The following is a 905,222-nucleotide window of genomic DNA, read 5'->3' as shown; positions in this document are numbered from 1 at the left end:
GTGCAGCTCTGGTGCTCGTGGCCGTCGGCGCGGTGATCGCGGTCGTGACGACACTGGTCCTCCTCCTGCTCTCGCCTCCCGGAGGAGGCCGGCAGCCCGTCGAGACGGTGAGGCCCGTCGTCGTCATGACGTCAGCGACGGTCGCCGCCCTCGCCGTCGGTGCGGCTCCCTACTCCGTGCTCCGCGGGCGGGCACCGTGGCCAGCCCTGTGGCTCGCGTCCGTCGTGTGCGTGCTCGCTCTGGCGCTCGCGGTCGTCGTCGTGGTCGACTGGTGGGGCGCGGGCGACGGGACCACGGCCCTCTGCGCGATGGTCGTCATGGTCCCGGTCTGCTGCTACTGCGCCGTCGCGGTCGTCGTGACGGAGGCGCTCCTCCGGCGACGCGAGCGCACGGGCCGCTAGCGTCGGGATCGGGCGGCTGCGTGTCTTCCAGGAGCGGTCGCGTGACCGCGGCGACTCGGGTAGACCGGAAGGACCGAGTGGACAGGGGAACCACCGTGACAACCACCACGACCACCGTGCGGACCACGACCAAGGGCGCGATCGCGGCGCTCGGGATGCTGATGGCGTTCGCGCTGGGCGGGTGCACTCCGAGCGAGGACGCGCCGGGCGCGACGAACGGGGCGACGACTGCTCGGACCCCGACGGCGACACCGACTGCGAAGCCCCTCGGGGCCGTGACGCTGCCTGACGGTGCCTCGGCCGCCGTCCGCTGGACCGATCGGATCGGAGCGGTGCCGCCGCAGTCCGTGCACCTCAGCGGCGAGCCCGTGCACATCACGGTGTCGGTCGACTGCGACACCGAGGACGCCGAGGTGACGATCGAGGTGGTCGGAGTGATGACCGGCGGCTCATCGTGCTTCTTCAGTCCGAGCACGACCCGCACGAGGACCGGAGGCGGCAACACGGCCACCATGGATGTCGCGGTCGAGCAGAACGCCGAGATCAGGGTGACCACGGAGCCGGCCGACGCGCACTGGTCGGGCGCTGTCTCGACCGGCGCGCGCACGGCTCAGTGAGTGGTCGGCGGCGCGTCAGCCGATCGGCACGCCCAGCTCGGCCATGAACGGCTCGGCGTCGACGGCCTCGCCGTCGACCCGGGTCTCGAAGTGCAGGTGGCAGCCGGTGGAGGCGCCGGTCGACCCGCGCAGAGCGATGACCTGACCCACGGTGACGGTGTCGCCGACCGAGACCATCAGCTCGCTGTTGTGCGCGTAGCCGGTCTCGATGCCTCCGCCGTTGTCGAGCAGGATCCAGTTGCCGTAGCTGCCCTGGAAGGACGCCTCCTCGACGGTGCCGCTGGCCGCCGCGAGGACGGGGGTGCCGCACGCGCCGGCGAGGTCGGTGCCCTTGTGGAACAGGTTCACGCCCGCGACGGGTGCGTCAGGGCGCGGGCCGTAGCCGCTCGAGACACGGCCGGCGATCGGGACGACCCAGGCGCCCGAGACCCCCTCCGCGGCGGCGGTCGATTCTCCGGCCGTGGCGGTGATCGCCTCGAGCGAGGCGGTGGGCACGAGGACCTCGGGCTTCGCCTCGGCGGCGAACGAGTCGCGCGTGACGCTCTTCTGCACGACTCCGGCGGCGACGAAGCTCTGCGGGCGGGCCGCAGCGACGGCGCTCGCCGAGTCGCGGGCCATCTCGGAGTCGGCGGTGCCGCCGACGGCGAACGCGGGCATCGTGGTCGTGATCGCGATGCCGGCCACGAGGGTCATCGCGGCGACGGCGGAGGCACGGGGCCGCGAGGGGCCGCGGGGCGTGCGACGCCGGGACTCCTGCTCACGCAGGGAGCGGCGGGTCGGGAGGGCGGACGGGGTGCCGGTCTCGGCTCCTGCGGGGGAGGGGGTCGAGGCGCGATCGGATCGGTGCATGCAGAGGGGGGTTCCAGGTCTGCCGACGCTCGAGGGGGAGGCGGGAGCGGCGGGTGGGGCGCGGGGGATCTCGCGCGGCCAGGCCGACGCGACCCTCTAAGCTACCCGCGTTCCTCCGGACTGCGGCTGAGAGAAGGCTCCGGAGTCGAGCGGGCGCAGAAGAGATCGGCGGGCGCGGAAGAGATCGACGGCCGCGGCGAAGGGGTGGGCGCTCAGCGCGGCGCGGTGAAGACGAGGAGCGCGATCAGGCCGGCGGCGGTCGCGGCGGCTCCGGAGCCGAGGCGCCACCACATCCACCTGTCGCGCTTGGGGCCGCGCACCGGCCGACGCCGAGGCGTGTGTCCGAGGAGATCGCCGGGGTTCTGCTGGAAGACCATGCCCCCAGCTTGCCGAACGCGGGCGTCGCGCGGGCGCACTCTGCTGCGACTCCCAGGCCGTCGCGCACTACCGCGGGCGGAGGCTCCTCGCCAGCCGGTCCCCTCCGGCGCGTCGGTCGCTAGCGTGGAGGGGACGGCCGAGCGGCCGACGAGCGGAGGAGCGGGACATGGCCGGGACTGGCAAGGGTTCGCAGGACAGGGCGGCGCAGGACAGGGCGGCGCAGAAGCGCGCGAAGAAGGCGCTGAAGAAGGCCGAGAAGTCGGTGCGTGCGGCGCACGAGGCGGTCCGCGACTCCAGCAAGAAGCTGCGCGTGAAGGCCCGCAGGTTGGCGGAGCAGACGGAGAAGCTCCGGCGCACGCAGGAGAAGGCGCTGGCGAAGGCCGCGGCGGCCGAGCGTCCGTCGGCAGCGAAGCACGCGGCGGCGCCGACTGCTCCCGAGGCTGCGGTGGACCTGACGCCCCCTCTGCCGAGTCCTGCGGCGGACGAGGCACCCGGCGATGCGACCGCGGACAGCGCTCCAGGCGCCGCTCGTGCCGCCTCCGAGGCCGCGACCCCCGACTCCGACCCCGCGCACACCCCCGACCTCACGCCTCCGCTGCCGCGCGCGGAGCGCTGACGCCCCGCGCCTGAGAAAGCGCACAGGATACCCGGGCGCGCGGCTCCGGCGAGGTGAACACTCGGTGAAGCATCGCCGGCAGGCCGCTCGAGCGCTCTGCGCGGGAGCATCATGTCTGCGTGGATCCCTTCATCCTGCTCGCTCTCGTCGTCGTCACGGCCCTGGCCTTCGACTTCACCAACGGCTTCCATGACACGGCGAACGCGATGGCCACGTCCATCGCGACCGGCGCGCTCAAGCCCCGCACCGCCGTCGCGCTCTCCGCCTCACTCAATCTGGTCGGCGCCTTCCTCAGCATCGAGGTGGCCCTCACGGTCACCAACGCGGTGGTCAAGATCCAGGACTCGACCGGCGCACCGGACCCCGCTCTGCTTGAGGGCGGCGGATCCGCGCTGCTGCTGATCGTGCTCGCGGGGCTGATCGGCGGGATCGTCTGGAACCTGCTGACCTGGCTGCTGGGTCTGCCGTCGAGTTCGTCGCACGCCCTCTTCGGCGGGCTGATCGGCTCAGCGCTCGCCGGTCTCGGCGTCAACGGCGTCAACTGGGCGGGAGACGGCACCAAGCTCGACGGCGTCGTCGGCAAGGTGATCCTGCCGGCGCTGATGTCGCCTCTGCTTGCCGGAGCCGTCGCGGCCATCGGCACGTGGCTCGTGTTCCGCGTGATCGGCAACCTCGCCGAGAAGAGCCTGCACCGCGGGTTCCGCATCGGCCAGATCGGCAGCGCCTCCCTCGTCTCGCTCGCGCACGGCACCAACGACGCGCAGAAGACGATGGGAGTGATCACGCTGGCGCTGATCGCGGCCGGTGGCTGGAGCGACACCGCGTCGGTCCCCTTCTGGGTGAAACTCAGCTGCGCGCTGGCCATCTCGCTCGGAACGTACATCGGCGGCTGGCGCATCATCCGCACCGTCGGCAAGGGCCTGGTCGAGATCGACACTCCGCAGGGCATGGCGGCGGAGAGCTCGTCGGCCGCGGTGATCCTCGCCTCGAGCCACCTCGGCTTCGCCCTCTCGACCACGCATGTGGCCACCGGCTCGATCCTCGGCTCCGGAGTGGGCCGACCCGGCGCCCAGGTGCGCTGGCGGGTCGCACTGCGCATGGTCGTCGCCTGGGTCATCACCCTCCCGGCGGCCGCCCTGGTCGGCGCCGTGATGTGGTGGATCGGCCACCTCGTGCAGGGTGCGGCCGGCGGTCTGTTGATGGCCGCGGTACTCGTCGTGGTCGCCACCGCCATCTACGTCCGCTCGCGCCGCGACAGCATCGGCGCACACAACGTCAACGACGAGTGGCAGGACGCGGGCCGTCCCGCGCCCGAGACCGCCGACGTCTGAGCGAAAGGAACCGCACCGTGCTCTCCCTCTTCCTCTCCGCCGCCGGCCAGGTGGCCCTCGTCGCCGTGCTCCTCGGAGCGGGCCTGCCGGTGCTCTTCGCACTCGGAGTCCGCTCGTTCGCCGTCGCGGGTGCTCCCGACGGGGCCGGCGGGCTGCCCGCCCCGATTCTCCGCGGGGTCGGCGTGCTGTGCTTCGCGCTCGTCCTCGCCGCCGTGGCCATCGGCCTCAGCATCATCATCGCCACGGGCCTCGGCCAGTCGGTGAGCTTCGAGCACCTCCTCCCGACCTTCACGCCCAAGGGCTGAGCATGGACTCGACCGATCCGATCGCGGCGCGCGAGGGGATCGTCTCGCGCGTCGTCGCCTGGCTCCGCGCCGGCTACCCCTCGGGAGTGCCCGAGCAGGACTACCTTCCGCTGTTGGGCCTGCTGCGCCGGAGCCTGACGACCGATGAGGTCGAGCAGGTCGTCGCGCGGCTCCTCTCGGAGTCGGAGCGGGCCGAGACCGTCGTCTCGCCGACCGTCGTGCGCGAGACCATCGAGCAGTTGCTGCTCGGGCCCGCCCTGCCCGAGGACATCGCGCGCGTCTCAGCGCGTCTCGCCAGCGCGGGCTGGCCGCTCGCCGGTCCGGAGTCGCTCGCCGAGCCGGACACACGGGCGGGCCTGGTCACCCGCATCGTCCGCTGGCTGCGCGCGGGGTACCCCTCCGGGCTGCCGGAGCAGGACTTCGTGCCGCTGCTCGCGCTGCTGCGCCGTCGGCTCAGCGACGAGGAGGTGGCGGAGGTGGCCGCAGGGCTCGCCGCCGACGCCTCCGCGAGCCGAGCCGATGTGGGCACCGCCATCGCCGGAGTCACCTCCGAGCTGCCCTCGGACGAGGACATTGAGCGCGTGCGCCGCTCGCTGGCCGAGCTCGGCTGGCCGGAGGAGTTCGCGAGCTGAGGCCGTCAGCGCCAGAGGTTCGCGGAGGCGATCTCGGCGCCGCGGGCGAGAGAATCGAGCTTCGCCCACGCGATCTGCGGATGGATGCGCCCGCCGAGCCCGCAGTCGGTCGCGGCGACGACGCGCTCGCGGCCGACGACCGAGGCGAAGCGCTCGATGCGCTGGGCGACCAGCTCGGGATGCTCGACCACGTTCGTCGCGTGGCCGACCACTCCGGGGACGATGACCTTTCCCTCGGGCAGGGCGACGTCCTCCCAGACCGTCCACTCGTGCTCGTGCCGGGCGTTCGCGGCCTCGAAGGAGTAGGAACCGGCATCGATCTCGAGCATGAGGTCGACGATGTGCCGGAATTCGATGTCGGTGGTGTGCGGTCCGTGCCAGCTGCCCCAGCAGAGGTGGAAGCGGATGCGGTCCTGCGGGAGGCCGCGCAGCGCGTGGTTGAGCGCCTCGACGCGGATGCGGGTGAAGGTGCGGTAGTCCTCGAGGGAGGGCTCCGGGTTGATCTGGTCCCAGTTCTCGGCGATCGAGGGGTCGTCGATCTGGAGGATCAGCCCGGCGTCGATGACGGCGCGGTATTCCTCCCGCAGCACGTCGGCCCAGGCCCAGATGTGCTCCTCCTCGCTGGCGTAGTGCGCGTTGTGGATGCGCGCACCGCTGCCCGGGGAGAGGGAGGTGAGGAAGCCGTCCGCGATGCCGGCGGCGTCGAGGGCCGAGCGGAGGTTCCGCGCGTCGGCAGCGACCGCCTCCTGACCGATGTATGAGAGGGGGCCGGTGGTCGACGGGAACGCGGTGGCGTTCTTGCCCGTCGAGATGCCGCTGTCGGGGTCGGTGTAGGCGTCGCGGAAGATCGTCCAGTCGCGCCGGTCCGGGAACGAGGTGAGCCGCACCCGGCCGGGCTCGGAGCGCACCGGCTGCGAGCTGAAGATCGACTCCTCGGTGACCGAGAGGCCGGCGACCCGCTGGAACGAGTAGGACCACCATGCTCCGTAGTCGACCGCGCTCGACATCGCCTTGCCGAACTCGCCGTCGCCCGGGATCGTGATGCCGGTCTCGACCTGGCGGCGGACGAGCCCGTCGACAGCCTCGGCCAGCAGGCCGTCGAACTCGGGCGTGCGCTCAAGGGTGAAGCCGTCGGCCGCGATGCGGCGCGACTCGTTCGCCGCGATCAGCTCCGGCGTGCGGGGAAGGCTCCCGGCGTGCGACGTGGGGATGCGGTCGGGACGAGAAGTCATGGTGCCTCACGGGAGTCGGGGTGCGCGATCGCACTCGTGTCGGATCGTTCTCACCGTAGCGGCGGTGCGGAGGCGGGCTCCGGCGTGTGAAGGCTCGTGACGTCCGGGCCGCGGCGTCCGCAGACGGGGTGGCGGGGCCTACGCCTCCCGGGCGAGCGCACCGACGAAGCGGGCGATGCTCCGCGGCCCCGACACCGGGGCCACCGCCTCCACCGCGGGGTTGTAGTTCGTGTTGGTGTTGACGTCGTAGACCACCGTGCGGCCGTCGGTCGTCTCGATGAACTCCACTCCCGCCACATCGATGCCGAGGGCGGGCAGGAGCGGCGCGAGGCGCGCGATCAGCGGGTGCTCGGCGGTGATCTCCGGCCGTAGTTCGAATGGTTCGTGAGCGGAGCCGGATCCGACCTCGCACGCGTCGGCGGGGCACAGCTCGAAGCCGCCGGCCGAGGTGTCAACCCGGACGGCGTAGACGAAGCGGCCGCCGACGAACTCGGCACGGGTGACGAACGACTCGACGGGCAGGAGCCGCTCCTGCACCAGGGTGATGCCGTCGACGGAGTCGTCGAGGTCGGCGTCCACGGCGTCGGCGGGAGTCTCGTAGGCGCGCACGCCGAGGCCCTTGCCGCCCTGGTTGTGCTTCAGGATCAGCGGACCGCCGACGCGCTCGGCCGCTGCAGCGAGCTGCTCGCGGCCCAGGACGGCGATCGTGCGGGGCACGTCGATGCCGGCGGCCTTCAGCGCCGCGTGCTGCGCGCTCTTGCTCACTTCGAGCTCGAGAGCACGGCGTCCGTTGACGACGCGGTGCCCCGAGGCCTCGGCCCACGCGAGGAGGCCCCGACCCGTCTCCTTCGCCCGCGGCCGGCCGCGGGTGTGCGCCGACGCGCTGAGCCGAGACCAGAAGACTCCGGCCGGAGGCTCCTCCGAGAGCTCGATCGTCGCGGAGTCGTCGAGGAGCCACTCGCGCAGCTCGACCCCCTCCTGCTCGAACGCGCGGCGGAACGGCGGCAGCCACTCCGGGTTGTCGTGCAGAACATGAACGGTCATGGTGCCCTCTCGATCGTTCCTCCATCGTGGCGGGTGACGGGCGCGGGCGGAGCGCGGAGCCGTCATCCAGCGCAGTCTCCCAGCGCAGTCCTCCGCGCTGCCTCTCCACGCGGCGGCTGTCCGCCCGGAGGTTCGTCACGCAGCGACGTCTGCGGCAACGGCTCGTCACAGTCGAGCGCGGGTCGCGCCGGCCGAGCAGGCTGGGACCGAGGCCACACGGCAGACAGACAGCCACACGGCAGACAGACAGGGGGGATCATGGCGGCGATCATCCGACGGGGCGGTGGGGAGGCGCTCCTCGCGCGTCTCCGAGCCGTCCGGCTCCTCGGCGGGGCCCGCACCGCCTCGGGCGATCGAGCACGGTTCCGCCTCGAGGTGTTGCAGATGGCGCACGCGGTCGAGAACGGTCCGCCGCTGAGCGCTGCGGCGAGCGGCCGCACCGCGTTCCCGGGCGCCACTCTCGACGGCACCGCGGAGCCTCCCGCCCCGCACCCCGGCGCCCCGTAGGCGCCGACGGGACCGCACCGGTCCCCTCCGCGGCGTGCCCGAGAGGCCAGGGAGCGGTCTGCAACACCGCTGACGCGGGTTCGAATCCCGCCGCCGCGTCCACGAGGCACCGCCCGCCTGCGGCAGCGAGTCCCGCGGCATCGCGAGGACTCGCCGCACGTGATCCGTCTCGGCGACCCGAGCGCTGACCGTCCCTGGGCGGCATCTCCACGCGCCGCTGCCGGGCCGGTCGTCAGTGAGCGAGTCCGACCGGCCACGCCGTTCCGCGGCGTCGGAACGGGGCGCCCCAGCCGGAGCGCCCCGCGGTGTGCCGCCGGCTCAGCTGTTGTCGAGCGGGAGTCCCGGCGGGTTCACCAGAGCGTCGTCGACGGCCTCGTCCTGCAGGCCGTAGGCCGACAGCCAGCTCCCGTACTGTCCGTTCTCTCTCAGAGAGTCGATCGCCTGCGCGATCGGCTCGGCGAGACCCGAGTCCTTCTTCACCGTCGCGGCGATCAGGCCGTCGAGGGTCTCGCCGGCGCCCGAGAAGGTTCCGGCGCTGCGGGTCGGGTTCGCCCCGGTCTCCGAGATCCGGTTCTGGTAGACGGTGGTCGGGTTGGGGCCGAAGTACGCGTCGATCTGACCGGAGCCGAGGGCGAGCGTGACCGAGTTGGCGTCGGGCAGGCGGGTGATCTCGAGCGACTTGCCCTCGGCCTGGAGCCGCGCCTGCCACTCGAGCAGGATCTTCTCCTGATTCGTGCCGCTGCTCACGGCGACGGTGAGGCCGTCGAGGTTCTCGTAGTCCCCGTCGAACTCCCACTCGTTGGAGGCGAGCACCTGGAACGCCAGCTCGTCGGCGCGGTAGGAGGCGAAGTCGTACTTCTCCTTGCGCTTCTCGGTGACGGTGATGTTCGAGAAGCCGACATCGGTGCCTCCGGTGTCGATGCCGACGAAGAGGTTGTCCCACGTGGAGTTCTTCACCTCGGGCCGGAGGCCGAGGACGGCGGCGACGAGGCGGCCGAGGTCGGGCTCCGACCCGGTGAGGGTCTCGGTGTCGGTCCCGGTGAAGGCGAGCGGCGGGAAACCCGCCGGCAGGGCGCCGACACCGATCGTGAGCGTTCCGCGGTCGAGGATCTCCTGCGGGAGCGTGTCGCGGATCGTGTCGACGACCGGCACGTCGAGAGCGGTCTCGGTCGCGGCGCCGTTCGAGAGCGCTCCGACGGTGACGGTCGTCGTTCCGGAGGCGGCTCCGGGCGACCCGGGGGCGGAGGCGGCAGGGCCGGAGCAGGCCGCGAGGCCCGCCGTCAGCGCGGCGGCAGCGAGGGCCGCCCCGGCTCGGGTCCAACGGGTGCTGTGCGGTCTGGTCATGGTCCTGATCCTGTGTCTGTCGTGCCGGTGGTGAGGGAGTCAGCCGAGTACGCGGCCGAGGAAGTCGCGGGTGCGCGGATGCTGCGGCCGGTCGAGGACCTCGGCCGGCGTGCCCTGCTCGATCCCCCGGCCGTCGTCGACGAACACGACCTGGTCGGCCACCTCGCGGGCGAAGCCGATCTCGTGGGTGACGACGAGGAGGGTCCGCCCGCTCTCGGCGAGGGAGCGGATGACCTGGAGCACCTCGCCGACGAGCTCCGGATCGAGCGCCGAGGTCGGCTCGTCGAAGAGGATCACCTCGGGGTCGAGCGCGAGCGCCCGCGCGATGGCGACGCGCTGCTGCTGGCCGCCCGAGATCTGGCGCGGGTACGCCGCCTCCTTGTCGGCGAGGCCGACCCGGTCGAGCAGCTCGCGCGCACGCTCGCGGGCCTCGGCGGGCGGGCGGCCCTGCGAGATCGGAGCCTCGCTGACGTTCTCGAGGATCGTCAGGTGTGGGAACAGGTTGAAGTTCTGGAAGACGAAGCCGATCCTCGCCCGCTGCCGCAGGATCTCCTTCTCGGGAAGCTCCTTGAGCCGGTCGCCGCGCAGACGCACGCCGATCAGCTCGCCGTTCAGCGCGACGACGCCCTCGTCGAGCTTCTCGAGGTGGTTGATCGCCCTCAGCAACGTCGACTTGCCGGAGCCGCTGGGGCCGAGGATCACGGTGACGGTGCCCGCCTCGACGCGCAGGTCGACTCCGCGGAGCACCGCCCTGCCTCCGTACGACTTGGTCGCGTTGTGGATCTCGATGGCAGCGGTCACCGGGGGCTCCTCAGCCCGGCGAGCGCGCGCCGCACCCGCTCGAACGGGGTCGGCGGCATCTCCCGGTGCGCACCCCGGGCGTAGAAGCGCTCTATGGAGAACTGCACGACCGAGATCGCCGAGGTCAGCACCAGGTACCAGATCGTCGCGACGACGAGCAGGGGGATGATGTCCGTCGGATGCGTGCTGCCGAGGTTCTGAGCGACCCCGAACAGGTCGAGCAGCGAGACGTAGAAGAGCAGCGAGCTGGCCTTCAGCAGGCCGATGATCTGGTTGACGTACGCCGGCACGATCGACCGCAGCGCCTGCGGCAGCACGATGCGGGTGAACTGCCGGCGCTGCGGGATGCCCAGCGCCTTGGCCGCCTCGTGCTGCCCCTGATCGACGGCCAGCACACCCGATCGGACGACCTCGGCGCTGTACGCGATCTCGGACAGGCTCAGGCCGATGACGCCGAGGGCGAGCGGAGGCAGCAGCGAGACGGTGGGCACCGACCACTGCGGTCCGAACGGGATGCCGATGCCGATGGTCGGGTAGAGGTTGCCGAGGTTGAACAGGAAGATCAGCACCAGGATCAGCGGCACCGAGCGGAACAGCCAGATGTAGCCCCAGCTGAGGGTGCTCAGCACCGGATTGCCCGAGAGCCGCGCGATCGCGACGAGGACGCCTCCGACGAAGCTCACCACGGCGCTGATCGCCGTCGCGAGCAGGGTGAGCTGGAGGCCCTTGAGGATCGCGGGGCTGAAGAGCCAGGTGCCCACCTTCGCCCACTCCCACGAGGGGTTGGTGACGAGCGTCTGGGCGGCGTTGAGCAGCAGCACAACGACCAGCGCCGTGACCACCCAGCGCACGGGATGCCGGAGCGGGATCACCGGCCGTTCGCCCAGCCGTGCCAGGTCGCCGACCGGGAGCGGCTGCGCGGCGCCCTTCGGCGGCGCGATCGTGCCGGTCACGAGGCTCGTCCGAGGATGCCGGCCCGCAGGCCCGCTCCGCCGTCGGGCAGCGAGGCGGCGAGCTCGGCGAAGGAGGCGTCGTGGGCGACCTGGATCCGCGCGACGTCGAGCGGCTGCTCGGTCAGCGTCTTCGCGAAGCCGTGCAGCAGCACCACCTCCGGAGGCTGGGTCACGTCGTAGAGCGGGGTGTAGCCCGCGGTGAGGTAGAGGCGGACCGCCTCCGGCTGGAGGGGGCCGGTCGTGAGGTAGACGGTCGAATAGCCGAGCCGGCCGGCCTCCTCCTCGAGCTCGGTGACGACGCGGAGGGCGAGACCCTGGCGCCGGTGCGCCGACGAGGTCCAGATGCGCTTGAGCTCGGCGGTCGTGGCGTCGAAGGCTTTCAGCGCGCCTCCCGCGATCGTCGTGCCGTCGCGCAGCAGCAGCACGAACGCGCCGGTCGGAGGCGCGAAGGCCTCGACCGGGTAGCGCGCCAGCTCGGCCGACGCCGGCTCGCCGAGGGCCGTGCCGTAGCGCGTGTCGTATTCGCGCTCGAGCTCGTCAAGGAGAGGCCGCGCGCGCGGATCGTCGGCGCGGACGCGGACGAACTCGTCGCGCGGACCGTCAGACGCCGGCATGCGCGGCCTCAGCGGAGACGGAGGCAGCGGCGGCGTCGCGGCGCGCGACCTCCTCGCGCACCAGCGGGATCACGTGCCGCCCGAAGTCGAGGGTGTCGTCGATGTAGTCGTAGCCGCGCGCCGAGATGATGTCGACGCCGAGATCGACGTAGTCGAGCAGGGCGGCCGCCACGGTCTCGGGAGTGCCGACGAGGGCGTTCGAGTTGCCGCGGGCGCCCGCCGCGGCTCCGGCCTTCGTCCAGAGGGCGCGGTCGAACCGGTCGCCCTCGGCCGCGATCGACAGCAGACGCTGCGATCCCGTGTTCTCGGGAGCGGTGAGCCCCGCCGGTGCCAGCTCGCGGGTGCGCGCCTGGATGCGGCCGAGGATCGACTCCGCCTTCTCCCACGCCTGCTCCTCGGTCGCGCCGAGGATGGGGCGGAAGGCGACCTGGATGCGCGGCCGGTCGGCGCGGCCGGCCGCGGCGGACGCCTCCGTGACGCTGCGGATCTGCTCGGCCGTGTTGCGCAGCGGCTCGCCCCAGAGTGCGTAGATGTCGCTCTCGGCGGCGCCCACGGCGAGGGCGGCGGGGGAGGAGCCGCCGAACGAGATCTGCGGCCGCGGCTGCTGCGCGGGCGGGATGTCGCTGACGAATCCTGTGAAGCGGTAGTGGTCGCCCTCGTGGTCGAAGGGCTCGGGCGAGCTCCAGACCTTCTTGACGATGCGGATGTACTCGGCGGTGCGCGCGTAGCGTTCGTCCTTCGTGAGGAAGTCGCCCTCCGCCGCCTGGTCCGCGTCGGAGCCTCCCGTGATGAAGTGGACGCTCAGGCGCCCTCCGCTGAGCTGGTCGAGGGTCGCGAACGCCTTCGCCGCGACCGTCGGATAGGAGACGTTGGGCCGGTGCGCGAGGAGAAGCTGGATGCGCTCGAGCCGCGATGCGATGAAGGCGGCGGTGATCGCCGGGTCGGGAGCGCCCGAGTGGTAGGCGAAGAGGATGCGGTCCCACCCGCTGTCCTCGTGGGCGGCGGCCAGACGCAGCGTGTACTCCGGATCGAAGCTCGCTCCGCTGCGCGCTCGCGTCTCGCTGCCGTCGTTGAGCGCGGCGATGCCGAGGAATACGATGGGCACTGGGTCTCCCTGCCGTCGGGGCGGGCGTCGTCCGGCCTGCCGTGGGCCTCGACGCTAGGCGACGGTCCGACGGCGGTCCAGCAGGGCCGGACGCACTTCGTCACCGGCCGTCACAGAGCGACCCACTCGGGGTCGTTCCGCGCCGCGGGCGGGCGCTCTCGCGCAGAGTGGAGTCATGACAGCAGCGGAGGAGGTCCGATCCCTCGTGATCGTCGGCGGTGGACCGCGGGCGGTGGGCGTGCTCGAACGGCTCGCCGCGAACGCTCCCGAGCTCGGCACCGGGCGGCTCATCGTCCACCTCGTCGATCCGTTCCCGATCGGCCCCGGCCGCATCTGGCGCTACGAGCAGTCGCCGCTGCTGAAGCTCAACTCGCTCGCCGCCGACGTCACGATGTTCACCGACGCGAGCTCGACGATCGAGGGCCCCGTACGCCCCGGCCCGTCGTTGATCGAGTGGGCGGAGGCCGTGCGCTCCGGCGAGGTGGTCCTCGACGCCGGAGACGCCGCCGTCCGCCGCGAGATCGACGGGCTCCGAGGCGACAGCTTCCCCACTCGCCGGCTGCAGAGCCTCTACCTCCGCTGGTTCTACCGGGAGGCGGTCGCCGCGCTCGGACCGGACATCGAGGTCAGAGAGCACCGGGCGCGCGCCACCGAGGTCGTCGGCGACCACGACGGCCGGCAGCTGGTCGTCCTCGACTCCGGCGACACGCTCGCCGCCGATCTCGTGCTGTTCTCGCTCGGTCACAGCGGCGCGCTGCCGACGGAGGAGGAGGCGGGCCTGGCCGCTTTCGCCGCGCGGCACGGCCTCGACTACCTCCCTCCGTCGTTTACCGCCGACGCGGACCTCAGCGCTCTGGCCCCGGGCCGGGATGTGATCGTGCGCGGCTTCGGACTCGTGGCCGTCGACCTGGTGGTGCTGCTCACCGAGGGCAGGGGCGGCCGTTTCGAGCGCGATGAGGCCGGTGCCCTGCGGTACCTGCCGTCGGGCCGAGAGCCGCGGATCGTGATCAGCAGCCGCCGCGGCGTGCCGTACCACTCCAAGATCGGTTCGACCCTGCAGGGGGCGGCGCCCGAGCTCCGCTGGTTCACCGCCTCCGTCGCCGATCGGCTGCGCTCGCGCGGCCGAGCCCTCGACTTCGCCGAGGACGTCTGGCCGCCGATCGCCCAGGAGCTGCTCTGGGGCTACTACCGCGAGCTGTTCACCGGCCACCCCGAGCGGGTGAGCGCCGACTGGTCGCGGTTCGCGGAGGCGTTCTCGCGGCTCGATCCGCGCGCATCGGTGCTCGCCGCCTCCGGCGGGCCCCGTCTCGAGGCCGCGCAGGGCTACGCCGTCCCGGCACTCGGGGCCGACGCCCCGCGGGTCCTCGACGATGCGCGGGCGCTCGCGGCGCTGGTCGCCGAGACCGTGCCCGACGAGACCGACCGGCTCTTCCTCCCCGACCTCGACCGTCCGCTGGCCGGCACCCGGTTCGAGGACGCGGCCGCGGTGCAGGAGGCGGTGCGCGCCTACGTCCGGGGCGACCTCGCCCTGCGCACCCGTCAGGAGCACAGCGCCACAATGGGCCTGTTCCTCGCGGTGCTGCGCAGCCACCTCCTCCTCGCCGACCTCACCGCCTCGGCCGAGTGGACGCCTCGGTCGCGCATCGAAGATCTGCACGGCTGGTGGCTCGGCTGGTTCAGCTTCCTCGCGAGCGGCCCGCCCGCGCACCGCCTCGACGAGCTGCTCGCACTGTCGGAGGCGGGCGTCGTCGACTTCCTCGGCCCCGGTATCCGCGTCGTCGCCTCCGAGGAGGAGGGCCGCTTCGTCGCGAGCAGCGCCTCGGCCGATCGCGTGGTCGCTGCGGGCGCGCTCGTCGACGCCCGCCTCCCGCAGGCGGGGGTCGCGACGAGCGACGACGCCCTGCTCCGCGCCCTCGTCGCCTCGGGCGAGGCGGTCGAGGACCTCGTCGACCTGGGCGACGCGCTCGTCTCGACCGGCCGGCTGCGCGTGCACCAGGGCGACGCTCTGCTGCGTTCGGCGAGCGGTGACCGCTTCGGTAGGAGGTACGCGATCGGGCCCTACACCGATGCGCCGTTCGTCGGTGCGTTCTCTCGGCCGGGGACGAACGCGGTGTCGTTCCGCGAGAACGACCGGGTGGCGCGCGCGCTGCTGCGACGGCTCCGCGGGCTGGGGCACGCGCAGCGCTCGGACGAGGGGGCGCCGCGTGTCACCTCGGGAGCGCCGTCCCGCGCCGACTCCCGGGAGGAGCCCCGCGTGGGTTCAGCAGGTGCGTCCCGGATCGGCCGGAGCGCACCTGCGAACCGCGCTACTCCCGGATGAAGGCGAGCAGGTCGGGGTTGATGACGTCGGCGTGGACCGTCAGCATGCCGTGCGGGTAGCCCTCGTAGACCTTGAGGGTCGAGTTCTGCAGCAGCTCGTGCTGCTTGAGCGCGGCGTCCTTGTAGGGCACGACCTGGTCGTCGTCGCCCTGGGTGACGAGGACCGGGACGGTGATGGCCTTCAGGTCGTCGGTCTGGTCCGTCTCCGAGAAGGCCTTGATGCCCTCGTAGTGCGCCAGCGCGGATCCGGTCATGCCCTGGCGCCACCAGTTGTCGATCACGGGCTGCGAGACGTCGGCGCCGGCCCGGTTGAAGCCGTAGAACGGGCCGGAGGCGACGGCCTGGAAGAACTCGGCGCGATTGGCCGCGAGCGCGTCGCGGAATCCGTCGAAGACCGAGATCGGCGTGCCCTCCGGGTTCGCCTCGGTCTGCACCATGAGCGGCGGCACCGCCGACACGAGGATCGCCTTGGCGACGCGGCCCTGCGGCTCGCCGTACTTCGCGACGTAGCGAGCGACCTGTCCGCCACCGGTCGAGTGGCCGATGTGGATCGCGTTGCGCAGGTCGAGGTGCTCGATCACGGCGTTGACGTCGCTCGCGTAGTGGTCCATGTCGTGGCCGGTGCCCACCTGGCTGGAGCGTCCGTGGCCGCGCCGGTCGCTGGCGATCACGCGATAGCCCTGCGCGTGGAAGAACAGCATCTGCGCGTCCCAGTCGTCGGAGGACAGCGGCCAGCCGTGGTGGAACACGATGGGCTGCGCGTCGGTGCTGCCCCAGTCCTTGTAGTAGATCTCTACGCCATCGTCCGTGGTCACAAACGGCATCTTCGAACCTCCGTGCTCGCGTCGATCCCGAGCCCCGCCCGGGTCGAATTCAAGGTGGTGACTCCCCGAGTGAGTGGGGAACGGCTCCACGATAGGGGCGTGGGAGCGCTCCCAGGGGCAAAACCGTGTTTCCACGATCGTCCAGATCCTCTCGGTCGAGCCCGGTCGATCGCGGGCGGCCGGAGCGGAGCCGGGTCGGACGATTCGTGACGGGCTCGCCGCGATCTCGGCGCCCGTCTCTCGTGCCTGATCCTCGATCGTCGCCGGTCGGTCGAGAGCTCCGGCGAGGTCGTCGGCGAGGTCCTGCAGAGTCATCGGCGGGAATCGGCGTGGTGGGCCGTGTCGCGATCCTCCTGGAGGGGGCGCTTGCGAAGGGTGGCCCTTCCCGGCCCACCCTCCCCGTTGCGCCCGCTCTGTCCCGCCCGGTCTCGCGGCATCCTCCTGCGCAACGAAGGCTGAGAGCGGCCGGGGAGCGGTTCTCGGCCGGGATCGGGCGCCCAGCCTTCGTTGTGCAGGCCCGCCGCCTCCGAACAGGCCGCGAGGAGGAGGCCGAGGGCGGCGCTGCGGAAGACGCTCGGCGAGGACGTCCGCGACCCCGTACCCGTTCACCGGGTCGGGTGCCGGAGCTGAGCGTGGCCGCGCCCCGCGTCACTTCTCCGGACGGACCACCAGTCCGACGCCGCCGCCGCGCCGCACCGGTTCGGCGACCGCCGTCATCCGGCCCGAGGGGTTGACCTCGATGGCCGCCACCGCGCCGATCTGCGCGGCCGAGGTGAAGGTGTCTCCCGAGGGGGTCAGCTGCTGTCCGTAGGGGGCGAGGTCGTCGGCGTACGCCTCGATGAACTCGGGCTCGGCCGAGGTCGCTGCGGCGTTGCGCTGGGAGGCGCGGGGCGCCGCCACCGCCTCCGGGAGCGTCATCCCGAGGTCGATGCGGTTGACGAGCGTCTGGAGGACCGTCGTGATGATCGTCGATCCTCCCGGCGAGCCGACGACGAACCGGACGTCTCCGTCGTCGAGGACGATCGTCGGCGACATCGACGAGCGTGGGCGCTTGCCCGGCTCGATCCGGTTCGGGTCGCCGTCGACGAACGTCGTGGAGAAGTCGGTGAGCTCGTTGTTGAGGAGGAAGCCGCGCCCGGGGACGGTCATCGCCGAGCCGCCGGTCTGCTCGATCGTCAGCGTGTAGGAGGCGGCGTTGCCCCACTTGTCGACGACGGAGAGGTGGGTGGTCGAGATGTTCTCGGTGTCCGACTCGGTCGTGGCGGGTGCGGTCGAGCATCCGGAGCCGTCGAGAGCGCCGGGCGCGACCGGACGCACGGAGGCGGTGGTCGGGTCGATCGTGCAGTCCCGCGAGTCCGCGAACTCCTGGCTGAGCAGCGTCTCGGTGGGCACGTCGGTGAACGCCGGGTCGCCCACGGAGGCGCCGCGGTCGGCGAAGGCGCGGGCGGACGCCTCGAGGTAGAGGTGCAGGGCGCTGCCGGTGTCCGCGGCGGAGAGGTCGTGGTTCTCGAGGATGTTCAGCGCCTCGCCGACCGCGATCCCGCCGGAGGAGGAGGGCGCCATGCCGTAGACGTCGAGCCCGCGGTAGGAGACGTGCGTGGGCGCCTGCTCCGCCACCGAGTAGGCGGCGAGGTCGGCGGCCGTCAGCGAGCCGGCCGGGGCGGGCAGGTCGGAGCCGGGCGCGACCCGCGGATTCTGGACCGTGTCGGCGATCTCCGCGGCGAGCGCGCCTTCGTAGAACGCGTCCGGCCCGTGGACGGCGATCGAGGTCAGCGTTTTCGCGAGGTCGAGGTTGCGGAACGTGCTGCCCACCTTCGGCGCGTCGCCGCCGGGGAGGAACAGCGCGGCCGTGTCCGGGAACGCTTCGAACCGCTCGCGGTTGTCGAGCGTCTGGCTGCGGAACGTCTCGTCGACCCGGAAGCCCTTCGCCGCGAGCGCGATCGAGGGCGCCAGCACGACCGGGAGCGGCAGCGTGCCGAAGCGGTCGACGGCGGTGTCCCAGGTCGCCACCGTGCCCGGAACGCCGACCGCGACTCCGGAGGACACGAGGTCCGGACTGAACGGGTACGGCGTTCCGGTCGCCGGGTCGAGGAAGGCGTCCGAGGTGATCCCGGCCGGAGCGGTCTCACGCCCGTCGATGGTGCTGACCTCGCCGGACGCCTTGTCGAAGTAGACGAAGTACCCGCCGCCGCCGATGCCGGCGCTGTAGGGCTCGCTCACCCCGAGAGCGGCCGCCGTGGCGACCGCCGCGTCGGCCGCGTTGCCGCCGCGCTTGAGCACCTCCATGCCCACCCGGCTCGCGTTCGCGTCGACGCTCGAGACCGCCCCTCCGTAGCCGACCTGTGTCGACGGCGAGATGAGCGGCCCGCCGAGGACGTTGCGGATCTTCTCGGGCCCGGCATCCTTGAGATACCCGGAGATCGGCTTGTCGAGCGCGGTCGCGGGCGCGGCACCCGCCGCCCCGAGTGAGACGACCGCGACGAGAGCGATCGCGAGCCTGCGGAGCACGGGTGTCGTGGCCATGGGGTTCCTCCAGCCTCAGTGGTGCGCGGTCGGCGATGCGGATTCCACCAAACCTACGGGTGGGGCGGGGTGCGGGGTAGGGGGCGGAGGGTCGCCGCTGCCCGTTCGGGCCTGGTAGCCGCTCAGCCGTCGCTCGGTGGTGAACCCCTGCCTGGAGGCGTCGGCAGTGGGTCGGCTTCGGGGATTCCGACCCACATGATCCCGTCGGCGAGCCGCGCATGCCCAGCGAGTGCGCCGAGAGGCTCGGCCATGTCCTGCGCTGCGTCGGCCCCCGTCGATGCCGGGTCATCATCTCTGGCGTGGGGAGGGAAGCGCACTCGCCGACCGATCACCTGGTGCCCGCCGGCCGCACGTCGATAGAGGACGCACACGCTCCCGGTGTTCTCGATCCAGATGTGGACCACTTCTACGTCTGAGGCGAAGCTCTCCCGGACCTCCTTCACGAGCGCGTCCCGAACGAGCTCTGCATCGGTCGTCTCGGTCATCGACGGTCGCCACCAGCGTCGGCTACTCCGCGGAGATCGTCTCCGCGAGGGGCTGGGCTTCCTGTCGTTGAGACTCACGTCGTGCGTGCTTCGAGCGTGCGGCCCAGCCGTACGGCAGGTCCTGAGGAGGTCGATCGCCGGCGATGGCCGCGAGTCCACGGAGGTAGTGGTCGCCGATCCGGACGAGGGCGATGGTCCGGGGTCGGTAGCCGAGCGGCCGTTCGTGCCAGACCGCTGTCGCGTCCACCTCCCACAGTGAGAGCCAGTGGCGAGTGAGCGCGTACGGGACGCCCACCCACAGCGCGCTGTACTTCTTGCGACGTTCCATCCCGACCAGGGCGTCCGGGTCGAGGAGGGTGGCCAGCATCCCCGAGGTGGTGTCTAGATCGATCGCCGGACGATCGGCGGGCGGGCGAGGGGGCCACTCCGGCCGGGTTCGCGAGAATCGCGCTTCCCACGACCGATTCGGCCGCGCTCGCTCGATCTCCTTGAGACGGACGGCGACGTACCCGTCGAAGAAGCCGCCGGTCATCGTCGCCGCGAGGAGTGCCCACTTCCGGCCTGTACCGATGATGAACCCGTCGACCGTCTCGCGGTTCCCGAAGGCGAGACGGAGCTTGATGTTTGTCTCCTCACGTTGGGCCCTGGTCAGCAGTGCTCGGATCTTCGTCATGGAGGACACCAGCACAGTCTGTCAACCGAGAGGCACCCTCGCTCGGATCATCGTGCTCGGGCACAGCGTCTCGAAGAAGGACGGCTCATCGAGTCCATCGGTGCGGAGAGCCGGGCGCCGCAGGTCCCGACAGCGCTCCTCGATCTCACTTTTCGCGCAGATCCGGGTGCGGGTGAGTGTGATGGGTCGGTTCGTACAGTGCAGGTATGAGTGCGCTGAGGAGACCGGGACCGCACGACAGGCGGGCCGCGGATGGACGCGAGGTTCATTGAGGCTGGGCGTTCTCGCCGTAGCGCTACCTCCTCGCGTCGGGAGACGCACTCGTCTCCTCACGTGAGCGAGCCTGTCTCCTCGCGGACGACTCGCCCGTCGAAGACCCGCCTGGTAGCGGCCGTTGGGAACTGTACGACCCGTGAGACGACGGGATCCGCCTCCACGTCGTTGCCGGCTTCGACATTGACGTACACCGCGCCGTCGTCGCCGACGCGCCGTGGCCAGATGTGCTCGACGGCGGGTCGCAGTCCCTTAGGAAGCACGTCTCTTGGATCCCGAGCGTCAGTATCGGAGCCGATGTCAACGACGCTCCAGCCACGCACGTCGAGAGATCGACCCGCATGCAAGCGCTGCACCCGCAGCACTTCTCTTGCGAGGGCCTCATCCGCCGATGCCTGCCGGGAGGGAGTCATTCACCCATGGAGGCTTATGCAAAAATCGATTGACCCAGTATAAATTAGTGCGTGTCGGTCACGAAAAACACCGGCTGATCCGCTTTGCTTGAAGAGCAACTTCCAACAGAAACTCTTCGCAAAGGAACCAGCCGGTGCACAAGCAGACTACTACAGGGATGACGACCGAGCAATATGCGATTCTCGCCGAACGGATCGAAAACGAATTCCTGTGGCAGCGGCGGCGAGGACGGCCACGCAGACTGTCGCTCGCCGGGGCACTACAGGTCACTCTTCTCTACTATCGCCACAACGTCACCGAACAGTTGATCGCCGATGTGGTCGGTGTCAGTCAGTCGACCGTGTCGCGAACAATCGCGCTAGTGGAAGCGATGCTCACTGTCGTGACCGACGACGAGCAGCCGGACGTCGAGGCTGCGGTCGGCGAGACGACGGCCGTCATCGACGGGACCCTCCTCCCGTGCTGGTCCTGAGCAGACGCGCCCGAGCTGTACTCCGGCAAACACAAGACCACGGGGCACACCTGCCAGGTCCTCGCCGATCTCTCCGGTCGGCTGATCCACATTTCGGATCCGATTCCGGGCAAACACCATGATGCTCACGCATTCCGAGAATCACACTTGGCCGACATCATCAACCTCTCGAATACTTTGGCCGACAAAGGCTACCAAGGCGCCGGAATGATCACACCAATAAAAAGGAGACCCGGCGAAGAACATTTGCCAGAGCACGCGAAACAGCACAACCGTTTCGTGAACACTCACCGCTACGTGATCGAGAGAACAATCGCTAACATTAAAACCTGGCGAATCTTCCACACCGACTACAGACGACCACTGCACACTTTCCCAGACGCCTTCAACGCCGTCCGCGGACTAATCTTCTTCACCCAGAACGAAACCAATTTTGCATAAGCCTCATTGAGGGCACGCCTCTTCGGGGTCTTGAGTGCCAGGGCCCTTGCAGTAGGAGGTGACGACGCCCAACTCGAATGAGTCAGGGCTCGCAGAGGAGGGCTGCCGGTCATGAATCGTCTCGAACCGGATCTGAGGCTCGCCGTCTTTCAAGAAGACCGCCCCGTAGAGGTAACGGCCGTTCGCCTGGAGCTGCCCTGCCGCACTGCCGGTCACGACCGCATCGATCGTCTGTTCCTCCACACCGTGGTCGATCAGCCCGTGAAGGTAGCCGAAAGCCGACTCGCCCGACTGCCCCTGGCGCAACACGACCTTCTCGCCGCTCTGATCCTGGAACACGGCGAGACACTCGTAAGCGGGCGCCTGCGGGTAGGGCGTCGTTCCTGCCGCGTACCCGACGTCCGCTCGCGCTTGAGCGACACGATCCCGGCTTCCGGGGCTGTCGAGAACCCACGTCCCGTCGGCCGGCTGGAGTGCGGTGACCGAACTCCGCGAGGAAGCCTCGTCGGCCGCCGTGGCCGAGGCCGCCCCGCCCGAGAGCCCAGCGGTGATGATTGCCGCCACCGTGATTGTGAGAATCTTTTTCATCCTGCATCCCCCGATGTCCGTAATGATGACTGGCAATGTAGGATGTGTCGCTAATTTAGGACGTGTCGCTTCTGATCGAGAACCTCTCTCCGGGCCTTTCGCAGGCTTCTTGTCATGAGTCGGGTGGAGCGCTACGGTACGCCGGATGACGTCCTTTCGAGCTCTAGACTCCGAGTTCCTCGTCAGCAGGGTGGACGACGAGGCGCTTCTCCTTCGGCCCCGCAGGGATGGCCGCGCGATGATCCTCATCCTCAACGAGGCCACTCGCCGCTACATCTCGCAGAGTTCCGACGACTCCGCACTGCTCGCCGCCGTGAAGGAGGCAATCAACCGCGCTCGCGGAACAGAGCGCTACCTCTTCGCATCGAGAGATGCTCTTGTCTCCTCCCGTGAGCGAGCCGTCCTCGTCGCTGACGATGCGCCGGTCGAAGGCCCGGCAGAGGGCGGGAGCTGGAGGTTGTACGAAATGTGATCGACTGACACGACCCGGCAGCCTCCTTCACGCCCGGCTACGACCTCGTCGGCCGACCCCTGGCGGTCGGCTCCGGCGGTGATGCGTCGCTCGAGGGCCGCAGTGTCGCCGCCCTCACCAAGACCGGAGGCTGGACCGCGCACGCCGGTGTCACCGGCGGCGATCGACTACCCGCAAAGGCTTGTTTGGTGGTATGTATGACAAGGCCCTCGGAGTACGTGGAGCTGTCGACAAGTAGCCACAGAAGAGCGAGCACGCGCATGGACGCAGAGACTCACGTGAACTACCTCACTGTCCTGCGCTTGCCGCACGTTGTGCGCGTGCTCGCCCCGACGATCGTGGGCAAACTTTCGTTCGCGATGGTGTCGTTGGGGCTGTTGCTGCTCCTCCAGGCCGGGTCGAACGGGTTCGCGATCTCAGGCGCTGTCGCGGGCGTGTTCGGCGTTGGCAACGTCGTCGTCGCTCCGCTTCGTGCTCGGCTGGTTGATCGTTTCGGGGCTCGTCGGGTGCTTCCACTTCTGGCGCTGGGATACGCGGCAGGTCTGGTCAGCATCGTCTGCGTTGCGCAGAGTCCAGTGCCGGTCTGGGTCCTCGTACTCCTGGGCGCACTGAGCGGCGTGTGCACACCTCCGTTGGGTGCCGTTGTCCGAGGAATCTGGGCGCTGCTGTCACCGACGGACGAACACCGGAGGAGGGCATACAGTCTGGACGCGGTGATCGAGGAGCTCGTCTTCATCATCGGCCCCCTGCTGGTGGGGGTGTTCATGCTGCTGCCGAACGGGCCAGTGATCGCCGTACTGACTGCTGCCGCTACTGGGCTCCTGGGCACGCTCTGGGTCGCGTTGGGTCCGACGCCGACGCCGGTGGAACGCCTTGGTCGCGGCCTAGACTGGCGCAGTTGGATTGGCCCTCTGCGTCACCTTCGGTTCTGGCCGGTGCTCCTCGTTCTCGCCGCTGTCGGCTTAGTCCTTGGAGCGGCGGAGCTGCTTGCCACAGCCTACGGGCAAGCCATCGGAGACGCTGGTTCGGGTATTTTGCTGGCCTGCTTCGCGATTGGCAGCGCGATCGGAGGCCTTGTCTACGGCGCTCGAAACTGGAGGTGGCCCGCTGTGCCCAGGATGGTGGCGCTCGGGCTGGCGGGCTTAGCGACGCTTCTGGCGATGGCATGGATCACCCATGTCGGTGCTCAGCTGGCAGTATTCGTGGTGATGGGCCTGTTTGTGGCTCCCTCACTGATCGCCGGGTATGTCGCCTCGGACGACCTCGCTCCCGCTGAGGAGCGCACGGAGGCTTCCGCTCTCATCAACACGGCCGTGAACGCCGGAGCTGCCCTTGCCCTTGCCCTGGGAGGTGCGCTGCTAGACGGCATCACGTTCGGCGCTGCGGCAGCATACCTTTCGGCCGTGGGTGCGGTCCTGATCGCTGCCGCTATCGTCGTGCACGTCTGGCGTCCAGGTGCAGCCGCAGCAGCCGTGAAGGGTTGACCTCGCATACAGCTGTGATGCCGGCGTTTACAGTTGAGGCTCGGTAGGGCGTGCGGCGTCGCAGCGATATCGGAGGAATTCACGGATGAACGACCAAGACAGCGCTGATGTGAAGGGACTGCGGTTGGTGGCGCACCCGCTCCGGCTCCGACTGCTCTCACTCCTGACCGGGCGCACGATGAGCGCGGCAGCGGCGGCACGTGAGCTCGGGGAGACCCAGGCCAACGTCAGCTACCACATACGGCGTCTTGCCGAAGGCGGACTGCTCGAGCTCGTCGACGAAGTTGCGATCCGAGGTGGGATCGCAAAGCGATACACTCATAACTCCGACAGCGGCGAGGCGCTCACCGACTCGGATCGCGAGAGCTTCCTGGGCTTGATGCAGGCGCTTGCCTATCAGCTCACGGCACGCGCGCCCCTCTACCGCGAGAACACCACCTTCGCCTTCACCGACGCCCACGTGTCTATCCCCGCCGAGGAATGGCCCAGGGTTCAAGGGCTCGCTCGCGAACTCGGACGAGTGATCCACGAGCTGGCCGAGCGCCCTGCAGGTGACAGGGCTGTGAGCGCATCGCTAACTGTCGCCGCTTTCGAAACGGCGTAGATTCCGTCGAACCGTCGAAGCGAGACTCCGGACTCGGCGCTGGGATGAGCCGAGTAGGTGTGGATCTGTGTTGCAGCCGCCGGGAGTGCAACTTTAGCGGTGCAATCCGCACCCGCTTCCTCAGACGCGACGGACCACGTGCGAACGCTCAGGTCCACGCCATCGGAGGCGAGGGTGCTCGCGAGCCAACCGAGAGGCCGCCCCACTCGCGGTCCCTCGACCGTTCAAGAGGGAGTCCCGGGCCACCGCACTCCCTCCGCCGGCCGGTTCCACCCCCCCCACCAGGACGCTCCGAGCCGCCGGGATTCAACGGCGTTCCCGCCGCAGCGCGTGCCTCGTGTCAGCTCGTCGCGCTGAAGTTCTGAGCGAGGGCCTGGAGTTCCGGGACGTCCTCGGCTTCTCGGAGGGCGCGCCGGAGCGCTGTGTCGTGGTGGGGTCGAGCGTGGTCGAGCAGGGCGTGACCGGCTGGGGTGAGCTCTGTGTAGATGCCGCGGCGGTCGTCGACGCAGAGGTAACGGGTGAGGAGGCCTCGCGCTTCGAGGCGGGCGACGAGGCGCGTGGTGGCGCTGGGGGAGAGCGCGGTGGCGCGGGCGACCTGGTTCATGCGCAGGTGGTGTTCCCCGACCTGGCGGCTGAGGACGTCGAGGAGCGTGTACTCGACGACCGAGAGATCGGCGTGCTCGTGGAGCGCCCCTCCGAGCTCTGCTGCGATGAGGTCGTGGAACAGGGCCAGCGTGCGCCAGCCCTGGGCGCGGACCTCGGTCGCGTCGTCGGGGAATGCCATGGGTCGACCGTACCGGCGCCCTAGCGGCCGAACGCCGGGTAGTCGATGTATCCGACGGCGGGATCGGTGTCGGGCTGCGGGTAGAAGGTGGCGGGGTTCTGCTCGTTCCACGGCTGCCCGGCGCGGATGCGCTCGGCGAGGTCGGGGGTGGCGATGTAGTCGCGACCGAAGGCGATCGCGTCGGCGGTCCCCGCGTCGATCAGCCTGCGCCCATCGCTGTGATCCATCTCCTCGTTGGCGATGACGGGGCCGGCGAATCGGTCTCGCAGGTGGCCGAGCAGGCTGTCCTCGCCCTCGATCTCGCGGACGAACAGGAATGCGATGCCGCGCCGCCCGAGCTCGGCCGCGACGTGTCCGAAGATCGCGCGGGGGTCGCTGTCGCCCATGTCGTGCTCCTCGCCTCGCGGGCGCAGGTGCACGCCGACACGGTCGGCGCCCCAGACGTCAGCGACCGCATCGGCGATCTCGAGGAGGAACCGGGCGCGGTTCTCGACCGAGCCGCCGTAGCGGTCGGTGCGGTGGTTCGTGCTGTCCTGGAGGAACTGATCGATCAGGTAGCCGTTCGCCGCGTGGATCTCCACGCCGTCGAAGCCGGCGGCCTGCGCGTTGACGGCGCCGCGACGGAAGTCCTCCACGATGCCGGGGATCTCGTCTGTCTCGAGTGCACGCGGCGGCGTGTAAGCCCGCTTCGGGCGCAGGACGCTCACTCGTCCCGCTGGGGCGATCGCGCTCGGTGCGACCGGCAGCCGCCCCTCGAGCAGTTCCGGATCGGAGACGCGACCCACGTGCCACAGCTGCAGCATGATCCGGCCACCCGCCGCGTGCACCGCGTCGGTGACGAGCGTCCACCCCTCGACCTGCTCACGTGACCAGATGCCGGGCGTGTCCGGGTAGCCCACGCCCTGGGGGCTCACCGATGTCGCCTCACTCACGATGAGGCCCGCGCCGCTGCGTTGGGCGTAGTACTCCGCCATCAGCGCGTTCGGCACTCGACCCCGGCTCGCGCGCCGCCGAGTCAGCGGCGCCATGATGACGCGGTTCGGCACCTGCAGGGCGCCGAGGGCGACGGGCTTGAACAGCGGGGAGGCGGACATGTCGGCAAATATAGTTGCAGACGCGCACTATTGCAAACAGTCATCGTTTCGTGGAGCCGCCCTGTCGTTCTCGAGGGATGGCCGCCGCAGTCGACGCGACCCATGCACGCGATCCCGACCGCCACCGCACGGCCGCACCTTCCGTTTGCGGCTCTGCCCTCCTGTAGGGATACTAAAACCACACGGTGCGTGGTTTTCGACTCCGATCATCCACGGCATCGGCACTCAACGGTGAGAGGAAACGACAATGACGATGTCGAGCGGATCTGCGGCGGGGATGCCTTCGGGCATGACCACGTCGACGGCGACAGTGCGGAAGAACAGCGGGTTCCCTGAACCGATGGAGCCCGCGACGCGGGGCTACGTCTTCTGGCTGCTCGCCGCGCAGCTGATCTTCTTCATCGCGCTGCTCGGGCCCGCGATCGTCGGCATCGGCCTGAAGATCGAGTCGCTCGTCGTCGCGGGCGAGATCGCGCAGAACGGCGCGACCGGAGCGGCCGCGATCCTCGGCGGTTTCGGCGCGCTGTTCGCGACCGTCGCGAACGTCGTCTTCGGCAGGCTCTCCGACCGCTCGACGAGCCGATTCGGGCGTCGCCGCGTCTGGATCGTCTCCGGCACGGTCATCATGACCGTCGCCTTCGCGATCATGGCCCTCGCTCCGACGCTCCTCATCGCCACCATCGGCTGGTCGCTCGCCCAGCTCGGCGCGAACATGACGCTCGCACCCTTCATCGCCACGCTCGCCGATCAGGTGCCGAAGTTCCAGCGCGGCAAGATCAGCGCCGCCCTCGGGATCGCGCAGAACGTCGGCATCCTCGGCGGCACCTACGTCGCCCAGGCCTTCGTCGACCAGCTCGTCATCATGTTCGTGGCGCCGTCGATCCTGGCGATCATCGTCATGGTCGTCTTCGCCGTCGTGCTGCCCGACAAGCGGCTTCCCGTCGCCCCGCCGAAGGCCACCCTGCGTGACTGGGCCGAGACGTTCTGGGTCAGCCCGGTGAAGAACCCCGACTACGCGCTGGCGTGGTGGTCGCGCTTCCTGATCACGTTCGCGAGCTTCGGCTTCACGACCTTCCGCTTCTTCTACCTCCTGAACCACATCGGGGTCGAGACGGAGAACATCCCCGGCGTCATCAGCACCAGCGTGCTGATCTACACGGTGGCGCTGATCGGCGCGAGCTACTTCGCCGGCTGGTTGTCCGACAGGATCGGACGCCGCAAGGTGTTCGTCTGGAGCTCGACCGCGCTGTTCGCGGTCGGCACGTTCGCCCTGATCTTCGTGCAGGACGTCGGCGCCTTCTACGTCCTCGAGGCGATCCTGGGCATCGCCTACGGCATCTACGTCGGCGTCGACCTGGCGCTCGTCGTCGACGTGCTGCCGAACCCGGACGACTCCGGCAAAGACCTCGGCGTCTTCAACATCGCCAACGCACTGCCCCAGACGCTCGCCCCGCTGATCGGTGGCATCCTCGTCTACGTGAGCGACCCGACCGGCAACAACTACGGATTGTGGTTCACCGTCTGCGCGGTGGCCGCGGTCGTCGGCGCCCTCGTCATCTTCCCCATCAAGAAAGTCCGATAGACCCGGCCGCTCCGACCCCCTCCGGAAGCGGCGCGCGACGTCCGCCGCCCCGGACGAACGGCACTCCCGCTCCAGCCTGTCCTCCCTTCGAACGAAAGCGACACCGACCATGACCCTCCCCCTGGCTTCCGTCCAGCTGTACACGCTGGCCAAGGAGTTCTCCGACGACCCTTACGGGTCGCTCGACAAGCTCGCGGCCATCGGCCTGAAGAACGTCGAGGCGTTCGACTTCGTGAGCCGCCCCGCCGAGATCCGCGCGGCCCTCGACGCGAGCGGCCTCGCCTCGCCGACCGGTCACGCTCCGCTGCTCTCCGACGAGCTCTGGACCCCGGACGGCTCCATCCCGACGCCCGCTCCCGAGGTGGTCTTCGCGGCCGCCGCTGAGATCGGCATCACGACCGTGATCGATCCCTTCGTCCCGGTCGAGCGCTGGCTGACCGAGGACGGCGTCGCCGACATCGCCGACCGCCTCAACAGGGCTGCCGAGATCGCCGCGACCTTCGGCCTCAAGGTCGGTTACCACAACCACGCGCAGGAGTTCATCGCCTCCTTCGACGGGCAGACTGCGTACGAGCGCTTCGTCGCGACGACCGACGAGCGCGTCGAGATCGAACTCGACCTGTTCTGGGCGCTGACCGGCGGGCAGGACGGTGCCGCGCTCGTGTCGAAGCTGGGCTCGCGCCTGGTCGCCGTGCACGTCAAGGACGGCGTCGCGCCGGCCGAGAACCCGTTCGCTCCTGGCGCCGCGGCGTTCGGCTCGGACACCCTCGATCAGCGCCGTCCGGGCGAGGGCCACGTTCCTCTCGTCGAGGCGCTCGCGGCCGGCGAGGGTGCGATCACGTACGCCGTCATCGAGTACGACAACGCCCCGGGAGACGTCTTCGAGGACATCCAGGCGAGCTACGACTTCCTCGTGAAGGGCGGGTACGCGGCATGAGCGGTCCCATCGGAGTCGGCGTCATCGGAGTCGGCGTCATCAGCGACACCTACCTCGAGAACCTGAAGTCGTTCCCGGATGTCGAGGTCGTCATCGTCGGCGATCTGCTGCTCGACCGGGCGAAGAGCCAGGCCGAGAAGCACGGAGTCCCCGCCTGGGGCTCCGCCGAGGACGTCCTCGCGCACCCCGACGTGCAAGTCGTCGTCAACCTGACCATCCCCGCCGCGCACATCGAGGTCTCGGCCGCGGCGATCGCCGCGGGCAAGCACGTCTGGAGCGAGAAGCCGCTCGGCCTCGACCGCGCCGGAGCGGCCCGGCTCCTCGAGGACGCCGCCGCGAAGGGGCTCCGCGTGGGTTCGGCGCCCGACACCGTCCTGGGCCCGGGCTTCCAGACGGCCAAGCGCGCGATCGCGGAGGGCGTCATCGGCGAGCCGATGTTCGCGTCCACCACCTTCCAGACCGTCGGCCCCGACCTGTGGCACCCGAGCCCGGCGTTCCTCTTCGCCCAGGGCGCCGGACCGCTGCTCGACATGGGTCCGTACTACTTCACCGGCCTCGTCAGCCTCTTCGGTCAGGTCGAGCGGGTCGCCGCCCTCGGGCGCAAGAAGCTCGAGGAGCGGGTCATCCGCTCCGGACCCGACGCCGGCACCACGTTCCCCGTCGAGGTCCCCACCTCGCTGCAGGTCCTCACCTCGTTCGCCGCGGGCCAGCAGGCATCGAGCCTGCTGAGCTTCGACTCCGCGCTCGAGCGCCACGGCGTCTTCGAGGTCCACGGCACGGAGGGATCCCTCGTGATCCCCGACCCGAACCAGTTCGAGGGTCGCACCGCGTTCGTGAAAGCCGCGACGTCGATCGCCGACGGCGATTGGGGCGAGCAGGAGTGGACCGAGATCGAGCAGAAGGGCACGGTCGTCGGCCGAGGCCTCGGTCTTCTCGACATGGTCCGGGCGATCGCCGAGGACCGCCCGCACGTCGCCACTGGTGAGCTCGGATTCCATGTGCTCGACGTCATGCTCTCGGCACAGGAGTCAGCCGAGACCGGCGAGTTCGTCGCGATCGGCAGCACCCTGTCGACGCCGGTGCCCGCTGTCCCTGTCGATTTCGACCCCTTCTCACCGACCCTCTGAAGCAGCGACGGCTCCCGGCGTCCTCCCCTCAGTTTCCGCGCTCGGGGTCCGAGTGCCAGGGCTCGTGGGAGCGACCGGTTCCTCTGATCGGCCCGTGACACTCGTTGCAGGAGTCACGGGCCGTCGACCGGGATCTGGTCGAGGCGCATCCGATGCTGGCGGAGATCGCGGGCGAGGAGGCGGCGGCCCGCTCCGGGGGTCGGCGACGCCGGATCGGTGAAGAACGACGGAAGGATCGCTCCGGAGGTCCGTGGATCCGCGGATCCCGGCGTCCGGACAGCGATCCGTCCTTCGTTCTTCACGCACACTGCCCGTGCGGAACGCTCTCCGCGGGCGCCGGCTCTGCTGATCCCGGTCCGCGTGCGGAGGCACCCTGCCGCGCGACGGGCGCTGGCGCGACCACGCGGGGCGCGGCAGGCTGGGGGGATGAGCGACGACGCGAAGCAGACCCTCCTCCGGTACCTGCAGGAGGGGCGTGACGCCCTGCTGCAGAAGCTCGACGGGCTCGACGAGTACGACGTGCGTCGGCCGCTGGTCGCGACGGGGACGAACCTGCTCGGCCTGGTGAAGCACGTGGCGGGCACGGAGGCGGGCTACCTCGGGGCGGTGTTCGGTCGGCCGTTCCCCGAGCCGATGCCGTGGATGGAAGAGGAGTCGGAGCCGAACTCGGACATGTGGGCGACGGCCGACGAGTCGCTCGCCGATGTGGTCGCGCTGTACCGCCGCGTGTGGGCCCACTCCGACGCGACGGTCGCGGCCCTGCCGCTCGACGCGCCCGGCGTCGTGCCCTGGTGGACCACGCGGGAGGTCACGCTGCACCGGATCCTCGTCCACATCACCGCCGAGACCCACCGGCACGCGGGCCACGCCGATATCGCCCGTGAGCTGATCGACGGGCGCGTCGGACTCCGAGCGCCCGGCGACAACCTGCCGTCCGTGCCGGAGATGTGGTGGCCGGAGTACCGGGCGCGCCTCGAGTCGCTGGCGCGCGCCGTTCTCGACCGGAGCTGACCTGCCGGTACCCGTCGACCTCGGACATCGGGGCGCAGAAGAGCTCCCGACTGGATCCCCGCTAACGGCACGGCACGGGGCCTGTGCGACAGCGCCTCGGCGCGGGGCGGACCCTCACCCCTCGGCCCCACCCCCGTCAAGGGGTGGGGCGCCCGTTCGGCGCGGTCCTAGCGTCGGAGGACAGGTCGACCGGGAGGGACGGCTCGGGGGTCCGGGAGGGGCGAGATGCAGAAGCTGTACTACGCGAGCGGATACGTGCTGCTGGGGGACGAGGTCTGCGGAGCGGTCGTCGAGTACGCGCAGGCACTCGCGAACGTGAGCAAGTCGGACTTCGTCGTGGTGCCGTCGCTCTCGGACGAAGGTCTGCGCGGCGAGACGCGTTTGTTGATCGGACCCGCGAGCCAGCTCTTCAGCGGTCCGGTCCTCGACCGCGGCGTCGACCTCGACGACCCGGCGGTCGTCGAGTCGATGCGCGAGAAGACGCGGCGCCTCCAGCCGGCACGGCCGACGATCCAGGCGCGGTCCGAGGACGACGACGACGAGACGGACTACTTCTGATCCACGCCCGCTCGCCCGCCCTCACGAATCCAGCGTGGTGCTCGGCCGTTCCCCGAAGCGGTGGGCGTAGGAGGCCGAGAACCGCCCCAGGTGCGCGAAGCCCCAGCGCCGTGCCACCTCGCTCACGCTGACGACTCCGGAGTCGCCGGCGCGCAGCTCCTTCTGCACCCCGTCGAGCCGGATGCGGCGCAAGTAGTCGACGGCGGTGAAGCCGAACTCGCGGCGGAACTCGCTCTGCAGCGTGCGCAGGCCGATGCCGGCCGCCTCCGCGATCGCCTCGGTGCGCAGCGGTTCGTGCGCGTGCTCGTACATGAACTCGATCGCCAGGCGCAGGCGGCCCGAGCGGGGGACGGCGAGATCGCCGGGGGTGTCGAGTGCGGCGTGCGGGAAGGTCTCGAGCAGGGCCACGGCCACGGCGCGGTCGGCCTCACTGCGAAGCAGCGGCGAGCTCTCGGCGTCGTAGATCACCCGCGCGACGGTCGCGACGGTCGCCGACCAGCGCCGCAGCGCCTCCCCCTCGGGCCGCGCCGTGGTGTCGAAGAGGAGGGGGCCGCCGCCGGTGCCCTCGACCTCCTCCGCGATGCGCTCGAGGTAGGAGCCGTCGAAGTGGATGAGATTCTGCCGGTAGTCGTGGAACTCGAAGCGGCTGGGCCGACCGTTGACGAACACGGCGGGTTGCCCGAATCCGAGCTCCACCGTGTCGCCGTCGAGGTCCGTCACACCCTCGCCGGCCGTCAGCCACGAGACGACGTACTCGCCCTGGGTCTGGATCGAGCCCTGCACCGAGCCGGCGAACTGGCTCCCGCGCAGGGTGACGTCGCCGTCGCCGACGGCCGTGTAGCGGTAGGAGAAGTCCGCGCTCGGCTCCACGACGAAGCGGTGTCCGTTGTAGGAGCGCTCGAGGAGCGCCCGCGCCTGCTCGATGTCCCGCCCGCCGATGTCGGAGCGGACGACTCCGCCGTTCTGTTCCATCCTCCACAGACTCGCACGCGGAGCGCCGACAGGCCTGTCACCCGTCCGGGGAATTCGCTCAGCGGACAGGACTGGACGCAGGTCCGGCCGCGCGGGTCATGGCCTGCACGGTGGCTGCCTGGAACTGTGCGAGCAGCACCACGGTGTGCCGGGCTCGGGCCTCGACGGCGAGCGAGAAGGTCGCACCGGTCGGGGTGGCCTGCCACGAGCGGATGTCGCGGGTGCCGACCCTGGTCGAGGCGCCGCCGCCCCTCAGCACCAGCGCGTCCTCGGTGAGGCAGAGGCCGCCGCTGACGCCGCCGACGGTCGACGAGCACTCGAAGCCCGCGCCGTCCACGGACCCGGCGAGCTGCACGAAGTCGACGACGTCGGTCGCCCCGGTCGCACCCGGAGGAGCGCTCGGCAGTCCTGCGTGGCGCGTCATCAGCTGCTCAGGCCGCGTGCGTGAGCCCGGACGACTCCTGCTGCTGGGCCGGCTCAGCGACGATCCGCAGGCCGCGGCCGCTGTTCGCCTCCTCCATGAGCGCGCGCACCCAGCCGGCGTTGATAGCCGGCATGCGGCTGCCGTGGAACGAGAACTGCAGAGGGATGGTCGGGTGCAGCCAGAGCGTCTGCCGGCCGGTGCCGTGCGCGCTGGAGGCGTCGAGCTGGAACGCGAACGCCTCGTCGCGCCGGAACTTGTTGATCATGACGATCTGGAGGTGCGCGAGCGCCCGGTCGTCGATCTCGTGCGAAGTGGGAGGAGTGCCGTAGAGGAGTGCGCCCATGGTCGGTGCCGCCGTTCTGTGCTGACGTCGCGGTGCCGGCCGCGACTCGGGGAGGATCCCCGACGGGTGTCGTCGGGGTGAAGAGATGGCGGGGGACTGCGCCGTACGGACCGCGCTGGAGGCGGTGCAGCCGGTGGCCGTCCCTCGTGCTGTTCTGCGACCGTACGCGCCTCGACCGGCGCGCGCGTGCGGGTATCCGCAATGCGAAACGCGTGGTGCGGACTCCCAGGAGGGCGGTGTCGGAGGTGGGGATTCCTCGGTGCCGAGGGGCTCGGACGTGGGTGATGCTCGGTGATCGCGGCGAGGGCGGAGGGATTCGTCGGCGGACGCGGAATCGGGCGCTGCGCCTCCTCCCGCAGGATGGAGGCATGACCTCCACCGCCGAGCGCTACCGTCGCGCCGCCGTCGAACTCGCGCAGACCTCGCAGCGGCAGGTGGAGTGGGCGCTCGCCGTGGCCGGAGACGCCCGCCTCCTCGACCTGATCGACGGCCTCCCGGTGCAGCACCGGCAGCCGTCGCTTCTGTTCTCGGTGGCGCGGCTGCTCGGAGTGCCGGACGTCGACGGTGCCGGTTTCGCGGAGTGGCTCCGGGTGGAGTGGGCGCGAGTGGCGCCGGTCGCCTCCGAGCGGAGGACACAGACGAACGAGGCCCTGCGCTGCACCGCGCTCGTGGCGGCACTGGAGCGGATCACCGAGCCGAGCGAGCCGGTCGCGCTCGTCGAGATCGGCGCCTCGGCAGGGTTGTGCCTGGTGCCGGAGCGGTACTCCTATGCCTTCGAGGCGGCGGGCGGGGAGGTGCGGCTGGGGGCCGGCGCGCCCCTCCTGCGCTGCACGGTGACGGGAGGTTCGGCCCCCTCACGGCTTCCGGTCGTGGCCTGGCGGCGGGGCCTCGACCTGCGTCCGCTCGACGTGCGCGCGGCCGGTGACCGTGCCTGGCTGGAGGCGCTGCTGCCACCCGACCGGCCGGAGCGCACCGCGCGGCTGCGCGAGGCGCTGGCGGTGCTGCGGGAGGATCCACCCGTGATCGCCGCGGGCGATGCCGCGGCCGGGCTGCCGGCCCTGCTCGACGCGGTGCCCCGCGGGGTGCGCACGGTGGTCGTCTCGCTCGGCACGCTGGTCTACCTGCCGTGGGACGCGCGCGAGAGCGTGCTGGCGACGGTGGCCGACCGTGGCGTGAGCCTGGTGACCCTCGAGGCGGAGGCGCTGCTCCCGCACCTGGTCGAGGCGCGCGGTGGTCGCGTCGCTCCCGACCCGACCCCGTTCCTCCTCGCCGCCGACGGTGTCCCCCTGGCGAGCGCCGCCGCCCACGGCGGCACCCTCTCGTGGCTGGCCTGAGGCGGACTCTCGCGGGCGTCGGGGACGGCAGCGTCGGGGTGAACGGGCGCAGCGTCGAGACCCTGCTCGTCGTGTCGGATCCCGCGCAGCCCGAGAGGGCGAGCAGCACCTCGCCCACCAGGGCGCCTGACGCCGGCAGAGCGCCGGCGGCGCGGCGGTGCCTGCATAACGAAGGCCAGGCGGCCGGATCGACGCCGATTGGCGTCCCTCGACGCTCCCAGCCTTCGTTCTGCAGGTCAGACCTCGGTGTGCCCCAGCTCCGCGCGGGCCAGCAGCCGGATCTCCGGCTCCGCGACCCCCTCGAGCTCCAGCATCACCACGCGGTTGCGTCCGGCGCGGGTGACCGGTGAGGGCACGATCAGCGTCCGCTGCGGTCCGCGCCGCCAGTAGCGGCCGAGCAGGAACCCGTTCACCCAGACGAGCCCCTTGCCCCAGTGCAGCGTGTCGAGGTACAGGTCGGCGGGCTCGTCGAGCTCGACGACACCGGAGGCGAGCTGCGGCCCCGCGGCGAACGCCGTCCCCGCCGCGCCGGCCTCCACCAGCTCCGGCACGCAGTCCGGTACGAGCGCCCGTGCCGTCCAGCCCTCGAGCTCCACCTCGTCGAGCCGCACGCCGCCGACCAGGCCCTTGTGCTCGCCGATCCGCGCTCCGTAGTTCACCCGGCCCTGGTTCTCGACCAGGATCGCCAGCTCGCCCCTCCCCCTCGGGAGCATCAGCGCCCGCTCGTGGTGGTCGCGTGCGAGCACGCCGACCGGCGCGCCGTCGAGCAGCACCCAGGCGCGGTCGCGCACCTCCTCGCCCACCACGAGGCGGGCGGGTGCGGAGGAGCCGTCGAGAACGGTCGTGAACAGAACGAACCCGTCGTCGTGGCCCAGATCGTCGAAGGTCGCCATCGCGTCGAGGCGGGCGGGCGGCCCGAACGCCGAGTCGAGGCCGAGCAGCGCGGGCCCCGGGACCAGCGGAGCCGTGAGGGCGGGGGCGGGACCGCTCACGGCGGGCACCTCCGCGGGGACCGGTGCGTAGCGCGCGATCACCTCGCGGAACGCCCAGAACTTGGCTGTCGGGTCGCCCGCCTCGTCCAGCGGAGCGTCGTAGTCGTAGCTGGTCGTGATCGCTGCGTAGCGGCCCTTGTCGTTGGCTCCGCTGGTGAGCCCGAAGTTGGTGCCGCCGTGGAACATGTAGACGTTGACCGACCCGCCGGCCGCCAGCAGGGTCTCGAGCTCCCGCGCGGAGGCGTCCGGATCCGTCGTGTGGTGCTGCGTTCCCCAGTCGTCGAACCAGCCGCACCAGAACTCCATGCACATCAGCGGCCCGGTCGGCTGGAACTCGCGCAGAGTCGCGAGGCGTTCGGCGGCGCGCGAGCCGAACGATCCGGTCAGGTGCAGGCCGGGGAGGCTGCCGTCGGCGAGCATCTGCGGCGTCGGCTGGTCGATGGTGGTCAGCGGGACCGTGATCCCGGCGTCGCGGGTGACGCGCACCAGCTCGGCCAGGTACTCCTTGTCCGAGCCGTAGGCGCCGTACTCGTTCTCGATCTGCACGAGGACGACCGGCCCGCCGAGGTCGATCTGGCGCGGCGCGACGATCGCGTAGACCCGGCGGAGGTACTCGCTCACGGCAGCGAGGTAGCGCGGCTCCGACCGGCGCACGCCCACCTCGGGGTCGCGGAACAGCCAGGCGGGGAGGGCGCCGTTGTCCCACTCCGCGCAGATGTAGGGGCCGGGCCGCACGATCGCGTGCAGGCCCTCGGCGGCGACGAGGTCGAGGAAGCGGCCGAGGTCGAGCCCTGCGTCCTCGCGCCAATCGCCGCGGTGGGGCTCGTGCGCGTTCCAGGCGACGTAGGTCTCGATGGTGTTCAGGCCCATCAGCCTGGCCTTGCGGATCCGATCGGCCCACAGGTCGGGGTGGACGCGGAAGTAGTGCAGCGCCCCCGACAGGATGCGGTGCGGGCGGCCGTCGAGCTCGAAGTCGTCGGCGCCGATGGCGAAGCGGCTCTCGGGAACGGTGGTCATCTGGATCCCCCTCGGGGTCGTCGGGCTCGGGCTCATCGGGCTCGGGATGCGTCGAGCGCGAGGTCGTCGAGCCCGGGGTGGGACGAGGCGGGGCCGACCGGAGCGATCCGGCCGGCCCCGCCTCGGGCAGTGGGTGCTACTCCGAGACCGTGAAGCCCTGCGCGTTGCCGTACTGGACCAGCGTGCTCTGCCAGTCCGCGAGGCCCTTCTCGAGGCTGGTGCCGTTGGCGTAGGACTGGCCGACGGTGTCACCGAAGACGCTGTTCGCGTAGACCTGGTAGGGCAGGTACGACCAGCCGGAGCGGACGTCCTTCGAGGCCTGTGTCAGCACCTCGTTGATCTTCTGACCGCCGAAGTACTCCGACTCCTGGCCGGTGAAGTCGGGGTTGTCGAGGTCGGCCGTGGTCGCCGGGAAGCCGCCGCTCTCGAGGAACACCTCGACCGAGGCCTGGTCGCTGTTCAGCCAGCGCAGGAACGCGGCGGCCAGCGCCGGGTTCTCGCTCTGCTTGGTGACGGACTGGCCGCCTCCGCCGTTCTCGGCGCTCACCGCGGTGCCGTCGTAGGTGGGGATGGGCGCGACGGCCCAGTCACCGGAGGCGTCGGGGACGCTGGACTCGAGCACGCCGGGCATCCAGGCGCCGGTCACCAGCGAGGCGATCGAGCCGTCGGCCAGGCCCTTGTACCACTCGTCGCCCCAGGAGGGGGTGTCCGAGAGCAGCTTGCCCTCGACGAGCTTGTCCCAGACTCCGGTCCACTTCGCGGTGCCCTCGTCGGCGAGGTCGATCGTGACGTCGGTGCCGTCGGTGGTGAAGGGAGTGCCGCCCGCCTGCCAGATCATGCTGGTCGCGAAGCCCGCGTCGCCGGTGTCGGCGGTGATGTACTTCGAGGGGTCGGCGGCGTGCAGCTTCTCGGCGGCCGCGACGTACTCGTCCCACGTGGCGGGGACCGCGATGCCGTACTGGTCGAAGACCTTCTTGTTGTAGAACAGCGCCATGGGGCCTGAGTCCTGCGGGAGGCCGACGAGCTTGCCGTCGATGTTCACGCTGCCCCAGGTGGAGGCGGAGTACGTGTCCTCGAGGTCGCCCATGCCGTACTGCGACAGGTCGAGGAGCGAGTCCGAGAGGGCGAACTGCGGCATGGCGTAGTACTCGATCTGCACGACGTCGGGAGCACCGGAGCCGGCCTTGATCGCGTTCTCGAGCTTGGTGTACTCGTCCTTGTTGGTGCCGGCGTTGACGAGCTCGACGTCGACCTCGGGGTAGGCCTTCTCGAAGGCGGCGACCTGCGCCTCGGCGCTGGGGGTCCAGCTCCAGTAGGTGATCTTTCCGCCGGCCTCGAGGGCCGCGTCGAGGTCGGCGGCGGAGCCGGCGCTGGTCGTGCCGCCGCCGGAGGTGGACGAGCAGGCGGCGAGGGAGCCGGCGGCCAGGGCCGCGACGGCCGCGACGGTCAGGGTCCGCCTGAGGGCGGAGCGGGCGGTCTTCACGGTGCCATTTTTCACAGTGTCATTTTTCACTGGGGTGTTTCCCTTCACTTCTTCGTGCTGCGGGTGCTGCAGGTGGTGCGGGGCAGGACGCTCCGACCGGGGTAGGGGGGGGCTCAGCCCTTGACGCTGCCGGCGCTCAGGCCGGACTGCCAGAAGCGCTGGAGTCCGAGGAAGGCGACGACGATGGGGATGATCGTGAGCAGCGAGCCCGTGATCACGAGGTTGTAGATCGGCTGGGCGCTGACGCCGGTGGCCTGCGCGTTCCACTGGTTGAGGCCGACGGTGAGCGGGTACCAGGTGGGGTCGCTCAGCATGATCAGCGGCAGGAAGTAGTTGTTCCAGGTCGCGACGACCGAGAACAGCAGTACGGTCACGATGCCGGGGGCGAGGAGCCTGATCGAGATGGTGAAGAAGGTGCGGAACTCGCCGGCCCCGTCCATCCGCGCCGCTTCGAGCAGCTCGGTGGGAACCGACTCCACCGCGTAGACCCAGACCAGGTAGAGGCCGAACGGGCTGATCAGCGAGGGGATGATGATCGCCCACGGGGTGTTGGTGAGGCCGAGCTGGCTGAACAGGAGGAACGTCGGGACGGCGAGGGCCGTGCCGGGCACCGCGATCGCTCCGAGGACCACGGCGAAGACCGCCTTGCGGCCCGTGAAGCGGAACTTCGCGAGGCCGTAGCCGGCGAGCGTGGCGAGCAGCGTCGCGCCTCCGGCACCGACCACGACGTAGAGGAGGGTGTTGCCCAGCCAGCGGAGGAAGATGCCGTCGCGGTAGCTCAGGGTGTCGGCGATGTTCTGGAAGAAGACGACGTCGCCGTCGAACCAGAGGCCGAAGCTCGAGAGCAGGCCCGCCTGGGTCTTCGTCGCGTTGATGACCAGCCAGGCCAGCGGCACGAGGCTGTAGAGGATGAAGACCGACATCAGCAGGGTGAAGGCGATCGACTTCTTCGGCTGCACGGAGGAGCCGCGGCGGGGCCTGGGGGAGGCGCCTCCGGCTCGGGGAGCGGTCGCGAGGGCCATCAGTTCTCCTTCCGTGCGCCGCGGAGCTGCACGACGTAGGCGATCACCGCGGTGATCACTCCCATGACGATCGCGACCGTGGCCGACGCGTTGTACTGCTGACCGGCGAAGGACAGGTTGTAGGCGTACATGTTCGGGGTGAAGTAGGTGGTGATGATGTTCGGCGCGAGCGTCCGGAGGATGTTGGGCTCGTTGAACAGCTGGAAGCTGCCGATGATCGAGAAGATCGTCGCGATGACGATCGCGCCGCGCAGAGCCGGCAGCTTGATCGAGCGGATGACGCGCATCGGGCCGGCGCCGTCGATCTCGGCGGCCTCGTAGAGCTCACCGGGGATCGTCTTGAGCGCGGAGTAGAAGATGAGCATGTTGTAGCCCACGAACTCCCACGTGACGATGTTGCCGATGGAGGCGAGGATCCAGTCGCGCGAGAACGGCTGCACCACGTCGGAGCCGAGCAGGTCGTTGACGTTCGCGGCGAGGCCGAACGTGTCTCCGTAGATGAAGCCCCACATCAGCACCGCGACGACCGCGGGGACGGCGTAGGGGAGGAAGACCACGATGCGGAAGAAACCGGTGCCGTGCAGGCGTCCGCTGTCGATCGCGAGGGCCGCGACGAGGGCGAGCACGAGCATCACCGGCACCTGCACGACCAGGAACAGCAGGACGCGGCCGAAGCCCTCCCAGAAGTTCGGGTCGCTGAAGATCGCGGCGTAGTTCTGGAATCCGACGAAGGAGTTGCCGCCGACGAGTTGCTCGCGGAACAGGCTGAGGTAGATCGAGTAGACGACCGGGGCGATGAAGACGAGGAGGAACACGACGAGGAAGGGGGCGACGAACGCCAGGCCCTTCCACTCGCTCTTCGCGCGCGAGCGGGGAGTCGCGAGCGGCGGCGCTGGAGGTGCCACCTCGCTCAGCGGGACGGGGGGAGACGTCGTCGTCATGGGTGTCCGTTCGGGAGTCGTGCCGGTTGGTCATGTTCACGTCAACATGGCAGAGCGCCACCGTAGCATGTCCACGTCACCACCCGCGACTGCTCGCGTGGCACGGTCGCTCGACGTTGCACCACTGGCGAGGGAGAGCGCGGGAGAGAAGGAACCCCATGGCACTCGAAACCAACCGCACTCCCGCCTCCGCGAGGCCGCGCCGCGGAGTGTCGATGGCCGATGTCGCCCGGCGCGCCAACGTCTCGGGGCAGACCGTGTCGCGGGTCTCGAACGGCAAGCAGAACGTCGACGGCGAGACGCGGGAGCGCGTGCTCGAGGCCATGCGCGCGCTCGGCTACCGGCCCAACAGCGCCGCCCGGGCCCTGCGCACCGGCCGCTTCCACAGCATCGGCGTGATCATGTTCACGCTGTCCTCGTTCGGCAACATGCGCACCCTCGACGCGATCGCGATCGCCGCAGCGGATGCCGGCTACTCCATCACCCTCATCCCGGTCTCGCACCCCACCCAGGGCGAGGTCACGGTCGCGTTCCACCGGCTGAGCGAGGAGGCGGTCGACGGCGTCATCATCATCGTCGAGGCGCACCTGCTCGACGAGGCCGACATCGTCCTCCCGCCCGAGCTGCCTGTGGTGGTCGTCGACTCGGCCGGAGGCGACAAGTACCCGGTCGTCGACACCGACCAGGTCTCGGGGGCGCGCCAAGCGGTCGAGCACCTGCTCGGACTCGGCCACCGCACCGTGCACCACATCGCCGGCCCCGGTCGCTCCTACTCGGCCGAGCGCCGCCACGAGGCGTGGGAGTCGACGCTGCGCGCCCACGGCGCTCCGGTGCCCGAGATGCTCGTCGGCGACTGGTCCTCCGACTCCGGATACCGCCTCGGCGGGCGACTGGCCGCCGACCCGGAGGTGACCGCGATCTTCGCCGCCAACGACCAGATGGCGTTGGGCGTGCTGCGGGCGCTGCACGAGGCGGGCCGCGCGGTGCCGGGCGAGATCAGCGTCGTCGGCTTCGACGACATGCAGGAGTCGGCGAGCTTCTGGCCGCCGCTGACCACCGTGCGGCAGTTCTTCGGCGACACGGGCCGCCGCTCGGTCGACATCCTGCTGCGCGAGCTCGAGTCGGGCGAGCGTTCGGGTGTGACGCTCGTGCCGACCGAGTTGATCGTGCGCGAGAGCACGGGGCCGGCGCCGACCTGAGTCGCGCTGACGTGCGAGCTGCGGGGCTTCCGCGGTCCTCTCGGACGGGTCGGCCGGGCAGAGTGCTCTCGCGCTCCGCTGCCGCAGGTCGCTCGGAGCTCCGCAGGTCGCACGCGCGGAGCCGTCGTCGGAGGAGTCCCGGCGCGCGATACTGTGAGCCTCCTCACCCCGGAAGCACAAGGAGACGCACATGTCGGTCGGCCTGCTCGCGGTTGTCGATGACATCCTCACCGCCGCACTGAAGGCGAGCGCCAAGACGGCGGGCGTCGTGATCGACGACGCGGCCGTCACCCCGCAGTACGTCCAGGGGCTGACGCCGGCCCGCGAGCTGCCGGTCGTCTGGCGGATCGCGCTCGGCAGCCTCTTCAACAAGTTCGTCATCATCATCCCCCTGGCCCTGCTGCTCTCGGCGTTCGCGCCGTGGGTGCTGCCCTACCTGCTGATCCTCGGCGGCACCTTCCTCTGCTTCGAGGGCGCCGAGAAGGTGCTCGAGTGGTTCGGCGTGGAGCACGGCGGCCACGAACCGGAGGCGCGCGACGAGAAGAAGCTCGTGTTCGGCGCCATCCGCACCGACCTCATCCTGAGCACCGAGATCATGCTGATCGCGCTCGACGGGCTCGACACCGACGGGGGTATCGGCCCGACGCTCGGTGCCCTGGCGATCGTCGGCCTCGGGATGACGCTGCTCGTCTACGGCGCCGTCGCGCTGCTGGTGAAGATCGACGACATCGGCCTGCGGCTGATGAAGAACGCCGCGCGGGGTGTGCGCCGGGCCGGAGCCAGAGTCGTCGCGTCGATGCCCGTCGTGTTCCGCGCGATCAGCATCGTCGGAACGCTCGCCATGCTCTGGGTCGGCGGCCACCTGGTCATCTCGAACCTCGCCGAGACGTTCTGGCACGGGCCCGAGGACGTCGTACACGTCGTGACGCACGCGGTGGAGGGCGCCGGACCGGTCGTGGTGTGGCTCGCCGACACCGCCGTCTCGATGGTGTTCGGGCTGGTGCTCGGCCTGATCGTCGTCGCCGTGATCACGGGCGTCTCGCGCCTGCTCAAGCGCGGTCAGCCGGCCGAGGCGCACTGACTCCACAGCTGAGTACGCACAATGAAGGCTGGAGGGTCGAATCCCCTCGAATTCTCGAGGATTCGGGCGATCCAGCCTTCGTTACGAGGCCGTGGACGATGTGACCGCCCCCGGCCCGAGGGGCGGAGGCGGTCACGAGGAGTCGCGCGTCAGCTGCATCTGCGCGCGGCGTACGCGGCGGGGATCACCGTGGTCACGGTCGTGCCGCCGGCGGTCCCGGTCGCGGTGACGGTCGCCTCGCCGGCGGGCACCGAGGCGGCACGCGTCGAGAAGGCGGCGCTGGCGTTCTTGCCGGGGGCGACTCCGGTGAACTCCTTCGAGCCGTAGGCCGAGGCCACGGTCATCGACACCGGGACGCCGGCGTTGTTCAGCGCCGTGACCGTGAGCGTCACCGTGCCGGTGATGCAGCGGGTCGTCGCGGTCACCGCGACGGCGAGGGCGGCGGGCTGCTTGAGCGTCACCGTCACCGTCGTCGTGGTGGTCGACGTCCCGTCGGCCGAGGTCACGGCGACGGAGGCGACTCCGCCGTTCGCCGTGGTCGGCTGCGTGACGCGCACCCGGGCCGCCGAGTCGGTGGCCGCCGCGGTGATCACCGGCATCGTCGTGCCCTTGACGGTCACCGCGTAGGAGGTGCGGGCCGGGTCGAAGGCGGCGACGCCGACTCCGTTCACGCGCAGCGCCCCGAGGGCGCTGACCGCGGCGGGCGACGCGACCGACTCGAACAGCTTCACCTCGGACACGATCATGTGTGTGTTCGCGTTGGCGTTCATCACGATGCGGAACGCGGTCGCTGTGACCGGCGCGAAGCTCGCGACGAGCGTGGGCGCGGTGCCGTCGGCGGGGGAGGCGACGGGCTGCGCCGTCTCCCAGCCGGGGACCGAGGTCCACGTGCCGTCCGCGGCGCGGTACTGGAGCTGCGCGCTCTGCGCCCAGCTGTTCGTGCCGTCGCGGAAGAACTGCACCGACGCCCGCTGCACCTGGCGGGCTCCGGGGAAGGTGTAGGTCAGCGTGCTCTGCGCGGCCTTGGTGCCGCTGACCCAGTTCGACCAGCCCTTGTCACCGTCGACTCCGTTGCGGGTGCGCTCCGGTCCGTAGCCCGACTCGGCCGACGTCGCGCTGGCGACGATGCCCGCATCGGGGTTGACGTTGCGGAGCGTGCCCGCGGTGACGAGCACCGTGAGGGTGGCCGGAAGCGTGGCGCCGTCGGCGGTCGCGGTTCCCGTGATCGGCACGGAACCGGGCTGGGCGAGGGAGGCCGTGGTGAGCGGCGTCCAGTCCCAGGTGACCGGCACCGCGAAGGTGCTGGTCGAGGCTCCGACGCGAGCCGGCACGGTGGTGGGTGCGGCGGCCTTCACCCCGGCGACGCTCGCTCCGGAGGCGACGGTCACCGAGACCGGGTCGGTCGCGGTGAGTCCGCCCACGTCGACGAGCGCGGTGACGGGGATCGACTGGCCGAACAGGTCGGTCGCGGTGCCCTTCACCTCGACGCGGCCGGCGGTGCCGTAGGCCGCGTCGGCCGGGCGCTGCCAGGTGACGGCGACCGGCGAGCCGGCGCCCCACGAGTACTGCGGGGTGATCGAGGCGGGCAAGGTCGGAGCGACGCCCACGGTGGTGCGGACGGCGACCGTCTGCGTCGCGGCCGGGGCGAGGTCGCGGAGGGTCCACGACTGGTTCGCTCCGCCGTTCGAGCCGTAGACGCCCACCGCGGTGTTCTCGGCGCTCGACTGCCCGTTGACGTCGAGCGACTGGGCGATCGACTCGTTGACGAGGGTGACGTTCACTCCGTCGGTCGAGTTCACGATCCAGCGCGTCGCCGCGGTGGCCTTGGCGGAGTCGACCGATACGGAGCGCAGGTCGGTCCCGGCGGTCGTCGCGCCGAGGACGCGTCCGTCGGTCGTCTGGAGGACGACGCGGCGGGTGGCCTCGCGCTCGCCGGCCGGAACTTCGTGCACCGTCCAGTTCTGCTTCGCGGCGGCGGCGGAGTCGGTGGCGAGCGTCGTGATCGTCGTCGCGGCTCCGGTCGTCGTTGCGGTCAGAGCCTTGCCGCTCTGCGTGCCGACCAGCTGGTAGTGGTAGCCGTCGCGCAGGGCGGGGGCGGAGTCGGCGACTCCCGACACTCCGTCGATCGCGAAGGTGGTGACCGACTTGGCGGGCACGGTGACCGTCGCGGTGCGCGACTCCCGATCGATGACGACCGCGGTCTTCTGCACGAGCGCGTTGCCGGTGGGTGCGGCGGCCGAGGAGGCCTGGGTCGTGACGGAGGGCGTGACCGTCGCGCCGTCGGCGATCGTGCCGAAGCGCGAGAGGTCGAGCGTGATGGTCTGCGAGGCCGTGGCCGTGTTGCTGTGCACGATGGTCGCGCCCGTGCCGTCGGCGCGGATCGCGGCGGTGCTGGCGGTGTCGTTCACCGACATCAGGCGGTCGCCCTCAGAGATGAACGTTGTGAAGTTGCGGATCGTGTTGAACTTCGAGTTGGTCTCGACTCCGCAGACGGGGGCCTTGGTGGAGTCGCCTCCGGCGTCGGCGACGCGGCGGGCCGACTTCCAGAGCTCGCCGCCCGCCTCCTGGTACGGCTGGCAGTCGAGGTCGATGAAGATCGAGCCCCAGTTAAGGTTCTCGCCCTTCGGGCTCATGTTGTAGAGGTCCTCGACCGGCTGCCAGAGCACCCAGGCCTTCGGCTCGAGCTCGCGCAGGTCGTCGTGGATGCGGCCCGCGATGCCGAGGCCGTTCTCGATGTTGGCGGGGTCGTAGCCCTGGACCCAGTTGCCCTCGATCTCGCTCATCCACAGGTCGGTGTCGGCCTGCTTCGAGAGGTCGCGCACGGCGAGGCGGTCGGAAGTGCCGTAGGTGTGCACGTTCATCCGGTCGACCTCGGCGCGGATCGCCGGGGAGTAGGCGGCCCAGTTGGTCGTGAAGATGCTGGGGTTGGTCTCGTCCATCGCGGCGAGGCCTGCGTCGGTGGTCGAAGCCTCGAGCGCGGCGGCGACGTCCGGGATCAGATCGGCCTGTCGGGCAGGGCCCATGTGCATGCCCTCCTGCCGTCCGCCGGTGGGGACGCCGTTGGTGAGCTGCGTGCCCCAGTAGTTCGTGTTGGGCTCGTTGAAGGGGTCGAGGGTGTCGAACTCGATGCCGTACTCGTCCTCCACGTGCTCGGTGACGTTGACGAGGTACTTGGCGAACTGCTGCTCCGCGGCCGGTTTGAGCTGCTCGCTCGTGGCGGTGAAGCCTCCCGAGACGTAGCCGCTCTCGGTCATGAAGTACGGGGCGGAGTTGGCGAACGCCTCCCAGTGCGAGATCTGCTGCTCCGCGGCGAGCTTCTCGACCCACCAGCGCTGCGTCTCGTCGGCGGTCCAGTCGTAGGAGGCGGGGTCGTCGGCGTTCCACTTGGCGAGCAGGGCCGCGCGGTCGGCGTAGTTCGTCGTGGTGCCGCCGTACGCGGCTCCCGTGGTGTCGGGCTTCCACCAGCCCTCGACGGCACCGCCGGGGCGGAGGTAGTCCTGCACGTCGGAGGCGTTGCCGCCGCCGATGTTGTAGCGGGCGATGTTCAGGTCGAGGCCGTCCTCGCCGAACACCTTCTGGTAGAGGTCCTCGCGGAGGGCCTCGGGGTAGTTCCCGGTTGCGTTCGCGAACCAGACGAGGCTGGTGCCCCAGCCCTCGAACGCTTCACCGGCGAAGGCGGGGTTCGGCGTGATGCGGAACGTGTCCGCGGCCTGCGCGGGTGCCGCTGCCGCGGGGATCGCGAGCAGGGCTCCTGTGGCCAGGGCGGCGCTCGTGGCGAGCGCGGCGACCCTTCTGAAGGACATCGACATTGATGCGTTCTCTCTTTCGCCATCGAAATAGGAGGGTGTTCACGTGAACACGCTCTGCTGGCCGACCCTACATGTCCACGTCAACAAGCGGAAGGCGCGGGCTCCGCTCGAGCGGGACCCTTGCTGCCGCGACGATCCAGCAGTCGTCGCACGCGGCCCTCGAGCGCGACGACTGCTGGATCGTGGGGCGCCGCTCAGAGGCGGTGCGTCGTCTCGGGGAAGGACTCCGGCTCGCACTGGATGGTGGCGTGCTCGATGCCGTGGCGCTCGCGGAGGACGGCGAGCACCCGACCGAGAGCGGTGCGGTAGTCGGCGTCCGGGGCGACCACGATGTGGCCACTGGCGGTCTCCATCCCAGAGGTGATGGTCCAGACGTGCAGATCATGCAGCGCCAGAACGCCGGGTACCGCGCAGACGTCGCGCTCCAGCGCCTCCAGGTCGATGTGCGCGGGAGCCGACTCCATCAGGATCCCGAGCGCCTGCCGTGTCAGAGACCAGGTGCGCGGCAGGATCATCAGGCCGATCAGCACGCCGACGATCGGGTCGACCCATGCCCAGCCGGTGGTCAGCAGCACGATGGCCGCGACGATCACGCCGACCGAGCCGAGCGCGTCCCCGAGCACCTCGAGCGAGGCTCCGCGGAGGGTGATGCTCGTGCGGGCGCCGGCCGCGAGCAGGCGCAGGCTCACCAGGTTCACCAGCAGGCCCACGATCGCGGTGATCAGGAGGGGCCCGCCGGGCACTGCGGGTGGCTCGGCGAAGCGACGCACCGCCTCGACGATCACGAAGCCGGCCACGGCGAACAGCAGGAGGCCGTTGGCGAGGGCGGCGAGCACTTCGAGGCGGTAGGAGCCGTAGGTGCGTCCCTTCGCGGCCGGGCGTGCGGCGAGTGTGATCGCAGCGAGCGACATCCCGAGCGCGAGGACGTCGGTGCCCATGTGTGCGGCGTCCGAGAGCAGCGCGAGCGAGCCGGTCGAGACTCCGACCGCGAACTCGACGACCATGAACGCCGCGGTGAGGACGAAGGCGGCCACGAGAGGGCGCCGGTGCTGTGCGGCAGCGGAGCCGGCGGGCGTGCCGTGTGCATGGGCCATCAGATCCTCGAATCCCTGTTCATATGCGTAGTCTTGCATATGTCGAGCGGGAGTGCCTCCCCTCCGGGCGACCTGTCGAGAAGTGCGGGCGCTGAGCCGCGCGCAGCGCGGGCGGGTGCCTGCGGCGCGATGCCTGGTTGATCCACGTGCCCCGGGGTGACCCCGGAGAGGACGGAGCAGCGCGTGCCCCGTCCGCCTCGCCCGGAGGGGCGACGCCTCCAGCCTAGGCATCGCGGGCCGATCTCGGCTCGGTGCCGATCTAGGCTGGGCGCAGTGCGGAGGGGGCGCGGTGCAGGGACGCGAGGTGCTGGTCGAGACGCTCGTGCACGCCTTCCTCGGCGCGGAGTGGACCGCCGATGCGCTCTCGGCGGCCGCGGTCGACGCGCTCGGCGCCCGGCGGCGCTGGCGCGGCAGGGTGGTCGCCGGGGTGCTCGTCGCGTTCCCGCATCCTCCCCTCGACGCCCCCCGTGAACTCGCACGCTGCCTCGACGCTCTGCTCCCCGACCGCGCCCAGCCCGGAGTCGCGCACCTCGCTCCTGTCGCCGCCCGGGCGAGCGCCTCCTCCTCCCCCGTGCCGCGGATCGACGGCTGGGGCGACCTCGCGCGGCTGCTCGCCCTGACACCCGGCGAGCTGGAGGCCTTCGCCGACGTGCAGCACTGGAACCGCCGCGCCCCCGAGGGTCCGGTGCAGCACTACGACCACGTCTGGCGCGAGCGGCCCGGCCGTGCCCCGCGGCTGCTCGAGGTGCCGCGGCCACGGCTGCGCGCGGTCCAGCGGAGCGTCCTCGACCAGCTGGTCGGACTCGCCCCCGTGCATCCCGCCGTGCACGGCTTCGTGCCCGGCCGCAGCGCGATCAGCGGTGCCGCGGTGCACGCCGGTGCCGCGATGGTCGTGACGCTCGACCTCCAGCGCTTCTTCGCGCAGGTAACGGCGCCGCGGGTCTTCGGCGTGCTGCGCGCCGAGGGGCTGCCCGAGGGCGTCGCGCACGCGCTGACCGGGCTCTGCACCCACGAGGTCCCCGTCGCGGTGCTGCGTCGGATGCCCTCCGGCGGAACCCCGGAGGAGCGGGCCGCACTGCGCCGCTCCCTCTCGCTCGCCCACCTGCCGCAGGGCGCCCCCACGTCTCCCGCGCTGGCGAACGTCGCGCTACGCCGACTCGTCGCGCGCCTGGCGGGGTACGCCGAGGCGGCGGGCGCACGCTACACGCGCTACGCCGACGACCTGGCCTTCAGCGGTGGGCCCGCGTTCGCGCGCCGGGCGGACGCGTTCGCCCGCGGAGCCGCCCGCCTCGCCGCCGAGAGCGGCTGGGCAGTCAACCCGCGCAAGACCCGGCTGCGCCCGGCCTCGACGCGGCAGACCGTGACCGGAGTCGTGGTGAACGCGCACCCGAACGTGCGGCGCGCCGACGTCGACCGGCTGCATGCGATCCTGCACAACTGCGCCGTGCACGGCTCCGCGGGGCAGAACCGTGCGGGTGTCCCCGACTTCCGCGCGCACCTCCTCGGCCGTGTCGCGTGGGTCGCGGCGGTCAACCCCCGGCGGGGAGCGGCGCTGCGGGCGCTGTTCGACAGCATCACCTGGACCTGAGCGCTCAGTCCAGCAGCGGATCCAGTGCCCGGCCGAGAGCGGGTGCGAGCGTGCGCGCGTACGACTCGGTCAGATGCCCGAGATCGCGGTACACCTTCACTCCGCCGATCACGAGCGGGCAGCCCTCGGCGTCGCAGAACCAGCGGGTGAGGTCGACGGAGGCGGCGCCGGGCCAGCCGTCCGCGGCGGCGGCCATCAGCTCCCTGTCGGCGAACGCCTCCGCGAGCGGAACCCGGCACTTCTCGGCGCTCCCCGGGCGCTCGGCGCACGCGAGCAGCGAGAGCGAGGGGAGGACCGGGTTGTCGCGGATCGCGACGACCGTGGATCCGCGCGCGATCAGCGGAGCCCACGACTCGCGGAAGCCGTCGATCCCGGCCTGCTCGTCGGGTTCGCCGGCGGCATCGACGAACACCGACTTCTTCGCGGAGTAGGCGGTGACCACCAGATCGTAGGGATCCTGCGCGGCCAGCTCCTCCTGGAGCTCGGCGACCCACTCGGTGCACGACTGGCGTGAGGCGGCGGAGTCGTCGCGGCGCTCCGCGGTCGAGAAGACGCAACCCGTCTTGTAAAAGGTGTGCAGGTCCCAGCCGCGCTCCTCCGCGACACCGCGCAGCGCGGGGAAGAAGGAGGCGGCGTGCGAGTTGCCGATGAGCAGCACGCGGCGGCCGGTCGGGTCGCCGAAGCGGCACTCCTTGAGCTCGGTTCCGGAGTTGCCTGTGCTGCACTCGTCGGTGTTGAGCACCGAGCCGTCCTCGGAGGCGTCGAGAGCGGGGAGGCTCGTGGTCCACGACGCCGGGCAGGCGTTGTCGAGGGCGGCGGCTCCGACGCAGCCCTCGGTCGAGACAGGGAGCGCGTGGGCGCGGGAGAGGTCGGCGGCGATCGCGGCGTTCGTGCCGGTGAGGCCGGCGACTCCGGCCAGCGCGGCGACGCTCAGCAGGGCGGCCGGGGCTAGCGAGCGGAGGCGTCGGGGCCGCTCGGCGGGCGCCCGACGGTGCAGCGGATCCTCGAGGAACCGTTTCGAGGCGGCGGCCAACAGCACGGCGGCGGCGATGATGCCCAGTCCGGCGAGCGCGCCCGGATCCTCCCCGGTCCGCTCGCGCCAGAGCACGAGGAGCGGCCAATGCCAGAGGTAGAGGCCGTAGCTGATGCCGCCCAGCCAGACGAGCGGGCGCAGGGCGAGCAGACGGGCGACTCCGTACCGGGGGGCGGGGCCGGTGCCCGCGACGAGCACGAGCACGGCCGAGAGCGTTGGCCAGAGTGCCGCCGCGCCGGGGAACGCGGTCGAGACCTGGAGCAGGAGGCCGCAGGAGACGACTCCGATCAGCCCCAGCCAGCCGGCGACCGCCCTGAGCGCGGCCGGCAGTGTGCGGCCCGGCAGGAGAAGGGCGGCGAGCGAGCCCAGGCCGAACTCCCACGAGCGGGCGAGGGTGCTGTAGTAGGCGGTCGGCTGGTCGATGCCGACCAGGACGACTGAGAACGCGAACGAGAGCACGGTGAGCGCGGCGACGAGGAGCAGCAGGATGCGCGGCAGCAGCGCGCGCGTGCGCAGCAGCACGGCGACCAGGGTCGCGACGAGCACCAGGGCGAGCCAGATCAGGTAGAACTGCCCCTGCACCGACATCGCCCAGAAGTTCTGCACGGGCGAGTGGAAGTCGTCCTGCGCGAGGTAGTCGACCCCGGCGCGAGCGAGCGCGATGTTCTCGACGTAGAAGGTCGAGGCGAGCACCTCGGTGAAGGTCTGCAGCAGTTGCGACGGGCGCAGCAGGAGCGGCGCGAGCGCGGCCACGGCGACCAGGACCACCGCCGCCGCGGGGAACAGCCGCGAGGCGAGCCGGGTGAGGAAGGAGACCGGACGCACCCGCCCGTAGCGGCGGACCTGCCCGACGAGGGTGAGCGTGGTGAGGAAGCCGGCGACGACGAAGAAGACGTCGACGCCTCCCGAGACGCGGCCGAGCCAGATGTGGAACGAGGCGACCAGCAGCGAGGCGACGGCCCGCAGGCCCTCGATCTCGGGGCGGTAGCCGGAGGCGTCGGCCTTGCGCACGAGGGCGGGCCGGCCGGTGGGGGGAGGCGAGGGGAGGGGCACGAGGGGTCCTTCCGGAGGCGGTCGGCGGAGGTGCGATCGCCGTCGACCGTCGCAGTCAAGGATCGTCCGCTCCGGCGCCGAGGGGAACCCTGCGCGAGATGCTCGCAGGGGCGCGAGCACGCAGACGTCGCGTTCGAGCACGGCGACCTGCGGGGCTCGGCAGCTCGGCGGGTGAGCCTGGGAGGCGCGCGGGCGGCGGCTCCCGACGCCCTTGTCAGACGACCGTTGATCAGTCAACGTCCTCGTCCCCGGCGCGGAGCCCGTTCTACGGTCTGTCGAACCGGCTTCAGACCTCACAGGTCATATCCCTTTCGTGACGCACGAGGGTCTCTCCTGCGGAGGGTCTGCGACTCGCCGGTAGGACGAGGGGAGTCGAGATGTCCACAGACGACGTGTCACCGGGACGGTTCGCGCGGTTCGTGAGGTGGGTCAAGAAGGACGACGGCTGGGAGCCGCAGTACCTGCGCGGACGGGTCGTCGCGAAGGAGGGCGGCGACTGGATCGTCGCGGTCGACGGCGAGGAGCGCCGCATCGTCAAGAAGGAGTGGAGCGTCTACCGCTGAGCTCCGGGGGAGGACGCCCGATGCCGCCGAGCCGGCGCCTCCCCCGGGGATGGTCCTCGACGCGCCGCAACGGAGGAGCCTCTCGCGCACGACAGCGCATCGGGGCAGCGGGCTCACCGCCCTACAGGTGGCGGCCCGGGCCCTGCACGCCGAGGACGGTGACGGTGAGCGTCGTCGAGGTTCCCTGTGCGTCGGAGGGCGCCGACTCCGGCAGGCGCAGCGTCAGGCGGAGGTGGTCGGTCGCGCCGACCGTGAGCGCCGGGGAGCCGGGCAGATCGACGCGGGCGGACGCGGGTCGGTCGGCGGCGACGGTGCTCACTGTGCCGCCGCAGGTCGCGGCGTCGGCCGACCAGGGCTGCGAGCAGCGCTCGAGAGCGAACTGCACGCCGTCGGAGGCGCTGGCACCCGCGGTCGTCGTCAGCTGGAGGGCAGACATCGGCACGGTGCCGGCATGGGTGAGGTCGAGGAGGCGGCGGGCGGTGCCGCCGGGGAGCAGACCGGTGACCGCGACGGGCACGGTCGTCGCTCCGGTGGCGTCGAACTCGGCGATCACGGTGCCGGACGCGACGCGCGCCCCGGCCGCGGCGCGGTCGAGGAACACGGCGGAGGCCGCGGCCGCTGCCCCGAGCACGAGCGCCCCAGCGAGGATCGCGGCCAGGCCGGCCCGCGAGACGCCGCGGCGGCCGGACTCGGGCGCGTGCTTGGGCGCAGGCCGTTCGCCGCGCGTGCGCCGCGTGCGCCGGCCGTGCTCCTCAGCGGGTGGTTCCTGCTCCGGTGCGCCGTCGGGCGGGCAGTGCGCGCCGCTCACGGGGTCACCTCGGCGGGGCGGCGCCAGATCGCGAGGAGCAGCGAGCCGACGACCGCGGCGCCTCCGGCCGCGAAAAGCGCGAACCGGGCCTCGGGATGCGCGAGCGCGATGCTCGGCCAGCCCAGGAGCGGGACAACCGACTGCTCACGCCAGATCCGCTCGTCGGCGATCGTGACGATCCACGGATCGGCGGACTGGTTGTTATCGCCCTTGGTGGTGAGCGCCAGCTCGCCGGGCTCACGGCCGCGGAGGGTCGCCGCCTCCGCCTCGGGGTAGACGAACGTCACGCGGTGGATGACGCGCAGGCTCGGATCGTCGGGATCGGTGAAGACGATCACGTCGCCCGCCCGCACGTCGGCCTGCGCGACGGGGAGGGTGACGGCGAGAGAGCCGACGGGCATCACGGGCGCCATCGAGTTCGAGAGCACGGGCACGAGCCGCACCATGCCGAGGGCAGAGAGCACGAAGACGGCGACTCCGGCGACGGCGACGAGGCCCACCAGGGTGCCGAGGAGGATGCGGAGGAGTCTCATGCCCGCGCCTTCCGACGGCGGCGGGCCGCTGCGGCGAGCAGGGCGCCGGCTCCGAGCGCGAGCACTCCGCCGAGCAGGGCGGCGCCGAGGTCGCGGCCGGTCACGGCGAGCCCGCCGGAGGGAGGGGCGGCGGCCGGCGGAGCCGCCGCCCCGGTGTCGCCGACGACCACGCGCAGCGAGGCCGTCGAGTTCTCGAGCTCGGTGCCGGCCGATTCGGGGAAGAGCACCCGCACGCGGAGCCCGGCCGTCGCTCCGCGCTCGACGGGGCGCACGCCGTCCAGGCGTCCGAGCGCCGCGGCCGGGCCGGCGCCCAGGGGCGTCGCGCCGCCGGGGCACAGGTAGCGCTCCACGCTCCGGCCGCCGCCGACGGCGACCTCCGAGACCGTGAAGGCGGAGTCGCAGAGCTCGACCACGAGCTGCAAGCCGTCGCGAGGGTCTGCGGCCAGCGCGCCCGGCGCGTCGACCGCGAAGCCCACCGACACGCCGCGAGGAGAGGCTCCGGAGTTGGTGACCTCGACGGCCCACTCGGCGCTGTCGCCCGGCGCGAGATCGGTGAGGGAGCCCGGCGCCGAGAGCTCGCGCACGTCGAGAGCGGGTCCGGCGCTCGCCGCGGGCGCGAGAAGCACCGCCGCGAGGACGGCGCCGTACGCGCGGGCGTGGGGCATGGGGTGACTCCGGGGGAAGAGGGGAGCCTCCGCCCCGCGCCGAGGGATCGGCGGGAGCGGAGGCGGAGGGGTTACTGCTGGATGCCGGCGCGCTGGATGGCGGCGGCGGTGAAGGTGACGGTCGCGGACGCGTTCTCGTAGGCGTTGTCGGCCGCGGTCGGCAGGACGAGCTCGATCAGCGTGTTCAGCGCGACATCGCCGCCGTCCGAGGGGAAGGTCCCGGTGTCCGTGGGGGTGATGCCGAAGTCCGCCGGGGTGAAGTCGGCCGCGTTGGCGACTCCGCCGATCGTCGAGAGCTTGCCGGTGCCGGTCACCGTCTCGGCGCCACCGCAGGTGTAGGGGCCTGCCTCTGCGGGAGCGGCGGCGGGGACCCAGGCGACGGAGCAGGTCAGCAGGCGGTAGTCGAGCCCGTTCGCACCGGTGACGAGCGAGGCTCCGACGCGGCCCGGGTCGGTGGTGTCCGAGCCGACGACGTCGTTGGTGACGTCCTGGTAGAAGCGGACGCTCGAGACGAGGTCGCCGTCGTTGGTCGCGTCCGGCAGCACCAGGCTGATCGGGCGCTGGACGGTGTCGCCGGGAGCGATGTCCGCAACGGTGAAGGCTCCGGTGACCGAGATGTCGGTCTGGCCGGCGTCCACGTTGCCGACGGCGGTTCCCGAGTCGGTGAACACGGCGAAGGCGCCGGCGCCGGCGAGAGCGCCCGCGGCCAGGAGGACACCTCCGGTGAGTGCGATCTTCTTCCAGGGGGTGCGGCGGGTGGGTGCTGTGGTGGTCATGGCGACCGTTCCTTTCAGGTGGGTGGTGCCCGAGGCGGGCGGGGTCTCCCTCACGAGGACAGGTGCAGGACGAGAGGGGAGGTTCTGGGGGTGGGGGCGCATCAGCAGCCCCTCGCCGAGGTGGCGGCCGGCTGGGCGACCGCGGTCGAGGCGGCGGAGGAGACTCCGAGCCAGCGCTGGAGATCGGGGCGGACCCGCCACTGGTAGCTGAGGCCCTCGCCGACCCGGTCGTCGGTGATGCTCGTGGCGGAGGCGGCGGGCGTCGCCACGACGGTCCACGGGCCGGGCGTGGTCCCCGCGAGGCGGCGCTCCACGGTCCAGGCCGTCGCTCCGACGACCGGCGCCCAGCTCACCAGCGTGCTCGGCCGCCCGACCGTGCAGCTCGCGACCGGGGTCGCCACGACCGAGGAGCGCGTCCAGGCGCCGAGCCCGATCGCTCCGCTCGTCGTGTCGGTGCCGGTGAAGCCGCGCCGGGTGAGCGGGGCCGGGTCGACCCAGACCGTGATCGTGCCGCCGGCCGTGAGTGCGCCGTCGCTCACGGTGTAGGTGATCGGGATGCTGCCGGTCCAGCCGTCGGCGGCGGGCGTGTAGGTGCACGTCGAGCCGGAGCAGGAGAAGGTTCCGCGCACGCCGGTCGGGGTGCTGGTGCCCGCGAGTGTGAGAGTCGTGCCGGCGTCGTGGTCGGTGTCGTTCGCCAGCGGCGCGACGGCGACGGCCGCGCCCCCGGCGGTCGCGACCACGCGGTCGGGGCGGGCGACCGGGGCGTGGCCCACCGCAGTGACGCTCACGCTCACCCGCACGTTCCAGGTGCCGGCGGGGCCGGAGAGCGCGTAGTCGAACACATCGGTGCCGACGAAGGCGATGATCGGCCGGTAGGTGCACTGACCACGCGTGCTGCCGCTGTCGATGCAGGCGACCGATCCCTGAGTAGGCGCGGCGGGTGCGGGCGACGCGGCGCCTCCGACGACCTTCGGCGTGGCCGAGAGCTGCGCGCGCGACAAGGTCGCACCCGAGGCGGCGGGACCGTCGTTGGCCAGCACGTCGATGACGACCGAGCCGCCCTGCACGACCGTCGCGGTGTCGGCCACCGGATCCGGGATCACCGAGATGGTCACCGAGGCGGTGCGGGTGAAGGCTCCACCGACCGGGCCCGTCGCGGTGGCCGTCGCGGTGTTGGCGATGGAGCCCGCGCTGACGTCGGCGGCGGTCGTCGTGTAGGTGGCGGTCGCGGTGACGACCTGGCCGGGGAGGAGCCTCCCCGGTGTGCCCGGCCAGCTCGAGCTCAGTGCCGACAGGCCGCTCTTGGGGTCGCTGATCGCGACGGCCGTGAGGGTGGTGGTGCCGGTGTTGGTGGCGCGGAAGGTGTAGGTGACGACGGAGCCGGCGGTGCTGATGAAGGCGGGGTTCGCGGTCTTGGTGAGGGCGAGATCCGTGGTGCGGGCGACGGTCACGGTCGCGGAGGCGGTGGCCGTCACGGCCGCGCCGGTGGGCGGGGTGCCGGTGGCGGTCGCCGTGTTCAGCACCGAGCCCGCGTCGATGTCGGCCTGGGTGAGCGTGTAGGTCGCGGAGGCGGTGACCGACTCGCCGAGGCCGAGCCGCCCGGTGGTGCCCGGCCATGCGCCGTAGGCGATGGTGACGCGCGGGTCGCTGAGGGCGACTCCGGTCAGCGCCACGTTGCCGGTGTTGGTGACCGTGAAGCTGTAGGCGACGGTGCCGCCCACCGTCGAGCCCGCGGTGAGGGCGCCGCTCTTGGCGAGGGCGATCGACGGGGCGTAGCGGATCGGTGTGGACGCGGTGGAGGTGGCGCTGACGGTGGCGGGCGTGGCGGCGAGGGTCCGCCCGCTCACGGTCGCCGTGTTGGTGACGGGAGTGCCTCTGTCGATGTCGGCCTGGGTCACCGTGTAGGCGGCGGAGGTGAAGGTCGTCGAGGCGCCGGGCGCCAGTTGCGCCGTCGCGGGGGTGATGCCGCTGACCATCGGGTCGGTCACGGCGACTCCCTGCAGGCTCACGGTGCCCGTGTTGCGGGCGGTGAACGTGTAGGTGATCCGCTCGCCGGCATCCGCTCTCGTGTTGCCGTTGGTGTCGGTGAGGGCGCCGGCCTTGCTGAGCGAGAGGGAGGGGGCGGGAGTCGCGATCGCTGCGGTCACCGACGAGACCTTGCTGGTGACGGTGACGGTGGGTTGGCCGGGAGTCGTCTTCGTCGCCGAGGCCGTCGCCGTGTTGACCAGGGGCCCCGAGACGGCGTCCTGCGCGGTCACGGTCCGGGTGCCGGTGCAGATGACGGAGGCGAGGGGAGCGAGCGTGGTCGTCGGACACGAGACGTTCGAGACCTTCGGGTCGGACACGGCGACGCCGCTGAGGGTGCCGGCGACCGATCCGTTCGTCACGACGAACTGGTACGGGACGACCGAGCCCTCGGAGTAGGTCGCGGGCTGCGTCGTGCTGCGGTCGATCTGCTTGACGAGCGAGACGTCGTCGAGGTCGTTGATCGACGAGACCTTCACGTTGCGGACGAGGTGGGTGTCGGTCGATCCGCCGGTCGACGCGGTGAAGCCGAGCTTGTAGGTAGCGGGGGCCGCGGTGGTCATCGTGAACTGCATCAGCTGCGTGAGCGAGGAGGCGGGCAGGCCGGCGGAGGTGCCCCAGTAGACGGTGACCACCGGGAGAGCGGCGTCCGAGACCGTGACCCGCACCGTGCGGCCGTAGCTCGCGGGAGGGTTGGTGGCCGAGAGCGAGATCGCCGTGCGGACCGAGGTCAGCAGGGGCGGAGCGGCCGACCTGATGAAGCAGTAGCCGGACTTGCCCTGCCCGGGGCCGCGGGCGACGATCTGGTTCCCGGTCCGCCCGGGGGCCGCGGGCGTCGCCGGGCAGCCGGTGCCCAGGCCGACGTTGGGGGTGTCGGTGGCGGCGGGCGGAGCGGCCGAGAAGTTGCCGAAGGCGTCGATCCCGATGCCGAGGTAGCCGCCCGTGACGCCGTCGACCGTGGCCGACTGCCCGTAGCCGAGGGAGCCGCCCGGTGCTCCCGCCGCGGTCAGCGTCCTGGAGCCGTCGGTGAGGAAGAAGCCGATGCCGTCGGCACCGAGGAGCCCGAGCGCCGAGCTGTACTGGTACTGGTCGAACTGCACGTCGAGGCCGCCGGTCGCCGGGATCGGGCGGTTGAAGATCGCGCCGCCCTTGGCGTTGGCGCTGTTGTCGGTGAGCTGGAGGAAGCCGCTCGTCGTCGATCCGCTCGTCGGGGCGTTCGCGGACTTCGTGCAGGCGCCGAGCCGTGACGCGCCGGTCGGCGGCGCCGTGCTCGCCCGGGTCAGGCAGGCGTCGTCGAGGGGCTGCCAGGCGGAGTCGGTGACGCTGGTGCCCGTGAAGGCCTCCTGGACGAGGACCGTCGCGGCCTGTGCCTTCGAGGCGGGGAGGACGACCAGGATGCTCACGATCAGGAGCAGCACGAGGCCGAGCGCGAGAGGTCGCCCCGGGTGTTCGAGCACGTCGGCGTTCGCCATCGATCGACCTCCCCCCGGAGCGCCTCGCCGGGCTTTCCGGGTGGAGCGGAGTTCACGATAGGTCGGGGTCGGCGCGTGCTCTGCCCCCCTCATGCGGCACGTCGGAGCCGGCCGGCGGCCGGAGCTCCCTGCCGGCGCGCAGTCGCGGGTCGGGTCACTGGGGACGGACGCACAGATGCCATCCAGGAAGGGGACGCGGGGGAGGGACGTCGACGCGGGTGTTGACGTCCGCATCCCTCCTCTTGTGCGGATCGGGAGCTGCGCGCCCGGCCGCGTCGGCTCCTGCCGTTCCACGCGCCTCTGCTCCTGCGGCCGTCCGCACAGTGGCGGGGAAGCGCCGCCCAGTGACGCGAGATCGCGCTCTCAGCGCACGCCACGGCGCGATTCGTTGGCGCGTTCGCCGCTTCGAGTGGGAGTGGCGCGATCCGTGTCCCCAGAAAGGGTCTGGTGCCGGACACGGAGCAGAAGGGATGATTCTGGTGCGCCTGACCGAACCACGCTCGATCCGATGGCCTCTCCGCTCAGCCGTTCCGACCGGATCACCGCGTCCCCGCTCTCCCGATCCGGCATCCGCCCGGCTCGGCCGCCCTCCTCTCCGACAGGTCCCCACCCCATGCCTGGAGCATCGCGGCACAGCCGTCGCCTCGTCCTCACCGGAGCCGCCCTCGGCCTCGGGTCCGCCCTCGTCCACGCGGTCTCCGCCTCCGCCGCCCCCGACTACAGCGCGATCCCGCCGCTGCCCGACGAGCTCGGCCGCGGCGCCACCGTGCTCTCGCGTGTGGGCCGGAAGCCTTACCAGATCATCGACGTCTCGATCAGGGGCGATCGCACCCGCCTGTTCGTGCCGCACTCCGCGGCTCCGTCGCTGCACATCGGAGCCGTTCTGCACTGGTACTTCCACGCCAACGGCAGCTCGTACGCGGCGCTCTCCGGCGCCTTCCAGTACGCCGCCGACCAGGCCGTCGACGAGGGCGTCATCAGCATCTGCCCGCAGTACGGAGGCAGTGTCTGGGTCAGCCGCGCCGCCGTCACCGCGCACACGAACGCGGCCGCCTGGGTGCAGAAGAGCTGGCGGATCGGCGCGAGCTTCCTCCGCTCCAACTCCGGCGGTGGCGCGCTGCTGTGCTGGGTCTACGGCAACCGTCTCCTCCCCGAGATCCGCGGGGCCTACCACGCCAGCGGCGTGTACGACATGAGCGAGGCCGCCCGACGCGACCCGCTCCGCGTGCTGCCGGCGTACGACGACGACTCCGCGGCCGTCGCCGCGACCGATCCCGCACGCCTGCCCCAGTCGGCGTGGGCGGGCACGCGGCTGCGCATCACCGGCTCGTCCGAGGACCTCCTGGTGCCGCTCGCCGTGCACGGCGCGCGCCTCCACGCCCTCGCGCGGCCGGTGGCGAAGGAGGCGGTGCTGCTGGACCACTCCTCCGAGGGCGCCCCTTCCGGCCACATCGTGCCGACCGCCACCCAGAAGGACATGCTCGACACCTTCCGGCGCTGGCTGGTGGAGCAGCCGGTGGTCGCTCTGCCCGCCCCCGTGGTCCCGGGAGCCGGCACCTACCAGAACGACTCCGCGTTCGTGACGACCCAGGGCACCTGGTCGACGCTGTCGTCTGCGGCCGACAGCGGCGGGAGCGTCGGCTACTCGAACTCGGTCGGCGCCGCGGCGTTCCTGCGCTTCTCGGGCACGGGGGTCAGCTGGGTGAGCCGACTGTCGCCCTCCTCCGGGATCAACGAGGTCGTGGTCGACGGCGCCGTGGTCGCCACGGTCGATCGCTACAGCCCCACGACCCGCGCGGGAGTCACCGTGTGGACGAGCGGGCCGCTGCGGGCCGGCGAGCACACCGTGACCATCCGGCGCGGAACAGCGAAGAACCCGGCGGCGACGGGATCCACGCTCGTGCTCGACGCCTTCGTCGTGACGAGCGGGCCGCCGCCCGCGCTCCCCGGAGCCGGCACCTACGAGAACGGATCCGCCGCGATCACGACCGTCGGCACCTGGGCGACCCTCTCGAGCACGGCCGACAGCGGCGGCAGCATCTCGTACTCGAGCACGGCGGGCGCCTCGGCGACCCTCCGCTTCCGGGGAACGCGCGTGCGCTGGGTGGGCCGCCTCACTCCGTCCTCAGGGATCAACGAGGTGCTGCTGGACGGCGTGCAGGTGGCGACCGTCGACTGCTACAGCGACGTGACCCGCTCCGCCCGCCCGGTGTGGACGAGCGCTGCGTTGCCCGCCGGCGACCACACCGTGACGATTCGCCGCGGCTCGACCCGCAACCCCGCGGCCACCGGAGCGACGCTGATCCTGGACGCGTTCGTGGTGGTGTGAGGCGGGGGTGAGGCGGTCGCCCGTCCGCCGTGGCGGGCGGTCCCGTGGCAGCATGTGGGCGTGCGATTCCTCCTCCTCGGCGGCACCGCCTGGCTCGGCGGCCACCTCGCGTCGGAGGCGCTGCGGCGCGGCCACGAGGTGACGTGCGTCGCCCGCGGCTCGGCCGTGCCCGCGGGGGCCCGGTTCGTGCGGGCCGACCGCGATCGCGACGAGGCGCTCGCTCCGGTGGCCGGGACCCGGTGGGACGCGGTCATCGACGTGGCGCGCCGGCCCGACCATGTGCGCCGTGCCGTTCGCGACCTCACGGCCGGCCGGTATCTGTTCGTCTCGACCACGAGCGTGTACGCCTCGCACGCCGATCCCGGAGCCGATGAGGACGCGGAGCTGCTGCCTCCGCTCGAGGACCCGGACGAGTACGGCTCGGCGAAGGCCGCCTGCGAGCAGGCCGTGCTCGCCGGATCCGCGCCTGCGCTGATCGCCCGCGCGGGTCTGCTGGGCGGCCCGGGCGACCCGACCGGCCGCTCCTCCTACTGGCCGTGGCGTTTCGCCGTCGGAGGCGCTGTGCTCGTCCCCGACGCTCCGGAGCTGCCGACCGCCGTCCTCGACGTCCGCGACCTCGCGGCGTGGCTGGTGCACTGCGCGGAGGAGGGCGCGGGCGGAGTGATGAACGTCGCCGGGCGCAGCATGCCGCTCGTCGAGCACCTGGCCCTCGCGCGCGGCGACTCGCCCGCCGAGCCCGTCGCGGTGGCCGAGGAGTGGCTGCTCGCGCGCGGCGTGCAGCAGTGGGCGGGCCCGGATTCGCTGCCGCTCTGGATCGCCGACCCCGCGTGGCGGGGCATGAACGCCCGGTCGACGGCCCGTGCCGAGGCGGCGGGCCTGGTGCGGCGCGAGCCGGCCGAGACGCTCCGGGAGGCGGCCGCGGCGCGCGGGGCCGGCGGCGCGGGGCTGGGCGAGGATCGGGAGCGGGAGCGGACGCGCTGAGCGGTCGCCCCGGATCCGGCTGCTCACCCCAGCCGCTTCACCATCCGGTAGTTCGTCAGCTCCACGCCCGCGCGCACCGGATGCTGCTCCGCGACGACGCCGAAGCCGCGGCTCTCGAAGAACGGGCGGGCGGTGAGGCTCACGTCTGCCGAGAGTTTTGGAGTGCCGGCTGCCGCGGCCCTCGCCTCCGCGTGTCGCAGCAGGAGGGTCGCCACGCCGCGCCGCAGGAACCGCGGCGAGACGAACATCATGTCGATCCAGCCGGTCGCGCTCACGTCGGAGAAGCCGGCGAGCGCGCCGGGAGCGACGGCTACGAACGCGTCGCGCGCCTGCATCGCCACGTGCCACGTCGGGAGTTCGCGCTCGCCGGCCCACGCTCGGACCTGCTCCGGGGAGTAGTCGGCGGAGGCGGTCTCGGTCACCGCCGCGAGGAACACAGCGAGCGTGTCGGCGGCGTCGGCGGCGGTGTAGGGACGGATCGTGAGCGCTTCCACCGGAGGAGTCTGGCAGAGGGAGGAGTCTGGCCCAGGGGTGAGCCTGGCCCAGGGGCGCGTCTGGCCCAGGGAGGAGCCTGGCCCAGGGGCGCGCGTCGCCGCCTATTCGAGCACGAACGCCCGCCCGTCGATGAGCAGGGTGTCGGCGTCTGCGGTCCAGAGCCCGCCGGTCGAGCGCGCGGAGCCGTCGGCGGCGTCCGAGGTCGCGGCGACAGCGGGAGTGGCTGCGGCGGCGGAGAGCAGGAGCCCGCAGACGAGTGCGGTGATCACGGTGGTGCGGTTCATCGGCGTCGTCCCTGGCGTCGGGGCGGGCCACTTCTCGTGGCGGCGGCGGGAACTGGTGTCGAGCCTCGGCGGCGGAGCCCGTCAGCGCCCTGGGTCGTTCCTCTGGCTCCGCTCGTGAAGTACCGTGCAGCCATGACCTGGGGACGCCTGTACTTCGCCGTGCAGGCGCTCGGTGGTGCGACGTGGTGGGTCGCTGTCGCGCTCGTCCCCGCGGTGCGGACGGCGACGCTCGGCAGCCTCGATCCCGCTCCTGTCGCGGTTCTCGACCTCCCGCTGTTCGTCGGCGCCTCCGCGCTCGCGGCGGCGGGGGTGCGCTGGGCGGCCGTCACGGCGACGGTCTGGACGATGCTCGTCGCACTCGCGTTGGCCGGGTGGGCCACCCTGACGGGGGAGGCGGGCTGGGGCGTCGTCGTGATGCTCGCGGCGGCCGGCGCCTCCGTCGTCGCAGCCTGCCTGCTCCTGCTCGACCGCGTGCCCACGCGCTGGATCGCCTCCGGTCCCTTCGCCTTCCGTGTCGCGACCGCTGGGCGCCGTCCGGGCTCGCACCTCGCGGCGACCCTCGGCCAGATCGCGGTGTTCTGGGGAGGCGCACTGCTGGTGATCCCCGTGGGGATCGCTGCGCTGGAGTCGCGCTGGGGCGTGGGGCTCCCCGCGGTGCCGCCCGTGGTCGTCGGCGCGGGCGCGCTCCTGCTCGTCGCGGCGAGCATGCTCGGGATCTGGTCGGCGCTGACGATGTCGCTGCTCGGGGACGGCACGCCGCTGCCGATCGCGATGACCAACCGGCTGGTGATCGCCGGCCCCTACCGCTGGGTCCGCAACCCGATGGCGGTCGCCGGGATCGCGCAGGGGGTGGCGGTTGGGATGCTGCTCTCGTCGTGGCTGGTCGTGCTCTACGCCCTGCTCGGCGCGGTCGTCTGGAACCAGGCCGTCCGTCCGCTGGAGGAGGCGGACCTCGTCGCCCGCTTCGGCTCCGACTTCGAGCGCTACCGCTCCCGGGTGCGCTGCTGGGTGCCGCGCCGCCCGGAGCGGCACCCGCCCGCCTCCTCGCTGCTGCCGTCCCGGTGAGAAGCCAGAAGTCGTCGCACTCGACGTCGAGTGCGACAACTCCTGGACACTCGCGTCCGCCCGGGCGGACGCCCACCAGGGGCCGGGCCGCGCCGGGGCAGGGCCCGCGCACGAGGCCCGCCTACGATGGTCGCGATGACGACCGATCGCGCGCTCGCCGCCCCGACCGGCGCGTCCCCTCCCGCAGGGACGCCGCCCCGGACGGGACTCCGGGTGACCCTCGGCCTGGGCCTCGTCGCCGTCCTCGTCGCGACCCGTCTCCTCGCCCCCGATGCCACCGGCGACGCGCTCTCGGACGCGGTGCGAGACTTCCTCACCCTCTCGATCAGCGTCGTCATCGAGTCGCTGCCGTTCGTGTTCCTCGGCATCGTGCTCTCGATCGCCGTGCAGCTGTGGGTGCCCGAGGCCGTGCTGCTGCGGATCCTGCCGAAGCGCGCTCTGCCGCGGCGCCTGGTGATCTCGCTGCTCGGCGTGCTCCTCCCGGTCTGCGAGTGCGGCAACGTGCCGCTCGCCCGCGGGCTGATCGTGAAGGGCCTCTCGGTCTCGGAGTCGATGACGTTCCTGCTCGCGGCGCCGATCGTGAATCCGATCACGATCGTCACCACCTACCAGGCGTTCGGCTGGTCCGACGGGATCCTCGTCTGGCGCATCGTCGGCGGCTTCGTGATCGCGAACCTCGTCGGCTGGATCTTCAGCCGCCACTCCGAGCCGATGGCGCTGCTGACCGACCGTTTCCGCGCGGCCTGCGAGGCGGGCGAGCGGCCGTCGCGCTCCCTCCGCGACCGCTCGCGCCGCAGCGTGCTGCTCTTCGCCGAGGAGACCGGAGCGATGATGCCGGCCCTTTTCGTCGGCTCGGCGATCGCGGGGCTCATCCAGGTCGGAGTCTCGCGCGACGTGCTCACGACGCTCGGCGGCGATCCGCTCTGGTCGGTCCTGGCGCTGATGGTGCTCGCCTTCGTGATCTCGATCTGCTCGAACGTCGACGCCTTCTTCGTCCTCTCCTTCGGCTCCACGTTCCTGCCGGGAGGCATCATCGCGTTCCTCGTCTTCGGTCCGATGATCGACGTCAAGATGCTCGCCCTGCTCCGCACCACCTTCTCGGCGCAGACGCTCGTGCGGGTCACCGTGCTCGTCGCGCTCGCCTCGGCCGTGCTCGGACTGGCGGTGAACTATGCGCTCTGAGCGCCTCCTCACCCGTTGGAAGGGCGTGGTCCTCAGCCTGATCGGCGTGGTCTCGACGCTCTGGCTCGCGGCGACGGGACAGCTCGGCCTCTACATCCACCCGCGCTACTTCGAGTTCTCGGTGGTGCTCGCGGTGATGGCCGGCGTGCTGCTCGTGCTCGCCTTCGCGATCGTGCCGGGCTCCGACGAGGATCCGCACGGCGGCGTCGAGGATGCGCACGGCGGCGTCGAGGAGGCGGACGCGCACGGCCACCTGCACGATCACGCCCCCGGCGGGCCGTGGCGCCGGTGGTCGGCGGTCGTGGCGGGAGTCGCGGTGATCGCCTCCGCGGCCGTCGCCCTGCTGGTGCTGCCGCCGGCGGCGCTGACTCCCTCGACCGCGACCCAGCGCGAGGTGAACACGAGCGCGGTCGACGCCTCCGTCACCGCCGCTGCACCGACCGGGGACACCGCCTCGTTCAGCGTGCGCGACTGGGCGACCCTGCTCCGCCAGGGCGCGAGCGAGCAGTTCCTCGCCGGGCGCACGGCGACGGTCAGCGGATTCGTCACGCCCGACGCCTCCGACCCCGAGAACGTCTTCTACGTGGCGCGCTTCGTGGTGACCTGCTGCGCCGTCGACGCGCAGCCGGTCGGCGTGCCGATCTACCAGGAGGACTGGGCCTCGACGTACACCGAGGGGCAGTGGCTGGAGGTGTCCGGCGGCTTCGAGGCGAACCCGAGCGTGACGAGCGCCGAGGCGGTCGTGCTGGAGCCGGCGATGGTCACCCCGATCGACGAGCCGGCGATGCCGTATGTCTACTAAGCCCTTCATAACCAAGGCTGAGAGCGGCCGAGCGGCCGGAAACGGCGCTCGGCGGGCTCCTGGCCTTCGTTCTGCAGGCGCCGGCGGATTCCCGCGCCTCTTCTGGGCCGTCGTGCTCGTGCTCGTGCTCGCGGTCGGCGGGCTGACCGCCGCGACCGTCGCGAAGGGCCCGCGCGTCGCCTCCCTCGAGGTGAGCACCGACGGCATCGTCGAGCGCGACGGCGGCCGTGTGCGCCTGCACCTCGACCAGGCGGTCGAGCCGGACGCTCTCGACCGCCTCACCGTCACTCCCGCGGCGCCGCACACCGCCGCGCTCGACGGTGGTGTGCTCACGCTGACCTTCGCCGAGACCCTGCGCTACGCCACCACCTACGAGATCGGGATCGACGACGCGCGCAGCGCCGCGACCGGTTCCGCCGCCGACCTGCGCGCCTCCTTCACCACGAAGGACCCCGACCTCTTCACGCTCGACCGCACCGCCGATGACCCGTCCCAGCCCGACGCCGTCCGCGTCCGGCCGCTGTCCGGAGGCGAGACCCGCGTCCTCTTCACCGCCGACCGGATCCAGGACTACGTCGTCGTGGGCCCCGTGCTGGTCGTCGTCACCCTCGAACCCGACGGCACGAACCTCGTGCGCACCCTCACGCTGGACACCGGGTCGGAGGGGATCATCCCGCTCCCCGGGCGCGGCACCGTGCGCGAGCTGCACGCCTCGCCCGAGAAGGGCGTGCTCGGCTGGACCTTCAGCGGTGAGTCGCCGACAGGGCCGCTGGACCGCGCTCTTTACTCGTACGACCTGACCGACCAGAAGGGTGAGGCGGTGCCGGTGCTCGGCTTCGACGGCGGGCCGCTGCGGGCGCGCGACTGGCTGTTCGTGCCGGGCACCACCTCCGTCGTCACCCACTCGCTCGACGACACGGTGCTGCTGGTCGACCTGCTGACGCCGGGCTCGATCAGCCCGCTCGGACAGCATGCCGAGCTGCGCGGCTTCGTGCCCGGCGCGAACCGCCTGGTGGTCGCCGACCCCGACTCCGGGTCGCTGATCGACCTGGCCGACGGCTCGGTCGAGACGCTCGCGCTGCCGCCGGCGCAGGTGAGCGCCACCGCCTCGCCGGTGCAGATCCTGCTCCTCGACTCCGGCAGCTACGTCGAGCTCGAAGCGGAGTACTCGGCCGAGACCGGCGCGACGCAGTACTCGGTGGTGCGGGTCGACGCCTCCGGTACCTCCGAGGTGTTCCGCACCTCCCCGACGGGACGGATCCGCAGCATCTGCCTCTCGCCCAACGGGCAGTACCTCGCGGTGGAGGCGGTGTCGGTCGAGGGTGAGCCGGACGACTACCCGGACGTGCCGGGGTTCAGCGCGACGTCGACGGTGCTCGTCGACCTGGGCGCGGGCGACACCTCGCGGAGCGTGAACGGGGTCTCGCGCGACTGGTGCGCGTAGCGCGGCTCGGTCGGACCGCGCCCTCGACGGCAGCGACCCGGACCGGCGGGAGCACGGTGCCGGCGATCGGCGCGGCGAACCGCGGGCCGCTGCCGTTCACGTCGTGCGGCCTCCGCCGGATCAGCGAGGGCGCCAGGGTGGCTGGGCCGCGTTCGGTGAACAACGCAGGAGGGATGTCAGGAGCCGAGCCTGTTCTCGCGGGCCCGGAGGGCTCCGGAGCAGATCCTTCCTTCGTTCTTCACCGGACGGCCCTCAGCGGACGCCGCCCGCCTCCGCCCGCCCCGCCGCGGCCGCCCGCGCGTCGACGAACAGGCTGACGACCAGCCCGAGCGCCACGATCACGATCGCGACCCACGGCAGCACTTCGAGCCCGTTCGCGTCGATCGCCAGACCGCCGACGATCGCTCCGCCACCGATGCCGATGTTGAACGCCGTGGTCTGCAGGGCCGCCGCGAGGTTCCGCAGCCGGAAGGAGGAGGTGCGCAGCATCCGGGTCTGCAGCATCGCCGGGATGCCGCCGAACGCGATGTTCCAGACCACGGCGGCCAGCACGATCGCCGCTGTGGCCTCGCTGCCGGCCGCGACGGCCAGGCCCGCCAGCGCGAGCACGACCGCGATCGCTGCGACGACGAAGCCGGAGCGGGGGAACCGGTCGCTCGCGAAGCCGGCGAGCACGAGCCCGACGGCCCCCGCTCCTCCGAAGGCGAAGAGCACCAGCGGCACGGAGTCGGGGGCGAAGGAGGCGTTCTCAAGCCACGGCGTGATGTACGTCGAGAGGGTGTTCTGGCCGATCAGCACGAGCAGGATCACCACGCAGACGCCGATGATGCGCGGCAGAGTGCGGTCCTTGCGGGCGGGGAGGCGGATCTCTCCGGTGCGCAGGGGGATGTGGTGGTCGACGGCGGGGAGGAATCTGACCACGAGCAGGGCGAGCACCAGGACGATGCCGCCGAGGATCGCGAAGGTCGGACGCCAGCCGAACGCATGCCCGAGCGCGGTGCCCAGAGGGACTCCGAGGACGAAGGCCGCCGAGCCGCCGCCGGCCGTGATCGCGGTGGCGCGGCCGAGGTACTCGGGGGCGACGAGGTGCGCGGAGTAGGCGGAGACGACCGCCCAGAAGAGGCCGTGCGCGAGCCCGCCGAGGATCCGCGCGCCGACGAGGAGCCCGAACGTCGGCGCGAGGGCCGCCAGGACGTTCGCGAGCGCGATCGTGCAGAGCGCCACCAGCACCAGGCTCTTGCGCGAGACGCGCTGCGTGACGAGGGTCAGCGGAGTCGTCGCGACGACGACGGTCGCGGCGAAGATCGTGACGAGCTGGCCGGTCAGCGAGATGCTCACGCCGAGGTCCCGTGACATGTCCGGGATGAGGCCGGTCGGCAGGAATTCGCTCGTGACCGAGACGAAGACGGCTCCGGCGAGCGTGAGCAGGCCGATCCAGGGGAAGGAGGGGGCTTTCGAGGTGTCCTGAGGGTTCACGGTGTCCTGAGTGGGAGGGGCGGGAGGCGACCATCAAGCCTCGCACGCCGGCGTGGCCGCGGACGAACGCAGGCCCAGGCCCCGGCCTGGTCTTAACGTCCACATCGACTGCGTGCCCGCGGCGGAACCGCTGTGTGAGTGCATCACCGAAGCAGCGAAACCCGAACATAGAGTCGGTTTAGCTGGCATCCGTGCTGACCAATCGTGTTCAAGCCCTCTCCGCCGTTTCGCTGCACCCCGAGCAGCGTAAGACCGCCACTCCGCATTATCCGGCCATCCAAAGCGACTAGGTGCTCCGCGTTCGGGTAATTACCCTCATCGACCTGACCGCCGATCGCGCCCAACGTGCTGTCCTCGTGCGCCGATCCGAAACTAACCTCAGGGCGCCCGAGCGAGCAAAAGTACGAAGGCGTAAAAATTCAGTCGTCAATCGAGCGTCCGAATCGAGCATGAATGAAGCCCGATGGAGGGGCGCCTCATTGAGGCGGCCCCTCCATCTTTTTTGGAGTGCTAATTCGGCCGATAGATGGTCGCGGACGAACTAGTCAACTGTGCGGCCCGCGGTGAGTCAGTGCACTCTCCCACGCGGCAGATATAAGCATCATCCCCAAGACCACGCAGAATAGATTGCGTTCGGATTATTTGTCAGAATTGCAACCAGCGACTTATTGCGATTATCGAAGGTGTGGTACGAATAGAGCGGAACCCCACTAGGGGCAATCGCGGTAACGATGGAAGCATGATCGAATGTATATTTGACACCAGGCTCGTCAGCCCAAATCCAGAAGGTTAGATCGCCTGCTGAGGGTCTCGAACTGTTCTGGACCAAGCGCAAGCGGCCGGTGGTGTGGTAGCCGTAATCAAAAAGCTCCTGCGCTTTTCCCCAACTGTCTGACACAACCAGGGGGCCTCCAAACCACGCATTCTCATTATCTTCGTTGCCAGAGTGCATTGGCCAACCGCCAGCGAAGAGAGCTTGAGAGACAAAATTTGCGCAATCATTCGGCATGTTCTTGTAAGCTAGCCAGCTGGCCCGATTCCTTGCATGGTCGAGCGCGTATTGAATAGCGGCCGCACGATTAGGGGCGTACCCGGTGTTGTCTACGCTTCGGGACGTGGCTTCTTTCCCTGTCGCAGAGTCCAATGAACTATTTTTCTGCACTGACCCCGCTTCCTCAGATTTCTGGGTTTGTAGAGATTCAGCGACATCTGCGTTCTTGAGGGCGTCGGGCGAGTAGGAGAGATGCTGTTGAAGCTGATTCAGTTTTGCAGAAACCTCGCCACTGGCTTGTTTAGCCTGCGCGGAACTACTTGGAAGAATTGTCACGGGTATGACGTCGTCTGAAATCGACTCGTGCCCTAGGCTGTCGAGTTTCCACAGGCCGTCTGAGAATTGAAAGGCGCCTTTCTGCTCGAGGGTGTAGAGGTTCGTTGAGCGAACATCCGCCGCGGCATAGCCCGACCGATTCACAGTTGTGGCCTCCTCGATAGTTGCAGTAGCGGAAGACGCGGTAATTACGATGTCACTGAGGGTGATCGTAGTTGAGAAGCTCGTAAAAATCTCTCCACCCTGGACGTAGAGGTCACGCTGAAGATTGAGCTTCGGATCTTCGTTGTCCACGACGCTTCTGCGATTGTTCGTTATAAGTCCTGTCGGCACAGGGTTGGAACTAATCTGCGGAGATGCCCGCTGAAGCGACTGGGCGTTTCGATGATTGAGATCCGCAGTTGCTGATTTACTCATGAGATCCTGTGCGACGAGTCCGAGTCTCGATGACCATACGACCACAGTCGATGACGCCAGAATTACGAGTTCACCATCATCCCTGAGGCGCAGCGTTGGACTCGACGTCGTGCCTTGGGTTGATGTCGTCCATAGAACTGCGTTATTCCCTCCGTAAATTACTAGGTTGGCATCGCCCTGAATCGCGAGTCGAGGAGCCCCGTTCGAGTTACTGCTCTTCGTAGAGAAGACGGGCGTCGACCCGTCTGAGACGACAAGGCTGCCGCTCGCCTGAAGTTGAGCCTTGTAGCGATTGTTGTACGAAGACAGATACTGACCTGATTTTAGCTCTCGCCCGGGCACAAGCAGATCCTGGTGGGCGCCAGTCCGTCCGCCTCGAGATGACCAGATAGCCACATTGCCTTCGGAATAAAGAACGAGATTGCCGTCATTTTGCATTGTGAGCACTGACTTCGATGCGGTAGCATCTGTTCCAGATGACCAAGTCGGGGCGTTGGTGCTCTTGTAGACGACTAGGTTGCCGTCGGTCTGCACTGCAAATTTCGCCCCTGGATTGCCATTTGTCCCGGAATTCCAAGTCGGTGTCGATCCTTGGTAGACGACGAAATTTCCGTCCGACTGCATTTTGGCACTGTATGCCCCGTCGGGCGAGGCTATTTCTTGGCCCGCAACGAGGTTGCTACCGGATTGAGCTGTATTCTTGTTGGCTGCGTAGCTAGGCGTCGAAATTATGCCGAGGAGCGATGCTGCGACTACAGCGATCGCCAAGATCGTTGGCTTTTTTGACGTGAATTGATGCTGTGGTGCATTTTCCCCCGTAATAGTTCGGCTAGAAATTCGGAGCATATCGTGATGTGTATTTTCTGTCGCGGGTTCTGGCGCAAAACATCGAATTGTGGCACGCTGGCGATAGATTCTTACGGGTCGACTTGAAGAGCGCACCCTTTGGGGTTACATGGATGATGAACGTATTCACAGACAACCGCGTTGGTGTCCCGAAGATGCTCGGAGGCAAACCGGCTCATCGCAATTGAGGGTGTAGTTGGGGTCTGAAGCCGCCGGTTTTGAGGAGGTTGCGGGTGATGTAGTTGGTGAGGTTGCGGAAGCCCGGGGCGGAGCCGCGGAGGTGTTCGAGGCGGCCGTTGATTGCTTCGGTGGGACCGTTCGAGGTGCCGGGTTGGTCGAAGTAGGCGAGGATGTTTGCGGCTCGTTTCTTCATCGTGCGGCCCAAGGTGATGAGCTCGGCGAGTGTTGTCGGGACGCCGCTGCTGATCGTTGTGATCAGGGCCTGCATCGCGGTCTTTCCCGCGGCGCGGTCGGGGTCGCGGTAGGCGGCGATCATGCGCTGATAGATCCCCTAGGTCATCTCGACCGCGACGTGTTCCTCGGCGGCGAAGAGGGCTTCCAGGCGGGCGCGTTGCTTTTCAGTGAGCAGCTTCAGCCCGGTGTGCAGGGTGCGCCGGACCGAGTAGAGCGGGTCGCCGGAACGACTACGGTGACCCATGGTCGCGTGTTGGATGCGTTGGCGGCAGCGATCCAGAGCGTCGCCTTTGCGCGGATCGGGGTGAGGTCGATGATCACGGTGACGGACGTGTCACCGTGGCGTGTGTGTCGCCAGACGTACTCGTCGACCCCGATCGTGGTGACCCGTCGAACCGGGTCGGGTCATCGATCAACACCCGTCGCCCTTCGGCGAGGACGGCGTCGTTCGCGGTATGCCAGGACACCCCCAGACCAGCTGCGACGCGGGCGACGGTGAGGTGTCCCACGACCAGGCCCTCCACCGCCCACCGCAGGCCGCGGCGGGAGATCTTCGCTCGCGGTTCGGCCGCCGCCGCCGTGTCGTGCCGCCAGACCTTCCCGCAGCCGGCGCAACTATAGCGGCGAATCCGGATCAGCAGGATCGTGGGCCGCCAGCCGAACGGTTCGTCCGCGAGGCCCCGCGTGACAGTGTCCCGAACGACGCCCTGCGCGCCACATTTCCGGGACCACGGGTCCGGTTCGGCGACGCGGCATTCCAGGACCACCCGGTCCAGTTCCAGGCATTCGCCGACGGCGCGTAGGCCGAGCTCGCCCAAGCAGCAGAAGATCATGAAGTCAGGGCCGCCGAAGGGAGCGTGGAGCACGTCCAGGTCTTTCGGATGGGTGTGTAGGAACTTCCATCTTCGGGAGACCTCGACCTCGTCCCCGGCCCCGACGCGCCAACCTCACACCCGCACCGCTACACCCTCAATTGCGAAGAGCCACCAAACCATCCGGATCGATATTTTGGCGCCAAGATAGTCGAGTGCACCCGGGTGCGATCATTGAGGCCTATTCAAAATGCTTCCCGGTAGAATTCTGCGCCGATGATTGCTGCGATGGTTTCGGCGAAGGGTCTGTAGGGGCGGCGGTAGTCGGTGTGGAGAATTATCCAGGTCTTCAGGTTCGCTGTCGCCTGCTCGATTTGGTAGCGGATGCGGTTGATGTGGGTGTTGACGTGTTTCTCTTCTTCGGAGAGTTAGCCGCCAGCAAGGTTCTTCTTCGGGGAGAAAATCCCGAGTCTGTTCTAGCCGCGGTCTCCGAAGTGGCGGGGTTCCTCGGCCGGGTCATCGAGGAAACCGGATTCTCGGAGCGCTTTTACGTCGCGGACACCGCCGGGAAGCTGGGTCGGAAACCCAGACACGGTGGCCATCGAGGGTGCCGGCGACGTGTAATTCATGCCCGTGCACTTGTTCTTCCCGGAGTACAGCTCGGGCCGGTCTCGCCGGGCCCAGCAAGGGAACAGCCTGCCATCGACGATGTACTGGCCGTTCGGGTCGAGGTCATCGACCGTCGGCATGCAGTCGACCAATGTGGCCGTCACAAGGGGCACGAACGCCGCGATGGTCCGCGAGATCGTCGGCTGCGACACGCCGACCATCTCCGCCAACTGAGGCTGGACGCTATTGCATCGCAGACAGGCCAGAGTGACGGCAACGGAACGGAAGAGAGCCACCGTCGGCTTCTTCCCCACTATCCGTTCCGCCCTCGACATCAATAGCGCTACCCTCGCGCAGAGATTCTATATTTCCGCCACAGTGAAACCTGTCCCGTGATACATCCGTGATGGTTCTTGCCGAAGATCGATTGTGTTAAATCAATTCTCTTAGGAGAATCGTCACTTTCAGTTATGCCACGTGTGCCCGAATCGACTCAATACAGGTGTTTTGAACGAATCTCATGAAAGGGTAAAGCGGTCTTTTATCCGCGGCAACGGAAACGGTTCAGGAATTCGGTGGCGGTAAAGGTGGAATTCGCTGTCAGGAATTGCAGATCCGGACACATGTCTTCTCGTAGCGATGCTGGCTGAGGTACGCATCCGAAATCCTCGGATCCGTTTTCGCGAATGCGAATTTGGCCGGTCTCTCCTGGGGAAAGCGTGAGGTGCGACCATGAGCATGCCCAATCGACAGGGCTCGCCGTGTCGTTGACGATGTTCACGTCGTGGGACGGGGCCTCGAGCAGCGTTCCGTGGATCCAGAATCCGACGAGGATAATGGAGGTCACGACTGACAGCGCAACGGCCGGCCATCGGCGGCGGCGAGATCCCTGGCGGCTCCTTCCGACAGCCTCCGTCTCGAAGATCCGAAAAAGGTTTCGACTAGTCATGGGGTGTCAGATCCCTCGCGTCACGATCGCGGCATCCGATGGAGGTGGGGCGATGAGATCTCGTTTGGTCACACTGGGACAATACGGGTGGAGGGTTCGGTGAGCGAGTACCTGAGCGAAATTTGTCGTACAGGACGGTCCTGAACCTCGATCGAAGCGCCCCGCAGCGTCGAGCCGCGGTCGCTGCGAGCCTCCGGGATGCCTCAGCCGGGATGCGCTGACGCCCCGCCGTGAGGAACCGCGCAGCGGCGGTACGATCACGGCGGGGCGCCTCAGCGCGACGCCACCGCGATCTCGATCGGTGCGCCCGGCAGCGTCGTCGAGGCGAGCACCGAGCCCGTCGCGATGTCGACGGCGTGCACCGCGGAGGAGGCCGGCTCGGTCACGTACGCGACGTCGCCCAGGACCGTCAGCGCGGGGTGCGCGTCCTGCCACTCGATCGGGCCCGTCCACGGGTCGATCACGGGGGCGGAGGCCGTGATCGCCCCGGTCTCGACGTCCATCGTGTGCAGGGCTCCGTCGGTGCCCAGGATCACGGCGTTGTCGTCGGCCGTGCGCGCGATGTCGCGCCAGGTGTAGCCGAAGTCGAGGTCGATCACGCGCGAGGTCTTCGCGACGGTGTCCGTCAGCACGACCTTCGAGAGTTCGACCCCCTCCTTGTCGGGATCGTCGTTGTAGTCGCCGACCGTGATCGGCGAGGTCTCGCTCACGTACTGGTTGCCGGTGCGGCCGTAGGGGTCCGGGGCCGTGATCTTCGTGAAGGCTCCGTCGTCGTAGACGAGCACGCCGTTGCTGCAGCCGAACACGGCGATCTCGTCGGCCGCCGCTCCCTCCCCGTGCACCGAGGGGCAGTCCTCGCTGCGGGCGGTCTCGGTGCGCGAGGCGTCCAGGGCGCGGACGCCGGTGCGCGACTCGCTGTCGCCGATGGTGGTCAGCAGGGTGCCGTCCTCGAGCTCGATCGAGACGCCGTGGTGCGCGGCGGGAGCCGGCACCGTCTCGGTCTCGGGCAGTCCGCCCGCGAGCAGGTCGTCCGAGGTGTAGATCGTGGTGTCGCCTGTACCGTCCGAGAAGAGGATGGTCTTTCCGCCGTGCCGGACGACGTGCCCAGGCGTCGGCGCGTCGAAGACCAGGTCGGTGAGCTCGGGCTCGCCGCCCGTGTCGAGCACCTGGAAGCCGGTGTCGGTCGAGACGAGCACGTGCCGCCCGTCGCCGGCCGAGTTGAGGCGCACGAAGCCGGAGTGGGCGATGTCGCCCTCGGTCTCGAGCGTGGCGGCGTCGAGCACGACGAGACCTCCGTCGTAGCTGAGGGCCACGCGGGGGCCGGTGTCGGCGGAGGCGGCGGGCAACGCGGGCGCCGCGCCTCCCGGGCCCGAGCAGGCGGTGAGCGCGAGGGCCGCGGAGGCGGCGAGTGCGGTGCCGACGAGGGCGCGGCGGTGGCGGTGGTTCATGGGTTCCTTCCGAGGTGGTGGTCGTCGATCAGGGGGACAGCCCCGAGACGAGGAGACGCTCGTTGGCGCGCATCATCTCGAGGTAGGTGGGGGCGCCTCCGTCGGCGGGGGTGAGCGACTCGGTGTAGAGGGCGATCACCTCGACGTCGACGTCGGCCTCGTCGGCGAGCACCTGCACGAGGCGGTCGGGCTGGGAGGCGTCGGCGAAGATCGCGGGAACCCCCGCCTCCTCGATCGCCTGCGTCAACTCCTCCAGGTCCGAGGCGCTCGGCGCGGCGAGCGTGGTCCCGCTCGGCAGCACGGCGCCGATCACGCGGAAGCCGTACCGCTCGGCGAGGTAGCCGAACACGTGGTGGTTGGTGACGAGGACGCGGCGCTCGGCGGGGATCGCGGCGAACGCCTCCGCCAGCTCGCCGTCGAGGGCGACCAGCTCGGCGCGGTAGGCGGTCGCTCGCTCGCCCGGCGCGGCTCCCGCGGCGGTGAGGGCAGGGCCGAGCCCGTCGACCACGTCGATCATCCGCTGCGGGTCGGTCCAGAAGTGCGGGTCGGTGGCGCCGTCGGAGTAGGCGAGCGGCTCGATGAGCTCGCCCGCGGCGATCACGGGCACGCCCGCCTCCGCCGCCGCGTCGACCTGCTGCTGCAGCCCCTCCTCCAGCCCGAAGCCGTTCGACACGATCAGGTCGGCGTCGAGGATGCGCGCCGCCTCCTGCGCCGAGATCTCGAACGAGTGCGGGTCGGCGCCGGGCGGCATCAGGGTCATCACCTCCGCCTCGTCGCCCACCAGCTCCTCGACGACATCGCCGAGGATGTTCGTGGTCACCACGATCAGCGGCCCGTCGGCCGAGGCGGTGCCCGAGCAGCCGGCGGTCAGTGCGCCGAGCGCGAGCGCGGCGGAGACGGCGACGGCGCGCACGACGCGGCGGGCGGCGGCGGGCGCCCCTGCCCGCCTCCCGGCCCTCATCGGCCCGTCTCCACGAGGTGCCGCGCGCCGAGCTCGAGACTCCGCGCCACGCGGGCGGAGTCGCCGTAGTCGATCTCGTGCACCAGCCCGGTCGACGGCGAGTTCACGGAGGCGCGGGCCGCGTCGATCTCGATCGTCACGCCGTCGGGGAGGCGGCCGTCGACCAGGTCGGCAGCCAGCAGCGGCTCCGTGGCGGCCACTCCGTCGGGCCCGAGCACGACCACGCGGCCGCTGCGGTCGACCCCGACGACGGTGCCGTCCGCGTCCGAGACGGCGCTCGCCGCGAGCAGCGGCTCGGGCGAGGGGAGCAGGGCCCAGCTGCGCTCGCGGGTGTCGAGCAGCCAGGCGCCCCGCTCGCCGGCGACGGCGGCGACCTCTGGCCGGCCGGGCCGCCCCGAGAAGGCGGTCGCGATGTCGGCGGCGGGCGTCCCCTCCGGGTAGGCGATGCGCTCGAAGGCGATGCCCTCGCCGGACTCGGTCGCGAGCACCGCTCCGTCGGAGCAGCCGAAGACCGCGCCGACGCGGGTGAGGGCCGAGCCGTGCAGACCCATGCACGGGGCGGTCGGACCGCTCGGCTCGCCCTCGTCCTCGCCCTCGCCCGAGGACGCGGTCAGCGTGGCGCCGTCGATGCTCCCTACGACCTGGTCGCCCAGCGGCAGCAGTGCGCCGTCGTGGGGGGTGCCCTCGAAGCGCCCGAGCTCCGAGATCTCGCCGCGGCTCAGCGCCTCGGCGTCGAGCACCACTCCGGTGCCGGAGCCGGGGAAGTACAGCGCCGTGAGCGACGCGGACGACGCGACCCGCGCCTCTCCGCCGCCGCCGTCGAGCTCGCCGACCACGCGCGGCTCGGCGACGTAGTAGTGCGAGTGGTCGCCGTGCGGGACCGTCCAGGCTCCGCCGTCGACGATCGTCAGGGCGCCCTCGGTCGAGGCGAAGACGTAGCGGCCGTCGGTGCTGAGGCCGGTCGCGTCGAGTGTGGCGAGCGTCGAGGACTCGCCGGTCGCCGGGTCGAGCGCGGTGAGCGCGCCGTCGTCGGCGAGTCCGACGAGCCGCAGCGGCGCCTCCTTTACCTCGCTGGCGCCCTCGGTCCGGCCGAAGGTGTCGCCGGCGGGCGTGCCGGGGGTGGCGGGCGCGGCGGTCGAGGAGCAGGCGGTCAGCGCGGCGAGTGCGGCGGCGCTCACGAGCAGGGTGAGGCGGGAGGGGTACGTCACGGCAGGGAGGGCTCTTCCTTCAGGAGGCGGGCGGGGGCGGAGGCGCGCAGCCGGTCGACGCCGACGCGCACGCCGGACGAGACGACGACGAGCGCGACGGAGGCGGCGGCGATGCTGGCGCCGGCCGCGGTGGAGGCGTGCCACGAGACGAGCAGGCCCAGGAGCACGGCGACGGCGCCGACGCCGGCCGCGAGGGCCATGGTCGACGGAATGCTGCGCGCCCAGTGGCCGGCCGCCGCGGCGGGGGCCAGCAGCAGCCCGACCACGAGCAGGCTGCCGACGGCCTGGTACGAGGCCACGACCGCGAGGGTCACCAGCCCCACCAGCACGACGTGCGCCCGGCGCGGATGCAGGCCCAGAGTCGTCGCGACCCGCTCGTCGAACGCGAGCGCCACGAAGGCGCGGTGGAACACTGCGACCACGACGAGCACCGTGGCGAGCGCGGCGGCGAGCAGGAGCAGATCGCTCTCGCCGATCGCGAGCACGTCGCCGAAGAGGATGGCCGTGAGGTCGGTGGCGAAGGAGCGTGAGCGCGAGACGATGATCACTCCCAGCGCCAGCATCCCCACGTAGAACAACCCGATCGTGGTGTCGGGGGAGGAGCGCCGGCGCCGCCCGAGCACGCCGACTCCCGCGGTCATCACGCTCGCGCTGACGGCTGCGCCGATCACGGGAGGCAGGCCCAGGAGGGTCGCGATCGCCACGCCGGGCAGAAGTCCGTGGCCCATCGCCTCGCCGAGGAACGCCATACCGCGCTGGACCACCCAGGTGCCGACCACGCCGCAGAGCGCGGCGACCAGCACGCCTCCGAGGAGCGCGCGCAGCAGGAACCCGGAGGCGAACGGATCGAGGAGGAACGGCACAGGAGGAGACCCTACATGAGAACGATTATCGTTATAGTTACAGCATGACGACCGTGACGCCCCCTCCACTCCGGCACGTCGGTGTGCACGGCGTCTCGGCCGCCCACGCCGGGATCCCCGCGCTCACCGGCGTCGATCTGGACCCGTCCCCCGGCCGCCTGACCCTCCTGATCGGCGCGAACGGATCCGGTAAGTCGACGCTCCTCTCCGTCCTCGCCGGCGCGCATCCGGTGACCGCCGGGCGTGTCGAGAGGGCTCCTGGAACAACGATCGGCTTCGTCGCCCAGAGCAGCACGGTGCCCGATCGGCTGCCCCTGAATGTGCGCGAGACGGTGACGATGGGCCGCTGGGGGACGGGGCGCCTGCTGCGCGCCTCCGACCGCGCGATCGTCGACGAGTGCCTGGAGTCGCTCGCGATCGCCGACCTCGCCCGCCGCCCCCTCGCAGGCCTCTCCGGCGGCCAGCGCCAGCGCGCACTCGTCGCCCAGGGACTCGCCCGCCGTGCCGATCTGCTACTGCTCGACGAGCCCTCCGCGGGCGTCGACTCCGCCGCGCACGCCCTGATCCGGGCGGCCGTCGCCGCCGAGGTCGCCCGCGGTGCGACAGTCGTGGAGGCGACCCACGATCCGACCCTGCGCGGGCCCGCCGTCGACGTGGTGCACCTCGCCGACGGTCGCCGCGTGCTCTGACGCCGCCCGCGCCGCCCCGCCGGAGGCCGGGCTCAGCGCGCGAGCGCCGCCAGCTCGGCCCGGGTGCGCGCGCCCGCCTTCCGGAGCAGGTTCGACACGTGGAACTTCGCCGTGTTCTCGCTGATCCCCAACTCCGAGGCGATCCCGTGGTTGGAGGCGCCGAGCGTGATCAGGTGCAGCACCTCGCGCTCCCGCCCGCTCAGCGCCGCGAGCTCGAGCCCGTCCGGCTGCGCCGGCGGATCGAGCGGCAGGCGGATCGACAGCGTCGATCCCCAGCCCGCCGTCGAGGCGATCTCGAGGTCGCCGTCGAGCCCCCGCACCCGCTCCGCGATCGGGCTGAGCGCCTCATCGTGGGCGGTCAGTTCGCCCCGGCCGTCGTCGCGGATCTCAATCAGCAGGTTCACGCCGTCGCAGTCCCACTGGATCCGCACCCGCCGCGTCTCCTCCGCCTCGACGAACGCGAGCACCGCGCGCCGCACGATCGCGCGCGCCGCGTGCGCGACCTCGCCCGGGAGTGCTCGCCCGTTCGCGGGCGGCTCCACGAACTGCACGTCGAGGTCGGCGAACCGCACCAGTGGGCGCAGGTCGCCGCGGAGGCGCGCAAAGGCGCCGATCACCGGTTCCAGCATCGCGCTGCGCTGCTCGTCGGTCGTGGTGCGCAGGTCGACCAGCGCGTTCGTCGCGATCTCGGTCGCCTCGGCGCGCGCGGCCCGATCGTCGAGCCGTGGCGACCGCAGCGCGGCCAGCATCGACTCGAGCGTCACGGCGTGCCGGTCGGCCTGGTCGGCCACGAGGCGGGCGTGCTCGAGCAGCACCGAGCGGGAGGCGGGGGAGTCCATGCCTTCGAACCTACCCGGCACGCCTACCCGTAGTGGTCCGACCCACCCGACCGGGTAGGTCCTCCTGGCCCATCAGGGGGCGGCCCCGTGGCGCCGCTCGGCGCACGCTGGAGGCATGAGCGACACCTCCGATCCGACCGCCGACCCCGCCGCGGCCCTCACGGCGATCACGGCCGAGGTCTCGGCCGCCGCCGAGGCGCTCGCCCGCGACGTCGAACCGCTTGAGCGGGTCGCCTCGCTCCTCGCCGGCGCCGAGCGCGTCTTCGTGCACGGGGCCGGCCGCTCCGGCCTCGCCCTGCGGATGACCGCGATGCGCCTGATGCACCTGGGCCTGCGCGTCCACGTCGTCGGCGACGCGACCACGCCCGCGATCGCCGCCGGAGACGTCCTGCTCACCGCCAGCGGATCCGGCGCCACCGCCGGCATCGTCCGCGCCGCACAGAGCGCGGTCGACGCCGGAGCCCGAGTCGCCGCGCTGACGACCGACGCCTCCTCGCCGCTCGCCGAGCTCGCCTCGGCGGTCGTCGTCGTGCCCGCCGCCGACAAGCTCGACCGCTCCGGCCGTGCGTCCGCGCAGTACTCCGGCGGCCTGTTCGAGCAGGTCGTCGTCGTCACCGGAGACGCTCTCTTCCACGCCCTGTGGAAGCGCAGCGGGGCCGACGCCGACGAGCTCTGGCCGCGCCACGCGAACCTCGAGTGACGCGCCCACCCCTTTCGGGACCGCACCCGCGCTCCCGCCCCACCGATCAGGAAGAAGCACCCATGAAGCTCCAGTTCGCCATGGACACTCTCAGCACCGAGGCCGCCCTCGAGCTCGCCGCCGCAGCCGCGCCGCACGTCGACATCCTCGAGCTCGGCACTCCGCTCGTTAAGAGCGCCGGAGTCTCGGCCATCACCGCGATCAAGCAGGCGCACCCCGACAAGATCGTCTTCGCCGATCTCAAGACCATGGACGCCGGCGAGCTCGAGGCCGACCTGGCCTTCTCGGCCGGAGCCGATCTCGTCACCGTCCTCGGCGTCGCCGGCGACAGCACCATCGCGGGAGCCGTCACCGCCGCGAAGAAGCACGGCAAGGGCGTCGTCGTCGACCTCATCGGAGTTCCGGACAAGGCCGAGCGGGCGAAGCAGGTCGTCGCGCTCGGCGCCGTGTTCGTCGAGATGCACGCAGGCCTCGACGAGCAGGCCGAGGACGGCTACACCCTCGACTCGCTCCTCACGGACGGAACGTCCTCCGGCGTCCCGTTCTCGGTCGCCGGAGGCGTCAGCACCGACACGATCGAGGCGGTCCAGCGCTCGGGCGCCCAGGTCGCCGTCGCCGGCAGCGCCATCTACAGCGCTCCCGACGTCGGAGCCGCCGCCGCAGCCCTCCGCGCCGCGATCTCCTGACCTCGCTGGGCGCCCGCCCAGGGCGATCCGGCAGACTGGAGCTAGCCGACGACTGCGACCGGACGAGGGAGCAGTACCCGGAACGCGACAAGACTGACTCGAAGGAGCTGTCATGTCCTGGACCGTCCTCATTCTCTCCGGTGTCCTCGAGGCCGTGTGGGCCACCGCTCTCGGCAGGTCGGAGGGGCTCACCCGGCTCGGCCCGTCGGTCGTCTTCGGAGTCGGCGTCGTCGCGAGCATGGCCGGCCTCGCCTTTGCGATGCGCGAGCTGCCGACCGGCACCGCCTACGCCGTCTGGGTGGGGATCGGCGCCTCGCTGACGGTGCTCTACGGCATGTTCTTCGGAGGCGAGGGCTTCTCGCTCGTGCGGACGCTGCTGGTGCTCGGGATCGTCGGGTGCGTCGTCGGCCTCAAGCTCGTGCACTGAGCGCGCCGGTTGCACGAGAACGGGCGTTCCCCGTAGGCTCGGACCATCGGGGGAGAACGATCGTTCTACGGTTCTCCCCGCCCGCCAAGGAGGACTCATGCCCACTCGTACCGCCCGCACCGCCTGGAACGGCTCCCTCGAGACCGGCGAGGGCCAGGTCGAGCTCTCGAGCTCGAAGCTCGGCACCTACGACGTCTCGTTCCCCAAGCGCGCCGCCGACGATGCCAACGGCTCCACCAGCCCGGAGGAGCTCCTCGCCGCCGCGCACTCCGCCTGCTACGCCATGCAGTTCTCGGCCGTCCTCGGCCAGGCCGGCGGCACCGTCGAGGCGCTCGACGTCCGCGCCGATGTCTCGCTCGGCCCCGACTCGGCCGGCGGATTCACGCTGACCGGCATCGCGCTGATCGTCAGCGGCGAGGTCAGCGGCATCGACGAGGCCGCCTTCCTCAAGGCCGCCGACGAGGCCAAGGCCACCTGCCCCGTCAGCAAGGCCCTCACCGGAGTCGAGATCACCCTCGACGCCACCTTCGAGGGCTGAGCCCCTCCGGTCTCACGCAGAAGTACCCCGTCGCTCACCGCGGCGGGGTACTTCTGCGTCCGAGCCTGCGTCGCCGGCCGGCTCCGGTCGCCGGTCGGGTCCGTCCTGTCAACAACGAAGGATGGATGTCCCAAGACGGGCTCGGATCCGCGGATCCACGGTGAGTGCCGGACGTTCGTCCTTCGTTGTTGACGGCACGACGCACGCGGACTCCGACGTCAGGCCTCCGCGCGCGCCCGGTAGCGGAAACCGGCGCCCAGGTGCTCCTCCGGCAGCCGGTCGCCGCGCCCGTGCAGCTTGTGGCGGAGGCTCCCCTCGACGTACTCCTCGGGGTACGCGCCGCGGCGCCGCAGCTCCGGCACGATGAACTCCACCACGTCCTCGAAGGTGCCGGGCGTGATCGCGTAGGCGAGGTTGAACCCGTCGACGTCGGTGTCCTCGACCCACTCCTGCAGGTAGTCGGCCACCTCCGTGGGCGAGCCGACGACGAACGGTCCGAGCCCGCCGATCACGCTGAGCTTGGCGATGTCGCGGACCTTCCACTCGCTGCCGTCCTCGTTCGCCTCCTGGAAGTTGGCGACGGCCGACTGGATCGCGTTGCTCTTCACGTTGCCGATCGGCTCGTCGAGGTCGTACTGCGACAGGTCGATGCCCATCCAGCCCGACATGAAGACGAGCGCCCCCTCCTCGCTGCCGTAGGAGAGGTAGTCGCGGTGCTTCGCGTGCGCCGCCTCGCTCGTCTCTGCGGTGATGATGGTCAGCAGGGTGTAGATCTTCGCGGAGTAGCGGTCTCGGCCCGCCGCCTCCAGGGCGTCGCGGATGCGCGAGACGGTCGCCTTCAGTCCGGCCTTCGTCGAGGAGGCGACGAAGATCGCCTCCGCGTTGCCCGCCGCGAAGCGGATGCCGCGCGGTGACGCGCCCGCCTGGTAGATGACGGGGGTGCGCTGCACCGACGGCTCCGAGAGGTGGATGCCGGGGACGGTGAAGTTCGGGCCGCGGTGACCGATCTCGTGCACCTTCGCCGGGTCGGTGAAGACTCCGGAGTCGCGGTCGCGGATCACGGCGTCGTCCTCCCACGATCCCTCCCACAGCTTGTAGAGCACCTCGAGGTACTCGTCGGCCACGTCGTAGCGGTCGTCGTGCTCGAGCTGGTCCTCGTGGCCCATGTTGCGGGCGGCGCTGGGGAGGTATCCGGTGACGACGTTCCAGCCCACGCGGCCCTTGGTCAGATGGTCGAGCGTCGACATCCGTCGCGCGAAGGGGTACGGGTGCTCGTAGGCGGTGCCGGCGGTGATGCCGAAGCCGAGGTGCTCGGTCGCCGCGGCCATCGCCGACACGAGGAGGATCGGGTCGTTGACCGGGACCTGTGCGCCGTGTCGGATCGCGGCCTCGTTGGAGCCTCCGTAGACGTCGTAGGTGCCGAGCACGTCGGCGATGAAGATGCCGTCGAACGTGCCGCGCTCCAGCAGCTTCGCGAGGTCGGTCCAGTACGAGAGGTCCTTGTACCGCCACGACTGGTCCTGCGGGTGGCGCCACATGCCCGAGGACTGGTGGGCGACGCAGTTCATGTCGAAGGCGTTGAAGCGGATCTGGCGAGTCATGCAGTCGATAGTGCCGAGCGGATCCGGGAACTGGCGCCCCCGTCGACTCGCGGCGTCACAAAGCGACGCCCGTCGGGACGCCCCGCACCCCGAATCAGTGCGCACGCTGATTCGGGGTGCGGCCCTCACCCGAAAGAGCGCGCCGGATGCCGGGCAGGGCAGTCGGCTCGCAGCCCTCCGGGGGACTGCTCATCCGGACCGAGGCGGTCTCCTCCTCGACGATCGAGGACGTGTCCGCGCGCCTGGAGGACTCCGCCCCGGCGCTTCGTCTCCGGTGATCGGAGTTGTCCTGCACGGCGCGTGATCTCGCGCCGACCGAACGCGCGGTGCTACCCGACGAGTACTGTTCCAGAGGATTACTCAGGGATGGTGAGCATGGAGACGATCCGCTTCGACGACGAGACCGCTCGGCGGTTCGCACAGACGCTGATGACGGCGGCGGACGTGCTGCGGGGGCAGTCGGTGGTGCGCGGGGCTGCCGCAGAGCAGGCGATGCAGGATTTCGAGGGGCCCTCTGCGCAGGTGTTCTGGCTCGCCCACCTCACTCAGGTGTCCAATCGATCGCGTCTGGACTCGGTGCTCTTCACCCTGTCGGAGGTGGTGCTGGTGGCGATCGCCGCAGCCGGAGCGGAGCGGGAGCGGTTGGCGCAGGTGGCGGCGTGGGAGGCGCGTCAGGAGGAGCGGCGTCTGGATCCGATGGGCGTCGCCGGTTCGGATCTCTCGGACATCTTCCGGAGGCCTCCGTCCGAGGACCGGATTCTTCCTCCGACGATCGCGGCCTCCTACTGGCCGCAGGAGCCGGAACGCACGACGGCGGGGGTGGGTGTCGCCCCGGGCGGCACATCTGCCGACCCGGAGCGTCTGGACGTGTTCGTGTCGGACGCGCGTCAGGCGGATGAGGCGCTGCGGGTGGAGCTGGACAGTGTGTCGAAGGCCTTCGCCGCGTTCAGCGACCTGTGCTCGTGGGTGCCGCTGGAGTCCACCACGGTCTTCGCCGGGTTCCAGCAGCTGCAGGAACTCAGCCGGTCGCTCGTGGACTGGGTCGATCAGGTCTCCCGCGCGTTCGAGGCGGCGGGCGGGGGCCGGCTGTCGAGCGCGACCCTCGAGATGGCGGTGACGGCGGGGACGTCGAGGACGGACCGGAGCGCGCTCGATCTGCTGTCGACGGTGCCCGCCGACCAGCTCGCCGTCCTGCTCGTGATCACGCCGGAACTGGGCGCACAGCTCAAGCGGATCCCGCCGACCGACGCGCACACATGGTGGACGCAGCTCGCGCCCGCCGACGGCGGAGCCGGGTTCTCTGCGCGTCAGGAGGCGTTGATCGGGGCGCTGCCCGGGGTGGTCGGAAATCTCGAGGGGGTGCCGTACGGGGCGAGGGCGCAGGCGAACAAGAAAGCGCTGACCGAACGGATCACGGCCCTGTCGGAGGAGCTCGCGCAAGAATCCGCCGACGGCGATCCTGCGAGGCTCCGGACCATCGAGACGGACTTTCAGGCGCTGGAGAACATTCGGAACTCGCTCGACACTCGGGCCGGCCAGGATCCGCGCTTCCTCGTCTCCCTGACCGAGGATCATCCGCCTCTGGCTGCCGTGTCCATCGGCGACCTCGACACCGCGACGAGTGTGACCTACGCCGTCCCCGGGATGGGCCAGACGACGGAGACCGCGGACTCGTGGGTGAAGGCCTCGCAGAATGTGCGATCGGTGCTGCCCGACGGGAGTGCCGTCATCGCGTGGATCGGCTACGAGACGCCTCCGCCGGCCGTCGAGAACGTCGACGCGTCGGTCCTCGACATCGATGACGCTGTCGCGGGGGCGGCGGCTCTCGCCGCCTCCCTGCACGGTCTCTCCGCCGTTCGGGGGGATTCGATTCCGAAGCCCGGTGCGGTCGGGCACTCTTACGGAACGACCGTCGTGGCCATCACCGCTGCCCGGTCCGACGTCGAGCTGGGGACGTTCGTCTCTCTCGGGTCGGCCGGGTTGCCCGACAGCGTCGATGCGGTCAGCGATCTGCACGTCGAGGACATGTATGCCGGGCAGGCGCGTGACAAGCTGCCGTTCGAGACGGAGAGCGGGGATGAGGCGGCGTGGATCGGGCGCCGGTTCAGCCGTGACCACCACGTGAATCCCGCCGATCCGGGCTTCGGCGCGCACGTGTTCGGTGTGGAGACCGGCGGAGACGAGGGGCGGATCGTCACGAACCACGATGCTACGAAGAGCGATGACGGCCCCCTGGCCGGCTATCTGGATCAGGGCACGGAGTCGCTCGCGAACGTCGGTCGTGCTTTTCGGGGCGAAGTCGATGCTCTGACAGAGGACGCGCCGCTTGGCCCGACCGATTTCCAGAAGTTCATGAAGGGGATGATCGCCGGTGAGACGGGAATTCTGCCGTAGGTGCCGCGCCGGTCTGTGTGCGCTGATGCTGGTGGTGATGGTGATGATGTCCGCGTGTTCGGAGGAAGGAGCGGCTTCGGTGACGGAGATGAGTGCTCGAGAGGGACGGGACGAGGTCGTTCGGCTGGTGATCGAGACGACGAAGCAGTTGGATCTGGAGGGGTGGTGGCCGCGGAACGGAGAGGCGGCGCCGGATGTCTGTTCTCGGGCTGATGGGCAGGAGGGGGCGAGTTACAGCTATGAGCGGTGGGCTCCGAGGGGAACGGACTTCGCGGGTGACGCGCGCAAGGTCGCGGCGTATTGGGAGTCGTTGGGGATGAGCGTGAGGATCGCGGATTCGACCCCGTGGCCGAGTGTCTACGCCGAGGGTGGTCCTGTGCTGCGGGCTGCTTTCGATACGAGCGCGGCTGACGATTCCTACCAGATCGTGGCCGTCGCGCCCTGTGCTGAGGGCGACTACTACGACCTGCTCCTGGAGGACAATGCTCAGCGCGCTGCGGGCGAGGTCCTCCCCGGCGACGAAGGAGTGAGGGTGAAGCCGGACCCCGACGAGATGCCCCCGCCGGCCGAGCTTCAGCCCTCGGATTTCTAGATGGTCATCGAGGAGGTGGCCGCCGGTGAGACGGGAATTCTGCCGTAGGTGCCGCGCCGGTCTGTGTGCGCTGATGCTGGTGATGACGGGGACGATGTCCGCGTGTGCGGAGAAAGGAGGGGATTCGGTGGCGGAGATGAGTGCTCGAGAGGGACGGGATGAGGTCGTCCGGTTGGTGATCGAGACGACGAAGCAGCTGGATCTGGAGGGCTGGTGGCCGCGCAACGGAGTCGCAGGGCCGGATGGCTGTACTCGTAACGGAGGGAAGAAGGGGGCGAGTTACAGCTACGAGCAGTGGGCTCCGAGGGGAACGGACTTTGCGGGTGACGCGCGCAAGGTCGCGGCGTATTGGGAGTCGTTGGGGATGAGTGTGAGGATCGCGGATTCGACCCCGTGGCCGAGTGTCTACGCCGAGGGTGGTCCGGTGTTGCGGGCTGCTTTCGATACGAGCGCGGCCGACGACTCGTATCAGATCGTGGCCGTCGCGCCCTGCGCGGAGGGCGACTACCACGATCTGCTCCTGGAGGACAATGCTCAGCGCGCTGCGGGCGAGGTGCTCCCCGGCGACGAAGGGGTGAGGGTGAAGCCGGACCCCCGCGAGACTCCCCCGCAGGCCGGGCCGACGCCCTCGGAATGATCCCTCCGCCCCGACCGAGCGTGCCCACCCGCCGACCGGCGGCGTCCCCTAGGCGAGCTCGCGCGCCAAGAAGTGCACGTGCTCGCCGATCTGGAACTCCTCGCCGCCCTCGTGCCCGTTGAAGGGGTAGACGCGGATCTCGCGGGGGCCGGCGTAGCGGTTGTAGGACGCGTAGACGGTGGACGGCGGGCAGATGTCGTCGCGGAGCGCCACGGAGAACATCGCCGGGGTCTGCGCGTGCGGGGCGAAGGAGGTGCCGTCGAAGTAGGAGAGCGTGTCGAACACGCGGGCTTCGGCGCCGCGATGGGTGTGCAGGTACTCCACGATCTCGCCGTACGGCATCGAGTCGACGAGCCGCACGGCGTGCGGGATGTGGCTGAGGAACGGCACATCCACGATGGCGGCGCGCGCCGACTCCGACTCGCCGAGCAGGCCCAGGATCCCGGTGACGGCGAGCGCGATCCCGCCGCCCTGGCTGCGGCCTGAGACGGCCACGCGGGAGGGGTCGACGGCGGGGTGCGCGCGCAGCACGTCGAGAGCGCGGACCGCGTCGGTGAAGACGCGGCGGTAGAAGTGCTCGGCCGGGGACTCGATGCCCTGCGTCAGGAAACCGGCGGCGTGCGGACCGCTGCCGACCGGGTCGGGCGTGACTCCTGAGCGGTGCCCCGACCCCTGCCCGCGGGTGTCCATCACGAGGTGCGCGTAGCCGGCCGCCGACATCGCTGTCCACTCTGCGAGCTGCCCGCGGCCTCCGCCGTAGCCGATGAAGGTCATAAGGCCGGGGAGGGGGCCCTCGATGCCGCGGGGGAGGACCAGCCAGCCGCGGATCGGGTGGCCGCCGAAGCCCGAGAAGGTGACGTCGTAGGTGTCGAGCAGTCGGTAGCCGGCGTCGACCGGGTCGAAGCGGGGCTCGGTGGCGACGGCGCGCGCCTCGGCGACGGTCTCGCGCCAGAACTCGGCGAAGCCGGTGGGCTCCGGCAGATCGGGGGCGTACTGCTCGAGGAGCTCGAGCGGGAGGTCGAACTGCGGCATCAGGCTCTCCTTCGTCGGGGGCGTTCGCGCCCGAAGACCGAAACTACTGCAGCGGGACTGAGACCTGGATGATGGGTGGGAGTCCGCCGAGCTGCGGAATGTGGCCTGGCGGAGAGTGTTGGGCCCAGTATGACGACGTACGGAATCATCGGAGCAGGCAACATCGGCAGCCAGGTCGCGCGGGCGGTCATCGCCCTCGGGGACGAGGTGGTCATCGCGAACTCGCGCGGACCCGAGACCCTCGCCGACCTGATCGCGGAGCTCGGCCCGAAGGCCCGCGCCGCCACGGCCCAGGAGGCGGCGGAGGCGGCCGAGATCGCAGTGGTGACCGTGCCGCTGAAGAATCTCGCCGAGGTGCCGGTCGAGCCTCTGAAGGGCAAGATCGTTCTCGACACGAACAACTACTACTTCGAGCGCGACGGCCGCATCGAGGCCCTCGACAGGGGCGAGACCACGACGAGCGAGATGCTGCAGCAGCACCTCCCCGAGTCGAAGGTCGTCAAGGCCTTCAACCACATCATGGCCGCCGACATCAGCACCGGAGGGGCACCGGCGGGCACCCCCGATCGGCGTGCGCTCGCGACGTCGAGCGACTACCCGGAGGCGATCCACTTCGTCACCGACCTCTACGACCGGCTCGGCTTCGACACCGTCGCGATCACGCCGCTGAGCGAGTCGTGGCGGGTCGAGCGGGACCGCCCGGCCTATGTCGTGCGCCAGAACCGCGACGAGCTCGAGGCGAACCTCGCGAAGGCTCCCCGCACGGTCTGAGCCGGAGCGGTGGGAGGGGGAGCGGCGCTGCGGCGCGGCTCCCCCTCTCTGCGTGCGCGATCGGTGCTCCGCCCCGCACCGCGGAGGCTGCTCGCCGGGTCCGTCCCCGCGGGGCGGGTCTGCGCGCGCGAGGCCCCAGGCCTGGGATAGTCGAAGGGAGCAGCCACGCACGAGCGAGCCCTCCGGGGCTCCGAGAGGAGAGGTCCGCCATGCCCTCGTCGTCCCGCCCCGTCCCGCAGAGGCGGGGGCTCTCCCGCCGCAGCGTCGTCGTCGGCGGGCTCGCGGTGATCCCGCTGCTCAGTGCCTGCACACCCGATGCGTCCGGGCCCGACGGCTTGCGGCAGGAGGCGCCCCGCACCCGTACCGCGGCTCCGGACGGACCGGTGGCGCTCGCCGCCGACGCCCTCGCTGCGAGCGCCGCGCTGTTCACGTCGGCTCCGCTCGTCGTGCTGGTCGAGGACGTGGCCCTCTCGAGGCTCCGCGCCGCGCAGGTGAGCATCGCGTGGGGCGTCCCGCTGCTGGTCGGCTCGGCGGACGACAGCGCGGCGACGGGAACGACCGGCAGCCCGACTCCCGGCAGCCCGGATCCCGGCAGCGCGACGCCCTCGGCGGCGCCGACCGCCTCCGCTCTCGCGGCGGAGTTCGCCCGCCTCGGCGTCACCCGTGTCGTCGCCATCGGCGATGTCACCGCACCCGAGGGCGTCGACGTCGTCGTCTCGGCGCCCGACACCGCCTCCCTCAGCACCGCGACCGGCGTCGGCGTCGCCGACCTGGCGCTCGCCGATCTCGCCGCCTACGCTCCGGTCGTCCCCTCCGAGACCCCCTTCGGAGCGCTTCCTCCGCGTGCCGATCCGCTCAGCGGCCTGCACGGCCTCGCCCGCGCCGCCGACGATGACGTCGCCGCCCTCGCGACGGCGCGGGCCGCCGGGGTCCCCGTCACCGTGGTCGACGGCGACGACCTGCTCGCCTCGCCGGGCGCCGTCACCGCGATCGCCGACGCGGACGCCTCCTGCACGGTGCTGCTCGGGCCGGCCCTCGCCGCCCAGCCCGAGCCCGAGTGGGCCGTGCGCGCCGCCGCGAGCGGCTGGCAGTTGCCCGGCGGCGGCCAGCGGCTCTTCGGCGGCCATCTCTTCGTCGCGATCTACGGAACGCCGGGGGCGCCGGTGCTCGGTGTGCTCGGCGAGCAGAGCCTCGAGCCCACGATCGCGCGGGCGGAGACGGTAGCCGAACCGTACCGCGCCCTCACCGACAAGAGGGTGGTGCCGAGCCTCGAGATCATCACGACGGTCGCGGCCGGCGACCCCGGCTCCGACGGCGACTACTCGAACGAGCTCGACGCCGCCGACCTCCGCCCCTACATCGACGCCGCGCAGGAGGCCGGGATGTACGTGGTGCTCGACCTGCAGTCGGGGCTCACCGACTTCCTCACCCAGGCGAAGCGGTACGCGGATCTGCTGCGCCTGCCCAACGTGGGGCTCGCCCTCGACCCGGAGTGGCGCCTGATGCCGGGGCAGAAGCCGCTCGAGCAGATCGGCCGCGTCTCAGCGGCCGAGGTCGACAGCGTCTCGGAGTGGCTCGCCGACCTCGTGCGGAGCGAGGGCCTGCCGCCCAAGATGTTCGTGCTGCACCAGTTCCGGCTCTCGATGCTCCAGGACCGCGATCGGATCCGCCTCGACCGCCCGGAGCTGGAGTTCCTGATCCATGTCGACGGCCAGGGCTCGCAGCCCGACAAACAGGCCACCTGGGAGGCACTGCACCAGGGCGCCCCCGAGGGCCTCGCCTGGGGGTGGAAGAACTTCTACGACGAGGACCGGCCGATGCTGACCCCTGCCGAGACCATGGACGAGGTCCGCCCCCTCCCCGACCTCGTCACCTACCAGTAGCCCGCCCCGTTCCCGCCCATGAGGGCTGGAGCGGTACGGCGAGGACGGCGGTCAGGAGTGGTGGCGCGCCTGGAGGATCGTGGTGTGCGTCAGCGGCGATGGACACGAGCCGGCATCGTCGATGCGGCGCGACCACGCTCCGGCCAGCGCGTGCGGTCTCGTCGTGCCTCTCCCGTCGTGATCGCCGTGCTGCTCTCGACTCGTACCGGGTAGGGAACCCGTCGAGGCCTCCGCCGTGTGCACCGTGGCCCCTCAAGGCGGGCATGCGGTCTCCGGCGAGGGATCGGCCGGGGTGCACGGCACCGTCGCACCGCGGGGGCTCAGGCGCCGGAGCGGGCGCCCTCGCGCAGGCCCTCCTCCTTGGCCTGCTGCACCAGAGTGGCGATGCGGCGTCGGGAGCGGGCGCGTCCGGCGAGCAGGGCGGCGAGGACCAGACCGACCCCCAGGAGCGCGAGCAGCTGCGGGAGCGGCACGGCCGTCACAGTGACCGATTCCGTCACCGGCGACACAGTGGCCTCGGCCTGGTCGGGCGCGACGACGGTCGGCGCGACGGTCAGGTCGGCGCCGACTCCGAACAGCGGCCAGACGCCGTCGAGCTGCACCGAGACGCTGCGACGGTCGCCCGGCAGCAGCTCCTGCTGCACGCCCTCGGCAGCGACGAGCGGAGCGGAGGTGCCCTGCGCGCTCGCCGTGCCGTCGAGCAGCAGGCGCACGTTGCCGGTGTTGACCACGTCGGTCACGAGCGAGAGGGAGCCGGGCTGGAACGGGTTCCACGAGAGCCGGTAGTCGCCGGCGACGTTCTCGACCGAGAGGGCTGGAGCGACCTCGCCGGTCACCCGCGTCATCACCCGGAAGCCGATGCGGCTCTCGACTCCGATGCTCGAGCCGCCGGTCTCTGCCCCCTGCGAGACGACGGACGCGGCGATCCCGGCCGCGTGGTCGCCGGGAGTCGCAGTGTCGGGCACCGTGACCGTGAACGGCACGACCCCGCTGCCGCCCGGGTCGACGGTGACCGTCTCGGGAGCCGAGATCCAGGTGCCCGCGTCGACCGACTCCTGGTCGGAGTTCAGCATGGTGAAGCGGCCCTTGTCGGTGAAGTAGCCGTCGGCCGCGCTGATCCTGAAGGTCACGGGCTGGTCGCTGAGGTTGCGCACGACGGCCTCGTCCGAGGCCCCGGTCCCCGGTGCGAGGTCGAGCTCGACCCACGAGCGCTTGTCGGGTACGCCGTCGGTCGACGGGCTGACCGCCCAGGTGATGGCCCCCTCCTCGGCCGCGGACTGCGGGGCGACGCCGATCGCGAGCAGGGCGACGACCAGCGCCAGCAGCGCGGGCAGGACGGGGCGGCGGGGAGTGGCGGAGCGGCGCGGAGCAGTCATCAGAACCTCATGGTGGCACGGGGAAGCAGGACGCGGCCGGGCCGGCGAGCCCGGCCGCGACGGCCGTGGAAGCCGGGCGCGGGGAGGGCCCCCGGTGCCCGGCCGCGGGTCATTCGAAGAGCGACAGGGTGACGGTGGAGCTGTAGGCGCCCGCGTCCACGTTCACCGGCGTGCGCAGGAACAGGTCGGCGTCGGCGCTCCAGGTGCCTTCAGCGTTGATGTCCTGCGAGTCGATGGCGAGGGCGAGGAGCTCCTCGCCCTGCAGGCCGACTCCGTTGACTCCGCCGTCGATGGCGGTGTCGACCTGATCGCCCGCGGCGACGAGTCCGGACTCGCCGCCCTCGACCAGGGCGGGGGTCCAGCCGAGGTTCTCCGGGCCGATGACACTGGTGCTGTCGGGCGAGGTGAACGGGCTGGCTGTTCCCAGGACGTACCAGCCGGCGTCGTCGGGAATGTCGGCGGCGTCGCGCGTGTCGGTGACGGTCACGGTGGGGAGCTTGCCCGTGAACTGGCGCCGCACGTTGTCCGACCCGGACTCGGTGAGCACGGTGGAGGTGCCGGCGACGGTCATCGAGAGGGCGCCGGTCCCGGGGAGCTCGGCGATGTCGACGTTCACGTCGACGTCATCGCTGCCGTAGGAGGTGGGGTCCTCGGCGGCGACGGCCGTTCCGGCGACTCCGAGCAGGAGGACGCCTCCGGCCAGGCCTGCGGCGCCGCGGATCAGAAGGGATCGGGTGTTCATATCGGGTGTTCTCCGTTCTCCGGCCGGCGTCGTCGCCGGCTCGATCTCAGTGGGTGTCGGGTGGAGCGCAGTCAGCCGCAGTGGGCTGCTGAGTAGGGGGCTGTCGTGGAGGCGGTGGCCGGCGCGCCGCCGACGAAGGCGGTCGCCGTCGTGGTCACTGCGTCGCCGGTCACGCTGGTCGTCCGGGTGCTGAACGCCGCCGAGACGGTGGCGCCGGGGGCGACGTCGGCGACGCTCTTCGAGCCCCAGGGGGAGCGGACCACGATCCTCGCGGCGAACGCGTTGGTGTTCGTCGCGACGGCAGTGACGACGATCTTCCCCGCGATGCAGCGCGTGCCCGCGGTGGCGGTGACCGCGATCGGCGCAGTCGGGACGACCTGCGGCGCGACGCTCTCGAGGGTGGGCGTCACCTTCTGCATCAGGCCGGTCGCCGGATCGAAGCCGACTCTGTCGATCGTCGTCTCGCGATGGGTGCCGTCGCCGCCGGGGATCGCGAAGCGGTGGTAGGCGATGTACCAGTCGTCGGTGCCGGGGACGTTCACGATCGAGCTGTGGCCGGTGGCGAGGATCCCGAGCGAAGGGTTCTTCTCGAGGATCACCCCGCGGGAGGTCCATGGTCCGCCGATGCTGGTGGACGTCGCGTAGCCGACCCGGTAGTTCTCGGAGCCGGTGTCGTCGATGGAGTAGGTGAGGTGGTACATCCCGTTCCGATAGTTGACGAAGGTCCCCTCGCGGAAACCGGTCAGACCGCTGATCCTCTCGGTGGTGCCTGCCCTGATCGAGAGCATGTCGTCGGACAGCTCGGCGTAGACCGGGGTGCCGTTTCCCCAGAAGAGGTAGCTCTTCCCCGTCTTCGGGTCGGTGAACGCGGCCGGGTCGATGGCCTGGCCGGAGTTCACGGATTCGCCGTTGGTGATCATCGCGGTGGGCTGCGCGGTGAACGGGCCGAGCGGGTTGTCCGCGACCGCGACTCCGATCGTCTTGCGGTTCAGCGACGCGTTGTGGCCCGAGAAGTAGAAGTAGTACTTCCCGCCCTTCTCGATGATCGTCGGCGCCCACGCGTTGCCGGTCGCCCACGGCACGTTCCCATTCGCGCCGTCGAGGGTGAGGATCGGCGTCGCCGAGCGGGTCCAGTCGACCAGGTTCTTCGACGACCAGACGAAGAAGTCCTTGCCGCCCCAGCCGGGGGTGCCGTCGGTCGTCGCGTAGACGTAGTAGGTGTCTCCGAAGACCGCGATGTTCGGGTCGGCGTACAGGCCCGGGATGATCGGCGACCCCATGGTGACGGCCTTCAGGGTCCAGGTGGTCGCTGTGCCTCCGCCGGCGGGCGTGAGCACGACGGTCTTCGGGCTGGAGAGGTCGCGGACAGTGCCGGAGGCGGGACTCGCCGTGACTCCGCCGGCGGTGACGAAGGCTGGGGCGAGCCTCGTCAGGTCGGTGCCCGGCTTCACCGGGAAGGTGACGGTGCGGGAGGCCGGGTCGACGATCGGAGCGGTCTTCAGCACGTCTCCGCTGAGCGTCACGTCGACCAGAGCCGTCGTGTTGCCGGAGGCGGCGAGTACCTCCGACGCACTGAGCGCCCGGTTGTAGATCGCGAACTCTCGGATCTGGCCGCGGAAGCGGTTGTCGGCGGTGTAGTTCGAGCGGCCGATGGCGTTGGCGGTGGTGGTGCCGCCTCCGATGTCCTTCGGGTCGGTCGTGACGGTGCCCGAGCCGACAGTGACGCCGTCGAGGTAGATCGTGGCCGTCGTGCCCGAGAGCGTGTAGGTGAGCTGCGCCCACCTCCCTCGGGGCAGGGCCGAGCCCGACGTGACGGTCTGCTCGGTGGTCCAGTTGCCGGTCGCGAGGCTCGTGCGGTAGTTGTTCCCCGAGGTGAAGAGGTAGCCGTCCCCCGCACCCGAGGTCGTGTTGCCGAGGCCGTAGATGAAGTACGCGCCGCTCTGCGCGGAGTCGATCCAGACGTCGGCCTGGACGCTGACGTCGGTGACCCCGGCGAGGAGGTCGTTCGGGAGCGCGATGTAGTCGTCGGTGCCGTCGAGCTTCACCGAGCCGTTCTGCCAGGTGCCGCCAGAGACGATCGTGCCGTTCTGCCCATTGCCCGAGACGTCCTGCACGGTCGTCCCCGATCCTCCGTCGAAGGAGTAGCGGAGGATCTCGCCCTTCGTGTTCGCCGGTGTGGGTGTCGGTCCCGTCGAGGTGCCGTACGCCGCGAGCAGCCGCGTCTCCTCCGCGCTCGAGAGCCGCAGCACGGAGCCGTGCCGGAAGGGCTTCGAGAAGGAGTACGTGTTCGCACCCGTGGCGCCGGTGGGCAGCGCCGTGAAGCGCAGGCTCGCGAGCGAGTCGGTCACGGAGGCGCGGTAGCCGCCGGAGTCGCCCATCACGACCCAGCGGCCGTCGGGCAGCTGGTAGACGGTCAGTCCTTCGATGTGGTCCGACAGGCCGTGGGCGGTGTCCTCGCCGCGGGCGATGACGCGCGTCCACGGGCCGGCGAGGCCCGAGGCCGTGTCGACGACGGTGCGCCAGTCCGAGGTGGAGAAGCGGTAGTAGGTGTCCCCCTCCTTCGCGAGGGTGGTGTCGATGATGTTCGGGCCGTCGGCGTCGTTGGTCGACGAGTTCTCGTCGAGCCAGACGGTCGGAGTCGAGAAGTGCACGAAGTCGCGCGTCGTGCTGACGTAGACGCGCAGCGCCCAGTCGTCGGTGCCGACCTGCGTCTTGTCGCGACCGGACCAGTAGACGTAGTACTGGCCGGTCGTCTCGTCCCACGTCGCCTCGGGGGCCCAAACGTTGCCCGCGTTCGGGGAGCCGGCGAAGACGAGGCTCTGGTCGCTCCAGGTCACGAGGTCGGTGGAGCGCCAGACGACGAGCTTCTGGCTGGCGTTCACCTGGTCCCACGAGCCTCCGCCCGCGGTTCCCTCGGCGTGCAGGTCGGTGCCGAGGATCCAGTACTCGTCGCCGGTGGCGGAGCGCACGAGGTGCGGGTCGCGGACGCCGAGCGTGCCGGCGAGGTTGGCGAGCACCGCCTTGTCGCCGTTGAGCTTCGACCAGTGCAGGCCGTCGGTGCTCGAGCCGAGGTAGATCTTCTCGTAGTCGGTCGAGGCGAAGTGGGTCCAGAGGTAGCCCGCGTCGTACGCCGTGTCGAGTCCGGCGGGAGCGGCGGTGACGGTGACGGGCAGCTGCCGGGTCGCTGTGGTGCCGGCGATCGTCGCGGTCAGCGTGACGGCGGTCGAGGCGGCTTGGCGTGTCACGACACCGGTGGTGCTGAGCACGGCCGCGTTCGAGGAGGACCAGGCGACGTCGTAGGCGCCCGCCGTGGCGGGCAGCGTGACGTTGCCGCGGATGTCGTCGGCGTGGACGATCGAGAGGGCGTCGAGCGCCTCCTGCGGGGCAGTGTTCACCGCGGCGGCGGCGGTGCTCGTCTGGCCGATGGTGGGGCTCGCGGTCGCGCTCGCGGGCTGGGCGGTGAGGAGGGGGACCGTGAGCGCGACGGTCGTCGCGAGGACGAGTGGTCGCAGGAAGGGCTTCATCGCGCTTGCTCCTAGGTCGGCACCATTGCAGAGGGAGGGGAGGCCGACGTCCGAGCCAGCGATGTTCACGGTAACACGATGGTGAGGTCGCCGTGAAGGGCCTCGCCGGCGGTCTTTCCGCACGGCGGCATCGACGACGGCTGTTCGCTCGCTCGGCCGGATCCTCGGTTCAGCGGGTGAAGACCTCGGGCAGCGGGCCGGTGTCGCCAGAGGTGCCGACGATGGATCCCGTCGCTCCGTCGATCATCACGACGAGCCAGTCGAGGTCGATCGGCTGTGCGCCGAACGTCGGCCGCCGGAGCGACCGACCCGGGGACCGTGCTGATCACCGCGGTCGCCACCGCCGTGGTGCTCCTGGTCGGATGGGCAGCGCTGAATCTCCGGCCTCGGCGTGGCGGTGACCGCGACTGACGGCGGCGCGACGGCGTCGGCTCGGAGGCGTCGGCGCTGAGGCGGCCGCGCAGCCCTCAGCGGTCCGCGAAGCCTCCCGAGCGGGCCGACACCTCCCAGCCCTGATCCGCCAGCCAGCGCAGACCGAGCGTGCACACCGCGCGCGAGCCGTCTCGTCGCGAGTGCCCGCGGACCTCGGCGCCCACCCGTGTCGGCACCAGGTCGTCGTGGACGTCGATGGACCGCCCGTCCGGCGCGATGTCTCCGCAGCTGCGCACCACCTGCTCGCGGAGCTCGGTCGAGGTCGCCGGGACGACTCGACGGAGGGCATCGGGGTCGGACGCGTCCAGCGCGCCGAGGATGTCGGTGACCGTGCTCCGGTCGGCGCCGACCGGAGGCACCGTGCCGGCCGTCGGGTCGTCCCCGATCATGACGGCCGCGCCCACGATCGCGACCAGCAGAAGCAGCAGCAGGCCGAGTCCGACGACCCGCCGGGCGAGGCGACCACCCCGGGTCCCCGGCCGGTGGAACTCGGCGTCGGGAGAGAAGAACCACTCCGAGCTCATGGCAGTCGCTCCGATCGGGGAGGCGGCGCCTGGCTCCCGGGCGGGACCGGCTCCTTCGAGCATCTCTCGATGCTGCCCACCGTAGGGGAGCCGGTGCCCTCTGAGCACAACCTCAGCAACAACGACCGGTGCCCCCTCGTCCGTGGGGACGAGGGGGCACCGGTCGGGGCGGTGGGCCCGGTCAGGTCTTGCTGCGGGCCATGACGGCGCGCTGCAGGAGCACGAAGACCAGGAGGATGCCTCCGGTGATGATCGTGGTCGCCTCCGGCGGGATGCCGCCGTCGCGGGTAATGAGGACGTTCATCAGGCCGAGGACCAGGGCGCCGACCACAGAGCCGAGGACGAAGCCGACGCCGCCCGTAAGTAGCGTGCCGCCGATGACCGTCGCCGCGATCGCGTCGAGCTCCCAACCGGTGCCGGTGATGTTCTGCGCGCTGCCGAGGCGGGCCGTGTAGACCACTCCGGCGAGACCGGCGAGGGTTCCGCTGACGGTGTAGATGAACAGCTTGGTCCGCACGACCGGCAGTCCCATCAGGGCCGCCGACTGCTCGGAGCCGCCCATCGCGTAGACCGTGCGGCCGAGGCGCGTGCGGTGCAGCACGAAGAACGCGCCGGCCACCACGAGGATCGCGATGATCACGCCCGGGCTGATCACGAAGTCGTTCACCTTCGGACCGTCGATCAGCTTGATCGGGGCGGCGAGGCTCAGCACGGCCGAGTCCTCGGGGAGCCGCTCCGGCACGGTGCTCAGCATCGAGGCGAGACCGCGGGCGAGGAACATCATCGCCAGCGTCGCGATGAACGGCTGGACGGCGAAGTACTGGATCAGCACGCCCGAGATCACGCCGAAGAGCGCACCGATCAGGACCATCACGACCATCACGAGCCACGGGTTCCAGCCGGCGTTGATCAGGAGCACCCCGCTCACGCTGCTGAACGCGATCACCGCGCCGACCGAGAGGTCGATGCCGCCGGTGAGGATCACGAAGGTGAGTCCGACGGCGAGGATGATCAGGTGGGCGTTGTTGACCAGCAGGTTCGAGAGGGTGCTGGCCTGCAGGATCCGCCCGTAGGCGGACTCTCCGTAGACGATCATCCCGAAGAAGATGATCAGCGCCGCCAGCGTGGGCAGCTTGTCGAGGTGCTGGCTCAGCCAGCCGCGCGCCCCGGAGGCGCGCTTCGTGCTCGCCGGAGGGGCGGAGCGGGTCATCACGGCACTCATGCGGGGATCGCCTCTTTCTGCGGGACACTGCGACGTGCCTCGCGACGGGACGTGAAGGCGGAACGGACGCGCTCCGACTGGAGCAGGCAGAGCGCGACGATGACGATCGCCTTGAAGGCGGGCGTCGCGGAGGACGAGACTCCGAGGAACACGACGGTCTTGTCGAGGGTGGCGATCAGGATCGCGCCCACGGCCGCTCCGGTGATGGTGAACTTTCCGCCGGCGAGCGAGGTGCCGCCGATGACGACCGCGAGGATCGCGTCGAGTTCGAGCTGGTAGCCGGTGCGCGAGACGTCGACCGTCATCACGCTCGCGGTGGCGAAGACGCCCGCGACACCGGCGAGGATGCCGCTGCCGATGTACGCGGTCATCAGGAGGCCGCGGCGGTTGATGCCCGCGAGGCGGGCCGCCTTCGGGTCCATGCCGATGGCCTCGATCATCAGGCCCAGCGCGCTGCGGCGCACCAGGACTCCGACGACGACGACGATCGCGATGGCGAGGAGGAACACGACGGGGAGCCCGAAGACGTACCCGTTCGCGAGCCAGCGGAACGGCTCGTTGGTGGCGGCGGTGTTCTGCCCGCCGGTGATGACCTTCGCCAGGCCGCGGCCGGCGAGCATCACGACCAGGGTGCTGATGAAGGGCTGGAGGCCCACCACCGAGACGAGGACGCCGTTCACGGCTCCGAGCACGGCGGCCACCAGCAGGGCGACCGCGAAGGCCCCCGCCGCGGCGCCCAGCGAGTCCGGCGCACCGGCGGAGTTGAGGAACTCCATCGAGACCGCGCCGGCGACCACCATGATCGAGCCGACCGAGAGGTCGATGCCCCCGGTCGCGACGACGAGGCACATGCCCACGGCGATCATCAGGATCGGAGCGGCGGCGCGGGCGATGTCGATGACGTTGCCGACGAGGTAGCCGGTGGTCGGGCTGACCGAGACGGCGAGGTAGCCCGGGTCCTTCACGACGTTGACGAGGAGGAGCAGGGCGATCGCCACGACTCCCCAGAAGTATTGGCGGCGGATGATCCCGCCGAGGACGGATCCCCGGGCGGGTCGGGTGTCGCTGCTCATGATGCGGCCTCCTGCGTGGCGCTCTCGAGGACGACGACGTCCTCGTCGACGACTCCCTCTGCGGCGATGGTAGTGACGATCGACTCCGCAGTGACAGCGGGACCGTTGAGGATCTCCGCGATCACGCGGTGGTCCTTCAGCACGATGATGCGATCACTGAGGCGGACCACCTCGTCGAGCTCGGACGAGATGAACACCACGGCGACGCCCTCGCCGGCGAGGGCGACGACCTTCTCTTGGATCTCGGCCTTCGCTCCGACGTCGATGCCGCGGGTCGGCTCGTCGAGGATGAGGATCTCGGGGGCGGTGGCGAGCCAGCGGCCGAGGAGGACCTTCTGCTGGTTGCCTCCGGAGAGCTTGCTGATCGGGCGGTCGGGGTCGGCCGGGCGCACGTTGAGCTCGACGAGGTACTTGCCGACGATCTCGTCCTTCTCCTTCTTGGAGAGGGGGCGCGCCCAGCCGCGCTTGGCCTGCACGCCGAGGATGAGGTTCTCGCGGACCGAGAGGTCGCGGATGATGCCCTCGTCGCGGCGGTTCTCGCTCGAGAACGCGATCTTGTGCGCGAGGCCGGCGGTGGGCGTCGGCACGTCGATCTTCGTGCCGTGCATCGTGATCTCGCCCGTGTCGGGCTTGTCCACGCCGTAGATCAGGCGGGCGAGCTCGGTGCGCCCGGAGCCGAGGAGCCCGGCGAAGCCGACGACCTCGCCGCGGTGCAGCGTCAGGTCGGTGCTCTCGATCGAGCCCTTCTTGCCGATGCCCTTCGCCGTGTAGAGCGGAGCGTCGCGGTAGAGGTGGTCCTGGCTCTCGCGCTCGGAGTCGAGGGAGCGCAGCGCCGCGATGTCCTTGCCGATCATCTTCGAGATCAGCGAGGTGCGGTCGAGGTCGTGGGTCAGGTACTCGCCGACGAAGGTGCCGTTGCGCAGCACCGTCAGACGGTCGCTGATCGCGTAGACCTGGTCGAGGAAGTGCGAGACGAAGAGGATCGCGACGCCCTCCTCGCGGAGGCGCCGGATGACGACGAAGAGGTTCTCGACCTCGTTCGCGTCCAGGCTCGAGGTGGGCTCATCGAGGATGAGCACCCTCGAGTCGCTCACCGTCGAGCGGCTGATCGCGACGAGCTGCTGCATCGCGATCGAGAGCGACGCGAGCGACTGGCGGGTGTTGAGGTGGCCGAGGCCGAGCTTCTCGAGCGCGACCTTCGCCGCCTGGTGGGTGGCCCTCCAGTTGATGCCGAAGGGTCCGCGGATCTCGTAGCCGAGCATCACGTTCTCGCCGATGGAGAGGTTCGTGACGAGGTTGACCTCCTGGTACACGGTGGAGATCCCCGCGGCCTGCGAGTCGGCCGTGCCGGTGAGGCGACGGGTCTCCCCGTCGACCACGATGTCTCCGCTGTCGATGCGGTAGACGCCGGTGAGGGCCTTGATGAGCGTGGACTTGCCGGCGCCGTTCTCACCCATGAGGGTGTGGACCTCGCCCGGGAACAGGCGGAAGTCGACGCCGTCGAGGGCTTTCACGCCGGGGAAGCTGATCGAGATGTTCTTCATCTCGACGATCGGAGGCGAACCTGTCATGTCGCGTCGTTTCCGTTCTCGAGCGGGGCGCAGCCGAGCGGGTGCGCCGGGGGGCGGAGCGACCGGGGCCGGCGGGAGCGCCGACCCCGGTCGCTCCGGGGGAGTGGTGCCGCGTCGGTGACGACGCCGGGCGACCAGTGGAGCGGAGCGGCTAGAACGTGCGGTCGGGCAGCACCGTGGCCGCGGCCTCAGGCGAGTCGAAGGTCTCGCTCGGGACGACGATCGAGGACTCGACCGTCTCGCCGGCGAGGGTCTTCTCGACAGCGTCGAGCGCAGTGTCGCCGAACAGCGGGTTGTACTCGGCGACGAAGCTCAGCTCGCCGTCGGCCAGCGCCTGGAGGGCGTTCTTGGTGCCGTCGATCGTGGCGATCTTGACGTCGGTGCCGGGGGTGAGGCCGGCCTCCTGGACGGCCTGGACCGCGCCGAGGCCCATCTCGTCGTTCTGGGCGAAGACGAGCTGGACGTCGTTGTTGTTCGACTTCAGGACGGTCTCGAAGACGCTCTTGGCCTCCTCGGTCGACCAGTTCGCGGTCTGCGCGCCGACCTTGGTGAACGTCGAGTCGGCGCCGATGACCTCGTCCCAGCCCTCGTTGCGCTCGTTGACGACCGAGACTCCCGCGGGGCCCTCGAGCGTGAAGTACTTCGCGCCGCTCGGGAAGGTGGTCTTGGCCCAGTCGGCGACCGAGGTGCTGACTGCGATGTTGTCGGGCGCGATGCGGGTGACGTAGAGGTCGCTGTTGTCCGGCTCGATGCCGCGGTCGATCAGGATGACCGGGATCTCGGCCTCCTGGGCGCGCTCGAGCGAGTCCTCCCAGCCGGAGCCCTCGGTGGCCGAGAGCAGGATGATGTCGACGCCCTCGTCCACGAAGGAGGTGAAGGAGTCGATCTGCGACTTCTGGTCTCCGTTGGTGGCGGGGGCGTACTTGAGGTCGAAGCCGGCGTCCTTGGTGAACGTGTCCTCGATGTTGGTCTCGTTCGCCTGGCGCCATGCGCCCTCGGGGCCGACGGCGACGAAGCCGATCGTGGTGAGGTCACCGCCCGAGCCGGAGCCCGAGTCGGAGCCGCCGGAGCAGCCGGCGAGGCCGAACGCGAGTGCGCCGACTGCTGCGAAACCCAGGAACTGGCCGATACGTCTCGTCGTGGACATAGATCTCCTCCTTGAGATCGCGGGCGCGGTAGAGCGCCCGAGATGGTGGACCGCGTCGGGCCCTGAACACGGGCCTGGCGGCCCGAGGTGCGGTGAGTGCAGGATGTGCAGTGGGCGCCGGCCGAAGCAGCGCCGCCCCCGAATGTTACCGTGAACAAAATGCGACCCGCAACAGCGTGCCCGTCGGTCTCGGTAACGATCCGGTCGCGGAGGCCGGCTCTCCCCACCTCGGCTCCGAGTGCGCGACCCCTCGTGGGCGAAGAGGAACGTCAGTCGTCGGAGTCGTCGTCGCGGTCGGCCGCGATCATCTCGACGATCGTGTCGACCGTCAGCCACGGGCCGTTGCTGACCTCGCCGATCTTCTCGCGGTCCTTGAACACCACGATGCGGTCGCTCAGGCGCACCACCTCCTCCAGCTCGGAGGAGATGTAGACGACCGAGACGCCCTCCTTCGCGAGCTGCGAGACGTGCGCCTGGATCTCGACCTTCGAGGCGACGTCGATGCCGCGCGCCGGTTCGTCCAGGACCAGCAGCCGCGGCCGGGTCGCGAGCCAGCGCGCGAGGACCACCTTCTGCTGGTTGCCTCCCGAGAGGTACTTCACCGGCAGGTCCGAGTCGCCCGGGGCGATGTTCAGGGCCTCCACGTAGGTGCGCACGAGAGTCTCGGTCTCGGCCGCCGACAGCGGATGAGCCCAGCCGCGCAGCGCCTGCAGGCCCAGCACGATGTTCTCGCGGACCGAGAGGTCGCCGATGATGCCGTCCTCGCGGCGGTTCTCGCTCGAGTGGGCGATGCGGTGGCGGAGGCCGGAGACCGGGTCGACGATGTGCGCGGGCTCGCCGTCGATGAGAACCTCGCCCGTGTCCGGCTTCTCGACTCCGCTCACGAGCGAGGCGAGTTCGGTGCGGCCCGAGCCGCGCAGGCCCGCGAAGCCGACGATCTCGCCGCGGTGCAGTTCGAGATCGGTCGGGCCGACGGCTCCGCGGCGGCCGATGCCGCGAGCCCGGTAGATCGCGGGGCCGACGGGCTGGCGCCGGTGCTCGCGCCGGTCGGAGCCGATCTGCCGCAGCGCGTCGATGTCCTTGCCGATCATCTTCGCGATCAGCTCGGCCCGGTCCATGGTGTGCGCCGGGTACTCGCCCACGGTCCCTCCGTCGCGCAGCACCGTCAACCGATCGCTCAGGGTGAGGACCTGCTCGAGGAAGTGCGAGACGAACAGGATCGCGACGCCCTGGTCGCGGAGCCTCCGCAGCACGGCGAAGAGGCGGGCGACGTCGCCGAGGTCGAGGCTCGAGGTGGGCTCGTCGAGCACCAGCACGCGCGGCCGGTCGACCATCGCCCGCCCGATGGCCACCAGCTGGCGGATCGCGGGCGAGAGCGAGCGCAGCGGGAGGTGCGGATCCAGGTCCTCCAGGCCGAGCTCGGCGAGCATCTCGGCGGCCCTCCGGTGGGTACGGGACCACGAGATGCCGAAGCGGCCGCGGATCTCGTGGCCGAGCATCACGTTCTCGCCGATGCTGAGGTTGTCGGTCAGGCGCTCGTCCTGGAACACCGCGGTGATGCCCGCGGCCTTCGCTTCAGCGGGACCGCTGAACCGGCGCGTGACGCCGTCGACCACGATCTCGCCCGCGTCCGGCTGGTGGATGCCGGTGAGCGTCTTGATCAGCGTCGACTTGCCGGCGCCGTTCTCCCCCATCAGGCCGTGAATCTCGCCGGGTACCAGGCGCAGATGCGCCTCGCGAAGAGCCGGTCCGGAGGCGAAGGACACGCGGATCCCGATCATCTCGACGACGGGGGCCGCGGGACTCCGGGTCGTCCTCGATGCGATCGCCACGTGCCGTCCTCGGTTCGTGTGCGGCACGCCGTCAGGGTCGACGCGCCAGGGGCTGCCGCCGATGATACGCGAGCGCGGGCCGCGGGATCACTGCGGGCGGATCACGATCGAGGCGGGGCGGTGGAGGCGCGCACCACCAGCTCGGTCGGGATGCGGGTGCGCTGCGGGATCTCCTGCCCGCGGATCCGGGCGTGGATGACCTCGGCGACGGTCGTGCCCAGCTTGTCGAAGTCCTGCCGCACGGTCGTCAGCGGCGGGAGGAAGTGCCGGGCCGTGGGCAGGTCGTCGAAGCCGATGACGCTGACGTCCTCCGGCACGCGGATACCGCGTTCGACGAGGCCGTGGATCACTCCGAGCGCCATCTCGTCGTTCGCGACGACCATCGCGGTGAAGTCGGGCACCGACTGCAGGCTCGCCGCGAAGTCGTAGCCGGAGTCGGGTGTCCAGTCGCCGATGACGATCGGGCGCTCGTGCATCCCCCACGACTTCGCCCGGCTGTGGAACGCGCGCTCGCGAGCGCGCGCATCGAGCCAGTCCAGCGGGCCCGAGAGGTGCAGGACGTCGCGGTGGCCGAGGCCGCCGAGGTGGTCGACGGCCTGCGACATCCCTGCCTGCTGGTCGACCGAGACGGTGAGGAAGGTGGGGTCCTTGTCGCTTTTGACCACCAGGGTCGGCACGCCGATCTCGACGCTGCGCAGTGTCGCGACGGAGGAGGAGCGCGGCGCGATCACGCAGAGCGCGTCGATCCCGAGCCCCATCAGGTGCTCGATCGCATCTCCCGGCGTCATCTCGAGGTCGGGCCGCAGCGCGACGGAGGTGATCGAGTAGCCCTTCTCGCGGGCGGCGCGCTCGATCGCGCGGAGCGTGCTCGACGGGCCGTACTCGGAGCCGCTCTCGATCATGACGCCGATGCGGTCGGTGCGCTGCGTGACGAGAGAGCGGGCGGCGATGTTCGGGCGGTAGTTGAGCTCGTCGACAGCCTCGAGGACCTTCTGGCGGGTCGACTCCTTGATGTTCGGGTGCCCGCTGAGCACACGCGACACGGTCATGTGCGAGACGCCCGCCACCGCCGCCACATGGCGGAGGTTCGGCCGATCGGCCATGGTGAGGACCTCCTCCGCTCCCCGGGCGGGTGAGCCGCGCCACCCCGGCACGGACGAGGCGGAGAAGGCTCGGCTGCCGAGGGTGGGACCAGCATAGCCAGGCAGTCCCGACCGGCCGGTGGGGGACTCCTGAGTGAGCTGCCACGCTCCTCCCGCGCCGTCAGGACCGGTTCCCGATCCGAACGGTGCGCCCGACCTCCTCCACTCTGACGACCGACGACCCCCCCGACACTCTCAGCGGTCGTGGCGCGTCACTTTCTCGAATCCCCCGAGTGATAGCCCTTCATGCATCGACGATGCGCGCATGCAGTCTGATTGTCGATGCGCTGACAACCAGTTACCTCGGGTCTTACGGCGAAGGATGCACCCGCTCGGCGAGGGTCTTCTGCTCGTGATGGGACTCGGACATGAGGTTCACTGGCATCCTGCCCTCCATTACGGCTCGCTAGTAGGTTGCTTGCCCGTGATCGCGTGAATTCTGGGGTGCAACGAGTCCGCGCCAGAATCCCTTATGCTGAGAATGCTCAGCGACTATCCCCGGCAGGATCGGCGCGGCATCCATTCCTCGAGAGAGAATGTCGTCTAGCGAAGCGATGACGTCCAGCGCCGAGCGTGGACTGAATTGACCCGCGAGACGTTTTGCTTTCGCGCGAACATTATTGGGTGTGGGGCCGGCGTCGATGATGGAGTGGTTCCAAAGCCGACTGTGGTGGGCGCACCTATTTCGCAGATATACGAGGGCGCGCACCCGGTAGGCGAAACCGGCCTGAGCGACTCCGAGGCTGGATGCCACTGCACCAGCCAGAGAGCCTGTGCCGCCGCGCTCGATGCATTTGGACAACGTTCCGAACGACCAGACCTCGACCGCGGACCATACCGGCAGTTCTCCGAACCTCGCCGCTCCCGTCGCACCCTCGGTCTCTGTGAAGCGCAGGATATGTCGCTCCTTGCTGCGCTCGATGTCCCGCAGACACGAATTGACTGTGGGCTCGGCGCTCGGTGCGTCTGAGTAGAAGCTCTCTGCGAGGTAGGTCTCGTAGGGTCCGTGTTCTCGGGCTATGACGTGAGCGGTGTGGCTACGCAGAAGGAGCTCTGCGCGCCCAAGCTGTTCCCCAAGAGTGTGCCTGAGCGCTTCGTCTGCATCGTAGATTGCTTGGATTTCTTCGAACCAGGTTCCCTGCATGAAGGTATCGTCGCCGTGATGCGGGGCGCGCTGGAAGTATCTGACATATCCGGAGAATCGGTAATAGTTCTGTGCTGCCAAGAATCTTTTGCACGCTTCTTGGTCGACAATGCAGAGGCCGCGGTCGAGAAGCAGCTGAATCTGCCGCGTCCATGACAGGGTCGGCTTCTGTGCCATCGTGATCCCCGGATACCCAGAAAAGAGGAAGGCCCCTCCCATGTGAGCATCGTGGAGAGGCTTGGGAGGGGGTCAATCGATCCCAACATACCAGACGTTCGCCGCGGCCACCGTGCCCGCTTCCGCGCGTCCGTCGTGGTCGTTCCGTCCTCGCCGCGGTCGGAGGGGTCCGGTGCGGGTGCGGCTCGCGGTGCGGCGGAGACTGCGGTCGGGCGATGCAGGCGGGTACTGTCGGGATCCACATGGCACGCGACAACGAACCGACCGTCATCCTCACCGACCCGCTCGAGGAGCGCCTCCGAGCGCAGGTAGCCCGCGAGGGGGAGCGCGCCGTCGCTCTGCGCTCCGCGGCTCTGCTCAGCGGCGGCTACGAGGGCGAGGCCTTCCTGCTCACCGTCGGCGGTGAGCACGCAGCGGGTGTCCTCCAGGGCGCCCCCTCCCTCTACTGGCCCGAGCTCTGGGGCGCCCGTGCCCTGCTCTACGTCTGGGACGAGGCGGCGGCCGACGCCGTGACCGCCGGACTCGCGAATCCGTCGTGGCGCGTGCGCGAGATGTGCGCGCGCGTGTGCACGGAGCGCGTGCTCGGCGGGCAGAAGAAGCTCGCGCGACTCACCACCGACGAGCATCCGCGGGTGCGTGCCGCCGGGGCCAGGGCGCTGGTCGCCGCTGCTCTCGCGGGGATCTCCTCCGGCCGGGACGCGAAGGGCGAGTTCGCGTCGAGCGTCGAGGGCACGCTGACGGCGATGCTCCGCGACCCGGACCGCGACGTTCGCCGCGCCGTGCAGCAGGCGGCCGACGCTCTACGGGCGGCGCGCTCGGCGTGAGTCCTCGGCGCCGTCGGCCCAGCCCACGCCGCCCGACACCGCTGCACCCCGGTTCATCCGCCGTGAACGATCCTGCCGGCGCGGTGGTGTCGAGCCCTCCGTGGGCGCCGTGCGCGATGAACCGGAGGCGGAGCCCGGGTCTCAGCCGCCGACGTGGGAGCCGAAGCCGGACTTGCCCGTGCCCCCGAAGCCGCCGGAGAGGGTCGCGCGGGAACCGACCGTCGATCCGGCGGGCGCCTTCTGGACGACGTCGGGCTGCGTCGCTCCGCGGGCCGCGAAGCCGCCGGAGGGGACGGTCGCCCAGCTCGTCGCACGCGTCGAGCTCCAGCGCGACCCCGGGAAGATGATCGGGCCGAGCCAGAAGCCGCCCGCGTAGTGGCCGCGGTACTCGTCTGTCGACTCGCACAGCTGCTCCGGGTCGTCGCCCACGGGCTCGCCCTGCGCCTGGAGCTCGGCGACCTGCTCGCGGACGTCGGCGAGACAGTCCTCACGGCTCGCGTAGACCGGGCGCTCGGCGTTCTCGGGGATCACGTAGTCCTGGCCGTCGGCGCCGGTGGCCACGATGCCGTCGGAGGACGGGCTCGCCGAGTTCAACGCGACGGCCAGGCCGATCGCTCCGACCGCGACCGCGCCTCCGATCAGGAGGCCGCGGCGCTGAGAAGCGATGCCGCTGACGCCGACGTCGCGCGACCGGCGCCGAGCGGTGCCGGTCCCTCTCTCGTCGCCGGTGTCGTCGTGCGCGGAGTGTTCGGGCCCGGTCATCGGATCTCCTCGTCCTGGGGGCGGTGCTCGCGGACGTCCTGCGGCCGGAACCGCTCGGGGCTCCCGAAGACCGGAGCGGCATCCTTGACCCGACCGCCCTCGATGAAGTGAGGGACGAACTCGGCCAGGTCGCCGGTGATCGGGCCGCTGGTCTCGCGGACGTCGATGCCGGCCGGGGTCTCGCCGACGATCCAGCTGCCGATGACCACGGTCTTCCCGTCGATGCGGGCCAGCTCGGCGCGCGCCTGGTGCACGAATCCCTCCGCGCCGTAACCGCCGCCGTTCTCGGCGACGACCGTGCCGTCCGCGTCGAGGACCGTCACGTTCGCTCCCTCGCGGCCCAGGCGCGGCTTGCGCACCTGCGCGGTGCCCACGAGCGGCCGGGCGGAGGCGGGCAGCAGGTTCGGGTGACCGGGGAACATCTCCCACAGCATCACCAGGAGCTGCTTGTTGCTCAGCAGGAGCTTCCAGGCCGGCTCGACCCAGCGCGTGCGCTCGCGCCGATCGAGCAGGAGGCCGCCGAACTGCTCGCCCAGCATCCACTCCCACGGGTAGAGCTTGAACACGTGCCGGATCGGCTCGCCCTCGGCGTCGAGGAAGCCGGCGCCGTCGAGCTCGTAGCGGATGTCCTCGACGAAGATCAGCTTGGGGTCGAAGCCGGCCTGCGCCGCCGTCTCGGCCATGTAGGCCACGGTGTCGGCGTCCTCGACGATCAGCTCGCCGTCTCCGGAGTCGTGCAGCGACGCGAGGTGCAGGCGCGCACCCTCGTCGAGCTGCCAGCGCTCGAGGCGGAGGTGGCGCCACTGCTCGACCAGCTGCTCGTGCAGGCTGTTGAACTGGTCGGCGTCCGGCCCGCGCGTCTCGATCAGCCACTGCCACTGGGCGGCGGCCGTCTCGACCAGCGAGGTCGGGGTGTCGGCGTTGAACTCGAGCAGCTTCACCGTGCCCGCGTCGTCGTAGGCGAGGTCGAAGCGGCCGTAGACGGTCGGGTCGTCCTCGTCCCACGAGGTGCGCACCAACTCGTGGAAGCGGGGCGGGACGCCGAACTCGGCGAAGCGGCCCTGCCGCACCACGCGCTCGCACGCCTCCATGCAGAGGTCGAAGAGCTCCGACGTCGCGCGCTCGAGCAGGTCGATCTCGGCCGGCGCGAACGAGTAGGCCGCGGACTCGTTCCAGTAGGGGCGGCCGCTTTCGGAGGGGAGGTCGTAGAAGCTGAAGCCGATCTCGTCGCAGCGGGCTCGCCAGTCCGGTCGCGGAGTGAGGGTGTGTCTGCGCATGGTGTCCGGTCAGTGTAGGTCGGGGGTGCGCGCGAGGTCAGGGGGTGGCGCCGCGCGCCGCGCTAGCCTCGACGGGAGCGAAAGGCCGTGCCATGACCGCACCCCTCCCGCTCGCGGGCGTGCGCGTCCTCGAGCTCGGCACCTTCATCGCGGCGCCCACCGCGGGCCGACTGCTGGCCGACTTCGGTGCCGAGGTGATCAAGGTGGAGCGGCCGGGCACGGGGGACGAGCTGCGCCGCTGGCGGCTGCACGAGGGGTCCGAGACCTCGCTCCTGTTCCATACGATCAACCGCAACAAGCGCTCGATCGCCCTCGACCTGCGCACGGACGACGGGCGCGACACCGTCCGCCGCCTGGTCGCCGAGTGCGACGTGGTGCTCGAGAACTTCCGCCCCGGCACGCTCGAGCGCTGGGGCATCGGGCCGGACGTGCTCGACGAGGCCCGCCCGGGCATCGTGATCGGGCGCATCTCGGCGTTCGGGCAGACGGGCCCGCTCTCGGCCCGCCCGGGCTTCGCAGCGGTGGCGGAGGCGATGGGCGGATTCCGTGAGCTGGTCGGCGACCCCGATCGGCCGCCCGTGCGCGTCGGGGTCTCGATCGGCGACTCCGTCGCCGGCCTCTACGCCGGCTACGGAGTGATGATGGCGCTGTTCCAGCGCGAGACGCGCCTCTCCGCCGGGCTCGGGCCGGCTCCGCTGAGCGAGCGCGTGATCGACGTGGCGCTGCACGAGGCGATGTTCTCGATGACCGAGTCGCTGATCCCCGACTACCAGGCTCACGGCATCGTCCGCGAGCGCGTCGGCGGGCGGATGGAGGGCATCGCCCCGACCAACGCCTACACCTGCGCCGACGGGTCGAGCATCGTGATCGCCGGCAACGCGGACGCGATCTTCCAGCGGCTGATGGCGGTGATCGGCCGGAGCGACCTGGGCGAGGATCCGGCGCTCGCCTCGAACGAGCAGCGCTGGCTCCGGCGCGACGAGCTCGACGCCGCGATCGGCGCGTGGACGGCGGGCCGCACCTCCGCCGAGGCGCTCGCGGTCCTCGACGACGAGGGCGTCCCCTCCGGCCCGATCTACACGGCCGCCGACATCAGCGCGAGCGAGCAGTACGCGGCGCGCGACATGATCCAGCCGTTCGACGTGGAGGACGCCGGCCGCACGCTGCACGGCGTGGGCTTCCCCGGGATCGTGCCGGTGCTCGGCGGGCGCTCCCTCCCGATCCGCTCGCTCGCGCCGACGCTGGGCGGCGACACGGAGGAGGTGCTGGCGACGCTGCGGGACGGGGCCGCGGCGCGCGCGGACGCTGCTCCTCCTGCTCCGGCCGCGGCCGGCGGAGGCGACCGGTGACCGCGCTCTCGGCCGCGCGCCTGCGCGACGTGACCCTGCGCGACGGTCTGCAGCTGACCGGCAGGCTCCTGCCGACCGAGCGCAAAGTCGACCTCGTCCGCGCTCTGCTCGCCGCGGGCGTGCCCGAGCTCGAGGTCGGCTCGATGGCGCGCGGCGACCTCGTGCCGCCGATGGCCGACACCCTCGAGGTGATCGCTGCGCTCACCCCCGAGGAGCTGGAGCGGTGCTGGGTGTGGGTCGCGACTCCGCGGCACGTGGAGAGGGCTGCCGCCGCAGGGGCGCGCCGCTTCCAGTACTGCTTCTCGGCGTCCGACTCGCACAACCTCGCCAACGTCGGCCGGCCGACGGAGGCGAGCCTGGCGGCGATGCCGGGGGCGGTGGCGCTCGCCGAGGGCGTCGGCGGCCGGATCCAGCTGTGCATCGCCACCTCGTTCACCTGCCCCTTCGAGGGGCCCGTCGATCCGGAACGGGTGCTCGCGATCGCACGCGACCCGCGGGCGGAGGGAGCGGCCGACGTGGTCGTCTGCGACACGCTCGGCCAGGCGCACGCCGACCAGGTGGCATCGCTCGTCGCGCGCGTCGTCGCCGAGACTCCGCCCCGCGAGATCGTGTTCCATGGACACGACACCTGGGGCTCGGGAGTCGCGAACGCGATCGCGTCCGTGCAGGCCGGCGCCGCGGTGGTCGACGGCGCGCTCGGCGGCCTGGGCGGCTGCCCGTTCGCGCCCGGGGCCAGCGGCAACACGGCGACCGAGGACCTCCTCTTCGCCCTGCGCCCGGACTGGTTCACGCCGGCCGTGTTCGCAGGCCTCGTCCATGAGTCGGAGGCGCTGCTCGGCGAACTCGGCGAACCGAACCGCTCGAAGGCCCGGGAGGGTGCCCGCTCGAACGCGCCCGCGTTCCCCTGGGCCGTGGGCGGCTGAGCGGCTCTCTGCGGGTCGTGTGCTGCTCCGGGAGGATGCGCGGCGGCCCGCCGAGTCGGTAGCGTGTCGTGCTCCGTCACCGATGCAGGGGAGCCCAGCCGTGATCCGACGTACCGCCGTGGGAGCCGCCGCGCTCCTACTCCTCGCCCTGACCGGCTGCACGGCGGAGTCGCCGGCGCCGACACCGTCCGCTTCCACCGGTGGCAGCCTGGAGCTGGCGGTCTCCACCGTCTGCGCGCCGGGCGTCGACCCGCAGTGCGTGGCGGTCGGCGGGCAGAACGTCGTCGTCGATCCTGCGGCCTTCACGAGAGCCGGGATCGCCTCGGCCGGGGTGGTGGACACCGGCGGCGTCGAGGTCGTCGATGTGCGCTTCGACGACGAGGGCGCCGCGGTCTTCCAACGATCGACGCGGGAGGCCGCTGACGCAGGCGCCGAGGCACGCCTCCTGATGCGGGCCGGCGACGAGCTCGTGGCGGCGACGACCGTGATGCAGGCGATGGAGGGTGACTCGGTGCAGATCGCGCCCGGTGACGCCGACGCGCAGGAGATCGTCGATCTGATCCGCGCCGGCTGACGGCGCTCGCCTCCGCCTCCCCGCTCAGCGGCGACGCGCGGATGGGGCGGCCACGTCCGGCCGCCCCGTCGTGTCACGGAGTGACGAGCACCTTCAGGGCACTGCGCTCGTCCATAGCGGCGTAGCCGGAGGGCGTGTCCTCCAGGTCGATCGTCCGGTCGAACACCCGACCGGGGTGCACGCTGCCGTCGAGCACGGCGGGCAGCTGCTGCTCGATGTACGCGCGGACGGGGCGGGGCCGCCGGCCAGTCGGATGTTCCTCACGCCCTCGAGAGCGACGCGCTGGACGCCTCGACCGGCTCTCCGACTGCGGAGCAGCGCCGATGACGGTGGACGTGGGAGGCGTCACGAAGGACATCGTCTTCACCCGCGACGACACGCTCGACGTCCGCATCGACGACGCCTACCGCGCGACGTCCGGCATCGGATCGGGCGTGCGGGCGATCACCAGCGGACTCGTCACGGGCACCACGCTCCGCGTCGACCCGGACCGACGCCCGCCTCGCTCTCTCGGCAGAATCCCGTGGCCGTGCGGAATCGTGGCGCGGATCGGCGGGCGGTGTGCGATCCGCCTGTGGTGCCAAGAGCGGTCAAGGTCTACGCTGGCGCGCAGCTCGCCGGACGGCGTGCTGCCCTGAGCGATGATCGTGTGGAGATGGCCCGATGGCCCCTGACGCTCCGCTGCCTCCGAGAACGGATCTCGGACCCGACACCCGAGCCGAGAGCATCGGCGCCCTCGTTGACCTTCTCGAGGCTCTTCGCGATCCTCGCGCGATCAACTCCGGGCTCGCCGAGTTGGTCTCGGCCCACGCCCTCGTGCTGCTCCATCCGTCCGGAACTGTTCACGGCTCGGCGTTGGACGGTCGGGTGACGGCGATCGACGGCCCCTCGGTCGGGCCCGTCCTCTCGCGTCGTCTCGGACCGCTGTAGCGAGGCCGATCCGCGATGGCGAAGGCGACGTTGAGCTGGCTCAGGGGAATCGGTCATTCTGCCTATTCCCTTCTCCGCTGGTCTCGCTCTACCCTCGGCTCTGCCGCGCAGTCGCACCCGAATGACGACATCGCGGCACGCCCCGACCCTGGCGGAGAAGAGAGACCTGCGATGACGAACGACCCGACCCTCGACGATCCCGGAACCCGGCTCCGTACCCTCGGATGGACCGCGACCGCCGGCGGAGCAGCGCTCCGGATCCGGTCGGCCGGCACCTCCGAGACGAGATTCGGCCGAGCGTGGACTCGGGGAGGCGAGTGGGAGTCGCTGCCCGGCGAGGGCGCCGTCTACGGCCTCTACGCGGTCGAGGGAACGGGCACGATCGAGGCGAACGGCTCCGAGAGCCCCTATGCGCCCCACCGGCTCGTGCTCCTCGACGGCGGCGAGCCGGCGATCGTACGGATCCAGCGGCCGACGGCCCTCTACCTCTGGCGCTTCGAGTCCGGCATGCTCTCGGCCGCGCCGGTGCGCGGACGCCGGGGCGGCCGCGAGTTCCCGGAGACAGCGACCGCGCCGTTCCGAGCCCTCACCAACAGCCTCCTCGAGGCTGACCCGGCGGTCGCCGAGTCGATCTACGCCGCCCGCGCGAGCGAGTACCTCCTCGCCGCGGCCTTCGCCGGTCTCGACGAGCGTCGCCCGCGCGGCTCGGCGGCCTAGGGGCTCAGACCAGTCCGAGCACGAGGCTCGCGCGCACGGCCTGCACCCGGTTCGACACGCGCAGCTTGGTCAAGATGTGCTCGACGTGCGTGTTCACGGTGTGCCGAGAGAGGTGGAACGCGTCGCCGATCTCGGCGTTCGTCGCTCCGTCGGCCATCAGGCGCAGCACCTCGCGCTCGCGGCTGGTGAGACCCACATCCCCGGCGAGCACGTAAGCGCTGATCTGGACGCCCATCGACCGGCGGGCGGTGTCGAGCGCTACGTACTGGGCGTCGTCGAACTCGTGGATGCCCGCGAAGTTGAAGTGCAGACTCCCCACCACGCGTTCGCCGTGCAGGAGCACGAACGACATGCCCTGGGTGATGCCGGCCGCGACGAGGTGGTCGCGAGCCATCGCGGTCTCGCGGAATCCGGTCTCGCGGGTCCAGTCGAGGATCTCCTCGGGCGAGTCGAGGACCGAGCCGAAGTACTCGCTGTGGGGGATGAAGTCGTCGAGGCCGTCCTGGACGTGGGCGGCGGTCATCCCGTAACTGCGCAGCACCTCGTCGCGGGCGGTCGGTGTGCGGCGGATCGTTGCGGCGGCGAGCATGAAGGGCGCCGTGCGCTGCAGATCGAGCAGCGACGAGGTGAGGTGATCGTCCGCGCTGAGGAACCTCGGTGGCAGGAGGAGCGCAGGTGGAGCCGGCACCAGCTGCGTCACCGTCTCCGTCGACATGCAGACACTCTAGGTGGGCCCTCGGGCCGCGGAGGGGCCTGCGCACCTCTGCGGTGCCACGAGTGCGCAATATGTACACGCGCGCGCTCGTGTCGGGGCATCGTGGCCGAGAAGGCGGACTCGGAGGCCCGCACCGTTACCCTCGAAAGGTGCCCCTGTTCCTCCCTCTGCGCTCGCGCGACGCTGCCGCCGTCCCGAAGCGGCTCCTGCTGACCACGCGGGCCACGGGGACGAACGGCTGGATGAGCCTGTGGGGGACGAATGCGCACGGCGAGATCGCCGGCTGCCCGCCGCCGCGCGCGTGATCCGCGACCGCCCCTCCTCCTGAGACAGCGGCCGCGCCCTCGCGCTCGCTCACCTCTCCGGACGGAACCCCCTCATGCCGCACGCTCCCCTGCCCGCCGACCAGGCCCCGCACTCGATCTGGCGAGGACTGCGCCAGACGCTCCAGAAGGACACGGTCGGAGGCGCTTTCCTCCTCACCGCCACCCTCCTCGCGCTGATCGTCGCGAACAGTCCTGCTGCCGGGCTCTACGAGGCGGTGCGCGACGTCCGCTTCGGGCCCGAGGCGCTACACCTCGAGCTCAGCCTCGGAGCGTGGGCCGCCGACGGGTTGCTCGCGATCTTCTTCTTCGTGGTCGGCCTGGAGCTGAAGGAGGAGTTCGTCGCCGGTAAGCTGCGCGATCCCCGGACGGCGCTCGTGCCGATCGTCGCGGCGGTCGGTGGAGTCGCCGTGCCGGCCCTGATCTTCACCCTCGTCAACCTTCCCCGCGGCGGGGCGGCGCTCGACGGCTGGGCGATCCCCGCGGCGACCGACATCGCGTTCGCGGTCGCCGTGATCGCGGTGGTCGGAAGGTTCCTGCCGCCGGCTCTCCGCACGTTCCTGCTGACGCTCGCGGTGGTCGACGACCTCATCGCGATCACGATCATCGCCGTCTTCTACACGGCCGGCATCGACGTGCTGATGCTCGCGCTGGCGCTGATCCCGCTCGCGGTCTTCGCTGCGTGCGTGCAGCGCGGCGTGCGCGCCTGGTGGGTCCTGATCCCGCTCGGAGTCGCCACCTGGGCTCTGGTGCACGCGTCCGGGATCCACGCGACGGTCGCCGGCGTGCTGCTGGGCTTCACGGTGCCGGTGCTCGCCACGCCGCGCGCGCGGGTGCGAGTCGGCGCCGACGCCGACGGGCATCCGCTCTACGACGGCCTGGCCGCGCACTTCGCCGACCGCTGGAGTGTGCTGTCCACGACGGTCGCCGTCCCCGTGTTCGCCTTCTTCTCGGCGGGAGTCGCCCTCGGCGGCCTCTCGGGTCTCGCGGAGTCGTTCCAGGACTCGATCGCCCTCGGCATCATCGCGGGACTCGTGCTCGGCAAGCCGTTGGGCATCGCCGGCAGCACGTTCCTCCTGACCCGGTTGCGCGGGATCGCCCTCGATCCCTCGCTCCGCTGGGCCGACGTGATCGGCATGACCTTCGTCGCGGGCATCGGCTTCACCGTCTCGCTGCTGGTCGGCGAGCTCTCGTATGGCGCAGGCACCGGGTCGGACGACCACGTGAAGGTCGGCGTACTGACAGGCTCCTTCGTCGCCGCACTGATCGGGGGCACGATCCTCGCGCTCCGTGACCGGCACTACCGCCGCGTGCGCGGCGAGGCGCAGCACTAGCACGCCGTCGTCGGGGGAGGAGACGAGAGTCGTCGCCCGGCTCCCCTCAGGGCGGCGGACGCGTCGTCGCCAGTCGCCGCTACCTCTCACCGCCGAGGACCACGCACTCGCACACAACTCGAAAGGCTCCAGGCCGTTTATGGCCAGGCCGAGTACCTCCAGAAAGTGGGACCCGGATTCAACGAATCCGGGTCCCACTGTGCTCACTCCTCGGTCATCCGAACGTCAGAGTTCGGCTCCGACTGACTGTGCTTCAGTCGACTGCCGCGGCAGCCGGGCGACTGCTCTGTAGTAGAGCAACCACAGGATCGATCCGACCACGGGGAGGAGCACAACGACAACAAGCCAGCCCACCCTCGTTGCGGTGCTGAGACGCTGTGCCCTGATGATCGTCACGAGCGCGGACACCAGCAGAATCGCTGCCGCGATGGGGATCGCATACCAGAAGAACGCGTAGGCGTCCGGGATGATCACGTGTTCTGGCGTCATGAGAAGCTCCTGCGGAGGTGACCAGGCTAGCGGAGTCGTTCTGGACCTGACGTCCGATCCAGAGGTTCAGCGCCGAATCGGGCTCTGCGATGCTGTGGAGACCGAGACGGTTGACGAGGACGCGGCCGGAACCGGGGTAGGCGAGTGGTCGTCGCCGGTGCCGGCAGAGCAGGCGCGACGATCGAGGGATCGCCTGAGGGGATACGGACGAAGACCAAGCCTTTATCGTACTCGCGTCGATCACTATGCCTTCGGCATGCGGTCACCCTTCCACGCCACCCTCCCGAGCAACCCAGATCAGATATCACCTCACTGTGCAGCGGACCCGCCCTTCCGGCGCACGGGTCGATGTGCCCTGGCCTGCCATGGTGGCCGTCGTCTCCGCGTGCACGGCTACCGCCGCGCGCACGGCGAGTAGCCTCGGCGGTGCCTCCCTCGGCTCGTGTCGGAGGGGCGCCGACCGATCACCCGTCAGGAGCCCGATGGCCGCCCCCACCGTCCTCGTCGTCTGCATCCACAACGCCGGCCGCTCGCAGATGGCCGCAGGCTACCTCCGTGCGCTCTCCGGAGGCGCCGTGCAGGTGCGCTCCGGCGGCTCCGAGCCCGGCGACCGGATCAATCCGGTCGCGATCCGGGCCATGGCGGAGGAGGGCATCGACATCTCGCAGGCGGTTCCGCAGCTGATGACCACCGAGCAGGTGCAGGCGTCCGACGTCGTGGTCACGATGGGCTGCGGCGACGTCTGCCCGGTCTTCCCCGGCAAGCGCTACGAGGACTGGGACCTGGCCGACCCGCACGGCAAGGAGCTCGACGAGGTTCGGGCGATCCGCGACGACATCCGGCGCCGCGTGCAGGCGCTCCTCGCTGAGCTGCTGCCCGCCTGAGCGTGCCGACCGACGCCGTCGCGTCGCTCGGCTCGAGCACCGCCAGAGTGCGCTCTACCTCGCTGCGATGGTCGTCGGCGGAGGCGCGGGGCTGCTCGTTCCCGCGGCGCACCACCTCGACGGTGCGATCGAGTCCGTGCTCGGGCTGCTGCTGTTCGCGACGGTCCTCGGCGTCCCCTTCGCCGCCGTCGGGCGTGCGCTGCGGGACGGGTCCTTCCTGGCGGTGGTCGGAGTGGTGAACGTCGTGCTCGTTCCGCTGGTCGTCGTCGGGCTGTCGAGGTTCGTCGCCGAGAGTCCCGCGTTGCTGTTCGGGGTGCTGCTGGTGCGGTCGACGCCGTGCATCGACGACGTGATCGTTCGCGGGTCTGGCGGGAGGCGCCTCCGACCGGCTCCCCACCGCTGTTGATGGTCGCGGTCGGCCTCGGGGGGCCCAGGTGGGAGCAGGCGTCGCCGCGCTTCCGGGCACCGGCCCGGCGGGCGCTCCTCTCGGTCCGCTCGAGCCGGGGCGGCGTGCGTCGAGGAGGCGCGACTCCAGTAGGTTGCGTGCATGAGGCGAGCGGGAACGGTGGCGGTCCTCGTGCTCGCTCTCGCGGGGTGCACGCCGCAGCCCGCTCCCTCGGCAGCGCGGTCCGAGGTGCCGGTCGAGTCGTCGGAGCCTCGCGCTGACGAGCCGGACGCCTCCCAGATCGTCGGCGGCTACGGCGAGCTGCACGTCGCTCCCGACGGCGCGATGCTGTTCTGCGCCTCCGACGACGATCCCGGCTTCACCGGCAGCTGGCGCGACTGCGCCGACGGGATCCGCACGGCAGGCGTCGACACCGCCGCGATCGACGCCTCCCTCGGCTCCGCCCCGGCCGACCCGGGCGGACACCGCTGGTCGGGAGCGGCGGCGGGGCGCCGCTCGCTCGAGGACGGGACGCTCGTCTACTCGGTGTTCCTCGCCGGCACGCGCACCGACGACTCCTTCACCGTCTCGTCGGTGGGCACCGCGGAGTACCGGATCCCGTCCGAGTACCAGGAGCTGCGCCCGGGAGTACCGGGAGGGTTCCTCGTCCGGCTCGTGCCTGAGGACTGAGCGGCCCTGCGGCACGTCGTAGCATCGTGCGGTGCCCGACGACTCCCGACTGATCGAGACCACGGCCGGCGACCCGGCCGCGACCGCGCTCTTCGCCGCGCAGGAGGCCGACCTGCTGGCCCGCTACGGCGGCGACGACACCGGCCAGCGGCCACCCGACGACGCCCCGACGCTCCTGCTGGTGGTCGGCGGCGAGCCGGTCGGCTGTGTGGCGCTCGCCGTCGAGGACGGCATCGGCGAGATCAAGCGGATGTTCGTGGCCGAGGAGGCGCGCGGGCGCGGGCTCAGCCGGGTCCTCCTCTCTGGAGTCGAGCGCGTAGCGGTCCGCGAGGGAGTCGACCTGCTGCGGCTGGTCACCGGTGTCGAGCAGCCGGAGGCGATGGCGCTGTACGCGAGCTCGGGTTACGAGCCCATCGCCGGGTACGGCTACTGGGGCGACGAGCCGAGCGCCCGCTGCTACGCCAAGCGCCTCTCGCGCTGAGCGTCGGCCGCGTCACGCCGGCAGCAGTGCCTCCACCTGCACCCGGATCTCGGCGACGAGCTCGTCGACCGAGGCGGAGGCGTTGGCGGTGATCGCGAGCGTCGCGAAGACGATCGCCGACACGATGTGCGCGCTGATCGCGGCCGCGGCGGCGGGGACGCCGGCGGTGCGCTCCAGGACCGAGGCGACCGCTGCCTCCGTCTCGAGGGTGTGGCGGAGGGCCTCGCGGTGGTGCGGCTCCTCCGGATCGCCGAAGACGATCTCGCGGAGGTAGGCGCGGCCGTTGTCGACCCGGGCGCGGTTGCACACGATCACGGGCCGCAGCACGGCGAGGACCGCGTCGGCCGGCTCGTCGAGCGCCGCTGACGCCTCGACGCCCTCGACGAGAGCCGCGCCATAGGCCGAGTTCTGCACGAGGAGCAGCAGCTCGGCCTTCGTCCGCGCATACAGGAACAGCGTGCCCGCGCCGATATCGGCACGGTCGGCGATCTGCTGCGTCGTCACCTCGTCGATCCCGTGCTCGTCGAAGAGGGCTCGGGCTGCATCGGTGATGCGGTCGAGCTTGTCCTGCTTGTTGCGTTCGCGGCGGCTGAGCTCGGGGCTGATGGTGGCGATGGCTCCTCCTCGGGAGGCGTGTGGTCGGGATTGAGCCTAATCGCGCTGCGGCGGTGGAGGAGGGTACGAGGGTCGCCCGCGCGGCTCTCGTCGACGTCCCCGAGCGACGCGGGCGGAGCGCCTCGCCGCTCACCTCGGCGAGCCTTCCCGGGGCGCTCGATCAGGTGCGGACCGAGGCCGTCCAGCGGGTGAGCTCGGCCGAGGGGGCGACGGGGGCGTCGAGCTGGACCATGTGCCCCGCGTCGTCGATCAGGGCAAGGGAGGTGTGCGGGATCGCAGCGCGGAGTCGCTCGGCACGGTCGCGGGGGATCCAGGCGTCCTCGGCGCCCCAGATGGGGTGCACGGGCTCGGTGATGCTGCCGTAGCCGGGCTCGATCTCGGCGGTGAAGCGCTCGTCCGCCTCGGCGAACGGGCGCCACTGCTCCGACGACCACGGAGTGCCGTGCAGGAGCACCAGGTCCGGTCCCGATCCGCAGCGGTCCCCGCGGACCGTCCGCCCGCGCCAGTCGAACTCGTGTGCCAGCTCGTGCGTCGTCGTCCCTCGAGGTGCCAGCCACGCCTCCGACTCGGTTCTGGTGCGCCGCGGGCCCGCCGCCGCCTGAGCCCCGCGGAGGGGGTGGTTGAACTGGCGCAGACACCCTGTTACCGTGAACAAAATCGCCGGGAAGACGGTGTCGGAGACCTCGAGGACGAGGTCGCACCGCATCCCGTAGTGCGCGGAACTCTGCCCCGCCACCACTCGCACGCCCGTGATGGGCGTCGCGGCGGCGACCCCGCGACTCCCCGGGGGTGCGCCGCTCGCCGACGCATCTCCGGGCTCCCTGCCGCCCACCCCTCTGACGATGGAGTCACGATGACGCCCGCACCGACGCCCGCCGCCGAGCGAGACCGAGTCCCGAGGGGCTCGCTCCGCCGCCGCCTCACCGCAGGGCTGCTGATCCTGCTCGCCGCGGTCGTGGCGCTGCCCTTCACCGCCGCAGCCCCGGCGCACGCGCTGGGCGAACCGACCTTCACCAACCCGATCGAGCCGGACACCGCCGATCCGACGATCGAGTTCCACGACGGCAACTACTACCTGGTCGCCACGACCTGGGACAACCGCGTCGTGATGCGCAAGGCGCCGACGCTCGCGGCGCTGGGCACCGCGACTCCGACGACCGTCTACACCGACACGAACCCGGGCCGGAACGCCAACATGTGGGCGCCCGAGCTGCAGCGGATGGAGGGGCCGAACGGCTGGCGCTGGTACCTGATGTACACGATGGGAACCGCTGGGAACTTCGACCGCCAGCACCTCCAGGTGATCGAGAGCGCGGGCGACGACCCGATGGGGCCCTACAGCTACAAGGGTCGGCCGATCCCCACCGACGACTGGAACATCGACGGCGCGTACCTCGAGCTGAACGGCGAGCTCTTCATCACCTGGTCGGCGTTCTCAGCCGGGCCGAACCGGCTGCAGAACAACTACATCGCCAGGATGTCCGACCCGTGGACCGCCACCGGGCCGATGAACGTGCTCTCGTCGCCCACCGAGCCGTGGGAGACCATCGGCGCGCCCGTCAACGAGGGCCCGATCCCGCTGCAGAAGGACGGCCGCACCTGGATCGTCTACTCGGCGAGCTTCTGCGGCACCGAGGACTACCAGCTCGGCACCCTCGAGTACGACGGCACCGGTGACCCGGTCGTGGCCTCCTCCTGGACCAAGAGCGACGGACCGGTCTTCTCGAAGGCGAACGGCGAGTTCGGCACCGGTCACAACGACTTCTTCGATTCGCCCGACGGCACCGAGACCTGGAACCTGTACCACGCGAACCCCGGACCGGACGACGGCTGCGGCCGCCAGCGCTCGGCCCGCGCGCACCTCATGGACTGGACAGCCGGCGGCGAGCCCGATTTCGGCACTCCTCTGGGCACCACCGCGCAGATCCCCGTGCCCAGCGGGGAGAACGCGCCGATCACGGCTCGCGTCGAGGGAGCGCCGTGGCAGCTCGTCAGCCGCAGCACCGGTCTCTGCGCCACCGTCTCCTCCGCCCAGAGCGGCGACGGTGCAGGCATCGTCCAGGGTCCGTGCTCGACGCCCCGGGCGAACTGGATGCTCGACGCCACCGGCGAGGACAGTCTCCGCCTGATGAACGCCAGCAGCGGCAAGGCCCTCGGGCCCGTCGACTGCGCGCGCGCCGATGTCGGCCTCCAGCAGTCCGCGTGGCTGACCACCGGCTGCCAGCAGTGGAGGGTGGCCCCGGGAACCGGCGGCTATTCGACGCTCACCCACCGCGCCAGCGGCACGGTGCTGGAGGCGTCCGGCGGCTCCGTCCGCCAGGCCGCGGCCACCGCCTCCGCCGCTCAGGAGTGGGCGCTGCGCCCCGCGGGCGCTGTGGCGATCACCTCGTTCGTCACCGGCAAGGCCTTCGATCTGCCGAACTGCTCGACCGCCAACAGTGCCGTGCTCCAGCAACAGGAGTGGCTCGGTTCGCCGTGCCAGCGCGTCACCGTCACCGGTGCTGCCGACGGCGCTGTCGAGATGCACCCGGTCTCGGCCGCCGCCTCGTGCCTCGCGGTCACCGGAGGCTCTACCGCCGACGGTGCGACCGTCACCCAGGGCGCGTGCGGCGTCACGGGAAGCGCGTGGCGCCTCCGCCCGGGCAACGACGGCACCGTCGAGCTGCGCGCCGCGCACAGCGGCAAGGCGCTCGACCTGTCGAACTGTTCGGCGGCGAACGGCACCCGGATCGGCCAGTGGAGCGTGCTGAACAACGACTGCCAGCGCTTCCGCGTCTCGCTCGGCGCTCCCGCCTCGACCGTGCCGCTGCAGCCGGTCGTCACTGCCGGCGCCCGCTGCGTCGCCGGCCGGGTCGTGCTGACCACGGTGGTCCGCAACGCGGACGATCTGCCGATCGACGTGACCGTCGGCTCCGGCACCGCGGCGAAGAGCGTGACCGCTCTCGCCGGCGGGACGAGCACCTCCACCGCCGTGACCACCCGTCTGACCAGCGTTCCCGCCGGGTCGACGGCGGTCGTGGTCGCCGGCTCCGACGACGCCGCCCGGAGCGCGACCGTGGCGGCGCAGCACCCGGCGCTCAGCTGCGGCTGATCGCTCCCCCGGGCCGAGCGGTGACCAGCCGCTCGGCCCCGCTCGCGGCCCCGCCGCCCCCGACCGTCCGTGCGAAGGAGCACCATGCCACTGTCGACCCCCGCCCACTCCCAGGCCGACCCCGCCCGCCGGGCGCCGCTCCGGGCGGCACTCGCCGCGGTCGGCCTCGGCGCGATGCTGCTCTCGGGCCTTGTCGCGCCGACCTCCGCCGCCCAGGCCGCCGAGGCGGCGATCCCGCAGCAGGGTCTGCTCGCCGACTACCGCTTCACGCAGACCAGCGGCAACACCGTGGCTAACACGGCGGGCGGAGGCGTGGGAGCCGCGACCGTCCGCAACGGCACCGACTCCCTGTGGACCGGCACGTCGCTGCGCCTCACCGGCGGGCCGAAGAGCAGCACCACCGCACCCTGGGTGCAGCTGCCCGCGAACCTGCTGTCCGGCCGCACCTCGGCGACGGTCACGATCGAGACCCGCGCCGACGCGTCGATGCTCTCGAACTTCCACTTCCTCTGGACCATCGGCAGCGACAGCACGAACCAGTACTGGTTCGCGTCGGTGCGCGACCGGGTGCGCACGGCGATCACCACGGGCGGAGGCGGCGGCGAGATCAACGCGCGCAGCGCCTCCGCGCTCGCAGCCGACCGCTGGTACAGCCTCACTTCGGTGATCGACGGCAGCGCAGGCACTCTCTCGTTCTTCGTCGACGGCGTCCGGGTCGCCTCGGCGCCCACAGCGCTGCGGCCCTCGTCCGTGGCCGACCAGTCGCTGAACACGATCGGCCGCGCGCCCTACCCCGACCCGTTCTACGCGGGCGAGGTGTCGGCGTTCCGCGTCTACGACCGCGCCCTGACCGGGCAGGAGGTGGCGGCCGTGTCGAGCGTGGATGCGACGCCGCACGCCTCCTCCTTCGCGCCGCTCGCCGCTGCGGTGCTGGCCGCGGTCGCTCCGCTCACCGTCGACGACTCGACCGCGAACCTTCCCGACTACGGGGGAGCGGTGACCTGGACCTCCGGTGACCCGGCTCTGCGCGTCTCGGCGGACGGCCGCACCCTCAGCGCCGACCGCCCGGCCGCGGGCCAAGCCGCGCGCACCGCGTCGCTCACCGCGACGGCGTCGATCCGCGGAGTCGCGCAGACCCGCTCGATCGTCGTGACCGTCGCGCCGCAGGTCGGCGTCGACACCCCCTACGGCTACCTGATGGTGCATTTCGTCGAGGACGCGCAGGGCTACGCCGAGAAGATCTACCTCGACGTCTCGCGCGGCGACGACCCCGAGAAGTGGGATCCGCTGAACGGCGGGAAGCCGATCCTCGCCTCCGACCTGGGCACCACCGGTGTCCGCGACCCGTACCTGACCTACAACCCCGAGACGAAGAAGTACTTCATCATCGCCACCGACCTCCGCGTCTTCGGCGGTGACTCCGGCACCGGCTCCTGCACCACCTGGTGCCACTGGACCACGCAGGGCAGCACGAGGATGAACGTCTGGGAGTCGAGCGACCTCGTGTCGTGGAGCGACCTGCGCCAGTTCGACGTCGCGCTCGACGCGACCGGGGCGAAGGCTCTCGAGGCCGGCATGATGTGGGCCCCGGAGGCCACCTGGGTTCCGGACTACGACGGGCCGGGCCGGGGCTCGTTCGTCGTCTACTGGTCCTCCACGGTCTACCCGACTGCCGCGCACACGCCGGGAACCGGCTCCTCGCGCGTGCTCTGGGGAGCGACCTCGGACTTCACCCAGGGCACCTACTCGTACGGCGGCACCTTCGTCGACACCGGCGCCGACACGATCGACACCACGCTGATCCAGGACGGCGGCACGACCTACCGGATCTCGAAGGACAACGGCACCGGCAGGGGCATCTACATGGAGTCGACCACGGCCGCGACGTGGTGGCTGCCGTCGACCGCGTGGACGCCGATCCAGGACCGCATCGGCGCGGTGTGGGCCGGCGGGAACGCGGGAGGGGTCGAGGGCCCCGCGGTGTTCACGGACCACGGAGAGGACACCTGGTACCTCTACGTCGACGTGATCCCCTCGACCGGCTACCGGCCGATGGTCACGAAGGATCTCGACGCGGGCTGGACCCAGCTCACCGATCCCGGCTTTTCGCTCGCGCCCTCGACCAAGCACGGCGGGGTCGTCTCGCTGACCGCCGGGCAGTACGCCGAGGTCCGCTCGGCCGACGCGGCCTCCGCGGTCCGCTCCGATCTCGGCGAGGTGACGGTCGCTTCGGGAGCCGCCGCCGCGGCGGTCCTGCCCGCCCGCGCCGACGTCGTGCTCGCCTACGGCCGCGGCACCGCCTCGCAGCCCGTCACCTGGGACACCTCCGCGGTGAAGACCGCGCCCGGCCGCTACTCGGTCACCGGGGTCGTCCGCACGATCGGCGCGAACGACAACCAGTGGGTGGGCGCCGGCGGATCCACGGCCTGGAACGCCGCCGACCGCCGGCTGTCGAGCTCCACGGCCGTCACGGTCACCGCCACCGTGGTGGTGACGGCGCCGAGCGCGACGCTCACCGCCTCCACCCGCTGCATCGCAGGCAAGGCCGTCATCACGGGAGTGGTACGGAACACGGGCACGACGCCCCTCGCGGTCGTCATCCGCTCGCCGTTCGGCGCCTCGCCGACGCTGATCGCCGCCCCCGGCGGCAGCGCCTCCGCGGCGTTCACCACCCGTCGGGCGTCGATCCCGGCCGACTCGCTCACCGCGGGCGCGCTGACCGCGGCGTACTCGGCGCGCAGCTGCTGAGCCGCTGACGCGCGTCCGCGCCCCGAGACGGCTCGCCCTCGCCGAGACACCGCCCCGCCGCGGTGCCTCGGCGGGTGCGGGCCGTCCCCTCGCCTTCTCCACGGGACGGCCCGCATCTCTCCTCCGTTCGGACGAAATGCACCGCCGACCCGCGCCGGGGAGCACCGTGCCTCGGTACGGTCGCGGCATGATCCGAGTCCTGCGCCGCCTTCCCCCGATCGTCCTCGACATCGCCACCGCGCTGGTGTTCCTCGCGCTGTGGATCTGGGGCGAGGTCGGGCGTCTGCCCTGGTCGCACGGGCCCTCTCGCGTTCGGGCCGCAGTACGTCGTCTGCGCGCTGATCGCCTTCGGGCCGCTGCTGCCCTGGCCGGCCGTCGCCGTCGCGAGCGCGGCCTCGGTGACGCCGTTCCTCCTGCCGGACGCGGTCCCCGCCGATCCCTTCCTCATCGCGGGGCTCGCGGTCGCCGCTGCTCGGGTGTCGGAGCGGCGGATGACGGTCGGTCGGATCCTCCTCCTCGTCGCCCTCGTCGGTGCGGGCAGCACGCTCGCCCTGCACGGTATGGCGACGACGAACGGGATCGAGGCCGCCGCCACCGGCGCGATCGTCGTCGGCGTCGGCTGGCTCGTGGGCCGGCTCCTGCGGGTCACCCGCGCCCGCGCGACCCTCCTCCTCGAGCGGCGCGCCCTCGCGGACGGGCTCGCGGAGGCGGACCGTGAGCTCGCCCTCACCTCCGAACGGGCGCGCATCGCCCGCGACGTGCACGACGTGATGGCTCAGTCGCTCTCGATCGTCCTCGTGCAGGCGACCGGCGCCGAGCGCCTCGTCCGCACCGAACCCGACCGCGCGGAGGCGTCGCTGCGGGCGGTCGCCGACGTCGCCCGCGCCTCGCTCATCGAGGTGCGCCTGGTGATCGAGTCGCTCGGAGCCGATCCCGACGCGCTCGACCAGCCGGACCTCGACTCCCTCCCGCACCTCGTCGACCGCTTCCGCTCGGCCGGCCTCTCGGTGGTGCTCGAGGAGCAGGGCGATCGCGCCGTCCTGTCGCCGGGGCAGCAGCTCGCGGTGTACCGGATCGTGCAGGAGTCGCTCACCAACGCGCTCCGTCACAGCGGCGGCACGCCGAACGCCGAGGTGCGTCTGGTCTGGGAGGAGTCCGCGCTGCTGCTCGAGGTCGCGTCGCGCGGCTGCTCCGGAGCGGAGTCGAGCGGCTCGGACCATGGGGTCAACGGCATGCGGGAGCGGGCCGAGCTCGCCGGCGGCTGGTTGACGGCGGAGGAGGACGACGGCGGGTTCCGCGTCACCGCGTCGATCCCGGCGCACGTGCTCGAGGCCGCAGCGTGATCCGCATCGCCGTCGCCGATGACCACGTGCTGTTCTGCTCGGGCCTACAGATGCTCCTCGACGCGGAGCCGGGGCTGGAGTTCGCCGGCGCCGCGCACGACGGCGAGGCGGCCGTCGAGCTCGTCCGGCGCGAGGCCCCCGACGTGCTCCTGCTCGACGTGCGCATGCCGCTGCTCGACGGCATCTCGGCGACGCGGAGGATCGCCCGCGATCCCGACGTCGCCACGCGGGTGGTCATCCTGACCACGCACCAGCACGACAGTGTCGTCGCCGAGTCGCTGGCGGCCGGAGCGGCGGGGTTCCTGATGAAGGACGCGACGACCGAGCTGCTGCTGGGCACCGTGCGCGCCGTCGCCGCCGGGCGGACCGTGGTGGCCGGCGGCGGACAGCACGCCCCGCTCCGCGACTACGCGCCGCCCGCCGTGGCCGCTCGCCCCGAGGTGCTCTCGGCCCGAGGTGCTCTCGGCCCGAGAGAAGGGGGTGTTCGCCTCGGCCGCGCAGGGCCGGAGCATCGCCGAGATCGCGGCGGCGGCGCACCTGAGCGAGTCCACCATCAAAAGCCACGTCTCGAGCATCCTCGCCAAGCTCGGCCTCGCCTCCCGCCTCCAGCTCGTCGCCTTCGCGCACCGCCACGGTCTCGGCTGACACGCGGCGCCGCCTCCGTCTGCTCGGCCGATGCCTGTTCCGTGACGCCGGGTCTTCCCCATCGACGGTGCACCACGGCAGCCGGAGGTGACGCCCCGCAGCCTCCGGTCGGCGATGTCGCCGCTGTCATGAATGTTCTTGAAGAGAATGAGAAGGATGTCGGTAAGGCGGATGAGTACCGTCCGACTCAAGCCCCGACGGACCAGGCATCTGGGCTGGGGGAGGAGAAAGATCCTTTCCCGACTCTCGTCGATTGCGGGGACGCACGGAGGCGCTTGGCTTCGAGCGGCACTGAGGAGGGTCGATGTGAAGAAGAATTCCGGCACCGGTTTCGTCGTCGCCGTGGCTGCGCTGACAGCAGTCGCGATGGCGCACCCCCCCCGTCGGCGGTGGCCGCGGAAGGTCATCGGCCGTCAGCGCTCGTGACACCCGTGTCGATCGAGCAGACCGACTCGAGCTACCAGGAGCTGGCGGATCAGATCACTGAGTTGGTCTCCGCCTACGATCGTCCGGCGAACAGGTTCGATCCCGGCAAGGTCTCCGCGGAGACACTGCACAGTGCAGTGGGGAGAGCGTTCGTCAGTGCCGTTTCCGGGCAACCGGAAGCAGCCGACGCGCCACGAGTTCTCAGTCGCGGAGTACCGTTCAGCGTTCTGATCTCGGGTGGCGCGGATCCGTGGCCGTACATTCAACTCACCGAAGCGGAGCAGCAGGCGATGGTGACAGGAGCGTCAGCGTCTCTCATCGCGTCCGTCTGCGCTCTCCTCGGTCCCGAAACAGGAGGGGTCGGCTGTGGGGCGGGTGCCGCAGTGATCGCGATGATCGTCGGTATCGTCGTCGCCAACGGGGTCTGCCCGGATGGGCGCGAGATGCGGATCTACCCCCTCGCGGGGCCGACCGGATTCAGCTGCCAATGACTGCCGACGGACGGATGTCCCCGGCCCTCTTCGCCACTCTCGTGCTGGCTCCCGTCGTCGTGGTTCACGTCGTGGTGCAGATCGTGACTGCCCGAGGGTTGTCGTGGGAGCTTCTTCCCGTCCTGATGATCTACGCGGTGTTCTGGCTCATCGTCTTCGCTGTGTGGCGCAGAACCGGCCGTCGGCGTCCCTGAGCGAGGCGAGGGAGATGTCCTCATCCCCTTCCTCCTCGTTCTCCGGGTAATGGGGTGAGGCGCCCGGCTCGTCCGCCGGTGCTCGGGCGAACGGCCGAGCCGCCGCCGCCTCGCTGAGGCCCCGCCGCCTCGACGCCGGCTCGGCGCACACCGGGCCGTCTCGACCAGCCGCGCCGGAGCGCGCCCGGGCCGCCCCACATCCCGCACACGGCAGGCTAGAGGGATGAGCGAGCACGGAACCCCCGCCCACCTCGACCGCGTCCGCGTGCGCGGAGCCCGCGAGAACAACCTCAGGAGCATCGACGTCGACATCCCGCGCGACGCCCTCGTCGCCTTCACGGGCGTCTCCGGATCGGGCAAGAGCTCGCTTGCGTTCGGCACCCTCTACGCGGAGGCGCAGCGGCGCTACTTCGAGTCGGTCGCCCCCTACGCCCGCCGGCTGATCGACCAGGTCGGCGTGCCGGAGGTCGACTCCATCGACGGGCTCCCGCCCGCTGTGGCCCTCCCGCAGCGCCGCTCCGCGGGCTCGGCCCGCTCGACGCTCGGCAGCGCGACCACCCTCTCGAGCGTCGTGCGCATGGTCTTCTCGCGGGTCGGCACGTATCCGGAGGGGGCGCCGATGCTCCTCGCCGAGGACTTCTCTGCCAACACCGTGCAGGGCGCGTGCCCGACCTGTCACGGCATCGGCCGGGTCTACGACGTGCCCGACGAGCTGATGGTGCCGGACGACTCGCTCTCGATCCGCGACGGCGCCCTTGCCGCCTGGCCGACCGCCTGGCACGGCAAGCAGCTGCGCGACAGCCTGATCTCGCTGGGCCACGACATCGACGTGCCGTGGCGGACGCTCCCCGAGGAGGCGCGCGACTGGATCCTGCACACCGACGAGTCGCCGCAGGTGCCGATCTTCACCGACCGCTCGCCGGCCGACGTGCGGGCCGCCGTCGCCGCAGGCGTCGAACCGCGCTACATGAGCACGTTCCTCGGGGTGCGCCGCTATGTCCTCGACACCTTCGCCGGCTCGAAGAGCGCCCGGATGCGCGAGCGCGCTGGATCGTTCCTGGTGAGCGTCGTGTGCGGCACCTGCCGCGGCAGGCGGTTGAAGCCGGAGGCGCTCGCCGTCACCTTCGAGGGCCGCGACATCACCGAGCTCTCCGCCCTCCCGCTCCACGATCTCCGCGCCCTCCTCGAGCGGGTGCTCGAGCCGGGCTGGACCGCGACGGGCGCGCCCGCCCTCGCCCCCGAGACCCGGCTGGCCGCGCAGCGCCTCGTCGCCGACCTGATCGCGCGCATGTCGCCGATCGTCGACCTGGGTCTCGGCTACCTCTCGCTCGACCGGCCGACGCCGACCCTCTCGACGGGCGAGCTCCAGCGGATGCGCCTCGCCACCCAGGTCCTCTCGCGCCTGTTCGGAGTCGTGTTCGTCCTCGATGAGCCGTCGGCCGGGCTGCATCCGGCCGACACGGAGGCGCTGCTCGGCATCCTCCGCACGCTCCGCGCGACGGGCAACACGGTCTTCTTCGTCGAGCACTCGCTCGAGGTGATCCGCGAGGCCGACTGGATCGTCGACATCGGCCCCGGAGCCGGTACTGGAGGCGGCACCGTCGTCTACTCGGGTGGTCTCGACGGCATCCGGAGCGCCTCCGACTCGGTCACCCGGCGCTACCTGTTCCCCGAGTCCGGCAGCATCCCGCCGGTGCGCGAGCGCCGCACGGCGGAGCTGCGGATCGATCTCTCTGGAGTCTCCCGGAACACGCTCCGCGACCTCGCGGTCTCGTTCCCGGTCGGCGTTCTCATCGCGGTGACGGGCGTCTCCGGCTCGGGGAAGTCGACGCTGGTCAACCAGGCCCTCCCCGATCTGCTGCGGGCGAGCCTGCGCGCCGACCTCGCCGAGAACGAGTCCGCGGACGAGGAGCGCGAGTCCGAGGATCCGCTGCTCGACACTGCGGCCGCTGTCACGCTCGGCCGCGCCTCCGGACCCGCGGAGCGCCTGCGCCGCGTCGTGCAGGTGAGCCAGACCCCCATCGGCCGCACCTCGCGCTCGAACGTCGCGACCTACACGGGTCTGTTCGACCGGGTGCGGGCGCTCTTCGCGGCGACTCCGGAGGCGAAGCGCCGCCGCTACGGCGCCGGTCGCTTCTCGTTCAACCAGCCCAGCGGGCGCTGCCCGGTCTGCAAAGGCGAGGGCACCATGGAGGTCGAGCTGCTGTTCCTGCCGACGGTGCAGGCGCCCTGCGTGACGTGCGGCGGCACCCGGTACAACCCCGAGACGCTCGAGGTGACGCTCGACGGCCGGACGATCGCCGACGTCCTCGCTCTGAGCGTCACCGCGGCGAGGGAGGCGTTCGCGACCGAGCCGGAGGTGGTGCGGCACCTCGACGCCCTCCTGGACGTCGGGCTCGGCTACGTCGCCCTCGGCCAGCCGGCCCCCGAGCTCTCGGGCGGCGAGGCCCAGCGGGTGAAGCTGGCCTCGGAGCTGCGGCGCGCGCAGCGCGGCGACACCCTCTACCTGCTCGACGAACCGACCTCTGGCCTGCACCCCGCCGACGCCGACCGCCTCGTCGCGCACCTCCAGCACCTCGTCGAGGCGGGTAACACCGTGATCGTCGTCGAGCACGACATGCGCATCGTCTCGGACGCCGACTGGGTCATCGACCTGGGTCCGGGGGCGGGGGAGGCGGGCGGCACTGTCGTCGCGACGGGCACGCCCGAGCAGGTCTCCCTCGCCGAGGGGAGCCGCACGGCGCCGTACCTCCGGGCGGCGCTCGAGAGGCGGCCCGTACGGCACTGAGTGCGCCTCCGTGTCCGCTCGGTCCGCGCTCCAAGGGCATTCCGAAAACCGAGTGTTAACGGTAACATTCCGCTGACGACAGCTCGTGGCACGATTTGACGCCGTCGCTCTTCTCAACGACGAGAGGCTCCAGGATGACGACACGACGGACAGCGATCGCAGCGGCGGCGGTGATGGCGCTGACGGCGGGACTGCTCGCGGTCGGCCCGACCGCTCAGGCGGCACCCACCACCTCCCTCGACAGCACGAAGGTGCTCGAGCTGCCCTTCGACGGCAGCCTCGCCGACACCAGCGGCCGCGGCACCGCCGTGGGGATGCAGAAGGGCACCGCCTCCTACGGCACCGGCCTCAGCGGCCAGGCCTTCGCGTTCACCGGCTCGAACGCCGTGAGCCTCGGCACCGCGGCCGCCCTCCAGCCCGCCGACCTCACGGTCTCGTTCTGGTACCGGCCGAGCGCCGCGATGACAGGCGAGCAGGTCTTCACCTGGAACAAGACCACCTACAACTCGGACGGCTGGTACCTCAGCTCCGAGGGCGACGGCACTCCGCTCGCGCTCTCGGTCGGCCCGTCGACCGGGCAGCCGTACAAGGTCGCGGTCGAGACCGCCCGCGCCGACTTCTTCCCTGCCGGGCAGTGGACCCATGTGGTCGCCACCTACGACAGGAGCACCAAGGACGTCGCGTTCTACCGCAACGGCGTCCAGCAGCCCAGCGCGGTGAAGTACGCCGCCTCGGGCTCCGCGACCGGCGTCCTCGGCGCCGAGAGCACCTCCACCAAGACCCTCGGCTTCAACGGCCCTGGCTACAACGGCAGCCATCTGCGCGGCCTGCTCGACGACTACGCCCTCTACAGCGGAGTCGCCACGACGGCCGACGTCGTCGCTCTGACGAAGGCCCACGATCCCTCCTTCGACCCGGCCGCCGTGGCCCGCGCCGACCTCGACGCCGTCTCGCCACCGACCGCCACCAGCACCGGTTTCTCGCTGCCCACCCGCGGAGCGAAGGGTTCCGAGCTCAGCTGGTCCTCCTCGGACCCGGCCGCCCTCGCCTTCAGTGGCGGCACCGCGACCGTCACCCCGCCCACCGGTGCCGCAACGCCGGTCACCGTCACCGGGTCGGCGGTCTACGGAGGCAGCGCCGCCGTCACCAGGACCGTCACCGTCGAGGTGCAGCCCCGCGGCACCACGACCTCGGGCTACCTCCTCGAGGCCGGTCTCACCGATGTCTCGGTGCAGGACCCGTACCTCGAGAACGGCGAGCAGCAGACCGTCGAGTACCTGCTGAGCCTGGACCCCGAAATGTTCCTCTACTCCTTCTACCGTCAGGCCGGGCTCGCCCCGACGACGACCGGAGGCTACGGCGGCTGGGAGCGCGAGAGCGGCACCCGGTTCCAGGGCCACTTCTTCGGCCACTACGTCTCGGCGCTCTCGCAGGCGTACGCCACCGCGGAGGATCCGGCCACGAAGGCCGCGCTGCTCGCCACGCTCACCGCCTCGGTCGACGGCCTGAAGAAGGTGCAGGACGCCTACGCGGCGAAGGACCCGGCGAACGCGGGCTACGTCTCGCCGTTCCCGGTGAGCTACCTGCCGAGCGGATCCGACGGCCTGCTCGTGCCCTTCTACAACCTGCACAAGGTGCTCGCTGGCCTCCTCGACGCCCACCAGTACGCGCCCGACGCGCTCTCGCAGAAGGCGCTCGTCGTCGCCGACGGCTTCGGCTCGTGGATCACGAACTGGGCCGGCCGTCAGGCGAACCCCTCGCAGCTGCTCAGCACCGAGTACGGCGGAATGAACGAGGCGCTCTACCGCCTCTACGAGATCACCGAGAAGCCGGCGCACAAGCGAGCTGCCGAGTACTTCGACGAGACGGCGCTGTTCCGGAAGCTCGCGAACAACGAGGACGTGCTGAACGGCCTGCACGCGAACACGACGATCCCCAAGCTGATCGGCGCGCTCAAGCGCTACACCGTCTTCAGCGACAACCCCTCGCTCCTCGCGACCCTGACCACGGCCGAGAAGGCCGACCTCGACATGTACCGGCGCGCCGCCGAGAACTTCTGGCGGATGGTCGACGAATCGCACACCTACGCCAACGGGGGCAACAGCCAGTCCGAGCACTTCCATGCGCCGGGCACCCTGTACGAGTACGCGACGAACGGCCAGACCACCGGATACGGCGAGAACTCCACCTCCGAGGGCTGCAACATCTACAACATGCTCAAGCTCACCCGGGCCCTGTTCCAGGTGACGGAGGACGTGAGGTACGCCGACTTCTACGAGGAGGCGTTCATCAACGGCGTCCTCTCGGTGCAGAACCCCGAGACCGGCATGGTCACCTACTTCCAGCCGCAGACCGCGGGCTACGCGAAGGTCTTCGGGCACGAGCACGACGAGTTCTGGTGCGATCACGGCACCGGGATCGAGAGCTTCACCAAGCTCGGCGACTCGATCTACTTCGAGAAGCCCCGGACGGTGATCGTGAACCAGTTCCGCTCCTCCGTGCTCCGCTCCTCCGCGAACAATCTGACGCTGACCCAGACGGCGGACATCCCGAGCACCGACACGGCGACCCTGCGGGTCGAGGCGCTCGACGGGGGAGCCGTGGCCGCGGGCACGGCCCTGAAGCTGCGCGTCCCCTCCTGGATCGACGGGGCTCCGACGCTCACCGTGAACGGCGTTGCGCGCGCGGTCACGGCCGAGGCGGGCTACGTCTCCGTCCCCGTCTCGGCGGGCGATGTGCTCACCTGGACGCTGCCCGCCGCGGTCTCGGTCGTCGCCGACACCGAGAACCCCGACTGGGCCGCGTTCCGCTACGGACCGGTGCTGCTGGCGACAGAGCTGAACCGCTCGAACGTCGAGGCGTCGTACGTGGCCGGCGTCCTGGTGCGGATGGGCACGGCCGACAAGTCGGTGAACTCGACCATCGTCGTCGCGGACTCCGCGACCTGGACGTCGGCGATCCGCGACAACCTGGTCCGCCTGCCCGACGGCGCGGACGGCAACGGCCGCACCACGATGCGCTTCGGCATGAAGAACGTCGACGCTGCCTCCGCGGCCCGGGTGCTCACCCCGTACTACAGCCTCTACAACGCCCGCTACGCGACCTACCTGACCCTGATCGAGCCGGACTCGGCCGCGGCCCAGGCGCTCATCCGCACGCAGAAGGAGCAGCTGCGCGTCGACGAGACGACCATCGACTCCCTCACCTCGTTCGACAACAACAACAGCGAGGCCGACAAGAACCACCGGTTCGCGAAGTCGTCGGTCGGCACCTGGCGCGGCGAGAGCTACCGCGACGGCCAGCGCTCGGCGGACGCGTTCTTCCAGTACGACATGATCGTCGACCCGAGCCTGTCCGAGAACCACCTCGGTGTCCGCTACTACGGCGGCGACGCGGGACGCACCTTCGACGTCTACCTCAACAACGTGAAGCTCAAGACCGAAGTGGTCTCGGGCGCCGCGGGCGCGACCGAGTGGTACGTCCAGTACGACGAGATCCCCCGGGCCGTGCTCGACGGCATCGCCGCGAAGGACAGCTACAAGCGCGACCAGAGCGGCGCCTACGTCCTCGATGCGCAGGGGCAGCGGATTCCCGTGGTCACCGTCCGCTTCCAGGGCACAGGGGCGAGCTACGTCGGCGGGGTGTTCGGCGTGTACACGACCGAGGCGACCGGGTACTCGACCGCCGCCGAGCTGACGACCCTGGCCTCCGACGTGGGGACGCTGTCTCCGGCGCTCGCCGCGGGCGTCCGCGACCTGACTCTGACGGTGCCGACCGCGACGACGAGCGTCTCGCTCGACCTCGACCCGGCAGTCGGGAGTGGTCTGGTGACGGTCGACGGCGTGCTGATCGACGACACGGTGCGCCGCACGGTTCCGCTCGCGACGACAGGGACGACGAGCGTGGTGATCGAGTCGTCGGCGCAGGACCACAGCACCAGCGTGACCTACCGGCTCTCGATCGTCCGCGCCTCCGCGGTGACGGTCGAGGCGGCGGCGGCGACACGCTGCGTGGCGGGCAAGGTGGTGCTGACGGTGACCGCGCGCAACACGTCGACGGCTCCGGCCGCGATCACCCTCGCCTCCGGCTGGGGCTCGACGCCGTTCAGCGGTGTCGCGCCGGGCGGGAGCGCCTCGCACGCGTTCACCACCCGCGCCGCCTCGGTACCGGCCGGTTCGGCGACGGTGACCGCCGGCGGCACTCCCGTGGCGACCGCCTACCCCGCCTTCACCTGCCGCTGACACCCGTCCGCCCCTTCCTCCGCGAGACACCGGAGGGAGGGCGGCTGGGCGTTACCTGTTCGTTATGAAGAAAAACGCTTACACGACCAAACCAGGGGCACCCTGGGAATCGGCAGGTGGGAGGCGAACACTCACCTTCATGAACCAGACAGCGGCACCCGTGCGCCAGGGCAGTGCGCACCGAGCGCGATTCCTCCTGCTCGCCGCCCTCGCCGGCATCGTGACGGGCGGAGTCCTCCTCGCCGTCGCCGAACTCGTCGCCCTCGCCGTCGCCCGCACGGCCAGTCCCGTGCTCGCGCTCGGCGCCTTCATCGTCGACATCGTGCCGCGACCCCTCAAGGAGTTCGCGATCGAGGCGTTCGGCGAGAACGACAAGATCTTCCTGCTCGCGAGCGTCGGCGCGGCCGTTGTCGTTGCCGCCGCGATCGCCGGAGTCCTGCAACTGCTCCGCCCCCCGCTCGGGCAGGTGCTGCTGATCATCGCCGGCGGGCTCTCGATCGCCGCGATCGTCACGCGCGCCGGAGCCGCTCCGCTCGCCGCGGTGCCTACCCTGGTCGGCCTGGTCGTCGCCGTCGTCGTGATGCACCTGCTCTTCTCCCGACTGCGCGGCTGGCGCGCGGCACGCACCTCGGAGGCGAGGGGAACCGCCTCCGAGGCCCGCCCGGGCGCGCTCGAGCGCCGCGGCTTCTTCCGCGTGGCCCTGATCGCGGCCGTCGGCGCGGCGGTCGTCGGCACCGGCGCCCGACTCGTCAACGCGGCGACCTCGTCGCTCGCGAGCGTGCGGGAGGCGCTGCGCCTGCCGACTCCGCGCACCACCCTCGCCGTGCCGGCCGGGGCCGAGCTCGACATCGAGGGTCTGACCCCGCTCTACACGCCCAACGCCGACTTCTACCGCGTCGACACCGCGCTGACCGTGCCCAACATCGATCCGTCGACCTGGACGCTGAGGATCATCGGCATGGTCGATCAGGAGGTGATGCTGACCCTCCAGCAGCTCCTCGACATGGGCGTCGATGAGTACGGCGTGACCCTCACCTGCGTCTCGAACCAGGTGGGCGGCGATCTGGTCGGCAACGCGAAGTGGCTCGGCGTCCCCATCCGCGACGTCCTGGCGATGGCCGGAGTGCAGGGCGACGCCGACATGGTGCTCTCGACCAGCGCTGACGGCTACACCGCCTCCACTCCGCTGAGCGCGCTGACCGACGACGGGCGCGACGCGATCCTCGCGGTCGGCATGAACGGCGAGCCGCTGCCCTTCGAGCACGGCTTCCCGGTGCGGATGGTCGTCCCGGGCCTCTACGGCTACGTCTCGGCCACCAAGTGGCTCACCGAGCTGAAGGTGACCACGTTCGCGGCCGACGAGGCGTACTGGACGCCGCGCGGCTACTCCGCCGAAGCGCCGATCAAGATGTCCTCGCGGATCGACACCCCGCGCATCGGTGCCGCGATCCCGTCCGGTGCCACGAAGATCGCCGGAGTCGCGTGGGCGCAGACGGTCGGCATCGACCGGGTCGAGGTGAGCATCGACGACGGCGACTGGCAGGAGGCGACGCTCTCGACTCCCGTCAACCTCGACACCTGGGTGCAGTGGTTCGTCGACTGGGAAGCCGAGACCGGCTCGCACTACGTGGCGGTCCGGGCGGTCGACCGCACCGGCGCCGTGCAGATCGAGGAGCGCGCGCCGATCGCGCCGAACGGCTCCTCCGGCTGGCAGCGCACGCTCGTCAACGTGACCTGACGGTCGGGCTGTCGGGGCTCGGCGGGCGGGACGTCGCGCACTGGGCCGGGCCTGACGCCTCGGCCGTCGGCATCGGCCCTCAGGCGTGCGGGAACTCGTGCGCCAGTACCGACATCAGGATCTCGTCGTGGAAGCGTCCGGCGTGGAACAGCGCGTCGCGCCGGCGCCCCTCCTCGATGAAGCCTGAGCGCCGGTACGCGGCCCGTGCCCTCTTGTTGAAGGCCCAGGCCCGCAGCTCGATGCGGTGCAGGCCCAGCTCGGCGAAGCCGTAGCGGACGAGGGTGCGCACCGCATCCGTCCCGAGCCCCCGGCCGCGCGCATACGGGCCGAGGACGACGGCGAGGGTCCCGCAGCGCTGCGGCGCGGCGCCTCCCCACAGCGCCACGTGGCCGGCCAGCGAGCCGTCGGCCTCCTCCTCGACGGCGAAGCCGACCGACCCCGGTGAGGCGTTGGCGCTCCAGGAGCGGAGCAGGTCGTTCACTGCGCCGCCCGGACGGGGGAGGATCGACGCCTGCTGGAGCACAGCGGTCTCGGGATCGTTCCACCACCGCTCGACCTCGGCGAGATCCTCGTCGGTGGCGGCGCGGAGGCGGATCCGCTCGCCCCGCAGCAGCCCGCGTGCGTATTCGGCGGCGGCGTCCTGATCGCGGAAGGTGTCCATGCCGACATGCTGCCAGCCCGGTCCCCTCGGGCGTCGCCCGCCGGCGCGCTCTGCACCGGCCGCCGGGAGGGCGCGGCCGGGCGTTTATCGAGCACTCGAATCAATTCGACTAGTCTCGGAGGATGACAGAGAACACGTCCGAGCTCCGTGTCGGCGTCGTCGGCCTCGGCTTCGCCGGCACCACCCACCTCGACGCCTTCCAGTCCCTTCCCGGCGCCCGCGTCGTCGCGCTCGCAGGCCAGGAGGAGGCGCGCCTCCACGAGCTCGGCGCGACCCGCGGTGTCCCCGACCTCTCCGCCGACTGGGAGGACCTGGTCGCCCGCGACGACCTCGACATCGTCTCCATCGGCGTTCCCAACCACCTCCACCACCCCATCGCCGTCGCCGCGCTCGCGAGCGGCAAGCACGTCTTCTGCGAGAAGCCGCTCGCGACGACCGCGGAGCTGGCGGCCGAGATGGTCGAGGCGGCGCGCGCCCACGACCGCGTGCTCGAGATCGCCTACAACCACCGCCGCCGCGCCGACGTCGCCTTCCTCCGCGACTACCTCGACGACGCTCCGCTCGGCGACGTCTACCACGCCCGGGCGAGCTGGCAGCGGCGCACCGGCATCCCCGGAATCGGCTCCTGGTTCACCAGCAAGGAGCTCGCCGGTGGCGGTCCGCTGATCGACCTCGGTTCGCACGTGCTCGACATCGCGCTGCACCTGCTCGACGAGCCGCGCGTCACCAGCGTCTCGGCCGTCGCCTACGGCGAGATCGGCCGCTCCGGCCGCGGCGGACGCCCGTACGGCGTCGCCGCCACCGGCACGCACGCCTTCGAGGTGGAGGACTTCTCGAGCGCCCTGCTGCGCCTCGACAATGGCCGCTCCCTCCAGCTCGACGCCTCCTGGGCCAGCTACTCGAAAGTGCACGAGGACATCGAGGTCGAGCTGCTCGGCTCGGCCGGCGGGGCGCGCCTGCACATCGCCGACTACGCCACGGAGGGGACGCTCACGCTCTACTCCGAGGTCGCCGGAGCGCCGACCGTCTCCCACCCCGACGTGACGGTCCCGGCCGGGCACCACCGCTCCGTCATCGCCGAGTTCCTGGCGGCGATCGCCTCGGGAGCCGAGGCTCCCGCGGGCGAGCCCCGCTACTGCGGCCACTACGGCGAGTACGCGCTGCACCGCAGCCGGGTGATCGACGCGATCTACCGCTCCGCCGCCGAGAAGAAGGAGGTGGCGGTCGCATGAGCGCCCCGATCCGGGTCCTCGTCTGGAACGAGTTCCGCCACGAGACCCGCGGCGACGAGACCGTGCTGCGCCACTACCCCGACGGCATCCACCGTGTGATCGCCGACGGGCTCGCCCGGTCACTGGGTTCCGCGGTCTCGGTGCGCACCGCGACCCTCCCCGAACCCGAGCACGGGCTCACCGAGGAGGCGCTGGCGCAGACGGACGTGCTGCTCTGGTGGGGGCACATCGCGCACGAGGAGGTGTCGGACGAGGTCGTGCGGCGGGTGCTGCGGCACGTGCACGAGGGGATGGGGATCCTGATCCTGCACTCAGGCCACTACTCGTCGATCTTCACGGCCCTGATGGGCACCACCTGCTCGCTGAAGTGGCGCAACGACCGCGACCGCGAGCTGGTCTGGACGATCGCGCCGACGCATCCGATCGCCGAGGGCGTGCCGAGCCCGCTGATCATCCCCGAGCAGGAGATGTACGGCGAGTACTTCGACATCCCGGTACCGGAGGAGACCGTGTTCCTCTCGACGTTCACCGGCGGCGAGGTGTTCCGCTCGGGAGTCACGTATACGCGCGGTCTCGGCAAGGTCTTCTACTTCTCGCCCGGAGACCAGGACTACCCCGTCTACCACCACCCGGACATCCAGCGTGTGCTGGCGAACGCCGTCCGCTGGGCCGTCCCGACGCGCCCCCGCACGTCCCTCACCGCCGACCACCACCCCCGCGGCTGGTTCGAGTCCTGACCCGCCGTCCGCTGTCCCCTTGTTCCCCTCCGCGAGATGCCACTTGAGTACGCGACACGCCGCGCGGGGCGTACCGAAGTGGCATCTCGCGGGAGGTACTGGAGGCGTGGGGGAAGCGCGCGAGCCGGACGAGGTGCGGCGGTACGGGCGCGCGCCGGAGCAGATCGCGGAGGTGTTCCGCGCGGCACCGGGCGGGGCGCGGGGCGTGGTCCTCCTCGTGCACGGCGGGTTCTGGCGAGCGCGGTGGGACCGGCTGCACGCCCGCCCGCTCGCGGCCGCCCTGGCCGACCTCGGGCACGACGTGCTCCTCCCCGAGTACCGGCGTGTTGGCGATCCCGGCGGAGGCTGGCCGGGCACGGGCGAGGACGTCCTGACCGCGATCGCCGCGCTGCCGACCCTTCTCCCCGGCGCGGGGCCGGCGGCACTGGTCGGTCACTCCGCGGGCGGGCACCTCGCCGTCTGGTCGCAGGCCGCGCATCCGTCGCCGCACGTCGCCGCGGTCGTGGCCCTCGCGGGCGTGCTCGACCTCGGAGCCGCCTCTGCCGACCGCCTCAGTGACGACGCGGTGGGGGAGCTGCTCGGCGGCGACCTCGCGCTGCTCGCCGGCGCCGATCCCGCGCAGCTGCCTGCGCCGTTGCAGCCGACCACGCTGATCCACGGCGCCCTCGATGAGGATGTGCCCGTCGCGTACAGCCGCCGCTACTCCGCTCGCCACCCCGCGGTGCACCTGCACGAGCTCGCCGGCATCGGCCACCTCGACCTCGTCGACCCGGCGTCGCCCGCCTTCGCCGCGCTCGTGGCCGCGCTCGTTCGCTGAGGCGCGGGCGCTACAGGCAGGGCGGGCGCTACAGGGCGGGCGGGTACAGGAACAGCGGCACCTGGGCCGCGGGGAACGTGCGGGTCACGTAGCTGTGCTTGCCGCCGTAGTTGTACTCCTCGAGGAGCACGGTGCCGTCGTCGTTCACCTTCTGCACGTACGAGACGTGGTTGTAGGTCCACCACGCGACGCAGCCGACGATCGGGACGCTGCTGGTGGCCCAGCCCTTGGCGGCCCAGTTATCCGGCCACTCGTAGGCGCTGCCGCCGAGCGGCGTGATGTTCCCCCAGGTGTACTTCCACGGTGCGGAGGTGCGGCCGGCGTCGCGGTTGAGGCGCCAAGCCACGAAGTCGACGCACTCGCGGTAGTAGTAGCCGAGGGGCGAGAGGCCGCCTCCGTCGTCGTCGATGGTCTCGTAGGGCCAGGGGTAGTCGTCGCCGACCGCGCGCGTCTGCACGGTCGAGAACTCGCCGCTGTTCGACCCGGAGAGCACGGCCGCCTGGCGGCTCGCCTCGTCGAGCTGCGCCTGCGTCGGAGCCGCGAACGCGTCGCGGACCGCGGTCTGGCCGGAGGCCTCCGACGAGACGGTGAGGTTCTGGAGGCCCGCCCTGCTCGCTGCGGCGCGGCCGGTCGCGGTGGCGGAGGTGCTGCGAGCGCCGTACGCGGGGATCGCGGCGGTGGCGAACAGGCCGCCGACGACCGAGAAGGTGGCGAAGCCCAGCGCGCGGCGGCTCAGGCCCCTCGAGCGGGTCGGCTCGGCCGACGTGCGGGCCGCGGAGGTGCTCGGAGCGGCGGAGCGACGGGGCGCGGCGAGGCTCGACAGCGAGGAGGGGGAGGCGCCGGCCGGGACCTCGACGGAGACGGTCGACCCGGCGGCAGGGAGCGCGGAGGCGGCGGATCCCGGAGCCACGCCGCCCCCGGCAACGGCGGCTCGGGGGACGCCGGCCCGGGGAACGGCGGCCTCGGGAGCCCCGACGGCCTTCTCGGCCGCCGCGGTCTCCTCCGGCGCAGCGACGGACGGGTTCTCGGCATCGGCACCGGACGCGGCGGCGAGCCTTTCGGCCGCGCGCGCCTCCCTCCGAGTCAGGGGGACGGTGCTCGAGGTGCCGGGACACTCCTCAGTGCGGGGAATGTCTGGCTTCGACACGCGTGCGGTCTCCTCGTGCTGGTCGTTCGGGGATAGGGGGCCAGCGGGGTGTCCGGCGAGCATCGAGTCTAACGCGGCCCTGCCGGATAACGGAACGGTCACGGTGGATGTGGACGGATGTTCTCCACACGCTCTCGACCCGCGGTGCCAGGATGGGGCGCAACCGGGAAGGAGCTCCTCATGACCGCATCCACCGCCCCCACCGGGCCCGTCCTCGTCGGTGTCGTCGACGGCCAGCGGCCCGAGGTCCTGCGGACCGCCGCGCGCGTCGCCGCCGATGCGGGAGCCTCTCTGCTGCTCGTCTCGGTGTCAGCCGATCCCTACCTGGTCGGCGAGTACGTCGATCCGATGACCGGAGGCATCCCCCTGGGCTTCGTCGGCGCCTCTCCGGATCGCGGCCAGGGTCCGAGCATCCCGCCGGTGCTGCGCGAGACGGCCGAGCACGAGCTCGCCGACAGTGGCGTGCAGTGGTCGCTGCGCGCGGCCCAGGGCGAGCCCGCTCTCGCGCTCGCTCAGGTCGCCGAGGAGGTGGACGCGCGGATGATCGTCGTCGGCACGCGCGACGCCGGCGTGCTCGCGAGCATCGCCGAGTTCCTCAGCGGGAGCGTCGCAGCGCACCTCGCGCATCACCAGCACCGCCCCGTCCTCGTCGTCCCGCGCGCCGACCGCGATCCGTCGCGCCCCGCGCCGTGGGACCTCGCGGAGTGACGCGACCCCTCCACCTCCGGCCCGCGGCGATCCTCCTGGTCGCCGCGGGCGGCGCGGTCGGCACGGCGGGCCGCGCCGCGGTCGCCGTCTGGCTGCCTCCACTCGGGGCGCTGCCGATCGCGACGGTCCTCGTCAACCTGCTCGGGGCGTTCCTCCTGGGCCTGCTGCTCGAGGGGCTCGCGCGCCGCGGACCCGACGAGGGCGGTCGGCAGACGCTGCGCCTCCTGCTCGGCACGGGCGTGCTCGGCGGCTTCACCACCTACAGCACTTTCTCTCTCGACACGGTGACCCTGCTCGAGGGCGGGCACCTCGCCGAGTCGCTCCTCTACACCGGAGGCACGCTGGTTCTCGGCGGCGCTGCCGCCGCGCTGGGCATCGCAGTCGCGGGTTGCCGACGGGTGGCCGCGTGACTCCGGGGCTGCTCATCGCGGTCGCGCTGGCGGGCGGGCTCGGCTCGGCGGCTCGGCTCGTGCTCGACGGAGTCGCCCGGCAGCTGGTCCCGGTGCGCTGGCCGGTCGGCACAGCGCTGATCAACGTCGTGGGCTCACTGCTGCTCGGAGTCGTCACCGGGCTGGCGCTGACCGGCTCCGTGGACGCGTCGTGGCGGCTCGTGCTGGGCACCGGACTGATCGGCGGCTTCACGACCTTCAGCACTGCGAGCGTCGAGGCGGTGCGGATGCTGCTCGCCGGCCGCTGGACTGCGGGGCTGGGCTACGGGCTCGGAGTGGGAGCACTCGCGTTCGCCGGAGTCGCCGTCGGGCTCGCTCTGACCGGAGTCCGTCCCGGTTGAGCCGCCCCAGCTCGCGGGCCACGGTGGAGCGACTTCCGCGTTCTGACGCGGAAAGCCTCCGCCCCTGACCGTCATCGGGCGCCCGGATCCGCGCCGGATGCGTGAAGATGGGCCAATGACATCCGTGGGGGGCGTTCAGGATCTGCGGTTGGCCGTCGTCGACGACCAGCCGCTCTACCGTCACATGCTCACCTCAATGCTGCGTTCGGTGGCGGGCGTACGGAGCGTCGCCGAGGCGGGATCGGCCGCGGAGGCGCGCTCGACGCTGCGGCCCGCCAAGCTGGACGTCGCGATCCTCGACATCGAGCTCGGAGACGGCGACGGGATCGAGCTCGGCCGGCGATTGCGCAGCACGGCGCCCGAGCTGGGCATCGTCCTGCTCTCAGCGGTCGACGCGATGCACCGCTTCCTCCGGCTTGATCGGAGCGAGGCGCGCGGCTGGAGCTATCTCTCCAAGTCCTCCTCCCTCTCGGCGCCGGCCCTGCTCGCCGCGGTCAGGGCGACCGCCGCCGGCCGCACCGTGCTCGACCCGGCGCTGGTCGCCGCACGGACCGCCCGGCGCGACTCGCCGGTCGCCGGCCTGAGCCCGCGCCAGTACGAGGTGCTGGCGGGTCTCGCCTCCGGGCTGACCAACGCAGCGATCGGCGAGCGGCTGGGCATCGCCGTCCGCTCGGTCGACAACCACGTCAACGCGGTCTACGCGGCGCTCGGAGTGCGCTCGGACGGGCAGCGCAACCCGCGGGTCGATGCGACCCTCCACTTCCTCGAGCACACGGGATGAGCGCGACGTCAGCCGACGAGCGCCAGGACAACCGGATCGTGCTCGGTGCGATGGCCCTGCTCGGCGGGGTCCTCTCGCTACTGGCCGCCCTGCAGTCGGTCTTCGCGCTCGGGATCCTGTCGCAGACCCTCCGCGGCGTCGTCGCCGGCCCGATGCTCGACGTCACCGTGCGGGTGCTCGTCAACGTCACGTCGATCGGCGTCGCGATCGCCGTGGTCGCGGTGCTGCGGCCGGAGCGGCTGTCCGGCCGGCCCCGCGCCATCCGGACCGTGCTGATCGCCGCGGCGGTGGGAGTCGTGCGGTGCAGCCTCCAGGTGCTCGGGGGCGTCTATCCGCCCGGAGCCCTCGACGCCCTGGTGGTCGAGCTGGCCGTGGGCGCGATGGTGGTCGTGCTGATCTGCTCCTACGGTTACCTGCTCGTGCGTGCTGCTCGGCGCGTCCGCGACACGGAGCGGCAGCGCGCTCGCGCCTCCGTGCAGGCGGTCGAGGCGGTGCAGGCACTCCAGCAGGAGGAGCTGCGGGTGCGGCGCGAGGTGGCTCAGAACCTGCACGGGCGCCTCCAGAACACTCTCGTGGTGCTCGCCGCGGAGCTCGCCGCGGTGGCCGACGCCTCCGCTCCCGGCACCGCCGACCGGCTCGCGAGCATCGTCGCGCGCCTCGACCGGCTGCGCGAGGAGGAGGTGCGGGCCGCCGGCCACGCGCTCTACCCCGTCGACATCGAGCACGGACTCGTCGCGGCCGTCCGCGACCTCGTCGCGCGCCTGCCTCCCGAGATCGCCGTCGACCTCGACCTCGGTGGTGTCCGTGCGCTCGAGGCCGAGGGCTGCGAACCGCCGCTCGAGCAGCGGGTGCTGCTCGCGCGGCTGATGGAGGAGGGGGTCACCAACGCGCTCAAGCACGGCGCAGCCCGTTCGCTGCGGCTGCACGGCGCGATCGACGTCGGCACGGTGGTGCTGACGCTCGACGACGACGGCAGCGGCCTCGGCGGCCCGCCGACGCGATCGGGCCTGGAGCGCCTGCATCGGCAGCTCTCGGTCTACGGAGGATCGTTGGAGCTCTCGGCCTCGCCCGCGCTCTCTGGCGCTCGGCTGCTCGTGCGCCTGCCGCTCTGCGACGGGGCGCGGGAGGCGGTCGGCCGGCTGCGCCTGCGCGTCCCGCCTCAGGCGGGGTAGACGAGCAGCGCCTCCGGATCGACGGCGAAGCCGATCTCGCTGCCGGGGGACAGGTCGAGCCGTGCCGCCCGCGCCGGGTCGATGTCGGCTCCCAGCAGTGCGCTGCGCACCCGCACGACGTCGCCCCGCGGCTCCACGTCGGTGATCTCCGCGCGCAGTCCGCCCTCGCCCAGCGCGACCGCCGAGGGCCGCACGGCGGCCAGTACCGCGGTGCCCGGCGCGATCGGTTCGGCGGCGACTCCGGCGAGCGCGTGCCCCTCCGCCGTGCGCAGCCCCGACCCGGTGCGCACCCCGGAGAGCAGGTTCAGTCCCGCCAGCTCGGCGGTGAACGCGGTGCGCGGCCGGGTGAGGACCCGGTCGGCCGGTCCCTCCTCGACCACCGTGCCGCCGTGCAGCACGACCACCCGGTCGGCGAGCGTCCACGCGTCGAGCACGTCGTGGGTGACCACGACGGCCGAGCGCTCGGCGAGCACCTCGCGCAGCATCCGCCGCAGCACCGGTGCCACGCGCGCATCGACGGCGGCCAGCGGCTCGTCGAGCAGCAGGAGGCGCGGCTCGGTCGCCAGCGCGCGCGCGAGCGCCACCCGCTGCGCCTGACCGCCCGAGAGGCTTGTCGGCCGCCTGTCGGCGAGGTCGAGCACACCGACGGCGGCCAGCTCGCGCTCGGCCCTCGCCCGCGCGGCCGCGCGGCCCAGGCCTGCGCTGCGGGGGCCGAACGCGGCGTTCTCTCGCACGGTCAGGTGCGGGAAGAGCAGCGGGTCCTGCGCGAGCAGGGCCACGGGGCGGCGGTGCGGAGGCGTCCAGCGACGCTCGTCGAAGAGTGTCGCCTCGCCGAGGTGCGCGCTGCCCGTGTCGGCGCGGGCGAGTCCGGCGATCAGCTCGAGCAGGGTCGACTTGCCCGCCCCGTTCGGCCCGAGGACGGCGATCGTCTCGCCGTCCTCGACCTCGAGCGCCGCATCGAAGCCGCGCTCGGCGAGCCGCGCGGCGAAGCGCAGGCTCACCGGCGCACCTCCCGGGACGAGCGGCCGTAGGCCAGACCGATCACGAGCACCGCGACCGCGACCAGCACCAGAGCGAGCGCCACCGCCGCGTCGGGGTCGGTCTCGCGCTGGAGGTAGATCTCGAGCGGGAGGGTCCGCGTCGTGCCCTCGAGGCTCCCTGCGAAAGTCAGCGTCGCTCCGAACTCGCCCAGTGCCCGCGCGAACGAGAGGATCGCTCCCGAGGCCAGCCCGGGCAGGATCAGCGGCAGAGTGATCCGCCGCAGCACCGTGCCGGGCGAGGCGCCCAGGGTCGCGGCGACCGCCTCGTAGCGGGAGCCGGCGCTGCGCAGGGCCCCCTCCAGAGTGAACACCAGGAATGGCAGAGCCACGAAGGTCTGCGCGAGCACGACGGCCGTGGTCGAGAACGCGATGCGGATCCCCAGCGCCTCCAGCGCCCCGCCGAGCAGGCCGAGCCGCCCGAAGGTGGCGAGCAGCGCGAGACCGCCGACGACGGGCGGCAGCACGAGCGGGAGGAGGACGAGCGAGCGGAGCAGGCGCTGCCCGGGGAACGCGGTGCGCGCGAGCACCAGCGCCATCGGAGTGCCGAGCAGCAGGCAGAGCAGGGTGGCGGCGGCGGCGGTGCGCAGGCTGAGCAGGAGGGCAGCGACCGAGGAGTCGGAGGTGATCAACGGCACGAGCTGCGGCCAGTCGACCCTGGTGAGGATCGCGGCGAGGGGCAGCAGCACCAGCAGGGCGCCGGCTGCGGCGGCCGCGACGACCCAGCCCGGCAGGCCGGAGCCGGTGCGGGGCGGGCCGATGCGAGTCCGGCCGGTGCGAGTCCGGCCGGTGCTGGGCGGGCCGGAGCGCTGCGGGCCGGTGCGGGGCGGGCCGGTGCGCATCCGTCCGGTGTGCATCAGTGGCGGGGGAGCGGCGTCTCGACGATGACCGTCGTCGCCTTGACCACCGCGACCGCGGGCGAGCCGGGCGCGAGCCCCAGCTCGCGGACCGCCTCGCTGCTCATCAGCGAGACCACCCGGTGCGGCCCGCACTGCAGCTCGACCTGCGCCATCACCGTGTCCATGACGATGTCGGTGACGATCCCGACGAAGCGGTTGCGGGCGGAGCGGCCGACGGGAGAGGGATCGTCCGGGAGGACGGCGTTCGCCCGCGCGAGCTGCGCGACCTCGAGGCCGTCGACGACGCGCCGCCCCGAGGCGTCCTTCGCGCTCGCCAGCGTCCCGTTGTCGATCCACCTCCGCAGCGTGTCGTCGCTGACCCCCAGCGCGGCGGCGGCCTCCCGGATCCTGATCTGCGGCATGCCGTCGATCCTACGTCCGCACCTGCGTTTCTGCGGGGTCGGCGTGCTCGCGGCAGTCTTGCCGCGCCGGTCGGCCGGCGACCGCGAAAGCCCTCGGGAGGCGGTCAGCGGCTGCGCGGCGCCCCGCCGCCGGCAGCCGCACCCGCGGTCGGAGTGGTGCGGGTGTCGACGCTCGCCGTGAGCGCGACCGTGTAGCCGCTGGTCGCGTCGCCCGTCATCGTCGCGAGCTGGAGTGCTGCGCCGTCGTCGCTGAAGACCATGTCGTCGTCGAGGCTCACCTGCGCCAGGTTCCGCGCGGACCCCGGGTAGTCGTCGAGCGCGTAGACCGCGTCGCACGCCTCCTCCCGCAGGGCCACCTGCGAGGTGGCGATCGCGTTCGTCGCGTCGGTGATCGACTCGACGTCGGGGTACACCTCGAAGTGGATGTGCGGCCAGCGGCCGGAGTAGCAGCCGGGGATGATCGAGGTGAACGAGACGGTGCCGGCGCTGTCGGCGACCTGCACACCGCGGAGGTAGGTCTCGTCCTCGACTCCGCTGGAGTACATCGAGTAGTTCCCCGCCGCATCGCAGTGCCACACATAGACCGCGGCCCCGGCGAAGGGCGCGCCGCCGTTCGCCGCGTCGAGGATCGTGAGGTTCAGCGCCATCGACACGCCCTCGGCCGTGGCGCCACCGTCGATGCTCGTGCGCAGATCGCTCCGGACGATGCCCGATCGCTCGAGCACGTCGACGCCGTTCGAGCCGTCGCCGGGGTAGGGGCCCGCGGTCTCGTCGGGGATCTCGGCGAGAGCGGCGGGTGCGGTGGGAGTGGCGCTCGCGGTGGCGGTGGCCGTCGCTGCGCCCGCCGCTCCTGTTCCGGATGCTGGTGACGTGCACGCCGCGAGTCCGAGCGTCGCCGCGCCTGCGCCGACGAGCGTCAGCACGCCGCGCCGCGAGAGCAGCGTGCGCACGTCGAACGGGAGGCCCTGGTCGACCACCTCCTCCTCGGGGCGGTCGAGCGGGCGGCCCTCGTAGGCCGGTCCGTCGGGCGTGTTCCGGGGCTCCGGGATGCGGGTCATAGTCGTGCTCCTCGTCGATCGGGGTGTCCGTCCCGAGCAACCCTGATCGGGTCCGCTATGCGCACCCTGTGGCCCTCCTCTGACCCCGTCGCGACTCTCCTGGTGCTCCGAACCCGACCCCGAATCGGTTCTGGCGGAATAAACTTTCCCCAAAAGGCCGTCGGGCTGGCAGAGTCGTTCGGCGGCCGACTACTCGATAGCTCCGCCGTCGAAATTTGTCTTGCGGTACGATGTACCGGCCCGGTCGCCGAGTCCGAGCGGAGTCTCTCATGCGAAGGTAGGCAGGCTGATTCGAATTTCAATTCCTCGACGCAAAATACCGTGGAATAAGAAATCCGCGCTTCAAGTGGTCTCGGCGGCGGCAGTCGTTGTGGTGATGAGATTTATCGGCCGTTTCTCCAGCGTCGTGTACTTCGCGGTACCGGCGGTGGCCGCGGTGGTGACGTGGCTTGCGACCTACGTGATCTACCGCGATTCCTGGGGAAAGCTGTCCCGGCCGATGTTCCTCCGGTCTGCGTTGGCGGCGATCGCGCTCTTCTTCCCGGCAGGCCTCGTATACTATCCCGCCGGGCCTTATCTCCTTACCGCGGCAATCACCGTGTATGTCGGCTTCTTGTCTCGGCGTCGAACAGTGATCGCTGCTGGAGTCGTAGTCGCGGTGCTCTCTGTAGCGCAAGGCAGCCAGGTTCTTCAGTTCTTTCTTGTGCCAGCCGCCGCCGAAGGGGCTGCTGCTCTCGGCGAGATTGTGGCGCTTGAGCGCACGTCAGCCCTCCTCAGCGGAGGCATCCTCCTGGTAGCCGGCGTGATACTCATGTGGCTCGAACGCCGGGCGAAAATCCCCGTTTAGAGCAGGTGACCCCTCCTTACCGAAGTGCTCCACAACGTCCTCAACGAGTTGTCTCTCCAAGGTGGTGTGCGATGGCTGCGATCCAACGGGCGGACGCGCGCACAGCCGCCTTGGTCGACGTCGCTCTCGCCCTGCCTGCCGACGAGGCGTCATGACCGACCTGGACAGGTGGGGCGTGCTGACCGAGGGGGTCGTGCAAAAGTTCCCCTCCCGGGGCGCTGCCCGGCGATTCCAGGACGCTCACGCCGAGTTCTGGGGGCGGCGATCGCCACCGATGATCGTCGACGGTGAGCGGTGGGTCGAGGCCGACCAGAAGGCGGCTGATCCATCGGAGTGGAGCGGGCGTCGGCTGCGGTGAGCGTTCGCCGTGAGGTGGATTCCGACGTTCTGGATCATCTCGAGCGGCTGGACGCGCAGCTGCCAGCGCTCTCGTGTCTGGGCCTGTGTGAGCAGTCCTGTCACGAGCACATCGACGCCTCCGCGGCGGAACGGGCGAGGCCCCTCAAGCGGGGTGTCGACCTCGACTTTCCGACAACGGATGGGGCGTGCCCTGCGCTGTCGAGGACCTTCGGAGTCGGCCGCTGCACAGTCCACGAGGTGCGGCCGATGATCTGTCGGCTGTGGGGGTCGTCGGGCGCGATGCCATGCCCGCACGGGTGTGTGCCCGAGGGTGGTCGGGTCAGTGACGGGCAGGCCATGCGGTGGATGCTGTCGAGTCTCGACGTCGGCGGACATGCCGGCACTCCGCCGGAAGTGAACGCGCTACTCGAGCAGTGCCTGGCCGACGAGTACGCCGCGCTCGCGCGGCAGGCGTGGACCGGATGACGGTGCGGAAGGCACTCGGGAAGTAGTCCTTGAACTGCGCCCGCAACAACGGACCACGCCCGCGCGAGCCGCTCCCCTCCGCGCCGCCACGTTCGCACCTCGCTCCAGTAGTGCAAGCACTCGCGACAGAGCGGTGCTGCGCCCGTCAGGTGACGTCGACTGCGTCCCAGAACGCGGCACGCAGCCGGAAGCGGACGGCGTCACTCAACGAGTACTCGCCGATAGCGGCCGAGAGGTCCAAGAGGAGCGCACGGTCGAGATCTCTCGGCACGAACGGGCGATTGTCCCGAAGCTCAACACGTTGCTCAGACGTAGCTGCCCCGGCCCACGCCGTATAGGTCTTCTGCGCGACCTCGTCGATCACCTCCTCTGAGGCCGCGGTCGGACTCTCGATTGAAGATCGAGGGTCCGCCGATGAGTAGACCAACGTTGCATCGCTCGCGGCCGGCCGCGAGACGGGTCGCGGAGTCGGTGCTGAGGTCGCAATCCGCGCGATATCGGCGGGCGTCGGAGAGGAGGTCGAAGGTGTCGCGGACGGCACCTCAGCCTCGATCCCGGTGGCGGCCATCGGGCGGATGGACGTATCGAGGAGCTGCGCGTCGAGGATCTCAAGACCGTCGGCGGCGACCGAGAGATGACGGCTGACTCCGTGTGCCGGCCGGGTCCGGGACGGGACCGCGAGAACGATGACCTGCACACCCTGAGCTTGCGCCTCATCGACGGCCTCGGTGAGGTCGTCGTCGCCGGAGAGAAGATACATCGTGTCGACGGCGCCGGTTCGAGAATGACCGACCATATCAAGACCAATCCGAAGGTCCACGCCCTTCTGCTCGCCATCGACACCGATCCTGCCCAACCGCAACTTCACCCGAGGCAAGAGGGAAATCTCCTCCTGAGCGGACGTCGCTTTCCCATCACGGGCAGCGTCATACCAGTACACACGCAGCAGAGGCAGCCCGCTGCGCTGCTCGACCAGAGCGATCAGGTCCGCGAGCAGGACCGTGTAGTCGACACTGATACCCCGACGGATCGAGGAGCCGGTCACACGAGTCGCCGCGGCCGCAATCAGATAACCGGCATCAACATAGAGAGCGGAACGGGATCGCACGATCCTCCTCGAAATAAGCATGGCCTCGAGCATCAATCCTGACGACAACCCGAGATCGCGATTCTAGATGCGGGACCTGTAACACTCGAACCTGAGGGTTATTCAGAGCACACGATCCACGGCCTGGGAACTGGCGTTGATCAGCCATTTTGCAGCGATCCAGCAGGGCCCTGAATAGCCCTTCCTGACTCTTTCAGAGTTGAACGGACCGAGCGCACACCCGTCACCGGTCAGCCGGTCTACGTGCCCGCTACCGATCGACTTCCCAGGAGGTGCACCGGCCCCTAGGCAAGTCGTCCGTCGCCCTCGCGAAAGAGCCGGCGCCGACGTCGCCTGAAGGGCACGAACCAGAAGGCGCACCGCGATGACCGCGACCACCGCAGACGGCCGCTGGGTGCCGCGGGTCGATAGAGCGAAGCGAGCCTGGATCGACTTCCAGGCCATCTCCGACGCTGCAGGTGTCTCCTCACGGAGGTGAGCGGCGCCTTCTGCGCGTCGTCGCGGTCGCTCATGCCTCCGGCTTCGACACCCCGAGCCGCACCAGTGAGATGGCGGAGGACACGCCGCGCTTCGGCAACACGACGCCCCTGTGCACCTGGCCGGAACAGAAGAACGACTGACCTGGGCAGCAGGAATGAGGAACTGCAGCGCGAGATCACCCGTGCCGCGCTCGAAGCGCTCGAGGGCACCGGATTCGCTCCCGCCGGTTCCGGTGCGATCCGCGAGCACAGCGTCATCAACCGACTGACGGAGGACGTCGACGTGTTCACCTCGGACACTGACGTCGCCCACTTCCGCCGCGCGGTCGACCAGGTGCGCGCGGGCCTCGGGGTGTCCGTCGTGAGCAGGGCCGGCTACGTCTCTGCCCGACCCCGCTCGGAAGCCGTCACGACTCTCCCGGCGCTCCGAATCCGGCCGCGGCGAGAACGGCCTGCCCGGCGTCGGAGGCGGCGTACGCGACGAAGGCCGCTGCCGTGGCGGGATCGCCCGCTCCCGTCAGCGCGGCGATCGGGTAGGTGTTCACCGCCGCCGAGGCCTCGGCGAAAGGGATGCCCGTGACCGAGCCGCCGGAGCCGAGGACATCGGTCGCATAGACGAGTCCCGCGTCCGCCTCGCCGGACGAGACCTTGCCGAGCACGTCGGTGACCGACGACTCCTCGCTGACCGGCGCGATGTCCACGCCGGCCGCCTGCTCGACCGCGGCGGCCGCTGCTCCGCACGGCACCTGCGGAGCACAGAGCACCGTGGCCGTCCCCGGCCGGGCGAGGTCGGCGAGCGAGCCCACCTGCGCGGGGTTGCCCGGAGGAACGGCGATCTCGAGCGTGTTGGTCGCGATGTCGACGGGGTCGCCTGCGACGAGGCCGGCGTCCGTGAGAGTGGCCATCGTGCGCTCGTCGGCCGACGCGATGACGTCGGCAGGGGCGCCGTTCACGATCTGCGAGACGAGGTCGGCAGAGCCGGCGAACGAGAGCTCGACGTGGGCGCCGGGCTCGGCGGCCTCGAAGTCCGTCGCGAGCTGCGTGAAGGCGCCCTTCAACGAGGCCGCGGCGAAGACGGTGATCGAGCCGCCCTGACCGGCCGCGTCGTCCGACGTTCCCGAGGAGGAGCCTCCTGCGCCGGCGCACCCGGTGAGCAGCAGCAGGGCGGCGGTGGGCAGCGCGAGGGTGGACGGATGAAAGCGCACGGCGGCCTCCTCAACAGTTCCGCACCTGCGGAGCTGGAGCCAGCCTAACCACTCGCCTGCGGAGACTCAGGCCACTCCGTACCGCTCTCGAGGATCGATCAGCGGGTACCCCGGAGCCACCGGCACCGCGATACCGAGGTCGTGGATCTCTTGCCGCCGCAACCGGCCCGCAGCCGGCTCGTGCTGCTGGAGCAGCTCGATCACGTTGCCGTCCGGGTCGGCGAGGTACACCTGCTCGACGAAGTCGTCGCGCACCCGGTAGCCGCCGCAGCGCTCGAGCCCGCGGGCGGCGAGCGCCTCGAGGAACGGCGCGAACGACTCGACCATGATCGCGAAGTGGTGCACGAGCCCCGTCTGCAGCTCGTCCTCCTCCCACCGCGGCGGATTCGCGACCAACCGGCCCGGCGTCTTCTCCTGGACCACGTGGATCTCGGCCGTGCCGAGGCGGAAGTACGCCCCGTGGAACACGAAGTCGCTGGGGCGGGTGAACTCGGAGCACCCCAGCACGCCGACGTAGAAGTCGCGCGTCGCGTCGAGGTCCGAGACCACGAGGGCCACGTGGTGCAGGTGAGCGGTCGGGGTCATGGGGAGTCGTCCTTCTCATCGTCGAGTGAGCGGTGCGGTCGGCGCCGCGGGTCGCCCCAGATTCGCCCGACCTGCGCGCCGTGATCGACCGCGTCGTCGCCGCGGCGGCCAGAACGGACGGATGTCCGCTCTCGCCGCTCTCGCGACACGATCCGTCGCCGAGCTCCCGGTCGTCCTCTTCACTGGCGGCAGTCGCCACTGCAAAGGAGCATCACCGTGACCTTCCCCCTCGCCGTCCTGTCCATCGTGCTCAGCGTCGCCGCACTGCTCGTGCTCATCGTGCGGCTCCGGATCCACCCCTACATCGCGATGACGGCGGTCGCGGTCGTCCTCGGGCTGGTCTTCGGCCTGCCCCTGATCGACAAGGAGCGCGGCGTCCTGGCCGTGCTCGAGGGCGTTCTCGGACCCGCGCTGGCGCACATCCTGCCGCTGGTGGGGCTGGGCTGCATCATCGGCGAGATCATCTCGCGCTCCGGCGGCGGCGAGCTGCTCGGCCGCGTCCTGCTGCAGAAGGTGGGGCCGCAGCGCGGGGTGCTCGCCGTCGTCCTCGCCGGCCTGCTGGTGGGCAGCACGATCTTCTTCGACACCGCCGTGATCCTCCTCGCCCCCATCGCCCTCTCGATCGCCCGGCAGGCCGGTCGTCACGCGGCCTTCTTCGCGGTGCCGATGGCGATCGCCGTGCTCGCCGTCCACGCGATCCTCCCTCCGCACCCCGGAGCGGTCGCGGTCGCCTCGGCGCTCGGCGTCGACTACGGGCTGCTGGCGGTGCTGGGCCTGTCCACGATGCTGCCGGGCGCGGCGGTCGGCTGCCTCTGGGCCTCCCGCCGCCTCGCCCGGATCGACGCCCGCGGGGGTCTGCCCGCTCCGGAGGCCGGCACTCCCGTCGAGCGCACCGTCGCCCAGCCCGACACGCGGGCGGTCTCGACCCTCGCCCGAGGCAGGGCCGCGGCGACTGCCCCGTCCGCGACCGTCACGCACCTGCTGACCAAGCTCCTGATCGTGCTCACCCTGCCGGTGCTGCTGATCCTCCTCGCGACCGTCACCGCCCTCGTCGCACCGCAGCCGACTCCGGTGGGCGACGTCGTCCGGTTCCTCGGCACCCCTGTCATCGCGCTGATGATCACGACGGTCGTCGCCTACCTGCTGCTGCTGCCCCGGTCGGCCCGGAGCGGCGGGGGTCTGACCGAGGTCGGCCGGGTGGGTCTGCGCCCGGTCGGCGAGATCGTGCTCTCGACGGGCGGAGGCGTCGCGTTCGGCGGCGTGATCGCCGCCTCCGGCATCGGCGGGCAGCTCGTCGAGCGGCTCCAGGAGGCGCACCTGCCGCTGGTCGTGTTCGGCTTCGTCCTGGCGGCTGCTCTGCGGGCGACTCTCGGCACGACCACGGCGGCGGTCACCACCGTCGCGACGCTCCTGGCCACGACCATCGACACCACCACCGTCGATCCGACGCACGTCGCGCTGCTCGCCGTCGGCATCTCGGCCGGAGGCGTCTGCCTGTCACACGTGAACGACGCCGGCTTCTGGGTCCTCTCGCGCTACTTCACCATCCCGGAGCGGACGATGCTCTCGACCTGGACCGTCGGCGTCACGATCATGGGCGTCGTCTGCGCGACCCTGACGACTGTGCTCTGGTACGTGCTGCCGGGGGCGCCGGCCTGAGCGGTCCTCCGAGGGCTGCTTCCTCGAGTGAATCGCGCGCCTTCCTGGCCTGACGAGCTGTTCGGCATCGGGCCCGGCGCGGGGGCGGGGAGCCGCGCCCGATACCGAGCCGGTCGCCGTCTCCCTGATCGTGAGCGTCGCGGTACCGCTCGACGTGTCCGTCACCCTGCCGGAGACCGGAGACCGGAGACCGGACCGGCCGTCGGGCCGTCTCGGAGCGATCCGGCTCGCGCTCACGGCCGAGAGGGCTTCACCACTCGGGAGAGCCCGAGAGTTCGATCACCGCGACCGATCCGTGACGGACGACGAGCTCGTCACCCGCCGTGACCAGGACCGCGTCCAGGGGTGCGAGGGTGACCGCGTCCGCAGCGACGTCGTCCGAGAGCGCCACGATGAGAAGACTCTGCCCCCGGCCCGGCCCGAATCGCGACTCCGGCGCCGTGACGATTCTCAGGTCGGCTGCGGAGAGGTCGCGGGACACGATGATGGTGAGGTCGGTGGTCGGCTGCGCGACGTCGACGGCTCGCACGTCGTCCTCGCCGCGGAAGCGCAGGACGCCGTGTCTCGGCACATCCGTCGGCGTCCCGTCGATGTCGAGGCGTAGCGCGCCGTCGAGGGGCACGATGATCCGGTCGCAGCCGGGGAAGGGCGAGAACGCCCCGTCCTGCGCGATCGTCGCGATGCTCGCACGCCACCACCAGTCCTCCTCCGCGCTTGAGGGGTGACGAGCGATCTCGGAGGTCTCGCCGCCTCCGTTGCGCCAGCGGCTCACCGGGCGCGAGGCGGCACGGAGAATCTGCACGCTCACGAGCGGCGTCCGTCCTTCCAGACGGCGTAGGTCAACGGCATCCCCGGACGGTAGGCCAGGTGCGTCGCCGAGGGCGCGTCGAGCGCGTGGAGGTCGGCGCGATGCCCGACCGCGATCGAGCCGATGGCTCCGGGGCCGGCGTCGCGGTGCAGCGCGAGGGCTCCTCCGTGGGTCGCGGCCCGGACCGCCTCGTGGATGCTCAACCCCATCTGCAGCACGGCGGTGGCGACGCAGAAGGCCATGGAGCTCGTGTAGGAGGTGCCGGGGTTGCAGTTGGAGGCGATGGCGACGGGGACGCCCGCGTCGAGGAGGCGCCGCGCAGGCGCCAGTGGCGCTCGCGTCGAGAGATCGCAGGCGGGCAGGACCGTCGCGACCGTGCCCCTGCCCGAGGTCCAGCTACTGGCGAGTGCGTCGAGGTCGTCGTCGGAGACGAAGTTGCAGTGGTCGACGCTGGCGGCCCCGACCTCGACAGCGAGTCGGATCCCTCCGCTGTGCCCGAGCTGGTTGCCGTGGACGCGGAGCCCGAGCCCCGTTGCGCGCGCAGCGGTCAGCACCCGCCTCGACTGCTCGACGGTGAAGGCGCCCTGCTCGCAGAAGACGTCGGCCCACCGGACATGGGGGGCGACGCCCGCGAGCATCGGACCGCAGACGAGATCGACGTAGTCGTCGGGGTCGAGGCCGTCGGGGACGAGATGGGCGCCCAGGAAGGTCGCGTCGCCGACCTCGGACGCGGCGATCACGGCTCCGCGGACCTCGTCGTCGACGGTGAGGCCGTACCCCGTCTTCGTCTCGAGCCAGGTGGTGCCCTGGCCGAGGGCCTCCCGCACCCGGCCGGCGACGAGCCGCGCCAGCCGTTCGTCGCCGGCCGCACGCGTCACAGCGGTCGTGACGGCGATGCCGCCGGCGGAGTAGCTCTCGCCGGCCATCCGCGCCTCGAACTCGGCGCTGCGGTCGCCGTCGAAGACGAGGTGGCTGTGCGAGTCGACCCAGCCGGGGAGGAGCGCCCGGCCGCCGAGATCGGTGCGGTGATCGGCCGCGGGCGCGGCGGAGGCGCTGCCCACCCAGGCGACCAGCCCCTCCTCGATCACGAGTGCGGCGTCGTGCAGGACGGTGTGGTCGCCGTCCTGCGTCATCAGCTCGCCGATGCCGGTGATCACGTCGCTCATCGTCGCTCCCTCTGTCCTGACTGCTCCGACGGATTCGTTTCCGCCCGGCCTGTCGCCGCGGCCAGGAGTGCACCGACCTCGCCGAGGGCGGCGTGCACACCTCCGCGCGCGATGACCTGTCCGGCGACGACGACCGTGGCGACATCGCCTGCTGTGGCCGAGAGCACCAGCTGGCCGGCCTCGCTCCCCGCGGTGCGGGCGGTGGCGGGATCGATCTCGAGTAGATCGCAGGGCAGTCCCTCCTCGATCCGGCCGGCGCGCCGGCCGGTGCTCGCCGACCCGCCCTCGCCGAGGGCGCGGAGGAGCTCGGCCGGGCTGAAGCGCCCTCGCCGCCCGGAGCCGAGCCGCTCGCCGTGCTCGAGCGCTCGCGCCTCGAGGAGCGGGTCGACGACGGCGTGCTGGTCGGTGCCCAGCGCGATCACCGCGCCGGCGTCACTGAGTGCTCTCGCCGACCCGATGCCGTCTCCGAGATCGGCCTCGGTCGTCGGGCACATCACGACGGTCGATCCGGCGGCGCCGAGCAGCTCGATGTCCTCGGGGGAGAGATGGGTGGCGTGCACCGCGGAGAACCTCGTCGAGAGCAGGCCTCTCGCCTCCAGCAGACCGATCGGCGTGAGTCCGGTGGCCCGCAGGCACTGCTCGTTCTCGGCGGGCTGCTCCGACACGTGCATGTGCAGGGGGATGCTCGGGTCGAGCTCGGCCGACACCACGGAGAGCGCTGCGGCGGGAACGGCTCTGACCGAATGCAGGGCGGCGCCGACGGTGATCCGCGCCGGGTCGAACTCGGAGGCGATCGTGCGGCGCAGGTCGCCGAGCCGCCCGAGCCAGCCGTCGATCGAACCGTCGCCGAAGCGGGTCTGCTCGGCGCTCAGGGGCTCGCCGATGCCGCCGGTGAGGTAGCACGTGTCGAGCAGAGTCAGCCGGATCCCCGCGGTCGTCGCGGCGCGGGCGAGCGCCCGCTCCATCGCGTGCGGTTCGCTGTACGGCGTGCCGTCCGGTCGGTGGTGCACGTAGTGGAACTCGGCGACCGAGGTCCACCCCGCGGCGACCATCTCGGCGTACACGGCGGTCGCCACCTCCTCGTACCGAGGAGGGTCGAGGCGGAGCGCCTCGCGGTACATCAGGTCCCGCCAGGTCCAGAAGCTGCCCCCGTCGCCGTGGGTCCTGCCGCGCAGCAGGCGGTGGAAGGCGTGGGAGTGCGCGTTCACCGCGCCGGGGTGCACCACTCCGCTCAGGACAGTGTCGACGGCGGTGGCGTCGACCCCCGCTGCGACCGAGCTGATCGTCCCATCGGCGGCCGCGGTGATCCGCACCCGGCTCTCGATCCGGTCGCCGAGGAGGGCCTGCGCGGCCCAGTACGAGGTGGCGCCGCTCACAGGAGTCCCTGCAGCACGTCGGCGAGGACCGCGGCCGAGTCGTCGGCGTCGGCCTGTTCGACGAACTCCTCCGGTGAGTGCGAGATGCCCGAGGGGTTGCGGACGAAGAGCATCGCGGTGGGCACGGCCGAGGCGAGGATGCCGGCGTCGTGTCCGGCGCCGCTCCTCAGCACCGGAGCGCCGGGCACGAGTCGGGCGACAGCGCGGCCGAGTGCGGGATCGAAGCCGACCGTCGGACTCCACGACTCCTCCGTGACGACGGCCGAGCAGCCGTGGCGCGCCGCCGTCGAGGCAGCCTCACTCGCGATGCGGGCGACGAGGTCGCGGGTGACGGCGTCGTCCTGGTGCCGGACATCGAGCCAGAAGTCGACACGGGAGGCGATGACGTTCGTGCCTCCGGGGTGCGGCTCGAAGCGGCCGACGGTCGCGCGGGCGTCGTCGGTCGCCGTGGCGAGCTCGGAGACGAGCCCGACGAGGGCGGCGGCAGCGACCACCGGATCGGAGCGGTCGGTCATCGGGGTGGTGCCCGCGTGGTTGCCCTGGCCGCTCACCGTCACCTTCCACCGTCCATGCCCGAGGATCGACGAGCCCACGGCGATCGGAGCGCCGAGGTCGATGAGACCGCGGCCCTGCTCCACGTGCAGCTCGACGAACGAACCGATGCGGGCGAGTCCCTCAGGATCGGCTCCGAGGTGAGCCGCATCGATGCCGGCCTGCGAGTAGGCCTCAGCGAGCGTCGTCCCTTCGCGGTCGGTGAGCCGCCGCGCGGCGTCGGGGTCCAGCAGCCCGGTGAGCAGGCGTGAGCCCAGGCACGCCACGCCGAAGCGCGAGCCCTCCTCCTCGGGGAAGACCACGACCGCGAGCGAGCGGCCGGGTTCGACGCCCCGCTCGCGCATCCGGTCGATCGCGACCAGAGCGGCCGCGACGCCGAGCGGGCCGTCGAAGGCGCCGCCTCCCGGGACCGAGTCGAGATGGCTGCCGGTCACGAGCGCGCCCCGCATGGGTGGGCCCCACCACGCCCAGAGGATGCCGTTGCGGTCGGTCTCGACGGACAGCCCACGGCGCTCGGCCTCGTGCACGAACCACTCGCGCAGCTGGCGTTCCGCGGAGGAGAAGACGGGACGCCGGTAGCCGCCGGTGGCGCCGTCGCGTCCGATGGCGCTCACGGAGTCGAGGAGATCGCTGACCGATGCGGTCGCGTCGTTCACGGAGTCACCGTCCTTCGAAGTCAGGCGTGTCGCGGGCGCGGAAGGCTCTCAGGCCTTCGTCACGGTCGGCGCTGGCGGCGATGAGGGCGGAGAGGGCGCGCTCGTGGGCGACGCCGACGGTGAGGGGAGCGTCGAACGCCGTCAGCACGGCGTGCTTGGCCATCCGGGTCGCCAGAGGCGCTCCGGCCGCGATGCGCTCCGCGATCGCACGGCTCTCTCCGACCAGATCCGTCAGAGGCACGATCCGGCTCACGAGGCCGGAGGCGAGGGCTTCGGTCGCCGTCAGGCGCCGGCCGGTGAGCAGCAGGTCCATCGCCATCGGCTTGCCGACCGCGCGCACGATGCGCTGCGTGCCGCCGGCGCCCGGCACGATGCCGATCGACGTCTCCGGAAAGCCGAACACGGCGTTGTCGGCCGCGACGATCACGTCGCAGATCAGCGCGAGTTCGAGTCCGCCGCCGAGGGCATAGCCGGCGACCGAGGCGACGAGCGGCAGCCGGACGGCGGCCACGTCGTCCCACAGCTCGCTGAACCCGCTGGTGTACAGCTCGATCGCCCTGGCGTCGCCGAGAGAGCCCAGATCCGCGCCGGCGGCGAAGGCGCGCTCGCCGCCCTGGAGGACCACAGCCCTGGTCGTCTCGTCGCGGTCCAGCGTGCGCAGGGTGTCGACGAGCTGCACGAGCAGGTCGCGGCTGAGCGCGTTGCGCTTCTCCGGCCGGTTCAGGGTGATGACAGCGACGGCGCCGTCTTGCTCAAGGGTGATCACCTCGGTCATCGCGCGGTCCTCCGCTCGGTCAAAGCCCGGACCGTGTCGTCGCGCTCGGCGACGGCGGCGGCGAGGGTCTCGGGTGTCCACTCGTAGAATCCGCGGCCGGCCTTGGCGCCGAGGGCGCCCTCGGCGACGAGCGCGCTGACGATCTCCGGTACTCCGGCGGTGGTGTCGAGCTCGGGCATGATCACGGCCGACACCTTCTCGACGGTATCGAGTCCGGCGAGGTCCATCAGACGCAGCGGCCCGGACGCCGACCACCGCGGTGCCAGCGTCGTCTCGACGGCGCGGTCGACATCGGCGACGGTGGCGGCCCCCGATTCGACCAGGGCGATCGCCTCGCGCAGCAGCGCGTACTGCAGGCGGTTGATCACGAAGCCGGGCATCTCGCGCCGCACCTCGATCACCTCCTTGCCGATGGCGGCGCACAGGGCCATCACCCGCTCGACGGTGAGGTCGTCGCTCGCTGAGCCGCGGACGACCTCGACCAGCGGCATCACGGCGGGCGGATTGAACCAGTGCAGTCCGACCAGGCGTCCGGGTGTCTCGAGCCCGGACGCGATCTCGGTGATCGGGACGCTGGAGGTGTTGGTGGTCAGGATGCAGTCCGCGGGGACCAGCCGTTCCAGCTCGGCGAACACCTCCCGCTTGAGGTCGAGCTGCTCGACGACGTTCTCGCTGACGAACCCGGCCTCCTCGGCGCAGGCGGCGAGGTCCGTCGTGACGGTGACGCGATCGACCTCGTCGCCGATGCGCGCCTCGATCGCGGCGAGGGCGGAGGCGAGCGTCGTCTCGCTGCGGGAGTAGAGCGAGACGGGGTGGCCGTGGGCGGCGAAGACCCCGGCGACTCCCGCGCCCATGGTGCCGGCGCCGATGACGGCGATGCGGATCGGTTCGGGGGAGGTCATCGTCAGACCACCCCGCCCGCGTGCAGATCGGCGATCTCCCGGGCCGTGAGCCCCAGGTCGTGAGCGAGGATCTCGTCCGTGTGCTGACCCAGGGTCGGCGCAGCGAGGTCGGTGGTCCGCGCGGCTCCGCTGAAGTGGACGGGTTGCGGCACGACGTCGACCATGCCGGCGACCGGGTGGCGCACCGACTGCACGAGACCTCGGTGCGCGGCGTGCTCGCTGGCGGCGACCTGGGCGATGTCCCAGATGGGAGCAGCGGGGACGCCGGCGTGCTCGAGCTCCGCGACGACGGTGTCGACCGGTCGCGTGGAGGCCCAGGACTCGATCACCGCGCGGAGGTCGTCCTGGTGAGCCATCCGGGCCGGGTCGCTCGCGAAGCGCGGATCCGTCACCAGCTCGGGTTGCCCGAGGACGCTGGTGAGTCGGGCGAAGAGCGGATCGTTCGCCACGGCGATCACGACGTGCCCGTCTGCGGCGGCGTAGCCGTCCATCGGCGCGCTGATCGGGTGGCTGTTGCCGATGCGTCCAGGGAGCGGGCCGCCGCCGAGCAGCTGCGACAGCGACACCATCTGCAGCGAGAAGATGGAGTCGAGCATGGCCACGTCGACGTGCTGACCGGCTCCGGTGCTCGCCCGCTGCAGGAGCGCGGCGAGGGCGCCCCAGGAGCCGTAGATCCCGGCGACGACATCGCCGACGGCGTCCCCGATGCGCGTCGGCGGGCCGTCGGCCCATCCGGTGACGCTCATGATGCCGCCCATGGCCTGCACGATGTGGTCGTACGCGGCGCGCTTCGAGAGCGGTCCGGTCTGCCCGAAGCCGGAGATGCTGACGTAGACGAGCCGGGGATTGATGGCCTTGACCGTCTCCCAGTCGATGCCGAGGCGGGCGGTGACTCCGGGGCGGAAGTTCTCGACCAGCACGTCGGCCTGCTCGATCAGCGTGAGGAGCAGAGCGTGCCCCTGCTCCGACTTCAGGTCGATGGTGATGCTGCGCTTGCCACGATTCAGCAGCATGAAGTACGTGCTCTCACCGTTCTGGTGCGGCGTGAAGTGCCGGGAGTCGTCGCCGTGCCCCGGGAGCTCGACCTTCGTGACCGTCGCGCCGAGGTCGCCGAGCATGGCGGCGCAGAGCGGACCGGCGAGCACCCGCGCCAGGTCGAGCACCTTCACCCCGTCCAGTGGTGCGGTGGGAGGAGTCGTGTCAGGCATGGGGGTCGTCCTTCACAGTGGTGGTGATGATGCCGTGCAGCGTCCCGTCGGCGACGAGACTGCGCACTGCTTCGATGTCGGGGGCGATCTCGGTGTCGCTCGTCCGGTGGCCGACCCGAGATCGGACGGCGTCGTACACCGCACCGGTTCCGGCCCCGGGTCGTAGCGGCGCATGGAACTCGACGGCCTGCGCAGCGCAGAGGAGCTCGATGGCCACGATGGTCTGCGCGTTCGCCGTCGCCCGCCTCGCCTTCAGCGCCGCCGTCGTCCCCATGCTCACGTGGTCCTCCTGCCCGGCCGAGGTCGAGACGGTGTGCACGGTCGCCGGTGCGGCCAGCCCCCGGTTCTCGCCGGCGAGGGCCGCGGCCGCATAGGGAGGGATCATGAATCCGGACGCCGCCGACGTGCCAGCCATGAGGAAGGCCGGCAGCTCGCTGTAGTGGTGGTTCGTGAGGCGGTCGGAGCGCGCCTGCGACATCGTGCTCAGCTCGGCCACGGCGATCGCCAGGTAGTCGAGGGCGAGCGCCGTCGGAGCTCCGTGGCCGTTCCCGCCGGGCAGGGCGACGAGCTCCTCGTCCTCGACGACGAAGACGGGGTTGTCGGTGACCGAGTCGATCTCGACTCCGATGACCCGTTCCACCTCGGTGAGCGCGTCCCGCACAGCGCCGTGGACCTGGGGGATGCAGCGCAGGCTGAGAGCGTCCTGCAGCCGGTGGGTGCGGTGGGCGGCGAGGATCTCGCTCGAGGCGAGGAGCGCGCGGAGGCGATGGGCCGTCTCGACCTGGCCGGGATGCGGCCTCAGCGCCTGCAGCCGGGGGTCGTACCCGCGGCTGTTGCCGCGCAGCACCTCGAGCGACAGCGCGCCGGCCGCATCGGCGACGTCGACGAGTCTCCGGGCGGCGTGCACGGCGAGCGCGCCGACGCCGGTGATCTCGTACGTGCCGCTGATGAGGGCGTGACCTTCGCGGGGTCCCGGCTCGATCCGTTCGATCCCGGCACGCCGGAGCGCTTCGGCGCCGGGGAGCAGCTCGCCGTCGAACCAGGCGCGCCCCTCTCCGAAGACCGCCAGTCCGATGTGCGCGGTGGCCGTGAGGTATCCGACCGAGCCCTGCGCGGGCGCCCACGGCGTCACGCCCCTGTTCAGCATGTCGACCATCGTCTGCAGCAGGCGCACTCCCACGCCGCTGAAGCCCCGCGCGAGGGCCGTGATCATGACGGTCATGACGGCGCGCACGGCCGTCTCGTCGTGCGCTTCGCCCACGCCGCTGGCGTGACTGCGCAGCATGCCCAGCTGCACATCGGCGACCCGCTGGGTCTCCACCCCGACGGTGTAGAGGTCGCCCACTCCTGTGGTGAGCCCGTAGACGGGCCGTCCCGAGGCGAGGACGTTCGCGATCATCGCCTGGGTGCGCGCCACACGCTCCAGCGCGTCGGGGTCGAGTTCGACGTGCGCGCCCTGGGCCACCGCCACCACCGCCTCGAGAGAGGTGGTGGCGGTGCCGAGAGTCACCGTGGTCCCGGAGTGCACGATCAGATGCTCGGGGCCGAGACGGCCAGGGCCTCCGGCGTGCCGGTGGACTCCGCCGCGGCGCGGGCCGCCTCGAGCATCGGGATGCGGACTCCGCGCTGCTCGGCCACGTCGACGGCCCGCTCGTAGCCGGCGTCGACGTGCCGGATGACGCCCATGCCCGGGTCGTTCGTGAGTAGGCGCTCGAGCTTCTCCGCGGCGAGCGGGGTGCCGTCGGCGACCGAGACCTGGCCGGCGTGGATGGATCGGCCGATGCCGACGCCGCCACCGTGGTGCAGGGACACCCAGGTGGCTCCGGAGGCGGTGTTCAGCAGGGCGTTCAGGATGGGCCAGTCGGCGATTGCGTCCGAGCCGTCCGCCATCGCCTCCGTCTCGCGGTAGGGAGACGCGACCGACCCGGAGTCGAGGTGGTCGCGGCCGATCACGATCGGCGCCTTCAGCTTCCCCTCGGCGACCAGCTCGTTGAACCGCAGACCGGCCTTGGCGCGGTCGCCGTAGCCGAGCCAGCAGATGCGGGCGGGAAGGCCCTCGAACTCCACGTGCTTCTGCGCGGCTGCGATCCAGCGGTGCAGGCCCTCGTTGTCGGGGAAGAGCTCGAGGATCGCCTCGTCGGTCACCCGGATGTCCTCGGGGTCGCCGGACAGCGCGACCCAGCGGAACGGGCCGAGCCCCTCCGCGAACAGCGGCCGGATGTAGGCGGGGACGAAGCCGGGGAACTCGTTCGCGCGGGAGTAGCCGCCCTGTCGGGCCTCGTCGCGGATGGAGTTGCCGTAGTCGAAGACCTCGGCGCCCGCGTCCTGGAAGCCGACCATCGCCTCGACGTGCCGGGCCATCGACTCCTGGGCCCTGCGCGTGAAGTCCTCGGGATCGCGGGCGGCCTCGACCTCGCGGTCGGCGACCGAGACTCCGACCGGGAGGTAGGAGAGCGGGTCGTGCGCCGACGTCTGGTCCGTCACGATGTCCACCGGCACGCCGCGCTCGAGCAGGAGCGGCAGCACCTCTGCGGAGTTGCCGACCAGCCCGACCGAGAGAGCGCGTCCCTCGGCCTTCGCGGCGAGCACCGTGGCGAGCGCGACCTCGAGGTCGGTCTCGACCTCGTCGAGGTAGCGCTTGGAGGCGCGGCGGCGCAAACGGGTCTCGTCCACATCGACGATCAGGACGGCACCTCCGTTGAGGGTGACCGCGAGGGGCTGGGCGCCGCCCATCCCGCCGCAACCGCCCGTCACCGTGAGCGTTCCGGCGAGTGTCCCGCCGAACCTCTTCTTCGCGACCGCGGCGAACGTCTCGTAGGTGCCCTGGAGGATCCCCTGGGTGCCGATGTAGATCCACGATCCGGCGGTCATCTGCCCGTACATCGTCAGGCCCTCCGCCTCGAGACGGCGGAACTCGGGCCAGGTCGCCCAGTCGCCGACGAGGTTGGAGTTGGCCAGCAGCACTCGCGGTGCCCACCGGTTGGTGCGGAACACGCCGACGGGCTTGCCGGACTGCACGAGGAGCGTCTCGTCCTCCTCGAGCTCGGTGAGGGAGCGCACGATGGCGTCGTACGCCGCCCAGCTGCGGGCGGCTCTGCCGGTGCCGCCGTAGACGACGAGGTCGTCGGGGCGTTCGGCCACCTCGGGGTCGAGGTTGTTCATCAGCATGCGGAGGGGGGCTTCGGTCTGCCAGCTCTTGGCCGTCAGCTCGACTCCGCGGGAGGCGCGCACTGCGCGGCTTCCGATCATGGTGGTTCCCTTCTCAGTGGTGCAGGAGCTCAGTGGTGCAGTGGCAGGAGACGGGGCGTCAGCCGAGGTCGTGCTCGTTCAGCCAGTCGGCTGCGACGTCGTCGATGCTCTCCTGATCGGCCAGACGGCCGTTCATCTCGATCAGGTCCTCGGTGGTGAGCGCCGCCGAGATGGCGTCGAGGACCGTCGTCACCTCGTCGGAGGACTGGTCCTCGGCGATGATCGGCACGATGTTCTGCGCGCGGAAGAGGTTCTTGTTGTCGACGAGGGAGACGAAGTCGTTCTCTTCGATCGCCGGACTGGTCGAGTAGAGGTCGGCCGCGTCGATCTGGCCGTTGGAGAGGGCGCTGATGGTGAGCGGTCCGCCGACGTCGAGGGCCCGGAACTCCTTGAAGGTGAGGCCGTAGACCTCCTCGAGACCGGCGACGCCCTCGTGCCGGGTCTTCCACTCCGGCGGCCCGCCCAGCACGAGATCGGCGGCGTGGGGGACGAGGTCCTCGATGGTCTCGAGGTCGTACTTCTCTGCTGTGGCGCGGGTGACGGCGAGGACGTCGGAGTCCTGTGCACCGGAGGGGGTGAGCATCGCGACGCCGTCGGGCAGAGCGTCCGCCAGCTCGGTGGCGACCTCCTCCGGCGCCGTGCCGGTGGCGTCGCTGTTCAGGTAGCTGAGCGTGGCTCCGGTGTACTCCGGCAGCAGGTTGATGGAGCCGTCGAGCAGGGCCGGCATGTACACCTCACGGCTGCCGATGTTCAGCTTCGTGGTGGCCTCGACACCGGCCGCGGTGAGCGCCTGGGCGTAGATCGTGGCGAGCAGTTGGCTCTCGGGGAAGTCGGCGGACCCGACGATGATGCCGTCGGTCGACGCAGCGGGCGCGTCGGCGGCGAGCGGGTCTCCGCCCGAGCTCGACGAGCACGCCGTGAGGGTGAGGGCGGTCGTGGCGGCGAGGGCGGCCAGGGCGAGGGCGGAGCGAGTTCTCATTGCTGTCCTTTGGTCGGGTGTGCAGGAGTGGAGCGAGGGAACCGAGGGAGGGGAGGAACGGGGTCACGCGGTCGCGGTCGCCGCGAGGACCGGCTGAGCGGCAGTGGCGCGGCGTCGGCGCCGGGTGAGGCCGGGGGACACCGCGAAGCGTCCGATCAGGCCGATGGCGAGGTCGACCAGCAGTGCGAGCGCGGCGACGAGGACGGCTCCGGCGAGCATCTGGTCGTAGTCGTTCTGCGCACGGCCGTCGATGATCAGCCGTCCGAGGCCGCCCAGGGAGACGTAGGCGGCGATCGTGGCCGTCGAGATGACCTGCAGTGTCGCTCCGCGGAAGCCGGAGAGGATGAGGGGGAGCGCGCAGGGCACCTGCACCGCGAACAGCACCTTCACGGGCCGGTAGCCCATCCCGACGGCCGCGTCGACCGCGGCGGCGTCCACGGCGCGGATGCCCGCGTAGGTGTTCGTCATGATCGGGGGGATGGCCAGCAGGACCAGGACGATGAGACTGGGGATCACGAAGGCCAGGTCCGAGGCGAAGACCGGGGCGATGACGATGACCAGCAGGATGATCAGGCCGAGCGTCGGCAGGGCACGGAGAGCGTTGGCGACTCCGGCCACGAGGAACGTGCCCTTGCCGGTGTGGCCGACGTAGAACCCGATCGGCACTCCGATGACGGCGGCCACGAGCAGCGAGACACCGGTGTAGATCAGGTGCTGCACGAGGAGCGTGCCGATGCTGTCGCTGCCGGTCCAGTGCGCGGGGTCGAGGAGGTAGTCGATCATGCGCGCACCGCCTTCGGCATCCACGGCGTGAGTCTGCGGTTCAGCAGCACCACGAGCCCGTCGAGCACGATCGCGAGCACCAGGCAGAGCACAATGCCCACGATGATCGGTGTGAGGAACCTCAGCTGCGCGCCCTGGGTGAACAGGAGTCCGAGCTGCTGGGTGCCGATCAGCGCGGCGATGGACACCACGCTCACGTTCGAGACGACGGCGACGCGCAGTCCTGCTGCAATCACCGGTACGGCGACCGGGAGTTCCACGGACACGAGCCGTTGGAGGGTCCGGTACCCCATCGCCTGGGCGGCCTGCACGGTCTCGACGGGTACCGAGTCGAGGCCGTCCGACACGGTGCGTACGAGGAGCGCCACCGTGTAGACGGTGAGAGCGACGACCACGTTGAGGGGGTCGAGGATCCGGGTGCCGAGGATCGGAGGCAGCAGGACGAACAGGGCGAGCGACGGGACGGTGTAGAGCAGGCCGGTCGTCCCGAGGATGACCGATGTGAACATGCCGCTGCGGTGCGCGATCCAGCCGAGCGGCAGCGCGATCGCCAGGCCGATCACGACGGGTACGACGGACAACCCGACGTGCCACATCAGCAGCACGAGGATGGAGTCCGATTCGCGGGCGATCCACTCGACGTTCATCGGGCGACGCTCCCTGACGAGGAACCGGCGGCGTGCATCTCGGCGAGGGATCCGACGACCTCGGCGGCCGTGACCGAACCCACCAGGGCGCCGTCCTCGTCCACCAGGACCCCGCGTCGGCTCGGCGCGCTCAGGCTGGCGTCGAGAACCTGGCGCATGGTCCCCGTGCGAGGCGCCACGGTCCCGCTCAGGTTGAGGTCCGTGAAGGAGAGGGGTCCGCGCAGTGCTCTCGGCTCGACCCATCCCAGCGGATGCGAGCGCTCATCGACGACGAGCAGCCAGTCGTCGTCGGTCGCGGCCCGCGCGATCTCCGCGCTGCTGCCGATCGGTACGGACGGTTCGGCACGCACCACGAGACCGGCGGTGGCGGCGACGAAGCCGAGCGATCGATACCCGCGGTCGCGTCCGACGAAGTCGGCGACGAAGGCGTCGGCGGGAGCGGTCAGGAGTTCCTCGGGCGTGGCGAGTTGGGCGAGCTCGCCGCCGGTGCGGAGGACGGCGACCTGGTCGCCGAGCTTGAGCGCCTCGTCGATGTCGTGCGTGACCATGATGATGGTCTTGCCGATCTCGCGCTGCAGCCGCAGGAACTCGTCCTGCAGCTGTCCTCTGACCACCGGGTCGACAGCGCTGAACGGCTCGTCCATCAGCATGAAGTCCGGATCGGAGGCGAGCGCGCGAGCGACGCCGACGCGCTGCTGCTGACCGCCGGACAGCTGCCACGGGTAGCGCGAGGCGAAGGCGGCTGGCAGCCCGACGCGTTCGAGGAGCTCACCGGCGATCAGCCGCGCTTCGCGCTTGGAGGCGCCCGAGAGGCGCGGGGTCGCGGCGACGTTGTCGAGGACGGTGCGGTGCGGGAAGAGGCCCGCATGCTGGATCACGTAGCCGATGCGACGCCGGAGCAGAGCCTCGTCCATGCCGTTCGTCGAGTGGCCGTCGAGCAGGATGTCGCCGGAGGTGGGACGGATGAGCCGGTTCACCATGCGCAGCGACGTGGTCTTCCCGCAGCCGGAAGGACCGACCAGCACGGTCAGCTTCCCGGTCGGCGCGACGAGTGTGAGGTCATCGACGGCTGTCGTCCCGTCCGGATAGGTCTTGGTGATGTTCTCGAACGCGATCACGAGGCGTGCTCCTTCGTCGTGCGCTCCGCCGTCGGCGGGGCGAGGAGTGATGCGGCTTCAGCCCGGAGCAGCGCGCTGATGCGCGACGCCTGCTCCTCGCTCAGCCGGTAGCTGGGGACGACGCTCGAGAGGGCGGCGACCACCCGATCTCCGGTCATCACCGGTACCGCGATGGCTGTGACGTCGTCCTCGACGCCCTGACGGACCAGCACGAAGCCTTCAGCCCCGGTCTGCCCCGAGAGCACGGCGCCGGCGGCCGAGCCGTCGAGGGGGATGGAGCGACCGACCCAGCTGGCGTGCCGCACCGAATGGGTGCCCTCGGCGATCGCGATGTAGAGAGCGGTGTCGCCGGCTCCGCGGATGGAGAGGTAGCACGACTCTCCGGTCGCCTCGACCATCCGCGCCATGGCGTCCCTCGCCAGGGACACCAGCGACTCGTTCGCCAAGGCGAGCGCTCCGATCTGCACGAGACGCGCGCCGGGAGCGTACCGGCCGTCGGGATCCCGTCGGACGAACTGCTGAGCCTCCATCGTGCGCAGAAGCCGCAGGGCGGTACTCGCCGAGAGCTCAGCGTCACGGGCCGCATCCGCCAGCGAGACGTACCCGCGGTCGCACACGCTTCCCAGCAGTACCAGCGCCCGATCAACCGTGCGCGTTGATGATTCAGCCATAGTCGCCTCCTGTTGCGGACGACGCTAGCCAGGCTGTGTTTCGAGCCCGACCTCCTGATGTTTCTGCCGTGTAAAAGACTTGTGTCACCCAGTGAAAGACCGACGGAGGCGACGCTGCGCGCGAGCTCGCGTTCGGATGGCGCCCCCGGTCCTCCTGCGGCCGAGTGTCGTTCCGACTCGGGTGCGGTGGGAAATGAGTGTCGCCGTGGACCCGGTCACCCAGGTCGAGTGGATCGTGCCCTCCTTCGCGACCGCGGAGAGCACTCTCGTTCGCGCCGAGCGTGCTCGGCGGGACGCCTGTCGCGGCTGCTCCTCGGCCCCGAGCCCGGCCTGCGCTACCCTCTCTGGCTCGGCGATTCCCCGGTCGAGGACCCCCGAGAGCTGGGTCTACCGCCCGAGCTCAGCGATGCGCTCGAGGCCTGGCAGCTGACGTGGAGTCGTCACCACCGTCCGGGCGACGGGTGGACCGACTCCGCCCTGGCGGAGAGCTGGAGGGCCGAAGGCGTGCGCTTGCACCGGCGTGCTGCTGTCGCGCTGTCCGATCGGCTCATCGTCTGCCCCTCGCTCATCGTCATCGATACCCGGCATCTCGGAGGATTCTGACGGCGGCGGCGGCTCGAGAGGAGGACGCTTCAGCGGACACATCGTGCATCCCCGCGGTCAGCCCCGACGAGACCTGACGACACATCATGGAGACGCGACCACCTGGAGGACGTGCGGAGCCTCACCCTCACCGGCGCAGCAGCTCCTCCGCCGTGGCCTCGTCGGTGACCAGCGCGGACGCGATGCCGCCCGTTGCCGCTGCTGCGATCGCCTCCGCCTTCGTGGAGCCGTGCGCGACGAGGATCCGCAGCGGGATCGCCCGCAGCTCGTCCAGGGCGAGGCCCACGCGCAGCTCGTCCAGCGCGGAGGCGACCGGCCGGCCCGCGCGGTCGAAGAACTGCCCCAGCGCATGGCCGGCTGCGCCGGCGGCGCGGGCCTGCTCGAGCAGCGCCTCCGAGACCGGGGCGACGGCGCCGGTGCCGTCGAAGTGCGCCGTGGAGCCGAGCCCGAGCAGTGCGGCGTCGCTGCGGCGGGCGAGCGCGAGCGCGTCGCGGACCGCGGGCCGGCGGCGCGCCTCCTCGGCCCGCGCCGCCGAGCGCGACACGAACGGAGCCGGCAGCGGCGTGAACGCGGCGCCGGCGGCGAGCACGGCGGCCGCCGAGTGCTCGGGAGCGGCACGCGAGTGGTACCCGAGAGCCTCGACCACCCGGACGCCCGTGGCGAGCCCGCCCACGGCCTGCGCGGTCGGCAGCACCGAGCGGCTGGAGGCGACGGCGAGGGTCGCGCCCGGAGGCAGCCGCTCCGTCAGGAGGCGCGCCGCGACCCGCCCCAGGCGCGCCTCGTCGGCCGCCGCGCCGCGGGGCAGCGAGACCGCGACCCTTACGTCCGAGAGGGCGAAGCGGCGCGCGAGCTCGCGTTCGAGCGGGGCCACGCGGTCCTCCGGCGGGCCGACGCTGATCCGCACCACGCCCCGCGAGCGCGCCTCGTCGAGCATCCTCGAGACCGAAACGCGGCCGAACGAGAGCCGCTCGCCGATCTCGGACTGGGTCAGGCCCTCGACCCAGTAGAGCGTCGCGATGCGGTGCAGGAGGAGGTCGCGCTCCTCGGCGACCGGGCCGGGCCGACGGACGGCCGGGAGGGGGAGAGAGGGCATGCGCGTATGGTGCGGGATCGTGGGGGCCCTGCGCGACAGATGGCACGGAGGCGGCGCGGCCCTGATCGTGCGGGAGGATGGGCGTCGGGGCGTTTTCTGAACGCTGTTCGGGATATCGAACCGGGTTCTTGTGTTGAGGAGGCCGGTGGGCTTTCCTGTCATCGACCGATGGAGGTGCACGTGGACGGCGATGAGGCTGAGGCACGGATGCTCGACGAACTGCTGGCCCCCGGGGCTCGGCTCGAGAGGGTCGCCACCGGAGCCACATGGAGCGAGGGCCCGGTCTGGCTGCCCCGCGAGCGCGTGGTGCGCTGGAGCGACATCCCGGGCGACCGCATTCTCGAGTGGGACGCCCGGACGGGCGGCACCCGGGTGCACCGCGAGCAGGTCGAGTTCACCAACGGCCGCACGCTCGACCGCGAGGGCCGCGTCGTGCAGTGCTCGCACGGCCGACGCGCCGTGGAGCGCGAGGTAGACGGCGTCGTCGAGGTGCTGGTCGACCGGCACGGGGACGCGCGGCTGAACTCGCCGAACGACGTGGTCGTCGCCTCCGACGGTGCCGTCTGGTTCACCGACCCGCCCTACGGGATCCTCCAGGCGCACGAGGGCCACCTCGGCGAACCCGAGTACGGCGGCTGCCACGTGTTCCGCTTCGTCGAGTCGACGGGCGAGCTGACCGTCGCGGCGACGACAGTGGAGGAGCCGAACGGCCTGGCCTTCTCGCCCGACGAGCGCCTCCTCTACGTCTCGGACACCTCCGTCGCCCTGCGCACCGACGGAACCGGCGAGCACTGCATCCGCGCCTTCTCGGTCGACGAGCAGTGGCGGCTCGATCCGCTCGGCGTGCTCGCTGTGATCGAGCCGGGCGTTCCGGACGGCTTCCGCGTCGACGTCGACGGCCGGATCTGGACCTCCAGCGCCGATGCCGTGCAGATCCTCGCCCCCGACGGCGCAGTGCTCGCCCGCATCCCCATGCCCGAGGTGGTCGGCAACCTCTGCTTCGGCGGCGACGACGGCACCGAGCTGTTCATCGCCGCGAGCACGTCGCTCTACCGGATCCGCACGACGACCCGCGACTCCGCCTCCCGCTCCGCCGCGGCCCGCCCGTGAGCTCGATCACCTCGCCCGTCTCCCTCGGCGCTCCCACCGCGGCCGAGACCGCCGCGCCCGCCGCCTTCCGGGCGATCCAGGTCCTGGAGGTGATGAGCCGGTCCCGCGGACCGCTCTCGCTGACCGACATCGCGGCCAGGGCCCCGCTCGCGAAGTCGTCCGTGCACAACCTGCTGACCACGCTCGAGGCGGCGGGCATGGTCCGCCGCTCGGGTGGGGGCTGGGTCCTCGCCTACAAGGCCCTCGAGATCGGGCAGTCGGTGCTCACCTCGACCGACCTCGTCGGCGAGTTCCGGCGCACCGCCGCGCAGTACGGGGTCCTCGGCCGCGAGACCGTGCTGCTCGCGGTGCTCGACGGGCTCGACGTCCTCTACCTCGCCCGGCACGACGGCCACCAGCCGGTCCGGCTCGCGAGCGACATCGGCCGCAAGCTCCCGGCCGTGGTGACCGCGCTCGGCAAGGCGATGCTGGCCGGCCTCCCCGACGCCGACCTCGACGAGCGGCTCTCGACGATCACCGAGCTGCCCCGTCCGACCCGTGCCTCCCATCGCACCGTCTCCGAGCTGCTCGGCGACCTCATGCGGGTGCGTCAGCAGGGCTACGCCGTCGACGCCGAGGAGAACACGATCGGAGTCACCTGCTTCAGCGTGCCGATCCCGGGCGCCGCCCAGCCCACCGCCATCTCGACCACCCTGCTCACCCAGCGGCTCACCCCCGAGCTGCGCGATGCGCTGGTGCGCGAGCTCACCGCGCTCGCCCACTCCCTCCGGCTCTTCGCCCGCACCTAGACCCCTGCCCGCCGCACCCGCGGCACTCTCTCGGCCCGCCCACCCGGGCGCCGCCGCTCTCCTCGGCGCGCCCGCCGACCGACCGAACGGAACCCCATGCGCACTGCACCTCCTCCTCGGAGCGGGCGATGACGCCCTCGCCGAACCTCCCCCTCCTGCGCGTCACCGATCTCGACAAGCGCTTCTTCGCGACCCACGCGGTCGATCGAGTGTCGTTCGACGTCGAGCAGGGCGAGATCGTGGCGCTGCTCGGCGAGAACGGCGCGGGCAAGTCGACGGTGATCCGGATGCTCGCGGGCGTCGAGAGGGCCGACTCGGGGCGGATGGAGCTCTCGGGCGCCGATCTGACCAGCGCGTCCGTGCGCCGCAAGGTCGCCTTCATCCACCAGAATCTGGGCCTGGTCGAGTGGATGACCGTCGCCGAGAACATCGCCCAGTCGCTCGGCTACCCGCGACGGCTCGGGCTGATCGACCACCGCGAGGTGCGGCGCCAGGCCGAGCGGGTGCTCGACCTGATCGGCGGGGGAGTGGATCCGGACGCCCGGATCTTCGACCTGCCGCGCACCGAGCGCAGCCTCCTCGCCATCGCCCGCGGTCTGGTGACCGAGCCGAAGCTGCTGATCCTCGACGAGCCCACCGCCTCGCTCCCACAGGCGGACGTCGAGCGCCTGTTCACGGTGCTGCGGCGGCTGCGCGACTCCGGGGTCGGCATGATCTACGTCTCGCACCGGCTCGACGAGATCTACGAGATCGCCGGCCGCGCCGTGGTGATGCGCAACGGCCGCGTCGTCGCCGACCGCAGCGTCGCGGGCCTCGGCCCGCAGGAGCTGATCGAGCTGATCGTCGGCCGCGGCACGGAGTCGGCGGTCTTCGATCCGCCGCAGGAGGCCGTGCGGCTCGAGCTCGACGAGGTCGAGGTGCCGGGCGCCGGGCCGGTCAGCCTCTCGGTCAGGCGCGGCGAAGTGGTCGCGCTCTGCGGCCTGCGCGGCTCGGGCCAGGAGACGATCGGGCGCGCGATCGCTGGAGCGGTGCGCCGCACGGGCGGCCGCCTCCTGCTCGACGGCGAGCAGTACCTTCCCGCCGGCCCCGCCGAGGCGGTGGAGCGCGGAGTCGGCTTCGCCACCTCCAACCGCGAGACGGAATCCGTCGCGGCCGGGCTGACCGTGCGCGAGAACCTGTTCCTCAACCCGAAGGTGTGGGGGCGGGGCCCGTGGCGCCCGCGCTCGCAGCGTTCGGAGCGCGCCGAGGCCGCCGAGGTGCTCGCCCGCTTCGATGTGCGGCCGAGCGATCCGGAGCTGGTGCTCGACACGTTCTCGGGCGGCAACCAGCAGAAAGTCGTCCTCGCCCGCTGGTTCGGCGTCGGCCGCTCCGTCGTCGTCCTCGAGGAGCCCACGATGGGCGTCGATGTCGGCGCGAAGGCCGAGATCTACGCGCTCCTGCGCGACTCCGTCCGCGAGGGCACCGCCGCGGTCGTGGTCTCCACCGACATGGAGGAGGTCGCCAAGATCGCGCATCGGGCGATCGTCTTCGGCCGCGGACGCATCGTCGCCGAGCTGAGCGGCGCCGACGTCACCATCGCCAACCTCGTCGCGGCCGCCTCCGACCTTGACCGCGGATCCGCACCCACCCCGTCCCCCCTCCTCGAAACGCAGGCGCCCTCATGAGCATGAACACCTCGGTCCGCTCGACCGCTCTCGAACCCGGTCCCGGCGCGAGCTGGCACCGCAAGCTCACCTCCAACTACGGGATGGTGATCCTCACCGTCGTGCTCTTCGCGATCTTCGCGATCGCCGAGCCCGACACGTTCGCCTCGCTGACGAACTTCCAGCTGCTCGCCTCGAGCAAGTCGGTGCTGCTGATCCTCGCCCTGGCGGTCACCATTCCGATGATCGCCGGCAAGATCGACCTCTCGATCGGCTACAGCGTCGGCCTCTGGCAGGTGATGTCGCTGAGCTGGCAGCTCGGCGGACTCGACTACCGCATCGTGATCGTGCTGGTGATCGTGGGCGGAGGAGTGATCGGGCTGCTCAACGCGCTCCTTGTCGAGCTCGCGCAGGTCGACGCCTTCATCGCGACGCTCGCGACGGGCCAGGTCATCTACTCGATCACCTACTGGTACACCGGCGGCCGCCAGGTCACGGACGACCTCGGCGCCCGCGCCATCGCCTTCGACGACCTCTCGCGCTGGTCGCTGGGGCCGATCCCCGGCCCCTTCGTCATCGCACTGGCGATCGGAGTCGTGATGTGGCTGGTTCTCGAGTACCTGCCCGTCGGCCGCTACCTCTACGCCGTCGGGGCGAACCCTGCCGCGGCCCGCCTGGTGGGTATCCCGCGCCGTCGCTACGTGGTCGGCGCGATGGTCGCCTCGGGCATGCTCACGGCGCTCGCCGGGATCCTCCTCGCCTCGCGTCAGGCCGGCGTCGCCCAGGCGAACATCGGTCCCGAGTACCTGCTGCCGGCGCTCGCCGCCGCGTTCCTCGGCTCGACCACGATCCGTCCCGGTCGCGTGAACGCGCTGGGCACCGTGCTCGGCGTGGCGATCGCCACCATCGGGATCTCGGGCCTGCAGCAGCTGCTGCCCGGCCGGTTCTTCCTCGAGCCGCTGTTCAACGGGCTCACGCTCGTGGCGGCGATCACGATCGCCTCCATCGCGAGCCGGAGGCGCGTGGCCCGCGCCGACGCGACGCCCGCCGCGGCGCCCGACACTTCTGCGCCCGCCACCCCCTCCCACCCCGTCAGCGTCGGCACCGCCGCCGAGCGCACCACCGAGAAGGACTCCTGATGACCCGGACATCCCCCCGTCTGCTCCCGATCGCCGTCGCAGCGATCGCCGTCCTGGGCCTCTCGGCCTGCTCCAGCGCCTCCGTCGGCAGCGCGGCGGGGGGAGGCGCCGCGGCCAGCGCTGCTGCGGCCGACTACTCCTCGATCGTCCCCACGGGTGACGTCCTCGCCGCCTCGAAGGAACTCGTCGCCGCCAGCATCGGCGCGACGGAGGGCTTCACCCCGCCGTCGACTGGCCCGACCGCGCAGAAGGCGGGCGCGAAGATCGCGTTCGTCGGCTCCGACCTCACCAACGGCGGCGTCAACGCCGTCTCGTCCGGAGTGATGGAGGCGGCCGGCGTCATCGGCTGGACCGTCGACGTCTACGACGGCAAGGCGACAGCGCAGGGGCGCACCGACGCGATGAACCAGGCGATCGCCTCCGCCCCGGCCGCGATCGTGGTCGGCGGCTTCGACCCCACCGAGCAGGCGTCGAGCATCGCGCAGGCGAAGGACGCCGGCATCCCCGTGCTGGGCTGGCACTCGGGAGCTGCGACCGGCCCGGGCAACGGGCTGTTCACCAACGTGTCGACGGATCCGCTCGCCGTCTCGCAGCTGGCCGCCGCCTTCGCGGTCGCCGACTCCGACGGGACCGCCGGCGTGGCGATCTTCACTGACGGCCAGTACGACATCGCGGTCGAGAAGGCCGACGCGATGAAGGCCTACATCGAGGCCTGCTCGGGGTGCTCTGTGGTCAGCTACGAGGACTCGCCCATCGCCGAGGCCGACCAGCGGATGCCCGGCCTGATCGCGAACCTCCTCCAGGCGCATTCCGACGACCTGACCTACCTCCTGGCGATCAACGGCAACTACTTCGGAGGCGCGCAGCAGGCGCTCCGCGCGGCGGGCACCGATCCCGCCGGCACTCCGAAGTCGGTCGCCGCGGGCGACGGAGACGCGGCCGAGTTCCAGCGGATCCGCAACGAGGACTACCAGGCGGCGACCGTCGCCGAGCCGCTCGAGCTGCAGGGCTGGCAGCTGGTCGACGAGATCAACCGCGCGCTCGCGGGCGAGGAGGCGTCCGACTTCGTCGCGGCGCCCGGCCTCATCACCAAGCAGAACGTGCCCAGCGGAGACCTCTTCGATCCGGCGAGCGGCTACCGCGACGACTACCGCACCCTCTGGGGCAAGTAGTCGCGGACACTCCCGTCGCGGACCCTCGGGGCCCGGTCGCTGCTCACGCGGCGGCCGGGCCCTCGTCGTGCGTGCGCCTCAGGGCAGGCTCGGGACGGGCGCCTCCAGCAGCGCCCGCGCCGACGCGGCCAGCTCGCGCACGGGAGTGTCGCCGAGCACCGGCCCGGCGACCAGCCGCGAGTTCAGCCCGATCAGCACTGCCCCGGGGGTGCGCTGAACGTTGAGCTTCTCGCGGGCCGAGGCGACGCCGTAGACGGCCCGGTCGAGCAGCTCGGGATGCGCGTCCTCGAAGACCGAGCGCGCACTGCTCACCGCGAAGACGAGCACCGGCCCGTCGGGGCCGAGCGTCTCGATCAGCTCGGCGCTGTCGGACAGCAGACCCTCGCACGAGCCGCAGCCCGTCTTCACGAACACCAGCAGGACCGGCCGGTGCGCCACCAGCATCAGCGACTCGACGACCTCGCCGTCCGGGCCCACGACCTCGAAGGAGGGTGCCGTCCGGTAGCCGCCCGGCTCGATGACGTGCTCCTGACTCGGCAGCTCGACCGTCTGCCCGGGCGTAGCGGCTGTCGCTGCGCGAACGCGGTCGTCGGCGGTCAGCCGGGTCACCAGCAGCCCGGCGATCGCGGTCACGGCGGCCACGGCAAGCCAGAGGCGGCCCTCAGTGTCGCCCAGCACGTCGAGCGGAGTCGGAGCTCCGAGCACCCCGCCGATCACGGCTCCGACGGCCGCGGCCAGCAGTGCGGTGTTGCGGGCGACCAGCCCGGGCCCGACGCGGGTGCTGCCGCCCGCTCCGAAGCAGCCGCAGTCGAAGTCGTCGCCGCGTCGCCAGGCCCGCCCGGTCAGCGCGACGAAGCCGGCGAGAACGAGGGCCGCGGCGGAGGCGGCGGCCACCGACCAGGGCGACGGAGCGACGAGGACGGCCACTCCCAGCGCGAGCTCCATCGCGGTGAACAGCCCGGCGGTGACCGGAGTGGCGAGGGCGCGCGGGATGCCGAAACGCTGCGCCGCCTCGGCGAGCGCGGTCGCTCCTCGGATCTTCGCGGCGCCGGAGGCGAGGAACGCGGCTCCGACGATCACGGGGAGGAGTGCGAGCGCGGACATGGGACCTCCGGGGGCGGGAGCGGGCGCCGCGGATCCCGGCGCTGTGCCCGTCGATCCTCCCCGCCCCGGAGGCTCGACCGGTCGCGCTGGCGCGCAACGCGAAGTGGCGGGCGGGCCGCAGCCCTCCGGCTCCGACCCGCCCGCCTCCGCCCCGGCCGCCTCGACGGCGACCGGACCGCTCAGCTCTGCGGCGGCGAGTAGAACTGGAGGTCGTTGCCCTCCGAGTCCTTGAACGGGAGGATTCGGCCCCACTCGTGGTCGCTGATCTCCCCCTCGATCGAGGCGCCGCGCGCCTTCAGGCGCTCCAGCTCGTCCTCGATCGAGCCCTCGGGCTGGAACGAGATCACGGCGCCGCCCTGCTCGGCGACCGTGGCGGACTCCCGGGCGTTCAGGCCGATCATCAGCCCGCCCGCGTCCAGCTCCGACCAGTCGGCGGAAGTGTCCTTCACCTCAAGGCCGAGCGTGTCGCGGTAGAACGCGACCGCCCGCTCCATGTCGGTGACCGGAACCCAGACCGTTGCGACTCCTGATGCCATGTCGTGCTCCTTCGCTCGATGATGTGACTCTCGACGCTAGGTCGGGTGTGGGCTCAGCGGGGGCCCTTGCGCCGGCGGGTGGAGGCTGCTCTCGCGCGGGCGCCCACGTGTCAGAACGCAGCGGGATGACGGACGGCGTCGAGGGTGCGGAGGACCAGGGTCGGCGTGGTGAGGCCGGTGACGCGGAGCTGCGCAGGAGTCCGGTTTCGGCGAACCGGTCATCGGTCGGAACCGGTCGTGGTCGGCGCTCGGCGTGTCAGCGAGTCCTCCGGTCGAGCGAAGAGTCGATCTCCTGTCCTCGCGTCTGGTCTCGACTCGTCGGGACGACGTCGGTGCGCGCCTCGGCGCGGTCGGCATCGCGAGCGTCCGCCTTCCCGCCAGTGGCGCGAACTCCGGGCGGTGCTCCCGCCACGGACGCGCGGAACGTGCGGTAGCTGGGGAAGCCCGAGCGGCGGGCCACCGCTTCGAGCTCGGCGCGCCCCGGCCGGTCGAGGGCGGTGAGGAGGCGACGGGCCGTCCGCACGCGCGCCTCGCGCAGGGCGAGGGCCGGTGGGACGCCGAGCGCCGCGGCGAAGACGGCTTGCAGGCGGCGCTCCGAGAGGCCCGTCTCGCGGGCGAGCGCGCTCACGGTGAACGAAGCGTCGCTGCTGCGGCGGCGGATCGTCTCGAGCGCGCGCCGGACGAGGCGTTTCTCGGCGGGTGTGCCGCGGAGCCGGGTTGCCGCGGCGTCGAGGAGGAGCGTCGCGGCGAGGTTCTCGATGGAGGCGACCAGCAGCGGCCACTCCTCGCGCGGATCCTCCAGACCGGTGAGCACCGAGTTGACCAGGGAGGCGAGCATCGGCGCGTAGCGTCCGACCGGATCGACCGGGAGTCCGGGCGGCGAACCGACCGCGAACCGCTCGGTGAAGGCATCGGAGAGGACCACCTCGACGGTCGCGGCCGGCGCATCGAGGGTCAGGGTCAGCCCGTCGTCCCCGCTGAGGAACGCGCGACCGCGATCGAGCGTCAGCGGCCCGGCAGGGCTGCTCAAGCGCATGCTGCCATCGGTGACGACGGTGACCTGCAGCTCGTCGGCCGCCCCATGTGTTCGAGAGGAGTAGGTGCCCGCCGTTTTCCAGACGCGCGCGAAAGAGATCTCCGGAGCCGAGTAGGCGTCGGCGAAGATGCGGAGCTCGTTCGCCCGGCCCAAAAAGCGCAGTCCCCTTCCTTCGAGCCAGTCCAGGGCGGTCTCTCCGGAGAGAGCCAGGCCTCGTGCATGTCTGTGCATCCTTTGATGATTCCCACGGGTGGGAAAGATCGGGGGCGTCGTGGACTGATCGGCATCCGTCGTGCAGAGACCCGCCGAGTCGGGACGTGGACCCGCCGGATGCTCACAGGATCGGCCGGTGCGTCAGGGCGGCTGTCTGAATAGGCGACGCACCCGCACCCCCTCCCCGCCACACCGGCGGGCCGATCTCTCTGGAGAGACATGAGCAACGACCGCGACCGATCCGACACCCGCTCCATCCCGTTCGGAGGCGAGTGGACTGTCCCCGACGAGGCCGGCGTCAAGCGCCGCACCATCGTCCAGGGCGCCGCCTGGACGGTCCCCGTCGTGGCCGCCGCAGTGGCGTCGCCGCTGGCCGCCGCCTCGACCACGCCCACCTACACGCTGGCCTTCGACCAGGACGAGTACCCCGTCGGCAGCGACTGCACGCTCAAGGGCGTGACCCTCACCCTGCGGGACAACGCCGGCGCTCCCGCTGCCGGTCAGACCGTCACCACGACCCTGCCCGCGGGCTGGACCTTCGCCGGCGGCGGACGCACCTACTCGACGACGACCGACGCGAACGGCCTGGTCACTCTGCCGACCATCACCGCCACGAAGGGCGCCGGCACCTTCACGCTGAACTCCTCCGCTCCCGCCGTCAACGCCTCCGACACGGCGACGGCCGACATCGACAGCCAGCCGAACCTCTGGGAGTACAACTCCGAGAACGGCAAGCGCTACAAGCTGACCCGCCTCCCGGCCGGCACGGCGACCGCCCTCGGTGGCGGCTACTTCCAGCTCGAGAACGGCGACATCTACGACTACCGCTCGTCGACCCCGGTGGTCCGCGGCGCGGGCAAGGCGGTCGGTTACAGCGGCCAGAACGGTAACTACTACGTCGACTACATCTCGAGCACCGGAGTCGCGTCGACCCGCAACCTCAACACCGGCACGACGAGGACCTACCCCTGGGTGCCCTCGAGCGCCAACCCGGTCGGCGGCGGTTTCTTCCTCGGAACCGGCGGCGCGCTCTGGGGCTACAACCAGCAGACGCGGATCGCGAGCGGCGTCACCTCGGCGTCGGGCTACATTTCGGCCGATGACACCAACTACTGGGTGGACTTCGTCAACGCGAGCGGAACGCAGACCTACAACGCCAACACCGGTCTGACGACGGTCTACAACTCGAGCCTCACCGCTGCGACGGCCGTCGGATCGGGATACTTCCTCCAGTCGAACGGCGTCCTGCGCTACCGCAACGAGGTCAAGGCGACGAACGTGAAGTCGGCCGTCGGCTACCCGAGCGCGACGACCGCGAACGCCGTGTACTTCGCCGACTACGTCACCAACGACGGCCGTGCGTTCTTCGCCAGTAGCGCCACGTCGAGCACCAGCCTGCCGAACGTGCCGCTCAACTCGAGCCCGCGCGGCGGCGGCTACTTCCTCGCCGGCGACCAGCTCTGGTCCTACCAGGGCGGCGGCAGGCTCATCGCCAGCAACGTGGACAACGCCGTCGGCTACCCCGGCGCCGCAGGCACCAACCGCCGCTACTGGTCGGACTACGTCATCAAGCCCTCCAGCTGCATCTGATGCCGCGGGAACGCCCCCTCGATCTGCGGGTCGAGGGGGCGTTCCTCTGTTAACGAGATACGTCTTACGAGGCGGACGTCTTCACGGGGAGCCCTGCACGGTGCAGGATGCTCCTGGCCGGCGACCGGCGGCTCCCTCCGGACGCTCGGCTGGGGATCGCATCAGCGCTCCGCGACGAAGCGATGTACCACGGAGAGGTCCTCGTCGCCGAGGCCGGCCTCGGTCAGTTCGCGGAACACGGTGCGGAGTGTGGCGAGCAGCGGCGCCGAGGTCGAGGTCGCCTCCGCCTCGTCGGCCGCGGCCCGCAGATCCTTGTTCATGAAGGAGGCGACACCGGTCGGCGTGTAGTCGCGGGCCACCAGCGCCGCACGCTTCGTCTCGAGCACGCGGCTCCCCGCATAGCCGCCCTGAAGCAAGGTGAGCAGCGTGTCGAGGTCGAGGCCCGAGCGCTCGGCGATCACCGCGGCCTCCGCGATTGCGGTCATCGTCGCGGCGACGATCAGCTGGTTGCAGGCCTTGGCCACGTCGCCCGAGCCGAGGGGGCCGAGGTGCACCGCGGTGCCGCAGGCGGACAAGATGGGCAGCGCGCGGGCGACATCCTCCTCCGCCCCGCCGACCATGATCGAGAGGGTGCCCGCCTCGGCGCCCTCGGTGCCGCCGCTGACGGGGGCGTCCACGAGGCGGACACCGGGGTGGCGCTGAGCGAGCTCACGCAGTCCGGAGGCGGAGACGCTGGAGCAGACCGCGAGCACGACGTCCGACTCCGCCGCGAGCACTCCGTCCTCTCCCGCCAGCAGCTCCTCCAGCTGGGGCAGGTCCGGCACCATCACGATCAGCAGATCCGAGACGGCGGCGAGAGAGCGGGCGGAGTCGTGCCACTGCGCCTCGGGCACGGCCAGGCGCGCGCGATCGGCGGAGGCGGGGCGTGCGGTGATCCCGAGCGGGACCCCGGCGGCGGTGAGGCGGCGGGCCATCGGGGCGCCCATGCTCCCGAGACCGATGAATCCCGTGCGCGCGGGCGGGAGGACCTCTGAGATCGAATCGGGCATGCGACCAGCATATCGAACACGGTTCACAGGGGTGAAGTACACTGGCCGCGGGTCGATCCGGGAGAGAGCCTCCAGCACCGCCCCGCGAAGGGACACCTGTGACCGATCGCCTCCGCGTCGTCGTTGCCTCGCCGCTCAGCCCCGAGCTGATCGCCCGCATCGTCGAGCTCGAACCGCGCCTGGACGTCGTCGCCGACCAGAGCCTCCTCCCTCCGATGCGCCACGCGGGCGACCACGGAGGCGACCCCGCGTTCCGGCGCACGCCCGAGCAGCAGCGCGCTTTCGACGAGCTCGTCGACTCCGCCGACGTTCTCTACGGAGTGCCCGACGAGACCCCGGCCGCCCTCGCGCGCACGGCCGCCGCGAATCCGCGACTCCGCTGGGTGCAGACGATGCCCGCCGGCGGCGGCGCGCAGGTGAGGGCCGCGGGCCTCGACGACGAGCAGCTGGCGCGCATCGCGTTCTCGACCTCGGCGGGGGTCCATTCCGAGCCGCTCGCCGAGTTCGGGATCTTCGGGCTGCTGGCCGGGGCGAAGTCGCTCCCGCGCCTCCAGTCGCTCCAGCGCGAGCGGGTCTGGGGCGAGCGGTGGACGATGGGACTGATCTCGGAACAGACGATTCTGATCGTCGGACTCGGCACGATCGGCCGCGCGACCGCCCGCAAGCTCCAGCAGCTCGGCGCCCGGGTGATCGGCACGAGCCGACACGAGAGCGCGGTCGAGCACGTCGACGAGATCATCGCCCCGGACGCGATCGCCCAGGTGGCGGGCCGGATCGACGGCGTCGTCGTCACGCTCCCCGGCACCGCCGCCACCGAGAGGCTGGTCGGGCCCGAATTCTTCGCGGCGCTGCGCCCCGGAGCGTCGTTTGTCAGCGTTGGCCGCGGGACGGTCGTCGATGAGGAGGCGCTGCTCGCCGCGCTCGACGAGGGACGCGTCGGCTTCGCCGCGCTCGACGTCGTCGCGCAGGAGCCGCTCGAGCAGGGCAGCCCGCTCTGGAGCCATCCGAGCGTCCTGATCAGCCCGCACACCGCGGCGCTGAACCTCGCCGAGGACCGCCTGATCGCCGAGCTGTTCGCGCGCAACGCCACCCGCTTCCTCGACGGGGAGCCGCTGATCAACCGAGTCGATACGGTGGAGTTCTACTGACACCACCGCCGCGAGAGGACGACATGGCCCGCCCCGAAGCGCCTCCGACGTCGGTCGACTCCGAGAAGGGGTCGGGCGCTCCGGCCGTGTCCCGCGCGATGCGGATCCTCGACCTCCTCGCCGACGCCGGCGGGCCGCGCACGCTGACGGACATCGCCCGCGAGCTCGGCATCGCCAAGTCGTCGACGTCGAACCTCTGCGCCGCGCTGGAGGAGGGGCGGCTGATCCGTCGCGTCGGCTCAGGCTTCCTCCTCGGTCGGCGCACCGTCGAGCTCGGCAGCCACTACCTCGCGGGTTTCGACCCGGTGCGCGAGTTCTACAGGCTCTGTGAGGAGTCGCCGGTGCTCTCGCGGCAACTGGTGCAGATCGCGCTGCTGGACGGCACCCGCGTCCTCTACCTCGCGGTGCACGAGGGCCGCGAGCGGTTCACGCTCTCGGCGAGCGTCGGCGACCGGTACCCCGCCTCCGCCACGGCCGTCGGCACCGCGCTGCTGGCCGAGCTCGACGACGCCGAGATCGCCGAGCGCTTCGCCGACGACCGCGACATCGTCGTCTTCACCGACCGGTCGACGTCCTCCTCGCGCGAGCTGCTCCGGAAGGTCCGGACGGCGCGCGAGCGCGGCTACGCGATCGACGACGGCGAGCTGCACCCCAGCGTCCTGGGCGTCGCCGTCGCCGTGCCCGCGGCCACCCGATCCGATCTCTCCGTCGCGGTGGGCGTCTCGCTGGTGCGCCCGATGGACGAGGATCAGGAGGAGGTCGTCGCGGCTCTCCGCGAGGCTGCGGCGGCACTGGGCCGTCCGCCGCTCGTCGCCGGCGCCCCCGCCTGACGGGTTTTGCGCCGCGGGCGTCCACTCTGTTGAATGCCGTTCACTGGGCTGTTACGCTCGCCTCATCCCGCCGGCGCGGGCCGGAGTGAGCGAGGCACCGTGGCGATCAGCACCAGCGACGAGCCCGGGGGAGACCGCTGATGCGGATCGCCCGGATCCAGGCGGATGACGGCGCCGCGATCGTCGCTCTCGTCGCGGGGGAGTGGCGCGAGATCGAGGACGCCTTCGTCGCGCAGCCGATCGAGACCGGTCGCCGGTGGCCGGTCGAGGGTGCGCGCCTGCTGGCCCCAGTGGAGCCCCGTGTGATCCTCGGGATGGCGCACAACGGCTCCGCGGCCGACCGCTTGCTGCCCCCGCAGGCCTTCCACAAGACCGCGCACACGCTGGCCGGGCCCGGCGATCCGATCACCCTCGACGCCGGCATCGGTCCCGTGAACGTCGAGGGGGAGCTCGCCCTCGTCATCGGGCGCACCGCCCGCCACCTCACTCCCGCGGATGCGCTCGAGCACGTCCTCGGCGTGACCGTCGCGAACGACGTCACCGCGCCCGCGATGATCACCGCAGACAGCCTCTTCCTCCAGGGCAAGAACGGTGACGGCTGGACGCCTCTCGGCCCGTGGATCGAGACCGGGATCGACCCCGACGCGGTGGCGATCACCGTGAGCGTCGACGGCGAGGTGCGCGCCGCCTCCTCCACGGCCCGTCTGGGCTGGAACGCGCGCGAGATCCTCGTGCACCTCACAGCCCACCTGACCCTGCATCCCGGCGACATCGTCCTCACCGGTTCGCCCGGCACAGCCGTCGCCGTCGAGCCCGGCCAGGAGGTGCTGATCGCCCTCGACGGCGTCGGCGAGCTCGTGAACCGCACCGTCGCGGGGCCGCCGCGCGCGGCGCCCCTGCAGCCCTGATCCCCCTCTCCGACCCTGCGCTCCGACCGCCCTCGCCTCGACCCCCCCTGGAGACCCCATGCTCTTCGATCTCACCGACCGCGTCGCCCTCGTGACCGGTTCGAGCCGCGGCATCGGCCGCGCCGTCGCCACCGGTCTCGCCGAAGCGGGCGCCACGGTCGTGCTCAACGGCCTCGATCCGGATCGCCTCGAGGCCGCTCGCATCGAGCTGGCAGAGCGTTTCGTCGACACAGAGGGTCGGACGCGCATCCACGCCCGCGCCTTCGACGTCACCGACGATGCCCAGGCCGAGGCCGGCGTGGCCTGGATCGAGGAACACGTGGGGCCGTTGCGCGTCCTGGTCAACAACGCCGGCGTGCAGCACCGGGTACCCCTCCTCGAGCTCGAGGTCGCCGATTGGGAGCGTGTGCTGCGCACCAACCTCACCAGCGCGTTCGTCGTGGGGCGCGCGGCGGCGCGGCGGATGATCCAGCGAGGCGCCGGCAAGATCATCAACGTCGCCTCGGTCCAGGCCGATCTCGCGCGGCCGACGATCGCGCCCTACACGGCGTCCAAGGGCGGGATCCGCAACCTCACCCGGTCGATGACGGCGGAGTGGGCGCGGCACGGGATCCAGGTCAACGCGATCGCGCCCGGGTACATCCACACCGAGATGACCCAGAACCTCGTCGACGACGAGGCCTTCAACTCGTGGATCCTCGGCCGCACCCCGGCCGCGCGGTGGGGCCGGGTCGAGGACCTCATCGGCCCGGCCGTCTGGCTCGCCTCCGACGGCTCCGACTACGTCAACGGCCAGGTCGTCTTCATCGACGGCGGCATGACCGTCGTCGTCTGAGCATCGCCCCTCCTCCACCCGCAGCGAACGAGAGCAGCATGAGCGCACCGAGCACCTCCCTCCCCGCCACGACCACCCGCGTCGTCGTGCACGCCGCCGGCGACCTCCGGGTCGAGGAGGCGCCGCTGCCCGCGCGCGCCGCCTCCGAGGCCCTCGTCGCGATCGCCTACGGAGGGATCTGCGGCTCCGATCTGCACTACTGGACACACGGCGCGGCGGGAGAGTCGATCCTCCGCGAGCCCCTCACGCTCGGGCACGAGGTGGTCGGCACAGTCGTCGAGGCCGCGGCCGACGGCTCCGGGCCGAGCGTCGGAGCCGAGGTCGCTGTGCACCCCGCCACGGCGCACGGCGAGTGGCCGCCCGGCCGGCCGAACCTCGCCTCCGAGGGCACCTATCTCGGCAGTGCGGCCCGATTCCCGCACGAGCAGGGCGCGTTCGCCCGGCACGCGGTGCTGCCGGCGCGCATGCTGCGCGAGCTGCCCGCCGGTCTGGGGCTGCGGGAGGCGGCGCTGGCCGAGCCTGCGAGCGTCGCCTGGCATGCCGTCTCGCGAGCGGGCGAGATCGCAGGCCGCCGTGCCCTGGTCATCGGCAGCGGTCCGATCGGAGCCCTGATCGTCGCTGTGCTCCAGCGAGCGGGGGCATCCGAGATCATCGCCGTCGACCTCGCGGAGGAGCCGCTCGCGGTGGCCCGCGCCGTCGGCGCGACCCGGACGATCGCCGCGACCGACGCCGAGGCGATCGCCGCCGTCGGCGCCGACGTCGTCTTCGAGTCGTCGGGCAGCGCTCGCGGGCTGATGTCGGCGGTTCGCGGAGCGGGGCGCGGCGCGACCGTCGTCATGGTCGGCCTGCTGCCCTCCGGCGAGCAGCCCGCGCTGATCTCTCTCGCGATCACGCGCGAGCTGCGTCTCATCGGCTCGTTCCGCTTCGTCGACGAGATCGACGAGGTGCTCGCGGCGCTCGCCGACGGCACCCTCGCGGTCGAGCCCGTCGTCACCCAGGTGCTTCCGCTCGACCGGGCTCTCGAGGCCTTCGAGCTCGCCCGCGACGCGACACGCTCGAGCAAGGTCCTGCTCGACTTCACCGGCTGACGCCTCCCGCGAGCGCCCTGTGGGCGGCCTCACCGTGAGCGGGATCGTGGCTGCGGAGCTGACGTCGGCTGTGGTCGCCGGCGCACTGCTCGCCGGGGTCGGAATCGTCCTGACGCGGACGGAGCGTGCGAGAGGCACGCTCCTCCTCCTCGGCTGCGCCGTGGACGCGACCCGGGGCGGACCGCCGGCGCTTCAGAGCCGCCTCCACAGGGTCCGGATCGGCGACGATCCGGCCGTCTGCGGGCGATGCGGCCACCGTGGAGGCGCTCGACGGCCTACCGTTGCAGCATGGCGTCCACCGATACATCCGATTCCGTCCCCGAGACTCACGCCGGCGAGCAGACCGCTCCTGTCGCGGCCTCCGCCCCCGCGGACGAGTCTCCCTCCCTCACGTTCTCCGGTCTTGGCCTCAGCGAGCCCGTCCTCAAGGCGCTCAAGGAGGTCGGCTACGAGACGCCCTCGGCCATCCAGGCCGCGACGATCCCCTCGCTCCTCTCCGGCCGTGACGTCCTCGGCGTCGCCCAGACCGGCACCGGCAAGACGGCGGCGTTCGCGCTGCCGATCCTCTCGCGCCTCGACGTCTCGCAGAAGACGCCACAGGCGCTCGTGCTGGCGCCGACCCGTGAGCTGGCGCTCCAGGTCTGCGAGGCGTTCGAGCGCTACGCGTCGAACCTGCGCGGCGTCCACGTGCTCCCCGTCTACGGCGGCCAGGGCTACGGCACGCAGCTCTCCGCGCTGCGCCGCGGCGTGCACGTCGTCGTCGGCACCCCGGGCCGCATCATGGACCACCTCGAGAAGGGCACGCTCGACCTCTCGGCGCTCAAGTACCTGGTGCTGGACGAGGCCGACGAGATGCTCAAGATGGGCTTCGCCGAAGACGTCGAGACGATCCTCGCCGACACTCCGGTCGAGAAGCAGATCGCGCTCTTCTCGGCGACGATGCCCTCGCAGATCCGCCGCATCTCGGGCAAGTACCTGAAGGAGCCGGAGGAGATCACGGTCAAGAACAAGACCACGACCTCCGTCAACACCACGCAGCGCTACCTCATGGTCTCCTACCCCCAGAAGGTCGACGCGCTCACGCGCATCCTCGAGGTCGAGAACTTCGAGGGCATGATCGTCTTCGTCCGCACCAAGAGCGAGACCGAGACGCTCGCCGAGAAGCTGCGCGCCCGTGGCTACACGGCGGCAGCGATCAGCGGAGACGTCGCCCAGGCCCAGCGCGAGCGCACCGTCGAGCAGCTCAAGTCGGGCAAGCTCGACATCCTCGTCGCCACCGACGTCGCCGCGCGCGGCCTCGATGTCGAGCGGATCAGCCACGTCGTCAACTACGACATCCCGATCGACACCGAGTCGTATGTGCACCGCATCGGTCGCACCGGTCGCGCGGGGCGCAGCGGAGCAGCGATCAGCTTCGTCACGCCGCGCGAGCGCCGCCTCCTCGCCGCGATCGAGAAGGCCACCCGCCAGCCTCTCACCGAGATGCGGATGCCCAGCGTCGAGGACGTCAATGTCACCCGGCTCTCACGCTTCGACGACGCCATCACCGCGGCGCTCGCCGACACCGAGCGCCTGCAGCGCTTCCGCGACATCATCGGCCACTACGTCGAGCATCACGACGTGGTCGAGTCCGACGTCGCGGCGGCGCTGGCGATCGTCGCCCAGGGCGACGAGCCGCTCCTCCTCTCGCCGGACGACCCCCGTTTCGCCCGCCGCGAGCGCGACGACCGCGACTCCCGTCCCGAACGCGGTGACCGGGGCGACCGCTTCGATCGCGACCGCAGTGAGCGCCCCGAGCGTCGGCAGCGCACGGCGAACGGCGCTCTCGCCTCCTACCGGATCGAGGTCGGCCGCCGCCAGCGCGTCGAGCCCCGGCAGATCGTGGGCGCCCTCGCGAACGAGGGCGGTCTCAACCGCGGCGACTTCGGGCACATCGACATCCGCCCGGACTTCTCGATCGTCGAGCTCCCCGCCGACCTGCCGCAGGAGGTGCTCGACCGCCTCGCCGACACGCGGATCAGCGGTCAGCTGATCGAGCTCAAGCCCGACCGCCGCCCCAGCCGCGCCGGCGCCGACCGCGGTGGCCGCCCCGGCGGCCCGAGCCGCTCCTCCGAGCGCCCGGAGCGCAAGCCGCGCTACTGAGCCCCGCTGCACTCCGCCCGTCCGGCACGCGAGGGCGGAGTACGCGGGCCGCCGTCGGGGACGCCGCGGGCACGACGTGCGCGGCGTCCCCGTGTGGGCGCACGACGTGTCCGGACTCGACGTGTCCGGACTCGACGTGTCCGGGCAGATGCTCGCGGAATCGACGCGCGCGGGCTCGACGTGAGCGCGGACAGTGCGCAGGCTCGCGTCAGGCCAGTGCCGCGTGCTTCGGTTCAGGGGGACAGGCAGGCACGAGGCGGCTCGTCACGAGCCGGAGGGCGTCCTGCATCCGCTCGGAGCGGCCGGCGGCCGCGATGCCTGCACAGGGGCACCCGGCCGCACGGCATCGTCCGGCCAGCACCCGCAGGCAGGACCCGGTCCACCGGAGACGCCGGAGCGCAGCGTCGCCCTCGGCACGGCTCCCATCGGGCCGCCCGAGCGGGCGCGTTCAGGGATCGACGGCCTGCACCCGATCCGCGCCCACTCCCGCCAGGTTGACGACCGGGCGCGTCACGTTCTGACGGGTGCAGCCCTCGAATGGGCTCCTCCGTGGGCCCGCCCGGCCGGTAGCGCCCGTGTCGACGCCACCCGTGAACGGCAGGCAGGCGATCGGTGCGCGAGGGAGATCGAGAGCGAGGCGTCGTCGCTCAGCGCCGCAGGACGCGGCGCGCCAGGACGTTCCCGAGCAGCTGTACGAGCTGCACGATCACGATGATCACGAGCACCGCGGCCCAGGTCACCACCGGCTCGAACTGCCGGTAGCCGTACTGGATCGCGAAGTTGCCGAGCCCGCCCGCGCCGATCGCGCCGGCCACCGCCGACATGTCGATGACGGACACGACCACGAACGTGTAGCCGAGGATCAGCGGCCCGAGCGCCTCGGGCAGCAGGACGGTCCGCACGATGCGGAAGCGGCTCGCTCCGACAGAGCGGGCGGCTTCGATCACTCCGGGCTGCACGGTCAGCAGGTTCTGCTCGACGATCCGGCCGATGCCGAACGCCGCGCCGAGCGAGAGGGTGAAGACGATCGCGTCGGTGCCGATCCCGGAGCCGACCACGAGCCGGGCCAGCGGCTGCGCGGCGGCGATGAAGATGATGAACGGGATCGGCCGGAAGATGTTCACGATCACGTTGAGCAGCCCGTAGACCACGCGGTTCGCGTAGAGCGCCCCGCCGCGGGTCAGCGCGAGGCCCAGCCCGATCAGCAGGCCGCCGAGGCCGCCGAACAGGAGGCTGAGCGCCACGATGTAGAGGGTCTCGCCCGTGGCTTCGGCGAGCTTGGGCAGGAGCGGGATCAGCTCGTTCACCGGGGGACCTCCGTGAGGGCGACGCGGGCGCCGAGGCGGGCGAGGAGAGGGTCGACGACGTCGTCGGAGGCGTCGAGGGCGACCGTGAGATGCCCGAAGGCGCGCCCGCGGACGTCCGTGATGCCTCCGTAGACGAGTTCGAGCGGCACGCCGGCCGCCGCGATCTCGGTGAAGACGTCGCCCTGCGAGGCGGAGCCGTCCGAGAACGAGAGCGTGACCAGCCGGCCCCGGTGGCGCGCGCGCAGCACCGACGCCTCCGCAGGCGAGGGCACCGAGCGGACCACCGTCGACACGAAGCGGCGGGTGACCGGCTCGCGCGGCGCCGAGAACACGTCGAAGACCGGGCCGCGCTCGACGATGCGTCCCGACTCCATCACCGCGACCTTCGTCGCGAGCTGCTGCACCACGTCCATCTCGTGCGTGATCACGACGATGGTGACGCCCAGCTCCTCGTTGATCCGTCGGAGCAGGGCCAGCACCTCGCCCGTGGTGTCGGGGTCGAGGGCGCTGGTGGCCTCGTCGGCGAGGAGGATGCGCGGGGAGGCCGCGAGGGCGCGGGCGATGCCGACGCGCTGCTTCTGCCCACCGGAGAGCTGCTCCGGGTGACTGTGCGCCTTGTCCGAGAGGCCCACGAAGCGCAGCATCTCGTCGACCCGAGTGCGCTGCTCGGTGCGCGGGACTCCGGCGACCTGGAGCGGATAGGCCACGTTCTGCTGCACCGTCTTGGATCCGAACAGGTTGAACTGCTGGAAGATCATCCCGATGCCCAGGCGGAGGCGGCGCAACTCCCGCTCGGGGAGCCCGACGGTCTCGCGGCCGTCGATCTCGATGCTGCCGCTCGTGGCCGGTTCGAGGGCGTTGATCAGGCGCGCGAGGGTGCTCTTGCCCGCTCCGGAGTATCCGATCACGCCGTAGACGTCGCCCGCTTCGATCTCGAGGCTGACGCCGTCGACCGCGGCCGCCGGCTCCGCTGCGCGGGTGGGAGCCGGGTACACCTTGCGCACGTCGGTGAGTCGGATGAGCGGCACGGGGCGCCCTTTCTGTCGGTGTCACGGGAGGCGCCGATCCGGCCGGGCACCCGGTGAGGGGTCACGGCCGGACCGGCGCCTCCGGGCTGCGGCGGGAGGGGGAGGCAGTTCAGGAGCCCGCGCCGAGGTCCTTCTCCGCGGCCTCGAGCGAGGTCGTGAGCTCGGAGGCCGGGGTCTTCAGGAACACGGCGGTGCCGCCGGACTGCTCCGAGACTCCGTCGAGCACGTCCTGGCTGTCCTGGTAGATCGAGACGAGCTTCGCGTAGGTCTCGTTGTCGGCGTCGGCCGACCGCGCCGCGAAGATGTTCGCGTAGAGCAGGGCGGACGGATCGTTGGGGTCGTCCTGCGCGATCGCGTCCTCGGCCTTCAGGCCCGCGTTCTCGATGAAGTCGTTGTTGATGATCGCCGCCGCGACGTCGGGGAGCGAGGTCGGGGTGAGCGAGGCCTCCAGAGCGGTGACCTTGACCTTCGAGGTGGACTCGACGTCGTCCACGTCCGAGAGCACGCCTCCGCCGTCCTTCAGCTCGACGAGACCGGCCGACTGGAGCACCAGCAGGGCGCGCGCCTGGTTGGTCTGATCGTTCGGGATCGCGATGGTCGAGCCGTCCGGGATGTCGGCGACGTCGTCGTACTTCTCGGAGTACAGGCCGAGCGGGTAGATCGCGGTCGTGCCGATCGGCACGAGGTCGGCGTCGGCCGAGGTGTTGTACTGCGCCAGGTAGGCGATGTGCTGGAACTGGTTGAGGTCGATCTCCCCCTCGGTCAGCGCGGGGTTGGGCTGGTTGTAGTCGGTGAAGTCGACGATCTCGACGTCGATACCGGCGTCGGCGGCGGCCTTCTCGTAGGTGGCCCAGTAGGGGTCGCTGGCGCCGACCACGCCGATGCGGACGGTGTCGTCGCCTCCGCCCGCTCCGGCGCAGCCGGCGAGGAGGAGGGCCGCTGAGGCGGCGATCGCGGAGGTCGCGAGGAGTCGAGTGCGCAGGGACATGCTGGTGGGGATCCTTCCGTGGGGAGGATCCGAGCGGTGCCGCGTCCGCCGCGGTGCTTGGTCACCGCCGGCGCTGCGACCGGCCTCCGATCGCGTGACGCCGCGACAGCGCGGATCCCGGATCCCACCGTACGAAGGTGGTGGGAGGCGCGCGAAACGCGCGCGTAACACGGCGACTCGGAAGGCCGCTGGGTGGTCAGCTCGCGAGCGGTCCGTCGTCGCCGGAGGCGGCCTCGTGCCCCGCGATCCGAGTGGCGATGGCGTCGCGTTCGGCCCGGAGCGACGCGATCGTCGGCTTGTCGAGGCGCGGGTCGGCGATGTCGGCGAAGGGGCTCGCTGTGCCGGTGCGGGCCGAGACGAGCGCGGCGTACGCCTTCGTCGCCGCGCGCAGCTCGGCTCCCGCACGTTCGACCTTGCGCGGCTTGGACGACTTGTCCGAGACGAGTCGGGCGTGCTTGTCGAGGGCCTCTGTCAGCGCGCGATGCGCAGCGTCGATCTTCTTGCTCATAGGCGAATTATGTCGCAGGATCTGCGCCGGGCACCGGCGGAGTCGATCCGCTGCTCCCCGGTGCGGCCTTTCTCCGCGGGTGCACCGGCGGATTCTGAACGTCCATGGGGTCTCCTCCCACCTCTGTCATCGTTTCGGGACCTATCGTCTGTGACATCCGCGCTCCACGCATGTCCTGGACGAGGAGGCGGAGCAACCCGAGAGGGCCCGTCCCCTGATGCTGTTCAGCCGACGACAACTCCTCATCACGGCCATCGGCAGTGCGCCGGTGATCCTGGCGGGGACCGCTCCTGATCCGGCCTCCGCCTCGGCTCCGCCCGCTCTCGCGGCGACGATCGAGCCCGGCGAGGTCACGACCCTCCAGTTCCCGAGCGCGGACTTCTCGGTCCGCAGGTCCGTCGCGTACTCGCTGTCCGAGCACGTGCGGCTCAGTCGGCCGGGAGCGATCCGTGTCGTCGTCCGCTACGACAGCAGGCTCTTCGCGGCCGCAGACGGGGCCGTCGTCGCGCACGGCGACCACTACGAGTTCTGCCCCACCGACGTCTCGGAGCAGCGGCCGCCCGCGCAGTCGACCGTCTCGTACGCGGTGCCCGACCTCTCCGACGGTGACTCCGCGCCCCTGCTGTGCGTGGGAGTGCCGCTCACGGTCCGGGTCGCGTACCCGGCCGAGAACATCGATGCTCCGCTGCCGATCCAGGTGACGATCCTCGACGAGGCGGGTGCAGAGCTCGCGAGCGTCGAGTGGGCGGCCGCGGAGTCGCCGGCGGGCGCCCCGGCCTGGGGCGTCGAGCTGGCCGCTACCTGGGCCTCCATCGGAGACACCGCGATCCCGGGGAGTTCCTACCGCTACCCGCGCTCGATCCGCTGCACGAGTGTCGGCCCCGCCGCCATCCCCGCCGGCTCCGTCCTCACCCTCGATCTCGACGCGCGGATGGTCGCCGCGTGCAGCGTGACGGGCGTCACCCCGGTCCCGGCGCAGCTGCAGGTCGACGCGGCCAGCGGGCGGCCCGCCGTCCGCGTTCCGTGGGACTCCTCCGCCCTCGATGTCGCCGAGGCGGCGACCGATCAGCGCCGGACGCTCAGCGTCACGCTCAACCGGGCCGTCGAGGCGGGGGCGTCGATCGACGTGGCCGTCTCGGCGTCGTCGCCGGATCCCGTGCCCGCTGTGTCCAGCATCGTCTACGCCTCGGCCTCCTTCTCGGGGCCGGACGGGGCGCGGGCGACGGGAATGTCCGACCTGACCGATCTCACGGGCTCCGGCTCGCCACAGGTCGGCGGCGTCACTGCGGGAACGGTCTGAGAGGGAGAGCAATGGCGGACGAATGGGTCCTGAAGTCGCAGCAGTGGGTCAATTCGACCTATAAGGGGGTCGCCGGCTATTCCCCGGCGCCCGAGACCGGCACGAGCGGCTGGAGCACGATGTTCGCGCTCACCCGAGCGCTGCAGATCGAGCTCGGCCTGTCCGAGCACTCGGACAGCTTCGGTCCCGGGACACTGTCGGCGCTCACCGCCGCGTACCCCTCGATCACGAATGCGACGCCGAACAAGAACGTCGTCGCGCTCCTCCAGTGCGCCCTGTGGTGCAAGGGCTACTGGGGTGGGACGACCTGGAAGACGCTCGACCAGAAGACCTCGTCGGCGATAGCGCGGTTGCGCACCGACATGGGGTTCGCGGCGGCCGCGGACGTCACTCCCAAGATGATGAAGAGCCTGCTCACGATGGACTCCTACGTCCTGGGCTCCGGCGGCACGGCACTGATCCGCACGATCCAGCAGTCGCTGAACAAGCGCTACATCGATCGCGCTGACTTCTTCGTCCTCCCCTCCGACGGTCTGTTCTCGCGGGGCGTCCAGCAGGGACTCGTCTTCGCCCTCCAGTTCGAGCTGGGGATCGCCGACGGAGTGGCCACGGGCGATGTCGGGCCGATGACCCGGTCGAAGCTGAAGGACGCCGCGCCCACCACGACGCCGGGCACCGTCGACTCCACCGGATACCTCATCCACCTCCTCCAGGCGGGGCTGGTCGCCAACGGCTACTACACCGACGGCCCCTACGACGGTTCGTACAGCCCCGCCGTGGTCGCCGCAGTCCGGTCGTTCCAGGGGTTCGCGGCGCTGCCCGCCTCGGGGAACGCCGACTACGCGACGTGGTGCTCGCTCCTGGTGAGCTCGGGCGACCCCGAGCGGAGCGCGGAGCAGGGCGCGACCGCAGCCGACTGCAGCACCGATCACGTCACCCCGGCCCGCGCCCGGCTCCTCACGGACAACGGCTACAGGGTGATCGGGCGCTACCTCACGAACACTCCGGTCGCGGACTACAACGACAAGAAGATCCAGCCGGGCGAGTTGGCGGCCATCACCGGAGCCGGACTACGCGTCTTCCCGATCTTCCAGGAGGGGGGCGACGCCGTCGACGGCTTCTCGTACGCCCGCGGATTCGCGGCCGCGCAGAAAGCGCACGCCGCAGCCCGCGGCTACGGCTTCCGGGCCGGGGCGACGATCTACTTCGCGGTCGATTTCGACGCTCTCGAGACAGAGGTGAACAGCGCCGTCGTGCCGCACTTCCAGGGAGTGAAGGACGGCCTCGCGAGTGTCGGCAGCCGCTATGCGGTGGGGATCTACGCCGCGCGCAACACCTGTCGGATCGTGCGAGAGAAGGGGCTCGCGAGCCTGTGCTTCGTGAGCGGGATGTCGACCGGTTACAGCGGCAATCTGGGCTTCCCGCTGCCGCAGGGATGGGCGTTCGATCAGGTGAAAGAATACGTGATCGGCTCGGGCACCGATGCGATGAACATCGACAAGAACATCGCGTCCGGCCGCGACTCGGGAGCTGACGCGTTCGATCCGGCGCAGACGTTCCCCGACTACGCGGACTGGCTCTCCGGCAGAGCCGCGGCCTTCGCGCCGTCCGCCGGTGGAGTCGGCCCCGACGATCTGATGCTCCAGTTCCTCCGCTCGCCCCGCTACGCGGACGGGGTCTGGGAGCGGGCCGCGGGCCCCGTGAACCGGGAATTCCTCTCGGCGGTCGAGGGCGAGAAGCACGAGCGCGTGTTCCACACCATCGGCCCCGAGGTGTCCACGCTGATGCCCGTCGACCGCCTCGCCGCCGCGATGACCGGTGCCCGATGCTCCGGAGTGCCGACGGATCCGGGCACCTCGACCGTCGGCGACTTCCTGGGCTGGGCGGGCGATCTCACCCGGACACTCGTGGAGTACACGCGTGCACGGAACTCGGGCGAGCGCCCTGATCCGTACGACTTCGGCCGGGCGGCGATCGGCCGACGCGGGAGCTTCGACGCCGGTGCCCATCAGGCCGACGTCGACGGCTGCGTGCTCGGTCTGCTGACGGCCGGGGGCGCGACTCCGGTCGCGTCAGCGCTGCGCAGCTACTACGCCGACGGGTACCGCACGAGGTACCGGCGGTTCCTCGACGCCCGCTTCGGCGGCAGCGCCGAGAAGGCCTCGGCCGCCGCGGCGCACTGGTTCACGACCACGGACCCCGCCGTCGCCGACGTCCGCACCGCCTTCCTCGCCCTCGACGAGAGCCGGATCGAGGGATCGACGTCGCACACCGACGACGAGTTCCGCGCCCTCGCGAAGGCCTGGGCCGACGACCTCACCGCCCGCGTCAGCGGAACGTGACCGCCCCGGGCGCGCTGTGCGCCCGCCGCCGAGTGCGGAGGCGGTGGCCGCCCGCCGTGTCCAGACGTCCTGCGGAGCTGGGCCGGGTCGTGTTCGAGACGGTGACGGAGTTCGCCGCGGGGAGCCCCTCGTCGGACGATTCCACCCTCGTGGTGCTCGCCGGTGCGGAGGGGCGCTCGTGAACGTGCTCGTCCGCTCGCGGCTGCAGCTGGAGCCCCGCGTCCTCGCCGTCCGGTCGGTGGGCGACTGGCTGCGCGAGGCGGCCCAGCGGCTGGATCCGGCGGTCGCCGCGTCGCTCCTGGCGCGCGCCGAACTGGCCGTCCACGAGGCGTGCATCAACGTCATCGACCACGCCGGTCTGCCTTCCGGCGCGGTGATCGACCTCGACCTCGTGCTCGAGGACGACCGGCTGACGGTACGCGTCACCGACGCGGGCGCCGACTTCGATCTCGCACGCGTGCCGCTCCCCGCCCTGGGTGCCCTGCAGGAGCGCGGCTTCGGCGTGAAGATCATCCGCTCGCTCGTGGACGGGCTCTCTCACCGCCGCACCGCGGCGGGCAACGAGCTGACCCTGACCTTCGACCTGGGACGCGATCGTGCCTGACGGACTGGGCATCACGATCGAGACCGCACCGGGCGCACCGGTCAGGGTCACCCTCGCCGGCCGCTTCGACGTCGCGGAGGCGCCGCGAGTCCGCGAGGCGGTGCTGCAGGGCCCTGCGGCTGCGGCGCCGCACCTGGTGATCGATCTCAACGCCGTCACGTTCCTCGACAGTGCAGGGCTCGCGGTCCTGGCCCGCGCTCGACGCGATCGCGCGCTGACCGGGGCCTCGCTCGTTCTGGTCCGGCCCGTCGCGGAGGACGCGCTGCGCATCTTCCGGCTGACACGGTTCGAGGACCTGTTCACGATGGTCGACCGGGAGGAGGCGCCGTGACCCCGGGACGCGCTCTCGTCGTCGACGACGACATCGTCTCGCGACTCGTCCTGAGCCGTCTGCTGCGGCGCTCGGAGTGGGTCGTGGAGGAGGTGGAGGACGTCCCGGAGGCGCTCGCGGCGCTCGCGGGCGGAGTGTTCGACCTGATCGTGTCCGACTACCGGCTCTCCTCGGGGACCGGCATCGACATCCTCGCTTCCCTCGACGGGCTCGCGGATCCTCCGCCGTTCGTCCTCGTGACGGGGATCCTCGAGCGGGTCGGCGTGCCGTCGGGCGTCGAGACGGAGGTTGCTGCGCGTCTCACGAAGCCGGTCAGCTCGGAGGCGCTCCGGCGCGCGATCGTCAGCATCGAGCGCGAGCGCCGGCTCTGACGGCGGAGAACTCTCGACTCCCGCGTTCTGGCGCGCGTGTCGCTCTCCACCGCGTCCATCGGCCCCGACGGCACACCGGTTCGACTTCTGCGTGAACGCTCCTGCCCGCCGAGCCCTGCCGCGTGGTCGGGACTCCCTGATGCGCACCGATGTCATCGCCGCGGACCGAGAGTTCCGCAGAAGCCTGGGAGAGGAGGAGCGGCTCGAGAGAGTCGCGGCCGGCGGTGATGGACCCGTTCTGCTTCAGTTGTCGGGGAGGTAGTTCCAGTTGCCGGCGAGGAAGTCGTTGTGGGTGTCGGTGTCGGGGCCTTCGAGGTCGACGGTGTCGCCGATGCTCCAGTGCCAGGGGTCGTTGTCTTTCCCGCCGAGGATTTCGAGGGTGGAGCCGTCGTCGAGGGTAAGGATGGGGTCGTAGGCGTCGGCTTCGCAGTCGATGCGGACGATGGTCCGTCCCGTGAGGCTCGCGAACGCTGTCGTGAACGCGTCGCGGGGGTGTTCGCCGGTGACGCGTCCCGCGGGAGTGGTGAGGGCCCAGTCGCAGTCGAGATCCAGGCGCCAGTCGGGGCCGGTGAGGGTGGCGGTGGGGTAGTGCGGGGACGCTTCGGTGATGGCCAGGGGGAGGGTGGCGTGGAGAAGGTCGCGGTCGGTGACGCCCTCGTCCTCCGGAGGCCGCGGTGTGGTGTCTGTCATGGTGTGCTCTCTTCCTGGTCGTTGCCGCGGGGGACGATGCCTAAGCGGGCTTGCGCTTGCGCGAACGTCTCGGGTTCGGCTATCTGCTTCGCCTTGTGTACTTGTTCGAGGATGTAGGAGGGGCCTGGGAAGAAGTCGTCATCGAAAGGATGTAGGCCGTAGGTGGCGCAGTAGTCGGCGAGCATCTCGGGAGTGAAGCGGTCCGCGATACGACGGTTCGTATAGGCGGAGACCTCCTCGAACGGCAGCGGGTCCCCGTAGGTGTGGAAAGTCCAGCGACTATCCTGCGTCAACTCGATCACCCTGATCGTCTCCGCGAGACCCGCAGACCGGTCCGGGTCTGGACGGTGCACGACAAATTGGCGAGCGCCGAATCGGGCGCGTTCGCCGGTCGTGGCTTTCTGGGTTGCGACGGAGATGCCGCCGGCCAGGAAGGCTCCGGACGCGGCTCCGACGAGAGCCATTCCGGCGAGGGTGCCGACTCCGGTGAACATCAAGGCGACGCCCGCGACGACCATGGCGCCGGCGGCGACGTATTCCCAGGTGTTCGACCACCAGTGGCCTGCGGCGGCGAATGCGCCGTTGTTCCCGTCGCGGTAGGCGCGCAGGTCCGCGTCTGTGACTGGCCGGAGGCCGGTCGGGTCGAGGGCGTGGAGGGGATCATTCCCGGCGCAGGAGTACGGGTTCCCGGACCAGCCTGCACCGGTGACCGCGTCGAGGGGGCCCACGGTCAGGAAGCCCCGGGTGGCGGGGTCGTAGGCGCGGTGTCCGAGCCATTGCAGGCCCGCGACCGAGATGCCGCCGCTCCCGGTCAGGCCGACGCCTGTGGGCAGGGTGATGCCGGGTGGGAGCGTGTCGGGTGCGGCTGCGCCCCACGGGTCTTCGGCGCTCGTCGCGCGCTCGGCCCGCCACCCGGCGCCGACCCAGGTGTCGCCGATGCCGGTGACTCCGCCGGGGGTGGCGAGGATCGGTGTGTCGCCCACGGCGAGCAGTGCGGGCGCGTACGAGGCCGTGTCCCACCACGTCGCAGCACCATTGATGCTCGCGAGTTCGCCGAGGGTGTCGACGTGCAGGGTCGTGGTGAGGTGTCCGTCGGTGACGGATTCGAGCCAGCCCGCGGCGCTTCTATGTAACGGCGGACATTGTTGTCATCTTTGTACTGTAGGTCTCGCCGATTAATGCCGACGCGCTCACTGGCTGCATAGATTTGCTGCTGATCAACTCGAATATCCCTGACTCCCCTTGTGTTCTGGAGCTGGTACACGAGCTCCCAGACTTCGGCGTTCTGGTTCGCGTTCTTCCCCGCGGTCCGTCCTAAAAAGAGGCTTATGCAAAAATCGATTGACCCAGTATAAATTAGTGCGTGTCGGTCACGAAAAACACCGGCTGATCCGTTTTGCTTGAAGAGCAACTTCCAACAGAAACTCTTCGCAAAGGAACCAGCCGGTGCACAAGCAGACTACTACAGGGATGACGACCGAGCAATATGCGATTCTCGCCGAACGGATCGAAAACGAATTCCTGTGGCAGCGGCGGCGAGGACGGCCACGCAGACTGTCGCTCGCCGGGGCACTACAGGTCACTCTTCTCTACTATCGCCACAACGTCACCGAACAGTTGATCGCCGATGTGGTCGGTGTCAGTCAGTCGACCGTGTCGCGAACAATCGCGCTAGTGGAAGCGATGCTCACTGTCGTGACCGACGACGAGCAGCCGGACGTCGAGGCTGCGGTCGGCGAGACGACGGCCGTCATCGACGGGACCCTCCTCCCGTGCTGGTCCTGAGCAGACGCGCCCGAGCTGTACTCCGGCAAACACAAGACCACGGGGCACACCTGCCAGGTCCTCGCCGATCTCTCCGGTCGGCTGATCCACATTTCGGATCCGATTCCGGGCAAACACCATGATGCTCACGCATTCCGAGAATCACACTTGGCCGACATCATCAACCTCTCGAATACTTTGGCCGACAAAGGCTACCAAGGCGCCGGAATGATCACACCAATAAAAAGGAGACCCAGCGAAGAACATTTGCCAGAGCACGCGAAACAGCACAACCGTTTCGTGAACACTCACCGCTACGTGATCGAGAGAACAATCGCTAACCTTAAAACCTGGCGAATCTTCCACACCGACTACAGACGACCACTGCGCACTTTCCCAGACGCCTTCAACGCCGTCCGCGGACTAATCTTCTTCACCCAGAACGAAACCAATTTTGCATAAGCCTCACTCTCCGGCATCAACATGATACCGAACGCGCGCGTTGCACAGGAAAGGCTGGCTGTTTCGATTCTTGTGCATGATGGCGAGCAAGCGGCACGGGCGCACATTGAAGCAGAGCTCGCAAAGCTTGCAGGCAGATCCCAATCACGCCTCCCACTACGATCGGATTTTTGCCGAACAGTTCCTTGCTTATCTCGACCGGATGCCCAGTTGACACAGGCTGCTCGCGTAAAGGGAAGAGAGTCCGTCGATTGGGGCCCTTCGGGGCGGGCCGGCAACTAGTGCCTTCTCTTCGCGGGGAAGGAGACGAAAATACAGGTGATCGAGGGGAGCAAGGTTGTGAAAAGGTCCACGCGTATTTGGATCTGCGGCGCGGTGAGTTCCAGCCGTGTGAGGAGAAAGTACCGCCCAAGACGGGGCCCTCCGACGGGCGGCCGGACCGGGACTCGACGTCTGTAGGTGGCGGGACAGAGTACTGATGCGCGCGGCAGGGTGACCGTAGTCACCCAAACGACGACGCGGAGCCAGCTCCCTCTACGACGGCCTCGGCCGCCGCACCCGCGTCACGGACAGTGACGGCGGCCAGCGCTCCTACGCCTGGAGCGCCGCGGGCTGGCTCGAATCCGTCACCGACGGACACCTCACCACGACCCTGCACGTCGACACCCTCGGCGAACTCGCGAGCATCAATGGTGCTGCGACGTGGTGGGACACGGCCTCGTACGCGCCCGCACTGCTCTCCGTGGGCGACACCCCGATCCGCGCCACCCCCGGAGGCGTCACCGGCATCGGCGACACCTGGGTCGGCGCCGGCTGGTGCACCGAGCGCGCAACGACCTCGGAGGACCCGTGGGGCGCGGCCCCCGGCTCCGACGCGGACCTCCCGCCCGGCCTCGACCTGCCCACCGGGATCAGCCGCCGCCTCGGCGGAGACATCCCCACCACCCGTCTGGATGATCGTCCCCTCACCCCTGTCCGACCGCGCCTCACCGGAGCCGCCCTCGTCGCGAAAGGCCAACGAGGCGTCCAAGCCTCCATCGAAGCCCTCGAAGCACGCGGCGATACCCTCGTCGGAACCGAGATCACGCTCATCGTTGGCGGAGTCCGAACACGCATCGACATCCTGGCTATGACACCATCTGGGGAGCTGTACTTCATCGAAGCCAAGAACGGCCGCCACGCGAAACTCACAAAGAACCAAGAATTCGCCTACCCTCTCATTAGAGCCGGTGGAAGCGCAATACCGGCCGGCCGGAAAGCAGAGGGGGCCGGCCTAGAGCTCGGGAAGCCCCTAGATGCGATGGTAGTGCGAGTAGATCCGTGGGATATCGGTTAGGAGAATAAGTTGTCATTTCACACAGAAGTTGAAACGGTTTGCGTTCGCAAGCTGAACGAAGCGGGGTTTAGAAAAAAGAGAAACATCCTTGTGCTGCCCTTATCTGAGGGATGGCAGGGGTGGGTCGGGCTGAGTAGTAGCGGCTGGAGTCCACGGGAAGGAGAAATTCATCCAGTGATCGGTGTGGTGTGTGACGAGATCCAACGAATTTACTACGAAGTGGAGCCCGACCTCCCAGGAAGGAAATATCCCACCCCGACCATTACAACGCCCATCGGCTATGCGGCCGAGAACCCAAGGTTCATGAAGTGGATCTTCACAAACGATGACACTGTCGAGGAGCGGGCGGCAGAAATGACTCAGGCTGTCGTCGACATCGGTATCCCCTATATGCGCAAGCACGCCTCACTCGACGCTGTCCGCACCACGCTTTCCGGTATCAACATGATTCCTCACGCGCGTGTTGCTCGCGAACGGCTTGCGGTCACGATTCTCGTGCAGGACGGTCGTGATGCCGCGCGTGCGCATATCGAAGCGGAACTCGCAAAGATCGCAGGCAAGGACGATCCCTCGACGCGCGTTGACCGAGACTTCGCGAATAAATTTCTTGCGTACATCGACCGGATCGCTCCCTGACCTGGTTTCGCTCATACAACCCGAGGTCCGTCAAGCCTAAACGGGATTATCGAGTCGCAGATAGCGAGCGGTATTGCCGCCCATGACAATAGCGAAAGCATCTACTACGAGATACAGCCGGAACTTCCGGGGGAAAACTTCCTTACGCCAACAATCTCGCTCCCCCTCGACCAAGCCGCTGACGACCGAAAACGGAGAGAGTGGCACTTCAAAAACGATGGCACTGTTGAAGAGCAGGCGGCGGATTTCACGCAGGCGGTGGTCGAGATCGGAATTCCCTACATGCGTAAGCACGCCTCACTCGACGCCATTCACTCTATACTGAGGCTTATGCAAAAATCGATTGACCCAGTATAAATTAGTGCGTGTCGGTCACGAAAAACACCGGCTGATCCGCTTTGCTTGAAGAGCAACTTCCAACAGAAACTCTTCGCAAAGGAACCAGCCGGTGCACAAGCAGACTACTACAGGGATGACGACCGAGCAATATGCGATTCTCGCCGAACGGATCGAAAACGAATTCCTGTGGCAGCGGCGGCGAGGACGGCCACGCAGACTGTCGCTCGCCGGGGCACTACAGGTCACTCTTCTCTACTATCGCCACAACGTCACCGAACAGTTGATCGCCGATGTGGTCGGTGTCAGTCAGTCGACCGTGTCGCGAACAATCGCGCTAGTGGAAGCGATGCTCACTGTCGTGACCGACGACGAGCAGCCGGACGTCGAGGCTGCGGTCGGCGAGACGACGGCCGTCATCGACGGGACCCTCCTCCCGTGCTGGTCCTGAGCAGACGCGCCCGAGCTGTACTCCGGCAAACACAAGACCACGGGGCACACCTGCCAGGTCCTCGCCGATCTCTCCGGTCGGCTGATCCACATTTCGGATCCGATTCCGGGCAAACACCATGATGCTCACGCATTCCGAGAATCACACTTGGCCGACATCATCAACCTCTCGAATACTTTGGCCGACAAAGGCTACCAAGGCGCCGGAATGATCACACCAATAAAAAGGAGACCCAGCGAAAAACATTTGCCAGAGCACGCGAAACAGCACAACCGTTTCGTGAACACTCACCGCTACGTGATCGAGAGAACAATCGCTAACATCAAAACCTGGCGAATCTTCCACACCGACTACAGACGACCACTGCACACTTTCCCAGACGCCTTCAACGCCGTCCGCGGACTAATCTTCTTCACCCAGAACGAAACCAATTTTGCATAAGCCTCAAGGTATCGGGGTTTGGACGATGAACGACAAACTGGCGAGCGCCGAGTCGTGCGCGTTGGTCTCCAGCCGGGCGGGGCGGTATGCAGCTGATGTAAAGGGAATCGATGTTCAATCGCTGCCCAAGAAATTTCGTCCGGCTGACCGGATCCTTTCCCTGCACCCCATTCTTCACACATACGCTCCATCCCGCGTGGGCTGTGCCAACCACAAGGAATTTGCTTATTGCCTTTAATCGGAGGGCTGCATCTGGGGGGCCGCATGAGCCAGGCGGCCGGGCACTTCGTTGACCGTGCGCGGTCTACCGCATTCACGAGCTCATTCGCTGTAGGTGCGAGCGACAGCAGCGGTGGGGGCGCGTACAAATCCCGTCCGTGAGGTGATAGGTGCGAACCGGTCACTGGGCACTCGGGCATCAACCGTCGTCGAATCGTCCACTCATTCATGTTCATTCATTGTGAATCCGCTTGGTTCTCGAGGTCGTCTCGCGGCATAATGCCCAGGCGCGCTTGCGCTTGAGCGAACGTCTCCGACGGGGACACTCGGGTGAAGATCGAATCTGTTTGTTCTCGTTCGACGATGTAGGAAGGTCCAGGAAAGAAGTCGTCATCGAACGGGCGCAAGCCATAGGCGGCACAGTAGTCGGCGAGCATCTCGGGAGTGAACCGATCGGCGACACGGCGGTTCGTGTAGGCGGAGATGTCCTCGAATGGCAGTGGTTCACCGTAGGTGTGGAATGTCCAGCGGCTATCCTGGGTCAACTCGATGACCCTTACAGTCTCCGCGAGGCCCGCAGAGGTGTCGGGGTTCGGACGATGAACGACAAACTGGCGAGCGCCGAGTCGTGCGCGTTGGTTTCCAGCCGAGCGGGGCGGTATGCAGCTAATGTAAAGGGATTCAGTGTTCAACCGTTGACCCAGCACTTTCGTGGGTCCGACCGGGTCAGTCCCCTGCGCCCCGTTCTCAACAAAAGCGCTCCAATCTGGGTTGGCGGTGCCTATCACGAGAAACTTATGCGGTGATCCAAATTCCAACGGTTCCAGTGAAGGTGCCGCCTCGGACAGCCCTCCCGTTATCTCAATGAGAGTGTCGCCTGAGTCCTCATCGTGGTCCCATTCGTAATAGGTTCGGGCGACGGCGGCGGCAGGGGCACGCAGGAAACCCATCCGTGACGTGATGGGCGCAAATCTATCCCCGAGCACTCGAGCATCAATCATTAGGTTTCCCGTCCCTTAATCCACTGTTCGAAGTTCGATGACCCCGTTCGGGTCATTAGCTCTCAATCTTGCCGCATGATCCGGACCCCGACCGGAGGATTGAGTGTCCCATTCAATGTAGCGACGAACTCTGTTGGCATCGGTATATTGTAGGTCGGGTCTGTTGATTCCGACGCGCTCACCGTCCGCATTGATCTGTTGCTGGTTCACTCGAATGTCGGAGACTCCCCTCGTGCGCTGAAGCTGGTCGACGAGGTTCCAGACTTCCTCGTTTTGATTTGTGTTCTTACCTACCGGCCGCCCTAAGGGCTCTTTCGCTAGCGGTGGCGTCGGGCTGACATTGATGTCCTGCGGAAGTCGTGGTACTGCTGATATGTCGTCGAGTAGTTTGTCTGCTGGTGTGCCGAGGCGGCGGGTGGCGGCGCCGCCGAGCCCTCCGGTGACGGCTCCGCCCGCGCCTCCTCCTGCGGTGGCGCCGAGGAGCCCGCCCGGGTTGTGCGGGCCCGGGCCGGTGAGGTACTGGGCCGCTCCGGACACACCACCGTCCGCGGTGTTGGCGATCACTTCGGCCTTGAAGGCGCTCGCCCCAGCGCGGTAGGCGAGGGCCTCGGCGGCTCCTCCGGCGGCGCCGCCGAGCGCGCCGACCGCGGAGTCGATCCCGACCTGCCCCCAGTCGACACCACCGGTGGTCGCCTTTTGGGTCGCGATCGACACTCCGCCGGAAATCAGCGCCCCGGACGCTGCTCCGATGAGGACCATCCCGACAGGACCACCCACCCCGGTGAACATCAGCGCGACACCCGCCACGACCATGGCCCCCGCGGCGACGTACTCCCAGTTGTCGGCCCACCAGTCGCCCGCCGCAGCGAACGCCCCGTTGTTCCCGTCCCGATACGCCCGCAGATCCGCGTCTGTGACTGGCCGCAGACCTGTCGGATCCACCGCGTGCAGTGGGTCGTTCCCGGCGTAGGAGTATGGGTTCCCGGACCAGCCCGCGCCGATCACCGGATCGAGGGGATCCGCCGACAGGAAGCCTCGCGTGGCGGGGTCGTAGGCGCGGTGGCCGAGCCATTCCAGGCCCGCGATGGAGATGCCGCCGCTCCCGGTCAGGCCGACGCCTGTGGGCAGGTTGATGTCGGGCGGGAGCGTCCCGGGTGCGGCTGTGCCCCAGGGGTCGTCGGCGCTGGTTGCGCGCTCGGTGCGCCAGCCGGCGCCGACCCAGGTGTCGCCGATGCCGGTGACTCCGCCGGGGGTGGCGAGGATCGGTGTGTCGCCCACGGCGAGCAGTGCGGGCGCGTACGAGGCCGTGTCCCACCACGTCGCAGCACCATTGATGCTCGCGAGTTCGCCGAGGGTGTCGACGTGCAGGGTCGTGGTGAGGTGTCCGTCGGTGACGGATTCGAGCCAGCCCGCGGCGCTCCAGGCGTAGGAGCGCTGGCCGCCGTCACTGTCCGTGACGCGGGTGCGGCGGCCGAGGCCGTCGTAGACGTACTCGACGCGGGTGCCGTCGTCGCGGGTGGTCGAGAGCAGTTGGCCGGCGGCGTCGTAGTCGTGGACGCTCGTGCGGCCGTCGGAGTCGGTCTCGCGGGTGGGGCGTCCGCCGGCGTCGTACTCGAATCGGGTCGTGCCCGCCTCTGCGCGGGTTTCGAGGAGTTGTTGGGCGTCGTCGTAGCGGTAGTCGACGCCGCCGGTGGGTGCGTCGAGGCGGGTGATGCGGCCGTCCTCGTCCCGGGTCATGCGGGTCAGCGACGACCCGGTGCCCGCTCCCGTCCCGGTGCTGTGCTCCGTGACGAAGCCGTCGTGGTGCCGCCAGGTCTGAGCGATCCCTCCGGCGGTGGAGGCGATGAGGTGTCCGGCGGCGTCGTACTCGAACGTGGCACGGCCCAGCCGGGGGTGTTCGATCGCGGTGACCCGTCCGGTGCTGTCGCGTTCGTAGCGGGTGCGGGCACCGTCGGGGCCGATGACGGCGGTGCGGTTGCCGTCGGCGTCGTACTCCCAGGCGAGGCCGCGGTCGTTGCGGGTGCGGCGGATGAGCTGGTCGCGGCGGTTCCAGGTGAGGGTGTGCTCGAGGGGTCCGTCGGGGCCGGTGTGGTCGATGATCACCGCTTGCCGGGCGCGGAGGTCGCGGCGGGTTTCGGAGAGCAGGCGTCCGTCGGCGGTGAGGCTGGTTTCGCGGCCGGCGGCGTCGTAGGTCCAGGAGAGGCGGTGCCCCTCGGGGTCCTGCTGCCACAGCTGGCGGCCGGCGGGGTCGTAGCCGGCGGTCGTGGTGCGGCCGAGGGGATCGGTGGCGGCGACGGCGTGATCGGTGGCGTCGAAGGTGCGCCGGGTGATGCCGCCGAGGGGGTCGATGATGACGGTGTTGCGGCCGCGGTCGTCGTACTCGTACCGGGTGACGCCGCCGATGCCGTTGACGGCTTCGACGAGCCGCCCGGCCGCGTCGTACCGGAACCGGCGGGTGCCGTGCCAGGAGTCGTGGGACCAGACGACGCGGCCGAGCGGGTCGTAGCGGTAGCGGGCGGTGCCGCGGCCGGGGGTGTGCCGGGCGGTGGCGCGGCCAGCGGCGTCGTACTCGCTCCAGCCGGTCTCGCCGGTGGGTCCTCTCCAGCGGATCTGGCGCCCGTCGGCGTCGTACTCGAGCGTCGTCGAGGCGCCGGCCGGATCGGTGAGGGACGCGAGGCGCCCGCACCGGTCGTACTCGAACCGCGTGGTGGCGCCGGAGGGGGCGATCTGTTCGGTGATGCGGCCGGCGGCGTCGCGGATCAGGTGGGTGAGGCCGCCTTCCTCGTCGACGAGTTCCACGGGGCGGCCGCACCTGTCGTAGACGGTGAGGGCCGTGGATCCGTCGTGCGCCTCGGTCGCGACGGGCCGGCCGAGGGGGTCGAAGCGGGTGCGCGAGGAGGCGGCGGAGTCCGAGACGGCGGTGGTGTGCGGGTCGGTGAAGACGGTGGCGCGCGAGCCGGTCGGGTCGATCAGGGCGCTCAGCGCGCCGTCGGCGTCGTACTCGCGGCGCCAGAGGTGCCCGGCGGGGTCGGTGGTCTCTGTCAGTCGCGAGAGCGCGTCGTACGCGAACCGCCACGAGCTCCCGTCCGGCAGCAGCGCGGCCGAGACGTTCCCGAGGTCGTCGAACTCCCGCGTGATCGCCCGGCCGAGCGGGTCGATCGTGCGGGACACCGCGCCGTGCTCGCCGTGCTCCATCACGGTGCGGGCCCCGAGCGGATCGACGAGAGCGGTGAGGCGTCCGCCGCTGTCGTACTCGTACCGCCAGGTCGCGCCGAGCGGGTCGCGGCGGGAAGCGAGAAGACCGGCCGGTGTGTAGCGGTACTCGGTGCGCGCTCCGGAGGGGGTCACGGCGGCGACCACGCGGCCCGCCTGGTCGCGCAGCAGACGCGCGGTGTTCCCGTCCGCGTCGGTCGTGCTGATCAGATCCCCGAACGGGTCGTAGCCGAGGCGGACGCTCACCCCCTCCGGGTCGGTGACCTCGGTCAGCTGGCCGTCGACCCAGGTCAGACGGGTGCGTCCACCCTCCGGGTCGATCACGACACTCGGGGAGCGGTCCTCGTCGTCCGCGTACTCGTAGCTCGTGACTCCGCCCTGCTCGGCGACGACCGTGGTCACCCGGTCGGACTCGTCGTAGCCGCGGGTGATGTCCGCGCCGGAGGGGGTCTTCGTGCGGACGAGCCGGCCGCGATGGTCGTAGGCGTGCGCGGTGACCGTCCCGTCGCGGCCGGTCGCGGTGAGGAGGTTCCCGGCGGCGTCGTAGCTCATCGACTGCCGGCGCCCCGCCGGATCGATGATCCCCACGAGCCGGCCCCGGGTGTCCGAGATCCAGGTGTTCGAGCGGGACCCGTCCGTGTCCGACACGACCGTCGCCCGGCCGGGCAGGTAGGCGTACCGGGTGGTGCGCCCGAACGGTGAGGTCTGCGACACCACTCGTCGCTTCGCGTCGTAGCGGTTGCGGACCTCGACGACTCCGCCCGCGTCCGTCACCGACTCGATCAGACCCTGGGCGTTCCAGCCATACCGGCGCGTCCCGCCCGGCCCGGCCGCCGCGACGAGCCGGCCGGCGTCGTACTCGTACTCCACCCGGCGGCCGTCGGAGGCGTGCGCGACGACGATCCGCCCGCCCGACCACTCCACAGCCACCCATCGGCCGCGCTCGTGCCGCAGCCGCGTCAGCGCGCCGTGCTCGTCGTACTCGACGTCGACCCGTGTCCCCGGGCCGCTGCCCGCCGACAGCCACCGCCCGCCCGCCGTGAACAGCCACCGGGAGCCGTCGTTCCCCGAGACCACGAGCCGCTCACCCGTGCCCTCCGGGTCGCTCTCGCGGGCGAGCCATCGGCTCTCGCCGACCGCCCGGTCCCAGCCCTCGCCCTGGCGGGGGAACAGCAGCTCCCGCCCGTCGGGGAGCACAAGGGTCGCGCCGTCGTCCTCCACCCGCAGCCGCACCTCGGCCACCGAGGACCAGCCCGCACCGAACGCCCCGGCACGCTCATCGAGGGAGTTGTAGGTGCGCTCCCACCGCAGCGAGCCCGTTCCGCCGGTGAACCCCAGATCGACCTCGGTCTCGAGGAAGTTCCCGGTGGTCGTGTTCACCGGGTCGTCCGCGTAGCCGGACGTCGGCGGCGCCCCGTACACCTGAGCGGGCGTGATCGCGATGTCCTCCCGGGACAGCGCCACCCCCGCCGACCCCAGCGCGAGGGCCAGCGCACTGTCCGCGACCGTGGACACCGTTCCGTCCCCGCCCGCCGCCGCGAACGCGTCCGCGATGCTGCGCGCCCACTGCACGTCCTGGTCGTTCGCGGCCAGCCACGAGACGACCCCCGACACCACGCTGTCCGCGTCCAGATGCCCCCACCGGCACTGCTCAGCGAAATCCGTCAGCAGGCCCCGCAACCGCCCCGGACGCTCCCGCAGCTCGTCGTTCGCGGACGACGACGCATCGGCGAACGCCCGCAGATCCTCCGGCCGCGCGGACGAGGTCCCCCCGCCCATCCCGCCGCCGCCCGGGGCCGGGGTCTGACGCGCCCCGACCGCACCCTGCTCGACGGGGATCGACACCTGCTCGGCAGCAGGCCCGACCGGCGGGTCCTCCTCGCCGAACAGCGTCGCTCCGAGCTGCTCGACCAGGTTCCGGGAGTCCTGCTCCCGCTTCCACTCCCGCGCCAGGACCCGGCGCCGCTGCTCCTTCGCGGCCTCGTCCCGCAACCGGCCGGCCGCCGTCGCGACCTCGCGCAGCCGCGCCACCAGCTCGGCCGCGTCTGTCGCGCCGGTCTGCGCGTTCTGGCGGAACACCTCCGAGAACCGGCCACGGAACTCCGCCAGCGCCGTCACCGCGGACCCCGCCCGCGAACCGGACTGCCCCTCGACCACAGCCGCCGCGTCGGTGAACGCCGACACCACCGCCTCCGCCACCCCCGCAGCGAACGGAACGTCCTCCTCGATCGCACCCAGATCCGCCACCGCTACCGCCCCTTCTCCAGACCTCGTCGTCACGAGACCGCGGACGGGATCGTGAGATTCGCTCGGAATACTAGACCACGAAGGGTGCGCGATTCCCTCTCGGTGACGGCCGTGCGCGATCTGGTGCTCGCCGGCCGTGGCCCGGCACTCGTGCGGCACACGGAGTCGCTCGCGCGCTGAGCCGCGGCGGATCGGCGGCGGAGAGGGGCCGCCGCCGGTCCGTCAGCGGCCGGGCACCAGGCGGGTGAGCCGGCCGATCAGCCACTCGATCGGCCCGAGGCCGACGAACCGCCACCACAGCACGCCCACCGCCCAGACGCCGAACACGAGCACGAGGAACGCGAGCGGAGTGTCGGCGGAGTAGCCGAGCCCCGCCTTCGCGAACGCCGCGACCAGCGCGACCTGGAGCACGTACACCGAGAGCGCGACGGTGCCCACCGCCCGCATCGGCAGGAGCACCCGGTCGACGACGGGCGCGCGAGCCGTCGCGAGCAGCACCACGACGACGTAGGTCGCGAGCACGAGCCCCAGGTCGTGCAGGGTGTCGGGGAGGCTTCCCGAGACCGAGTCCGTCCCGGCGATCCGGTCGACCACCACACGCACCGGGTAGGCGACGACGGCCACCACCGCGAGCACGGGCAGCAGCCGATCGCGGCGGAAACCGTGCCGGAGCAGCAGCGCGCCGAGGAGGAAGAAGGGGAGCAGGTTGGTGACCCGGTAGCTCGGCCCGGTGAACAACCACACGGTGAGCAGGTCGAGGGGGCCGGGGGGATACGGCGTCACCGGTCCGACCGCCGCGAGCACGGCGGCGTTCAGCGGCCCGGCGACCAGCGCGAGCACGCCCGCGATCGCGCCGATCAGCCACGGCCGCAGCAGCAGGAGCGGTGTGCCGATCGCGAGCGTGACGCCGAGGAACTGGAGCACGATCGCGATCCAGCTGCCCCACCCGCCGAGCCACAGACCGAGCGCGATGAGCACGGCCCCTCGGATCAGGTTCTGCAGCACGGTACGACGGGCGGAGGCGCCGGGCCGCGCGAGCACCAGGGCGGCCGACATCCCCATCACCAGAGCGAACAGCGGAGAGGCGAGGTCGTTGATGTTCCACGCGATCAGGCCGCTGGCTCCCGTCCGCGCCGTCGGCACGAGGGGCATCGCGTGCGCGATCAGCATGGCGACGACGGCGACTCCCCGCAGCACATCGGGGACGACCAGGCGGTCGGAGCGGAGTCGCGGAGCCGTCGCAGTCATGCCGAGAGGCTAGGGGCGCCGCGGCCCCCGCGCCCGCCGCTCCTCCGCCTCGCGCCAGCTCGGCGGGAACGGCCGCCCGTGCACACCCGCAGCATCCGTTCTCTTCGAGAAGATCGCGGGTGTGCTCGGCGCATCCGGAGCCGAGCTGGGCATGCTGAAGGGATGACAGACGCTGCTCCGCACCCCGCCCGCCCACGACGCGCCCGCAATCAGCACGTGCTCACCGTGCTGCGGACCGAGCGCCTCACCGCGCACCTCGTGCGCGTGCACCTGGGAGGCGAGGGGTTCGGAGCGTTCCTGGCGGACGCCGATCCGGGCCGGCTCGCCGCGACCGACCGCTACGTGAAGCTCCTCCTCGCACCGCGCGGATCCACGCTCGAGCCGCCCTTCGACCTCGACGCCCTGCGCTCGAGCGTCCCCGCCGAGCAGCTGCCCGTCCGCCGCACCTACACCGTCCGCTCGCTCGATCACGAGGAGCAGTCGGCCGCCATCGACTTCGTCGTGCACGGCGACGAGGGAGTCGCTGGTCCGTGGGCGCTCGCGGCCCGCCCGGGCGACAGGGTCGCGCTCTCGGCCCCCGGCGGCGCGTGGTCCCCGCGGGTGGAGGCCGCGCACCTGCTCCTCGGCGACGACTCCGCTCTGCCGGCGATCGCCTCCGCCCTTGAGGCGATGCCTGAGCAGGCGCGCGGACTCGCGCTGATCGAGGTGCACGGCGCCGAGGACGAGCTCGTGCTCGCGGCTCCGGACGGAGTGGAGGTGCGCTGGCTGCACCGCGGCGGCCTCGAGGCCGGGCACGCCCTGGTCGCAGCGGTGCGCGCCGAGCCGCGGCCCGAGGGTGAGCTCGAGGTGTTCGCGCACGGCGAGCGCACGGCCATGAAGCAGCTGCGCGCCCTGCTGCAGGACGAGTGGGGCGTGGAGCGGCGCGCTCTCTCGCTCTCCGCCTACTGGGCGCTCGGCCGGGCCGAGGACCGCTTCCAGGCGGAGAAGCGCGAGCCCGTCGGCGCGATCTTCGCGGACTGAGCGCGGCGGATCGGGGAGGCAGCTCGGCTCCCCGGCTGCCGAGCACCGGGCTCTGCGCGACTCCGGGGCGGCCGCAGACCCCCGCCGGTTCGGCGATCGAGGAGTCGTGCTGAACCGACGTCGCGGGGTCGCGGCAGGATCGCCCCGCGGCCCCGGTCCTGACCGCAGAGCGCTCCTTGGCAGGGGACCGGACCGCTGGGCCGACGATGAGCGTCACCCGAGCCCCGATCTCCGCCAGGCGGCGCGCACCCTGACGGTCCGCGCAGCCCTCAGACCTGGGCGGTCCCGCTGTCCTCGACCGGGCCTGAACCGGCCTCGGGCTCCTCGGCGATGTCGGTGCCGGTCTCGTCGGCGCGCTCGCGCAGCGCCTCCGCCATCGCCCCCGCACCCTCGGCACCGTGGTCGTGCTCGACCTGGTCGATCAGCCCGCTCAGCTTCTCGTCGTTGCCTGCGTCGTCGCTGCCGGCCATGACGGGCCCGTCCTGCTCGGGCCGGCTCTGCTCGCTGTCGCTCATCGCGCTCCTCCTCCATCGACCGGCGTCGGTGCCGGAGGCTCCGACGATACGAGCGGAATCGTCGATCCGCAGGCCATTGACGTCGGCGGCCTTTCGCAATAAGGGATCGAAAGCGAGATCCGCTCCTTTTCTCACCTGAGCGCCTATCGATTTCGGTGCGGACGGTAATTCCCCGTGGTTGAAGGTGAACTGTTCTCCTCCGGTACCGCTCTCGACTACTCGTCCTGCTAGGCTCGGCCTACTTCTGCTCCAGGATCGGTGGTCGTCCTCAGTGGACGATGATCATCCACACGCCTGTTATCGATCATCACCAGTGAAGGCGCGTATGGCTTCGTATCTGTTCGTCAGTTCCGGGGGAGGACATCTCAAGGAGATGTTCGCTCTCTCGGGTCTGCTCGGCGTCGACCCGTCCGAGCAGCACTGGGCCACCGTGGACAGCGCGCTCAGCCGTACCCTCCTGAGCGACCGACGGGTGACGCACCTGGCCGACGCTCCGCCCCGCGCCGTCGTGCCGATGCTGCGGAACGCGGCGATCGCCCGCTCGGTCCTGGCCCGCGGCTCCTACGACGCGGTGTTCAGCACCGGCGCGAGTCCAGCCCTCTCCTTCCTCCCGCTCGCCGCGTCCCGGGGCATCCCGGCCCACTACATCGAGAGCGCCGCGCGCGTGCTCGGTCCCTCGGTCACCGGCCGCATCCTCGCGCGGATCCCCGCCGTTTCGACGTACACGCAGTACCGCTCGTGGGCCGACGACCGCTGGCGGTTCGGCGGCTCGATCTTCGACACGTACCGGGTCGAGGCTGTCGCTCCGCGGCCGATCCGCCGCGCCGTCGTCTCGGTCGGGACGCAGGACGGCTACCCGTTCCCTCGCTTCTTCGCCGCGCTGGCACCGCTGCTGGAGGGAGTGGAGGTGCTGTGGCAGACGGGAGCGAACGACGTCTCGCAGCTGGGCATCGAGGGCCGCCACTCCGTGCCGCACGACGAGCTCAACGAGGCGATGGCGGCGGCCGACATCGTCCTCGCGCACGGCGGCGTGGGCACGGCGCTCAGCGCCATCCAGCAGGGCCGGGTGCCGATCCTGGTGCCCCGGCGGGCCGCCGCCGGCGAGCACGTCGACGACCACCAGGTGCAGATCACGACGCGGCTCGCCGAGTCCGGTCTCGCCGTCACCGTCGGGATCGAGGGCCTCACTCGCGAGACTCTCGATCTCGCCGCCTCCGCGAGAGTCGTCTCAGCCGAAAGCGCTGTGCCTTTCGTCCTCCAGCGCGCTGTCGAGAAGTCCGCCGGTCGATCCCGGCGCCTCTTCAGCGCAGCCCGGTGATTGCCGAAAGGCGATCAGATGTGATCCGCACGTCATCTGAATGTCATCTGCGGCCCGTACACTCACCAGTGGGTCGGGGGGTCGATCGAGACTTCTCGTGCGTCGATATCGGCTACGTCGATATCAGAAGGGCCGGCGGGATCGACGCAGCCGGCGACAGCTCCGAAGGAACCTCGATATGACTGACACCTCGCGCGGAATCCCGCGCCGCATTCTTCTCGCCGGAGCAGCCGGAGTCGCCGGCGCTGCCCTCGTCGCCCCTCCCGCCGCCGCCGCCGCGAACTACTCGGTGATCCCCCGCCTGCCCGGAGAGATCTCGCGCACCGACACCGCGACCTCCCGCGTCGGCCGGAAGCCCTACGAGATCGTCGACGTCGTGATCGGCACCGACCGGGCCCGCCTCTTCGTCCCGCACACCGCCGTCCCGAACAGGGGCGTCCCGGTGCCCGTCGTCTGGTACTACCACGCGAGCGGGAGCAGCTACGAGGCGCTCTCGGGCGCCTACCAGTACTCCGCGGACCAGCTCATCGACCAGGGCATGGTCAGCATCTGCCCCAATTACGGAGGCAGCACCGCCTACACGAACTCGACCGCGCTCGCCGCGCAGGCCGCCGCCGTGCGGTACGTGACCGGGCTGTGGAGCGTGCGGGCCAGCTTCCTCCGCTCGAACTCCGGCGGCGGCGCCCTGCTGTGCTGGGCCTACGCCAACCGCCTGATCCCGAACATCTACGGCGCGTACCACGCGAGCAGCGTCTACGACCTCGAGGACACCGAGTCGCGCGACCCGGGACGCGTCCTCGCCGTCTACGGCGGCGACCGCAACGCCCTGCGCGACGGCAACCCCTCGCGTCTCCCGCAGTCGGCCTGGGCGCGCACGCGTCTGCGCATCTCGGCGGGCTCGGCCGACACCCTCGTCCCCGCCGAGATCCACGGCGGGCGCCTGCGCCGCCTGGCCCTCCCCGTCGCCCGGGAGGCGACCATCGTCTACCACAGCGGCGCCGGCGGCCAGTTCGGCCACGTCGTCCCCGGCCTGACCAACAGCGACACGGTGCTGACCTTCCAGCGCTGGCTGCAGGAAGGTGCGGCCTGACCGACGGCAGGACCGACGCTGCTTCTCCGCTCCGGAGGCAGGCGTCGCGGTCCCGCGGTCGAGGAGGAGGGAACGGCGCAGAGGGCGTCCCGACCGCCGAGAGGCGGCGCGCGGAGCCACCGCGCACCTCCGCACGCCCCGACGGCCGCCCGGCCGTGGGGTGCGCCCCTGCCCACTCGCCTCCCCTCCCGACGCCAGAAGGACACCCCGACGTGATCGATCTCCTCCCGCGGCGGCTCGTCGTCGGCACGCTCCTCGCGGCCGCCGTGGTGATCGTCGTCGGCATGGCCTACGTCTTCACCAGCCGCACCCCCGGAACGGGCGTCCAGGTGATCGTGCTCGGCATCGGCGGGATCGTCGGCGCCGTCGTCCTGCTTCGCGTTCCTGCGCACTGGCTGCCGGCGATGGCGCTCGCGTTCTTCGCGGTCGTCCCCACTCCGATCACGCCGTCGAGCTTCACCTTCCGGATGACGCTCTGGGCGGTCGTCTTGATCGTCTGGGTGGTGCGCCGGGCCCTCGCTCCGCAGCTCTGGCGGGCTCCGATCCGCGACTGGATGCGCGAGCTGGTGCTCACGCCGTGGCGGGCCATCGCGATCCTCGCGTTCGCGGCGTTCCTGGTGTGGTCGGCCGTCGCGACGGTCCGCGGCTCCTTCGCCTCGGCGGGGATCTCGTGGATGGTCAGCATCGCCGTCTGCGTGGGTCTGCCGATGCTGGTGTTCGACGCGCAGCGCGAGGCCGTGCTGCTGCGCAAGACCTGGGTCGCCCTCTCGGGGCTCCTCGCCCTCTACGCCTGCCTCGAGCTGGTGGCGCAGAGCTCGCCGATCATCGGTCCGCTCTACGCGGCGCTGGGCACCGAGCAGGATCAGCACTGGTCGCTCTACCGCGCCGAGATCACCTTCGGCCACCCGCTGCTCGCCGGCACGTTCCTCACCGTGGGAGCCGCGCTCGCCTTCGGGGCCTGGCTCCAGGGCTCGCGCCGCAGCGATCTGCTGCTCGGGATCCTCGCCTCGGCCGGAGTCGTGGCGACCGTCTCGCGCGGCCCGATGGCGGCCGTCGCCATCACGGTGGTCGTCGCGCTCGTCGCGGTGAGCGTCATGAACCCGGACCGCTCCCTGCTGCGACCGGGGTCGATCCTGATCGCGGGTCTCATCGCGGGCGTCGGCGTGCTCAACTTCGAGCCGGTCACGGCGCGCAACAACAACCTCGACGCCTCGATCTCGGCCGGAGCGCGCGATCTCGCGGTGACCGTCGCATTCAAGGCGGCCGAACTCTCCAACTGGCTGGGCTCGGGAGCCGCGACCTCGGGTATCAGCGGTCGCACCTTCTCGGACGTGGTCATCGAGAACTCGTTCCTCCAGCTGCTGATCAGCGTCGGTGTGCCGGGTCTGCTGTTCTTCGTCGTCCTCGCGATCGCTCTTCTCGGCAGCGCCCTCAGCCGCCGCGACATCGCCCCCGCCGCGGGACTGCTGGGCTTCCTGGTCTGCCTCGCCGGCTACAACGCGATCGACGCGGTCCGCCCGAGCCACCTGCTCCTGGGCTTCCTCGTCATCATCTGCCTCAACCCGGTGCACGTCCCCGAGTTCTCCCGGGGCATCCGGATGCGCCAGCCGGTCGGCGCGCGGATCTTCGATGCGCCGATGGCCGTCGGGATGCGGGGCGAGCGATGAGCCGCCGCTCCCGCCGGTCGGACTCGTCTCCCGCCGCGCTGGTCGTGCAGCAGTCGCTCGCGCAGCCCGACGCGACCACGCAGTACGTGGACTCGATCGTCGACGGCGTGGCGCCGGGCGTCGAGCTGCTGTTCTTCTCGTGGCGCAGCGCCCTGCTCGCCGACTACGACGTGCTGCACGTGCACTGGCCGGAGCTGATGATCCGCGGTCGGAGCCGGCGGCACCGGTTCCTGCGCCGCCGCGCTCTCGACGTGCTGCTCGTGCGCCTGGCCCTTCAGCGCATCCCGCTCGTGCGCACGGTGCACAATCTGCATCCGCACGAGCTCGGGCCCGCCGCCGAGCGTCGCTCGCTCGCCCGGATCGACCGTGCGACCGACCTCTTCATCCGTCTGAATCCCACGACCGTCACCCCGGGGTCGGCGCCTGCCGTGACCGTGCTGCACGGTCACTACCGCGACCAGTTCGCGCGGCACCCGCTGCCCGGGAGCGAGCACGGCCGCGTGCTCTACTTCGGCATCATCCGCCCCTACAAGGGAGTCGTCGAGCTGATGGACGTGTTCCACGGCGTGGAGGACGACTCGCTCTCGCTGCACGTGGTCGGCAGCCCCAGCATCGGCCAGCGCGAGCTGGTGGAGGAGCGGGCCGCCCGCGACGCGCGCGTGCACATCACGCTCCGCCGCGTCGACGACGCCGAGATGGTCGACGAGATTGGCCGGGCCGAGCTGGTCGTGCTGCCCTACCGCGAGATGCACAACTCCGGCTCGATCCTGGTCGCCCTCTCGCTGGGCCGGCCGGTGCTCGTGCCGCGCACTCCGGCCAACTCGGCGCTCGCCGAGGAGGTCGGCGGCGACTGGGTGCTCGAGTATGACGGCGACCTCGCGCCCGAGCACCTCGCCTCCGCTCTCGAGCGCACGCGTACTCGCCCGCCCGAGGGGCTGCCGGCTCTCTCCGGGCGGGACTGGGACGTGCTCGGACGCGAGCTCAAGAAGGCCTACGAGGGCGCGATCGCCACCAAGAAGGGCTCGCGATGACCGCGGCGACTCCCGCACCGACCCCGACCCCGACCCCGCCCCCGAGCCTGGGCCGTTCCGCGAGCCGCGGCGCCGCCGTGACCATCGGCGGCCAGGCGATCCGCATCGCCGTGCAGCTCGGCAGCATCGTGATCCTGGCGCGTCTGCTCGCCCCGGCCGACTACGGCCTGCTCGCGATGGTCACCGCCATCATCGGCATCGGCGAGATCTTCCGCGACTTCGGCCTCTCCTCCGCCGCGATCCAGGCGAAGGAGGTCACCCGCGGCCAGAAGAGCAACCTGTTCTGGATCAACGCGGGCATCGGCCTCGTGCTGACCCTCCTCGTGATCGGCGCCTCCTGGCCGATCGCCGCGCTCTACGGGGACCCGCGTCTCCAACTGTTGACCGTCGCGCTCTCGTCGACGTTCCTGCTCAACGGCGTCGCGACCCAGTTCAGGGCCGACCTCGCCCGGCACCTGCGCTTCGTGAAGCTCACTGTGGTCGACATCGCCGGCCAGGTCCTCGGCCTCGCCGTCGGCGTGCTGATGGCGCTCGGCGGCGCCGGCTACTGGGCGCTGGCCGCGAGCCAGGTCGTCCAGCCGCTCATCGGCGTGGTGATGCTGCTCGTGATCACCGGCTGGATGCCCGGCCGGCCGCGCCGCGGCGAGGAGATGGGGCACTTCCTCCGCTACGGGGGCGGCGTCTTCGCCACTCAGGCCCTCACCTATGTGAGCAAGAACGTCGACTCCGTCGTCATCGGCGCCCGCTTCGGGCCGGTCGACCTCGGCCTCTACAACCGGGCGTTCCAGCTGATGATGCTGCCGCTGCAGCAATTGAACGCGCCCGCCCAGCGCGTGGCCCTGCCCGTGCTCTCCAGACTCCAGGACGAGCGGGAGCGCTTCCGCACCTTCGTCCTCTTCGGCCAGTCGGCGATGCTGACGGTGATGGGCCTCGTGCTGGCCGTACTCGGCTCGCAGTCGGACGCGGTCATCCGGGTCCTGCTGGGGGAGCGCTGGCTCGCCTCCGTGCCGATCTTCCAGATCCTGCTCGTGGCCGGCTTCTTCCAGGCGACCGCCTACTGCTCGTGGTGGGTCTTCCTCGCCAAGGGCCTGGTCCGCCAGAGCGTCTGGTACAGCCTGGCGACGCGTCCGCTGATGGTCGTGCTCATCCTGGTCGGCTCGAACGGGGGAGTGACGGGCGTCGCGGTCGCCTATGCCGCCTCTCTCGCGCTCACCTGGCCGATCGGGCTGATCTGGATCGGCCGCTCCTCCGACGCCCCGGTGCGCGAGATGTTCACCAACGGGCTGCGCAGCCTGATTGTCTTCGGCTCGATCACGGTCGGATCGTACTTCTCCACGGTCGCCCTGCCCGCCGGGCAGCCGTTCCTCCGCCTGCTGGTCGGCGGCGCCGCGGTGCTCGCGGGCGTCGGTGTGTGGATGCTGATCCTGCCCGCCTTCCGCCGCCAGATCGTCGGCCTGGCCGACCTCCGGCGCCACTTCCGCCGTTCCCGCCCCGCCGCGGCTCCCGCTCCTGCCCCGGTCGACGCCACCAGCCCTGCCGGTGACAGTGCTCTGGTCGACGGAGCGGTCACGGCCGGCACCCCCGACTCCGAGCGGCAGAACGCCGCCGTTCCCCCCACTGGAAGAGATCTATGAGACTCAAGCTCGGCGTCGTCAAGTCCTGGAAGAAGGACTTCGTCACGACGACCCGCCTGCCCGCCCGTCGCGACGCGGCGGTGCTCCGCGAGGCTCTCGCGAGCCTCCGCCCCGAGCCGGAGGCGCACCTCGTGCTCGCCGCGCCCGGCAGTGGCAACATCGGCGACCAGGCGATGCTGGAGGCGTTCCTCGAGAACACCACCGGCCCCGTCATCGTCGTTCAGCGCTACGCCGGCGACGCGGTGATCCCCGAGGAGCAGACCGAGCGGGTCGAGCTCGTCGAGCTCCCGCACCTGGTCTACGGAGTCGGCGACGCCCACGCGGACGACCTGCGCCGCTACGCCGCTCTCGTCCGCCGCTCCCGCTCGGTGTCCGTCGTCGGCGCCGACATGATGGACGGCAAGTACAGCCTCCGCGGCTCGGTGCGCCGCTCGCTGCTCGCGCAGGCCGCCGCCGAGGCGGGGGTGCCCACCCGGATCCTCGGCTTCAGCTGGAACGCCTCGGCGCGTCTCGCCGCCCGCCACTCGCTGGTCGCCGCCTCCCGCGCCGGAGCCGTGCCGCTGCTGCGCGACCCGCTTTCGGCCGAGCGCGCCCGCCGCAACGGCGTCGCCCGGGTCGAGGAGGTCACCGACATCGTCTTCTCGGCCCGCACCCGCGACCCTCGCTTCCGCGACGCGCTCGACCTGCCGGCAGGCGTCCCCTTCGCGCTGGTGAACGCGAGCGCCCTGGTCGCCGGCATGGTCGACCAGGTGCCCGAGTACGCGCAGATCGTCGACCGCCTGCGTGCGGCCGGAGTCCACGTCGTGCTCCTCCCGCACGTCTCCCGGCCCGTCGGCGACGACAAGGTCGCGGTGCGCGCGGTCGCCGAGCGCGTGGGGACCGAGGGCGTCACCGTCGTCGACCGCGTGCTGATGCCCGCCGAGATCCGCAGCCTCGCCGAGGACGCTCTGCTCACCGTCACCGGGCGGATGCACCTCGCGATCATGTCGCTCTCGCTCGGTGTCCCGGCGATCACCCTCGCCACCCAGGGGAAGGTCGAGGGCATCATGCGCCTGATCGGCCTGCCGCAGCTCTGCGTCGAACCGGTCCCCGGCTTCGCCGACCGCGTCCTCCCGGTGATCGACCGCATCCTCGCCGAGCGGGGCGACGGAGGCGTGCGCGCCACCATCGAGGCCGCACTGCCCGAGGTCCGCCGGCTCTCGGCGCTCAACACCCGCGGCCTCGGCGCGGAGGTCGTGCGATGAGCGCGACCCAGGAGAAGGGACCGCTCATGCGGATCATGTTCGTCGTCACGTCGCTGCACGGAGGCGGGGCCGAATTCGTCGCGCGCACCTGGATGGGCTGGCTCCTCGAGCAGGGCCACCATGTGGATGTGGTCACCACGTCGGTGAAGAGCACCGACGAGTACCTGCCGGAGGGCGCGACACTGCACCGCATCGCCGAGGGCAGGGGGCACCTCGGCAAGGCCGCGCTGCTCAAGGAGCTGTTCCGCCGCCGCACGCCGGACGTCGCGGTCGCGCTCCAGGGCTACCCGAACATCGTGCTGCTGGCGTCGGCCGAGATGACGGCCCGCTCCGATCGGCCCAAGACCATCGTGAGCGAGCGCAACCTCGTCTCCCTCGGCATCCCGGGCTTCTCGCCCACGCAGAAGCTCCAGCTCGCGCTCGCCAAGGGGCTCTACCGCCGCGCCGACCACGTCATCGCGATCTCCCACCCCGTCGCGGGCGAGCTGGTCGCCGGTTTCGGAGTCGCCGGCGAGCGCTGCACGGTCGTGCCCAACCCGGCGACCGCGAAGGTCGACCGCTCCCGTCAGGTCGCGCGAACTCCCGGCACCGCCGCGGGCCTGCAGATCGTGCTGCCCTGCCGCCTCGTCGTGCAGAAGCGGCCGGAGCTGGCGATCCTCGCGGCCGAGGAGCTGGAGCGCCGCGGCATCCCCGCGAAGGTCGTCTCGTTCGGTGGCGGCCCGCTGCTCGACACGCTCCGTTCCGAGGCGACGGCCCGCGGCGTCGACTTCGACGACAAGGGCTGGGTCGAGGACTGGTTCCACCACTTCGACGAGAACGCCGTCGTGCTGCTCCCGTCGCTGCGCGAGGGCTTCGGCAACGTGCTCGTCGAGGCCGCAGCGGCCGGTGTCCCCTCGGTCGCGGTCTCCGGGGCTCTGGGAGTCGCGGACGCGATCGTCCCCGGCCTCACCGGCGAGCTCGCGTTGACCCCCTCCGCCTCCGACCTCGCCGACGCGCTGATCCGCGCCAGCGAGCTGGAGGTCACCGGCATCGACCGCTGGCTCGACCGCTTCTCGCTCGAGTCCAGCGGCCGCGACCTCGAGACGGTGCTCCGCCGCGTCGTGGGCGAGAAGTGACCCTCGTCTCGGTGGTCCTCCCCGCCCATCAGGAGGAGGCGCACCTCGCCGGCACGCTGGAGCGGCTGCTGCGGCAGACCCACGCCGAGCTGGAGATCCTCGTGGTCGACGACGCCTCCACCGACCGCACGGCGGCCATCGGCCGGGCGTTCGCCGACGAGCACGAGCGGATCCACTACCTCCGTCAGGAGGAGAACCAGGGAGTCGCCGCCGCTCGCGAGCGAGCGGTCGGCGCGGCGACCGGCGAGTGGGTGTGGCTCGTCGACGCGGACGACGAGTGGCCGGAGACCGCGATCGAGGTCATGCTCGCCGCGGGTGAGCACGGACGCGCCGACGTGGTTGTGGCTCAGGCCCGCACCGTCGAGGCCACCGGCTCCACGCCCGTCGGCTCGCTCCGCGGACCGCTCGCCCTCTCGGGCCGCGGCGCGTTCACCGCGCTGCTCGTCGGGGAGTTGACCGGCCACCTGTGGAACAAGCTGTTCCGCCGCGAGCTCTTCGCCGGCATCGACTTCACCCGGATCCGCCAGCACTCGGATCAGGCGCAGGTCGCGCAGCTGCTCGCCGCGGCCGACGAGGTCGTGGTGATCCCCGACTCCGTCTACGAGTACCACCTGCGCTCCGGATCGATCATCCGCTCGGGAGCGAAGCGGGCCGACTCCCTCGCCGCCCTCGCCGAGGTGATCGAGCGCACGGCCCGCGGGCTCGACCCGCGCGTGCTCGGCTCCCGCGACTACGCCTACTACCGGGCACGGTTCAGCCTGCTCTCGCGGTTCAAGGACGCCACCTCGGGGGCGCACACGCCCGCCGACTCCCGCCGACTCTGGCGTGCCGCCCACGACGAGGCCCGGCTGCGGCACCTGCTCGCGCTCGCCGGCCGTCGCGACGTCGTCCGCTCGGTGCTCTTCGGCCTCGCCGTTGCGGCGCCTCCCCTCTACCGCATCGCGCTGCGGGCGGGGAACGGACGCCGGTGACCGCGGCTCCGACGGGATTCGAGAAGAGAGAGGAATTCTCCTTCCCGGCCGAGTCGTCTTCGTTATCGAGCGGAATGTGCGGCGCGGACGATACGCCTTTAGTCTTACTCCGTGGTCGCATTCTGCGGTCGCGCCCGTGCACTTCTCTGAGTCTTGTTCACCTCGAGCCGGATTCACGAGCGGTGCGTCTCGGCGCAAGGGGGAGAACATGAAGCTGTTGAGACCGGCCGGCGGCGCTCGGCGTGAATGGGTCGATTTCGCCAAGGGCGCGGCAATCCTGATGGTGGTCTACTACCACACGTCGCTCTACCTCGGCGATATCGGAGTCGAGAACACTCTCGGCCGCATCAAGATCGTCTTCGAGCTGTTCCCGATGCCGCTGTTCTTCCTGGTGTCCGGGCTCTTCGGCTCGCGGATCACCACCTGGAGCTTCCGCGACCTCTGGCGTCGGCGGCTGTACCCGCTGCTCTGGCTCTACGTCGTCTGGTCCGTCCTGCGCATGGCGTTCTACCTGATCGTGCCGCTCGCGAACGGAGGACTCGGTGAGCTGCCCGCGACCGACCCGCTGAATCTCCTCCTGCTGTTCTTCTGGCCCAGCAGCAGCTACTGGTTCATCTACGGACTCTTCCTCTTCACTCTCGGCGCCTGGCTTCTGCGCCGCGTCGACCACCGAGTGCAGGTGGCTCTCGCCGCGATCGTCGGAACGCTGTTCACCACCGGCCTGGTCAACACCACCAATGTCGGCTGGAACCGCATCGGCGCCCTGTTCGTCTTCTTCCTGGTCGGCACGCTCTACTCCAAGAAGATCATCCAGTTCGTCGAGCAGAAGGGGACCCGTGCTTTCCTCTTTGTGACTCCGGTCTTCGTGCTCCTGAGCGCCGTGCTCTTCCTCTTCCCGGTGCGCTGGGTGCCGTTCCTCGCGCTGGCCGGGCAGATGTCGGCGGTCGCGATGGGGATCCTCGTCTCCCGGCTCCTCTCGCGGGTCCGGTTCCTCGGCTTCTTCACCGTCTGCGGTGAGCGGAGCCTGCACATCTACCTGCTGCACCTCTACGTGATCGTCGCGTGTATCACCGTTCTGCGGGTGATCCTCCCGGAGGACCGCTCCGTCATCGGCGGGTTCGAGATCCCGCTCCTCCTGGTGGTGATGGCACTGGCAGTCGTCGTATCGCTGGTGGTCACGCGGTACCTCTCCAAGATCCGCTGGATCTACGTGCCTCCGGCCGCCCTCGGCGGCCCCGGAGCCAAGCGGCGCAAGCCCGTGGCCGTCCCTGCGCGCGGCGCGGGCGTGACCGCGGATCCCGCTGCTGTCCCGGCCGACGAGCCGGGCACCTCCCCCCGTTACGACGAGAAGAAAGCAGAGCCCCACGAGTGACGTCGATACGAGCACGCGGAGTCGGAGCCCTGGCGGTCCTGGTGGCCGTCGCCCTCGGCCTCGCCGGCTGCAGCCCCGATCCGGAGCCCGTCCGCACGCCGGACGGCTTCACCACCGAGAAGGCGATCGAGTACCGCTCGGTCGACGGCGTCTCGCTGAAGGCCGACGCCTGCCTCCCCACCGAGGGAGCCGGCGACCGGCCTGCGCTGCTGATGCTGCACGGCGGAGGCTTCATCGACGGCGGTCGTGACGAGGGCGGCATGTCGGAGTTGTGCGCCTACTACGCGCAGCGCGGCTACGTGTCGGTCACGGTCGACTACCGGCTGCTCCAGCAGAGCCGGTACCCCGGTCAGGTCGAGGATGCGCAGGCTGCCGTCGAATGGCTCCGCCAGCCCGCGCAGGTCGAGCGCTTCGGCCTCGACCCCGCGCGGATCGGCGTGATGGGCAGCTCTGCGGGCGCCATCATCGGAGCCACGCTGGGCACTCTCGGCGAGGGGCCCCTCACCGAGGGCTCGCGGGTCAAGGCGGTCGTCGCGTTCTCGGCGGTGGCCGACATGTCCTCGACCGGCATGTCGCTCGGCGACCCGCTGCCCGAGGCGAAGGAGCAGATCCTCGCCTACCTGGGCTGCGACGAGATCGACCCGCAGTCCTGCCCGCAGAGCGTGCAGGCCTCGCCGATCAGCTCGGTCGACGCCACTGACGCCCCGCAGATCTGGCTCACCTCCGAGGACGAGCTCGTCCCGGTCGAGCAGGCCGACGCGATGCAGGTCGCCCTGCAGGACGCTGGTGTGGAGTCCGAAGTCGGCGTGGACGGCTCGGGGCACCACGGCCTCCAGAACAACACCCCGAACAACAAGAAGGCGATCCTCGCCTTCCTCGAGGCCACCCTCTGATCCACCGGCCCCCGGACCGGTTCCGCGGGAGCGGACGACACCTCACGACGCTCAGCCAGACCCCCTGCACCCCGGTGCAGTCGACGAAAGGGACACTGAAACCATGACCTTGAACGGACTGTTCGCCGGGATCGGCCGGAGGTGGGTCGTCATCGTCGCCTTCGCTCTGCTCGGGGCCGTGGCGGCTCTGGTACTCAATTCCGTGCTGCTGCCGCAGTACAAGGCGGATGCACGCGTCTACGTCGCGGTCTCCTCGACCGGCGTCCTCTCCACCGCCGACCGGGTGGCCGCGAATAGTGCCGCCGCGCAGGCGACGGTCACCTTCGTCGCCCTCGGCACCTCCGACACGGTGCTCCAGGGAGTCATCGACGGCCTCGGCCTCGACGAGACCATCGAGGACTTCTCTAAGAGGGTGCAGGTCCTCTCCGAGCCGGAGTCCGTCGTGATCACCATCTCGGCGACCGACCCGTCGCCGGAGCAGGCCGCCGCCATCGCGAACGCTCTCGCGGCGCAGCTCGACGCGGCGGTGCAGGGCACTGACCCGACCACCACCGCCACCGGTGTCGCCGTGCCGCAGATCCAGCTCGAGGTCCTCAGCCAGGCGACCCCGCCGAAGCTCCCCGTCACCGGTGGCGCTCTGGTGCTGCTCGCGCTCGGGATCCTCGGCGGCGCGGTGGTCGGTACCGGCGTGGCCATCGTTCTCACCGCACTGGACCGTCGTATCCGCACGGGCGACGACGTCCGCTCCTCCCTGGACCGCCCGCTCCTGGGCATCGTCCCCGCCAAGGCCGCGAAGCTCGACGAACTGCTGAACACGACCGAGATCCCGGCACGCTACTCGGCCGTGGCGTTCGAGCTCGTCGCCCTCGCGCGGGACCGCTCGTTCTCGTCGTTCGCCGTCGCCCCCGCCTCCGCGAGCACCCCGCACGTCGCGGGCGCGGTGCTGCTCGCGAAGGCGCTCGCGCTGCTGGGCTCGTCGGTCGTCCTGGTCGACGGCACCGCGGAGGGCTCGGCCCTCGAGTCGGCCTCGGCCGGTCGGCCGGGTCTGCGGGAGGTGCTCGCGGGAGCCGCCTCGCTCGACGACGCGATCCTCCGGCGCCCCGCCGACCGCGTCGACCTGCTTCCCGCGGGCGCCGCGCAGGCCGGGACGCCGATGGCGATCGAGCCGCTGCGCTCGCTGGTCGAGGAACTCGAGAAGGTCTACGACGTCGTTCTCGTCGTCACGGGCACCCTCGGCGCGACCGAGCAGTCGATCACGTTCCGCGGAGTCGCCGACGCCGCCGTCCTCGTCCTGGTCGAGGGCCGGGTCGACGCCCCGCAGGCCGCCGCCGACCTGCACTGGATCGAGACCGCGGGCACGCCCGTCGTCGGGGCTGTCCTGCTGACGCGCCGCCGGCTCCAGAAGGCACCCGCGATCGTCTGACTCCGCGCGCCGCATCGCACGAGCGCACGCCCCGCTGAGAAGCCGGGCGTGCGCTCGTCCGTCCAGTGGCGAGGGAACAGGCTGATCGGCCCGGAGGCGTCCGCCACGGCCTCTGACGTCGCCGGCCTGCCACGGGCAGAGTCGCCGATTCTGCACCCGGGCGCGTGGTCGAGCGCCAGGCTGACGGATGACCGTCGCTTCATCGCACGCAGGCGACGACGTCGGCGACGCGGGAGAGAGTGAGCAACGACGTGATCCCGCAGGAAGCCGTGAGCCCCCTGATGCGTCGTCCATGATCGGATCGCTGAGGGGCATCGCGACCGCGACCCTCGCTTCCGCCGACGGAGGCGCCACCGTCGACGGCGGGGCCGCCCCTGGCCGCTCGGGCTGGACGCCGAGGGAACGCGGAACCGCCGCCGTCGAGGTGACGACGGCGGCGGTCCGAGCGGCGGTGCGGATGGGTCAGGGCGTGCAGGACACGTTGCCCACGACGTCCTTCCCGGAGTTCGAGCAGCGCAGCGTGTTGCCGCTCGTCGCCCATGTGGACGGCTGGTGCAGGTACACCGGTGCGTCCGTCGTCTTCAGGGCGAGGTTGCCGCTGATGGTGTTGTCGTTGCCCGAGCCGTCGGCCCGGGTGATGACCTGGTAGCCGTAGGTGGTCGTGCCCGAGGCGGAGTTGCCGGCGGCCAGCCAGCCGTTGCCCGAGACCAGGATCAGCGAGACGACGTCGCTGGCCAGTCGCGTGCCTCCGACGACCGTGTTGCCGAGGATGTTGCCGTCGAGCGTCCCCTCCTTCGCCTCGATCGGCTCGGCCCCGGTGTCGGTGATGCTGTTGTCGACCACCGCGATGCGGGCCGTGCGGTCCGGGTTGCAGCCGTTGTACTCGCACCAGTTGCGGTCCGAGGTGCCCACGTAGACGCCCTCGCCGTACTTGGCGGCGACAAGGCCGGTGCGGCGGATCGTGCTGCCGACGATCAGCGAGTCGGTGGTCTGGCTGCGGAAGTGGACTGCCTCGTAGCCGATGTCGGTCACGGTGAGACCGGCCATCCGCACTCCGCTGCTCGCGAGCACCTGGATGCCCTGGAACGAGCTGCGGACGGCGAAGCCGACGAGGTGCACGTCGCTCACTCCATTGAGCAGCAGGGCGGTGCCGCTGGATGTCGAGCCCGAGGACAGGACCGCGTTCGGGGAGCCGCAGATCCAGATCGAGCCGGACTGGGCCGCCGTGCCGCGCAGGGCGAACTTGCCGGTGTACCAGCCGTCGTCGAGGTGGATCACCTCGTTCGGGGAGGGCGAGGCGAGAGCTGCGGCCAGCTGGGCCGAGTTCGACACGGTCGTGGTCGCGGCCGGGCAGTCGAAAGCCGCGAGCAGAGAGGTGCGGGTGTCGATCAGCTCGGAGGCGGTGGTCGTCGGCTCCGTGAGACGGGAGTGGCGTCCGGCGTCATCGGTGGCCGACACCCAGTAGGTGTAGGCCCGTCCGGCCGCGGCGGTCTCGTCGCGGTACTGCCGCACCGGATCGGTGATCGTGGCGAGCACGGTCGAGCCCGAGCCGTCCTGAGCAGAGCGGTGCACCTCGTACGAGGTGATCCGCGAGCTGAACGGAGCGTCCCACGACACCGCGTAGCCGTCGGTCAGGGGCGAGAGCTCCACGCGGTCCGTCGCGAGCCCGTCCTCGGCGAGGACGAACGCGTCGATGATCAGGTTCTTGTCGGTCGAATTCGCGTTCTTGGTCCCCGTGTACGAGATCTTGACGGTGTGCGTGCCCTCGGACAGGCTCGTCGTCTCGTAGACCGGCACCTGGTACTGCGCGCTCGCGCTGTACCGGTCGACCTTGGTGACCGGGCCGCCGTCGACCGAGACCGCGGCGATTCCGGACGAGGAGGTCTTCCGGCTGATCCAGCGCCACGAGGTGCCGACGAACGTGAAGGACACCGAGCCCGCGGAAGTCAGGTACTTGATCGCTCCGCCGCTGTCGCCGCCGCTCATCGACTTCCACGAGCCGCTGTAGACGAGGGCCGGGTCGGTCTCCTCCACGGTGAGGCTGCTCGTTCCGGACGGATCGAGGACCCGCGCGGTGCTGCCTCCGCCGGTCTCGCCCTGCTCGACCTGCCCGGAGGAGCGGGTGACGTCGACAGCATCGATGACGAGGTTCTTGTCGGTCGCGGAGGCGTTCGCCCTGCCGCTCCAGGTGATCTTCAGTGTGTGGACGGTGTCGGCCAGGTCCTTCTTGGTGAAGACCGGCACCTGGTAGGCGGTGGTTTTCGTGTAGCGGTCGACCGAGGTGCTCGCGCCGTCGAGGGTCACCGTCGCGATGCCTGCCGAGGGGGTGGTGCGGCTCAGCCAGGTGACGCCGGTGCCGCGGAAGCTGAGCGAGACGGAGCCCGTGCTGTTCAGGAACCTGATCCCGCCGCCGCTGTCCCCGCCGGTCATGGTGCGCCACGAGCCGCTGTAGCTGAGCGAGGCGCTGCCCTCCTCGACTCGGACCGTCTTGCCCAGCCCGGGGTCGAGGGTCGCCGCCGAGGCGGCCGGCACGGTCAGCGGGGCGAGCAGGATGCCGAGGGCCGCGACCAGCGCGGTGGTCAGGGTGAGGCGCGCACGCCGTCGGCGGGCACGTGGCGGGTGGGACGCGTTCAGCGGGTTCACGATCGGCTCCGGGGTCATCGAGGGTGCGGCGACAAAGTTACGAGCAGGAATTCTCAAGGGGTGGCACTCGTCTTTCCGACGCTATAGAGGGGCTTCTTCGCTTTCGCTGCGATGAGAGGGATTCAGGTCGCGATCCCCCCGTTCGGGTGGGGCTCGCCGTTCGTCGGTGATTGTTCTCCCGGTGGAAGAGGGAATCGCCCGCCGCGCGTGTCGGCGCCGTGGTCACGTCATGGTGATCGATGGTGCTGAGAAGTCGTCGGAGCGGTGACCCACTCGGTGTCGATCCGTTGTTCTGCTCGAATTCCACCAGAAGTGGTCCTCTGTCCGCGGAACAGTGATCCTCTCCGCCCCGGACTGGGTGGATCCCGCCCTGGTCGGGCCGACCCGTGAGAATTGACCCCCCGTTCACCGGGCCGACTCCGCGGCGAAACACGGGAATGATGGGGTGTTCACTGGTGAGCACCGGTGCGCCCGCTCACGGAGGATCCGCCGCGGGAGAGCGGTGGTGCCGACGAGAGGGAGGACGAGATGGACGCTGCGACGACCACCCCTCAGCAGGCCGTCCCCGCCGCCGGACGCGGACGCCGCGTCCGGTCGGTGCTCGCGCGCCTCCTGCTCGTCCCGCTGGTCGTCCTCGCCCTGTTCGGCTCGGGGATCCCGCTCTATGTTGCTCCTCCGATCGACCCGATCCCCGAGCAGGCCGACGCCGTGTTCGTCCTCGGCCCCTCGACCAGGGCGCGGGTCGAGTTCGCACGCCGCATCATCACCTCCGGGGCCACCGACACGATGGTGCTCTCGGTGGGCCCTCAGGAGATGGCGGCGCCCTATGACGAGAAGAAGTACAAAAAGTGTAACGAGCCGGGCGGAGACGTCCTCTGCTATTCCGCGGATCCTCTCACCACCCAGGGAGAGGCGAGGAAGTTGCGCGACATGGCGGCCGAAAACGGCTGGGACCATGTCATCGTCATCACGAACTCACCCCACATCGCTCGGGCGCGAATGATCCTCGAGAGGTGCTATTCGGGCGAGATCTCGATGGTTCCCTCGGGGGAGCCGATGGGGCTCGACTATCTGATCGGCCAATATTTCTATCAGACCGGTGGATTCCTCAAGGCCTTCTTCGTGACCGCGAGCTGCTGACATCCGAGTGCGGGCAGTGCCTGCGCTAGTCTGCCCAGAGAACCGACGGCACTGTCATGCAGTCTCGGTGGATCCGATACTTTCACTGCCCGGCCACCCCCACGCGAACCCTCCGAAAGGCCCGCCCGTGACACCTGCCCGATCGATCTTCGCCGTGGGTCGCGGCCAGTACGAGAACATCGGCGACATCATCCTGCGCCGGCAGCTGCTCGACTGGCTTCGCGACTGCGGCCCACTGCACGTCTACGTCGGGCATTCGCCCTGGGGTTACGACGACGGGCTGCGCCTCGGGCCCGACGACGTGGTCTACCGCTCCCTCGTGCGCTGGTACGCGGCTCTCGCCCGCGAGGCGATCGCCGGTCGGGCGCACTCGGTGTTCAAGCCCGGCGAGATCCAGCTGACCCTGATCGGCATGAAGGAGCACCTCGTCATGCTCCCGGGCATCGCACTCGTGCGCCTCGGCGGTGGCCGGGTCGTCCGGGCCGGAGTCGGCGCCCGCAACTTCGCTCCGCTGCCCCGCGCAATCATGTGGCCGTCGATGGCGCTCTCGAACTACACCCGCTGGCGCGACGACAGGACCGCCGCCTACATGCGGGTCGGTGCGGCCATGCCCGACCTCGGCTACGGCGAGGGCGCGAGCGACGACGAGCTCCGCGCGTTCGCCGCGCAGCCGGACGAGGAGCGGCGCGTGCTCGTCCTCTCCCTCCGCGAGGACCACGAGGTGGACGCCCGGCCCTACCCCGAGGAGGAGTGGCTCGCCGCGGTCAAGGGCTACGCCGAGCGCGAGGCGCTGGACATCGTCGTGGTGACCCAGGTCGCCGTCGACGCCGAGCGCTCACGCCGCCTCGCGGCCGATCTCGACGCGGACATCCTCGACTGGGACCCGGCGCACACCCACGACCAGCACGAGATCCTGCTGCGCGAGCTCTACCGCCGCACGCGTCTCGCTCTGAGCGACCGCCTGCACGTGATCATCATGGCGTTCACCGAGGGCGCGGCTCCGGTGAGCCTTCAGATGGACGCGTCCACCAAGTCCTCCCGTCACTTCGAGACCATCGGGATCCACGGCGTCACCGTCGACATGTCGCGCACCGAACCGGAGCGCGGGATCGAGACCATCACCGCCGTCGCGGCGCGCCGGAGCGACCTGCTCGAGAAGCTGCTCGTCGCCAGGGGACGCCTCCGCGGCGTCCGCGACGACATCCAGGCGCTGCTCGCCGTCCCGGCGCGCTCGACTCCCACCGGCACGACCACGCGGGTGCATCACGTGGGCCGTAGCGGCGAAGTGCCGGGAGGCATGACCCAGGTGGTCAACGGCTACCTGCGCTGGCCGTTCGACCGCTCCGATGTGCGGGTCATCCCCTCCAGGTCCGCTCCGGGAGAGCACGTCACCGCCGCGCGGCTCGCCGCCGCCGCCGCCGCGCGCATCGTCGCGCTCTCGCGGCGCGACCCCGGCAGCGTCATCGTCGTGCACCTCTCCGAGCGCGGCTCGTTCCTCCGCGAGGGCTCGCTGCTGCGCCTCGCGCACCGCCTCGGTCTGCGGACCGTCGCGCACCTGCACGGCAGCGAGTTCGCTGCCTTCACCGCCGCGCATCCGCGCCTGGTCGCGGGCGTCCTGCGCAGCGCCGACGAGATCATCACTCTCTCGGAGCAGACCTCGGTGATCTGCCGCCGCATCGTCCCGGCCGAGCGCGTGCACCTCGTGCCCAACGCTCTCGAGCGGGGTACCCCGCGCGAGAAGACCCGCACCGTGGTCTTCGGAGGCGTCGTCAGCCACCGCAAGGGCGTCGACGTGCTGCAGAAGGCCTGGGCGAAAGTCGAGGGAGCCGAGGGCTGGAGGCTGCTGATCGCCGGCCCGATCCGCGAGCCCGAGGTCGTCGACCGCAGCGTGCCGGGGATCGAGTTCCTCGGCTCGCTCGAGAACGCCCGGCTCCTCCAGCTGCTCGACGAGGCGGCGGTCGCCGTCCTGCCCTCGCGCGACGAGGCGATGCCGATCTTCATCCTCGAGGCCCTCGCCCGCGACGCCGCCGTCGTCTCGACCGCGGTCGGCGGCATCCCCGAGGTGCTCGGCGAGGGCTGCGGGAGGGTCGTCGCGCCGGGCGACGTCGACGCTCTCGCGGCGGCGCTCACCGAGCTCATCACCGATGAGGACGCGCGCGCGGCGGTGGTCGCGAAGGCGGGGGCGCGGTTCCGCGAGCGCTTCTCCGCCGACGCCGTCTTCCCCCGCATCGAGGAGGTCTGGCTGGGCACGCCGGCCGCCTGAGTCGCCTGCGACTTCACCTCGGATCCCGTCCGCCTCCCCTCCGGGGCCGTGGGCGGCGCGCGGGGAGCGTAAAATCGCTGGAGTCCGCGGCGCCGTGCCGTCGCGAGTCCTCGCCCGCCGGCCGTCCCGAGCGTGAGCACCGACCGCACCCCCAGAGAGGCTCGACCGTGGCCAACGCCAACGCCGCCGACTCCGACCGCCGCCTGTGGACCCTGCCCCTCGCGCGCGCGGTGATCGCGGCCGTCGCCGGCTGCGTCGTCACCTTCTCGCCCGACCACGGTCCCGCCTTCGGTCTCGCCGTGTTCGGCGGCTTCGCCCTCGCGAGCGGAGCGGTCTCGCTCGCGCTCGGCCTGCCCGTCTGGTCGGGGCGCGCCCGCCCGCTCGCGCTCGGCTCCGCTGCGCTCACCCTCGCCGCCGGTGTCGCCGCGCTGATCGCGCTCCCCGTCGCCCACCTGCTCTCCTTCGTCGCGCTCGTCGCCGGCTGGGCTCTGCTCTCGGGCTTCCTCGAGTTCTCGAGCGGACGCCGCGGCCACGGTCTCGCCGCCCGGGACTCCGTGGTCGTCGGGATCGGCACGATGCTGCTCGGAGCGGCCTTCGGCCTCCTCCCGCCGCACCCCGTCGTCACGGTCGGCCTGCTCGGCGCCTATGCCGTGATGCTCGCCGTCTACCTCGCCATCGCGGCGTTCTCGCTCAAATGGGCCGTCGGCGCCGACGCTGCCACCGGACACGATCCCGTCGCCCCCACGACACCGACCTCCGGAGGAGACCGATGACCGCCGAAGGCCAGACCCCCGAGCCCTCGCCCGAGCCTCCGGAGGTCGCCGCGAGCACCTTCCAGCCGACCCGCAAAGACCGCCTGCGCCCGCTCGAACTGATCGGCTTCTCCGCCGTGATGGCTGTTTTCGTCGGCGTCGTGGTTCTGCTCTCCACTCGCGAGCCCGTCGTCGCTCTGCTCTCCTTCGGGATCACCTTCATCATCGTGCTCGTCGCCATCGCGATGTTCTCGCTCACCTTCAAGCCGGACGACGCCGAGATCGCCGACATCGACGAGCAGGACGCGCGGCACTGAGCCTCCCGGGCTGAGGGGTGGCCGCTGCCTCCCCACGGTCGGCGGAGCGGGGAGGCGGGCGTGGCGCCGCGCGGAACCGCTCGGCGCGGGCGGTGCGCCGCGAGCGGGTGGGGCCGGCGGGTGGCCGTGGGCGCTCGCGGCGGCGCGTGCTCGCCGCAGCAGCAGTGTCAGCCCAGGCGGTCGACCAGGGCGGAGGCGAGCCCCGTGTACCCCGCGGGCGTCAGCGCGAGGAGGCGCGCCTTCGCGGCCTCGCCGATGTCGAGGGCCTGCACGAACACCGCGAGGTCCTCGGCGCTGAGGCGCTTGCCGCGCGTGAGGTCCTTCAGCAGCGCGTACGGGTCCGTGATCGACGAACGGCCCGCCGCCACCTCCGCGCGGATCACCGTCTGGATCGCCTCGGCGAGAACCTCCCAGTTGCCGTCGAGATCGGCGGCGAGTGCGGCCGGGTCGAGGTCGATCTCGAGCAGGCCGCGGGCGATGTTGTCGAGGGCGAGGAGCGAGTGCCCGAACGCGACCCCGATGTTGCGCTGCGTGGTGGAGTCGGTGAGGTCGCGCTGCAGGCGCGAGGTCACGAGCGTCTGCGCGAGGGAGTCGAGCAGTGCGCTGGAGAGCTCGAGGTTCGCCTCGGCGTTCTCGAAGCGGATCGGATTGATCTTGTGCGGCATCGTCGACGAGCCCGTCGCTCCGGCCTGCGGGATCTGCCGGAAATAGCCGAGCGAGATGTAGGTCCAGACGTCGGTGCAGACGTTGTGCAGGATCCGGTTGGCGTGAGCCGCCCTGCCGTACAGCTCCGCCTGCCAGTCGTGCGACTCGATCTGCGTCGTGAGCGGGTTGAAGGCGAGCCCGAGCGAGGCGACGAACTCCTCGGCGACGGTCGGCCAGTCGGTGCCGGGGTCTGCCGCGAGGTGCGCGGCGAACGTGCCCGTCGCTCCGCTGAACTTGCCGAGGTACTCGGTGGCCTCGACCTGGGCGATCACGCGCTCGAGTCGATACGCGTAGACCGCGAACTCCTTGCCCATCGTGGTCGGAGTCGCCGGCTGGCCGTGGGTGCGGCTCAGCATCGCCTCGTCGCGGTAGCGGACCGCCAGCTGCCGCAGCGAGCCGGCGACCGAGCGCAGCTTCGGCAGCCAGATCTCGTCGACCGCTCGGCGGACGACGAGCGCGTACGAGAGGTTGTTGATGTCCTCGCTCGTCGCGGCGAAGTGGGTCAGTTCGGCGATCCTCCCGAGCCCGAGTTCCTCGAGCCACTGGCGGACCAGGTACTCCACGGCCTTCACGTCGTGGCGGGTGCGGGCCTCGAGCGCGGCCAGCTCGTCGATCTCGGGCTGTCCGAACTCGCGGGCGCGGCGCCGCAGCTCCTCGGCGGTCGCGGCGTCGACCGGCTCCGAGCCGAAGAGGCGGCGATCGGTCAGGGCGAGCAGCCACTCGACCTCGACGTGCACGCGCGCGCGGTTCAACCCCGCCTCCGAGAGGTGCTCGCCGAGGGAGGAGACGGCGCCGCTGTAGCGCCCGTCGAGGGGGCTCAGCGGCTGGGGGGGGAGCGAGGTCATGCGGTGGTGCCTTCCGGTTCTCGGTGGTCCTGCGCGAGGGCGGCGCCTGAGAGCGCCTCGGCGGGGGCGGACCGGACCGAGCGATTGCCGCGCAGTCCGGGTTCGATCTGGGCGAAGAGTGCCCGGCAGGCGTGTTCGATGAGCCGGAGGACCGAGTCGAACGCCGCCGCATCGGAATAGTAGGGGTCGGGGACGTCGCCCTGCGGAGAGAGGCTCGGTTCGAACGCCAGCAGACGGCGGATCTTCTGGCGGTCGACGTCGGTGCGCGCCCAGGAGCGCAGCGCCCGCTCGTGGCCGTGGTCGAGCGCGACCACGAGGTCGAACTCGGCGAACCGGGACGGGTCGAACAGCTGGGCGCGGTGGCGGCCTCCATCGAAGCCGTGCCGTTCCAGCGCGTCGAGGGCGCGGTGGTCGGCGTGCTCGCCGAGGTGCCACTCCCCGGTGCCTGCCGAGCTGATCTCGATGGCGGAGCCGAGGCCCGCCCGCTCTGCGAGCGAGCGCAACACGACCTCGGCCATCGGCGACCGGCAGATGTTGCCGGTGCAGACGAAGCACACGGCGAAGGCCGAGGGTGCGGGGGTGTCGGGGGTCACCCGCCCATCATGGCGCACCGCGGCTCCTGCACAGCGGGCCGATTCCGGCCGTTCTCCACGGATCGACGGGCCGCTGCCGCGACAGGGAACGCCGCCGCCCAGGCTGGGTCCCGGGGGCGCCGCCTCAGTCCTGACGGCGGCGGAGGAAGGGGCGAAGGAGGAGACCGATGAACCAGTTCACGAGGGCCAGCACGAGGGCGCCCAGCACTCCCCACCAGAACCCGTCGACCACGAGCCCGAATCCGAAAAGGCCGCTGATCCATGCGGTCAGCAGCAGGAGGAGTCCGTTGACGATGAACGAGATCAGTCCCAGCGTGAGCAGATACAGGGGGAAGGCGAGCACTCGCACGGTGCCGCCCACCACCGCGTTGACGAGTCCGAAGATCACCGCGACGAGGAGGTACGTCAGGATCGCCGCGGTCGTCCCCTCCTCGTACGGATCGACGCGCACGCCCGCGACGACGAGGGTCGTCAACCAGATCGCGACTGCGTTGGTCAGGAGGCCGAAGAGGAGTCTGCGCATGCCTCAACTATCCCCGTCGGCGCTGTGCATCGCGAGTCGGCGCCCCGAGCGGGGTGGCCGCCCCGAGCGTGGCCGGAGTCGGCGAGGCGCTGCGGAGCAGGGTGCGCGGGCGTGCGGTGTGACGGCTGTGTCGATCCCTCCGCCTAGCATGGAGCGGGTGACCGACCAGCAGGAGCCTCCCGTCCGCCTCCGCCCCGAGATCCTGGCGCTGCCCGCCTACAAGCAGGGTCGAGCGGGCGATGCCGATGCCGTCAAGCTCTCCTCCAACGAGAACCCGTTCGACCCGCTGCCCTCGGTGCTCGAGCGGGTCCGCGAGGTCGACGACTTCAACCGGTATCCCGATGCGGCCGCCACCGTTCTGCGCACGGCGCTCGCCGCCCAGTACGGCGTCGGGATCGACGAGGTCATCGTCGGAGCCGGGTCCGTCGCGGTCATCGCCCAGCTCGTCAGCGCGGCTGCCGGTCCCGGCGACGAGGTGGTCTACGCCTGGCGGTCGTTCGAGGCCTACCCGTCCCTCGTCACCACGGCCGGAGCGACGAGCATCCGCGTTCCGCTGCGCCCCGACGACACACACGATCTCGACGCGATGGCCCAGGCCGTCACCGAGCGCACGCGCTTGATCATCGTGTGCAGCCCCAATAACCCCACCGGCACGATCGCCACGGCGGACGACGTCGAGGCCTTCCTCCAGCGGGTCCCGAGCGATGTGCTCGTTCTCCTCGATGAGGCGTACGCCGAGTTCGTCGGCGACGACAGGGCGGTCGACGGCGCCCTTCTGCTCGGGCGGTACCCCAACCTCGTCCTCGCGCGCACGTTCTCGAAGGCCTACGGTCTCGCCGGGCTCCGGGTCGGCTACGCGATCGGCCACTCGCGCGTCCTCGACGCCGCACGCTCGACCGCGATCCCGCTCTCGGTGACCAGGTTCGCCGAGACCGCGGCCGTCGCCTCCCTCGAGCACCGCGAGGAGCTCCTCGAGCGGGTGCACCGCATCACCCGCCTCCGCGACGACCTCTGGCGCGCGCTGCTCGACCAGGGCTGGAGCATCCCCGAATCGCAGGCGAACTTCCTCTGGCTCGACACCCGCGACGAGACCGCCGCGGCAGCAGCGGTGTTCGAGCGCGCCGGCGTCATCGTGCGCGCCTTCCCCCCGGAGGGCATCCGCGTCTCCATCGGCGAGGCGAGCTCTGTCGACAAGCTCCTCAGCGCGGCGGGCGAGATTGTGGATTCCCTCCCTGAGGGCCATCGGGCCAGGCGGATAGGTTAGTCGGGTGGTAGCCACCAGTACGGAGTCGCCGACGGTCCAGTTCCTCTCCGCGGACGGGCGGTTCTCACCGACCCCCGCCGCCGAGCAGTACGCGTCCTACCTCGACGGGGTCGACGAGCAGCTGCACCGCTCCTTCTACCGCGAGATGGCGGTGGTCCGCCGCTTCGACATCGAGGCCGCGAACCTCCAGCGCCAGGGTCAGCTCGGCCTGTGGGTCCCGAGCCACGGGCAGGAGGCGGCGCAGGTCGGCTCCGCATTCGCCATGCGCCCGCAGGACCACGTGTTCCCCTCGTACCGCGAGCACGTCGTCGGCAAGATCCGCGGCGTCGACCTGTTGGGCGTGCTCGCCCTGCTGCGCGGCACGACCCACGGAGGCTGGAACCCGAGTGACCCGGCGAACGGCAACTTCCACCTCTACACCCTGGTGCTCGGCTCACAGGCCCTGCACGCCACCGGCTACGCGATGGGACTGACCCTCGATGGAGCCACCGGCACGGGCGACCCCGAGAAGGATGCGGCGGTGGTGGTCTACTTCGGAGATGGCGCCTCCAGCCAGGGCGACGTCAGTGAGGCCATGGTCTTTGCCGCGAGCTACCGGACGCCCGAGGTCTTCTTCCTCCAGAACAACCACTACGCGATCTCGGTGCCCGTGGCCACGCAGTCGCGCAGCCCGCTCTACCTCCGCTCCTCCGGCTTCGGTATCCCCGGAGTCCAGATCGACGGGAACGACGTGCTTGCCAGCTTTGCCGTCACGGCCAAGCACCTCGGCGACGCTCGCTCGGGCGGTGGGCCCCAGTTCATCGAGGCGCTCACCTACCGGATCGGGGCGCACACCTCGAGCGACGACCCCACGAAGTACCGCACCGACGACGAGCTCGCCTCCTGGGTCGCCAGAGACCCGATCACCCGCTTCGCCGCCTACCTGCGCGGCGAGGGTGCGTCGCAGTCCTTCTTCGACGAGGTCGACGAGGAGGCTGCCGACTTCGCGGCCGACATCCGCCGCCGTCTCCTCACGCTCGAGCCACCGCCCTCCGAGGTGATCTTCGACCACGTCTACTCGGAGCCCCACGCGCTCGTCGAGGAGCAGAAGGCGTGGCTCCAGCGCTACGAAGAATCGTTCGGAGGCGAGTGATGACGATCGACACCACGACGGCGGCTGCGCAGACCGCGCTCACCGGGACTCAGCTCGAGTCGATGTCCATGGCCAAGGCGCTCAACGCCGGTCTCCGCCGGGCGATGACGCACGACGACCGCGTCCTGCTGATGGGTGAGGACATCGGCCCGCTGGGCGGTGTGTTCCGCATCACCGAGGGGCTGCACGCCGAGTTCGGAGCAAAGCGCGTGCTCGACACGCCGCTCGCCGAGTCCGGCATCGTCGGCACAGCGATCGGCCTCGCGATGCGCGGGTTCCGGCCGGTCTGCGAGATCCAGTTCGACGGCTTCATCTACCCGGCGTTCGACCAGATCACCTCGCAGCTCGCCAAGATGACCAACCGGCACGAGGGCTCGGTCACGATGCCCGTCGTCATCCGCGTGCCCTACGGCGGGCACATCGGAGCGGTCGAGCACCACCAGGAGAGCAACGAGGCGTACTTCGCGCACACGGCAGGTCTCCGCTCGGTCAGCCCCTCCACTCCGAACGACGCCTACTGGATGATCCAGGAGGCCATCGCCTCCGACGACCCGGTCATGTTCTTCGAGCCCAAGAGCCGCTACTGGCCCAAGGGCGAGGTCGACCTGGGCGGATCCGCGGTGCCGCTGCACGCCTCCCGCATCGTCCGCCAGGGCAGCGAGGTCACGCTGGTCGGCTGGGGGCCGATGGTCTCCGTCCTGCTCCAGGCCGCCGAACTCGCCGGTGAGGAGGGCACGAGCGTCGAGGTCGTCGACCTGCGCTCGATCTCCCCGATCGACTGGGAGCCGCTGCTCGCGTCGGTCCGCAAGACCGGCCGGCTCGTCGTCGCGCAGGAGGCGTCAGCCCACGTGAGCCTCGGCTCCGAGATCGCCGCGACGGTCACCGAGCGCGCCTTCTACTCGCTCGAGGCCCCCGTGCTACGCGTCGCAGGCTTCGACACCCCCTTCCCGCCCGCCAAGGTCGAGAAGCTCTTCCTCCCCGACGTCGACCGCGTGCTCGAAGCCGTCGACCGCTCGCTCGCGTACTGACGCGCGCGATATCCCCGCACGAGCCCACAGGAGTCCCGCCGATGACCGAACAGTTCCTCCTCCCCGACGTGGGAGAGGGCCTCACCGAGGCCGAGATCGTGGCCTGGAGGGTCAAGGTCGGCGATGAGGTCGCCGTCAACCAGGTGCTCGTCGAGATCGAGACCGCGAAGTCCCTCGTCGAACTGCCGTCGCCGTTCAGCGGCACAGTGGTCGATGTGCTCGTCGAGGAAGGCCAGACGGTCGACGTCGGCACGGCGATCATCACCGTGCAGGCCGGAGCCGGCACCGTCGGCTCCGAGGTGCCGGCCATCCCGGCGCACCCGGCGCAGGCGGCCACGCCTCCCGCGCCGTCCACGACCGAGCCGGGCGAGGGCTCCGGAGCCGCGCTCGTCGGCTACGGCACCGCCGGCGCCCACGTCGCGACCCGCCGCCGCCGCCCGAGCGCGAGTGCTCCCGCCGCCGCACCCGCCCGGCCTGCGGCACCGCCGCGCCCCTCCTCCGTGCCGGCCGCCGCCGCGCTGCCCGTGATCGCGAAGCCGCCCATCCGCAAGCTCGCCAAAGACCTCGACGTCGACCTCCTGGAGGTGCAGGCCACCGGTCTCGCCGGCGAGGTCACCCGCGACGACGTCATCCGCCACGCCTCCCAGGCCAGCGTCTTCCGCAACATCCAGACCCCCGCGTGGGGTGACGACCGCGAAGAGCGGATCCCCGTCCGCGGCGTCCGCAAGGCCATCGCCGCCGCGATGTCGGCCAGCGCCTTCACCGCTCCGCACGTCAGCGTCTTCGTCGATGTGGACGCCACCCGCACCATGGAGTTCGTGAAACGGCTCAAGAACTCGCCCGACTTCGCCGGAGTCAAGGTCTCGCCGCTGCTCATCATGGCGAAGGCCATCATCTGGGCCGTCCGCCGCAACCCCACGGTGAACTCCGCCTGGACCGACACCGAGATCGTCGTCCGCCACTACGTCAATCTCGGCATCGCCGCTGCGACTCCGCGCGGCCTGCTCGTCCCCAATGTCAAGGACGCGCAGTCGATGAGCCTCCTCGAACTCGCCCAGGCACTCGAGAAGCTCACCCTCGACGCCCGCGACGGCAAGACCACAGCGGCCGACATGCAGAACGGCACCATCACCATCACGAACATCGGTGTCTTCGGCATGGACACGGGCACGCCGATCCTGAACCCCGGCGAGGTCGCGATCATCGCCCTCGGCACGATCAAGCAGAAGCCGTGGGTCGTCGACGGCGAGGTCCGCCCCCGCTTCGTCACCACGGTCGGCGGCTCCTTCGACCACCGCGTCGTCGACGGCGACGTCGTCAGCCGTTTCGTCGCCGACGTGGCCAGCGTGCTGGAGGAGCCGGCGCTGCTGCTGGACTAGATGTCCTGCCCGGGGACGTTGCTGAGTCTGCTGATGGGTGGTCCCGCGATGGCGGTGTGGTGTCGGTGGTGATTGTCGAAGTGCAGCCAGTGGGGGGAGCGTTGCTGCGTTGGGAGTCTGACGTGTAGTGGCGGGCGTAGGCCCAGCCGCCGGCGAGGGTGCGCCGGAAGCGTTCGATCATGCCGTTGGTCTGTGGCCGGTAGGGGGCGCCCGTCGAGTTGTGTGTGAGTGCGTGGTCCTCGGGGGTGCAGAGGTCGCGGTCGATTCGTGCGGGAATGCGAAGGAGAGCTGTTCGAGTGCTTCTCTCCCGTTCACCCTCGCCCCGGAGGCGTCAGCCCTGCGTGCGCGGCGGCGCCGAGCTCTCTCGCAGGACGAGTTCCGGGCGCTCGGAGGAGAAGATCGCGCCGGTCTCTCCGTCCATCGCGCGCAGCAGGAGGCGGAAGCCGCGTCGGCCGAGGCCCGCGAAGTCCTGGCGCACGGTGGTGAGGCTCGGGGTCCACATGCGGGCGAGCGGGTGGTCGTCGAAGCCGACGACGCTGATGTCCTCGGGGACCCGCTTGCCCGCCTCCGTGATGCCCTTGATGACGCCCATCGCGATCTCGTCGTTGCCGCAGAAGACCGCGGTGACGCTCGGATCCTCGACCAGCAGGTGCGCGAGGCGGCGTCCCGACTCCGGCTCCCAGGACGCCTCGAGCGGAGTAGGGGCGGTGGCCACGCCTGCGGCCTTGAGCGCGCGGCGCCAGCCGGTCGTCCGTCCGTCCTCGCGGCGCGACGGAGGGACGCGCACGTGGTGCACGGTCGCGTGGCCGAGCGACAGCAGGTGCTTGGTGAGGGCCTCGGCGGCGTGCAGCTCGTCGAGCACGGCCTGCGGCACGGTGCGGCCGCGGACCCCCGAGAGCGCCACGACGGGCAGATCGGGCGGGAGCGCGGCGAGCATCGCGACGCCGGGCGGGTCGAACTTCAGGACGGCGATGCCGTCGGGGCTCTGGTTGAGCACCAGCGAGAGTGCGCGCTCGACGTGCTCGGGGTCGGTGGTCTCGACCACCGTGATGGTGACGGTGTAGCCGCCGGCGCGCGCCTCCTCCTCGATGCCCCTGATCGCCTCGGCGTAGCCGTACTGCGAGGTGTTGCCCGCGACCACCGCGATGGTGCGCGAGCGGCGGGTGACGAGGGTGCGCGCGGCGGCGCTCGGGCGATAGTTCAGCTCGGCGATGGCGGCGAGGACGCGCTCGCGCTTCTCGGGGGCGACCCGGGCGGCGCCGGTCAGGACGCGCGAGACCGTCGGCACCGAGACTCCGGCGAGCCTCGCGACATCGGCGATGACCGGGGTCTTCGTCGTCCTCTCGCGTGCCACGCCGTCCCGCTTCCGTCCTCGGCCGTCTTGGAGGTGGACGGCGAGCCACGGCGGAGCGGGTGCCGCCGGAGCTTCGTCGCGCGCCCCGGACGACGTCACTTCACCGCGCCGCTCGTGATGCCCGAGATGATCTTGCGCTGCGCGAAGACGAACACCAGCAGGAGGGGCAGGCTCATCAGGATGATATAGGAGAAGATCAGATGCCAGTTCTGCAGGTACAGCCCCGCGCTGGCCACCTGATAGAGGTTCAGCGGCAGCGTGTCGAGCCGCCCGCCGACCACGAAGAGCGCGTAGAACACGTCGTTCCAGATGTAGAGGCAGATCAGGATCGTCGCGGTCGCGAGCACGGGCATCAGCAGCGGCAGGATGATCGTGAAGAACACCCGGATGGGGCGCGCGCCGTCGACGCGGGCCGCCTCCTCGAGCTCGGCCGGGATGGTGCGGACGAAACCGGTGACGAAGAAGATCACCGTCGAGAGGTACATCCCCATGTACACGCCGACCATGCCCACGGCGGTGCCGGCGAGGCCGAGCTGACGTAGCAGGAGCACGACCGTCACCACGGCGGGCGGGAGGACGATGCCGCTGATCGCGAGCGCGTAGACGAGAGCCATCCCGCGGCCGGTGCGGCGGCCGAGGATCCAGGCCGCCATCGAGCCGAGCACCAGCACGCCGAGCACCGAGGGCACCATCACGAGGACGCTGCCGAGGAACGCCGGCACCATCCGGCCGTCGGTGAAGACGGTCGCGACGTTCTCGAAGAGCTGCCACTGCGAGGGGGCGGCGAGGTTGGGGTTCAGCGCCTCCGCCTGGGTCTTGCCCGCGGTGCTGACGATAAGCCAGAACGGCACGCCCAGCAGCAGGACGACGGAGGCGAGCGCGGCGGCGGGCTGCGCGAAGCGGCCGAGACGGCGGGCCGGCCGGGATGGTGCGGACGGCCGGGATGGTGCGGACGGGCGGGACACGGTGGTGGCGCTCACAGGACGTCCTCTCGACGGCGCAGGATGCGGATGACGGGGAAGGCGAGCACGGCGACGGTCACGAAGAGGAGGAGGCTCATCGTGGTCGCCTGCGCGAACAGGCCCTGCCCGAAGGTGCGGAAGATGAAGATGTTGAGCAGCTCGGTGGTGCCGCCCGGGCCGCCCTCGGTGGTGGCCTGCACGATGTCGAAGCCGTTCATCGAGCCGAGCAGCGCGGTCGCGACGTTGAAGGTGAGAGCCGGGGCAATCAGCGGGAAGCGGATGTCGCGGAAGGTCTGCCACCACGAGGATCCGTCGAGGCGCGCGGCCTCGAGCACGTCGCCCGAGATGGTCTTGAGGCCCGCCAGGTAGATCAGCATCGAGAGGCCCATCCACTTCCAGGAGTGGATCAGCGCGACGACCACAATCGTCCAGGTGGTGTCCCCGAGCCACGCGATCGAGACGCTCTGGCCGGTGACGAACGAGAGGATGTCGTTCAGCGCGCCGTCGGGCTTGAGCAGTGCTTGGAACACATAGCCGACGGCGAGGGCCGACATGATCACGGGGATGAAGAACATCACGCGGGCGAAGCGGTTGACCCGGGTGTCCTTCTCGAGGAGCAGCGCCAGGATCAGCCCGAACAGGTTCTGGAAGACCGCGACCAGCACGGCGTAGACCAGGGTCACCCGCAGCGCCTGCAGCAGCGTGCCGCTCTGGAACAGGTCGACGAAGTTCGAGGTTCCGACGAACCCGATCGCCGACTTGAAGCTCGACCAGTCGGTGAACGCGTAGACGAAATTGAACAGGGTCGGCACAAAGAAGAAGACGACCAGCACCACGAGCGCCGGCACGAGGAAGACCAGCGGGTGGTCGGAGCGGCGGACTCGGGGCCGCGGGGCCCCGGCGCGGACGCTCGTCAGGATCCGCGGTGTCGCGGTGGCTCGGGTGGTGGACAACGCACTGCCTTTCGAGAGAGGGAATGGGGGCCCCGCCGCGTGACGGGACCCCGCGATCGGCGGCTAGAAGCCGGTGGCTCCCTGAGCCTTGGCGAGCTGGGCGAACTGGTCCTGCGTGGCCTGCGCGACCTCCTCCGGGGTCTTGGTGCCCTGGATCATGTCGGCGAGGTAGATGTACAGGTCGGGGTTCGCGATGGCCAGGGCCTGCATCGAGCCGACCGAGTCGCCGATGGAGTCGCTGACCGAGACGAGCGCGGTGGGCACGCTGTCGGGAGTGGTGACCGAGGGCATGAGCGAGATGGTGTCCTCGGCCGTCACGAAGTCGGAGTAGCCGTCGCCGAGCCAGTAGGAGAGGAACTGGCGCGAGGCCGCCTCCTTCTTCTCGTCCCCTGTCGCGAAGGCTACGAGCGCGTTCGACTGGTCGGGGATGACGGTGCCGACGTTTCCCGAGGGTGAGATCGGGAAGAAGCCGATCGTGTCGTTCAGGGTCTCGGTGTCCGACAGCGACTGCAGCTGGCCGAAGAACGAGTTGACCTGCACGACCATCGCCGCGTCTCCCGCGAGCAGGGCCGCGCCCTGGTCCTCGAAGGTCGCGGTCGTGATGTCGTCGTTGAAGAGGCCCTCGTCGATCAGGCCCTTGTAGGAGTCGATCGCGCCCTGGATGGTCGGGTCGGTGAAGGTCTCCTCGCCCGAGTTGACGCGATCCCAGAGTCCGTCCTTGGCGGCGTCGGCGAGCTGCACCTGCACCCACCACTGGGTGGCCCAGCGGTCGCCGCCCATCTCGTAGAAGGGGGTGACTCCCTTGTCCTTCAGCTGGCGGCCGAGCTCGACGAACGAGTCCCAGTCGGTCGGGACGTCGGTGATGCCGTTCGCCTCGAAGACCTTCTTGTTGTAGTAGACGCCCTCGACCGCGGGGGTCGAGACGAGCGCGGCGTAGCGGGTGTCGTCGAGCAGGCCGGTGATGTCCTTCAGCGACGGATCGACGTCCTCGAGCCAGGGAGCGCCGTCGAGGTTCTGTAGGTTCGACGAGGCGTTGAGCGCGGTGAGCTGCGAGGCGGTCGGCTGCCAGAAGGCGAGGTCGGGCTTGTCGCCGGTGGCGACCTTGGTCTGCACGCCCTGCTCGTAGGGGTCGGGGATGGTCTCGATGTCGACCGTGGCGCCGGTGAGCTTCTCGAAACCGGCCACGACCGACTCCGGGACCTTGTTCGAGTTCTGCGCTGCCCAGATTGTCAGGTCGGTGCCGGAGAGGTCGGTGTCCTGAGCGGGCCAGTCGGCGGGAGCGGCCGAGCCGCCTCCGCCGCCGGCGCCGGGGTCGCTGCATCCGGCGAGGAGCAGGGCGGATGCCGCGGTGAGGACGACGGCGCTGAGGAGTGACTTCTTCATCGAAATACTCGAGCTTTCTCTCGTGGCGAGGGGACGCCGGGTCGGAGTCGACCCGGCGGCGGGTGGGGGTTCAGGAGGGACGGAGGGACAGTCGGAAGGTGCGCGCGGAGGGTCCGGTGCCGGCGGGCCGGACGCGGAGCCGTCCGGTGCCGGGGTCCCACTCGGTGGCCCACGCGGTGAGGGTCGCGGGGAAGACGACCGAGACGTCGAGGTCCTGCCCGATCCGCTCGGGGAGGTGCAGCACGACGTCGTCGGCACCGCTGCGGCGCCAGACCGACACGAGGTGCTCGGCGTCGGTCCGCAGTGCCAGGGCGACCGCGCCATCGGTCCAGCCGGGCAGGCCGAGCGGCCAGCGGGGAGTGGACGAGGCGATCGTCCCGCGGAGCGTCTTCGCCGCGGTCACGGCGTCGTGCACCAGGGCGAGCTGGGGGTCGGTCATCTGGTTGAGGTAGCCCGAGAGGTAGAAGCGGCCGAGCAGGCCGGTGACGAGGCAGAAGGCGATCTCCTCGTCGTCCATGTCGGCCTGCGGGTAGGCCCAGCTGGCCGCCTGCTCTGGCAGGAGCATCATCGGCGCGGCGGCCGCGATCGGCGGATACAGGCGGAAGTCCTGCTGGTCCGAGGTCGACTGCATCTGCAGTCGCGACATCACGGCCCAGTCCTGCCGCATCGCCCCGGAGGAGCAGCTCTCGATCACGAGGGTCGGGTGCCGGTCGAGCAGGGCGTCGAGCCAGGCCAGGTAGGCGCGGTTGTGGCCGAGCAGACCGTCACCGACGGAGTCGGAGGCGACGTCGGTACCGGGGCCGGCGTCGATGTTGTAGTCGAACTTGAAGAAGCCGACGCCGAAGTCGGCGACCAGACGGTCCACCGTCGCGTCGAGGTGGGCGACGGCCGCCGGGTGGCGCAGGTCGAGGTGATAGCGCTCGTGCTCCTCGACGCGGACTCCGGAACGCTGGAGGAACGCGTCGTCGGGGAGGCGGCCGGCCATCGGGCTGTCGACGCCGATCACCTCCGGCTCGAGCCAGAGACCCGGCACGAGGCCGTGACCGTGGATCCGCTCGACGACCTCGCCGAGGCCGCCCGGGAAGCGCTTCGCGGACGGCTGCCACTCGCCCACGCTGCTCCACCAGCCGCTGGGCACGCCGCTCTCGTCGTACCACCCGGCGTCGATGCAGAAGATCTCGGCACCCGCGGCGGCCGCGGCGTCGATCAGCGGCAGCAGCTTCTCGGTGGTCGGATCGCCGTTCAGGGTGTTCATGTAGTCGTTGAAGACGACCGGCATGGCGGCGTTGTCGGGGTGCGCGCGGCGACTCGCGCGGCGGCTGCGGGTGAGGGCGTCGATGGCCGCATCGGCGTCGCGGCCGAGAGCGAGCGTGACGGGGACGGAGCGGAACTCCTCTCCCTGGGCGAGGGGCCGGATCCAGCCGTGATCGCGGTCGGTCGGGCCCGAGAGCGCGAGCGTGCCGCCGTCGATGTCCTCGCCGACCTCCCAGCGCCAGGCACCGTTGTGCTCGATCTGCCAGACGAGCGCTGCGTCGGGCGCGGCCAGGCCGCCGACGGGGAGGTCGGAGCCCGTCGACCAGCTGCCCGCCGAGACCGCACCGACCGCGCCGCGCGGGTCGTGGCCGGTGATGTCCTCGCGGAGGATGACGAAGCCGGAGTCGCGGACAGGCCCGCTGCGCCAGCGCCCCTCTCCCAGCCAGTCGTTCTCGCCGCGCAGCAGCGACCAGCGGGTGAAGGCGTCCTTGCCGGATGCTCCGGGCTGCGCGCCGAGGTCGGCGCTCCACGAGGCGACCGAGCGGACGACCTGCGGCGTGAGGGCGCGGACGACGACCTCGGAGGTGACGGCCGCGACCCCGGGGACCTGCCGCAGGATCGCTGTGGCCGCGACGCCGAACGAGGTGGCCTCGGTGTCGATCTCGAGGATCTCCACCCCGCCGACCGAGCTCTCGCGGTGAGCGGTGTAGCGCAGGGCGGCGCCGATCCGGGTGTGGGTGAGGCGCGAGGTGGCGGGATCGTGCCCGGCGGCCGCGGTCGTGATCTCGAGGAACGGGGCGACGTGCGTCGCCTCCAGGCGGACGTCCGCGGCCTCGAGGGCGACGAGGGCGACCGGGGATCCGGGCGAGCAGTCGAAAGTCAGTCGGAGTCCCTCGCGGGTCCCCCAGGTCAGCTGCTCGGGCACAGGAGCTCCTCGTCGTCGCGGAGTGGGAAGGGCGTCGCCCCGGATCCGGGGCTGGGACGATACTGATACCGATTTCACGAAAGCGCAAGCGGGTGGTGAAAGCGTTATCTGACAGCGATCACGCCGACCGTCTCGTCTTCGCTGCACACCTGGTGCCCGGCTCGTGATATCGCTATCGTGCACGCATCGCCTCCTGTCACCTCTGGGCGATAGCGATTTCATCTTCCTTCTCAGCGTTGAGGACACCATGCACGCACCCCACCCCTTCTCGAGGCGGATCACCGCCTCGATCGCCGCTCTCGTCGCACTGCCCGTCCTGGCAGCCTCGACCCTGGTCGGCGGCGGCCCCGCGGCAGCCGCGGATCCTCCTCCCGCCCCCGCCGTCCTCTACACGTTCGATCGGAACCCCTCGGGATCCACCATTGCGAACGAGGGCTCGCTCGGCTCGGCCTTCGACGCCCGGGTCCGCAACGCCCCGTCGCTCGCCCGCGGCACCGGACCCGTGGCCGGCTCGGGAGCCTCCGGAGTCTTCCCCGGCGGCGCGCAGGGCTCATCGCAGGCCGCCGCCCCCTTTCTCGACATCCCGGCCGGACTCTTCGCCGACACCTCGGCGATGACCGTCTCGACCTGGGTGAAGTGGGACGGTGCGAACGCCGGACAGCTCCCCTGGTCGTACATCATCGGCAGCGACGCCCTCCCCCGCGACAACTGGGGGCTGTACCACGTGCCGAACGAGGGCGGGCAGTCGAAGGCGGCCGCCAACACCGGCACCGAGGTGAAGGCGGTGTCGTCGACTCCGCTGCCCACGAACACCTGGGCGCAGATCACCACGGTCGCCACGACCGACTCGGTGTTGTACTACATCAACGGCTCGCTCGTGCGGACGGAGGCGGTCGCACTCGACTTCGCGAAGCTCGCCTCGCCCTCCAGCACCCGCTCGGGCCTGATCGGCCGCGTGCCGTGGGCGGGGCCGTACGCCGCCTTCTTCGGCGGCCAGTTCGACGACTTCGCGATCTACCGCACCGCCCTGACCGCCGAGCAGGTCTCGGCCGCCTACCTCGAGGACGCCGGCGCGATCGTCTCGGTCGAGCGTCAGAGCTTCACCGCGTCCACCGCGGCGCAGGTCGCACCGACGCTGCCCGCGACCGTGAACGTCACCCGCGAGTCGGGACCGGCCACCGCGGCGATCTCGTGGGACGCCGTCCCCGCCTCCGCCTACGCCACCGCGGGCTCGACGTTCACCGTGAGGGGCACCGTCGCCGGCTGGTCGACGCCGTTCACCACGACCGTGACCGTCACGGCTCGGCCGCCCGAGCCGATCGCCGTCGACTTCTCGCAGGACACGGGCGAGTTCCGCGGAGGCGCCTCGGGCACTCTCTACGGCCTCGGCGACGAGGGATCGCCCACCCAGGCGCTCGTCAACGGCGCTGCCATGACCAACGTGTCGCAGAAGCCGCCGTTCGGCACGCAGCACCCGGGCGGCGACGCCTTCACCGTCGAGAAGACCTTCTTCGACAAGTACGGCGAGGACCTTTACCTCTACACGCAGGACTACTACCCCGACTGGCCCTACAACGGCGGGAGGCGGCCCGGTGACGACCGCAGCTACGTCCGCGACGCGAGCGGACGCCTGACCGACGACTTCACCACCGCCCCGAACGGCGTCTGGGACTACCTCGAGGTGCTCGAGATCGTGGTCGACGAGGTCGCCCGCGAGGCGGAGAACCCCGAGAAGTACGTCTTCATCCCGTTCAACGAGGTCGACCTCCAGTGGCTGAACTCGGACGACCTCTACAACCGCTTCATGCACGTCGGCAACCAGCCGGGCAGCTTCACCCCCGGCGGAGCGACGGACTGGGCGGCCGCCTGGAAGGTCATCACCGACACCTATGCGAAGCACGGCCTCGAGCGTCCACAGATCGCGGGGCCCGGAGACGCGGCGTGGCGCGGAGAGGGCAACATCACGACGTTCCTGAACATGGCTCGCGCGACCAGCACGGTGCCCGACATCTACGTCTGGCACGAGCTCCGCGGCTACCAGTGGCTGCCCGACCGCGCGTCCGACTTCCGCCGTTACGCCGCCGAGGTCGGCATCGCCGCCGCTGACATCCCCTCGATCAACATCACCGAGTGGGGTGCCAGCACCGACATGAGCTCGCCCGCCAATCTGCTGCGCTGGTTCGCCGGCTTCGAGGCGGCCAAGATCGACGCTCAGACCGCGTACTGGACGGCGTCGGGCACGCTCTCGGACAACCAGGCGAAGGTCAACGCCGCGAACGGCGGCTGGTGGCTCTTCAAGTGGTACGGCGACATGACCGGGTCGCGCACGGTCGCGGTCACCGCGAACCGCGAGAAGGCGATCGCCGCCGTCGATCGCGAGGCCGACCGCGCCCAGGTGATCGTCGCGGGGATCCCCGACGGTCGCGACGGCGCCCTGACCCTGAACGGACTGGACGCCGCGACCTTCGGTTCCTCCGTCGACGTCGAGGTCCGCGAGGCCGTCGTCAGCGGCACCGACGGCATCGCCGGGACCCCCCGGGTCGTCCTCGCCGACGACGCCGTCGCGGTGGCGAACGGCCGCATCGAGCTCCGGATCCCCTCCGCGAACTCCTCCAGCGCGTACCAGGTCGTCATCACCCCTGCTTCGACGCGCGATGTCGAGGCGGCGGCGGCCGAGCAGGGCGAGCGCCACGTGATCGAGGCGGAGGCCACTCGCCTCACCGCCGCGGCCGTGCGCACTCCCGACGGCTACCGGGCCTCCGCCGATCGCGACGTCTCGGGCTTCGCCTCCGCGGGCTCGCGCGCCGACTGGTCGGTGACCGTGCAGGAGGCGGGCCTCTACCGCCTGCAGATCGTCGGAGCGACTCCCGGCACGGCCGCGCAGCACGCGGTCTTCGTCGACGACGCCTTCTCGACCCTCGTGCAGTACGGGGCGAACGCGATCAAGCCGGGCAACGTCCGCACCGTCGCCCGGGGCAGTGCGGAGGTGTACGTCGCCCTGAGCGCCGGCACCCACACGGTCGGGCTCCGCACCAGCCAGGACGGCACCACCCTCTTGCCCGGAGCCGGCGTCGGTGGCGGCGTGACGCTCGATCGCCTCGAGCTCCTGCGCGTCGGCGACACCACGAGCACCGAGTCCGTCGAGTACCCGGCGACGACCTTCCGTCTGATCGACGGAGCGACGCTCTCTGGCGGGCGGCTCTCGCTCGAGGCCGGCGAGCGCGCCGATCTCTACCCGTCGACGTTCGAGTCGGGCTACTACGACCTCGTCGTCGACTGGGACGGCGCCGCAGGAGCGCAGCTGACCGTCGACGTGAACGGTCGCCGTGCGGCGGCGTTCACCCCGCAGGCCGGCGCCTCCACTGTCCGCGTCCACCTGCCCGAGGGCATCTCGGAGGTCGAGCTCGCCGGCACCGGTGCCCGCGTCGGTTCGGTCGCGACGACGCGCGCCGTCGAGGGCGATGCCAGCATCGTCCGCGTCCAGGCCGAGGATCTCGCCACCACCGACCTCGACGGCACCGCGGAAGTCTCGGGCTTCGGCGGTGCGCTCACCAACGGCTCCGGGACCGGGTACGTGACGGGTCTCGGCATCACCGACGCGGACCCGGCGAACGAGGGCACGCTCACCGTCCCCCGGCTCCCCGGCTTCGACGAGGCCGGCGCCTACGACGCGATCGTGCACTACTCGAACGACGACATCGAGGGCACCCACGACTACAACCCGCAGGTCGTCGATCTCGGGCTGCAGGCCGAGGAGGAGGGGACCGCGGGTCTGGTGGGTCGCACGACCTTCCGGTACACCTACTCCTCCACCAACTTCTGGGAGGCCGTCCTGCCCCTGGACCTCGCGACCGACTCCGGTCCGGTGACCTTCGGCAACACCCGATCGACGCTGTTCATCGACGAGGGGCCCACGGGCAGCACGAGCGACGACACGGTCCTGCCGGGCTACGCGATCGCGCCGGACGTCGACTGGATCGACTTCGCACCGTTCGTCCTCGACGAGCAGGAGGCCGCGCTGAAGGTGGTCAGCACCGCCACCGCGCGCTGCATCGCCGGCAAGCCGGTCGTGACCGTCACCTCCGTGAACCAGGACTCTGTGCCCGTGAGCGTGGCCATGACCCTGGGGACGACCACGAAGTCGTTCGCCTCCGTCGCGTCGGGCAAGGCCGCGACGCACGCGTTCACCACTCGCCAGCCGGTGCTGCCGGCCGGCGAGGTGTTGATCGCGGTGGCCCGAGCGGGAGGCGGCGCCGGAGCGCACATCCAGACGGTGGTGCCCCCCGGCATCACCTGCCGGTAGGCACGGGAGCGCCCTCTCCTGACGACGAGGACCTCCCGGTTGAGCGGTTGCTCGATCTGACGCAGTGGTCCGCCGGCGTGGACAACTTTGTCGCCCCGTACATCCAGGGCACGTTGCCGGAGTGGCAGGCCGCGATCGACGCCGGCTCCGCCCCCGCAACGGTCGCGTGTGCATTCCAGTCGGTGCCGCCGCATGCGCGGCCGCCATCCAGAAGGTGAACGAAGACATCCAGGACCACGACCTGAGCGGCGCCGAAGGGACATGCTTCCGCTCCTACGTCATCACCAATCAGGCGGTGCCCGTCGTCTGCTGAGTCCACCGTTCAGTGGCGCTGGTCACCTCGGCGGCTACCCGCGAAACCGTATGCTCGAGGGGATGAATCATGACGAACCACGCTGGGCACCCTGAAGTCGGTACCGTCATTCATCAGAGAGTCGCGCTCATCGGGCTCGGCGTGATGGGGATCATCACCATGGTCTCGGTCGTCGTCGGACTCATCGATTCGACCCCTTCACGACCCTGGCTGTCGTTCGTGCTGACGATCGTCGTCGCCGCTCTCGCGCTTGGCCTTCTGCCGCGAATGCGCGCATGGCGCACGATTCCGTGGGTGTCGCTCGCCATGGTGGCCGTCATCGCCGGGGGCTTCATCACCTCCTCCTCCGCCCTCATCGGGCTCGGTGCGCTCCTGTTCGTCATCACGGCCAGCGTCCACGAAGCACGCACCCGGCGATCGACCGACACCGGCCGCTGACACCATCGCCGCGATGGCGAGTGCCTCGCCGGCACCCGCCATCAGGCGCGGGATCGCGTGCAACTTGCTCTCGACGAGGTGCACGACGCTCGGGAGGTGAGCTGCTCGTCGCCATGACGGGAGCCGGGCGACCCCCGCCGCCGCCGTCCTCCACGCCATCACCCGTGGGACCTGGACAGTGTCAGCCGAGCCGGAGGCGGCCGCCGGTCACGCCGTCAGCGCGACCGCCGTCCACGACACGGCCGGGAGCGTCAGCGTCAGCACGCCGTCTGCGAGCGCTGCCGGCATCTCTCGCAGCCGCACGCGGTCCTGGTCGTCGCGGGTGTTCTTCGCGTAGGGGTCCTCGTCGAAGAGGGCCACCGCCTCCGCGACGGTGCCGACTCCGAGCCCGCTGACGTCGACCGTCACCTCGAGTGCGTCGGTGGTCGAGCGGTTCACGAGGAACACCGCCGCCCGGCCCTCGTCGACGGTGGCGACGGAGTCGACCAGCGGCGCGTCGCCGTGGCGGGCCGTCGCGTAGGTGCCCACCTCGATCCGCGGCTTCAGCACCGAGCCGGAGGCGAGGCGCGCAGTGGTCGAGAACGGGAAGAAGGTGGTCTGGCGCCACGCGGCGCCTCCCGGCTCCGTCATGATCGGCGCGATCACGTTGACGAGCTGCGCGAGGGAGGCGGAGGTGACCCGGTCCGAGTTCTTCAGCAGCGTGATCATCAGGTTGCCCAGCACGACGGCGTCGGCGACCGAGTAGACGTCCTCGAGCAGGCGCGGGGCGTAAGCCCATTCGCGCGTGCTCTGGTCACCCTCGGCGTCGGCCTTCTCCTGTGCGTTCCACTCGCTGAGGTACCAGACGTTCCACTCGTCGAACGAGAGCTTGATGTCCTTCGTCTTCTTGAGCTTGAACTTCACGTGGTCGACGGTCGCCGCGACCGTCGCGATGAAGTACTCCATGTCGAGCGAGGAGGCGAGGAACGAGCCGAGATCGCCGTCGTGCTCCTCGTAGTAGGCGTGGCACGACACGTACTCGACGTCGTCGTAGGTGTGCTCGAGTACCACGCGCTCCCACTCCCCGAAGGTCGGCATCGACGAGCCGGACGAGCCGCAGACGACCAGCTCGAGCGACGGGTCGGCGATCTTGAGGGCCTTGGCGGTGCGGGACGCGAGCTTCCCGTAGTCGTCGGCGCTCATGTGGCCGACCTGCCAGGGCCCGTCCATTTCGTTACCGAGGCACCACATGCGGATGCCGTACGGTTCGGTCCCGCCGTTGGCGATGCGCTGGTCGGCGAGAGCGGTGCCGGCGGGTCCGTTGGCGTACTCGAGCACGTCGAGCGCCTCGAGCACCCCGCGGGTGCCGAGGTTGACGGCGTACATGATCTCGCTGCCGGTCAGTGCCGCCCACTTCGCGAAGTCGTCGAGGCCCACCTCGTTGGTCTCGAGCGAGTGCCAGGCGAGGTCGCGGCGGCGGGGGCGCTCGGATCGCGGTCCGACTCCGTCCTCCCAGCGGTAGCCCGAGACGAAGTTGCCGCCGGGGTAGCGGATCGTGGTGGCGCCGAGCTCCTTGACCAGCTCGACCACGTCGAGGCGGAAGCCGTCCTCGTTCGCGGTGGCGTGGCCGGGCTCGTAGATCCCGTCGTAGACGCAGCGGCCGAGGTGCTCGACGAACGAGCCGAAGATCCGCGGGTTGACGGGGGCGACGATCGCGGAGGGATCGAGCGTGATCCGGGCCGAGGTGGTGGAGGGGACGGCGCGGGGAGCGTCGGTCATGACTGGGCCTTTCTGAGGCGGTGACGGGCCCCTCCTGTTCTGGAGGGGAGGGGTGCTCTGGTGGGTGCGGTGGTCATTTGACTGAGCCGATGGAGAGTCCGCCCTGCCAGTACTTCTGCAGGGTGAGGAAGGAGACGATCAGCGGGATGACCGAGATCAGGGCGCCGACGATCACGAGGTTCCAGAGCGACTGGCCGCCGGTGTTGACGGAGGCCTGCGTCTGCCAGGTACCCAGTCCCACCGTGACGGGGAACAGCTGGGAGTTGGAGAGCATCACCAGCGGCAGGAAGTAGTTGTTCCAGGTCCCCACGACCGAGAGCAGCAGTACCGTGACCAGCGCCGGGCGCAGCAGCGGGAGGGCGACGCGGAAGAAGACCGTGATCTCGCCCGCCCCGTCCATCCGCGCCGCGTCGAGCATCTCCTCGGGCACCGCGTCCTGCGTGTAGACGCGCATCAGGTAGACCGCGAACGGGTTCAGCATCGAGGGCAGGATGACGGCCCACATCGTGTTGGTGAGCTGGGCGGCGCTGAACATCACGAACAGCGGGATGACCAGCGCGGTCGCGGGGACCATCACGGACCCGAGCACCAGCGAGAAGAAGGCGTTGCGGCCCTTGAAGGCGTAGGCCGCGAAGCCGTAGCCCGCGAGCACCGACAGCACCGTAGCCCCGAGACCCCCGGCGAAGGCGTAGAGGAAGGAGTTGCCGAGCCACTTCCAGTAGAGCCCGTTGGAGTAGGTGAACAGCGAGCCGATGTTCGTGAAGAACTCGAACGAGTCGCCGAACCACAGTGGGCTGACGGTGCCCGAGAAGAGGCCGACCTGGTCCTTCGTGGAGGCCACGACGAGCCACCAGAAGGGCAGCGCGAAGTAGACGACGAAGGCCAGCAGGATCACGTGCGGGAGCAGCTGGCGGCCGCCGCGGCGGCTGCGGGCGCGGAGGGCGTCCTCGCGTCGCTGGACCCGGCCGGCCCTTTTCGGGGCGAGTTCGAGAGTGCTCATGAGAGTCCGTTCCTCCTCTTGGTGGCCATCAGGAACAGGTACGAGCCGATGAACACCACGAGGCCCAGCGCGAACGAGATCGCGGAGGCGTAGTTGAACTGGTTGTAGGAGAAGGCGAGCGTGTACGCGTAGATGTTCGGCGTGTAGGACGCGTCGATCGAGCCGGACGCCAGCGAGCGCAGGATCTGCGGCTCGGTGAAGAACTGGAGGGTGCCGATCAGGGCGAAGACGAGGATCAGCACCATCGAGGAGGAGATCATCGGGATCTTGATCCGCAGCGCCGTCTGGATCGCACTCGCGCCGTCGAGACGGGCGGCTTCGTAGACGGCGGGGTCGATGCCCTGGAGGGCCGCGTAGATGATGATCATGTAGTAGCCCGCCCACTGCCAGGTGACCACGTTGACGAGGCTGCCGAAGATCGAGTCCTTGCCGAGCAGGTTGGGGGCGTCGAGGCCGAACCAGCCGAACACCTCCGAGGCGGGGCCGAACGACGGGCTGTAGAGGAAGCCCCACATCAGCGCGCCGATCACGGCGGGCACTGCGTACGGCACGAAGATCATCAGTCGGGCGAAGCGCGAGAACCGTGAGGTCAGCGCATCCAGCACCAGCGCTGCGATCAGCGAGACCAGCATCTGGATGGGGATCAGGATCAGCGCGAACCGGACCACCAGCCCGACGCCCTCGAGGAAGAGCGGATCCGAGAAGGCCTTCGCGTAGTTCGCGAACCAGACCCATTCATTGCCGGTCGCGACGGTCTTGTTCTGCAGGCTCAGGATGAACGAGTAGATCAGCGGAGTGATCAGGAAGACGACGAGGAAGACGCCGAACGGCGCGACGAAGACCCAGCCCCAGCGGGCGCGGCGCGCGGCGACGACTCCGGTGCGGGGCTTCTTCGAGGGGCGTTCTGCGGTGGCGGCGGGTGCGGGGACGACGAGGTTCGACATGGGTGCTCCTTCGAGACGGGGCGGCCGCCGCCCGGGTGGACGGCGGCCGCCGGTCGTCAACCGACCGTGTAGCCCTGGCCGGCGGCGTAGTCGCTGACCGCGGTCTGGTAGGTCGCGAGCGCGTCCTCCACGCTCGACTCTCCGCTGTTGACCGCATTCACGGCCTCGGTCAGCTTGTCGTAGGCGAAGTTCTGGAACGGCGAGACCTGGAAGCCCTGGTACTCCGTCGCGGCGGTGAGGAAGACGTCCTTGTTGATCTGCTGACCGCCGAAGAAGTCGTACTCGAGGTTCGCGAAGTAGTCCGACTCGAGGATCGGCTTCCAGAGCGGGAACAGCGCGCCCTTCTCGATGCCGATCTTCCAGGCCTCCTCGGTGCCGAAGATCTCCTTGGCGACGGTCGCAGCCGCTTCCTTGTCGGCGGCCTGCGCGGTGACGGCGAACGCGGATCCGCCGATGTTGATCTGGGTCGGCTCCTCGCCCTCCCACTGGGGGACGGGGGCGGCGCGCCAGACGGCGTCGGGGTCGGCGCCCTCGAAGCCCTGGAGGTAGCCGGGCAGCCAGGCCGCGGCGATGACCGAGGCGTAGGTGCCGTCGACGAGGTGGGTGTTGTAGTCGGTGGTCGAGCTGTCCTCGGTGCCGACGAGGCCCTCGCTGACCAGGTCGTTCCAGTAGGTCATGACCTTCGCGCTGGCGTCGTCGTCGAGATCGATCGTGACGTCGGTGCCGTCGACGGTGTACGGCACCGAACCGGCCTGCGCGAAGAGCGCCTGCTGGTAGGCGCGGCCGTTGCCTGCGTAGTCGGTCATGAGGGTGGTGGAGCCGGCGTCCTTGAGCGCCTGCGCGGCGGCGGCGTACTCCTCCCAGGTGGTGGGCACGGGGATGCCGTACTGGTCGAGGATGTCCTGGCGGTAGAGCATGCCGACCGGGCCGCCGTCGACCGGGATCGCGTAGGTGGCGTCTCCGCTGGAGACGTCGGCCCAGGCTCCCTCGGAGTAGTTCTGCTGCACGTCACCCGCGCCGTACTCGGTGAGGTCGACCAGCGCGTCCTGCGGGATGTAGCTCTGCACGACCTCGCTCTCGAGCATGACGACGTCGGGGGCCCCCGAGCCGGCCTGCACGGCGGTGGTGAGCTTGGTGTACTCGTCGTTGCCGGCGCCGGCGTTGCTCCAGCAGATCTGGACGTCGTCGTGGCTGTTGTTGAACAGGTCGACCACGCCCTCGAACTCGGGGTACCAGGCCCACATTGTGACGACCTTCGCGTCCGGATTCACGACCGTGTTCTCGCAGCTCGCGGCCTCGCTCCCGGCGGAGCAGCCGGTGAGAGCAGCGGCGGAGGCGCAGACGGCCACCCCCGCGGCCAGCAGTCTCGTCGAATGACGCGTCATTGCGTTTCCTTTCGGATGCGGCCGTCGTCGGCCGGAGGAGGAGTCCCACGCGGGGAGCGGGGAGGTTCAGCAGCGCGTCTCCACCATTTCTACAACGATGGAGACAACGTTGTAGAGACGATGATGCGCAGTCGCCGCGGCGCTGTCAAGAGCTGCTCGCGAGCTGTGGGAGGCGTCCACTCAGCCGGTCGTGCTCCAGTGGCGGGGTGGGAAAGATCGACGCGTGCCGCCTCCTCGCCGACCGGGTGGAGGCGCTCGCCGCCTCAGAACCCGCACCCCGTGCACTGATCCGCGATCTGGCGCGCGATGTCGCGGGGATCCGCGGCGGGCTGCTCGGCCCCCTCGATCTGCTCGGCGGCGGGCGCAATCGGATCCGCGGCCGCGGCTTCGCCGAGTCCTACGACGACGACACTCGAGGCCAGTCGAGGCACTTCGCGGGTGTGGCCGGGGCGACGCTCTACCTCGGCGGCACGCTGGCCCACCTGCTGCTGCGCACGGCGGGCGGCGACCGCGCGGGCAGCGCCGACGACCGGCTCACGCGGCGGGCCGTCGAGTGGAGCCGGCTGCTGCGGCGCGGGCGGCTCCCGGTGAGCGAGGCGGGGGAGTGGATCCGCCGCGAGATCTGCGCCTGACCGCAGCCGGTCAGCCGGCCCGACGGGCGGCGCTCGACTCGCGGGGCACCACCGTGAAGGCGGCGGTGCGCAGGCCGTGTGGAGTCGTGTCGGTGCCGTCGATGCGCGCCTTCAGCACATCGACGGCCGCCTGCGCGATCTCCTCCCGTCCGGGATCGATCGAGGACAGGCTCGGCACGGAGTAGCGCGACTCGTCGATGTCGTCGAAACCGATGACGGCGACGTCGCCCGGGACGTCGAGCCCGGCGTCCTGGAGCGTCCTGACGGCGCCGAGAGCGAGGGTGTCGTTGAAGGCGAAGACCGCGTCGAAGTCGACTCGCGACTCGATGATGCCCCGCATGGCGACTGCTCCGTTGAGGCGGTGCCAGGGTCCGGAGTGGCCGATCAGCCGCTCGTCGTAGGGAACGCCCGCCGCCTCCAGCGCCTCGCGGTAGCCCTGTGTGCGCAGCACGGCCGAGCCGATCTCCTCGCCCGCGTGGGCTCCGAGCGCGACGATGCGCCGGCGTCCGCTCTCGAGCAGGTGCGCGGTCGCGGCGCGCGCGGCCTCGACGTTCTGCATCGTGACGTGATCGACGCGCTCGGTGAAGATGCGCTCACCGAGCAGGACGAGCGGGTAGTCGACCGCGAGGGCCGGTTCGTCGGTCATGTCGATGCCGAGCGGGCTGAACAGCAGCCCGTCGGTGAGCTGCCGGCGCGGTGAGCTGAGGACGCTGCGCTCGCGGGCGGGGTCGCCCCCCGTCTGCTCGATCAGCACCGTCAGTCCGCGCCGGTCGGCTGCGCGCATCACGCTGTCGGCGAGCTCGGCGAAGTAGGCGAGACTCAGCTCGGGCAGGGCCAGGCCGATCACCCCGGTGCGGCCGCGGCGCAGGCTCCGGGCCGAGAGGTTGGGGCTGTAGCCGAGCTCGGCGATCGCGGCCTCGACCCGCTCGCGCGTGGCAGGGCGGATGTGCGGGTAGTCGTTGATGACGTTCGAGACCGTCTTGATCGACACTCCGGACGCGCGCGCGACGTCGTGCAACGTGACCGCCATCGGTCCTCCTCCGCTCGGGGTCAACCTACAACGTTGTACCACTGCCCGCACGGCACGTCGGACATCTGGCGGAACGCGATGTCGCGACCGGTTCGACGGCCGGTGGTCGACCGGGGCCCGCCGAGACGCGCCGTCGTCGCCCGGCGTTCCCGACCCGGAGTGCAGCTCTCTCCTCCGTCGGTCCTCCCCGGCAGGGGACACTGCTCGCCACCCGCTAGTCCTGAGGACCTCCTGGCGAGAATCGGAGAAGCGCTTCCGTCGGTCCAGAATGCCGAGCACGAGGCGCGGCCGATCGGCTTTCGCGCGGCTTCTCGGGTCTTCTTCTGTGCTTCTCGTCCGTCATGGCGTCCTCTCGTTCTCTCTCTGTCGTCATCTCGTTCCGAGTAGGGAAACTGACGAAGACTCAGCCTGACTGGGGTGAGAGGCGAGTGGAGGGGAATATCCATATGGTCGAACGCGACCGTTCTGCACGGCACGACCGTTCTGCACGAGGCGACAGTTCTGCTCAGCGCGATGAGGACATTCCCGGATGGATGACCCGGACGGGCTGGCGACTCGTCCAACCGGCGGGCTCGAAAGCGAATGTCGAGACGCTGAGATTCCCCGAGGTCGAAGTGACTCGGCTCTGGTAGACCCGCGGTGGTCTTCGTCGCCCGCCGCTCACCGGGGACCGCTCCCGCGATTGCGTGGTCGTCGTCTGCGTCGATGGGGAGCTGCGTCTCTCGGCGGGAGGAACGGTCTCCACGCTCGGCCGCGGCGACGTGTTCACAGGCCGTCGCGAGCAGCTGACCGAGGTGATGACGGAGTCGGTGATGGGCGCGCACGTTGAGTTTCGCTTCGCGCCTGCTGATGCGATGCTGACGCGCGGTGCGCGCCCGTTCCTCCGGTCTCGGGTGGGTGGGCACCGTGCGTCTCCTGACCGCCGCCGCCCTCCGACCGCGCAGCCCGAACAGGCGCGGCCGCAGGGCGGCGGTGCGGCACTCAGGTGTACCAGCTGGGCTCCGGAACGGTGTCGAGCAGTGCGAAGACGCCGACCTCGCGGCGCTTGTACGGCAGCGGGTCGTGGAGGGAGTGGGTGCGCAGGTTGCGCCAGTAGAGGTCGAGTCCCACCGTGGAGGCGGTGGCGCGGGCTCCCGTCAGCTCGAAGACGCGGGTCGCGGTCGCCAGGCCGTCCTCGACGATGCGGGCCTTGGCTGCGGCGATGCGCACCGCGATCTCGCCGCGGCGCCGCGGTGTCAGCTCCTCGCGCGGAGCGTGCAGCACCGCCGAGAGCTCGGCTCCCGTCGCGTCGATGAGGGCCTCATCGGCCCAGAGCCGCGACTGCAGATCGCCGTAGCCCTCGAGCACGTACCACTCCTCGCTCGCGCTCTGCTTGTCGTCGCCGCCGTAGGGCCAGGGTCGTGTCCGCTCCCGCGTGTACTGCGCGGCGCGCTCGAGCGCGCCCTGCGCGATGCCGAGGTAGAACTCGGCGAAGATCTGCTGGATCGTCGGCACGTTGAGGGTGTTGTAGACGAGCGGCTGGTACACACGGTCGACGAACCCTGCCGCCGCCGCCCACGGCACGCGCACACCGCGGATCTCGACCGAGCCGGACTCGGTGAGCCGCTGGCCGAGGCTGTCCCAGTCGTGGCCGAAGACGATGCCCGCCTGGTCGGTCGGCACGATCGCGAAGACGTGGGTGTCCGTGCCCTCGAGGACGCCTTCGAGAACGGTGAGGTCGCTGACGACACCGCCGGTCGAGAATGATTTGCGGCCGGTGAACACCAGCTCGTCGCCCTCCTCCCGCACCGTCAGGTCGGAGTCCCGCGGATTCACGGCGCCGCCGTAGAGGAGGTTCCCCTCGGTGGCGAGCTGCTCGACCGCGGCGATCTGCTCGGCGGTCCCGACCAGCCGCGCCGCCCAGGCCCAGAGGTAGTGGTAGCCGAGCAGCTGGCCTATCGAGCCGTCGGCGCGGGCGATGGTGCGGATGACGCGGAGGGCGGTCGTCCACTCCTGCGCGCCTCCGCCGTGCTCGGCCGGGCCGAGCAGGGTGACGAGGCCCGCGGCTTTGAGCAGGGCGACCTCTGCGGTGGGGGCGGCACCTGCGCGATCGCGCTCGAGTGCGTCGCCAGCCAGCGCGGCGGCGACCTCCTCGGCGCGGGTCAGCCACTCCTGGGGTGTGGCCGGTCGGGGAGCTGCCGACCAGCGGTCGATCGGCGCGGCTGTCGTGGGGGCCGGTGCGGTGATGGTCACGGTGTCCTCGTCTCTCTCGGGCGGGTCTGCAGAGACTGTGCCAGCCGCCGCAGGCGGGAGTGAGGACCGTGTCGCAGCGTGACCCTGTGCGTCTCCGGATGACTCCCGATCCCGTTCGGCGACTCGATTTTGACAATCGTTATCAATAGTCGCTACCGTGATGCCACCTCGACCGTCCTGCCCCGGACTCAGATTGGCTCCCCGTGAAGACCCGCACCCTCTCCGCCGCCGCCCTGCTCGGCGCCGCATCCCTCCTCCTGAGCGCCTGCTCCGGCACCTCCTCCGGCGCTCTCGCCTCCGACGCCGCCACGACCGGAGGCGCCGTCGAGGTCGTCGCGTCGACCAATGTCTACGGCGACCTCGTCAGCGCGATCGGCGGTGACCTCGTCGACGTGACGAGCATCATCGACAGCCCCGACAAGGACCCGCACGAGTACGAGGCGACCGCCCGCGACCAGCTCGCCGTCTCGAACGCCGCGCTCGTCGTCGAGAACGGCGGAGGCTACGACTCGTTCATCGACACGATGCTCGACGCGGCCTCGTCCGAGGCGCCCGTCGTCACCGCGACCGTGGTCGCAGGCCTCGAGGAGGAGCACGACCAGGCCGCGGCCTCCAGCGACGAGAGCCACGAGCACGCCGAGTTCAACGAGCACGTCTGGTACGACCTCTCGGCCGTCCGCACGATCGCCGGGACGATCGGCGACGAGCTGTCGAGCATCGACCCCGGCAACGCGTCCACCTACTCCTCCAACGTCGCCGCACTCGACAGCAGCCTCGACGCGCTCATCGCGCGCGAGGGTGAACTGAAGGGCACGCTCTCCGGCCGCTCCATCGCGATCACCGAGCCCGTCCCCCTCTATATGACCACCGCACTCGGACTCACCAATGCGACTCCGGAGGCGTTCAGCGAGGCGGTCGAGGAGGGCACCGACGTCCCCGCGACCACGCTGCAGGAGACGCTCGCCCTCTTCTCGGACAAGACCGTCGACGCGCTCGTCTACAACGAGCAGACCGAGGGCGCTCAGACGGACGCCGTGCTCGACGCGGCGAAGGCGGCAGGCATCCCGGCGGTCGGCGTCACCGAGACGCTGCCCGACGGCGACGACTACGTCGGCTGGATGACCGCCAACCTCGACGCCATCGAGGGAGCCCTCGCCCCGTGACCGGCGACTCCCCGATCGGCGCCGGCTCGATCGGCGCCGACCCGATCGGACCCGTCTCCTCGGAGGCGGGCCCTTCGGCGTCGGTGCTGCGGCTCCGCGGCGCCGGGCTCCGCTTCGGCGGCCGCGAGCTCTGGAGCGGCGTCGACCTGGATGTCCGCGCCGGCGAGTTCGTCGCAGTGCTGGGGGCGAACGGCTCCGGCAAGACCAGTCTTCTGCGTGCGGTGCTCGGCCAGCAGCCGCTCAGCACGGGCGAGCTGCACGTGCTCGGTGCTCCGGTGCACCGCGGCAACCGGCGCATCGGCTACATCCCGCAGCAGAAGCTCGCCGACGAGGGGACTCCGCTGCGCGCCCGCGACCTGCTCGGGCTCGGGATCGACGGCCACCGCTTCGGCCTCCCGCTGCCCTCCCGCTCGCGCCGGGCGGCCGTCGACGCCCTGCTCGAGGCCGTCGGCGCCACCTCGTTCGCCGACGCCCCGATCGGCAGCCTGTCCGGAGGCGAGCAGCAGCGCGTCCGCGTCGGCCAGGCGCTCGCGGGCGATCCGGCGCTCCTGCTCTGCGACGAGCCGCTGATCGCGCTCGACCTCGCGCATCAGCGGGCGGTCAGCGAGCTGATCGATCGGCACCGCCGCGAGCGGAACCTCGGCGTCCTCTTCGTCACGCACGACGTGAATCCGGTGCTCGGCATGGTGGACCGGGTGCTCTACCTCGCGGGAGGCCGGTTCCGCATCGGCACGCCCGACGAGGTGCTGCGCTCGGAGGTGCTCAGCGAGCTCTACGACGCGCCGGTCGACGTGATCCGCGCCAGAGGCCGGGTCATCGTGGTCGGCGCCCCCGACCACTCGCACGTGCACGAGGAGGTGCCGTCGTGACCGATGTCTGGTCGCAGATCTTCGACTTCTCGGACTACGGGGCGCTGCTCTCGCTGCTGATCAACTCGGTGATCGCCGGAGCGGTGCTCGGCGTGGTCGGCGGCTTGATCGGGGTCTTCGTGATGTCGCGCGACATGGCCTTCGCGGTGCACGGCATCAGCGAGCTCTCGTTCGCGGGCGCCTCCGCGGGGCTGCTGCTCGGCGTCGGCGTCGTGGAGGGATCGGTCATCGGCTCGCTGATCGCCGCCGTGCTGATCGGGCTGCTCGGCTCGCGGGCCCGCGACCGCAACTCGATCATCGCCGTGCTGATGCCGTTCGGGCTCGGCATCGGCATCCTCTGCCTGGCGCTGTACCCGGGGCGCAGCGCGAACAAATTCGGCCTGCTCACTGGGCAGATCGTCGCGGTCGACGACCCGCAGCTCGGCTGGCTGGTCGCGATCTCGGTGGTGGTCGTGATCGGTCTCGCGCTGATCTGGCGCCCGCTCACCTTCGCGAGCGTCGACGCCGATGTGGCCGCCGCGCGCGGCATCCCGACCCGCGCACTCTCGATCGCGTTCATGCTGCTGCTGGGTCTCGCGGTCGCCGTCTCGGTGCAGATCGTCGGCTCGCTCCTGGTGCTGGCGATCCTGGTGACGCCGGCGGCGGCGGCGCTGCGCCTCTCGGCCTCACCGGTGGTCGTGCCGCTGCTGAGCGTGCTCTTCGCGGTGGGCGCGCTGGTGGGCGGCATCCTGCTCGCGCTCGGCGGCTCCATCCCCATCAGCCCGTACGTGACGACGATCTCGTTCGCGATCTACGCGGTGTGCCGGACCATCGGGCGCCAGGGCGTCCGGAGCCGTTCCCGGCTCGCCGTCGACGGGGCGCGGTAGCGTGGCCCGGGTCGTCCGGAGTGGAGGTGGTCCTGTGGTCAAGCGCAACACGTGGCAGCGCGAGGCGGTGCGCGAGGCGCTCGGGCGCCGCGAGGACTTCGTCAGCGCCCAGGGTCTGCACAGCGCGCTGCACGCCTCCGGCTCGCCGATCGGGCTCGCGACCGTCTACCGCGCCCTCTCCGACCTGGCCGTCGAAGGCGAGGCCGACTCGCTCCAGTCGCCCGAGGGCGAGAGCCTCTACCGCGCGTGCACGCCGGGTACGCACCACCACCACCTGATCTGCCGGCGCTGCGGGCTGACGGTCGAGATCGCCGCCGACGAGGTCGAGACCTGGGCGCGCTCGGTCGCGGCGCAGAACGGCTTCACGGACGCGCACCACGTCGTGGACGTGTTCGGACTCTGCATGAGCTGCACCGCGGAGCTCGCTGAGGCGTGAACGCCGAGAGGCCGAGCGAGGCCTCCTGCGACCGGGCGGTCAGGCGGGCAGGAACACGCCGATCGAGCGGTCCTTGACGACCGATCCTGCCGGCAGTACCCGCCCGCTCATCGCGAGGTAGGCGCCAGGGGGCAGCAGCTGCACGGCGGCCACGGCCGTCCCGAGGTTGAAGGCCGCGTCGCTGTCGAGCATCCGGGCGGGCTGCATGGCTCCGGTGAACACGACGACCCGGTCGTGCACGGCCCCGAGGGCCTCGGCGGTCGTCGTCATCGTGTCGGTGCCGTGGGTGACGACGATGCGGTCTTCCTCGGCCGAGAGCACCCGCTCCCGGATCAGCGCGCGGTCGTGGTCGTCGAGGTCGAGGCTGTCCTTGGTCAGGATCGACTCGACGCGGAACTCGAGGGACGTCAGCACCGGAGCGAGCAGCCGCGGCACGGTGGTCGCCCCGATCTCGAGCTCGCCCGCGAGCGAGTACTGCTTGTCGACGGTGCCGCCCGTGGTGAGGACGAGGATGCGGTCAGTCACCCGTTCAGACTAGGCGGGCCGCTCGGCACATTCGTGCGCTCTCGACGCTCGACCCGGCGACGTCGGCCAGGATCGGGAACGATGGAGGTCATGCGAAACTCTTCCCCGTCCCTCTTCCGCACCGGCGCCAAGGTGCTCCTCGGCTCCGCTCTCGTCTTCGCCGGGGTGAGCCACCTCACCCGCAAGAGGGAGGAGTTCCAGGCGCAGGTGCCGGAGTGGGTGCCGCTCGACAAGGACGCGGTCGTGCTGGCCTCGGGTGTGGTCGAGATCGGGCTCGGCGCCTCCCTTGTGCTGGCGCGCCGACGGGCGCCGCTGGTCGGAGCCGCGGCCGCCGCCTTCTTCACCGCGGTCTTCCCCGGCAACATCTCGCAGTGGCTGACCCGCACGAGCGCCTTCGGCCTCGACACCGACCGCAAGCGCGCCGTCCGCCTGGCCTTCCAGCCGCTTCTGGTGGCGTGGGCGCTCTGGTCGACGCGGCGTCCGCAGAGCTGATCCCTGCTCGGAGGGGCGTGGAACGTCGGTTGAGAGCTCGTGTCGACCACCATGCTGGGTCGCAGCCGGTTCCCTTCACCGACGAGCCGGATCAAGCGCTCGCCTCGCTGCGGCGCCTGCTGCCCACCGGCGCACCCTGGGCGATCCCGGGCCACGGCGCGCCCTGGAGCGGTGGTATCCCAGCGTCGGTCGAGCGCGTCCGATCAGGAGGCGGGCACCAGGCCCCAGCGTGCGGAGAGGATCTCGAGCCCTGTGTCGAACGTCGTCGCCCAAGCGGTGACGTCGTGCGCGCTGTCGGGCACTTCGAGGTACGTGGTGTCCATCCCCGCCGCCTTCGCCGCGGCCGCCACGGTCTTCGCGCCCGGCAGGAACGTCTCGTCGTTCGCGCCGACTCCGAAGATCGCGACCGTCCCCGTGAAGGGTGCGTTCTTCGCGAGCAGGTTCACCGGCTTGGCGGCCTCGTAGGCCGCCGCGTCCCCGCCGAAGCCCCGAGCGATGGTGTCCGCATCGCTGCCGAGGGTCGGCGCCAGCTCCCCCGAGGCGTCGATGATGTTGCCGAAGAGCGTCGGGAAGCCGGCACCCAGCTGGATTGCGCAGGTGCCCCCCTCCGACAAGCCTCCGATCGCCCAGTGCTGCGCGTCGCCGAGCACCGGGAGGTTGGCGCGGATCCAGTTCGGCACGTCGACCGTGAGGTAGGTGGCGGACCTCCCCAGCGACGAATCGACGCACATCGGGTTCTTGTCCGGGTCGCCGAGTTGATCAGGTGACACGACGATCGGCGAGAGGCCCGCATGCGCGGCGGCGTAGGCGTCGAGCGTCTGCTGAAGCCTCTCGGTCGAGAGCGGGTCGGAGGGGGAGCCCGGCTGCCCAGACAGCATCACCATCACCGGCAGGAGGGGAGGCGCGGCGGTCAGAGCGGCCGGCGGGAGATAGACCACGGCGTCCCGCGCGGCGAAGCCGGAGGCGGTCGGAGGAATGGTCACGGTCGACACGGTGCCGACGGCGGGCATTCCTTCGGGAGCTGTCCACGTGGCCAGGTCGGAGTGCGGACCGCTCGCTGCGGCCACTGGGTCGGCCGAATCGGAGTAGGCGCTGATGCCGAGCGCGCTGCGCACCGTGGGGTACTGGCCGAAGTCGATGTTGACGGTCATGGCTGCGACTGCGATCACGAGCACCGCGACTCCGAGCGAGGCGAGGGCTCTGCGCAACCGCTTCCGTCCCGCCGCGTCGACGAGCACGACCGCCGCGACGCCGAGCCCGCCGAGTCCGAGCCCGATCCAGAGTCGCGTGATCGGGGTGAAGTCGACGCCGAAGGGTCCATCAGGGCCGTCGACGAGCGCGCCGAGCGCGACTCCGCCGAGAAGACCCAGAATCAGGACGGCGAGCGCGACGGCGAGCGCGGCGCGGCGCGGTCGTCCGGGCGGGTGGGCGCGGAGGTGGGTCGCGACGAGGACGAGCAGGGCCGAAGCCGACAACAGATACACGACGACGACGAGCGGGCCGGAGACGAGGCTCAAGTCGAGGAGAGGGGTCATGCATCTATCCGGTCGGCGTACGTCGGGCGAGCGTCAGTCTGGCTCCGATCTCTGGGGGAAGACTGGGGAGCCGGTGGTGATCCTCCTCCCCAAGAACCTGATGCTCGAGCACTCCACAGATCGCGCGCAACCCCGCGCGGTTCGGCGGTCCACGCACCTAGCGTGGGAGTCCGACGCATCCCGCGCCCCCACGAAGGAGCCCGCCCCATGACGCAGAACCGCCGCACCACCGCCCCCGAGGTCCGCGCATGAGCCGCGGGGTCGCCGTCGTCACCGGAGGCACGGCCGGGCTCGGGCGCGCGACGGTGCGCGAGCTGGCCGCCCGCGGCTGGGACATCGCGGTGCTGGCGCGCGGCGAGGATGCGCTCGCCGCCACCGTCGCCGAGATCGAGCAGTCGGGGCGCCGCGGTCTGGGCATCCCAACCGACGTCGCCGATCGCGAGGCCGTCGAGTCGGCGGCCGACCGGGTCGAGACCGAGCTGGGTCCGATCGAGCTGTGGGTCAACGACGCGATGGTGGGTGTCTTCGGCGAGTTCCTCTCGACCGAGCCGGCAGACTTCGAGCGCGCCGTGGCCGTCAACTTCTTCGGCTTCGTCAACGGCACCCGCGCGGCGCTCTCACGGATGACCCCGCGCGACCGCGGGCACGTCATCCAGGTGGGCTCCGCGCTGGCGCACCGGGGCATCCCGCTGCAGGCGGCCTACTGCGCCTCCAAGTTCGGCGCTCGCGGCTTCACCGAGGCCGTCACCGCCGAGCTGCTGCACGCGAAGAGCCGCGTGCATCTCTCCGAGGTCGATATGCCGGCGCTCAACACTATCCAGTTCAACTGGGTGAAGTCGCAGCTGCCGCACCACCCGCAGCCGGTTCCGCCGATCTACGAGCCCGAGGTGGGCGCGATCGCGATCGCCGACGTGGCCGACAAGCCGCGCCGGCGCACCTGGGTCGGCGAGCCGACCGCGGGGACGATCCTCGGCGACCGCTTCGCCGGGCGCTTCATGGACTGGTACCTCGCCCGGAGCGCCTTCGACGGCCAGCAGGCGCCGGACAAGACCGAGCCGATGCTCCCGAACAACGTCTACGGGCCCGTCCCCGGCGATCACGGCGCCCGCGGCCTCTTCAGCGACCGCGCGCACACGATGACGCCGCAGATCTGGATGATCCGGCACCGCGCCCTGAGCTACGCGGGAGCAGCTGCCGCCGTCGCGGCCGGAGCCGTCGGCGTCGTGTCGGCCCTGCGGAGGAAGTGACCGTGGTCGACGCGGTCGTCGTCGGAGCGGGCCCCAACGGGCTCGCCGCTGCCGTCACGCTCGCCAGGGCCGGGCTGTCGGTCACGGTCCTCGAGCGCAACAGCACCATCGGCGGCGGCGCGCGAACGGCCGAGCTGACGCTCCCGGGGTTTCACCACGATGTCTGCTCGGCGGTGCACCCGATGGCGCTCGCCTCCGGGTTCTTCCGTGCCTTCGGGCTCGACCGGCGCATCGAGCTGGTCGTCCCCGAGATCTCCTACGCGCATCCGCTCGACGGCGGACGCGCCGGTATCGCCTACCGCGACCTCGATCGGACGGCCGAGGCACTGGGCCGCGACGGAGCCGCATGGCGCGCGCTGATGGGGCCGCTCGCCGAGCGGGCCGACCGCGTCTCGGGCTTCACCAACGATGCTCTGCTGCGGATCCCGACGGATCCGAGCGTGCTGCTCCGCTTCGGCCTGCGGGTGCTCGAGCAGGGCACTCCGGTCTGGAACCTGCGCTTCCGCGAGGACGTCGCCCCAGCGATGTTCTCGGGGGTCGCGGCCCACTCGATCCGCCCGATGCCCAGCCCGTCGACGGCCGCCGCTGCTCTGGCGCTCGGCGCCTACGCCCACGCGCGCGGCTGGCCGGTGCCGATCGGCGGCAGCCAGGCGATCGTCGACGCGCTCGCCGACGACCTCCGCGCGCACGGCGGCACCATCGAGACCGGCGTCGAGGTCACCTCGCTCGCTCAGCTGCCTCCCGCGCGAGCGGTCCTCGTCGACGGCACTCCCACCGCTCTCCTCGCCCTGGCGGGGGAACGCCTGCCCGCGGCCTACGCCGCCGTGCTGCAGCGGTTCCGCTACGGCAACGGCGTCGCGAAGGTCGACTTCGCCCTCGACGGGCCGGTGCCGTGGACCAACCCCGAACTCGCCCGGGCAGGAACCCTGCACGTCGGAGGCAGCCGCGCCGAGATCGCGGCGGCCGAGCGCGACGTGGTCAGGGGCCGGCACAGCCGCAGCCCCTACGTCCTGGTCGCGCAACCCTCGATCGCCGATCCGACCAGGGCGCCCGAGGGCAAGCACGTGCTCTGGGCCTACACGCACGTCCCGCGCCACTCGCCCGCCGACCAGCAGGAGGCGATCACCGCGCAGATCGAGCGCTTCGCGCCGGGGTTCCGCGACCGCGTGCTCGCCGCCTCCTCGATGACGGCCCGCGACATGCAGGCCTACAACCCCAACTACCTCGGCGGCGACATCGCGGCCGGATCGGCGAGCGTCGTGCAGCTTCTCGCGCGGCCCGTACCCGCACCCGACCCGTGGCGGACCCCGGCGAAGGGCCTCTACCTCTGCTCCTCGTCCACTCCGCCCGGTCCCGGCGTGCACGGGATGGCCGGCTGGCACGCCGCCCGGAGCGCCCTACGGCACGAGTTCGGGGTGCGCGAGGCCCCCGACCTCTCGCCCGAGGCGCGCGGAGGCTGAGACTCCGCCGTCCTCCGCCCGTCCTCTTCTCGCGCAGCCCGGAGACGGGAGCACCGCTCGACCACGGCTGCCACCACCGTCACGACACGAAGGAGCCCGCGATGTCCCGCAACACCCGCGTCTTCCACTGCCCGCCCGAGTCCGTCTTCGCGGTTCTCGCCTCCGGATGGCTCTTTCCCAGCTGGGTCGTCGGGGCGTCGCGGATGAGGCGGGTCGACGCCGACTTCCCGCACGTGGGCAGTCGGCTGCACCACTCCTTCGGGCTGTGGCCACTCGTGATCGACGACCGCACCACGGTGCTCGAGTGGGATCCGCCTCGCCGGATGATCATCCAGGCCGCCGGCTGGCCGATGGGAGAGGCGCGGGTGCGCCTCGAGGTGGAGCCGCACCCCCGCGGTGCGAAGGTGCGCATCCACGAGGCGGCCGTGAAGGGGCCGGGCACGCTCGTCCCCCGCCCGCTGCTGCACGCCGGGCTGTGGCTCCGCAACATCGAGACGCTGCGCCGGCTGGCGCACATGGCCGAGGCGGGAGCCGCCGGCCGCACGCTCGCGCCGGCCGCGCTGCCCACACCGAAGGACCGGGCCGGGCTCGGCACTCCGAAGCACGTCGCAGCGCGGCTACTCGGCACCCTGGCCTCGGTGGCCGTGGGATCGCTCGCGATCCGGGGAGCACTCGCGGCCGTGCGCCGTGCCCGGAGCTGACCGGCCCCGCCCCGCCGCTGCCGTCCGCCGCGAGGCTCAGACGATGCGCCCGACCAGCCGCACGTGCTGCACTGCTCTGCGCTGGGGCTGGCCGGCGTAGGCGGCGTCACGCTCGGGCGAGGCCAGAGACGACGTCTCGACCGCCGCGAAAGCGGCGGCGTCCCCCGCCGTGTTGACGGCCCAGACGAACTCGTTCGCCCCGCGGTCGGCGTAGGCGAACTCGATCCGGAAGCCGTGGGCCTCGCGCGCCGGCACGATCCACTCGGGAAACCACGCGAGGAAGTCGTCCATCACACCATCCGCCAGCTCCCTGCGTCGGAGCTGGATCGTCCTGGTGTCTGCTGCATCACTCATCCTCCGACGGGAGCGGCCCGGCGGACACGGCGCCGGGGCGCTACGCTCGCCGCCGACCGCCCTACACCGAGGAGGACCCCACGGACCCCCGTCACCGCTCTCTCGCCCTTCTGGTCGCCGGCTGCTTCTTCATGGAGAACCTCGATGCCACGATCGTGACCACGGCGGCCCCCGCGATCGCCGCCGACCTCGGCGTCGACTCCGCCGCGGTGTCGGTCACCGTGACCGCGTTCCTCCTGACCGTCGCGGTGCTCATCCCCGCCTCCGGCTGGCTCAGCGAGCGCTTCGGGGTGCGCCGCGTCTTCACGACCGCTATCGCCGTCTTCACCCTCGCCTCGCTCCTCTGCGCGCTCAGCACCACGCTCCCTCTGCTCGTCGGAGCCCGCGTGCTCCAGGGAGTCGGTGGCGCGCTGATGGTTCCCGTCGGTCGGCTCGCAGTGCTGCGGGCGACGCCGCGGCAGGGGATCATCCAGGCCATCGCGATCCTGGTCTGGCCGGGGTTGGTCGCCCCCGTGATCGCGCCGTTCCTCGGCGGCCTGCTCACCACGGTCGCCTCCTGGCACTGGATCTTCTCGATCAACCTGCCGCTGGGCGCGGTCGCGTTCGTCATCGCGCGCCGGATCGTCCCCGAAACCGCCGAGTCGGCACCGCCTCCGTTGGACGTCACCGGGCTGGTGCTGGTCGCGGTCGGGCTCGGGTCGCTGGTCGGAGCGGCGGGGCTCCTGACCGGCGCCGACCTGGACGGGCGTGCCGCGGCGCCGGCAGCGATCGGCCTGGTCGTGACGGCGCTCGCCGTGCGGCATCTACGCCGCGCCGCGCATCCGCTGGTGCGCCTGGACGCGTTCCGGTTCCGCACCTTCAGGGTCGCGAACGCGAGCGGATCGCTCTACCGGGCGACCGTGAACGCGGTGCCCTTCCTGCTGCCGCTGATGTTCCAGGACGCCTTCGGCTGGAGCCCGGTGCAGGCCGGCTCCGTGGTGCTGGCGCTCTTCGCCGGAAATCTGGCGATCAAGCCCGCGACGACGGGCCTGCTGCGTCGGCTCGGCTTCCGCTGGGTGCTCGTCGCCGCGAGCGCGATCGGTGCGGCGTGCATGGCGACGATGGCCTTCCTGACTCCGGCGACTCCGGTGCCGCTCGTGGTGGCGCTGCTGGTGCTGAGCGGAGTCGCCCGCTCGGCAGGCTTCACGGCGTACAACACCGTGACGTTCGCCGAGGTGCCGCAGGAGGGGATGTCGGGTGCGAACACCCTCAACGCCACCACGCAGCAGATCGCGGCGGGATTCGGAGTCGCGGTGGGAGCCGTCGCGCTCGCTGTCGGAACCGCGCTCGGCCCGGGCCTCGTCCCGTACCGCGTCGCCTTCCTCGTCCTCACGGCGCTGACCCTCGTCCCCCTCGCCGCCGCCGCACGCCTCCCGCGCGACTCGGGGAGCGCCCTCACCGCCTGACGAAGGGACTCAGGCGAGGCCCAGGGCGATGCCGTCGAGGATGTCGTGCGCGGTGGAGCGGACGTCGACGACCCCGGGCGAGGCCTCCTGCACGGCGCGCAGGACCTCGCCCCAGATCAGCGCGCCGGCGGCGAGCACGTCCTCGCGACCGGCGCGGACCCAGGGCAGGGCGGCCGTCTCGGCGGGGGAGAGCGCGGCGAGCTCGTCGCAGGCGGCGAGCACGTCGGCCAGGGGGAGGGCGGCCTCGAGCACCGCGCGGTCGGTGCTGCGGAGGACGTGCGCGGTGATCGTCAGCACGGTCGCGGCGACGCCGACGACGCTGCGGGCCTGCGCGAGGTCGACGGAGGAGGCGGCCAGAGCGGCGCGGACGTCGGCGCGGATCGACGCGCGCTCGCCGTCGCTCGGGCCCGCCGCGCGGCGGTGGCGCTCGGTGAGGCGCACGCTGCCGACGTCCATCGAGTGCGCCTGCTCCGGCTCCGCGCCGCCGAGCACGAGCTCGGTCGAGCCGCCGCCGAGATCGACGACCAGCACGGGGCGGGCCGAGTCGACGGCGGAGACCGCACCCCGGAACGACAGGCGTGCCTCCTCGTCGCCGGTGACCGTCTCGGGGGTGACCCCGAGGATCCGCTCGACGGCGGCGAGGAAGTCGGCGCGGTCGTCGGCATCACGGGTGGCCGAGGTGGCGACGAAGCGCAGGCGCGCGGCTCCGGCCTCGCGCGCGGCGGCCGCGTACTCGCGGGTGACGGCGAGGGTGCGTTCGAGCGCCGCGGGGTCGAAGCGGCCCGTGCGGTCCACCCCGTGCCCGAGGCGCACCAGCTCGGTGCGGCGTTGCACGTCCACCAGGCGCCCGTCGTCGACGTCGGCGATGAGCAGGCGGAGGGAGTTGGTGCCGCAGTCAAACGCCGCGACGCGCGTGGGGGAGGACATCCCGCCATTCTGCCCGCCGCTCCCGTCGGCGATCGACGTTCCGAGAGCGCTGTTCCGCCTCAGCACGCCGCACCTCAGCACGCCGCACCGCGGCGATAGCCTGGACGGGAGCCGAAGGAGCCGCCCGTGCACGAACACCACGTCCGCGTCCACCGCAGCGAGGAGGAGCTCCCGCGCCACGGACAGCTCGCCCACGCCCTCGCCGAGATCGCCGCCGACCCCGTCGCAGTCGACGACGACGTGACCGAGATGGTCGTCAACCGCGTGATCGACAACGCCGCCGTCGCCACCGCGTCGCTCCTGCGCCGCCCCGTCGTCGCCGCCCGCTCGCAGGCGCTCGCGCACCCCGCTTCCATCGGCGGCCAGGGCTCGGTCGTGCTCGGTGTCGATCCGGCCCGTCGCGTCTCCCCGGAGTGGGCGGCCTGGGCCAACGGGGTCGCCGTGCGCGAGCTCGACTACCACGACACCTTCCTCGCGGCCGAGTACTCGCACCCGGGCGACAACATCCCTCCGCTGATCGCCGTCGCCCAGCACGCCGGCATCGGCGGTGCGCAGCTCGTGCGCGGCATCGTCACCGGCTACGAGGTGCAGGTCGACCTGGTGCGCGCGATCAGCCTGCACCGGCACAAGATCGACCACGTCGCGCACCTCGGCCCCTCGGCCGCCGCCGGGATCGGCACGCTGCTCGACCTCGACGTCGCGACGACGGAGCAGGCGATCGCTCAGGCGCTGCACACCACGACCGCCACGCGGCAGTCGCGCAAGGGCGAGATCTCGAGCTGGAAGGCCTACGCCCCGGCGTTCGCCGGCAAGGCGGCGATCGAGGCCGTCGACCGGGCGATGCGCGGTGAGACCAGTCCCTCACCGATCTACGAGGGCGAGGACGGTGTGATCGCGTGGCTGCTCGACGGGCCCGACGCGAGCTACGACGTGCCTCTCCCCGACCGGGGCGAGGCCAAGCGCGCGATCCTCGACACGTACACGAAGGAGCACTCGGCCGAGTACCAGGCCCAGGCCGTGATCGACCTGGCCCGCCGCCTGCACCGCACCCACCCCGAAGCCGCCGATCCGGAGCGCGTCGAGCGGATCGTGCTGCACACCTCGCACCACACCCACGTCGTGATCGGCTCGGGAGCGAACGACCCGCAGAAGTACGAGCCGACCGCCTCCCGCGAGACGCTCGACCACTCGGTGCCCTACATCTTCACGGTGGCGCTGCAGGACGGCGCCTGGCACCACGTGCACAGCTACGCCCCCGAGCGGGCCGCCCGCGCCGACACGGTCGCGCTCTGGCGCCGGGTGAGCACCGAGGAGGACGCTGAGTGGACGCGCCGCTACCACTCCACCGATCCCGCCGAGAAGGCGTTCGGCGCCCGCGTCGAGATCCTGCTGACCGACGGCACCACGATCGTCGACGAGATCGCGGTGGCGGATGCGCATCCGCTCGGCGCGCACCCGTTCAGCCGCGAGCAGTACATCGCCAAGTTCCGCACCCTCGCGGCCGACGTGCTCGAGGAGTCCGAGGTCGAGCGCTTCCTCGACCTCGCCCAGCGGTTGCCGGAGCTGACCCCGGAGGAGGTCGGCCGCCTCAGCGTGATCGCGGCGCCCGGCGTCCTCGCCTCGGTCGCCTCCCCGCTCGGCCTGTTCTAGCCCCTTCTCTCAGCCGCGAGATGCCACTTGGGTACGCCCCGCACGGCGTGTCGCGTACGCAAGTGGCATCTCGCGACGGGGGTCAGAGGAGGGCGTCCGTGAGGTGGTCGGGGGTGCCGAAGCGGTGGGCCGTGATAGAGACGGCCTGCTCGCGGAGGAACGGCAGCAGCTCCAGGCGGCCCGCCTCGGTCGCCTCGCCGGCGTAGACCGCGAGGTCGGGGCGGCCGCCGGTCGCGGCGGTGACCGTCGTGGCGGAGGCGCCCAGCAGCCGCACGCGTCCGGCGCCGTGGGCGCGCACCCGCCCCTCCCACGCCGCGTCGTCCTCGATCACCACGGCGCCGGCCGCCGCGTCCAGTCCGGCGGCGAGCCGCGGAGGCAGTGCCACCGCGCTCGAGACGACCACGCGCGCCCGCGCGGTCGCCGCCGCGACGACCACGCGCACCAGCGAGCCCAGCGGCTCCCCGGCGGCCAGTCGCACCAGCACCGCGGAGTCGTAGGGGAGGTGCCGGAACACGTTCCGCTCCGCCTCCAGTCCCGTCACATCGCGGGGGGCGCCCGCGGCCCACGCCGCCGCGCAGCTGCGGGCCGTCCGCTCGACACCGGCGTACTCCTCCTCCGAGAGCTCGCCGCGAGCCGCCGCCAGCAGCCGGGCGGCCGGCCCGACGACCGGAGCCGTCGCCTCCGCCGGCGCCGGGCTCCACGAGCCCAGCCCAAGCAGGTAATCGGGCCCGCCCGCCTTCGTGCCGGGCCCGACCGCCGACTTCTTCCAGCCGCCGAACGGCTGGCGCTGCACGATCGCGCCGGTGATCCCGCGGTTCACATACAGGTTCCCGGCCTCGATCCCGTCGAGCCAGGTGCCGATCTCGTCCGGGTCGAGCGCGTGCAGGCCCGAGGTGAGCCCGTAGTCGACCTCGTTCACCAGCGCGATCGCCTCGTCGAGGGTCGCCGCCGTCATGATCCCCAGGATCGGCCCGAAGTACTCGGTGCGGTGGAACTCGGAGCCGCGGCGCACGCCGTCGCGCACGCCCGGGCTCCACAGCCGGCCGGAGTCGTCGAGCCGGTGTGGCTCGAGCAGCCAGCTCTCGCCCGCGCCGAGCGTCGTCAGGCCGCGGAGCAGCTTGCCCCCGGCGGGCTCGATCACCGGGCCCATCCGCGTGGCCGGGTCGGTCGGGTAGCCGACCGTGAGGGAGGAGACCGCGTCGAGCAGCTGCGCGCGGAACCGCGTCGAGCGGGCGACGGAGCCGACCAGCACCACGAGCGAGGCGGCCGAGCACTTCTGTCCGGCGTGCCCGAAGGCGCTCGCCACCACGTCCTTCACCGCGAGGTCGAGATCGGCCGAGGGCGTGACGACGATCGCGTTCTTGCCGCTGGTCTCGGCGAGCAGCGGCAGGTCGTGGCGGAACGAGCGGAACAGCTCTGCTGTCTCGTAGGCGCCGGTGAGGATCACGCGGTCCACCGTGGGGGAGGCGATCAGGTCCCGTCCCAGCTCCTCCTCCGGCAGACGGAGCAGTCGCAGCGCCTCGCGGGGCACTCCCGCCGCCCACAGCGCCTCGGCCACCACGGCACCGCAGCGCGCGGTGGGACCTGCGGGCTTGAGCACCACAGCGGAGCCGGCGGCCAGCGCGGCGAGTACGCCGCCGGCCGGTATCGCCACCGGGAAGTTCCACGGCGGAGCGACCAGCGTCAGCGCAGACGGGTGGAAGCGGGCGCCGTCGACCGCGTCGAGCTCGCGGGCGCGCTCGGCGTAGTAGTGCGCGAAGTCCACGGCCTCCGAGACCTCGGGGTCGCCCTGGTCGATCGTCTTGCCGCCCTCGGCCGCCATCACCTCCAGCAGTTCGGCTCGGCGCGCCTCCAGCTCGTCGCCGGCGCGGTGCAGGACGCGGGCGCGCTCGTCGGCCGGCACGCCGCTCCAGCCGCTCGCGCGAGCTCCGGCGAGCACCGACTCCAGCTCGCCGCGGGTGGTGATCGTGGCGGCCTCGATCGCCTCGACGCCTGCGCGCGAGGAGGGGACGCGCGCGAGGATCCCCTGCGCCCACTCGCGGTTCGCCGCGACGGACGGGTCGGTGTCGGGTGTGCTGCGGAAGTCGCCGAGCCCCGGGCGGCCGCTCGCGGCGAACCGGTCGGGCACGCGATGCGCGGGCGGCACCGCTGTGTCGAGGCCGGCGACGGAGGCGCGGAACCGCTCCTCCTCCCGCGCGAAGAGCGCCGGGTCGGCCTCGAGCTCGAAGACGGCCGACATGAAGTTCTGGCTCGACGCCCCCTCCTCCAGCCGGCGGATCAGGTAGGCGATCGCCACATCGAACTCGGCCGGCGCGACGACGGGCGTGTAGAGCAGGAGCGACCCGACCGTGCGGCGCACGGCCTCCGCCTGGCCCTGCGCCATGCCGAGGAGCATCTCGTAGTCGATGCCGTCGCGGACCCCGCGCTCGCCGGCGAGCAGCCACGAGTAGGCGATGTCGAAGAGGTTGTGCCCGGCGACGCCGACCCGGACGGCGCGGATCCGCTCGGGCTGCAACGCGTAGTCGAGCACACGCTTGTAGTTCGTGTCCGAGTCCTGCTTGCTGCTCCAGGTGGCGAGCGGCCAGCCGTGCACCGAGGCCTCGACCTGCTCCATCGGCAGGTTCGCGCCCTTGACCAGGCGCACCTTGATGCCGGCGCCGCCGCGCGCGCGACGGGCGGTGCTCCACTCTTGCAGGCGGATCATCGCCGACAGCGCGTCAGGAAGGTAGGCCTGCAGCACGATGCCGGCCTCGAGGCCCGCGAACTCGGGCCGGTCGAGGATCCGCGTGAAGACCGCGATGGTGAGGTCGAGGTCCTTGTACTCCTCCATGTCGAGGTTGATGAACTTCTGCGGCGAGGCGGCGGCGGCCCGCGCGAACAGCGGCGCCAGCTCGGCGACGATGTCGTCCACCGCGGCGTCGAACGCCCACGGGGTGTGCGGAGCGGTGCTCGAGGAGACCTTGATCGAGACGTAGTCGACGTCGTCGCGCGCGAGCAGGCGGTGCGTGCCCTCGAGGCGGCGCTGCGCCTCCGCGCGGCCGAGCACGGCCTCGCCGAGCAGGTTCATGTTCAGCCGCACGCCGTCGCGGCGGATCGCGGCGATCGCCGGGCCGAGCCGTGAGTCGGTCGCGTCGATGATCAGGTGGCCGACCATCCGCCGCAGCACGCGGCGCGCGATCGGCACTACGACGTCCGGGAGAAGCGGCGCCATCACGCCGCCGAGGGCGACCGCGGCGCGCATCGGAGCCGGGAGGAAGCCCGGCACGCCGCCCGCGATCGCCTTCAGCGCCGCCGCGGCGACCCTGGTGTCCTCGGGGCGGACGACTCCGTCGACGAAGCCGACCGTGAAGTCCAGGCCCGACGGGTCCTTCAGCACGCCGGCCAGCCGCGCACCGGAGGCGTCCACGGGGATCGCCGCGGCCTCGCGCAGCCAGCGCCGCACCAGGGCGATGCTCTCGTCGACGAGCCGCGGAGCGACGGAGTCGGGCGAGGGGCCGGTGCTGCCGGGGCCGGTGCCGAGTGCGGGGCTGGCGAGATCCGTCATGGTGCGGTCCTTCTGCTGCGAGGGAAGCGGTTCCTCCAGTATTCGACCGGGTACCGTTGAGCAGAAGCGACCGTTCCTTACCGGTACCGGTCAGTTCTGCTGAACGATGGGAGCGGTGCCGTGCTCGATGTCCGCCGCCTGGTCCTGCTGCGCGAGGTCGCCATCCGCGGCACCCTCGCCGCCGCCGCGGAGGCTCTGGCCTACAGTCCCTCCGCCGTCTCGCAGCAGCTCTCGGTGCTCGAGCGCGAGACCGGAGTGGAACTGCTGCGCAAGGCGGGCCGGCGCGTGCAGCTGACGCCGCAGGCCGAGATCCTCGTGGCGGCGGCCGGTGAGGTACTGGCCCTGCTCGAGCGGGCGGAGGCGGCGCTCGCGGCCTCGGGGGAGTCGGTCACCGGGCGGGTGCGGGTCGCAGTCTTCCAGTCCGCGGCGCTCGCGCTGATGCCGGGCGCTCTCCGGGCCGTCGCCGAGCGCTTCCCGGAGGTGCGGGTCGAGATGGTGCAGCGCGAGCCGGAGGGAGCGCTGCACGAGACCTCGTGGGCGCGCGAGTTCGACCTCGTCGTCGCCGAGCAGTACCCCGGGCACTCGACCTCGTGGCTGCCGGGCCTGGTGCGCAGCGATCTGACGACCGACGCGATCCGGCTCGCGGTGAGCCGGGACTCCGCCGTCGTGGACCTCGCCGCGGCCCGCGACTGCGCCTGGGTGATGGAGCCGCGCGGCACCGCGAGCCGCCACTTCGCCGAGCAGACCTGCCGCGTGGCCGGCTTCGAGCCCGACGTCCGCTTCGAGACCGCCGACCTCCAGGCGCAGATCCGTCTCGCCGCGTCCGGCAACGCGGTCGCGCTGATGCCCGACCTGGTCTGGGCGGGCGCCGAGCCGGACTGCCGTCTGCTGGAGCTGCCGGGCGCTCCCCGCCGCACGATCTTCACGGCGCAGCGGGAGGCGCAGCTGGCGTCACCGGCGGTGCGGGTCTTCCGCGAGTGCCTCGCGGAGGTGGCGGGGCGGTACATGTGAGCCGTCCACCCCTGTCGGCCGATCGCTCGGGAGCACTGGAATGCTGGACGGGCAGGATCCCACCTCACAGGAAGAAGGAACCATGACCATCTGGCTCATCACCGGCTGCTCGACCGGCCTCGGCCGCGCCCTCGCGACCGCCGTCCTCGCCCATGGCGACCGGGCCGTCGTCACCGCACGCGACGTCGACTCCGTGCGCGACATCACCGGGCCGTTCGCGGAGACCGCCCTGGCCCTGCCGCTCGACGTCACCGACGACGCGCAGGTCGCCGCCGCGGTCGCCGCCGCCGAGGAGCGCTTCGGCGGGATCGACGTCCTCGTCAACAACGCCGGCTACGGCTACCGCGCCGCTGTGGAGGAGGGCGAGGAGCCGGCCGTTCGGCAGCTCTTCGACACCCAGCTCTTCGGCACGGTCCGCACCATCAAGGCCGTCCTGCCGGGGATGCGCGAGCGCCGCTCCGGCACGATCGTGAACCTGTCCTCGATCGGCGCGCGCCTCTCGCCGGAGGGCTCGGGCTACTACTCCGCCGTCAAGGCCGCGATCGAGGCACTGACGGAGTCGCTGCGCAAGGAGGTCGCGCCGCTGGGCATCCGGGCCTTCTCGGTCGAGCCGGGCGGGTTCCGCACCGACTTCGCGGGCCGCTCCCTCACTCAGTCTGCGACTCCGATCGCCGACTACGCCGAGACCGCGGGCCGGCGCCGGAAGGAGAACGACACGGTGCACGGGACGCAGAAGGGCGACCCTGCGCGAGCCGCGGAGGCGCTGATCCGGGTGGTCGAGTCCGAATCGACGCCGTCCCTGCTCCTACTCGGCTCCGACGCCTCCGACGCGTTCCGCTCGGCGCTCGACGCCCTCCGCGCCGACGCCGACGCCTGGGAGTCGCTGAGCCGCGGAACGGACTACCCGGAGGGAGAGTAGGGGCGGCGCAGGCGCGCTGCTGAGCCTCGGCGCGGGCTGCTGCGCCGAGGCTTCGGCGGGTGAACGTCCCTCCACAGGGCTCCCCCGGTCGCGGATCGCCGGGATCGGGTGGCTCCGCCCCCTTCATGTCGGGGTCCCTGGTTCACGACGTGTAGGGGACGGACGCGACGCGCCCTGGCGCGGCTCCGCGAGGAGCTGCCTGAGCAGCGTCGCCACGCCCACCACCGCCGGGCCCGCGAGGACCGCGCCGTGTGGCTGAGCTCCGAGGAGGAACGGGATGGTGATGCTCTGCGCTCTTCCCCGGCGCCGGTCGCGCTGGGGGCGTACGGGCGGCTCGCCCGGATCGCGCGGATACTCCGCGACGGCGATGTCCTCGGCACGATCCCATCCGAGGCCGCTGTTTCGGCGGAACCATAGCGGAGACCGTTACGCCAGGAAGCGGTCCGCCGTCCGCAGCGAGAGCGCCATCGTCGTCAGCGCCGGGTTCGCGATCAGCGCGCTCGGGAACACCGAGTTGTCGCACACCCACAGGTTCGGTACGTCGAAGCTGCGCCCGTCCGCGTCGACCACCGCGTCGTCCCGGTCGGCGCCCATCCGCACCGTGCCGAGGGTGTGCGCCGTCCGGGCGAGCACTCGCGTGCTGGTCGCGCCTGCCGCCTCCACGATCGCGGTCATCGTCCGGATCGCGTGCCGCTCGATCGCCTCCTCGTTCGAGCCCGCCGAGAACGTGATGCGCGCCTTCGGCACCCCGTGCTCATCCCGCTCGTCGCTCAGCTCCAGCCGGTTGCCCTCGGCCGGGAGGCACTCGGCGTTGATCCCGACTCCCGCTGCGAAGCGGTAGCCGTCGAGCGCCGCCATCAGCTCGCGGCCCCAGAGCCCGCCGCCGCGCGCGAGCGAGGTCGCGTAGGTCAGAGGCATCACTCCGAGGCTCTGGATCAGGTAGCCGCCCGCGAAGTCCGCGTCGGTCGGGCGCACGGTGTCCTCGGTGATCGCGGAGGAGGGGTACCCGCGGTATCCGCGCATCTCACTCTCGAAGGCTCCCCACACCTGCGTCGCCCCGTGCGCCAGGAAGTTCCGCCCCACCTGCCCGCTGCCGTTCGCGAGACCGGTGTGCAGCAGGAGGCGCGGCGTCTCGACTCCGCCCGCGCAGAGGAAGAGAGCGGAGCAGCGCTGCCGACGCTCGACGCCCTCCGTCGTGTAGAGCACGGCGCTGACGCGCCCGGCTGCGTCGAGCTCGATGCCGTGCACGAACGAGTCGGCTCGGATCTCGGCGCCCGCGCGCACTGCCTCCGGAAGGTAGGTCGTGTCCATGCTCGCCTTGGCACCGGTGCGGCAGCCCTGGTGGCACTGGCCGCAGTTGACGCAGGCGGGGCGGCCGCCGCGCGCCGCGCTCAGCACGGCCGTGGGGGCATCGGTCGCGCGCATCCCGATCGCCGCGCAGCCGCGGAGCATCATGTCGGCCGAGGCGTTCCGCGCGAGCGGTCCCTGCTGGTAGCGGCGGGAGCGGTCCCACGGGTACTCCGTCGGCCCCGCCACGCCGATGTCCGCCTCCACTCGTTCGAGGTACGGAGTGAGCTCCGCCGACGTGATCGGCCAGTCTCGTCCGACGCCCGCCTCGCTCTGCAACCGCAGGTCGCGAGGGTCGGGCCGCGGCGTGAACGCTCCCCAGTGCAGAGTCGAGCCGCCGACGCCGCGTCCGCTGTTGTTCGGTCCGAACGCGGTGGGGGTCGTGCCTGCGCTGAGGCGCTCCTCCATCCAGTTGATCTCGGTCGCGGCGGTCTCGTCCGCGGTGTGGTGGAGCGGATCGAGGTGGGCACCGGCCTCGAGGGCGACCACGCGCAGCCCCCGCGCCGCGAGCACTGAGAGCAGAGGCGCTCCGCCGGCTCCGGTGCCGATCACGACGGCGTCGACCGTCTCGTCGAGGGCGAAGCGGCGCATGCCGGTGGTGGTCGTCATCGCGCGCTCCCCGGCTCCCACGCCTCGTGGTCGTCGGCCGCGAGCATCCGGAACCCGGTGATCAGGGGGAGCGTGTCACCGCCCGTCGCGTAGCCGTCGTAGCCGATCCGCGCCATCGAGGCGGGATGCGCCAGCCAGTGCCGGACGAGGTCGACGCGGCAGTCCTCGAACCAGGCGGTCAGCTGGTCGGCCGTGAGCGCGCCGACCGCGACCGCGCCGTCGGCGAGGGCCCGCAATCGCGCGTCCTGCTCGTCGGTCGAGAGCGCGTCGAAGCCGGCGAGCGCGTCGAGTGCCAGCCCGTAGGCCACTGGGTCGGCGGGGAGGCCCGCGTTGCGCCAGCCGTCGCCCTCGCCGTCGGCGAGCTGTGCGTCCACCCGCGCGGCCAAGTCGATCCGTCCCTCCTCCGGCGCGACGCGCTCCTGCGGCACGGCGGGCTCCTGCGGCACCACGCGGTCGGCGATCGCGCGCAGCTCGGCGAGCTGCGGCGTGCTCAGCACCCGAGGCCGGTACTGCGGATCGTCGGCGAGGGCGCGCTCGGCCAGCAGCGCGCGCACGCGGGTGCTGGTGCGCGACGAGGCGATCACGGCGGAGACGTCGGCCGGCACGACCGGCGCTGCTCCCGCCTCCTCCCGCCAGAAGCTGCGGACGGCCGCGGCCACCTCGGCGGGGCGCTCGAAGGGCAGCAGGTGCCCGGCGCCCTCGAGCGTGTGCAGGCGGGCGCGGGCGTAGTGGGCTCCGTTCAGACGGCGCTGCGCGTCGGCACCGAGGTCGCCGTCCGCACCACCCGCGATCAGGAGGGCCGGCACGGCACTGAGCGCCGCCTCGCCGGTGCGGTCCTCGCGGCTGCCGTGCTCGAGCCAGTCGCGCCACCCGTCAGGGGAGGAACGGCGCAGCTCGGCCCGCACTTCTGCGTCGACCTCGGCCGGGAGCGGAGCCCCGACGTTCTGCTCGACGAACGTGCCCGCCTGCTCCTCGTCGAGCGGACCGTCGGCGACCCACGCGAGCATCTGCTCGCGCCGCTCCTGTGCCATGGGCTCTGGCGAGAGCGGCGAGCCGGCCAGCAGGACGACGCCGGCCAGGCCGAACAGTCCTGAGCGGCCGGTCATCGTGCGGGAGGCGACCAGCGACGCGATCTTGCCGCCGCGGCTGTGGCCCAGAAGTAGCCAGCGGGAGGCGCCGTGCTCGCGGATCCGGCGCACGACAGAGGTCGTCATCGCTTCGAGCGAGGTCCCGGTCGCATCGGGGAGGTCGAGCGCCACCACATCGGCGACATCGGCGAGTGCGGCCGCCAGCGCATCGAAGGCGCGGCCGTCCAGGCCCAGTCCGGGCAGGGCGAAGAGCGTGGGGCGGACGGACACAGGCGTCCTCTCGGATCGGCCGCGCCACGGCGGTGGGGAGCGGGAGGCGTGCGGCGGCGGGGGCCCGCCACCCTCATCCGATCACACCCCGGCCGCGCCCCCGGCCCCTTGCGTCCGCCCGTCCCGCGTGCACCATCCCGAGCCCCTCCCGCTCGCGGTGCGACCGGCGGCGGGCTCACGCAGGAGAGGCGAACACCACGAGGTTGTCCTCGTAGCGGCCCACGGTCCTGTCGTACTCGCCCGAGCAGGTGACCAGCACCAGCTCCTCCTCCAGCGTCGCCCCGAACACCCGGGCGGTGGGGAAGTCGGCTTTCGGATGCGCCTCGGCGGCGGTCACCCGGTAGCGGTGCTCGGAGCCGTCGACGCCGGTGACCACGACGTCGTCGCCCGGAGCCAGTTCGTCGAGGCGGAAGAACACGGCCGGGCCGGAGCGCGAGTCGACGTGCCCGGCGATCACCGTGCGGCCGCTGCCTCCGGGGCGCCCGCCGCCCGAGAACCAGCCGACGTCGTCGTAGTCGACCGGCACCTCCATCGCCCCGTCGGCCTGGATGCCCAGGCCGATCAGCGGCTCGTCGAGCCCCATCGCGGGCGCGGCGATGCGGGCCGGCTCGACACCCAGGGTGCGCTGCACGGCCGGGGCGGCGACAGGGGGTGCGGTTGCGAGGGGCGCGGTTGCAGGAGGCGTCGGCTCGGGAGGCGTCGACGCCGCGGGCCGGCGGGCCTCCGCCGAGCCCCCCGCGCTTGCGCACCCGCCGAGGAGCAGCACCCCGCAGAGCGCCGCCGCGACGGTGCCGCTCCTCGAGCGAGTGCCCACGGTCAGGAGGCGGTGCGCCGACGGGCGACGACGACGACGCCGGCTGCTCCGAGCGCCGCGGTCGCGCCGAGGCCGGCCAAGCTCCACGCTCCGGCGTCGTTGCCGGCCGCCGCGGCGCCTCCGCCGGTCTGCAGACCCCCGACGGGGACCTGCGAGAGCTGGCCGCGCACGACTCCTGCCGCGAACGATGCGGTGTGCGAGTCGCCGGCGAAGCCCGCGGGGTCGGCTTCGATCGCCGTGAGCGAGAAACCCGCTCCGGTGTCGGCGCCGTTCGCCTGGATGCCGGTGGTGAACGGACCCTGGAGGCAGCCGGAGCTGGTGCGCGGCCCGTCGCCCACGGGAGCGGGGTTCGGGAACGCGATCCGCGGCGGGCCGGCCTTGCCGACGGCGGCCTGGTGGATGTGGGTGGCGGTCTTGGCCGGGCTCTGGTACTCGCCGGTCACCCCGGTGAGCGTGATGTCGTAGCAAATGATCTCGAGGTCGCTGTTGATGCGGAACGTCATCTCGCCCGTGGCCCCGGGCTGGCCCGGAGTCGCGACGGAGTCGTTGTTCACGACCTGGTCGGGCGTCGCCATCACGGTGAACGCGCTCGTGAAGCTCGACGGCTCGGCGACCTCGGTCTCGGCGTGGGCCGGCGCGGCGGCGAAGAAGGAGGCGGCGGCGACGGCGGTGATGCCGCCGAGGGCGAGGGTCCGGCGGGCGCTCGTGCGGTTCCGGGTGGGGGACGTCTTCGTCATGGTGGAGCCTTTCGTTCGCGGGCGACCGGGTGGGCCCGATGCAGGGGGTACGGCGCGGGCGGGCTCGGCGTTCATCCGATCTGAGAAGATCTTCATGGAGGCGGCTCGCGCCTCCCGATGAACGCCGCACCCGCCGCGGCCGTACCCCTCGTCGACGGACCTTCGGTCCTCGAGAGGAGGCGATGTGGCGCAGACGGCGACGGCACCACGACGGGAGGGGCCCGCGATGACCAGGCCCGCCCGCGAGCAGCCGCGCGCCGCTGCTGCGCCCGTGCCCCTGCACGCTCCGGCGCCCGTGCTCGATCTCTCGGCCGCCTTCGACGAGCACGCTCCCGCCCTGCTCGGGTTCGCCATGAACGCCCTCCACGATCGCGGCCTCGCTGAGGACTGCGTGCAGGAGACGTTCCTGCGCGCGTGGCGGTCGCGTGAGAGCTACTCCGCCGAGCGGGCGAGCGCCCGCACCTGGCTGTTCGCGATCGCCCGCAACGTCGTCATCGACGTGCACCGCTCGCTCCAGCGCCTCCCGCGCCTGGTCGCCACCGAGGTCCTGGAGGAGGTGCCGGGCGACGAGCGCGACCCCCTCGAGCCGCTCGCGATGGCGGAGGCGCTCGCGCGGCTCTCGGAGCAGCACCGGCAGGTGGTGGTCGCGATCCACCTCCGCGGCGAGAGCTACGCCGACCTCTCCTCGGCGACGGGCGTGCCGGTCGCGACCCTGCGCACCCGCGCCTTCTACGCTCTGCGAGCGCTCCGCGATCACCTCGCGAGCGCCGACCCCACCGATGAGGAGCGATCGTGACGGACGTCGAGCAGCCCGGGGGCCGCCGCGAGGAACTCCTCGCCGCAGCCCTCGCCGGCGACCTCTCTTCCGAGGAGGCGATCGAGTTCGACCGCTTGCGCGCCGCGGACCCGACGCTCGACCGCGAGCTGGCTTCGTTCGGTGTGGTCCTCGACCGGCTCGGCGGCCTCGTCCGCTGGGACGAGGCCGAGCCCTCGGCGCAGCTGCGCTCGCGGGTGCTGGGCCTCGCTGCTGCGGAGGAGGCGGCCCCGCCCTCCCGACGCGGTCGCCTCGCCCTCGCGGTCGGCGCCGCTGCGGCCTGCCTCGTGCTGGGTGTCGTCGCGGGCTCGGCGTTCCAGGCCGCCGGCGAGCGCCCCGTCACCGGGCCGCCCGGCACCCTCGGCGCGGTCGAGGCGATCGCGTTCGACGAGCGTGCGTCCGGGGTCCGGCTCGACGGTTCGCTGGTCGCGCACACCTGGGGCACCGAGACGATCCTCCGCGGCACCGGCTTCGAGCTCGGTGCGAGCTACGACCTGGTCCTGGTGACGGGCGAGGGGGAGCGCCTGGCGTCGGGCTCGTTCCTGGGCAGCTCCGCCGAGCTCGACTGCGAGATGAACGCGGCCGTGCTGCGCGATGCTGTCGCCGCCGTCGAGATCACCGACGCCGCCGGCACCGTCGTCGCGTCCGCGGCCCTGCCCGCGGTCACCGGCTGAGGCCGGGAGAGCCGCGAAGGCGTGGAGACCGGCTGACGTGTGGAGAGCCGCGAAGGCGTGGACACCGGCCGAAGCGTGGAGACCGGCTGAGGCTCGACCGGCTGAGGCGTCACGAGAGCGCCAGCGACACCGCCAGCACCACCATCACCACCGCGACGCCCGCGTCGAGCACCCGCCACGCCGTCCGACTGCGGAACAGCGGCCGCAGCACCCGGGCGCCGAAGCCCAGGGCCGTGAACCACAGCACGCTCCCGAGCGCGGCTCCGGCCCCGAACCACCAGCGCTCGTCGCCGTGGCTGGCGGCCACCGAGCCCAGCAGCACCACCGTGTCGAGGTACACATGCGGGTTGAGCAGCGTGAGCGCCAGGCAGGTGCCGATCGCCGTGCGGAGCGACGTGGAGGCGCCGGCCGGGTCGCCCTCGAGGGTCCCCGGCCGCAGGGCGCGCCGCGCCGCCAATCCTGCGTAGGCCAGGAGGAAGAGGACGCCGCCCCAGCGGATCACCGCGAGCAGCCAGAGCGCCGACTCGAGGAGGGCGCCGATCCCGGCGATGCCGAGCACGATCAGCGCGGCGTCGGCCACAGCGCAGATCGCGACGACGGCCGGCACATGCTCGCGGCGGAGGCCCTGGCGCAGCACGAACGCATTCTGCGCGCCGATGGCGATGATGAGCGAGAAGCCGAAACCGAGTCCGGAGAGGGCGGCGAGGAGGGGCGGCATGCTCTGACGCTACGAGCGGGGAGAACTGTAGACCAGCTCATGCTCCTTCAGTACCGTAAGCCGTACTGATGTTGACCGACGACCTCGATCTCTCTCGGCTGCGTGCGCTGGCCGCCTCCGTCCGACACGGCTCCTTCGACGCCGCCGCGCGTGCGCTGCACATCACCCCCTCCGCGCTCAGTCAGCGGATCAAGGCGCTCGAGACCGCGGCCGGGCGCGTGCTGCTGGTGCGCTCCCGGCCGGTCGTCGCAACGGAGGCCGGCGCCGGCCTGCTCCGCCTCGCCCGGCAGATCGAGCTGCTCGCCGAGGACGCCGTGCGGGCCCTCGGTGGCGAGGACGCCCAGGGCGCCGGTCCGGTCGTCCTCCCGCTCGCCGTCAACGCCGACTCGCTCGCCACCTGGGTACTGCCGGCGCTCGCCTCCGTCCCCGATGTCGTGGTGGAGCTGCACCGGGAGGACCAGGAGCACACCGCCGCGTTCCTGCGCAACGGCACCGTGCTGGCCGCCGTCACCGGCGAGGCGGAGGCGGTGCTCGGCTGCACCGTCGCGCCTCTCGGAGTGATGAGGTACCGCGCGATGGCCGCGCCGGCCTTCGCCGAGCGCTGGTTCCCCTCCGGCGACCTCTCGGCCCTCGGTTCCGCTCCGCTCGTCGTCTTCGACGAGAAGGACCGGTTGCAGGAGCGCTTCCTCCGCTCCGCAGGCGTCGAGGGCGGCCCTCCGCAGCATCGCGTGCCGGGCTCCACCGACTTCGCCCAAGCGGTCCGCCTCGGCCTCGGCTGGGGGATGCTCCCCGAACTCCAGGCGCCCGTCGGCAGCGAGGGGCTGGTGGCACTCGGCGGCGCTCCCGTCGACGTGCCCCTCTACTGGCAGCAGTGGGCGCTGCGCACCCCGGCCCTCGACGCGGTCGCCGTCGCCGTCGCCTCCGCCGCCCGCGCCCGCCTCCGCCGACCTCTCACGGGGGATGCCGACGAGCGGCGCTGAATGCGCGTCAGGGGAGCCGCGAGCCGGAGCGCCCTCGGCTCCCGTGACGTCCGCTCAACGCCGTCGGCTCCGCGCCCACACGAAGCAGAAAGCAGCCGTCCGTCGCCCCCGGCGGGTGAGGACGACGACGATCCAGAGCAGCGGGTAGGGCAGCACGACCCGCAGTCGCCGCCACGACAGGGGAGCACCGTCGGTCAGCAGCACCCAGTCGAGGAGGGAGAGGGCGGGACGTGCGCCGTGCAGCACGGCGCTGACCCAGGGCAGAGCGGTTCCCGTTCCGGGGACGAGGGCGGGGATCGACACCGGAAGGCTCATGGGGCAAGCCCAGGGGTACCGGTCTCCCCGCTCCCCGAGTACCGGTCTCCCCGCTCCCGGAGCGTGTGTTGCGGTCGCCTCGTCCGCTCGCGTACCCTAGTGAAGTTGCGTGCATCTGCACGCGCTTGCGCGCTGCCCGCCGGGCCGGAGCCCCGGCTCCCATCGAACGGCCGGGCGGTGCGCCGACAAGTGACCTTGGGTGGGTCGGGCGGGGCCTCGTGCCGCGCGTGATCCACGGTAACCACACATGGAGGAACCCATGGCAGCAGTCTGCCAGGTGACCGGAGCCGTCCCCGGCTTCGGGCACGCCATCTCGCACTCGCACCGGCGCACCAAGCGCCGCTTCGACCCCAACGTGCAGAAGAAGACGTACTACGTGCCGTCGCTTCGCCGTAACGTCACCCTGACCCTCTCGGCCAAGGGCATCAAGGTCATCGACGCCCGTGGCATCGAGTCCGTCGTCAAGGACATTCTCGCTCGTGGGGTGAAGATCTAATGGCAAAGCAGCAGGACGTCCGTCCCATCATCAAGCTCCGTTCGACGGCCGGCACCGGGTACACCTACGTGACCAAGAAGAACCGCCGCAACGACCCCGACCGTCTCGTGCTCAAGAAGTACGACCCCGTAGTGCGCAAGCACGTCGACTTCCGCGAGGAGCGCTAAGAATGGCCAAGAAGAGCAAGATCGCCCGCAACGAGCAGCGCAAGGTGGTCGTCGACCGCTACGCCGCCAAGCGCCTCGAGCTGAAGAAGGCCCTCGTCGACCCGGCCGGGACCGACGAGTCCCGCGAGGCCGCCCGCACCGGCCTCCAGAAGCTCCCCCGCAACGCCTCGCCCGTCCGCGTGCGTTCGCGCGACGCCGTCGACGGCCGCCCCCGCGGCAACCTCACGAAGTTCGGCATCTCCCGTGTCCGCTTCCGTGACATGGCGCACCGCGGCGAGCTGCCCGGCATCACCAAGTCGAGCTGGTAGCACTCGCGCAGCGACGCTACCCCGTCGGCTGCGCTCACGAGTGAGGGCCTGCGATCCGATGGATCGCGGGCCCTCGCCCGTTCACCGGAGGGCGCGTCCCAGCTGCGCTGCGTCGGTGGCGAATCCGGCGATAAAATGGCCGGATGACCGAGTCCAGCCTGCCCAGTGTCGCCGAGGTCGCGGCCCTCATCGACCACGCGATCCTCAAGCCCGAGTTCACCCGCGCCGAGGTCGACGCCCAGCTCGACGAGGCGCGCGCGGCCGGCGTCTTCAGCGTGTGCGTCCGCCCCTCCGACATCGCCCACTCTGTCGCGCGGCTCGAGGGCTCAGGTGTCCTGGTCGGCACGGTGATCGGCTTCCCCCACGGCACCACCTCGACCCCCGCGAAGGTGGCGGAGGCGCGCCAGGCGCTCGCCGACGGCGCCTCCGAGCTCGACATGGTCGTCAACATCGGCCGCCTGCGCAGCGGTCTGCTCGAGGACGTCGAGGACGACATCCGCGCGGTCGTCGAGGCGGCCGAGGGTCGCATCGTCAAGGTGATCCTTGAGACCGGCCTCCTCGACGACGAGCAAATCGTCGAGGGCAGCCGGGCGTCCGAGCGCGCAGGAGCCGACTTCGTCAAGACCGCGACCGGGTTCGCCGGCAGCGGTGCCAACGAGCACGATCTGCGCCTCATGCGCGGCGCGGTCTCCGACGCCGTCCAGGTGAAGGCCTCGGGAGGCGTCCGCGACCTCGACACGCTCCTCGCCTACCGCGCTCTCGGCGTCACCCGCTTCGGCACCAGCGGCTCCGCCACGATCCTCGGCGACCTGTCGGCGCGCCTGGCGGGCGACTCCTCCGCCGCCCGTGTCGACTCCGCCTCCTACTGAGCCGGCGATGACTCCCGACCAGCCCGCGGCAGCCGATCACTCGCCGACACGGCCCGGTCCCGTGAGCCGCTGGGTCGCCCGCACGCGGCGTCCGCTCGACGAGACAGCCCGCGCCCTCAAGGAGCGGATCTACGCGACGTTCACCGGTCTCGCCGTGGTGATGATCTACGTGGTCGGCGATCATCCCGACGCGGCGCAGGCACTGCGGAGCCTGGCGATCTCGATCGTCGGGATCTCGGCCGCCGGATTCGTGGCCGAGGTGGTCTCGCACCAGGTCGTGCACGCGGCGACGCCCTCGGGTGCCGAGGTGCGGATCATGCTGCGGATCGCCGCGGGAGCCCTCGCCTCGGCATCCCTCCCCCTCCTCGCCCTCGCGGGGGCGGCGCTGGGCCTGATCGACGCGACCGCCGCCCTGCGGATCGGCGCTGGCGTCTACGTCGCGACCCTCGCCGCGATCGCGCTGATCGCCGTGGCACGAGCGGGGCTCCCCCTGCGGCAGAGCCTGGTCTCGCTGCTCGGGATCGTCGGCCTCGGCGCCCTGGTCGTCGGTGTCCTCGCGCTCGCGCACTGAGGCCGGCCCGCGGAGGGCCCCGCGCGTAGTCTCGGAGCGATGACGTCACGCACAAGAGTCGAGCTCGGCCGCCGAGCGGATCTCGGCGCCGACTGCGCGAACTGCTTCGGCCTCTGCTGCGTGGCCCTGGCCTTCTCCCGCTCGGCCGACTTCCCGGTCGACAAGCCCGCGGGCGATCCGTGCGTCCATCTCGACGGCGAGGACGCGTGCACGATCCATCGCCGGCTTCGGCCGGAGGGCTTCGCCGGGTGCACCGTTTTCGACTGTTTCGGTGCGGGTCAGAAGGTTTCGGCCCAGACCTTCGGGGGCGTCTCCTGGCGAGCGGATCCGGTCGTGCGCGAGCGGATGTTCGCCGTGTTCCCCCTGATGCGCCGCCTGCACGAGCTGCTCTGGTACCTCGATGTGGCGCTCGCGCTCCCCGGCGGCGACGCGGCGCTGCGTCGAGCGCTCGACGAGCGCTTCGCCGCGGTGCACGAGCGGACGCTCGGCGATGCCGAGGCGGTGCTGGCCGTCGACGTGGACGCCGAGTACGGCGCCTCCCGACCGCTGCTGATCACCGCGAGCGCCGCCGCGCGGGCGGGAGTCGGGCCTGCCGGCCGCCGCCGCGGTCGGCGCGTGCAGCCGGGTGCCGACCTGGTCGGTGCACCACTCGCCGGCGCCGACCTGAGGGGGGCCGACCTGCGGGGAGCGCTGCTGATCGCGGCCGATCTTCGACGAGCCGACCTCGGCCGCTGCGACGTGTTGGGCGTCGACCTGCGCGACGCAGACGTGAGCGGAGCTGAGCTCGCCGAGGCCATCTACCTCACTCAGGCGCAGGTGAACAGCGCACGCGGCGATGACACGACCACGCTGCCGCCGCACTTCGAATACCCCTCGCACTGGGGGAGTGCATTGGCGCGCTGACGCGGCAGCTCCGTCATACCGTCAGATCTGCTGGGGTCCGTCCAGCGATTCGTCTCCGTCGCCCTCGCCGTCGAGGCCGACTCCTTCGATGATCTCGCGGCCGAGCAGGTGCGCGCCGCTCCAGCCCTCGATCACGCATCGTGGAAACGACTCCCGATCAGGGGATCTCAGCCAGGTGGAGGCGGCCTCCCTGGCCCACGACTCGGAGGCGTAGACGCCGACGATCTCAGTGCGGTCGTCCCAGGGGGTGGCCGTCGAGAGCACGAAGTGATCACCGTTCACGGTCGCGCCTCCTCCTACTCACGGGCTGACCACGGCCTGACGAGGTCCGCGGGATCGACCGGACGATACCCGACGGGACAGGGTGTGTCGGGGTGGTCGACAGGACGATCCGAGCAGGCTACGGCCAGTCCGTCAGTCGTCGATCACTCGATGGTCCCACGCAGACGGGCGTTCAGCCCAGCCAGCGCGCGCGCGATCTCGTTCTCGTCACTTCCGGGGAGGAGCGCGCCGCCCTGCTCGAGACCGTGCCGGAGCCCCTCGAGGTCGGGGCGTGCTCTTCCGCCGCGGCCGATCATGGCCTGCAGGGCGGCGAGGACGCCGATGAGGGCGACGGTGTCGTCCACATCGAGCGGACGGGTGCTCGACTGCTTCACGTCAGGTCTCCTGTTCGGCCTGGTCGGGGTTCGGGCCAGTGGTGGTCGTGCTGGTCGGGGTTCGGTGCAGGAGGGACCGGCGTGGTCGGGCCGGTCGCTGAGGGTCGCGACATGGCGACGCCCCGGTGCCGTCCGGCCCGGGGCGTCGTGAGGTCTCGGCGTCAGGCGACGCGAGGGTCGGACTCCTGGGTGTCCTCCTCGGGGATGTGCACGTCCTGCACGGTCACGTTGATCTCGGCGACCTCCATGCCGGCGATCTGCTGGATCGCCTCAGCAACGGCGGAGCGCACGTTCTCGGCGACCTCCTGGAGGGGCGCGGGGTACTCGGCGACGATCGTGACGTCGGCGGCGACCTGGCGCTCGCCGACCTCGACCTTGACGCCCTGGCCGCGGTCGTCGTTGCCGATCGCGCTGCGGATCGCACCGATCGCGCGCGCCGCTCCGCCGCCGAGGGCGTGGACGCCGCGGACCTCGCGGGCCGCGATGCCGGCGACCTTGGCGATGACGCTGTCCTCGATGACGGTGCGTCCGGCGGCGGTGCCGCTGGTGCTGCGCGTGGTGGTGGCGGTGGTGCTCTCGGCCATGGTCGTCTCTTTCGCTCGGGCCCGATCGGTCGATCAGGCGATGTCTGCCAGTAGGACGCACGGACCGCTCGGATCGTCACGGTCGACCCTGCCGCGTCCAGCGAACTGCCAGAGAGTCGAGCGATCGTCCGGAATGGCGGTGGCCCTGTTCTCGAACGGACCGCGCCCTCCCACGTGGCACGATCGAGGGTGATGTCGATCCTCTTCACCGCATGAGCGCGGTCAGCTACCAGGCCGCGTCGATCCCCCTCCGCCTCGCCGGCGCGGGGATGATCGTCGCCCTCCCGCTCCTCGCCGTCGAGCGCCTGGGCGATGTCGCCCTGGGCGGAGCGCTGACCGGCGCTGCCCTGTTCCCGAGCGTGATCGCGGCCCCGCTGGTCGGCACAGTGCTCGACCGCCTCCGCCACCCGCGCCGCCTCCTGGTCGCCTCCGCCCTCGCGACCGCCGTGGCCTTCGCGGTCGCCGCCTTCCTCGGCGACGTGCCGACCCCGTTGATCGTGGTGCTGCTGCTGATCGCAGGACTCGCCACCCCCGTCTACATGGGCGGGATGTCGAGCTTCGTCACGAGCGCCATCCCGGAGCCGCGCCGCGCCTACGCGCAGGACTCGCTCTCGTACACGGTCGCCTCGATCAGCGGACCCGCGATCGTGGGTCTCGCCGCCGGTCTCGGCGGTGCGCGGGTGGCGATGCTCGCGATGGCCGCGCTCGCGCTGATCGGGGTCGTCGGCTCGCTCGGCCTGGCGATGCAGGCACGGCCCGCACCCACGGTCGGCGTGCTGCGGACGGTCGTGGCGGGCGTCTCCCACCTGCTGAGGCACCGCCCGATCGCGGTGGTCACCTCGGCGGGCACGCTCAGCCAGGTCGCGGGAGGCGCGGCGGGCGTCGCGGCGATCAGCCTCTCAGTCGAGCGCCTCGGCACACCCGCCGCGGCCGCGTGGATCCTGACCGCCTTCGCCGTCGGCGGCCTCGCGGGAGCCGTCGCGGTCGCGGCCCGGCGCTGGACCCAGCGTCCGCCCGCCTGGACGATGGGCGCGGCCTACGTCGCGACCGGCGCCGTGCTGCTCGTGGCGGTGCCCGACCTCGGCATCGTCGTCGCGGTCGCCGCCTTCGCGGTCGCCGGCGTCTTCACAGCACCCTCGAACGCGGCGATGCTGCTGCTGCGCGATCAGGAGAGCCCCGCCGCTGTCCGCTCGCAGGTGTTCACGATCGGCGCGGGTCTGCGCTCGGCCGCCGCGGCCGTCGGCGCGGCACTGGCGGGTGCCGCCTCCGGGTTCGGAGCCTCGTGGCTCGTCGCGGGGATCGCCGCCGTCTGGATCGGCTCCGGCCTGCTGCTACGGCTGTTCCCTGCCCGCGAGCGAGGCTGAGTCGCGGCACTCGCGCTCGGCGCCGGCTCAGCGCGCCTCTCGGCCTCGATCGCGCACGTGGAGCGCCCGTTGACGCACGCAGCCCGATGACGCAGCCCTATAACGGCACACAGCACGGGCCGCTGAGGCCGCGGGGGAGCGGCGGACGTCCAGCATGGTCCGATCGAATGGAGGCATGGCTCAGAAGACGGTCGCGGACCAGCTCATCGCCCAGCTCATCGACGCAGGTGTCTCCCGGATCTACGGGATCGTCGGAGACTCGCTGAATCCGATCGTCGATGCGGTGCGGCGCAGCGGCGGCTCCGAGAAGGGGGGCATCGACTGGATCCACGTGCGCAACGAGGAGGCGGCCGCCTTCGCCGCGGGTGCAGAGGCGCAACTCACCGGCCGGCTCGCCGTGTGCGCGGGGAGTTGCGGCCCGGGCAACCTGCACCTGATCAACGGCCTCTACGACGCGCACCGCTCCGGCGCTCCCGTGCTCGCCATCGCCAGCCACATCCCGAGCGGCGAGATCGGCTCCTCCTACTTCCAGGAGACCCACCCCGACCGCCTCTTCGTCGAGTGCTCGAACTACCGCGAGCTGGTCTCGACCGCCGCGCAGGCGCCCCGCGTGGTGAACGCGGCGATGCGCAGCGCAGTGGCCCTGAGCGGAGTGGCCGTGGTCACTCTCCCGGGCGACGTCGCCGAGTTCGACGCGGTCGGTGAGTTCCCCGCGTTCGTGCTGCCGTCGCCTCCCGTGCTCGTCCCGGACGAGGGCGATGTGCGGGCGCTCGCCGCCGCGATCGACGAGGCGAGGACGGTCGCGGTCTTCGCCGGCGCCGGCGTGCGGAACGCCCATGACGAGGTCGTCGCCTTCGCCGAGTTGGTCGGCGCCCCCGTGGGTCACAGCCTGCGCGGCAAGGAGTGGATCCAGCACGACAACCCGTACGACGTCGGCATGACCGGGCTGTTGGGCTACGGCGCGGCGCACGCCGGCATCCACGACGCCGACCTGCTGGTGCTGCTCGGCACCGACTTCCCCTATGAGCAGTTCCTGCCCGACGCCTCCGAGGTCGTGATCGCGCAGGTCGACACCGACGCGTCCAAGCTCGGCCGCCGGGTGAGCGTCGCGCATCCGGTGCACGGAGACGTCGCCGCGACGCTCCGGGCGCTGATGCCGCTCGTGCACCGCAAGGACCACCGCTTCCTCGACAAGACACTGAAGAAGCACGAGAAGCTGGTGACGGGAGTGGTCGGCGCCTACACCGAGGTCGAGAAGCGCCGCCCGATCCACCCCGAGCTCGTCGCCTCCACCCTCGATGGGCTGCTCGCGGACGACGCGATCGTCACCGCCGACACCGGGATGGGCAATGTCTGGCAGGCCCGGTACATCACTCCGAACGGCCGCCGCCGCCTGATCGGCTCGTACCTGCACGGATCGATGGCCAACGCTCTGCCGCAAGCGGTCGGCGCGCAGCTCTCGCACCCCGGTCGGCAGGTCGTGTCGCTCAGCGGCGACGGTGGGCTCGCGATGCTGATGGGCGAGCTCGTGACGGTGGCGGCGTACCGCCTCCCGGTCACCATCGTGGTGTTCAACAACTCCACGCTCGGCCTGGTCAAGGTCGAGATGCTGGTCGACGGGTTCCCCGACTTCGGAGTGGATGTGCCGATGGTCGATTACGCGAAAGTCGCCGAGGCGGTCGGGATCCGCGGGATCCGCGTCGAGGACCCGCGCGAGGTCGAGGGCGCGCTGCGCGAGGCGCTCGCCGAGGACGGCCCGGTCCTCGTCGACGTGGTGACCGATCCGCTCGCCCTGTCGCTGCCGCCGACCGTGACCGGCGCGCAGGTGAAGGGCTTCGCGCTCGCCATGTCGAAGATCGTGATGAACGGTGGAGCGGGCGAGGCGATCGCCCTCGCGCGATCGAACGTCAAGCACCTCCTGCCGTGAGGGTGGTCGCGGCGGGCGCCCCGTGCGACCGCCGCGCGAGCCCTGCCGGGATCGTCGTGATCGCAGGCGCGGCGGCGGCCGGTGCTCGATCGGGCGCAGCGGGCGGTCAGCGTGCCAGGGAGCGCCACAGCGCTTCGAGGTCCGCCGCCATGTCGAGGGAGCGGTCGAGCGCCCACTGGATCTGGATGCCGTCGGCGGCCGCGATCAGCAGCCGCGCGGCCTGCTCCGGGTCGAGGTCGGCGCGGGCCGACCCGTCGGCGATGCGCGCGCGGATCGCCTCCGCCAGCTGTCCGCGGATGACCTCGATCCGGCCGGTGAAGTGTGGGTGCGCCGGGTGCTCCGGATCCTCCGCCGCGGCCGCGAGGGTGAGGTGCAGCTGCACGAGCCCCGGGACGTCGCGGTTGTGGCGCATGACCGCCACCAGCCCGTCGATCGCATCGGTCGCGGTGGCGAGCTCGGTGGAGTCGATCTCGTCGCGCTTCTCGAGGATCGCGGTGAGCAGGTGCTCCTTCGAGTCGAAGTAGTGCATCAGCCCGGGCAGGCTCACCCCGTTCAGCCGCGCCACCTCGCGGAGGGAGGTGCCGCGGTAGCCCTCGCGCGCGAACACGTCGAGCGCCACTCTCAGGATCTCCTGGCGTCGCGCGATCCCCCGGGCATACGGTCCGCGCTGAGGCATGCCTCTGATGGTAGGGCAGGCAGAGGGCCGACTCTGGCGCCACTTAACCCGTTCGATGTACGGTTTTCGGAGCCGTGGCACCGGAGCACGGATGATCGGAGCGCAGCATGACCCACGCCGACCACCTTGACGACCTCACCCTCGAGGAGCGGGCCGCCCTCACCAGCGGCCACAGCTTCTGGACGACCCCGGCCGTCGAGCGCCTGGGCATCCCCTCGATCACCCTCACGGACGGCCCGCACGGCGTGCGTCTGCAGCGCACAGGAGGCGACCACCTCGGCCTGGACGACAGCGAGCCCGCGACCTGCTTCCCGCCCGCCGTCGCGCTCGGCTCCACCTGGGACGTCGACCTCGCCCGCCGGGTCGGCGTCGCGCTCGGCGACGAGGCCAGTGCCCTCGGCGTCGGCGTCCTCCTCGGGCCGGGCATCAACATCAAGCGTTCACCGCTGTGCGGGCGCAACTTCGAGTACTTCTCCGAGGATCCGCTCGTCAGCGGCGTGCTGGGCTCCGCTCTCGTCGGGGGCGTGCAGAGCCGCGGAGTCGGCGCCTCGCTCAAGCACTTCGCCGCGAACAATCAGGAGACCGACCGCCTCCGTGTCAGCGCCGATGTCGACGAGCGGCCCCTGCGCGAGATCTACTTGCGCGCGTTCCAGCGCGTGGTCACCGAGCAGCAGCCGTGGACCGTGATGTGCTCGTACAACCGGATCAACGGCGTGCTCGCCTCCGAGAACCCCTGGCTGCTGACGAGCGTGCTGCGCGAGGAGTGGGGCTTCGAGGGCCTCGTCGTGTCGGACTGGGGTGCCGTCGACGACCGGGTCGCGGGAGTCGCCGCAGGGCTCGACCTCGAGATGCCCTCGAGCGGAGGCCGCAACCCCGCGCGTCTCGTCGCGGCCGTGCGCTCCGGCGAGCTGGACGAGGCGCACGTGACCACCGCCGCCCGCCGCACCCTCGAGCTGCTCGACCGCGTCGCCGCGGGCGCGGGCCTGGCCGGGGCGGTCGATCAGGAGGCGCACCACGAGCTCGCCCGCGAGGTCGCGTCGCGCGCGGTGGTGCTCCTCAAGAACGACGACGCCGTGCTGCCCCTCGCACCGCGGGGGAGTGTCGCCGTGATCGGCGAGTTCGCGCGGACGCCGCGATACCAGGGAGCGGGCAGCTCGCAGATCGTGCCGACCCGCCTCGACTCCGCCCTCGACGCCCTGCGCGGGACTCTCGGCGAGCGGATGGTGTTCGCCCCCGGCTTCACGACCGACGGCTCCGGCGATGCCGCCGCGCTGCGGGAGGAGGCGGTGGCGGCGGCCGCCGACGCCGACACGGTCGTGCTGTTCCTCGGGCTGCCCGCCCAGGAGGAGTCCGAGGGCTTCGACCGCACTCACTTGGAGCTCCCCGCCGAGCAGATCCTGCTGCTCGACGCCGTGCTGGAGCGCACTCCGCGCGCGGTGGTCGTGCTCTCCAACGGCGGAGTCGTCCGCACCTCCGGTTGGCACGACCGGGTGCCGGCGATCGTCGAGGGCTGGCTGCTCGGCCAGGCGGGTGGAGGCGCGATAGCCGACGTCCTGACCGGCGCGGTGAACCCCTCCGGTCGGCTCACCGAGACGATCCCGCTGCGGCTCGAGGACAGCCCTGCACACCTCGGATTCCCCGGCGCCTTCGGGCACGTGCGCTACGGCGAGGACGTGTTCGTCGGCTACCGCGGCTACGACGCGCGTGCCGCCGAGGTCGCGTTCCCGTTCGGCCACGGACTCTCGTACACCCGCTTCGAGTACCACGGGCTGGTGGTCGAGCAGCGCGAGGGCGGGCTCCGGGTGCGGCTCGAGGTCTCGAACGAGGGCGGGCGGGACGGGCGCGAGGTGGTGCAGGTCTACACGGGGCTCCCGGGCTCCGCGATCCCGCGGGCGGTCAGGGCGCTCGCCGCGTTCACCGTCGTCGACATCCCGGCCGGAGGCGCGGCCGAGGTCGTCCTCGACGTCCCGCGCGAGGAGCTCGCGTACTTCCACCCCGGCGCCGGCCGCTGGGTGGTCGAGGGCGGCGAGTACACGATCGAGGTCGGCGCCTCCAGCCGCGACCTCCGACAGAGCGTGCGGGCCGAGGTGGAGGGCGACGCGCTCGCCCTTCCGCTGACGGCGTCCTCGACCGTCGCCGAATGGCTGGCGCATCCGCTGGCCGGCGCGCGGCTCCGGCAGGTTCTCAGCTCCGGAGACGGAGCGCTCGGCGCGGCCGTCACCGACCCCGGCATGGCCGCGCTGCTCGGCTCGATGCCGCTCGGGCGCCTCGCGGTGTTCCCGGGCAGCCCGCTCACTGAGGAGGCGCTGGACTGGCTGGTCGAGGAGGCGCGCGCCTGACGCCGCTGTCCCGGACGGCCGCTCCCGGGGTGCCGCTCCCGGGACGCCGCTCAGGGGGCGAGCGAGACCGAGTCGGCGTCCATCCGCTCGCCGCACTCGGCACAGTGCAGCTGCGGATCCAGGCGGGCCCCGCAGCGGTGCTCGTAGGGCTGCCGGGCCGAGGGGGCGCACGCCCAGCGCTCGCCCCAGGCAGCGAGAGCGATCAGCACCGGCACGGCGTCGCGGCCCGCCTCGGTGAAGCGGTACTCGAAGCGCGGCGGGCGGTCGGAGTAGGCCACGCGTTCGATCACGCCGTGCTCTTCGAGGCTGCGCAGCCTCGCCGTCAGCACGTCGCGGGGTGCGCCGGTGAAGGCCTGGATGCGGTCGAATCGACGCTCGCCGAACGCGATCTCTCGCAGCACCAGCAGACTCCACCGCTCGCCGAGCACCTCGAGTCCCGACGCGATGGGACAGTCCCGGGGAGTGATGGCGGGGGTCGTCACGGGGTCTCCACTCCGGCGCGTCCTGCGCCTGATCGGGTCAGTTGGGAATTCCTACTCACCAGGATGGTGTTGCCCGATGGAGAGGCCGCGATCGCCGCGGCCCGCAGAACGGGAGTCCCCACCATGACATCACTCCACGGAGCCGTCGTCCTCGTCACCGGAGCGAACGGAGGCCTCGGGTCCGAGTTCGTCGCCCAGGCGCTCGCGCGCGGTGCGTCGAAGGTCTACGCCGCCGCTCGTCGCCCGAAGGAGTGGGGCGACGAGCGCATCGTTCCGCTCGTGCTCGACGTGAACGACGCGGAGTCGATCGCCGCGGCCGTCGAGGCTGCGCAGGACGTCACCGTGCTGATCAACAACGCGGGTGTCTCGGGAGCGAGCCACAGCCTGCTCGAGCTCTCGGCCCAGGAGTTGCGCGACGTGATGGAGACGAACTTCTTCGGTCCCGTGCTGCTCGCGACGGCGTTCGCGCCGCGCCTGTCGGCGGCCGAGGGCGCTGCGATCATCGACGTCCACTCGGCCCTCAGCTGGTACGCGGTCGCCGGCGGTTACAGCGCGTCGAAGGCGGCCCTGTGGTCGGCGACGAACTCGCTCCGCCTGGAGCTCGCTCCGCAGGGGGTCCACGTGCTCGGCCTCCACGTCGGCTACATCGACACTCCGATGGCCGCGGGCGCCGAGGGCCCGAAGGCGAGCCCGGTCGACGTCGTCGGCCAGGCCTACGACGGTCTCGAGGCGGGCGCCTTCGAGGTGCTGGCGGACGAGACGAGCCGCCAGGTGAAGTCCGGGCTGACCGCGCCCTTCGAGGCGGTCTACCCGCAGCTGGCGGGCGTCTGACTCCTGCACGACGGCAGCCGGGAGCGGCCCTCGCGCACGATGGTGGCTGAGGGCCGCTCCCGGCCGACGTGCTGAACGGCTACTCGCCCAGCGTGATGGCCTGCGCCTCGACGAGCTCCGGCTCGGCCTCGTGGGCGTCGGCGCGTGCCAGGGTGCGTCGGCCGAGCAGAACGATCAGCGCGGCGACCGCCACTGCTCCGGCCGCGGCGTACATCGGGAAGGCCGGCGAGATCGCGGCGGCCAGGGCGGAGGCGGCGGGCGGGGCGATCGCGCCGCCGAGGAAGCGGACGCCCGAGTAGGCGGAGGAGGCGACGGAGCGAGGCAGGTCGGTCGCCTCCATGACGCACTCGGTCAGCACCGTGTTGACCACACCGAGCAACAGCCCGCCGACGATGATGCAGGCGATCAGTCCGACCCGCGACGAGATCGCGAGCCCACCGGCCACAAGGTCGAGCGCGAGCAGTACCAGCACCGAGCGCAGCACCACGGTCCGCGGCAGGCGAGAGGTGAGCAGCGGAGCGACGAACACCGAGGTGATCGCGACGCCCAGGCCCCAGCCGAAGAAGGTGAAGCCCAGGCCCATCTCATCCAGGCCCAGCGGGTAGGGCGTGTAGGCCAGCAGGACGAAGAAGCCGATGTTGTAGAAGAGGGCTGCTGCGGCCAGCGTGCGGATCGCCGGCACCTTCAGGGCGGCGAACGGCGCCGACAGCGGGGTGGGGGTCGGCTTCGGACCGTCCTCGTGCAGCAGCGTCGCGATGGCGATGAAGCCGACGGCCATCAGCACGGCGGTGCCGAAGAACGGACCGCGCCACGAGACGCTGCCGAGGAGCCCGCCGAGCAGCGGGCCGACGGCGATGCCGATGCCCAGCGCGGCCTCGTAGAGCACGATCGCCGCGGAGGAGCCTCCGCTCGCCGCACCGACGATGGTCGAGAGCGCGGTCGAGATGAAGAGCGCATTGCCGAAGCCCCAGCCGGCGCGGAAGCCGATGACGCCCTCGACGCTGCCCGCCGTGCCGGCGAGCGCGGCGAACACCACGATCAGCACCAGGCCGATCATCAGCGTCTTCTTGGCTCCGATGCGGCTCGAGAGCCAGCTGGTGAAGAACATCACGACGCCGGTGATGACGAGGTAGCTCGTGAACAGCAGCGAGGTCTCGGTCGGTGTCGCGTGCAGGCTCTCGGCGATGGCCGGGAGGATCGGGTCGACGAGCCCGATGCCCATGAAGGCGATGACCGCGGCGAACGCGACGGCCCACACAGCGAGCGGCTGCTTCAGGATCGAGCCCTGCGCGGGCGGGTGGGGGGAGGTGGTCACGGCGTGCTGCCTTTCTCGGGGGAGGAGGGGAAGGGGGCGCCTGCGATCCGCGCGACGCGGGCCTCGACGATCGCCGCGGCCCGCTCAAGGGCGCGGCGATCGTCGGCGTCGAGGTCGTCGAACAGCGGTGCGAGGGCGGCCTCGAGGCGGAGGCGGTGCTCGCGGAGGGCGTCGAAGCCGGCGGTGGTGCCCTCGATCAGCCAGGCCCTGCCGTCGCTCGTGTCGTGCACTCGACGGATCCAGTCGGCCTCGTCGAGTCGGGCGATGATGCCGGTCATCGTGGGCTGGGTGACGCGGACCCGCTCGGCGAGCTCGCCGAGGCGGACGGGGGAGGCGGTGCGCAGTTCGGCGAGTGTCGACCAGACGGCGCCGGACTGCGCACCGAGGCCGGTCGCGCCGCTCGAGCGGCCGGCGAACCGCGTGAGAGCGGTGGCGGCGGAGGCGAGTCGCACGGGGGCGCTGGAATCGGGCACGGCTATTAATATAGCATGCCTATGTAGTTTTGACAGCGAGGCGTCGCGATCGGGGCACTGTCTATCTCGACACTGTCTGTGACAAAATGACTCGCAATCCCTCGTTCAACGCGGCGATCACCGATGGAAAGAGTTGTCATGTCCCGAATCGAGACGCACCGGACAGAGCACGAGTACGACGTCGTCGTGATCGGAGCGGGCGCCACCGGGCTCACCGCGGCCGTGCGCCTCCACGAGCAGGGCCGCAGCGTCCTCGTCCTCGAGGCCCGCGAACGCGTCGGCGGCCGTCTCGAGACCCGCGTTATCGACGGGCAGATGCTCGAGCTCGGCGGGCAGTGGGTCTCGCCCGACCAGACCGCGCTGCTCGAGACGCTCGACGAGCTGGGCCTCGCGACCTACTCCCGGTACCGCGACGGCGAGAGCGTCTACATCGGCTCCGACGGCCGCGCCCGCCGCTTCACCGGCGACATCTTCCCCGGCACCGAGACGACCGAGTCCGAGATCTCGCGCCTGATCGAGCTGCTCGACCGCCTCGTGGTCGAGACCGATCCGGCCGCCCCGTGGGCGCATCCGCTCGCCCACGACTACGACCGCATCAGCTTCAGCGCGTGGCTCGAGCAGCAGACCGACGACGCGGAGGCGCGCGCCAACATCGCGCTGTTCGTCGCCGACGCCATGCTCACCAAGCCCGCGCACTCGTTCTCGCTGCTGCAGGCGCTGCTGATGGCGGCCAGCGCCGGCGGCTTCAGCCACCTCGTCGACGCCGACTTCATCCTCGACAAGCGCGTGCTCGGCGGCCTGCAGCGGGTGCCGGAGCTCCTGGCTCAGCGGCTCGGCGTCGAGCGGGTCGTGCTCGACGCGCCGGTCCGCTCCGTGCACTACGGGGAGGACGGCGTCGAGGTGCGCACCGACGACCGCACGGTGCGCGCCCGCCGCGCGATCGTCGCCGTGCCGCCCAACCTCGTCAACCGCATCGCGTTCGAGCCGCCGCTGCCGCGCCTGCGGCAGCAGTCGCTGCAGCACCAGTCGCTCGGCCTCGTGATCAAGGTGCACGCCAGCTACGCGACGCCGTTCTGGCGCGCCGACGGCCTCTCGGGCACGGCCTTCAGCCCGCACGCACTCGTGCACGAGGCCTACGACAACTCCAACGCGGGGGAGGAGCGCGGCACCCTGGTCGGCTTCGTCTCGGACGAGAAGGCCGACAGGCTGCTCGCCCTGCCGGAAGCCGAGCGCAAGGCCGCGATCCTCGACTCGCTCGCCGCCTATTTCGGGCCGGCCGCACTCGATCCGGTCGTCTACTACGAGAGCGACTGGGCCGCCGAGGAGTGGACCCAGGGCGCCTACGCCGCCAGCTTCGACCTGGGCGGGCTCACCCGCTACGGCGCGCTGCAGCTCGAGCCGGTCGGCCCCCTCCGCTTCGGCTCGAGCGACCTCGCGGCCGAGGGCTACCAGCACGTCGACGGCGCGATCCGCGTCGGCCGGCGGCTGGCGCAGGAGATCATCGACGAGGACGGCGCGAGAATCGCTCCGGCCCACCACCGCGAAGGAGCACTGCCCGCATGAGCACCCACTACGCCGTGATCGACCCGGCCTCCGGCGCGACCCTCAGCGAGTACCCGACCGTCACCGACGGCGAGCTCACCGACGCGATCGGAGCCGCCCACGACGCGTACTCGACGTGGTCGCGCACCGTGCCCGTCGCGACCCGCACCGCCCTGATCGCGCGGGTCGCCGACCTGCACGTCGAGCGCGCCGACGCCCTCGCCGAGATCATCGTGCGCGAGATGGGCAAGCCGCTCAAGCAGGCCGCGGGCGAGGTCGGCTTCGCGGCCGACATCTACCGCTACTACGCCGACAACGGCGAGACGTTCCTCGCCGACGAGCCCATCGAGCTGTCGGACGGCACCGGCTCCGCGTTCGTCCGTCGCGCCGGCCTCGGCGTGCTGCTGGGCATCATGCCGTGGAACTTCCCCTACTACCAGGTCGCCCGCTTCGCCGGCCCGAACATCGTCGCGGGCAATACGATCCTGCTCAAGCACGCGCCGCAGTGCCCGGAGTCGGCGGCCGCGATCGCGGACATCTTCCGCACCGCGGCCGAGGAGCTGGGCGCTCCCTCCGGCGTCTACGTGAACCTCTACGCGACCAACGACCAGGCCGCGACCGTGATCGCCGACCCGCGGGTGCAGGGCGTCTCGGTCACCGGCTCCGAGCGCGCCGGCGCGGCCGTCGCCGAGATCGCCGGGCGGCACCTCAAGAAGGTCGTGCTCGAGCTCGGCGGCTCCGACCCGTTCATCCTGCTGTCGACCGACGACCTCGACAAGGCGGTCGAGGACGCGGTCGCCGCCCGCCTCGACAACAACGGCCAGTCCTGCAACGCCGCCAAGCGCTTCATCGTCATCGACGACCTGTACGAGGCCTTCGCCGCCAAGTTCACGGAGGCGTTCACCGCGGCCCAGCCGGCCGACCCGTTCGCCGAGGGCACGCTGCTCGGCCCGCTCTCCTCCTCCGCCGCCACCTCGCGCCTCGAGCAGCAGCTCACGACCGCGCGCGAGCAGGGCGCGACCGTGCGTGCCAGCGGCGAGGTGACGGGCAACTTCTTCCCGCCCGCCGTCCTCGAGGACGTCACTCCCGAGATGAACGCCTACCGCGAGGAGTTCTTCGGCCCGGTCGCCGCGCTCTACCGGGTGCGCGACGAGGACGAGGCGATCGCCCTCGCGAACGACACCCCGTTCGGTCTCGGCTCGTACCTCTACACGACCGACTCCGAGCAGGCGCTGCGTCTCGCCGACCGGATCGACGCGGGCATGGTCTGGATCAACCTCGTCCTCGGCGACGCCGTCGAGCTGCCCTTCGGCGGCGTGAAGCGCTCGGGTACCGGCCGCGAGATGGGCCGCAGCGCCCTCGAGGAGTTCGTCAACAAGAAGCTCATCCGCATCGCGTGAGGGGCGGGAGTGCGCGCGGCAACCCCGCGCGCACCCGCCGAGGGCTGACTAGTGTCGAAGGGCGGCGCCCGCCGCCGCCTCGTCATCCCGGAAGGCCCCCTCCGCTGCGCGTGTTCGGCTGCCCCCACTGTGAGGCCCGCGTCGAGTTCGAGGACGCGGTGTGCCTCCGCTGCCGCACCGCGCTCGCCTACGACCTCGACCGCGACGAGCTCGCCGAGGCCTCGGGCCGGCAATCGTGCCGCTACCGCGACACCATCGGCTGCACCTGGCTGGCGGAGGAGGGGACCGGCGGCGCCTGCGCCTCCTGCGCCCTCACCGGCGTGCGCCCCGCGGTCTACGACGCGGCGACACTGAGCCAGCTGACCGTCGCCGAGTTCGCCAAGCGCCGCCTCGTGCGCCAGCTGCACCACCTCGACCTGCCCGTCGAGCGCCGCAGCGGCTCCACCGGGCTCACCTTCGAGCTGCTGTCGTCGGCGCAGGGACAGCACGTGACGACGGGTCACGCCGACGGAGTCGTCACCGTCGACCTCTCGGAGGGCAACGACGCGCACCGCGAGGCCCTCAAGGCGCGCCTCGGCGAGCCGTACCGGACGATGCTCGGCCACTTCCGCCACGAGATCGGCCACTACTACTGGCAGCTGCTGGTCGAGGGCACCGACCTGATCCCGGCGTTCCGGTCGCTGTTCGGCGACGAGCGCGCCGACTACGCGGCGGCGCTCGATACGCACTACTCCGGAGCCTCGGGGAGCGAGGACTGGGCGCGCGAGCACATCTCGCAGTACGCGACGACCCACCCGTGGGAGGACTTCGCGGAGACGTTCGCCCACTATCTGCACATCGCCGACGCGCTCGAGACGACCGCCTCGGTCGGCATGACCATCGCCGGTCCGTGGGGACGACTCCCCGATTCGCTGGTCGGCAGCGTGCACGCCGTCGGTGCCGACCGGGTCTCGACGCTCGAGATGCCCGAGATCCTCGGTCGCTGGCACGGCTTCTCGCTCGCGCTCAACAGCGTGAACCGCTCGATGGGCAAGGACGACCTCTACCCGTTCGTCATCACTCCGGTGATCGCCGAGAAGCTGGCCTGGGTGCACGAGCTGGTGCGCCGCTCGGCCTGACGCCCCCGGGCCGACCTCCGGCTCGCATGACCCTGTTCGGCTCGCGGGACTTCGGCGACCGCACCGCGCTCCTCAAGCGGCTGAGCGAGGTCAGCATGGCCGAGCTGCTCGCGGCGCTGACCAGGGCGCAGGAGCAGGCGGCCGGGCGCTCGGCGGAGTCGAGCGCGGTGCTGATCGGAGGCGCCTACGTCGGCTACGCGGCCCGGTACCCCGAGCGCTTCCGCGTCATCTACGACCCCGAGGTCTGCGTCCCTGGGTCGCCGAGCGCCGCGATGGCCCCGCTGATCGACGGGGTCGAGGCGGTCCTCGCCACCGCGACCGCGTCCCTCCTGCCGGCCGACTCCTCCTCCGCGGCGGTCGCCGCCCTGACCACCGCCGTCTGGGGTGCGGTGCACGGTCTGGCCGAGCTCGTCGTCGCGGGCCACATCACCGAGGCGGAGGTCGAACCGGCGCTGCTCGCGCTCCTCGACCGCCGCTGATCCGTCCGCGCGACCTCAGTGGCGAAGCGGGGGCGTCCGACGCTCTGCCGCCGTCACTGCCCGACGCGGCCGTCGACGCACTCGCGGAGCAGGTCGGCGTGCCCGCAGTGCCGCGCGTACTCCTCGATGCGGTGCACCAGCAACTCGCGGATCGCGATGCCGTCGCGCCCGACCCGCTCGCCGAGGTCGGGGTGCTGGGCGATCGCGGCGTCGGTGTCCCGCTGCTCCCGCTGCAGCGACGCGAGCGCCTCGTCCACGACCTCCTGCTCGCCGACCGCACCGTCGAAGTCGGCGTCGCGACCTCCGTAGAGCTTCGAGGGAGGCGCGTCCGTGCTCAGCCAGCCGCGCCAGTCCCGCTCGACCTCCGCCAGATGGCGGAGGAGTCCGAGCAGCGACATCGTCGACGGCGGGACCGAGCGGCGGGCCAGCTGCTCCGGAGTGAGTCCGTCGCACTTCATGATCAGCGTGTGGCGGTAGGCCGAGAGGTAGTCCTCGAGGGTCGCCGGCTCGCCGTCGGGGCTCGTCCCCTCGCGAGGGTCGTCCTCCGGGTCGGTCCACATGTCGGGCTGCGTCGTCGCGCGGGTCCACCGCTCGGGCTGGTCGCTCATGCGTCCATCCTGCGCCTCTGGACGAGCGCTGAGACGGCCCAGCGCTCGGTGGGCGCCCACTCGCGGCACGGGTCCGACACGACTGGACGCCCACCGGGCGCGGCGGGCCGTCGGAGACCCGTCCGGCGTCCACTCGGGCACCGAACCGGCCGGGCCGCCCACGACGCTCAGCCCACCGTCGACAGCACTCCGCTGATGATCACGGCGATGATCGTCGTCCACGCGACGATCGCGATGCCCTGCCAGACCAGGATCCGCCCACGGCCGACTCCCGCCGCCGCGAGCATCGAGGCGGTGAACTGCGTCGGCAGCAGCAGCGGCCCGAGCAGGCTCACCCCGGGGACCCCGTAGCGCTCGAACGCCCGCTGGAACTTGGCCTTGCGCGGCGAGACCGCCGGCCGCTCCGGTGCCCCGCCCGCCATGGCCGCCACCCGCGTGCGGTTGACGACCGCCTGCCGTGCTCCCGAGCTCAGCAGCACCACGAGGGCGACGCAGGCGAAGTTGCCGACGATCGCCGCGAGGACCGCGATGACCGGGTTCACCCCGCCGATGATGCCGATGGTCGCGGCGCCCTCGCCCTCGACGAACGGGACGGCTCCGGCCGCCGCGACGATGAGGGGCTGCACGATGTCGGGCACCTCGGCGACGAGGTCCTGGAAGGTGGTGATGACGCTCATGACGTTCTCCTGCTGGTCGGGGACCGGGTGGTCCGTCTCGTGACTGACTCCAGCCCACCGGGGTCGCGGATCCGCGGGAAGTGCCCGTCCGTCACCGCCTCCCGGGCGCTTCGCACCTCGGACCCGTGACTTCTGTCACGCCCGTAGGGTGGCCTCGTGATCACCCGGACCGAGCCCGTGAGCGATGCCGAGCGGACGGCGCGCGGCACCCTGCAGCTGACCCGCAGCATCACCGCGACCTGGTGGTACACCGCCGGCGGCATCCTCTTCTTCGGCCTGATCCTGGTGCTCGTCTGGGTGCCGGCGCTCATCCTCTCGAGCCGGGGGACGGCCGCGGTGCTCGTGGTGGGCATCGGAGGCGTCGTCTGGACCCTCGCGCAGGTCCCGCTGCTGCTCGACTACCGCAACCGGCGCGGAGAGCCGCTCTCGATGCGCCGTCGTACCGCGTGGGCGCCGCTCGCCGTCGCCGTCGCCTACGGAGTCCTCGCCGGGGTCGCCTCGGGGATGTGGACCATCGCGGTCCTCCCGGTCGTGCAGATGCTCGTGCTGCTGCCCTGGGCCCCCGGCCTCCGTCGCCGGATCGTGCTCGCCGGGACGGTGCTGCTCGCCGCCCTCTGGTTCATCGATCTGCATGTCGCGCCGCTGACGGACGAGGGCGTGAGCAGCGCTCTCGTCGGCTTCTACTCGATCGCGTTGCCCTGGATGTCGGTGCTCTCGCTGTGGTGGTGGGACGTGCTGGTCTCGCTCGATCAGGCCCGAGCCTCCGAGGCGCGGCTCGGCGCCACGCAGGAGCGGCTGAGGGTCGCGACCGACGTGCACGACCTGCAGGGGCACCACCTGCAGGTGATCGCCCTGCAGCTCGAGCTCGCCGAGCGCCTGATGGCGCACGATCAGGAGGCGGCGCTCGCCCAGCTGCGCGCCGCCCGCACCAGCGTCGACGAGGCGCGGCAGGGCACGCGCGACCTGGCCACCCGGTTCCGCTCCGTCCCGCTCGGCGACGAGCTGGCCAATGCGGTCGATCTGCTGCGCGCGGCCGGAGTCGCGGCGGAGGCGGCCGTCGACCCCTCCGCCGATCTCGCCCCGGCCGACGTCCTCGGGCCGGTGGTGCGCGAGACGACCACCAACGTCCTCCGCCACGGCGGCGGCAAGTGGGCGCGGCTGTCGCTGCGACCGGAGGCGGGGGCCTGGCGGTTCACGATCGAGAACGACGCCGAGGCGGCCCCCGTCGAGGCCGACCACGGCGGTGGGGCGGGCCTCGAGGGCATCGGCCGCCGGGTCGCCGAGGCTGACGGCTCGCTCGACGTGCAGCACGGGGCCCGATCGTTCACCGTCGTCGTGACGGTGCCGGTGACGGGGGTCGCACGATGATCCGCGTGCTGATCGCCGACGACGAGGCGATGATCCGCTCGGCGCTGGCGTCGCTCCTGGGGCTCGAGGACGACATCGAGGTCGTCGCGCAGTGCGCCGACGGCGAGGAGGCGCTCGTCGAGGCCGCCCGCCTCGCCCCCGACATCTGCCTGCTCGACCTCGAGATGCCGGGGCTCGACGGCGTCGACGTCGCCGAGCGCCTGGTGCGGACGGTCGCGACGCGCTGCATCGTGGTCACCCGCCACGCGCGGCCGGGAGTGCTGCGGCGGGCGCTGGCCTCGGGTGTCTCGGGGTTCCTGCCCAAGTCGCGAGATGCGCACGAGGTCGCGGAGGTGATCCGCCGGGTCGCGGCGGGCGGCCGCTACGTCGATCCCGAGGTCGCGGCCGACGCGCTCAGCGACCAGCGCTGCCCGCTCACCGATCGCGAGCTCGACGTGCTCCGCGCGGGCCGCCGCGGCGAGACCACCGGCCAGATCGCGCGCGCCCTGTCGCTCGCCCCCGGCACGGTGCGCAACCACGTCTCGGCCGTGCTGGCGAAGCTCGCCGTCCGCACCCGCCAGCAGGCCGTCCTGCTCGCGGAGGAGCGCGGCTGGCTCTGACCGCGGCCTCCCGTCCGCGCTCTCCGCGCGAGGGAACCCCGAAGCGTCGAGGCGGCCACGGAGTACTGGCCCCCTCGACGGTCCGGGGTTCCCCCGGTGGAGCCGCCGCCCTACTTCTTCGTCAGCGACGACTCCTTGTGCGCGGCCTTCGCGTCGGTCTTGTCGCTCTGGACGATCCAGTACGGCTCGTCGTCCGAGGCCTTGAACGTCTGTCCCTCGAACTGGAACTCCTTCGTCCTCTTCTCGACGAGCTTCCCGTGGGTCTCGCCCTGGGAGGTGTTCCAGCTGATCTTGTCGCCCTTCTTCATGAGGAGCGTCCCTTCTCTTCGGTGTCGGTTCTTCTTCGTGTCGGTTCTTCTTCGTGTCGGGTCTTCGTCAGTGCCGGTTCTTCAGTGGCGCGGATGCGCCGTCTTCGCGTCGCGCGGGAGCGCGATCGTGGTGGTCACGTCGACGATCGCCGGAGTCGCGGGCGCCGAGGAGAAGCCGAAGCGCACGGGAGGCGACAGCGGCCGGAGCGATCCGAGGCCCGCTCCGTCGAGCGAGGCGTCGACCCCGAGGACGCCGCGGATCGCGCGCACCCCGTAGTACTCGCGGCGGCCGTTCCCGGCCGACCCCGCGGTGCTGACCCCGCGCACGAGCACGGAGGCGACCGGTGAGATCGCCGTCAGCCACCCGGGGTGCTCGGCGACGGGCCGCGGGACGACGCGCAGCAGCCGCCCGAGCGGTGTCAGGCCGCCGAGCCGCAGCGACACCTCGAGCGGCCCCGCCGAGACGGACAGCCCGCCGTGCACCCGCCGCCACGACACCGCCTCGATCCGCACGTCGTCGAACGAGTACGTCGAGGCGATGAACTCCGCGACCTCGTTTGACGGCGCGATCAGCATCCGGTGCCCGTCGCCGCGCTCGATCATCGCGTCCGCGAACGCGCCGTACGGAGTCGACTCCCAGAGCCCGAGCACCACGCGGGTGCCCGAGGCCGTGCCGAACCCCGCGATGCGCCCGCTGAAGCGCAGCCGCCGCGGGGCTCGGCCGGGCATCAGGCGGCCGAGCGCAGCAGCGTGAACGAGCCGTCGCGCACGATCAGCGTGGTGACCTCGCCCTCGACGACCTGCTCCGGGTCGCTGGAGGCGGCGAGCGTCCACTCGGCGCCCGGAGCCTCCGGGACAGTGAACTCGACGCCGTTCTCGGCCGCGTTCAGCAGCAGGGCGAAGCTCGCGCTGCCCTCGTGCGCGAACACGAAGGTGATCGAGCGGGCATCCGGGTTGTCCCAGTCCTCGTCGGCGAAGCCCTGCGCGTCCGAGCGGAGGATGTCGACCGTGTCGGGGCCGCCGTCGCCGGGGGCGCGGCGGAACCACCTCGGCTTCAGCGCCGGCTCGGCGGCGCGGAGCGCGATCAGCCCGCGGGTGAAGGCGAACAGCTCGCGGTCCGCGTTCTCCCAGTCGAACCACGAGATCTCATCGTCCTGGCAGTAGGCGTTGTTGTTGCCGCCCTGGGATCGGGCGATCTCGTCGCCCCCCAGGATCATCGGCACGCCGGCCGAGAGCAGCAGCGTCGCGAGGAAGTTGCGGCGCATGCGGGCGCGACGCTCGTTCACCGCCTCGTTGTCGGTCGGGCCCTCTGCACCGTTGTTGGAGGAGCGGTTGTCGCTCTCGCCGTCGTTGTTGTCCTCGCCGTTGGCCGCATTGTGCTTGCGCGAGTAGGAGGTGAGGTCGGCGAGGGTGAAGCCGTCGTGCGCCGTGACGAAGTTGACGCTCGAGAGCGGCGAGCGGCGGTCGGCCTCGTAGACGTCGGGCGAGCCGAGCACACGCTGCGCAGTCGTGCCGAGCACCGAGTCCGCGCCGTGCCAGAAATCGCGCACGTCGTCGCGGAACTTCCCGTTCCACTCCGACCAGTCCGCGGGGAACCCGCCGACCTGGTAGCCGGCGGTGTCCCACGGCTCCGCGATCATCTTCACCGGCGCGAGCACCGGGTCCTGCGCGATCAGGTCGAGGAACGCGCTGTGCACCTCGGCCTCGCCGGTCTGGCGGGTCAGCGTGGTAGCGAGGTCGAAGCGGAACCCGTCGACGTGCATCTCGGTCACCCAGTAGCGCAACGAGTCCATGATCAGGCCGAGCGCGGCCGGGTGGGCGACGTTGAGGCTGTTGCCGGTGCCCGTGGTGTCGAAGTAGTGGGCTCGGTCCCCCTCCACCAGGCGGTAGTAGGAGCCGTTGTCGATGCCCTTGAACGAGAGCGTCGGGCCCTTGTCGTTGCCCTCGGCGGTGTGGTTGTACACCACGTCGAGGATGACCTCGAGCCCGGCCTCGTGGAACGCCTTCACCATGGCCTTGAACTCGTCCACCTGCGAGCCGTCGTCGCCCGAGTGCGAGTACTCGTTGTGCGGGGCGAAGAAGCCGAGGGAGTTGTAGCCCCAGTAGTTGCGCAGGCCCTTCTCCTCGAGGTGCGAGTCCTGCACGAACTGGTGCACGGGCAGCAGCTCGACCGAGGTCACGCCGAGGTCGGTGAAGTGCTTGATCGCGGCGGGGTGCGCGAGGCCGCGGTAGGTGCCGCGGATGTCCTCCGGCACGTCCGGGTGCAGCTTCGTGAAGCCCTTCACGTGCACTTCGTAGACGACGGTGTCCTCGAGCGGGATCCGTGGTGCGGTGTCTCCGGCCCAGTCGAAGGAGTGCGGGTCGGTGACCACGCAGCGGGGGACGGCGGGGGCGGAGTCGGCGTCGTTGCGCCTGTCGGCGTCCTCGTAGAACTGACCGAACACATCCTCGGACCAGGTGTAGGAGCCCTCGATCGCCGTCGCATGCGGGTCGAGCAGCAGCTTGGCAGCATTGTGCCGGAGCCCGTTGGCCGGGTCCCACGGGCCGTCGACGCGCAGCCCGTACCGGGTGCCGACGCGCAGACCGGGGACGATGCCGTGGAAGACGTGCCCCGTGCGCTCGGTCAGGGCGACGCGGGTCTCTGCTCCGGTCTCGTCGAAGAGGCAGATCTCGACGCTGTCCGCGGTCTCGGAGTAGACGGCGGCGTTCGCCTCGGCGTCGCCGCGGAGGAAGACGCCGAGGGGGTACGGGAAGGAGCAGGGGGATGCGGGCATGCGACCATCCTGTCCGGGCGGGTCGGGGCGCTTCTCGCCCTTGTCCGGGCGGGCGGCTGCCGCTAACCTCCCCTGCCCGCCTCAGCTCAGCTCAGCCGAGTCGTCCGCGGTGAACACGATCTTGCCCAGGGTGCGCTGGGATCCGGCCGCTCGGCGCGAGAGCACGTCGACGATCTCCTCGAGCGGATGCACGGCACCCGGCTCCGGCCGCAGCTCGCCCGAGCCGGCCAGCGAGATCGCCCGCCCGATCCGCTCGGCCGTCGCCTCCACGATCAGATTGCGCACTCGCGGCCGGCCGCGCCGGAGCACGCCGACGGCCTGGGCGACGAGTGCGGGGCCGCTGGGCACGAGGGTCGCGATGCGGCCGCCGTCGGCGAGCAGGATCGCTGCGTCGTCGGCGGGCAGGTGCCCCGAGACGTCGACCACGGCGTCGAAGCGGCCGGCCAGCACACTCAGGTCGAGCGCGCGGTAGTCGTGCGGTTCTGCGCCGAGGCCGCGCAGGGTCTCGGCGGAGGCGGCCGAGCCGGTCGCAGAGACGACACAGCCCGCGCGCAGCAGCAGCTGGATGGTGATGGTCCCGATGGCTCCGGAGCCGCCGCCCACCAGGATCCGTTCGCCGGCACGCGCGCGCAGCGCGTCCACCAGACCGATCGCGGTGCCTCCCGACATCGCCAGGGTCACCGCCTGCACGAAGTCGAGGGAGTCGGGGATCGGCACGAGCGCGCTGCTGCGCGCGAGGGAGGCGTCGGCGAAGGCGTCGCCCTCGCGGGTCATCCCGACGACCCGGTCGCCGATCGCGACGGAGTGCGCGCCCGGGCCGAGCGCCTCCACGGTGCCCGCGACGTCGAGCCCGAAGCCGTAGGGGCGGGAGCGGCCGATGGTCATGATCCGAGCGGAGCCGGCCAGGATCTTCTCGTCGGTCGCGTTGATGCTCGCCGCGCGGGTCCGGACGAGGACCTCGCCGCGGCCCGGCATGGGCACCGGGGCCTCGCGCCACGAGAGCAGGTCGGGCCCGCCGAACCTGTCGTACCCGAGTCGTCGCATGTCACTCCCGTCGTCCGTGATCGCCCTCCGAGCCTAGGGCGTGGCGGCTGGACGGCCGGCTCACGGCCGCCGGGGAACCCCCTCCGCGGCCCGGACGCCCGGTGCTACCGTGGCGGCCATGAGCGCTGACCAGAGCCCCGAGTTTGCCGGCTTCGAGGGCACGCCCTCGGTCGAGGTCGAGGAGGTCGGTGACGTCCGCCCCGCCGACTCCGAGGTGGAGGAGAACACGACGCCCGACGAGAGCCGCGACCCCGATCACGGATACGACCCCCGGAGCGAGAGCGGTTCCGAGAGTGCACCCGAGGACGAGGTGGGCCCGAACGAGGACGAGGAGGGCCTCCTCGCGCCCGGCAGCACGGCCGAGGGTGCGGGCACCTCGCTCGGCGCGGTGCCCGCGGAGGCGCGGAGGGGCGCCGAGCCCCTCGGCGAGGAGTCGAGCCCCGGTACTCCGGGCCAACTCGCGGACGAGCGCTGGCGCACCAACGGGGTCGACCCGCTAGCCTGACGGGCCCGCCGGCATCGGCGGGCGTCCAGGAAGTACTCCGGTCGCTCGGAGGAGGCGTCGGGGCGGGCGCCGTAGCGTGCCGGGAGCGCGGCATGACGGCCGCGCGGACGGGAAGTCCCATGTCGTTGTTCCTGAACCGCACTCGTGAGGTCCGCTGGACCGAGGATGAGCGACGGGCGCTGGCCGAGGCCGTCGCCGAGGACCGGGCCGCGACCTGGCGGGCCGTCGGCGCCCTGGACCGCACGGTGGTCGTGTCGACCGAGGATCCCGGTACCCGCGGCGGCGCGCGCTGGCCGACCGACCACCGAGCCTTCCTCCGCATCGACCGCGGCCCGTCCGTCGTGCTCGCGACCGACGGCCTCAGCGACCCCTTCGACCGGCTCGCGAGCCCGGGCACCGGGCTCGGTCTCGAGCTCTGCCTCGAGACCTCCGCGGTCCGCGGTGTCCCCACCGCCGATCTCTGGGACCACTGGCACTTCCGCGTGCTCTACGAGGCGGCTCGCCGCGCAGCACTCCAGGGAGTCTGCTGCCGCTCCGGCGTCGACACCGCCCGCCTCTCCGGCGTGGAGGCGCCCGCGTCGTGGACCGACGCGCAGGGTGCCGTCGGCGTGCTGCTCGGCCTCCGCAGCCCGGAGCTGCCCGAGCGCCTCGAGCTGGCGACCGGCGACGCCGATCTGGTGACCGTCACTCCGCTGCACCCGCAGGAGTACGCGTGGGCCGAGGTCGACGCGACCGCCCGCGCCGAGATCGCCACCCGCCTCCGCGCTCTGCCGCACGAGGAGCTCGTGCACACCGCCCGGCCGCTCGTGGTCTGAGCCCGCCGCCGGGACTCCGGCAGCAGCAGGACGTCGCGGGTGCCCCGCGCCACCTCCGCCGGAAACGACGGACGCCCCGCCGACCGGATCCGGGGATCCTGGTCGACGGGGCGTCGGAAGTCGGAGATTACTCGCCGACGCCGCGGATGTTCGCGGCCTGCGGGCCCTTGCGGCCCTGCTCGACGTCGTACTCGACGTGCTGGTTCTCGACGAGCTCGCGGTAGCCCTGCTTCGCGATGGCGGAGAAGTGCGCGAACACGTCGGCGCCTCCGTCGTCGGGAGCGATGAAGCCGAAGCCCTTTTCGGAGTTGAACCACTTAACGGTGCCAGTAGGCATGTCTTTTCCTTACGTGATGGTGACGACGGCCGGAGCCGACGTCGTCAGATTCCGCACGACTGTGCGGTACCCGCTCGACTCCTCCTCCGCGCGGATGAACACACGCGTCGGATGGGAACCGCTCGGGTCGTCTAGGGTGCTGAGCGCTGGCCTCCACGGGGGAGGACGACTCTGCGGGGGAGAACGTCCCGTCCGCCGACGGAGTCGGTGGGACGGGGGTCGAACGAGGAACGGCGCGGCTTCCGCGGCGTCCTGTGAAAGGCGGTACCCGCGTGCGAGACGGGCGTTCGAACCGGGGGATCGAGGAGGATGCTCTCGATCGATGCGGTCTCTATCAGGGGCTGAGTCTCTTCGTCTTGCGACTTCTCAGCCGTGGAATTCGGGCGATCGCCCAGGAGATGACTCGACTCTACGGGATCATCGACCCCGAGCGCGACCGCCGCGCGTCACACAGCGTCGTTTTCGCGGCCGATCGGCGCTCGGTTCATCCCCCGGGCGGCTCAGACGGTCTCTGCGCGTTTCTGCCGGGCCGGCTCCGCGGGCGAGTCCTGACCGTTCCAGATCGAGACGATGCCCCAGACGACCGCGGCGATCGGCACGGCCAGCACGGCTCCCACGATGCCCGCCAGCACGGTCCCGACGGTCAGCGCGATGAGCACGATCAGGGGGTGCAGCTTGAGCGAGCGCGCCATCACCACCGGCTGGAGGAAGTTCCCCTCAAGCTGGTTGACGCCGATCACGACGAGGATCACGATCAGCGCGGCCACCGGGCCGTTCGCGACCAGGGCGACCAGGGCCGCCAGGACGCCCGCCGCCGTCGCTCCGACGATCGGGATGAACGCCGTGAGGAAGACGATGACCGCCAGCGGGATCGCCAGCGGCACCTGGATGATCGCCAGCGCGACTCCGATGCCCCCGGCGTCGACCGCGGCCACGGTCGCCGTGCCGCGGACGTAGCCGCCCAGCACGTCGACGGTCTTCGCGCCGACCCGCTTCGCGCGCTCGTAGCCCGAGCCGGTGAAGGGGCGCAGGAGGAACTCCCAGATCTTCGGCCCGTCCTTCATGAAGAAGAAGAGCACGACGATCATCAGCACCAGACCGGTGAGGAAATTGGCGGCCGCCGAGACTCCGGCCAGTGCGCCGCTGCCGAAGGAACTCGAGGTCAGGAAGTCGACGACCGTCTGCCGAGCGTCCTCGATCTGCTCGTCCGTGATCTGGAACGGCAGGTGCTGCACATAGTCCTGGAGCGAGGTGATGCCGTCGGAGGCGCTGCTCACCAGCTCGTCCCACTGATTGCGGACCGCGACGGTGATCAGCCAGGCGACCGCGCCCAGGACCGCCAGCAGCCCGATCAGGGCGAGCCACGTCGCGAGGATCGAGGGAACGCCCTTCCGTCGCATCCAGGCCAGGACGGGGTGGATCGCCGACGCGAGGATCAGCGCGATCATCACGGGGATGAGCACGAGCGTCAGCTGCGTCATGGCGTAGACGATCCCGACGGCCAGGACGAGCACGATGATCAGCTGGAGGCAGCGGAACGCGAATCGGCCGAGGCCGTCGCTCCACACCTTCTGCCGTTGATCGGGTGCGACGGTCGAGGGGTCGTTGCGGTCGAAGAAGCCCATAGGGGGACGGTATCGGCTCACCCGCTGCTCGCGTGCCTCCTTGACGCCGTGGGCGCACCCGCGCGTGTCGGCATCTGGGCGTGGCGCCCGCGGGGGTGCGGTGGGTGCGGATCCCGTTGCGCGGGACGCCTACAGGAGAGCGGAACTACCTAGGCGCGCCGTCGATAGAGCGAGGACCGTTGCGGGTGCGACGGATCCCGCACTACAGTCACCCTGTTCATGCACACGCATGGGGTGCGGCACCCGAAGCCGCGCTGCAGCGTCGTGCTCGGAGCAGACGCCGCCGCCGGGATGGATGACGCCTCTCCCTCCCGGCGGGAGGCGGACCGTGCGGTCGTCCCGCCGGTCAGGCGGGGACGCGCACCGTGAGCCCGCCCGGCTCGATCCAGGTGCGGAACGCCGAGGTCGAGCCGAAGGAATCGCCGTCGAGTTCGATCTCCTGCTCGTGATCGAGGCGCACCGTGAGGTCGCGACCCTTCACGTAGCGCAGGGCGGCCACCTCCTTGGTCAACCCCATCAGCTTCGCTCCCACCACGCCGCTGCGGCGCAGGATCCCGTTCTCCCAGACGACCTTGACGATGATCTGCACCCAGCCGAAGAACCCCTCCGGCCGCAACAGCACGATGTCGAACTCCCCGTCGTCGACGGCGGCGTCCGGCAGCAGGAGGATGTTCGCGGGCAGCGCTCCGCAGTTGCCCACGATGATCGTGTGGGCGCGCACCCGGCGGGTCTTCGAGTCGTCGAGGCGGTAGCGGAACTCGAGCTGGTTCTTGTCGAGCAGCGCCTTGCGCAGGGCGTCCACGTACGCGAGCCAGCCGGCGCGCTTCTTGAGGTCGTCGTCGGTGTTCGCGAGCATCTTCGCGTCGAGCCCGAGGCCCGCCATCACGACGTAGGCGCGGTGGTCGCGGCCCTTCGCCGTCTCGATGTCGATCAGGCCGATGTCGATCGCGCGGTCCTTCCCCGAGAACGCGACGGCGAGGGAGTTGTCGATGTCGTCGAGCGTGAGGTTAAGGTTGCGGGCGAGCAGGTTGCCGGTGCCAGAGGGCAGCAGGGCGAGAGAGGCGTCGGAGCCGCGCAGCGCCTCCGCGACCACGCGCACCGTCCCGTCGCCGCCGGCCGCGATGACCACGTCGACCCCAGCCGCCAGCGCCTCCCTGGTCTGCCCGGCTCCGGGATCCTCGACGGACGTCTCGAACCAGAGCGTCTCGGCCCAGCCGGCGTCGGCCTCGGCGCGCGAGACAGCGGCCTTGACCCGCTCGAGGTCGACCTTGACCGGGTTGTAGACGAGGGCGGCGCGACGTGGCTCGGGCGTTCCGTGCTCGGAGGCCGTTGCGGGTTCGGGAGTCGGCGCGGACGCCGGGGCCGCCTCAGGCACCGGAGTCGTCCTGGGCCTCGTCGCCGTTCTCCTCCACGCGGCCGGGGCGCACGGCCGCGTCCTCGCGGATGTCGATGCGAGTGTCGCCCGCCGCGGTCGTCGAGACGTCGATGCGGGGTGCCGCGTCGGCCTCCGTGGCCTTCGGGGCGCTGGTCAGCTGGTCGTGGCGGTCGTCCGCGCTCTGGTCGCTCATGCCAGGACGGTAGCAGCGGGCGATCCGCGCCCGCGCGGGCTTGCGGCCGTGCGCGGCGTCGGTGGGGACTCCGCCTCCCGAGGGCTTCGCCCGGCCGCGCCCGGCGTCAGCGCGTGCGGGCCGCCTCGAGCCCCCACAGTACGAGCGGGATCTGCAGCGGCAGACGCAGCAGCGTGATCACGCGCGACCGCGGGCGCCGTGCGTCCCTCGCCATCTGCACGTTGCCCGGGAAAACGGCCGCCATGAGCGCGGCAGAGGCGACCCCGCCGATCGCACGCGTGCTCGGGTGTACGGTCGCCGCGGCGCAGGCCAGCTCGGCCGCTCCGGAGACGAGCACCCAGCCGCGCGCCGAACCGGGCATCCCGCGTGGCACGACGGTGTCGAACACGCGCGGCCGCACCAGGTGCACCACCCCCGAGACGGCCATCGCCGCGACGAGCACACGCGGGCCGGCGCCCAGCGCGGGGCGCGTCATCGGTCCTCCGCCCCGCGCTCGAGCGGAGCGACGTGGTCGAGGATCCGCCGCCACTCCCGCACCAGCGCCAACCGCCCCGCACCGTCGACGGTGGCCGTGCGGGCGTGCGCGAGCCGCCCGCGGTACCAGCGGCCGTCCTCGGCGCTCGCCACCGGGTCGGAGTCGCCGTGCACCAGCAGAGTGTCGGCGCTCACCCGGTCGAGGTCGTCGGCCCAGGAGCCGTCGCGGAGCGCGGCCAGGTCGGTCGCTGCGCCGCCCGGCCCCTGCCGCCAGCCCTCGCCGAGCATCCGCTCGAGCCGGTTGCGGAGCCCGCCGTGGCCGGCGAGCACCGGGTCGTCGGGCTCGATGCCGAGCGCATCGAGTCCCGGTTCGGCGGTGGGGAGGGAGGCGGCGATCGTCGCGGCGTCCTCGTCCGGGAGAGTCTCGCGCCGCTCCCACGCGCCCGTCGGGTGCACCAGGACGCCGGCCTGGGGCGGCGCCGGGGTGCCGACGAGGGCGAGGCGGTCGATGAGGTCGGGGTGCCGGGCCGCGAGCGAGAGGGCGAAGACTCCTCCCGAGCCCCAGCCGACGACTCCGACGCTGCCGAATCGCGCGCCCTCGACCATGCGCGCCGTGCGCTCGGAGCGGCGCAGGTACTCGGCGAGGTCGTCGGCGCGGTCCTGGACCCGCCCGTGCGCGGCGTCGACCGGGTCGGAGGCGCCGTAGCCGGGGCGGTCGAGGATCAGCAGGTGCAGGCCCCAGGGTCCGGTGACGGTGGGGTCGGGATCGAAGCCGCCCGCTCCGGGGGTGGGGTGGCAGAACACCACCAGCCGGTCGGCGACGGGATCCCCCGCGGCCGAGACGCCGATCCCGCGGCCGGACCGCAGCTCGAAACGATGATTCGCCATGTCGCCTCCCGAACGCGCCGACCATCGGCGCATCCCCCTAGTCAAGCGGACGGGGCGCCCGGCTCGCTGGGCCTTGTGCCGCGGGGCGAGGAGCAGGATGGGCGCATGCCCGTCACGATCGAGTGCGTCACCCGCTCCCACCGCCCGGCCCTCGAGCTGTTCGATCGCGCGCGGGACATCGGCCTGCACGAGGCGACCCAGGCCCGGGCCCGCGAGCGGGCGATCGGTGGAGTCGTCTCCGGCCTGATCGGACCGGGCGAGGACGTGACGTGGCGGGCCGTGCACGTCGGGGTGCCGCTGACGCTGACCAGCCGCGTCACGGTGTTCGATCGGCCTCGGCGCTTCGTCGACGAGCAGACGCGCGGCCCGTTCCGCGCGTTCCGGCACGAGCACCTCTTCGCGGACGCGGGACCCTGCGCCGGCTCGGTGATGACCGACCGGCTGACCTTCGCTGCTCCGCTCGGGCTGCTGGGCCGGATCGCGGAGGAGCTCGTGCTCGCGCGCCATCTGCGCCGGCTGCTCGAGGAGCGCGGGCGCCTGCTCGCGGACTAGCCCCGTCGCCCGCGGAAGCGTCGCTCCCCGTCAGAGCGAGTCGACGGCGATCACCATCTCCTCGAAGGACACTCCGGCGCCGCGGGCGTCGCGGTCGTCTTCCGCCACGTCCTCCTGATCGATCAGAAGGAGCGTGCCCGCCGAGATCAGCACCGACACCGCGCGGTTGCCGACGACCACCAGCTCGACGAAGCCGCCGCCGCTGCGGAGGGTGGTCTCGATCGACGTCTTGACGCCGGCGACGTCGACCCCCTCCTCGAGCCCGAGAGCCCGGTCGTGCAGAGTCATAATGGTACGGATCATGGCTGGTCGCCCTCGGATCGTCCGTGCATCGACGCCGCTCGGTCAAGCTCGCCCCGTAGTGCGACTGTACGCCCGGAAGAGGCCCGTCAGCCCCCCGCACCCAGATTGCCCGCGAGCCGGCGGTGCATCCGGGTGGACGCCTCGTTCATGCCCTCGATGACAGCCTCCGTGCCGTGGCGCCGGTACTTCGTGGTCACCGCGTCGAGAGCCGCAACGGTCGAGGCGTCCCAGATGTGCGAGGCGGAGAGGTCGATGACGACGCGCGACGGGTCCTCGGCATAGGAGAACTGCGTGGTGAGGTCGTTGCTGGAGGCGAAGAACAGCTCGCCTGTGACCGTGTAGTGCGCGGTCGTGCCATCGGCCGAGAGGGTGCGATCGACGGTGGCGACACGCGCGACGCGGCGGGTGAAGACGACCATCGCGGCGATCACGCCGACGATGACTCCGATCGCGAGGTTGTGGGTCGCGACGACGACCGCGACGGTCGCCACCATCACCACGGTCTCGCCGATCGGCATCCGCCGCAGCGTCGAGGGGCGGACGCTGTGCCAGTCGAAGGTGCCGACGGACACCATGATCATGACGGCGACGAGGGCCGCCATCGGGATGAGGGCCACGATGTCGCCGAGGACGACGACGAGGACCAGCAGGAACACGCCGGCGAGGAAGGTCGAGATCCGGGTGCGCGCCCCTGACGCCTTCACGTTGATCATCGTCTGCCCGATCATCGCGCAGCCGCCCATGCCGCCGAACAGGCCGGAGAGGACGTTCGAGGCGCCCTGACCCAGCGACTCCCGGGTCTTCTGCGAGCGGGTGTCGGTGATGTCGTCGACGAGCTTGGCGGTCATCAGCGATTCCAGCAGCCCGACGAGGGCCATGGCGAGCGCGAAGGGAGCGATGGTCGTGAAGGTCTCGACGGTGAGCGGCACGCTCGGCACGAGCAGCTCCGGGAGGCTGCGCGGCAGCTCGCCCTGGTCGCCCACGGTCGGGACGGCGACGGCGGTGACGACGACCGCCGCGGTGATCAGGACGATGGCGACCAGCGGCGCCGGCGCGGCCCTGGTCAGACGCGGCATCAGGACCATGATGCCGATGCCGATCGCGACCAGCGGGTAGACGAGCCAGGGGACCCCGATCAGGTGCGGGATCTGTGCAGAGAAGATCAGCACGGCCAGCGCGTTGACGAAGCCGACCATGACGCTGCGCGGGATGAACCGCATCAGCTTCGCGACTCCCATCAGCCCGAGCAGGATCTGGAACAGACCGGCCAGGACGACGGTCGCGAGGAGGTAGTCCATCCCGTACTCCCGTGCGACGGGCGCGATCACCAGGGCGACCGCGCCGGTCGCGGCGCTGATCATCGCGGGCCGTCCGCCGAGGAACGCGATCGAGACGGCCATCACGAAGGAGGAGAAAAGCCCCATCCGCGGGTCCACGCCCGCGATGATCGAGAACGAGATGGCCTCCGGGATGAGGGCCAGCGCGACGACGAGGCCGGCGAGCACCTCGCGGGTCAGGATGCGCGGGGTGCGCAGGGCCGTCAGCACGGACGGCTCGGCTCGATAGCGGGCGGGGGACGTCGTGGCGGGGGCCATCGCGGCGGCTCCAGAGGGGAGGGGTGCTCGACGGGGAGCAGGAGGGTGGACGGTCTGCGGTGGCGGGTCGGCAACGGCGAGCGATGATGCCAGGCTTGCAGGGGCGCATCAGCGGCGAGTGAGACTCTACCCTCACGTAAGGGTCGATCCGAGAGGGGGAGCATGACCGAGACCATGCACATCGGCGAACTCGCCGAGCGGACGGGCCTCTCCCTCCGCACGCTGCGCCACTACGACGAGATCGGCCTGGTCACGGCCTCGGGCCGCACTGAGGGCGGCTTCCGCCTCTACACGTCGACCGACTACGACCGCCTCCTCCTCATCCGCCGGATGAAGCCTCTGGGCTTCGCCCTCGACGAGATGGCCGCTCTGCTGCGCGTGATCGACACGCTCGACGAGCAGGGCGAGGACGCGTCGACGGAGCTGCGCGCTCAGCTCGAGCTCTTCATCGGCCAGGCGCGCGAGCGGCGGGAGGCGCTCCGCGTCCAGCTGGCGATGGCCGACGAGTTCGTCGAGCTGCTCTCGAGCCGCTGATCCTCGACGGCGCCCGCCCGGAGTGGGCGTCCGCACCCTCCAGGGGATGACCCCCGATGATCCGAGCGGGCGATGCGGCCGGCAGTGCGCCCGGCCAGGCTGAAGGCATGCAGAATCCACTCCTCCACGCCTCGTCGCTCGTCCTGCGGTACGGCTCGACCGCCGCCCTCGACGGAGTCGACCTGACGATCCACCGGGGGGAGTCGGTCGCCGTCATGGGCGCGTCGGGATCCGGCAAGTCCAGCCTTCTTCACTGCCTCTCCGCGATCCAGCGTCCCGACTCCGGGACGGTGCGCTTCGAGAGCCCGAGCGGCCCGGTCGATCTGACGGCGCTGTCCGACGGCGAGCGCTCGCGCCTGCGCCGGGAGGCCTTCGGCTTCGTCTTCCAGCAGGGGCTCCTCGTCCCCGAGCTCACCGCTGTCGAGAACGTGGCCCTTCCGCTCCTGCTCGCCGGCGCTCGGCGCTCGGACGCCGAGGTCCGGGCCGCCGAGTGGCTCGCGGTGCTCGGCCTCGAGGGAATGGAGAAGCGGCGGATCGGCGAGCTCTCCGGAGGCCAGGCGCAGCGTGTCGCGATCGCCCGTGCGCAGGTCGGCGGCGTCTCGGTGATCTTCGCCGACGAGCCGACAGGCGCCCTCGACTCCGCCACCGGTGCCAGCGTGATGGAGGCGCTCCTGGGCTCGACCGTGGGCCAGGGACGCACGCTCGTGGTGGTCACCCACGACGAGAGGGTCGCCGCCCGCTGCTCCCGCATCGTGCAGGTCTCGGACGGCCGCATCGTCGGCGACTCCGCTGCACCGGGAGCGCAGGCCGCCTCCGGTTCCGGCGCCGGCGCGGCGGCTCAGGAGGACGGACGATGAGCACGCTCGCCCCCGAGACCTCGCGACCCTCGCACGGACGCGCCCCCGTTTTCCTGATCACGTGGATGCTCGCGCGCCCGAGCGCTGCCACTCCCGCCACCGTCGTCCTGCCGATCGTCGCCTTCGCCGTCACGTCGGCGCTGATGATGACGACCGTGGGCGCGCTCCGGTACTTCTGGGGCTCGGACGACGAGTACTGGGTGATGTTCCAGGACTTCACCCTGATCATGCTCGCGCTCCTCCTGGTCCCCCTCACGACCCTCGGTGGAGCGGCGGCCCGGCTCTCTGCGCGGCGCCGCGACGACCGCCTCGCGACGTTGCGGCTGCTCGGAGCGACGGCGAGGACCGTCGCCCTCATCACCGTGATCGAGTCGACGGCGCTCGCCGTGGTCGGGGCGCTCGGGGGCATCGTGCTCCACGCCGTCACCACGCCGCTCCTCGGCCTCATCCACTTCCACGGTGCTCCGTTCGGACCGACCGCGCTCTGGGCCGGGCCGCTCGGGATCCTCGGAGTCCTCGGTGGTGTGGCGCTCCTGGCGGCCGTGAGTGCGGCGATCGGGCTGCGGTCCGTCGTCGTCTCGCCCCTGGGCGTCCGGCAGAGGCAGCAGGCAGCGCGTGTCTCGTGGATCCGCCCGGTCCTCGGCGTCGTCCTGATCGTCGTCGCCTTCCTCGCGGCCGTGGCCGGCGGCGCCGGTGCCGGCATCGCCGTGATCGTCGTCGCCTTCGGGCTGGCGGTCGGCGTGCTCGGGATCATCGGCCCGTGGGCGATCGCACTGTTCGCCCGCCGTCGCCTCCGGGTGGCGAAGACCGCCGAGTCGCTCCTCGCGGCCCGCAGCATCCTCGAGTCGCCGAAGGCTGCGTGGCGCCTGGTCGGCGGCATCGCGATGACGAGCTTCATCGCGGTCGTCGGAGGCGGCGGCCTCGCTCTGATGGACTCGATCGGGTCGTCGTCGTGGGAGCCGACGTTCGTTGACGACTTCCGCACCGGCATCTTCAGCACGCTTCTCGCGTCCTTCCTCATGGTGGCCTGCTCGGTGGGAGTGGGTCAGGCGGCCGCCGTGCTCGACCGGCGCGACCTCTACGTGAGCCTCGACCGGATGGGGGCGCCCGTCGCGACGATGGACGCCGCCAGGGTCCGCGCCGTGATGTCTCCGCTCGTGTTCGTGACGGTCGGCTCGTCGCTGCTCGGCGCGATCATCGTGCTGCCCCTCCTGGGACTAGCGACCGTCATCGCTCCCCTGTCGGTCGTCGTCATCATCGCCTGCCTGGTCGCCGGCGTGGCTCTCGTGCGACTCTCCCTCCTCGCCACGCGCCCGGTCCTGACCGGTGTGCTCGCCCAGGCGGAGCGCCCGCTCGGCTGAGATCGGGCGCCAACCTGAGAGACAACCCGGCATGTTGTTTCCAAATGGAAACAGCATGCTACGGTGAAACCATGAACGCATCGACAGATCGAGCCGCGGCACTGACCGTCGCCGCCACCCTCACCAGGCAGGCCGAGAACCACCGGGGCATCCCGCGCTGGTACGCGGTCTTCAGCACGCTCCTGTTCCTCCTCGGTGTCGGGGTGGTGACGGTCGGCGTCGTCGTCGGCTGGTTCGTCCCCTTCGTCGGAGTCGTGGTGCTCACGCTGAACGCGGCCTCCTTCCCGTTCCTCCTGGCGTCCTGGCGGGTCAACGGAGTGATCCCACGCGACGGCCGGCTCGCGCGGATCCGCTACTGGGCGGTGACGCCGCTCGTGCTGGTCGTCATGCTCGCGCTGTGGCTGGTGGCCCTGACGCTCGGCCCGGCCTCTGCGGTCGGGGTGTGGCTGGCCATCGTCGTCCCCTTCGCGCTCGAGCACGCCAACCGCCTCCACCTCTGGTGGAAGCGATGAGCGGCGCCCTCGGCCAGGCCGAGGCGGTCGTCGACGAGGTGTTCAGCAGCCTTCCCCGGCTGAAGGTCGCCGCGTTCCTCGCCGGGTGCGACGAAGCGGAGTTCGCGATCATCGCCCAGGCGACCGGCACAGCGCCCTCCGCCCTCTCGAAGGCCGCGACCCACCTCGAAGAGGTCGGCTACGCCCGCATCCGCAAGGGCCACATCGGCCGCCGGTCGCGCACCTGGCTCAGCCTCACCCCGGCCGGGCGGTCGGCGTTCGCGCGGCATCTCGAAGCGCTCGACGATCTCACGAACCGCGCCCGCACGACGGCCTCCTCGGAGGCCGATCCGGCTGACTGACGCTCCGGGATCCCCGCGCACGCCTCGTCAGGACAGAGCGAGCGCGACCGGGGGGAGTCGGGGGAGGGCGGGTTCCCGCTCTCCCCTTTCCGTGCGCCGAGGGCTCTCTCCGCGGACGGCGGGCCCTCTCCGTGCGCCGAGGGTGTCGTCGACGCGGAGGCGCTCTTCAGCGCGGAGGGTGCGCTGCGCACGCGCGATCCAGGGAACTGCTGGCATGCTGTACAGGACGGTCGGTGCGCACGTGCGCGCCGAACGGACGGCTCCTCCCGCGTGAGAGCGGCCGACCGGTCCCGTCCCGCACACCTCCACCCGCTCCCGGACGCGCATGATCACGCCGGAGCGACACATCACCGCGGCCCACCCGGGCGCGCGGTCGGACCCCTGCGCCCGAGCGCGCGCGTCCAGCCACTCCCTCCGGAAAGCACCGCATGAGAACCACGAGATCCCAGAAGCCCGCCCGCCACCACCTCGAGCTCCCCCAGCCGAAGCCCCTCGAGAAGGGTGCCCTGCGGATCACTCCGCTCGGCGGCCTCGGCGAGATCGGCCGCAACATGACCGTCTTCGAGCACAAGGGCAAGCTGCTCATCGTCGACTGCGGCGTGCTCTTCCCCGAGGAGAACCAGCCCGGGATCGACGTGATCCTCCCCGACTTCGCCGCAATCCGCTCGCGCCTGAAGGACATCGAGGCGATCGTTCTGACGCACGGCCATGAGGACCACATCGGGGGCGTGCCGTATCTGCTGAAGGAGCGGGCCGACATCCCGATCATCGCCTCGACCTTCACCCTCGCACTGATCACCGCGAAGCTCACCGAGCACCGGATCACTCCGCGCACCCGCCCGGTCAAGGAGGGCGACCGCGTCGACGCCGGCGTCTTCGACCTCGAGTTCCTCGCCGTGAACCACTCGATCCCGGACGGGCTCGCCGTCGCGATCCGCACCGAGGCCGGCCTCGTGCTGCACACGGGCGACTTCAAGATGGACCAGTTCCCGCTCGACGGGCGCACCACCGATCTCCCCGGCTTCGCCCGGCTCGGCGACGAGGGCGTCGACCTCTTCCTCGTCGACTCCACCAACGCCGACGTGCCCGGCTTCGCGATCTCGGAGGGCGACCTCGCCCCCGCGATCGACCAGGTGTTCCGCACCGCGCCGCGCCGCATCGTCGTCTCGAGCTTCGCGAGCCACGTGCACCGCATCCAGCAGGTCCTCGACGCCGCGCACCGCCACGGCCGCAAGGTCGCTTTCGTCGGCCGCTCGATGGTGCGCAACATGGGAATCGCCGCCGACCTCGGCTACCTCAAGATCCCGGCCGGCCTCGTCGTCGACATGAAGGTGCTCGAGAAGCTGCCCGCCACCGAGATCGTGATGATCTGCACCGGCTCGCAGGGGGAGCCGATGGCGGCCCTCTCGCGCATGGCCAACAAGGACCACATCATCGACATCGGCCCCGGCGACACCGTGCTGCTGGCCAGCTCGCTGATCCCCGGCAACGAGAACGCGATCTACCGGATCATCAACGCGTTCACCCGCTGGGGTGCGACCGTCGTGCACAAGGGCAACGCCAAGGTGCACGTCTCGGGTCACGCCAGCGCAGGCGAGCTCGCCTACTGCTACAACATCCTGCGCCCCACCGCGGTGCTGCCTGTGCATGGCGAATGGCGCCACCTCACCGCGAACGCGGCCATCGCGACCCGCACCGGGATCGACGAGAAGGATGTCTTCGTGATCGAGGACGGCGTCTCGATCGACCTGGTCAAGGGGCGTGCCCGCATGAGCGGCCGCATCGAGGCCGACCACATCCTGGTCGACGGCACCACGATGGGAGTCGCCACCGAGGACGCGATGCTCGACCGCCGCGTCCTCGCCGAGGAGGGGGCGATCACCGTCCTCGCCATCGTCGACGTCGACCGTGGCACTCTCGGCGAGCCCGTCGAGTTCTTCACCCGCGGCTTCGTCGAGGAGCCGGGCTGGAAGGCGAACGCGAGCAAGGCGATCGACGAGGCGGTTCTGCAGGCCGCCGGTTCGCCGACCGACCGCGAGGCGATGGAGAAGCTGATCACCCGCACTCTGGGCCGCTGGCTGACCCGCCGTCACCGCCGCAATCCGGTCATCACCACGATCGTCGTCGAGGAGTAGGCGGCGATCCGTCACGGCGGAGCCGCCTCCGCCACCCCCTGCCCAGCCGGACGTTCGCGGTGCAGAGTGGGAGGGTCGGCAGAGCGCCGACGGGAAGGGAGAGCGCCATGAGCAGCGACCGCACCACGGGTGAGGACACCGAGAAGACCGAGGAACTCCCCGACGGCACCGGGACGGACACCTCGTCCGGTGGTGGCGACACCGACACCGTGTCCGGCGGAGAGCCGGAGGAGCCCTCGGAGTAGGGCATCGAACGACGGAGGGCGGGACCAGCCGGTCCCGCCCTCCGTCGTTCCGCCGATCGGATCGGCGGGCCGTCGCTCCCGCTCGAGCGGTGCGTGACCTGCTTGCCGGATCGTCGCCGAGCGGGTGCTCGAGCCGGCCCGGCGGCGGCGCGTCACCGGGACGGGCCCGATGAGCGGCCGCACGGCGCGCAGGAGCACCGTCGTTCGCCGCGCGGCGAGGGGGCTCAGTGGTCCGTCACGCGCAGCATCACGCGGGTGCGGTCGCCCCGGGTGACGAGGCGCTCGATCAGCAGGAACACGCGGTACTCGAGCCGGTACTTCGCCAGGAACACGCGGCCGAGGCGCTCGACCTCGCGTGGGTCGGCGTCGATCCGGGCGCTCGCCTCCACGACGGCCGCACCCTCGGCGACCCGACCACGCCGGTCGCACGGCGCCAGCGTCACTCGAGGGTCGTTGCGGAGGCGCTTCACCTTGCCACTCCGGCGCGGTGTGGTCACGATCAACCCGTCGCCGTCGCGCGCGATCCAGACGGGGGTCGAGACGCCGGCGCCAGTCTTCCGGAAGGTCGTCAGCGAGACGAAGGAGGCGTCGGCGAGCGCAGCGAGTGCGGGTGAGAGGGGCATGCTCGAACACTAGGGCCGTCGAGAGCCGTCAGCGCACATCTCCGGATCACGCCGAGCCGCCCCGTAGGCTGGTCGCATGATCGTCCCGACGCCTCTGATCGGCCCGACCGAGGCGCCCGACCTGCACGTGATGACGTACAACATCCGTCGGAGGATGCCGCGCCTCACCTCTCGCGCCGTCGATCAGTGGGAGCGCCGCAGGCCGCTCGTACAGAGAGTCCTCGAGCAGGAGCGCCCCTCGATCCTCGCCGTGCAAGAGGCGCTGCCCGACCAATCGGCCGTCGTACACGAGACCCTCGGCTCCTCCTTCGAGGCGATGGGCTTCGGCCGCGATCCCGACCGGAGCGGTGAGCGCGTGATGCTCTTCATCGACCGCAGTCGCTTCGCCGTGCGGCACTGGACGCAGATCGCCCTCTCCGAGACTCCCGATGTCGCCGGCTCGCGCAGCTGGGGCAACCGAATACCCCGGACCGCGGTGATCGCCGAGCTCACCGACCACGCGACCAGCCGCGAACTGACGGTCGTGGCCACCCACTTCGACCACCTCTCGCGGCAGTCCCGGCTGCGCTCGGCCGAGTTGCTCGCGGAGCGGGTGCTGGCGCTCGGCCGTCCGGCGATCGTCATGGGCGATACGAACACCGATGTCGACACCGCGCCCTACCGCGCGCTCGTCGAGGAGGGCCGGCTCGCCGACTCCTGGGTCGCCGCCGAGCGCCGCCTCACCCCGTCGTGGGGCACCTACTCCAACTATCGGGCGCCGGCGGAGGGGCGTCGGATCGACTGGCTGATGGTCACCGAGGGCGCCTTCGAGGTCGTCTCGGCGGGGATCAACGCGGTCCGGTACGACGAGGCGGCCCCCTCCGACCACGAGCCGGTCCAGGCTGTGCTGCGCTTCACGAATCCGTGAGCGGCTCCGTCCTCGTCGCCACCTTCCTCCAGCCTCCGCGCACGCGCGGCGAATGGCTGGCGGACGCGGTGCGCTGCGCTGGAGCGGCGAGCATCGTGGCGGCCTGGATCGGCTGGGGTCTGGTCGACGTCGCCGTTCTGGCGCTGGCCGCGATCGGGCTGGTGCTCCCGCGGTTCCTCGGAATCCGCCCGGCGCTCGATACGGCGTTCGGCGCTGCACTGCTCGTCGCCTCGTGGAGCAGCGTCCTCGGTCTCTACGAGGCCTGGGCAGGCTGGGACCTGGTGGTGCACTTCGTGCTGAACGGGCTGGTCGCGGCCGTCGCCTTCCTCGTGGCGGCGCGGGCGGGAGTCGTGCCGGCCGTCTCGGGTGAGCGCGGGCCGCTCGCCCCGGCGATCGTCCTGTGCGCCTGCTTCGGCACGACGGCCGGCGTGCTGTGGGAGTGGGGGGAGTGGGCGGGGCACCGCTTCATCGACTCCGCCATCTTCGTGGGCTACGAGGACACCCTCGGCGATCTCGCCGCGGGAACGCTGGGCTCGCTCCTCGCCGGCGCCCTGATGCGGTTCTGGTCGGCGAAGGAGCGCGTCGCACCCTGAGCGGAGTCCGCGCCCTCGAAGAGGGCGGCCACCGGCGCTGCGGCGTAGCGTGTCCCGCATGTGCGGCCGATTCGCGATGGACTCCGAGACCGACGAGCTGATCCAGGAGTTCGTCGCCGCGGGCGGGCGCGCCGAGGACTGGGCTCCGGACTTCAGCGTCGCCCCGACCGACCGTGCCCCGATCGTGCGCGAGCGCCTGCACGACGGTGCGGTCGAGCGTGAGCTCGAGCTCGCCTCCTGGGGCTTCACCCCCTCGTGGTCGAAGGGAAGGGGTCCGTCGCCGATCAACGCACGCCTCGAGTCGGTCGCCGCAAACGGACTCTTCCGCGGTGCCTTCGCGAAGCAGCGCGCTATCGTCCCGATGCGCGGCTACTACGAGTGGGAGGCGCGGGCCGACGGCAAGCAGCCGTGGTTCGTGCACGGCGATGCGCCGATCCTCGCCGCCGCGGGTCTCTACGCCGCCCGCAGGGAGGGCGACGACTGGCGGCTCTCGTTCACGATCATCACGCGCGAGGCCCGCGACGCCTCCGGCGAGGTGCACGAGCGGATGCCCGTGTTCCTCACTCCGGACGTCCGCGAGGAGTGGCTGGATCCGGCTCCGCTCGCGTCGACGGAGGAGATGCTCGCGGCTCTCGACCGGGTTTCGGTCGCTGTGGCGGCGACCCTCACGGCACATCGGGTCGACCGTCGCGTCAACGACTCCCGCACGGTCGACCGCCGCGACCCGGGGCTGCTCACGCCGGTCGGCTGAGGCGTCCTGCCTCCTCGCTGCTCGAGGGGATCCGATGGCTCCCCTCGGTCCTGATCCGGCGATCGGGAGGTGGTGTTCGACGCCAGCGTCGGCAGCGCGGTGCGGCGTCGACCTATCCTCAGCGGTGCGTGACGGTGAGGGGAAGGTCGCGAGTGATGGATGCCGTGTCGATCGTGATGTTCGACGCAGAGACAGCCGAGACGCTCTGCGCTCGGTTGCGAGCGGGGGCGGACGTGCTCGACGCTCAGTTCGCGTCGAGGAGCGCGATGGTCGAGGAGGCGATGATCGATTTCTCGGGAGCGTACTCGCGGATGTTCCACGACAACGTCGAGGCCGAGGTGGGCGATCGGCACCGGCTCGTCGACGAGCTGCGCGAGCTGGCGGCGCAGGTGACTCTGGTCGCGGGTCAGGCCGACCGCGAGAGTCGGCGCCGACGTGAGCTCGCCGAGTGGCAGGAGCGCGAGGCCCAGCGGCGGCGCGACGCGGCCGATCCGCTCCTGGCGTCGATGCGGAACCTGGAGCAGCTCGTCGACCCGCGCCCGAGTACCGAACCGATCATCCCTACGCCGATCGTGGCCAGCTTCGCCCCTCGGCCGCGGTTCCGGTACTGCGGCGGTTCGCCGACCCGCGCGCGCAGCTCGGCCGACCCCGACCGTCTCCGGCTCTTCGCCGGAGGAGTCCGCGCGCTCGTCGACGAGGCGGCCGACCCGCTCGTCCTGCTGACGTCGTCCTGGCACCATTTCCTTGAGGACTGCTGGTGGGCGCAGATCGAGCAGGCCGACGTCCTGGCCGGCTTCGAGGCCTTCCTCGTCGCGCTCGCCGAGGACGCGAACTGGGCCGAGCGGATCGCTGACGCGTTCGAGCTGGCGGGCGGTGCAGGTCTGACCGACACCGCGCTCGATGCGCGCGCCTCCTCCCACACGCCACCCGTTCTGCTGCGGCTGCTGGAGCCGAGCCTGGATTCGGCCGCGGTGGCGGCGGAGTGGGCCCGGCTGGATCTCGCGCCGGAGGACATCGCTGCGCTGCTTCTGGCGACACGTGTCGGTCTTGCGGGCCTCGACGGGCTGCCGGCCGTCGCCCGAGACGTCGCCTCTCGTTCGCTGCTCGCCGATGCGGTCGCCGACCCGGCGGGGTGCGGAGCGCGATGGGACTGGCGTCTCCCGACGGGCCGTCGCTGGAGGAGTTCGAGCGGCAGGTGGACGCTCTAGTGGCGGGGTTGGCCAGGGCCGATGGACAGGCACGGCTCGGAGGCACCGTCGCCCAGCTGATCGGGTTCGGATCCGATGACAGCATGTTGACCGCCGCCGTCTCGATCGGCGACCTCGACACCGCGTCGACGGTGCTCGCCAATGTGCCCGGTGCGGGGACGACGCTCGACGGAATCGAAGGGAATCTGAACGCGGCGACTGATCTGCGATCGGCGACGATGTACCAAGGCGGCGGACCCACAGCCGTCGTCGCCTGGCTCGGCTATCGGGCGCCGTCGTTCCCCGAGGTGCCCAACATGGACCGGGCGGCCTCCGGTGCTGACCGTTTCGCCACCTTTCTGGATGGGGTCTACGACTCTCGGCGCGACAGCCCGCCCGATCGGGTGACGGTCATCGCCCACTCCTACGGGTCGACCCTCGTCGCCAGCGCACTGCAGCTCACCGAGCATCGGATCGACGATGTCGTCGCGTACGGCTCGCCAGGCTTCCTCAGGGGGATCGAGGTCGCGAGCCTGAATGTCGACGAGGTGCACGCCACGGAGGCAAGGGCGGACGGCACCGCCTTCTGGGGTCGATTCTTCGCCGGCCCCACGCGAACGGATCCCCGCGACGTCTCCGGCGTGCAGGTCTTCTCGTCCGAAGCAGGCCAGGGCACGCGCGCGGTGACGACCCACGACATGGCTCCCGATCAATCGGGCGGGGCCGTCGGATACCTCTCGCCCGATTCCACCACGATGGGGTCGATTGCCCGTATCGCGGTCGGAGGAAAGCCATGACGGGGTGGGGGCGACGATGGTGGGCCATTGGGCTCGCGGTGGTGGTGCTGGTGATGGTTGTCGGGTGTGGTGTGGGAGTGGAGCGGGATGTGAGGGATGCGGGCGGTCTGACGCGGGCGGAGGTCGCGCGTCTCAGTCAGGAGCAGGAGTTCGCTCTGGTCGCGGAGCGGTATGCGCGTGTGGAGGAGTTGTTGCGGGAGGCGCAGCTGCGGATCAGTGACGGGGAGTGGACCTGGCTCGGGGGTGACCGGGTTCCGTGGTCGGGTGCTTCCGGAGGCGTCGGCGGGCCACTCCCCGGGGCGACCGGCGCGAACAGCTATTACCTGTTGGCAAGCCGACTTCAGGATGTGCCGGGTGGGTCGGGTGATGAGGTGGGTGTGGAGCCGATGCGTCGGTATTTCGAGGAGAAGGGTTGGGACTACTATGTCCGGGACTTGTCGGGTGATCACGATATCTGGGGCATTACCGGTGACGGATATCGGGTGGCGTGGACGGTGCGGGAGAATGGTCGGTATTCGCTGAGGATTTTCAGCGAGTTGTTCTGGTCGAACGATGCGCCCGACTTGATTCTCGCAATCGGCGGTCGAAGTGCGACGATTGCGCTGGCTGCCTCGCCACCTGGGACGGTCGTCCCGTTCCCGAAGTGGGAGGACCAGTTCACGCGACCGCCGATCATGCGGCCGCCGTCGGACGCCACGCCGACCGTCCCGCCCGTGCAGGGCTGAGAACGGGGCGCGGCGCGGCCCCGCGCCTCCCGACCGCCCTACGTCGTGCCGGCGTGGCCCGGGAACGGCTTGCCGTTCAGCGAGACCTCGTCGGGGTCGACCTCGACGTCGCCCACGTCGTCCGGTCCGCCGGTGCCGGGGACGGCGTTCACCTCAGCAGAGCCGGACACCTCGGTCCGGCTCGCGGCCGGGTCCTCGTTCTGCTTGGCCTCTGTCTCGCGCTCGCTGCCGGGCGACTCCGAGATGTCCTTCTCGATCGTCTCGCTCTCGGAGGAGGTGGCCGGAGCCGCTCCGTCCGGCGCGCCGATGGTGGCGCCCTGGTCGTTGTGCTCCGCGCGGTCCTGGTCGATGTCCTGATCCATGTCGTCGCCTCTCGTCGGGCCTCCGACGCTACGTCGGCGCCGCGACGGAGGCACCCGCTTGACAGCCGCCCGGTGCGCCCCCGGGTGCGACCGGGCGCATGCAGAGTGGACGTACTACCCTGGAACGACGGTCGCACCGGGGGGCGCGGCATGCACGCCGCTGCACCGCGAGGAGGACCCGTGGCATCCCACCGGACAGGCGAGACCCGCGTCGTCGGAACGACGGTCGGTCGGCGCTACACGATCGAGGAGCTGATCGGCCGCGGCGGCATGGCCACGGTGTACCGCGCTCGCGACGAGATCCTCGGCCGCTCGGTCGCGCTCAAGATGTTCTCCCCCGGCATCGACGAGGCGCAGGACCTGCAGCGCAAGGCGTCCGAGATCCGCCTGCTCGCGGCCCTCAACCATCCCGCTCTGGTGACCCTGTACGACGCGCACGACGGCGGCGACGACACCAACGGCCAGGCCTACATGGTGATGGAGCTCGCCGAGGGCCCGAGTCTCTCGGAGCGACTCGCCACCGGCCCCGTCGCGCCGAACGATGTGGCCTCGATGGCGGGCGATCTCGGCGAGGCCCTGCACACGGTGCACGCTGCGGGAGTCGTGCACCGCGACGTCAAGCCCTCGAACGTCCTCCTCGTGCCCAGCCCGCTGACCAGCCGCGAGTTCCGGCCCAAGCTCGCCGACTTCGGCATCGCCTCGCTCATCGACTCGACCCGCATCACAGAGCCCGGCACCCTCCTCGGCACGGCCGCCTACCTCAGTCCCGAGCAGGCGCACGGCGACCAGCTCACCCCCGCGAGCGACATCTACTCGCTGGGGCTGGTGCTCCTGGAGTCGTTGACGGGTCGCCGGCCGTTCACCGGGTCGGCGATCGAGGTCACGCTCGCCCGGGTGCTGCGCGACCCGGAGGTCTCGGAGTCGCTCGGCGCGGGGTGGTCCTCCCTCCTCACCGCGATGACCCGGCGCGAGCCCGAGGCGAGGCCGACCGCGCTCCAGGTGGCGGAATCGGCACGCCGGCTGATCGACCCGCGCCGAGACGGCCCGCCGACGGGGATCGTCGTACCGGATCTGCCTGCACCGGCCACCCAGCTGCTGCCGGCCGAGGCTTCCGACCGGACCGAGCTGCTGACGCCGACGGCTCCGCTCGACTCGACGACGAGAATCGACGCGGGTGAAGCGGACCCCGCCACCCGGGTCCTCGCCACGACAGCGCTGCCCGTGGATCCCGCGCCGCCGGCCTCCTCTGCCCCTCGACGCCGAGGCCCGAATCCGTGGCTCCTCGTCCTGGTGCTCGCGCTCATCGCGGTGGCGGTCGGGCTCGCAGTGATCCTCGTCGACGGTCCGCAGTCTCCGCTGCCCGCGGTGGACGGCGAGCTCGGCGACCACCTCCGGCAGCTGCGCGAGAGCATCCGCTCATGAGGCGGCTGCGTCTGCGGGCCGCCGGTGCCGTGCTCGCCTCCGCCCTGCTGCTGAGCGGATGCTCCGCCGCGCCGCAGGGGATCGACGAGGGTACGGCGCAGACCCTCGACGACGCGGTCGTGGCCGTGGCCGAGAGGGCGTCGGCCGAGGACTACCCGGGCGCGCTGGCCGAGCTCGCTGGACTGCAGAGCGCCCTCGACTCCGCGCTCGCGGGCGGATCGGTGTCGGCCGAGCGCGCGGCCACGGTGCAGGCGCGGGTCGATGCGGTTCGCGCCGACCTCGACGCGCTCGTCGGAGGAGCCGACGATCCGACTCCGGTCCGGACTCCGAGCAGTGCCCCCGGGCAGACGACCCCGGAGGAGACGGGGCCTGTCGAGGAGGATCCGGAGCCCGCTCCGGCCGCAACGGAGGAGGCGCCCGCCCCCGAGCCCACGCCGGAGGAGCCCGTCGAGACGCCGGAGGAGCCCGTCGAGACGCCGGAGGAGCCCGTCGAGCCCGCCGAGCCGACCGAGGAGGCGCCCGGAGCTCCGGGGAACAGCGGTGACGCTCCCGGCAGAAGCGGCGATTCCTCCGGGAGCAACGGTGATGCCCCCGCGACCGGCGGCGACTCCTCCGGCAACGGCGGCAGCGCTCCGGGCGCGGGCGGCGACTCCTCCGGACCCGGCCGCGGCTGACCGCGCCGCACGCTACTCCCGCGTCGACAGCACGGCGAAGGACGCGTCGAGCTCGACGTCCACGTCGGTCCCGTCTGCTCGGGTGACCTCCACCTCGAAGGCGTGGTCGGCGTCATCGCTGCGCTCCGCGCCGGTGACGGTTCCCGCGCCGACCGCCGCGAGGGCGGCATCGCTCGCGCGGGTGAGGTCCTCGCCCGTGAGGTCGTCCGGATCCACGGTGCCGGCGGCCGGGGAGGCGTCGCTCCGGGCACGGTCGTCGTCGGGGTCGACGGCGACGACGACGAAGGAGTCATCGAGGCGCACGTCGTACTCGAGGCCGTCCTCGTCGCGCAGCTCGAGCTCGTAGCCGGTCGCTCCATCGTCGTCGCGCTCCGCCGCGGTCACGGTGCCGCCGCCGATCTCGGCGAGGGCCGCCTCGCTCGCGCGGTCGAGGTCGCTGCCGGTCAGGGACTCCCGGCCGTCGAAGCCGTCGGTCGCGGCGTAGGCGATGCCCGTTCCCGCTCCGATCAGCACGACCGCTCCGGCGATCCCCGCGATGATCCTGGTCTTCTTCTGCACGATGCGCTCCGTTCCGGCGCCGCTCGTCGACGCCTCCTGCACTCTCGCCGGTGGCCACTGAAGCCACCCTGAAGCGCCCGAGCCGATCGTGCGTGCGCGCTGACCGGATCTCAGCCCCGGGCCAGCGGCACCCGCACCTCGACACGCGCCCCGCCCAGCGCCGATCCGCCGACGATCACCCGACCGCCGTGCGCCGCCGCGATCCCGGCCACGATCGCCAGCCCCAGGCCCGATCCGCCGGCGTCGCGCGCCCGCCCCTCGTCCAGTCGCACGAAGCGCTCGAGCACCCGCTCGCGCTCGGCGTCCGGGATCCCCGGGCCGTCGTCGTCCACCGCGAGCACCGCCTCTGCCCCGTCGGACCGGCAGGTGAGCGCCAGGCGGGAGACACGGTGCCGCACCGCGTTGTCGACCAGGTTGCGCAGCGCCCGTGAGAGCAGGGCCTCGTCGGCCACGACCTGCACGGGCGAGACTCCGCTCGCGTCGACGAGCACGCCGGAGTCGCGCAGTCGGCGCACCTCAAGCAGGGCCAGATCGTCGAGGTCGACGGGCGCCGCCGTCACCACGAGGCGCGCCTCGTCGGCCCGGGCGAGCAGCAGCAGCCCCTCGATCAGGCCGCCCAGGCGCACCGACTCCTGCGCCACGGTCGTGGCGAGCCGAACGGAGTCGAGGCGGTCAGGGTGCGCGAGCGCCACCTCGGCGGTCTGGCGCAGAGCCGCGACGGGGGAGCGCAGCTCGTGCGAGGCGTCGGAGACGAAGCGGCGCTGACGTTCCTGCCCGCTCTGCAGCCGGTCGAGCATCCGGTTGAGCGTCTGCGCCAGGCGGTCGATCTCGTCGCCCGAGCCCGGCGCCTCGATGCGGCGGTCCAGGGCGGAGGAGGTGACCGCCTCGGCCTCGGCGCGCATCCGCTCCACCGGCCGCAGCGCCCTCCCGACCACCACCCAGCAGACCACCGCCACGAAGACGACGAGCAGCGGCACCGCGACGGCGAGCAGCGCGACGGTCGTCGCCACCGCCTCCGCCCGCGCCTCGTCGGGAACGCCGACGACCACCAGCGAACCGTCGTCGAGCTCTTGCGTCGCCACGACCACCGGTCCGTCCTCGGCGAGGTCGACGGTGACCGGGCCGTCGTGCTCGGAGACGGCCAGCGGCGGCAGGTCGTCGGCGTCATCGCCGGCGGCCACGACGCGCCCATCGGTCACGAGCTGCACGAGACCCTCGGAGCCGCGCACAGCCTCCGCCCCGCCCCGCTCGACCAGGGCCGCGACCCGCTCCGCCTCGCCCTCGGCCGCCGTGGCGGCACTCGACGCGAGGACCGACGAGAGCACGACGACGAACGCCGCGCTCCCGAGCAGTGCCGCGGCGGCGACCACCGCACTGGCAGCAGCGGTGATCCGAGTCCGCAGCGTCCGCCTGCTCACTCTGCTCACTCGGCCACCAGCGAATAGCCCGCGCCGCGCTGCGTCCTGATGGAGTCGCGGCCGAAGGGGCGGTCGATCTTGTTGCGCAGGGTCCGGATGTAGACCTCGACGATGTTGGGGTCGCCGTCGTAGTCGAAGTCCCAGACCGCGCCGAGGACCTCGCGCTTCGAGACGACCTCGCCGGCGCGCGAGACCAGGTACTCGAGCACGCTGAACTCCCGCGCCGTCAGCGGCACGGCGACTCCCGCGCGCTCGACGTGCTTGGAGGCGGGATCGAGCGCCAGGTCGCCGACGACGCGGACCGCGGGACGCTCGGTGGCGCCGCGCCGGATCAGCGCCCGCAGCCGAGCCACCAGCACGGGGAACGAGAAGGGCTTGGTGAGGTAGTCGTCCGCGCCGGTGTCGAGCGCCTCGACCTGGTCGAGGTCGCCGTCCTTGGCGGTGAGCATCAGGATCGGCGTCCAGTCGCCGGAGGCGCGCAGCCGCTCGCAGACCCGGAACCCGCTCACATCGGGGAGCATCAGGTCGAGCACGATGGCGGCGTAGTCGGCCTCTTGCGCGAACCAGAGCGCGTCGGTGCCGGTCGCCGCGGTGTCGACGGCGAAGCCCTCGGCCTCCAGCCCGGTCTCGAGGGCCCGCAGCAGGGTGATCTCGTCGTCGACGATCAGAATGCGGATGGCGTCCTCCCGGTGGCTCGGCAGTCTGCGCCCAGGCTAGCCGCGCGCCCGCTGAAGCCTGGCTGAAGCGACGCCCTGCTGCCGAGGGGCCGCGGCCGGCGCGGATGCCGACTCCGACCGGGCCCTCAGCGCCCGGGTCATTCGTCCCTGTCGGTGTACTCGCCTTCGCCCTCACCCTCGGTGCCGGCCGCGCCGGTGTCGACGTAGCTGCCCTTCACCGAGGTGTCCTCGTCGTTCTCGGAGGTGTCGATGTAGCTGCCCTCCTCCTCGCTGACGGTGTGCGAGACGCCGTCGGTCGAGGTGTACTCGCCCTCGGTCTCCGAGGCATCGGCGAGATGGCGCCCGTGGCCTGCCTCGTTCGTCTCGTGGTTCTCGTGGTTCTCTTCGTGGTGGGCCATGTCGGCCTCCTCGCCTCATCGCGTCGGTGCGCGGTCCGATCGACCGCGCTCGGTCCGACACTTCTGCATCGTGGGCGGGCGTGCAAGACGTGGCGCCTGCACATCCGTGCCGCGCAACTCCTGGCCGCGACCGAGCGGCCGGCCTAGCGTGACGAGCATGAGCAGTCCCCCTCGCACCCGCTGGAGCGTCATCGGCCAGCTCGGTCCGGCGTTCGACGACGGCGGCCCGATGCTCCTCGTCGAGGCCCGCGCCGCCTTCGGCCGTCGCCCGATACACCGGGCCAAAGCGCAGCTGCTCCTCTCGTCGCTCCGGCATCGGGGCCGCGAGCTCGGCGATCGCGTCGAGTACGTCCGCGCCGAGACCTTCGCCGAGGCTCTCGACGGCCGCGACGACCTCGAGGTGGTCGATCCGCCCACCAGGGGAGCCCGGCGCCTCGCCAGAAGACGGGGGATGAGCATCCTGCCCAGCCGCGGCTTCGTCACGGCGGAGGCGGATTTCCGCGAGTGGGCGCTCGCGCGCGGCGGCAAGCGCCTGCTGCTCGAGGACTTCTACCGCTGGAGCCGCGAGCGCACCGGTGTGCTGATGCGCGGTGACCAGCCGGAGGGCGGACGCTGGAACTTCGATCACGACAACCGTCAGCCGCCGCCGAAGGGCGCCTCCCGCCTCGGTCTGCCCGACCCGTGGTGGCCCGAGGAGGACGACATCGATGAGGAAGTGCGCGCCGACCTGGCCCGGTGGGAGGCCGAGGGCGCTGTGCGCCTGGTCGGCGCTGACGGCCCGCGCCGGTTCGCCGCGACGCCCGCGGAGGCGGAGGCGGCGCTCGCCGACTTCGTCTCGTCGCGCCTGGGCGACTTCGGCACCTACGAGGACGCGATGCTGTCGGGCGACTGGACGATGGCGCACTCGCTGCTGAGCGCGCCGATGAACCTGGGCGTGCTCGATCCGCGTGCCGTCATCGACGCCGCCGAGGCGGAGTACGCCGCGGGAGGTGCGCCGATCGCCGCCACCGAGGGTTTCGTCCGCCAGATCCTCGGCTGGCGCGACTACGTCTGGAACCTGTTCTGGCACCTGGGCCCGGAGTACCGCAGCCGGAGCCGGGCGCTCGGCGCCTCGGCCCCGCTGCCCGAGGAGCTGCTCGCGCTCGACGCAAGCGGCATTGAGGCGAACTGCCTGCACGAGACGCTCGACGACGTCCGGCGCCACGGCTGGGCGCACCACATCCAGCGACTGATGGTTCTGGGGAACTGGGGCCTCCAGCGGGGCTGGGATCCGGCTGCGCTCAGCGACTGGTTCGTCGATGTCTTCGTCGACGGCACCGAATGGGTGATGCCGGCCAACGTGATCGGTATGTCGCAGTACGCCGACGGCGGAGTCGTCGCGACGAAGCCCTACGCCTCGGGCGGCGCCTACATCGACCGGATGTCGGACTACTGCGGAGGCTGCCGCTTCGACCCGAAGGTGCGCCTGGGCGAGAACGCTTGCCCGGTGACCGCGGGGTACTGGGCGTTCCTCGACCGTGTCGAGCCGGTGCTCCGCGGCAACCACCGGATGGCGCAGCCCCTCGCGGGACTCCGCCGCCTCGCCGACCGTGCGGCCGTCGTCGACCAGGAGCGCCTCCGCGAGAGTCTCTGACCGAGCGTCAGAGCGCCGATCGATGAGGGAGCGACTCGATCCGCTCCTCCGCGTCGACGGCTCGCCTCGCTGCCACGAGCGCCCGTCGCGAGGAGAAGCCGACGAGCCTCGCCGCCTCCTCCTCGTCCTCCCGGCGCACCTCGGAGCGCCGACCGAGGATCCGGAGGGCGGCGTCGACCCGCACGCGCCGCAGCTCGCGCATCGGCGTGGTGCCGATCATCGAGAAGGCTGCGTGGAGGCTGCTCGTCGACACCGCCAGAATCTCGGCCAGGGCTCCCACCCCGAAACTCTCGTCGGCGTAGTGCGTGCGCAGCACCGCGTCGGCCCTGGCCAGGAGGCGGCCGACCACCGTGGGAGTACCCTGCGCGAGCGACGGCCCGCACTCGCTGACGACCGCGGCTGCAGCGCTCTCGATGCACCCGGCCAGATGACCCCAGCTCGACGCGGTGAGCGTGGAGGCTGCGTTGAGGGTGCTGATCACCGTGGCGAGAAGGATGCGCAGACTGCCGCTGTCCTGCTCGATCCTCGTCACTCTCGCGGGGATCGGCACTCCGAACCGACTGCTGAACAGTGCGCTGACTTCGACCTCCACGACTCCGTAGGAGGACTCGCTGATCACGGTGTGGTCCTCTTTCTCTACCGAGAGGTATCCCTCGCCTTTCATCAGCGACATCTCTTCGTCGCGAGACGCGAGACCGATCTCTCCATCGACGAGCATGCAGAGCAGGAGTCCGCTCTCGGTCGGCTGTCTGATCACTCGGCGCCCACTGTGGTAAAGCCGCCGGACGGTGACATCGCCGATCTGGAGACGGTCTCCGAGAACCCGGAGCTCCTTGCCCGGAGACACCACCCGCATCCCCTGCCCGACCAGCCAGTCCGCCGCCTCGTCGCCCACGAGAGCGACGCCGAGATCGCCGCTCGCCCGTGCTTCCGGAACCCGCATCGCAGCCGCCAGTCAGGGAGGAGTCCACCACTGTGGTGGCCGGGAGGGGCGGTCCCATCCCCTCTGCATGATGCAGTACCCCGATGGAGGGTGGGTTGCCGCCGACCTGAGACTCCGACGACCTCGACCGGAAAATCCAGACATCGTCCGCCGACGTCTCGTGCCGGTCACGGACCGCTGAGCATATGAGCTGTCCCTGCACCGATCCCCTTATGGAGAAGACATGAAGAAGAACTATGACGACGGCAAGCACGACATCAGCCTGGACGACGGGTGGTCCGTTCCGTCCGAGGGCGGAGTAGGTCGTCGTTCCATTGTGCGAGGAGCGGTCTGGACTGTTCCTGTCGTGGCCGGAGTGGCGGCAGCGCCTCTTGCGGCAGCGTCTACGACCCCCTGCACTCCGTCCATCACCTCGACCGGTGCCGCCTACATCCGCGACAGCAGCGACGGTTGGTTCGGAGAACTGCTCTCCAATTCCTCCGGTGATCGTCTGGGCATTGGCGTCGCTCTTCCGGGGTCGCGGATGAAGGCAAACTACGCGTTCAAGAACGCCACGAATTGCACCTGGACGGGCACGATCCAGGTCCAGATCGACCTCCCCGCGCGAACCGTCGCGAACCCGCCGGAGTCCAACGAGGGCTGGACCCGGACCACCGCGGGCAACTACACGCGCGACAACCTGACCTATACCCGCTACGTCTTCACCGCGACCGCCAGTGTGGCGGCGAACTCGACCCGGCAGTTCGGGCTGGGCTGGACCCTCGCGGATCAGGCGACCCTGCGCACCTACCTCGGTGCGCCGGGCGGACCCCAGCGATGGACGAAGGTTGCGGCAGACAGCGGCAGCACGGGCTGGAGGCTGCCGAACCCTCCGGGAGCCATCCGCATCAACGGCGCAACCGTGCACTCGGGCTTCTCGAACACGCTCACACAGAATGCCGGCTACTGGATCCACTTCGGCACAGAGGCTTTCTAGAGCCGGTCGCTCGCGCGACGGACGCCGCATGAGCGCGGCGCCGCCGGGCGACGAGCCTCCGGGCGCTGGATCCAGGTCCTGTGCCCGGGGGCTCGTCCCGTCGCGCGGGAATCAGGCCCTGACGAACCTCGAGACGGTCACCGCGACGGTCACCGTCGTCGTCCCGTCCTGCTGAGCCAGTGCCGCGTCCAGCGCCCGAGGATCCAGATGGTGCGCGCTCGGCCCCATCAGAACCTCGGCGCGCAGCTCGGGCACTGTCATCTCGACAGGGTGATCGATCTCGTCCCGCCGGGCGAGCATGAACCCCGTGAGCTGCTCCTCGAGCCGCTCGGCCTTGCCCGCGTCGATGCCGAGCATCCCGAACCGTTCACGGATCTCAGCGAGGTGCCGCTCGCGTGGAGTCACCACCACGGCGATGCCGCCCGATCGCAGCACCCGCCGCATCTCCGGCGCGTTCCGGGGCGCGAAGACCGTCAGTAGCGCGTCGGCCGAGGCGTCGGCCAGTGGGAGCGGCTGCCAGAGATCGGCTGTCGCGACGGCCGCCCGCGGATGCGCGCGAGCGGCGCGGCGGGCGGCGGGCGCCGACAGGTCGAGGCCGAGGCCGTCCGCCTCCGGATGCGCGTCGAGCACCGCCGCCAGGTACGCCCCCGTGCCGCAGCCCAGATCGACCACGAGCCGCGCGCCGTCCGGGACCGCCGCGGCCACCGCCTCCTGGATCGCACGGTAGTGGCCGGAGCCGAGCAGCTCCTCCCGCGCCTGGACCATCGCCGGGGTGTCGCCCGACGTGGCGTGCCGGCCGCGCAGCAGGGACGCGTAGCCCTGGCGGGCCACATCGGCGCTGTGCCCGACCGGGCAGCGGAGCGACCCGGGTCGCGGCAGAGCGTCGGGCGCGAGGGAGCCGCCGCAGACCGGGCACGCGAGAGCCGGGAGCACCGTCGACCCCGGCCGCGCGCCAGGATCGAACGCGCTCACCCCGTCCCCGCGGGGCGCGTGCGCAGAGCGGTGATCGCCGCGTTCAGCGTCGCGATCGTCGGCACCGCGAACAGTGCGCCCGCGAGCCCCGCGACCTCGAGCCCGGTCGCCACGCCGAGGACGACGGCGAGCGGATGCACCTTCACGGCGGTTCCGAGGATCAGCGGCTGCAGCACGTGCCCCTCGAGCAGGTGCACGACGATCACGACTCCGATCATGACCAGTGCGGCCACCGGCCCGCTGAACAGCAGCGCCACCACCGCGGCGAGCGCTCCCGTGGCGATCGCGCCGAGGATCGGCACGAACGAGCCGAGGAACACCACGATCGCGATCGGCACCACCAGCGGCAGCTGCAGGGCCAGCGCTCCGATCCCGATGCCGACGGCGTTGATCGCGGCGACACCCAGCTGCGCGAGAACGAACTGGCTCAGAGTGCGCCAGCCCGCCGCACCGGCATGCTCCATCGCCGGGCGAGCACGCTGCGGCAGCAGCCGGAGGATCCACCGCCAGATCCGGCGCCCGTCGAGCAGCAAAAAGATGAGCGAGAAGAGGGTGAGCAGCGTCCCCGCGAAGACCTCGGCGACCTGCGAGCCGACGGCGAGCGCTCCGGAGGCGATGGTCGCGGCCTGCGCGTCGGCCCAGGAGACCGCGCGCTGCGCCCAGTCGCCGAGCTGCACGTCCGAGAGCGAGAGGGGCGGGCTCCGCAGCCACGCCTCGACACCGTCCACCGCGTCGAGCGCGCGCGCGCCGACTCCGTTGAAGCCGGTACGCGACTGCACGATCACGAGCCCGACGAGCCCGGTGAGCGCCATCAGCATCGCGAGGATCGAGACGAGCACGGCGAGCGGCCGGGGGAGGTGCAGCCGCTCGAGCCGGTCGCGGAGCGGGGTGAGCAGGGCGGTGAGCAGCAGGGCGATGAGCACCGGAACGACGATGACGGGCAGCATCGAGACGAGCCGCACGACGAGATAGAGAACTGCCGCGACCGCGAGGAAGCGCCACGACCAGGCGGCGGCGATGCGCATCCCCGGGGCGACATCGTCGGCCGAGTCGAGCACGGAGTCGGAGGACGGGGTCGTCGTGGTGCCGAGAGGGGTCGTGGTGCCGGCAGGGGTCACGTCGCCGGGGCTCCGCCCCGTCCGCCGTCCTCGCATGGCCCCTCCGATCCTCTCGCAGTGTACGGCGAGGCGAGCGCGCGCAGCCGGGAGGGTGCCGGGCGGGAGCGCTCGGGTTGCGCGATCGACGGATTCGGTTGTCTAAGCCGCCGTGAGTGGTCGTCATGGACGCGTCGCGCAGCGCTGGACCACCGGTTCCGCACGTTCTGCACTGCCCGCCTTCGCGGGCCCTGATCGCGCCGCCACCGCCCCGTTCCCTGCCCCGGACGCCGGCGACGCGCGAGCGCCGGTAGCGTCCTGTTCACAAGTGCCGAGGGGGAGGACGACGGATGCTGGATGCGCTTCTCGCGGTCGCCGCGTGGTGCGCGGGCACCGTACTCGTCGTCAGTGGCGCGTTGAAGCTCGGGCGCGTCGAGGCCTTCCGGGCGAGCCTCGCAGCGCTCGGGGTTCCGCGCATCCTCCGAGACCGACGGCGGTTCGCCGGCGCCTTCCCCGTTGTCGAGATCGCCCTCGGAGCGGCGGTGGTGCTGGCGCCTGCCCCGCTGCATCGAGCGGCGCTCGTGCCGGTCGCTCTGCTTGACGTGGTCTTCCTGGTGGTGGCGATCCGTGCTGCCCGGGCTCCGGAGGAGGTCGACTGCGAGTGCTTCGGCGGGCTCGGCTCCGCGCGGATGACCGGCCGGACGGTCGCGCGCAACGGCGCCCTGCTCGCCCTCGCCCTGGCGGGGCTCGCGGGCGCCGTCGCTCCTGCCGCCCTGCTCGCCTCTGAAGAAGGCGGCTCGCCCGCTGCGACCGTCGCCTCCGGCCTGGCCGCCGCCCTCGCGGCGGTCACCCTCGTGCTCGTGCGCGATCGTCGGGCGGCGCGCGACTCGCCTCCCTCCGGCGCCGACCAGGAGGAGCTCGAGCTGGTCACGGCCGCCGGCGAGCGGCTGACCCTCACCGAGCTCTCGCGCCCCGCCACCCACCTCGTCTTCTTCTCGCCGTCGTGCTCGTCTTGTCACCAGCTGGTCGAGCGCTTCCGCTGGTGGCCCAACGGGCTGCGCGAGGGTGAGGAGCTGCTGCCCGTGCTCCTCGGCGAGCGCGAGCAGTTCGCGGAGTACGCCGTCTACGCTCCGCTGATCGACCACGCGCTCTACGATCCGAGCGGACGCGTCGCCGCGGCGCTCGGCCGCTCGGGAACGCCCGGCCACGTGCTGCTCGACCCCGAGCATCCGCGCGGTACCGGCTGGACCGCAGGCGCGGTCGGCATCGAGGACCGGGTTCTTCGGCCGGACTTCCTCGCCGACGTCGCTGCCGGAGTCGTCGGTCCGGATCCGACGGTCGCCCCGCAGTGACGACGGAGCGCCGGGCTGCCCGGCTGAGCGGGTGACCGCCCTTCTCGTCGCGATCGTGACCTCGCTGGTCGTGATCGCCGCCGCCACCGTCGTCGGCCCGCGCCTGGGCATCGCCTCCCCTCTCGTGCTCGTGGCGATCGGGGTGGGCGCGAGCCTGCTCCCGATGCTCGGCCCGGTGGCGATCGAGCCCGAGTGGGTGCTGCAGGGGATCCTGCCTCCGCTGCTGTACTCGAGCGCCGTCTCGATGCCGGCGATGAACTTCCGCCGCGAGTTCGGCGCGATCAGTGGGCTCTCGGTGCTCCTCGTGGTGGGGACGTCGCTCGTGCTCGGTCTCTTCTTCCTCCTGGCCATGCCCGATCTGGGCTTCGCCTGGGGCGTCGCTCTGGGGGCCATCGTCAGCCCGACGGATGCAGTGGCCACCTCGATCCTCAAGGGAACCTCTGTCTCGCGGCGGGTCATCGCGATGCTCGACGGCGAGAGCCTGCTCAACGACGCGACCGCCCTCGTGCTGCTGCGCACAGCGATCGTCGCGGCGGCGGCGGGCTTCTCGTTCTGGGGCGCCGTCGGCTCGTTCGCCTACTCGGTGGCGGTCGCCGTCGCTCTCGGAGTCGCGGTCGGAGCGGCGAATCTCGCCGTGCGCCGGCGCGTCGGCGATCCGACGGTCAACACGATCCTGTCGTTCACGGTGCCCTTCCTCGCCTCCGTGCCCGCCGAGGCGCTCGGCGCCTCCGGCCTGGTGGCCGCCGTCGTCGCGGGCATCGTGACCGGCACCCGCGCTCCGCGCGAGCTCTCGCCGCAGAACCGGCTCTCCGACACGCAGAACTGGCGGACGGTCGAGCTGGTGCTGCAGGGCGCCGTGTTCCTGACGATGGGCCTCCAGATGCGCTCGATCGTCACCAGTGTCGAGGAGGATCACGCGGGAGTGTGGTCGGCGGTGCTCGTCGCCGCGGGGGCGCTGCTGATCACGGTGCTGGTGCGGGCGGCCTACGTGGCTCCGCTGCTCGCCGTGCTCGCCCGCCGTGGTCGCCGCCGCGAGCGGTTGCGGCCACGGGTCGAGGGTCTGCACGAGCGGATGGCGAGCCCTGAGGGGCGTCGAGAGAAGATCGAGTCGATGAGCGGGCGGCGTCGGCCGTCGCAGCGGGAGCTCGACCGCATCTCGGTGCGGCTGCGGCGCTGGCTCGCCGACATGGAGTACTTCGTCCGCGAGCCGCTGGGCTGGCGTGACGGCGCGGTCGTGGTGTGGGCGGGGATGCGCGGGGCCGTGACCGTCGCGGCCGCCCAGACGCTGCCGGAGGACACCCCGCAGCGCTCAGTGCTCGTGCTGATCGCGTTCGCGGTCGCCGGTCTCTCGCTCCTGCTTCAGGGCGGCACGATCGGGCCCCTGCTGTTGCGGATCTCGCCCGACATCGACGAGGAGGCCCGGGCCGCGGCGGCGGACGCGGAGCAGCTGCGGGTCTACGAGTTGCTGCGCACGAGCGCAGAGGCGGTGGCGGCTCCGGTCGAGGGTCCGGAGGCTCGGGGTCGGTCCGCCTTCGAGGCCGCCCGCCCGCGCCGGCTCGCCGTGATCGCGGCGCAGCGTTCAGCGCTGCTCGATGCACGGGACGACGGGACCTTCGACGCCGAGGTGCTGGCCTCGGTCCTGGCCGCCCTCGATGCGACCGAGATCGGCATCGAGCTGCGGGCCAGAGCCCAGGGGTGACTCCGCGGCGGCGTCCGCGGTCGGGTCCACGCGGGGCGGCGCTCAGCGGCGCTCGAACTCGCCGGACATCGAGCCGTGGATCGGATCGTCGGGGTCGTCGCCGACCGAGCGGGCGGGGTCGTCGACCTCGACGGGACGCGCGGGAGGAGGGTCGCCGGCGGAGTCGAGACCGAAGCCGTCCTCGAGCAGTTCCTGGGCGATGCGGCTCGACAGCCCGCTGCGCTCGCCCGGTCCGGGGTCGGTCTCCGGGTCGACGGGGGCGGCCAGCGCCTCCTCGAGCCCGGTTCTGGGCTGGGGTGCGGACTCGCGCTCGCGCCTCTCGGTCTCGTTCGGCATCGCCGCTCCTCGTCCGCCGCCGGATTCCCGCGGCGCTCTCAGCATGAGCCCGAGCGTAGAGGACCCCGGCTCCGACGGCCACGCCCCCGGCTCCGACCGCCACACCGGATCGTGCGCCGACGGCTCATTCGTGCAGCGACCACGAGTGCGGAGCGACCAGGACGCCGCCCACGGTCACCGACTCGTCGCCGAGGTTGAGGGCGAGCCGCGCAGTCCGGCCCTCGCTCCCCGCGGCGACCAGGAGCACCGCCGTGTTGCTGAGGTCGACGGTGCTGGTCGTCGCTCCGACCAGCCAGGGGTTCCGGCGACGGAACGCGATCACCTCCTGGTAGGCGCGGTACGCCTCGCCGCCCGGCCACTCGGCCGGATCGCGGGGGAACTCGGGGCGGATCGCGTCGTCCCCGCCGATCCGGTCCTCCTTCAGCCCGCGCAGGCCCCTCTCATCGCCCGCGTAGATGCTCGGGACGCCGGCCACGAAGCCGAGGACCGCGGTGGCGTGGCCGTGATGGCGCTCGTCGCGGATGGCGCTCGCGACGCGGGTCACATCGTGGTTGCCGACGAAGGTGAGCGGGAGGAATTCCTCGACGAAGCCGTCGTGGCGCTCCAGCGACCAGGCGAGCTCGAACAGGTTCGCCTCCTCGATGGAGTTGCGTACCGCCTTCCAGAGCTCGTACTGCGTGACGGAGTCCAAACCCGACTCGCGCACGTAGCCCGCGTAGTCGCCGTGGATGACCTCGCCGACGAACCACGCCTCGGGGAAGCGCTCGCGGACCGGCTCGATCGCGGCGCGCCAGGCAGCGGGTGGGACGGCGTACGCCGCGTCGAGGCGCCAGCCGTCGATCCCGCGTTCGAGCCAGTGCGCGAGTACGGACGAGATGTACCCCGCAACCTCGGGGTTGCCCGTATCGAGTTCGACGAGCGCGTCGTGGCCCTCGAAGACGTCGACGCGGAGGCCGTCGACCTCGTGCGAGCGGTCGCTGCGCGAGAAGCGCGCCGCCTCCACGGACCCCTCGCCCGCCGCGACGGCCGCCCGCCACCACGGGTGCTCGCGTCCGACATGGTTGAACACTCCGTCGAGGAGCACGCGGATCCCGCGTTCGCGGCAGGCGGTGATCAGCGCGTCGAGGTCGCCCTCGTCGCCGAGACGCGGGTCGACCGTCAGGTGGTCGACCGTGTCGTAGCCGTGCGTGCTCGAGGCGAAGACCGGGCCGAGCTGGAGCCCGTTGCAGCCCAGGGCGAGGAGGTCGTCGAGCCAGGGCAGCAGGGCACGGAGGCGGTGCCGCGGCTCGTCGCCCGGCCCCGGTCCCTCCGCCGCGGTGGGCTCGGCGCCCGTGAAGCCGAGCGGATACACGTGCCACCAGATCGCCGTCGAGATCCAGCCGTCCCTCTGCGTCATCGTCGTCGCCTCTCCGGTGCTCTCTGGCGCGTGCCGCCGCCACTGTAGCGAGCGCGGCTGGGCCGTCGCCGCTCCCGCTCACGGCCCGGGCCGCAGCGCCGCGAGCCAGACCAGGAGTGCCAGGGCCGCCCGCAGAGCAGCCGGCGCGGTCACCGAGCAGACCAGCAGGGCGAGCGCTGCGCATGCGAGACCGAGCGCGGCCCGCCTCCGCTCGCCCACCCGCGCCAGCGCCGGTGCCGCGGTCGCGACCGCGAGCACGGCGACGGCGACGGCGGGCACCGCCCAGATCGGATGCACCGACGAGACCAGCGCGAGCATCCCGAGTGCGAGGGCGGCGAGACCCGGCTCGCGCGGCCGGTCGCCCCAGGGGCGCCGCCGAGCGCGCCAAGAGGGTGAGTGGGCGGCGAGCGCCGTGCCGGAGGAAGGGAGGAGTGTGCCAGTCGTCATGCGCCGATCCTCCCCGGGGCCCGTGCCGCGCGAGGAGTCGGCCGCCCGATCGGGGGAGGGATCCGCCTCCTACTCGCCTGTGGAGGACGCAGCGCACGGCGCGAGTGGCCCCGACCGGCGTCGTTCCGGGCCTCAGAAGGCCGGAATCGCGGGGATCACGGGCTCGGGCTGGTAGGTTACCGACGGTCCGACCGGTCGAGGGCATTCGTCTCCGGCCGAGGACGATCCATCACAACCAGCTGTTCCTGACAGCGTGAACGTCCTGGGAGGACACTCCATGGCTGACAAGTCGCTCAACCGCACCGAGCTCGTCGCGAAGATCGCCGCCGACTCCGGCCAGAGCCAGGCCGCCGTCAACGGCGTCCTCGACTCGCTCTTCACCACCCTCGCCGACTCCGTCTCGAACGACGTGAAGGTCACCATCCCCGGCTGGATCGCCGTCGAGCGCACCTCCCGCGCCGCGCGCACCGGCCGCAACCCGCAGACCGGTGAGACCATCCAGATCGCTGCCGGCCACTCGGTCAAGGTCTCGGCCGGCACCAAGCTCAAGGCCGCCGCAAAGTAGTCGCGGTCTTCGACGACGATGACGACGGCCCCGGCGCAGTGCCGGGGCCGTCGTCATCTGGCGCGGCTCCCGATCAGCCGTGGAACGTAGGCTGTCCTGGTGAATCGAACCGCCCGGATCGTCGGCCCCGCGCTCGCGCTCGTCGTCGCCGCGCTCGTCGCCCTCGTGGCGGCGCTCGCCTTCGGCGGTGGTGCCGCCGCCCCGCTGCTGAACGACCCGGGCCCGGTCGTGCGGTACGGGCTCCCGATCGCCAAGCTCGCCGTCAACCTGGGCGCTGCCGGCATGATCGGCTCCCTCGTGCTGACGCTCTTCGCCCTCAGCCCGCGGCCAGCCGTCTCGACCTCGCGAGGGGCCCGCGCCGAGGCCGCCGGCGTCTCGGCCCGCGGCGGATCGACGCGCTCCGCGGTGGCTCCCGCGCGCACCTCCGCCGCCCCTGCTCCCGAGCCGCGCACCGAGTACTCGATCGCGCTCGACGTGGCCGCCGCGAGCGCCGCCTTCTTCGCCGCCGCGAGCGCCGTGACCGGCTTCTTCACCTTCCTCAACGTCACGCAGACGCCCCTGAGCCTCGACCGCGACTTCGGCACCAAGCTCAGCTACTTCATCGGCAGCATCCCCGTCGGCCAGTCCTGGCTCATCACGACCCTCCTGGCCGCGGTCGTCACCGTCCTCTGCTTCGCCGTCCGCAATCAGACGGCCCTGGTCTTCGTCACCGTCCTGGCCCTGCTCACCCTGCTGCCGATGGCCCAGCAGGGTCACGCGGCCGGAGCGAGCGGGCACGACGCCGCAGTCACCGCGCTCGGCCTGCACCTCGTCTTCGCTGCCGTCTGGCTCGGTGGCCTGCTCACGGTCGTCGCCCTGCGGCCGATGCTCGAGGGCTCGCGGCTGCTGCCGGTGATCGAGCGCTACTCCAGCCTCGCTCTGGTGAGCTTCGTCGTGGTCGCCGCCTCCGGCTACATCAGTGCCGAGCTGCGCCTGGCGACGCTCGACAATCTGCTCACCGGCTACGGGATCCTGGTGCTCGTCAAGGTCGCGGCGCTCGTCGCCCTCGGCCTGTTCGGCGTCGTGCAGCGGCGCTTCCTCCTTGAGCGGATGCGTTCCGCCGGCGGAGCGGGCGGCCGCAGCTTCTGGTGGCTGGTCGGCGCCGAGATCGCGTTCATGGGCATCGCCTCCGGAGTCGCCGCCGCGCTCGCGCGCACGGCCACCCCGGTCGACCAGATCGCGGCCAGCCAGCTGACCGACCCGACTCCCGCGCAGCTGCTGACCGGCGAGCCCCTGCCGCCTCCCCCCAGCGCTCTGCACTTCGTCACGCTGTGGAACGTCGACCTCGTCTGGCTGCTGGTGTGTTCGTTCGGCATCGCCTTCTACGTCGCCGGCGTGGTGCGCCTGCACCGGCGCGGCGACCGCTGGCCTCTGCACCGCACGATCCTCTGGATCGCCGGGATGCTCCTCCTGGCCTACATCACCAACGGTGGAGTGAACGCCTACGAGAAGTACCTGTTCAGCGCGCACATGCTCGCGCACATGGTCCTCACCATGGCTGTGCCGGTGCTGCTCGTGCCCGCCGCACCGGTGACCCTGATCGCGCGCGCGGCGATTCGGCGGACCGACGGCTCCCGCGGACCGCGCGAGTGGGTGCTGCTCGCCGTGCACTCGCGGTTCGCCACCGCGATCTCGCATCCCATCGTCGCCGCGCTGCTGTTCGTCGGATCGCTCTGGGGCTTCTACTATTCCCCGCTGTTCCGCTGGGCCACGACCGACCACATCGGTCACGAGTGGATGATCGTGCATTTCCTGATCACGGGCTACCTCTTCGTGAGCGTCCTGATCGGAGTGGACCCGAGCGTGCACCGTGTGCCCTACGCGATGCGCCTGCTGTTGCTGCTGGGCACGATGGCGTTCCACGCCTTCTTCGGCCTCGCGCTGATGACGGGGGAGGGCCTTCTGCTCGCGGACTGGTACGGAGCGATGGGCTGGGGCACCTCCGCCCTCGCCGACCAGCAGGCGGCGGGCGGCATCGCCTGGAGCATCGGCGAGATACCGACACTCGCGCTCGCCATCATCGTCGCGATGATGTGGAGCCGCTCCGACGCCCGTGAGACGAAGCGCCGCGATCGCCAGGCCGACCGCACCGGCGAGGCGGAGCTCACCGCCTACAACGACCGCTTGGCGGCGCTCGAGAAGCGCCGCTGACGATCGATCGGGGTCTTCCCCCTTTCTCTCTCGGGGGTGCGCCCCTGATTCTGCGCCGCGCCTGACCTCGGCCCGTGGCGTCTTCCTAGACTGGCCGCGCCGTTCGCCCGGACCGTCCTCCGATGGTTCCGGTGGAGCGGCCGGACGAGAGGGGAGGCCTCATGATCGAGGCACGGGGACTGACGAAGAGGTTCCGCGCGAAGACCGCGGTCGACGGGATCGACTTCACCGTCGAGCCGGGGCGGGTGACCGGATTCCTCGGACCCAACGGTGCGGGCAAGTCGACGACCATGCGGATGATCATGGGGCTGGACCGTCCCACGGCGGGCTCCGTGCGGGTCAACGGCCGGCACTACGCCGAGCACGCGGCGCCGCTGCACGAGGTGGGCGCGCTCCTCGACGCCAAGGCTGCGCATCGCGGCCGGTCTCTGCGCGACCACCTGCGGGTGATCGCGGCGACGCACCGCATCCCGCGCTCCCGCGTCGAGGAGGTGATCGAGCTCGTCGGCCTGCAGAGCGTCGCCCGCAAGCGCGTGGGCGGGTTCTCCCTCGGAATGGGCCAGCGCGTCGGCATCGCCACCGCCCTGCTGGGCGACCCCCAGACCCTCCTGCTCGACGAGCCGGTGAACGGCCTCGATCCGGAGGGGGTGCGCTGGGTCCGCGACTTCGTCCGCGGCCAGGCTGCGGAGGGTCGCTGCGTGCTGCTGTCGTCGCACCTGATGAGCGAGATGGCGCAGACCGCCGACCACATCATCGTGCTCGGCCGCGGTCGGATCCTCGCCGACGCTCCGCTGAACGACTTCCTCGCCGAGGCCAGGCCCCGCGTGCGGGTCTCGAGCCCCGAGGCCGACCGGCTCGCCGGACTGCTGGCCGATCGCGGTGCGCGCGTCGGCCGAACCGCGGGCTCTCTCGACGTCGAGGGCCTGGACGCCCCCACGATCGGGGAGCTGGCCTTGCACGGCGGTATCGCCCTGCACGCCCTCACGCCACTGACCCGCTCCCTCGAGGAGGCCTACACCGCGATGACCGAGGGAGCCCTCGAATACAGCACCGCCACCTCCTCGGAAGGAGCCGCCCGATGACCGATCGGAGCACCGCCACCGCCCCCCGACGCTCCGCGCTCGACGGAGTCCGACTCCGCCCCGGGGGAGTCGTCGCCTCCGAAGTGCTCAAGCTGGTGACCGTCCGCTCGACCTGGTGGTCGATCGGCGTCGCGGTCGTTCTCTCTCTCGGCCTCGCAGCGATCCTCGCGTCCGACATCGCCGGTGAGCCGATCGCCGAGCTGGCGACCGCCCGCGCCGTCAGGGCGTCGAGCGTGCATCTGCAGGTGATCGGGCTCGTCATCGCCGTCCTCGGCGCCCTGTCGATCGGCGGCGAGTACGCGACCGGCATGATCCGCTCGACCTACACCGCCGTCCCGCGACGGCTGCCGTCCCTGCTCGCGCGCGCTGGTGTGGTCGCCGGTGCGGCGTTCCTCGTCGGAACGGTGACCACGGCCGGGTCGTTCACTCTCATCTCCTCGGGGCTCGCGAGCCGAGGAGCAGCCCCTGTACTCGACGGTGAGGTGTTCGGGGCGCTCCTCGGCGGGGCGTTCTATCTCGCGGTCGTCGGCGCCTTCTCCGTGGGCATCGGGGCACTGCTGCGCAGTTCGGCGGCGGCGATCGGGATCTCGGTCGGCGTGCTCTTCGTCCTGCCGGTCGTGGCCGCCCTGGCCGGGGCCCTGCTGCGGGCGCAGTGGGTCGCCGACGCGAGCCCCTACCTGCTCTCGCGCCTGGGCGGAACGCTCTCCGACCTCCCGGACGACTCCGGGATCGGCCTCGCGGCCGCTGTCGCCGGGGCTCTCGGCTGGGCGCTCGTCGCACTCGTGCCCGCCCTCGTGGCGACCCGCGTGCGCGACGTGTGAGCCGGCCGTCCCGCCTCCTCCACAGGCCGTCGCAGACGGCCGTCGTGCCCGCCGCGACCTCGGAGGAGGCGGGGCGCGGGGCTCCGCTGGGTACAGTGGTCCGGTGACCCAGCCGACCCTCTCCGACGAGCAGCAGCGGGTGTTCGACCTCATCGAGAACACGCGCGAGCACCTCTTCGTCACCGGCCGAGCAGGCACCGGCAAGTCCACCCTGCTCAACCACCTGAGCTGGAACACCGAGAAGCAGATCGTGATCTGCGCGCCCACCGGAGTCGCCGCCCTCAACGTGGGCGGCCAGACCATCCACTCGCTCTTCCGCCTGCCGATCGGCGTCATCGCCGACTCCGACCTCGACCAGCCTCCTGAGCTGCGCAAGCTCCTGAACACCATCGACACCCTCGTGATCGACGAGATCTCGATGGTCAACGCCGATCTCCTCGACGGCATCGACCGCAGCCTCCGCCAGGCGCGGCAGCGTCGCTCCGAGCCGTTCGGAGGCGTCCAGGTCGTCCTGTTCGGCGACCCCTTCCAGCTCGCCCCCGTTCCCGGCGATCCGGAGGAACGCGCCTACTTCGCCGACCGCTACCGCTCGCTGTGGTTCTTCGATGCCCTGGTCTGGCGGGAGGCGCCGCTGCGGATCGTCGAGCTCGGCACGATCCACCGCCAGAGCGACGAGCGGTTCAAGTGGATGCTCAACGCCGTCCGATTCGGAATGGTGACGAAGGAGATCGCCGACGTGCTCAACGCGGCGGGGGCGCGCACGCCTCCCGCCGACGACGCCATCACGTTGGCGACCCGCAACGACACCGTCAACCGGATCAACCAGGCCGCGCTCGCCCAGCTCAAGGGCCCGCTGAAGACGGCCTCCGCCGAGATCAGCGGCGACTTCGGTGGCCGCGCCTACCCGGCCGACCAGAACCTCGAGCTCAAGATCGGCGCGCACGTGATGTTCCTGCGCAACGACTCCGATCAGCGCTGGGTGAACGGCACGATCGGCCGGGTGACGAAGGTCGCGGGTACGGTCTGGGTCGAGGTGGACGGCGAGGTGCACGAGGTGGAGCCGGCGACCTGGGAGCGCTACCGCTACTCCTACTCCGCGGCCACCAAGAAGCTGACCCGCGAGATCGTCGCCGAGTTCGCGCAGTTCCCGCTCCGCCTCGCCTGGGCGGTCACGATCCACAAGTCGCAGGGCAAGACCTACGACTCGGCCGTGGTCGACCTCGGGCAGCGCGCCTTCGCGCCGGGCCAGACCTACGTGGCGCTCAGCCGCATCACGAGTCTCGAGGGCCTCTACCTCACCCGTCCCCTGCGCCCGAGCGACATCATCGTCGACAAGGATGTGCTGCGCTTCATGTCCGAGCAGCGCGCGGAGCCGGCCGTCGTCGCCGAGGTGCGTCCCTAGGCCGCGGCGCAGGTGCGCGCCAGGTCGCGGAAGAGCTCGGTGGTCAGGCGGTACGCCTCCGCCACCTCCGCGATGACGCGCTCGCGCTCGTCCTCGTCCCAGCCCGCGCAGTCGAGCTGCTCGCGGTAGGTGGCGCGGAACGCCGACGGCGCCGCTATCTCGGCGTAGAGGAAGAAGCCGACGCCGTTGGTCTCGAAACCGAAGCGGCGCTGCAGCAGGGTGCGCACGATCACGCAGCCCGAGAGGTCGCCGAGGTAGCGCGTGTAGTGGTGGGCGACGAAGCCGCCGCTCCACCCCGCCGCCACCGTCCGGATCCGCTCGACGTACGCGCTCGTCGAGGGGAGCGGGCGGATGCGCTCGCGCCAGTCCTCACCGACGAGGAACCGCAGGTCCTCGGTGATGGCGGGCAGGCGGGTCAACTGGGGAGAGAGGAACGGGGCGGCGACGGGATCGCCGGACATGGCGTCGGCGACGGCCTCGAGCGCCTCGTAGACGAAGTAGTGCTGCGAGATGAGCGCGATGTAGTCGTCGCGGCTCCCGGAGCCGGTCATCAGCGACGTCATGAAGGCGGCGCCCTCGTCGTCGGCGCCCGATTGCCCGATGCGTCGGCGCAGCGCCTCCGAGAACGGGATGACGTTCGACACGGCGACCTCCCTCCACGACTTAGGTTGTCCTTACCTTAGCCGAGTGGGGCCGCCAGGGCCAGGGTCAGTGCCGGTGACCGCCGTCGACGACCGGCATCGTCATGCCGCCCATCCCACTCGATCCGCCCGACGTGGCGGCGAGAGCGGGAGTCGCGAGCGCGGAGACCATCAGCGCGCCGGCCAGCAGACCGATGACGGCGCGGGAGGCGGACACGGGCCGCTCCTCCTGTACCGGCGACCGGAGCGAGACGGCGACCACGGCCGCGGCGATGAGCTGGAGCGCTCCCGCCGCCAGCGCCGGCAGCGGCTCGCCGAGGACGCCCGTCGCCAGTGCGACCGCGATGGCGCCGAGGGAGGCGAGCGCTGCGGCGAGCGCGGTCCGCGGCAGCACGATCCGTCCTCGGGCGAGGACCAGCACGGCCCAGAGCAGCTCCGCGGCGCCGAGCGCGCCGAGTAAAGGGGCTTGGACGCCCTCGCCGCCTGCCGCGAGCGAGAGGTGGACGAGCCCCGCGCCGAGGCCGGCGAAGGCGGCGTTGCAGCGGGTCACGGTCGTCATGGCTGCTCCGATCGCGCGAGAGGAAAAAGGAGGCCCCGGATCGACACACCGCATCGTGTCGTCCGGGGCCGTTCAGTCCGTCCGCCGTGGAAAACGGCGGGCCCACGGCGGACGGAGTCTCAGGGGGGGGGGGGCGAGGCCGCCCGGGTCAGGCAGTCGCGGCGGTCCGCGCCCGCGCCACCTTCTCGGTGCCGAGTCCGACTCCCAGGAGCACCAGCGCGCTGGCCAGGTGGAGGAAGTGGTCGGCGGTGTTCAGTGCCAGCACATTCAGGGCGGTGTCGACGAGGAAGAATCCGACGACGCCCAGTGCGAGGTACACCGCGCCGACGGTGATGTTCACCGTCTTCGCCGCGGACACGGTCGACAGGCCCGCGATGAGCAGTGCGCCTCCGATCAGCAGGTGGGCGATGTTGTGTAGCGGGTTCACCTCGAAGACGCCGAGCAGAAGCCCGCCCTCGGTGGCGAGGAACTGCACGCCGCCCGTGACGACGAAGCCGAGAAGACCGACGACGACGTACACAGCTCCGAAGAGAGTCGCCAGCAGCCGGTTCGGTGATCTGCTCATGGTCGTCGACCTCCTTCGAGCAGCGCCTCTGCTCTGTACTGCCTCTTCGTAACCCGGCGCCTGCCGGTTTGGAAACAGTGCGGACTCTGCCGGTCACGGTCAGGACACGAAAGCCCCCGGGGCCCGGATCCTCCGTCTCGGCGCGGCAGACGCCCCCGTACAGTGGGTGCCATTCGCAGGCGACAGAGGAGTCGAACGGCATGGTGGGGATCCGTACTCTGACGCGGACGGGGCTGCTGATCGTCCCCGTCCTGGTCCTCGCGCTCGCCGGTTGTACCGGCTCCTCGTCCTCGAGCGTCCCCGACGCCCCCGGCGGGCCGGTGCCCGAGGAGCTTTCGGCGGCCCTCACCGCAGTCCTCGACGAGGCGATCGGCGTCGCGGGCGCCACGGGAGCGGTCGCGGGCGTCTGGTCGCCGTGGGCGGGCGGCTGGGAAGCGGCGATCGGCTCGGAGTCGGACGAGCGCACCACCCCGCTCACCACGCAGGCGCACGTGCGTCTCGGGACGGGCGGCACCGAAGCGATGACCTGCGACGTCGTGGCCGGCCTCGCCGACGAGGGGCGGCTCGACCTCGACGCCGACATCGGGCTGGCGCTCCGCTCGCTCCCCGGAGTCGACGGGCTCACGCTCCGCCAGCTCTGCTCGCACACCTCCGGTCTGGCCGACTTCCGCTCGGCGCTGTGGCCCGCCGTGGTGCAGAACCCCACCCGTCGGTGGCCGACGCTCGAGCTGCTCTCGGCCGCGCAGGTGCGTGCCGAGTCGGCTGACCCCGGAGAGGCATGGTCCGACTCGTCGACCGGCCCGCTGCTCGCCGGCCTCGTCGCCACCCAGGCGACCGGTCGCAGCATGAGCTCGCTCTACGGCGAGTACGTCGTCCCGCGCTACGGACTGCGCAGCACGACGCTGCCCTCCGCCTCCCAGATCGACCTACCCGCGCCCGCCCCGCGCGGCTACGCGGCAGGCCTCGATCCGCTGACCGGAGCGCTGCGCTGCGACGTCCGCCGCGACGTCGGCACCGCCTCCCCGTCGTCCCTGGGTGCGGCCGGGGGAGTCGTGACCGACCTGGAGGACCTGCGGCGGCTCGCGGTCGGACTCGCCGTCGATCCGGCGGGCGACGCGATGTGGCTGGACCCGGTCCCGCAGGGCCAGGGGCGTCCGGAGTGGCTCCTCGCCGGGCTCGGCGGGCACCAGGCCGGTCCGCTGCGGGGTTTCGCCGGCATCGCTCCGGGCTTCCTCACGGCCGCCTACTCCGATCCTGACTCCGGGCTGACCGTTGCAGTCTCGTTCAACAGCTCCATCCCGGGTCCCGATCTCGTGGCGACCGTCGCGCGCGGGCTCGCGGCGGTCGCCGTCGAGCAGGGTGCCGCCGCCGGTGCAGCAGGACTGCCGCAGCTGCCCTGGACCGCGGAGGGTGAGCGCAGCGCCGTCCAGGCGACGCAACCGCGCTGCTGATCCCGCGGTCCTACGCTGGTGCCATGGCGATCACTCCCGACACCAAGGACTGGACCTGGGTGCTCGAGCGCCCCTGCCTCGAGTGTGGCTTCGACGCCTCGCTCCTCGACGCGGACGAGATCTCGGAGCTCCTCCGCGAGAACGCCGCGGCCTGGCCGTACGTCCTCGAGCGCGAGGATGCGGGCGGCCGCCCTGACGACGAGACCTGGTCGCCGCTCGAGTACGCGGCGCACGTGCGCGATGTGCACCGCATCTACCTCACCCGCCTCCGGCTGATGCTCGAGGGTGACGACCCGCTGTACCCCAACTGGGATCAGGACGTCACCGCCGTGGAGGAACGCTACGACCAGCAGGACCCGGCGACCGTCGGCCGTGAGCTGGTCGAGGCGGCCGAGAGCATCGCCGCTCTCTTCGACAGAGTCTCCGGGGCGCAGTGGCAGCGCCGCGGACGCCGGAGTGACGGCGCCTCCTTCACGGTCGACACGATGGCGCGCTACTACCTGCACGACGTGCAGCACCACCTGCACGACGTGCAGGGCTGAGCGCTCACGTGTCGATGAGCTGCGGATTGAGGAAGGAGAGCGTCCGCGCGTAGGCGAGCGCCGCGGAGGCGGGGCTCACCGCCTGGCGCAGGTTCCCGTTCGCGAAGTGCCGCCGAGTGTCGGGGTAAGTGTGCGCAGTGACGGGCGTGCCCGCCTCCTTCAGTCGGCCGACGAACGACTCCGGGTCCTCGTCCTCCGCCCACTCGTCGCGCTGCGCGTAGTGCAGAAGGGTCGGGCACGGCACCAGCACGTGCTCCTCGGTGCCGAGCACGGCGTAGTAGGCGACCACCGCGTCCACGAGGCCGGTGCCCGCGGCGAGCAGCCCGAGTCGCCCGCCGAAGCCGAAGCCGATGATCGCGCTGCGCTGCGCTCCCGCCGCAGTGCCTGCGCGCACCGCCTCGGCGACGGAAGCGAGGGTGCGGTCCTGCGGCGCCATTGCGGCGAGGTCGCGTGCGTCGTCCGGGGCGAGCGTCGCCCATCCGTCGTACAGGTCGGGGACCAGCACGTGGTACCCGTGCTTCGCCACCGCCTCGGCGAACGGCTCGAGCCACGGCAGCCGCCCGAACACGTCGTGCAGCACGACCACCACGGGGCGGCCGGGCTGCCCGTACTCGAGGGCGACGCCGGGCGACGGGATCTGCACGAGCTCGCTCACCACTCCACCCTGCCCTGCGGAGGAGCGGATGCGGCGCGCTGCCGCGGGTCCACTCGGCGTGTCGCGGCCGATCGGGGTCAGTGACGGTCTCTCCGGGCGGGCACGGTGCCGGTGACGTCGGGCAGCGCCCCCGCGGTTGAGAAAAAAGAAGGCGGCTCCGGAGCGGCGCTCGGTCTCGCTCCGGCACGCGGGCCTCCTCGACGGTGTCAACGCATCCGTCGATGATCGTCTCGACGACCGCTCTGCCCTCCGTGCGATCACGGTGGAGCAGGAGCCGTCGCCTTAGCGGTCCACGGATGAACGCTTTTTGGCCGGCGCCCCCGACCGCGCCTAGCGTCGTGCGTGCCGTCCACCGCTGATTCACGGACACCGACGAGCGGGCGTCCTGTCCACCCGAGGTCCACGAGCGGTACGGCCGTTTCTTCGCCGCGCGCTTGCGGATGGCGGCAGGTGCGGGGAGCGACCCGGCCAGAGCGGCACGACTCGCTTCCGCTCTCGCGGAGCGCAGCACCGAGTTCCTGCGACTGGGGGAGCTGCACGAGGTGGCCCTGCGCTACGACGATTGCAGGACGCTCGTGCATCCGGAGGTCGGCCGGATCGACGTGGACGCGCAGGTGCTCTTCACGGACAACCGCGCGCAGCCCCCGTCGTGCTCGCGGCTGGCCGAGGGGGGCGACAACCGCGCGAGGCTGGACCTTCTGAAGGTGATCGAGCGCCAGCGGCCCACAGCCTGAGGCGGAGCGTCGGCGGCGGGACCGTCGAGAGCGCATCGCCGCCGAGCGGCATCCGGGCGCAGGGCGATCCCGGCGCGGACAGGACGCGGCCGACAGGGAGGGATCGGTCGAAGGTGGCGTGGAGAGCGAGTGACGGGAATCGAACCCGCGCCATCTGCTTGGGAAGCAGAAGTTCTACCATTGAACTACACTCGCGCGGCGCCGCTCAGGCGCACCCGGATATCGTAGCAAGGCCCGCGCCGCCCCCACGCACCGGGGTCGCCCCACGCCCTAGGATCGCCTGGTGCTCCTCTCCGATCGCGACATCTCGCTCGAACTCGCCTCCGGCCGCGTCGGGCTCGCCCCGCACGATCCGTCGATGCTCCAGCCGTCGTCCGTCGATGTGCGACTCGATCGCTTCTTCCGACTCTTCGACAACCACCGCTACCCCTACATCGATCCGGCCGAGGACCAGCCCGAGCTGACCCGCCTGGTCGAGACTCCGAAGGGCGAGCCGTTCATCCTGCACCCCGGCGAGTTCGTGCTCGGCTCGACCTACGAGCAGGTCTCGCTTCCCGACGACATCGCGGCGCGCCTCGAGGGCAAGAGCTCGCTCGGGAGGCTCGGGCTGCTCACGCACTCGACCGCCGGCTTCATCGATCCGGGCTTCACCGGCCACGTCACCCTCGAGCTGAGCAATGTGGCGACGCTGCCGATCACACTGTGGCCCGGGATGAAGATCGGCCAGATGTGCTTCTTCCGCCTCAGCTCGCCGGCTGAGAAGCCCTACGGCTCCAGCGAGTACAGCTCGCGCTACCAGGGCCAGCGCGGCCCGACCGCCTCGCGTTCGTCGCTCCGCTTCCATCGCACGGACGTGTACGCCGACTGACCTCGCGGACGGCGGTGGAGGCGCGGTCAGCCCAGCAGGCGGGGGAGCTGCAACACGAGCCAGGGCGAGAACGCCCACGGTGTCGCGCGCACGGCGGCGAGCATCGCCTCCGGATCGACCCACTCGTGGTCCATCACTTCGTCCGCCCGCGGGTCGAGCGCGTCACGGCTCGACAGGACAGCCGTGTAGACGGGGCAGATCTCGTTCTCGACGATCCCGGAGGCGTCGACCGCGCGATAGCGGAAGTCCGGCAGAGCGACTTCGAGGGCGTCGAGCCGTGCCCCGAGCTCGCGCTCGGCGCGGCGCACCACGGCGTCCTCGACCCGCTCGCCCGGGGCGGGGTGGCCGCAGAACGAATTCGTCCACACTCCCGGCCAGGTGCGCTTCTCGAGCGCGCGGCGGGTGACCAGGAGCGCCCCGTCGGGAGCGAAGACGTGGCAGGAGAACGCCAGGTGCAGGGGGGTGGCCGTGTCGTGCACGGTCAGCTTGTCGGCGACGCCGACGGCGCTCCCCATCTCGTCCAGGAGGACCACCTGCTCGATCCGGTCCGTCTGCACGGCGATGCCTGGCGAAGTCATACCTGCAAGTGAAGCACGCCGCAAGACATCAGCCGGCTTATCGTTCTCGAACGGTGCTTTGTTAGCCTTCCCCCGTGGATACGCGCGACCCCGTGGTTCTGTCCCGGTTGAGACAGGAGCACGTCGATGCCGTCCTGGACCGTTTCTTCTCCTTAGCGAGGTCACGGGCATCGCGTCTCGGACCCCGCTATCTCACTCTCTGGCAGACCCTGGAGGCCAATACCCGGGGAGGCAAGCGCTTCCGCCCGCTGATGGCGATCTCGGCGTACGAGGCCCACGGTGGTCAGGATCCTGAGGCGGCCGCCCACCTCGGTGCCGCGTTCGAGCTGCTGCACACCGCGCTGATCGTGCACGACGATGTGATCGACCGCGACTTCGTGCGGCGGGGCGGCCCGAACGTCTCGGGCAGCTACCGCGACGAGGCCACCACCGCAGGCCTCTCCATCCCGATCGCCGAGCACCGCGGCACCTCGGTCGCCGTGATCGCGGGCGACCTCGCTCTCACCGGTGCCCACCGCCTGGTCGAGGGAGTCGGCGCCTCCGACGGCGTGCGCGCGCGCCTGCTGACCCTGCTCGACGAGGCCGTCTTCGCCTCCGCCGCCGGCGAGCTGGCCGACGTCGACTTCTCGCTGATGCCGGGGATGCCCTCGGTGGAGGAGGTACTCGAGATGGAGCGCCTGAAGACCGCCGTCTACTCGTTCGAGGCGCCGCTGCAGGCCGGCGCGATCCTCGCCGGCGCCTCCGATGCCGCGGTGGAGGCGCTGGGAGAGTTCGGGCGCTGCATCGGCATCGCGTACCAGATCGTCGACGACCTGCTCGGCGTCTTCGGCTCGGAGGGACAGACCGGCAAGACCACCCTGGGCGATCTCCGCGAGGGCAAGCGCACCGTCCTGATCGCCCATGCCGCCGGCACCGACTGCTGGCCCGAGATCGAGCAGCTGATCGGCGACGAGCACCTCGATCCGTCCACCGCCGAGAGGGTCCGCGCGATCCTCGAGGAGTGCGGGGCCCGCGGTTTCGCCGAGGCGCTCGCGGACGAGTTCGCCGACAGGGCGTGGGCCGCCCTCGAGTCGCCCGCGGTGACGGAGGCGTTCCGCACCGAGGTCCGCCCGCTCGTCGCGAGCGTGGTCGGTCGCACGCGATGAGCGCCGCGATGTCCGCGAGCGCCCCCCGCTCCCTCCGTTCGACAGCGCTCGCGTCGTGCATCCAGCCGCAGCCCCGTACGGTGGCACGATGAGCCGCCAGAGCGAACTGTACGACCGCGTCGCACACGAGTCGTCCGCGCAGGTGATCCGGCGCTACTCCACCTCCTTCGGGTTGGCGACCCGCCTCCTCGGCGCGGGCGTGCGCGAGCGGGTCGAGGACGTTTACGCCCTGGTCCGCGTCGCCGATGAGATCGTCGACGGGGTGGCCGAGGAGGCGCGGCTCGACCGCGCCGCCGTCGAGGAGTCGCTCGACGCCTTCGAGGCCGAGACCGAACGCGCTCTCACCACCGGCTACAGCTCGAATCTCGTGATCCACGCCTTCGCACGCACCGCCCGCGCGACCGGCTTCGGCAGCGAGCTAACCCGCCCGTTCTTCGCGTCGATGCGCGCCGACCTGCGCGAGAGCGAGCACACCGCCGAGTCGTTCGAGGCCTACGTCTACGGCTCGGCCGAGGTCGTCGGCCTGATGTGCCTGCACGTGTTCCTCGCCGCTCCCGACGCAGGCCTCGTCTCGGAGGCGGACCGGGACCGCTTGGTCGCGGGTGCGCGTCGTCTGGGTGCGGCGTTCCAGAAGGTCAACTTCCTCCGCGACCTCGCCGCCGACGTCGACGGCCTCGGCCGCAGTTACTTCCCGGGAGTCGACCCGCGCGCCTTCTCGGAGCGCGACAAGGCCGCCCTGCTTGCCGATCTCGACGCCGATCTCGAGGCCGCCGGTGCGATCGTGCCGGAGCTGCCGCGCTCGAGCCGCCGAGCGGTGCTGCTCGCCCACTCGCTCTTCGCCGCCCTCGCCGACCGGATCCGCGCGACACCGGCCGAGGAGCTCCTCCGCGCCCGCGTCAGTGTGCCGACCGCCACGAAGGCGGCGCTCGCGGCGAGGGCGGCCGTCTCTACCCTTGCGCCGAGGCTGGGCCCCGGACCGGCCAGGGCGACCCGTTCGAAGGCCGGGCCGCACCGCGCCGTCGTCGTCGGCGGCGGGATCGGAGGCCTCGCCTCCGCCGCGCTCCTCGCTCGCGACGGCTACGACGTGACGCTCCTCGAGGCCCGCGAGGTCGTCGGAGGCCGGGCCGGCTCGTGGGAGCACGAGGGCTTCCGCTTCGACACCGGCCCCTCGTGGTACCTCATGCCCGAGGTGTTCGACCACTTCTTCCGCCTGATGGGCACGAGCGCCGAAGAGCGCCTCGACCTGGTGAAGCTCGACCCCGGCTACCGCGTCTACAGCGAGGGCGTGGACGAGCCGATCGACGTGCTCGCCGACCTCGAGTCGAACCTGGCCCTGTTCGAGAGCATCGAGCCGGGTGCGGGCGAGCGGATGCGCCGCTACCTGGAGTCCGCGCGCGACACCTACGAGGTCGCCAAGCGCCGCTTCCTCTACACCAGCTTCTCCTCTCTCCTCCCGCTGCTGCGCCGCGACGTGCTCAGCCGCACCGGGAAGCTCGGCCGGCTGCTGCTCACCCCACTCGACACCTTCGCCGCGACCGCTGTCACCGACAACCGCCTCCGCCAGATCCTCGGCTACCCCGCCGTGTTCCTGGGGTCGTCGCCGTTCAGCGCGCCGAGCATGTACCACCTGATGAGCCACCTCGACCTGGCCGACGGCGTGCTCTACCCGATGGGCGGATTCACGACGCTGATCGAGGCCGTCGCCGACGTCGCCGAGGAGGCGGGCGTGCGCATCCGCACCTCCTCGCCGGCGACCCGCATCCTCACCGCCCGATCGCCGCGCGGCGGCCGCCACGGCGCCGAGGTCGTCGGAGTCGAGTTCGCCGGCCCCGAGGGCAGTGAGCGGATCCCGGCCGACCTCGTCGTCAACGCCTCCGACCTCTTCACCACCGAGCAGTCGCTCCTGCCCGAGGAGCTGCGCACCTACCCGCCGGCGTACTGGGAGAACCGGGAGCCGGGCCCGAGTGCCGTCCTGGTGCTGCTCGGCGTCCGCGGCGAGCTGCCGCAGCTCGAGCACCACACGCTGCTGTTCACCGAGGACTGGCGCGAGAACTTCGGGAAGATCTTCGGCGAGCAGCCGAGCGTCCCGGATCCCGCCTCGATCTACGTCTGCCGGCCGAGTGCGACTGACCCGAGCGTGGCTCCGGAGGGGCACGAGAACCTGTTCGTGCTCGTCCCCATCCCGGCCGACACCTCGATCGGCCGCGGCGGAGTGGACGGCGCCGGTGATGCGCGCGTCGAGGCCATCGCCGATTCCGTCATCGAGCAGATCGCGACCTGGACCGGCGCGGTCGACCTCGCCGAGCGCATCGTCGTACGCCGCACCATCGGCCCGGCCGATTTCGAGAACGATCTCGGCGCCTGGCGCGGCTCGATGCTGGGCCCCTCGCACGTGCTCTCACAGAGCGCCTTCTTCCGCGCCGGCAACGTGAGCCGGCACGTCGACGGTCTATTCTTCGCGGGCAGCTCGACGATCCCGGGCATCGGACTGCCGATGTGCGTCATCAGCGCCGAGGTGATGCTCAAGCGCGTGCGCGGCGACGTCTCGACCGAGCCCCTGCCGGTGCGCGAGGCGCCGAGTGCCCCCGTCGCGCCGAGCGTCGTGGAGGGGTCTGCGTCCGTCCTCGCTGCGGCGGGGGAGTAGGCGTGGGGATCCTCTACCTGCTCGCGCTCGTTGTCTCGATCACCGGGATGGTCGTGCTCGACCGGCGCTTCGGCCTGTTCTTCTGGGCGGATGCGCGGCGGGCCGCGATCGTGCTGCCGGCCGGTGTGGCGTTCTTCCTGGTCTGGGATCTCGTGGGCATCGGCCTCGGCGTCTTCTTCCGCGGCGAGACCCCCTACATGACCGGCGTTCAGCTCGCGCCCGAGCTGCCCATCGAGGAGGTCCTCTTCCTCACCCTCCTCTGCTACCTGACGATGGACGTGCACGGCTTCCTCTCGCGGCGCGGCGCGCAGCGGAGGGTGGGGGAGCGCGCATGACCTATCTCCTGCTCAACACCGTGTTCCTCGCGGTGGTGCTCGTGCTCCTCCTCGTCGCCCTGCGCCGACGCACCCTGCGCGCCTCCGCTCTGCTCGGCACGCTCGCCGTGCTGCTGCTGATGACGGCCGTGTTCGACAACGTGATGATCGGCGTGGGCCTGCTGGTCGCCTACGACGACGAGCTGATCTCGGGCATCCGCATCGGCGTCGCTCCGATCGAGGACTTCGCCTACGCCATCGCCGCGGCTCTCGCCCTCCCCGCCCTGTGGACCCTCCTCCCCGCTCGACGACGGAGCGAGGCGTGAACCGGCTGCGCGCGCTCTTCGTCTCGAGCCGCCCGCTGAGCTGGGTGAACACCGCCTACCCGTTCGCGGCGGCCTACCTGCTGACCACGCGCGAGGTCGACGTCGCCTTCGTGCTTGGCACCCTCTACTTCCTCATCCCGTACAACCTCGCGATGTACGGCATCAACGACGTCTTCGACTACGAGTCCGACCTCCGGAACCCCCGCAAGGGAGGCGTCGAGGGCGCCGTCCTCGACCGCAGTGAGCACAGAGCGACGCTGATCGCCGCTGTCGCCACGAACGTGCCGTTCCTCGCCGCTCTGGTCCTGCTCGGCTCGCCGGTGTCGTGGCTGGTCCTCGCGATCAGCGTGTTCGCCGTGATCGCCTATAGCGCGCCGGGGCTCAGGTTCAAGGAGCGGCCCTTCGTCGACTCGCTGACCTCGGCGACCCATTTCGTCAGCCCCGCCGTCTATGGGATCGCGCTCGCTGGCACGACCGTGACCGGCCCGCTCGTGGCGCTGCTCGTCGCCTTCTTCCTCTGGGGCATCGCCAGCCACGCCTTCGGGGCGGTGCAGGACATCCTCGCGGACCGTGCGGGCGGCATCGGCTCGATCGCGACCGTGATCGGAGCGAGGGCGACCACCCGCTTCGCGATCGCAGCGTACGTGGCGAGCGGGCTCCTGCTGCTGCTCCTGCCGTGGCCGGGGACGCTCGCTGCGCTGCTCGCGCTGCCCTACGCGATGAGCATCTGGCCGTATCGATCGCTGTCGGACGCGGAGGCGGAACGCGCGAACGCGGGCTGGAAGCGCTTCCTTGCGCTCAACTTCCTGACCGGGTTCCTGGTCACGCTTCTGCTGATCGTGTTCTGGCTCGCGACCTGATCGCGCAGCTCGCTCGTCGTTCCTCGGAACGGCCGGCCCGAGCGGCGCGGCCGGAACGGCGGGCCAAGAGCCCGGAGGACCTGAAACGCAGGCTTCGAGCCCGCAGGCCCTGACATGCAGGCGCCGAGGCGCAGGCTCCGAGGCGCAGCCTCAGAACAGGTCGTGCGGAGCGACGATGAGGACGATCACGACCGCGAGCGCGGCGAGCAGACCGATGGCGAGCGCGACGAATCCGATCCGTCGCACGATGCGCCGGGCGCGGGTGCTCCGCGACTCGCGGCGCTTCTTGCGGACCCGGACCGACGTGGGCTGCGCGGGTGCGGCGCTCTCGTCGCCGGTGGCGTCTGCGGCCGCCGCGGGGACGGCGGTCCCGGCCGTCGGCCACTCCGACGCGGGTGTCGTGGAGGGGCGCTCCACCGCGGGAACGTTCTCCTGCGTGTGCCGCTCGGGGCCGGGCAGCCGCTGGTCCACGGGACGTGTCGTCATTCCCGATCCTCCTTCACGCCGCGTCGGCGCGACCCGGTCACTCTAGGCGAGCGGGAGGCGTCTGCTGCGGCTCTGGCGCGTTCTGCGGGTCCTGCGCGAGCGGTGCGCCCGACGGCGGGCGCCGCACCGGCAGCAGCAGCGCCAGGCCGACGGCGAGCACGACCACCAGCCCGAGAATGCCCCAGTACTGCACGTTCGCCTCGCCGTTGCCCGACACGGCGGCGGCGATAGACACGGCGGCGGAGAAGGCCGCCGGGGCGAGGAAGGAGGCGGCGCGGCCCGTCGTGGCGTAGAGGCCGAAGATCTCGCCCTCGCGCCCCTCCGGGATGAGCCGGGCGAGGTAGCTGCGGCTGGCTGATTGCGCGGGGCCGACGAACAGGCACAGTAGCAGCCCGAAGATCCAGAAGACCGTCGTGCCGCCGTCGTGCAGCGCGAACACCGCGGTGCCGGTGACGAGCAGCCCGACCAGGGAGGTGACGATGACGGCTTTGGGGCCGATCCGGTCGTCGAGCGCGCCGACCGAGATGGTTGCGACCCCGGCGACCACGTTCGCGGCGATCGCGAACAGGATGACCTCGCCGGCGGTGAAGCCGAACGTGCCCTGCGCCAGGACTCCGCCGAAGGTGAAGACGCCCGTCAGCCCGTCGCGGAACACCGCGCTCGCGATCAGGAAGGTGACCGTGCTGCGGCTCTCGCGCCAGAGCGTCGCGATCTGAGCGAAGAGTGCGCGGTAGGAGGCGAGCAGGCCGATCCGCTCCGCCCGTCCGACCCGTGCGGGCGTCTCGGGCACCGCGAACAGCACCGGGAGGGCGAAGATCGCGAACCAGAGGCCTGCGAGCAGGATCGAGACGCGCACGTCGAGCCCGTCCTCGCCGCTGACGCCGAAGAGGCCCACCTCCGGAGAGATGAAGCCGAAGTACACGACGAGCAGCAGGACGATGCCGCCCACATAACCCATTCCCCAGCCGAATCCCGAGACGCGGCCGATGCTTGCGCGCGTCGAGACCTGGGTGAGCATCGCGTTGTAGTTGACGCTCGCGAACTCGAAGAAGACGGTGCCCACGGCGAGCAGCCCCAGCCCCAGCCAGAGGAAGGCGGGATCGGGGCGGACGAAGAACATCAGCAGGATGCACAGCACCACGACGGCGGAGTGGATCCCGAGCCAGAAGCGTCTGCGCCCGCCCGCGTCCGCCCGTCGGCCCGAGATCGGGGCGATGACCGCGACGACCATGCCTGCGGCCGCGAGGGACCAGCCCAGGGCGGCCGAGACTCCGCTCGGTGTGCCGAAAAGACCGTCGCTCGTCAGGTAGACGGTGAAGACGAACGTCGTCACCACCGCATTGAAGGCCGAGCCGCCCCAGTCCCACAGGCCCCAGGCCAGGACGGGCCAGCGTCCGGTGCGCGTCGTCATGGGCTCACCGTAGGGGGAGGAGGTGAACGGTCGGAAGTGCCGCGGCGCGAGGCTGAGAGTTGAGCCGACTCGGCTCACCTTTTAGCTTCTCGACTTGACGTCGAGAGGGTGGCCGTTAAACTTGAGCCTGTGGAACTCAAGTCCTGCAGAGGATTCCGCACCACCCGTCAACTGACCGGCCCGCCGCCCGCGCGAGGGCCGATCGCGAAGGAGAACAACGCATATGTCCCGTGCCGTAGGCATCGACCTGGGAACCACCAACTCTGTCGTGGCCGTCCTCGAGGGGGGCGAGCCCACTGTCATCGCCAACGCCGAGGGCTTCCGCACCACTCCGTCGGTCGTCGCGTTCACCAAGGACGGCGAGGTGCTCGTCGGCGAGACCGCGAAGCGCCAGGCCGTCACCAACGTCGACCGCACCATCGCCTCCGTCAAGCGCCACATGGGCACCGACTGGACTTTCGGCGTGGAGGACAAGAAGTACACCCCGCAGGAGATTTCGGCCCGCATTCTGGGCAAGCTCAAGCGCGACGCCGAGCAGTACCTGGGCGACAAGGTGACCGACGCGGTCATCACCGTCCCCGCCTACTTCAACGACGCCGAGCGCCAGGCCACGAAGGACGCCGGAGAGATCGCCGGCCTCAACGTCCTGCGCATCATCAACGAGCCGACCGCAGCCGCCCTCGCCTACGGCCTCGACAAGGGCAAGGAGGACGAGCTCATCCTCGTCTTCGACCTCGGCGGCGGAACCTTCGACGTCTCCCTCCTCGAGGTGGGTAAGGACGACGACTTCTCGACCATCCAGGTCCGCGCGACCTCCGGCGACAACCGCCTCGGCGGCGACGACTGGGACCAGCGCGTCGTCGACCACCTGGTCAAGCGTTTCAAGGAGTCCACGGGCGTCGACGTCTCGAAGGACAAGATCGCGCGTCAGCGCCTCAAGGAAGCCGCGGAGCAGGCGAAGAAGGAGCTCTCCTCCAGCACGTCGACCAGCATCCAGCTGCCCTACCTCTCGCTCACCGAGAACGGCCCGGCGAACCTCGACGAGACGCTGACGCGCGCCAAGTTCGAGGAGCTCACCAGCGACCTGATCGAGCGCACCCGCAAGCCGTTCACCGACGTGATCGCGGAGGCGGGCGTCAAGGTCGAGGACATCGCCCACGTCGTCCTCGTCGGCGGCTCGACCCGTATGCCGGCCGTGGCCGAACTCGTGAAGAAGCTCACCGGCGGCAAGGAGCCGAACAAGGGCGTCAACCCGGATGAGGTCGTCGCGGTCGGCGCTGCGCTGCAGGCCGGTGTCCTCAAGGGCGAACGCAAGGACGTCCTCCTGATCGACGTGACCCCCCTCTCGCTGGGCATCGAGACCAAGGGTGGGATCATGACCAAGCTCATCGAGCGCAACACGGCCATCCCGACCAAGCGCTCCGAGACCTTCACCACGGCCGACGACAACCAGCCGTCCGTCGCGATCCAGGTCTTCCAGGGCGAGCGCGAGTTCACTCGCGACAACAAGAACCTGGGCACCTTCGAGCTGACCGGCATCGCTCCGGCCCCCCGCGGCATCCCGCAGGTCGAGGTCACCTTCGACATCGACGCCAACGGCATCGTGCACGTCTCGGCGAAGGACAAGGGCACCGGCAAGGAGCAGTCGATGACGATCACCGGCGGCTCGTCCCTGCCCAAGGACGACATCGACCGCATGGTCCGCGAGGCCGAGGAGCACGCCGCCGAGGACAAGGCCCGCCGTGAGGCGGCCGAGATCCGCAACAACGCCGAGACCCTCGCCTACTCGATCGACAAGCTGATCAAGGACAACGAGGACAAACTGCCCGAGGATGTCACGTCCGAGGTCCAGGGCGATGTCGACGCGCTGAAGACCGCGCTGGCCGGAGACGACGAGGCGGCCGTCAAGACCGCGTTCGACGCTCTCAACGCCTCCCAGACCAAGATCGGCCAGGCCATCTACTCGCAGGAGCAGGCCGCCCAGAGCGCCCCCTCGGACGCTCCGGCCGATGGCGAGAAGAAGGACGACGAGGACATCGTCGACGCCGAGGTCGTCGACGAGGACGAGCCGAAGGACACCAAGTAGTCATGGCAGCCGAGAACGAGCCCCAGGATCTCCCCGAGGAGCAGCCGGCCACCGGCGACGAGGCGGGAGCCGAGGCGGCGAAGGACGCACAGGACCCGGAGGGCCTCATCGAGGCCGAGGGTCCGGACGTCGAGACGACGCTCTCGGACGCCGACCTCTCCTTCCTCTCGGGGCAGTCCAGCGCCGAGACCCTCGCGGCCGAGCACCTCGCCGACCTCCAGCGGGTGACCGCAGAGTATGCGAACTACCGCAAGCGCACCGAGTCGAACCGTCAGGTCGACAAGGAGCGGGCGATCGGTGAGGCGGTCAAGGTCATCCTCCCCGTGCTCGACGACCTCGACCGTGCCGAGAAGCACGGCGACCTCGCCGAGGGCGGACCCTTCACGGCCATCGCGCAGAAGTTGCGCGCCGGAGTGGAGAAGCTCGGCCTTGTGAAGACCGGCGCGGTCGGCGACCTGTTCGACCCCACCCTCCACGAGGCGATCTTCCAGCAGCCGACTCCCGGCACCGAGACCTCCACGGTCGCGGACGTCGTCGAGTCGGGCTACTACCTCGGAGGCTCGCTGCTGCGGGCCGCCAAGGTGGTCGTGGCGGTCCCCGCCGACTGACCTCGGTACCAGCACCACTCGCGGAGGGCCCCGCCCGCTCGGCAGCGCACTGCCGGCTCCGGGCGGGGCCCCTCGCCGCATACGACACAGGAAGAGGCACATGGCCAGCCAGGATTGGTTCGACAAGGACTTCTACAAGGTCCTCGGCGTGTCCAAGGACGTCTCCGCGGCGGACCTCAAGAAGACCTACCGCAAGCTCGCCCGTCAGTTCCACCCCGACTCCAACCCCGGGGATGCGAAGGCCGAAGCGCGCTTCAAGGAGATCAGCGAGGCGTACACCGTCCTCTCCGACCCGGACCAGCGCAAAGAGTACGACCAGATCCGCGCGATGGGCGGCGGCGCCCGGTTCACGGCGGGAGGCCAGGCCGGCGGTTTCGACGACGTCTTCGGCGGCATGTTCGGGCAGGGCGGACGCACGACCTACAGCACCCAGCAGGGGCCTCCGCCCGGCTTCGAGGACATCCTCGGCGGCATGTTCGGGGGTGGTGGCAACGCCCGCTTCGGCCAGCCGAGTGGCGGCTACCGAGGCTTCGGCGGCCCGCAGAAGGGCGCCGACGTCACGGCCAGCACCACCATCGACTTCCGCACCGCAACGCGGGGCGACACCGTCCAGCTGCAGACCGGAGACGGGCGCACGCTCTCCGTACGCATCCCGGCGGGAGTGTCCGACGATCAGAAGATCCGCGTCCGCGGCAAGGGACGCCCGAGCCCAGACGGCGGCGAGCCGGGCGACCTGGTGCTCACGGTCTCGGTGCGCAAGCATCCGGTCTTCGAGCGCGACGGCCAGAACCTCCGCGTCACCGTCCCCGTCACCTTCGTCGAGGCCGTCTTCGGTGCCACGATCGAGGTGCCGACGCTCGGCGGCGAACCGGTCAAGCTGCGGGTCGCTCCCGGCACCCCCAGCGGCCGCGTCCTGCGGGTGAAGGGCCGCGGCGTCTCGACATCCAAGGGAACCGGCGATCTGCTGGCCGTGCTCCACGTGGCCGTCCCGAGCCACCTCTCGTCGGGCGCCCGTGAGGCGCTCGAGGCCTATGCGGCAGCCGAACCCGACGAAGACCCGCGCGAGGACATCCTGGAGAAGGCCCGCTACTAGGCGGGAACGGATCGGCGCGGCCAATCGGAGAGGAGGGGACATGGACGAGAACACGCCCGTCTTCGCGATCGCCGTCGCCGCCGACCTCGCCGGGATGCATCCGCAGACGCTGCGGCAGTACGACCGCCTCGGGCTGGTCAGTCCCACCCGCACAGCGGGCAAGTCACGCCGCTATTCCATGCGCGATGTCGTGCAATTGCGCGAGGTGGCACGGCTGTCCTCCGAGGGAGTCTCGCTCGAGGGCATCGCCCGGATACTCCAGCTCGAGAACCAGGTGCAATCGCTCACACAGCGCGTGCGGGAGCTCGAGACGGCGCTGGCCGACGAGCTGCTCAACCGGCCGGGGCGGAGGGTGTTCGCCGCAGGACTCGAGGGCGACGTCGTCACCCTGCGCCACGGCACACGCACGCAGCGCCGCACCGAGCTCGTCGTCTGGCGCCCTGTGCCGCGATCGGGCGCCACCGGATCCGAGCTCCCCTGATCACGGGGTAGCCTGGCTGAGCGACGAGGCGCGACAGCCACGGCGTCCGCTCCGTCCGCTCGGTGCGGAGACAGGAGGGCCGCCCCGTGGATCAGGATCACCGCGCCGACGAGCGCATCGACAGCAGCGTCACCGAGGCCGGACAGGCGTGGGTCGACGGGAACGACGAGTCGCCGGAGACTCCCGACGCCGAGATCGCCGTGAGTAACGAGACTCCGGAGCCCGAGGGCGTCGAGGAGTTGAACGACCAGACCGCCGACGATTCCGTCGTGGACGAGGGACGAGATGCGCCCCCGTTGGACGACGCTGAGCTGGACGTCCCTGCGGTGGACGCCCCCGAGCTGGACGCCCCTGAGCTGGACGCCCCTGAGTCGGACGCCCCCGAGCTGGAGGCCCCTGCGTTGGACGCCCCCGAGCCTGACACCTCCCCGCTTGAGACGGTCGAGCGTGACGACTCCGCACCCGTCGAGGCCGCACAGGCCGACGGAGGCGTGCTCGACGCCGAAGACGGCCCCGAGCACGCCGCAGAGCCCTCCTCCGAGCCGGATCGCCGCGCGCCCGTCGTGCCCGACAACGGCTACAGCCGCGAGTCCTACGCGATCCACGCGACCCGAAGCGAGCTTCCGCTCTTCAACGTTGCGCTCACGGGCCGCCGTGACGACTCAGGATGGCTTTCGTCTCTCTCCCGCGTCCTCGGCGGCCCGGATGGACCGGTCGGCTCGCCGGACGCCGCTGCCGCCACCGCGCATGCTGCGATCGATCGTCGCACGCGCACACAGCCGGGCCGGGACGAGGAGCCCTCCGCCTCCTGAGCGATCCGCCGGGGCGGCGCGCTACTCGGTGATGCGTGAGGGGCGCGCGAACTGCGGCCCGCCGAGGCGGCCACCGCTGATGCGGCTCAGCGTTTCGGACCCGAACGGCACCGCATGCACGAGCGAGCCGGTGTCGACGCGTTCCTCATCGGTGTAGCCCAGCAGGACGTACATCCCGATGACCGCGATTGCCGCGATCGTCGCCACACGAGCGGGGATCTGGTCGAGCGTCCCTCCGCCCCCGTCGACCGGTTCGGCCAGGGTCACGCACATCAGGAAGATCGAGGCGTACACGGCGAGGTGCACGTGGGCGCTCCGCCAGGGACGCGAGAGCGCTGCGATCGGGAGGATCCAGAGCGCGTACCAGGGGTGGATGGCCGTCGACGCCGTCACGAACGCCAGGAGTGCGCCGGACAGGCGCGCGAGAGGATCGATCGCCCGCTTCGACAGCATCAGACCCGCGGCGATCGCGCCGGCGACGGCGAGGGCCAGGATCTTCACGGCGGCGATCGCCGCGGCGGGATCGTGCCCGGTCATCTCAACGGCGGTCGAGGTGACCACCGAGACGAACGACATCGGTGCGTACCAGTGCAGGATCGAGCCGGGGACGACCATCGCGCCGATCCAGCCCATGCCGACGCCGGCGAGGAGGCCGATCGCCGCGACCAGGCCGAGCGCGCCGAGGCCGGACCACGCCCAGGCACGGATCCGCTCCCGCAGCGTCGCGTCGTGGCGCAGCCACAGCAGAGCCAGCACAGGAAGCGCGATGATCGCGACCGGCTTGATCGCGATGGCTCCCGCCATCAGTACCACCGCGGTGATGCGGCGATCGGTCTGGGCGTAGTAGAGAGAGGCCAGGATCAGGGCGAGCATGACGCCGTCGTTGTGGCCGGCGACGATGAACAGCACGAGCGTGAGCGGATTCGCCACGACCGTCCATGCCGTGAGCGAGGTCGAGAGGCCTCGGAGCCGCGCCAGACGGATCGCGTAGACGCTCACGACCGCCACTCCCGCGACCGAGACCGCCCGGAGCATGGCGATCGAGAGCTCGGGTGAGCCGTAGCCGGCGAACTGGACAGCGGCGCGTTCGATAAGGAGGTAGAGAGGGCCGTACGGCGTCGGCGTGTCCGCCCACAACGGGTCGACGCCCAGGGCGAACCACCCCGGAAGCGTGGCGACTCCGTTCGTGTACGGATCGATCCCCTGCGTCATCAGGCGCCCCTGCGCGACGTACGAGAACATGTCGTGGCTGAACAGCGGCACCGTCAGGAGGAGCGGCGCTGCCCAGACGAGAGCGGCGACCACGATCGCCCGCAGTGCGGCAGGGCCCCCGGCCAGGGCGGTCGTGCGTAGTCGGAGCCAAGCAACCAGCAGGAGGAGACCGCCGCCGACCACGAGGACGCCGCTCATCTCGGTCAGCCAGCCCGTGGCACGGATCGACGCGATGAGCGGCCAGTCGCGGATCGGCGAGTCGTGGGGCAGGTAGCCGACTCCGAGCGAGCCGAGCAGGATCGCGATCGAACCGAGGAGGCCACTGGCCAGAGGCGCGACCGGGGAGACGCGGAGCCGCGCTCTGCGCACGCGCTCCGACGTCCCGGTCGTCCCCGACCGCTCGATCGTCCCCCGTGAAGCCATTCCTCCCACGGTAGGGGATCGGCACCCGAACTGCATGGACAGGCGGTGAACGGTTGATCAGATGTCGCTCAGGCGGGCGAGCCGCCCGCGGTCACGGCGCGGACGGCTCCGGGGCCGGCTCGGCGAAGCGCAGCTGGTTGCCGAAGGGGTCGATGACGTCCAGGGCGAAGCCGAACGGCGTGCGGGTGATCCGCGGATTCAGGTAGGGGTAGGCCTTCGCATCGAGCTCGGCGTGCAATTCTCTGACCCCGCGCACGGCGACGTGCACGGCGGCGCCCGGACTCCCGTCGCGGTGGTGCTCACTCAGGTGCAGGCGCAGGCCCGAGCGCGAGACCTGCAAGTAGAGCGGTGCGTCGACCTCAGCGCGGTGCTCCCAGTCGACCTCGAAGCCGAGATAGTCGACGTAGAACTCGCCCGCCTTCGCGACCGAGAAGATGCGGAGTATGGGCACCGCCGCCTCCAGCCGCACCGGTTCGAGCCGACCCGTCCCGTCCAGCGTCGACCGGTCCCGGGCGCGTCGTCTCGTCTCCACGCCACGAGGCTAGCTGCCCTGGAGCGGGCGCGACGCCGCGGGCGTCAGTCGACGAGATCGAGGGCGCGGAGCCGCTCCAGGGTCTCGACGCCGGCGGGCGGGCACCGAGACGCATCCTCGCCGGTGACCCAGTGCAGGGAGTCGATCTCGCCGCTCGGGCGCGGCTCCCGATCGAGCGCGGCGGCGAACACCGTCATGTGCACCTCCCGCCCCTCAGGCTCGCCGTGGGCCTGCCTGCGGACGGTGAAGAGGGCCGACAGGACCTCCGCCTCCGCCCCGAGCTCCTCCCGGGCTTCGCGGGCCGCCGCCGCCTCTGCGCTCTCGCCCGGATCAACCTTGCCGCCCGGGAGGTAGAGCACGTCGCGTCCCCGCGCGGTGACCATCAGGACTCGACGATCGCGGAGGACGGCGACCGCCGAGACGACGATCGGAGGCAGAGCGCTCATCCGCTCATCATGCCCGTCGCGGTGCGTCGAGCGCCGTTCTCGCCGGTGCGCCCGCGGTTACCATGGGGGCACACCAGAAGGACGCGCGCAGCCGGCGCGCGCCGGGGCCCCGTGCGCCCGAACAGCTGAGGAGCATCCCGTGGCAGAACCCACCACCCTCGACACCGTCATCACCCTCGCGCAGCACAGGGGGTTCGTCTTCCCCTCGGGTGAGATCTACGGGGGCACTCGCTCCGCCTGGGACTACGGGCCCCTCGGCGTGGAGCTCAAGGAGAACATCAAGCGCCAGTGGTGGAAGGCGTTCGTGCAGGGCCGCGGAGACGTGGTCGGCCTCGACTCGGCCGTGATCCTGCCGACCGCGATCTGGAACGCCTCCGGTCATGTCGGCGTCTTCTCGGACCCTCTGACCGAGTCGCTGATCACGCACAAGCGCTACCGTGCCGACCACCTCTTCGAGACCTACGAGGAGGTCAACGGCCACCCGCCGGTCAACGGCCTCGCCGACATCCCGGACCCGGAGCACCCCGACAAGGTCGGCCAGTGGACCGAGATCAAGCAGTTCTCCGGCCTGATGAAGACCTACCTGGGTGTCGTCGACGACGAGTCCGGTCTGCACTACCTGCGACCGGAGACCGCGCAGGGCATCTTCACCAACTTCGCGAACGTGCTGCAGAGCGCCCGGAAGAAGCCGCCGTTCGGCATCGGCCAGATCGGCAAAGCGTTCCGCAACGAGATCACGCCCGGCAACTTCATCTTCCGCACCCGCGAGTTCGAGCAGATGGAGCTCGAGTTCTTCGTCGAGCCCGGCACGGACGAGGAGTGGCAGGAAACCTGGATGAAGCTGGCGTGGGACTGGTTCGTCGACCTCGGGATCAGCCCGGAGAACATCCGCCAGTTCGAGCACCCGAAGGACAAGCTCTCGCACTACTCCAAGCGCACCGTCGACATCGAGTACCGCTTCAGCTTCGCCTCGGGCGAGTGGGGTGAGCTGATGGGAGTCGCGAACCGCACCGACTACGACCTCAAGACGCACATCGAGCACTCCGGCAAGGACCTCTCGTTCTTCGACCAGAACAAGAACGAGCGCTACGTGCCTTTCGTGATCGAGCCGTCCTTCGGCCTCACCCGGGCTCTGATGGCGTTCCTCGTCGACGCGTACGAGGAGCAGGAGTTGCCGCCGAACGCCAAGGGCAAGGTCGAGACGCGCACGGTGCTGCACCTCGACCCGCGCTTGGCGCCGGTGAAGGTGGCGGTGCTGCCGCTCTCGCGCAACGAGGCCCTCTCTCCGCTCGCCCGCCGGGTCGCCGATCGGCTCCGCCAGCTGTGGAACGTCGACTTCGACGACTCCGGAGCGATCGGCCGCCGCTACCGCCGCCAGGATGAGATCGGCACGCCGTACTGCGTGACGGTCGACTTCGACTCGCTCGAGGACGACGCGGTGACGGTGCGCGATCGCGACACGATGAAGCAGGAGCGGATCGCGCTCGACCAGCTCGAGTCGTACCTCTCGGCCGGGCTGCGCGGGGCCTGAGGCCCTTTGTGATGGTGCCTCCAACGCGCTAAAACGGGCGCCGCGCGTGAGCGGCACCTGGCGAAGGCGTCAGCGCTCGCGGGCGAGCAGGGCGTCGACGAGGGTCGACGTCCACTCGCCCTTGCAGAACTCCTCGTCGAGGTGGCGCGTTTCGAGGCGCATCCCGAGCCGCTCGCAGAGCCGGGCGGAGGCGGTGTTGCGCGCGTCGAGCTGCGCCACGACGCGGTGGGCCCCGAGCAGGTCGACTGCCAGATCGAGCAGGGCCGCGGAGGCCTCAGCGGCATAGCCGCGCCCCTGCGCCTCCGGATGCAGCACCCAGCCGATCTCGATCGTGGCCTGTTCGACGGAGGCGACGACGAGGGTCAGGTCGCCGATCATCCGGCCGGCGAGCTCCCCCTCGCGCGGACGATCGCCAGCACCGCCGCGTCGCCGTCAGCGGCCAACCGCGTCGAGGGGAGCCGGCGCAGCAGGTGCTCGCGCGACTCCTCGGGAGTGCGCACCGGCCAGCGGAGAGAGCGGACCGCCTCCGGATCGCCCTGATAGTGGGCGTGGTCATCGGCATCGTCGAGGCCCAGGGGGCGCAGCAGGAGGCGCTGGGTGAGCAGGGGAGCGGTGCGCAGCGGCTCCGCGTCGAACGGCAGCCGCAGGCTCACGCGGTGGCCGCGCCGGAGTCCGGACGGACGGTGGAGGCCGGCTCGGCGGGGACGGTGATACCGAAGAGTGCCTCGAGTCCGGTCACGTACGCCTCCTGCGCGCCGGCACGCGCATAGTCGCGGGCGCGGACGCTCGGGGTGTGCAACAGGACGCCCGCGAGGTGGCGGAGCGCCTGCTCGGTGCGGCCGTCGTCGTCGCCGCGGGAGCGGGCCCGCTCGATCTCGGCGTCGAGCGCGTCGAAGACGTAGGCCCGCAGCGCCACCACCGCGGGCGTGAGGCTTTTCTCATCGGCGACATCCGAGAACTTGCGGACCGCCCTGTCGACGAGGGCCCGCGCCTTCTCGGAGGCGTCGAGCACCTCGAGCGGCGCGTGCAGGCTGATGGTCTCGAGATCGAGCAGCTCGACTCCGGTGACGCTCGTGACGTCGGCCGCGACGTTGCGGGGGAGGCCGAGGTCGATCACGAGCTGGCGCTCGCGCGAGAAGCCCTGGAGGCGGCCCGCGGTGATCAGGGCCGCGTCGAGCACGGGCTCCTGCGTGGTGGTGCAGGTGATCACGACATCGGCCGATACGGCCTCGAGCGCCAGATCGGCGCCCTCGATCGGTCGCAGCGAGCGTCGCGCGGCGAAGCCCTCGGCCCGGCCGGAGGGGGAGTGCACGGCGATGTCGGCGACTCCGCGGTCGCGCAGGGCGGCGACAGTGGCGCGTGCGTAGCTGCCGGTGCCGATGAGAAGGACGCGAGCGGCACGCCAGTCGGTCACGCGGCTCGCGGCGAGATCGAGAGCGAGCCGCACGATCGAACGGCCGGCGCTGCCGAGGCCCGTGCGGTTCTTGATCCCTCGGGACGTCTGAGAGGCGCGCTGGAACAGCCGCTCGAGCTCGGACGAGGTGGTGCCCAGGCGCCGCGCCTCCTCAAGGGAGCGGCGGACCTGACCGGCGATCTCGCCCTCGCCGACGACGACCGACTCGAGTCCGCTCGACACAGCGAAGAGGTGCTCGGCCACGCGGTCTCCGGAGACGACGTGGACGCTACCGCGCAGCTCCTCCTGCTCGATGCCGGTCGCGGCGCTCACGGCGGCGGTCGCCGCCTCGACCGCGACGGCCTGCGCGGCCGTCAGCGGCTCGTCGATGTCGAGGTAGGCCTCGAAACGGTTGCACGTCGCGACGACGACGGCCCCCGAGACGAAGTCGATCCCGTCGGACAGGGCGGAGGCCACGGCGGAGGAGTCGACGGAGAGCTTCTCGAGGAGATCGAAGCTGGCGTTCTTGTGCGACGCCGTCAGACACAGAAGCACTGCGTCAGTCTACCCGCGGAGGTCGGGGCCTGGGGCCGTAGCGCGGGAGGACTGCACGGATGCGCCAGGAATCACGGATGCTCCTGGAATAATGCCGCGGTGACCTCCCCCACCGCCGGCCTACTCGATCCGCTGCACCCCCTCTCCTCCGGGCGCACCGCCGACTCTGCGCTGCTGCGCGCGTACCGGTCGGAGCGGCCGGACACGACTCCCGTCTGGTTCATGCGCCAGGCCGGCCGCAGCCTCCCCGAGTACCGCGCCCTGCGCACCGACACGAAGATGCTCGACGCCTGCCTCGACCCGGCGCTCGCGAGCGAGATCACGCTCCAGCCGGTCCGTCGGCACGGAGTGGACGCCGGCATCTTCTTCAGCGACATCGTCATCCCGCTGCGGCTGGCGGGTGTGGCCGTCGAGATCGTCCCGGGCCGTGGCCCCGTGCTCGACACGCCTGTGCGCACCGCGGCCGACGTCGCCGCACTGGCCGCGACCGATCCGGCCGTGCTCGACGAGACCCTCGAGCCCATTCGCGAGGGCGTGCGCCGCACCGTCGAGGGTCTCGGCGCCACTCCGCTGATCGGCTTCGCCGGAGCCCCGTTCACCCTGGCCGCCTACCTGGTCGAGGGCGGACCCTCGAAGGACCATCTGCGGGCCCGGACGATGATGCACGCCGATCCGGGCGCCTGGGCGCAGCTGATGGAGTGGACCGCCGAGGTCACCGGCCGCTTCCTCCGCGCTCAGGTGCTCGCCGGAGCGAGCGCCGCGCAGCTCTTCGACTCCTGGGCGGGCTCGCTCTCGCTCGCCGACTACACGGCCCACGTGGCCCCCGCCTCCGCCCGAGCGCTCGAGCACGTGCGCGACCTGGCCTTCGAGCACGGCGGCACTCGCAGCAACGTGCCCATCGTGCACTTCGGCGTGGGCACGGGCGAGCTGCTCGGCGCCATGCACGCCATCGGCGCGGACGTCGTCGGCATCGACCACCGGATCCCGCTCGACGAGGCCAACCACCGCCTGGGCGGCTTCGTCCCTGTGCAGGGCAACGTCGATCCCGCGCTGCTCAGCGCGCCATGGGAGGTGCTCTCTGCCCACGTCGACGACGTCCTCCGCCGCGGCCTCAGCGCCCCCGCGCACGTGCTCAACCTCGGCCACGGCGTGCCGCCCGAGACCGACCCGGACGTGCTGACGCGCCTGGTCGCGTTCGTGCACGACTGGCGGCCGTGAGCGTCGACAGGCGGCTCGACGCCGCGCAGTACGACGTCGCCGTGGTCGGCGGCGGAGTGGCGGGTCTCGCCGCCGCCGCCGAGTGCCTCCGCATCGGGCTCCGCGTCGTCGTGCTCGAGGCTGCGGAGCAGGTCGGCGGCTCCGTGTCGCCGCTGGAGCTCGCGGGGGTCGCGTTCGACGCGGGCGCCGAGAGCTTCGCCACCCGCGGAGGCGCCGTCGAGAGGGCGCTCGCTGCTCTGACGCTCGACGGCCGCCCGCTGGTCGAGTCGGTCGTCGAGCCGCGGACCCACGGCTCCTGGCTGCACCTCTCAGGAGGCCGCTCCGTCCCGTCCCCGGGCGCAGGCGTCCTCGGCATCCCCGGCACGCCGCTCGCGCCCGACGTCGTCCGGGCGATCGGGCGCCGCGGCGCGTGGCGCGCCTGGCTCGACACTCTGATGCCGGTCCTGCGCATCGGGCGCGCCCACTCGCTCGCCGAGCTCGTGCGCACCCGGATGGGCCGCCGCGTGCTCGAGGATCTGGTCGCGCCGGTCGTCTCCGGCGTCTACTCGAGTCGTCCCGAGGACATCGATGTCGACCTCGCGGCTCCCGGGCTGAACGGGGCGATCACCCGCGCGGGCTCGCTCGCGGGAGGCGTCGCCGCCCTGCGCGCCAACCTGCCGGCAGGCGTGGCTGTCCGCGGTATAGAGGGCGGGATGCACCGCCTCGTCGCCGCGCTTGTCGAGCGGATCGACTACCTCTCGGGCGAGATCCGCACCGGTGTGCCGGTCGCGCGGCTCGAGGGCTCGGACGGGCACTTCGTCCTCACGCTGGACCATGGCGCTCTGACGGCCCGCTCGGTGATCGTCGCGACTCCCGAGAACGACGCGCGCGCCCTCCTGAGCGGTGTGGTGCCCTCGGTCGGCGAGAGCCCCGACTCGGCCCTGCACGACTCCGTCGAGCTGGTGACGCTCGTCGTCGACGACCCCCGCCTCGATGCCGCGCCGCGCGGCTCCGGGGTGCTCGTGGCACCGACGGCGCGAGAGGTGACCGCCAAGGCGCTCACCCACGCGACGGCGAAGTGGGAGTGGCTGGCCGCCTCCCTCCCGCCCGGCCGTCACGTGCTGCGGCTCTCGTACGGGCGCCCGGGCGAGAGCCCGCCGCTGGAGGGCCGTGGCGACGACGAGGTGGCTGAGATCGCTCTGCGCGACGCGTCCCTCCTCCTCGGGACCGCCCTCGACGCGGCCTCCCTCGTCGGATCCGCCCGGGTGCGCTGGGCGAACGTCCGTCCGGCCGCGGCGCTCGGCCGCCGCGCGAACCTGGAGGCGTTCCGCGAGGCGCTCGCCCCGGTGGAGGGAGTCGTCGTCACCGGCACCTGGATGGCGGGCACGGGGTTGGCGTCTGTGCTGCCCCACGCCGCAGAGGCCGCCGCTCTTATCCGGCGCCGCCTAGTGCGTCAAGGAGTGGGACTCCCGCGCGAAGACTCGGACGGCGACGGCTACTCTTAGGCCCAGGCATCCGCGTGAGCGCGGTGTGCTCCGGCACGAGTGGTCACCGACCGCGTGGACGATCGCGAGAGCGACCCAGGACGAGGAGTAGGCGTGAAGGGCAAGATTCTTTTCGTGGCAGGAGCCGCAGCCGGGTACGTGCTGGGAGCACGCGCCGGCCGCAAGCGGTACGAGCAGATCGCCTCGGCGGCGAACAAGGTCTGGAAGACGCAGCCGGTGCAGGACGTCGCGGGTGCCGTCGGCGGCGCGGCGAAGGCCCAGCTGAGCACCGCCTCCGACAAGGCGTACGAGGTCGTGCGCTCGGTGGTCGTCAAGGCCGTCTCCGGCGGGAAGAAGGCGCAGGGCGCGAGCGATGCGCAGGCCGCGGCGGCCGCGCGGGAGGCCGCGGCGAAGGTCGACGAGGCTGCGGCATCGGCCGGCTCAGGAGGATCGACCTCGTCGTCCTCCACCAGCAAGGCGTAGTGCCCATCCCTCCGGCCCCGACCGTCGCACGCCGGCCGACACGTCCCACCCTCGAGGAGCTCCCGTGGTGAACGAACGCAATCCCAAGAACGCCCGATCACTGGGGGAGCTGGTCGGCGACCTGCCCGGTCTCGTGATCGAACTCGTCAAGGCCGAGGTCGCCTCGCTCAAGAACGAGCTCGCGGGCAAGGCCAAGAGCGCCGGCTTGGCCGTCGGCCTGTTCGCCGTCGCGGCCTTCTTCCTCATCACGGGGTGGGCGACACTGGTCGCGTTCGCGATCATCGGCATCGCCTCCTGGCTGCCGGCGTGGCTCTCGGCGCTCATCGTCACGGTGTTCTTCCTGCTGGTGGCGGTCGTCCTGGCCCTGATCGGCGTCCGGACCATCAAGAAGGCCGTTCCGCCGGTACCGCAAGAGTCGATCGAGAGCATCAAGAAGGACATCCAGGCCTTCAAGGGAGTGGGCAGCTATGACAACTGAGCGCGCGGTGAGCAGCAGTACGCCCCGTTTCGTCGACCCCGCGGAGCTCCAGCCCGGCCAGTTGAAGGCCGACATCGAGCGGGCCCGCTCGGAGCTAGCGGCGACCCTCGACGCGATCGAGGACAGGATCAACGTCCCCCGCAAGGTGCGTGCGGCCCAGCGCGCTCTCCAGCGCAAGCTCCAGGTCGTCCGACGACGGAACCCGTCGGCGCTGATCGCCGGTGCCGTCGGCGCGGCGGCCGCGGTCGGTCTCGTCGCCTGGGGCATCGCGAAGCAGATCACCGAGGACTGAGCGGCCCGAGGCTCCGGATCGTTAGCGCTCCGGGGCCTCCGGCGCCAGAGCCGTGTCTGCTTTTGTGCATCGGCACGAGCGGAGGGATGATGGGTCAATGACCGATCAGACCGCCGGTACGGCGGGTCCCGTTCAGTCCGCCCCCGAGACGAGCGCCGTCGCTCCGGCGCCGCAGCCCCCCGCCGATCAGGATCACTCCGATCAGGCCCTGGGATACACGCTCTGGGCGGTTCTCCGCAGGGATCCCGCGCGTCCGTTCACCCTGTCCAGCGACGCCGTCGAGCCGGCCGTGAAGCAGTACGAGCACCTCGTCACCCAGTTGGCGGATGGGGGCGTCACCGTCCGCGGCACCTACGACGTCTCCGCCTTGCGCGCGGACGCCGACATCATGCTGTGGCTCACGGGCCCCGCGCCCGAGGAACTGCAGCGCGGCTACCGCGAGCTGCGCCGCACGGAGCTGCTGGTCGGACTCCTCCCCACCTGGAACGCGATGGGCGTCCACCGCGACGCCGAGTTCAGTGCCAACCACTTGCCGGCCTACATGCGCGGCAAGGCGCCGGCTCGATGGCTGACCGTCTACCCCTTCGTCCGCTCCTACGAGTGGTACATCCTCCCCGACGAGGAGCGCCGCGCGATGCTCGCCCAGCACGGGCGCCAGGGCTCCCGGTTCCGCTCTGTGCTGACGAACACCGTCGCCTCGTTCTCGCTCGGCGACTACGAGTGGATCCTCGCCCTCGAGGACGAGGAGCTCGTCACCCTCGTCGATCTCATGCGCGACCTGCGGGCCACCGAGGCCCGCCGCCACGTGCGCGAGGAAGTCCCCTTCTACACCGGCCGGCGCATCGAGGCCGACCAGATCGCCGAGGTACTCCGATGAGCGACACGACCAGCGACCCGCAGATCCTCGTCCGGGGCGCGACCCCCGCGGCGGCTTCCGGTCCCGAGCACGTCGAGGTCCCCGTGGCCTACGACGCGATCCTCCTCGCCGGCTTCGGCGGGCCCGAGGGCCAGGACGACGTGATCCCGTTCCTGCGCAACGTCACCCGCGGCCGCGGCATCCCCGAGGAGCGCCTCGAGGAGGTCGCCCACCACTACCGCCACTTCGGCGGCGTCAGCCCGATCAATGCGCAGAACCGCGCGCTCAAGGCGGCGATGGAGGCCGAGCTCGCTCGGCGCGGCATCGACCTGCCGGTGCTCTGGGGCAATCGCAACTGGGCGCCCTACCTGACCGAGGCGGTGACGGAGGCGCAGGAGCGCGGCTTCTCGAACCTGATCGCGATCGCGACCAGCGCCTACTCCTCTTTCTCGTCCTGCCGCCAGTATCGCGAGGACTTCGCCGCGGCACTCGACGCCACCGGACTCGAGGGCCGGCTGCGGATCGACAAGGTGCGCCAGTTCTTCGACCACCCCGGCTTCGTGATGCCGTTCGTCAAGGCCGTGCACGACGGGCTCGACCAGCTGCGTGAGCGGATGCCGGACCTCGACGTCACCACCGAGGTCGAGGTGCTCTTCGCGACGCACTCGATCCCCACCTCCGACGCCGAGCGCAGCGGACCGCACGAGCGCCACGACGACGGCACCGTCGTCGACGTGAACGGCTTCGGCGCGGGCGGCGCCTACGAGGCGCAGCACCTCGCGGTCGCCGAGGTCGTCATGGCCGCCGCCACCCCCGAGGACGTCCCGTGGCAGCTCGTCTACCAGTCCCGCTCCGGACCGCCCACCCAGCCGTGGCTCGAGCCCGACATCAACGACGCGATCGCCGAGTTGCCCGCGAAGGGCAGGCGCGCGTTGCTCATCGTGCCGCTGGGCTTCGTGTCCGACCACATGGAGGTCATGTGGGACCTCGATAACGAGGCCCTCGAGACGTCGGAGGAGCACGGCCTTGTCGCGCTCCGGGTCGCGACTCCCGGCACCGACCCGGTCTACGTCTCCGGGCTGGTCGACCTCGTGCTCGAGCGAGTGAACGGCACGCCGACCGAGGAGCGCCCGTCGATGACGGAGCTCGGCCCGTGGTACGACGTCTGCCGTCCCGGCTGCTGCGAGAACGTGCGAGCGGGGTTCAAGCCCGCGCTCGCAGGAGTGGCGCCGTGATCGCGAGTCCGCGGCTGTGAGCATCCGAGTCGGCACCCGCGCGAGCGCGCTCGCGGTGGCGCAGACCCGGATGACGGCCGATCTGATGTCGACCGCCGCGGGCGTCCCCGTGGAACTCGTGCGGATCGAGTCGGACGGCGACCGCATGCGCGGATCGCTCGCCTCGCTCGGCGGCACCGGCGTCTTCGTCAGTGCCCTGCGTGATGCCCTGCTCGCCGGGCAGTGCGATGCGATCGTGCACTCGCTGAAAGATCTGCCGACCGCCGCCGTGGAGGGGATCCTGCTGGGCGCCGTGCCCGAGCGGGAAGACCCGCGCGACGCCCTCTGCGCGCGCGACGGCCTGACTCTGGCGACCCTGCCCGCAGGCGCCCGCGTCGGCACCGGCTCCCCGCGCCGGCGTGCGGCCCTGCTCGCCGCGCGCCCCGACCTCGAGATCGTCGACATCCGCGGCAACATCGACACGCGGCTGCGGCGGGTGCTGCCCGCCAGTGAGTCGCCGCTGGATGCGATCGTGCTCGCCCTCTCCGGACTGCGACGACTCGGCCGCGTGGACGCGATCACCGAGCTGCTCGACTTCGACGTCTCTCCGCACGCACCCGGCCAGGGCGCCCTCGCGATCGAGGTCCGCGACGAGGAGCCGACGCTTGAGCTGCGTGCGGCCCTGGAGGCGGTCGAGCACCTGCGCACGCGAGCGGCGATCACGGCGGAGCGCTCCCTCCTCGCCTCCCTCGAAGCCGGGTGCGCCGCGCCGATCGGAGCGACCGCCGTCGTCGAGGGCGACCGGGTCGTCTTGCGCGGAGTCGTCTTCGCGATCGACGGCACTGCGTCCCTCGCACGGGAGGTGGCGGAGCCGGTCGATAACGGTTCGGTCAGCGAGGGTCGACACCGCGCCGATCCGCAGTATGGTGGTCGCGAACTGCCCGTCGTCGAAGCCGCGTTCCGCTGCGGCTCCCTGCTCGCTGACGCGCTTCTCGGTGCGGGTGCCGCCGAACTCGCACCACTGGGAGCCCCGTCGTGATCGTCCCCGCCGCCTACTCCCAGTGGGAGAAGCCGTTGCAGGGGTGGCGTGTCCTCGTCCCCCGCGGAGGCCCGTGGGGAGACGGTGTCGCCGCCGCTCTCCGGGCCAAGGGCGCCTCGCCCGTCGTCGCGCCGATGATCAACTTCGCGCCGACGGACGACTTCCCCGCCCTCGAGCAGGCCCTCGCCGATCTGGAGTCGGGCGCCTTCGACTGGATGACGGTCACGAGCGCGACGACGGTCGATGTGCTGTCCCTCCTGCGCACGACCGTTCCGCCGACCACGAAGGTCGCGGCCGTCGGCGAGACCACCGCCGCCGCGCTCGTTGCGGCCGGCTACACCGTCGATCTCGTCCCCTCCGAGGACAACTCGGCCCGCGGCCTGCTCGCGGAGTGGGAGCAGGCGACGGGCGGCAGGCATCCGCTGCGGGTCCTGACGTTGCGCTCCGAGATCGCGAAGCCGCTGCTCACCGAGGGACTGACCCGCATCGGGCACGACGTGCGCTCGGTGGTCGCCTACCGCACGGTGGGCGTGCCGGTGGAGGAGCGCGTGATCGCGGACGTCGCCAGCGGTGCCGTCCACGCGATCCTGGTGACCTCGGGCAGCGTGGCCGAGCAGGTGCAGAAGCAGCTGGGCCCGGTGCCGGAGTCGACCCTCGTCGCAGCGATCGGTCCGCAGACGGCGAAGGACGCGCGTGCCTCCGGTCTGCGTGTCGACGTGGTCGCCGACGAGCGGTCCGCCTCCTCCCTGATCTCCGCGGTCGCCGCCGTCGCCTCCGAGCGCGCCCCCCGCTGATCTGCGCCGTTGCGCCGTCGGCCGTGAGTGCGTGTCCTCCGCGATGGCGGGGGAGACGGCGGCTCGGCCGACGCTGCGTCGTCGCCCCTGCGCCGGCGTCCAGAGACACCCTCGACGCAGGCAAGGACCCGACCGGTCGCCAGGGCGTGGTCGAAGGCGGTGTGCGTGCGCCCGGCGGCCCGATCGGGAGAGAACGTGTGTCGCCGAGCGGTGCGGAGGTGCGCTCCCGGGAGGCGCCCGGCGCGGCGGGATTACGCTGGAGAGCATGACCGTCCACCGCCCACGGCGCCTCCGCACCACCCCCGCCCTCCGCCGACTCGTGCAGGAGACGCGCATCCACCCTGCCCAGTTGATCCTCCCCCTCTTCGTCGCCGAGGGGATCACCGAGGCCCGCCCGATCGCCTCGATGCCGGGCGTGCTGCACCACTCGCTCGACAGCGTGCGCGGCGCGGTGACGGAGGCGGCGGAGGCGGGCCTGGGCGGCGTGATGCTGTTCGGAGTCCCGACCACCCGCGACGCGGACGGGTCCGGGGCGACGGATCCCGACGGGGTGCTCAACGCGGCGACCCGCGTCGTCGTCGAGGAGGTCGGCGACGCGCTCGTCGTGCAGACCGACCTGTGCCTCGACGAGTTCACCGACCACGGCCACTGCGGGGTCCTCGACGCGAGAGGCCGCGTCGACAACGACGCCACTCTGCTCCGCTACGAGGAGATGGCACTCGCGCAGGCGGAGGCGGGCTCGCACCTGCTGGGCCTCTCGGGGATGATGGACGGGCAGGTCGGCGCCCTGCGGGCCGCGCTCGACGGAGCCGGGCATCTCGACACGGCGATCCTCGCCTACTCGGCGAAGTACGCCTCCAGCTTCTACGGTCCCTTCCGCGAGGCCGTCCAGTCGACGCTCGAGGGCGATAGGCGCACGTACCAGCAGGATCCGGCGAACCGCCGTGAGGGCCTGCGCGAGGCCACCCTCGATCTCGCCGAGGGCGCCGACGTGGTGATGGTGAAGCCCGCGATGAGCTACCTCGACGTGCTCTCGGACGTCGCCTCCGTCTCGGACGTCCCGGTCTGGGCCTACCAGGTGTCGGGCGAGTACGCCATGATCGAGGCCGCCGCCGCGAACGGCTGGATCTCGCGCGAGCCCGCGATCCTCGAGTCGGTGACCGGGATCCTCCGGGCCGGCGCGGACGCCGTTCTGACGTACTGGGCGGTCGAGATCGCGCGGGACCTGCTGAGGTAGGCCACGTATCGTGGGAGGGTGACTCCCTCGGCGAACGACACCCTGTACGAGCGTGCCCGGCACGCGATCCCCGGAGGCGTCAACTCGCCGGTCAGGGCGTTCCGCTCGGTCGGCGGGACCCCGCGTTTCATGGTCTCGGCCACCGGTCCCTTCATCACCGATGCCGACGGGCGCGAGTACGTCGACCTCGTCTGCTCCTGGGGGCCGGCGGTGCTCGGGCACGCGCATCCCGAGGTCGTCCGGGCCGTGCAGGAGGCGGCGGCCCGCGGGCTCTCGTTCGGGGCGTCGACGCCGGCCGAGACCGAGCTGGCCGAACTCGTCGAAGCGCGGATCACCGCCGGGGGAGTGTCGCCGATCGAGAAGTTGCGACTCGTCTCGACCGGGACCGAGGCGACGATGACGGCGATCCGCCTCGCCCGCGGCGTCACCGGTCGCGACCTGCTGATCAAGTTCTCCGGCCACTACCACGGCCACTCCGACGGACTCCTCGCCGACGCCGGCTCCGGCCTCGCGACGCTCTCGCTGCCGGCGTCGGCCGGTGTGACCGAGGCGACGGCGGCGCAGACGATCGTCCTGCCCTACAACGACCTCGACGCCGTCCGCGCGGTGCTCGCCGAACGCGGCCAGGAGATCGCTGCGGTGATCACCGAGGCGGCGGCGGCCAACATGGGAGTGGTGCCGCCGACCTCCGGCTTCAACGCGGCCCTCGCCGAGCTGGTGCACGCGAACGGCTCGCTGCTGATCATGGACGAGGTGCTGACCGGTTTCCGGGTCAGCGCAGGGGGATGGTGGGCGCTCGAGAACCGCGGGTCCGCGGCTCCGTACCGGGCCGACCTGTACACCTTCGGCAAGGTCATCGGCGGAGGGATGCCCGTGGCGGCCCTCGGCGGCCGCGCGGACGTGATGGACCACCTGGCTCCGCTCGGGCCCGTGTACCAGGCGGGGACGCTCTCGGGAAACCCGGTCGCGGTGGCAGCGGGCATCCGCACGCTGCAGCTCGCGGACGACGCGGTCTACGCCTCCCTCGACGCGACGGCGCTGACGCTGCAGCGCGAGGTCTCGGCGGCGCTCTCGGCGGAGGGGGTCGCGCACACGGTGCAGACGGCGGGCAGCCTGTTCAGCTTCGTGTTCACCGATCTCGGCCGGCCCGTGCGCGACTACGCCGAGGTGCAGGCGCAGGAGGCGTTCCGCTATCCGGCGTTCTTCCACGCGATGCTCGACGCGGGAGTCTCGCTGCCGCCGTCGGTGTTCGAGGCGTGGTTCGTGTCGGCCGCCCACGACGACGCGGCGATCGGGCGGATCGTCGACGCGCTGCCCTCGGCGGCAAGGGCAGCGGCGGCGGCAGCGTAGCGGGCGGACCGCCCTGCAGGGGGCGGCCCGCACTCGGGGCTCAGCCCTGCCGGGAGACCGACCTCGGCAGCACGAACACCAGGGCGAACGCGGCGACCGCCATCAGCGCGCTGAGCAGCATCGCCGGCGCCGCGGCGTCGAGGAATCCCGAGGCGACGGTGTCCGGTCCGGTGATCACGAGGTTCCCGAACAGCACGCTGCCGATGACCGCGATGCCGACGGCTGAGCCGATCCGCTGGATCGCCGAGATCACTCCGCTCGCGGCGCCCGCGTCCTGCGGATCGACGGTCGAGACGATGAACTGCACGTTCGGCGCGACGAAGAAGCCGTTACCCAGGCCCGCGATCAGCAGCGGCACCAGGAGCTGCCAGCTCGTGATCGAGTCCGGCGTCGCAGTGAGCAGCACCAGCCACACCCAGCCGAGCCCGACGGCCAGGAGGGCGCTGCCCATCACCAGGACGGTGCGGCCGAGCCGCACGGTCATCCGGTTGCTCTGCGACGAGCTGATGATGCTGCCGATCGCGAAGGGGATCGAGACCAGGCCGGACTCGAGGGCGGTGCGGCCGAGTCCCGACTGCCAGAGCAGCGAGATGGTGAAGAAGATGCTCGTGAAGGCGGCGAAGTAGACCAGCGCCAGGATCACGCCTCCGGTGAAGGCGGGGTGGCGGAACAACGACGGTGGCACCAGCGGTGCGCGCCCGCGGCGGACGTAGAGCACCTCCCACGCGCCGAACGCCGCCAGGAGGACGACTCCGCCGGCGATCGAGAGGAAGGTCCAGAGGGGCCAGCCCTCGTCCTCGCCCTGGATGAGCGGCACGAGCAGGGCGACCAGCCCGCCGGAGACCAGGATCAGGCCCAGCCAGTCGACGCCTCCGCTCGGTGCGCGGTCGCCGGGCTCGAGGTCGCGGCGCGAGGGGAGCAGGAGTGCCGCGGCGGCGAGGGTCGCCACGCCGATGGGCAGGTTCACCCAGAAGACCAGTCGCCAGCCGTTCTCGTCGCCGAAGGCCTGGATGATCAGACCGCCGATGATCGGTCCGAGTGCCGACGAGACTCCGAGCACCGCCCCCATCACGGCGAACGCCTTGCCGCGCGACGGGCCGCGGAACAGCAGCTGGATGTAGGCGTTGACCGCGGGCACGAACACGCCGCCGGCGAGTCCCTGGACGACACGCGCGATCACGAGCTGCGCGTCGTCGGCCGCAAGACCGCAGGCGAAGCTGGCCACCGTGAACAGGGCGACTCCGCTGACGAAGACCCATTTGTGGCCGAAGCGGTCGCCGAGGCGGCCTGCCGGGATCAGTGCGAGACCGAAGGCGAGCGCATAGCCCGAGATGATCCACGAGAGCGTCGACTCCGAGGCGTCGAGGGTCGTGCGGATCGTCGGCAGTGCGACGTTGACGATCGTGGTGTCGAGCAAGGCGATGAACATTCCCGCGAGAAGGACGATCAGTGAGCGCCAGGCCCGTGGGTCGGGGGCGGGAGGGGTGCCGGGCGATCGGGCGGTCGACGTTTCGGTCATCGCAGGGGTGCCTTTCGAGCGGAGGGGGAGGAGGGCCGGCGAGCAGCACCCTCCTTTCGAGGGTGGTGGGCCGAATGTGAATGCTCGCAGGAGAACGTGGGTTTCCGTATGCCGAGATCTGTGGGGGCCTTCAGAAGGGCGGGTCAGCGGCGGCGGGACTCCGCTCGGCGCGCGCAGTCGATGCAGAGCTCGGCGGTGGGCCGAGCGGTCAGACGTGCGGCCCCGATGGGGCGGCCGCACCGGGCGCAGTCGCCGTAGCCGCCGGCGCCGAGACGTTCGCGGGCGGCCTCGAGCTCGTGGAGGGAGCGGGTCAGCGCCTCGCGGACGCCGGCCATCCGCGACCATTCGGCCGAGAGCGGGGTGCCCTCCGGATCGTGCTCGTCGTCGGCGGTGCCGTCGGCGCGGTCGCGCAGGAGCTCGGCCAGGGACTCGTCGAGCCGGGCCGCCTCGAGGCGGGTGTCGGCCAGGCGCTCGGCGAGCTGCGTGTCGAGCAGGCGTGCCTCCTGCGGGTCCATCGGCATGCTCCCATGCTGTCACCGACTGGCGTGGGAGCGAGGAGTTGTGCGATCCAGCGCTGACCCGGCGGCGGGCGGCGGGGCAGACTAGAGGGCATGCCCGTCGTGACCGTGCTCCCCGACCGCCTCGAACTCCGTCTGACCGCAGTCGAGCGCCTGCTCGCGTTCCACCGCGGCGACGTCGTCGTCGATCGGGCGAGCATCCGCTCGGCGACGGTCACCGAGGACCCGTGGATCTGGGTGCGCGGAGTGAGTGCACCCGGCACGGCTGTTCCGCTCACCATCGCGACCGGCACCTGGAAGTTCCACGGCGGGAGGGACTTCCTGCTGATCAAGCGCACCGCGTCGGCGGTCGTGATCGACCTGATCGACGAGGACTACGCGCGCCTGATCGTGAGCACGAAGCACGCCCCCGAGCTGATCGCAGCGCTGCAGCTCGGAACGACGACCGCGGCGATCCCCGTCATCGAGACCGACGATCTGGTGGTCGTGCCCGAGGTGGCCGAGCAGGCCCGGGCGGCTACCGAGCGCGACGCGGCAGAGGCGGAGCCCGCGCCCGCGATCGCCGAGCCCCGGACGGTCGAGGAGCCGCGCAGGCCCGAACCGACGCGGCGCACTCCTGCCGCGCCGCGCACCTCGGCGAAGCCGCGCACTGCGCGCCCCGACTCCTCCGTCGGGCACGCCTCGGCCGAGCCGAGCGGAGCGACGGAGGCCGCGGAGTAGCATCCGGCGGAGGCTACGCCCGCACGTCGACCAGGGTCCGTCCGTGCGCGCGACCCGCGAGCACCGCACCGGCGGAGTCGACGGCTCCAGCGAGCGGCACGGTCGTCGTCAGCTCGTCGAGCAGCGCCAGGTCGAGGTCGTGCGCGAGGCGGCGCCACGCCTCTTCGCGGAGCGTCCGCGGAGCCTCCACCGAGTTGATGCCGACGAGCGTCACCCCGCGGAGGATGAACGGCATCACGCTGACGGGCAGATCGGGCCCCTGGGCGAGCCCGCAGGCGGCGACGGTGCCGCCCCAGCGGGTCTGCGCGAGGGCGTTGGCGAGGGTGTGCGAACCCGCCGAGTCGACGGCTCCGGCCCAGTGCTCGGACTGCAGCGGCCGGCCGCCCTCCTGGAGCTCCGCACGGTCGAGCACGTCCGAGGCTCCGAGGCGCAGGAGCAGCGCTCCGTGCTCGTCGATGCGGCCGGTCGAGGCGACCACCTCGTGTCCCAGCCGGGCGAGGAGCGCGACGGCGAGGGAGCCGACGCCGCCCGAGGCTCCGGTCACCAGCACCGGTCCGGCGCCGGGGCGCACGCCGTGCCGCTCCAGCGCGAGCACGGCGAGCATCGCCGTGAAGCCGGCTGTGCCGATCGCTCCCGCGCGAGCCGACGAGATCGCCCCCGGCAGCCGTAGCAGCGCGGAGGAGTCGACCCGGGCGCGCTCGGCGAGCCCGCCATCGTGCCGCTCGCCGAGGCCGGCGCCGTTCAGCACCACGCGGTCGCCGGAGTCGAAGCGCTCGGCCGCCTCGCCGTCCGCGTACTCGACGGTGCCGACCAGGTCGATCCCCGCCACCAGCGGCGTCCGCCGCACGATGCCGGGCCTGCCCGCGAGGGCGAGGGCGTCCTTGTAGTTGACGCTCGAGTACTCGACGGCGATCGACACGTCGCCGTGGGAGCGGTCGGGGTCGTCGCGCTCGAGGAGGCGGGCTCGGTTCGGGGTCTCGGAGTCGGAGTCGGAGTGCCGCTCGACGACGATGGCTCGGTACATGGGCCCACGCTACGCCCGCCGGGCCGCGGGCGGGCAGTCAGTTCAGCGCGCGCGTGCCCTCGGGCAGTGCACCTCCGGAGTAGAGGGCGGAGGCTGCGTCCTGCAGCGCGGTCAGCGCGACCCGCTGGGTCCACGGCCCATACGAGACGCGCGCGATGCCGAGCTCCTCCAAGCGCGCCGGTGCCTGCGAGCCGGGGACTCCGATGACGCTGACGCGCTGCCGGCCGACAGCGCCGACGAGCGACTCCAGCTCGGCGTCCGTCAGCAGACCCGGCACGAAGAAGCAGGTGGCGCCGGCATCGAGAAAGGCGCGGCCCCGCTCGATCGCGTCCGCGAGCACCTCGCCGCGGTCGCGGTCGCCGGCCCGCAGGAACACGTCGGTGCGCGCGTTCAGGGCGAAGGGGACCGCCTCCTCCTCGGCCGCGGCGACGGCCTTCTCGACCGCGCGCAGCGCCTGCGGAAGCGGCTTCGCCTGGTCCTCGAGGTTCGCGCCGACGACGCCGATGCCGATCGCGCGGCGCACCGCCTCGCCCGCATCGCCGTATCCCGCCTCCAGATCGGCCGAGACCGGCACCTCGACGGCTGCGACGATGCGCTCGATCATCCCCAGGTGCAGTTCCAGCGGGATCCGCTCGCCGTCCTCGTAGCCGAAGGTCGCCGCGATCGAGTGGCTGGCCGTCGCGACGGCCCGCGTCCCCGGCAGTGCGGCGACCGTGGTGGCGCTGATCGCATCCCAGACGTTCACCACCTGCAGCAACTCAGGGGCGGTGTGGAGGTCGACGAGGGTGCGTCCGTGCGCTTCGATGCTCATGCGACGAGCGTAGGGCCCGAGTGGGAGGCGCACGACACTGCGTCGCAGCCGGCGCACACGACGAGCTGGGCGCGGCAGGCCGGATCGAGGCAGTTGCGCATCCGGCTGGTCGGCGCCGCACACCCTGCGCAGCGCCCCAGCACCTCGGCGTCCGGTGAGAAGGTGACGGAGCCGCGGCCGTCGAAGACGTAGAGCGCGCCGCGCCAGAGACCACGGTCGCGGCGTGCCTCTGCGTAGCGGATGACGCCTCCATCGAGCTGGTATACCTCGCTGAACCCGCGCGCCGTCATCAGGCTCGAGAGGACTTCGCAGCGGATGCCTCCGGTGCAGTAGGTGACCACGGGCCGATCCTTGAGATGGTCGTAGACCCCGGAGTCGAGCTGCTCGACGAACTCGCGGGTGCTGGCGACTCCGGGCACCACCGCCCTGTCGAAGCGGCCGATCTGGGCCTCGAACGCGTTGCGGCCGTCGAAGAGCACCACGTCCTCGCGCTCGGCGACGAGCGCGTCGAGCTCATCGGGCGCGAGACGGGGAGCGGTACCGACGACGCCGCTCGCCTCCACCCGCAGCTCCTCCGGCGCGCCGAACGAGACGATCTCGTCGCGCACCTTGACCGAGAGCCCGGGGAAGTCGAGGCTGCGGCCGTCGTTGTCGAGGCCGGAGCCGTCGCTCCACTTCACCTCGAGCCCGTGGAACGCCGAGTACTCGCGGGTGCGTCGGACGTAGCGCTTCAGCGCCTCCATCTCGCCGCCCAGGGTGCCGTTCACGCCGTGCGACGAGAGCAGGAGGCGTCCCCGCAGCCCCAGCGACTCGCAGAGTTCACGCTGCCACAGCCGCACGGACTCGGGGTCGGCCAACGGCACGAAGCGGTAGAACAGCAGGATCTTCGGCAGCACCGGCACATCCTACGAGGACGTCCTGTCGAGGGCGCGGTGTGTGGCAGCATCGTCGGGTGCCCGACCCCTCCACCACCGTGCCGCACTCGCGGTTCGAAGATGTCTTCGGGCTCGCCACCGGTGCGTTCGTCGTCTCGCTCGGTCTGTACTTGCTGCGTTCGAGTCAGGCGGTCACCGGCGGCACGGCCGGCCTCGCGCTGCTGCTGGGCTACCCGGTCGACCTCCCGTTCGGTGTGATCCTCGTGGCGGTGAACGTCCCGTTCCTCGCGCTCTCGCTGTGGAAGAAGGGCTGGCGCTTCACGCTCCGGACGATGTGCTCCATCCTCCTCGTCTCGCTGCTGGCAGGCCTGCATCCGCTCGCCGTCGGCGACCTGCGCATCGAGCCGATCTACGGCGTGCTGACCGGCGATGTGCTCGCGGGCATCGGGCTGCTCATCCTGTTCCGCCACGGGTCGAGCCTGGGCGGGTTCAGCATCCTCGCCCTTCTCGCCCAGGAGCGGATGGGCTGGCGGGCCGGTTACGTGATGATGGCGCTGGACGCCGGCGTCGTCGTGGCGGCGCTCCTGGTGGTCCCGCCCGTCAACGTGCTCCTCTCGGCGGCGGGCGTCGTGGTGCTCAACCTGGTCCTCGCGTTCAATCACCGGCCGGGGCGGTATCTCGGCTCGTGATCGCCGGCAACCCCTGCGCGCGGAGCGAGTGGTTCCTAGGCTGGAGGAGGTGGGCGCCCGCCCGCCCTTCCCGAACGGAGACCCCGGATGTCCGACTGGACCTACGACCCCTACGCCCGCCTCGGCGAGGTGCCGACCTTCGCGCTCGAGAGCGACGACATCGCCGACGGCCGGCCACTCGCCGCCCGCCACTACGGCGAGGGCTCAGGTGGCGAGGACGTCTCGCCGCACCTGCGCTGGTCGGGAGCGCCGGAAGGGACGAAGAGCTTCGCCGTGACGGTGTTCGACCCCGACGCGCCGACCGGCTCAGGCTTCTGGCACTGGGCCGTGTACAACCTCCCCGCCGACACCACCGAGCTGCCCACCGGCGCCGGCGCGGCCGGGTTCGAGCTGCTGCCGGCGGGTGCGCAGACCCTCCCCAACGAGATGCGGCTGCGCCAGTTCGTCGGAGCGGCGCCGCCGGACCGCGAGCACCGCTACTTCTTCGTGGTGCACGCCCTCGACGTCGAGTCCCTCGACCTCGACCCGGAGTCGACTCCCGCGATCCTCGGCTTCACCGCACACTTCCACACGCTCGCGCGCGCGCAGATCATCGCCACTGCGACCCCGGACGGTGCGACGGGCTGAGCCCGGCGGCGCTCGCCCAGGGAGGGCGGACACCCGGCGGGGTCGCGGTCCTGCTCCGAGCCCGGCCGATCCCGCCGTCGAGTGCGCGTCGGAGGCGGCCGGGCTAACCGAAGAGAGTGCGCGCCTCCTCGTAGCGCGAGTCGGGCACGGTCTTGAGGGTGCCGAGCGCCTCGGCGAAGTCGACGTGGTAGATGTCGGTGCCGCGCAGGGCGACCATGCGGCCCCAGTGCTCGGCGACGACGGAGTCGATCGCGGCCATGCCCAGGCGGGTCGCGAGCACGCGGTCGAACGCGGTGGGAGTGCCTCCACGCTGGATGTGGCCGAGGGTCGTGGCGCGGGTCTCGATGCCCGTCCGCTCCTCGATCATCGGGGCGAGCATCTCGCCGATGCCGCCCAGGCGTGGCCGGCCGAAGGCGTCGAGGCCGCGCTCGGAGTGGGCGTCGTCCATCGTGTCGAGCGAAAAGCCCTCGGCGACGACGACGAGCGGGGCGCGACCGCGGTCCTGTGCGCTCTGCACCCACTCGACGATCTGGTCGATCGAGGTGCGCTTCTCGGGGATGAGGATCACGTGCGCGCCGGCGGCCATCCCCGAGTGCAGGGCGATCCAGCCGACGTGGCGTCCCATCACCTCGGCGACCATGCAGCGTCCGTGGGAGTCGCCGGTGGTGCGGAGGCGGTCCATCGCGTCGGTCGCGATGCCGACGGCCGTGTCGAAGCCGAACGTGTAGTCGGTGGCTCCGAGATCGTTGTCGATGGTCTTGGGCACCCCGACGATCTTGAGGCCCGCATCGGTGAGGCGCTTGGCCGCCGCGAGCGTGCCCTCGCCTCCGATCGCGATGATCGAGTCGATGCCGTTGCGCTCCATCATCTCGGCGATGCGCTCGGGACCGCCGTTGTCGCCCTCGAACGGGTTCGTCCGGCTGGTGCCGATGATCGTGCCGCCCTGCTTGGCGATGCCCTGGATCTCGGGCCGACCCAGCGGCACGAGATCGCCGTCGACCACACCGCGCCAGCCGTTGCGGAAGCCGACGAACTCCTGGTCGTACACCTTGATGCCCTTGTAGACGGCCCCGCGGATGACAGCGTTCAGCCCTGGGCAGTCGCCGCCGGAGGTCAGGATCCCGATCTTCACCCGCTCAGGTTAGAGGACACGGTGAACGGATGTGCACGCGGACGACGACGGGCCCCTCCTCGCCGCCTCGAGGAAGGGCCCGTCATCATGCGTCGCGCTAGTTGGCCTGGCTGGTGTTGAGTTCGCCGTTCACGCCGCGGGGGAAGAATCCGCCGGTGCGCGAGGCCTTGGGGGTGAGGTAGACGACGTTGAGCACCTGGCCGGGGTTCCGGCTGAAGGCGATCGAGCTGGCGTCGGCCGGGACGATGTTCGCCTGGCCGCCGACCTTCACGCCCTGGTCGACGTCGGTCTTCCCGTCGAGGCTGTCCCGAGCATCCGAGAGCCTGCCCGCCGAGTCCGACAGGTCGGCCGCGTAGAGCGCCGAGCGGATGGCTCCCGCGTGGTACGCCTCCACCGCCAGGATGCCCGCTGCAGCATCGAGGTACGTCTTCGACTGGATGAGGGGAGCGGCACCCTTGTATGCGGTGACTCCCACGTCCTCGAAGACGAAGGCGCCGAGCAGGAAGTTGGCCTCGCTCGCGAACGGGTCGAAGCTTCCTCCCGGCTTGATCAGCCCGGCCGCCGTGGCGGCCGCGGTGAAGCTGGCCTTGAGGTCGATCGCCGGGCGCGCGACGGCGGCGGTGCCGAGGGCCCCGCGGAGGAACTTGACGTGCGCCTTCTCGTCGTTCGCGACCTCGGTGGCGAAGCTCTTGAGCCACGGGGTCGTGAAGGTGACGGGTCGGCCGCCGATGACGCCGCCGGGCGTGCCCCTGCCGGTCACGTCCGAGCCACCGAGTCCGCTGCCGTAGACGGCGCGGAGGTAGAACTCGGCCTCGAGGTACTCGAGGTTGAGGGCGAAGTTGAGGATCGAGGCGTCGCTGGGGCCGCTGGCAGCGACCTCCTCGGCGGAGGCGGTGGGTGCGGCGAGGGCCGCGGCACCGATGCCGAGACCGGCGACTCCCGTGGCCTCGAAGAAACGGCGACGGTCGAGAGCTGTCTCGGAGCTCCGGGCGATCGCTGTGCGGATGAAGGTCGTGTCGAACATGTGCGCATCTCCAGTGATAGGCGGGTGCCGGGCGGCTTCAGCGCCGCCTCGACAGCGCGAAGCTACGCCCGGGATCTCGCTCCTGACCAGTGCAATCCGTGGATCGGACGTGCGCATGTGTTCTGGCCGTCTGGACCAATCCGCCGGGCGTGTCGCTCCGAACACGTGGTGCATGGGGGCTCTGCGCAGACCGCCTCCAGCCCATGTCGGACCCTGCGGTTAGCATCGCTGCGTGCCGACCACTGCTCCCGCGTCCTCTCCCTCCTGGGCGACGGTCTACGCGCCGGTCGAGCCCGTGGATCTCGCGCTCACGATCCGCACCCTGCTGCGCGGCTCGGGTGATCCGACGATGCTGATCGACGCCTCCGGCTTCTGGCGGGCGTTCCGCACTCCGCTCGGTCCCGGCACGCTCCATCTGCGGCAGGCCGTCGACGGCTCGGTGCACGCTCGCACCTGGGGCGAGGGTGCCGAGTGGCTGATCGATCACGTCCCCGAGCTGCTGGGCCACGGTGACGACTGGAGCGGCCTCGACCTCTCGGCGCACACGCCGCTCGCGGAGGTGCTCCGCCGCTCCTCCGGTCTGCGGCTCACCCGCGCGAACTTGGTGTTCGAGATGCTGGCGCCCTCGATCCTCGAGCAGAAGGTCACCAGCACGGAGGCGTGGCGTGCGTACCGCATGCTTGTGCGGCTGCACGGCGAGCCGGCCCCCGGCCCGGTCGCGCTGCACGTGGCTCCGAGTGCGGAGCAGTGGCGGCGTGTCCCCTCGTGGGATTGGCACCGCGCGGGCGTCGATCCCCGGCGCTCCCGCACCCTTCTGACGGCGGCGCTGGTCGCCTCCGGCCTCGAGCGCACCCTCGCACTCGGCAGGGGAGGGGCGGAGGTGGCCCGCCGGCTGCAATCGGTGCCGGGGATCGGGCCGTGGACCGCCTCCGAGGTGATGATGCGCGCGCACGGCGACCCGGATGCGGTCAGCGTCGGCGACTACCACCTCGCCTCCTCCGTCGGCTTCGCGCTGAGCGGGCGCCTGGGTGTCGACGACGACGGGATGCTCGAGCTGCTCGAGCCGTGGCGCGGGCACCGGCAGCGGGTCATCCGGCTGATCGGCTGCAGCGGGGCCAGGAAGCCCCGGCACGGCCCTCGACTGACGATCCAGGATCATCGGTGGCACTGAGACGCTCCTCCACAGCCCGGGATCGGCCGGGAGTCGGCCGGAGCACCGCGTCACGCCCGGCCTGCGCGCCGAGTCGGGCCTAGCCTCGAAGGATGGAGCAGTCGACGACCTCAGGTGTGCCCGGCAGCGACCCGGAGCGCGAGCCCGACGACGCCGTGGTGCAGCCCGAGGGCGCCGACGACGGCGTTGAGGAGGCGTCTGAGCAGAGCGCGACGAGGGCCGACGGCGAGGGGGATGCCACGGTCGATGACGAACCGGTCGTCGAGGACGAGCCGGTGGGGGAGGTCGAGGCTCGTGGGGCGGCAGACCCGGCAGAGGTCGGCGGCGAGGAGGAGCCCGTCGCGGAGGAGGAGCCCGTCGCGAGCGCGGAGCCGGTGTCCGACGGAGAGCCTGCTGCTCCGACTCCGCTCGACTCCGTCGACCTGCCGATGACCGAGCGGGTCGAGGCGCTGGTGCGCCGCTGGCTGGCGCGCAGCCGCGAGTTCCCGGTCGAGCCGGCCGCCCAGCGCCTGGCCGGGGTCCTCGAGGATCCGAACGGTCTCGACTTCACCGTGGGCTTCGTCGACGGCGTCGCCCGCCCCGAAGACCTGACGGTCGCCGCCGAGAACCTGGCGGCGCTCACCGCGAAGACCCCCGCCTTCCTCCCCTCCTACCTGCGCGCCGCCATCACCGCGGGCGGCGCCGTCGGCCCGGTGCTGCCGTGGGTCGTCGTGCCCGCCGCCCGCCGCGTGCTGCGGCGCCTCATCGGGCACCTCGTGGTCGACGCGTCGGAGGCGCGCCTCGGCGCCGCCCTCGCGGCGCTCCGCGAGGACGGCGACCGCCTCAACCTGAACCTCCTCGGCGAGGCGGTGCTCGGCGAGCGCGAGGCGCGGCGCCGCCTCGAGGGCACCCGGAGCCTGCTGGAGCGCCCCGACGTCGACTACGTGAGCATCAAGGTCTCGAGCGTCGTGAGCCAGCTCTCGATGTGGGCGTTCGAGGAGGAGGTCGACCGCGTCGTCGAGCGCCTCACTCCGCTCTACCAGACCGCCGCGTCGAGTCCCGAGCCCACCTTCATCAACCTCGACATGGAGGAGTACCGCGATCTCGATCTCACGGTCACGGTGTTCCGACGTCTCCTCGAACAGCCGGGCATGCTCCAGCTCGAGGCGGGCATCGTCCTGCAGGCGTACCTGCCCGACTCCCTCCGCGTGCTCCACGAGCTGACCGAGTGGGCGACCGAGCGGCGAGCCCGCGGAGGAGCGCCGATCAAAGTGCGCGTGGTCAAGGGAGCCAACCTGGCGATGGAGCGCGTCGACGCGGCCCTGCACGACTGGCCGCTCGCGACCGTGGGCAGCAAGGCGGAGACCGATACGAACTACAAGCGGCTCCTCGACCGTGCGCTGCGGCCCGAGCACACCGACGCGGTGCGAATCGGTGTCGCCGGTCACAACCTCTTCGACCTCGCCTGGGCGTGGCTGACCGCGAACGACCGCGGCGTGGCCGAGGCGGTCGACATCGAGATGCTGCTCGGCATGGCGACGGGTCAGGCCCGCGCGGTCCGCGAGGACGTCGGACGCCTTCTTCTCTACACGCCCGTCGTGCATCCCCACGAGTTCGACGTCGCCATCTCCTACCTCATCCGCCGGCTGGAGGAGAACGCCAGTCCCGAGAACTTCCTCTCGGCGGTGTTCGAGCTCGACGACGAGGAGGTGCTGCAGCGGGAGCTCGGCCGGTTCCGCTCCTCCCTCGACGCCCTCGACGACGAGGCGCCCGGCTCCCGTCGCACGCAGGACCGACTCCGCGAGTGGTCCTCGGGCTCGGGTCGCCAACTGGTGCAGGAGCACGCCCGCGCGGGCGAGCGCGCGCAGGACCCGGCGGCGGCGGGACTGACCCAGGCGGTCCTCGGTCTCAGCCGCGGTTCCGGTGCGGCAGCGGCCACGACCGGCTTCCGCAACGAGCCCGACACCGATCCGGCACTCCCCGGCAACCGCCGCTGGGCGCGACTGATCATCGAGCGCATCGCCGGCTCCACCATCGGCACGAGCACGGCCGACGCGGCGCGAGTGAGCACCGAGGCCCAGCTGCAGGAGGTGCTGCGCACCGTCTCCGACCGCGCAGAGCGGTGGGGCGAGCGGCTCGGATACGACCGCGCGGCCGTGCTCGACCGCGCCGGGCTCGCGCTGGCCGCCAACCGCGACCGCCTGATCGAGGTGATGGCCTCCGAGACCGGCAAGACGATCGCCGAGGCCGATCCCGAGGTCTCCGAGGCGATCGACTTCGCGCACTACTACGCCACCCGTGCCCGTGAGCTCGACGTCGTCGGCGGCGCGACCTTCGTGCCCGAGCGGCTCACGGTCGTCGCGCCGCCGTGGAACTTCCCCGTCGCGATCCCCGCCGGCTCGATCCTCGCGGCGCTCGCCGCCGGCTCCGGAGTCGTGGTGAAGCCCGCCCCGCAGGCGCGCCGCTGCGCCGCCGTGCTCGTCGAGGCGCTCTGGGACGCGGGCGTACCGCAGGAGCTGCTCGCGCTGGTCGACCTCGATGAAGACGAGCTCGGCCGCGCGCTCATCAGCGACCCCCTCGTCGACCGGGTGCTGCTCACCGGGTCCTTCGAGACCGCGAGTCTGTTCCGCTCGTGGCGGCCCGACCTCGCTCTCCAGGCCGAGACCAGCGGCAAGAACGCGATCGTCGTCACTCCGCACGCCGATTACGACCTCGCGGTGGCCGACATCGTGCGCAGCGCCTTCGGCCACGCGGGGCAGAAGTGCTCCGCCGCCTCGCTGGTCATCCTCGTCGGATCGGTCGCACGATCCAAGCGCTTCCGGGCCCAGCTCGTCGATGCAGTCACCTCGCTCCGCGTCGGCTACCCCGACGACCCGACATCGGTGATGGGCCCGCTCATCGAGGAGCCGACCGGCAAGCTCCTGCACGCGCTGACCGCGCTCGGCGGCGGCGAGTCGTGGCTGGTCGAGCCGCGGCGCCTCGACGAGAGCGGTCGGCTCTGGTCGCCGGGCGTGCGCGACGGCGTCACCGAAGACAGCTACGTCCATCTCACCGAGTTCTTCGGGCCGGTGCTCGGGATCATGCACGCCGCGACTCTCGAGGACGCGATCCGCATGCAGAACGGCACCGACTACGGCCTCACCGCCGGCCTGCACTCGCTGCACCCCGATGAGCTCGCGCTGTGGATCGACTCCGTCGAAGCAGGCAACCTCTACATCAACCGCGGCATCACCGGCGCGATCGTGCGGCGCCAGCCGTTCGGCGGGTGGAAGCGCTCCTCCGTCGGCGGCGGAGCGAAAGCCGGCGGGCCGAACCACCTGATCGGCCTCGGCTCGTGGAAGCCATCGCCGGCCCGCAGTTCCTCGACGCTGCACCTGCGGGGCCTCGACGACCGCGCCCGCCAGTTCATCGAGGCGGCTCAGTCCTCGCTCCGGTTCGAGCAGTTCGACCTCCTGCGCCGCTCCGCGCTCTCGGACCAGCTCGCCTGGGCGACCGAGTTCGGCGTGGTCACCGACATCTCGAAGGTCGGAGTCGAGCGCAACCTGTTCCGCTATCTCCGGGTGCCGGTCGCTCTGCGCCTGGCCGACGGTGGCGACCTCGGCGAACTCCTCCGGGTGATCGCCGCGGGCCTGCTCACACGCTCGCGGATGGACATCTCGACATCCGTGCCGCTGCCTCCGCAGGTGCGGCAGATGCTCTCGGGCGACGAGCTCGCCGAGATGGCCGGCCTCGTCCCGCGCATCGTCGTCGAGACCGACGCCCACTGGCTCGAGCGGGCCGCGGCCGGCCGCATCACGGCCAACCGCATCCGGATCATCGGCGACATCGTCTCGGACCGCGTCGACGGTTACACCGGCGCCGAACCCTCATCCCAGCCCACTGAGCAACAGGCTGTCGTGCGGCGCTCCGCCGATACCGCCGGCTCCTTCACCGATGTGGTCGCCGGAGTGACACGAGGCAGCACGGGCGCTCCGGTGCCGCTGCAACGCGCCGACGGCTCCCGGGTGCCGCTCGCCACCGCGCTCGCCGAGGCGATCGGAGGCGCGCTCGACACGGTGATCTACGCCGACCCGGTCACGCCCGCCGGACGAGTGGAATTGCTGCCGTTCCTCCGCGAACAGGCGATCTCGATCACCAACCACCGCTTCGGCACCCCGATCGACCTGAGCGACGACGTGGTGTGACGCTCTGCTCGGGTCCCCGCCCCGCTCGCGCTGTCCTCGTGGCGGGGTGGCGGGTTCGAGGGGGCGGGGTGCGGTCGGCTACGGCGATCCACGGGAACCCGAATCGGCGGGTCGCCGTGGTGTCGAGTCGGGTGAGGGCCGGTTCCGGATCGCCCGGCACGGCGGACTGCGGTGAGCGGGGACTTACTTGTCGCGGCAACCACTGACTACACTCGGGGGATGAGCAGGCCCGAGACCCGCTGGCTGACGCCGGATCAGCTCGACGCGTGGCTGCGCTTCATCGCTGTCGTCGAGCTTCTCCCGGGTGCCCTCGACACGCAGCTCCAGCGCGACGCGGGGCTCACCCACTTCGAGTACCTCACCCTGGCGATGCTCTCGGAGGCTCCGGAGCGCGCTCTGCGGATGACGACGCTCGCCGCGCGCACCAACGCGACCCTCCCGCGGCTCTCGCACGTGGTGACGCGACTCGTGGCCCGCGGCTACCTGGAGCGGCGACCGTGCGCCTCCGACGGCCGCGCGACGAACGCCGTGCTCACCGAGGCGGGCCTGCAGAAGATCGTCGAGACGGCGCCCGGTCACGTCGCGACGGTTCTCGCCGACGTCATCGATCCCCTCGACGTCGAGCAGATCCCACAGCTGGCCGAGATCATGGCCCGCATGCTGACCCGCCTCGACCCGGAGGGCCGGATGACGGTCGACGCGGTGCGCTCCTCGCTCGGCGATCCCGACACCCGGGACTGCTGAGGGCTCAGGCGGTGGCCGGCGCCGGTACGACCATCGGCCGCGCGCCGCGTGAGAGTCCGTGCCATCCTCGTGCTGTGCAGTTCACAACGACCCTCTTCGCGATCGGCAGCAACACCGGCATCGAGGTGCCGCCCGAGGTCCTGGAGGCTCTCGGCGGAGGCAAGCGGCCGGCCGTCGCCGTCACGGTCAACGGCTACCGCTTCACCAGCACGGTCGGCGCGAGGGAGGGGCGGGCCCTGATCCCCTTCTCGGCCGACAAGCGCCGCGAGACCGGGCTCGCCGGGGGCGACGCGATCGAGGTCGAGCTCGAGCTCGACGCCACTCCCCGCCTCGTCGTCGTGCCCGATGATCTGGCATCGGCACTGGCGGAGGCGGGCGCGGTGGAGCGATTCGCGGCGCTCTCGCCGAGTGCGCGCAAGGCCCACGTCGGAGCGGTCGAGGGAGCGAAGGCGGCCGAGACCCGGGCGCGCCGGGTCGCCTCCGTGGTCGCCGCGCTCTCGACCTGACCCGCGCCGGCCGGCCCGGCCGCGCCCCCGGTGAAGGCTAGGCTGCCCTTCGGCGCATCACGGCGGCGCGCCGAGAGCATGGAGTCGGGGGACGATGTGGGTGCTGTTCGACGGTGGGTGTTCCCGATCGTGTGGATGGTGATCATCGGGGCGGCGAGCGTCGCCCTGCTGAAGATCGCCTTCTTCCCCGATCGGGCGGCCGAGGGCGATCCGACGCAGCCGACGGGCGAGATCACCGAGCCTCTCGTGACGGTCGGCTGGGGCACCGTCACGAACGACCTCACTCTGCAGGGAACCGTCGCCGCCGACCCCGCCGTGCCCCTCAAGGCCACGGCCGCAGGGACCGTCGACGACGTGTACGTGCAGCAGGGCGCGGCCGTCGCCTCGGGCGACCTGATCTACGACATCCGTGTCGAGACTCCGCAGGACCCGGTGCAGACCACGGGCGCGGACGGCGCCGTGAGCGTCAGCCAGCCCCCGCCCGCCGTGCGCTTCGAGCGCGTCTACGCCGCGACCGGCGGCACGCTCAGCGCTCTCGGCGTCATCCACGATCAGGCGGTCACAGTGGGGGAGGTGACCGGCCAGGTCGCGCCTCCGAGCTATGCCGTCACCGGCTCGATCGACGCGCAGCAGCTCTATCGCATCCAGAACCGGCCGACGGAGGCGCAGGTCGCGATCACCGGCGGCCCGGCCGGCTTCACCTGCACAGACCTGACCATCACCACTCCGCTCGCGGGCGCGGGCCAGAGCGCGGCCGCTCCCAGCGACCCGGAGGCGGCGCCGGGCGCCGGCCCGTCCTCCGGCTCCGGCACCAGCTTCACCTGCCAGGTGCCCGCCGAGATCACGGTGTTCCCGGGGCTTGCCGCGTCGGTGACGCTGGCCGGCGGTCGGGCCGACGGCGTCCTGGTCGTGCCGACGACCGCGGTCGAGGGCACGGCCCAGTCGGGAGTCGTCTTCCGCCGCACCGCCGACGGCGGTACCGAGGAGGTGCCCGTCACCCTCGGGCTCACCGACGGCACCTCCGTCGAGATCACCGGCGGCATCGACGAGGGCACCGAACTCCTGCAGTTCGTGCCCGGCGCGGGTGCGGAGGAGGACGGCGTGCAGTTCGGCGCGAACTGCGTCGCGCAGCCGGACGGCTCGGTCGTCTGCTCGTGACGATCCTCCGCCTCGAGGGCATCCGGAAGGTCGTGCCCCTGCCCGACGCGCCGCCGCTGACGATCCTCGACGGCGTCGATCTGGAGGTCGGCGAGGGCGACCACGTGTCTGTCGTCGGCCGCAGCGGCTCCGGCAAGTCGACTCTGCTCAACATCCTCGGACTCATCGACGAGCCCACCGAGGGACGGATGCTGCTCGAGGACAGCCCGACCGAGACCCTCTCCTCGCGGGCCAGGGCGAGGATCCGCGGCGGGAGCATCGGCTTCATCTTCCAGCAGTTCAACCTGCTCGAGGGCCGCACCGCCCGCGAGAACGTGATGACTCCGCTGCTCTACGCGACCGGCTCCGAGTTCTGGCGCCGCTCGGCCCTTGCCGCCGAGATGCTCGAGCGGGTGGGCCTGGGGCACCGGGTCGACTCGATGCCCGGGCGCATGTCCGGAGGCGAGCAGCAGCGCATCGCGATCGCCCGCGCTCTCGTGCGCCGCCCCCGCCTGATCCTCGCCGACGAGCCCACGGGCGCTCTCGACACCGACACGGGCGAGAGCGTGATGGGCCTGCTCGACGAGATCGCGCGCGAGTCCGGCTCGGCCCTGGTCACCATCACGCACGATCCCGCGATCGCCGCGAGGGCGGAGCGCCACTACCGGCTCGACCACGGCCGCCTCGGCGTGACGGCGGAGGCCCGCTGATGCGCGGCATCGTCGGGATCGCCGGCGCGATCGTCGAGGCGTGGACCGAGCTGCGGATCCACCGCGGCCGGGTGCTGCTCTCTCTGATCGGAGTGGCGGTGGCGGTGGCCGCGCTGACCGCGGTGGTCGCTGCCGGCGGCATCGCTCGCCAGGCCAACATCGAGCAGGCCGAGCGCTCCAGCGGTCGTCCGGCCAGCCTCCACGTCTCCGTCTACTCGTCCGGCACCGGCACCGGCACCGGGGTCGACCTCGACGCGCTGCAGACGGCCTGGCAGGGCGTGCTCGAGCGCTACTCCATCGACTACGCGAGCCGGTCCACCTCCGGCAGCGCCCGCGTGCAGTTCGCCGATGGCGCCGTCGAGGTGCCGGTGCAGGCGGTCGACCAGCCGTACGCCGTGATGCACCGCCTGACGATCGTGCACGGCGGCTGGTTCACCGACGGGGACGCACAGCGCCTGGCTCCCGCACTCGTCGTGAACGAGCGCTTCTGGGAGCGGCTCGGCAGCCCGGATCTGCGCACCCACCCGGTCGTGAGCCTGCTCGGCTCCGAGCGGAACACGACCGGAGTCGTGGTCGGCGTCACTCCGTCGACGCAGTGGGAGACGACACCCTCGATGATGATGCTCGTCGACGCCTCTCCGGCGGTCGCCGAGAACGCCGACCCGGCGAACGGTGGTTCGTCGACTCCCGGCTACGAGATGTGGGTGCCGCTCGAGCTCGCCGAGCCGCTCGCAGCGGCTGTGCAGCGCGACATCGCGGGGGCGCTCGGCGAGGGCGTCACCGTGTCGGTGGACCGGCGGGACTACCTCGTGTACGACTCCGACCCCTTCGGCGTGCTGACCGCGGTGATCGGCGGCGTGGCGGGCCTGGTGCTCGCGCTGGGCGCGCTCGGGCTGCTGAACATCGCCCTGGTCACCGTGCGCCAGCGGATCCGCGAGATCGGGATCCGGCGCAGCTTCGGCGCCTCCTCGGGCCGGATCTTCTTCTCGATCATGATGGAGAGCGTGGTGGCGACCGTGGTCGCCGGCGTGATCGGAGTCACGATCGCCGTCGTCCTGATCACCAACCCGTGGACGGTCGCCTTCGTGAAGGAGAACGGGATCGCAGACATCCCGGCATTCCCGGTGGACGCGGCGCTGCTCGGGCTCGGGGCGGCGACGCTGGTCGGCGCTCTTGCGGGCCTCGTGCCGGCGATCGTGGCGGTCCGCGTGAAGGTGATCGACGCGATCCGCTACTGATGCCTGTTCAGCCGAGCGTGAGCACCAGCTCGTCGCCGTCGACCTCGGCCCGGGCGCCGGAGTAGTCCCGGATCCGTGGGAGTCCGCGTGTGCTCGCGCTCTCGTGGCTCCCGACCACCACGACGCGCATTCCGGCGTCGAGTCCCGAGCGGATCCCCGCCTCCGCGTCCTCGAAGACCAGCGCGTCGTCCGGAGCGACGCCGAGCCGCGCCGCGGCGGCCAGGTAGCCGTCGGGGGCTGGCTTGCCGTTCGCGACGTCGTGCGCGGTGACGATCGTGCCGGGCGAGGGGACCCCCGCCGCCCGGAGACGTCCGGCGGCCAGGCCGGGGCTCGCAGAGGTGACCAGCGCGACCCGCTCACCCGGGAGCGAGGCGAGGAACGCTGCGGCACCGGGGATCTCGACCGTGCTCTCGGTGTGCTCGAGCTCGAAGGCGTCGAGCTCGGCGACGATGACCTCGACGTCGGACCCCTCAGGGGCGAAGCGTCGGACGCTGTCGGCGGCCCGCACGCCGTGGACGGCCGCGAGAACCGTGGCGCGGTCGAGACCGAAGCGCTCGGCGAACGCGCTCCAGATCCTCTCCACGACGGCCGTCGAGTCGACGAGCGTCCCGTCCATGTCGAAGAGGGCGGCGCGGGCGCGGAGGAGGTGGGCCATGCCTCCATCCTCCCCGATGCGGCCTGGACGCCGTTGTCGCGGACCGGCGGCACCGGACAGCGCGCGGACAGCGCGCGGTCAGCTGGCCTCCAGGTGGAGCCTCGGGTGGCAGCACTACGGTGGGTCCTGAAGACGGGCAGAACGCCCGGAGGCGAGCGGAGGACGCGATGACGGACGACAACGGAACCGGTTCGGACCAGGGCGCGAGCAGCGGCGATGCCTCCGGGCCCCGCGCCGGCTGGTACCCGGACCCCGCGGGCTCGCCCCGCCAGCGCTGGTGGGACGGCTCCGGTTGGACCGAATCGCTGCGCGATGCTCCCGTGGCGGCTCCGCCCGCGCCGCCGGTGGCGACGCCCGCGGAGCGTGTGGCTGCGCCTCCGACCCCGCCCGCGCCCCCCGTCGAGCGCCCCGCCTACGGAGAGACCTCGAGCGGAGCGGCGACCGGCTACGGCCAGACCGCCTCGGGGCAGTACCCCCAGCAGCCGGCCGCCGCGGAGCCGCAGCAGAGCTACGGACAGCACGCGCAGCAGCCCTCCGCGCAGCAGCCGTACGGCGAGCAGGTTCCGCAGCAGCCGTACCAGCAGCCCGCCTACCCGCAGCCCTCGCCTTCGGCCGGCGCCGCGCCGCAGCAGCGCGATACGAGCATCGTCACCGCCACTCCGTGGATCTGGGTCGTCGTGCTCCTGCCCCTGCTCTCGGCGCTCTCGATCTTCCTGCTCCCGCCGAGCGCGATCGTGGACTCGTCGATGTCCTCGACCTACGGGCCGCGCGCCTCCATGGGGATGTCCACCGCCTACTTCGTCGGCCTCGGGGTGCTCCAGGTGGTCGGTTTCCTGATCTACGCCGCCGAGGTCGTGTTCGCCTTCCTCGACTGGCGCCAGCTCAAGAGGGCCGGCCTCCAGCGTCCGTTCCACTGGGCGTGGGCCTTCCTCGCTGCTCCGTACGTCTATGTGATCGGCCGGAGTGTCATCGTCAAGCGCGTGACCGGCGGTGGTCTGCTGCCGCTCTGGGTCTTCCTCGGAGTCGTGGTCGTCTCGTTCGTCATCGCGATCGGCTGGGCCGCCGCTCTCTTCACGGAGTTCTCGCAGACGTTCTCGCCCACGGGCTTCTGATCCGTTCAGCGCCGACCACTCGGACGGGGGCCGGTCCGCGGACCGAGGTCACGGCAGGGAACCGGGTGCACAGCCCGGCGCCGGTGATCGTCCGGATCTCGCGAGAGCAGCGTGCCCGGCACCGGATCGACGGCGGGCGCGTCCCCGCCGCGGCGGACGCGCCCGCCTGATCGGGCGCCGCTCAGCAGGTGAGCGCGCCGCCGATGATCCCGGAGAGCATTCCGCCGGTCGCGGTGACGATCGCTCCCGCGCCGGTGATCGCGCCCATCACCCCGCCGGTCGCCGCTCCGCTCACGCCGCTCCCGGCGACGCACTGGCCCCACTCGTCCGACGCCCAGTCGCTGTCGAGGTGTTGGCCGCCCTTGGTCGTGCCGGACGAGTCGTCCGCGGCGAAGTGGAAGGTGACGGTGTCGGAGTCGTCGATCGACCAGTGACCCGAGACGGTGCGGTCGCGGCCCACCTCGATCCGCTCGGGGAGCGCCTCGGAGGTCTCGGATCCGTTCGTGAATCCGACTCCGCCGCCCGTCAGCTCGACGATCCGCGTGCCGTCGGTGACGTCGAACGTCACCGTGGACGCGGATCCGCCCCTCGCCTCGAGATGCACACTCCTGCTCGCCCCGTCGTTCCCCGGCTCCGCCTGCGCGGTCTGAGCCGTGAGCAGTGGCACCGCCAGCAGAATCGCCATGGCGGCGATCAGCGCCGTGCTCGTCGTCGTTCGTTCCCTCATCGTTCCCTCCATCGGGTTCCGATCCAGGAGGAGGGGTCAGCGCGGACGGTCGAGGAGAACGAGGGCGGCGGCCGCCACCACTGCAGAGACGGCAGCGTTGACGACCACGTTCCACGGATCCTCGGCGCCCACTGCGATCGCGACTCCGCGGCCGGCGAGCACACCGACGAACATGATCGGCAGCATCAGCCAGATGCGCCGCCTCCGCCGTGCCGCCGTCTCCGCCTGCTCGCGATCACTCATGCTCCGCCCTCCCGGAATGACCATACACGTATGGAATACCCTTTCGGTGAGTAAATGTCGAGGGCGTGGCACGATCCATCAGGGCTCGCTGCGCTGGATGAGGCGCGAGAGCACGATCGCCGAGCGGGTGTGGTCGACGTTCGGCGCGATCCGCACCTTCTCCAGGGCGAGCTCGAGGCTCGGGATGTCGCGCGAGCGGATGTGCACGATCGCGTCGGCCGAGCCGGTCACCGTGCCGGCGTCGACGACCTCTGGGACGGCCGACAGGATGCGACGGAGCTCGTCCGGAGCGACGGTGCCCCGGCAAAACAGCTCGACGTACGCCTCCGTCGCCATGCCGTCGACCGCGGGGTCGACCTTGATCGTGAAACCGCGGATCACGCCGTCGGCGACGAGGCGGTCGACGCGGCGCTTCACGGCGGAGGCGGAGAGGCCCACGACTCCGCCGATGTCGCCATAGCCCGCTCGGGCGTTCTGGCGCAGCAGATCGAGGATCTTCCGATCGATGTTGTCCATCCCCCGAGGATACGGGCGGGCGGGCGCGCTGCCCGCCGGTGTCGGTGGCCCGCTGGAAATTAACCTCGCTCGGCTATATAGTTGCAGTCGGTCAATAGTTGATCCGGGTCAACTAGAACCGCCGTCGTGCCGAAGAGGAGCCCATGTCACACCCCGAACACCGCGCCGCAGCGCGCGGAACAGCCGAACGCCACGCCCCCGCCGGGCCGGACGGCGCCATGTCCCACCGCCAGGTGCTCGAATCGCTCAGCGGACTCCTGTTGGGCATGTTCGTCTCGATCCTCGCGGGCACGGTCGTCTCGACCTCGCTGCCCCGGATCATCTCCGACCTCGAGGGCGACCAGAACGCCTACACCTGGGTCGTGACCGCGACCCTGCTCGCGACCACGGTGTCGACTCCGCTCTGGGGCAAGTTCGCCGACCTCTTCGACCGCAAGCTGCTGATCCAGCTCGCGCTCGGTCTGTTCGTCGTTGGATCGGCGTTGGCCGGCTTCTCGCAGGACACGAACACGCTCATCGTCTTCCGCGTGTTCCAGGGCCTGGGCGCAGGCGGCCTCGCCGCGCTGAGCCAGATCATCATGGCCGACATCATCAGCCCCCGAGAGCGCGGCAAGTACGCCGGCCTCTTCGGCGGAGTGATGGCGATCGGCACCGTCGGCGGCCCGCTCCTCGGGGGCGTCGTGACCGACGCCTTCGGCTGGCGCTGGAACTTCTTCATCGCGATGCCGGTCGCGATCGTCGCCATCGTCCTGCTCCAGATGACCCTCCGCCTGCCCGCGCAGCCGAAGCGGAAGGTGAAGATCGACTACCTCGGCGCCGTCCTGATCGCGGGTGGAGTCTCGCTCCTGCTGATCTGGGTGTCGCTCGCCGGCAAGAACTTCGAGTGGGCGTCCTGGGAGACCGTGCTCATGGTCGGCGGAGCCGTCGTCCTGCTCGTCGCCGCGGTGATCACCGAGCTGACCGTGGCCGAGCCGATCATCCCCCTCGGGATGTTCGCGAACCGCACCTTCAGCCTCGCCGTCGTCGCGAGCATCTCGGTCGGCGTCTCGATGTTCGGCGTCGCGGTGTTCCTCGCGCAGTACATGCAGCTCGCCCGCGGAGCCACGCCGACCCAGTCGGGACTGCTCACCATCCCGATGATGGCCGGCCTGCTGATCTCCTCCACGATCTTCGGAGGCGTCATCTCGCGCACCGGCAAGTGGAAGGCGATCATGATCAGCGGCGGCGTGCTCGCGGTCGTCGGCACCTTCCTCCTGAGCACGCTGCGCTACGACACCGATCTCGTGCTCGTGGGTGTCTACATGGCCGTGCTCGGTGCCGGGCTGGGCATGCTGATGCAGAACCTGGTGCTCGTCGTGCAGAACTCGATCGAGGTGAAGAACCTCGGAGTCGCGACCAGCGCGGTCACGTTCTTCCGCAGCCTCGGCGGCACCGTGGGCGTCTCGGTCCTGGGGTCGATGCTCGGCACCGTGATCGCCGACCACATCACGACCGGGATCGCCGGCCTCGCGCCGGCCGATCAGGCCCTCGCCGCGCAGGCGCTCGGCAGCGGCACGATCCCGCAGCCGGCTACCCTTCCCGACGCCGTGCGCATCGTGGTCGAGAGTGCCTACGGGATCGGAGTGGGCGACGTGTTCCTGTACAGCATCCCGCTGGCCCTCGTCACGCTGATCGCCGTGATCCTGCTGCCCAATGTCGACCTCGGCTCCAAGAATGCCGTCCAGCTGAAGGCGGAGCCCGCCCGCACGATCCAGGACGCGGAGGACGCGCTGATCGCCGCCTCCGACGGGCAGGCCGGGCTGCGTCCTGTCGGCCAATCGCGTCCGACCGGCTCGGTCGACGTGATCGAGCGGCGCTGATGCCGGCTGTCGCGGCCTCGGTCGGGGCGCTGCTCGAGGTCGAGGAGCGGATCACCGCGCTCGCCCTCCAGGTGCGCGTCGCCGTCCGGGACGCGGCGGCGTCGATCGACCCGACGCTGCCGCCCTTCGGCCTGCGGCTGCTGCGGATGCTCGAGCGCTGCGGTCCCGTCCACTCCGGCGCTGCGGCCGAGCGTCTCGGCGTCGATCGCAGCGCGATCAGCAGGCAGGCGCGCCAGCTCGCAGGACTCGGCCTGATCGAGATGGCGGCGGATCCCTCCGACGGTCGCGCTCGATTCCTCTCGCTCAGCACCGCGGGGTCCGCCCGGATCCGCGACCTCGGCGGGCGTCAGAGGCAGCGGATGCAGGAGGCGCTGAGCACCTGGCCCGAGGAGGATCTGCGCGCCTTCGCGGGATACCTGGAGCGGCTGACCGCGTCGAGCTGAACGGCCGACTCGTACTGAGGTGCGATTCTGCGCCAGACGTCGGCGGCGGGATCCGATCGCCTACTGTTCCTGAGTAGTGCTCGCTCCGGGGGTGGACATGTCGACGATTCCGTTCGTCGAAGCGGCAGCGACGACGTTCGCGCGGGCGCTCGTCACAGCCGCGCTGCCCGAGGTGATCGGGAACCTGGAGGGCGTGCCCTACGGGGCGCGTGCCCGGGCGAACGAGAGCGTGCTCCGGGCGAGGATCGCGGTGCTTGAGGAGGAGCAGCACGCGCTGCTCCGGGGTGTGGCGGGGCCTGGCGAGAAGGACTTCCGGGAGGTATCGGTGCAGCTCAGGGCGCTGCAGAACATCGCGGACTCGTTGGAGGAGATTCTCGGAGGGGCGAGCGCTTCCTGATCTCCCTCACGGACGATCATCCCCCTCTCGCCGCGGTCTCGATCGGCGATCTGGACACCGCGACGAGCGTGACCTATGCGGTGCCGGGGATGGGGCAGACGACGGACAGCATTTCGATACGGGTGCGGCTGCGGGGACGTATCGGATCGGTGCGGTCGCGCGGTGTGCTCCGGGTTATGCGGCGGGGATGTCGCGGGAGGACAATGCGCAGCGTGAGGCGGGTGTTGTTTTTCCCGGTGATGAGTGGGTTCGAGAGAAGCCGAATCCGCGGAAGCAGCCGCCGACGCCGTCTGCCGCCGCAGGGTGACCTCTGGTCGTGTCGAGGGTGTCGAGTCGCGGTGGCGGCGGGTCGACGGACGGTCTCCGAGGCCGAAACGCGGATCCACGTATCGGCGCGGCGCGCCAGCTCGCGTCGACGATGGCCGGGTGCTGCCACTCGAGGACCCGCGCCTCCCGGGCGGGCACGCCTCCGAGGCGCTCGCCGACCTCGTCCCCGACGCCGGCGCCCTCCAGCCGACCAGGCGCCGTAGTAGGCCTACAGCTACTCCGGTGTCGCGGCGGAGCGGCCCGAGTGGGAGCTGCGCGCATTCGCGGGGTACCTGGAGCGGCTGACCGCGGGCAATGGGCGGGCGGCGCGGACTGGTGCGGTCCGCATCACATCTGCGTCTGCGTCGCGGAGTGGCGGCTCCCCGTGGCGCGGAATGCGCGGCGTCCCGCGCCAGCCGCGCGCTCTGCCGCGGCCGCCGGTTTACTGTTCCGAGATATTCTCACTCGAAAGGCGATGATGGAGTTCCCCTTTGACGATGCAGCGGCGGTGGCCCTCGTCGACGCCGCTGAGCGGGCGGCCGTCTCGCTCTCGACCCAGGGCCTGCTGCGGTCCGCCGCCATCGAGTACGCGCTCCGGGAGTTCCGGGGCGCCTACTCGGAGCTGTTCCGGCAGGTCTGCCGCTGCGAGGCAGACAATCGCAACCGGCTGAGCGGCGAGCTGTACGGACTCGCCGACACGGTGCGGCTCGTCGCAAGGCTCGCCGCGGAGGAGCGTCGACGCCGCGAGGAGTACGCCGCCTGGGAGCAGCGAGCGGCCGAGCGCGAGGAGCAGCGTCGTGCCGATCCGGTGGCGGCCCTCGCGGCCGGGGTCGATGAAATCTTCGATCGGCCGCCCTCCGACCAGCCGATCGTGCCGCCGCCGATCTGCGCGCTGTTCTCCCCGGACTCGGCGAGCCGCACCTCTGTCGGCGGGGCTGCCGTGGGAGGCGCGACTTCAGCCGACCCCGAGCACCTGGACGTCTTCGTCTCCGAGACCCGGCAGGCCAATGAGTCGATGCGGTCGCGGCTCGAGGAGCTGATGACAGCCTGGGGAGCGTTCCGCAATCACTGCCCGTGGGCGCCGGTCGAGTCCTTCTCGGTGCTCCGGGGCTTCCGCGAGCTGCTGTCGATCGGCGCGGCCGATGTGAGCTGGGTCGAGCAGATCTCCCTTGCTTTCGCCGCCGCCGGGGGAGGAGCGCTCTCGACTCCTGTTCTCGACGTCGTCGGCACCATCGCGCGGCCCCTCGGTGGCCGGAGCCTGCTCGACTCCCTCGCGACGCTCTCGGCCGACGACCTCGCGACGCTCCTCGCCTCATCGCCCGACCTCCCGGCGCGGCTCGGACGGCTCGCGCCGGCTCTCGTGAACGAGTGGTGGCGGAGCCTCGACCCGACCGACGGTGCGCCGTTCTCGCCGCAGCAGGAGGCGCTGGTCGCCGGTCTGCCGGAGGTGATCGGGAATCTCGAGGGGGTGGCCTACGGCGCGCGGGCGGAGGCGAACGAGAGTGTGCTCGTGGCGCGGATCGCGGCGCTGGAGGGCGAGGCCGCGGGACTGCGCGGGGAGGCGAGCGACGGTGCGGCGGAGCGGCTGACGGCGGTGCGGTCGCAGCTGGCGGCGCTGACGAACATCCGGGCGTCACTGTGGGCCAAGTCCGGCCGGGCGCCTCGTTTCCTCATCTCCCTCACCGATGACGAACCTCCGCTCGCCGCCGTCTCGATCGGCGATCTCGACACCGCGACGAACGTCACCTACGCCGTCCCCGGGATGGGGCAGACGACGGAGGGCATGACCCAGTGGACGAAGGCGTCGCAGAACCTGCAGTCGCTGCTCCCGCCCGGCAGCGCTGTCGTCGCCTGGATCGGCTACGAGACTCCGCCGATGCCGGAGGACGGCTTGGAGGTCCTCTCCTCGACGGACGCCGTCGCGGGCGGCGCCGCTCTGGCCTCGGCCGTGCAGGGGCTCTCAGCGGTGCGTGGCGACGACATCCCGAAGCCGAACGTCGTCGCGCACTCCTACGGCAGCACCGTCATGGCGGCCGCCGCCTCGCGCTCCGACGTCGACCTCGGGGTCGTCGTGACGCTGGGCTCGGCCGGTCTGCCGGACAGCGTCGACGAGGCGAGCGACCTGCATGCCGAGGCCGTCTACGCGGGCCAGGCGCGATCGAAGCTCGTAGGCGAGACCGAGAGCGGCGACGAGGCCGCCTGGATGGGCAGGGAATTCAGCACGGATCACCACACGAATCCTGCCGACGAGGACTTCGGAGCGCAGGTCTTCGGAGTCGAAACGGGGGGCGAGGCGGGCCGCGTCGTCACGAACCATGATGTTCTGAAAAGCGATGTCGGTGATCTCGCGGGATACCTCGACGAGCAGACCGAGTCCTTGAGGAACGTCGCGCGGGCCGTCTCCGGGCGGGCGGATCTGCTGACTGAGAATCGCCCACTCGGTCCTACCGATTTCCAGAAGAAACTGAGGCAGGCCACTGATGGCGCATACACGCTGTAACCGGCGGAGAGGTGTCGCACTGATCCCCGCTGTTCTGTTGGTGGTGACGGTGTCCGCGTGTGCGGGAGAGAGTGAGGGGGCGGGTCCGGTGAGCACGATGAGTCCTCGGGAAGGGCGGGATCGGGTGGTGGAGTTCGTGCGGGACTCCGCTGGGCGGCTGGATGTCGAGGGGTGGTGGCCGCGCACTGGAGAAGCGCGGCCGGATGAGTGCGGCCTCGGTGGTGGGGTGAAGGGGGCGAGTTATAGCTATGACTGGTGGGCTCCGGCGGGGGCGGATGTCGAGGGTGATGCTCGGAAGGTGGCCGATTATTGGGAGTCGTTGGGGATGAGTGTGAGGGTGACGGATTCGACTCCGCGGCCGACGGTGTATGGGGAGGGTGGTCCGGTGTTGCGGGCGAGTTTCGACACGGGTGCTGTGGAGGATCAGTACAACATCGGCGCGGTGATGCCGTGTGCTCCGGGTGACTTCGAATCGCTCCTGCTTGATGACAATGCGCAGCGTGCGGCGGGCGCGGTTCTCCCGGGTGATGAAGGCGTTGTTCCCAAGCCGGATCCGAGGGACCGGCCGACCACTCCGCCGAGTTCCGGGTCGCAGGGATGAGCCGCGTCGTAGGCCGCGTCGTTCCGGCGGTTGTTGCTGTTCTGTTGGCGGTGACAGTGTCCGCGTGTGCGGAGGAGGAGGGGGCGCGTCCGGTGAGCACGATGAGTCCTCGGGAGGGGCGGGATCGGGTGGTGGAGTTTGTGCGTGAGTCGGCGGCACGGCTCGATGTCACGGGGTGGTGGCCGCGCAGCGGTGCCGCTGGGCCGGATGAGTGCGGCCTCGGTGGTGGGGTGAAGGGGGCGAGTTATAGCTATGACTGGTGGGCTCCGGCGGGGGCGGATGTCGAGGGTGATGCTCGGAAGGTGGCCGATTATTGGGAGTCGTTGGGGATGAGTGTGAGGGTGACGGATTCGACTCCGCGGCCGACGGTGTATGGGGAGGGTGGTCCGGTGTTGCGGGCGAGTTTCGACACGGGTGCTGTGGAGGATCAGTACAACATCGGCGCGGTCATGCCCTGTGCTCCCGGCGATGCGGAAGCGCTTCTCCTCGAGGATGAGGCGCAGCGTGCGGCAGGCGTGGTTCTCCCGGGCGACGAGGGGATCGTGTTGCAGCCGCGACCGGGTCAGTTGATGCCGACGTCGATCCCGACATCGGAGCCGACCGCGGAGCAGGGAGCTTCGGGATGAGGGGTGCGGGGAGCTGCGTCGTAGGCCGCGTCATCCCAGCGGTTGTTGCTGTTCTGTTGGTAATGACGGTGTCCGCATGTGCGGCGGAGAAGGAGGCGGGTCCGGTGAGCACGATGAGTCCTCGGGAGGGGCGGGATCGGGTGGTGGAGTTCGTGCGGGACTCCGCTGGGCGGCTGGATGTCGAGGGGTGGTGGCCGCGCACTGGAGAAGCGCGGCCGGATGAGTGCGGCCTGGGTGGTGGGGTGAAGGGGGCGAGTTATAGCTATGACTGGTGGGCTCCGGCGGGGGCGGATGTTGAGGGTGATGCTCGGAAGGTGGCGGAGTATTGGGAGTCGTTGGGGATGACGGTGCGGTTGGTGGACACGACTCCGCGGCCGAGTGTCTATGGGGAGGGTGGTCCGGTGTTGCGGGCGAGTTTCCATACCGGCGGTGCCGAGGAGCTGTACCTGATCGGGGCGGTGATGCCGTGTGCTCCGGGTGACTTCGAATCGCTCCTGCTTGATGACAATGCGCAGCGCGAGGCGGGCGTAATTCTGCCCGGTGATGAAGGGGCCGGGCTGGAGCCGGATCCGAGGGACCGGCCGGCGGGGACCACTCCGCCGAGTTCCGGGACGCAGGGATGAGTCGCGTCGAGCGCAGCCTCGTCCCGGCAGCGGTTGCTGTTCTGTTGGCGGTGACAGTGTCCGCGTGTGCGGAGGAGGAGGGGGCGCGTCCGGTGAGCACGATGAGTCCTCGGGAGGGGCGGGATCGGGTGGTGGAGTTTGTGCGTGAGTCGGCGGCACGGCTCGATGTCACGGGGTGGTGGCCGCGCAGCGGTGCCGCTGGGCCGGATGAGTGCGGCCTCGGTGGTGGGGTGAAGGGGGCGAGTTATAGCTATGACTGGTGGGCTCCGGCGGGGGCGGATGTCGAGGGTGATGCTCGGAAGGTGGCCGATTATTGGGAGTCGTTGGGGATGAGTGTGAGGGTGACGGATTCGACTCCGCGGCCGACGGTGTATGGGGAGGGTGGTCCGGTGTTGCGGGCGAGTTTCGACACGGGTGCTGTGGAGGATCAGTACAACATCGGCGCGGTCATGCCCTGTGCTCCCGGCGATGCGGAAGCGCTTCTCCTCGAGGATGAGGCGCAGCGTGCGGCAGGCGTGGTTCTCCCGGGCGACGAGGGGATCGTGTTGCAGCCGCGACCGGGTCAGTTGATGCCGACGTCGATCCCGACATCGGAGCCGACCGGCGGCTGACCCGCCTTCAGTGCGGCGTGCCCACGAGCTGCGCGACGTGCACGACGAACGCGCGACGGCGGTCCCGCGTCTCCTCGCCGCCGCGGGAGGCGAAGGGGGTGAGATGCCAGATCTCGCAGAGGCCGAGGAGGGCGATGAAGAGATCGTCGGCCGACCAGCTCGCGTCGACGACTCCCGCGCGCTGCCACTCGAGGACTCGCGCTTCGGGGGCGGGGATCCCGCCGAAGCGTTCGCCGGCCTCCTCCCAGACGCCGGCACCCTCGAGGCGAGCCCAGGTGAGCAGGCGCAGGAACTCGGGGTGCTCCCAGACGTGGTCGAACATGCGACCGGCGAGGTCCGGGAGGTCGGAGGCCTCGGCGAGCAGCGTCGCGTCGAGAGCGGTGATCGCCTCGACGACGGTCGCGACGAACAGACCGCGCTTGCCGCCGAAGTAAGCGTAGAGCCGCTCCTTGTTAAGCCCGGCGGCAGCGGCCACACGATCGACCCGGGCACCGGCGAAGCCGTGCGCGGCGAACTCGGCGGAGGCGGCGCGCAGGATGCGCTCGCGGGCAGGGAGCGCCGGGTCGGACGTCGGATCCATGGTTCACCTCCGGGCGCTCGAACGATACACTCTTCTCCGCCCAACCAACTGGTTGGGGTGGTTCGGCCCCGACGACGCGGCTCGGATCCGGACCCACCGGTCCCGCTCCGCTCCCGTGCGAAAGGCCGCCATGCCCTCCCCCTCCGCTCCCTCGTCCGCCCGCCGCTGGTGGGTGCTCGTGATCCTCGCGCTCACGCAGCTCGTCGTCGTCCTCGACGGCACGATCGTCACCATCGCCCTGCCTGCCGCGCAGGCCGACCTCGGGCTCACCGACGTCGAGCGCCAGTGGGTTGTCACCGCCTACGCGCTCGCCTTCGGCGCCCTGCTCCTTCTCGGCGGCCGCATCGCCGACTACACCGGTCGCAAGCGCACCTACCTGATCGGCATGGTCGGCTTCGGCGTCGCGTCCGCGTGGGGCGGACTCGCCTCCTCCGGCACCGAGCTGATCGCGGCCCGCGGCCTCCAGGGAGCGTTCGCTGCGCTCCTCGCCCCCGCCGCGCTGGCGCTGCTCACCGTGTCGTTCCCCTCCGGTCGCGAGCGCGGCACGGCCTTCGCTGTCTTCGGCGCGGTCGCAGGAGCGGGCGCGGCCGTCGGGCTCGTGCTCGGTGGCCTGCTCACCGAGTTCGCAGACTGGCGCTGGTGCCTCCTGGTCAACGTGCCGGTCGTCGTCGGCGGCGCGATCGCCGGCCAGCTGCTGGTCACCGAGAGCCGTGCGGAGGGGCGCAACCGCTTCGACGTCGCGGGGACGATCACCGTCGCGCTCGGCCTCGCGAGCGTGGTCTACGGCTTCACGCTGGCCGAGCAGGGCTGGCTCCGCGTCGACACTCTCGGATTCCTGCTCGCCGGCGTGCTGCTGCTCGCCCTCTTCGTGCGCATCCAGGCCAGGTCCGACCACCCGTCGCTGCCGCTGCGCATCGTCGCCGATCGGGTGCGCGGAGGCGCCTTCCTGGTGCAGGCGATCGTCGGCAGCGTCATGATCGGCTCCACCCTCTACCTCACCCTGCACCTCCAGCTGGTCCTCGGGCTCCCGCCGCTCGAGGCGGGCCTGGCGAACCTGCCGATGACGGTGACGATCATGATCGTCGCCGGAGTCGCCGCACGCCTGCTCCCGCGCACCGGCCCACGCATCCTCATGATCGCGGGACCGCTGATCGCGGCCGCGGGCCTGCTCTACCTCAGCCGCGTCACCCCGGACGGCGGCTACCTCGTCGAGGTGCTGCCCGCGCTGATCCTGCTCGGCATCGGCATGGCGATGGTCTTCGTGCCGCTGCAGAACCTCGCGCTCACCGGAGTCGCGGCTCACGACGCCGGCGCCGCGGGGGCGACCGCGAACGCCGCCATGCAGATCGGCGGCTCGATCGGGCTCTCGATCTTCACCACCGTCTACGCCGGCGTCGCGGGCGAGCAGCAGTCGCCCGCCGCGTTCGTAGACGGCTACTCCGCTGTGTTCGTCGCGGCCGCGATCGGCCTGGTCGTCGCCTCCGGCGTCGCGGTCGCGATGATCCGGGTGAAGAAAGAGGAGTTCCTCGCGCAGGCGCCGAAGGAAGCCGTCGCCCACCTGGGCTGATCCCGGCCTAGGCTCGGAAGAGCCATGCAACCACTGACCGAGAACGAGATCCGAGCCTGCTTCGTCAACGCTTCGCGCAAGGAGGTCGCCGACCTCGCTCTGCCGAAGGCCATCGACTCCTTCGACTGGGAGGGGGTCGACCACCTCGGCTGGCGCGACCGGAGGATGGGACGCCGCGCCTACGTCGTGGTCCCGCTGGAGGAGCGTGTCGTCGGGGTGCTGCTCACGCAGGCCGACGCGCTGCCCCGCTCGCGGGCCCAGTGCTCGTGGTGCCGCGACATCCGTCTCCCGAACGACGTCGTGTTCTTCGGGGCACGCAAGGCGGGGGCAGCCGGGCGGGCGGGCGACACTCTCGGCACGCTGGTCTGCTCGGAGTTCCAGTGCTCGGTGAACGTGCGGCAGCGACCACCGGTCGCCTACGTCGGGTTCGACGTGGAGGCGGCGCGGTCGGAGCGGATCGCGACTCTGCGGGCGCGCACCACAGGCTTCGTCCGTGAGGTACTCGGCGAGGTGTGACCGCGCTCAACGGCGGGTGGAGGCACGCACGTGCATCCGCTCGCCCTGACGGCCGAACAGGCTGAGGAACTCGACCTGCTGCTCGTCGGCGCGGCCGAACCAGTGCGGCACGCGGGTGTCGAACTCCGCGGCCTCTCCGGCGGGCAGGACGAGATCGTGCTCGCCGAGGAGCAGGCGCAGGCGTCCGCTGAGCACGTAGAGCCACTCGAACCCCTCGTGTTCGCCCTGCTGTCCGGGCTCCGGTACCGGTCCGGGCGGGATCGTGTGCTTGAACGCCTGGAGCGCGCCTGCGTCGCGGCTGAGCGGCTGGATGAGCATGCCGTTCCGGCGCATCGGCCGGCCGTGCACCCGTGGGTCCTCGGGTGCGGCTCCCACGAGCTCGTCGAGCGGCGCCTCGAGGGCGCGGGCGATCGGGAGGAGCAGCTCGAGCGTCGCGCGCCGGCCGCCGCTCTCGAGGCGCGAGAGGGTGCTCGCCGAGATTCCCGTCTCGGCAGCGAGCGAGGCGAGCGTGCGGTCGCGGCGGGTTCGGAGGCGTCGCAGGCGCGGACCGACGGCCGCGACGATCTCGTTGTCGGAGGGGGCGGTCCGGTCGTCGTGCACGAGGTCAGCCTGGCACGCGGGATGCCTCCGCGTGCCGGAACGGCACGGATCCTCGCTGGCGCGGCCGGATCGGCGGAGCATCGTCGGCATGACCTCCACCAACGCCTCCACCGGCCCGTCCACCGATGCCCCCGCTCCCGCCGACGCCCTGATCCTCGGTGCGTCCTTCGCGGGCCTCGCCGCCGCTACCGCGCTCGGCCGCAGTCTCCGCGACGTCCTCGTCGTCGACGGCGGGCCTGCGCGCAACGCCCCCTCGCCCGGCGCGCACAACGTGATGACCCGCGACGGCATGCCACCGATCGAGCTGGTGCGCCTGGCGCGCGTCGAGGCCGAGGGCTACGGCGCGCGGTTCGTCGGGGGCGAGGCGGTGCGCGCCTCCGCGGGGCCGGATGGGGTGACGGCCTCACTCGCCGACGGCACGGTGCTGCGGGCCCGCCGCCTTCTCCTCGCCACCGGGCTCCGCGACCTCCTGCCCTCGATCCCCGGCCTCGCCGAGCGCTGGGGCCGAGACGTGCTGCACTGCCCGTACTGCCACGGCTTCGAGGTGCGCGGGCAGCGCATCGGCGTGCTCGGCAGTTCTTTCGCCCCGCACCAGGCGCAGATGTTCCGACAGCTGAGCGAGCGGACGTCGGTCCTCCTGAACGGGACGCCCGCGCCGACAGGAGACGAGGCCGCGGCGCTCGCCGCGCGTGGGATATCCCTCGTGCCGGGCACCGTCGAGGAGATCGTTGTCGATGGCGACCGCCTCACGGGCGTCCTGATCGAGGGGCGGCTGCATGAGCTCGACGCGGTCGTCGTCGGCCCGCGGGTCGAGGGACGGCTTCCGGAGGGGCTCGGGCTGGAGCTCGCGGATCACCCGTCGGGGGTCGCGCAGCACCTCGCCGTCGATCCGATGGGCAGGACGAGCGTGGCCGGAGTCTTCGCCGCCGGCTCGCTGGTCGAGCCGATGGCGCAGGTGGTCGCCTCGGCCGCCGACGGTCTGCGGGTGGGAGCAGCGATCAACTACGACCTGATCGAGGAGGAGATCGCCCAGGCGGTGCGCGCGGCGTGATCGACGAGCCCGCTCAGCGCCGGCGGTACTCCAGCTCGGGGCGCCCGGGGGAGCCGTAGCGGGGCGCGCGGTCGGCGACTCCGGTGTCAGCGAGGTGCTCGAGGTAGCGGCGGGCGGTCACCCGCGAGATGTCGAGGCGGGTCGCGAGCTCACCTGCCGAGAGGCCGACCGGGCCCAGCAGGGCGGTCACCGCCTCGAGGGTCTCAACCGAGAGCCCCTTGGCCAGGCCGGGCGCGTTCGAGGTGCGGAGGGCCGCGAACGCGCCGTCGACCTCGTGCTGGCTGGCGACAGCGGTGCCGTGCATCCGCTCCCGGAAGGCCCGGTAGCTGGAGAGTTTGGCGGCGAAGACGCCGAAGACGAACGGCTTGATCAGGTACTGCACGATGCCGGCGGCGACGGAGGCGCGCACGACGGCCGCGTCGCGCACGGCGGTGATCGCGATCACGTCGACCTCCAGGCCGGCCGCCCGCACCGCCCGGCAGAGGTCGAGCCCGCCCATGTCCGGCAGATTCATGTCGAGCAGGATGAGGGCGATCCCCGGATCTGCGCGGAGCGCTCGGATCGCCTCGGCCCCGCTGCCCGCGACCGCCGCCACCTCGAATCCCTCCACCCGGCGCACGTAGTCGGCGTGCGCGTTCGCGGTCAGCGGCTCGTCCTCCACGACGAGCACGCGGATCACGACGCCACCCGCGACGGGAGCGGCAGCTGCACCGTGAACACCGCGCCCACGTGGCGCGAGACCTCGATCGTCCCGCCGAGCCGCTCCACCACCTGCTGCACGAGCGCCAGGCCGATCCCGCGGCCGAACGCGTCCGACTCCTTCGTCGAGTAGCCGCGGGCGAAGACATCGGCGGCGGCCTCGACTCCCGGGCCGCTGTCCGAGACCTGGACGACCAGATCCCCGTCGGCCAGCCCGAGGTAGACCTCGACCCACGGTTCCCGCTCGGGGGCGGAGGAGGCCGCCGCGTCGAGCGCGTTGTCGATCAGGTTGCCCAGCACGGTCACCAGGTCGCCCGGCTCGAGGCCCTGCGTGCCGGGTTCGAGGTGGGTCTCGAAGTGCAGCTCGACTCCGCGCTCGCGCGCCTGCGCCGCCTTGCCCAGCAGGAGCGCGGCGATCACGGGCTCCTGCACCGAGCCGAGCACCCTGTCGGCCAGACGCTGACTGAGAGTCAGCTCGCCGGCCGCAAAGGCCAGGGCCTCATCCGGGCGGCCCAGCTCGATCAGCGACGCGATGGTGTGCAGGCGGTTCGAGAACTCGTGGGTCTGCGAGCGCAGGGCGTCCGAGAGCGTGCGCATCGACTCGAGCTCACCGCTCACCCGTTGGAGCTCGGTGCGGTCGCGGAGAGTCGTGACCGTGCCCAGCGGTCGGGCGCCGGGGGAGGCGGCGGGCCGCTCGTTCACCACGAGGATCCGCTCGTGCGCGACGACCAGGCGGTCGGCGACCGGCTCGTCGGCCTGGAGCAGCTCCCGCAGAGCCTCGGGGATGTCGAGCTCGGCGACGGGTACCGGCGTGCGCAGGCCCTCGAGCCCGAGCAGCTCGAGCGCGTGGTCGTTGGCGAGCACGAGCCGGCCGCGGTCGTCGACCAGCAGCAGGCCCTCTCGCACCGAGTGCAGCACCGACTCGTAGTAGGCGAAGACCTGGCCCATCTGCTCGGGCCCGCGCCCGGCGGTGACCCGCCGCAGGTAGCGGGCGAGGAGCCAGGAACCGACCGCGCCGAGGGCCACGGCCCCCACCACACCCCAGGCGACGACCTGCACGCGCGCGGCGAAGGAGGCGTCGACCGCCGAGAGCGTCACTCCTGCCGACACCAGCGCCACGACCGTCCCGTCGGCGCTCTCGATCGGAGCCACAGCCCGCACCGAGGGGCCGAGGGTGCCGGTGTACGTCTCGGTGAAGGTGCGGCCCTCGAGCGCGGGCTCGATCGTGCCTCGGAAGGGCAGGCCGATCTGGTCGCGGTCGCGGTGGGTGTAGCGGGTTCGGTCCGGGCTCATGATCGTGAGGAAGTCGACGCCGGTGTCCGCCATGATCTCCTCGGCGTACGGCTGGAGGCCGACCGACGGATCCGGTGCCCGGGCCGCCTCGAGCACGAACGGGTTGTCGGCGACCGTCCGGGTGACGACCAGGCTGCGCTGGGCGGCCTCGTCGCCGGCCCGGCCCCTGGCGTCGAGGGCGAGCACCGCGACGGCGGCGCCTCCGATCAGCAGGATGCACAGCAGCTGCACGACGAACAGCCGTGCGGCGATGCTGCCGCGCGGGCCGCGGACGAGAGGCGTCCTGACCATCCGCACCCCTTCGTCCGCCGGTTCGCCCGGGCGTGAACAGTATGAACGCAACGCAGGCGCCCGGCCCAGGCGGGTCCACGATCGTCGTATCCCCTCACCTCGACGAAGAGAAGGACACGCTCATGGCGAAGACTCCCGGCCGACCGGCCGACCGGTTGATCCCCGCGGTCACCCCCGCGAAGAAGACCCGCAGGAGGATCGACCGCAACCACTGGCTCTACATCGCGGTGATCATCGCCGTGGCCGCGGGTGTGGTCGTCGGCCTCCTCGCTCCGGCGTTCGCCGCGACGCTTGAGCCGGTCGGCAGAGCGTTCGTCGGCCTCATCAAGATGATGATCGCCCCCATCATCTTCTGCACCATCGTGATCGGCATCGGCTCGATCGCCAAGGCCGCGACGGTCGGCAAGGTCGGTGGCCTCGCCCTCGGCTACTTCATCGTGATGTCGACCTTCGCCCTGGCGATCGGCCTCGTGGTCGGCAACGTCCTGCACCCGGGAGAGGGCCTCGACATCTCGAGCGCCACCTACGACACGAGCGATCTCAAGGTCGAGAGCACCTCGGACTTCATCCTCGGGATCATCCCGGTCTCGCTGTTCTCGTCGCTGGTCGACGGCAGCATCCTGCAGACCCTCTTCGTGGCCCTCCTGGTCGGCTTCGCCCTGCAGAAGATGGGAGCGAAGGGCCAGCCGATCCTCGGCGCGATCAAGCAGCTCCAGGTCCTGGTCTTCCGCATCCTCTCGATGGTGCTCTGGGTCGCTCCGATCGGCGCGTTCGGTGCGATCGCCGCGGTCGTCGGCAAGACCGGCTGGGGCGCGGTCGTCGCCCTCGCCACGCTGATGATCGGCTTCTACATCACCTGCGCGATCTTCGTGGTCGTGATCCTCGGCCTGCTGCTGCGCCTGGTGACCGGAGTCAGCATTTTCTCGCTGATGAAATACCTGGCCCGCGAGTACCTGCTCATCGTCGGAACCTCCTCCTCCGAGGCGGCGCTGCCCCGCCTGATCGCGAAGATGGAGCACCTGGGCGTCTCCAAGCCGGTCGTCGGCATCACGGTGCCCACCGGCTACTCCTTCAACCTCGACGGCACCGCGATCTACCTCACGATGGCCTCGCTCTTCATCGCCTCGGCGACCGGCACCCCGATGTCGATCCCGGAGCAGATCGGCCTGCTGCTGTTCATGATGATCGCCTCGAAGGGCGCGGCGGGTGTCACCGGAGCGGGCCTGGCCACCCTCGCCGGCGGCCTCCAGTCGTTCCGCCCCGACCTGGTGAACGGCGTCGGAGTGATCGTCGGCATCGACCGCTTCATGTCGGAGGCGCGCGCGGTCACCAACTTCACCGGGAACGCCGTCGCCACCCTGCTGGTGGGCACCTGGACCAAGCAGATCGACATGGTTCAGGTCCGCGAGGTCCTCGGCGGACGCTCGCCCTTCGACGAGACCACCCTCGGCGCGGACGAGCACGACGGTGCGGCCTCGGGCACCTCGATCACCGAGGGGATCGCGTCGATCCAGGACTCGGATGAGGCGGCGCGGATGCGCGCGGAGATCGCGGGCACGCGGTAGGACCGACCGCCGGAGGCCCCGCCCGGACTTCCCGGGTGGGGCCTCCGCCGTGTGAGGCGTCAGCGCCGGCGTACGCCGAGCAGCGGAAGAGTCACCGAGCAGAGCGGCCCGATCAGCGTGGCGAAGAGCAGGGTTCCGAGGCCGACGTCGCCTCCGAGCAGCCAGCCGATCATCAGGACCGTCACCTCGACGCCCGAGCGGCCGAGCCAGATCGGCAGGCCCGTGCGGGCGTGCAGGCCGAGCATCAGCCCGTCGCGAGGGCCGGGGCCGAGGTGGGCGCCGATGTAGATCCCGCTCGCCACCGCGAGTAGGAGCAGGCCGCCGGCGAACAGCAGGCCGCGGGCCCACCACTCCTCGGGCGCCGGCAGCACGCGCAGACCGACGTCGATCATCGTGCCGACCACCAGCACGTTCAGCACAGTCCCGAGGCCGGGCCGCTGCCGCAGAGGGATCCACAACAGGAGGACGAGCAGTCCGATCAGGTTGGTGAGCAGTCCGATCCCGAGTCCGCTCTGGCGGGCCAGGCCTTGCGCGAAGACGGTCCAGGGATCCACTCCGATAGCCGCGCGGATCATCATCGCGTCGGCGAATCCGTAGAGCGCGAGGCCCGCGAGCAGCCGCGGAAGGGGGCGGAGGCGCCACTGGCTCGCCGGACGAGCGGCGGCCGCGACGGGAGCGGTGATCGTCATAGCGGATAGTTCATCGTGCCATTGGCCTTCTCCGCGCGGTCCAATCCGACTACCTTGGATGCATGGCTGATGTCCACTTCGGCGCTCGCGCCCTGCAGACCCTCCTCGGCGACTGGCGCGAGCAGCGCGGAACGCGACCGGCATACCTCGCGCTCGCCGACCGGATCCGCCTGCTCGGCATCGACGGCCGCATCCCCGCGGGCAGCCGCCTCCCCGCCGAGCGCGAGCTCTCGGCCCGTCTGGGCGTGAGCCGCACCACCGTGGCCGCCGCCTACCGCGAGCTGCGCGACAGCGGCTACCTCGTGAGCGTGCGTGGCTCGGGCAGCGTGACGCGCCTCCCCGGAGCGGCGGTGCACGCCGTGCCCTCGCTCGCACCCGACTTCCTCGACTTCACCAGGGCCGCGCTGCCCGCCGTGCCGGAGCTGGCCGACGCATACACCCGGGCCGCGCAGCTGGCTCCGGAGCACTTCGACACGGGCTCCTACGACACGATCGGCCTTCCCGAACTGCGGCGCGCGATCGCCGAGCGCTACACCCGCCGCGGCCTGCGCACCGAGCCCGGCCAGATCATGGTGACCATCGGCGCGCAGCACGCGATCGCCTTGGTCGCTCGAACCCTCTTGGCCCGCGGCGACCGCGCCCTGATCGAAGCGCCGACCTACCCGCACGCCTACGAGGCGTTACGGCTCGCCGGCGCGCGGCTGGTGCCCGTCAACGTCGACGGCGCCGACGGCTGGGACGGCGAGGGCCTGATCGCAGCGCTGCGCGGCACGAGCCCCAGCCTGGCCTACCTGATGCCCGACTTCCACAACCCGACCGGCCGTTCGATGACGCCCGAGCTGCGGGAGCGGGCGATCGCCGCGGCCGCCCGGCAGGGGACCCTGATCGTCGCGGATGAGACGACCGCCGAGCTCGACATCGACCGCAGGATGGCGCCCCTGCCGTTCGCCGCCTACGGGCCCGAGGGGACGGTGCTCTCCATCGGATCGGTCGGGAAGACGCTGTGGGGAGGCATCCGCATCGGCTGGATCCGGGCCGAGCGGGCGGTCATCCGCAAGCTCGCCCTCGCACGCTCGGCGAGCGACCTCGGCACGCCGATCCTGGAACAGCTGCTGGTCGCCGACATGCTCGGCCGGATGGACGAGGTGCTGGAGCTGCGACGCGAGCAGCTCCGCGCGGGCCGCGACCACCTCGAGGCGGCGCTCGCCCGCGCGATCCCGGAGTGGAGCGTGCCGCGGGTCTCGGGTGGCCTCTCGACCTGGGTCGGGCTGGGGCGGCCGGCGAGCTCGCAGCTGGCGCTCGCCGCGCGGACGGCGGGCCTGCTGATCACGGCGGGACCGCGCTTCGGGATCGACGGCGCTTTCGAGCGCTTCCTGCGCATCCCGATCGGCTACACGCCCGAGGCGACCGACCGGGCCGTGGGCGCCCTCGCGTCCGCGTGGGCGCAGGTGGCCCGGCACCCGGCGGCCGACCCGGGATACTTGGCCGACGTGGTGTGACGCGAGGCCGCTGGTCACGGCGGGGGAGGCTCGGTCGCGATCGTGTGCGGGCCGGGGGGACTCCGTGCCGGCGATGACGAGCGTCGACGTGTGACCGGGTTCTCCCGCGTCGGCGGACGACGCGATCGGGGCTGGTGGGGAGGTCGTTGGAGCCGTCACCTCTGCGTCCTCGCTCGTCATGATGACGATACTCGCCACGATGATGCCGGCGGCCGCCAGCGCTCGCTCGTCCTCGTGCTTCTGAGGGCGCCCGACGAAGACCCCCCTCGTCAGCTGCCATCCCCCTCGATGCTCACGCCGAGGTGCCGTCCTGCCCTGGTGCTGTCACGTGTCGTTCTCCCTCTCGGCGTACGGGCCCGCTCGCTCGGAGGCCGGGTCGACGCGGGGTCGCGGACTACGGACCCCGGCCTTTCGACCTTATCGACATCCGTCGCGGTCATCCGCGTTGCCCCTCGAGAGCCTTCGGTACGATGCCGGATGGCTTCCTTCACCTCGGACGTGATCCTGCTCTGCCTCACCCACGACGGAGCCTGGGCGGGCGGCGGGACTGGGCCGTCGGAGGCCGCTGGCGCAGCGGCCCTGGCCGACGCGGTCCTCTCGGGCGCGGTGCTCCTGGGTGAGCGCGGGGTCGAGGTCGTCGACGTCGCTCGGCTGCCCGCTCGATTCGGCGCGGTCCTCGAGCGCACGTCGGAATTGGGCGCCGTCGTCGATGAGCTGGGCGAGGACGAACTGGACGGTGCACTCGACGAGCTCGAGAGCAGAGGTGTTGTGTCGGTTATACGGTCAAAGTTTCTCGGAATGTTTCCGACCGTGCGGATCACCGTGCTCGACGATGCGCCGCGCAGCGCCCTCGTCGCGGAGCTCGCCGCGCTCGTCGAGGGGCGGCAAGCGGAGCCTCATGCGGCCCTCGCCTTCTCGATCCTCGACGCGGCGCGCATCCTGCCCTTCGTCCTCAAGGTGCCGGAGGAGCGGCGGGCCGCAATCCTCCGCGGAGCGATCGACGCAGGCGGTGTTGCCGAGGGGGCGGCCCGCTCGCTCGAGCAGCTACGCGTCGCTGTCTACACCACGGTCTTCTCCGCTGGCCCACTCCTCTGACCCCGGTGGCGCATATCGCTTGGGGTAGCCCGTCCTCGGCGGGTTGGCGAGAGGACGCGGGTTTGGCCCGGGTACACCTCGCATCCCCGTACTTTCTGATCAGAGCGATCGAACCCGGCGCGACCGGTGGCGGATCAACCCTCTCAGATTGAAGTATTATCGGATAACTGATATTATGTCAGTTTGACCGTATGCGGCCTCTAAAGAGGAGCTTGTCCCGCTGGCAAACGCGCCCCTTGAGGGTTATTCACGGGTCCAGTTTGATGCTTTCGGCGCGCTTCAACTGAACAACGGTCCTTCCTTGGGAGAATTGTGTTATCACACATCATTCAGGAGAAAGAACCGTTGCAGGTGAAGCATGCAGCAGGATTGACGTACGCCGAGGCGAAAGCTCTGTCGAAGCGGATGCTTGGCGAGGTCAGCGCTTCAGGGGAGGCGCCGGACTGGCCGCCGACTCTGGGAGTGTTCACGTCGCTTGTCATCACGCTGAGTTATCTGAAACGCAACACCGCGCAGGTCGTGCTCGCCGAACAGCACGGCGTATCGCAGCCGACGATCTCCCGTGCGATCGCGTCGATCACGGCATGGATCGCAGCAACTCTCAGGGCGGACCTTCCGACCGCGGACGACCTCGACCCGAACGGCCAGTACATCCTCGACGGCACCCTTCTCCCGTGCTGGTCCTGGAGAGACCGGCCCACGCTCTGGCCGGGGAAGCACACGACGACCGGGTTCACCGTGCAGGTCGCCTGCGATCTCAGCGGACGCCTGGTCTGGGTCTCCGACCCGGTCGACGGCCACCGCCACGACATCGCCGTGCTACGCGCATCCGGAGCACTGCACGGCCTCGACCCCGCGAACTGGTTCGGTGACAAGGGGCTACATCGGGCTCGGCATGATCACCCCGATCCGCACAAGAACCGACCGGGACATGCTCGAATGGGAACACGAATTCAACAAAAACGTCAACTCGATCCGCTACCAGATCTAACGCGTGATAGCACACGTGAAGAACTGGAGAATCTTTCACACCGACGACCGCAGGCCCATCAACACCTTCGCCGAAACCATCACCGCCGTCGTCGGGCTCAGATTCCTCGAACCAACCCGCTGAATAACCCTCTCGGCATCCTCATCTCGGACGTAGGGCGCTCTTCATAAGCTTTGATTCGGCCGTGTCGTTCAGAGGCATCCGCTCCCATCCGAGAAAATGGAAGTTTCACGACGTGAACGCCATCGACCGGCCCTCCGAGTCCCGTCCATCTCGTCGTCGTCTCCTGAGTGACGGCCGCGGCTACCTGCTGGTCCACTCCGTGGTGAGCCTGCCGGTCGGGTCGTCGCCGGCCGGGGTGCGGCTGGGCCGAGGCGCGGCGGAGTCGGCGCGCAGCCGGGGCGCGGTCAGCCGGTCCGGGACACGACGTCCCGCCCAACACTCAGTCGGCTGATGGAAGACTCCTAGGGTGCATCTCCTCGCCGTCCTCAGCATGAAGAACCGGGCGCTCATCGCGCTCGTCACCGTGGTCATCGCCGTGTTCGGCGGCGTCGCCCTGACCGGCCTCAAGCAGGAGCTCGCACCATCGATCTCCTTCCCGCAGCTGGCCGTCGTCAGCTCCTACCCGGGCGCGGCCCCGGAGGTGGTGAACGACGACGTCTCGACGCCCATCGAGACCGCGATCCAGGGAGTGCCGGGACTCGAGACCACCAGCGCGACGTCGTCCACGAACTCCTCGCTGATCTCGGCCTCCTTCGCTTACGGCACCGATCTCGCGACGGCTGAGCAGAAGATCCTCCAGGCCGTCAACCGGATCAAGAGCACGCTGCCCGAGGGCGTCGATCCGCAGGTGGTCACCGGCTCGCTCGACGACCTGCCGGTGCTCCAGCTGGCCGTGTCGAGCGACGGCGACGCGAAGGCCCTTGCCGACCGGCTCCGGACCAGCGTCATTCCGGACCTCGAGAAGGTCGACGGCGTTCGCGAGGTCGCCCTCGTCGGCGAGAGCGCCCAGCGCGTCACGATCACCCCCGACGACGCCGCCCTCGCGGGGGCAGGACTCACGGTCAGCGACATCCGCACCGCCCTTCAGCAGAACGGCGTGCTCGTCGCCGGCGGCGAGATCACCCAGGACGGCTCGACCTTCTCGGTGCAGTCGGGCGTGAAGCTCGACTCGACCGACGCGATCGCAGCGCTGCCGCTGCTGCCCGCCCAGGGAAGCGCAGCCTCCGCCGCCGGAGCCCCGCCCACGGCCGTCACCACGCTCGGCTCGGTCGCGAGCGTCGCCGTCACCGATGCTCCGGTCACCTCGATCTCGCGGGTGAACGGTCAGCCTGCCCTCACGCTCTCGATCACCAAGCTCCCGGCCGCGAACACGGTCGACGTCTCGACCGGTGTGACCGCACTGCTGCCCGACCTTGAGGCCTCGATCGGCGACAACGCCACCTTCACCTCGGTCTTCGACCAGGCGCCCTACATCCAGGAGTCGATCGCCTCGCTCGCACAGGAGGGTGCGCTCGGCCTCGTCTTCGCCGTGCTGGTGATCCTGCTGTTCCTGCTCTCGGTGCGTTCGACGCTGGTCACCGCGATCTCGATCCCGACGTCGGTGCTGATCACCTTCATCGGCCTCCAGACCGCGGGCTACACGCTCAACATCCTCACCCTCGGGGCGCTGACCATCGCGATCGGCCGCGTGGTCGACGACTCGATCGTCGTGATCGAGAACATCAAACGGCACCTGGACGCGGGGGAGGACCGGGCCCGGACCATCGCCGTCGCCGTGCGCGAGGTCGCCGGCGCGATCACCGCCTCGACCATCACCACCGTCGCGGTGTTCCTGCCGATCTCCTTCGTCGGTGGCACCACCGGGGAGCTCTTCCGGCCGTTCGCGCTGACCGTGTCGATCGCCCTGCTCGCCTCGCTGGTCGTCGCGCTGACGATCGTGCCCGTGCTCGCCTACTGGTTCCTCCGGCCCTCGAAGCGGCCGGCCGTGCAGAAGGCCGCTCGTGCGGCGCTCGCGGAGGAGCGGGCGGCCGCCGGCGAGAGCCTCGCTCCCGCCGCCGAGAGTCGGCACCACGAGAACGACGCTGCCTCCGCCGAGAGCCCCCAGCACGGTGTACACGCGGCACCGCGCCGAGCGCGCGGCCTCCAGGCGGTCTACGGCCCGATCATCCACTGGACGCTCCGGCACTCGGTGGTCACGGTGCTGCTCGCTCTGCTGGTGCTCGTCGGGACCGGCGCGCTCTACCCGCTCATGAAGACCAACTTCCTCGGGTCGAGCGGCCAGAACACCTTCACCGTCACGCAGACCGTCCCGGTCGGGCAGAGCCTCGACGCGCAGGACGCGACCGCTCAGCAGGCGAGCTCCGCGATCCTCACCGCGGCCGGCGTCGAGACGGTGCAGCTCACCGTCGGCTCCTCGGGCGGGGTGCAGAGCGCGCTCGGCGGCGGTGGCGGCGGAGGCGCGACCGCCATCCAGTACTCCGTCACCACCGACGAGTCGGCCGACCAGGAGACGGTGCAGGCCGAGGTCCGCGATGCGCTCTCGGGCGTCGCCTCGGCCGACGACATCAGCGTCGCCGCCTCGTCCGGATTCGGAGCCTCCTCGAACATCGAGGTCGATCTCTCGACCGCCTCGCAGGCAGACCTCCAGAGCGCGAACGATCAGTTGCTCGCCGCCCTCCGTGGGACCGACGGTATCAGCCAGGCCGAGAGCAACCTCTCCGCCTCCCTTCCCTACATCGCGGTGCGCGTCGACCGTGACGAGGCCGCCCGTGCGGGCCTCAGCGAGGTCGCCGTCGGAACCCTGGTGAGTCAGTCCCTCCAGCCGACGGAGGCGGGCAGCGTGGTGATCGACGACCGTACGCTCTCGATCTACCTCGCCGACGCGCAGCCTCCCGCCACGATCGACGAACTGCGGACCCTCGAGGTGCCGACCCTCACGGGGACCGTGCCCCTCTCGACACTCGCGACGGTCGAGCAGACGAACGGACCTGCCAGCATCACCACCGAGCGCGGACAGCGGACGGCGACGATCACGGTCACCCCCGAGGGCGACGACCTCGCCTCGGCCAACGTCGCGGTGCAGAACGCGATCGACGCGACCGACCTGCCCGCGGGCGTCGAGGCCTCCCTCGGCGGAGTGACGGCAGACCAGGCCGACGCGTTCTCGCAGCTCGGCATCGCGCTGCTCGTCGCCATCCTGATCGTCTACGTCGTGATGGTGGCGACCTTCCGCTCGCTCCTGCAGCCGCTGCTCCTGCTCGTCTCGGTTCCGTTCGCCGCGACCGGAGCGATCCTGCTCCAGGTGGTCACGGGCGTTCCGCTGGGCGTGCCGTCGCTGATCGGGGTGCTGATGCTGATCGGCATCGTGGTCACCAACGCGATCGTGCTGGTCGACCTAGTGAACCAGTACCGCGATCGGGGTATGCCTGTCCGGGAGGCGCTCCTGCACGGAACAGAGCGCAGGCTCCGGCCGATCCTGATGACCGCGCTCGCGACGATCTTCGCGCTGCTGCCGATGGCGCTCGGGATCACGGGGCACGGCGGCTTCATCTCGCAGCCGCTCGCGATCGTCGTCATCGGCGGCTTGGTGTCCTCGACGGTGCTGACGCTGGTGGTCCTCCCCGTCGTCTACAACCTGGTCGAGGGGTATCGTGAGCGCCGGCGTGCCGCCCGCGCCGGGAGGGCATCGTCGTGACGGACATCAGGGACTCGGCCGAGACGGTGGGTTCGCGCTGGCGCAGCGGCCCCGAACGAGCCGCCACGGCGATCGCCGAGGTCGGCTCAGAGCGCTTCGTCGCCCGGGACCACCGGCCGGGCATCCTCCGCCACATCGTCCTGATCCGCTTCCGCCCGACGGCACTCGTCACCGAGGCGGAGGAGGTCACCCGGCGCTTCGTCGCGCTGGCACACGAGTGCGTGCGCGACGGCCTCCCCTACATCGAGTCGATCGAGACCGGCCCGCAGCTGAGCGTCGAGGGGGCGGGCGAGGGCTTCGACCGCGCGTTCCTGCTGACGTTCTCGTCGGAGGGCGATCTCAACTACTACCTCGGGCGGCCGGCCGTCGACGCTCCCGGACTCTTCGATCCTGCGCACGACGCGTTCAAGGAGTTCGTCGGCCCGTTCGTCGACACGGCCGGCATCGTGGCGTTCGACTTCCGCCCCGACGCGCCCTGATGGCCACTCCCGAGTTCATCCTGCGGCTGCGCGAGCGGATCGGGACCGAGATGCTCTGGCTGACCGGAGTGACGGCGGTGATCGTCCGCGAGGAGCCGGAGAGGCAGGTCCTGCTGGTCCGTCGAGCCGACACAGGGGCGTGGACCGCGGTGACCGGCATCATCGACCCGGGCGAGACGGTCGCGGGCACCGCCCGGCGGGAGGCTCTGGAGGAGGCGGGCGTCGAGATCGAGGTCGAACGCCTCGTACTCGTGCACACTCTCCCGCCGATGGAGTACCCGAACGGCGACCGCACGCAGTACCTCGATCACGTGGTGCGCTGCCGCTGGGTCTCGGGCGAGGCACGGGTGGCGGACGACGAGTCGACCGAGGTGGGCTGGTTCGCTCCGGAGACGCTGCCGCCGATTTCTGCCGAGCACCGGGAGCGGATCGAGCGCGCGCTCTCGGACGAGGCCGGCTGCGCGTTCGACTGAGCGCTCGCGACGGGGCGGTCGAGGCAGGCGGGCGCGTGGGGGACGACCCCGGTCGCCGGGCTGCTGCTCCCGTTTCCGTCCTCACGGGGCATCGAGGTGCGCGTGCAGGAAAGTGACCACACGAGTGCGCAGGTCGTCATCGAGGAGGGCGATCGAGTGCAGTGCTCCGGGCTGCACCAGCAGCTCGGCGGTCGCCCCCGACGCCCGGAGCTCGTCGGCGAAGCGTGTCGACTGGCTGAGGGCGACGCGCTCCCGGGCAGAGTGCACGATCAAGAACGGCGGCTCGGAGCCGTCCACCTGAGCGAGCGGAGACGCCTCCCGGGCTGAGGGGCAGGCCGCCAGGTCGGGACAACCGAGATAGGTGCGGACCGCTGCGGAGACTCCCGCGACGGGATCGTCGTCGGCGAGGCCTGCGGCTGTCAGGTCGGAGGGGCCGCTGAGATCCACGACGGCGCTCAGGCGGGATGACGTGGCCTCCGCGGTGCCGAGGAGCGAGACCAGGTTGCCGCCGGCCGAGCCGCCGAACGCCCCGACGCGCTCAGGATCGATGCCGTATCGCTCGGTCTGAGCCGGCTCGAGCAGCCAGTCGAGGGCCCCCGCTACGTCGTCGATCTGCGCGGGGAACACTGCGGCCGGAGCCAGGCGGTAGTCGACCGAGACGGCGACGAAGCCGGCCGAGCCCAGCCACTGGCAGATCGGGCGCCAGTTCTCGTCGGCCCGTCCGCCGCGCGCCCAGCTGCCCCCGTGCACCACGAGCACCGCCGGGCGGGGGCTCGCCGAGGCGGTGGAGGGGGAGCAGATGTCCAGGCGCTGACCGGTCGCCTCGTCGTAGACCAGATCGGCCGCTACGGAGACGGCCGACACGTCGGCGGCGGGGGCGGCTCCGATGATCGCCTGAGCGACCGGCTCCGAGACGGGAGTGCTGCTCGCGCAGCCCGAGAGCAGCAGCATCAGGGCAGCGAGGAGCGCGGCGACGGGTCGCGGGGATCGGCTGAGCTCGCGCATGGGTGGGCTCAGCGTAAGGGGCATCCGTGCCGTCGCGGCATCGCGCCCCGCGATCAGGGGGTGTGCGGAGTGCGCTGCGCCCTCACCAGCACCACGCCGGTGAGGATCAGCGCGCCGCCGGCGAACTGGATCGGCGCCGGCAGCTCGTCGAGCAGGAGCCAGGCGGCGGCGATCGAGAACAGTACCTCGGTGAGCCCGACGAACGAGGCGATCCTGGTGCCCAGCCGTCTGCCGCCCTCGATTCCGAGCAGGTACGCCATCACCGTCGACATGCCGAGGATCACGGCCGCCGGGACGAGCCAGGGCACGTCGTCGCCGAGGAACACCACGTCGCCGAAAGTCGCCCGCAGGGGTGTGATCCCCGTCGCGCCGAGGACGAGCAGGATCACGACGCCGACGACCATCGCACCGGCTGTCAGCGCGATCGGCGGCAACTCCGGATCCACGCGGCCTGCGATGACGTAGTAGACGCAGAGCCCGAGCGAGGCGGTGAGTGCCCAGGCGATCCCGACCAGCTCGGGTGTCGACTCTCCTGAGAGATCGAGCACGAGCACCAGTCCGCCGAGCGCGAGCGCCGAGCCCGCGAGTGTGAACCGGCCGGGGTGCCTCCGGGTACGGGCCCACGAGAACAGGACCAGGAAGACCGGCGCGAGGTACTCGATCAGCAGCGCGACCCCGACCGAGAGGTGCTCGATCGCACTGTAGAAGCAGAGCTGCGCGGCGATCACCGCGAAGACTCCGTAGAGACCGACCGTGCCGACATTGCGCCGCAGCACGTGCCAGCGTCCGCGGAGGGAGAGCGCCGCCGGGATCGCGAGGATCAGCGCCGCGCCGCCCGCTCGCCAGAGCACTGCGGCTGCCGGCGTCCAGCCGGCCTCGAGCAGCGGCTTGACGAAGGGCCCGCCGAGGCCGAAGGCGGCCGCGGCCCCCAGCGCGATCATCAGTCCAGCCCCCATCCGGCGCGGGGATCCGGGCGTGATGGCGGCGGGGAGCGTGACGGCGGCGGTGCTCTCAACGGTCATGGCGGCCCCTTCAGGAGTCAAAGCGATTACACTCGTGACAACGAGCTGATCGCACACTACTGAGCCGCACTGTCAGGAGTCAACATGGTGTTCGCCTATGACGTCGAGGCGTCGCTGACCTCGACCGCCCTCCTCGTCAACACGCTGCCCGAGCTCTCGTCCTCCGGTGAGGACGAGATGGCGACCCTCGAGCACCTGGACGAGTTCCTCCTGGACAACCGTTACACCGGCAGCCGCGAGGGGTCCCTCGCGGAACTGGAGACGATGCGCGCGATCCGCTCCTCCCTCCGCTCGCTCTGGCTCACCCGAGCGGAGGAGGACCTCGTGTCCGTCGTCAACGGGATGCTCGAATCGGGCCGTGCGCTGCCCCAGCTCGTGCGACACGGGCCGTACGGCTGGCACCTGCACGCCACGCGCGACGAGAGCCCCCTCGCGACACGCATCCTGGTGGAGGCGGCCATGGCGTTCGTCGACGTGATCCGCGGGGACGAGCGCGAGCGGATCCGCATCTGCGCGGCGGAGGACTGCGAGGCGGTGCTCGTCGACTTCTCGCGCAACCGCTCGAAGCGCTACTGCGACACGGGTAACTGTGGCAACCGGGCCAATGTGGCGGCCTACCGGGCGCGGCGCGCCTCGCTGTAGCGGCGGCGGGAGGGCCGCCGCCCTAGCCACGGTGGATGGCCGCGTGTAGAATCGTTCGGTCGGCTCTCGACACCGCACGCTCTCGTGTGGATGGGTTTGTTAGTCAAGTGGGCCGAGTCTCCGACACTCGTCGTGAGACGAATCACATGTGTGAATCGGCCCCGGTCAATGACTCGCCCGGGTTCTCTCCCCCGCTGCCTCCGCAGCGGTACAGCGCACGGGCGCCCCGCACGACAGGGCTGCTCCGGCGCCGCCTCCTCGCGCACGACCTGAACCCAGGAAGAACTGCCATGCCCAAGAACAAGAAGCCTGCCGGCGGACGCCCGGCCAAGAACTTCGAGCCCAACCGCTTCGGCGCCTCGAGCGGCAAGTCGCAGCTCGGCGGGCGCCCGCGCTTCCCCGCAGCGAAGCCCGGCTCACGCAGCGAGGGCCACCGCGGCTTCCGCCCCATCGACGAGGACGCGCCCAAGAAGGCACGCTGGAACGCCGACGAGCGCGCGGCGCGCGCCACGGAGCGCACGGAGCGCCCGGCCCGCGGCTACGACCGTGACGAGCGACCCTCGCGCGGCTACGACCGCGACGCCCGCCCGGCGCGCTCCTCCGGACGTGACGACCGGCCCGGCCGCTCGTACGACCGCGATGCTCGTCCGGCTCGGTCCAACGACCGTGACGAGCGTCCGGCTCGCTCGTACGACCGGAACGACCGTCCGGCTCGCTCGTACGATCGGAACGACCGTCCGGCTCGCTCGTACGATCGCGATGCTCGTCCGGCTCGCTCGTACGAGCGTCCGGCTCGCTCCTCCGCACGTGAGGACCGGCCCGCCCGCTCCAACGACCGTGACGAGCGTTCGGCTCGTGGCTACGACCGCAGCGAGCGACCCACGCGGTCCTACGGCCGCAGTGAGCGTCCGGCTCGCTCCTTCGACCGGAACGACCGTCCGGCGCGATCGAACGACCGCGACGCGCGTCCCACCCGTGGCGACGACCGCAGCGAGCGACCCGCGCGCTCCTACGACCGCGACGCGCGCCCCTCGCGCGGTCACGACCGCGGCGACCGCCCGACCCGCTCCTTCGACCGCGACTCCCGGCCCTCGCGCCGCGACTCCGGGTCCGACTTCTACCCCAGCCGCGACGCTCGCGCGTCGCACCAGGCCGACGACATCGTGTTGGAGCGTCTCGAAGCGACCGCGACACTCGCGATCGACGTCGAGGGCGTCACGTTCGGCGACCTCGGGCTCGGCGCGAACATCGTCCGCCAGCTGACCGAGCTGGGAGCGGCGGCGCCGTTCCCGATCCAGGCCGCGACCATCCCCGAGGTGCTCGCTGGCAAGGACGTCCTCGGTCGTGGCAGGACCGGGTCGGGCAAGACCATCGCGTTCGGCGCGCCCGTCGTCGAGCGCCTGATGGAGAACAACGGAGCGAAGGGCCGCAAGCCCGGCCGCGCTCCGCGAGCGCTCATCCTCGCGCCGACCCGCGAACTCGCCATGCAGATCGACCGCACGATCCAGCCGATCGCCCGTTCGGTGGGCCTGTTCACGACGACCATCTACGGAGGCGTCCCCCAGTACAAGCAGGTCGGTGCGCTCCAGCGCGGCGTCGACATCGTCATCGCCACTCCGGGTCGTCTCGAGGACCTCGTCGAGCAGCGCCGCCTCGACCTGTCGAACATCACCATCACAGTGCTCGACGAGGCCGACCACATGTGCGACCTCGGCTTCCTCGAGCCCGTCCAACGGATCCTCCGTCAGACGGCCGACGGCGGCCAGCGCCTGCTCTTCTCCGCAACCCTCGACAAGGGCGTCGCGACGCTCGTCGACGAGTTCCTGGTCGAGCCGAGCGTGCACGAGGTCGCTGGAGAGGACCAGGCGTCCTCGACGATCGACCACCGCGTGCTCCTCATCGAACATCGCGACAAGGCCGAGATCATCGAGCAGCTCGCCGCTCGCCACGGCAAGACGCTGATCTTCGCCCGTACCCGCGCATTCGCCGAGCAGCTCGCGGAGCAGCTCGACCATGCAGACATCCCGGCGACGAGCCTGCACGGTGACCTCAACCAATCGCGCCGCACGCGCAACCTCGCACTGCTCACCAGCGGTCGCGTGGACGTTCTGGTCGCTACCGACGTGGCGGCACGCGGCATCCACGTCGACGACATCGACCTGGTGATCCAGGCCGACGCCCCTGACGAGTACAAGACGTACCTGCACCGCTCCGGCCGCACGGGACGCGCGGGCAAGAAAGGTACGGTCGTGACGCTCATCACGCGCAACCGCCGCCGCCGCATGGAGGAGCTGCTCGACCGTGCCGAGATCCACGCCGACATGATCGAGGCCCGTCCGGGCGACCGGGTGCTGGCCGAGATCAGCGCCGCCGCCGAATAACGGCTGACGCGAGAGGCGCGGGCTCCCAGACCGGATCCGCGCCTCTCGTTGTTCGTGCTCCGCGTCGGGAACGCCGAAGGGCGGACACCTCGCGGTGCCCGCCCTTCGGCGTGACCAGCAGCCGGAGCTGCGTACGGTCTTAGCTGGCCGGGGGGGTCAGCACGGTGTCGATGAGGTAGACGGTCGCGTTGGCGGTCTGAACGCCACCGCAGATGACGGACGCGTCGTTGACTTTGAGGTCGTCGCCCGAGCCGGTGACCGTGAGGTTGCCGCCCTGGACGGTGGCGTGATCGCCAGCGATCTCGTCAGGAGCGAGCTGGCCGGCCACGACGTGGTAAGTCAGGATCGACGACAGCGTGGCCGCTCCCTCGGGGGTCTTCAGGGTCTCGACGGTCGCGGGGTCCAGCTTGGCGAACGCGTCGTCCACCGGAGCGAAGACGGTGAACTCTCCGCTGTTCAGCGTGTCGACGAGGTTGACGTCGGGGTTCAGACCACCGGAGACCGCAGCGGTCAGGGTCTTCAGAAGCGGGTTGTTCGACGCAGCGGTGGCGACCGGGTCGAGGGACATGCCTTCGACCGAACCGGCTCCGTCCGGGACCTGCTCGGCGTAGGCGGCGCAGCCGGGGCCGACGAGGTTCGCGGCCGGGTCCATGGTCGCCATCGGAGTCGAAGACGAGGTCGCCATCGGAGTGGACATCTCGGACGCGGGGTCGCTCGACTCGGTGGTCGAGCCGCTTCCGCTGGAACAGGCAGTGAGGCCGAGGGCGGCGGTGCCCAGCAGGGCGAATGCGGCGAGGGCGGAGCGCTTGGTGGATCGCATGGGATTTCTCCTTCGTGAGACGGCCCCCACGATGACGCGGAGGACCTGTTCTGTGTGGACCGTTTCGCGGCCGTTGATAGGTCTTCGGAGCCCTTCGAGAGGGGGTTTGGAATTCTTTCGGCAATCGAGGTAACGGCTTCGTAACGGCACCGGGATCTGGTTCTCCGGGGCCCGGCCGGCGCCCCGGCTCCGTCGATTACCCTGGGGGAAGCCGCGCCCGAGCGGGCATGAAGAGACAAGGAGCGAGCGAGTGCAGACGCGAGGCGCACGAGCGGTACGCGGAAGCGTCACGGCACTGGCCGCGACGGCGACTGCCGCCGCATCGCACACCCTCGCCGGAGCCGCCGCTCCCGCACCACCGGTCCTCGCCTTGGCTGCAGCCTTCGCCGCCGTCGTCTGCGTCATGCTCTCGGGGCGAGGCCTGTCACAGGCTCGCCTAACCTCCGCCGTCCTGCTCAGCCAGATCGGCTACCACGCGCTCTTCCTCATCACGGGCACCGGAGGAGAGGTGAGCGTCGTCGGCACGACCGGCGAGCACACGCACTTCCACGACGGGACGAGGGTCGAGCTGGTAGCCGGATCGGCCGGGCACGCGGATCATGCTCCGCTGATGCTCGTCGCGCACGGCGTCGCGGCGGTGCTCACGATCGCGGCCCTGCTGTACGGCGAACGGCTCTTCTGGACGCTGGGCACACAGCTCGAGCGCGTCGTCGTGCGGGTCGTCACCCGATCCTCCGCTCTGCCGTCGCCCAGACGTCCGGGCGTCGCCCTCGTCGGAGTCCTCGGGCCCCTCGAACCTCGAGCGCTCGACACGGCGCTGTCAGTCCTCCGACACCGCGGCCCACCAAAGAGTGCACTCCGCGCTGTCTGAGCCCGCTCCCCGTCGGAGGCGGTGGATGGCGCACGTGCGCACCGCGATCCCGCGCTGCGTCCTGACCTCCGGCGACATGCCGGCCCTTCTCCTAGGACTCGACCCTCATGACCTCCTCCACCCCTTCCTCGTTCTCCCGTCTCCGTCTCGTCGGCAGCGGCGCACTCGTCTCCGCCGGCTCGATCGCGTTGGCACTCTCCGCCCCGGCGGCCGCGAGCGCGCACGTGACCGCAGCGGCGAGCAGCACTGCCGCCGGCTCCTACACGGTCGTGACCTTCTCGCTCGCCCACGGCTGCGACGGTTCGCCCACGACGGGACTCACCATCACGATGCCCGAGGGCATCAACTCCGTCAGCCCGACCGTCAACCCGAACTGGGACGTCGTCAAGAACGAGGTCGCCATCGCCGACCCGGCGGCCGACTCCGACGGCAACACGGCGACCCAGCGCGTCTCCGACGTCGTCTACACGGCAAAGACGCCGCTCGCGGACGGCTACCGCGACACTGTCTCGCTCCAGCTCCAGCTGCCGGAGGACGCCGCCGGATCCACGCTCGAGTTCCCCGTCCTGCAGACCTGCGAGACCGGCTCGACCTCATGGGACCAGCCGACGGTCGAGGGCCAGGACGAACCCGAGCTTCCTGCTCCGACGGTCGCTGTCACGGCTGCTGAGGCTGGGTCCGGTCACCACGGTGGCGACGACGACGGAGATGGTGACGACGCGGTGACCACCACGGCCTCCGCCGCAACGACGACGTCGGGCGGTGACGATGTGATCGCCCGCATCCTCGGAGTCGGCGGTCTCGTCGTCGGAGCCGTCGGTGTGGCCGTCGGGCTCGCCTCGCGCCGTCGCGGAGCGAAGGCGTCCGCGTGAGCCGACCCAGGCTTGTGGTCGCTGCCGCCGCGATCGGGCTACTCGGCTCGATCGCGGCGGCCGGGCCCGCCAGCGCGCACAACTACCTCGTGTCGACGACACCCGCCGCGGACTCGACGGTCACGGAGCAGCCCGGATCGCTCGTTCTGACGACGAACGACGACCTGCTGGTACTCGGCAACGACGGCGCTGCCGCCGCTCTGCGCGTGGTCGGCCCCGACGGGCTGTACTACGGTGACGGCTGCGTCAGCGTGGTCGGACCCGAAGCGACCATGCCGCTCGAGCTCGGCCCGGCCGGCGCGTACGAAGTGACCTGGCAGGTCGTGTCGACCGACGGACACCCGGTCTCCGGTCAGTACGCGTTCGACTGGGCGCCGGCCGAGGGCGTCACGCTCGCTGAGGGCGCGTCCTCCGCCCCCGACTGCAACGGGACCCTTGCTGTGCCGGATGATCCGGCAGAGACGGCCGACGAAGCGCGAGCCGGATCGGGACCGGATCCGGCGCTGCTCGGCGACGCGCTCTGGATCGGTGGAGCGCTGGTCGCCGTCATAGCCGCAATCGGGGTGACGTTCCTCGTGATGCGCGGGCGGCCCACCAGCTGACCCGCTGACCGACCTCAGCCCAGAAGCCTCGCCAGCGGCCCGTCGTCGAGACCAGCGAGGATGCCTGCCGCATCCTCGTAGACGGCGATCGCGCCGGCCTCCCGGAGATCGTGCTCCCCGGTTCCGCCGGAGAGCACTCCGACGGTCGCCAGGCCGGCGCGATCGGCAGCCAGGACGTCCCAGGTAGCATCGCCGACCATGATCGCGCGGTCGGTAGAGACTCCGGCGCGGTCGAGGGCGATGGAGATAACGTCGGGCGCGGGCTTCGCCGTCGAGACATCTGCACCGCTAGTGACCGCATGCACGGACCCGCCGAGATCGAGTACGTCGAGGAGGATGTCGAGTTCGTTCTGTGGTGCCGACGTCGCCAGAACCACGTGGACGCCGCGGCCCACGAGCGTCGCGACCAGCTCCCGAGTGCCGGGGAGTGCCACGACCCGAGCTGTCGTCTCGGCGTAGTTCTTAGTGTGTAGTGCCTTGACCTGCGACCGCACGTCGTCCGACACGTCCTCTTGCAGGAGCATGCCGAGCAGCTCGGACGAGTCCGCCCCGATCGCGCGTTGGATACGCCACGCCGGAACCGCGAGGTCTAACTGCCAGAACGCTCGTGACCACGCCTCGACGTGGAGGAAATTCGTGTCGGCGAGAGTCCCGTCGATGTCGAAGAGGACCGCGGTCGTCCCGCTCGTCGCATCGCTCCCGCTCCTAGCTGCCGTCATACCGCTACTCCCTGCATGTCGTGGGCTCGTCCTCGCCGAGCCGCGACGTCCACGCTACGCGCGCGCGTCGAAACGGTCGGGGCCCTTGACCCTAGGACGCAGTCCCCTCGCGACAGCGCGACTCTTTCGAGCGCACCGACGCTCACGGCGCGCCCGTGTAATCAGGAGCATCTTGCTTCAGCCAGTGTCCACCCGTTCTCCGGCCCCGCCGGTTTCCGGTGCTGCCGGCGTCGTGGTGTGTCGTCGTCCGGTCGGACTCGTCCAGTGCAGTGTTCCGTCGGCCTCCTGCTGGCTCGTCCACGCGCTCGTGTGGCGGAGCCGGTGGTGGTGGCGGCACAGGTGAGCGAGGTTGTCCGACGAGGTCGTTCCGCCATGCCGCCAGTCGGTGGTGTGGTCGAGGTCGGCGCGCCGAGCGCTGCGAGTGCATCCCGGGAAGCGGCAGGTCGTGTCGCGATGCCGCAGGTGTCGCCTGAGGTCTGAGGGGACCCGGTAGGAGTCGCGGCCGACCGAGAGGACTGCGCCTGTCTCCGGGTGCGTGAGCAGGCGGATGAACGAGGGAGCGTTCGCGGCGAGTCGTCTCGCGGTCTGCGGGTCGAGCGGACCGTACCCGTCGAGTACTGCCGGTTGCTCGGAGCGGCCGAGGAGGCTCATCGCGGGGACCGTCACCGCGATCTCCGGTCGGATCCCTGCCGGCATGCGCGTGGATCCCGCTTCGTCCGGAGTCTCGCCGTCGAGCAGGAGGGCCGCAGCGACGTCGGCGCGAAGCTGCCCCAGGTTCCGGCTCTCGTCGGGGAGGTCGGCGAGCGAGCGAGCCGCTCGGTCGAGTCGGTCGAACGCGCCGAGGACATCGGGAGCCGGGGCGTACAGGTGCAGGATGGCCATCCCGTCGTCGAGTCCTTCGACCCAGGCACTCCGGCGGCGAGCGCAGTCGCGATGCCGTTGCGTCGACGTCTGCGGATGGAGGTGCTCCCGCAGGGACCGCAGACTCCGCCGCAGCTGTGGTGGGGTGCACGTCTCGGCGATCGCTGCGGCGCCGTCGTCGAACCGCGCGCGCACCTCCGCTGGCACGTCGATGGCGGCCCGGACGGTGACCGTCGCGTGCTCGGGGGAGAGGCGCCCGTCCTCCAGCGCTCGTAGCGTCGCGGGCAGCTCGTTCACCAGCATCCGCGCCTCGTCGATCAGCGTCGACGCGTGTGCGTCCGACACTCGGAGGCCTGTCGCGAGCTCAGCGATCAGCGCTCGTCGGGCCGCCTCCGCTCCTCCCGCGCCCACGTGCTCGCCCACGAGAGCTTTCTCGGCCGTCGTCGCCGCCCTTCGCGTCTCCTCGATCGCTCGGTAGCGCAGTGCCTCCGCCCGCGACCTCTCCGAGTGCCGACCGTACGCCTGCTCGAGCGTGCGTCTGAGCACGTCGTGCTGTCGCTCGGTTCCGGGCGCGTGGGCATCCATGCCCACAGGGAATCACCTGTCGGCCGGTCCAGCGCGTCGACTTCCTCCGATCATCGGACAACCGCGCCAACTGTTCCCTGTGGAGGAACCCGCACCCGCTTAGGCGTACGCGCGGGCGGTCTCTCGGATCGCCTCGGCGTGCTCGTAGATCTCGTCGAGCGACGAGATCGGATGGCGCGTCTCGTTCTTCTCTGCGTCGAACGTCCCGAGGTACTTCTGCTTACGGTTGAAGTGCAGGCGAGCGACGGGTTTGCGGTTGTTGTCGTCGAGGATGACGGCGAAGTACGACTTGGCGTCCCGTTGCGCGATGCGGTGCACCTTCACCTCGCTGCAGGCGATCGCTCTGATGATCTGGTACCCCTCGAGCTCCTCGAGGGTCGTCTCGATCTCGCTCTGCTCCTCCAGCTCCTCTTCCACGACCGCCTGGCTGGTGAGGCTCTGCTCGGCCGCGATCGCCTCCGTCCGAGGGAAGTTGGGTGCCCCGAGCGCGGTCTTCAGCCGCTCGTTCACTTGTTCGTTGAGGAACTGCTTCGAAGCCTTGGACACCAACGCGGAGAACTGCTCGCGGACTTTCTGCGTGTAGGCGCCGTCGTATACGCGCAGGGTGAAGAACTTTATCCATTCGTCGCTCGGCGAAGCGAACTGGGCGCCCAGTTCGCGCTTCAGCTGACCGATGTACTTCAGTTCGCCCGCTGCGTTGATGATCGAGTCGAGGTCGAAGACCTCTTTCGTCAGCTTCGTCAGCTCGGGGATGAGGGTCTCGTCGATGTCCGTCAGGTCGAGGACGAGGAACGGCTTGGCGTCCATCCGGTTGGGAGCGTCGAGGTCCGTGTAGAAGTGGTACTCCTCACCGTTCGTCAGGATCGCGATCCGGGCGTTGGTCACCGCGAAGTACCGGAAGAGCTGTGAGGCGTGCTCGATCCTGAGCGGTTCGGAGGACTTCTTGCACTCGATGAGCATCTGCACGTCGCCGTTGTGGACGATCGCGTAGTCGATCTTCTCGCCTTTCTTGACGCCGACATCGGCGATGAACTCGGGGACGACCTCGAGCGGATTGAAGACGTCGTAGCCGAGGATCGTCGAGATGAAGGGCATGACGAAGGCGTTCTTCGTTGCCTCCTCGGTCTGGATGATCTCGCGCTGCTGGCGGACTTTGGTCGCGAGAGCGATCAGGCGTTCGGTGAATTCCATGGTTGTCGTCCCCCCGGGGAAGCTGCGGTGCGGTGAAGTACCGCGAATCCTCTCCGATCGACGAGAACGGCGCGACCCCCCACAAGGGCCGCTCCCGGCTCACATCCGTCGCGGCACCGTGAACACCGTCTCGACGCCCGGCGAGTACAGCACTGAATCGGGCGCCCGCGACGCCAGACCCGGGAATCCGGCCGCGTCGAGCAGGCCGTCGTCGAGGGCCAGGAGCTCCGCCTGCTGGAGAGGCCAGGGCCGGTGCAGGTTGCGCCCGTACCAGGTCGATCCCAGGTGCCGCTCGTGGTAGGCCCAGCGTGACGTGAGGAAGGAGGCGAGCGGATCCTCGGCCGTGGACGTCCCCGGCGTCGGGCGCACGACGATCCGTGAGCGAGCCGCCGAATCGGCGTGGCGGATCGTCTCGTAGATCACCGCGCCGTGGCGGTGCTCGATACTCATCCTCGCCCAGCGGTAGGGCAGTCCGAACACCGCCTGCGCCGTGAGTACGGGGAGGAGGTGCGAGGCCTCCAACGAGACGAAGACGACTCCGCGTCGCCCCTGTTCGTCGACGGAGTACAGCCTCACGTTCACCTCGGGGAAGGTGCCCAGCCACGGCACCCGCGGCCCGCCGAGGAACGCCGTGCGCGAGAGCCGGAATGGGATGAGACCGATCCACGACGAGCCGTCGTGCTCGTCGGGCCGGACGCCGCTCGGCAGGTGCGGCGCGACGAGGGAGGGGGCGACGCGCCAGTGCAGGAAGGCCGCCTCGGTCCAGCGCTGCCGGAGGATGCGCGGTCCGCCGAGTGGTGGGGCGGAGCGGGTCGGGGGTTCGAGGGGGCTCACTCTGCCCATGGTGCTCCTGTGCGCTGCGAGCCCGCCGCTACGGTGTGCCGCCTCGCCCGCGGGCGTGTCGGGGCGGTCCGGAGGGACGGCGGCCCTGCACGCCGAGCAGTCGGACTCCAGGCTAAGGCTCCTCCACAGGCATCCGTTCGCGCTGACTCCTCCGTGAGCGGTCCTCCCGGGGATCCCGCGGGAGGCCCGGGATATGCTGGGCGGACGTTCATCCCAGTCGGCGCCGAGCGCCAGGAACGGTGAGGATCCCGATGACCGAGGCCCTGCAGCCGCCCGTCCAGAACGCTCTCTCGCTGACGCCTCCCGAGCCGGTGGCGGCCGTGCCGACGACCTCTGCGCCGTCGATCGCACCGAAGGTCCCGGAACAGGCGCTGCCCGGTCTCGAGGCGAAGGTGGACGGCTTCCTCGACACGCTCCTGGCCGCGGAGGCGCGGAGCCCGGAGTTCGCGACTCGGGCGAACGACATCCGCACGATGGGCGACGCCGACATCCGCTCTGCGGCCGACTCCTCGAACCGCCTGCTCAGCACGCCGGTGCGGGCTCTCAAGGAGGGCGGCCTCTCCGAGGGCTCCACGATCGGCAAGACCCTGCTCGAGCTGCGCCGCACCGTGGAGGATCTCGATCCGTCCGAGGACAACGTGCAGAAGAAGATCCTCGGCTTCATCCCGTTCGGCAACAGGATCACCGACTACTTCCGCCGGTACGAGAGCGCGCAGACGCACCTCAACGCCATCATCCAGGCGCTCTACGACGGGCAGGACGAGCTGCGCAAGGACAACGCGGCGCTGAATCTCGAGAAGCAGAACCTCTGGGAGACGATGACGCGTCTCAACGAGTACATCTACGTCGCCGAGCGACTGGACGTGAAGCTCTCGGCGAGGATCGCCGAGTTCGACACGACGGACCCCGAGCGGGCGAAGGCCCTGCGCGAGGACGTCCTCTTCTATGCGCGTCAGAAGCACCAGGACCTGCTGACGCAGCTCGCAGTCTCGATCCAGGGCTACCTCGCGATCGATGTCGTGATCAAGAACAATGTGGAGCTGATCAAGGGCGTCGACCGCGCGACCACCACCACCGTCTCCGCGTTGCGCACGGCGGTCATCGTCGCGCAGGCGCTGGCCAACCAGCGCCTCGTGCTCGATCAGATCACGGCGCTCAACACGACGACGTCGAACATGATCGAGGCGACCTCGCGCATGCTCGCCGACCAGTCGGCCTCGATCCAGTCGCAGGCCGCCTCCGCCACGGTCGGGCTGCCACAGCTGCAGGCCGCATTCGCGAATATCTACCAGACAATGGACTCGATCTCGGACTTCAAGATCAAGGCGCTCGACAGCATGGCGCAGACCGTGGGGGTGCTCCAGACCGAGACCGCCAAGGCCGGCGAGTACGTCGAGCGGGCCCGCCGCAGCAACTCCGACATCGACGCGACGTCCTCGCTCGATCTCGGCCGCTAACCGATGGGCTGGTTGTCCCGCCTGTTCGGCGGCGCTCCGGAGCAGCCGGAGGAGACCGTGCCCGCCCTGCCGCGCGCGCCGAGCAGCGACGACATCCTCGCCGCCCTCGACCAGGTCCGCAGCCGGACCGACGGGCGGGTTCCCGGGATCGTGGCCGCCCGCATCCAGCGGGTGGACGAGACCGTGCGCGAGATGGTGCCGCGCCTCGATCGACTGGGCGGGATGAGTCGGCAGGGCCATACCGTCGTCGCTACGGCGACCAGCTACCTTCCGGAGGCGGTCGAGGGGTACCTTCGGCTGCCCCGCGACTTCGCCGACCGACGTGCCGTCTACAGGGGGAAGACGTCGCTGATGATCCTCTGCGACCAGCTCGACCTCCTCGGAGGCACCCTCGACCGCATCTCGGATGCGGTCTCTCGCCAGGACGCGTCGGCGCTGATCGCGCACGGGCAGTTCCTCGCCGAGAAGTTCACGGAGTCCGCGCTCTCACCGAGCGGGCTCGATGCGCCACCTCAGCCCGGTGCCTCCGGATCGGGACCCGGCTCGCTCACCCCGCCGAGCGCCTCGTGAGCACGCTCGTTCCGGCACTCGACGCGCTCGTGCTCACCGGCACGGCGGCCGGCCTCGACGCCGCAGCGGTTCGCGACGAGGGCGGGCGGCTGGCCGCAGCCGTTGCCGAGTCGATCCGAGCAGCGGGGCCCGACTGGCTCGCCGCCACCGGTGCGAGCGGCGGCCTCGAGGCCTTCTTCAGCGCCGCGGCGAGCGGCCGTCGCTGGCGGTCGGGACCGACGGATCAGCTCGCCGCGCTGGCCGCATCCGGCTCGCCGCACGCTTCCGCCTACGCCCGCGCTCTCACCGATGTCGTCTCCGCCGCGAGCGCCCTGGGCGATCCGGGCATCGGAGCCGTCGCCGCTGCCTCCGCGACGGCCGCGGCGCAGCTCGCCGCGGTCGGAGCAGCTGCTTCCCGGAGCACGTCGGCCCCCGGCGGCACGACGCCGAACAGCACGACCCGGGTGAGCGCTCCCGATGCGGGCACGACGTCGAGCGCGGACCTCCCCGCCGGTGTCCCCGGCGTCGACGAGATCCTCGCGCGCCTGCGCCGCGCCGAGCACGACGGTCCGCAGGACGAGACAGCACCCGCACCGGCTGCTCCGCAGCCGTCGGAGCCGGAGGAGCCGGAACCCCTCGAGCCCGCCGAGGCGATCGAGGATCTGCTCGCCGAGCTCGACGCGCTCATCGGCCTCGAGCGGGTGAAGAGCGAGATCAAGCGTCAGACCCAGCTGCTCCGCATCGATACCCTCCGCCAGGCTGCCGGTCTCAGCACGCCGACCCTCACCCGCCACCTCGTCTTCACGGGCAATCCGGGCACCGGCAAGACGACGGTTGCACGCCTGGTTTCGCGCATCTACCGTTCGCTCGGCATCCTCTCGAAGGGGGTGCTCGTCGAGGTCGACCGCTCCGAGCTCGTCGCCGGCTACCTCGGGCAGACGGCGACGAAGACCGCCGAGGTCATCGCGTCGGCGCGCGGGGGCGTCCTCTTCATCGACGAGGCCTACGCGCTCGCTCTCGATCAGTACGGCGCGGAGGCGGTGACCACGCTCGTCAAGGACATGGAGGACCACCGCGGCGACCTCGTCGTGATCGTGGCCGGCTACTCGGGCCCGATGCAGGGCTTCCTGGACACCAACCCCGGCCTCGCCAGCCGCTTCTCGACCACGATCGACTTCGCCGACTACAGCGACGACGAGCTCTCGGCGATCTTCGCGCGACTCGCGTCCTCGGCCGATTTCGAGCCCACGGAGGCGGCGCTCGCGGCCTTCGCGGAGCTCGCCGCCGCGCAGCAGCGCACTGAGGCGTTCGGAAATGGACGCTGGGTGCGCAACATGCTCGACACGGCGATCGCGCGTCACGCGTGGCGTCTGCGCGACGTCGAGGAGCCGACGCTCGACGAGTTGCGCGTCCTGCTGCCCGAGGACATCCACGAGGTCGGGGGTGAGGACTCCGCCGCGACCAGCGCACCTCTTGCTCCGGAGGCCGCGGACCCCGCAGCGCAGACGGAGGAGACCCGGTGAACGCCGCATCCGCCGCGCCGCCCGTGCCGCGGGCACCTGCCGCGCCGCCGGCTCGGTCGGACACGGCTGCCGCCCGGAAGCCGTCCCTGCTGGCCAGGGCGACCGCGACGACACCAGGTGCGCTGCGCCTCCTGCTCGCGGTGACGGCCCTCGTCGCGGTGCTCTTCGGCGTCTTCGCGCAGCAGGCCGGAGCGATGCAGGCGCGTGCGGCGAGCGAGGCGCGCGAGCAGTCGGCCCAGCTGATCGGCGTGCAGACGGTGCGCAACCTCCTCGTCGACGCGAACGCGATCGCGGCGAACACCTTCCTGGTGGGCGGACTCGAACCGACCGATCAGCGCCTCGCCTACGTCTCGAACCTCACCGAGGCGTCCGCCGGGATCACCAGGCTCGCGGCGAGTGACTCGGCCGACACCGGAGCGCTCGCCGACATCGCGAGCAGGGTCACCACGTACAGCGGCCTGATCGAGCAGGCCCGCGCCAACAACCGGCAGGGCTTCCCGGTCGCCTCCGCGTACCTCGATCAGGCGTCCGCCGAGCTCTCGGGCAGCGATGGGATCCTCAGCGATCTCAATCGCCTCGTGGGGGCCGGAGCCGACCGGGTGGCGGCCGCCTACGACACCGTCCGCTGGAGCGTCCTGCTGATGATCGGCTCGCTGGCGATGCTGGTCCTGCTGCTCGCGGCGCAGGTCTGGCTCGCGCGTCGCACGCACCGCTACCTCAATCGACCGCTCGCCACGGCCACGGCCCTGCTCCTGGTGCTCGGCGTCGGCGGTGCTGTCGCCTACGGATCGACGGCGGCCGACGCGAGCAGGGCACGCAGCGACTCCTACCGGGGAGCGCTGGCTGTGTCGCAGGCGCTGACCGCCGCGAGCGACGCGAAGTCGCTCGAGAGCTTCACGCTGATCGCACGCGGCTCGGGAGCCGCCCTCAAGGAGGAGTACCGCGTGGCGTCGGACTCCGCTCGGGTCACACTGCAGAACGGTGTCGAGGACGGGATCGTCGATGGGCGTCTCGTCGACGCGCTGAGTGCCTGGCAGGCGTTCCATGATCGGATCCGGGACGCGGACGAGGCGGGCAGATGGGACGAGGCGGTCGACATCGCGACGGCGACGGGCAGCGGCACAGCCAACGACCTGTTCCTCGCCTTCTCTGTCGAGGCCCGCACCGCCGTGCAGGAGAAGTCCGACGCGGCGGCCGCGACCCTCGCCTCGGGGGCCGGAGTGTCGTCCCTCGTGTCCTGGTTGCTGCTGGCCGCCGGCCTGGCCGGCGCCGTGCTCTCTTGGCGCGGCGTCTCGCAGCGACTGGAGGAGTACCGATGAACCGGCTGCGCACCGCCGCCCTCGCCCTCGTCACCGCTGCGGTGCTCGCCGTGACGGGCTGCACCTCCGGTGCCGACGACCTCGGAGCGCCGCTGCCCGCCGCGACTGCGACGGCGAGCACGGCGCCCGGCTCGAGTGCGACGCCTCCGTCGAGCGACTGCTCGCCCTCGGCCGTGACCTCCTACGCGCCGACCGGAGTGACCGACAGCCCCCGCCTGACCGCGGTCCGTGACCGCGGCAGCCTCCGGGTCGGCGTCTCGGCCGACACCCTGCTGATGAGCGCCCGGAATCCGATCACCGGCTCGATCGAGGGGTTCGACGTCGACATCGCCCGCGAGATCGCCCGCGCGATCCTCGGCAGTCCCGACGCCGTCACCTACGTCGTCATCACCTCGGCGCAGCGCCTGCCGTCGCTCGCCGGCGGCGACGGCGCCCCCCAGGTCGACATGGTCGCCCGCACGCTCACGATGACGTGCGACCGCTGGAGCTCGATCGCGTTCTCGTCCGAGTACTACGACGCGGGCCTCAAGGTGCTGGTCTCGGACGACCCCGAGGGCCCGCGCGTCGCGAGCATCGACGATCTCGACGGCAAGAGGGTCTGTGCGCCGAGCGGCACCACCACCTTCAGCCGCCTGCAGAACGACTACCCCGAGGTGACGGCGGTCGAGGCCGACACCCACTCGCAGTGCCTGGCGCAATTCCAGGAGGGGAAGGTCGACGCGATCGCGGGCGACGACACGATCCTCGCCGGCTTCGTGGCTCAGGACCCGTACGCGACTGTCATCGGCGACGCGCTGAGTTCGGAGCCCTACGGCCTGGGCCTGCCCGCCGACGACCCGGACTTCGTCCGCTTCGTCAACGGCGCGCTCGAGACGATCCGCAGCGACGGCCGCTGGCAGAGCATCTACGACCGCTGGCTCGGAGTATTGGGCGAGGCATCACCGCCTGCTGCGGAGTACGGCCGATGAGCACGGGTCTCGCGGAGGGGACGCCCGTCGCTCCCGGGCGGCTGGGCGAGGCCGCGCCGCAGCGCGAACTCTTCGAGTACCTCGCCGCGCTGACCCGCTGGCTCGACCGAACGACCCGCGAGCTCTCGCGTCTGGACGCCGCGGCGCTCGCGTCGCCGCAGGCCGAGAACTACACGGCCGACGTGGTGCTCGCGCAGTCGCTCCGCGAGTCCGTGACACGGCGCCTGGCCGAGCTCGAGGCCGCCTGGGACTCGGGCCGGGTCGATGTCGTCGCGCGGGAGCGGATGTCGCAGTTGATCTGGGGGCGTCTCGACGCCTCCGGGAACGGCGCCGTCTCGCTCGTCGAAGCCGTGCGACTGTGCGACGCGGTCGTCGGCCAACTCCGCTCCCGCCTCGCGCTCGATCCCAGCGGCACCGACGTGGCTGGTCGGATCGTCGGGGTCCGGGCCGAGATCGAGCGCTGCCGTGATCTGACCCGTGAAGGCGGAGGAGGCGTCGATCGTGTCCGGGCCGAGCGGGTCGACGTGCTGCGCTCCCGACTCGACGCCCTCGCTGAGAAGGCGGGGCGGGGAGCGGACGTGTCCGGCCCGCTCGGCCAACTCGAGGGCGATTCCGCCCGGCTGGAGCGCGACCTGATCATCGCCGCCTCCGAACGCCGTGGACTCGAGCGCGACCGTCGGCGCGCGCGCGAGCTGACCGAGGCCGCTGAGCGTCGAGAGGCACCGCTGCGTGAGCTGGTCGCCCGCTGCCGTCGCGAGATCGCGGATCCGCCGCGCCTGGCCGTCCCGGACGTCTCGCGGCTCGGCGAGCCTCCGCGCGATCGGGAGGCGCTCGACGCACATCTCACGCGTCTCACCGCGGTGGGGCGCGCGTTCGACGCGGTCGAGGCCGCCTACACGTCGCCACTGCGGGAGCGCGCGGCGCTCGGCTTCCGTCTACGCGCGCTGCGGGAACGCGCCCGGGCCAACGGCCGTGCGGCCACCGCCGTGGGCACCGCGGCCGACGAGGAGGTGCGCGCCGCGCTCGACGCGGTGCCCTGCTCCGTGCCGCTCGCCCGCCACCTCGTCGAGCAGTACGACGTCGTCACCCGCGAGCTGCCGCGGCACGATCCGCCGCACCACCGGAAGGCCACGCCATGAACGGCGCCCCCTGCACCGCGACTCCGGGCTGCACCGGGACGATCGAGGACGGCTACTGCAACGTCTGCGGTCTGCCGCCGGAGGAGGGCGCCGTCGGGTCGACGCCCACCGCGCGACGAGCCGCGCCGGCCACCGCGCCCGCCACCGCCTCCGCCGCCTTCGGGACCGGGTTCGTCGCGGGCGCCCCCGGCCCCGCCGTCGTCGAGGAGGCTGCGACCGCGCGGAGCGGTCGCACCTCGTCCGCGCGGCTCGCCACCGCCGCCCTCGGCTCGGCTCGCACCGCGCAGACCGGCTCGAAGGTGACTCGTCGCGTCGGCACCACGTCGACCCGGCTCCGCGGCCCGCGCCTGGGCGCCGGGCTGACGACGGTTCCCTCCCGACCGGCCGCCGACCCCCTGGCCGCGCTGATGACCGAGGCGGTGCTGCCCGAGCGCAAGCGCTTCTGCTCGCACTGCGGGACGGCTGTCGGCCGCGGCCGCGACGGCCGCCCCGGCCGCACAGAGGGCTTCTGCCCCAGCTGCCGCACGCCGTTCTCGTTCACTCCCCAGCTCTCCCGCGGCGACGTCGTCGGCGGGCAGTACGAGGTCGTCGGCTGCCTGGCCTACGGCGGGCTCGGCTGGATCTACCTGGCGCGCGACCGCAACGTCTCGGGCCGCTGGGTCGTGCTGAAGGGCCTGCTCAACTCGGGCGACCCGGACGCCTCGGCGGCGGCGATCACCGAGCGCCAGTTCCTCGCCGAGGTCGAGCATCCGCTGATCGTCGAGATCTACAACTTCGTCCTGCACGACGGAGCGGGCTACATCGTGATGGAGTACGTCGGAGGTCCGAGCCTCAAGCAGATCCTCACGGAGCGGCTCGAGGCGAACGGTGGCGCTGCCGACCCGCTGCCGGTCGACCAGGCCCTCGCCTTCGTGCTCGAGGTGATGCCGGCCTTCGCCTACCTGCACGACCACGACCTGCTCTACTGCGACTTCAAGCCGGACAACATGATCCAGGTGGGCGATCAGGTCACGCTCATCGACCTCGGCGGAGTCCGCCGGATCGACGACGACGATTCCGCGATCTACGGCACGATCGGCTACCAGGCGCCCGAGGTCCCGGACGTCGGCCCGTCGGTCGCGTCGGACGTCTACACGATCGGACGCACGCTCGCCTCTCTCGTCCTCGATTTCCGCGGCAATCAGACCACGTACGTCGCCTCGCTCCCTCCCGTGTCCGAGACGCCGCTGTTCCAGCGCTACGACTCGTTCTACCGCCTGGTCGCGAAGGCCTGCGCGCCCGATCCGCAGGACCGCTTCGCGACCGTCGACGAGATGCGCGGCCAGCTCCTGGGCGTTCTGCGCGAGGTCGTCGCGACCGATCGCGGCCCCGGCCACCCCGCCCTGCACTCGACGGAGTCCGCGCTGTTCGAAGCGCCCGTCGCCGACGTCGTCGACCGTGTTCCGCCGTGGGATGCACTGCCGTCGCTGCGAGGGGACGAGTCCGACCCGGCGCGGGCCTGGCTCGCCGGCGTCAACGTCTCCGATCCGATCGTGCGGCTGCGGGCGCTCGCGCTCGCTCCCACCGTCACCGTCGAGGTGCGGCTCGCGCGTGCCAGGGCCGCCATCGAGGCCCAGCGCTGGGAGGAGGCGGCGCGCGCGACGGGCGAGATCCTCACCGAGGACCCGTGGGAGTGGCGGGCCGTCTGGATGAGCGGCCTCGCGCAGCTGTCGCGCGGCGATGTCGTCGGTGCGCGCGCCTCCTTCAACACCGTGTACGGCCAGGTCCCCGGTGAGCTCGCCCCCAAGCTGGCGCTCGCCGCCGCGTGCGAGGCGAGCGGCGAGCCGGAGGTGGCGGAGTCCCTCTACGTGATCTGCGCCCGCGCCGACGCGAATTACACGGCCCCGGCCGCCTTCGGCCTCGCCAGGGTCCGCCAGTTGCGCGACGACCTCGACGGGGCGTTGGACGCGCTCGACATCGTCACTCCGACCCGCTCCTCCTACGTCGACGCCCGGCGCCGACGGGCCGAGCTGCTCGCGGAGTCGGGGCGAGGTCTGCCCTCGCTCGCCGCCGCGCTCGCGAGCGTCGACTCGGTCGCCGTCGATCAGCGCACGCGGCTCGAGCTGACCACCCGGGTCCTCGCCTCCGCGCTCGAGCTCGTGCGTCGCGACGGCCCCGCAGAAGGGGCCACCGTGGGTGGTGTGGAGGCGAACGAGGCCGCGATCCGCGACGGTCTCGAAGCCTCCTACCGCGCGCTGGCCGCGTCGACCCGCGAGCGCGCCGAGCGCCTGCGCCTCGTCGACCGGGCCAATGAGGTGCGACGCTGGACCCTGACGTGAGCGCCGGGCTGGCGACGCCGTGCCCGACCTGCGGCGAACCGGTGACCACCGGCGACGCCTTCTGCGAGGCCTGTGGCACAGCCCTGATCGTGACCGCCGCCTCCTCCGCTCCGCCCGTCGCCGTCGCCGGCAGCGTCTCGTGCGTCTACTGCCGGGGAGTGGTCGCGGACGACGGCTACTGCGAGCAGTGCGGCCGTCCGGCTCCGAGCGAGCGCGAGCACTGGGCCGAGGCGCCGCACCGGCTCGTCGGCGGTGTCTGCGACCGCGGACTCCGGCACGCGGCCAACGAGGACGCGATGGCGACCGGAGCCGCCGCCTCCGACGAGGGGGCGCTGCGGCTCGCGTTGCTCGTGGTCTGCGACGGCGTCTCATCGACTCCCGACTCGGACAAGGCCTCGCTCGCCGCTGCCCGGGCCGCACTGAGCGCTCTCGAGGCCGACGTCGGCGGGGAGCCGCGCGGGGCGGACCACTGGGGAGCGCTGCTGCAGATGGCCACGGCGCGCGCCTCCGGGGCGATCGACGCCGCCGTGCCCGAGAAGCGGGCGAACCCGCCGTCGTGCACGTTCACCGCCGCTGTGCTCGACGGCGCACTGCTGGTCACCGGCAACGTGGGCGACAGCCGCAGCTATTGGATCCCGGACACCGGGGTCCCTCGGCTGCTCACGGTCGACGACTCGTGGGCCCAGGAGCAGATCGCGGCGGGGGTGCCCAGGCAGCAGGCCGAGACGGCGCCCGACGCGCACGCCATCACCCGCTGGCTGGGAGCCGACGCTCACGACGAGGAGCCCCGGGTCTCCGCCGAGCTGCTCGACGAGCCGGGCTGGGTGCTCGCCTGCTCGGACGGCCTCTGGAACTACGCCTCGGCGGCCGAGGATCTCGCACGGGTCCTGCACGAGGCGCAGGCGCGGGTCGGCTCCGATCCGGTCGTGCTGGCGGAGGCACTGGTCGCGTGGGCGAACGAGCGCGGCGGCCACGACAACATCACGGCGGCGCTCGCTCGCTTCGAGCCGTCGCCGACGGCACGCTGACGACCGCCTCCGCGCTCCGATCGCCGCTGCGGGGCAGTTCGGCCGAACCGCTCGCGTGCGCGACTCCGGCAGGGCAGCATGGAGGCCATGACGTCCCCGACCACCCCCGCCGTCCGCGACAACGCCTCGGTCGCCGCCGCCGACCGCTCCCGCGTGTTCCACTCCTGGTCGGCGCAGGGTGCGCTGAACCCGCTGCCGATCGCGGGCGGGCTCGGCGCCGAGGTGTGGGATGTGGACGGCACCCGCTATCTCGACTTCTCGAGCCAGCTCGTGAACGTCACCATCGGCTATCAGCATCCCAAGGTCGTCGCCGCGATCCAGAAGCAGGCCGGCGTCCTCGCGACCATCGGCCCGGCCGCGGCGAACGAGACCAGGGCGGAGGCGGCGCGCCTGATCACCGAGCGGGCGCCTGACGGTTTCGAGAAGGTCTTCTTCACCAACGGAGGCGCGGACGCCAACGAGAACGCGATCCGCATGGCCCGCCTGTTCACGGGCCGCGACAAGGTCGTGTCGTTCTACCGCTCGTACCACGGCAACACCGGCGCGGCCATCGTCTCCACCGGCGACTGGCGGCGCGTCCCCAACGAGTTCGCACGCGGCCATGTGCACGCCTTCGGCCCCTACCTCTACCGCAGCGAGTTCTGGGCGGAGTCACCCGAGCAGGAGTGCGAGCGCGCTCTGCACCACCTCGAGCGTGTCGTGCAGGCCGAGGGGCCGGAGTCGATCGCGGCGTTCCTCCTCGAGACCATCCCCGGCACGGCGGGCGTGCTCACGCCTCCGCCCGGCTATCTCGCCGGCGTGCGCGAGATCGCCGACCGGTACGGGATCCAGCTGATCCTCGACGAGGTGATGGCCGGTTTCGGCCGCACGGGCGAGTGGTTCGCCTTCGACGCCTTCGACGTGCGCCCGGACCTGATCACCTTCGCGAAGGGCGTCAACTCCGGCTATGTGCCGATCGGCGGCGTCATCATCTCGGATCCGATCGCGCACCACTTCGACGAGCGCGTCTTCCCGGGCGGGCTCACCTATTCCGGCCACCCGCTCGCTGCGGCCAGCGTCGTCGCGACGCTCGAGGCGATGGCGGAGGAGGGCATCGTCGAGAACGCGCGGACCATCGGCTCCGAGCATCTCGCACCCGGCCTCGCTGCGCTTGAGGCGAAGCATGAGCTCGTCGGCGAGGTCCGCGGATCCGGAGTGTTCTGGGCTCTGGAGCTCGTGTCGGATCCCTCGACGCGAGAGCCGCTGCCGGTCGCGTCCGTCGCCCGCCTCAAGGCAGACCTGCTCGCGCGCGGCCTGCTGCCCTTCACCGCTGACAATCGGATCCACGTGGTCCCGCCGGCGGTCATCACCCCCGCCGAGGTCGTGCGCGGCCTAGCCCTGCTCGATGACGCGCTGACGGCGTTCGGCGGCTGACCGGCCCGCGCACCAGGGCTCCGGGTCCCCGTTCCCGGGACCCGCGCCGTCCCCGGGATTCGCGTCCCGCCCGCTACGCCACCGCGTGCAGCGCGAACGCCGTCACGAACCCCAGAACCGCGTACATCCCCGTCATCACGTCGTCGCGGTCGAACGCCTCCGGGATCATCGTGTTCGAGATCATCGCGAGGATCGCTCCTGCCGCCACCGTCGTCACGAAGGCGACGACCGCGCCCGGTGCCGACGCGAAGACGAGGAAGCCGACGAGCGCGGCGGTCAGCTTCGCGGGCACGCGCACGAGCCAGGCGAGCGCCGCGCCGATCAGGAGGGTGGCGCCGCCGGCAGCGCCGCTGACGAGAGCGAGGGTCCAGGGAGGCATCGGGCCACTCTCTCAGCCGGCCGCGTCGTCGGCCTCGGGCTTGACGGCGGCCACGGGATCGGGAGCGCGAGGCCGGTAGACCGAGGTGACCAGCACCACCGAGACGATCATGAGGAGGAACCATGACACCAGCTTCGAGGGCGAGACCACGTGCCAGCCGTCGAGTTGATCGGGGTAGAGCCAGGCGCCGGCAGACGTGGCGATGTTCTCGGCCAGCCAGATGAAGGTCGCGACGAGCGCGAATGCCACGAGCAACGGCATCCGGTGGCTGCCGCGGTGGACCCGGTAGACCATTGTGCTGCGGACCCACAGTGCGCCGACCGCTGCCACGAGCAGCCAGCGGGCGTCGGGCAGAGAGTGGTGGCTGAAGAAGTTGACGTAGATCAGCACCGCGACCACCCCGGTCAGCCAGCGCCTCGGCCAGCGCTCGAAGCGCAGATCGAAGAGGCGGTGGATCCGCACCATGTACGAGCCGACGGAGGCGTAGAGGAAGCCGCTGAACAGCGGCACGGCGCCCAGTCGCAGCACGCCGTCCGCCGCGTAGCTCCATGAGCCGACATCGGTCTTGAACAGCTCCATGCCGGTGCCGACCACGTGGAACAGCACGACCACCCAGAGCTCCCGACCGGTCTCGAGGCGCGTGGCGATCATCACGATCTGCAGTGCCACGGCGGCGAGCGTGAGCAGGTCGTTGCGCGCGAGTGCGGCGTCGTCCGGGTACCAGAGCCGCGCGGCGAGGATCACCGCGAGTAGCGCGGCTCCGAAGACGCAGGCCCACGCCTGCTTGGCCCCGAAGACGAGGAACTCGATCAGGGCTGCGCGCGCTCCCGAAGCGGGTCCGCGCGCGAGCAGCCTCCGCGCGGCGTCGTCGATCCGCTGCTCGACCGGCGTGAAGGCCCGCATCCGTCCTCGCTCCCTCTCGGAGCCGACGATGCTACCCGGTCGCTCCGGGCCCTCTCAGCCCGGGAGACGACGCCTTCGTCCCCCCTCGGATCGCTCTGGCAGAGCAGAGACGGCGGGAACGTCATTGTGCCGACGACTCGGATGCCCTCGAACCATCGCCGAGCGAGTAGTCGAAGCGGGCGCCGGCGGGCGGTGCCACGGGTCCACCCTTGCCTGCACATCCCGTGGGCAGGAGCGCCGCCGCGAGCGCTGCTCCCCATAAACTGGCGGAATGGCGGAGTTCAGCGCGAGTGTGTTCCAGAACGAGTTCCTCTCGGACGGCGCCACCGATGTGCACGCGATCGTGACGGTCACCGCCTCGGGCACCGGTGCTGCCGGCTCGGACGGTGCAGCCGCCGAGATCATCATCGTCGACTGCTCCGGCTCGATGACTGGAGAGAATCTGACCGCCGCCAAGCGCGCCGCCGCTGTGGCCGTCGACCAGATCCTCGACGGCACTTTCTTCGCCGTCATCGCCGGCTCCGAGCGAGCCGACCGCGCGTTCCCCTACCCCAACGCCTCCGTCTCGATGGTGCGCATGGAGGCGGGCGCCCGTGCCGCCGCCAAGGAGGCGATCGGCTTCCTCCAGGCCGACGGCGGCACCGCGATGGGCACCTGGCTCACACTCGCGCGCCAGCTCTTCGCGACTGTTCCGGAGGCGACGCAGCGGCACGCGATCCTCCTCACCGACGGCAAGAACGAGCACGAGTCGCGGATGCAGCTCGATGCCGCGATCCGCGCCGCGGGCGGCGAGTTCCAGTGCGACGTCCGCGGCGTCGGCTCGCGCTGGATCGTCGAGGAGGCGCGGACGATCGCGAGCGCGCTGCTGGGCACTGTGGGCCTGATCGCGAACCCGGCCGACATGGCCGCCGACTTCGAGTCGCTGATGCGCGCCTCGATGGGCCGCGGAGTCGCGAACGGCGAGCTGCGTGTCTGGACGCCGCAGGGCGCTCAGCTGCTGTTCGTCCGTCAGGTCGCGCCGAACCTCGAGGATTTGAGCGCACGCCGCACCGCGGTGAACCCGCTCACCGGCGCTTACCCCACCGGCGCGTGGGGCGACGAGTCCCGCGAGTACCACGTGGCGGTGCGCGTCGCGTCGAAGCCGGTCGGCGCGGAGCAGCTCGCCGCGCGGGTCCAGCTCAGCGTGCGTGACCAGGTGGTCGCCTCCGCTCTGGTGAAGGCCCGGTGGACCGACGACTCCGCCCTGACCGCCCGTATCGATCCCGCCGTCGCCCACTACACCGGGCAGACCGAGCTGGCCTCGGCGATCCAGGACGGGCTCGCGGCGAAGGCGGTCGGCGACGACGCGACCGCGACGGTCAAGCTCGGCCGCGCCGTGCAGCTCGCCGCCGTCACCGGCAACGACGAGGCCACCGCGAAGCTCCGCAAGGTGGTCGAGATCGACAACCCGAACGAGGGGACCGTGCGGCTCAAGCGCGGCGCCACCCGTCTGGACGAGATGGCGCTGGACACCGCGTCGACCAAGACCACCCGGGTGCGCAAGTGAGCTTCCGCTGCCCCGAGGGGCACACCTCGGCCTCCGGCGACTACTGCGACGTCTGCGGAGCGCCGATCGGTGCCCCGTCCTCGCCGCCTCCGGCCGCTGCTGCGCCGACCACCGCGATCCCGACGGGACCCTCGGTCTGCCCGCACTGCTCGTTCCCCAACGAGCCCGGCGCGCTGTTCTGCGAGAACTGCGGTTACGACTTCACCACCGGCTCCCTGCCCGAGGTGGACCCCTTCACGGAGTCGGGGGCCCTGCGCGTGCCGGGCGGGGCGGGCGGCTCCGCGACGGCGGCCGGCGATCCGGCCTCGCACCTGGGCGAGGCGCCGCGGCCGGGCGGAGACCCCGCCGCGGTCACCGAGCTGGTGCCGGAGCAGGAGGCGGGCTTCGACGTGCCCGTCGCCACGGCGCCTCCGGTGCCGTCGCCTCCCGCCGCGGCTGAGCCCCCGACCGAGGTGATCCCCTCGGTCGCCGGGTCGCCCGTCGCCGAGACGCTCGCTCCCGAGGCGCCCGCCGACCCGGACCGTCCGTGGATCGCCGAGCTCTGGGTCGACCCCGACTGGTACGCCGAGCAGCGCGCGGACGACCCGATGCCCTCTCCCGGACCTCCGGCGACCGTGGTACTCCGCGAGCGCTCGCTGCTGGTCGGCCGGCCCTCCGTCTCCCGCGGCATCTCGCCGCAGATCGACTGCGGCTCCGACTCCGGAGTCTCGCGCCGCCACTGCCAGCTGAGCACCGACGGCTACCGCTGGTGGGTCGAGGACCTGCAGTCGGCGAACGGCACCTACCTCGCGCAGGCCGGGGCCCCGATCCCGCAGACCCCGATCCCGGCGGGTCAGCGCCGCGAGGTCGAGGAGGGCGATCGGCTCTACGTGGGGGCCTGGACGCGCCTCGTTCTGCGGCCGGCGCTGCCCGGGGAGGCGTAGGGCCCGGGCCTGCCTGCCCTCCTTGCCGGTGACCCGCGAAGCCGTGACCGCGTTCGATCTGCGGCACTCCCGCGCCCTCTGCACGAGGATCTCCGACCTGCCGGACTCCGTGCGATCCGCAGGGGCCGAGGGCCCCCGTCAGCGCCCCGCCAGCGCCCCGAGCATCCAGGAGAGCGCCGCGATCGCGCCGACGCCGACGATGCTGGAGCCGATGATCACCGAGCGCCGCAGGCGCGCCGATCGCGACTCCGAGCCCACCGGCACCGAGCCGACGCCGCCGCGCAGCAGGTGCGCCACTTCGTCAGCCGTGGGCCGCACGGAGGGGTCGCGCGCGGTCATCGCCGCGAGCAGCGTCCGCCACTCCTCCGGCAGGGTGTCGGGGACTTTCGGGCTGCGGTGCAGCCGCGCGAGCGCCGCCTCGAGGACCGTGCCGGAGTACTCCCGGTGACCCGTCAGCGCCTCGAGGAGCACCAGCCCGAGCGAGAAGACGTCGCTCGCCCCGCTGATCGGCTCGCCGGCCACCTGCTCCGGGCTGACGAAGCTCGCCGTGCCGATGACGATGCCGTCGCTGGTGAGCCGTGAGCCGTCCATGAAGTGGGCGACGCCGAAGTCGGTCAGCTTGGCGGTGCGGTCGTAGCCGCTGGAGGCGACGTCGCTGACCAGGATGTTCGCGGGCTTCACATCGCGGTGGACGACGCCGCGCTCGTGCAGGTAGGCGAGCGCCTCGGCCAACTGCGTGCCGATCGCGGAGACCTCGTGTGCGGGAAGCGCGCCGGCATCCAGGCGCGCTTCCATCGTCGGGTCGGCGACGAGTTCCATCACGACGTAGCGGCGCACCTCTCCGCCGAAGTTGTGCAGGCCCGCGTCGAAGAGGTTCACGATGCCCGGATGCGCGAACGAGCTCAGCATCCGCACCTCGCGCTCCTGGCGCGCGACGTCCTCGGGGTTCGAGGCCTCTGCGCGGAACACCTTCACCGCGACGTCGCGCTGCACCGTCTCGTCGTGCGCGCGGTAGACCGAGCCCATGCCGCCCGAGCCGATCCGCTCGATGAGGTAGTAGCGCCCGGCGACCTTCTGCTTCGCGGCGTTGGCGGCGATCACACTCACGACGATCCCGCCTTCCGCTCGAACGGAGCGCCTGGAAGCGCACACGGTGGGCGCTTGCGACGACCGTACCCCGCGGGCGAGCCGTCCGCTCCGGCGGATCGGGGGATTGACGTGACCCGTCCCGAAAGGGGGGCGAAACCGACCGATCGGCGGGCTGCTGCCGGGCTGGGGGCGGCCGGACCGACTCGGCGAGGAGCCGCTGCCGACTCACCGCGTGCGCCTGTCTGGGAGCGGCCTCCCCGCGGACCCCGCTCCGCCGCCGCTCACCGCGACCGGCCGAGCATCCCTTCGAAGGTGCCGTCGAGTGCCCACGGGTCGGGAGCCGCGCCGGCGCGCGACGCCCTGCCTGCCGCCTCGGCCAGCTCTCGTCCGGCGCGGTCGATGCGGGAGGGGAGTGCCCGCCCGTCCTCCGTGGCTCCGCCCCAGTCGTCGGAGGCGGCGAACACGGTGGTCGAGAGCGGAGCCGCGTGCAGGTAGCTGAACAGCGGGCGCATCGCGTAGTCCACGGCGAGGGAGTGCCGGGGCGAGCCACCGGTGGCCGCGAGCAGCACGGGCAGACCGCGCAGCGCCTCCGTGTCGAGTACGTCGACGAACGATTTGAACAGGCCGCTGTAGCTGGTGGTGAAGATCGGCGTCACGGCGATCAACCCGTCGGCGCCGGCGACCGCGTCGAGCGCGGTCTGCAGCGCCGGGCTCGCGAAGCCGGTGAGGAGGTTGTTGGTGATGTCGTGCGCGAGGTCGCGCAGCTCGACGACGCTCCGCTCGACGGCGAAGCCCTGCTCGGCGAGGGCGCTCTCGGTCGCTGCGCTCAGGCGGTCGGCGAGCAGCCGGGTCGAGGACGGCTGGCTGAGGCCGGCCGACACGACGGCGATCCTGCGGGTGTCCATGCGGGTCTCCTGACTAAACGGTGACGGGCTCGGGCTGAGCGTCGCGCGCGGCCACGAGGGAGGAGTGGGTGGGGGCGTCGGGCACGTGCGACGGGCGGCCCTCGGCGAATCCGGCGCGCAGAGCGGGCAGGATCTCGCCGAGCATGTCCATCTGCTCGAGGACCGTCTTCAGCGGGAGTCCCGCGTGGTCCATCAGGAACAGCTGGCGCTGGTAGTCGCCGACGTACTCGCGGAAGCCCAGAGTGCGGTCGATGATCTCCTGCGGGGAGCCGACCGTGAGCGGGGTCTGCTCGGTGAACTCCTCGAGCGAGGGGCCGTGGCCGTAGACGGGCGCGTTGTCGAAGTAGGGGCGGAACTGGGCGACCGCATCCTGGGAGTTGCGGGCCAGGAAGATCTGGCCGCCGAGGCCGACGATGGCCTGGTCCGCGGACCCGTGCCCGTAGTGCTCGAAGCGCTGTCGGTAGAGCTGCACCATCTTCTGCGTGTGCGAGGCCGGCCAGAAGATGTGGTTCGAGAAGAAGCCGTCGCCGTAGTAGGCGGCCTGCTCGGCGATCTGCGGCGAGCGGATCGAGCCGTGCCAGACGAACGGAGCGACCCCGTCGAGCGGGCGCGGCGTCGACTGGAAGCCCTGGAGCGGCGTACGGAACTGCCCCTGCCAGTCGACGTACTCCTCCGTCCAGAGCCGGTGCAGCAGGTCGTAGTTCTCGATCGTCAGCTCGATGCCCTGGCGGATGTCCTTGCCGAACCACGGGTAGACCGGGCCGGTGTTGCCGCGGCCGAGCATCACGTCGACGCGGCCGCCGGCGAGGTGCTGGAGCATCGCGTAGTCCTCGGCGAGCTTCACCGGGTCGTTCGTGGTGATCAGTGCCATCGCGGTCGAGAGCTGGATGCGCTCGGTCTTCGCGGCGAGGTAGCCGAGAGTGGTGGTGGGGGAGGAGGACCAGAACGGCGGGTTGTGGTGCTCGCCCAGGGCGAAGACGTCGAGGCCGATCTCCTCGGCCTTCAGTGCGATCGCGAGGGTCGCCTGGATCTTCTCGGACTCCGACGGGGTCCGTCCGGTCGTGGGGTCGGTCGTGATGTCGCTCACCGTGAAGATGCCGAACTGCATCGGGCGCTCCTTCTGTCCTCCGGCCCCGCGGGGCCAGGTCCATGCGTTTGCATGTACATGGCGGTACAACCACGCGCGGCCGGATCTATTCCCGGCTCAGGTCCCGGCTCAGGGATGCGTCAGCGACGGGATGCGTGCGACACCATCCACGACGTCTCGGGCGAATCCAGTGGTCTCGTCGTCGAGGGCGACGAGAGTGTCGCGAGCATCCTCGAAGGCTCCGACCATGTCGTGACGAAGCCGACGGACTTCGTCGATGGCCCGACCGGCATCCACTCCGAGCTTGCGCGCCTCTGTGGCGAACCCTGTTTCCGACATGGCGTCGAAGCGGTACTCGCCATCCACCGACATCGCCGCCTGCGGAGGCTGTCCCCTGTCACCGAACCGCAACTGATCGTCGAGGTACGGAGCAATGGTGTTCAGGTCGTACAACGGGGCCAGTCGCACGCGAGATCCCTCGAGCATGATCGAATAATTCTTGATATGGGCGTCGGTACAGTATGCAACGCTGTTGAAAGCGACGCCACAGAAAAAGTCCCAGGCGATCACTGCTCTTTCTGCCTCATCGAGTGCCAGAGAATGCACAAGGGATGCTACAGCGGCGATACCGGGCCCGCCTTCTCTTCGCTGGTACTTCTTGGCGGGATCGGTCGACAAGGCCTGTCCCAGGTCCTCCTGATGCAATCGCCGAACGATTCCATCCGCCCCGTGCTCTCGGTCGTAGCGTTCCGAGACGAAGACGCGGTGTGGCCCGATCTGCTGCATCCAGAACGTGGCAGTGGTGAGGCCCAGGCTGCTCGCTGCTGTCGATGTCAGGTATTCGACGACGTCGACGCGCCTGAACCCGTCCGGTGGAACCGGCTTGAGGATGTGGGTCGTCGGCGTTGCACCCAGCGCACGGGCCCACTCTCCTTGATAGCGAACGAGCGCGATCTTGGGTTGTGCTCCGGGAAGCGAGAATCGCTGGTCGAGGCGCGCGTCCGGAGTCCCGTCTCGGTATTCGTCGAGGACCAGGCGAAGCTGTTCGGCGACGTCCTCGTCTTTCAGAGTCTTTCTCGCGTTCCGGTCGCCGTCCGTGCCGGTAGATGCTTCTCCGGGGGGAAGGAGCTGAACGGCTCCCGGGGCGTCGGATCCCGTATGCTCAAGAATGGCGAACGGATTTCTGGGATTGACGTCGAAACGTCGAGCAATGGCGCTTCGCGCCGCGTCGTTGTCCGGAATGAGCCCGGTGAGCCAGGGGAGCACTTTGCGCTTGTTGTGCCGCTCCACGGCTTTGCTCATCGATAACGAAAGGGGAGTGCTCAATGGGTCACTTCTGTAGTCTCTGTCGTAGACGAAGACTGTGTTCCCGGTGCTCTCCTGGAGGAATGTGCCAGCCTTTCTGCCGTCGAGGTAGGCGACGAGCTCACGCGCGGTGGGCATCGAGCGCTGTCTCTTCGAGGCCGTAGCCCAGTGCTCTGAGCACGTCGAGCACCGCACCGACACGCGCATTGGGATTACCTCGCTCGAACTCGTTCACCCACTTGCGGGAGAGCCCTGCGCGTCGAGCCAGCTCGGCCTGGCTGAGCCCGGCGTCCTCCCGCATCGAGACGACCAACTGCCGGAGGTCGTTGACTCCACTGAACATCTGCCATCTCCTTCTCGAGGGTAACCCTTCGGCTACTCGCAGTAGTGTAACCCATCAGTACCACCCTGACGTAACCGAACGTTCCCACCATCCAGGGTGATCGAACGGTTACAACCCGAGTGTCGGAGTGCCGCACGCGCGACCCGATGTGGTCGAGGCAGGCGTCTCGACGAGCCCGCCGCCGCCCGAAACATCCCCGCAATACGGCCCGCACTAGAGTCGTGCCATGGGTGACCTCTTCGACGGATACGGGTCCCAGAAGGTCGAGCGGCCCGCCGGGGGCGCCACTCCCTGGGACGAGATGTTCGCCGATGTCGCGGCGGCCGGCGGCCCCGACGGCGTCCGCGGCGCCTACCGCGACATCTACTCGTCGCTCGCGCGGATGACCCAGGAGGAGCTGCGCGGCAGGACCGACGCGCTCGCCTCCTCCTACCTCGCGCAGGGCGTCACCTTCGACTTCGCGGGGGAGGAGCGGCCCTTCCCGCTCGACGCAGTGCCCCGGGTCATCGAGCACACCGAGTGGAACGAGGTGCAGAGCGGCATCAAGCAGCGGGTCCGGGCCCTCGAGGCGTTCCTCGCCGATGTCTACGGTGCGCAGAACGCGGTCGCCGACGGAGTGATCCCGGCCGGCCTGATCTCGAGCTCGAGCCACTTCCACCGCCAGGCCGCGGGCATCGTCCCGGCCAACGGCGTGCGGATCCAGGTGTCCGGCATCGACCTGATCCGCGACGAGGTCGGCGGTTGGCGGGTCCTCGAGGACAACGTGCGGGTGCCGTCGGGAGTCTCCTACGTCATCTCGAACCGCCGGGTGATGGCGCAGACCCTTCCCGAGCTGTTCGTCTCGATGCGCGTGCGCCCGGTCGGCGACTACCCGAACCGGCTGCTGCAGGCCCTGCGTGCCTCCGCCCCCGAGGGCGTCGACGACCCGACCGTCGTCGTGCTCACGCCCGGCGTCTACAACTCCGCCTACTTCGAGCACACCCTGCTCGCCCGCCTGATGGGAGTCGAGCTGGTCGAGGGCCGAGACCTGTTCTGCACCGGCGGCAAGGTGTTCATGCGCACCACGTCCGGCCCCACGCGGGTCGACGTGATCTACCGCCGTGTCGACGACGAGTTCCTCGACCCGCTGCAGTTCCGCGCCGACTCGATGCTCGGCTCCCCGGGTCTGATGCTCGCGGCGAGGCTGGGCACCGTCACCATCGCGAACGCGGTCGGCAACGGCGTCGCCGACGACAAACTCGTCTACACCTACCTGCCCGATCTCATCCGCTACTACCTCTCGGAGGAGCCGGTGATCAAGAACGTCGACACCTGGCGCCTGGAGGACCCGGGGGCGCTCGAGGAGGTGCTCGACCGGCTCGACGAGCTCGTCGTCAAGCCGGTCGACGGCTCCGGCGGCAAGGGCCTGGTCGTCGGCCCCGCGGCCTCGGCCAAGGAGCTGGCCGAGCTGCGCTCGCGCCTCCAGGCCGATCCGCGGGGCTGGATCGCCCAGCCTGTCGTGCAGCTCTCGACCATCCCCACGCTCGTCGACGACGGGATGCGCCCGCGCCACGCCGATCTGCGGCCCTTCGCGGTCAACGACGGCACCGACGTCTGGGTGCTGCCAGGGGGCCTCACCCGGGTGGCGCTGCCGGAGGGCCAGCTGGTCGTCAATTCCTCGCAGGGCGGCGGCTCGAAGGACACCTGGGTGGTCGGTCTCGACGATCAGCGGCCCGAGCCCGAGTCGCGCGACATCCAGGCGCTCGTCGCCGAGCAGGCCGCGGTGACCAGCTCGATCCCGATCGTCTACCCGCTGAACCACACCCCCGACCACTCGCCGCAGGACGCACCGAGCACCGACCAGGACCAGCAGCAGCAGCAGGCGCGCGCGGTGGGGGAGGACGACTGATGCTCTCCAGGATCGCCGAGTCGCTCTTCTGGATCGGCCGCTACATCGAGCGCTCCGACGGCACCGCCCGCATCCTCGACGTGCACCTCCAGCTCCTGCTGGAGGACCCGTGGATCGACGAGGACACCGCCTGCCGCTCCCTCCTGTCGGTGATGGGCTCGACCCCGCCCGACGACCTGCGCGAGATCACCCGCGCCGACGTGCTGGCGATCCTCGCGATCGACCGCACGAACTCTGCCTCCATCGCCTACTCGCTCGGCGCCGCCCGCGAGAACGCCCGGCGGGCGCGCGAGATCGTCTCGACCGAGCTGTGGGAGTGCCTCAACACCACGCGCACCCGGATGCCGCGCCGCGTCTCGGGAGAGCGCGTCTCGGAGTTCTTCGGCTGGGTGCGCGAGCGTTCGGCGCTCGCCGTGGGGATCATCGAGTCGGCGACTTCGCGCGATGAGGCCTGGCAGTTCTTCACCCTCGGCCGCTCGATCGAGCGCGCCGACATGACGGCCCGACTGCTCGCCACCCGGTCGTTGACCGAGGCGAGCGGTCCCTCCTGGACCACGATCCTCCGCTCCTGCGGCGCCTACGAGGCCTACCTGCGCACCTACCGAGGAGTGCCGAGCGCGCGCAATGCGGCCGAGTTCCTCCTCCTCGACCGTCTGTTCCCGCGTTCGATCCTCTTCTCGGTCTCCCGGGCGGAGGCGTGCATGCGCGACATCGAGCCGCGCACCGGCCGCATCGGCCACTCGGGCGACGCGCAGCGCGTGCTCGGGCGGATCCGCAGCGAGCTGGAGTTCCGGCCCATCACCGACATCCTCGTGGACCTCCCGCGGCACATGGACAGCGTGCAGGAGGCGACCTCGGCCGCGTCCGAGGCGATCCGCCAGCGGTACTTCCCCACCAATGTCATGCCGAGCTGGATCGGGGAGGCGCTGTGAGCAGGCTGCGCATCAGGCACACCACGGGCTTCACCTACGCGGGCGATGTCGTCGCCTCCTACAACGAGGCGCGGATGCTGCCCGCCTCCTCCGACGGGCAGCTCGTGCTGTTCTCGAACCTCGACATCCGCCCGGTCACGTCCGTGCACGCCTACACCGACTACTGGGGGACCCGCGTCTCGTCGTTCGATGTGCTCGACGCGCACCGTGAGCTCTCGCTGACGGCGACGTCGCTCGTCGAGGTGCGGCCGAAGCAGCATCCCGACCACCCCTACGGCTGGGAGCAGCTGGTCGAGCAGGTCGAGACGCGCACCGAGTACGTGGAGCAGTCGAAGCAGACCCAGCGCACCGTGCCTCCGGAGGATCTCGCGGTCCTGGCCCGCTCGCTCGTCGACGAGGCGGCGGGCCCCTGCGAGGCCGCTCTCTCGATCGCCGAGACGATCGGCCGCGCGATGACCTACCGGCAGGGTGTCACCGGCGTGCACTCCACGGCGACGGAGTCGTGGACCGCGCGCGAGGGCGTCTGCCAGGACATCACCCACATCGTCCTCGGGGCGCTGCGCTCCGTCGGTATCCCTGCGCGCTACGTCTCGGGCTATCTGCACCCCCAACCGCTCGCCGAGATCGGCGAGACGGTGGTGGGCGAGTCGCACGCCTGGGTCGAGTGGTTCTGCGGAGGCACGTGGCGCGGCTACGACCCGACCAACCTGATCGACATCGGCGACCGCCATGTCATCGTCGGCCGCGGGCGCGACTACAACGACATCGCGCCTCTGCGCGGTGTGTTCGCGGGCCCGCGCTCGTCCAAGCTCTTCGTCCGCGTCGAGATCACGCGCGAGGCCTGAGCGCGCTCGGCGTCACCGCTCGCTGTCGGCGCCGCGACGGTTGTGCTCCGCGCCACGGCGTGGGGTACACGCTCGATCCTCGGCGAAGGCACTTGCTAGTGGTGCGTGTCGTAAATAGCTAGACGGTTTGTGGCTTGGGAGAGTTGGCGGCTTCGCTGCAGCACTCGACGCTGCGAAGGTGTGGCCCCTGCAGTGGTAGCGTGCTGAGATGCGTTCGAGGCTCGCGATCCTGGGACTGGGGATCACCGCCGTAGGAGTGATTCTTAGTTTTGGCTGGTCCATCTGGATCATCCGAGATGCGCTTCTGCTCTGGAGCTACTGTCCGGCGACGGCACTCGATGGTGCGCTTGAGCGCGTCGTGTGGTCGTTTGTCTGGATGACCGTCGCCGTCGGGGGCTCTGTGGTGATCGCCCGATTTGCGGATCGGAAGCTCGCTGGGTGGTTCGCGATCGCGTTCGTCGTCGTGGCACTCGTCCCGCTGGGAATCCTTTACTTCTTGGGATCCTCAGCGCTCACGCCCGATATCGCTGCGAGTTGGCTGTCGTGCGGTGTGACGGACGCCGTGGCGAATACACGGGCGTTGGCTCTGGCGCTGCCGGCTGTGGGTCTGGGAGGAGCGGGCGTCGCTCTGCTCATGCGGGCGAAGCGTCTGCGCCTTCTGGTTTCGCTGGTCGTCGGGCTGGCTGCGGTTGGCGGATGGATTATCTTCCTGCTCGCCGTGGTTCGTTCGTAGACGGCGACTATTGGCCAGGGCGCGCTGGATCACTCGAAGCGTGCGCGGGCCTTCATCGTTACGGACGGAACCCGCTTGTTCGTAGCGTCCTGTTCGCTAGGCTCCGGCCATCAGCTTCCTGGGGAAGGCCGGATGAAGGCGTACGTCGGCGTCGCGGACCTGGACTGGTATCGCCTGCTCCTCGCCACCGGCGCCCAGCACGATGAGGTCAACTTCTGGTTCCCGAGTCCCCGACAGGGCTTCAAGACGCTGGCGCCAGGCCACTCCTTCATCTTCAAGACTCACGTCGACCGCTCCCAGCCCGCGTTTAGCAATCGCATCGTTGGGGTCGGCCTGTTCTCTGGATTCGCCCGTATGCGAATCAGCGAAGTCTGGCATCTGCTTGGACGGCGAATGGCGTGGTGTCTCTCGAGCGGCTTCGGGAGCGGATTGAGCACTATTTTCGCCGTCCGACGGCCCGGTTCGAGGATCCGGAGATCGGCTGCGTCCTCCTCAACAGCATGGCCTTTTTCGCTGAGGATGAGACGTTGCTGGCGCAGGAGGATTTCGCGCCCCGTATTGTCCGTGGCCGTACCTACGATCTCGAGGAGATCGATGCTGGATGTTCGCGCCCCCTCGGCCATCGCGGCGTCGAAGGCCTGGAAGTCCTCTACCTCCTCGAGGGCGTCCATCATCCGCTCGTAGCGCTCGGGACTGACGACGACGGCCTCCGCTCGCCCTCGCCGTTCGACGATCACGGTCTCGGTATGGGAGCGCTCGACCACGTCCGAGAAGGTCGCGCGCGCATCCGTGACGGAGATGGTGACCGTGCGGCAACTGTACGATCTTCGTGGTTCTCCGTACAGATCCGCACGCTGTCAGGCGCGCGGACGGAGGACGGCCCGGTCTCCGGTGACGGCCTCGGCCGCCGCGAGCCGGGCGGCGCGGCGCAGGCGGAGGTGGAAGCCGAGGCCGATAGCGGCCGCCGCGATGCCGGAGGCCGCGCCCACCAGCATCGCCTGGCGCGGTCCGTAGGAGTTCGCGACCCAGCCGATCACGGGTGCGCCGATCGGAGTGCCGCCGACGAAGATCGCCATGTACAGCGCCATCACCCGGCCCCGCATCTCGGGGGCGGTCGAGAGTTGCACGTAGCCGTTGGCCGAGGTCATCAGCGTCTGCGCCGCCACTCCGACGAAGGGGAGCAGGATCGCGAACGCCCACACGGTCGGCATGACGCCGGCGAGGGCGAGCGCGACGCCGAAGGCGGCGGAGGCGCCGACGATGAGTCGGAGCCTCGGACGGTCGCGACGGGCCGAGAGCAGCGCACCCAGCACCGAGCCGACCGCGATCGCCGACGAGAGCAGACCGAACTCGCTCGCCCCCATGTCGAACACGACGGTCGCCATCGTCGAGGCGAAGATCGGGAAGTTGAGACCGAACGTGCCGATCAGGAAGACGATCACCAGCACCACCAGGATGTCCGGCCGCGTCGAGACGTAGCGGAACCCCTCCAGCAGCGCGCCCGGCCGGCGGGTCGCGCGCGGGGCGCTGCGCAGCTCGTCGCGGTGCAGCGCCCGGAGTGAGAGCAGCACGGCGAGGAAGCTCGCCGCGTTGAGGAGGAACACCCAGCCGGAGCCGATCGCGGCGATGAGCACTCCCGCGATGGCCGGCCCGATCATCCGCGCCGAGTTGAACGAGGCCGAGTTGAGCGAGACGGCGTTGCTGAGGTCGCGCTCCTCGACCAGGGCCGAGACGAAGGTCTGGCGCACGGGCGCATCGATCGCGGCGGCGAAGCCGAGGAGCAGGGCGAAGAGGTACACCATCCAGAGCTGCACGGCCCCGGTCACGACGATGAGGCCCAGGCCGAGCCCGAGCGCCCCCATCGCGCCCTGGGTGGCCATCAGCAGCGTGCGTCGGTCGAAGCGGTCGGCGATGAATCCGGAGAAGGGGACCATCAAGAGCTGCGGACCGAACTGCAGCGCCATCGTCACGCCGAGCGCGGTCGCGTCGTGGTCGGTGAGGTCGTTGATCACGATCCAGTCCTGGGCGGTGCGCTGCATCCAGGTGCCGATGTTCGAGACCGTCGCGCCGGCGAACCAGATCCGGTAGTTCGGCACCGCCAGGGAGCGGAACATCGCGCTCATCGGTCGGCCATCGCGCGCAGCACTGCCGCCGCGTCGTTCAGCAGGCGCAGGTCCTCGGGAGGGAGCTCAAGCAGGCGCGCCACCAGCCAGGCGTCGCGGCTGCGGCGGACGTCGAGCACCAGAGCGCCACCCTCCTCGGTGGCGCGGATGCGCGTCACACGTCCGTCGGCGGGGTCGGCGAGCCGCTCCACCAGGCCCTCGTCGACCAGGCAACCGACCGTGCGGGTCATCGAGGGCGGGCGGACCCGCTCCGCGTCGGCCAGCTCGCCCAGGGTCTTCGCGCCCTCGCGGTGCAGGAGGGCGAGCACGCTGAACTGCGGGTCGCTGAGCTCGTGATGGGCCTTCTCTTGGCGGAGCCGCCGCCCGAGGCGGCCGACCGCCACCCGCACCTCGCCCGCGAGGGATCTCAGGGGGAGGTCGGTCTGCGCTGATTCGGTCGGTGCTGATCCGGTCTGCGCTGATCCGGTCTGCGGAGTCTCGGTCGATGGCACATAGTTAGCCTAACAAAAGACCTGTCGCTCAGGCGGAGGACCGCGCAGTCAGCACCGCTCCGATGCTCGCGGCCACCACGAGTGCGATCCCGACTGCCTCGACGACGCTGAGCCGCTGTCCGAGCACCAGGAACCCCGAGAGCGCCGCCGCCCCGGGCGAGAGCGACATCAGGATCGAGAACGTGGAGGAGCGCAGCCGCCGCAGCGCCAGTAGTTCGAGCGCGTAGGGGACCGCGGAGGAGAGCACCGCCACCGCCAGTCCGAGCAGCAGCACCGGCGGCACCACGAGGGCCGGCCCGGCGGAGGCGATGCCGAACGGCAGCGAGACGACCGCTCCGGCCGCGAGCGCCAGCGCGAGCCCATCGATCCCCTGGAACCGCCCGCCGGTGCGCCCGGCGAACACGATGTACGCGGCCCAGAGCACGGCCGCCCCCAGCGCGAAGCCCACGCCCACCGGATCCATCGACGAGAAACCGCCCTGCGAGAGTGTGACCACACCCGCAAGGGCCAGCACGGCCCAGACGAGGCTCAAGAGGCTCCGTCCGGCGATCACCGAGAGCGTCAGGGGCCCCAGCACCTCCAGCGTCACCGCCGCTCCCTGCGGGATCCGTGCGATGGCCTCGTAGTAGCAGGCGTTCATCCCGCCGAGCGCCAGGCCGTAGGCGGCGACGGTCGCCCAGTCGCTCCGGCTGTGGCCGCGCAGCCGCGGACGGCACACCAGCAGCAGCACCACCGCCGAGAACACCAGGCGTAGCGTGACCGTGCCGATCGGCCCCGCGGCGGGGAACAGCAGCACGGCGAAGGAGGCGCCCACCTGCACGCTCGCGACCGAGCCGAGCACCAGGCCGATCGAGGCGGCGCTCGCCGACCGCTGCGCCCGGGGCACGTCGCTCAGCTGGAGCGTCGCTGGGTCTGCACGGGAGGGACGTTGTAGCCGAGCAGGCCCACGCCCGTCGCGTCCCAGCGCAGCGTCGTCAGAGCCACGTTGTCGACGACGGGGAAGGTGTGCCGGTACGTCTCGGGGTTGATGCCGAGGTAGGCGCAGAGCAGCAGTCGGATCAGGGTGCCGTGCGCGACGACGAGGACACGGCCCTCGGGGTGCTCGCGGTGAATGCGGGCGAGGGCGGTGTTGGCGCGCGCGACGGCGTCCAGGCCCGACTCGCCTCCGGGCATCGGCTGGATCGCGGGAGCGGCGACCCAGGCCCGATAGGCGTCGGGGAATCGCTCCTCCATCTCGGCGGTGGTGAGCCCCTCGCCCTGGCCGAAGTCGACCTCGACCAGCGCAGGGTCAGGCTGGAGTTCGAGGTGGGCGGCTCGGGCGGCGGGCACCGCCGTGCGCACCGCACGCACGAGCGTGGACGAGTACACGGCGTCGAGGTCGGCGTCCACGGCCCAGGAGGCGAGCGTTGCTGCCTGGTCCTGTCCGTGCGGAGTCAGGGCGATGTCGGAGGATCCGGCGAATCGGTTCTCGGAGTGCCAGACGGTCTCTCCGTGCCGGGCGAGGATGAGGGTCGTCACCCTTCGAGCCTAGCGACCGGCGGAGGCTGCTCCCGCCGCGGGCGCGGATCGATCAGGCGACGGGGACTTCGTAGTGGGCGTCGACCAGGACGGGGAGGTGGTCCGAGAGTCCCTGCGGCAGGGTCGAGACGCGCTCGATCCTCACAGCGTCGCTGATGGCGAAGTCGAAGTGGCCGCTGAAGTAGCGGTAGCGGGCGTAAGTGGGGGAGTCGCTGCGCGAGACGAGGTATCCGTTGCGGGTCATCCGGCGGTCGAGACCGCGGAAGAACCACGGGTAGTTGTAGTCGCCGACCATCAGCGAGGGGGTGTCGGGTGCGTACTCGCGCAGCCGGTTGAGTGCTTCGTCGATCTGCTTGCGGCGCAGGGCGTTGCCGGCCGAGAGCGGAGCGGCGTGGAACGACGAGACGACGATCGAGCCTCCGTCGCGGTCGTCGAGGCGCACGGCCAGCAGGCGCTCGTGCGCCGGCGACATGACGCGGTCGTGCATCGACTTGCTCAACTCGAAGGCGGCGCTGCCGGCCAGCTCGAATCGGGTCTGCGAGTAGTACACCGCCAGCCCGAGGCGGTTGCGGGCCGTCACCGAGGCGAGCCTGAGCTCGCCCACCTCCTGCGGGAGCTTCGTGGTGTCGCACTCCTGGAGGCAGAGGACGTCGACGTCGTGGCGGGCGGCGAGCGGAGCGATCTCGACGTGCGCGCGGTGCTCCCGGAGGTTGTAGGAGATCACCCGGAGGGCGCGTTCATTCGACTGCATTGCGCCAGTGTAGGGCTGAGCGGACGAGCGTCGAACGACGGCCGGGCGAACACGGAGGGACCTCCTCGGTACGCGGTCGGCGGGTGCGCCGAGCGGCCGGGGAGGCCCCTGAGCAGGGAGTCTCAGCGCTGCTCGGTGCCGGACGCGTCGGTCTCGGCGTCGGTGCCGTGGACGCCGTCGGTGGGGCCCCAGTCCGGCAGTGGCGGGTTCTGCTCCTCGCCGTCGGCGCCGACCCCGTCGGCCAGGGCGTCGGAGGCTCCGCCCACCTCGTCGAGGCCGGCGGCGGTGCCGGTCTCGGTGGCGGGGTCTGGCGTGCGTTCTGCTCCTTCTGCGGTGTCCTCGGACAGGGTGGGCTCGGTGTCGTCGTCGAAGCTGCTCATACTGTCCACGCTAGGTCGGGCAGCTCGCGAGGGCACCCCCTTGCGCGCGGGCGCGGAGGAGGAAGCGGGACGGCGAAGGCCCCCGCTCCTGACCGGAGCGGGGGCCTTCGCAGCGCTGTACTCAGCGGCCGTACGCCGAGGCGGCCGGGCAGTCGAACGGATCGCCGCCGGCCGAGAGGCCGACGCGGTTCAGGTAGCGGACGACGATGCCGTACGACTCGAGGAGCGAGGTCTCGGTGTAGGGGATCTGGTGGGTGGAGCAGTACTCCTTCGCGATGACCTGCGCGCGGCGCAGGGCCGGGCGGGGCATGTTCGGGAAGAGGTGGTGCTCGACCTGGTAGTTGAGGCCGCCCATGTAGAGGTCGGTGAGCCAGTTGCTCTTGATGCTGCGCGAGGTGAGGACCTGGCGGCGCAGGAAGTCGACGCGCGCCTCCTTGGGCAGCAGCGGCATGCCCTTGTGGTTCGGGGCGAACGAGGCGCCCATGTAGAGGCCGAAGACGCCCATCTGCACGCCAAGGAAGGCGAACGCCATGCCCAGCGGCAGTGCCCAGAAGATCACGGCGAGGTAGAGGCCGACGCGGGCGACGAGCATCGAGATCTCCACCCACCGCTTGTCGACCTTGCCGCGGCCGAAGACGGTGCGGAAGCCGTGGATGTGCAGGTTGATGCCCTCGAGTAGGAGGAGCGGGAAGAAGGCGTAGCCCTGGCGCCGGGTCAGCCAGGCGTACAGGCCTCGCGAGCGGGCGGCGTCCTCGCTGGTGAACGAGATGACGTCGCGCTCGATGTCCGGGTCCTTGCCGAGGACGTTGGGGTTCGCGTGGTGGCGGCTGTGCTTGGTCATCCACCACGAGTAGCTGATGCCGACGAAGAGGTTGGCGAGGGTGCGCCCCGCGACGTCGTTGGCCTTGCCGGACTCGAAGACCTGGCGGTGCGAGGCCTCGTGCGCGAGGAAGGCGAACTGCGTCAGCACGATGCCCAGCGCGGCGGCGAGCAGGAGCTGGAACCAGGAGTCGCCGAGCAGGACGAAGCCGGTCACGATGCCGCCGAGCGCGAGGAGGAGCGCACCGAACATGGCGTAGTAGAAGCCGGTTCGTCGGCGGAGGAGGCCTGCGTCGCGGACGGTGCTCAGCAGGCCGGAGTACTCGGTCGTCGGGTTGATGCGGCCGTCGGCGCGGGGGCGGGTCCGGACGACGCGCGGTGCGCCGGTACCGGTGGTGGTGGGAGTGCTCATCGGCGCCTCGCTCTTCGTGGTGACCGTCTGCAGCGGCGGTCTCTCGGCGAGCGATCCCGACGGGGGCGGTCCGCTCATGGTTCACCACGTCGGTAGTGGCCGGACGTGGCATAGGGGTGACCGGGGTCAGGGGCAACCTTGTCTGAACACTACGGGGCGGTGGCCGACAGCGCATCCGGATGATTGCCAGCCTTCGTTCGCGGCACGCCACGCGGCGCGCGTGTGCCTCCGACGGGGGCCCACCGGAGGCACACGGGGCTCACGAGCCGATCGAGTCCTGCGGGCGGCCCGACTTCAGGGCGGCGAGGCGCGCCTCCACCTCGGTCAGCTCGCCGAGGTCCTCCAGCGACTCGAACTGGGCGTCCAGGCTCGAGGAGGCGAGCTCTTCTGCGCCGCGGACGCGCGCCTCCTCGCGACGGATCTTCTGCTCGAAGCGGCTCACCTCGCTGGTCGGGTCCATGAGGTCGATGCTCTTCACGGCGTCCTGGACCTGGCTCTGCGCTTCGACAGTCTTCGCGCGGGCGATCAGCTCGTCGCGCTTGCTCGAGAGCTGCTGCAGCTTCTCGCGCATCTGGTTCAGGCCCGACTTGAGCTTGTCGACGACCTCGGTCTGCGAGGCGATCGTCGGCTCGGCGTCCTTCGCCTCCTTCTCGGACTGGATCTGGCGCTGGAGCGCGACCTTCGCGAGCGCGTCGAACTTGTCGGCGTCGGCGGCACTGCCGGAGGAGCGCAGCTCGTCGGCCTTGCGGCTCGCGGCGAGCGCCTTGCCGCCCCACTCCTCGGCGTTCTGCACGTCCTCGCGGTAGTCGTCCTCGAGCAGGCGCAGATTGCCGATCGTGGTCGCGATGGCGGCCTCCGCGTCGCGGATGCTCTCGGTGTAGTCGCGGACCATCTGGTCGAGCATCTTCTGCGGGTCCTCCGCCTGGTCGAGGAGCGCATTGATGTTGGCCTTCGCGAGTTGCGCGATGCGGCCGAAGATCGACTGTCTCTGAGCCATGGTGTCTCTCCTTGCATGGTCGGTGGTGCGGGTGTCGGAGGTGGTGCGGAGTCGTGGGGCTGCGGGGTCGGTGGGGCCCGGGGAGCGGGGCAGTGCGGTGCGCTGCGGTGACGGGTCAGAAGCGGCCGCCGCCGCCGCGACGGCCGCCGCCGCCGAACCCGCCCCCTCCCGAGCGACGGCCGCCGCCGCCGAAGCCGCCACTGAAGCCGCCACCGCCGAAGCCGCCCGAGCGGTAGCCGGAGCGGCGACCACCACTGAGCAGCGACTCGACCAGGATCCCGCCGAGGAAGGCCCCGGCGGTATCGCCTCCGAAGGGGCTGCCGGCCGCGGTCGGGGCGGAGTAGGCGCCGGCGTCGGCGCGAGCGGAGTCGAGCGCCTGCTGCGCGAGAGCGGAGGCGCGCTGCGCGGAGCTGAGCGCCTCCCTCGGGTCGGTGGCGGCGAGCTGCGCGGCGTACTCGGCCGAGCGCGCAGCCTCGGCGACACGGGTGCGTGCCTGAGAACCGACTGCGCCGCGTCGTGCGGCGATGAAGTCCTCGGCGGCCGCGACCCGGCTGCGGGCGGAGGCGAGCTCGGCGCCGAGTGCCGCGCGCTCGCGATCGCGCTGGGCCTGCGCGTCGCGGAACCCGCCCACGGCGGCGTCGATGCCCGCGTCGGCCGCCGTCAGGGCCTCGAGCAGGCCGAGCGGGTCGTTCGGCCTGCTCGAGGCGGCCCGCTCGACCTCCGCCAGCGCGACCTCGGTCGACGCGACTGCAGCGGTGACGTTCTGCGCCTGGGCCTGCGACTCCGGGTCGTTCGAGGCGGCGAGCGCCCGGCCCTGCGCCACGTCGGCGCGGATCTCGGCGATCCGTCCGGCGAGCGCGGCCTCCGCCCGCTGCAGATCGGACGCGCGCGCGGCGACCGCCGCGACGAGGCCAGAGGCCTGCTCTGCGGCCTGCTGGCCGGCCCGCAGGAGCACGGCGGCCCGTCCGGAGTCGCCGCTCTGCACGGCCTGCTGGGCGGCGGCGAGCTGGTCACGGGCGAAGCGGAGGCGGTCCTCGGCCTGGTCGGCGTCGTCGCTCACGTCGTCGATCGCGCTGGGCGCGTAACGGGTGGCCAGCTCCGCCAGCAGCGCGCGGGTCGGAGCGAGGCGCTCGCCGAGTTCGGCGACGCGGGTCGTGAGCGCAGCGGCCACCGCCGGCGCGTTCTTCTCGAGGTCGCGCAGCTCCTCGAACGCGCTCGCGCGCTCGTCGAGCGTCTGCTCGGCGTCGTCGCAGAGCTGCAGGATGCGCTGGTAGCCGCCTCGGCGCTCCTCATCGGTCTCGGGCTCGGCGTCGTCGAGCCGCTGCTGCAGGGTGAAGGCCTCGCCCAGCATCCGCTTGGCCGTGACGAGCGCCTCGCGGAACGGACCTGTGGTCTCGTCGCCGAACTGCGCCTGGGCGAAGCCCACCTCCTGCTCGCTGGTACGGACGGCGTCGTCGGCGTGCACGAGGGCCGAGCCGGCCCGGGTGGCGAGTTCGTCGAGGGAGGCCTCCGCCTCCTCCGCGGCGCGTCGCCGACGCGAGCGGCGTACGAGGAGCCAGATCACGACGCCGGCGACGGCGAGCCCGACGAGCACGACGAGCGCGATCAGGAGGCCGGAGCCGATCGTCGCGGCGGCGCTCGGCGCGTCGAGGCGCTGACCGATCCCGTCGGCCGCGGCGACGGCGGCTCCCGACCAGTCGCCGGCCACGAGGCGCGGCTCGATGTCGTCCGTCTGGAGCGACGACACCTGTCCCTCGTCGAGGGCGACGCTGTCGGCGACCGACAGCTGGTACTGGCGTCCGTCCACAGCCACGGCGAGCAGGACGTCGTCGGTGCCCAGGCCGTTCAGCGTCGCCGTGCGCTCCGCCCACGCGGTGCGGTCCGCCGGATCGCTGAAGGTGTCGACGAAGGCGACGAACAGCTGCACGCCGTGCGCGTCGTAGAGCTCGCTCGCAGCCTGCTCGACCTCCGCGGTCTCGGCGGTGCTCAGAGCGCCCACGGTGTCGAGCACGGGCGAGGAGGAGAACGAGACGGGCGGCTCCGCCACGGCCGCGGTCGCCGGGACCAGCGCGAGCGCTGCGGCGGCCAGCAGGGCCACGAGCGTCGGCACGAGCCGGGACCTCGCGGGGTGGTGGGGTCTCGCCGGCATCGCGCACACTCCTTCGTCGTCGCCTCCCGAGTGTAGACAGCCCGGGCGCCGTCGAGCGGGCCCGGGGCGGGCACGTGCCGAACCCGCAGAGCGGCCGGACACCGTCGAGCGGGATGGGAGAACGCCGGGAGGAGGAATGGTCGAGCACCGGCGACCGTTGCGATCGGGAGTGCGCGGCGTCTGCGCACGACGCTCCCTCCGAAGAAAGGCGATCCCGTGGATCCGTTCTCCCCCCTCACAGCCGGCGACCTCGACCTCCGCAACCGACTCGTGCTCGCGCCCATGACGCGCCTGCGCTCGGACGAGCAGGGCGTTCCAGGCCCGATCGTCGCCGAGTACTATGCGCAGCGCGCGAGCCTGGGTCTTCTCATCAGCGAGGGAGTGTTCCCGAGCGCCGAGTCGAAGGGCTACCAGGGTCAGCCGGGCATCGTGACCCCGGAGCAGGCCGAGGGCTGGCGCGCTGTGGCCGACGCTGTGCACGCCGCCGGTGGGCGCATCGTCATGCAGATCATGAACGCGGGCCGCGTCTCGCACACCGCCATCACGGGCACCGAACGGATCGTCGCTCCGAGCGCGATCGCCATCGACGGACAGGTCCGCACGCCGGGCGGTATGCAGCCGTTCCCGGTTCCTCATGCCCTCACCACGCAGGAGCTCGCGACGATCCGCGACGAGTTCGTCGCGGCAGCGTGCCTCGCGGTCGACGCCGGGTTCGACGGTGTCGAGGTGCACTCCGCCAACGGCTACCTGCTGCACGAGTTCCTCTCGCCCGCCTCGAACGTGCGCACCGACGCTTACGGCGGATCGCCGGCCGCCCGTGCCTCGTTCCCGATCGAGGTGACCCGCGCGATCGCCGACGAGATCGGAGCCGGCCGCGTCGGGATCCGCGTCTCGCCCAGCCACAACATCCAGGACGTGCTCGAGACCGACGCGGACGATGTGCGCGCCACCTACGAGGCTCTCATCGACGGGCTCGCCCCTCTCGGGCTCGCCTACCTCAGCGTGCTGCACGCCGAGCCGGCGGGCGAGTTCGTGCAGGACCTCCGCTCCCGCTTCGGCGGCGTCCTCGTCGCCAACAGCGGCTTCGGCTCGCCGACCAGCCGCGAGGAGGCGACCTCGCTGATCGCGGACGGCCACGCCGACGCGGTCGCCGTCGGGCGTCCGGCCATCGCCAACCCCGACCTGGCCGAGCGCTGGCAGGGCGGGCACCCCGAGAACGAGGTCGTGCAGGCGACGGTGTACGGCGGCGGGGCCGAGGGCTACACCGACTACGAGCGCCTCTCGGCCTAGGCGTTCGCCGGAGACGCGGAAGGCCCGCTCCCTCCATGGGGAGCGGGCCTTCCGCCGGGGGCCGGCTCAGTCCTCGCCGGCGCTTCTGAGCTCCGCCTCGATGTCCTCGGTCTGCTCGGACGAGAGTTCGACCTCATCGGGTTCCGCCGCCTCGCCGCGGCGGCCCTCGCCGAGGGCGCGGATCGAGGCGAGTTCGTCGCCGAGCGTCGGGTCGTCGCCGGGGCCGCTCACGATCCGGTCTCGATCTCCCCGGCCGAGACGGCCTCCGCGTACTTGCGGAGGTCGGGTCCGGGTTCGAAGTCGATGAAACGGTCCTTCAGCCGGGAGTTCAGCTCGGCGAAGACGTCCTCCCAGGGCTCGCCCCTGCTGCTCCCGGCGAGGTCGAGCACGGCCTCCCGGAGGACCCGGTCGGAGTCCTCGAGGATCTTGTCGCGGGCTTCGTCGTTCCAGCGGATCTCCTGTGCGTCCATGCTCCGACCGTAGGTGCGGTGGTGCGGCGACCGCAGGGACTTGCGGAGCAGCTGCGGGAGGCGTAGGCGGCAGTGCGACGAGGTCCTCCTGTCGGGTCGCCCCGCCTCCGACGGCGCCCCGGCGACCCGCGGAGTCGTAGGCTTCCCTCGATGCTGACCTTCACCGAGGACCTCGGCCTCCCCGTCCTCGCGCTGATGATCCTCGCCGCCTTCGCCGCCGGATGGATCGATGCAGTGGTGGGAGGCGGCGGCCTGCTCCAACTCCCCGCCCTCCTGCTCGTACCGGGGATCTCGCCGGTGCAGGCGCTGGCCACCAACAAGCTGGCCTCGGTGTTCGGCACGACCACCAGCGCTGTCACGTTCTTCCGACGCGCCAGGCCCGACCTCCGCACCGCGCTGCCGATGGCCGCGGTCGCCCTCGCCGGCAGTTACGGAGGCGCGACGCTCGCGGGTCTGCTCCCCGCCGCGGTCTTCAAGCCGATCATCGTCGTGGCCCTGATCGTCGTCGCCGTCGTGACGATCGCGCGCCCGGCGCTCGGGAGCGTCACCGTGCTCAAGCACGCGGGCCGTCGGCACCTCGTCACGGCCGCCGTGCTCGGACTCCTCATCGGCTTCTACGACGGACTGATCGGCCCCGGCACGGGGACCTTCCTGATCATCGCGCTGATCACCGCCCTCGGCTACGATTTCCTGCTCGCCAGCGCCAAGGCCAAGATCGTCAACGTCGCGACCAACATCGGCGCACTGCTCTACTTCATCCCCGGCGGCCACGTGATCTGGCTCCTGGGCCTGGTCATGGGTGTCGCCAATCTCGCCGGCGCGTACCTCGGCTCGCGGATGGCTGTCGCGCGGGGGAGTCGCTTCATCCGCGTCGCCTTCCTCGTGGTGGTCGGCGCGCTGATCCTCAAGGTCGGCGCCGACGTGTGGAACGAGAACCTGGCTCCGCTGCTGCGCTGACGCCGCCCGCGCGGGTTAATGCTGCCGAAACACCGGAGTAGCGGTGCTGCAACACCGGTGCAGTTGAGTGGTGCTCCCGCGTCGGCTCGCCCCGGGTCGGCCTCTCGCCTACGGAGTCCCATGACGTTCAGAGTCCTCCAGCATCCGGCCGCTCAGATCGGCATCGCGGCGATCGCCGGCGTCGTGTTCGGCCTCGTCGTCGGCGACTGGGCGGGCAACCTCGAGTTCCTCGGGCAGATCTTCATCCGGTTGATCCAGATGGCGATCGTGCCGCTGGTCATGGCGTCGGTCATCGTGGCCACCGGGTCGATGGGAGGCGCGGGCACGGGTCGTCTCGCCGTGCGGACGTTCGGCTGGATGATCGGCTTCTCTCTCGTCGCGGCCGTCGTCGCGGTCGCCCTCAGCCTCTCACTCCAGCCCGGAGCGGGCGCGACCTTCTCGGGCTCGCTCGATCCGTCGCTGGAGCAGTCGGCGTCGGAGGCGGCGGGCTGGCAGGACACGATCCTCGGGTTCTTCTCGACCAACATCGTCGCCTCGATGTCGACCGCCACGATGGTGCCGATCATCGTCTTCTCGCTGCTGTTCGGCATCGCGCTGAACGTCTACGTCTCGTCGACCGGCAACACCCTGGTGCTCAAGGGCCTCGAGCAGCTGCAGGAGGTGCTGCTCGTGCTGATCCGCCTCGTGATGCGGATCGCTCCGCTCGGAGTCTTCGCGCTGCTCGCCGTGCTCGCCGGTCAGGTCGGCGTCGCGGTGGTCACCACCGCTCTCGCGTACCTCGGGACGACCCTGCTCGGAGTCGTGCTGCTCACCGTGGTGTTCGTGGCTGTGGTCAGCCTGCGCACGCGACTCGATCCGCGTCGCCTCCCGCGCAAGCTCGCCGAGCAGACCCTCATCGCGATCACGACGACGAGTTCGGCGGTCACCTACCCGACGGTGCTGCGCGACACGGTCGAGAAGGTGGGGGTGAGCCGTCGGGTGGCGAACTTCACTCTGTCGATCGGTCTGACGATGGGCTCCTACGGTGCCGTCCTCAATTACACGATCGTCGTCTTCTTCCTCGCTCAGGCCGGAGGCGTCGCCCTCTCGCCCGCGCAGGTCCTGCTCGGGATGGGGCTGGCGATCCTGCTGAACATGGGCACGATCACGGTGCCGGGCGGCTTCCCGGTCGTCGCGCTCTTCCTGGCGGGGACCCTCGGTCTGCCGATCCAGGCCGTCGGCCTGCTGATCGCGGTCGACTGGTTCACCGGCATCTTCCGCACGTTCCTGAACGTCAACGGCGACACATTCGTGGCCATGCTCGTGGCGCACGCCGACGGCGAGATCGACCGCGAGGTCTACTCCGGGGCCCGCACGAGCACCGGGACGATCGACGCCCGCAGCTCCTCCTGACCCCGCCGACGGAACGACGTCGGGCGGCCCCCGTACGAGGACCGCCCGACGTCGTCAGAGGGCAGGATCAGCCGAACGGGATCGAGCCGACGACGACTCCCACCGCCAGCATCACCAGCGAGACGATCACCGCGCGCCAGAGTACCTTGCGGTGGTGGTCGCCGAGGTTCACCGCAGCGAGGGAGACGAGCAGCAGGATCGCGGGAACCAGCGGACTCTGCAGGTGCACGGGCTGCCCGGTGATGGAGGCGCGGGCCATCTCGACCGGCGAGATGCCGTAGTTGGCCGCGCTCTCGGAGAGCACGGGGAGGATCCCGTAGTAGAAGGCGTCGTTGGACATGAAGAACGTCATCGGGATGCTCAGCACGCCCGTGATCACCGCGAGGAACGGGCCGAGGGTCGGCGGGATGACCGCGACGACCCACTCCGCCATCGCGTCGACCATGCCGGTGCCGTTGAGCACGCCGATGAGCACGCCCGCGGCGAGCACCATCGACACGACGCCGACGATGCTCGGCGCGTGCTTGACGATCTCGGAGGCCTGGTCCTTCATCGTCGGGAAGTTGATCAGCAGCGCGATCGCGGAGCCGACCATGAAGACGAACGGCAGCGGCAGGACGTCGGCGACCAGCAGCGTCATCACCGCGAGGGTGAGCACGAGGTTGACCCAGATCAGCTTCGGACGCAGCGTCTCGCGCTCGGGGTCGAGCATCGTGTCGGCCATTGCAGTGTCGGCGTCGTCGGCCTGCACTCGGGCGGCGACCGCCACCTGGGCTCCGCGCAGGGACTGCGGGCCGCGGAGGAACGAGAAGCGCTCGCGGGCGACGGTGCGGATGCCTCCGGTGAGGGCGGCGAAGCCGCCGGTGCGCGGCGCCCTCACCGGCGCGCCGACGAGCTCGGGCTCGAGCATCGGCTCGGCCAGTGCGAGCGAGCCGAGGCGGCGGCGCTCACCGAGGCCCAGGAACCAGGCGAAGACGAGGGTGACGGCCAGGCCGACCGCGAGGGACGGCAGCATCGGCACGAAGATGTCGCTCGGCGAGACCTGGAGGGCGGCAGCGGCGCGGACGGTCGGGCCTCCCCACGGCACGATGTTCAGGGTCCCGTTCGCGAGGCCCGCGACGCAGGTGAGCACGACGGGGTTCATCCCGAGCCGGAGGTAGATCGGCAGCATCGCCGCGGTGGTGACGATGAAGGTGGTCGAGCCGTCGCCGTCGAGCGAGACAGCGCCGGCGAGCAGGGCCGTGCCGAGCACGACCTTCGCCGGGTCGTCGCCGAGTGCGCGGACGATGAAGCGGATCAGCGGATCGAAGAGCCCGACGTCGATCATGATGCCGAAGTACATGATCGCGAACATCAGCAGGGCCGCCGTCGGTGCGAGGCTGCCGATCGCCTCCAGGACCATGTCGCCGATGCCGAGGCCGGCTCCGGCGAAGAGGCCGAAGATCGTCGGGACGACGATCAGAGCGACCATCGGCGTGAGCCGCTTGGTCATGATCAGGGCCATGAAGGCCAAGATCATCGTGAATCCGAGTACTACCAACACAGCTGACTCCTTCGTCCGGTGCCTCCGCCCGGGCGCGGCGAGAGTCCGGCCGGGGGTCCTGGAAACCCTAGGGAGCCGCGCGCTCGGCGCCCGGGTATCGCTCATTACGACGACATCTGCGCATAGTGTGGGTTCTGCGCATTCTGCGCACGACGACGGCGAGGAGAGGCGATGCGCTTCGCGACCCACGTGCTGGTCCTCCAGCTCGCGACCGTCTCGGCCGCCGTGCTGGTGTGCGCCGGACTGGTCACAGCGCTGAGCGTCCAGCAGCTGCGCGGCGAGGCCGAGAAGACGGCGCTCGCCATCGCGCGCACCGTCGCCGAGGACCCGGACGTGCGCGACGCCGTCACCGCCTCCTCCACCGAGCCCGGCCCGCCCACGGTCGACGAACTGCGCAGGGGCCCGCTGGAGGACGTGGCCGCCGCAGTCGAGCAGCGCACGGGCGCGCTCTTCGTCGTGATCACCGACGACCAGGGGATCCGCCTCGCGCACCCCGAGGAGGACCGGCTCGGCGAGCGCGTGTCGACGAGTCCCGACGAGGCGCTGGCCGGCCGAGAGAGCGTCTCATGGGGCACCGGCACGCTCGGCGCGTCGGCGCGGGCCAAGGTTCCGGTGTTCGCCGACGGAGAGGAGCGGGTCGTCGGCGAGGTCAGCATCGGCTTCGCGCGCTCCAGCGTTTTCACTGATCTGCCGACCGCGCTGCTGGGCGTGCTCGCCGCAGCGCTCGCGGGCCTCGTGCTCGCCGCGGTCGCGTCCGTCTTCATCCGCCGGCGCCTCCTGCGGCTGACGCTCGGCCTCGCCCCGGAGGAGTTGACCGCCCTCGTGCAGGATCAGGCGGCCGTGCTCGACGGCGTCGACGAAGGAGTGCTCGCGCTCGACCGCGACGGCCGCGTGGGGGTCTGCAACGCCCGCGCCGCCGCGATCCTCGGCTCGGACGATCCGACCGGGCGTGCGCTGCACGGCCTCCCGCTCGCCGAGCTCGCCCTGCCCACCCCGCTGGCCGACGCGATCGGAGCGGCATTGCACGCGCAGGAGCCGCCGCGCGTCGCGGGCGAGGAGGGCTTCGTCGTGCGCTCTCGCATCGTGTACGTCGACATCCGGAGAGTCACCCGCGGCGACCGCGACCTGGGCGTGGTCGTGGTGCTGCGCGACCGCACCGACCTCGCCGCGCTCAGCCGGCGCCTCGATGCGGTCGGCGCCATGACCAATGCCCTCCGCGTGCAGCGCCACGAGTTCGCGAACCGCCTCCACGTGGTCGCCGGACTCCTCGACGCCGGGCGCACGGAGTCGGCCCGCGACTACCTCGGCGAGGTGCTGACCCGAGGACCGCTGAAGTATCCGGTGCAGCACGCCGACCGCCTGCAGGAGCCCTACCTCCAGGCGCTCGTCGGCGCGAAGGGCATCGAGGCCGCCGAGCGCGGGGTGCTCCTGACGCTCGGCGAGGAGACGCTGGTGCGCGGCACGGTCGTCGAGCCAGAGGATGTCGCCACGGTCGTCGGTAACCTGGTCGACAATGCCGTGCGCGCGGCCGTCGAGGGCCGGCGCGACGTGCGCTTCGTCGAGGTCGAACTGCTCGACGACGGCGACGCTCTCTTCGTGACGGTCGCCGACTCGGGAGACGGCGTCGCCGATCCGGAGTCGCTCTTCGATCGCGGCACCGGGGTAGACCCGGCCGAGGACGACGGCCGCGTGCACGGACGCGGATTCGGACTGCCGCTCTGTCGCGAGGTCGCGGCACGCCGCGGGGGCGAGGTCTGGCTGGCCGACCCCGGCGGAGCGGAGTCGGGAGCCGTGCTCTGCGCGCGCCTCCCCGGAGCGGTGCGGCCTCCCGATCACGACGGCGACGAACGATGAGCGCGGACACGGCGCGGGAGCGCACGGTGCTGGTGGTCGACGACGACTTCCGTGTCGCGCAATTGCACGCGGATCTTGTGGAGGCCCGGCAGGGTCTGACCGCGCTCGCTCCGGTGCACACGGCCCGAGCAGCGCGAGCGGCCGTCGCCGAGCACTCGCCCGACCTGCTCCTGCTCGACGTGCACCTGCCGGACCAGAGCGGCATCTCGCTGCTGCGCGAGCTCGACACCGATGCGTTCGTCGTGAGTGCCGCCTCCGATGGGGCGACGGTGCGGCGGGCCCTGCACGCCGGCGCCCTCGGCTACCTGATCAAGCCGTTCGAGGCGCGGCTGCTCGGCGAGCGGCTCGACGCCTACGTCCGCTTCCGCAATGTGCTCCGCGATGACCGTGCGGCCGATCAGGAGGCGGTGGAGCGGGCGCTGCGGATCCTGCACTCGGGCGACGCCGCGGCCGCCCAGCCGTCGCGCTCGGCGACCGAGCAGCTGGTCCTGGCGCGTCTGGCCGAGTCGGGAGTAGAGCTCTCGGCCCTCGAGGTCGCCGAGCGGGCCGGTATCTCTCGCGCCACCGCTCAGCGCTACCTCTCGGGTCTCGCCGGGCGCGGCCTCGTCGAGATGACCCTCAGCTACGGCTCCACGGGTCGCCCGGAGCACCGGTACCGCGCTCGCTGACGTCATAACGAAGGCTGGGACCCGCGTTCCGGGCCCTGCGGCCCTGGAACGGCGTCCCAGCCTTCGTTGTGCAGACGGTTCAGTGCGTGGCGTCCACGTCGGCGTCCGTGGCCTCGGCCACGCGGCGGCGCTCAGCGGCCTCGGCGGCCATGCGGCGGCCCTTCGGGCTGACGAGGGAGGCGATCACCGTCACGACCAGGACGCCCACGATGACGGTCAGCGAGAGTCCGGTGCCGATCTCGAAGACCTCCACGTGCTCGCCGTTGTTGATGAACGGCAGGTTGTTCTCGTGGAGCGCGTGCAGGATCAGCTTCACGCCGATGAAGGCGAGGATCGCGGCCAGGCCGATGCTGAGGTAGACGAGGCGGTCGAGCAGCCCGTCGATCAGGAAGTAGAGCTGACGCAGGCCCAGCAGCGAGAACGCGGTCGCCGTGAAGACGAGGAAGACGTCGCTGGTCAGGCCGAAGATCGCCGGAACGCTGTCGAGCGCGAACAGGATGTCCGTTCCGCCGATCGCCGCCATGACCAGGATCATCGGCGTGAGGACCTTCTTGCCGTCGATGTGCGTGTAGAACTTGTCGCCGTCGTACTGGTCGCTGGTCTTGAAGATCCGCTTGGCCAGGCGCACCATCACGTTGTCGCTCGAATGGTCGTCTCCCGGCTTCACCAGGTTGAAGGCGGTGAGCAGCAGGATCAGGCCGAAGATGTAGAAGACCCAGGCGAACGAGTTGATCAGCGCGGCGCCGAGGAAGATGAAGCCCGTGCGGGCGATCAGCGCGAAGACGATGCCGAAGAGCAGCACCTTCTGCTGGTCGGCGCGCGGGACCTTGAAGCTCGCCATGATGATCAGGAACACGAAGAGGTTGTCGACCGAGAGCGCCTTCTCGGTGATGTAGCCGGCGAAGTACTCGGAGCCCGGGGTCGGTCCGCCGAAGACGAGGACGCCGAGCCCGAACAGCACGGCGATGCCGACGTAGAGCGCCGACCAGAGCGCCGACTCCTTCAGAGTGGGCTCGTGCGCCTTGCGGACGTGGAAGAAGAAGTCGAAGAGCAGGAGCAGGACGATGAAGACGATCGTCAGCGTCCAGATCAGGGGCGACACGGTCATGAAGGGGCAGGCCTCGTTCGAGAAGGGGATGGGGACGGTCGCGGGGTCTCGCTCGTCTGTAAAACGGTAGCGATCCCGGACCCGGCGCAGGATGTCTCCCGCGCGATCGTGAGTATCCTCTCAGTTCGCGGCGCCGGTGGGGCGCCGAGCGGCCGCTGGGCCACACTGGAGCCCATGCCCGGCACCGCTGTCGACAGGACCTTCGAGGATGCGCACGGCATCACGATCCACTACCGCTGGTGGCCGCATCCGAGACCCCGGGCGATCGTGCAGATCGCGCACGGAGTCGGCGAGCACTCGGGACGCTACGTCGAGCTCGCCGAGGCACTCGTCGCGGCGGGCTACGCGGTCGCTGCCGACGATCACCGCGGCCACGGGCGGACCGGGCTCGAGCAGCACGGCGGCGACCCCTCACGACTGGGGCTGCTCGGCCCGGGCGGCCTGCGCGCGACGGAGGCGGCGATCCGCCGGCTGACGTGCGAGGTCGCCGCCGAGAGCGCGGGCGTGCCGATCGTGCTGCTCGGCCACTCCTGGGGCTCGCTGATGGCGCAGCGGATCGTCGACCGGCACTCGACCGATTACGCAGCGCTCGTGCTGAGCGGCACGGCCTACCGCCTCCCGGGCTACATGAACGCGGGCGACCTCGCCCGGCGGCACCGCGTGCCCGGCGGGCTGGGCCTCGAGTGGCTCTCGCGCGACGAGGACGTGTGGCAGCGGTTCCACGACGACCCCCTCACCTTCACCACGCCGCTCGCGAAGCGGATCGGACCGGTCGAGACCCTGCGGCTACTGGGGCGTCCTGCTCGCCGCGGCGCGCCCGCGCTGCCGCTGCTGCTGCTGGTCGGCACCGACGACACGCTCGGCGGGGAGCGCTCGGTGCGCGCTCTCGCCCACGCCTACCGCCGGCGCGCCGGCTACACCGACGTCTCGGTGCGGGTGTACCCGGAGGCGCGGCACGAGCTGTTCCAGGAGCTCAACCGCGCCGACGTCACCGCTGATCTGGTGGAGTGGCTGGACGAGCGGTTCGCGGGCCCTGCTCGCGCCTAGGCTGGCGTCATGCATGGCGAGTACAAGGTCCCCGGCGGAAAGCTCGTGGTCGTCGACCTCGACGTGGTCGACGGGAGGTTCGCGGGCTTCCGGCTCGCGGGCGACTTCTTCCTCGAGCCCGACACGGCGCTCGCCGACATCGACCGGGCTGTCGTCGGGCTGCCGGTCGAGACCGACGCGAAGTCGATCGCCGCGGCGATCCGGCAGGCGCTGCCGAGCGATGCGGTGCTCCTGGGCTTCACTCCCGAGGCCGTGGCGGTCGCGATCCGCCGTTCACTGCAGAAGGCGACGAGCTGGCGCGATTACGACTGGCGGATCGTCCACGACCGGGCCGTGTCCCCGGCCATGCACCTCGCCCTCGACGAGGTGCTCACGGCCGCCGTCGGCGAGGGCCGCCGCGAGCCGACGTTGCGGATCTGGGAGTGGGACCGGCCGGCCGTCGTCATCGGCAGCTTCCAGTCGCTGCGCAACGAGGTCGACCTCGACAACGCCCAGAAGTACGGCATCGAGGTGGTCCGACGCGTCTCGGGCGGAGGCGCGATGTTCATGGAGGCGGGGAGCGTCGTCACCTACTCACTCTCCGTGCCCGGCGACCTGGTGCAGGGCCTGACCTTCGCCGACTCCTACGCCTTCCTCGACGAGTGGGCCGTCAGCGCCCTCCAGTCGCTCGGGATCGACGCCGTCTACCAGCCGCTGAACGACATCACCTCGCCCTCGGGGAAGATCGGCGGAGCCGCGCAGAAGCGCCTCGGCTCGGGTGCGGTCCTGCACCACGTGACGATGAGCTACGACATCGACGCCGAGAAGATGGTGCAGGTGCTGCGGATCGGGCGGGAGAAGCTCTCCGACAAGGGCATCGCCTCCGCGGTGAAGCGTGTGGATCCGCTGCGCAGCCAGACCGGGCTGAGCCGCGCCGAGATCATCGAGCGGATGACGGCGACGTTCGTGCAGCTGCACGGGGGCGAGGCGGGGTCTCTGAGCGACGAGGAGTACGCAGCGGCCGAGGAGCTGGTGCGCACGAAGTACTCGACTCCGGAGTGGCTGCGGCGCGTGCCCTGAGCCCGACCGGGTTCAGCTCGCGAGGAGCTCCTGGTAGTCGGGGTGGCCGGCGATGAAGTCGGCGACGAACGGGCAGGCGGGGACGATCCTCGAGCCGAACCGCTCGTGCGCGTCGTCCAGGGCCGCCTCGACCAGGGTCGCGCCCAGGCCGGCGTCGCGGTGCTCCGGCGCGATCTCGGTGTGCAGGAACACGATGTCGCCGGCGCGGACGGCGTAGTCGGCGATCCCGACGTTCTCGCCGTCGACCCACAGCGTGTACCGGGAACCGTCCGCGTCGTGACGCACCTCTGAGACCATCGCGCCACTCTACGCGGGGGTCTCCTGGGTGCCGCCTGGAGCCCCCCGCGACTCGCCGACGTGTCGCCGGGTCCGCTCGCACTGGCACAATCGACGGGTGCCCAGGACGATCCAGATCGCGGACGGCGTCCCGGAGACACGGAGCGCGGTGTTCCACGCCGACAACCTCGAGGTCCTGCCGCATCTGCCCGACGGGGCCTTCACGGTCGTCTACCTCGATCCGCCCTTCAACACCGGGCGGGCGCAGGTGCGCACCTCGACCACATCGGTGCGCTCGACGACCGGCACGATCGCGGGCTTCAAGGGCCGCAGCTACGAGCGGATCCGCGGGGATCTGCTCCGCTACGACGACCGCTTCGAGGACTACTGGTCGTTCCTCGAGCCGCGCCTGGCCGAGGCGTGGCGGCTGCTCGCCGACGACGGCACCCTCTACCTGCACCTCGACTACCGCGAGGCGCACTACGCCAAAGTGCTGCTCGATGCGCTCTTCGGCCGCGAGTGCTTCCTGAACGAGATCATCTGGGCCTACGACTACGGAGCGAAGGCCACCCGCCGCTGGCCGACCAAGCACGACACGATCCTCGTCTACGTGAAGGATCCGCGCGGCTACCACTTCGACTCCGCGGCGGTCGACCGGGAGCCGTACATGGCACCCGGCCTGGTCACTCCCGAGAAGGCGGAGCGCGGCAAGCGGCCGACGGATGTGTGGTGGCACACGATCGTGTCGCCGACCGGCCGCGAGAAGACCGGCTATCCGACGCAGAAGCCGGAGGGGATCCTCCGCCGCATGGTGCAGGCGTCGAGCCGCGAGGGCGACGCCGTGCTCGACTTCTTCGCCGGCTCGGGCACGACCGGAGCGGTCGCGCACGCGCTGGGCCGCCGCTTCGTGCTCGTCGACGAGCACGCCGATGCCGTCGCGGTGATGCGGCGCCGCTTCGCCGCGCTCGACCCGGCGCCGCTCTTCCTCTGAGGCGGGCCGGCCTCGACCTTGGCTCCGCCCCGCCCCGCCCCGCCCGGCCCCGCCTCGCCTCGCCTCGCCCCGGCCCGCCCCGCCCCGTGAGGTTCCTCCACAGAGGCGGGATCGGCGGTTCTTCCACCGGTAGCGGATCGCACGAGCCGGAGGAGGGTGCGTGTCCGCCAGAGTGGCGGCATGTCCAGCACTGCTCTCGGAGCCTCCACCCGGCACGCGGCGCTCCGCTCCGGGCCGACGGACGCGCAGCTGAGCGCTCTCCCTGGCCAGCCCTGTCCACAGGGTGCGCCCGCGCGTGATGCCGGTCTCCCCTCTCGACCGAGCGCTCGCCCACCTGCCTCGGCGCGTCGGTCCTCGCAGCTCCTCTCCCACCTGATCGCCGCCGAGGCGCTGCCGACGCGACCCGGAGAGGACGATCCGATCCACCTCGCTGCGACGAGGCGGCACCGGCCCCCGAGGACTCGCGGCGTGATCGGTCACACCCTCGCGGAGACCGACGGAGCCGAGCGGCACGGTCTCCCGGGCACGGCAGCGGCGTCGACGTGGATCGGAGCACGACGGCGGACAGCACCGGACGGACGATGTCCAGTTCTCCCGCGACCGCGAGCGGCTGCTCGCCGGTCGTCGTGCGGGCCGGATCATCGTGGTCGTCCGCGCGGAGGGTCTGGCCGGCGGCCGGGCGCGGACGATCGTCGAGCTGCGTGCTGCTCCCGAGGCCCGCGGCCGGCGACCGTGACGCTCCCCGCAGTCCGGTGCTCGCGAGAGCCCCGACGTCGTCGCACCCGGCGCCGACTGCGACGACTCCTGGAATCTCGCGGGCAGGCCTCAGCTGCTCGCGCGGACCACGAGCGTCGTCGGCATCAGCGTGCGGTGCTCCACCGGGAGGCCCTCGATCCGGGCGGTCAGCAGCTCGATCATGCGCGCGCCGAGCTCGTCCGCGAGCTGGCGCACCGTGGTCAGCGCGGGCACGGCGTTCCGCGCGAAGAGGTCGTCGTCGAAGCCGGCCACCGACACGTCCTCCGGGATGCGTCGGCCGGCCTCGCGCAGGGCGACGTACGCGCCCACCGCCATCTGGTCGTTGGCGGCGAAGACACCGTCGAGACCGGGGTCGCGGGCGAGGAGGCGGCGCATCGCCTCGGTCCCGCTGGCGGGCGAGAAGTCGCCCCACTCCACCAGGTCGTCGGCGAGACCGGCGTCGCTCAGGGCGCCGCGCCAGCCGATCAGGCGGTCGACCCCCGGAGGCATGTCGGCCGGCCCCGCGATGGTCGCGATGCGACGCCGTCCCCGCTCGATCAGGTGCGCAGTGGCGACGGCCGCACCGTCGGCGTTGTCGACGTCGACGAAGTACGAGCCGCGCTCCTCCGGCGAGAGCGGCCGCCCGCCGAAGACGACCGGCAGCGAGTCGGAGAGGGCCGCGTAGGAGTGGTCGCCCGAGTGGTGCGAGACCACGAGCGCGCCGTCGACGTTGCCGCCGAGGAGGTAGCGGCGGGTCTTCTCGCCGGAGGTCTCGGAGGCGATCAGCATCGACAGCGTGTAGTCGGTGTCGGCCAGGCGCATCGCCGCTCCCTGGACGATGGAGGCGAAGAACGGGTCGGCGAAGACGCGCGCCGTCGATTCCGGTACGACCAGCGCGATCGACTGGGTCCTCCTCGAGGCGAGCATCCGAGCCGCATGGTTGGGCACGTAGTCGAGCTCGCCGATCGCCTTCTCGACGGCCGCCACGATCTCGACGGCGACCTGGGGCGCTCCGTTGACGACCCGCGAGACGGTCGCGCGCGAGACTCCGGCGCGCGCGGCGACCATCTCGAGGGTCGGAGAGCGCCCCCCGCCGCGCAGACCCGTTCCCTCGCTCACCGCTCAGTCCAGCGCCGCTGCGGCACTGCCGCCGAGCAGGCGCGAGTAGACCAGGCCCGAGTCCTTCACGATCCGCTCCTGCGTGCCGTAGTCGACCCGGACGATCCCGAACCGCTTCTCGTAGCCCCAGGCCCACTCGTAGTTGTCGAGGAGCGACCACACGAAGTAGCCGCGGATGTCGGCGCCCTCATCGATCGCGTCGGCGACCTTCTCGACATGGTCGAGTACGTACTGGGTCCGGTCGAGGTCGTGCACTCGTCCGTCGACCACCGTGTCGTCGTAGGCGGCGCCGTTCTCGGTCACGTAGAGCGGAGGCACGTTCTCGTACTCGAGCCCGAGGCGGGTCAGCAGGTAGCGCAGACCGTCGGGATTCACCTCCCAGTCCATCGCCGTGCGCGGGAGCCCGCGCGAGGGGAACGTGATGAACTCCGAGCCGACCCACGGAGAGCCGACCTCGCGGTCGGTCGCCTGGGCGAAGTCGTCGGCGCCGGCGGGCAGCGGGTGGGCCGAGACGTTGTCGTCGTGGTAGTGGTTCACGCCGAGGAAGTCGAGCGGGAGCGAGATCAGGTCGAGGTCGCCGTCGACGATCAGCTCGTCCAGCCCGAGGCCGGCGACATCGGCGAGCAGGTCCTCCGGGTACTCGCCGCGCAGCAGCGGGTCGAGGAAGATGCGGTTCTGCAGAGCGTCGAAGCGGCGCGCTGCGTCGAGGTCGGCCTCGTCCTCGGGGTCGTCCGGCACCGCATTGGAGAGGTTGAGCGTGATGCCCAGGTTCTGAGCGCCGAGCTGACGCAGGGTCGAGACCGCGAGCCCGTGCGCGAGGTGGGTGTGGTGCACCGCGGCGAGCGCGGCCTGCTGCGAGATCACTCCGGGCGCGTGGACGCCGGCTCCGTAGGAGAGCAGCGTCGAGCAGAACGGCTCGTTGAAGGTGGTCCAGTGCTGGACCCGATCGCCGAGGCTCTCGTAGACGGCCTCGGCGTAGTCCCGGAAGCGCTCGGCGGTGTCGCGGTTCGCCCAGCCGCCGGCCTCCTCGACGGCCTGCGGGAGGTCCCAGTGGTAGAGGGTCAGCCAGGGGAGGACCCCGGCGCCGAGCAGCTCATCGACCAGTCGCGAGTAGAAGTCGAGGCCTTCGCCGTTCACAGGGCCGTCGCCCGGCTTCACGCGCGACCAACTCACCGAGAAGCGGTAGGAGCCCAACCCCAGCTCTTTCATCAGCTGCACGTCGGCGGGCATCCGGTGGTAGTGGTCGACCGCTACCTCGGGGGTGTCGCCGTTGGCGACCGCTCCCGGGACGCGCGAGAACGCGTCCCAGATGCTGTCCTCCTTGCCGCCTTCGTGGCCGGCTCCCTCGATCTGGGCGGCGGCCGTCGCCGACCCCCAGAGGAACCCGGCGGGCCAGTCGCGCAGAGCGAGGCGGTCGGCCTTCGCGACCTGCTCCGAGAGGTTCGGTGTGACGGAAGAGGAGGGGGTGCTGGCGACGCTCATTGCGGGCTCCTTCGGCGGCTCTCCGACCATCTTAGGGCGTCGGTGGAGCGCTCTCTCGCAGGACTCGACAGCGCTTCGCCGTGCCCCGCCCGCCGCGGAATCCTGCGCGCTCAGGCCCGGTGGGCGCCGTGACCGTCCTTCGGCGCGGTGATGGGCACGGAGTCGGTGCGCACGTCCGGCTCGATGCTGCCGGCAGCGAGGTCGGCGCCGGCTCGCGCAGCGAGCTGCGGATCGGTCCGGCGCAGTTCGGCGGCGCTGTCCTCTGCGAGGTCGTGCGCCTCCTGGATGGCCGACTTGGCCCGCAGCGGCGGGGTCTTCAGGAACCACGAGAGGACGAAGGCGAGGAGCACGACTCCGAGTGCGACCTGGAAGACGGTGACGGTCGCGTCGTTGAAGCCGGTCAGGAACGGCGCGGACAGCGCCCGGTCGGCGGTCGTCAGGAACGACGTGTCGCCGTCGAGCGCTGAACCGATCGCCGCGGTGTCCTGCGACTGGAGAAGCTTCAGGATCCCGGCGTTCGCGGGGTCGGCAGCGATGCTCGGATCGGCCGCGGCCCGCTGGAGGTCCGAGGTGATCGCGGGGTTCCTGAAGGCTGCGGCGATCGTCTCGGGGATGCGGCTGAACAGCACCGAGAAGATGACGGCGGTGCCGAGGGTGCCGCCGATCTGTCGGAAGAAGGTCGAGGCGCTGGTCGCGACTCCCATGTTCGCCACGTCGACCGAGTTCTGCGATGCGAGGGTGAGCGTCTGCATCATCTGGCCGAGCCCGAGGCCGAGCAGCAGCATCCCGCCCATCATGAAAATCACCGGCTTGTCGATCGAGGCGAAGGTGAAGTAGAAGAAGGCGGCCGACATCAGGAAGGTGCCGACGATGGGGAAGGCGCGGTAGCGGCCGGTGCGCGAGATGATCTGGCCCGAGACGATCGAGGCGATCATCAGGCCGAGGATCATGGGCAGCATCAGGAACCCCGACTCGGTGGGCGTCGCTCCGTTGACCAGCTGCAGGTAGAGCGGGATCGCCATCATGCCGCCGAACATCCCGAAGCCGACGAGCACGCCCAGCACGGTCGCCATCGAGAAGGTGGGGGAGCGGAAGAGCTTGAGCGGGATCAGCGCGTCGTCGCCCATCATCCGCTCGGCCGCGATGAAGCCGACGATGCCCAGTGCGCCGACGATGTAGCAGACCCAGGCGATCGGCGATCCCCAGCCCCACTCGCGGCCCTGCTCAGCGATCAGCAGCAGCGGTCCGGCGGCGACGACGACGAGGGAGGCGCCCCACCAGTCGATCCGCACCGAGCGCTCCCCGGCGGGCTTGGGCAGGTGAAGGAAGCGCACCACGATGAAGAGCGCGACGGCGCCGATCGGCAGGTTGATCAGGAACACCCAGCGCCAGCCGGTGATGAAGAGGATCTCGGGGGTGCCGGCGAGCAGGCCGCCGATCAGCGGGCCGACGACGCTCGAGATACCGAAGACGGCGAGGAAGTAGCCCTGGTACTTCGCGCGCTCACGCGGCGGGAGGATGTCGCCCATCACCGTGAGGGCGAGCGACATCAGGCCGCCCGCTCCCAGGCCCTGCACCGCGCGGAAGCCGGCGAGGCCCAGCATCGAGGTGGCGAAACCGGCGAGCGTCGAGCCGATCAGGAACAGCACGATCGCGATCAGGTAGAGCGGTCGGCGTCCGAAGATGTCCGAGAGCTTGCCGTAGATGGGCGTCGCGATCGTCGAGACGATCAGGTAGGCGGTGGTCACCCACGCCTGCTGCGAGAGTCCGTCGAGGTCGTCCGCGATGGTGCGCATCGAGGTGCCGACGATCGTCTGGTCGAGGGAGGAGAGGAACATCCCCGCCATGAGTCCGAAGATCACGAACAGGATCTGCCGGTGCGACATCACGGCGCCGGAGGGCGTCGCGGTCGCAGCGGATGGAGTGGAGGCGGATTCGGCCACGGTGGTCCCCTTGTCTGGCGGACGCGCCCAGGCACGGCTCTCCGCCGCAAACGTTGCGTGCTGCGCAAAGTTACACCGCGTGCGAGGTTCGCGACAGGGGCGGCGGCGAGCCTGAGCGGTATCTCAGGTCCGTCGCTGACGACGTCAGAGGTGCGCCGGGACCACCTCGTCGGCCCAGCCCGCTTCGCGCAACGCGGCACGCGCCTCCGCCCGGGCCGAGTACGGCGTGCGCACCCCGAGGATGTCGCGGTAGTTCTGGTGGCCGGGACCCGCCCAGAGGATCGCATCGCCCTCGTGCGCGAGCGAGACGGCGACACGGATCGCCCGCTTCGGGTCGTCCACCTCGTGCAGATCGGCGTCCGGCCGGGCGGCGAGTGCTGCCTCGACGAGAGTGCGGCGGATGGAGGCGGGATCCTCGAACCGCGGGTGGTGGTCGGTGATCACCAGGACGTCGCTCCCGGTCACGGCCGCCTCGGCCATCGCCGGTCTCTTGAGCGCGTCACGGTCGCCGTCGGCCCCGAAGACCATGATCACGCGACCCGGAGTGACCTCGCGGACCGCCTCCAGCGTGCGCTGGAACGCGTCGGCACTGTGCCCGAAGTCGACGTAGACGGTCGGCCCGCGATCGCCGGAGACGCGCTCGGTGCGCCCGGGGAGTGAGGCGTCGACTCCGCCGTCGCGGTGCAGGGCTGCACGGATCTCGCCGATCGGCCAGCCGGCCTCGATCAGCATCCCGATCGCCAGCGCCGCATTGGCGGCCATGTGCGCGCCGATGATCGGGACCGAGGTCGTGATGGCCCGCCCCTCGCGGTTCTGCATCCGGAACCCGGTGCGGCCGAACTCCTGCTCGAGAACGGTCACCGTCCAGTCGGCGTCCACTCCCGGCAGCGAGGTGACGGTGGTCACCGGGATGCCGGCGGTGTCGCGCAACCGGGCGCCCGAGGGCGAGTCGAGCGACACGACCGCGCGGCGCGCGCGCTCGGGCTGGAACAGCTGCGCCTTCTCGCCGAAGTAGGTCTCCATGTCGCCGTAGTCGTCGAGGTGGTCGTGGCTGAGGTTCGTGAAGCCCGCGACGTCGAAGACCACTCCGTCGACCCGGTGGCGAGTGAGGGCCTGCGCGCTGACCTCGATGGCCGCAGCTCCCACTCCCTCCTCCTCCATGCGGGCGACGAGCGCGTGCAGCTCGGTCGCCTCGGGGGTCGTGAGACCGCTGGTCACGGAGGTGTCGCCGATGTGGCGCTCGGCCGTCGAGCTCAGGCCCGGCACGACTCCCAGCTGCCGCAGGATCCCCTCGAGCATGTGCACGGTCGAGGTCTTGCCGTTGGTGCCGGTGACTCCGAGCAGCACCGGGGAGCGCTCAGCGGTGCCGTAGACCGCGGCGGCGACGGCGCCCAGGCGGGAGCGCGTCTCCTCCACCACGAGCACCGGCAGGCCGGTCGCGCGCGAGGCACCCGCGCCGACCGGGTCGGTGAGCACGGCGGCGGCGCCGCGGGAGGCGGCCTGCTCGACGAAGTCGGCACCGTGGCGGTGCACGCCGGGCAGGGCCACGAAGAGGTCACCCGGCTCGACATCGGAGGCGATGAGGGTCACGCCGCTGATCGCGGCGGACGAGGCGTCGTCGCTCTCGACCTCGAGCGTCCGCGCGAGCGCGGCGAGAGGAACGGACGGAGCATGGCGGGGTCGGAGCATGGGGTCCTCTCGTCGATGGCTCCGTGGGGGTCGTGCGGCCGGTGGTGGCGGCTGCACGCGGAGTCAGGGGTGTCACTGAAGATAAAGGAATCGCATATGTGAATCCTTAGAGGATATGCAAGAGCGGCATGGAGGGGCACGCGGTGGACAACAGTCGCCCCCGGTGCTGTCCGGGCGCCGGCGGCGGGGCGCTGTCTAGGCTCGGGGGATGACGTCGAACGAGAACGCGCCGACCGGCGGCCCCCCCGTCCGCCGCCGCGCCCTGGTCATCGGGGGAGTCGCGGCCGCTGCGGGAGTGACCGCCTTCGGGGTGGGAGCGGCCATCGGGAGCGGCGGGCGCTCGCCGTCGACCGCGCCCTCCTCGGCTGCGCCGACCACTCCGGGGCCGACCGCGGTCGCCACCGCCGAGGGGACGTCGACGGTGGACCCGACCGCGGGGCCGACCGCGACTCCCGCGCCGACTCCGGGGATCGACCTCGGCGCCCACTCCGTCGACGACCCGGCGAGCATCTGGGTCGTCGTCAACAAGCTGCGGACGCTCGCGCCCGTCGACTACATCCCGGCCGACCTCGTCTTCCCCGACGTCCCCTTCGTCAACCGGCAGCCGATGCGGCAGGCGACTGCCGACGCGCTGGTCCCTCTGTTCGCCGCGGCGAACAGTGAGGCGGGTCTCTCGCTCGCGGTGCAGAGTGCCTACCGCTCCTACGAGACTCAGGTGAGCGTCTACGCCGGCTGGGTCTCCTCGCGCGGGCAGGCGGGGGCGGACGCGACCAGCGCGCGCCCGGGGCACAGTGAGCACCAGACCGGGTGGGCGGTCGATGTCGTCGGCGCCTCGGGTACCTGCGCGCTCGAGATCTGCTGGGGTGACACGGCCGAGGGGAAGTGGGTCGGGGCGAACGCGCACCGCTTCGGCTTCCTCGTGCGGTACAAGCCGGAGACGACGCCGATCACCGGCTACGAGTCGGAGCCGTACCACCTCCGCTACGTCGGCACCGAGCTCTCGCACTACCTGCACGATGCCGGGATCCCCACGCTTGAGCGGCTCTTCGGACTTCCGGATGCACCCGATTACGCGCCCGAAACCACGACCTGACCTCCCGATCGATCAGAGACGGGCACGATCGGGCGTGACACGCGCCGCTCGTTACCGTACTGTTATTCGGAGCGCTTTCGGAGGCCCGTCATACAGGTCTCCCACCCGTGCCTGGTGACATGGCGCTTCCCCTGATCCTGCGCCGGTTCCCCCGCCGCGCCGCCGACCCGTGAGACCTCTGTGCCCCCTCGTTCCACCAGTCCCGCCGCTCCCGCCGATCCCCGCGACGTTCCCGCCGCCGCGCCGCTGACCCGCCGCGAGGCCCGTGAGCGCGAGGGCCGTGTCCGTGCGACGACGATGCCCGCCGCGGCCGCGACCGCCGCAGCACCGACGGCTGTCACCGCTCCTGCCGTGTCCGCGTCCGCTGCGCCCGCTCCCGCCGCGCGTCCGTCGGCCCCCGCCCCGCTGCACCCCGCCGGCCAGCCCTTCACCTCCCGCCGCGACCGCCGCGCCGCCGAGGGTCACCGCCTGCGCGCCGTGCCCGCCCGCCGCGGCACCTCCTTCTTCCGGCCCTCGCCCCGCACGATGGCCCTTGCCGTCTCGGGTGGGCTCGTCGTCGTGGCCGTCGCTTCCAGCCTCAGCCTCACGGTCGGAGCGGGCGCCTCCGCCGACTCCGCCGCCGCGCCCGCGCCCGCGACTCCGACCACCTCGCCGCAGCCCACGAGCGCGGCCGCCCTGCCTGCGACCACCAGCTCGGCGCGGGTCATGCTCAGTGCGGTCTCGACCACCTCGGGCACCGTCGCCGGAGGCACCAGCGTCACGCTCGAGGGCGCCAATCTCGATGCGGTCGCCGCAGTCCGCTTCGGCGAGGCCGAGGGGAGTGTCGCGGTCGAGAACCGCGACCAGATCACCGTCACCGCCCCGCCCGCGGCGGAGGAGACCGAGGGAGTCGTCCCCGTGGCCTTCTTCGACGCCGGCGGCAACCCGATCACCTTCGACGCCGTCACCGACTCCGCGGCGGCCGTGACCGTCGACGGTGCCCCCGCCGAGACCGTGCAGCCCGCCGCTGACATCGCGACCCCTGGGCCCACGGTCGCCGGGACGAGTGTCGCGGCCGCGGAGGCGCCGGTCCCGACAGCGACCGGCGTGCTCGCGAGCACGAAGGTCGTCGCATCGGCGATCAGCTTCGCGTACACGCCTGACCCCGCGATCGAGGCCGCGAAGGCCCAGGCCGCGCTCGACGCGAGCCGCCTCGCCTCGCAGCTCGACTACCTCCGCACCTACTGGAACGACTACAACACGGCCCAGTACGGAGTGATCCCGGGCAACGACTGCGTCAACTTCACCTCGCAGTCGCTGATCGCCCGCGGCTGGCAGATGGACGGCGAGTGGAACTATTCCGCTTCGGGCGGTTACAGCTCGGCCTGGGCGTCCTCGACCGCGTTCAACTCGTACCTAGCGGCGCATCCCGAGCGGGCCACGCCGCTCTCGAACTCGGAGCGGAGCCGGGTGAAGCCCGGCGACATCGTGCAGTTCGACTGGGACGGCTCCGGCGATTGGGACCATACGGGCGTCGTGACGAGCGTCTCCGGTAGCACGATCCTCTACTCCTCGCACACCGCGGACAACCACGACCAGAGCATCGACTCGGCCTCGGCCGGTCGGATCATGTTCTGGGGGATCTGACCACTCAGGAGGCGGACGCCCCGGCCCCCGCGCCTGCTCCCGCACGAGGAGGGGCCGCCCTCGCTCAGCGATGACGGCCCCTCCTCGTGCACTCCGGTCAGTTCTTGAAGACGTCCTTGACGTCCTCACCGACCTTCTTGGCCTGGGCCTTGGTCTGGTCCGCCTGGCCCTCGGCCTCGAGGCGCTCGTTGTCGGACAGCTTGCCGACCGTCTCCTTGGCCTTGCCGACCAGGTTCTCTGCCGCATTGCGGATCTTGTCGTCTGCACCCATGAGGGGCTCCTTCCGTTCGGTGGGGACATCCGCCGGCGAGTGCCGGGGAAGCGGTGGGGACGGGTCAGGCGACCCGGTCCTCCTTCGAGAAGCCGGCACGCGCACTCGAGGCCACCTCGAGCACGACCGGCAGGCGGGCGCCGAGCAGGGCGTCGAGGCTCTCGACCTCCTGATGCACGGCGTCGACGACGATGCGGGGCGAGACTCCGGCCCGGGGCAGGACGCGCACCTTGAGCGCGGTGTCCGAGCCGTGCCGGTACGCCGCGACCGTCACGTCGAGCAGCTCGGTGCGGCCGGCCAGGGCGTTCTCGAGGACGTCCTCAGCGAAGCCGGTCGCGATCTCGATCCCGCCGGCAGGTCCTCCCGCGGCCTCGTCGCGCAGCACGGTTCCGGTGCGGCCGCGGCCGTGAGAGAAGGCCATCACCAGGGCGAGGACGATGCCGACGAGGCAGATCCCGACGATCGCGTAGAGCGGCCAGAGGGCGGCCGTGTCGCTCCACGCCGTGCCCTGCTCGGGCGAGATCCGATCGACGAGTCGGGTGCCCTGCTCGTCGCCGAACGACGACACCTGGTCGCGCACGGGCTGCGAGACCGTGAGGAGGACGGCGCCGGCGCTGACCGTGGCGAGCACGAGGCCCACGACGAGCAGGACGAAGCGGTTGACGAAGCGGTTGCTCGTGGTCATCAGATCCTCCCGGACTCGGATACCCGGACGGACGCCCGAGTGGCGGGCTTGGCCGCGATGCGAGCGAGCTCGTCGTCGACGGCGCTCTGCACCCGGTCGCGGTCGACCGCGATCCCTGAGGCGGGGGTCACCTCGATCAGCGCGGTGCGCCTACCGAGCGAGGCGCGGGTGTCCTCGCGGCGGGAGTGCGCGGCGGTCCGTGCGGTCCGGGCGAGGGCGGAGGCGATCACCGCATCGTCCACGACGACCGCCAGACGATCGTCCTCGACGGTGTGCCGGGCGCGGGTGCCGGGTGCCAGGGCGAGCACCAGGAGGATCAGCGCGAGCACTCCCGCGCCGACGGCCAGGCCGATCAGGGCCGGATTCGCCCAGTCGGCGACTCCGACGAGGGCGCCCAGAATCGCGGACGGAGCGGCGATCAGGGCCGGGGCGCCCACGATCGCCAGCACCGCCTCCGTGCCGACGTAGGCGGCGACCAGGGCGATCAGCACCAGGACGACAATCTGCGCCGCCGAGCGTGAGCGATGGGTCTCGCGGCGGAGGTAGCGGCGGTAGCGGGCGTCGGGGGCGCTGCCGCTGGCCGGTGATGCGGAGCTCATGCGACTCTCCTCGTGCTTCGAGTGCGGGTGCCGGTCACCCGGATGTCGACCCGGCTGACGGTGCGGCCCGTCAGCGCCTCCATACGGGAGGCGATGCGCGCGCGGTCGCCGTGCAGCCGTTCGAGCAGGGAGCCGCCGCCGGGGATGGCTCCCTGCTCGGCGACCACCGGGCTGGTGACGGCGAGCGCGAGGCCACCGTGGTCGTCCGAGAGCCGGACGCGGATCGACGAGACCTCGACGCCCAGCTCCTCGTGGACGATCGCCACGGCCGCGCGCTCGATGGAGCGGACGGTGATGGTGACGGTGCCCGCCACCGGAGATGCGGGACGCGTGTCGAGAGCGGTCACGAGGGGCTCCTAGCGGGAGGTGGTGCGGCCGCGGAACACGTCCACGAGACTGCGCACGTCGAGTGAGCCGTCGGCGATCCGCGCGATCACGGCGCCGAGCGCCATGAAGACGGCGGTGAGGACGAAGCCCCAGAAGCCGAACAGCAGGGCCGCGAAAGCGAGGACCGCGCCGATCGCGACCCCCGTCAGGGTGTTGCGGCCGCCGGGCGCGGTGGGGCGGGGGGAGGCGCCGAAGTCGCTCATCGGACGCGGCTCTCGGTCGCGTCGTCGTCCTTCTCGTCACCGGGGATGTGCACGTCGACGATGGCGACGTTGATCTCGGCGACGTCCATGCCCACCAGCTCGGTGATCGCCTCGGAGACGGCGGCCCGGACGGCGTCCGCGATCTGCTGCATCGGGACCGGGTACTCGACGACGAGCGTGACGTCGGCGGCGACCTGGGTCTCGCCGACCTCGACGCGCACGCCCTGGCCGTGGTCGGCGTTGCCGACGGCCTGACGGATCGCACCGAAGGCGCGGGCAGCGTTGTTGCCGAGGGCGAAGACTCCGGGGACCTCGCGGGCCGCGATGCCGGCGACCTTGGCGACGACGCCGTCGTCGATGACGGTCGTGCCCTGCGCCGTGCCGGATCCGCGCGAGCCGCCGAGGCTCGTCACGGTCTCGACGGTGGCCTTGTCGACGCGGGGGGTGGAGGGGGTGCGCGTGGTGTCGCTCATGGTGTCTCCTGGACGTCTTGTCGGCTGCGGGTGCTGGGCAGACCGGGATCGGGAAAGCCCGTCGGTTCTCCGCTGGGCTGTGCTTTCATGGGTAAGACGGCGCCCGGAGGGTGTTCGTCACGGTGCGGAGTGAACTTTTTCCTGACCGTTGCCTGACAGCCATCCGGCACCAGGGTCGAGCGAGCGGAGCGGGGAGGCGCCATGGCCGGTCTGGATTCGGCGACCGACGCGCTGCTCGCCGAGCGCTCCGCCGAGGGCGACGTGCGTGCCTTCGAGGTGCTGGTCAAACGGCACCAGTCGATCCTCCGCGCCTACGCGTGGCGCCTCACCGGCTCGCAGGCGGACGCCTCCGACGCCGTTCAGAACGCGCTGATCACCGTGTGGGCGCAGCTGCCCCAGCTCAGGGAGCCGGCGAGCGTGCGCAGCTGGATGATGCGGATCGTCAGTAGGTCGAGCGTCGACCTGCTGCGCCAGCGCCACCCGACCGATGACGTCGACGCCGTGGAGCATCCGGCGTCCCGCGAGCCGGGCCCGTTCGAGACCGCCGAACGCAGTGACGCCATGCGGGCGCTCGCGCGCGCGCTCGCGGAGCTGCCGGAGTCGCAGCGCCAGTGCTGGCTGCTGCGCGAGGTGGGCGGGGAGTCGTACCACGAGATCGCCCAGCATCTCGGCCTCACGGTCACGGCTGTGCGGGGCAAGCTGGCCCGCGCGCGCGAGTCGCTGGTCGTGGCGATGGAGGACTGGCGATGAGGGAGCAGACGCGATGAACGCGGACCAGATCCCCGGCGTCCCCGAGCGGGACGACGGGCAGGAGCGCGCCGGCGAGCGCGATGTCGCGCTGCCCGCGACCACGGAGCCGGAGGGGACGGGACGGGCGGACCCCGAGCCGGGCACGTCCGAGCCGGACGGCATCGGCATCGACGAGCTGAGCGACTACCTCGATCACGGCCGCTCCCCGTACGACCCCGCGATCGAGGAGTCGCCCGAGCACCGCCGCACCCTCCAGGCGCTCGAGCGGGTCCGCACGCTCTCCGGGGCGCTCATCGACGACGACGCCGCCCGCCTCCCGGTGCCGGAGGAGAGCTGGTTCGGCTCGATCCTCGCCCAGGTGCGGCGGGAGGCGCGCGCCGGCCGCGACATCCCGTTCGCCAGCGTGCAGCCGGACGTCTCGCTGACGATCACCGAGGGGGCCGTCCGTGGACTCGTGCGTGAGGCCGGCGACAGCGTGCCTGGCGTGCTCGTCGGCCGGTGCAGACTTCTCGGCGACGTCGCCGAGCCCGGGGCGGAGGTCGTCGTGGAGCTGACGATCTCGGTCTTCTGGGGCGTGCCGATCGCCCGGGCCGCGCAGCAGGTCCGCGAGCGCGTGCACTCGCGGCTGCTGACGCAGACCGAGCTGCGCGTCTCGACCATCGACGTCCGCGTGGAGGACGTCTACGTCCCGGGAACGGAGGAGTCGTGAGTGCGCGGCGCGCGGTGAGCCCCTCCGCCGCTCTCGCCGGCGAGTTGCGCCTGCTCGACGGAGTCGCGACCCTCGTCCCCGCGCGGCACGAGGCGCGCGACGTGCTCGCCCACGCCGCGACGGCGCTCAGCGCGACAGGCCTCGCGATCGAGCCCGTGGGTACCGCCAGCGGCGGCACCTTCGCCGATCCCGTCCTGGTGCGGGTGTCGGGCGAGGAGGTGTCGGTGGCCGTCGACGTCTGCGTGACGGCCGAGGCCTCGGCGCCCGACGTCGCCCGTGCGGTCGGAGCCGCGGTCCGCGACTGGTGCCTCCGCGAGCATCCGCAGCGTGCTCCGCGGGTGACGGTGCGGATCGCCGCGATCGACTAGAGCGCGGCGTCAGCCCCGCCGCGGACCCGGCGCGCCGTCGTGATCGGCGAGGAACGCCTCCGTCTCGGCCGCGGTCGGCGCCGACACCGCCGCTCCGTGGCGAGTCACCGACAGGGCGGCCGCTGCGCTCGCCCAGCGGACGAGGGCGACCAGCTGATCCGGATCGTCGAGCCGGCTGCCGCTCGCGGCCAACCGCGCCGCGAACGCGCCGCAGAAGGTGTCGCCGGCTCCGGTCGTGTCGACCGCCTCCACTCGGAACGCGGGGGCGCGGACGGGCTCCCGGTCACGGACCGCGACGACCGCGCCGTCCGAGCCCAGTGTGACGATCACGAGCGGCACCAGGGCGGTGAGCGCCGAAGCGAGCGCCTCCTCGTCCGGCGCAGTGATCGCGCGGTCAGCGGCGAGCTCGCGCGCCTCGTGCTCGTTGACGATCAGCACATCGAGCGCCGCCAGCAGTTCCTCGGGCAGCGGCCCGATCGGGGCCGCGTTCAGGATCGACACGGTGCCGTTCGCGCGGGCAGTGCGTGCCGCCTCCGTCACGGTGGCCATCGGGATCTCGAGCTGCAGCAGCACGGCGTCCGCCTCGGCGAGGAGGCGCGACTCCTCCTCGGTCGGGTCGACCAGCGCCGCGTTGGCGCCGGAGTCGACGACGATCGCGTTCTCGCCGTGCTCGTCGACGGTGATCTGGGCTGTGCCGGTGTGCTCGTCACCCCGGCGTGCCCTCAGTTCGAGCGGTTCGCGGTGCAGCACGCCGGCCAGCTCGTCGCCCGCGGAGTCCCGGCCGAGGCTGGTGATGAAGACGGTTCCCGGCTTGGTGCGGGCGGCGGCGACGGCCTGGTTGAGTCCCTTCCCTCCCGGGAAGGTGCGGGCGTCCAGGGCGAGCACGGTCTCGCCCGGCGCGGGGATCCGGGCGACCCGGTGGACGTGGTCGAGGTTGGCGCTGCCGAGGACGAGGAGGGACATGCCTCGACGCTAGGGCACGCGCAAGGGGGTCCGCGCTCGTTCAGCCGCCCCTACGGTGGAGTCATGGACACTCGAATCCTCGGCCGCACCGATGCGCCCGTCTCCGTCGTCGGCCTCGGAACCTGGCAGCTCGGTGCCGACTGGGGGGATGTCGCCGAGGGTGATGCGCTCGCCGTGCTCGACGCTGCCGTGGAGTCGGGGGTCACCCTCTTCGACACCGCCGATGTCTACGGCGACGGTCGCAGTGAGCGCACGATCGGCGCCTACCGCACCGCGCATCCCGACGCGCCGGTCTTCGTGGCGACCAAGATGGGACGCCGCGTCGAGCAGATCCCCTCAAGCTACGTGCTCGAGAACTTCCGCGCCTGGACCGACCGTTCGCGCGCGAACCTCGGCGTCGAGACGCTCGATCTCGTGCAGCTGCACTGCCCGCCCACGGCCGTCTACTCCGACGACGCGGTCTTCGACGCGCTCGACACCCTCGTCGCTGAGGGCGCGATCGCGGCATACGGCGTCTCGGTCGAGCGTACGGAGGAGGCGCTCACCGCGATCGCGCGGCCGAACGTCGCGAGCGTGCAGATCATCCTGAACGCGTTCCGCCTCAAGCCGCTCGACGCGGTGCTGCCGGCGGCCAGAGAGGCCGGGGTCGGCATCCTCGCGCGGGTCCCGCTCGCCTCAGGACTGCTGAGCGGCCGGTACACGACCGAGACCGCCTTCGCGCCGGAGGACCACAGGAACTACAACCGCGACGGCTCCGCCTTCGACGTGGGCGAGACCTTCTCGGGCGTCGACTTCGCGACGGGAGTCGAGGCGGCGCAGGAGTTCTCGCGCCTGGCCGAGGACCACGGACTGGCGCCGGCCGCCGCCGCCCTGGCCTGGATCCTCCAGCAGGACGGCGTCACCTCGGTGATCCCGGGGGCCCGCTCGCCCGAGCAGGCCCGCGCCAACGCGGCCGCCGCCTCCGCTGCACCCCTCGGCCCTGCCTTCATGGAGGCCGTGAACGCTCTCTACGACACCCGCTTCCGTCCCACCGTCCACCCCCGCTGGTAGCCCCCGCGCGGCAGCCCCTCATGAGGTGCCCGAGAATGCCGTCGATCTCGCGATTCGTGTGCATTCTCGGGCACCTCAGGTGCGGAGCGCCGCTCGGACGAGCGCGACGACGGCCGGGAGATCGGCGAGATCGTCGGCGGTGAGCTCGATCACGTTCCATCCGGCGGCACGCAGACGACCCGTGCGGGCGCGGTCCTTCCGCCAGCGGCCGCGCTCGACGCGGTGGTAGTCGCCGTGGTACTCGATGACGACCCGGGCCCAGGCGATGCAGAGATCGACCCGGGCGAGAAAGCCGCCCGACGAGTCGCGGATGACCACGTTGGCCTCGATGCCTCGGACGCCGGCCGTGACGAGGGCTACCCGGACGAGTGATTCGGGCCGAGACTCCGCTCGCCCGTCGAGGAGCCCGATCGCACGGCGGAGCCTGCTCAGACCGCGTCGGCTCGGGTAGCGCTCGCTCGCGGATCGCAACTCGTCGGGGGCCGTGAGCCGGAGATGGAGGAGGAAGTCACCCACGGCGACCAGATCGGCGACCTCCAGGGCGCTCCCGAGGTCGCACCACGTCCGCGCCGGGGAGGTGAGGCGCCCACGACGGCCGACGAGGACGTCGCCGGGACGGAAAGTCAGCGTGCGCCCTGCGATCCCCGTCGCGTGCGGTGCGCGGCGTGGGGCCTCGACGGCGATGTCCAGTACGGACCGCTCCTCCCAGCCGGGCGGCAGTGGAGCACCCCACAGCAGGGCGGCGGTGGGACCGCACACGACGGCACCCTCACCGAGGCGGAGCAGGACCGCTGCGCACCGGTCGACGAGGTCTTTCGCTTCCGTCACCGACCTGATGCCGTACGTCGGAGCGCTGAAGCGGGGCCCGCGCAGGACCCCCGCCGACACACCGGCCGCCCGTGCCTCCGATACAGGAAACAGGTCCCGCGGCCACTCGTCGTTCTGCATGCGCCCACCTTGCCCGGGGACGCTCCTCCGCGTGCGTCGCTCTCCACAGGAGACGACTGAAGTGCCCGAGAATGCTGCGATTCCGTCGACTCGTCAGCATTCTCGGGCACCTCAGTCGGGCCTGTGGCGTGAGGGGTTCAGCGCGGCGTCCACGATCGTGCGGGCCTCGGCCTGCACCTCGTGCAGGTGGTCGAGGCCGCGGAAACTCTCGGCGTAGATCTTGTAGACGTCCTCGGTGCCGGAGGGGCGTGCGGCGAACCACGCGTCCTCGGTGACGACTTTCACGCCTCCGACGGCCGCGCCGTTGCCGGGGGCCTTCGAGAGGGTCGCGGTGATCTCGGACCCGGCGAGCGTGGTCGCCGTGATCGCACCGCCGTCGAGCCGGCCGAGCGCCGCCTTCTGCGCCTTCGTCGCCACCGCATCCACGCGCTCGTAGACCGGATCGCCGAAGCGCTCGGTCAGCTCCCGGTACAGAGCTGAAGGGCTCTTCCCGGTGACGGCGACGATCTCGGAGGCGAGCAGTGCCAGCAGGATGCCGTCCTTGTCGGTGGTCCAGACAGTGCCGTCGAAGCGGAGGAACGAGGCCCCCGCCGACTCCTCGCCGCCGAAGCCGACCGAGCCGTCGACCAGTCCGGGGACGAACCACTTGAAGCCGACCGGGACCTCCCAGAGGCGTCGGCCCAGCGACTGGGCCACGCGGTCGATAATCGAGGAGGAGACCAGCGTCTTGCCGATCGCCGCGTCCTCGCGCCAGCCGGTGCGGTGGCGGTACAGGTAGTCGATCGCGACGGCCAGGTAGTGGTTGGGGTTCATCAGCCCGCCGTCCGGGGTGACGATGCCGTGGCGGTCGGCGTCCGCGTCGTTGCCGGTGAGGATGTCGAAATCGCCGGCGCGCGCGACCACCGAGGCCATCGCGCTGGGGGAGGACGGGTCCATCCGGATCTTGCCGTCCCAGTCGAGGGTCATGAAGCCCCACGCTGGGTCGACCTCGCTGTTGACGACCGTCAGGTCGAGCTCGTACATCTCGGCGATGAGCTGCCAGTAGTGCACGGAGGCGCCGCCCAGCGGATCGGCCCCGATGTGCACGCCCGCCTTCCTGATCGCGTCGATGTCGATGATGTTCTTCAGGTCCGCGACGTAGTGCGTGCGGTAGTCGTAGGTCTCGACGGCGCTGGGCTCGGCCGCGCGCACGCCCCGGTTGCCATCGGCGATGAGCTCGTTGGCGCGGTCCGCGATCCAGGTCGTCGCGTCGGAGTCGGCGGGGCCGCCGTGCGGCGGGTTGTACTTGAAGCCGCCGTCGCGGGGCGGGTTGTGCGAGGGGGTCACCACGATCCCGTCGGCTCGGTCGGCGTGCGCCGCGTCGGTGTTGTAGCGGAGGATCGCGTGGCTGAGCGCCGGCGTGGGCACGTAGTCGTCGAACTCGTCGACCAGCACGCGGACCCCGTTGCCCACCAGCACCTCGAGCGCAGTGGTGAGCGCCGGCCGCGAGAGCCCGTGCGTGTCCGCGCCGATGAACAGCGGCCCGGTGATGCCCTGCTCCGCCCGGTACTCCACGATCGCCTGCGTCACCGCGGCGATGTGGTCCTCGTTGAAGGCGGTGTCGAACGCCGAGCCGCGATGCCCCGAGGTGCCGAACACCACCTTCTGGGCCGGGTCGGAGACGTCCGGCTTGTTCTCGTAGTACGCCCTCACGAGGGCCTCGACGTCGATGAGATCGGAGGCCTGTGCCGGCTTCCCTGCGCGATCGGTCATGCCCTCCATAGTGGCAGTCCGCCCCCGCCGCCGGGTACCGCTGCTGGCTAGGCTTGCGCCATGCCCGACACTGCCGCAGCGACCCGTGCCTACAGCTACCTCGGGCCCCGCGGCACGTTCACGGAGGCGGCGCTCGCGCAGGTGCCGGAGGCGCGGGGGCAGCACTGGCACAGCGTCGCCAATGTGGGGGAGGCGCTCAACGACCTGGTCTCGGGGCGTAGCGACGGGGCGGTCATCGCCATCGAGAACTCGGTCGAGGGCGGAGTGACGGCCACGCAGGACGCGCTGGCGCGGATCCCGGGGCTGCGCATCGTCGGCGAGTACCTGGTGCCGGTGTCGTTCATCCTCGTCGGGCGCCCCGGCGCGCGGCTTGAGGAGGTGCGGACGGTCGCCGCGCATCCGGTCGCGTACGGCCAGTGCCGCGTCTGGCTCGACCGCGAGATCCCGAGCCACGAGCACCTGCCCGCGTCGAGCAACGTCCAGGCCACCGTCGATCTGCTGGGCGGATCGCCCGCGCAGGCCGCCATCGCACCCCCGGGCATCGTCGCCCACCACGACGTGAGCGTCCTCGCCGAGCGGATCGGCGACAATCCGGACGCGGTCACCCGCTTCGTGCACGTGTCGCGCTCCCGTGCCCTTCCCGAGCCCACGGGTGCCGACAAGACCAGCGTGATCGCCGAGCTGCCGGCCGACGAGCCGGGTGCTCTGCTCGACCTGCTCGAGCAGTTCGCGACCCGCGGAGTGAATCTGAGCATGATCCAGTCGCGGCCGATCGGAGACGCCCTGGGCCGCTACCGTTTCGTCATCGACCTCGACGGCCACGTGCAGGACGAGCGCGTCGCCGATGCCCTGATGGGCGTGCGGCGCTTCAGCCCGGAGGTGATCTTCCTCGGCTCGTACCCGCGCGCTGACCGCCGACCGGTCACCTCTGTGCGACGCTACGACGACGAGGTGTTCATCGAGGCCCGCGACTGGCTGCGCGGGATCCTCGCCCACGAGCCGGAGGTCGACGATGACTGACGACGCCGAGACCGGCGAACGGATCGATCCGCGCTACGACCCCGCCTTCCAGCGCGGCTTCGGGGGAGGGGTGCAGCGGTTGCGCACGGACGAGCGGGCGTTCGCCCGGCCGGGGACGGGAGCCGCAGCCCCTACCGGCTCCGCAGCGCCCGGCGCGCCGTCAGCGCCCGCTCGGCGTGCGGCGCCGGTACCGGCCGACCAGGCCGGGAGCCGGCGCTCGCGGCGGATCGGCGAGGAGCCTCCGCTCGCCCCGACGGAGCCCCAGGCCTCGTCTCCGGACGTGCCCGTCTCGGGCGCACCCGCTCGCGAGGCCCCGCTGCTCCGGAACCCCTGGCTCCTCGTGCTCCTCGCTGCCGGACTCGTCGGCACGGTACTCGGCCTCGTCCTCCTGTCCGCCGGGTACTCGTCGCCGCCTCCGCCCTACTACGGCGACTCCGACGTCCCCCAGCCCGAGTGGATCCAGCGGCAGCTCCTCTACTACTCGTGTATCCCGCTGCTGGGCTGCCTGCCGGGATCGATCCTGATCGCGATCGGCGTGGCCGCGCTGCGGTGGAGGGGCGTGCCTGCGCCCCGGAGCGCCGGTGAGTCGCCGGAGCAGGCCGCGCTCCTCGTCGCGGAACCTCAGACCCCCGAGGCCCCGAAGAGCAGCCCCAGCAGGTAGGTGATCAGGGCGGCGCCGTAGCCGATGCCGAGCTGGCGCAGCGCGCGGGACAGCGGCGCCGCGCCCGAGAGCAGCCCGACGATCGCGCCCGTCGCGAGCAGCGCGATCCCGACCAGGACGCAGGCGACGACGACGGCCGCGAGTCCGGTGAGTCCCAGCAGGTACGGCAGCACGGGGATGACCGCTCCGGAGGCGAAGAAGCAGAAGCTCGAGAGCGCCGCGCCCATCCCGGTGCCGACCGACTCGTGCTCGTCGACGTCCGGAGCGGCGGACGGGCCGCCGAGGGTGATCGGCGAGGTGACGGCGCCTCCCCGCAGGCCGGTGAAGACGGAGGCGGCCCGCGCGTCCGCCTGCTCCTGCGTCATCCCGCGCGCCCGGTAGACCAGCGCGAGCTCGTTCGCGTCGACGTCGAGGTCCGGCACGACGCGGTTCGTGTCGAGGTCGGGGCTGGAGGCCGAGAGCAGCTCGCGCTGCGAGCGCACCGAGACGAACTCGCCCGCGCCCATCGAGAGAGCGCCCGCGAGCAGCCCCGCGATGCCGGTGAAGAGGACCACGCTCGTGGCGACTCCGCTCGCCCCGACGCCGAGCACCAGGGCGAGGTTCGAGACCAGCCCGTCGTTCGCGCCGAACACCGCGGCGCGGAACGTGCCGGACATCCGCGAGCGGCCGCGCTCCGCGAGCCCGCGCACGACCTCGCCGTGGATCCGCTCGTCGGCCGCCATCGCCTCGGTGGCGTCGTCATCGTCGGCGTAGGGGGAGCGGGCCTCGGCGCGCTGGATCAGCGCGAGCACGAACACCGAGCCGAAGCGGCGGGTGAGGAAGCCCAGCAGGCGCGTGCGCACGTCGGCCCGCGGAGCCGGATCGGCCGCGGGGCCGAGCAGCTCGCGCCAGTGCTCCTCGTGCCGCCCCTCCGCCACGGCGAGCGCGAGCAGGATCTCGCGCTCCTCGCCCGTGCGGCGGCCGGCCAGATCGCGGTAGACCGCGGCCTCGGCCAGCTCGTCGGCGAGGTAGCGGCGCCAGCGGCGCACCTGGGCGGGACTGGGCGTGGGGAGGGTGGTCGCCATGCGATCTCCTGGGGTAGGCCCGCCGACCCGCGCGAGAGGACCGGTCAGGACGTGCGTCGACTGACCGAAGGTCTCGTTCGCCCCGACCGCTCTGGCCGGGGTGGAGCGCCGGGCCCGGATCGTTCCGGACCAGCATGTCGACGCGCCTCGTCGCCCGCTCGGCGGACGGTGGGAACTACTCCCCTTCGCGGGGACCACCGTAGCCCAGATCGCCGGCCGCTCGCGCGCCTCCTCTACACTGCTGGGGTGATTGATGCCGTCCTTCTGCGCGAGAACCCGGATGTCCTGAAGCGCTCGCAGGAGGCGCGCGGCGATTCCGTCGAGCTGGTCGACGAGGCGCTCGAGGCCGATCGCGTGCGCCGCGCGGCGATCACCGAGGCGGAGCGCCTGCGCGCCGAGCAGAACGCCTTCGGCAAGACCGTCGCGAAGGCGCCGAAGGACGAGAAGGCGGCCCTCGTCGCCGAGGCGCAGCGCCTCGCCGCTGCCGCCAAGCAGGCCCAGCAGGAGGCGTCCGAGGCCGACGGTGCCTTCACCGCGCTGGTCAAGCGGATCGCCAACCCGATCATCGAGGGCGTCCCCGCGGGCGGCGAGGAGTCGTTCGAGCTCGTGAGGACCGTCGGCGAGCGTCCGGCCTTCGACTTCGCCCCGCGCGACCACCTCGAGCTCGGCGAGCTGCTGGACGGCATCGACATGCAGCGCGGCGCGAAGGTCAGCGGCGCGCGCTTCTACTTCCTCAAGGGCCTCGTCGCCCGTCTCGAGATCGCCCTGATGAACCTGGGCCTCGAGAAGGCGCTCGCCGCGGGCTTCACCCCGCTGATCACGCCGACCCTCGTGCGCCCCGAGATCATGGACGGCACCGGTTTCCTCGGCGAACACGACGACGAGGTGTACCGCCTGCGCGACGACGACCTCTACCTCACCGGCACCAGCGAGGTCGCCCTCGCCGGGTACCACGCCGACGAGATCCTCGACCTCACCGCGGGCGCGAAGCGCTACGCCGGCTGGAGCACCTGCTACCGCCGCGAGGCCGGCTCGGGGGGCCGCGACACCCGCGGCATCATCCGCGTGCACCAGTTCAGCAAGCTCGAGATGTTCGTCTACACCCTCCCCGAGGACGCGGAGGCGGAGCACGCGCGCCTGCTGTCCTACCAGGAGGACATCCTGCAGAGTCTCGGCCTGCACTACCGCGTGATCGACACGGCGGCCGGCGACCTCGGCCAGAGCGCGGCGCGCAAGTTCGACGTCGAAGCATGGGTGCCCACCCAGGAGACCTACCGCGAGCTGACCTCGACCTCCAACTGCACCACGTTCCAGGCCCGCCGCCTCGACACCCGCTACCGCACCGAGTCGGGGAGGACGGCTCCGGTCGCCACCCTCAACGGCACCCTCGCGACGACGCGCTGGATCGTGGCCCTGCTCGAGACCCATCAGCGCGCCGACGGCTCGGTGCTCGTGCCCGAGGCTCTGCGGCCCCACCTCGGCGGCCTCGAGGTCCTCGAGCCGGTCGCATGAGCGCGGTCCGCGCCTCCGGACGCCGCCTCGTCGCCCTCGACATCGACGGCACCGTCATGCACGAGGACGGCACGATCACCGACGCGGTGACCGAGGCCATCACGCGTCTCGCCGCCCGGGGCGACGAGGTCATGCTGGCGACCGGCCGCTCGCCCTCCTCCACCCTCCCGGTCGTGGCGCGTCTGGGCATCGCGCCCGAGTACGTCGTCTGCTGCAACGGAGCGGTCACCCTGCGCCGCGATCCCGAGGGCGGCTACCGCACCGAGATCGTCGAGACCTTCGACCCGACCGACGTCCTCGAGACCATCCGCCGCTCCCTCCCCGCCGCGCACTACGCGGTCGAGGACGCTGACGGCGCGTTCTTCTACACCGAGGCGTTCCCCGGCGGAGCCGTGATGGGCGCCGCGACGACGCACGTCCCCTTCGAGGAGCTGCTCGGCCGCCTCTGCACGCGCGTCGTCGTGATCTCGCCCGAGACCGGCATCGACGAGTTCACCACCCTGGTCGAGGAGATGGGCCTGCACCAGGTCAGCTACGCGATCGGCTGGACCGCGTGGCTCGACATCGCCCCGCACGGCGTCAACAAGTCGACCGCCCTCGAGATCGTGCGCCAGGAGCTGGGCATCGAGCGGAGCGACGTGGTCGCGCTGGGCGACGGCCGCAACGACATCGAGATGCTCACCTGGGCCGCCGAGGAGGGCGCTGGCCTGGCGATGGGCCAGGCGCCCGACGAGGTGCGCGCGGTGGCCTCCGCCGTGATCCCCACCGTGCACCAGGACGGCGTGGCGGTGGCGCTCTCAGCGCTGCGCTGAGGGCGGGGTCCTGCGCAACGAAGGCTGAGAGGCGCCCAGAGCCGTTGCAGCCGCCGATCGGAGCTCCCGGCCTTCGTTGTGACGGAGTTCGGCGCACGCCGTCCTCCTCCGGCTCGCCCGGGCCCGGCGCCCGCCGGTTACTATCGGGTGTCGCTCCTGCGGGAGCGGCCAGGAGGGCTGTCCGAGCGGCCGATGGAGCCAGTCTTGAAAACTGGTGGGCAGAGATGTCTCGTGGGTTCGAATCCCACGCCCTCCGCCACGCAGGACGTCACCGTCCCGGGAGTCGCGTTTCCCGCGTGGACCGACCTGTCCGCATCCTCACGGGAGATCCGCCGCCCGCGTTGCCGACGACCTTGCTAACGTCCGCCCATGTCGACTATCCGGCCCTCCTCCGACTCCACCCAGCCTGGCCGCCACTCCGGTGACCAGGTGGCACGCCTCCTCGCCGGGCTGGCCGATCGTGATCGCGACGTGCGCCAAGCATCGGCGCTCGCGCTCGGTGAGCGCGCCGACCGTGCCGCGGTGGGCGCGGTGCTCGCTCAGCTGTGGGAGGAACCCGACTTCTTCGTCCGCGACACGCTCACGTGGGCCGCGTCCCGGGTCGGACGCGAGGCCGTTCCGCTCGTCCGTGAGGCGCTCGCAGCCGATCGCCGGCCGGCCGTGCGCACGCAGGCGATGCATGTGCTGAGCAAGATCGCCGACCCGGCGACGATGGACGACATCTTGCCGTTGATCGACGACGGCGCCCCGGAGGTCGCCGCGAAGGCCCGCTGGGCCCTCTCGAGGCTCGGCGACCCTCGGGCCGTCCCCGTCCTCCTCCGACAGCTCGGGACCGGTGATGCGGAGGCGCAGAACGCGCTGACCGACGTCGTCGCCTCCTTCCGAGCAGCCGCCGTTCCGGGACTGATCGACGCGCTGGCCCACGCGGACCCCGCCGCCCGGCGGCATGCGGCGGAGGTGGTCGGCCACATCGGGAGTCCGCACGCTGAGCCGGCCCTCGCAGCGCTCCGGTCGGCCGCCGAGGGCCCGGACGTCGAGGTCGCCGTGTCGGCGCTGATGGCGGTCGGTGAGTTCTCGAGTCACGAGGCGCAACTCGTGATCGCCGACGCCACGCAGAGCGGCGAGCCGCGTGTCAGGGCGGTCGCGGAACGTCTGAGGTCCCGCCCGCCTCGCCGCTCCCGGCTCGAGACGCTCCAAGCAGTGCGCGCCGCTCGGCAGGCCGGCGCCTCCTGACCGGCCGACACCTCCTGAGGTGCTCTCCGAGCGCCGACGGGCGGAGCGGAGGGAGCCGGGAGCGCCCGTCGCCGGCACAGCGCCGTCCGCGGACCGCCAGGATCCTTTCGGGTCGCGCCACCCGTCTGTATAGGATTGCGCGATGCCCGGATGATCCCGGGTCCACATCTCCGCACCACTGACGCCTCGACACCGGGAGACGGATGCGCCGCACGCGCCCTTCGACACAGCGAACCATGCACGAGACCGTGCGCGCGCCGCGCCCGTTCGTGCGGCACGGGCGCCAGAAGCGGCACACGCTGGCCCGGACGCTGGTGAAGGCGGCCGCGGCCGTCGGCGGAGTCGGCGTCGTCGCCTCCGTATCGGTCGTCGCGATCGCCGCGACGCTGCTCGTGCAGTCCGCCCAGCCGTCGGTCGACCTGCATCCGGTCGCGGCGGGCTCGGGCGTCTCGGCCGGCGGTGCCCCCCAGATCGGGGCGCTCGAGGGCGGCTTCAACGTCCTCGTCGTCGGGAGCGACTCCCGCAAGGGACAGGGAGACGCGTACGGCGACCCCGACGCGGAGACCAGCGTCCTCAACGACGTCAACATGCTCCTGCACGTCTCTGCCGACCACAGCAACGCGACCATGGTCAGCTTCCCGCGAGACATGTACGTCGACATCCCGACCTGCGTGAACGCGGCGACGGGCGAGACCATCCCGGCCCGGTCCGACACCAAGATCAACGAGGCCATGGGCAAGGACGTCAGCCTCGGCTGCGTCGCTGGTGTGGTCGAGGACCTCCTCGGGATCAGGGTCGACTACGGCGCGGTCGTGCAGTTCAACGGCGTCATCGAGATGTCGAACGCAATCGGCGGAGTCGACGTCTGCGTCGCGACTCCGATCGACGACCCGTGGACGAACACCCATCTCGAGCCGGGCGTCCACTCGCTCGAGGGGATGGCGGCGCTGCAATTCCTCCGCAGCCGCCACGGCATCGGCGACGGCAGCGACCTCACCCGCATCAGCAATCAGCAGGTCTTCCTCTCGGCCCTCGTCCGCCAGGTGAAGAGCGCCGAGACGCTGCTCAACCCCGTCGCGCTCTACGGTCTCGCGAAGGCTGCGCTGGGCAACATGACGCTCTCGACCGAGCTCAACAACGTCAACACGATGGTGCAGATGGGCCTCGCCCTCCAGGACGTCGATCTCGCGAACGTGGTGTTCGCGCAGTATCCGACCGGCGCCACCCCGAGTGGAGTCGAGCCGAACCGCGCCGCGGGCGACGTGCTCGCGACGGCGCTGCAGACCGATCAGCCGATCGCCCTGACCGGAGGCACTGGCGCGGGAGCCACCGTCGAGGGCCAGGAGGCGGCGCCAGCCGCTCCTGCTGCGCCGGCCGGGCCTGCGACCGCCGACCCACTCGCGACGGCGGAGGCGACACCGGGCACGCCCGCGACGACTCCTGCGGGCGAATCCAAGGTTGCGCTGCCAGAATCGGTCACCGGCCAGAGCGCCGACCAGCAGACCTGCTCGGTCGGATTCTTCGGCTGAGCCGAGGGCGGGCGGTACAGCTGGTGCTCTCCCCCTCGTGCGCTGACTCCGGAGCGACACGCGCTCCGAAGCCGAGAGAGAGTACGACCCGATGAGCGATCGCGCGTCCACGAGGACCACCGCTGCCCGGCACGGCCGGCTGCGACGCCAGAGCGGAGTGCGCTTCGTCGCCCGGATCGTCGCGGCCTGCGTGGGCGTCGGGGTCCTCAGCACCGTCTGCATCATCGCCATCGCGGTCTCGATGATCGCGGGCAGCGCGCGCGCCTCCGTCGATCTCGGCATCGACACCGGTGACACCGCGCCCGAGATCGGCGCGATCGAGGGGGGCGTGAACATCCTGCTCGCGGGCAGCGACAGCGCCGACGGATCGGCCGCGGGTGCGTACGGAGACCGCTCCGAGAACCTCAACGACGTCACGATGCTGATGCACATCTCGGCCGATCACTCGACCGTCGAGGTGGTCAGCTTCCCGCGCGACCTCTACGTGCCGATCCCGTCGTGCACCGATCCGGCCACCGGAGCCGTCTCGCCGGCGGTGGACTCGGCCAAGATCAACACCTCGCTCGAGGCCGGCGGGCTGGCCTGCACGGTGCAGACGGTCGAGCAGCTCACCGGACTCGACATCCCCTATGCCGCTCTGATCCAGTTCGAGGGGGTCATCGAGATGTCGAACGCGGTCGGCGGAGTCGACGTCTGCGTCGCCTCGCCGATCGAGGACGAGTACACCGGCCTCAACCTCGACGCCGGCACTCACACTCTCGTCGGAGCCGAGGCGCTGGCGTTCCTGCGCACGCGGCACGGCGTCGGCGACGGCAGCGACCTGACCCGCATCTCGAGCCAGCAGGTCTACCTCTCGTCACTCGTGCGGAAGGTGAAGAGCGCCTCCACTCTCTCGAACCCCGTGAACCTCTACGGACTCGCCAGGGCGGCCGTCTCGAACATGCAGCTCTCGACCTCGCTCGAGAACGTCAACACGCTCGTCTCGATCGGACTCGCGGTGAAGGACGTCGACCTCGCGAACGTGGTCTTCGTGCAGTACCCGACCGTCATCGACGGTAACGGCGTCTACCCGAGTGCGGAGGCGGCGGCCTCGCTGAACGCCGCGCTCCTGGCCGACCAGCCGATCGCGCTGAGCGGGACCACAGGCGGGGGCTCGCAGGCGCCGGGGTCGACCCCCGCGCCGACGGATCCGGCGCCCACCGCGGCACCCGCGACCACCGATCCCGCCACCCCCGCCAGTCCCGACGGCCCGGTGACGCTCCCGAGCGACGTCTCCGGTCAGACGGCGCAGCAGGAGACCTGCAGCGTCGGCCGCTCGCTCTCGGACCAGTAGCGGGCGGCGCGACGACTGCCACCCCCGGCAGTGGCGCCGTGCGCGCGTGTCGCAGCCGCCTCCTGCGTGCGGTTATGATGGTCGTCGTGCGTCCGCCCGCGGGCGCTCAGGAGTCGTCGCATAGTCCGGTCGAGTGCACCACCCTGCTAAGGTGGAGAACCCTTTATTGGGTTCCGTGGGTTCAAATCCCACCGACTCCGCCAGTTTTCCCCTGGTCAGAACCCGTTTTACAAGGTTCCATCGACCTTCCTCCCTCCTGCGAATCGTGTTTCGACGCGTTCTCAGGTGACCCTTCTATGGGTTCCAGTCAACTCAGGCGCACGCCGCCTGGCCGAGAGAACTAGCTCCGGTCGTTCGCGTACTCGACCGCCGCGCGCTGGGCGGCGGCGGACTGTTGGCGGTAGAGCGTCGCTGTACTCCAACCAACGAGCCGCGCCGCATCCTCCGCGGTTCGGCTGCGGGCGTGCGCGTCGGCGGCGTTCTCCTCCGACCCTGCCCCGTTTGGAACCGCAGCCACGGAACCTGGCCCGTTGTCGGTGGCACCTGGCAAGGTGTCGGAACTGGCGTAGCGGGAGGATCTGTGATGAAGAGGAATTGGCCGCGCGACAGGTACAGCGGCGTTGGCGGTGGGCTGAGCACCGTAGAGGGTAGAGGCCTCTACCCGTTCGATGGCGGAGGAGCCGACCACTTCAACGGAGGTGGGCTGGATCGGTTCAACGGCGGCGGGCTGGATCGGTTCAACGGAGGTGGACTTGACCCGTTCAACAAGGGAGGCCTGGACAGCTCACCTGGCGGAGGTCTCTACACCGGCCGCTGCGACGAGCCATACATGTCGTGTATGCCTCCGATCGACGTCTTCGTGAAGGAGTTGCGCGCACGGGGTTACACCGCAGAAGCCGACGAGATCACAAAGGAGCACGGCCTGGACTAAGGGACCTGCGAACGGGTGCTCGCGTGGCACAGCGGGAGCGAGGTGGGTGACCCCGACGATGCGGCGCTTCGCACTCGCCCTATCGTTGTGGCATGACAGGTGCGGAACCGAAGGCGGCCGGAGCGGCGCCGAACGCCGCGATGAACGCGTCGACGTTAATTGCCCCCGCCCTTCCACTAGACCCGGCGTGCCGACAGACCGGTGCGACCGCATGAGCGGGTGGGAGGACGGCGCCGTCGCGACCTTCATCGCCGCTCTCATCGCGGGCGTCGTAGGACTTGCCGCGATTGTCGTGACCGTGGTCGATGGGATCTCCACTCGGCGAGTGACCAAGAACTTCACCGCGCGCGAACAGAGCTGGACGCGCTGGTCCTGGACGATCGAGAAGGCACTCAGCGACACACCCGCGGAACGGGAGATGGGGTTGGCGATGATGGACGCTCTCAGTGACATGCCGTGGTTGACGGAGGATGATGAGCGCATAGCGTTGGCCGTCGCGCAGGCGGTCATCGCTCGGAACCAACGCGAGGAACCGTGAGAACGGCAGCGACGAGGTCGCTTCCGATCGGAGGACAGATGAGCAAAGACACCGAACAGGCGCTCGAGCACGCTCGCTCGATCCAGGAGAAGATGACGAAGCGCCTGAACAGGCGCAAAACGGTCACCCGCTCGTCATCCACCGGCAGATTCGTCTCGAAATCGACTGCGGCGAGGCACCCTGCTACGTCTGTCACGGAGCGATCCGGTCAGACGAACGCGCGCAGAGCGGGCTGAGCTCGCGCAGCGCATACGACCTCGAGGGGGTCCGATCTCAGTATCAGTGAGATCGGGCCCCCTGACAGTCAGCAACACGCAAGGACGAACGAAGACGAACGATGAGCCGTCTCGTCTACTCGCGCACCTCGCAAAGCTCTCTCCAGCCCGATTCCTCCGCAGAGCTTCAGCGAGTGGATGAAGAGATGCGCATAAAGAGCGCCCTCGTTCATCCGAAAGAAGCGCGGAACGAGCTACTTCACATTGAGCGCGCTCTCGCTGAGCTTGCCCTTCATGAAGGCTTCACGCTCCGCCAGGTCGGACCGCCCTTGGGCGTCAGCCTCAGCACGCTGAGCAAGTGGAAGCTCAACAGCAAATACTTCGGTCCCGGGGGCACCGAGCCGTCTTGACGTCCAATGACGACGAACGGCCCGCCTACCTGGGGGTGGCGACTCAGTAACCGATAACGTCGCGGCTGACTGTCGCGACGACATCGGCGGGCACGTCCGCAAGGGCAATGCGATACACGGTATTCAGGCGTGGATTGAAAACGCCCAAATGCGTGACGCTCTCGAACTCCGGCTGGCCAGAGCGCAGACCCATGAGCAAGTACATGAGCACTTGGAGAGTGTGATCTTTCGTGGGGCCGCTCACCGATACCTTGAAATCCCACAGCGTGTCAGTCGTGAGGAAATCGCCATCGCCTGCCGTTACTACATCGCTGTAGCCACCAGGGAAGGTGAACCCGCCGAGAGTGACAGGCCCGTAGCTCCGAAAGAAGGCTAGGGAGCGCTCGACCATCGCCGCAATGTGGTCGGTCGTGATTCTGTCGGGTTTCGTGCGCGCGTCCGGGTTGTACATCGTCGGTCCGACTCGATAGCCCACGTCGTAACCCGCGAGCTTGCAGGCTGACAAGATCGCGTAGCTATCAACCTTGCCCGCGACGAGACTTGCGACCTCTGCCTCAGCGGTCGCAAGTTCAGCACGCCCGATGGATGCCGCGCCCCTGATCGATATGGCAAACGCCTCCTGGGGATCAGCGCCAGTCGCAAGACGCGTGAGGTAGTCCACGGCCATGCCCACCAGCGAAGCGTGAATATTCTCCACCTTGTGATCGAGAGGCGACGGCCTGCCGTCATCCAGCTGGATCATCGCCATCGACTTCGGATTGATGTACCCGCCGCGAGGCTGAGTTACGTCCTTGATGCGTCGCACGACTGTCGTCACGGCGGTTTTCCTCTCGTCTCCGCCAAGCCTATCGTCCGTCTCCGACATCATCGACACGACCGCCATCGGCACGGAAAGTTCCCATCCATGAACAAGAAGGACCCCGCTTCGCGGGGTCCGAGGGCTGGGGGGGGCGTCGCGGCGTGCGGCTACGCCGGTCCACGCCGCCCGCCCCCAGCCCTCGCCGGAATCCGACCCTCTCATGTCGGCAATCTCGAACTACTCGCGTCCATATCGCAGCTGCCGCAGGCGTAAACGCCTTTGCCCTCGAATTCGAACACGCCGAATAGCCCCACCGTCACCAGTGAGGCTGGCCTGAGCAGTTGCCGTTACGGCGCGCGGGCGTGCTGTCGAGATTCCCAAGCCTCCCGAGCACGACGCGCCCTCAGATCAGCGGCATAACTTGCCCACCAGACCTCATCGTGTCCGATCCCGCCGCTGTCATCCTGCGTCGAATTCGCAGCTGCCCACACCATCCGCTCCTCCCGTATCCTCTTGCGGGTCAGGTGAGCGAATGACCGACCCGGACGCTGTTTCGTTGGGCGGCTCATCGTCACGGTATGCCCGCCATACCCCAGCGAACGATGAGCACGCTTCGAGCAATCCGTTGCACCCGATGGCGGGCAGTCCTTGCACCGGACCTGGAACCGTGCAGCTTGCCGTAGCCGACCCACGAACTCGAATCGTTCCAATGACGGGTCGCTGTCGGCGGTATCCTGACCCGGAACGATGTCCTTCAAGCTGTAGTTCAGGGCTTTCGAGACGTATCCGATTACGCGCGCCGCAGCCGTGGACATGTCCGGCGAAATGTCTTCCTCCCGAGAGCGTCGAGGCTGAATCTCGCGATCCCGTACGTCCTTTTGCTCCCACGAGGCCACTTCACCCGTCACTGGATGCGCAGCCGTAGCAGCGCGAGCAGCTGCCCCCGTCGCCGCAGCCGACACCGGCACGTGATCCGGCACCCGCACTACCGCGTGCAGATGCAGCGCTATCCGCGCTTGAACTTCTCGCACCACGAAATACTCCATCGACGGAGCGCGCCGCCGCATCGCATCCCACAGCCTCGACACCACGCCGTGCCACGCCACTTGACTGCCATAGTCGTATCCGTCCAGATCGACCGGGAGGCCGCGTAAATCGACGTCGGTGGGTGCGTGTCTGGTGCCACATGCACATCGTCGCCGTGCTTTCTCTCACGGCTTCGGGACTCGGTGAACGGCGCCGAAACTTGGGGCGCTGAGCGTGATGAAGTAGTAGCGGAAGCCCTTCACGGGCTGGCCGTCAGCGTCGTACATGCCCGAGCGCGCGAGCCGCTGCCGATCGCCGCGATACTGTGCCGCGCACGACGGGCACGCTGCCGAACGCCGCGACTGACAGCGAACGAACACGCCAGGCCGAGCCTCATAGGGGCGAGCACAATTCGAACGCCGCATCGCTTCTGCGAAGGCATCCGCAAGTCCCGAATCCGACATCCCAGTCGGTCGAACCAGGGGAGTCGCACCGCCGAACACGTCGAGAACTGGCGTGCATCCGGTGCGCGAAGGCGCACGACTACGCGGCCAGTGCGACTCCAAAGGCCCGGCGGTGTCATAGCGTCGTAGCAACGGAGGGGGTTGCTGGTGGTGCGTCGGCAGTTGTCGTTTGAGGATCGGGCTCAGATCGCGGTCGGGATCAAGCAGGGGCTGAGCGATCGGGAGATCGCCGAGTTGATCGACCGCGACCGGACGGTCGTGTGGCGTGAGCGGAGCCGGAACTCGCTCAAGACCCGCGGGTATCAGCCCGTCTCGGCGCAGACGAAGGCTCGCAAGCGGCGAGCCCGTCCGCAGGAGCGACTGATCGATGCCGATTCTGTGCTGTCGGCGCGGGTTCGAGCGGATCTGAAGCGTTCGCGGACGCCGCGGCAGATCGCGGGCCGGTTGCGCCTGGAGGCGGCGGACGCGAGCGTTGACACGATGACGCATTCACCCGACGCCGCAGGCCGCACCGTGTCCCACGAGGCGATCTACCGATGGATCTACGCCCACCCCAAGGGCGAACTCGCCCGCGAAGGCATCCTGTTGCGCTCGAAACAGACGACCCGCAAGCGACGCCGGCCGCTCGGGGAACGCACCGGCGGACGCATTGTGGGCATGGTTTCCATCGATGACCGGCCCGAGGAGGCGTCGGACCGGCGTGTTCCCGGCGCGTGGGAGGGAGATCTGATCATCGGAGCGCACGGCAAGACCGCGGCGATCACCCTGGTGGAGCGGCACTCGCGCTTCGCGATCATCCTGGGACTACCCGACGGAAAAGACTCCGACGGCGTCGCCGACGCTCTCATCGACCGGGTCGACGATCTGCCCGCGCATCTGCGCGGCTCCCTCACATGGGACCAGGGCACCGAGATGGCCCGGCACGCGCAGCTCACCCTCGCCACCGAGCTGCCCGTCTACTTCGCGCACCCGCGGTCCCCGTGGGAGCGGCCCTCGAACGAGAACACCAATGGTCTGATCCGCGAATACCTCCCCAAGGGCATCGAGATCACCAACCACCAGCCCTACCTCAACGCGATCGCCGACGAACTCAACGACCGACCCAGGCAGACCCTCGGCTTCCGAACCCCCCGCGAAGTCTTCGAGCGGCTACTCCTCGACGAAGCCGTTGCTTAGACGACTTGACATCGCCCCCTGCTAAGGTGGAGAACCCTTTATTGGGTTCCGTGGGTTCAAATCCCACCGACTCCGCACCCGCTGATACCCCGGTCACCCGGAGGAATCTGGTCGTCCCGTGGAGTCTGGTCGTCCCGTGGTGTAGAGGCTTCTGCTTTCCGACCGGCGACGGCCCACTCATGTCGAGACGGCTGATGCGACGTGTGCGCCGGCAGGCCGCGACGACGCGCGCGGACCGGCCGACCGGTGCGGGACTTCGTCCGTTCCACCGGACGGGCTACCCTGATCGGATGTCCAGCCCGATCCTCGACGCCCTGTCCGCCCCTCCCGCGCGGAGAGACGTCGCCTCGATCCGCGGCGCACTCGCCGAGATCGCGATCGGCGATTCCGTCCGCGTCCTCGTCCGTTCCCCGCGCTACGGCCTCTACGGCATCGAGGGAGTGGTCCGCCAGGCGGTCGGCGGGGAGCTCGTCGTCGCAGACGTGTTCCTCGGCACGGGCAGCGAGATCCAGAGCATCGCACTCGCTCCGGAGGCGGAGGAGGTGGGCGGATCGCGCTCCGTGGAGGGACTGCAGCACGGAGACCCGGTTCGGGCCGCGTTCTCGACTCCGACTCTCGGATCGTTCACGATCACGGGGCCGCTGACGGCCGGCGGGCGGGATGCCTTCCTCCTCGTGGGCAGCTGGATCGTCTCCGACGCCTCGGAGCCCGGCCGTCACGTCGATCGCGTCGAGCGTCTCGCCGAATTCTCGATCCACGAGAAGCACGTCCCCGGCCACCGCTCCGCCGTCGAGGAGTAGCGGCTCAGCTCTGGCAGTGCGGGCACCAGTAGGTGACCCGGAGCTGCAGCTCGTCGTCGCCGAGTTCGCCGCGCTCGATCGGGGTGCCGCACCGGCGGCAGGGGCGGCGGTCGCGGCCGTAGACCCACAGCTGCTGTCCCGGTCGCAGGTTGCCGGTGGTGGTGCGCTCGATGCGCTCGCGGTTGGCGGTGATCAGACGCTGGGCGAGGGCGATGGTGCGCACGAGGTCGCCGCTGTCGCCGACCGGTCGCGTGGGCAGCAGTCCGCGCAGGAAGCAGAGCTCGGCCCGGTAGACGTTGCCGAGGCCGGCCATGATCCGCTGGTCGAGCAGCGCCAGGCCGATCGGCCGCTCCGGATCCGCGGAGAGGCGACGCAGGGCCTCGTCGGCATCCCAGTCGGCGCCGAGCAGGTCGGGGCCGAGGTATCCGACCACGTCCTCCTCGGCGGAGCGCGGCACGATCTCGAGCAGGCCGAGCTCGAAGCCGACCGCCTGCCAGTCCGCGGTCTCGAGCACGATGCGCGCCTGGAACGCCGGCCTGTGCCACGTCGGGCGCCGCCCGTCGCCGCGCGCGTAGAGGTGCCAACTGCCCTCCATCTTGAGGTGGGAGTGGATCAGAGCGTCACCGACCCGCATCAGCAGATGCTTGCCGCGGGGCACGACCTCGTCGATCGTCTCGCCGGTGAGGTCGACCGTCGCGAACGTCGGCACACGCACGTCGCAGCGGGTCAGTACCTCGCCGTCGAGCGCCGCGGCGAGGTTGTGCGCGGACCGATAGACGGTGTCACCCTCGGGCACGACGACTCCTCCCTGCTCTCACGAGCGCATCCTCAGACCGCGCGGGTTGGCCACGAAGCCCGCCGCCACGAGGGCGTCGCCGAAGGGAGTGCCCAGGGCGAAGGCGCCGTCGATCTTCTCGACGGTCAGCTTCTCGACTCCTCGGGAGCGCACGAGCTGCGCGAGTGCGCCCGCGGCATCCGCGAGGACGGTCTCGTCGGCGGTGAAGGTGAGGGCGGTCTTGCCGCCGCGCTCGAGGTACACCGCGAGGGCGCCGTCGACCACGGCGACGAGCGCACCGGCCTTGCGTCCGGGCCGGTGGCCCTCGACCTGGGGCCACGGGAGCGCGGCACCGAACGGGTTCGCCGGGTCGGTCGCCGCGAGGGCGAGGACCGACCGCGGCTTCTCCTGCACCTCGTCCTGCGGCGCGAACGTGCGGAGGCGGTCGACGCTGCCCGCGGTACCGAACTGGGCGGCGCTGAGCTTCTCGATGAAGTAGCCGCGACGGGCGCGCCCCTGCTGCTCGAAGCCGCTGAGCACCTTGTAGGCGAGGGCGAAACCGCCCAGGACGCCCTCGGCCTGCACCGAGCCCCGGGTGACGATGCCGTAGCGCTCGAGCAGCGTCTCGCCGAGAGCGTGACCGCGGATCGTCGGGTCCGACTCGGCGAGGGGGACGATCGACCAGCGTCCGCCCGCGGTCGGCGGACCGATCCGGGTGGCCATCGTGGTGCGCGTCATCACGCGGCCGCGGGGAGCACGGGCGCGGGCGGGCGGGCGCGGCTGACGGTGCGCGCCTCCGGTCGACCCGACGAGGGTGCGCAGCGGAGCGAGGGTGTCGTTGGTGACCAGGCCTGCCCAGACGAGTTCCCAGAGCGCCTCGACCAGACCGGAGTCGTCGGTCGATCCGACCGCGTCTGACAACTGCCGGAAGAAGTAGCCGCCGCCTGAGCCCAGCACGCCGACGATCTCCTGCTGCAGCTCGCCGAGGGGCACCACCTCGGCAGCGGGGACGGGAAGGGTCAGCCCGGCGGTGTCGGCGAGGTGCAGGCTCACCCAGCCGTCGTTGCCGGGGAGCGTCCCGGCACCGGCCCAGAGGACCTCGCCGGTCGCGGTGAGCTCGTCGAGCATCGCGGGGGAGTAGTCGCGCACCCGCGCGGGCAGGATCAGCGACTCCCAGGCCGAGGCGGGGATGGGCGTGCCGGCGAGCTGGTCGATGACCGACGCCACGCCGTCGACGCCGCGGAGGGAGCCTCCGACGTGCTGCCAGGCGGGGAGGAAGCGGCCGTAGGCTGCCCCGTCGACCGGCTCGACCTCCTTGCGGAGCGCCGCGAGGGAGCGGCTGCGCAGGCGCCGCAGCACCTCCGCATCGCACCATTCGGTTCCGGTGCCCGTAGGGCGGAACTCGCCTTCGGAGACCCGGCGTTCGCCCGACAGGCGGCGGAGGGTGTCGGTGACGACCGCGACTCCCAGGCCCAGCCGCTCGGCGACGGCCGCCGCGGTGAAGGGGCCGTGGCTGCGCGCATAGCGGGCGACGAGGTCGCCGAGCGGATCGCGCACCGGGTCGATGAACGCCACCGGCACGCCGATGGGGAGGGGCACGCCGAGCGCGTCGCGCAACCGGGAGGCGTCCTCCATGGCGGCGTAGCGCTGCTCGCCCGCAAGGCCGACCGGTAGGACGCGCTTGGCGCGGACGAGCGCTGCGACGTGTGACTCGAGCACCTCGCGTGCGACGGGTGCGGCCGTCGCGACGTCCGCGGAGGCGACGGACTCGTCGACCAGCCGCTCGCCGAGCTCATCGAGCGTGAGCGGCCCGAGGAGGCGGAGCAGGTCTGCGGCGCCCTCGAGGCCGCGCAGCCGCCGCTCCGGCTCGACCCGCTGCAGCTCACGCTCGATCTGTCCGAGCACGACCGGGTCGAGCAGCTCACGAAGCTCGGCGCGTCCCAGGAGCTCGCCCAGCAGGGTCGCATCGACCGACAGGGCCGCGGCGCGGCGCTCGGCCAGTGGGCTGTCGCCCTCGTACATGAACGCGGCGACGTAGCCGAAGAGCATCGAGCGAGCGAAGGGGCTGGCCGTGGGCGTCTCGACCTCGAGGATCCGCAGCTCGCGCCCCTCGAGGCGGGCGGCGAGCCGCAGCAGGGCGGGCAGGTCGTAGACGTCCTGGAGGCATTCGCGCACTGTCTCGAGGATGATCGGGAAGGTCGGGTAGGTGCGCGCGACGTCGAGGAGCTGGGCGGCCCGCTGGCGCTGCTGCCACAGCGGCGAGCGCTTGCCCGGGTTGTAGCGCGGTAGGAGGAGGGCCCTGGCCGCGCACTCGCGGAACCGGGCGGCGAACAGAGCGGACCCGCCCACCTCGCTGGTGACCAGCTGCTCCAGCTCGTCGCGCTCGAACAGGAAGAGCTCGGCGCCGGGCGGCTCGGACTCCGTGTCGGGGATGCGCACCACGATGCCGTCGTCGCCGGCCATCGCCGCTCCGTCGACCCCGTGACGCTCGCGGACCCGTGCGCCGACCGCGAGCGCCCACGGCGAGTGCACCTGCATGCCGTACGGCGAGTGCAGCACGAGCCGCCAGTCACCCAGCTCGTCGCGGAAGCGCTCGAGGACGAGCGTGCGGTCGTCGGGGATCTGACCGGTGGCAAGGCGCTGCTCGTCGAGGAAGGAGAGCAGGTTGTTCGTCGCGTACTCGTCGAGTCCGGCGGCGGTGCAGCGTCCGCGCGCCGTCTCGGCCGGGGCCGAGCCGACCTCGCGGGTGAACGCACCGATCGCTTCGCCGAGCTCGGCCGGACGACCCTGCGAGTCTCCCTTCCAGAACGGGAGGCGTCCGGGCTCGCCGAACGCCGGCGTCACGATCACCCGGTCGTAGGTGATCTCCTGGATCCGCCAGCTCGTGGCGCCGAGGGCGAAGACGTCTCCCACGCGTGACTCGTAGACCATCTCCTCGTCGAGCTCACCGACGCGGTTGCCGGTCGATCCCGGCTCACCGACCATGAACACGCCGAACAGGCCGCGATCGGGGATGGTACCGCCGCTGGTGACGGCGAGCCGCTGTGCTCCCGGACGCCCGGTGAGGGTGTTGGCGTCGCGGTCCCAGACCACGCGCGGCCGCAGCTCGGCGAACTGATCGGACGGGTAGCGCCCGGAGAGGAGGTCGAGCGTCGCCTCGTAGGCGGAGCGGGGGAGCGACACGAACGGGGCGCTGCGGCGGACGGTGTCGAACCATTCGTCGACGTCGAGGCTCTCGAGCGCCGTGGCGGCGACCGTCTGCTGGGCGAGGATGTCGAGCGGGTTGGCGGGCACCGACACGGCCTCGATCAGCCCCGACCGCATCCGCTCGGTGGTGACCGCCGAGTGCAGCAGGTCGGCCCGGTGCTTGGGGTAGAAGGACCCTCGGGAGACCTCGCCGACCTGGTGGCCCGCACGCCCGACGCGCTGGAGGGCGCTGGCGACGGAGGGCGGCGTCTCGACCTGCACGACCAGGTCGACCGCGCCCATGTCGATGCCCAGCTCCAGACTCGAGGTCGCCACGACGCAGCGCAGGCGCCCCGACTTGAGGTCGTCCTCGATGATCGCCCGCTGCTCCTTGCTCACCGAGCCGTGATGGGCGCGGGCGAGCAGCGGCTCGTCGTCGGGCGCGGACTGGCCGGCACCGCTGGTGCCTCCCGCGGCGCCCATCACCTCGGCGGGTGCCCGGCGGGCCGAGGCGGCGGCCTCGCCGAGCAGCGCCCCCACCGCGACGGGCTCGCCGGTCTCGCGGGTGCGCTCCGCCTCGCGGCGCTCGGCGTGGATCTCGTTGAGCCGTGCCGTCAGCCGCTCGGCCAGTCGCCGTGAGTTGGCGAAGACGATGGAGGACGTGTGCGCGAGCACGCGGTCGACGATCGACTCCTCGACGTGGGGCCAGATCGATCCGCTCTGCGGGCCGGTCGCTCCCATCGTCGAGCCCTCCTGCTGCGCCGTGGAGCCGAGCTCGGACATGTCCTCGACGGGGACGACGACGCTGAGCTCCCACTGCTTCTCGGAGGCGGGCGCGACGATCGCGACGGGCGAGCGGCCAGCGAGGAACCGGGCGATCTCCTCTCGCGGGCGGACGGTGGCCGACAGGCCGATGCGCTGCACCGGCGTCGCGAGCAGCGCATCGAGCCGTTCGAGCGAGACGGCGAGGTGTGCGCCGCGCTTGGTCGACGCGACGGCGTGCACCTCGTCGACGATGACCGTCTCGACCCCGCGGAGCGACTCCCGCGCGGACGAGGTGAGCATGAGGTAGAGCGACTCGGGGGTCGTGATCAGGATATCCGGCGGCGTCTTCTGCAGCACTCGGCGCTCGGCCGCCGGGGTGTCTCCGGAGCGGACACCGACCGTCACCGTGGCGGGTGCGGTGCCGATGCCCTCGGCACTGAGACGCAGAGCGGTCTGGGTGACGCCGACCAGCGGCGAGCGGAGGTTGCGCTCGACGTCGACTCCGAGCGCCTTGAGCGGAGAGACGTAGAGAACGCGTGTGCGGTGCTGCGGATCCTCCGGTGGCGGGCCCTGCACGAGCCTGTCGATCGCCCAGAGGAACGCGGACAGCGTCTTGCCGGAGCCGGTGGGCGCGACCACGAGGGCGTGCGCGCCGCTCGAGATGGCCGACCACGCACCCTCCTGCGCGGCCGTGGGCGCCGGGAACGCTCCCTCGAACCACGCCCGGGTGGCGGGGGAGAAGCGCTCGAGTACATCCGGCATGCGACCATTCTCCCTGCCACCTCCGACATTGCCCGGTTCGCCGGTCGAGGGCACGCCCGTGACGCCGTATCCGGTGCGGCGGGTCAGGCGAAGCCGAGCCGTACGAACGCGCCGACATCGGCCAGCTCCGCCTGGCCGACTCCGTGCGCGACCCCCTCGTAGACTCGGGCGTCCAGCGCGGTGTGCTCGGGGAACCAGGCGGCCGCATCGCGCACCAGCTCCTCCGGGATCACGGAGTCGAGAGTGCCGCGCCCCCAGAACACGGGCGGCCGGTCGCGGGCGAGGCGCTCGTCGGCGTCGTCGCCCTCGGCGAGCGGCACCACGAATCCCGAGAGCGCGACCGCGAAGACGAAGCGCCCGGGAGCGCGCCGCAACAGCTGCACGGCGAGCGCTGCTCCCTGCGAGAAGCCGAGCAGCCCGATCGGACCCGGGTGATCCAGCGCGTCGAGCCAGTCGATCACCGCGTGCACCGCCTCCTCGACCGCTGCCGGATCCGCGCGCGGCTCCTCCGGGTCGAGCGGCACCCGCAGCGGCCACCAGGCGTTCGCGCCGCCCGCCACCTGCAGCGGCGCCCGCAGCGATGCGAGCACGGGCTCCAGCGGCAGAGAGGCGCCCAGCGAGAAGAGATCGCCCTCGTGCGAGCCGTAGCCGTGCAGGAGGACGAGGAGGGGGCGGCCGACACGGTCGCGTTCGGAGGAGGACCACAGCACCGCGTTCGCGTCGATTCCCATCGCACCATCCTGCCTCCCGTGCGGACGATCCGCCGCCGCGGTCGGAAGACCAGCCGGGTCGGGTAAGAATGGCATCATGAGCGTGCGAACCCCTGACCCCAACTCCGGGTGGCTGTCCGACGACGAACTCGCCGAGATCCGCCGTCGGCTGCCGCTGCTGTACGTCGAGGCGGTGCCCGTGCGCGTGGACGGTCTCGGCCAGGTCACCGAGGTCGGGGTGCTGCTGCGGGCGACGTCGTCGGGGCAGATCACTCGGACGATCGTCTCGGGCCGGGTGATGTACGGCGAGACCCTGCGCGATGCGCTCTTCCGCCACCTCGAGAAGGACCTCGGCCCGATGGCCTTCCCGCTCCTCCCGGCGAGCCCGCTGCCGTTCCACGTCGCCGAGTACTTCCCGATGCCGGGCATGGGGCCCTTCACGGACGAGCGCCAGCACGCGGTCTCGCTCGCCTACGTCGTTCCCGTCACCGGCACCTGCGACCCCCGGCAGGACGCCCTCGAGCTCACCTGGATGACGCCCGACGAAGCGTCGTCGGACGCGGTCTCGGCCGAGATGGAGGGCGGGCGCGGCGCACTGCTCCGGGCCGCCCTCGCCTCCGTGGGCCGACTGTCCTAGCGGCGCGGAGCGTCCTTCTCGCGCGCCGCGGGATGGCGTGCCGTGGTCGACGTCCCGGGTGGCGGGACTGGCAGGAGCGTGTCGCGGTCGCCTCGACGGATCGGCCAGCACGCGAATCCGCCGTTCGGCTCGTGGCCCCTGTGTGCGCGACGTGAGGCGTCGGCGGGAGTCGACTGCAGGGCTGCGCAACGAAGGCTCAGAGCGTGAAATCGCTCATTCGCGAGGCTCTCGGCACTCCTGGCCTTCGTTGCGATGGCGCTCGCGGAACGTCCGCCCCGGACACGACGAAGGGCTGAGGGCCCGCGACGAGTGGTCGCACGGGCCGTCAGCCCTTCGTTCTGCTGTCCTGGTCCAGGACGAGCGCCTGTTCCCCGTCATCGATGGATCAGTCCCCGGACCGGCCGCTCACCATGAGGCGAACAGCTGCTCCGGGGTAGCCGGTCGCGACACGCCCTGCGCGCCGCGACCGTCCATGAGGCCGGTCGCGGCGCGCGGTCTCAACCCTGCGCGCGCCGGCCTCCGCGGCGCTGGCCGCCAGCGGCCTCGCGAGCGGGAGCTGCCGAGGACGCTCCGCCTGTAGCGGTGCTGTAGAACGAGCGCGAGCCGCCCGAGGTCGAGGGCGCGCTCGCGGAGCGGCTGCGGCCTCCGCGGGCTCCGCCGCGAGTGGGACCCTCGGCAGCGGTGCGGTCACGGCGGGGGCGGTCGGCGCCCGCGGTACCGGCCGACCGGCCTCCGCGCACAGGGGCAGTGCCCTCCGTGCGGGCGGCGCGCTTGCGCTGCGCGTTCGCTCCCTGCGAGCGGCCGCCCTGCGACTGCCCGCGGGCGGGTTCGACGAAGGCGGTGGGTGTGACGTACGGCGCGATGTCGCCCACGAGCCTCGCGACGGCGGCCGAGTCGGCCGTCACCTGCTGCGGCGCGACCTGGATCGCGGCCTTGCGCAGCAGCGTCTTCACGTCGCCGCGCTGGGTGGGCAGCACGACGGTGACGACGTCGCCCTCGCTGCCGGCGCGGGCGGTGCGGCCCGAGCGGTGCAGGTACGCCTTGTGCTCCATGGGCGGGTCGACGTGGATGACGAGCTCGACGTCGTCCACGTGCACGCCGCGGGCGGCGACGTCGGTGGCGACGAGCACCTTGACGGTGCCGGCGCCGAACGCGGCGAGGTTGCGGTCGCGGGCGACCTGCGAGAGGTTGCCGTGCAGGTCGACGGCGGGGATGCCCTGGCCGGTGAGCTGCTTCGCGAGCTTCTTCGCGTGGTGCTTGGTGCGCATGAAGAGGATGCGGCGGCCGGTGCCCGATGCGAGGGTCTTCACGAGCGCGTTCTTCGCGTCGAGGCCGTCCACCTCGAAGACGTGGTGGGTCATCAGCGCGACGGGCGAGTTCGCCTCGTCGACCGAGTGCAGCACCTCGTTCTGCAGGTACTTCTTGACGAGCTTGTCCACGCCGTTGTCGAGAGTGGCCGAGAACAGCAGGCGCTGGCCGCCGCGAGGGGTCTTGTCGAGGATGCGCGTGACGACCGGCAGGAATCCGAGGTCGGCCATGTGGTCGGCCTCGTCGAGCACGGTGATCTCGACGGCGTCGAGGTTCACGAAGCCCTGCTTCATGAGGTCCTCGAGGCGTCCCGGGCAGGCCACGACGATGTCGACGCCCTGCTTCAGTGCAGCGACCTGGCGCTGCTGCGAGACGCCTCCGAAGATCGTCGTGGTGACGATGCCGTACGCGTCGGCGAGCGGCTGCATGGCCGCCGTGATCTGCGTGGCGAGCTCTCGGGTCGGAGCGAGCACCAGACCGAGGGGGCGGCCAGGGCGGCGGCGGCCGCCGGCGAGCGATCCGCCGAGGCGGGCGATCATCGGGATGGAGAAGGCGAGGGTCTTGCCGGAGCCGGTCTTGCCGCGGCCGAGGACGTCGCGGCCGTTCAGGGTGTCGGGCAGCGTGTCGACCTGGATGGGGAAGGGCTCGGTGATGCCGCTCGCGGTGAGCGCGGCGACGAGGGGGGCCGGGACGCCGAGGGCGCCGAAGGAGGGGGTGTTCGACATGGAGTGGTGCCTTTCGGGGGCATCATGCCGATCGAGCAGTGCGGCCGGTGGCCGGGGCACGGGTGATCGGCGTTCGGGCGAAGGTGACGGTGGTCACATCCGTTCGCCGTACGATTCGGTGCGCGCGGCCTGAGGCCTCATGCACGTGCGCCAAGTGGTCGGGACGGATCCTCGACGGTCAGAGTCCTAGGGGACAAGGGGCGTTCTACGACGCGGGGGAGCGCGGTCATCGCGCTCGCACCCCTCCACCCTAGTGGGTGCCGATCCATCCGCGCATCGTCGACTGGACTCGGGAGCCGTCGACATCGCCCAGCTTGAGGCCGACGAACTCCCTCGCCCAGTCCGAGGTCTGCACCCGGAAGGGCGGATCCTGCTCACGCAGAGTCGCGAGGATCACGGCCGCGACGTCGCCCGGATCCTGCGCGTGCGTGGACGAGAACGACGAGGCGGCGCGGTCGAGGTAGGCGCCGAGGGCCGGAGCGTAGGGGCCGGCCTGGGCGAGCATCGCGCCCGCGTCGATGCCCACGTTCTCGACGAAGCTGCTCCGCACTGCCCCCGGCTCGACGAGCGAGATGTGCACACCGACCGAGGCGGCCACCGGTGCGAGTGACTCGAAGAACCCCTCGACCGCGAATTTCGCGGCGCAGTAGTCCTCGTTGAACGGCTGGCCGATGGCGCCGCCGATGCTCGAGACCGTGATGATCCGGCCGCGGGAGCAGCGGAGCATCGGCAGGGACGCGCGGGTCACCGCGACCACGCCGAAGAAGTTGACCTCCATCACGCGGCGCAGCTCCGCCGGGTCCTCGAGTTCCGCGGTGCCGAGGTGCCCGGCCCCCGCATTGTTGACGAGGGCGTCGAGACGGCCCTGCTCCTCCTCCACGGCACGGAGGCACGCGGCCACGGAGTCGGGGTCGGTCACGTCGAGCGCGCGCACCTCGAGCTCCACGCGCGCCTCGGCGGCCTCGGCACGGAGCCCGTCGGCGCGCGCGGGGTCGCGGACGGTGGCGACCACCTGCCAGCCGGCTCGCGCCGCTTCGATCGCGGTGGTGCGGCCGATCCCCGTAGAGGTTCCGGTGACGAGAAGGACGGGACGGGGCATGCGCGGTTCCTGCTTTCCGGTGCTCGGCGGCACCGCGGGCGAGGTTATCGACCTCGCCTCCGAGCGCATCCAGCCTCCCGGTCAGCCGCGGTAGCGCTCACCGACCGGGACCTCGACCGCGAGCGTGTTGCCGGCCTGAGCCAGAGGGCACGCCCAGGCGGGATCGTAGGCGCACGAGGGGTTGTAGGCGAAGTTGAAATCGAGCACGAGCGTTCCCGGAGCCGCACCGGGCCCGAGGTCGGCGCCCTTCACTGTGTCGAGGAGGTAGCGACCGCCGCCGTAGGTGCCGCCGGGGGTCCCGGCGAGCGCGTCCTTGACCGGGAGGAACAGCCCGCCGCCGTAGGAGGCGAGCCGCCAGACATCGAGGCGGCCGGCTTGCGGGACCTCGACGGTGCCGATGAGGTCGAACGGCACGGTGCCGTCGGTGCCGGTCTCCACGTCCATCCGGCGTGCCTCCTCGACCGGGGCGAGTTCGAGTTCGAACCGCCACGAGGCGTCGTACGGCGCGATCGGCAGTGAGCGGAAGCGCGCCCGATCGGCGGGCAGGAGTGGAGTGGACGGGTGCTGCGCGAAGAGCGCGTTCCGACCGCGGATCCAGGCGGCGTGCGCGGCGAGCAGATCGACGTTCGAGAGGCGTCGGACGTCGGCGTAGAGCGCGTGGACGTGGCGCCGCCAGTCGGACACCTCGACCGCCGACGTCAAGCGGCGCCGCGGGGAGACCGTGTCGTCCTCGTGATCGTCCACCGACGGCCACTGGAGATGCAGCAGTTCCGAGCGCGAGAGTTCGACCTCCTCCTCGGCTGTGCCGTCGGGGCTCATGCCGGGGCCTCTCCGCGCGGGCGCGCATCGGCGCCCACGTCGTGGCGCCACGAGGGCGCGAGGGAACGGATGCGGATGCCGCGCCACTGCCAGAACGCCCACATCGAGGGCCAGAGCGCCGCTGAGGCGAGTCCGGCCGAGAACTCGAGCCTGTCGCGGAACAGCGTGCGGCCGTCGGGCAGGGGAGCCACGGCCATCCGGTGGTCCCAGGCGGTGATCAGCCGGAGCGAGCCCGAGAGCGGACCGCCGTTGTCGCGCAGGATTCGCACGTCGGGCATCGAGGGCACGCGTCGGTACGAGAGATCGATCGCCTGCGCTCCCACCGGCACGATCCCCAGAGCGTCCATCGCCACGTCGTGGGAGCCGAGGCCCCAGGTCGGCCGGAAGCCGCCCTCGTCGAGCGACGCGGCGGTCAACAGCGGGGACATCACCTCGCGGAACACGGCCGGACTCTGCAGGGCGCGCCAGGCGGAATCGGCATCGGTGTCGAGCACGTGCTTGAGCATCACCTTCACAGCCCCATCCTCTCCCGTCGACCGCCGTGCAGGAACAGGATGCGCGCGAGCCGCTCGACGTGTATGAGCCGGTGGGCCGGCCCCGCAGCCGGTGCGGCGCCGCTGCCTCCTCGGGCTCGCTCCCGAGCGGAGTCGGATCCCGCCCGGGGCTCGCTACCGTGTGAGGGTGAACGCCTCCGCTGTGGACCAGTCGACCTACCAGATCCGCTTCGAGTGGGGAGCGAGGGCGCTGCGCGTGCTCGCCCCCGCCGACGTCACCGTCGTCGTCGACGCGCTGCCCGGTCTCCGCGAGCTCGACCTCGGTGCCGTCGAGGGGCGGGTGGTGCGCGCGGGGCTGACCGATCGCAGCGCGGTGGCCCGCTGGATCCTGGAACGCCAGCACGAGAACGGCGGACGCACGAGCGTGAACCTCGTCGCGGCCGGCGAGGCGGACAGCAGCGGCGAGACCCGGTTCGCGATGGAGGACCATCTCGCGGCCGGGGCTCTCATCGACGCCCTGATCGGCCTGGGGATCGACCACGTCTCGCCCGAGGCGGCCGTCGCCTGCGCCTCCTACGAGGGGCTGCGCCGCGCCTGCGGACACCTGCTCACCGCCTCCACCTCCGGCCGCCTCCTCACCGCCCAGGGGCGCGAGCAGGAGGTGCGGCTCGCCGCGCGCGTCGACACGCGCGACGAGGTGGAGGTGCTGCGCTGACACGTCCTCGGGCTCGCGCCGCGCGCCCCGGGCGCCCGATCCGCAGGAGCAGGTTCGCTCTGCAGGAGGGCGCGCGATCTGTCGGGGATGTTCGCCCCCGCGTCGACGTCGTGCGGCGCTGTCGGCGTCCGGGCGTCCAGGTCCTGCGCACCGCGCCCTGCAGATCGCACCGAGTCCTGAAGATCACCCCGCGCATCTCGACCGCCGCACCGGGTGCGGCGTAGCGTTCCCCGCGAGCGGCGGAACCCGTCCGCCGTCTCCCGACCGAAAGCTGGCACCGCATGAAAGCCGTCCTCAACGACGTCGTCCTCGCCGACGCTCCCGACTCTGACCTGATCTCGATCGAGGGGAACTGGTACTTCCCGCCCTCGAGCATCGTCGAGGGCGTGCTGGTCGAGAGCCCGACCCCGTACACCTGCCCGTGGAAGGGCGAGTGCCAGTACTTCTCGGTGCAGACCGCGAGCGGACTCGAGAAGGACAAGGCCTGGTCGTACCCGCACCCCTACCCGACCGCGTTCGACCGGGTCGGCAAGGACTTCTCGGGCTACGTCGCCTTCGACCGCTCGGTCAGCGTCTCGGACTGAGCTGACCGCGGCGGCGGTCCTCTCCGCCGTCGCGCCGGGTCATCCGCAGGCGGCTGCCCTCGCGCGGTGCGCGCGCACCTTCGCCCTGTTCCCGCAGCGTTGCATCGAGCACCAGCGCCGCGAGCCCGCCCGTGAGGTGTCGAGGTAGAGCATCCGGCACTCCGCCGCCGCGCAGCGACGCAGGCGACCCGCCGCGGGGGACCCGAGCAGCTCCACGGCCTCCCGGGCGATGGTTGCGAGCGCCTGCCGGCCGGCCGCGTTCAGCCGGCCCGCCTGCCGCGATCCTCCGCTCAGGGCGGGCGGGATGTCGGGCATCGCCGCCACGAGGTTGACCACGTCGATGTCGCGCGGGTCGAGTGGAGTCGCGGCCGCCGACGCTTCGGCCAGTCGCGCGACCGCGGCCCGCAGCATCAGAGCGTCGTCGAGCCGGGCGTCGCGGCTCTCGGGCCCGACGGCGTCGAAGCGCTCGGCGAGCCAGGAGGCCAGCGAGGCGTCCGAGTCGAACTGCTCGACGGCGTCGCGCGGGAGCGCGCCCGTGCAGGCGAAGTCGAGGGCGAGGCTGCCGGAGTCGAACCACCAGCGCCGCCCGTCGTCCTCGGCGAGCCACTGCCCCGTGACCGGCGCGCGCCCGCGGATCGTCCGCGTCTCGCCGCTCACGACGTCTGCACGGTGCGCCGCTGCCACTGGATCGCGTTCGCCGACTCGAACCGTCGGGCGCACCTCCCGCACGCGAGCGGCCGGGTGGGGCGGCGGTGCCGGTAGAAGAGGTGTCCACTCGGGCAGCGGCCGACCCAGGGGGCCAGCTCGTCCGCGGTCGGATTGTTGTGGGTGCGGGCTCCGGTGTAGCCGAGCCCGACCGAGATCCGCCGCCACTGCGGTCCGTGCGCCGCCTCGGGACCCGCGAGGGCGTGCGCGACCTCGTGCAGGAGGGTCTGCCACACCTCGTCGTCGCTCCAGCGTGACGCGAGATGACGCGAGACCGTGATGCGTCGCCGTGTCCAGTGGCAGGCGCCGGCGCGGGTCCGCGCGTGGTCGAAGGCGAAGCTCCAGGAGTCGTCGAGGTGCTCCTCGATCAGCGACTGCGCCCAGTGCGCGACATCGTCGAGATCAGCCACGGCGGGTCACGCGGAGCGTCAGGACTCGTCGCCGTCGGCGCGGCGGCGCCCGCGGACGGCGCCGTCGGTGCGCGGGGCGCGCTCGGACTCGTCCTGGAACTCGGAGGCAGCGGCGAAGCCCAGGCGCGCGACCTCCAGCTCCTCCTCCGGCACCCCCACGCGCTCGCCGAGGGCCGTCGCCGCGTCGAAGTCGCGCACCGCCCTGCCGAACTCGCCGAGCTCGAAGAACGTGAGCCCGCGGTGCTTGAGCGCCAGAGAGTGCTCGAGGTGCCACTCGTGGGTGCGCGCCTCCTCGACGCACAGCGCGAGCTCCGAGAGCGCCTCGTCCGGCCGGCCGCGCAGCTGCATCAGGCGGGCACGGCGGACGCGGGCGCTGAGCAGCTCGGCGCGGTCGCCCGAGAAGCGGGTGCGGCGGACGGCCTCGTTGGCGATGTCCCAGGCCTCGTCCACGCGGCCGAGCAGACGCAGCAGCTCCGCCTTCTCGGTGAGCGCGGCGAGACTGCGCAGCGCGCCGATCTCCTCCAGGCGCTCCTGGGCGGCGTCGACGTCGATCTCCTCGCGGAGGGTCGCGGGGTCGTGGCGGATGATGATGCTCAGGGCGATGCTTCCTCGTGAAGTGCGGATCCGTCGCGGGCGGCGGAGGAGAAGACGGACCAAGGCCGACGGGGGCTCGCCCCGGCGTCGATTGTACCGGCGAGCTTTCCCGGGCGACCCCGACGCGCGGCTCCGCTCAGCCCCGGCGCACCTGGAAGACGCTGCGGGCGGGCAGCGGCGACGGTGTGGCGGTCTCGTCGCTCACGGCCAGCGCGCCCGCGGTGAAGTTCTCGAGCTCGCGACCCTGCACGAGCTTGGACGCGGCCGGGTCGGCGGCGAGACGTCTCGGCAGCCCGTCGAGGGCCAGGGGCGCGGCGGAGGCGAGCATCACGACATTGCCGAACCGCTTCGCCTTGAGCATCTGCGTGTCAGTCACGATCGCGGTGTGCGCGAACACGGCGGCGAGGGTCGCGGCCTGCCCGCGGGCGAAGGCCAGCGCTCCACCGTCGGCCACGTTCACGGCGACGAGGCCGCCGGGAGCGAGCAGCGGAGCGATCGCGCCGTAGAATTCGGCGCTCGTCACGTGCGCCGGAGTGCGGGCCCCCGAGAAGATGTCGACGACGACCAGGTCGACCGTCCCGCGCAGACCCGGCGGGAGCTTGCCGAGCACCTCGCGCGCATCGCCCTGCCGGATGCGGATCTGCGCGCCACGCGGGAGAGGCAGCGTCTCCCGCACCAGGTCGACGAGCGCGCCTTCGATCTCGACGACCTGCTGGCGCGAGCCCGGCCGGGTGGCAGCGACGTAGCGGGGGAGAGTCAGCGCGCCCGCGCCGAGGTGCACCGCGGTGATGCTCTCGCCCTCCGGAGCGAGCAGATCGACCGCGTGCCCGATACGCCGCACGTACTCGAAGGAGAGATGCGTCGGGTCGTCCAGATCGACGTGCGACTGCGGCGTCCCGTCGACCACGAGCGTGGCCGCGCTGGCCAGGTCCCGGTCGGGCTCGATCTGCGCGAGGTAGCCGCTGGCGAGCACCGCACGGGGTTGGTCGGAGTCGTCTCCGCGTCGGCGTCCGGTGCGTTCCTGCATCCGACCAGTGTGCCGCGGGAGGTCCCACAGGCAGGAACGCTCCGTTTCCCATACCCGACCCCGGCGAGTGGCGCAAGCATCCGCACTTGCGCGGCGTGGCGCAATGCGGCTATATTCGTACTTTGCGCTCCCGAGTACCCATGCCCTCATATCGCGGTCGGCAGGTCACCGGAACCCGGCATCAGATGGTGGATGCCGTTGCCACACTCTATCCCCGCCCCGAAGACCGAGTCGCCTCGGTCCGCGCGGCGTGCGACGACGAGTGCGGGCCCGCTCCGGCGGGAGCCCACTCCACACATCCCACAGATTGAGACCCGCAAGGGTCTACGGAGGTTCCTTCCTTGGCTGCTGCGTCCACCGCGACCACCACCTCACCCAAGAACGGACGCGCCGCATCGCGTCTCTCGTTCGCCAAGATCAGCGACACCCTGACCGTTCCGGATCTGCTCGCGCTGCAGACCGAGAGCTTCGACTGGCTCGTCGGCTCGGAGGCGTGGAAGACCCGCGTCGCCGAGGCGAAGGCCGCCGGCCGGGAGGATCTTCCCGCCAACTCCGGTCTGGACGAGATCTTCGAGGAGATCTCCCCGATCGAGGACCTCAGCGAGACGATGCAGCTGAGCTTCACCAACCCCTACCTCGAGCCCGAGAAGTACACGATCGAGGAGTGCAAGGAGCGCGGCAAGACCTACGCCGCGCCGTTGTACGTCGAGGCCGAGTTCATGAACCACCTCACGGGTGAGATCAAGACCCAGACGGTCTTCATGGGCGACTTCCCGCTGATGACCGAGAAGGGCACCTTCATCATCAACGGCACCGAGCGTGTCGTCGTGTCCCAGCTCGTCCGCTCGCCGGGTGTGTACTTCGAGCGCCAGCAGGAGAAGACGTCCGACAAGGACATCTATTCGGCCCGCGTGATCCCGAGCCGCGGAGCCTGGCTCGAGTTCGAGATCGACAAGCGTGACCAGGTCGGTGTGCGCATCGACCGCAAGCGCAAGCAGTCCGTCACCGTGTTCCTCAAGGCCCTGGGCCTGACGAGCGAGGAGATCCTCGAGCAGTTCGCCGGCTACGAGTCGATCGAGCTGACCCTCGAGAAGGACAACATCCTCACCAAGGAGGACGCGCTCCGCGACATCTACCGCAAGCTGCGTCCGGGCGAGCAGGTGGCCGCCGAGGCCGCTCGCGCGCTGCTCGACAACTTCTACTTCAACTCCAAGCGCTACGACCTCGCGAAGGTCGGCCGCTACAAGATCAACCGCAAGCTGGGCATCGACAAGGCGCTGTCCGACTCGGTGCTGACGGTCGAGGACATCATCGCGACCATCAAGTACCTGGTCGCGCTGCATGACGGCCGCACCGCTCTCCCGGGCGTGCGCGACGGCGAGGCGGTCGAGCTGCGTCTCGACGTCGACGACATCGACCACTTCGGCAACCGCCGCATCCGCGCGGTCGGCGAGCTGATCCAGAACCAGGTCCGCACCGGCCTGTCCCGCATGGAGCGCGTCGTGCGCGAGCGCATGACCACGCAGGACATCGAGGCGATCACGCCGCAGACCCTGATCAACGTCCGCCCCGTCGTGGCCGCGATCAAGGAGTTCTTCGGAACGTCGCAGCTCTCGCAGTTCATGGACCAGAACAACCCGCTCGCGGGTCTGACCCACAAGCGCCGCCTGTCGGCGCTCGGCCCCGGCGGCCTCTCCCGTGAGCGTGCCGGCGTCGAGGTCCGCGACGTCCACCCGTCGCACTACGGACGCATGTGCCCGATCGAGACCCCGGAGGGCCCGAACATCGGCCTGATCGGCTCGCTCGCGTCGTTCGCGCGCATCAACTCGTTCGGCTTCATCGAGACCCCGTACCGCAAGGTCATCGCGGGTCGCGTCACGACCCAGATCGACTACCTCACCGCATCGGAGGAGGACGAGTACCTGGTCGCCCAGGCGAACGCCCCCCTCACTCCCGACTTCCACTTCGCCGAGGGCAAGGTGCTGGTCCGCCCCAAGGGTGGAGAGGTCGAACTGGTCGATGCCGGCCGCGTCGACTACATGGACGTCTCTCCGCGCCAGATGGTGTCGGTCGCGACCTCGCTCATCCCGTTCCTCGAGCACGACGACGCGAACCGCGCGCTCATGGGCGCGAACATGCAGCGTCAGGCCGTCCCGCTGCTGCGCAGCGAGTCGCCCGTCGTCGGAACCGGCATGGAGGGCTTCGCGGCCATCGACGCCGGCGACGTCATCACGGCCGACAAGGCCGGTGTGGTCCAGGAGGTCTCCGCCGACTCCGTCACCGTCCAGCTGGACGAGGGCGGCACGCAGACCTACTTCCTCCGCAAGTTCGACCGCTCCAACCAGGGCACCTCGTACAACAACCGCGTGGTCGTCTCGGCCGGCGAGCGCATCGAGGTCGGCGAGGTCGTCGCCGACGGTCCCGCGACCGAGAACGGCGAACTCGCGCTCGGCAAGAACCTTCTCGTCGCGTTCATGCCGTGGGAGGGCCACAACTTCGAGGATGCGATCATCCTCAGTCAGAACCTGGTGAAGGACGACGTCCTCTCCTCGATCCACATCGAGGAGTACGAGGTCGACGCGCGCGACACCAAGCTCGGCAAGGAGGAGATCACCCGCGATCTCCCCAACGTCAGCCCGGAGCTCCTGGCCGACCTGGACGAGCGCGGCATCATCCGTATCGGCGCCGAGGTCCGCCCCGGCGACATCCTCGTCGGCAAGGTCACGCCCAAGGGTGAGACCGAACTCTCGGCCGAGGAGCGCCTGCTCCGCGCGATCTTCAACGAGAAGAGCCGCGAGGTCCGCGACACGTCGCTCAAGGTGCCCCACGGCGAGCAGGGCACGATCATCGGCGTCAAGGTGTTCGACGCGCAGGACGGCGACGACGAGCTCGGCTCGGGCGTCAACCAGCGCGTGGTCGTCTACATCGCCCAGAAGCGCAAGATCACCGAGGGCGACAAACTCGCCGGCCGCCACGGCAACAAGGGCGTCATCTCGAAGATCCTTCCGGTCGAGGACATGCCGTTCCTCGCCGACGGCACCCCGGTCGACATCGTCCTCAACCCGCTCGGTGTCCCCGGCCGCATGAACTTCGGCCAGGTCCTCGAGATCCACCTCGGCTGGATCGCGAAGCAGGGCTGGAAGGTCGACGGACAGCCCGACTGGGCCGCGCGCCTGCCCGAGCACGCCCGCGAGGCCGCGCCCGGCACCAAGGTCGCGACCCCCGTCTTCGACGGCGCGGCGGAGGAGGAGCTCGCCGGGCTCCTCGACTCCACCACCCCGACGCGCGACGGCGAGCGCCTGATCGGCTCGTCCGGCAAGACGCAGCTGTTCGACGGCCGCTCGGGAGAGCCCTTCCCGGACCCGGTCTCGGTCGGCTACATGTACATCCTGAAGCTCCACCACCTCGTCGACGACAAGATTCACGCGCGCTCGACGGGCCCGTACTCGATGATCACCCAGCAGCCGCTCGGTGGTAAGGCGCAGTTCGGTGGACAGCGCTTCGGCGAGATGGAGGTGTGGGCCCTCGAGGCCTACGGCGCCGCGTACGCCCTCCAGGAGCTCCTCACCATCAAGTCGGACGACATCCTCGGCCGCGTGAAGGTGTATGAGGCCATCGTCAAGGGCGAGAACATCCAGGAGCCGGGCATCCCGGAATCCTTCAAGGTCCTCATCAAGGAGATGCAGTCGCTCTGCCTGAACGTCGAGGTCCTCTCGGCCGACGGCACGGCGGTCAGCCTGCGCGACACCGACGACGAGGTCTACCGCGCCGCGGAAGAGCTCGGCATCAACATCTCCTCCCGGTTCGAGTCGTCCTCCGTCGACGACATCTGATCCCGCGCCAGCACCTGACGAACCTTCCGTCTCTGACGAGACACCTGTTTTCCGACAAGGAGAAAACATTGCTCGACGTAACAACTTTTGACGAGCTGCGCATCGGCCTCGCGACGGCCGATGACATCCGTCGCTGGTCGCACGGTGAAGTGAAGAAGCCCGAGACCATCAACTACCGCACCCTGAAGCCCGAGAAGGACGGTCTGTTCGGCGAGCAGATCTTCGGACCCTCGCGGGACTGGGAGTGCTCCTGCGGCAAGTACAAGCGAGTCCGCTTCAAAGGCATCGTCTGCGAGCGCTGCGGCGTCGAGGTCACCAAGTCCTCGGTCCGCCGCGAGCGGATGGGCCACATCGAGCTCGCCGCTCCCGTCACCCACATCTGGTACTTCAAGGGCGTCCCCTCGCGCCTCGGATACCTGCTGGACATGGCGCCGAAGGACCTCGAGAAGGTCATCTACTTCGCGGCGTACATGATCATCGACGTGGACGACGACGGCCGCCACGCCGACATGCCCGGCCTCGAGAACGAGCTCCGGCTCGAGATCAAGACCCTCTCGGACCAGCGTGACTCCCGCATCGCGGACCGCCTGGCGCGCCTCGAGACCGACCTCGCCGCCCTCGAGGCGGAGGGCGCGAAGAGCGACCAGAAGCGCCGCACCAAGGACGGCGCCGAGAAGGAGATGGGCCAGATCCGCAAGTCCTTCGATGAGGACATCGCGCGACTCGAGAGCGTGTGGGAGCAGTTCCGCACCCTCAAGGTCGGCGACCTCAAGCCGGAGGACGCGGTCTTCAACGAGCTCGTCGACCGCTACGGCGTCTACTTCGAGGCCTACATGGGCGCCGAGGCGATCAAGAAGCGCCTCGAGCAGTTCGACCTCCAGGCCGAGGCCGAGACGCTCCACCTCCAGATCGCCGAGGGCAAGGGTCAGAAGAAGATCCGTGCCATCAAGCGCCTGCGCGTCGTCAACTCGTTCCTCGCGACCGGCAACTCGCCGGCCGCGATGGTGCTCGACGTCGTCCCGGTCATCCCGCCGGAGCTGCGCCCGATGGTGCAGCTCGATGGCGGCCGGTTCGCCACGAGCGACCTGAACGACCTCTACCGTCGCGTGATCAACCGCAACAACCGCCTCCGCCGCCTGCTCGACCTCGGTGCACCCGAGATCATCGTGAACAACGAGAAGCGCATGCTGCAGGAGGCGGTCGACGCCCTCTTCGACAACGGCCGCCGCGGTCGTCCCGTCACGGGTACCGGCAACCGCGCCCTGAAGTCCCTGAGCGACATGCTCAAGGGAAAGCAGGGTCGCTTCCGCCAGAACCTGCTGGGCAAGCGCGTCGACTACTCGGGCCGCTCCGTCATCATCGTCGGCCCGCAGCTCAAGCTGCACCAGTGCGGTCTGCCCAAGCAGATGGCGCTGGAGCTGTTCAAGCCGTTCGTGATCAAGCGCCTGATCGATCTGTCGCACGCGCAGAACATCAAGGCGGCCAAGCGCATGGTCGAGCGTTCGCGCCCGCAGGTGTGGGACGTGCTCGAGGAGATCATCCGCGAGCGCCCCGTTCTGCTGAACCGCGCTCCGACGCTGCACCGCCTCGGCATCCAGGCCTTCGAGCCCCAGCTGGTCGAGGGCAAGGCCATCCAGCTGCACCCGCTCGTCTGCGCGGCGTTCAACGCGGACTTCGACGGCGACCAGATGGCCGTCCACCTGCCGCTGTCGGTCGAGGCCCAGGCCGAGGCGCGCATCCTGATGCTCGCGTCCAACAACATCCTCAAGCCCTCCGACGGCCGTCCGGTGACCCTGCCCACGCAGGACATGATCATCGGCCTCCACCACCTGACGACCATCCGTGAGGGTGCCGCCGGTGAGGGACGCGCCTTCTCCTCCGTCTCGGAGGCGATCCTGGCGAAGGACCAGGGCTCGCTGCACCTGAACTCGAAGGTCAAGATCCGCATGTCGGACGTGTACTTCGCGCAGGGTCAGGCCCCCGAGGGCGTCGAGCTCGACGAGAACGGCAAGGTCACCGCGCCGATCCTGCTCGAGACGAGCCTCGGCCGTGCCCTCTTCAACGAGGCGCTGCCGGTCGACTACCCCTACTTCGAGCAGGTCGCCGACAAGACGACCATCTCCGGGATCGTCAACGACCTCGCGGAGCGCTACCCGAAGGTGGAGGTCGCCGCCTCCCTCGACCGGATCAAGGACGCGGGCTTCTACTGGGCCACCCGCTCGGGTGTCACCGTGTCGCTGTCGGACATCCTCACGCCTCCGTCGAAGCCCGAGATCATCGCGGGCTACGAGAAGAAGGCCGCGAAGGTCGAGTCCGAGTACGACAAGGGTCTGACCACTCAGTCGGAGCGCCGCCAGGAGCTCGTGAAGATCTGGACCGAGGCGACCGACGAGGTCGCCAAGGCGATGCGCGCCAATTTCCCGACCAACAACACCATCAACCGCATGGTCACCTCCGGTGCCCGCGGAAACTGGCTGCAGGTGCGCAACATCGCCGGCATGCGAGGCCTGGTGAACAACCCGAAGGGCGAGATCATCGCCCGACCGATCATCTCCTCGTACCGCGAGGGGCTGTCGGTCGCCGAGTACTTCATCGCCACGCACGGTGCCCGCAAGGGACTGGCCGACACCGCACTGCGCACCGCGGACTCGGGCTACCTGACGCGTCGACTCGTCGACGTCTCGCAGGACGTCATCATCCGCGAGGACGACTGCGGCACCTCGAAGGGCCTCGACCTGCCGATCATGCTCCAGGACGCCACCGGCTCCTGGATCCAGGACTCGAACGTCGAGAACTCGGTCTACGCCCGCTCGCTCGCCACCGCGGCGACGAACGAGGCCGGCGAGGTCATCGCTGAGGCAGGCGAGGACGTGGGCGATGTGCTCATCGAGAAGCTGGTCGGAGCCGAGGTGCGCCACATCAAGGTGCGCTCCGTCCTGACCTGCGAGTCCGCGGTCGGCGTCTGCGCGGCCTGCTACGGCCGTTCGCTCGCCACCGGCAAGCTCGTCGACATCGGAGAGGCTGTCGGCATCATCGCGGCCCAGTCGATCGGCGAGCCCGGCACGCAGCTCACGATGCGCACCTTCCACACCGGTGGCTCGGCCTCGGCCGACGACATCACGCAGGGTCTGCCCCGCGTGCAGGAGCTCTTCGAGGCCCGCACCCCCAAGGGTGCGTCGCCGATCGCGGAGGCCGCCGGTCGCATCACGATCGAGGACACCGACCGCGCCCGCCGGGTCATCCTCCAGCCGGACAACGGCGACGAGGCGGTCATCTACCCGGTGCTCAAGCGTTCGCAGCTCCTCGTCGAGGACGGACAGAGCGTCGTGCTCGGGCAGCAGCTGCACGTCGGAACCGTCGACCCCAAGGAGGTCCTGCGCGTGCTGGGCGTCCGCGAGGTGCAGAAGCACCTGGTCGGGGGAGTCCAGGGCGTCTACCGCTCGCAGGGTGTGCCGATCCACGACAAGCACATCGAGGTCATCGTTCGTCAGATGCTCCGCAAGGTCACCGTGGTCGACCACGGCGACACCGAGCTGCTGCCGGGTGAGCTCGTCGACCGCTCGCGCTACAGCGAGGTCAACCGTGCGGCTCTGACCGAGGGCAAGCGCACCGCGTCGGCCCGTCAGGAGGTCATGGGTATCACCAAGGCCTCGCTGGCGACCGAGTCGTGGCTGTCGGCCGCGTCCTTCCAGGAGACGACCCGTGTCCTGACGCAGGCGGCGATGGAGGGCAAGCGCGATCCGCTGGTCGGCCTCAAGGAGAACGTGATCATCGGAAAGCTGATCCCGGCCGGAACCGGTTTGCCCAAGTACCGGAACGTCTCGGTCGAGGCGACGGAGGAGGCGAAGGCCGAGCGGTACCCCAACCGCATCTTCGCCGACGACGCCGCGTTCAGCGACGCCGACCTGTCGTTCGTGGACTTCGACTCGTTCTCGAGCGACGGCTACGAGCCAGGCAACTACAGCTGACCGAGGTGAGCTGAACGAACGAAGGCCCCGTCGGGATTCCGGCGGGGCCTTCGTCGTTCCGAGCCCGTCGTCGCTCCTCCAGGACCCGTCCGTTCGCGCCTGGCGACCCGCCAGGCCCGCGTGGAGTGATTGACTCCAGGGCGTTCGTGGGGGCGAGCGTGCATCCGCCCCCGTCCTGGTCGGCGGTGAGGAAGCGCTCGGATGAGACTCGTGGTCGTCGTGCTGGCCGCCCTCCTCGTGGTGGTCGGTGCCGTCGTCGCGCCCGCGGCGCGGGCGGAGGCGGCGGTCGCCGTGGCGCCCGAGTCCTGCGGAGTCGCGACGCTCGCTCCGGTGCTCGCGGGCGACGACGTGAGGCAGCGCGCGGTCGCCTCCCTCGTGCCCATCGTGATGCTGCACGGCTGGCTGGGCACGGCGACGCACGACGAGACCCGGACCGGCGCCTTCTCGCACCTCGTCGACATGGTGGCCCCGGACGGACCGGCCGAGCCGCTCGACACCCCCGAGCCGTCGCTCCTCGGCCGTCTCCAGCAGATCCCGGGCGCGGCCGTCTACACGTTCGACTACCGTCGGCTCGCTGCTCGGTGGGTGACGGATCCGGGAATCAGCGACGCGCTGGCCACATCGATCGCCTGCCTCGTCTCGACGACCGGGAACCGCGCCGTGGTCGTCGCGCACTCGATGGGAGGTCTGGCCGCCCGCCAGGCGCTGAGCGTCTCGGTCGACGGCACCGCCGTCGCCTCGATGGTCTCGACCGTCCTCACCTTCGGGACCCCCAACACCGGCTCCGATGTCGCGGCGCGTCTCGGGCGGATGGTCGACGAGTCCGGAGCGGTCAGCCCCGCCGTGATCGCCGGACTCGACGCCCAGAGCGGGCTGAGCTTCGCCGCGCTCCTCGCGTCGTGCGGTGAGGCCGTGTCGGAGGACGCCGAGCACGCCGGCGAGTGCACCGGCGTGCCGATGATCGACGCTCTGTCCTCGCAGGCGGGGATCGGGCTGCGGACCGGGTCCCCCGAGCTCGGCGCGCTTCCGCCCTGGCCGCCCGGGGTGTACGTCCTCGCCCTCGTCGGAGACATCCGGGTGACGGCGGCCGTCGTGCTCGGTCGGCCGACCGGTCCGGTCGACCTGGGCGACATCATGGTCGCCACGAGCTCGGCCGAGGCAGGTGTGGACGACTACGTCGTCTCGACCTGCCGCTACACGCTGCTCGCGATGCCGGATGCTCCGTCGCTGCTGACCGAGCTCACACCGCTCGCCCGGCTGGGCGACGCTCTGCGCCTGACGAGGCTGGTGGTCGACGTCGACGCGAGTCCCTGCCACCACGCGCGCCTCACCCGGAACGTTGACCTCGTTCAGCACGCGACTGCGGCGGTGGCGGCCACGATCCGCGTCGAGCTCTCCGCACCCGGCTCGGGGCGCGGGGAGGCGGTGCGGAGGCAGCAGCCGGCGGAAGAGGCATGGAGGCGCGCCTCCTGAACCACAAGCCTCCGGAACCACACGACGAGACATGGTGTCGCGAAAATTGACGACCAGTCGCGGGGCGTCGTACGGTCTCTGTGGCCGATGGGGCGGCCGCCTGGGGGGACAGGCAGCGCGGTCCGCGAGGGTACCCGAAGCCCGACGCGGATCGCGCCCTCCCGCCCGCGGCGCACAGCCCGCCTCCGCGTCTGCCGCTACGCTCTGCTGAGCAGCCGATGCCGGGCTCCTTCCGCGCATCGCAGCGCTGGAGGCCGAATGAGCGACGAACCCCTGGCGGCGGGACCACCCGGGCGCAGCGCGAGACTGACCCGCGAGCAGGTCAGGACGCGGCTGCTGGACGCCGCCTTGTCGGTCGTCCGCGCCGAGGGCCTACGGGTGGGAGTCGGTCATCTCCCACTGGAGGAGGTGATCCGGGCTGCGGGCGTCCCGCGCAGCACGGTCTACCGCATCTGGCCGACGCGCCAGTCGTTCTACGACGAGCTGATCGCCGCGATTCCCGAGCGCGTCCTGGCGACCAGACTCGACCAGCCGTCGCTCACGGCGGGCGACTCCTATCTGCACCGCCACCTCGCCGACACCCCGTCGGCCGAGCAGCGTCGACGGACGCTGGTCGCATCGGTCACGGTCGCGGTCGACGCGAACGTCGAGAACGTGTTCGCGTCCCAGCACTGGCGCAACTTCGTCGCGCTCGCCGGCGCCGTAGACTCGCACGAGGAGCCGGCGCGCACGGCGATACACGAGGCGCTCCGGGCTCGCCAGCTGCACTTCATCGACAACATGGCGAAGTACTACGCACACACGCTCGCCGAGGCCGGACTGAGGCTGCGGCCCGGGCTCAGTCACGCGGCGCTCGCCTCCGCGATCTCCGCGCTCGTCGAGGGGCTCTGCATCGCCCGGATCGCAGCACCCGAGCTGGTCACGGGCCCCGTCGACCCGGCCGAGCCCGCATCGCCCTCTCTCGCCGTGACGTCGGTACTGGTGCTGATCGACGGATTCGCGGAGCCGGTGCCGCTTCCCGAGGGCTAGCCGTCGACCGGCTCCAGCATCCCGTCGACGATCGAGCGGATCGTCCACGCCGCGAGGGTCCACTCGACGGGCTCGCCGTCGAGGCCCGGTGCCGTCACCGGTGCGTCGAGGTCGTCGTCGAGGAGCCGACCGCGGTGCGCCAGACCGTCGATGACGATCGCCGTGAGGTGGGCGAGCTGCAGCGTGGTGAAGCCCGGGCGCATCGAGGCGCTGAAGACCTCGAGCGTCTCCTCGTAGAAGGCCTGCATCCGGTGCGTCAGCATGCCCTCGATCCGCTTCGCCGTGACGCGCACCGCCTCGCGAGCAGGACCCTCCTCCATGGAGAACGTGCAGGCGAGCAGTGCGTTGTACGACGACCAGTCGGTGGAGCGGCGCAGGCTCTCGGCGTTCGCGTTCGCGCCGAGGCGGATCATCTCCCACGCCACCTCGCGGCGGCCCGCAGGGGTCGCGAGCAGCTCCGCCGAGCTCTCGTAGACCTCCCGCATCCGCCGTTGGGCTTCGGGATCGGTGCCCTCGGCGTAGCGGTCCTCCACGAAGACCTCACCGATCAGATCGGCCACGAACTCCTCGCGAGTGCTCCAGATCCGGTAGACGGAGCTCCGCGGCACCTCCGCGAGGCGGATGTACTCCTCCATCGGGAGGTGCGCGAAGCCGACGGTCAGGCCGTTGGTCGAGATGACGTCCCTGGCCGCGGCGATCATGCGGCTCCGAACCTCCTGCGCCGGGATCCTCCGGGCGCGTTCCGATGCTTCTGCGCTCAGGTCCATGGTGAGGGACCCTAGCCCGGTCGAGCTCCTGGGCGGCCGGCCACGCGCCGCTGTCGGCCGATACCGGGCGGGCTCGGGGCGTCCTCACACTGAGACGAAATGTCCCAAGATGTGCGCCGAGGGCGGTGCTCCCGCTACGGTGCAGCCGGGGCGGACCCGAACCTGCCCCTGCTAGGGGACCCCTGTGACCGGATTCCATCGATTCACGCTGGCCGTCGACGACGGCCCGGCGATCGAGCGGGCCGCGCTGCGCGCGCTGCTCGCGAAGCTGCTTCCGCAGTTCTCCCACGAGGAGCACGACGAGCACGACGACGAGGCCGAGCGCATCGCCGTGCTCGATCTCGACGGCGTGCCCGGCGAGGACATCGCCGCGATGCTCGAAAAAGCCGCCGCGACGGCCGTCGGGCTCGTCGTGCTCTCCTCCTCCGACTCGCTCGAACCCGTGCGCGCCGTTCTCCGCCGGGAGCGCGCCGCGTTCGTCTGGAAGGGCGACGACCCGAGCGAGCTCGCCGCAGCGGTCGTCTCGGTCGCCTCCGGGCGCACCTGGATCTCGGACACGGCCCGCCACCGACTCGTGCACGGCCGCGAAGAGCGCCGGCCTGTGCTGAGCCCCCAGGAGAGTCGCGTGATGCGCGCCTACGGATCCGGGGCGGCCGTCCGGGTCGTCGCCCTCGACCTCGGCGTCGCCGAGCACACCGTGCGCACCTACATCAAGCGGATCCGCGCGAAGTACCTCGAGACCGGAGTCACCCTGGACTCACGGGTCGATTTCTACCGCCACCTCGACGACCACGACGTCGCGATCCGGCGCGGCGGCGACCGGGTGCGGGCCGACCCGCAGCAGGTGGCCGGCGACGCGCGCGGCGATGTCCGAGCGTGAGCCCAGCAGGATCGCGTTACCGCTCGTGCGACCGTCTACGAAGGCCGCGGAGCCCACGGCGGCGGTGACCGGGACAAGGGTCCGCAGCACGGCGCGCAGCCGGTCGAGGCGTCGATGGTCGGCGTCGTCCGCGACGTTGACCGCGAGCAGCCCCTCAGCGCCCGCCCGCTCGGCGAGCCTCGCGAGGACGGCGCGATCGTAGAACGCCTGCGGGATCTCGTCGCCGTCGTAGACATCGAGCACCACGAGGTCGGCGGCCCACTCGGGCAGCGGCCCGGCCGCGTCGGCGGTGAGGAGTCGAACGCGTGCGCCCCGTGGCAGCGGCGCATGGGCGAGCACGAAGTCGACCAGTCCGTCGATGCGGTCGACCGCCAACTGCTCGGAGCCCGGGCGGGTGACCGCGACGTACCGGGCGAGCGAGAGGGCTCCGGCCCCCAGGTGCAGCACGCGCACCGGCGTCAGCGGGGCGGCGAGGGCGTCGACGACCGCTCCGAGCCGGGCCGTGTACTCCAGATCGAGCGCCGAGGGGTGCCGCGGATCGATCAGCGACTGCTCGGCGCCGTCCACGGTGAGCAGCAGCGCGCCCGTCCGCACGGGGTCCGGCTCAAGGGTGGCGACGCGGCCGTCGGGCAGAACGACCGAGGGAGGCATGCGGCCACGGTAGCCCTCGCGCGGCCCGCGCCGCCGCCGCTACGGTGGCTGTCATGGCCGCCCTGATCCTGCTCGACGTCGACGGCGTCCTGAATCCCTCCGTCCGCAGCGACAGGGGCGCCGGGGGTCACCGGCTCGAACTCGCGCCCGAGCGGGAGGCGCTCGTGCACCGCCTGGCCGCCATCGGCAGCGTGGTCTGGGCGACGACCTGGCCGCCGAGGCTCACCTCCGTGCTCACGGCCGACCTCGGCCTCCCTCGCGGGACTCGGGCGATCGTCTTCGACGGCGGGCTCCCGCACGACCCGCGCTTCCCGGGTCAGACGGGGAAGCTGCAGCCTGTGGCGGCCTGGCTCGAGGCTCAGCGCGAGCCGGTCGACGCGGTGGTCTGGATCGACGACAACCTCCGCGAGGACGCCGTCGCCTGGGCCCGCGAGCAGCCCCTGCCGTTCCACCTGATCCGCCCCGAGTCGGCGGTCGGCCTCACAGACGACGAGGTGGCCGGAGCCGAGGCGTTCGTCGCCGCGCTGCCGACGTCACACGGCGACATCCGGGAATAGCCGCGCCCTCTGCGCTGGTTATCGTCACTCTGGGTGGTTCTGCCGTGACGCGGCCCGCCCCGGGACGACCCGTCCCCTCGTCGATCCCCGTGCCGCATCCGGCGCGACGGGATCGCCACGACTCCGTGATGCACCGAAGGACAGACACCGTGACCCTCTCCGCCCGCTTCTCCCTGCGCGTCCTGCTCGGCACGACGGCCGCTGCCGCCGCCCTCGTGCTCGCCGGCTGCGCTCCCGCCTCGACGGACGACGCGGTCTCGGGATCCACCGGCGAGGGCACCGCCTCGGCGAGCTCGGGCCTCTCCCTCGCCGACATCCAGGAGTCCGGCACGCTGACGATTGGCACCGAGGGCACCTACCAGCCGTTCTCGTTCCACGCCGACGGCGGTACCGGCGCTCTGACCGGCTACGACGTCGATGTCATCACGGCGGTCGCCGAGAAGCTCGGCGTCGAGCCCGAGTTCGAGGAGACGCAGTGGGACGCGATGTTCGCGGGCCTGGACGCCGGGCGCTTCGACGTGATCGCGAATCAGGTCTCGATCAACGACGAGCGCGAGGCGAAGTACGACTTCTCGGAGCCCTACTCGGTGAGCCCCGGCGTCGTGATCGTGCCCTCCAGCGACTCCTCGATCACCGACCTCGGAGGCCTCGCGGGGAAGACCACCGCGCAGTCGCTCTCGAGCAACTGGTACGCCGTCGCTCAGGAGAACGGCGCCCAGGTCGAGGGAGTCGAGGGCTGGGCGCAGGCCATCGCCCTCGTCGAGCAGGGGCGCGTCGACGCGACGGTCAACGATCGCCTGACCTGGCTCGACTGGTCGACGAACTACCCCGACCAGGCCGCAGGCCTGAAGGTCGCCGTCACCACCGACGACAGCTCCGAGAGCGCCTTCACCTTCCCGAAGGGCTCGGACGATTTGGTGGCCGCGGTCGACTCCGCCCTCGACGAGCTGCGCGCCGATGGCACCCTCGCCGAGATCTCGACCCGCTACTTCGGCGCCGACGTCTCGCAGTAGCGTTCCGCGGGACGGCCGTCTCCTCTCGCAGCTGCGGCTCTGAGGCGGCAGATCCGCGCCCCACCGCGCGGAGCTCGCACCGGGGTGCCGAGCCGTGCCAGCATCTCAGAGGAGGCGGGCGCGTCCCGCTCCGCCCGACACCACTACCTCGACAAGCCGACCGCGGTCTCCTCCCGCCGAGGCAGGAGAAGACATGGACCTGTTCCTGCGGTCGTTCTGGCCGATCCTCTCCGGCGGCATCGTCGGGACCATCCCCCTGGCGCTCGCGAGCTTCGTCATCGGTCTGGCGCTCGCGCTCGCCGTGGCACTGATGCGCCTGTCGCGGGTCCGGATCCTGTCATGGACGGCGCGGGCGTACATCTCGGTGATCCGCGGGACACCGCTGCTCGTGCAGCTCTTCGTGATCTTCTACGGCCTGCCGAGCCTGGGGCTGAAGATCGATCCATGGCCCAGCGCCATCATCGCCTTCGCCCTGAACGTCGGCGGTTACGCGGCTGAAGTCATCCGCGCGGCGATCCTCAGCGTCCCGAAGGGCCAGTGGGAGGCGGCGCACACCATCGGCATGGGCCGCTCGCTCGCTCTGCGGCGCATCATCCTGCCCCAGGCCGCCCGCGTCTCGGTCCCGCCGCTGTCCAACACCTTCATCTCGCTCGTGAAGGACACCTCGCTCGCCTCCCTGATCCTGGTGACGGAGCTTTTCCGGCAGGCGCAGAAGATCGCCACCGCGTCGAGCGAGTTCATGCTGCTGTACCTCGAAGCGGCCCTCATCTACTGGCTCATCTGCCTGGTGCTCTCCAGCGCCCAGGGCCTGCTCGAGAAGCGATTGGACCGCTATGTCGCCCGTTGATGCTCCGACCGGTGCGCGTTCCGTCCTCACGGCTCGCGGCCTCCGCAAGTCGTTCGGGGGAGTGGAGGTGCTGCGCGGCATCGACCTCGAGGTGCGTCGTGGCGAGGTCATCGCCCTGATCGGTCCGTCGGGGTCGGGCAAGACGACGGTCCTCCGCTCGCTGAACAGCCTCGAGGTCCCCGACGGCGGAGTCGTCGAGCTCGCCGATGGCAGCGTCCTCGACTTCGACCGCGGCGTCGGCAGACGGGCGCTCACCTCACTGCGCGACCGCTCCGCGATGGTCTTCCAGCACTTCAACCTCTTCCCGCACCTCACCGTGCTGCAGAACGTGACGGAGGGTCCGCTGCGCGTCCAGCGCCGTCCGGCCGCCGAGGTGGTCCCGGAGGCGGAGCGCCTGCTCGAGCGCGTGGGTCTGGGTGGTCGAGGCGGCGCCTACCCCTTCGAGCTCTCCGGCGGCCAGCAGCAGCGGGTCGGCATCGTCCGCGCCCTCGCCCTGCGGCCCGACCTCCTGCTCTTCGACGAGCCCACCTCTGCGCTCGACCCCGAACTGGTCGGCGAGGTCCTCTCGCTGATGCGCGAGCTCGCGGGCGAGGGCTGGACGATGCTGGTCGTCACCCACGAGCTCGAGTTCGCCCGGCAGGTCGCCTCCGAGGTCGTCTTCATGGCTGAAGGCGTGGTCGTCGAGCGCGGCGCCCCGGCCCGCCTGCTCCGCGAGCCGCAGGAGCCGCGGACGCGGCAGTTCCTGCACCGCCTCCTGAATCCTCTCGAGTAGAGCGCGGTCACTGTCCCCCATCGACGGGGACCCGCGCGGCGCGCCGGTCTCGGCGGCGCCCGTGCCTATGCTGTCGAGGTGACCTGGAGCAGCGACGCCGAGACCACGCGGATGTCCTCCGCGACCGAGACGTCCGGCGGAACCGGACCCCAGCCCACCCGGGAGTACGTCTGGCCCGAACCCGAGACCGGCGGTCAGCCGAGTTTCGAGCGCACGATCGACCCCGGTGCGCCCGCGGCGACCACGGATCCCGCCGCCCCCTCGGCACTCGGACCCGTGGAGGCCGAGCCCGAGCCCGTGCGCCGCTCTGGCAACCGGCTCGCCGGGCTCGCCGTGGCCCTGCTCTCGACGGCGGTCTTCGCGGCCCTGTACCTCGTTGCGCTGACCGTGATCCGTGCCCTGGTCGAGCCGGTCGGCGATCCGGTCGCCGTGGCCCTGACGCAGGCGCCCACCGCACTGTTCCTCGCGCCGGTCGCCGCTTTCCTCGTCGGCCTGGCCCTGATCGTGTTGGTCGTCAACCGCGCCGGCTGGTGGGCCTATGTCCTCGGCGGTTTCCTGGTGGCCGTGCTGACCGCCGCCGCCGCGCTCGCGGGGGGCTGGAGCGCCCTCGGTGCGGTCGGCCTCCCGGCCGACCGCGCACTCGTGCTCGAGTATCTGCGCGACCCCGCGGTGCTGGCCGCCGTCCTCGCGGCGGGCGTCCTCGGCCGCGAGGTCACCGTCTGGGGAGGCGCGCTCATCGCCGGCCGCGCCCGCCGCGTCAAGCGCCGCAACGCCGAACGGGAAGCCGCCGCCCAGTCGTGACTGTCGCGGGGGAGGGGCGCGGATCGGGGCTGGGCTACGGTCTCGCCCTCGCCGGTTTCGCCGCGTTCCTCTACCTCGCGCTGGTCGTCTGCGCGTTCGGCGTGCTCAGCCTGCTCCTCGATCAGGACGTCGTGCCCGAGCGCGACGCAGGTCCTCTGCTGGGACCGGTCTCGGTCGCCCTCTGCGTGCTCGCGGTGCTGGTGGCCCTGATCACGCTCGCCGCGCGGCCGACCGTGCACCGGGTGCTCGCCCCCTCGCTGCTCACGGGAGTCGTCGTCTACTTCCTCTTCCTCCTCACCGGAGGAGCGCTCTACGGTCTCGGACGGCAGGAGCCGGACGAGATCCTCGGCTGGGCGCTCGATCACGCCCCGACTGCCTTCGCGCTGGCGACCGGAGTGCTCGCGGCAGTCGTGCAGATCGTCTTCCTCCTGCTCCTGGCCCGCCGCGACGCCGGCGGCCGCAGCCCCCACTGGGGCTGGGAGGGAGACGAGCGCGAGTGAGCGTGTGCGGCGGTCGCGGCTGCTCGCTCGCGGTGCGGCCGGACGCTCTCGCTGGGCGAACGCCCGTCGGTTGACCGGCCCCGTCGCTCCCCGTACTATTCTTTGGGTGTGCGCTTTGCCGTGCGCTTGTGTCGTGCCTCCGGGTCGATGCGGTCGCCGCGCTTCGCTCCACCGGGTCCGCGAGGATCCGAGGGTTCGTCCGATCGGGCGGCCCCCACGGCATACCCCTCACCCTCCTCGATCCCGCTCGCGGGCTCGCGGGGCGAGCGGGGTCCAGACGAACTCGACCCTCCCGGAGACGGACGGGCCGAATGTCGACCATCGATCCGCTGTCACCGTGCAGCATTCAAGGAGCAAAACCAGTGCCAACGATTCAGCAGTTGGTCCGTAAGGGACGCTCGCCCAAGGTCACCAAGACCAAGGCGCCCGCCCTGAAGGCCAACCCCCAGCAGCGCGGCGTCTGCACGCGCGTCTACACGACCACGCCCAAGAAGCCGAACTCGGCCCTCCGCAAGGTGGCCCGCGTGAAGCTCTCCAACGGCACCGAGGTCACCGCCTACATCCCCGGCGAGGGCCACAACCTGCAGGAGCACTCGATGGTGCTCGTGCGCGGCGGTCGCGTGAAGGACCTCCCCGGTGTCCGCTACAAGATCGTTCGCGGCGCCCTGGACACCCAGGCCGTCAAGAACCGCAAGCAGGCTCGCAGCCGGTACGGCGCGAAGATGGAGAAGAAGTAATGCCTCGTAAGGGCCCCGCTCCCAAGCGCCCCGTCGTCGCAGACCCCGTCTACGGCGCCCCGGTCGTCAGCCAGCTCGTGAACAAGATCCTTCTGGACGGCAAGAAGGGCCTCGCCGAGCGCATCGTCTACGGTGCCCTCGAAGGCGTCTCCGCCAAGAACGGCCAGGATGCGGTCGTCACCCTCAAGAAGGCGCTCGACAACGTCCGCCCGACCCTCGAGGTCCGCAGCCGCCGCGTCGGCGGCTCGACCTACCAGGTCCCGGTCGAGGTCAAGCCCCACCGCGCCAACACCCTCGCGCTGCGCTGGCTCACCAGCTACGCGAAGGCCCGTCGCGAGAAGACGATGACCGAGCGACTCATGAACGAGATCCTCGACGCGTCGAACGGTCTGGGCGCCGCTGTGAAGCGTCGCGAGGACACCCACAAGATGGCCGAGTCGAACAAGGCCTTCGCGCACTACCGCTGGTAGCGCACCCCGCGGCCGCCTCCGGACGGCCGCGACCACCGGGGCCGCAGCCTCTGCGCTGCGGTCCCGGTTCCGGCGGCGGATCGCCCGATCCCCGCGACCGGGCGACCGCCACCACCAGAAACCCAGCCCATCGGCCATGAACCCGGTGCGCTGGCTCCATCACCTATCGGAGGAACTCCGTGGCACAAGATGTGCTCACCGACCTGAACAAGGTCCGCAACATCGGCATCATGGCCCACATCGATGCCGGCAAGACCACCACCACCGAGCGCATCCTGTTCTACACGGGTATCACGCACAAGATCGGCGAAGTCCACGACGGCGCCGCGACGATGGACTGGATGGCGCAGGAGCAGGAGCGCGGCATCACCATCACGTCGGCCGCGACGACCTGCTTCTGGAACAAGAACCAGATCAACATCATCGACACCCCCGGTCACGTCGACTTCACGGTCGAGGTCGAGCGCTCGCTGCGCGTCCTCGATGGCGCGGTCGCGGTCTTCGACGGCAAGGAGGGCGTCGAGCCCCAGTCCGAGACCGTCTGGCGTCAGGCCGACAAGTACGACGTCCCGCGGATCTGCTTCGTCAACAAGATGGACAAGCTCGGCGCGGACTTCTACTACACGGTCGACACGATCGTGAATCGCCTCGGCGCGAAGCCGCTGGTCATCCAGCTGCCCATCGGCGCCGAGTCGACCTTCGAGGGCGTCATCGACCTCGTCGAGATGCGTGCGCTGACCTGGCGCGGCGACTCGAAGGGTGACGTCGCGATGGGCGCGAAGTACGAGATCGAGGAGATCCCCGCCGATCTCGCCGACAAGGCCGCCGAGTACCGCGAGAAGCTTCTCGAGACCGTCGCCGAGACGTCCGACGAGCTGCTCGAGAAGTACTTCGGTGGTGAGGAGCTCACGGTCGCCGAGATCAAGGGCGCCATCCGCACGCTGACCGTCAACTCGGACATCTACCCCGTCCTCTGCGGGTCGGCGTTCAAGAACCGCGGTGTCCAGCCGATGCTCGACGCTGTCGTCGACTACCTCCCCTCCCCGCTCGACGTCCCCGCCATCGAGGCGCACGACGTCCGCGACGAGGAGAAGGTCATCATGCGTCACGCGGACTCGACCGAGCCCTTCTCGGCGCTCGCGTTCAAGGTCGCCGTGCACCCGTTCTTCGGTCGCCTGACCTACGTCCGCGTCTACTCGGGCAAGCTCGACTCCGGCGCGCAGGTCATCAACTCGACCAAGGGCAAGAAGGAGCGCATCGGCAAGATCTTCCAGATGCACTCCAACAAGGAGAACCCGGTCGACTCGGTCACCGCCGGCCACATCTACGCGGTCATCGGCCTCAAGGACACCACCACGGGCGACACCCTGAGCGACCCGGCCGCGCAGGTCGTGCTCGAGTCGATGACCTTCCCGGAGCCCGTCATCGAGGTCGCGATCGAGCCCAAGACGAAGGCCGACCAGGAGAAGCTCGGAACCGCGATCCAGAAGCTCGCGGAGGAGGACCCCACCTTCCGCACCGAGCAGAACCAGGAGACCGGTCAGACGGTCATCAAGGGAATGGGCGAGCTCCACCTCGATATCCTGGTGGACCGCATGAAGCGCGAGTTCAACGTCGAGGCGAACGTCGGAAAGCCCCAGGTCGCCTACCGCGAGACGATCCGCCGCACCGTCGAGAAGTACGACTACACCCACAAGAAGCAGACGGGTGGCTCCGGTCAGTTCGCGAAGGTGCAGATCACCATCGAGCCGATGGAGGTCGAGGCCGACAAGACCTACGAGTTCGTCAACGGCGTCACCGGCGGCCGTGTCCCGCGCGAGTACATCCCCTCGGTCGACGCGGGAATCCGCGACGCCATGCAGGTCGGCGTGCTCGCCGGCTACCCCATGGTGGGCGTCAAGGCGACCCTGGTCGACGGAGCGGCGCATGACGTCGACTCCTCCGAGATGGCCTTCAAGATCGCCGGTTCGATCGCGTTCAAGGAGGCATCGCGCAAGGCGCAGCCCGTCCTCCTCGAGCCGCTGATGGCCGTCGAAGTCCGCACCCCCGAGGAGTACATGGGCGACGTCATCGGTGACATCAACTCGCGTCGCGGAATGATCCAGTCGATGGAGGACGCGACCGGAATCAAGGTCATCCGGGCCAACGTCCCGCTGTCCGAGATGTTCGGCTACATCGGCGACCTGCGCTCGAAGACCTCGGGCCGCGCCGTCTACTCGATGACGTTCGAGACCTACGCCGAGGTCCCCAAGGCCGTGGCCGAGGAGATCGTCCAGAAGAACAAGGGCGAGTAGCTCCGCTCTCCGGCCGTCGCCGTTCCCTGGAACGGCGACGGCCTGGTAGTGTCGTGCGGGTTTGCTGCCGAGTGCAGCGCGCCCCCTGTCGCAGCGGGACGGCCGCACGACCACTGCCGGTAACATATCTACACAAAACCCCCGCAAGTCCTCCTGTCCTCGTGCCGCTCCGTGCGGCGATCGGATGCGGATGCTTGCACCTAAGTCCTGAGGAGGACCCACAGTGGCTAAGGCCAAGTTCGAGCGGACCAAGCCGCACGTCAACATCGGAACCATCGGTCACGTCGACCACGGAAAGACCACGCTCACCGCGGCGATCTCGAAGGTTCTGGCGGACAAGTTCCCGTCCGCGACCAACGTCCAGCGTGACTTCGCGTCGATCGACTCCGCTCCCGAGGAGCGCCAGCGCGGCATCACGATCAACATCTCCCACGTCGAGTACGAGACGCCGAAGCGCCACTACGCGCACGTCGACGCCCCCGGTCACGCTGACTACATCAAGAACATGATCACCGGTGCGGCTCAGATGGACGGCGCGATCCTCGTGGTCGCCGCCACCGACGGCCCGATGGCTCAGACCCGTGAGCACGTCCTCCTCGCCAAGCAGGTCGGCGTCCCCTACCTCCTCGTCGCGCTGAACAAGGCCGACATGGTGGACGACGAGGAGATCCTGGAGCTCGTCGAGCTCGAGGTCCGCGAGCTCCTCTCGTCGCAGGGCTTCCCCGGCGACGACGCGCCCGTCGTTCGTGTCTCCGGCCTCAAGGCGCTCGAGGGCGACGAGACCTGGACGCAGTCGATCGTCGACCTGATGGACGCCGTCGACGAGTCGATCCCGGACCCGGTGCGCGACAAGGACAAGCCGTTCCTCATGCCGATCGAGGACGTCTTCACGATCACCGGTCGTGGAACGGTCGTCACCGGCCGTGCGGAGCGTGGAACCCTGGCTCTGAACTCCGAGGTCGAGATCGTCGGCATCCGCCCGACCCAGAAGACCACGGTCACGGGCATCGAGATGTTCCACAAGCAGCTCGACGAGGCGTGGGCCGGCGAGAACTGCGGTCTGCTCCTCCGCGGTACCAAGCGCGAGGACGTCGAGCGCGGCCAGGTCGTCGTCAAGCCGGGTTCGGTCACGCCGCACACCGACTTCGAGGGCACCGCGTACATCCTGTCGAAGGACGAGGGCGGGCGTCACAACCCGTTCTACGCGAACTACCGTCCGCAGTTCTACTTCCGCACCACCGACGTCACCGGCGTCATCACCCTGCCCGAGGGCACCGAGATGGTCATGCCCGGCGACACCACCGATATGACGGTCGCGCTGATCCAGCCGATCGCCATGGAGGAGGGCCTCGGCTTCGCCATCCGTGAGGGTGGACGCACCGTGGGTGCCGGTACGGTCACCAAGATCATCAAGTAGGTCCGTCCTACCGATCTCTCGAGAGGGGTCGTCCGCTTCGTGCGGACGGCCCCTCTCGTCGTTCCCTGAACCGGCGGGCGGTCGCGGCTAGCGTGGGAGGTATGCCCTTCGTCAAGAGCGATCCCGCTGCCCGCCCGGACTTCTTCGAGTGGGAGGCCGCCGGCCTCGATTGGCTTCGGGAGGCGGTGCCGAGCGGGGGAGCGCGGTGCGTCGACGTGCTCGCTGTGGCACCGGGCAGGATCGAGCTCGAGCACATCCGACCGGTCCGCCCGACGGAGGAGAGCGCCCGGGACTTCGGCCGCGCACTGGCCCGGACCCACAGTGCGGGCGCTGACGCCTTCGGCGCGCCGCCGTCGGGCTGGAGCGGACCGGCCTACATCGGCCGCCGCGGCATGCCCTGCGAGCGCGACGACTCCTGGGGCCGCTTCTTCGCCGAGCAGCGGGTCCGCCCGTTCCTCCCTGCCGCGAGGGATGCCGGCGCGTTGACGGCGGACGAGCTCGGTACGGTCGAGCGTGCGGTCGAGCGCGTCGCGGCGGGCTGCTTCGACGACGACTCCGCGCCCGCCCGGATCCATGGAGACCTGTGGGCCGGCAACGTGCTCTGGTCGGCCGACGGCGTCGTGCTGATCGACCCGGCTGCACACGGCGGGCACCGGGAGACCGACCTGGCGATGCTCGCGCTGTTCGGAGCCCCCGCGCTCGAGGCGATCCTCGACGGCTACCAGCAGGAGCATCCGCTCGCGGAGGGGTGGGAGGAGCGGGTTGCTCTGCACCAGCTGCACCCGCTGGCCGTCCACGCAGCCGGGCACGGCCGCTCCTACGGTCGCGCTCTGGCGGATGCGGCGGCGCGTGTGCTGGCACTGGCGTGCTGAGCGGCGCGCTGTAGCGGGCCGCTGGTGCGGGCGGTCAGACTGAAGCGCGCACCGTTCCCGTGTGCGCTGACACAAGGAGGCATCATCGTGGATCTCGGAAAGCTCGGACAGCAGGCCGGCGAATTCCTCAACAGCGAGAAGGCGCAGGAAGTCCTGCACAGTGAGCAGGCCGAGCAGATCTCGGACCAGGCGCTCGAGAAGGGCGGCGACATCGCCAGCCAGGTCACCAAGGGTCAGTACGACGACCGGATCGAGGACCTGAAGCGCCAGGGCGACTCGAGCATCGGCACCGAGTAGCGGCGGCCGTCCGGCTGCTCCCGTCCGCCGTCAAGCGGGTGCAGCCGCCCGGTTCGCAGTTCTAGGGTCTGATCGATGGCTGATACTCGCGCGCAACGACTTCGCAGAACCGACTCGAGCGGTCGTGGCTTCACCCGGGTCGGCGCCGGTTCGGGCTTCAGTTATCGCGACCCCAGGGGTGCGACGGTCACCGATCAGGACCTGCGCACCCGTTTCGACGGCCTCGGCATCCCGCCCGCCTGGAAGGACGTGTGGATCGCGCCCTACCCCAATGGCCACATCCAGGCCACCGGAGTCGACTCCGCCGGGCGGAGGCAGTACATCTACCATCCGACCTGGCGCGAGCAGAAGGACCGGATCAAGTTCGATCGCGCACTCCGCCTCGCCGAGGCCCTGCCGGGCGCCCGCCGCGCCGTGACCGTCGCTCTGCGTGGCGAGGGGCCGACACGGGAGCGCGCACTCGCCACGGCGTTCCGGATGCTCGACACCGGATCGCTCCGCGTCGGCAGTGAGCGCTATGCGAAGGAGCACGGCAGCATCGGCCTCTCGACGCTGCTGTGCGCGCATGCCACGACCCGAGGCGACCGCGTCGCCCTAGCGTTCCCCGGCAAGAGCCATCAGGCCTGGACGAGCGAGATCCTCGACCACGATCTTTCACGCGTCGTCCGCGCACTCAAGCGCCGCGGCCCGAATGCCCGCCTGCTCGCCTGGAAGGACGGCAGGCAGTGGCGGCCGGTGTCGGCTCCGGACATCAACGACTACGTGCGCGAACGCGCAGGCGACGACTTCACAGCGAAGGACTTCCGCACACTGCACGGAACCGTCGCCGCCGCAGTGAGCCTGGCGAAGGCCGGCCCGCAAGCGACGCAGCGCGCTCGGAACGCCGCGATCGCGCAGGCCATGCGCGACGCCTCCGACGTGCTCGGCAACACCCCGACGGTCGCCCGTGCGAGCTACGTCGATCCGCGGCTGCTCGACCACTTCCGCGCCGGTGAGACGATCGACCCTTCGCGCCCGGCCTCCGCCGAGACCGCCGTCCGGGCTCTTCTTTTCGAGTAGCCGAGGAAGCGCGAGCAGGCGGCCGAGCGCCCGGTCGCGGGCCTCTCCGCTGCAGGCCTCGAGCGCGACACGCCCGGGTTGCAGGGGTGGGCCATCTGTGGGAGACTCTTCTGGTTCACGATTTCTTCTCGAGCAGCGTGCTGCTCCGAGGGGGACACTGCCAGGCAGTGCTGAGACGGCATCGCGGAGGCTCGACCCGAGAGGGCGGCCGCGCCGGTGCGGCGTCGAGGCGGCGGGTAGCAGAACGACAACAACCGACATCTCTACGGGTTCTCCGTGCGTCGTGCGTTCTGCACGCCGATCGGAGCGCCACGGATTCGGTGCTTTTGACAGAAGAACACTGGTTGCACTTTTCCGGGTCACCGGAGTTCCTTCGCGAGCGCGTCCAATGCGAGACGAGGCCCACGGGCCGGTCGCGTACGACGCAATAACAAGAGAGTGAGAGATCACACATGGCGGGACAGAAGATCCGCATCCGACTGAAGTCGTACGACCACGAGGTCATCGACACGTCGGCGCGCAAGATCGTCGACACGGTCACCCGTGCCGGTGCAACGGTCGTCGGCCCCGTGCCGCTGCCGACCGAGAAGAACGTGGTCTGCGTGATCCGTTCGCCCCACAAGTACAAGGACAGCCGCGAGCACTTCGAGATGCGCACTCACAAGCGCCTCATCGACATCATCGACCCGACGCCCAAGGCCGTCGACTCGCTCATGCGTCTCGACCTGCCGGCCGACGTCAACATCGAGATCAAGCTCTAAGGAGGAGTGCCACCATGTCTGTCACTGTTTCCCCCACGCTGAAGACCAGCAAGGGCCTCCTCGGCACCAAGCTCGGAATGACCCAGGTCTGGGACGAGAACAACAAGCTCGTGCCGGTCACCGTCATCGAGATCAGCCCCAACGTCGTGACCCAGGTCCGCACGGAGGAGAAGGACGGCTACACCGCCGTCCAGCTCGCCGCCGGTGCGATCGATCCGCGCAAGGTGAACAAGCCCGCCGCCGGTCACTTCGACGCCGCGGGTGTCACCCCCCGCCGCCACCTCACCGAGGTCCGCACCTCCGACGCGAGCTCGTACTCGGCCGGCCAGGAGCTGACCGTCGACGCCGTCTTCGAGGCCGGCACCAAGGTCGACGTCGTCGGCACCAGCAAGGGCAAGGGCTTCGCCGGTGTCATGAAGCGCCACAACTTCAAGGGCGTCTCGGCCTCGCACGGTTCGCACCGCAACCACCGCAAGCCCGGTTCCATCGGCGCCTCCTCGACCCCCAGCCGCGTGTTCAAGGGCATGCGCATGGCCGGCCGCATGGGTGGCGAGCGCGTCACCGTGCTCAACCTCAAGGTGCACTCCGTCGACGCCGAGAAGGGCCTGCTGCTCGTCAAGGGCGCCGTCCCCGGTGCCCGTGGTCGCCTCGTGTTCGTTCGCAACGCCGTGAAGGGAGCGTAGTTCCATGGCTACCTCTGTCGACATCATCGACGTCAAGGGCGAGAAGGCGGGCTCGATCGAGCTGCCCGCCGAGCTCTTCGACGTTCAGACCAACATCCCCCTGATCCACCAGGTCGTCGTGGCCCAGCTCGCCGCGGCGCGCCAGGGAACCCACAAGACGAAGAACCGCGGTGAGGTCTCCGGAGCCGGTCGTAAGCCCTTCAAGCAGAAGGGAACCGGCCGCGCTCGTCAGGGCTCGATCCGCGCCCCGCACATGACCGGCGGCGGCGTGGTCCATGGACCGACCCCCCGCAGCTACGCGCAGCGCACCCCCAAGAAGATGATCGCCGCGGCTCTGCTCGGCGCCCTCTCGGACCGCGCCCGCGGCGCCCGCATCCACGTGGTCGAGACCCTCGCCCTCGGCGACACCCCGAAGACCAAGGACGTCCTCGTCCTGCTCGAGGCTCTCTCGGTGTCGCGCAACGTCCTCGTCGTGCTCGAGCGCGACGACTACATCGCCGAGCTCTCGCTCCGCAACGTGCCGTTCGTGCACATCCTGCCGGCCGACCAGCTCAACGCGTACGACGTGCTCGTCTCCGACGACATCGTGTTCTCGAAGGGCGCGCTCGACGCGTTCATCGCGGCCAAGTCGGGCGTCGAGTCCAACAAGGAAGAGGTGAACGCATGAGCCAGTCCGCCGCGTTCAACAAGGACCCCCGCGACGTCATCATCTCCCCGGTGGTCTCGGAGAAGTCCTACGGCCTGATCGACGAGGGCAAGTACACCTTCGTGGTCGACCCGCGCTCGAACAAGACCGAGATCAAGCTCGCCATCGAGAAGATCTTCGGCGTCGAGGTCGCGTCGATCAACACGCTGAACCGTCAGGGCAAGACCCGCCGCACGAAGTTCGGCACCGGCAAGCGCAAGGACACCAAGCGCGCGATCGTCACGCTGAAGTCCGGCTCCATCGACATCTTCACGAGCGTCGGCTGAGCCGAAGAAGCGTAGAGGAAACAGACAATGGCTATTCGTAAGTACAAGCCCACGACCCCTGGTCGCCGCGGCTCCAGCGTTGCCGACTTCGCCGAGATCACCCGCTCGACGCCCGAGAAGTCGCTCCTTCGCCCGCTGTCCAAGACCGGCGGCCGCAACAACTCCGGCCGCATCACGACGCGTCACATCGGTGGTGGCCACAAGCGCCAGTACCGGCTGATCGACTTCCGTCGCAACGACAAGGACGGCATCAACGCCAAGGTCGCTCACATCGAGTACGACCCCAACCGGACCGCGCGCATCGCGCTGCTCCACTTCGTGGACGGCACCAAGCGCTACATCCTGGCTCCGAACAAGCTCTCGCAGGGCGACATCGTGGAGTCGGGCGCGGGCGCCGACATCAAGCCCGGCAACAACCTGCCGCTGCGCAACATCCCGACCGGTACGGTCATCCACGCCATCGAGATCAAGCCCGGTGGGGGAGCGAAGCTCGCCCGCTCGGCTGGCGCCTCGGTCCGCCTCGTCGCCAAGGACGGCCCCTACGCGCAGCTCCGCCTGCCGTCGGGCGAGATCCGCAACGTCGACGCGCGCTGCCGAGCCACGATCGGCGAGGTCGGCAACGCCGAGCAGTCGAACATCAACTGGGGCAAGGCCGGCCGCATGCGCTGGAAGGGCGTCCGCCCGACCGTCCGCGGTGTCGCGATGAACCCGGTCGACCACCCGCACGGTGGTGGAGAGGGCAAGACCTCCGGTGGACGCCACCCGGTCAGCCCGTGGGGTCAGTCCGAGGGACGCACCCGTCGCCCCAACAAGGAGAGCGACAAGCTCATCGTTCGCCGCCGCACCGCCGGTAAGAAGCGCAAGTAGGAGTTGTAGAAGATGCCTCGCAGTCTCAAGAAGGGCCCCTTCGTTGACGACCACCTGCTCCGCAAGGTGTTCACAGCCAACGAAGCCGGCAACAAGAACGTCATCAAGACCTGGTCGCGCCGTTCGATGATCATCCCGGCGATGCTGGGTCACACCATCGCGGTCCACGACGGGCGCAAGCACATCCCCGTGTTCGTGACCGAGACCATGGTCGGCCACAAGCTCGGCGAGTTCGCCCCCACTCGGACCTTCCGCGGTCACGAGAAGGACGACAAGAAGGGCCGTCGCCGCTAAGCGGCGACGAGAAGGAGGAGAGAAATGGTGGAGTCGATCGCACGCGTGCGACACATCCGCGTCACCCCCCAGAAGGCTCGCCGTGTCGTGAACCTGATCCGCGGCAAGCAGGCTCAGGAGGCACTGGCCATCCTGAAGTTCGCGCCGCAGGGCGCGTCCGAGCCCGTCTACAAGCTCGTCGCCTCGGCGATGGCGAACGCTCGCGTCAAGGCGGATGCCTCGAACGAGTACCTCGACGACCAGGACCTGTTCGTGTCCCGCGCCTTCGTCGATGAGGGAACCACCCTCAAGCGATTCCAGCCCCGTGCTCAGGGTCGTGCCTTCCGCATCAACAAGCGCACCAGCCACATCACCGTCGTGCTGGCCACTCCTGAGGAGGGGACCAAGTAATGGGTCAGAAAGTAAACCCCTACGGTTTCCGTCTGGGAATCACCACCGACCACGTGTCGCGCTGGTTCTCCGACAGCACCAAGAAGGGCCAGCGGTACAGCGACTACCTCGCAGAGGATGTCAAGATCCGCCGGCTCCTCGCCACGCAGCTCGACCGCGCGGGCGTCGCCCGCATCGAGATCGAGCGCACCCGTGACCGAGTCCGCGTCGACATCCACACCGCCCGCCCGGGCATCGTGATCGGTCGTCGTGGCGCGGAGGCCGAGCGCATCCGCGCCGACCTCGAGAAGCTCACGGGCAAGCAGATCCAGCTCAACATCCTCGAGGTCAAGAACCCCGAGGCCGAGGCGCAGCTGGTCGCTCAGGGCATCGCCGAGCAGCTCTCCGCCCGCGTGGCCTTCCGCCGCGCGATGCGCAAGGGTCTGCAGGGCGCACAGCGTGCAGGCGCGAAGGGTGTGCGCATCCAGGTCTCCGGCCGCCTTGGCGGCGCCGAGATGAGCCGTTCGGAGTTCTACCGCGAGGGCCGCGTGCCGCTGCACACCCTCCGCGCGAACATCGATTACGGCTTCTACGAGGCGAAGACCACCTTCGGCCGCATCGGCGTGAAGGTCTGGATCTACAAGGGCGACATCACCAACAAAGAGCTCGCCCGCGAGCAGGCGAACAGCAAGTCGTCGCGCCCCGAGCGCAGCGACCGTCCGCGCCGTGCGCCCCGCCAGCAGAGCGAAGCGCCCGTCGCAGCAGGAGTTGAGGCATAACCATGTTGATTCCGCGTCGAGTCAAGCACCGCAAGCAGCACCACCCGGGCCGTTCCGGCCAGGCCACCGGTGGCACGAAGGTGTCGTTCGGTGAGTTCGGCATCCAGGCCCTCACCCCCGCCTATGTGACCAACCGTCAGATCGAGTCCGCTCGTATCGCCATGACGCGTCACATCAAGCGCGGCGGGAAGGTGTGGATCAACATCTACCCCGACCGTCCGCTCACCAAGAAGCCCGCCGAGACCCGCATGGGCTCCGGCAAGGGCTCGCCGGAGTGGTGGGTCGCGAACGTCAAGCCGGGTCGCGTCCTCTTCGAGGTCGCCGGCGTCGACGAGCAGCTCGCTCGTGAGGCCATGACCCGTGCCATCCACAAGCTGCCCCTCAAGGCACGCATCATCAAGCGCGAGGAGGGAGACGCGTAATGGCGATCGGATCCAAGGAGCTCGCCCCCGCCGAGCTCGACACCTTCGAGGACGAGCGTCTCGTCACCGAGCTGAAGAAGGCCAAGGAGGAGCTGTTCAACCTCCGCTTCCAGTCGGCCACCGGCCAGCTGGACACCAACGGCCGCCTGAGTGCCGTCAAGCGCGACATCGCCCGCATCTACACGGTCATCCGTGAGCGCGAGCTGGGCATCCGCGCCACCCCCGCACCCGTCGAGGCCCCGGCCAAGACGGAGAAGAAGCCCAAGACCAAGAAGGCCGCCAAGGCCGAGGTTGAGGCGACCGAGTCGAACGAGGAGGCCAAGTAATGGCAACCGTCAATGACACCGCCGGCCACGAGTCGGCCGCCCACGACGTCAAGCAGGAGGGCGCTCGCGGCTACCGCAAGACTCGCCGCGGCTACGTCACCAGCGACAAGATGGACAAGACCATCACCGTCGAGGTCGAGGACCGCGTCAAGCATCCCCTCTACGGGAAGGTCATCCGCCGCACCTCGAAGGTCAAGGTTCACGACGAGCTGAACACCGCCGGCGTCGGCGACCTGGTCGTCATCAGCGAGACCCGTCCCCTCAGCGCCTCCAAGCGCTGGCGCCTGGTCGAGATCCTCGAGAAGGCCAAGTAGGCCGCGGCCTACTTGAGTTAGCAGGAGAGACACATGCTTCAGCAAGAATCCCGAGTGAAGGTCGCCGACAACACCGGCGCCAAGGAACTCCTCACGATCCGCGTCCTCGGAGGCTCCGGCCGCCGTTACGCCGGTCTCGGTGACATCATCGTCGCCACCGTCAAGGACGCGATCCCCGGTGGCAATGTGAAGAAGGGCGACGTCGTCAAGGCGGTCATCGTCCGCACCGTCAAGCAGACCCGTCGTCCCGACGGCTCGTACATCAAGTTCGACGAGAACGCCGCCGTCATCCTCAAGAACGACGGGGACCCGCGTGGCACCCGTATCTTCGGACCGGTCGGTCGCGAGCTCCGCGACAAGAAGTTCATGAAGATCGTCTCGCTGGCACCGGAGGTTATCTAGTCATGGCCAAGATCAAGAAGGGTGACCTCGTCCAGGTCATCTCAGGAGCGACCCAGGCTCGCGGCGGAGACCGCGGCAAGCAGGGCAAGGTCCTCGAGGTGCTGGTCGAGCGCAACCGCGTCGTCGTCGAGGGCGTGAACTTCGTCAAGAAGCACACGCGCGTCGGCCAGTCGCAGCGCGGCTCGAAGGAGGGCGGCATCGAGACCGTCGAGGCGTCGATCCACATCTCGAACGTCGCGCTCGTCGACCCGAAGACCAAGAAGCCGACCAGGGTCGGCCACCGCAACGTGGCCGTCACCAAGGACGGCGTGACCAAGACCGTTCGCGTGCGCTACGCGAAGGCGTCGGGTGAGGAACTGTAATGACTGACACCACCGCAGTGGCTGCGAAGGTTCAGCCGCGGCTCAAGGCCAAGTACCAGGCTGACATCATCCCCGCTCTCAAGGAGCAGTTCGGCTTCGGCAACGTCCACCAGGTCCCCGGCCTGGTCAAGGTCGTCGTGAACACGGGCGTCGGCGAGGCTGCCCGCGACGGCAAGATCATCGACGGCGCGGTCAAGGACCTCACCGCGATCACCGGCCAGAAGCCGCAGGTCACGAAGGCCCGCAAGTCCATCGCGCAGTTCAAGCTGCGCGAGGGTCAGGCCATCGGCGCGCACGTCACCCTCCGGGGCGACCGCGCGTGGGAGTTCCTGGACCGCCTGCTCTCCGTGGCTCTGCCGCGCATTCGCGACTTCCGCGGTCTGTCGGACCGCCAGTTCGACGGCAATGGCAACTACACCTTCGGTATCACGGAGCAGTCGATCTTCCACGAGATCGACCAGGACCGCATCGACCGCGTCCGCGGCTTCGACGTGACCGTTGTGACCACCGCGAAGACCGACGACGAGGGGCGCGCGCTGCTCAAGCAGCTCGGCTTCCCGTTCAAGTCGTCGGACAACGCGTAAGCACAAGCCTCGAGGCCGGGGGACGGTGAGAACCGTCCTCCGGCCTCGTCGTACGTCCGCCGCCGAGCCGGGAACGCCCGGATCGGCCGATGACGTGCGGCGCCCGCCGCGATCCCCTGGCCGAGGCGGGTGCGATCGGCCCTCGACCGCAGACCATCGGCCATGTACCATGGCTCGTTGGCCTGCGTTCGCGCGGCCACACGGGCGCCGACGTCGTCGGCGCCGTCCCGCACCACAGGTCGTCACCCTTGTAAAGGGTGCCGAAACCAGGCGAGAAAGGCACCATCAGCCATGACCATGACTGATCCGGTCGCAGATCTGCTGACCAGAATCCGTAACGCGAACTCCGCGCACCACGACTCCATCACGCTCCCGGGCTCGAAGCTCAAGGCGAACATCGCCGAGATCCTCAAGACCGAGGGCTACATCGCCGACTGGAAGGTCGAGGAGGCGCGCGTCGGCACGACGCTCTCCATCTCCCTCAAGTACGGCCCGAACCGCGAGCGGTCGATCGCCGGCATCAAGCGCGTCTCGAAGCCCGGCCTCCGCGTCTACGCGAAGTCGGCCGAGATCCCCACCGTGCTCGGCGGCCTCGGCGTCGCGATCCTGTCCACCTCGAGCGGTCTGCTGACCGACCGCCAGGCCGAGAAGAAGGGCGTGGGTGGGGAAGTCCTCGCCTACGTGTGGTAACCCCTCATGTCGCGTATTGGAAGACTCCCCATCGAGATCCCGGCGGGCGTCGACGTCTCCGTCGCCGGATCCGCTGTGACCGTCAAGGGCCCGAAGGGTGAGCTGACCGTGCCGGTCGCCAGCCCCATCCAGGTCTCCGTCGAGAACGGCCAGGTGTTGGTCTCGCGTCCCGACGACGAGCGCGAGTCGCGCTCGCTCCACGGCCTCACCCGCACGCTCATCGCGAACGACATCGTCGGTGTCACGCAGGGCTACTCCAAGGGCCTCGAGGTCGTCGGAACCGGTTACCGCGTGCTGGCGAAGGGCTCGGACATCGAGTTCGCGCTCGGCTTCTCGCACCCGGTCGTCGTCACCCCGCCCGCGGGCATCTCGTTCACGGTCGAGGGCAACAACAAGCTCACCGTGCACGGCATCTCGAAGCAGGCCGTCGGTGAGGTGGCCGCCAACATTCGTAAGATCCGCAAGCCCGAGCCCTACAAGGGCAAGGGAGTGCGCTACGCCGGCGAGGTCGTTCGCCGCAAGGCCGGAAAGAGCGGTAAGTGATCATGGGACTCGGAACCAGAGGAAAGAGCAAGTCCGCTGCGCGCGGTCGTCGTCACGACCGTCTGCGCAAGAAGGTCGTCGGATCCGCCGAGCGCCCCCGCCTCGTCGTCAACCGCTCGGCTCGCCACGTCTTCGTGCAGATCGTCGACGACGCGCAGGGCCGTACCCTCGCGTCGGCGTCGACCCTCGAGGCCGACCTGCGCGTGTTCGACGGTGACAAGACCGCTAAGGCCCGCAAGGTCGGCGAGCTCGTCGCCGAGCGCGCCAAGAACGCCGGTGTCGAGGCGGTCGTCTTCGACCGCGGAGGCAACAAGTACGCCGGTCGCGTCGCCGCGATCGCCGATGGAGCACGAGAGGCAGGGCTCAACCTGTGAGCGCCGCAGAGAACAAGGAACCCGAGGTCGCCGCTGTGTCGGAGGCCCCCGTCGAGACCGCTGCATCCACGCAGCCGCAGCAGGAGGCTCGCGAGCCTCGCCGCGGCGGGCGCGACCGCAACCAGGGTGGCCGCGACCGCGGTGGCCGTGACGCCGAGAAGAGCCAGTTCCTCGAGCGCGTCGTGACCATCAACCGTGTGTCGAAGGTCGTCAAGGGCGGTCGTCGCTTCAGCTTCACCGCGCTCGTGGTCGTCGGAGACGGCAACGGACTGGTCGGCGTCGGCTACGGCAAGGCCCGCGAGGTCCCGACCGCTATCTCCAAGGGTGTCGAGGAGGCGAAGAAGAACTTCTTCCGCGTCCCCCGCGTCGCCTCGACCATCCCGCACCCGGTTCAGGGTGAGGCCGCCGCCGGTGTCGTGCTCCTGCGCCCCGCCGCAGCGGGTACCGGCGTCATCGCCGGTGGCCCGGTCCGTGCGGTCCTCGAGTGCGCAGGCATCCACGACGTGCTGAGCAAGTCGCTCGGCTCGTCGAACACCATCAACATCGTCCACGCGACCGTCGAGGCTCTCCAGCAGCTCGAAGAGCCGCGCGCCGTCGCCGCTCGTCGTGGTCTCGACTTCGACCAGGTCGCTCCGGCCCGCCTCGTCCGCGCCGAGGCCGACGCCCTCGCCGCCGCGTCCAACGCGAAGGCAGGTGCCTGATGGCCCAGCTCAAGGTGACCCAGATCAAGTCGAAGGTCAGCGAGAAGCAGTACCAGCGCGACACGCTGCGCTCGCTCGGCCTGAGGAAGATCGGTCAGAGCGTGGTCCGCGAGGACAACGCCCAGAACCGCGGATACGTGAAGACCGTCGCCCACCTGGTGAAGGTCGAGGAGATTGACTAATGGCTGAGACGAAGAAGGCTGCCGCTGCGGAGTCCACGACTCCGGCGAAGGCGACCACCACGAAGGGCGCGGCGGCGCCGGCGACCAAGGAGCACGTGCTCAAGGTCCACCACCTCCGCCCCGCTGCCGGCGCCAAGAAGGCCAAGACCCGCGTGGGTCGCGGTGAGGGCTCGAAGGGCAAGACCGCCGGTCGCGGTACCAAGGGCACGAAGGCCCGCTACCAGGTGCGTGTCGGCTTCGAGGGTGGGCAGATGCCTTTGCACATGCGCACCCCGAAGCTCCGCGGCTTCAAGAACCCGTTCCGGGTCGAGTACCAGGTCGTGAACCTGTCCGCTCTCGCGGAGCTCTACCCCCAGGGCGGCGACGTCACCATCGGCGACCTGGTCGCCAAGGGGGCTGTCCGCAAGAACGAGAAGGTCAAAGTCCTCGGGGACGGCGACATTGCGGTTAAGCTGAACGTCGCGGTCGACAAGGTCTCCAGCTCCGCGGAGCAGAAGATCGTCGCTGCGGGCGGATCCATCAAGTAGCACCAGCAGCTTGTCGGTCGAGCTTGCCACGCCGACTCCCTCGGGGAGCGAGTGGCAAGCTCGACCTTTATCCCGCACCACAGAACTGAGCAGGAGACCTTAGGTAGTGTTTGGCGCCGTTGCGCGGATCTTCCGCACCCCCGACCTCCGCCGCAAGATCGGCTTCACTCTCGCGATCGTGGCGATCTTCCGGCTGGGGTCCTTCATCCCCGCTCCGTTCGTCAGCTTCAGCGCCGTGCAGGCGTGTCTCGCGGGTAACCAGGGCACCTCCGGCCTCTACGAGCTGGTGAACCTGTTCAGCGGCGGAGCCCTGCTCCAGCTGTCGATCTTCGCGCTCGGGATCATGCCCTACATCACGGCGTCGATCATCGTGCAGCTGCTGCGCGTGGTCATCCCGCACTTCGAGACCCTCTACAAGGAGGGCCAGTCGGGGCAGGGCAAGCTCACGCAGTACACGCGCTATCTCACGATCGCGCTCGGCGTCCTGCAGTCGACCACGCTCATCACCGTCGCCCGCTCCGGCGCCCTCTTCGGCAACTCCGGCGTGCCCGAGTGCTCAGCACTCATCATCACCGATGAGTGGTACTCCATCCTCCTCATGGTCGTCACCATGACCGCCGGCACCGGCATCATCATGTGGATGGGCGAGCTCATCACCGAGCGCGGCATCGGCAACGGTATGTCCCTCCTGATCTTCACGTCGATCGCCGCCCAGTTCCCCACCTCGCTCTGGTCGATCGCGCAGTCGCGCGGCTTCGAGACCTTCCTCCTCGTCCTCGCCGTGGGCCTCGTGCTCGTGGTCGCCGTGGTCTTCGTCGAGCAGTCTCAGCGGCGGGTGCCGGTGCAGTACGCGAAGCGGATGGTCGGCAGGAGGACTTACGGCGGTAACAACACCTACATCCCGATCAAGGTGAACATGGCCGGTGTCGTGCCCGTCATCTTCGCCTCGTCCCTGCTGTACCTGCCCGCGCTCATCGCGCAGTTCAACCAGCCTGCGGCGGGCCAGGAGGCTCCGGCCTGGGTCACCTGGATCACGAACTACCTCACCCAGGGCGATCACCCGCTCTATATGGCGCTGTACTTCCTCCTGATCGTCGGGTTCACCTACTTCTACGTCGCGATCACCTTCAACCCGGACGAGGTCGCCGACAACATGAAGCGCTACGGAGGCTTCATCCCCGGTATCCGCGCCGGCCGACCGACCGCCGAGTACCTCAACTACGTCCTGACCCGGGTGACGCTGCCCGGCTCGATCTACCTCGGGTTGATCGCACTGGTGCCGCTCGTGGCGCTCGCGCTGGTCGGCGCGAACCAGAACTTCCCGTTCGGCGGCACGTCCATCCTGATCATCGTTGGAGTCGGACTGGAGACCGTGAAGCAGATCGACTCCCAGCTGCAGCAGCGCCACTACGAAGGACTCCTCCGATGACGTCGCACCCGATCGGCTTCCGTCTCCTGCTGATCGGCCCTCCGGGCGCGGGCAAGGGGACCCAGGCCGCTCGGCTGAGCGAGATCCTGGAGGTCCCGGCGATCTCGACCGGCGACATCTTCCGCGCCAACGTCGCGAACGAGACAGAGCTCGGGCTCCAGGCCAAGGCGTACCTCGATGCCGGCCGCTATGTGCCGGACGAGCTGACCAACGCGATCGTGCACGACCGCCTTCAGGAGGCGGACGCGTCGACGGGATTCCTGCTCGACGGCTACCCGCGCACGACGGAGCAGGTCGACGAGCTCGACCGGATCCTCGCCGCCGACGACAACCGCCTCGATGCGGTGGTCCAGCTCACCGCCGACCCGGACGAGGTCGTGGCGCGCCTGCTCAAGCGCTCGCTCGAGCAGGGCCGCAGCGACGACACCGAGGACGTCATCCGCCGCCGCCTCGCCCTCTACGAGGAGCAGACGGCTCCGTTGATCGACGTCTACGCTGCTCGCGGGCTCGTCGTCGTGGTCGATGGTCTCGGCCCCGTCGAGGAGGTCACCGAGCGCATCGTCGTGGCGCTCGAGGGTCACCGGGTGAGTCGGCTCGACTCTCCGGCCGCCTGAGCCATGGCCCTGCGTTCGTCGCTGTACAAGACGCCCGCGCAGTTGCGCTCGATGCTCGCTCCCGGGCTCGCCACTGCCGCCTCGCTCGACGCAGTGCGCGCGGCGATCCGGCCGGGCGTGACCACGCTCGAGCTCGATGCGGTGGCGGAGGCGGCGATCATCGCCCTCGGCGGCCACTCCAATTTCAAGCTGGTGCCCGGATACCGCCACACGATCTGCGCGTCGGTCAACGACGAGGTCGTGCACGGGATCCCGGGCGGTCGCGTGCTCGAGCCGGGTGACATCGTCTCGATCGACAGTGGTGCCGAGATCGACGGCTGGAACGGCGATTCCGCGATGACGATCGTGCTGCCCGATCCGTCGAGACCGGACGAGATCGCGGCGCGAGAAGAGCTCTCCCGGGTCACAGAGGGCTCGCTCTGGCGTGGCATCGCCGCTCTCGCCTCCGCCCGTCACCTCAACGAGGTCGGCTCGGCGATCGAGGAGTACATCGAGGACGAGGCGGAGCGCTCCGGTCGCGTCTACGGGATCCTGACCGACTACATCGGCCACGGCATCGGCCGCAGCATGCACGAGGCGCCACCGGTGTTCAACTACCGTGTGCGCCAGCGCGGCCCCGAGGTGAAGCCCGGCCTGGTCGTCGCCATCGAGCCGATGGTCACGGCAGGCAGCGCTGAGACCGTGGTGCGCGACGACGAGTGGACCGTCGCCTCCGAGGACGGCAGCATGGCCGCGCACTGGGAGCACTCTGTCGCTGTACACCGCGACGGCATCTGGGTCACGACGCTCGCCGACGGGGGCACCGCAGGGCTCGCGCCGTACGGCGTCGTGCCGACTCCGTTCGCCTGAGCGCAGGGCGCCCACCCGTGGCGTCGACGGTGGTGCGTGCGCCGCCGAGCGCCGGTGCACCGACAGCGGTGGTCATCGAGCCCCGGTGAGTCAGCTGTCGATCACGCGCACCAGCTCTTCGATGAAGGCTCCGAAGTCGGTGGAGCGGCGGATCAGACGCTGGACCTCGGCCCGCTCCGCGAAAACCTCGACGAACTGGTCGAAGACCGACTGGAAGGTGCTGCGCCCCGCCGAGGCGAACGCGATCATCGCGATGACGTTCACGCGCTGCTCGCCCCATTCCATCGGCACGTCGTTGACGACGATCGCGATGGAGGTGCGCCGCGCGCTCATCGCCATGGCGTGCGGAACAGCGAGATTGTCGGTGAAGGCGGTCGAGCTCATCCGCTCCCGCTCGATGGCGCCGTCGACGTAGTCCTCGTCGATGATGCCGCCCGCGATCATCCGCTCACCGAGCATCCGGATCATCGCTGCCTCGTCGCGCGCGTGCACGTTGCGGAAGAACAGCGCCTCGTCGAAGAACTGCAGCAGCTCGTCCTTGATCTGCGCTCGCCGACGGTGCCGACGGACCCGCGCGATCGCACGTCGCACCGCCTCCACGTCGTGGTCGGTCAGGAAGGGCTGCACCACGACCACGTCGTCGGCGTACGGGCGCTCGTCGATGGTGGTGATCACCACGTCGGCGGTGAGGCGGTCCCAGTCGACATCGCTGCGCGTGATCAGCGAGCGCACCTCGACCTCGGTGCCCAGGGAGCGCTCGACCCGCAGCCGCAGCATGTGGGCGAGGTCGTAGTAGTTGGGGCAGACGATCACGCACGAGAGCCGCTCCTCCCTCCGCGAGACGCGTTCGAGGAACGAGCCGACGTGCAGGGCGATGTAGGCGATCTCGTCCTCGTTGACGGCGATCCCGCGGCGTCGTTGCAGGCCGCTGGCGAGGAACACGGCGATCTCGTAGGTCATCGGATAGCTCGTCTTGATCGAGCGGGTGAGGGGGTTGCGCGAGTAGCCGCCCTCGGCGGCCCGCGCGACGAGGTTGCGGACGTGCAACGCGAGACGGACGATGAAGCCCTCGTCGTCGAGGTCGACCAGGTACTCGCGGTTCACGTCGGCGACCAGCTCGCGCACGACGGTGAGATCCTCCGGGTCGAGGTAGTTCTCGACCACGGCTGCGACGGGCTCGTTCTGCCCGGGAGTCGCGACACGCGTCGTCATCAGGATCGCTAGCTGTGCGAGCTCGGCATCGGTCAGCCGCGTCGCGAAGTGCCGCTCGACCAGCTCGGCGAGCAGAGCAGCGAGCTCGCCGTGGATCGCGGGGGAGGGGCGCGAGCCGGCGGGGTCCCCGATCCCGCGCGCCACACGGTCGACCGCGATGGCGATGTGCAGCAGCACGCTGTTCACGCCGTAGTCGTTGATGTAGTAGCCACGGCTCTCGAGTGCGGTGAGCAACTCGGTCTTGAACGCGCCGAGGCCGGGCGAGGCGAACTCCCGCTGCACGTCGTCGAGGGTGAACACGCCCTGCGCGCTCTCGTCGCGGAACATCCGCGAGATCAGCCGTCGCCGCGCCTCCTCGCTGCCCTCGAGGCGGACGGACGAGACGCGGCGGACCAGGCCGAGGCCCGCTTCGTCGGCGAGAGCCTTCACCCGACGCAGGTCGGCGTCGATCGTCGACTCGCTCACCGAGAGCGCCTCCCCCAGGTCGAACACGTCGAGCCCGTCGTCGGAGTCGACGAGGCGCCGGACGACGCTGTAGAGCCGGTCGCGGGGAGTGTCCGGCTCGACGTCGCGACTGCGCTGTGTCTCCACGAACGCCGCGTAGGCGTCTCGGGCCAGGCGGTAGCCGTTGGCGGAGGACTCGACCGGTTCGAGCGGGGCGGCCTGCGCCTTCACGGCCGTGATGTAGCTCCGGACGCTGCGGGTCGTCACTCCGAGCCGGTCCGCGAGCTCGTGCGCCGTGACCCAACCGTCCGCGCGGGAGAGGTACTCCAGCAGTCGTTCGCGGTTGTCGGGCATCAGGCTCCAGGCGTGCGGGTCGGGAGGGACGCGGGGAGGCGCCCGGCCGGGCCGTGGGCCCGCTCGACGCGGGCGGCGAGTCGTCGGTGGTGGCAGTCAACCACCTCGTCAGCGCACTCGGGAGTCCCCGCGCCGCCGGTGCGCCGCGAGTCGCTTCCGCCCCCGCGGAAGATTGTCTGTTGGAACTCGGCGGCCCTCCCCGGGGATGCTTGGATGGATCACGACCCGGACGCGAGGAGGCGAACGTGGTGCAGAAGATCCTGATCGTCTGCGGAGCAGGCGCGTCGAGCACGTTCCTGGCGCACCGGCTCCGAGCAGGCGCGAAGGCGCACGGCATCGATGCCGTGTTCTGCTCCGAGACCCTCACGGGGCTCGAGCACTCGCTCCCCGAGGCGGACGTCCTCCTCGTCGGGCCGCACCTCGAGTCGCAGTTCGATGGACTCCGCCGGCGCGCGGAGGACATGGGAGCCGCGGCCGCCCTCCTCCCGCCCGACGTCTTCGGAGCGCACGGTGCCGATGCCGTGCTCGAGACCCTTCCCGTCCTCGTCGCCGCTCGCGCGGTCGTCGCAGGGACGGACGAGGACTCCTCCACCCGCCCGGTCCGTCCGGGTGCGCCCGATCCCGGGCACCACTGATGCAGTGCCCCGCTGCAGGATCAAGGAGAAACGTTCATGGTCGAGCGCACCGTGCAGGTTGCATCGTCGAAGGGCCTTCACGCCCGCCCCGCTTCGCTGTTCAGCCAGGCCGCGGCGAAGTCGGGTCAGAAGGTCCTCGTCGCCAAGGGGGCTGCGACCCCGGTGAACGCCGCGTCGATCCTCGGCATCATCTCGCTCGGCATCGAGCACGGCGACGAGCTCACGGTGACCGTCGAGGGGGACAACGAGCAGGCCGTTCTGGAGGAGCTCGCCGAGTTCCTCACCACCGATCACGATGCGTGATGGTGCGCGCGACGCCGCGCGTCGCGCGCACCATCACGCACGGCGGCAGCCCCGGCGCACGCGGCGCCGGTAGCCCGGAGACACAAGGCGACCCTCACCGGGTCGAACCCCGTCCCCCCGAAACCCAGCCGCCGGGGCCCCTCGCCCCCCTCCCGAGTCCCGCACGACAGGAACGAGCACCCATGACGCTGTCCACTCCTCAAACCGCCTACGCCTCTGCCAAGCTTCAGGGCACCGGGGTGGGGCGCGGGCTCGCGCTCGGTCCCGTCCTGCGCATGCCGGAGCCGCTCCCCGACCCCGAGGACACGCCCAGCACCCGCACCGTCGCGCAGGAGGAGGAGCGCGCGGTCGCGTCGCTCTCCGCCACCGCTGCGACCATCCGGCATCGGGGCGAGCGCGCCGGCGGCTCTGCGAAGGACGTGCTCGACGCGCAGGCCCTGATGGCCGAGGACCCGTCGCTCGCCGACGACGTCACGGCACGGATCGCCGGAGGAGCGACCGCCGAGCGTGCCGTGCACGAGGCTTTCGCCGGGTTCCGCGACCTGCTCGTCGCGATGGGCGGCTACATGGCTGAGCGTGCAACCGACCTCGACGACGTCTCACAGCGGGTGGTCGCCCACCTGCGCGGCGTTGCGGCGCCGGGCGTCCCGGAGTCGGAGGAGCCGTTCGTGCTCGTCGCCCGCGATCTCGCCCCGGCCGACACCGCTCTGCTCGACCTCGACAAGGTCCTCGGCCTGATCACGAGCGACGGTGGCCCGACCTCGCACACGGCGATCCTCGCCCGCGAGAAGTCGATCACCGCCATCGTCGGCACCACGGGTGCTCTCGATCTGCGCGACGGCCAGCTGGTCATCCTCGACGCCACGTCCGGCGTCGTGACGGTGAACCCCTCCGACGCCGAGATCGGTGCAGCGAAAGCCTCGATCACCGAGCGCGCGGAGATGCTCGCGGCCCCCGTCGTACCGGGCTCGCTGGCCGACGGCCACGCCGTGCCGCTGCTCGCGAACCTCGGCTCGGCCGACGGTGCAGAGAACGCGGTCGAGCTGGGAGCCGAGGGTGTGGGCCTGTTCCGCACCGAGTTCCTCTTCCTCGACGCCACGGAGGCGCCCAGCGTCGCCGAGCAGGCCGAGCAGTACACCCGTCTGCTCGCCGCCTTCCCGGGGAAGAAGGTCGTCGTCCGCGCACTCGACGCCGGCGCCGACAAACCGCTCAGCTTCCTCAACGACGACCACGAGGAGAACCCGGCGCTCGGGCTGCGTGGCCTCCGCGCCCTCCGCGCGAGCGAGCAGATCCTCCGCGACCAGCTCACCGCCCTCGCCCAGGCCGACGCGGCGACCGACGCCGACCTGTGGGTGATGGCCCCGATGGTCGCGACGGTAGACGAGACCCGCTACTTCACCTCGATGGCGCGGGAGCTCGGCATCCGCACCGCCGGCGTCATGGTGGAGGTGCCCTCGTCGGCGCTTCTCGCCGACAGGATCCTCGCGGTGGCGGACTTCGCCTCGATCGGTACCAACGACCTCACCCAGTACACGCTCGCCGCGGACCGCATGCTCGGCACAGTCTCGGCCTTCCAGGACCCATGGCACCCGGCCGTCCTCCGCCTCGTCGGCGAGGTCGGCCGCGCGGGAGCGGCACTGGCCAAGCCCGTCGGCATCTGCGGTGAGGCCGCCGCCGACCCGCTCCTCGCCGTCGTCCTCGTCGGACTCGGAGCGACGACCCTCTCGATGTCGCCGTCGGCACTGGCCGACGTGCGCGCCGAGCTGGCCGAGCACACCCTCGACGACGCCCAGCGGTACGCCGAGCTCGCGCTCGCGGCCGACAGTGCCGCCGCCGCCCGCTCCGCGGTGACCGAGGCGATCGCCGCCTCCTGACCCGCGGATCATCAGACCCACCCCCCTGCATCACCCCGCCACCCGGGAGCCGGGACGTCTCAGGAGCGTCCCGCCCGCCCGCCCCTAGAAATCGGAGAACACACCACATGACAACGACGTCAGCGACGTCGACGCGCGGTGGAGCGCGCGTCCACGTCCAGCGCTTCGGCACCTTCCTCTCGGGGATGGTCATGCCGAACATCGCAGCCTTCATCGCCTGGGGCTTCATCACAGCCCTGTTCATCGAGACCGGATGGCTCCCGCTGCTCGGTGTCGATGCCACCTGGGTCCAGCAGTTCGGCGGCTGGAGCTCGGACCCCGACGTGGTGAACACCGGGCTCGTTGGCCCGATGATCACCTACCTCCTGCCCCTGCTGATCGCGAACACCGGCGGGCGCATGATCTACGGCGCCCGAGGCGGCGTCGTCGGCACCATCGCGACCATGGGTGTCATCGTCGGCGCGGGCATCCCGATGTTCATCGGCGCCATGATCATGGGCCCGCTCTCGGCGTGGCTGATGAAGAAGGTCGACTCGATCTGGGACGGCAAGATCAAGCCCGGCTTCGAGATGCTGGTCAACAACTTCTCCGCGGGCATCCTCGGCCTGATCCTGGCGCTCCTCGCCTTCGCCGGAGTCGCGCCGCTCGTGGTCGCGTTCTCGGGTGCGCTCGGCGCCGGAGTCGAGTGGCTGGTGAACGCGGGACTGCTCCCGCTGACCAGCATCTTCATCGAGCCGGCCAAGATCCTCTTCCTCAACAACGCCATCAACCACGGCATCCTCACCCCGCTCGGTCTCCAGCAGGCCGACGAGACCGGCAAGTCGTTCCTCTTCCTCCTCGAGGCAAACCCCGGCCCGGGCCTCGGCGTCCTGCTCGCGTTCTCGATCTTCGGAGTCGGCGCCGCGCGCGCCTCCGCTCCCGGCGCTGCGATCATCCACTTCATCGGCGGGATCCACGAGATCTACTTCCCCTACGTGCTGATGAAGCCGGCCCTGCTCGCGGCCGTCATCCTCGGTGGCATGACCGGAGTCGCCACGAACGTCGCCTTCAACTCCGGCCTGCGGGGCCCGGCCTCGCCCGGCTCGATCATCGCGGTGCTCTTGCAGACCGCGAACGACAGCTTCGTCGGTGTGATCCTCTCGGTGATCCTCGCGACAGCGGTCTCGTTCGCCGTCGCGTCGGTGATCATCCGGGCCGGCCGCAAGCGCGACCTCGCCGCTACCGAGGAGGGCGACGACAAGCTCGCCGCAGCCGTCGCCGCGAACGAGGCCAACAAGGGCAAGGAGAGCGCGGTCGGCTCGCTGATCAACGCCCGCGGAGCGAACGCCCCGCAGGACTCCGCAGGCGCCTCGACCGCGGGGGCCACGGCCACCGCCACGCAGGTACGGAACATCGTCTTCGCCTGCGACGCGGGCATGGGATCGTCCGCGATGGGCGCCTCCGTGCTGCGGAACAAGATGAAGAAGGCTGGCTTCGAGGACGTCACGGTCACCAACAGGGCGATCGCCGCCCTCGAGGACGACGTGGACCTGGTGATCACCCAGGCGGAGCTCACTGAGCGCGCCCGCCAGCGCACCCCGGGTGCCATCCACGTCTCCGTCGACAACTTCATGAACAGCCCGAAGTACGACGAAGTCGTCTCGCTGGTCGCGGAGCAGCACGGCAAGTAGTACGCCAACCATTCGGAGGGAACCCGTAGGGTGCGACAGGGCGGACACGCTCTCTCGTCCCCGCGGGTTCCCTCGCTGTCAGCACCTCCACGGAAGGACGCACCCATGAGCGACGTGCTCACCATCGGACAGATCGACGCCTCCGGCACCGCCACCACGAAGGAGGCCGCCATCAAGGAGGCCGCCGACATGCTGGTCGGAGTCGGCGCGGTCACCCCCGCCTACTACGAGGCCATGCTCGCCCGCGAGGCGACCGTCTCGACCTACATGGGCAATCTGCTCGCCATTCCGCACGGCACGAACGACGCGAAGGACGAGATCCGCTCCTCCGCCCTCTCGTTCGTGCGCTACGCGCAGCCGATCGACTGGGACGGCAACGAGGTGCGCTTCGTCGTCGGCATCGCCGGGGTCGACAACGAGCACCTCGAGATCCTCTCGAAGATCGCCATCATCTTCTCGGAGGAGGACGAGGTGCAGAAGCTCCTCGACGCTCCCGACGCGCAGGCGCTCTACAGCGTGCTGGGCGAGGTCAACTCCTGATGCCCACCGCCGTCCACTTCGGCGCCGGCAACATCGGCCGCGGCTTCGTCGGCCTGATCCTGCACGGCGCCGGATACGAGCTCGTCTTCGCCGACGTGAACTCTGAGCTGATCGGCCGGCTCGCCGCCGCCGACAGCTACGAGGTGCACGAGGTGGGGGAGGACTCCGCGACCCACGTCGTCGACCGCTTCCGCGCCATCGACTCCGCCGCCGAGGAGGAGGCGCTCGTCCGCGAGATCGCCGCCGCCGACATCGTCACGACCGCGGTCGGTCCGAACATCCTCCGCTTCGTCGCTCCGGTGATCGCGAGAGGCCTCGCGGCTCGCGACGAATCGGCGCCGCGTCTCGCGGTGATGGCCTGCGAGAACGCGATCAACGCGACCCGCCTCCTGCAGACCGAGGTGGCGGCCGCCCTCGGCAGTGACGAGTGGGAGCGTCTGCGCACCCGCGCCGTCTTCGCCGACACCGCGGTCGACCGTATCGTGCCGAACCAGGAGACGGGGCAGGGTCTCGACGTCACGGTCGAGAGCTTCTTCGAGTGGGTCATCGACCGCACTCCCTTCGAGGGTGCCGAACCGGAGCTCCCCGGCGCGACGTACGTCGACGACCTCGAGCCCTTCATCGAGCGCAAGCTGTTCACGGTGAACACCGGGCACGCGACGGCGGCCTACGTCGGGTTCGCCGCGGGCGCGCACAAGCTCTCGGACGCCCTCGCGCTGCCGGACGTGCACGATGCGGTGAAGGCGGCCCTCGAGGACACCAAGGCGCTCCTCGTCGCCAAGCACGGATTCACCGATGCGGAGCAGCAGGCCTACCTCGAGAAGACGCTCGCGCGCTTCGCCAACCCGTACCTGACGGACACCGTCGACCGGGTGGGCCGTCAGCCGCTGCGCAAGCTCTCGCGGCACGAGCGCTTCGTCGGACCGGCCGCCGAACTCGCCGAGCGCGGGCGCACGCCGGACGGACTGCTGGCGGCGATCGCTGCCGCGCTGCGCTTCGACGTGCCGGAGGATCCGCAGAGCGTCGAGCTCAGGCAGAAACTGGCGTCGCTCACGCCGGAGGAGTTCGTCGCCGAGGTGACGGGCCTCACCGCTGAGCACCCGCTGTTCCCGCAGGTCGTGGCGGTCGTCAGGGGTTGACCCGACCGCGATGAAGGCAGGAGGTCCTCGGCCGCGGCGGAGGGCCTCCTGCCTTCACCGGCTGCGGTCCACCGTGCTGCGCAGGCTAGAAGAGCCGCCAGCGCGTGAGGGGCCAGGCCACCGCGAAGACGCGCCCGGTGACCCGCTCGAGCGGGACCGTCTTCACGCAGGCGTCGATCGGACCGGGGGCGCCGCGGCAGTCGCCGAGCGAGTCGTTCGAATTCGAGCGGTGGTCTCCGAGTACGAAGACCGAGTCCTCCGGCACCGTGTACTCGTCGAAGCAGCGCAGGGACGCGGGGCTCGTCGTGCAGTCGAGCGTCCCCGGGGCGAACGGGAAGTCCTCGAAGACGTAGGACTCGTCGAGCGGTTGCCCGTCGACGAGTACGTGGCCCTCGGCGTCGCAGCAGGAGACGGTGTGGCCGCCCTCGGCGATCAGGCGTTTCACGAGGAACTCCTCGTGTGAGGGGCCGATGCTGGTCACATCGCCGAAGGTCTTCACCGCCTCCGCGAGAGGGCTGCCCGGCTCGTCGGTGGCGCCCCACTCCGCGTCGCGGGTGAAGACGACGATCTGCCCCTCCTCGGGACCGCCCTGCAGCGAGAGCGTGCGGTCGACCAGGATCCGGTCGCCGAAGAAACCGCCGCCCTGCAGGGTGTTCTCCATCGATCCCGTGGGCACCGTGTACACCTTCACGAAGAAGGTCTGCACCAGGGCCAGGACCACGACCGCCACCAGCACCGACACCAGCGGGTGCGAGTACCAGCGCCGCTTCTCGGTGGACGACCTCGTCGTGCGCGCCATCCGCTCTCCCTCCGCTCGACGGGGCAAGCCTAGGCGGAGCCGTGCGCGGCGCCGGACGCGCGGCGCGGAAGTCCGCAGCCCAGGCGGAAGGCGGGGACCCCGGCAACGACACGCCCGAGGTGGCGGAGCGCGTCGGATTCGCGTAGCATCGACCCTTGGTGTTTTGCGCGTGCTCCGGCATGCCCACGAACCCCGATCCGGGCTCTCGCCCGGTGGTGGATCGTCGCGGAAACATTCGCACGACCAGTACACACACTACTTCCGAACGACAGTGAGGCTATGGCCAAAAAAGACGGTGTCATCGAAATCGAAGGTGCGGTTGTCGAGGCGCTCCCCAACGCGATGTTCCGCGTGGAGCTGACCAACGGACACAAGGTTCTCGCCCACATCTCGGGCAAGATGCGGCAGCACTACATCCGGATCCTCCCCGAGGACCGGGTGATCGTGGAGCTGAGCCCCTACGACCTGACCCGCGGCCGGATCGTCTACCGCTACAAGTAGGCGTTCGCTCCGCTGACGTTCGCGACGTGCGTGTCCTGTAAGGAACGGCCCCGGCATCCGCCGGGAGCACGACGCCAGCGAAATCAAGGACAAGAACAATGAAGGTCAACCCCAGCGTCAAGCGCATCTGCGACCACTGCAAGATCATCCGCCGCCACGGCAACGTGATGGTCATCTGCAGCAGCAACCCCCGTCACAAGCAGCGCCAGGGCTAGTCCCGCTGCTTCCGCGAGGGAGCGCAGGGGCGGCACGCCCGCCCCGACCGAACATCAGAACACACCCGCAGCACCAGAAATCGCGCAGCACCCCGGCTCGGCCTGGGTGGACGGCGAGGACACCTTCGGTCGGAGGCCGAGGCACCGGTGCTGCTTCACACCTCCACTCACTCACAGGAGAAGCCACAATGGCACGTCTGGCAGGAGTAGACATCCCGCGCGAGAAGCGCGTGGAGGTCGCACTGACCTACATCTACGGTGTGGGCCGCACGCGCGCGCTCAAGACACTGAGCGACACCGGGATCGACGGTGACATCCGCGTCAAGGATCTCAGCGACGAGCAGCTCGTCTCGCTCCGCGACTACATCGAGGGCAACTACAAGGTGGAGGGAGACCTCCGCCGCGAGGTCGCCGCCGACATCCGTCGCAAGGTCGAGATCGGCTCGTACGAGGGCCTCCGTCACCGTCGCGGCCTCCCGGTCCGTGGACAGCGCACCAAGACGAACGCGCGCACCCGCAAGGGCCCCAAGCGCACCGTCGCCGGCAAGAAGAAGGCCGGCCGCAAGTAACGCGGGCGACACGGACCTAGAGGAGATACACAAGTGGCTACCCCCAAGTCGGCTGCGCGCAAGCCGCGCCGCAAGGAGAAGAAGAACATCGCTGTGGGCCAGGCCCACATCAAGTCGACGTTCAACAACACCATCGTTTCGATCACCGACCCCTCGGGGGCCGTCATCAGCTGGGCCTCGTCCGGTGGAGTCGGCTTCAAGGGCTCGCGCAAGTCGACGCCGTTCGCCGCCCAGCTCGCCGCCGAGTCGGCCGCGCGCCAGGCCCAGGAGCACGGCATGAAGAAGGTCGACGTCTTCGTGAAGGGCCCGGGCTCGGGTCGCGAGACCGCGATCCGCTCGCTCCAGGCCGCCGGCCTCGAGGTCGGTTCGATCAACGACGTCACCCCGCAGGCGCACAACGGCTGCCGCCCCCCCAAGCGTCGCCGCGTCTGAGCAGCACTCGCAGCCGTCGGCCGACCGCACGAACCGCTTCCGCGCGGGGAGTGGGGCCGGCCGGCGGATCGCGCATTTCTTTCACAACTCCACACCTCGCAAACGCACGTGTCATATAGCGGACACGTGATCGAAAGGAATCATCAGTGCTTATCGCACAGCGTCCGACGCTCACCGAGGAGAACATCTCGGAGTTCCGTTCCCGCTTCGTCATCGAGCCTCTCGAGCCCGGCTTCGGCTACACGCTCGGCAATTCGCTGCGTCGCACCCTGCTGTCCTCCATCCCCGGCGCCGCTGTCACCAGCATCCGGATCGACGGGGTCCTGCACGAGTTCACGACCGTCCCGGGCGTCCGCGAGGACGTCACCGAGATCATCCTGAACATCAAGGGACTCGTTGTCTCCTCCGAGCATGACGAGCCGATCACCGCCTATCTGCGCAAGCAGGGCGCCGGCCAGGTCACCGCCGCAGACATCTCGGCGCCGGCCGGTGTCGAGATCCACAACCCCGAGCTCGTCATCGCCACGCTGAACGACAAGGCGAAGTTCGAGCTCGAGCTGACCATCGAGCGCGGACGCGGTTACGTCTCGGCGACTCAGAACCGCAGCGAGTTCTCCGAGGCCGGCCAGATCCCGGTCGACTCGATCTACTCGCCCGTGCTGAAGGTCACGTACCGCGTCGAGGCCACCCGTGCCGGCGAGCGCACCGACTTCGACCGCCTGGTCGTCGACGTGGAGACGAAGCCGGCGATCTCGCCGCGCGACGCGATCGCTTCCGCGGGTCGCACGCTGACCGAGCTCTTCGGCCTCGCCCGCGAGCTGAACAACGCGGCCGAGGGCATCGAGATCGGCCCCGCGCCGGTCGACGCGGTCCTCTCGACCGAGCTGTCCATGCCCATCGAGGACCTCGACCTGTCGGTGCGCAGCTACAACTGCCTCAAGCGCGAGGGCATCAACAACGTCAACGAGCTCGTCGCCCTCTCAGAGACGCAGCTCATGAACATCCGCAACTTCGGTCAGAAGTCGGTGGATGAGGTCAAGGAGAAGCTGACGGAGCTGGGCCTGTCGCTCAAGGACTCGGTTCCCGGGTTCGACGGCGCCCACTTCTACAGCTACGACGACGAGAGCATCTAGGTCTCTCGCCCCGGAGCCCACGGCTCCTCGCGTCCGACCTGCTGACACCCCTTTTAGTACTGGAGTAAACCCATGCCCAAGCCCACGAAGGGCCCCCGCCTCGGAGGCGGTCCCGCACACGAGCGTCTGCTGCTCGCGAACCTGGCCGCGGCCCTGTTCACGCACAAGAGCATCAAGACCACCGAGACCAAGGCCAAGCGCCTGCGCCCGCTCGCCGAGCGTCTGGTCACGTTCGCCAAGCGCGGCGACCTGCACGCCCGCCGTCGCGTCCTCGCGACGATCGGCGACAAGTCGGTCGTCCACGAGCTCTTCACCGAGATCGCTCCGCTCGTCGCCGAGCGCGAGGGCGGCTACACCCGCATCACCAAGATCGGCCCCCGCAAGGGTGACAATGCGCCCATGGCCGTCATCGAGCTCGTCCTCGAGCCCGTGACTCCGAAGGCGAAGACGTCGCGCACGACCACTGCACCGGTGTCCGCGCCGGTGGAGGACGCTCCTGCCGAGGAGGCGCCCGTCGACGAGACCCCCGTCGAGGAGACGTCCGCCGGGGACGCTTCCGCCGAGGACACCGTCGCTGCGGCAGAGGATGCCGACGAGACCAAGTAGTAGTCCCTCCTCTCGAGAGCCCTCCGCCCCTCAAGGGTCGGAGGGCTCTCGTCGTACCGCCCGCCGTCGCCCGGCCCCGCACTCGTTCTAGAATCGTCGGATGCTCCACCGCGTCCGCCTCGATCTGGCCTACGACGGCTCGCACTTCTCCGGCTGGGCCAAGCAGCCGGGCCTGCGCACGGTGCAGGGGGTCCTCGAGGAGTCGATCGCCCTGGTCCTGCGGTCGCAGGAGCACCCGACCGTCACCGTCGCGGGGCGCACGGACGTCGGCGTCCACGCGAGCGCGCAGGTCGCCCACGTCGACCTCACCGACGAGCAGTGGGCCCGCCTCAGCGGTGGCGGCCGCCGTGCGGGGGAGGAGCCGCTGCCGCCCGCGGCGATCCTCGAGCGCCGCCTGCGCGGGATCCTCGGCCAGTACACGGACGTGTCGGTCCATGGCGTCTCCGAGGCACCGGAGGGATTCGACGCGCGCTTCTCTGCACGCTGGCGCCGCTACGAGTACCGGCTGGCAGACGCCTCCTCGATGCGGCACCCGCTCGAGCGCGCGTCCACGACCTGGATCACCGATTCGCTCGACCTCCAGGCCATGTCGAGAGCGGCGCGCTCCCTCCTCGGTCTGCACGACTACGCCTCGTTCTGCCGGGCGCGCGAGGGCGCGACGACCATCCGGAGCCTCCTCGACTTCACCTGGGAGCGCGACGCGGACGGAGTGCTCCACGCCCACCTGCGCGCCGACGCCTTCTGCCACAGCATGGTGCGCGCTCTGGTGGGCGCGTGCGTCGCTGTGGGCGCAGGCAAGCTCGACGCGGCCGAGCTCCCGGTACTGCGCGACGCGACGCGCCGGACCAATGCGTTCGCGGTGATGCCGGCGCGCGGGCTGATTCTGCGAGAGGTCGACTACCCTGACGGTGCCTCGCTCGCCGAGCGTGCCGTCCTCACCCGCGCCAAGCGCACCGTGAGGACGGAGGGGCCGGAGAGGGAAGGCGCAGCATGATCCGCATCGTTCGAGCAGGAGTCGGAGCGGCCGTCCTGGCTCTCGTGCTCACGGGCTGCGCCTCGGGCACCATCGAGGTGCCGCCGGACGCCCAGGTCTCGATCCCGACGCCGTCCGTGGGGGATCGCTCGACGGCCGGCACGACCGGCGATGCGGACGCGACCGGCACCGAGCCGGCGCCCGCCGAGCCCCCCGCGCCCGCAGGAGCCGCCACCACGACCACGGGCGCGACCCTCGACTGCGCGAGCCTGCTCCCCCTCGACACGATCACGTCGGTGCTCGCACTGCCCGCCGGATTCGCCACCGCATCGGAGGCGAGCGACGGCTGCGCCTGGACCATCGCGGGGAACACCAGCGCGCTGACGGTCCAGTCCTCGACGGGCGGGGACGCCACCTCCTTCGCCGCGCTGCGCGACGCCGGACCCGCGCAGCCCAGCGAGGTCGGCGACAACGCGTTCTTCCGCGCAGGCGACCCCGCGGTCGACCCCGCCGCCACCCTGGTGGTGCTCGACGGCAGCCGCCTGGTGACCCTGCGCTCGTTCGTCGGCGACCAGCCGGCGCTCGAGTCGCTCGCGACCTCGGTGCTGAGCGCGATCGGCTGAGTGCACCAGGTCGGTTCCGCGGACGGCCGGTGGTGTCCGAGCGGTTGGGAACACCGGTGCAGTGCTGTAGTGTCGACCCTTGGTGTTTTCGGCCGTGTGCCGAGCACCCGAAGTTGAGCCCTCCACCGGATCGGTTCGGCCCCCTCGCGGGTCGAACGGCCACGGAGCGGGATTCACGAACACCTCACTCCGACCAGAAAGCAGCACTCACGTGACTCGCACTTTTTCTCCGAAGCCGGCTGATGTCCAGCACGACTGGATCGTCATCGACGCGTCCGACGTCGTGCTCGGCCGCCTCGCCACCCACGCCGCCGCACTCCTGCGCGGCAAGCACAAGGCCACGTTCGCCCCGCACATGGACATGGGCGACTTCGTCATCATCGTCAACGCCGAGAAGGTCGCCCTGACCGGTCAGAAGCTCCTCCAGAAGAAGGCCTACCGCCACTCCGGCTACCCGGGCGGCCTCTCGGCCACCACGTACGCCGAACTCCTCGAGAAGAACCCGGTCCGCGCCGTCGAGAAGGCCATCCGCGGCATGCTCCCCAAGAACTCCCTCGGCCGTGCGCAGCTGCGCAAGCTGAAGGTCTACACGGGCTCCGAGCACCCCCACGCGGCGCAGCAGCCCCAGGCGTACGCCTTCAACCAGGTCGCCCAGTAGGCTCCGGCCCTCCCCGACACCTCAGACTTCGAAGACAAAGGATCACCTACACCGTGGCGAAGATCGCAGACCAGATCGACGTGGCTCCCGAGAGCTACTCCACCGAAAGCCCGGCCACCGAGGCGTCCACGACGCCCCGCGCCGTCCTCAACGTCTCCGGCGCAGCCGTGGGCCGTCGCAAGCAGGCCATCGCCCGCGTGCGCCTGGTCCCGGGCTCCGGCAGCCTGACCGTGAACGCCCGCGAATTCGCGGAGTACTTCCCCAACAAGCTGCACCAGCAGCTGATCACCGACCCGTTCAAGGTCCTCGACCTCATCGGCTCGTACGACGTCGTGGCGAAGATCACGGGCGGCGGCCCCTCCGGCCAGGCCGGCGCGCTGCGGCTCGCCATCGCCCGTGCGCTCAACGAGATCGACCGCGAGAACAACCGCGCCGTCCTCAAGAAGGCGGGCTTCCTGACCCGTGACGCCCGCGTGATCGAGCGCAAGAAGGCCGGTCTCAAGAAGGCCCGCAAGGCGTCCCAGTTCTCGAAGCGCTAGTCGGCGCGGCCTGACGGCCGTACGACCAGCAGCTCGAGAAGGGACTGCGCACCATGCCGCGCCTGTTCGGAACAGACGGCGTCCGTGGCCTCGCCAATCGCGAGGTCACGGCCGACCTGGCTCTCGGCCTCGCTCAGGCGGCCGCCCGTGTACTCGGTGCGGCCGCCCGCGCGGAGGGCCGGCGCCCCGTCGCTGTCCTCGCTCGCGACCCTCGCATCTCCGGTCAGTTCATCGGAGCGGCGGTGGCCGCCGGGCTCGCGAGCGCGGGCGTCGATGTGCTCGACGCCGGCGTCATCCCGACGCCCGCGACCGCCTACCTGATCGCCGATGAGAACGCCGACTTCGGCGTGATGATCTCGGCGTCGCACAACCCCGCCGCCGACAACGGCATCAAGTTCTTCGCCGCGGGCGGCCGCAAGCTGCCCGATGAGCTCGAGAACCGCATCGAGGCGGCGTTGGGAGTGCCCGCGCTCACCCCGACGGGAGCCGACGTCGGTCGGATCCGCCGCTTCTCCGATGCCGAGGACCGGTACGTCCTCCACCTGCTCGGCTCCCTCGAGGGGGTCCGGCTGGATGGTCTGCACGTCGTCATCGACTGCGCGCACGGCGCCGCCGCCGGCATCTCGCCCCAGGTCTTCACCGACGCAGGAGCCATCGTCACCGTGATCGGCAACGACCCGGACGGCCTCAACATCAACGACGGAGTCGGCTCCACCCACCTCGAGAACGTCGCGTCCGCCGTCCGCGCGGCCGGTGCCGATCTCGGTATCGCCCACGACGGCGACGCCGACCGCTGCCTCGCCGTCGACGCGGAGGGCCGCACGGTCGACGGCGACCAGATCATGGCGATCCTCGCCACCTCGATGGCGCGCCGCCGCGTCCTGCTCGATGACGTCCTCGTCGCGACCGTGATGAGCAACCTCGGCCTCAAGCTCGCGATGGCCGACGCTGGGATCCGCGTGATCGAGACGTCGGTCGGCGACCGCTATGTGCTCGAGGCGATGAACGACGGCGGCTATTCGCTCGGCGGTGAGCAGTCGGGGCACGTCATCATGAGTCGCTACGCCACCACCGGTGACGGCGTGCTCACCGGACTCCAGCTGGCGGCCGAGATGGCGCGCACCGGCCGAAGCATCGCTGAGCTCGCCGCGGTGATGGCCGTGTTCCCGCAGACGCTCGTCAACGTGCGCGGCGTCGACCGCGAGGGCGTGCACGACGACGCGGTGATCGCCTCCGCCATCGCGGACGCCGAGACCGAGCTGGGCAGCGACGGCCGAGTCCTCCTGCGGCCCTCCGGCACGGAGCCGATGGTGCGGGTCATGGTCGAGGCGAAGACGCAGGAGACGGCGGACCGTCTCGCGGGGGCGCTCGCGGACGTCGTGCTCGAGCGGCTCCGCTCCGCTCCGTAGCCGGGCGGGCGCCTCCGCCGAGAACCTCGGCTCGTCGGATCGCGTCCGGGCCGGAGGGTCCGGGCGCGGCAGGCGTGCCGAACGGGCTTCCGGGAGCCGCAGGGTATCCGCTGCGCCCGAGGTCGTCGTGGGCGGGTGCGTCAGATCTTGCGCAGCAGCACCGACGAGACCGCGTGATCGGCCTGCTTGCGCAGGACGAGGCTCGCGCGAGAGCGCGTCGGACGAACGTTCTGCACGAGGTTCGGCTCGTTGATGGCTGACCAGATGCTCCGGGCGCGCTCGCGGGCCTCGTCGGGAGTGAGCGCCGCGTAGCGGTGGAAGTACGAGTTCGGGTTCGTGAAGGCGCCCTGCTGGAGGGTGAGGAAGCGCTCCTCGTACCAGCGGGCGATGTCGCTCGTGCGCGCGTCGACGTAGACGGTGAAGTCGAACAGGTCGCTCACGGCGAGCCCGTGCCCGGGAACGGGCGGCTGCAGCACGTTCAGTCCCTCGACGATCAGCACATCGGGTCGCCGCACCACGATCTCGGCGTCGGGGACGATGTCGTACGACAGGTGGGAGTAGAACGGGGCGCGCACCTCGGCGGCGCCCCCCTTCACCTCCGAGACGAAGCGGAGGAGCGCGCGCCGGTCGTACGACTCCGGGAACCCCTTGCGGCTCATCAGCCCACGGCGTTCGAGCTCGCGGTTGGGCAGGAGGAAGCCGTCGGTCGTCACGAGTTCGACGCGCGGAGTGTCGTCCCAGCGGGCGAGCAGCTCCCGGAGCAGACGGGCGATGGTCGATTTGCCGACGGCGACGGAGCCGGCGACGCCGATCACGAAGGGAGTGGGTCGAGCGCGCTCGCCGAGGAACGTGCTCGTCGCGCGGTGCAGCTGGCGCGCACCTCCCGCATAGAGCGTGATCAGGCGCGAAAGGGGGACGTAGACCTCCGCAACCTCGGTGAGGTTCAGCCGGTCGCCGAGCCCCCGCAGCTGCACCACCTCGGTCTCGGTGAGCGGCAGGTCCGTGCTGCGGGCCAGCTCGGCCCAGTCGGAGCGGACGATCTCGACGAACGGCGAGGGATGCGCCTCGCGCGCGTGATCGCGAGGAGACGACGGCATGAGCACCGATCCTAGCGTTCGCGCCGCCGCGCGCCGGACGCCTCGGGAGCGTCCTTCTGGCCGCTTAGAATCGAGCGCATGTGTGGAATCGTTGGATACGTCGGCGCGCGCGACAGCCTGGCCGTGCTGCTCGGAGGCCTGAAGCGCCTGGAGTACCGGGGGTACGACTCGGCCGGCGTCGCCGTGATCGACTCCGACGGACGGATCGACAGCCGCAAGCGCTCCGGCAAGCTCAGCGTCCTGGTCGACGATCTCGAGGCGAGCCCGCTGTCCGAGGGGACCACCGGCATCGGTCACACCCGCTGGGCGACGCACGGCGGCCCGACCGATCGCAACGCCCACCCGCACCTCGCCGACGGCGGGAGGCTCGCCGTCATCCACAACGGCATCATCGAGAACTTCCAGCCGCTCAAGGAGGAGCTGCTCGCCGAGGGCGCCGTCTTCGAGAGCGAGACCGACACCGAGGTCGCCGCCCACCTGATCGCCCGCGAGTACCGCCGGACCGGCGATCTCGTGCTGGCGTTCCAGGCCGTCGTGGCGCACCTCGAGGGCGCGTTCACGCTGCTCGCCCTGCACCAGGACCAGCCCGGCGTCGTGGTCGGCGCGCGCCGCAACTCCCCGCTCGTGATCGGCCTGGGCGACGGCGAGAACTTCCTCGGCTCGGACGTCGCGGCGTTCGTCGAGTTCACCCGCCGCGCGGTCGCCATCGGGCAGGACCAGATCGTGACGATCACTCCCGAGCTCGTCACCGTGACCGACTTCTTCGGCAATGCGGTCGAGACGGAGCCGTTCGAGATCGCGTGGGACGCCTCCGCCTCGGAGAAGGGCGGCTGGTCGAGCTTCATGGCGAAAGAGATCACCGAGGGGCCGGAGGCGGTCGCGAACACGCTCCGCGGCCGCATCCACGAGGGCGCGATCACCCTGCCCGAGCTCGCGGCGCTCGACCCGGTCCTCACCGGCATCGATCGCATCACCGTCATCGCGTGCGGCACCGCCGCCTACTCGGGCATGGTCGCCAAGTACGCGATCGAGAAGTGGGCGCGCGTGCCCGTCGAGGTCGAGCTGAGCCACGAGTTCCGCTACCGCGATCCCGTGCTCAGCCCGCGGACGCTCGTGATCTCGATCAGCCAGTCCGGCGAGACGATGGACACGCTGATGGCGGTCAAGTATGCCCGCGAGTACGGTGCCAAGACGCTCTCGGTCTGCAACACCCAGGGGGCGACGATCCCGCGCGAGTCCGACGCCGTCCTCTACACGCATGCGGGCCCGGAAGTGGCGGTCGCCTCGACCAAGGCCTTCGTCGCCCAGATCGCGGCCCTCTACCTCTTCGGGCTGCACCTGGCGGCCGTGCGCGGAGCCGCCTCCGTCGAGCTGGTGGCCGCGCAGGCCGCGCAGCTGGCCGCGATCCCCGAGAAGCTGTCCCGCGTGCTGGATGCCTCCGACGACATCGCGCAGCTCGCAGGCTGGATGGCCGACACCCGCGCGGTGCTGTTCCTGGGCCGCCACGTGGGCTACCCGGTCGCGCTCGAGGGCGCGCTGAAGCTCAAGGAGCTCGCCTACATCCATGCCGAGGGCTTCGCGGCCGGCGAGCTCAAGCACGGGCCGATCGCGCTGATCGAGCCTGGTCAGGTCGTCTTCGTGATCGTGCCGAGTCCGAGCGAGTCGTACGAGCTGCAGCGCAAAGTGATCTCGAACATCCAGGAGATCAAGGCCCGCGGCGCCCGCGTCATCGCGATCGCGGAGCAGGGCGACACCGCGGCGATCCAGATCGCTGACGAGGTGGTGCCGATCCCGCTCGCCGACCCGCTGTTCGAGCCGCTGCTCGCTGTGACTCCACTGCAGATGTTCGCGATGGAGCTCGCCTCGGCCAAGGGCCTCGATGTCGACCAGCCGCGCAACCTGGCCAAGTCGGTCACCGTCGAGTGACCACGTCGTGATCGTCGGGATCGGGGTGGACGTGGTGGATCTCGCGCGCTTCGAGCGTTCGCTGCTGCGCACACCGCGGCTCCGCGAGCGCTTGTTCGCTGAGAGCGAACGCGAGCTGCCGGTCGCCTCCCTGGCGGGCCGTTTCGCGGCGAAGGAGGCGCTGATCAAGGCACTCGGCGACTCCGCTGGCGCCGGATGGCACGACATGGTGGTCGAGCGCGATCAGCACGGTAACCCCTCCTTCGCTCTGCACGGCGCCGCCCGTGTAACCGCCGAGGAGCGCGGGATCAGCACGGTGCACCTCTCGATGACGCACGACGCCGGAGTGGCCTGCGCGTTCGTGGTGGCGGAGTCGTGAGGGCACCGCTGTCGTACCGCGAGGCGCTGATCGACGTCGAGGCGATCGCGGCGAACGTCGCGCGTCTGCGCGAGCTGACCGGAGCCCGCCGGCTGATGGCGGTCGTCAAGGCCAACGGCTACGGACACGGCGCCCTCGCGGCCGCCCAGGCGGCTCTCGCCGGCGGCGCGGATGCGCTCGGAACGGCGGAGCTGCGCGAGGCGGTCGCCCTGCGCGAGGCCGGTATCGTCGCTCCGCTGCTCTGCTGGCTGCACGACCCGGGTGAGGACTTCGACGCGGCGCTCGAGCACGCGATCGACGTGGCCGTCTCGTCCGTGGAACAGCTCGACGCGCTCGCGCAGGCCGCCGAGGATCGCGGCGTCCGCGCCGCCGTGCAGCTGAAGGTCGACACCGGCCTCAGCCGCAACGGCGCTCCGGAGGAGGAGTGGCCGCGGCTCGCCCTGGCGCTCGCCCATCACGCCGCGCGCGGCTCCCTGCACCTCACCGGTCTGTTCTCGCACCTCTCCAACGCATCCCCCGCCGACGACCACGAGCAGCTGAGCGTGCTGCGCCGCGCTGACGCGCTGCTGCGCGAGAACGGTCTCCACGCGCCCGTCGTGCACCTGGCCGCGACCGCGGCCGCAGTGCGACTCCCGGAGACGAGACTCGACATGGTGCGCACCGGCATCGGCGTCTACGGCCTCTCGCCTTTCGACGACGAGACCTCGCTCGAGCTGGGGCTCGTTCCGGCGATGACGCTCCAGGGCAGGATCGCGGGCGTCCGCCGCGTCGAGCCGGGCACGGGCGTCAGCTACGACTACACCTGGCGGGCCGAGGGGGTGACGACGCTCGCGCTCGTGCCCTTCGGCTACGCCGACGGGATCCCGCGCAGCGCCTCCGGGGTCGCCGAGGTCGCGATCGGCGGGCGGCGCCACCGGATCGCCGGGCGCGTCGCCATGGACCAGTTCGTCGTCGAGGTGGGCGATGCTCCCGTCGCGGTCGGCGACCCGGTCGTCCTGTGGGGCGACCCGACCACCGGGGCCCCCTCGGTCGACGAGTGGGCGCGCTGGTGCGGGACGATCAACTACGAACTGGTGACCCGGCTCGGGCCGCGTGTGCAGCGGAGGGTGCTCTCTGAGGCGGACGGCCGTGCCTGAGCGGTCGTGGTTCGCCGAGCGCGCGGTCGAGGTCGCTGATCCAGAAGCGATGGCCGAGCTCGGCCGGTCGCTCGGACGTGTCCTCCGCGCCGGCGACCTGCTCGTGCTCACCGGCCCGCTCGGCGCAGGCAAGACCACTTTCACCCGCGGCCTGGGCGAGGGCCTCGACGTCCGCGGCCCGGTGACGAGTCCGACGTTCGTGATCGCGCGCACGCATCCGCCGCTGCACGACGGCCCGCCGCTCGTGCACGTCGACGCCTACCGCGTCGGGTCACCCGTCGAACTCGACGACCTCGACCTCGATCTCGAGCACTCGGTCGTCGTGGTCGAGTGGGGAGCGGGAATGCTCGACGGAGTCGCCGACGCCTGGCTCGACATCGTCATCGATCGCCCCACCGCGGGCGCCGACGCCGAGGAGGAGGAACCGGTGGAGCCGCGCACCGTCCGCTTCTGCGGCACCGACTGGAGCTGAGCCCGCGGGTACCCTGGACGGGTGCTCCTCGCGATCGACACCTCCTCCGGAACCTCCGTCGCCGTCGTCGACGACGCGGGCGAAGTGCGCTCCGAGCGCACCGAGACCGACACGATGCGTCACGCCGAGGTCGTCGGGCGGCTGATCCAGGAGGCGCTCGAGGCGGCCGGAGCAGTGCCGGCCGGCATCGAGGCGGTCGCGGTCGGTATGGGCCCCGGCCCCTTCACGGGTCTGCGTGTCGGCATCGCAGCCGCCCGCGCGTTCGCCATCGGCCGCGACATCCCTACCCTCCCTGTCATCTCGCACGACGCCCTCGCGCTGGAGGCCCTGCGCCATGGCCGGCCCCCCGGATTCCTCGTCGTCACCGACGCCCGTCGCCGCGAGCTCTACTGGAGCGCGTACGCGGGGCTCGACGAGCGTGGCCTCCCGGTCCGCGTCGCCGGCCCAGGCCTCGACAAGCCCCCGGCCCTGCCGCATCCCGAGCTGTCCCGCCTCGAGAACGCCTCGGTGTCGGCGGCCGCGCTCGGAACAGTCGCGGCACGGCTACGTGCCGCCGGACTCGCGGGCGCTGTGGACGAGCCGCTCTACCTCCGCTCGCCCGATGTCACTCTCTCGGCCGGGCCGAAGCGGGTGACCGCGTGACCGGCGAGCTTCTGCGCGAGGCCCTTCCCGGGGACCTCGACGCGATCATGGCGATCGAGGAGTCGGAGTTCGCCGGAGACGCCTGGTCGCGCGGGATGATGGCCGAGGAGATCCGCAGTCGCCACACGCGCTACCTGGTGGCCGAGCAGGAGGGTGCGGTGGTCGGCTACGCCGGGCTGCTCTGCCCGGTGGGGGCTCACGAGGGCGACGTGCAGACGATCGCTGTCGTCTCCTCCTCCCGCGGCGCCGGCCTGGGCCGCTGTCTCCTCCAGGCCCTGCTCAGGGCGGCACGCGAGCGCGGGGCGCGCGAGGTGTTCCTCGAGGTGCGCGCCGACAACCCCGTGGCGCAGGCGCTCTACCGGTCGGAGGGCTTCGACGAGATCGGGGTCCGCCCCGCCTACTACCAGCCCGACGGGGTGGACGCCCTCGTGATGCGTCTGCCCCTCCCTCCGACCCAGGAGGCGTCATGACCGCCGGCCCCCTCGTCCTCGGGATCGAGACCAGCTGCGACGAGACGGGGATCGGCATCGTGCGCGGGACGACCCTCCTCTCGAACACCATCGCCTCCTCGATGGAGGAGCACGCGCGCTACGGCGGTGTCGTGCCCGAGGTGGCCGCCCGCGCGCACCTCGAGGCGCTCGAGCCCGCCCTGCACGCGGCGCTCGCCGATGCCGGAGTCGCGCTGACCGATCTCGACGCTGTCGCGGTCACGAGCGGACCGGGCCTCTCGGGCGCTCTGATGGTGGGTGTCGGCGCGGCGAAGGCGCTCGCGGTCTCGCTCGGCCTGCCGCTCTACGCCGTGAACCACCTCGTCGGCCACGTCGGAGCCGACGTCCTGCGCGCCGACGGCAGCGAGGGCAGCCCGGTCGACGTCCCGACCATCGCGCTGCTGGTCTCCGGCGGGCACACCTCGCTCCTGCACGTGCGCGACCTGGTCTCGGATGTGGAGCTGCTCGGCGAGACGATCGACGACGCGGCGGGCGAGGCCTTCGACAAGGTGGCGCGCGTGCTCGGGCTGCCCTATCCGGGCGGGCCGCAGATCGACAGGGTCGCCGCTGACGGCGATCCTCGGGCGATCCGCTTCCCGCGGGGGCTGACCCTGCCCAAGGACCAGGAGCGCCACCGCTACGACTTCTCGTTCTCGGGGCTCAAGACCGCGGTCGCCCGCTGGGTCGAGAAGCGGCAGGATGCGGGGGAGGAGGTGCCCGTCGCCGACGTCGCCGCGAGCTTCCGCGAGGCGGTCGCCGACGTGCTCCTCACCAAGGCGCTCGCGGCCTGTCGGGATCGTGACGTGCCGCGTCTCCTGCTCGGTGGCGGCGTGGTGGCGAACGCGCGCGTACGAGCGCTCGCCGAAGAGCGGTGCGCGGCGGCCGGGGTGACGCTGCGGATCCCTGCGCTCTCGCTCTGCACCGACAACGGCGCGATGATCGCCGCGCTGGCGGCTCAGCTCATCGAGGCCGGGCACCCGCCGTCGGGCCTCGACTTCGGTGCCGACTCCACGCTGCCGGTGACCGAGATCCAGGTGCGGTGAGGGCCGAGCGCTCGAGCCTGGATGACGCAAGCGGCGTCCAGCCTTTTGACAGGCGGAGCGGTGCGCTGCCACTCTGGGCGCATCCGCTCGTTCCTGATCAAGGGGGATCCCATGACCACTCCGTACACGCCCACCTCCGACCGCTACAACGTTCTGGCGATCATCGGTTTCATCGCCGCGTTCGTCGTCAACATCGTCGGGATCGTCCTCGGCTTCATCGCCCTCTCGCAGATCAAGCGGACGGGGGAGAAGGGCCGCGGCCTCGCGCTCGCCGCCGTCATCATCGGTTTCGCCTCGATCGTCCTCGGCATCATCGCCTCGATCATCGTCTTCGCGTTCGCCGCGAGCGCTCCCACGACCGGGTACTGATCGCCCGGCCTCCCGGCAGGGGCCGGCCGGCCGGTCCCAGCCCCGCATCCTCGCCCCCGCATCCTCGCCCCCGCATCCTCGCCCCCGCATCCTCGCCCCCGCACCCCGAGCCCCCGCACCTCAAGGCCCCGCACCCTCAGGAGGGATCCATCGTGAGCGACGACACCGTGCGCCGGGAGACGGTCGATCCGTCGCCCGCGCCGTTCGATCCGCCGCTCGGGGAGCCGTCGGAGGCCGCGCCGCCGCCGACGGCTCCGGCCGCACCCGGATCCGCACCGCACCGGCCACCGCTCGCCCCGCTCGCGGTTGCCGCTCTGGTCTGCGGACTGCTGGGGCTCGCTCCCGCCGCTATCGTGCTCGGTCACGTCGGATTCGTGCAGGCCGGTCGGTCGGGGCAGCGCGGCCGGGGCCTCGCGGTCGCGGGCTTCGTGCTCGGCTACCTGGTGATCGTCCTCGCGGTCGTCGCCTGGTTGGTCTGGAGCGCCTTCGTCGGTGACCTGCGCGACGGAGGCTATCTGCCCGCCTGATCCGCGGGGATCAGCACACGGCACCCTGGCTAGACTCGGCGCATGAGCGACAGCACCCGGTCCAGCTCCGACGAGCACGAGGGATCCCCGCCCGCCCCGCCGGGTCCGCCCGCCCCGCCGGTTCCGCCCCGCGCGACATCCGCCGTTCCGCCCGCCGCAGATGCGCGCCCGCCGGTCTACGGCACGCCGCTGCCGCCAGCGCCCGCTCCGCCCTCGAACGCCGCGCCGCCGTATCCCGCCGCGTCGGCCCACACCTTCCCCCCGGGCTCCGTCGGCTCCCCGGCGCCTGTCGTCCCGCGGACGCTGAGCCTCGTCGGGATGATCCTCGGTATCGTCGGGCTCGTCGTCTCGATCTTCGCCTGGGGCTTCGGATTCATCCTCTCGGCGCCCGCTGTCGTCCTCGGCTTCCTCGGTCGGCGCCGCGAGCCGGGCGCGCGCGGCCTCGCGCTGACCGCGATCATCACCGGCGTCGTGGGCATCCTGGTGTCGTTGGTCTACCTGGCGATCACGATCGTCGTCTTCTCGATCGCCCTCGGTGCGGTCAATTCGGGCTCCTGACCGCTCCCGCGTTCAGCCGACGGAGGACCGCTCGACGCGTTCGGCGAGCAGCGCGCGGTGGCGGCCCTGGATCCGCGTCAGGATGAGGACCGCTCTGGCGCGACCTGCGAGGCCGAGCCGCTTGCGGAACCGGGCGGGGTCGATGTCGACCCCGCGCTTCTTGATCTCGAGCACTCCGATGCCGCGCGAGCGCAGCTCCCTGGCCAGGGTGCGCTCGTCCAGCGGAAGTTCGGCCAGCACGCGGAAGCTGCGGAGGAACGGCGACACGGCGGCCTCGTCGCCGGTGAGGTAGGCGATCCCGGGCGAGAGCATCCGCGAGCCGCTCTCTCGGGCCAGCTCGCCCAGCAGCCGGGCGCGGATCGCGGAGCCGTCGGGCTCGTGCACGAAGGCGCCGAGAGCGCCGACCTCCTCATCCTCGCTGTCCCCGGCAGCGGTGAGCTCGGCGGTCGCCCCCGCGCCGATCAGCAGAGCGGAGCGGCGCACTCCCGGTCGCGCGAGCGCGCCGAACCACAGGCCCGTCTCGACCAGCTCGCCATCGACCGAGACCCACTGCGCCTCCGCCTCCTCGGGAAGCCGCTCGCGATCGAACCCCGGACCGACCTTGACGCCCACCGGCCGGTGCCGGGCGAGGCCGAACGCGAAGTCGAGCGAGGGCGAGTAGTCGTCGGGGTCGTCCAGGCGCCGGGTCTCTCGGTGACCGGCCGTGCGGCGGGCGGGATCGAGGTACACCGCGTCGAAGCCCGTCAGGTCGAACGACTCCGCGCGGGAGTGCGCTGCGCCCGCACGGGGGAACGGGGCGAGGTTGAAGCTCGCCAGCGTCGCGGTGACCTCGTCGGCCTCGACCGCCGTCACCTCCAGGTCGATGGCGGCCATCGCGAGGGCGTCGCCGCCGATGCCGCTGCCGAGGTCGGCGATCCGGCTCGCTCCGGCGGCGGCGAACCGGCCGGCATGCAGGGCCGCGACGCGCAACCGCGTCGCCTGCTCGAGGCCGGCGTCGGTGAAGAGCATCGAGCGGGCGAACTCGCCGAACTTGGCCTCGGCCTTCTGTCGAAGGCGCGCCTGGGTCAGCACCGCAGCAACCAGCACCGGCGAGTGGCCGGCCGCGCGGAGGCGGGCGACGGCGCGGACGAGGTCGTCCGACCGGTACCCGTCGAGGGAGTCGAGGAGCCGGAGACCCTCGGGGGAGAGGAGCTCGACCAGCTCGTCGCGTCGCATCCGGCCATGGTAGGCCACAGGCTCCGGCCGCTCGGCCGTCCGGCTTGGCACTCTGATTGCACGAGTGCCAGCCGAGCCCCTACGATGGATCTAGCACTCTCGGAGCGTGTGTGCCAGAACCACGCTCCGCCCATCTCGTCGTCAAGAAAGAGGTCAACCGTGTCGGTGTCCATTAAGCCGCTCGAAGATCGCATCGTCATCAAGCAGGTCGAGGCGGAGCAGGTGACCGCTTCCGGTCTCGTCATCCCCGATACCGCCAAGGAGAAGCCGCAGGAGGGCGAGGTCGTGGCCGTCGGGCCCGGTCGCATCGACGACAACGGCAACCGCGTGCCCCTCGACATCGCGGTCGGTGACAAGATCATCTACTCCAAGTACGGCGGAACCGAGGTCAAGTTCTCGGGTGAGGACTACTTGGTCCTGTCGGCGCGCGACGTCCTCGCGGTCGTCGTCCGCTAGTCCGGACTCCTCGGAGGGCCCGGCGACCTCGGTCGCCGGGCCCTCCGTCGTCCCCGGTCGGTCCTCCTGGCGACGAGTGGCCTGATCCGCCGGCCGCGACGGCCCTCTGCCCCCTTCTGCGGTCGACGCCGTGCGTAGGATCGGGGGAGTGTCCGCCTCCCGCACCCCCGCCGAACCCCTCGCCCCATCGACCGCCGGTGCGCCCGTCGGGGCGGGCGAGCCGGTGCAGCGGCCCGCGGGCGGCATGTCGTCGACCGGGCTGCTGTTCGCCTTCGGCGCGTACCTGCTCTGGGGTGCGATGCCGCTCTACTTCATCGCGATGGCGCCGGCCTCGCCCTTCGAGATCGTCGCGTTCCGCGTGCTGTTCTCGCTGGCGTTCTGCGTGATCCTGCTCACGGTGACCCGGGGCTGGCGGTCGTTCGCCGCGCTGCTGCGGCAGCCGCGCCTGCTCGGAGTGATGGCGATTGCCGGTGTGCTGATCTACATCAACTGGCAGGTCTACGTGATCGCCACGACGACCGGCCACGTGATCGAGGCTGCTCTCGGCTACTTCATGAACCCGCTGGTCACCGTGCTGCTGGGGGTCCTCGTGTTGCGCGAGCGCCTCCGACCCGCCCAGTGGGTCGCGATGGGCATGAGTGCGGTCGCCGTGCTGGTCATCGCGGTGGGCTTCGGCGCGTTCCCGTGGATCTCCCTCGCCCTCGCCTTCTCGTTCGGCCTGTACGGGCTGGTGAAGAGCCGGGTGGGCGGACGCGTCGACGCCGCCGGCGGCCTCATGCTCGAGACCCTGTGGCTGACTCCCCTCGCCGTCGTGCAGCTGGTCGTGGTCGGCTCGATGGTCGGCCTGACGCTGACGACCGAGGGCGTCGGGCACGCCCTGATCCTCGCCTCGGCCGGGATCGTCACCGCCGTGCCGCTGCTACTGTTCGCCGGCGCGGCCCGTCGGCTCCCGCTCTCGATCGTCGGATTCGTGCAGTACCTGACGCCGTTCCTCCAGTTCCTCGTGGGGGCTTTCGTGCTCCACGAGGAGATGCCGGTGGAGCGCTGGATCGGCTTCGCACTGGTGTGGGCCGCCCTGGCCGTTTTCTCAGTCGACCTCGTCGCAGCCGAGCGCCGCCGGCGCCGTTTCTCGGCCGGAAGTGCGGAACGCGTCGTTCAGCCCTGACGTGGCGGCGAAAAAGTAACGATCCGGTCGCGAAACCTTTTGGTAACACCCCTGTATTGTTCACGGCTGCTTCGGAGGTTAGGTTGGCCGAGCGGTTGCCACCGGCGCCGCTCCCACTGACACACACCTCTCAAGGAGCAACATGGGCGTTTACGCGAAGGCCGGCTCGGCCCGCGCGCGGTCCCTCCGGGCAACCCTCGGCGGCGTCGCCATTCTGGGCGCCAGCGCTCTCGTCCTGGCCGGCTGTGCCGGCGGTGGCGACAGCGGATCGGGTGGCGACGGCGACTCGGGCGGTCTGTCCCTGAAGATCGGCACGATCCTCCCCCAGACCGGAACCCTCGCCGTCCTCGGCCCGCCCGAGATCGCGGGCGTTGAGCAGGCGGTCGCCGACATCACCGACGCCGATGCCGGCATCTCGATCGAGGCGGAGCAGAAGGACTCCGGCGACACCACGACCGACATCGCGACCCAGTCCGCGACCTCGCTGCTCGCCGACAACGTGTCCGCGATCATCGGTGCGGCGTCCTCGGGCGTCTCGAAGACCTTCATCGACCAGGTCACCCAGGCGGGCGTCGTGCAGATCTCGCCGGCCAACACCTCGCCGGACTTCACCACCTACGACGACGACGGCTACTACTGGCGCACCGCCCCCTCGGACGTGCTCCAGGGCCGCATCCTCGGCAACAAGATCCTCGGCGACGGCAAGACGAACGTGTCGATCCTCTACATGAACGACGCGTACGGCACCGGCCTCGAGAAGAACATCAAGGAGACCCTTGAGGCGGGCGGCGCAGTCGTCGCGGCCGAGGAGATCTTCGAGCCGGCGTCCACCGACTTCAACTCGGCGCTGACCTCGGTCCTCGCGCCGAACCCCGACGCGCTGGTCGTCATCTCGTTCGACGAGATCAAGACCATCGCGGAGCAGCTCTCGGCCAAGGGCTTCGACTTCTCGAAGCTCTACGGCACGGACGGCAACTACGGTGTCATCAAGGAGTCGGACACCAACGTCGACATCGCGGGTGCGCAGTTCACCAACCCGGGTGTGCAGGCGTCCGAGGACTTCCAGTCGTCGCTGCAGTCCCTCGTCGAGTCGCAGGGCAACCCGCCGCTCACTGTCTTCAGCTACGCGCCGGAGTCGTACGACGCGACCATCCTGACGGCTCTCGCCTCGCTCCAAGGCGGCGCAACGGACGGCGCGACCATCCGTGACAACCTCAAGGCGGTGTCGGAGGGCGGCACGAAGTGCACGACCTTCGCCGACTGCGCGAAGCTGATCGCCGACGGCGAGGACATCGACTACGACGGCCTGTCCGGCCCGATCTCGTTCGACGACAACGGCGACACCAGCGAGGCCTCGGTCTCGATCTACAAGTACGGGGCGGGTAACACCACCTCGTTCGAGGAGACCGTCGAGGGTTCGCTGAACTGACGACGCGGTGGCGCGGCTCCGGTCGCCTCCACAGAGGGGCTCGGTCTTCGGACCGGGCCCCTTCGTCGTGCCGGAGCCCGTTGCGTCCGTGGCGACACTCTCCGCTCCCGGCCGACGACGGAGCGCGCGCCCTCCCGTCCGTTGTGGCGACGGGGGACGCGCGCTCGGGGCGTGCTGAGAGGGCCTAGGAGGCGCGGAGCAGCTCCGCCTCCTGCGCCAGCCGGTAGGTGACGAACGAGCGACTGTAGTTGCGACGCTTGCCGCCCGTGGTCTCGGCGATGACCACCTGCGCGTAGACGCCGACAACGCTCCAGCGGTCGTAGTCTCCGATCGCGCCGGTGCCGAAGGTGGCGCCGACGGCGACGGGTGCGGGGGTGTAGCTCTTCATGATCGGCTCCTTCGAAGCGGATGCCGCAGCACTCGTGGCGCTGCGGGAGAGAGGACCCGGCGGCCGATCGAAGCTCCACCGGCGGGCGAGGTGAGGCGGGCTATTCCGTGTCGGGGACGACCCGTGTCCCCAAAACTACGTCAGAACGGCCACGGTGCTGTCACCCTCTCGAGGGCCTCCGTTGCGGAGAAAGCCTCGATGACTCGCCACGGCGGACGGGACGCTCCGGGAACGGCGAAGGGCCCGCCATCCGGAGACGGTGGGCCCTTCGCGGTGGCGCTCAGCCGCCGACGGTCGGAGTGCTCGTGGTGACCTCGTTGGTCGTCGCCAGCGTGCCGAGGTACAGCTCAATCACCTTCGGGTCGTTCATCAGCTCGCGGCCGGCGCCCTCGTAGGCGTCGCGCCCCTGGTCGAGCACGTAGCCGCGATCGCAGATCTGCAGGGCGCGGCGGGCGTTCTGCTCGACGATCATGATCGAGACGCCCGCGCGGTTGATCCGCTGCACATTGACGAAGGTCTCGTCCTGACGCATCGGCGACAGGCCCGCGCTGGGCTCGTCGAGCAGGAGCATCGACGGGTCCATCATCAGGGCACGCGACATCGCCACCATCTGGCGCTCGCCTCCGGAGAGCGATCCCGAGCGCTGCTTCAGGCGCTTGGACAGCTCGGGGAACAGCTCCGTCACGAACTCGAGCCGCTGGCGGTACGTCTTCGGCTTCTGGTAGACCCCCATCTCGAGGTTCTCCTCGATGGTGAGAGACGGGAAGACGTTGTTGTTCTGCGGCACGAACCCGACGCCCTTCGACACCAGCTTGTCGGCCTTGAGCCCCGTGATGTCCTCGCCGTTGAGCACCACCGTGCCCTGGCGGATGTTCACCAGTCCGAACATCGCCTTCAGCAGCGTGGACTTCCCCGCGCCGTTCGGGCCGATGATGCCCACGAGCTCCCCGCGCTTCACATAGACGTTCGAGCCGTTGAGGATGTTGACCCCCGGCACGTAGCCGGCATGGAGATCGTGGGTCTCGAGCGTGTTCGGGGTCGTCGTGTCGGCGGTCATTTCTCGTCCTTCTCGAATTCGACGGCGGGAGCGTCGGTCGTCGGGGACGCGCTCGTCGGCGCGGCGGCCCGAGCATCGTCCCCCGGCGTCGGAATGCCCGCCTGCTCCGCCTGCTTCTCGACGTCCTCGCGGACGAGGTCCGACTCCATCTCCTCGGCGATCTCGAGCTGGCCCTCGATTGTCCCGAGGTCGGTGTCGTGGTGCGCCCCCAGGTAGGCGTCGATGACGGCCTGGTCGTTCATCACGGTCGACGGCGGGCCCTCCGCGACGACCTTGCCCTCGGCCATCACGATCACCCAGTCGGCGATCGTGTTGACCATGTGCATGTCGTGCTCGACGAAGAGCACGGTCATGCCCTCGTGCTTGAGGTTCACGATGTGGCCGAGGAGAGACTGCGTCAGTGCCGGGTTCACGCCCGCCATCGGCTCATCGAGCATGACCAGCTCGGGCTCCGACATCAGTGCCCGTGCCATCTCGAGGAGCTTCTTCTGCCCGCCCGACAGGCTCGACGCGTAGTCGTCCTTCTTGGTGTCGAGCTTGAACTTCTCGAGCAGGCGGATCGCGCGCGCCTCGATCGACTCCTCCTCCTTCGACCAGAGCGGCCGGATGAGCGAGGTGAGGATGTTCTCGCCCTTCTGGCCCTTGGCGCCGAGGAGCATGTTCTCGAGCACCGTCATCCCGCCGAGGGCCTTGGTGAGCTGGAACGTGCGCACCATGCCCATCCGGGACACCTTGTAGGCCGGGACGTTCGCGAGGTTCTTCCCCTTGAAGTTCCAGGTCCCGGTGTTGGGCTTGTCGAAGCCGGTCAGCAGATTGAAGAACGTGGTCTTGCCGGCTCCGTTCGGGCCGATCAGGGCGGTGATGGAGCCGCGGGGGATCTCGACGTGGGCGACGTCGACAGCGGTGAGGCCGCCGAAGCGGCGGCTGACGCCGTCGGCGACGACGATGGGGTCCTTCTTTCTGACCCCGGGGACGATGGTGTCCTCGGTGATCTCCGAGACCGGCGTTCGAGTCGTGGTCGTGTCAGGCAAAGTGCAGATCCTTCTTCTTGCCGAAGATCCCCTGGGGTCTGAAGATCACCAGGAGCATGAGGGCCACCCCCACCACGATGAACCGGATGGGTCCGGTCTGCACGGTCGTGAGGCGGATGAGGTCGTTGTTGAGGACCCCGGTGTCGATCCCGAGCGTGAGCAGTCCGTCGGTGAGACCAAGGACGACCCAGAAGATGATCGAGCCGACGACAGGCCCGAAGACCGTCGCGGCGCCGCCCAGCAGCATGATCGTGTAGAGGAAGAACGTGAGCTGGGTGCCGTAGTTGTCGGGCTGGAGCGAGCGGGGCAGGATGAACAGCGCTCCCGCGAGACCGCCGAGCACGCCTCCGAGGATGAGCGCCTGGATCTTGTACGAGAACACGTTCTTGCCGAGCGAGCGCACGGCGTCCTCGTCCTCGCGGATGCCCTTGATGACGCGGCCCCAGGGGCTGCGCATCAGGAGGAACACCAGGAGGCAGGCCAGGAGCACGAGGCCCCAGCCGACGATCCGCACCCACCACTGGTCCTGGCTGTACGTGAGCACGCCGATTCCCCAACGGCCCTCTGGCAGCGGGTTGAGGTCGTTGAACGCCTTCGCCGCGCCGTTGATGCCCTCGGAGCCGCCCGTGATCGCCGAGAACTCGGGTGTCTTGACCGAGAGTCGCACGATCTCGGCCGCCGCGATCGTCACGATCGAGAGGTAGTCGGCTCGCAGCCGGAGCGTCGGGATGCCGAGGATGAGGGCGAAGACCGTCGCCGCGACGATCGTCGCGAGGAACGAGCCCCAGACGGGCCACTCGAACTTGACCGAGGTGATGGCGAACGCGTATCCGCCCACCGCCATGAAGCCGGCCTGTCCGAAGTTGAGCAGCCCCGTGAATCCGAAGTGGATGACCAGGCCGATGGTCGCCAGCGCGTACGCGGCGACGGTGGGATCGACGATCTGCCCGATCGCCAGCCAGATGAAGTTGAGGTTCATGGTGTCCTAGCCGATCCGTTCCTTGCGGCCCAGGATTCCCTGCGGCCTGACCAGGAGGATGATGATCATGAGGATGAGCGGAGCCACGTACTTGAGGTTCTCCGGAATCCAGATCGTCGAGATGTTCATCATCAGTCCGATGATGAGCGAGCCGACCAGTGCGCCGTAGGCGGAGCCGAGGCCGCCGAGCGTGATCGCCGCGAAGATCAGCAGCAGGATCGACGCCCCGGTGTCCCAGCGCAGCGACTGATAGAAGCCGATGTACACGCCCGCGAGGGCGGCCAGTGCGCCCGACATCACCCAGACGACCCGGATGACGCGTTCGACGTTGATGCCCGAGGCGGAGGCGAGGGCCCGGTTGTCCGAGACCGCGCGCATCGCCTTGCCGATCTTGGTCTTCGTGAGCACGTAGGCGACTCCGACGATGCACACGACGCCGATGACCGCTCCCACGATGTCGGTGAACTTCAGGCTGATCCCGAGGGTCGGCACCGTGAGGTACGGAGCCGTGCTATTGGGAAGTGAGAGGCGGTCGGCCCCGAAGAAGAAGACGAACACATAACGCAGAGCCAACGACAGGCCGATGGTCACGATCATCAGGGGGACGAGCTGGATGCCCTTCTTCCGCAGTGGCTTCCAGAGCAGCCCGTCCTGGACGAAGCCGAAGGCGCCGCCGAGGATCACGGCGATGGGGATGGCCAGCAGCGCCGGGAGCCCGAAGACGCCGGAGAAGAGGTACGCCATCAGAGCACCGAAGGTGACCAGCTCGCCGTGCGCGAAATTGTTCAGACCGGTGACGCCGTAGATCAGGGAGGCGCCGATCGCCGCGAGAGCGATCAGGAGTCCGAAGATCAGGCCGGTGACGACCTTGGGCCAGAAGATGATCCAGAACGTGTCGGCCGACACCGGCTGGCTCACGGCGTTCGACGTGCCGTCGGGGTTCGTCGCGTCGTTCCCGGTCGTGCCCTCCGTCGCGGGGTTCGTCGGAGCGGCGGAGTCCGTCGGGACGGGGACTGTCGCTCCCGTGCCCTTCGGGTTCGCGGTCGAGACGATGAAGTTCACGATCTGGTTCTGCGAGGCGACGATCTTCACCTGCTTCGGGTTCTGCCCGGCCCCCGGATAGCCCTTGTCAGCGGGGAGCGTCTCCTCGTCGACGGTCACCGTGTAGCTGCCGGCGGCCTCGAGGGGGAACGTGGCCCGGCCGTCCTCGCCGGTGGTCACGGTCGCCGAGGCGTCACCGCCGAGCTCGACGGACACTCCCGTCAGGTTCTCGTTCGTCCCCTGCACGCGGACCCAGGCGATGATCGACTGGTCGGCGGTGGTGGCGGCGAGTGCGGCGGGGGCGGCGGCCGCGATCCCGGTGAGCGACGCGGCGAGGAGGCCGAGGGCCAGCAGCCGGTCGCGGAGTCCGGTGCGTCTCCTATCCACGGGGCGCCTCCCTGTCCGTCGGGCGCGGGGTCGTCGAGCGCTGGCGGCGCATCGAACGGCAGGCTGTGAGCAAGACGTTTACCTCTCGTCAGGGTGCACAGACGGATGGGGTCTCCGGGCAGAGCCGAATAGCCGTCGTCAAACAACGTTGGTCGACCATACGTTCCACATGTGTCGGCTGTGTTTCCTCACCGGCACGGACGCGTGACGACATTATGCGGGAGAGGAGAGCGCTCCACTGCACGGGACGTGCTCCCAGGGCGCTCCCGAGAGGAATAGACCCGCCCGCTCGGCGCTTAAGATCGAACAACCGTGGCTCGTGCGGAGCAGACCTCCGTGTCTCCTCAGGGCCGCCGCTCTCGACCTGCTAAGGGGCATTGATGGACCAGCCGGATCCCTTCGGATTCCTCGGACTCACGTACGACGACGTCATGCTCCTCCCCGGGCACACCGACGTCATCCCGAGCGAGGCCGACACGGCCTCCCGGCTGACGAAGCGGATCAGCGTGGCGACTCCGCTGCTCTCGGCCGCGATGGACACCGTCACCGAGGCGCGCATGGCCATCGCGATGGCCCGCCAGGGCGGGCTCGGGGTGCTGCACCGCAACCTCTCCATCGCCGATCAGGCCGACCAGGTCGACCGGGTCAAGCGGAGCGAGTCGGGCATGGTCTCGAACCCCGTCACCACGACTCCGGACGCCACCGTCGCGCAGGTCGACGAACTCTGCGGGCAGTACCGCATCAGCGGCCTCCCGGTCGTCGACTCGTCCGGTGTTCTGGTGGGCATCATCACCAACCGCGACATGCGGTTCGTCTCGCCCTTCGAGAAGGCGACCACGCTCGTCCGCGACGTCATGACCAGCTCCGGTCTGATCACGGGGCGCGTCGGCATCCCCGACAGCGAGGTCATCGCTCTCTTCGCGCAGCACAAGATCGAGAAGCTCCCCCTCGTCGATGCGCAGGGCAAGCTCGCCGGGCTCATCACCGTCAAGGACTTCGACAAGTCGGAGCAGTACCCCAACGCCACGAAGGACGACGAGGGCCGCCTGCGCGTCGGCGCCGCCATCGGCTTCTTCGGGGATGCGTGGCAGCGCGCCACCGCGCTCCTCGAAGCGGGCGTGGACGTGATCGTGGTCGACACCGCGAACGGCGACTCCGCGGGCGTCCTCGACATCATCCGCCGGCTCAAGGCCGACTCCGCGTTCACCGGAGTCGACGTCATCGGCGGCAACGTCGCCACCCGCTCCGGCGCTCAGGCGCTCGTCGACGCAGGGGCCGACGCGATCAAGGTCGGGGTCGGTCCCGGCTCGATCTGCACCACCCGCGTCGTCGCCGGCGTCGGCGTGCCGCAGGTCACCGCCGTCTACGAAGCCTCCCTCGCGGCCCGCGAGTCCGGTGTCCCCGTGATCGCCGATGGAGGCCTCCAGTACTCCGGCGACATCGCTAAGGCGCTCGTGGCCGGTGCCGACACGGTGATGCTCGGCTCGCTCCTCGCCGGCTGCGAGGAGAGCCCCGGCGACCTGGTGTTCCAGAACGGCAAGCAGTTCAAGACCTACCGCGGCATGGGCTCGCTCGGAGCCCTGCAGACCCGGGGGGAGCGCACCTCCTACTCGAAGGACCGCTACTTCCAGTCCGACGTGCCCACCGACGACAAGCTCATCGCCGAGGGCATCGAGGGCCAGGTGCCCTACCGCGGCCCGCTCGCGAACGTGGCCTATCAGCTCGCCGGGGGACTCCGCCAGTCGATGTTCTACGTCGGCGCGCGCACCATCCCCGAGCTGAAGGCGCGCGGCAGGTTCGTGCGGATCACCGCGGCCGGGCTCAAGGAGTCGCACCCTCACGACATACAGATGGTGGTGGAGGCGCCGAACTATCGGCGCTGAGCGTCCGGTGTGGGACCGGCGGCGATCCCGACCCGCTCCCTCCCTCCGGGAGACGAGCGCAGGCCTGAGACGGGAGGCCGGGGACGCAGCGCGAGCGGCTTTCCCTCGCCCCGTCGGGAGGGGGCGTCCGCGGTCCCTCGGACGGGCGTCGCCGCGGCCCTGCCGCGAGGCAGGAGCGGTGACCGGCCATCCGCGTGTCAGCGGATCGTCGTGTCGCGGACGTGGGTTGCTCTGCGGAACGCGGGCACGTCGCGAAGCCGACGGCGGGTGTGCGACGAACGGCGCGAGGAGCGAGCCAGGAACGGCACTGCAGGAGCGGTGACCGGCCATCCGCGTGTCAGCGGATCGTCGTGTCGCGGACGTGGGTCGCTCTGCGGAACGCCGGCACGTCGCGAAGCCGACGGCGGGTGTGCGACGAACGGCGCGAGGAGCGAGCCACAGTAAACTCGGCGCTATGGAGATCGAGATCGGGCGCGCCAAGCGCGCCCGCCGCGCGTACGCCTTCGACGACATCGCCGTCGTGCCGAGTCGCCGTACGCGTGACCCCGAGGTCGTATCGGTGAAGTGGTCGATCGACGCGTACCAGTTCGCGACGCCGATCCTCGCGGCGCCGATGGACTCGGTGGTCTCGCCCGCGACAGCGATCACGTTGGGGCGCTTGGGGGCGCTGGGTGTGCTCGACCTCGAGGGGCTGTGGACCCGCTACGAGGACCCGGAGCCGCTGCTCGCCGAGATCCGGGGACTCCCTGCCGAGGCGGCGACGGCACGGATGCAGGAGATCTATTCCGCGCCGATCCGCCCCGAGCTCGTCACCGCGCGTCTGGCCGAGATCCGCGCCGCGGGCGTCACCGTTGCCGGTGCGCTCTCGCCCCAGCGCACGGCCGAGCTCTACCAGACGGTCGTCGACGCGGGAGTGGACGTCTTCGTCATCCGAGGGACGACGGTCTCGGCCGAGCACGTCTCGCGCGACACCGAGCCGTTGAACCTCAAGAAGTTCATCTACGAGCTCGACGTTCCGGTCATCGTCGGCGGCGCGTCGACCTACACCGCTGCCCTGCACCTCATGCGGACCGGGGCCGCCGGCGTGCTCGTCGGCTTCGGCGGAGGTGCCGCCTCCACCACCCGCACCACGCTCGGCATCCAGGCCCCGATGGCCACCGCCGTCGCCGACGTCGCCGGCGCCCGCCGCGACTACCTCGACGAGTCGGGCGGACGCTACGTGCACGTGATCGCCGACGGCGGCCTCGGCACCTCCGGCGACATCGTGAAGGCCGTCGCGGTCGGCGCCGATGCGGTCATGCTCGGCTCGGCGCTCGCACGCGCGACCGACGCGCCCGGAGGCGGCTGGCACTGGGGTGCGGAGGCGCACCACCCGCAGCTGCCCCGGGGCCGACGGGTGCAGGTGGGCACCGTCGGTACGCTCGAGCAGGTGCTCTACGGCCCCGCGACCGGAGCCGACGGCACCGCCAACCTGATCGGCGCGCTCCGCCGATCGATGGCGACCACCGGCTACTCCGATCTCAAGGAGTTCCAGCGCGTCGAGGTCGTCGTCGCGCCGTACCAGCCCAGCTGACGTTCACCGAGCGAGGGAACCCCGGACCGTCGAGGTCGCCTCGATCCGCGGGCTCCCTGGACGGGTCGGGGTTCCCTCGGCCGGAGGGAGTCCCGCGCACCTAAGCTGGAAGTCCCGAGTGGGAGCGCCGCACGGCGCGGAGGGAGCACGCATGGTCGAGGTCCGCAGGGTCAAACTGCCCGGAGTGGGCGTTCTGCACACGTTCCTCACGGCCGACGGAGGCAAGGTCGGCGTCATCGCCCACCGCTCCGGTCACAGCGACCTCATCACCTTCGCCGAGGGCGACCAGGACGGCGCGAAGGTCTCGCTCCGCCTGAGCGACGACGAGGCGCACACGCTCGCCGAGCTGCTCGGCGGCACGCAGATCACCGAGTCGCTGACCGCGCTCGACCAGATCCCCGGCCTCTCGATCGACTGGTTCACGGTCGACTACGACGACCACATCGCCGGGCAGCAGCTCGGCAAGCCGGCCGATCGCGGGATTGTCGGCCTGACCGTGGTCGCGGTCGTGCGCGGCGACGCGGCGAACCCTGCTCCCGCCCCCGACTTCCGCGTGTTCCCGGGCGACACCCTCGTGGTCGCGGGCAGCCCCGAGAAGGTCGCCAAGGCCTTCTCCTACTTCCGCAGCGGCCCCTCCGCCAAGACGGTCGACGCCCCACCCGGAGCCTGAGGGATGCACCACGGCGAAGACCTCATCGTCCTCGGGATCCTGTTCGTCGTCGCCTACGTCCTCGGCCGGCTGGGGAGGACGATCGGGCTCCCGGCCATCCCTATCTACATGGTCGTCGGACTCCTGGCGAGCCCGAACTTCCCGCTGTTCCCCCTCGACTTCGACGCGAGCTACATCGAGCTGACCGCCGTCTTCGGGCTGATCCTGCTCCTGTTCAACCTCGGTCTTGAGTTCGATCAGGACGAGTTCTTCGGGAACGCCGGGCGCCTGATCCTCTCCGGCGGCTCGTACATCGCCGTGAACATGGCGGTCGGGCTCGGCTTCGGCTTCCTTCTCGGCTGGGGGAGCCGCGAGGCGCTCATCATCGCGGGCATCACCGCCACGAGTTCGAGTGCGATCGTCACGAAGCTGCTGATCGAGCTCAAGCGCCTCGCCAATCCCGAGACGCCGATGATCCTGGGCGTGACGGTGGTCGAGGACATCTTCATCGCGGTGTACCTGGCGATCGTCTCGGTCGTGCTCTCGGGTGAGACCGAGCCGTGGCCGGTCGTGCTCAAGCTGCTGATCGCCTTCGCGTTCCTCGTGGTGATGTTCGCTGTCGCGCGCTGGGGCGGCCGGGTCGTCTCGCAGCTGTTCCGCACGCGCGACGACGAGCTGTTCACGATCCTGTTCTTCGGTCTCGCGATCCTCTTCGGCGGCATCGGCGAGATCCTGGGAGTGACGGACGCGATCGGCGCCTTCCTCATCGGCCTGGTCATCGGAGCGACGCGGTTCCGCTCCCGGGTCGAGCACATCGCCATCCCCCTGCGTGACGTGTTCGGCGCGTTCTTCTTCGTGAACTTCGGGCTCGGGCTCGACCCGGGCGCCTTTCCGAGCGTCGTCGTCCCGGTGCTGATCGCCTCCGCGATGACCATCGTGCTCAACCTCGGCGCCGGCCAGTTCGTCGCCTGGCTGAACAGGCTCGGGCCGCGCGCGGGTCTGAATGCGGCGTTCATCCTGCACAACCGCGGCGAGTTCGCCCTCATCCTGGCCACACTGTCGCTCTCGGCGGGCCTCGACGAGCGGATCCAGCCGTTCGCCGGCCTCTACGTGCTGATCATGGCGATCGTCGGCCCGATCCTCGCCTCCCGCTCCGAGAGCATCGGAGCGTTCCTCTCGCGCCGCCGGCACCGCTCGCCCGCCACCGTGCGCTCGGCGATGGACGACGAGGACTTCGCGCTGGTCGAGGCCGCGATGGCCGCTCCGGCGGACGACGGTCTGGAGCAGACCACGCCGCCCCGGCGCGCCGTGGAGCGCGACGAGCTCGACGACGACGTCCCGGACCCGGTGCGGCAGACCCTGATCGACCAGGCGATGCAGCAGTCGGACGGGGCCGACGACGGCCGCCCGCGGCGACCGCGCGAGCCGGACTACTGATCCCACGGAGCTCCCACGCGCACGGGTTAGGCTTCCTCCCGCCCGCTGGACACGGCGCGGGGCGACGGCGGACGAGGGACGAATGACGCAGAGCACGGTGTGGCAGGTGGCCCGGCGCCCGCGCTGGATCGGTGCACTACTGCTCGCGCTCGTGATCGCCGGCCTCTTCGCCGCCCTCGGCCAATGGCAGATCGGCCGGGCGGTCGACGCCGCTGCGCCCGACTCCGGAGTCTCGGAGACGACGCTGCCCCTCGAGGACGTCGCCAGCCCCTCCCGCTCGATCACGGCGACGGCCGACGGCCAGCGCGTCGAAGGACGCTCGGTCCTCGTCCCCGGCGGCGCCGAGATCCTCGGTGGACGCCTGAACGGGGAGCAGCCCGGCTGGTGGGTCATCGCGCGCACACGGACCGACGCGGCCGATCTCGTCCTCGCCTACGGATGGACCGCGGACCGGGCCGCCGCGCAGTCCGTCGCCGACCGGCTGAACGGCGGCGCCGAGCAGGCCCCGGAGTCGTTCACCGGCCGCTTCGTGGCGAACGAAGCCGCGGAGGCGCCCGCCGAAGGGCTGGACCCGATGACCCTCACGGCGCTCTCGATACCGGCTCTGATCAACCGCTGGCCCGATCCGCCGGCCGACGTCTACCAGGGCTACGTCGTCGTCGACGATCCGGTCGGCGGCCTGGAGGCCATCGACTCCCCGGCGCGGGTGAGCGATGTCTCGCTCAACTGGCTGAACGTGTTCTATGCGATCGAGTGGGTCGTGTTCGCGGGCTTCGCGCTCTACCTGTGGTTCCGGCTGGTCCGCGACGCGTGGGAGCGCGAGGCCGAGGAGGCCCTCGACGCCGAGGAACGTGCCCTGACCGACCGGGCCGAGGCTGCGTCGTCCGCACCGTAAACTGGTCGTCATGCCCCTCGAGCCCAAGCCCGCGCAGTTCCCTGCGATCCGGAGCGCGCTCCGCTTCTACCGGGCGACCTCGATCATCACCGGCGTGATGCTGCTCCTGCTCTGCGCCGAGATGCTGCTGAAGTACGTGTTCCACCTCGAGCTGTTCGCCTTCGGGCAGCAGGGCGTGCTGCACTTCGCGCCGATGTACGAGGTGCCCGGGGGCGAGTACAGGTCCAGCGGCACCGGAGCGAACGTCTCCACCGGCATCCTGATCGCTCACGGCTGGTTCTACGTGGTCTACCTCTTCGCCGACTTCCGCCTCTGGAGCCTGATGCGCTGGCCGTTCGCGCGGTTCGTGCTCATCGCGCTGGGCGGAGTGGTGCCGACGCTCTCCTTCTTCGTCGAGACCCGCATCGCCCGCGAGGTCGAGCAGTACCTTGAGCGCCGGACCGCCGGCTCCGGCCCGAAGACCCCGACCGACTCCGTGGAGGCCCCCCATTAGCGACCCGTCCACCGCTCCCCAGCCCCAACTGGCCGCGCAGCCCGTCCTCGTCGTCGACTTCGGCGCCCAGTACGCGCAGCTGATCGCGCGTCGGGTCCGCGAGGCGAACGTCTACTCCGAGATCGTGCCCTCGAACGCGACCGCCGCTGAGATCGCCGCGAAATCGCCCGTCGGCATCATCCTCTCCGGAGGCCCCTCCAGCGTCTACGAGGAGGGCGCTCCGCAGCTCGACCCGGCCATCTTCGACCTCGGGGTCCCCGTCCTGGGCATCTGCTACGGCTTCCAGGTCATGGCCAAGACCCTCGGCGGCGAGGTCGCCAACACCGGCCTGCGCGAGTACGGGGCGACCGACGCGGCGCTCTCGACCGACGGCGGTGTGCTCCTCGGCGAGCAGCCCGCCGACCAGACGGTGTGGATGAGCCACGGCGACTCCGTCGCGAAGGCCCCCGAGGGCTTCGAGGTCCTCGCCTCCACGAGCTCGACGCCGGTGGCCGCCTTCGGCAACGACGAGCGGCGTCTCTACGGGGTGCAGTGGCACCCCGAGGTCAAGCACTCCGCGCACGGCCAGGCCGTCATCGAGAACTTCCTCCACCGCGCTGCCGGTATCCCGGCCGACTGGAACTCGTCGAACGTCATCGAGGATCAGGTCGCCGTCATCCGCGAACAGGTGGGAGCGGGCCGGGTCATCTGCGGCCTGTCCGGAGGCGTTGACTCCGCCGTCGCCGCCGCGATCGTGCACCGCGCGATCGGCGACCAGCTGACCTGCGTGTTCGTGGACCACGGCCTCCTCCGCAAGGACGAGCGCCGCCAGGTCGAGGAGGACTACGTCGCCGCGACCGGCATCCGCCTCGTCACGGTCGACGCCCGCGAGCAGTTCCTCGATGCTCTCGCCGGAGTCGGCGACCCCGAGCAGAAGCGGAAGATCATCGGCCGCGAGTTCATCCGCACCTTCGAGGCCGCCGCCGAGGCGCTGGTGCTCGAGGCGAAGGGCGAGGGCGAGTCGATCGACTTCCTGGTCCAGGGCACGCTCTACCCCGACGTGGTCGAGTCCGGCGGCGGCACCGGCACCGCCAACATCAAGTCCCACCACAACGTCGGCGGCCTCCCGGAGGACCTGCAGTTCGCCCTCGTCGAGCCGCTGCGAACGCTGTTCAAGGACGAGGTCCGCGCGATCGGCCGCGAGCTCGGTCTCCCCGAGGCCATCGTCGGCCGCCAGCCGTTCCCCGGTCCGGGCCTGGGGATCCGCATCGTCGGCGAGGTCACCCAGGAGCGGCTCGACCTGCTCCAGGACGCCGATGCGATCGTCCGCGCGGAACTCACCGCCGCAGGCCTCGACGGCGAGATCTGGCAGTGCCCCGTCGTGCTCCTCGCCGACGTGCGCTCCGTCGGCGTCCAGGGCGACGGCCGCACCTACGGCCACCCGATCGTGCTGCGACCCGTCTCCTCCGAGGATGCGATGACCGCCGACTGGACCCGCCTTCCCTACGACCTGCTCGCCCGCATCTCGAACCGCATCACCAACGAGGTGAGCGGAGTGAACCGCGTGGTGCTCGACGTCACGTCCAAGCCCCCCGGCACCATCGAGTGGGAGTAGCAGCGGCGACGCCGCTCAGACGAACGGGCCTCCTCGGGGGCCCGTTCGTCGGTGAAGCAGGGTGCCGGTGCGGTCGGGGGGGATCGCAGTCGAGGGGCGGGTTCTGCCGCACGTCCTCGGAGGAGCCGGATCCCCTGCTGACCTCACCTGATGCTCCTGCGGACCACACGGGGCCGGCGGAGGGGCCGAGAGGCGGCGGGTCAGACGGCGGTGTCGAGGACTCCGATGAAACGGGTGCCGATGCCGTCGTACTCGTCGCGGCGGTGCCCCTCGGGATGAGGCGGCCAGGCGTCGGGGGAGTGGTCCTCGCAGACGAGGAACGTGAACTCGGGCCACCACTTCTTGGGGCGCGCGGCCTCGGAGCGGCCGCAGACCGTGCAGCCCAGCGTCACCCAGACCGGGCGCTTCCCCGTGCGGTTCGCGCGCGACTGCAGGAGCCACGGCGGCGGGTCCTGCTCGAGGGCTGCGAGCTCCTCCTCGGAGAGACGGGTGGGGATGCCGTGCCGCGTCGCCATCTCGAGAGGGATGTCGAGGCGCTGAGCGGCCTCGCGACGCGTGATCATCCGGCCACCCTAGCCCAGCGCCGCGCGTGAGATCGGAGCCCGAGGCCGCAGTGAGGCGCGCGAGAGCAGCCACTCCAGTGGCCCCTGCCCGACCAGCTGTCGCCACGCCAGCGCGACGACGACGGAGCCGAGCGCGAACACCCCCAGCAGGGTCCAGCTGCGCCAGGCCTCGAAGTCGAACGGCTCGTACGGCACGAGGTAGACGGCCAGTGCGACGAGCTGCAGGCAGTAGATCGTGAGGGGCATGGCGCCGACGGCGGCGAGCGGAGCCGTCACGGTGCGCAGCAGCGGCAGGCGCTCGGCGAGCGCGGTCAGCGAGCCGAGCACGACCGCTGCGACACCGCCCGCGCCGAGCAGCTCGGCGGTCGTGCTCGCATGCGCCTCGACCGTTTCGGGACCTCCGAGCAGCAGACCCCCGCCGTAGCCGACTGCGGCGGCCACGGCTCCGCCGACCACCACCCAGCGCTGGGTGGTCGCCGACCGCAGGTCGCAGCGCGCGATCAGGATGCCGAGCGTCACGTAGGCGAGCCACGACGGCACGGGGTAGTACTGAGTCAGCCAGGTGAGCGGTTGAGCGGCGAGCAGCGCCTCCCCGGGCGTCAGCGTCGACAGCCAGGAGTCTCCGGCCGTCGCGATCTCGTCGACGACGATCGGGCCCGCGATCGCGACGAGCACGACCAGGGCGGCGAGCACGGCGCGCGGCAGGAACAGCAGAAGCGCCGCCACCGCGAACATCAGCCCGTAGTGCGGCAGGATCACCGCGATCGGCGTGCCGAGCAGCGTCAGCGCGACGCCTATCGCGAGGAGGTAGAGCCCCCGGAGGAGGATCGACGCCGTGTCGCGCCACGGTCGGGTCGAGCGGCCGGCGCCGCCCGTGATCAGCCCGATCGACACTCCGGCGAGCACCGCGAAGAGCACCGAGCTGCGACCGTTCCAGACCATCTCGCGCTCCACCGGCGCGAGGTGGGCGGCGAACATCCCCAGCACCGCGATCCCGCGGGCGACGTCGAGGCCGACGATGCGGGAGTCGCGGACGATGGCCATCGCTCCATCGTGCCAGCCCCGACGCGAGCAGGCCAGCAACGACGACGGGCGCCCGACCCTGAGGTCGAGCGCCCGTCGTCGTTCACGGTGCGGCTACTCGCGGAAGATCGCGACGAGGCGCAGGAGCTCGAGGTACATCCACACGACGGTGACCAGGACGCCGTAGGCGCCGGTCCAGCCGTAGATGCGCGGGGCGCGGTTGCGGACGCCCTGCTGGATGAACTCGAAGTCCATCACGAGCGAGTAGGTGGCGAGAGCGATGGCGATGAGGCCGATCACGATGCCGAGGAAGCCGGTCCGCAGACCGAAGCCTCCGCCGACGCCGAACAGGCCCAGGCCCAGGTTCACGAGCGAGAAGACCGCGTAGCTGATCATGCCGATGAAGAAGATCTTGTTCAGCTTCGGCGAGGTGCGGATCTTGCCGTTCATGAACAGCGCCAGGGTGACGCCGATCACGATGACCGTCGCCAGGAGGGCCTGGACGACCGCTCCGGCGTAGGCGCTCTCGAAGAAGCGCGAGATCGCGCCGACTCCGATGCCCTGTGTCGCGGCGTAGCCGAGGATCAGGGCGGGCGACGGGATCTTCTTGAAGGCGTTGACGATGCCCAGCACCAGTGCGACGAGGACGGCCGGCAGCATGAGCTGCGGCACGAACCAGCCCACGGCCGCACCCGCGAGGAGCACGACGAAGGCGAGGGCCGTCTTCGCGAGAGTGTCCTCGACGGTCATCCGATCGGTCTCGACCGAGCTGGCGGCCGGACGGTTGTACATCTGGTCGAGCGTGTCGGGTGAGACGTCCGGGAGATCCTGCACGCGGCCGGCGTAGCCGCGGTTGCTGAACTCCGGGCGTCCGAACGCCGGATTGTTGCTAGCCATGGTTCCTCTTCTCTCAGGTGCGCTGGTCTCCGAGGGAACTCGCGGATCTGAGTCGCTGTGGGCGGGGGATGCGCCGCGGAAGCCCGAGGGTACCGCGACGATGGACACCACCTTATCTGAGAGCGCCTCTCAGAGTCTGGCTGTTCTCTTCGAGCGGACCTCGACTCGGCCGCGAGTCCGGGCCGCCCGTAGGATCGCGGCATGGTTGCGCGCCCCTCTCCGCTCGTCTTCGCCCACCGCGGAGCGAGCGGGTACCGCCCCGAGCACACGCGCTCCGCCTACGAGCTCGCGATCGCCCTGGGCGCCGACGCGGTCGAGCCCGACCTCGTCGCGACCCGAGACGGCGTCCTGGTGCTGCGGCACGAGAACGAGATCTCGGGGACCACCGACGTGGAGCGCCGCCCGGAGTTCGCCCAGCGGCGCACGACGAAGCGGATCGACGGCCGGGAGATCACCGGCTGGTTCACCGAGGACTTCACCTGGGACGAGCTCTCCGTCCTGCGCGCCCGTGAGCGCCTCCCGGCGGTGCGCACCTCCAGCGCCACCTTCGACGGCCAGTTCCCGCTGTTGCGGTTCAGCGAGCTGCTGGCGCTGCTCGACCGGGCGGCGGAGGACGCCCCGGAGGCGCCTCCCGGGCTCGTCGCCGAGATCAAGCACGCGACGTACTTCGCGGCGATCGGGCTCCCGCTCGACGTCCTGCTGCGCCACGAGCTGTCCGCCGCCGGCTGGGGCCCGCGCGACCCGCGCCTCACGATCGAGAGCTTCGAGAAGACGGTCCTCGAGCGGCTGGCAGTGAGGGGAGTCGGGGCGCGGCGGGTCTTCCTCCTCGAGTCGCGGGGAGCGCCGCCGGATCTGGTCGCGGCGCACGGCGAGTACGCGACTCCGTTCACGGCGTTCGCCACCGCTTCCGGTCTGCGCAACCTCGCGGGCGCGGTCGACGGGATCAGCGTCGACCGGAGCATGCTCCTCTCCCACGACACGGGCGATCGCGCCGCAGGGGTGAGCCCGCTGGTCGCCGACGCGCACGCCGTCGGCCTCGAGGTCTACTGCTGGACGCTCCGCGCCGAGAACCGCTTCCTCGGGAAGGCCCACCGCCGCGGGAAGGATCCGGCGGCGTACGGCGCCTGGCAGGACGAGTTCGCGGCGATCCTGGGCACCGGAGTCGACGGCGTGTTCGCCGATCAGCCGGATCTCGCCCTCGAGGCGCGGGCCGTGGCGGAGGGTCGGTCGGGCGGCTGAGCCGCGCGGGCGCACGTCCGGCGGCCGCCCGGCGCGTGGACAGGCGGTCCGAAGGCTCCGCTGGCATCATCGGGACTCCACACCGCTGTGTCCCCGCACGGCCGCGTCAGCCCCGCACGGCGTCGTCCGCCCACCGCCACCCGAGAGGAGGTCGACCCGTGACCACTCGCGTCCGCATCACCCGCCGCTGGATCACCGCCGCGGTCCTCGCCGTCCTCGGGCTGGGCGCCGTCTACGGACTCGCCGTCCTCACGCCGCAGGGTCAAGGTGTCGAGAACTCCGGGCTGCGCGGCGCCGATCTGATCTTCGGCCGTGCGACCGGCGTCGCTGCCGGTGCGCTCGCCGACGTCACTCCGACCTCGATGATCGTCGGGGCGCTGCTGGTCGCGGCGATCGCGCTGATCCGGAGGCGCCCGGCGCTCGCCGTCGCCTCCGTCGCCTCGATCGTCGCCACGGCCGCCGTCACCCAGTTCCTCAAGAACGTGGTCCTCGACCGGCCCGCCCTCATCGACGCCGATTCGCAGTACATCGGCGGCAGCTTCCCGAGCGGGCACACGGCAGCGGCCGTCTCGGTGGTCTTCGCCCTGGCCATCGTGGTCCCCGGTCGTGCCCGCACGGTGGTGCTCGCGCTCGGCGGCGCGATCGTGGTGCTCGTCGGCAACCTGACGATGGCCGCCTCGTGGCACCGCGTGAGCGATGTTCTCGGTGCGGATCTCGTTGCGCTGGCGTCCGCCTCCCTCGCCTGCGCCTGGTTGACGACGCGGGCCCAGGTGGGACGTGCGCCGCGGACTGCGTCGCGGCGCAGCGTCCGCCGGTTCCTGCTCTGGTGCTCGCTGCTCGTCGTGGCGCTGCTGGCCGCACTGGCGGTGCAGGGCATCCAGTACTACCCGGACGACACCAAGGACCTCATCGCCTTCGTGCTGCTGCAGTTGCTCGCGGTGTCGACCTCGACCCTCTCCGTCCTGGGTTTCTCGCTCGCCTGGCGCGGGCTCGACGTGGGAGGGGCGCTGACGGCGTCGACCCCGCTCCAGCGCGCAGCCTGAGCCCGGCGCCCGGTGTCGGAGGTGCGATCTACACTCGGAGGGACATGAGCTTCCTCTTCGATCCGAGCGACTCCCGCGCCACCCCGGTCATCGTCGGTCCCCCCGGCGCCTCCGCCGACGACCTCCGCACCGACCCGGCGCACGAGCAGCTCGTCGCAGGTCTCAACCCGCAGCAGCGCGAGGCGGTCGAGTACCGCGGAGACGCGCTGCTCATCGTGGCCGGCGCCGGCTCGGGCAAGACGAGCGTGCTCACGCGGCGCATCGCGAGCCTCCTGGACAACCGCGAGGCCTGGCCGAGCCAGATCCTGGCGATCACCTTCACCAACAAGGCGGCGGCCGAGATGCGCGAGCGCGTCGAGAAGCTGGTCGGGCAGAACGCCGAGGGGATGTGGATCTCGACCTTCCACTCCGCCTGCGTGCGGATCCTGCGCCGCGAGGCCGAGAACTTCGGGATGACCGGCTCGTTCACCATCTACGACTCGGGCGATCAGCGTGCGCTGCTCAAGCGGATCGTGAAGGAGCTCGAGGCCGACTCGCTCGGCATCACCGTCGCGAGCGCCTCCGCGAAGATCTCGAAGCTCAAGAACGAGCTCGCCGACGCCGACTCCTATGCCCGGACGGCCAACCTGAGCGATCCGAACGAGGAGATGTTCCTCCAGGTGTTCCGCGCGTACTCACGAGCGCTCGAGCGGGCGAACGCGTTCGATTTCGACGATCTGATCGCGCAGACCGTCTACCTCTTTCGGGCCTTCCCGCATGTCGCGGCGAAGTACCAGCGGCGGTTCCGGCACGTGCTCGTCGACGAGTACCAGGACACGAACCATGCCCAGTACTCCCTGATCCACGAGCTGACGCGGCCGGTGCCGCGGGCGACGATCGAGGCGGCGCAGTTCGACCGGCCCTACCGTGGTCCCGTCACCGCCGACGGCTCGATCCCGGGCGCGTCCCTCACGGTCGTCGGCGACTCCGACCAGTCGATCTACGCGTTCCGCGGCGCCGACATCCGCAACATCGTCGAGTTCGAGCGCGACTTCCCCGGCTGCAGGGTGATCCTGCTCGAACAGAACTACCGTTCCACGCAGAACATCCTCTCGGCGGCGAACGCCGTCATCTCGAACAATTTCGACCGGCGCGCGAAGAACCTGTGGTCGTCCAGCGGAGCCGGCGAGAAGATCGTCGGCTACACGGGCTACTCGGGGCACGACGAGGCGCAGTTCGTGGTGGACGAGATCGCGCGGCTGCACGCCGCCGGGACGGGCTACGACCAGATCGCGGTCTTCTACCGCACCAATGCGCAGACCCGTGCGCTCGAAGAGATCTTCATCCGCTCCGCGGTGCCCTACCGGATCCTCGGCGGTACCAAGTTCTACGAGCGCGCCGAGATCAAGGATGCGCTGGCCTATCTGATCACGGTCGCGAACCCGGCCGACGTGCTCGCGCTGCGCCGCATCATGAACACGCCCAAGCGCGGGATCGGCCCCGCAACGGAGGCGCAGCTGCAGTCGTTCGCCGACACCAACGCCGTGACGCTGCGCGAGGCGATGCGCAACGCGGGCTCGCTGGGGATGGGGCCGAAGGTGACCCGGGCGATCGTCGACCTCGCGACCCTCCTCGACGAGTGCGCGCTGATGCTCGACCCGGCCCGCGAGGGAGGTGAGGCGAAGGTGCACGAGGTGTTGACGGCGCTGCTCACGCGCAGCGGTTACCTCGACATGCTCCGCGCCAGCCGAGACCCGCAGGACGAGGCGCGCGCCGAGAACGTGGACGAGCTCATCGCCGTGACCAAGGAGTTCACGCGGAACAACCCGGACGGCGGACTCGTCGACTTCCTCACCGAGGTCTCGCTCGTCGCCGCCGCCGACGACCTCGAGGACGACTCCGGCACCGTCTCGCTGATGACACTGCACACGGCCAAGGGCCTCGAGTACGACGCCGTGTTCCTCACCGGGATCGAGGAGGACCTCCTCCCGCACCGCATCTCGGCGAACGAGCCCGGCGGGCCGTCGGAGGAGCGGCGGCTGTTCTATGTGGGCATCACCCGCGCCCGCAAGCGCCTCTACCTCTCGCTCGCGATGACCCGGGCGCAGTACGGCGAGACCTCGGTCGCGATGCCCAGCCGGTTCCTCCAGGAGATACCCGCCGAGCTGATCGAGTGGCGTCAGTCGCCGGGCGCAGCGACGTCGCGGGGCGGCACCCAGCCGCGTGCGCTCAACGCACAGCGCCCCGGGTTCGGGCGCTCGCGCTCGAACGCCGAGTTCCGGGAGGCGCTCGCCGCCGCTCCCAGGGCCACGGGCGAGTTCCCCAACCGGATCACCGGGATGGTCCGCGACAACGGCGACCTCGAGCTGATCGCGGGCGACCGCATCCGGCACACCGACTTCGGCGAGGGCCGCGTGAACGCGGTGACCGGCGAGGGCAGCAAGCGGGTCGCGCACGTGCTCTTCGAGCAGGTCGGCGCCAAGAAGCTGCTGATCAAGGTCGCGCCGATCGAGAAGCTGTAGTGGCGGGCGGTCCGGCGGCGGCGCGGCTCGCGACGGAGGCGTTCTCGCCGGCGGTCCTTGCGATCGTCGTCCCGGTCGTGGTCGGCGCGCGCGTGGCCGACCCGCCGCTGCTCGGGATGGCGTGGGGCGCTCTCGCCGCCTTCTTCGTGGGCGTGCTGCCCTACCTGGTCATCCGCGTGCTGATGCGCAAGGGGCGGATCCACGGCGACCATCACGTTCCCGATCGGCGGGAGCGCGCGCTGCCGATCGGTCTCGCCCTCGTCTCGATAGCCATCGGCCTCGTGCTCCTCGTGGTGCTCGGGGCTCCGGCCGCCGTCAGTATCTTCGGTGTGGTGACCGTCGCCGTGGTCGCGATGGTCGGAGTCGTGAACCTCGTCTGGAAGCTCTCCGGCCACGCCGCGGTCGTGGCGACCTGCGCGGTCGCGGTGCTGATCGCCTACGGCCCGGTCTCGCTCCTGCTCACCGTTCCGATCGTGCTGGCGACCCTGTGGTCGCGGGTGCGCCTCGGCGCGCACACGCCCGCCCAGGTGATCGCGGGTGGAGCGGTCGGCGCCGCCCTCGCCTCCGCGGTGTGGGCGCTGCTCTCCTGAGCCGCCCGTCGTGCGACGCCGGTGCTGGACGCCCCGGTGTCGTCGCGGACGCCCCCGCGGGAGGGATCAGCCGGCGTAGCGGGCGACGAGCTCGCGCTTGAGGACCTTGCCGCTCGGGCCCAGGGGGAACGCCTCGACGAACTCGATGCGGCGCGGGAACTTGAACGCGGCGAGGCGCTCGTTCGCGTAGACGATCAGCTCCTCGACGGTCGCGGTCGAGGAGGGGGCGAGGATCACCGCGGCCACCACCTCCTGCCCGTGGCGCTCGTCGGGCACGCCAAAGACGGCGGCGTTCTGCACGGCGGGATGCCCGACCAGCACTTCCTCGACCTCGCGGGGATAGACGTTGTAGCCGTTGCGGATGATCATGTCCTTCGTGCGGTCGAGGATGCGGACGTAGTCCTCCTCGTCCTTCGTGCCGAGATCGCCGGTGCGGAACCAGCCGTCGATCACCGCCTCCGCCGTCGCCGCCGGGTTGCCGAAGTACCCCTTCATCAGGTTGTGGCCGCGCACGACGATCTCGCCGAGCTCGCCTCGGGGGAGCAGCTCGACGCGGTCACTGACCTCCGGCCGGGCCACCTCGACCTCGACCCCCCAGATCGGCGTGCCGACCGTGCCCGCGCGAGGAGGGATCCCGACGTGGTTGAACGTCGCGACCGGCGAGGTCTCGGTGAGGCCGTATCCCTCATAGATCTCGACGCCGAACATCTCGCGGAACCGCTCGATGACGGCGACAGGCAGGGCCGCGCCTCCGGAGACGGCGTAGCGCAGCGGCGGGCGGTCGTCGCGTCGGGTCGCCGCCTCGAGGAGGGCGACGTACATCGTGGGCACGCCCTCGAACACCGTGCAGCCGTGCGCGATCATCGCCTCGAGGGCCGCGTCGCCGTCGAACCGGGGGACGAGCACCACCGTCGCAGCAGTCCGGAACGCCGTGTTCATCGCGCAGACCTGCCCGAAGGTGTGGAACAGCGGCAGCGCCCCGAGGAGCACATCGCCCCGGTGCAGGTCGAAGGTGTTCATCAGCAGCACGTCCGACTGCGACACGATGGCGAAGTGTGTCCCCTCCGCCCCCTTGGGCCGGCCTGTCGTGCCGCTGGTGTACAGGATGGTCGCCGTGTCCGAGGGGGCGCGCGGGACGTAGCCGTCGATCGGAGCCGCGGCGGCGGCGAGGTCCTCGAGCCGGGGGAGCGTCGACTCCGCACCGTCCGGCACCATCACGCTGAGGACGGGGACACCGGCGAGGGCCGCGCCCGCCGCCCCCTCGGCGAGCAGTGGTGCGGCGCAGATCAACGCCGACGCCCCGGAGTCGCGCAGCACGTACGCGATCTCGTCGTGCTTGAGCAGGGCGTGCACGGGGACGACGACGGCGCCGAGCGCGAGGACCGCGAAGTAGCCGCGGGGGAAGTCGGGGACATTGGGCACGAGCAGGGCGATACGGTCACCCGGCCCCACGCCCTGGGCGCGCAAGGCGCCCGCGTAGGCGCGGGTCTGGCTCCAGAGGGTTGCGTAGTCGATGGCCTGCTGACCGACCCGGAGGGCGATCGTGGTCGGTGTCCGGCGCGCCGCCTCCGCGAGGATCGCCGCCACCGAGAGCGAGCCGGGCCCGCCCACGCTCGGAGCGGCGGCGAGCGGGGCGGCGGTGGCCTCGGTGGGACGGGGTTCGGTGATGCTCATCGGGGCTCCAGTCGTCGGTGACCGCCGCGGCGGATGCCGGGTGCTCCACGGTAGATCCGCCCAGGGTCCTCGTCGAGCGATCCCGCCGGATGATCAGCGCGGCACGGGGTGCGCCCGCGCGCTCGTCCCTCTACAGTCGGTGCATCGGCCGGCGGCAGCAGCTCGTCGGCAGCGTTCGGTGGCACGAGCCGTTCTCCCGCACAGCGTGGGGCGGGGTGAGGAGGAGGCGCGGATGAGCGGCGAGGCGACCCTCTCCACCGATGCTGTGGTGACGGCTCCGTTCGCCCTCGCGGTCATCGCCGAGGCGACCGGCTCGCGGGTCGTCGGTGCGCGGACCGCGCACGCACACGTTCCGCTCTACAGCGGTCCGACGAGCGCGCGAGTTGAGATCGCGGGCTTCGGCGACAGCGTTCCCGTGACTGTCGATGTGCGCGACGAGCGTGGAGTGGACGAGGCCCGTGCAGCCGCGCAGGCGCTCGGCCTCGAACTCGCGGCCTATGCGGGCTGGACCGTCACGCCGGCCTTCTGAACGTCCCTGCGCACTCGGGCCAGGTAGTAGCGGCTCGGCGCCGTGCGCACCCCGGCCGGCAACAGGCGGTAGACCGCGAAGGTGCGCGCGAGCGCCCGGTCGAACCGCGCCTCCTGCCGTGCATCCCAGCGGAACCCGAACGGCGCGCGCAGCTCGGCGGGGAGCAGGCCGGCGGTCACCAGGCGGAGGTAGGGGCCGAACGGGCGCAGGTACCAGGCCGAGATGCTCGCGCCGAGGAGGTCGCGGGCGACCCGGCGCGCGGCCGGGGTGACCTCGAGGCGGCCCAACTGCTCCTCCCAGTAGGTGTCGAACGCGGCGCGGGAATCGGGCCAGAGCTCCTCGGGCATCTGCAGCGCTGCGCCGATCACGGCGGAGCGGCGCACGATCTCGTCCGCCTCCTCGTCGCCCAGCACGCCGAACACGCCCTCGTAGAGCTGCAGCATCGACTGCGCGAGCGTCGCGGCGACCCAGCGCTGCAGCTCCGGGTCGAAGGCGGTGTAGCCGGGGCCGCGGACCGGCGCGTGGGCACGGTTGACGCGACGGCGGACGGCGCGCACGCCGTCGGGCGTGCCGTAGTTCAGAACGTAGAGGTACGAGAGGGTGCCGTGCAGCCGGGCGACTGCTCGGTGCACGAAGTCGGAGTGGTCGGCCACGCCCTGGCCGACCGCGGGATGCGCGATCTGGAGCAGGATCGCGCGGGCTCCGGCGACCAGGAACACGCCCTCGCGGAAGACATCGGGCCGGGGCGCCGTGGAGCGGGAGCGGGAGGCCAGGGGCATGCCGTCCACGCTACGCGGCGGCGCTCGGCGCGGGCGTGGAACGGCGCACGGGAAGCGCGGTGCGGGTCCGGAGTAGACTCGGCGCGGCCCAGGGGCAGTGCCGAGACTCCGGCGTCGTCCGGGCCACCTCGACCTCGGAACGCAAGCGCGCTCGGCGCGGAATGGGAATGCAGCGTGGATCTCTTCGAATACCAGGCCCGTGATCTGTTCGAGAAGTACGGCGTCCCCGTGCTCCCGGGCATCGTCGCCGATACGCCCGAGGAGGTGCGCGCCGCCGCTGAGAAGCTGGGCGGCGTCACCGTGGTCAAGGCGCAGGTGAAGATCGGCGGCCGCGGCAAGGCCGGCGGCGTCAAGGTCGCGAAGTCCCCGGAGGACGCGTTCGCCGCGGCACAGTCGATCCTCGGCCTCGACATCAAGGGCCACGTCGTGAAGCGCGTGATGGTCGCCGGCGGTGCGCGCATCGACCGCGAGTTCTACTTCTCGGTGCTGCTCGACCGGGCCAACCGCTCCTACCTCTCGCTCACCTCCTACGAGGGCGGCATGGAGATCGAGCAGCTCGCCGTCGAGCGCCCCGACGCCCTCGCGCGCGTCGAGGTGGTCCCCGGCCAGGGCATCGGCCTGGCCAAGGCCGAGGAGATCGCCCGCGCGGCGAAGTTCCCGGAGGAGCTGATCGCCAAGGTCGCCCCGGTCCTGGTGAAGCTGTACGACGTCTACACCGGCGAGGACGCCACGCTCGTCGAGGTGAACCCGCTCGTCCTGACCGAGGAGGGCGACATCGTCGCGCTCGACGGCAAGGTCTCGCTCGACGAGAACGCCGGTTTCCGCCACGCCGAGCACGCCGCGCTCGAGGACAAGGACGCCGCCGACCCGCTCGAGGCGAAGGCCAAGGCGAGCGACCTCAACTACGTCAAGCTCGACGGCGAGGTCGGCATCATCGGCAACGGAGCCGGCCTGGTCATGTCGACCCTCGACGTCGTCGCCTACGCCGGAGAGAAGCACAGCGGCGTGAAGCCGGCGAACTTCCTCGACATCGGCGGCGGGGCCTCCGCCCAGGTGATGGCGAACGGCCTCGACGTGATCCTCGGCGACGAGCAGGTCAAGAGCGTCTTCGTCAACGTCTTCGGCGGCATCACCGCGTGCGACGCGGTCGCCAACGGCATCCTCCAGGCGCTCGAGATCCTCGGAGACACGGCCACCAAGCCGCTCGTCGTCCGCCTCGACGGCAACAAGGTGGAGGAGGGCCGCGCGATCCTCCAGGCCGCCGCCAACCCGCTCATCACGCTCGCCGCGACCATGGACGAGGGCGCCGACAAGGCCGCCGAACTCGCCGCCGCGTAACGGACCCGACGACTCAAGGAATCAGAGAACAAGCATGTCGATCTTCCTCACCAAGGACTCCAAGGTCATCGTCCAGGGCATCACCGGCGGCGAGGGCACCAAGCACACCGCGCTGATGCTCAAGGCCGGCACGAACGTCGTCGGCGGCGTCAATGCGCGCAAGGCCGGCACGACCGTCACCCACGGCGATGTCGAGCTCCCCGTCTTCGGCACGGTGAAGGAGGCGATGGCGGCCACCGGCGCCGACGTCTCCATCGCGTTCGTGCCGCCCGCCTTCTCGAAGGACGCCGTCATCGAGGCGATCGACGCCGAGATCGGCCTCCTCGTCGTCATCACCGAGGGCATCCCGGTGCAGGACTCGGCCGAGTTCTGGGCGTACGCGCAGGAGAAGGGGAACAAGACCCGGATCATCGGCCCGAACTGCCCCGGCATCATCACGCCGGGCGAGTCGCTCGTGGGCATCACCCCCGCGACGATCACCGGCAAGGGCCCGATCGGCCTCGTCTCGAAGTCGGGAACCCTGACCTACCAGATGATGTACGAGCTGCGCGACCTGGGCTTCTCGACCGCCATCGGCATCGGCGGAGACCCGATCATCGGCACGACGCACATCGATGCGCTCGCCGCGTTCGAGGCCGACCCCGAGACCAAGGCGATCGTGATGATCGGCGAGATCGGCGGCGACGCCGAGGAGCGCGCGGCCGACTTCATCAAGGCGAACGTCACTAAGCCCGTCGTCGGCTACGTCGCGGGCTTCACCGCTCCCGAGGGCAAGACGATGGGCCACGCCGGCGCGATCGTCTCCGGCTCGGCCGGGACCGCGCAGGCCAAGAAGGAGGCCCTTGAGGCCGCGGGCGTGAAGGTCGGCAAGACGCCGTCCGAGACGGCCGACCTGCTCCGCGAGGTGTACGCGGCGCTCTAGCCCGCACGCCTCCTCGCGAGACCGTCGGAACGGACGGTGCCACCTGCTGAGGCGGGCCGCACCGTCCGTTCGGTCGTGGTGGCGGGCCCGGGCGGAGTAGCGTCGTGCCGTGACCCGCCGCCTCGGACTCGACCTGCTGACCTTCGTCCCGTACCCGGAGGGTCCCGAGCTGCCGGGCGACGCGGCGCGCAGCCTCGAGGACGGGCTCGCCCTCCTCAAGCTCGCCGAGGAGCTCGGCTACGACACCGGCTGGGTGAGGGTGCGGCACTTCGAGCGCTACCTCGCGTCTCCGATGACCTTCTTCGCCGCCGCCTCCCAGCGCACCCGCCGCCTCCGCCTGGGCACAGCCGTGATCGGCGCTCGCTACGAGTCGCCCGTGCGGCTGGCGGAGGACGCGGCGACGGTCGACCTGCTCTCGGGCGGACGTCTGGAGCTCGGCGTGAGCAGCGGCTTCGCGCACCTCGCCTCGGTCTTCGACGGTGTCTTCGGCCAGGCCGAGCGCGACTTCCGTGCGGAGGCGCAGGAGCGCATCGTCCGCCTCCGCGAGGCGCTCTCGGGCGCGACCCTCGGCATCGCCGAGTCCGCACTGATGTCAGTCCCGGTCGGCGCGCCGCTCGTGCAGCAGCCCCATGCGCCGGGTCTGGCCGACCGACTCTGGTACGGAGCGGGCACGGTCACCTCCGCGGTGCGCGCCGGCGAGCAGGGGCTGCACCTCCAGGTGTCGACGCTCAACACGGAGGAGACCGGTCTGCCGTTCGCCGAGCAGCAGGCCGTGCAGATCCGCGCCTACCGCGAGGCGTTCGCCGCAGCGCATCCCGACCGCGCCTCGCGGGTCACCGCCGGCCGCATCGTGCTGCCCCTGCTCGACTCGGCCGACGAGGAGGCGCACCGCCCCTTCATCGAGGGCTACCTCGCCCGGATGGACGACGACGGCCGCCCCCGCACCGCCGACCGCTCGATCATCACGGCGCCGATGCGCTTCAGCCCGCTGCACATCGGTACTCCCGAGCAGATCGTCGCCTCGCTCGCGGCCGACCCGGCCCTCGCCGCGGCGGATTCGCTCACGATCACGCTGCCGGCGGTGGGTGGCGTGGAGTCGCATCGGCGAATCCTCCGCGCCGTCGCCGAGAGCATCGCTCCGCGACTGGGCTGGACGCCCGCTACGTGAGCCGCACCGGATCCGTGCCCGGGATCTCCTGCGGCGCGCCCCTAGCCTGCCTCCGAGCGAGCCGCCGCTAGGCTCGTCAGGCCCATGAACCGGATCACCGTCGCCCTCCTCGCCGCCTTCGATGCCGCGCTGTCGGCGCTGATCGGTCTCGCGATCCCCCTCGTCCCGCTGGCCCTCCTCTGGGCCGTGCAGTACGACACGACGATCGACTTCGGCGTGTTCTGGCGGGTCGCCGCCGACTCCTGGCTGCTTGGCCACGGAGCCGATCTGCGGGCGGGCCTCGCCCCCGACTCCGCCCTCGCGCTCGGGCTGCCCGGCGGAACGGAGCGGTTCGCGGTGACGATCGCGCCGCTGGCGTTCTCGCTGCTCACCCTGCTCCTTGGCGCGCGCACCGGACGGCGTGCTCAGGAGTCGCCGTTCCGCGCGATCGGCGTCGGCATCGCGATCGGCACGTACCTCCTCGTTTCGCTGCTCGTCACGCTCGGCGCGGCCGATGCCTCGGCGAGCATCGACCCGGTGCAGGGGATCCTGCTGCCCCCGCTCGTCTTCGCGCTCGGCGTGCTGATCGGCGCCGCACTGCACTCGGCGCGTAGCGGCGAGCCCGATCGCCTCGGCGACCTCGCGGGTGAGACCCTCCACCGCCTCCCCGAGCCGGTTCCCGGTCTCCTGGTCGTCTCGCTGCGTGGAGGTGCTCTGGCCGCAGCCGGGGTCGTCGGCTCCGCGGCGCTGCTCGTCGCTGTCCTGCTGATCCTCGACTACAGCTCGGTCGTCGCCCTCTACGAGAGCCTGGGGGCCGAGGCGCTCGGCGGCCTCGTGGTGACGCTGGGGCAGCTGGCGTTCCTCCCGAACCTCGTGATCTGGGCGGCGAGCTGGCTGATCGGCCCGGGTTTCGCACTCGGCACAGGCTCCTCCGTCAGCGCGGCTGGCACGCTCCTCGGACCGATCCCGTCGATCCCGGTCCTCGCCGCGCTTCCTCAGGGGAGCTCCGCCTTCGGATTCCTCGGGCTGCTGGTGCCTCTGCTGGCGGGCTTCGTCGCCGGTTGGCGACTGCGCTCAAGCGTGATGGACGCACTCGACGGGCGCTCGCTGCTGCGCTGGGGTGCGGCCGCGGCGGGCGGGATCGGCGTGGTCGGCGGCCTGCTCCTGGGCCTGCTCGCCTGGTTCTCGGGCGGAGCGGCGGGGCCGGGGCGCCTCGTGCAAATCGGTCCCGACCCGTGGGCGGTCGGAGCCGTCGCGGCCCTTGAGCTCGCGCTCGCAGCCGGGCTGGGTCTCGCGGCCGGGCGGAGCGGGCGCGGCTGACCCGAGCAGGGGCCTCCTCTAGACTTGCGCAGTGCTGAAGTTGGTCGTGCTCCTCTCCGGCGGCGGATCGAACCTCCGCGCTCTGCTGGACGCCACCGGCGACGAGGGCTTCCCGGCCCGTGTCGTCGCGGTCGGCAGCGACACCGATGCCGAGGGCTTCCGTCACGCCGAGGAACACGGAGTCCCGGCCTTCACGGTCCCGCCGCGCGACTTCGGCTCCCGCGACGAGTGGGGCGCCGCCCTGCTCGAGCGCATCCGGGAGTGGCAGCCCGACCTCGTCGTCTGCGCCGGCTTCATGCGGATCCTGCCTCCCGTCGTCGTCGACGCGCTCAGCCCGCGGATGATCAACACCCACCCCGCGCTGCTGCCTCTGTACCCCGGTGCTCACGCCGTGCGCGACGCCCTCGCCGCAGGCGCCACCGAGACCGGCGTCACCGTGCACGTCATCGACACCGGAGTCGACACCGGCCCGATCATCGCGCAGGAGAGCCTCGCCGTGTTCCCCGGCGAGAGCGAGGCCGCTCTGCACGAGCGCATCAAGACCATCGAGCGACGCCTGCTGGTGCAGACGGTGCTCGACATCGCCCACGGAACCGTCGACCTCGAGGAGCTCGCCCGCGCATGAGCATCACCGCCCACGACCCCAGCAGCTACGACGACCGCGACCTGGTCCCCGTCCGCCGGGCGCTGATCTCGGTCAGCGACAAGACCGACCTGCTCGAGCTCGGAGCGGCGCTCGCCGCGGCCGGGATCGAGCTGGTCTCGACCGGCTCCACCGCGGCTGCCCTCCGCGACGCCGGCCACGAGGTCACCGACGTCTCGACCGTCACCGGGTTCCCGGAGTCGCTCGACGGCCGCGTGAAGACGCTGCACCCGGCCGTGCACGCGGGTATCCTCGCCGATCTCCGCCTCTCCTCGCACCGCGAGCAGCTGGAGCGGCTCGACATCGCCGCCTTCGAGCTGGTCGTGGTCAATCTCTACCCGTTCCGTGAGACGGTCGCGGGCGGCGCCGACGCGGCGACGGTCGTCGAGAACATCGACATCGGCGGGCCGGCTCTGGTGCGCGCCTCCGCGAAGAACCACGCGAACGTGGCGGTCGTGGTCGACCCGGTCGACTACTCCGGAGTCGTCTCGGCGCTCGCCGCCGGCGGCACGACCCTCGCCGCCCGCCGCACCCTGGCGGCGCGCGCCTTCGCGCACACCGCGGCCTACGACTCCGCCGTCGCCTCGTGGTTCGCCGGGCAGGAGGCAGCCGAGGGCGTCGAGGGCTCCATCGAGATCCGCGGCACCCTGCAGCAGGTCCTGCGCTACGGCGAGAACTCGCACCAGAAGGCCGCGCTCTACGTGTCTCCGGACGGCACCGGCATCGCGCAGGCGACGCAGCTGCACGGCAAGGAGATGTCGTACAACAACTACGTCGACGCCGACGCGGCCGTCCGCGCCGCCTACGACTTCGTGCTCCCCGCCGTCGCGATCATCAAGCACGCGAACCCCTGCGGCATCGCCATCGCGAGCGCCAAGGCCATCGACCCGATCGCCTCCGCCCACCGCCGCGCCCACGAGTGCGACCCGGTGTCGGCGTTCGGAGGCGTCATCGCCGCGAACCGGCCCGTGACCCTCGCCATGGCTGAGACGGTCAAGGAGATCTTCACCGAGGTGCTGGTCGCGCCCGGCTTCGAACCCGAGGCGCTCGAGGTGCTGAAGACCAAGAAGAACCTGCGGCTGCTGCAGCTGCCCGACTTCTTCGCGCCCGTCGAACGCGAGTTCAAACAGATCTCGGGAGGCGTTCTGCTGCAGGAGCCGGACCGCTTCACCGGCGGCCCGGGCGAGGTGAGCTCCGATTGGCAGCTCGTCGCCGGCGACGCTGCCGACGCCGAGACGCTCCTCGACCTCGAGTTCGCGTGGAAGGCCTGCCGCGCGGTCAAGTCGAACGCGATCCTGCTGGCCAAGGGCGGTGCCTCGGTCGGGGTCGGCATGGGCCAGGTGAACCGCGTCGACTCCTGCCACCTCGCTGTCACCCGCGCCGGCGAGCGTGCATCCGGGTCCGTCGCCGCCTCCGACGCCTTCTTCCCGTTCGCCGACGGCCTCGAGGTGCTCCTGGCGGCGGGCGTCACGGCGGTCGTCCAGCCCGGGGGGTCGGTGCGCGACGCGGAGGTCGTCGAGGCGGCCGTGCGCGCGGGGATCACGATGTACACCACGGGGGAGCGGCACTTCTTCCACTGAGCGCGGTGCGCCGGGCGTCACCGCCGGCCTCGCCCGGGGAGCGGCTCCCGCGGTGGTTCCGGTCGAGACTCGAGCTGCGGTCGTCGCGCTCGAGTACCGCGATGTCTGAGGAGTGGGCGCGGCGGCGTGCGGCGGGCGCACAGAGCGGACGGCTCTCAGGCCGCTGCAAGGCCTCCGACAGCCGGGCGGGAGGCGTGAGCGCGTAGGGTCGCCGGGTGCCTTCCGACTCCACCCCAGACCCCATTCCGGACTCCGCGACCGCTTCCCGCCCTGCCGCCCTCGCGCAGCAGCGCGCGCCGGGTCTCGGCCGCCGTCTCCTCGTCGCGCTCGCCGCCGCTGCCGCCACGGCGTTCGTCGCGCACCTGGCGAATCTCCTCGCGTTCTTCATCGGCAATCAGCTCCAGCCCACGTCGATCCCGCAGGTGAACGCCTACTTCCTGCTCTCGAGCGTGCTCGGCCTGGTAGTGGTGTTCGCGCTCGCCGTCGCCGGCCTCCTCGGCCGCGTGTGGATTGCCGCGCTCGCGGGTCTGGTCGCGGGCGCGATCGGAGCCGTCTTCGGCACGCTCGTGCAGGCCAGCGCCACCGGGAGCGCCATCACCGGGGAGGTGTGGGCGTCGATCTTCGCGACTTTCGGCGGACTCAACCTCGTCCTCCTCCTCGCCTTCACTGTCTCGGCCGCGACCGTCGGCCACCGGGTCTGGAGGCGCTTCTCCGCGCCGACCGGACCGATCGCTCCGACCGCGCGACGCATCGCCCTCGTCCGCGCCCCCGCGGCGGACCTCTCGGTCGGAGAGCTCACCCACCTCGAGCGCGTGCCCGTCGACCAGGCCCGCGCTCAGCAGCAGTGGGAGGCGTACGTCGACCTGCTCGAGCGCGCGGGCTGGGAGACCGTCGAGGCGCCGGCGGCGCCGGCGATGGCCGACTCCGTGTTCGTCGAGGACGCCGTCGTCGTCTTCGGCGAGCACGCTGTGCTCGCCCGCTCGGGAGCCGAGTCCCGCCGGGGCGAGCTCGACGGAGCCGAGGAGGCGGTCCGCGCCCTGGATCTCACGGTGCACCGGATCGAGGAACCGGGCACCCTCGACGGCGGCGACGTACTCAAGGTCGGCGCGACGGTCTACGTCGGACGCGGCGGCCGCACCAACGCCGCAGGAGTCGAGCAGCTGCGCTCGATCCTCCGCCCGCTCGGTCTCACCGTCGTCGCCGTGCCGCTGACGAGAGTCCTGCACCTCAAGAGCGCCGTGACAGCTCTGCCCGACGGCACCGTCATCGGCTGGGAGCCGGTCGTCGACGAGCCGCGACTGTTCCCCTCCTTCCTGCCGATGCCCGAGGAGCCGGGTGCCCATGTCGTCGTCCTCGACCCCGACACCCTGCTGATGGCCGCCTCCGCGCCGCGGAGCGCAGAGCTGCTGCGGAGCCTGGGGTACCGCGTTCTCACCGTGGACATCTCGGAGTTCGAGAAGTTGGAGGGCTGCGTCACCTGTCTCTCGGTGCGGGTGCGCTGACGTCCCTCTGGACGCGCTGCGGCGCGGCGGTATAGCCTCTAAGGCTGCCCTCGGCCGATCGGCCCGGCGGCGCTCCCGCCCTCCACCCGCTGCCCGTGGGGAGGCTCCGTTCCGTCCTGAAAGCGCTGCACCGTGTCCGCACCCGCCCGCCCGTCCGCAGGCACTCCCGCCCAGAAGCGTCCCAGCACGGCCCGCTCGCTGCGGCGCCTCGTCCCCTTCGTCGGTGACGCCGTGCCGCGGCTGGCCGGGGGCATCGCGATCGCGCTCGTGGCGAGTCTGGTCTCGCTCGCGATCCCGATCGTGTTGCAGCGGCTGGTCGACGGACCGCTGGGCGACGGCGCGACGGCCGCGGGCTCCGGCGACCTCGCCCCGCTGATCGGGCCGGTCGCGGTCGTGCTGGTGCTCGGGATCGTCGAGGCCGGGGCGATCGCGCTGCGGCGGCGGATGGTGCTCACCCCCAGCACGCGCATCGAGGCGCGGATGCGCTCGGCGCTCTACCGTCAGCTGCAGGACCTCCCGGTCTCGTTCCACGACCGCTGGCAGAGCGGGCAGCTGCTGTCCCGCGCGATGAGCGATCTCAGCCTCATCCGGCGCTGGATCGCCTTCGGTTTCGTGCTGCTGGTCGTCAACGCGCTGACGATCGTCGTCGGATTCGGCGTCCTCGTCTCGTGGAATCCGATCCTCGGCCTCCTCTTCGTCGTCTGCTCGGTCCCCGTCTGGATCTACGGGTTCGCCTTCGAGAAGCGCTACTCGAGCATTGCGCGGCGGAGCCAGGACCAGGCCGGTGACCTCGCCACGACCGTCGAGCAGTCGGTGCACGGCATCCGGGTACTGAAGGCGTTCGGCCGGCACCAGCATGCGCTCGAGAACTTCACCGGGCAGGCCGAGAAGCTGCGCGGCACTGAGCTCGATAAGGCCCGCGCCATCGCCGGGATCTGGCTGGTGCTGCTGCTCGTGCCCGACGTCGCCTTCGCGCTCTGCCTCCTCGGCGGGGTCTGGCTCGCGGCGGCCGGGCAGCTCAGCGTCGGCGAGCTCTTCGCCTTCTTCGCCACCGCGACCGTGCTGCGCTGGCCGGTCGAGTCGATCGGCTTCCTCCTGTCGATGACCTTCGACACCCGCACGGCCGTCGACCGCTACTTCGAAGTCATGGACAGCCGGAACACGATCACCGATCCGGAGCAGCCGGAGACGATCGCACAGCCGCGCGGGCGTGTCCGCTTCCGCGACGTGCACTTCCGCTACCAGGACGCCCCCGAGAGCGCCCGCGACCTGCTCGACGGCGTCGATCTCGAGGTCGAGCCGGGAGAGACGATGGCGCTCGTGGGCATCACCGGCTCCGGCAAGACGACGTTCACCGCCCTCCTCCCGCGCCTCTACGACGTCACCGGCGGGGTGATCGAGCTCGACGGCGTCGACATCCGCCGCCTCCGCCGCGACGAGCTGCGCTCGCACATCGGCATGGCGTTCGAGGATGCGACGCTGTTCTCCACCTCCGTGCGCGAGAACGTTCTGCTCGGCCGTCCGGACGCGACCGAGGAGGAACTGCTCGAGGCGCTGGACATCGCGCAGGCCGGCTTCGTGCACCGCCTCCCCGACGGCCTCGACACCCTGGTAGGGGAGGAGGGGATGAGCCTCTCCGGAGGACAGCGCCAGCGCCTCGCCCTCGCCCGCGCCATCGCCGCGCGTCCGTCGGTGCTCGTGCTCGACGATCCGCTCTCCGCCCTCGACGTCGACACGGAGGCGCGCGTCGAGGCGGGCCTGCGGCGCGTCCTCGGCGACACCACCGCGATTATCGTCGCCCACCGCCCCTCGACGGTGGCGCTGGCCGATCGCGTGGCGCTCCTCGAGGAGGGGCGCGTCACCGCTGTCGGCACCCACAGCGAACTCCTCGCGAACAGCCCGCATTACCGCTTCGTCATCTCGAGCCTCGAGGAGGACGAGCTGACCCGCCCGGTCGGCGTCGTGCGCATCGGCTCGCGGCCGGCCAGCGATCATGAGGCACGATCATGAGCACGCTCGGCACGACCGAGGAGCGCGACGACCTCAGCAGAGCGGAGTCGTCCGCGCTGCGCCGCCGCTCGCTCCGGCTCCTCGGCTCGCTGCTGCGCCCGCTCCGGCTGCGGCTGATGCTCACCGCGGTCGTGGTTGTCGTCGCGACGGCGGCGCAGGTCGCCGGGCCGGCGCTCATCGCGGCAGGCATCGACAATGGCCTGCCTGCGGTGCTGCGCGGTGACGGCACTCCGCTCGCCCTGACGGTGGGCGCCTACCTGCTCACGGGCGTCGTCGGCGCTGTGCTCGTCGCCTGGTACACCGTGCTCTCGGCGCGCGTCAGCCAGGCGATCCTGATCGACCTGCGTAAGCGCGTCTTCCTGCATACCCAGAAGCTGAGCCTCGAGTTCCACGAGAGCTACACCTCCGGACGGATCATCTCGCGACAGACGAGCGACCTCGATTCGATCCGCGAGCTGCTCGACTCCGGGATCAACCAGCTCGTGCAGGGCGCGCTCTACATGGGTTTCGTGGCGATCGCGCTCGTCTCGCTGGACGGGGTCAGCGGCCTCGTCCTCGCCTGCTCCCTGGTGCCGCTCGCGCTCCTCACCCGGTGGTTCCAGAAGCGGTCGCAGGCGCTGTTCCGCGGCACCCGCGTCGCCTCGTCCCGGCTCATCGTGCAGTTCGTGGAGTCGATGACGGGGATCCGCGCCGTGCAGACGTTCCGTACGCAGAAGCGCAACGAGACGGTCTTCGGCGCGGTCGTCGAGCAGTACCGGCTCGCCTACAAGCGGGTCTTCGGAGTCTTCGGCACCTTCGATCCCGGACTGGTGCTGATCGGCAACGTGACTGTCGCCGCTGTGCTGTTCATCGGCGGCGTCCGCGTGCTCGACGGAGGGCTCGAGATCGGCGCGCTGCTGGCGGTCCTGCTCTACACCAGGCGTTTCTTCGACCCGGTCGAAGAGATGGCGATGTTCTACAACTCCTATCAGTCGGCGGCCGCTGCGCTCGAGAAGATCTCGGGCGTGCTGGCCGAGGAGCCGAGCGTCCCGGATCCGACGCGGCCGATCGACCTGCGGCAGGCGCGCGGGCGGCTCGGCTTCGAGGGCGTCCGCTTCGCGTACGCCACCGATCGGGAGGTGTTGCCGCGGTTCGACCTCGACATCCCTGCCGGGCAGACCATCGCGCTCGTCGGCTCGACCGGCGCGGGCAAGACGACTCTCGCCAAGCTCATCTCGCGCTTCTACGACCCGAGCGGCGGAGTCGTCACCCTCGACGGCGTCGATCTGCGGCAGCTGCACCCGAAGGATCTGCGCCGCGCGATCGTGATGGTGACGCAGGAGGCGTACCTGTTCTCGGGATCCGTCGCCGATAACATCGCGATCGGCCGGCCCACCGCCTCCTACGACGAGATCGTTCGGGCGGCCCAGGCCGTGGGCGCGCACGAGTTCATCGAGGCGCTGCCCGACGGCTACGACACCGACGTGAACAAGCGGGGCGGCCGCGTGTCGGCCGGCCAGCGGCAACTGATCTCCTTCGCCCGCGCGTTCCTGGCGGATCCGGCGGTGCTCATCCTCGACGAGGCGACCTCGTCGCTCGACATCCCGAGCGAGAGGCTGGTACAGCAGGGCCTCCAGACGCTCCTGGCCGACCGCACGGCGGTGATCATCGCCCACCGCCTGTCGACGGTCGCCATCGCCGACCGCGTGCTGGTGATGGAGCACGGCCGCATCGTCGAGGACGGCACCCCGGAGGCGCTGATCGCCGGCGAGGGCCGCTTCGCCACCCTGCACGCGGCCTGGCGCGACTCGCTGGTCTGACTGCGGCGCCATCCGCCTCCGCGTCGCGTCCCCGAGCCGGAGGACCGTGTGCGCCCCGCAGATCGGGTCGCCCCCGCGGACGCCCCCGCGGTCAGGGCCGCCAGAGGGCGGCACGCACGTCGACGCGGTAGCCGTTCGGAGTGACGACGAGCGGCGTCCCCTCCCGCTCGTACTCGACCCGGGCTCGCTCCTCGTGACCGACCGGAGGCGCCCCGCCGGAGCGCACCACGCGCCACCATGCGACCTCCGCACCGTAGCGCGCCATCACCGTGCCCACCGCTCTGGCCGCTCGAGTGCCGAGCATCGCCGCGACGTCGCCGTAGGCCATCACGTGTCCGACCGGGATCGACCCGACCACGTCCAAGACGGCGGAGACGAAGTCGAGCGGCCCCGGCTCGTCTCTCGCGACGTCGAGAGCAGGAGCGCGCGTACCCGGAGGCTGAGCGGTCAGAGCCTCAGCGCCCCGATGTTCTCGCCGTATTGCGTCTCGCCGACGACCTCGAAGCCGATCCAGCGGAAGAACTGCTCGGGCCCGTCTTCGCCCGACTCCCAGACCACGGTGAGGGTGTCGAAGCCGCGAGCGCGCGCCTCGTCTGCGGTCGCGCGCACGGCGAAGGTGCCGACTCCGCGGCCCTGCTTCGCGGCGTCGATGTTGATGCGCCAGATGCAGCTGCGGAACTCCTCGGCCGCCTCCGGGTCGAAGTGCGCGTGGATGAAGCCGACGAGCTCGTCGCCGTCCAGCACGGCGCGCTGCCACGAGGCACCCGGATCGATCACCGCTGCGGCCGCAGAGTACGACACCGGCGCGATGAATTGCTCCTGTCCGGGTTTGAGGCTCAGCCCGTTGACGGCGGAGATGTTCGAGGCGGACAGCTCTTCCAGACGGAGGTCACTCATGGCGTCAATCTACCGGCACGATGCTCGGGCGGGAATCATCCTGGCGGCCGACACCGGGCGGCACAGAGCCGCCCCGGGGACGGCCCGGTGAAGTCTCTCGACATCGAGACAGTTGAGTGCTCGGGTAGGCTGGGTCGAGGCCATCCGGAGCGGTGCAGAGCCGCCCGTCCCGCACAGGTGCGGGGTCATCGACACCATGGGAGAGCAATGTCCAAGATCAAGGTTGAGGGAACGGTCGTCGAGCTCGACGGCGACGAGATGACGCGGATCATCTGGCAGAAGATCAAGGACACCCTCATCCACCCGTACCTCGACGTGAACCTCGAGTACTACGACCTCGGCATCGAGTACCGCGACGAGACGGACGACCAGGTCACGATCGACGCGGCGCACGCCATCCAGAAGCACGGCGTCGGTGTCAAGTGCGCGACGATCACGCCCGACGAGGCCCGCGTCGAGGAGTTCGGCCTGAAGAAGATGTGGAAGTCGCCGAACGGCACGATCCGCAACATCCTCGGCGGCGTCATCTTCCGCGAGCCGATCATCATCTCGAACATCCCCCGACTCGTGCCGGGCTGGAACAAGCCGATCATCATCGGTCGTCACGCGTTCGGCGACCAGTACCGCGCGACCGACTTCGTCTTCAAGGGGAAGGGCACGCTCACTGTCGAGTTCACCCCCGAGGACGGCTCCGAGCCGATGAGGTTCGAGGTCTACAAGGCACCCGACGACGGCATCGCGCAGGTCCAGTACAACCAGGATGCGTCGATTCGCGACTTCGCGCGCTCATCGCTCAACTACGGCCTCTCGCGCAACTATCCGGTCTACCTCTCGACCAAGAACACGATCCTCAAGGCCTACGACGGCCGCTTCAAGGACATCTTCGAGGAGATCTTCGAGACCGAGTTCAAGGAGCGCTTCGACGCCGCGGGCCTCACCTACGAGCACCGCCTCATCGACGACATGGTCGCCTCCGCGATGAAGTGGGAGGGCGGGTACGTCTGGGCCTGCAAGAACTACGACGGCGACGTCCAGTCCGACACCGTCGCGCAGGGCTTCGGCTCGCTCGGCCTGATGACCTCGGTCCTCTCCACACCCGACGGCAGCGTCGTCGAGGCGGAGGCGGCGCACGGCACCGTGACGCGCCACTACCGCCAGCACCAGGCGGGCAAGCCCACCTCGACCAACCCGATCGCTTCGATCTACGCCTGGACGCGCGGCCTCGCGCACCGCGGCAAGCTCGACGGCAACCAGGAGCTCATCGACTTCTCGCTGACGCTCGAGGACGTGGTCATCACGACGGTCGAGTCCGGCAAGATGACGAAGGACCTCGCTCTGCTCGTCGGCCCCGACCAGAGCTGGCAGACGACCGAGGAGTTCCTCGCGACCCTCGACGAGAACCTGCAGGCCCGCATGTCCGCCTGATCTCCGGCTCTCGGACACCCGTTCGGCTCGCAGTGATCCTCGGATCCTGCGAGCCGAACGTGTTTCTGCGGGCCGGGAGCGCCGAGGTCAGAGCGCCCGGGCGAGCGCGGTCATCGCCACTGTCGCGTCGGGCCCCGACGGGATCAGCACGACGCTCGATGCTCCGGCCGCATGCAACTCGGCAATGCGTGTTCGGGCGTCGTCCGGCGTGCCGACGACCGCCAGTTGGTCGACCCACTCATCGGGCATGCCGCGCGAGAAGGCGGTGCGGTCCGCGCTCGCCGCGCGCAGCCGGGCAAACTCCTCCGCGAACGGCAGCGGTTCGATGTGGGGCGCCCAGTCGGGCTCACCGATCCACTCCAGCCCGTGGCGCACCGCGTCCCGCGCGGTGGTGGCCTCGTCGTCGACCGCCGCCACCGAATAGGCGACGAGGCGTCCCGCCGTCGCCATGTGCTCGCGGGCGCGGGCGAGGTACTCCGGAGTCACCGGTTCGGCCAGCACAGCCCCGTCGGCGATGCGGCCGGCGAGAGCCAACGACTTCGGCCCCCGGACTCCCGCCAGAAGCGGCGGCACGACCACGGGCGGCGACTCGAGCACGAGGTCGTCGACCTGCACGTAGCGTCCGGTGCGGCTGGTCCGCTCTCCCGAGAGCAGCGATCGGATCGTGTTGAACTGCTCCTCGAGCAGCGTGAGCGGACTCTGCGGCCAGACACCGAGGCCGCGCATCCAGTGCGGCATGCCGTGCCCGATCCCGGCGTGCAGGCGCCCGGGGAAGAGCTCGGCGAGAGTGCCGAGCTCCATCGCCGTGAAGGCCGCCGTGCGGACGGCGGCGGGCAGGATGCCGATGCCGACGACGATCCGCTCGGTCGCTGCGAGGACGGCTCCGGCCTGGGCGATGCCGCCGCGGAAGCCGAGGTCCTCGACGACCCAGAGCTCGTCGAAGCCGAGCGCTTCGGCGCGGCGCGCGTAGGCGAGGACCTCCGAGGCGGGGAGGTCGCGGGGAAGAAGGACGCCGACGGCAGTGGCGGAGGGAGCGCGCATCCGGTCAGCGTAGGGGATCCCCGGACGCGCAGCAGGGGCCCGCCCGCGCGGACGCGGACGGGCCCCTGCTGCGGCGGTCAGTCGGCAGCTGTCTCGCTGATCTGGACCTGCTCGGGACGGGCACTCGAGACGACCTCGATGCGTCGGGAGCGGGCCTTCTCGCTGACGGGGATGGTCACCGAGAGCACTCCGTTGTCGTAGGACGCGAAGATCCGCTCGGTGTCGACGCCCTGGCCGAGGCTGAGCTGGCGGACGAACGTGGCCGACTGGCGCTCCCGGGTGATCCAGGTGACGTCGTCGCCGCTGGCGACGGTCCGCTGCGCCCTGATGGTGAGCAGCTGACCGTCCACATCCACATCGACGGAGCCCGGGTCGATGCCGGGGAGGTCGGCGGTGAGGACGTAGTGGTCGCCGTCCCGGTAGAGGTCGATCGGCATACGGCGGGGCCCCTGGCCTGCACCGAGCAGGGCAGAGGCGACGCGGTCGAGTTCGCGGATGGGGTCGTAGGTGATGGCCATTGAGATCACTCCATTCGGTCGTGCAACGAAGAGTTCCAAGGGTTGAGCCGACTCGACTCAACTGCGACCAGATTAGCACTCGGCTGGCGAGAGTGCCAAAAATTTTCGTCCCCGATCCGGTCACTTCGTTACGTGCTCGTAACAAAGCTGGGCAAACGGGTTCGTAGGGTCGATTCTGTGTGAGAACCGATCCGGTTCCCAGCGAACGTGAGTAAGGACATCGATTGCCGATCCACCTGTCCCACCGTCCACCCGTCCGTCGCGCTGAAAGGCGCATCCTCGCAGGACTCGCCGTACTCGGCGTCGCCGCTACGGCGGCCTTCGCCACCACCGGCGCCAGTGCCGCTCCACTCGTCGGCAGCGCCTCGCTCGTCGGCGGACTCTCCACCGGGCAGAGCTTCGACGACGGCGATTACGTCGTCACCCTCGTCGAGCCCTCGGCCGCGACGTATCAGGGCACCGACGCCCGCTTCGCGCGCACTGCTCCCCTCGAGGGCTCGCAGCTCCAGGCCGCCTCCGCGCCGGTCGAGGACTACGCGGCGCATCTCGAGCAGCGTCAGCAGGACGTCGCCGCCGCGGTCGACGCGGCCATCGACTACCACTACACGGTGGCGCTCAACGGCTTCTCAGCCACCCTCTCCGGCGACCAGGCTGGCGAGCTGGCGGAGCGCAAGGACGTCGCGCAGGTCCGCAAGGTCGAGAACCTGACGGTCGACCGCGCGGCGCAGACCGCTCCGCTCGCCTCTGCGGCAGGCATCCCCGTCCCTGACACCGGCCAGCAGCGCTCCACCGACTTCCTCGGTCTCGAGGGCGAGAACGGAGCCTGGCAGAAGCTGGGTGGCATCGACGACGCGGGCAAGGGCATCGTGGTCGGCGTGATCGACTCCGGCATCGCGCCCGAGAACCCGTCGTTCGCGGGCCCCGCACTGGCGACGTCTCCGGGAGCGGAGCCCTACACCGACGGCACGACGGTCACCTACGCGAAGTCCGACGGCACCTCGTTCGTCGGCTCCTGCTCGCCGGGACTCCCTGCCTCCGTGCAGTGGGACGGCGACGAGTGCAACCAGAAGCTCATCGGAGCGCGCTGGTTCCTCGGCGACGGCGAGAAGGTCGGCTCGTCCGACAACGCCGAGTACCGTTCCCCGCGCGACGCCGACGGACACGGCTCGCACACCGCGAGCACCGCGGCCGGCAACGCCGGTGTCGAGGCGAGCGTCGACGGCTACGACTACGGACAGATCTCGGGTGTCGCCCCGGCTGCGAAGGTCGCGGCGTACAAGGTCTGCTGGAACGGCACCGAGGCGGGCACCGACGACGACGACTTCTGCTCCGGCTCCGGGATCCTCGCCGCCATCGACGCGGCGGTCAAGGACGGCGTCGACGTGATCAACTTCTCGATCGGCGGCGGCTCGGCCACCTCGACACTCACTCCCATCGACGAGGCCTTCCTCAACGCGGCCTCCGCGGGTGTCTTCGTCGCGGCCTCGGCCGGCAACTCCGGAGCGGGCGCTTCCACTCTCGACCACGCCTCGCCGTGGTACACGACGGTCGCCGCCTCCTCCGTCCCCACCTACACGGCGACCGCCACCCTCGGTGACGGCCAGGCGTTCGTGGGCGGTTCGATCTCGGTCCACGACGACGTCACGGGCCCGCTGGTGAACAGTGCCGACGTGGTCCGCTCGGGCGCCGAGAATCCTGCGATCTGCGAGACCGGCACCCTCGATCCCGCGAAGGTGAAGGGCAAGGTCGTCACCTGCACGGCGGGCGTCACCGCGCGCGTATCGAAGTCGGCCGAGGTCGAGCGGGCAGGCGGCATCGGCATGCTCCTGCTCAACGCGACCCCGAACGCATTGCACGTCGACGACCACTCGGTCCCGAGCATCCAGATCGATTCGCAGGCCTACGACGCGATCACCGCGTACGCGAAGACCTCCGGCGCGCGGGTGACGCTCTCCGAGGGCAACCCGACCGGCGCCGTCATCCCCGTGCCCCAGGTCGCCGGCTTCTCGTCGCGCGGTCCCGCGGAGGCGGACGGTGCCGACGTGCTCAAGCCTGACCTCACGGCACCCGGTGTCGCCATCCTGGCCGACAGCTTCAACGCCGAGGGCGACGACCCCGCCTTCGCGTTCGAGTCGGGCACCTCGATGTCGTCACCGCACGTCGCCGGCCTCGCCGCGCTGATCCTCGGTGCCACGCCGAAGGCCTCTCCGTCGGCGGTCAAGTCGGCCATGATGACCTCCGCCTACGACAGCGTCGACCAGTCGGGAGCGGCCTCCGAGGACGTCTTCGCCCAGGGCGCCGGACACGTCGACCCGACCGCGTTCCTCGACCCCGGGCTGCTCTACGAGAGCGGCACGAGCGACTGGATCGCTTTCCTGAAGGGCGCGGGCTACGTCTTCACCTCGAACCCCGTCATCGACCCCATCGCGGCCATCGACCCGTCGGACCTGAACCAGGCCTCCATCGCCATCGGCGCCCTGGCCGGCACGCAGACGGTGACCCGAACGGTCACCTCGACCGGGCCGGGCACCTACACGGCATCGGTCGACGGGATCGACGGCATCGACACCGTCGTCTCCCCGTCCAGCCTCAGCTTCACCGAGGCGGGGCAAACCGCGGAGTACACGGTCTCGTTCACGACCGGTGACGCCGAGCTGAACGAGTTCGCCACGGGATACCTCACGTGGTCGAGCGCGGAGCACGATGTCCGCAGCCCGATCGCGGTGCGTCCGGTCCTGCTGGACGCCCCCTACGAGGTCTCGGGCTCGGGCACGACAGGCACCGCGTCGGTGACGATCACTCCGGGCGTCGACGGCGCCCTGCCGCTCGCCGCGAGCGGGCTGACCGAGGGTGTCCTCGCCGAGGACGCCACGGCGGCCGACGGCCACTCGGGCACCCTGCCCAAGGGCACCTCCTTCACCACCACGGTGGAGGTGCCCGAGGGCGCAGAGTTCGCCCGCTTCGACCTCGACGCGATCGACGACACGGCCGACCTCGACCTGACCGTCACCAGCGAGAGCACGAAGAAGGTGTACACCTCGGCGACCGGCTCGGCCGACGAGCGCGTCGACATTGCCGCGCCCGCGGCGGGCAGCTACACGGTGGAGGCCGTCATCTACTCTGTCGGCCCCGGCACGTCGGCGACGACCTTCGACCTGCGCAGCTTCGTCGTCACTCCGGAGGAGCGTCTCGGTTCGCTGAGCACCGACCCGCAGATCGTCGACGCTGTTCAGGGTGAGCCGACGGCCTACACCGTCTCGTGGTCGAACCTGGCCGGGCCTGCCCAGTACCTGGGGCGCGTCACCTACGGTGAGTCGGGTCCGGCGACGCTCGTGAGCATCGACGTCGCCGACGCGGTCACGCCAACCCCGGCACCGACCGCGACTCCGGAGCCCACGGCGGCCCCGGAGCCGACCGGGAATCCGGAGCCGACGGCGACGCCCACGGCGGGCCCCCCGGCCGGGCCGGGGTCACCGACCGGTCCTGGAGCGCCCGTCGCCGGCGCCGGCGGTCTCCCCTCGACGGGCTTCGACGGCGGTCTCCTCGGAGCCGTCGCCCTCGCCCTCCTCGGTGCGGGCGCCGTGATCACGGGCCTGCGACGCCGCGCTCTGGCGAGCCGTGAGGCAGGTGCTGCGGAGTAGTCTTCCGCGAGCACCGCGAACGGCCGTCCCGCTCGCTCCTGTCGGAGCAGCGGGGCGGCCGTTCGACGTCGCCCCTCGCCAGGGCGACGTGCCGATCGGGCGGCCGATCCGCGTGTCGTGCGCCGCCCGGGCGAGCGGAGGAGGGCCGAGCCCCCGCCGGCAGCGTGTCGTCGGCGATGCTCTGGCACGGGCGACCGGGACCTCCGGAGGGGCGCGGCCGCTCAGCGGGTCAGAGTGAGCGGCGCCCCGCGACGACTCCCGAGATCACGGCGAGCACACCGAAGACCAGCGCCACGATCGGCTGGCCGAGGTCGAGCCAGGCCAGAGCTGCCGCCCCCATCAGCAGCAGCTCGATCAGCGACCGACCGTAGACGTCGATCGCGAGCACTGCGCGCGGAGAGAGGAACAGAGCCCAGACGAGCGCCGCCAGCACCGGAGCGCCCAGGCCGACGACGATGTTCCAGGGAAGACTCCACGAGGCGAAGCCCCAGACGGTGAAGGTGACCAGGGCGACGAGTTCCAGGAGGAAGCGGAGGACCGCGTTCGGTCCGATCGCAATCGGGGTGGTCGCGTCGTCCGCTCCTGCTCGATTCACGCCGACCATGCTAGCCGTCGCCTGGTCACCGGAAGATGATCGTGCGGGCACCGTCGAGCAGCACCCGATCCTCGGCGAACCACTTGACCGCCTGGGTGAGCGTGCGGCTCTCCTCGTCCTGGCCGATCGCGACCAACTGCGCGACCGAGTGCGAGTGGTCCACCCGCACGACGTTCTGCTCGATGATGGGGCCCTCGTCGAGGTCGCTCGTGACGAAGTGCGCGGTCGCTCCGATCAGCTTCACCCCGCGGGCGTGCGCCTGCTTATAGGGGTTCGCGCCCTTGAAGCCCGGCAGGAACGAGTGGTGGATGTTGATCGCGCGCCCCGCGAGGCGTGCGCACAGCTCGGGTGAGAGGATCTGCATGTAGCGGGCGAGGACCACCAGCTCGATGTCGTGCTCCTCCACCACCTCGATCACGCGCTCCTCGAAGGCGCGCTTCGACTCCGGAGAGACCACAGAGCGCGACTCGAACGGCACGCCGTAGAACTCGGCGAGATCGCGCAGTGTGCCGTGGTTCGAGAGGATCAGCGGGACATCCACCGCGAGCTGGCCTGCGCGCTGGCGGAAGAGCAGGTCGTTGACGCAGTGCGCCGCAGTGGAGGCGAGCACGAGGGTGCGCAGCGGGCGGCCCACGACGTCCAGGCGCCAGGTCATCCCGTAGTGCTCGGTGATCGGCAGCAGTGCCGCAGCGAACTCCTCCCGCGTGATCGGCGACTCGACCTGCAGTCGCATGAAGAATCGGCCGGTGTCGGCGCTCGAGAACTGCTGGCTCTCGGTGATGTTGCCGCGCGCCTGGACGACCGCGCCGGAGACGGCGTGCACGATCCCGGGGAGGTCGGGGCAGGCGAAGGTCAGCGTCCAGTGGTTGCCGGCCGCGCGCTCGCCCGACCAGGCGGCGTCGGCGCCCGCGCGGGCGGGGCGGGCGGTGGAGGGCACGGTCGCGTCGGGCTGCATCCGCTCAGGATATCGGTGGCGGAGGGGGTGTCCGGGCCGGTCAGCCGACGGTGATCGTGGACTCGGCGACCGGGCCCACGCGGCCGTCCGGCGAGGTGTAGCGCACACCGAGCGAGTGGGCGCCGGGGCCGAGGGGGACGGACGCGCTGGTGATGGGGGCCCCGCTGTCATCCGTCAGTACGGTCCCGCCGTCGACAAGGATCTCGATCCCCGCGGCGCCGCCGTCCGTCAGCACGAGCACCGAGACGTCCCCGGCTGGCGCCGACGAGGGAGCGAGCAGGCTCGGTGCGCGCAGCTCGGCCTCGACGGGGGTGCTGGCCGTGCCGGCGCGTGCCACCACCGAGGTCGTGCCGACCGGCAGAGGGAGGGCTCGAGCGCTCCAGGTGCCGTCCGCCTCGGCGGTCGCGGTGGCGTAGCGGCGTCCGGTCTCGGCGTCCTCGAGGAGAACCGTGGAGCCCGGGGTCGCGGTGCCGCTGGCGTCCGGAAGCAGGCGGCCGTCGGTGTCGAGAATGAGCGTCGTCGGCTCGTTCTGCGGCGGGGCAGGCGGTGTGGTCGGGGGGACCGGAACCGGTGGAGTCGTCGGCGGCGCGGGAGTAGGGGTGGGTGCGGTCGGCCCGGGGGTCGGTGTCGGAGTCGGGGCGGCGGTGGGTGCGGGCGCCTGGGGGGTCGGCGTCGGTCCGGTCGGTCGGGGAGTCGTCGGCGTCGGCGTCGCAGCCGGTCCGGAGGGTGTGGGTGTGGGCTTCGGGGTCGTGGGCTTCGGCGTGGTGGGCTTCGGTGTCGTCTGAGCCGGGGGCGCGGTCGGAGCAGGCGTCGGAGTCGCCGCGGGAGGCTGCGTCGTGGGGCGCGGACCTGTCGGCACCGCGGGAGGGCGCGAGCTCGGCCGCGGCGACGGGACCGGGGTGGTGTCCGGCGCGATCGGCACGGCGCCCGGCGCGGAATCCGCACCGGTACCGGAGGACCCACCGTCGGGTCCCGAGGGAGCGGGAGGCAGGGGAGGGAGGGCGCTTGTCGGAGGCAGGGCGCTCGCGGCGAAGGGCGCGGACACCGAGGTGCCGCCTCCCGACCGCTGCTGCTCGGAGGACCCCGCCGTGGAGGGGCCCGCGGCGGACGACGGCGCGTTGCTCCGGCCGCCCGCCTCCGCAGCTGCCGTCTCCTTCGACGCGGCCCCGGCTGGATCCGTGGTCTGCGGTGCGCTCACCGACGTCGCGTCGGTCGACGGTGCATCGGCTCCGGGCTCAGGCTCGGGATCGAGTTCCTCGGCGTCCGGACCGACCGTGCCCGCCTCCTCCGTCACCGCGACCGAGACCTGCGGCGTGGTCGGCAGCAGTGCCGCGACTCCGACCACCGCGACGAGGACGAGCCCCGCCGCGACGGCCGCCGTCGCCACCGCCCCGGCACCGACTCCGGCGCCAGCGCTCGCTCCGGCGCCTGCGCCCGGGTTCGCGCGAGCTCCGTGCGATCCTCCCCGGCCCGGAGGAGCGCTCGCGGTAGCGGCCGATGCCGGCTCCGCGCTCCCGCCGGCCCACGCGGCCGCGCCGCCCAGGCCCGCGGCCAGCGGCAGCAGAACGGTGGCGAGCCTCCGCCCGGCGCTCTCGGCCTCGGCGAGGGCGTCCTCGCACGAGGTGCAGTCCATCAGGTGGGCGTTCAGACGCAGGCGGTCACGGGCAGGAAGGCGCCCGCGGGTGTGTGCTCCCGCTCGTTCGAGCACCCACTCGCACTCGCCGCTCGCCGCGGAATCGACCACGTGCTCACGGATCCACGCGACGCGCAGGCCCTCCCTGGCCCGGAGGCTCAGCGCGGCGACGCCGTTCGGCCGCAGTCCGAGCAGCGGGGCGGCCTGGGCGGGGGAGAGCCCCTCGACCTCCGTGTACCAGAGCACCTCCTGCCAGCGAGCGGGCAGCGCCTTGAACGCGCGCGCGCCGAGGTCGCGCTCGAGTGCGGCGAGGGCCTGCTCCTCGGGGTCCGGCCCCTCTGCGGCGAGCTCGCGGTCGCCGTCGTCCAGGGGGCGCTCGTGCTGCCCACGACGGGCCCACGAGGTGGCGACGTTGCGGATCGACGTGAAGAAGTAGGGGCGGAATGCACCCTCGGGCCCGCCGCCTCGCTCGACGGCGCCGAGAACGCGGAGGAACGCCTCCGAGACCAGGTCGTCGGGGTCGGCGCTGCTCGACCACGCGCGCGCGACAGTGCGGCCCGCGGCGGCGTGCCGCCGCCAGAGTTCGGCTGTCGCCGCCGTGCGGCCCTCTCGGACCAGGGTGAGCAGCTCAGCGTCATTCGCGTCGTCGATGGAGGCGCCCACCCGCCGCAACCCAGCCATGCCGCTCCCTCCCGAGCCTCACGGTGAACCCCCCCGAGCGATCCTCGCACAGAGATGAGCCGCGGTCGGACTACGCGCAGCCGATCGCGCCACTCGTGGCCCTTGCTAGAGTGACTCCGCCGCGACTGGCGTTCGGATGGGTGACCATCAGGGAGCGGCACCTCCTCCGTGGCGTTGCCGCGGACACTTTTCCCGCCGCACGCCTGGGCTGGAACGGATACCGTAGATCGGGTCGCCCGACCGAGCCGTGTCGCCTCGCCGCGACCCGCCGGGCCCCTTCCGTTTCCCAGCCAAGGAGCGTCCGTGTCCTCTTCCCCCGCCTCCGCCCGCCCGGGCCTCTCCGCCTCGTTCGACGAGCCCGTCTCGGTCGTCGATCCCGAGATCGCCGCCGTCCTCCAGCAGGAGCTCGACCGCCAGCGCGGCTACCTCGAGATGATCGCGAGCGAGAACTTCGTGCCGCGTGCCGTTCTCGAGTCGCAGGGCTCGGTCCTGACCAACAAGTACGCCGAGGGTTACCCCGGTCGCCGGTACTACGGCGGCTGCGAGTTCGTCGATGTCGCCGAGCAGCTGGCGATCGACCGGGCGAAGGCCCTCTTCGGCGCCGAGTTCGCCAACGTGCAGCCCCACTCGGGGGCGACGGCCAACGCGGCGGCGCTCGCCGCACTGGTCCAGCCCGGCGACACCATCCTCGGCCTCGAGCTGGCGCACGGCGGGCACCTCACGCACGGGATGAAGCTGAACTTCTCGGGCAAGCTCTACACCGCCACCGCCTACGGCGTCGACCCGCAGACCTTCCGCATCGACATGGACGTCGTCCGCGAGAAGGCCCTCGAGGTCCGTCCGCAGGTGCTCATCGCCGGCTGGTCGGCCTACCCTCGCCACCTGGACTTCGAAGCGTTCCGCGCCATCGCGGACGAGGTCGGCGCGAAGCTCTGGGTCGACATGGCCCACTTCGCAGGCCTCGTGGCCGCGGGACTGCACCCGTCGCCGGTGCCGCACGCCGACGTCGTCACCTCCACCGTGCACAAGACGCTCGCCGGGCCCCGCTCCGGTCTCATCCTCGCCAAGCAGGAGTACGCCAAGAAGCTCAACTCGGCCGTGTTCCCCGGCCAGCAGGGCGGACCGCTCATGCACGTCATCGCCGCGAAGGCGACCGCGTTCAAGCTCGCAGGTGAGGCCGAGTTCGCCGACCGACAGGCCCGCACCATCCGCGGCGCGCAGATCCTCGCCGAGCGCCTCACGGCCGCTGACGCGAAGGCCGAGGGCATCGACGTGCTCACCGGAGGGACGGACGTGCACCTGGTGCTCGCCGATCTGCGCAACTCGCCGCTCGACGGACAGCAGGCCGAGGACCGACTCCACGAGGTCGGCATCACCGTCAACCGCAATGCCGTCCCGTTCGACCCGCGGCCTCCGATGGTCACCTCCGGCCTGCGCATCGGCACGCCGGCTCTGGCCACGCGGGGGTTCGACGACACGGAGTTCACCGAGGTCGCCGACGTCATCGCCGAGGCCCTCAAGCCCTCGGCCGATCTGGAGGCGCTGCGCACCCGCGTCGCCCGCCTCACCGACGACTTCCCCCTCTACCCCGGCCTGTAACAGCACCACCCGCGCGGCGGAGGGGGCGACCCGCTCCGCCGCGCCCTGAACGAGGAGCCTCCAGATGACGGCACAGGTACTCGACGGAGTCGCCACAGCGGCGTCGGTCAAGGCCGAGATCGCCGTGCGCGTGACCGCACTGCGTGAGCAGGGCGTCGTGCCCGGCCTCGGCACGCTGCTGGTCGGCGACGACCCGGCCTCACGCTCCTACGTCGCGGGCAAGCACCGCGACTGCGCCGAGGTCGGCATCGAGTCGATCCGGGTCGACCTGCCGGCGACGGCATCGGCAGACGACATCCGGGCGGCGATCCGCGGGCTCAATGAGTCGGAGGCGGTGACCGGCTACATCATCCAGCTCCCCTTGCCCCGGGGCATCGACGAGAACGCGATGCTTGAGCTGATGGATCCCGCCAAGGATGCCGACGGGCTGCACCCGACCAACCTCGGTCGTCTCGTGCTCGGTGTCGAGGGGGAGCTCGACAGTCCGCTGCCGTGCACGCCCAACGGCATCGTCGAGATGCTGCAGCGCCACGACATCCCGACCTCCGGCAAGCACGTCGTCGTCGTCGGCCGGGGTCTCACCGTCGGCCGCCCGCTCGGGCTCCTGCTCACCCGCAAGGGCCTCGATGCGACCGTCACTCTCACCCACTCGCGCACCGCCGATCTCGCCGCGGAGGTCCGCCGCGCCGACATCGTGGTCGCGGCCGTCGGCGTCCCCGGTCTGATCGCCGCCGACTGGGTGAAGCCCGGTGCGGCCGTGCTCGACGTGGGCATCACCCGGGTCGAGAACGCCGACTCCGGCCGTGCGAAGCTCACCGGTGACGTCGCTCCCGGTGTGGCCGAGGTCGCCGGCTGGCTCTCGCCCGTCCCCGGGGGAGTCGGTCCGATGACCCGCGCGATGCTCATCCACAATGTGGTGACGGCGGCGGAGCGCGCGCTGCGCTGACGGCGGCCGGGAGACTCCCAGGCGCGCCCGCGTAGCGTGGTCCGGCGCTCTCGCGTCCCCCACCTCCGTCGGACACGTCCTCGGAGCGCGCAACGCCCCACGAGGAGAAACCATGCTCACCGTCACCGCCTACGCAGCCCCGTCCGCGACCGAGCCGCTCGTCCCCACCACGATCGAGCGCCGTGACGTCGGACCGCACGACGTCCTGATCGAGATCGTCTACTCCGGCATCTGCCACTCCGACATCCACACCGTGCGCGGCGACTGGGGTCCGGTGCAGTACCCCCTCACCGTCGGCCACGAGATCGTCGGCGTCGTCGCCGAGGTCGGCTCCGAGGTCAGCAAGCACTCCGTCGGCGACCGCGTCGGCGTCGGCTGCATGGTCAACTCGTGCCGCGAGTGCGAGAACTGCCTGGCCGGCGAGGAGCAGTACTGCCTCAAGGGCAACATCGGCACCTACGCTTCCGTCGATCGCGACGGCACCGTCACCCAGGGCGGCTACTCCACGCACGTCGTGGTCGTCGAGGACTTCGTCCTCCGCGTCCCTGAGTCGATCCCCTTCGAGGCTGCGGCACCGCTGCTCTGTGCGGGCATCACCACCTACTCGCCGCTGTCGCACTGGGAGGCGGGCCCCGGCAAGCGGGTCGCCGTCGTCGGCCTCGGCGGGCTCGGCCACATGGCGGTCAAGTTCGCGCACGCGATGGGAGCCGAGGTCACGGTGCTCTCGCAGACGCTGAGCAAGAAGGAGGACGGTCTCCGCCTGGGAGCCGACCACTACTACGCGACCCGCGACGAGGCGACGTTCACCGAGCTCGCGAGCAGCTTCGACCTCATCGTCAACACGGTGAGCGCGCCGCTCGACCTCGACGCCTACCTCGGCCTCCTGCGGCGCAACGGCACGATGGTGAATGTCGGTGCGCCGGCCGAGGCTCTGCCGCTGCACGTCTTCACGCTGTTCGGCGGACGCCGCTCCTTCGCCGGGTCCGGCATCGGCGGTATCCGCGAGACCCAGGAGATGCTCGATTTCTGTGCCGAGAAGGGCATCGCGAGCGAAGTCGAGGTGGTGTCCGCGTCGCAGATCAACGAGGCGTACGAGCGCGTGCTCGCGTCGGACGTGCGCTACCGCTTCGTGATCGACGCGTCGACCTTCGAGAGCTGAGCCGCGTCGGGGAGCCCGGCTCCGCGATGTGAGCCACCGGAGTCCTCGCCGATCCCTCTCCACACGGCGGCATTCGCGCCGCATCGACGACCGCGGCGCGCGGCGTCGCGGTCGGGCAGGTCGCCGGTGTTCCTCCAACGGTGGCCGCCGCTCGTGCTGATGAGCGGCGGCCACCCCGTCGGCACCGTGCGGCTCGGGGAGGCCGGTGGCCGGGTCTCCCCGGGCTCGACGGCTGCGGAGAGCCGCGACCGGGAAGGCCGCCCGCGCAGTCGTGTCCGTGGGCCATCCGCATCCGCTGCCGACCGTGGTGGACACGGCCTGTGCCGTCGGCGATCGGAGCGCGCGGCCTCCGGGGTGGTGATCAGAGCACGCGGCCGGCACCGTCGGCGGCGGTGACGAGGAACAGCTCGGGCGTCGCGAAGCCCTTCTCTGCGAAGGCGGCGAGGACCGCCGCGCGGACCTCCTCCTCCTTCTCGACAGGCGTCAGCGCGATCGCGGAGCCTCCGAAGCCACCGCCGGTCATCCGCGCGCCGAGAGCACCAGCGCTGCGCGAGGCCTCCACGGCGGTGTCGAGTTCGGGGACCGAGATCTCGAAGTCGTCACGGAGGGAGGCGTGTCCTGCGTCGAGCAGTCCGCCGATCGAGCGGGGGCCGTGCTCGCGGAGGGTACGCACGGTCTCGAGCACGCGCGCGTCCTCGGTGACGACGTGCTTCACGCGGCGGAAGGTCACCTCGTCGAGGAGCTCCTCGGCCCGGGGCAGGTCGTCGGTCGAGAGCTCCCGGAGCGAGTCGACTCCGAGAGTGGAGGCTCCGAGCTCGCAGGAGGTTCGGCGTTCGGCGTACCCGCCGGTGGCGTGGGCGTGCTCGACTCGGGTGTCGATCACGAGCATGACCAGCCCCGCCTCTTCGAAGCCGAGGGGGATCACCTCGGTGTCCAGGCTGCGGCAGTCGAGGAACACCGCGGCGTCGCGCTCGCCGAAGAGGGAGGCCGACTCGTCCATGATCCCGGTCGGGGCGCCCACGGCGACGTTCTCGGCGCGTCGGCCGACCCTGGCCAGGGTCGCGCGGTCGAGGCCGAGACTCCAGAGTTCGTCGAGGGCGACCGCCATCGCGCACATCAGCGCGGCCGAGCTCGAGAGTCCGGCACCGACCGGCACATCCGAGTCCACGAACGCATCGAAGCCCGAGCGCACGCCGAGGTCGACGCCGTGCTCCGTGAGTGCCCAGACGACGCCGAGGGGGTACGCCGACCACCCTGACAGCGTCCCTGGGACGAGTCCGTCGAGTGAGACCTCGACGACCTCGGTGGCGAACGCGCTGCTGATGCGGATCGTGCGGTCCTCACGCGGAGCCACGGCGATGGCCGTGGCGCGGTCGATCGCGAACGGGAAGACGAAGCCGTCGTTGTAATCGGTGTGCTCGCCGATGAGGTTCACTCTGCCCGGGCCGGCCCAGACCCCTGCGGCCGTGCGGCCGTACACGCGTGCGAAGCCCGACGACGCCCGCTCGGCGACGGCGGTCGGGAGGGCTGGAGTGGCGGTCATCGGTTCTCCTCGACGATCTCGGCGGCAGTCGTGGCGGGTGTCGTGGCGCCGTCGGGCAGGACGCTGCCCGAGTGGTCGCTGCTCGGGAGGGCGGCGCCGGGGAGTCGCGGCGCCTCCGCTGGCAGGGTGACCGCGTCGGCCCGTTCGATCGCCGCGCGCAGGGCGGCGGCGGTCGTCTCGGGAGCGATGTCGCCGATCCAGGCGCCCATCGCGGCCTCGCTGCCCGCCAAATACTTGAGCTTCGTCTCGGCTCGCCGCGGCGACGTGATCTGCAGCATCAGCCTCACCTCGTCGCGGCGCTCGTGCACCGGCGCCTGGTGCCACGCGGCGATGTAGGGGGTGGGGCTGTCGTAGAGCGCGTCGACGCCCCGGAGCAGGCGCTGGTACAGGCGCGCGAGCTCGTCGCGCTCCTCCGGCGTGGTCTCGGCCAGGTCCGGGATGTGGCGGTGCGGCAGGAGATGGACCTCGACCGGCCAGCGCGCGGCGAACGGCACGAACGCCGTGAAGTGCTCCCCGCGGATCAACACACGCTCGCCCGCCTGCTCGAACGCCAGGACGTCGGCGAACATCGAGGGGCCGTAGGCGTCAAGCGAGGCCAGGAGCCGAGTCGTGCGGGGCGTGACGTACGGATAGGAGTAGATCTGCCCGTGCGGGTGGTGCAGCGTGACGCCGATCGCCTCGCCGCGGTTCTCGAACGGGAACACCTGCTGCACGCCGGGGAGCGCCGAGAGGGCGCCCACCCGGTCGGCCCACGCCTCCACCACGGTGCGGGCTCGCGATGCGCTCAGCGTCGCGAAGGAACCCTCGTGCTCGGGGCTGAAGCAGACGACCTCGCAGCGCCCGACGCTCGTCAGCGTGCGGCCGAGGCCGAGCGTGCGCAGGTCGTCGAGGGAGGCGGGCGCGTCCGCATCCTCGAGGAGCGGCCCGAAGGAGGGGGAGCGGTTCTCGAAGACTGCGACATCGTAGGGGCTGGGCACCTCTGACGGGTTGGTGGGGGAGGCGGGGGCGAGCGGATCGAGCTCGGCCGGAGGCAGGAACACCCGGTTCTGCCGCGAGGCGGCGATCGACACCCATTCACCGGTGAGGACGTCCTGGCGCATCCGGGCCGTGGCGGGCCGCGGATCGAGGGCTCGGGCGTCGACGGCGCGCTCCGGGGGGAGCGCCGTGTCGGCGTCGTCGAAGTAGAGGAGTTCGCGGCCGTCGGCCAGCGTGTGCGGGCGCTTGACGACGCCGGCGGAGAGGGGGATCGCTTCGTTCATGACAGGGGCCAGACTAGAACGTGATCTTCGAAAAGGAAAGTCTGCTTGCGCTTTGACAAGCAGCGCTCGGCGCGGCACGATGGAGCGATGAGGAACGACGGCGAGCCCGAGGCGCACTCCGCGCTCGAGCGCCGCGTACGGATGAGGCTCCTCGCCGAGCGCTCGGGTTTCGTCGCGGTCACCGATCTCGCCGACCACCTCGGAGTCTCCGCGGTCACGGTGCGCTCCGACCTCGCCGTGCTCGCGAGCGAGGGAGCACTCCAACGGGTGCGCGGCGGAGCGATCCCCACCGCGGTGCGCTCCGTCGAGCGCTCGCTCGAGGAGGGCCTGAGCGCAGCCTCCGACGAGAAGGCCGCGATCGGCCGCGCGGCTGCCGCCTCGGTCACGTCCGGCCAGAGCGTCATCCTCGATGTCGGCACCACTCCGCTCGCCATCGCGCACGCCCTCGTCGAGCGAGAGGAACTGCGCGATATCACGGTGATCACCAACGGCCTCTCGACCGCTTTCGCGCTCGAGCCCGCGATCCCGCGCTTCAGCGTGATCGTCACGGGAGGCACGCTCCGCCCGCTGCAGCACTCGCTGGTCGAGCCTCTCGCCTCCGAGATGCTCGAGCGGCTGCGGGCCGATGTCGCCTTCATCGGCTGCACCGGCGTCCACTCCGAGGCAGGCGTCACCAATGTCAACCTCCCCGAGGCCGCCCTGAAGCGGCGGATGCTGCACGCCGCAGCACGAAGGATCGTCGTCGCCGACTCCTCCAAGCTCGGCGTCGTCGACCTCGGGAGGGTCGCGGCCGCGGAGGAGTTCGACCGTCTGCTCACCGGGGCAGCCGCCGCGGATGAGATCGTGGCCGGCCTCGAAGAGGCGGGCCTGGCCGTCACCCGCTGCAGCGCTCTGCGCGATCGCGTCAGTCCGTAGGATTCAGGAATGGCCGACTTCACCCCCGCTCCCGCCACCGGGCGCCAGTTCTCCCTCGACCTCACCGCCGAGGGCAGGACGCTCCACGCCGTCGTGACGGAGGTGGCAGCAGCGCTGCGCCACCTCTCCGTCGACGGCGTCGAGATCACCGCGTCCTACCCCGCGAGCGTTGTCCCGCCGTTCGGGTCGGGCATCGTGCTGATGCCCTGGCCGAACCGCGTCAAGGACGGCCGCTGGCACCATCGCGGCCAGACCCTCCAGCTCGCGATCACCGAGCCCAAGTACCACAACGCCATCCATGGCCTCCTGGTCAGCACGCCCTACCGGCTCGTCGACCAGGGCCCCGCGTTCGTCGAACTCGCCGCGCCGGTGGTCCCGCAGGCCGGCTACCCGTTCCACCTCGAGACGACTGTCCGCTACGAACTGCAGGCGGACGGCCTGACGGTCGTGCACCACGTCGTCAACGTCGGAGCCGACGAGGCGCCGGTCGCGATCGGCACCCATCCCTTCCTCGCCATCGGCGACGTCCCCACCGACGAGCTCGAGATCACCGTCGACGCCGCCGTGCACATCGAGGTCGACGACCGCCTCAACCCCACGGTCCAGAGCCCGGTCGAGGGCACCGAGTGGGACCTGCGCGGGGGGCGCCGTGTCGGCGAGCTCGAACTCGACGACGCATGGGCCGACGTCCGCATCGTCGACGGCGAGAGTGTGCACGGACTCCGCGCGGAGGACGGGCGTCGTGTGCTGCTCTGGGCCGACGCCTCCCACAACTTCGTCCAGGTCTTCATCACCCGGATCTTCCCCGACGGCGACGACGTCACCACGGCGATCGCGGTCGAGCCGATGACCGCTCCGGCCGAGGCCTTGAACACCGGCCAGGGCCTGCGCTGGCTCGAGCCGGGTGAGGAGTGGACCGTGGCCTGGGGCATCCGCCACGAGGGGTTCCCCGTCTCGTCATGACCGCCCCTGCCGCCGTCGGGCGCGACGACGAGGCCAAGCGCGCCGCCCTCGTCCGGATGAAGCGGCTCGCCACGGGCCTCCTGGTCGCGATGGCCGTCGTCTTCGCATTCTCCTTCGCTCTGCAGGACCGCTACCCCTGGCTCCAATGGGTGCGTGCGGCGAGCGAGGGCGGGATGGTCGGAGCGCTCGCCGACTGGTTCGCGGTGACGGCGCTGTTCCGCAGGCCGCTGGGCCTGCCCATCCCGCACACCGCGATCATCCCCACCAAGAAGGACGAGATCGGAGCGAGCCTTGCGCAGTTCGTCGAGGAGAACTTCCTCCGCGGCGCGATCGTCCGCGAGAAGCTCGACTCCTTCGGCATCGCCCGACGCGCGGGGCTCTGGCTTGCCGAGCCCGAGAACGCCCGTCGCGTCGGCGGCGAGAGCGCCGCGGCCGTCCGTTCGGCGATCGCCCTGCTCGACGATTCCGATGTGCAGAGGGTCATCGAGGCGCTCGCGCGACGCCACCTCCTCGATCCGCAGTGGGGGCCGCCGCTGGGCTCCCTCGTCGGCAGCGTGGTCGACGCCGGCCACCACCGGCGCCTGGTCGACACCCTGGTCGAGCAGGCGGAGGCGTGGCTCGCCGCGAATCCGCAGAGCTTCACCAGGATGGTCAGCGGGCGCCTGCCGAGCTGGCTGCCCTCGGCGGTCAGCCGCGCTGTCGACGAGCGGCTCTACCGCGAGGCACTCGTGTTCGTCGCCGCCGTGCGCGTCGATCAGGAGCACCCGTTCCGCCTCGCGATCGACGGCTATCTCGCCACCCTCGCACAGGATCTCGGCACGGACCCCGATCTGATCGCCCGGGTCGAGGAGATCAAGAACCGCGCCTTCGACAGCCCGCGGGTGCGCGAGCTGGCCGGCGACGCCTGGGAGGCGACGAAGGCCTCGCTCCTGGGCGCGATGGACGATCCCGCCAGCCCGCTCCGTGGGAGCATCGAGTCGATCGTCGTCGACCTCGGCAGGCGCCTCTCGACCGATGCGGGCCTCGCCTCGACCGTCGACTCCTGGATCGGCTCGGTCGCCGCCAACCTCGTGGACCGCTACCGCACCGACATCGCCAGCATCATCGGCGACACGATCCACCGTTGGGACCCGCGAGAGACCTCCGAGAAGCTCGAGCTCCAGGTCGGCAAGGACCTCCAGTTCATCCGGATCAACGGCACGGTGGTCGGATCGCTGGCGGGTCTGGTGATCTTCACCGTCGCGCACGCTCTGCTCGGCTCGTGAGGCGGGTCGCGGGGCGCCGCTCCGCAAGCCCTCGCCGATGTCGGTGGTCGGGCGTAGCGTCGCAGCATGAGCGATGACAACACGACCGATCCCGACGTCAAGACCGAGGGCGATGTCCTCGGCGCCCGTGCCGATGACGGCAGCGACACCAGCGCCAGCAAGGACCCGTCCGACTGGGTCACCGGCGACGAGCCGATGACCGGCCCGCAGCGCAGCTACCTCGACACGCTCGCCCGCGAGGCTGGCGAGACCCTCCCGGCCGATCTCACCAAGGCGCAGGCCTCCGAGCACATCGACCGCCTGCAGTCCTCCACCGGTCGCGGCGACGGCAGCAACGGGCACGACTGAGCCCGTCCCTCGTCCGCGGCCCAGAGCGGCTGAGCATCAGTTCCGGTGCTCGCCCCCTTCCGGGGCGCGCGCCGCAGCGTTCGTCTGCCTAGGGTTCGGTCATGGCGATCTCGCGCACGGTCTACACCGCCCTCGACCTCATCGAGGCCGTCCGGGTCCCGGGCCGGATCAACCCCCGGCTGGCCCGTCAGGTGACCCTCTCCCTCCGCCAGCTCCTCGAAGCCGGTGCCCTCGGCCCCAGCGAGCGCCTGATGCGCCGTCGCGCGCGGAGGTTCCGCTTCCGCTCCCGCGACGCCGTCGCCTTCCGCTCCTCCCGCACCGCCCGCGTCGCGCCAACGAGCATCGACCTGCCGCCGGTCTCCATCCGACGCTGAACGCCATCCGTCGGGGGTGATCGGCGCTGGGACAGACATCGGCCGTCCAGCCGTCTAGAGTTCGAGACATCAGGTCCGCCGGATGCCCGTCACTCCGACTCCCGGCCGGTCGACAACGGCGTCGTCCCGGTGCGGGTCCTGCGCCCGTCCGCCCACACTGCGCCCGTCGCTCGGCGCTGCTCCTGTAGTCGAGAAGGAGGTCCCGATGTCGACCCGGCTCCGGCACACCGCCACCACCGTCCGCCTGGTCCGCTGGTACCGGATCGATTCGGACTGGCTCTCCGAGGTGGTCGCCGGGCGCCTCCTCGAGCATCAGGCCGGCCGCTGGCGCCTGATCGTCGGCGGCAGCGTCCGCGACTACCCCGACGCGGACTGGTCGCTCTGCCACGAGTGACCCCGCCCATCGCGCGCGCCGCGGCGGAGCGGCCGACGCTGGGGCCTCATCCCTCTGTACGGTGATCCCGGGAACGCTGGCGGGGCGCGTGCGTCAGACCCGTGCAGGGAGCCGTCGACCCGGGACCCGCGGCGGTGACCAGGACGGAGTGGATCGTGGACGACGACCAGGAGTTGGAGCTGCCCGGCGGAGGCACGACGAGGGTGGTCCGCGTCGGGGATACCGTGCGACGCCCCTTTCGCGCGTGGAGTCCCGCGGTTCACCGCCTCCTCGAGACGGTGTCCGCCCGTGGCTTCGGCGGCGCCCCGGTGCCGCTCGGCATCGACGGTCACGGAAGGGAGATCCTCTCGTTCCTCCCGGGAGAGGTCGGGAACTACCCGCTCTCGGCCGAGATGCGGAGCCGCACGGCGCTCGTGAGCGCCGCGCAACTGCTGCGGCGCTACCACGATGCGACCGTGGACCTCGCCGCCGATCGCACCACCGGCTTCCGCCTCGAACCGTTGGAGCCGGTCGAGGTCGTCTGCCACAGCGACTTCGCTCCGTACAACGTCGTCTTCCGAGGCGGGACCGCCGTCGCTGTGATCGACTTCGACTATGCGCGACCGGGTCCGAGGGCCTGGGACCTGGCGTACGCGCTGTACCGGTTCGCCCCGCTGTCCGTCGCGTTCGGCGCAGAGGACGAGTTCTCGGCCCTGGGGTCGCAGGTGCGCCGCCTTCGAGCGTTCCTGGACGCCTACGGCTGCGATCGGCGTGAGCGGCGCGCGGCGCTTGACCTGGTCGTCCCGCGGCTGCGGGCGCTGATCGCCCTGATGACCGGGGCGGCGGCCGACGGAGACGAGAACTTCGCGCGCCATATCGAGGACGGCCATGTCGGCATCTACGTCCGGGACATCGCGTACATCCGCGAGAACGAACGCGTGTGGCTCGGTGCGGTGGGCTAACGGTGTGCGGCTTGGAAGCGCAGCTCCTCACCGCCGCCGAGCGCAACGGATGGGACATCGTCGGCTGGTACGAGGACGACGGCGTGTCCGGCAAGACCACCGACCGCCCCGGCCTCCAGTCAGCCCTCGCTACCCTCCGCTCTCGGAAGGCGCGGGTGGCGGACGGACTCGTCGCCGCCAAGCTCGACCGGGTGTCGCGGTCGGTGGGCGACTTCGGAGACCTGCTCGACCTGTCACACCGGCAACGGTGGGCCATCGCCGTCCTGGACTTCGACCTCGACACCAGCACCGCGACGGGTCGGCTGATCGCGGGCATGGTCGTGCAGATTGCCCAGTGGGAGAGGGAGATGATCGGCGAGCGGACCAAGGCCGCTCTCGCTGTGAAGCGCGCCGAGGGTGTCCAGCTCGGGAAGCCTTCGACCATCCCCTCCGACGTCTGCGCGCTCATCCTTCACCGCAAGGCCGCAGGGCTCAGCCTCAACGCCATCGCCCGCAGCCTCGACGCGGACGGCGTCCCCACTCCCAGCGGCACCGGCCAGTGGCGACACGCAGTTGTCGGCCGCGTCGTGGACCGCGCCGACCGGGCGGAGGCCGTCTGATCGCGAACGTTCGACAGGTGCAGCGGAAGACCGGCGCTGCCTACGAGGTGCGTTGGCGCGACGGCAACGGGTCCTTCAAGCAACGCACCTTCTCTGCGAAGCGTGAGGCGGAGCGGTTCGGTATGACGGCGGAGTCCGAGCTGGAGCGCGGGGCCAGCACCGAGCCTCTGGTGAAGAACTCGAAGACGGTGGCAGAGGTGGTCGCTGCATCCTTGGCGGCGAGCAAGCCGGAGCTGAAGCCGCGCACGTACCGGTCGGCCGAGCTGCTGTACTCGGGCCGGGTGCTGCCGCTCTTCGGCAAGCGACGCATCGCCACACTGACCCGTGCGGAGGTGCAGGCGTTGGTGGGGGAGTTGCACGCGGAGGGGCTGGCGCCGATGACGGTGCACCACTGCTACGTCGCGCTGCGCAAGGTGTGCAAGCACGCCCTCCATGATCGGCTGATCTCGTTCAACCCCTGTGACGGCGTCAAGTTGCCGAAGAACCACAACGCAGGCCAATTCACGCCGAGCTTCCTCACCGCCGCGCAGGTTGAGGCGCTTGCCGCGCAGCTGTCCAAGGCGGCGCCCTACGACCTGCTGGTGCGTTTCGCCGCATATACCGGGCTGCGGGCTGGAGAGCTCGCGGGGCTCCGAGTCCAGGACGTCGACCTGGCCCGGGGCCACGTGCAGGTGCGCCAGACTATGCAGCACGTTGCCGGGGAGTGGATGGCCGGCACGCCCAAGTCCAAGCGTTCGACCCGCGACGTCCCACTCATGCACAGTGGGCTCATCCGCGACCTCCGCCGGTACCTCCTCCAACACCCGCACTCGGGCAACCCGGCGGCGTTGTTCTGGCCGGGCCGAGCGGTCGGCGGGAAGCACTCGCTCGACTACTCGCGGGTGATGGACAATGCGAGCTTCCGCCGGAACTACTTCCGCCCGGCGCTCGCTGCCGCGAAGCTCCCGGACATGCGCGTCCACGACCTCCGCCATACCGCTGCGTCGCTCTGGCTGGCCGCCGGGTTCCAGCCCTACGAGGTGAGCCGGTGGCTCGGGCACTCGAACGTGACCACGACGGACACGATCTACGCGCACCTTTACGCCACCGACTACACCTCGCACGTCGCGAAGTTCGACGCCTTCGTGGTCAAGAGTGCGGTCTAAGCGCAGCATGCGACACGGGTAGCGGAACAACGAGGTGTGGGTAGAGTTCGGGCATGAGCAGCGATGAAGGTCAGCCGTCCGATTCGGATACAACGCCAGCGCACGCGTTGCCAGATCCCATCGCGCGAGTGATGCCAGAGAACGAACGCGAACTCGCAGATGTGCTCGCGACCGCACTTTCGGCAGAGCACAACGCCCTTCCCTACCTGTTCGTCGGTAGCGGCGTGTCGCGGCGATACCTCGGTTTGCCCGATTGGGAGGGACTGCTTCGGCTTTTCGCTGAGGACGTCGGTGAGAATTTCAACTATCACCTGGCCTCGGCGGATGGTGACTACCCGAAGGCTGCGTCTTCGGTGGCGGCAGCTTTTCATCCGCACTGGTGGAAGGAAGCCAAGTACGCCGACCAGGTCGACGCTCATCAAGACGAAGCGAAGCTTCACAAGGACGGAGCGATCAAGGTTGCGATTGCTCAATACGTAATCGATCACCAGGATCTAATTTCTGGTCGACCGGGAGTGGATGATGCAGCGTTGGCTGCAGAAGTTGAACTACTTCAGGATGTCGTCGTTGATGGCGTGATTACCACAAATTACGACTCCCTCACAGACCAACTTTTCCCAGGTTTCACCGCCTATGTAGGGCAAGAAGAATTGATGTTTAGCGATGCTCAGTTCATCGCGGAAACATATAAGATTCATGGCAGTGCAACTCGACCGCAGTCACTCATCCTTACAGCCGACGACTATCAAGAATTCTCAGATCGAAACCACTACCTTGCCGCGAAGCTGCTGACTATATTCGCGGAGCACCCGGTGATCTTCGTGGGGTACAGCCTGAATGACCTTTATCTGGGTGAGATTCTCGGGAATATTGCCACCGCGGTCGGGCCAGAGAGGCTAGCAGCCCTCGGTTCCCGTATTTACTTTGTCGAATGGAACAACGACTCCAGCTTTGTTCCGACGATCGAGACCGCCAATCTCGAGCGTGGCGGACATCGACTGCCAATCACTAGGCTTGAAACTCACTCGTTTTCATGGATCTGGACAGCTCTACGACAGCTCGAGCGACCATTTCCCGCTGGGGTGCTTCGCGAACTACGCAAGCATGTGTTCGATCTTGTGACCCATCCGGACCCAGGCGATAGCCGAGAAATTGTACGAGCCATACCTATAGATGCGGAGGATGCAGCTGGAGTTCGAGTAGTCTTCGGTGTTGGTCATTTTTCCGAAAAAGATCTTGAAGACCTTTCAAGCATCAGTGCTCGATCGTTGACTCGAAGTGATCTCGAAAGGGATGTTCTCGGCATAAGGGAGAGAATGCTAGATGCGGAGAGTGTTCTCACTTACGGTATCCCAGACCAAATTCGCCCATCTTCCACATCGATCCTCCCTGTACATAAGTATTTGTTTGAGGCCGGGCGGATGGCAAGCGTGGACGGGCCAGTCAATTACGGCGGTCTCTCGCCGGTGGTGCAACAGTTGGCCGAGCGGCCTTTGAACGTCGCGGAGGAACGCTTCCAGCGCGAGATGCAGGGTAGATACGCCACCCCACGTGCCGTGATGGACTCGGGTTTCACGCTATATTTCAGACTGGAATGTCTTGTTCTCTTGGAAGAAGAAGGGCTCGACCTAGACGAGTTTCGAGATGTTCTGATCGAGTTTTACGGCTCCGAGCACTTCGCAAAGCATGTGTCTTACTTTCGCAAGGCCCTTTCTCGTTACGACCGTTTGCGGGCGCGAGCAAATCTTTTCTCGTCCACTGCTGGCGACGCTTGAATCAGATGGCTGCCGTCGGAAGGCTGCAAACCATTTCCCTCAGTTCAGAACTGTGTTCTCGCGAAGATGGCCCATAACCTCGTGCCGACGCGTGGACAGCAAGCATCTCGTGCAGAGCTCGAGTGAACTTGCATGCCTCCCGGGCTCAGCGGGACGTGTCGAGGGGTTCTGGCGGGGTTTGTGCCGTCGGGAGTTGAGGCCAGGGCCACTACTTCCGCGCCGTTCCTGGTGGGCCCCGTCGGGCTCGAACCGACGACCCGCGGATTAAAAGTCCGCTGCTCTGCCAACTGAGCTAGAGGCCCGCGCGCTCCAGGGTAGCGCCCCGCCCGCCGCCCGCCGGGCATACGCGTGCAGGCGCGCGCGTTACCCTCCTCGAACCCCCATCGATGCGCGAGCGCACGACCGCGGAAGGCGGCCCCATGACAGACGGCTTCCACAAGCCGACCAAGTTCCCCTCCCACGTCTTCGAGGCGTTCCAGGGAGGAGAGGACCCGGCGCAGATCACCCGGGTCGCGCACGAGACCGCGATCGCCCTCCTCAGCCGGGTCCGCGACGACCCCGATCCGGTGGTCATCGATCGGCTGGTCGCGTACACCGACCACCACGGCATCGACGCGCTCGCGGAGCTGTGGGCTCGCTCGAGCGCCACCAGCCTCCCCGGCGCGCTCTGGCGGCTCTACCTGCTCCGGCTGGTCATCCGGCAGGACCCGGACAGCACGAGCTTCCTGTATCAGCGTGGAGTCGAGCTCTCGGCCACGATCGATCCGGTGGTCGCCGGTGCAGGCGCGCCGACCGGCCCGGCTGAGGTCACCGAGCTCGCCGATCGGATCCTGCGCGGCGTCTTCGACGGCGACTTCGCGGTCGCGCTCGACAGGGCGGCCGCGTTCTGCCGGGTGAGCGCCTCCGGAGCCGCCTCGGTGGCCGACGACGTCGAGCTGGTCGACGCCGACCGGGCGAGCGAGCTGACCACCCGAGCCCTCCGCCTGTCGACCACGGCGGCCGAGCTCGTGAGCTGCGCGCGGCTCTGGCGCAGCGACTCGCTCGAGTAGGGACACGCAACCCGCGTTCACCGAACGCGAACGCCGCTCGCGGTGACGGGGGAGCCCTTTGTTACACTCGACGAGGCCGGACCGCAGTAACCCCGGGCTCCACTTATAGCCGCTTCGAGCGGCCTCGCGCCGAGAGGCGTTCCTGCGGTCCGGCCCCTTCTCTGCTCGCATCTTTGCACCGGTGCGCGGGGCGAGGGCCCCAGGAGGAGTCGATCCTCGCCAGAGTCCCCACAGACAGGCGCACCGGAATGAAGAACATCAGAGCGTTCCGGATCGCGGCGCGCGTGTGGGCCGGCGCGGGCCTGATCGTCGTCGCTGTCCTCTACCTCCTCGCCGCGGGCAGCGTCGACTCGGCCGCGGGGGCGCAGTTCGCCGCGGGGATGACCGTGGCACAGGGAGCCGTCCTGCGCGTCTTGGCCGTCCTCGACATCATCGCCGGAGCATGGGTGCTGATCCGTCCCCGCAGCTACCCGGGCCTCACCGCGGCGGCCGTCGCCGTGATCGCTCTCTGGCTGGCGCCCCGGCTCGGTGCACCCGCGCTCGTCGACCTCGGATCCTTCGCGCTGGATGTGCGATTCGTGACGCATCCGATCGAGGTGTCGGTCGTCGTCGCGGGCCTCGCCGTGACAGCCTTCTGGATGACGCGAAATCTTTCTGCCCGGGCGCGGGCGAGGCGGGGTTCATGACCGACGACACCACAGCGGATGCCGCAGCGCTGCTCGGGCGCATCGCCCAGGGCGAGCAGGCCGCCTTCTCTGAGCTGTACGACCAGATGGCCGGACGAGTGCTCGGGCTGATCACCCGCGTTCTCGTCGACCGATCGCAGTCAGAGGAAGTGGCGCAGGAAGTATTCCTCGAGATCTGGCAAACCGCCGGACGCTTCGCTCCGAATAAAGGAAGCGCGACGACCTGGATCCTCACGATGGCACACCGCAGGGCTATCGACAGGGTCCGCGCGGCCCAAGCGGGTCGCGACAGGGACATGCGCATCGGTATACGAGACCTGGGTCGCGACTACGACCAGGTCTCCGAGCAGGCGGAGGTGTCCCTCGAGCACGAGAAGGTCGCGGCCGCCATGGGCCGCTTGACGGAGCTGCAGCGGCAGGCGCTGCAGTTGGCCTACTACGGCGGTTACTCGCACAGCGAGATCGCGGGGATCCTGCAGTGTCCCGTGGGTACCGTCAAGACGCGCCTGCGTGACGGAATGATCAGACTTCGAGAAGAGATGGGGGTGGCCCTGTGAACGATGTGCGACTCCCCAACGGGATGGACGACCCGCGAGACCTCGCAGCGGGGCACGCGCTGGGCATCCTGACGCCCGACGAGCAGGCGCGGTATGCGCGCTTCCTCACCGAGCATCCTGAGGCGCGCAGCGAGGCCGATGCGTTCACGGAGGTGGCGGAGGCGCTCGTCGCCGATGCGCCGGTCGTGATGCCCTCGCCGGCGGTGAAAGCCGACCTGATGGCGCTCATCGCCACCACTCCGCAGCTGCCGCTGACTGAGCCGGAGGAGGAGCACGGTACACCCGGCGCCGCTCCTCTCGACTCGCCCGCGATGCAGACGAGCCCGGTGGCGCGCGACAGACGCGGCAGCGCCGAGAACCGCGCGCAGAGCCGGTGGTTCACCCGACCGGCGGTCTACCTGTCCGCGGCAGCGGCCGCTGCGGTGCTCGTAGTCGGTGGGGTGACCCTCCCGCCGCTGCTCTCGCCTGATGCACGCCAGACCCAGCAGCAGACGGCGCTCGAGCAGATCCGCAGCGCTCCCGACGCACAAGAGACCGCGGGCACGGTCGCGACGGGGGAGTCCGCCACCCTGGTCTGGTCGAACTCGCTCGGCCGCTCCGCCCTCGTGGTGGACGATCTGTCGCCGCTCCCGGCCGACAAGACCTACGAGCTCTGGTACATCGGCTCGTCGGGTCCGGTCGCGGCCGGAACGTTCGACGGCGGGGACGGCAGCACCGTCGCACCGCTCGAGGGCACCCTCGCCGAGGGCGCCGTGGTCGCCGTGACGGTCGAGGAGGCCGGCGGATCGCCGACTCCGACGACCGAGCCGATACTGGCCATCGCGACGGCCTGAGCCGTCCGGACACGACGAGAAGAGCCGCATCCCCTCAGCGGGAGGTGCGGCTCTTCTCGTTCCCGGGGCCGGCGACTCAGCCGAAGCGGCCGGAGACGTAGTCCTCGGTCGCCTGGACCGACGGGCGCGAGAACATCGTCGCGGTGTCGTCGTACTCGATGAGCTTGCCCGGCTTGCCGGTGCCCGCGATGTTGAAGAAGGCCGTGCGGTCGGAGACGCGCGAGGCCTGCTGCATGTTGTGGGTCACGATCACGATCGTGTAGTCGTTCTTGAGCTCCTCGATCAGGTCCTCGATGGCGAGGGTCGAGATCGGGTCGAGTGCCGAGCACGGCTCGTCCATCAGCAGCACGTCGGGAGAGACGGCGATCGCGCGCGCGATGCACAAGCGCTGCTGCTGCCCGCCTGACAGACCGGAGCCGGGCTTGTCGAGGCGGTCCTTGACCTCGTTCCAGAGGTTCGCACCCTGGAGCGAGCGCTCGACGAGCGCCTCCGCGTCCGACTTCGAGATCCGGCGGTTGTTGAGCTTGACCCCGGCGAGGACGTTGTCGCGGATCGACATCGTCGGGAACGGGTTGGGGCGCTGGAACACCATGCCCACCTGGCGGCGGACCTGCACGGGGTCGACGCCGGGCGCGTAGAGGTTGTTGCCGTCGATCAGCACCTCGCCCTGCACGTGCGCGCCGGGGATGACCTCGTGCATGCGGTTCAGGGTCCGCAGGAAGGTCGACTTGCCGCAGCCGGAGGGGCCGATGAAAGCGGTGACGGTGCGGGGTTCGATGGCGAGAGAGACGCCCTCCACGGCGAGGAACTGGCTGTAGTAGACGTTGAGGTCGTTGACCTCGATGCGCTTGGACATTGCTTCCTTCGGGGAGTTCGGCCGGAGCCGAGGGTGGGTGTCAGCGGCCGAGCTTGGGCGCGAAGATCTTCGCGATGAGGCGGGCGATCAGGTTCAGCGCCATGACGATCAGGATGAGGACCAGCGCGCCGGTCCAAGCACGGTTGAGGAACGCCTCCGCGTCGGGACCCTGATTGGCGTACTGCGTGTAGACGAACACCGGGAGCGTCATCATGCGCTCGCTGAACAGGTCGTAGTTCATCGAGGCGGTGAAGCCGGCGACGATGAGCAGCGGAGCGGTCTCGCCGATGACGCGGGCGATCGCCAGGGTGATGCCCGTCGTGATGCCGGCGATGGAGGTTGGCAGGACGATCTTGACGACGGTCAGCCACTTCGGGACACCGAGCGCGTACGAGGCCTCGCGGAGCTCGTTCGGGACCAGCTTCAGCATCTCCTCCGAGGAGCGGACGACCACGGGGATCATCAGCACGGCCAGGGCGATGGAGCCGGCGAAGCCCATCCGTACGCCGGGTCCGAGGATCAGGGCGAAGAGCGCGTAGGCGAAGAGGCCGGCGACGATCGAGGGGATCCCCGTCATCACATCGACGAAGAAGGTGATCGCGCGGGCGAGGTGCCCACGGCCGTATTCGACGAGGTAGATCGCGGTGAGCAGGCCGATCGGCACCGAGATCAGTCCGGCCATGGCCGTGATCTCGAGCGTTCCGACGATCGCGTGCAGGGCGCCGCCGCCCGCGTCGATGACGTTGCGCATCGAGGAGGAGAAGAACAGCGGGTCGAAGCGCGCGAGTCCGTTCGAGACCACCGTGTAGAGCAGCGAGATCAACGGCAGCAGCGCGATGATGAACGCTGTCGCGACCAGCGAGGTCACCAGGCGGTCGATCGCCTTGCGGCCGCCCTCGACAAGGCGGGACACCACGTAGATGGCCACATCGAAGAGGACGGTGCCCCAGAAGATCGCGCCGACGAGGCTGAAGTCGTTCATCGCTCCGGCTGCCTGGAGGACCAGGAAGACCGCGGCGAAGACGATCCAGCTGCCCACCAGCAGCATCCAGGGGGCGCCCTTGGGCAGCTGACCCGTCTGCAGGGACAGGGGCATCGAGGTGGTGGCGGCGGACATCAGTTGGCTCCCGAGAAGGCCTTGCGGCGGTTGACGATGAACCGCGCGACCGAGTTCACGACAAGGGTGATGACGAACAGGATGAGGCCCGAGGCGACGAGCACGTTCACGCCGACGCCGCTCGCCTCCGGGAACTGCAGGGCGATGTTCGCGGCGATGGTGTTGGAGTTCTGCGAGGTGAGCAGGAGGAACGAGACGACGGTCGCGGGTGAGAGCACCATCGCGACGGCCAGCGTCTCGCCCAGCGCGCGGCCGAGGCCGAGCATGGCGGCCGAGACGATGCCGGGAGCGCCGAAGGGCAGGACGGCCATGCGGATCATCTCCCACCGGGTCGCTCCGAGCGCGAGCGCGGCCTCCTCGTGCAGGCGCGGCGCCTGCAGGAAGATCTCGCGGCAGACGGCGGTGATGATCGGGATGACCATCACGGCCAGCACGACGGAGGCGGTGAGGATCGTCTTGCCTGTGCCGGAGGCCTGGCCGCTGAAGAGCGGGAACCAGCCGACGTTCACGTTCAGGAACAGGTAGAAGGGCTGCACCATCGGGGCGAGCACGGTCGCGCCCCACAGGCCGAAGACGACGGAGGGGACGGCGGCGAGGAGGTCGACCACGTACCCCAGCGCCATGGCGATGCGGCGCGGTGCGTAGTGCGAGATGAAGAGGGCGATCGCGATCGAGAGGGGCAGCGCGATCACCAGCGCGATCACGGCCGACCAGATCGTGCCGAACACCAGAGGGCCGACGTAGGCCCAGAAGCTCGTCGCATCCCCCGGGAGGCTGCCGGCGGGCGCCGTGAACGCGGGGATCGACTGCGCGACGAGGAAGATCGCGACGGCGGCGAGGACGAGGAGGATGAGGGAGCCGGCGGCGACGGTCGAGATCGAGAAGACCCGATCTCCGACACGCACCTTCGCCTTCGGGCGGACGACGGTCTCAGTTGCCATTCCAGGGGACTCTCTTCAGACGAGGGGGTTCGGCGGTGCGCACAGGGGAGATGCTAGGGCTCGGAACACGGTCCTGGTGAGTCGATACCCCGCACAGGCGGGGCCCGTCCCGCGGATGGTGCTGCGAGACGGGCCCTGCCGGTCGGACTACTTGATCGACTCGATCGCGGTGGCGACCGTGGACGCGAGCTCCGAGCTCAACGGCGCGGAGCCGGCCTGAGCTGCGGCGGCCTCCTGTCCGTCCTCGCTCGCCACGTACGAGGCGAACTGCTTGACGACCTCGCCCTTCTCGGTGTCGGCGTACTCCTGGCACACGATCAGGTAGCTGACCAGGACCAGCGGCCAGGCGTCGGCCTCGGTTCCGGTGCGCTCGATCTCGATCGCGAGGTCGTTGTCCTCGCGGCCCTCGGCGACGGGCGAGGCGGCGACGACCGCTGCGGCTCCGTCGGCCGAGATGGTCGAGAACGCGTCACCGACCTTGAGCTGGGCCATGTCCATGCCCTTGGCGCCGGACTCGTCGGCGTAGCCGATGGTGTTGGTGCCGTTCTTGACCGCGTCGACGACACCCGAGGTGCCCTTGGCGCCGTCTCCGCTCTGGTACGGGAAGGTCTGCGCGGCGGGAGCGTCCCAGACGTCGCTCGCGGTCGCCGCGAGGTAGTCGGTGAAGTTCTGCGTCGTGCCGGAGTCGTCCGAGCGGTGCACCGACGTGATGTTCGCGCTCGGCAGGGTCGCGTCGGGGTTCAGCGCCGCGATCTCGGGAGCGTTCCACGTGGTGATGGTGCCCTTGAAGATGCCCGCGATGGTCGGTGCGTCGAGCTTGAGCTCGTCGACTCCCTCCACATTGAAGATGACCGCGATCGGCGAGATGTAGACCGGGAGGTCGATTCCCTTGGTGTCGGGCGCGCAGGCGGCGAAGGTGCCCGAGAGCTCCTCCTCCTTCAGCGCGGAGTCGGAGCCGGCGAAGTCGGCGGCGCCGTTGATGAAATTGGTGCGGCCGGCGCCCGAGCCCTGCGGGTCGTAGTTGACCGTCACATCGGGGTTCGCGGTCTGGAACGCTGCGGCCCAGGTGGTCTGCGCGGTGCCCTGAGCCGACGAGCCGATCCCGGTGATGGTGCCCGAGAGCGTGGACGTGGTGGCGGAGTCGGAGCCGCCTGCGGCCGGTGCCTCGTTGGCAGCGCAGGAGGTCAACGTGATCGCTGCGACGGCAGCGACGACGGCCGCCTGGCCGAGACGCGAGAATCTCACAAGTAATCCCTTTCGGGTAGGAAAGCATGGAAAACAGAACGGGCCTGGTGCAGCCCGCCAGCGACAGTACGGAGAGGTCGTGTCCTGGCACCGTCCGCTCGGTGAACGTGCGGTGAACGGGGCGGCTCCGGCGCCGGGCGACCGCCTCCTAGGCGAGCGGCGAGTGGGTCTCGACCGCGACGATGCCGGATCCGGGATGCTCGGTCGAGAGATGCACCACGGCGAACCCGCCGGTGGGCAGCGCCGACGCCTCATCGAGGTAGGAGCCGAGCGGAGTCGCGGTGGCGAGCGCGATCTCTCGCAGGATCTCGTGGATCACGGGCCGGTGGCTGCAGAGCACGACCGACTTCCGCGCACGCACGCGCTTGCCGATCAGCGAGCGGATGTCGGCGGTGCCGCGCTCCTGCGCTTCCAGACTGATCTCGTCGCGCAGGCGCACCTCCCGCTTCAGGAGCGACGAGAGCGGAGCGATGGTCGACCTGCACCGCTTCGCCGTGCTCGACACCAGCCGGCGCGGGCGCCAGGCGGCGACGGCCCTGGCGGTGGAGGCGGCCTCGACCCGGCCGCGCCGGGTGAGGCGGCGGGTGGAGTCCCGTCCATCCCAGGAGGAGGCCGGCACCGCCTTCGCGTGCCGCAGCACCACGATCGCGAACGTCTCGAGCGCTCCCCGTGCGGCGACCCGCGCGAACTCGTCGACGATCGCCACGTCGTGCGAATAGGTCAGGTAGGTCCTCGCCCGCTTGAGCGTGACCCACTCGAGGGCCTCGACCTCGTCGTTGGGGAGGAAGTCTGAGGCGAGCACCGCCTTCTCGGTCACCTGCGCAGCCCAGTAGTAGACGGCCTTCGGGCGACCGTTGGGCAACGTGTACTCGGTGCAGCCCAGGGGTACGCCGAGGGCGACGGAGAGCCCTGTCTCCTCGCGGATCTCGCGCACCGCCGTCTCGGGGAGCGATTCTCCCGCGTCGACCTTGCCCTTGGGCAGGCTGACGTCCCGCCGGTGCGGCCGGTGGATCACGAGGAGGTGCGGTCGGCCCTCGATGATCCGCCAGCACACGGCCCCTGCTGCGTAGACGGTGCCCGTCACGGCGTCAGCGGCTGGAGGCCCGGTTGGCGGAGCGCGTCGCGGTGCGCTTGCGGTGGGTGATGTGCTGCATCAGCTGGTTCTGCAGGTCGGCGAGTGGAGCGCCGTCCTCGTCGAGGTGGTGCCGGGTCCAGTCTCCGTCGGGACCGAGCCACCAGGAGGCCGTGCGCTCGTCCATCGCCCGCTCGAACATGTCGTCGATCTCGCTCAGGTGCGCGGGCTCGACGATCCGCACGAGTGCCTCGACCCGGCGGTCGAGGTTGCGGTGCATCATGTCGGCGCTGCCGATGAACACGTCCGGCTCGCCGCCGTTGACGAAGCTGAAGATGCGGGAGTGCTCGAGGTAGCGGCCGAGGATCGAGCGCACCCGGATGGTCTCGGAGAGCCCCTCCTGCCCGGGTTTGAGCCCGCAGATGCCGCGGACCCAGACGTCGACGGGGACTCCCGCCTGGCTGGCGCGGTAAAGCGCGTCGATCACTGCCTCGTCCACGATGGAATTGACCTTGATCCGTATGCCCGAGGGCCGCCCGGCGCGCGCGTTCTCGGTCTCCGTGGCGATCCGCTTGAGCAGGCCCTTGCGGAGGTGGCGCGGGGCTACCAGGAGGCGCTTGAACTTCTTCTCGATCGCATAGCCCGAAAGCTCGTTGAACAGGCGGGTGAGGTCCTTGCCGACCTCGGGGTCGGCGGTCAGTAGGCCGAGGTCCTCGTAGATGCGGGAGGTCTTGGGGTTGTAGTTGCCGGTGCCGATGTGGGAGTAGTGGCGCAGCACGCCGCCCTTCTCCTGACGGATCACGAGGGCGAGCTTGCAGTGCGTCTTGAGCCCGACGAGCCCGTACACCACGTGCACGCCGGCCTTCTCGAGCTTGCGCGCCCACGAGATGTTGGCCTGCTCGTCGAAGCGCGCCTTGATCTCGACGAGTGCGAGCACCTGCTTGCCCGACTCGGCGGCGTCGATCAGCGCCTCCACGATGGGTGAGTCTCCCGAGGTGCGGTAGAGCGTCTGCTTGATCGCGAGCACGTCGGGATCCGCCGCGGCCTGCTCGAGGAACGACTGCACGCTGGTCGCGAACGATTCGTAAGGATGGTGCAGCAGCACATCGCCGCGCGAGACCGCCTTGAAGACGTCCTGACGCTGGTTCGGCTCGCTCGGCGAGAGCTGGAGGGCTGTCGTGGGTACGTGGTTGGGGTACTTCAGGTCGGGACGGTCGATCTTCTGCAGGCTGAACAGTCCGCTGAGGTCGAGCGGAGCGGGGAGCTTGTAGACCTCCTGCGTCGTGATGTCGAGCTCGCGCACGAGCAGGCCGAGGGTCTCGTCGTCCATGTCGTCGGTGACCTCGAGGCGGATCGGCGGGCCGAAGCGGCGGCGCAACAGCTCCTTCTCGAGGGCCTTGATCAGGTTCTCGGTCTCGTCCTCGTCGACCTCGACGTCCTCATTGCGGGTCACGCGGAAGACGTGGTGGTCGAGGATCTCCATCCCCGGGAAGAGGTCGTCGAGCTGGTTGGCGATGAGGTCCTCGAGCGAGATGAAGCGCATCGGCTCGCCAGAGGCGGCGACGCCGGCGATGCGCACGAAGCGCGGCAGCATCTGCGGCACCTTCAGGCGGGCGAACTCGACCTTCTGCGTCTTGGGGTTGCGGACTCGCACCGACAGGTTGAGCGAGAGGCCCGAGATGTAGGGGAAGGGGTGCGCCGGATCGACGGCCAACGGCATCAGCACGGGGAAGACCTGTGCCGAGAAGTAGTCGTCGAGCACCGTGCGCTCCGCGTCGCTGAGCTCGTCCCAGCGCACGATGTCGATGCCGCCCTCGCGCAGCGCCGGCTCGACCAGGTCTTTGAAGGCCCGGGAGTGGCGCTGCTGCAGCAGGTGCGCCTTCTCGGAGATGTCGGTGAGCACGTCGACCGGGACGCGGCCGATGTTGGTCGGCAGCGCGAGGCCCGTGAGGATGCGCCGCTTGAGGCCGGCGACACGGACCATGAAGAACTCGTCGAGGTTCGACGAGAAGATCGCGAGGAAGTTCGCCCGCTCGAGCGCCGGCACCAGGGGGTCCTCCGCGAGCTCGAGCACGCGCTGGTTGAAGGCGAGCCAGCTCAGCTCGCGATCGAGGTAGCGGTTGTCGGGGAGCAGGGGGTCGGAGTGCTCCTCCTCGTCGTCGAAGTCGTCGTCGAGGTCATCGCTCAGGCCGTCTTCGAGAAGCAGGTTGTCGCCATCCATGGAACCATCCTGGCACCGTGCCCGGCCGGCCCGCGCCGCCGATCGTGAATGCTCGACGAACGGCCGAAGGGCGGCGCCTGTGGAGGAGGCGTCGTCTCAGCGGATCGGCGCGGCCCGCTGAAGGTACTGCACGTCGATCGCAGCGTCGGTGAAGCCGAGGGAGCGGTAGAGAGCGACCGCCGCGCGGTTCTCGGCCTCGACGTAGAGGTCGGCCGCCGTGCAGCTGCGCTCCACCATCCGGGCCAGGCCCGCGCCGAGCAGAGCGCGGCCGAGTCCGCGGCCCGCCGCCTCCGGGGCGATGCCGAGCACGTAGATCTCACCCGTGCTCGAGCCCGGTTCGATCTTCAACCAGTCATAGCCCACGAGCACACCGTCGGCGTCGCGGAGGAGGAGGACATCGCCGTCCTCGAACCACGGCTCCGCGCGGCGGGCGGCCAGATCCTCCTCGGTCAGCCGACCCTGCTCGGGATGGGCGGCGAAGACGCGGGCGTTCAGCGCGACCCACTCGGCCGGGTCGAGGTCGCGGCCGTCCGACAGGACGAATCCGTCCGGCATCCGCACCTCGGGTGCCGCAAGGGGGTCGAGCTCGAGGTGGAGGAGCGTGCGCACCGGCGCGAAGCCGTGCGACTGCGCGAGCGCGCGGGCCGCAGGATGGTCGCCGTGCGCCCAGGCGAGCAGCCCGGTCCGGCCGCTCGCGAGCACCTGCTCCAGAGCGGCGGTGCCGACGCCGACGCCCCGCCACTCCGGATCGACGACCAGCTCGAGCTCGCCCTGCCCGAGGATCGCCGCCGCCACGACCGCGTCGGCGCGCAGACCCATCAGCAGCGTGCGCGACCCCGCCCGGGCGTCGACGAGGGTCTGATCACTGAACGGGGGCTGCCCATCGAACCAGGAGGCGCGACCGATCAGGTGGTCCAGCCGCGCGGCGACGGCGGGATCGGCGAGATCCTCAACGGACAGGTTGAGCGACTCGCTCATTGTCCTCTTCGTACACGTTGAAGCGGTATCCGACGTTCCGGACGGTGCCGATGAGCGACTCCAAGTCGCCGAGCTTCGCTCGTAGGCGCCGCACGTGCACGTCTACCGTGCGGGTCCCGCCGAAGTAGTCGTAGCCCCAGACCTCGCTGAGCAGCTGTTCGCGGGTGAAGACCCGCGAGGGGTGCGTGGCGAAGAAGCGCAACAGCTCGAATTCCTTGAAGGTCAGATCGAGCGGCCGCCCGTGCACCTTCGCCGAGTAGCTCGCCTCGTCGATGACGACGCCGGAGGCCTGGATGCGCGAGGTCGACTGCTCCTGGGCGAGGCGGCCGATAACGAGTCTTATGCGGGCGTCGACCTCGGCCGGGCCCGCGGAGTCGAGGATGACGTCGTTGACGCCCCAGTCGGCCGAGACTGCGGTGAGACCGCCCTCGGTGAGGATCAGGATGAGCGGGACGTTGATCCCGGTCGTCGTGAGGATCTTGCAGAGCGACTTGGCGCTCGCGAGGTCCTGCCGCGCGTCGATGAGGATGAGGTCGCAGCTCGGAGCGTTCACGAGTTGCGCCGGCTCAGCCGGGATCTGCCGGGTCCGGTGGCTGAGGAGCCCCAGCGCGGGGAGCACCTCGGCGCCTCCCGCCGAGGTCAGTATCAACAACTGCGCCACGGATCCTCCAGAACTGGTCTGCCCGCAATACTAGCGGCGGGCCGGGAGGGCCGACCGCCTGGGGCACAATTGACGGATGAGCAGGGATCGGGTCGGGATCGGGGTCGTCTGGGTGCTCGCACTCATCGGTTCCGTGGTGACGCTCACGGTGGCCGCACCGGCGTCGCAGCAGCTCTGGCTCGCCCTGACCTTCGGCGGCTGCGTGCTCGCGACCTTCGCCGCCCAGCTCGCCGTCGCCCGCGCGGACGGCTACCTCCTGCGTGCGATGACCAGCATCGTCGGAGCGATGGTCGTCGTGGCGATCGCGAGCGGGATCGCCGCGTTCCTCTCCCTCTGAGCCGCCGTCTCCGGCGGGTAGGATGTCTGCATGCTTCTCGCCCTGGAACTCTTCTACCTCGGACTGCTCGGGCTCGCCTCCCTCGCCATCGTGTGGGTCTCCGGCGTGGTCGTCTACAAGCTCTACCGCGGCCAGAGCTAGCCGCACCGCCGGAGCCCGTGTGATCTCGCTTCCGTCGGGCCTCCCGCCCGAGCTCGTCCCGCTCTCCTGGCTGCTCGGCGTCTGGGAGGGATCGGGTGTCATCGACTACGCCGTCCATGACGACTCGGTCCAGGCGGAGTTCGGCCACCGGATCAGCTTCAGTTACGACGGGCTGCCCTACCTGAACTACAGCTCCTACACCTGGCTCATCGACGATGACGGCGAGGGCGGGCATCGTCCCCTCGTGAGCGAGACGGGCTATTGGCGCCTCAGCCGCGCTCTGACCGACGCCGACGCGGGCCCGGGGATGCTGCCCGGTCGCGGCGCTCCCGCCTTCCCCGATGCAGAATCGGTCGAGACCCTCCGCAATGCGGCGGGCGGCTTCGACATCGAGGTGTCGCTCGTGCATCCCGACGGGGTCAGCGAGCTCTATCTCGGCCAGGTCAAGGGTCCGCGGATCGACCTCGCCACCGACGCCGTGATGCGCACCGCCGCCGCGAAGGAGTACGCGGCGGCCACGCGCCTCTACGGCCTGGTCGACGAGCACCTCCTCTGGGCCTGGGACATCGCCGCGCTCGGTCAGGGCCTGCGCACTCACTCCTCCGGAAGGCTCGCCCGTGTCGACTGACGCCCACCCACCCCTCCTGGGCGCCGCCGGCGCCGTCGCGACGACGAGCACCGCCGAGCCAGGGGTCGCCGCCCACTACGGCGATCCCTTCCGCGAGCAGCGGGCGCTCGCCGCGGGCACCGCGCTCGTCGATCTCTCGGGCCGCGGAGTCGTGACCGTCACCGGCCCCGACCGCCTCACCTGGATCGACTCGCTCACCAGCCAGGCCGTCTCGCGCCTGTCTCCCGGCGCCTCCGCCGAGACCCTCCTGCTCGACCCGACCGGGCGCATCGAGCACGTCATCCGGCTGGTCGACGACGGCGAGACCACCTGGCTGCTGCTCGACCGGGACGAGACCGCGCCGCTCGCGGCCTGGCTCGATCGGATGCGCTTCCTCCTGCGCGTCGAGGTCGCTGAGCGCACCGAGGAGTTCGCGACGCTCGCGGTCCTCGGCGAGGGCGCGGCGCTGTCCTTCGTGCTCGGGCTCGGCGAGGCGCCTGCGGTCTGGCGCGATCCGTGGGCGCAGGTCCAGCCCGGCGGCTGGCAGTACGCCCTCACCGCCGAGCACCCGGGCGCCGACTGGCGGCTCCGCGAGGTCCTCGTCCCGCGTGCAGCGCTCGACGAGCTGGCCCCGCGTGCCTCCGCCGCCGGTGTCGTGCTCGCGGGGGCCGACGCGCTCGAGGCGCTCCGCATCGCTGCCTGGCGTCCGCGCCACGCGACGGAGGTCGACGACCGTTCGATCCCGCACGAGCTCGACCTCCTCCGCTCGAGCGTGCACCTGGCCAAGGGCTGCTACCGCGGGCAGGAGACGGTGGCGAAGGTGCACAATCTCGGCCACCCGCCGCGGCGCCTCGTGCTGCTGCAGCTCGACGGCTCCGACTCCGTCCTGCCCCGCCACGGCGATGCCGTCACGGCGCCGAAGGCGGGAGAGCAGATCGAGGTCGGAACGGTCACCTCGAGTGCCTGGCACTACGAGGACGGCCCCATCGCCCTCGCTGTGGTCAAGCGCACCGTTCCCGTGGACCTCGAGCTGACCGTCGTCGTCGGGGACGCTCGTGTCGCTGCCGCGCAGGAGGTCGTGGTTCCGCCGGGAGCCGGAGCGGAGGCGGGCGTGCCCCGCCTGCCCCGCCTCGGGGCGACCACGAGGTAGGCCACACCGTGGTGGCCGCACGTCCCGTCGAGCGGGGCCGGGCGGCCGAGCGGCTGCGCGGTTTCGTCAGCACCTCCGAGCTGCGTCCCGGCCGGGCTCTCACCCGAGCGGCCGCCTCGCTCCCCGCCGTCCTGCAGATCGTGCTCGCGGCGATCCTGGCCTATTCCGTCGCGCACTACGGTTTCGGGCATCCCGCACCCGTTCTCTCGCTCACCGTCACGATCTCGAGCCTCGGCATCGCTCGCGACACCCGCCCCAAGCAGGTCGCGGAGACAGCGATCGGCATGCTGATCGGCATCACGGCGAGCGAGATCCTGCTCCTGCTGTGGGGGAGCGGAGTATGGCAGCTGGCCGTCGTGCTCGCGGTCGTCGTCACGCTGGGCCGTGCCCTCTCCTCCTCACCGGGCTTCGCGGTCGCCGCAGGCACGCAGGCGATGCTGGTGATGGTCCTCCCCGCGCCCGACGGAGGGGTGTTCACTCGAAGCCTCGACGGGCTGCTCGGCGGGCTTGCGGCGCTGCTGTGCACGGCGCTCGTCCCTCGGCGCCCGCTGCGCACCGCCCGATCCGAGGCGCACCGGCTCCTCACGGCGCTGACCCGCACCGTCGACGGGTTGGCCGACGCACTCCGGCGCGGCGACGCCGCAGCCGCAGCCGCCGCTCTGGAGCGCGTCAGGGCGACCCAGCCGGTGATCGACGGCTGGGCGGCCGCGCTCGACTCGGCGAGCGGAGTCGCCCGCATCTCCCCGTTCGTCCGTCGCCATCGCGGCGAACTGGCCCGCCAGAGCACGATGCTCGGGGCTCTGGACCTCGCGACACGGAACCTCCGCATCGTCGCGCGGCGCACCGAGTTCCTCGTGGGCGACTCGGTGCCCCGGCTCGAGCTCGCCGCGGCCGTCGCGGCTCTCGGACCGGGTCTCGTGCTCCTCGGCCGAGCGGTCTCCGATCCGTCGCTCCTCGCCCTCGCGCGTCAGGACCTCGTGTTGCTCGCGACGACGCTCGACCCGCAGCGGCTGATCCCTCAGGCGCGGCTGGCCGAGAAGACGCTCCTCGTCCTCCTCCGCCCGCTCGTCGTCGACCTGCTGACAGCGACCGGCACGGGCTCTGCGGAGGCCAGGGCGTCCCTGCCGCCGCTGGCGTAGTCGTCGTCAGCCGCATCGTCCTCAGCCGGACGGCGCGATCGCCTCCCAGGCGACGGTGACCTCGCCCAAACGCCAGCGCCGCGGACCGCCGAGGACGGGCCAGGAGCTCCGCAGATCGCTCACGCTCGCGAGCCAGCGCTGCCCCGGCCCGTAGACGGCGAGCGGGGCGTTCACCGTCCAGGCCCGGTCCAGGGCAAGGAGGAAAGCGTGCACCGGCTCGCCCGGGACGTTGCGGTGGATCAGAGCCTTCGGCAGGCGCTCGGCCGCGGTCATCGGCGAGGGGATCGCGGCGAGACGGAGCGACAGGGTGAGCGAGCGCGGTCCCTCCCGCCCGATCTCGAGCCAGGTGCAGATCCGGCCGATCTCGTCGCAGGTGCCCTCGACGAGCACCCCGTCGGGCTCGAGACGGTCGGTCATCGTGCTCCACGCGCCGCCGACCGCCGCCTCCTCGTACTGGCGGAGGACATTGAAGGCGCGGATGACGCTCGCGCGCCGTCCCGGAGGAAGGGGCACCTCGAATCCGCCCCGCTCGAAGCGCACCCGGGCATCGGCCGGGAACGCGGTGTCCCCGGCTCGGACACGCTCGAGTTGCCGGCGCGCAGCCTCGACGCGGGCCGGCTCGATCTCGAGCCCGAGGACGTCGACGTCCGTGGCCACCCGCGCCAGCCGGCGGTGCATCTCGAGCGTCGTCACCCCGCTCGCCCCGAAGCCCAGATCGACCACGAGGGGTGCCTGTGTCGTGCGCAGCACCGCCAGCTCGGCCAGTCGCCGATCGACTCTGCGGAGGCGGTTGGTGCCCGTCGTTCCGCGTGTGACGGCTCCGATGGGCATGCTCTCCAGCGTATCCGCGGCTGCAGGTGCCGCCTCTAAGCTGGACGCATGTCCGAGACCTACACCCTCATCCTCGTGCGCCACGGCAACAGCGAGTGGAACCAGAAGAATCTGTTCACCGGCTGGGTCGACGTGCGGCTCACCGAGCAGGGCGTCGCCGAGGCGACGCGCGCGGGCGAGCTGCTGACCGAGGCCGGGCTGCACCCCGACATCGTCTACACGTCCCGGCAGACGAGGGCGATCCAGACCGCGAACATCGCCCTCGAGGTCGCCGACCGCCTGTGGATCGACGTGAAGCGCTCGTGGCGTTTGAACGAGCGTCACTACGGCGCGCTGCAGGGTAAGGACAAAGCGCAGACCCTCGCCGAGTACGGTCCCGAGCAGTTCCAGACCTGGCGCCGCTCCTTCGACGTTCCGCCGCCCCCGCTCGACGACGACGACCAGTACTCGCAGGCGCACGACGAGCGCTACGCCGACCTCGGTGACGCCCTGCCGCGCACCGAGTCGCTCAAGCTCGTGATCGAGCGGATGCTGCCCTACTGGGAGTCGGACATCAAGCCGGATCTCGCCTCGGGGAAGACGGTCATGATCACCGCGCACGGCAACTCCCTCCGCGCGCTCGTGAAGACCCTCGACGGCATCTCGGACTCCGACATCGCCGAGCTGAACATCCCGACCGGGATCCCGCTGGTCTACACCCTCGACGAGAACTTCGAGCCCGTCGGCGAGGCCCGCTACCTCGACCCGGAGGCGGCTGCCGCGGGCGCCGCGGCCGTCGCCGCCCAGGGCGCCAAGAAGTAGCACCCGCTCTGCGTGCAGGAACGGCCCGCCGGAGTCCTCGACTCCGCGGGCCGTTCCTGTCTGTCAGGGCGCGGTGCCGAGGTGCGCCGCGCATCGTCTGATCAGCGGACCGCGGTCGGAGGGAGGATCGCCGGGTCGTCCGCGCGTGTGGCGAGGCGGACACGGGAGTTCGCTTTAGCCGTTCGTGTCCCGCTCTGCGTGACGTGCCGTTTTGTCGGGCCGACCGCGGTCGGAGTCGCGTTCGCGCGGTGTGAGGCGGATGGGTGAATCGCGTGTCAGCGATTCGCTCTGGCCGTTCGTGTCCCGCTCTGCGTGACGTGCCGTTTTGTCGGGTCGACCGCGGTCGGAGTCGCGTTCGCGCGGTGTGAGGCGGATGGGTGAATCGCGTGTCAGCGATTCGCTCTGGCCGTTCGTGTCCCGCTCTGCGTGACGTGCCGTTTTGTCGGGTCGACCGCGGTCGGAGTCGCGTTCGCGCGGTGTGAGGCGGATGGGTGAATCGCGTGTCAGCGATTCGCTCTGGCCGTTCGTGTCCCGCTCTGCGTGACGTGCCGTTTTGTCGGGTCGACCGCGGTCGGAGTCGCGCTCGCGCGGTGTGAGGCGGATGGGTGAATCGCGTGTCAGCGATTCGCTCTGGCCGTTCGTGACCCGCTCTGCGTGACGTGCCGTTTTGTCGGGTCGACCGCGGTCGGAGTCGCGCTCGCGCGACTCCGACAATCGAACTCAGCCCCAGTCGCCCGAGATCAGGTACTGGACCTTCTTCGCAATCGATACCGCGTGGTCGGCGAAGCGCTCGTGGTAGCGGCTGGCCAGAGTGGCGTCGACGGTGTCGGCGGCCTGGCCCTTCCACGCCTCGCTGAGCACCTTGTCGAACACGCTGACGTGCAGCTCGTCGATCTTGTCGTCCTCGTCGCGGATCTCCTCCGCGATGCGGGAATCCTGCGAGCGGAGCAGCTCGGTCAGCTTGTGCGCGACGACGACGTCGAGGCGGCCCATCTCGACGAAGGTCGGGCGGAGGCTCTTCGGGACGACCTTGTCGGGGAAGCGGTAGCGCGAGAGCTGGGCGATGTGCTCGGCGATGTCGCCCATCCGCTCGAGCGACGCGCTGATGCGCAGGGCGGAGACGACGATCCGCAGGTCGCGGGCGACAGGGTTCTGTCGGGCGAGGATGTCGATCGCGAGCTCGTCGAGGCTGATCGCCAGCTCGTCGATGCGAGCGTCGCTGGCGATGACCTCCTCGGCGAGGGTCACGTCGGAGTGGTTGAACGCCTGGGTCGCCTTCTCGATCGCGATCTCGACGAGTCCGGAGATCTCGACCAGCCGCTCCTGGACCTCGGCCAGCTCCTGCTGGAAAACTTCGCGCATCTTGTGATCGACCCTCTCTACGGCACTCGCGGACGACGGCACCGGATCTGCGGCGCGCACCTCGCACGCCGCTGCGACTGCACTCCGTGGGCGCAGGCGCAGTCATGATGACGACGGCAGGTTAACGAACGGTGCCGGGCGCTTGAACAGTACTCGTCCCGCGGCGGATCGGCCGACGTCCGGTAGGGGGACGCGCGGTGGATGGTTAGCCTGGGTCCGTGGATTCGGGCCTTATCGTCGTGCTGTCGCTCGTGCTCGGCATCGCGATCGGGGTCGTCCTGACGACCGTCCTGACCGTCGCGGCCCGGCAGGGCCGGATCGCCGCGGAAGTGGCAGCCGTCAACCTCCCCGACGGTATCGAGGCGATCATCGACGCGGTGGGCGCTCCAGCGTTCGTCACCGACCCCTCCCACAACGTCCTCACGGCGTCGACCCGCGCGATCGCGCTCGGCCTCGTCTCCCAGGACACCCTCCTCCACCCTGATCTCGTCGCCATCGTCGACCGTGTGCGCCGCTTCGGCGACGACATCGAGCAGGACCTCGAGCTCACCACCAGCCCGCTCTCGGACGTTGCGGTCACCCTCGTGGTGCACGCCACCCGGCTCGGCTCGCGTTACGTGCTCGTGATCGCGGAGGACCACACCGAGGCCCGCAGGCTGGAGGCAGTGCGCCGTGACTTCGTGGCCAACATCTCGCACGAGCTGAAGACTCCGATCGGTGCCGTCGGGCTCCTCGCGGAGGCGCTCGACTCCGCTGCCGACGACCCGCAGCAGGTCCGCCGCTTCGCGCACCGCCTCACCCAAGAGTCGCACCGCCTGGCGAAGATCACCCGCGAGATCATCGAGCTGTCGCGCCTGCAGGCCGCGGATGTGGCCGGCTCCTCCGAGATCGTCCGCGTCGACGACATCGTGACGGCGGCGCTCGAGACCACGCACGTGCTGGCGGAGTCGCACGACGTGACCCTGGTCAAGGGCGGGATGAAGAAGGCCTACGTCGTCGGTCAGGAGAAGATGCTCGTCTCGGCGCTGCACAACCTGCTGGCGAACGCCATCCAGTACTCGCCCGCCGGTTCCCGCGTGGGTCTCGGGGTGCGCTCGACCGGAGGCATCGTCGAGATCGCCGTCACCGACCAGGGCATCGGCATCCCGGAGGAGGACCTCGACAGGGTGTTCGAGCGGTTCTACCGCGTCGATCAGGCCCGCTCGCGCCACACCGGAGGCACCGGCCTCGGCCTCAGCATCGTCAAGCACGCCGTGCAGAACCACGGCGGCGACGTCCGGGTCTGGTCCCAACCCGGTCGCGGCTCCACCTTCACCATCAGACTCCCCGAAGCAGACCCGGCCAGGACGCCGTTCACGGCGACTGCCCCGATAGGAGAACACGCGTGACCAGCATCCTGCTCGTCGAGGACGAGAGCGCCCTCAGCGAACCCCTCAGCTACCTGCTCGAACGCGAGGGCTACGACGTCACTGTCGCTGAAGACGGCAACCGCGCCGTCGCCGCGTTCGACGAGAGCGCCTACGACCTGATCCTGCTCGACCTGATGCTCCCCGGCATGCCCGGTACAGAGGTCTGCCGCGAGATCCGCACCCGTTCATCGGTGCCGATCATCATGGTCACGGCCAAGGACTCCGAGGTCGACATCGTCGTCGGGCTCGAGCTCGGCGCCGACGACTACGTCACCAAGCCGTACTCGACCCGTGAACTGCTCGCCCGCATCCGCGCCGTCCTCCGCCGCCGCACGGAGGACCCCGGCGAGGAGCGGATCGTCGTCGCCGGCCCGGTCCGCATGGACATCGAACGCCACACCGTGGAGGTCGACGGCGTGGAGACGCCCATGCCGCTCAAGGAGTTCGAGCTGCTCGAGATGCTGCTCCGTAACGCCGGACGCGTCCTCACCCGCGGACAGCTCATCGACCGCGTGTGGGGCAGCGACTACTTCGGCGACACCAAGACGCTCGACGTCCACGTGAAGCGCATCCGCTCCAAGATCGAGAAGACGCCGAAGGAGCCGGTGCTCTTGGTTACTGTCCGCGGCCTCGGCTACCGCTTCGACGCGTGATCGCGGGCTCTGGCGGGGTGATCTGCGGCGTTGTCGTCGGTTGCGATACCTCCGGTATCGCGCCCTCCTCCGCCTTGCATCTCACCCCACCAGAGCCCGCGATCCCCTTCTGGTGAGCCTGCCGGGGGTGGGTGGGCCGTCGCGTAGCGACGAGCCGGTGGCGGGGGGGCCGTCGCGTAGCGACGAGCCGGGGGTGGGCCGTCGCTTCGCGGTGGGCCAGTGGGTGGGGTGAGGTGGCGCTGTGCGGGGGCTACTCGGTGGTGGGGGCGTCGACGCCGGGGGCGGCGGTGGGAGTGGGGAGGGCGGTGAGAGCCGGATCAGTGGTGGGCGTCGTGGTGGGGGTGGCCGACGGAGCGGGGGTGAGGGTGGAGTAGGCCTCGAGGGCGTTCGTCAGGACGGGAACGAGGAGCTCCTTGCCCTCCTCGGACCCGTACTGGAAGTAGACCGGCAGCAGGCTGCCCGGGACGGTGTCGAGGTCAGACATCTCGACCGACTCCGAGCTGTCGGGACCGATCTCGGTGCGACCGGGGACGAGTTCGGCCTCCGCGCTCGTCCGGCCCGAGCTCGAGTCGTACTGGACCTCGAGCGTCTGCGACTCGGAGCCCGAGTTGACGATCGACACCACGAGCGTGCCCTGCTCGCCGTCCTCCGAGATGATCATCGCGTTGCGGATGGCGAGATCGCCGATCGTCGCGCCGACGCCGTCGCTGGGGTCGTAGATCTTGCGGGTCGCCTGAGGGGCGACGAGATTGCAGCCTGCGGTAGCGAGGGCGACGCCGACCGCGAGAACGACGGATGCAGCGATACGCGCCTTCACAGGATCCTCCAGATCGTCGGCCCTGCTCGCCCCGGACAGGGCGGATTCACTGTGCACGAGCCGGCACCAGGCTAGCGTAGCGAGAGCCGTGGCGCCGTCCGGCCGACTCCCTCCCGTCTCGGCGCTCATGATAATCTGTCCGCCGCTGAAAGGACGTCGCATGCAGTTCGAGGTCGGAGAGACGGTCGTCTACCCTCATCACGGAGCCGCCACCATCGCCGAGGTGAAGACCCGGACGATCAAGGGCCAGGAGAAGACGTACCTGAAGCTCCGCGTCGCCCAGGGCGATCTCGTGATCGAGGTGCCCGCCGACAACGTCGATCTCGTCGGGGTCCGCGATGTCATCGGCCGCGAGGGCGTCGACCGCGTGTTCGAGGTGCTCCGTGCCGACGTCGTGGAGGAGCCCACCAACTGGTCGCGTCGCTACAAGGCCAACCTCGAGAAGCTCGGCTCGGGCGATGTCGTGAAGGTCTCCGAGGTCGTCCGAGACCTCACCCGCCGCGACCGCGAGCGGGGTCTCTCCGCCGGAGAGAAGAGCATGCTCGCGAAGGCGCGCCAGATCCTCGTCTCCGAGCTCGCCCTCGCCGAGAAGACCGACGAGGACGCGGCCTCGCTCCTCCTCGACGAGGTCCTCGCATCCTGAGCACGTCGGTGACGCCGCCCACCGCGGCCGTCGTCGTGGTCGCCGCGGGCAGCGGCACGCGGCTCGGGCGCGAGCGGCCCAAGGCCTACGTCGACTGCGCGGGGACGACCATCCTCGAGCGCAGCCTCCGCACCGTGCTGCTGCTCGCCGAGCCGGTGCAGATCGTGGTCGTCGCGCCGGCGGCCCTCGTCGACGAGACGGTCGAACTCGCCAGGGCCGCGGGCGCAGCCGACGGCTCGGTCGTCGTCGTGGCCGGAGGCTCCACCCGTCAGGAGTCCGTCGCCCGCGGTCTCGCAATGCTCTCCCCGGGCATCGAGACCGTCCTGGTGCACGATGCTGCGCGTGCGCTCACCCCGCTGGGTCAGTTCGAGCGCGTGATCGCGGCGGTGCGCGCGACCGGGGGCGGAGTCGTCCCCGGTCTTCCCGTGACCGACACCATCAAGCGGATCGGCGCCGATCGCGCCGTGCTCGACACGGTCGACCGCTCACTGCTCGCGGCGGTGCAGACGCCGCAGGGTTTCCCGAGGGTCCTGCTCGACGAGGCCTACGCCGGCGCCGAGGAGGAGTTCACCGACGACGCGGCGCTTCTCGCCTCGCGAGGCGGTGCCTCGGTCGTCGTGGACGGCGATCCGCTCGCCTTCAAGATCACCACCGCGTGGGACCTGGCCCGGGCGGAGCAGCTCCTCGCTCCTCCGCCCGCTGTCCTCGTGCCGCGGGTCGGCATCGGTACCGATGTCCACGCCTTCGACGACGGATCCCCCCTCTGGTTGGCCGGCCTGCTCTGGCCCGGCGAGCGCGGACTCTCCGGTCACAGCGACGGCGATCCGGTGGCCCACGCGATCTGCGACGCACTCCTGGCCGCGGCCGGTCTCGGCGACATCGGGTCGCGGTTCGGGACCTCCGACCCGCGCTTCGAGAACGCCCACGGCGAGGTCTTCCTCCGTGCCACCCGCGAACTCGTCGAGGCAGCCGGGTTCACGATCGGCAACGTGGCGGTGCAGTTGATCGGCAACCGACCGAGGTTCTCGCCGCGGCGGGAGGAGGCGCAGGTCCTGCTGTCGAGCCTGCTCGGTGCCCCGGTCAGCGTCGCCGCCACCACCTCCGACTCTCTGGGCTTCACCGGGCGCGGCGAGGGTGTCGCAGCCACAGCGACCGCGCTCGTCCTCCCCAGCCCTGCGATCCCGCGGTAGTCCCCAGCCCAGCCCGCGGGCCCGGGTCGGAGCGGTCCGACCGGTAAACTCGCCGCGTGACTCTGCGACTGCATGACTCGAAGGCTCAGGCCCTCGTCGATTTCGTCCCCCTCCGAGAGAACGAGGTCGGGATGTACGTCTGCGGACCCACCGTGCAGTCCTCTCCGCACATCGGCCACCTCCGCTCGGCCCTCGCCTACGACCAGCTGCGCCGCTGGCTGCGCTACCGCGGGTACCACGTGACGCTGGTGCGCAACGTCACCGACATCGACGACAAGATCCTCGCGATCGCCGAGGAGTCGCGCCGTAACGCTCCCGACGATGCTCCGCCGGAGCAGTGGTGGGCGCTGGCCTACCGCGTCGAGCTCGAGTTCACCGCTGCCTACACCGCGCTGGGCATCCTCCCGCCGACCTACGAGCCCCGCGCCACCGCGAGCATCGCCGAGATGATCACGCTCATCCAGACCTTGATCGAGCGCGGACACGCCTACCCGGCCCCCGACGAGTCCGGAGACGTGTACTTCGACACGCGATCCTGGCCGGACTACGGCGTTCTCACGCACCAGCGGCTCGAGAGCATGGAGGCCGCGACCGACGCCGATCCCCGCGGCAAGCGCGATCCGCACGACTTCGCCCTCTGGAAGGGCGCCAAGCCCGACGAGCCGGAGTCCGCCTCCTGGGCCTCGCCGTGGGGGCCCGGCCGACCGGGCTGGCACATCGAATGCTCCGCCATGTCGACGAAGTACCTCGGCACGCAGTTCGACATCCACGGCGGCGGGCTCGACCTGCGCTTCCCGCACCACGAGAACGAACTGGCGCAGTCCGGAGCCGCGGGCCACGCCTTCGCCAGCTACTGGCTGCACAACGGGCTCGTGTCGGTGACCGGTCAGAAGATGAGCAAGTCCCTCGGCAACTCCGTCTTCGCCTCCGAGCTGCTCGACTCCGCTCGGCCGCTCGTCGTGCGCTACTACCTCGGCTCTGCGCACTACCGCTCCACCCTCGAGTTCCACGACGGCGCGCTCGAGGAGGCGGAGGCCGCGCTCGAACGGATCGAGGGCTTCCTCGACCGCTCGCGTCGACGCCTCGAGGGCACTCGTTTCGCAGCCCTCGGCGAGCCCGCGGTGCCCGAGGAGTTCGCCGAGGCGATGGACGACGACCTGTCGGTACCGCAGGCGGTCGGCGTCCTGCACGAGACGGTGCGCGCCGGCAACGCCGCCCTCGACGCCGAAGACCTCGGCACCGTCTCGGCGCTGCGTACGCAGGTCCTCGCGATGTCCGCCGTGCTCGGCATAGACCCGGAGGCGCCCGAGTGGGCGCGCTCCGACGACGAACCTTCGTACCGCGCGCTCAGCGTGCTGGTCGACCGCCTGGTCGCCGAACGTCAGATCGCGCGCGAGCAGCGCGACTGGGCGAGCGCCGACCGCATCCGAACCGATCTCGTTGCGGCGGGAATCACGATCGAAGACACCCAGACGGGTGCGCATTGGAGTCTCGATGGCGAATAAGCCCGGCCGCCCAGGAGCGGTCCGAAAGAAGAGCAAGGGCAAGGCCGTCGGTTCCGGCGGTCAGGGTCGGCAGGCCCTCGAAGGCAAGAAGCCCACGCCGAAGGCCGAGGACAGGCCCTACCACCCCGCGGGCAAGGCGAAGCTCGCACGCGAGCGCTTCGTCGCGGCCGGCGGCAAGGGCCGACCGGGCAGCGCGCTCTCGACCGCCTCCCGCGGGCAGGGGCGCCCGGCGACCTCGCGCAAGCCCAAGAGCGGCGACGAATCCGAGATGGTGACCGGGCGGAACTCCGTGCTCGAGGCGCTCCGTGCCTCGATCCCGGCGACGGCCCTCTACCTGGCGACCCGCATAGAGATGGACGACCGGGTGAAGGAGGCGCTCAAGATCGCCACTGCGCGCGGCTTGCCTGTGCTCGAGGTGATGCGTCCCGAGCTCGACCGACTCGCCGGCCCGGACTCGGTGCACCAGGGCCTCGTGCTCAAGGTGCCGCCCTACGAGTACGCGTACCCCAGCGACCTGCTCGAGCGCAGCGTCTCCCGCGGAGCCGTGCCCCTCCTCGTCGCGCTCGACGGCATCACCGACCCCCGCAACCTCGGCGCGATCATCCGCTCCGTCGCGGCCTTCGGCGGGCAGGGCGTCATCGTGCCGCAGCGACGCTCGGTGGGCCTGAACTCGGCCGCCTGGAAGACCTCGGCCGGTGCCGCCGCCCGCATCCCCGTCGCCATGGCGTCCAACCTCACGGCGATGATCAAGGACTACAAGCGCGCGGGCGTCTTCGTCATCGGCCTCGACGGCGACGGTGACGTCTCCCTTCCCGGCCTCGAACTCGCCGACCGTCCGCTCCTCGTCGTCGTCGGCAGCGAGGGTAAGGGGCTCTCGCGCCTCGTCACCGAGCAGTGCGACGCGGTCGTCTCCATCCCGATCAGCTCTGCGACGGAGTCGCTCAACGCGGGGATCGCTGCGTCCGTGGCCCTCTACGAGATCTCGAAGCTCCGGTCCTCCTAGGCGCGCCGGAGCGGCGATCTGCGGCGTTGTCGTCGGGCGCCGATACCGCCTGTCGAGCTTCCTCCTCCGCCTTGCACCCGATCGCACCGGCACCGGCGCGACATCCTTCGAGGAGAAGGAGGAGGCGAGCGGGGGCGGGGTTCTCGCGGGGGTCAGACGTTCCTGGTCCAGTCGACGTCGGCGTCCTCATCGGTCAGCTCGGCATCGCCCGCCGCATCGATGACCAGGTTCGGGAGGGTCAGCGCCTCGGTGGGCGGTGCGATGACCGTCGCCTCGTCGCGGCGGTGACGGAGGATGTCGTTGACATACGCGGTCACTGCCTCGGCGAGCGGGACGTCGCGAGCCTGCTGCTGCGACATGAACCAGCGGTGCTCGAGCAGCTGGTGGAACATCTCGGCGGGCTCAAGGCGACCCTTGAGGTCGCGGGGGATCGAGCGGATGACCGGCTCGAACACCTGCGCCAACCACTCGTGCGCCACCATCTCCTCGTCCAGCCCCTGCTTGTCGTAGGTCGCCGTGTACGAGTCGAGATCGTTCAAGAGGCGTCGCGCCTGGTTCTCCTGGGCATCCAGGCCAGTCAGGCGCAGCAGACGACGCTGGTGGTGGCCGGCGTCGACGACCTTCGGCTGGATCCGCACCGTCGACCCCGACTCGTCGGTCTTGATCGCAAGCTCTTCGATGTCGAACCCGAGGTCGTTCAGGCGGTTCACTCTGTCATTGATGCGCCAGCGCTCCGAGGTCGCGAACGACTCGGCGCCCGTCAGCTCCTTCCAGAGGCTCCGGTACGCCGCGACGATGCCGTCCGACACGGTGATCGGATCGAGGTCGTCATCGACGCGACCGCCCGCCTCCAGATCGAGCAGCTCGCCGGCGATGTTGACGCGGGCGATCTCGAGGTCGTTCTCGCGCTGGCCGTTCGACAGGCCGCCGGAGTACAGCTGGCCCGTCTCCGCATCGACGAGGTACGCCGCGAAGGCTCCCGCGTCACGGCGGAAGAGGGTGTTCGAGAGCGAGACGTCGCCCCAGAAGAAGCCGATCACGTGCAGGCGCACCAGTAGGAGCGCCAGCGCATCGACGAGACGGGTCGCCGTATCGGGACGCAGCGTCTGCGAGAACAGCGCGCGATAGGGCAGCGAGAACTTGAGGTGCCGCGTGACCAGCACGGCCGGGAGCTCGTCGCCCTCGTCGCTCGTGCGGTTCGTGATGACTGCGCCGGGCTCGACGCACGGGACGTCGAGACGCTGCAGGGTCTTGAGCATCTCGTACTCGCGGCGTGACATCTCGGCGGTGGTCTCCTTGACCGCGACGACGTGCCCCGAGAGGTGCGCGAAGCGCACCGTGTGCCGCGAGATTCCCTTCGGGAGCGCGGCGATGTACTCGTCGGGCCAGTCGTCCAGCCGAAGATTCCAAGGCAGGTCTAGCAGAGCCGGATCGACGGTGGCCGAGGTGATGTTCAAGGAGCCGGGCATGGTGCGCCGTTCGTGTCGTGAGGCGGACGGTGGAGGAGCTCCAACGGACGCTGCCGCCGCCCGGAGAGGACGGCGGCAGCGCGTGCGCGGGAGGTGCGGCGACTCAGGAGAGGCGCTCGCCCGACTCCGCGTCGAAGATGTGCACGCGGTGGTTCGCGGTCACGTAGACGCGGTCGCCCGCGGTCGGGTGCACACGGCCGTCGACGCGGGCGACGATGTCGGTGCGGCGCCCCTCCACCTCGGTGTGGCCGTAGAGGTAGCCGTCCGAGCCGAGCTCCTCGATCAGGTCGACCTCGATCGGCAGGCCGCCGGGCTGGGTCGACACGGTGACGTCCTCGGGGCGCACGCCGAGCGTGACGACCTTCTGGTTCGTCTTTGCGAGCGCCTCGCGGGCGATCGGGAGGACGGTGTCACCGAACTTCACACCGCCGTCGGTGACGTCCGCGTGGAACAGGTTCATCGCGGGCGAGCCGATGAAACCGGCGACGAAGACGTTGTTCGGGTTCTCGTACAGGTCTCGGGGCGAGCCGACCTGCTGGAGGAGGCCGTCCTTGAGCACTGCGATGCGGTCGCCCATGGTGAGCGCCTCGGTCTGGTCGTGGGTGACGTAGACCGTCGTGATGCCCAAGCGGCGCTGGAGGGTCCCAATCTGCGTGCGGGTCTGGACGCGGAGCTTGGCGTCGAGGTTCGACAGCGGCTCGTCCATGAGGAAGACCTGGGGCTTGCGGACGATCGCGCGGCCCATCGCGACGCGCTGGCGCTGACCACCCGAGAGGGCTTTGGGCTTGCGGTTGAGGTAGGGCTCGAGGTCGAGCATCTTCGCCGCCTCGAGGACGCGCGCCGCACGCTCGTCCTTGTTGATACCGGCGATCTTCAGCGCGAAGCCCATGTTCTCGGCGACCGACATGTGCGGGTACAGCGCGTAGTTCTGGAACACCATCGCGATGTCGCGGTCTTTCGGCGGCACATCCGTGACGTTGCGGTCGCCGATCAGAATGCGGCCCTCGTTGACCTCTTCGAGGCCCGCCAGCATGCGCAGAGAGGTGGACTTGCCGCAGCCGGACGGGCCGACGAGAACGAGGAACTCGCCGTCGCCGACCTCGAGGTTCAGCTTGTCGACGGAGGCACGCGTGGCCCCGGGGTAGACGCGGGACGCGTGGTCATAGGTAACGGACGCCATTGTTCTTGCTCCTTCACCGGCAGGTACGTGCCGGACGATCCGAGTGAATGGAAGTGATGGTCATCATCGCGATGGGCGACTCCGGCCAACCGTCCCAGTATGCCACGCGGCCGACAGACGTCGGCCGAGCGTCGCGTATCCGTCGTTTGGAGGTTTCCCAGGGCTCCCGCGTAGGATTCCGGCGAGTCGCAGCCTGAGCGGCACACCCATCCCCTTCTCTCACTCGGAGCGTCCTTGTCATGACCAACGGCGGAGCCAATGACCGTCTCTCGAAGAACCAGCGACGAGAGGCCGCCAGAGAGAAGGCGCGCCGACTCCGCGAGCAGCAGAAGCGCCGCGACCGCGTGAGCCGCTTCGCCCTGCAGGGCGGGCTGGCCGTCGTCGTGATCGCGGTCGTCGCGATCGTGGTCTTCGCCGTCACCTCGAGCATCCGCCCGGCGGGTCCGGGTCCGGCCAACATGGCCAGCGACGGCGTCGTCGTCGGCGAGAACATGGTGGCTCGGACGAGCCCCGCCCTCCCAGCCGACGGCACCCCCACTCCCAGCGCGCTCGACACGTCATCGGGCACGGTCGACATCCGGGTCTACCTCGACTACCTCTGCCCCTACTGCGGGCAGTTCGAGCAGACCAACGGCGACCAGATCAAGGAGTGGGTGACCAGCGGCGCCGCGACGGTCGAGATCCACCCGATCGCCATCCTCACCACGCGCTCCAACGGCACCAAGTACTCGGAGCGCTCCGCCAACGCCGCCGCCTGCGTGGCCGACACCTCTCCCGACTCCTTCTTCGACTTCAACTCGCTGCTCTTCGCTAACCAGCCGGCCGAAGGAACGGATGGGCTCTCGGACGACCAGCTCAAGGACTACGCGGCCCAGGCCGGGGTCGAGGACGCGGCGGCGGTGAACAGCTGCATCGACGACCAGAGCTTCGTGAGCTGGGTGCGCGCGGCGACCGAGCGCGCGACGTCAGGCCCCCTGCCCGGCACCGATGTCCCCGCCGTCACGGGCACCCCGACCGTCCTGGTCAACGGCGAGGCCTACTCCGGCTCGCTGACCGACCCGGACGCCTTCAGCTCCTTCGTCCTGTCGGCGGCAGCAGACTCCTACTCGTCGGCGACGCCCGCACCGACCGCCACCGACTCACCGGCTCCGGACGATGCTCCCGCCACGACCGATACCACGACCGAGGCGCCTGCGCCGGCCGAGTCCACCCCGGCAGCGGCTGGTTAGACACACACATCGACGAAGGCCCCGGCTGCGCAACGCGCGTCCGGGGCCTTCGTCCTTTGTGAGCCGACGACGGGACTTGAACCCGTAACCGCCCGATTACAAGTCGGGTGCGCTACCAATTGCGCCACGTCGGCAGGTGCGCTCGCGCACCCGGACACCCTATCGCGGGCCTCGGGACGGATCCGCCCCGAGGCCCGCGACAGCCGCTCAGGGCTGGAGGACGCTGAGGTGCCGGTCAGCCGGCGCAGGCCTTTTCGGCCCGCCGATCTTCCCGTCGGGACGGCCGACGTAGAGCCAGCCGAGCAACTCCTCGCCCTTCTCAAGGCGGTGCGCCTTCCGCACCGCCTTGGCGCGCGTGTAGGAGCCGGTGCGCCAGAAGACGCCCCAGCCCGCTTCGTCGAGTAGCAGGCTGAGGAGGTGCGCGACGCCGGAGGCGACCGCCTCCTGCTCCCAGGCCGGGACCTTCGACTTCTTGACACTGACCACGACGGCGAGGAGCAGTGAGGCACGGTGGGTCTTCTCGATGTACCTGCGCCCGTCCTTCTTGGCGCCGGAGGCGGCCGCGAAGCTGCGACCGATCCGGTCGCGAGCGGCTCCGCGGATCTCGATCACACGCCACGGACGCAACGAACTGTGATCAGCGAGCCGTGAGACCGCGGAGACGAGCGTCGCGATCTCCTCGTGTCCCGGCGCCTCGGCCGTGACCTTCGAGCGCGATCGGCGCGCGAGGACGGCTTCGAGGACGGGGGAGGAGGACACTCTCACTCGCCCTCGGGCGTGAACTCGAGCGCGACCGAGTTCATGCAGTAGCGATCGCCGGTGGGGGTGCCGAAGCCGTCGGGGAAGACGTGGCCCAGGTGCGAACCGCAGTTCGCGCAGCGGACCTCGGTGCGCACCATGCCGAGTGTGCTGTCCTCGATCAGCTGGACCGCGTCCGGGTCCACCGACTCGTAGAAGCTGGGCCAGCCGCACCCGGAGTCGAACTTCGTGCCGCTCTTGAACAGCTCGGCGCTGCACGCAGCGCAGGTGTAGAGGCCGGAGCGGTGCTCGTCGAGCAGCTCGCCCGTCCACGGGCGCTCTGTGGCGGCCTGGCGCAGCACGGCGTACTGCTCGCGGTCGAGCTCCTCGCGCCACTCGGCGTCGGTCTTGTTCACAGAATACGACGACATGGGTCTCCCTAGGAATCCTCGCCAGTGTACGGGGGAGGTCGCTCCCCTCCTCTTTCCCTCAACCCCGTCCTGCGCGGGCGCATTCCGTGATCGCGACCGTGCTCGGGCGTCTCCTGGTCGAGATCGCGCGGGATCGCGCTCGCTGTCGGTCGGAGCGCCTCCGCGGGGTGCCGGCCGTCCTCCTTACTGTGGAGAGATGAGCACGACGACGGACCCGACCTCCGGCACCGGCCTCTCCGAACGCGACCTGCGGGTGCTCGCCTTCGAACGCGAGTGGACGTCCCGCTCGGGCGACAAGGACGACGCGATCCGCTCCCAGTTCGGGCTTTCGGCGGCCCGCTACTATCAGGTGCTCAGCGCAGTGCTCGCCTCACCGGCCGCTCTCGCTCACGATCCGATGCTCGTCTCGCGGCTGCAGCGCATCCGCGACCAGCGCGCCGGCGCCCGCGCCGCGCGACGCCTCGGGCGCCTCGAGTAGACGAGCTGCTCGAGTCCACCAACGGAAGGCCGGCCGTACCCCCGATGTCGAATACGCACCCGAGAGACCGCTTCGACGAGATCCCGGCCACGGAGGGCCGCATCGGCGCGCACCGCCGTCCGCCGGCTCCGCACGCCCGAGCGATCGCCTTCGCCTGGGCTGCCCTGGCCACCGGCGTGATCGTCCTCCTCGGCTTCATCGGGCTGCTGGTCATCGACAATCGCGTGCAGTTCACCGACGTCTTCACGGCGCCGACCGATGCGGCGGGAGCGTCGTCGGCGCCCACCGCGGTCGCGACCGTCGATCCGTCCCTCGGAGTCGCCGTGCTCAACGGCACCGCGACGGCCGGTCTCGCCGCCAGCGCGGGCGATGCCCTCACCACCGCGGGCTGGAGCGTCCCCACGGTCGCGAACGCGAACACCGAGAACGTCGCCACCACCACCGTCTACTACACCGATCCGGCGCTCGAGGGCGCAGCGCTCGGGCTCGTCGGCTCCCTCGGCACGGGTTCCGTCGCCCTCTCACAGGACTTCGTCGAGACCGGTGCCGTTGTGGTGGTCCTGGGCGCCGACTACGTGGCCGCCCAGGGCTGATCCGGCTCCTCTGTTACAGCCACGTTTCCCCCGTGTTGAATCCCGGGCAACTCTTTGCCCCGCTGGCGCTTCCGGCCCTGTCGAGGCAGAACCGTGCGGTTAGGATTCCGAACCAGGCACCAGCGCATCGCTCGTGCCGCGGGCAGCACAGCACTGGGGAGTACAGAGATGGCGAACGGAACCGTCAAGTGGTTCAACGCTGAGAAGGGCTACGGCTTCATCACCGTCGACGGCGGAGGTCAGGACGTCTTCGTCCACTACTCCGCCATCGACATGTCGGGATACAAGGTCCTCGAGGAGGGCCAGCAGGTCGCGTTCGAGGTCGGCACCGGGTCGAAGGGCCCGCAGGCCGAATCGGTCCGTCCGGTCTGATCGAGACTGCTCGAGGAGCCGTCGTCCGCCTGGTGCGGACGGCGGCTCCTTCTGTTGCGGCGGTCGCGGCGGTCGCTTGCACTCCTCCACCGCGAGTGCCAGAATCGGTCTTGGCACTCGCTCCAGTCGAGTGCCAGCACAGAAACTTTCACGACGTCCGGGAGGGACGAGAAACACACATGGCCAAGATCATTGCTTTTGACGAAGAAGCCCGCCGCGGCCTCGAGCGTGGACTCAACACTCTGGCTGATGCGGTCAAGGTGACCCTCGGCCCGCGTGGCCGCAACGTCGTCCTCGAGAAGAAGTGGGGCGCCCCCACCATCACGAACGACGGTGTCTCCATCGCCAAGGAGATCGAGCTCGACGAGCCGTACGAGAAGATCGGCGCCGAGCTGGTCAAGGAGGTCGCCAAGAAGACCGACGACGTTGCCGGTGACGGAACCACCACCGCGACCGTCCTCGCTCAGGCGCTCGTCCGCGAGGGTCTGCGCAACGTCGCCGCCGGTGCCGACCCGATCAGCCTCAAGAAGGGCATCGAGAAGGCCGTCAAGGCCGTCACCGCCGAGCTCGTCGCCGGCGCGAAGGCCATCGAGACCAAGGAGGAGATCGCCGCGACCGCCTCCATCTCGGCGGCGGACCCGGAGATCGGCGCGATCATCGCCGAGGCGATCGACAAGGTCGGCAAGGAGGGTGTCGTCACCGTCGAGGAGTCGAACACCTTCGGCACCGAGCTCGAGCTGACCGAGGGCATGCGCTTCGACAAGGGCTACCTGTCGCAGTACTTCGTGACCGACCCCGACCGCCAGGAGGCGGTGTTCGAGGACCCCTACATCCTCATCGTCAACTCGAAGGTCTCGAACATCAAGGACCTGCTCCCTGTCGTCGACAAGGTGATCCAGGCGGGCAAGCAGCTGCTGATCATCGCCGAGGACGTCGACGGAGAGGCGCTGGCGACCCTGGTCGTCAACAAGATCCGCGGCATCTTCAAGTCGGTCGCCGTCAAGGCCCCCGGCTTCGGCGACCGCCGCAAGGCGCAGCTCCAGGACATCGCGATCCTGACCGGCGGCCAGGTCATCTCCGAGGAGGTCGGCCTCAAGCTCGAGAACGTCACCCTCGACCTGCTCGGCTCGGCCCGCAAGGTCGTCATCACCAAGGACGAGACCACGATCGTCGAGGGTGCCGGCGACGCCGAGGCCATCGCCGGTCGTGTCGCGCAGATCCGCGGCGAGATCGAGAACACCGACAGCGACTACGACCGCGAGAAGCTCCAGGAGCGCCTCGCGAAGCTTGCCGGTGGTGTTGCGGTCATCAAGGCCGGAGCGGCGACCGAGGTCGAGCTGAAGGAGCGCAAGCACCGCATCGAGGACGCCGTGCGCAACGCGAAGGCCGCCGTCGAGGAGGGCATCGTCGCCGGTGGTGGCGTCGCCCTCATCCAGGCCGGCAAGATCGCCTTCGAGAAGCTCGAGCTGGTCGGAGACGAGGCGACCGGCGCGAACATCGTCAAGGTGGCCATCGACGCCCCGCTCAAGCAGATCGCGCTGAACGCCGGTCTCGAGCCCGGTGTCGTCGCTGCCAAGGTCCGCGAGCTGCAGACCGGTCACGGCCTCAACGCCGCGACCGGCGAGTACGTCGACCTCATCGCTGCGGGCATCATCGACCCGGTCAAGGTCACCCGCTCGGCCCTGCAGAACGCGGCGTCGATCGCCGGTCTCTTCCTCACCACGGAGGCCGTCGTCGCCGACAAGCCCGAGAAGAACCCGGTCGCTGCTGGCGGCGACCCCACCGGAGGCATGGACTTCTAGTCCGTCTCCGACTGCACAGAAGGCGGTTCCCCTCCGGGGGAGCCGCCGTCTGTGTGTGTGCGGGTCCATGTGGGCGCCGATCGGCTGTCCGGCGCCTCCCTTCGCCCCGTCAGCCTCCGCCTTGCACTCCGGCTCGGCGGATCGCGTTCCGTTCGGTGTTCGCACACAACCGTCCCTTCCTGCGAGCCGCAGGCCCGAGGGTGATCCGGAGACGCGCGGCTCCAGGGTCGACGGGTCAGACGGAGGCGGGTGACGTCTCGCCGTTCTGACCGACCGTCAGCAGCGGCAGGGCGACGCGGAACGTCGCGCCGCCGCCGGGGGTCTCGACGACGTCGACGCGGCCCTTGTGGGCGGCGACGATCGAGGACACGATCGCCAGGCCCAGACCGCTGCCTCCTGTCTCGCGGGTGCGCGACGTGTCCGCGCGCCAGAAGCGCTGGAAGATCTTCTCGCGGATCTGCGGCGGGATGCCCTCGCCGTGGTCGATGACCTCCAGCAGAGCAAGCCTTCGCGAGCGATCGACGGCGACGCCGATCTCGATCGGAGTGTCCTCGGGCGTGTAGCGGACCGCATTGCCGATCAGGTTGGTCAGCACCTGGCGGATCTTGTTCTCCTCCGCCATCACCAGCGCGGGAACACCGGGCGCCTCGGGAGCAGTGGCCGTACCGGCGGCGATCTCCTCGGCCTTCACCCGGCGCGGACGTCGGCGGAACCGGGCGAGCCGCGCGCCGGCGGCGAGGATCGGGCCGGTGAGCCCGGGATTGGACAGCTCCATCGGCTGAGTCGCCGAAGCGTCGGCCTCGTCGGGCTCGAGCGCCGGGGTCTCGACCGGAGTGTCGTCGCGGGTCTCGACGCCGAAGTCGCGGTCCGGCCACGACGCCATCGCATCCATCGCGGCGTCGCGCGCGAGGGGCATGAGGTCGACGGGGGCCAGCGCGAGGGGCTTGGTCTCGTCGAGGCGGGCGAGTTCGAGCAAGTCCTCCACGAGGCCGCCCATCCGGATCGCCTCTTTCTCGATGCGTTCCATCGCCTGGCCCACTGCCTCGGGGGTCTGCAGCGCGCCCATCCGGTACAGCTCGGCGTAGCCGCGGACCGAGACGAGAGGAGTGCGCAGCTCGTGGCTCGCATCACCGACGAACCTGCGCATCTGATCGATGGTGCGCGCGCGATCGCGGAAGGCGGAGTCGATCCGCCCCAGCATCGCATTGAGCGAGCGGTTGAGCCGGCCTACCTCGGTGTTGGGAGTCGTGCTGTCCAGGCGCTGGCTGAAGTCGCCGTCGGCGATGGCGGCGGCGGTCTGCTCGACCTCGCGGAGCGGGGCGAAGGTCGTGGTGACGAGCAGGCGGGTGAGGAGAGCGCCGATCACGACGATCGCGACTCCGAAGCCGAGGAAGATCGTGAGGTAGGTCGTCATGATGTTGTCGACGCTGCGGGTCGACACGGCGAGGAGCAGGGTCTCGTAGCCGGCGCCCTGGGAGTAGACCGTCGACAGCGCGTGATATTCGATCTTGCCGTTCGCGCTCCAGATGTCCATCGTCTTGTCCCCGCTCTGGAGGGCCTGCTCGATGGTGAAGACCTCGGGGAACTCGGGGGCCGCCGCTCCCGCAGCGTTCGTGCTGTACAGAGCGCCGTTGGGCGCGTAGACCGCTCCGTAGTCGGCCTTGGAGTCGTCCAGCGCGGCGATGCCGCGGACCGCCAAGTCGCTCGCGGTCTTCTGCGCCTGGTCCGTCAGCTGCGCGTCGAGCTGTGCCACCAGCTGAGGCTTGAGCATCGTCATCGTGCCGATGCCGGAGACGAGCAGCCCGAGCGTTAGCAGGAGCACCGTCACTGCGGTGATCTTCGTGCGCAGCGAGATGGAGTTCCACCGCTCGGCCAGACCCTGGTGCATGGCGGTGGAACTCCCTCGGGATCGGCAGCGTCGCGCCTCCGATCGGAGACGGGCGCCGAGGCGCGGAGACTATGCCTTCGCGACCTTCAGCATGTACCCGAATCCTCGCTTGGTCTGGATGAGCGATTCCTCCGAGTGCGTGTCGAGCTTACGGCGGAGATACGAGATGTAGGACTCGACGATGCCCGCATCGCCGTTGAAGTCGTACTCCCAGACGTGGTCGAGGATCTGTGCCTTGCTGAGCACCCGGTTGGGGTTGAGCATCAGATAGCGCAGCAGCTTGAACTCGGTGGGGCTGAGCTCGACCGGCTCGTCCCCGACGAGGACCTCGTGGGTGTCCTGGTCCATGGTCAGCTCGCCGGCGCGGATGACCGCGTCCTCTTCCGCGTGCATGGTGCGACGCAAGATCGCCTTGATGCGCGCGACGATTTCGTCGAGGCTGAACGGCTTGGTGACGTAGTCGTCGCCGCCGACGGTGAGGCCGGTGATCTTGTCCTCGGTGTCGTCCTTCGCCGTGAGGAAGAGGATCGGCGACGTGTACCCGGCTGAGCGGAGGCGCTTGGTGACGCCGAAGCCATTCATGTCCGGCAGCATGACGTCGAGGATGATCAGGTCCGGCTCCTCCTCGAGGACCGCGGAGATCGCCTGCGCCCCGTTGCCGACCGCCCGCACGGCGAAGCCGGCGAAACGGAGGCTCGTGGTGAGCAGGTCTCTGATGTTGGGCTCGTCGTCGACGATGAGAATGCGGGGTCCGTCCATGCACGCCAGTATCTGGCCGTCGGCTGTACAGAGTCTGGGAGCCGAGTGGCCGGGCGCTCTATGGTCGCCCGGCGGCGCGGAACGGCGGAGTCAGGACTGGGCGCGGCGGCGCCGGACTCCCACGATGAGCATCGCGATCATCATCACGAAGGCGATGGGGAGGCCCACGAGCGGAACGGCGAAGACGAACTGCCACAGCGGACCCGTGTACGCCCGGACGCCGAGAGCGGGAGCGACGAGGATCGCGAGGAACGCGAGGACCGTCATGATGATGATCGCGATGAACATGTAGGCGAGGGTGCGCTCCGCGCGTCCGATGCCCGCGGGCTCCTGTGGCTTCACCTGTCAAGGATAGGGCGGTCACGGTCGACTAAACTGATGGCTGCTTCATTTCCAGGAGGGGTCCGCATGCCTACCGGCAAGGTCAAGTTCTACGACGAGGAGAAGGGCTTCGGCTTCATCAGCACTGATGACGGCCAGGAGGTCTTCCTGCACGCTTCCGCGCTGCCCTCCGGAACCGCGGTCAAGGCCGGCAGTCGACTCGAGTTCGGCGTCGCCGACGGCAAGCGCGGTGCGCAGGCGCTCTCGGTGCGGGTCCTCGACACGCCGCCGAGCCTGGTGAAGCTCAATCGCAAGTCGGCGGACGACATGTCCGTGATCGTGGAGGACACGGTCAAGCTGCTCGACGGGATCGGCGCCGGGCTCAAGCGGGGCCGTTACCCCGACAAGGCACACGGCCGGACGATCGCCGCGCTCCTGCGCCGGGTTGCGGACGAGCTGGATGCCTGACGCGGACGAGACGACCTCCGGCCAGGAGCCGCGCGAGGACGCTCCGGCTTCGGAGGCTGCACCGGCGGAGTCCCCTGAGCCCGCAGGATCGGGATCGGGCACGACCGACTCGAGTGCTCCCGGGGGCGAGGGGTCGGAGGCGGACGCGTCCCTCGGCGAGGCCACGGCGGTCGAGGACGGTTCGGAGAGCGAGCAGCCGGCTGGGATCGAGCCCGTGTTCGAGCCCGACCCGGTGCTCGCGGCATCGGTCGATGTCGCGCGCGCTGCGCTCGCCGAGATCACGCCCGCGGAGACCATCGGTGACCTGGTGGACACGGTGGCGCAGGGCGAGCACGTGCTCTCGCTGCAGTTCGCCAACCGCATGCGCGGGTATCCCGGCTGGCTGTGGACGGCGACGCTCTCGCGGATCGACGAAACCGAGGGTGTGGCCGTGCTCGAGGTCGAGCTGCTCCCAGGAGAGGGAGCCGTGCTCGCTCCGGACTGGGTGCCGTGGTCGGTCCGGCTCGCCGACTACCACGCGGCGCAGGAGGCCGCCGGTGAGGAGGTCGACGACGAGACGGACGACCTCGACGAGGACGATCTCGACGACTCCGCAGATGAGGACGACGACTCCGATCTCGAGGGCGATCTGGACGACGATGCCGGTCTCGAGGGCGACGATCCGGAGGACGACGCCGAGGACGATGAGGGCGAGGACTCCGCCGACGACTCGCCGGAGTACTCCGATGACGACTCCCGCACGGGCGCGCGCGAGGTCGCTGCTCCCACCCGTCGCCGACGTCGGCGACGCTGACACGACCGGCCGCCGGACCGCAGCGCTGCCCATGACGATCGACTCCGACACCCGCATCGCGTATCCCGACGGCGCGACCCGCACAACCGGTCGAGTGCAGCACCTCTCTGCACTCGAGGACGGACGCTGGGCGGTCGTCCTCGATGCGACGGCGGCGCATCCGGTCGATCCGACCTGGCCCGATCAGGGGGCCGACCGCGGCGCCCTCGTCCTGGCCGGGGAGAGCCTCGATCTCCTCGACTGCCGGATCGGCGCCTGGCAGGACGGCGAGCTGCACGTGGGCGATCGCCTGCCCGCTCGGCTGGGCTCGGCGGGCTGGAGCTTCGTCGTCGTGCACGTCGTGCAGGACGCCTCCTTGCTCTCGCTGGGCGATGCGGTCGAGGTCGAGGTCGATCCGGAGTACCGTGGTCGGCTGTCGCGGGGCCACACGGCGTGCCATCTCGCCTCCCTCGCGCTCAACGCAGCCGTCGCGTCGTTCTGGTCGAAGCCCGCCCGCGCCGACTCCCTCGGCAGCCCCGACTTCGATCAGGCGGCGATCCGGACGTCGGTGATCCGCGAATCCGGATCGACCGACGTCTACCGCCTCGGAACCTCGCTGCGCCGCAGCGGCGTCGACATCGCCCGGCTGGTCGCGGAGACGGCGGCGGTGCAGAGGCGCATCGACGGCCTGCTCGCCGAGTGGATCGCCACCGGCGCGGACGTGGAAATCCACCGAGACGACGATCTGCTCAGCACCCGCCGAACCTGGCGCTGCACGCTGCCGGCGGGTCCAGCAGCGATCCCCTGCGGCGGCACGCACGTCGACCGCCTCTCGGAGTTCGCGCAGCTCCGCGTCCGGCTGGTGGTCGAGAACGAGGGCACGAGCCTGCGGATGGAGACGGACGCGCTCTAGTCGTTCAGCGCGGTCAGCGGCGGTTGCGGCTGTAGAAGAGCCCGATCGTGCCCAGGACCAGCCCGATCACGACCGTCGAGAGCACGACGGGCGGGGCGACGACTCCCACCGCCGCTGCCACGAGCACCGCCACGAGCGCGACCGCCCAGGCGATGCAACCGACCAGGAGCGCCGTCGCGTCATCGCTCTCGTAGGGAGGCGGGCTCGGCCGCCGCTCCTCCTCGCGCAACCACAGACGCATCGGCGCGCCTCAGTCGGCCAGTCGCTCGAGGACGTAGTCGATGCAGGAGAGCAGCGAGCGGACGTCGTCGGGCTCGATCGCGACGAAGGTGGCGACCCGCAGCTGGTTGCGGCCGAGCTTGCGGTAGGGCTCCGTGTCGACAATGCCGTTCGCGCGGAGGACCTTCGCGACGAGGGCCGCGTCGACCGCGGCATCGAAGTCGATGGTCGCGACGACCTGCGAGCGGTGGTCCGGGTCTTGGACGAACGGAGTGGCGAGCGAGGACGCCTCGGCCCAGTCGTAGAGGGCGGAGGACGACTCCGCGGTCCGCGCCGACGCCCAGGCGAGTCCGCCGGAGGCGTTCATCCACTCGAGCTGCGACTCCATCAGCAGCAGGGTCGAGAGGGCGGGAGTGTTCAGAGTCTGGTTCAGGCGGGAGTTGTCGACGGCGTTCTTGAGGCTGAGGAATTCGGGGATGTAGCGGCCGCCGGCGGCGATGCGCTCGATCCGCTCGATCGCTGCGGGGGAGAAGAGGGCGAACCAGACGCCGCCGTCCGAGGCGAAGTTCTTCTGGGGCGCGAAGTAGTAGACGTCGGCCTCAGCGAGGTCCACGTCGATGCCGCCGGCCGCGCTCGTCGCGTCGACGACGGTCAGTGCTCCCTCGTCGCCGCGGACGCGCCGCACGGGCGCCATGACTCCGGTGCTCGTCTCGTTGTGGGGCCAGGCGTAGACGTCGATCCCCTCGACGATCTCGACCCCGCTGCGCGAGCCGGCGGGGGCGGCGACCACGTGCGGGGGCTCGAGGAACGGAGCGGAGGCGGCGGCGGCGAACTTCTGCCCGAACTCGCCGAAAGTGAGGTTCTCGGCGCGGCGCTCGATGAGGGAGAAGGCGGCGGCGTCCCAGAAGGCGGTCGAGCCGCCGTTGCCGAGCAGCACCTCATAGCCGTCGGGGATGCGGAACAGGGTGGCGAGGTGCTCGCGGACACGGCCGACGAGATCCTTCACCGGAGCCTGGCGGTGCGAGGTTCCGAGGAGGTGCGCACCCTGGGTCGCGAGGTGGGCGAGCTGGTCGTGGCGCACCTTGGACGGGCCGCAGCCGAACCGTCCGTCGTGGGGGAGAAGCTCGCGAGGAATGGTGAGGTCCGGCATGCGTTAATACTAGGGTTCCCGGCCCGTATCCCCCTCCGAGCGACGGAGGTCTGCGTCGTGCCGCAGCGCCGATGCTGCGTCGTGCCGCGCACTAAGGTTGAGCGCGCCGAGACGGGAAGGCTGAGATGACGGATCTGATCGACACGACCGAGATGTACCTGCGCACCATCCTCGAGCTCGAGGAGGAGAACATCATTCCGCTGCGGGCGCGCATCTCGGAGCGACTCAGCCACTCCGGCCCCACGGTCTCGCAGACGGTCGGACGGATGGAGCGCGACGGCCTCGTCGTCGTCTCGGGAGATCGTCACCTCGAGCTCACATCGGACGGACGCCGCAAGGCGATCCACGTCATGCGCAAGCACCGTCTCGCCGAGCGGCTCCTCCACGACGTCATCAAGCTCGACTGGGAGTTCGTGCACGAGGAGGCGTGCCGCTGGGAGCACGTCATGAGTGAGCAGGTGGAGCGGCGGCTCCTCGAGATGCTCGACCACCCGACGGAGTCGCCCTACGGCAACCCGATCCCCGGGCTCGACGAGCTCGGCGACTCTCCCGCCTCGCGTTTCGCGGACGGGGTCATCAGCCTGCCGCGCTTCGTCGCCGGGACCACCGAGCCCCGCCGAGGTGTGGTGCGTCGTCTGGGCGAGCCCGCGCAGGTCGACCCCGAGCTCCTCCTCCAGCTCAAGCAGTCCGGCGTCATGCCGGGTGCGGAGGGAGAGTTCTCGGCGCTCAATGGATATGTGCTCGCGCGCATCGATGGCGCGGAGGCGGGCATCGAGCTGCCCAACGAGGTCGCGGCGCACATCTTCCTCGTCGTCTGAGATCGTCCACGAGGAGGACGACCATCGGTCGGAGGCCGACGCTGCGGGCGGGTCCTCCGCCGATCCGCGACACAGCGGACCGCGGGGCCGAGGCGAGCACGCTCGCAGTGCCGAGCTCCACCAGTGCATCGGGGACCTGCTCCGTGGTCGGGGAGCGGTCTCTTCCCGCCGAGAAGGTGACAAATCGGTAACGGTCGCTTACGCTCTGTGGAGCCCTGCGGCCGAGCCTCGGCCTCGTGGCGCGGGATCCGACGTCCCCTCGCCCGTCTCGGATCCTGTTCACACCGATGCCTCGCGCATGAGACGGGACAGCTGCCTGGGCTGACGGGACGTCGGAGGATCTTCCCTTTTGCCCCAGAATCCCGTCACCCCCAACGACGGCGCCGGTTCCCCCGACCGGTTCCGCTCCACCCACCCGAACCACTCGAGCAACGCCTCCTTCGAGAACCAGCCGCCGGTGATCAGGGCGCGGATCGGCGGAGACGCGCCGGTCGCCCGCCGTGCCGTGCCCGTCGCGCCGGTCCGTGGTGCCGACGTCACCGACTTCGTCCCGTCGCCTGCGGGCACCCCGCGCAAGCGTCGCGGCCGGGCCGTGGGCAAGGTCGCCATGGTCGGCTTCGCCGGCGCTCTCGTCGCGACGATGGCTCTCCCCGCCTACGCCTTCACCCCGGGCAGCCAGGACGACGGGCTCTTCTCCGCCTCCCGCGCCGATCTCCTGCGTCAGGGCGAGGCCCAGACCGTCGCCGTCGCGGGCGGTGTCGTGCAGGCCGCCATCGCCCGAGACGGCTTCTCGGCCGAGGCAGCGCCGCCGCCGCCCGCTCCTGAGCCGGTCGCCGCTCCGGAGCCGGTGGCCGAGCCGGTCGCCGACACCACCGACGTCGCCCAGGCGCGCGCCGAGACCGCCGAGGAGTTCAACTCCTACTCCGGCGCTTCCGCGCCTGAGATCGCCGCGGCCCCGCCGACCACCGGATACAGCCTCTCGTCCGTGTTCGCCACGGCGATGCAGTACCAGGGCGTCCCCTACGTCTTCGGTGGCGCGGACCCGAGCGGCTTCGACTGCTCCGGCTTCGTGATGTATGTCTTCGCCCAGTACGGCATCTCCATGCCGCACTCGGCTGCGGGCCAGGGCGCCATGGGCACCCCGGTCTCGCTCGCCGATGCGCAGCCCGGCGATCTCGTCATCATGGACGGCCACGACGGCTTCTACGCCGGCAACGACAACATCCTGCACGCGCCGTACGAGGGCGCGAGCGTCCGCGTCCAACCCCTGTGGACCTCCGACTACCGGATCGTGCGCATCAACGGCTGATCGACCCGCCGATGACGAGAGCCCGCCCCTTCACCGAGGGGCGGGCTCTCGTCATTGGTGTACGTGAACGACGTGTGACGAATCCGGCCGGACCGCTGGCGTTCGGGGCACGAAGGGTTAACCTGATCCTCAGTCCGCTCACGTGACGAGCGGACGTATTCGTCGAGGGACGGAGTGCCGGAATGGCCGAGCGGAGCGGGCGCCACAGCGTGGGGACGCGCTCGCGCGTGCGGCCGGCCGAGTCGGTACGCGCGCGGGTCCTCGCCGCGGCGGTGCACTCCTCCGACACGCGGATACGGACCCACGCCATCACGCGGCGCTGCGCCGTGGCCTCCCAGGGCGCCGTCCTCGCGACGGCGCCCTCGCTCGTGGTCGCGACGACTCCGCGGGACGGCGTGCGACAGCACGGAGGTCACTGATGCGCACCCTGGTTCTCAACGCCGGCTACGAGCCGCTCGCCGTCGTCTCGTTCAAGCGGGCACTGGTCCTGCTGATGACCGAGAAGGCGACCGTCATCGCCGCTGACGAGGGCAATCCGGTGCACGGCGCGCAGGGCGACTACGTGCGTCCGTCGGTGATCGTCCTGACCCGGTACGTCCGCATCCCGAACGGCCGCAAGGTGCCGGTCTCGCGCCGGGGAGTTCTGCGACGCGACAACCACCGCTGCGGGTACTGCGGACAGCACGCGGCGACGATCGACCACATCCAGCCGAAGTCGCGCGGTGGCCGCGACACCTGGGAGAACCTCGTCGCCTGCTGCCAGCGCTGCAACAACCTCAAGAGCGATCGGACGCCGCAGGAGATGGGCTGGCGCCTGCGCACCGTCCCCCGGATGCCGCGCGCCGGCTCCTGGCTCGTGCGCGGCGCGGAGCGGACGATCCCCGACTGGGACGACTACCTCGCCCCCGCGGCCTGACGACAACGCTGCCGAGGCCGCCCCTCGCGCCGTGTCACTCGTTGTCAGCGCCGGTGCTGGCGCTCGCGTTGCCGGAGCGCTCACCGGACCAGGCCCAGTTCGCGACCTCGGGGATGTCTTCGCCGTGCTCGCGGGTGTAGGCCCTGGCTCGGATGCGGGCGTCCTGCATCTCCTGGCGGAGGCCCGCGGCACGGGAACCGAGGCCGGGGGTGCGATCGATGACGTCGATCACGAGCGAATAGCGGTCGAGGTCGTTGAGCATCACCATGTCGAACGGAGTGGTGGTCGTCCCGTTCTCCTTGTAGCCGCGCACGTGCAGGTTGCCGTGGCCGGCACGCTTGTAGGTCAGTCGGTGGATCAGCCACGGATAGCCGTGATAGGCGAACACGATCGGGCGGTCCGGCGTGAAGATCGCGTCGAACTCGTTGTCCGAGAGCCCGTGCGGGTGCTCCGACTCGGACATCAACCGCATGAGGTCGACGACGTTGACGGTGCGGATCGCGAGGTCCGGCAGCTTCTCGCGCAGGATGCTCACCGCGGCGAGGGTCTCGAGGGTCGGCACATCACCCGCGCAGGCGAGCACGACGTCCGGAGACTCGCCGGGCCGTTCGCTGCTCGCCCACTCCAGGATGCCGAGGCCGCGAGTGCAGTGGGTGACCGCCTCCGCCATCGTCAGCCACTGGGGCGAGGGCTGCTTGCCCGCGACGACGACGTTGACGTAGTCGACGCTGCGGAGGCAGTGGTCGTAGGTCGAGAGGAGTGTGTTCGCGTCGAAGGGCAGGTAGACGCGGACCACCTCCGGCTTCTTGTTGACCACGTGGTCGATGAAGCCCGGGTCCTGGTGGCTGAAGCCGTTGTGGTCCTGACGCCAGACGTGGCTCGAGAGCAGGTAGTTGAGGCTCGCGATCGGACGGCGCCACTCGATGTCGCGGGAGCCGTCGAGCCACTTCGCGTGCTGGTTCACCATCGAGTCGATGATGTGGATGAACGCCTCATAGCAGGTGAACACCCCGTGGCGGCCGGTGAGGAGGTAGCCCTCCAGCCAGCCCTGGCACTGGTGCTCAGAGAGCACCTCCATCACCCGGCCGGCGCGTGCGAGGTGGTCGTCGAGCGGGCTGAGCTCGGCCGACCACTGCTTGTCGGTGGCGGCGTAGACCGACTGCAGGCGGTTGCTCGCGACCTCGTCAGGCCCGAAGAGACGGAAGTCGGTCGGGTTGGCTCGGATGACGTCGGCGAGCCACTCGCCCAGCACCTTGGTCGCCTCGGCGACCGTGCCGCCCGGCTGCTCGACGACCACCTCGTAGCGGCGGAAGTCGGGGAGGTCGAGCGTCTGCCGCAGCAGGCCGCCGTTCGCGTGCGGCGTGGCGCTCATCCGCAGCTCGCCGTCGGGCGCGAGGGACCGGACGCCGGCGACGATTCCGCCGTCCTCGGTGAACAGCTCCTCGGGGCGGTAGGAGCGCATCCAGTCCTCGAGGAGGCGGGTGTGCGCCTCCGTGTCGCGGGCGTTGGGCAGCGGCACCTGGTGGGCGCGGTAGGTGCCCTCCACCTGTGCGCCGTCGATCTCCGTCGGGCAGGTCCAGCCCTTCGGGGTCTTCAGGATGATCATGGGCCAGGCCTGGCGGCTGAGATCGCCCGCTGCCGCGCGCTCTTTGATCGCGGCGATGCGGTCGAGCACGGTGTCGAGGACGTCGGCGAACCGCTCGTGCACGCGCATCGGGTCCTCGCCGTCGAAACCGCCCTCGACGAGGAACGGCTCGTGGCCGTAGCCGCGGAGCAGGCTCTCGAGTTCCTCCTGCGGGATGCGGGCCAGGATGGTCGGGTTCGCGATCTTCCAGCCGTTGAGGTGCAGGATCGGCAGGACCACTCCGTCGTTGAGCGGGTTCAGGAACTTGTTCGAGTGCCAGCTGGTGGCCAGCGGTCCCGTCTCGGCCTCGCCGTCGCCGATGACCGCGGCGACCAGGAGGTCCGGGTTGTCGAAGGCGGCGCCGTAGGCATGGCTGAGCGCATAGCCGAGCTCGCCGCCCTCGTGGATGCTGCCGGGGGTCTCGGGAGCGGCGTGGCTCGGGATGCCGCCCGGGAAGCTGAACTGGCGGAACAGTCGGCGCAGTCCCTCCTCCGACTCGTCGATGTGCGAGTAGATCTCGCTGTAGGTCCCGTCGAGGTAGGCGTTGGCGACCATGCCGGGACCGCCGTGTCCGGGGCCGGTGACGTAGAGGGTCGGCTGAAGGCGCTCGCGGATCACGCGGTTGAGGTGCGCGTAGATCAGGTTGAGCCCGGGGGTCGTGCCCCAGTGGCCGAGGAGGCGGGGCTTGATGTCCTCGCGGCTCAGCGGGGTCTTCAGGAGCGGGTTGGCCAGCAGGTAGATCTGCCCGACGGCGAGGTAGTTCGCGGCGCGCCACCAGGCGTCGACCGTGTCGAGCGTGTCCTGGGTCAGCTCGGCGTCGGCGGGCCTCGCGACCCAGCTGTGCTCGGGGACGGGCAGGAGGGACGGGGCGGGGGAGTCGGCCATGGGGCCACGCTCGCAGCTGGACGACCGGGGCGGAAGGGCCTTGCGATGCTCGGCCGGGGTGGTTCCGCCTCCCGGTTCACTCCTCAGCTGCGCGGGGTCGCCCGGCGGAGGATCGCGGGGCGCGGGAGGCGAGACCGACGATCACTCCGATCACCGAGAGCTGTCCGCGTGAGAGCTTCTTGATCTTGCGGTCGACAGGGAGGCGGAAGTCCTCGACGAGCCCTCGGGCGAACGCCTCGTCCCAGCCGTCGAAGAACCAGGGGGCGCTGCGCAGCACGTGCTTCACCGTGAAGTCGTCCGGGTACTTCTGGCTCTCCTTGATGAAGCAGGTGCGGGAGAGGACGGCGGCGTTCTCGACCGGCGACTGCCCGAAGACGCGGATCTCGCCCGAGTTGGCGAACTCCTGGCCGGTGAGCAGCGACATCAGCGTCGTCTTGCCCGCGCCGTTGCGGCCGAGGAGCCCGTGGATCCGGTTCTCCTCCAGCGCTAAGCCGACGCCGTCGACGGCGCGCATCCGGCCGTAGTGCTTGCTGAGGTCGTGGACCTCGATGACCGCGCTCATCGCGATCCTCCTTCTCTGATCATGTCGGCGAGCTGCTCGGTGCTGAGGCCGAGCTTGGCGGCCTCGGCGAGCAGTGGAGCGACGAACTGGTCGCGGAACTGCGTGCGGCGCTTCTCGACCAGCCGGCTGCGCGCTCCCTCGGCGACGAACATGCCGATCCCTCTCTTCTTGTAGAGCACCCCGTCGTCGACGAGGAGGTTCACGCCCTTGCCGGCAGTGGCCGGATTGATGCGGTGGAACGCAGCGAACTCGTTCGACGACGGGACCTGTGACTCCTCCGGCAGAGCCCCGGCGATGATCTCGTTCTCGAGCTGCTCGGCGATCTGGAGGAAGAGCGGGCGGGAGTCGTCCACGCGGGCTCCTTCCGGTACCGGTTGTGTGGTTCATTGGTTCGGCAACTAACCATGCAGGCTGAGCGGGCTCGGCGTCAAGTGGGGCGAGGTCAGCGCGATGGCCGGGGCGCGCTTCGCGGGCGGCGGGATGCGGCGGGTACACTGGCTCCGCCAGCCTCTGTAGCTCAATGGAAGAGCGACTCCGTCCTAAGGAGCAGGTTGGGGGTTCGAGTCCCTCCAGGGGCACCACGGTTTCCTCACGAAAACCCTTTCCGGAGCGCTGGATCCCCTGGACCGGATCCGGGCGAGCGCCTGCGTCTGCGAGTCGCTGCACCGGCGGTGTACCAGCTCGTCTCGTAGCGGGCGAGTACGACGTTGACTTCGGTGCGGCTGGCGGGTAATTTGACGTCGCTGGCGTTCGCGCCGGTTGAGACCCAGAATGTTATTCTCCCACCGTGGTGTCGGCCAGCGGAGGCGGGGGAGCGTCGTCCTCCGCTGTATCTCCGACGGGGAGAGGCCAGCCAGGAGCGCAGCCGCGCCCCTGGCCGAGATTCAGCGCGGGTTGTACTGCGTGACGAGATTCCCGAATCGCCGCAAACCGATCGCATCGGCAGCTGATGGTGATATGGCGTTGACGGACGCCATCATCCGCATCATGCCGCCGCCCATAACGTGCAATGTGCGTCGACTGCGGATGGTCATGAGGATTTCTCGAGCGACTTGCTCGGGCTCGACGAGCGAGACCTTCATCTTGTCCCACATGCCGAAGAATGCCGACTCCGACTCTGTGTTCGCGGGCGCAGGTCCGAAGAAGGAGAGAGACACATCGGTCCCGGCAAGTTCGCGGTTCGAGGCTTGCACGTAGCCCGCCAACGCGCTGCGGGTCGCCGCATACGCGCTCATCATCGGGAGCCCGACCCGGCCGTCCATGGCGCCGCCCAGATGCACGATGACACCACCGCCGGCTTGCTTGAGCATTCCCGGCAGAAACGCCTGGGTCACGAAGATCGGCCCCTTCACGTTGATGGAAAGCAGCGAATCGACGTCAGCCGGCGTATACGCGTCGATCGCCCTGCGCGGAGACACGCCCGCGAGATTCACCACCGCATCAATCCGGCCGAGGTGATCAAACGACTCGGCCACCAGCTTTTCGAGGCTCGCCGGATCGGAGACGTCGGCGCGCACGTAGATGGCCGAACCGTCATTGCGGCCTGTCAGTGCTGCGGGATCGTTCTCGCTCCTCGCAGCGAGCACCAGCCTAAAGCCTTCATTCGAGAGGAGCTTCGCCAGCGCATTGCCGAACCCTCCGGTCACGCCGATCAGCACCGCAGTGCGTGCCTCACCGCCTCGCTTCGCTCCGCTGCCTCTGTTAATTCCCGCCATTGTTCGTTCCTCTCGTGATATAGATACCACATAAGTATGTTTTATGGTTAAAAAATAGCTGGATAAGGGCTGGCGTCGGGTCGGCTTAGATCGATTGCGCTCTGATCTTCGACACCACGTCCGCCAGTGAAGTCCGCCGCAGCTCGCCCTCGAGAACCGTTTGTGCCTCAGACCGCAGATCCCCCAGGACATCCTTGATATTGCGACTCACGACACAGTCTTGCCTCTCGGGATAGCTATGGATGGCGAACGGCTCCGGAGTAGTGACTGCCGAGTGGACCTCAAGGAGCGAGATCATCTCAGGGCGCCGAGCCAAGGCGTATCCACCAGACTTGCCCACACGTGAAACCACCAGGTTGGCCTTCGAGAGCTTCACGAGGATCCTCTTGACGAAGACAGGGTTCGTGTTCACGCTCCCTGCGAGATGCTCCGACGTGAACGTTCCGTCGTACAGCGCTATCGCCGCCAGCACATGCGCGGCGATGGAGAACTGGGTATTTGCTCCAGGCATGTTTCGATACTACATAAGTATCTGAATGCTCGCAACCGAACGCGTTGCATGCGGGAGTTTGGTCGTACGGGACTGTCGCATACGGATGTACGACGTCAGCCGACCCGCGCTTCAACGAGGTCGAGCGGGTCACTGCTACGCCTTGCGCGCGCCAGGATGACGGCGCCTTCTGCTGCAATCACCAGGAAGCTGGCGCGTTGCGCCGCCTCGTCTGGCGCTACTCCAGCCTGTTCGAGCCGAGCCGCGAGTGCTTCGCCAGTGGCCGTGAAGGCAGCCTCTGCCTGATCGAGAATCGCCGGGTCATGTCCACCGGTTGTCGCCCCGGCCATCGCGCAGCCTGCACGAAAATCCGTGCCCTCGACCACCCTGCGCCAGATGTCGATGTAACCGGAGACCACCTCGCGCGGAGTCCGCGCCTGCATCGCGGCGATCTGGTCCTGCATCCACTGCCGGGAGTGGTCGATGGCGAGTTCGATCAGTTCCGTACGGCCGCGAGGGAAGTGGTGGTACACGGAGCCGCGCGGTGCTCCGGTCCGGGCGAGCACCTCGCGAGTCGACATGCCCTCTAGTCCTCGCTCGGCGATCAGGAACCATGCCTCCCTGATCATCGCCTCACGCACGCCCTCTGCCATGGAGACCATCCTTCCTCACTGTTCAGCAAACCTCGCCAGTCTATGCTATGGTACATAGCATAACCCGTCGGACTCATCCCGACTGTGCTCAGGAGGTACGCGCATGAACCCGAACGATCTCGCCGTCGATGTCTACGTCGCACCGATGCGCCCATTTGCAGGCGCTCCAGCACGAGGTCCGGGCGATGACCCGATGTGGTCGCCCATGAGCAGCACGCTGATCGCGGGAGCGGAGGAGGCCATCCTGGTCGACACGCTCATCACCCGTGACCAGGTCGACTCGCTCGCCGGTTGGGTGCGGGGCTTTGGAAAACGCATCACTGGTGTCTACATCACCCATGGGCACCAGGATCATTGGATCGGCCTCGCCCGCCTCCAGGAGCACTTCCCCGAGGCTCGCGGTATCGCCACCCCCGAGATAGTCGAACGTGCGCGGTTCGAGGCCACGGACCCAAACGTGTCCGCCTACTGGAAGGCCAGCTTTCCTGGAGAGCTGCCACGGACCCCCGTCCTACCGGAGCCCCTGGACGGCAGCGAGTTCGAGCTGGAGAGCCGCATATTGCGGGCTGTCCCGGTGGGCCAGGGCGATACCGAGTTCTCCACTGTTCTTCACGTCCCGTCCGTCGCTGCGGTGATCGGCGGTGACGTCGTCTACAACGGCGTGCACATGATGACAGCAGAAACGGACGAGCAGACCCGCGAGGCGTGGATAGCCAGCCTGGAGAGTGTCGCCGACCTGAAGCCCAAGGTCGTCGTCGCGGGGCACAAGAGCGTCGGTGCCCCCGACCGCCCCGAGATCATCGCCGCGAGCCAGCAGTACCTTCGCGACTTCAGCCGCATCGTCAACGAGGACCACGGCATTGAGGGCATCGTCCACGCGATGCTCGAGCTGCACGGTGACCGCGACAACCCCCGCACCCTCTGGCACTCGGCCCGTGCCGCCGTCGCCAGGCGAGGCTGAGCCGCCACCACGGCCGACGAAAAGCCACCATAACGCGAGTCAGGCGTATTTCTGCGGTTAGAAGGTGGCGCATTCCGCGCCCACCCACGCCGTCATCACAAGGAAAAGGAACAGACATGAATGACCTATCACCACCCAAGCTGATCGCCGTAGCTGGAGCGACAGGTAAGGTCGGCAGCGTAATCGTGGAGGGACTGGCCGGGGGAGGAGTCGCCGTCCGTTCACTGAGCCGAACGCCGTCAGGGCCGGACACCACGAATCGTCAGATCACGAACGTGCAGATCGACTATGAGGACCCCGCGTCTATTGCATCCGCCGTCGACGGCGCAAGCGTGCTGGTCATCTCGTTGGGCAGCTCCGACGACCAGGCTCGTCAGGAAATTGCCCTCATCGACGCCGCCGTGAATGCCGGAGTCGAGCACCTGGTGAAGGTGAGTTCGTGGAGCTGGCCCTCCCAGATTCACCCCTTGGACTGGCACCTCCAGGTAGAGAACCACCTCAGCACGGTCGACATCGGATACAGCCTGCTGCGACCGATGACCTTCACCGCTGTTATCGGCGCTCAGGCCCAACTCATTAAGAACAACCTCTGGGGCGGAGCGGCGGGGACTCGTCACGCCAACCTCATCGATGTTCGTGACGTCGGGGACGTGGCGACCCGCCTTATCCTGAGCGGCGAAGCGAGTGGCCCGGTTCGCAGGGCCTACCACCTCACCGGCCCTGACGGGCTCACTGTGGATGCCATTGCCGAGCACATCTCGCGAGCTATCGGGCGCACCGTGACGTACACCCACCGAACCCCCGACGAACAGCGTGCCGCACTGCTGTCCCTCGGAATGTCCGAATGGACCGTTGAGCTCATCATCGGAATCGATGTCGAGTCCTTCGCATCGGGAGCCAGCACCGAAAGAACCTCGACCGTCGCGGACGTGCTTGGGCGGGCACCCCGCTCCATCCCCGATTGGATCACGGAGAACGCCGAACTTTTCCAGTAGCCAGTGCAATCTCTACGGTTCCGCCTCAGGGCGAACCGGTACGTCGTGGAAGGCGGCACCGTAGGGAGAGGCGGTGTTAGGGGCGACGAGAGGAGTCTCATCAGAGGACGTTGGCCCGCCACGTCGATCACGGGCTGGACGAGGGTCTATGACCGTATTGAGTTACGGGGGATTGTTATCGTGAAGGTGGTTCCGGGCCCTGTAGCGATGGCGATGTGGCCACGGTGGCCGGGGGACTGAAGGTTTCGTTGACTCGTTTTCTACGCCGCGAGTGCGGCGGTTTCGATCATCTTAAACTCGGTTGGGGTGAGGCGGCCGAGGATGTGTTGTCGCCGTCGGCGGTGGTAGGTGCTCTCGATCCAGGTGACGATCGCGAGGCGCAGATCCTGCCGAGTCTTTCAGCGTTGCCGATCGAGAACGTTCTTCTGCAGCAGCGCGAAGAATGACTCGGTGGTCGCGTTGTCACCGCACGAACCCACTCGACCCATCGACCCCTTCAGGCCAGCGGCCTTGACCTCAACGAATTTCCGGGAACGGAATTCCAGACCACAGCCCAGATGATCGCAACCAAGATGATCAGGCCAAGCAGTGCGTCCATGCGAACCCTCTCGTCGATACCTGAATGCTAGCGAGAAGTCGGTGATCGCGAACGGTCGGCTGAACGTTGCCGCCGCGGCGCACCGCGAGGCCCGCCGTGCTGATCATCTCATAACCGACGAGAAGAACATTGAAATCCAGGTTGGCCTTGACCCCGGATGGTGGACACGGGGTTATGCGGATTGTTGTGCTTCCGCGGTCTGGTCAGGGTATCGGTTCTCGAATTCGACGGGCGTGAGCTGGTCGAGGGAGGCGTGGCGGCGTTGCCTGTTGTAGCGGGCTTCGATCCAGGCGCCGACCTCGCGGGCGGCTTTCGTTCTCGTGGGCCAGACGCGGCGGGTGTAGAGCTCGGTTTTCAGGGTCGCGAAGAACGACTCGGCCATCGCGTTGTCCCGGCAGACTCCGGTGTGTCCCATCGAGCGTGTCAGGCCGTTGTCTCGCGCGAAGATCTCGATCTGTTCGGACGCGTATTGGGTGCCGCGGTCGGAGTGGAAGATGACCTCGGGCGGCAGCTGCCCGCGGAGAGTGATCGCCATTCGGAGGGTGTCTTCGACGAGGTCTGCGCGCATGTGATCGGCGATGGCCCGTCCAAGGACCCGACGCGAGTGCGCGTCGATCACGGTCGCGAGATACAGCCAGCCTTCCCAGGTGCGCAGGTAGGTGATGTCTCCGACCCAGACCTGGTTCAGCGCGCCGGTGTCCCACTCGCGTTTCACCGCATCGACCGGGTAGGCGTCGTCCCGGTCGGTGACGGTCGTGGTGCGCCAGCGCCGCGGGAACACGCCTCGCAGGCCCAGCCGGCGCATCGCTGCGGCGACCGTCTTTCGAGAGATGACCTCGCCGTCGGCGCGCAGGTCCGCGAGTATCCTCGGGGTGCCGTAGACGTCGTCAGACGCGGCGTGGAACGCGGCGATCTTCCCCTCGATAACCTCGCGGCGTAGCACGCGCGGCGAGGGCTTGCGACGCGTCCAGGCGTAGTACCCGGACCGGGACACCTCGAGCAGCCGGACCATGCGGGTGACGCTGAAATTGCTCTTCTCCGCGTGCATCAGCTCGAACGCTTCCCGTTCGTATCCGATGCTTCCTGGGCGAAGAAGAGCGACGCTTTTTTCAGGAACGCCCGATCCAGTTTCAGCTCCTGGTTCTCCCTGCGTAACCGGGCCAATTCGGCCCGCTCGTTCTCCGTCAGCGGCACATCCGTCTCGGCATGGTCATCGCGGAACGCTTTCACCCAGCGGCCCAGCGTGGTCTCCTGGACATCGATCTCGCGAGCAACCGCCGCGACCGTCCGGCCCGTGCCGACGACCAGCTTCACGGCCTCTTCTTTGAACTCAGGAGTGAACTCCCGACGCTGTCGACCCATGATCGACATCCTCTCTCACAAGGTGTCCACCAAACCGGGGCAAGGCCAGGTTCCCGAGAACGCGACCGACGCTGAGGTGGACGCCGCTGTCAACGTCGACGTCGACAGGACAATCGACGACGACTTCGACGATCTCCTAAAGTGCCTCTGAACTCCTGGCCCGTCACCCTCATCGGGCCTCGTCACCTGGATGCCGAGCACCGTGGTCGCCTCCGAGAGGTTCGCGGCTCGGGCCGCAGAACGCGCAGAGGCGTCCGCATCTGGCCTAGCGATCACGGAATCGAACGACGTCGATGCCGCACCGGCCGGGGGCGAACCTCGCGTCCTCCTCGGCCGGCACGGCGTGGGTCACTGGTTCAGCGCACGCGGGTCCAGGTCCCGTGCAGCTGGACGAATTCGCCCCCGATGACCGAGGAGGCCATGCAGCTGCCGTTGGTGTAGTCCTCGATATGGGTCACGTGGTCGAGGGAGTCGGGCTCGGTCCAGCGCACCACGTAGAGGCCGTCGCGGACCTCGGTGGTGGTGTAGTCCATCGTCTCGGTGCGGCCCTTGATGGCGCCACCGGTGACAGTGAAAGTGACGCTGGTGTCAGTGGTGAAGGTGATCTCGACGGTGAAGTGGCCGAGCGGGGTGTTCGGGCCGAGGTCGGCGAGCCAGGTCTGTCCGACGCTGGGCAGGGTTGCGGTGTTGTCCATGTGCTTCCTGTGTGTGGGTGTGTGGGAGGGAGGTCAGTGGGCGCGGGTGACGTTGATGTTGAAGTCGAAGGTCCCGAACGCGTTGTAGAGGGTGAAGAAGAGTCGTGCGTACATCTCGACGCCGCGGGCGCCGGTGATGTCGCCGAGGTCGATGATCGATTCGGTAGGCCAGCCGAACTCCTGGAGGAGGCCCTCGACCGTGTGCTTCGCGTCGGTGTCGTTCCCGGCGACGAAGATGCTGTGCGGGCCGGGCACCCTGGTCGGGTCGACCATGACCTGGTAGTAGACGGAGTTGAGCGACTTCACCACACGGGTGTCCGGGTAGGTGCGCTGGATCTGCTCGCCCAAGCTGTCCGTGTTCGAGATCGTCAGGGTCGGTGGGAACCCTTCCGACAGGTCAAGGGGGAGTGCGAGGTCCAGCAGGACCTTGCCGGCCAGCGGCTCCGCACCGACGCCCTCGAGCGCCGCCAGGGCGTGCTGCCCGTTGGTGGCGTTGACGATGACGTCGCCGTGCGTGCCCGCCCCGGGGAGGGTCAGCAGACGGACGGCGGGATGCTCGCGCTGCCACTGAGCGTAGGGCGGGGTGCCCATCGCGTCGGGCTCCGTGCGGGCGAGGGTGCTCGCGACGTCGCGCGTGCCGATGACGACGTCGTGGCCGAGGCCGTCGAGGCGTTCGGCGAGGCCGCGACCGACCATTCCTGTGCCGATGATGGCGATCTTCATGGTGCTGCTCGTTTCTCGTGTCACGCCGTGGCGCGGGGGGTGATCTCGACGGTCGCGGCTCGTGGGCCGGCGGCGATCATCGGGGGGAGATAGCTGCTGCCGGCGTACGTGGTGGAGTAGGCCGCGTCGATCCGGTCGTGCAGGGCGTTGTCTGCGGCGGCGAACGCCACGTCGAAGGTGGAGCCGGCGGTGGTGATCCGGCCGGCGCCCTGCGCGATCGCGGCCTGGTACCAGCGGGAGCGCGTGCCGTTCCAGGCGCGGACGAAGAGGCGGCCCTCGACGACCACGGACCAGATCCAGGTGGGTGTGCCGAGGGTGGTGCCATCGGCGCGGAACGGTGCGATGTGCAGATCGTCCGCGGCCGCGATGCGGTCGAGGTCTGCGGCTGGCCATGAGGTCATGTGTGATTCCTTTCGTCGTCGCTTCGTCGGCAATTCCTGCGACGGGCTCTGCACTGCGTCGCCGACGTGTGGCCTCCATCGTTCGCCCCTCGGGCGCCCGGTGGCAGTCACTGGCAGGGACCCCCTCCGTCGGTGCGCAGGTCATAGCGTGGAAGGATGCAGATCGAGCAGGAGATCAAGGACTTCCTCATGTCGCGCCGGGCGCGCGTCACCCCGGCACAGGCGGGGCTGCCTCCGGTGACCGGTGGGCGACGAGTGCCCGGACTGCGCCGCGAGGAGGTCGCGATGCTCGCCCGACTCAGCGTCGAGTACTACACACGGCTGGAGCGCGGGAAGATCGGCGGCGCCTCCGAGAGCGTCCTGGGCGCGATCGCCCGAGCGCTGCAACTGGACGTCGACGAGAGCGCGTCAAATGGTGTGTGTGAGGGGTGGGTCTTCTGACGAGAGGATGCACGTAGTTGGCGATCGGTAAGGTGACGCGCGAGGAGCGTCGGAAGCAGCAGGCCGAGGGTGCGCAGCGTCTGGTCGAGTCGGGTGTGATGGATGACCTGTTCGCGAAGATCGACGCGGGCGAGATCCAGCTCGATGGTGATGGCGGGTTCATTCAGCAGCTGATCAAGACCGGGTTGGAGCGGGGCCTGCAGGCGGAGCTGACCGATCATGTCGGCTACGAAAAGGGCGACCCGGAGGCGCCCGTGTTCCCGGACTCGCGGAACGGGTCGTTCCCGAAGACGGTCTCCACGAGCGTCGGCGATGTCGAGCTGCGCGTCCCGCGGGACCGCAACGGGTCGTTCACCCCTCGGCTGGTCCCGACGGGCAGTCGGCGTCTGTCGCAGCTGGACGAGATGATCGTCTCGCTCTACGCCGGCGGGATGACGGTGCGGGACATCGAGCATCACCTGGAATCGACGATCGGGACGGACCTGTCGCACGAGACGATCTCGAACATCACCGAGGAGATCGCCGACGAGGTCCTGGCGTGGCAGCAGCGGCCGTTGGAGGCGTTCTACCCGGTGATCTACCTCGACGCGTTGATCGTCAAGGTCCGCGACGGCGGGCACGTGCGCAACAAGGCCGCACACATCGCTCTCGGCGTCGACACGGACGGCGTCAAGCACGTCCTGGGCATCTGGATCCAGGCCACCGAGGGCGCGAAGTTCTGGGCGGGGGTCTGAGCCGAGCTCGCCAACCGCGGCGTCCGTGACGTCCTGATCGTCTGCTGCGACGGGCTCACCGGGTTTCCCGAGGCGATCGAGGCGACCTGGCCCAACTCGATGGTTCAGACCTGCGTCGTCCACCTCATCCGCAACGCGATGCGGTTCGTCGGCTACGGGCAGCGCAAGGCCGTCGCGGCCGCGCTCAAGCCCATCTACCAGGCCCCGACCGCGGAGGCCGCCAGAGACGCGCTCGAGGCGTTCACAACGTCGGAGCCGGGCCGAGCCAACCCTCGCGCGGCGGCGGTATTCGAGGACGCCTGGGAGCGGTTCACGCCCTTCCTGGCGTTCCCGACGGAGGTGAGGCGGGTGATCTACACGACCAACGCGATCGAGTCGCTGAACTTCCAGCTGCGGAAGGTCACCAAGAACCGCGGACACTTCCCGAACGATCAGGCCGTCGTGAAGCTGCTCTGGCTGGCGATCTGCAACATCGAAGACAAGCGCGCCCGCGACCGCGAGAAAGAACGCGGACTTGACCGCGGCGCGAAACGCAAGGCCGAAGGGCGGCTCGTCGAGGGCCAAGTCGTCACGAACTGGAAGAAGGCCCTGGAACAGCTCGCCCTCGTCTTCCCCGAACGCGTCGAGCCCTACCTCTAACTCCAAGGCCCCGCCCACTTACACACACAACTTGACAAGCTCGCCCAACCAGGTGGCTCATTATGGGACACCTGCCGAGGCCTCGGCGCGGTCCGCGATCGCCCGAGAGCGCCGAGCCACGACAACCGTTGAGTGGCATGGCAAAACCCGGCTGGTCTCTGTGCCAGCCGGGCCGCCGCTCTGCTCTAGATGACCAAGCCGTCGGTCTGGGAGTGGTTTACGGCTTCGTCAGCTTTTGTTGCTATTAAGAGTTCCCTCACCGTGCGAAGTAGATATGTTCCTGAGCCGCGACGAAATAAACAAGAGCCCGGCAAATGAAATCATCGCCACGGTCGCGAAGGTTGCTTTGGAATCTGGGAGCACGTAACACATGACGGTACTGAAGACCAAATCAAAGAACGCGATCATGATAAATATTGAGTCGGGAACGGGCCGAAGTAGTAGCTTCTTCATCTCTTGATCATCCTCCCGCGGCCATGCAGCCTGCAGTAGCTCCGTACAGGCCACCCATGACCGCACCGCCCGCCGTCCCCCAGAATGGGATCACGCTCCCGATTGACCCGGCTGCGACCGCTCCGCCGCCAAAACCTGCGATCGCACCCGCTGCACAAGCGTTCCAATCCGGGTCAGCGACGATCCCATACGCGTAGTTTCCTTCCTTGTGCTCGACCACTTGGGTGAGGGTTGTTCCCTCGACTTCAAAGTGAGTGGGAACCGACTGCCCGTTTAGATCCTTGGCCCACGGCGCTGCAACGACGCCCAGTAGGGGCTCTTCAGTCCCTTCGGGTTCGCCTAGCACGGCAACAGCTCCATCCGGAAGGACCTGCAACCTTGAAGCATCATTGAAATTAAAGTCGTATCTCTCGGGAGCCGAAGAGTCCTCGATGTACACGAGGGATCGAAGGCCAGTAGCAGTCGGTTGGGCGATAATCTTCGATCCTGAATGTTGCCCGTCATACACAACGTTTCCATCGCTGACAACCGGGGCTCCTTGCGCGGGCATGATGATTCCAGCCCCGTTTGTGGTTATTACGCTCCCGCCATCCGCGGGAAGTCCACTATCGCCGACCTCTGGAGTCGATTCGCTCGGCGTGACTCGATTCACGGCGCCCGCAGCGGACGAATATTCATTTGTTACGGATTCATCGGCGTATGCGGGTGCCGCCACCGCACCGAGAAGGGCAACCGCGGAAATACCGACAGTTAGTTTCGTGGTCACGTTTCTAGGATTCATGTTCTTCCTCCTCAGCGCTGCCTTCGTCCATACTGGTCTACTCCTGTTCGTGAAGGTGTGTCAACAATGGGGCGCCCACTTCGCGCGCGGGAGCGCTCTCACGCCTGTGGTTACGGTGACCTTGGTGTTGCCTGAGAGCCAGGTGCTTTGGCCTCGAACCTCATTAAAAGCTCCAAGACTCGCGATCGGAGGTGCGCGAGACAAGTCAGCCTCGTCCGGTAACGTCGTCCGTCTTTTCGTAACCGGCAGCCAATGGGGGCAGCACCGTGGCGCGCCCGGGGTGAGATCGGTGGAGCTGGTCCCGACGCATCGTGAAATTTCCCGTGTGTGAAAAGGCGCTCTGCCGCTGGGAGCACCGTAACGGGTGGGGGGGAGGGGCTAGCCGCCCCTCTCCCGTCGAGCTGTCAGGCGACGTCGGTGCGGGCGCCGGGGACGCCCTGGAAGTGGAGGAGGCGGAGCCGTTCACGCTCAAAGCGTTCGAGATCGGTCCTGTGCGTGTCGCTGCTCAGCGTCGCCGCGAGTCGCGACGACCTCGTCGTCGACCAGGCGCTCGAGGTCCTTTCCGGCGTGCGGTCGAGCCGGAGGCCGTCCTGATACTCGTCGACGATCGTCTCCTCCACGGCACGGATGGGCAGCGCTTTCTGCGGAGAGGTCGACCGGCTGAGCAGCGGCGTGGCGGGTGCGACCAGCGAGGACGGATGCGGCACGGGCTCGAACGACGGGCGTCCTACGACCCGGCGATCAGCGCGCGGTAGAAGCGGATCCCGCGCAGCCAGGCGTCGACGCGGATCCGCTCGTTCGGGCCGTGGATGCTCGCACGCTCCGCCCTCGTCATCTCGAACGGCGTGAACCGGTAGACCGCGTCACTGATCGGCGCGAAGAAGCGGCTGTCGCTCGCGCCCAGCTGGATGTAGGGGGTCAGGACGACTCCGGGATGCGATCGGGCCAGCGCGTCGTGGAGCCGGTCCCACGCCTCGCCCGCCCACGGAGAGACGGGCGAGGGCTCGAAGGGCTCGGAGAGCTCGATCTCGACCGCGTCGTCGCGGACGGCCCGTCGCACGTGCCGCACGACGTCGGCCACCGACGTGCCGACCTGGATGCGCACGTTCAGAGTCGCGCGCGCCTCCCGGGCCATCACGTTGTCGGCGGGCGCCCCCGAGAGGGCGGTGGCGACCACGGTCGTGCGCACCAGTGCGTTCATCTCGGGGCCGAGGAACGGCAGCGCTCGTGCGACCAGCGGCGCCGTCGAACCGAGGTGCGAGAAGACCAGGCGGAGTGGAGGAGAGGCCAGGGCGCTCATCCTCGCGAGGAATTCGCGGGTGGGCGCGGGGATGCCCACGGGGAAGGGATGCCGGTGGACGCGGACGATCGCACGTGCGAGGCGTGTGGTCGCCGGCAGTCTCGCGGGGATGGACGCATGCCCGCCCTGCTCGGTGACGCGCAGATGCAGGCTGACGACGCCGCGCTCCGACACGCCCACCACAGCGGCCGGTGCTCGGACGGTCGGGAAGACGTCTGCGACCACGGCGCCTCCTTCGTCGAGGACGAGCGCCGGGCGGAGGCCGCGGTCGCGGAACCACGCCACCATCGCGGACGCGCCCTGACCGGACACCTCCTCCGTGTGACCGAAACACAGGTAGAGGTCGTGGCGAGGGACGTGACCGTCGGCGACCGCCTCCTCGACGGCCTCGAGGATCGCGGCGAGCGCGCCCTTGTCGTCGAGGGTGCCGCGGCCGTGCAGGACAGCCTCGGTGGGGGCGCCGGTGACGACGGCGCCGAAGGGGGCGACGCTCCAGTCCTCGGGCACGGCGGGCACGACGTCGTAGTGCGCCATCAGCACTGTCGGAGACGCTGCATCGAGACCGCGCCAGCGCAGGACGAGCGAGTACCCGCCCACGCGCTCGACCTCGAGGGCGTGGTGCACGCGCGGGTACAGCTCGGTGAGAGTCGCCAGGAACCGCTCGAAGTCGGCGTCCCTCCCGGCGTCGTCGCGGCCGGAGACCGTCGGTATCCGCAGCAGGCTCCGGAAACGCTCGAGCGCTTCCGCGTCCTCGACCCGGCCGCGTCCCGCAGGGCTTCCGTCCGTGCTCGTCGATGCCATCGATGCCTCCCTCTCCCCGTGCTCGTCGAGACCACCCGGCGGGAGCGCGGACTCTCCGCACCGGCCGGCAGCCCGGCCCTCAGCCCACCGGGTGCTCCGCTGCGGGCTCGACGGTCGGCGCCGCGGACGCCGGCATCCCGAGCCCGCCGCGGCGGACGGCCAGGTCGAAGACCGGCGCGGTCATCAGTGTCGTGACGACGGCCATCAGAACGAGCATCGTGAACAGAGTCGGCGTGATGAAGCCGGCCTGGAGGCCGATGTTGAGCAGGATCAGCTCGATCAGGCCGCGAGCGTTCATCAGGCTGCCGACCGCGAGTGACTCGCTCCGCCCCATTCCGAGGAGCCGCGACGCTCCGTAGCAGGCGACGCCCTTGCCGAGCACCGCTGCGGCGATGAGCCCGACGGTGACCAGCCACAGCAGCGGAGTGTTCACCAGCCCGATCTGGGTGTTCAGCCCCGAATAGACGAAGAAGAGCGGCAGCAGCATGTTCTTCACGAACGGCTCGGTCCGGCGGATGACTGTCTCGGCCACGGCGCCTCTCGGCATCGCCACGCCCAGCAGGAAGCCGCCGAAGATCGAGTGGATGCCGATCGCCGTGGTGTACCAGGCGCTCGCGAGGACCAGGATGAGGACGACCATGTAGGCGGACGAGCTCAGCTCGCTCCCGCCCCTCGCCGGAAGGAAACGGGCGAGCAGGGTCTTCCCACCCGTCAGCAGGATCGCCACATAGACGGCCCCGCCGAGCACGGCTGCCACGGCGATCATCGGGTCGCTCTGGAAGACCGCGATGACCACGGCGAGCAGGATCCACGAGACGGCGTCGGTCAGGGCTCCGGAGGCGAGCGCGAGTGTGCCGGACCGCGTGCCGCCCATGCCGCGCTCGGAGATGATCCGCGCGAGCATCGGGAACGCGGTCGTCGCGATGGCGGCGCCCAGGAACAGCGCCGCGGGCCAGAAGTCGACGCCCTCGGTGAAGTACATCCCGGAGTCGGCCAGGAGCGGTGCGGCGCAGAGGATCCCGAGCGCGAGCGGCGCGAGAAGACCGGAGCTCGAAACGCCGACGACGGCGCGGGCGTTCGTGCGGGCCATCCGGGTGTCGAACTCGAGCCCGATGACGAACATGTAGAAGACGAGACCGAGCTGACTGAGTGTATAGAGGATCGTCATCCCGGCGCCGTCGCGCGGGAAGATCGCGGCCTGCAGCTCGGGTGCGAGCAGCCCGAACAGGGACGGACCGAGCAGGACGCCGGCGATCATCTCGCCGATGACCGGAGGCTGGCCGATCCACTGCGCCGCCCGGCGCATCAGCACGCAGGCGATCAGGATGAGGCACAGCTGAGCGGTGAAGTGCGCGGCGATCTCGGTGCTGGTCATCGGTGTTCCTTCTCGGTTGGAGAGGGTCGTGTCGGGCGACGGTGAGCTCGCGGCGGGGCGCAGGCGCGACAGACCCCGGCATCGCGTTCGGGCCCGAGTGCGGTGGCAGCGGTGGTGCACGTCCTCGTCCGGCTGCCTCGATCCGGTGGGCCGATAGTGCCCTAGATCGTCTTCCACGGCTATTCCTTTTCGATAATCACGGGCTATTACTGTCGATGTCCATCGTCGTGTGACCGGCGTGTTACGGCGGCGTAAACTCTGCGACCGATCAGTACGCACTTCTTCCCGGCAGGAAGTAGACCTGGGGCAGCAGTTCAGCGACGACGGGCCGATATCGGGTGAGGAGATCGGCATTCCCGTCGAAAAAGGGGGAAAGCGCATGATCAGAGACGGATCGCCCGGAGCACCTCGGATCCGGAGCGGCGACGCGTGCCGTGCCGCGCGCGTCCCGATACGGGGCGGACTGCGCTAGATGGCCGAGGTGCGCCGCGCGACGCGGGACGACGCAGCCCGGGTCTACGACCTCATCCGCTCCTCCACGCTGCGCAACGCGGCCCTCCCCAGCGAGGCCCGTGCCCGGCTCTTCGAGCCGGTCTGGGGCGGAGAGGAGGACTACTACGGCTATGTCCTCGAAGCAGAGGGAGAGGTCGTCGGCTTCATCGGGATGCTGTTCACCCGGCGCGAGATCGCCGGGGCGATGCGCAAGTTCTGCGAGCTGCACAGCTGGTACGTGAAGGATGAATTCCGCTCCGAGAGCCTGATGCTCCTGCTGCCCGCGCTCTCGATCAAGGGCATGACGCTGCTGAACTACACGCCCTCGCCCGAGGTCTACGAGATCAGCAGGAAGTTCGGCTTCGCCGAGCTGGAGCAGGAGGTGCTGCGCATCCTGCCGGTCCCCACTCCCGGTGCTCTGCGCGCCGATCTGAGGGTCGAGACGGATGAGGCCGCGATCGGCTCCGCTCTGACCGGGTCGCAGCTACGGATCTTCGAGGACCATCGCGGTCTGGACTGCCGGCACTTCCTCGTGCGCCGCCGTGGCCGCTCGGGCCACCTCTACGCGATCGTGAAGAAGATGCGTGTCACTCCGCGCCAGCCGGTCGGCCGCATCCTCTACTTCAGCGACGAGGACCGCCTCGTCGACGCGCTCGGCTGGCTCCGGCTCTACTGGAGCCTCGCGCTCGGCGTCCAGTGCCTCATCGTCGACCGCGCGCAGCTCCGGGTCGGCGCCCGGCTCCCGTTCGCCCCGACGGTGGCGAGGGAGGTGCCCTCGCTCTACAGGTCGCGGGAGCTGACCGCCGACGACCTGCGGGTGCCCCTCTACTCGGAGCCGCTGCTGGTCGGCTACGCGTTGCACTGACCCGACCCCGACACCCGACCCCCGGCGATGACCGTCGACCCCGCGCGACCCGGAAGAGGACTGATGACTCGGACACAGGACGAGACGGCGACCGCCGATCCCGCCACGATGCTGCACCCGATCGATCCGCCGCTGCCCGTGCGCCTCCGCCTGCGGGGGTCGATAGGACTGCGCGGATCGGCGGTGCTGCGCGCCTCGACGGTGCTGACCGGAGAGGTCATCCGGCTGTCGACGCGCGCCGGCGAGCTCCGGATGCCCGCGGCGCGGCCGGGAGTCGGCACCGAGCTGCGGCTCGAGGTCGAGAGCGGCTGGCTCGGTCGAGTGGTGCTCCCGGCGCGGGTCACCGGGCTCGGCGGCGGGGACACCGTCGCGGTCGAGCTGCTCGGACGACCGGCGTCCGAGCGCAGCGCCGCGCTGCTCGTCGGGACGGTGGACGCGTTCACCTTCGGCCACCTGCGTGCCGCCGGAGTCGCTCCGCGTCGCCTCGACCGGTTCCTCGTCGTCGACGAGGTCACCGACGCCGACGCCTTCCGTGCGGCCCTGGAACTGCGGCTGCAGGCGAACCAGCACTTCGGGCGCCTCACCGACGTCGAGGGCAGCGAGCAGCTCGTGGACCGCTGGGACACCGCCTCCGTCACCCTCGTGGCCCGGCTCGGGAGCAAGAACGTGGGCTCGGCCCGGGTGGTGGTCAACAACGGTGATCGGGAGCTCAGCGAGCTCGAGCACGAGTGCGCCGACACGGGCGGCCTACCGCAGCGGCTCTGGGACGAGGGCTTCGTCGAGGCGTCCCGGGTGGGCGTGCATCCGCAGTACCGCGGCCACGGTGTGTTCTGCGCGCTGGCCAGGGCGATCGGCCGGACCGCGCTCGAGGTGCAGGCGCGGTTCGTCGTGCTCGACTCGATCGACAAGCTGATCCCGCTCTACGAGCACCTGGGCGCCGAGCGGCTGGGGATCACCAAGAAGCACCAGTGGAGCGAGGAGACGGAGCAGGTGATGGCGATCGACATCCGCGAATCCCTGGGGCGGATCGGGCGCAACGCCCTGTACTGGCAGAGCGTGTTCGGCCCACTGCTGGCCGACCGCAGCCTCGACGCCCGCGCCGCGATGCGGGGGCTCAGCCGCAGCGGCCGGGCCGTGTTCCGGGCGAAGTCCGCGGTCGGCCGACTGCAGCAGCTGCGCGCTGTCGCGCCGCTCTGATCCGGGGAAGGAGGAGGACCATGCAGATCTCCAGCGCGGAGCAGCTCGTGATCGACGACGTCTTCGTCGACCTCGACCCGGTGATCGGGGCGCCGATCGTCCTCAAGGTCGAGGGCCTGAACTTCGGCGGTTCGATCAAGCTCAAGACCGCCGTCTCGATGCTCGACGCGGCCGAGGCGGCCGGGGTGCTCCGGCCGGGATCAGTGATCGTCGAATCGTCCTCCGGCAACCTCGGAGTCGCCCTGAGCGTCATCGCGGCCGGCCGCGGCTACGGCTTCGTCTGCGTGATGGACCCGCGCTCGAGCGTGCAGAACCGCCGCCACATCGAGGCGACCGGCGGACGCGTGATCGTGGTCGACGAGCTGGACTCGAACCAGGGTTTCCTGACCAGCCGGATCGACTGCGTCCGCGCCCTCTGCGCGGCGGACGACCGTTATGTGTGGCTGAACCAGTACGCGAACTCCGCGAACTGGCTCGGCCACTACGCGAGCACCGCACCGGCGATCGTGCGCGAGTACCCGGACCTGGAGGTGCTCTACGTCGGCGCGGGGACGACGGGGACCCTGATGGGCTGCGTCCGCTACCTGCGCGACATCGGGCATCGCGCCCGGGTGGTCGCGATCGACAGCGTCGGCTCGATCACCTTTCCCGGCAGCGGCCCGGGGACCCGGTTCATCCCCGGACTCGGCAGCAGCCGCCGCCCCGAGATCTTCGAGCCGGCCGAGGTCGGCGAGGTCGTCCACGTGCACGAGGCCGACAGCGTGCGGATGTGCCGTGAGCTCGCCCGCGCCGGGTTCCTCTTCGGCGGGTCGACGGGCACGGTCCTGGCCGGGGCGCTGCGGCACCTCGCCTTCGAGGAGCCGGGCGGAGGGGTGCGCGTCGCGGTCGCCCCGGACCTCGGCGAGCGCTACCTCGACACGGTCTACGACGACGACTGGGTCGCGGAGCACTACGGAGCCGGCACCGTGGCGAGGCACTCGGGCGTCGTCCCACCGTCGTCGCTCGCCGCGGTCGCGAACGGGGCGGCATGAGCGCGGCACCGCAGTTCTCCGTCATCGGCAGTGGCAGCGTGCTGCGCGCGCTCGAGGGTCGGCACGCGGAGATCCTGGACGTCGTCGCGCACGCCTACGTCGAGCACGCGGCAGGCCGCAGCGTGAATCCGCCGAGCCACTTCCTGACTTTCCCCGATCGACCGGAGGCGCGGATCATCGCGCTGCCCGCTGCACTCGGCGGCTCCTCCGGTGCGGCAGGGATCAAGTGGATCTCGAGCTTCCCGAAGAACCTCGAGCGGGGTCTGCCGCGCGCCTCGGCCGTCCTCGTGCTCAACGACATCGACACCGGCTACCCGATCGCCTGCCTCGAGAGCTCCGTCATCAGCGCCACCAGGACCGCGGCCTCAGCCGTGGTCGCCGCCGCCGCTCTCACCGCCCGCCGTGAGCGGCCCCGGCGGCTGCTGTTCGTCGGATCCGGGTTGATCGCGCGGTACATCCACGAGTTCTTCCTTCGCAGCGGGTGGGAGTTCGACCGTGTCGATGTCGTCGACGTCGTGCACGGCTACGCGGAGGCTTTCGCGGAGTCGGTCCGCGGCTCCGGGCAGCAGGCACCGGTGCACACCGTCGAGGACGTCGGGACCGCGGTACGCTCCGCCGATCTCATCGTCTTCGCGACCACGGCCGGCACTCCGCACGTCGAGGAGCCCTCCTGGTTCGCGCACCATCCCGTGGTGCTGCACATCTCGCTGCGGGACCTCTCGCCGCGCATCCTCCTCGGCTCCGTCAATGTGCTCGACGACGTCGACCACTGCCTCCGGGCGGAGACGTCACCGCACCTGACGGAGCAGCTGACGGGATCGCGGGACTTCGTCGACGGAGTGATCGCCGAGGTGATCACCGGCGAGCTCGTGCCCGACCCGGAGCGGTCGATCGTCTTCTCGCCGTTCGGGCTCGGGATGCTCGACCTCGCGGTGGGGCGCTTCGTCCTCGACGCGGTCACCGCGTCCGGCGAGATCGAGCCCGTTCCCGGCTTCTTCCCGGAGGGAGGCCCTCCGTGAGCCCCTGATCCCGGCCCCTGGCCACTCGCCGCACCACCACGCAGAAACGGAGACGTCGTCATGTCGATCGAGCCCATCCTCGCCTTCGCGGGCATCGCGCTGGCCGTCGTGCTCATGCCGGGAGCGGACACGATCCTCGTGCTGCGCACCAGCCTCCGCGACGGAGCGCGCTCGGGCATCGTCACGGCCCTCGGCGTGGTCTGCGGCCCGATCGTCTGGGGCGCCCTCGCCGGGCTCGGCGTGGCGCTGATCCTGGAGCGCATCCCGATCCTCTACAGCATCGTGGCGATCGCGGGCGGTCTCTACCTGATCTACCTCGCCAGTCAGAGCTTCCGGGCCTCGCTGGCGAGCTGGCGGGCGCAGGAGGAGGTGGAGGTCGACGGCGGTGCCGCGATCGAGCACCGGGGACTGCGCTCCTATTTCTTCACCGGCCTGATGACCAACCTGCTCAACCCCAAGATCGGGGTCTTCTACCTGGCCGTGATGCCGGGACTGTTCCTGGACGAGACGGTCACCGTCTGGCTCGGTGCCCTGCTGGGACTCATCCACTCGGTGCTCGGGCTGATCTTCCTCAGCGGAGTCTCGGTGCTCTCGAGCCTCGCCCGGCGCTACTTGATCCGCCGCCGGGCGTACGCGATCACCGAGCTCGTCTGCGGACTCTGCCTCCTCGCTTTCGGCGTGTTCGTGCTGGTCGAGGTCGCTCGCGGAGGGTTGTTCTGATGCGCGGGATCGGCTCGCCGCCGCGGGCCGGCGATGAGCGCCGACTAGGTGCCGCGGCGGATCCGATCGATCGGGCGGCTGGAGGCGAGAGCGCCGACCAGCCCGCCCCCCAGATCCAGGTCGACGAGAGAGACCGGCAGGCGCTGCGCACCGGGCTCCGCGCGGACACCGGCCAGGACGCCGACGCCGGTCAGCTTCGCGGCAGCCTCGGTGCGGCACCACTGCTGCGTGAGCGCCCGGAGGCGGCTCGCGGCCGGCAGCGCCTCCAGAGCGGCCGACTCCGCCGGGTCGAGCGCCTTCGCGAGGAAGTGGCGGGAGATCTCCGCGGCCGGCATTTGGACATCGACGCCCACCCGCTCGCTGCCGACCACCGCGATGACGACCCGGCCACCGCTGTGGCTGACCGAGAAGTCGATCCCCGCGCCCGGAACGCTCGGCCGGCCGTGCGGGCCTCCGCAGCGCGCGCAGCGGCGATCGATGCGCACCTGCGCGGCGGTGACGCCCAGGTAGCGCGCGAGTACGGCGCGCTGCATCCGCCGCGAGAAGGTCTCGCCGGGGGCTGCCGGCTCCGCGCCCTCGATCGCGCCCCAGAGCTGCACCTCGCCCGGCCCCGGAGTGGCGGCCCGCGCAGGCGGGAGATGCGCGAGGAAGTCCGCCATGCCCTCATCCGAGTGCAGGCGACGGACGCTGTCAAGGAGATCGATCCTCTGACGGCTTCCCGGGCCACCGAGACCTCGGTGGCCAGCACGCTCGTCCGGTCCGATGGGGACCGGGTAGGACGGGTCGGGAGCAGCTCCCGGCCGGAGAGGTGTCGTCATGGACGCTGAACTGATCACGATCATCGGACGGGTCATCGACGAGGTGAACGTCAGCCGAGCCGAGAAGATCCCGACGACCGATCTCGAGGCGCTGACGCTCTACGGCGAGGGAGGCGTCTTCGACTCGATGCAGCTGGTGAACTTCCTCGCGATCATGGAGTTCGAGATCACCGAGGAGTTCGACGTCGAGGTCTCGCTCACCTCCGAGAAGGCGGTCTCGCAGCGGGTGAGCCCGTTCAGCCGTGTCCGCCGGCTGATCGACTTCGCCGCGCAGGAGATCGACATCGCCCGCTCGGACAGCGGGGTGGCTGCCGTCGCCGGCGACGCCTCCGTGCGGTGAGACGGGCATGATCGTGGTGGTCACGGGGGCGCGGACGGGCATCGGCCGCGGGATGGTGGAGCACCTGCTGGCGGGCGGACATCGGGTGATCGGCTGCAGCAGGCGCCGCTCGTCGCTGACGCATCCCGACTACGAGCACCACGAGGCCGATCTCACCGACGGAGCCGCCGTGCGCTCGCTCTTCCGGCGGGTCGGCCGTGAGCACGGAGCGATCGACGCGCTGGTCAACAACGCGGGCACCTCCGTCACCAACCACTTCCTGCTGATGCCCGACGAGACCACGCGGCGCATCTTCGACCTCAACTTCTTCGCCGCTCTGCACTGCTCGAGCGAGGCCGTCCGGCTGTTGCAGGCGAGCGGCTATGCGGCGCCGACGATCATCAACGTCTCGTCGATCGCGGTGGCGTGGTCGCTGCCGGGACAGCTGGCGTATGCGGCGAGCAAGGGCGCGCTCGAGCAGATGACGAAAACGATGAGCAAGGAGCTCGGCGCCACCGGCATCCGGGTCAACACGCTCGGCCTGCCGGTAGTCGCCACCGCCCTCTCCCGCAGCGTCGACCCGGAGACGGTGCGGGCTCTCCTGGACCGGCAGGCGATCGCCCGGATGTGCACCCTGGAGGACATCGTCGGGCCGCTCGACTTCCTCCTCTCCACCTCGTCGGCGTTCGTCACCGGCGAGACCGTCTATCTCGGAGGGGTGCACTGAGATGCGGACCGGACTGATCGGGCGATTCCGCGAGCTGGGTGAGCGGACGGCGGTGATCGAAGGAGCGGAGCGCTACAGCTACGCCGACCTCGCCGACGCCGTCGAGCGGACCCTCGCCGACCTCGAACGCGCGGGGCTCGAGCCGGGTGCCGCCGTCGTGCTGCACGCTGACTTCGGGATCGCCGGCATCGCGGGCTTCCTCGCCCTCTTCCTCAATCGCAACATCGTGGTGCCGGTCGTGAGCCTGACGGAGGCACTGCTCGCCGCTCTCGCGCGCAGCACCAGCCCCACCGCCGTCGTCGAGGTGGTCGGCGGCGTCGTCGTGCGGCCGCTCCAGCACGAGGAGGAGGTGCCCGCGCTCTACTCCACGCTGCGCGAGCGCACAGCGGCCGGTCTGGTGCTGCTCAGCAGCGGCAGCACCGGCACTCCGAAGGCCGTGGTGCACGACCTCGACCTCCTGATGGCCGAGAAGCTCGACGGCACCAGGCTGCCGCGGGGACGGCAGCACGTGATGGTGATGTTCCTCCTCTTCGACCACATCGGGGGCGTCAACTCTCTCCTGTCGGCTCTGCGGATCGGAGCCGCGGCCGTGATCGCCCGGGAGCGCACTCCGGAGGCGATCGGCGCCCTCGTGCAGGAGCACCGGATCGACCTGCTCCCGACGAGCCCGTCGTTCCTTAATCTCTTGGTGCTCGGCGGGCACCACACCCGGTTCGACCTGAGCAGCATCGCGGCGGTCACCTACGGAACCGAGGTCATGTCGGCGCCGCTGCTCGCCCGCGTGCGGGTCGCCCTCCCGCGGGCTCGGCTGCTCCAGACCTTCGGGACCAGCGAGACCGGCATCGCGGCGACGACCAGCGACTCCTCCAGCAGTACCTTCTTCCGGCTGGAGGGTGGGAGCGTCGAGCACCGCATCGTCGACGGGGAGCTCCAGCTGCGCAGCCGCACGCAGTTCCTCGGCTACCTCGGCCACGGCGGCGAGGATCCCGTCACCGACGACGGCTGGTTCCGCACGGGCGACCTCGTGGTCGAGGGGGCGGACGGGTCGCTCCAGATCGCGGGGCGCAGCAGCGACGTGATCAACGTCGGCGGCGAGAAGCTGCATCCGCTCGAGCTGGAGACGGTCCTGCTCGGCAGCCCGGCGATCCGAGACTGCGCCGTCTACGGGATGCCGAACTCGATCACGGGGCAGATGGTGTGCGCCGATGTGGTGTTCGACGGCGAGCACACCCCTGCCCAGGCGCGCCGGCATGTGGCCGAGTACCTCGCCGGCAGGGTCGAGCGCTACAAGATGCCCGCGCGGGTGCGGCCGGTGGCCGAGCTGGCGATGACCGCGCGGTTCAAGAGGATCCGAGGGGGATCATGACCGAGCTCACGCTGATCGGAGCAGGGCGGTTCGCGCTCGAGATGGCCCGGCTCGCCGAGACCGCGGGCGGATTCGAGCGGATCCGCTTCACGGCGCTGCCCGGAGAGGATGCGGTCGCGCCCCCGGAGCTGACGGTGGCGCTCGCCGATGCCGACCTCCCCGCGGGGACGCCGGTGCTCCTCGCCAGCTCGGACGTCGACGAGCGGCGCCGGCTGATCGACACGGTGCTGATCCCTCGGGAGCTGCACGCGGTCAGCGTCGTGCACCCGAGTTCGGCGCCCACCGCCGCGCTGGGTGGCGCGCGCGGAGTCGCGATCGGGCCGGGCTGCTACTTCGGGGTGAACACCCGCATCGGCGACTTCACCGTCTTCAACTACCACAGCACGGTCGGGCACCACAGCACGGTCGGCTCGAACACCGTCGTGGCCCCGAACTTCCACACCGGCAACAGCGTGACGATCGGCGACGACGTCGCGTTCGGCGTGAGCTGCACCGTGCATCCCGGAGTCACGATCGGCTCCGGCGGACGCTTCCAGATCGGCACCGCGATCGTGGAGAACACCAAGGAGCGGCACACCTATCTGCCGCAGATGCGAATCATGGCTCTACCGAGGCACGAGGGAGTTGCAGAGAATGACTGAATCCACTGTCGCGATCATCGGTGCGGGACCGGGTGGTGCCGTCGCGGCACTCACTCTCACCGCGCTGGGGCATAAGGCGGTCGTCTACGAGAAGGCCCCGATGCCGCGCTACCGGGTGGGGGAGTCCCTGCTCCCCGGCACTCTCTCGGTGCTGCAGCGTCTCGGACTGAAGGAGCGGATCGACGCGGCCGGCTTCGTCACGAAGCCGTCCGCCACGTTCCTCTGGGGGCAGGGGGAGGTGCCCTGGACCTTCTCCTTCTCGGCCCCGCAGGTCCAGCCCTGGGTCTACGACCATGCGCTCCAGGTGCTGCGGGAGGACTTCGACAGCCTCGTCGTCGACGAGGCTCGGGCACGTGGAGTCACGGTCAACGTGGGCACGGCGGTGACCGACGTCGACCTCGGCTCGCCCGACTCGGTCACGGTGCACTACCGGGACGCGGACGGGCCGGCCAGCGCCGAGTACGACTTCGTCATCGACGCGGGAGGAGTCGGCAGTCCGCTCGCGCGCAAGCTGGGCGTGCGCCGCTACGACGAGTACTTCAAGAACTTCGCTGTCTGGAACTACTACCGGATGGCGGATCCGTTCGAGAACGACCTCAAAGGGACCACTTACACGATCTCGTTCGAGGACGGCTGGGTGTGGATGATCCCGCTGAAGGGCGACCTCTACAGCGTCGGCCTGGTCGTCGACCGGTCCAAGAACGAGGAGGTGCGCGAGCTCGGGCCGGACGAGTTCTTCCGCCGTCACATCCGCAAGGCCGATCGGGCGATGGCGCTGCTCGGCGATTCCGAGATCGTCGGCGAGACGCGCATCGTGCACGACTGGTCCTACGACAGCGAGACGTTCTCGGCCGGGCGCTACTTCCTCAGCGGCGACGCGGCCGCCTTCACCGATCCGATGTTCTCGCAGGGCATCCACCTCGCGGTGCAGTCCGCGGTCTCGGCGGCCTCGGCGATCGACCGCATCAGCGGGAACCCGCCCGAGAGAGACGCCGTGCACGCCTGGTACAACCGCAGCTACCGCGATGTGTACGAGCAGTACCACGAGTTCCTGTCGTCGTTCTACACCTTCGCCTCCTACACGGAGCCCGACTCCGTCTTCTGGCGTCAGCGCCGCGTGGAGGAGTCGGACGACGAGCGCTTCGACCGGATGCGGTGGTTCGAGCGCATCACGGGCGAGGCCCGAGCGGCGTCGCGCCCTGTCGCGGACTTCCGCGACCGCGCGGCAGCCATGATCGAGATCGGCCGCCACCAGCGCGGGCACCTCTCGGACGAGTTCGCGGACGACGAGTTGAACCCGGCGCGGGTGCGGTGGGTGTCGCAGCTGACCCGGCAGCTGCACCGCATCGCCGCATTCGAGTGGACGGGAGAGCAGGTCGCCCTGAAGGAGCACTACGCGATCGATCCGCTGACGTTCGAGCTGCGCCCCGTCCTCGTGCTCGCCGATGAGACGGGGCGCGACATGGTGAAGTGGCCGATCTCTCCCGAGCAACTGCCCCTCTTCGAGCGGGTCGCGAGCGAGGGGATCGGCTATCGGGAACTGCTCGCAGACCTGAACTCCGCGGGGATGAACGAGATCAGCTCGCAGGTGATCATCCGCCTGATGGAGGCCGGTCTGCTGCGCGGGCGCGACCGGCACGGCGAGCGCGTGGTGGTGCAGGACCGGCTGCGGTTCGGAGGCGTCGGAGTCGAGTACGACGTGTGAGGTGGAGGGCCGTCGCGTCGTGCTCGGCGGCGAGACGGTCCTCCGCGGCCGCACCCCGCACGCACGGAACTCCCGGCGAGGACGTCTGCACGTCCTCGCCGGGAGTTCTGTGGGTAGCGCTGAGACCTACGCGGCGACCTGGTTCGCGTGGATCCAGAAGCCCGCGTTCTGCGCCAGCTGGTTGTTGTAACCACCGGACTGAGCGACCGCGCCGTCGATGACGATGGATCCGCCCGGGTTCGTGAAGCGCCAGCCCGCGCTGCGCGAGGTCGCGGGGAGCTGCGTCCAGCGCTGCGGCGTGTCGGTTGCGCCGAGGTTGGTCCGCAGGGTGGCGAGGTCATTGAGGGTCCAGTTGACGCCGGACTGGAAGGTGGCGCCGGCGGCGAGCGACAGCGTCCCGGTGAAGTAGAAGCGGCGGTAGGTGAGACCGTCGCGGACGTAGTCGCCGCCGTTCGAGATGGCCCAGCCCTGCTCCGAGGAGGGGTTCGCGGCCAGGATGGCGACGGGGAGGTCGATCTGGATGCGCACCGTGCCGGTCCAGGCGCAGTTCGTGGGGTTGCGGTAGGCCACGTTGCTCTTCATCCGCGATCCGGGGAGGACCACGCCGATGCCCAGACGCGCACCGGAGGCGTTCGACTGGAGCTCGCCGAGCCAGCCGTCGGACGAGTCGCGGATGTAGCCGGCGGACACGACTTCGGCGCGACCGACGCAGGGCGTGGTCGAGGCGGCCGCCAGCGGAGCGGCGGTGGCGCCGGCGATCACGGGGATCGACCAGGCGGCGCTCTTCACGATGGTGCGGCGGTTCAGACGGCCGTTGCCGGTCGTGGGGGTCTCGTCGGCGCCGGTGGCCGGGGTGTCGGAGTGCTGGGTCATGGAGTGGTTGTCCTTCGTCTCGGAACTGAGGTCTTGCACAGGAGCTTGGATGCTGCTGGGCACTCGGGCCTATCGCTTCCCGCGCACTGCATCGGAAACCAGGTGTTCGCGTGGCGCGTTCGGCCCCGGCCCTCGGCAACGGCGCCGTGGGCTGGCACAGTGGCGATATCAGCGGCAGGAGGGGGTTCGTGGTGGCGTCATCGGAGGATCAGGACGACGGTCCTGCCGCGGGATCCGGAGCGGGCGTCCGCGGGGTCGAGGCAGTCCGGTGGTTCTCGGAGCGGGGGTTCGCGTTCGACGGGTCGGATCCCCGGCTCGTCTGCGACGAGGCCGGCTCCCCGGGGTTCCGGTTCGCCCGGATCTGGCACACGGCGGGAGTCCTGCGGAGGAACGCTCCGCAACGCCGGGCGACGGTCCTCCTCCAGCTCGAAGGAGCCTTCGAGCTCACGTTCGGACCGGGCGGCCGGACGACGACGGTGCGTGCGGGAGATGTGGCCTTCGTGCCCAGCGGCTGCGCCTTCGCCCTCGAGCAGTGCGAGCCCTCGGCGCGCATGGAGATCGAGTGCGACGCACTCGCGCTCCCCAGTTCGACGTTCGAGGTTCTCGCGGACGGTGCGGTACTGCCGATCGGGAACGCCACCATGGCGTCCGTGCTGATCGCCTGCATCAATTCCGCTCTCAACTCAGGGATCTGCTGCACCGACACCGGTTTCGCCGAGTTCCGGCTGGCGATCACGGGATTCACTGCGGCGGCGCTCACGGCCGCGAGCATCGAGCACCGGCCGCCGCGCACCAGCCGGGAGTCGGAGCACTTCACCCGGGCGATCATGGTGATCGGCGAGAAGGTCGCGGACCCCGACTTCACGGTCGCGGTCCTCGCTCGCGAGCTCCAGCTCTCGGAGCCGTACCTCCGCAGGATCTTCGCGACCCACGGGACGACGGCGCGCGATGAGATCCGCCTGCGCCGGGCCGCCCTCGCCCGCATGTACCGCGCGGACGGACTCGGCGGGACCCCGTACTCCGCCGACGAGGCGGCCCGGTACTCGGGCTTCCACGACGCAGAGACGATGCGGGTGACGCTGCGCCGTGACCGGCGCACGCGGAACGCGTCGACGGAGGACGGCTGACGCGACTCCGGCCGGGCCGTTCCCCGGCGTCCTTCCCCGGCGTCCCAGAGGCTCCGGACGGCCTTCCCTCAGGGAGCACCGGCATGATCGCCCTGATACCCGACGGAAGGTTCACTGTGAGCATGTTCAAGCGCGTCCTCGGCATGGCGTCGAAAGCCCTCGATTCGAAGAGCGGTTCGGGGAGCTCCTCGAGCGGGACGACCGACTGGCGCGAGCTGGTCCGCACGGCCGCCGACAAGGTGACGGGCGACTCGCGTACCGCGCCGCCGCAGCCGGCCCGGCCGGCCACCACCGCCCGGCCGCAGGACGCCCGACCCGGGCAGCCCGTGGTGAGCCAGGAGGACCGAGCGGCGATCGCCCGCTACGACTACCTCCTCCGCACGGCCGACCCCGAGCAGCTGGAGCAGGTGCACCGCGAGGCGTTCTCGAAGCTGACTCCCGCGCAGCGCGCGCAGGTCGAGGCACGACTGCGCGACGAACTGCCCGCGAGCGAACAGCCGCGCTCCTCGGCTCCGGAGGATCTCGCGCGCGCGGCGACACGCGGCGAGGCGAACGCCCCGGGATTCCTCAAGACGATGTTCTCGAAGCCGGGGACGCGCGGAGCCGTCGCGGGTGCGGGCGTCGGAGCGGCGGCCGGCATCGGACTCGGAGCGGCCGGCGGGCTGCTCGCGGCGGTGGCGGGCGGCGCCGTGATCAGCAGCGTCGCCGGCCCGCTGTTGGCGCAGGCCTCGGGTCTCGGAGTCGACTTCGAGAATCTCGCGGGCGGATTCGGCGACCTGGGCGCGTTCGGCGACATCACGGGTAGCGCGGGCGAGTTCGTCTCGGGCGCAGGCGAACAGGTCTCGGGGCTGGGCGAGCAGGTCTCCGAGCTCGGCTCCGACTTCCCGCTGCCCGGTCTCGGCGACCTCGGGAACTTCTTCGACCGCTAGGGCCGGCCCCGACCTCGGCCTGCCGGACCTTCGCCCCGCTACAGTCCGGCCCGCTGGACCTGAGTCCGCGTCCTGCTGCGGCGGAGCGACGAGACAGCGGCGAGGGCGATCCCCGCGAGTAGCAGGGCCGCTCCGACTCCCGCGACCACCGTCGTGGACCAGTCGGGGCGGTCGACGGCGGTGGTCCCGTCGAGGAGCTTCCACTCGCAGGCTCCGCCGAGCGGCCACCACGACCAGAATCCGCGGACCAGCTCGCCCGCCTCGGGCGGTACCCCGCCGAGGCTGACCCGGCAGGCGTCGTCGAGCCCCTGGGCGCTCAGGGCCCAGTACTGCAGCGGGACGAGAGCAAGCGCGACGACACCGGCGAGGCCGAGGACGGCGACGGCGATCAGGACGAGGCGGCGGGTGGAGTGTCGGGCGGTCTCGCCGGGCGCAGACGTGTCAGTCATCGTCCGATCGTGCCACGGCCCACCGGAGCGGGGGCTGCCAGCGTGCACGACGACCGGGAGCGGGTCGTGCGCAGCAACGGCACAGACCCGGGCCGTCTCTCTTGTCGTCGCCCCCTCGTTCTCGTCGGCTCGGAACGTCGTGGGAACCTGGGACGGAGGCATGGGTGGGCTGTGCTCTGGCATGCTCTCCGTTCGACGATCGCGCGCGTCGCAGAGGTCACCGGGGCAGCGCTGCCGAAGGTCGTACCGGTGATACAGCTGCGCGGGCGGACGTGCTGTGCCACGCCGCATCGTTCTCGAAGGAGAAAATCATAGAAACTGACGCGAAGGAGAATGGTATGACGTATTGGAACTCGCGACCCTCGATGCTGTGGATCGTTAGTGGGCTTGTGGCGGCAGCTTATTACGTTCATCTTCTCTTGTCCGGTGTCACGGAGGTGTGGGAGGGTGCGTCGGTGATCGTCATCGGTCTTGCCGCTGTCGTCGCCCTCCTCGTCTCCTTCGTCACGTCGAAGCCTTCCACTGAGACGGGTGAGACGGACTCGCGCCTCTCCGGTGGGTCCGATCGCTGAGCGCGGCGTGCAGTGCTGCAACGAGGTCGCACGACAGGTGTTGAAAGCACAGTTCGTGCGACGACGAGCGACGGTCGTGGCTCCTGGCGAAGCGTGAGGAGGAAGGCCGGGAGGTCGTGGCCGCCCCGTCCGCCGAGGAGCTCGCGAACGTCGAGGAGATTCTGCGCGCGCTCGTGACTGGTCTCGGGGTGAACTGGAACGAGGTCGAGACGGTGCGGCGAGCGAAGACCGAGCCTGCCGGAGGCGCTCGTGCGTCGTACCCTCGTCGCATGGGGTTTCTGTTCTCGCTGCTGATCGTCATGCTGATGGTGCTGGCGCTGGTGGACGTCGTGCGGCAGCCGGACAGCGTGGTCCGCAACCTGCCGAAGATCGTGTGGGTGCTGCTGATCGTGTTCATCCCGATCATCGGCGTCTCGCTGTGGTTCCTGCTCGGGCACGAGTGGAAGCGCGGAGACGGCGGTTCATTCGTGCCGGGCGGCAGGGCGCCGCGTCGTCGCTCGCAGAGTCCGTCGACGATCATCGTCCGGCCCGCGCCCATGACCACGGAGGAGCAGCTCGCCGAGCTGGAGCGCGAGGAGGCGCACTACGCGAGGCTCGCCGAGGAGCAGCGCCGACGCCGCGAAGGGGACCGGCCGAGCACCTAGCCCGTCCCGTGCTCACGATCGGTGTCGACCTCGCTGCGGAACCGGTGCGCACCGCGCTCGCCGGCGTCGACTGGGCCGCGGGTGGAGCGGTCGTCCGCTTGCTCGTCCTCGGCGCCGAGGACGAGGCGATCGTCGACGCGTCGCTCGAGGCGGAGGCGATCGGCATCGACTGCGCCTTCGGCTGGCCCCTCGAGTTCGCAGCCTTCATCGCGGCGCACACCCGCCGCGAGGTCGCGCCGCGGACCCTGGCGGGCCGCGACTGGCGCAGGCGCCTGGCCTATCGCGAGACCGACCGCGTCGCCCGCGAGATCACCGGGCGCTGGCCGCTCAGCGTCTCCACCGACCGCCTCGGCATGACGGCGATGCGCTGCGCGGAACTCCTCGACGCGTTCGCGGCGCGCGGCGAGGTGGTCGACCGCTCCGGCGGCGGCCGTCTCGTCGAGGCCTACCCTGCGGCGGCCCTGCGGTTGTGGGGAGTGGAGACCACGGGCTACAAGACGCGGCCGGAGGCAGTGGTGCTCGCCGTCGATGCGCTTCGGCGCGCGGCCCCGTGGCTGGAGGTGCCGCCCTCGGCCCTCGCGCTGATGCGCCGCTCCGACGACGCCTTCGACGCGGTCGTCGCCGCTCTCAACGCGCGGGCCCACGCCCTCGGTGCGACACTGCCGGTGCCTCCGGAGCTGCGCGCGGCGGCCGAGGCGGAGGGGTGGATCGCGGTGCCGACCGGGCCGCTCGCCGAGCTCGCAGGACCCTCGGGACTCAGGCCGAGATCCTGACCCCGAGCAGGACTGCGGCGGATTCGGCGGCCCGCTCGGCCTCCTCGACCGTCGAGAAGGGGCCGGTGGGGACGGGAAGGGCACCGGTCGCGATCACCGGGTCGATCTCGAGTCGGAACCGGGGCAGTTCTGCTCCGGGGACGACGACGATCCGGATCCCGTTCCGGCTCCATCGCGCGGGTTGGATCGTGGGAATCTGTCTCATGGTGCTCTCCGCTGTCGCGTTCGTCGTCACGGGTGGCTGTCGCCTCGACCGTGCACGCCTCACGCTACGACCGGTGCCCGCCTTCCCGAACGGGCTTGACCTCCCAGCCCCGTCAGGCGTAGCGGTCACTGCAGCCGGTCGAGCGTGTCGCTGATGGTGCGCAGGCACTCGATCAGCACCGACACCTGCGCGGAGTCGAGATCGGCGAGCACCTCGCCCTCGGCGGCGACCAGGTTCCGCATCGCCTCGTCCACCCGCTTGGTGCCGCGGGGAGTGAGCGAGACGATCTTGCTGCGCGAGTCGGCGGCGTTCTGCTCGCGGACGACGAGACCGCGCGCCGCGAGGCGCTCCACGCGGCTGGCGAGGTTCCCGCTCGAGAGCGCGAGCTCGATCGACAGAGCCGACGGGGTCATCCCACCGCGACCGCGCTGACGCAGCAGAGACAGCAGCTCGAACTCCCACGGCGTGAGGTCGCTCGCCGCGAAGGACTGGCGGCGCACGTCCTGCACTCGGGGGCTCAGGCGGCGCAGGCGCGAGACGACGTCGAGGGGGGCGAAGTCCAGATCGGGCAGCGCGTGGGCCCAGGCGTCGATCACCAGATCGACATCGTCGTCTTCTCGCATTCCCCCGATTATCCTCGCGGCGGGATCGCGGCGGTGACGGCCCGCTCGCGGAGCCCGATCGGGCCTAGCCTGAGGAGATGGCGGAACGGACAGTGCGGACGACGCGCCTGCTCCTGCGCCCGCTGCTCCCGACGGACGAGGTGGCGGTGATGAGCTATCGCGGGGATCCGCGCGCGGGGCGTTTCCTCCGTCATCCCCCTCTGCGGCCGGGCGAGTACGAGAGTTGGCGGGCGGAGCGATCGGCGGAGTGGGCGTTCGAGCATCCGGGTGACCGCCGGTTCTGGGGTGTCGTCGTCACCGCGACCCAGCGGCTCGTCGGGGATGCGGTCCTGGTCCGCTCCGAGGACGGCGCGGCGGCGGAGCTGGGGATGTTCCTGCACCCGGACACGGCGGGACTGGGCTACGCGGTCGAGGCGGGTGTCGCTCTGATTGAGACGGCCTTCCGAGACCTGGGGATGTCGCGCGTGCTCGCGCGGGCCGATCCCCGCAACATCGCGTCGATCCGCGGGCTGCAGAGGCTCGGTCTGCGCCTCGTCCAGCAGGACGCCGAGGTCGTGCTCGCCTGCCTCGACGCGGAGGAGTGGGCATCGGCGGCGAGGCCGTCCCCGCCGGTTCGCGGCGCAGCTCAGCCGCGTGCGGCGCGGACGTAGGCGACGATCGCGTTCGCGTGGCCGTAGCCGAGGCCGTGCTCGGTCGTCAGCCAGGTGACGACCTTCTTGTGCGGCTCGTCGCGTAGACGCTCGTCCGCCAGGTCGAGCCACTCCTGCACGGGGCGGCCGTAGGTCTTCTCGATGCTGGCGAAGTAGGAGGCGGGGCCCTTCGGCTTCGAGCCGTCGGCAGGCGGTTCGGGGGCGAGCACGCGGTCGGTCATGGGGTCACCATAGCCAGTGCGCGGAGCCGAGTGTCGAGGGGATCGGCACGGCTGATCCCCTCGACACCGCGGTCGACGGCCGGCGCGGATGCCCGCTCGTGCGGATCCGGGTGGGAGGGGCACAGACCCGGCCTGCGCGGTGTCGAGCGCGGTTCGCCGGCCGAGCTCGCATGCGTCGACGCTGTGACCGGGTGCTCTGCGGATCCGACCCGCGCGACAGCTCGGACGATCCTGTGAGCCGCACACATGCTTCACGGCGGATCCCCATCAATGGGGGAGGTGGATCAGTACGATCCATCCGGTAGACGAAAGAGTCTCACCGTTTCTCCCCGCGATCGGGTGCCAGCTCTACCCGCCTTCGACACGTCAGTCCGGCCTGCACCCGCAGCAGCCGTCACTGCGTCGAGGAGATCCTGTGCTGGCTGCGATCCGACCCCGACGACGCAGACCACCCGCGGATACCCGACCTCCCCGCGGATACCCGGCCGTCGCCGGGCACTGCACTCACCCACCCCCGACACACAGAGCGGGCCGCTCCTGCGGTCCGACGGAATCGACTTCACTTGACTGCTCTCTACACTCGCGTGATCGCCCTCGCGTTGGCGACCGTGACGCTCGGATCACCACTGATCGATCGTGACCAGAATCAGCCGCACGTGGCGCATGCGGCTGCTCACCTGGACCACCGGGAGGCGGCGGGCACCATCCGCAACGCCTCCGCGGTCTCCGACGCGCCGACGACTGTCGCCACCGTCGACGCGCTGAGAACCGCCCTGCGCAACAATGCGCACCACATCGTCATCACGGCGACACTCGATGGCGGCCCCGTACCGATCACCGTCGACGTTCGCAACCCGTCGAACAGCAACACGATCATCGAGGGATCCGCTCCGTCGATCGAGCTGATCAACATCCAGATCCGCGTCATCGACGGCACCGTCACCGGAGCGGTGCACGACATCACGATTCGAAACCTCACCATCCACGGCCGGATATCGGATCTCGAGGCGCTGACGGGAGCGGACACGAGGCCGCACGGTGCGGGCACGAACTACGAGGCGATCTCGGTGCGCGGAGCGCGCGACGTCACCATCGACGCCATCACTGCCTACGACACCACGGACGACCTCATGTCGGTCACCAAGGGTGCGGACCGGGTCACCATCTCGAACAGCAACCTGTACTACACGAAGGCCTTCAAGGACATCTCGCCTTCGGTGAAATGGGACTGGGGATTCGGGTTCCAACCACTGGCGGACGAACGGCTCGGCATCCTCGTCGGCGCGCAGGCCGCAGACAGCTACCTGAAGACCGGCCTCCTGCACGTCACCCTCTCTCACAATCACATCGGGTCGCTCGTGCGCGGGCGACCGCTGCTCCGCGGCTATGTCCAGGTCTTGGACAACACGTTCGACAACACCGCCGCTGACTCGAATCAATACGCGGCGATCGAGGTCGGCAGCGGCGGATACGTCGTCGTCGGAGGCAACGTCTTCGATCATTCCCACAACCCGATCGTCGTGCACCTCGATGCGGCGAGCGACCCCTATCAGTTGTACGAAGGCGATAACCGGTTCGTCGGTACCACCGGCGTCATCGAGCGGGGTCAGGCGATGCCGTCCGGTTCCGGCGCGAACAAGAGCTGAGTGGTCGGCCCGCCCCGGACGCGTCTGCGTCTGTGGCGGGCCGCTCCTCGGCTGCTCCCGGGGCGGCCGACGACGACCGCGTGGACACCGCCAGCGGGCACGCGGCCGCCGGCCTGATATCACGACGCGTAGGCCGTCGGATCGAAGCGACGCAGCTCGTCGCGGAAGGCGAAGGCGAAATCCGGCCAGAGCAGGGCGAGACGGCGGTCGGAGGCGAGATACCAGCTGTCGCAGCCGCCGTTGGTCCACACCGTGTCGGCACTCAGGGCGTCGATCCGGGCGATGGAGGCGGCCTCGGCCTCGGCCGTCACCTCGAGGAGTTCGACGCCGGTGCTCGCGCAGTGGTCGAGCGCGGTGAGGACGTACTCGATCTGCGTCTCGATCATGTGCACGGCGGAGTTGTGTCCGAGGCTCGCGTTGGGGCCGTTGATGACGAAGAGGTTCGGGAAGCCGTGCACGACGGTGGACTCGTAGGCGGCCATGCCCTCGGCCCAGCGGTCGGCGAGGAGCTGGCCCCTCCGTCCGCGGATCCTCCGCGCGAACGGCGGCCGGGCCGCGTGGAAGCCCGTCGCAAAGATCAGGACGTCGACCTCGTGCGCCTCTCCGTCGTCACCGATCGCCGCGGCCCCTTCGACGCGCCGCAGCGCACCGGGGACGACGTGCACGTGGGCCCGGCTGAGGGCCGGGTAGTAGTCGTCCGACAGCAGCACCCGCTTGCAGCCGATCTCGTAGTCCGGAGTGAGAACGGCGCGCAGCTCGGGATCAGCGATGTGCGCGGCGAGATGGCCGAGCGCCTCGGCTCGCAGTCCCTCGATGGCGTCGGGCACGCCGACGCGGCCGGCGAAACCGAGCTCGGCCCGCCAGAACAGGTCTTCGCGCAGGCGCGTCAGCGCGCCCGGCGCGCGCGCCAGGGCCCGGCGCTCCTCGGCGGCGTACGCGTGATTGCCGCGGGGGCGCACATAGGGCGCCGAGCGCTGGAACAGCACGACCTCGGCGGCACGCTCGGCGAGGTGCGGCACGATCTGCACCGCGGAGGCGCCCGAGCCGACGATCCCGACCCGAGCGCCGTCGAGCTCGACCTCCTCGCGCCAGCGCGCCGAGTGGAAGGCCGGGCCCGGGAACGAATCGAGGCCGGGGACCGTCGGCAGCCGCGGCTCCGAGAGCCGCCCGGCGCAGACCACGAGCGCGCCGGCCGAGTAGTCGCCGCGGGACGTGCGCACGGACCAGCGGCCCGCCTCCTCCTGGAAAACCGCCTCGAGGACCTCGGTGCCCAGCCGCAGGCGCGGCCCGAGCCGCTCGCGCTCGACGACACGCTCGAGGTAGGCCTGGATCTCGGCACCGGGCGCGTAGAACGCGGACCAGTCGGGTTCGGGGGCGAACGAGTAGGAGTAGAGGTGCGACGGGATGTCGCAGGAGACGCCGGGGTAGACGTTGTCGCGCCACGTTCCGCCGACGCGCTCCGCGCGCTCGAGCACGACGAAGGAGGTGCCGCCGCGGCGCTCGAGGCGCGTCGCCGCTCCGAGGCCGGCGAACCCTGCCCCGATCACGACGACGTCGACCTCGACGGCCATCAGACGGTCATCCGCTCGAGAACACTGCCCGCCGGGTCGCGGCGGGGGTCGGTGACGAAGCGCTCGAGCACGGCGAGCAGCTCGGCGGGCCGCTCGGCCAGGACCGCGTGCCCGGAGTCGATGAGGCAGTAGCGGGCGTCCTCGATCGCACCGAGGAGGGCCTCCGAGCCTTCGACACCCACGACGGCGTCGGCGGTGCAGGCGACGACGAGGGCCGGGAGGCGCAGACGGGTTGCGGCCGCGCTCGCGTCGGCGCGGGCGGAGGCGGCGAGCATCCTGGCGGCGTCGGTGTTCCAGGGGGACGAGGGGCCCCAGGCGCGCAGCGCGAGCAGGCGGCCGGCCTCGTCCTGCGCCTCGGGGGAGAGCAGCTCCCAGAGCTGGGCGGCACCGCGCAGGCGCTCGGTCGGGCGCAGCCAGCCGGCGACGAGTGCCAGGGCGCGGATCCGCGGGTCGTCGGCGGAGACCGCGACGGCGGCTCCGAGTGCGTGGCCGACGACGACGACCTCGTCGGCTCCGAGTGCGTCGAGGGCGGCGCTCACGCCGGCGGGACCGTCGCCCCAGGGGTCGCGGAGGTCGGCGAGTTCGAGCGCGGCGACACGGTGGCGGCGCGCGAGCATCGGCAGCACGAGCGCGGTGTCGGTCCGGACGCCCCGGCCGGCGCCGGTGAGGAGCAGGACGGCGGAAGGTTGCTCGGGACCGGCGGTGAGGAGTCGCGCCTGGGCGGCTCCGACCGTGATCCGCCGCTCCTGCACCAGGGCGGCCTGCCGCTGGAGGTACTCGGACGGGCTCACGGCACGCGTCGGGTCTCGCGCAGGGGGAGCCGCATCCGCTGCACCCCGGCCGAGGACGTCACCTCGGCGCGCAGGGCGCGCTCGGCGGGGACCGTGCCGTACGAGGTGGTGCGCTGGCGCCAGCCGCGGCCGATCTCGCCGGTGATGCGTGCGACGGTCGCGATGTCGAGTGCCCGGTGCGCCTCCGCCCCCGCCTCGGGCCGGAGGACACCGTCGAGGAGCAGACCGCCCAGATCGTCGGCCCCACCGCGCAGGAGCAGCTGAGCGGTGTGCAGCCCGAGCTTGGTCCAGGCGGTCTGCACGTGCGGGATCCGGCCGTGGAGCACGAGCCGGGCGACCGCGTGCACCGCGCGGGTCTCGCGGAGGCCGGGTCCGCCTCTGGTCGCGCGCGCGACCGCCGGCGGCGCCTCTGCGGGCACGAACGGCATCGCGATGAACTCGGTGAACCCGCCCGTCTCGTCCTGGATCGTAGCCAGTGTGCGCAGGTGGGCGAGCTGCTGCTCCGGGGTCTCGACATGCCCGTAGACCATGGTCGAGGTCGAGCGGAGCCCGCTGCGGTGGGCCGCGGTGATCGTCTCGCGCCACTCGGCGGCGCTCGGGTCTGTGCCCTCGCTGAGGATCGCGCGCACGCCGTCGTCGAGGATCCGCGCGGCCGTGCCCGGGACGGAGTCGACCCCCGCCTCGCGGAGCGCGTCGAGCATCGCGGGCAGAGTGCGGCCCGTGCGCCGGGCGACCTCGAGGATCTCACCGGGCCGGTATGCGTGCAGGTGCAGGGAGGGCTGCCTGGCCGAGAGGGTGCGCGCGATCAGGAGCAGATCGTCGCCCGGATGCTCCTGGCCGATCGCGCCCTGGAGGCAGAGTTCGGTCGCTCCCAGCGCGACGGCTTCGTCGGCGAGTTCTTCCAGGCGTTCGACCGTGAGGCCGCCTGCACCCCAGAGGGAGGTGTCGATGTTGCGGTTCACGACGATCGAGACGACGTCGCCCACGGCCTCCCGGCGGACGTCGTCGGCGAGCGCGGCGAGCGCGTCGAGGTCGTCGCCGTCCGCCGCCAGCAGGGCGAGGTAGTCGGCATCGGAGAGCCCTGCCGGGTCGGCGGCGGCCCGGGCGAGCACGGGGCCGAGCGTGGGCGCGGCCGGCCGCGGCGGAGCCTCGAGCGTCTCGCGGTAGGGCCGGGGGAGCACGGGTGCCGCCTCGTCGGCGAGCCACGTCGCGTGGTCGGCGAGAGCCTGCACAGAGGGAGTGACGCGCGGGTCGATCCACGTCTCGGCGTCGCGGAGGTACTGCGGATGCGCGGTCAGACGCTCGTGCAGACGGAAGCCGGCGGCGGCGGTGAGCCGGGCGAGGTCGTCGATGTGGGGCCAGGGCCGCTCGGGATTCACGTGATCGGCCGTGAGCGGGCTGACCCCGCCCCAGTCGTCGACCCCGGCGCGCAGGAGCAGCCCGAGCTCCTGCTCGTCGGTGAGGTTCGGCGGCGCCTGGATGGTCGCGTCCGCGCCCAGGACCAGCCTCGCGACGGCGACGTTCGCGACGTACTCCTGGAGCTCGAGGTCGACCTCGTTCTGCATCGCGGTGCGCGGCTTCGCCCGGAAGTTCTGCACGATGCACTCCTGCACGTGGCCCCAGCGCTCGTGCGACTCGCGGATGGCGAAGAGGGCGTCTGCCCGCTCGGCGGCGTTCTCGCCGATGCCCAGCAGCACACCGGTGGTGAAGGGGATGCGGCTGCGCCCCGCGTCCTCGAGCACCCGCAGCCGCAGCGCCGGCTCCTTGTCGGGCGAGCCGTAGTGCACCCCGCCCTTCTCGGACCAGAGCCGCTCGGCGGTCGTCTCGAGCATCATGCCCATCGAGGGCGCGACGGGGCGGAGCCGCTGCAGCTCGGCCCACGACATCACTCCCGGGTTCAGATGGGTGACCATGCCGGTCTCGGTCATCACCAGGACGGCCATCGCCCGGACGTACTCGAGGGTCGAGGCGTAGCCGTGCTCGGTGAGCCAGGCGCGCGCCACCGGCCAGCGGTCCTCCGGTCGGTCGCCGAGCGTGAACAGCGCCTCCTTGCAGCCGAGCGCGGCTCCCGCGCGGGCGACCTCGAGGATCTCCTCCGGCTCCATGAAGGTCGATTCGCGCTTGGCCGCCAGCCCGCCCGGCGTCTCGACGAAGACGCAGTAGTGGCAGCGGTCGCGGCAGAGTTTGGTCAACGGCACGAAGACCTTGCGGGAGTAGGTGATCACGCCGGGGCGGCCGCGGCGGGCGAGCCCTTCATCGCGGAGCCGGCCGGCCGCGTCGAGGAGCGCGTCGAGTTCGGCACCGCGGGCGCCGAGCAGCGCTTCTGCGCTCTCGCGGGTGATCGGCTCGCCGCGGTCGAGTCGGGCGAGGAGGGTGGCCGTGGTCATGCGGAGCGGCCCTTCCGGAGGGATCGAGGAGTGGGAGGCGTGCGGTCAGAGCGCGCGCAGCCGCGGCGCGAGGTCGCGCTCGAAGCTGTCGAAGAAGCGCTGCTGGTCGGCGCCCGGAGCGTGGAACACGAGGTGGGTGAAGCCCGCCTCGATGTAGGGCAGGATCTGCGCGACCGTCTCCTCCGGGTCGGAGCCGACGATCCAGCGCTTCGCGACCTGCTCGATCGGCAGCTCGTCGGCCGCGTTCTCCATGTCGACCGGGTCGGTCAGCGAGTGCTTCTGCTCGGGAGTCAGCGAGAGCGGCGCCCAGAACCGCGTGTTCTCGAGGGCGCGCGCAGGGTCGGGGTCGTAGGACAGCTTGATCTCGATCATCCGGTCGAGGGTCGAGGAGTCACGGCCCGCCGCAGCGGCCCCCTCGTCGACCGCGGGCAGCAGCTTCTCGGTGTAGAGCTCCATGCCCTTGCCGGATGTGCAGATGAAGCCGTCGCCGGCGCGGCCCGCGTACCTGGCGACGACGGGGCCGCCCGCCGCGATGTAGACCGGCACGCCGCCGTCGGGCTTGTCATAGATCGACGCCTCGTGCGTGGAGTAGTACTCGCCGTCGAAGGTGACTCGGTCGCCGGCCCAGAGCGCGCGCATGAGCCGGACGGCCTCGCGGAGGCGGGCGAACCGCTCCTTGAACTCCGGCCAGGTCTGCTCGCCCGCACCCTGGTAGCCGGTCGCGATCTCGTTGAGCGCCTCGCCCGTGCCGACGCCGAGCATGATCCTGTCCGGGTAGAGCACGCCGAGCGTGCCGAAGGCCTGGGCGATGACGGCCGGGTTGTAGCGGTAGTGCGGGGTCATCACCGAGGTGCCGAGGCGGATGGTCGACGTGCGCTCGCCGGCCGCGGCCAGCCAGGCGAGGGAGAACGGCGCGTGACCGCCTGTGTGCCGCCAGGGCTGGAAGTGGTCGGAGACGACGGCGCTCTCGAAGCCGTGCCGCTCGGCGCTCACGGCGAGCTCGACGAGCTCCCGTGCGCCGAACTGCTCCGCCGATGCCTTGTACCCGAGCGTGATCGTCATGTGCAGCCTTCGTGTGGAGGGGACGGCTCCCCGACCGGGAGCGACCCCTCCATTCTGCGCCTGCGACGGGGCCGAGAGGGACGGTTGGACCGACCCGGGGGAGCGATCCGCCCGAGAGGGCCCTGTGGAGGAAGCTCAGACGGCGGGTGCCGAGATGTTCACCATCCAGCCGATCCCGTAGCGGTCGACGAGCATCCCGAACCGGTCGCCCCAGGGCGAAGCGACCAGCGGCTCGATGATCGAGCCGCCGTCGGCCAGGCCTTCCCAGTAGCCGCTGAGCTCGGCGTCGTCCTCGCCGAAGAGCGCGATCGTGATGCGGCTGCCCGTATCGGCGGGCACGGACGACATCGTGTCCGAGCCCATCAGGACGAGGCCGTTCGTCGTCACCAGTTGGGCGTGCATGATCCGGTCCTGGTCGGCCGGGTCCTGGCTCGCCCCGAAGTCGGCGAAGGTGCTCGAGGTGAGCTCGCCACCGAGCACGCTGCGGTAGAACTCCATCGCCTCCCGCGCGACGCCGTCGAAACCGAGGTACGGGCTGAGCGAGGTGGACATGGCGAGCCTTCCGTCGAGTGGTGGGCCCAGTATCGGCGCGCCGGGGTCCGAGCGCCAGACCCCGGCGCGCGACGCTCAGAGCTCCGCGCGAGTGGGCGGGTTCGCTCCCGCGCGCGAGGTGGTGATCCCCGCGACGTGCACGGCGTGGCGGCCGACGGCGCGCAGCGAGGGCTCGTCCAGGAGCATGCCGTTCGGCGCGCCGAGTCCCTGGCGCAACGCCTCGTCGAGGATCGCCCCCATCGCCGAGTCGCCCGCGCCGATGGTGTCGGCGACGACGATCCGGGCAGCGGGCACGGTCGCACGGGCGACGGCGGAGGCGAGCAGCAGGCCGTCGCCGCCGCGCGTCACCACGGCGAGCCGGGCGCCCAGGCCGAGCAGACGGGTCAGGACCTCGTCGAGCTGCATCGTCGGGTACAGCCACTCCGCGTCCTCGTCGCTGAGCTTCACGATCTCGCACGCGCTCGCGACGCGCTCGAAGCGCGCGAGCGCGTCGGAGTGCGGTCCGACGAGCGCGGGGCGGATGTTCGCATCGACGCTCGCGGTGACACCGGCGGGCAGCGCCTCCAGCAGGTCGAGCACTGCTGAGCCGCCGGGCTCGAGGTAGATCGCGATGGAGCCGGTGTGCACGTGCGCCATTCCCGCGGGGTCCGCTGCCGGCGGGTTCCACGCGAGGTCGAAGACGTAGCGGGCAGATCCGTCCTCGGCGAGCACCGCCCGGGCGGTGGAGGTGCGCTCGGCGTCGCCGTGCCGCACGTCCACCCCGGAGGACTCGAGGTGTTCGGCGATGCGGCGGCCTCGCGCGTCGTCGGCGATGTCGGTGACGATAGTGGCGGCGCGGCCGAGGCGGGCCAGCGTCAGGGCGACGTTCGCGGGCGAGCCACCGACGTGCTCCTCGACGCCGCCGTCGCGCTCGACGATGTCGATCAGGGCCTCGCCGATGACCAGGATGCGGGGTGCCGTGCTGCTGCGGGCGTCGGAGGAGGACATGCCGCCATCATGCCGGGTGGCGCGCGCTCCTCGCGACGCCCGCGCGGTCGGATCCGAGGTCCACCGTCCCTCGAACGCCCCGTTCAGCCGCGGACGCCGGCCAGCACCTCGTCGACCGTCGTGACCTCGATCAGCGGCGCGTAGAGCGCCATCGCGTCCAGTGCGCGCCGGTGGTCGCTCTCGCTCGCTCCGGCGCACGCATCGGCCACCACGTGCACCCGCACGCCCGCGTCCGCCGCGGCGAGCGCCGTCGAGAGCACGCAGCAGTCGGTCGAGACGCCCGTGAGCACGATCTCGCGGGAGTCGTCGAGCGCGGCCTCCAGCTCGGCCCCCCACTTCCCGAACGTGGCGGCGGTGATCGTGCGGTGCCCCTCGAGGCCGGGTACCAGCTCGTAGAGGCGGTCGCCGTCCGGCACCAGCGCGAACGGCCACTCCCGGTAGTAGCGGATCCACGCCCCGCTCGGCCGCTCCGGCGCCACAAAGCGCGTCGTCACCACCCGCTCGCCGAACGCCGGGAGCAGTCGCTGGGTGCCCGCCGCCGCCCGGGCGAACTCGCCGGAGTGCCACGGCGACTCCGCATCGGCGAAGACGTGCTGGAGGTCGACGGCGACGAGCACGCTCACGCGTTCGCCTCCTGCCCGCGTACTGCGCGGCGCGAGAGAGCCAGGGTTCCGACGAAGCCGATCACCAGCGCCACGAGCACGCCGAGGTTCGCACCCGCCCAGTCGCCGTCGCGGCCGCCCAGCGGGCCGAGCAGGTAGCCCTCCCACTCGAAGCCGGGGGAGTAGTTGACCACGAGGCCCCAGCCGACGACCGCGCCCAGGAGCACGAGCGCGACAGGAACCGCGGAGACGCTGCCGTAACGGCCGCGCGCGTCGTAGAGCGACTCCTGGTCGTAGTCGCGACGGCGGAGGAGCAGGTCCGCGAGGAACACGCCGAGCCAGGCCGCGATCGGCACCCCCAGGGTGATCAGGAAGCCCTGGAACGGGCCGAGGAAGTCGCCCGCGACGAAGACGACGTAGACGGCGCCGAGCACCATCAGCACGCCGTCGATCCCGGCGGCCACCGGTCGCGAGACCTTCAGGCCCGTGCTCAGCAGCGCGAGTCCCGAGGAGTAGATGTCCATCACGGCTCCGCCGATGAGCCCCAGCAGCGCGACAACGATGAACGGGAGGAGGAACCACGTCGGCAGGATCCCGGCGAGCGCGCCGATCGGGTCGGCGGCGATCGCGTCGGAGAGCTCCGGGGAGGATCCGGCCAGCAGCAGGCCGACGATCACGAGCACGACGGGCGCGACGGCACCGCCGATCGTCGTCCAGGCGACGACGCCGCCCGTCCTCGCACTGCGTGGCAGGTATCGGGAGTAGTCGGCCGCGGCGTTCACCCAGCCCAGTCCGAAGCCGGTCATCATGAACACGAGTCCGCCGATGACGGCTGCTGTCGAGCCGGCGGGCAGGGCGCCGACGGCGCCGAGGTCGATCCGGTCCAGCACGAGCACCACGTAGACGACGGTCAGCACCGCCGTGGCGACCGTGATCGCGAGCTGCAGCCGCATGATCAGCCGGAAGCCGGCGATCCCGGCGATCACGATCAGCGCCGCGACCACGATCAGCGCCACGAGTTTGGTGAGCACGCCGCCGTCCCAGCCGAATTCCTCGAACACTGTCGCGGTGGCGAGCACCGCCAGGGAGGCGAGCACCGTCTCCCAGCCGACGGTGAGCAGCCACGAGATCACCGAGACGAGACGGTTGCCGTCGACTCCGAACGCCGCTCGGCTGAGCACCATGGTGGGGGCGGAGCCGCGCTTGCCCGCGACGGCGACGAAGCCGCAGAAGAGGAAGGAGACGACGATGCCGACGACTCCGACGAGCGTGGCCTGCCAGAAGGACAGCCCGAACCCGAGCAGGAACGAACCGTAGCTGAGCCCGAGCACCGACACATTGGCGGCGAACCACGGCCAGAACAGGTCGCGCGGCCGGCCGTGTCGCTCCGACTCCTGGATGGTGTCGAGCCCGTTGAGCTCGATGCCGCCGGCGAGGCGGGCGGTCGTGGGGTCGGGAGAGGTCATCGCGTCCTCGTTCTCGCGGGTGCCGGCCCTGCGCCGGAGCTGCACTGAACCTACAGCGCGACCGGGCCCCCGTCGCCCTCGAACAGCAGGCGGAGCGTCTCGAGGTCGTCGGCGACCTGCGCGCAGTCGTCGTCCCAGTCGTCCATGCTCATCCCCGGCCGCCTCCGCACGGTGAAGGCGACTTCGGCGCCGTCGCCGTTCGCCAGCACCCGCAGCGGGTTCTCGACCACCGTGCCGTCCGGCAGCGTCACCTGGTGGTCGGCCACTCCGAAGGGGTTCGCGGGCGCGAAGCGCACCTCGACCCTGCCCATCGGAGAGTCGGCGAACCAGCGGCCGTCCACCTCCTCGACGGCCGACGAGGCGAGACCCGCGGCCCATCGCGGCAGGTTCGCCGGATCGGACACGAAGGCGTACACCTGCGCGGCCGGAGCCTCGATCACGACGCCCACGGGGCGCGATTCGTAGAGGGTCACTGCTGCTCCTTCGTCGTGGCGGGTCCCTGCTGCTCCTCCGCGAAGCTCGACACCAGGAGAGCCGCCAGAGTCGTCCGCTCCAGCATGCCCCCGATGCCGACCGACTCGGTACGAGCGTGAGCACCGGAGCCCGGCGCGCCGAGCCCGTCGAGCACGGGCAGCCCGAGCGCCGCGACGAAGTTGCCGTCGCTCGCTCCGCCCACAGCGATCTCGGTCAGCGGCACGTCGATGCGTCGCGCCACCCGCTCCGCGCGGCGGTACAGCGCGGCGACGGACGCGGTGCGCTCGAAGACGGGCCGCTCCCAGGATCCGCGGACTTCGAGCCGGATCCGCGGGTCGCTCGCCTCGAGCGCGTTCAGTTCGGCCTCGACTCGGGCGGCCTCCGCCGAGCCGCGGATGCGCGCCTCCAGCTCGAGGCGGACGCGAGCGGTCGTGACGTTCACCCGCGAGCCGCCGCCGACGACTCCGATGTTGACGGAGGTGCCCGCCTCGGCGCGCTCGATCGCCAGCACCCGCGGGATCAACGCCCCCAGCTCGTGGATCGCGCTCGCGCCCTTCTCCGGCTCGACTCCGGCGTGCGCCTCGACCCCCACCACGTCGATCACGAAGCGGCCGATGCCCTTGCGTGCGGTCTTCACCGCCTCGCCGATCGCCCCCTCGAACACGAGCACCGCGTCGGCCCCGGTGCTCTGGCGCTCGAGGAACGACCGGGAGGAGACGCTGCCCACCTCCTCGTCGCCGCTCATCACCAGCCGGATCGCCGGATGAGGGAGGCGCGCGTGCCGGAGCGCCGCGACCAGCCACACCATCTGCACGAGTCCCACTTTCATGTCGTAGCTGCCCGGGCCGGTGAGCTGGTCGCCGTCGACCGCGAACGGCCACGACCGGGTGGTGCCGAGCGGCCAGACGGTGTCGTAGTGCCCGAGCAGCGCCACGAAGGGGCGGGTGCCGCGGGAGGCGCGCGTTCCGCCGCTGGCTGCAATGGTCCAGCTCGTCGCGGTCGGGGCGTCCTGCCCTCGCTGGTGCTGCACGTCGAGGTCGTGGCCGAGCCGTTCGCCGACCCAGTGCACGAGGTAGGCGTGCAGCTCGCCGAGGGCCTCGAGGGAGTCGCTCGGGCTCTCGATCATGACGAGGTGGCGGATGTCGTCGATCAGGCGTGCTCGGGAGTCGCGGAGGAAGGCCCGCACTCGTGCGGCGTCGTCGGCGTCGGGGAAGGTCATCGACTCCGGACTACCAGAGTGCGGGCCCGGGCGCGAGGAGCAGGCGATCCCGATCGACCCCCTCGTGAACCGTTCGGCCTCCCGTACCGTTGAAGAGGGAGAGGTGGAGATGTCCGAGGATCAGGCCGAGATGCTGCGTGCGTTGCACGACGAGCACTCCACCGCGCTCTGGCGGTTCGTCCTGCGGCTGACGGGAGACCGGCAGCTCGCGGAGGACGTCGTGCAGGAGGCGCTGCTGCGCGCCTGGAAGCACCCGGAGATCCTCGCCCAGGGCGAGGCGGCCGCGCGATCCTGGCTCTACACGGTAGCCCGCAACATCGTGATCGACGACCGCCGCAGCGCCCGCTATGCCCGCGAGCTGGGCACGGACGAGGTCCCCGAGCGGGCCACCGCAGACCGCACCGATCAGGTGCTCGACGCCTGGCTGCTCTCGGACGCCCTGAGCGGGATCAGCCACGACCACCGCGCCGTGATCGTGCACGCCTACTACGGAGGCCGCACGGTGACCGAGATCGCCGAGATACTCGCAATCGCACCGGGCACCGTCAAGTCCCGGATGCACTACGGGATGCGGGCACTCAAGCTCGCGCTGCAGGAAAGAGGGGTGACCGAGCTGTGACCCACGACCACTCCTCCGACGAGTCCCACGGCGACCCCTTCCGCGACTGGGACGCCCCCTATCTGCTCGGATCCCTCTCGGCCGCCGACCGCCGCGCCTACGAGCAGCACCTGCGCCTGTGCGACGGCTGCCGCGAGGGACTGACGGAGTTCGTCCCACTGCCGGGACTGCTCTCGCACCTGCCTCAGGACGATGCGCTGCGCCTGATCGAGCAGCCGGAGCCGGGCGCCCAGGAGGTGGCACCCTCCGACCTCCTGACCCGCCTCGCCGCTGCGGCCGACGCGGTGCGCCGCCGCACCCGGCTCACGATCGCCGGGCTGGTGCTCGCCGCGGCCGGAGTCTCGGCAGCGGCCGCCATCGCCATCCCGCTGGCCGTCGGCCCCTCCCTCTCCCCGGTCGAGACCGTCGGCTCGACGGTCGCTCTGGCGGCGGCGCCGGGCGTCCCGGTCGAGGCGTCGGTCAAGTTCGTGCCCCAGCAGTGGGGAACCCGCATCGACATGGACTGCAGCTGGTCCGACACCGCGCAGCAGATCGCAGGATCCACCGGCTACGTGCTCTACGTGACCGACACGTCCGGCAGCACGGAGTCGGTCGGCTCGTGGACCAGCGCACCCGGCACCACGATGGAGCCGAGCCTCGCCACGGGCCTGCCGCTCTCGCGGATCGCCTCCGTCGAGGTGCGTCTGCAGGACTCGGGTCTCGTCGTGCTCACCGGCCGTCCCTGACCGCACCGCCGGATTCCCAGGCGCGCGCTCCGCGGACTGAGTAGCTTCTCCTCCATGACGATCGCGACCCTCGCCCTCGCCCCCGCCTCCGTGGCGACCGCCTCCTCCACCGACAGCATCGACGAGCTCTCCGGGCTCGTCGGCGTCGCTGCGCGGGTGATCGCCGCGCTCGGAGAGGCCGGCGTGGGCCTCCTGACGCTGATCGAGACGGTGTTCCCGCCGATCCCGAGTGAGCTGGTCCTCCCGCTGGCGGGGTTCCTCGCGCAGCAGGGGCGGATGAACCTCGTGCTGGTCGTCCTCACCGCGACCCTCGGCGCCTACCTGGGTGGGCTCGTCCTCTACGGGCTCGGCCACCGCATCGGCACCGAGCGCTCCATCCGCCTGCTCTCGACGCTGCCGCTCGTCGATCGCGAGGACTTCGAGAAGGCCGTCGGCTGGTTCCGACGGCACGGCACCTGGGTGGTGCTGTTCGGCCGGCTGATCCCGGGGGTCCGGAGTCTCATCTCGCTTCCCGCGGGATCGGAGCGGATGAACCTCCTCCTGTTCTCGGGTCTGACGATCCTCGGCTCGGGCGTCTGGAACGGCCTGCTCATCGGCCTCGGTGCCGCGCTCGGCACCCAGTACGAGCTCGTCGACCAGTACGCCGGCGTGCTCGATGCGGTCATCTACGGCGCCATCGGCATCCTGCTGCTCGTGCTCGTCGTCCGGAGCGTCCGTCGGCGCCGTTCCGCGGGCTCGACCCACCGCGGCTGAGGCCCGACCCGATTAGAGTCGGGCGGGTGAGCACGCGTCCGACGGTCTACGACGTCGCCGAGCGGGCGGGGGTCTCGATCGCGACCGTCTCCCGGGTCGTCACGAATCCCGGCGCGGTGCGCGAGGCCACCCGGGAGAAGGTCATCCGCGCGGTCGGCGAGCTGGGTTACGTGCCCAGCGGCAGCGCGCGGGGTCTAGCGGCCCAGCGGACCGATGTCGTCGGGCTCTTCCTCCCCGATCACGACGACACGGTGGTGCAGGAGGCGCCCGTCCCCGTCGTGGCGCCGGGCGCGCCGGTGCCCGTGGTCGTCGACTCCGACCACGCGCCGCCGCGCTCGCCGAGCCTCTACTACGACGAGGTGCTCCGCGGAGCCGAGGCGGAGGCCTGGCGCCGCGGGTTCGGCCTGATGATCGCGGCGGCGCGCACAGGAGGGGCGGCGCCCGCCACCTCCATCGCCGGTCGCGTCGACGCGCTCGCCGTGTTCGCCGGCGCTCTCGACGACGCGATCGTCGCGCACATCGCGCGGCGGATCCCGGTGGTGCTGCTCGCGGGCAGCGGCGGCCCCGACTCCGTCGACCGCATCGGCGCGAACAACGTCGAGGGCATGCGGGCGCTGGTCCGGCACGTGCTGGAGAGCCGCCCGCCGTCGCTCGCGTACGTCGACGGCCGGGCGGAGGCGCCGGACGCCGCCGACCGCCGGGCCGGTTTCCGCGCAGCTCTGCACGAGAGCGGGGGAGAGGCTCCTGCAGTGCGGGAGGAGTGCGGGGACTTCACCCGCGCCTCCGGGCGGGCGGCGGTGGAGCGGCTGCTCGCGGCCGGGCTGCCCGACGCGATCGTCTGCGCGAACGACCAGATGGCGCTCGGAGTGCTCGACGGGCTCGCGGAGGCGGGGATCGACGTCCCCGCGCGGGTCCAGGTGACCGGCTTCGACGGGATCGAGGCCGGTCGGCTCGCGCGGCCACGGCTGACCACAGTGCACCAGCCGATGCACGAGCTCGGGCGGATCGCGGTGTCGACCCTCGTCGAGCGCCTCGCCGACCCGTCCCGTCCCGCGCGCTCGCTGATCCTGCCCGTCGAGGTGCTCCTGCGCGAGTCCACTCTCTGACGCGGCTGCGCTAGGCTCCGGCGCTCGTCCCTCGGACTCCGGTCACGCGCTCGCCCCTTGCGCTCCGCGATGTATGCGCATACATTCGGAGCGGGCCCCGCCGAGGCGGCCCGGAAGCGAGCCGGAACCGAGCAATGACGCTGAACACCAGACCCACCCGACGCCTGCGCGCGCTCGCCGCCGCAGCTCTCGCCGCCCTCGCCCTCGTCGCCACGAGCGCGTGCAGCATCCAGATCCGCAGCGCCCCCGATCCCTCGATCCCGGACGACACCATGCTGATCGCGGCCGACAACGGCTCGCCGCTGTTCGACCGCGCCTTCAACCCCTACTTCGTCAACAAGCGCGTCGGCGCGTTCTACGTCTACGAACCTCTCGTGATCCTCGACAACCTCACCGGGGTCGAGCACCCCTGGCTCGCCAGCGACGTGACGCTCCCGGATGCGCGGACCGTGCAGTTCACTCTCCGCGAGGGCGTCACCTGGTCGGACGGACAGCCGTTCACGGCCGACGACGTCGCCTTCACCTTCGATCTGCTCAAGCAGCATCCGGAGCTCGATCTCAACGGCGTGTGGACGCACATCGACTCGATCGAGACCGCGGGCTCCACGGTCACCGTGCACCTGCTCACCGACGACGTGCCCGCCGCGAGCATCATCGGAGTGACCCTGATGGTCCCCGAGCACATCTGGTCCGGAATCGAGGACCCGGCGACCTACCGCGATCCGGACCCGGTCGGCACCGGGCCCTACACGCTCGGCGCGTTCGCTCCGCAGCAGTACTCGCTCGACAAGAACCACGACTACTGGCAGGCGGACACGGTCGCCGCCGAGCACCTGGTGCTCCCGGCGAAGAACACCCAGCTCGACATCGCCACCAAGGGCTACGACTGGGGCTACTCCTATCTCTCCGACGTCGAGGGCTCGTGGGTCGCGGCCGGCAACGAGAACACCTACTGGTTCCCGCCGGGAGGCACGATCACGCTCTTCCCGAACCTCACTCGGGCGCCGTTCACCGACCTGCGCGTGCGCACGGCGCTCTCGGAGTCGCTGGACCGCGACCGCATCGCGAGCCTCGCGACCGAGGGCTACATGCAGGCAGCCGGGCAGACGAACATTCTGCTGCCCAACCAGGAGGACCGGCTCGACCCGGGCCTGCCCGACAGCGGCCGCGTCGCTCAGGACACCCAGGGCGCCCTGGCCCTCTTCGCCGAGGCCGGCTACACGCAGCAGGACGGCCGTCTCGTCGGCCCCGACGGTGCGCAGCTCTCCTTCACCATCACGACGGCGAACGGCTACACCGATTGGCTCCGCGCGGTGCAGGAGGTGCAGAAACAGTGGGGCGCGATCGGCATCGACGTCACCATCTCGGCTCCGCAGCCCGCCGCCTACCAGTCCTCGCTGGCCAACGGCGAGTTCGACATGGCGATGGGAGGCATCGGCGGCACCGGCGACCTCTACCGAGACTTCGCCACGGTGCTCTCGAGCGACTTCCTCCAGCCGATCGGCACCCAGACCACCGGGAACTACCAGCGCTTCAGCGACCCGGCGGTCGACGCGCTGCTCGCCGAGCTCAAGACCACCATCGATCCGGAGCAGCAGCGTGAGCTCGGCTACGAGCTGCAGCGCGTGGTCTACGACCAGGTGCCGGTGATCGCGATGTACTACGGCGGCTCCTGGGGCCTGTTCAGCGATGCGAAGTTCACCGGTTGGCCCAGCGCCGAGGATCCGTACGCGTCGCCGAAGACCTACGATTCGACCCCGCTGCTCATCCTCACGCACCTGGAGAAGGTGTCCGGATGAGCCGCTGCACCCCTCCCACCCTCACGAGAACGACAGGGGGCGCTCGATGACGAGCACCGCACCACTGGCCTCCCCGCAGGCGGCCGCGGCCGCCCGCGACGACCGCCCCGTCGGCCGGGGCACCGCCCGCTACCTGCTCACCCGGCTCGGCCTTTTCGTGCTCACGCTCTGGGCCGCGGCGACGGTGAACTTCCTCCTGCCCCGCCTGATGCCGGGGAGCCCGACCGACGCCGCGCTCGCCAAGCTCGCGCAGAACGGGCCAGTGACGGAGGCGACCCGCGCCGCGATCGAGGCTCAGCTCGGTGCTCCGGGCGGCAACCTTGTCGAGCAGTACCTCGCCTACCTGGGCCAGATCGTCACCCTCGACTTCGGCGTCTCGTACACGTTCTCCCCGCAGACTGTCGCGGAACTGGTGTGGACCGCCCTGCCGTACACGCTCGTGCTCGTCGGGGTCGTGACGGTCGTCGCCTTCGTGATCGGCACACTCATCGGCGTCCTCGCGGCGTGGAAGCGCGGCACCTGGCTCGACGCGCTGCCCACTCTGGGCGGCTCGTTCCTCAGCGCGTTCCCGTACTTCTGGACGGGCCTGCTGCTGCTCTTCTTCGCGGGCTACGTCTTCCGCTGGTTCCCGACCTCCGGGGCGTACGGTCCGACGCTCGTCCCGGCTCCGACCGGCGAGTTCGTCGTCGACGCCCTCTTCCACGCGGCGCTGCCCGCGCTCACCCTCCTGATCACCGGGCTCGGCGGCTGGATCCTCGGCATGCGCAACACGATGATCTCGACCCTCGGCGACGACTACGTCACCTTCGCCGAGGCGAACGGGCTGCGCGCCCGCACGGTGGCGCTGCGCTACGCCGCGCGGAACGCCGTCCTGCCCAGCATCACCTCCTTCGGTCTGGCGCTGGGCGGAGTGGTCGGCGGCTCGGTCCTCGTGGAGCAGGTCTACGGCTACCCGGGCGTCGGCTACCTGCTCTACAACGCCGTCACCAATCAGGACTACCCGCTGATGCAGGCGCTGTTCCTGATGATCACCGTGAGCGTCCTCGTGGCGAACGCGCTCGTCGACGTCCTCTACGGGGTCCTCGACCCGCGGACCAGGAAGTAGGAGGCACCATGTCCGACACCGTCTCGGTGCACACCCAGCGATCGTCCGGCCCCGTGGCCGCCGCTCCCGGCTCCTGGCGGGTCGTGGGGCGGACGGCCGCGACCGTCTGGTCCGACTCCCGGGCCCGCGTGGGCCTGGTCCTGCTGGGCCTGTTCATCCTCGTCGCCGTCGCCGCTCCGCTCCTCGCCCCCTACTCCGCCACCGACAACAGCTTCGAGCGCAGCGCCGACGCGAGCACGGCGCACTGGCTCGGCACGACCGCCGCGGGGGAGGACGTGCTCAGCCAGCTCCTCGTCGGCGCCCAGACCAGCGTCACGGTCGGACTCGTCGCCGGCGCACTCTCGACCCTCGTCGCCGTCCTCATCGGGCTCTCCTGGGGTTACGCCCGCGGCCCGGGCGCCGACGTCGTCGGCTTCGTCGTCAACCTCTTCCTCGTCATCCCGAGCCTGCCGCTGATGATCGTCATTGCTGCCTACCTCTCCGGAGGCGGCATCGGGATGATCATCGCGGTGGTCGTGATCACCGGGTGGGCGTGGGGCGCTCGCGTCCTACGCTCGCAGACCCAGTCCCTCCGCTCGCGCGACTTCGTCACGGCGGCGCAGTTCAGCGGCGAGAGCCCGTTCCGGATCGTGTTCCGCGAGATCCTGCCGAACATGACGTCGTTGATCGTCGGCACCTTCTTCGGAGCGGCGACCGCAGCGATCCTCGCTGAGGCGGGCCTGGAGTTCCTCGGCCTCGGCGACACCACCACCGTCAGCTGGGGCACCATGCTCTTCTGGTCGCAGAACTCGAACGCCCTGCTCACCGGGCAGTGGATCCTGCTGTTCGCACCTGGCCTGTGCATCGCCCTGCTCGCCACCTCGCTGACCCTGATCACGTTCGGGGTCGACGGCATCTCGAATCCGCGCCTCAAGGAAGGAGCGTCGCGATGAGCGCCGCCGCCGGCCCGATCCTCCGCGTCGAGCACGTCTCGATCGACTACGGCGAGGGTGAGGGCGCCACCCGCGCCGTGCGCGACGTGAGCATCGAGCTCGCGGAGGGTGAATTCGTCGGCCTCGTCGGCGAGTCCGGCTCGGGCAAGTCGACACTCGGCTTCGCGCTCACCCGGCTGGCCAAGCCGCCGGCGCGGCTCGTGGGCGGGCGGATCCTCTTCGACGGCACCGACGTGGGAGCCCTCGCCCCGGAGCAGCTGCGCGCGCAGCGTCAGGGCGGCTTCGCGATGGTGCTGCAGTCCGGGATGAACGCGCTGAACCCCGTCCGCTCGGTGCGCCACCACTTCGTCGACATCTACCGGGCTCATCGCCACGTCGAGCCGTCGCGGTGGGAGGCGCGCTCGCGCGAGCTGGTCGGCAGGGTGCAGCTGCCCGAGTCGGTGCTCGACCGTTATCCGGGCGAGCTCTCCGGAGGGATGCGGCAGCGGGTCTCGATCGCACTGGCCCTCTCGCTCGAGCCCCGGCTGATGGTCTTCGACGAGCCCACGACCGCACTCGACGTGCTCGTGCAGCACGCGGTGATGGACACGATCATCGAGCTCCAGCGGGCGGAGCGCTTCACCGCCGTCCTGATCTCACACGATCTGGGCGTCGTCCTCGAGGCGACCGACCGCGTGCTCGTCATGCACGACGGCCGGATCGTCGAGGACGCTCCCTCGCTCGACGTCCTCCAGCGCCCCTCGGCCGAGTACACCCGCATGCTGCTCTCGCACTACGCCGATCCGCGTGCCGAGGTGATCGAGCTCCCCGGACTGCGCGAGCGCGCGGCGCGGCCTGCGGGCAGCCCGGTCGACGCCTCCGCGGTGACGGCGCTGCACGTCGAGTCGGTCTCGAAACGCTACCCCGGTCCGCGACGCGGCGAGCCGGAGGTGGTCGCCGTCGACGACGTCTCGTTCGAGCTCCCCGCCGGGCGCTCGCTCGCCCTCGTGGGCGCCTCGGGGAGCGGCAAGTCGACCCTCGCGAAGCTGATCACCGGCGTCGAGAAGCCGACGTCCGGCGAGCTTCGTCTCGGCGAGCAGCGCATCGACCGGATGCGCGGGAGGCAGTTGCGCACGCTCCGCAAGGACGTGCAGATGGTGTTCCAGGATCCGTACGCCGCCCTCAATCCGCTGCACACCGTCGAATACACGCTGACCAGGCCCGTGGAGAACTACACCGGGCTCTCGAGGGGCGAGGCCCGCGAGCGCGTGCTCGAGCTGCTGCGCACCGTCGGGCTCGCCCCGGAGGAGGAGTTCGCGGCGAAGCTGCCCCACCAGCTCTCGGGCGGGCAGCGCCAGCGCGTCGTGATCGCTCGGGCGCTCGCCTCGGAGCCGCAGGTGCTGATCGCGGACGAGCCGGTCTCGATGCTCGACGTGTCGCTCCGCGCAGGCGTGCTCGCGCTGCTCGAGGAGCTGCGGGAGTCCCGAGGCCTGAGCCTGCTCTACATCACCCACGACCTGCTCTCGGCCCGACTCGTGACCGATGAGGTGATCGTGCTCAACCGCGGTCGCATCGTCGAGCGCGGAGTCACCGCCGAGGTGCTGCGGCACCCGCAGGACGAGTACACGATCGCCCTGCTGGACGCCGTGCCGAACCCGGAGCGGGCGCGCGCCTGACCGGCGCCGCCCCGCCTCCTCCCGACCCACCCGACCACGACTGAGAGGCCGCACTGTGCTGACCTTCCCCGACGGCTTCCTCTGGGGCGCCGCCACCGCCGCGCACCAGATCGAGGGCAACAACATCAACAGCAACTGGTGGGAGGAGGAGCACCGTCCTGGCGCGAGCATCGTCGAGCCCAGCGCAGACGCGGCCGACAGCTATCACCGCTACCGCGACGACATGCGCCTCGCGGCCGAGCTGGGGCTGAACTCGTACCGCTTCAGCATCGAGTGGGCGCGGATCGAGCCGGAGCGCGGTGCCTTCTCCCGGGCCGAGATCGGCCACTACCGCCGTATGGTCGACACCGCCCACGAGTTCGGACTCGAGCCGATCGTCACGCTGATGCATTTCACGGTGCCGCGCTGGTTCGCCCGCGACGGCTTCTGGCGCGCCGCCGACGCTCCTGAGCTGTTCCAGCGCTACACCGAGGCTGCGCTGCCGGTCGTCGCCGACGGCGTGCGCTACGTCTGCACGATCAACGAGCCGAACATCGCGGCGATGCTCGCGGGCGGCGAGGACGCCGCCAACCTCGTCGCCTACGGGCTGCCGAACCCGGACCTCGCCGTCGCCGACGCCCTGCTCGACTCGCACCGCCGCTCCCGCGACGTCCTCGCCCAGCTGCCGGGCGTGCTCTCCGGCTGGACCGTGGCGACGCAGGCCTTCGCCGCCGTCGAGGAGGAGGGCGCAGAGGAGATGCTGCGCGAGTACGGCCACCCGCGCGACGACTGGTACCTGGAGGCGGCGCGCGGCGACGACTTCGTGGGTGTGCAGGCCTACACCCGCACCTTCATCGGTCCGGAGGGGCCGCGCCCTGTGGCCGAGGGTGTCGAGACCACGCTCACCGGCTGGGAGTACTACCCGCCCGCCGCCGCCGACGGCATCCGCAGCGCGTGGGAGCTCACGGGCGGAGTGCCGGTGATGGTGACCGAGAACGGAATCGCGACCGCGGACGACTCCCGCCGCATCGACTACACCCGCAGCGCTCTGGAGGGCGTGCACGCCTGCCTCGAGGAGGGGATCGACGTGCGTGGCTACCAGCACTGGAGCCTGCTCGACAACTACGAGTGGGCGAGCGGGTTCCGCCCGACCTTCGGCTTGATCTCCTGGGACCGCGAGACGTTCGAGCGCACGCCGAAGCCGAGCGCGCACTGGTACGGAGGAGTCGCCCGGGCCGGCGCCCTCGACGCCGAAAGCTGACGCCCGCCCGGCGACGCCGAGCCGGGAGCGGCGTCGGCGGCACGGGCACCGATGCCCTAGCGTTCGAGGGGTCCGCCCCCGACGCGAAGGAACCGTATGTCCGACACCGCCGCCCCCGCCCTCTCCCGCACCGCCGTCGAGCGGAGCTGGATCCTCGGAGTCTCTCTGATCGCGATCACGCTCGGAGTGATCGCCGTCCTCATCCCGGGTCCGACGCTGCTGACGATTGCGATCGTCTTCGGCGTCCACCTGATCGCGGCCGGCGTGTTCCGACTCCTGCTCGCCTTCACCGCCTCCCGCCTCGAGGCGCGCGTGCGCTGGCTCGCCGGGCTGCTGGGCGTGCTGATCCTGGTCGCCGGCATCCTGTGCCTGTCCAACCCGTTCCAGTCGCTGACGGTGCTCGGTCTCGTGATCGGCCTGGGCTGGATCCTCGACGGCGTCTCGAGCATCGCGAGCGGTCGCACCCTCTCGGGGCCGGCCTGGCTGCCGATCGCGGCGGGCATCGCCTCCGTCATCGCCGGCGTGCTGACGATCATCATGCCGGTGCTCGCCCTCAGCTCCTTCGTCACAGTCGCCGCGATCCTGCTCATCATCGTCGGAGTCTCCGGCCTGCTGCTCCTCCCCGGGCGCACCCCGCGGGCGGAGGCGTGAACGTGCCGGGGGCCGATCCCGCTCTCGTCCCCGAGCTCCTCGTCACCGACCTCGGCCGCAGCCTCGCGTTCTGGTGCGGGCCGGGCGGGTTCCGGATCCGCTACTCCCGGCCGGAGGAGGGCTTCGCCTTCCTCGTTCTCGGCAGCGCGCACGTGATGCTCGAGCAGGCGGGCCTCGGCCGCAACTGGATCGCCGCTCCGCTCGAGCCGCCGCTCGGACGGGGGATGAACCTGCAGCTGAGCGTCGAGGACGCCGCCCGCGTGGCGGCGGCGCTCGCCGAGGCGGGCGTCGCCCTCTTCTCGCCGCTAGAAACCCGCTGGTACCGGGTCGGCGAGGAGGAGGTCGGCGTCCGGCAGCTCGTCGTCGCCGATCCGGACGGCTACCTGCTCCGCTTCCAGTCCTCGCTCGGTCGCCGGTCCGCCGCCTCGGTCTGACCCGTCGGCCGACGCGCCACCATCCGCTCGGCGCGCGACGTCATGCCAGAGGTGGATGCCGCCACGGTCCGCGCCTGGTTCGATCGGAGCCATGACGCAGCACCCCGCCACGGGCACCCTCGAACAGGCCGCCGCCGCCGACCCGAGCCCGGACCCGGGCGCTGCCGCCGCCGAGGCCCGACCGGAGCCCCTCGTCCGTCCGGCCGACCTCGTCTCGGCGCTCACGGGAGTCGCCCTCTGCTTCTTCTCGCTCTTCGTCTTCGCGGTCACGCACTGGCAGTACTTCGGCCCCGATGTCGACGACGCCAGCATCCTGGGCTGGCTCGCGCCGCTGGTGGCCGGAGTGGTCTGCCTGCTCGCCTCCGTCGTCTCGGTCGCGGTCCGCGTCTCCGGCCGTCGCGCCGAGCGGGCATGAACGGCCACGGTCGGCGGGTCGCCGAGCAGCTCCTCGCCCAGGCCGGCTGCCTCCGTGTCGAGAGCCCTTGGGTCTCGGGCCCCGAGTCCGCGCTGTCGGTCGACTTCGCCGTGCTCGCCGAGCACGCCGGCGCCCTCGACCTCTCGGAGGAGGCTGTCGCGCGCATCGCGCACTCGCTCGCGACCGGCCGCCCGGTCGATCTGCGCAGTGCCTTCGGCCATCTGACCCGCGACCACGCCCAGCTCGTGATGACCGCGGTCGCGGTCGCCGGGGGACACGACCGCGAAGGCTGCCGGGTCCGTGTGGACGGCGGCGACCGCTGCGTCGAGAGCGTGCCTCCGCTGGCCGCCTGGCCCGCCTGACGGTGCGCCGAGCGCGCCGCCGCCCGCGTCGCTACGTCCTTTCGGAGGTGCCCGGTTTAGGGTGTCCGTGTGCAACGAGTCGACGATTTCCCAGGAGCCGGACCGGTGGAGACCTCACCCGAATCCGGTGACCAGGGGCAGGAGTCCTCTCACGTGCTCCCCCCGAATTCCACGTCACCCGTTCAGGTGACCAGCGGCGAAGCCGGCTACCAGGGCGGCAACGCCGCCGATCCGGTGTGGCAGTCGTGGCGCGACGAGCTCGCCGCAGTCGGCGGCCCCTCGCCGCTGGTGCACTTCGTCGACTCCCCTCGCACCCGGATCGAGCTCTCGACGACGCACCCCGGGGGCCTGCCGCCGTTCATCTCGGGCAAGACCACCCTGCTCTCCTCCCTCATCCGCGATGAGCTGGCCCTGCGCACGGCGAAGAGCGCCGCCGGAGCGATCACCGACAAGGGCATCGAGTTGCGCTCGGTCCGCGGCATCGAGGGCGTCCACCTCGCCATCGGGCTCGCCCAGTGGCGCGCCGGCGACACGGAGTTCACCGCTCCCGTGCTGCTGCGTCCGCTCGCGATCCGCCGCTACGGGCGCGACTTCGAGCTGAAGCTCAAGGGCCAGCCCTACTTCAACCCGCAGCTGGGGCGCGCGCTCAAGCAGCAGTTCGGCATCACGATCGACCCCGAGCAGTTCGTCGCGCTGGCGGTGCAGAACGGAGTCTTCAAACCGCAGCCGGTCATCGACCAGCTCCGCGGTCTCACCTCCCACCTGCCCTGGTTCGCCGTCCACCCCCGCCTCGTGGTCTCGAGCTTCGCCGACGTCGCCGGAGACATGCTCCGCGACGCCCGGATGCTCGAGCACCCGGTGCTCGACGCGGTCGCCGGAAACCCGGCCGCCAAGCGTGCGCTGCAGCAGTCGCAGAAGGTGGCGTCGATCATCCCGCAGGACGAGCGTCCGCCGGCGACCGACAATCTCCTCCTCGACGCCGACGCCGAGCAGGAGCAGGTGATCGCGAACATCGCGGCCGGCAACTCGCTCGTCGTGAAGACGCTCCCCGGCACCGGCGGCACCCAGACGATCGTCAACGCGATCGGCGCCCTGGCCGCCCAGCACAAGCGTGTGCTCGTGGTGAGCGCGCGCCGGTCGAGCCTCGACAGCATCCACCAGCGCCTGCTCTCGGCCGGCCTGGGCGGCGTCGCCGTCGGCCCGCGCACGCTCCGCCGCGACCTCATCCAGTCGATCGGCCGCAACGAGAAGGCGTCGCGCCCCTCGGTGAGCGAGATCGACGACGCCCTGCTGCGTCTGCGGAAGGTGCTGCTCGACTACCGCGGTGCGCTCTCGCGTCGAGACGAGAGCTTCGACGTCTCGGCCCTGCAGGCCCTCGAAGAGCTCGCGCGCCTGTCGCAGCTGCGCACGCCTCCGTCCACCACCGCACGGCTCGACCGCCGAGCGGTCACCGCTCTCGCCCACAGCCGGCCGGACGCGACCCGCATGCTGATCGAGTCGGCGCGTCTCGGCGAGTTCCGCTACGGCCCGGGCGACTCGCCCTGGTACGGCGCCCAGTTCGAGTCGACCGCCGACGCCGAGATCGCCCACGAGCTGGCGAAGCGCCTGCACCTGCGCGATCTGCCGCGCCTGCTCGACCGCGGCCAGGACGTCATCGGCCAGACCCGGATGCGCCCGTTCGAGTCCGTCGCCGAGCTCGGCATCTACCTTCGGCTGCTCCACGACGTCCGCGAGACGCTCGACAAGTTCCAGCCCGCGGTGTTCGACCGCTCGATCCAGGACCTCATCACGGCCACGGCACCCCGCCGCGAGGCGTCCGAGATGTCGTCGACCAACCGGCGCCGGCTGAAGAAGCTCGCCCGCGAGTACCTGCGGCCCGGAGCGCACGTCACCGATCTCAACGCGGCTCTGCGCCGTGTGCAGCAGCAGCGCACCCTCTGGCAGCGCTACGCCGTGGCCGGTACCGTCCCCGAGGTGCCGGTCGGCGTCGCCGACGTCCAGGTCGCCTACCAGCAGGTCTCGGACCAGCTCGGCCGCCTCGACGAGCCGCTCGGACGCCGCGGCACGAATGTGCAGCTCGCCTCCCTCCCGCTCGCCGAGCTGGCGTCGATGATCTCGGGTCTCGCCGAGGACAGCGAGGTCCTGGCCAACCTCCAGGAGCGCACCACCCTGCTGGCGACGCTGCGTGACTGGGGCCTGGATCCGCTGCTCTCGGACCTCTCGCGTCGCCACGTCCCGCCCGAGCTGGTTGCCGGCGAGCTCGATCTCGCCTGGTGGCGCTCGGCGCTCGAGATCATGCTGGCCGACGAGCGCGCGCTCCTCGGCGGCAACACGGGCGTGCTCGACCGCCTCGAGGCCGACTTCAAGCTCGTCGACGAGGCGCACGCCGCCTCCAGCGCCGAGCTCCTGGCCTGGAAGCTCTCCGAGACCTGGAAGATCGGGCTCGTCGACTGGCAGCACGAGCGCGATGCGCTGCGGGCGCTGCTGCGCACGGAGTCGGCGACGACTCCGCAGGAGCTGCAGAAGGCGGCGCCGCACCTCTCGCGCGTGCTCGCTCCTGCCTGGCTCGTCTCGCCCTACGAGGTGCACCGGATCGGCACCGAGACCACCTTCGACGCCGTCTTCCTCGTCGACGCCGGCGCCACCACGCTCGCCGAGAACGTCGGAGCGATCCGACGCGCCAAGCAGGTGGTCGCGTTCGGCGACCCGGTGACGCAGACGCCCACTCCGTTCGCCCTTCGCGTCGACGAGACGCCCGAGTTCGGCTCCACCGCCTCGCGCACCGATGTGGAGGCGCTGCACGCGCAGTCCGCGCTGGCGCGCCTGGGCGAGCTGCTCAACACGGTCACGCTCACCCGCAGCTACCGCGCCGGCGGCGAGGATCTCGCCGAGCTCGTCAACCGGCGCTTCTACGGCGGACGCATCGACTCGCTGCCGTGGGCGGGCTCGTTCCTCGGGCACGACTCGCTCCGCTTCCACTACATCGCGAGTGGGCACGGCATGCCGGAGAACGACTCAGGAGCTGTGGAGTCCGTCGACGCCGAGGTCGCGAAGGTGGTCGAGCTGGTGCTTGAGCACGCCGTCATCCGGCCTCGGGAGTCGCTGATGGTCATCACCGCGAGCCCGCGCCACGCCGTGCGGGTGCAGCAGGCCGTGCTCACCGCGTTCGCCAAGCGCACCGACCTCAGCGACTTCATCCTCGGCGACCGGCCCGAGCCCTTCGCCGTCGTCACCCTCGAGCAGTCGGTGGCGCAGAGCCGCGATCGGGTCATCTTCTCGATCGGCTACGGCCGCACCCCGCATGGCCGCCTGCTCTCGAACTTCGGTGCTCTCGCCGAGCCGGGTGGAGACCGTCTGCTCGCCGTCGGCATGACCCGGGCGCGTCGCTCGATGGACATCGTCTCGTGCTTCCGCCCGGGCGACATCGACGAGTCGCGCATGCGGTACGGAATGGTCGCCCTGGCGCAGGTGCTCCAGGAGGCCGAGGACCGTGTGCAGCCCAGCGATCGCGACGACTACTCCGAGCCGATGCTGGTCGATCTGGCCGCGCGCCTGGAGCGTCGCGGGCTGCGGGTGAACGTCGGGCACAAGGGCAAGCTGGCCCTGGTCGCCGCGCACGGAACTCGCGCCGTCGTGGTCGAGACCGACCGCGATGTCAGCACGCAGAGCCTGCGCGTCTCGCTGCGCCTGCGTCCCGAGCTGCTGCGCCGTCTCGGCTGGCACTACCTCCGCGTGCACAACTTCGAGCTGTTCGCCGACCCCGAGGCGGTCGCCGCGCGGGTGGCCGGGCTGATCGGCGCCTCCGGTGACGAGGCATCCGCCGAGGGGGACGCGGCTCCGACTGCGCCCGCCGCTGCGGCGACCTCGGCCGAGACCCAGCCCGTCGAGCCGCTGCCGCGCGAGTGACCGCGGCCTGCTCCGACACGCCGGCCGGCGCGGACAGGCCGCTGCGGCGCACCCGTGGCGGTCGGCGTGCCAGCCTGCCGGCGAAGCCGGGCACCGACCCGTCGCCGCACGATGCGCCCGTGCCCGATCCGGAGGCGCCGCTCACCCGCCCGGACACGGGCCCCAACGATGCTCGGCTGCGCCAGGACGTCCCGCCGCACTATTGACGTGTGTCCCGTCGTCCCCTCACCCGCCTCGGTGGGTCCGATGCGCCCCGACGCGGCAGGCTCAGTCCGAGTGCCGTCCGGAGTGCGCGCCGCCCCCGGCACCGCGCTCGGTGAGCAGGTCGCGGATGTCGGCGAGCAGCTCCAGCTCGGTGGGCGCCCTGTCCTCGGTGGGAGCGCCGGCGGCCTTCGTGGCGAAGGCGGCGTCCTTGAGGTGGTTGATCGGCAGGACGAACGCGAAGTAGAGCACGAATGCGACGATGAGGAACTGGATCAGCGCAGAGACGACACTGCCCCAGGCGATCACGGACGCGTCCTGGCCGTTGCCCGCCGCCCGAATCTCCCAGGTGAGGCTGTCGAGCGAGGAGGCGTCGAAGAGCAGGCCGATCACCGGGTTGAAGATCCCGGTCACCAGCGCGTTGACGATCGTGGTGAACGCGGCGCCGATGACGACCGCCACAGCCAGGTCGATGACGTTGCCGCGGAGGATGAACTCCTTGAAGCCGTTGATCATGGTCTGTTCCGTTTCTCTCGGCGGGCGGCTGCCGCGCGGTCGGAGGCTGGGTCAGCTCGTGGAGGACGAGCCGGAGGAGGACGAGCCCGAGGACGACGATGACGAGCCCGAAGATGTTGAGCCCGAGCCCGACGAGCTCGAGCCCGACGAGCTCGAGCCCGACGAGCTCGAGCCCGACGATGACGAACCCGACGACGCTCCGGACCCGCCCGCCGACGTGCCGGTCGCTGCGGGTGCCTCCGACCCTCCGCTCGACGAGTCGCTCGCGCCCGACGCGCGAGAGTCCGTGCGGTAGAAGCCGGAGCCGTTGAAGGTCACTCCGACAGCACTGAAGACCTTGCGCAACGCCCCTCGGCAGCTGGGGCACTCCGTGAGGCTGTCGTCCGTGAACTTCTGCTGGATGTCGAAGGCGTTGCCGCACTGCGTGCAGCGGTAGGAGTAGGTGGGCACAGGAGCTCCTCGAGAGCGGGTAGTGGAGGGGGAGGCGTCAGCCGCGGAGGTCGACGACGCCGGAAGGGGTCACGACTCCGTCGACGGCCTGGTCGTGGATCTCGCTGGGGACCCGGTCGACGAACTCGCTGTCGAAGACGACGGCGTAGACCGGAGGGCGCTTCTCCATCGAGCCGAGGGTCTTGTCGAAGTAGCCGCGGCCCCAGCCCATGCGCATGCCCCGACGGTCGACGGTGGCGGCCGGAACGACGATGAGGTCGACGTCGTTGATCGCGATGGGGCCGAGCAGCTGCCCGACCGGCTCCGGCATCCCGAAGAGCCCCTGGGTCTCGGTGTGCCCGTCGCCCACCGCCCAATCGAGCAGACCGTCATGACGCGAGATGGGGAAGAGGACCCGCAGGCCGGTGCTCTCGGCCCAGCCGAGGAAGGGACGGGTGCTCGGTTCGTCAGGTGCCGAGAGGTAACAGGCGATCGAGCGGGCGCCGACCCGCGTGGCCAGCTCGATCAGGTGGGTGGTGATCTGCTCCGACGCCTGCTCTCGGACTGTCGAGGTCTGCGTACGGCGGCGCTCGCGCAGCTCGGCGCGCAGCGCCCGCTTCTCGTGCGTGATGTCGGCTGGCATGCGCTCAGTCTAGATCCGGGGGTCGCGCGGCTCCCGCCTGCCGCTGTGAGGGAGACTCCTGCGCAGGCACCCCGGGAGGGGGCCCGGCGCCGTCCGCCGCCCTCAGTGGCGCGAAACTCCGGCGACTCCCGCCGCCGCTAGGATGACGCCCCATGGGCACTCGAATCCGCAAAGCCGTCATCCCCGCCGCCGGTCTCGGCACCCGCTTCCTGCCGGCGACCAAGGCCATCCCCAAGGAGATGCTGCCGGTCGTCGACAAGCCGGCCATCCAGTACGTCGTCGAGGAGGCGGCCGACGCCGGGCTCCAGGACGTGCTCGTCATCATCGGGCGCAACAAGAACGCGCTGGCCAACCACTTCGACTCGGTCCCCGAGCTCGAGCACAACCTCTCCAAGAAGAAGGACGACAAGAAGCTCGAACACGTCAAGTACGCGAGCGATCTCGCGGACGTCCACTTCGTCCGGCAGGGGGAGCCGAAGGGCCTCGGCCACGCCGTCTCGCGTGCCCAGCGCCACATCGGCGACGAGCCCTTCGCCGTCCTCCTCGGCGACGATCTCATCGACGCCCGCGATCCCCTCCTCTCCCGCATGATCGAGGTCGCCGAGAACCGCGACACCACGGTGGTCGCACTGCTCGAGGTGGACCCCGACCAGATCCACCTCTACGGCTGTGCCGCAGTCGAGACGACCGACGAGGACGACGTGGTGCGCATCACCGGACTCGTCGAGAAGCCCTCGAAGGAGGACGCCCCCTCGAACCTGGCGATCATCGGCCGCTACGTGCTCAAGCCCGATGTCTTCGGCGTGCTCGAGAACACGGCGCCCGGCAAGGGCGGCGAGATCCAGCTGACCGACGCGCTCGAGCGGATGGCGCAGGACCCGGCCGAGTTCGGTGGCGTCTACGGCGTCGTGTTCCGCGGTCGCCGCTACGACACGGGTGACAAGCTCGACTACATCAAGGCGATCGTGCAGCTCGCCTCCGACCGCGAGGACCTCGGGGTTGACCTCAAGCCCTGGCTGAAGGACTTCGTCGCCGGTCTCTGACGCCGCACCACGACGCCTCCGGGAACGGCCGGGACGCTCCGCCACGGTGGACGTCCCGGCCGTTCGCCCGTTCGTCGCTGCCGCAGACCAGCGCGACCGTCCAGCCCTCTCCCGGGTCGGCGCGGAGCAGTAGGGTCGCATCATGCCGTTGCCGATCCCGACGCTGACTGAGGGTCGTGTCACCGTCCGCCCGATCCGGGTCCGCGATGCGCGACCGCTCGAGCGAGAGCTGATCGCCAATCGCGCGTGGCTGCGCCAGTGGGAGGCCTCCGATCCGCGCGGCGGAGCCGCCTTCGACGTCCGCGCGAGCATCCGCTCGCTCCAGCAGAACGCGCGGGCCGGCGGGGGAGTCCCGTTCCTCATCGACTGGGACGGCGAGCTCGCCGGACAGCTCAACATCTCGAACATCGGCTACGGCTCGCTCTCCTCCGGCTCGATCGGCTACTGGGTGGCCGAGCGCTTCGCCGGGCGCGCCATCACCCCCATCGCTGTCGCCCTCGCCACCGATCACGCCTTCCTCGATCTCGGCCTGCACCGCATCGAGATCTGCATCCGCCCCGAGAACCGCCCGAGCCTGCGCGTGGTCGAGAAGCTCGGCTTCCGCTACGAGGGGTTGCGCCGCCGCTTCATCCACATCAACGGCGACTGGCGCGACCACTTCTGCTTCGCACTCGTGGCGGAGGAGGTGCCGCGCGGCGTCCTGCGGCGCTTCCTCGACGGCCAGGTGCCGCACGATGTGGGCGTGCCGAGCGACGCCGACGTCCGCGCCTCCCACCGCTCCGGTCTCTCCGGTCCCCCCGACGGTGCCGGTCTCCCTCCCGCGGGCGGCCGGCTCCTCCGCGATCCGTACGGACACACCTACCCGTAATGACGGCCGGGAGCGCCCTGTGCTCCTAGCGTTGGTCGCATGAGTAGCGACTGGTTGGGCGGAGGCGTCGTCTGGGCGCTCGCCGCCGTCCTCTGGGTCGCCTACCTGATTCCCACGTGGATGCGCCGGCGGTCGTACAACGCGACCGAGCGCAATGCGGTGAGGCTCCAGCAGACTCTGCGGATCCTCGCCGAGACGGCAGAAGTACCCGAGCACGTGCGAGCGGAGGCGACGGCCCGTGAGGTCGCGCTCCAGCAACGCCGTCTCCGGGTGACCGAGACACGACGACGAGCCGAAGAGAAGGCACAGGCGATGGAGCTGGCACAGGCGGAGAAGGCAGCGCGCGAGGCGCTGCGACGGGCGACAGCGGGCGCGCGGCGGAGCACGAGGCGCTCTGCCCTGCGCTGGCGCCAGGGCGCGGCGCTGACGGTGCTGGTCGGACTGCTCGGCGCGCTGGTCGGCCTCGTGATGCTGCCGTTCGGCGGCACGGGGGCGGTGCCGCTGGTCGGGCTGCTCCTGCTGGCCGCGGGGCTCGGCACGCTGATCGTGCTGGCGCCCGGCCGGTGCCGGGCCGCCGCTCCGGCCGCGGTCGCGACGACCGCCGTCACGGCCGAGCGGCGCCGCGCGGAGGTCTTCGAGGCCGAGCTCGACGTGGAGGAGGCGGACGACGCCTCCGAGGAGCTCGTTGAGGACCGCGCGAGCTGGACGCCGCAGCCGCTGCCGAAGCCGCTCTACCTCTCCCGGGGCACCGTCGCCGCCTCGGCGATGGCGTCGATCGACGCCGTCGAGCGCCTGCGCACCGCGGCGGCCGAGGCGGAACTCGCCCAGCGCGCCGCGGCGACCGCTCCCGAGGTGGCTCCGCTGCGCGCCCCGCGTGCCGCCGCGCCCGATCCCGAGGCGCCCCGTCCCTCCTCCCGCTTCGCCTCCATGGGCGTCGTGGACGGCGTCGACGCGATCGACCTCGACCAGGCGCTGCAGCGCCGCCGCGGGGCCTGACGCGAGTGCGAGGCGCCCGCTCGTCCGTGCTAGTGTGGACGAGTTGTTCGGGCCGGTGACGGCTCGGAAGGCACGGGTCCGTGGCGCAGTTGGTAGCGCGCTTCGTTCGCAATGAAGAGGTCAGGGGTTCGAATCCCCTCGGATCCACCAGAGTGTTCTTATTCAAAACATTCGCAAAAGCAATTGCCGAAGGATCTTCGGCGCGAGACCCGCTCTCTGGAGCGGGTCTTTTGCGTTTCGGGCCTGTCGCCCGCAGGTTGTACGCGCGGGCGGCGATGCGGGCGTCGGGGCCGAGGAGAGTGGCGAAGAGGGCGACCTTGTCGGCGGTGATCGTCTCGTCGGGGTTGATGAGGATGCGCTCGAAGAGGACTTGATTGAAGAGCCGTCGGACGTGCTCGGGAGCAGGTGCCTGAAACTGCGCCCGAAATTAAGAAGGGGGAAGTTTAAATGGCACGCATTAAAGCGCTGATAGAGAAAAGCGGAGAGGAAATCGAGAGTATCCTATCCGATTATCGGCTAGGTCAGTTGCGTTCGGTCAAGCAATTGCCAGGGGGGCAAATCAATACCAACTACCGTCTCTCTACTGTGACTGGCGAATTCCTACTGCGGCTCTCGCCTCGCGGAAGGCTACAGGAGGAGATTGAGTTTGAAGTGTCAGTTCTTAGTCACTTGGCGGAAAAGGGTGTACCAGTGCCCACTCCTGTCCGACGGCGTGACGGTACGATCATCGGCAGTTCGGACGGTTCGTGCCTCGTGCTGCTCGAGTTTCTACCTGGCAGGACTTTAGGCCTAGACGAGCTGACAGCGGAAACAGCGCGACAAGCGGGCAGGCTTTTCGGACTGATGCAAGGAGCACTGTCAGACTGCCGGCCCTCGGGGTCCAAGCAAGACGGGGATCACCCCCTGACCGCGGAGCTCGTGCAGGGCCTCCTGGCCAAAGTGCAAGACCGAGGGGTGCTTGATCTAATTCGACGTACTTGGATTGAGACAGAGTCCCGGCGGTGTCATAGCGTCGTAGCAACGGAGGGGGTTGCTGGTGGTGCGTCGGCAGTTGTCGTTTGAGGATCGGGCTCAGATCGCGGTCGGGATCAAGCAGGGGCTGAGCGATCGGGAGATCGCCGAGTTGATCGACCGCGACCGGACGGTCGTGTGGCGTGAGCGGAGCCGGAACTCGCTCAAGACCCGCGGGTATCAGCCCGTCTCGGCGCAGACGAAGGCTCGCAAGCGGCGAGCCCGTCCGCAGGAGCGACTGATCGATGCCGATTCTGTGCTGTCGGCGCGGGTTCGAGCGGATCTGAAGCGTTCGCGGACGCCGCGGCAGATCGCGGGCCGGTTGCGCCTGGAGGCGGCGGACGCGAGCGTTGACACGATGACGCATTCACCCGACGCCGCAGGCCGCACCGTGTCCCACGAGGCGATCTACCGATGGATCTACGCCCACCCCAAGGGCGAACTCGCCCGCGAAGGCATCCTGTTGCGCTCGAAACAGACGACCCGCAAGCGACGCCGGCCGCTCGGGGAACGCACCGGCGGACGCATTGTGGGCATGGTTTCCATCGATGACCGGCCCGAGGAGGCGTCGGACCGGCGTGTTCCCGGCGCGTGGGAGGGAGATCTGATCATCGGAGCGCACGGCAAGACCGCGGCGATCACCCTGGTGGAGCGGCACTCGCGCTTCGCGATCATCCTGGGACTACCCGACGGAAAAGACTCCGACGGCGTCGCCGACGCTCTCATCGACCGGGTCGACGATCTGCCCGCGCATCTGCGCGGCTCCCTCACATGGGACCAGGGCACCGAGATGGCCCGGCACGCGCAGCTCACCCTCGCCACCGAGCTGCCCGTCTACTTCGCGCACCCGCGGTCCCCGTGGGAGCGGCCCTCGAACGAGAACACCAATGGTCTGATCCGCGAATACCTCCCCAAGGGCATCGAGATCACCAACCACCAGCCCTACCTCAACGCGATCGCCGACGAACTCAACGACCGACCCAGGCAGACCCTCGGCTTCCGAACCCCGCGCGAAGTCTTCGAGCGGCTACTCCTCGACGAAGCCGTTGCTTAGACGACTTGACATCGCCGCCTCAGGTGACGATTGTTGGTCTTGGCTACGTTGGTCTACCTACTGCGCTGGCTTTCTTCAGAGCCGGGTGGCGCGTCTTGGGTGTAGACGTCAGCGCCTCGAGATTGGATGCAATCGCTGCGGGACATGTTGACCTGTTCCCGGAAGAACTTGAGTACTTGACCCCTGCAACAGCCAGCGACCGATTCGTACTTCACGCGGAGGTAGGTGCAGTGCGCGGGTCCGAGGCGACCATCATCTGCGTTCCCACGCCGGTTAGCCAGGAGCAAACGCCCGACCTCCGGCCGTTGAGCGCTGCTTGCGCGGCCGTTGTCAGCTCCGCCGTGGCCGGTCAGTGCATCATCTTGACGTCCACAACATATGTGGGATGCACCGAACTGCAGCTACGACGCGAAGACGTGGGTGAAAAGCTTTGGGCCGCCGTTGCCTCGGCCTACGAGGACGATGCGCACCGCAGCTACACCGACGAGTACTGCGAGCGGCAGCGCGCCGACGCCCTCGAGTCGTCGCAGCGCGGTCCAGTTATACCGGCGGCCCGCCTCCCGTATCGTGCTTCGGCGTTGTGCTGGGTCACCCGACCGGTGCATACTGGTGCAGTGGCACGGAAAATCACACTCGTCGATGACCTCGACGGTCTCCTCATCCCGGACGGATCCACCGTTCAGTTCTCCATCGACGACTCGGTCTACGAGATCGACCTGTCGCCGAAGAACCGGCAGAAGCTTCGCGACGCATTCCGTCCCTACATTGACGCGTCGCGTCGCGCGCGCTACAGAACTACTGACCTACCGACCGTCGGGCCGAAGAAATAATAGAGAGAACGGCTCGCCGATCGTCCGGAGCCATAACGCCCGATGTCACTGTTTCAGCCTAATTCGGTTCGCGAGTTCCGCGAATCAGGCAGCGGGCAATGCCGGTGCATTCACTCGGGAATATCCGATCGCCCGCACAGAGATGTTCGTCGACGACGTCGATGGCACTCCGGTCGACGGTGGCGGAGCGACCGTCCGGTTCTCGGGTGACGGCAACGACTGTCGGATCGACCTGTCGGCTGACGACACCGCGACGGTGCACACGGCGCTCGACACGTTCGTAGCCGGCGAAAACTCTCGAGACGGTGTCGTGCCCGCCTCGATCACACTAACGCGCGCGATCGGTTCCGTCGCCTCCTCCTCGGGCGGCGGAGACCGCGGGCGAGCCCAGCTGGAATCCGACTTCAGCCGAGCAGATGTCGGTCTTGTAGCGATGACCGCTGCGCCGTGCACTCCGAGTGGTCTCCGGCGGCGAGCGCGACATGGCCAGCAGCACCGATCCTCGTCGGTGGTCCGCCTCGACCGATGCGGATCGTCAACGACGTGAGCCCCCGTGTCGGCGAGCGGCTCGCTCTCGACGCTGGGCCTCTCGTTCGTCCCGGTCGGGGTCCCGGGTGCCTTCCCGGACGGAATCGCGGCGCTCACCCGTGCCTGGGCCCCCCGTAGGGGGTCCCCTGGACAGGAGCCGTCCTCCCCGCGCTACTCCGCAGTCGGGCCGGATCGTACGCTCAGCGCGCGTGCTCTTCCGGGCATGACGTCGACGACGGGTCGGGATGGGGACGGTACGCACATGGGGAACAGGACGAGCGCAGATCGACTGCGGCGACGGGTGGCAGGCGGTGGCGCAGCGGTGCTCGCGCTGCTGGGGGGCCTCCTGGTGGCGCAGCCGGCGCAGGCGACCGGGACGCTGACGGTGCTCGCGCTCGGTGATTCGATCACCCGGGCTGCGACGACCTGCGGGATCAACCGAGACTGCGCCATGAATTCGTGGGCGACCGGCTCAGCGAGCGAGGTGGATTCGATCGCGACGCGGCTCGAGGCGGCGGACACCCGGACCTCAGTGCGGGCGGTGAACTACGCAAAGTCGGGCAGCCTCATCGGCGGGGTGGAGTCACGTATCGACGCCGCGGTGACGGCGGGGGAGGAGCCCGACGTGGTGACTCTGCTCATCGGGGGTAACGATCTGTGCTCCCTGACGCTCTCGCCCAGCGCTGAGGACGGCTACGCGATGACCTCGGCAGCGGGCTTCGCCTCGTCCGCGACCGGCATCATGCTGTCGATCTCGGAGGCCTGGCCGGATGCCAGAGTGCTTGTCAGCTCTGTCCCGAACGTCGCCGCGGAGTGGCAGGTCGTGAAGCCGACTCCCGGCGCGGCTGTCTGGGCCTGGGGCGGAGTCTGCCGGACGACGCGCGGAGTCGACGCGGTGACCGGCGCACCGCTGACCGGCGCGGCCTACTCCGCCTCCCTGGCAGCGGCGGAGGAGCGGTCGGACGACTTTAACGGAGCGCTCGCCGCGGCGTGTGCCGCCTCCTCGAACGACTGCGTCTGGGACGGCGGCGCCCTCTCGGCGGCACCCGTCGCGCTCGACGAGCTCTCGACAGACGTGGACTGGTTCCACCCCAGCACCACCGGCCAGGCCACGATCGCCTCCGAGCTCTGGGAGGCGTGGGGACTGGGTGACGACGCGTCGCCGAGCCCGACTCCAGGCCCCACCACCTCGCCGGTGCCTACCGCGACTCCGATGCCGACCTCGACGCCCACGGCGCCCCCTTCGACGCCGGTCCCGACAGCTTCGCCGACTCCCCACCTCGACACGACCGCGCCGACGGTGGCGATCACGGCGCCCACGAGCGGATCGACGGTCGGTGGCTCAGTGGTGCTGGTCGCCTCCGCGAAGGATGATGTGGGCGTCACCCGCCTCAGCTTCTGGAGCGGAGCGACCAAGCTCGGAGACGCGTCGAAGTCGACGAACGGCACCTGGCGGCTGACGAGATCCGCCGCCGCCTACCCGGCGGGACGCTACACGATCGTCGCTCACGCCTACGATGCGGCCGGCAACCTCGGACGCAGCCCGTCGATCAGCCTCACCCGGTGACGCCGGAAGGGGACCGTGAGGCGTCCCGGCCGCCTCAGGCGATCGGCCGCTCCGCCTGCAGGGTGTAGCTCAGCGGAGCGACGGCGGGCGTCGCCGCAAGCGCGTACTCGCCGTCGTCCCGCTGCACCATCTGCCCGGGCAGGGCGAGCCAGGGGACGCTGTCGTGCTCGATGAGCATCGTGAGCCGCAGACCCTCGCCCAGCAGAGCGGTCACGATCTCGCCGAGACCGTGGTTCCACTCGTAGGTGGTGGTCGCCCTCAGGGGTCGCTCGGTCTCGACGTAGCTGGTGTCACCGCTCCACTCAAGGGGCTCCTCCTGCTCGAAGTAGGGGAAGCGCAGGTGCAGCTCGTCGGTGCGGGTCCCATCGACGCTCCAGAGCAGCGGATGCGCCTCCCGGAGGAAGAGGCGCCCGCCGGGAGCCAGCAGCGCGGCGACCGTCGTCGCCCAGCGCTCGATGCTCGGCAACCAGCACAGAGCGCCGATACCCGTGTAGACGAGGTCGAAGCCGTGCTCCCCGAGGACCTCCACTGCCTCGTACACATCGGCCTGCACGAAGTCGACACGGTCGCCGGTGCGGGCGGTGAGTCCGCGCGCTCTGGCGACCGCCTCTGCGGAGAAGTCGAGACCGGTGACCCGGGACCCGAGCCGCGCGAGCGAGAGGGTGTCGGTGCCGATGTGGCACTGCAGATGCACCGCGCGGGCCCCGGAAACGTCGCCGAGACGGTGGCGGTCGAAGCGCACCACGTCCGAGAGCAGGACGCGGTCGTCGACGTAACGCTCGATCGCGTATCCCGTCTCGGCCGCGGCGTGCAGAGCCGCGCGGTCGTCCCAGTTCGCACGATTGGTCTCGGTGTAGTGGGCGCTCACGGGTGCTCCTCTGTGGTGTGGACTGCTGTTCGCACGCCATGATGCCGAATCCTCAGCGGGCGCAGGTGTCTCCGGCGCCGCTCGCGATCAACCCGCCTCTCGGACGGTCCTGTGGAGGAGCGTTCGAGGGTGCGTCCTCCCCGCGGGAGACGGGTGACCGGAGCCCGGCCCGGGCACGCACCGCGGGATTCGGTTCGTCCCCGTTCTCGACGGTCGGGAGGATCCAGAAGAGCGCGAAGAGGATCAGAGCGACGACGCCTCCGAGCAGCCCGGGACGAGTGCGAGTTGCACACAACTGTAGGTATATAGCGACGAAACCGATCCGTCGCCTGTCATCGCGTCGCGGCGGGCCGCTGCGCTATTCCGCGCGCAGGCCGGAGGAGCCGAGGGTGACGTCGACGTCGATCCTGATCGCCACCCGCAGGGGGTTGGCGCGTGGAGTCCGGTACCGCCTCGAGTACAGCTCGACGGCGTGCTCGACGGCGTCAGGCTCTTCCTCGACGGAGGCGGGGCCGCCAAGGCTGAGCCAGCGGACGCCGTCGACCTGGCCGACGGTGGCGGTGCCGCCTCGGCGCACGTTTACCACCTTCTGACTGTCCCGCGAGGTGATCACGCGCACGACTCCGTCCTCGTAGGTGAAGCCCACGGCGACGACGTGGAGCCGACCGTGTCGGCCCGGGGTCGAGAGGGTGGCCAGGTGCCGCTCGGTCACGAAGGCGAGGCCGTCTGCGCTCAGGATGCTCATGCCGTGAGCGTAGCCGGGGGCGCTGATGCCGTCGGGAGGGCTCAGGAACGCGCGGAGGCTCCTCCACAGGGGTGATTTCGTCGTCAATCGTGCAGAGCCGTCGCATCGAGGGCCCCGGATGGCATACTCGTATGGGAACCCGAGCTAACGTCATCTCATCGATGCAGCGGGACAGTCCCGTTCCACGACAAGGAGGATCATGTCTCTTCGCAGACGGAGCGCAGCGCTCCTGGGGGTCGCCGCGGTGGCTCTCGTCACCGGCCTCACGGCCACTCCGGCCCTCGCCTACGGGTCCGGACAGTCGCACATCCAGCCGGGCGGCGGCTGCAATTCCGGCAACTACTACTACCGCAGCGATGCCAGGGACGGCCGGGCCAACGCCTTCACCTCGTTCGACGGGTACTGCTGGGGCAACAAGACCGCCGGGGCTCGGCCGATTGCTGGCGGGTCCGTCGGCGCGTGGGCCTACAGCATCGGATCGGTGAGCACCTCGATGAGCAACGGGGCGGGTGCGACGGTCTACGGCAATCACTCGATCAACGGCGGATACGCGAGGTCGACGTGACGCGGCCCCGCCTGACCCCGATCGCGGTCGCGGCGCTCCTCGCCGCGACCGCGCTCGCGGGCTGCTCATCGGAGCCTGACGCAGAGCGCGCTCCCGGCGACCCGATGAGCTCCGCGCAGATCATGGCTCTGGCCGACAAGGAGGGGGAGGCCGGCCACGTCGAGCAGCAGACCGTTCTGGAGGACGGCGCGGTGACGTTCGACGAGTACGACGGCGCCTTCGCGCGGCTCGAGTCCTGCCTGACCGACCACGGCTTCACGGTCGACGGTCCGGTGGTCAGCCCGGTCGACGGGGTGCGCTACGAGTTCCGCTCCGACTTCGGCACGCGCGATCAGACCGCCGCTCTCGCAGACCTGGACGAGTGCAACGCCGTGCACTGGACGAGCGTGGCGCAGGCGTTCGAGCTCTCGCAGCCGCAAATCATGGACGCTCCCCTCGTCACCGCGACCGCCGACTGTCTGCGCACCGATGGACTCACCCTCGACGGAGAGGAGGCGAAGGTCGCCGACTTCGTGTCCTCCGTCGGCGAGGCCCAGGGGAAGGCGGTGCTCGACTGCGTCCAGCAGGAGGGGGCGCGTCTCTACCCCGATCTGCCCTCGCTGTCGGTCGGGTACTAGTCGTGGCCCGCCGGGGAGAGCGAGGAGCCGACGGGCTCGAACCGCGCGGCACGCGGCTGCGATCGCAGCTCGCCCGGGGCCTGCTCACCGCGGGCCTCGTGGCCTGGGTCGCGACTCCGGTTGTGGGCTTCCTCCTCCTCGAGCAGTCGACGCGAGCCGCATCACTCGCGCCGGCGGTCGATGTTTGGGCACCCGTTCAGGCGAACGCGGCCGCCGCTCGCCGCACCGTCTCGGTCGTGGTCACGCGAGACGTCGCGCCCGATCTCTACGCGCCGGCCTGGAGCGGAGTCGTGGAGTCGACGGCGGTCACGCCGGGCACGGTGGTCCGCAGCGGCGACGTCGTGGCGACGATCGCGGGAATCGACCGTCTCGCCATCTCCTCCGAACGACCCTTCTCGACCGAACTCCGGGTCGGTGATGAGGGACCCGATGCCGCAGCGCTCAACGACGTGCTCCGCGGGCTCGAGCTCGATGCTCCGGAGTCGGATGAGTTCACCGTGCCGACGCTGATCGCGGTTCGCGAGCTCGCCGACTCCCTGGGTGTGACCGCGACGAAGGATCTCCAGGTCTTCGACCCGTCCTGGCTGGTCTTCCTCCCGCAGGAGGAGATGACGGTCGCGACCTCGACGCTGCACGTCGGGGCGCTCGCACCGCCACCCGGCGAGGCGTTCGCCACCACCCGTCCGGTGATCGCTGCAGCGCAGCTCGACGGGGCGACATCGGCGGAGCTCGGCGACTCGAACGGTGCGGTGGTGCAGAGGGAGGTGAGGGCGGCCGATGCTGAGCGTCTCCAGATCGAGGGCGTCGAGATCGCTCTCTCTGCCGACCGGCGCGGAGTCGATCCGTCCGCCTTCGGCCAGCTGCGCGAACTGATCGCTGACGACCGATCGAGGACGGACGGAATGCTGCTCGCTGATCCTCGGCCCGGCACCGTGGTCGTGCCCAGCGCGGCGATCGGAGGAGGCGAACGCGCTTGCGTGCTTGCCCGCACGGCGGGCGGCGCGCCGGAGCCACGTGTCGTCACTGTGGAGTCGAGCTCGCTCGGGCGCTCGACCGTCTCGGGTGCCGTGGCGACGGGCGACGACGTCCTCGTCGCTCGGGCGACGGGTGCGCCGCCGTGTTGATCGACGCCTCCGACGTGACGGTGGACTTCGGCGGTCGCCCGATCCTCCGCGCTGTCTCCCTCTCGCTCGAAGCGGGAGAGACTCTCGCCCTCCGCGGCCCCTCCGGTGCGGGCAAATCGACCCTCCTCGGTGTGCTCGCCGGCCAGGTGCGCCCATCCGAGGGAACAGTGCGCTCGGCCCCGCCCGAGCGGACGGCGTGGATCCTTCAGTCCACCCCGGTGCTCACGCGCCGCAGCGTTCTCGACAACGTCGCGCTCGGCGCTCTCGCGCTCGGTTCCCGCAGGCGCGCGGCGGAGGCGGCGGCGCTCGACGCGTTGCGGCAGGTCGGGATCGCGCACCTCGGACTGCGGCCGGTGCACGAGCTCTCGGGAGGCGAGCGGCAGCGGACCGCCGTCGCTCGCGCCGTGGTCGCGGGGAGCGCCCTGATCCTCGCCGACGAGCCGACGGCCTCGCTCGATCCGGGCTCCCGAGCACTGGTGGTCGACGCACTCCTCCGGGCGGCGGCGTCGGGTGCGGGCGTGGTCGTGGCGACGCACGACTCGGTCGTGGCGGCCGCCTGCGGGCGGATCGCGCGGCTCGACGGCGGTGTTCTCCTCGAGATGTCGGGAGAACTCGATGAGTAGACGCCTGCGACCTGCGATGGTCGTTTCGGAGGCGTTCCGCAACGTCCGCGCCCGACCGTGGCCGGGCCTCCTCGCGATGGCGGCCGCGCTGCTCGCGGCGATCCTCGTGCCCACCCTCACCGCCGTCGAGATCGGTGCGCTCGAGTCCCGCGCCGCCGAGCTCGTGTCCGCGGGCGCGACCGTGCTGTCCATCACGGGAGCGGACCGCCGGCCTCTCCCCGCGGCACGGTGCGAGCAGCTCCGCGAGGTCGGCGGCGTCGTGGCGGCGGGCGGCACGATCGCCACCAGCACCCTCCACGACCCCGACGGAGTCGCGGTCTCCCTCCTGCGGGTGACCGCCGGCTATCCGACCGTCGTGTGGCCCGGCCCTGCTCTCCGACACGACCTCGGGACCTCCGCGGTGGTCGGCGAGCTTCTGGCGGCCCGCGCCGGCCTGCACGGGCCCGGCGCGCTGACCGGGCTCGCCGAGGGTGATCCGACGGCGACGGTGCAGATCGACCAGGTCGCCGGCCGCTCCTCCCGCCTCCCGTTCGCGGACCGCGCTGTCGTGGTCACCGAGCCGGCGACCGGAACCGTCCAGGAGTGCCTTGTCGAGGCGGACCCCGGCGCGGGCTCCGCGGTAGCGGCGCTCGCCGTCTCCTGGTTCCCCGCCGACCTCGAGGCGTCGGCGGCGCCTATCGCCCCGGCGCTCGACGGGGTACAGTCGCTCGACGAGTCGGTGTCCGCACGGCTCTCGCTCGTCGGCCCACCGCTCGGCGCAGTGCTCTGCGCGATGGGACTCGCCGCGGCTTGGCTGGCCAGACGGGCCGACATCGCCCTCTACCGCAGCCTCGGTCTCTCGAGCGCACGCCTCCTGCTGATGCTGACGGTCGAGACCGCACTCACGAGCGGGGTGGGCCTCGCGATCGGGCTCGCCGTATCGACGGTCCTCCTGCCGTGGTCGCCGCTGGCCCTGCGGCTCGCCGCCACCGACGCCTTGGCGATGCTCACCCTCACCGCACTCCTGCCGCTCCTCGGCGCCGCGGTCCTGCCGAGAGGACGGGGACACGATGCCCTCCGCGGACGCTGAGTGGCTGAGAGGACGGGCTCGGGCTCACGCCTCCAGGATCAGAGCCTCGCCCTGGCCACCTCCGCCGCAGAGGGCCGCGACCCCGAGGCCCCCGCCTCGTCTCCGCAGTGCGAGCGCGAGGTGCAGAGCCAGCCGCGCGCCCGACGCGCCGACGGGGTGGCCCAGCGCGATCGCGCCTCCGTCAAGGTTGACCGACTCGGGATCCACGCCGAGATCGTCGGCCGAGTGGAGCACGACCGAGGCGAAGGCTTCGTTGATCTCGATGACGTCGAGGTCGGCCACCGACGCGCCCCGACGTTCGAGTGCTCGTCGGATCGCCGCCGAGGGCTGCGAGTGCAGGGAGTTGTCCGGCCCGGCCACCTGGCCGTGCTCGGCGACGGTCGCGAGCCACGACAGCCCGTGCGCTCGCGCCCATCCGCGCGAGGCGACGACCAACGCCGACGCCCCGTCGGTGATCGGAGACGAGCTGCCCGCCGTGATGGTCCCCTCGGGAGAGAACGCGGGGGCGAGGCGCGCGAGCGTCTCGGGCGTGCTGTCCGCTCGGATCCCGTCGTCCGCCTCCACGACCAGATCGGCCGCCCGTCGCTGCCGCACGGTCACAGGCACGATCTCCGCGCCCAGGATCCCGGTGGAACGGGCGCGCTCGGCGCGCTGGTGCGAGAGCGCGGCGAAGGCGTCCTGGCGGTCCCGGTGAATGCCCCGCTCGGCGTTCCCGTCGTCGGTGACGCGACCCATGATCCGACGGTCGAAGGGATCGAGGAGGCCGTCGTGCAGCAGGGCGTCCTCGAGCGCCCTCGGCCCCACGCCGAGCCCGGAACGCGAGCCCAGAAGGAGATGCGGAGCGCCGGTCATCGACTCCTGACCTCCCGCGACCACGACGTCGGCCTCGCCCAGTCGGATCATCCTCGCCGCGTCGATCACGGCGGTCAGCCCCGAGAGGCACAGCTTGTTGATCGTCACGGCGGGCACGTTCCAGCCCACGCCCGCCAGCACAGCGGTCTGCCGGGCCGGGCCCTGACCGGCACCGGCCTGGATCACCTGACCGAGCACCACGGCATCGACGTCCTCCGGGCGGACGCCGGAGCGGTCCAGCGCTCCTCGGACGGCGACTACCCCGAGCTCCACGGCCGAGAGCGGGGCGAACACTCCCGAGAAGCGCGCGAACGGGGTGCGCGCGCCCCCGAGGATGACGGGCGTGGTGTCGTCAGTGGGCACGACTACTCCTTCTGGACGATGGGAGTGGCGCAAGCGGTGGCGACGTCGCCACGCCACGCCGCGATCGACGTCCGCCGGAGCGGCTCACGGTACAAGGACGATCTTGCCGCGAGCGTGACCCTCCTCGCTCAGACGATGCGCCTCCGCGACCGCCTCGAGAGGGAAGCGCGGCCCGATCTCGATCGAGAAGCGCCCCTCCGCGGCGAGCCGCGCGGCGAGCGGGATGCCCTCTCGCCGCAAGCCCTGCTCCTGCTCCGTCAGCGGAATCGGGCTGCCGCCCATCCATGCCCGGATGCCCAGCTCGGCGGCCCGCGCACCGACCACGACGGTCGCCACGTGCTGCGAGTCCGCCACCAGGGCGAGGGACGCCGCGAGCGCCTCGTCGGTCCCGGCCGCATCGAGCACGCGGTCGACGCCCTCCGGAGCCTCCTCCCGGAGCCGGTCGTCGAGGCCCGGACCGTAGGCGACGGGCACGGCGCCCAGCGCTCGCAGGGCCGCGTGGTGGGAGGGGCTCGCGGTCGCGATCACCCGGGCTCCGCGATCGAGCGCGAACTGCACCGCGGCCCGACCGACCGCCCCCGCCCCCGCGTGCACGAGGAAGGTCGATCCCTCCGCGACTCCGAGCGACACCACGGCCTGGTAGGCGGTGCTGACCGGGATGCCGAGGGCCGCAGCTTCCTCGAAACCCAGCCCCTCGGGCAGGGCATCGAGGCTCTCAGGAGCGACGGCGACCGCAGTCGCGTAGGTACCGACCGCTCCGCTCACGATCACCTCATCGCCCACGCTCCAGCCCGAGACGCCTTCGCCGAGGGCCGTGACAACGCCGGAGGCGTCCGACCCGATCCTGCGCGGCCCGCTGAGCGGTGCACTGGGACGCAGGCCCGAGCGGATCTTCCACTCGATCGGATTCACCCCCGCCGCGCGGACGGCGACCACGACCGATCCGGGCGTGGCCTGCGGGTCCGGCGCTTCCACGACCTCGAGCACCTCGGGCCCGCCGAACCGCTCGTACTGCACGAACCTCGCCATGTGGTCCTCCTTCTCGGCCGGGCACGGAGCCCGGGTCATCCCTCAGTCCAGCAGGCTCTCGCGCACCTCGCGGCGCAACACCTTGCCGATCAGCGAGGTCGGCAGCTCCTCGACCGGGACGACACGTTTGGGCACCTTGTACGGCGTCAGATGCAGGCGGCAGAAATCGCGCAGGGCCTCAGGATCGACGGCGGTGCCGGCGCGCATCACCACGGCTGCCGCGACACTCTCGCTGCCGTCAGAGCGGGGCAGGCCGACCACGGCCGCCCGCACGACGTCAGGGTGCGACTCCAGCACTCCCTCGACCTCCGAGGGCGAGACGTTGAAGCCGCCGGTGATGATCAGCTCCTTCGCGCGATCCACGATCGTCACGAAGCCGTCGGCCGAGACGGTGGCGATGTCACCGGTCCGGAGCCACCCGCCGGGCAGGAGGGTCGCCGCGGTGTCCTCCGGCCGCTTCCAGTAGCCCTGGAACACCTGCGGCCCGTGCAGCAGCAGCTCACCGGACTCGCCCGGCCCACGATCGACGGAGGGATCCGCCGGATCCACCAGCCGGATCGTCGTGCTCGGGAACGGTACGCCCACCGTGCCCGGCCGCCGGGTCGGTCCGACCGGATTCCCGATCGCGACCGGCGAGCTCTCGGTCATGCCGTAGCCCTCGACCAGCAGTCCGCGGCTCGCGCGCTCCCAGCGGTCCACCGTCGCCACCGGCAGGCTCATCGCCCCCGAGATCGCGAAGCGGATGCCGCGCAGGTCGATCTCGTGGCGCTCGGAGGCGCGCGCGAGAGCGTCGTACACCGGGGGCACAGCTGGCAGGAAGCTGGGCGGCGAGCTCTTCGCCGCCGCCTTCACGAGGCCGACGTCGAAGGTCGGGAAGAGCACGATCTTCGCCCCCAGGCTGAGAGCGAAGGTCAGGCAGAGCGTGAGCCCATAGGCGTGGAACAGGGGGAGGACGGCGTAGAACGTCTCGTCGCCCTCGCGCAGGCCCGGGACCCAGGCGCGGCCCTGCAGTGCATTGGCCAGGAGGTTCGAGTGCGAGAGGATCGCGCCCTTCGGCGTCCCCGTCGTGCCGGTGGTGTACTGCAGCAGCGCCGTGTCCGAGAGAGCGGGCCGCGGGTGAGAGCGGGAGATCCTCCGACGGCCCAGGAGGGTCGAGAAGGGGAGGAGGCTCCGGCTGCGCGGCCGGGTGGTCAGCTTCGCGCGGGCCTCCCGCACTGTCGGTAGCGGCAGCCGGAGGGCCAGTCGCTTGCCGCGGGGGAACGAGCGGGTGAGATCGACCGAGAGGACCTGCTCGATCCCGAGGTCGGCCGGCATCGTGGCCACGACGTCGGCTACCTTATCCCAGACCACCGCGAAGCGGGCACCGTGGTCCTCGAACTGCCGCCGGAGCTCCCGCGGCGTGTAGAGCGGGTTGTGCTCGACCACGATCGCGCCCAGACGGAGCGTCGCGTAGAAGGCCACGACGTGCTCCGGGCAGTTCGGCAGCACCAGCGCGACACGGTCGCCCGCTCGGACGCCCAGCCGACGCAGCCCCTCCGCTGCGCGGGCGACCTGGTCGCCCAGCTCTGCGTAGCTCGTCCTCGCGCCGAAGAACTCTAGCGCGGTGCCGCGTCGATAGCGGGCGACCGAGTCGTCGAGCAGATCGACGAGGGTCTGAGTGGGCGGGTCGATCTCGGCGGGCACACCCTCCGCGTAGGAGGTCAGCCACGGCTTCGTCGCCAGGTGGGAGGATCCGGAGGTCACACCGTGAGTATCCGATACGCGCCTCCGCACTTCCTCCGAGGCGTGCGACGGGCTTCCGTCTCCGCTCGCGGCGCGGCAGGCTGGCGGGATGAGTGCAGCCATCGACCTCCTCCGCGACGCCTTCGGCCGCGTGCACGAAAACGTGCATGCGGTCCTCGACGACAGCACCACCGAGCAGCTCGCGTTCCGCGCGGACGCCCGCTCGAACTCACCCGCCTGGCTCGTCTGGCACCTCACCCGCGTGCAGGATGATCACCTCGCCCCCCTCGCCGGCCACGAGCAGGTCTGGACCGCCGGGGGCTTCCACGAGCGCTCCGGCCTTCCGTTCGGCCCCGAGGTGAACGGTTACGACCAGGAGCCGTCCGAGGTCTCGGCGCTCGCCGCGGTCCCGGCGGAGCTGCTGGCCGCCTACGCCGATGCCGTGCACGAGCGCACGCTCGCCTTCCTCGACACCCTGGGCGACGACGATCTCGCCCGCGTCATCGACGAGGCCTGGGATCCTCCGGTGACCCTCGGCGTGCGACTGGTGTCGGTGGTCGACGACGACGCCCAGCACGTCGGCCAGGCGGCCTACGCGAAGGGTCTCGCCGAGCGCGCTGCGCTCTGATCCGGCACCGACGCCCGCCGGCCAGGCTCCTCGGTGTCGTGCAAGAGGAGAGACGAGCGTCGTCCCGACCCTCCGGGGGCTCTCGGGATCCGGTGCACGAGGAGCCGCTACCCTTGTCCGCGGCGCCGTCGCTCGGCGGAGGCGCCCGCGGAGCGAGGACCGCGCCACCGAGAGGAACACACGTGACGTTGCCCGAGACCACCACCGCCACCATCGCGAAGCGCACGGGGCGCGACGTCGCCCCCGAGATCGCGCGCTCGTGGCTGCTGGTGAACGCCACCCGCACCGAGACGTTCGACGCCGCGCACGCCTCCCGCGCCGACCAGATCGTCCTCGACATCGAGGACGCGGTCGACCCCAAGGCCAAGCCGGATGCGCGCGCCGACGTGGTCGAGTGGCTGACCGGTGAGAAGCGCGCCTGGGTCCGCATCAACGACCACTCCACCCCGTTCTGGTCGGACGACGTCGACGCACTGAAGGGCCTGCCCGGCCTGGCCGGCGTCATGCTCGCCAAGACCGAGGCCGCCGAGCACGTCACCGAGACCTTTGACCGGCTCGGCGGCTCCACCCCGGTGCTCGCGCTGGTCGAGTCGGCGCTGGGCATCGAGGAGGCGGTCTCCATCGCCCGCGCTCGCGGCACCTTCCGGCTCGCGTTCGGCAGCGGCGACTACCGCCGCGACACCGGCACCAGCGCCGACGACCTCGCGATGGCTTACCCGCGCTCGCGCCTGGTCGTCGCCTCGCGCATCGGCGAACTCCCCGGCCCGATCGACGGCCCGACCGTCTCGAACAGCCACCCCGTGCTGCGCGAGCAGTCGGCGCTGACCGTCTCGCTCGGCCTCACCGGCAAGCTCTGCCTCGACACCGAGCAGCTCGCGGTGATCAACGAGGTCATCAGCCCGACGCCCTCGGACGTCGCATGGGCGCGCGACTTCCTCGACGAGTTCGAGGCCCGGGGCCGCGTGATCCGCGACGGCAGCGACCTCCCGCGTCTCGGCCGCGCCAAGAAGATCGACAAGCTGGCGACCGCCTTCGGGGTGAACCCGCTCTGACCGGAGGCGACGCGGGCGGGCGCGCGGGGAGGTTCCGCGTCCGCCGTCCAGCGCGGCGCTCGACCTCACTCCGCGCCGCGTACCTGCGCGATTACCGGTACGCCTACGGCTCGCGCCTCGTGCACCTGCGCGAGGGTTGGGATGTGACACAGTACGCATCCGGCGCTGGCGCCCCCGTGCTGCTGATCCCCGGCGTCTACGAGACCTGGCAGTTCCTCCGGCCGATCGCCGAGCGGTTGCACGCGGCGGGCCACCCCATCCACGTGCTTCCCGCGCTCGGGTACAACACGCGTCCAATCGTCGCCTCCGCCGGCGTCGGTCAGGACTACCTGCGCGAGCAGGACCTGCGCGGCGTGGTCGTCGTGGCGCACAGCAAGGGCGGGCTGATCGGCAAGCACATGATGGTGGTCGACGACCGCGAGGAGCAGCGGATCGAGCGGATGATCGCCGTCTCGACCCCGTTCAACGGCTCAAGCCTCGCGCGCATCGCTCCGGCGCGGGCACTGCGCGAGTTCTCACCGCACCGCCCTCTCATCCGGCACCTGCTCGCCGAGCGCGAGGCCGACGCGCGCATCACGTCGATCTACGGGATGCGCGACCAGTACATCCCGGGCGGGAGCCGGCTCGCCGGCGCGCACGAGAACATCGCGGTCTCGGTCGTCGGCCACTTCGCGCTGCTCTCGCACCCGAAGGTGCTCGACCTCATCGCTGAGCGGGTCTGAGCCTCCCTCCGAGTCTCACGACCAGGGCGTGAGCAGCACGAGCGGGATCTGCCGCTCGGTCTTCGTCTGGTATTCGGCGTAGTCGGGCCACGCCTCGACGGCGCGCTCCCACCAGGTCTCGCGCAGCTCGCCCTCGAGGACGCTCGCGGTGTAGTCCTTCTTCACCGGCCCGTCCTGGAGCTCGACGTGCGGCTCCTTGAGCATGTTCCCGTACCAGACCGGATGCTCGGGCGCGCCGCCCTTGGACGCCACGACCACATACTCGCCGTCGTGTTCGACCCGCATCAGCGCGGTCTTGCGAAGCTTTCCGCTGCGGGAGCCGACGGTGGTCAGAACGATGATGGGGCGGCCTCGGAGGAGGTTGCCCTCGGCTCCGCCGGTCCGCTCGTAGAGCTCCGCCTGCTCGCGGGCCCACTCGGACGTGCTCGGTTCGTATTCTCCTGTGAGAGGCATACTCCGATGGTACGGGCGCGTGGGCGCGCTGCCGGCCGGAACGCGGGAGGCGGAGCCCCTCCTCTCGGCGGTGCACGAGGATGGAGCGGTGCAGCCTGCTGACCAGTTCGACCGAGCCCGCATCGCGCTCCTGCGCGACGACCTCCTCCGAGCCCGCTACCGCGTCGACGCGGTCCGCGACCTCTGGGGCGAGGCGGCGGCGGAGGCGCTGCACCGCGGCGATCGCGTCCCCGCCCGCCGCGCGCTCGAGCGCACCGGAGACCGCGACGCTCTGGCCACACTCGCGCGACTCTTCCTGCTGGCCGATCCGGTTCCGGCCGACGACGCAGAAGAGGCGTTTGGCGCCCTCGCGCTGGAGGGAGCAGTGGAGCTGGGCCTGGTGCGCGTCGAGGCCGGAGCCGTGGTCACGGCCGCGCTCGATCTGCGGCCGTACGACGTGGTCGACGTGCGCGGCGCGGCCTCCTGGTGGATCGCCTCCGACCTCGGCGAACTCGCTCTCGGCCGGCCGCTCGACGAGGATCACGTGCTCGGCGTCGGTGGCGCGAGCCTGACCCTGACCGGCCTGATGATCCAGCGTCCGGTCGGCCGTGTCCTCGACCTCGGCACCGGCTGCGGGATCCAGGCTCTGCACGCCTCGCGTCATGCCGAGCACGTGGTCGCGACGGACGTCTCGGAGCGGGCCCTCGAGCTCGCCTCCTTCACCGCGCAGCTGAACGGGATCGAGAACATCGAGTTCCGCCGCGGCAGCCTCTACGAACCCGTTGCAGGGGAGCGGTTCGACCACATCGTGACCAATCCGCCGTTCGTGATCACGCCGCGCGCCGAGGGCGTCCCCTCCTACGAGTACCGCGACGGCGGCCTCGAGGGCGACGAGATCGTCCGCCGCGTGATCCTCGGCGCGGCCGACCACCTCGTGCCGGGCGGGGTCGCGCAGCTGCTGGGCAACTGGGAGTACCGCGAGGGAGCCGACGCCTTCGACCGGATCGCGGGCTGGCTGGCCGACGCCCGGAGCCCGCTGCAGCAGGCGCTCGAGTCCGAGCCCGCGGGGCTGGACGCCTGGATGGGCGGAACGGCCTCGCCCCTCGACGTCTGGATCGTGGAGCGTGAGCAGCAGGACCCGGCCGTGTACGCCGAGACCTGGATCCGCGACGGAGGGACGACCCGCGGCCCCGCCTTCGACGCGCTGGTGGAGGCGTGGCTGAGCGACTTCGAGCGGAGGGGGGTCACGGGGGTCGGCTTCGGCTACGTCACCCTGCGCCTCCCCGGGCGCTCGAGGCCGCCGATCCGGCGTTTCGAGCGGATCGGCACACCGGTCGCGACCGCGGGGCTCGGAGGGCATCTCGCCTCCTGCCTCGACGCCGCCGAAGCGCTCGCGCCGCTCGATGACCGCGCGCTCGCCGGGCTCGCGCTGGTGGTCGCCGGTGATGTGACGCAGGAGCGGCACTACTGGCCGGGCAACGACGACCCCACGGTGCTGCGCCTGCGGCAGGGCGGAGGCTTCGCGCGCGTCGAGGACGTCGACACGGCGCTCGCTGCGGTCGTGGGCGCCTGCGACGGCGAGCTCTCGATCGCGGCGATCGTCGCGGCGGTCGCCTCGCTGCTGCAGGTCGAGGAGGAGGCCGTCGCCGAGTCGGTCCTGCCGCGGGTACGCGAGTTCGTGGCGACGGGCCTGCTGCACCTGCCCTGAGCCGGGCCTGGGCTCAGAAGAGCGTGGCCGGGTCCTCGGCGGCGGGAGAAGCGGGTGCGGGTGCCGCTCCCGGCCACCCCGGTCCCGCGTCGACCGGTCGGCGGTTCTGGTAGGCGGTCGCCGCGTTCCGGGCGCGCACGTCCGCCGCCTCGTTCATCCGGTGGTTCGCGTGCCCCTTCACCCACTCGAAGGTGACCCGCCTGCCCTGCAGCTCCTCGTCGAGCGCCTTGATGATCTCGACGTTCATCACCGGCTTGCCGTCGGCCTTGCGCCAGCCCTTCCGCTTCCAGCCCGGCAGCCACTCGGTGCACGCCTTGATGGCGTACTGGCTGTCGCAGAGGATGTGCAGCGGCTCGTCCTCGCGCGCGGTCGCCCGGAGCAGCTCGAGGACCGCGGTGAGCTCGCCGATGTTGTTCGTGCCGTGCGACCAGCCGCCGGCCGCCCAGCGCTCGTCGTCGACGTACCAGGCCCAGCCGGCGGGGCCCGGGTTGCCCAGTGCGGACCCGTCTGCGGCGGCGATGATGCTCACGTGCGTCTCTCCTTCGTGCTCTCGGTGCTCGCGCCGGTGCGGCGCCCTCCGAGGGTAGTCGGGCAGTGACGGGCGACGGTGCGCCCGCTCCGGGAAGAAGGCGCCTCCGACCCGCGCGGGAGCGTGCCCCGTGATCCGGTCGACCGCGTCGTCAGGGCACCTCGGGCGTCCGTGGTCGTCGGCTTCCACGGCGCAGGCCGAAGGGGCGCCCGGGCTCGCTCATCCTGCGCTCGCCGCTCGCGCGAGCACATCCACCGCGTAGCCGTAGCCCGCGATCCCCGCCCCGACGATCACGGCGACCGCGATGTCCGAGAGGTAGGAGTGCTGCCGGAACGGCTCGCGGCGGTGCACATTGCTCACGTGCACCTCGACCATCGGCAGCCCGGTGGCGAGCACCGCGTCGCGGATGGCCACCGACGTGTGCGTGTAGGCGCCGGCGTTGAGCACGATGCCCGAGACGGCCCCGCGGGCGGCGTGCAGCCGGTCGACGATCGCTCCCTCCGAGCTGCTCTGGAAGGTCTCGATCGCTAAGCCGTGCCGCTCGGCGGCCTCGGCGGCCAGTGCCTCCGCGTCGGCGAGGGTGTCCGAGCCGTAGAGCTCGGGCTCGCGGGTGCCGAGCAGGTTCAGGTTGGGGCCGTTGAGGACGAGGATCGGCAGCTTCACGCTCCGACCCTAGCGCCGGCCGTCCCCGCGAGCGGGAGCGGCGGCAGCGCCGCCCGCAGCGCGATCAGCTCGCGCGCGTGGGCGTCGAGGCGCCGGTCCTCATCGGTGTGCAGCTTGAGCGGAGGAACCGGCTCGGCCGCTCCATCGGCGCCGCGCACCACGAAAACGCTCCGGCACTGCGTCGTCAGCTCCAGCTCACCCGTGCGCGGGTCGCCCGAGCGCACGTGCACGGCGAGGTGCATGCTCCGGGCGCTCGTGTGGATGAGCCGCGCCTCCACTTCGACGAGGTGCCCGATGCGCACCGGCCGGTAGAAATGAATCCCGCCGGAGTAGACGGCCACCGCGTCGCGTCCGCTCCAGCGCTGCGCGACCGCGTCCGCGGCCTCGTCGATCCAGCGCATCACGATACCGCCGTGCGCGTTGCCGCCCCAGTTCACATCGTTCGGGGCGGCGAGGAAGCGGAAGACGATGCGCGGGCCGGTTCCCTCCTCCGTGTAGCTCTGTGCTCGCATCACGTCGTGCAGCTGTCGACGGCCCGCTATGCGGGCGGCCGCTCCCTCGGCGAGCGACAGGTCCTCGATCGAGCGAGGCCGCCACTTCGGGACTGTGCGGGGCCTCTTCTCGTCGTCGACCGCGACGAAGACGAGGAGGCAGTGGGTCGCATCCTCGTACCGGCCGGTCCTCGGATCCGCCTGCGCCACCTGCACGAGCACGTGCATGCTGGTGCGCCCGGTGTGGATGACGCGGGCGCTCGCCTCGATCAGGTTGCCGACCGCGATCGGCCGGGTGAAGTGCACGTTGCCGACGTAGGCCGTGACGCAGTAGCCGCCGCTCCAGCCCACCGCGCAGGCGTAACCGGCCTTGTCGATCCACTCGAGGACGCGGCCGGCTTGCACACTGCGGCCGTCGGCCGTGGCGTCCTGGGGTGCGGCGAGGAAGCGGAGGGTGATGCGGTCGTTCATCGGAGCCCGTCGTCGGAGGAGGAGAGGAAGGGTGAGGAGGAGGGGGTGGACCCGCTGGCGGGATGCGAGGAAAGGGGGATGGTCCGCCCGCGGGCCACAGGGGTGTCCGACCGGAGTCGGCTCGGTCCGGCGAGGCCGCGCTCAAGCGGCCAGCGACACCTTCTCGGCGACCAGCCGCAGGCGCAGCGCCTGGAGCTCGGCGGTCAGCTCGGGAGGCAGACGGTCGCCGAAGCGGCCGAAGAACTCCTCCGTCAGGGTGCATTCGTCGAGCCACGCCTCCACCGGCACCGAAAAGAGCTCCTCCTTCTGCTCGGCCGTGAGCGCGAGACCGTGCGTATTGATCGCGATCGGCAGGTCGCCGATGGGGCTCCGCCGCGCCTCGGCGAGACCCTCGAGCCGCCTCACCAGCCACTGCAGCACCCGTGCGTTCTCGCCGAAGCCCGGCCAGAGGAACTCGCCGTCAGCGTCCTTGCGGAACCAGTTGACCTGGAACACGGCCGGCGCCTTCTCTCCCAGCTTCTCGCCCAGCGCGAGCCAGTGCGCGAAGTAGTCCGCCATGTTGTAGCCGCAGAAGGGGAGCATCGCGAACGGGTCGCGGCGCAGCTCCCCGACGGTCCCCTCTGCCGCCGCTGTCTTCTCGGAGGCGATGGTCGCCCCGAGGAAGACTCCGTGCTGCCACGACGTGGCCTGCGTCACGAGCGGCACGTTGCTGGCCCGGCGTCCGCCGAAGACGATGGCGTCCAGCGGCACGCCTTCGAAGGCGTCCCAGTCGGAGGACAGCGACGGGCACTGCTCCGCCGGTGCGGTGAAGCGCGAGTTGGGGTGCGCCGACGGCGTGCCGGAGGCGGGGGTCCACGGCTGTCCGCGCCAGTCGGTCAGCCGCTCCGGCACCTCGTCGGTCAGTCCCTCCCACCAGACGTCGCCGTCTTCTCGGAGAGCGACGTTCGTGAAGATCGTGTTGCCCCAGAGCGTCTGCACCGCGTGCGGGTTCGAGCTCTCGCCTGTGCCGGGTGCGACGCCGAAGAAGCCGGTCTCCGGGTTCATCGCCCAGAGGCGTCCGTCCGCTCCGGGGCGCATCCAGGTGATGTCGTCGCCGAGGGTCTCGACCCGCCAGCCCGGGATCGCAGGCTGCATCATCGCCAGGTTGGTCTTGCCGCACGCGCTCGGGAACGCGGCGGCCACGTGGTAGCGCCGCCCCTCCGGCGAGACGATGCGGATCAGCAGCATGTGCTCGGCGAGCCAGCCCTCCTCGCGGCCCATGGCCGACGCGATCCGCAGGGCGAAGCACTTCTTGGCCAGCAGCGCATTGCCGCCGTAGCCGGATCCGAAGGAGACGATCTCGCGCGTCTCGGGGAACTGGGTGATGTACTTCGTCGGATTGCAGGGCCACGCCACGTCCTCGCGGGTGAGGCCGCCGGCGTCGCGGAGCGGGAGGCCGACCGAGTGCACGCCGCGCACGAACGCGGTCTCCTCCGTGAACGCAGCGAGCGGCTCCGCGCCGACGCGCGCCATGATCCGCAGGTTGAGCACGGCGTAGGCCGAGTCGGTGAGCTGCACGCCCAGCTGTGAGAGGGGGCCGCCGACCGGGCCCATCGAGAACGGGACCACGTACATCGTGCGTCCGCGCATCGCTCCGTCGAGGAACGGGGCCAGCTCGGCCTTCATCGCCGCGGGCTCGCGCCAGTTGTTCGTGGGGCCGGCGTCGGCCTGGTCGGTCGTGCAGATGAAGGTGCGGTCCTCGACCCGCGCGACGTCGTCGGGGTCCGTCCGCGCGAGGAACGAACCGGGTCGCCACTCCGGATTCAGCGGCAGGAGAGTACCGGCGGCGACCAGGCGCTCCGTGAGGCGGTACCACTCGGTTGGGGAGCCGTCGCTCCACTCGATCGCGTCGGGCTTGAGCACGGCGGCCATCTCGCGTACCCAGCGGCGCAGGGCGAGAGGCGCCGGAGGCACCGTCGGCGCGGGGACGGCTGTCGGGGCGGTCATCGTGCTCGCCTCGAGTCGGACGGTGTTGCTGTAGATGCTCATGCTGGCTCCGCTTTCGGTGGTCGTCGTCGACGGGGTGGGGAGTCGCCGGCCGGGGCCGGAGAGGGGCGCTCAGTGGCGCCTGAAGCCAGAATGGAGGAGGATCGGGACATCTTCCCGGGGCGCAGCTCATCACAAAGCAGTTTTTTTGCGCCACCGTCACAACCGACTGCTGGAGCTCGCCGTGACCGATCCCTCCGCTTCCACCGACGCCGTCCTGCTCGGCCAACGGCTGCGCCATGTCCGCGCCCAGCGCGGGCTCACTCTCGGGCAGCTCGCCGAGCGGGTGGGCGTCTCTGGGAGCCAGCTCTCGCTGATCGAGACCGGTCGGCGCGAGCCGCGGCTCTCCCTCCTCCAGCGCCTCGCCGCCGCCCTCGGGGTCGAGCTCGCCGCCCTCCTCTCGGACGAGCCGCCCAGCGAGCGGGCCGCGCTCGAGATCGAGCTCGCCCGGGTTCAGAAGGGCTCGCTCTACCGCTCCCTCGGTCTGCCCGAGTTCAAGGTCAACAAGAGCCTGACGACCCCGGTGCTGGAGGCGTTCCTCGGGGTGTACCGCGAGCTCGCCCGTCGCCGCAGCGAAGCCAGCGCCACCCCGGAGGAGGCGCGTCGCGCGAACACGGCGCAGCGCCTCCAGCTGCGCGAGCGCAACTCCTACCTGCCGGAGATCGAGGAGGTCGCCGGCGAGATGCTGCGCACCGTCGGTCACCGTGGCGGAGCGCTCACGCACAGCTCGGTCTCGAAGATGGCCCGCCACCTCGGCTTCGAGATCATCCACGTCGGCGACCTGCCGCATTCCGCCAGATCGGTGATCGATCTCGCCAACGGGCGGATCTACCTCCCGCCCGCCTCGATCCCCGGCGGGCACGGGCTGCGCGCGCTCGCGCTGCAGGCCATGGCGCACCGTCTCCTCGGCCACGAGCGACCGGCGACCTACGCCGACTTCCTCCGCCAGCGCCTCGAGATCAACTACTTCGCCGCCGCCTGCCTGATGCCCCTGGAGCCGGCGGTCGCGTTCCTCCAGGAGGCGAAGCGCGAGCGCGACATCTCGGTCGAGGACTTCCGCGACGGCTTCGGAGTCACCCACGAGGCCGCTGCGCTGCGCTTCACCAATCTGCTCACCTCGCATCTCGACATCCGGATGCACTTCCTGCGGATCCTGGGCGACGGATCGATCCAGAAGGCCTACGAGAACGACGGCCTGCCGTTGCCGACCGACGTCACCGGCGCCGTGGAGGGGCAGGTCGTCTGCCGCTACTGGTCGGCTCGGTCGGCGTTCAGCCGCACGAACCGCACGACCGAGTACTACCAGTACGTCGACACGCCGGCCGGCACCTTCTGGTCGGCCTCGCAGACCGGCACCACAGCGACGGAGGAGTTCTCGATCACTGTGGGCGTGCCCTTCGCCGAGGCGCGTTTCTTCCGTGGCCGCGACACCGACCGCCGTGAGCTGTCGCGCTGCCCCGACGAGTCGTGCTGCCGCCGCGCGCCGGCCGAGCTCGCTGCGCGCTGGGACGGCAACGCCTGGCCGAGCGCCCGCCTGCACGCGCACGTCCTCGCCCCCCTGCCCTCGGGTACCTTCCCCGGTATCGACGACGCCGAGGTCTACGAGTTCCTCGACACCCACGCCCGCGAGTCCTGACCGCCCTCGCGCCGCCCCTCGCCCCCGCCTCTCCCCCCCTTGAGATGCCACTTCGGTACGCCCGCATCGGCGTGTCGCGTACCGAAGTGGCATCTCGCGGAGGGGGCTGTGGAGAACTTCTGCGGGGGTGAGGGCGGGTCGGACATCCTCGGGGCATGGACAGCGGGCAGGGCGAGGTGATGGAGTCGAGGGACGGCACGACGAGGCGCAGGCTGGCGGCCGGGCACCCCGTCGTCGTGTTCCGTGGGGCGCGGACGGCGGTCGAGCCGCTCACCGTCGACGAGCGGATCCGCGCGTACAGCGCCGTCATGCGCCCCGGCGAGTTCTTCTCGCACGGCACGGCCGCGCACCTGCTCGGCCTCCCCGGTCCCCGTCCCAGCGCGACGACTCCGCTCCACGTGTCCGTCGCGCCGCCTCAGCGTGCCGCGCGTCGAGTCGGGGTCCGCTCGCACCACCTCTGGGACGACGCCGTGACGGTGGTCGACGCGGGCTCTCCGGTCGCCGATCCGGCATCCACCTTCTGCCACCTGTCCGATTCGCGCTCGCTCGACGACCTCGTCGTCCTCGGCGACGCGATCGTCGGGCCCGACGAGGACGGCCGGAGGCGCGGGTGGCGTGTCGACCTGGAGGTGCTGGCCTCTCGCGCGGCCTCGTTCCGAGGCCGCGGCGGACGGCGGGCCCGCGACGCGGTGCCCTGGGTGCGGGTCGGCGCGGAGTCCCCGATGGAGACGCTGCTGAGACTTCTGCTCCTGCGCGCGGGCCTTCCGGAGCCGGAAGTGAACGTCGAGCTGTACGACGACGAAGGCCGATTCGTCGCGCGGGTGGACCTGCTCTACCGTGCGCGCCGTGTCGTGGTCGAGTACGACGGCGACCAGCACCGCTCGGACCGCGCACAGTACGAGCGCGACATCCGGCGCATCGAAGCGATCGAGGCCCTCGGCTACCGGGTCGTCCGCGTGCGTTCCGCCGGCGTGCTCCTCCACCCCGAGGAGACCGTCGCCCGCGTGCGTCGCGCACTGTTCGGCTGAGACCCGCGAGATGCCACTTCGGTACACGTTCTTCGGCGTGTCGCGTACTGAAGTGGCATCTCGCGGAGGGAGGGGTGGGGAGGGGGCGTCAGCCCGAGATGAGGGCGCGGGCGGTGCCCTCGTCGAGGATGAGATCGGTGATGAGTCCCGCGGCGAGGGCGCCGCGCAGGCCGGGCAGCTTGGAGGCGCCCGAGACCACGCAGATGCGGCGGGAGGCGCGCCGCACCGTCGAGAGGTCGGGACCGCTTGCACGTTCGTTCATCGGGATGTCGTCCCAGGTGCCGTCGGAGCGGTAGAACACCGTCGCGACGTCGCCGACCACTCCGGAGCCGCTCAGCGAGGTGAAGTCGTCCGGCTCCAGGTAGCCGCCGATGTAGACCTTCGAGGGCACCGCGGCGAAGGGCGAGCCGAGCCCGAACAGCGCCACGTCCATCCGTTGCTGCAGCTCGAGCACCCGGCGGGTCGAGCGTTCGCGCCACAACGCCTGCTTCGTCGTCGGATCGTCGAAGAACGCCGGGACGGGGAACTGCTGCACCTTCGCGGCGTAGGCGTCGCCGAACCGGCGCAGGATCTCGCTGGAGTAGTTGATGCCCGTGGTCTCGGTGTTGCCGGCGCCGTTCAGCTGCACGATCTGCGTGTTGTGCGTCTCCTTGGCGATGAGGTGACGGCTGATCGCGCTCATCGTCGACCCCCAGGCGATGCCCACGATCATGTTCGAGTCGATGAACTGGCCGAGGATCCGCGCCGCCGAGAGGGCCACCCTCTCGAGCCGGTCGATCTCGCTGGTGTGGTCGGGTACGGGCACGATGTGCGCCGTGATGTCAAAGTGGGCGCGGACCTCGGCTGAGAGCGCACTGGCCCGATCGAGCGGCGAACGGATCTGGATGTCCACCAGCCCCGTCGCGCGCGCATGCGACAGCAGCCGCGACACCGAGGAGCGGGAGGTGTGCAGCTCGTGGGCGATGGCGTCCATCGTCAGATCCTGCATGTAGTACAGCTGTGCCGCACGCAGCGCGTCCCTCGTCTTGTCGGGATGGGTCGCGTGGGTCGTCTCGTCGAGTTCGACGACCGGTCGGACTGGGGTCATTGCCGCTCCCTGCACGTATTTCCACCCGTCTTGACCGGATGTGTTGTCCCGTCAAGGATGGCTGTATTCCTTCGCGATATCAATCGTCCATCTTTCCGGTGCACGATGGCCGGAGGCCCCGACGAAACACCTACGACACGAAGGCGAGTACGAAGTGGCACAGTCCGACGGAACTCCCGGAACCTCCGCTCTGCGTGAGAGCGTGGCTGCTCTCCGCAACACCCCCCGCGCCACGGTCCTGGTCATCGGCGGTGGCATCAACGGCATCGGGACCTTCCGCGAACTCGCGCTCAACGGCGTCGACGTCGCGCTCGTCGAGCGGGGTGACTACGTCTCCGGCGCCTCCAGCGCCTCGAGTCACATGATCCACGGCGGTATCCGCTACCTCGAGAACGGCGAGTTCCGACTCGTCAACGAGGGCGTGCACGAGCGCAACGGCCTGCTCAAGATCGCCCCCCACTACGTCAAGCCGCTGCAGACGACGATCCCGATCTACTCGACGTTCTCGGGCATCCTCGCGGCCCCGATGCGCTTCCTGACCCACAAGTCCGGCAAGCCGCAGGAGCGTGGGGCGCTGCTGATCAAGGTCGGCCTGACCCTCTACGACTTCTTCTCGCGCGACGGCGGCACGGTTCCGCGACACCAGTTCCACGGACGCAAGCGCTCGCTCAGCGAGCTGCCCAAGCTCGACCCGAGGATCAAGTACACCGCCACCTACTTCGACGCCTCCGTGCACGAGCCCGAGCGCCTCGCGCTCGACGTGCTGAACGACGCGCTGGTCGGCGGCAAGAAGGCTCGCGCGGCGAACTACGTCGAAGCCGTCGGCGCCGACGAGAAGGGTGTCGTCCTGCGCGACCGTGAGAGCGGCGAGGAGTTCACCTTCGAGGCCGACGTCGTCGTCAACGTCTCCGGACCCTGGACCGACTTCACGAACACCGCACTGGGCACCACGACGTCGTTCATGGGCGGCACCAAGGGCTCGCACATCGTGCTCGACAACCCCGAGCTCGTCGAGGCGTGCGAAGGCCGCGAGATGTTCTTCGAGCACAGCGACGGACGCATCGTCCTGATCTACCCCCTCAAGGGGCGCGTGATGGTCGGCACGACCGACATCGACGCCGACCCGACCAAGCCGGCGGTGTGCACCGAGGAGGAGATCGACTACTTCTTCGAGCTCGTCAACCACGTCTTCCCGGCGATCGCGGTGAATCGCTCGCAGATCGTGTTCAAGTTCTCCGGCATCCGCCCTCTGCCCCGTCACGACGACGAGGCGCCCGGGTTCGTCTCCCGCGACTACCGCATCGAGCCGTCGACGCTGCCCGGCAAGGGCACCACGGTGCTGAGCCTGGTCGGCGGAAAGTGGACCACCTTCCGCGCCCTCTCCGAGCACCTCTCGAACGAGGTCTTCACGCGGATCGGCGTCAGCCGTCGCGTCTCGACCGTGAAGACCCCCATCGGAGGCGGCAAGGGCTTCCCGAGGACCGACGCCTCCCGTGCGCAGTGGATCAGCCAGCACCGGTCCGGCCTCTCCTCCGCCCGCACCGGGCAGCTTCTCGAGCGCTACGGCACCCGCGCGCAGGAGGTCATCGAGGCCCTGGCCGACGGCCACGACGAGGCGCTCGACTTCGACGCCGACTTCACCACAGGAGAGATCCGCTACCTCGCGCAGCACGAGAGCGTCGTGCATCTGATCGACCTGGTCCTGCGCCGCACCAACCACGCGTTCACCGGCGGTCTCAGCCGCGAGCTCCTCGAGGAGCTCGCCGAGCACACCGGAGCGGTCCTCGGCTGGGACGAGGCGAAGCGCGCCCAGGAGGTCGACGCGACGATCGCGCACCTTAAGGACTACAACGGCGTCGACGTCGGAGGCACATCGGTGCAGGCCCCGACGGCCGTTCCCGCGTCCTGACCCCAGGGGATCGGCGCGAATCGACGGAAGCCCCGGACGAAGTCCCTTCGTCGTCCGGGGCTTCCGTGCGACAACGCACAAACGTGCACGCGTCGTTCCTTGTCGCTTGGTCGGGGCGCCGATAACTTCACAGTCGTCGGGCATCGATGCTCGCCACGGGCGCCCCCCTGCGTCCGTCATATGAAAAGGAAAAGGTCAACGTGGACAATCTCGGAGTGGTGTTCCTTGCCGAAGTCGTGGGAACGGCGATGCTCGTGCTCCTCGGCTGCGGTGTCGTCGCCAACGTCGCGCTCGTCAAGAGCAAGGGTCTCAACGGCGGGACCCTCATGGTCAACATCGGCTGGGGCTTCGCGGTCTTCGCCGGCGTCATCGTCTCGTACAACTCGGGTGCTCACCTCAACCCGGCCGTCACCCTCGGCCTCGTGGCCAGCGGTGCGACCGAGTTCGGATCGGGTGTGCCGGTGAACATCGCCTCGATCCTCGTCTACATCCTCGCTCAGCTGATCGGCGCGATCATCGGCGCCGTCTTCTGCTGGCTCGCGTACAAGCAGCACTTCGACGAAGAGCCCGACGCCGCCAACAAGCTCGGGGTCTTCTCGACCGGCCCGGCGATCCGCTCCTACGGCTGGAACTTCGTCACCGAGGTCATCGGTACGTTCGTCCTCGTCCTCGTCGTCATCGGCTTCGGCGGCGGACGTCAGGGAGACGGCGGACTCGCCGCGCTCGGTGCTCTCCCCGTCGCCATCCTGGTGATCGCGATCGGCGCGTCCCTCGGCGGCCCGACCGGCTACGCCATCAACCCCGCCCGTGACCTCGGACCCCGCATCGCCCACGCGCTGCTCCCGATCAAGGGCAAGGGCTCGAGCGACTGGGGCTACGCCTGGGTGCCCGTCGCCGGCCCGATCGTCGGCGGTGTTCTCGCGGGTCTCTCCTCGCTGGTGCTCCTCCCCGTCCTCTGAGCCGCCGAACTCCACTTCACCCCCGTTACGAAGGAGTAATCATTCATGGCTGACTACGTCATCGCTATCGACCAGGGGACCACGTCGTCCCGCGCGATCATCTTCGACAAGAAGGGCTCGATCGTCTCCACCGGCCAGAAGGAGCACGAGCAGATCTTCCCGCGGGCCGGCTGGGTCGAGCACGACCCGCTCGAGATCTGGAACAACGTCCGCGAGGTGATCGGCCAAGCCCTCTCGCGGGCCGACCTGACCCGCCATGACATCGCCTCGGTCGGCATCACCAACCAGCGTGAGACCGCGGTCGTCTGGGACAAGACCACCGGCAAGCCCGTCTACAACGCGATCGTCTGGCAGGACACCCGGACCCAGTCGATCGTCGACCGGCTCGCCGGCGACGAGGGCGCTGACCGCTTCAAGTCGATCGTGGGCCTCCCACTCGCGACCTACTTCTCGGGCACCAAGATCGTCTGGATCCTCGAGAACGTCGAGGGCGCGCGCGAGAAGGCCGAGGCGGGCGACCTGCTCTTCGGCACCACCGACACCTGGGTGCTCTGGAACCTCACCGGAGGCATCGACGGCGGCGTCCACAAGACCGACGTCACGAACGCCTCCCGCACCCTGTTCCTCGACCTCGAGACCCTCGAGTGGCGCGACGACATCCTTGAGGCCTTCGGTGTGCCGAAGTCGATGCTCCCCGAGGTGTGCTCCTCCTCCGAGGTCTACGGCAACGTCGAGTCCTCGTCGCTGCTGCGTGAGGTGCCGATCGCAGGCATCCTGGGCGACCAGCAGGCCGCGACCTTCGGCCAGGCGGCGTTCGATCCGGGCGAGGCGAAGAACACCTACGGCACCGGTAACTTCCTGATCTTCAACACCGGCACCGAGATCGTCCACTCCAAGAACGGGCTGCTGACCACCATCGGCTACAAGCTCGGCGACGGCGAGGTGCACTACGCGCTCGAGGGCTCGATCGCGGTGTCCGGCTCGCTGATCCAGTGGCTGCGCGACAACCTGGGCCTCATCGGCTCGGCTCCCGAGGTCGAGGCGTTGGCCGCGACGGTCGAGGACAACGGAGGCGCCTACTTCGTCCCCGCGTTCTCCGGCCTGTTTGCGCCGTACTGGCGGTCGGACGCGCGTGGAGCACTCGTCGGTCTCACCCGCTACGTCAACAAGGGCCACATCGCCCGCGCCGCGCTCGAGGCCACCGCGTTCCAGACCCGCGAGGTCCTCGACGCGGTCAACGCCGACTCCGGTGTGCCGCTCCAGGAGCTCAAGGTCGACGGCGGCATGATCGCCAACAATCTGCTCATGCAGTTCCAGGCCGACATCCTCGGCGTCCCCGTCGTCCGACCGGTCGTCGCCGAGACGACTGCGCTCGGAGCGGCCTACGCGGCCGGCCTCGCGGTCGGCTTCTGGGAGAACCTCGACGACCTCCGCCAGAACTGGCAGGAGGACTCGCGCTGGACCCCCGAGATGGACCAGGACGAGGCCGCCCGCCAGTACCGCCTCTGGAAGAAGGCCGTCACCAAGACCTTCGACTGGGTCGACGAGGACGTGCAGTAGTTTCTGCCACGGCGGTCCCGCTCGCCGTGACGCGGTCGGCTGCGCGAGGCGGTGGCGTCTCGTGGAGCGGGCTGCCGCCGGCTGGGGAAGAACGCTGACACGCGTTCTCCCCGTTAGCCTCGAAGGGCGAGCGGATGCTGTGGTCCGACTCGCATAGTGCGGTGAAGCGCCCTGCTCGGCCCTCGGGTCGGGCGGGGCGCTTCGTCGTTCCGACGGCGGCACCGGAGGCCGGTGGGGCCGGAGTGCATGCCTCGTCAGGGACGAGGCGTGGTCTCTGCGAGGGGTGGGGGACGACGAGGAAGAAGGCCGCTCGCGCAGAGGCTCGAGAGCGCTCCGATGCTGATGGGCACGGGTGGGGGAGCGTCGTCGACGATCCCGTGCGGCTCGGAGTCGTCGACGATTCCCCTCGGCTCGGAGTCGTGGTCGATCGCGAGCCCGAGCTCGTGGCGCTGTTCCGGGTGCGCTGAGAAGCCGGAACAGCGGTGTCAGGCCCTGCGGAGCTCCAGCTGGGCGTCGAGCGCGTCGAGGGAGCCGACGCGCCGGACATCCAGCGCCAGCGCCTCCGGCGGCAGCTCGCGGCCGTGTTCCGGGCCTCCGACGCGGTCGAGCCAGACGCCGCGCAGGCCGGCGGCGGCTGCTCCGATCGCGTCTGTGCCCAGGCGGTCGCCCACGTAGAGGGCGTCGCCCGGCGCGACACCGAACCGGTCGCAGGCGATGGCGAAGATCAGGGCATCCGGCTTGGCGACTCCGACGTCGCCCGACGCGATCACGTGCTCGATCCGGTCGGCGAGGCCGAGACCCTCGATCTTCGCGAGTTGGACGTCGAGCACCCCGTTCGTGACGACGCCGATCCGGATCCCGGCGGCGTCCAGCCGGTCGAGGACGGGCAGCGCGTCATCGTGCAGGGCCCACGCCGCGACGTAGTGATCGAGGTACTCGCGGAACCAGCTGCTCGCCTCCTCGGGCGTCAGTGTCACTCCTGCCTGGGCGGCGAAGGCGGTTGCCCGAGCCCGGCGCTGACCCTCGAAGTCGAGTTCGCCCGAGAGGTAGCGGTGGTAATGCTCCTCCTCGAGCAGGTGCCAGCGGCGCTGCACGTCGAGCGGGTCCGCGGAGTAGGCGGCTCCCAGCGCCGAGGTGTGCGCCACGATGCCCTCGCGGACGGCGCGCGCGTGCGCGAACAGCGTGTCGTCGAGGTCGAACAGCGCGAGCCGCAGCACGGCGCGCTCAGCGGGTCCGGCGGAGGAGGCCGATGCGCTCGTACACCGTCGCGAGCGTGGGCTCCGCAGCCTCGGAGGCGCGGTCGGCAGCGCGGGCGAGGACGCGGTCGAGCTCGGCCGGGTCGGCCAGCAGCTCGGCGGTCCGCGCGCGGATGGGGTCGAAGGTCGCGGCGACCACCTCGACGAGGCCCTTCTTGAGGTCGCCGTAGCCGCGGCCCGCGTACTCCTGCTCCAACGACTCGACGGAGCGCTCGGCGAGCACGGAGTAGATGGTCAGCAGGTTCGAGACGCCGGGCTTCGCCGCGCGGTCGAAGCGCACCTCCGACTCGGTGTCGGTCACAGCGCGCATGATCTTCTTCGCCGTGGTCTTCGGCTCGTCGAGAACGCTCAGTAGGCCCGCGTCCGACTCCGCCGACTTCGACATCTTGGCGCCGGGGTTCTGCAGGTCGAAGATCTTGGCGGTCTCTCGCGTGATGTGCGGCTCCGGCATCGTGAAGGTCTCGCCGAACCGCGAGTTGAAGCGCGCGGCGAGGTCGCGGGTGAGCTCGAGATGCTGGCGCTGGTCCTCGCCGACCGGCACGGCGTCGGCCCGGTACAGCAGGATGTCGGCCGCCATCAGGATCGGGTAGGTGAACAGCCCGACGGACGCCGCCTCCGCGCCCTGCTTGGCCGACTTGTCCTTGAACTGCGTCATGCGGCTGGCCTCGCCGAAGCCGGTCAGGGTGTTGAGCACCCAGGCGAGCTCGGCGTGCGCGGGCACGTGGGACTGGATGAAGAGTGTCGAGCGCTCGGGGTCGATGCCGGCCGCGATGTACTGCGCCGCGGTCGCGCGCGTGCGCTCGCGGAGCTGCTGCGGGTCCTGCGGCACGGTGATCGCGTGCAGGTCGACGACGCAGAAGTACGCGTCGAAGTCCTCCTGCATGGCGACCCATTGCGTCAGTGCGCCGATGTAGTTGCCGAGGTGCAGCGAGCCCGAGGACGGCTGCATGCCGGAGAAGATGACGGGCTTGGCGCCCGGAGTGCTGGGAGTCATGGGTGGCCTCGAGGGGTTGGAGTCGCGGAAGCCGCGGAGAAGGAGGGTCAGAGCTCGTAGTCGACGACCACGGGGGCGTGGTCGGACCAGCGGGTGTCGTAGGCGTCGGCCCGATCGACCTCGTAGCTGCGGGCGAGGGCGGCGAGCGCGGGGGTCGCGAGCTGGTAGTCGAGGCGCCAGCCGGTGTCGGTGTCGAAGGCCTTTCCACGCTGCGACCACCAGGTATACGGGCCGGGTACCTCTCCGGCGAAGCGGCGGCCGAGATCGACCCAACCGAATCCGGCTCCCTCGTTGTATCCGGGCTCGCCCTCTGCGCCGATGAACTCGTCGAAGTAGGCGCGCTCCTGCGGCAGGAAGCCGGCCTTCTTGAGGTTGCCCTTCCAGTTCTTGATGTCGAGGGTGCGGTGCCCGACGTTCAGGTCGCCCAGCACGACGGCGAGCTCGCTGTGCTCCCGCAGGCGCGGGAGGCGCTCCTTCATCGCCTCGAGGAAGCGGTACTTCTCGACCTGCTTGGGGGTGTCGACCTCGCCGGAGTGGACGTAGGTCGAGACCACGGTGAGCGTGCGGTCGCCGACCGCGTAGTCGGCCTCGAGCCATCGTCCGGCGGAGTCGAAGTCGTCGGCGCCGAACGAGACGCGGTGGATCGTGGCGCGGGTTCGGGAGGCGAGCGCGACTCCCGCTCGGCCCTTCGCGGTCGCTTCGTCGTGCAGCACGTTCCACTCGTCGCCGAGCAGGCCCGTCAGGTCGTCGGTCGAGGCTCGGACCTCCTGGAGGGCGAGGATGTCGACGTCGCGCGCAGCGAGCCACTCGCCCATGCCCTTCCGGTAGGCGGCGCGGACACCGTTGACGTTGACAGAGGCGATGCGGAGAGGCTTGCGAGTCACGAGATCAGTCTACGGAGCGGCTCCGACAGCGGCGGCGCCGTGACGCGCACCCTCCCCTCGCAGGAACGGCGGGATCTCCCGGGGAGGCGTCCGTCGCTCACGGGGCCGTCCCACCGGATCGGCCGTACCGTGCGGATCCCCGGCAGATCACGCCGAGCCCTGCAGATCGCACGCGACCCTGCAGAGGGAGCCTCCAGGAACGACGAAGCCGGCGGCCGCCTCCCGCCGCCTCCCTTGGAGAAGGGGGAGGAGCGCGGAGACGACCGCCGGCGGGACCGCTCAGGACGGTCGGTCGGGGGAGATCAGGCGACGACGGGCTGCGCGGCAGCAGGCTCCGGCACCTCGGCGACGACGGGCGAGCGCCTGATGCTCTTCGCGATGATTACGCAGACGGCCGTGACGACCATGCCGACCACGATCGCGACCAGGTAGAGCAGCGGCTCTCCGACGAGACCGGTCACCCACACGCCCCCGTGCGGGGCGCGCAGGGTCGAGCCGAACAGCGCGACGAGCGCGCCGGTGGTGGCCGAGCCGATCATCGCGGAGGGGATCACGCGCAGCGGGTCGACCGCAGCGAACGGGATCGCCCCCTCCGAGATGAAGGACGCGCCCAGCAGGTACGCCGCCTTGCCGTTCTGCCGCTCGGCGTCGGTGAACAGGCGCTTGCGGAGCGACGTGGCCAGGGCGAGACCCAGCGGAGGGGTCATGCCGGCCGCCATCACGATCGCCATCACCTTGAACTGCACCGAGTTCGGGTCGCCGTCGGCCGGTACGGAGGCGAGGCCGGTCGTCGCGAAGGCGTAGGCCACCTTGTTGACCGGCCCGCCCATGTCGAAGGCCATCATCAGGCCCAGGATGATGCCCAGGACGATCAGGTTTCCGCCGGACAGTCCGGAGAGCCAGGCTGACAGTCCCTCGCTCAGCGCACGCAGCGGAGCGCCGAGCACGACGAACATCAGGAAGCCGGTGATGAAGGTCGCTATCAGGGGGATGATCACGACGGGCATCAGCGACTTGAACGCCGCGGGGAGCTTGATCCTCGAGATGTAGAGCGCGGCGTATCCGGCGATGAAGCCCGAGGCGAGACCGCCGAGGAAGCCGGCCCCGACGGTGATCGCGACCGCGCCGCCGAGGAAGCCCGGCGCGATACCGGGGCGGTCGGCGATGCCGAAGGCGATGAATCCCGACAGCACGGGCACCAGGAACGCGAAGGTCGCGCCTCCGATGAGGAACATGACCCCGGCCCAGTCGGTGACGTTCGCGACGTTGAAGCCGTTGTCGATGATCTGCTGAGCCTCGAAGTCGACGATCTGGTAGCCGCCGAACAGGAACGACAGGGCGATCAGGAGTCCGCCCGCGGCGACGAACGGGATCATGTACGAGACGCCGGTCATCAGGTTCTGCCGGATGCGCGTGCCGACGCCGACCTTCTTCGGGACGGCGGGGGCGGCGGCCGGGGTCGAGCGGGCCGGAGCAGCGGCGGTGCCGGATCCGCGCAGGGCGAGTGCGCGGTCGAGGACCTCGTCGGGCCTGGCGAGCGCCTCGGCGACGCCGACCTGGAGGATCGGCTTGCCGGAGAAGCGGTCCTTGCCGCGGACCTCGAGGTCGGCGGCGAGGATCACCACGTCGGCGGCCGCGATGTCGCTCGCGGTCATCTCCTCGGATCCGGCCGCTCCCTGCGTCTCGACGTGGATCGGGTAGCCCCGCTTCTTCGCTGCCTGCTCGAGGGCCTCGGCCGCCATGTAGGTGTGGGCGATGCCGGCGATGCAGCTGGTGACGGCGACGAAGCGCGGTCCGGAGGCGGGGGCCGCGGCCGGAGCGGCCTGCGCCTTGGCGGCGGCGCGGTCGATGACCTCGGCGGCCTTCGCGAGCGCCTCCGAGGTCCCGACCTCGAGGGTGGGCTTGCCGGAGAAGCGGTCCTTGCCGCGGACCTCGAGGTCGGCGGCGAGGATCACGACGTCGGCGGCCGCGATGGTCTCCTCCGACATGGGGTCGGAACCCGCCGCTCCCTGGGTCTCGACCTGGATCTCGTAGCCCTTCTTCTTCGCCGCCTGCTCGAGGGCCTCGGCCGCCATGTAGGTGTGGGCGATCCCCGCGATGCAGCTGGTGACAGCGACGATCCTCACGAGACGACGACCTCTCTGGCGATGACGTCCGCGACCTCCTGGCCGCTCGTGGCGGCACGGAGCGACCCGGTGAAGGACTCGTGGATCAGCTTGCGGGCGAGCTGCGCGAGGATCTTGAGGTGCGCCTGGTCGGCTCCGTCCGGAGCGGCGATCAGGAAGATCAGGTCGGCCGGGCCGTCGGACGCGCCGAAGTCGACGCCCTGCTTCGCGATGCCGACCGCAACGCTCGGCGCGACGACGTGGGAGGAGCGGGCGTGTGGGATCCCGATGCCGCCGGGCATGCCGGTGGCCATCTGCGATTCGCGGGCGCGAACGTCGGCCAGGAAGCCGTCGAGATCGGTGACGCGGCCGGCGTCGGCGAGCGTCTTCGCTAGCTGGGCGGTGGCCTCGTCCTTGGTGGCGGCGGTGAGGTCGACGATGACCGTCGACGCCTCGGTGAGAGCAGTCATGCGCTCAGTTCTCCAATCGGGAGGTGGGGTTCGGGGTTCTCGACGACGGTGACGTCGTCGGGGCGGAGGGAGTCGGGTCCCGGAGCTTCACTGCCCGGGAGCTGGACGGCGGCGGTACCCCAGGCGACGGCTGTCGCGAGGCGCTCCGCTTCCGTGGCGTCGACGGCCGAGAGATAGCCGGCGAGGGTGCTGTCGCCGGCGCCGACCGTGCTGAGGGGCACGACGGCGGGGGCGCCCGCCCACCACGACGCGCGCGCCGTGACGAGGAGGGCGCCGTGTTCTCCGAGGCTGACGAGCGCTCGCGCGTCGGGCAGCTGCAGGAGTTCACGGGCTCCGGCGACGACGTCTCCGACCGTCGTCAGGGAGCGGCCGAGGAGCTCTTCGAGCTCCTCGAGGTTGGGCTTCACCAGGGTCGCGCTGCCGGCCGCGATGATCGCGGTCAGAGGCGCGCCCGAGGTGTCGACGGCGAGGGGGACGCCGAAGTGGAGGGCGAGGCGGCCGAGGGCGGGGTAGAAGTCCGCGCCCAGTCCCGGGGGGACGCTGCCGCAGGCGACCAGCCAGCGGGGCGAGGCGGAGACGTGCTCGCCGATCAGCACCGAGAGGGCCTGCGCCTCCTCCGCAGTGACCGCGGGGCCGGGTTCGTTGATCTTGGTGGTGCGGCCGGTGCGGTCGTCGACCACGGTGATGTTGGTCCGGATCGGCCTGGCGATCGCCGCGCTGGCCGAGCGGACGCCCGCGGAGTCGAGCATCGACGAGAGGTCGAGGCCGGTGGAGGCGTCGGCCGGGTAGACCGCGGTCGCCTCGACGCCGTTGCGCGCGAGGGCGCGGGCGACGTTGACGCCCTTCCCTGCCGGATCGCGGCGCACGTCGTACGCGCGGTTGACCTCTCCGACGGCGAAGCCGGTGGTCGACAGGGTGACGTCGATGCTGGGGTTGGCGGTGACGGTGACGATCATGCGCGCACGACCTCCGGTCCGGCCGACTCGATGTCGTCGGCGAGCTCTTCGTCGACGTCGCTGTCGGTGATGACGGTGTCGACCGCGGACAACGGAGCGACGTGCCCGAAGTCCTGTCGGCCGAACTTGGAGTGGTCGGCGAGGACCACGACGCGGCGGGCGGCGGCGATGATCGCCGACTTCACGACGGCCTCGTCGAGATCCGGGGTGGTAAGACCCCGCTCGCGACTGATCCCGTTGGTGCCGATGAAGGCGACGTCTACCGAGACGGAGGGGATGACCTGCGCGACCCACGGGCCGACCGCGGCCTGCGTCACTCCGCGCAGGTGCCCGCCGATCAGGTGGAGGTCGATGTTGGGCCGGCCGACGAGCGCCATCGCGACGGGGAGGGAGTGGGTGACGACCGTCAGCCGGCGGTCCAGGGGGAGCAGCTCCGCCAGGCGCACCGTGGTGGTTCCGGCGTCGATGGCGATCGAGCCGCCGTCGGGGACCTCGGCCAGCGCGGCGGTGGCGATCCGGTCCTTCTCGCCGGCGAGGTGTCCCTCGCGGGCGGCGACCTCCGGCTCGATGCCCAGGCGCTCGACCGGGATCGCGCCTCCGTGCGCCCGGCGCAGCAGGCCGCGCTTCTCGAGGCTCGTGAGGTCGCGTCGGATGGTCTCGGGCGTCACGGCGAGCGAGAGGGCGAGGTCGCGGACCTCGACGCGACCATCGCTGCGGGCGCGGTCCAGGATCGCCTGGTGCCGCTCCGGTGCGTACATGTGGACTCCGTCGTCTCGCCGTGTGGTGGTTCGCCGGACCCGGGATCGTCGCCAACCGCGGATCTGCGTTTATCTCTTTTTAGACCCGTTCGAACCTGAAGTCAACACAAACGGGCATTTCGACTGTAGCCCTCGAGCCGACGCATCGGCGGAGTCGCGGCCTGGTGCTCAGGTGGCGCTGCGGATTACGCGGAGAGCTCCTCGAGCTCGGCTTCAAGGCGGGCGAGCTGCTTCTCGAGTCGCCGACGCTTGAGGAGGGAGGCGCCCGGCAGGGCGGCCCGAAGGCGCTCGCACTCGGCCTGCGCGAGAGTGCGGCGGGCCGCGCGGAGCTGCTCCTCCCGCTCCTGCTCGCGCTCCTCCGATGTCAGTTTGCGCGCCGAGATCCCGGCGTCGCTCATCCCCACCGAGATCCACGAGGCCGCGATGAGGATCACCTGGCAGACCAGGTTGAACCAGATCAGGAGACCGATCAGCACGGCGAACGAGGCCAGCAGCGGATTCCTGGACGCGCCTCCGAGCAGCTGGGTGCCGAGGACCTTCAGCGCGCCCAGGGCGACGCCGCCCATGAGTGCGCCGGCCCAGAGGTTCTTCCACGGGATGGGGATCCCGGAGAGGATGCGGAACGATCCGGCGAGGGTCGCCGTGTCGAGCACGAGCATGATCAGGAGGCCCACCGCCCCACCGGCGACGCGGCCGGCCGTCGACTCGCTGCTGATGCCGAGGAAGGCGAAGGCCACGTCGACGAACGAGGTCGAGAAGACCGAGAGCGCCGCGGAGACCAGCAGCACGACTCCGAAGACCAGGGCGAGTCCCGCATCCTTGAGCTTCAGTAGCACGAACAGCGTGGTCGGGCCCGGGAGCGTGAAGAGCAGGCGCACCGCCTGGCGCAGGCTCCCGAGGAAGTTGAGGGCCGTCCAGATGAGTCCGGCGGCGGCGATCACTCCCGTCCAGCCGAGGATCGAGGAGTCCAGGAGCGTGTCGACCGAGACGAGAGCGTTCTCGCCTCCGATGAGGCCCGGAACCGATCGGGTCACGAGATCGAGGAGGGAGTCGCGCAGCACCGAGTCGTCGCGCATCCAGAACCCGAACACGGCGAAGACGACGAACAGTGCCGCGAAGACGGCGAAGAGCGCCTGGAACGCCAACCCGGAGGCGAAGAGCGGACCGCCCGTCTCGGAGTAGTGCAGCATCACCCGCACCGGCCGCGTCCGCATGATCCGCTCGACCAGCCCGGGGATCCCGCGGGGAGTGTCGGCCGCCTCGGTCATGCCTCCCAGCGTAGGACCGCGTGCCGTCTGCGGATGCATGCTCGGCTCGCGGGAACGCCGGCGGCTCGATCGCGGTGCCGGCCGCGCTCGAACGACGTCGCGTCGTCGTCCCGCTGCCTGCCGTCGACGTCGAGCAGCGCCCCGTCGTCGGTCCCGACGTCGACCCGGCCGACGCCGGGGCTCTTGACCTGCGGCTCGCACTCGATCCCGGCGATCGTGAGGCCCACCCGCGTGACGGGCTCCGGCCCTGATCCGGCGCGTGGATCGGTGAGTCGAACCACACGCGAGAGACGGCGGGGGAGCCGACTGAGGACGTCTGCGAGAGCGGCGGGGTCGATCAGACGTACGTGAAGGCAGGAGTCGACGACGGCGACGGCGAACTCGGCGCGCTGGCAGGTGAGGACGTGGCCCAGCGCCTCCTCCCGAGCCGTTCGGGTAGAGCAGTGCATGCATCGAGCTTCGCCCGCCGGTCGCCGACCCGACTGCCGCACACCTCTATCCCTGGAGAAGCCGGCCGTTCCGCCGCCTGTGGAGGGAATCCTGCCTGCTCCTCGGCTCGCGATAAAGCGTTCGGCTCGCCGGATCCGATGATCCCGACGAGCCGAACGCCTTCTCGCGAGCCCGAGACACGGGTCAGGCGCGGCCGCGGATGACGGCCTGCTTGACCTCGGCGATCGCCTGAGTGATCTGGATGCCGCGCGGGCACGCCTCCGTGCAATTGAAGGTCGTGCGGCACCGCCACACGCCTTCCTTGTCGTTGAGGATGTCGAGGCGCGCGCCGCCCGCATCGTCGCGCGAGTCGAAGATGAAGCGGTGCGCGTTCACGATCGCAGCCGGCCCGAAGTACTGCCCGTCCGTCCAGAAAACGGGGCACGAGGACGTGCAGGCGGCGCAGAGGATGCACTTGGTGGTGTCGTCGAAGCGGGCGCGGTCGGCGACCGACTGCACGCGCTCCTTGCCCTTGGGTGCCGGGGTGCTGGCGACCAGGAAGGGCTGCACCTCGCGGTAGGAGGCGAAGAACGGCTCCATGTCGACGACGAGGTCCTTCTCGAGGGGCAGGCCCTTGATCGCCTCGATGTAGATCGGCTGCGAGATGTCGAGATCCTTGATCAGGGTCTTGCAGGCCAGCCGGTTGCGGCCGTTGATGCGCATCGCGTCGGAGCCGCAGATGCCGTGTGCGCAGGAGCGGCGGAACGTCAGAGATCCGTCCTGGTCCCACTTGATGCGATGCAGCGCATCCAGGACCCGGTCGGTCGAGTACATCTCGACGTCGAAGTCCTGCCAGCGCGGCTCCGCGTCCACCTCGGGGTCGAAGCGGCGGATGATGAAGGTGACGGTGAACGCCTCCGGGGCGGCGGGGGCAGCCGGCGGCTGCTCGAGGGTCGCGGTCGACATGGCTAGTACTTCCTCTCCATCGGCTGGTACCGGGTGATCACGACGGGCTTCCAGTCGAGCCGGATGTGGTCTCCGGCGTCGGAGGAGTGGGCGTCACCCGAGAGGTACGCCATCGTGTGCTGCATGTAGTTCTCGTCGTCGCGCTTGGGGAAGTCGTCGCGCATGTGTCCGCCGCGGCTCTCCTGACGGTTGCGCGCCGAGTAGACCACGACCTCGGCGAGGTCGAGCAGGAAGCCCAGCTCGACGGCCTCCAGCAGATCAGTGTTGAAGCGCTTGCCCTTGTCCTGGACTGAGATGTTGCGGAACCGGTCCCGCAGGCGCTGGATCGTGCCGGTGACGGCCTCGAGAGATTCGTCTGTGCGGAAGACCTGGGCGTTCTTGTCCATCTCGTCCTGCAGCTCCTTGCGGATCGAGGCGATCCGCTCGGTGCCGGTCGCGCTGCTGAGCGAGGCGAGCATGTCGCGGATCGGGCCGGCCGGGTTCTCGGGCAGGGGAGTGAAGTCGACGGTCTGGGCGTAGTCGGCGGCGTTGTTGCCGCTGCGCTTGCCGAAGACGTTGATGTCGAGGAGCGAGTTGGTGCCGAGGCGGTTGGAGCCGTGCACCGAGACGCAGGCGCATTCTCCGGCGGCGTAGAGGCCGGGGACGACGGTGGTGTTGTCCGAGAGCACCTCCGCCTTGACGTTGGTGGGGATGCCGCCCATCGCGTAGTGCGCCGTCGGCATGACGGGGACCGGCTCGACGACCGGGTCGACGCCGAGGTAGGTGCGGGCGAACTCCGTGATGTCGGGGAGCTTGGTTTCGAGCACCTCGGCGCCCAGGTGGGTGCAGTCGAGCAGCACGTAGTCCTTGTGCGGACCGGCGCCGCGGCCCTCCGCGACCTCCTGGACCATGCAGCGGGCGACGATGTCGCGCGGCGCGAGGTCCTTGATGGTGGGGGCGTAGCGCTCCATGAAGCGCTCGCCCGAGGCGTTGCGGAGGATCGCGCCCTCTCCTCGCGCTCCCTCGGTGAGGAGGATGCCGAGGCCCGCGAGGCCGGTCGGGTGGAACTGGAAGAACTCCATGTCCTCGAGCGGGAGGCCCTTGCGCCAGATGATCCCGACACCGTCGCCGGTGAGGGTGTGCGCATTGGAGGTGGTCTTGTAGATCTTGCCGAAGCCGCCGGTGGCGAAGATGATCGCCTTCGCCTGGAACACGTGCAGCTCGCCCGTGGCCAGCTCGTACGCGACGACGCCGGAGGGCTTGTCCACTCCGTCGACCGTGGTCATCACCAGGTCGAGGACGTAGAACTCGTTGTAGAAGTTGATGCCGAGCTTGACGCAGTTCTGGAACAGCGTCTGCAGGATCATGTGGCCGGTGCGGTCGGCCGCGTAGCAGGCCCGGCGGACGGGGGCTTTTCCGTGGTCGCGCGTGTGTCCGCCGAAGCGGCGCTGGTCGATCTTGCCCTCGTCGGTGCGGTTGAAGGGCAGACCCATGTTCTCGAGGTCGATGACCGCGTCGATGGCCTCCTTGGCGAGGATCTCGGCCGCGTCCTGGTCGACGAGGTAGTCGCCGCCCTTGACGGTGTCGAACGTGTGCCACTCCCAGCTGTCCTCCTCGACGTTCGCGAGGGCCGCGGCCATACCGCCCTGCGCCGCTCCGGTGTGGGAGCGGGTCGGGTACAGCTTCGAGATCACGGCAGTCCTCGCCTTCGGACCGGCCTCGATGGCCGCGCGCATCCCGGCGCCGCCGGCGCCGACGATGACGACGTCGAACTGGTGGTAGTGGACACCGTCGGGGCCGAGGGTCGACGCGAAGGCGTTCTGATCAGTGCCGGTGTGGGAGTGGCCTGGTGTGCTCACGTGGGAGTTGCTCCGATGTGCGGGAAGGGAGGACAGGGGGACAGGAGCGCGGCGTTCCGGAGGATCACGCCGAGCAGAACGACGCGAGCAGTGCCGGATCGGCTCCGGGCGGGCACGGGTCGAACGCGAAGACGACCCAGGTGCCGAGCGCGATCAGCGACACGACGGCCACGAGGATGCCGCCCTTGAACGCTCGAGCGAGCAGCGGCGAGGTCGCGTAGTCGTTGACCAGCGTGCGCATGCCGTTGCCGCCGTGGATCAGCGCCAGCCACAGCATCAGCACGTCCCACCACTGCCAGAAGGGATTGGCCAGCTTGCCGCCGACGAAGCCGAAGTCGATGGCCTTGATGCCGTCTCCGAGCAGCAGGTTGTAGATGAGGTGGCCGAAGATCAGGACGATCAGCACGACGCCGGAGGCGCGCATGTAGATCCAGCCCCACTTCTCCCAGTTGGTGCCGGAGGAACGGGTCGGCGTGTGCGGTGTCCGCGGTGCGGCGACGGTGCTCAATGGGCACCTCCCTCGCTGAAGACGTTGATCAGGTGGCGCGGGGCGAAGCCGAGCATGAGGACGACCCACAGCCCGATGACCACCCAGAAGAGCACGCGCTGATTGCGCGTCGCCCAGCTCCAGAAATCGACCAGGATGATGCGGAGCCCGTTCAGCGCGTGGAACGCGATGGCACCCACGAGGCCGGTCTCGCCGAGCCCCATGATCGGGTTCTTGTACGTGCCGATGACCGCGTTGTACGCCTCGGGGCTCACAGCGATGAGAGCCGAGTCGAGGACGTGCACGAGGAGGAAGAAGAAGATGGCGACACCGGTGATCCGGTGCAGCACCCACGACCACATGCCTTCGCGCCCGCGGTACAGGGTGCCGGCCGGACGCCGGATCTTCCCCTGCTTCCGGGGTGCGAGGGTGTGAGCAGCTTGAACTGACACGAACAACCCTCCCTGGTTGTGCTCCGACGGCCTGACCGGATTCCGCGTCTCGTGGACGGGGCGGGGCGCGGGAGCGACGAGAAACTCGCGTTCCGATCCTAAGCGTCGGCGCAGTGGCGCGCGGCTTAGGCGAGCCTTAGCTGCGGGGTACCGCGAGCGAGCGGGCTCCGGCGACCGCGTAGTGCTCGAGCAGCTCGTCGGTGAGCGCGCTCCAGGTCCGGTGCAGCACGCGGCGACGGCCGGCCTCGCCGAGCCTCGACCGCAGCTGCGGATCGCGCACCAGCCGCTCCACCTGTCGTCGCAGATCGGAATCACTCTCGGGCGCGTAGAGCAGGCCGTCGACCCCGTGCTCGATCAGGTCTGTCGGGCCGCCCGCGTGCGGGGCGACGACGGCGGTGCCGGCGGCCTGCGCCTCCTGGACGGTCTGGCCGAAGGTCTCCTCGGTGCCGGTGTGCACGAAGACGTCGAGCGCGGCGAAAGCCGCGGGGAGGCGTTCGCCGTCGAGTCGCCCGAGCATCCGCGCCCGAGATCCCAGCGCTGCGCCGACCCTGGCGGAGGAGGGGCCGTAGCCGCCGATCACCAGCTCTGCGCCTGCGATCGGGGCGAGCGCCGCCAGCCGCTCGACCCGCTTCTCCGGGGAGAGACGGCCGATGTAGCCCACCAGGGAGTCGCCCTTGCCGAGTCCCGCGCGCAGCTCGAGGGCGGTAGGCGAGGACCGCATGCGGGGATGGAACCGGTCGCTCTGCACGCCGCGTCCCCAGAGGGCCGTGCGCTCGATGCCGGCGGCGGCCAGATCGTCGAGGGCGCTGGTGGAGGGGGCGAGGGTGAGGTCGGCTCCGGCGTGGATCTGGCGGACGACCCGCCAGGCGAGCGCGCGGGCGCCGCGGAGGCCGTAGCGGGCCGCGAACCGCGCCACGTCGGTCTGATAGACGGCGACGCTCGGGACGCCGAGGCGGCCCGCTGCGGCCAGGGCGCGGGCTCCGAGGAGGAAGGGGGAGGCGACGTGCACGATGTCGGGCTCGAAGTCGGCGAGCTCCCGCGTCAAAGCGAGGGTGGGGATCCCGACGGGGAACTCCCGATAGGCGATCGCGGGATGCTCGACCACGCGGTGGCCGGCGTAGGACGCCGGTGCGCCGGCTGCAGGGCAGACGACCAGCGCCTTGATCCCGCGCCGGGCGAACTCGTCGAGCACCCGGAGGACGCTCGTGGTGACTCCGTTCAGCGACGGCAGGAAGCTCTCGGTGACGACCGCGACTCTCACGCGCCGGAGGTTACGGCGCCGACGTGAACGGCGACGCGCGCGAGGATGAACGGACGGTCGTTCTCGACCGCCCTTGTATCCTGCGGACATGACATCACCTGAGACCGATGGCCGCGCCCCGCTCGACCGCTTCTACAGCGTGATCCCCGCAGGCGGGATCGGCTCGAGGCTGTGGCCGCTCTCCCGGGCCGACGCACCGAAGTTCCTGCACGACCTCACCGGATCGGGTCAGACCCTCCTCCGCGACACCTGGGACCGTCTCGCGCCCCTCTCCGGCGCCGACCGGATCATGGTCGTGACCGGTCGCGCGCACCGCGCCGCCGTGGAGGAGCAGCTCGTGAGCCTCGAGGACGCGAACGTCGTCCTCGAGAGCGAGCCGCGCGACTCCTCCGCTGCGATCGGCCTGGCCGCCGCCATCCTCGAGCGCCGCCAGCCGGGTGTGATCATCGGCTCGTTCGCCGCCGACCACGTGATCAGCGGCCAGCAGCTCTTCCACGACGCGGTCGCCGAGGCGGTCGTCGCGGCCGACGCGGGGTACATCGCCACCATCGGCATCACACCGACCGAGCCGGCCGTGGGCTTCGGCTACATCCGGACGGGCGAGCACCTCGCGATCGACGGTGCAGCACACACGCTCGCCGTCGACTCCTTCGTCGAGAAGCCCGACGCCGAGACCGCCCGCGCCTATGTGGCGAGCGGCCAGTACCTCTGGAACGCGGGGATGTTCATCGCGCGGGCCGACCGCCTCCTCGAGGAGCTCGGCCGCTCCAAGCCGGAGTTGCTCGCCGGTCTGCTTGAGCTCGCCGCCGCCTGGGACACCCCGGAGCGCGGTGCGGTCGTCGACCGCATCTGGCCGGGTCTGGAGAAGATCGCGATCGATTACTCCGTCGCAGAGCCGGCGGCGGCCGCTGGCAGGCTCGCCGTGATTCCCGGTCACTTCTCCTGGGACGATGTGGGGGACTTCGCGTCGATCGCCAAGCTGCACGCGAGCGGGCTCCGCTCGGACCTCGCGATCCTCGGCGAGGACGCTCGCGTTCTGGCCGATTCGGCGACCGGCATCGTCGTCAGCGGAGGTAACCGCACCATCGCCCTCATCGGAGTGAAGGACATCGTCGTCGTGGACACCCCCGATGCCCTTCTGGTCACCACCACCGAGAACGCCCAGAAGGTCAAGGGTGTCGTCGACGCCCTCCGCCTCTCCGGCCGCACCGACGTCCTCTAGCCCCTACCTCGCAGTTCCCGAAGCGCGGCCCTCCTTCCGGAGGCGCCGCGCTTCGCCGTCCCCGCCTCCCCGCGCATCCGCTCCCTCCCTGCTCTCGGAGCGTCGAGCCATTCCTCCCCACCCGTCATCCCTCTCCGTCGCTCGCACTCGCTCCGTGTTCCCACTCGCCACGGTGCCTGCCCGCTGCTCGGTCCCTCCCTCCCTCCCGCTCCCCTCCCCTCCCCTCCCTCCCTCCCTCCCTCCCGCCCCCCGATTCCCCGCCAGGGGAGAGGGCCGCGAGCCGGAATCGAGTGCCAGCGATTCCGGCCAGCCCGACGCACCCCGCCCCACCCACGCCCCCACCCCCTCTGCCACCCGCGCCTGTGATGCGCTCGCGCATCACAGGAAGATCAACACTGTGTAACGCTTCCTGATCAGCGCCGTCCGGGCGCCTGAGCGAGTTGTCACGTTGGGTAACGTGAGGGCATCGACGCCCTGCCGCTCGTCGCGCTGGGCCGCACTCCTGGAGGACGACATCTTGACTATCACCTCGCGTAAGGCCGCGTTCGGCGGTCTCGCCGCCCTCGGCGTCACCGCGCTTCTCGCCGGTTGCGCCTCCGCCCCGGAGGCGGCCGGTTCGAGTGCCGCCGCCGGCGGCGACTTCCTGCCCTGCATGGTCTCGGACGCGGGCGGGTTCGACGACAAGTCGTTCAACGAGCTCGGCTTCAACGGCCTGACGAAGGCGTCGGAGGAGCTCGGCGTCACCCCCAAGACCGTGACCTCGGAGTCCGAGACCGACTACGCCCCGAACCTCACGAGCCTGGTCGACCAGGGCTGCAACCTCATCATCACCGTCGGCTTCGCGCTGGCCGAGGCCACATCGGCCGCTGCCGAGGCGAACACCGACATCGACTTCGCGATCATCGATGACGCCTCGATCGACCTGCCGAACGTCAAGCCGATCACCTTCGACACCTCACAGGCGGCGTTCCTCGCCGGCTACGCGGCGGCCTCGTACTCCAAGACCGGTGTCGTCGGCACGTACGGCGGTCAGCAGTTCCCGACCGTCACCATCTTCATGGACGGCTACGCCGACGGTGTGAAGTACTTCAACGAGCAGAAGGGGAAGGACGTCAAGGTCGTCGGCTGGGACGTCGACGCGCAGACCGGGTCCTTCACCGGAGGCTTCGCGGCGGGTGTCGAGGCCAAGTCGGCCGCGCAGTCGCTGATCGACCAGAACGCGGACGTCATCCTCCCCGTCGGCGGTCCGATCTTCCAGTCGGCCATCGAGGCGATCCGCGACTCCGGCAAGGAGATCGCGATGGTCGGCGTCGACGCGGATCTGTACGAGACCTACCCGGACGGCGCCGACCTCTACCTGACCTCGATCCTCAAGGGCATCGAGGCCGGCACGACCGATGTGACCAGCACCGCCGGTGCCGACGACTTCGACGCCACTCCGTACGTCGGAACGCTGGACAACGACGGGGTCGGCATCGCTCCGTTCCACGACTTCGAGTCGAAGGTTTCCTCGGACCTGCAGGGCGAGCTCGACACCATCAAGGAGGGCATCATCGACGGCTCGATCACCGTCACGTCGCCCTCAGCCCCCAAGGCGTCCTGACCGCTCGCGAAGAGGCCGGCGGGCCCGAGCACTCCTCGGGCCCGCCGGCCTCTTCGCGGTTCCGGGGCCCCGTACCCGGCCCGCGGCGTCTCGTGGTCCGAACCGAAAGTTAGATTGGTCCCATGAAGCTCGAACTGCGTGGCATCACGAAGCGCTTCGGCGCGCTCGTGGCCAACGACCACATCGATCTCACGGTCGAACCCGGCGAGATCCACTGCCTCCTCGGCGAGAACGGGGCGGGCAAGTCGACGCTCATGAACGTGCTGTACGGCCTCTACCGGGCCGAGGAGGGCGAGATCCTGCTCGACGACGCAGTCCAGCAGTTTTCCGGACCGGGTGACGCCATGAAGGCGGGCATCGGCATGGTCCACCAGCACTTCATGCTCGTCCCGGTGTTCTCGGTCGCCGAGAACGTGATGCTCGGCCACGAGCAGACGAAGGCCGGCGGCCGTCTCGATCTCGCCGCCGCGCGGGCCCGCGTGCGCGAGATCTCGGACAGATTCGGCTTCGACGTCGACCCCGACGCGATCGTCGAGGACCTGCCGGTCGGTGTGCAGCAGCGGGTCGAGATCATCAAGGCGCTCTCGCGGGACGCCCGAGTGCTCGTCTTCGACGAGCCGACCGCTGTGCTGACGCCGCAGGAGACGGACGAGCTGATCGCCATCATGCGGCAGCTGCGTGCCGCCGGGACCGCCATCGTCTTCATCACCCATAAACTGCGCGAAGTGCGCGAGGTCGGCGACCGGATCACGGTCATCCGTCTCGGCAGGGTCGTCGGCGAGGCGTCGCCGACGGCGAGCAACGCCGAGCTGGCTTCGCTGATGGTCGGCCGGGCGGTCGAGCTGACGGTGCAGAAGGAGCCGGCGCACGCGGGCGAGGAGGCGCTCGTCGTCAGCGGCTTGACCGTGCGCGACGCGAGCGGCCAGGCGGTCGTGGACGGCGTCTCCTTCGAGGTCCGCCGCGGCGAGATCCTCGCGATCGCGGGGGTGCAGGGCAACGGCCAGACCGAGCTCACCGAGGCGATCATGGGGCTGCAGGAGCGGGTCGAGGGCACGGTGACGCTCGACGGCCGCCGCCTCGACGGTCTCTCGGTTCGACGCGTGCTCGAGTCGGGCGTCGGCTTCGTGCCCGAGGACCGCACCGAGGACGGACTGGTCGCGGAGTTCACGATCGCCGAGAACCTGATGCTCGACCGCTCCGACTCCGGCCCGTTCGTGAAGGGCCTGGGTCTGCGTCTGAAGGAGCTCGAGCGCTTCGCCGAGGAGCGGGTGCGCGAGTTCGACGTGCGAGCGCAGGGGATCGGCACCCATGTCGGCCGTCTCTCCGGCGGCAACCAGCAGAAGGTCGTGCTCGCCCGCGAGCTCAGCCGCGAGCTGCGCCTGTTCATCGCGGCGCAGCCCACGCGCGGCATCGATGTCGGCTCCATCGAGTTCGTGCACAAGCGCATCGTCGAGACTCGCGATACCGGCGCCCCCGTGATCGTGGTGTCCACCGAGCTCGATGAGGTCGCCGCTCTGGCCGACCGCATCGCGGTCATGTACAAGGGCGGGATCATCGGCATCGTGCCCGCCGACACGCCCCGCGAGGTCCTGGGGCTGATGATGGCCGGGCAGACGCCCGCCGAGAAGGGAGCGGCGGCGTGAGCGACGCGCAACTGCCCGCGGTCGATCCCGACGCGGAGAACGAGAAGGCGACGGGGCTCGAGCCCGGTCAGAGGCCGGGTCAGGAGGCGCGCCCCGGTCCGATCGAGAGCGGTGCCTCGCGCGTGCTGCGCGAGATCCTCTCCGGGACCGCGCTGATGTCGGTGCTCGCCGTGCTGCTCTCGCTGATCGCGGGCGGAGTGCTGATCGCCGCGACCGACAAGGACGTCCAAGCGGCGTCGGGCTACTTCTTCGCCCGGCCGCTCGACACCGTGCAGGCCGTGTGGCAGTCCGTCGCGGGCGCCTACTCGTCGCTGTTCCAGGGCTCCGTCTACAACTTCCGACGCGAGGGCTTCGCGAACGGCATCAAGCCACTCACCGACACGCTGGCGTTCGCCACTCCGCTGATCGCGGGCGGTCTCGGCGTGGCGCTCGCCTTCCGGGTCGGGCTGTTCAACATCGGCGGCCGCGGGCAGATGCTGATCGCGGCGGCGTGCGCCGGCTGGGTCGGCTTCTCCTTCGATCTGCCGTGGGGCGTGCACCTGGTCGTCACGCTCGCCGCGGGCATCCTGGGCGGTGCCCTCTGGGGCGGCCTGGTCGGCCTGCTGAAGGCGCGGACCGGCGCGCACGAGGTGATCCTCACGATCATGCTCAACTACGTCGCCTTCTACCTGATCTCCTACCTGCTTCGCACACCCGGCGCGCTCCAGGCCCCCGGGTCGAACAACCCGAAGTCGCCCGGCATGAAGGAGACGGCGGTCTTCCCGGCCCTGCTCGGCTCCGGCTATTCGCTCACCCTCGGCTTCGTCTTCGCTGTCCTGGCGACGGTGTTCGTCTGGTGGCTGCTCAACCGCTCGAGCATCGGCTTCAGGTTCCGCGCGGTGGGAGAGAACCCGCACGCCGCCCGAGTGGCCGGCATCGACGTGAAGAACAGTTATGTGTCCGCGATGCTGCTCTCCGGGGGTCTCCTCGGCCTGGCAGGCAGTGCGCAGGTGATGGGCACGGTCACCACGGGGTTCACCTCCGGGATCGACGCCGGCATCGGCTTCGACGCCATCACCGTCGCTCTCCTCGGACGTTCCCGCCCCTGGGGCGTGTTCTTCGCAGGTATCCTCTTCGGCGCCTTCAAAGCTGGCGGCTACTCGATGCAGGCCGGTGAGGGCGTGCCGATCGACGTCGTGCTCGTCGTCCAGTCGCTGATCGTCCTCTTCATCGCCGCACCGCCGCTGGTGCGTGCGATCTTCCGCCTCCCGACGCCGGGGTCCGCCCCGAAGCGCCGCCAGCGCCGCACCTCGGAGGTGTCCGCATGAGCACCGTCGTCGCCACCGCTCCCGGCCGGGTCATGATGCGCAGTTGGAAGGCCCCCGTCGCGTTCACTGTGTTCGCGCTGCTCGCCGTGGTGCTCTTCGTGGCACTCGGCCGCGACGGGACGAGCTCGTTCCGGCTCGCGGCGGGGAACGACTTCTTCGCTCTGCCCGATGTGCCGTTCCCGACGCGGCCCACCGGAGTCGTGGTCGCGGTCCTGCTGGTCGCGCTGGCCGTGGTCGCCGCCGCCCTGACCCGCGCCGGCCGGCGGATCCCGCTCTGGCTCTCCGTGGTCTTCGCGCTGGCCTTCCTGATCGGGTTCCTGGTGTGGGCGTCGGCGGGCGCAGCGCTACCGGTCTCCGGGCTGCTGCTCGGGACGGTGGGTCTGGCGACTCCGCTGATCTTCGGCTCGCTCGGCGGGGTGATCTCGGAGCGGGTCGGAGTCGTCAACGTCGCGATCGAGGGTCAGCTGCTCGCCGGCGCCTTCACCGCAGCGATGGTCGGATCGCTGACCCGCCAACCCGTTCTCGGCCTGCTCGCGGCGATGGTGGCGAGCGTGCTGGTCTCGTTCGTGCTCGCGGCCTTCGCGATCACGTACCTCGTCGACCAGGTCATCGTCGGCGTGGTGCTCAACGTGCTGGTGACGGGGCTAACGAGTTTCCTCTACTCGCAGGTGCTCTCGTCCGATGCGGCCACCTTCAATTCGCCGGTCAAGTTCGACCGCCTTCCGATCCCGGTGCTCAGCCAGGTCCCGATCGTGGGCGCCGTGCTGTTCAACCAGACTGTGATCGTCTACCTCATGTACATCGCGATCGTCGCCGTCTGGTGGGGGCTGTTCAGGACGAAGTGGGGCCTGCGCCTCCGTGCCGTCGGCGAGCACCCGCAGGCGGCCGACACCGTGGGCATCGACGTGGCGCGTACGCGCTTCTGGAACGTGTCGCTCGCCGGTGCCATCGCCGGGATGGGCGGCGCCTACTACACGCTCGACGCGGTCGGCGCGTTCGGCAAGGAGATGACGGCGGGCGCCGGCTTCATCGCCCTCGCCGCCGTGATCTTCGGACGCTGGGATCCGATCCGCGCGACACTCGCGTCGTTGCTCTTCGGTTTCGCGACCAACCTGCAGAACGTGCTCGGCGTGATCGGGTCACCCGTGCCGAGCGAGTTCATGCTGATGCTGCCCTACGTGGTCACGATCTTCGCGGTCGCCGGCCTCGTCGGGCAGTCCCGCGGGCCGGCGGCAGCAGGCAAGCCGTACCTGAAATCATGAGGGGAGTCGTCGTGACCGGGATCGACTGGGAGGCGCTGCGCTCTGCGGCCCTCGACGCCATGGGCCGCGCCTACGCGCCCTACTCGAAGTTCCCGGTCGGCGCCGCGGCGCTCGTCGACGACGGACGGATCGTCTCCGGCTGCAATGTCGAGAACGCCTCCTACGGGCTGGGCCTCTGCGCCGAGTGCGCGCTCGTCTCTGCGCTGCACATGAGCGGAGGCGGCCGGCTCGTCGCCTTCACGTGCGTCGACGGGCGCGGCGCGACGCTGATGCCCTGCGGACGCTGCCGCCAGCTCCTCTTCGAGCATTCCGCCGACGGCATGGTGCTGGACACGGTGTCGGGTCTGCGCACGATCGACGAGGTCATCCCCGACGCGTTCGGCCCGCGCACCCTCGAGGCGTACGCGGGGGAGCAGCCCGCCGCCTCCCGCTCCGATTCGAACCGAGGAACCGCATGACCCGCTCCACCCCCGTCGAGGCCTTCGACGCCGTCGACGTCATCCGCACCAAGCGAGACCGCGGCACGCTCTCGACCGCGCAGATCGACTGGCTCGTCGACGCGTACACCCGCGGCTACGTCGCCGATGAGCAGATGGCGGCGTTCGCGATGGCCGTGCTGCTCAACGGGATGCAGCGCGACGAGATCCGCGATCTCACGCTCGCGATGATCGCCAGCGGCGAGCGGATGCGCTTCGACGGCCTCGGCAAGCGCACGGTCGACAAGCACTCCACCGGGGGAGTGGGCGACAAGATCACGTTGCCGCTCATGCCGCTGGTCGCCTCCTTCGGTGTCGCCGTGCCGCAGCTCTCGGGCCGCGGGCTCGGGCACACCGGCGGCACGCTCGACAAGCTGGAGTCGATCCCCGGATGGCGCGCCGAGCTCAGCAATGAGGAGATGCTCGAGCAGCTGCGCACGGTCGGCGGGGTGATCTGCGCCGCCGGCTCGGGCCTGGCTCCGGCCGACAAGAAGCTCTACGCGCTGCGCGACATCACCGGGACGGTCGAGGCGATCCCGCTGATCGCTTCCTCGATCATGTCGAAGAAGATCGCGGAGGGGACGGACGCGCTCGTACTCGACGTGAAGTTCGGCTCGGGTGCGTTCATGGTCGACATCGAGCGCTCGCGCGAGCTCGCGCGGGCGATGGTCGACCTCGGCACCGATGCGGGCGTGCGCACCACCGCTCTGCTCACCAACATGAATGTGCCGCTCGGCCTGGCGATCGGCAACGCGAACGAGGTGCGGGAGTCCGTCGATGTGCTCGCCGGCGGCGGCCCCGCGGACGTGCGCGAGCTCACCCTGGAACTGGCCCGCGAGATGCTCGCGCTCGCCGGGCAGCCGGACGCCGACGTCGAGAAGGCGCTCGACGGCGGAACGGCGATGGACACCTGGCGGGGAGTGATCCGCGCGCAGGGCGGGGACCCGGAGGCGGCTCTGCCCCGGGCGCGCGAGACGCACGTCGTGCTGGCCGATCGGGACGGCGTCCTCGTCGAGCAGCGGGCCCTGCCGTTCGGGATCGCCGCCTGGCGTCTCGGCGCGGGCCGCGCCCGGCAGTCGGATGCGGTGCAGCACGCCGCGGGGATCGACCTGCACGTCAAGCCGGGCGGGGTGGTCCGCGCCGGGCAGCCGCTCTTCACGCTCTCGGCCGACGAGCCGGAGCGGTTCGAGCGGGCACTGCAGGCGCTCGAGGGCTCGTACCGCGTGGGCGACGCCGGCGACGAGGTGCTCGACGGCGGTCCGCTCGTGGCGGAGCGGATCTCCTGATCGACCTCCGGGTCCCCTGACGGGATTCGACTCGTCGGAGCCGGTCGCGGCTGCGAGCCGGACGCCGTGCCGTGAGCCGGCGATCTCGTCCGTGCCGCCGTGGCCCGGGAGGCGCCGGACGGTGAGCCGTCCTCGTCGACCCTCTAATGTGGTCCGCGAACCACAGCCCGACTCGCGAGGAGCACCGTGACCGATCACATCGAGGAGTACCTCCTTCCGGGCGAGGGCATCCTCATCGACGAGCTGCCGAAGGTCTCGCTGCACGATCACCTCGACGGCGGCCTCCGCCCGGGGACGATCGTCGAGCTCGCCCGCGCCATCGACGCCGAGCTCCCGGCCGACGAGCCGGCGGCCCTCGGCGAATGGTTCCGGAGCACCCCCGGATCCGGCTCGCTCACCGACTACCTCGCCCGTTTCGAGGTGACCGTCTCGGTGATGCAGACCGCGCCGGCCCTCGAGCGCGTCGCTCGCGAGTTCGTCCTCGACCTCGCCGCCGACGGCGTCGTGCACGGCGAGGTGCGCTGGGCGCCCGAGCAGCACCAGCGCTCGGGGCTCACCCTCGATGCGGCGGTCGAGGCCGTGCAAGAGGGACTGCAGCAGGGCGTGCAGGAGGCGGCGGCGCACGGCCACCGGATCCGGGTCGGCCAGCTGATCACGGCGATGCGGCACGCCGACCGCTCGCTCGAGGTCGCGGAGCTGGCCCTCCGCCACCGCGAGCGGGGAGCGATCGGCTTCGACATCGCGGGGGCGGAGGCGGGGCACCCCGCGTCCCGGCACCGTGCCGCGTTCGAGGCGCTCGCGTCGGCGCATTTCCCGGCCACCGTGCACGCGGGCGAGGCAGACGGTCTCGGCAGCATCCGCTCGGCCCTGCTCGACGGTCGCGCCCTGCGCCTGGGCCACGGCGTGCGGCTCGCCGAGGACATCCGGATCGAGCGCCAGGACGACGACGCGAGCTACGTGACCCTGGGCGAGCTCTCCGAGTGGGTGAAGGATCGCGAGATCGCGCTGGAGCTCAGCCCCTCCTCCAATCTGCAGACCGGGGCGATCGCCGCGTGGGGCACCGAGCTGATCGATCACCCCTTCGACCTGCTCTACCAACTCGGCTTCCGGGTCACGGTGAACCCCGACAACCGCCTGATGAGCGCGACGACCCTCAGCCGCGAGCTTGCCCTGCTGTCGGACGCGTTCGGCTACGATCTCGACGACCTGGAGGCGTTCCAACTGAACGCGGCCCAGGCCAGCTTCCTCCCGCTCGACGAGCGTCGCGAGCTGATCGAGACGATCAGCACCGGCTTCGAGGCGGCCTGAGGATGCCTCTCGACGCGCTGGCCGACGAAGCGGTCGCCCTCCGGCACTCGGCGGCCTCGTGGCGCGAGGCCGTCCTCGAGGCAGGTCGCGCTCTCGAGCGCACCGGTGCCGTCGAGGCGGCCTACTCGCGCCGCATGATCGAGCAGGTCGACGTGCTCGGGCCCTACATCGTCATCGCACCTGGACTCGCGCTCGCGCACGCCCGGCCGGGCCACGACGTGCTCGCCGACGGTCTCTCAGTCGTCACGCTCGCCGAGCCCGTGCCCTTCGGGCACAGCACCAACGACCCGGTCTCGGTCGTCATCGGCATCGCCGCCACGCAGTCGCACGGCCATCTCGGCTTCGTCTCCGGACTCGCCGACGTGCTCAGCCGCCCCGACGCGGTGACCGCGCTCGCCGCTGCCCGCACCGTCCGCAGCATCAACGCCGTCCTCACCGACGACAGCCCACACGTCCCGCACCACGGAAGAAGCGCATGAAGATCGTCACCCTCTGCGGCGCCGGAATCGGCACCTCGGCCATCCTCAAGCTCGGCGCCGAGCGGGCGCTCGAGGCGCTCGACCTTGAGGCGGAGGTGATCGCCTCCGACCTCGACTCGGTCGACGGCCTCGCCGCCGACGCACAGGTGATCCTCACCTCGGGCGAGCTCGTCGACCGTATCGCCCCCACCTTCGCCGAGGTCGTCGTGATCGACAACTACCTCGACCAGAACGAGATCACGGCCAAGATCGAGCGCGCGCTCGGCTGAGCGATCCGGCGGATCACTCGAGGAGGGACCGGGCTCCTGCTCGGAGGGCGGCGAGGCGGGACGAGACAGCAGACCGACGAGCCGCGGCATCGGGATCGGTGGACCAGGCGTCGAGGTAGAGCTTCACCTTGGGCTCGGTGCCGCTCGGGCGCGCGATGAGGCGCGCTCCGTCGAGGGAGAAGCGCAGTGCGTCCGTGGGCGGCAGGACACCGTCCTCGGCCAGCAGATCCTCGGTGCGCGCGACCGCGAGAGAGCCGATCGCACTCGGAGGACTCGCCCGGAGCCCCGCCATGATGCGGCCGATCTCCGAGAGGTCCGTCACCCGCAGCGAGATCTGCTCCGAGCCGAAGAGCCCGAACCTCGCGGCGAACGCCTCGAGCTCGTCCTCGACGGAGCGTCCCTCTGCGGCCAGCTCGCTCGCGAGCGACAGGAACGCGAGCGCCGCCGAGATCCCGTCCTTGTCGCGCACCGTCCCGGGGTTCACCAGGTACCCGAGCGCCTCCTCGTAGCCGAAGACCAGGTCCGGCACCCGTGAGATCCACTTGAAGCCCGTGAGCGTCTCGATGAAGTCGAGCCCGTAGTCGGCGGCGACGGCGCCTAAAGCGGGGGAGGAGACGATCGAGCAGGCGAGCGCCCCTCCGCCGCGGCCCTCGCGACGCGCCTGTTCGGCCGCGCGCCAGCCCAGCAGTGCGCCGACCTCGTTGCCGGTGAGCCTCCGAAAGCCCTCGGGCGCCGAGGGATCGGGCAGCGCCGCGGCGAACCTGTCGGCATCCGGGTCATTGGCGATGATCAGCTGCGCACGACCGGAGCGCGCGGTCGCGAACGACAGATCCAGAGCCCCCGCCTCCTCCGGGTTCGGGAACGCCACCGTGGGGAACGCGGGGTCGGGCTCGATCTGCTCGACGACGACCGCGGGCTCGTCGAAACCGGCGGACGAGAGCACCCGGTGCGCAGTCTCCCAGCCGACCCCGTGCATCGCCGTGTAGACCACGCGCAGCGGAGCCGTCTGCCGCCCGAGCGCTGCGGTCGCCTCGATGTAGGCCGTCACGACCGACTCCTCCGCGAGGCGATACTCGCCGCGGGGCAGCTCAGGGACCCGCTTCGTGCGCGCGACCGCGAGGATCCGCTCGGCGATCTCGGAGTCGACGGGCGGCACGATCTGCGAGCCCTCGTCGGCGCCGCCGAGGTAGACCTTATAGCCGTTGTCCTGGGGCGGATTGTGGCTGGCGGTGACCATCACGCCCGCGTCGGCGCTCAGGTACCGCACCGCGAACGCGAGCACCGGCGTGGGCAGCAGTCTCGGCAGCAGCACCGCGTCGACGCCGACGCCGGCCATCAGCGCGGCGGAGTCCTCGGCGAAGACGCGGGAGTTCTTCCGGCCGTCGTAGCCGATCACGACGACGGGTCGCTCGAGGCCCTGGGCGAGAAGGTGGTCGGCGAGGCCGACGGCGGCCTGCGAGACCAGCACGCGGTTCATCCGGTTGGAACCCGTCGCGATCGCGCCGCGGAGGCCCGCCGTGCCGAAGGCCAGGCGCGCGCCGAAGCGGTCCTCCAGCTCGGCGCGGGCCGCGGCGTCGCCGGTGTCGGAGGCGGTCAGCAGGCCGACGAGCTCTTCCCGCGTCTCGGCGTCAGGGTCCTGTGCGAGCCAGTCCTCCGCGAGGGCGCGGACGTCGGCGGTCACAGCGTTCCCGTGATCCCGGCCAGGAGCCGAGCGAGGTCGTCCTCGGCGTCGCGTCCGGCTTCGAGCACCTCCTCGTGGCTGAGGGGTGTCTTCTGAATGCCGGCGGCGAGGTTCGTGATCAAGGACATGCCGAGCACCTCCATGCCGGCCTCGCGCGCTGCGATCGCCTCGAGGGCGGTCGACATGCCGACGATGTGACCCCCGATGATCCGAGCCATCTGCACCTCTGCGGGGCTCTCGTAGTGCGGTCCGCGGAACTGCACGTAGACGCCCTCGTCGAGCTCGGGACGCGTGCGGCGCGCGAGCTCGCGCAGGCGCGCGGAGTAGAGATCGGTCAGGTCGATGAAGGTCGCACCCTCGAGCGGAGAGTCGGCCGTGAGGTTGATGTGATCGCTGATGAGCACGGGTGTGCCCGGCGTCCAGTGCTCCTTGATGCCGCCGGCGCCGTTGGTGAGGATCATCACTGTCGCGCCCGCGGCGGCCGCGGTCCGGACGCTGTGGGCGACCCTGCGCACGCCGTAGCCCTCGTAGTAGTGAGTGCGCGCTCCGATGATCAGCGCACGCTTCCCTGTCGGCAGCAGAACGGAGCGGAGGGTGCCGCCGTGCCCGTGCACCGCGGGCCTGGAGAATCCGAGGATCTCGGTGGCGTCCACGCTCGCGGTGGTCTCGCCGATCGCATCGGCGGCTCTGCCCCAGCCGCTGCCGAGGGTGAGCGCGATGTCGTGTCTCTCGACGCCCGTCGCCTCGGCGATCTGCGAGGCGGCGCGGGCCGCGATCTCGAAGGGATCGGCGTCGGGTGCGTCGAGCGGATGCGGGGTCTGGTCGGCCATTCCCCCACCCTACCGAGGGGCTGTCCGGGCCCCGGTGCGCCGCCTCCGCCCCTCCGATCACGGGACGATTGGGCGAACTCCCAGCGGCGGGGGACAATGGGGACATGGCCTATGAGTTCGAGCGCGCGCAGAGGATCGCTGTACTCGGAGGGGGGCCGGGCGGCTACGAAGCCGCCATCGCCGGAGCGCAGCTCGGCGCGGAGGTCACCCTCGTCGAGCGGGTCGGAGTCGGCGGCTCGGCCGTGATCACCGACGTCGTGCCGTCGAAGTCGCTGATCGCCACCGCCGAGGCCACGAACGCCATCGGCGAGGCGGCCGACCTCGGCGTGCAGTTCTTCACCCGCTCCGAACAGAACCGGCCTGTGCGCCCCGAGGTCGCCGTCAACCTCGCGACCGTGAACAAGAGGCTCCTCGGCCTCGCTCGGCAGCAGTCCGAGGACATGCGGGCCACCCTCGTGCACCACGGCGTGCGCATCGTGCAGGGCGACGGCCGCCTCGACGGCTCGAACGCACTCATCGTCTCCACCGCCGCCGGCGGAGTGGGGATGGACTTCGACCGCATCGAGGCGGACACCGTCGTGGTGTCCGTCGGGGCGAGCCCCCGTGTCCTCCCGACCGCGGCTCCCGACGGCGAGCGGATCCTCAGCTGGACGCAGCTCTACAACCTCAAGTCGGTGCCCGAGCACCTCATCGTGGTCGGATCCGGCGTGACCGGAGCGGAGTTCGCCTCCGCCTACCGCGCCCTCGGTGCCCGCGTGACCCTGATCTCGTCGCGCGACCAGGTGCTGCCCGGCGAGGACGCCGACGCCGCGGCCGTCATCGAGAACGTCTTCAAGCGCAACGGGATGGTCGTCCTCTCGAAGTCCCGCGCCGACCGCGTCGAGCGCACCGAGACCGGAGTGCGGGCGACCCTGTCAGATGGCCGTGTCGTCGAGGGCTCGCACTGCCTGATGGCGGTCGGCTCGGTCCCCAACACGGCCGGCATCGGCCTTGAGGACGCGGGCGTCCAGCTCACGTCATCCGGTCACATCCGCGTGAACCGGGTCGCCCGCACCAGCGTTCCCTCGGTCTACGCGGCGGGCGACTGCACGACGTTCCTGCCCCTCGCCTCGGTCGCCGCGATGCAGGGACGCACCGGCGTGTTCCACGCGATGGGCGACGCGGTGAATCCGACCGAGGTGCGCAACGTTGCGGCGAACATCTTCACACAGCCCGAGATCGCGACCGTCGGCTGGAGCCAGCGCGAGATCGAGGAGGGGATCGCGCAGGGTGAGATCTACAAGCTCCCCCTCGCGGCGAATCCGCGGGCCAAGATGATGGGCATCCGGGACGGCTTCGTGAAGCTGTTCGCCCGCACCGGCTCCGGCACCGTCATCGGAGGCGTCATCGTCGCCCCCAAGGCGAGCGAGCTGATCTTCCCGCTGGCGCTCGCGGTCGAGCACCGCCTCACTGTCGACCAGGTCGCGCGCGCCTTCACGGTCTACCCGAGCCTCACCGGCTCGATCTCGGACGCGGCCCGCGCCATGCACATCGTCACCTGACCCGCACCAGCCGACCGGGATGCGCGCAGCCCCGCCTAGGTGATCTGCAGCAGCACGTGGCCCGCGGGGACGGTCGACCCGGCCTCAGCGTTCACTCCCCGGACGACGCCGTCCTTGTGCGCCGTGAGCGGCTGCTCCATCTTCATCGCCTCGAGGACCACGACCAGGTCGCCCGTGACGACGGTGTCGCCCTCGGCGACAGCGACCTTGACGATCGTGGCCTGCATCGGCGAGGAGACGGAGTCGCCCGTCACCGTGCTCACCGAGGAGGAGCCGCGGCGCTTGGGGGAGGCTGCGGCGGTCCCGCGCGCGGGCGCCGAGCCGACGAGGTCGCCCGGCAGCGAGACCTCGACGCGGCGGCCGTCGACCTCGACCACGACGTTCTGGCGGGCGGCGGCGTCCGGGATCGTGCCCGGCTCGCCGCTCCAGGCGGGGATGCTGTTCTCGAACTCGGTCTCGATCCAGCGGGTGTAGATCGAGAAGGGCGCGCCGTCGGCCGGAGCGAACGCCGGGTCCTCGACGATGACGCGGTGGAACGGCAGCACGGTCGGCAGCCCGGTGACCTCGAACTCGGCGAGCGCCCTCCGCGAGCGCTCGAGAGCCTCTTCGCGGGTCGCGCCGGTCACGATGAGCTTGGCCAGGAGGGAGTCGAACGATCCCGAGATGACGTCGCCGGCGACGACACCGGAGTCGACGCGCACGCCGGGGCCGCCCGGCACCTTGAAGACGTGCACCGGGCCGGGAGCCGGCAGGAAGCCGCGGCCCGCGTCCTCGCCGTTGATGCGGAACTCGAAGGAGTGGCCGCGCGGCTCCGGGTCGTCGTAGTCGAGGGTGCCGCCCTCGGCGAGGCGGAACTGCTCGCGCACGAGGTCGATGCCGGTGACCTCCTCCGACACGGGGTGCTCGACCTGCAGCCGCGTGTTCACCTCGAGGAACGAGACCGTGCCGTCCTTGCCGATCAGGAACTCGCAGGTCCCGGCGCCGACGTAGCCGACCTCGCGGAGGATCGCCTTCGACGCGCGGTACAGCTCGGCGTTCTGCTCGTCCGTGAGGAACGGCGCGGGCGCCTCCTCGACGAGCTTCTGGTGGCGGCGCTGGAGCGAGCAGTCGCGCGTCGAGACGACGACGACCGTGCCGTGCGCGTCGGCCAGGCACTGCGTCTCGACGTGCCGGGGCTGGTCGAGGTACTTCTCGACGAAGCACTCGCCGCGGCCGAAGGCGGCGACGGCCTCACGGGTCGCGGAGGCGAACAGCTCCTCCACCTCGTCGCGCTCGCGGGCCACCTTGAGGCCGCGGCCACCGCCTCCGAACGCCGCCTTGATCGCGACGGGGAGGCCGTGCTGGTCGACGAACTCGAGCACCTCGGCGGCGCCCGAGACGGGGTTGAGGGTTCCGGGAGCGAGCGGGGCGCCGACCTTCTCGGCGACGTGGCGGGCCGAGACCTTGTCGCCCAGGCGCTCGATCGCGTCGGGGCCGGGGCCGATCCAGATCAGCCCGGCGTCGATGACGGCGCGGGCGAAGTCGGCGTTCTCCGCGAGGAATCCGTAGCCGGGGTGGACGGCGTCGGCGCCGGAGCGGCGCGCGATCGAGAGGAGCTTGTCGATCACGAGGTAGGTCTCGGCGCTGGTCGTCCCACCGAGGGCGTAGGCCTCGTCGGCGAGGCGGCTGTGCACGGCGTCGCGGTCCTGGTCGGCGTAGACGGCGACGGAGGCGATCCCGCTGTCGCGGGCGGCGCGGACGACTCGGACGGCGATCTCGCCCCGGTTGGCGACGAGCACCTTCGTAATCTTCGGCATGGTTCCCAACCCTAGGGGGCGGCCTCGTCGAGCCCGGCGCGGCTCACCACAAAGAAGCGCGGGGGCTTCGTCGGATCCTCACAAGGGCGCGGGCGGCGCCTCGGGTGCTGCGTGCGGTTCAGCGGTTCCAGAGCGCGGTCCACTCGACCCCCAGTCCGCGCACGAGCGAACGGAGGGTCGGTACCGACATCCCGACGACCGTCGAAGGGTCGCCCTCGATCGCGGTGATGAATCCGGCGCCCCGCCCGTCGATCGTGAAGGCGCCCGCGACCTCCAACGGTTCGCCTGTGGCCACGTAGGCGTCGATCTCGGCGTCGTCGATGTCGGAGGCGAAGGTGACAGCGGCGGAGGTGACCGCCCCGGCCTCGGCGACGACGCGTCCGCCGCGGTGGTCGATCAGCCAGTGGCCGGAGTGGAGGCGCCCGGTCCGTCCGCGCTGGGCTCGCCAGCGCTCGCGGGCGCGCTCCGGCTCGTGCGGCTTGCCGTGGACGACGCCGTCGAGCACGAACGCGGAGTCGCCGCCGAGCACCAGTCCGTCGATCGCCGGTCCGAGGACGGCGCTGGCCTTCGCGCGGGCGAGCAGCGAGACGGTCGCGTCGGCGTCGAGCACGGACCCGTGCTCCTGCTCGGCCCGTGCCACGGCCGCGGGCTCGTCGACCCAGGAGGGCACGATGACGGGTTCGATTCCGGACGCCCGCAGCAGCGCGAGACGCGCGGGCGAGGTGGAGGCGAGATAGAGGCGCACGAGGGCTCCCTGCGGCCGGGCCCACGCTGTGGGATGCTCGACGGATGGCACAGACCCCGCCCCGAGCCGACTCCCGCCCCGCTGGGGCCGACGACGCACTCGGGTCCGAGATCGAGCTCGACATTAGCAACGTCGCCCACGGAGGCGTGTTCGTCGCCCGCCACGAGGGTCGCGTCGTGTTCGTCCCCGACGTGCTCCCCGGCGAGCGGGTGCGCGCACGGGTCAGCGAGATCCGGCACGACAGCTTCTGGCGCGCCGAGGCTCTCGAGGTGCTCACCGCTTCGGAGCACCGCGTCGAGCACGTCTGGCCGCAGGCCGGACTCGACCGCAGCCCCGAGGAGCGCGTGGGCGGCGCCGAGTTCGGCCATGCCGACCTCGCCTACCAGCGCGAGCTCAAGCGTCTCGTCCTCGTCGACTCCTTCGCCCGCTTCGCGCGCCGCGAGGTCACGGTCGACGTCGCGCCCCTCGCGGGCGACGACGAGTCCGGCGGTCTGGGCTGGCGCACCCGCAACCGGCTGCACGTCGACGAGGAGGGTCGGGTCGGGCCCTACGCGGCACGCAGCCACCATGTCGTCACCGTCGACTCCCTGCCGCTGGCGACCGCCGCCTCCTCGGCTGCAGCGCCGCTCGGTGAGCGTCTGGCGCCCGGCTCGGTCGTCGACCTGGTCGACGCTGCCGGGTCCGAGGGCGCCGCCGTCCTTGTCCACGACCCGTCCGACAAGCGTGCCCGGCGCGACCGGACCGTGGTCAGCGAGTTCGTCGCCGACCGCACCTTCCGCGTCGACCGCTCCGGCTTCTGGCAGGTGCACCGCGGAGCCGCTGCCACGCTGTTCGAGGCGGTCCAGGGCGCGGTCGACGTGGCGTCGGCCGATCCGCGCGCCGCGAACCACGACCTCTACGGTGGCGTCGGCCTGCTCGCTGCGGCGCTCTCCGACCGCCTGGCCGTCGGCGTCCGCGTCACGAGCGTCGAGAGCGACGCCCGCGCCACGGAGCACGCACTCGCGAACCTCGCCGACCAGGTCGGAGCCCGAGCCGTGACCGCTCGGGTCGACCGCTACCTCCGCGACGTGATCGCGCAGGCCGACGCGCGCGAGCGGGACCGCTGGCGCGCCGCCACCGTCGTCCTCGATCCGCCCCGCTCCGGCGCCGGGCGCGCGGTCACCGATGCGCTCGCGGAGCTGCGTCCCGCCCAGCTGATCTACGTCGCCTGCGACCCGGTCGCCCTGGCCCGGGACGTCGGCGCCCTGACCGGCGCCGGCTACGAGCTCGAGCGGCTCGACGGCTTCGACCTCTTCCCGCACACGTCGCACGTCGAGGCCGTCGCGCGACTGGTGCGACGCGACGGCTGACCCGGCGCGGCTCCCGCGTCGGTACCATGGGCCGGATGGAGCCGAACACGGAGGTCGAGGTCGCGGGTCCTCGCGTGCGAGTGGCCATCGTGGATGACCACGAGTCGGTGCGCCTCGGAGTCGCCGCCGCCATCGAGAGCGCGGGGATGCAGGTCGTCGCCGCCGCTGAGACGGTCCGCGCTCTCGAGAGCACGATCGGCGGGGCCGAGCTCGAGGTCCTGGTGCTCGATCTCTCGTTGAACGACGGCTCCAGCATCACCAGCAACGTCAAGTGGGGCCAGCTGCGCGGTTCGGCCGTCCTCGTGCACAGCATCGCCGACCGCGTGGTCGCCGTGCGGGAGGCGCTCGCCGCCGGCGCCGCCGGCGTGATCCCGAAGTCGTCGCCCATGTCGACCGTCGTCGCCGCGATCCGCACCGTCGCCCGCGGCGAGGTGCTGAACAACCTCGAGTGGGCCTCCGCGATCGACGCCGACGACGACTTCGCCCGAGCCGTACTCGGCCGACGGGAGCGCGACGTGCTGCACCTCTACGCGTCGGGACTCCCGCTCAAGCTGGTTGCCGAACGGCTGCAGATCTCGGTGTCGACGGCCAAGGAATACCTCGACAGGATCCGCGACAAGTACGTCGAGATCGGGCGCCCGGCCCCGACCAAGGTCGACCTGCTGCGCCGCGCGGTCGAGGACGGCATCCTCCCGGGCATCGACCCGGACGACGGCGATGGCGGGCGCTGAGGGGGCGTCCGCCCGCACTCACGCCGGGCGGGAGCGGATCGACCGGATCATCAGCACCGTCGTGTCGTTCTTCGGGTTCGGCTTCGGGCTGCAGACCGTCCCCCCGATCCTCGCCCAGCTGCCGCTGCTGCGCCCCGAGATCGCCTGGCCGGTCCTCGTGCTCGTCTTCGGAGCCCTGAGTGGAGCGGTCCTCACCGCGGTCCTGCGGCGCGGCTCCCGCATCACCGCCGTCCTCGTGGCGGTCGGCGTGCTCGTGGCGCTGCTCACCTGGCCGGCGGCGGTCGAACCCGGCTCCGCCCCGCGGGAGACACCGTGGATCTGGTACCTCCTGACGATCGGCACGGCGTTCTGCACGATCGCCGCGCCGCTCCGGATCGCGATCGCCTACGTCTCACTCACCACGGTGCTCTTCGGGACGCTGCGCGTCCTGCCCTCCGGGGGCGGGGCGGAGCCGACCCGCGCGGTCCTCGACGCCGCATATGTGGGCATCGTCGGCTTCGTGATGCTCGTCCTCATCACGGTGCTGCGGCAGTCGGCCGACAGCGTCGATCGCGCCCGGAGCACAGCGACTCGGCAGTACGAGGCGGCGATGCGCCAGCACGCGGGAGAGGTCGAGCGGGTCGAGGTCGACGCGCTCGTGCACGACAACGTCCTGGCGACGCTGCTCGCGGCCTCCTCCGCCGAGTCGCCGGCAGAGCGAGCGCTCGTCTCGACGATGGCGCAGCGCACGCTCGCCGTTCTCCTCCCTGAGCGCGAACCCGAGACGCCGGACGGCTTCGTGGCCGTCGAGATGCTCGAGCGTCAGCTCGCGTACGCCGCCTCGACCTTCGAGGCGGCGTGCACGGTCGAGGTGGCTCCAGGGCTGGACCCGCGCCGCGCCGCACTCCCTCGGACGATCGCGGAGGCGCTGCTCGGCGCCACCTGGCAGGCCCTCACCAACAGCGCGCAGCACGCCGGTCCGAGCGAGAGCGTGCGCCGCTCGGTGCACGGGAGGCTGGACGAGGGCGTCGTCGAGATCGTGATCGAGGACGACGGCCGCGGCTTCCGGCTCTCGGAGGTGCCCCGCGAGCGCCTCGGCATCCGCCTGTCCATCCTCGAGCGCGTGCACAACGCGCGGGGCTCCGCTCGGGTCGACTCCGCTCCCGGGGAGGGCACGCGGGTCGTGCTGGGCTGGCGGCGCGACGGAGAGGCGGGACAGCGGTGATCACCTATCCCCGCCCCCTGCTCCAGGCGCTCGGCGCCGGCTTCTCTCTCTACCACGTGGTGCTCGCGTTCTTCTCGTTCCGGATCTCGCCGGCCACCCCGGCCGACCTGGTCGCGGTCGCGCTCTACGTCGCGGCGACCGTGGTCGCCCTGTGGCCGGGCGCGAGCATGCGTCTGTCCCTCCCCGTGGCGATCGGGATGACGGGCGTCGCGATCGCGCTGCCGCTGCTCGTCGCGCCTTCGCTGGATCCGACCGCCTCGAACGGCTACTCCACCTGGTACATCGCTGCTGTCGGCACCCTGATGACCATCGTCTGCGCCCGGCGCCGCGCTCTGTGCGCCTGGGTGGGCGTCGCCTTCTTGATCGTGCACACAGTCGTCTGGGCCGGGCCGGTGGCGCTCGCGACCCTCGGGGTTGTCGGAGGGATCGCCTGGGTCGCCATCGCGCAGCTGCTGATCATCGAGCTCGGCCGGGCGGGGGCGGAGGCGCGGGTTCTCGAGGCCGCCGAGCGTGCGGCCGCCTCCTGGCGGGCTGCGGAGGAGGCGCACCTGACCGAGCGCGAGGTGCGCCTCGAGCAGACTCGCGCGATCGCCTCCGACATGTTGCGCAGGATCGCAGCTCCAGGGCCCGGGCTGTCGGAGGAGGAACGACGTGAGTGTCGTCTGCTGGAGGCCGCCGTCCGAGACGAGATCCGTGGACGGCGGCTGCTCGACGACGAGGTGCGCCGCCTCGTCCTCGAGGCGCGGCGGCGCGGTGTCACCGTGTCGGTGCTCGACGACGGTGGTCTGGACCGCAGCTCGGAGGGCGAGAGCCGCAGGGTCCTCGGCGAGCTCGCGCAGGCGCTCGACGGGATCCGGGACGAGGTGGACCGCGTCGTGGTGCGCACCGCCTCAGCGGACTCCCCGTCGGCGGTCACGGTCGTGGGGTTGAGGACCGCGGGGGACGGCAGCGCGGGAGCGCTCGGCTCGGACGACGCGGGCGACGAGGTCGACGCGTGGGTCGAGATCCGGCGCGAGGAGCGGAGCGACGGCGGAGCGTGATCCGGCTCGCCCATCCCGGACGGCGGCGCGACCCGCCGGTCACGTGACCCGGCAGCGGCGGACCTGGAGTGGCGGACCAGGCGGCGGCGGACCCGATCGCTCCCGGGTCGGATGGCGTCGCCCGCCGGAGTGAGACGCTGCGCGACGCCCGGCGACGCCGGCGAGTCGCTACCGGCTCGTTAACGGAGTGCGGCGGGCCGTCCACTCCTCCGAAGAGGGGGCCCGGCCCGCCGTCAAACCCCGAGTGAGGGTAACAACCCGAATATTACCCTCACTCGCCCCCAACACACCCGCCTCGTTACCCTGGTCGGCGGGTGATTGGCGATGCCCCGTCCGTAGATGGAGCACCTTACGAAGACAACTATGCTCGGTCCGCAAGGGGCCCGGTAGTCGGCACTTTAGGGGACTAATCGGGGGACAAAATTCATTTTTCTCGGCGCAGATCGCGGGATCCGCGACGAGGAGGGTCGGAACCGGCTCGGCCCTCGGGATGGTCAGCCCGAGAACGAGCGCCACGCGCCCGCGGCGGGACGCAACGGTGAGCGCAGCGCGGAGGCGCGGTCGTTCCAGCCGCCGCTGGGCTCGCGCGGCGTCCCGGGCTCGGTGCTCGTCCGCGACGCCAGCGCGGTCACGACCGCTGTGATCGCAGCGATCTGACGGGCGTCGAGGCCCGGAGTGGAGATGACGACGGCGGGTTCGGAGTCGGATGCGGTCATCCCGTGACGCTATCGCATGCCGTTCACGGCGGGGGGTGGCGGGGCATGGCTATGCTGACGCGGGTGTCGCCGGAGCGGCGTCCGTCCCTCGCGAACAGGAGCCTTCCCGCATGCCGACCTGGTCCACGAGGCGCGGCGCGGCGGTACTCCGTCCTCTCCGACGGCTGGTTCGGCGCTCTCCGGCTGCCGTGGCGATCACCCTCGTCCTCGTCGCCGCGAGTGCCGTCGCCGGGACGCTCGCGGGCCCGGCCAGCGCCGAGACGACAGCCTGGTGGGCGGCCGGAGCGAACACGACGCTCGACGGACGGCCGTGGACGGCCGTGACATCGCTCCTGATCGCCGCCGATCCGCTCCAGCTGCTCCTCGACGTGCTGCTGATGCTGCCGCTGCTGATCGTGGCCGAGCGCCGCCTCGGGTCCGCCCGCACCGCCGTGTCCTTCCTCCTCACCGGAGCGCTCGGCGCCGTGCTCGGCGCGGGTCTCCAGGCGATCGGTGCCCAGGCGGGGGAGTGGTGGGCCGGCGACACGGTCGGCGATCACACCTTCGATCCGCTGATCGGCGCAGTGGGTGCGCTGGTGACCGCCACAGCGTTCATGGGCGCGCTCTGGCGCCGCCGCCTGCGCGTCTCCGTCTTCGCTGTCGTGCTGATGTTCATGCTCTACGCGGGCGACTCCGCCGATGTCTACCGGCTGCTCTCGGGCGCGTCAGGCCTGGTGCTCGGCGCGCTGCTCGCCGGCGGAGTCGCGGGGCTGCGTCCGCAGCGGCCCGCGCCGAGCTCGCACCGCGAGTCCCGCGCCCTCCTGGCCACCATCGTCGCGGTCACGGCGATCGGCCCGCTGGTCGCCGTCCTGTCGGATTCGGGGTACGGCCCGTTCTCGTTCCTCGGCCGCCTCCTGCAGAGCGCCTTCACCGGCACCACCGATCTGGAGGACCCGTGCAGCCGCGCGGTTCGGCACTGCGCCCACCACGTCCGCCTGAGCCTCGTCGCGCCCGGCCCGATCTTGCTGACCTTCGTGCCGCTCCTGCTGCTGCTGGTCGCCGCCTACGGGCTGCGCTCTGGTCGCCGTCTGAGCCTGCTGTTGGCGATCGGGGTGAACGTGGCGATCGCGATCCTCGAGGTCTTCTCCCTCCAGCGCGCCGCCCGTCATCCCGAGTTCCAGTACTACGCCGAGTACCTGCTCTGGGTGGCGACGACGGTCCTGGTGCCGCTCGGGGTCGTGGCCGTGCTCGTGCTGGGGCGGCGTCATTTCCGGATCCGCGCGCCGCGCGCCGCCGCCCGGCTGTGGACGCGCGTCGTCGCGATCGGCTTCGTCGCCTCGCTCGGCAGCTACCTCGTCCTGTCCGCCGGGGTGCGCACGGGCTTCGAGCCTCTACTCGGCTTCGGCCGGCTGCTGCTCGACGGGCTCCTGCGCTTCGTCCCGGTCAGCTTCCTGGGCGGAGCGGGTCTGCTCGCGGTGCCGCGGGAGCCGTTGGCGCGCGTGGTCTTCGAATGGGTCGGACCGGTGTTCTGGCTGCTCGTCCTGGTGGCGATCATCGCTCTGCTCCGGGCCACCGACATCCAGCGCGTCCGCGGCGACGAAGCTCGTTACCGAGCCCTGCTGACGCGCCACGGCGCGGGGAGCCTCGGCCACCAGGGCACGTGGGAGGGGAACGCGCACTGGATCTCGCGGGACGGCGAGGGCGGAGTCGCCTACCGGGTCATCGGCGGAGTCGCCCTCACGCTCTCCGATCCCGCCTGCACGCCGGAGCGTCGGGCCGACACGGTGGCCGAGTTCGTGCGATTCTGCGACGAGCGCAGCTGGACCCCGGTCTTCTACAGCATCCACGACGAGCTGCTCCCGATCTTCGACGACCTCGGCTGGTCGCGGCTCTCGGTGGGCGAGGAGACGATCCTTGAGCTCTCGGCGTTCGAACTCACCGGCAAGCAGTGGCAGAAGGTCCGATACCCGCTCAACCGGGGGATCAAGCTCGGCATTCGGGCGGAGTGGACGAGCTGGCCGGAGCTCTCGCTCGGCATGGCCAACCAGATCGTCGACCTGTCGGAGCGGTGGGTCGCCGAAAAGGCCCTGCCCGAGATGGGCTTCACGCTGGGCGGGATCGACGAGGTGCGGGATCCCGATGTGGCGCTGCTGCTGGCCGTCGGGCCGGACGGCGTCCTGCAGGGAGTGACGAGCTGGCTCCCCGTGCACCGCGAAGGCCGCGTGATCGGGTGGACGCTCGACTTCATGCGCCGCTCCGACGACGCGATGCCCGGGATCATGGAGTTCCTGATCGCCTCCGCCGCTCTGCGCGTGAAAGAGGAGGGGGCCGAGTTCCTCTCGCTCTCGGGTGCCCCGCTCGCGACTGCGCCGATCGAGGAGGGGCAGCAGCCGCCCGAGCCGACAGTGCTCTCGCGCCTGCTCGAGTTCCTCTCGCGCACGCTCGAGCCCGCGTACGGCTTCACGTCGCTGTTCCGCTTCAAGGCCAAGTTCCACCCGCGCTACGCCGGGCTGTGGATGGCCTACCCCGATGCGCTGCAGCTCCCGCGCATCGGAGCGGCGCTGGGCCGCGCCTACCTGCCCGACCTGTCGGCGTCGCAGGCGCTCGCCTTCGCTCGCGTGGTCGGCTCCCGAGCCGAGGAGAAGGCGCCCGCGGGCGACGGGGCGACGCCGACGGCGAGCGGGTGAGCGCCGAGGCACCGCCTGTCGCGCCGGCTTGAGGGAGCAGCGCGGCGACGACGAGGACGACGGCAGGCGTCAGCGCCCGGTGGCCCGGGAGCACGGCGGCAGGCCGCAGCATCCCGACCGCTCCCGATGGGGCTGCGCAGCCCGGTGAGGTCGACGACGTGCGCCGGGGGGAGCAGGCCGCTGAGAAGGGCTGCCGCGCCGTCGTGCCGTCTCCCGTCCCGAATCGCCGGGCTGCTAGAGCGGGATGTTGCCGTGCTTCTTCGCCGGGAGGTTCGCCCGCTTGGTGCGCAGCGCGCGCAGGGCCTTGATGATCGAGACGCGCGTGGCGGAGGGCTCGATCACGCCGTCGAGCTCGCCCCGCTCGGCGGCGAGGAACGGACTGGCGACGTTGTAGGTGTACTCGTTCGCGAGCCGGGTGCGGACGGCCGCGACGTCCTCGCCCGCCTCCTCCGCCTTGCGGATCTCGCCGCGGTAGAGGATGTTGACGGCGCCCTGGCCGCCCATCACCGCGATCTCGGCGGTCGGCCAGGCCAGATTGATGTCGGCGCCGAGCTGCTTGGAGCCCATCACGATGTATGCGCCGCCGTAGGCCTTGCGCAGAATGACGGTGACCAGGGGAACGGTCGCCTCGGCGTAGGCGTAGAGCAGCTTCGCCCCACGGCGGATGACGCCGGTCCATTCCTGATCAGTGCCGGGCAGGTAGCCGGGAACGTCGACCAGGGTGAGGATCGGCAGCGAGAACGCGTCGCAGAAACGGACGAAGCGCGAGGCCTTCTCTCCGGCCTCGATGTTCAGTGTGCCGGCCATGGCGCTCGGCTGGTTCGCGATGATGCCGACCGAGCGCCCCTCGACCCGGCCGAAGCCGATCACGATGTTCGGGGCGAACAGCGGCTGCACCTCGAGGAAGTCGCCCTCGTCGACGATGTGCTCGATCACGGCGCGCATGTCGTACGGCTGGTTCGGGCTGTCCGGGATGACCGTGTCGAGGAAGCGGTCGGCGTCGGTGGTCTCGAGGTCGACCTCGGTCTCGAAAACCGGGACCGGCGAGAGGTTGTTGTCGGGGAGGAAGGAGAGGAGAGTCCGCGCGTAGTCGAGTGCGTCGTCCTCGTCGCTCGCGAGGTAGTGGGAGACGCCCGAGATCTTGTTGTGGGTCAGCGCGCCGCCGAGTTCCTCCATGCCGACGTCCTCGCCGGTGACGGTCTTGATGACGTCGGGGCCGGTGACGAACATCTGGCTGGTCTTGTCGACCATGATCACGAAGTCGGTCAGGGCGGGGGAGTAGACCGCGCCGCCCGCGGCCGGGCCGCAGATGATCGAGATCTGGGGGATCACTCCGCTCGACGCGGTGTTGCGGCGGAAGATCTCGCCGTACTTGCCCAGGGCGACGACGCCCTCCTGAATGCGGGCTCCACCGGAGTCGAGGATGCCGATGATCGGCACGCCCGTCTTGAGGGCGAGGTCCATCACCTTGATGATCTTCTCGCCGGCCACCTCGCCGAGCGAGCCGCCGAAGATCGTGAAGTCCTGCGAGTACACCGCGACCTGCCGGCCGTGGATGGTGCCGGTCCCGGTGACGACGGCGTCACCGTAGGGGCGCTTCTTCTCCATGCCGAAGGCGTGGGTGCGGTGGCGGACGAACTCGTCCAGCTCCACGAACGAGCCCGGGTCGAGGAGGGTGTCGATCCGCTCGCGCGCGGTCATCTTGCCCTTGGCGTGCTGCTTCTCGATCGCCGCCTCGCCGCTGGCCGTGACGGCCTCGTGGTAGCGGTTCCTCAGGTCCGCGATCTTCCCCGCGGTCGTGTACAGATCGGGCGCGGGACGTTCGGTGTTCGCGGTCACTCGCTCACCCTACCGGCGGCCGAGACCGTCTCTCTTGTCGCCCGTGCACAGGGAGCAGGCGTCTGCGCGGGAGGATCCCGACAAGGAGCGGGCGCGTCGAGGTGCCTCGCGGGAGCCGCCGCTACCGTTGCCGCATGCAGCTCCCGCTCTCGCAGGCCGTCTCCCCCCGGATCGTGGTGCTCGAGCACGCAGGGTCGACCAACGACGAGCTGCGCGAGCGAGCGACGGCCGATCCCGCGGCGTGGCCGCACCTGTCCGTGGTCGCGACCGACGACCAGCGTGCAGGCCGGGGCCGGCTCGGGCGCGTATGGGAGGCCCCTGCGGGCAGGACTCTGGCGGCCTCGATCCTGGTCGACGCCTCGGGTCTGGACGCCGCGGCCGCCGGCTGGCTGCCCCTGGTGGCGGGAACCGCCCTGGCGCGGGCACTCGCTCGACTGGTGCCGGCGGACGTCGCGGTGAAGTGGCCCAACGATGTCCTCATCGGTGGGCGGAAGACGGCGGGAATCCTTGCCGAGCGACTCGCCGACGGCCGCGTGATCGTGGGAACGGGGGTCAATCTCCTGCTCGACGAGACGGAGCTGCCGGTGCCCACTGCCACCTCCCTCGCCCTCGCTGGAGCCTCGACGACGGACGCCGACACGGTGTTGTCCGCCTTCCTGACCGAGCTCGCGGCGCTCCTCGCTCCGCTCCTCGCCCTGGGCGACGCGGAGTCCGCGGGAACGGCCGCGGCTGTCCGGCACTCCTGCGCGACCCTCGGCATGCGCGTGCGACTCGACCTCCCCGACGGCACGCACGCGGAGGGAGTCGCCGACTCGCTCGCGGCCGACGGCGCCCTCGTGCTGCGGCAGGACGGCGTGCACCGCGTGTTCTCATCGGGCGATGTCCTTCACCTGCGCTCGTGATGGCCCGCTCCTCGTCCGACCCCGCGCAGCGCGAGCTCGCGCGCCTGACTCCGCGTGCCCGACAGGCGTTCGCTCCCGTCCTCGGCTTCCTGCTGCTCACCTGGGCGGGCTTCTACTTCGCGGCGCAGTTCGAGTTGCCGCTGCAGCGCTGGATCATCGGGATCGGCACGGCGGTCCTGGTGCTGCTGCTGTGCGTGCCCGGCCTCGCGCAGTGGGCGAGCGTGCACTATCGGATCACTCCGACCGGCCTGACCGCCCGGCGCGGAGTCGTCGCCGTCCGACGTGCCGAGCTCGTCTTCGATCGGCGGATGTCCGTCACCGTGGACAGGAGCGTCCTCCAACGCGTGGCCCGCTGCGGAGACGTGCGGATCGGTCAGAGCGGCGCCGACCTCTTCGTGCTGCGCGACCTCCCCGATCCGGAGCTGGCGGCCGAGCTGCTGCGCGAGACGATCGCCGCCGCGCCCGCGTCCGATCCGGAGTGGCCCGCGCCCGTGTGACCGTCCCTGTCGGGAGACGCTCGATCGGCGGGGCCGCTCGGCCCCTCGGTACGATGGAGCCGCCCCGCACCAGCGGGCGGAGACGGAGGATCCCATGCGCGTCGGCGTGATCGGAGGCGGCCAGCTCGCCCGGATGATGATCCCCGCTGCGGTCGAGCTCGGCATCGAGATCGCCGTGCTCGCCGAGGGCGAGGGATCGTCGGCGGCACTGGCCGCGACGCGGGTGGGTGACTACCGCGACGAGGAGACGGTGCTCGCCTTCGCCGAGACCGTCGACGTCGTGACGTTCGACCACGAGCACGTCCCCCAGCCGATCCTCCGCGAGCTGATCGCGCGCGGCGTGGCCGTGCACCCCGGCCCCGACGCCCTCCTCTTCGCGCAGGACAAGCTGATGATGCGGCGCCGCCTGAGCGAGCTCGGCGTGCCGGTGCCCGAGTGGGCCGAGGTCTCCTCCGCCGAGGAGCTCGCGGTGTTCCTCGCCGACCACGGAGGCGCTGCCGTCGTGAAGACGGCCCGCGGTGGCTACGACGGCAAGGGCGTGCGCGTCGTGCGCGGGGCGCACGAGGCCGACGACTGGTTCGCGGCGCTCGTCGACGACGGTCGAGGGGGCTCGCTCCTGGTGGAGGAGCTGGTCGACTTCCGTCGCGAACTCGCGCAGCTCGTCGCACGCCGTCCCTCCGGCGAGAGCATCCTCTGGCCGGTCGTCGAGTCGGTCCAGCGCGACGGAGTGTGCGCGGAGGTGATCGCGCCGGCCCCCGCCTCCGCGGGCCGGATCGCCGCGGCGGCTGCGGAGATCGCGGAGACGATCGCCGAGAAGCTGGGCGTCACCGGCGTGCTGGCAGTGGAGCTCTTCGAGACGAGCGACGAGCGGATCCTCGTCAACGAGCTGGCGATGCGCCCGCACAACAGCGGCCACTGGACGATGGACGGCTCGACCACGTCGCAGTTCGAGCAGCACCTGCGCGCGGTCCTGGACCTGCCGCTGGGGGCGACCGGCTGCCGGGATCCGTGGACGGTCATGGTGAACGTGCTCGGCGGTCCGGTGGGGGAGTCGCTGACTGATCGCTACCCGCGTGTCCTCGCCCAGCATCCGACCGTGAAGGTGCACAACTACGGCAAGGAGCCGCGGCCGGGTCGGAAGGTCGGGCACGTCGCGGCAGCTGGTGACGAGCTCGACCTGGTGGTCTACGAAGCGCGCGCGGCGGCGGCCGTTCTCACGGACTGACCCGTACGATGGTCGCCGTGACGAGCCAGACGACCTCCCCGACCCCTGCCGGAGCCCTGTCGTGAACGCGGGTGCGCTCGTGAACGGCCCGTCCCCGCTCGTCGGAGTCGTGATGGGCTCCGACTCTGACTGGCCCGTCATGCAGGCGGCCTCGGCGGCGCTCGCCGAGTTCGGCGTCGCGCACGAGGTCCGGGTCGTCTCGGCGCACCGCACTCCGGAGGCGATGATCGCCTACGGGCGCGATGCCCGGGCTCGCGGGTTGAAGGTGGTCATCGCTGGCGCCGGCGGTGCCGCGCACCTCCCGGGCATGCTGGCCGCGGTCACGTCGCTCCCCGTCATCGGAGTCCCGGTCCCGCTTGCCCGCCTGGACGGTCTCGACTCGCTCCTCTCGATCGTCCAGATGCCGGCCGGCGTCCCGGTGGCCACCGTCTCCATCGGCGGCGCCCGCAACGCGGGTCTCCTGGCCGTCAAGATCCTGGCGACGTCCGACGAGGCACTGGCGTCGGCGCTCGACGCCTTCGCCGCCGACCTCGAGGCGCAGGTCGCCGCCAAGAACGACGCTCTGGTGGCGGGCCTGTGACCGCCGTCGCCCTGCCGCTGCGGCATCCGGACGTCTCCTCCCGCGCCTTCATGACCCGCCGGGCGTGGTGGCTGCTCATCGTCAACGTCCTCGTCCCCGGCTCCGCTCAGGTCCTGGCCGGGAACCGCAGGCTCGGACGGCTCGGGCTCGGCTTCACGCTGGGCCTCTGGGTCGCCCTGCTCGTGGGCGTCCTGCTCTACGTCGTCTTCCCGACGGGCCTCTACACGCTGGCCACGTTCGACCTGTCGATGCTCGCGCTCCAGGCCGCGCTCGTCGTCTACGGCGTGGTGTGGCTGGTGCTCACCCTCGACACTCTGCGGCTCATCCGGGTCGTGCGGGTGCGACCGCGGATGCGCGGGGTGCTCGCCTTCGCGACGATCGCTGTGATGGCGGTCTCGGTCGGTAGCACCGCATACGGCACCTATCTGATCGGGGTCACCCGCGGCACCCTCTCGTCCATCTTCGGTGGCGGAGCGATCGAGCAGCCCATCGACGGCCGGTACAACATCATGCTTCTCGGCGGCGACGCGGGAGAGGACCGTGACGGGCTGCGTCCGGACAGCATCTCGGTGGTCAGCATCGACGCCTCCACAGGCAAGGCCTCGATCATCGGGGTGTCCCGCGAATTCGTGGACATCCCGATCCCCGAGGACAGCCCGCTGCACGAGCTGTACCCGGACGGGTACAACACCGACAACTGCGGAGTCGACGTCTGCAAGCTCAACTCGATCTACACGGAAGTAGAGCTGAAACATCCCGAGCTCTACCCCGACGCCGAGGCCGAGGGCAGCGACCCGGGCATCGAGGCGATGCGCGATGCTGTCGAGGGCATCCTCGACCTGAAGCTCCAGTACTACGCGCTGATCGACATGGAGGGCTTCGCCCAGCTGATCGATGCGCTCGGCGGCATCGACATCGACTACGTGGCCGACGATCCGCTGCCGCTGGGTGGCCTGCCCGACGGGGACGGCGTGATGCAGGGCGTCAACCAGTGGATAGACCCCGGCCAGTACCACTTCAACGGCGAGCAGGCGCTCGCCTACGCCCGCTCCCGCTACACCACGAGCGACTACGACCGGATGGCGCGGCAGCGCCAGGTGCAGGAGGCGCTCCTCGACCAGTTCGATCCGGGCAATGTGCTCGCGAAGTTCCAGGACGTCGCGGCGGCGGGCTCGCAGGTGATCAAGACCGATGTCCCGCAGGGCATGCTCGGCTACTTCGTCCAGCTGGGCCTGAAGACGAAGTCGCAGCCCGTCGATCCGATCGAGCTCGTGCCGCCGGACGTCTACCCCGAGAAGCCCGACTACGACGTCGTGCACTCTCTGGTGAAGGCGGGGCTGGCGGGGGATTCCGGGCAGTAGGGGCGAGAGGCTGGGCGCCCCGGGCCGGGCTTTATCGGAGCCGACGTAGCGCCCGCCCCGGGCGGAGGCTGCTGCGCGCCCTGTCCCCGCCGCGAAGACATCGAGGTGTAACGTGAGATAATCTCTTCTAGGAGGCTCTCATGCTTCGATCCGACCCGGCGCAGGCTGCTGCTCTCGTCCGCACGACTCTGGACGCGCGCAGCGTTGTCCTGAGCCACCAGATGGCGCTCCACGATGCGGCCGGAACGGCCCTCGTGGACTTCGCGGGCCCCTACGCCGGCGCCTTCAGCGAGAACCTCCTCCTCCACCTCGACGACTCCGGCCAGCTCTCGCGCGCTCTGGGCCTGCTGGTGGACGACGTGGAGGCCGCATCGGTGCAGGCACGTCGGGAGCTCGAGCGGCTCGAGGAGCTGGCGGCCTGGCAGGTTCGCGAGGATGCTCGCGAGGAGCGACGTCGGGTGGACGCCGCAGGTGCCGTGCTCGCCGCGGCGGAGGGGCTCCTGGACCGGATGCCCTCCGCCGAGCCGTTCCTCGCGCCGGAGGTATCGGCGGCCTTCTTCCCGATGCCGCACCGTCGCGGTGGCGCGGGCGGTTCAGCCGGGACCAGTTCCGCGAATCCGGACCACCTGCGGGTGTTCGTCTCCCGTGCGCGTTCCTCGGCAACCGATCTCGAGGCCGTCCTCCACCGGCTGCGCTCGGAGTGGGCCGCTTTCGTCGATCGGTGCGCCTGGGTGCGCACGGGTTCGCCGTCGTTCCTCGAGGGATTCGCCGTCTTCACGGAGGAGTGCGTCGCGGACGCAGCCTGGATCGAGCGGATCGCGAGCGCTTTTGAGGCGGCGGGCGGGGGGACCCTCTCGGTCGGCGTGCTCGATCTCGTCTCGGCGACGAAGGCGGAGCTCAGCGTGGACCGCCTGCAGCACGCTCTGGGATCGATGCCCGCCGGCGAGATCAGCGCGATGGTGGCGGGATCGCCCGAACTCGCGGAGCGCCTGGAGGGCATGAGCCCCGAGTCCGTGGCAGTCTGGTGGGCGACGCTCGATCCCGCGGAGCACGGATCGGCCCTCTCCCCGCGGCAGTGGATGCTCCTGCAGAGCCTTCCGACGCTGCTCGGCAATCTCGAGGGGCTGCCCTACGGAGCCCGCGATACGGCGAACAGGATCGCCCTGCGGAGCGGTCTCCGAGCGGTCGAGCGCCAGATCGTCGCGTCGGAGCGGATGCTGCTGCTCACGATGCTCCTGCCGGCCGCGCCCGTGGCGCTGCCGATGGTGAAGGCGCGTCTGGACGAGCTGCTGGAGAGGCAGGCGTGCCTAGTGGACATCGACGCGGCGCTCACCACAGTGGTCACTGGCGTACCCCGGTTCCTCGTCTCGCTCACCGGGGACCAGCCTCCGCTCGCCGCGGTCTCGATCGGCGATCTCGACACGGCGACCAACGCCTCGTTCGTGGTTCCCGGGATGGGGACGACGACGCAGAACATGAGCACCCTCGCGGCCGGAGCCCAGACGGTCCAGTCGCAGCGAGGAAGCGGGAGCGCCGTCGTCGCCTGGATCGGCTACAAGACGCCACCGGTCCCCTTCTCCCCGGACCCGGACCTCAGCGTTCTCGGCCTGGCGCGCGCGGAGGAGGGCGCGGCCGCTCTCGTCTCGACGCTCAAGGGATTCGCTGCGGTCCGTCGGGACTCGATGCCGATGCTCGGAGTGGTCGCCCACTCCTTCGGCAGCACGGCGGCGTCCATCGCGATGACCGACCCGGACGTCCATGTCGACAGCTTCATCACGCTCGGATCCGCCGGGCTGCCGAACTGGATCACGAGCGCGAGCCAGCTGCACGCCGACCGGGTCTACGCAGGCCAGGCCACCGACCGGTACCTCCTCGATCCCGCGCCCGGAGACCGGTACTCGTGGGTGGGCAGGGAATTCAGCCCGTGGCACCGCGTCGACCCCTCGGATCCCGCCTTCGGTGCGCGGGGCATCGGCGTGGAGACGGGCGGCGACGCGGGGCCGCCGGTGACGACCCACGACCTGGTCGTCGGCGAGTCCACGGACGACCGGGGGTACCTCGAGCGAGGGACGGAGTCCGCCCGGAACGTGGCGTGGGCTCTGGGTGGCGAGGAGGAGAAGCTGAGTCCGCGCTCGCCCTACTCCGGCTCGGTGCCGCGTCCCCGGGCTCAGACGGCGCCGGAGGTTCCGGCTCATGAGTGAGCTGCGACGGGAGTGGCGACTGCTGCGAGCGCTGTCCGCGATGCTCGCGGTGCTGCTCCTGAGTGCCTGCGGAGGCTCGGCGCCCGTGTCGCCCGAGGAGAACCGGTCGGGCGTGGTCGAGTTCGTGAAGGAGTCGGCCGCGGTCGTGCCGGGTGAGGGCTGGTCGACGAACGAGGGAACGCCGCCGGCTGACCGGTGCGGCCTCGGCTGGGGGCGCAGGGGTGCGCGGTTCGCCTACAACTACTGGGCGCGTCCCGGGGTGGATCTGGAGGGTGATGCGCAGCGGGTGGCGGAGTACTGGCGTTCGCTCGGGATGAGCGTGAGGGTCACGGACTCGACCCCCTGGCCCACCGTCTACGGGGAGGGCGGGCCGGTGCAGCGCGCGAGCTTCGCGACGTCATCGGCCTGGGCCGACCGGTACTCGATCGGTGCGGTCTCGTGGTGCGAGCCGGGTGACTGGATGGCGTTGAACCGTGACTTCCGTCGCCGCGCGCAGGAGGGCGAGGTCCAGCCCGGCGACGAGCCGCGGATGAGCGAGGAGGAGCAGGCGTGGACACCGGCCCCGACTGCACCGCCGACCGCGCCCCCGTCCGCTCCCGCGCAGGAGCCACGGCGCCCCGCTCGTGCGAACCGTCGCAGCCGCCTGCCGGTCAGAGGTCGGCGTGCAGCGCCCAGACGCGCTCGGCCGAGTCGCGCCAGCTGAACGCGCGCGAGCGGTCGCGCCCGGCCACGGACATCCGCTCGCGCAGCCCGGTGTCGGCGAGCACGCTGCTCATCGCGACGGCGAGACGCTCGGGGTAGTGCTTCGCATCGGCGCGCTCGACGGCGACGCCGGCGTCGGCGGCGACCTCCATCAGGGCAGGGTCGTCCGAGTGCACGACGGGCACACCGAAGTGCATCGCCTCGAGCACCGGCAGACCGAATCCCTCGGCGACGCTCGGGTAGACGAACAGTGTGGCGCGGTCGAGGACGACGGCGAGATCGGCGTCGCTCAGCACGCCCAGCGCGCGCACGCGCGTCTCGTCGAGGCCCTGCTCGTCGGCGACGGAGGCGATGTCGAGCTCGCCCCAGCCGGTCGGTCCGACCAGCAGCAGCGGGAGGGCGGGCGCCGATGCGCCGCCGAAGGCCGCGATCAGTGAGACGAGCCCCTTGCGCGGCTCCAACGTGCCGACGCTCAGCACGTACTCGGGCGGGAGGTCGAGAGCCTGTGCGCGCTCGTCGGCGTCCTCGGGCAGCACCAGTCCGGATCCGACCGCGCCGCCGATGACACGCAGGCGGTCGCCGAAGTCCATCAGCTCCGAAAGCTGCTGCGCGACGGCGTGGGTGGGCACGACCACCGCGTCGGCGTGCTTGCGTGCCCGCTTCGCCATCGCCCGGTGCCACTTGGCCCCGTGCGGCGTCAGCGTCTCGGGATGCGTCCACGGCACGGTGTCGTGGATCGTGACCGCGATCTGCTCGCCCCCGCCGCCGTCATGACTCCGCAGCGGGGCGAACAGGCTCGGCGCGTGCATCATTCCGCCGCCCGCCGGGATCGCGATGCCGTACTGCCAGGCCCGCGAGAGCTCGCGTCGGCCCAGGGGGAGTCGGTGGAGACCGGCAAGGCCGGGGAGGCGCAGACGGAGCTCCTCCTCCTTCTCCGGCGGATGCGCGGAGAGGACGGCCTCGACCTCGCAGTCGCGCGGAGCGGTCGCGATCAGCTCGCGGGTCAGCTCCTCGGTGTAGCGGCCGATGCCCCCGGGCACGCGCGCGAGCATCTGGTCGACGACGACCCGGAGAGTGGTGGTCACGGAGTCACCGCCTCGAGGGGAGCGGCGGCGAGGGCGTCCTGCCAGGAGCGCAGCGGCGCGAGTCCGGCTCGGCTCCAGCCGTCGTGGCCGAGCACGGAGTAGGCGGGACGCGGCGCGGGACGCACGAAGGAGCCGCTGTCGGTCGGTCTGAGGCGCTCGGGGTCGAGCCCCGCCTTGGCGAAGATCGCCCTGGCGAAGCCGAGCCACGTCGTCTCGCCGGAGTTGGTGCCGTGGTAGACGCCGGGAGGCGCCCCCCGGTCGACCAGCTCGATCAGCCGCGCGGCGAGGTCGGCGGTCCAGGTCGGCTGGCCGTGCTGGTCGTCGACGACGGCGAGGGTCTCGTGCGAGCCCGCGAGACGGACCATCGTCTTGGCGAAGTTGCCGCCGTGCGCGCCGTAGAGCCAGGCGGTGCGGACCACGTACCCGCGCTCCGGATTCCCGGCGAGCACGAGCTCCTCGCCCTCGGCCTTCGTGCGGCCGTAGGCCGAGATCGGTGCTCGGGGGTGGTCCTCCGCGTAAGGGCTCGCAGCGGAGCCGTCGAAGACGTAGTCGGTCGAGACCTGGACGAGGGCGGCACCTGTCTCCGCCGTGGCGATCGCGAGGTTGTGCGCCCCGACGGCGTTGACGCTCCGTGCAGCGTCCTCGTCGCTCTCAGCGTCGTCGACGCGCGTGTAGGCCGCGCAGTTCACGACCGCGTCGTGGCCGGCCACGGCGGCGCGCACTGCCTCGAGGTCGGTGACGTCGAGGTCGCCGCGCCCGAGGGCGGTGCTGGCGCGGTCGCCGACGGCGCCGCGCAGGTCCGTGCCGAGCATGCCCGAGGCGCCCGTGATGAGGAAGGTCACGTCATCATCATGCCTGAGCACCGTGGACCGGCGTCGGTGCCGCACCGAGTCGGGCGAGTGCGGCACCGGCCTGTCCGGACGACGTCACAGTTCTGGAACATGCCGTCGATACACTGACGTCCGTGCAGATCCGTGAGCTCGACATCCCCGACGCCTACGAGGTGACGCCGCGCCAATTCCCCGACGACCGAGGGGTCTTCTACGAGTTCTACCGGTTCGATCACCTGGCCGAGAAGGTCGGTCACCCGCTCTCGTTGCGACAGGGCAACACGTCGGTCTCGCGGCGCGGCACTGTGCGCGGCATCCATTTCGCCCAGGTCCCGCCGTCGCAGGCCAAGTACGTCTCGTGCTTCTCCGGCTCGGTGCTCGACTACGTGATCGACGTGCGCGTCGGCTCGCCGACCTTCGGCCGGTGGCAGTCCGTCCTGCTCGACGACGTCGACCGCCGCTCCGTCTACCTCGCGGAGGGCCTCGCGCATGCGTTCGTGGCCCTCACCGAGAATGCCGTCGTGTCGTACCTCGTGAGCGCCACTTTCGATCCGGAGCGCGAGAAGGGCGTCGACCCGCTCGACGAGCAGATCGGACTGCGCTTCCCCCCGGAGGCCGGGGAGTTGCTGCTCTCGCCGAAGGACACCGCGGCCCCGTCGCTCGCCGACGCCGAGGCGCAGGGCATCCTCCCGAGCTGGGACGAGGCGCGCGACTACTACGCCGAGCTGGACGGCTCCGCCTGACCGGCGAGGCCCGTCAGCGCTTCGGTCGCAGGCGCATGAGTGCCACGCGCGCTCCGAGTCCTAGGCGCACAGCGGCACGGATCGGAGCCTGGTACCAGGCTCCGTACTTCTGCGCGAGGTAGAGGTAGGCGCTGCGGTGGTGCACCGCGAGCATCCGCGCCGACGCCAGGCGAGTGGAGTGGCCGCCGAGGTGCGAGACCACCGCGTCAGCGAGGTAGACATTCGTCCACCCCCGCCGGCCGAGGGAATCGCCCAGCTGGACGTCCTCGAAGTACATGAAGTAGCGGTCGTCGAAGCCGCCGATCTGGTCGAACGCCGTCCGCCGCACCATCACGCACGCTCCGGACAGCCAGCCCGCCTCCATGCGGCCGTGCTCGAGAGTCTCGACCGCGCGGGAGCGACGGTACGTCGCGGACCAGGGGTTGCCCGGCCACATGTGCGCGAAGAGGGCGTGGCCGATGCCCGTCCCGAGTGATGGGAGCGCCCGCGCGGAGGGGTAGACGGTGCCGTCGGAGTCGAGGATGCGCGGTCCGATCGAGCCGATCCGGTCGTCGGTGACCGCCGCGGCGTACAGCGCGTCGATCGAGCCCGGCAGGAACACCGTGTCCGGGTTCGTCACCAGGATCCACTCGACCTCGGGTCCGAGGCGATCGACCGCGTAGTTGACGGCCCTGCCGTAACCGAGGTTCCGACCCGTCTCGTGGAACTCGACCTCGGGGTGCCGCTCGACCACGCGGCGCACGGAGTCGTCGGTCGTCTGGTTGTCGACGACCACGATGCGCACGTCGTGGTCCGTCGCCGCGGGAATCGACTCCAGGCAAGCGCGGAGGACCTCACCCGAGAAGTGGGTGACGACGACGACCGCGATGGGCAACGTCGAGCGGGCGATGGGAGCCTCCGGGGAGTGCGGTGTCGACGGGCGGGGGCACCGTCGGAAGAACTCGACGAGGCTAGCACGCGGGCTCCGCCGAGCCTCAGCGAGCCGCGGACCCGACCTCGTCGACGATCTCGCCGAGCTCGACCGCGATGTCCGCGGTGGACGCGGGCCTGCGGAACACGACGAACTTGTAGAGGCAGAAATTCCAGACGAGGCCCACGAGCACCGCGACCGCCTTGGCGACGTTGATCGCCAGGAACGCCTTCTCGCCCGCGCTGGGCAGGAAGAGGAGGGACGTGCCGAAGCGGGTGTCGAAGAAGACCTCGAAGCCGTAGATGATCAGCGACTGCAGGACGAGGGAGCTGAAGCCGGTGACGAGGAAGAACTGGCCGAAGGTCCGCAGGGTCGGGCGGTCGGGGTGGCGGAAGACGAAGAAGTGGTTGAGGAAGTACGAGATCGAGATCCCGACCGTCACCGAGACCACGTTCGCGAGGAGTGTCGGCAGACCGACCATCAGCGAGAGCGCGTTGAGGATCAGGAAGTCCAGCGCTGTGTTGAGCGAACCCGCGACGACGAATCGCACCTTCTGGGATTCCAGCCAACGCGCCACGGTACTCCTCCTGCCGACGATCGCCCGGCGGGACGACTCGGGCCGAGAGTACGCGGTCGGTCTGTACTGGGACCCCCTTGCGCGCGAACCCTTCCTGAGAAAGTGCGGCGCTGTCGCGGATGCCCTTCCCATCGGCGGGCGGCGCGCGCCCGGCACGCCCCAGGGCCGATGGTGCACGCTGGTACTGTTCCACCGCCTCCGCCCCGGCGCGAGCGTGCCCGACGCCGCTCCGCCACCGCCCGAATCGGATCGCCATGCTCTCCCTCACCATCGTCACTCCCACGTACAACGAAGCGGACAACGTCGGCGAGCTGCTGCGCCGGCTGGCCGCCGCCGCTGCGGCCGAGCCCGACGTGCTCGTGCGCTCCGTCATCGTGGACGACTCCTCGCCCGACGGCACCGCCGAGCGGGCGCGCGCGCTCGGCGCCCAGCTGTCGACAGGGACGTTCTCGGTCGAGGTGCTCTCTCGCGCGGCCAAGGAGGGACTCGGCGCCGCCTACCTGTGGGCCTTCGAACAGGTGCTCGGGCGCGAGGACCCGCCGACGCACATCCTCCAGATGGACGCTGATCTCTCGCACGACCCGGCGTATCTCTCCGACTTCCTCCGCGAAGTGCGCGCCGGTGCCGATCTCGTGGTCGCCTCGCGATACATCCCCGGAGGCGGCACGCCGGACTGGACGCTCGACCGCAAGATCCTCAGCCGCGGCGGCAACCTCTACTCGCGGGCCTTACTCGGGTCGCGGCTGACCGACTGGACGGGCGGGTTCAACCTCTTCAGCCGTGAGCTGCTCGAGCGGATCCACTTCGAGACCGTCGATGCGACGGGCTACGGCTTCCAGATCGCGCTGAAGCACCGTGCGTCCGTCGCCGCACGTCAGGTCCGCGAGATCCCGATCGTGTTCCTCGACCGCACCGAGGGGACCTCCAAGATCCCGGGCAACACGATGCTGCGCAGCCTTGTGCTGGTCCTGCGGATCCGGCTCGGGCGCGACTCGTCCCGGTAGCTGCTCCCGTCCGAGAGGCGGGTCGCCCGGCCCGCCGGTGGAGGGCGTACTCGGGCTCACGGCCGTCGTCGAGCCCCGGCGCTCACGAGCCGGTGCGGAAGAGCAGCCAGCGCCGGTCGGAGTCGGTGCTGACGACGCTCGGCCGGTCTGAGTCGGCGACCGCGTCGACGAAGGGCTTCCAGCCGTCGGGGTCATCGACGTAGGCGAAGGTGTCGACGAGGACCGCGCAGGCACCCGAGGCGTCATACTCGCGCTCGAAGGAGCGGGGTGTGGTCGCGAGGTCCCAGTCGTCGGCCGAGCGGGTGCCGCGGACCGCGCCGTAGCTGTAGCGCAGGCCCGCCTCGTCCGAGGAGTAGAGGTAGGGCAGGGCCTCGTCGTAGTCGCCCATGTCTCCGATCGGGTCGGTCTCGGGGAAGTCCTTGAGCGGGAGCTGCGCGATCCCGCATCCGTCGGCGAGGCGTCGCTCCGTCTCGTGAGTGAACGCACGGACGGGGGCGTCGTCGGTCGGATCGAGCGGGATCGCCGCCGCCGTCCCCGCCACCTGGTCGATCAGCCCCACCACGGCGACGACCGCCAGTGCAGGGAGGAGGAGTCGCAGGCGCCGCGTGACCGCCTCCAGGGCGATCCCCGCCACGCCGAGAGCGAGCACGCTGAGCACGATCGACATCCGCGACCACGCCCGGATCTCGGGGCTGACGACGTAGGAGAGGATCGCGCCGAGCCCGGCGACGACGAAGAAGAGAAGCGCGAGGACGAACGCCTGGCTGAGCAGCCCGACCCGGGCGTCCGTGACCAGCAGGGCGATACGCGAGCGCGAGCCCACGCCGGAGCGTCCCGCCCGGCCGAGCGCTGACAGCACGATCAGCAGGACGAGCAGGAACGCGGCCGAGACGACCACCGCGGTCGAGGGGTTCTCGGTCGTCTCGAGGATCCTGCTCGAGCGGGCGTAGTCCTGGGCGAGCTCGGCCAGCGGTGAGAACCCGCTGGTGGGCGAGGGCAGGAGCAGGCTCTGCAGTTTGCCGCCGTAGAACTCCGACTCCTGCGGAGAGCGGCCCTGGAAGTACTTCTCGTAGCGATCGCCCTGGTTGTTCGAGAGCACGGCGAGCTGAACGGCGACGAAGCCCAGGAGTGAGCCCAGTGCGAGCGTGGGCCAGGCGAGCGTGCGCAGTGGCGACCGGCGCACCAGTGTCGCGAGCACCGCCAGTGCCCACGCCGAGCCGAGCACGATGGCGCCGAAGACGAAGTAGTACGACTGCGTCCACGCGATCGCCACGGCGATGACGATGACGACCGCCGCTCGCACGAGGCGACGGCGGCGCGGGCCGACGATGCCCGCCGTCCACCGGGCCAGCGGATCCGTCTCCCGCCCGCCGATCACCAGCAGCAGTACGCCGATGAGCGGCACGGCCCAGTAGCTCGCGAGGAAGGGGTGCCCGATGGACATCTGCACGAAGTGGTAGGGCAGCACCGCCGTCAGCACGCCGAACACCAGAGACGTGGCGCGGCGCAGGCGCAGAGCCCGGAAGAAGACGTAGGCGGTGGTTCCGACGGCGGTGAAGCCGGCGATGTTGTAGAGGTTGAGCAGCCAGACGCCGTCGGGAGTGAACGGTCCGACGAGAGCGACGAAGACGGCCGACCAGGGATCGAACAGCGGCGCGAAGAAGAGGTTCTGGACGGCCGGGAATCCGAGCCGGCCGTTGGGCAGGAACGGGAACACCTCGCGGGCGCTCGAGAAGATCGTGTAGTGCAGCACCTGGTCCGGGCCGCCGAAGGCCCACCTCTCGCCGAGGTTCTGCGGTGTGATGCCGAGCGCGAGGACCCCGAGCGCGGTCGAGAGCACGGCGGCCGCAGCGCCGAGTCCCAGATCGAGGAGGAGCGCCCGGCGACGACGGTGCCGTCGGCCCTTCGGCAGGGTGGCGGCGTCGTCGACGGTCATCCGGTGGTGGTCCTTCCGTTCTGCGGGGAGCGCTGAGCGGAGGCGGGGCCTGTCCGGGCGCGAGGGAACCCTATGGTAATTTCTTCGGGTTCCGCCGGGATGTCGCCGCCCAGCACGCATGCTCGACGAAAGCTCTTCCATGACACGCACTGTCCTTCTCGCCGGTGGCGCCGGGTTCGTGGGATCGAATCTCGCCGCACGTCTCCTCCGCCGCGGCGACCGGGTGGTCGTTCTCGACTCTCTGCTGACCGGCTCGACCCGCAACGTCGCTGCCCACCTCGGCCACCCCGCGCTCACAGTGGTCGAGGCGGACGCGGCCACTGCGCGCTCTCTCGTGGGTCCGTTCGATGTGGTGCTGCATTTCGCGTCGCCTGCGTCGCCGCCGCGGTATCTGGCGCATCCGATCGAGACCTTGCATGCCGGCTCGGTGGTGACGGAGGCGTTGCTGGATGTGGCGCGTCGGGATGGTGCCCGGTTCGTGCTCGCTTCCACGTCGGAGGTGTACGGGGATCCGCATGTGCATCCGCAGCACGAGGAGTACTGGGGGAACGTGAATCCGAACGGGCCGCGGAGTGTGTACGACGAGGCGAAGCGGTATGCGGAGGCGTTGACGTTCGCGTATCGGCGCAGTTTCGGCGTGGACACTGGTGTTGTGCGGATCTTCAACACGTACGGGCCGAACATGGACATCGACGACGGCCGGGCGGTACCGGCGTTCGCGAAGGCTGCGTTGGCGGGTTCTCCGCTGCCGATGCACGGTGACGGGACGCAGACGCGGTCCCTTCTCTACGTCGACGATCTGGTCGAGGGTGTCCTGCGGATGGTGGAGTCGTCCGACGCGGGCCCGATCAACCTGGGGTCCGTGGACGAGCTGGAGTTGCGGGAGATCGCCCGTCGGATCGTGGAGCTCGTGGGAAGCGACTCCGAGGTCCACTACGGTCCTCGCCCTGTCGACGATCCCGAGCGTCGTCGGCCTGATATCACCCGTGCCCGCGAGGTCCTCGGCTGGGAGCCGAAGGTGTCGATCGAGGAGGGGCTGGCGCGCACGGTGCGCTGGTTCTCCGAGGGTGCGTCGAACGAGAGCGGTGCCCTGTGAGACTGTCGATCCTGATGCCCGTGTTCAACGAGGAGGCGACGCTGCGCAAGGCAGTGGATCGTGTCCTCGCTGTGGAGTTCCAGGAGGGCGTCGAGATCGAATTCGTGATCGTGAACGACGGCAGCCGTGATCGGACCCGCGAGATCCTGGACTCCCTCGAGGATCCGCGGATCCGGGTGTTCCACCAGCCGCGCAACCAGGGCAAGGGCGCGGCGATCAGCCGGGCCGTGCAGGAGGCGACGGGTGACTACGTGATCATCTGCGACGCGGATGAGGAGTATCGGCCGAGCGAGATCCCATCGCTGCTGCAGCCGGTCCTGGACGAAGAGGCGGAGCTCGTGTACGGGAGTCGCACGTTCGGGAGTCACACGTCGTTCTCGTACTGGTACGTGCTGGGCAACAAGGGCGTGAACCTGATCACGAACATCCTCTTCAACGCCTACATCTCGGATGTGGAGACCTGCTTCAAGCTGATGCCGCTGAGTCTCTACCGTTCCCTCGGCATCAGGGAGAAGGGGTTCGGGATGGAGGCGGAGGTCACCGGGAAACTCCTCGCCCGCGGCTACCGTCCCTACGAGGTCGGCATCAGCTACAAGGCCCGTACCCGCGAAGAGGGAAAGAAGATCACCGTGAAGGACGGCTTCGAAGCGATCTGGATCCTCGTGAGGATCCGCCTGCGCGAAGGCACCCGCACCCGCCCGCCGAAGACGCCGGTGTCCTGAGCCCGTGGCCGATTCCCGCGTCACCACTGCCGCGACCCCGCCTCGTCGGGGCGCGATCGCGCTCGTCCGTGCGGTCTCCGCAGGTCTCGTCTCGTACGCGCTCAAGTTCGGCGTGGTCGGCATCATCGGCCTCGTCGTCGACGTCACCGTCTTCAACCTCCTCCGGGTCGGCGGGATCGGCGGAGAGCACCTGCTGTCGGGGCCGATCGGCGCCAAGGTGGTCGCCGTCGCCGCAGCGACCGTCGTCACCTGGTTCGGCAACCGCTACTGGACCTTCCGCGAGCACCGCCGAGCGAACTACCTCCTCGAACTCGCTGAGTTCAGCGTCGTGGCCGTCGCGGGCATGGCCGTGAACCTGCTGCCCCTCTACGTCTCGCATTACGTCCTGGGCTTCGACAATCTGGTGGCCGACAACATCTCGGCCAACGTCATCGGTCTTGTGCTCGCGACCGCCTTCCGATTCGTCCTCTACCGCTACTGGGTGTTCGGTCACCACCGCTCAGGAGGAGTGGTCGAGCGGCGCGAAGCCGAGATGGCCGCTGCCGCTCTGTTCGAGGACGACGCCTCCGCCGTCGCCGACACATCCGGGATCCGCCTGCCCCACCGCTGACGTCCCGTCGCTGATAAGCGCGTGCACCGACCTCGACTTCTGACGCGAATGCCGCCCGCATCGGTCGGGTGAGAGTGAAGAGAAGGTTCTTTCCGCCATCGCGGTACCGTTCGCCTCTCCGCGCGTCGTCCGCGATATCGGGAGCGAGAATCGACGCCTGTGCGATGTGCTGCCGGTGCCCTTGTCCGCTCGAGAACGTCTGGTGCTGCTGGTGCCATGATTCGGACGTCAGCAGTGACTGATTTCTACCCTTATGCGCCTCGGGATCAGTTGGCGCGAGGGGAGATCCGACGCCCGAGAAGTGCGCTCTCGTGACCCGCTGTCATCAGTTGAGGGACCCTCCTAGGAGGCTTCCACGCCCACGTTTCACCGGCCCGCAGAGGACTCTCCTCTCGTTGTCCCGCGAGAGATGACGGCGCAGGAATGCCGTTCCCCTCTGCAGGTGATGAGATCTCTCGTTTTTTGGGAGGAAGCGGGGGCGCCGCCGACAGAGTCGTCGACGCGCATCGTGAGATGGCCGAGCGGGGCTCCGGGACCCGCCGTTCATCACAGGCGCCCGAGAGAAGCCTGTCGGCCGATTACACTGGAGCTGTGCCTGAAGAGACGACGTTCCCCCAGCGCGCCCGCAACGAGGGCGCGACCGAAGCGGAGACCATCGAGGAGCTCCGTGACCGCTTGGATTCCCTGCTGAACGACCCACTCGATCAGTGGGCCGCGAACATGCACTTCGGCGGTGTCCACTACGTGGCCGACTTCGAGTCGACCCTCTCGTGGAAGGTCACGCGGCCGTTGCGTGCAGCACGCACCTTCCAGATCCGCGTCGGTCAGCTGGGCCTGCCCGGCGCAGTGCGCCACTCGATCCGTTACGCCAAGCGCCGTTTCGGCGGTCGGGCCCGGTGAACGACCTCGACCTCGCGGGTCGCGACGCCCGCCGTGCCTTCGTCGTGCAACGGCTCGAGCAGATCGCGCCGTTCGTTCTCGAGGATCCCGCGGCGTCGGCCGATCTCGCCGACCGGGGCCCCGGGCCCTTCCTCGATGAGATCGCGCGAGCTGTGCAGCGTCGCGACTCGGACGACCTGACCTGGCTTTCGCTGGCGGCGTTCCTCGGGGTCTACCCCGTGCCGCACCTGTTCAGCTGGTTCAAACGCTCGCTGCAATTGGCGCAGCCGCACGAGGCGATGCGCGTGTTCATGGTCGCCGGCACTCGGGCCTCGACCGGCTACCACGACCTCTCCACGACGCTCTCCGTCGTCACCGACGCGGTCGTGGTCGACGTCGACTTCTGCGCCCGCAACTCGCACGCGACCGGTATTCAACGCGTGGTCCGTCAGACGATGAAGCGTTGGCATCGTGACCACGATCTGATCCTCACCGCCTGGGAGCACGGTTCCATGGCGTTGCGTCGGCTCGGTGCCGGAGAGCTCGAGCGGGTCATCGACTTCGAGACCAGCAGTGCGCGGCCCTGGGAGCAGGGCCGTCCCGACCGCGTCGAGTTCGTCGTGCCGTTCCGCTCGACCGTCGTGATACCCGAGGTGCCCACGGTGGGCATCTGTGATCCTCTCGCCGCGCTCGCTCAGTTCTCGGGCAACACGGTCAGCGTGATCGGATACGACGCGATCCCGGTGGTCAGCGCCGACACCGTGCCACCGCAGGAGAGCCTGCGCTTCGTCAACTACCTCACGGTGGTCAAGCACGCCACCCGGGTCGCGGGCATCAGCGCGGCCGCGACACAGGAGTTCGAGGGCTTCACGGCGGCACTGCCCGCCCAGGGGCTCGAGGGCCCTGAGCTGTCGACCGTCTCGTTGCCCGTCGAGTCGCCTCCGCTGACGACGGAGGCGACTCCCGAGAAGGACGACCTCCCTCTCGTTCTCTCGGTCGGCAGCCACGAGCCGCGCAAGAACCACCTGGCGACCCTCTTCGCAGCAGAGATGCTGTGGCGCGAGGGCAAGAAGTTCCGGCTCCGTTTCATCGGCGGGGGCAATCCGTGGGCGACCCAGGTCTTCGACGTTCGGATCCGGGAGGCTCAGCGCCGAGGTAGGCCCGTCGAGATCGTCCGCGGTGCGAGCGACGACGTGCTGGTGTCCTCCTACCGCAACGCACGGTTCTTCGTCTTCGCCTCGACTCATGAGGGCTACGGCCTGCCTGTGGCCGAGGCGCTGGCTCTCGGCCTCCCGACCATCACGTCCGACCGCGGATCGCTGGCCGAGATCGCCGCCGACGGCGGATGCCTGACTGTCGATCCCTACGACGACGACCAGCTCCTCGCGGCGATGCGCGAGTTGCTCGACTCCGATGAGCGGCTGGCGGAGCTCGCCGCGCAGGCTCGCTCTCGTCCGAAACGAACCTGGAACGACTACTCCGCCGAGCTGTGGGAGGCCCTCGTGCCTTCCAGGGCTGGGCGCGACGAGGAGGATGACGATGCGTGAGTCGACAGCGATCGAGCGCCTGACCCTGCTGCTCGAGACAGTCGAGCCGACGACTCCTCCGGCCCGCCAGGTTCCGGCTCTGGTGCGGCAGGTGTCCGATGCGCTCGCCGAGCCGACCTTCGAGCAGACATGGCTCCTCCTCGCGGTTCTGAACGCCGAGCTGCCGGTGCGCGATCAGGTCGTCGATTCGCGGCGCACGGCTCGCCTCGAGGGGGTCGCGCGGCTGGTGGAGTCTCTGCTGCGGCCGACCGCCGCCGCGCGTGTCCTCGATATCGTCCGCTCTCCTGACACCGTCGTGATTGCACGGCACGCCGTGCTTGTCGATGTCCACCACACCGCTCGCACCGGCCTGGCGACGGGAATCCAGCGGGTCGTCCGCAACACGATCGTCGAGTGGAACAGCCGCCACGATGTGATGCTGATCGTGTGGGACGACGCGATGTCCGGATTCCGCGAGGTCGGCAGTGAGCTGCGCACCAATGCGCTCTACGGATCGGCCCCAGATGCGCGGCTCGATCCTCGGGCCCCGGTGGTGGTGCCCTGGGAGTCGCTCTACGTCCTCCCGGAGCTCGCGATCGAGGACGCACGGAGCGCACGGCTCTCGGCCTTCACGGAGTTCAGTGGTAACGCGACCACCATGATCGGCCACGACTGCGTTCCGCTCACCACGGCCGAGACCGCTCATGGCGGCATCAGCGGTCAGTTCCCACGAACCCTCGTCGCCGTCTCGCATATGGACCGTGTCGCCACCGTGTCGCACGCCTCGCAGACCGAGTTCCGGGGCTGGCGCGGCATGCTCGAGGGCGAATCCGGTCCAGACGTCGACGCGATCCCGTTGCCGGCCTCTGCGGGAGGGGGCGCCGACTTCGACGAGGAGGGCACCCGCGCTCTGCTGGGCGCCGAGGACGGGAGCCCTCTCGTCGTCTGCATCGGCAGCCACGAGCCGCGCAAGAACCACCTGGCCGTGTTGCATGCCGCTGAGCTGGTCTGGCGGTCAGGGGTCGACTTCACGCTCGCCTTCATCGGCGGGAACGCGTGGAACAGCGAGGAGTTCCAGGGTCGAATGCATGCTCTGCAGGACGAGGGCAGAGCGGTGGACTCCTTCTCGGCGATCACGGACGAACTGCTCTGGAGCGCGTATCGGAGCGCGCGCTGCACGGTGTTCCCCTCGCTCAACGAGGGATTCGGGCTTCCGGTGGCTGAGTCGCTCGCAGTCGGAACTCCGGTCATCACTTCCGGCTTCGGCAGCATGAAGGACATCGCCGCCCAGGGCGGCGCTCTGCTCGTGGATCCCCGCGACGACCGCTCGATCCGTGACGCGCTCATCTCGCTGATCACCGATGACGAGGTGCACGCGCGCCTCACCGCGGAGGCGCACGCCCGGGTGAACCGGACGTGGGGTGAGTACGCCGACGAGCTGTGGAGCTACGTCACTGCTGTGGCTCCGGCTGGCGTCTCGGTGCACTAGAACGCAGCGCCTCCTCCTCCCCGAGGGTGCGGGCAGGGGGCTCAGGACTCCACGAGGCCCTGAGCGGCACGCACGAGTGACTCGGCGGCGTCGCTCCAGGGGCGTACTCGTCCCGCCTCGACGTGTCGAGGATGGGCGAGAACGGACTCGAGTGCGCGTCTCAAGGCTCTCTCGTCGTGGAGCGGCACGAACTCCGCCGCGCTTTCGTGCCCGCGCAGTGCATCGCGGATGCCCGGGATATCGGACACGACGACGGGCGTCCCTGTCGCCACTGCTTCGAGGGCCGGCAGACCGAACCCCTCGTGCAGCGAGACGAGGGCGAGGGCGTCAGCGCCGGTCATCAGCGCCGGCATCTCGGCGTCTTCGACGAAGACGGGCGAGAGCCGGACATCGGCTCCGGCGGTCACTGCCTCGTCGACGGCTCGTCGGACATCGTCGTCGTCCCACGAGGTCGCCCCGACGATCAGGAGCGTCGTGGCCCGAGGGCGCTCTGCGGCGGCGAAAGCCCTCACGAGAGCGGCGACGTTCTTCCGCGGCTCCACCGCACCGACGAACAGCAGGTAGCGGTCGACCCCGACCCCGACCCGGGCGCGGACTGCGGCGACCTCGGCGGCGGCACGTCGACGGAAGACCGAAGCGTCCACGGTGGTCGGCAGGATCACGACGCGGTCCCGCTCGACGCCGAGGTGCTCGACGATCTCTGCGGCGGCGGAGGGAGTCCCCGTCGCGACGAGGTCGGAGCGCGAGAGCCAGCCGGGCATCCGGGCGCGGAGGAGAGCCCGACGGTCGGCGGGAACGAGCTCGGGGGCTACAGCGAAGCAGGCGTCGTGGACGAAGGTTATTCCGCGGGAGTGTCGAGTCAGCGCCCAGTTGCGGTAGTTCGGGAAGAAGTAGACCCCCCGTCCGACGAACGGGTCCAGGGGGACCGACGTCCGAGTCAGCAGGCCTACGAGTCGCCGGGGGAGCGGAATGCCCCGGACGGAGAACGGCAGTCCGATGCTCGCGACTGCCCTGCGCTCCGAAGCCGGAACGAAGAGGATGACGTCGACGTCGCCCCGACGGTGCGCGGCCTCGAGCGCCCGCAGGGTCTCGAGGAGGACATGGCCCACGCCGGTCAGCCGCTCAGCCGCCAGAGGACTCGCATCGACGAGCAGCCGGACCTGCTCCGAGGTCATGCCAGGGTAATGCCGTCGACCGTCGCGGACGCCCCGACGTCTACCAGACCGACCCGCTTGCTCGAGCGCTCGACCGTGAAGCGGGCGCCCACGGGCACCCGGGTGAATTCTCCCGTGTCCATCGTCGACGCGGAGGCGTGCACCGCATACGTTCCGCCGCCGAAGTGCGTGTCCGGCAGGTGGAAGACGACGGTGGTCTCCTTCGTGAGCGGCGGGTGCTCGAAGCCCAGGCGCATGGTGTTCGTCCCGAAGACGACCTGGCCGAGAGGAGTGTCCACACCCATTCCGAGGAACCAGCGCTCCAGGGGAGCGGATGTCAGCGGACGCAGGGTCACGCGCACCTCGAGGTCGTCTCCCGGGCGCAGGATGCGGTTACCCTGCTCGACCGTCCCGCCCTCAAGTTCGATGCTGACGATCTCAGCCGGCTGGGCCTGCTCGGGCTCCTCGCCCGCCTCCTCCGCTTCTGCGCTTTCCCGCTCGACCCTTTCCTGGCGCGACGACTCGAATCCGTTGCGGAGCACTTCGAGGCCGCGGGCCGTCTCTCCGTCGTAGATGACGGAACCGTGCTCGAGGACGACCGTGCGATCACAGAGTTCGCCGACCTGTTCGAGGGAATGGGTCACGAGCACGATCGTCTTGCCGGCACGCTGGAACGCACGGATGCGGTCCATGCATTTGCGCTGGAACGGCTCGTCGCCGACCGCGAGGACCTCGTCGACGAGGAGGAGATCGGGATCGGTGTGGATGGCGATCGCGAATGCCAGCCGCACATACATGCCCGAAGAGTAGAACTTGACCTGGGTGTCGATGAAGTCCGAGATCTCGGAGAAGTCGACGATCGAGTCGAACTTGTCCTCCAGTTCCTTTCGGGAGAGCCCCAGGATCGCCCCGTTGAGGAACACATTCTCCCGCCCTGTGAGGTCGGGGTGGAATCCCGCACCCAGCTCAAGGAGTGCAGCCAGACGCCCGCGGCGCTCCACCGTGCCGGTCGTGGGCTGGATGATTCCGCCGATCAGCTTCAGCAACGTGCTCTTGCCGGAGCCGTTGGCGCCGATCAGGCCGACTGTGGATCCCAGAGGGATGTCGAGATCGATGTCGCGCAGCGCCCAGAAGTCATCGCGGTGCTGCTTGCCCCGGCCGAAGTTGACGACGCGCTCTTTGAGGCTCTTGTCCTTGCGGATCACGAAGCGCTTGGAGGCGTTCTGAACGCGAATGATGGTCGGCATCGCCGCCGCGTCGGGAACGGCGACCTCGGTCTCGAGTGTCATGCGGTCAGATCTCCTGTGCGAAGTTGCCCTCGAGGCGGCGGAAGATGCGGTGGGAGACCCAGACCAGCACCACCCCGACGAGGAAGACGATGAGAAGGTGCAGGGCCATGTCGGCGGGCCACGGTTGCCCGGGCACCGCGGTGAAGCTGCCATCGGCCTGCTCGACCAGCGTCTCGTGGGATCCGGGACCCCAGATGGCCCGCTGGAATGCGAGCATCGCGTTCGTCATCGGGTTGAGCAGGTAGATCTGCTCGATCCAGCTCGGCACCGTCTGCACCACGAAAGACCAGGCGTAGGTGATCGGCGAGAGCCAGAAGAAGATCAGTAGCCCCACTTCGACGAGGAACTGGATGTCGCGCAGGTAGACGTTCAGTGCGGACAGTGCGAGTGCGAGTGCGAGCCCGTAGACCAGGGTGACTGCGAGCGCCGGGATGATGAACAGGAGCTGCCAGCTGATGGTGAGGGCTCCGAGCGCCGCCGCTCCCACGATCAGCACGAGGAACTGCACGGCGAAGTTGAACAGAGCGGCACCGATGGTCGCGACGGGGAAGATCTCGCGGGGGAGGTAGACCTTCTTGATCAGTCCGGCGTTCGCCAGGATCGACGTGGTCCCGGTCGCGACGATCTCGCTGAAGAGGTTCCAGAGGGTGAGACCGCAGAACACGAAGATCGCGAACACAGGGATGCCTCGGGCCGCTCCGAGGAACTGACCGATCGCCACGTAGTAGATCATCAGCATCACGAGGGGGCGGATGAGCGTCCAGACGAAGCCGAGGCTGGAGTCCTTATAGCGCGCCTTGAGCTCGCGGTTCACGAGGAGCCGGAGCAGCTCGCGGTGCTTGAAGATGTCGATCAGTGCCGAGACGAAACCGCTCGCGCGGCGCCCTCCGGGCTGCGTGCCGCTCTGATGGAACGGCTCCTGGGCGATCGCATCGACGCGGTCCGCCGCGCGCGTGATCGTGGTATTCCTGCTGCTCATCGGTCTCCCAGCCATAGCACTGCCGTGGCGGCAGCCAGATCATTGTACGTTTCGGTTCCGCGGCGGCGCGGAGACGGCGCGGGGTGATCCGCGCAGTCAGACCGCTCGGCGCGCGAGGTGGAGGTCGTTCTCGACCATCCGGGCGACGATCTCCTCGAAACTCACGGTCGGCGACCAGCCGAGCACCTCGCGTGCGCGGGAGGCGTCGCCCCGCATCTCGGGGGCGTCGACCGGCCGCGCGAAGCGCGGGTCGACCGTGACCCGGTGCTCCCAGTCGTCGATGCCGGCGGCCGTGAAGGCGGCGCGGACGAAGTCGCGCACCGAGTGGGCGACTCCGGTCGCCACGACGTAGTCGCCGGGCTGCTCGGCACGGGAGGCGCGCACCAGTGCATCGACGTAGTCAGGGGCCCAGCCCCAGTCGCGGCGAGCATCGAGATTGCCCAGCGAGAGCTCGGACTCGGCCCCCGTCGCGATGGCGGCGACACCCGCCGTGATCTTGCGGGTCACGAAGCCCGGGGGCCGGCGGGGGGACTCGTGGTTGTAGAGGATTCCCGAGGACGCGTGCAGCCCGCGCCCGCGGTAGACCGCGACCAGGTGGTGGGCGAACGCCTTCGCCGCGCCGTAGGGCGAGACCGGTCGGATGGGGGTCTCCTCGGTCTGCGGGTTCGCTGTCGCCGCGCCGAAGATCTCGGAGGACGACGCCTGCACGAAGCGCACCTCGCGACCGGCCGACTCCTGGAGTGCCAGGGAGGCCTCCAGGAGAGCTGCGACCGCCGTTCCGGTGACCTCGGCGGTCAGCACGGGCTCCTGCCACGAGAGGGCGACGGAGGACAGGCCGGCCAGGTGGAACACCGTGTCCGGCTGCGCCCGGGCGACGACTCGGCCCAGGCCGGCCGGGTCGCCGAGGTCGCCCTCGAAGGCGCGGACAGCGGCCGGCAGGGAGGCGGCATCGGCCCCGCGCACGAGCGCGGAGACTTCCCAGCCGTCGGCGAGCAGGGTCTCGACGAGGTAGCCCCCGTCCTGTCCGCTCGCTCCGGTGACGAGAGCTGCGGGCATGACTACCTGATCAGCGCCGACTGCTCGGCGAGATCGTTCTCGACCATCATCGACACGAGCTCGGGGAACGAGACCTTCGGCTCCCAGCCGAGGACGTCGCGGGCCTTCGCCGGGTCGCCGATGAGGAGGTCGACCTCGGCCGGGCGCATGAACGCGGGGTTCTGGGTGACGTAGGGGGTCCAGTCCTCGATGCCGACATGGGCGAAGGCGATGTCGAGGTACTCGCGGATCTCGTGGGTCTCACCGGTGGCGACCACGTAGTCGTCCCCCTCCGGCTGCTGCAGCATCCGCCACATCGCGTCCACGTAGTCGCCGGCGAAGCCCCAGTCGCGCTTCGCGTCGAGGTTGCCGAGCTCGAGCGTATCCTGCAGGCCGAGCTTGATCCGCGCGACCGCGAGGCTGATCTTGCGGGTGACGAACTCGGGGCCGCGGCGGGGCGACTCGTGGTTGAAGAGGATGCCGGAGGAAGCGTGCATGCCGTACGACTCGCGGTAGTTGATGGTCATGTAGTGACCGAAGACCTTGGCGACGCCGTAGGGGGAGCGCGGCCAGAGCAGCGTGTCCTCGCTCTGCGGGACCTGCTGCACCTTGCCGAACATCTCGGAGGAGGAGGCCTGGTAGAACTTCACTCGCGACATGTCGTCGCCGGCGTAGAGGCGCGTGGCCTCGAGGATGTTGAGGACGCCCTTGCCGGTCACATCGGTGGTGAGCGAGGCGTTCTCCCACGAGTAGGCGACGAACGAGATCGCGCCGAGGTTGTAGACCTCGTCCGGCTGAGCGGCGGCGAGCACGCGCACGAGGCTCGAGACGTCGGTCAGGTCGCCGGTGAGCAGGGTCACACCGGGCACGGTGCGGCGCACCAGCTCGTACTTCGGGTTGTTCTGCCCGCGTACCAGGCCGAAGACCTCGTAGCCCTTCGAGAGCAACAGCTCGGCGAGGTAGAGGCCGTCCTGGCCGGTGATTCCGGTGATCAAAGCGCGAGGCACGTGGTGGTCCAATTCGTCGGGGTCGATGACAGCGGGCTACATCCTACCCACGGGCGTCAGAGGCCAGCGGGATCGACGCGGCGCCGCGGGTATCCTGGCCCGGCTCGGACACGATTGGACGCCATGCCGGAACCGCTCCCCGTCACGCTCGCTGTGCTCACCGTCGATCCGGGCGGGATGGGCGGCGGCGAGACCTACGCCCGTGCGCTGACGCGCCTCCTGGTCCCGCGGCCGGGGGAGGAGGGGCTCGCCGTCCAGACTCTGGTCCCCGAGAACGCGCGCGGCTTCAGCGAGGGAGTGCCCGAGGTCGTCGCCGAGGGGGTGCAGAGCGGAGCCGGCCATCGCCGTCGCGCGATCGGGATGCTCCAGGGGCTGCTGCGCACGCGGCGCCTGCGTCGGCGGCTCGGCCGCGAGGCCGTGCTGTACTTCCCCTTCACGGTACCCCTGCCCTATCCCTCCCGCCGTCAGGGTCACGTGCAGATGCTGTTCGACCTCCAGCACCGCGATCTGCCGCACCTCTTCCCGCGGGTCGAGCGCGTCTTCCGCCGGATCGCCTATGAGGCCACGGCGCGGCGCGCGGACGCCGTGATCACCATCAGTGCGTTCACCAAGGGCCGGATCGTCGAGCTGCTGGGGATACCGGAGGAGCGGATCCACGTGTCGCACCTGGGCGTGGACACCGAGCGCTTCCGGCCCCACCTCGGTTCGCGCGAGAACTTCGTGTTCTATCCGGCGCGCGCGTGGCCGCACAAGAACCACGCGCGCCTGTTCGAGGCGATGCGGCTGCTCCGGGCCGAGGGCCACGCCCTGCGGCTGGTGCTGACCGGAGGCGATCTGGACCGCCTCGGCCCGCTACCGGACTTCGTCGAGTGGCGCGGCCACGTCACTCCGGACGAGCTCGCCGACCTCTACCGTCGAGCCGCGGTGCTGGCGTTCCCGAGTCTCTACGAGGGCTTCGGTCTTCCGCCGATCGAGGCGATGGCGTCCGGCTGCCCGGTCGCGGCGGCCGACTCCGGCTCGCTGCCGGAGATCTGCGGCGAGGCGGCGGTCTACATCGATCCGCTCGAGCCCCGCTCGATCGCCGACGGGATCCTCGAGGCGATCGCGCGCACGGGTGAGCTCGGGCCGCTCGGGGTGGAGCGGGCCCTCCACTTCAGCTGGGAGCGCTGCCGAGAGGAGCACCTCGCCGTCTTCCGTGCCGTCGGGGAGCGGCGCCGCCCGCGCTGACCGGCGTCACTCCCGCGGGCGGAGCAGGCGGCGCCAGCTCAGGCCCTGCGCCGCCCGCATCGCGCAGAGCACGACCAGCAGCCAGCCCGCGTCGAGGAGGATGGAGCTCTCGGCCAGTGCGGTGACCACGAGCACCGTGAGCACCAGAACCGGCCAGACGTGCACAACGGCCTTGCGCTCGGAGGCGATCAGCCAGGACCGCCACAGCGCCAGGCCGACGAGCACCACGAACAGCACGACTCCGACCAGCCCGACCTGCAGCGCCACGTCGAACAGCGCGTTGAGGCTCGACGAGTGCGGCCGGCCCGAGAGGTAGTCGATCGCGGTGAAGGGGTAGAGATCGGTGCGCCAGTAGCCCACCCAGCCCCAGCCGATGATCGGTGTCAGATCGCTGAACCGCCAGACCTGCTGCCAGAGCCGCAGCCGGAACTCGAACTCGCTCCCGGCGTTGAGCAGCTCGATCACGCGGTAGCGCAGGAGCCAGGCGGTGAGCGCAGCAGCGATCGCGACGCCGAGGACGACGTACTGGCGACGCCTCCGATGGCCGCTGTCGCCGCGGCGGACCCAGCGGAGCGCGAGAGCCACCACGGCGGCCACCGCCAGGACCCCGGCGCTCACGGCCGACCGGGTGAAGAGGAGGGTCGTCGCCGCCAGGACGATCGAGGCGATCGCCGGCCCGCGTGCCACGGAGCGGGTCGCCAGCTCGACCGAGAACGTCACGATCGCCAGCAGGCACACCAGCCCGAGCTGGTTGCGGGTGCCGACGAGCCCCTGGATCGGCCCGCCGTCGGCGAGCAGCCCCTCGACGCCGAGGAAGCGCAGCGGCACGTCGATCAGGATCCCGGAGAGCACCTCGACGGCGATCGAGGCGATCAGGACGAAGCGCAGCACGTCGCCGACGGAGCGGATGATCTGGATGATGTCGCGGGTGAGCCCGATCGCGATCGCGAGGAAGGCGAGTGCGAGCTGGTAGGTGACGCTCGAGAGCGTCACCCACTGGTAGTCGCTCCAGAGGACGCTCAGGCCGGTCCAGCCGAGGAAGACCAGGATGCTCGTGGGCAGCAGGCCCTCCCAGTCGAGCAGGCCACGGCGCAGAACGAGCATCCCGGCCGCGAGCAGGACGAGACCCGCGACGGCTGCGATGTAGCCCGGCCAGCCGATCATCCCGCGCACCGCCGGGGCGCAGAGCACGGTGACGAGGGTCGTCTGCGCGAGGGCCGCGGCGAACTGCGGCGACGCCGTCGCGTCGGCGACGGAGGCGGGGAGCGAGGGGCGGCGGAGCCTCATCGCCTCGAGCGGGAGCTCGCCGGAGGGATCGGCTCGGCGGCGAGCACCTCGGCCGCTTCGGTCGCCGGCTGCTTCGTCTGCACGGCGAGGACCACGAGGAGCATCCAGCCGCCCTCGATCAGGATCCGGCTCTCGAAGAGCGACTGCGCGAGCAGCGCGACCACCAGAAGGAGGGGCGCGAGCGAAAGAGCGGAGTAGGGGAGCGTCGACCGTGCGTCCCGCCGGGGGCGGTCGACCGCGCGGAACCAGGAGCGCCACAGTGTCGAGACGGCGAGGGCCGCAAAGAGGAGGAGGCCGACGACTCCGAGCTGGAGGGCCACGTCGAGCCAGGCGTCGTGCGCCTGAAGGTAGAGCACGCCCTTGCGTTCGGCGAGGGTGTCGAAGGGAGCGACCCACGGCGCCCAGTAGCTGACCCAGCCCCAGCCGAGCACGGGGCGTTGCAGAGTCAGCTCCCCGACCGCGCGCCAGATGTCGAGGCGGCCGGTCGCGTCCTCGCTCTTGCCGAGGACGCCGAGCAGAGTGCCCCACCCGGCGCTGCCCGCTGCGCCGAGGACGACGGCCAGTGCGGCGGCGGTGAGGTACACGGGGCGCCGGCCGCTCTCTCCACGGTGACGGGCCCACAGGGCGAACCCGGCGGCCAGCGCGACGGCGACCAGGCACAGCAGCACCGTGGCGGAGCGGGTGAGCAGGAGCGTCGCGGCCGAGAGCGCGAGCCACAGGACACCCCAGCGGCGGGTGATCGAGCCCGCCGCCAGCTCGATCGCCACGACCACGAGGCCCAGGAGCGCGAGGAAGCCCAGGAGGTTGCGGTTGCCGACGATGCCCTGGACGGGGTCGCCGGTGAACAGGGCGGCCTGCGACCAGTAGAACGCATCGGGCACGCGACCGTCAGCGGGGGGCTCGATACCGACCGGGAGGATCGGCTGCCGGACGGCGACGGCGACCACCAGCTCGAACAGCAGGGACAGGCCGATCGAGATCCGCAGCGCGCGCCCGAGCGCGGTGACGAGCTCGCCCGTGCTCAGGGTGAGCGCGAGCATCACGCCGCCGACCGTCGTGGCGAGCTGAGCGCCGACTCCGATCGCGCTCGCCCCGGGATAGGCCGACCACAGGAGCGAGAGCAGCGCGAGCGCCAGGAAGGCGACCAGCGACTTCGGCGTGCGGGCCCAGCGCAGGCGCGGGCGCGCGCGGACGAGCACGACCACCGAGGCGACGAGCAGGACGGCCACGACGAGGCCCCACCCCCACCAGCCGACGAGGTTGCGCAGCGCCTGCCCCGCCAGCAGCACCGCCAGCACTGCCACGGCCAGCCCTCGAGGAGCGGCGGGCGCGACGCGACGGATCATGGCGACCAGTCTAGGGAGCGGCCACGAGCGGCCCGTCGCCCGCCCGGCGAGCCCAGGCGACGGAGCCGATCGGCCGGAGACGCTCAGACGAAGGCGGCCGTACCGGTGATCGAGCGGCCCACGATCAGCGTGTTCATCTCGCGGGTGCCCTCGTACGAGTAGAGCGCCTCCGCGTCGGCGAAGAAGCGAGCGACCCCGTAGTCGAGCACGATGCCGTTGCCGCCCATCACCTCGCGGCACCAGGCGACCGTCTCGCGCATCCGCGCCGTCGCGTAGGCCTTGGCGAGCGCCGAATGCTCGTCGCGCTGCTCGCCGGCGTCGAGCATCTCGGAGACGCGGGTCGCGAGCGCGATGCTCGCCGTGATGTTGCCGATGCTCTTCACCAGGAGGTCCTGCACCAGCTGGTGGCCCACCAGTGGCTTGCCGAACTGCACCCGCTCCTTCGCGTAGCGCAGAGCCGCGTCGTAGGCGCCGATCGCGACTCCGATCGCCTGCCACGCGACCTCGGCCCGGGTGAGGCGGAGGACCTTCGCCGTGTCGCGGAACGAGTTCGCGCCCTGGAGTCGCAGCGACTCGGGCACGCGGACGCCGTCGAGCACGATGTCGGCGTTCTGCACGGTGCGCAGGCTCTGCTTGCGGGCGATCGCGGTGGCTCGGTAGCCCGGCGTCGAGGTCGGCACCAGGAAGCCCTTCACCTGGGAGTCCTCGACGTCCTTGGCCCAGATGACGGTCACGTCGCTGAAGGTCGCGTTGCCGATCCAGCGCTTCTCGCCGTCGAGCACCCAGGTGTCGCCCTCGCGTCGCGCGGTGGTGCGCAGGCCCTGTGCGGAGTCGGAGCCGGAGTGCGGCTCGGTCAGCCCGAACGCGCCGACCACCTCGCCCGAGGCGAGCCTCGGCAGCCACTGCGCCCGCTGCTCGTCGGAGCCGGCCACGCCGACCGTGCCCATCACCAGGCCGTTCTGCACGCCCACGTACGTCGCGATCCCAGCGTCGACCCGACCCAGCTCGAGCGCCACCCAGCCGCGGAACACCGCCGAGTTCTCGAGAGCCCGGGTCTCGGGCCAGGACAGACCGATGACGCCGGTCGCGTGCAGCCCGGGGATCAGCTGACGAGGGAACTCCGCGCGCTCCCAGTAGTCGTCGGCGATCGGCCGCACCTGCTCCTCGAGGAAAGCCCGGAGGCCGACGAGCAGCTTCTTCTCGCCCGGGGTCAGGCCCGCCTCGAATCCGTAGAAGTCGGCTGTCAGGGTCTCGAAGGTCGTGCTGTCCATGCTCCATGCTCCATCGCTCGTCGGACACGGCACCGCGGCGCCGCAGTGGCGGCGGCGATGCTGCTGCGCCCAGCGTACGAACGCGGCGGACGAGCGCCGCGTCCTCTGGTGGTGAACGCCAATGGGCGGGCCCTCCTCCCGGGCGCGCGTTGTGGATCCTGCTAGCGTCGGGGCGGGCCGGCCCGGGCGGATCCGGGCGAGCGGCTCCGACCCACTCCCCGGACGGAAGGCCAGAGCTCCCATGTTCATCCCGATCGGCAACACACCCCGCGACTACGCCTGGGGCTCGCTCACCGGCATCTCCGAGGCTCTCGGCACGGCGGCCTCCGGAGCCCCCGAGGCCGAGCTCTGGCTCGGGGCGCACGCCGGCTCGCCCGCGCGCGTGCTCGACCCCTCCGTGGTGGGTGCCGACACACTCGCCGAGTGGATCGCCCGCGAACCCGAGGCGGCGCTCGCCGGAGTCGAGGGATCGGTCGATCCGGTCTCGGGAGCACCGCGTCTGCCGTTCCTGCTGAAGATCCTCGCCGCCGGCGGTCCGCTCTCGCTCCAGGCGCACCCCTCGGCCGAGACGGCCCGGCGCCGCTTCGTCGAGGAGGAGGCGGCCGGCATCCCCCTCGACGCTGCCGATCGAAACTACAAGGATCCGTTCCACAAGCCCGAGCTGATCTACGCGCTGAGCGAGCGCTTCGACGCGCTGTGCGGCTTTCGCGATCCCGCCGCCGCGCGGACGCTGTTCGCCGAGCTCGCGCAACGGTCGTCGGGCGCGGGCTCCGCAGCCGTCTCGAGTTTCGCGGACTCACTCGACGGTGAGCCCGCCGCGGTCCTCCGACGTGCCGTCTCGTGGCTGCTCGCCGACGGCGACCGCGCCGACGTCGCCGCCCTGGTGACGGCCGTCGTCGACGCCTGCGCGGGTGACGACCGGCTCGAGACGGCGACGGTCCGCGACCTCGCCGCGTCCTACCCCGGCGATCCCGGCATCGTGCTCTCCCTCCTGCTCAACAGGGTTCGGCTGGCCCGCGGCGAGGTGCTCTACCTGCCGGCGGGCAACATCCACGCCTACCTCGACGGCACCGGCGTCGAGGTGATGGCCGCCTCCGACAACGTGCTGCGCGGCGGGCTCACCCCCAAGCACATCGACGTCCCCGAGCTCGTGAGCGTGCTCGAGTTCTCGCCGCTGCCGGTGCCGTACCTGCCCGCCGAGGAGGCGGCGCCCGGCGTCCGCCTCTACCGCCCCGATGTCCCGGACTTCGTGCTCGCCGTCGTGCAGCCGGAGTCGGACGAGGCCGTCCGGGTGCAGCTGCGCGGACCGGCGATCGCGATCGCCACCGACGGCTCCTTCGCGGTGAGCGGAGCCGAGGGCTCGGCACGGGTCGAGCGCGGCGAGAGCGTGTTCGTGACGCCGTCGGAGGGTGCCCTCGCGGTCACCGGGCGCGGGACGCTGTTCGTCGCGACTGTCTGATCCGCGCTCCCTCGGCTGCACTCCCTCAGGCGGCGAAGGTCCTCCGGTAGGCCGCGGGCGTCGTCTGCAGCACCCGGGTGAAGTGGTGCCGCATGACCGCGGCCGTGCCGAAGCCCACCCGGGCGGCGACCGCCTCGAGCGTCAGGTCCGACTCCTCCACGAGCAGTTGCGCCCGCAGGAGGCGCTGCCGGGTGAGCCACGCGAGCGGAGTCGTCCCGAGGTCGGCGCGGAACCGGCGCGCGAAGGTGCGCGGCGACATCAGGGCGCGCCGAGAGAGAGCCTCGATCGTGAGCTCCTGATCGAGGTGTTCGAGCATCCATTCCATGACCGCGGCGAAGGAGTCGGCGTGCGCCACCGGAATCGGCGTGCGCAGGTACTGCGCCTGGCCGCCGTGCCGCTGCGGAGGAACGACCATGCGCCGCGCGACGACGCTCGCGGCCTGCGGTCCGAGCTCCTCGCGGACCACGTGCAGCGCCGCATCGATCCCGGCCGCGGTGCCCGCGCTGGTCACCAGGCGCCCCTCCTGGACGTACAGCACGTCCGCATCGACGGTCACGGCGGGGAAGCGCCGCGCCAGCTCCTCGGCGTGCATCCAGTGGGTCGTGGCCCGTCGCCCGTCGAGCAGTCCCGCCTGCGCGAGCGTGAAGGCGCCGCTGCACACGCTCAGAATCCATGCGCCCCGCTCGTGCGCGCGGCGGAGGAGGCCGAGGACCCGGTCGTCCGCCGGACCTCCGCCGTGCGCGGGGACAGCGATCAGGTCGGCGTCCTCGGCAGCGGTGAGATCGTCGAGGACGACGACGTCGAAGCCGAGAGCGCTGCGGACGGGGCCGGGATCGGGAGTGACGATGCGGAAATCGAGCGCGGGCCCGCCGTCTGCGCCGCGGTCGATCCCGAACACTTCGCAGACGACGCCGAACTCGAACGGTGCCAGACCGGGCAGGGCGAGGACGGCGACCGAGCGGAGCACCCTGGCAGGATATCGCCGTGCATCGTGATCCTGCCGGTCGTCGCGCCGCCGATAGGGTGAGTTGCGGTGCGCAAAGCCGCGGGCCGGGTATCGAGGAGGTTGCGCATGGCATGGCTGGTCACCGGGGGAGCCGGGTACATCGGGGCGCACGTCGTCCGCTCCTTCTCCGAGCAGGGCATCGACCCCGTCGTGCTCGACGACCTGTCCTCGGGGCACGGGGCTTTCGTGCCGGACGGCGTCCCGTTCCATCAGGGCTCGATCCTCGATGAGGCGCTTCTCGACCGCGTCTTCGCCGAGCACGACATCGCGGGCGTCGTGCACGTCGCCGGCTTCAAGTACGCGGGAGTCTCGGTGCAGCGCCCCCTGCACACCTACGAGCAGAACGTCACGGGCACGATGCGCGTGCTCGCGGCGATGGAGCGCGCCGGCGTCGACTCGATCGTCTTCTCCTCCAGCGCGGCCGTCTACGGCGCGGTCGACGTCGAGCTCGTGACCGAGGACACCCCCAAGAGCCCGGAGTCGCCCTACGGCGAGTCGAAGCTGATCGGGGAGTGGCTGCTGGCCGACGCGGGTCGCGCACATGGAGTGCGCCACGCCTCCCTGCGCTACTTCAACGTCGTCGGCTCTGGCGCGCCCGACCTCTATGACACGAGCCCCCACAATCTCTTCCCGCTGGTGTTCGAGGCTCTGTTGGCCGGCCGGACCCCGCGGATCTACGGCGACGACTACCCGACGCCCGACGGCACCTGTGTCCGCGACTACATCCACGTCGCCGACCTGGCACTCGCCCACGTCGCAGCGGCGCAGAGGCTCGCCGCAGGGGAGCCGGTCGATCCTGTCTACAACCTGGGCAGCGGAGTCGGCGCGTCGGTGGGCGAGATCATGCGCGCCATCGCCGAGAGCACCGGTATCGCCTTCACCCCGGAGGTCGCCCCGCGCCGCCCCGGCGACCCGCCCCGCATCGTCGCCTCCGGTGAGCGCGCCGCCCGCGATCTGGGCTGGCAGATGCGCCACACCGTCGCCGAGATGGTCGAGAGCGCCTGGCGGGCCCGCAGCGCGGCGAACGGCTGACAGGAGTTCATCTTCACGACACGCCGGAGCCCGATGAACCCTCCACGGAGGGTTGAGGGTTTATGGTCTGCGACTTGACCTGAGCGAATGACACCGCTGTAATTACCTAGGCGGTCGCTCCGGGAGGAGCTGCCCGCCGTCCATCGGTTCGCAGGCGGGGTAGGAGACGGCATGACGCTTCCGGAACAGCACTCCGGAGTCCCCGAGGACTGGTTCGTCGATCCCGTCCGCCTCGGTGTTCCCGGGGTCCGGCCGGGCATCGACTCCGAGACAGCGCCGCCCACCGGTGCGCTCTCGTGGCAGGTCGACTCCCTCTGCGCACAGACCGATCCCGAGGCCTTCTTCCCCGAGAAGGGCGGGTCGACCCGCGATGCGAAGAAGATCTGCACCTCCTGCGAGGTCCGCGCCCAGTGCCTCGAGTACGCCCTTGAGAACGACGAGCGCTTCGGCATCTGGGGCGGCCTCTCGGAGCGCGAGCGCAGGAAGCTGCGCCGTCGGGCCTGATCCCGGCCCGTGCTCGCGGAGCGCGCCACATCGGTGGGGCGGCGAGCCATAGGCGGGGCCCCGGTCCCGATCGCTTAGGGTGGTCCGCGATGTATCCACGAGTCACCGCCGTCCTCGTCGCGCGCAACGGCGCGGCGTACCTGGAACGAACCCTCACGGCCCTGCGGGCGCAGACCCGGCAGCCGGACGCGACGGTCTTCGTCGACGGCGGCTCGAAGGACGCGACCGAGGAGCTGCTCGCCTCCTGGGGCCCGACGCAGCTCGTCCAGGTCGCCGAGAACCTCCCCTTCGGCCAGGCGGTGGCGCGCGCCGTGCGCGTCATGCAGCCGCCGGCAGGTGAGGACGAGTGGCTCTGGCTGCTCGCCCAGGACTCCGCTCCCGAGCCCGGCGCCCTCGCCGCCCTCCTCGGCGCCGTCGAGGTCGCTCCCTCCGTCGCCGTCGCGGGGCCGAAGGTCATGGACTGGACCCGATCCGGGTACATCCGCAGCTACGGCGAGTCGGTCACGAAGTACGGAACGACCGTCCACCTCGTCGAAGACGAGCTCGACCAGGGGCAGCACGACTCCACTCCCGATGTGCTCGCCGTCTCGGCGGGCGGCATGCTCGTTCGCCACTCGCTGTGGGAGGAGCTCGGCGGTTTCGACCCCGGCCTGCCCGTCGTCGACGACGCCCTCGACTTCTCGATCCGCACCCGCCTCGCCGGGCACCGCGTCAGCCGGGTCCCGGATGCCCGGGTCACGACCGCGCGGATCGGCCTGCAGCGACCCGACGGACGTCGGATCGACAGCGGGGAGCGCCGCCGAGCGCGCCAGCACCGCACCGCGCAGCTGCACCGTCGGCTCGCCTACGCGCCCGTCGCGCTCCTCCTGCTGCACTGGCTCTCGCTCGTGCCGCTCGCCATCGGCCGCGCCGTCGTACGCCTCCTGCGCAAGCAGCCGGGGCTGGTCGGAGGCGAGCTGCTCGCGGCCGTCGTCGTCGTGTTCGGCGGCACGAAGGTGCTCCGCGCCCGCAGGGTGTTGCGCTCGTCGAAGAACGTCGGCTGGAAGGCGGTGGCTCCGCTGCGCATCCCGCTCGACGTGGTGCGGCAGCTCCGCTCCGTCCGGCACGACGCGGTGCGCGTACAGGCCGGGCGCGATCGGCATCCGCTGCACTTCTTCCAGGGCGGGGGCGTGTGGATCGTGCTCGTGGCTGCGCTGGCCGGCCTCGCCCTCTACACCCCCCTCGTCGCCGCTCCCGCCCTCAGCGGCGGAGGACTGCTCACGCTCTCGCCCACGGTGGCCGAGCTCTGGCGCAACGCCGCCTACGGCTGGCGCGACCTCGGTCCCGGCTTCATCGGAGCCGCCGACCCGTTCGCCTCCGTGCTCGCCGTGCTCGGCTCGCTGACCTTCTGGTCGCCGAGCTTCTCGATGGTGCTGCTCTACCTCCTGGCCCTTCCCGCCGCCGCGATGGGCGCCTGGCTGATGATCGCGAGACTGACCCCGCGCGCCGCGGCCCGGGCCGCCGGTGCGCTGGTGTACGTGCTCGCACCCTCGTTCTTCGCCGCGCAGGCTGACGGCCGGCCGGGCCCGCTGCTCGTGCACATCCTGCTGCCGTGGCTGTTCTTCGCGGGATACGGCGCGTACCGGTCGTGGTCCGCCTCGGCGACGGCGTCGATCCTCGCTGCGGCGGTCGTCGCCAGCGCGCCCGTGCTCACGGTGCCGTTGCTCGTGATCTGGCTCGTCGTCGTCGCGACGTCAGGCCGCCGCCTGGGGCGCTTCCTCGGTCTGCCGATCCCCGCCCTCGTCCTGCTCTTCCCGCTCATCCTGGCTCGGGCGCCCCGGGGCGACTGGCTCGCGATCGTCGCCGACCCCGGCGTGCCGCTGCCGTCGGGGCAGTCCGAGACGGTCGCGCTCCTCGCGGGCTTCCCCGGCGGGCTCTCGACCGGGTGGCTCGGGTTCCTCGGCGGCCTCGGCGTCGACGCCTCCGTCGTGCCGCTCGTCACCGCCGCGCTCGTGCTCCCGCTCATCGTCTCCGCGGTGGCGGCCCTGCTGCTGCCGAACAACCTCTCGGCGCTCGGCGGCGTCGGCGTGGCCGCGGCGGGTCTCGTCACCGCCTCCCTGGCCCAGGGCGTGCAGGTGACCACGACGGGCTCCGAGACCGTGGCCGTCTGGAGCGGCACCGGGCTCAGCCTGTACTGGCTCGGACTGGTCACCGGCTTCTCCCTCTCGATCGCCGCCCTGCCCTCCCTCCGGATCGTGCCGGCGCTCGCGGTCACAGCCGCCGTCGCGGTGGCGGTCGGCCCGTTGGCCGTCGCGTTCCCCACCGGTGCCGGAGTGACGACCACCACGGACCGCTCGCTGCCCGCCTACGTCGCCGCGGAGGCGCAGAACGATCCTCGGGTGGGAACCATCGTGCTCGTGCCACAGGCCGACGGCGGGATCCTCGCGCGCCTGGAACGCGGCGCGGGGGCGACACTCGACCAGCAGTCGACGCTCGCCAACACCGGCGCCGAGCGCACCGACGCCCTCGACGAGCTGGCGGGCAACCTCGTTTCCCGCACCGGCTTCGACGTGCCCTCGGCGCTGCGGGAGCTCGGCGTGCGGTTCGTCGTGCTGACCGAGCCCGCCGACAGCCAGGTCGGCGACGCCGCCGCCTCCGTCCGCGCTCGTGCCGCGGTGGCGCTCGACGGGAACGCCGCGTTCTCGGCCGTGGGAGACACCCGCTACGGCCTGCTCTGGTCGGCCGTCGACACCGAGGGCACCCGCACGGAGGCCGCGCCCTCCGGCGTGGTCGGACCGTTCGGAGTCGCCTACACGATCGCGCTGGTGCTCGTCTTCCTCGTCGCCCTCCTGCTCGCGGTCCCGACCGGGCTCTCGCTCGAGCGTGGCCGCTCCGGAGGCCCGGTCGCGGGGATGGACGACGAGCCCGGCGAGGCCACCGGCCAGTTCGACGACGGGAACGACGATGCCTGACGCCGCCGACCAGGAGAACCGCATGACCGACCCCGAGTCCTCCGGCCGCCGTTCGCGCGCCGACCGGCGATCCGCGCGGGCGGAGTCCGCCTCCTCCGGGGAACCGGATCGCGCTCCGTCCGCGGCGCGCCGGCGCCGCACCGCCCTGCGCGGCGCCGTCGGCGTGGCGGGAGTCGTGATCGCCGCCGCGGCCGTCGCCGTGCCGCAGCTTCTCCCCGTGCCGCTCGCCTCCCGCGCCGCCGAGGGGGTCGTGGTGACCCCGGTCGCC

871 protein-coding genes, 8 tRNA genes, 12 pseudogenes and 2 riboswitches (2 of these 893 running past the window's edge) are annotated in these 905,222 nt (G+C 70.8%); of the genes and pseudogenes, 517 read left to right on the top strand and 374 right to left on the bottom strand.

Annotated elements, in window-relative coordinates:
- Both GSU10_RS14785 and GSU10_RS14780 read left to right on the top strand, forming a co-directional pair.
- Positions 1-401 carry the 3' portion of a hypothetical protein gene (locus GSU10_RS14785; RefSeq protein ID WP_068208933.1) on the top strand. 43 nt of this gene lie to the left of the window's left edge, so 401 of the gene's 444 nt are visible here — the last part of the coding sequence; its start codon lies beyond the left edge, outside the window; the stop codon is at positions 399-401.
- A 95-nt stretch (positions 402-496) separates the two neighbouring features.
- Positions 497-1,018, top strand: coding sequence for a hypothetical protein (locus GSU10_RS14780; RefSeq protein WP_132505843.1), 522 nt, complete (start codon positions 497-499; stop codon positions 1,016-1,018).
- Positions 1,019-1,033: 15 nt separating this feature from the next.
- Here the strand turns inward: GSU10_RS14780 and GSU10_RS14775 are convergent, their stop codons facing one another.
- Together GSU10_RS14775 and GSU10_RS14770 are read right to left on the bottom strand one after the other, a co-directional pair.
- Positions 1,034-1,867 carry a M23 family metallopeptidase gene (locus GSU10_RS14775; protein ID WP_132505840.1) on the bottom strand — a complete coding sequence of 278 codons (834 nt, stop codon included), beginning with the start codon at positions 1,865-1,867 and terminating at the stop codon, positions 1,034-1,036.
- Between the two features lie 212 nt (positions 1,868-2,079).
- Positions 2,080-2,244, bottom strand: a complete 165-nt coding sequence (locus GSU10_RS14770; RefSeq protein ID WP_158286138.1) for a hypothetical protein — start codon at positions 2,242-2,244, stop codon at positions 2,080-2,082.
- A gap of 167 nt (positions 2,245-2,411) precedes the next feature.
- Between GSU10_RS14770 and GSU10_RS14765 the strand changes: the two genes are divergently transcribed.
- The 4 genes from GSU10_RS14765 (at position 2,412) to GSU10_RS14750 (ending at position 5,129) form a co-directional block, all read left to right on the top strand.
- Entirely contained in the window at positions 2,412-2,861 is a 450-nt protein-coding gene (locus GSU10_RS14765) for a hypothetical protein (RefSeq protein WP_068212930.1), read from the top strand.
- A 119-nt stretch (positions 2,862-2,980) separates the two neighbouring features.
- The gene (locus GSU10_RS14760) at positions 2,981-4,192 is read left to right on the top strand and encodes an inorganic phosphate transporter (protein WP_068212933.1); all 1,212 of its coding nucleotides are present in this window, start codon (positions 2,981-2,983) and stop codon (positions 4,190-4,192) included.
- A gap of 17 nt (positions 4,193-4,209) precedes the next feature.
- Positions 4,210-4,497, top strand: a complete 288-nt coding sequence (locus GSU10_RS14755) for a hypothetical protein (RefSeq protein WP_068212936.1) — start codon at positions 4,210-4,212, stop codon at positions 4,495-4,497.
- A gap of 2 nt (positions 4,498-4,499) precedes the next feature.
- Entirely contained in the window at positions 4,500-5,129 is a 630-nt protein-coding gene (locus GSU10_RS14750; protein WP_132505838.1) for a DUF3349 domain-containing protein, read from the top strand.
- 5 nt (positions 5,130-5,134) lie between these two features.
- Here the strand turns inward: GSU10_RS14750 and GSU10_RS14745 are convergent, their stop codons facing one another.
- Positions 5,135-6,361: a cobalamin-independent methionine synthase II family protein gene (locus GSU10_RS14745; protein WP_068212942.1), complete on the bottom strand. Its 1,227-nt coding sequence runs from the start codon at positions 6,359-6,361 to the stop codon at positions 5,135-5,137.
- Positions 6,362-6,499: 138 nt separating this feature from the next.
- A complete protein-coding gene (locus GSU10_RS14740) occupies positions 6,500-7,405 on the bottom strand; it encodes an ATP-grasp domain-containing protein (RefSeq protein WP_132505835.1) in 906 nt (301 codons plus the stop codon).
- 258 nt (positions 7,406-7,663) lie between these two features.
- Between GSU10_RS14740 and GSU10_RS14735 the strand changes: the two genes are divergently transcribed.
- Positions 7,664-7,912 carry a hypothetical protein gene (locus GSU10_RS14735; RefSeq protein ID WP_132505832.1) on the top strand — a complete coding sequence of 83 codons (249 nt, stop codon included), beginning with the start codon at positions 7,664-7,666 and terminating at the stop codon, positions 7,910-7,912.
- 28 nt (positions 7,913-7,940) lie between these two features.
- Positions 7,941-8,014, top strand: a tRNA-Cys gene (locus GSU10_RS14730).
- Between the two features lie 216 nt (positions 8,015-8,230).
- Here GSU10_RS14730 and GSU10_RS14725 read toward each other — a convergent pair.
- Genes GSU10_RS14725 through GSU10_RS14705 form a run of 5 tightly spaced genes read right to left on the bottom strand, consistent with a single transcriptional unit; the run spans position 8,231 to position 12,729 of the window.
- Positions 8,231-9,256 (bottom strand): transporter substrate-binding domain-containing protein, encoded by a 1,026-nt coding sequence (locus tag GSU10_RS14725; RefSeq protein ID WP_068212105.1) that lies wholly within the window; start codon positions 9,254-9,256, stop codon positions 8,231-8,233.
- A gap of 39 nt (positions 9,257-9,295) precedes the next feature.
- Positions 9,296-10,057, bottom strand: coding sequence for an amino acid ABC transporter ATP-binding protein (locus GSU10_RS14720; RefSeq protein ID WP_068212106.1), 762 nt, complete (start codon positions 10,055-10,057; stop codon positions 9,296-9,298).
- Positions 10,054-11,010: an amino acid ABC transporter permease gene (locus tag GSU10_RS14715; RefSeq protein ID WP_132505829.1), complete on the bottom strand. Its 957-nt coding sequence runs from the start codon at positions 11,008-11,010 to the stop codon at positions 10,054-10,056. Before GSU10_RS14715 ends, GSU10_RS14720 begins: the two co-directional genes overlap by 4 nt.
- The gene (locus GSU10_RS14710) at positions 11,007-11,624 is read right to left on the bottom strand and encodes a GNAT family N-acetyltransferase (protein ID WP_068212107.1); all 618 of its coding nucleotides are present in this window, start codon (positions 11,622-11,624) and stop codon (positions 11,007-11,009) included. The genes GSU10_RS14715 and GSU10_RS14710 overlap by 4 nt, the downstream gene beginning before the upstream one ends.
- Entirely contained in the window at positions 11,611-12,729 is a 1,119-nt protein-coding gene (locus GSU10_RS14705) for an LLM class flavin-dependent oxidoreductase (RefSeq protein WP_068212108.1), read from the bottom strand. The genes GSU10_RS14710 and GSU10_RS14705 overlap by 14 nt, the downstream gene beginning before the upstream one ends.
- Before the next feature lie 175 nt (positions 12,730-12,904).
- On the opposite strand from GSU10_RS14705, the gene GSU10_RS14700 reads away from it, so the two are divergent.
- Positions 12,905-15,049, top strand: coding sequence for an FAD/NAD(P)-binding protein (locus GSU10_RS14700; protein ID WP_132505826.1), 2,145 nt, complete (start codon positions 12,905-12,907; stop codon positions 15,047-15,049).
- On the opposite strand, the gene GSU10_RS14695 is transcribed toward GSU10_RS14700, so the two are convergent.
- From GSU10_RS14695 to GSU10_RS14675, 5 genes are all read right to left on the bottom strand, one after another.
- Positions 15,036-15,872, bottom strand: coding sequence for an alpha/beta fold hydrolase (locus GSU10_RS14695; RefSeq protein ID WP_068212118.1), 837 nt, complete (start codon positions 15,870-15,872; stop codon positions 15,036-15,038). The genes GSU10_RS14700 and GSU10_RS14695 overlap by 14 nt on opposite strands.
- A 648-nt stretch (positions 15,873-16,520) precedes the next feature.
- Positions 16,521-18,395 (bottom strand): gamma-glutamyltransferase, encoded by a 1,875-nt coding sequence (gene ggt, locus GSU10_RS14690; protein ID WP_082845214.1) that lies wholly within the window; start codon positions 18,393-18,395, stop codon positions 16,521-16,523.
- 122 nt (positions 18,396-18,517) lie between these two features.
- Positions 18,518-18,880, bottom strand: a complete 363-nt coding sequence (locus GSU10_RS14685) for a hypothetical protein (protein ID WP_068212112.1) — start codon at positions 18,878-18,880, stop codon at positions 18,518-18,520.
- Between the two features lie 22 nt (positions 18,881-18,902).
- Positions 18,903-19,562, bottom strand: a complete 660-nt coding sequence (locus GSU10_RS14680; RefSeq protein WP_132505823.1) for a hypothetical protein — start codon at positions 19,560-19,562, stop codon at positions 18,903-18,905.
- 320 nt (positions 19,563-19,882) lie between these two features.
- The gene (locus tag GSU10_RS14675; RefSeq protein ID WP_132505820.1) at positions 19,883-20,239 is read right to left on the bottom strand and encodes a hypothetical protein; all 357 of its coding nucleotides are present in this window, start codon (positions 20,237-20,239) and stop codon (positions 19,883-19,885) included.
- Between the two features lie 134 nt (positions 20,240-20,373).
- Here GSU10_RS14675 and GSU10_RS15360 point away from each other — a divergent pair, with 134 nt between their 5' ends.
- Together GSU10_RS15360 and GSU10_RS14665 are read left to right on the top strand one after the other, a co-directional pair.
- Positions 20,374-20,712 (top strand): helix-turn-helix domain-containing protein, encoded by a 339-nt coding sequence (locus tag GSU10_RS15360; RefSeq protein WP_208859919.1) that lies wholly within the window; start codon positions 20,374-20,376, stop codon positions 20,710-20,712.
- Positions 20,713-20,727: 15 nt separating this feature from the next.
- On the top strand, positions 20,728-21,153 hold the full coding sequence (locus GSU10_RS14665) for a transposase family protein (RefSeq protein WP_208859923.1): 426 nt from the start codon (positions 20,728-20,730) through the stop codon (positions 21,151-21,153).
- Between the two features lie 3 nt (positions 21,154-21,156).
- Here the strand turns inward: GSU10_RS14665 and GSU10_RS14660 are convergent, their stop codons facing one another.
- A complete protein-coding gene (locus GSU10_RS14660) occupies positions 21,157-21,741 on the bottom strand; it encodes a hypothetical protein (protein ID WP_132505864.1) in 585 nt (194 codons plus the stop codon).
- A gap of 238 nt (positions 21,742-21,979) precedes the next feature.
- On the opposite strand from GSU10_RS14660, the gene GSU10_RS14655 reads away from it, so the two are divergent.
- The 3 genes from GSU10_RS14655 to GSU10_RS14645 all read left to right on the top strand — a co-directional run bounded on the left by GSU10_RS14655 (position 21,980) and on the right by GSU10_RS14645 (position 24,301).
- Positions 21,980-22,213, top strand: coding sequence for a hypothetical protein (locus GSU10_RS14655; protein ID WP_153038796.1), 234 nt, complete (start codon positions 21,980-21,982; stop codon positions 22,211-22,213).
- Between the two features lie 278 nt (positions 22,214-22,491).
- Positions 22,492-23,697, top strand: a complete 1,206-nt coding sequence (locus GSU10_RS14650) for an MFS transporter (RefSeq protein ID WP_199220904.1) — start codon at positions 22,492-22,494, stop codon at positions 23,695-23,697.
- Between the two features lie 85 nt (positions 23,698-23,782).
- A complete protein-coding gene (locus GSU10_RS14645; RefSeq protein WP_068209289.1) occupies positions 23,783-24,301 on the top strand; it encodes a winged helix-turn-helix domain-containing protein in 519 nt (172 codons plus the stop codon).
- 340 nt (positions 24,302-24,641) lie between these two features.
- Here GSU10_RS14645 and GSU10_RS14640 read toward each other — a convergent pair whose 3' ends face one another.
- Together GSU10_RS14640 and GSU10_RS14635 are read right to left on the bottom strand one after the other, a co-directional pair.
- Positions 24,642-25,085 carry a MarR family winged helix-turn-helix transcriptional regulator gene (locus GSU10_RS14640; protein WP_068209286.1) on the bottom strand — a complete coding sequence of 148 codons (444 nt, stop codon included), beginning with the start codon at positions 25,083-25,085 and terminating at the stop codon, positions 24,642-24,644.
- Positions 25,086-25,105: 20 nt separating this feature from the next.
- Positions 25,106-26,179 (bottom strand): alkene reductase, encoded by a 1,074-nt coding sequence (locus GSU10_RS14635; protein ID WP_068209283.1) that lies wholly within the window; start codon positions 26,177-26,179, stop codon positions 25,106-25,108.
- 340 nt (positions 26,180-26,519) lie between these two features.
- On the opposite strand from GSU10_RS14635, the gene GSU10_RS14630 reads away from it, so the two are divergent.
- The 3 genes from GSU10_RS14630 to GSU10_RS14620 all read left to right on the top strand — a co-directional run bounded on the left by GSU10_RS14630 (position 26,520) and on the right by GSU10_RS14620 (position 29,825).
- Positions 26,520-27,761: an MFS transporter gene (locus tag GSU10_RS14630; protein WP_244311485.1), complete on the top strand. Its 1,242-nt coding sequence runs from the start codon at positions 26,520-26,522 to the stop codon at positions 27,759-27,761.
- A 109-nt stretch (positions 27,762-27,870) separates the two neighbouring features.
- Positions 27,871-28,698: a sugar phosphate isomerase/epimerase family protein gene (locus tag GSU10_RS14625; protein ID WP_068209277.1), complete on the top strand. Its 828-nt coding sequence runs from the start codon at positions 27,871-27,873 to the stop codon at positions 28,696-28,698.
- Positions 28,695-29,825, top strand: coding sequence for a Gfo/Idh/MocA family protein (locus GSU10_RS14620; RefSeq protein ID WP_068209274.1), 1,131 nt, complete (start codon positions 28,695-28,697; stop codon positions 29,823-29,825). Before GSU10_RS14625 ends, GSU10_RS14620 begins: the two co-directional genes overlap by 4 nt.
- Positions 29,826-29,938: 113 nt before the next feature.
- Here the strand turns inward: GSU10_RS14620 and GSU10_RS14615 are convergent, their stop codons facing one another.
- On the bottom strand, positions 29,939-30,127 hold the full coding sequence (locus GSU10_RS14615; protein WP_132505870.1) for a hypothetical protein: 189 nt from the start codon (positions 30,125-30,127) through the stop codon (positions 29,939-29,941).
- 124 nt (positions 30,128-30,251) lie between these two features.
- Here GSU10_RS14615 and GSU10_RS14610 point away from each other — a divergent pair, with 124 nt between their 5' ends.
- Both GSU10_RS14610 and GSU10_RS14605 read left to right on the top strand, forming a co-directional pair.
- Positions 30,252-30,836: a DinB family protein gene (locus GSU10_RS14610; RefSeq protein WP_068209269.1), complete on the top strand. Its 585-nt coding sequence runs from the start codon at positions 30,252-30,254 to the stop codon at positions 30,834-30,836.
- A gap of 225 nt (positions 30,837-31,061) precedes the next feature.
- Complete coding sequence (locus GSU10_RS14605) at positions 31,062-31,394, top strand: hypothetical protein (RefSeq protein WP_068209267.1); 333 nt, start codon at positions 31,062-31,064, stop codon at positions 31,392-31,394.
- Positions 31,395-31,415: 21 nt separating this feature from the next.
- On the opposite strand, the gene GSU10_RS14600 is transcribed toward GSU10_RS14605, so the two are convergent.
- The 3 genes from GSU10_RS14600 to GSU10_RS14590 are packed head-to-tail and all read right to left on the bottom strand — an operon-like array spanning position 31,416 to position 33,133.
- A complete protein-coding gene (locus GSU10_RS14600) occupies positions 31,416-32,366 on the bottom strand; it encodes a helix-turn-helix transcriptional regulator (RefSeq protein WP_068209264.1) in 951 nt (316 codons plus the stop codon).
- A 58-nt stretch (positions 32,367-32,424) separates the two neighbouring features.
- Positions 32,425-32,790: a hypothetical protein gene (locus GSU10_RS14595; RefSeq protein ID WP_068209259.1), complete on the bottom strand. Its 366-nt coding sequence runs from the start codon at positions 32,788-32,790 to the stop codon at positions 32,425-32,427.
- Between the two features lie 7 nt (positions 32,791-32,797).
- The gene (locus tag GSU10_RS14590; RefSeq protein ID WP_068209257.1) at positions 32,798-33,133 is read right to left on the bottom strand and encodes a DUF7882 family protein; all 336 of its coding nucleotides are present in this window, start codon (positions 33,131-33,133) and stop codon (positions 32,798-32,800) included.
- Between the two features lie 368 nt (positions 33,134-33,501).
- Here GSU10_RS14590 and GSU10_RS14585 point away from each other — a divergent pair, with 368 nt between their 5' ends.
- Positions 33,502-34,467, top strand: a complete 966-nt coding sequence (locus tag GSU10_RS14585; protein ID WP_158286140.1) for a DUF2332 family protein — start codon at positions 33,502-33,504, stop codon at positions 34,465-34,467.
- 236 nt (positions 34,468-34,703) lie between these two features.
- Here GSU10_RS14585 and GSU10_RS14580 read toward each other — a convergent pair whose 3' ends face one another.
- The 4 genes from GSU10_RS14580 to GSU10_RS14565 all read right to left on the bottom strand — a co-directional run bounded on the left by GSU10_RS14580 (position 34,704) and on the right by GSU10_RS14565 (position 39,922).
- A complete protein-coding gene (locus GSU10_RS14580; RefSeq protein ID WP_068209254.1) occupies positions 34,704-36,476 on the bottom strand; it encodes a glycoside hydrolase family 35 protein in 1,773 nt (590 codons plus the stop codon).
- A 136-nt stretch (positions 36,477-36,612) separates the two neighbouring features.
- The gene (locus GSU10_RS14575; RefSeq protein ID WP_082845027.1) at positions 36,613-37,959 is read right to left on the bottom strand and encodes an ABC transporter substrate-binding protein; all 1,347 of its coding nucleotides are present in this window, start codon (positions 37,957-37,959) and stop codon (positions 36,613-36,615) included.
- A gap of 113 nt (positions 37,960-38,072) precedes the next feature.
- Positions 38,073-38,882, bottom strand: coding sequence for a carbohydrate ABC transporter permease (locus tag GSU10_RS14570; protein ID WP_236713544.1), 810 nt, complete (start codon positions 38,880-38,882; stop codon positions 38,073-38,075).
- Between the two features lie 98 nt (positions 38,883-38,980).
- Positions 38,981-39,922 carry a carbohydrate ABC transporter permease gene (locus GSU10_RS14565; RefSeq protein WP_068209250.1) on the bottom strand — a complete coding sequence of 314 codons (942 nt, stop codon included), beginning with the start codon at positions 39,920-39,922 and terminating at the stop codon, positions 38,981-38,983.
- Positions 39,923-40,080: 158 nt separating this feature from the next.
- Here GSU10_RS14565 and GSU10_RS14560 point away from each other — a divergent pair, with 158 nt between their 5' ends.
- Positions 40,081-41,121, top strand: coding sequence for a LacI family DNA-binding transcriptional regulator (locus tag GSU10_RS14560; RefSeq protein ID WP_068209247.1), 1,041 nt, complete (start codon positions 40,081-40,083; stop codon positions 41,119-41,121).
- A 190-nt stretch (positions 41,122-41,311) separates the two neighbouring features.
- Complete coding sequence (locus tag GSU10_RS14555; RefSeq protein ID WP_068209244.1) at positions 41,312-42,202, top strand: DUF808 domain-containing protein; 891 nt, start codon at positions 41,312-41,314, stop codon at positions 42,200-42,202.
- 149 nt (positions 42,203-42,351) lie between these two features.
- On the opposite strand, the gene GSU10_RS14550 is transcribed toward GSU10_RS14555, so the two are convergent.
- Together GSU10_RS14550 and GSU10_RS14545 are read right to left on the bottom strand one after the other, a co-directional pair.
- The gene (locus GSU10_RS14550) at positions 42,352-46,005 is read right to left on the bottom strand and encodes a glycoside hydrolase (protein WP_158286141.1); all 3,654 of its coding nucleotides are present in this window, start codon (positions 46,003-46,005) and stop codon (positions 42,352-42,354) included.
- A gap of 200 nt (positions 46,006-46,205) precedes the next feature.
- Positions 46,206-47,105 (bottom strand): cation diffusion facilitator family transporter, encoded by a 900-nt coding sequence (locus GSU10_RS14545; RefSeq protein WP_068209238.1) that lies wholly within the window; start codon positions 47,103-47,105, stop codon positions 46,206-46,208.
- A 289-nt stretch (positions 47,106-47,394) separates the two neighbouring features.
- Between GSU10_RS14545 and GSU10_RS14540 the strand changes: the two genes are divergently transcribed.
- The gene (locus GSU10_RS14540) at positions 47,395-48,693 is read left to right on the top strand and encodes a reverse transcriptase family protein (RefSeq protein WP_158286142.1); all 1,299 of its coding nucleotides are present in this window, start codon (positions 47,395-47,397) and stop codon (positions 48,691-48,693) included.
- A 4-nt stretch (positions 48,694-48,697) separates the two neighbouring features.
- Here the strand turns inward: GSU10_RS14540 and GSU10_RS14535 are convergent, their stop codons facing one another.
- Positions 48,698-50,779, bottom strand: a complete 2,082-nt coding sequence (locus GSU10_RS14535; RefSeq protein WP_158286143.1) for an acyltransferase family protein — start codon at positions 50,777-50,779, stop codon at positions 48,698-48,700.
- Between the two features lie 377 nt (positions 50,780-51,156).
- On the opposite strand from GSU10_RS14535, the gene GSU10_RS14530 reads away from it, so the two are divergent.
- On the top strand, positions 51,157-51,342 hold the full coding sequence (locus GSU10_RS14530; RefSeq protein WP_068213771.1) for a hypothetical protein: 186 nt from the start codon (positions 51,157-51,159) through the stop codon (positions 51,340-51,342).
- 121 nt (positions 51,343-51,463) lie between these two features.
- Here the strand turns inward: GSU10_RS14530 and GSU10_RS14525 are convergent, their stop codons facing one another.
- The 5 genes from GSU10_RS14525 to GSU10_RS14505 form a co-directional block, all read right to left on the bottom strand.
- A complete protein-coding gene (locus GSU10_RS14525; RefSeq protein ID WP_132505882.1) occupies positions 51,464-52,150 on the bottom strand; it encodes a peptidase in 687 nt (228 codons plus the stop codon).
- The gene (locus GSU10_RS14520; RefSeq protein WP_068213810.1) at positions 52,147-52,683 is read right to left on the bottom strand and encodes a signal peptidase I; all 537 of its coding nucleotides are present in this window, start codon (positions 52,681-52,683) and stop codon (positions 52,147-52,149) included. Before GSU10_RS14520 ends, GSU10_RS14525 begins: the two co-directional genes overlap by 4 nt.
- Positions 52,680-53,348 (bottom strand): hypothetical protein, encoded by a 669-nt coding sequence (locus GSU10_RS14515; protein WP_132505885.1) that lies wholly within the window; start codon positions 53,346-53,348, stop codon positions 52,680-52,682. The genes GSU10_RS14520 and GSU10_RS14515 overlap by 4 nt, the downstream gene beginning before the upstream one ends.
- A gap of 71 nt (positions 53,349-53,419) precedes the next feature.
- A complete protein-coding gene (locus GSU10_RS14510) occupies positions 53,420-54,124 on the bottom strand; it encodes a TasA family protein (protein WP_068212817.1) in 705 nt (234 codons plus the stop codon).
- 101 nt (positions 54,125-54,225) lie between these two features.
- A complete protein-coding gene (locus GSU10_RS14505; protein WP_068212820.1) occupies positions 54,226-57,621 on the bottom strand; it encodes a DUF7507 domain-containing protein in 3,396 nt (1,131 codons plus the stop codon).
- A 613-nt stretch (positions 57,622-58,234) separates the two neighbouring features.
- On the opposite strand from GSU10_RS14505, the gene GSU10_RS14500 reads away from it, so the two are divergent.
- A complete protein-coding gene (locus tag GSU10_RS14500) occupies positions 58,235-59,950 on the top strand; it encodes a hypothetical protein (RefSeq protein WP_068212823.1) in 1,716 nt (571 codons plus the stop codon).
- A gap of 60 nt (positions 59,951-60,010) precedes the next feature.
- Entirely contained in the window at positions 60,011-60,931 is a 921-nt protein-coding gene (locus GSU10_RS14495; RefSeq protein WP_132505888.1) for an NAD-dependent epimerase/dehydratase family protein, read from the top strand.
- Positions 60,932-60,954: 23 nt separating this feature from the next.
- On the opposite strand, the gene GSU10_RS14490 is transcribed toward GSU10_RS14495, so the two are convergent.
- Together GSU10_RS14490 and GSU10_RS14485 are read right to left on the bottom strand one after the other, a co-directional pair.
- Positions 60,955-61,425, bottom strand: a complete 471-nt coding sequence (locus GSU10_RS14490; RefSeq protein ID WP_068212367.1) for a GNAT family N-acetyltransferase — start codon at positions 61,423-61,425, stop codon at positions 60,955-60,957.
- 102 nt (positions 61,426-61,527) lie between these two features.
- Positions 61,528-61,710: a hypothetical protein gene (locus tag GSU10_RS14485; RefSeq protein ID WP_068212370.1), complete on the bottom strand. Its 183-nt coding sequence runs from the start codon at positions 61,708-61,710 to the stop codon at positions 61,528-61,530.
- Positions 61,711-61,842: 132 nt separating this feature from the next.
- Between GSU10_RS14485 and GSU10_RS14480 the strand changes: the two genes are divergently transcribed.
- From GSU10_RS14480 to GSU10_RS14465, 4 genes are all read left to right on the top strand, one after another.
- Positions 61,843-62,775 (top strand): methyltransferase family protein, encoded by a 933-nt coding sequence (locus GSU10_RS14480; RefSeq protein ID WP_068212371.1) that lies wholly within the window; start codon positions 61,843-61,845, stop codon positions 62,773-62,775.
- A 135-nt stretch (positions 62,776-62,910) separates the two neighbouring features.
- A complete protein-coding gene (locus GSU10_RS14475; RefSeq protein ID WP_068212379.1) occupies positions 62,911-63,957 on the top strand; it encodes a permease in 1,047 nt (348 codons plus the stop codon).
- A complete protein-coding gene (locus tag GSU10_RS14470) occupies positions 63,947-64,759 on the top strand; it encodes a TIGR03943 family putative permease subunit (RefSeq protein ID WP_068212373.1) in 813 nt (270 codons plus the stop codon). The genes GSU10_RS14475 and GSU10_RS14470 overlap by 11 nt, the downstream gene beginning before the upstream one ends.
- A 112-nt stretch (positions 64,760-64,871) precedes the next feature.
- Positions 64,872-66,203: a YncE family protein gene (locus tag GSU10_RS14465; protein ID WP_068212375.1), complete on the top strand. Its 1,332-nt coding sequence runs from the start codon at positions 64,872-64,874 to the stop codon at positions 66,201-66,203.
- 252 nt (positions 66,204-66,455) lie between these two features.
- Here GSU10_RS14465 and GSU10_RS14460 read toward each other — a convergent pair whose 3' ends face one another.
- From GSU10_RS14460 to aztB, 8 genes and pseudogenes are all read right to left on the bottom strand, one after another.
- On the bottom strand, positions 66,456-67,679 hold the full coding sequence (locus tag GSU10_RS14460; protein ID WP_068212378.1) for an MFS transporter: 1,224 nt from the start codon (positions 67,677-67,679) through the stop codon (positions 66,456-66,458).
- Positions 67,680-68,280: 601 nt separating this feature from the next.
- Positions 68,281-70,047, bottom strand: a complete 1,767-nt coding sequence (locus GSU10_RS14455) for a bulb-type lectin domain-containing protein (RefSeq protein WP_158286144.1) — start codon at positions 70,045-70,047, stop codon at positions 68,281-68,283.
- A gap of 397 nt (positions 70,048-70,444) precedes the next feature.
- A pseudogene (locus tag GSU10_RS14450) lies at positions 70,445-71,516 on the bottom strand (transposase).
- Positions 71,517-71,971: 455 nt separating this feature from the next.
- Positions 71,972-72,400, bottom strand: coding sequence for a hypothetical protein (locus GSU10_RS14445; protein ID WP_132505278.1), 429 nt, complete (start codon positions 72,398-72,400; stop codon positions 71,972-71,974).
- A gap of 925 nt (positions 72,401-73,325) precedes the next feature.
- The gene (gene aztD / locus GSU10_RS14440; RefSeq protein ID WP_132505281.1) at positions 73,326-74,501 is read right to left on the bottom strand and encodes a zinc metallochaperone AztD; all 1,176 of its coding nucleotides are present in this window, start codon (positions 74,499-74,501) and stop codon (positions 73,326-73,328) included.
- Between the two features lie 28 nt (positions 74,502-74,529).
- Positions 74,530-75,462 (bottom strand): zinc ABC transporter substrate-binding protein AztC, encoded by a 933-nt coding sequence (gene aztC, locus GSU10_RS14435; RefSeq protein WP_132505284.1) that lies wholly within the window; start codon positions 75,460-75,462, stop codon positions 74,530-74,532.
- Positions 75,459-76,670, bottom strand: a complete 1,212-nt coding sequence (locus tag GSU10_RS14430; RefSeq protein ID WP_132505287.1) for an ABC transporter — start codon at positions 76,668-76,670, stop codon at positions 75,459-75,461. Before GSU10_RS14430 ends, aztC begins: the two co-directional genes overlap by 4 nt.
- Positions 76,667-77,533, bottom strand: coding sequence for a zinc ABC transporter permease AztB (aztB, locus tag GSU10_RS14425; RefSeq protein WP_068213722.1), 867 nt, complete (start codon positions 77,531-77,533; stop codon positions 76,667-76,669). Before aztB ends, GSU10_RS14430 begins: the two co-directional genes overlap by 4 nt.
- A gap of 44 nt (positions 77,534-77,577) precedes the next feature.
- Here aztB and GSU10_RS14420 point away from each other — a divergent pair, with 44 nt between their 5' ends.
- Positions 77,578-78,222 carry an ATP-binding cassette domain-containing protein gene (locus tag GSU10_RS14420; RefSeq protein ID WP_132505290.1) on the top strand — a complete coding sequence of 215 codons (645 nt, stop codon included), beginning with the start codon at positions 77,578-77,580 and terminating at the stop codon, positions 78,220-78,222.
- Positions 78,223-78,254: 32 nt separating this feature from the next.
- Here the strand turns inward: GSU10_RS14420 and GSU10_RS14415 are convergent, their stop codons facing one another.
- Positions 78,255-79,061 (bottom strand): LuxR C-terminal-related transcriptional regulator, encoded by an 807-nt coding sequence (locus GSU10_RS14415; protein WP_132505294.1) that lies wholly within the window; start codon positions 79,059-79,061, stop codon positions 78,255-78,257.
- A gap of 115 nt (positions 79,062-79,176) precedes the next feature.
- Here GSU10_RS14415 and hxlB point away from each other — a divergent pair, with 115 nt between their 5' ends.
- The 4 genes from hxlB to GSU10_RS14395 all read left to right on the top strand — a co-directional run bounded on the left by hxlB (position 79,177) and on the right by GSU10_RS14395 (position 81,412).
- Positions 79,177-79,761 (top strand): 6-phospho-3-hexuloisomerase, encoded by a 585-nt coding sequence (gene hxlB, locus GSU10_RS14410; protein WP_132505297.1) that lies wholly within the window; start codon positions 79,177-79,179, stop codon positions 79,759-79,761.
- A gap of 62 nt (positions 79,762-79,823) precedes the next feature.
- Positions 79,824-80,447, top strand: a complete 624-nt coding sequence (hxlA, locus tag GSU10_RS14405) for a 3-hexulose-6-phosphate synthase (RefSeq protein ID WP_068212349.1) — start codon at positions 79,824-79,826, stop codon at positions 80,445-80,447.
- A 39-nt stretch (positions 80,448-80,486) separates the two neighbouring features.
- Positions 80,487-80,550: riboswitch (guanidine-III (ykkC-III) riboswitch) on the top strand.
- 9 nt (positions 80,551-80,559) lie between these two features.
- Positions 80,560-80,874, top strand: coding sequence for a DMT family transporter (locus tag GSU10_RS14400; protein ID WP_068212348.1), 315 nt, complete (start codon positions 80,560-80,562; stop codon positions 80,872-80,874).
- A 97-nt stretch (positions 80,875-80,971) separates the two neighbouring features.
- Entirely contained in the window at positions 80,972-81,412 is a 441-nt protein-coding gene (locus GSU10_RS14395; protein WP_068212347.1) for an OsmC family peroxiredoxin, read from the top strand.
- 218 nt (positions 81,413-81,630) lie between these two features.
- On the opposite strand, the gene GSU10_RS14390 is transcribed toward GSU10_RS14395, so the two are convergent.
- Positions 81,631-83,013, bottom strand: a complete 1,383-nt coding sequence (locus GSU10_RS14390; protein ID WP_068212346.1) for an LLM class flavin-dependent oxidoreductase — start codon at positions 83,011-83,013, stop codon at positions 81,631-81,633.
- A gap of 375 nt (positions 83,014-83,388) precedes the next feature.
- Between GSU10_RS14390 and GSU10_RS14385 the strand changes: the two genes are divergently transcribed.
- The 3 genes from GSU10_RS14385 to GSU10_RS14375 all read left to right on the top strand — a co-directional run bounded on the left by GSU10_RS14385 (position 83,389) and on the right by GSU10_RS14375 (position 86,636).
- Complete coding sequence (locus GSU10_RS14385) at positions 83,389-85,407, top strand: alpha/beta hydrolase (RefSeq protein ID WP_159316556.1); 2,019 nt, start codon at positions 83,389-83,391, stop codon at positions 85,405-85,407.
- Between the two features lie 25 nt (positions 85,408-85,432).
- The gene (locus GSU10_RS14380; protein ID WP_159316555.1) at positions 85,433-85,999 is read left to right on the top strand and encodes a hypothetical protein; all 567 of its coding nucleotides are present in this window, start codon (positions 85,433-85,435) and stop codon (positions 85,997-85,999) included.
- 127 nt (positions 86,000-86,126) lie between these two features.
- Positions 86,127-86,636 (top strand): hypothetical protein, encoded by a 510-nt coding sequence (locus GSU10_RS14375; RefSeq protein WP_068212340.1) that lies wholly within the window; start codon positions 86,127-86,129, stop codon positions 86,634-86,636.
- A gap of 48 nt (positions 86,637-86,684) precedes the next feature.
- Here GSU10_RS14375 and GSU10_RS14370 read toward each other — a convergent pair whose 3' ends face one another.
- A complete protein-coding gene (locus GSU10_RS14370) occupies positions 86,685-87,668 on the bottom strand; it encodes an acetylxylan esterase (RefSeq protein ID WP_068212338.1) in 984 nt (327 codons plus the stop codon).
- A gap of 129 nt (positions 87,669-87,797) precedes the next feature.
- Here GSU10_RS14370 and GSU10_RS14365 point away from each other — a divergent pair, with 129 nt between their 5' ends.
- Together GSU10_RS14365 and GSU10_RS14360 are read left to right on the top strand one after the other, a co-directional pair.
- Positions 87,798-88,439, top strand: a complete 642-nt coding sequence (locus GSU10_RS14365; protein ID WP_068212336.1) for an NADPH-dependent F420 reductase — start codon at positions 87,798-87,800, stop codon at positions 88,437-88,439.
- Between the two features lie 209 nt (positions 88,440-88,648).
- The gene (locus tag GSU10_RS14360) at positions 88,649-90,322 is read left to right on the top strand and encodes a hypothetical protein (RefSeq protein ID WP_199220877.1); all 1,674 of its coding nucleotides are present in this window, start codon (positions 88,649-88,651) and stop codon (positions 90,320-90,322) included.
- Between the two features lie 320 nt (positions 90,323-90,642).
- Here GSU10_RS14360 and GSU10_RS14355 read toward each other — a convergent pair whose 3' ends face one another.
- From GSU10_RS14355 to GSU10_RS14305, 11 genes are all read right to left on the bottom strand, one after another.
- On the bottom strand, positions 90,643-91,698 hold the full coding sequence (locus GSU10_RS14355; RefSeq protein ID WP_082845203.1) for a WxL protein peptidoglycan domain-containing protein: 1,056 nt from the start codon (positions 91,696-91,698) through the stop codon (positions 90,643-90,645).
- Between the two features lie 109 nt (positions 91,699-91,807).
- Complete coding sequence (locus GSU10_RS14350; protein ID WP_068211982.1) at positions 91,808-92,440, bottom strand: hypothetical protein; 633 nt, start codon at positions 92,438-92,440, stop codon at positions 91,808-91,810.
- Between the two features lie 71 nt (positions 92,441-92,511).
- Positions 92,512-95,964, bottom strand: coding sequence for a family 43 glycosylhydrolase (locus GSU10_RS14345; protein WP_068211984.1), 3,453 nt, complete (start codon positions 95,962-95,964; stop codon positions 92,512-92,514).
- A gap of 467 nt (positions 95,965-96,431) precedes the next feature.
- On the bottom strand, positions 96,432-96,920 hold the full coding sequence (locus tag GSU10_RS14340; RefSeq protein ID WP_132505300.1) for a hypothetical protein: 489 nt from the start codon (positions 96,918-96,920) through the stop codon (positions 96,432-96,434).
- A gap of 181 nt (positions 96,921-97,101) precedes the next feature.
- Complete coding sequence (locus GSU10_RS14335; RefSeq protein ID WP_068211988.1) at positions 97,102-98,142, bottom strand: ABC transporter permease subunit; 1,041 nt, start codon at positions 98,140-98,142, stop codon at positions 97,102-97,104.
- Positions 98,139-99,215 (bottom strand): ABC transporter permease, encoded by a 1,077-nt coding sequence (locus GSU10_RS14330; protein ID WP_068211990.1) that lies wholly within the window; start codon positions 99,213-99,215, stop codon positions 98,139-98,141. Before GSU10_RS14330 ends, GSU10_RS14335 begins: the two co-directional genes overlap by 4 nt.
- Positions 99,212-100,786: a sugar ABC transporter ATP-binding protein gene (locus tag GSU10_RS14325; RefSeq protein ID WP_132505303.1), complete on the bottom strand. Its 1,575-nt coding sequence runs from the start codon at positions 100,784-100,786 to the stop codon at positions 99,212-99,214. Before GSU10_RS14325 ends, GSU10_RS14330 begins: the two co-directional genes overlap by 4 nt.
- A gap of 151 nt (positions 100,787-100,937) precedes the next feature.
- A complete protein-coding gene (locus GSU10_RS14320) occupies positions 100,938-101,933 on the bottom strand; it encodes an ABC transporter substrate-binding protein (protein WP_068211993.1) in 996 nt (331 codons plus the stop codon).
- A 269-nt stretch (positions 101,934-102,202) separates the two neighbouring features.
- Positions 102,203-103,765: a sugar ABC transporter ATP-binding protein gene (locus GSU10_RS14315; protein WP_338419331.1), complete on the bottom strand. Its 1,563-nt coding sequence runs from the start codon at positions 103,763-103,765 to the stop codon at positions 102,203-102,205.
- 101 nt (positions 103,766-103,866) lie between these two features.
- Positions 103,867-104,868, bottom strand: coding sequence for a LacI family DNA-binding transcriptional regulator (locus GSU10_RS14310; protein ID WP_068210906.1), 1,002 nt, complete (start codon positions 104,866-104,868; stop codon positions 103,867-103,869).
- Between the two features lie 445 nt (positions 104,869-105,313).
- Positions 105,314-106,228: an Abi family protein gene (locus tag GSU10_RS14305; protein ID WP_082845131.1), complete on the bottom strand. Its 915-nt coding sequence runs from the start codon at positions 106,226-106,228 to the stop codon at positions 105,314-105,316.
- A gap of 242 nt (positions 106,229-106,470) precedes the next feature.
- Here GSU10_RS14305 and GSU10_RS14300 point away from each other — a divergent pair, with 242 nt between their 5' ends.
- Positions 106,471-107,052 (top strand): hypothetical protein, encoded by a 582-nt coding sequence (locus GSU10_RS14300; protein ID WP_068210952.1) that lies wholly within the window; start codon positions 106,471-106,473, stop codon positions 107,050-107,052.
- A 141-nt stretch (positions 107,053-107,193) separates the two neighbouring features.
- Here the strand turns inward: GSU10_RS14300 and GSU10_RS14295 are convergent, their stop codons facing one another.
- Together GSU10_RS14295 and GSU10_RS14290 are read right to left on the bottom strand one after the other, a co-directional pair.
- Entirely contained in the window at positions 107,194-107,814 is a 621-nt protein-coding gene (locus GSU10_RS14295) for a hypothetical protein (RefSeq protein ID WP_068210908.1), read from the bottom strand.
- Complete coding sequence (locus tag GSU10_RS14290; RefSeq protein ID WP_068210911.1) at positions 107,811-109,091, bottom strand: glutathionylspermidine synthase family protein; 1,281 nt, start codon at positions 109,089-109,091, stop codon at positions 107,811-107,813. Before GSU10_RS14290 ends, GSU10_RS14295 begins: the two co-directional genes overlap by 4 nt.
- A gap of 92 nt (positions 109,092-109,183) precedes the next feature.
- Here GSU10_RS14290 and GSU10_RS14285 point away from each other — a divergent pair, with 92 nt between their 5' ends.
- The 3 genes from GSU10_RS14285 (at position 109,184) to GSU10_RS14275 (ending at position 111,937) form a co-directional block, all read left to right on the top strand.
- The gene (locus GSU10_RS14285; protein ID WP_068210914.1) at positions 109,184-110,440 is read left to right on the top strand and encodes a CaiB/BaiF CoA transferase family protein; all 1,257 of its coding nucleotides are present in this window, start codon (positions 109,184-109,186) and stop codon (positions 110,438-110,440) included.
- Complete coding sequence (locus GSU10_RS14280) at positions 110,437-111,363, top strand: beta/alpha barrel domain-containing protein (RefSeq protein WP_132505306.1); 927 nt, start codon at positions 110,437-110,439, stop codon at positions 111,361-111,363. The genes GSU10_RS14285 and GSU10_RS14280 overlap by 4 nt, the downstream gene beginning before the upstream one ends.
- Positions 111,364-111,463: 100 nt before the next feature.
- Positions 111,464-111,937 carry a SecDF P1 head subdomain-containing protein gene (locus GSU10_RS14275; protein ID WP_132505309.1) on the top strand — a complete coding sequence of 158 codons (474 nt, stop codon included), beginning with the start codon at positions 111,464-111,466 and terminating at the stop codon, positions 111,935-111,937.
- Between the two features lie 73 nt (positions 111,938-112,010).
- On the opposite strand, the gene GSU10_RS14270 is transcribed toward GSU10_RS14275, so the two are convergent.
- The gene (locus tag GSU10_RS14270; RefSeq protein ID WP_330220145.1) at positions 112,011-112,133 is read right to left on the bottom strand and encodes a hypothetical protein; all 123 of its coding nucleotides are present in this window, start codon (positions 112,131-112,133) and stop codon (positions 112,011-112,013) included.
- Between the two features lie 127 nt (positions 112,134-112,260).
- Between GSU10_RS14270 and GSU10_RS14265 the strand changes: the two genes are divergently transcribed.
- The 3 genes from GSU10_RS14265 to GSU10_RS14255 all read left to right on the top strand — a co-directional run bounded on the left by GSU10_RS14265 (position 112,261) and on the right by GSU10_RS14255 (position 113,584).
- A complete protein-coding gene (locus tag GSU10_RS14265) occupies positions 112,261-112,575 on the top strand; it encodes a hypothetical protein (protein ID WP_068210920.1) in 315 nt (104 codons plus the stop codon).
- Positions 112,576-112,600: 25 nt separating this feature from the next.
- Positions 112,601-112,867 carry a hypothetical protein gene (locus GSU10_RS14260; protein WP_132505312.1) on the top strand — a complete coding sequence of 89 codons (267 nt, stop codon included), beginning with the start codon at positions 112,601-112,603 and terminating at the stop codon, positions 112,865-112,867.
- A 171-nt stretch (positions 112,868-113,038) separates the two neighbouring features.
- Positions 113,039-113,584, top strand: a complete 546-nt coding sequence (locus GSU10_RS14255) for an AraC-like ligand-binding domain-containing protein (protein WP_068210923.1) — start codon at positions 113,039-113,041, stop codon at positions 113,582-113,584.
- 4 nt (positions 113,585-113,588) lie between these two features.
- Here GSU10_RS14255 and GSU10_RS14250 read toward each other — a convergent pair whose 3' ends face one another.
- The gene (locus GSU10_RS14250) at positions 113,589-114,299 is read right to left on the bottom strand and encodes a helix-turn-helix transcriptional regulator (RefSeq protein ID WP_068210926.1); all 711 of its coding nucleotides are present in this window, start codon (positions 114,297-114,299) and stop codon (positions 113,589-113,591) included.
- A gap of 149 nt (positions 114,300-114,448) precedes the next feature.
- Between GSU10_RS14250 and GSU10_RS14245 the strand changes: the two genes are divergently transcribed.
- On the top strand, positions 114,449-114,604 hold the full coding sequence (locus GSU10_RS14245) for a hypothetical protein (protein ID WP_158286120.1): 156 nt from the start codon (positions 114,449-114,451) through the stop codon (positions 114,602-114,604).
- A 74-nt stretch (positions 114,605-114,678) separates the two neighbouring features.
- Entirely contained in the window at positions 114,679-115,956 is a 1,278-nt protein-coding gene (gene nhaA, locus GSU10_RS14240) for a Na+/H+ antiporter NhaA (protein ID WP_068210929.1), read from the top strand.
- Between the two features lie 225 nt (positions 115,957-116,181).
- Here nhaA and GSU10_RS14235 read toward each other — a convergent pair whose 3' ends face one another.
- Positions 116,182-116,445 (bottom strand): PLDc N-terminal domain-containing protein, encoded by a 264-nt coding sequence (locus GSU10_RS14235; protein WP_132505315.1) that lies wholly within the window; start codon positions 116,443-116,445, stop codon positions 116,182-116,184.
- A gap of 482 nt (positions 116,446-116,927) precedes the next feature.
- Between GSU10_RS14235 and GSU10_RS14230 the strand changes: the two genes are divergently transcribed.
- The 4 genes from GSU10_RS14230 to GSU10_RS14215 all read left to right on the top strand — a co-directional run bounded on the left by GSU10_RS14230 (position 116,928) and on the right by GSU10_RS14215 (position 118,885).
- A complete protein-coding gene (locus GSU10_RS14230) occupies positions 116,928-117,329 on the top strand; it encodes an arsenate reductase ArsC (RefSeq protein ID WP_068210932.1) in 402 nt (133 codons plus the stop codon).
- A gap of 67 nt (positions 117,330-117,396) precedes the next feature.
- Positions 117,397-117,735 (top strand): hypothetical protein, encoded by a 339-nt coding sequence (locus GSU10_RS14225; protein ID WP_068210934.1) that lies wholly within the window; start codon positions 117,397-117,399, stop codon positions 117,733-117,735.
- A 141-nt stretch (positions 117,736-117,876) separates the two neighbouring features.
- Positions 117,877-118,404: a hypothetical protein gene (locus GSU10_RS14220; RefSeq protein WP_132505318.1), complete on the top strand. Its 528-nt coding sequence runs from the start codon at positions 117,877-117,879 to the stop codon at positions 118,402-118,404.
- Between the two features lie 31 nt (positions 118,405-118,435).
- Entirely contained in the window at positions 118,436-118,885 is a 450-nt protein-coding gene (locus GSU10_RS14215) for a GNAT family N-acetyltransferase (RefSeq protein ID WP_082845130.1), read from the top strand.
- Between the two features lie 12 nt (positions 118,886-118,897).
- On the opposite strand, the gene GSU10_RS14210 is transcribed toward GSU10_RS14215, so the two are convergent.
- The gene (locus GSU10_RS14210) at positions 118,898-119,500 is read right to left on the bottom strand and encodes a TetR/AcrR family transcriptional regulator (protein ID WP_068210940.1); all 603 of its coding nucleotides are present in this window, start codon (positions 119,498-119,500) and stop codon (positions 118,898-118,900) included.
- Positions 119,501-119,660: 160 nt separating this feature from the next.
- The gene (locus tag GSU10_RS14205) at positions 119,661-120,206 is read right to left on the bottom strand and encodes an alpha/beta fold hydrolase (protein ID WP_068210943.1); all 546 of its coding nucleotides are present in this window, start codon (positions 120,204-120,206) and stop codon (positions 119,661-119,663) included.
- Between the two features lie 147 nt (positions 120,207-120,353).
- Between GSU10_RS14205 and GSU10_RS14200 the strand changes: the two genes are divergently transcribed.
- The 10 genes and pseudogenes from GSU10_RS14200 (at position 120,354) to GSU10_RS14160 (ending at position 137,205) form a co-directional block, all read left to right on the top strand.
- Complete coding sequence (locus GSU10_RS14200; protein WP_068210949.1) at positions 120,354-122,591, top strand: family 43 glycosylhydrolase; 2,238 nt, start codon at positions 120,354-120,356, stop codon at positions 122,589-122,591.
- Between the two features lie 84 nt (positions 122,592-122,675).
- Positions 122,676-125,339 carry a LamG-like jellyroll fold domain-containing protein gene (locus tag GSU10_RS14195; RefSeq protein ID WP_132505321.1) on the top strand — a complete coding sequence of 888 codons (2,664 nt, stop codon included), beginning with the start codon at positions 122,676-122,678 and terminating at the stop codon, positions 125,337-125,339.
- 398 nt (positions 125,340-125,737) lie between these two features.
- On the top strand, positions 125,738-126,682 hold the full coding sequence (locus tag GSU10_RS14190; RefSeq protein ID WP_068211355.1) for a sensor histidine kinase: 945 nt from the start codon (positions 125,738-125,740) through the stop codon (positions 126,680-126,682).
- Between the two features lie 50 nt (positions 126,683-126,732).
- Positions 126,733-126,963: pseudogene (locus GSU10_RS15555) on the top strand (response regulator); the annotation flags it as partial.
- Positions 126,964-127,138: 175 nt separating this feature from the next.
- A complete protein-coding gene (locus GSU10_RS15550; protein ID WP_244311483.1) occupies positions 127,139-127,327 on the top strand; it encodes a response regulator transcription factor in 189 nt (62 codons plus the stop codon).
- A 431-nt stretch (positions 127,328-127,758) separates the two neighbouring features.
- Positions 127,759-128,244 (top strand): hypothetical protein, encoded by a 486-nt coding sequence (locus GSU10_RS14180; protein ID WP_068211358.1) that lies wholly within the window; start codon positions 127,759-127,761, stop codon positions 128,242-128,244.
- Positions 128,245-128,258: 14 nt separating this feature from the next.
- A complete protein-coding gene (locus tag GSU10_RS14175) occupies positions 128,259-128,438 on the top strand; it encodes a hypothetical protein (RefSeq protein WP_132505324.1) in 180 nt (59 codons plus the stop codon).
- A gap of 223 nt (positions 128,439-128,661) precedes the next feature.
- Positions 128,662-131,226: an excinuclease ABC subunit UvrA gene (locus GSU10_RS14170; RefSeq protein ID WP_132505327.1), complete on the top strand. Its 2,565-nt coding sequence runs from the start codon at positions 128,662-128,664 to the stop codon at positions 131,224-131,226.
- A gap of 134 nt (positions 131,227-131,360) precedes the next feature.
- Positions 131,361-135,467 (top strand): beta-L-arabinofuranosidase domain-containing protein, encoded by a 4,107-nt coding sequence (locus GSU10_RS14165; protein ID WP_068211364.1) that lies wholly within the window; start codon positions 131,361-131,363, stop codon positions 135,465-135,467.
- 139 nt (positions 135,468-135,606) lie between these two features.
- A complete protein-coding gene (locus GSU10_RS14160; RefSeq protein ID WP_068211366.1) occupies positions 135,607-137,205 on the top strand; it encodes a molybdopterin-dependent oxidoreductase in 1,599 nt (532 codons plus the stop codon).
- A 79-nt stretch (positions 137,206-137,284) separates the two neighbouring features.
- Here the strand turns inward: GSU10_RS14160 and GSU10_RS14155 are convergent, their stop codons facing one another.
- A complete protein-coding gene (locus GSU10_RS14155) occupies positions 137,285-137,866 on the bottom strand; it encodes a GNAT family N-acetyltransferase (RefSeq protein WP_132505330.1) in 582 nt (193 codons plus the stop codon).
- Between the two features lie 122 nt (positions 137,867-137,988).
- On the opposite strand from GSU10_RS14155, the gene GSU10_RS14150 reads away from it, so the two are divergent.
- From GSU10_RS14150 to GSU10_RS14140, 3 genes are all read left to right on the top strand, one after another.
- Complete coding sequence (locus GSU10_RS14150; protein WP_068211369.1) at positions 137,989-139,098, top strand: Gfo/Idh/MocA family protein; 1,110 nt, start codon at positions 137,989-137,991, stop codon at positions 139,096-139,098.
- On the top strand, positions 139,095-139,835 hold the full coding sequence (locus GSU10_RS14145) for a ThuA domain-containing protein (RefSeq protein WP_132505333.1): 741 nt from the start codon (positions 139,095-139,097) through the stop codon (positions 139,833-139,835). Before GSU10_RS14150 ends, GSU10_RS14145 begins: the two co-directional genes overlap by 4 nt.
- A gap of 106 nt (positions 139,836-139,941) precedes the next feature.
- Positions 139,942-140,652, top strand: a complete 711-nt coding sequence (locus GSU10_RS14140) for an alpha/beta hydrolase family protein (protein WP_132505336.1) — start codon at positions 139,942-139,944, stop codon at positions 140,650-140,652.
- A 28-nt stretch (positions 140,653-140,680) separates the two neighbouring features.
- On the opposite strand, the gene GSU10_RS15620 is transcribed toward GSU10_RS14140, so the two are convergent.
- On the bottom strand, positions 140,681-141,799 hold the full coding sequence (locus GSU10_RS15620) for a CHAP domain-containing protein (protein WP_132505339.1): 1,119 nt from the start codon (positions 141,797-141,799) through the stop codon (positions 140,681-140,683).
- A 180-nt stretch (positions 141,800-141,979) separates the two neighbouring features.
- On the opposite strand from GSU10_RS15620, the gene GSU10_RS14130 reads away from it, so the two are divergent.
- From GSU10_RS14130 to GSU10_RS14110, 5 genes are all read left to right on the top strand, one after another.
- A complete protein-coding gene (locus GSU10_RS14130; RefSeq protein WP_158286121.1) occupies positions 141,980-142,507 on the top strand; it encodes a universal stress protein in 528 nt (175 codons plus the stop codon).
- A complete protein-coding gene (locus tag GSU10_RS14125; RefSeq protein WP_199220878.1) occupies positions 142,504-142,917 on the top strand; it encodes a FluC/FEX family fluoride channel in 414 nt (137 codons plus the stop codon). Before GSU10_RS14130 ends, GSU10_RS14125 begins: the two co-directional genes overlap by 4 nt.
- On the top strand, positions 142,914-143,297 hold the full coding sequence (locus tag GSU10_RS14120; protein ID WP_068213344.1) for a fluoride efflux transporter FluC: 384 nt from the start codon (positions 142,914-142,916) through the stop codon (positions 143,295-143,297). The genes GSU10_RS14125 and GSU10_RS14120 overlap by 4 nt, the downstream gene beginning before the upstream one ends.
- A gap of 115 nt (positions 143,298-143,412) precedes the next feature.
- A complete protein-coding gene (locus GSU10_RS14115; RefSeq protein ID WP_068213345.1) occupies positions 143,413-144,078 on the top strand; it encodes a response regulator transcription factor in 666 nt (221 codons plus the stop codon).
- Positions 144,075-145,250, top strand: coding sequence for a sensor histidine kinase (locus tag GSU10_RS14110; RefSeq protein WP_068213348.1), 1,176 nt, complete (start codon positions 144,075-144,077; stop codon positions 145,248-145,250). The genes GSU10_RS14115 and GSU10_RS14110 overlap by 4 nt, the downstream gene beginning before the upstream one ends.
- Here GSU10_RS14110 and GSU10_RS14105 read toward each other — a convergent pair.
- The 4 genes from GSU10_RS14105 to GSU10_RS14090 form a co-directional block, all read right to left on the bottom strand.
- A complete protein-coding gene (locus tag GSU10_RS14105; RefSeq protein WP_132505348.1) occupies positions 145,238-146,251 on the bottom strand; it encodes a sulfate/molybdate ABC transporter ATP-binding protein in 1,014 nt (337 codons plus the stop codon). The two genes, GSU10_RS14110 and GSU10_RS14105, sit on opposite strands and share 13 nt — an antisense overlap.
- Entirely contained in the window at positions 146,248-147,129 is an 882-nt protein-coding gene (locus tag GSU10_RS14100; RefSeq protein ID WP_132505351.1) for an ABC transporter permease, read from the bottom strand. Before GSU10_RS14100 ends, GSU10_RS14105 begins: the two co-directional genes overlap by 4 nt.
- Positions 147,130-147,143: 14 nt before the next feature.
- Positions 147,144-147,548 carry a TOBE domain-containing protein gene (locus GSU10_RS14095; protein WP_068209849.1) on the bottom strand — a complete coding sequence of 135 codons (405 nt, stop codon included), beginning with the start codon at positions 147,546-147,548 and terminating at the stop codon, positions 147,144-147,146.
- Between the two features lie 104 nt (positions 147,549-147,652).
- On the bottom strand, positions 147,653-148,606 hold the full coding sequence (locus GSU10_RS14090; protein WP_068209846.1) for an intradiol ring-cleavage dioxygenase: 954 nt from the start codon (positions 148,604-148,606) through the stop codon (positions 147,653-147,655).
- A 346-nt stretch (positions 148,607-148,952) separates the two neighbouring features.
- Between GSU10_RS14090 and GSU10_RS14085 the strand changes: the two genes are divergently transcribed.
- From GSU10_RS14085 to GSU10_RS15615, 3 genes are all read left to right on the top strand, one after another.
- Positions 148,953-149,453, top strand: coding sequence for a hypothetical protein (locus GSU10_RS14085; protein ID WP_068209844.1), 501 nt, complete (start codon positions 148,953-148,955; stop codon positions 149,451-149,453).
- 151 nt (positions 149,454-149,604) lie between these two features.
- Positions 149,605-149,811 carry a hypothetical protein gene (locus GSU10_RS14080; protein WP_068209841.1) on the top strand — a complete coding sequence of 69 codons (207 nt, stop codon included), beginning with the start codon at positions 149,605-149,607 and terminating at the stop codon, positions 149,809-149,811.
- Between the two features lie 338 nt (positions 149,812-150,149).
- Entirely contained in the window at positions 150,150-150,278 is a 129-nt protein-coding gene (locus GSU10_RS15615) for a hypothetical protein (RefSeq protein WP_277871438.1), read from the top strand.
- A 145-nt stretch (positions 150,279-150,423) separates the two neighbouring features.
- On the opposite strand, the gene GSU10_RS14075 is transcribed toward GSU10_RS15615, so the two are convergent.
- The gene (locus GSU10_RS14075) at positions 150,424-151,419 is read right to left on the bottom strand and encodes an NYN domain-containing protein (RefSeq protein WP_199220879.1); all 996 of its coding nucleotides are present in this window, start codon (positions 151,417-151,419) and stop codon (positions 150,424-150,426) included.
- Between the two features lie 425 nt (positions 151,420-151,844).
- Here GSU10_RS14075 and GSU10_RS14070 point away from each other — a divergent pair, with 425 nt between their 5' ends.
- On the top strand, positions 151,845-152,006 hold the full coding sequence (locus GSU10_RS14070; RefSeq protein ID WP_158286122.1) for a hypothetical protein: 162 nt from the start codon (positions 151,845-151,847) through the stop codon (positions 152,004-152,006).
- Between the two features lie 266 nt (positions 152,007-152,272).
- Here the strand turns inward: GSU10_RS14070 and modA are convergent, their stop codons facing one another.
- Together modA and GSU10_RS14060 are read right to left on the bottom strand one after the other, a co-directional pair.
- The gene (gene modA / locus GSU10_RS14065) at positions 152,273-153,070 is read right to left on the bottom strand and encodes a molybdate ABC transporter substrate-binding protein (protein ID WP_068209835.1); all 798 of its coding nucleotides are present in this window, start codon (positions 153,068-153,070) and stop codon (positions 152,273-152,275) included.
- A 66-nt stretch (positions 153,071-153,136) separates the two neighbouring features.
- Positions 153,137-153,655, bottom strand: coding sequence for a VOC family protein (locus GSU10_RS14060; protein WP_068209832.1), 519 nt, complete (start codon positions 153,653-153,655; stop codon positions 153,137-153,139).
- A gap of 216 nt (positions 153,656-153,871) precedes the next feature.
- Here GSU10_RS14060 and GSU10_RS14055 point away from each other — a divergent pair, with 216 nt between their 5' ends.
- Entirely contained in the window at positions 153,872-155,314 is a 1,443-nt protein-coding gene (locus tag GSU10_RS14055) for a GntP family permease (protein WP_068209829.1), read from the top strand.
- A gap of 250 nt (positions 155,315-155,564) precedes the next feature.
- Here the strand turns inward: GSU10_RS14055 and GSU10_RS14050 are convergent, their stop codons facing one another.
- From GSU10_RS14050 to GSU10_RS13980, 15 genes are all read right to left on the bottom strand, one after another.
- Positions 155,565-156,122 (bottom strand): HutD/Ves family protein, encoded by a 558-nt coding sequence (locus GSU10_RS14050; RefSeq protein WP_068209827.1) that lies wholly within the window; start codon positions 156,120-156,122, stop codon positions 155,565-155,567.
- A complete protein-coding gene (gene hutI / locus GSU10_RS14045) occupies positions 156,119-157,288 on the bottom strand; it encodes an imidazolonepropionase (RefSeq protein ID WP_068209825.1) in 1,170 nt (389 codons plus the stop codon). The genes GSU10_RS14050 and hutI overlap by 4 nt, the downstream gene beginning before the upstream one ends.
- Positions 157,285-158,664, bottom strand: a complete 1,380-nt coding sequence (locus tag GSU10_RS14040) for a formimidoylglutamate deiminase (protein WP_132505357.1) — start codon at positions 158,662-158,664, stop codon at positions 157,285-157,287. Before GSU10_RS14040 ends, hutI begins: the two co-directional genes overlap by 4 nt.
- A complete protein-coding gene (locus tag GSU10_RS14035; protein ID WP_068209819.1) occupies positions 158,661-159,872 on the bottom strand; it encodes an allantoate amidohydrolase in 1,212 nt (403 codons plus the stop codon). The genes GSU10_RS14040 and GSU10_RS14035 overlap by 4 nt, the downstream gene beginning before the upstream one ends.
- A gap of 4 nt (positions 159,873-159,876) precedes the next feature.
- A complete protein-coding gene (locus tag GSU10_RS14030) occupies positions 159,877-160,647 on the bottom strand; it encodes an enoyl-CoA hydratase-related protein (RefSeq protein WP_068209816.1) in 771 nt (256 codons plus the stop codon).
- Positions 160,644-161,549: a 3-hydroxyacyl-CoA dehydrogenase family protein gene (locus tag GSU10_RS14025; RefSeq protein ID WP_068209813.1), complete on the bottom strand. Its 906-nt coding sequence runs from the start codon at positions 161,547-161,549 to the stop codon at positions 160,644-160,646. Before GSU10_RS14025 ends, GSU10_RS14030 begins: the two co-directional genes overlap by 4 nt.
- A 2-nt stretch (positions 161,550-161,551) precedes the next feature.
- A complete protein-coding gene (locus GSU10_RS14020; RefSeq protein ID WP_068209810.1) occupies positions 161,552-162,757 on the bottom strand; it encodes a CaiB/BaiF CoA transferase family protein in 1,206 nt (401 codons plus the stop codon).
- Positions 162,750-164,285 carry an HAL/PAL/TAL family ammonia-lyase gene (locus tag GSU10_RS14015; RefSeq protein ID WP_199220880.1) on the bottom strand — a complete coding sequence of 512 codons (1,536 nt, stop codon included), beginning with the start codon at positions 164,283-164,285 and terminating at the stop codon, positions 162,750-162,752. The genes GSU10_RS14020 and GSU10_RS14015 overlap by 8 nt, the downstream gene beginning before the upstream one ends.
- A 2-nt stretch (positions 164,286-164,287) precedes the next feature.
- Positions 164,288-166,006 (bottom strand): urocanate hydratase, encoded by a 1,719-nt coding sequence (gene hutU, locus GSU10_RS14010; RefSeq protein ID WP_068209807.1) that lies wholly within the window; start codon positions 166,004-166,006, stop codon positions 164,288-164,290.
- Positions 166,007-166,064: 58 nt separating this feature from the next.
- On the bottom strand, positions 166,065-166,985 hold the full coding sequence (locus GSU10_RS14005) for an ABC transporter substrate-binding protein (RefSeq protein ID WP_068209804.1): 921 nt from the start codon (positions 166,983-166,985) through the stop codon (positions 166,065-166,067).
- Between the two features lie 63 nt (positions 166,986-167,048).
- A complete protein-coding gene (locus GSU10_RS14000) occupies positions 167,049-167,792 on the bottom strand; it encodes an ABC transporter permease (protein ID WP_236713567.1) in 744 nt (247 codons plus the stop codon).
- Positions 167,765-168,415: an ABC transporter permease gene (locus tag GSU10_RS13995; RefSeq protein ID WP_068209800.1), complete on the bottom strand. Its 651-nt coding sequence runs from the start codon at positions 168,413-168,415 to the stop codon at positions 167,765-167,767. Before GSU10_RS13995 ends, GSU10_RS14000 begins: the two co-directional genes overlap by 28 nt.
- A complete protein-coding gene (locus GSU10_RS13990) occupies positions 168,412-169,533 on the bottom strand; it encodes an ABC transporter ATP-binding protein (RefSeq protein WP_068209797.1) in 1,122 nt (373 codons plus the stop codon). The genes GSU10_RS13995 and GSU10_RS13990 overlap by 4 nt, the downstream gene beginning before the upstream one ends.
- The gene (locus tag GSU10_RS13985; RefSeq protein WP_068209795.1) at positions 169,530-170,204 is read right to left on the bottom strand and encodes an IclR family transcriptional regulator; all 675 of its coding nucleotides are present in this window, start codon (positions 170,202-170,204) and stop codon (positions 169,530-169,532) included. The genes GSU10_RS13990 and GSU10_RS13985 overlap by 4 nt, the downstream gene beginning before the upstream one ends.
- A gap of 730 nt (positions 170,205-170,934) precedes the next feature.
- Positions 170,935-171,900: a sugar-binding domain-containing protein gene (locus GSU10_RS13980; RefSeq protein ID WP_132505360.1), complete on the bottom strand. Its 966-nt coding sequence runs from the start codon at positions 171,898-171,900 to the stop codon at positions 170,935-170,937.
- A 180-nt stretch (positions 171,901-172,080) separates the two neighbouring features.
- On the opposite strand from GSU10_RS13980, the gene GSU10_RS13975 reads away from it, so the two are divergent.
- From GSU10_RS13975 to GSU10_RS13955, 5 genes are all read left to right on the top strand, one after another.
- On the top strand, positions 172,081-173,010 hold the full coding sequence (locus GSU10_RS13975; protein WP_132505363.1) for an SMP-30/gluconolactonase/LRE family protein: 930 nt from the start codon (positions 172,081-172,083) through the stop codon (positions 173,008-173,010).
- Positions 173,007-173,798 carry an IclR family transcriptional regulator gene (locus GSU10_RS13970; protein ID WP_068212889.1) on the top strand — a complete coding sequence of 264 codons (792 nt, stop codon included), beginning with the start codon at positions 173,007-173,009 and terminating at the stop codon, positions 173,796-173,798. The genes GSU10_RS13975 and GSU10_RS13970 overlap by 4 nt, the downstream gene beginning before the upstream one ends.
- A 128-nt stretch (positions 173,799-173,926) precedes the next feature.
- Entirely contained in the window at positions 173,927-175,462 is a 1,536-nt protein-coding gene (locus tag GSU10_RS13965) for a sugar ABC transporter ATP-binding protein (protein WP_068212886.1), read from the top strand.
- The gene (locus tag GSU10_RS13960; protein ID WP_199220881.1) at positions 175,459-176,580 is read left to right on the top strand and encodes an ABC transporter permease; all 1,122 of its coding nucleotides are present in this window, start codon (positions 175,459-175,461) and stop codon (positions 176,578-176,580) included. Before GSU10_RS13965 ends, GSU10_RS13960 begins: the two co-directional genes overlap by 4 nt.
- Positions 176,580-177,752 carry a substrate-binding domain-containing protein gene (locus tag GSU10_RS13955; protein WP_132505366.1) on the top strand — a complete coding sequence of 391 codons (1,173 nt, stop codon included), beginning with the start codon at positions 176,580-176,582 and terminating at the stop codon, positions 177,750-177,752. Before GSU10_RS13960 ends, GSU10_RS13955 begins: the two co-directional genes overlap by 1 nt.
- Positions 177,753-177,830: 78 nt before the next feature.
- Here the strand turns inward: GSU10_RS13955 and GSU10_RS13950 are convergent, their stop codons facing one another.
- The 3 genes from GSU10_RS13950 to GSU10_RS13940 form a co-directional block, all read right to left on the bottom strand.
- On the bottom strand, positions 177,831-178,856 hold the full coding sequence (locus GSU10_RS13950) for a MauE/DoxX family redox-associated membrane protein (RefSeq protein ID WP_068213652.1): 1,026 nt from the start codon (positions 178,854-178,856) through the stop codon (positions 177,831-177,833).
- Positions 178,857-179,035: 179 nt separating this feature from the next.
- Positions 179,036-179,392, bottom strand: coding sequence for a VOC family protein (locus GSU10_RS13945; RefSeq protein ID WP_132505369.1), 357 nt, complete (start codon positions 179,390-179,392; stop codon positions 179,036-179,038).
- A gap of 256 nt (positions 179,393-179,648) precedes the next feature.
- A complete protein-coding gene (locus GSU10_RS13940; RefSeq protein WP_132505372.1) occupies positions 179,649-180,659 on the bottom strand; it encodes an AraC family transcriptional regulator in 1,011 nt (336 codons plus the stop codon).
- Between the two features lie 201 nt (positions 180,660-180,860).
- On the opposite strand from GSU10_RS13940, the gene GSU10_RS13935 reads away from it, so the two are divergent.
- Entirely contained in the window at positions 180,861-182,231 is a 1,371-nt protein-coding gene (locus tag GSU10_RS13935) for an Ig-like domain-containing protein (protein WP_068212756.1), read from the top strand.
- Between the two features lie 161 nt (positions 182,232-182,392).
- Here GSU10_RS13935 and GSU10_RS13930 read toward each other — a convergent pair whose 3' ends face one another.
- Positions 182,393-183,280 (bottom strand): NAD(P)-dependent oxidoreductase, encoded by an 888-nt coding sequence (locus GSU10_RS13930; RefSeq protein ID WP_068212753.1) that lies wholly within the window; start codon positions 183,278-183,280, stop codon positions 182,393-182,395.
- A 98-nt stretch (positions 183,281-183,378) separates the two neighbouring features.
- Between GSU10_RS13930 and GSU10_RS13925 the strand changes: the two genes are divergently transcribed.
- The 6 genes from GSU10_RS13925 to GSU10_RS13900 all read left to right on the top strand — a co-directional run bounded on the left by GSU10_RS13925 (position 183,379) and on the right by GSU10_RS13900 (position 190,231).
- Positions 183,379-184,428: a D-2-hydroxyacid dehydrogenase gene (locus tag GSU10_RS13925; protein ID WP_068212749.1), complete on the top strand. Its 1,050-nt coding sequence runs from the start codon at positions 183,379-183,381 to the stop codon at positions 184,426-184,428.
- Positions 184,429-184,451: 23 nt separating this feature from the next.
- Positions 184,452-185,258 (top strand): IclR family transcriptional regulator, encoded by an 807-nt coding sequence (locus GSU10_RS13920; RefSeq protein WP_068212746.1) that lies wholly within the window; start codon positions 184,452-184,454, stop codon positions 185,256-185,258.
- Between the two features lie 140 nt (positions 185,259-185,398).
- Positions 185,399-186,166, top strand: coding sequence for a fumarylacetoacetate hydrolase family protein (locus GSU10_RS13915; protein ID WP_068212742.1), 768 nt, complete (start codon positions 185,399-185,401; stop codon positions 186,164-186,166).
- Positions 186,167-186,224: 58 nt separating this feature from the next.
- Positions 186,225-187,001, top strand: coding sequence for an SDR family NAD(P)-dependent oxidoreductase (locus GSU10_RS13910; RefSeq protein ID WP_068212739.1), 777 nt, complete (start codon positions 186,225-186,227; stop codon positions 186,999-187,001).
- Between the two features lie 38 nt (positions 187,002-187,039).
- A complete protein-coding gene (locus tag GSU10_RS13905; protein WP_132505375.1) occupies positions 187,040-188,089 on the top strand; it encodes an L-idonate 5-dehydrogenase in 1,050 nt (349 codons plus the stop codon).
- Between the two features lie 288 nt (positions 188,090-188,377).
- The gene (locus tag GSU10_RS13900) at positions 188,378-190,231 is read left to right on the top strand and encodes a DEAD/DEAH box helicase (protein WP_132505378.1); all 1,854 of its coding nucleotides are present in this window, start codon (positions 188,378-188,380) and stop codon (positions 190,229-190,231) included.
- Positions 190,232-190,878: 647 nt separating this feature from the next.
- On the opposite strand, the gene GSU10_RS13895 is transcribed toward GSU10_RS13900, so the two are convergent.
- The 4 genes from GSU10_RS13895 to GSU10_RS13880 form a co-directional block, all read right to left on the bottom strand.
- A complete protein-coding gene (locus tag GSU10_RS13895) occupies positions 190,879-191,538 on the bottom strand; it encodes a methionine ABC transporter permease (RefSeq protein ID WP_068212306.1) in 660 nt (219 codons plus the stop codon).
- Positions 191,535-192,566: a methionine ABC transporter ATP-binding protein gene (locus tag GSU10_RS13890; protein ID WP_068212305.1), complete on the bottom strand. Its 1,032-nt coding sequence runs from the start codon at positions 192,564-192,566 to the stop codon at positions 191,535-191,537. The genes GSU10_RS13895 and GSU10_RS13890 overlap by 4 nt, the downstream gene beginning before the upstream one ends.
- 109 nt (positions 192,567-192,675) lie before the next feature.
- The gene (locus tag GSU10_RS13885; protein ID WP_068212303.1) at positions 192,676-193,554 is read right to left on the bottom strand and encodes a MetQ/NlpA family ABC transporter substrate-binding protein; all 879 of its coding nucleotides are present in this window, start codon (positions 193,552-193,554) and stop codon (positions 192,676-192,678) included.
- Between the two features lie 196 nt (positions 193,555-193,750).
- Positions 193,751-194,062: a hypothetical protein gene (locus GSU10_RS13880; protein ID WP_068212301.1), complete on the bottom strand. Its 312-nt coding sequence runs from the start codon at positions 194,060-194,062 to the stop codon at positions 193,751-193,753.
- A gap of 217 nt (positions 194,063-194,279) precedes the next feature.
- Here GSU10_RS13880 and GSU10_RS13875 point away from each other — a divergent pair, with 217 nt between their 5' ends.
- From GSU10_RS13875 to GSU10_RS13855, 6 genes are read left to right on the top strand one after another with little or no spacing between them, the layout of a single operon-like run.
- The gene (locus GSU10_RS13875) at positions 194,280-195,362 is read left to right on the top strand and encodes a hypothetical protein (RefSeq protein ID WP_068212299.1); all 1,083 of its coding nucleotides are present in this window, start codon (positions 194,280-194,282) and stop codon (positions 195,360-195,362) included.
- 11 nt (positions 195,363-195,373) lie between these two features.
- Positions 195,374-197,704 (top strand): glycoside hydrolase domain-containing protein, encoded by a 2,331-nt coding sequence (locus GSU10_RS13870; protein ID WP_068212297.1) that lies wholly within the window; start codon positions 195,374-195,376, stop codon positions 197,702-197,704.
- Between the two features lie 56 nt (positions 197,705-197,760).
- Positions 197,761-197,886: a hypothetical protein gene (locus tag GSU10_RS15610; protein ID WP_269085077.1), complete on the top strand. Its 126-nt coding sequence runs from the start codon at positions 197,761-197,763 to the stop codon at positions 197,884-197,886.
- Positions 197,883-198,308 (top strand): ATP-binding protein, encoded by a 426-nt coding sequence (locus GSU10_RS13865; RefSeq protein WP_068212296.1) that lies wholly within the window; start codon positions 197,883-197,885, stop codon positions 198,306-198,308. The genes GSU10_RS15610 and GSU10_RS13865 overlap by 4 nt, the downstream gene beginning before the upstream one ends.
- Entirely contained in the window at positions 198,301-198,639 is a 339-nt protein-coding gene (locus tag GSU10_RS13860) for an STAS domain-containing protein (RefSeq protein WP_068212289.1), read from the top strand. Before GSU10_RS13865 ends, GSU10_RS13860 begins: the two co-directional genes overlap by 8 nt.
- Complete coding sequence (locus tag GSU10_RS13855) at positions 198,636-199,010, top strand: response regulator (protein ID WP_132505381.1); 375 nt, start codon at positions 198,636-198,638, stop codon at positions 199,008-199,010. Before GSU10_RS13860 ends, GSU10_RS13855 begins: the two co-directional genes overlap by 4 nt.
- Before the next feature lie 243 nt (positions 199,011-199,253).
- Here the strand turns inward: GSU10_RS13855 and GSU10_RS13850 are convergent, their stop codons facing one another.
- Complete coding sequence (locus GSU10_RS13850) at positions 199,254-199,700, bottom strand: hypothetical protein (protein WP_068212285.1); 447 nt, start codon at positions 199,698-199,700, stop codon at positions 199,254-199,256.
- Positions 199,697-200,683, bottom strand: a complete 987-nt coding sequence (locus tag GSU10_RS13845; RefSeq protein WP_159316554.1) for an RHS repeat-associated core domain-containing protein — start codon at positions 200,681-200,683, stop codon at positions 199,697-199,699. Before GSU10_RS13845 ends, GSU10_RS13850 begins: the two co-directional genes overlap by 4 nt.
- Before the next feature lie 463 nt (positions 200,684-201,146).
- On the opposite strand from GSU10_RS13845, the gene GSU10_RS15355 reads away from it, so the two are divergent.
- The 6 genes from GSU10_RS15355 (at position 201,147) to GSU10_RS13815 (ending at position 205,126) form a co-directional block, all read left to right on the top strand.
- Complete coding sequence (locus GSU10_RS15355; RefSeq protein WP_208859919.1) at positions 201,147-201,485, top strand: helix-turn-helix domain-containing protein; 339 nt, start codon at positions 201,147-201,149, stop codon at positions 201,483-201,485.
- 15 nt (positions 201,486-201,500) lie between these two features.
- Positions 201,501-201,926, top strand: coding sequence for a transposase family protein (locus tag GSU10_RS13835; RefSeq protein ID WP_208859929.1), 426 nt, complete (start codon positions 201,501-201,503; stop codon positions 201,924-201,926).
- A 742-nt stretch (positions 201,927-202,668) separates the two neighbouring features.
- The gene (locus tag GSU10_RS13830; RefSeq protein WP_241972938.1) at positions 202,669-203,262 is read left to right on the top strand and encodes a nuclease-related domain-containing protein; all 594 of its coding nucleotides are present in this window, start codon (positions 202,669-202,671) and stop codon (positions 203,260-203,262) included.
- Between the two features lie 9 nt (positions 203,263-203,271).
- Complete coding sequence (locus tag GSU10_RS13825) at positions 203,272-203,898, top strand: hypothetical protein (protein WP_132505911.1); 627 nt, start codon at positions 203,272-203,274, stop codon at positions 203,896-203,898.
- A gap of 448 nt (positions 203,899-204,346) precedes the next feature.
- On the top strand, positions 204,347-204,685 hold the full coding sequence (locus tag GSU10_RS15350; protein ID WP_208859919.1) for a helix-turn-helix domain-containing protein: 339 nt from the start codon (positions 204,347-204,349) through the stop codon (positions 204,683-204,685).
- 15 nt (positions 204,686-204,700) lie between these two features.
- Positions 204,701-205,126 carry a transposase family protein gene (locus GSU10_RS13815; protein WP_208859928.1) on the top strand — a complete coding sequence of 142 codons (426 nt, stop codon included), beginning with the start codon at positions 204,701-204,703 and terminating at the stop codon, positions 205,124-205,126.
- A 455-nt stretch (positions 205,127-205,581) separates the two neighbouring features.
- Here GSU10_RS13815 and GSU10_RS13810 read toward each other — a convergent pair whose 3' ends face one another.
- The 3 genes from GSU10_RS13810 to GSU10_RS13800 form a co-directional block, all read right to left on the bottom strand.
- Positions 205,582-206,295, bottom strand: coding sequence for a hypothetical protein (locus GSU10_RS13810; RefSeq protein WP_132505069.1), 714 nt, complete (start codon positions 206,293-206,295; stop codon positions 205,582-205,584).
- Between the two features lie 66 nt (positions 206,296-206,361).
- Entirely contained in the window at positions 206,362-211,806 is a 5,445-nt protein-coding gene (locus GSU10_RS13805) for a DUF6531 domain-containing protein (protein ID WP_132505068.1), read from the bottom strand.
- Between the two features lie 222 nt (positions 211,807-212,028).
- The gene (locus GSU10_RS13800) at positions 212,029-213,054 is read right to left on the bottom strand and encodes a DUF418 domain-containing protein (RefSeq protein WP_068208743.1); all 1,026 of its coding nucleotides are present in this window, start codon (positions 213,052-213,054) and stop codon (positions 212,029-212,031) included.
- A 162-nt stretch (positions 213,055-213,216) separates the two neighbouring features.
- On the opposite strand from GSU10_RS13800, the gene GSU10_RS13795 reads away from it, so the two are divergent.
- The gene (locus tag GSU10_RS13795; protein WP_068208741.1) at positions 213,217-214,074 is read left to right on the top strand and encodes a siderophore-interacting protein; all 858 of its coding nucleotides are present in this window, start codon (positions 213,217-213,219) and stop codon (positions 214,072-214,074) included.
- Between the two features lie 269 nt (positions 214,075-214,343).
- Here the strand turns inward: GSU10_RS13795 and GSU10_RS13790 are convergent, their stop codons facing one another.
- A complete protein-coding gene (locus GSU10_RS13790; RefSeq protein ID WP_068208740.1) occupies positions 214,344-214,589 on the bottom strand; it encodes a hypothetical protein in 246 nt (81 codons plus the stop codon).
- Positions 214,590-214,962: 373 nt separating this feature from the next.
- Here GSU10_RS13790 and GSU10_RS13785 point away from each other — a divergent pair, with 373 nt between their 5' ends.
- The 11 genes from GSU10_RS13785 to GSU10_RS13735 all read left to right on the top strand — a co-directional run bounded on the left by GSU10_RS13785 (position 214,963) and on the right by GSU10_RS13735 (position 228,347).
- A complete protein-coding gene (locus GSU10_RS13785; RefSeq protein WP_158286115.1) occupies positions 214,963-215,907 on the top strand; it encodes a glycosyltransferase in 945 nt (314 codons plus the stop codon).
- Positions 215,908-216,085: 178 nt separating this feature from the next.
- Positions 216,086-216,997: a hypothetical protein gene (locus GSU10_RS13780; RefSeq protein ID WP_068208737.1), complete on the top strand. Its 912-nt coding sequence runs from the start codon at positions 216,086-216,088 to the stop codon at positions 216,995-216,997.
- 212 nt (positions 216,998-217,209) lie between these two features.
- Entirely contained in the window at positions 217,210-218,664 is a 1,455-nt protein-coding gene (locus GSU10_RS13775) for an O-antigen ligase family protein (protein ID WP_132505067.1), read from the top strand.
- Entirely contained in the window at positions 218,661-219,695 is a 1,035-nt protein-coding gene (locus GSU10_RS13770; protein WP_068208730.1) for a glycosyltransferase, read from the top strand. The genes GSU10_RS13775 and GSU10_RS13770 overlap by 4 nt, the downstream gene beginning before the upstream one ends.
- Positions 219,692-221,329 carry a lipopolysaccharide biosynthesis protein gene (locus tag GSU10_RS13765; RefSeq protein ID WP_068208727.1) on the top strand — a complete coding sequence of 546 codons (1,638 nt, stop codon included), beginning with the start codon at positions 219,692-219,694 and terminating at the stop codon, positions 221,327-221,329. Before GSU10_RS13770 ends, GSU10_RS13765 begins: the two co-directional genes overlap by 4 nt.
- Positions 221,326-222,573: a polysaccharide pyruvyl transferase family protein gene (locus GSU10_RS13760; RefSeq protein ID WP_132505066.1), complete on the top strand. Its 1,248-nt coding sequence runs from the start codon at positions 221,326-221,328 to the stop codon at positions 222,571-222,573. The genes GSU10_RS13765 and GSU10_RS13760 overlap by 4 nt, the downstream gene beginning before the upstream one ends.
- Positions 222,570-223,688, top strand: coding sequence for a glycosyltransferase (locus tag GSU10_RS13755; RefSeq protein WP_068208723.1), 1,119 nt, complete (start codon positions 222,570-222,572; stop codon positions 223,686-223,688). Before GSU10_RS13760 ends, GSU10_RS13755 begins: the two co-directional genes overlap by 4 nt.
- Positions 223,685-224,659 carry a glycosyltransferase family 2 protein gene (locus tag GSU10_RS13750; protein WP_068208721.1) on the top strand — a complete coding sequence of 325 codons (975 nt, stop codon included), beginning with the start codon at positions 223,685-223,687 and terminating at the stop codon, positions 224,657-224,659. Before GSU10_RS13755 ends, GSU10_RS13750 begins: the two co-directional genes overlap by 4 nt.
- Before the next feature lie 208 nt (positions 224,660-224,867).
- Entirely contained in the window at positions 224,868-226,031 is a 1,164-nt protein-coding gene (locus tag GSU10_RS13745; RefSeq protein ID WP_068208719.1) for an acyltransferase family protein, read from the top strand.
- Positions 226,028-226,924: an alpha/beta hydrolase gene (locus tag GSU10_RS13740; protein ID WP_068208717.1), complete on the top strand. Its 897-nt coding sequence runs from the start codon at positions 226,028-226,030 to the stop codon at positions 226,922-226,924. The genes GSU10_RS13745 and GSU10_RS13740 overlap by 4 nt, the downstream gene beginning before the upstream one ends.
- 103 nt (positions 226,925-227,027) lie before the next feature.
- Positions 227,028-228,347, top strand: a complete 1,320-nt coding sequence (locus GSU10_RS13735) for a Wzz/FepE/Etk N-terminal domain-containing protein (RefSeq protein ID WP_068208715.1) — start codon at positions 227,028-227,030, stop codon at positions 228,345-228,347.
- 462 nt (positions 228,348-228,809) lie between these two features.
- Here the strand turns inward: GSU10_RS13735 and GSU10_RS13730 are convergent, their stop codons facing one another.
- Complete coding sequence (locus tag GSU10_RS13730) at positions 228,810-230,990, bottom strand: hypothetical protein (RefSeq protein ID WP_132505062.1); 2,181 nt, start codon at positions 230,988-230,990, stop codon at positions 228,810-228,812.
- Positions 230,991-231,518: 528 nt separating this feature from the next.
- On the opposite strand from GSU10_RS13730, the gene GSU10_RS13725 reads away from it, so the two are divergent.
- The 4 genes from GSU10_RS13725 to GSU10_RS13710 all read left to right on the top strand — a co-directional run bounded on the left by GSU10_RS13725 (position 231,519) and on the right by GSU10_RS13710 (position 235,462).
- Positions 231,519-232,130, top strand: a complete 612-nt coding sequence (locus GSU10_RS13725) for a YdcF family protein (protein ID WP_068208750.1) — start codon at positions 231,519-231,521, stop codon at positions 232,128-232,130.
- A 127-nt stretch (positions 232,131-232,257) separates the two neighbouring features.
- The gene (locus GSU10_RS13720; protein ID WP_132505061.1) at positions 232,258-234,393 is read left to right on the top strand and encodes a glycosyltransferase family 4 protein; all 2,136 of its coding nucleotides are present in this window, start codon (positions 232,258-232,260) and stop codon (positions 234,391-234,393) included.
- Positions 234,394-234,560: 167 nt separating this feature from the next.
- Positions 234,561-235,166, top strand: coding sequence for an aromatic acid exporter family protein (locus GSU10_RS13715; RefSeq protein ID WP_068208708.1), 606 nt, complete (start codon positions 234,561-234,563; stop codon positions 235,164-235,166).
- Positions 235,163-235,462, top strand: a complete 300-nt coding sequence (locus GSU10_RS13710) for a hypothetical protein (protein WP_236713526.1) — start codon at positions 235,163-235,165, stop codon at positions 235,460-235,462. The genes GSU10_RS13715 and GSU10_RS13710 overlap by 4 nt, the downstream gene beginning before the upstream one ends.
- A 167-nt stretch (positions 235,463-235,629) precedes the next feature.
- Here the strand turns inward: GSU10_RS13710 and purB are convergent, their stop codons facing one another.
- The 3 genes from purB to GSU10_RS13695 all read right to left on the bottom strand — a co-directional run bounded on the left by purB (position 235,630) and on the right by GSU10_RS13695 (position 238,128).
- Positions 235,630-237,012 (bottom strand): adenylosuccinate lyase, encoded by a 1,383-nt coding sequence (gene purB, locus GSU10_RS13705; RefSeq protein WP_068208705.1) that lies wholly within the window; start codon positions 237,010-237,012, stop codon positions 235,630-235,632.
- On the bottom strand, positions 237,009-237,605 hold the full coding sequence (locus tag GSU10_RS13700) for a low molecular weight protein-tyrosine-phosphatase (protein ID WP_068208702.1): 597 nt from the start codon (positions 237,603-237,605) through the stop codon (positions 237,009-237,011). Before GSU10_RS13700 ends, purB begins: the two co-directional genes overlap by 4 nt.
- A gap of 124 nt (positions 237,606-237,729) precedes the next feature.
- The gene (locus tag GSU10_RS13695) at positions 237,730-238,128 is read right to left on the bottom strand and encodes a phage holin family protein (protein ID WP_068208699.1); all 399 of its coding nucleotides are present in this window, start codon (positions 238,126-238,128) and stop codon (positions 237,730-237,732) included.
- Positions 238,129-238,276: 148 nt separating this feature from the next.
- Between GSU10_RS13695 and hisC the strand changes: the two genes are divergently transcribed.
- The 4 genes from hisC to GSU10_RS13675 all read left to right on the top strand — a co-directional run bounded on the left by hisC (position 238,277) and on the right by GSU10_RS13675 (position 242,931).
- Positions 238,277-239,392, top strand: coding sequence for a histidinol-phosphate transaminase (hisC, locus tag GSU10_RS13690; protein WP_082844985.1), 1,116 nt, complete (start codon positions 238,277-238,279; stop codon positions 239,390-239,392).
- A gap of 4 nt (positions 239,393-239,396) precedes the next feature.
- On the top strand, positions 239,397-240,524 hold the full coding sequence (locus GSU10_RS13685) for a thiamine pyrophosphate-dependent dehydrogenase E1 component subunit alpha (protein WP_132505060.1): 1,128 nt from the start codon (positions 239,397-239,399) through the stop codon (positions 240,522-240,524).
- Between the two features lie 62 nt (positions 240,525-240,586).
- Positions 240,587-241,552, top strand: a complete 966-nt coding sequence (locus tag GSU10_RS13680; RefSeq protein WP_413784020.1) for an alpha-ketoacid dehydrogenase subunit beta — start codon at positions 240,587-240,589, stop codon at positions 241,550-241,552.
- Positions 241,553-241,593: 41 nt separating this feature from the next.
- Positions 241,594-242,931: a dihydrolipoamide acetyltransferase family protein gene (locus tag GSU10_RS13675; protein ID WP_132505058.1), complete on the top strand. Its 1,338-nt coding sequence runs from the start codon at positions 241,594-241,596 to the stop codon at positions 242,929-242,931.
- Here GSU10_RS13675 and GSU10_RS15540 read toward each other — a convergent pair.
- The 6 genes and pseudogenes from GSU10_RS15540 to GSU10_RS13650 all read right to left on the bottom strand — a co-directional run.
- A pseudogene (locus tag GSU10_RS15540) lies at positions 242,928-243,136 on the bottom strand (integrase core domain-containing protein); the annotation flags it as partial. The gene GSU10_RS13675 and the pseudogene GSU10_RS15540 overlap by 4 nt on opposite strands.
- A 126-nt stretch (positions 243,137-243,262) precedes the next feature.
- Positions 243,263-244,285 carry a LacI family DNA-binding transcriptional regulator gene (locus GSU10_RS13670; protein WP_068211299.1) on the bottom strand — a complete coding sequence of 341 codons (1,023 nt, stop codon included), beginning with the start codon at positions 244,283-244,285 and terminating at the stop codon, positions 243,263-243,265.
- 95 nt (positions 244,286-244,380) lie between these two features.
- On the bottom strand, positions 244,381-245,265 hold the full coding sequence (locus GSU10_RS13665) for a carbohydrate ABC transporter permease (protein ID WP_082845149.1): 885 nt from the start codon (positions 245,263-245,265) through the stop codon (positions 244,381-244,383).
- Positions 245,262-246,200 carry a carbohydrate ABC transporter permease gene (locus GSU10_RS13660; protein WP_236713609.1) on the bottom strand — a complete coding sequence of 313 codons (939 nt, stop codon included), beginning with the start codon at positions 246,198-246,200 and terminating at the stop codon, positions 245,262-245,264. Before GSU10_RS13660 ends, GSU10_RS13665 begins: the two co-directional genes overlap by 4 nt.
- A 63-nt stretch (positions 246,201-246,263) precedes the next feature.
- The gene (locus tag GSU10_RS13655; RefSeq protein WP_068211296.1) at positions 246,264-247,583 is read right to left on the bottom strand and encodes an ABC transporter substrate-binding protein; all 1,320 of its coding nucleotides are present in this window, start codon (positions 247,581-247,583) and stop codon (positions 246,264-246,266) included.
- Between the two features lie 70 nt (positions 247,584-247,653).
- Positions 247,654-249,762 (bottom strand): glycoside hydrolase family 36 protein, encoded by a 2,109-nt coding sequence (locus GSU10_RS13650; RefSeq protein ID WP_068211289.1) that lies wholly within the window; start codon positions 249,760-249,762, stop codon positions 247,654-247,656.
- A gap of 247 nt (positions 249,763-250,009) precedes the next feature.
- Between GSU10_RS13650 and GSU10_RS13645 the strand changes: the two genes are divergently transcribed.
- Together GSU10_RS13645 and GSU10_RS13640 are read left to right on the top strand one after the other, a co-directional pair.
- Positions 250,010-254,065: a LamG-like jellyroll fold domain-containing protein gene (locus GSU10_RS13645; protein WP_132505056.1), complete on the top strand. Its 4,056-nt coding sequence runs from the start codon at positions 250,010-250,012 to the stop codon at positions 254,063-254,065.
- 382 nt (positions 254,066-254,447) lie between these two features.
- Positions 254,448-254,816, top strand: coding sequence for a hypothetical protein (locus tag GSU10_RS13640; RefSeq protein ID WP_068211283.1), 369 nt, complete (start codon positions 254,448-254,450; stop codon positions 254,814-254,816).
- Between the two features lie 207 nt (positions 254,817-255,023).
- On the opposite strand, the gene arfA is transcribed toward GSU10_RS13640, so the two are convergent.
- The 4 genes from arfA to GSU10_RS13620 form a co-directional block, all read right to left on the bottom strand.
- Positions 255,024-256,574, bottom strand: coding sequence for an arabinosylfuranosidase ArfA (gene arfA / locus GSU10_RS13635; RefSeq protein WP_068211281.1), 1,551 nt, complete (start codon positions 256,572-256,574; stop codon positions 255,024-255,026).
- A gap of 73 nt (positions 256,575-256,647) precedes the next feature.
- Positions 256,648-257,574: a carbohydrate ABC transporter permease gene (locus GSU10_RS13630; protein ID WP_082845147.1), complete on the bottom strand. Its 927-nt coding sequence runs from the start codon at positions 257,572-257,574 to the stop codon at positions 256,648-256,650.
- The gene (locus GSU10_RS13625; RefSeq protein WP_068211277.1) at positions 257,571-258,518 is read right to left on the bottom strand and encodes a carbohydrate ABC transporter permease; all 948 of its coding nucleotides are present in this window, start codon (positions 258,516-258,518) and stop codon (positions 257,571-257,573) included. Before GSU10_RS13625 ends, GSU10_RS13630 begins: the two co-directional genes overlap by 4 nt.
- Before the next feature lie 56 nt (positions 258,519-258,574).
- Positions 258,575-259,903 (bottom strand): ABC transporter substrate-binding protein, encoded by a 1,329-nt coding sequence (locus tag GSU10_RS13620; RefSeq protein ID WP_132505054.1) that lies wholly within the window; start codon positions 259,901-259,903, stop codon positions 258,575-258,577.
- Positions 259,904-260,109: 206 nt separating this feature from the next.
- Here GSU10_RS13620 and GSU10_RS13615 point away from each other — a divergent pair, with 206 nt between their 5' ends.
- Complete coding sequence (locus GSU10_RS13615; protein ID WP_132505052.1) at positions 260,110-260,535, top strand: hypothetical protein; 426 nt, start codon at positions 260,110-260,112, stop codon at positions 260,533-260,535.
- A gap of 10 nt (positions 260,536-260,545) precedes the next feature.
- Here the strand turns inward: GSU10_RS13615 and GSU10_RS13610 are convergent, their stop codons facing one another.
- A complete protein-coding gene (locus GSU10_RS13610; protein WP_068211840.1) occupies positions 260,546-261,565 on the bottom strand; it encodes a LacI family DNA-binding transcriptional regulator in 1,020 nt (339 codons plus the stop codon).
- 981 nt (positions 261,566-262,546) lie between these two features.
- Entirely contained in the window at positions 262,547-263,797 is a 1,251-nt protein-coding gene (locus GSU10_RS13605) for an acyl-CoA dehydrogenase family protein (RefSeq protein ID WP_236713636.1), read from the bottom strand.
- A 203-nt stretch (positions 263,798-264,000) separates the two neighbouring features.
- Here GSU10_RS13605 and GSU10_RS13600 point away from each other — a divergent pair, with 203 nt between their 5' ends.
- Genes GSU10_RS13600 through GSU10_RS13585 form a run of 4 tightly spaced genes read left to right on the top strand, consistent with a single transcriptional unit; the run spans position 264,001 to position 267,131 of the window.
- Positions 264,001-264,960, top strand: coding sequence for a metal ABC transporter solute-binding protein, Zn/Mn family (locus GSU10_RS13600; RefSeq protein ID WP_068211839.1), 960 nt, complete (start codon positions 264,001-264,003; stop codon positions 264,958-264,960).
- Positions 264,961-265,004: 44 nt separating this feature from the next.
- Entirely contained in the window at positions 265,005-265,829 is an 825-nt protein-coding gene (locus GSU10_RS13595) for a metal ABC transporter ATP-binding protein (RefSeq protein ID WP_068211837.1), read from the top strand.
- On the top strand, positions 265,826-266,695 hold the full coding sequence (locus GSU10_RS13590) for a metal ABC transporter permease (RefSeq protein WP_068211835.1): 870 nt from the start codon (positions 265,826-265,828) through the stop codon (positions 266,693-266,695). The genes GSU10_RS13595 and GSU10_RS13590 overlap by 4 nt, the downstream gene beginning before the upstream one ends.
- A 34-nt stretch (positions 266,696-266,729) precedes the next feature.
- Entirely contained in the window at positions 266,730-267,131 is a 402-nt protein-coding gene (locus GSU10_RS13585) for a Fur family transcriptional regulator (RefSeq protein ID WP_068211833.1), read from the top strand.
- 39 nt (positions 267,132-267,170) lie between these two features.
- On the opposite strand, the gene GSU10_RS13580 is transcribed toward GSU10_RS13585, so the two are convergent.
- On the bottom strand, positions 267,171-267,656 hold the full coding sequence (locus GSU10_RS13580; protein WP_068211831.1) for an asparaginase domain-containing protein: 486 nt from the start codon (positions 267,654-267,656) through the stop codon (positions 267,171-267,173).
- Between the two features lie 90 nt (positions 267,657-267,746).
- On the opposite strand from GSU10_RS13580, the gene GSU10_RS13575 reads away from it, so the two are divergent.
- Positions 267,747-268,148, top strand: coding sequence for a DoxX family protein (locus GSU10_RS13575; RefSeq protein WP_236713634.1), 402 nt, complete (start codon positions 267,747-267,749; stop codon positions 268,146-268,148).
- Between the two features lie 203 nt (positions 268,149-268,351).
- On the opposite strand, the gene GSU10_RS13570 is transcribed toward GSU10_RS13575, so the two are convergent.
- Complete coding sequence (locus GSU10_RS13570) at positions 268,352-269,683, bottom strand: alpha/beta hydrolase (RefSeq protein ID WP_068211827.1); 1,332 nt, start codon at positions 269,681-269,683, stop codon at positions 268,352-268,354.
- A gap of 248 nt (positions 269,684-269,931) precedes the next feature.
- Here GSU10_RS13570 and GSU10_RS13565 point away from each other — a divergent pair, with 248 nt between their 5' ends.
- The 3 genes from GSU10_RS13565 (at position 269,932) to GSU10_RS13555 (ending at position 273,091) form a co-directional block, all read left to right on the top strand.
- On the top strand, positions 269,932-270,930 hold the full coding sequence (locus tag GSU10_RS13565; RefSeq protein ID WP_068211825.1) for an SDR family oxidoreductase: 999 nt from the start codon (positions 269,932-269,934) through the stop codon (positions 270,928-270,930).
- Between the two features lie 2 nt (positions 270,931-270,932).
- Entirely contained in the window at positions 270,933-272,390 is a 1,458-nt protein-coding gene (locus GSU10_RS13560) for a phytoene desaturase family protein (RefSeq protein WP_413784036.1), read from the top strand.
- A gap of 101 nt (positions 272,391-272,491) precedes the next feature.
- Positions 272,492-273,091, top strand: coding sequence for an SRPBCC family protein (locus GSU10_RS13555; RefSeq protein ID WP_132505050.1), 600 nt, complete (start codon positions 272,492-272,494; stop codon positions 273,089-273,091).
- Positions 273,092-273,127: 36 nt separating this feature from the next.
- Here the strand turns inward: GSU10_RS13555 and GSU10_RS13550 are convergent, their stop codons facing one another.
- A complete protein-coding gene (locus GSU10_RS13550) occupies positions 273,128-273,445 on the bottom strand; it encodes a hypothetical protein (RefSeq protein WP_068211819.1) in 318 nt (105 codons plus the stop codon).
- 131 nt (positions 273,446-273,576) lie between these two features.
- Between GSU10_RS13550 and GSU10_RS13545 the strand changes: the two genes are divergently transcribed.
- On the top strand, positions 273,577-274,890 hold the full coding sequence (locus tag GSU10_RS13545; RefSeq protein WP_132505048.1) for an MFS transporter: 1,314 nt from the start codon (positions 273,577-273,579) through the stop codon (positions 274,888-274,890).
- 9 nt (positions 274,891-274,899) lie between these two features.
- On the opposite strand, the gene GSU10_RS13540 is transcribed toward GSU10_RS13545, so the two are convergent.
- Positions 274,900-275,817, bottom strand: coding sequence for a Ppx/GppA phosphatase family protein (locus tag GSU10_RS13540; RefSeq protein ID WP_132505046.1), 918 nt, complete (start codon positions 275,815-275,817; stop codon positions 274,900-274,902).
- A 126-nt stretch (positions 275,818-275,943) separates the two neighbouring features.
- Between GSU10_RS13540 and GSU10_RS13535 the strand changes: the two genes are divergently transcribed.
- Positions 275,944-277,467: an MmgE/PrpD family protein gene (locus GSU10_RS13535; RefSeq protein WP_068213644.1), complete on the top strand. Its 1,524-nt coding sequence runs from the start codon at positions 275,944-275,946 to the stop codon at positions 277,465-277,467.
- 82 nt (positions 277,468-277,549) lie between these two features.
- Here the strand turns inward: GSU10_RS13535 and GSU10_RS13530 are convergent, their stop codons facing one another.
- A complete protein-coding gene (locus GSU10_RS13530) occupies positions 277,550-281,011 on the bottom strand; it encodes a bifunctional proline dehydrogenase/L-glutamate gamma-semialdehyde dehydrogenase (protein WP_132505044.1) in 3,462 nt (1,153 codons plus the stop codon).
- 120 nt (positions 281,012-281,131) lie between these two features.
- On the opposite strand from GSU10_RS13530, the gene GSU10_RS13525 reads away from it, so the two are divergent.
- Positions 281,132-282,022 carry a LysR family transcriptional regulator gene (locus GSU10_RS13525; RefSeq protein ID WP_068212733.1) on the top strand — a complete coding sequence of 297 codons (891 nt, stop codon included), beginning with the start codon at positions 281,132-281,134 and terminating at the stop codon, positions 282,020-282,022.
- 82 nt (positions 282,023-282,104) lie between these two features.
- Positions 282,105-282,941 (top strand): oxidoreductase, encoded by an 837-nt coding sequence (locus tag GSU10_RS13520; protein WP_132505042.1) that lies wholly within the window; start codon positions 282,105-282,107, stop codon positions 282,939-282,941.
- A 426-nt stretch (positions 282,942-283,367) separates the two neighbouring features.
- Here the strand turns inward: GSU10_RS13520 and GSU10_RS13515 are convergent, their stop codons facing one another.
- The 4 genes from GSU10_RS13515 to GSU10_RS13500 all read right to left on the bottom strand — a co-directional run bounded on the left by GSU10_RS13515 (position 283,368) and on the right by GSU10_RS13500 (position 287,806).
- Positions 283,368-284,897, bottom strand: a complete 1,530-nt coding sequence (locus tag GSU10_RS13515) for a GMC family oxidoreductase (protein ID WP_068212736.1) — start codon at positions 284,895-284,897, stop codon at positions 283,368-283,370.
- Positions 284,894-286,255, bottom strand: coding sequence for an alpha/beta hydrolase (locus tag GSU10_RS13510; RefSeq protein WP_158286113.1), 1,362 nt, complete (start codon positions 286,253-286,255; stop codon positions 284,894-284,896). Before GSU10_RS13510 ends, GSU10_RS13515 begins: the two co-directional genes overlap by 4 nt.
- A 175-nt stretch (positions 286,256-286,430) precedes the next feature.
- Entirely contained in the window at positions 286,431-286,886 is a 456-nt protein-coding gene (locus GSU10_RS13505) for a class F sortase (protein WP_236713676.1), read from the bottom strand.
- Positions 286,887-287,071: 185 nt separating this feature from the next.
- Positions 287,072-287,806, bottom strand: a complete 735-nt coding sequence (locus GSU10_RS13500) for a CHRD domain-containing protein (RefSeq protein WP_068212498.1) — start codon at positions 287,804-287,806, stop codon at positions 287,072-287,074.
- 226 nt (positions 287,807-288,032) lie between these two features.
- Between GSU10_RS13500 and GSU10_RS13495 the strand changes: the two genes are divergently transcribed.
- Positions 288,033-288,602, top strand: a complete 570-nt coding sequence (locus tag GSU10_RS13495; protein WP_068212495.1) for a sigma-70 family RNA polymerase sigma factor — start codon at positions 288,033-288,035, stop codon at positions 288,600-288,602.
- Entirely contained in the window at positions 288,599-289,294 is a 696-nt protein-coding gene (locus GSU10_RS13490; protein WP_068212494.1) for a hypothetical protein, read from the top strand. The genes GSU10_RS13495 and GSU10_RS13490 overlap by 4 nt, the downstream gene beginning before the upstream one ends.
- Before the next feature lie 109 nt (positions 289,295-289,403).
- On the opposite strand, the gene GSU10_RS13485 is transcribed toward GSU10_RS13490, so the two are convergent.
- Positions 289,404-290,012, bottom strand: coding sequence for a LysE/ArgO family amino acid transporter (locus GSU10_RS13485; protein ID WP_068212493.1), 609 nt, complete (start codon positions 290,010-290,012; stop codon positions 289,404-289,406).
- Positions 290,013-290,080: 68 nt separating this feature from the next.
- Between GSU10_RS13485 and GSU10_RS13480 the strand changes: the two genes are divergently transcribed.
- On the top strand, positions 290,081-290,992 hold the full coding sequence (locus GSU10_RS13480; RefSeq protein ID WP_068212492.1) for a LysR family transcriptional regulator ArgP: 912 nt from the start codon (positions 290,081-290,083) through the stop codon (positions 290,990-290,992).
- A gap of 54 nt (positions 290,993-291,046) precedes the next feature.
- Here the strand turns inward: GSU10_RS13480 and GSU10_RS13475 are convergent, their stop codons facing one another.
- On the bottom strand, positions 291,047-291,307 hold the full coding sequence (locus GSU10_RS13475) for a hypothetical protein (RefSeq protein WP_132505038.1): 261 nt from the start codon (positions 291,305-291,307) through the stop codon (positions 291,047-291,049).
- A 259-nt stretch (positions 291,308-291,566) separates the two neighbouring features.
- Here GSU10_RS13475 and rpmB point away from each other — a divergent pair, with 259 nt between their 5' ends.
- The 6 genes from rpmB to GSU10_RS13445 all read left to right on the top strand — a co-directional run bounded on the left by rpmB (position 291,567) and on the right by GSU10_RS13445 (position 294,621).
- Entirely contained in the window at positions 291,567-291,803 is a 237-nt protein-coding gene (gene rpmB / locus GSU10_RS13470; protein ID WP_055786157.1) for a 50S ribosomal protein L28, read from the top strand.
- A complete protein-coding gene (gene rpmG / locus GSU10_RS13465) occupies positions 291,803-291,970 on the top strand; it encodes a 50S ribosomal protein L33 (protein ID WP_027692168.1) in 168 nt (55 codons plus the stop codon). Before rpmB ends, rpmG begins: the two co-directional genes overlap by 1 nt.
- 2 nt (positions 291,971-291,972) lie before the next feature.
- Entirely contained in the window at positions 291,973-292,278 is a 306-nt protein-coding gene (gene rpsN / locus GSU10_RS13460) for a 30S ribosomal protein S14 (RefSeq protein ID WP_068212490.1), read from the top strand.
- Positions 292,279-292,421: 143 nt separating this feature from the next.
- The gene (gene deoC / locus GSU10_RS13455; RefSeq protein WP_236713675.1) at positions 292,422-293,147 is read left to right on the top strand and encodes a deoxyribose-phosphate aldolase; all 726 of its coding nucleotides are present in this window, start codon (positions 292,422-292,424) and stop codon (positions 293,145-293,147) included.
- Positions 293,148-293,154: 7 nt separating this feature from the next.
- Positions 293,155-293,718, top strand: a complete 564-nt coding sequence (locus GSU10_RS13450) for a hypothetical protein (RefSeq protein ID WP_068212489.1) — start codon at positions 293,155-293,157, stop codon at positions 293,716-293,718.
- Between the two features lie 39 nt (positions 293,719-293,757).
- Positions 293,758-294,621: a pentapeptide repeat-containing protein gene (locus tag GSU10_RS13445; protein WP_132505036.1), complete on the top strand. Its 864-nt coding sequence runs from the start codon at positions 293,758-293,760 to the stop codon at positions 294,619-294,621.
- Between the two features lie 21 nt (positions 294,622-294,642).
- Here GSU10_RS13445 and GSU10_RS13440 read toward each other — a convergent pair whose 3' ends face one another.
- From GSU10_RS13440 to GSU10_RS13430, 3 genes are all read right to left on the bottom strand, one after another.
- Complete coding sequence (locus tag GSU10_RS13440; protein WP_068213606.1) at positions 294,643-294,903, bottom strand: hypothetical protein; 261 nt, start codon at positions 294,901-294,903, stop codon at positions 294,643-294,645.
- 143 nt (positions 294,904-295,046) lie between these two features.
- Positions 295,047-295,277, bottom strand: a complete 231-nt coding sequence (locus GSU10_RS13435; protein ID WP_068213604.1) for a hypothetical protein — start codon at positions 295,275-295,277, stop codon at positions 295,047-295,049.
- 161 nt (positions 295,278-295,438) lie between these two features.
- The gene (locus GSU10_RS13430; protein WP_068213601.1) at positions 295,439-295,861 is read right to left on the bottom strand and encodes an Asp23/Gls24 family envelope stress response protein; all 423 of its coding nucleotides are present in this window, start codon (positions 295,859-295,861) and stop codon (positions 295,439-295,441) included.
- 212 nt (positions 295,862-296,073) lie between these two features.
- Between GSU10_RS13430 and GSU10_RS13425 the strand changes: the two genes are divergently transcribed.
- A complete protein-coding gene (locus tag GSU10_RS13425; protein WP_132505034.1) occupies positions 296,074-297,225 on the top strand; it encodes an MFS transporter in 1,152 nt (383 codons plus the stop codon).
- A gap of 175 nt (positions 297,226-297,400) precedes the next feature.
- Positions 297,401-299,152, top strand: a complete 1,752-nt coding sequence (locus tag GSU10_RS13420) for a pyruvate dehydrogenase (RefSeq protein WP_132505032.1) — start codon at positions 297,401-297,403, stop codon at positions 299,150-299,152.
- Between the two features lie 106 nt (positions 299,153-299,258).
- Here GSU10_RS13420 and GSU10_RS13415 read toward each other — a convergent pair whose 3' ends face one another.
- Positions 299,259-299,828: a TetR/AcrR family transcriptional regulator gene (locus GSU10_RS13415; RefSeq protein WP_068212599.1), complete on the bottom strand. Its 570-nt coding sequence runs from the start codon at positions 299,826-299,828 to the stop codon at positions 299,259-299,261.
- 107 nt (positions 299,829-299,935) lie between these two features.
- Between GSU10_RS13415 and GSU10_RS13410 the strand changes: the two genes are divergently transcribed.
- Entirely contained in the window at positions 299,936-302,167 is a 2,232-nt protein-coding gene (locus GSU10_RS13410; protein ID WP_132505030.1) for a glycoside hydrolase family 3 C-terminal domain-containing protein, read from the top strand.
- 50 nt (positions 302,168-302,217) lie between these two features.
- On the opposite strand, the gene GSU10_RS13405 is transcribed toward GSU10_RS13410, so the two are convergent.
- A complete protein-coding gene (locus GSU10_RS13405; protein WP_082845253.1) occupies positions 302,218-302,649 on the bottom strand; it encodes a winged helix-turn-helix transcriptional regulator in 432 nt (143 codons plus the stop codon).
- Between the two features lie 123 nt (positions 302,650-302,772).
- Between GSU10_RS13405 and GSU10_RS13400 the strand changes: the two genes are divergently transcribed.
- Positions 302,773-303,480, top strand: a complete 708-nt coding sequence (locus GSU10_RS13400) for an SDR family oxidoreductase (RefSeq protein ID WP_068212609.1) — start codon at positions 302,773-302,775, stop codon at positions 303,478-303,480.
- Between the two features lie 79 nt (positions 303,481-303,559).
- Here GSU10_RS13400 and GSU10_RS13395 read toward each other — a convergent pair whose 3' ends face one another.
- Both GSU10_RS13395 and GSU10_RS13390 read right to left on the bottom strand, forming a co-directional pair.
- Positions 303,560-304,795, bottom strand: a complete 1,236-nt coding sequence (locus GSU10_RS13395; protein ID WP_068212606.1) for an MFS transporter — start codon at positions 304,793-304,795, stop codon at positions 303,560-303,562.
- A complete protein-coding gene (locus GSU10_RS13390; RefSeq protein WP_132505028.1) occupies positions 304,792-305,268 on the bottom strand; it encodes a MarR family winged helix-turn-helix transcriptional regulator in 477 nt (158 codons plus the stop codon). Before GSU10_RS13390 ends, GSU10_RS13395 begins: the two co-directional genes overlap by 4 nt.
- 138 nt (positions 305,269-305,406) lie before the next feature.
- On the opposite strand from GSU10_RS13390, the gene GSU10_RS13385 reads away from it, so the two are divergent.
- From GSU10_RS13385 to GSU10_RS13370, 4 genes are all read left to right on the top strand, one after another.
- Positions 305,407-306,831, top strand: coding sequence for a flavin monoamine oxidase family protein (locus GSU10_RS13385; protein WP_132505026.1), 1,425 nt, complete (start codon positions 305,407-305,409; stop codon positions 306,829-306,831).
- The gene (locus GSU10_RS13380) at positions 306,828-308,210 is read left to right on the top strand and encodes an NAD-dependent succinate-semialdehyde dehydrogenase (protein WP_132505024.1); all 1,383 of its coding nucleotides are present in this window, start codon (positions 306,828-306,830) and stop codon (positions 308,208-308,210) included. Before GSU10_RS13385 ends, GSU10_RS13380 begins: the two co-directional genes overlap by 4 nt.
- A 110-nt stretch (positions 308,211-308,320) precedes the next feature.
- A complete protein-coding gene (locus GSU10_RS13375) occupies positions 308,321-309,328 on the top strand; it encodes a zinc-binding metallopeptidase family protein (protein WP_244311480.1) in 1,008 nt (335 codons plus the stop codon).
- Between the two features lie 26 nt (positions 309,329-309,354).
- A complete protein-coding gene (locus GSU10_RS13370) occupies positions 309,355-309,807 on the top strand; it encodes a TetR-like C-terminal domain-containing protein (protein ID WP_068211388.1) in 453 nt (150 codons plus the stop codon).
- Between the two features lie 53 nt (positions 309,808-309,860).
- Here the strand turns inward: GSU10_RS13370 and GSU10_RS13365 are convergent, their stop codons facing one another.
- Both GSU10_RS13365 and GSU10_RS13360 read right to left on the bottom strand, forming a co-directional pair.
- Positions 309,861-310,415, bottom strand: a complete 555-nt coding sequence (locus GSU10_RS13365) for a DinB family protein (protein WP_068211391.1) — start codon at positions 310,413-310,415, stop codon at positions 309,861-309,863.
- A 167-nt stretch (positions 310,416-310,582) separates the two neighbouring features.
- Positions 310,583-311,092 carry a small multidrug efflux protein gene (locus GSU10_RS13360; RefSeq protein ID WP_068211394.1) on the bottom strand — a complete coding sequence of 170 codons (510 nt, stop codon included), beginning with the start codon at positions 311,090-311,092 and terminating at the stop codon, positions 310,583-310,585.
- A gap of 156 nt (positions 311,093-311,248) precedes the next feature.
- On the opposite strand from GSU10_RS13360, the gene GSU10_RS13355 reads away from it, so the two are divergent.
- Positions 311,249-312,460 carry a sensor histidine kinase gene (locus GSU10_RS13355; protein ID WP_236713611.1) on the top strand — a complete coding sequence of 404 codons (1,212 nt, stop codon included), beginning with the start codon at positions 311,249-311,251 and terminating at the stop codon, positions 312,458-312,460.
- The gene (locus GSU10_RS13350) at positions 312,457-313,059 is read left to right on the top strand and encodes a response regulator transcription factor (protein WP_068211397.1); all 603 of its coding nucleotides are present in this window, start codon (positions 312,457-312,459) and stop codon (positions 313,057-313,059) included. Before GSU10_RS13355 ends, GSU10_RS13350 begins: the two co-directional genes overlap by 4 nt.
- Positions 313,060-313,169: 110 nt before the next feature.
- Here the strand turns inward: GSU10_RS13350 and GSU10_RS13345 are convergent, their stop codons facing one another.
- The 4 genes from GSU10_RS13345 to GSU10_RS13330 form a co-directional block, all read right to left on the bottom strand.
- Complete coding sequence (locus GSU10_RS13345; protein WP_068211401.1) at positions 313,170-313,367, bottom strand: hypervirulence associated TUDOR domain-containing protein; 198 nt, start codon at positions 313,365-313,367, stop codon at positions 313,170-313,172.
- A gap of 81 nt (positions 313,368-313,448) precedes the next feature.
- Positions 313,449-314,096 carry a hypothetical protein gene (locus tag GSU10_RS13340; RefSeq protein ID WP_068211403.1) on the bottom strand — a complete coding sequence of 216 codons (648 nt, stop codon included), beginning with the start codon at positions 314,094-314,096 and terminating at the stop codon, positions 313,449-313,451.
- Complete coding sequence (glgX, locus tag GSU10_RS13335) at positions 314,096-316,141, bottom strand: glycogen debranching protein GlgX (protein ID WP_068211406.1); 2,046 nt, start codon at positions 316,139-316,141, stop codon at positions 314,096-314,098. The genes GSU10_RS13340 and glgX overlap by 1 nt, the downstream gene beginning before the upstream one ends.
- Positions 316,142-316,222: 81 nt before the next feature.
- Positions 316,223-317,185 (bottom strand): NADP-dependent oxidoreductase, encoded by a 963-nt coding sequence (locus GSU10_RS13330; RefSeq protein ID WP_068211409.1) that lies wholly within the window; start codon positions 317,183-317,185, stop codon positions 316,223-316,225.
- A gap of 118 nt (positions 317,186-317,303) precedes the next feature.
- On the opposite strand from GSU10_RS13330, the gene GSU10_RS13325 reads away from it, so the two are divergent.
- Both GSU10_RS13325 and GSU10_RS13320 read left to right on the top strand, forming a co-directional pair.
- A complete protein-coding gene (locus GSU10_RS13325; RefSeq protein ID WP_068211412.1) occupies positions 317,304-317,690 on the top strand; it encodes a relaxase family protein in 387 nt (128 codons plus the stop codon).
- Between the two features lie 119 nt (positions 317,691-317,809).
- Positions 317,810-318,505, top strand: coding sequence for a hypothetical protein (locus GSU10_RS13320; protein ID WP_068211415.1), 696 nt, complete (start codon positions 317,810-317,812; stop codon positions 318,503-318,505).
- Positions 318,506-318,632: 127 nt separating this feature from the next.
- On the opposite strand, the gene GSU10_RS13315 is transcribed toward GSU10_RS13320, so the two are convergent.
- The 6 genes from GSU10_RS13315 to GSU10_RS13290 form a co-directional block, all read right to left on the bottom strand.
- Complete coding sequence (locus tag GSU10_RS13315) at positions 318,633-318,842, bottom strand: cold-shock protein (protein ID WP_055786246.1); 210 nt, start codon at positions 318,840-318,842, stop codon at positions 318,633-318,635.
- Between the two features lie 500 nt (positions 318,843-319,342).
- Positions 319,343-320,467 carry an AI-2E family transporter gene (locus tag GSU10_RS13310; protein ID WP_068211418.1) on the bottom strand — a complete coding sequence of 375 codons (1,125 nt, stop codon included), beginning with the start codon at positions 320,465-320,467 and terminating at the stop codon, positions 319,343-319,345.
- 346 nt (positions 320,468-320,813) lie between these two features.
- Positions 320,814-321,842 carry a diacylglycerol/lipid kinase family protein gene (locus GSU10_RS13305; protein WP_068211420.1) on the bottom strand — a complete coding sequence of 343 codons (1,029 nt, stop codon included), beginning with the start codon at positions 321,840-321,842 and terminating at the stop codon, positions 320,814-320,816.
- The gene (locus tag GSU10_RS13300; protein ID WP_068211426.1) at positions 321,835-322,035 is read right to left on the bottom strand and encodes a hypothetical protein; all 201 of its coding nucleotides are present in this window, start codon (positions 322,033-322,035) and stop codon (positions 321,835-321,837) included. Before GSU10_RS13300 ends, GSU10_RS13305 begins: the two co-directional genes overlap by 8 nt.
- Before the next feature lie 106 nt (positions 322,036-322,141).
- Positions 322,142-322,510, bottom strand: coding sequence for a DoxX family protein (locus GSU10_RS13295; RefSeq protein WP_199220863.1), 369 nt, complete (start codon positions 322,508-322,510; stop codon positions 322,142-322,144).
- A complete protein-coding gene (locus GSU10_RS13290) occupies positions 322,507-323,397 on the bottom strand; it encodes an alpha/beta fold hydrolase (RefSeq protein WP_068209733.1) in 891 nt (296 codons plus the stop codon). The genes GSU10_RS13295 and GSU10_RS13290 overlap by 4 nt, the downstream gene beginning before the upstream one ends.
- 105 nt (positions 323,398-323,502) lie before the next feature.
- Here GSU10_RS13290 and GSU10_RS13285 point away from each other — a divergent pair, with 105 nt between their 5' ends.
- On the top strand, positions 323,503-323,949 hold the full coding sequence (locus GSU10_RS13285; protein WP_068209730.1) for an SRPBCC family protein: 447 nt from the start codon (positions 323,503-323,505) through the stop codon (positions 323,947-323,949).
- Positions 323,950-323,979: 30 nt separating this feature from the next.
- Here GSU10_RS13285 and GSU10_RS13280 read toward each other — a convergent pair whose 3' ends face one another.
- Both GSU10_RS13280 and GSU10_RS13275 read right to left on the bottom strand, forming a co-directional pair.
- The gene (locus GSU10_RS13280; protein WP_068209727.1) at positions 323,980-324,252 is read right to left on the bottom strand and encodes a hypothetical protein; all 273 of its coding nucleotides are present in this window, start codon (positions 324,250-324,252) and stop codon (positions 323,980-323,982) included.
- Between the two features lie 86 nt (positions 324,253-324,338).
- On the bottom strand, positions 324,339-325,847 hold the full coding sequence (locus GSU10_RS13275) for a SulP family inorganic anion transporter (protein WP_068209724.1): 1,509 nt from the start codon (positions 325,845-325,847) through the stop codon (positions 324,339-324,341).
- A gap of 162 nt (positions 325,848-326,009) precedes the next feature.
- On the opposite strand from GSU10_RS13275, the gene GSU10_RS13270 reads away from it, so the two are divergent.
- The 7 genes from GSU10_RS13270 to GSU10_RS13240 all read left to right on the top strand — a co-directional run bounded on the left by GSU10_RS13270 (position 326,010) and on the right by GSU10_RS13240 (position 331,832).
- On the top strand, positions 326,010-326,381 hold the full coding sequence (locus tag GSU10_RS13270) for a MerR family transcriptional regulator (protein WP_068209721.1): 372 nt from the start codon (positions 326,010-326,012) through the stop codon (positions 326,379-326,381).
- Positions 326,382-326,488: 107 nt separating this feature from the next.
- Positions 326,489-327,238: an ABC transporter ATP-binding protein gene (locus tag GSU10_RS13265; RefSeq protein WP_068209739.1), complete on the top strand. Its 750-nt coding sequence runs from the start codon at positions 326,489-326,491 to the stop codon at positions 327,236-327,238.
- The gene (locus tag GSU10_RS13260; protein ID WP_068209718.1) at positions 327,235-328,599 is read left to right on the top strand and encodes an FtsX-like permease family protein; all 1,365 of its coding nucleotides are present in this window, start codon (positions 327,235-327,237) and stop codon (positions 328,597-328,599) included. The genes GSU10_RS13265 and GSU10_RS13260 overlap by 4 nt, the downstream gene beginning before the upstream one ends.
- Positions 328,600-328,670: 71 nt before the next feature.
- Positions 328,671-329,111, top strand: coding sequence for a hypothetical protein (locus GSU10_RS13255; protein WP_068209715.1), 441 nt, complete (start codon positions 328,671-328,673; stop codon positions 329,109-329,111).
- Entirely contained in the window at positions 329,108-329,452 is a 345-nt protein-coding gene (locus tag GSU10_RS13250) for a transcriptional regulator (RefSeq protein ID WP_132505022.1), read from the top strand. Before GSU10_RS13255 ends, GSU10_RS13250 begins: the two co-directional genes overlap by 4 nt.
- Before the next feature lie 428 nt (positions 329,453-329,880).
- Entirely contained in the window at positions 329,881-331,587 is a 1,707-nt protein-coding gene (locus tag GSU10_RS13245) for a ribonuclease J (protein WP_132505020.1), read from the top strand.
- 107 nt (positions 331,588-331,694) lie between these two features.
- Positions 331,695-331,832, top strand: a complete 138-nt coding sequence (locus GSU10_RS13240; RefSeq protein ID WP_158286112.1) for a hypothetical protein — start codon at positions 331,695-331,697, stop codon at positions 331,830-331,832.
- A gap of 224 nt (positions 331,833-332,056) precedes the next feature.
- Here the strand turns inward: GSU10_RS13240 and GSU10_RS13235 are convergent, their stop codons facing one another.
- Positions 332,057-332,455 (bottom strand): PPOX class F420-dependent oxidoreductase, encoded by a 399-nt coding sequence (locus GSU10_RS13235; RefSeq protein ID WP_068209712.1) that lies wholly within the window; start codon positions 332,453-332,455, stop codon positions 332,057-332,059.
- A gap of 76 nt (positions 332,456-332,531) precedes the next feature.
- Here GSU10_RS13235 and GSU10_RS13230 point away from each other — a divergent pair, with 76 nt between their 5' ends.
- From GSU10_RS13230 to GSU10_RS13205, 6 genes are all read left to right on the top strand, one after another.
- Complete coding sequence (locus GSU10_RS13230; protein ID WP_068209704.1) at positions 332,532-333,362, top strand: endonuclease/exonuclease/phosphatase family protein; 831 nt, start codon at positions 332,532-332,534, stop codon at positions 333,360-333,362.
- Positions 333,359-333,955 carry a DUF2238 domain-containing protein gene (locus GSU10_RS13225; RefSeq protein WP_132505018.1) on the top strand — a complete coding sequence of 199 codons (597 nt, stop codon included), beginning with the start codon at positions 333,359-333,361 and terminating at the stop codon, positions 333,953-333,955. Before GSU10_RS13230 ends, GSU10_RS13225 begins: the two co-directional genes overlap by 4 nt.
- A 58-nt stretch (positions 333,956-334,013) precedes the next feature.
- The gene (locus tag GSU10_RS13220) at positions 334,014-334,706 is read left to right on the top strand and encodes an SOS response-associated peptidase (RefSeq protein WP_068209737.1); all 693 of its coding nucleotides are present in this window, start codon (positions 334,014-334,016) and stop codon (positions 334,704-334,706) included.
- A gap of 155 nt (positions 334,707-334,861) precedes the next feature.
- Positions 334,862-335,914: a hypothetical protein gene (locus tag GSU10_RS13215; RefSeq protein ID WP_132505016.1), complete on the top strand. Its 1,053-nt coding sequence runs from the start codon at positions 334,862-334,864 to the stop codon at positions 335,912-335,914.
- Positions 335,851-336,690 carry an alpha/beta hydrolase gene (locus GSU10_RS13210; RefSeq protein ID WP_082845052.1) on the top strand — a complete coding sequence of 280 codons (840 nt, stop codon included), beginning with the start codon at positions 335,851-335,853 and terminating at the stop codon, positions 336,688-336,690. Before GSU10_RS13215 ends, GSU10_RS13210 begins: the two co-directional genes overlap by 64 nt.
- The gene (locus GSU10_RS13205; RefSeq protein ID WP_068209691.1) at positions 336,687-337,415 is read left to right on the top strand and encodes a hypothetical protein; all 729 of its coding nucleotides are present in this window, start codon (positions 336,687-336,689) and stop codon (positions 337,413-337,415) included. The genes GSU10_RS13210 and GSU10_RS13205 overlap by 4 nt, the downstream gene beginning before the upstream one ends.
- 38 nt (positions 337,416-337,453) lie before the next feature.
- Here the strand turns inward: GSU10_RS13205 and GSU10_RS13200 are convergent, their stop codons facing one another.
- Positions 337,454-337,777, bottom strand: a complete 324-nt coding sequence (locus GSU10_RS13200; protein WP_068209688.1) for a hypothetical protein — start codon at positions 337,775-337,777, stop codon at positions 337,454-337,456.
- Between the two features lie 180 nt (positions 337,778-337,957).
- Here GSU10_RS13200 and GSU10_RS13195 point away from each other — a divergent pair, with 180 nt between their 5' ends.
- Both GSU10_RS13195 and GSU10_RS13190 read left to right on the top strand, forming a co-directional pair.
- A complete protein-coding gene (locus GSU10_RS13195) occupies positions 337,958-339,199 on the top strand; it encodes a serine/threonine-protein kinase (RefSeq protein ID WP_158286110.1) in 1,242 nt (413 codons plus the stop codon).
- The gene (locus GSU10_RS13190) at positions 339,196-339,873 is read left to right on the top strand and encodes a type 2 periplasmic-binding domain-containing protein (RefSeq protein WP_068209682.1); all 678 of its coding nucleotides are present in this window, start codon (positions 339,196-339,198) and stop codon (positions 339,871-339,873) included. Before GSU10_RS13195 ends, GSU10_RS13190 begins: the two co-directional genes overlap by 4 nt.
- A 12-nt stretch (positions 339,874-339,885) precedes the next feature.
- Here the strand turns inward: GSU10_RS13190 and GSU10_RS13185 are convergent, their stop codons facing one another.
- The 4 genes from GSU10_RS13185 to GSU10_RS13170 form a co-directional block, all read right to left on the bottom strand.
- Complete coding sequence (locus GSU10_RS13185) at positions 339,886-340,431, bottom strand: PepSY domain-containing protein (RefSeq protein ID WP_158286109.1); 546 nt, start codon at positions 340,429-340,431, stop codon at positions 339,886-339,888.
- Between the two features lie 110 nt (positions 340,432-340,541).
- Complete coding sequence (locus GSU10_RS13180; RefSeq protein WP_132505012.1) at positions 340,542-341,849, bottom strand: sensor histidine kinase; 1,308 nt, start codon at positions 341,847-341,849, stop codon at positions 340,542-340,544.
- A gap of 5 nt (positions 341,850-341,854) precedes the next feature.
- Entirely contained in the window at positions 341,855-342,526 is a 672-nt protein-coding gene (locus tag GSU10_RS13175; protein WP_068209675.1) for a response regulator transcription factor, read from the bottom strand.
- A gap of 137 nt (positions 342,527-342,663) precedes the next feature.
- Positions 342,664-342,924, bottom strand: a complete 261-nt coding sequence (locus GSU10_RS13170; RefSeq protein WP_068209672.1) for a hypothetical protein — start codon at positions 342,922-342,924, stop codon at positions 342,664-342,666.
- Between the two features lie 157 nt (positions 342,925-343,081).
- Here GSU10_RS13170 and GSU10_RS13165 point away from each other — a divergent pair, with 157 nt between their 5' ends.
- Positions 343,082-344,557: a cryptochrome/photolyase family protein gene (locus GSU10_RS13165; RefSeq protein ID WP_068209669.1), complete on the top strand. Its 1,476-nt coding sequence runs from the start codon at positions 343,082-343,084 to the stop codon at positions 344,555-344,557.
- A 7-nt stretch (positions 344,558-344,564) separates the two neighbouring features.
- Here the strand turns inward: GSU10_RS13165 and GSU10_RS13160 are convergent, their stop codons facing one another.
- A complete protein-coding gene (locus GSU10_RS13160) occupies positions 344,565-345,500 on the bottom strand; it encodes a helix-turn-helix domain-containing protein (RefSeq protein WP_068209666.1) in 936 nt (311 codons plus the stop codon).
- 223 nt (positions 345,501-345,723) lie between these two features.
- Here GSU10_RS13160 and GSU10_RS13155 point away from each other — a divergent pair, with 223 nt between their 5' ends.
- A complete protein-coding gene (locus GSU10_RS13155) occupies positions 345,724-346,476 on the top strand; it encodes a hypothetical protein (protein WP_068209663.1) in 753 nt (250 codons plus the stop codon).
- A 111-nt stretch (positions 346,477-346,587) separates the two neighbouring features.
- Here the strand turns inward: GSU10_RS13155 and GSU10_RS13150 are convergent, their stop codons facing one another.
- Together GSU10_RS13150 and GSU10_RS13145 are read right to left on the bottom strand one after the other, a co-directional pair.
- Positions 346,588-347,448 carry a methyltransferase domain-containing protein gene (locus GSU10_RS13150; RefSeq protein WP_132505010.1) on the bottom strand — a complete coding sequence of 287 codons (861 nt, stop codon included), beginning with the start codon at positions 347,446-347,448 and terminating at the stop codon, positions 346,588-346,590.
- Positions 347,445-348,566: an AI-2E family transporter gene (locus GSU10_RS13145; RefSeq protein ID WP_158286108.1), complete on the bottom strand. Its 1,122-nt coding sequence runs from the start codon at positions 348,564-348,566 to the stop codon at positions 347,445-347,447. Before GSU10_RS13145 ends, GSU10_RS13150 begins: the two co-directional genes overlap by 4 nt.
- Positions 348,567-348,892: 326 nt before the next feature.
- On the opposite strand from GSU10_RS13145, the gene GSU10_RS13140 reads away from it, so the two are divergent.
- The gene (locus GSU10_RS13140) at positions 348,893-349,894 is read left to right on the top strand and encodes a TlpA family protein disulfide reductase (RefSeq protein WP_132505006.1); all 1,002 of its coding nucleotides are present in this window, start codon (positions 348,893-348,895) and stop codon (positions 349,892-349,894) included.
- A 31-nt stretch (positions 349,895-349,925) separates the two neighbouring features.
- Positions 349,926-351,593, top strand: a complete 1,668-nt coding sequence (locus GSU10_RS13135) for a cation:proton antiporter (RefSeq protein WP_132505004.1) — start codon at positions 349,926-349,928, stop codon at positions 351,591-351,593.
- A gap of 42 nt (positions 351,594-351,635) precedes the next feature.
- Here GSU10_RS13135 and GSU10_RS13130 read toward each other — a convergent pair whose 3' ends face one another.
- From GSU10_RS13130 to GSU10_RS13120, 3 genes are all read right to left on the bottom strand, one after another.
- Positions 351,636-351,929 (bottom strand): hypothetical protein, encoded by a 294-nt coding sequence (locus GSU10_RS13130; RefSeq protein ID WP_068212901.1) that lies wholly within the window; start codon positions 351,927-351,929, stop codon positions 351,636-351,638.
- Positions 351,930-352,053: 124 nt separating this feature from the next.
- Entirely contained in the window at positions 352,054-353,325 is a 1,272-nt protein-coding gene (locus GSU10_RS13125) for an alpha-amylase family glycosyl hydrolase (RefSeq protein WP_068212904.1), read from the bottom strand.
- Between the two features lie 78 nt (positions 353,326-353,403).
- Complete coding sequence (locus GSU10_RS13120) at positions 353,404-353,772, bottom strand: hypothetical protein (protein WP_132505002.1); 369 nt, start codon at positions 353,770-353,772, stop codon at positions 353,404-353,406.
- Positions 353,773-354,049: 277 nt separating this feature from the next.
- On the opposite strand from GSU10_RS13120, the gene GSU10_RS13115 reads away from it, so the two are divergent.
- The 5 genes from GSU10_RS13115 to GSU10_RS13095 all read left to right on the top strand — a co-directional run bounded on the left by GSU10_RS13115 (position 354,050) and on the right by GSU10_RS13095 (position 359,832).
- Positions 354,050-354,337 carry an HU family DNA-binding protein gene (locus GSU10_RS13115; protein WP_056037903.1) on the top strand — a complete coding sequence of 96 codons (288 nt, stop codon included), beginning with the start codon at positions 354,050-354,052 and terminating at the stop codon, positions 354,335-354,337.
- Between the two features lie 99 nt (positions 354,338-354,436).
- Positions 354,437-356,527 (top strand): bifunctional copper resistance protein CopD/cytochrome c oxidase assembly protein, encoded by a 2,091-nt coding sequence (locus GSU10_RS13110; RefSeq protein WP_241972915.1) that lies wholly within the window; start codon positions 354,437-354,439, stop codon positions 356,525-356,527.
- A 161-nt stretch (positions 356,528-356,688) separates the two neighbouring features.
- A complete protein-coding gene (locus GSU10_RS13105) occupies positions 356,689-357,609 on the top strand; it encodes an ABC transporter ATP-binding protein (RefSeq protein WP_068212794.1) in 921 nt (306 codons plus the stop codon).
- Positions 357,606-358,430: an ABC transporter permease gene (locus GSU10_RS13100; RefSeq protein ID WP_068212797.1), complete on the top strand. Its 825-nt coding sequence runs from the start codon at positions 357,606-357,608 to the stop codon at positions 358,428-358,430. The genes GSU10_RS13105 and GSU10_RS13100 overlap by 4 nt, the downstream gene beginning before the upstream one ends.
- A gap of 103 nt (positions 358,431-358,533) precedes the next feature.
- Positions 358,534-359,832 (top strand): ATP-dependent DNA helicase, encoded by a 1,299-nt coding sequence (locus GSU10_RS13095; protein ID WP_068212800.1) that lies wholly within the window; start codon positions 358,534-358,536, stop codon positions 359,830-359,832.
- Here GSU10_RS13095 and GSU10_RS13090 read toward each other — a convergent pair.
- The 3 genes from GSU10_RS13090 to GSU10_RS13080 all read right to left on the bottom strand — a co-directional run bounded on the left by GSU10_RS13090 (position 359,829) and on the right by GSU10_RS13080 (position 361,597).
- Entirely contained in the window at positions 359,829-360,476 is a 648-nt protein-coding gene (locus tag GSU10_RS13090; protein ID WP_068212804.1) for a biliverdin-producing heme oxygenase, read from the bottom strand. The genes GSU10_RS13095 and GSU10_RS13090 overlap by 4 nt on opposite strands.
- Before the next feature lie 64 nt (positions 360,477-360,540).
- Positions 360,541-361,032, bottom strand: a complete 492-nt coding sequence (locus GSU10_RS13085; RefSeq protein WP_132505000.1) for a hypothetical protein — start codon at positions 361,030-361,032, stop codon at positions 360,541-360,543.
- 148 nt (positions 361,033-361,180) lie between these two features.
- On the bottom strand, positions 361,181-361,597 hold the full coding sequence (locus tag GSU10_RS13080) for a DUF4383 domain-containing protein (protein WP_068212680.1): 417 nt from the start codon (positions 361,595-361,597) through the stop codon (positions 361,181-361,183).
- A 200-nt stretch (positions 361,598-361,797) separates the two neighbouring features.
- Here GSU10_RS13080 and GSU10_RS13075 point away from each other — a divergent pair, with 200 nt between their 5' ends.
- Together GSU10_RS13075 and GSU10_RS13070 are read left to right on the top strand one after the other, a co-directional pair.
- Complete coding sequence (locus tag GSU10_RS13075) at positions 361,798-363,048, top strand: serine hydrolase domain-containing protein (RefSeq protein ID WP_068212677.1); 1,251 nt, start codon at positions 361,798-361,800, stop codon at positions 363,046-363,048.
- A gap of 23 nt (positions 363,049-363,071) precedes the next feature.
- Positions 363,072-363,590 (top strand): DinB family protein, encoded by a 519-nt coding sequence (locus GSU10_RS13070; protein ID WP_068212674.1) that lies wholly within the window; start codon positions 363,072-363,074, stop codon positions 363,588-363,590.
- Positions 363,591-363,594: 4 nt separating this feature from the next.
- Here the strand turns inward: GSU10_RS13070 and GSU10_RS13065 are convergent, their stop codons facing one another.
- Positions 363,595-364,245, bottom strand: a complete 651-nt coding sequence (locus GSU10_RS13065; RefSeq protein ID WP_068212671.1) for a dienelactone hydrolase family protein — start codon at positions 364,243-364,245, stop codon at positions 363,595-363,597.
- A gap of 419 nt (positions 364,246-364,664) precedes the next feature.
- Between GSU10_RS13065 and GSU10_RS13060 the strand changes: the two are divergent.
- A pseudogene (locus GSU10_RS13060) lies at positions 364,665-364,979 on the top strand (MmyB family transcriptional regulator); the annotation flags it as partial.
- Between the two features lie 124 nt (positions 364,980-365,103).
- Here GSU10_RS13060 and GSU10_RS13055 read toward each other — a convergent pair.
- Positions 365,104-365,174, bottom strand: a tRNA-Gly gene (locus tag GSU10_RS13055).
- Between the two features lie 88 nt (positions 365,175-365,262).
- Between GSU10_RS13055 and dcd the strand changes: the two genes are divergently transcribed.
- Positions 365,263-365,847: a dCTP deaminase gene (gene dcd / locus GSU10_RS13050; RefSeq protein ID WP_068212665.1), complete on the top strand. Its 585-nt coding sequence runs from the start codon at positions 365,263-365,265 to the stop codon at positions 365,845-365,847.
- Between the two features lie 26 nt (positions 365,848-365,873).
- Here dcd and idi read toward each other — a convergent pair whose 3' ends face one another.
- On the bottom strand, positions 365,874-366,425 hold the full coding sequence (gene idi / locus GSU10_RS13045; protein WP_068212662.1) for an isopentenyl-diphosphate Delta-isomerase: 552 nt from the start codon (positions 366,423-366,425) through the stop codon (positions 365,874-365,876).
- A gap of 74 nt (positions 366,426-366,499) precedes the next feature.
- On the opposite strand from idi, the gene GSU10_RS13040 reads away from it, so the two are divergent.
- The 5 genes from GSU10_RS13040 (at position 366,500) to GSU10_RS13020 (ending at position 371,714) form a co-directional block, all read left to right on the top strand.
- Entirely contained in the window at positions 366,500-367,570 is a 1,071-nt protein-coding gene (locus tag GSU10_RS13040; RefSeq protein WP_236713685.1) for a polyprenyl synthetase family protein, read from the top strand.
- Positions 367,571-367,658: 88 nt separating this feature from the next.
- Positions 367,659-370,214, top strand: a complete 2,556-nt coding sequence (gene crtI / locus GSU10_RS13035) for a phytoene desaturase family protein (protein ID WP_132504996.1) — start codon at positions 367,659-367,661, stop codon at positions 370,212-370,214.
- A gap of 2 nt (positions 370,215-370,216) precedes the next feature.
- Entirely contained in the window at positions 370,217-370,549 is a 333-nt protein-coding gene (locus GSU10_RS13030; RefSeq protein WP_082845018.1) for a lycopene cyclase domain-containing protein, read from the top strand.
- The gene (locus GSU10_RS13025; protein WP_068209079.1) at positions 370,546-370,854 is read left to right on the top strand and encodes a lycopene cyclase domain-containing protein; all 309 of its coding nucleotides are present in this window, start codon (positions 370,546-370,548) and stop codon (positions 370,852-370,854) included. The genes GSU10_RS13030 and GSU10_RS13025 overlap by 4 nt, the downstream gene beginning before the upstream one ends.
- Positions 370,851-371,714, top strand: coding sequence for a prenyltransferase (locus tag GSU10_RS13020; protein WP_068209076.1), 864 nt, complete (start codon positions 370,851-370,853; stop codon positions 371,712-371,714). Before GSU10_RS13025 ends, GSU10_RS13020 begins: the two co-directional genes overlap by 4 nt.
- Positions 371,715-371,864: 150 nt before the next feature.
- Here the strand turns inward: GSU10_RS13020 and GSU10_RS13015 are convergent, their stop codons facing one another.
- Together GSU10_RS13015 and GSU10_RS13010 are read right to left on the bottom strand one after the other, a co-directional pair.
- Positions 371,865-372,200: a hypothetical protein gene (locus GSU10_RS13015; RefSeq protein ID WP_068209073.1), complete on the bottom strand. Its 336-nt coding sequence runs from the start codon at positions 372,198-372,200 to the stop codon at positions 371,865-371,867.
- A gap of 37 nt (positions 372,201-372,237) precedes the next feature.
- Complete coding sequence (locus tag GSU10_RS13010) at positions 372,238-373,611, bottom strand: MFS transporter (RefSeq protein WP_068209095.1); 1,374 nt, start codon at positions 373,609-373,611, stop codon at positions 372,238-372,240.
- Positions 373,612-373,834: 223 nt separating this feature from the next.
- Here GSU10_RS13010 and dnaK point away from each other — a divergent pair, with 223 nt between their 5' ends.
- The 5 genes from dnaK to GSU10_RS12985 all read left to right on the top strand — a co-directional run bounded on the left by dnaK (position 373,835) and on the right by GSU10_RS12985 (position 378,691).
- Positions 373,835-375,697, top strand: a complete 1,863-nt coding sequence (gene dnaK, locus GSU10_RS13005; protein WP_068209070.1) for a molecular chaperone DnaK — start codon at positions 373,835-373,837, stop codon at positions 375,695-375,697.
- 2 nt (positions 375,698-375,699) lie between these two features.
- Positions 375,700-376,305 (top strand): nucleotide exchange factor GrpE, encoded by a 606-nt coding sequence (locus GSU10_RS13000; RefSeq protein WP_068209067.1) that lies wholly within the window; start codon positions 375,700-375,702, stop codon positions 376,303-376,305.
- Positions 376,306-376,405: 100 nt separating this feature from the next.
- Positions 376,406-377,398, top strand: a complete 993-nt coding sequence (locus tag GSU10_RS12995) for a DnaJ C-terminal domain-containing protein (RefSeq protein WP_068209064.1) — start codon at positions 376,406-376,408, stop codon at positions 377,396-377,398.
- Positions 377,399-377,438: 40 nt separating this feature from the next.
- Positions 377,439-377,879: a heat shock protein transcriptional repressor HspR gene (locus tag GSU10_RS12990; protein WP_068209061.1), complete on the top strand. Its 441-nt coding sequence runs from the start codon at positions 377,439-377,441 to the stop codon at positions 377,877-377,879.
- Between the two features lie 86 nt (positions 377,880-377,965).
- On the top strand, positions 377,966-378,691 hold the full coding sequence (locus tag GSU10_RS12985) for a prolipoprotein diacylglyceryl transferase (RefSeq protein WP_068209058.1): 726 nt from the start codon (positions 377,966-377,968) through the stop codon (positions 378,689-378,691).
- Between the two features lie 21 nt (positions 378,692-378,712).
- Here the strand turns inward: GSU10_RS12985 and mptB are convergent, their stop codons facing one another.
- The 3 genes from mptB to GSU10_RS12970 form a co-directional block, all read right to left on the bottom strand.
- The gene (gene mptB / locus GSU10_RS12980) at positions 378,713-380,326 is read right to left on the bottom strand and encodes a polyprenol phosphomannose-dependent alpha 1,6 mannosyltransferase MptB (RefSeq protein WP_132504994.1); all 1,614 of its coding nucleotides are present in this window, start codon (positions 380,324-380,326) and stop codon (positions 378,713-378,715) included.
- Positions 380,327-380,417: 91 nt separating this feature from the next.
- Positions 380,418-380,858 (bottom strand): glyoxalase superfamily protein, encoded by a 441-nt coding sequence (locus GSU10_RS12975; RefSeq protein ID WP_199220860.1) that lies wholly within the window; start codon positions 380,856-380,858, stop codon positions 380,418-380,420.
- Positions 380,859-380,902: 44 nt separating this feature from the next.
- Complete coding sequence (locus tag GSU10_RS12970) at positions 380,903-381,304, bottom strand: NUDIX hydrolase (protein ID WP_068209049.1); 402 nt, start codon at positions 381,302-381,304, stop codon at positions 380,903-380,905.
- 139 nt (positions 381,305-381,443) lie between these two features.
- Between GSU10_RS12970 and GSU10_RS12965 the strand changes: the two genes are divergently transcribed.
- Positions 381,444-382,835, top strand: a complete 1,392-nt coding sequence (locus GSU10_RS12965) for a glycine--tRNA ligase (RefSeq protein WP_068209047.1) — start codon at positions 381,444-381,446, stop codon at positions 382,833-382,835.
- Between the two features lie 69 nt (positions 382,836-382,904).
- On the opposite strand, the gene GSU10_RS15535 is transcribed toward GSU10_RS12965, so the two are convergent.
- From GSU10_RS15535 to GSU10_RS12955, 3 genes are read right to left on the bottom strand one after another with little or no spacing between them, the layout of a single operon-like run.
- A complete protein-coding gene (locus GSU10_RS15535; RefSeq protein WP_236713540.1) occupies positions 382,905-383,213 on the bottom strand; it encodes a GNAT family N-acetyltransferase in 309 nt (102 codons plus the stop codon).
- Positions 383,210-383,488: a GNAT family N-acetyltransferase gene (locus GSU10_RS15530; protein WP_236713539.1), complete on the bottom strand. Its 279-nt coding sequence runs from the start codon at positions 383,486-383,488 to the stop codon at positions 383,210-383,212. Before GSU10_RS15530 ends, GSU10_RS15535 begins: the two co-directional genes overlap by 4 nt.
- Complete coding sequence (locus GSU10_RS12955) at positions 383,485-384,783, bottom strand: glutamyl-tRNA reductase (protein ID WP_068209045.1); 1,299 nt, start codon at positions 384,781-384,783, stop codon at positions 383,485-383,487. The genes GSU10_RS15530 and GSU10_RS12955 overlap by 4 nt, the downstream gene beginning before the upstream one ends.
- Before the next feature lie 99 nt (positions 384,784-384,882).
- On the opposite strand from GSU10_RS12955, the gene hemE reads away from it, so the two are divergent.
- The 11 genes from hemE to hemL all read left to right on the top strand — a co-directional run bounded on the left by hemE (position 384,883) and on the right by hemL (position 395,207).
- Positions 384,883-386,001 carry a uroporphyrinogen decarboxylase gene (gene hemE, locus GSU10_RS12950; RefSeq protein ID WP_068209043.1) on the top strand — a complete coding sequence of 373 codons (1,119 nt, stop codon included), beginning with the start codon at positions 384,883-384,885 and terminating at the stop codon, positions 385,999-386,001.
- Positions 385,998-387,485 carry a protoporphyrinogen/coproporphyrinogen oxidase gene (locus tag GSU10_RS12945; protein ID WP_082845017.1) on the top strand — a complete coding sequence of 496 codons (1,488 nt, stop codon included), beginning with the start codon at positions 385,998-386,000 and terminating at the stop codon, positions 387,483-387,485. Before hemE ends, GSU10_RS12945 begins: the two co-directional genes overlap by 4 nt.
- A gap of 93 nt (positions 387,486-387,578) precedes the next feature.
- Positions 387,579-387,947, top strand: coding sequence for a hypothetical protein (locus GSU10_RS15345; protein ID WP_068209040.1), 369 nt, complete (start codon positions 387,579-387,581; stop codon positions 387,945-387,947).
- Between the two features lie 67 nt (positions 387,948-388,014).
- Positions 388,015-388,425 (top strand): phage holin family protein, encoded by a 411-nt coding sequence (locus tag GSU10_RS12935; RefSeq protein ID WP_236713538.1) that lies wholly within the window; start codon positions 388,015-388,017, stop codon positions 388,423-388,425.
- Positions 388,415-388,717, top strand: coding sequence for a DUF3618 domain-containing protein (locus GSU10_RS12930; RefSeq protein ID WP_082845015.1), 303 nt, complete (start codon positions 388,415-388,417; stop codon positions 388,715-388,717). The genes GSU10_RS12935 and GSU10_RS12930 overlap by 11 nt, the downstream gene beginning before the upstream one ends.
- A 97-nt stretch (positions 388,718-388,814) precedes the next feature.
- Complete coding sequence (gene hemQ / locus GSU10_RS12925; protein WP_082845014.1) at positions 388,815-389,594, top strand: hydrogen peroxide-dependent heme synthase; 780 nt, start codon at positions 388,815-388,817, stop codon at positions 389,592-389,594.
- Positions 389,591-390,808 (top strand): ferrochelatase, encoded by a 1,218-nt coding sequence (locus GSU10_RS12920; protein ID WP_132504992.1) that lies wholly within the window; start codon positions 389,591-389,593, stop codon positions 390,806-390,808. Before hemQ ends, GSU10_RS12920 begins: the two co-directional genes overlap by 4 nt.
- A 70-nt stretch (positions 390,809-390,878) precedes the next feature.
- On the top strand, positions 390,879-391,826 hold the full coding sequence (gene hemC, locus GSU10_RS12915; protein WP_236713541.1) for a hydroxymethylbilane synthase: 948 nt from the start codon (positions 390,879-390,881) through the stop codon (positions 391,824-391,826).
- Positions 391,826-392,620, top strand: coding sequence for a uroporphyrinogen-III synthase (locus GSU10_RS12910; protein ID WP_068209083.1), 795 nt, complete (start codon positions 391,826-391,828; stop codon positions 392,618-392,620). The genes hemC and GSU10_RS12910 overlap by 1 nt, the downstream gene beginning before the upstream one ends.
- A 265-nt stretch (positions 392,621-392,885) precedes the next feature.
- A complete protein-coding gene (gene hemB / locus GSU10_RS12905; protein WP_132504990.1) occupies positions 392,886-393,857 on the top strand; it encodes a porphobilinogen synthase in 972 nt (323 codons plus the stop codon).
- A gap of 18 nt (positions 393,858-393,875) precedes the next feature.
- Positions 393,876-395,207, top strand: coding sequence for a glutamate-1-semialdehyde 2,1-aminomutase (gene hemL, locus GSU10_RS12900; protein WP_068209030.1), 1,332 nt, complete (start codon positions 393,876-393,878; stop codon positions 395,205-395,207).
- A gap of 40 nt (positions 395,208-395,247) precedes the next feature.
- Here the strand turns inward: hemL and GSU10_RS12895 are convergent, their stop codons facing one another.
- Both GSU10_RS12895 and GSU10_RS12890 read right to left on the bottom strand, forming a co-directional pair.
- Positions 395,248-396,726: an MFS transporter gene (locus GSU10_RS12895; RefSeq protein WP_068209027.1), complete on the bottom strand. Its 1,479-nt coding sequence runs from the start codon at positions 396,724-396,726 to the stop codon at positions 395,248-395,250.
- A gap of 143 nt (positions 396,727-396,869) precedes the next feature.
- Complete coding sequence (locus GSU10_RS12890; RefSeq protein WP_236713537.1) at positions 396,870-397,247, bottom strand: TraR/DksA family transcriptional regulator; 378 nt, start codon at positions 397,245-397,247, stop codon at positions 396,870-396,872.
- Positions 397,248-397,337: 90 nt separating this feature from the next.
- Between GSU10_RS12890 and GSU10_RS15340 the strand changes: the two genes are divergently transcribed.
- The gene (locus GSU10_RS15340) at positions 397,338-397,964 is read left to right on the top strand and encodes a hypothetical protein (RefSeq protein WP_199220859.1); all 627 of its coding nucleotides are present in this window, start codon (positions 397,338-397,340) and stop codon (positions 397,962-397,964) included.
- A 13-nt stretch (positions 397,965-397,977) separates the two neighbouring features.
- On the opposite strand, the gene GSU10_RS12880 is transcribed toward GSU10_RS15340, so the two are convergent.
- Genes GSU10_RS12880 through trhO form a run of 3 tightly spaced genes read right to left on the bottom strand, consistent with a single transcriptional unit; the run spans position 397,978 to position 400,692 of the window.
- Positions 397,978-398,988: an MDR family oxidoreductase gene (locus tag GSU10_RS12880; protein ID WP_132504988.1), complete on the bottom strand. Its 1,011-nt coding sequence runs from the start codon at positions 398,986-398,988 to the stop codon at positions 397,978-397,980.
- 37 nt (positions 398,989-399,025) lie between these two features.
- Complete coding sequence (locus tag GSU10_RS12875) at positions 399,026-399,799, bottom strand: isocitrate lyase/PEP mutase family protein (RefSeq protein ID WP_068212557.1); 774 nt, start codon at positions 399,797-399,799, stop codon at positions 399,026-399,028.
- On the bottom strand, positions 399,796-400,692 hold the full coding sequence (gene trhO, locus GSU10_RS12870) for an oxygen-dependent tRNA uridine(34) hydroxylase TrhO (protein ID WP_461786696.1): 897 nt from the start codon (positions 400,690-400,692) through the stop codon (positions 399,796-399,798). Before trhO ends, GSU10_RS12875 begins: the two co-directional genes overlap by 4 nt.
- Before the next feature lie 59 nt (positions 400,693-400,751).
- Here trhO and GSU10_RS12865 point away from each other — a divergent pair, with 59 nt between their 5' ends.
- Together GSU10_RS12865 and GSU10_RS12860 are read left to right on the top strand one after the other, a co-directional pair.
- Positions 400,752-401,363, top strand: coding sequence for a YitT family protein (locus GSU10_RS12865; protein ID WP_236713682.1), 612 nt, complete (start codon positions 400,752-400,754; stop codon positions 401,361-401,363).
- A gap of 87 nt (positions 401,364-401,450) precedes the next feature.
- On the top strand, positions 401,451-401,990 hold the full coding sequence (locus GSU10_RS12860) for a YbhB/YbcL family Raf kinase inhibitor-like protein (protein ID WP_068212574.1): 540 nt from the start codon (positions 401,451-401,453) through the stop codon (positions 401,988-401,990).
- Between the two features lie 103 nt (positions 401,991-402,093).
- On the opposite strand, the gene GSU10_RS12855 is transcribed toward GSU10_RS12860, so the two are convergent.
- Positions 402,094-403,122: a 6-phosphofructokinase gene (locus tag GSU10_RS12855; RefSeq protein WP_068212577.1), complete on the bottom strand. Its 1,029-nt coding sequence runs from the start codon at positions 403,120-403,122 to the stop codon at positions 402,094-402,096.
- Between the two features lie 97 nt (positions 403,123-403,219).
- Positions 403,220-404,146 carry a ferritin-like domain-containing protein gene (locus tag GSU10_RS12850; protein ID WP_068212580.1) on the bottom strand — a complete coding sequence of 309 codons (927 nt, stop codon included), beginning with the start codon at positions 404,144-404,146 and terminating at the stop codon, positions 403,220-403,222.
- Between the two features lie 232 nt (positions 404,147-404,378).
- Between GSU10_RS12850 and GSU10_RS12845 the strand changes: the two genes are divergently transcribed.
- The 7 genes from GSU10_RS12845 (at position 404,379) to GSU10_RS12815 (ending at position 413,815) form a co-directional block, all read left to right on the top strand.
- Positions 404,379-405,317: a DNA-3-methyladenine glycosylase family protein gene (locus GSU10_RS12845; RefSeq protein ID WP_068212583.1), complete on the top strand. Its 939-nt coding sequence runs from the start codon at positions 404,379-404,381 to the stop codon at positions 405,315-405,317.
- A gap of 428 nt (positions 405,318-405,745) precedes the next feature.
- Entirely contained in the window at positions 405,746-409,480 is a 3,735-nt protein-coding gene (locus GSU10_RS12840; protein WP_132505070.1) for a proline dehydrogenase family protein, read from the top strand.
- A 219-nt stretch (positions 409,481-409,699) separates the two neighbouring features.
- Entirely contained in the window at positions 409,700-410,224 is a 525-nt protein-coding gene (locus GSU10_RS12835; RefSeq protein ID WP_068213143.1) for a MarR family winged helix-turn-helix transcriptional regulator, read from the top strand.
- Positions 410,225-410,298: 74 nt separating this feature from the next.
- Positions 410,299-410,730: a YdeI/OmpD-associated family protein gene (locus tag GSU10_RS12830; RefSeq protein ID WP_068213146.1), complete on the top strand. Its 432-nt coding sequence runs from the start codon at positions 410,299-410,301 to the stop codon at positions 410,728-410,730.
- A 135-nt stretch (positions 410,731-410,865) separates the two neighbouring features.
- A complete protein-coding gene (locus GSU10_RS12825) occupies positions 410,866-411,888 on the top strand; it encodes an efflux RND transporter periplasmic adaptor subunit (protein ID WP_158286107.1) in 1,023 nt (340 codons plus the stop codon).
- A complete protein-coding gene (locus GSU10_RS12820; protein ID WP_068213251.1) occupies positions 411,885-412,577 on the top strand; it encodes an ABC transporter ATP-binding protein in 693 nt (230 codons plus the stop codon). The genes GSU10_RS12825 and GSU10_RS12820 overlap by 4 nt, the downstream gene beginning before the upstream one ends.
- A complete protein-coding gene (locus GSU10_RS12815; protein WP_082845297.1) occupies positions 412,577-413,815 on the top strand; it encodes an ABC transporter permease in 1,239 nt (412 codons plus the stop codon). The genes GSU10_RS12820 and GSU10_RS12815 overlap by 1 nt, the downstream gene beginning before the upstream one ends.
- Before the next feature lie 7 nt (positions 413,816-413,822).
- On the opposite strand, the gene GSU10_RS12810 is transcribed toward GSU10_RS12815, so the two are convergent.
- Positions 413,823-414,470 (bottom strand): HAD-IA family hydrolase, encoded by a 648-nt coding sequence (locus GSU10_RS12810; RefSeq protein ID WP_068213248.1) that lies wholly within the window; start codon positions 414,468-414,470, stop codon positions 413,823-413,825.
- 167 nt (positions 414,471-414,637) lie between these two features.
- Here GSU10_RS12810 and GSU10_RS12805 point away from each other — a divergent pair, with 167 nt between their 5' ends.
- Complete coding sequence (locus GSU10_RS12805; RefSeq protein WP_132504986.1) at positions 414,638-415,582, top strand: DUF2510 domain-containing protein; 945 nt, start codon at positions 414,638-414,640, stop codon at positions 415,580-415,582.
- Positions 415,583-415,763: 181 nt separating this feature from the next.
- On the opposite strand, the gene GSU10_RS12800 is transcribed toward GSU10_RS12805, so the two are convergent.
- From GSU10_RS12800 to GSU10_RS12790, 3 genes are all read right to left on the bottom strand, one after another.
- Positions 415,764-416,309 (bottom strand): hypothetical protein, encoded by a 546-nt coding sequence (locus GSU10_RS12800; RefSeq protein ID WP_132504984.1) that lies wholly within the window; start codon positions 416,307-416,309, stop codon positions 415,764-415,766.
- Between the two features lie 36 nt (positions 416,310-416,345).
- A complete protein-coding gene (locus GSU10_RS12795; RefSeq protein WP_068212654.1) occupies positions 416,346-416,552 on the bottom strand; it encodes a hypothetical protein in 207 nt (68 codons plus the stop codon).
- Positions 416,553-416,630: 78 nt separating this feature from the next.
- Positions 416,631-417,068 (bottom strand): Lrp/AsnC family transcriptional regulator, encoded by a 438-nt coding sequence (locus tag GSU10_RS12790; protein ID WP_068212651.1) that lies wholly within the window; start codon positions 417,066-417,068, stop codon positions 416,631-416,633.
- A gap of 218 nt (positions 417,069-417,286) precedes the next feature.
- Between GSU10_RS12790 and GSU10_RS12785 the strand changes: the two genes are divergently transcribed.
- The 6 genes from GSU10_RS12785 (at position 417,287) to GSU10_RS12760 (ending at position 425,034) form a co-directional block, all read left to right on the top strand.
- Positions 417,287-418,927: an MDR family MFS transporter gene (locus GSU10_RS12785; RefSeq protein ID WP_068212648.1), complete on the top strand. Its 1,641-nt coding sequence runs from the start codon at positions 417,287-417,289 to the stop codon at positions 418,925-418,927.
- The gene (locus tag GSU10_RS12780; protein WP_068212638.1) at positions 418,927-419,370 is read left to right on the top strand and encodes a MarR family winged helix-turn-helix transcriptional regulator; all 444 of its coding nucleotides are present in this window, start codon (positions 418,927-418,929) and stop codon (positions 419,368-419,370) included. The genes GSU10_RS12785 and GSU10_RS12780 overlap by 1 nt, the downstream gene beginning before the upstream one ends.
- Before the next feature lie 91 nt (positions 419,371-419,461).
- Positions 419,462-419,767: a hypothetical protein gene (locus GSU10_RS12775; protein ID WP_132504982.1), complete on the top strand. Its 306-nt coding sequence runs from the start codon at positions 419,462-419,464 to the stop codon at positions 419,765-419,767.
- A gap of 781 nt (positions 419,768-420,548) precedes the next feature.
- On the top strand, positions 420,549-422,573 hold the full coding sequence (locus GSU10_RS12770; RefSeq protein ID WP_158286106.1) for an alpha/beta hydrolase: 2,025 nt from the start codon (positions 420,549-420,551) through the stop codon (positions 422,571-422,573).
- Between the two features lie 597 nt (positions 422,574-423,170).
- Positions 423,171-423,800, top strand: coding sequence for a hypothetical protein (locus GSU10_RS12765; protein ID WP_159316553.1), 630 nt, complete (start codon positions 423,171-423,173; stop codon positions 423,798-423,800).
- Between the two features lie 925 nt (positions 423,801-424,725).
- Positions 424,726-425,034, top strand: coding sequence for a hypothetical protein (locus GSU10_RS12760; protein ID WP_159316552.1), 309 nt, complete (start codon positions 424,726-424,728; stop codon positions 425,032-425,034).
- 7 nt (positions 425,035-425,041) lie between these two features.
- Here GSU10_RS12760 and GSU10_RS12755 read toward each other — a convergent pair whose 3' ends face one another.
- Complete coding sequence (locus tag GSU10_RS12755; RefSeq protein ID WP_068213356.1) at positions 425,042-425,614, bottom strand: TetR/AcrR family transcriptional regulator; 573 nt, start codon at positions 425,612-425,614, stop codon at positions 425,042-425,044.
- A gap of 130 nt (positions 425,615-425,744) precedes the next feature.
- Between GSU10_RS12755 and GSU10_RS12750 the strand changes: the two genes are divergently transcribed.
- Positions 425,745-427,181 carry an MFS transporter gene (locus GSU10_RS12750; RefSeq protein WP_068213362.1) on the top strand — a complete coding sequence of 479 codons (1,437 nt, stop codon included), beginning with the start codon at positions 425,745-425,747 and terminating at the stop codon, positions 427,179-427,181.
- 24 nt (positions 427,182-427,205) lie between these two features.
- A complete protein-coding gene (locus GSU10_RS12745; protein WP_068213353.1) occupies positions 427,206-427,697 on the top strand; it encodes an FBP domain-containing protein in 492 nt (163 codons plus the stop codon).
- A 6-nt stretch (positions 427,698-427,703) separates the two neighbouring features.
- Here the strand turns inward: GSU10_RS12745 and GSU10_RS12740 are convergent, their stop codons facing one another.
- Entirely contained in the window at positions 427,704-428,297 is a 594-nt protein-coding gene (locus GSU10_RS12740; protein ID WP_068213351.1) for a helix-turn-helix domain-containing protein, read from the bottom strand.
- 88 nt (positions 428,298-428,385) lie between these two features.
- On the opposite strand from GSU10_RS12740, the gene GSU10_RS12735 reads away from it, so the two are divergent.
- A complete protein-coding gene (locus tag GSU10_RS12735) occupies positions 428,386-429,348 on the top strand; it encodes an NAD(P)/FAD-dependent oxidoreductase (RefSeq protein WP_132504978.1) in 963 nt (320 codons plus the stop codon).
- Between the two features lie 13 nt (positions 429,349-429,361).
- Here GSU10_RS12735 and GSU10_RS12730 read toward each other — a convergent pair whose 3' ends face one another.
- Together GSU10_RS12730 and GSU10_RS12725 are read right to left on the bottom strand one after the other, a co-directional pair.
- Complete coding sequence (locus GSU10_RS12730) at positions 429,362-430,027, bottom strand: response regulator (protein ID WP_068212553.1); 666 nt, start codon at positions 430,025-430,027, stop codon at positions 429,362-429,364.
- On the bottom strand, positions 430,024-431,631 hold the full coding sequence (locus GSU10_RS12725; RefSeq protein WP_068212551.1) for a sensor histidine kinase: 1,608 nt from the start codon (positions 431,629-431,631) through the stop codon (positions 430,024-430,026). Before GSU10_RS12725 ends, GSU10_RS12730 begins: the two co-directional genes overlap by 4 nt.
- A gap of 122 nt (positions 431,632-431,753) precedes the next feature.
- Here GSU10_RS12725 and GSU10_RS12720 point away from each other — a divergent pair, with 122 nt between their 5' ends.
- Entirely contained in the window at positions 431,754-433,196 is a 1,443-nt protein-coding gene (locus GSU10_RS12720) for a cation:dicarboxylate symporter family transporter (RefSeq protein WP_068212549.1), read from the top strand.
- 59 nt (positions 433,197-433,255) lie between these two features.
- Here GSU10_RS12720 and yczE read toward each other — a convergent pair whose 3' ends face one another.
- Positions 433,256-433,885, bottom strand: a complete 630-nt coding sequence (gene yczE / locus GSU10_RS12715; RefSeq protein WP_068212547.1) for a membrane protein YczE — start codon at positions 433,883-433,885, stop codon at positions 433,256-433,258.
- A gap of 62 nt (positions 433,886-433,947) precedes the next feature.
- On the opposite strand from yczE, the gene yczR reads away from it, so the two are divergent.
- The 6 genes from yczR to GSU10_RS12685 all read left to right on the top strand — a co-directional run bounded on the left by yczR (position 433,948) and on the right by GSU10_RS12685 (position 442,119).
- Complete coding sequence (gene yczR, locus GSU10_RS12710; RefSeq protein ID WP_132504976.1) at positions 433,948-435,384, top strand: MocR-like transcription factor YczR; 1,437 nt, start codon at positions 433,948-433,950, stop codon at positions 435,382-435,384.
- Positions 435,385-435,861: 477 nt separating this feature from the next.
- Positions 435,862-436,479 (top strand): GPP34 family phosphoprotein, encoded by a 618-nt coding sequence (locus GSU10_RS12705; protein WP_068212545.1) that lies wholly within the window; start codon positions 435,862-435,864, stop codon positions 436,477-436,479.
- Between the two features lie 312 nt (positions 436,480-436,791).
- The gene (locus GSU10_RS15335; RefSeq protein ID WP_208859918.1) at positions 436,792-437,640 is read left to right on the top strand and encodes a transposase family protein; all 849 of its coding nucleotides are present in this window, start codon (positions 436,792-436,794) and stop codon (positions 437,638-437,640) included.
- Between the two features lie 299 nt (positions 437,641-437,939).
- Positions 437,940-441,167, top strand: a complete 3,228-nt coding sequence (locus GSU10_RS12695; protein WP_068211181.1) for an efflux RND transporter permease subunit — start codon at positions 437,940-437,942, stop codon at positions 441,165-441,167.
- Complete coding sequence (locus GSU10_RS12690; RefSeq protein WP_158286133.1) at positions 441,164-441,646, top strand: Dabb family protein; 483 nt, start codon at positions 441,164-441,166, stop codon at positions 441,644-441,646. Before GSU10_RS12695 ends, GSU10_RS12690 begins: the two co-directional genes overlap by 4 nt.
- Entirely contained in the window at positions 441,646-442,119 is a 474-nt protein-coding gene (locus GSU10_RS12685; protein ID WP_068211187.1) for an NUDIX hydrolase, read from the top strand. Before GSU10_RS12690 ends, GSU10_RS12685 begins: the two co-directional genes overlap by 1 nt.
- A gap of 81 nt (positions 442,120-442,200) precedes the next feature.
- Here GSU10_RS12685 and GSU10_RS12680 read toward each other — a convergent pair whose 3' ends face one another.
- Together GSU10_RS12680 and GSU10_RS12675 are read right to left on the bottom strand one after the other, a co-directional pair.
- A complete protein-coding gene (locus GSU10_RS12680; RefSeq protein WP_068211191.1) occupies positions 442,201-443,124 on the bottom strand; it encodes an alpha/beta hydrolase in 924 nt (307 codons plus the stop codon).
- Between the two features lie 53 nt (positions 443,125-443,177).
- On the bottom strand, positions 443,178-444,146 hold the full coding sequence (locus tag GSU10_RS12675) for an EamA family transporter (RefSeq protein WP_068211194.1): 969 nt from the start codon (positions 444,144-444,146) through the stop codon (positions 443,178-443,180).
- An 84-nt stretch (positions 444,147-444,230) separates the two neighbouring features.
- On the opposite strand from GSU10_RS12675, the gene GSU10_RS12670 reads away from it, so the two are divergent.
- On the top strand, positions 444,231-444,788 hold the full coding sequence (locus GSU10_RS12670) for a CGNR zinc finger domain-containing protein (protein ID WP_068211196.1): 558 nt from the start codon (positions 444,231-444,233) through the stop codon (positions 444,786-444,788).
- Positions 444,789-445,078: 290 nt separating this feature from the next.
- Positions 445,079-447,169 carry a DEAD/DEAH box helicase gene (locus GSU10_RS12665; RefSeq protein WP_132505552.1) on the top strand — a complete coding sequence of 697 codons (2,091 nt, stop codon included), beginning with the start codon at positions 445,079-445,081 and terminating at the stop codon, positions 447,167-447,169.
- A 139-nt stretch (positions 447,170-447,308) separates the two neighbouring features.
- Here GSU10_RS12665 and GSU10_RS12660 read toward each other — a convergent pair whose 3' ends face one another.
- Positions 447,309-447,989 carry a fasciclin domain-containing protein gene (locus GSU10_RS12660; protein WP_068211205.1) on the bottom strand — a complete coding sequence of 227 codons (681 nt, stop codon included), beginning with the start codon at positions 447,987-447,989 and terminating at the stop codon, positions 447,309-447,311.
- Positions 447,990-448,239: 250 nt separating this feature from the next.
- Between GSU10_RS12660 and GSU10_RS12655 the strand changes: the two genes are divergently transcribed.
- The 3 genes from GSU10_RS12655 (at position 448,240) to GSU10_RS12645 (ending at position 450,334) form a co-directional block, all read left to right on the top strand.
- Positions 448,240-448,860 carry a hypothetical protein gene (locus GSU10_RS12655; protein WP_068211208.1) on the top strand — a complete coding sequence of 207 codons (621 nt, stop codon included), beginning with the start codon at positions 448,240-448,242 and terminating at the stop codon, positions 448,858-448,860.
- A 107-nt stretch (positions 448,861-448,967) separates the two neighbouring features.
- Entirely contained in the window at positions 448,968-449,732 is a 765-nt protein-coding gene (locus tag GSU10_RS12650; RefSeq protein WP_068211212.1) for a YcnI family copper-binding membrane protein, read from the top strand.
- On the top strand, positions 449,729-450,334 hold the full coding sequence (locus tag GSU10_RS12645) for a copper resistance CopC family protein (protein WP_082845143.1): 606 nt from the start codon (positions 449,729-449,731) through the stop codon (positions 450,332-450,334). The genes GSU10_RS12650 and GSU10_RS12645 overlap by 4 nt, the downstream gene beginning before the upstream one ends.
- 14 nt (positions 450,335-450,348) lie before the next feature.
- On the opposite strand, the gene GSU10_RS12640 is transcribed toward GSU10_RS12645, so the two are convergent.
- From GSU10_RS12640 to GSU10_RS12625, 4 genes are all read right to left on the bottom strand, one after another.
- Positions 450,349-451,053, bottom strand: coding sequence for an HAD family hydrolase (locus GSU10_RS12640; RefSeq protein WP_068211218.1), 705 nt, complete (start codon positions 451,051-451,053; stop codon positions 450,349-450,351).
- Positions 451,054-451,230: 177 nt separating this feature from the next.
- On the bottom strand, positions 451,231-452,499 hold the full coding sequence (locus GSU10_RS12635; protein WP_068211221.1) for an HNH endonuclease signature motif containing protein: 1,269 nt from the start codon (positions 452,497-452,499) through the stop codon (positions 451,231-451,233).
- A 99-nt stretch (positions 452,500-452,598) separates the two neighbouring features.
- A complete protein-coding gene (locus GSU10_RS12630) occupies positions 452,599-453,690 on the bottom strand; it encodes a type I restriction endonuclease (protein ID WP_068211224.1) in 1,092 nt (363 codons plus the stop codon).
- 99 nt (positions 453,691-453,789) lie between these two features.
- Positions 453,790-454,533 carry a YqjF family protein gene (locus GSU10_RS12625; protein ID WP_068211227.1) on the bottom strand — a complete coding sequence of 248 codons (744 nt, stop codon included), beginning with the start codon at positions 454,531-454,533 and terminating at the stop codon, positions 453,790-453,792.
- 251 nt (positions 454,534-454,784) lie between these two features.
- On the opposite strand from GSU10_RS12625, the gene GSU10_RS12620 reads away from it, so the two are divergent.
- From GSU10_RS12620 to GSU10_RS12580, 9 genes are all read left to right on the top strand, one after another.
- Entirely contained in the window at positions 454,785-455,990 is a 1,206-nt protein-coding gene (locus tag GSU10_RS12620; protein WP_068211230.1) for a toxic anion resistance protein, read from the top strand.
- Positions 455,991-455,993: 3 nt separating this feature from the next.
- Complete coding sequence (locus GSU10_RS12615) at positions 455,994-456,560, top strand: hypothetical protein (RefSeq protein WP_068211233.1); 567 nt, start codon at positions 455,994-455,996, stop codon at positions 456,558-456,560.
- Positions 456,557-458,062: an AAA family ATPase gene (locus GSU10_RS12610; RefSeq protein WP_132505550.1), complete on the top strand. Its 1,506-nt coding sequence runs from the start codon at positions 456,557-456,559 to the stop codon at positions 458,060-458,062. Before GSU10_RS12615 ends, GSU10_RS12610 begins: the two co-directional genes overlap by 4 nt.
- Positions 458,059-459,381, top strand: coding sequence for a hypothetical protein (locus GSU10_RS12605; RefSeq protein ID WP_132505547.1), 1,323 nt, complete (start codon positions 458,059-458,061; stop codon positions 459,379-459,381). The genes GSU10_RS12610 and GSU10_RS12605 overlap by 4 nt, the downstream gene beginning before the upstream one ends.
- The gene (locus tag GSU10_RS12600; RefSeq protein ID WP_132505544.1) at positions 459,378-460,349 is read left to right on the top strand and encodes a glutamate ABC transporter substrate-binding protein; all 972 of its coding nucleotides are present in this window, start codon (positions 459,378-459,380) and stop codon (positions 460,347-460,349) included. The genes GSU10_RS12605 and GSU10_RS12600 overlap by 4 nt, the downstream gene beginning before the upstream one ends.
- Positions 460,346-461,488: a coiled-coil domain-containing protein gene (locus GSU10_RS12595; protein WP_132505541.1), complete on the top strand. Its 1,143-nt coding sequence runs from the start codon at positions 460,346-460,348 to the stop codon at positions 461,486-461,488. The genes GSU10_RS12600 and GSU10_RS12595 overlap by 4 nt, the downstream gene beginning before the upstream one ends.
- Positions 461,485-463,806 (top strand): serine/threonine-protein kinase, encoded by a 2,322-nt coding sequence (locus GSU10_RS12590; RefSeq protein ID WP_132505538.1) that lies wholly within the window; start codon positions 461,485-461,487, stop codon positions 463,804-463,806. The genes GSU10_RS12595 and GSU10_RS12590 overlap by 4 nt, the downstream gene beginning before the upstream one ends.
- Complete coding sequence (locus GSU10_RS12585) at positions 463,803-464,834, top strand: PP2C family protein-serine/threonine phosphatase (protein WP_199220887.1); 1,032 nt, start codon at positions 463,803-463,805, stop codon at positions 464,832-464,834. The genes GSU10_RS12590 and GSU10_RS12585 overlap by 4 nt, the downstream gene beginning before the upstream one ends.
- Before the next feature lie 87 nt (positions 464,835-464,921).
- Positions 464,922-466,247, top strand: coding sequence for an aspartate aminotransferase family protein (locus tag GSU10_RS12580; RefSeq protein ID WP_068212384.1), 1,326 nt, complete (start codon positions 464,922-464,924; stop codon positions 466,245-466,247).
- Between the two features lie 73 nt (positions 466,248-466,320).
- Here GSU10_RS12580 and GSU10_RS12575 read toward each other — a convergent pair whose 3' ends face one another.
- Complete coding sequence (locus GSU10_RS12575) at positions 466,321-466,626, bottom strand: hypothetical protein (RefSeq protein WP_068212383.1); 306 nt, start codon at positions 466,624-466,626, stop codon at positions 466,321-466,323.
- A 12-nt stretch (positions 466,627-466,638) separates the two neighbouring features.
- A complete protein-coding gene (locus GSU10_RS12570; protein ID WP_068212382.1) occupies positions 466,639-467,529 on the bottom strand; it encodes a DUF817 domain-containing protein in 891 nt (296 codons plus the stop codon).
- A gap of 271 nt (positions 467,530-467,800) precedes the next feature.
- Between GSU10_RS12570 and GSU10_RS12565 the strand changes: the two genes are divergently transcribed.
- Entirely contained in the window at positions 467,801-469,075 is a 1,275-nt protein-coding gene (locus GSU10_RS12565; RefSeq protein ID WP_068212381.1) for a VWA domain-containing protein, read from the top strand.
- On the top strand, positions 469,072-469,998 hold the full coding sequence (locus GSU10_RS12560) for an FHA domain-containing protein (protein ID WP_132505532.1): 927 nt from the start codon (positions 469,072-469,074) through the stop codon (positions 469,996-469,998). Before GSU10_RS12565 ends, GSU10_RS12560 begins: the two co-directional genes overlap by 4 nt.
- 138 nt (positions 469,999-470,136) lie before the next feature.
- On the opposite strand, the gene GSU10_RS12555 is transcribed toward GSU10_RS12560, so the two are convergent.
- From GSU10_RS12555 to GSU10_RS12535, 5 genes are all read right to left on the bottom strand, one after another.
- Complete coding sequence (locus GSU10_RS12555) at positions 470,137-471,105, bottom strand: serine/threonine-protein kinase (protein ID WP_068212380.1); 969 nt, start codon at positions 471,103-471,105, stop codon at positions 470,137-470,139.
- Positions 471,106-471,368: 263 nt separating this feature from the next.
- Entirely contained in the window at positions 471,369-471,992 is a 624-nt protein-coding gene (locus GSU10_RS12550) for an FMN reductase (protein WP_132505529.1), read from the bottom strand.
- 13 nt (positions 471,993-472,005) lie between these two features.
- On the bottom strand, positions 472,006-473,100 hold the full coding sequence (locus tag GSU10_RS12545) for an LLM class flavin-dependent oxidoreductase (RefSeq protein ID WP_068211754.1): 1,095 nt from the start codon (positions 473,098-473,100) through the stop codon (positions 472,006-472,008).
- A gap of 108 nt (positions 473,101-473,208) precedes the next feature.
- A complete protein-coding gene (locus tag GSU10_RS12540; RefSeq protein WP_158286131.1) occupies positions 473,209-474,522 on the bottom strand; it encodes a HipA domain-containing protein in 1,314 nt (437 codons plus the stop codon).
- On the bottom strand, positions 474,506-474,727 hold the full coding sequence (locus GSU10_RS12535; protein WP_068211759.1) for a helix-turn-helix domain-containing protein: 222 nt from the start codon (positions 474,725-474,727) through the stop codon (positions 474,506-474,508). The genes GSU10_RS12540 and GSU10_RS12535 overlap by 17 nt, the downstream gene beginning before the upstream one ends.
- A gap of 226 nt (positions 474,728-474,953) precedes the next feature.
- Between GSU10_RS12535 and GSU10_RS12530 the strand changes: the two genes are divergently transcribed.
- From GSU10_RS12530 to GSU10_RS12515, 4 genes are all read left to right on the top strand, one after another.
- A complete protein-coding gene (locus GSU10_RS12530) occupies positions 474,954-476,615 on the top strand; it encodes a circularly permuted type 2 ATP-grasp protein (protein ID WP_068211761.1) in 1,662 nt (553 codons plus the stop codon).
- Positions 476,615-477,547: an alpha-E domain-containing protein gene (locus tag GSU10_RS12525; protein WP_068211763.1), complete on the top strand. Its 933-nt coding sequence runs from the start codon at positions 476,615-476,617 to the stop codon at positions 477,545-477,547. The genes GSU10_RS12530 and GSU10_RS12525 overlap by 1 nt, the downstream gene beginning before the upstream one ends.
- Positions 477,544-478,392, top strand: a complete 849-nt coding sequence (locus GSU10_RS12520; protein ID WP_068211765.1) for a transglutaminase family protein — start codon at positions 477,544-477,546, stop codon at positions 478,390-478,392. The genes GSU10_RS12525 and GSU10_RS12520 overlap by 4 nt, the downstream gene beginning before the upstream one ends.
- Before the next feature lie 208 nt (positions 478,393-478,600).
- A complete protein-coding gene (locus GSU10_RS12515; protein WP_068211767.1) occupies positions 478,601-479,125 on the top strand; it encodes a hypothetical protein in 525 nt (174 codons plus the stop codon).
- Between the two features lie 281 nt (positions 479,126-479,406).
- Here the strand turns inward: GSU10_RS12515 and GSU10_RS15330 are convergent, their stop codons facing one another.
- The 10 genes from GSU10_RS15330 to GSU10_RS12465 all read right to left on the bottom strand — a co-directional run bounded on the left by GSU10_RS15330 (position 479,407) and on the right by GSU10_RS12465 (position 488,765).
- Positions 479,407-479,889, bottom strand: coding sequence for a type II toxin-antitoxin system Phd/YefM family antitoxin (locus GSU10_RS15330; protein ID WP_068211769.1), 483 nt, complete (start codon positions 479,887-479,889; stop codon positions 479,407-479,409).
- A 93-nt stretch (positions 479,890-479,982) separates the two neighbouring features.
- Entirely contained in the window at positions 479,983-481,248 is a 1,266-nt protein-coding gene (locus tag GSU10_RS12505; RefSeq protein ID WP_132505524.1) for an MFS transporter, read from the bottom strand.
- On the bottom strand, positions 481,245-481,739 hold the full coding sequence (locus GSU10_RS12500) for a MarR family winged helix-turn-helix transcriptional regulator (protein ID WP_241972929.1): 495 nt from the start codon (positions 481,737-481,739) through the stop codon (positions 481,245-481,247). Before GSU10_RS12500 ends, GSU10_RS12505 begins: the two co-directional genes overlap by 4 nt.
- Before the next feature lie 28 nt (positions 481,740-481,767).
- Positions 481,768-482,625 carry an EamA family transporter gene (locus tag GSU10_RS12495; RefSeq protein ID WP_068211773.1) on the bottom strand — a complete coding sequence of 286 codons (858 nt, stop codon included), beginning with the start codon at positions 482,623-482,625 and terminating at the stop codon, positions 481,768-481,770.
- 5 nt (positions 482,626-482,630) lie between these two features.
- A complete protein-coding gene (locus tag GSU10_RS12490; RefSeq protein WP_068211774.1) occupies positions 482,631-483,257 on the bottom strand; it encodes a histidine phosphatase family protein in 627 nt (208 codons plus the stop codon).
- 52 nt (positions 483,258-483,309) lie between these two features.
- Positions 483,310-484,008: an endonuclease/exonuclease/phosphatase family protein gene (locus GSU10_RS12485; RefSeq protein ID WP_068211775.1), complete on the bottom strand. Its 699-nt coding sequence runs from the start codon at positions 484,006-484,008 to the stop codon at positions 483,310-483,312.
- 122 nt (positions 484,009-484,130) lie between these two features.
- Positions 484,131-484,388, bottom strand: coding sequence for a hypothetical protein (locus GSU10_RS12480; RefSeq protein ID WP_158286130.1), 258 nt, complete (start codon positions 484,386-484,388; stop codon positions 484,131-484,133).
- A gap of 121 nt (positions 484,389-484,509) precedes the next feature.
- Complete coding sequence (locus tag GSU10_RS12475; RefSeq protein ID WP_132505561.1) at positions 484,510-485,619, bottom strand: fatty acid desaturase family protein; 1,110 nt, start codon at positions 485,617-485,619, stop codon at positions 484,510-484,512.
- A gap of 259 nt (positions 485,620-485,878) precedes the next feature.
- Positions 485,879-486,616 carry a PspA/IM30 family protein gene (locus GSU10_RS12470; protein WP_068211776.1) on the bottom strand — a complete coding sequence of 246 codons (738 nt, stop codon included), beginning with the start codon at positions 486,614-486,616 and terminating at the stop codon, positions 485,879-485,881.
- 115 nt (positions 486,617-486,731) lie between these two features.
- On the bottom strand, positions 486,732-488,765 hold the full coding sequence (locus GSU10_RS12465) for a TPM domain-containing protein (RefSeq protein ID WP_132505521.1): 2,034 nt from the start codon (positions 488,763-488,765) through the stop codon (positions 486,732-486,734).
- A 216-nt stretch (positions 488,766-488,981) separates the two neighbouring features.
- Between GSU10_RS12465 and GSU10_RS12460 the strand changes: the two genes are divergently transcribed.
- Positions 488,982-490,055: an alkene reductase gene (locus GSU10_RS12460; RefSeq protein WP_132505518.1), complete on the top strand. Its 1,074-nt coding sequence runs from the start codon at positions 488,982-488,984 to the stop codon at positions 490,053-490,055.
- Between the two features lie 66 nt (positions 490,056-490,121).
- Here the strand turns inward: GSU10_RS12460 and GSU10_RS12455 are convergent, their stop codons facing one another.
- Both GSU10_RS12455 and GSU10_RS12450 read right to left on the bottom strand, forming a co-directional pair.
- Entirely contained in the window at positions 490,122-490,286 is a 165-nt protein-coding gene (locus GSU10_RS12455) for a hypothetical protein (RefSeq protein WP_158286129.1), read from the bottom strand.
- Positions 490,283-490,525 (bottom strand): hypothetical protein, encoded by a 243-nt coding sequence (locus GSU10_RS12450; RefSeq protein WP_068211949.1) that lies wholly within the window; start codon positions 490,523-490,525, stop codon positions 490,283-490,285. Before GSU10_RS12450 ends, GSU10_RS12455 begins: the two co-directional genes overlap by 4 nt.
- A gap of 150 nt (positions 490,526-490,675) precedes the next feature.
- Between GSU10_RS12450 and GSU10_RS12445 the strand changes: the two genes are divergently transcribed.
- Together GSU10_RS12445 and GSU10_RS12440 are read left to right on the top strand one after the other, a co-directional pair.
- Positions 490,676-491,482 carry a TSUP family transporter gene (locus GSU10_RS12445; RefSeq protein WP_068211947.1) on the top strand — a complete coding sequence of 269 codons (807 nt, stop codon included), beginning with the start codon at positions 490,676-490,678 and terminating at the stop codon, positions 491,480-491,482.
- A gap of 120 nt (positions 491,483-491,602) precedes the next feature.
- A complete protein-coding gene (locus GSU10_RS12440; protein ID WP_068211946.1) occupies positions 491,603-492,874 on the top strand; it encodes a dicarboxylate/amino acid:cation symporter in 1,272 nt (423 codons plus the stop codon).
- Positions 492,875-492,941: 67 nt separating this feature from the next.
- On the opposite strand, the gene GSU10_RS12435 is transcribed toward GSU10_RS12440, so the two are convergent.
- Positions 492,942-494,393: a CitMHS family transporter gene (locus tag GSU10_RS12435; protein ID WP_241972930.1), complete on the bottom strand. Its 1,452-nt coding sequence runs from the start codon at positions 494,391-494,393 to the stop codon at positions 492,942-492,944.
- A 195-nt stretch (positions 494,394-494,588) separates the two neighbouring features.
- Between GSU10_RS12435 and GSU10_RS12430 the strand changes: the two genes are divergently transcribed.
- Positions 494,589-496,271 carry a sensor histidine kinase gene (locus GSU10_RS12430; RefSeq protein ID WP_068211944.1) on the top strand — a complete coding sequence of 561 codons (1,683 nt, stop codon included), beginning with the start codon at positions 494,589-494,591 and terminating at the stop codon, positions 496,269-496,271.
- The gene (locus tag GSU10_RS12425; protein WP_068211942.1) at positions 496,268-496,939 is read left to right on the top strand and encodes a response regulator; all 672 of its coding nucleotides are present in this window, start codon (positions 496,268-496,270) and stop codon (positions 496,937-496,939) included. The genes GSU10_RS12430 and GSU10_RS12425 overlap by 4 nt, the downstream gene beginning before the upstream one ends.
- Positions 496,940-497,018: 79 nt before the next feature.
- On the opposite strand, the gene GSU10_RS12420 is transcribed toward GSU10_RS12425, so the two are convergent.
- Positions 497,019-498,047, bottom strand: coding sequence for a TerC/Alx family metal homeostasis membrane protein (locus GSU10_RS12420; protein WP_082845202.1), 1,029 nt, complete (start codon positions 498,045-498,047; stop codon positions 497,019-497,021).
- 174 nt (positions 498,048-498,221) lie between these two features.
- On the opposite strand from GSU10_RS12420, the gene GSU10_RS12415 reads away from it, so the two are divergent.
- Both GSU10_RS12415 and lplAB read left to right on the top strand, forming a co-directional pair.
- Positions 498,222-499,094 carry an alpha/beta fold hydrolase gene (locus GSU10_RS12415; RefSeq protein ID WP_068211941.1) on the top strand — a complete coding sequence of 291 codons (873 nt, stop codon included), beginning with the start codon at positions 498,222-498,224 and terminating at the stop codon, positions 499,092-499,094.
- A 9-nt stretch (positions 499,095-499,103) separates the two neighbouring features.
- Positions 499,104-500,153 carry a lipoate-protein ligase LplAB gene (lplAB, locus tag GSU10_RS12410; RefSeq protein WP_068211939.1) on the top strand — a complete coding sequence of 350 codons (1,050 nt, stop codon included), beginning with the start codon at positions 499,104-499,106 and terminating at the stop codon, positions 500,151-500,153.
- Positions 500,154-500,165: 12 nt separating this feature from the next.
- Here lplAB and GSU10_RS12405 read toward each other — a convergent pair whose 3' ends face one another.
- Positions 500,166-500,450 (bottom strand): GNAT family N-acetyltransferase, encoded by a 285-nt coding sequence (locus GSU10_RS12405; protein ID WP_068211937.1) that lies wholly within the window; start codon positions 500,448-500,450, stop codon positions 500,166-500,168.
- A 97-nt stretch (positions 500,451-500,547) separates the two neighbouring features.
- On the opposite strand from GSU10_RS12405, the gene GSU10_RS12400 reads away from it, so the two are divergent.
- Positions 500,548-501,420 (top strand): DNA-methyltransferase, encoded by an 873-nt coding sequence (locus tag GSU10_RS12400; RefSeq protein ID WP_132505512.1) that lies wholly within the window; start codon positions 500,548-500,550, stop codon positions 501,418-501,420.
- Between the two features lie 825 nt (positions 501,421-502,245).
- Here the strand turns inward: GSU10_RS12400 and GSU10_RS12395 are convergent.
- From GSU10_RS12395 to GSU10_RS12380, 4 genes are all read right to left on the bottom strand, one after another.
- Positions 502,246-503,223 carry a LacI family DNA-binding transcriptional regulator gene (locus GSU10_RS12395; RefSeq protein ID WP_132505558.1) on the bottom strand — a complete coding sequence of 326 codons (978 nt, stop codon included), beginning with the start codon at positions 503,221-503,223 and terminating at the stop codon, positions 502,246-502,248.
- A 54-nt stretch (positions 503,224-503,277) separates the two neighbouring features.
- On the bottom strand, positions 503,278-504,756 hold the full coding sequence (locus GSU10_RS12390; RefSeq protein WP_082845265.1) for a GH1 family beta-glucosidase: 1,479 nt from the start codon (positions 504,754-504,756) through the stop codon (positions 503,278-503,280).
- Positions 504,757-504,866: 110 nt separating this feature from the next.
- Positions 504,867-506,642: an MDR family MFS transporter gene (locus tag GSU10_RS12385; protein ID WP_068212810.1), complete on the bottom strand. Its 1,776-nt coding sequence runs from the start codon at positions 506,640-506,642 to the stop codon at positions 504,867-504,869.
- 201 nt (positions 506,643-506,843) lie between these two features.
- Positions 506,844-508,388, bottom strand: coding sequence for a Mur ligase family protein (locus GSU10_RS12380; RefSeq protein WP_068212807.1), 1,545 nt, complete (start codon positions 508,386-508,388; stop codon positions 506,844-506,846).
- 208 nt (positions 508,389-508,596) lie between these two features.
- On the opposite strand from GSU10_RS12380, the gene GSU10_RS12375 reads away from it, so the two are divergent.
- Together GSU10_RS12375 and GSU10_RS12370 are read left to right on the top strand one after the other, a co-directional pair.
- Positions 508,597-509,481: a M15 family metallopeptidase gene (locus GSU10_RS12375; protein ID WP_132505506.1), complete on the top strand. Its 885-nt coding sequence runs from the start codon at positions 508,597-508,599 to the stop codon at positions 509,479-509,481.
- A 180-nt stretch (positions 509,482-509,661) separates the two neighbouring features.
- Positions 509,662-511,107, top strand: a complete 1,446-nt coding sequence (locus GSU10_RS12370) for an amidase domain-containing protein (protein WP_132505503.1) — start codon at positions 509,662-509,664, stop codon at positions 511,105-511,107.
- Between the two features lie 97 nt (positions 511,108-511,204).
- Here the strand turns inward: GSU10_RS12370 and GSU10_RS12365 are convergent, their stop codons facing one another.
- The 6 genes from GSU10_RS12365 to GSU10_RS12340 all read right to left on the bottom strand — a co-directional run bounded on the left by GSU10_RS12365 (position 511,205) and on the right by GSU10_RS12340 (position 513,725).
- Positions 511,205-511,378 (bottom strand): CsbD family protein, encoded by a 174-nt coding sequence (locus tag GSU10_RS12365; RefSeq protein WP_068211055.1) that lies wholly within the window; start codon positions 511,376-511,378, stop codon positions 511,205-511,207.
- Between the two features lie 64 nt (positions 511,379-511,442).
- On the bottom strand, positions 511,443-512,063 hold the full coding sequence (locus tag GSU10_RS12360; RefSeq protein WP_132505500.1) for a hypothetical protein: 621 nt from the start codon (positions 512,061-512,063) through the stop codon (positions 511,443-511,445).
- Positions 512,063-512,662 carry a hypothetical protein gene (locus tag GSU10_RS12355; protein ID WP_068211061.1) on the bottom strand — a complete coding sequence of 200 codons (600 nt, stop codon included), beginning with the start codon at positions 512,660-512,662 and terminating at the stop codon, positions 512,063-512,065. The genes GSU10_RS12360 and GSU10_RS12355 overlap by 1 nt, the downstream gene beginning before the upstream one ends.
- Entirely contained in the window at positions 512,659-513,009 is a 351-nt protein-coding gene (locus GSU10_RS12350; RefSeq protein ID WP_068211065.1) for a hypothetical protein, read from the bottom strand. Before GSU10_RS12350 ends, GSU10_RS12355 begins: the two co-directional genes overlap by 4 nt.
- A 9-nt stretch (positions 513,010-513,018) precedes the next feature.
- Positions 513,019-513,252, bottom strand: a complete 234-nt coding sequence (locus GSU10_RS12345; RefSeq protein WP_068211068.1) for a DUF2273 domain-containing protein — start codon at positions 513,250-513,252, stop codon at positions 513,019-513,021.
- Positions 513,249-513,725: an Asp23/Gls24 family envelope stress response protein gene (locus GSU10_RS12340; protein ID WP_068211071.1), complete on the bottom strand. Its 477-nt coding sequence runs from the start codon at positions 513,723-513,725 to the stop codon at positions 513,249-513,251. Before GSU10_RS12340 ends, GSU10_RS12345 begins: the two co-directional genes overlap by 4 nt.
- 201 nt (positions 513,726-513,926) lie before the next feature.
- On the opposite strand from GSU10_RS12340, the gene GSU10_RS12335 reads away from it, so the two are divergent.
- Genes GSU10_RS12335 through GSU10_RS12325 form a run of 3 tightly spaced genes read left to right on the top strand, consistent with a single transcriptional unit; the run spans position 513,927 to position 515,552 of the window.
- Positions 513,927-514,475 (top strand): RNA polymerase sigma factor, encoded by a 549-nt coding sequence (locus GSU10_RS12335; RefSeq protein WP_068211075.1) that lies wholly within the window; start codon positions 513,927-513,929, stop codon positions 514,473-514,475.
- 13 nt (positions 514,476-514,488) lie between these two features.
- Complete coding sequence (locus GSU10_RS12330) at positions 514,489-515,184, top strand: Asp23/Gls24 family envelope stress response protein (protein ID WP_082845140.1); 696 nt, start codon at positions 514,489-514,491, stop codon at positions 515,182-515,184.
- Positions 515,181-515,552: a hypothetical protein gene (locus tag GSU10_RS12325; protein ID WP_068211077.1), complete on the top strand. Its 372-nt coding sequence runs from the start codon at positions 515,181-515,183 to the stop codon at positions 515,550-515,552. Before GSU10_RS12330 ends, GSU10_RS12325 begins: the two co-directional genes overlap by 4 nt.
- Before the next feature lie 9 nt (positions 515,553-515,561).
- Here GSU10_RS12325 and GSU10_RS12320 read toward each other — a convergent pair whose 3' ends face one another.
- Positions 515,562-516,515 carry a ribokinase gene (locus GSU10_RS12320; protein WP_132505497.1) on the bottom strand — a complete coding sequence of 318 codons (954 nt, stop codon included), beginning with the start codon at positions 516,513-516,515 and terminating at the stop codon, positions 515,562-515,564.
- Positions 516,516-516,578: 63 nt separating this feature from the next.
- Between GSU10_RS12320 and GSU10_RS12315 the strand changes: the two genes are divergently transcribed.
- On the top strand, positions 516,579-517,565 hold the full coding sequence (locus tag GSU10_RS12315) for an aldo/keto reductase (RefSeq protein WP_068211083.1): 987 nt from the start codon (positions 516,579-516,581) through the stop codon (positions 517,563-517,565).
- Positions 517,566-517,640: 75 nt separating this feature from the next.
- Here the strand turns inward: GSU10_RS12315 and GSU10_RS12310 are convergent, their stop codons facing one another.
- Both GSU10_RS12310 and pgm read right to left on the bottom strand, forming a co-directional pair.
- The gene (locus GSU10_RS12310; protein ID WP_068211086.1) at positions 517,641-518,513 is read right to left on the bottom strand and encodes an endonuclease domain-containing protein; all 873 of its coding nucleotides are present in this window, start codon (positions 518,511-518,513) and stop codon (positions 517,641-517,643) included.
- Between the two features lie 111 nt (positions 518,514-518,624).
- A complete protein-coding gene (pgm, locus tag GSU10_RS12305) occupies positions 518,625-520,265 on the bottom strand; it encodes a phosphoglucomutase (alpha-D-glucose-1,6-bisphosphate-dependent) (RefSeq protein ID WP_068211113.1) in 1,641 nt (546 codons plus the stop codon).
- Between the two features lie 60 nt (positions 520,266-520,325).
- On the opposite strand from pgm, the gene pheA reads away from it, so the two are divergent.
- Both pheA and GSU10_RS12295 read left to right on the top strand, forming a co-directional pair.
- Positions 520,326-521,285, top strand: a complete 960-nt coding sequence (gene pheA, locus GSU10_RS12300; RefSeq protein WP_068211089.1) for a prephenate dehydratase — start codon at positions 520,326-520,328, stop codon at positions 521,283-521,285.
- A complete protein-coding gene (locus tag GSU10_RS12295) occupies positions 521,278-521,946 on the top strand; it encodes a hypothetical protein (RefSeq protein WP_068211092.1) in 669 nt (222 codons plus the stop codon). The genes pheA and GSU10_RS12295 overlap by 8 nt, the downstream gene beginning before the upstream one ends.
- Here GSU10_RS12295 and GSU10_RS12290 read toward each other — a convergent pair.
- The gene (locus GSU10_RS12290; RefSeq protein ID WP_068211095.1) at positions 521,907-523,010 is read right to left on the bottom strand and encodes a VIT1/CCC1 transporter family protein; all 1,104 of its coding nucleotides are present in this window, start codon (positions 523,008-523,010) and stop codon (positions 521,907-521,909) included. The genes GSU10_RS12295 and GSU10_RS12290 overlap by 40 nt on opposite strands.
- A 246-nt stretch (positions 523,011-523,256) precedes the next feature.
- On the opposite strand from GSU10_RS12290, the gene serS reads away from it, so the two are divergent.
- The 7 genes from serS (at position 523,257) to GSU10_RS12255 (ending at position 529,632) form a co-directional block, all read left to right on the top strand.
- Positions 523,257-524,522, top strand: a complete 1,266-nt coding sequence (serS, locus tag GSU10_RS12285) for a serine--tRNA ligase (RefSeq protein ID WP_068211098.1) — start codon at positions 523,257-523,259, stop codon at positions 524,520-524,522.
- Entirely contained in the window at positions 524,519-525,334 is an 816-nt protein-coding gene (locus GSU10_RS12280) for an HAD family hydrolase (protein WP_068211101.1), read from the top strand. Before serS ends, GSU10_RS12280 begins: the two co-directional genes overlap by 4 nt.
- 171 nt (positions 525,335-525,505) lie before the next feature.
- A tRNA-Ser gene (locus GSU10_RS12275) sits at positions 525,506-525,593 on the top strand.
- Between the two features lie 110 nt (positions 525,594-525,703).
- Positions 525,704-526,567 carry a HEAT repeat domain-containing protein gene (locus tag GSU10_RS12270; RefSeq protein ID WP_082845141.1) on the top strand — a complete coding sequence of 288 codons (864 nt, stop codon included), beginning with the start codon at positions 525,704-525,706 and terminating at the stop codon, positions 526,565-526,567.
- Positions 526,568-526,803: 236 nt separating this feature from the next.
- Positions 526,804-528,096 (top strand): LCP family protein, encoded by a 1,293-nt coding sequence (locus GSU10_RS12265; protein WP_068211104.1) that lies wholly within the window; start codon positions 526,804-526,806, stop codon positions 528,094-528,096.
- A gap of 91 nt (positions 528,097-528,187) precedes the next feature.
- Positions 528,188-529,429 (top strand): LCP family protein, encoded by a 1,242-nt coding sequence (locus GSU10_RS12260; RefSeq protein WP_132505494.1) that lies wholly within the window; start codon positions 528,188-528,190, stop codon positions 529,427-529,429.
- 109 nt (positions 529,430-529,538) lie between these two features.
- Positions 529,539-529,632 (top strand) — tRNA-Ser (locus tag GSU10_RS12255).
- 137 nt (positions 529,633-529,769) lie between these two features.
- On the opposite strand, the pseudogene GSU10_RS15525 reads toward GSU10_RS12255, so the two are convergent.
- A pseudogene (locus GSU10_RS15525) lies at positions 529,770-529,907 on the bottom strand (recombinase family protein); the annotation flags it as partial.
- A gap of 105 nt (positions 529,908-530,012) precedes the next feature.
- On the opposite strand from GSU10_RS15525, the gene GSU10_RS12250 reads away from it, so the two are divergent.
- The 3 genes from GSU10_RS12250 (at position 530,013) to GSU10_RS12240 (ending at position 531,523) form a co-directional block, all read left to right on the top strand.
- On the top strand, positions 530,013-530,360 hold the full coding sequence (locus GSU10_RS12250) for a hypothetical protein (RefSeq protein WP_082845285.1): 348 nt from the start codon (positions 530,013-530,015) through the stop codon (positions 530,358-530,360).
- A gap of 325 nt (positions 530,361-530,685) precedes the next feature.
- Complete coding sequence (locus GSU10_RS12245; protein WP_199220886.1) at positions 530,686-530,898, top strand: hypothetical protein; 213 nt, start codon at positions 530,686-530,688, stop codon at positions 530,896-530,898.
- A gap of 337 nt (positions 530,899-531,235) precedes the next feature.
- Positions 531,236-531,523, top strand: coding sequence for a hypothetical protein (locus GSU10_RS12240; protein WP_132505488.1), 288 nt, complete (start codon positions 531,236-531,238; stop codon positions 531,521-531,523).
- Positions 531,524-531,566: 43 nt separating this feature from the next.
- Here the strand turns inward: GSU10_RS12240 and GSU10_RS12235 are convergent, their stop codons facing one another.
- Positions 531,567-532,340 (bottom strand): hypothetical protein, encoded by a 774-nt coding sequence (locus GSU10_RS12235; RefSeq protein ID WP_068213181.1) that lies wholly within the window; start codon positions 532,338-532,340, stop codon positions 531,567-531,569.
- A gap of 329 nt (positions 532,341-532,669) precedes the next feature.
- Positions 532,670-533,773: pseudogene (locus tag GSU10_RS15755) on the bottom strand (replication initiator).
- 186 nt (positions 533,774-533,959) lie between these two features.
- Between GSU10_RS15755 and GSU10_RS12230 the strand changes: the two are divergent.
- Positions 533,960-534,988, top strand: a complete 1,029-nt coding sequence (locus tag GSU10_RS12230; protein WP_159316544.1) for an IS30 family transposase — start codon at positions 533,960-533,962, stop codon at positions 534,986-534,988.
- 290 nt (positions 534,989-535,278) lie between these two features.
- Positions 535,279-535,788, top strand: a complete 510-nt coding sequence (locus GSU10_RS12225; RefSeq protein WP_132504957.1) for a hypothetical protein — start codon at positions 535,279-535,281, stop codon at positions 535,786-535,788.
- 4 nt (positions 535,789-535,792) lie between these two features.
- Here GSU10_RS12225 and GSU10_RS12220 read toward each other — a convergent pair whose 3' ends face one another.
- The 3 genes from GSU10_RS12220 to GSU10_RS12210 all read right to left on the bottom strand — a co-directional run bounded on the left by GSU10_RS12220 (position 535,793) and on the right by GSU10_RS12210 (position 542,007).
- A complete protein-coding gene (locus GSU10_RS12220) occupies positions 535,793-536,584 on the bottom strand; it encodes a DNA-formamidopyrimidine glycosylase family protein (RefSeq protein WP_068213034.1) in 792 nt (263 codons plus the stop codon).
- An 18-nt stretch (positions 536,585-536,602) separates the two neighbouring features.
- Positions 536,603-541,276 carry an ATP-dependent helicase gene (locus GSU10_RS12215; RefSeq protein WP_132504955.1) on the bottom strand — a complete coding sequence of 1,558 codons (4,674 nt, stop codon included), beginning with the start codon at positions 541,274-541,276 and terminating at the stop codon, positions 536,603-536,605.
- 83 nt (positions 541,277-541,359) lie between these two features.
- The gene (locus GSU10_RS12210) at positions 541,360-542,007 is read right to left on the bottom strand and encodes an alpha/beta hydrolase (protein WP_068213516.1); all 648 of its coding nucleotides are present in this window, start codon (positions 542,005-542,007) and stop codon (positions 541,360-541,362) included.
- A 76-nt stretch (positions 542,008-542,083) separates the two neighbouring features.
- Here GSU10_RS12210 and GSU10_RS12205 point away from each other — a divergent pair, with 76 nt between their 5' ends.
- The gene (locus GSU10_RS12205; protein ID WP_068213519.1) at positions 542,084-542,623 is read left to right on the top strand and encodes an NUDIX hydrolase family protein; all 540 of its coding nucleotides are present in this window, start codon (positions 542,084-542,086) and stop codon (positions 542,621-542,623) included.
- A gap of 497 nt (positions 542,624-543,120) precedes the next feature.
- Here GSU10_RS12205 and GSU10_RS12200 read toward each other — a convergent pair whose 3' ends face one another.
- The 4 genes from GSU10_RS12200 to GSU10_RS12185 form a co-directional block, all read right to left on the bottom strand.
- Positions 543,121-544,656, bottom strand: coding sequence for a DEAD/DEAH box helicase (locus GSU10_RS12200; RefSeq protein ID WP_132504954.1), 1,536 nt, complete (start codon positions 544,654-544,656; stop codon positions 543,121-543,123).
- A 250-nt stretch (positions 544,657-544,906) separates the two neighbouring features.
- Positions 544,907-545,755 carry an SDR family oxidoreductase gene (locus GSU10_RS12195; protein WP_166971960.1) on the bottom strand — a complete coding sequence of 283 codons (849 nt, stop codon included), beginning with the start codon at positions 545,753-545,755 and terminating at the stop codon, positions 544,907-544,909.
- 81 nt (positions 545,756-545,836) lie between these two features.
- Complete coding sequence (locus GSU10_RS12190) at positions 545,837-546,574, bottom strand: DUF1684 domain-containing protein (protein WP_082845059.1); 738 nt, start codon at positions 546,572-546,574, stop codon at positions 545,837-545,839.
- On the bottom strand, positions 546,571-547,080 hold the full coding sequence (locus GSU10_RS12185; RefSeq protein WP_236713571.1) for a hypothetical protein: 510 nt from the start codon (positions 547,078-547,080) through the stop codon (positions 546,571-546,573). Before GSU10_RS12185 ends, GSU10_RS12190 begins: the two co-directional genes overlap by 4 nt.
- 175 nt (positions 547,081-547,255) lie before the next feature.
- Between GSU10_RS12185 and GSU10_RS12180 the strand changes: the two genes are divergently transcribed.
- Both GSU10_RS12180 and GSU10_RS12175 read left to right on the top strand, forming a co-directional pair.
- Positions 547,256-547,783, top strand: a complete 528-nt coding sequence (locus GSU10_RS12180; protein WP_241972911.1) for a 2-phosphosulfolactate phosphatase — start codon at positions 547,256-547,258, stop codon at positions 547,781-547,783.
- Between the two features lie 281 nt (positions 547,784-548,064).
- A complete protein-coding gene (locus GSU10_RS12175; protein ID WP_068209860.1) occupies positions 548,065-548,367 on the top strand; it encodes a DUF427 domain-containing protein in 303 nt (100 codons plus the stop codon).
- Positions 548,368-548,406: 39 nt separating this feature from the next.
- Here the strand turns inward: GSU10_RS12175 and GSU10_RS12170 are convergent, their stop codons facing one another.
- The 4 genes from GSU10_RS12170 to GSU10_RS12155 form a co-directional block, all read right to left on the bottom strand.
- Complete coding sequence (locus tag GSU10_RS12170; protein WP_236713570.1) at positions 548,407-549,024, bottom strand: CGNR zinc finger domain-containing protein; 618 nt, start codon at positions 549,022-549,024, stop codon at positions 548,407-548,409.
- Positions 549,021-549,482: a SprT-like domain-containing protein gene (locus tag GSU10_RS12165; RefSeq protein WP_068209864.1), complete on the bottom strand. Its 462-nt coding sequence runs from the start codon at positions 549,480-549,482 to the stop codon at positions 549,021-549,023. The genes GSU10_RS12170 and GSU10_RS12165 overlap by 4 nt, the downstream gene beginning before the upstream one ends.
- 18 nt (positions 549,483-549,500) lie before the next feature.
- The gene (locus GSU10_RS12160; protein ID WP_199220855.1) at positions 549,501-550,139 is read right to left on the bottom strand and encodes a hypothetical protein; all 639 of its coding nucleotides are present in this window, start codon (positions 550,137-550,139) and stop codon (positions 549,501-549,503) included.
- Between the two features lie 73 nt (positions 550,140-550,212).
- Complete coding sequence (locus GSU10_RS12155; RefSeq protein ID WP_068209869.1) at positions 550,213-551,103, bottom strand: spermidine synthase; 891 nt, start codon at positions 551,101-551,103, stop codon at positions 550,213-550,215.
- 341 nt (positions 551,104-551,444) lie between these two features.
- On the opposite strand from GSU10_RS12155, the gene rpoB reads away from it, so the two are divergent.
- From rpoB to GSU10_RS12135, 4 genes are all read left to right on the top strand, one after another.
- Positions 551,445-554,936, top strand: coding sequence for a DNA-directed RNA polymerase subunit beta (rpoB, locus tag GSU10_RS12150; protein ID WP_068209872.1), 3,492 nt, complete (start codon positions 551,445-551,447; stop codon positions 554,934-554,936).
- Positions 554,937-555,004: 68 nt separating this feature from the next.
- Positions 555,005-558,904 carry a DNA-directed RNA polymerase subunit beta' gene (locus GSU10_RS12145; protein ID WP_132504950.1) on the top strand — a complete coding sequence of 1,300 codons (3,900 nt, stop codon included), beginning with the start codon at positions 555,005-555,007 and terminating at the stop codon, positions 558,902-558,904.
- A 201-nt stretch (positions 558,905-559,105) separates the two neighbouring features.
- Positions 559,106-560,377: an esterase/lipase family protein gene (locus GSU10_RS12140; protein ID WP_068209876.1), complete on the top strand. Its 1,272-nt coding sequence runs from the start codon at positions 559,106-559,108 to the stop codon at positions 560,375-560,377.
- A gap of 258 nt (positions 560,378-560,635) precedes the next feature.
- Complete coding sequence (locus GSU10_RS12135) at positions 560,636-561,406, top strand: TetR/AcrR family transcriptional regulator (protein WP_068209879.1); 771 nt, start codon at positions 560,636-560,638, stop codon at positions 561,404-561,406.
- Here the strand turns inward: GSU10_RS12135 and GSU10_RS12130 are convergent.
- Positions 561,403-562,107 carry a hypothetical protein gene (locus GSU10_RS12130; RefSeq protein ID WP_068209882.1) on the bottom strand — a complete coding sequence of 235 codons (705 nt, stop codon included), beginning with the start codon at positions 562,105-562,107 and terminating at the stop codon, positions 561,403-561,405. The genes GSU10_RS12135 and GSU10_RS12130 overlap by 4 nt on opposite strands.
- Positions 562,108-562,357: 250 nt before the next feature.
- Between GSU10_RS12130 and GSU10_RS12125 the strand changes: the two genes are divergently transcribed.
- The 37 genes from GSU10_RS12125 to map all read left to right on the top strand — a co-directional run bounded on the left by GSU10_RS12125 (position 562,358) and on the right by map (position 588,384).
- On the top strand, positions 562,358-563,053 hold the full coding sequence (locus GSU10_RS12125) for a LuxR C-terminal-related transcriptional regulator (protein ID WP_082845060.1): 696 nt from the start codon (positions 562,358-562,360) through the stop codon (positions 563,051-563,053).
- 704 nt (positions 563,054-563,757) lie between these two features.
- A complete protein-coding gene (locus GSU10_RS12120) occupies positions 563,758-564,261 on the top strand; it encodes an HAD domain-containing protein (RefSeq protein ID WP_068209888.1) in 504 nt (167 codons plus the stop codon).
- A gap of 149 nt (positions 564,262-564,410) precedes the next feature.
- Positions 564,411-565,274, top strand: a complete 864-nt coding sequence (locus GSU10_RS12115; protein WP_068209891.1) for an amino acid ABC transporter substrate-binding protein — start codon at positions 564,411-564,413, stop codon at positions 565,272-565,274.
- 193 nt (positions 565,275-565,467) lie between these two features.
- Positions 565,468-566,121 carry an amino acid ABC transporter permease gene (locus GSU10_RS12110; RefSeq protein WP_068209894.1) on the top strand — a complete coding sequence of 218 codons (654 nt, stop codon included), beginning with the start codon at positions 565,468-565,470 and terminating at the stop codon, positions 566,119-566,121.
- Positions 566,108-566,893, top strand: a complete 786-nt coding sequence (locus GSU10_RS12105) for an amino acid ABC transporter ATP-binding protein (RefSeq protein WP_068209897.1) — start codon at positions 566,108-566,110, stop codon at positions 566,891-566,893. Before GSU10_RS12110 ends, GSU10_RS12105 begins: the two co-directional genes overlap by 14 nt.
- 78 nt (positions 566,894-566,971) lie before the next feature.
- The gene (locus GSU10_RS12100; protein WP_132504948.1) at positions 566,972-567,694 is read left to right on the top strand and encodes a hypothetical protein; all 723 of its coding nucleotides are present in this window, start codon (positions 566,972-566,974) and stop codon (positions 567,692-567,694) included.
- Positions 567,691-568,194, top strand: coding sequence for a DUF6121 family protein (locus tag GSU10_RS12095; protein WP_068209463.1), 504 nt, complete (start codon positions 567,691-567,693; stop codon positions 568,192-568,194). The genes GSU10_RS12100 and GSU10_RS12095 overlap by 4 nt, the downstream gene beginning before the upstream one ends.
- Positions 568,195-568,556: 362 nt before the next feature.
- The gene (gene rpsL, locus GSU10_RS12090) at positions 568,557-568,931 is read left to right on the top strand and encodes a 30S ribosomal protein S12 (protein ID WP_055787040.1); all 375 of its coding nucleotides are present in this window, start codon (positions 568,557-568,559) and stop codon (positions 568,929-568,931) included.
- Entirely contained in the window at positions 568,931-569,401 is a 471-nt protein-coding gene (gene rpsG / locus GSU10_RS12085; protein WP_055787043.1) for a 30S ribosomal protein S7, read from the top strand. Before rpsL ends, rpsG begins: the two co-directional genes overlap by 1 nt.
- A gap of 179 nt (positions 569,402-569,580) precedes the next feature.
- Positions 569,581-571,695: an elongation factor G gene (fusA, locus tag GSU10_RS12080; protein WP_132504946.1), complete on the top strand. Its 2,115-nt coding sequence runs from the start codon at positions 569,581-569,583 to the stop codon at positions 571,693-571,695.
- A gap of 223 nt (positions 571,696-571,918) precedes the next feature.
- Complete coding sequence (gene tuf, locus GSU10_RS12075; protein WP_068209460.1) at positions 571,919-573,112, top strand: elongation factor Tu; 1,194 nt, start codon at positions 571,919-571,921, stop codon at positions 573,110-573,112.
- 101 nt (positions 573,113-573,213) lie between these two features.
- On the top strand, positions 573,214-573,984 hold the full coding sequence (locus tag GSU10_RS12070; RefSeq protein WP_068209457.1) for a fructosamine kinase family protein: 771 nt from the start codon (positions 573,214-573,216) through the stop codon (positions 573,982-573,984).
- A gap of 87 nt (positions 573,985-574,071) precedes the next feature.
- Positions 574,072-574,281, top strand: a complete 210-nt coding sequence (locus GSU10_RS12065; RefSeq protein ID WP_082845040.1) for an Rv0909 family putative TA system antitoxin — start codon at positions 574,072-574,074, stop codon at positions 574,279-574,281.
- A gap of 75 nt (positions 574,282-574,356) precedes the next feature.
- Positions 574,357-575,340 carry a DNA topoisomerase IB gene (locus tag GSU10_RS12060; RefSeq protein ID WP_068209453.1) on the top strand — a complete coding sequence of 328 codons (984 nt, stop codon included), beginning with the start codon at positions 574,357-574,359 and terminating at the stop codon, positions 575,338-575,340.
- Between the two features lie 452 nt (positions 575,341-575,792).
- On the top strand, positions 575,793-576,101 hold the full coding sequence (rpsJ, locus tag GSU10_RS12055) for a 30S ribosomal protein S10 (RefSeq protein ID WP_005050520.1): 309 nt from the start codon (positions 575,793-575,795) through the stop codon (positions 576,099-576,101).
- Positions 576,102-576,115: 14 nt separating this feature from the next.
- Complete coding sequence (gene rplC / locus GSU10_RS12050; protein ID WP_068209450.1) at positions 576,116-576,784, top strand: 50S ribosomal protein L3; 669 nt, start codon at positions 576,116-576,118, stop codon at positions 576,782-576,784.
- Positions 576,785-576,788: 4 nt separating this feature from the next.
- On the top strand, positions 576,789-577,451 hold the full coding sequence (rplD, locus tag GSU10_RS12045; RefSeq protein ID WP_068209447.1) for a 50S ribosomal protein L4: 663 nt from the start codon (positions 576,789-576,791) through the stop codon (positions 577,449-577,451).
- On the top strand, positions 577,448-577,756 hold the full coding sequence (gene rplW / locus GSU10_RS12040) for a 50S ribosomal protein L23 (RefSeq protein WP_068209445.1): 309 nt from the start codon (positions 577,448-577,450) through the stop codon (positions 577,754-577,756). The genes rplD and rplW overlap by 4 nt, the downstream gene beginning before the upstream one ends.
- Positions 577,757-577,783: 27 nt before the next feature.
- Complete coding sequence (rplB, locus tag GSU10_RS12035) at positions 577,784-578,623, top strand: 50S ribosomal protein L2 (protein ID WP_068209442.1); 840 nt, start codon at positions 577,784-577,786, stop codon at positions 578,621-578,623.
- Positions 578,624-578,635: 12 nt separating this feature from the next.
- Positions 578,636-578,917 carry a 30S ribosomal protein S19 gene (gene rpsS, locus GSU10_RS12030; protein WP_055787078.1) on the top strand — a complete coding sequence of 94 codons (282 nt, stop codon included), beginning with the start codon at positions 578,636-578,638 and terminating at the stop codon, positions 578,915-578,917.
- A gap of 24 nt (positions 578,918-578,941) precedes the next feature.
- The gene (gene rplV, locus GSU10_RS12025) at positions 578,942-579,307 is read left to right on the top strand and encodes a 50S ribosomal protein L22 (RefSeq protein ID WP_082480979.1); all 366 of its coding nucleotides are present in this window, start codon (positions 578,942-578,944) and stop codon (positions 579,305-579,307) included.
- Entirely contained in the window at positions 579,307-580,065 is a 759-nt protein-coding gene (rpsC, locus tag GSU10_RS12020) for a 30S ribosomal protein S3 (RefSeq protein WP_068209439.1), read from the top strand. The genes rplV and rpsC overlap by 1 nt, the downstream gene beginning before the upstream one ends.
- A 2-nt stretch (positions 580,066-580,067) precedes the next feature.
- Positions 580,068-580,487: a 50S ribosomal protein L16 gene (gene rplP, locus GSU10_RS12015; RefSeq protein ID WP_068209436.1), complete on the top strand. Its 420-nt coding sequence runs from the start codon at positions 580,068-580,070 to the stop codon at positions 580,485-580,487.
- Positions 580,487-580,813 carry a 50S ribosomal protein L29 gene (gene rpmC, locus GSU10_RS12010; RefSeq protein ID WP_068209433.1) on the top strand — a complete coding sequence of 109 codons (327 nt, stop codon included), beginning with the start codon at positions 580,487-580,489 and terminating at the stop codon, positions 580,811-580,813. Before rplP ends, rpmC begins: the two co-directional genes overlap by 1 nt.
- Complete coding sequence (rpsQ, locus tag GSU10_RS12005) at positions 580,813-581,127, top strand: 30S ribosomal protein S17 (RefSeq protein WP_068209431.1); 315 nt, start codon at positions 580,813-580,815, stop codon at positions 581,125-581,127. Before rpmC ends, rpsQ begins: the two co-directional genes overlap by 1 nt.
- Positions 581,128-581,160: 33 nt before the next feature.
- Positions 581,161-581,529 carry a 50S ribosomal protein L14 gene (gene rplN, locus GSU10_RS12000; RefSeq protein WP_055787095.1) on the top strand — a complete coding sequence of 123 codons (369 nt, stop codon included), beginning with the start codon at positions 581,161-581,163 and terminating at the stop codon, positions 581,527-581,529.
- 2 nt (positions 581,530-581,531) lie between these two features.
- Positions 581,532-581,891, top strand: a complete 360-nt coding sequence (rplX, locus tag GSU10_RS11995) for a 50S ribosomal protein L24 (protein WP_068209428.1) — start codon at positions 581,532-581,534, stop codon at positions 581,889-581,891.
- On the top strand, positions 581,891-582,475 hold the full coding sequence (gene rplE, locus GSU10_RS11990; RefSeq protein WP_068209425.1) for a 50S ribosomal protein L5: 585 nt from the start codon (positions 581,891-581,893) through the stop codon (positions 582,473-582,475). Before rplX ends, rplE begins: the two co-directional genes overlap by 1 nt.
- 291 nt (positions 582,476-582,766) lie before the next feature.
- Positions 582,767-583,165, top strand: coding sequence for a 30S ribosomal protein S8 (gene rpsH / locus GSU10_RS11985; protein WP_068209423.1), 399 nt, complete (start codon positions 582,767-582,769; stop codon positions 583,163-583,165).
- 6 nt (positions 583,166-583,171) lie between these two features.
- Positions 583,172-583,708: a 50S ribosomal protein L6 gene (gene rplF / locus GSU10_RS11980; protein ID WP_068209419.1), complete on the top strand. Its 537-nt coding sequence runs from the start codon at positions 583,172-583,174 to the stop codon at positions 583,706-583,708.
- A 2-nt stretch (positions 583,709-583,710) separates the two neighbouring features.
- Positions 583,711-584,082: a 50S ribosomal protein L18 gene (gene rplR / locus GSU10_RS11975; RefSeq protein ID WP_055787114.1), complete on the top strand. Its 372-nt coding sequence runs from the start codon at positions 583,711-583,713 to the stop codon at positions 584,080-584,082.
- Positions 584,079-584,783, top strand: coding sequence for a 30S ribosomal protein S5 (gene rpsE, locus GSU10_RS11970; RefSeq protein WP_068209415.1), 705 nt, complete (start codon positions 584,079-584,081; stop codon positions 584,781-584,783). The genes rplR and rpsE overlap by 4 nt, the downstream gene beginning before the upstream one ends.
- Positions 584,783-584,965 carry a 50S ribosomal protein L30 gene (gene rpmD / locus GSU10_RS11965; protein WP_181024623.1) on the top strand — a complete coding sequence of 61 codons (183 nt, stop codon included), beginning with the start codon at positions 584,783-584,785 and terminating at the stop codon, positions 584,963-584,965. The genes rpsE and rpmD overlap by 1 nt, the downstream gene beginning before the upstream one ends.
- Positions 584,965-585,492 carry a 50S ribosomal protein L15 gene (gene rplO, locus GSU10_RS11960; RefSeq protein ID WP_082845039.1) on the top strand — a complete coding sequence of 176 codons (528 nt, stop codon included), beginning with the start codon at positions 584,965-584,967 and terminating at the stop codon, positions 585,490-585,492. Before rpmD ends, rplO begins: the two co-directional genes overlap by 1 nt.
- A gap of 106 nt (positions 585,493-585,598) precedes the next feature.
- Entirely contained in the window at positions 585,599-586,921 is a 1,323-nt protein-coding gene (gene secY, locus GSU10_RS11955; protein ID WP_068209412.1) for a preprotein translocase subunit SecY, read from the top strand.
- Positions 586,918-587,535 carry an adenylate kinase gene (locus GSU10_RS11950; RefSeq protein WP_068209409.1) on the top strand — a complete coding sequence of 206 codons (618 nt, stop codon included), beginning with the start codon at positions 586,918-586,920 and terminating at the stop codon, positions 587,533-587,535. The genes secY and GSU10_RS11950 overlap by 4 nt, the downstream gene beginning before the upstream one ends.
- A gap of 3 nt (positions 587,536-587,538) precedes the next feature.
- On the top strand, positions 587,539-588,384 hold the full coding sequence (gene map, locus GSU10_RS11945) for a type I methionyl aminopeptidase (protein ID WP_132504944.1): 846 nt from the start codon (positions 587,539-587,541) through the stop codon (positions 588,382-588,384).
- A 90-nt stretch (positions 588,385-588,474) separates the two neighbouring features.
- On the opposite strand, the gene GSU10_RS11940 is transcribed toward map, so the two are convergent.
- Positions 588,475-590,394: a BglG family transcription antiterminator gene (locus tag GSU10_RS11940; protein WP_068209406.1), complete on the bottom strand. Its 1,920-nt coding sequence runs from the start codon at positions 590,392-590,394 to the stop codon at positions 588,475-588,477.
- A 245-nt stretch (positions 590,395-590,639) separates the two neighbouring features.
- Here GSU10_RS11940 and GSU10_RS11935 point away from each other — a divergent pair, with 245 nt between their 5' ends.
- From GSU10_RS11935 to GSU10_RS11915, 6 genes are all read left to right on the top strand, one after another.
- On the top strand, positions 590,640-591,029 hold the full coding sequence (locus tag GSU10_RS11935; protein ID WP_068209403.1) for a PTS sugar transporter subunit IIB: 390 nt from the start codon (positions 590,640-590,642) through the stop codon (positions 591,027-591,029).
- Positions 591,030-591,065: 36 nt separating this feature from the next.
- Complete coding sequence (locus tag GSU10_RS11930; protein WP_068209400.1) at positions 591,066-591,332, top strand: HPr family phosphocarrier protein; 267 nt, start codon at positions 591,066-591,068, stop codon at positions 591,330-591,332.
- 182 nt (positions 591,333-591,514) lie between these two features.
- Positions 591,515-593,206: a phosphoenolpyruvate--protein phosphotransferase gene (gene ptsP / locus GSU10_RS11925; protein ID WP_132504942.1), complete on the top strand. Its 1,692-nt coding sequence runs from the start codon at positions 591,515-591,517 to the stop codon at positions 593,204-593,206.
- A 107-nt stretch (positions 593,207-593,313) separates the two neighbouring features.
- Positions 593,314-594,876: a PTS mannitol transporter subunit IIBC gene (locus GSU10_RS11920; protein ID WP_068211172.1), complete on the top strand. Its 1,563-nt coding sequence runs from the start codon at positions 593,314-593,316 to the stop codon at positions 594,874-594,876.
- A gap of 105 nt (positions 594,877-594,981) precedes the next feature.
- Positions 594,982-595,416 (top strand): PTS mannitol transporter subunit IIA, encoded by a 435-nt coding sequence (locus GSU10_RS15520; protein WP_068211169.1) that lies wholly within the window; start codon positions 594,982-594,984, stop codon positions 595,414-595,416.
- Positions 595,416-596,555: a mannitol-1-phosphate 5-dehydrogenase gene (locus tag GSU10_RS11915; protein ID WP_132504940.1), complete on the top strand. Its 1,140-nt coding sequence runs from the start codon at positions 595,416-595,418 to the stop codon at positions 596,553-596,555. The genes GSU10_RS15520 and GSU10_RS11915 overlap by 1 nt, the downstream gene beginning before the upstream one ends.
- A gap of 85 nt (positions 596,556-596,640) precedes the next feature.
- Here GSU10_RS11915 and lepB read toward each other — a convergent pair whose 3' ends face one another.
- Positions 596,641-597,354: a signal peptidase I gene (lepB, locus tag GSU10_RS11910; protein ID WP_068211166.1), complete on the bottom strand. Its 714-nt coding sequence runs from the start codon at positions 597,352-597,354 to the stop codon at positions 596,641-596,643.
- 279 nt (positions 597,355-597,633) lie between these two features.
- On the opposite strand from lepB, the gene infA reads away from it, so the two are divergent.
- From infA to glmM, 11 genes are all read left to right on the top strand, one after another.
- Positions 597,634-597,855, top strand: a complete 222-nt coding sequence (infA, locus tag GSU10_RS11905) for a translation initiation factor IF-1 (RefSeq protein WP_022883252.1) — start codon at positions 597,634-597,636, stop codon at positions 597,853-597,855.
- Positions 597,856-597,953: 98 nt separating this feature from the next.
- Positions 597,954-598,070 carry a 50S ribosomal protein L36 gene (gene rpmJ / locus GSU10_RS11900; protein WP_055787164.1) on the top strand — a complete coding sequence of 39 codons (117 nt, stop codon included), beginning with the start codon at positions 597,954-597,956 and terminating at the stop codon, positions 598,068-598,070.
- A 188-nt stretch (positions 598,071-598,258) separates the two neighbouring features.
- The gene (rpsM, locus tag GSU10_RS11895; protein ID WP_068211163.1) at positions 598,259-598,639 is read left to right on the top strand and encodes a 30S ribosomal protein S13; all 381 of its coding nucleotides are present in this window, start codon (positions 598,259-598,261) and stop codon (positions 598,637-598,639) included.
- A 33-nt stretch (positions 598,640-598,672) separates the two neighbouring features.
- Entirely contained in the window at positions 598,673-599,071 is a 399-nt protein-coding gene (rpsK, locus tag GSU10_RS11890) for a 30S ribosomal protein S11 (RefSeq protein WP_055787170.1), read from the top strand.
- Positions 599,072-599,217: 146 nt separating this feature from the next.
- Positions 599,218-600,204, top strand: a complete 987-nt coding sequence (locus tag GSU10_RS11885) for a DNA-directed RNA polymerase subunit alpha (RefSeq protein ID WP_068211160.1) — start codon at positions 599,218-599,220, stop codon at positions 600,202-600,204.
- Between the two features lie 72 nt (positions 600,205-600,276).
- Positions 600,277-600,810, top strand: a complete 534-nt coding sequence (rplQ, locus tag GSU10_RS11880; protein WP_068211157.1) for a 50S ribosomal protein L17 — start codon at positions 600,277-600,279, stop codon at positions 600,808-600,810.
- Positions 600,811-600,910: 100 nt separating this feature from the next.
- On the top strand, positions 600,911-601,804 hold the full coding sequence (locus GSU10_RS11875; protein WP_068211154.1) for a tRNA pseudouridine synthase A: 894 nt from the start codon (positions 600,911-600,913) through the stop codon (positions 601,802-601,804).
- Entirely contained in the window at positions 601,801-602,406 is a 606-nt protein-coding gene (locus GSU10_RS11870; RefSeq protein ID WP_068211151.1) for a hypothetical protein, read from the top strand. The genes GSU10_RS11875 and GSU10_RS11870 overlap by 4 nt, the downstream gene beginning before the upstream one ends.
- A gap of 211 nt (positions 602,407-602,617) precedes the next feature.
- Positions 602,618-603,064, top strand: a complete 447-nt coding sequence (gene rplM, locus GSU10_RS11865) for a 50S ribosomal protein L13 (RefSeq protein WP_068211148.1) — start codon at positions 602,618-602,620, stop codon at positions 603,062-603,064.
- A gap of 53 nt (positions 603,065-603,117) precedes the next feature.
- Entirely contained in the window at positions 603,118-603,603 is a 486-nt protein-coding gene (gene rpsI / locus GSU10_RS11860) for a 30S ribosomal protein S9 (RefSeq protein ID WP_068211145.1), read from the top strand.
- 53 nt (positions 603,604-603,656) lie between these two features.
- Positions 603,657-605,012: a phosphoglucosamine mutase gene (glmM, locus tag GSU10_RS11855; protein WP_068211135.1), complete on the top strand. Its 1,356-nt coding sequence runs from the start codon at positions 603,657-603,659 to the stop codon at positions 605,010-605,012.
- 140 nt (positions 605,013-605,152) lie between these two features.
- Here glmM and coaA read toward each other — a convergent pair whose 3' ends face one another.
- On the bottom strand, positions 605,153-606,109 hold the full coding sequence (gene coaA, locus GSU10_RS11850) for a type I pantothenate kinase (protein WP_068211132.1): 957 nt from the start codon (positions 606,107-606,109) through the stop codon (positions 605,153-605,155).
- A 78-nt stretch (positions 606,110-606,187) separates the two neighbouring features.
- Here coaA and glmS point away from each other — a divergent pair, with 78 nt between their 5' ends.
- The 10 genes from glmS (at position 606,188) to GSU10_RS11800 (ending at position 613,628) form a co-directional block, all read left to right on the top strand.
- Positions 606,188-608,035: a glutamine--fructose-6-phosphate transaminase (isomerizing) gene (glmS, locus tag GSU10_RS11845; RefSeq protein ID WP_068211129.1), complete on the top strand. Its 1,848-nt coding sequence runs from the start codon at positions 606,188-606,190 to the stop codon at positions 608,033-608,035.
- A gap of 7 nt (positions 608,036-608,042) precedes the next feature.
- Complete coding sequence (locus GSU10_RS11840; protein WP_068211126.1) at positions 608,043-608,393, top strand: holo-ACP synthase; 351 nt, start codon at positions 608,043-608,045, stop codon at positions 608,391-608,393.
- Positions 608,390-609,529: an alanine racemase gene (gene alr / locus GSU10_RS11835; protein WP_132504938.1), complete on the top strand. Its 1,140-nt coding sequence runs from the start codon at positions 608,390-608,392 to the stop codon at positions 609,527-609,529. Before GSU10_RS11840 ends, alr begins: the two co-directional genes overlap by 4 nt.
- A gap of 49 nt (positions 609,530-609,578) precedes the next feature.
- Positions 609,579-610,001 (top strand): tRNA (adenosine(37)-N6)-threonylcarbamoyltransferase complex ATPase subunit type 1 TsaE, encoded by a 423-nt coding sequence (gene tsaE / locus GSU10_RS11830; RefSeq protein ID WP_068211178.1) that lies wholly within the window; start codon positions 609,579-609,581, stop codon positions 609,999-610,001.
- Between the two features lie 21 nt (positions 610,002-610,022).
- Positions 610,023-610,643, top strand: coding sequence for a tRNA (adenosine(37)-N6)-threonylcarbamoyltransferase complex dimerization subunit type 1 TsaB (gene tsaB / locus GSU10_RS11825; protein WP_068211123.1), 621 nt, complete (start codon positions 610,023-610,025; stop codon positions 610,641-610,643).
- Positions 610,640-611,113 (top strand): ribosomal protein S18-alanine N-acetyltransferase, encoded by a 474-nt coding sequence (gene rimI / locus GSU10_RS11820; protein ID WP_068211121.1) that lies wholly within the window; start codon positions 610,640-610,642, stop codon positions 611,111-611,113. The genes tsaB and rimI overlap by 4 nt, the downstream gene beginning before the upstream one ends.
- Positions 611,110-612,174, top strand: coding sequence for a tRNA (adenosine(37)-N6)-threonylcarbamoyltransferase complex transferase subunit TsaD (gene tsaD, locus GSU10_RS11815; RefSeq protein ID WP_068211118.1), 1,065 nt, complete (start codon positions 611,110-611,112; stop codon positions 612,172-612,174). Before rimI ends, tsaD begins: the two co-directional genes overlap by 4 nt.
- A 111-nt stretch (positions 612,175-612,285) precedes the next feature.
- Entirely contained in the window at positions 612,286-612,543 is a 258-nt protein-coding gene (locus GSU10_RS11810; protein ID WP_068211175.1) for a DUF4190 domain-containing protein, read from the top strand.
- A 152-nt stretch (positions 612,544-612,695) separates the two neighbouring features.
- Positions 612,696-613,070, top strand: coding sequence for a DUF4190 domain-containing protein (locus GSU10_RS11805; RefSeq protein ID WP_158286105.1), 375 nt, complete (start codon positions 612,696-612,698; stop codon positions 613,068-613,070).
- 42 nt (positions 613,071-613,112) lie between these two features.
- Entirely contained in the window at positions 613,113-613,628 is a 516-nt protein-coding gene (locus tag GSU10_RS11800; RefSeq protein ID WP_132504936.1) for a DUF4190 domain-containing protein, read from the top strand.
- Between the two features lie 12 nt (positions 613,629-613,640).
- Here the strand turns inward: GSU10_RS11800 and GSU10_RS11795 are convergent, their stop codons facing one another.
- Complete coding sequence (locus GSU10_RS11795) at positions 613,641-614,843, bottom strand: class I SAM-dependent methyltransferase (RefSeq protein WP_068212182.1); 1,203 nt, start codon at positions 614,841-614,843, stop codon at positions 613,641-613,643.
- Between the two features lie 159 nt (positions 614,844-615,002).
- Between GSU10_RS11795 and groES the strand changes: the two genes are divergently transcribed.
- The 3 genes from groES (at position 615,003) to GSU10_RS11780 (ending at position 617,893) form a co-directional block, all read left to right on the top strand.
- Positions 615,003-615,299, top strand: a complete 297-nt coding sequence (gene groES / locus GSU10_RS11790; RefSeq protein WP_068212185.1) for a co-chaperone GroES — start codon at positions 615,003-615,005, stop codon at positions 615,297-615,299.
- A gap of 244 nt (positions 615,300-615,543) precedes the next feature.
- The gene (gene rarD, locus GSU10_RS11785; RefSeq protein WP_068212196.1) at positions 615,544-616,464 is read left to right on the top strand and encodes an EamA family transporter RarD; all 921 of its coding nucleotides are present in this window, start codon (positions 615,544-615,546) and stop codon (positions 616,462-616,464) included.
- 142 nt (positions 616,465-616,606) lie between these two features.
- Positions 616,607-617,893, top strand: coding sequence for an ABC transporter substrate-binding protein (locus GSU10_RS11780; RefSeq protein ID WP_068212186.1), 1,287 nt, complete (start codon positions 616,607-616,609; stop codon positions 617,891-617,893).
- A gap of 184 nt (positions 617,894-618,077) precedes the next feature.
- On the opposite strand, the gene GSU10_RS11775 is transcribed toward GSU10_RS11780, so the two are convergent.
- From GSU10_RS11775 to GSU10_RS11755, 5 genes are all read right to left on the bottom strand, one after another.
- Positions 618,078-618,281, bottom strand: coding sequence for a hypothetical protein (locus GSU10_RS11775; RefSeq protein WP_068212187.1), 204 nt, complete (start codon positions 618,279-618,281; stop codon positions 618,078-618,080).
- A 280-nt stretch (positions 618,282-618,561) separates the two neighbouring features.
- On the bottom strand, positions 618,562-619,338 hold the full coding sequence (locus GSU10_RS11770) for an ABC transporter ATP-binding protein (RefSeq protein ID WP_068212188.1): 777 nt from the start codon (positions 619,336-619,338) through the stop codon (positions 618,562-618,564).
- Positions 619,335-620,369 carry an ABC transporter ATP-binding protein gene (locus GSU10_RS11765; RefSeq protein WP_068212189.1) on the bottom strand — a complete coding sequence of 345 codons (1,035 nt, stop codon included), beginning with the start codon at positions 620,367-620,369 and terminating at the stop codon, positions 619,335-619,337. The genes GSU10_RS11770 and GSU10_RS11765 overlap by 4 nt, the downstream gene beginning before the upstream one ends.
- Positions 620,362-621,348 (bottom strand): branched-chain amino acid ABC transporter permease, encoded by a 987-nt coding sequence (locus tag GSU10_RS11760; RefSeq protein ID WP_068212190.1) that lies wholly within the window; start codon positions 621,346-621,348, stop codon positions 620,362-620,364. The genes GSU10_RS11765 and GSU10_RS11760 overlap by 8 nt, the downstream gene beginning before the upstream one ends.
- Positions 621,349-621,354: 6 nt before the next feature.
- A complete protein-coding gene (locus tag GSU10_RS11755; protein ID WP_068212192.1) occupies positions 621,355-622,776 on the bottom strand; it encodes a branched-chain amino acid ABC transporter permease in 1,422 nt (473 codons plus the stop codon).
- 380 nt (positions 622,777-623,156) lie between these two features.
- Between GSU10_RS11755 and guaB the strand changes: the two genes are divergently transcribed.
- The 7 genes from guaB (at position 623,157) to guaA (ending at position 631,300) form a co-directional block, all read left to right on the top strand.
- Positions 623,157-624,659 (top strand): IMP dehydrogenase, encoded by a 1,503-nt coding sequence (guaB, locus tag GSU10_RS11750; RefSeq protein ID WP_068212194.1) that lies wholly within the window; start codon positions 623,157-623,159, stop codon positions 624,657-624,659.
- 454 nt (positions 624,660-625,113) lie between these two features.
- Complete coding sequence (locus GSU10_RS11745; protein WP_068208684.1) at positions 625,114-626,232, top strand: GuaB3 family IMP dehydrogenase-related protein; 1,119 nt, start codon at positions 625,114-625,116, stop codon at positions 626,230-626,232.
- A gap of 151 nt (positions 626,233-626,383) precedes the next feature.
- Positions 626,384-626,902 (top strand): cation:proton antiporter regulatory subunit, encoded by a 519-nt coding sequence (locus GSU10_RS11740; protein WP_068208693.1) that lies wholly within the window; start codon positions 626,384-626,386, stop codon positions 626,900-626,902.
- Positions 626,903-626,905: 3 nt separating this feature from the next.
- Positions 626,906-628,318, top strand: coding sequence for a cation:proton antiporter (locus GSU10_RS11735; RefSeq protein ID WP_068208679.1), 1,413 nt, complete (start codon positions 626,906-626,908; stop codon positions 628,316-628,318).
- A gap of 82 nt (positions 628,319-628,400) precedes the next feature.
- The gene (locus tag GSU10_RS11730) at positions 628,401-629,213 is read left to right on the top strand and encodes an SURF1 family cytochrome oxidase biogenesis protein (RefSeq protein WP_132504932.1); all 813 of its coding nucleotides are present in this window, start codon (positions 628,401-628,403) and stop codon (positions 629,211-629,213) included.
- A 10-nt stretch (positions 629,214-629,223) separates the two neighbouring features.
- On the top strand, positions 629,224-629,706 hold the full coding sequence (locus GSU10_RS11725) for a DUF3817 domain-containing protein (protein WP_068208676.1): 483 nt from the start codon (positions 629,224-629,226) through the stop codon (positions 629,704-629,706).
- A 28-nt stretch (positions 629,707-629,734) separates the two neighbouring features.
- Positions 629,735-631,300, top strand: coding sequence for a glutamine-hydrolyzing GMP synthase (gene guaA / locus GSU10_RS11720; RefSeq protein WP_132504967.1), 1,566 nt, complete (start codon positions 629,735-629,737; stop codon positions 631,298-631,300).
- Positions 631,301-631,500: 200 nt separating this feature from the next.
- Here guaA and GSU10_RS11715 read toward each other — a convergent pair whose 3' ends face one another.
- From GSU10_RS11715 to GSU10_RS11705, 3 genes are all read right to left on the bottom strand, one after another.
- Complete coding sequence (locus GSU10_RS11715; protein WP_068208673.1) at positions 631,501-631,863, bottom strand: hypothetical protein; 363 nt, start codon at positions 631,861-631,863, stop codon at positions 631,501-631,503.
- A gap of 9 nt (positions 631,864-631,872) precedes the next feature.
- Entirely contained in the window at positions 631,873-632,907 is a 1,035-nt protein-coding gene (locus GSU10_RS11710; protein ID WP_068208671.1) for a DUF418 domain-containing protein, read from the bottom strand.
- 93 nt (positions 632,908-633,000) lie between these two features.
- On the bottom strand, positions 633,001-633,783 hold the full coding sequence (locus GSU10_RS11705; RefSeq protein ID WP_132504930.1) for a Bax inhibitor-1/YccA family protein: 783 nt from the start codon (positions 633,781-633,783) through the stop codon (positions 633,001-633,003).
- A gap of 201 nt (positions 633,784-633,984) precedes the next feature.
- Between GSU10_RS11705 and GSU10_RS11700 the strand changes: the two genes are divergently transcribed.
- The 4 genes from GSU10_RS11700 (at position 633,985) to GSU10_RS11685 (ending at position 639,156) form a co-directional block, all read left to right on the top strand.
- Positions 633,985-635,022: a glycerophosphodiester phosphodiesterase family protein gene (locus GSU10_RS11700; protein WP_068208668.1), complete on the top strand. Its 1,038-nt coding sequence runs from the start codon at positions 633,985-633,987 to the stop codon at positions 635,020-635,022.
- Between the two features lie 158 nt (positions 635,023-635,180).
- On the top strand, positions 635,181-636,065 hold the full coding sequence (locus tag GSU10_RS11695) for a phosphatase PAP2 family protein (RefSeq protein ID WP_082844981.1): 885 nt from the start codon (positions 635,181-635,183) through the stop codon (positions 636,063-636,065).
- Between the two features lie 44 nt (positions 636,066-636,109).
- Entirely contained in the window at positions 636,110-638,566 is a 2,457-nt protein-coding gene (locus tag GSU10_RS11690; RefSeq protein ID WP_068208665.1) for an ATP-dependent helicase, read from the top strand.
- The gene (locus GSU10_RS11685; RefSeq protein ID WP_132504928.1) at positions 638,566-639,156 is read left to right on the top strand and encodes a phosphatase PAP2 family protein; all 591 of its coding nucleotides are present in this window, start codon (positions 638,566-638,568) and stop codon (positions 639,154-639,156) included. The genes GSU10_RS11690 and GSU10_RS11685 overlap by 1 nt, the downstream gene beginning before the upstream one ends.
- 66 nt (positions 639,157-639,222) lie before the next feature.
- On the opposite strand, the gene GSU10_RS11680 is transcribed toward GSU10_RS11685, so the two are convergent.
- Positions 639,223-640,830, bottom strand: a complete 1,608-nt coding sequence (locus GSU10_RS11680; RefSeq protein WP_132504926.1) for a long-chain-fatty-acid--CoA ligase — start codon at positions 640,828-640,830, stop codon at positions 639,223-639,225.
- Positions 640,831-641,062: 232 nt separating this feature from the next.
- Between GSU10_RS11680 and GSU10_RS11675 the strand changes: the two genes are divergently transcribed.
- The gene (locus GSU10_RS11675; protein WP_068208663.1) at positions 641,063-641,359 is read left to right on the top strand and encodes a Rossmann-fold NAD(P)-binding domain-containing protein; all 297 of its coding nucleotides are present in this window, start codon (positions 641,063-641,065) and stop codon (positions 641,357-641,359) included.
- Here the strand turns inward: GSU10_RS11675 and GSU10_RS11670 are convergent.
- Positions 641,326-642,138 carry an oxygenase MpaB family protein gene (locus tag GSU10_RS11670; protein ID WP_132504924.1) on the bottom strand — a complete coding sequence of 271 codons (813 nt, stop codon included), beginning with the start codon at positions 642,136-642,138 and terminating at the stop codon, positions 641,326-641,328. The genes GSU10_RS11675 and GSU10_RS11670 overlap by 34 nt on opposite strands.
- Before the next feature lie 174 nt (positions 642,139-642,312).
- Between GSU10_RS11670 and sucC the strand changes: the two genes are divergently transcribed.
- From sucC to GSU10_RS11625, 9 genes are all read left to right on the top strand, one after another.
- On the top strand, positions 642,313-643,476 hold the full coding sequence (gene sucC / locus GSU10_RS11665) for an ADP-forming succinate--CoA ligase subunit beta (protein ID WP_068208659.1): 1,164 nt from the start codon (positions 642,313-642,315) through the stop codon (positions 643,474-643,476).
- Between the two features lie 34 nt (positions 643,477-643,510).
- Positions 643,511-644,398: a succinate--CoA ligase subunit alpha gene (gene sucD, locus GSU10_RS11660; protein WP_068208658.1), complete on the top strand. Its 888-nt coding sequence runs from the start codon at positions 643,511-643,513 to the stop codon at positions 644,396-644,398.
- Positions 644,399-644,507: 109 nt separating this feature from the next.
- Complete coding sequence (locus tag GSU10_RS11655) at positions 644,508-645,566, top strand: LLM class flavin-dependent oxidoreductase (protein ID WP_068208655.1); 1,059 nt, start codon at positions 644,508-644,510, stop codon at positions 645,564-645,566.
- Positions 645,567-645,650: 84 nt separating this feature from the next.
- On the top strand, positions 645,651-646,865 hold the full coding sequence (locus GSU10_RS11650) for a cell division protein PerM (RefSeq protein ID WP_068208653.1): 1,215 nt from the start codon (positions 645,651-645,653) through the stop codon (positions 646,863-646,865).
- A 31-nt stretch (positions 646,866-646,896) separates the two neighbouring features.
- Positions 646,897-647,490, top strand: coding sequence for a phosphoribosylglycinamide formyltransferase (gene purN, locus GSU10_RS11645; RefSeq protein ID WP_068208651.1), 594 nt, complete (start codon positions 646,897-646,899; stop codon positions 647,488-647,490).
- Positions 647,487-649,088: a bifunctional phosphoribosylaminoimidazolecarboxamide formyltransferase/IMP cyclohydrolase gene (purH, locus tag GSU10_RS11640; RefSeq protein WP_068208649.1), complete on the top strand. Its 1,602-nt coding sequence runs from the start codon at positions 647,487-647,489 to the stop codon at positions 649,086-649,088. Before purN ends, purH begins: the two co-directional genes overlap by 4 nt.
- 215 nt (positions 649,089-649,303) lie before the next feature.
- On the top strand, positions 649,304-650,590 hold the full coding sequence (gene ddaH / locus GSU10_RS15605; protein WP_277871433.1) for a dimethylargininase: 1,287 nt from the start codon (positions 649,304-649,306) through the stop codon (positions 650,588-650,590).
- A gap of 132 nt (positions 650,591-650,722) precedes the next feature.
- Positions 650,723-652,600, top strand: coding sequence for an ABC transporter ATP-binding protein (locus tag GSU10_RS11630; protein WP_082844978.1), 1,878 nt, complete (start codon positions 650,723-650,725; stop codon positions 652,598-652,600).
- A complete protein-coding gene (locus tag GSU10_RS11625; RefSeq protein WP_068208647.1) occupies positions 652,597-654,399 on the top strand; it encodes an ABC transporter ATP-binding protein in 1,803 nt (600 codons plus the stop codon). Before GSU10_RS11630 ends, GSU10_RS11625 begins: the two co-directional genes overlap by 4 nt.
- 91 nt (positions 654,400-654,490) lie before the next feature.
- On the opposite strand, the gene GSU10_RS11620 is transcribed toward GSU10_RS11625, so the two are convergent.
- Together GSU10_RS11620 and GSU10_RS11615 are read right to left on the bottom strand one after the other, a co-directional pair.
- Positions 654,491-654,727 (bottom strand): MGMT family protein, encoded by a 237-nt coding sequence (locus GSU10_RS11620; protein WP_241972910.1) that lies wholly within the window; start codon positions 654,725-654,727, stop codon positions 654,491-654,493.
- A 119-nt stretch (positions 654,728-654,846) separates the two neighbouring features.
- Positions 654,847-655,296 carry a GNAT family N-acetyltransferase gene (locus tag GSU10_RS11615; RefSeq protein ID WP_068208642.1) on the bottom strand — a complete coding sequence of 150 codons (450 nt, stop codon included), beginning with the start codon at positions 655,294-655,296 and terminating at the stop codon, positions 654,847-654,849.
- Positions 655,297-655,503: 207 nt separating this feature from the next.
- On the opposite strand from GSU10_RS11615, the gene GSU10_RS11610 reads away from it, so the two are divergent.
- Positions 655,504-656,721: an NADP-dependent isocitrate dehydrogenase gene (locus GSU10_RS11610; protein ID WP_068208639.1), complete on the top strand. Its 1,218-nt coding sequence runs from the start codon at positions 655,504-655,506 to the stop codon at positions 656,719-656,721.
- 87 nt (positions 656,722-656,808) lie between these two features.
- Here the strand turns inward: GSU10_RS11610 and GSU10_RS11605 are convergent, their stop codons facing one another.
- Together GSU10_RS11605 and GSU10_RS11600 are read right to left on the bottom strand one after the other, a co-directional pair.
- Positions 656,809-657,762 carry an LLM class flavin-dependent oxidoreductase gene (locus tag GSU10_RS11605; protein WP_068208638.1) on the bottom strand — a complete coding sequence of 318 codons (954 nt, stop codon included), beginning with the start codon at positions 657,760-657,762 and terminating at the stop codon, positions 656,809-656,811.
- A 77-nt stretch (positions 657,763-657,839) separates the two neighbouring features.
- Positions 657,840-658,280, bottom strand: a complete 441-nt coding sequence (locus tag GSU10_RS11600) for an Hsp20/alpha crystallin family protein (protein WP_068208637.1) — start codon at positions 658,278-658,280, stop codon at positions 657,840-657,842.
- A gap of 224 nt (positions 658,281-658,504) precedes the next feature.
- On the opposite strand from GSU10_RS11600, the gene GSU10_RS11595 reads away from it, so the two are divergent.
- Positions 658,505-661,921, top strand: a complete 3,417-nt coding sequence (locus GSU10_RS11595; RefSeq protein ID WP_132504922.1) for a S8 family serine peptidase — start codon at positions 658,505-658,507, stop codon at positions 661,919-661,921.
- 229 nt (positions 661,922-662,150) lie between these two features.
- On the opposite strand, the gene GSU10_RS11590 is transcribed toward GSU10_RS11595, so the two are convergent.
- From GSU10_RS11590 to GSU10_RS11580, 3 genes are read right to left on the bottom strand one after another with little or no spacing between them, the layout of a single operon-like run.
- A complete protein-coding gene (locus tag GSU10_RS11590) occupies positions 662,151-662,516 on the bottom strand; it encodes a YrdB family protein (protein ID WP_068213615.1) in 366 nt (121 codons plus the stop codon).
- A gap of 25 nt (positions 662,517-662,541) precedes the next feature.
- Complete coding sequence (gene purU, locus GSU10_RS11585) at positions 662,542-663,471, bottom strand: formyltetrahydrofolate deformylase (RefSeq protein WP_082845312.1); 930 nt, start codon at positions 663,469-663,471, stop codon at positions 662,542-662,544.
- 40 nt (positions 663,472-663,511) lie between these two features.
- Positions 663,512-665,785 carry a sigma-70 family RNA polymerase sigma factor gene (locus tag GSU10_RS11580; protein ID WP_132504920.1) on the bottom strand — a complete coding sequence of 758 codons (2,274 nt, stop codon included), beginning with the start codon at positions 665,783-665,785 and terminating at the stop codon, positions 663,512-663,514.
- A gap of 111 nt (positions 665,786-665,896) precedes the next feature.
- Positions 665,897-666,001, top strand: a riboswitch (ZMP/ZTP riboswitch).
- An 87-nt stretch (positions 666,002-666,088) separates the two neighbouring features.
- Here GSU10_RS11580 and glyA point away from each other — a divergent pair.
- From glyA to GSU10_RS11565, 3 genes are all read left to right on the top strand, one after another.
- The gene (gene glyA / locus GSU10_RS11575) at positions 666,089-667,384 is read left to right on the top strand and encodes a serine hydroxymethyltransferase (protein ID WP_068210845.1); all 1,296 of its coding nucleotides are present in this window, start codon (positions 666,089-666,091) and stop codon (positions 667,382-667,384) included.
- Positions 667,385-667,448: 64 nt separating this feature from the next.
- Positions 667,449-668,330, top strand: coding sequence for a bifunctional methylenetetrahydrofolate dehydrogenase/methenyltetrahydrofolate cyclohydrolase (locus GSU10_RS11570; RefSeq protein WP_068210842.1), 882 nt, complete (start codon positions 667,449-667,451; stop codon positions 668,328-668,330).
- A gap of 112 nt (positions 668,331-668,442) precedes the next feature.
- On the top strand, positions 668,443-669,489 hold the full coding sequence (locus GSU10_RS11565; RefSeq protein ID WP_132504918.1) for an NAD(P)-dependent alcohol dehydrogenase: 1,047 nt from the start codon (positions 668,443-668,445) through the stop codon (positions 669,487-669,489).
- Positions 669,490-669,850: 361 nt separating this feature from the next.
- Here GSU10_RS11565 and galK read toward each other — a convergent pair whose 3' ends face one another.
- Together galK and galT are read right to left on the bottom strand one after the other, a co-directional pair.
- Complete coding sequence (gene galK, locus GSU10_RS11560) at positions 669,851-671,032, bottom strand: galactokinase (RefSeq protein WP_132504916.1); 1,182 nt, start codon at positions 671,030-671,032, stop codon at positions 669,851-669,853.
- The gene (galT, locus tag GSU10_RS11555; protein WP_132504914.1) at positions 671,029-672,291 is read right to left on the bottom strand and encodes a galactose-1-phosphate uridylyltransferase; all 1,263 of its coding nucleotides are present in this window, start codon (positions 672,289-672,291) and stop codon (positions 671,029-671,031) included. The genes galK and galT overlap by 4 nt, the downstream gene beginning before the upstream one ends.
- Positions 672,292-672,378: 87 nt before the next feature.
- On the opposite strand from galT, the gene GSU10_RS11550 reads away from it, so the two are divergent.
- From GSU10_RS11550 to GSU10_RS11505, 10 genes are all read left to right on the top strand, one after another.
- On the top strand, positions 672,379-673,206 hold the full coding sequence (locus tag GSU10_RS11550) for a DeoR/GlpR family DNA-binding transcription regulator (protein ID WP_068210839.1): 828 nt from the start codon (positions 672,379-672,381) through the stop codon (positions 673,204-673,206).
- Positions 673,207-673,215: 9 nt separating this feature from the next.
- Positions 673,216-674,169, top strand: coding sequence for an aldose 1-epimerase family protein (locus GSU10_RS11545; RefSeq protein WP_068210835.1), 954 nt, complete (start codon positions 673,216-673,218; stop codon positions 674,167-674,169).
- Positions 674,166-675,434, top strand: a complete 1,269-nt coding sequence (locus GSU10_RS11540; RefSeq protein WP_068210832.1) for a DUF445 domain-containing protein — start codon at positions 674,166-674,168, stop codon at positions 675,432-675,434. The genes GSU10_RS11545 and GSU10_RS11540 overlap by 4 nt, the downstream gene beginning before the upstream one ends.
- 66 nt (positions 675,435-675,500) lie before the next feature.
- Complete coding sequence (locus tag GSU10_RS11535; protein WP_104224714.1) at positions 675,501-675,782, top strand: DUF3072 domain-containing protein; 282 nt, start codon at positions 675,501-675,503, stop codon at positions 675,780-675,782.
- Between the two features lie 101 nt (positions 675,783-675,883).
- Positions 675,884-676,156, top strand: a complete 273-nt coding sequence (locus GSU10_RS11530) for a hypothetical protein (RefSeq protein ID WP_068210830.1) — start codon at positions 675,884-675,886, stop codon at positions 676,154-676,156.
- A gap of 205 nt (positions 676,157-676,361) precedes the next feature.
- Positions 676,362-676,550: a hypothetical protein gene (locus GSU10_RS11525; protein WP_068210827.1), complete on the top strand. Its 189-nt coding sequence runs from the start codon at positions 676,362-676,364 to the stop codon at positions 676,548-676,550.
- Positions 676,551-676,705: 155 nt separating this feature from the next.
- Positions 676,706-677,491: an aminoglycoside phosphotransferase family protein gene (locus GSU10_RS11520; protein ID WP_199220854.1), complete on the top strand. Its 786-nt coding sequence runs from the start codon at positions 676,706-676,708 to the stop codon at positions 677,489-677,491.
- A gap of 11 nt (positions 677,492-677,502) precedes the next feature.
- Complete coding sequence (locus GSU10_RS11515) at positions 677,503-678,090, top strand: recombinase family protein (protein ID WP_158286104.1); 588 nt, start codon at positions 677,503-677,505, stop codon at positions 678,088-678,090.
- A gap of 17 nt (positions 678,091-678,107) precedes the next feature.
- Positions 678,108-679,235, top strand: coding sequence for a tyrosine-type recombinase/integrase (locus GSU10_RS11510; RefSeq protein WP_068210821.1), 1,128 nt, complete (start codon positions 678,108-678,110; stop codon positions 679,233-679,235).
- A gap of 53 nt (positions 679,236-679,288) precedes the next feature.
- Positions 679,289-681,010, top strand: coding sequence for an SIR2 family protein (locus tag GSU10_RS11505; RefSeq protein WP_082845117.1), 1,722 nt, complete (start codon positions 679,289-679,291; stop codon positions 681,008-681,010).
- 226 nt (positions 681,011-681,236) lie between these two features.
- Here the strand turns inward: GSU10_RS11505 and GSU10_RS11500 are convergent.
- Positions 681,237-681,312: transfer RNA gene (locus tag GSU10_RS11500), tRNA-Lys, on the bottom strand.
- A 117-nt stretch (positions 681,313-681,429) separates the two neighbouring features.
- Here GSU10_RS11500 and GSU10_RS11495 point away from each other — a divergent pair.
- From GSU10_RS11495 to GSU10_RS11480, 4 genes are all read left to right on the top strand, one after another.
- Complete coding sequence (locus tag GSU10_RS11495) at positions 681,430-682,059, top strand: DNA-directed RNA polymerase subunit beta (RefSeq protein ID WP_068210848.1); 630 nt, start codon at positions 681,430-681,432, stop codon at positions 682,057-682,059.
- A 248-nt stretch (positions 682,060-682,307) separates the two neighbouring features.
- Positions 682,308-682,745 (top strand): hypothetical protein, encoded by a 438-nt coding sequence (locus GSU10_RS11490; RefSeq protein WP_068210819.1) that lies wholly within the window; start codon positions 682,308-682,310, stop codon positions 682,743-682,745.
- Positions 682,742-683,302: an ECF RNA polymerase sigma factor SigK gene (gene sigK / locus GSU10_RS11485; protein ID WP_068210816.1), complete on the top strand. Its 561-nt coding sequence runs from the start codon at positions 682,742-682,744 to the stop codon at positions 683,300-683,302. Before GSU10_RS11490 ends, sigK begins: the two co-directional genes overlap by 4 nt.
- Positions 683,299-684,135 carry an anti-sigma factor gene (locus GSU10_RS11480; protein ID WP_132504912.1) on the top strand — a complete coding sequence of 279 codons (837 nt, stop codon included), beginning with the start codon at positions 683,299-683,301 and terminating at the stop codon, positions 684,133-684,135. The genes sigK and GSU10_RS11480 overlap by 4 nt, the downstream gene beginning before the upstream one ends.
- A 76-nt stretch (positions 684,136-684,211) precedes the next feature.
- Here GSU10_RS11480 and pstB read toward each other — a convergent pair whose 3' ends face one another.
- From pstB to GSU10_RS11440, 8 genes are all read right to left on the bottom strand, one after another.
- The gene (gene pstB / locus GSU10_RS11475; RefSeq protein ID WP_068210810.1) at positions 684,212-684,991 is read right to left on the bottom strand and encodes a phosphate ABC transporter ATP-binding protein PstB; all 780 of its coding nucleotides are present in this window, start codon (positions 684,989-684,991) and stop codon (positions 684,212-684,214) included.
- Positions 684,992-685,031: 40 nt separating this feature from the next.
- Positions 685,032-686,108, bottom strand: a complete 1,077-nt coding sequence (gene pstA / locus GSU10_RS11470) for a phosphate ABC transporter permease PstA (RefSeq protein ID WP_132504910.1) — start codon at positions 686,106-686,108, stop codon at positions 685,032-685,034.
- Positions 686,108-687,049, bottom strand: coding sequence for a phosphate ABC transporter permease subunit PstC (pstC, locus tag GSU10_RS11465; RefSeq protein ID WP_068211606.1), 942 nt, complete (start codon positions 687,047-687,049; stop codon positions 686,108-686,110). The genes pstA and pstC overlap by 1 nt, the downstream gene beginning before the upstream one ends.
- A gap of 147 nt (positions 687,050-687,196) precedes the next feature.
- On the bottom strand, positions 687,197-688,294 hold the full coding sequence (gene pstS / locus GSU10_RS11460) for a phosphate ABC transporter substrate-binding protein PstS (protein ID WP_068211602.1): 1,098 nt from the start codon (positions 688,292-688,294) through the stop codon (positions 687,197-687,199).
- 148 nt (positions 688,295-688,442) lie between these two features.
- Positions 688,443-689,378 carry an NUDIX hydrolase gene (locus tag GSU10_RS11455; protein WP_068211599.1) on the bottom strand — a complete coding sequence of 312 codons (936 nt, stop codon included), beginning with the start codon at positions 689,376-689,378 and terminating at the stop codon, positions 688,443-688,445.
- 4 nt (positions 689,379-689,382) lie between these two features.
- Positions 689,383-691,587 carry an RNA degradosome polyphosphate kinase gene (locus GSU10_RS11450; protein WP_132504906.1) on the bottom strand — a complete coding sequence of 735 codons (2,205 nt, stop codon included), beginning with the start codon at positions 691,585-691,587 and terminating at the stop codon, positions 689,383-689,385.
- 96 nt (positions 691,588-691,683) lie between these two features.
- Entirely contained in the window at positions 691,684-692,565 is an 882-nt protein-coding gene (mshD, locus tag GSU10_RS11445) for a mycothiol synthase (protein WP_068211596.1), read from the bottom strand.
- Positions 692,537-693,226, bottom strand: coding sequence for a winged helix-turn-helix domain-containing protein (locus tag GSU10_RS11440; RefSeq protein ID WP_068211593.1), 690 nt, complete (start codon positions 693,224-693,226; stop codon positions 692,537-692,539). Before GSU10_RS11440 ends, mshD begins: the two co-directional genes overlap by 29 nt.
- Positions 693,227-693,302: 76 nt before the next feature.
- Here GSU10_RS11440 and GSU10_RS11435 point away from each other — a divergent pair, with 76 nt between their 5' ends.
- The 4 genes from GSU10_RS11435 (at position 693,303) to GSU10_RS11420 (ending at position 696,600) form a co-directional block, all read left to right on the top strand.
- Complete coding sequence (locus GSU10_RS11435; RefSeq protein WP_068211590.1) at positions 693,303-693,563, top strand: hypothetical protein; 261 nt, start codon at positions 693,303-693,305, stop codon at positions 693,561-693,563.
- 160 nt (positions 693,564-693,723) lie between these two features.
- On the top strand, positions 693,724-694,332 hold the full coding sequence (locus GSU10_RS11430; protein WP_068211587.1) for a nitrobindin family protein: 609 nt from the start codon (positions 693,724-693,726) through the stop codon (positions 694,330-694,332).
- Positions 694,322-695,461 carry a CAF17-like 4Fe-4S cluster assembly/insertion protein YgfZ gene (ygfZ, locus tag GSU10_RS11425; RefSeq protein ID WP_082845166.1) on the top strand — a complete coding sequence of 380 codons (1,140 nt, stop codon included), beginning with the start codon at positions 694,322-694,324 and terminating at the stop codon, positions 695,459-695,461. Before GSU10_RS11430 ends, ygfZ begins: the two co-directional genes overlap by 11 nt.
- A gap of 11 nt (positions 695,462-695,472) precedes the next feature.
- Complete coding sequence (locus tag GSU10_RS11420; RefSeq protein ID WP_132504904.1) at positions 695,473-696,600, top strand: FUSC family protein; 1,128 nt, start codon at positions 695,473-695,475, stop codon at positions 696,598-696,600.
- Positions 696,601-696,621: 21 nt separating this feature from the next.
- Here GSU10_RS11420 and GSU10_RS11415 read toward each other — a convergent pair whose 3' ends face one another.
- Positions 696,622-697,431: a class I SAM-dependent methyltransferase gene (locus GSU10_RS11415; RefSeq protein WP_068211583.1), complete on the bottom strand. Its 810-nt coding sequence runs from the start codon at positions 697,429-697,431 to the stop codon at positions 696,622-696,624.
- 48 nt (positions 697,432-697,479) lie between these two features.
- On the opposite strand from GSU10_RS11415, the gene GSU10_RS11410 reads away from it, so the two are divergent.
- On the top strand, positions 697,480-698,232 hold the full coding sequence (locus GSU10_RS11410; protein ID WP_068211580.1) for a phosphoglyceromutase: 753 nt from the start codon (positions 697,480-697,482) through the stop codon (positions 698,230-698,232).
- Positions 698,233-698,952: 720 nt separating this feature from the next.
- Here GSU10_RS11410 and phoU read toward each other — a convergent pair.
- Complete coding sequence (gene phoU, locus GSU10_RS11405) at positions 698,953-699,594, bottom strand: phosphate signaling complex protein PhoU (RefSeq protein WP_068211577.1); 642 nt, start codon at positions 699,592-699,594, stop codon at positions 698,953-698,955.
- A gap of 218 nt (positions 699,595-699,812) precedes the next feature.
- Between phoU and GSU10_RS11400 the strand changes: the two genes are divergently transcribed.
- Both GSU10_RS11400 and GSU10_RS11395 read left to right on the top strand, forming a co-directional pair.
- Positions 699,813-700,982: a sensor histidine kinase gene (locus GSU10_RS11400; protein WP_068211568.1), complete on the top strand. Its 1,170-nt coding sequence runs from the start codon at positions 699,813-699,815 to the stop codon at positions 700,980-700,982.
- Entirely contained in the window at positions 700,979-701,656 is a 678-nt protein-coding gene (locus GSU10_RS11395; protein ID WP_068211565.1) for a response regulator transcription factor, read from the top strand. The genes GSU10_RS11400 and GSU10_RS11395 overlap by 4 nt, the downstream gene beginning before the upstream one ends.
- Before the next feature lie 250 nt (positions 701,657-701,906).
- Here GSU10_RS11395 and GSU10_RS11390 read toward each other — a convergent pair whose 3' ends face one another.
- A complete protein-coding gene (locus GSU10_RS11390) occupies positions 701,907-702,530 on the bottom strand; it encodes a DNA modification methylase (RefSeq protein WP_159316551.1) in 624 nt (207 codons plus the stop codon).
- Positions 702,531-702,633: 103 nt separating this feature from the next.
- Here GSU10_RS11390 and GSU10_RS11385 point away from each other — a divergent pair, with 103 nt between their 5' ends.
- Genes GSU10_RS11385 through rlmB form a run of 4 tightly spaced genes read left to right on the top strand, consistent with a single transcriptional unit; the run spans position 702,634 to position 706,814 of the window.
- Entirely contained in the window at positions 702,634-703,116 is a 483-nt protein-coding gene (locus tag GSU10_RS11385) for a CarD family transcriptional regulator (protein WP_068210502.1), read from the top strand.
- Entirely contained in the window at positions 703,113-704,306 is a 1,194-nt protein-coding gene (locus tag GSU10_RS11380) for a bifunctional 2-C-methyl-D-erythritol 4-phosphate cytidylyltransferase/2-C-methyl-D-erythritol 2,4-cyclodiphosphate synthase (RefSeq protein ID WP_068210499.1), read from the top strand. The genes GSU10_RS11385 and GSU10_RS11380 overlap by 4 nt, the downstream gene beginning before the upstream one ends.
- A 56-nt stretch (positions 704,307-704,362) precedes the next feature.
- Positions 704,363-705,811: a cysteine--tRNA ligase gene (gene cysS / locus GSU10_RS11375; RefSeq protein ID WP_068210495.1), complete on the top strand. Its 1,449-nt coding sequence runs from the start codon at positions 704,363-704,365 to the stop codon at positions 705,809-705,811.
- Entirely contained in the window at positions 705,801-706,814 is a 1,014-nt protein-coding gene (gene rlmB / locus GSU10_RS11370) for a 23S rRNA (guanosine(2251)-2'-O)-methyltransferase RlmB (RefSeq protein ID WP_132504900.1), read from the top strand. Before cysS ends, rlmB begins: the two co-directional genes overlap by 11 nt.
- 152 nt (positions 706,815-706,966) lie before the next feature.
- Here rlmB and GSU10_RS11365 read toward each other — a convergent pair whose 3' ends face one another.
- Both GSU10_RS11365 and GSU10_RS11360 read right to left on the bottom strand, forming a co-directional pair.
- Positions 706,967-708,283, bottom strand: a complete 1,317-nt coding sequence (locus GSU10_RS11365) for a DUF4032 domain-containing protein (RefSeq protein WP_068210484.1) — start codon at positions 708,281-708,283, stop codon at positions 706,967-706,969.
- A gap of 103 nt (positions 708,284-708,386) precedes the next feature.
- On the bottom strand, positions 708,387-709,463 hold the full coding sequence (locus tag GSU10_RS11360) for an ABC transporter ATP-binding protein (RefSeq protein WP_068210483.1): 1,077 nt from the start codon (positions 709,461-709,463) through the stop codon (positions 708,387-708,389).
- A 239-nt stretch (positions 709,464-709,702) separates the two neighbouring features.
- On the opposite strand from GSU10_RS11360, the gene GSU10_RS11355 reads away from it, so the two are divergent.
- A complete protein-coding gene (locus tag GSU10_RS11355) occupies positions 709,703-710,692 on the top strand; it encodes a DsbA family protein (protein WP_068210481.1) in 990 nt (329 codons plus the stop codon).
- Between the two features lie 61 nt (positions 710,693-710,753).
- Here the strand turns inward: GSU10_RS11355 and GSU10_RS11350 are convergent.
- The 3 genes from GSU10_RS11350 to msrB all read right to left on the bottom strand — a co-directional run bounded on the left by GSU10_RS11350 (position 710,754) and on the right by msrB (position 711,861).
- Positions 710,754-710,826, bottom strand: a tRNA-Thr gene (locus tag GSU10_RS11350).
- A gap of 73 nt (positions 710,827-710,899) precedes the next feature.
- Entirely contained in the window at positions 710,900-711,457 is a 558-nt protein-coding gene (locus GSU10_RS11345) for a nitroreductase family protein (protein WP_132504898.1), read from the bottom strand.
- Entirely contained in the window at positions 711,454-711,861 is a 408-nt protein-coding gene (gene msrB, locus GSU10_RS11340; protein ID WP_068210477.1) for a peptide-methionine (R)-S-oxide reductase MsrB, read from the bottom strand. The genes GSU10_RS11345 and msrB overlap by 4 nt, the downstream gene beginning before the upstream one ends.
- 196 nt (positions 711,862-712,057) lie before the next feature.
- Between msrB and GSU10_RS11335 the strand changes: the two genes are divergently transcribed.
- The 4 genes from GSU10_RS11335 to groL all read left to right on the top strand — a co-directional run bounded on the left by GSU10_RS11335 (position 712,058) and on the right by groL (position 715,106).
- The gene (locus GSU10_RS11335) at positions 712,058-712,339 is read left to right on the top strand and encodes a DUF3263 domain-containing protein (protein ID WP_068210474.1); all 282 of its coding nucleotides are present in this window, start codon (positions 712,058-712,060) and stop codon (positions 712,337-712,339) included.
- 44 nt (positions 712,340-712,383) lie between these two features.
- A complete protein-coding gene (locus GSU10_RS11330; RefSeq protein ID WP_132504896.1) occupies positions 712,384-712,932 on the top strand; it encodes a LytR C-terminal domain-containing protein in 549 nt (182 codons plus the stop codon).
- Between the two features lie 168 nt (positions 712,933-713,100).
- Entirely contained in the window at positions 713,101-713,304 is a 204-nt protein-coding gene (locus tag GSU10_RS11325) for a cold-shock protein (protein WP_068210468.1), read from the top strand.
- A 179-nt stretch (positions 713,305-713,483) separates the two neighbouring features.
- Positions 713,484-715,106, top strand: a complete 1,623-nt coding sequence (gene groL / locus GSU10_RS11320) for a chaperonin GroEL (RefSeq protein WP_132504894.1) — start codon at positions 713,484-713,486, stop codon at positions 715,104-715,106.
- 235 nt (positions 715,107-715,341) lie between these two features.
- Here the strand turns inward: groL and GSU10_RS11315 are convergent, their stop codons facing one another.
- From GSU10_RS11315 to GSU10_RS11305, 3 genes are all read right to left on the bottom strand, one after another.
- Positions 715,342-716,994 carry a sensor histidine kinase gene (locus GSU10_RS11315; protein ID WP_068210466.1) on the bottom strand — a complete coding sequence of 551 codons (1,653 nt, stop codon included), beginning with the start codon at positions 716,992-716,994 and terminating at the stop codon, positions 715,342-715,344.
- Between the two features lie 69 nt (positions 716,995-717,063).
- Positions 717,064-717,753: a response regulator transcription factor gene (locus GSU10_RS11310; RefSeq protein ID WP_055787731.1), complete on the bottom strand. Its 690-nt coding sequence runs from the start codon at positions 717,751-717,753 to the stop codon at positions 717,064-717,066.
- Between the two features lie 90 nt (positions 717,754-717,843).
- Positions 717,844-718,095, bottom strand: a complete 252-nt coding sequence (locus GSU10_RS11305) for a hypothetical protein (protein ID WP_241972909.1) — start codon at positions 718,093-718,095, stop codon at positions 717,844-717,846.
- Between the two features lie 66 nt (positions 718,096-718,161).
- On the opposite strand from GSU10_RS11305, the gene GSU10_RS11300 reads away from it, so the two are divergent.
- The 3 genes from GSU10_RS11300 to GSU10_RS11290 are packed head-to-tail and all read left to right on the top strand — an operon-like array spanning position 718,162 to position 720,227.
- Positions 718,162-718,542 carry a cold-shock protein gene (locus tag GSU10_RS11300; protein ID WP_068210460.1) on the top strand — a complete coding sequence of 127 codons (381 nt, stop codon included), beginning with the start codon at positions 718,162-718,164 and terminating at the stop codon, positions 718,540-718,542.
- On the top strand, positions 718,535-719,335 hold the full coding sequence (locus GSU10_RS11295; RefSeq protein ID WP_082845090.1) for a DUF3027 domain-containing protein: 801 nt from the start codon (positions 718,535-718,537) through the stop codon (positions 719,333-719,335). Before GSU10_RS11300 ends, GSU10_RS11295 begins: the two co-directional genes overlap by 8 nt.
- Positions 719,268-720,227, top strand: coding sequence for an alanyl-tRNA editing protein (locus GSU10_RS11290; RefSeq protein ID WP_236713592.1), 960 nt, complete (start codon positions 719,268-719,270; stop codon positions 720,225-720,227). Before GSU10_RS11295 ends, GSU10_RS11290 begins: the two co-directional genes overlap by 68 nt.
- A gap of 13 nt (positions 720,228-720,240) precedes the next feature.
- Here GSU10_RS11290 and GSU10_RS11285 read toward each other — a convergent pair whose 3' ends face one another.
- Complete coding sequence (locus GSU10_RS11285; protein ID WP_068210457.1) at positions 720,241-720,468, bottom strand: DUF2530 domain-containing protein; 228 nt, start codon at positions 720,466-720,468, stop codon at positions 720,241-720,243.
- 9 nt (positions 720,469-720,477) lie between these two features.
- Positions 720,478-721,596: a phosphoserine transaminase gene (serC, locus tag GSU10_RS11280; protein ID WP_068210454.1), complete on the bottom strand. Its 1,119-nt coding sequence runs from the start codon at positions 721,594-721,596 to the stop codon at positions 720,478-720,480.
- 125 nt (positions 721,597-721,721) lie between these two features.
- Here serC and GSU10_RS11275 point away from each other — a divergent pair, with 125 nt between their 5' ends.
- The 3 genes from GSU10_RS11275 (at position 721,722) to GSU10_RS11265 (ending at position 724,639) form a co-directional block, all read left to right on the top strand.
- On the top strand, positions 721,722-722,414 hold the full coding sequence (locus tag GSU10_RS11275) for an iron-dependent transcriptional repressor DtxR (RefSeq protein WP_132504892.1): 693 nt from the start codon (positions 721,722-721,724) through the stop codon (positions 722,412-722,414).
- 349 nt (positions 722,415-722,763) lie between these two features.
- Entirely contained in the window at positions 722,764-723,723 is a 960-nt protein-coding gene (locus tag GSU10_RS11270) for a C40 family peptidase (protein ID WP_241972908.1), read from the top strand.
- A 418-nt stretch (positions 723,724-724,141) separates the two neighbouring features.
- On the top strand, positions 724,142-724,639 hold the full coding sequence (locus GSU10_RS11265; RefSeq protein WP_068208254.1) for an HNH endonuclease: 498 nt from the start codon (positions 724,142-724,144) through the stop codon (positions 724,637-724,639).
- Positions 724,640-724,673: 34 nt separating this feature from the next.
- Here the strand turns inward: GSU10_RS11265 and GSU10_RS11260 are convergent, their stop codons facing one another.
- From GSU10_RS11260 to GSU10_RS11250, 3 genes and pseudogenes are all read right to left on the bottom strand, one after another.
- A complete protein-coding gene (locus GSU10_RS11260; protein WP_068208251.1) occupies positions 724,674-727,148 on the bottom strand; it encodes a phosphoketolase family protein in 2,475 nt (824 codons plus the stop codon).
- A gap of 118 nt (positions 727,149-727,266) precedes the next feature.
- Positions 727,267-727,710: pseudogene (locus tag GSU10_RS11255) on the bottom strand (ATP-binding cassette domain-containing protein); the annotation flags it as partial.
- Positions 727,707-728,063: a GntR family transcriptional regulator gene (locus tag GSU10_RS11250; RefSeq protein ID WP_068208247.1), complete on the bottom strand. Its 357-nt coding sequence runs from the start codon at positions 728,061-728,063 to the stop codon at positions 727,707-727,709. The gene GSU10_RS11250 and the pseudogene GSU10_RS11255, both read right to left, overlap by 4 nt.
- A 153-nt stretch (positions 728,064-728,216) precedes the next feature.
- On the opposite strand from GSU10_RS11250, the gene GSU10_RS11245 reads away from it, so the two are divergent.
- Positions 728,217-728,291 (top strand) — tRNA-Arg (locus GSU10_RS11245).
- Between the two features lie 303 nt (positions 728,292-728,594).
- On the opposite strand, the gene GSU10_RS11240 is transcribed toward GSU10_RS11245, so the two are convergent.
- The 3 genes from GSU10_RS11240 to GSU10_RS11230 all read right to left on the bottom strand — a co-directional run bounded on the left by GSU10_RS11240 (position 728,595) and on the right by GSU10_RS11230 (position 730,568).
- Complete coding sequence (locus GSU10_RS11240) at positions 728,595-729,425, bottom strand: SDR family NAD(P)-dependent oxidoreductase (RefSeq protein ID WP_158286102.1); 831 nt, start codon at positions 729,423-729,425, stop codon at positions 728,595-728,597.
- Between the two features lie 85 nt (positions 729,426-729,510).
- Positions 729,511-729,936 (bottom strand): Rrf2 family transcriptional regulator, encoded by a 426-nt coding sequence (locus GSU10_RS11235; protein ID WP_068208241.1) that lies wholly within the window; start codon positions 729,934-729,936, stop codon positions 729,511-729,513.
- 95 nt (positions 729,937-730,031) lie between these two features.
- Positions 730,032-730,568 carry a TetR/AcrR family transcriptional regulator gene (locus GSU10_RS11230; RefSeq protein WP_158286101.1) on the bottom strand — a complete coding sequence of 179 codons (537 nt, stop codon included), beginning with the start codon at positions 730,566-730,568 and terminating at the stop codon, positions 730,032-730,034.
- Between the two features lie 103 nt (positions 730,569-730,671).
- On the opposite strand from GSU10_RS11230, the gene GSU10_RS11225 reads away from it, so the two are divergent.
- Both GSU10_RS11225 and GSU10_RS11220 read left to right on the top strand, forming a co-directional pair.
- Positions 730,672-731,529, top strand: a complete 858-nt coding sequence (locus tag GSU10_RS11225) for an MBL fold metallo-hydrolase (RefSeq protein ID WP_068208239.1) — start codon at positions 730,672-730,674, stop codon at positions 731,527-731,529.
- 116 nt (positions 731,530-731,645) lie between these two features.
- Positions 731,646-732,524 carry an NAD(P)H-binding protein gene (locus GSU10_RS11220; RefSeq protein ID WP_068208236.1) on the top strand — a complete coding sequence of 293 codons (879 nt, stop codon included), beginning with the start codon at positions 731,646-731,648 and terminating at the stop codon, positions 732,522-732,524.
- A gap of 260 nt (positions 732,525-732,784) precedes the next feature.
- On the opposite strand, the pseudogene GSU10_RS11215 reads toward GSU10_RS11220, so the two are convergent.
- Together GSU10_RS11215 and GSU10_RS11210 are read right to left on the bottom strand one after the other, a co-directional pair.
- Positions 732,785-733,084: pseudogene (locus tag GSU10_RS11215) on the bottom strand (integrase core domain-containing protein); the annotation flags it as partial.
- 210 nt (positions 733,085-733,294) lie between these two features.
- Positions 733,295-734,493 (bottom strand): IS3 family transposase gene (locus tag GSU10_RS11210; RefSeq protein WP_422395427.1). Its coding sequence is split into 2 segments (ribosomal slippage): positions 733,295-734,220 and positions 734,220-734,493, totalling 1,200 coding nucleotides; the frame shifts between segments, so codons are not numbered across the junction.
- Here GSU10_RS11210 and GSU10_RS11205 point away from each other — a divergent pair.
- Positions 734,483-734,635 (top strand): hypothetical protein, encoded by a 153-nt coding sequence (locus tag GSU10_RS11205; protein ID WP_158286100.1) that lies wholly within the window; start codon positions 734,483-734,485, stop codon positions 734,633-734,635. The two genes, GSU10_RS11210 and GSU10_RS11205, sit on opposite strands and share 11 nt — an antisense overlap.
- Positions 734,636-734,840: 205 nt before the next feature.
- Here the strand turns inward: GSU10_RS11205 and GSU10_RS11200 are convergent, their stop codons facing one another.
- From GSU10_RS11200 to GSU10_RS11190, 3 genes are read right to left on the bottom strand one after another with little or no spacing between them, the layout of a single operon-like run.
- Positions 734,841-735,179, bottom strand: a complete 339-nt coding sequence (locus GSU10_RS11200; RefSeq protein ID WP_068208231.1) for a MoaF-related domain-containing protein — start codon at positions 735,177-735,179, stop codon at positions 734,841-734,843.
- Positions 735,180-735,212: 33 nt separating this feature from the next.
- Positions 735,213-735,902, bottom strand: a complete 690-nt coding sequence (locus GSU10_RS11195) for an NADPH-dependent F420 reductase (protein ID WP_068208230.1) — start codon at positions 735,900-735,902, stop codon at positions 735,213-735,215.
- 20 nt (positions 735,903-735,922) lie between these two features.
- Positions 735,923-736,303, bottom strand: coding sequence for a DUF2255 family protein (locus tag GSU10_RS11190; protein ID WP_068208227.1), 381 nt, complete (start codon positions 736,301-736,303; stop codon positions 735,923-735,925).
- 156 nt (positions 736,304-736,459) lie between these two features.
- Here GSU10_RS11190 and GSU10_RS11185 point away from each other — a divergent pair.
- Together GSU10_RS11185 and GSU10_RS11180 are read left to right on the top strand one after the other, a co-directional pair.
- Positions 736,460-736,711: pseudogene (locus tag GSU10_RS11185) on the top strand (helix-turn-helix domain-containing protein); the annotation flags it as partial.
- A gap of 131 nt (positions 736,712-736,842) precedes the next feature.
- Positions 736,843-738,117: pseudogene (locus GSU10_RS11180) on the top strand (IS256 family transposase).
- Between the two features lie 460 nt (positions 738,118-738,577).
- On the opposite strand, the gene GSU10_RS11175 reads toward GSU10_RS11180, so the two are convergent.
- The 4 genes from GSU10_RS11175 to GSU10_RS11160 all read right to left on the bottom strand — a co-directional run bounded on the left by GSU10_RS11175 (position 738,578) and on the right by GSU10_RS11160 (position 742,827).
- Positions 738,578-739,351 (bottom strand): hypothetical protein, encoded by a 774-nt coding sequence (locus GSU10_RS11175; RefSeq protein ID WP_132504890.1) that lies wholly within the window; start codon positions 739,349-739,351, stop codon positions 738,578-738,580.
- A 404-nt stretch (positions 739,352-739,755) separates the two neighbouring features.
- Entirely contained in the window at positions 739,756-740,058 is a 303-nt protein-coding gene (locus tag GSU10_RS11170; RefSeq protein ID WP_068208220.1) for a hypothetical protein, read from the bottom strand.
- Between the two features lie 20 nt (positions 740,059-740,078).
- Positions 740,079-741,452 carry a M20/M25/M40 family metallo-hydrolase gene (locus GSU10_RS11165; RefSeq protein WP_068208216.1) on the bottom strand — a complete coding sequence of 458 codons (1,374 nt, stop codon included), beginning with the start codon at positions 741,450-741,452 and terminating at the stop codon, positions 740,079-740,081.
- Between the two features lie 79 nt (positions 741,453-741,531).
- Positions 741,532-742,827 (bottom strand): cation:proton antiporter, encoded by a 1,296-nt coding sequence (locus GSU10_RS11160; protein WP_068208213.1) that lies wholly within the window; start codon positions 742,825-742,827, stop codon positions 741,532-741,534.
- A 472-nt stretch (positions 742,828-743,299) separates the two neighbouring features.
- Here GSU10_RS11160 and GSU10_RS11155 point away from each other — a divergent pair, with 472 nt between their 5' ends.
- From GSU10_RS11155 to GSU10_RS11135, 5 genes are all read left to right on the top strand, one after another.
- Positions 743,300-744,184 (top strand): hypothetical protein, encoded by an 885-nt coding sequence (locus GSU10_RS11155; RefSeq protein ID WP_132504888.1) that lies wholly within the window; start codon positions 743,300-743,302, stop codon positions 744,182-744,184.
- Positions 744,185-744,247: 63 nt separating this feature from the next.
- Entirely contained in the window at positions 744,248-745,381 is a 1,134-nt protein-coding gene (locus GSU10_RS11150) for a GNAT family protein (RefSeq protein WP_132504886.1), read from the top strand.
- Positions 745,382-745,401: 20 nt separating this feature from the next.
- On the top strand, positions 745,402-746,412 hold the full coding sequence (gene sbnA, locus GSU10_RS11145; RefSeq protein WP_068208202.1) for a 2,3-diaminopropionate biosynthesis protein SbnA: 1,011 nt from the start codon (positions 745,402-745,404) through the stop codon (positions 746,410-746,412).
- Entirely contained in the window at positions 746,409-747,431 is a 1,023-nt protein-coding gene (sbnB, locus tag GSU10_RS11140) for a 2,3-diaminopropionate biosynthesis protein SbnB (protein WP_068208199.1), read from the top strand. Before sbnA ends, sbnB begins: the two co-directional genes overlap by 4 nt.
- A 60-nt stretch (positions 747,432-747,491) precedes the next feature.
- Positions 747,492-748,151, top strand: a complete 660-nt coding sequence (locus GSU10_RS11135; RefSeq protein ID WP_068208196.1) for a LysE family translocator — start codon at positions 747,492-747,494, stop codon at positions 748,149-748,151.
- 44 nt (positions 748,152-748,195) lie between these two features.
- Here the strand turns inward: GSU10_RS11135 and GSU10_RS11130 are convergent, their stop codons facing one another.
- Complete coding sequence (locus tag GSU10_RS11130) at positions 748,196-748,810, bottom strand: 4'-phosphopantetheinyl transferase family protein (protein WP_158286099.1); 615 nt, start codon at positions 748,808-748,810, stop codon at positions 748,196-748,198.
- 157 nt (positions 748,811-748,967) lie between these two features.
- Between GSU10_RS11130 and GSU10_RS11125 the strand changes: the two genes are divergently transcribed.
- Genes GSU10_RS11125 through cmlS form a run of 5 tightly spaced genes read left to right on the top strand, consistent with a single transcriptional unit; the run spans position 748,968 to position 753,727 of the window.
- Positions 748,968-749,309 (top strand): hypothetical protein, encoded by a 342-nt coding sequence (locus tag GSU10_RS11125; RefSeq protein WP_068208191.1) that lies wholly within the window; start codon positions 748,968-748,970, stop codon positions 749,307-749,309.
- Positions 749,310-749,316: 7 nt separating this feature from the next.
- Complete coding sequence (locus GSU10_RS11120) at positions 749,317-750,015, top strand: SDR family NAD(P)-dependent oxidoreductase (RefSeq protein WP_068208189.1); 699 nt, start codon at positions 749,317-749,319, stop codon at positions 750,013-750,015.
- A 1-nt stretch (position 750,016) separates the two neighbouring features.
- Positions 750,017-751,381, top strand: coding sequence for an ANL family adenylate-forming protein (locus GSU10_RS11115; RefSeq protein ID WP_068208186.1), 1,365 nt, complete (start codon positions 750,017-750,019; stop codon positions 751,379-751,381).
- Complete coding sequence (locus tag GSU10_RS11110; protein ID WP_068208184.1) at positions 751,378-752,022, top strand: LbetaH domain-containing protein; 645 nt, start codon at positions 751,378-751,380, stop codon at positions 752,020-752,022. The genes GSU10_RS11115 and GSU10_RS11110 overlap by 4 nt, the downstream gene beginning before the upstream one ends.
- The gene (gene cmlS, locus GSU10_RS11105; RefSeq protein WP_068208181.1) at positions 752,015-753,727 is read left to right on the top strand and encodes a chloramphenicol-biosynthetic FADH2-dependent halogenase CmlS; all 1,713 of its coding nucleotides are present in this window, start codon (positions 752,015-752,017) and stop codon (positions 753,725-753,727) included. The genes GSU10_RS11110 and cmlS overlap by 8 nt, the downstream gene beginning before the upstream one ends.
- A 126-nt stretch (positions 753,728-753,853) precedes the next feature.
- Here the strand turns inward: cmlS and GSU10_RS11100 are convergent, their stop codons facing one another.
- Entirely contained in the window at positions 753,854-754,600 is a 747-nt protein-coding gene (locus GSU10_RS11100) for a hypothetical protein (protein WP_068208178.1), read from the bottom strand.
- A 188-nt stretch (positions 754,601-754,788) separates the two neighbouring features.
- Here GSU10_RS11100 and GSU10_RS11095 point away from each other — a divergent pair, with 188 nt between their 5' ends.
- Both GSU10_RS11095 and GSU10_RS11090 read left to right on the top strand, forming a co-directional pair.
- Positions 754,789-755,727: an AraC family transcriptional regulator gene (locus GSU10_RS11095; RefSeq protein ID WP_159316550.1), complete on the top strand. Its 939-nt coding sequence runs from the start codon at positions 754,789-754,791 to the stop codon at positions 755,725-755,727.
- 122 nt (positions 755,728-755,849) lie between these two features.
- Complete coding sequence (locus GSU10_RS11090) at positions 755,850-756,656, top strand: hypothetical protein (protein WP_236713511.1); 807 nt, start codon at positions 755,850-755,852, stop codon at positions 756,654-756,656.
- Positions 756,657-756,694: 38 nt separating this feature from the next.
- Here GSU10_RS11090 and GSU10_RS11085 read toward each other — a convergent pair whose 3' ends face one another.
- Complete coding sequence (locus GSU10_RS11085; RefSeq protein WP_068208167.1) at positions 756,695-757,105, bottom strand: hypothetical protein; 411 nt, start codon at positions 757,103-757,105, stop codon at positions 756,695-756,697.
- Positions 757,106-757,524: 419 nt separating this feature from the next.
- Between GSU10_RS11085 and GSU10_RS11080 the strand changes: the two genes are divergently transcribed.
- From GSU10_RS11080 to GSU10_RS11070, 3 genes are all read left to right on the top strand, one after another.
- A complete protein-coding gene (locus tag GSU10_RS11080) occupies positions 757,525-757,677 on the top strand; it encodes a hypothetical protein (protein WP_158286098.1) in 153 nt (50 codons plus the stop codon).
- Between the two features lie 116 nt (positions 757,678-757,793).
- Positions 757,794-758,321 carry a PLDc N-terminal domain-containing protein gene (locus GSU10_RS11075; RefSeq protein ID WP_082844953.1) on the top strand — a complete coding sequence of 176 codons (528 nt, stop codon included), beginning with the start codon at positions 757,794-757,796 and terminating at the stop codon, positions 758,319-758,321.
- Positions 758,322-758,329: 8 nt separating this feature from the next.
- The gene (locus GSU10_RS11070; protein ID WP_068208162.1) at positions 758,330-759,094 is read left to right on the top strand and encodes a DUF429 domain-containing protein; all 765 of its coding nucleotides are present in this window, start codon (positions 758,330-758,332) and stop codon (positions 759,092-759,094) included.
- Here the strand turns inward: GSU10_RS11070 and GSU10_RS11065 are convergent.
- Together GSU10_RS11065 and GSU10_RS11060 are read right to left on the bottom strand one after the other, a co-directional pair.
- Positions 759,078-759,299, bottom strand: coding sequence for a hypothetical protein (locus GSU10_RS11065; protein WP_132504880.1), 222 nt, complete (start codon positions 759,297-759,299; stop codon positions 759,078-759,080). The genes GSU10_RS11070 and GSU10_RS11065 overlap by 17 nt on opposite strands.
- Before the next feature lie 125 nt (positions 759,300-759,424).
- On the bottom strand, positions 759,425-759,922 hold the full coding sequence (locus tag GSU10_RS11060; protein ID WP_068208157.1) for a MarR family winged helix-turn-helix transcriptional regulator: 498 nt from the start codon (positions 759,920-759,922) through the stop codon (positions 759,425-759,427).
- A gap of 77 nt (positions 759,923-759,999) precedes the next feature.
- Between GSU10_RS11060 and GSU10_RS11055 the strand changes: the two genes are divergently transcribed.
- The gene (locus GSU10_RS11055) at positions 760,000-760,572 is read left to right on the top strand and encodes a GNAT family N-acetyltransferase (protein ID WP_082844952.1); all 573 of its coding nucleotides are present in this window, start codon (positions 760,000-760,002) and stop codon (positions 760,570-760,572) included.
- Here GSU10_RS11055 and GSU10_RS11050 read toward each other — a convergent pair.
- Positions 760,548-760,793, bottom strand: a complete 246-nt coding sequence (locus tag GSU10_RS11050) for a DUF4287 domain-containing protein (protein ID WP_068208151.1) — start codon at positions 760,791-760,793, stop codon at positions 760,548-760,550. The two genes, GSU10_RS11055 and GSU10_RS11050, sit on opposite strands and share 25 nt — an antisense overlap.
- A gap of 563 nt (positions 760,794-761,356) precedes the next feature.
- On the opposite strand from GSU10_RS11050, the gene GSU10_RS11045 reads away from it, so the two are divergent.
- Entirely contained in the window at positions 761,357-762,439 is a 1,083-nt protein-coding gene (locus GSU10_RS11045) for a polysaccharide lyase domain-containing protein (RefSeq protein WP_132504878.1), read from the top strand.
- 119 nt (positions 762,440-762,558) lie between these two features.
- Here GSU10_RS11045 and GSU10_RS11040 read toward each other — a convergent pair whose 3' ends face one another.
- The 10 genes from GSU10_RS11040 to GSU10_RS10995 all read right to left on the bottom strand — a co-directional run bounded on the left by GSU10_RS11040 (position 762,559) and on the right by GSU10_RS10995 (position 773,550).
- Positions 762,559-764,010 (bottom strand): flavin-containing monooxygenase, encoded by a 1,452-nt coding sequence (locus tag GSU10_RS11040; RefSeq protein WP_132504876.1) that lies wholly within the window; start codon positions 764,008-764,010, stop codon positions 762,559-762,561.
- Positions 764,010-764,801, bottom strand: coding sequence for an alpha/beta fold hydrolase (locus GSU10_RS11035; protein WP_132504874.1), 792 nt, complete (start codon positions 764,799-764,801; stop codon positions 764,010-764,012). The genes GSU10_RS11040 and GSU10_RS11035 overlap by 1 nt, the downstream gene beginning before the upstream one ends.
- Positions 764,798-767,188, bottom strand: coding sequence for a 7,8-didemethyl-8-hydroxy-5-deazariboflavin synthase CofG (cofG, locus tag GSU10_RS11030; RefSeq protein WP_132504872.1), 2,391 nt, complete (start codon positions 767,186-767,188; stop codon positions 764,798-764,800). Before cofG ends, GSU10_RS11035 begins: the two co-directional genes overlap by 4 nt.
- Positions 767,189-767,233: 45 nt before the next feature.
- Positions 767,234-768,250 (bottom strand): glucose-6-phosphate dehydrogenase (coenzyme-F420), encoded by a 1,017-nt coding sequence (gene fgd, locus GSU10_RS11025; protein WP_068212308.1) that lies wholly within the window; start codon positions 768,248-768,250, stop codon positions 767,234-767,236.
- A gap of 135 nt (positions 768,251-768,385) precedes the next feature.
- Entirely contained in the window at positions 768,386-768,802 is a 417-nt protein-coding gene (locus GSU10_RS11020) for a VOC family protein (protein ID WP_068212310.1), read from the bottom strand.
- Between the two features lie 75 nt (positions 768,803-768,877).
- Positions 768,878-769,789, bottom strand: a complete 912-nt coding sequence (locus tag GSU10_RS11015; RefSeq protein WP_068212311.1) for a carbohydrate kinase family protein — start codon at positions 769,787-769,789, stop codon at positions 768,878-768,880.
- 83 nt (positions 769,790-769,872) lie between these two features.
- Positions 769,873-770,412, bottom strand: coding sequence for a cysteine hydrolase family protein (locus GSU10_RS11010; protein ID WP_068212313.1), 540 nt, complete (start codon positions 770,410-770,412; stop codon positions 769,873-769,875).
- Positions 770,409-771,857 (bottom strand): purine-cytosine permease family protein, encoded by a 1,449-nt coding sequence (locus tag GSU10_RS11005; RefSeq protein ID WP_068212321.1) that lies wholly within the window; start codon positions 771,855-771,857, stop codon positions 770,409-770,411. The genes GSU10_RS11010 and GSU10_RS11005 overlap by 4 nt, the downstream gene beginning before the upstream one ends.
- Positions 771,858-771,907: 50 nt before the next feature.
- A complete protein-coding gene (locus GSU10_RS11000) occupies positions 771,908-772,330 on the bottom strand; it encodes an SRPBCC family protein (RefSeq protein WP_068212314.1) in 423 nt (140 codons plus the stop codon).
- Positions 772,327-773,550 carry a M20/M25/M40 family metallo-hydrolase gene (locus tag GSU10_RS10995; RefSeq protein ID WP_132504868.1) on the bottom strand — a complete coding sequence of 408 codons (1,224 nt, stop codon included), beginning with the start codon at positions 773,548-773,550 and terminating at the stop codon, positions 772,327-772,329. Before GSU10_RS10995 ends, GSU10_RS11000 begins: the two co-directional genes overlap by 4 nt.
- 109 nt (positions 773,551-773,659) lie before the next feature.
- On the opposite strand from GSU10_RS10995, the gene GSU10_RS10990 reads away from it, so the two are divergent.
- The 14 genes from GSU10_RS10990 (at position 773,660) to GSU10_RS10925 (ending at position 789,252) form a co-directional block, all read left to right on the top strand.
- Positions 773,660-774,169 carry a sigma-70 family RNA polymerase sigma factor gene (locus GSU10_RS10990; protein WP_068212322.1) on the top strand — a complete coding sequence of 170 codons (510 nt, stop codon included), beginning with the start codon at positions 773,660-773,662 and terminating at the stop codon, positions 774,167-774,169.
- Positions 774,166-774,894, top strand: coding sequence for an anti-sigma factor family protein (locus tag GSU10_RS10985; protein WP_068212317.1), 729 nt, complete (start codon positions 774,166-774,168; stop codon positions 774,892-774,894). The genes GSU10_RS10990 and GSU10_RS10985 overlap by 4 nt, the downstream gene beginning before the upstream one ends.
- Positions 774,895-774,948: 54 nt before the next feature.
- On the top strand, positions 774,949-775,647 hold the full coding sequence (locus GSU10_RS10980) for a DedA family protein (protein WP_068212319.1): 699 nt from the start codon (positions 774,949-774,951) through the stop codon (positions 775,645-775,647).
- Between the two features lie 26 nt (positions 775,648-775,673).
- On the top strand, positions 775,674-776,753 hold the full coding sequence (locus GSU10_RS10975; RefSeq protein ID WP_132504866.1) for a LacI family DNA-binding transcriptional regulator: 1,080 nt from the start codon (positions 775,674-775,676) through the stop codon (positions 776,751-776,753).
- Between the two features lie 134 nt (positions 776,754-776,887).
- On the top strand, positions 776,888-778,552 hold the full coding sequence (locus GSU10_RS10970; protein WP_068211346.1) for an ABC transporter substrate-binding protein: 1,665 nt from the start codon (positions 776,888-776,890) through the stop codon (positions 778,550-778,552).
- Between the two features lie 46 nt (positions 778,553-778,598).
- Positions 778,599-779,657, top strand: a complete 1,059-nt coding sequence (locus tag GSU10_RS10965; RefSeq protein ID WP_132504864.1) for an ABC transporter permease — start codon at positions 778,599-778,601, stop codon at positions 779,655-779,657.
- Between the two features lie 8 nt (positions 779,658-779,665).
- Positions 779,666-780,589: an ABC transporter permease gene (locus GSU10_RS10960; protein WP_068211343.1), complete on the top strand. Its 924-nt coding sequence runs from the start codon at positions 779,666-779,668 to the stop codon at positions 780,587-780,589.
- Entirely contained in the window at positions 780,586-782,244 is a 1,659-nt protein-coding gene (locus GSU10_RS10955) for an ABC transporter ATP-binding protein (RefSeq protein ID WP_068211340.1), read from the top strand. The genes GSU10_RS10960 and GSU10_RS10955 overlap by 4 nt, the downstream gene beginning before the upstream one ends.
- A gap of 55 nt (positions 782,245-782,299) precedes the next feature.
- On the top strand, positions 782,300-783,484 hold the full coding sequence (locus GSU10_RS10950; RefSeq protein WP_068211337.1) for a glycoside hydrolase family 1 protein: 1,185 nt from the start codon (positions 782,300-782,302) through the stop codon (positions 783,482-783,484).
- Positions 783,485-783,580: 96 nt separating this feature from the next.
- Positions 783,581-784,135 (top strand): HdeD family acid-resistance protein, encoded by a 555-nt coding sequence (locus tag GSU10_RS10945; protein WP_068211335.1) that lies wholly within the window; start codon positions 783,581-783,583, stop codon positions 784,133-784,135.
- Entirely contained in the window at positions 784,132-784,569 is a 438-nt protein-coding gene (locus tag GSU10_RS10940; protein WP_199220853.1) for a VOC family protein, read from the top strand. Before GSU10_RS10945 ends, GSU10_RS10940 begins: the two co-directional genes overlap by 4 nt.
- Positions 784,570-784,660: 91 nt before the next feature.
- Positions 784,661-784,984, top strand: a complete 324-nt coding sequence (locus GSU10_RS10935; RefSeq protein WP_068211332.1) for a hypothetical protein — start codon at positions 784,661-784,663, stop codon at positions 784,982-784,984.
- Entirely contained in the window at positions 784,981-785,346 is a 366-nt protein-coding gene (locus GSU10_RS10930) for a hypothetical protein (RefSeq protein WP_068211330.1), read from the top strand. Before GSU10_RS10935 ends, GSU10_RS10930 begins: the two co-directional genes overlap by 4 nt.
- 105 nt (positions 785,347-785,451) lie before the next feature.
- A complete protein-coding gene (locus GSU10_RS10925) occupies positions 785,452-789,252 on the top strand; it encodes a DEAD/DEAH box helicase (protein WP_422395426.1) in 3,801 nt (1,266 codons plus the stop codon).
- A 267-nt stretch (positions 789,253-789,519) separates the two neighbouring features.
- On the opposite strand, the gene mscL is transcribed toward GSU10_RS10925, so the two are convergent.
- A complete protein-coding gene (gene mscL, locus GSU10_RS10920; protein ID WP_199220852.1) occupies positions 789,520-789,969 on the bottom strand; it encodes a large conductance mechanosensitive channel protein MscL in 450 nt (149 codons plus the stop codon).
- Between mscL and GSU10_RS15750 the strand changes: the two genes are divergently transcribed.
- Positions 789,968-790,264 (top strand): hypothetical protein, encoded by a 297-nt coding sequence (locus GSU10_RS15750; protein WP_422395428.1) that lies wholly within the window; start codon positions 789,968-789,970, stop codon positions 790,262-790,264. The two genes, mscL and GSU10_RS15750, sit on opposite strands and share 2 nt — an antisense overlap.
- Before the next feature lie 62 nt (positions 790,265-790,326).
- On the opposite strand, the pseudogene GSU10_RS15745 reads toward GSU10_RS15750, so the two are convergent.
- Together GSU10_RS15745 and GSU10_RS10910 are read right to left on the bottom strand one after the other, a co-directional pair.
- Positions 790,327-790,419: pseudogene (locus GSU10_RS15745) on the bottom strand (FmdB family zinc ribbon protein); the annotation flags it as partial.
- Positions 790,420-790,456: 37 nt separating this feature from the next.
- On the bottom strand, positions 790,457-791,041 hold the full coding sequence (locus tag GSU10_RS10910; protein ID WP_068211313.1) for a 5-formyltetrahydrofolate cyclo-ligase: 585 nt from the start codon (positions 791,039-791,041) through the stop codon (positions 790,457-790,459).
- Positions 791,042-791,193: 152 nt separating this feature from the next.
- Here GSU10_RS10910 and galU point away from each other — a divergent pair, with 152 nt between their 5' ends.
- The 10 genes and pseudogenes from galU to GSU10_RS10865 all read left to right on the top strand — a co-directional run bounded on the left by galU (position 791,194) and on the right by GSU10_RS10865 (position 798,938).
- Positions 791,194-792,084 carry a UTP--glucose-1-phosphate uridylyltransferase GalU gene (galU, locus tag GSU10_RS10905; RefSeq protein ID WP_068211311.1) on the top strand — a complete coding sequence of 297 codons (891 nt, stop codon included), beginning with the start codon at positions 791,194-791,196 and terminating at the stop codon, positions 792,082-792,084.
- Positions 792,085-792,226: 142 nt separating this feature from the next.
- Entirely contained in the window at positions 792,227-792,952 is a 726-nt protein-coding gene (locus GSU10_RS10900) for a GNAT family N-acetyltransferase (RefSeq protein ID WP_082845150.1), read from the top strand.
- A gap of 39 nt (positions 792,953-792,991) precedes the next feature.
- Positions 792,992-793,948, top strand: coding sequence for a hypothetical protein (locus GSU10_RS10895; protein WP_132504860.1), 957 nt, complete (start codon positions 792,992-792,994; stop codon positions 793,946-793,948).
- A 74-nt stretch (positions 793,949-794,022) separates the two neighbouring features.
- Positions 794,023-794,098, top strand: a tRNA-Ala gene (locus GSU10_RS10890).
- A gap of 297 nt (positions 794,099-794,395) precedes the next feature.
- Complete coding sequence (locus GSU10_RS15740) at positions 794,396-795,010, top strand: phosphotransferase (RefSeq protein WP_132504858.1); 615 nt, start codon at positions 794,396-794,398, stop codon at positions 795,008-795,010.
- Positions 794,985-796,013 (top strand): IS30 family transposase, encoded by a 1,029-nt coding sequence (locus tag GSU10_RS10880; RefSeq protein WP_159316544.1) that lies wholly within the window; start codon positions 794,985-794,987, stop codon positions 796,011-796,013. Before GSU10_RS15740 ends, GSU10_RS10880 begins: the two co-directional genes overlap by 26 nt.
- Before the next feature lie 23 nt (positions 796,014-796,036).
- Positions 796,037-796,348 (top strand): annotated as a pseudogene (locus GSU10_RS15735) (nucleotide sugar dehydrogenase); the annotation flags it as partial.
- A gap of 81 nt (positions 796,349-796,429) precedes the next feature.
- Complete coding sequence (locus GSU10_RS15515) at positions 796,430-796,843, top strand: Lsr2 dimerization domain-containing protein (RefSeq protein ID WP_244311476.1); 414 nt, start codon at positions 796,430-796,432, stop codon at positions 796,841-796,843.
- 142 nt (positions 796,844-796,985) lie between these two features.
- A complete protein-coding gene (locus tag GSU10_RS15730; protein WP_068211735.1) occupies positions 796,986-797,390 on the top strand; it encodes an Lsr2 dimerization domain-containing protein in 405 nt (134 codons plus the stop codon).
- Between the two features lie 243 nt (positions 797,391-797,633).
- A complete protein-coding gene (locus GSU10_RS10865) occupies positions 797,634-798,938 on the top strand; it encodes a GDSL-type esterase/lipase family protein (RefSeq protein ID WP_158286054.1) in 1,305 nt (434 codons plus the stop codon).
- Positions 798,939-798,972: 34 nt separating this feature from the next.
- On the opposite strand, the gene GSU10_RS10860 is transcribed toward GSU10_RS10865, so the two are convergent.
- Entirely contained in the window at positions 798,973-799,806 is an 834-nt protein-coding gene (locus tag GSU10_RS10860; protein ID WP_068211726.1) for a class I SAM-dependent methyltransferase, read from the bottom strand.
- 358 nt (positions 799,807-800,164) lie between these two features.
- Complete coding sequence (locus GSU10_RS10855; protein ID WP_068211722.1) at positions 800,165-800,551, bottom strand: pyridoxamine 5'-phosphate oxidase family protein; 387 nt, start codon at positions 800,549-800,551, stop codon at positions 800,165-800,167.
- Positions 800,552-800,750: 199 nt separating this feature from the next.
- Here GSU10_RS10855 and GSU10_RS10850 point away from each other — a divergent pair, with 199 nt between their 5' ends.
- The 5 genes from GSU10_RS10850 to GSU10_RS10830 are packed head-to-tail and all read left to right on the top strand — an operon-like array spanning position 800,751 to position 804,549.
- Complete coding sequence (locus GSU10_RS10850) at positions 800,751-801,116, top strand: hypothetical protein (RefSeq protein ID WP_068211720.1); 366 nt, start codon at positions 800,751-800,753, stop codon at positions 801,114-801,116.
- On the top strand, positions 801,113-801,733 hold the full coding sequence (locus tag GSU10_RS10845) for a hypothetical protein (protein ID WP_068211718.1): 621 nt from the start codon (positions 801,113-801,115) through the stop codon (positions 801,731-801,733). Before GSU10_RS10850 ends, GSU10_RS10845 begins: the two co-directional genes overlap by 4 nt.
- 2 nt (positions 801,734-801,735) lie before the next feature.
- The gene (locus tag GSU10_RS10840) at positions 801,736-802,857 is read left to right on the top strand and encodes a hypothetical protein (protein WP_068211716.1); all 1,122 of its coding nucleotides are present in this window, start codon (positions 801,736-801,738) and stop codon (positions 802,855-802,857) included.
- Entirely contained in the window at positions 802,851-803,480 is a 630-nt protein-coding gene (locus GSU10_RS10835) for an ABC transporter ATP-binding protein (protein WP_068211713.1), read from the top strand. Before GSU10_RS10840 ends, GSU10_RS10835 begins: the two co-directional genes overlap by 7 nt.
- Positions 803,473-804,549: an ABC transporter permease family protein gene (locus tag GSU10_RS10830; RefSeq protein ID WP_132503970.1), complete on the top strand. Its 1,077-nt coding sequence runs from the start codon at positions 803,473-803,475 to the stop codon at positions 804,547-804,549. The genes GSU10_RS10835 and GSU10_RS10830 overlap by 8 nt, the downstream gene beginning before the upstream one ends.
- 24 nt (positions 804,550-804,573) lie before the next feature.
- Here the strand turns inward: GSU10_RS10830 and GSU10_RS10825 are convergent, their stop codons facing one another.
- From GSU10_RS10825 to GSU10_RS10815, 3 genes are all read right to left on the bottom strand, one after another.
- Positions 804,574-805,764, bottom strand: a complete 1,191-nt coding sequence (locus tag GSU10_RS10825) for an acetyl-CoA C-acyltransferase (protein ID WP_068211711.1) — start codon at positions 805,762-805,764, stop codon at positions 804,574-804,576.
- 84 nt (positions 805,765-805,848) lie between these two features.
- Positions 805,849-806,793, bottom strand: a complete 945-nt coding sequence (locus GSU10_RS10820) for an NADP-dependent oxidoreductase (RefSeq protein ID WP_132503972.1) — start codon at positions 806,791-806,793, stop codon at positions 805,849-805,851.
- A gap of 42 nt (positions 806,794-806,835) precedes the next feature.
- Positions 806,836-808,536: a long-chain-fatty-acid--CoA ligase gene (locus GSU10_RS10815; protein ID WP_068211710.1), complete on the bottom strand. Its 1,701-nt coding sequence runs from the start codon at positions 808,534-808,536 to the stop codon at positions 806,836-806,838.
- A gap of 88 nt (positions 808,537-808,624) precedes the next feature.
- Here GSU10_RS10815 and GSU10_RS10810 point away from each other — a divergent pair, with 88 nt between their 5' ends.
- From GSU10_RS10810 to GSU10_RS10800, 3 genes are all read left to right on the top strand, one after another.
- Positions 808,625-809,143: a mycothiol transferase gene (locus tag GSU10_RS10810; protein ID WP_068211709.1), complete on the top strand. Its 519-nt coding sequence runs from the start codon at positions 808,625-808,627 to the stop codon at positions 809,141-809,143.
- Between the two features lie 188 nt (positions 809,144-809,331).
- A complete protein-coding gene (locus GSU10_RS10805) occupies positions 809,332-810,195 on the top strand; it encodes an HpcH/HpaI aldolase/citrate lyase family protein (RefSeq protein WP_199220813.1) in 864 nt (287 codons plus the stop codon).
- A 143-nt stretch (positions 810,196-810,338) separates the two neighbouring features.
- Positions 810,339-810,917 (top strand): esterase/lipase family protein, encoded by a 579-nt coding sequence (locus GSU10_RS10800; protein ID WP_158286055.1) that lies wholly within the window; start codon positions 810,339-810,341, stop codon positions 810,915-810,917.
- Positions 810,918-810,932: 15 nt separating this feature from the next.
- Here GSU10_RS10800 and GSU10_RS10795 read toward each other — a convergent pair whose 3' ends face one another.
- A complete protein-coding gene (locus GSU10_RS10795; protein WP_068211708.1) occupies positions 810,933-811,370 on the bottom strand; it encodes a nitroreductase family deazaflavin-dependent oxidoreductase in 438 nt (145 codons plus the stop codon).
- 88 nt (positions 811,371-811,458) lie between these two features.
- Between GSU10_RS10795 and GSU10_RS10790 the strand changes: the two genes are divergently transcribed.
- Positions 811,459-813,057: a DUF7059 domain-containing protein gene (locus tag GSU10_RS10790; RefSeq protein WP_132503976.1), complete on the top strand. Its 1,599-nt coding sequence runs from the start codon at positions 811,459-811,461 to the stop codon at positions 813,055-813,057.
- Between the two features lie 13 nt (positions 813,058-813,070).
- Here the strand turns inward: GSU10_RS10790 and GSU10_RS10785 are convergent, their stop codons facing one another.
- The 4 genes from GSU10_RS10785 to GSU10_RS10770 form a co-directional block, all read right to left on the bottom strand.
- Positions 813,071-813,586, bottom strand: coding sequence for a ribonuclease H family protein (locus GSU10_RS10785; RefSeq protein WP_068208998.1), 516 nt, complete (start codon positions 813,584-813,586; stop codon positions 813,071-813,073).
- A gap of 219 nt (positions 813,587-813,805) precedes the next feature.
- A complete protein-coding gene (gene aroQ, locus GSU10_RS10780; protein ID WP_132503978.1) occupies positions 813,806-814,249 on the bottom strand; it encodes a type II 3-dehydroquinate dehydratase in 444 nt (147 codons plus the stop codon).
- Entirely contained in the window at positions 814,246-815,211 is a 966-nt protein-coding gene (locus GSU10_RS10775) for an acyl-CoA thioesterase (protein ID WP_068208951.1), read from the bottom strand. Before GSU10_RS10775 ends, aroQ begins: the two co-directional genes overlap by 4 nt.
- 141 nt (positions 815,212-815,352) lie before the next feature.
- On the bottom strand, positions 815,353-817,197 hold the full coding sequence (locus GSU10_RS10770; protein WP_068209006.1) for a phosphoenolpyruvate carboxykinase (GTP): 1,845 nt from the start codon (positions 817,195-817,197) through the stop codon (positions 815,353-815,355).
- A gap of 223 nt (positions 817,198-817,420) precedes the next feature.
- On the opposite strand from GSU10_RS10770, the gene GSU10_RS10765 reads away from it, so the two are divergent.
- Positions 817,421-818,872 (top strand): helix-turn-helix domain-containing protein, encoded by a 1,452-nt coding sequence (locus GSU10_RS10765; RefSeq protein WP_068208954.1) that lies wholly within the window; start codon positions 817,421-817,423, stop codon positions 818,870-818,872.
- Between the two features lie 155 nt (positions 818,873-819,027).
- Complete coding sequence (locus tag GSU10_RS10760; protein ID WP_068208957.1) at positions 819,028-819,900, top strand: endonuclease domain-containing protein; 873 nt, start codon at positions 819,028-819,030, stop codon at positions 819,898-819,900.
- An 88-nt stretch (positions 819,901-819,988) separates the two neighbouring features.
- Here the strand turns inward: GSU10_RS10760 and GSU10_RS10755 are convergent, their stop codons facing one another.
- Positions 819,989-820,987: a sugar-binding transcriptional regulator gene (locus GSU10_RS10755; RefSeq protein WP_132503980.1), complete on the bottom strand. Its 999-nt coding sequence runs from the start codon at positions 820,985-820,987 to the stop codon at positions 819,989-819,991.
- A 154-nt stretch (positions 820,988-821,141) separates the two neighbouring features.
- On the opposite strand from GSU10_RS10755, the gene GSU10_RS10750 reads away from it, so the two are divergent.
- The 3 genes from GSU10_RS10750 (at position 821,142) to glpK (ending at position 825,415) form a co-directional block, all read left to right on the top strand.
- Entirely contained in the window at positions 821,142-822,896 is a 1,755-nt protein-coding gene (locus GSU10_RS10750) for a glycerol-3-phosphate dehydrogenase/oxidase (protein WP_199220801.1), read from the top strand.
- A 248-nt stretch (positions 822,897-823,144) separates the two neighbouring features.
- Complete coding sequence (locus GSU10_RS10745; RefSeq protein WP_068209009.1) at positions 823,145-823,855, top strand: MIP/aquaporin family protein; 711 nt, start codon at positions 823,145-823,147, stop codon at positions 823,853-823,855.
- A gap of 45 nt (positions 823,856-823,900) precedes the next feature.
- A complete protein-coding gene (gene glpK / locus GSU10_RS10740; protein ID WP_068208962.1) occupies positions 823,901-825,415 on the top strand; it encodes a glycerol kinase GlpK in 1,515 nt (504 codons plus the stop codon).
- Between the two features lie 485 nt (positions 825,416-825,900).
- Here glpK and GSU10_RS10735 read toward each other — a convergent pair whose 3' ends face one another.
- The 14 genes from GSU10_RS10735 to GSU10_RS10665 all read right to left on the bottom strand — a co-directional run bounded on the left by GSU10_RS10735 (position 825,901) and on the right by GSU10_RS10665 (position 839,539).
- Entirely contained in the window at positions 825,901-826,632 is a 732-nt protein-coding gene (locus tag GSU10_RS10735; RefSeq protein ID WP_241972870.1) for an HAD family hydrolase, read from the bottom strand.
- A 7-nt stretch (positions 826,633-826,639) separates the two neighbouring features.
- Complete coding sequence (gene trpS / locus GSU10_RS10730; RefSeq protein ID WP_082845008.1) at positions 826,640-827,665, bottom strand: tryptophan--tRNA ligase; 1,026 nt, start codon at positions 827,663-827,665, stop codon at positions 826,640-826,642.
- Between the two features lie 47 nt (positions 827,666-827,712).
- Positions 827,713-828,480, bottom strand: coding sequence for an exodeoxyribonuclease III (locus GSU10_RS10725; RefSeq protein ID WP_236713535.1), 768 nt, complete (start codon positions 828,478-828,480; stop codon positions 827,713-827,715).
- Between the two features lie 371 nt (positions 828,481-828,851).
- Positions 828,852-830,675, bottom strand: coding sequence for a PTS fructose-like transporter subunit IIB (locus GSU10_RS10720; RefSeq protein WP_166971956.1), 1,824 nt, complete (start codon positions 830,673-830,675; stop codon positions 828,852-828,854).
- Positions 830,672-831,124, bottom strand: coding sequence for a PTS sugar transporter subunit IIA (locus tag GSU10_RS10710; protein WP_068208974.1), 453 nt, complete (start codon positions 831,122-831,124; stop codon positions 830,672-830,674). Before GSU10_RS10710 ends, GSU10_RS10720 begins: the two co-directional genes overlap by 4 nt.
- Positions 831,121-832,080, bottom strand: a complete 960-nt coding sequence (locus GSU10_RS10705; protein ID WP_132503984.1) for a 1-phosphofructokinase family hexose kinase — start codon at positions 832,078-832,080, stop codon at positions 831,121-831,123. Before GSU10_RS10705 ends, GSU10_RS10710 begins: the two co-directional genes overlap by 4 nt.
- Positions 832,077-832,838: a DeoR/GlpR family DNA-binding transcription regulator gene (locus GSU10_RS10700; protein WP_068208977.1), complete on the bottom strand. Its 762-nt coding sequence runs from the start codon at positions 832,836-832,838 to the stop codon at positions 832,077-832,079. The genes GSU10_RS10705 and GSU10_RS10700 overlap by 4 nt, the downstream gene beginning before the upstream one ends.
- A gap of 185 nt (positions 832,839-833,023) precedes the next feature.
- Positions 833,024-834,106 (bottom strand): YihY/virulence factor BrkB family protein, encoded by a 1,083-nt coding sequence (locus GSU10_RS10695; RefSeq protein WP_068208980.1) that lies wholly within the window; start codon positions 834,104-834,106, stop codon positions 833,024-833,026.
- Positions 834,103-834,555, bottom strand: a complete 453-nt coding sequence (locus GSU10_RS10690; RefSeq protein ID WP_068208983.1) for a hypothetical protein — start codon at positions 834,553-834,555, stop codon at positions 834,103-834,105. Before GSU10_RS10690 ends, GSU10_RS10695 begins: the two co-directional genes overlap by 4 nt.
- Before the next feature lie 184 nt (positions 834,556-834,739).
- The gene (locus GSU10_RS10685; RefSeq protein ID WP_132503986.1) at positions 834,740-835,501 is read right to left on the bottom strand and encodes a succinate dehydrogenase iron-sulfur subunit; all 762 of its coding nucleotides are present in this window, start codon (positions 835,499-835,501) and stop codon (positions 834,740-834,742) included.
- A gap of 2 nt (positions 835,502-835,503) precedes the next feature.
- Positions 835,504-837,240, bottom strand: a complete 1,737-nt coding sequence (gene sdhA, locus GSU10_RS10680; RefSeq protein ID WP_236713536.1) for a succinate dehydrogenase flavoprotein subunit — start codon at positions 837,238-837,240, stop codon at positions 835,504-835,506.
- Positions 837,241-837,403: 163 nt separating this feature from the next.
- Positions 837,404-837,847 (bottom strand): succinate dehydrogenase hydrophobic membrane anchor subunit, encoded by a 444-nt coding sequence (locus GSU10_RS10675; RefSeq protein WP_068208989.1) that lies wholly within the window; start codon positions 837,845-837,847, stop codon positions 837,404-837,406.
- Positions 837,844-838,188: a succinate dehydrogenase, cytochrome b556 subunit gene (gene sdhC / locus GSU10_RS10670; RefSeq protein WP_056045399.1), complete on the bottom strand. Its 345-nt coding sequence runs from the start codon at positions 838,186-838,188 to the stop codon at positions 837,844-837,846. Before sdhC ends, GSU10_RS10675 begins: the two co-directional genes overlap by 4 nt.
- Positions 838,189-838,414: 226 nt before the next feature.
- The gene (locus GSU10_RS10665; RefSeq protein ID WP_068208992.1) at positions 838,415-839,539 is read right to left on the bottom strand and encodes a glycosyltransferase; all 1,125 of its coding nucleotides are present in this window, start codon (positions 839,537-839,539) and stop codon (positions 838,415-838,417) included.
- Positions 839,540-839,627: 88 nt separating this feature from the next.
- On the opposite strand from GSU10_RS10665, the gene GSU10_RS10660 reads away from it, so the two are divergent.
- The 10 genes from GSU10_RS10660 (at position 839,628) to GSU10_RS10615 (ending at position 850,394) form a co-directional block, all read left to right on the top strand.
- Complete coding sequence (locus GSU10_RS10660) at positions 839,628-840,761, top strand: mannose-1-phosphate guanylyltransferase (RefSeq protein ID WP_068208995.1); 1,134 nt, start codon at positions 839,628-839,630, stop codon at positions 840,759-840,761.
- A 517-nt stretch (positions 840,762-841,278) separates the two neighbouring features.
- On the top strand, positions 841,279-842,364 hold the full coding sequence (locus GSU10_RS10655; protein ID WP_068211459.1) for a BMP family lipoprotein: 1,086 nt from the start codon (positions 841,279-841,281) through the stop codon (positions 842,362-842,364).
- A 122-nt stretch (positions 842,365-842,486) separates the two neighbouring features.
- Complete coding sequence (locus GSU10_RS10650; protein WP_068211456.1) at positions 842,487-844,007, top strand: ABC transporter ATP-binding protein; 1,521 nt, start codon at positions 842,487-842,489, stop codon at positions 844,005-844,007.
- Positions 844,004-845,314, top strand: coding sequence for an ABC transporter permease (locus tag GSU10_RS10645; RefSeq protein WP_199220802.1), 1,311 nt, complete (start codon positions 844,004-844,006; stop codon positions 845,312-845,314). Before GSU10_RS10650 ends, GSU10_RS10645 begins: the two co-directional genes overlap by 4 nt.
- The gene (locus GSU10_RS10640; RefSeq protein ID WP_068211453.1) at positions 845,311-846,576 is read left to right on the top strand and encodes an ABC transporter permease; all 1,266 of its coding nucleotides are present in this window, start codon (positions 845,311-845,313) and stop codon (positions 846,574-846,576) included. Before GSU10_RS10645 ends, GSU10_RS10640 begins: the two co-directional genes overlap by 4 nt.
- 59 nt (positions 846,577-846,635) lie before the next feature.
- Positions 846,636-847,034, top strand: coding sequence for a cytidine deaminase (locus GSU10_RS10635; protein WP_425280550.1), 399 nt, complete (start codon positions 846,636-846,638; stop codon positions 847,032-847,034).
- Positions 847,031-848,338: a thymidine phosphorylase gene (locus tag GSU10_RS10630; RefSeq protein WP_132503988.1), complete on the top strand. Its 1,308-nt coding sequence runs from the start codon at positions 847,031-847,033 to the stop codon at positions 848,336-848,338. Before GSU10_RS10635 ends, GSU10_RS10630 begins: the two co-directional genes overlap by 4 nt.
- Before the next feature lie 186 nt (positions 848,339-848,524).
- Positions 848,525-849,646 carry an adenosine deaminase gene (locus GSU10_RS10625; protein WP_068211448.1) on the top strand — a complete coding sequence of 374 codons (1,122 nt, stop codon included), beginning with the start codon at positions 848,525-848,527 and terminating at the stop codon, positions 849,644-849,646.
- Between the two features lie 2 nt (positions 849,647-849,648).
- Positions 849,649-850,125 (top strand): PTS sugar transporter subunit IIA, encoded by a 477-nt coding sequence (locus GSU10_RS10620; protein WP_132503990.1) that lies wholly within the window; start codon positions 849,649-849,651, stop codon positions 850,123-850,125.
- A complete protein-coding gene (locus GSU10_RS10615; RefSeq protein ID WP_068211445.1) occupies positions 850,122-850,394 on the top strand; it encodes a PTS sugar transporter subunit IIB in 273 nt (90 codons plus the stop codon). The genes GSU10_RS10620 and GSU10_RS10615 overlap by 4 nt, the downstream gene beginning before the upstream one ends.
- Positions 850,395-850,407: 13 nt before the next feature.
- Here the strand turns inward: GSU10_RS10615 and GSU10_RS10610 are convergent, their stop codons facing one another.
- A complete protein-coding gene (locus tag GSU10_RS10610) occupies positions 850,408-852,075 on the bottom strand; it encodes a phospho-sugar mutase (RefSeq protein WP_068211442.1) in 1,668 nt (555 codons plus the stop codon).
- A complete protein-coding gene (locus tag GSU10_RS10605; RefSeq protein WP_132503992.1) occupies positions 852,072-852,905 on the bottom strand; it encodes a purine-nucleoside phosphorylase in 834 nt (277 codons plus the stop codon). Before GSU10_RS10605 ends, GSU10_RS10610 begins: the two co-directional genes overlap by 4 nt.
- A gap of 104 nt (positions 852,906-853,009) precedes the next feature.
- Here GSU10_RS10605 and GSU10_RS10600 point away from each other — a divergent pair, with 104 nt between their 5' ends.
- A complete protein-coding gene (locus GSU10_RS10600) occupies positions 853,010-854,446 on the top strand; it encodes an NAD(P)H-quinone dehydrogenase (protein ID WP_068211438.1) in 1,437 nt (478 codons plus the stop codon).
- Between the two features lie 35 nt (positions 854,447-854,481).
- Here the strand turns inward: GSU10_RS10600 and GSU10_RS10595 are convergent, their stop codons facing one another.
- Positions 854,482-856,242, bottom strand: a complete 1,761-nt coding sequence (locus tag GSU10_RS10595; RefSeq protein WP_068211435.1) for an acetyl/propionyl/methylcrotonyl-CoA carboxylase subunit alpha — start codon at positions 856,240-856,242, stop codon at positions 854,482-854,484.
- A 118-nt stretch (positions 856,243-856,360) separates the two neighbouring features.
- Positions 856,361-856,987 (bottom strand): Maf family protein, encoded by a 627-nt coding sequence (locus tag GSU10_RS10590; RefSeq protein WP_068211432.1) that lies wholly within the window; start codon positions 856,985-856,987, stop codon positions 856,361-856,363.
- A 44-nt stretch (positions 856,988-857,031) separates the two neighbouring features.
- On the opposite strand from GSU10_RS10590, the gene GSU10_RS10585 reads away from it, so the two are divergent.
- From GSU10_RS10585 to GSU10_RS10570, 4 genes are read left to right on the top strand one after another with little or no spacing between them, the layout of a single operon-like run.
- Positions 857,032-858,336 carry a class I SAM-dependent RNA methyltransferase gene (locus GSU10_RS10585; RefSeq protein ID WP_132503994.1) on the top strand — a complete coding sequence of 435 codons (1,305 nt, stop codon included), beginning with the start codon at positions 857,032-857,034 and terminating at the stop codon, positions 858,334-858,336.
- Positions 858,337-858,362: 26 nt separating this feature from the next.
- Positions 858,363-859,067 (top strand): response regulator transcription factor, encoded by a 705-nt coding sequence (locus GSU10_RS10580; RefSeq protein WP_068211639.1) that lies wholly within the window; start codon positions 858,363-858,365, stop codon positions 859,065-859,067.
- Complete coding sequence (locus tag GSU10_RS10575) at positions 859,054-860,271, top strand: sensor histidine kinase (RefSeq protein WP_068211637.1); 1,218 nt, start codon at positions 859,054-859,056, stop codon at positions 860,269-860,271. Before GSU10_RS10580 ends, GSU10_RS10575 begins: the two co-directional genes overlap by 14 nt.
- The gene (locus tag GSU10_RS10570; RefSeq protein WP_068211633.1) at positions 860,268-861,311 is read left to right on the top strand and encodes a hypothetical protein; all 1,044 of its coding nucleotides are present in this window, start codon (positions 860,268-860,270) and stop codon (positions 861,309-861,311) included. Before GSU10_RS10575 ends, GSU10_RS10570 begins: the two co-directional genes overlap by 4 nt.
- Positions 861,312-861,805: 494 nt before the next feature.
- Here GSU10_RS10570 and GSU10_RS10565 read toward each other — a convergent pair whose 3' ends face one another.
- A complete protein-coding gene (locus GSU10_RS10565; protein WP_068211632.1) occupies positions 861,806-862,027 on the bottom strand; it encodes an acyl-CoA carboxylase subunit epsilon in 222 nt (73 codons plus the stop codon).
- A gap of 188 nt (positions 862,028-862,215) precedes the next feature.
- Between GSU10_RS10565 and GSU10_RS10560 the strand changes: the two genes are divergently transcribed.
- Entirely contained in the window at positions 862,216-864,693 is a 2,478-nt protein-coding gene (locus GSU10_RS10560; RefSeq protein ID WP_158286056.1) for a bifunctional lysylphosphatidylglycerol flippase/synthetase MprF, read from the top strand.
- 234 nt (positions 864,694-864,927) lie between these two features.
- Here GSU10_RS10560 and GSU10_RS10555 read toward each other — a convergent pair whose 3' ends face one another.
- On the bottom strand, positions 864,928-866,532 hold the full coding sequence (locus tag GSU10_RS10555; protein WP_068211629.1) for an acyl-CoA carboxylase subunit beta: 1,605 nt from the start codon (positions 866,530-866,532) through the stop codon (positions 864,928-864,930).
- 134 nt (positions 866,533-866,666) lie between these two features.
- Here GSU10_RS10555 and GSU10_RS10550 point away from each other — a divergent pair, with 134 nt between their 5' ends.
- The 7 genes from GSU10_RS10550 (at position 866,667) to GSU10_RS10520 (ending at position 874,001) form a co-directional block, all read left to right on the top strand.
- The gene (locus tag GSU10_RS10550) at positions 866,667-867,434 is read left to right on the top strand and encodes a biotin--[acetyl-CoA-carboxylase] ligase (RefSeq protein WP_068211625.1); all 768 of its coding nucleotides are present in this window, start codon (positions 866,667-866,669) and stop codon (positions 867,432-867,434) included.
- Entirely contained in the window at positions 867,434-867,931 is a 498-nt protein-coding gene (locus GSU10_RS10545) for a PH domain-containing protein (protein ID WP_068211623.1), read from the top strand. The genes GSU10_RS10550 and GSU10_RS10545 overlap by 1 nt, the downstream gene beginning before the upstream one ends.
- A gap of 94 nt (positions 867,932-868,025) precedes the next feature.
- The gene (locus GSU10_RS10540; RefSeq protein ID WP_068211620.1) at positions 868,026-869,156 is read left to right on the top strand and encodes a 5-(carboxyamino)imidazole ribonucleotide synthase; all 1,131 of its coding nucleotides are present in this window, start codon (positions 868,026-868,028) and stop codon (positions 869,154-869,156) included.
- A gap of 112 nt (positions 869,157-869,268) precedes the next feature.
- Positions 869,269-869,736, top strand: coding sequence for a 5-(carboxyamino)imidazole ribonucleotide mutase (purE, locus tag GSU10_RS10535; protein ID WP_068211642.1), 468 nt, complete (start codon positions 869,269-869,271; stop codon positions 869,734-869,736).
- Positions 869,733-871,097: an LCP family protein gene (locus GSU10_RS10530; RefSeq protein WP_241972871.1), complete on the top strand. Its 1,365-nt coding sequence runs from the start codon at positions 869,733-869,735 to the stop codon at positions 871,095-871,097. Before purE ends, GSU10_RS10530 begins: the two co-directional genes overlap by 4 nt.
- Positions 871,098-871,237: 140 nt before the next feature.
- Entirely contained in the window at positions 871,238-873,298 is a 2,061-nt protein-coding gene (locus tag GSU10_RS10525; RefSeq protein WP_068211617.1) for an alpha/beta hydrolase, read from the top strand.
- A complete protein-coding gene (locus GSU10_RS10520) occupies positions 873,291-874,001 on the top strand; it encodes a hypothetical protein (RefSeq protein WP_132503998.1) in 711 nt (236 codons plus the stop codon). The genes GSU10_RS10525 and GSU10_RS10520 overlap by 8 nt, the downstream gene beginning before the upstream one ends.
- On the opposite strand, the gene GSU10_RS10515 is transcribed toward GSU10_RS10520, so the two are convergent.
- Together GSU10_RS10515 and rfbD are read right to left on the bottom strand one after the other, a co-directional pair.
- Positions 873,949-875,085 carry a glycosyltransferase family 4 protein gene (locus GSU10_RS10515; protein ID WP_236713530.1) on the bottom strand — a complete coding sequence of 379 codons (1,137 nt, stop codon included), beginning with the start codon at positions 875,083-875,085 and terminating at the stop codon, positions 873,949-873,951. The genes GSU10_RS10520 and GSU10_RS10515 overlap by 53 nt on opposite strands.
- A complete protein-coding gene (rfbD, locus tag GSU10_RS10510) occupies positions 875,082-875,897 on the bottom strand; it encodes a dTDP-4-dehydrorhamnose reductase (protein ID WP_068208859.1) in 816 nt (271 codons plus the stop codon). The genes GSU10_RS10515 and rfbD overlap by 4 nt, the downstream gene beginning before the upstream one ends.
- Before the next feature lie 152 nt (positions 875,898-876,049).
- Here rfbD and GSU10_RS10505 point away from each other — a divergent pair, with 152 nt between their 5' ends.
- Positions 876,050-876,658, top strand: coding sequence for a dTDP-4-dehydrorhamnose 3,5-epimerase family protein (locus GSU10_RS10505; protein WP_068208853.1), 609 nt, complete (start codon positions 876,050-876,052; stop codon positions 876,656-876,658).
- 13 nt (positions 876,659-876,671) lie between these two features.
- Here the strand turns inward: GSU10_RS10505 and GSU10_RS10500 are convergent, their stop codons facing one another.
- Complete coding sequence (locus GSU10_RS10500; protein WP_236713529.1) at positions 876,672-877,532, bottom strand: glycosyltransferase family 2 protein; 861 nt, start codon at positions 877,530-877,532, stop codon at positions 876,672-876,674.
- A 100-nt stretch (positions 877,533-877,632) separates the two neighbouring features.
- On the bottom strand, positions 877,633-878,145 hold the full coding sequence (locus GSU10_RS10495; RefSeq protein WP_068208849.1) for a GtrA family protein: 513 nt from the start codon (positions 878,143-878,145) through the stop codon (positions 877,633-877,635).
- A 254-nt stretch (positions 878,146-878,399) separates the two neighbouring features.
- On the opposite strand from GSU10_RS10495, the gene GSU10_RS10490 reads away from it, so the two are divergent.
- Complete coding sequence (locus GSU10_RS10490) at positions 878,400-879,149, top strand: polyprenol monophosphomannose synthase (protein ID WP_068208847.1); 750 nt, start codon at positions 878,400-878,402, stop codon at positions 879,147-879,149.
- Positions 879,150-879,231: 82 nt separating this feature from the next.
- On the opposite strand, the gene GSU10_RS10485 is transcribed toward GSU10_RS10490, so the two are convergent.
- The gene (locus tag GSU10_RS10485) at positions 879,232-881,085 is read right to left on the bottom strand and encodes a hypothetical protein (RefSeq protein WP_132504003.1); all 1,854 of its coding nucleotides are present in this window, start codon (positions 881,083-881,085) and stop codon (positions 879,232-879,234) included.
- Between the two features lie 139 nt (positions 881,086-881,224).
- Here GSU10_RS10485 and GSU10_RS10480 point away from each other — a divergent pair, with 139 nt between their 5' ends.
- The 6 genes from GSU10_RS10480 to GSU10_RS10455 all read left to right on the top strand — a co-directional run bounded on the left by GSU10_RS10480 (position 881,225) and on the right by GSU10_RS10455 (position 887,407).
- On the top strand, positions 881,225-882,181 hold the full coding sequence (locus GSU10_RS10480) for an NAD-dependent epimerase/dehydratase family protein (protein WP_068208840.1): 957 nt from the start codon (positions 881,225-881,227) through the stop codon (positions 882,179-882,181).
- Positions 882,178-882,903, top strand: a complete 726-nt coding sequence (locus tag GSU10_RS10475) for a glycosyltransferase family 2 protein (protein WP_068208838.1) — start codon at positions 882,178-882,180, stop codon at positions 882,901-882,903. The genes GSU10_RS10480 and GSU10_RS10475 overlap by 4 nt, the downstream gene beginning before the upstream one ends.
- Before the next feature lie 4 nt (positions 882,904-882,907).
- A complete protein-coding gene (locus GSU10_RS10470) occupies positions 882,908-883,513 on the top strand; it encodes a GtrA family protein (RefSeq protein WP_082845001.1) in 606 nt (201 codons plus the stop codon).
- A gap of 591 nt (positions 883,514-884,104) precedes the next feature.
- Positions 884,105-884,413: a hypothetical protein gene (locus GSU10_RS10465; protein ID WP_068208836.1), complete on the top strand. Its 309-nt coding sequence runs from the start codon at positions 884,105-884,107 to the stop codon at positions 884,411-884,413.
- Positions 884,410-885,939 carry a glycosyltransferase family 4 protein gene (locus GSU10_RS10460; RefSeq protein ID WP_068208834.1) on the top strand — a complete coding sequence of 510 codons (1,530 nt, stop codon included), beginning with the start codon at positions 884,410-884,412 and terminating at the stop codon, positions 885,937-885,939. Before GSU10_RS10465 ends, GSU10_RS10460 begins: the two co-directional genes overlap by 4 nt.
- Positions 885,932-887,407, top strand: a complete 1,476-nt coding sequence (locus GSU10_RS10455) for a glycosyltransferase (RefSeq protein ID WP_068208833.1) — start codon at positions 885,932-885,934, stop codon at positions 887,405-887,407. Before GSU10_RS10460 ends, GSU10_RS10455 begins: the two co-directional genes overlap by 8 nt.
- A gap of 41 nt (positions 887,408-887,448) precedes the next feature.
- On the opposite strand, the gene GSU10_RS10450 is transcribed toward GSU10_RS10455, so the two are convergent.
- The 5 genes from GSU10_RS10450 to GSU10_RS10430 all read right to left on the bottom strand — a co-directional run bounded on the left by GSU10_RS10450 (position 887,449) and on the right by GSU10_RS10430 (position 892,871).
- On the bottom strand, positions 887,449-888,582 hold the full coding sequence (locus GSU10_RS10450) for a glycosyltransferase family 4 protein (RefSeq protein ID WP_132504005.1): 1,134 nt from the start codon (positions 888,580-888,582) through the stop codon (positions 887,449-887,451).
- The gene (locus tag GSU10_RS10445) at positions 888,579-889,850 is read right to left on the bottom strand and encodes an ABC transporter ATP-binding protein (protein WP_068208827.1); all 1,272 of its coding nucleotides are present in this window, start codon (positions 889,848-889,850) and stop codon (positions 888,579-888,581) included. Before GSU10_RS10445 ends, GSU10_RS10450 begins: the two co-directional genes overlap by 4 nt.
- 4 nt (positions 889,851-889,854) lie before the next feature.
- Positions 889,855-890,829: an ABC transporter permease gene (locus GSU10_RS10440; RefSeq protein WP_068208826.1), complete on the bottom strand. Its 975-nt coding sequence runs from the start codon at positions 890,827-890,829 to the stop codon at positions 889,855-889,857.
- Between the two features lie 96 nt (positions 890,830-890,925).
- Positions 890,926-891,885 (bottom strand): GDP-mannose 4,6-dehydratase, encoded by a 960-nt coding sequence (locus GSU10_RS10435; protein ID WP_132504007.1) that lies wholly within the window; start codon positions 891,883-891,885, stop codon positions 890,926-890,928.
- Between the two features lie 2 nt (positions 891,886-891,887).
- The gene (locus GSU10_RS10430) at positions 891,888-892,871 is read right to left on the bottom strand and encodes a GDP-mannose 4,6-dehydratase (protein WP_132504009.1); all 984 of its coding nucleotides are present in this window, start codon (positions 892,869-892,871) and stop codon (positions 891,888-891,890) included.
- A gap of 123 nt (positions 892,872-892,994) precedes the next feature.
- Here GSU10_RS10430 and GSU10_RS10425 point away from each other — a divergent pair, with 123 nt between their 5' ends.
- Positions 892,995-894,098, top strand: a complete 1,104-nt coding sequence (locus GSU10_RS10425) for a glycosyltransferase family 4 protein (protein ID WP_132504011.1) — start codon at positions 892,995-892,997, stop codon at positions 894,096-894,098.
- Between the two features lie 6 nt (positions 894,099-894,104).
- Here GSU10_RS10425 and GSU10_RS10420 read toward each other — a convergent pair whose 3' ends face one another.
- The 3 genes from GSU10_RS10420 to GSU10_RS10410 all read right to left on the bottom strand — a co-directional run bounded on the left by GSU10_RS10420 (position 894,105) and on the right by GSU10_RS10410 (position 898,002).
- A complete protein-coding gene (locus GSU10_RS10420; protein ID WP_068208816.1) occupies positions 894,105-895,385 on the bottom strand; it encodes an O-antigen ligase family protein in 1,281 nt (426 codons plus the stop codon).
- Entirely contained in the window at positions 895,382-896,731 is a 1,350-nt protein-coding gene (locus GSU10_RS10415; protein WP_132504013.1) for an O-antigen ligase family protein, read from the bottom strand. The genes GSU10_RS10420 and GSU10_RS10415 overlap by 4 nt, the downstream gene beginning before the upstream one ends.
- Positions 896,732-896,814: 83 nt before the next feature.
- The gene (locus tag GSU10_RS10410) at positions 896,815-898,002 is read right to left on the bottom strand and encodes an acyl-CoA dehydrogenase family protein (RefSeq protein WP_068208814.1); all 1,188 of its coding nucleotides are present in this window, start codon (positions 898,000-898,002) and stop codon (positions 896,815-896,817) included.
- A 241-nt stretch (positions 898,003-898,243) separates the two neighbouring features.
- Here GSU10_RS10410 and manA point away from each other — a divergent pair, with 241 nt between their 5' ends.
- Positions 898,244-899,461, top strand: a complete 1,218-nt coding sequence (manA, locus tag GSU10_RS10405) for a mannose-6-phosphate isomerase, class I (RefSeq protein ID WP_068208812.1) — start codon at positions 898,244-898,246, stop codon at positions 899,459-899,461.
- A 25-nt stretch (positions 899,462-899,486) separates the two neighbouring features.
- Here the strand turns inward: manA and GSU10_RS10400 are convergent, their stop codons facing one another.
- The gene (locus GSU10_RS10400; protein ID WP_132504015.1) at positions 899,487-900,428 is read right to left on the bottom strand and encodes a GlxA family transcriptional regulator; all 942 of its coding nucleotides are present in this window, start codon (positions 900,426-900,428) and stop codon (positions 899,487-899,489) included.
- A 105-nt stretch (positions 900,429-900,533) separates the two neighbouring features.
- On the opposite strand from GSU10_RS10400, the gene galE reads away from it, so the two are divergent.
- From galE to GSU10_RS10380, 4 genes are all read left to right on the top strand, one after another.
- Positions 900,534-901,499, top strand: coding sequence for a UDP-glucose 4-epimerase GalE (galE, locus tag GSU10_RS10395; protein ID WP_068208811.1), 966 nt, complete (start codon positions 900,534-900,536; stop codon positions 901,497-901,499).
- Positions 901,500-901,670: 171 nt separating this feature from the next.
- Complete coding sequence (locus GSU10_RS10390) at positions 901,671-902,003, top strand: WhiB family transcriptional regulator (RefSeq protein ID WP_082844998.1); 333 nt, start codon at positions 901,671-901,673, stop codon at positions 902,001-902,003.
- 89 nt (positions 902,004-902,092) lie between these two features.
- Positions 902,093-904,954, top strand: a complete 2,862-nt coding sequence (locus GSU10_RS10385; protein WP_068208809.1) for a glycosyltransferase family 2 protein — start codon at positions 902,093-902,095, stop codon at positions 904,952-904,954.
- A gap of 22 nt (positions 904,955-904,976) precedes the next feature.
- Positions 904,977-905,222: the start of a DUF5719 family protein gene (locus GSU10_RS10380; protein WP_132504017.1), read on the top strand. The gene runs 1,242 nt beyond the window's last position; 246 of the gene's 1,488 nt are visible here — the first part of the coding sequence; the start codon lies at positions 904,977-904,979; its stop codon lies off the right edge, out of view.

Source organism: Rathayibacter tanaceti (genome assembly GCF_009834165.1).
Lineage (GTDB): Bacteria > Actinomycetota > Actinomycetes > Actinomycetales > Microbacteriaceae > Rathayibacter > Rathayibacter tanaceti.
Note: the sequence above shows the minus strand (reverse complement) of the source record. Positions and strands in the feature narration are given on the sequence as shown.

Coding starts and splice junctions, on each gene's coding strand:
- GSU10_RS14775 (WP_132505840.1), bottom strand. CDS start 1,867: ATGCACCGATCCGATCGCGCCTCGACCCCCTCCCCCGCAGGAGCCGAG.
- GSU10_RS14770 (WP_158286138.1), bottom strand. CDS start 2,244: ATGGTCTTCCAGCAGAACCCCGGCGATCTCCTCGGACACACGCCTCGG.
- GSU10_RS14765 (WP_068212930.1), top strand. CDS start 2,412: ATGGCCGGGACTGGCAAGGGTTCGCAGGACAGGGCGGCGCAGGACAGG.
- GSU10_RS14750 (WP_132505838.1), top strand. CDS start 4,500: ATGGACTCGACCGATCCGATCGCGGCGCGCGAGGGGATCGTCTCGCGC.
- GSU10_RS14745 (WP_068212942.1), bottom strand. CDS start 6,361: ATGACTTCTCGTCCCGACCGCATCCCCACGTCGCACGCCGGGAGCCTT.
- GSU10_RS14740 (WP_132505835.1), bottom strand. CDS start 7,405: ATGACCGTTCATGTTCTGCACGACAACCCGGAGTGGCTGCCGCCGTTC.
- GSU10_RS14735 (WP_132505832.1), top strand. CDS start 7,664: ATGGCGGCGATCATCCGACGGGGCGGTGGGGAGGCGCTCCTCGCGCGT.
- GSU10_RS14725 (WP_068212105.1), bottom strand. CDS start 9,256: ATGACCAGACCGCACAGCACCCGTTGGACCCGAGCCGGGGCGGCCCTC.
- GSU10_RS14710 (WP_068212107.1), bottom strand. CDS start 11,624: ATGCCGGCGTCTGACGGTCCGCGCGACGAGTTCGTCCGCGTCCGCGCC.
- GSU10_RS14700 (WP_132505826.1), top strand. CDS start 12,905: ATGACAGCAGCGGAGGAGGTCCGATCCCTCGTGATCGTCGGCGGTGGA.
- GSU10_RS14695 (WP_068212118.1), bottom strand. CDS start 15,872: ATGCCGTTTGTGACCACGGACGATGGCGTAGAGATCTACTACAAGGAC.
- ggt (WP_082845214.1), bottom strand. CDS start 18,395: ATGGCCACGACACCCGTGCTCCGCAGGCTCGCGATCGCTCTCGTCGCG.
- GSU10_RS14685 (WP_068212112.1), bottom strand. CDS start 18,880: ATGACCGAGACGACCGATGCAGAGCTCGTTCGGGACGCGCTCGTGAAG.
- GSU10_RS14675 (WP_132505820.1), bottom strand. CDS start 20,239: ATGACTCCCTCCCGGCAGGCATCGGCGGATGAGGCCCTCGCAAGAGAA.
- GSU10_RS14660 (WP_132505864.1), bottom strand. CDS start 21,741: ATGAAAAAGATTCTCACAATCACGGTGGCGGCAATCATCACCGCTGGG.
- GSU10_RS14655 (WP_153038796.1), top strand. CDS start 21,980: ATGATCCTCATCCTCAACGAGGCCACTCGCCGCTACATCTCGCAGAGT.
- GSU10_RS14645 (WP_068209289.1), top strand. CDS start 23,783: ATGAACGACCAAGACAGCGCTGATGTGAAGGGACTGCGGTTGGTGGCG.
- GSU10_RS14640 (WP_068209286.1), bottom strand. CDS start 25,085: ATGGCATTCCCCGACGACGCGACCGAGGTCCGCGCCCAGGGCTGGCGC.
- GSU10_RS14635 (WP_068209283.1), bottom strand. CDS start 26,179: ATGTCCGCCTCCCCGCTGTTCAAGCCCGTCGCCCTCGGCGCCCTGCAG.
- GSU10_RS14630 (WP_244311485.1), top strand. CDS start 26,520: ATGGAGCCCGCGACGCGGGGCTACGTCTTCTGGCTGCTCGCCGCGCAG.
- GSU10_RS14625 (WP_068209277.1), top strand. CDS start 27,871: ATGACCCTCCCCCTGGCTTCCGTCCAGCTGTACACGCTGGCCAAGGAG.
- GSU10_RS14620 (WP_068209274.1), top strand. CDS start 28,695: ATGAGCGGTCCCATCGGAGTCGGCGTCATCGGAGTCGGCGTCATCAGC.
- GSU10_RS14610 (WP_068209269.1), top strand. CDS start 30,252: ATGAGCGACGACGCGAAGCAGACCCTCCTCCGGTACCTGCAGGAGGGG.
- GSU10_RS14605 (WP_068209267.1), top strand. CDS start 31,062: ATGCAGAAGCTGTACTACGCGAGCGGATACGTGCTGCTGGGGGACGAG.
- GSU10_RS14600 (WP_068209264.1), bottom strand. CDS start 32,366: ATGGAACAGAACGGCGGAGTCGTCCGCTCCGACATCGGCGGGCGGGAC.
- GSU10_RS14595 (WP_068209259.1), bottom strand. CDS start 32,790: ATGACGCGCCACGCAGGACTGCCGAGCGCTCCTCCGGGTGCGACCGGG.
- GSU10_RS14590 (WP_068209257.1), bottom strand. CDS start 33,133: ATGGGCGCACTCCTCTACGGCACTCCTCCCACTTCGCACGAGATCGAC.
- GSU10_RS14585 (WP_158286140.1), top strand. CDS start 33,502: ATGACCTCCACCGCCGAGCGCTACCGTCGCGCCGCCGTCGAACTCGCG.
- GSU10_RS14580 (WP_068209254.1), bottom strand. CDS start 36,476: ATGACCACCGTTCCCGAGAGCCGCTTCGCCATCGGCGCCGACGACTTC.
- GSU10_RS14570 (WP_236713544.1), bottom strand. CDS start 38,882: ATGTCGGTCTTCATCCTCTACAGCCTCGTGCCGCTGGCCTGGCTGGTC.
- GSU10_RS14565 (WP_068209250.1), bottom strand. CDS start 39,922: ATGACGACGACGTCTCCCCCCGTCCCGCTGAGCGAGGTGGCACCTCCA.
- GSU10_RS14560 (WP_068209247.1), top strand. CDS start 40,081: ATGGCACTCGAAACCAACCGCACTCCCGCCTCCGCGAGGCCGCGCCGC.
- GSU10_RS14555 (WP_068209244.1), top strand. CDS start 41,312: ATGTCGGTCGGCCTGCTCGCGGTTGTCGATGACATCCTCACCGCCGCA.
- GSU10_RS14550 (WP_158286141.1), bottom strand. CDS start 46,005: ATGTCCTTCAGAAGGGTCGCCGCGCTCGCCACGAGCGCCGCCCTGGCC.
- GSU10_RS14545 (WP_068209238.1), bottom strand. CDS start 47,105: ATGGCCCATGCACACGGCACGCCCGCCGGCTCCGCTGCCGCACAGCAC.
- GSU10_RS14530 (WP_068213771.1), top strand. CDS start 51,157: ATGTCCACAGACGACGTGTCACCGGGACGGTTCGCGCGGTTCGTGAGG.
- GSU10_RS14520 (WP_068213810.1), bottom strand. CDS start 52,683: ATGAGACTCCTCCGCATCCTCCTCGGCACCCTGGTGGGCCTCGTCGCC.
- GSU10_RS14515 (WP_132505885.1), bottom strand. CDS start 53,348: ATGCCCCACGCCCGCGCGTACGGCGCCGTCCTCGCGGCGGTGCTTCTC.
- GSU10_RS14510 (WP_068212817.1), bottom strand. CDS start 54,124: ATGACCACCACAGCACCCACCCGCCGCACCCCCTGGAAGAAGATCGCA.
- GSU10_RS14505 (WP_068212820.1), bottom strand. CDS start 57,621: ATGGCGAACGCCGACGTGCTCGAACACCCGGGGCGACCTCTCGCGCTC.
- GSU10_RS14500 (WP_068212823.1), top strand. CDS start 58,235: ATGCCTGGAGCATCGCGGCACAGCCGTCGCCTCGTCCTCACCGGAGCC.
- GSU10_RS14485 (WP_068212370.1), bottom strand. CDS start 61,710: ATGAACCGCACCACCGTGATCACCGCACTCGTCTGCGGGCTCCTGCTC.
- GSU10_RS14480 (WP_068212371.1), top strand. CDS start 61,843: ATGACCTGGGGACGCCTGTACTTCGCCGTGCAGGCGCTCGGTGGTGCG.
- GSU10_RS14475 (WP_068212379.1), top strand. CDS start 62,911: ATGACGACCGATCGCGCGCTCGCCGCCCCGACCGGCGCGTCCCCTCCC.
- GSU10_RS14470 (WP_068212373.1), top strand. CDS start 63,947: ATGCGCTCTGAGCGCCTCCTCACCCGTTGGAAGGGCGTGGTCCTCAGC.
- GSU10_RS14455 (WP_158286144.1), bottom strand. CDS start 70,047: ATGCAGTCGGACGGAAATTTCGTCGTCTACCAAGGATCGACACCGACT.
- aztD (WP_132505281.1), bottom strand. CDS start 74,501: ATGAACCACCGCCACCGCCGCGCCCTCGTCGGCACCGCACTCGCCGCC.
- aztC (WP_132505284.1), bottom strand. CDS start 75,462: ATGAGGGCCGGGAGGCGGGCAGGGGCGCCCGCCGCCGCCCGCCGCGTC.
- GSU10_RS14420 (WP_132505290.1), top strand. CDS start 77,578: ATGACGACCGTGACGCCCCCTCCACTCCGGCACGTCGGTGTGCACGGC.
- GSU10_RS14415 (WP_132505294.1), bottom strand. CDS start 79,061: ATGGACTCCCCCGCCTCCCGCTCGGTGCTGCTCGAGCACGCCCGCCTC.
- hxlB (WP_132505297.1), top strand. CDS start 79,177: ATGAGCGACACCTCCGATCCGACCGCCGACCCCGCCGCGGCCCTCACG.
- hxlA (WP_068212349.1), top strand. CDS start 79,824: ATGAAGCTCCAGTTCGCCATGGACACTCTCAGCACCGAGGCCGCCCTC.
- GSU10_RS14400 (WP_068212348.1), top strand. CDS start 80,560: ATGTCCTGGACCGTCCTCATTCTCTCCGGTGTCCTCGAGGCCGTGTGG.
- GSU10_RS14395 (WP_068212347.1), top strand. CDS start 80,972: ATGCCCACTCGTACCGCCCGCACCGCCTGGAACGGCTCCCTCGAGACC.
- GSU10_RS14390 (WP_068212346.1), bottom strand. CDS start 83,013: ATGACTCGCCAGATCCGCTTCAACGCCTTCGACATGAACTGCGTCGCC.
- GSU10_RS14385 (WP_159316556.1), top strand. CDS start 83,389: ATGGAGACGATCCGCTTCGACGACGAGACCGCTCGGCGGTTCGCACAG.
- GSU10_RS14380 (WP_159316555.1), top strand. CDS start 85,433: ATGCTGGTGGTGATGGTGATGATGTCCGCGTGTTCGGAGGAAGGAGCG.
- GSU10_RS14370 (WP_068212338.1), bottom strand. CDS start 87,668: ATGCCGCAGTTCGACCTCCCGCTCGAGCTCCTCGAGCAGTACGCCCCC.
- GSU10_RS14365 (WP_068212336.1), top strand. CDS start 87,798: ATGACGACGTACGGAATCATCGGAGCAGGCAACATCGGCAGCCAGGTC.
- GSU10_RS14360 (WP_199220877.1), top strand. CDS start 88,649: ATGCCCTCGTCGTCCCGCCCCGTCCCGCAGAGGCGGGGGCTCTCCCGC.
- GSU10_RS14355 (WP_082845203.1), bottom strand. CDS start 91,698: ATGACTGCTCCGCGCCGCTCCGCCACTCCCCGCCGCCCCGTCCTGCCC.
- GSU10_RS14350 (WP_068211982.1), bottom strand. CDS start 92,440: ATGAACACCCGATCCCTTCTGATCCGCGGCGCCGCAGGCCTGGCCGGA.
- GSU10_RS14345 (WP_068211984.1), bottom strand. CDS start 95,964: ATGAAGCCCTTCCTGCGACCACTCGTCCTCGCGACGACCGTCGCGCTC.
- GSU10_RS14340 (WP_132505300.1), bottom strand. CDS start 96,920: ATGAGCTCGGAGTGGTTCTTCTCTCCCGACGCCGAGTTCCACCGGCCG.
- GSU10_RS14335 (WP_068211988.1), bottom strand. CDS start 98,142: ATGAGTGCCGTGATGACCCGCTCCGCCCCTCCGGCGAGCACGAAGCGC.
- GSU10_RS14330 (WP_068211990.1), bottom strand. CDS start 99,215: ATGAGCAGCGACACCCGACCCGCCCGGGGATCCGTCCTCGGCGGGATC.
- GSU10_RS14325 (WP_132505303.1), bottom strand. CDS start 100,786: ATGACAGGTTCGCCTCCGATCGTCGAGATGAAGAACATCTCGATCAGC.
- GSU10_RS14320 (WP_068211993.1), bottom strand. CDS start 101,933: ATGTCCACGACGAGACGTATCGGCCAGTTCCTGGGTTTCGCAGCAGTC.
- GSU10_RS14310 (WP_068210906.1), bottom strand. CDS start 104,868: ATGGCCGATCGGCCGAACCTCCGCCATGTGGCGGCGGTGGCGGGCGTC.
- GSU10_RS14305 (WP_082845131.1), bottom strand. CDS start 106,228: ATGGCACAGAAGCCGACCCTGTCATGGACGCGGCAGATTCAGCTGCTT.
- GSU10_RS14300 (WP_068210952.1), top strand. CDS start 106,471: ATGGCACGCGACAACGAACCGACCGTCATCCTCACCGACCCGCTCGAG.
- GSU10_RS14295 (WP_068210908.1), bottom strand. CDS start 107,814: ATGACCGGGCCCGAACACTCCGCGCACGACGACACCGGCGACGAGAGA.
- GSU10_RS14290 (WP_068210911.1), bottom strand. CDS start 109,091: ATGCGCAGACACACCCTCACTCCGCGACCGGACTGGCGAGCCCGCTGC.
- GSU10_RS14285 (WP_068210914.1), top strand. CDS start 109,184: ATGACCGCACCCCTCCCGCTCGCGGGCGTGCGCGTCCTCGAGCTCGGC.
- GSU10_RS14265 (WP_068210920.1), top strand. CDS start 112,261: ATGACGGTGGACGTGGGAGGCGTCACGAAGGACATCGTCTTCACCCGC.
- GSU10_RS14260 (WP_132505312.1), top strand. CDS start 112,601: ATGGCCCCTGACGCTCCGCTGCCTCCGAGAACGGATCTCGGACCCGAC.
- GSU10_RS14255 (WP_068210923.1), top strand. CDS start 113,039: ATGACGAACGACCCGACCCTCGACGATCCCGGAACCCGGCTCCGTACC.
- GSU10_RS14250 (WP_068210926.1), bottom strand. CDS start 114,299: ATGTCGACGGAGACGGTGACGCAGCTGGTGCCGGCTCCACCTGCGCTC.
- nhaA (WP_068210929.1), top strand. CDS start 114,679: ATGCCGCACGCTCCCCTGCCCGCCGACCAGGCCCCGCACTCGATCTGG.
- GSU10_RS14235 (WP_132505315.1), bottom strand. CDS start 116,445: ATGACGCCAGAACACGTGATCATCCCGGACGCCTACGCGTTCTTCTGG.
- GSU10_RS14230 (WP_068210932.1), top strand. CDS start 116,928: ATGGCCGCCCCCACCGTCCTCGTCGTCTGCATCCACAACGCCGGCCGC.
- GSU10_RS14225 (WP_068210934.1), top strand. CDS start 117,397: ATGGTCGTCGGCGGAGGCGCGGGGCTGCTCGTTCCCGCGGCGCACCAC.
- GSU10_RS14220 (WP_132505318.1), top strand. CDS start 117,877: ATGAGGCGAGCGGGAACGGTGGCGGTCCTCGTGCTCGCTCTCGCGGGG.
- GSU10_RS14205 (WP_068210943.1), bottom strand. CDS start 120,206: ATGCGGTGCGACCTCGTCCTCGAGGTCTCCGACACCGTCTTCCCGGCG.
- GSU10_RS14200 (WP_068210949.1), top strand. CDS start 120,354: ATGACGCCCGCACCGACGCCCGCCGCCGAGCGAGACCGAGTCCCGAGG.
- GSU10_RS14195 (WP_132505321.1), top strand. CDS start 122,676: ATGCCACTGTCGACCCCCGCCCACTCCCAGGCCGACCCCGCCCGCCGG.
- GSU10_RS14175 (WP_132505324.1), top strand. CDS start 128,259: ATGTCCCCGGCCCTCTTCGCCACTCTCGTGCTGGCTCCCGTCGTCGTG.
- GSU10_RS14170 (WP_132505327.1), top strand. CDS start 128,662: ATGAGCGAGCACGGAACCCCCGCCCACCTCGACCGCGTCCGCGTGCGC.
- GSU10_RS14165 (WP_068211364.1), top strand. CDS start 131,361: ATGACGACACGACGGACAGCGATCGCAGCGGCGGCGGTGATGGCGCTG.
- GSU10_RS14160 (WP_068211366.1), top strand. CDS start 135,607: ATGAACCAGACAGCGGCACCCGTGCGCCAGGGCAGTGCGCACCGAGCG.
- GSU10_RS14155 (WP_132505330.1), bottom strand. CDS start 137,866: ATGGACACCTTCCGCGATCAGGACGCCGCCGCCGAATACGCACGCGGG.
- GSU10_RS14150 (WP_068211369.1), top strand. CDS start 137,989: ATGACAGAGAACACGTCCGAGCTCCGTGTCGGCGTCGTCGGCCTCGGC.
- GSU10_RS14145 (WP_132505333.1), top strand. CDS start 139,095: ATGAGCGCCCCGATCCGGGTCCTCGTCTGGAACGAGTTCCGCCACGAG.
- GSU10_RS14130 (WP_158286121.1), top strand. CDS start 141,980: ATGACCGCATCCACCGCCCCCACCGGGCCCGTCCTCGTCGGTGTCGTC.
- GSU10_RS14115 (WP_068213345.1), top strand. CDS start 143,413: ATGACATCCGTGGGGGGCGTTCAGGATCTGCGGTTGGCCGTCGTCGAC.
- GSU10_RS14110 (WP_068213348.1), top strand. CDS start 144,075: ATGAGCGCGACGTCAGCCGACGAGCGCCAGGACAACCGGATCGTGCTC.
- GSU10_RS14100 (WP_132505351.1), bottom strand. CDS start 147,129: ATGCGCACCGGCCCGCCCCGCACCGGCCCGCAGCGCTCCGGCCCGCCC.
- GSU10_RS14095 (WP_068209849.1), bottom strand. CDS start 147,548: ATGCCGCAGATCAGGATCCGGGAGGCCGCCGCCGCGCTGGGGGTCAGC.
- GSU10_RS14090 (WP_068209846.1), bottom strand. CDS start 148,606: ATGACCCGCATCCCGGAGCCCCGGAACACGCCCGACGGACCGGCCTAC.
- GSU10_RS14080 (WP_068209841.1), top strand. CDS start 149,605: ATGACCGACCTGGACAGGTGGGGCGTGCTGACCGAGGGGGTCGTGCAA.
- GSU10_RS15615 (WP_277871438.1), top strand. CDS start 150,150: ATGCGGTGGATGCTGTCGAGTCTCGACGTCGGCGGACATGCCGGCACT.
- GSU10_RS14075 (WP_199220879.1), bottom strand. CDS start 151,419: ATGCTCGAGGCCATGCTTATTTCGAGGAGGATCGTGCGATCCCGTTCC.
- GSU10_RS14060 (WP_068209832.1), bottom strand. CDS start 153,655: ATGACCCCGACCGCTCACCTGCACCACGTGGCCCTCGTGGTCTCGGAC.
- hutI (WP_068209825.1), bottom strand. CDS start 157,288: ATGAGCGACGTGATCACCGGCATCGGCGAGCTGATGACGCAGGACGGC.
- GSU10_RS14030 (WP_068209816.1), bottom strand. CDS start 160,647: ATGACCGAGGTGATCACCCTTGAGCAAGACGGCGCCGTCGCTGTCATC.
- GSU10_RS14025 (WP_068209813.1), bottom strand. CDS start 161,549: ATGACCTCCCCCGAACCGATCCGCATCGCCGTCATCGGCGCCGGCACC.
- GSU10_RS14020 (WP_068209810.1), bottom strand. CDS start 162,757: ATGCCTGACACGACTCCTCCCACCGCACCACTGGACGGGGTGAAGGTG.
- hutU (WP_068209807.1), bottom strand. CDS start 166,006: ATGATCGGAAGCCGCGCAGTGCGCGCCTCCCGCGGAGTCGAGCTGACG.
- GSU10_RS14005 (WP_068209804.1), bottom strand. CDS start 166,985: ATGAGAACTCGCTCCGCCCTCGCCCTGGCCGCCCTCGCCGCCACGACC.
- GSU10_RS13995 (WP_068209800.1), bottom strand. CDS start 168,415: ATGAACGTCGAGTGGATCGCCCGCGAATCGGACTCCATCCTCGTGCTG.
- GSU10_RS13985 (WP_068209795.1), bottom strand. CDS start 170,204: ATGGCTGAATCATCAACGCGCACGGTTGATCGGGCGCTGGTACTGCTG.
- GSU10_RS13980 (WP_132505360.1), bottom strand. CDS start 171,900: ATGCCCTCTCTCCCCCTCCCGGCCGTCCGTCGGCCCGGCCCGGTCGCC.
- GSU10_RS13965 (WP_068212886.1), top strand. CDS start 173,927: ATGACGCCCTCGCCGAACCTCCCCCTCCTGCGCGTCACCGATCTCGAC.
- GSU10_RS13960 (WP_199220881.1), top strand. CDS start 175,459: ATGAGCATGAACACCTCGGTCCGCTCGACCGCTCTCGAACCCGGTCCC.
- GSU10_RS13955 (WP_132505366.1), top strand. CDS start 176,580: ATGACCCGGACATCCCCCCGTCTGCTCCCGATCGCCGTCGCAGCGATC.
- GSU10_RS13950 (WP_068213652.1), bottom strand. CDS start 178,856: ATGTCCGCGCTCGCACTCCTCCCCGTGATCGTCGGAGCCGCGTTCCTC.
- GSU10_RS13945 (WP_132505369.1), bottom strand. CDS start 179,392: ATGGCATCAGGAGTCGCAACGGTCTGGGTTCCGGTCACCGACATGGAG.
- GSU10_RS13940 (WP_132505372.1), bottom strand. CDS start 180,659: ATGCACAGACATGCACGAGGCCTGGCTCTCTCCGGAGAGACCGCCCTG.
- GSU10_RS13935 (WP_068212756.1), top strand. CDS start 180,861: ATGAGCAACGACCGCGACCGATCCGACACCCGCTCCATCCCGTTCGGA.
- GSU10_RS13930 (WP_068212753.1), bottom strand. CDS start 183,280: ATGCCCGATTCGATCTCAGAGGTCCTCCCGCCCGCGCGCACGGGATTC.
- GSU10_RS13920 (WP_068212746.1), top strand. CDS start 184,452: ATGGCCCGCCCCGAAGCGCCTCCGACGTCGGTCGACTCCGAGAAGGGG.
- GSU10_RS13915 (WP_068212742.1), top strand. CDS start 185,399: ATGCGGATCGCCCGGATCCAGGCGGATGACGGCGCCGCGATCGTCGCT.
- GSU10_RS13910 (WP_068212739.1), top strand. CDS start 186,225: ATGCTCTTCGATCTCACCGACCGCGTCGCCCTCGTGACCGGTTCGAGC.
- GSU10_RS13905 (WP_132505375.1), top strand. CDS start 187,040: ATGAGCGCACCGAGCACCTCCCTCCCCGCCACGACCACCCGCGTCGTC.
- GSU10_RS13900 (WP_132505378.1), top strand. CDS start 188,378: ATGGCGTCCACCGATACATCCGATTCCGTCCCCGAGACTCACGCCGGC.
- GSU10_RS13885 (WP_068212303.1), bottom strand. CDS start 193,554: ATGTCCCTGCGCACTCGACTCCTCGCGACCTCCGCGATCGCCGCCTCA.
- GSU10_RS13880 (WP_068212301.1), bottom strand. CDS start 194,062: ATGAGCAAGAAGATCGACGCTGCGCATCGCGCGCTGACAGAGGCCCTC.
- GSU10_RS13875 (WP_068212299.1), top strand. CDS start 194,280: ATGCTGTTCAGCCGACGACAACTCCTCATCACGGCCATCGGCAGTGCG.
- GSU10_RS13870 (WP_068212297.1), top strand. CDS start 195,374: ATGGCGGACGAATGGGTCCTGAAGTCGCAGCAGTGGGTCAATTCGACC.
- GSU10_RS13850 (WP_068212285.1), bottom strand. CDS start 199,700: ATGACAGACACCACACCGCGGCCTCCGGAGGACGAGGGCGTCACCGAC.
- GSU10_RS13810 (WP_132505069.1), bottom strand. CDS start 206,295: ATGGGTTTCCTGCGTGCCCCTGCCGCCGCCGTCGCCCGAACCTATTAC.
- GSU10_RS13800 (WP_068208743.1), bottom strand. CDS start 213,054: ATGACTGCGACGGCTCCGCGACTCCGCTCCGACCGCCTGGTCGTCCCC.
- GSU10_RS13795 (WP_068208741.1), top strand. CDS start 213,217: ATGACAGACGCTGCTCCGCACCCCGCCCGCCCACGACGCGCCCGCAAT.
- GSU10_RS13790 (WP_068208740.1), bottom strand. CDS start 214,589: ATGAGCGACAGCGAGCAGAGCCGGCCCGAGCAGGACGGGCCCGTCATG.
- GSU10_RS13785 (WP_158286115.1), top strand. CDS start 214,963: ATGTTCGCTCTCTCGGGTCTGCTCGGCGTCGACCCGTCCGAGCAGCAC.
- GSU10_RS13780 (WP_068208737.1), top strand. CDS start 216,086: ATGACTGACACCTCGCGCGGAATCCCGCGCCGCATTCTTCTCGCCGGA.
- GSU10_RS13770 (WP_068208730.1), top strand. CDS start 218,661: ATGAGCCGCCGCTCCCGCCGGTCGGACTCGTCTCCCGCCGCGCTGGTC.
- GSU10_RS13765 (WP_068208727.1), top strand. CDS start 219,692: ATGACCGCGGCGACTCCCGCACCGACCCCGACCCCGACCCCGCCCCCG.
- GSU10_RS13760 (WP_132505066.1), top strand. CDS start 221,326: ATGAGACTCAAGCTCGGCGTCGTCAAGTCCTGGAAGAAGGACTTCGTC.
- GSU10_RS13755 (WP_068208723.1), top strand. CDS start 222,570: ATGAGCGCGACCCAGGAGAAGGGACCGCTCATGCGGATCATGTTCGTC.
- GSU10_RS13745 (WP_068208719.1), top strand. CDS start 224,868: ATGAAGCTGTTGAGACCGGCCGGCGGCGCTCGGCGTGAATGGGTCGAT.
- GSU10_RS13735 (WP_068208715.1), top strand. CDS start 227,028: ATGACCTTGAACGGACTGTTCGCCGGGATCGGCCGGAGGTGGGTCGTC.
- GSU10_RS13725 (WP_068208750.1), top strand. CDS start 231,519: ATGGACGCTGCGACGACCACCCCTCAGCAGGCCGTCCCCGCCGCCGGA.
- GSU10_RS13710 (WP_236713526.1), top strand. CDS start 235,163: ATGACCGCCGAAGGCCAGACCCCCGAGCCCTCGCCCGAGCCTCCGGAG.
- purB (WP_068208705.1), bottom strand. CDS start 237,012: ATGACCTCGCTCCCCCCCCAGCCGCTGAGCCCCCTCGACGGGCGCTAC.
- GSU10_RS13695 (WP_068208699.1), bottom strand. CDS start 238,128: ATGCGCAGACTCCTCTTCGGCCTCCTGACCAACGCAGTCGCGATCTGG.
- hisC (WP_082844985.1), top strand. CDS start 238,277: ATGGAGCGGGTGACCGACCAGCAGGAGCCTCCCGTCCGCCTCCGCCCC.
- GSU10_RS13680 (WP_413784020.1), top strand. CDS start 240,587: ATGTCCATGGCCAAGGCGCTCAACGCCGGTCTCCGCCGGGCGATGACG.
- GSU10_RS13675 (WP_132505058.1), top strand. CDS start 241,594: ATGACCGAACAGTTCCTCCTCCCCGACGTGGGAGAGGGCCTCACCGAG.
- GSU10_RS13655 (WP_068211296.1), bottom strand. CDS start 247,583: ATGAAGAAGTCACTCCTCAGCGCCGTCGTCCTCACCGCGGCATCCGCC.
- GSU10_RS13645 (WP_132505056.1), top strand. CDS start 250,010: ATGCACGCACCCCACCCCTTCTCGAGGCGGATCACCGCCTCGATCGCC.
- GSU10_RS13640 (WP_068211283.1), top strand. CDS start 254,448: ATGACGAACCACGCTGGGCACCCTGAAGTCGGTACCGTCATTCATCAG.
- arfA (WP_068211281.1), bottom strand. CDS start 256,574: ATGACCGACGCTCCCCGCGCCGTCCCCTCCACCACCTCGGCCCGGATC.
- GSU10_RS13630 (WP_082845147.1), bottom strand. CDS start 257,574: ATGAGCACTCTCGAACTCGCCCCGAAAAGGGCCGGCCGGGTCCAGCGA.
- GSU10_RS13625 (WP_068211277.1), bottom strand. CDS start 258,518: ATGTCGAACCTCGTCGTCCCCGCACCCGCCGCCACCGCAGAACGCCCC.
- GSU10_RS13620 (WP_132505054.1), bottom strand. CDS start 259,903: ATGACGCGTCATTCGACGAGACTGCTGGCCGCGGGGGTGGCCGTCTGC.
- GSU10_RS13610 (WP_068211840.1), bottom strand. CDS start 261,565: ATGGCGGTCACGTTGCACGACGTCGCGCGCGCGTCCGGAGTGTCGATC.
- GSU10_RS13575 (WP_236713634.1), top strand. CDS start 267,747: ATGCGAAACTCTTCCCCGTCCCTCTTCCGCACCGGCGCCAAGGTGCTC.
- GSU10_RS13570 (WP_068211827.1), bottom strand. CDS start 269,683: ATGACCCCTCTCCTCGACTTGAGCCTCGTCTCCGGCCCGCTCGTCGTC.
- GSU10_RS13565 (WP_068211825.1), top strand. CDS start 269,932: ATGAGCCGCGGGGTCGCCGTCGTCACCGGAGGCACGGCCGGGCTCGGG.
- GSU10_RS13555 (WP_132505050.1), top strand. CDS start 272,492: ATGTCCCGCAACACCCGCGTCTTCCACTGCCCGCCCGAGTCCGTCTTC.
- GSU10_RS13550 (WP_068211819.1), bottom strand. CDS start 273,445: ATGAGTGATGCAGCAGACACCAGGACGATCCAGCTCCGACGCAGGGAG.
- GSU10_RS13545 (WP_132505048.1), top strand. CDS start 273,577: ATGGAGAACCTCGATGCCACGATCGTGACCACGGCGGCCCCCGCGATC.
- GSU10_RS13540 (WP_132505046.1), bottom strand. CDS start 275,817: ATGTCCTCCCCCACGCGCGTCGCGGCGTTTGACTGCGGCACCAACTCC.
- GSU10_RS13530 (WP_132505044.1), bottom strand. CDS start 281,011: ATGACGGATCTCGCCAGCCCCGCACTCGGCACCGGCCCCGGCAGCACC.
- GSU10_RS13520 (WP_132505042.1), top strand. CDS start 282,105: ATGACCATCTGGCTCATCACCGGCTGCTCGACCGGCCTCGGCCGCGCC.
- GSU10_RS13515 (WP_068212736.1), bottom strand. CDS start 284,897: ATGACGACCACCACCGGCATGCGCCGCTTCGCCCTCGACGAGACGGTC.
- GSU10_RS13500 (WP_068212498.1), bottom strand. CDS start 287,806: ATGACGAAGACGTCCCCCACCCGGAACCGCACGAGCGCCCGCCGGACC.
- GSU10_RS13495 (WP_068212495.1), top strand. CDS start 288,033: ATGACCAGGCCCGCCCGCGAGCAGCCGCGCGCCGCTGCTGCGCCCGTG.
- GSU10_RS13485 (WP_068212493.1), bottom strand. CDS start 290,012: ATGCCGCCCCTCCTCGCCGCCCTCTCCGGACTCGGTTTCGGCTTCTCG.
- GSU10_RS13480 (WP_068212492.1), top strand. CDS start 290,081: ATGTTGACCGACGACCTCGATCTCTCTCGGCTGCGTGCGCTGGCCGCC.
- GSU10_RS13475 (WP_132505038.1), bottom strand. CDS start 291,307: ATGAGCCTTCCGGTGTCGATCCCCGCCCTCGTCCCCGGAACGGGAACC.
- rpmB (WP_055786157.1), top strand. CDS start 291,567: ATGGCAGCAGTCTGCCAGGTGACCGGAGCCGTCCCCGGCTTCGGGCAC.
- rpmG (WP_027692168.1), top strand. CDS start 291,803: ATGGCAAAGCAGCAGGACGTCCGTCCCATCATCAAGCTCCGTTCGACG.
- rpsN (WP_068212490.1), top strand. CDS start 291,973: ATGGCCAAGAAGAGCAAGATCGCCCGCAACGAGCAGCGCAAGGTGGTC.
- deoC (WP_236713675.1), top strand. CDS start 292,422: ATGACCGAGTCCAGCCTGCCCAGTGTCGCCGAGGTCGCGGCCCTCATC.
- GSU10_RS13450 (WP_068212489.1), top strand. CDS start 293,155: ATGACTCCCGACCAGCCCGCGGCAGCCGATCACTCGCCGACACGGCCC.
- GSU10_RS13445 (WP_132505036.1), top strand. CDS start 293,758: ATGACGTCACGCACAAGAGTCGAGCTCGGCCGCCGAGCGGATCTCGGC.
- GSU10_RS13430 (WP_068213601.1), bottom strand. CDS start 295,861: ATGGCCGAGAGCACCACCGCCACCACCACGCGCAGCACCAGCGGCACC.
- GSU10_RS13425 (WP_132505034.1), top strand. CDS start 296,074: ATGAGCGCGGTCAGCTACCAGGCCGCGTCGATCCCCCTCCGCCTCGCC.
- GSU10_RS13420 (WP_132505032.1), top strand. CDS start 297,401: ATGGCTCAGAAGACGGTCGCGGACCAGCTCATCGCCCAGCTCATCGAC.
- GSU10_RS13415 (WP_068212599.1), bottom strand. CDS start 299,828: ATGCCTCAGCGCGGACCGTATGCCCGGGGGATCGCGCGACGCCAGGAG.
- GSU10_RS13410 (WP_132505030.1), top strand. CDS start 299,936: ATGACCCACGCCGACCACCTTGACGACCTCACCCTCGAGGAGCGGGCC.
- GSU10_RS13400 (WP_068212609.1), top strand. CDS start 302,773: ATGACATCACTCCACGGAGCCGTCGTCCTCGTCACCGGAGCGAACGGA.
- GSU10_RS13385 (WP_132505026.1), top strand. CDS start 305,407: ATGTCCCGAATCGAGACGCACCGGACAGAGCACGAGTACGACGTCGTC.
- GSU10_RS13380 (WP_132505024.1), top strand. CDS start 306,828: ATGAGCACCCACTACGCCGTGATCGACCCGGCCTCCGGCGCGACCCTC.
- GSU10_RS13370 (WP_068211388.1), top strand. CDS start 309,355: ATGACCCTGTTCGGCTCGCGGGACTTCGGCGACCGCACCGCGCTCCTC.
- GSU10_RS13365 (WP_068211391.1), bottom strand. CDS start 310,415: ATGAGCGACCAGCCCGAGCGGTGGACCCGCGCGACGACGCAGCCCGAC.
- GSU10_RS13360 (WP_068211394.1), bottom strand. CDS start 311,092: ATGAGCGTCATCACCACCTTCCAGGACCTCGTCGCCGAGGTGCCCGAC.
- GSU10_RS13350 (WP_068211397.1), top strand. CDS start 312,457: ATGATCCGCGTGCTGATCGCCGACGACGAGGCGATGATCCGCTCGGCG.
- GSU10_RS13345 (WP_068211401.1), bottom strand. CDS start 313,367: ATGAAGAAGGGCGACAAGATCAGCTGGAACACCTCCCAGGGCGAGACC.
- GSU10_RS13340 (WP_068211403.1), bottom strand. CDS start 314,096: ATGCCCGGCCGAGCCCCGCGGCGGCTGCGCTTCAGCGGGCGCATCGCG.
- glgX (WP_068211406.1), bottom strand. CDS start 316,141: ATGCCCGCATCCCCCTGCTCCTTCCCGTACCCCCTCGGCGTCTTCCTC.
- GSU10_RS13330 (WP_068211409.1), bottom strand. CDS start 317,185: ATGCGACGACTCGGGTACGACAGGTTCGGCGGGCCCGACCTGCTCTCG.
- GSU10_RS13325 (WP_068211412.1), top strand. CDS start 317,304: ATGAGCGCTGACCAGAGCCCCGAGTTTGCCGGCTTCGAGGGCACGCCC.
- GSU10_RS13320 (WP_068211415.1), top strand. CDS start 317,810: ATGTCGTTGTTCCTGAACCGCACTCGTGAGGTCCGCTGGACCGAGGAT.
- GSU10_RS13315 (WP_055786246.1), bottom strand. CDS start 318,842: ATGCCTACTGGCACCGTTAAGTGGTTCAACTCCGAAAAGGGCTTCGGC.
- GSU10_RS13310 (WP_068211418.1), bottom strand. CDS start 320,467: ATGGGCTTCTTCGACCGCAACGACCCCTCGACCGTCGCACCCGATCAA.
- GSU10_RS13300 (WP_068211426.1), bottom strand. CDS start 322,035: ATGAGCGACCAGAGCGCGGACGACCGCCACGACCAGCTGACCAGCGCC.
- GSU10_RS13295 (WP_199220863.1), bottom strand. CDS start 322,510: ATGACGCGCCCCGCGCTGGGCGCCGGCCCGCGTGTGCTCGTCGCGGCG.
- GSU10_RS13290 (WP_068209733.1), bottom strand. CDS start 323,397: ATGGCGAATCATCGTTTCGAGCTGCGGTCCGGCCGCGGGATCGGCGTC.
- GSU10_RS13285 (WP_068209730.1), top strand. CDS start 323,503: ATGCCCGTCACGATCGAGTGCGTCACCCGCTCCCACCGCCCGGCCCTC.
- GSU10_RS13280 (WP_068209727.1), bottom strand. CDS start 324,252: ATGATCCGTACCATTATGACTCTGCACGACCGGGCTCTCGGGCTCGAG.
- GSU10_RS13275 (WP_068209724.1), bottom strand. CDS start 325,847: ATGGCCCCCGCCACGACGTCCCCCGCCCGCTATCGAGCCGAGCCGTCC.
- GSU10_RS13270 (WP_068209721.1), top strand. CDS start 326,010: ATGACCGAGACCATGCACATCGGCGAACTCGCCGAGCGGACGGGCCTC.
- GSU10_RS13265 (WP_068209739.1), top strand. CDS start 326,489: ATGCAGAATCCACTCCTCCACGCCTCGTCGCTCGTCCTGCGGTACGGC.
- GSU10_RS13260 (WP_068209718.1), top strand. CDS start 327,235: ATGAGCACGCTCGCCCCCGAGACCTCGCGACCCTCGCACGGACGCGCC.
- GSU10_RS13255 (WP_068209715.1), top strand. CDS start 328,671: ATGAACGCATCGACAGATCGAGCCGCGGCACTGACCGTCGCCGCCACC.
- GSU10_RS13250 (WP_132505022.1), top strand. CDS start 329,108: ATGAGCGGCGCCCTCGGCCAGGCCGAGGCGGTCGTCGACGAGGTGTTC.
- GSU10_RS13245 (WP_132505020.1), top strand. CDS start 329,881: ATGAGAACCACGAGATCCCAGAAGCCCGCCCGCCACCACCTCGAGCTC.
- GSU10_RS13240 (WP_158286112.1), top strand. CDS start 331,695: ATGAGCAGCGACCGCACCACGGGTGAGGACACCGAGAAGACCGAGGAA.
- GSU10_RS13235 (WP_068209712.1), bottom strand. CDS start 332,455: ATGCCCCTCTCACCCGCACTCGCTGCGCTCGCCGACGCCTCCTTCGTC.
- GSU10_RS13230 (WP_068209704.1), top strand. CDS start 332,532: ATGATCGTCCCGACGCCTCTGATCGGCCCGACCGAGGCGCCCGACCTG.
- GSU10_RS13220 (WP_068209737.1), top strand. CDS start 334,014: ATGTGCGGCCGATTCGCGATGGACTCCGAGACCGACGAGCTGATCCAG.
- GSU10_RS13215 (WP_132505016.1), top strand. CDS start 334,862: ATGGATGCCGTGTCGATCGTGATGTTCGACGCAGAGACAGCCGAGACG.
- GSU10_RS13210 (WP_082845052.1), top strand. CDS start 335,851: ATGGGACTGGCGTCTCCCGACGGGCCGTCGCTGGAGGAGTTCGAGCGG.
- GSU10_RS13205 (WP_068209691.1), top strand. CDS start 336,687: ATGACGGGGTGGGGGCGACGATGGTGGGCCATTGGGCTCGCGGTGGTG.
- GSU10_RS13200 (WP_068209688.1), bottom strand. CDS start 337,777: ATGGATCAGGACATCGACCAGGACCGCGCGGAGCACAACGACCAGGGC.
- GSU10_RS13190 (WP_068209682.1), top strand. CDS start 339,196: ATGAGGCGGCTGCGTCTGCGGGCCGCCGGTGCCGTGCTCGCCTCCGCC.
- GSU10_RS13170 (WP_068209672.1), bottom strand. CDS start 342,924: ATGGCCCACCACGAAGAGAACCACGAGAACCACGAGACGAACGAGGCA.
- GSU10_RS13165 (WP_068209669.1), top strand. CDS start 343,082: ATGAGCAGTCCCCCTCGCACCCGCTGGAGCGTCATCGGCCAGCTCGGT.
- GSU10_RS13160 (WP_068209666.1), bottom strand. CDS start 345,500: ATGCGGGTTCCGGAAGCACGGGCGAGCGGCGATCTCGGCGTCGCTCTC.
- GSU10_RS13155 (WP_068209663.1), top strand. CDS start 345,724: ATGAAGAAGAACTATGACGACGGCAAGCACGACATCAGCCTGGACGAC.
- GSU10_RS13140 (WP_132505006.1), top strand. CDS start 348,893: ATGCTGGATGCGCTTCTCGCGGTCGCCGCGTGGTGCGCGGGCACCGTA.
- GSU10_RS13130 (WP_068212901.1), bottom strand. CDS start 351,929: ATGCCGAACGAGACCGAGAGGCGCGAGCGCGAGTCCGCACCCCAGCCC.
- GSU10_RS13125 (WP_068212904.1), bottom strand. CDS start 353,325: ATGACGCAGAGGGACGGCTGGATCTCGACGGCGATCTGGTGGCACGTG.
- GSU10_RS13120 (WP_132505002.1), bottom strand. CDS start 353,772: ATGACGACTGGCACACTCCTCCCTTCCTCCGGCACGGCGCTCGCCGCC.
- GSU10_RS13115 (WP_056037903.1), top strand. CDS start 354,050: ATGGCTGACAAGTCGCTCAACCGCACCGAGCTCGTCGCGAAGATCGCC.
- GSU10_RS13105 (WP_068212794.1), top strand. CDS start 356,689: ATGATCGAGGCACGGGGACTGACGAAGAGGTTCCGCGCGAAGACCGCG.
- GSU10_RS13100 (WP_068212797.1), top strand. CDS start 357,606: ATGACCGATCGGAGCACCGCCACCGCCCCCCGACGCTCCGCGCTCGAC.
- GSU10_RS13085 (WP_132505000.1), bottom strand. CDS start 361,032: ATGACGACCGTGACCCGCTGCAACGCCGCCTTCGCCGGCCTCGGCGCG.
- GSU10_RS13080 (WP_068212680.1), bottom strand. CDS start 361,597: ATGAGCAGATCACCGAACCGGCTGCTGGCGACTCTCTTCGGAGCTGTG.
- GSU10_RS13075 (WP_068212677.1), top strand. CDS start 361,798: ATGGTGGGGATCCGTACTCTGACGCGGACGGGGCTGCTGATCGTCCCC.
- GSU10_RS13070 (WP_068212674.1), top strand. CDS start 363,072: ATGGCGATCACTCCCGACACCAAGGACTGGACCTGGGTGCTCGAGCGC.
- idi (WP_068212662.1), bottom strand. CDS start 366,425: ATGACTTCGCCAGGCATCGCCGTGCAGACGGACCGGATCGAGCAGGTG.
- crtI (WP_132504996.1), top strand. CDS start 367,659: ATGAGCCGCCAGAGCGAACTGTACGACCGCGTCGCACACGAGTCGTCC.
- GSU10_RS13025 (WP_068209079.1), top strand. CDS start 370,546: ATGACCTATCTCCTGCTCAACACCGTGTTCCTCGCGGTGGTGCTCGTG.
- GSU10_RS13015 (WP_068209073.1), bottom strand. CDS start 372,200: ATGACGACACGTCCCGTGGACCAGCGGCTGCCCGGCCCCGAGCGGCAC.
- GSU10_RS13010 (WP_068209095.1), bottom strand. CDS start 373,611: ATGACGACGCGCACCGGACGCTGGCCCGTCCTGGCCTGGGGCCTGTGG.
- dnaK (WP_068209070.1), top strand. CDS start 373,835: ATGTCCCGTGCCGTAGGCATCGACCTGGGAACCACCAACTCTGTCGTG.
- GSU10_RS13000 (WP_068209067.1), top strand. CDS start 375,700: ATGGCAGCCGAGAACGAGCCCCAGGATCTCCCCGAGGAGCAGCCGGCC.
- GSU10_RS12995 (WP_068209064.1), top strand. CDS start 376,406: ATGGCCAGCCAGGATTGGTTCGACAAGGACTTCTACAAGGTCCTCGGC.
- GSU10_RS12990 (WP_068209061.1), top strand. CDS start 377,439: ATGGACGAGAACACGCCCGTCTTCGCGATCGCCGTCGCCGCCGACCTC.
- mptB (WP_132504994.1), bottom strand. CDS start 380,326: ATGGCTTCACGGGGGACGATCGAGCGGTCGGGGACGACCGGGACGTCG.
- GSU10_RS12970 (WP_068209049.1), bottom strand. CDS start 381,304: ATGAGCGCTCTGCCTCCGATCGTCGTCTCGGCGGTCGCCGTCCTCCGC.
- GSU10_RS15535 (WP_236713540.1), bottom strand. CDS start 383,213: ATGATCGGCGACCTGACCCTCGTCGTCGCCTCCGTCGAACAGGCCACG.
- GSU10_RS12930 (WP_082845015.1), top strand. CDS start 388,415: ATGACAACTGAGCGCGCGGTGAGCAGCAGTACGCCCCGTTTCGTCGAC.
- hemQ (WP_082845014.1), top strand. CDS start 388,815: ATGACCGATCAGACCGCCGGTACGGCGGGTCCCGTTCAGTCCGCCCCC.
- GSU10_RS12920 (WP_132504992.1), top strand. CDS start 389,591: ATGAGCGACACGACCAGCGACCCGCAGATCCTCGTCCGGGGCGCGACC.
- hemC (WP_236713541.1), top strand. CDS start 390,879: ATGACGGCCGATCTGATGTCGACCGCCGCGGGCGTCCCCGTGGAACTC.
- hemB (WP_132504990.1), top strand. CDS start 392,886: ATGACCGTCCACCGCCCACGGCGCCTCCGCACCACCCCCGCCCTCCGC.
- GSU10_RS12895 (WP_068209027.1), bottom strand. CDS start 396,726: ATGACCGAAACGTCGACCGCCCGATCGCCCGGCACCCCTCCCGCCCCC.
- GSU10_RS12890 (WP_236713537.1), bottom strand. CDS start 397,247: ATGCCGATGGACCCGCAGGAGGCACGCCTGCTCGACACGCAGCTCGCC.
- GSU10_RS15340 (WP_199220859.1), top strand. CDS start 397,338: ATGCCCGTCGTGACCGTGCTCCCCGACCGCCTCGAACTCCGTCTGACC.
- GSU10_RS12880 (WP_132504988.1), bottom strand. CDS start 398,988: ATGTACCGAGCCATCGTCGTCGAGCGGCACTCCGACTCCGACTCCGAG.
- GSU10_RS12875 (WP_068212557.1), bottom strand. CDS start 399,799: ATGAGCATCGAAGCGCACGGACGCACCCTCGTCGACCTCCACACCGCC.
- GSU10_RS12860 (WP_068212574.1), top strand. CDS start 401,451: ATGTCCGACTGGACCTACGACCCCTACGCCCGCCTCGGCGAGGTGCCG.
- GSU10_RS12850 (WP_068212580.1), bottom strand. CDS start 404,146: ATGTTCGACACGACCTTCATCCGCACAGCGATCGCCCGGAGCTCCGAG.
- GSU10_RS12840 (WP_132505070.1), top strand. CDS start 405,746: ATGACCGAGCGGGTCGAGGCGCTGGTGCGCCGCTGGCTGGCGCGCAGC.
- GSU10_RS12835 (WP_068213143.1), top strand. CDS start 409,700: ATGAGCAGGCCCGAGACCCGCTGGCTGACGCCGGATCAGCTCGACGCG.
- GSU10_RS12825 (WP_158286107.1), top strand. CDS start 410,866: ATGGTGATCATCGGGGCGGCGAGCGTCGCCCTGCTGAAGATCGCCTTC.
- GSU10_RS12815 (WP_082845297.1), top strand. CDS start 412,577: ATGCGCGGCATCGTCGGGATCGCCGGCGCGATCGTCGAGGCGTGGACC.
- GSU10_RS12810 (WP_068213248.1), bottom strand. CDS start 414,470: ATGGCCCACCTCCTCCGCGCCCGCGCCGCCCTCTTCGACATGGACGGG.
- GSU10_RS12805 (WP_132504986.1), top strand. CDS start 414,638: ATGACGGACGACAACGGAACCGGTTCGGACCAGGGCGCGAGCAGCGGC.
- GSU10_RS12800 (WP_132504984.1), bottom strand. CDS start 416,309: ATGAGGGAACGAACGACGACGAGCACGGCGCTGATCGCCGCCATGGCG.
- GSU10_RS12795 (WP_068212654.1), bottom strand. CDS start 416,552: ATGAGTGATCGCGAGCAGGCGGAGACGGCGGCACGGCGGAGGCGGCGC.
- GSU10_RS12790 (WP_068212651.1), bottom strand. CDS start 417,068: ATGGACAACATCGATCGGAAGATCCTCGATCTGCTGCGCCAGAACGCC.
- GSU10_RS12785 (WP_068212648.1), top strand. CDS start 417,287: ATGTCCCACCGCCAGGTGCTCGAATCGCTCAGCGGACTCCTGTTGGGC.
- GSU10_RS12780 (WP_068212638.1), top strand. CDS start 418,927: ATGCCGGCTGTCGCGGCCTCGGTCGGGGCGCTGCTCGAGGTCGAGGAG.
- GSU10_RS12770 (WP_158286106.1), top strand. CDS start 420,549: ATGATGGAGTTCCCCTTTGACGATGCAGCGGCGGTGGCCCTCGTCGAC.
- GSU10_RS12765 (WP_159316553.1), top strand. CDS start 423,171: ATGAGCCGCGTCGTAGGCCGCGTCGTTCCGGCGGTTGTTGCTGTTCTG.
- GSU10_RS12755 (WP_068213356.1), bottom strand. CDS start 425,614: ATGGATCCGACGTCCGACCCGGCGCTCCCTGCCCGCGAGCGCATCCTG.
- GSU10_RS12750 (WP_068213362.1), top strand. CDS start 425,745: ATGCCCTCCCCCTCCGCTCCCTCGTCCGCCCGCCGCTGGTGGGTGCTC.
- GSU10_RS12745 (WP_068213353.1), top strand. CDS start 427,206: ATGCAACCACTGACCGAGAACGAGATCCGAGCCTGCTTCGTCAACGCT.
- GSU10_RS12735 (WP_132504978.1), top strand. CDS start 428,386: ATGACCTCCACCAACGCCTCCACCGGCCCGTCCACCGATGCCCCCGCT.
- GSU10_RS12725 (WP_068212551.1), bottom strand. CDS start 431,631: ATGGTCAGGACGCCTCTCGTCCGCGGCCCGCGCGGCAGCATCGCCGCA.
- GSU10_RS12720 (WP_068212549.1), top strand. CDS start 431,754: ATGGCGAAGACTCCCGGCCGACCGGCCGACCGGTTGATCCCCGCGGTC.
- yczE (WP_068212547.1), bottom strand. CDS start 433,885: ATGACGATCACCGCTCCCGTCGCGGCCGCCGCTCGTCCGGCGAGCCAG.
- yczR (WP_132504976.1), top strand. CDS start 433,948: ATGGCTGATGTCCACTTCGGCGCTCGCGCCCTGCAGACCCTCCTCGGC.
- GSU10_RS12705 (WP_068212545.1), top strand. CDS start 435,862: ATGGCTTCCTTCACCTCGGACGTGATCCTGCTCTGCCTCACCCACGAC.
- GSU10_RS12685 (WP_068211187.1), top strand. CDS start 441,646: ATGGCCACTCCCGAGTTCATCCTGCGGCTGCGCGAGCGGATCGGGACC.
- GSU10_RS12680 (WP_068211191.1), bottom strand. CDS start 443,124: ATGCGCGAGCTCAGCCGATCCCCGCGACCCGTCGCCGCGCTCCTCGCT.
- GSU10_RS12675 (WP_068211194.1), bottom strand. CDS start 444,146: ATGACCGTTGAGAGCACCGCCGCCGTCACGCTCCCCGCCGCCATCACG.
- GSU10_RS12670 (WP_068211196.1), top strand. CDS start 444,231: ATGGTGTTCGCCTATGACGTCGAGGCGTCGCTGACCTCGACCGCCCTC.
- GSU10_RS12665 (WP_132505552.1), top strand. CDS start 445,079: ATGCCCAAGAACAAGAAGCCTGCCGGCGGACGCCCGGCCAAGAACTTC.
- GSU10_RS12660 (WP_068211205.1), bottom strand. CDS start 447,989: ATGCGATCCACCAAGCGCTCCGCCCTCGCCGCATTCGCCCTGCTGGGC.
- GSU10_RS12650 (WP_068211212.1), top strand. CDS start 448,968: ATGACCTCCTCCACCCCTTCCTCGTTCTCCCGTCTCCGTCTCGTCGGC.
- GSU10_RS12640 (WP_068211218.1), bottom strand. CDS start 451,053: ATGACGGCAGCTAGGAGCGGGAGCGATGCGACGAGCGGGACGACCGCG.
- GSU10_RS12635 (WP_068211221.1), bottom strand. CDS start 452,499: ATGGATGCCCACGCGCCCGGAACCGAGCGACAGCACGACGTGCTCAGA.
- GSU10_RS12630 (WP_068211224.1), bottom strand. CDS start 453,690: ATGGAATTCACCGAACGCCTGATCGCTCTCGCGACCAAAGTCCGCCAG.
- GSU10_RS12625 (WP_068211227.1), bottom strand. CDS start 454,533: ATGGGCAGAGTGAGCCCCCTCGAACCCCCGACCCGCTCCGCCCCACCA.
- GSU10_RS12620 (WP_068211230.1), top strand. CDS start 454,785: ATGACCGAGGCCCTGCAGCCGCCCGTCCAGAACGCTCTCTCGCTGACG.
- GSU10_RS12615 (WP_068211233.1), top strand. CDS start 455,994: ATGGGCTGGTTGTCCCGCCTGTTCGGCGGCGCTCCGGAGCAGCCGGAG.
- GSU10_RS12600 (WP_132505544.1), top strand. CDS start 459,378: ATGAACCGGCTGCGCACCGCCGCCCTCGCCCTCGTCACCGCTGCGGTG.
- GSU10_RS12595 (WP_132505541.1), top strand. CDS start 460,346: ATGAGCACGGGTCTCGCGGAGGGGACGCCCGTCGCTCCCGGGCGGCTG.
- GSU10_RS12590 (WP_132505538.1), top strand. CDS start 461,485: ATGAACGGCGCCCCCTGCACCGCGACTCCGGGCTGCACCGGGACGATC.
- GSU10_RS12580 (WP_068212384.1), top strand. CDS start 464,922: ATGACGTCCCCGACCACCCCCGCCGTCCGCGACAACGCCTCGGTCGCC.
- GSU10_RS12575 (WP_068212383.1), bottom strand. CDS start 466,626: ATGCCTCCCTGGACCCTCGCTCTCGTCAGCGGCGCTGCCGGCGGCGCC.
- GSU10_RS12570 (WP_068212382.1), bottom strand. CDS start 467,529: ATGCGGGCCTTCACGCCGGTCGAGCAGCGGATCGACGACGCCGCGCGG.
- GSU10_RS12565 (WP_068212381.1), top strand. CDS start 467,801: ATGGCGGAGTTCAGCGCGAGTGTGTTCCAGAACGAGTTCCTCTCGGAC.
- GSU10_RS12550 (WP_132505529.1), bottom strand. CDS start 471,992: ATGGACACCCGCAGGATCGCCGTCGTGTCGGCCGGCCTCAGCCAGCCG.
- GSU10_RS12545 (WP_068211754.1), bottom strand. CDS start 473,100: ATGCAGTTCGGCATCTTCACGGTGAGCGACATCACGACCGACCCCACG.
- GSU10_RS12540 (WP_158286131.1), bottom strand. CDS start 474,522: ATGCCCACCGCGCGTGAGCTCGTCGCCTACCTCGACGGCAGAAAGGCT.
- GSU10_RS12535 (WP_068211759.1), bottom strand. CDS start 474,727: ATGTTCAGTGGAGTCAACGACCTCCGGCAGTTGGTCGTCTCGATGCGG.
- GSU10_RS12530 (WP_068211761.1), top strand. CDS start 474,954: ATGGGTGACCTCTTCGACGGATACGGGTCCCAGAAGGTCGAGCGGCCC.
- GSU10_RS12525 (WP_068211763.1), top strand. CDS start 476,615: ATGCTCTCCAGGATCGCCGAGTCGCTCTTCTGGATCGGCCGCTACATC.
- GSU10_RS12515 (WP_068211767.1), top strand. CDS start 478,601: ATGCGTTCGAGGCTCGCGATCCTGGGACTGGGGATCACCGCCGTAGGA.
- GSU10_RS12505 (WP_132505524.1), bottom strand. CDS start 481,248: ATGAGCGCGATGTTCCGCTCCCTGGCGGTGCCGAACTACCGGATCTGG.
- GSU10_RS12485 (WP_068211775.1), bottom strand. CDS start 484,008: ATGCAGTCGAATGAACGCGCCCTCCGGGTGATCTCCTACAACCTCCGG.
- GSU10_RS12480 (WP_158286130.1), bottom strand. CDS start 484,388: ATGAGCAGCTTCGACGACGACACCGAGCCCACCCTGTCCGAGGACACC.
- GSU10_RS12475 (WP_132505561.1), bottom strand. CDS start 485,619: ATGAGCACTCCCACCACCACCGGTACCGGCGCACCGCGCGTCGTCCGG.
- GSU10_RS12470 (WP_068211776.1), bottom strand. CDS start 486,616: ATGGCTCAGAGACAGTCGATCTTCGGCCGCATCGCGCAACTCGCGAAG.
- GSU10_RS12465 (WP_132505521.1), bottom strand. CDS start 488,765: ATGCCGGCGAGACCCCACCACCCCGCGAGGTCCCGGCTCGTGCCGACG.
- GSU10_RS12450 (WP_068211949.1), bottom strand. CDS start 490,525: ATGGACGCACAGGAGATCCGCTGGAACGACGAAGCCCGCGACAAGATC.
- GSU10_RS12445 (WP_068211947.1), top strand. CDS start 490,676: ATGCTGACCTTCACCGAGGACCTCGGCCTCCCCGTCCTCGCGCTGATG.
- GSU10_RS12440 (WP_068211946.1), top strand. CDS start 491,603: ATGACGTTCAGAGTCCTCCAGCATCCGGCCGCTCAGATCGGCATCGCG.
- GSU10_RS12435 (WP_241972930.1), bottom strand. CDS start 494,393: ATGATCTTGGCCTTCATGGCCCTGATCATGACCAAGCGGCTCACGCCG.
- GSU10_RS12430 (WP_068211944.1), top strand. CDS start 494,589: ATGCGCTTCGCGACCCACGTGCTGGTCCTCCAGCTCGCGACCGTCTCG.
- GSU10_RS12425 (WP_068211942.1), top strand. CDS start 496,268: ATGAGCGCGGACACGGCGCGGGAGCGCACGGTGCTGGTGGTCGACGAC.
- GSU10_RS12420 (WP_082845202.1), bottom strand. CDS start 498,047: ATGACCGTGTCGCCCCTGATCTGGACGCTGACGATCGTCTTCATCGTC.
- GSU10_RS12415 (WP_068211941.1), top strand. CDS start 498,222: ATGCCCGGCACCGCTGTCGACAGGACCTTCGAGGATGCGCACGGCATC.
- lplAB (WP_068211939.1), top strand. CDS start 499,104: ATGCATGGCGAGTACAAGGTCCCCGGCGGAAAGCTCGTGGTCGTCGAC.
- GSU10_RS12405 (WP_068211937.1), bottom strand. CDS start 500,450: ATGGTCTCAGAGGTGCGTCACGACGCGGACGGTTCCCGGTACACGCTG.
- GSU10_RS12395 (WP_132505558.1), bottom strand. CDS start 503,223: ATGGTCGCCGCGCGCGCCGGAGTCTCGCGCGCGACCGTCTCGCGGGTC.
- GSU10_RS12390 (WP_082845265.1), bottom strand. CDS start 504,756: ATGAGCGTCGCCAGCACCCCCTCCTCTTCCGTCACACCGAACCTCTCG.
- GSU10_RS12385 (WP_068212810.1), bottom strand. CDS start 506,642: ATGTCGCACCGGCAGATCCTGTTCGTGATCTTCGGACTCATGGCGGGG.
- GSU10_RS12380 (WP_068212807.1), bottom strand. CDS start 508,388: ATGCTCCGACCCCGCCATGCTCCGTCCGTTCCTCTCGCCGCGCTCGCG.
- GSU10_RS12375 (WP_132505506.1), top strand. CDS start 508,597: ATGACGTCGAACGAGAACGCGCCGACCGGCGGCCCCCCCGTCCGCCGC.
- GSU10_RS12365 (WP_068211055.1), bottom strand. CDS start 511,378: ATGGGTGCAGACGACAAGATCCGCAATGCGGCAGAGAACCTGGTCGGC.
- GSU10_RS12360 (WP_132505500.1), bottom strand. CDS start 512,063: ATGACCACGAGCAACCGCTTCGTCAACCGCTTCGTCCTGCTCGTCGTG.
- GSU10_RS12355 (WP_068211061.1), bottom strand. CDS start 512,662: ATGAGCTCCGCATCACCGGCCAGCGGCAGCGCCCCCGACGCCCGCTAC.
- GSU10_RS12345 (WP_068211068.1), bottom strand. CDS start 513,252: ATGAGCGACTTCGGCGCCTCCCCCCGCCCCACCGCGCCCGGCGGCCGC.
- GSU10_RS12340 (WP_068211071.1), bottom strand. CDS start 513,725: ATGAGCGACACCACGCGCACCCCCTCCACCCCCCGCGTCGACAAGGCC.
- GSU10_RS12335 (WP_068211075.1), top strand. CDS start 513,927: ATGGCCGGTCTGGATTCGGCGACCGACGCGCTGCTCGCCGAGCGCTCC.
- GSU10_RS12330 (WP_082845140.1), top strand. CDS start 514,489: ATGAACGCGGACCAGATCCCCGGCGTCCCCGAGCGGGACGACGGGCAG.
- GSU10_RS12320 (WP_132505497.1), bottom strand. CDS start 516,515: ATGTCCCTCCTCGTCCTCGGCAGCGCCAACCTCGACCACGTCCACCGG.
- GSU10_RS12315 (WP_068211083.1), top strand. CDS start 516,579: ATGGACACTCGAATCCTCGGCCGCACCGATGCGCCCGTCTCCGTCGTC.
- GSU10_RS12310 (WP_068211086.1), bottom strand. CDS start 518,513: ATGCAGAACGACGAGTGGCCGCGGGACCTGTTTCCTGTATCGGAGGCA.
- pgm (WP_068211113.1), bottom strand. CDS start 520,265: ATGACCGATCGCGCAGGGAAGCCGGCACAGGCCTCCGATCTCATCGAC.
- pheA (WP_068211089.1), top strand. CDS start 520,326: ATGCCCGACACTGCCGCAGCGACCCGTGCCTACAGCTACCTCGGGCCC.
- GSU10_RS12295 (WP_068211092.1), top strand. CDS start 521,278: ATGACTGACGACGCCGAGACCGGCGAACGGATCGATCCGCGCTACGAC.
- GSU10_RS12290 (WP_068211095.1), bottom strand. CDS start 523,010: ATGGCGACCACCCTCCCCACGCCCAGTCCCGCCCAGGTGCGCCGCTGG.
- GSU10_RS12280 (WP_068211101.1), top strand. CDS start 524,519: ATGAGCGCGGTCCGCGCCTCCGGACGCCGCCTCGTCGCCCTCGACATC.
- GSU10_RS12270 (WP_082845141.1), top strand. CDS start 525,704: ATGTCGACTATCCGGCCCTCCTCCGACTCCACCCAGCCTGGCCGCCAC.
- GSU10_RS12265 (WP_068211104.1), top strand. CDS start 526,804: ATGCACGAGACCGTGCGCGCGCCGCGCCCGTTCGTGCGGCACGGGCGC.
- GSU10_RS12260 (WP_132505494.1), top strand. CDS start 528,188: ATGAGCGATCGCGCGTCCACGAGGACCACCGCTGCCCGGCACGGCCGG.
- GSU10_RS12250 (WP_082845285.1), top strand. CDS start 530,013: ATGAAGAGGAATTGGCCGCGCGACAGGTACAGCGGCGTTGGCGGTGGG.
- GSU10_RS12240 (WP_132505488.1), top strand. CDS start 531,236: ATGAGCCGTCTCGTCTACTCGCGCACCTCGCAAAGCTCTCTCCAGCCC.
- GSU10_RS12225 (WP_132504957.1), top strand. CDS start 535,279: ATGTCCAGCCCGATCCTCGACGCCCTGTCCGCCCCTCCCGCGCGGAGA.
- GSU10_RS12215 (WP_132504955.1), bottom strand. CDS start 541,276: ATGCCGGATGTACTCGAGCGCTTCTCCCCCGCCACCCGGGCGTGGTTC.
- GSU10_RS12210 (WP_068213516.1), bottom strand. CDS start 542,007: ATGGGAATCGACGCGAACGCGGTGCTGTGGTCCTCCTCCGAACGCGAC.
- GSU10_RS12205 (WP_068213519.1), top strand. CDS start 542,084: ATGAGCGTGCGAACCCCTGACCCCAACTCCGGGTGGCTGTCCGACGAC.
- GSU10_RS12200 (WP_132504954.1), bottom strand. CDS start 544,656: ATGTCGAACACCCCCTCCTTCGGCGCCCTCGGCGTCCCGGCCCCCCTC.
- GSU10_RS12195 (WP_166971960.1), bottom strand. CDS start 545,755: ATGCCCCGTCCCGTCCTTCTCGTCACCGGAACCTCTACGGGGATCGGC.
- GSU10_RS12190 (WP_082845059.1), bottom strand. CDS start 546,574: ATGAGCCCCGACGGCACAGCCGAGGAGGAGGTCGAACTCTCGCGCTCG.
- GSU10_RS12185 (WP_236713571.1), bottom strand. CDS start 547,080: ATGCTCAAGCACGTGCTCGACACCGATGCCGATTCCGCCTGGCGCGCC.
- GSU10_RS12175 (WP_068209860.1), top strand. CDS start 548,065: ATGAAAGCCGTCCTCAACGACGTCGTCCTCGCCGACGCTCCCGACTCT.
- GSU10_RS12155 (WP_068209869.1), bottom strand. CDS start 551,103: ATGCAGGAACGCACCGGACGCCGACGCGGAGACGACTCCGACCAACCC.
- GSU10_RS12140 (WP_068209876.1), top strand. CDS start 559,106: ATGAGACTCGTGGTCGTCGTGCTGGCCGCCCTCCTCGTGGTGGTCGGT.
- GSU10_RS12135 (WP_068209879.1), top strand. CDS start 560,636: ATGAGCGACGAACCCCTGGCGGCGGGACCACCCGGGCGCAGCGCGAGA.
- GSU10_RS12130 (WP_068209882.1), bottom strand. CDS start 562,107: ATGATCGCCGCGGCCAGGGACGTCATCTCGACCAACGGCCTGACCGTC.
- GSU10_RS12120 (WP_068209888.1), top strand. CDS start 563,758: ATGGCCGCCCTGATCCTGCTCGACGTCGACGGCGTCCTGAATCCCTCC.
- GSU10_RS12110 (WP_068209894.1), top strand. CDS start 565,468: ATGGACCTGTTCCTGCGGTCGTTCTGGCCGATCCTCTCCGGCGGCATC.
- GSU10_RS12105 (WP_068209897.1), top strand. CDS start 566,108: ATGTCGCCCGTTGATGCTCCGACCGGTGCGCGTTCCGTCCTCACGGCT.
- rpsG (WP_055787043.1), top strand. CDS start 568,931: ATGCCTCGTAAGGGCCCCGCTCCCAAGCGCCCCGTCGTCGCAGACCCC.
- GSU10_RS12070 (WP_068209457.1), top strand. CDS start 573,214: ATGCCCTTCGTCAAGAGCGATCCCGCTGCCCGCCCGGACTTCTTCGAG.
- GSU10_RS12060 (WP_068209453.1), top strand. CDS start 574,357: ATGGCTGATACTCGCGCGCAACGACTTCGCAGAACCGACTCGAGCGGT.
- rpsJ (WP_005050520.1), top strand. CDS start 575,793: ATGGCGGGACAGAAGATCCGCATCCGACTGAAGTCGTACGACCACGAG.
- rplC (WP_068209450.1), top strand. CDS start 576,116: ATGTCTGTCACTGTTTCCCCCACGCTGAAGACCAGCAAGGGCCTCCTC.
- rplD (WP_068209447.1), top strand. CDS start 576,789: ATGGCTACCTCTGTCGACATCATCGACGTCAAGGGCGAGAAGGCGGGC.
- rplW (WP_068209445.1), top strand. CDS start 577,448: ATGAGCCAGTCCGCCGCGTTCAACAAGGACCCCCGCGACGTCATCATC.
- rplB (WP_068209442.1), top strand. CDS start 577,784: ATGGCTATTCGTAAGTACAAGCCCACGACCCCTGGTCGCCGCGGCTCC.
- rpsS (WP_055787078.1), top strand. CDS start 578,636: ATGCCTCGCAGTCTCAAGAAGGGCCCCTTCGTTGACGACCACCTGCTC.
- rplV (WP_082480979.1), top strand. CDS start 578,942: ATGGTGGAGTCGATCGCACGCGTGCGACACATCCGCGTCACCCCCCAG.
- rpsC (WP_068209439.1), top strand. CDS start 579,307: ATGGGTCAGAAAGTAAACCCCTACGGTTTCCGTCTGGGAATCACCACC.
- rplP (WP_068209436.1), top strand. CDS start 580,068: ATGTTGATTCCGCGTCGAGTCAAGCACCGCAAGCAGCACCACCCGGGC.
- rpmC (WP_068209433.1), top strand. CDS start 580,487: ATGGCGATCGGATCCAAGGAGCTCGCCCCCGCCGAGCTCGACACCTTC.
- rpsQ (WP_068209431.1), top strand. CDS start 580,813: ATGGCAACCGTCAATGACACCGCCGGCCACGAGTCGGCCGCCCACGAC.
- rplN (WP_055787095.1), top strand. CDS start 581,161: ATGCTTCAGCAAGAATCCCGAGTGAAGGTCGCCGACAACACCGGCGCC.
- rplX (WP_068209428.1), top strand. CDS start 581,532: ATGGCCAAGATCAAGAAGGGTGACCTCGTCCAGGTCATCTCAGGAGCG.
- rplE (WP_068209425.1), top strand. CDS start 581,891: ATGACTGACACCACCGCAGTGGCTGCGAAGGTTCAGCCGCGGCTCAAG.
- rpsH (WP_068209423.1), top strand. CDS start 582,767: ATGACCATGACTGATCCGGTCGCAGATCTGCTGACCAGAATCCGTAAC.
- rplF (WP_068209419.1), top strand. CDS start 583,172: ATGTCGCGTATTGGAAGACTCCCCATCGAGATCCCGGCGGGCGTCGAC.
- rplR (WP_055787114.1), top strand. CDS start 583,711: ATGGGACTCGGAACCAGAGGAAAGAGCAAGTCCGCTGCGCGCGGTCGT.
- rpmD (WP_181024623.1), top strand. CDS start 584,783: ATGGCCCAGCTCAAGGTGACCCAGATCAAGTCGAAGGTCAGCGAGAAG.
- rplO (WP_082845039.1), top strand. CDS start 584,965: ATGGCTGAGACGAAGAAGGCTGCCGCTGCGGAGTCCACGACTCCGGCG.
- GSU10_RS11950 (WP_068209409.1), top strand. CDS start 586,918: ATGACGTCGCACCCGATCGGCTTCCGTCTCCTGCTGATCGGCCCTCCG.
- map (WP_132504944.1), top strand. CDS start 587,539: ATGGCCCTGCGTTCGTCGCTGTACAAGACGCCCGCGCAGTTGCGCTCG.
- GSU10_RS11940 (WP_068209406.1), bottom strand. CDS start 590,394: ATGCCCGACAACCGCGAACGACTGCTGGAGTACCTCTCCCGCGCGGAC.
- GSU10_RS11930 (WP_068209400.1), top strand. CDS start 591,066: ATGGTCGAGCGCACCGTGCAGGTTGCATCGTCGAAGGGCCTTCACGCC.
- ptsP (WP_132504942.1), top strand. CDS start 591,515: ATGACGCTGTCCACTCCTCAAACCGCCTACGCCTCTGCCAAGCTTCAG.
- GSU10_RS11920 (WP_068211172.1), top strand. CDS start 593,314: ATGACAACGACGTCAGCGACGTCGACGCGCGGTGGAGCGCGCGTCCAC.
- GSU10_RS15520 (WP_068211169.1), top strand. CDS start 594,982: ATGAGCGACGTGCTCACCATCGGACAGATCGACGCCTCCGGCACCGCC.
- GSU10_RS11915 (WP_132504940.1), top strand. CDS start 595,416: ATGCCCACCGCCGTCCACTTCGGCGCCGGCAACATCGGCCGCGGCTTC.
- lepB (WP_068211166.1), bottom strand. CDS start 597,354: ATGGCGCGCACGACGAGGTCGTCCACCGAGAAGCGGCGCTGGTACTCG.
- infA (WP_022883252.1), top strand. CDS start 597,634: ATGGCCAAAAAAGACGGTGTCATCGAAATCGAAGGTGCGGTTGTCGAG.
- rpmJ (WP_055787164.1), top strand. CDS start 597,954: ATGAAGGTCAACCCCAGCGTCAAGCGCATCTGCGACCACTGCAAGATC.
- rpsM (WP_068211163.1), top strand. CDS start 598,259: ATGGCACGTCTGGCAGGAGTAGACATCCCGCGCGAGAAGCGCGTGGAG.
- rplQ (WP_068211157.1), top strand. CDS start 600,277: ATGCCCAAGCCCACGAAGGGCCCCCGCCTCGGAGGCGGTCCCGCACAC.
- GSU10_RS11875 (WP_068211154.1), top strand. CDS start 600,911: ATGCTCCACCGCGTCCGCCTCGATCTGGCCTACGACGGCTCGCACTTC.
- GSU10_RS11870 (WP_068211151.1), top strand. CDS start 601,801: ATGATCCGCATCGTTCGAGCAGGAGTCGGAGCGGCCGTCCTGGCTCTC.
- glmM (WP_068211135.1), top strand. CDS start 603,657: ATGCCGCGCCTGTTCGGAACAGACGGCGTCCGTGGCCTCGCCAATCGC.
- coaA (WP_068211132.1), bottom strand. CDS start 606,109: ATGCCGTCGTCTCCTCGCGATCACGCGCGCGAGGCGCATCCCTCGCCG.
- glmS (WP_068211129.1), top strand. CDS start 606,188: ATGTGTGGAATCGTTGGATACGTCGGCGCGCGCGACAGCCTGGCCGTG.
- tsaE (WP_068211178.1), top strand. CDS start 609,579: ATGGCCGAGCTCGGCCGGTCGCTCGGACGTGTCCTCCGCGCCGGCGAC.
- tsaD (WP_068211118.1), top strand. CDS start 611,110: ATGACCGCCGGCCCCCTCGTCCTCGGGATCGAGACCAGCTGCGACGAG.
- GSU10_RS11810 (WP_068211175.1), top strand. CDS start 612,286: ATGACCACTCCGTACACGCCCACCTCCGACCGCTACAACGTTCTGGCG.
- GSU10_RS11800 (WP_132504936.1), top strand. CDS start 613,113: ATGAGCGACAGCACCCGGTCCAGCTCCGACGAGCACGAGGGATCCCCG.
- GSU10_RS11795 (WP_068212182.1), bottom strand. CDS start 614,843: ATGCGACGCGACGAGCTGGTCGAGCTCCTCTCCCCCGAGGGTCTCCGG.
- rarD (WP_068212196.1), top strand. CDS start 615,544: ATGTCGTCGACCGGGCTGCTGTTCGCCTTCGGCGCGTACCTGCTCTGG.
- GSU10_RS11780 (WP_068212186.1), top strand. CDS start 616,607: ATGGGCGTTTACGCGAAGGCCGGCTCGGCCCGCGCGCGGTCCCTCCGG.
- GSU10_RS11775 (WP_068212187.1), bottom strand. CDS start 618,281: ATGAAGAGCTACACCCCCGCACCCGTCGCCGTCGGCGCCACCTTCGGC.
- GSU10_RS11770 (WP_068212188.1), bottom strand. CDS start 619,338: ATGACCGCCGACACGACGACCCCGAACACGCTCGAGACCCACGATCTC.
- GSU10_RS11760 (WP_068212190.1), bottom strand. CDS start 621,348: ATGAACCTCAACTTCATCTGGCTGGCGATCGGGCAGATCGTCGATCCC.
- guaB (WP_068212194.1), top strand. CDS start 623,157: ATGGACCAGCCGGATCCCTTCGGATTCCTCGGACTCACGTACGACGAC.
- GSU10_RS11745 (WP_068208684.1), top strand. CDS start 625,114: ATGGAGATCGAGATCGGGCGCGCCAAGCGCGCCCGCCGCGCGTACGCC.
- GSU10_RS11740 (WP_068208693.1), top strand. CDS start 626,384: ATGGTCGAGGTCCGCAGGGTCAAACTGCCCGGAGTGGGCGTTCTGCAC.
- GSU10_RS11735 (WP_068208679.1), top strand. CDS start 626,906: ATGCACCACGGCGAAGACCTCATCGTCCTCGGGATCCTGTTCGTCGTC.
- GSU10_RS11730 (WP_132504932.1), top strand. CDS start 628,401: ATGACGCAGAGCACGGTGTGGCAGGTGGCCCGGCGCCCGCGCTGGATC.
- GSU10_RS11725 (WP_068208676.1), top strand. CDS start 629,224: ATGCCCCTCGAGCCCAAGCCCGCGCAGTTCCCTGCGATCCGGAGCGCG.
- GSU10_RS11715 (WP_068208673.1), bottom strand. CDS start 631,863: ATGATCACGCGTCGCGAGGCCGCTCAGCGCCTCGACATCCCTCTCGAG.
- GSU10_RS11710 (WP_068208671.1), bottom strand. CDS start 632,907: ATGGCCATCGTCCGCGACTCCCGCATCGTCGGCCTCGACGTCGCCCGC.
- GSU10_RS11705 (WP_132504930.1), bottom strand. CDS start 633,783: ATGGCTAGCAACAATCCGGCGTTCGGACGCCCGGAGTTCAGCAACCGC.
- GSU10_RS11700 (WP_068208668.1), top strand. CDS start 633,985: ATGGTTGCGCGCCCCTCTCCGCTCGTCTTCGCCCACCGCGGAGCGAGC.
- GSU10_RS11690 (WP_068208665.1), top strand. CDS start 636,110: ATGAGCTTCCTCTTCGATCCGAGCGACTCCCGCGCCACCCCGGTCATC.
- GSU10_RS11680 (WP_132504926.1), bottom strand. CDS start 640,830: ATGAGCATCACCGAACCCCGTCCCACCGAGGCCACCGCCGCCCCGCTC.
- GSU10_RS11675 (WP_068208663.1), top strand. CDS start 641,063: ATGAGCGGCGAGGCGACCCTCTCCACCGATGCTGTGGTGACGGCTCCG.
- GSU10_RS11670 (WP_132504924.1), bottom strand. CDS start 642,138: ATGCCCCTGGCCTCCCGCTCCCGCTCCACGGCGCCCCGGCCCGATGTC.
- sucD (WP_068208658.1), top strand. CDS start 643,511: ATGTCGATCTTCCTCACCAAGGACTCCAAGGTCATCGTCCAGGGCATC.
- GSU10_RS11650 (WP_068208653.1), top strand. CDS start 645,651: ATGAACCGGATCACCGTCGCCCTCCTCGCCGCCTTCGATGCCGCGCTG.
- purH (WP_068208649.1), top strand. CDS start 647,487: ATGAGCATCACCGCCCACGACCCCAGCAGCTACGACGACCGCGACCTG.
- GSU10_RS11625 (WP_068208647.1), top strand. CDS start 652,597: ATGAGCACGCTCGGCACGACCGAGGAGCGCGACGACCTCAGCAGAGCG.
- GSU10_RS11620 (WP_241972910.1), bottom strand. CDS start 654,727: ATGGCCTACGGCGACGTCGCGGCGATGCTCGGCACTCGAGCGGCCAGA.
- GSU10_RS11615 (WP_068208642.1), bottom strand. CDS start 655,296: ATGAGTGACCTCCGTCTGGAAGAGCTGTCCGCCTCGAACATCTCCGCC.
- GSU10_RS11610 (WP_068208639.1), top strand. CDS start 655,504: ATGTCCAAGATCAAGGTTGAGGGAACGGTCGTCGAGCTCGACGGCGAC.
- GSU10_RS11605 (WP_068208638.1), bottom strand. CDS start 657,762: ATGCGCGCTCCCTCCGCCACTGCCGTCGGCGTCCTTCTTCCCCGCGAC.
- GSU10_RS11600 (WP_068208637.1), bottom strand. CDS start 658,280: ATGGCCATCACCTACGACCCCATCCGCGAACTCGACCGCGTCGCCTCT.
- purU (WP_082845312.1), bottom strand. CDS start 663,471: ATGCAGCCCGACGCGACCGTGCCCTCCACCGCCCGCCCCGCCCGCGCG.
- GSU10_RS11580 (WP_132504920.1), bottom strand. CDS start 665,785: ATGGCTGGGTTGCGGCGGGTGGGCGCCTCCATCGACGACGCGAATGAC.
- GSU10_RS11570 (WP_068210842.1), top strand. CDS start 667,449: ATGACGGCACAGGTACTCGACGGAGTCGCCACAGCGGCGTCGGTCAAG.
- GSU10_RS11565 (WP_132504918.1), top strand. CDS start 668,443: ATGCTCACCGTCACCGCCTACGCAGCCCCGTCCGCGACCGAGCCGCTC.
- galK (WP_132504916.1), bottom strand. CDS start 671,032: ATGACCGCCACTCCAGCCCTCCCGACCGCCGTCGCCGAGCGGGCGTCG.
- galT (WP_132504914.1), bottom strand. CDS start 672,291: ATGAACGAAGCGATCCCCCTCTCCGCCGGCGTCGTCAAGCGCCCGCAC.
- GSU10_RS11550 (WP_068210839.1), top strand. CDS start 672,379: ATGAGGAACGACGGCGAGCCCGAGGCGCACTCCGCGCTCGAGCGCCGC.
- GSU10_RS11545 (WP_068210835.1), top strand. CDS start 673,216: ATGGCCGACTTCACCCCCGCTCCCGCCACCGGGCGCCAGTTCTCCCTC.
- GSU10_RS11540 (WP_068210832.1), top strand. CDS start 674,166: ATGACCGCCCCTGCCGCCGTCGGGCGCGACGACGAGGCCAAGCGCGCC.
- GSU10_RS11535 (WP_104224714.1), top strand. CDS start 675,501: ATGAGCGATGACAACACGACCGATCCCGACGTCAAGACCGAGGGCGAT.
- GSU10_RS11530 (WP_068210830.1), top strand. CDS start 675,884: ATGGCGATCTCGCGCACGGTCTACACCGCCCTCGACCTCATCGAGGCC.
- GSU10_RS11525 (WP_068210827.1), top strand. CDS start 676,362: ATGTCGACCCGGCTCCGGCACACCGCCACCACCGTCCGCCTGGTCCGC.
- GSU10_RS11505 (WP_082845117.1), top strand. CDS start 679,289: ATGAGCAGCGATGAAGGTCAGCCGTCCGATTCGGATACAACGCCAGCG.
- GSU10_RS11495 (WP_068210848.1), top strand. CDS start 681,430: ATGACAGACGGCTTCCACAAGCCGACCAAGTTCCCCTCCCACGTCTTC.
- GSU10_RS11490 (WP_068210819.1), top strand. CDS start 682,308: ATGAAGAACATCAGAGCGTTCCGGATCGCGGCGCGCGTGTGGGCCGGC.
- sigK (WP_068210816.1), top strand. CDS start 682,742: ATGACCGACGACACCACAGCGGATGCCGCAGCGCTGCTCGGGCGCATC.
- pstB (WP_068210810.1), bottom strand. CDS start 684,991: ATGTCCAAGCGCATCGAGGTCAACGACCTCAACGTCTACTACAGCCAG.
- pstA (WP_132504910.1), bottom strand. CDS start 686,108: ATGTCCGCCGCCACCACCTCGATGCCCCTGTCCCTGCAGACGGGTCAG.
- pstC (WP_068211606.1), bottom strand. CDS start 687,049: ATGGCAACTGAGACCGTCGTCCGCCCGAAGGCGAAGGTGCGTGTCGGA.
- GSU10_RS11450 (WP_132504906.1), bottom strand. CDS start 691,587: ATGGATGGCGACAACCTGCTTCTCGAAGACGGCCTGAGCGATGACCTC.
- mshD (WP_068211596.1), bottom strand. CDS start 692,565: ATGAGCGAGTCGCTCAACCTGTCCGTTGAGGATCTCGCCGATCCCGCC.
- GSU10_RS11435 (WP_068211590.1), top strand. CDS start 693,303: ATGAGCAGGGATCGGGTCGGGATCGGGGTCGTCTGGGTGCTCGCACTC.
- GSU10_RS11415 (WP_068211583.1), bottom strand. CDS start 697,431: ATGCCCATCGGAGCCGTCACACGCGGAACGACGGGCACCAACCGCCTC.
- GSU10_RS11410 (WP_068211580.1), top strand. CDS start 697,480: ATGTCCGAGACCTACACCCTCATCCTCGTGCGCCACGGCAACAGCGAG.
- phoU (WP_068211577.1), bottom strand. CDS start 699,594: ATGCGCGAAGTTTTCCAGCAGGAGCTGGCCGAGGTCCAGGAGCGGCTG.
- GSU10_RS11385 (WP_068210502.1), top strand. CDS start 702,634: ATGCAGTTCGAGGTCGGAGAGACGGTCGTCTACCCTCATCACGGAGCC.
- rlmB (WP_132504900.1), top strand. CDS start 705,801: ATGGCGAATAAGCCCGGCCGCCCAGGAGCGGTCCGAAAGAAGAGCAAG.
- GSU10_RS11365 (WP_068210484.1), bottom strand. CDS start 708,283: ATGCCCGGCTCCTTGAACATCACCTCGGCCACCGTCGATCCGGCTCTG.
- GSU10_RS11360 (WP_068210483.1), bottom strand. CDS start 709,463: ATGGCGTCCGTTACCTATGACCACGCGTCCCGCGTCTACCCCGGGGCC.
- GSU10_RS11355 (WP_068210481.1), top strand. CDS start 709,703: ATGACCAACGGCGGAGCCAATGACCGTCTCTCGAAGAACCAGCGACGA.
- msrB (WP_068210477.1), bottom strand. CDS start 711,861: ATGTCGTCGTATTCTGTGAACAAGACCGACGCCGAGTGGCGCGAGGAG.
- GSU10_RS11335 (WP_068210474.1), top strand. CDS start 712,058: ATGAGCACGACGACGGACCCGACCTCCGGCACCGGCCTCTCCGAACGC.
- GSU10_RS11330 (WP_132504896.1), top strand. CDS start 712,384: ATGTCGAATACGCACCCGAGAGACCGCTTCGACGAGATCCCGGCCACG.
- GSU10_RS11325 (WP_068210468.1), top strand. CDS start 713,101: ATGGCGAACGGAACCGTCAAGTGGTTCAACGCTGAGAAGGGCTACGGC.
- groL (WP_132504894.1), top strand. CDS start 713,484: ATGGCCAAGATCATTGCTTTTGACGAAGAAGCCCGCCGCGGCCTCGAG.
- GSU10_RS11315 (WP_068210466.1), bottom strand. CDS start 716,994: ATGCACCAGGGTCTGGCCGAGCGGTGGAACTCCATCTCGCTGCGCACG.
- GSU10_RS11310 (WP_055787731.1), bottom strand. CDS start 717,753: ATGGACGGACCCCGCATTCTCATCGTCGACGACGAGCCCAACATCAGA.
- GSU10_RS11300 (WP_068210460.1), top strand. CDS start 718,162: ATGCCTACCGGCAAGGTCAAGTTCTACGACGAGGAGAAGGGCTTCGGC.
- GSU10_RS11295 (WP_082845090.1), top strand. CDS start 718,535: ATGCCTGACGCGGACGAGACGACCTCCGGCCAGGAGCCGCGCGAGGAC.
- GSU10_RS11290 (WP_236713592.1), top strand. CDS start 719,268: ATGACGACTCCCGCACGGGCGCGCGCGAGGTCGCTGCTCCCACCCGTC.
- GSU10_RS11285 (WP_068210457.1), bottom strand. CDS start 720,468: ATGCGTCTGTGGTTGCGCGAGGAGGAGCGGCGGCCGAGCCCGCCTCCC.
- serC (WP_068210454.1), bottom strand. CDS start 721,596: ATGCCGGACCTCACCATTCCTCGCGAGCTTCTCCCCCACGACGGACGG.
- GSU10_RS11275 (WP_132504892.1), top strand. CDS start 721,722: ATGACGGATCTGATCGACACGACCGAGATGTACCTGCGCACCATCCTC.
- GSU10_RS11265 (WP_068208254.1), top strand. CDS start 724,142: ATGCGCACCCTGGTTCTCAACGCCGGCTACGAGCCGCTCGCCGTCGTC.
- GSU10_RS11260 (WP_068208251.1), bottom strand. CDS start 727,148: ATGGCCGACTCCCCCGCCCCGTCCCTCCTGCCCGTCCCCGAGCACAGC.
- GSU10_RS11240 (WP_158286102.1), bottom strand. CDS start 729,425: ATGGCGGGAATTAACAGAGGCAGCGGAGCGAAGCGAGGCGGTGAGGCA.
- GSU10_RS11235 (WP_068208241.1), bottom strand. CDS start 729,936: ATGCCTGGAGCAAATACCCAGTTCTCCATCGCCGCGCATGTGCTGGCG.
- GSU10_RS11230 (WP_158286101.1), bottom strand. CDS start 730,568: ATGGCAGAGGGCGTGCGTGAGGCGATGATCAGGGAGGCATGGTTCCTG.
- GSU10_RS11225 (WP_068208239.1), top strand. CDS start 730,672: ATGAACCCGAACGATCTCGCCGTCGATGTCTACGTCGCACCGATGCGC.
- GSU10_RS11220 (WP_068208236.1), top strand. CDS start 731,646: ATGAATGACCTATCACCACCCAAGCTGATCGCCGTAGCTGGAGCGACA.
- GSU10_RS11205 (WP_158286100.1), top strand. CDS start 734,483: ATGATCGACATCCTCTCTCACAAGGTGTCCACCAAACCGGGGCAAGGC.
- GSU10_RS11200 (WP_068208231.1), bottom strand. CDS start 735,179: ATGGACAACACCGCAACCCTGCCCAGCGTCGGACAGACCTGGCTCGCC.
- GSU10_RS11195 (WP_068208230.1), bottom strand. CDS start 735,902: ATGAAGATCGCCATCATCGGCACAGGAATGGTCGGTCGCGGCCTCGCC.
- GSU10_RS11190 (WP_068208227.1), bottom strand. CDS start 736,303: ATGACCTCATGGCCAGCCGCAGACCTCGACCGCATCGCGGCCGCGGAC.
- GSU10_RS11175 (WP_132504890.1), bottom strand. CDS start 739,351: ATGAATCCTAGAAACGTGACCACGAAACTAACTGTCGGTATTTCCGCG.
- GSU10_RS11165 (WP_068208216.1), bottom strand. CDS start 741,452: ATGGCATCGACGAGCACGGACGGAAGCCCTGCGGGACGCGGCCGGGTC.
- GSU10_RS11160 (WP_068208213.1), bottom strand. CDS start 742,827: ATGACCAGCACCGAGATCGCCGCGCACTTCACCGCTCAGCTGTGCCTC.
- GSU10_RS11155 (WP_132504888.1), top strand. CDS start 743,300: ATGGCCGAGGTGCGCCGCGCGACGCGGGACGACGCAGCCCGGGTCTAC.
- GSU10_RS11150 (WP_132504886.1), top strand. CDS start 744,248: ATGACTCGGACACAGGACGAGACGGCGACCGCCGATCCCGCCACGATG.
- sbnA (WP_068208202.1), top strand. CDS start 745,402: ATGCAGATCTCCAGCGCGGAGCAGCTCGTGATCGACGACGTCTTCGTC.
- sbnB (WP_068208199.1), top strand. CDS start 746,409: ATGAGCGCGGCACCGCAGTTCTCCGTCATCGGCAGTGGCAGCGTGCTG.
- GSU10_RS11135 (WP_068208196.1), top strand. CDS start 747,492: ATGTCGATCGAGCCCATCCTCGCCTTCGCGGGCATCGCGCTGGCCGTC.
- GSU10_RS11130 (WP_158286099.1), bottom strand. CDS start 748,810: ATGGCGGACTTCCTCGCGCATCTCCCGCCTGCGCGGGCCGCCACTCCG.
- GSU10_RS11125 (WP_068208191.1), top strand. CDS start 748,968: ATGGACGCTGAACTGATCACGATCATCGGACGGGTCATCGACGAGGTG.
- GSU10_RS11120 (WP_068208189.1), top strand. CDS start 749,317: ATGATCGTGGTGGTCACGGGGGCGCGGACGGGCATCGGCCGCGGGATG.
- GSU10_RS11115 (WP_068208186.1), top strand. CDS start 750,017: ATGCGGACCGGACTGATCGGGCGATTCCGCGAGCTGGGTGAGCGGACG.
- GSU10_RS11110 (WP_068208184.1), top strand. CDS start 751,378: ATGACCGAGCTCACGCTGATCGGAGCAGGGCGGTTCGCGCTCGAGATG.
- cmlS (WP_068208181.1), top strand. CDS start 752,015: ATGACTGAATCCACTGTCGCGATCATCGGTGCGGGACCGGGTGGTGCC.
- GSU10_RS11100 (WP_068208178.1), bottom strand. CDS start 754,600: ATGACCCAGCACTCCGACACCCCGGCCACCGGCGCCGACGAGACCCCC.
- GSU10_RS11090 (WP_236713511.1), top strand. CDS start 755,850: ATGTTCAAGCGCGTCCTCGGCATGGCGTCGAAAGCCCTCGATTCGAAG.
- GSU10_RS11085 (WP_068208167.1), bottom strand. CDS start 757,105: ATGACTGACACGTCTGCGCCCGGCGAGACCGCCCGACACTCCACCCGC.
- GSU10_RS11065 (WP_132504880.1), bottom strand. CDS start 759,299: ATGAGACAGATTCCCACGATCCAACCCGCGCGATGGAGCCGGAACGGG.
- GSU10_RS11060 (WP_068208157.1), bottom strand. CDS start 759,922: ATGCGAGAAGACGACGATGTCGATCTGGTGATCGACGCCTGGGCCCAC.
- GSU10_RS11055 (WP_082844952.1), top strand. CDS start 760,000: ATGGCGGAACGGACAGTGCGGACGACGCGCCTGCTCCTGCGCCCGCTG.
- GSU10_RS11050 (WP_068208151.1), bottom strand. CDS start 760,793: ATGACCGACCGCGTGCTCGCCCCCGAACCGCCTGCCGACGGCTCGAAG.
- GSU10_RS11040 (WP_132504876.1), bottom strand. CDS start 764,010: ATGGCCGTCGAGGTCGACGTCGTCGTGATCGGGGCAGGGTTCGCCGGC.
- cofG (WP_132504872.1), bottom strand. CDS start 767,188: ATGACCACGGCCACCCTCCTCGCCCGACTCGACCGCGGCGAGCCGATC.
- fgd (WP_068212308.1), bottom strand. CDS start 768,250: ATGACGATCACGCTCGGGTACAAGGCATCGGCGGAGCAGTTCGGCGCA.
- GSU10_RS11020 (WP_068212310.1), bottom strand. CDS start 768,802: ATGTCCACCTCGCTCAGCCCGTACCTCGGTTTCGACGGCGTCGCGCGG.
- GSU10_RS11015 (WP_068212311.1), bottom strand. CDS start 769,789: ATGTCCTCCTCCGACGCCCGCAGCAGCACGGCACCCCGCATCCTGGTC.
- GSU10_RS11005 (WP_068212321.1), bottom strand. CDS start 771,857: ATGACCTCTCCCGACCCCACGACCGCCCGCCTCGCCGGCGGCATCGAG.
- GSU10_RS10995 (WP_132504868.1), bottom strand. CDS start 773,550: ATGACCTTCCCCGACGCCGACGACGCCGCACGAGTGCGGGCCTTCCTC.
- GSU10_RS10990 (WP_068212322.1), top strand. CDS start 773,660: ATGTCCGAGGATCAGGCCGAGATGCTGCGTGCGTTGCACGACGAGCAC.
- GSU10_RS10980 (WP_068212319.1), top strand. CDS start 774,949: ATGACGATCGCGACCCTCGCCCTCGCCCCCGCCTCCGTGGCGACCGCC.
- GSU10_RS10970 (WP_068211346.1), top strand. CDS start 776,888: ATGACGCTGAACACCAGACCCACCCGACGCCTGCGCGCGCTCGCCGCC.
- GSU10_RS10965 (WP_132504864.1), top strand. CDS start 778,599: ATGACGAGCACCGCACCACTGGCCTCCCCGCAGGCGGCCGCGGCCGCC.
- GSU10_RS10960 (WP_068211343.1), top strand. CDS start 779,666: ATGTCCGACACCGTCTCGGTGCACACCCAGCGATCGTCCGGCCCCGTG.
- GSU10_RS10955 (WP_068211340.1), top strand. CDS start 780,586: ATGAGCGCCGCCGCCGGCCCGATCCTCCGCGTCGAGCACGTCTCGATC.
- GSU10_RS10945 (WP_068211335.1), top strand. CDS start 783,581: ATGTCCGACACCGCCGCCCCCGCCCTCTCCCGCACCGCCGTCGAGCGG.
- GSU10_RS10935 (WP_068211332.1), top strand. CDS start 784,661: ATGACGCAGCACCCCGCCACGGGCACCCTCGAACAGGCCGCCGCCGCC.
- GSU10_RS10930 (WP_068211330.1), top strand. CDS start 784,981: ATGAACGGCCACGGTCGGCGGGTCGCCGAGCAGCTCCTCGCCCAGGCC.
- GSU10_RS15750 (WP_422395428.1), top strand. CDS start 789,968: ATGGTCTGTTCCGTTTCTCTCGGCGGGCGGCTGCCGCGCGGTCGGAGG.
- mscL (WP_199220852.1), bottom strand. CDS start 789,969: ATGATCAACGGCTTCAAGGAGTTCATCCTCCGCGGCAACGTCATCGAC.
- GSU10_RS10910 (WP_068211313.1), bottom strand. CDS start 791,041: ATGCCAGCCGACATCACGCACGAGAAGCGGGCGCTGCGCGCCGAGCTG.
- galU (WP_068211311.1), top strand. CDS start 791,194: ATGGGCACTCGAATCCGCAAAGCCGTCATCCCCGCCGCCGGTCTCGGC.
- GSU10_RS10900 (WP_082845150.1), top strand. CDS start 792,227: ATGCCGTTGCCGATCCCGACGCTGACTGAGGGTCGTGTCACCGTCCGC.
- GSU10_RS10895 (WP_132504860.1), top strand. CDS start 792,992: ATGAGTAGCGACTGGTTGGGCGGAGGCGTCGTCTGGGCGCTCGCCGCC.
- GSU10_RS15740 (WP_132504858.1), top strand. CDS start 794,396: ATGGCACGCATTAAAGCGCTGATAGAGAAAAGCGGAGAGGAAATCGAG.
- GSU10_RS15730 (WP_068211735.1), top strand. CDS start 796,986: ATGTTCGTCGACGACGTCGATGGCACTCCGGTCGACGGTGGCGGAGCG.
- GSU10_RS10865 (WP_158286054.1), top strand. CDS start 797,634: ATGGGGAACAGGACGAGCGCAGATCGACTGCGGCGACGGGTGGCAGGC.
- GSU10_RS10855 (WP_068211722.1), bottom strand. CDS start 800,551: ATGAGCATCCTGAGCGCAGACGGCCTCGCCTTCGTGACCGAGCGGCAC.
- GSU10_RS10850 (WP_068211720.1), top strand. CDS start 800,751: ATGTCTCTTCGCAGACGGAGCGCAGCGCTCCTGGGGGTCGCCGCGGTG.
- GSU10_RS10830 (WP_132503970.1), top strand. CDS start 803,473: ATGAGTAGACGCCTGCGACCTGCGATGGTCGTTTCGGAGGCGTTCCGC.
- GSU10_RS10820 (WP_132503972.1), bottom strand. CDS start 806,793: ATGGCGAGGTTCGTGCAGTACGAGCGGTTCGGCGGGCCCGAGGTGCTC.
- GSU10_RS10810 (WP_068211709.1), top strand. CDS start 808,625: ATGAGTGCAGCCATCGACCTCCTCCGCGACGCCTTCGGCCGCGTGCAC.
- GSU10_RS10795 (WP_068211708.1), bottom strand. CDS start 811,370: ATGCCTCTCACAGGAGAATACGAACCGAGCACGTCCGAGTGGGCCCGC.
- GSU10_RS10775 (WP_068208951.1), bottom strand. CDS start 815,211: ATGAACGACCGCATCACCCTCCGCTTCCTCGCCGCACCCCAGGACGCC.
- GSU10_RS10770 (WP_068209006.1), bottom strand. CDS start 817,197: ATGACCGCCCCGACAGCCGTCCCCGCGCCGACGGTGCCTCCGGCGCCT.
- GSU10_RS10760 (WP_068208957.1), top strand. CDS start 819,028: ATGGACAGCGGGCAGGGCGAGGTGATGGAGTCGAGGGACGGCACGACG.
- GSU10_RS10755 (WP_132503980.1), bottom strand. CDS start 820,987: ATGACCCCAGTCCGACCGGTCGTCGAACTCGACGAGACGACCCACGCG.
- GSU10_RS10745 (WP_068209009.1), top strand. CDS start 823,145: ATGCTCGTGCTCCTCGGCTGCGGTGTCGTCGCCAACGTCGCGCTCGTC.
- glpK (WP_068208962.1), top strand. CDS start 823,901: ATGGCTGACTACGTCATCGCTATCGACCAGGGGACCACGTCGTCCCGC.
- trpS (WP_082845008.1), bottom strand. CDS start 827,665: ATGACTCCCAGCACTCCGGGCGCCAAGCCCGTCATCTTCTCCGGCATG.
- GSU10_RS10725 (WP_236713535.1), bottom strand. CDS start 828,480: ATGGGCGAGTGGCTCGCTGCGCGCGACGTCGACATCCTCGCCCTCCAG.
- GSU10_RS10710 (WP_068208974.1), bottom strand. CDS start 831,124: ATGACTGCTCTCACCGAGGCGTCGACGGTCATCGTCGACCTCACCGCC.
- GSU10_RS10705 (WP_132503984.1), bottom strand. CDS start 832,080: ATGATCGTCACCGTCACCGCCAACCCCAGCATCGACGTCACCCTGTCG.
- GSU10_RS10700 (WP_068208977.1), bottom strand. CDS start 832,838: ATGTACGCACCGGAGCGGCACCAGGCGATCCTGGACCGCGCCCGCAGC.
- GSU10_RS10695 (WP_068208980.1), bottom strand. CDS start 834,106: ATGACCGAGGCGGCCGACACTCCCCGCGGGATCCCCGGGCTGGTCGAG.
- GSU10_RS10690 (WP_068208983.1), bottom strand. CDS start 834,555: ATGCACTGCTCTACCCGAACGGCTCGGGAGGAGGCGCTGGGCCACGTC.
- GSU10_RS10685 (WP_132503986.1), bottom strand. CDS start 835,501: ATGTCGACCGCGACCCTCGAGCAGCCGCCGGCTGCCCCCGCCGCCCCG.
- sdhC (WP_056045399.1), bottom strand. CDS start 838,188: ATGTGGTCGTGGGTGCTGCACCGGATCACCGGTGTCGCCATCTTCTTC.
- GSU10_RS10660 (WP_068208995.1), top strand. CDS start 839,628: ATGACATCACCTGAGACCGATGGCCGCGCCCCGCTCGACCGCTTCTAC.
- GSU10_RS10650 (WP_068211456.1), top strand. CDS start 842,487: ATGAAGCTCGAACTGCGTGGCATCACGAAGCGCTTCGGCGCGCTCGTG.
- GSU10_RS10640 (WP_068211453.1), top strand. CDS start 845,311: ATGAGCACCGTCGTCGCCACCGCTCCCGGCCGGGTCATGATGCGCAGT.
- GSU10_RS10635 (WP_425280550.1), top strand. CDS start 846,636: ATGGGCCGCGCCTACGCGCCCTACTCGAAGTTCCCGGTCGGCGCCGCG.
- GSU10_RS10630 (WP_132503988.1), top strand. CDS start 847,031: ATGACCCGCTCCACCCCCGTCGAGGCCTTCGACGCCGTCGACGTCATC.
- GSU10_RS10620 (WP_132503990.1), top strand. CDS start 849,649: ATGCCTCTCGACGCGCTGGCCGACGAAGCGGTCGCCCTCCGGCACTCG.
- GSU10_RS10615 (WP_068211445.1), top strand. CDS start 850,122: ATGAAGATCGTCACCCTCTGCGGCGCCGGAATCGGCACCTCGGCCATC.
- GSU10_RS10605 (WP_132503992.1), bottom strand. CDS start 852,905: ATGGCCGACCAGACCCCGCATCCGCTCGACGCACCCGACGCCGATCCC.
- GSU10_RS10600 (WP_068211438.1), top strand. CDS start 853,010: ATGGCCTATGAGTTCGAGCGCGCGCAGAGGATCGCTGTACTCGGAGGG.
- GSU10_RS10595 (WP_068211435.1), bottom strand. CDS start 856,242: ATGCCGAAGATTACGAAGGTGCTCGTCGCCAACCGGGGCGAGATCGCC.
- GSU10_RS10585 (WP_132503994.1), top strand. CDS start 857,032: ATGGCACAGACCCCGCCCCGAGCCGACTCCCGCCCCGCTGGGGCCGAC.
- GSU10_RS10580 (WP_068211639.1), top strand. CDS start 858,363: ATGGGCCGGATGGAGCCGAACACGGAGGTCGAGGTCGCGGGTCCTCGC.
- GSU10_RS10575 (WP_068211637.1), top strand. CDS start 859,054: ATGGCGGGCGCTGAGGGGGCGTCCGCCCGCACTCACGCCGGGCGGGAG.
- GSU10_RS10565 (WP_068211632.1), bottom strand. CDS start 862,027: ATGACCGCATCCGACTCCGAACCCGCCGTCGTCATCTCCACTCCGGGC.
- GSU10_RS10550 (WP_068211625.1), top strand. CDS start 866,667: ATGCAGCTCCCGCTCTCGCAGGCCGTCTCCCCCCGGATCGTGGTGCTC.
- GSU10_RS10545 (WP_068211623.1), top strand. CDS start 867,434: ATGGCCCGCTCCTCGTCCGACCCCGCGCAGCGCGAGCTCGCGCGCCTG.
- GSU10_RS10540 (WP_068211620.1), top strand. CDS start 868,026: ATGCGCGTCGGCGTGATCGGAGGCGGCCAGCTCGCCCGGATGATGATC.
- purE (WP_068211642.1), top strand. CDS start 869,269: ATGGGCTCCGACTCTGACTGGCCCGTCATGCAGGCGGCCTCGGCGGCG.
- GSU10_RS10525 (WP_068211617.1), top strand. CDS start 871,238: ATGCTTCGATCCGACCCGGCGCAGGCTGCTGCTCTCGTCCGCACGACT.
- GSU10_RS10520 (WP_132503998.1), top strand. CDS start 873,291: ATGAGTGAGCTGCGACGGGAGTGGCGACTGCTGCGAGCGCTGTCCGCG.
- rfbD (WP_068208859.1), bottom strand. CDS start 875,897: ATGCTCGGCACGGACCTGCGCGGCGCCGTCGGCGACCGCGCCAGCACC.
- GSU10_RS10490 (WP_068208847.1), top strand. CDS start 878,400: ATGCTCTCCCTCACCATCGTCACTCCCACGTACAACGAAGCGGACAAC.
- GSU10_RS10485 (WP_132504003.1), bottom strand. CDS start 881,085: ATGACCGTCGACGACGCCGCCACCCTGCCGAAGGGCCGACGGCACCGT.
- GSU10_RS10480 (WP_068208840.1), top strand. CDS start 881,225: ATGACACGCACTGTCCTTCTCGCCGGTGGCGCCGGGTTCGTGGGATCG.
- GSU10_RS10455 (WP_068208833.1), top strand. CDS start 885,932: ATGCGTGAGTCGACAGCGATCGAGCGCCTGACCCTGCTGCTCGAGACA.
- GSU10_RS10450 (WP_132504005.1), bottom strand. CDS start 888,582: ATGACCTCGGAGCAGGTCCGGCTGCTCGTCGATGCGAGTCCTCTGGCG.
- GSU10_RS10445 (WP_068208827.1), bottom strand. CDS start 889,850: ATGACACTCGAGACCGAGGTCGCCGTTCCCGACGCGGCGGCGATGCCG.
- GSU10_RS10440 (WP_068208826.1), bottom strand. CDS start 890,829: ATGAGCAGCAGGAATACCACGATCACGCGCGCGGCGGACCGCGTCGAT.
- GSU10_RS10435 (WP_132504007.1), bottom strand. CDS start 891,885: ATGCCCGCAGCTCTCGTCACCGGAGCGAGCGGACAGGACGGGGGCTAC.
- GSU10_RS10425 (WP_132504011.1), top strand. CDS start 892,995: ATGCCGGAACCGCTCCCCGTCACGCTCGCTGTGCTCACCGTCGATCCG.
- GSU10_RS10420 (WP_068208816.1), bottom strand. CDS start 895,385: ATGAGGCTCCGCCGCCCCTCGCTCCCCGCCTCCGTCGCCGACGCGACG.
- GSU10_RS10415 (WP_132504013.1), bottom strand. CDS start 896,731: ATGATCCGTCGCGTCGCGCCCGCCGCTCCTCGAGGGCTGGCCGTGGCA.
- GSU10_RS10410 (WP_068208814.1), bottom strand. CDS start 898,002: ATGGACAGCACGACCTTCGAGACCCTGACAGCCGACTTCTACGGATTC.
- manA (WP_068208812.1), top strand. CDS start 898,244: ATGTTCATCCCGATCGGCAACACACCCCGCGACTACGCCTGGGGCTCG.
- galE (WP_068208811.1), top strand. CDS start 900,534: ATGGCATGGCTGGTCACCGGGGGAGCCGGGTACATCGGGGCGCACGTC.
- GSU10_RS10390 (WP_082844998.1), top strand. CDS start 901,671: ATGACGCTTCCGGAACAGCACTCCGGAGTCCCCGAGGACTGGTTCGTC.
- GSU10_RS10385 (WP_068208809.1), top strand. CDS start 902,093: ATGTATCCACGAGTCACCGCCGTCCTCGTCGCGCGCAACGGCGCGGCG.